The sequence below is a fragment of the Pseudomonas sp. SC3(2021) genome, assembly GCF_019856535.1.
Classification (GTDB): domain Bacteria; phylum Pseudomonadota; class Gammaproteobacteria; order Pseudomonadales; family Pseudomonadaceae; genus Aquipseudomonas; species Aquipseudomonas monsensis.
In genome coordinates, this window is record NZ_CP082236.1 from 3,817,672 (window position 1) to 4,737,805 (window position 920,134).

The 920,134-nt window shown below is 60.4% G+C and carries 799 protein-coding genes, 6 tRNA genes, 20 pseudogenes and 1 riboswitch (2 of these 826 running past the window's edge); of the genes and pseudogenes, 405 read left to right on the top strand and 420 right to left on the bottom strand.

Annotated elements, in window-relative coordinates; translation table 11 throughout:
* On the bottom strand, nucleotides 1–202 hold the 5' portion of the coding sequence (locus tag K5Y35_RS17065; RefSeq protein ID WP_222832410.1) for a DUF4404 family protein. It extends 62 nt beyond the left edge of the window; the window shows 202 of its 264 coding nt (coding positions 1–202); it begins with the start codon at nucleotides 200–202; its stop codon lies beyond the left edge, outside the window.
* 109 nt (nucleotides 203–311) lie between these two features.
* Complete coding sequence (locus K5Y35_RS17070; protein ID WP_186748630.1) at nucleotides 312–932, bottom strand: HAD family phosphatase; 621 nt, start codon at nucleotides 930–932, stop codon at nucleotides 312–314.
* A 197-nt stretch (nucleotides 933–1,129) separates the two neighbouring features.
* On the opposite strand from K5Y35_RS17070, the gene K5Y35_RS17075 reads away from it, so the two are divergent.
* Nucleotides 1,130–1,819, top strand: a complete 690-nt coding sequence (locus K5Y35_RS17075) for a VacJ family lipoprotein (protein WP_222832411.1) — start codon at nucleotides 1,130–1,132, stop codon at nucleotides 1,817–1,819.
* A gap of 53 nt (nucleotides 1,820–1,872) precedes the next feature.
* On the opposite strand, the gene K5Y35_RS17080 is transcribed toward K5Y35_RS17075, so the two are convergent.
* Nucleotides 1,873–2,172 (bottom strand): PilZ domain-containing protein, encoded by a 300-nt coding sequence (locus K5Y35_RS17080; protein ID WP_123461974.1) that lies wholly within the window; start codon nucleotides 2,170–2,172, stop codon nucleotides 1,873–1,875.
* A 274-nt stretch (nucleotides 2,173–2,446) separates the two neighbouring features.
* On the opposite strand from K5Y35_RS17080, the gene rssB reads away from it, so the two are divergent.
* Nucleotides 2,447–3,628 carry a two-component system response regulator RssB gene (gene rssB, locus K5Y35_RS17085; protein ID WP_123462941.1) on the top strand — a complete coding sequence of 394 codons (1,182 nt, stop codon included), beginning with the start codon at nucleotides 2,447–2,449 and terminating at the stop codon, nucleotides 3,626–3,628.
* Complete coding sequence (gene rssC, locus K5Y35_RS17090) at nucleotides 3,628–4,110, top strand: anti-sigma factor antagonist RssC (RefSeq protein WP_042560140.1); 483 nt, start codon at nucleotides 3,628–3,630, stop codon at nucleotides 4,108–4,110. The genes rssB and rssC overlap by 1 nt, the downstream gene beginning before the upstream one ends.
* Nucleotides 4,111–4,312: 202 nt before the next feature.
* Here rssC and tal read toward each other — a convergent pair whose 3' ends face one another.
* The gene (gene tal, locus K5Y35_RS17095; RefSeq protein WP_222832412.1) at nucleotides 4,313–5,239 is read right to left on the bottom strand and encodes a transaldolase; all 927 of its coding nucleotides are present in this window, start codon (nucleotides 5,237–5,239) and stop codon (nucleotides 4,313–4,315) included.
* Nucleotides 5,240–5,447: 208 nt separating this feature from the next.
* Nucleotides 5,448–6,398 carry a glycosyl hydrolase family 5 gene (locus tag K5Y35_RS17100; RefSeq protein ID WP_222832413.1) on the bottom strand — a complete coding sequence of 317 codons (951 nt, stop codon included), beginning with the start codon at nucleotides 6,396–6,398 and terminating at the stop codon, nucleotides 5,448–5,450.
* Between the two features lie 290 nt (nucleotides 6,399–6,688).
* On the opposite strand from K5Y35_RS17100, the gene K5Y35_RS17105 reads away from it, so the two are divergent.
* The 8 genes from K5Y35_RS17105 to K5Y35_RS17140 all read left to right on the top strand — a co-directional run bounded on the left by K5Y35_RS17105 (nucleotide 6,689) and on the right by K5Y35_RS17140 (nucleotide 16,274).
* Nucleotides 6,689–7,129: a low molecular weight protein-tyrosine-phosphatase gene (locus tag K5Y35_RS17105; RefSeq protein ID WP_123461980.1), complete on the top strand. Its 441-nt coding sequence runs from the start codon at nucleotides 6,689–6,691 to the stop codon at nucleotides 7,127–7,129.
* 39 nt (nucleotides 7,130–7,168) lie between these two features.
* Nucleotides 7,169–9,397 carry a polysaccharide biosynthesis tyrosine autokinase gene (locus K5Y35_RS17110; protein ID WP_222832414.1) on the top strand — a complete coding sequence of 743 codons (2,229 nt, stop codon included), beginning with the start codon at nucleotides 7,169–7,171 and terminating at the stop codon, nucleotides 9,395–9,397.
* 31 nt (nucleotides 9,398–9,428) lie between these two features.
* Nucleotides 9,429–10,511, top strand: coding sequence for a glycosyltransferase family 4 protein (locus K5Y35_RS17115; protein WP_123461984.1), 1,083 nt, complete (start codon nucleotides 9,429–9,431; stop codon nucleotides 10,509–10,511).
* 14 nt (nucleotides 10,512–10,525) lie between these two features.
* Entirely contained in the window at nucleotides 10,526–11,638 is a 1,113-nt protein-coding gene (locus K5Y35_RS17120) for a polysaccharide pyruvyl transferase family protein (protein ID WP_222832415.1), read from the top strand.
* Nucleotides 11,635–12,867, top strand: coding sequence for a phosphoribosylaminoimidazole carboxylase (locus tag K5Y35_RS17125; protein ID WP_222832416.1), 1,233 nt, complete (start codon nucleotides 11,635–11,637; stop codon nucleotides 12,865–12,867). The genes K5Y35_RS17120 and K5Y35_RS17125 overlap by 4 nt, the downstream gene beginning before the upstream one ends.
* A complete protein-coding gene (locus tag K5Y35_RS17130) occupies nucleotides 12,858–13,961 on the top strand; it encodes a hypothetical protein (protein ID WP_123461990.1) in 1,104 nt (367 codons plus the stop codon). The genes K5Y35_RS17125 and K5Y35_RS17130 overlap by 10 nt, the downstream gene beginning before the upstream one ends.
* Before the next feature lie 12 nt (nucleotides 13,962–13,973).
* Complete coding sequence (locus K5Y35_RS17135) at nucleotides 13,974–15,020, top strand: acyltransferase family protein (protein ID WP_128614885.1); 1,047 nt, start codon at nucleotides 13,974–13,976, stop codon at nucleotides 15,018–15,020.
* Between the two features lie 123 nt (nucleotides 15,021–15,143).
* Nucleotides 15,144–16,274, top strand: a complete 1,131-nt coding sequence (locus K5Y35_RS17140) for an SGNH/GDSL hydrolase family protein (protein ID WP_222832417.1) — start codon at nucleotides 15,144–15,146, stop codon at nucleotides 16,272–16,274.
* A gap of 43 nt (nucleotides 16,275–16,317) precedes the next feature.
* Here K5Y35_RS17140 and K5Y35_RS17145 read toward each other — a convergent pair whose 3' ends face one another.
* Nucleotides 16,318–16,731 carry a mannose-1-phosphate guanylyltransferase gene (locus tag K5Y35_RS17145; protein WP_123461997.1) on the bottom strand — a complete coding sequence of 138 codons (414 nt, stop codon included), beginning with the start codon at nucleotides 16,729–16,731 and terminating at the stop codon, nucleotides 16,318–16,320.
* 29 nt (nucleotides 16,732–16,760) lie between these two features.
* Nucleotides 16,761–17,594 (bottom strand): UTP--glucose-1-phosphate uridylyltransferase GalU, encoded by an 834-nt coding sequence (gene galU / locus K5Y35_RS17150; RefSeq protein ID WP_123461999.1) that lies wholly within the window; start codon nucleotides 17,592–17,594, stop codon nucleotides 16,761–16,763.
* 393 nt (nucleotides 17,595–17,987) lie between these two features.
* Between galU and galE the strand changes: the two genes are divergently transcribed.
* The 6 genes from galE to K5Y35_RS17180 all read left to right on the top strand — a co-directional run bounded on the left by galE (nucleotide 17,988) and on the right by K5Y35_RS17180 (nucleotide 24,189).
* On the top strand, nucleotides 17,988–19,004 hold the full coding sequence (gene galE / locus K5Y35_RS17155) for a UDP-glucose 4-epimerase GalE (RefSeq protein ID WP_123462001.1): 1,017 nt from the start codon (nucleotides 17,988–17,990) through the stop codon (nucleotides 19,002–19,004).
* Nucleotides 19,005–19,236: 232 nt separating this feature from the next.
* Entirely contained in the window at nucleotides 19,237–19,473 is a 237-nt protein-coding gene (locus K5Y35_RS17160) for a hypothetical protein (protein WP_007910552.1), read from the top strand.
* A gap of 144 nt (nucleotides 19,474–19,617) precedes the next feature.
* A complete protein-coding gene (locus tag K5Y35_RS17165) occupies nucleotides 19,618–20,679 on the top strand; it encodes a polysaccharide biosynthesis/export family protein (RefSeq protein WP_123462003.1) in 1,062 nt (353 codons plus the stop codon).
* An 11-nt stretch (nucleotides 20,680–20,690) separates the two neighbouring features.
* The gene (locus K5Y35_RS17170) at nucleotides 20,691–21,356 is read left to right on the top strand and encodes a YjbF family lipoprotein (RefSeq protein WP_128614880.1); all 666 of its coding nucleotides are present in this window, start codon (nucleotides 20,691–20,693) and stop codon (nucleotides 21,354–21,356) included.
* The gene (locus tag K5Y35_RS17175) at nucleotides 21,356–22,114 is read left to right on the top strand and encodes a capsule biosynthesis GfcC family protein (RefSeq protein WP_222832418.1); all 759 of its coding nucleotides are present in this window, start codon (nucleotides 21,356–21,358) and stop codon (nucleotides 22,112–22,114) included. The genes K5Y35_RS17170 and K5Y35_RS17175 overlap by 1 nt, the downstream gene beginning before the upstream one ends.
* Nucleotides 22,111–24,189 carry a YjbH domain-containing protein gene (locus K5Y35_RS17180; RefSeq protein WP_222832419.1) on the top strand — a complete coding sequence of 693 codons (2,079 nt, stop codon included), beginning with the start codon at nucleotides 22,111–22,113 and terminating at the stop codon, nucleotides 24,187–24,189. The genes K5Y35_RS17175 and K5Y35_RS17180 overlap by 4 nt, the downstream gene beginning before the upstream one ends.
* A 1,338-nt stretch (nucleotides 24,190–25,527) precedes the next feature.
* Here the strand turns inward: K5Y35_RS17180 and K5Y35_RS17185 are convergent.
* The 3 genes from K5Y35_RS17185 to K5Y35_RS17195 all read right to left on the bottom strand — a co-directional run bounded on the left by K5Y35_RS17185 (nucleotide 25,528) and on the right by K5Y35_RS17195 (nucleotide 28,995).
* Nucleotides 25,528–26,922 (bottom strand): undecaprenyl-phosphate glucose phosphotransferase, encoded by a 1,395-nt coding sequence (locus tag K5Y35_RS17185; protein ID WP_123462011.1) that lies wholly within the window; start codon nucleotides 26,920–26,922, stop codon nucleotides 25,528–25,530.
* A gap of 392 nt (nucleotides 26,923–27,314) precedes the next feature.
* A complete protein-coding gene (locus K5Y35_RS17190; RefSeq protein ID WP_123462013.1) occupies nucleotides 27,315–27,974 on the bottom strand; it encodes a transcriptional regulator in 660 nt (219 codons plus the stop codon).
* Between the two features lie 280 nt (nucleotides 27,975–28,254).
* Entirely contained in the window at nucleotides 28,255–28,995 is a 741-nt protein-coding gene (locus K5Y35_RS17195; RefSeq protein WP_128613962.1) for a winged helix-turn-helix domain-containing protein, read from the bottom strand.
* A gap of 588 nt (nucleotides 28,996–29,583) precedes the next feature.
* On the opposite strand from K5Y35_RS17195, the gene K5Y35_RS17200 reads away from it, so the two are divergent.
* Nucleotides 29,584–30,417 (top strand): undecaprenyl-diphosphate phosphatase, encoded by an 834-nt coding sequence (locus tag K5Y35_RS17200; protein ID WP_110720582.1) that lies wholly within the window; start codon nucleotides 29,584–29,586, stop codon nucleotides 30,415–30,417.
* Here K5Y35_RS17200 and K5Y35_RS17205 read toward each other — a convergent pair whose 3' ends face one another.
* Together K5Y35_RS17205 and dusA are read right to left on the bottom strand one after the other, a co-directional pair.
* A complete protein-coding gene (locus tag K5Y35_RS17205) occupies nucleotides 30,418–30,789 on the bottom strand; it encodes a DUF2388 domain-containing protein (RefSeq protein ID WP_186748762.1) in 372 nt (123 codons plus the stop codon).
* A 76-nt stretch (nucleotides 30,790–30,865) separates the two neighbouring features.
* A complete protein-coding gene (dusA, locus tag K5Y35_RS17210) occupies nucleotides 30,866–31,885 on the bottom strand; it encodes a tRNA dihydrouridine(20/20a) synthase DusA (RefSeq protein ID WP_222832420.1) in 1,020 nt (339 codons plus the stop codon).
* 102 nt (nucleotides 31,886–31,987) lie between these two features.
* Here dusA and K5Y35_RS17215 point away from each other — a divergent pair, with 102 nt between their 5' ends.
* The gene (locus K5Y35_RS17215) at nucleotides 31,988–33,082 is read left to right on the top strand and encodes a site-specific integrase (protein WP_222832421.1); all 1,095 of its coding nucleotides are present in this window, start codon (nucleotides 31,988–31,990) and stop codon (nucleotides 33,080–33,082) included.
* 38 nt (nucleotides 33,083–33,120) lie between these two features.
* On the top strand, nucleotides 33,121–33,750 hold the full coding sequence (locus tag K5Y35_RS17220; protein ID WP_222832422.1) for a hypothetical protein: 630 nt from the start codon (nucleotides 33,121–33,123) through the stop codon (nucleotides 33,748–33,750).
* Here K5Y35_RS17220 and K5Y35_RS17225 read toward each other — a convergent pair.
* The 7 genes from K5Y35_RS17225 to K5Y35_RS17255 form a co-directional block, all read right to left on the bottom strand.
* Nucleotides 33,747–34,019 (bottom strand): pyocin activator PrtN family protein, encoded by a 273-nt coding sequence (locus K5Y35_RS17225; RefSeq protein WP_098964754.1) that lies wholly within the window; start codon nucleotides 34,017–34,019, stop codon nucleotides 33,747–33,749. The two genes, K5Y35_RS17220 and K5Y35_RS17225, sit on opposite strands and share 4 nt — an antisense overlap.
* A gap of 12 nt (nucleotides 34,020–34,031) precedes the next feature.
* On the bottom strand, nucleotides 34,032–34,772 hold the full coding sequence (locus tag K5Y35_RS17230; RefSeq protein ID WP_222832423.1) for a DNA cytosine methyltransferase: 741 nt from the start codon (nucleotides 34,770–34,772) through the stop codon (nucleotides 34,032–34,034).
* A 247-nt stretch (nucleotides 34,773–35,019) separates the two neighbouring features.
* Entirely contained in the window at nucleotides 35,020–35,562 is a 543-nt protein-coding gene (locus K5Y35_RS17235) for a phosphohydrolase (RefSeq protein WP_222832424.1), read from the bottom strand.
* On the bottom strand, nucleotides 35,559–35,978 hold the full coding sequence (locus K5Y35_RS17240; RefSeq protein ID WP_222832425.1) for a hypothetical protein: 420 nt from the start codon (nucleotides 35,976–35,978) through the stop codon (nucleotides 35,559–35,561). Before K5Y35_RS17240 ends, K5Y35_RS17235 begins: the two co-directional genes overlap by 4 nt.
* Before the next feature lie 62 nt (nucleotides 35,979–36,040).
* Entirely contained in the window at nucleotides 36,041–36,358 is a 318-nt protein-coding gene (locus tag K5Y35_RS17245) for a pyocin activator PrtN family protein (RefSeq protein ID WP_098964747.1), read from the bottom strand.
* Between the two features lie 158 nt (nucleotides 36,359–36,516).
* Entirely contained in the window at nucleotides 36,517–36,801 is a 285-nt protein-coding gene (locus K5Y35_RS17250) for a phage antirepressor KilAC domain-containing protein (RefSeq protein WP_222832426.1), read from the bottom strand.
* Nucleotides 36,802–36,811: 10 nt separating this feature from the next.
* On the bottom strand, nucleotides 36,812–37,402 hold the full coding sequence (locus K5Y35_RS17255) for a hypothetical protein (RefSeq protein WP_222832427.1): 591 nt from the start codon (nucleotides 37,400–37,402) through the stop codon (nucleotides 36,812–36,814).
* Nucleotides 37,403–37,674: 272 nt separating this feature from the next.
* Here K5Y35_RS17255 and K5Y35_RS17260 point away from each other — a divergent pair, with 272 nt between their 5' ends.
* A complete protein-coding gene (locus K5Y35_RS17260; protein WP_261991200.1) occupies nucleotides 37,675–39,054 on the top strand; it encodes an SIR2 family NAD-dependent protein deacylase in 1,380 nt (459 codons plus the stop codon).
* A 58-nt stretch (nucleotides 39,055–39,112) separates the two neighbouring features.
* Here K5Y35_RS17260 and K5Y35_RS17265 read toward each other — a convergent pair whose 3' ends face one another.
* Nucleotides 39,113–39,760 carry a LexA family protein gene (locus tag K5Y35_RS17265; protein WP_222832428.1) on the bottom strand — a complete coding sequence of 216 codons (648 nt, stop codon included), beginning with the start codon at nucleotides 39,758–39,760 and terminating at the stop codon, nucleotides 39,113–39,115.
* A 661-nt stretch (nucleotides 39,761–40,421) separates the two neighbouring features.
* On the opposite strand from K5Y35_RS17265, the gene K5Y35_RS17270 reads away from it, so the two are divergent.
* From K5Y35_RS17270 to umuC, 35 genes and pseudogenes are all read left to right on the top strand, one after another.
* Nucleotides 40,422–40,940 carry a phage regulatory CII family protein gene (locus tag K5Y35_RS17270; protein WP_222832429.1) on the top strand — a complete coding sequence of 173 codons (519 nt, stop codon included), beginning with the start codon at nucleotides 40,422–40,424 and terminating at the stop codon, nucleotides 40,938–40,940.
* Nucleotides 40,933–41,160, top strand: a complete 228-nt coding sequence (locus K5Y35_RS17275) for a TraR/DksA family transcriptional regulator (protein ID WP_222832430.1) — start codon at nucleotides 40,933–40,935, stop codon at nucleotides 41,158–41,160. Before K5Y35_RS17270 ends, K5Y35_RS17275 begins: the two co-directional genes overlap by 8 nt.
* Nucleotides 41,150–43,366 carry a VapE domain-containing protein gene (locus K5Y35_RS17280; protein ID WP_222832431.1) on the top strand — a complete coding sequence of 739 codons (2,217 nt, stop codon included), beginning with the start codon at nucleotides 41,150–41,152 and terminating at the stop codon, nucleotides 43,364–43,366. The genes K5Y35_RS17275 and K5Y35_RS17280 overlap by 11 nt, the downstream gene beginning before the upstream one ends.
* Nucleotides 43,359–43,718 carry a hypothetical protein gene (locus tag K5Y35_RS17285; RefSeq protein WP_119739013.1) on the top strand — a complete coding sequence of 120 codons (360 nt, stop codon included), beginning with the start codon at nucleotides 43,359–43,361 and terminating at the stop codon, nucleotides 43,716–43,718. Before K5Y35_RS17280 ends, K5Y35_RS17285 begins: the two co-directional genes overlap by 8 nt.
* Before the next feature lie 527 nt (nucleotides 43,719–44,245).
* Entirely contained in the window at nucleotides 44,246–44,590 is a 345-nt protein-coding gene (locus K5Y35_RS17290) for a phage holin family protein (RefSeq protein ID WP_222832432.1), read from the top strand.
* 168 nt (nucleotides 44,591–44,758) lie between these two features.
* Entirely contained in the window at nucleotides 44,759–45,391 is a 633-nt protein-coding gene (locus tag K5Y35_RS17295; RefSeq protein WP_222832433.1) for a terminase small subunit, read from the top strand.
* Nucleotides 45,372–47,399, top strand: a complete 2,028-nt coding sequence (locus K5Y35_RS17300; RefSeq protein ID WP_222832434.1) for a phage terminase large subunit family protein — start codon at nucleotides 45,372–45,374, stop codon at nucleotides 47,397–47,399. Before K5Y35_RS17295 ends, K5Y35_RS17300 begins: the two co-directional genes overlap by 20 nt.
* Nucleotide 47,400: 1 nt before the next feature.
* A complete protein-coding gene (locus tag K5Y35_RS17305; protein WP_096796982.1) occupies nucleotides 47,401–47,607 on the top strand; it encodes a phage head-tail joining protein in 207 nt (68 codons plus the stop codon).
* Complete coding sequence (locus tag K5Y35_RS17310) at nucleotides 47,607–49,085, top strand: phage portal protein (protein ID WP_222832435.1); 1,479 nt, start codon at nucleotides 47,607–47,609, stop codon at nucleotides 49,083–49,085. Before K5Y35_RS17305 ends, K5Y35_RS17310 begins: the two co-directional genes overlap by 1 nt.
* The gene (locus tag K5Y35_RS17315) at nucleotides 49,082–50,251 is read left to right on the top strand and encodes a head maturation protease, ClpP-related (RefSeq protein WP_222832436.1); all 1,170 of its coding nucleotides are present in this window, start codon (nucleotides 49,082–49,084) and stop codon (nucleotides 50,249–50,251) included. The genes K5Y35_RS17310 and K5Y35_RS17315 overlap by 4 nt, the downstream gene beginning before the upstream one ends.
* Nucleotides 50,248–50,592, top strand: coding sequence for a head decoration protein (locus K5Y35_RS17320; protein WP_095139914.1), 345 nt, complete (start codon nucleotides 50,248–50,250; stop codon nucleotides 50,590–50,592). The genes K5Y35_RS17315 and K5Y35_RS17320 overlap by 4 nt, the downstream gene beginning before the upstream one ends.
* Nucleotides 50,593–50,655: 63 nt before the next feature.
* Nucleotides 50,656–51,651 carry a major capsid protein gene (locus tag K5Y35_RS17325; protein WP_222832437.1) on the top strand — a complete coding sequence of 332 codons (996 nt, stop codon included), beginning with the start codon at nucleotides 50,656–50,658 and terminating at the stop codon, nucleotides 51,649–51,651.
* 2 nt (nucleotides 51,652–51,653) lie between these two features.
* Nucleotides 51,654–51,974 carry a hypothetical protein gene (locus K5Y35_RS17330; protein WP_222832438.1) on the top strand — a complete coding sequence of 107 codons (321 nt, stop codon included), beginning with the start codon at nucleotides 51,654–51,656 and terminating at the stop codon, nucleotides 51,972–51,974.
* Nucleotides 51,971–52,627 (top strand): hypothetical protein, encoded by a 657-nt coding sequence (locus K5Y35_RS17335; RefSeq protein ID WP_222832439.1) that lies wholly within the window; start codon nucleotides 51,971–51,973, stop codon nucleotides 52,625–52,627. Before K5Y35_RS17330 ends, K5Y35_RS17335 begins: the two co-directional genes overlap by 4 nt.
* Nucleotide 52,628: 1 nt before the next feature.
* Entirely contained in the window at nucleotides 52,629–53,150 is a 522-nt protein-coding gene (locus K5Y35_RS17340; protein WP_222832440.1) for a hypothetical protein, read from the top strand.
* Entirely contained in the window at nucleotides 53,147–53,734 is a 588-nt protein-coding gene (locus K5Y35_RS17345; RefSeq protein ID WP_222832441.1) for a phage baseplate assembly protein V, read from the top strand. Before K5Y35_RS17340 ends, K5Y35_RS17345 begins: the two co-directional genes overlap by 4 nt.
* Before the next feature lie 53 nt (nucleotides 53,735–53,787).
* Entirely contained in the window at nucleotides 53,788–54,018 is a 231-nt protein-coding gene (locus K5Y35_RS17350) for a hypothetical protein (protein ID WP_222834506.1), read from the top strand.
* 5 nt (nucleotides 54,019–54,023) lie between these two features.
* A complete protein-coding gene (locus K5Y35_RS17355; RefSeq protein ID WP_222832442.1) occupies nucleotides 54,024–54,350 on the top strand; it encodes a GPW/gp25 family protein in 327 nt (108 codons plus the stop codon).
* Complete coding sequence (locus K5Y35_RS17360; RefSeq protein WP_222832443.1) at nucleotides 54,347–55,231, top strand: baseplate J/gp47 family protein; 885 nt, start codon at nucleotides 54,347–54,349, stop codon at nucleotides 55,229–55,231. Before K5Y35_RS17355 ends, K5Y35_RS17360 begins: the two co-directional genes overlap by 4 nt.
* A 1-nt stretch (nucleotide 55,232) precedes the next feature.
* Nucleotides 55,233–55,844: a phage tail protein I gene (locus tag K5Y35_RS17365; RefSeq protein WP_222832444.1), complete on the top strand. Its 612-nt coding sequence runs from the start codon at nucleotides 55,233–55,235 to the stop codon at nucleotides 55,842–55,844.
* A 22-nt stretch (nucleotides 55,845–55,866) separates the two neighbouring features.
* Nucleotides 55,867–56,232, top strand: a pseudogene (locus tag K5Y35_RS28255) (phage tail protein); the annotation flags it as partial.
* Between the two features lie 159 nt (nucleotides 56,233–56,391).
* Nucleotides 56,392–57,030 (top strand): annotated as a pseudogene (locus K5Y35_RS28260) (phage tail protein); the annotation flags it as partial.
* A 620-nt stretch (nucleotides 57,031–57,650) separates the two neighbouring features.
* On the top strand, nucleotides 57,651–58,208 hold the full coding sequence (locus K5Y35_RS17375; protein ID WP_261991201.1) for a DUF4376 domain-containing protein: 558 nt from the start codon (nucleotides 57,651–57,653) through the stop codon (nucleotides 58,206–58,208).
* A 103-nt stretch (nucleotides 58,209–58,311) separates the two neighbouring features.
* The gene (locus tag K5Y35_RS17380) at nucleotides 58,312–59,478 is read left to right on the top strand and encodes a phage tail sheath family protein (protein ID WP_222832446.1); all 1,167 of its coding nucleotides are present in this window, start codon (nucleotides 58,312–58,314) and stop codon (nucleotides 59,476–59,478) included.
* 12 nt (nucleotides 59,479–59,490) lie between these two features.
* Entirely contained in the window at nucleotides 59,491–59,994 is a 504-nt protein-coding gene (locus K5Y35_RS17385; protein ID WP_222832447.1) for a phage major tail tube protein, read from the top strand.
* A gap of 11 nt (nucleotides 59,995–60,005) precedes the next feature.
* Nucleotides 60,006–60,320: a phage tail assembly protein gene (locus tag K5Y35_RS17390; protein ID WP_222832448.1), complete on the top strand. Its 315-nt coding sequence runs from the start codon at nucleotides 60,006–60,008 to the stop codon at nucleotides 60,318–60,320.
* A 154-nt stretch (nucleotides 60,321–60,474) separates the two neighbouring features.
* Nucleotides 60,475–62,973: a phage tail tape measure protein gene (locus tag K5Y35_RS17395; protein WP_222832449.1), complete on the top strand. Its 2,499-nt coding sequence runs from the start codon at nucleotides 60,475–60,477 to the stop codon at nucleotides 62,971–62,973.
* Nucleotides 62,974–62,982: 9 nt separating this feature from the next.
* Nucleotides 62,983–63,828, top strand: a complete 846-nt coding sequence (locus K5Y35_RS17400) for a phage tail protein (protein ID WP_222832450.1) — start codon at nucleotides 62,983–62,985, stop codon at nucleotides 63,826–63,828.
* Entirely contained in the window at nucleotides 63,803–64,009 is a 207-nt protein-coding gene (locus K5Y35_RS17405) for a tail protein X (protein WP_222832451.1), read from the top strand. The genes K5Y35_RS17400 and K5Y35_RS17405 overlap by 26 nt, the downstream gene beginning before the upstream one ends.
* A gap of 69 nt (nucleotides 64,010–64,078) precedes the next feature.
* Entirely contained in the window at nucleotides 64,079–65,125 is a 1,047-nt protein-coding gene (locus K5Y35_RS17410; protein WP_222832452.1) for a phage late control D family protein, read from the top strand.
* 33 nt (nucleotides 65,126–65,158) lie between these two features.
* A complete protein-coding gene (locus K5Y35_RS17415; RefSeq protein ID WP_222832453.1) occupies nucleotides 65,159–65,722 on the top strand; it encodes a glycoside hydrolase family 19 protein in 564 nt (187 codons plus the stop codon).
* The gene (locus K5Y35_RS17420) at nucleotides 65,704–66,246 is read left to right on the top strand and encodes a lysis protein (RefSeq protein WP_222832454.1); all 543 of its coding nucleotides are present in this window, start codon (nucleotides 65,704–65,706) and stop codon (nucleotides 66,244–66,246) included. The genes K5Y35_RS17415 and K5Y35_RS17420 overlap by 19 nt, the downstream gene beginning before the upstream one ends.
* A 150-nt stretch (nucleotides 66,247–66,396) precedes the next feature.
* Entirely contained in the window at nucleotides 66,397–67,191 is a 795-nt protein-coding gene (locus tag K5Y35_RS17425; protein ID WP_222832455.1) for a DNA adenine methylase, read from the top strand.
* A gap of 135 nt (nucleotides 67,192–67,326) precedes the next feature.
* Nucleotides 67,327–67,752, top strand: coding sequence for a LexA family protein (locus K5Y35_RS17430; RefSeq protein WP_222832456.1), 426 nt, complete (start codon nucleotides 67,327–67,329; stop codon nucleotides 67,750–67,752).
* Nucleotides 67,745–69,022: a translesion error-prone DNA polymerase V subunit UmuC gene (gene umuC, locus K5Y35_RS17435; protein ID WP_222832457.1), complete on the top strand. Its 1,278-nt coding sequence runs from the start codon at nucleotides 67,745–67,747 to the stop codon at nucleotides 69,020–69,022. The genes K5Y35_RS17430 and umuC overlap by 8 nt, the downstream gene beginning before the upstream one ends.
* Nucleotides 69,023–69,217: 195 nt before the next feature.
* Here the strand turns inward: umuC and K5Y35_RS17440 are convergent, their stop codons facing one another.
* Nucleotides 69,218–72,325: a metallophosphoesterase gene (locus K5Y35_RS17440; protein WP_222832458.1), complete on the bottom strand. Its 3,108-nt coding sequence runs from the start codon at nucleotides 72,323–72,325 to the stop codon at nucleotides 69,218–69,220.
* Nucleotides 72,326–73,347: 1,022 nt separating this feature from the next.
* The gene (locus tag K5Y35_RS17445; RefSeq protein WP_222832459.1) at nucleotides 73,348–73,563 is read right to left on the bottom strand and encodes a hypothetical protein; all 216 of its coding nucleotides are present in this window, start codon (nucleotides 73,561–73,563) and stop codon (nucleotides 73,348–73,350) included.
* A 1,408-nt stretch (nucleotides 73,564–74,971) separates the two neighbouring features.
* Here K5Y35_RS17445 and K5Y35_RS17450 point away from each other — a divergent pair.
* The 4 genes and pseudogenes from K5Y35_RS17450 (at nucleotide 74,972) to K5Y35_RS17460 (ending at nucleotide 78,667) form a co-directional block, all read left to right on the top strand.
* Nucleotides 74,972–75,334 carry a DUF6124 family protein gene (locus K5Y35_RS17450; RefSeq protein WP_222832460.1) on the top strand — a complete coding sequence of 121 codons (363 nt, stop codon included), beginning with the start codon at nucleotides 74,972–74,974 and terminating at the stop codon, nucleotides 75,332–75,334.
* Nucleotides 75,335–75,795: 461 nt separating this feature from the next.
* Nucleotides 75,796–76,824 (top strand): annotated as a pseudogene (locus K5Y35_RS28265) (methyl-accepting chemotaxis protein); the annotation flags it as partial.
* Nucleotides 76,825–77,025: 201 nt separating this feature from the next.
* On the top strand, nucleotides 77,026–77,730 hold the full coding sequence (locus tag K5Y35_RS28270) for a methyl-accepting chemotaxis protein (RefSeq protein ID WP_410055929.1): 705 nt from the start codon (nucleotides 77,026–77,028) through the stop codon (nucleotides 77,728–77,730).
* 139 nt (nucleotides 77,731–77,869) lie between these two features.
* Entirely contained in the window at nucleotides 77,870–78,667 is a 798-nt protein-coding gene (locus tag K5Y35_RS17460; RefSeq protein WP_222832462.1) for an EAL domain-containing protein, read from the top strand.
* On the opposite strand, the gene pseH is transcribed toward K5Y35_RS17460, so the two are convergent.
* On the bottom strand, nucleotides 78,654–79,205 hold the full coding sequence (gene pseH / locus K5Y35_RS17465) for a UDP-4-amino-4,6-dideoxy-N-acetyl-beta-L-altrosamine N-acetyltransferase (protein ID WP_222832463.1): 552 nt from the start codon (nucleotides 79,203–79,205) through the stop codon (nucleotides 78,654–78,656). The genes K5Y35_RS17460 and pseH overlap by 14 nt on opposite strands.
* 143 nt (nucleotides 79,206–79,348) lie before the next feature.
* Between pseH and K5Y35_RS17470 the strand changes: the two genes are divergently transcribed.
* Nucleotides 79,349–79,564, top strand: coding sequence for a hypothetical protein (locus K5Y35_RS17470; protein WP_123462135.1), 216 nt, complete (start codon nucleotides 79,349–79,351; stop codon nucleotides 79,562–79,564).
* Between the two features lie 78 nt (nucleotides 79,565–79,642).
* Here the strand turns inward: K5Y35_RS17470 and K5Y35_RS17475 are convergent, their stop codons facing one another.
* From K5Y35_RS17475 to K5Y35_RS17500, 6 genes are read right to left on the bottom strand one after another with little or no spacing between them, the layout of a single operon-like run.
* Entirely contained in the window at nucleotides 79,643–80,428 is a 786-nt protein-coding gene (locus K5Y35_RS17475; protein WP_222832464.1) for a transporter substrate-binding domain-containing protein, read from the bottom strand.
* Between the two features lie 58 nt (nucleotides 80,429–80,486).
* Complete coding sequence (gene copD, locus K5Y35_RS17480; RefSeq protein WP_222832465.1) at nucleotides 80,487–81,356, bottom strand: copper homeostasis membrane protein CopD; 870 nt, start codon at nucleotides 81,354–81,356, stop codon at nucleotides 80,487–80,489.
* Nucleotides 81,357–81,359: 3 nt separating this feature from the next.
* Nucleotides 81,360–81,734, bottom strand: coding sequence for a copper homeostasis periplasmic binding protein CopC (gene copC, locus K5Y35_RS17485; protein WP_123462142.1), 375 nt, complete (start codon nucleotides 81,732–81,734; stop codon nucleotides 81,360–81,362).
* Between the two features lie 31 nt (nucleotides 81,735–81,765).
* On the bottom strand, nucleotides 81,766–82,635 hold the full coding sequence (locus tag K5Y35_RS17490; protein WP_222832466.1) for a copper resistance protein B: 870 nt from the start codon (nucleotides 82,633–82,635) through the stop codon (nucleotides 81,766–81,768).
* 11 nt (nucleotides 82,636–82,646) lie between these two features.
* A complete protein-coding gene (locus K5Y35_RS17495; RefSeq protein ID WP_222832467.1) occupies nucleotides 82,647–84,344 on the bottom strand; it encodes a copper resistance system multicopper oxidase in 1,698 nt (565 codons plus the stop codon).
* 52 nt (nucleotides 84,345–84,396) lie between these two features.
* Nucleotides 84,397–85,077 (bottom strand): FMN-dependent NADH-azoreductase, encoded by a 681-nt coding sequence (locus K5Y35_RS17500; protein WP_222832468.1) that lies wholly within the window; start codon nucleotides 85,075–85,077, stop codon nucleotides 84,397–84,399.
* A gap of 102 nt (nucleotides 85,078–85,179) precedes the next feature.
* Here K5Y35_RS17500 and K5Y35_RS17505 point away from each other — a divergent pair, with 102 nt between their 5' ends.
* Nucleotides 85,180–86,034, top strand: a complete 855-nt coding sequence (locus K5Y35_RS17505) for a LysR substrate-binding domain-containing protein (RefSeq protein WP_222832469.1) — start codon at nucleotides 85,180–85,182, stop codon at nucleotides 86,032–86,034.
* Between the two features lie 5 nt (nucleotides 86,035–86,039).
* On the opposite strand, the gene K5Y35_RS17510 is transcribed toward K5Y35_RS17505, so the two are convergent.
* The gene (locus K5Y35_RS17510) at nucleotides 86,040–86,510 is read right to left on the bottom strand and encodes a hypothetical protein (RefSeq protein WP_123462150.1); all 471 of its coding nucleotides are present in this window, start codon (nucleotides 86,508–86,510) and stop codon (nucleotides 86,040–86,042) included.
* 165 nt (nucleotides 86,511–86,675) lie between these two features.
* On the opposite strand from K5Y35_RS17510, the gene K5Y35_RS17515 reads away from it, so the two are divergent.
* Both K5Y35_RS17515 and K5Y35_RS17520 read left to right on the top strand, forming a co-directional pair.
* Nucleotides 86,676–87,341, top strand: a complete 666-nt coding sequence (locus K5Y35_RS17515) for a ribonuclease T2 (protein ID WP_123462152.1) — start codon at nucleotides 86,676–86,678, stop codon at nucleotides 87,339–87,341.
* Nucleotides 87,342–87,690: 349 nt separating this feature from the next.
* Nucleotides 87,691–89,262, top strand: coding sequence for a sensor domain-containing diguanylate cyclase (locus K5Y35_RS17520; RefSeq protein ID WP_222832470.1), 1,572 nt, complete (start codon nucleotides 87,691–87,693; stop codon nucleotides 89,260–89,262).
* An 81-nt stretch (nucleotides 89,263–89,343) separates the two neighbouring features.
* On the opposite strand, the gene K5Y35_RS17525 is transcribed toward K5Y35_RS17520, so the two are convergent.
* On the bottom strand, nucleotides 89,344–89,643 hold the full coding sequence (locus K5Y35_RS17525) for a hypothetical protein (protein ID WP_222832471.1): 300 nt from the start codon (nucleotides 89,641–89,643) through the stop codon (nucleotides 89,344–89,346).
* Between the two features lie 186 nt (nucleotides 89,644–89,829).
* On the opposite strand from K5Y35_RS17525, the gene K5Y35_RS17530 reads away from it, so the two are divergent.
* On the top strand, nucleotides 89,830–90,270 hold the full coding sequence (locus tag K5Y35_RS17530) for a carboxymuconolactone decarboxylase family protein (protein ID WP_222832472.1): 441 nt from the start codon (nucleotides 89,830–89,832) through the stop codon (nucleotides 90,268–90,270).
* Nucleotides 90,271–90,408: 138 nt separating this feature from the next.
* On the opposite strand, the gene K5Y35_RS17535 is transcribed toward K5Y35_RS17530, so the two are convergent.
* From K5Y35_RS17535 to K5Y35_RS17545, 3 genes are all read right to left on the bottom strand, one after another.
* A complete protein-coding gene (locus K5Y35_RS17535; RefSeq protein WP_222832473.1) occupies nucleotides 90,409–92,001 on the bottom strand; it encodes a DHA2 family efflux MFS transporter permease subunit in 1,593 nt (530 codons plus the stop codon).
* A complete protein-coding gene (locus K5Y35_RS17540; protein WP_222832474.1) occupies nucleotides 91,998–93,107 on the bottom strand; it encodes an HlyD family secretion protein in 1,110 nt (369 codons plus the stop codon). The genes K5Y35_RS17535 and K5Y35_RS17540 overlap by 4 nt, the downstream gene beginning before the upstream one ends.
* 96 nt (nucleotides 93,108–93,203) lie before the next feature.
* On the bottom strand, nucleotides 93,204–93,968 hold the full coding sequence (locus tag K5Y35_RS17545; protein ID WP_222832475.1) for an AraC family transcriptional regulator: 765 nt from the start codon (nucleotides 93,966–93,968) through the stop codon (nucleotides 93,204–93,206).
* Between the two features lie 98 nt (nucleotides 93,969–94,066).
* On the opposite strand from K5Y35_RS17545, the gene K5Y35_RS17550 reads away from it, so the two are divergent.
* From K5Y35_RS17550 to K5Y35_RS17580, 7 genes are all read left to right on the top strand, one after another.
* Nucleotides 94,067–95,200 carry an MFS transporter gene (locus K5Y35_RS17550; protein WP_315985699.1) on the top strand — a complete coding sequence of 378 codons (1,134 nt, stop codon included), beginning with the start codon at nucleotides 94,067–94,069 and terminating at the stop codon, nucleotides 95,198–95,200.
* Between the two features lie 108 nt (nucleotides 95,201–95,308).
* Nucleotides 95,309–97,036: a ShlB/FhaC/HecB family hemolysin secretion/activation protein gene (locus K5Y35_RS17555; protein ID WP_222832476.1), complete on the top strand. Its 1,728-nt coding sequence runs from the start codon at nucleotides 95,309–95,311 to the stop codon at nucleotides 97,034–97,036.
* 113 nt (nucleotides 97,037–97,149) lie between these two features.
* Nucleotides 97,150–101,619, top strand: a complete 4,470-nt coding sequence (locus tag K5Y35_RS17560; RefSeq protein WP_222832477.1) for a hemagglutinin repeat-containing protein — start codon at nucleotides 97,150–97,152, stop codon at nucleotides 101,617–101,619.
* 207 nt (nucleotides 101,620–101,826) lie between these two features.
* Nucleotides 101,827–102,204, top strand: a complete 378-nt coding sequence (locus K5Y35_RS17565; protein WP_222832478.1) for a c-type cytochrome — start codon at nucleotides 101,827–101,829, stop codon at nucleotides 102,202–102,204.
* Nucleotides 102,205–102,308: 104 nt separating this feature from the next.
* Nucleotides 102,309–102,800, top strand: a complete 492-nt coding sequence (locus tag K5Y35_RS17570) for a sigma-70 family RNA polymerase sigma factor (protein WP_410055903.1) — start codon at nucleotides 102,309–102,311, stop codon at nucleotides 102,798–102,800.
* Nucleotides 102,801–102,840: 40 nt separating this feature from the next.
* Nucleotides 102,841–103,824, top strand: a complete 984-nt coding sequence (locus K5Y35_RS17575) for a FecR family protein (protein WP_222832479.1) — start codon at nucleotides 102,841–102,843, stop codon at nucleotides 103,822–103,824.
* Nucleotides 103,825–103,922: 98 nt separating this feature from the next.
* A complete protein-coding gene (locus tag K5Y35_RS17580; RefSeq protein ID WP_222832480.1) occupies nucleotides 103,923–106,349 on the top strand; it encodes a TonB-dependent siderophore receptor in 2,427 nt (808 codons plus the stop codon).
* Between the two features lie 702 nt (nucleotides 106,350–107,051).
* On the opposite strand, the gene K5Y35_RS17585 is transcribed toward K5Y35_RS17580, so the two are convergent.
* Nucleotides 107,052–108,203 (bottom strand): MFS transporter, encoded by a 1,152-nt coding sequence (locus K5Y35_RS17585; protein ID WP_123462182.1) that lies wholly within the window; start codon nucleotides 108,201–108,203, stop codon nucleotides 107,052–107,054.
* A 243-nt stretch (nucleotides 108,204–108,446) separates the two neighbouring features.
* Here K5Y35_RS17585 and K5Y35_RS17590 point away from each other — a divergent pair, with 243 nt between their 5' ends.
* Nucleotides 108,447–109,427, top strand: coding sequence for a diaminopimelate epimerase (locus K5Y35_RS17590; protein ID WP_222832481.1), 981 nt, complete (start codon nucleotides 108,447–108,449; stop codon nucleotides 109,425–109,427).
* Nucleotides 109,428–109,602: 175 nt separating this feature from the next.
* Here the strand turns inward: K5Y35_RS17590 and codA are convergent, their stop codons facing one another.
* From codA to K5Y35_RS17610, 4 genes are all read right to left on the bottom strand, one after another.
* The gene (codA, locus tag K5Y35_RS17595; protein ID WP_222832482.1) at nucleotides 109,603–110,850 is read right to left on the bottom strand and encodes a cytosine deaminase; all 1,248 of its coding nucleotides are present in this window, start codon (nucleotides 110,848–110,850) and stop codon (nucleotides 109,603–109,605) included.
* A gap of 14 nt (nucleotides 110,851–110,864) precedes the next feature.
* Entirely contained in the window at nucleotides 110,865–112,136 is a 1,272-nt protein-coding gene (gene codB / locus K5Y35_RS17600; RefSeq protein WP_222832483.1) for a cytosine permease, read from the bottom strand.
* 320 nt (nucleotides 112,137–112,456) lie between these two features.
* The gene (queD, locus tag K5Y35_RS17605) at nucleotides 112,457–112,813 is read right to left on the bottom strand and encodes a 6-carboxytetrahydropterin synthase QueD (protein WP_003223505.1); all 357 of its coding nucleotides are present in this window, start codon (nucleotides 112,811–112,813) and stop codon (nucleotides 112,457–112,459) included.
* A gap of 95 nt (nucleotides 112,814–112,908) precedes the next feature.
* A complete protein-coding gene (locus K5Y35_RS17610; protein ID WP_222832484.1) occupies nucleotides 112,909–113,988 on the bottom strand; it encodes a patatin-like phospholipase family protein in 1,080 nt (359 codons plus the stop codon).
* A 257-nt stretch (nucleotides 113,989–114,245) separates the two neighbouring features.
* On the opposite strand from K5Y35_RS17610, the gene K5Y35_RS17615 reads away from it, so the two are divergent.
* From K5Y35_RS17615 to K5Y35_RS17630, 4 genes are read left to right on the top strand one after another with little or no spacing between them, the layout of a single operon-like run.
* Nucleotides 114,246–114,554: a PepSY domain-containing protein gene (locus tag K5Y35_RS17615; RefSeq protein WP_123462192.1), complete on the top strand. Its 309-nt coding sequence runs from the start codon at nucleotides 114,246–114,248 to the stop codon at nucleotides 114,552–114,554.
* The gene (locus K5Y35_RS17620) at nucleotides 114,554–114,865 is read left to right on the top strand and encodes a PepSY domain-containing protein (RefSeq protein WP_222832485.1); all 312 of its coding nucleotides are present in this window, start codon (nucleotides 114,554–114,556) and stop codon (nucleotides 114,863–114,865) included. The genes K5Y35_RS17615 and K5Y35_RS17620 overlap by 1 nt, the downstream gene beginning before the upstream one ends.
* A gap of 3 nt (nucleotides 114,866–114,868) precedes the next feature.
* The gene (locus K5Y35_RS17625) at nucleotides 114,869–115,537 is read left to right on the top strand and encodes a response regulator transcription factor (protein ID WP_123462196.1); all 669 of its coding nucleotides are present in this window, start codon (nucleotides 114,869–114,871) and stop codon (nucleotides 115,535–115,537) included.
* Nucleotides 115,534–116,847 carry a sensor histidine kinase gene (locus K5Y35_RS17630; protein WP_222832486.1) on the top strand — a complete coding sequence of 438 codons (1,314 nt, stop codon included), beginning with the start codon at nucleotides 115,534–115,536 and terminating at the stop codon, nucleotides 116,845–116,847. The genes K5Y35_RS17625 and K5Y35_RS17630 overlap by 4 nt, the downstream gene beginning before the upstream one ends.
* A 248-nt stretch (nucleotides 116,848–117,095) precedes the next feature.
* Here the strand turns inward: K5Y35_RS17630 and K5Y35_RS28275 are convergent, their stop codons facing one another.
* Both K5Y35_RS28275 and K5Y35_RS28280 read right to left on the bottom strand, forming a co-directional pair.
* Nucleotides 117,096–117,851: a methyl-accepting chemotaxis protein gene (locus K5Y35_RS28275; protein ID WP_410055930.1), complete on the bottom strand. Its 756-nt coding sequence runs from the start codon at nucleotides 117,849–117,851 to the stop codon at nucleotides 117,096–117,098.
* A gap of 150 nt (nucleotides 117,852–118,001) precedes the next feature.
* Nucleotides 118,002–119,243, bottom strand: a pseudogene (locus K5Y35_RS28280) (cache domain-containing protein); the annotation flags it as partial.
* A gap of 63 nt (nucleotides 119,244–119,306) precedes the next feature.
* Here K5Y35_RS28280 and K5Y35_RS17640 point away from each other — a divergent pair.
* From K5Y35_RS17640 to K5Y35_RS28290, 4 genes and pseudogenes are all read left to right on the top strand, one after another.
* Complete coding sequence (locus K5Y35_RS17640; protein WP_222832488.1) at nucleotides 119,307–119,504, top strand: hypothetical protein; 198 nt, start codon at nucleotides 119,307–119,309, stop codon at nucleotides 119,502–119,504.
* Nucleotides 119,501–120,817, top strand: coding sequence for a Na+/H+ antiporter family protein (locus K5Y35_RS17645; RefSeq protein ID WP_222832489.1), 1,317 nt, complete (start codon nucleotides 119,501–119,503; stop codon nucleotides 120,815–120,817). Before K5Y35_RS17640 ends, K5Y35_RS17645 begins: the two co-directional genes overlap by 4 nt.
* A 198-nt stretch (nucleotides 120,818–121,015) precedes the next feature.
* Nucleotides 121,016–121,792, top strand: a pseudogene (locus K5Y35_RS28285) (cache domain-containing protein); the annotation flags it as partial.
* Between the two features lie 312 nt (nucleotides 121,793–122,104).
* Nucleotides 122,105–122,698: pseudogene (locus K5Y35_RS28290) on the top strand (methyl-accepting chemotaxis protein); the annotation flags it as partial.
* 221 nt (nucleotides 122,699–122,919) lie between these two features.
* On the opposite strand, the gene K5Y35_RS17655 reads toward K5Y35_RS28290, so the two are convergent.
* Nucleotides 122,920–123,855, bottom strand: coding sequence for a LysR family transcriptional regulator (locus K5Y35_RS17655; protein ID WP_222832490.1), 936 nt, complete (start codon nucleotides 123,853–123,855; stop codon nucleotides 122,920–122,922).
* A 112-nt stretch (nucleotides 123,856–123,967) separates the two neighbouring features.
* On the opposite strand from K5Y35_RS17655, the gene K5Y35_RS17660 reads away from it, so the two are divergent.
* From K5Y35_RS17660 to K5Y35_RS17670, 3 genes are all read left to right on the top strand, one after another.
* On the top strand, nucleotides 123,968–124,453 hold the full coding sequence (locus K5Y35_RS17660; protein ID WP_128615665.1) for a DMT family transporter: 486 nt from the start codon (nucleotides 123,968–123,970) through the stop codon (nucleotides 124,451–124,453).
* 3 nt (nucleotides 124,454–124,456) lie between these two features.
* Entirely contained in the window at nucleotides 124,457–124,912 is a 456-nt protein-coding gene (locus K5Y35_RS17665) for a DMT family transporter (protein ID WP_123462210.1), read from the top strand.
* Between the two features lie 943 nt (nucleotides 124,913–125,855).
* Nucleotides 125,856–126,023 (top strand): metallothionein, encoded by a 168-nt coding sequence (locus tag K5Y35_RS17670; RefSeq protein WP_123462212.1) that lies wholly within the window; start codon nucleotides 125,856–125,858, stop codon nucleotides 126,021–126,023.
* 23 nt (nucleotides 126,024–126,046) lie between these two features.
* Here K5Y35_RS17670 and K5Y35_RS17675 read toward each other — a convergent pair whose 3' ends face one another.
* Entirely contained in the window at nucleotides 126,047–126,319 is a 273-nt protein-coding gene (locus K5Y35_RS17675) for a hypothetical protein (RefSeq protein WP_222832491.1), read from the bottom strand.
* Nucleotides 126,320–126,358: 39 nt separating this feature from the next.
* Nucleotides 126,359–126,586, bottom strand: a complete 228-nt coding sequence (locus K5Y35_RS17680) for a DUF6555 family protein (protein ID WP_123462216.1) — start codon at nucleotides 126,584–126,586, stop codon at nucleotides 126,359–126,361.
* Between the two features lie 145 nt (nucleotides 126,587–126,731).
* On the opposite strand from K5Y35_RS17680, the gene K5Y35_RS17685 reads away from it, so the two are divergent.
* The 3 genes from K5Y35_RS17685 (at nucleotide 126,732) to K5Y35_RS17695 (ending at nucleotide 128,802) form a co-directional block, all read left to right on the top strand.
* On the top strand, nucleotides 126,732–127,499 hold the full coding sequence (locus K5Y35_RS17685; protein WP_256591694.1) for an AraC family transcriptional regulator: 768 nt from the start codon (nucleotides 126,732–126,734) through the stop codon (nucleotides 127,497–127,499).
* A 141-nt stretch (nucleotides 127,500–127,640) separates the two neighbouring features.
* Nucleotides 127,641–127,814, top strand: a complete 174-nt coding sequence (locus tag K5Y35_RS17690; protein ID WP_127652207.1) for a DUF1427 family protein — start codon at nucleotides 127,641–127,643, stop codon at nucleotides 127,812–127,814.
* Nucleotides 127,815–127,845: 31 nt separating this feature from the next.
* The gene (locus K5Y35_RS17695; RefSeq protein ID WP_222832492.1) at nucleotides 127,846–128,802 is read left to right on the top strand and encodes a zinc-binding alcohol dehydrogenase family protein; all 957 of its coding nucleotides are present in this window, start codon (nucleotides 127,846–127,848) and stop codon (nucleotides 128,800–128,802) included.
* Between the two features lie 127 nt (nucleotides 128,803–128,929).
* Here K5Y35_RS17695 and K5Y35_RS17700 read toward each other — a convergent pair whose 3' ends face one another.
* Together K5Y35_RS17700 and K5Y35_RS17705 are read right to left on the bottom strand one after the other, a co-directional pair.
* Nucleotides 128,930–129,952: a purine-nucleoside phosphorylase gene (locus tag K5Y35_RS17700; protein WP_222832493.1), complete on the bottom strand. Its 1,023-nt coding sequence runs from the start codon at nucleotides 129,950–129,952 to the stop codon at nucleotides 128,930–128,932.
* 15 nt (nucleotides 129,953–129,967) lie between these two features.
* Entirely contained in the window at nucleotides 129,968–130,927 is a 960-nt protein-coding gene (locus K5Y35_RS17705) for a nucleoside-specific channel-forming protein Tsx (RefSeq protein ID WP_222832494.1), read from the bottom strand.
* A gap of 457 nt (nucleotides 130,928–131,384) precedes the next feature.
* On the opposite strand from K5Y35_RS17705, the gene K5Y35_RS17710 reads away from it, so the two are divergent.
* The 3 genes from K5Y35_RS17710 to mnmH all read left to right on the top strand — a co-directional run bounded on the left by K5Y35_RS17710 (nucleotide 131,385) and on the right by mnmH (nucleotide 144,269).
* Nucleotides 131,385–141,911, top strand: coding sequence for an autotransporter-associated beta strand repeat-containing protein (locus K5Y35_RS17710; RefSeq protein WP_222832495.1), 10,527 nt, complete (start codon nucleotides 131,385–131,387; stop codon nucleotides 141,909–141,911).
* Between the two features lie 217 nt (nucleotides 141,912–142,128).
* Nucleotides 142,129–143,163, top strand: a complete 1,035-nt coding sequence (gene selD, locus K5Y35_RS17715; RefSeq protein ID WP_123462230.1) for a selenide, water dikinase SelD — start codon at nucleotides 142,129–142,131, stop codon at nucleotides 143,161–143,163.
* On the top strand, nucleotides 143,163–144,269 hold the full coding sequence (gene mnmH / locus K5Y35_RS17720) for a tRNA 2-selenouridine(34) synthase MnmH (protein ID WP_186748139.1): 1,107 nt from the start codon (nucleotides 143,163–143,165) through the stop codon (nucleotides 144,267–144,269). The genes selD and mnmH overlap by 1 nt, the downstream gene beginning before the upstream one ends.
* Before the next feature lie 131 nt (nucleotides 144,270–144,400).
* Here mnmH and K5Y35_RS17725 read toward each other — a convergent pair whose 3' ends face one another.
* Nucleotides 144,401–145,075 (bottom strand): histidine phosphatase family protein, encoded by a 675-nt coding sequence (locus K5Y35_RS17725; protein ID WP_123462233.1) that lies wholly within the window; start codon nucleotides 145,073–145,075, stop codon nucleotides 144,401–144,403.
* Nucleotides 145,076–145,370: 295 nt separating this feature from the next.
* Here K5Y35_RS17725 and K5Y35_RS17730 point away from each other — a divergent pair, with 295 nt between their 5' ends.
* Nucleotides 145,371–146,069 (top strand): glutathione binding-like protein, encoded by a 699-nt coding sequence (locus tag K5Y35_RS17730; protein ID WP_123462235.1) that lies wholly within the window; start codon nucleotides 145,371–145,373, stop codon nucleotides 146,067–146,069.
* Nucleotides 146,070–146,315: 246 nt separating this feature from the next.
* Complete coding sequence (gene hemB, locus K5Y35_RS17735) at nucleotides 146,316–147,290, top strand: porphobilinogen synthase (RefSeq protein ID WP_222832496.1); 975 nt, start codon at nucleotides 146,316–146,318, stop codon at nucleotides 147,288–147,290.
* Nucleotides 147,291–147,418: 128 nt separating this feature from the next.
* Here the strand turns inward: hemB and K5Y35_RS17740 are convergent, their stop codons facing one another.
* Nucleotides 147,419–148,954 carry an FAD-dependent oxidoreductase gene (locus tag K5Y35_RS17740; RefSeq protein WP_222832497.1) on the bottom strand — a complete coding sequence of 512 codons (1,536 nt, stop codon included), beginning with the start codon at nucleotides 148,952–148,954 and terminating at the stop codon, nucleotides 147,419–147,421.
* A gap of 217 nt (nucleotides 148,955–149,171) precedes the next feature.
* Here K5Y35_RS17740 and K5Y35_RS17745 point away from each other — a divergent pair, with 217 nt between their 5' ends.
* Nucleotides 149,172–150,263 (top strand): DUF1615 domain-containing protein, encoded by a 1,092-nt coding sequence (locus tag K5Y35_RS17745; protein WP_128616394.1) that lies wholly within the window; start codon nucleotides 149,172–149,174, stop codon nucleotides 150,261–150,263.
* A 7-nt stretch (nucleotides 150,264–150,270) separates the two neighbouring features.
* Here K5Y35_RS17745 and K5Y35_RS17750 read toward each other — a convergent pair whose 3' ends face one another.
* The 11 genes from K5Y35_RS17750 to K5Y35_RS17800 form a co-directional block, all read right to left on the bottom strand.
* Nucleotides 150,271–150,972 (bottom strand): anti-sigma factor domain-containing protein, encoded by a 702-nt coding sequence (locus K5Y35_RS17750; protein WP_222832498.1) that lies wholly within the window; start codon nucleotides 150,970–150,972, stop codon nucleotides 150,271–150,273.
* On the bottom strand, nucleotides 150,969–151,502 hold the full coding sequence (locus tag K5Y35_RS17755) for a sigma-70 family RNA polymerase sigma factor (protein WP_123462244.1): 534 nt from the start codon (nucleotides 151,500–151,502) through the stop codon (nucleotides 150,969–150,971). Before K5Y35_RS17755 ends, K5Y35_RS17750 begins: the two co-directional genes overlap by 4 nt.
* A 166-nt stretch (nucleotides 151,503–151,668) precedes the next feature.
* Complete coding sequence (locus K5Y35_RS17760; RefSeq protein ID WP_128616392.1) at nucleotides 151,669–152,190, bottom strand: DUF3455 domain-containing protein; 522 nt, start codon at nucleotides 152,188–152,190, stop codon at nucleotides 151,669–151,671.
* A 116-nt stretch (nucleotides 152,191–152,306) separates the two neighbouring features.
* Entirely contained in the window at nucleotides 152,307–153,992 is a 1,686-nt protein-coding gene (locus K5Y35_RS17765; protein WP_222832499.1) for an ABC transporter ATP-binding protein, read from the bottom strand.
* Between the two features lies 1 nt (nucleotide 153,993).
* Nucleotides 153,994–155,016 carry an ABC transporter permease gene (locus K5Y35_RS17770; protein WP_222832500.1) on the bottom strand — a complete coding sequence of 341 codons (1,023 nt, stop codon included), beginning with the start codon at nucleotides 155,014–155,016 and terminating at the stop codon, nucleotides 153,994–153,996.
* Nucleotides 155,016–156,080, bottom strand: coding sequence for a microcin C ABC transporter permease YejB (locus K5Y35_RS17775; protein WP_123462253.1), 1,065 nt, complete (start codon nucleotides 156,078–156,080; stop codon nucleotides 155,016–155,018). Before K5Y35_RS17775 ends, K5Y35_RS17770 begins: the two co-directional genes overlap by 1 nt.
* A gap of 1 nt (nucleotide 156,081) precedes the next feature.
* Nucleotides 156,082–157,947: an extracellular solute-binding protein gene (locus K5Y35_RS17780; RefSeq protein WP_222832501.1), complete on the bottom strand. Its 1,866-nt coding sequence runs from the start codon at nucleotides 157,945–157,947 to the stop codon at nucleotides 156,082–156,084.
* 149 nt (nucleotides 157,948–158,096) lie between these two features.
* On the bottom strand, nucleotides 158,097–160,808 hold the full coding sequence (locus K5Y35_RS17785) for a TonB-dependent receptor (RefSeq protein WP_222832502.1): 2,712 nt from the start codon (nucleotides 160,806–160,808) through the stop codon (nucleotides 158,097–158,099).
* Nucleotides 160,809–161,015: 207 nt separating this feature from the next.
* Entirely contained in the window at nucleotides 161,016–161,417 is a 402-nt protein-coding gene (locus K5Y35_RS17790) for an ExbD/TolR family protein (RefSeq protein WP_093433931.1), read from the bottom strand.
* Nucleotides 161,417–162,124: a MotA/TolQ/ExbB proton channel family protein gene (locus K5Y35_RS17795; protein ID WP_123462257.1), complete on the bottom strand. Its 708-nt coding sequence runs from the start codon at nucleotides 162,122–162,124 to the stop codon at nucleotides 161,417–161,419. The genes K5Y35_RS17790 and K5Y35_RS17795 overlap by 1 nt, the downstream gene beginning before the upstream one ends.
* Before the next feature lie 51 nt (nucleotides 162,125–162,175).
* Complete coding sequence (locus tag K5Y35_RS17800) at nucleotides 162,176–162,994, bottom strand: energy transducer TonB (protein ID WP_222832503.1); 819 nt, start codon at nucleotides 162,992–162,994, stop codon at nucleotides 162,176–162,178.
* Nucleotides 162,995–164,116: 1,122 nt separating this feature from the next.
* Between K5Y35_RS17800 and K5Y35_RS17805 the strand changes: the two genes are divergently transcribed.
* On the top strand, nucleotides 164,117–164,740 hold the full coding sequence (locus tag K5Y35_RS17805) for a glutathione S-transferase (protein WP_128615666.1): 624 nt from the start codon (nucleotides 164,117–164,119) through the stop codon (nucleotides 164,738–164,740).
* Nucleotides 164,741–164,861: 121 nt separating this feature from the next.
* Here K5Y35_RS17805 and K5Y35_RS17810 read toward each other — a convergent pair whose 3' ends face one another.
* Nucleotides 164,862–165,302, bottom strand: coding sequence for a CBS domain-containing protein (locus tag K5Y35_RS17810; RefSeq protein WP_123462262.1), 441 nt, complete (start codon nucleotides 165,300–165,302; stop codon nucleotides 164,862–164,864).
* Between the two features lie 205 nt (nucleotides 165,303–165,507).
* Between K5Y35_RS17810 and K5Y35_RS17815 the strand changes: the two genes are divergently transcribed.
* Nucleotides 165,508–167,868 carry a DNA polymerase II gene (locus K5Y35_RS17815; RefSeq protein WP_222832504.1) on the top strand — a complete coding sequence of 787 codons (2,361 nt, stop codon included), beginning with the start codon at nucleotides 165,508–165,510 and terminating at the stop codon, nucleotides 167,866–167,868.
* Here the strand turns inward: K5Y35_RS17815 and K5Y35_RS17820 are convergent.
* Nucleotides 167,833–168,303, bottom strand: coding sequence for a DUF1810 domain-containing protein (locus K5Y35_RS17820; RefSeq protein ID WP_123462266.1), 471 nt, complete (start codon nucleotides 168,301–168,303; stop codon nucleotides 167,833–167,835). The two genes, K5Y35_RS17815 and K5Y35_RS17820, sit on opposite strands and share 36 nt — an antisense overlap.
* Nucleotides 168,304–168,331: 28 nt before the next feature.
* A complete protein-coding gene (locus K5Y35_RS17825) occupies nucleotides 168,332–169,153 on the bottom strand; it encodes an aldo/keto reductase (protein WP_222832505.1) in 822 nt (273 codons plus the stop codon).
* A 217-nt stretch (nucleotides 169,154–169,370) separates the two neighbouring features.
* On the opposite strand from K5Y35_RS17825, the gene K5Y35_RS28295 reads away from it, so the two are divergent.
* The 4 genes from K5Y35_RS28295 to K5Y35_RS17845 all read left to right on the top strand — a co-directional run bounded on the left by K5Y35_RS28295 (nucleotide 169,371) and on the right by K5Y35_RS17845 (nucleotide 171,278).
* Nucleotides 169,371–169,709 (top strand): AHH domain-containing protein, encoded by a 339-nt coding sequence (locus K5Y35_RS28295; protein WP_222832506.1) that lies wholly within the window; start codon nucleotides 169,371–169,373, stop codon nucleotides 169,707–169,709.
* A gap of 16 nt (nucleotides 169,710–169,725) precedes the next feature.
* The gene (locus K5Y35_RS17835) at nucleotides 169,726–170,340 is read left to right on the top strand and encodes an Imm43 family immunity protein (RefSeq protein ID WP_123462274.1); all 615 of its coding nucleotides are present in this window, start codon (nucleotides 169,726–169,728) and stop codon (nucleotides 170,338–170,340) included.
* Between the two features lie 198 nt (nucleotides 170,341–170,538).
* Nucleotides 170,539–170,802: a PAAR domain-containing protein gene (locus K5Y35_RS17840; protein ID WP_123462276.1), complete on the top strand. Its 264-nt coding sequence runs from the start codon at nucleotides 170,539–170,541 to the stop codon at nucleotides 170,800–170,802.
* An 80-nt stretch (nucleotides 170,803–170,882) separates the two neighbouring features.
* A complete protein-coding gene (locus K5Y35_RS17845) occupies nucleotides 170,883–171,278 on the top strand; it encodes a hypothetical protein (protein WP_123462278.1) in 396 nt (131 codons plus the stop codon).
* Between the two features lie 48 nt (nucleotides 171,279–171,326).
* Here the strand turns inward: K5Y35_RS17845 and K5Y35_RS17850 are convergent, their stop codons facing one another.
* On the bottom strand, nucleotides 171,327–172,475 hold the full coding sequence (locus K5Y35_RS17850; protein ID WP_222832507.1) for an aldose epimerase family protein: 1,149 nt from the start codon (nucleotides 172,473–172,475) through the stop codon (nucleotides 171,327–171,329).
* A gap of 271 nt (nucleotides 172,476–172,746) precedes the next feature.
* Between K5Y35_RS17850 and K5Y35_RS17855 the strand changes: the two genes are divergently transcribed.
* The 3 genes from K5Y35_RS17855 (at nucleotide 172,747) to K5Y35_RS17865 (ending at nucleotide 174,860) form a co-directional block, all read left to right on the top strand.
* Nucleotides 172,747–173,496 (top strand): hypothetical protein, encoded by a 750-nt coding sequence (locus K5Y35_RS17855; protein WP_128615137.1) that lies wholly within the window; start codon nucleotides 172,747–172,749, stop codon nucleotides 173,494–173,496.
* A 244-nt stretch (nucleotides 173,497–173,740) separates the two neighbouring features.
* Complete coding sequence (locus K5Y35_RS17860; RefSeq protein WP_123462284.1) at nucleotides 173,741–174,526, top strand: sulfite exporter TauE/SafE family protein; 786 nt, start codon at nucleotides 173,741–173,743, stop codon at nucleotides 174,524–174,526.
* Nucleotides 174,527–174,533: 7 nt separating this feature from the next.
* Complete coding sequence (locus tag K5Y35_RS17865; RefSeq protein ID WP_123462286.1) at nucleotides 174,534–174,860, top strand: hypothetical protein; 327 nt, start codon at nucleotides 174,534–174,536, stop codon at nucleotides 174,858–174,860.
* A gap of 32 nt (nucleotides 174,861–174,892) precedes the next feature.
* On the opposite strand, the gene K5Y35_RS17870 is transcribed toward K5Y35_RS17865, so the two are convergent.
* Nucleotides 174,893–175,357 (bottom strand): GNAT family N-acetyltransferase, encoded by a 465-nt coding sequence (locus tag K5Y35_RS17870; RefSeq protein ID WP_186748119.1) that lies wholly within the window; start codon nucleotides 175,355–175,357, stop codon nucleotides 174,893–174,895.
* Between the two features lie 206 nt (nucleotides 175,358–175,563).
* On the opposite strand from K5Y35_RS17870, the gene K5Y35_RS17875 reads away from it, so the two are divergent.
* On the top strand, nucleotides 175,564–176,124 hold the full coding sequence (locus tag K5Y35_RS17875) for a DUF4174 domain-containing protein (RefSeq protein ID WP_123462288.1): 561 nt from the start codon (nucleotides 175,564–175,566) through the stop codon (nucleotides 176,122–176,124).
* Between the two features lie 156 nt (nucleotides 176,125–176,280).
* Here K5Y35_RS17875 and ampC read toward each other — a convergent pair whose 3' ends face one another.
* Nucleotides 176,281–177,375: a class C beta-lactamase gene (ampC, locus tag K5Y35_RS17880; RefSeq protein WP_410055931.1), complete on the bottom strand. Its 1,095-nt coding sequence runs from the start codon at nucleotides 177,373–177,375 to the stop codon at nucleotides 176,281–176,283.
* Between the two features lie 232 nt (nucleotides 177,376–177,607).
* On the opposite strand from ampC, the gene K5Y35_RS17885 reads away from it, so the two are divergent.
* The gene (locus K5Y35_RS17885; protein ID WP_123462290.1) at nucleotides 177,608–178,480 is read left to right on the top strand and encodes a LysR family transcriptional regulator; all 873 of its coding nucleotides are present in this window, start codon (nucleotides 177,608–177,610) and stop codon (nucleotides 178,478–178,480) included.
* A gap of 127 nt (nucleotides 178,481–178,607) precedes the next feature.
* On the opposite strand, the gene gudD is transcribed toward K5Y35_RS17885, so the two are convergent.
* On the bottom strand, nucleotides 178,608–179,951 hold the full coding sequence (gene gudD, locus K5Y35_RS17890) for a glucarate dehydratase (RefSeq protein ID WP_186748116.1): 1,344 nt from the start codon (nucleotides 179,949–179,951) through the stop codon (nucleotides 178,608–178,610).
* Between the two features lie 24 nt (nucleotides 179,952–179,975).
* Nucleotides 179,976–181,322: an MFS transporter gene (locus K5Y35_RS17895; RefSeq protein ID WP_222832509.1), complete on the bottom strand. Its 1,347-nt coding sequence runs from the start codon at nucleotides 181,320–181,322 to the stop codon at nucleotides 179,976–179,978.
* A gap of 366 nt (nucleotides 181,323–181,688) precedes the next feature.
* Here K5Y35_RS17895 and K5Y35_RS17900 point away from each other — a divergent pair, with 366 nt between their 5' ends.
* Together K5Y35_RS17900 and K5Y35_RS17905 are read left to right on the top strand one after the other, a co-directional pair.
* Complete coding sequence (locus K5Y35_RS17900; protein WP_123462293.1) at nucleotides 181,689–182,402, top strand: FadR/GntR family transcriptional regulator; 714 nt, start codon at nucleotides 181,689–181,691, stop codon at nucleotides 182,400–182,402.
* Nucleotides 182,403–182,494: 92 nt separating this feature from the next.
* Nucleotides 182,495–182,725: a hypothetical protein gene (locus K5Y35_RS17905; RefSeq protein WP_128615629.1), complete on the top strand. Its 231-nt coding sequence runs from the start codon at nucleotides 182,495–182,497 to the stop codon at nucleotides 182,723–182,725.
* Nucleotides 182,726–182,934: 209 nt separating this feature from the next.
* Here K5Y35_RS17905 and yegQ read toward each other — a convergent pair whose 3' ends face one another.
* Entirely contained in the window at nucleotides 182,935–184,278 is a 1,344-nt protein-coding gene (yegQ, locus tag K5Y35_RS17910) for a tRNA 5-hydroxyuridine modification protein YegQ (RefSeq protein ID WP_123462295.1), read from the bottom strand.
* Between the two features lie 191 nt (nucleotides 184,279–184,469).
* Here yegQ and K5Y35_RS17915 point away from each other — a divergent pair, with 191 nt between their 5' ends.
* Both K5Y35_RS17915 and K5Y35_RS17920 read left to right on the top strand, forming a co-directional pair.
* Nucleotides 184,470–185,156, top strand: coding sequence for a cysteine hydrolase family protein (locus K5Y35_RS17915; protein WP_222832510.1), 687 nt, complete (start codon nucleotides 184,470–184,472; stop codon nucleotides 185,154–185,156).
* 112 nt (nucleotides 185,157–185,268) lie between these two features.
* Nucleotides 185,269–186,330 (top strand): AI-2E family transporter, encoded by a 1,062-nt coding sequence (locus tag K5Y35_RS17920; protein WP_123462297.1) that lies wholly within the window; start codon nucleotides 185,269–185,271, stop codon nucleotides 186,328–186,330.
* Here the strand turns inward: K5Y35_RS17920 and K5Y35_RS17925 are convergent.
* The 3 genes from K5Y35_RS17925 to K5Y35_RS17935 form a co-directional block, all read right to left on the bottom strand.
* Nucleotides 186,327–186,509: a hypothetical protein gene (locus K5Y35_RS17925; RefSeq protein ID WP_222832511.1), complete on the bottom strand. Its 183-nt coding sequence runs from the start codon at nucleotides 186,507–186,509 to the stop codon at nucleotides 186,327–186,329. The two genes, K5Y35_RS17920 and K5Y35_RS17925, sit on opposite strands and share 4 nt — an antisense overlap.
* Nucleotides 186,510–186,610: 101 nt before the next feature.
* Nucleotides 186,611–186,805, bottom strand: coding sequence for a hypothetical protein (locus K5Y35_RS17930; protein WP_123462299.1), 195 nt, complete (start codon nucleotides 186,803–186,805; stop codon nucleotides 186,611–186,613).
* Between the two features lie 233 nt (nucleotides 186,806–187,038).
* Entirely contained in the window at nucleotides 187,039–187,389 is a 351-nt protein-coding gene (locus K5Y35_RS17935) for a hypothetical protein (protein ID WP_093434008.1), read from the bottom strand.
* A 256-nt stretch (nucleotides 187,390–187,645) separates the two neighbouring features.
* Between K5Y35_RS17935 and K5Y35_RS17940 the strand changes: the two genes are divergently transcribed.
* Nucleotides 187,646–188,464 (top strand): shikimate 5-dehydrogenase, encoded by an 819-nt coding sequence (locus K5Y35_RS17940; protein WP_222832512.1) that lies wholly within the window; start codon nucleotides 187,646–187,648, stop codon nucleotides 188,462–188,464.
* 77 nt (nucleotides 188,465–188,541) lie between these two features.
* Here K5Y35_RS17940 and K5Y35_RS17945 read toward each other — a convergent pair whose 3' ends face one another.
* Nucleotides 188,542–189,186, bottom strand: coding sequence for a YceH family protein (locus K5Y35_RS17945; RefSeq protein WP_123462301.1), 645 nt, complete (start codon nucleotides 189,184–189,186; stop codon nucleotides 188,542–188,544).
* A 125-nt stretch (nucleotides 189,187–189,311) separates the two neighbouring features.
* Here K5Y35_RS17945 and K5Y35_RS17950 point away from each other — a divergent pair, with 125 nt between their 5' ends.
* Nucleotides 189,312–189,821 carry a DUF1993 family protein gene (locus tag K5Y35_RS17950; RefSeq protein ID WP_123462302.1) on the top strand — a complete coding sequence of 170 codons (510 nt, stop codon included), beginning with the start codon at nucleotides 189,312–189,314 and terminating at the stop codon, nucleotides 189,819–189,821.
* 99 nt (nucleotides 189,822–189,920) lie between these two features.
* Here the strand turns inward: K5Y35_RS17950 and sstT are convergent, their stop codons facing one another.
* Nucleotides 189,921–191,153: a serine/threonine transporter SstT gene (gene sstT / locus K5Y35_RS17955; protein ID WP_222832513.1), complete on the bottom strand. Its 1,233-nt coding sequence runs from the start codon at nucleotides 191,151–191,153 to the stop codon at nucleotides 189,921–189,923.
* A 337-nt stretch (nucleotides 191,154–191,490) separates the two neighbouring features.
* Between sstT and K5Y35_RS17960 the strand changes: the two genes are divergently transcribed.
* Nucleotides 191,491–192,654 (top strand): MFS transporter, encoded by a 1,164-nt coding sequence (locus K5Y35_RS17960; protein WP_123462304.1) that lies wholly within the window; start codon nucleotides 191,491–191,493, stop codon nucleotides 192,652–192,654.
* Here K5Y35_RS17960 and nhaR read toward each other — a convergent pair.
* Nucleotides 192,649–193,548 carry a transcriptional activator NhaR gene (gene nhaR, locus K5Y35_RS17965; RefSeq protein WP_123462305.1) on the bottom strand — a complete coding sequence of 300 codons (900 nt, stop codon included), beginning with the start codon at nucleotides 193,546–193,548 and terminating at the stop codon, nucleotides 192,649–192,651. The two genes, K5Y35_RS17960 and nhaR, sit on opposite strands and share 6 nt — an antisense overlap.
* A gap of 229 nt (nucleotides 193,549–193,777) precedes the next feature.
* Here nhaR and K5Y35_RS17970 point away from each other — a divergent pair, with 229 nt between their 5' ends.
* Both K5Y35_RS17970 and K5Y35_RS17975 read left to right on the top strand, forming a co-directional pair.
* Nucleotides 193,778–194,020 (top strand): hypothetical protein, encoded by a 243-nt coding sequence (locus tag K5Y35_RS17970; RefSeq protein ID WP_007965379.1) that lies wholly within the window; start codon nucleotides 193,778–193,780, stop codon nucleotides 194,018–194,020.
* 29 nt (nucleotides 194,021–194,049) lie between these two features.
* A complete protein-coding gene (locus K5Y35_RS17975) occupies nucleotides 194,050–194,799 on the top strand; it encodes a TerC family protein (RefSeq protein ID WP_123462306.1) in 750 nt (249 codons plus the stop codon).
* Nucleotides 194,800–194,954: 155 nt separating this feature from the next.
* Here K5Y35_RS17975 and K5Y35_RS17980 read toward each other — a convergent pair whose 3' ends face one another.
* Nucleotides 194,955–195,122, bottom strand: a complete 168-nt coding sequence (locus K5Y35_RS17980; protein WP_222832514.1) for a hypothetical protein — start codon at nucleotides 195,120–195,122, stop codon at nucleotides 194,955–194,957.
* 234 nt (nucleotides 195,123–195,356) lie between these two features.
* Between K5Y35_RS17980 and K5Y35_RS17985 the strand changes: the two genes are divergently transcribed.
* From K5Y35_RS17985 to K5Y35_RS17995, 3 genes are all read left to right on the top strand, one after another.
* Entirely contained in the window at nucleotides 195,357–196,028 is a 672-nt protein-coding gene (locus K5Y35_RS17985; protein ID WP_222832515.1) for a peptidase C39 family protein, read from the top strand.
* Nucleotides 196,029–196,117: 89 nt separating this feature from the next.
* A complete protein-coding gene (locus K5Y35_RS17990) occupies nucleotides 196,118–196,324 on the top strand; it encodes a DUF6021 family protein (protein WP_123462308.1) in 207 nt (68 codons plus the stop codon).
* 12 nt (nucleotides 196,325–196,336) lie between these two features.
* Complete coding sequence (locus K5Y35_RS17995; protein WP_123462309.1) at nucleotides 196,337–196,540, top strand: hypothetical protein; 204 nt, start codon at nucleotides 196,337–196,339, stop codon at nucleotides 196,538–196,540.
* A gap of 82 nt (nucleotides 196,541–196,622) precedes the next feature.
* On the opposite strand, the gene pbpG is transcribed toward K5Y35_RS17995, so the two are convergent.
* Together pbpG and folD are read right to left on the bottom strand one after the other, a co-directional pair.
* Nucleotides 196,623–197,561, bottom strand: coding sequence for a D-alanyl-D-alanine endopeptidase (gene pbpG, locus K5Y35_RS18000; RefSeq protein ID WP_123462310.1), 939 nt, complete (start codon nucleotides 197,559–197,561; stop codon nucleotides 196,623–196,625).
* 229 nt (nucleotides 197,562–197,790) lie between these two features.
* On the bottom strand, nucleotides 197,791–198,645 hold the full coding sequence (gene folD / locus K5Y35_RS18005) for a bifunctional methylenetetrahydrofolate dehydrogenase/methenyltetrahydrofolate cyclohydrolase FolD (protein WP_123462311.1): 855 nt from the start codon (nucleotides 198,643–198,645) through the stop codon (nucleotides 197,791–197,793).
* Nucleotides 198,646–198,920: 275 nt separating this feature from the next.
* Here folD and K5Y35_RS18010 point away from each other — a divergent pair.
* The 12 genes from K5Y35_RS18010 (at nucleotide 198,921) to K5Y35_RS18065 (ending at nucleotide 210,213) form a co-directional block, all read left to right on the top strand.
* Nucleotides 198,921–198,997: transfer RNA gene (locus K5Y35_RS18010), tRNA-Arg, on the top strand.
* Between the two features lie 32 nt (nucleotides 198,998–199,029).
* Nucleotides 199,030–199,105, top strand: a tRNA-His gene (locus K5Y35_RS18015).
* Nucleotides 199,106–199,162: 57 nt separating this feature from the next.
* Nucleotides 199,163–199,247, top strand: a tRNA-Leu gene (locus K5Y35_RS18020).
* Nucleotides 199,248–199,324: 77 nt separating this feature from the next.
* Nucleotides 199,325–199,400, top strand: a tRNA-His gene (locus K5Y35_RS18025).
* Between the two features lie 402 nt (nucleotides 199,401–199,802).
* Nucleotides 199,803–201,113, top strand: coding sequence for a trigger factor (gene tig / locus K5Y35_RS18030; RefSeq protein ID WP_123462312.1), 1,311 nt, complete (start codon nucleotides 199,803–199,805; stop codon nucleotides 201,111–201,113).
* Nucleotides 201,114–201,205: 92 nt separating this feature from the next.
* Entirely contained in the window at nucleotides 201,206–201,841 is a 636-nt protein-coding gene (gene clpP / locus K5Y35_RS18035) for an ATP-dependent Clp endopeptidase proteolytic subunit ClpP (protein ID WP_007951559.1), read from the top strand.
* A 113-nt stretch (nucleotides 201,842–201,954) separates the two neighbouring features.
* Nucleotides 201,955–203,238 carry an ATP-dependent Clp protease ATP-binding subunit ClpX gene (gene clpX / locus K5Y35_RS18040; RefSeq protein ID WP_003223632.1) on the top strand — a complete coding sequence of 428 codons (1,284 nt, stop codon included), beginning with the start codon at nucleotides 201,955–201,957 and terminating at the stop codon, nucleotides 203,236–203,238.
* Nucleotides 203,239–203,401: 163 nt separating this feature from the next.
* Nucleotides 203,402–205,798, top strand: coding sequence for an endopeptidase La (lon, locus tag K5Y35_RS18045; RefSeq protein WP_123462313.1), 2,397 nt, complete (start codon nucleotides 203,402–203,404; stop codon nucleotides 205,796–205,798).
* A gap of 148 nt (nucleotides 205,799–205,946) precedes the next feature.
* The gene (locus K5Y35_RS18050) at nucleotides 205,947–206,219 is read left to right on the top strand and encodes an HU family DNA-binding protein (RefSeq protein ID WP_003183171.1); all 273 of its coding nucleotides are present in this window, start codon (nucleotides 205,947–205,949) and stop codon (nucleotides 206,217–206,219) included.
* A 227-nt stretch (nucleotides 206,220–206,446) separates the two neighbouring features.
* The gene (locus tag K5Y35_RS18055; protein WP_123462314.1) at nucleotides 206,447–208,318 is read left to right on the top strand and encodes a SurA N-terminal domain-containing protein; all 1,872 of its coding nucleotides are present in this window, start codon (nucleotides 206,447–206,449) and stop codon (nucleotides 208,316–208,318) included.
* A gap of 709 nt (nucleotides 208,319–209,027) precedes the next feature.
* Complete coding sequence (locus tag K5Y35_RS18060; protein ID WP_410055932.1) at nucleotides 209,028–209,222, top strand: hypothetical protein; 195 nt, start codon at nucleotides 209,028–209,030, stop codon at nucleotides 209,220–209,222.
* Nucleotides 209,223–209,313: 91 nt separating this feature from the next.
* Nucleotides 209,314–210,213 carry a DUF2242 domain-containing protein gene (locus K5Y35_RS18065; RefSeq protein ID WP_222832516.1) on the top strand — a complete coding sequence of 300 codons (900 nt, stop codon included), beginning with the start codon at nucleotides 209,314–209,316 and terminating at the stop codon, nucleotides 210,211–210,213.
* A gap of 382 nt (nucleotides 210,214–210,595) precedes the next feature.
* Here the strand turns inward: K5Y35_RS18065 and K5Y35_RS18070 are convergent, their stop codons facing one another.
* Both K5Y35_RS18070 and K5Y35_RS18075 read right to left on the bottom strand, forming a co-directional pair.
* Nucleotides 210,596–211,636, bottom strand: coding sequence for an AraC family transcriptional regulator (locus tag K5Y35_RS18070; protein WP_222832517.1), 1,041 nt, complete (start codon nucleotides 211,634–211,636; stop codon nucleotides 210,596–210,598).
* A gap of 3 nt (nucleotides 211,637–211,639) precedes the next feature.
* Nucleotides 211,640–212,770 (bottom strand): carbon-nitrogen hydrolase family protein, encoded by a 1,131-nt coding sequence (locus tag K5Y35_RS18075; RefSeq protein ID WP_222832518.1) that lies wholly within the window; start codon nucleotides 212,768–212,770, stop codon nucleotides 211,640–211,642.
* Nucleotides 212,771–212,978: 208 nt separating this feature from the next.
* Between K5Y35_RS18075 and K5Y35_RS18080 the strand changes: the two genes are divergently transcribed.
* Both K5Y35_RS18080 and K5Y35_RS18085 read left to right on the top strand, forming a co-directional pair.
* Nucleotides 212,979–215,018: an FAD-dependent oxidoreductase gene (locus tag K5Y35_RS18080; protein WP_222832519.1), complete on the top strand. Its 2,040-nt coding sequence runs from the start codon at nucleotides 212,979–212,981 to the stop codon at nucleotides 215,016–215,018.
* A 96-nt stretch (nucleotides 215,019–215,114) separates the two neighbouring features.
* Entirely contained in the window at nucleotides 215,115–216,050 is a 936-nt protein-coding gene (locus tag K5Y35_RS18085) for a 1-aminocyclopropane-1-carboxylate deaminase/D-cysteine desulfhydrase (protein ID WP_222832520.1), read from the top strand.
* Between the two features lie 178 nt (nucleotides 216,051–216,228).
* On the opposite strand, the gene K5Y35_RS18090 is transcribed toward K5Y35_RS18085, so the two are convergent.
* The 3 genes from K5Y35_RS18090 to K5Y35_RS18100 all read right to left on the bottom strand — a co-directional run bounded on the left by K5Y35_RS18090 (nucleotide 216,229) and on the right by K5Y35_RS18100 (nucleotide 219,057).
* Nucleotides 216,229–216,783: a cytochrome b gene (locus tag K5Y35_RS18090; protein WP_123462320.1), complete on the bottom strand. Its 555-nt coding sequence runs from the start codon at nucleotides 216,781–216,783 to the stop codon at nucleotides 216,229–216,231.
* Nucleotides 216,784–216,974: 191 nt separating this feature from the next.
* Nucleotides 216,975–217,802: a phosphonoacetaldehyde hydrolase gene (gene phnX, locus K5Y35_RS18095; RefSeq protein ID WP_128615979.1), complete on the bottom strand. Its 828-nt coding sequence runs from the start codon at nucleotides 217,800–217,802 to the stop codon at nucleotides 216,975–216,977.
* A gap of 145 nt (nucleotides 217,803–217,947) precedes the next feature.
* Nucleotides 217,948–219,057: a 2-aminoethylphosphonate--pyruvate transaminase gene (locus K5Y35_RS18100; RefSeq protein WP_128615978.1), complete on the bottom strand. Its 1,110-nt coding sequence runs from the start codon at nucleotides 219,055–219,057 to the stop codon at nucleotides 217,948–217,950.
* 112 nt (nucleotides 219,058–219,169) lie between these two features.
* On the opposite strand from K5Y35_RS18100, the gene K5Y35_RS18105 reads away from it, so the two are divergent.
* Nucleotides 219,170–220,030, top strand: a complete 861-nt coding sequence (locus tag K5Y35_RS18105) for a LysR substrate-binding domain-containing protein (protein ID WP_128615977.1) — start codon at nucleotides 219,170–219,172, stop codon at nucleotides 220,028–220,030.
* Between the two features lie 51 nt (nucleotides 220,031–220,081).
* Here K5Y35_RS18105 and K5Y35_RS18110 read toward each other — a convergent pair whose 3' ends face one another.
* A complete protein-coding gene (locus K5Y35_RS18110; protein WP_123462326.1) occupies nucleotides 220,082–220,954 on the bottom strand; it encodes a LysR family transcriptional regulator in 873 nt (290 codons plus the stop codon).
* 268 nt (nucleotides 220,955–221,222) lie between these two features.
* On the opposite strand from K5Y35_RS18110, the gene K5Y35_RS18115 reads away from it, so the two are divergent.
* Complete coding sequence (locus K5Y35_RS18115) at nucleotides 221,223–222,548, top strand: MFS transporter (protein ID WP_123462327.1); 1,326 nt, start codon at nucleotides 221,223–221,225, stop codon at nucleotides 222,546–222,548.
* Between the two features lie 73 nt (nucleotides 222,549–222,621).
* Nucleotides 222,622–224,013, top strand: coding sequence for an FAD-dependent oxidoreductase (locus K5Y35_RS18120; RefSeq protein ID WP_222832521.1), 1,392 nt, complete (start codon nucleotides 222,622–222,624; stop codon nucleotides 224,011–224,013).
* Between the two features lie 22 nt (nucleotides 224,014–224,035).
* Here K5Y35_RS18120 and K5Y35_RS18125 read toward each other — a convergent pair whose 3' ends face one another.
* A complete protein-coding gene (locus K5Y35_RS18125; RefSeq protein WP_222832522.1) occupies nucleotides 224,036–225,418 on the bottom strand; it encodes a type VI secretion system Vgr family protein in 1,383 nt (460 codons plus the stop codon).
* Nucleotides 225,419–225,640: 222 nt separating this feature from the next.
* Here K5Y35_RS18125 and K5Y35_RS18130 point away from each other — a divergent pair, with 222 nt between their 5' ends.
* Complete coding sequence (locus K5Y35_RS18130; RefSeq protein ID WP_222832523.1) at nucleotides 225,641–226,345, top strand: YebC/PmpR family DNA-binding transcriptional regulator; 705 nt, start codon at nucleotides 225,641–225,643, stop codon at nucleotides 226,343–226,345.
* 102 nt (nucleotides 226,346–226,447) lie between these two features.
* Here K5Y35_RS18130 and K5Y35_RS18135 read toward each other — a convergent pair whose 3' ends face one another.
* Nucleotides 226,448–227,761 (bottom strand): protein kinase, encoded by a 1,314-nt coding sequence (locus K5Y35_RS18135; protein ID WP_222832524.1) that lies wholly within the window; start codon nucleotides 227,759–227,761, stop codon nucleotides 226,448–226,450.
* Between the two features lie 52 nt (nucleotides 227,762–227,813).
* Entirely contained in the window at nucleotides 227,814–228,941 is a 1,128-nt protein-coding gene (gene zapE / locus K5Y35_RS18140) for a cell division protein ZapE (RefSeq protein WP_222832525.1), read from the bottom strand.
* A gap of 287 nt (nucleotides 228,942–229,228) precedes the next feature.
* On the opposite strand from zapE, the gene K5Y35_RS18145 reads away from it, so the two are divergent.
* The 7 genes from K5Y35_RS18145 (at nucleotide 229,229) to K5Y35_RS18175 (ending at nucleotide 235,948) form a co-directional block, all read left to right on the top strand.
* Nucleotides 229,229–229,750 (top strand): spore coat U domain-containing protein, encoded by a 522-nt coding sequence (locus tag K5Y35_RS18145; protein WP_123462341.1) that lies wholly within the window; start codon nucleotides 229,229–229,231, stop codon nucleotides 229,748–229,750.
* Between the two features lie 104 nt (nucleotides 229,751–229,854).
* Nucleotides 229,855–230,388: a spore coat U domain-containing protein gene (locus K5Y35_RS18150; RefSeq protein WP_222832526.1), complete on the top strand. Its 534-nt coding sequence runs from the start codon at nucleotides 229,855–229,857 to the stop codon at nucleotides 230,386–230,388.
* Between the two features lie 19 nt (nucleotides 230,389–230,407).
* Nucleotides 230,408–230,944: a spore coat U domain-containing protein gene (locus K5Y35_RS18155; protein ID WP_123462345.1), complete on the top strand. Its 537-nt coding sequence runs from the start codon at nucleotides 230,408–230,410 to the stop codon at nucleotides 230,942–230,944.
* Between the two features lie 4 nt (nucleotides 230,945–230,948).
* Entirely contained in the window at nucleotides 230,949–231,449 is a 501-nt protein-coding gene (locus K5Y35_RS18160) for a spore coat U domain-containing protein (RefSeq protein WP_128614799.1), read from the top strand.
* Between the two features lie 34 nt (nucleotides 231,450–231,483).
* Entirely contained in the window at nucleotides 231,484–232,272 is a 789-nt protein-coding gene (locus K5Y35_RS18165; RefSeq protein ID WP_222832527.1) for a molecular chaperone, read from the top strand.
* Between the two features lie 350 nt (nucleotides 232,273–232,622).
* Nucleotides 232,623–234,980 (top strand): fimbria/pilus outer membrane usher protein, encoded by a 2,358-nt coding sequence (locus K5Y35_RS18170; RefSeq protein WP_222832528.1) that lies wholly within the window; start codon nucleotides 232,623–232,625, stop codon nucleotides 234,978–234,980.
* Nucleotides 234,980–235,948, top strand: a complete 969-nt coding sequence (locus tag K5Y35_RS18175) for a spore coat protein U domain-containing protein (protein ID WP_222832529.1) — start codon at nucleotides 234,980–234,982, stop codon at nucleotides 235,946–235,948. The genes K5Y35_RS18170 and K5Y35_RS18175 overlap by 1 nt, the downstream gene beginning before the upstream one ends.
* Nucleotides 235,949–236,037: 89 nt before the next feature.
* On the opposite strand, the gene K5Y35_RS18180 is transcribed toward K5Y35_RS18175, so the two are convergent.
* Both K5Y35_RS18180 and K5Y35_RS18185 read right to left on the bottom strand, forming a co-directional pair.
* Nucleotides 236,038–236,793 (bottom strand): anti-sigma factor family protein, encoded by a 756-nt coding sequence (locus tag K5Y35_RS18180; RefSeq protein WP_222832530.1) that lies wholly within the window; start codon nucleotides 236,791–236,793, stop codon nucleotides 236,038–236,040.
* Nucleotides 236,790–237,296: an RNA polymerase sigma factor gene (locus tag K5Y35_RS18185; protein ID WP_128614791.1), complete on the bottom strand. Its 507-nt coding sequence runs from the start codon at nucleotides 237,294–237,296 to the stop codon at nucleotides 236,790–236,792. Before K5Y35_RS18185 ends, K5Y35_RS18180 begins: the two co-directional genes overlap by 4 nt.
* 270 nt (nucleotides 237,297–237,566) lie before the next feature.
* On the opposite strand from K5Y35_RS18185, the gene K5Y35_RS18190 reads away from it, so the two are divergent.
* From K5Y35_RS18190 to K5Y35_RS18210, 5 genes are all read left to right on the top strand, one after another.
* Complete coding sequence (locus tag K5Y35_RS18190) at nucleotides 237,567–239,168, top strand: amino acid adenylation domain-containing protein (protein WP_222832531.1); 1,602 nt, start codon at nucleotides 237,567–237,569, stop codon at nucleotides 239,166–239,168.
* Nucleotides 239,165–240,499 (top strand): hypothetical protein, encoded by a 1,335-nt coding sequence (locus tag K5Y35_RS18195; protein ID WP_222832532.1) that lies wholly within the window; start codon nucleotides 239,165–239,167, stop codon nucleotides 240,497–240,499. Before K5Y35_RS18190 ends, K5Y35_RS18195 begins: the two co-directional genes overlap by 4 nt.
* 51 nt (nucleotides 240,500–240,550) lie before the next feature.
* On the top strand, nucleotides 240,551–241,315 hold the full coding sequence (locus K5Y35_RS18200; RefSeq protein WP_123462363.1) for an enoyl-CoA hydratase-related protein: 765 nt from the start codon (nucleotides 240,551–240,553) through the stop codon (nucleotides 241,313–241,315).
* Nucleotides 241,316–241,436: 121 nt separating this feature from the next.
* Entirely contained in the window at nucleotides 241,437–242,543 is a 1,107-nt protein-coding gene (locus K5Y35_RS18205; RefSeq protein ID WP_128615419.1) for a catalase family peroxidase, read from the top strand.
* Nucleotides 242,540–243,085, top strand: coding sequence for a cytochrome b (locus K5Y35_RS18210; protein WP_128615418.1), 546 nt, complete (start codon nucleotides 242,540–242,542; stop codon nucleotides 243,083–243,085). Before K5Y35_RS18205 ends, K5Y35_RS18210 begins: the two co-directional genes overlap by 4 nt.
* 147 nt (nucleotides 243,086–243,232) lie before the next feature.
* Here the strand turns inward: K5Y35_RS18210 and K5Y35_RS18215 are convergent, their stop codons facing one another.
* Nucleotides 243,233–244,384: a M14-type cytosolic carboxypeptidase gene (locus K5Y35_RS18215; RefSeq protein ID WP_123462369.1), complete on the bottom strand. Its 1,152-nt coding sequence runs from the start codon at nucleotides 244,382–244,384 to the stop codon at nucleotides 243,233–243,235.
* A gap of 481 nt (nucleotides 244,385–244,865) precedes the next feature.
* On the bottom strand, nucleotides 244,866–245,204 hold the full coding sequence (locus K5Y35_RS18220; protein WP_123462371.1) for a DUF6124 family protein: 339 nt from the start codon (nucleotides 245,202–245,204) through the stop codon (nucleotides 244,866–244,868).
* Nucleotides 245,205–245,334: 130 nt separating this feature from the next.
* Here K5Y35_RS18220 and K5Y35_RS18225 point away from each other — a divergent pair, with 130 nt between their 5' ends.
* A complete protein-coding gene (locus tag K5Y35_RS18225; RefSeq protein WP_123462373.1) occupies nucleotides 245,335–245,991 on the top strand; it encodes a LexA family protein in 657 nt (218 codons plus the stop codon).
* A 39-nt stretch (nucleotides 245,992–246,030) separates the two neighbouring features.
* Here the strand turns inward: K5Y35_RS18225 and K5Y35_RS18230 are convergent, their stop codons facing one another.
* The 4 genes from K5Y35_RS18230 to K5Y35_RS18245 form a co-directional block, all read right to left on the bottom strand.
* Nucleotides 246,031–247,980 (bottom strand): acetyl/propionyl/methylcrotonyl-CoA carboxylase subunit alpha, encoded by a 1,950-nt coding sequence (locus tag K5Y35_RS18230; protein WP_222832533.1) that lies wholly within the window; start codon nucleotides 247,978–247,980, stop codon nucleotides 246,031–246,033.
* A complete protein-coding gene (locus K5Y35_RS18235) occupies nucleotides 247,980–248,789 on the bottom strand; it encodes a gamma-carboxygeranoyl-CoA hydratase (protein ID WP_222832534.1) in 810 nt (269 codons plus the stop codon). Before K5Y35_RS18235 ends, K5Y35_RS18230 begins: the two co-directional genes overlap by 1 nt.
* Nucleotides 248,790–248,802: 13 nt before the next feature.
* The gene (locus K5Y35_RS18240) at nucleotides 248,803–250,407 is read right to left on the bottom strand and encodes a carboxyl transferase domain-containing protein (RefSeq protein WP_123462379.1); all 1,605 of its coding nucleotides are present in this window, start codon (nucleotides 250,405–250,407) and stop codon (nucleotides 248,803–248,805) included.
* Between the two features lie 103 nt (nucleotides 250,408–250,510).
* Complete coding sequence (locus K5Y35_RS18245) at nucleotides 250,511–251,674, bottom strand: isovaleryl-CoA dehydrogenase (protein ID WP_222832535.1); 1,164 nt, start codon at nucleotides 251,672–251,674, stop codon at nucleotides 250,511–250,513.
* Nucleotides 251,675–251,970: 296 nt separating this feature from the next.
* Here K5Y35_RS18245 and K5Y35_RS18250 point away from each other — a divergent pair, with 296 nt between their 5' ends.
* Nucleotides 251,971–253,668 (top strand): AMP-binding protein, encoded by a 1,698-nt coding sequence (locus K5Y35_RS18250; protein WP_222832536.1) that lies wholly within the window; start codon nucleotides 251,971–251,973, stop codon nucleotides 253,666–253,668.
* Between the two features lie 665 nt (nucleotides 253,669–254,333).
* Here K5Y35_RS18250 and K5Y35_RS18255 read toward each other — a convergent pair.
* The 3 genes from K5Y35_RS18255 to K5Y35_RS18265 form a co-directional block, all read right to left on the bottom strand.
* On the bottom strand, nucleotides 254,334–255,233 hold the full coding sequence (locus tag K5Y35_RS18255) for a hydroxymethylglutaryl-CoA lyase (protein ID WP_128616369.1): 900 nt from the start codon (nucleotides 255,231–255,233) through the stop codon (nucleotides 254,334–254,336).
* 144 nt (nucleotides 255,234–255,377) lie between these two features.
* Nucleotides 255,378–255,776 (bottom strand): MerR family transcriptional regulator, encoded by a 399-nt coding sequence (locus tag K5Y35_RS18260; protein ID WP_042559912.1) that lies wholly within the window; start codon nucleotides 255,774–255,776, stop codon nucleotides 255,378–255,380.
* 142 nt (nucleotides 255,777–255,918) lie between these two features.
* The gene (locus K5Y35_RS18265) at nucleotides 255,919–256,854 is read right to left on the bottom strand and encodes a LysR family transcriptional regulator (protein WP_007917233.1); all 936 of its coding nucleotides are present in this window, start codon (nucleotides 256,852–256,854) and stop codon (nucleotides 255,919–255,921) included.
* 171 nt (nucleotides 256,855–257,025) lie between these two features.
* Here K5Y35_RS18265 and K5Y35_RS18270 point away from each other — a divergent pair, with 171 nt between their 5' ends.
* Nucleotides 257,026–258,255, top strand: a complete 1,230-nt coding sequence (locus K5Y35_RS18270; RefSeq protein WP_123462387.1) for an acyl-CoA dehydrogenase — start codon at nucleotides 257,026–257,028, stop codon at nucleotides 258,253–258,255.
* Nucleotides 258,256–258,399: 144 nt separating this feature from the next.
* Here the strand turns inward: K5Y35_RS18270 and K5Y35_RS18275 are convergent, their stop codons facing one another.
* Entirely contained in the window at nucleotides 258,400–259,734 is a 1,335-nt protein-coding gene (locus tag K5Y35_RS18275; RefSeq protein ID WP_222832537.1) for a substrate-binding domain-containing protein, read from the bottom strand.
* A 180-nt stretch (nucleotides 259,735–259,914) separates the two neighbouring features.
* A complete protein-coding gene (gene xthA / locus K5Y35_RS18280) occupies nucleotides 259,915–260,727 on the bottom strand; it encodes an exodeoxyribonuclease III (protein WP_123462390.1) in 813 nt (270 codons plus the stop codon).
* 326 nt (nucleotides 260,728–261,053) lie between these two features.
* On the opposite strand from xthA, the gene K5Y35_RS18285 reads away from it, so the two are divergent.
* The 3 genes from K5Y35_RS18285 to K5Y35_RS18295 all read left to right on the top strand — a co-directional run bounded on the left by K5Y35_RS18285 (nucleotide 261,054) and on the right by K5Y35_RS18295 (nucleotide 267,169).
* On the top strand, nucleotides 261,054–261,704 hold the full coding sequence (locus K5Y35_RS18285; protein WP_123462394.1) for a GNAT family N-acetyltransferase: 651 nt from the start codon (nucleotides 261,054–261,056) through the stop codon (nucleotides 261,702–261,704).
* Between the two features lie 66 nt (nucleotides 261,705–261,770).
* Nucleotides 261,771–263,498 (top strand): autotransporter assembly complex protein TamA, encoded by a 1,728-nt coding sequence (locus K5Y35_RS18290; protein ID WP_222832538.1) that lies wholly within the window; start codon nucleotides 261,771–261,773, stop codon nucleotides 263,496–263,498.
* Nucleotides 263,495–267,169, top strand: a complete 3,675-nt coding sequence (locus K5Y35_RS18295) for a translocation/assembly module TamB domain-containing protein (RefSeq protein ID WP_222832539.1) — start codon at nucleotides 263,495–263,497, stop codon at nucleotides 267,167–267,169. The genes K5Y35_RS18290 and K5Y35_RS18295 overlap by 4 nt, the downstream gene beginning before the upstream one ends.
* 165 nt (nucleotides 267,170–267,334) lie before the next feature.
* On the opposite strand, the gene K5Y35_RS18300 is transcribed toward K5Y35_RS18295, so the two are convergent.
* The 8 genes from K5Y35_RS18300 to K5Y35_RS18335 all read right to left on the bottom strand — a co-directional run bounded on the left by K5Y35_RS18300 (nucleotide 267,335) and on the right by K5Y35_RS18335 (nucleotide 280,394).
* Nucleotides 267,335–269,845, bottom strand: a complete 2,511-nt coding sequence (locus tag K5Y35_RS18300) for a fimbria/pilus outer membrane usher protein (RefSeq protein ID WP_222832540.1) — start codon at nucleotides 269,843–269,845, stop codon at nucleotides 267,335–267,337.
* 85 nt (nucleotides 269,846–269,930) lie between these two features.
* Nucleotides 269,931–270,680: a molecular chaperone gene (locus K5Y35_RS18305; protein ID WP_222832541.1), complete on the bottom strand. Its 750-nt coding sequence runs from the start codon at nucleotides 270,678–270,680 to the stop codon at nucleotides 269,931–269,933.
* Nucleotides 270,681–270,752: 72 nt separating this feature from the next.
* Nucleotides 270,753–271,349 carry a fimbrial protein gene (locus K5Y35_RS18310; RefSeq protein ID WP_123462404.1) on the bottom strand — a complete coding sequence of 199 codons (597 nt, stop codon included), beginning with the start codon at nucleotides 271,347–271,349 and terminating at the stop codon, nucleotides 270,753–270,755.
* 109 nt (nucleotides 271,350–271,458) lie between these two features.
* Nucleotides 271,459–272,106, bottom strand: coding sequence for a response regulator (locus tag K5Y35_RS18315; RefSeq protein WP_123462406.1), 648 nt, complete (start codon nucleotides 272,104–272,106; stop codon nucleotides 271,459–271,461).
* A gap of 22 nt (nucleotides 272,107–272,128) precedes the next feature.
* Complete coding sequence (locus K5Y35_RS18320; RefSeq protein WP_222832542.1) at nucleotides 272,129–275,296, bottom strand: hybrid sensor histidine kinase/response regulator; 3,168 nt, start codon at nucleotides 275,294–275,296, stop codon at nucleotides 272,129–272,131.
* An 86-nt stretch (nucleotides 275,297–275,382) separates the two neighbouring features.
* Entirely contained in the window at nucleotides 275,383–276,570 is a 1,188-nt protein-coding gene (locus K5Y35_RS18325) for an EAL domain-containing protein (RefSeq protein WP_222832543.1), read from the bottom strand.
* A complete protein-coding gene (locus tag K5Y35_RS18330) occupies nucleotides 276,557–279,370 on the bottom strand; it encodes an ATP-binding protein (RefSeq protein ID WP_222832544.1) in 2,814 nt (937 codons plus the stop codon). The genes K5Y35_RS18325 and K5Y35_RS18330 overlap by 14 nt, the downstream gene beginning before the upstream one ends.
* Nucleotides 279,371–279,425: 55 nt before the next feature.
* Nucleotides 279,426–280,394, bottom strand: a complete 969-nt coding sequence (locus tag K5Y35_RS18335) for a fimbrial protein (protein ID WP_222832545.1) — start codon at nucleotides 280,392–280,394, stop codon at nucleotides 279,426–279,428.
* 317 nt (nucleotides 280,395–280,711) lie between these two features.
* Here K5Y35_RS18335 and K5Y35_RS18340 point away from each other — a divergent pair, with 317 nt between their 5' ends.
* From K5Y35_RS18340 to K5Y35_RS18355, 4 genes are all read left to right on the top strand, one after another.
* Nucleotides 280,712–281,194, top strand: coding sequence for a MarR family winged helix-turn-helix transcriptional regulator (locus tag K5Y35_RS18340; protein WP_222832546.1), 483 nt, complete (start codon nucleotides 280,712–280,714; stop codon nucleotides 281,192–281,194).
* Nucleotides 281,184–282,653: an efflux transporter outer membrane subunit gene (locus tag K5Y35_RS18345; RefSeq protein ID WP_222832547.1), complete on the top strand. Its 1,470-nt coding sequence runs from the start codon at nucleotides 281,184–281,186 to the stop codon at nucleotides 282,651–282,653. Before K5Y35_RS18340 ends, K5Y35_RS18345 begins: the two co-directional genes overlap by 11 nt.
* A gap of 15 nt (nucleotides 282,654–282,668) precedes the next feature.
* Nucleotides 282,669–283,871 (top strand): efflux RND transporter periplasmic adaptor subunit, encoded by a 1,203-nt coding sequence (locus K5Y35_RS18350; protein WP_123462418.1) that lies wholly within the window; start codon nucleotides 282,669–282,671, stop codon nucleotides 283,869–283,871.
* A gap of 237 nt (nucleotides 283,872–284,108) precedes the next feature.
* Complete coding sequence (locus K5Y35_RS18355; protein ID WP_123462419.1) at nucleotides 284,109–285,638, top strand: DHA2 family efflux MFS transporter permease subunit; 1,530 nt, start codon at nucleotides 284,109–284,111, stop codon at nucleotides 285,636–285,638.
* A gap of 519 nt (nucleotides 285,639–286,157) precedes the next feature.
* Here K5Y35_RS18355 and lpxH read toward each other — a convergent pair.
* Entirely contained in the window at nucleotides 286,158–286,904 is a 747-nt protein-coding gene (gene lpxH / locus K5Y35_RS18360) for a UDP-2,3-diacylglucosamine diphosphatase (protein WP_222832548.1), read from the bottom strand.
* A complete protein-coding gene (locus tag K5Y35_RS18365) occupies nucleotides 286,901–287,407 on the bottom strand; it encodes a peptidylprolyl isomerase (RefSeq protein ID WP_123462423.1) in 507 nt (168 codons plus the stop codon). The genes lpxH and K5Y35_RS18365 overlap by 4 nt, the downstream gene beginning before the upstream one ends.
* A gap of 250 nt (nucleotides 287,408–287,657) precedes the next feature.
* On the opposite strand from K5Y35_RS18365, the gene K5Y35_RS18370 reads away from it, so the two are divergent.
* The 3 genes from K5Y35_RS18370 (at nucleotide 287,658) to K5Y35_RS18380 (ending at nucleotide 292,447) form a co-directional block, all read left to right on the top strand.
* Complete coding sequence (locus K5Y35_RS18370; protein ID WP_123462425.1) at nucleotides 287,658–289,358, top strand: glutamine--tRNA ligase/YqeY domain fusion protein; 1,701 nt, start codon at nucleotides 287,658–287,660, stop codon at nucleotides 289,356–289,358.
* Between the two features lie 15 nt (nucleotides 289,359–289,373).
* Nucleotides 289,374–290,756, top strand: a complete 1,383-nt coding sequence (gene cysS / locus K5Y35_RS18375; protein ID WP_103522141.1) for a cysteine--tRNA ligase — start codon at nucleotides 289,374–289,376, stop codon at nucleotides 290,754–290,756.
* A gap of 473 nt (nucleotides 290,757–291,229) precedes the next feature.
* Entirely contained in the window at nucleotides 291,230–292,447 is a 1,218-nt protein-coding gene (locus K5Y35_RS18380; RefSeq protein ID WP_222832549.1) for an MFS transporter, read from the top strand.
* 189 nt (nucleotides 292,448–292,636) lie between these two features.
* Here K5Y35_RS18380 and K5Y35_RS18385 read toward each other — a convergent pair whose 3' ends face one another.
* On the bottom strand, nucleotides 292,637–294,487 hold the full coding sequence (locus K5Y35_RS18385) for a sigma-54-dependent Fis family transcriptional regulator (RefSeq protein ID WP_222832550.1): 1,851 nt from the start codon (nucleotides 294,485–294,487) through the stop codon (nucleotides 292,637–292,639).
* Between the two features lie 372 nt (nucleotides 294,488–294,859).
* Between K5Y35_RS18385 and K5Y35_RS18390 the strand changes: the two genes are divergently transcribed.
* The 6 genes from K5Y35_RS18390 to K5Y35_RS18415 are packed head-to-tail and all read left to right on the top strand — an operon-like array spanning nucleotide 294,860 to nucleotide 300,810.
* Complete coding sequence (locus K5Y35_RS18390; protein WP_123462433.1) at nucleotides 294,860–295,954, top strand: ABC transporter ATP-binding protein; 1,095 nt, start codon at nucleotides 294,860–294,862, stop codon at nucleotides 295,952–295,954.
* The gene (locus K5Y35_RS18395; RefSeq protein WP_123462435.1) at nucleotides 295,954–297,063 is read left to right on the top strand and encodes an ABC transporter ATP-binding protein; all 1,110 of its coding nucleotides are present in this window, start codon (nucleotides 295,954–295,956) and stop codon (nucleotides 297,061–297,063) included. Before K5Y35_RS18390 ends, K5Y35_RS18395 begins: the two co-directional genes overlap by 1 nt.
* Nucleotides 297,060–297,926 carry a carbohydrate ABC transporter permease gene (locus K5Y35_RS18400; protein ID WP_007912484.1) on the top strand — a complete coding sequence of 289 codons (867 nt, stop codon included), beginning with the start codon at nucleotides 297,060–297,062 and terminating at the stop codon, nucleotides 297,924–297,926. The genes K5Y35_RS18395 and K5Y35_RS18400 overlap by 4 nt, the downstream gene beginning before the upstream one ends.
* A gap of 10 nt (nucleotides 297,927–297,936) precedes the next feature.
* On the top strand, nucleotides 297,937–298,737 hold the full coding sequence (locus K5Y35_RS18405) for a carbohydrate ABC transporter permease (protein ID WP_123450806.1): 801 nt from the start codon (nucleotides 297,937–297,939) through the stop codon (nucleotides 298,735–298,737).
* A gap of 10 nt (nucleotides 298,738–298,747) precedes the next feature.
* A complete protein-coding gene (locus tag K5Y35_RS18410) occupies nucleotides 298,748–299,020 on the top strand; it encodes a DUF2160 domain-containing protein (RefSeq protein WP_007912485.1) in 273 nt (90 codons plus the stop codon).
* 47 nt (nucleotides 299,021–299,067) lie between these two features.
* Nucleotides 299,068–300,810, top strand: a complete 1,743-nt coding sequence (locus K5Y35_RS18415; RefSeq protein WP_222832551.1) for an ABC transporter substrate-binding protein — start codon at nucleotides 299,068–299,070, stop codon at nucleotides 300,808–300,810.
* Nucleotides 300,811–300,941: 131 nt separating this feature from the next.
* Here the strand turns inward: K5Y35_RS18415 and K5Y35_RS18420 are convergent, their stop codons facing one another.
* On the bottom strand, nucleotides 300,942–302,375 hold the full coding sequence (locus tag K5Y35_RS18420) for a heavy metal sensor histidine kinase (RefSeq protein ID WP_222832552.1): 1,434 nt from the start codon (nucleotides 302,373–302,375) through the stop codon (nucleotides 300,942–300,944).
* Nucleotides 302,372–303,046, bottom strand: a complete 675-nt coding sequence (locus K5Y35_RS18425) for a heavy metal response regulator transcription factor (RefSeq protein WP_128614809.1) — start codon at nucleotides 303,044–303,046, stop codon at nucleotides 302,372–302,374. The genes K5Y35_RS18420 and K5Y35_RS18425 overlap by 4 nt, the downstream gene beginning before the upstream one ends.
* 596 nt (nucleotides 303,047–303,642) lie before the next feature.
* On the opposite strand from K5Y35_RS18425, the gene K5Y35_RS18430 reads away from it, so the two are divergent.
* The 5 genes from K5Y35_RS18430 (at nucleotide 303,643) to K5Y35_RS18450 (ending at nucleotide 310,099) form a co-directional block, all read left to right on the top strand.
* Nucleotides 303,643–304,890, top strand: coding sequence for a TolC family protein (locus K5Y35_RS18430; RefSeq protein ID WP_222832553.1), 1,248 nt, complete (start codon nucleotides 303,643–303,645; stop codon nucleotides 304,888–304,890).
* Nucleotides 304,891–304,939: 49 nt separating this feature from the next.
* Nucleotides 304,940–306,133: an efflux RND transporter periplasmic adaptor subunit gene (locus K5Y35_RS18435; protein WP_222832554.1), complete on the top strand. Its 1,194-nt coding sequence runs from the start codon at nucleotides 304,940–304,942 to the stop codon at nucleotides 306,131–306,133.
* Nucleotides 306,134–306,148: 15 nt separating this feature from the next.
* Nucleotides 306,149–309,301: a CusA/CzcA family heavy metal efflux RND transporter gene (locus K5Y35_RS18440; RefSeq protein ID WP_222832556.1), complete on the top strand. Its 3,153-nt coding sequence runs from the start codon at nucleotides 306,149–306,151 to the stop codon at nucleotides 309,299–309,301.
* A 198-nt stretch (nucleotides 309,302–309,499) separates the two neighbouring features.
* Nucleotides 309,500–309,700, top strand: coding sequence for a co-regulatory protein PtrA N-terminal domain-containing protein (locus K5Y35_RS18445; RefSeq protein WP_222832557.1), 201 nt, complete (start codon nucleotides 309,500–309,502; stop codon nucleotides 309,698–309,700).
* A gap of 66 nt (nucleotides 309,701–309,766) precedes the next feature.
* The gene (locus K5Y35_RS18450; protein WP_222832559.1) at nucleotides 309,767–310,099 is read left to right on the top strand and encodes a DUF2790 domain-containing protein; all 333 of its coding nucleotides are present in this window, start codon (nucleotides 309,767–309,769) and stop codon (nucleotides 310,097–310,099) included.
* 169 nt (nucleotides 310,100–310,268) lie between these two features.
* On the opposite strand, the gene K5Y35_RS18455 is transcribed toward K5Y35_RS18450, so the two are convergent.
* From K5Y35_RS18455 to K5Y35_RS18580, 26 genes are all read right to left on the bottom strand, one after another.
* A complete protein-coding gene (locus K5Y35_RS18455; protein WP_222832560.1) occupies nucleotides 310,269–311,456 on the bottom strand; it encodes an acyltransferase family protein in 1,188 nt (395 codons plus the stop codon).
* A 177-nt stretch (nucleotides 311,457–311,633) separates the two neighbouring features.
* Nucleotides 311,634–312,959 carry an OprD family porin gene (locus K5Y35_RS18460; RefSeq protein WP_222832561.1) on the bottom strand — a complete coding sequence of 442 codons (1,326 nt, stop codon included), beginning with the start codon at nucleotides 312,957–312,959 and terminating at the stop codon, nucleotides 311,634–311,636.
* A gap of 174 nt (nucleotides 312,960–313,133) precedes the next feature.
* On the bottom strand, nucleotides 313,134–313,448 hold the full coding sequence (locus tag K5Y35_RS18465) for a helix-turn-helix domain-containing protein (RefSeq protein WP_123462457.1): 315 nt from the start codon (nucleotides 313,446–313,448) through the stop codon (nucleotides 313,134–313,136).
* Entirely contained in the window at nucleotides 313,438–313,788 is a 351-nt protein-coding gene (locus tag K5Y35_RS18470) for a toxin (RefSeq protein ID WP_123462954.1), read from the bottom strand. The genes K5Y35_RS18465 and K5Y35_RS18470 overlap by 11 nt, the downstream gene beginning before the upstream one ends.
* A 578-nt stretch (nucleotides 313,789–314,366) precedes the next feature.
* Nucleotides 314,367–315,830, bottom strand: coding sequence for an NADH-quinone oxidoreductase subunit NuoN (gene nuoN / locus K5Y35_RS18475; protein WP_007920173.1), 1,464 nt, complete (start codon nucleotides 315,828–315,830; stop codon nucleotides 314,367–314,369).
* Nucleotides 315,831–315,837: 7 nt separating this feature from the next.
* Entirely contained in the window at nucleotides 315,838–317,370 is a 1,533-nt protein-coding gene (gene nuoM, locus K5Y35_RS18480; protein WP_016986254.1) for an NADH-quinone oxidoreductase subunit M, read from the bottom strand.
* 39 nt (nucleotides 317,371–317,409) lie between these two features.
* Entirely contained in the window at nucleotides 317,410–319,263 is a 1,854-nt protein-coding gene (nuoL, locus tag K5Y35_RS18485) for an NADH-quinone oxidoreductase subunit L (RefSeq protein WP_222832562.1), read from the bottom strand.
* The gene (gene nuoK, locus K5Y35_RS18490; RefSeq protein ID WP_003180046.1) at nucleotides 319,260–319,568 is read right to left on the bottom strand and encodes an NADH-quinone oxidoreductase subunit NuoK; all 309 of its coding nucleotides are present in this window, start codon (nucleotides 319,566–319,568) and stop codon (nucleotides 319,260–319,262) included. The genes nuoL and nuoK overlap by 4 nt, the downstream gene beginning before the upstream one ends.
* A 3-nt stretch (nucleotides 319,569–319,571) precedes the next feature.
* Entirely contained in the window at nucleotides 319,572–320,072 is a 501-nt protein-coding gene (gene nuoJ / locus K5Y35_RS18495) for an NADH-quinone oxidoreductase subunit J (RefSeq protein WP_007951462.1), read from the bottom strand.
* A gap of 9 nt (nucleotides 320,073–320,081) precedes the next feature.
* A complete protein-coding gene (nuoI, locus tag K5Y35_RS18500) occupies nucleotides 320,082–320,630 on the bottom strand; it encodes an NADH-quinone oxidoreductase subunit NuoI (RefSeq protein ID WP_003223795.1) in 549 nt (182 codons plus the stop codon).
* Nucleotides 320,631–320,641: 11 nt separating this feature from the next.
* Complete coding sequence (gene nuoH / locus K5Y35_RS18505; protein WP_007964859.1) at nucleotides 320,642–321,649, bottom strand: NADH-quinone oxidoreductase subunit NuoH; 1,008 nt, start codon at nucleotides 321,647–321,649, stop codon at nucleotides 320,642–320,644.
* Nucleotides 321,646–324,360: an NADH-quinone oxidoreductase subunit NuoG gene (gene nuoG / locus K5Y35_RS18510; protein ID WP_123462463.1), complete on the bottom strand. Its 2,715-nt coding sequence runs from the start codon at nucleotides 324,358–324,360 to the stop codon at nucleotides 321,646–321,648. The genes nuoH and nuoG overlap by 4 nt, the downstream gene beginning before the upstream one ends.
* A gap of 136 nt (nucleotides 324,361–324,496) precedes the next feature.
* A complete protein-coding gene (gene nuoF, locus K5Y35_RS18515; protein WP_222832563.1) occupies nucleotides 324,497–325,852 on the bottom strand; it encodes an NADH-quinone oxidoreductase subunit NuoF in 1,356 nt (451 codons plus the stop codon).
* Complete coding sequence (gene nuoE, locus K5Y35_RS18520; RefSeq protein ID WP_003223804.1) at nucleotides 325,849–326,346, bottom strand: NADH-quinone oxidoreductase subunit NuoE; 498 nt, start codon at nucleotides 326,344–326,346, stop codon at nucleotides 325,849–325,851. Before nuoE ends, nuoF begins: the two co-directional genes overlap by 4 nt.
* A 2-nt stretch (nucleotides 326,347–326,348) precedes the next feature.
* Nucleotides 326,349–328,133: an NADH-quinone oxidoreductase subunit C/D gene (gene nuoC, locus K5Y35_RS18525; RefSeq protein WP_127651031.1), complete on the bottom strand. Its 1,785-nt coding sequence runs from the start codon at nucleotides 328,131–328,133 to the stop codon at nucleotides 326,349–326,351.
* Nucleotides 328,134–328,207: 74 nt separating this feature from the next.
* Entirely contained in the window at nucleotides 328,208–328,882 is a 675-nt protein-coding gene (locus K5Y35_RS18530; protein ID WP_003223809.1) for a NuoB/complex I 20 kDa subunit family protein, read from the bottom strand.
* A 10-nt stretch (nucleotides 328,883–328,892) separates the two neighbouring features.
* Nucleotides 328,893–329,306, bottom strand: a complete 414-nt coding sequence (locus K5Y35_RS18535; RefSeq protein ID WP_003223812.1) for an NADH-quinone oxidoreductase subunit A — start codon at nucleotides 329,304–329,306, stop codon at nucleotides 328,893–328,895.
* Nucleotides 329,307–329,873: 567 nt separating this feature from the next.
* Nucleotides 329,874–331,199: an isocitrate lyase gene (aceA, locus tag K5Y35_RS18540; RefSeq protein WP_003223815.1), complete on the bottom strand. Its 1,326-nt coding sequence runs from the start codon at nucleotides 331,197–331,199 to the stop codon at nucleotides 329,874–329,876.
* 477 nt (nucleotides 331,200–331,676) lie between these two features.
* Entirely contained in the window at nucleotides 331,677–332,438 is a 762-nt protein-coding gene (locus K5Y35_RS18545; protein ID WP_123462470.1) for a secretin N-terminal domain-containing protein, read from the bottom strand.
* Between the two features lie 215 nt (nucleotides 332,439–332,653).
* Nucleotides 332,654–333,079 carry a GNAT family N-acetyltransferase gene (locus tag K5Y35_RS18550; RefSeq protein ID WP_095138930.1) on the bottom strand — a complete coding sequence of 142 codons (426 nt, stop codon included), beginning with the start codon at nucleotides 333,077–333,079 and terminating at the stop codon, nucleotides 332,654–332,656.
* Nucleotides 333,072–334,241 (bottom strand): cupin domain-containing protein, encoded by a 1,170-nt coding sequence (locus tag K5Y35_RS18555; protein ID WP_123462472.1) that lies wholly within the window; start codon nucleotides 334,239–334,241, stop codon nucleotides 333,072–333,074. The genes K5Y35_RS18550 and K5Y35_RS18555 overlap by 8 nt, the downstream gene beginning before the upstream one ends.
* Nucleotides 334,242–334,327: 86 nt before the next feature.
* Complete coding sequence (gene purB / locus K5Y35_RS18560) at nucleotides 334,328–335,698, bottom strand: adenylosuccinate lyase (RefSeq protein ID WP_016987412.1); 1,371 nt, start codon at nucleotides 335,696–335,698, stop codon at nucleotides 334,328–334,330.
* A 127-nt stretch (nucleotides 335,699–335,825) separates the two neighbouring features.
* The gene (gene hflD / locus K5Y35_RS18565; protein ID WP_123462474.1) at nucleotides 335,826–336,449 is read right to left on the bottom strand and encodes a high frequency lysogenization protein HflD; all 624 of its coding nucleotides are present in this window, start codon (nucleotides 336,447–336,449) and stop codon (nucleotides 335,826–335,828) included.
* Complete coding sequence (mnmA, locus tag K5Y35_RS18570) at nucleotides 336,446–337,570, bottom strand: tRNA 2-thiouridine(34) synthase MnmA (RefSeq protein ID WP_025109000.1); 1,125 nt, start codon at nucleotides 337,568–337,570, stop codon at nucleotides 336,446–336,448. The genes hflD and mnmA overlap by 4 nt, the downstream gene beginning before the upstream one ends.
* Before the next feature lie 59 nt (nucleotides 337,571–337,629).
* The gene (locus K5Y35_RS18575; protein ID WP_128614942.1) at nucleotides 337,630–338,076 is read right to left on the bottom strand and encodes an NUDIX hydrolase; all 447 of its coding nucleotides are present in this window, start codon (nucleotides 338,074–338,076) and stop codon (nucleotides 337,630–337,632) included.
* A gap of 204 nt (nucleotides 338,077–338,280) precedes the next feature.
* Nucleotides 338,281–340,506, bottom strand: a complete 2,226-nt coding sequence (locus tag K5Y35_RS18580) for an NADP-dependent isocitrate dehydrogenase (protein ID WP_123462478.1) — start codon at nucleotides 340,504–340,506, stop codon at nucleotides 338,281–338,283.
* 481 nt (nucleotides 340,507–340,987) lie between these two features.
* Here K5Y35_RS18580 and icd point away from each other — a divergent pair, with 481 nt between their 5' ends.
* The gene (icd, locus tag K5Y35_RS18585) at nucleotides 340,988–342,244 is read left to right on the top strand and encodes an NADP-dependent isocitrate dehydrogenase (RefSeq protein ID WP_034155137.1); all 1,257 of its coding nucleotides are present in this window, start codon (nucleotides 340,988–340,990) and stop codon (nucleotides 342,242–342,244) included.
* Between the two features lie 79 nt (nucleotides 342,245–342,323).
* On the opposite strand, the gene cspD is transcribed toward icd, so the two are convergent.
* Entirely contained in the window at nucleotides 342,324–342,605 is a 282-nt protein-coding gene (gene cspD / locus K5Y35_RS18590) for a cold shock domain-containing protein CspD (protein WP_222832565.1), read from the bottom strand.
* A gap of 223 nt (nucleotides 342,606–342,828) precedes the next feature.
* Here cspD and clpS point away from each other — a divergent pair, with 223 nt between their 5' ends.
* A complete protein-coding gene (gene clpS / locus K5Y35_RS18595; RefSeq protein WP_016987405.1) occupies nucleotides 342,829–343,212 on the top strand; it encodes an ATP-dependent Clp protease adapter ClpS in 384 nt (127 codons plus the stop codon).
* 30 nt (nucleotides 343,213–343,242) lie between these two features.
* A complete protein-coding gene (gene clpA / locus K5Y35_RS18600) occupies nucleotides 343,243–345,513 on the top strand; it encodes an ATP-dependent Clp protease ATP-binding subunit ClpA (RefSeq protein ID WP_097088113.1) in 2,271 nt (756 codons plus the stop codon).
* A gap of 1,054 nt (nucleotides 345,514–346,567) precedes the next feature.
* On the opposite strand, the gene infA is transcribed toward clpA, so the two are convergent.
* From infA to trxB, 4 genes are all read right to left on the bottom strand, one after another.
* On the bottom strand, nucleotides 346,568–346,786 hold the full coding sequence (gene infA / locus K5Y35_RS18605) for a translation initiation factor IF-1 (RefSeq protein WP_002553999.1): 219 nt from the start codon (nucleotides 346,784–346,786) through the stop codon (nucleotides 346,568–346,570).
* Nucleotides 346,787–346,898: 112 nt separating this feature from the next.
* On the bottom strand, nucleotides 346,899–347,606 hold the full coding sequence (locus K5Y35_RS18610; RefSeq protein ID WP_123462480.1) for an arginyltransferase: 708 nt from the start codon (nucleotides 347,604–347,606) through the stop codon (nucleotides 346,899–346,901).
* Nucleotides 347,607–347,663: 57 nt separating this feature from the next.
* Nucleotides 347,664–348,344 carry a leucyl/phenylalanyl-tRNA--protein transferase gene (gene aat, locus K5Y35_RS18615; RefSeq protein ID WP_123462482.1) on the bottom strand — a complete coding sequence of 227 codons (681 nt, stop codon included), beginning with the start codon at nucleotides 348,342–348,344 and terminating at the stop codon, nucleotides 347,664–347,666.
* A 63-nt stretch (nucleotides 348,345–348,407) separates the two neighbouring features.
* Nucleotides 348,408–349,367 (bottom strand): thioredoxin-disulfide reductase, encoded by a 960-nt coding sequence (gene trxB / locus K5Y35_RS18620; protein WP_222832566.1) that lies wholly within the window; start codon nucleotides 349,365–349,367, stop codon nucleotides 348,408–348,410.
* Between the two features lie 296 nt (nucleotides 349,368–349,663).
* Between trxB and K5Y35_RS18625 the strand changes: the two genes are divergently transcribed.
* The 6 genes from K5Y35_RS18625 to cysG all read left to right on the top strand — a co-directional run bounded on the left by K5Y35_RS18625 (nucleotide 349,664) and on the right by cysG (nucleotide 357,367).
* On the top strand, nucleotides 349,664–352,072 hold the full coding sequence (locus K5Y35_RS18625; protein WP_123462486.1) for a DNA translocase FtsK: 2,409 nt from the start codon (nucleotides 349,664–349,666) through the stop codon (nucleotides 352,070–352,072).
* Between the two features lie 66 nt (nucleotides 352,073–352,138).
* Nucleotides 352,139–352,759: an outer membrane lipoprotein chaperone LolA gene (gene lolA, locus K5Y35_RS18630; RefSeq protein ID WP_123462488.1), complete on the top strand. Its 621-nt coding sequence runs from the start codon at nucleotides 352,139–352,141 to the stop codon at nucleotides 352,757–352,759.
* A 220-nt stretch (nucleotides 352,760–352,979) separates the two neighbouring features.
* Nucleotides 352,980–354,302 (top strand): replication-associated recombination protein A, encoded by a 1,323-nt coding sequence (locus K5Y35_RS18635; RefSeq protein ID WP_064587012.1) that lies wholly within the window; start codon nucleotides 352,980–352,982, stop codon nucleotides 354,300–354,302.
* Entirely contained in the window at nucleotides 354,302–354,676 is a 375-nt protein-coding gene (crcB, locus tag K5Y35_RS18640) for a fluoride efflux transporter CrcB (protein ID WP_123462490.1), read from the top strand. Before K5Y35_RS18635 ends, crcB begins: the two co-directional genes overlap by 1 nt.
* A gap of 15 nt (nucleotides 354,677–354,691) precedes the next feature.
* On the top strand, nucleotides 354,692–355,972 hold the full coding sequence (gene serS / locus K5Y35_RS18645) for a serine--tRNA ligase (RefSeq protein ID WP_222832567.1): 1,281 nt from the start codon (nucleotides 354,692–354,694) through the stop codon (nucleotides 355,970–355,972).
* Complete coding sequence (gene cysG, locus K5Y35_RS18650) at nucleotides 355,973–357,367, top strand: siroheme synthase CysG (protein ID WP_123462494.1); 1,395 nt, start codon at nucleotides 355,973–355,975, stop codon at nucleotides 357,365–357,367.
* 132 nt (nucleotides 357,368–357,499) lie between these two features.
* Here cysG and K5Y35_RS18655 read toward each other — a convergent pair whose 3' ends face one another.
* From K5Y35_RS18655 to K5Y35_RS18690, 8 genes are all read right to left on the bottom strand, one after another.
* Nucleotides 357,500–358,501, bottom strand: coding sequence for a glutathione S-transferase family protein (locus tag K5Y35_RS18655; RefSeq protein WP_222832569.1), 1,002 nt, complete (start codon nucleotides 358,499–358,501; stop codon nucleotides 357,500–357,502).
* A gap of 91 nt (nucleotides 358,502–358,592) precedes the next feature.
* Nucleotides 358,593–359,594, bottom strand: coding sequence for a glycosyl transferase family protein (locus tag K5Y35_RS18660; protein ID WP_186744351.1), 1,002 nt, complete (start codon nucleotides 359,592–359,594; stop codon nucleotides 358,593–358,595).
* On the bottom strand, nucleotides 359,591–359,926 hold the full coding sequence (locus K5Y35_RS18665) for a TusE/DsrC/DsvC family sulfur relay protein (protein WP_123462500.1): 336 nt from the start codon (nucleotides 359,924–359,926) through the stop codon (nucleotides 359,591–359,593). The genes K5Y35_RS18660 and K5Y35_RS18665 overlap by 4 nt, the downstream gene beginning before the upstream one ends.
* Entirely contained in the window at nucleotides 359,923–360,216 is a 294-nt protein-coding gene (gene tusB, locus K5Y35_RS18670) for a sulfurtransferase complex subunit TusB (RefSeq protein ID WP_222832570.1), read from the bottom strand. Before tusB ends, K5Y35_RS18665 begins: the two co-directional genes overlap by 4 nt.
* Nucleotides 360,216–360,572: a sulfurtransferase complex subunit TusC gene (tusC, locus tag K5Y35_RS18675; protein WP_123462504.1), complete on the bottom strand. Its 357-nt coding sequence runs from the start codon at nucleotides 360,570–360,572 to the stop codon at nucleotides 360,216–360,218. Before tusC ends, tusB begins: the two co-directional genes overlap by 1 nt.
* 1 nt (nucleotide 360,573) lies before the next feature.
* Nucleotides 360,574–360,966 carry a sulfurtransferase complex subunit TusD gene (gene tusD / locus K5Y35_RS18680; protein ID WP_222832571.1) on the bottom strand — a complete coding sequence of 131 codons (393 nt, stop codon included), beginning with the start codon at nucleotides 360,964–360,966 and terminating at the stop codon, nucleotides 360,574–360,576.
* A 94-nt stretch (nucleotides 360,967–361,060) separates the two neighbouring features.
* Nucleotides 361,061–361,765 carry a YoaK family protein gene (locus K5Y35_RS18685; protein ID WP_222832572.1) on the bottom strand — a complete coding sequence of 235 codons (705 nt, stop codon included), beginning with the start codon at nucleotides 361,763–361,765 and terminating at the stop codon, nucleotides 361,061–361,063.
* 25 nt (nucleotides 361,766–361,790) lie between these two features.
* Nucleotides 361,791–362,120, bottom strand: coding sequence for a DUF6388 family protein (locus K5Y35_RS18690; RefSeq protein WP_123462960.1), 330 nt, complete (start codon nucleotides 362,118–362,120; stop codon nucleotides 361,791–361,793).
* A 134-nt stretch (nucleotides 362,121–362,254) separates the two neighbouring features.
* On the opposite strand from K5Y35_RS18690, the gene K5Y35_RS18695 reads away from it, so the two are divergent.
* Nucleotides 362,255–362,605 (top strand): hypothetical protein, encoded by a 351-nt coding sequence (locus K5Y35_RS18695; RefSeq protein WP_222832573.1) that lies wholly within the window; start codon nucleotides 362,255–362,257, stop codon nucleotides 362,603–362,605.
* A 122-nt stretch (nucleotides 362,606–362,727) separates the two neighbouring features.
* Here the strand turns inward: K5Y35_RS18695 and K5Y35_RS18700 are convergent, their stop codons facing one another.
* Nucleotides 362,728–363,153, bottom strand: a complete 426-nt coding sequence (locus K5Y35_RS18700; RefSeq protein WP_123462510.1) for a GNAT family N-acetyltransferase — start codon at nucleotides 363,151–363,153, stop codon at nucleotides 362,728–362,730.
* Between the two features lie 149 nt (nucleotides 363,154–363,302).
* Here K5Y35_RS18700 and K5Y35_RS18705 point away from each other — a divergent pair, with 149 nt between their 5' ends.
* The 3 genes and pseudogenes from K5Y35_RS18705 to K5Y35_RS18715 form a co-directional block, all read left to right on the top strand.
* A complete protein-coding gene (locus K5Y35_RS18705) occupies nucleotides 363,303–363,740 on the top strand; it encodes a hemerythrin domain-containing protein (RefSeq protein WP_123462512.1) in 438 nt (145 codons plus the stop codon).
* Between the two features lie 222 nt (nucleotides 363,741–363,962).
* Entirely contained in the window at nucleotides 363,963–364,598 is a 636-nt protein-coding gene (locus tag K5Y35_RS18710) for a lytic polysaccharide monooxygenase auxiliary activity family 9 protein (RefSeq protein WP_222832574.1), read from the top strand.
* Nucleotides 364,599–364,640: 42 nt separating this feature from the next.
* A pseudogene (locus K5Y35_RS18715) lies at nucleotides 364,641–365,642 on the top strand (chitinase); the annotation flags it as partial.
* Nucleotides 365,643–365,774: 132 nt separating this feature from the next.
* On the opposite strand, the gene K5Y35_RS18720 reads toward K5Y35_RS18715, so the two are convergent.
* Complete coding sequence (locus K5Y35_RS18720) at nucleotides 365,775–366,287, bottom strand: methylated-DNA--[protein]-cysteine S-methyltransferase (RefSeq protein WP_222834471.1); 513 nt, start codon at nucleotides 366,285–366,287, stop codon at nucleotides 365,775–365,777.
* A gap of 151 nt (nucleotides 366,288–366,438) precedes the next feature.
* On the opposite strand from K5Y35_RS18720, the gene ggt reads away from it, so the two are divergent.
* The 3 genes from ggt to K5Y35_RS18735 all read left to right on the top strand — a co-directional run bounded on the left by ggt (nucleotide 366,439) and on the right by K5Y35_RS18735 (nucleotide 369,887).
* Nucleotides 366,439–368,166, top strand: coding sequence for a gamma-glutamyltransferase (gene ggt, locus K5Y35_RS18725; RefSeq protein WP_186744347.1), 1,728 nt, complete (start codon nucleotides 366,439–366,441; stop codon nucleotides 368,164–368,166).
* Nucleotides 368,167–368,233: 67 nt separating this feature from the next.
* A complete protein-coding gene (locus K5Y35_RS18730) occupies nucleotides 368,234–368,767 on the top strand; it encodes a cysteine hydrolase family protein (RefSeq protein ID WP_222832577.1) in 534 nt (177 codons plus the stop codon).
* Nucleotides 368,768–368,867: 100 nt separating this feature from the next.
* Nucleotides 368,868–369,887 (top strand): lysozyme inhibitor LprI family protein, encoded by a 1,020-nt coding sequence (locus K5Y35_RS18735; RefSeq protein ID WP_128614202.1) that lies wholly within the window; start codon nucleotides 368,868–368,870, stop codon nucleotides 369,885–369,887.
* A gap of 21 nt (nucleotides 369,888–369,908) precedes the next feature.
* Here K5Y35_RS18735 and K5Y35_RS18740 read toward each other — a convergent pair whose 3' ends face one another.
* Nucleotides 369,909–370,553: a TetR/AcrR family transcriptional regulator gene (locus K5Y35_RS18740; RefSeq protein ID WP_222832578.1), complete on the bottom strand. Its 645-nt coding sequence runs from the start codon at nucleotides 370,551–370,553 to the stop codon at nucleotides 369,909–369,911.
* 144 nt (nucleotides 370,554–370,697) lie between these two features.
* Here K5Y35_RS18740 and K5Y35_RS18745 point away from each other — a divergent pair, with 144 nt between their 5' ends.
* Nucleotides 370,698–371,156, top strand: a complete 459-nt coding sequence (locus K5Y35_RS18745; RefSeq protein ID WP_222832580.1) for a GNAT family N-acetyltransferase — start codon at nucleotides 370,698–370,700, stop codon at nucleotides 371,154–371,156.
* Here K5Y35_RS18745 and K5Y35_RS18750 read toward each other — a convergent pair.
* On the bottom strand, nucleotides 371,147–371,455 hold the full coding sequence (locus K5Y35_RS18750) for a hypothetical protein (RefSeq protein WP_222832582.1): 309 nt from the start codon (nucleotides 371,453–371,455) through the stop codon (nucleotides 371,147–371,149). The two genes, K5Y35_RS18745 and K5Y35_RS18750, sit on opposite strands and share 10 nt — an antisense overlap.
* A 159-nt stretch (nucleotides 371,456–371,614) precedes the next feature.
* Here K5Y35_RS18750 and K5Y35_RS18755 point away from each other — a divergent pair, with 159 nt between their 5' ends.
* On the top strand, nucleotides 371,615–373,060 hold the full coding sequence (locus K5Y35_RS18755; RefSeq protein ID WP_123462531.1) for a SulP family inorganic anion transporter: 1,446 nt from the start codon (nucleotides 371,615–371,617) through the stop codon (nucleotides 373,058–373,060).
* 108 nt (nucleotides 373,061–373,168) lie between these two features.
* Here K5Y35_RS18755 and K5Y35_RS18760 read toward each other — a convergent pair whose 3' ends face one another.
* Nucleotides 373,169–373,684 (bottom strand): carboxymuconolactone decarboxylase family protein, encoded by a 516-nt coding sequence (locus tag K5Y35_RS18760; RefSeq protein ID WP_222832583.1) that lies wholly within the window; start codon nucleotides 373,682–373,684, stop codon nucleotides 373,169–373,171.
* Nucleotides 373,685–373,873: 189 nt separating this feature from the next.
* On the opposite strand from K5Y35_RS18760, the gene K5Y35_RS18765 reads away from it, so the two are divergent.
* Nucleotides 373,874–374,689, top strand: a complete 816-nt coding sequence (locus tag K5Y35_RS18765; RefSeq protein WP_123462535.1) for an AraC family transcriptional regulator — start codon at nucleotides 373,874–373,876, stop codon at nucleotides 374,687–374,689.
* A gap of 2 nt (nucleotides 374,690–374,691) precedes the next feature.
* Here K5Y35_RS18765 and K5Y35_RS18770 read toward each other — a convergent pair whose 3' ends face one another.
* The gene (locus K5Y35_RS18770) at nucleotides 374,692–375,585 is read right to left on the bottom strand and encodes a DMT family transporter (protein ID WP_186744341.1); all 894 of its coding nucleotides are present in this window, start codon (nucleotides 375,583–375,585) and stop codon (nucleotides 374,692–374,694) included.
* A gap of 91 nt (nucleotides 375,586–375,676) precedes the next feature.
* On the opposite strand from K5Y35_RS18770, the gene K5Y35_RS18775 reads away from it, so the two are divergent.
* Both K5Y35_RS18775 and K5Y35_RS18780 read left to right on the top strand, forming a co-directional pair.
* Complete coding sequence (locus K5Y35_RS18775; protein WP_222832584.1) at nucleotides 375,677–377,008, top strand: PLP-dependent aminotransferase family protein; 1,332 nt, start codon at nucleotides 375,677–375,679, stop codon at nucleotides 377,006–377,008.
* Between the two features lie 159 nt (nucleotides 377,009–377,167).
* A complete protein-coding gene (locus K5Y35_RS18780) occupies nucleotides 377,168–377,554 on the top strand; it encodes a c-type cytochrome (RefSeq protein ID WP_222832585.1) in 387 nt (128 codons plus the stop codon).
* Nucleotides 377,555–377,639: 85 nt separating this feature from the next.
* Here K5Y35_RS18780 and K5Y35_RS18785 read toward each other — a convergent pair whose 3' ends face one another.
* The 3 genes from K5Y35_RS18785 to K5Y35_RS18795 all read right to left on the bottom strand — a co-directional run bounded on the left by K5Y35_RS18785 (nucleotide 377,640) and on the right by K5Y35_RS18795 (nucleotide 380,738).
* Nucleotides 377,640–379,310 (bottom strand): diguanylate cyclase, encoded by a 1,671-nt coding sequence (locus tag K5Y35_RS18785; RefSeq protein WP_128613679.1) that lies wholly within the window; start codon nucleotides 379,308–379,310, stop codon nucleotides 377,640–377,642.
* A 157-nt stretch (nucleotides 379,311–379,467) separates the two neighbouring features.
* Nucleotides 379,468–379,986 carry a phage infection protein gene (locus K5Y35_RS18790; protein WP_222832586.1) on the bottom strand — a complete coding sequence of 173 codons (519 nt, stop codon included), beginning with the start codon at nucleotides 379,984–379,986 and terminating at the stop codon, nucleotides 379,468–379,470.
* A gap of 176 nt (nucleotides 379,987–380,162) precedes the next feature.
* Nucleotides 380,163–380,738 (bottom strand): chorismate mutase, encoded by a 576-nt coding sequence (locus tag K5Y35_RS18795; protein ID WP_222832587.1) that lies wholly within the window; start codon nucleotides 380,736–380,738, stop codon nucleotides 380,163–380,165.
* A 110-nt stretch (nucleotides 380,739–380,848) separates the two neighbouring features.
* Between K5Y35_RS18795 and K5Y35_RS18800 the strand changes: the two genes are divergently transcribed.
* Both K5Y35_RS18800 and K5Y35_RS18805 read left to right on the top strand, forming a co-directional pair.
* A complete protein-coding gene (locus K5Y35_RS18800) occupies nucleotides 380,849–382,207 on the top strand; it encodes an MATE family efflux transporter (protein WP_123462543.1) in 1,359 nt (452 codons plus the stop codon).
* A 107-nt stretch (nucleotides 382,208–382,314) separates the two neighbouring features.
* On the top strand, nucleotides 382,315–382,872 hold the full coding sequence (locus tag K5Y35_RS18805) for a YceI family protein (RefSeq protein ID WP_222832588.1): 558 nt from the start codon (nucleotides 382,315–382,317) through the stop codon (nucleotides 382,870–382,872).
* 15 nt (nucleotides 382,873–382,887) lie between these two features.
* Here K5Y35_RS18805 and K5Y35_RS18810 read toward each other — a convergent pair whose 3' ends face one another.
* From K5Y35_RS18810 to K5Y35_RS18820, 3 genes are all read right to left on the bottom strand, one after another.
* A complete protein-coding gene (locus K5Y35_RS18810; protein ID WP_222832589.1) occupies nucleotides 382,888–383,100 on the bottom strand; it encodes a YXWGXW repeat-containing protein in 213 nt (70 codons plus the stop codon).
* A 42-nt stretch (nucleotides 383,101–383,142) separates the two neighbouring features.
* Complete coding sequence (locus K5Y35_RS18815) at nucleotides 383,143–383,466, bottom strand: YXWGXW repeat-containing protein (RefSeq protein ID WP_123462547.1); 324 nt, start codon at nucleotides 383,464–383,466, stop codon at nucleotides 383,143–383,145.
* A gap of 182 nt (nucleotides 383,467–383,648) precedes the next feature.
* Complete coding sequence (locus K5Y35_RS18820) at nucleotides 383,649–384,134, bottom strand: DUF3592 domain-containing protein (RefSeq protein WP_128613684.1); 486 nt, start codon at nucleotides 384,132–384,134, stop codon at nucleotides 383,649–383,651.
* Nucleotides 384,135–384,283: 149 nt separating this feature from the next.
* On the opposite strand from K5Y35_RS18820, the gene K5Y35_RS18825 reads away from it, so the two are divergent.
* Nucleotides 384,284–384,970, top strand: a complete 687-nt coding sequence (locus tag K5Y35_RS18825; RefSeq protein ID WP_128613685.1) for a GNAT family N-acetyltransferase — start codon at nucleotides 384,284–384,286, stop codon at nucleotides 384,968–384,970.
* 264 nt (nucleotides 384,971–385,234) lie between these two features.
* Here the strand turns inward: K5Y35_RS18825 and K5Y35_RS18830 are convergent, their stop codons facing one another.
* A complete protein-coding gene (locus tag K5Y35_RS18830) occupies nucleotides 385,235–386,353 on the bottom strand; it encodes a P1 family peptidase (protein ID WP_222832590.1) in 1,119 nt (372 codons plus the stop codon).
* Nucleotides 386,354–386,509: 156 nt separating this feature from the next.
* The gene (locus tag K5Y35_RS18835) at nucleotides 386,510–387,625 is read right to left on the bottom strand and encodes an extracellular solute-binding protein (RefSeq protein ID WP_222832591.1); all 1,116 of its coding nucleotides are present in this window, start codon (nucleotides 387,623–387,625) and stop codon (nucleotides 386,510–386,512) included.
* A gap of 110 nt (nucleotides 387,626–387,735) precedes the next feature.
* Between K5Y35_RS18835 and K5Y35_RS18840 the strand changes: the two genes are divergently transcribed.
* Nucleotides 387,736–388,515: a helix-turn-helix transcriptional regulator gene (locus tag K5Y35_RS18840; RefSeq protein ID WP_123462557.1), complete on the top strand. Its 780-nt coding sequence runs from the start codon at nucleotides 387,736–387,738 to the stop codon at nucleotides 388,513–388,515.
* A gap of 48 nt (nucleotides 388,516–388,563) precedes the next feature.
* Here K5Y35_RS18840 and K5Y35_RS18845 read toward each other — a convergent pair whose 3' ends face one another.
* On the bottom strand, nucleotides 388,564–389,505 hold the full coding sequence (locus K5Y35_RS18845; RefSeq protein ID WP_128613689.1) for a class I SAM-dependent methyltransferase: 942 nt from the start codon (nucleotides 389,503–389,505) through the stop codon (nucleotides 388,564–388,566).
* Between the two features lie 199 nt (nucleotides 389,506–389,704).
* Between K5Y35_RS18845 and K5Y35_RS18850 the strand changes: the two genes are divergently transcribed.
* Complete coding sequence (locus K5Y35_RS18850; protein WP_123462561.1) at nucleotides 389,705–390,118, top strand: response regulator; 414 nt, start codon at nucleotides 389,705–389,707, stop codon at nucleotides 390,116–390,118.
* A 56-nt stretch (nucleotides 390,119–390,174) separates the two neighbouring features.
* Entirely contained in the window at nucleotides 390,175–390,843 is a 669-nt protein-coding gene (locus K5Y35_RS18855) for an HAD-IA family hydrolase (protein ID WP_222832592.1), read from the top strand.
* Between the two features lie 29 nt (nucleotides 390,844–390,872).
* Here K5Y35_RS18855 and K5Y35_RS18860 read toward each other — a convergent pair whose 3' ends face one another.
* On the bottom strand, nucleotides 390,873–391,532 hold the full coding sequence (locus K5Y35_RS18860; RefSeq protein WP_222832593.1) for a methyltransferase family protein: 660 nt from the start codon (nucleotides 391,530–391,532) through the stop codon (nucleotides 390,873–390,875).
* A 98-nt stretch (nucleotides 391,533–391,630) separates the two neighbouring features.
* A pseudogene (locus K5Y35_RS18865) lies at nucleotides 391,631–391,792 on the bottom strand (LysR family transcriptional regulator); the annotation flags it as partial.
* On the opposite strand from K5Y35_RS18865, the pseudogene K5Y35_RS27925 reads away from it, so the two are divergent.
* The 3 genes and pseudogenes from K5Y35_RS27925 to K5Y35_RS18875 form a co-directional block, all read left to right on the top strand.
* A pseudogene (locus K5Y35_RS27925) lies at nucleotides 391,786–391,941 on the top strand (aldo/keto reductase); the annotation flags it as partial. The pseudogenes K5Y35_RS18865 and K5Y35_RS27925 overlap by 7 nt on opposite strands.
* Nucleotides 391,941–392,738: an SDR family NAD(P)-dependent oxidoreductase gene (locus K5Y35_RS18870; protein ID WP_123462567.1), complete on the top strand. Its 798-nt coding sequence runs from the start codon at nucleotides 391,941–391,943 to the stop codon at nucleotides 392,736–392,738. The pseudogene K5Y35_RS27925 and the gene K5Y35_RS18870, both read left to right, overlap by 1 nt.
* Nucleotides 392,739–392,768: 30 nt before the next feature.
* Nucleotides 392,769–393,179 (top strand): SRPBCC family protein, encoded by a 411-nt coding sequence (locus tag K5Y35_RS18875; RefSeq protein WP_222832594.1) that lies wholly within the window; start codon nucleotides 392,769–392,771, stop codon nucleotides 393,177–393,179.
* 130 nt (nucleotides 393,180–393,309) lie between these two features.
* Here K5Y35_RS18875 and K5Y35_RS18880 read toward each other — a convergent pair whose 3' ends face one another.
* Nucleotides 393,310–394,704 carry a sensor histidine kinase gene (locus tag K5Y35_RS18880; RefSeq protein WP_123462570.1) on the bottom strand — a complete coding sequence of 465 codons (1,395 nt, stop codon included), beginning with the start codon at nucleotides 394,702–394,704 and terminating at the stop codon, nucleotides 393,310–393,312.
* Nucleotides 394,682–395,365 carry a response regulator transcription factor gene (locus K5Y35_RS18885; RefSeq protein ID WP_042559723.1) on the bottom strand — a complete coding sequence of 228 codons (684 nt, stop codon included), beginning with the start codon at nucleotides 395,363–395,365 and terminating at the stop codon, nucleotides 394,682–394,684. The genes K5Y35_RS18880 and K5Y35_RS18885 overlap by 23 nt, the downstream gene beginning before the upstream one ends.
* Before the next feature lie 165 nt (nucleotides 395,366–395,530).
* Here K5Y35_RS18885 and K5Y35_RS18890 point away from each other — a divergent pair, with 165 nt between their 5' ends.
* The 5 genes from K5Y35_RS18890 (at nucleotide 395,531) to hcnC (ending at nucleotide 400,442) form a co-directional block, all read left to right on the top strand.
* Entirely contained in the window at nucleotides 395,531–395,866 is a 336-nt protein-coding gene (locus tag K5Y35_RS18890) for a hypothetical protein (RefSeq protein WP_123462572.1), read from the top strand.
* A gap of 192 nt (nucleotides 395,867–396,058) precedes the next feature.
* Complete coding sequence (locus tag K5Y35_RS18895; protein WP_123462574.1) at nucleotides 396,059–396,988, top strand: hypothetical protein; 930 nt, start codon at nucleotides 396,059–396,061, stop codon at nucleotides 396,986–396,988.
* Between the two features lie 481 nt (nucleotides 396,989–397,469).
* The gene (locus K5Y35_RS18900) at nucleotides 397,470–397,784 is read left to right on the top strand and encodes a (2Fe-2S)-binding protein (protein ID WP_123462962.1); all 315 of its coding nucleotides are present in this window, start codon (nucleotides 397,470–397,472) and stop codon (nucleotides 397,782–397,784) included.
* On the top strand, nucleotides 397,781–399,190 hold the full coding sequence (hcnB, locus tag K5Y35_RS18905; RefSeq protein WP_222832595.1) for a cyanide-forming glycine dehydrogenase subunit HcnB: 1,410 nt from the start codon (nucleotides 397,781–397,783) through the stop codon (nucleotides 399,188–399,190). Before K5Y35_RS18900 ends, hcnB begins: the two co-directional genes overlap by 4 nt.
* Nucleotides 399,183–400,442: a cyanide-forming glycine dehydrogenase subunit HcnC gene (gene hcnC / locus K5Y35_RS18910; protein ID WP_222832596.1), complete on the top strand. Its 1,260-nt coding sequence runs from the start codon at nucleotides 399,183–399,185 to the stop codon at nucleotides 400,440–400,442. The genes hcnB and hcnC overlap by 8 nt, the downstream gene beginning before the upstream one ends.
* A 150-nt stretch (nucleotides 400,443–400,592) precedes the next feature.
* On the opposite strand, the gene K5Y35_RS18915 is transcribed toward hcnC, so the two are convergent.
* Entirely contained in the window at nucleotides 400,593–402,401 is a 1,809-nt protein-coding gene (locus tag K5Y35_RS18915; protein ID WP_123462580.1) for a monovalent cation:proton antiporter-2 (CPA2) family protein, read from the bottom strand.
* Between the two features lie 250 nt (nucleotides 402,402–402,651).
* Here K5Y35_RS18915 and K5Y35_RS18920 point away from each other — a divergent pair, with 250 nt between their 5' ends.
* Entirely contained in the window at nucleotides 402,652–403,566 is a 915-nt protein-coding gene (locus tag K5Y35_RS18920) for a LysR family transcriptional regulator (protein ID WP_222832597.1), read from the top strand.
* Here the strand turns inward: K5Y35_RS18920 and K5Y35_RS18925 are convergent.
* Both K5Y35_RS18925 and K5Y35_RS18930 read right to left on the bottom strand, forming a co-directional pair.
* A complete protein-coding gene (locus K5Y35_RS18925; protein ID WP_222832598.1) occupies nucleotides 403,556–404,323 on the bottom strand; it encodes a substrate-binding domain-containing protein in 768 nt (255 codons plus the stop codon). The genes K5Y35_RS18920 and K5Y35_RS18925 overlap by 11 nt on opposite strands.
* Before the next feature lie 12 nt (nucleotides 404,324–404,335).
* Complete coding sequence (locus K5Y35_RS18930) at nucleotides 404,336–405,628, bottom strand: MFS transporter (protein WP_123462586.1); 1,293 nt, start codon at nucleotides 405,626–405,628, stop codon at nucleotides 404,336–404,338.
* A 701-nt stretch (nucleotides 405,629–406,329) separates the two neighbouring features.
* On the opposite strand from K5Y35_RS18930, the gene K5Y35_RS18935 reads away from it, so the two are divergent.
* Entirely contained in the window at nucleotides 406,330–406,638 is a 309-nt protein-coding gene (locus K5Y35_RS18935; RefSeq protein ID WP_222832599.1) for an RcnB family protein, read from the top strand.
* Between the two features lie 9 nt (nucleotides 406,639–406,647).
* Here K5Y35_RS18935 and K5Y35_RS18940 read toward each other — a convergent pair whose 3' ends face one another.
* Nucleotides 406,648–407,727 (bottom strand): sensor domain-containing diguanylate cyclase, encoded by a 1,080-nt coding sequence (locus K5Y35_RS18940; protein WP_123462590.1) that lies wholly within the window; start codon nucleotides 407,725–407,727, stop codon nucleotides 406,648–406,650.
* A 163-nt stretch (nucleotides 407,728–407,890) separates the two neighbouring features.
* Here K5Y35_RS18940 and K5Y35_RS18945 point away from each other — a divergent pair, with 163 nt between their 5' ends.
* The 3 genes from K5Y35_RS18945 (at nucleotide 407,891) to dmeF (ending at nucleotide 409,632) form a co-directional block, all read left to right on the top strand.
* Nucleotides 407,891–408,229, top strand: a complete 339-nt coding sequence (locus K5Y35_RS18945) for an FKBP-type peptidyl-prolyl cis-trans isomerase (RefSeq protein WP_123462592.1) — start codon at nucleotides 407,891–407,893, stop codon at nucleotides 408,227–408,229.
* 185 nt (nucleotides 408,230–408,414) lie between these two features.
* Complete coding sequence (locus tag K5Y35_RS18950) at nucleotides 408,415–408,690, top strand: metal/formaldehyde-sensitive transcriptional repressor (protein ID WP_123462594.1); 276 nt, start codon at nucleotides 408,415–408,417, stop codon at nucleotides 408,688–408,690.
* A gap of 12 nt (nucleotides 408,691–408,702) precedes the next feature.
* Nucleotides 408,703–409,632 carry a CDF family Co(II)/Ni(II) efflux transporter DmeF gene (gene dmeF, locus K5Y35_RS18955; protein ID WP_123462596.1) on the top strand — a complete coding sequence of 310 codons (930 nt, stop codon included), beginning with the start codon at nucleotides 408,703–408,705 and terminating at the stop codon, nucleotides 409,630–409,632.
* Here dmeF and K5Y35_RS18960 read toward each other — a convergent pair.
* Nucleotides 409,629–410,732, bottom strand: coding sequence for a cytochrome P450 (locus tag K5Y35_RS18960; protein ID WP_222832600.1), 1,104 nt, complete (start codon nucleotides 410,730–410,732; stop codon nucleotides 409,629–409,631). The two genes, dmeF and K5Y35_RS18960, sit on opposite strands and share 4 nt — an antisense overlap.
* A gap of 78 nt (nucleotides 410,733–410,810) precedes the next feature.
* Here K5Y35_RS18960 and K5Y35_RS18965 point away from each other — a divergent pair, with 78 nt between their 5' ends.
* The 3 genes from K5Y35_RS18965 (at nucleotide 410,811) to K5Y35_RS18975 (ending at nucleotide 413,693) form a co-directional block, all read left to right on the top strand.
* Nucleotides 410,811–411,566: an ArsR/SmtB family transcription factor gene (locus K5Y35_RS18965; protein ID WP_222832601.1), complete on the top strand. Its 756-nt coding sequence runs from the start codon at nucleotides 410,811–410,813 to the stop codon at nucleotides 411,564–411,566.
* 88 nt (nucleotides 411,567–411,654) lie between these two features.
* Nucleotides 411,655–412,875, top strand: coding sequence for a putative DNA modification/repair radical SAM protein (locus tag K5Y35_RS18970; protein WP_222832602.1), 1,221 nt, complete (start codon nucleotides 411,655–411,657; stop codon nucleotides 412,873–412,875).
* Nucleotides 412,872–413,693, top strand: coding sequence for a TIGR03915 family putative DNA repair protein (locus tag K5Y35_RS18975; RefSeq protein WP_222832603.1), 822 nt, complete (start codon nucleotides 412,872–412,874; stop codon nucleotides 413,691–413,693). The genes K5Y35_RS18970 and K5Y35_RS18975 overlap by 4 nt, the downstream gene beginning before the upstream one ends.
* A 74-nt stretch (nucleotides 413,694–413,767) precedes the next feature.
* On the opposite strand, the gene K5Y35_RS18980 is transcribed toward K5Y35_RS18975, so the two are convergent.
* The 5 genes from K5Y35_RS18980 to K5Y35_RS19000 form a co-directional block, all read right to left on the bottom strand.
* Complete coding sequence (locus tag K5Y35_RS18980) at nucleotides 413,768–414,787, bottom strand: branched-chain amino acid aminotransferase (RefSeq protein WP_123450621.1); 1,020 nt, start codon at nucleotides 414,785–414,787, stop codon at nucleotides 413,768–413,770.
* Between the two features lie 242 nt (nucleotides 414,788–415,029).
* Entirely contained in the window at nucleotides 415,030–416,403 is a 1,374-nt protein-coding gene (lpdA, locus tag K5Y35_RS18985) for a dihydrolipoyl dehydrogenase (protein WP_222832604.1), read from the bottom strand.
* A gap of 3 nt (nucleotides 416,404–416,406) precedes the next feature.
* Nucleotides 416,407–417,681, bottom strand: coding sequence for a dihydrolipoamide acetyltransferase family protein (locus K5Y35_RS18990; protein WP_222832605.1), 1,275 nt, complete (start codon nucleotides 417,679–417,681; stop codon nucleotides 416,407–416,409).
* Entirely contained in the window at nucleotides 417,682–418,740 is a 1,059-nt protein-coding gene (locus K5Y35_RS18995) for an alpha-ketoacid dehydrogenase subunit beta (protein ID WP_123462612.1), read from the bottom strand.
* A gap of 1 nt (nucleotide 418,741) precedes the next feature.
* On the bottom strand, nucleotides 418,742–419,977 hold the full coding sequence (locus tag K5Y35_RS19000) for a 3-methyl-2-oxobutanoate dehydrogenase (2-methylpropanoyl-transferring) subunit alpha (RefSeq protein ID WP_003224001.1): 1,236 nt from the start codon (nucleotides 419,975–419,977) through the stop codon (nucleotides 418,742–418,744).
* A gap of 185 nt (nucleotides 419,978–420,162) precedes the next feature.
* Between K5Y35_RS19000 and bkdR the strand changes: the two genes are divergently transcribed.
* Nucleotides 420,163–420,651, top strand: a complete 489-nt coding sequence (bkdR, locus tag K5Y35_RS19005) for a Bkd operon transcriptional regulator BkdR (protein ID WP_007915088.1) — start codon at nucleotides 420,163–420,165, stop codon at nucleotides 420,649–420,651.
* A gap of 3 nt (nucleotides 420,652–420,654) precedes the next feature.
* Here the strand turns inward: bkdR and K5Y35_RS19010 are convergent, their stop codons facing one another.
* On the bottom strand, nucleotides 420,655–421,512 hold the full coding sequence (locus K5Y35_RS19010; RefSeq protein ID WP_222832606.1) for a tyrosinase family protein: 858 nt from the start codon (nucleotides 421,510–421,512) through the stop codon (nucleotides 420,655–420,657).
* A gap of 125 nt (nucleotides 421,513–421,637) precedes the next feature.
* Complete coding sequence (locus K5Y35_RS19015) at nucleotides 421,638–422,501, bottom strand: MBL fold metallo-hydrolase (RefSeq protein ID WP_222832607.1); 864 nt, start codon at nucleotides 422,499–422,501, stop codon at nucleotides 421,638–421,640.
* A gap of 91 nt (nucleotides 422,502–422,592) precedes the next feature.
* On the opposite strand from K5Y35_RS19015, the gene K5Y35_RS19020 reads away from it, so the two are divergent.
* The 3 genes from K5Y35_RS19020 to K5Y35_RS19030 all read left to right on the top strand — a co-directional run bounded on the left by K5Y35_RS19020 (nucleotide 422,593) and on the right by K5Y35_RS19030 (nucleotide 425,156).
* The gene (locus K5Y35_RS19020; RefSeq protein ID WP_123462618.1) at nucleotides 422,593–422,934 is read left to right on the top strand and encodes an ArsR/SmtB family transcription factor; all 342 of its coding nucleotides are present in this window, start codon (nucleotides 422,593–422,595) and stop codon (nucleotides 422,932–422,934) included.
* A gap of 167 nt (nucleotides 422,935–423,101) precedes the next feature.
* Complete coding sequence (locus K5Y35_RS19025; RefSeq protein ID WP_222832608.1) at nucleotides 423,102–424,346, top strand: FAD/NAD(P)-binding oxidoreductase; 1,245 nt, start codon at nucleotides 423,102–423,104, stop codon at nucleotides 424,344–424,346.
* 9 nt (nucleotides 424,347–424,355) lie between these two features.
* A complete protein-coding gene (locus K5Y35_RS19030) occupies nucleotides 424,356–425,156 on the top strand; it encodes a sulfite exporter TauE/SafE family protein (protein ID WP_222832609.1) in 801 nt (266 codons plus the stop codon).
* Nucleotides 425,157–425,204: 48 nt separating this feature from the next.
* Here the strand turns inward: K5Y35_RS19030 and K5Y35_RS19035 are convergent, their stop codons facing one another.
* The 6 genes from K5Y35_RS19035 to K5Y35_RS19060 form a co-directional block, all read right to left on the bottom strand.
* Nucleotides 425,205–426,485: a TRAP transporter large permease gene (locus K5Y35_RS19035; protein WP_222832610.1), complete on the bottom strand. Its 1,281-nt coding sequence runs from the start codon at nucleotides 426,483–426,485 to the stop codon at nucleotides 425,205–425,207.
* Entirely contained in the window at nucleotides 426,485–427,012 is a 528-nt protein-coding gene (locus K5Y35_RS19040; protein WP_123462626.1) for a TRAP transporter small permease, read from the bottom strand. Before K5Y35_RS19040 ends, K5Y35_RS19035 begins: the two co-directional genes overlap by 1 nt.
* Nucleotides 427,013–427,091: 79 nt before the next feature.
* The gene (locus K5Y35_RS19045) at nucleotides 427,092–428,063 is read right to left on the bottom strand and encodes a TRAP transporter substrate-binding protein (RefSeq protein ID WP_123462628.1); all 972 of its coding nucleotides are present in this window, start codon (nucleotides 428,061–428,063) and stop codon (nucleotides 427,092–427,094) included.
* A 64-nt stretch (nucleotides 428,064–428,127) separates the two neighbouring features.
* Nucleotides 428,128–429,021 (bottom strand): SMP-30/gluconolactonase/LRE family protein, encoded by an 894-nt coding sequence (locus tag K5Y35_RS19050; protein ID WP_222832611.1) that lies wholly within the window; start codon nucleotides 429,019–429,021, stop codon nucleotides 428,128–428,130.
* 30 nt (nucleotides 429,022–429,051) lie between these two features.
* On the bottom strand, nucleotides 429,052–429,876 hold the full coding sequence (locus tag K5Y35_RS19055; protein WP_222832612.1) for an NAD-dependent epimerase/dehydratase family protein: 825 nt from the start codon (nucleotides 429,874–429,876) through the stop codon (nucleotides 429,052–429,054).
* A gap of 408 nt (nucleotides 429,877–430,284) precedes the next feature.
* Nucleotides 430,285–431,580, bottom strand: coding sequence for an OprD family porin (locus K5Y35_RS19060; protein WP_123462633.1), 1,296 nt, complete (start codon nucleotides 431,578–431,580; stop codon nucleotides 430,285–430,287).
* 325 nt (nucleotides 431,581–431,905) lie between these two features.
* Between K5Y35_RS19060 and K5Y35_RS19065 the strand changes: the two genes are divergently transcribed.
* Together K5Y35_RS19065 and K5Y35_RS19070 are read left to right on the top strand one after the other, a co-directional pair.
* Nucleotides 431,906–433,561: an MFS transporter gene (locus tag K5Y35_RS19065; RefSeq protein ID WP_123462635.1), complete on the top strand. Its 1,656-nt coding sequence runs from the start codon at nucleotides 431,906–431,908 to the stop codon at nucleotides 433,559–433,561.
* Complete coding sequence (locus K5Y35_RS19070) at nucleotides 433,558–434,700, top strand: HlyD family secretion protein (protein ID WP_123462636.1); 1,143 nt, start codon at nucleotides 433,558–433,560, stop codon at nucleotides 434,698–434,700. Before K5Y35_RS19065 ends, K5Y35_RS19070 begins: the two co-directional genes overlap by 4 nt.
* Before the next feature lie 55 nt (nucleotides 434,701–434,755).
* On the opposite strand, the gene copD (K5Y35_RS19075) is transcribed toward K5Y35_RS19070, so the two are convergent.
* Nucleotides 434,756–435,610: a copper homeostasis membrane protein CopD gene (gene copD, locus K5Y35_RS19075; RefSeq protein WP_222832613.1), complete on the bottom strand. Its 855-nt coding sequence runs from the start codon at nucleotides 435,608–435,610 to the stop codon at nucleotides 434,756–434,758.
* Nucleotides 435,611–435,613: 3 nt separating this feature from the next.
* Nucleotides 435,614–435,976, bottom strand: coding sequence for a copper homeostasis periplasmic binding protein CopC (gene copC / locus K5Y35_RS19080; protein WP_123462640.1), 363 nt, complete (start codon nucleotides 435,974–435,976; stop codon nucleotides 435,614–435,616).
* A gap of 137 nt (nucleotides 435,977–436,113) precedes the next feature.
* On the opposite strand from copC (K5Y35_RS19080), the gene K5Y35_RS19085 reads away from it, so the two are divergent.
* Nucleotides 436,114–436,734, top strand: a complete 621-nt coding sequence (locus K5Y35_RS19085) for a TetR/AcrR family transcriptional regulator (RefSeq protein ID WP_064587091.1) — start codon at nucleotides 436,114–436,116, stop codon at nucleotides 436,732–436,734.
* Nucleotides 436,735–437,027: 293 nt separating this feature from the next.
* Here the strand turns inward: K5Y35_RS19085 and preA are convergent, their stop codons facing one another.
* The 3 genes from preA to hydA all read right to left on the bottom strand — a co-directional run bounded on the left by preA (nucleotide 437,028) and on the right by hydA (nucleotide 441,267).
* Nucleotides 437,028–438,302: an NAD-dependent dihydropyrimidine dehydrogenase subunit PreA gene (gene preA / locus K5Y35_RS19090; protein WP_222832614.1), complete on the bottom strand. Its 1,275-nt coding sequence runs from the start codon at nucleotides 438,300–438,302 to the stop codon at nucleotides 437,028–437,030.
* Entirely contained in the window at nucleotides 438,303–439,670 is a 1,368-nt protein-coding gene (locus K5Y35_RS19095; protein WP_123462964.1) for an NAD(P)-dependent oxidoreductase, read from the bottom strand.
* Nucleotides 439,671–439,827: 157 nt separating this feature from the next.
* Nucleotides 439,828–441,267: a dihydropyrimidinase gene (gene hydA / locus K5Y35_RS19100; protein WP_123462646.1), complete on the bottom strand. Its 1,440-nt coding sequence runs from the start codon at nucleotides 441,265–441,267 to the stop codon at nucleotides 439,828–439,830.
* Nucleotides 441,268–441,891: 624 nt separating this feature from the next.
* Here hydA and K5Y35_RS19105 point away from each other — a divergent pair.
* The 3 genes and pseudogenes from K5Y35_RS19105 to K5Y35_RS19115 all read left to right on the top strand — a co-directional run.
* On the top strand, nucleotides 441,892–443,376 hold the full coding sequence (locus K5Y35_RS19105) for an NCS1 family nucleobase:cation symporter-1 (protein WP_128615127.1): 1,485 nt from the start codon (nucleotides 441,892–441,894) through the stop codon (nucleotides 443,374–443,376).
* Nucleotides 443,377–443,531: 155 nt separating this feature from the next.
* A complete protein-coding gene (locus tag K5Y35_RS19110; RefSeq protein WP_222832615.1) occupies nucleotides 443,532–444,815 on the top strand; it encodes a Zn-dependent hydrolase in 1,284 nt (427 codons plus the stop codon).
* A 220-nt stretch (nucleotides 444,816–445,035) separates the two neighbouring features.
* A pseudogene (locus K5Y35_RS19115) lies at nucleotides 445,036–445,287 on the top strand (DHH family protein); the annotation flags it as partial.
* A gap of 62 nt (nucleotides 445,288–445,349) precedes the next feature.
* Here K5Y35_RS19115 and K5Y35_RS19120 read toward each other — a convergent pair.
* Both K5Y35_RS19120 and K5Y35_RS19125 read right to left on the bottom strand, forming a co-directional pair.
* On the bottom strand, nucleotides 445,350–446,216 hold the full coding sequence (locus K5Y35_RS19120) for a CAP domain-containing protein (RefSeq protein WP_186744241.1): 867 nt from the start codon (nucleotides 446,214–446,216) through the stop codon (nucleotides 445,350–445,352).
* Between the two features lie 260 nt (nucleotides 446,217–446,476).
* Nucleotides 446,477–447,247: an alpha/beta hydrolase gene (locus tag K5Y35_RS19125; protein WP_222832616.1), complete on the bottom strand. Its 771-nt coding sequence runs from the start codon at nucleotides 447,245–447,247 to the stop codon at nucleotides 446,477–446,479.
* 111 nt (nucleotides 447,248–447,358) lie between these two features.
* Here K5Y35_RS19125 and K5Y35_RS19130 point away from each other — a divergent pair, with 111 nt between their 5' ends.
* Nucleotides 447,359–448,303 carry an aldo/keto reductase gene (locus tag K5Y35_RS19130; protein WP_222832617.1) on the top strand — a complete coding sequence of 315 codons (945 nt, stop codon included), beginning with the start codon at nucleotides 447,359–447,361 and terminating at the stop codon, nucleotides 448,301–448,303.
* A 6-nt stretch (nucleotides 448,304–448,309) separates the two neighbouring features.
* Here K5Y35_RS19130 and K5Y35_RS19135 read toward each other — a convergent pair whose 3' ends face one another.
* The gene (locus K5Y35_RS19135; protein ID WP_123462655.1) at nucleotides 448,310–449,203 is read right to left on the bottom strand and encodes a LysR family transcriptional regulator; all 894 of its coding nucleotides are present in this window, start codon (nucleotides 449,201–449,203) and stop codon (nucleotides 448,310–448,312) included.
* A 130-nt stretch (nucleotides 449,204–449,333) separates the two neighbouring features.
* Here K5Y35_RS19135 and K5Y35_RS19140 point away from each other — a divergent pair, with 130 nt between their 5' ends.
* Nucleotides 449,334–449,810 carry a cupin domain-containing protein gene (locus K5Y35_RS19140; protein WP_123462657.1) on the top strand — a complete coding sequence of 159 codons (477 nt, stop codon included), beginning with the start codon at nucleotides 449,334–449,336 and terminating at the stop codon, nucleotides 449,808–449,810.
* An 81-nt stretch (nucleotides 449,811–449,891) separates the two neighbouring features.
* Here K5Y35_RS19140 and paoC read toward each other — a convergent pair whose 3' ends face one another.
* From paoC to K5Y35_RS19160, 4 genes and pseudogenes are all read right to left on the bottom strand, one after another.
* Nucleotides 449,892–452,090, bottom strand: coding sequence for an aldehyde oxidoreductase molybdenum-binding subunit PaoC (gene paoC / locus K5Y35_RS19145; protein ID WP_222832618.1), 2,199 nt, complete (start codon nucleotides 452,088–452,090; stop codon nucleotides 449,892–449,894).
* On the bottom strand, nucleotides 452,087–453,043 hold the full coding sequence (locus tag K5Y35_RS19150; protein WP_222832619.1) for an FAD binding domain-containing protein: 957 nt from the start codon (nucleotides 453,041–453,043) through the stop codon (nucleotides 452,087–452,089). Before K5Y35_RS19150 ends, paoC begins: the two co-directional genes overlap by 4 nt.
* Nucleotides 453,040–453,663: an aldehyde dehydrogenase iron-sulfur subunit PaoA gene (paoA, locus tag K5Y35_RS19155; RefSeq protein WP_123462662.1), complete on the bottom strand. Its 624-nt coding sequence runs from the start codon at nucleotides 453,661–453,663 to the stop codon at nucleotides 453,040–453,042. The genes K5Y35_RS19150 and paoA overlap by 4 nt, the downstream gene beginning before the upstream one ends.
* 267 nt (nucleotides 453,664–453,930) lie before the next feature.
* Nucleotides 453,931–454,209 (bottom strand): annotated as a pseudogene (locus K5Y35_RS19160) (L-lactate permease); the annotation flags it as partial.
* 25 nt (nucleotides 454,210–454,234) lie between these two features.
* On the opposite strand from K5Y35_RS19160, the gene K5Y35_RS19165 reads away from it, so the two are divergent.
* Nucleotides 454,235–454,441: a hypothetical protein gene (locus K5Y35_RS19165; RefSeq protein ID WP_222832620.1), complete on the top strand. Its 207-nt coding sequence runs from the start codon at nucleotides 454,235–454,237 to the stop codon at nucleotides 454,439–454,441.
* Nucleotides 454,442–454,553: 112 nt separating this feature from the next.
* Complete coding sequence (locus K5Y35_RS19170) at nucleotides 454,554–455,612, top strand: hypothetical protein (protein WP_261991202.1); 1,059 nt, start codon at nucleotides 454,554–454,556, stop codon at nucleotides 455,610–455,612.
* Nucleotides 455,613–455,683: 71 nt separating this feature from the next.
* Here the strand turns inward: K5Y35_RS19170 and K5Y35_RS19175 are convergent, their stop codons facing one another.
* Complete coding sequence (locus K5Y35_RS19175; RefSeq protein WP_123462668.1) at nucleotides 455,684–455,959, bottom strand: hypothetical protein; 276 nt, start codon at nucleotides 455,957–455,959, stop codon at nucleotides 455,684–455,686.
* Between the two features lie 206 nt (nucleotides 455,960–456,165).
* On the opposite strand from K5Y35_RS19175, the gene K5Y35_RS19180 reads away from it, so the two are divergent.
* On the top strand, nucleotides 456,166–457,248 hold the full coding sequence (locus K5Y35_RS19180) for a hypothetical protein (RefSeq protein WP_222832622.1): 1,083 nt from the start codon (nucleotides 456,166–456,168) through the stop codon (nucleotides 457,246–457,248).
* Nucleotides 457,249–457,250: 2 nt separating this feature from the next.
* Entirely contained in the window at nucleotides 457,251–457,604 is a 354-nt protein-coding gene (locus tag K5Y35_RS19185; RefSeq protein WP_123462673.1) for a DUF1428 domain-containing protein, read from the top strand.
* Between the two features lie 156 nt (nucleotides 457,605–457,760).
* Here K5Y35_RS19185 and K5Y35_RS19190 read toward each other — a convergent pair whose 3' ends face one another.
* Complete coding sequence (locus K5Y35_RS19190; RefSeq protein ID WP_123462675.1) at nucleotides 457,761–457,955, bottom strand: hypothetical protein; 195 nt, start codon at nucleotides 457,953–457,955, stop codon at nucleotides 457,761–457,763.
* Between the two features lie 108 nt (nucleotides 457,956–458,063).
* Here K5Y35_RS19190 and thpR point away from each other — a divergent pair, with 108 nt between their 5' ends.
* Nucleotides 458,064–458,603, top strand: coding sequence for an RNA 2',3'-cyclic phosphodiesterase (thpR, locus tag K5Y35_RS19195; RefSeq protein ID WP_222832623.1), 540 nt, complete (start codon nucleotides 458,064–458,066; stop codon nucleotides 458,601–458,603).
* A 304-nt stretch (nucleotides 458,604–458,907) separates the two neighbouring features.
* Here the strand turns inward: thpR and K5Y35_RS19200 are convergent, their stop codons facing one another.
* The 5 genes from K5Y35_RS19200 to K5Y35_RS19220 all read right to left on the bottom strand — a co-directional run bounded on the left by K5Y35_RS19200 (nucleotide 458,908) and on the right by K5Y35_RS19220 (nucleotide 464,269).
* Entirely contained in the window at nucleotides 458,908–460,005 is a 1,098-nt protein-coding gene (locus K5Y35_RS19200; protein ID WP_123462679.1) for a polyamine ABC transporter substrate-binding protein, read from the bottom strand.
* Nucleotides 460,006–460,213: 208 nt separating this feature from the next.
* Nucleotides 460,214–461,089, bottom strand: a complete 876-nt coding sequence (locus K5Y35_RS19205) for an ABC transporter permease subunit (RefSeq protein WP_003226106.1) — start codon at nucleotides 461,087–461,089, stop codon at nucleotides 460,214–460,216.
* Nucleotides 461,086–461,967, bottom strand: a complete 882-nt coding sequence (locus tag K5Y35_RS19210) for an ABC transporter permease subunit (RefSeq protein ID WP_185015766.1) — start codon at nucleotides 461,965–461,967, stop codon at nucleotides 461,086–461,088. Before K5Y35_RS19210 ends, K5Y35_RS19205 begins: the two co-directional genes overlap by 4 nt.
* A 29-nt stretch (nucleotides 461,968–461,996) precedes the next feature.
* Nucleotides 461,997–463,139: a polyamine ABC transporter ATP-binding protein gene (gene potA, locus K5Y35_RS19215; protein ID WP_095136575.1), complete on the bottom strand. Its 1,143-nt coding sequence runs from the start codon at nucleotides 463,137–463,139 to the stop codon at nucleotides 461,997–461,999.
* A gap of 368 nt (nucleotides 463,140–463,507) precedes the next feature.
* Nucleotides 463,508–464,269, bottom strand: coding sequence for a gamma-glutamyl-gamma-aminobutyrate hydrolase family protein (locus tag K5Y35_RS19220; protein WP_222832624.1), 762 nt, complete (start codon nucleotides 464,267–464,269; stop codon nucleotides 463,508–463,510).
* Between the two features lie 282 nt (nucleotides 464,270–464,551).
* Here K5Y35_RS19220 and K5Y35_RS19225 point away from each other — a divergent pair, with 282 nt between their 5' ends.
* The 6 genes and pseudogenes from K5Y35_RS19225 to K5Y35_RS19250 all read left to right on the top strand — a co-directional run.
* Complete coding sequence (locus K5Y35_RS19225; RefSeq protein WP_222832625.1) at nucleotides 464,552–465,928, top strand: glutamine synthetase family protein; 1,377 nt, start codon at nucleotides 464,552–464,554, stop codon at nucleotides 465,926–465,928.
* Between the two features lie 269 nt (nucleotides 465,929–466,197).
* Nucleotides 466,198–467,688: an aldehyde dehydrogenase gene (locus K5Y35_RS19230; protein WP_103370534.1), complete on the top strand. Its 1,491-nt coding sequence runs from the start codon at nucleotides 466,198–466,200 to the stop codon at nucleotides 467,686–467,688.
* Between the two features lie 51 nt (nucleotides 467,689–467,739).
* Nucleotides 467,740–469,023 (top strand): NAD(P)/FAD-dependent oxidoreductase, encoded by a 1,284-nt coding sequence (locus K5Y35_RS19235; RefSeq protein ID WP_222832626.1) that lies wholly within the window; start codon nucleotides 467,740–467,742, stop codon nucleotides 469,021–469,023.
* A 378-nt stretch (nucleotides 469,024–469,401) separates the two neighbouring features.
* Nucleotides 469,402–469,950: a cupin domain-containing protein gene (locus K5Y35_RS19240; protein WP_042558757.1), complete on the top strand. Its 549-nt coding sequence runs from the start codon at nucleotides 469,402–469,404 to the stop codon at nucleotides 469,948–469,950.
* A gap of 264 nt (nucleotides 469,951–470,214) precedes the next feature.
* Nucleotides 470,215–470,646: a hypothetical protein gene (locus tag K5Y35_RS19245; protein ID WP_222832627.1), complete on the top strand. Its 432-nt coding sequence runs from the start codon at nucleotides 470,215–470,217 to the stop codon at nucleotides 470,644–470,646.
* Between the two features lie 3 nt (nucleotides 470,647–470,649).
* Nucleotides 470,650–470,730, top strand: a pseudogene (locus tag K5Y35_RS19250) (XRE family transcriptional regulator); the annotation flags it as partial.
* Between the two features lie 471 nt (nucleotides 470,731–471,201).
* Here the strand turns inward: K5Y35_RS19250 and K5Y35_RS19255 are convergent.
* The 4 genes from K5Y35_RS19255 to K5Y35_RS19270 all read right to left on the bottom strand — a co-directional run bounded on the left by K5Y35_RS19255 (nucleotide 471,202) and on the right by K5Y35_RS19270 (nucleotide 473,983).
* Entirely contained in the window at nucleotides 471,202–471,945 is a 744-nt protein-coding gene (locus tag K5Y35_RS19255; RefSeq protein ID WP_222832628.1) for a DUF4225 domain-containing protein, read from the bottom strand.
* A complete protein-coding gene (locus K5Y35_RS19260; protein WP_222832629.1) occupies nucleotides 471,938–472,438 on the bottom strand; it encodes an Hcp family type VI secretion system effector in 501 nt (166 codons plus the stop codon). Before K5Y35_RS19260 ends, K5Y35_RS19255 begins: the two co-directional genes overlap by 8 nt.
* A 217-nt stretch (nucleotides 472,439–472,655) precedes the next feature.
* A complete protein-coding gene (locus tag K5Y35_RS19265; RefSeq protein WP_123462695.1) occupies nucleotides 472,656–472,943 on the bottom strand; it encodes a fructose-bisphosphate aldolase in 288 nt (95 codons plus the stop codon).
* Between the two features lie 608 nt (nucleotides 472,944–473,551).
* A complete protein-coding gene (locus K5Y35_RS19270; RefSeq protein WP_186614757.1) occupies nucleotides 473,552–473,983 on the bottom strand; it encodes a hypothetical protein in 432 nt (143 codons plus the stop codon).
* A 164-nt stretch (nucleotides 473,984–474,147) separates the two neighbouring features.
* On the opposite strand from K5Y35_RS19270, the pseudogene K5Y35_RS19275 reads away from it, so the two are divergent.
* From K5Y35_RS19275 to K5Y35_RS19285, 3 genes and pseudogenes are all read left to right on the top strand, one after another.
* A pseudogene (locus K5Y35_RS19275) lies at nucleotides 474,148–474,536 on the top strand (hypothetical protein).
* A 15-nt stretch (nucleotides 474,537–474,551) separates the two neighbouring features.
* Complete coding sequence (locus K5Y35_RS19280; protein WP_222832630.1) at nucleotides 474,552–474,974, top strand: HD domain-containing protein; 423 nt, start codon at nucleotides 474,552–474,554, stop codon at nucleotides 474,972–474,974.
* Between the two features lie 27 nt (nucleotides 474,975–475,001).
* Nucleotides 475,002–476,021: an AbrB family transcriptional regulator gene (locus K5Y35_RS19285; RefSeq protein WP_222832631.1), complete on the top strand. Its 1,020-nt coding sequence runs from the start codon at nucleotides 475,002–475,004 to the stop codon at nucleotides 476,019–476,021.
* Nucleotides 476,022–476,026: 5 nt separating this feature from the next.
* On the opposite strand, the gene K5Y35_RS19290 is transcribed toward K5Y35_RS19285, so the two are convergent.
* Nucleotides 476,027–476,647: a hypothetical protein gene (locus tag K5Y35_RS19290; protein WP_222832632.1), complete on the bottom strand. Its 621-nt coding sequence runs from the start codon at nucleotides 476,645–476,647 to the stop codon at nucleotides 476,027–476,029.
* Nucleotides 476,648–476,823: 176 nt separating this feature from the next.
* On the opposite strand from K5Y35_RS19290, the gene K5Y35_RS19295 reads away from it, so the two are divergent.
* A complete protein-coding gene (locus K5Y35_RS19295) occupies nucleotides 476,824–477,273 on the top strand; it encodes a YMGG-like glycine zipper-containing protein (protein ID WP_222832633.1) in 450 nt (149 codons plus the stop codon).
* On the opposite strand, the gene K5Y35_RS19300 is transcribed toward K5Y35_RS19295, so the two are convergent.
* The 3 genes from K5Y35_RS19300 to K5Y35_RS19310 are packed head-to-tail and all read right to left on the bottom strand — an operon-like array spanning nucleotide 477,258 to nucleotide 480,916.
* Nucleotides 477,258–478,283 carry a DUF2955 domain-containing protein gene (locus K5Y35_RS19300; protein WP_222832634.1) on the bottom strand — a complete coding sequence of 342 codons (1,026 nt, stop codon included), beginning with the start codon at nucleotides 478,281–478,283 and terminating at the stop codon, nucleotides 477,258–477,260. The genes K5Y35_RS19295 and K5Y35_RS19300 overlap by 16 nt on opposite strands.
* On the bottom strand, nucleotides 478,273–479,370 hold the full coding sequence (locus K5Y35_RS19305) for an HlyD family secretion protein (protein WP_222832635.1): 1,098 nt from the start codon (nucleotides 479,368–479,370) through the stop codon (nucleotides 478,273–478,275). Before K5Y35_RS19305 ends, K5Y35_RS19300 begins: the two co-directional genes overlap by 11 nt.
* The gene (locus K5Y35_RS19310) at nucleotides 479,363–480,916 is read right to left on the bottom strand and encodes an efflux transporter outer membrane subunit (RefSeq protein ID WP_222832636.1); all 1,554 of its coding nucleotides are present in this window, start codon (nucleotides 480,914–480,916) and stop codon (nucleotides 479,363–479,365) included. The genes K5Y35_RS19305 and K5Y35_RS19310 overlap by 8 nt, the downstream gene beginning before the upstream one ends.
* Nucleotides 480,917–481,045: 129 nt before the next feature.
* Between K5Y35_RS19310 and K5Y35_RS19315 the strand changes: the two genes are divergently transcribed.
* The gene (locus K5Y35_RS19315) at nucleotides 481,046–481,561 is read left to right on the top strand and encodes a transporter suffix domain-containing protein (RefSeq protein ID WP_222832637.1); all 516 of its coding nucleotides are present in this window, start codon (nucleotides 481,046–481,048) and stop codon (nucleotides 481,559–481,561) included.
* A gap of 87 nt (nucleotides 481,562–481,648) precedes the next feature.
* On the opposite strand, the gene K5Y35_RS19320 is transcribed toward K5Y35_RS19315, so the two are convergent.
* Together K5Y35_RS19320 and K5Y35_RS19325 are read right to left on the bottom strand one after the other, a co-directional pair.
* The gene (locus tag K5Y35_RS19320; RefSeq protein ID WP_222832638.1) at nucleotides 481,649–482,194 is read right to left on the bottom strand and encodes a hypothetical protein; all 546 of its coding nucleotides are present in this window, start codon (nucleotides 482,192–482,194) and stop codon (nucleotides 481,649–481,651) included.
* Between the two features lie 111 nt (nucleotides 482,195–482,305).
* Nucleotides 482,306–482,470, bottom strand: coding sequence for a hypothetical protein (locus tag K5Y35_RS19325; protein WP_222834507.1), 165 nt, complete (start codon nucleotides 482,468–482,470; stop codon nucleotides 482,306–482,308).
* A gap of 79 nt (nucleotides 482,471–482,549) precedes the next feature.
* Here K5Y35_RS19325 and K5Y35_RS19330 point away from each other — a divergent pair, with 79 nt between their 5' ends.
* Entirely contained in the window at nucleotides 482,550–483,335 is a 786-nt protein-coding gene (locus K5Y35_RS19330) for a DeoR/GlpR family DNA-binding transcription regulator (RefSeq protein ID WP_128613527.1), read from the top strand.
* Between the two features lie 127 nt (nucleotides 483,336–483,462).
* Here the strand turns inward: K5Y35_RS19330 and K5Y35_RS19335 are convergent, their stop codons facing one another.
* From K5Y35_RS19335 to K5Y35_RS19360, 6 genes are all read right to left on the bottom strand, one after another.
* A complete protein-coding gene (locus K5Y35_RS19335) occupies nucleotides 483,463–484,746 on the bottom strand; it encodes an NAD(P)/FAD-dependent oxidoreductase (RefSeq protein ID WP_123462716.1) in 1,284 nt (427 codons plus the stop codon).
* An 88-nt stretch (nucleotides 484,747–484,834) separates the two neighbouring features.
* Nucleotides 484,835–486,199 carry a glutamine synthetase family protein gene (locus K5Y35_RS19340; RefSeq protein ID WP_128614376.1) on the bottom strand — a complete coding sequence of 455 codons (1,365 nt, stop codon included), beginning with the start codon at nucleotides 486,197–486,199 and terminating at the stop codon, nucleotides 484,835–484,837.
* A gap of 556 nt (nucleotides 486,200–486,755) precedes the next feature.
* Nucleotides 486,756–487,655 (bottom strand): LysR family transcriptional regulator, encoded by a 900-nt coding sequence (locus K5Y35_RS19345; protein WP_222832639.1) that lies wholly within the window; start codon nucleotides 487,653–487,655, stop codon nucleotides 486,756–486,758.
* A 287-nt stretch (nucleotides 487,656–487,942) separates the two neighbouring features.
* A complete protein-coding gene (locus tag K5Y35_RS19350; RefSeq protein WP_123462722.1) occupies nucleotides 487,943–488,842 on the bottom strand; it encodes a bestrophin family protein in 900 nt (299 codons plus the stop codon).
* A 36-nt stretch (nucleotides 488,843–488,878) separates the two neighbouring features.
* Nucleotides 488,879–489,877 (bottom strand): GTP 3',8-cyclase MoaA, encoded by a 999-nt coding sequence (gene moaA, locus K5Y35_RS19355; RefSeq protein ID WP_123462724.1) that lies wholly within the window; start codon nucleotides 489,875–489,877, stop codon nucleotides 488,879–488,881.
* Between the two features lie 296 nt (nucleotides 489,878–490,173).
* Nucleotides 490,174–491,025 carry a CAP domain-containing protein gene (locus K5Y35_RS19360; RefSeq protein WP_222832640.1) on the bottom strand — a complete coding sequence of 284 codons (852 nt, stop codon included), beginning with the start codon at nucleotides 491,023–491,025 and terminating at the stop codon, nucleotides 490,174–490,176.
* Between the two features lie 199 nt (nucleotides 491,026–491,224).
* On the opposite strand from K5Y35_RS19360, the gene K5Y35_RS19365 reads away from it, so the two are divergent.
* Nucleotides 491,225–491,845, top strand: a complete 621-nt coding sequence (locus K5Y35_RS19365) for a cell wall hydrolase (RefSeq protein ID WP_222832641.1) — start codon at nucleotides 491,225–491,227, stop codon at nucleotides 491,843–491,845.
* Here the strand turns inward: K5Y35_RS19365 and K5Y35_RS19370 are convergent.
* The gene (locus tag K5Y35_RS19370) at nucleotides 491,842–492,729 is read right to left on the bottom strand and encodes a LysR family transcriptional regulator (RefSeq protein ID WP_222832642.1); all 888 of its coding nucleotides are present in this window, start codon (nucleotides 492,727–492,729) and stop codon (nucleotides 491,842–491,844) included. The genes K5Y35_RS19365 and K5Y35_RS19370 overlap by 4 nt on opposite strands.
* A 103-nt stretch (nucleotides 492,730–492,832) precedes the next feature.
* Between K5Y35_RS19370 and K5Y35_RS19375 the strand changes: the two genes are divergently transcribed.
* The gene (locus K5Y35_RS19375; protein WP_222832643.1) at nucleotides 492,833–494,245 is read left to right on the top strand and encodes an MFS transporter; all 1,413 of its coding nucleotides are present in this window, start codon (nucleotides 492,833–492,835) and stop codon (nucleotides 494,243–494,245) included.
* Between the two features lie 78 nt (nucleotides 494,246–494,323).
* Here the strand turns inward: K5Y35_RS19375 and K5Y35_RS19380 are convergent, their stop codons facing one another.
* Nucleotides 494,324–495,037 carry a murein L,D-transpeptidase catalytic domain family protein gene (locus tag K5Y35_RS19380; RefSeq protein WP_123462733.1) on the bottom strand — a complete coding sequence of 238 codons (714 nt, stop codon included), beginning with the start codon at nucleotides 495,035–495,037 and terminating at the stop codon, nucleotides 494,324–494,326.
* Between the two features lie 150 nt (nucleotides 495,038–495,187).
* Between K5Y35_RS19380 and K5Y35_RS19385 the strand changes: the two genes are divergently transcribed.
* A complete protein-coding gene (locus tag K5Y35_RS19385; RefSeq protein ID WP_222832644.1) occupies nucleotides 495,188–496,804 on the top strand; it encodes a murein L,D-transpeptidase in 1,617 nt (538 codons plus the stop codon).
* Nucleotides 496,805–496,807: 3 nt separating this feature from the next.
* Here the strand turns inward: K5Y35_RS19385 and K5Y35_RS19390 are convergent, their stop codons facing one another.
* The gene (locus K5Y35_RS19390) at nucleotides 496,808–497,323 is read right to left on the bottom strand and encodes a DoxX family protein (protein WP_222832645.1); all 516 of its coding nucleotides are present in this window, start codon (nucleotides 497,321–497,323) and stop codon (nucleotides 496,808–496,810) included.
* Between the two features lie 509 nt (nucleotides 497,324–497,832).
* Between K5Y35_RS19390 and K5Y35_RS19395 the strand changes: the two genes are divergently transcribed.
* The 3 genes from K5Y35_RS19395 to K5Y35_RS19405 all read left to right on the top strand — a co-directional run bounded on the left by K5Y35_RS19395 (nucleotide 497,833) and on the right by K5Y35_RS19405 (nucleotide 501,026).
* The gene (locus tag K5Y35_RS19395) at nucleotides 497,833–498,717 is read left to right on the top strand and encodes a LysR substrate-binding domain-containing protein (protein ID WP_222832646.1); all 885 of its coding nucleotides are present in this window, start codon (nucleotides 497,833–497,835) and stop codon (nucleotides 498,715–498,717) included.
* Between the two features lie 99 nt (nucleotides 498,718–498,816).
* On the top strand, nucleotides 498,817–499,926 hold the full coding sequence (gene aguA / locus K5Y35_RS19400; RefSeq protein ID WP_123462741.1) for an agmatine deiminase: 1,110 nt from the start codon (nucleotides 498,817–498,819) through the stop codon (nucleotides 499,924–499,926).
* Nucleotides 499,927–499,928: 2 nt separating this feature from the next.
* Nucleotides 499,929–501,026 (top strand): extracellular solute-binding protein, encoded by a 1,098-nt coding sequence (locus K5Y35_RS19405; RefSeq protein ID WP_222832647.1) that lies wholly within the window; start codon nucleotides 499,929–499,931, stop codon nucleotides 501,024–501,026.
* Between the two features lie 190 nt (nucleotides 501,027–501,216).
* Here the strand turns inward: K5Y35_RS19405 and K5Y35_RS19410 are convergent, their stop codons facing one another.
* The 3 genes from K5Y35_RS19410 to K5Y35_RS19420 are packed head-to-tail and all read right to left on the bottom strand — an operon-like array spanning nucleotide 501,217 to nucleotide 503,760.
* A complete protein-coding gene (locus K5Y35_RS19410; protein WP_222832648.1) occupies nucleotides 501,217–501,846 on the bottom strand; it encodes a DNA-3-methyladenine glycosylase family protein in 630 nt (209 codons plus the stop codon).
* A 1-nt stretch (nucleotide 501,847) separates the two neighbouring features.
* The gene (locus tag K5Y35_RS19415; RefSeq protein WP_222832649.1) at nucleotides 501,848–502,645 is read right to left on the bottom strand and encodes an isocitrate lyase/phosphoenolpyruvate mutase family protein; all 798 of its coding nucleotides are present in this window, start codon (nucleotides 502,643–502,645) and stop codon (nucleotides 501,848–501,850) included.
* Between the two features lie 32 nt (nucleotides 502,646–502,677).
* Nucleotides 502,678–503,760, bottom strand: a complete 1,083-nt coding sequence (locus K5Y35_RS19420) for a bifunctional transcriptional activator/DNA repair enzyme AdaA (protein WP_222832650.1) — start codon at nucleotides 503,758–503,760, stop codon at nucleotides 502,678–502,680.
* Nucleotides 503,761–503,869: 109 nt separating this feature from the next.
* Between K5Y35_RS19420 and K5Y35_RS19425 the strand changes: the two genes are divergently transcribed.
* Nucleotides 503,870–504,283: a VOC family protein gene (locus tag K5Y35_RS19425; RefSeq protein ID WP_222832651.1), complete on the top strand. Its 414-nt coding sequence runs from the start codon at nucleotides 503,870–503,872 to the stop codon at nucleotides 504,281–504,283.
* Here the strand turns inward: K5Y35_RS19425 and K5Y35_RS19430 are convergent.
* The gene (locus K5Y35_RS19430; RefSeq protein ID WP_222832652.1) at nucleotides 504,280–504,900 is read right to left on the bottom strand and encodes a LysE family translocator; all 621 of its coding nucleotides are present in this window, start codon (nucleotides 504,898–504,900) and stop codon (nucleotides 504,280–504,282) included. The two genes, K5Y35_RS19425 and K5Y35_RS19430, sit on opposite strands and share 4 nt — an antisense overlap.
* A gap of 274 nt (nucleotides 504,901–505,174) precedes the next feature.
* Here K5Y35_RS19430 and K5Y35_RS19435 point away from each other — a divergent pair, with 274 nt between their 5' ends.
* From K5Y35_RS19435 to K5Y35_RS19445, 3 genes are all read left to right on the top strand, one after another.
* Nucleotides 505,175–505,789 carry a biliverdin-producing heme oxygenase gene (locus tag K5Y35_RS19435; RefSeq protein WP_123462755.1) on the top strand — a complete coding sequence of 205 codons (615 nt, stop codon included), beginning with the start codon at nucleotides 505,175–505,177 and terminating at the stop codon, nucleotides 505,787–505,789.
* Complete coding sequence (locus K5Y35_RS19440; protein ID WP_222832653.1) at nucleotides 505,786–508,023, top strand: ATP-binding protein; 2,238 nt, start codon at nucleotides 505,786–505,788, stop codon at nucleotides 508,021–508,023. The genes K5Y35_RS19435 and K5Y35_RS19440 overlap by 4 nt, the downstream gene beginning before the upstream one ends.
* Before the next feature lie 196 nt (nucleotides 508,024–508,219).
* A complete protein-coding gene (locus tag K5Y35_RS19445) occupies nucleotides 508,220–508,807 on the top strand; it encodes a LysE family translocator (RefSeq protein ID WP_222832654.1) in 588 nt (195 codons plus the stop codon).
* A 117-nt stretch (nucleotides 508,808–508,924) separates the two neighbouring features.
* Here the strand turns inward: K5Y35_RS19445 and K5Y35_RS19450 are convergent, their stop codons facing one another.
* The 5 genes from K5Y35_RS19450 to K5Y35_RS19470 form a co-directional block, all read right to left on the bottom strand.
* Nucleotides 508,925–509,233, bottom strand: a complete 309-nt coding sequence (locus tag K5Y35_RS19450) for an antibiotic biosynthesis monooxygenase family protein (protein ID WP_222832655.1) — start codon at nucleotides 509,231–509,233, stop codon at nucleotides 508,925–508,927.
* A 21-nt stretch (nucleotides 509,234–509,254) separates the two neighbouring features.
* Nucleotides 509,255–510,238, bottom strand: coding sequence for a zinc-dependent alcohol dehydrogenase family protein (locus tag K5Y35_RS19455; RefSeq protein ID WP_222832656.1), 984 nt, complete (start codon nucleotides 510,236–510,238; stop codon nucleotides 509,255–509,257).
* 61 nt (nucleotides 510,239–510,299) lie between these two features.
* On the bottom strand, nucleotides 510,300–510,602 hold the full coding sequence (locus K5Y35_RS19460) for an ArsR/SmtB family transcription factor (RefSeq protein WP_007910618.1): 303 nt from the start codon (nucleotides 510,600–510,602) through the stop codon (nucleotides 510,300–510,302).
* A gap of 192 nt (nucleotides 510,603–510,794) precedes the next feature.
* Nucleotides 510,795–511,628 carry an AraC family transcriptional regulator gene (locus tag K5Y35_RS19465; RefSeq protein ID WP_222832657.1) on the bottom strand — a complete coding sequence of 278 codons (834 nt, stop codon included), beginning with the start codon at nucleotides 511,626–511,628 and terminating at the stop codon, nucleotides 510,795–510,797.
* A gap of 34 nt (nucleotides 511,629–511,662) precedes the next feature.
* Nucleotides 511,663–512,166, bottom strand: coding sequence for a VOC family protein (locus K5Y35_RS19470; RefSeq protein WP_222832658.1), 504 nt, complete (start codon nucleotides 512,164–512,166; stop codon nucleotides 511,663–511,665).
* Between the two features lie 261 nt (nucleotides 512,167–512,427).
* On the opposite strand from K5Y35_RS19470, the gene K5Y35_RS19475 reads away from it, so the two are divergent.
* Nucleotides 512,428–512,679, top strand: a complete 252-nt coding sequence (locus K5Y35_RS19475; protein ID WP_194933168.1) for a transmembrane sensor/regulator PpyR — start codon at nucleotides 512,428–512,430, stop codon at nucleotides 512,677–512,679.
* A gap of 116 nt (nucleotides 512,680–512,795) precedes the next feature.
* On the opposite strand, the gene K5Y35_RS19480 is transcribed toward K5Y35_RS19475, so the two are convergent.
* The 10 genes from K5Y35_RS19480 to K5Y35_RS19525 form a co-directional block, all read right to left on the bottom strand.
* Entirely contained in the window at nucleotides 512,796–513,464 is a 669-nt protein-coding gene (locus K5Y35_RS19480) for a class I SAM-dependent methyltransferase (protein WP_194933167.1), read from the bottom strand.
* 56 nt (nucleotides 513,465–513,520) lie between these two features.
* Nucleotides 513,521–514,414 carry a LysR family transcriptional regulator gene (locus K5Y35_RS19485; RefSeq protein ID WP_222832659.1) on the bottom strand — a complete coding sequence of 298 codons (894 nt, stop codon included), beginning with the start codon at nucleotides 514,412–514,414 and terminating at the stop codon, nucleotides 513,521–513,523.
* Between the two features lie 81 nt (nucleotides 514,415–514,495).
* Complete coding sequence (locus K5Y35_RS19490; RefSeq protein ID WP_194933165.1) at nucleotides 514,496–515,548, bottom strand: alpha/beta hydrolase; 1,053 nt, start codon at nucleotides 515,546–515,548, stop codon at nucleotides 514,496–514,498.
* Nucleotides 515,549–515,597: 49 nt separating this feature from the next.
* Nucleotides 515,598–516,542 (bottom strand): alpha/beta hydrolase, encoded by a 945-nt coding sequence (locus K5Y35_RS19495; RefSeq protein WP_194933252.1) that lies wholly within the window; start codon nucleotides 516,540–516,542, stop codon nucleotides 515,598–515,600.
* Nucleotides 516,543–516,663: 121 nt separating this feature from the next.
* The gene (locus K5Y35_RS19500) at nucleotides 516,664–517,437 is read right to left on the bottom strand and encodes a carboxymuconolactone decarboxylase family protein (RefSeq protein WP_194933164.1); all 774 of its coding nucleotides are present in this window, start codon (nucleotides 517,435–517,437) and stop codon (nucleotides 516,664–516,666) included.
* 229 nt (nucleotides 517,438–517,666) lie between these two features.
* A complete protein-coding gene (locus K5Y35_RS19505; RefSeq protein ID WP_194933163.1) occupies nucleotides 517,667–518,134 on the bottom strand; it encodes a cupin domain-containing protein in 468 nt (155 codons plus the stop codon).
* A 62-nt stretch (nucleotides 518,135–518,196) separates the two neighbouring features.
* Nucleotides 518,197–519,189 carry an aldo/keto reductase gene (locus K5Y35_RS19510; protein ID WP_194933162.1) on the bottom strand — a complete coding sequence of 331 codons (993 nt, stop codon included), beginning with the start codon at nucleotides 519,187–519,189 and terminating at the stop codon, nucleotides 518,197–518,199.
* A 24-nt stretch (nucleotides 519,190–519,213) separates the two neighbouring features.
* A complete protein-coding gene (locus tag K5Y35_RS19515; protein ID WP_194933161.1) occupies nucleotides 519,214–519,804 on the bottom strand; it encodes a flavodoxin in 591 nt (196 codons plus the stop codon).
* The gene (locus K5Y35_RS19520; protein WP_194933160.1) at nucleotides 519,801–520,790 is read right to left on the bottom strand and encodes an aldo/keto reductase; all 990 of its coding nucleotides are present in this window, start codon (nucleotides 520,788–520,790) and stop codon (nucleotides 519,801–519,803) included. The genes K5Y35_RS19515 and K5Y35_RS19520 overlap by 4 nt, the downstream gene beginning before the upstream one ends.
* Nucleotides 520,791–520,948: 158 nt before the next feature.
* The gene (locus K5Y35_RS19525) at nucleotides 520,949–521,314 is read right to left on the bottom strand and encodes a DUF6124 family protein (RefSeq protein ID WP_222832660.1); all 366 of its coding nucleotides are present in this window, start codon (nucleotides 521,312–521,314) and stop codon (nucleotides 520,949–520,951) included.
* 734 nt (nucleotides 521,315–522,048) lie between these two features.
* Here K5Y35_RS19525 and K5Y35_RS19530 point away from each other — a divergent pair.
* On the top strand, nucleotides 522,049–522,441 hold the full coding sequence (locus K5Y35_RS19530; protein ID WP_222832661.1) for a GFA family protein: 393 nt from the start codon (nucleotides 522,049–522,051) through the stop codon (nucleotides 522,439–522,441).
* Between the two features lie 170 nt (nucleotides 522,442–522,611).
* Here the strand turns inward: K5Y35_RS19530 and K5Y35_RS19535 are convergent, their stop codons facing one another.
* Complete coding sequence (locus tag K5Y35_RS19535) at nucleotides 522,612–523,451, bottom strand: alpha/beta fold hydrolase (RefSeq protein WP_180699112.1); 840 nt, start codon at nucleotides 523,449–523,451, stop codon at nucleotides 522,612–522,614.
* A gap of 265 nt (nucleotides 523,452–523,716) precedes the next feature.
* Between K5Y35_RS19535 and K5Y35_RS19540 the strand changes: the two genes are divergently transcribed.
* Genes K5Y35_RS19540 through K5Y35_RS19555 form a run of 4 tightly spaced genes read left to right on the top strand, consistent with a single transcriptional unit; the run spans nucleotide 523,717 to nucleotide 527,950 of the window.
* The gene (locus K5Y35_RS19540; RefSeq protein ID WP_003224136.1) at nucleotides 523,717–524,172 is read left to right on the top strand and encodes a (2Fe-2S)-binding protein; all 456 of its coding nucleotides are present in this window, start codon (nucleotides 523,717–523,719) and stop codon (nucleotides 524,170–524,172) included.
* Nucleotides 524,173–524,186: 14 nt separating this feature from the next.
* Complete coding sequence (locus K5Y35_RS19545; RefSeq protein ID WP_222832662.1) at nucleotides 524,187–526,349, top strand: xanthine dehydrogenase family protein molybdopterin-binding subunit; 2,163 nt, start codon at nucleotides 524,187–524,189, stop codon at nucleotides 526,347–526,349.
* A gap of 1 nt (nucleotide 526,350) precedes the next feature.
* Nucleotides 526,351–526,929: a hypothetical protein gene (locus tag K5Y35_RS19550; protein WP_222832663.1), complete on the top strand. Its 579-nt coding sequence runs from the start codon at nucleotides 526,351–526,353 to the stop codon at nucleotides 526,927–526,929.
* A gap of 55 nt (nucleotides 526,930–526,984) precedes the next feature.
* Complete coding sequence (locus tag K5Y35_RS19555; protein ID WP_222832664.1) at nucleotides 526,985–527,950, top strand: sensor domain-containing diguanylate cyclase; 966 nt, start codon at nucleotides 526,985–526,987, stop codon at nucleotides 527,948–527,950.
* 389 nt (nucleotides 527,951–528,339) lie between these two features.
* Here the strand turns inward: K5Y35_RS19555 and K5Y35_RS19560 are convergent, their stop codons facing one another.
* Nucleotides 528,340–528,765 (bottom strand): VOC family protein, encoded by a 426-nt coding sequence (locus tag K5Y35_RS19560; RefSeq protein WP_222832665.1) that lies wholly within the window; start codon nucleotides 528,763–528,765, stop codon nucleotides 528,340–528,342.
* 110 nt (nucleotides 528,766–528,875) lie between these two features.
* On the opposite strand from K5Y35_RS19560, the gene K5Y35_RS19565 reads away from it, so the two are divergent.
* Both K5Y35_RS19565 and K5Y35_RS19570 read left to right on the top strand, forming a co-directional pair.
* Nucleotides 528,876–529,730: a LysR family transcriptional regulator gene (locus K5Y35_RS19565; RefSeq protein ID WP_222832666.1), complete on the top strand. Its 855-nt coding sequence runs from the start codon at nucleotides 528,876–528,878 to the stop codon at nucleotides 529,728–529,730.
* A 224-nt stretch (nucleotides 529,731–529,954) separates the two neighbouring features.
* Nucleotides 529,955–531,205, top strand: coding sequence for a hypothetical protein (locus K5Y35_RS19570; protein WP_222832667.1), 1,251 nt, complete (start codon nucleotides 529,955–529,957; stop codon nucleotides 531,203–531,205).
* Nucleotides 531,206–531,272: 67 nt separating this feature from the next.
* On the opposite strand, the gene fabI is transcribed toward K5Y35_RS19570, so the two are convergent.
* From fabI to gloB, 8 genes are all read right to left on the bottom strand, one after another.
* Nucleotides 531,273–532,067, bottom strand: a complete 795-nt coding sequence (fabI, locus tag K5Y35_RS19575; RefSeq protein ID WP_003202751.1) for an enoyl-ACP reductase FabI — start codon at nucleotides 532,065–532,067, stop codon at nucleotides 531,273–531,275.
* A gap of 19 nt (nucleotides 532,068–532,086) precedes the next feature.
* On the bottom strand, nucleotides 532,087–533,697 hold the full coding sequence (locus tag K5Y35_RS19580) for an ABC transporter ATP-binding protein (RefSeq protein ID WP_123462784.1): 1,611 nt from the start codon (nucleotides 533,695–533,697) through the stop codon (nucleotides 532,087–532,089).
* 1 nt (nucleotide 533,698) lies between these two features.
* A complete protein-coding gene (locus K5Y35_RS19585; protein ID WP_064587187.1) occupies nucleotides 533,699–534,718 on the bottom strand; it encodes an ABC transporter permease in 1,020 nt (339 codons plus the stop codon).
* A 1-nt stretch (nucleotide 534,719) separates the two neighbouring features.
* The gene (locus K5Y35_RS19590; RefSeq protein WP_123462786.1) at nucleotides 534,720–535,793 is read right to left on the bottom strand and encodes a microcin C ABC transporter permease YejB; all 1,074 of its coding nucleotides are present in this window, start codon (nucleotides 535,791–535,793) and stop codon (nucleotides 534,720–534,722) included.
* A 4-nt stretch (nucleotides 535,794–535,797) separates the two neighbouring features.
* Nucleotides 535,798–537,639 (bottom strand): extracellular solute-binding protein, encoded by a 1,842-nt coding sequence (locus K5Y35_RS19595; RefSeq protein ID WP_222832668.1) that lies wholly within the window; start codon nucleotides 537,637–537,639, stop codon nucleotides 535,798–535,800.
* A complete protein-coding gene (locus K5Y35_RS19600; RefSeq protein WP_222832669.1) occupies nucleotides 537,636–539,468 on the bottom strand; it encodes an extracellular solute-binding protein in 1,833 nt (610 codons plus the stop codon). The genes K5Y35_RS19595 and K5Y35_RS19600 overlap by 4 nt, the downstream gene beginning before the upstream one ends.
* A 541-nt stretch (nucleotides 539,469–540,009) precedes the next feature.
* Complete coding sequence (locus K5Y35_RS19605; protein WP_222832670.1) at nucleotides 540,010–541,476, bottom strand: transglycosylase SLT domain-containing protein; 1,467 nt, start codon at nucleotides 541,474–541,476, stop codon at nucleotides 540,010–540,012.
* Between the two features lie 99 nt (nucleotides 541,477–541,575).
* The gene (gene gloB, locus K5Y35_RS19610) at nucleotides 541,576–542,343 is read right to left on the bottom strand and encodes a hydroxyacylglutathione hydrolase (protein ID WP_222832671.1); all 768 of its coding nucleotides are present in this window, start codon (nucleotides 542,341–542,343) and stop codon (nucleotides 541,576–541,578) included.
* A gap of 66 nt (nucleotides 542,344–542,409) precedes the next feature.
* On the opposite strand from gloB, the gene K5Y35_RS19615 reads away from it, so the two are divergent.
* The 5 genes from K5Y35_RS19615 to K5Y35_RS19635 all read left to right on the top strand — a co-directional run bounded on the left by K5Y35_RS19615 (nucleotide 542,410) and on the right by K5Y35_RS19635 (nucleotide 547,735).
* Nucleotides 542,410–543,168, top strand: coding sequence for a class I SAM-dependent methyltransferase (locus K5Y35_RS19615; protein ID WP_123462795.1), 759 nt, complete (start codon nucleotides 542,410–542,412; stop codon nucleotides 543,166–543,168).
* Nucleotides 543,169–543,260: 92 nt separating this feature from the next.
* Nucleotides 543,261–543,722 carry a ribonuclease HI gene (gene rnhA, locus K5Y35_RS19620; protein ID WP_003224162.1) on the top strand — a complete coding sequence of 154 codons (462 nt, stop codon included), beginning with the start codon at nucleotides 543,261–543,263 and terminating at the stop codon, nucleotides 543,720–543,722.
* A gap of 217 nt (nucleotides 543,723–543,939) precedes the next feature.
* A complete protein-coding gene (gene dnaQ / locus K5Y35_RS19625; RefSeq protein WP_123462797.1) occupies nucleotides 543,940–544,698 on the top strand; it encodes a DNA polymerase III subunit epsilon in 759 nt (252 codons plus the stop codon).
* A gap of 152 nt (nucleotides 544,699–544,850) precedes the next feature.
* Complete coding sequence (locus tag K5Y35_RS19630; RefSeq protein WP_123462799.1) at nucleotides 544,851–547,106, top strand: Orn/Lys/Arg decarboxylase N-terminal domain-containing protein; 2,256 nt, start codon at nucleotides 544,851–544,853, stop codon at nucleotides 547,104–547,106.
* A gap of 14 nt (nucleotides 547,107–547,120) precedes the next feature.
* A complete protein-coding gene (locus K5Y35_RS19635) occupies nucleotides 547,121–547,735 on the top strand; it encodes a GNAT family N-acetyltransferase (RefSeq protein WP_123462801.1) in 615 nt (204 codons plus the stop codon).
* Here the strand turns inward: K5Y35_RS19635 and K5Y35_RS19640 are convergent.
* Complete coding sequence (locus K5Y35_RS19640; RefSeq protein ID WP_222832672.1) at nucleotides 547,701–548,594, bottom strand: LysR substrate-binding domain-containing protein; 894 nt, start codon at nucleotides 548,592–548,594, stop codon at nucleotides 547,701–547,703. The two genes, K5Y35_RS19635 and K5Y35_RS19640, sit on opposite strands and share 35 nt — an antisense overlap.
* Before the next feature lie 85 nt (nucleotides 548,595–548,679).
* On the bottom strand, nucleotides 548,680–548,916 hold the full coding sequence (locus K5Y35_RS19645; protein WP_064587205.1) for a hypothetical protein: 237 nt from the start codon (nucleotides 548,914–548,916) through the stop codon (nucleotides 548,680–548,682).
* Nucleotides 548,917–549,099: 183 nt separating this feature from the next.
* Here K5Y35_RS19645 and K5Y35_RS19650 point away from each other — a divergent pair, with 183 nt between their 5' ends.
* Nucleotides 549,100–549,657, top strand: a complete 558-nt coding sequence (locus K5Y35_RS19650; protein WP_123462805.1) for an NADPH-dependent FMN reductase — start codon at nucleotides 549,100–549,102, stop codon at nucleotides 549,655–549,657.
* Nucleotides 549,658–549,819: 162 nt separating this feature from the next.
* On the top strand, nucleotides 549,820–551,103 hold the full coding sequence (locus K5Y35_RS19655) for an arsenic transporter (protein WP_222832673.1): 1,284 nt from the start codon (nucleotides 549,820–549,822) through the stop codon (nucleotides 551,101–551,103).
* Between the two features lie 130 nt (nucleotides 551,104–551,233).
* Here K5Y35_RS19655 and K5Y35_RS19660 read toward each other — a convergent pair whose 3' ends face one another.
* Complete coding sequence (locus K5Y35_RS19660) at nucleotides 551,234–552,184, bottom strand: DUF1853 family protein (protein ID WP_222832674.1); 951 nt, start codon at nucleotides 552,182–552,184, stop codon at nucleotides 551,234–551,236.
* Between the two features lie 115 nt (nucleotides 552,185–552,299).
* On the opposite strand from K5Y35_RS19660, the gene K5Y35_RS19665 reads away from it, so the two are divergent.
* Genes K5Y35_RS19665 through pepN form a run of 6 tightly spaced genes read left to right on the top strand, consistent with a single transcriptional unit; the run spans nucleotide 552,300 to nucleotide 558,816 of the window.
* Complete coding sequence (locus K5Y35_RS19665; protein WP_003224174.1) at nucleotides 552,300–553,190, top strand: NAD(+) kinase; 891 nt, start codon at nucleotides 552,300–552,302, stop codon at nucleotides 553,188–553,190.
* Nucleotides 553,187–554,161, top strand: coding sequence for a metallophosphoesterase (locus K5Y35_RS19670; protein WP_409202031.1), 975 nt, complete (start codon nucleotides 553,187–553,189; stop codon nucleotides 554,159–554,161). The genes K5Y35_RS19665 and K5Y35_RS19670 overlap by 4 nt, the downstream gene beginning before the upstream one ends.
* Nucleotides 554,158–555,027 carry a rhomboid family intramembrane serine protease gene (locus tag K5Y35_RS19675; RefSeq protein ID WP_186748543.1) on the top strand — a complete coding sequence of 290 codons (870 nt, stop codon included), beginning with the start codon at nucleotides 554,158–554,160 and terminating at the stop codon, nucleotides 555,025–555,027. The genes K5Y35_RS19670 and K5Y35_RS19675 overlap by 4 nt, the downstream gene beginning before the upstream one ends.
* A gap of 33 nt (nucleotides 555,028–555,060) precedes the next feature.
* Nucleotides 555,061–555,321 carry a YeaC family protein gene (locus K5Y35_RS19680; protein WP_123462815.1) on the top strand — a complete coding sequence of 87 codons (261 nt, stop codon included), beginning with the start codon at nucleotides 555,061–555,063 and terminating at the stop codon, nucleotides 555,319–555,321.
* Nucleotides 555,318–556,148, top strand: coding sequence for a DUF2797 domain-containing protein (locus tag K5Y35_RS19685; RefSeq protein ID WP_027613137.1), 831 nt, complete (start codon nucleotides 555,318–555,320; stop codon nucleotides 556,146–556,148). Before K5Y35_RS19680 ends, K5Y35_RS19685 begins: the two co-directional genes overlap by 4 nt.
* A gap of 10 nt (nucleotides 556,149–556,158) precedes the next feature.
* The gene (pepN, locus tag K5Y35_RS19690; RefSeq protein WP_222832675.1) at nucleotides 556,159–558,816 is read left to right on the top strand and encodes an aminopeptidase N; all 2,658 of its coding nucleotides are present in this window, start codon (nucleotides 556,159–556,161) and stop codon (nucleotides 558,814–558,816) included.
* A gap of 126 nt (nucleotides 558,817–558,942) precedes the next feature.
* Here the strand turns inward: pepN and katG are convergent, their stop codons facing one another.
* Complete coding sequence (gene katG, locus K5Y35_RS19695; protein ID WP_222832676.1) at nucleotides 558,943–561,213, bottom strand: catalase/peroxidase HPI; 2,271 nt, start codon at nucleotides 561,211–561,213, stop codon at nucleotides 558,943–558,945.
* Nucleotides 561,214–561,375: 162 nt separating this feature from the next.
* The gene (locus K5Y35_RS19700) at nucleotides 561,376–563,586 is read right to left on the bottom strand and encodes an LTA synthase family protein (protein WP_222832677.1); all 2,211 of its coding nucleotides are present in this window, start codon (nucleotides 563,584–563,586) and stop codon (nucleotides 561,376–561,378) included.
* Nucleotides 563,587–564,032: 446 nt separating this feature from the next.
* Here K5Y35_RS19700 and K5Y35_RS19705 point away from each other — a divergent pair, with 446 nt between their 5' ends.
* On the top strand, nucleotides 564,033–565,049 hold the full coding sequence (locus tag K5Y35_RS19705; protein ID WP_186748547.1) for an ABC transporter substrate-binding protein: 1,017 nt from the start codon (nucleotides 564,033–564,035) through the stop codon (nucleotides 565,047–565,049).
* 254 nt (nucleotides 565,050–565,303) lie between these two features.
* Here the strand turns inward: K5Y35_RS19705 and K5Y35_RS19710 are convergent, their stop codons facing one another.
* The 4 genes from K5Y35_RS19710 to K5Y35_RS19725 all read right to left on the bottom strand — a co-directional run bounded on the left by K5Y35_RS19710 (nucleotide 565,304) and on the right by K5Y35_RS19725 (nucleotide 569,646).
* Nucleotides 565,304–565,663, bottom strand: a complete 360-nt coding sequence (locus tag K5Y35_RS19710; RefSeq protein ID WP_222832678.1) for a DUF6124 family protein — start codon at nucleotides 565,661–565,663, stop codon at nucleotides 565,304–565,306.
* A gap of 486 nt (nucleotides 565,664–566,149) precedes the next feature.
* A complete protein-coding gene (locus tag K5Y35_RS19715) occupies nucleotides 566,150–568,858 on the bottom strand; it encodes a hypothetical protein (RefSeq protein WP_222832679.1) in 2,709 nt (902 codons plus the stop codon).
* Nucleotides 568,859–569,077: 219 nt separating this feature from the next.
* Entirely contained in the window at nucleotides 569,078–569,275 is a 198-nt protein-coding gene (locus K5Y35_RS19720; RefSeq protein WP_123462826.1) for a helix-turn-helix transcriptional regulator, read from the bottom strand.
* On the bottom strand, nucleotides 569,272–569,646 hold the full coding sequence (locus K5Y35_RS19725) for a hypothetical protein (protein WP_123462828.1): 375 nt from the start codon (nucleotides 569,644–569,646) through the stop codon (nucleotides 569,272–569,274). The genes K5Y35_RS19720 and K5Y35_RS19725 overlap by 4 nt, the downstream gene beginning before the upstream one ends.
* Before the next feature lie 232 nt (nucleotides 569,647–569,878).
* Here K5Y35_RS19725 and K5Y35_RS19730 point away from each other — a divergent pair, with 232 nt between their 5' ends.
* Nucleotides 569,879–570,367, top strand: a complete 489-nt coding sequence (locus K5Y35_RS19730) for a hypothetical protein (protein WP_222832680.1) — start codon at nucleotides 569,879–569,881, stop codon at nucleotides 570,365–570,367.
* 79 nt (nucleotides 570,368–570,446) lie between these two features.
* Here K5Y35_RS19730 and K5Y35_RS19735 read toward each other — a convergent pair whose 3' ends face one another.
* The 4 genes from K5Y35_RS19735 to K5Y35_RS19750 all read right to left on the bottom strand — a co-directional run bounded on the left by K5Y35_RS19735 (nucleotide 570,447) and on the right by K5Y35_RS19750 (nucleotide 574,103).
* A complete protein-coding gene (locus tag K5Y35_RS19735; protein ID WP_123462832.1) occupies nucleotides 570,447–570,926 on the bottom strand; it encodes a copper chaperone PCu(A)C in 480 nt (159 codons plus the stop codon).
* Nucleotides 570,926–571,531: an SCO family protein gene (locus tag K5Y35_RS19740; RefSeq protein ID WP_123462834.1), complete on the bottom strand. Its 606-nt coding sequence runs from the start codon at nucleotides 571,529–571,531 to the stop codon at nucleotides 570,926–570,928. The genes K5Y35_RS19735 and K5Y35_RS19740 overlap by 1 nt, the downstream gene beginning before the upstream one ends.
* A 157-nt stretch (nucleotides 571,532–571,688) precedes the next feature.
* Nucleotides 571,689–573,083 (bottom strand): efflux transporter outer membrane subunit, encoded by a 1,395-nt coding sequence (locus K5Y35_RS19745; protein WP_222832681.1) that lies wholly within the window; start codon nucleotides 573,081–573,083, stop codon nucleotides 571,689–571,691.
* 225 nt (nucleotides 573,084–573,308) lie between these two features.
* A complete protein-coding gene (locus K5Y35_RS19750) occupies nucleotides 573,309–574,103 on the bottom strand; it encodes a helix-turn-helix transcriptional regulator (RefSeq protein ID WP_222832682.1) in 795 nt (264 codons plus the stop codon).
* A 488-nt stretch (nucleotides 574,104–574,591) separates the two neighbouring features.
* Here K5Y35_RS19750 and K5Y35_RS19755 point away from each other — a divergent pair, with 488 nt between their 5' ends.
* The 5 genes from K5Y35_RS19755 to K5Y35_RS19775 all read left to right on the top strand — a co-directional run bounded on the left by K5Y35_RS19755 (nucleotide 574,592) and on the right by K5Y35_RS19775 (nucleotide 615,233).
* Nucleotides 574,592–581,005 (top strand): non-ribosomal peptide synthetase, encoded by a 6,414-nt coding sequence (locus K5Y35_RS19755; RefSeq protein ID WP_222832683.1) that lies wholly within the window; start codon nucleotides 574,592–574,594, stop codon nucleotides 581,003–581,005.
* Between the two features lie 218 nt (nucleotides 581,006–581,223).
* The gene (locus K5Y35_RS19760) at nucleotides 581,224–594,237 is read left to right on the top strand and encodes a non-ribosomal peptide synthetase (RefSeq protein WP_222832684.1); all 13,014 of its coding nucleotides are present in this window, start codon (nucleotides 581,224–581,226) and stop codon (nucleotides 594,235–594,237) included.
* Nucleotides 594,234–612,056, top strand: a complete 17,823-nt coding sequence (locus K5Y35_RS19765) for a non-ribosomal peptide synthase/polyketide synthase (protein WP_222832685.1) — start codon at nucleotides 594,234–594,236, stop codon at nucleotides 612,054–612,056. The genes K5Y35_RS19760 and K5Y35_RS19765 overlap by 4 nt, the downstream gene beginning before the upstream one ends.
* Nucleotides 612,057–612,123: 67 nt before the next feature.
* A complete protein-coding gene (macA, locus tag K5Y35_RS19770) occupies nucleotides 612,124–613,272 on the top strand; it encodes a macrolide transporter subunit MacA (RefSeq protein WP_123462846.1) in 1,149 nt (382 codons plus the stop codon).
* Between the two features lie 2 nt (nucleotides 613,273–613,274).
* Nucleotides 613,275–615,233, top strand: a complete 1,959-nt coding sequence (locus K5Y35_RS19775) for a MacB family efflux pump subunit (protein WP_222832686.1) — start codon at nucleotides 613,275–613,277, stop codon at nucleotides 615,231–615,233.
* A gap of 64 nt (nucleotides 615,234–615,297) precedes the next feature.
* Here K5Y35_RS19775 and K5Y35_RS19780 read toward each other — a convergent pair whose 3' ends face one another.
* On the bottom strand, nucleotides 615,298–616,047 hold the full coding sequence (locus K5Y35_RS19780) for a response regulator transcription factor (protein ID WP_222832687.1): 750 nt from the start codon (nucleotides 616,045–616,047) through the stop codon (nucleotides 615,298–615,300).
* Nucleotides 616,048–616,371: 324 nt separating this feature from the next.
* On the opposite strand from K5Y35_RS19780, the gene ycaC reads away from it, so the two are divergent.
* Entirely contained in the window at nucleotides 616,372–617,004 is a 633-nt protein-coding gene (gene ycaC, locus K5Y35_RS19785) for an isochorismate family cysteine hydrolase YcaC (RefSeq protein WP_123462852.1), read from the top strand.
* A gap of 212 nt (nucleotides 617,005–617,216) precedes the next feature.
* Here the strand turns inward: ycaC and K5Y35_RS19790 are convergent, their stop codons facing one another.
* The 7 genes from K5Y35_RS19790 to K5Y35_RS19820 all read right to left on the bottom strand — a co-directional run bounded on the left by K5Y35_RS19790 (nucleotide 617,217) and on the right by K5Y35_RS19820 (nucleotide 626,243).
* Nucleotides 617,217–617,954, bottom strand: a complete 738-nt coding sequence (locus K5Y35_RS19790; RefSeq protein WP_222832688.1) for a Fic family protein — start codon at nucleotides 617,952–617,954, stop codon at nucleotides 617,217–617,219.
* A complete protein-coding gene (locus K5Y35_RS19795) occupies nucleotides 617,951–618,214 on the bottom strand; it encodes a hypothetical protein (protein WP_123462970.1) in 264 nt (87 codons plus the stop codon). Before K5Y35_RS19795 ends, K5Y35_RS19790 begins: the two co-directional genes overlap by 4 nt.
* Nucleotides 618,215–618,361: 147 nt before the next feature.
* Nucleotides 618,362–619,612 carry an MFS transporter gene (locus tag K5Y35_RS19800; RefSeq protein ID WP_222832689.1) on the bottom strand — a complete coding sequence of 417 codons (1,251 nt, stop codon included), beginning with the start codon at nucleotides 619,610–619,612 and terminating at the stop codon, nucleotides 618,362–618,364.
* 7 nt (nucleotides 619,613–619,619) lie between these two features.
* Nucleotides 619,620–622,529: a PAS domain-containing protein gene (locus tag K5Y35_RS19805; protein ID WP_222834473.1), complete on the bottom strand. Its 2,910-nt coding sequence runs from the start codon at nucleotides 622,527–622,529 to the stop codon at nucleotides 619,620–619,622.
* A gap of 171 nt (nucleotides 622,530–622,700) precedes the next feature.
* Nucleotides 622,701–624,239: a cryptochrome/photolyase family protein gene (locus tag K5Y35_RS19810; RefSeq protein WP_222832690.1), complete on the bottom strand. Its 1,539-nt coding sequence runs from the start codon at nucleotides 624,237–624,239 to the stop codon at nucleotides 622,701–622,703.
* Nucleotides 624,240–624,343: 104 nt separating this feature from the next.
* Nucleotides 624,344–625,468: an alkene reductase gene (locus K5Y35_RS19815; RefSeq protein WP_222832691.1), complete on the bottom strand. Its 1,125-nt coding sequence runs from the start codon at nucleotides 625,466–625,468 to the stop codon at nucleotides 624,344–624,346.
* A gap of 97 nt (nucleotides 625,469–625,565) precedes the next feature.
* The gene (locus K5Y35_RS19820; RefSeq protein ID WP_222832692.1) at nucleotides 625,566–626,243 is read right to left on the bottom strand and encodes a type 1 glutamine amidotransferase domain-containing protein; all 678 of its coding nucleotides are present in this window, start codon (nucleotides 626,241–626,243) and stop codon (nucleotides 625,566–625,568) included.
* Nucleotides 626,244–626,453: 210 nt separating this feature from the next.
* Between K5Y35_RS19820 and K5Y35_RS19825 the strand changes: the two genes are divergently transcribed.
* Nucleotides 626,454–627,038: a TetR/AcrR family transcriptional regulator gene (locus K5Y35_RS19825; protein ID WP_222832693.1), complete on the top strand. Its 585-nt coding sequence runs from the start codon at nucleotides 626,454–626,456 to the stop codon at nucleotides 627,036–627,038.
* Nucleotides 627,039–627,182: 144 nt separating this feature from the next.
* Here K5Y35_RS19825 and K5Y35_RS19830 read toward each other — a convergent pair whose 3' ends face one another.
* The gene (locus K5Y35_RS19830) at nucleotides 627,183–627,878 is read right to left on the bottom strand and encodes a tRNA (adenine(22)-N(1))-methyltransferase (RefSeq protein ID WP_315985701.1); all 696 of its coding nucleotides are present in this window, start codon (nucleotides 627,876–627,878) and stop codon (nucleotides 627,183–627,185) included.
* A gap of 136 nt (nucleotides 627,879–628,014) precedes the next feature.
* Nucleotides 628,015–629,064: an NAD(P)-dependent alcohol dehydrogenase gene (locus K5Y35_RS19835; protein WP_123462867.1), complete on the bottom strand. Its 1,050-nt coding sequence runs from the start codon at nucleotides 629,062–629,064 to the stop codon at nucleotides 628,015–628,017.
* Between the two features lie 189 nt (nucleotides 629,065–629,253).
* Between K5Y35_RS19835 and K5Y35_RS19840 the strand changes: the two genes are divergently transcribed.
* Entirely contained in the window at nucleotides 629,254–630,183 is a 930-nt protein-coding gene (locus tag K5Y35_RS19840; RefSeq protein ID WP_222832694.1) for a Gfo/Idh/MocA family protein, read from the top strand.
* Between the two features lie 56 nt (nucleotides 630,184–630,239).
* On the opposite strand, the gene K5Y35_RS19845 is transcribed toward K5Y35_RS19840, so the two are convergent.
* The 6 genes from K5Y35_RS19845 to K5Y35_RS19870 all read right to left on the bottom strand — a co-directional run bounded on the left by K5Y35_RS19845 (nucleotide 630,240) and on the right by K5Y35_RS19870 (nucleotide 638,479).
* Nucleotides 630,240–631,658 carry an alkaline phosphatase D family protein gene (locus tag K5Y35_RS19845; protein WP_222832695.1) on the bottom strand — a complete coding sequence of 473 codons (1,419 nt, stop codon included), beginning with the start codon at nucleotides 631,656–631,658 and terminating at the stop codon, nucleotides 630,240–630,242.
* Between the two features lie 324 nt (nucleotides 631,659–631,982).
* The gene (locus tag K5Y35_RS19850; RefSeq protein ID WP_186748152.1) at nucleotides 631,983–633,248 is read right to left on the bottom strand and encodes an NAD(P)/FAD-dependent oxidoreductase; all 1,266 of its coding nucleotides are present in this window, start codon (nucleotides 633,246–633,248) and stop codon (nucleotides 631,983–631,985) included.
* Entirely contained in the window at nucleotides 633,238–634,830 is a 1,593-nt protein-coding gene (locus tag K5Y35_RS19855; RefSeq protein WP_222832696.1) for an aldehyde dehydrogenase (NADP(+)), read from the bottom strand. The genes K5Y35_RS19850 and K5Y35_RS19855 overlap by 11 nt, the downstream gene beginning before the upstream one ends.
* A gap of 71 nt (nucleotides 634,831–634,901) precedes the next feature.
* Nucleotides 634,902–635,849: a dihydrodipicolinate synthase family protein gene (locus K5Y35_RS19860; protein WP_222832697.1), complete on the bottom strand. Its 948-nt coding sequence runs from the start codon at nucleotides 635,847–635,849 to the stop codon at nucleotides 634,902–634,904.
* 55 nt (nucleotides 635,850–635,904) lie between these two features.
* Nucleotides 635,905–636,831 carry a 4-hydroxyproline epimerase gene (locus K5Y35_RS19865; protein ID WP_222832698.1) on the bottom strand — a complete coding sequence of 309 codons (927 nt, stop codon included), beginning with the start codon at nucleotides 636,829–636,831 and terminating at the stop codon, nucleotides 635,905–635,907.
* Between the two features lie 22 nt (nucleotides 636,832–636,853).
* Complete coding sequence (locus tag K5Y35_RS19870) at nucleotides 636,854–638,479, bottom strand: APC family permease (RefSeq protein ID WP_222832699.1); 1,626 nt, start codon at nucleotides 638,477–638,479, stop codon at nucleotides 636,854–636,856.
* A 231-nt stretch (nucleotides 638,480–638,710) separates the two neighbouring features.
* On the opposite strand from K5Y35_RS19870, the gene K5Y35_RS19875 reads away from it, so the two are divergent.
* Entirely contained in the window at nucleotides 638,711–639,469 is a 759-nt protein-coding gene (locus K5Y35_RS19875) for an AraC family transcriptional regulator (RefSeq protein ID WP_222832700.1), read from the top strand.
* A 209-nt stretch (nucleotides 639,470–639,678) separates the two neighbouring features.
* On the opposite strand, the gene K5Y35_RS19880 is transcribed toward K5Y35_RS19875, so the two are convergent.
* Both K5Y35_RS19880 and K5Y35_RS19885 read right to left on the bottom strand, forming a co-directional pair.
* Entirely contained in the window at nucleotides 639,679–640,275 is a 597-nt protein-coding gene (locus K5Y35_RS19880; RefSeq protein WP_123462883.1) for a LysE family translocator, read from the bottom strand.
* A 54-nt stretch (nucleotides 640,276–640,329) separates the two neighbouring features.
* Complete coding sequence (locus tag K5Y35_RS19885) at nucleotides 640,330–641,166, bottom strand: AraC family transcriptional regulator (RefSeq protein ID WP_128616198.1); 837 nt, start codon at nucleotides 641,164–641,166, stop codon at nucleotides 640,330–640,332.
* A gap of 146 nt (nucleotides 641,167–641,312) precedes the next feature.
* Between K5Y35_RS19885 and K5Y35_RS19890 the strand changes: the two genes are divergently transcribed.
* Nucleotides 641,313–641,600: a hypothetical protein gene (locus tag K5Y35_RS19890; RefSeq protein ID WP_128616197.1), complete on the top strand. Its 288-nt coding sequence runs from the start codon at nucleotides 641,313–641,315 to the stop codon at nucleotides 641,598–641,600.
* A 64-nt stretch (nucleotides 641,601–641,664) separates the two neighbouring features.
* Nucleotides 641,665–642,588 (top strand): bifunctional helix-turn-helix transcriptional regulator/GNAT family N-acetyltransferase, encoded by a 924-nt coding sequence (locus K5Y35_RS19895; protein ID WP_128616196.1) that lies wholly within the window; start codon nucleotides 641,665–641,667, stop codon nucleotides 642,586–642,588.
* Nucleotides 642,589–642,614: 26 nt separating this feature from the next.
* Here K5Y35_RS19895 and K5Y35_RS19900 read toward each other — a convergent pair whose 3' ends face one another.
* The gene (locus tag K5Y35_RS19900; protein ID WP_123462891.1) at nucleotides 642,615–643,817 is read right to left on the bottom strand and encodes an MFS transporter; all 1,203 of its coding nucleotides are present in this window, start codon (nucleotides 643,815–643,817) and stop codon (nucleotides 642,615–642,617) included.
* A gap of 127 nt (nucleotides 643,818–643,944) precedes the next feature.
* Here K5Y35_RS19900 and K5Y35_RS19905 point away from each other — a divergent pair, with 127 nt between their 5' ends.
* The 14 genes from K5Y35_RS19905 to K5Y35_RS19970 all read left to right on the top strand — a co-directional run bounded on the left by K5Y35_RS19905 (nucleotide 643,945) and on the right by K5Y35_RS19970 (nucleotide 657,806).
* The gene (locus K5Y35_RS19905) at nucleotides 643,945–644,541 is read left to right on the top strand and encodes a TetR/AcrR family transcriptional regulator (protein WP_222832701.1); all 597 of its coding nucleotides are present in this window, start codon (nucleotides 643,945–643,947) and stop codon (nucleotides 644,539–644,541) included.
* A gap of 643 nt (nucleotides 644,542–645,184) precedes the next feature.
* On the top strand, nucleotides 645,185–646,096 hold the full coding sequence (locus K5Y35_RS19910; protein ID WP_123462895.1) for a dihydrodipicolinate synthase family protein: 912 nt from the start codon (nucleotides 645,185–645,187) through the stop codon (nucleotides 646,094–646,096).
* Nucleotides 646,097–646,110: 14 nt separating this feature from the next.
* Entirely contained in the window at nucleotides 646,111–646,491 is a 381-nt protein-coding gene (locus K5Y35_RS19915; protein WP_128616192.1) for an L-rhamnose mutarotase, read from the top strand.
* Nucleotides 646,488–647,510: a homocitrate synthase gene (locus K5Y35_RS19920; RefSeq protein WP_222832702.1), complete on the top strand. Its 1,023-nt coding sequence runs from the start codon at nucleotides 646,488–646,490 to the stop codon at nucleotides 647,508–647,510. The genes K5Y35_RS19915 and K5Y35_RS19920 overlap by 4 nt, the downstream gene beginning before the upstream one ends.
* A gap of 15 nt (nucleotides 647,511–647,525) precedes the next feature.
* Nucleotides 647,526–648,260, top strand: a complete 735-nt coding sequence (locus tag K5Y35_RS19925; RefSeq protein ID WP_123462901.1) for an HAD family hydrolase — start codon at nucleotides 647,526–647,528, stop codon at nucleotides 648,258–648,260.
* 2 nt (nucleotides 648,261–648,262) lie between these two features.
* Complete coding sequence (locus K5Y35_RS19930; RefSeq protein ID WP_259741288.1) at nucleotides 648,263–648,958, top strand: SDR family oxidoreductase; 696 nt, start codon at nucleotides 648,263–648,265, stop codon at nucleotides 648,956–648,958.
* A 28-nt stretch (nucleotides 648,959–648,986) separates the two neighbouring features.
* Nucleotides 648,987–649,712, top strand: coding sequence for an SDR family oxidoreductase (locus tag K5Y35_RS19935; protein WP_123462906.1), 726 nt, complete (start codon nucleotides 648,987–648,989; stop codon nucleotides 649,710–649,712).
* A complete protein-coding gene (locus K5Y35_RS19940; protein WP_222832703.1) occupies nucleotides 649,709–650,722 on the top strand; it encodes a hypothetical protein in 1,014 nt (337 codons plus the stop codon). Before K5Y35_RS19935 ends, K5Y35_RS19940 begins: the two co-directional genes overlap by 4 nt.
* A gap of 108 nt (nucleotides 650,723–650,830) precedes the next feature.
* Entirely contained in the window at nucleotides 650,831–652,150 is a 1,320-nt protein-coding gene (locus K5Y35_RS19945; RefSeq protein WP_128616186.1) for a lysine N(6)-hydroxylase/L-ornithine N(5)-oxygenase family protein, read from the top strand.
* Nucleotides 652,134–653,204 (top strand): NAD(P)/FAD-dependent oxidoreductase, encoded by a 1,071-nt coding sequence (locus tag K5Y35_RS19950; protein ID WP_123462912.1) that lies wholly within the window; start codon nucleotides 652,134–652,136, stop codon nucleotides 653,202–653,204. Before K5Y35_RS19945 ends, K5Y35_RS19950 begins: the two co-directional genes overlap by 17 nt.
* Before the next feature lie 12 nt (nucleotides 653,205–653,216).
* Nucleotides 653,217–655,223 carry a class I tRNA ligase family protein gene (locus tag K5Y35_RS19955; protein ID WP_261991203.1) on the top strand — a complete coding sequence of 669 codons (2,007 nt, stop codon included), beginning with the start codon at nucleotides 653,217–653,219 and terminating at the stop codon, nucleotides 655,221–655,223.
* Entirely contained in the window at nucleotides 655,220–656,041 is an 822-nt protein-coding gene (locus tag K5Y35_RS19960) for an ABC transporter substrate-binding protein (RefSeq protein ID WP_222832704.1), read from the top strand. The genes K5Y35_RS19955 and K5Y35_RS19960 overlap by 4 nt, the downstream gene beginning before the upstream one ends.
* A 2-nt stretch (nucleotides 656,042–656,043) precedes the next feature.
* Nucleotides 656,044–657,447: a pyridoxal phosphate-dependent decarboxylase family protein gene (locus tag K5Y35_RS19965; protein ID WP_222832705.1), complete on the top strand. Its 1,404-nt coding sequence runs from the start codon at nucleotides 656,044–656,046 to the stop codon at nucleotides 657,445–657,447.
* A 134-nt stretch (nucleotides 657,448–657,581) separates the two neighbouring features.
* Nucleotides 657,582–657,806, top strand: a complete 225-nt coding sequence (locus K5Y35_RS19970; RefSeq protein WP_123462919.1) for a hypothetical protein — start codon at nucleotides 657,582–657,584, stop codon at nucleotides 657,804–657,806.
* A gap of 142 nt (nucleotides 657,807–657,948) precedes the next feature.
* Here the strand turns inward: K5Y35_RS19970 and K5Y35_RS19975 are convergent, their stop codons facing one another.
* The 8 genes from K5Y35_RS19975 to K5Y35_RS20010 all read right to left on the bottom strand — a co-directional run bounded on the left by K5Y35_RS19975 (nucleotide 657,949) and on the right by K5Y35_RS20010 (nucleotide 667,919).
* Nucleotides 657,949–658,647, bottom strand: a complete 699-nt coding sequence (locus K5Y35_RS19975) for a hypothetical protein (protein ID WP_123462921.1) — start codon at nucleotides 658,645–658,647, stop codon at nucleotides 657,949–657,951.
* A 134-nt stretch (nucleotides 658,648–658,781) separates the two neighbouring features.
* Nucleotides 658,782–661,166, bottom strand: a complete 2,385-nt coding sequence (locus K5Y35_RS19980) for a DUF3772 domain-containing protein (RefSeq protein ID WP_222832706.1) — start codon at nucleotides 661,164–661,166, stop codon at nucleotides 658,782–658,784.
* A gap of 72 nt (nucleotides 661,167–661,238) precedes the next feature.
* Entirely contained in the window at nucleotides 661,239–661,697 is a 459-nt protein-coding gene (locus tag K5Y35_RS19985; protein ID WP_128614776.1) for a metallophosphoesterase family protein, read from the bottom strand.
* Nucleotides 661,698–661,789: 92 nt separating this feature from the next.
* Nucleotides 661,790–662,809: an XdhC family protein gene (locus K5Y35_RS19990; RefSeq protein ID WP_123462927.1), complete on the bottom strand. Its 1,020-nt coding sequence runs from the start codon at nucleotides 662,807–662,809 to the stop codon at nucleotides 661,790–661,792.
* 12 nt (nucleotides 662,810–662,821) lie between these two features.
* Nucleotides 662,822–664,174, bottom strand: coding sequence for a c-type cytochrome (locus tag K5Y35_RS19995; RefSeq protein WP_222832707.1), 1,353 nt, complete (start codon nucleotides 664,172–664,174; stop codon nucleotides 662,822–662,824).
* Between the two features lie 17 nt (nucleotides 664,175–664,191).
* Entirely contained in the window at nucleotides 664,192–666,444 is a 2,253-nt protein-coding gene (locus K5Y35_RS20000) for a xanthine dehydrogenase family protein molybdopterin-binding subunit (RefSeq protein WP_222832708.1), read from the bottom strand.
* Nucleotides 666,444–666,899 (bottom strand): (2Fe-2S)-binding protein, encoded by a 456-nt coding sequence (locus K5Y35_RS20005; protein ID WP_222832709.1) that lies wholly within the window; start codon nucleotides 666,897–666,899, stop codon nucleotides 666,444–666,446. The genes K5Y35_RS20000 and K5Y35_RS20005 overlap by 1 nt, the downstream gene beginning before the upstream one ends.
* An 87-nt stretch (nucleotides 666,900–666,986) precedes the next feature.
* Nucleotides 666,987–667,919, bottom strand: coding sequence for an AraC family transcriptional regulator (locus K5Y35_RS20010; protein ID WP_123462934.1), 933 nt, complete (start codon nucleotides 667,917–667,919; stop codon nucleotides 666,987–666,989).
* Nucleotides 667,920–668,149: 230 nt separating this feature from the next.
* On the opposite strand from K5Y35_RS20010, the gene K5Y35_RS20015 reads away from it, so the two are divergent.
* Together K5Y35_RS20015 and K5Y35_RS20020 are read left to right on the top strand one after the other, a co-directional pair.
* Nucleotides 668,150–669,346, top strand: coding sequence for an MFS transporter (locus K5Y35_RS20015; RefSeq protein WP_222832710.1), 1,197 nt, complete (start codon nucleotides 668,150–668,152; stop codon nucleotides 669,344–669,346).
* 208 nt (nucleotides 669,347–669,554) lie between these two features.
* Nucleotides 669,555–670,022: a hypothetical protein gene (locus K5Y35_RS20020; RefSeq protein WP_222832711.1), complete on the top strand. Its 468-nt coding sequence runs from the start codon at nucleotides 669,555–669,557 to the stop codon at nucleotides 670,020–670,022.
* Between the two features lie 86 nt (nucleotides 670,023–670,108).
* On the opposite strand, the pseudogene K5Y35_RS20025 reads toward K5Y35_RS20020, so the two are convergent.
* A pseudogene (locus K5Y35_RS20025) lies at nucleotides 670,109–671,259 on the bottom strand (IS3 family transposase).
* Nucleotides 671,260–671,593: 334 nt separating this feature from the next.
* On the opposite strand from K5Y35_RS20025, the gene K5Y35_RS20030 reads away from it, so the two are divergent.
* The 4 genes from K5Y35_RS20030 (at nucleotide 671,594) to tnpC (ending at nucleotide 675,318) form a co-directional block, all read left to right on the top strand.
* Nucleotides 671,594–672,697: a hypothetical protein gene (locus K5Y35_RS20030; protein WP_222832712.1), complete on the top strand. Its 1,104-nt coding sequence runs from the start codon at nucleotides 671,594–671,596 to the stop codon at nucleotides 672,695–672,697.
* Between the two features lie 377 nt (nucleotides 672,698–673,074).
* Nucleotides 673,075–673,392, top strand: coding sequence for an IS66-like element accessory protein TnpA (gene tnpA, locus K5Y35_RS20035; RefSeq protein WP_222832713.1), 318 nt, complete (start codon nucleotides 673,075–673,077; stop codon nucleotides 673,390–673,392).
* Nucleotides 673,389–673,724, top strand: a complete 336-nt coding sequence (gene tnpB / locus K5Y35_RS20040; RefSeq protein WP_249745149.1) for an IS66 family insertion sequence element accessory protein TnpB — start codon at nucleotides 673,389–673,391, stop codon at nucleotides 673,722–673,724. The genes tnpA and tnpB overlap by 4 nt, the downstream gene beginning before the upstream one ends.
* 49 nt (nucleotides 673,725–673,773) lie before the next feature.
* Nucleotides 673,774–675,318, top strand: coding sequence for an IS66 family transposase (gene tnpC / locus K5Y35_RS20045; RefSeq protein ID WP_222832715.1), 1,545 nt, complete (start codon nucleotides 673,774–673,776; stop codon nucleotides 675,316–675,318).
* A gap of 158 nt (nucleotides 675,319–675,476) precedes the next feature.
* Here the strand turns inward: tnpC and K5Y35_RS20050 are convergent, their stop codons facing one another.
* From K5Y35_RS20050 to K5Y35_RS20085, 8 genes are all read right to left on the bottom strand, one after another.
* Entirely contained in the window at nucleotides 675,477–677,717 is a 2,241-nt protein-coding gene (locus tag K5Y35_RS20050) for a DEAD/DEAH box helicase (RefSeq protein WP_222832716.1), read from the bottom strand.
* On the bottom strand, nucleotides 677,692–678,987 hold the full coding sequence (locus K5Y35_RS20055) for an ATP-binding protein (protein WP_222832717.1): 1,296 nt from the start codon (nucleotides 678,985–678,987) through the stop codon (nucleotides 677,692–677,694). Before K5Y35_RS20055 ends, K5Y35_RS20050 begins: the two co-directional genes overlap by 26 nt.
* On the bottom strand, nucleotides 678,984–681,401 hold the full coding sequence (locus tag K5Y35_RS20060; protein WP_222834476.1) for a TerB N-terminal domain-containing protein: 2,418 nt from the start codon (nucleotides 681,399–681,401) through the stop codon (nucleotides 678,984–678,986). Before K5Y35_RS20060 ends, K5Y35_RS20055 begins: the two co-directional genes overlap by 4 nt.
* A 459-nt stretch (nucleotides 681,402–681,860) precedes the next feature.
* Entirely contained in the window at nucleotides 681,861–682,532 is a 672-nt protein-coding gene (locus K5Y35_RS20065) for a hypothetical protein (protein WP_222832718.1), read from the bottom strand.
* Nucleotides 682,533–682,720: 188 nt separating this feature from the next.
* Entirely contained in the window at nucleotides 682,721–683,860 is a 1,140-nt protein-coding gene (locus K5Y35_RS20070) for a PD-(D/E)XK nuclease family protein (protein ID WP_222832719.1), read from the bottom strand.
* A gap of 527 nt (nucleotides 683,861–684,387) precedes the next feature.
* Nucleotides 684,388–685,101 carry an SDR family NAD(P)-dependent oxidoreductase gene (locus K5Y35_RS20075; RefSeq protein WP_123464157.1) on the bottom strand — a complete coding sequence of 238 codons (714 nt, stop codon included), beginning with the start codon at nucleotides 685,099–685,101 and terminating at the stop codon, nucleotides 684,388–684,390.
* 51 nt (nucleotides 685,102–685,152) lie between these two features.
* Nucleotides 685,153–685,806, bottom strand: a complete 654-nt coding sequence (locus K5Y35_RS20080) for a DsbA family oxidoreductase (RefSeq protein ID WP_222832720.1) — start codon at nucleotides 685,804–685,806, stop codon at nucleotides 685,153–685,155.
* Nucleotides 685,806–686,018, bottom strand: a complete 213-nt coding sequence (locus K5Y35_RS20085) for a tautomerase family protein (RefSeq protein WP_123464161.1) — start codon at nucleotides 686,016–686,018, stop codon at nucleotides 685,806–685,808. The genes K5Y35_RS20080 and K5Y35_RS20085 overlap by 1 nt, the downstream gene beginning before the upstream one ends.
* A 311-nt stretch (nucleotides 686,019–686,329) precedes the next feature.
* On the opposite strand from K5Y35_RS20085, the gene K5Y35_RS20090 reads away from it, so the two are divergent.
* Both K5Y35_RS20090 and K5Y35_RS20095 read left to right on the top strand, forming a co-directional pair.
* The gene (locus K5Y35_RS20090; RefSeq protein WP_128614283.1) at nucleotides 686,330–687,253 is read left to right on the top strand and encodes a LysR family transcriptional regulator; all 924 of its coding nucleotides are present in this window, start codon (nucleotides 686,330–686,332) and stop codon (nucleotides 687,251–687,253) included.
* Between the two features lie 146 nt (nucleotides 687,254–687,399).
* Nucleotides 687,400–687,704 (top strand): annotated as a pseudogene (locus tag K5Y35_RS20095) (carbonic anhydrase); the annotation flags it as partial.
* Nucleotides 687,705–687,896: 192 nt separating this feature from the next.
* On the opposite strand, the gene K5Y35_RS20100 reads toward K5Y35_RS20095, so the two are convergent.
* A complete protein-coding gene (locus K5Y35_RS20100; RefSeq protein ID WP_222832721.1) occupies nucleotides 687,897–688,154 on the bottom strand; it encodes a DUF2790 domain-containing protein in 258 nt (85 codons plus the stop codon).
* A gap of 264 nt (nucleotides 688,155–688,418) precedes the next feature.
* Here K5Y35_RS20100 and K5Y35_RS20105 point away from each other — a divergent pair, with 264 nt between their 5' ends.
* From K5Y35_RS20105 to K5Y35_RS20115, 3 genes are all read left to right on the top strand, one after another.
* Nucleotides 688,419–689,135, top strand: coding sequence for an SAM-dependent methyltransferase (locus K5Y35_RS20105; protein WP_222832722.1), 717 nt, complete (start codon nucleotides 688,419–688,421; stop codon nucleotides 689,133–689,135).
* Nucleotides 689,136–689,338: 203 nt separating this feature from the next.
* Nucleotides 689,339–689,533, top strand: a complete 195-nt coding sequence (locus K5Y35_RS20110) for a hypothetical protein (protein WP_222832723.1) — start codon at nucleotides 689,339–689,341, stop codon at nucleotides 689,531–689,533.
* 147 nt (nucleotides 689,534–689,680) lie between these two features.
* A complete protein-coding gene (locus K5Y35_RS20115; protein ID WP_222832724.1) occupies nucleotides 689,681–690,061 on the top strand; it encodes a hypothetical protein in 381 nt (126 codons plus the stop codon).
* A 12-nt stretch (nucleotides 690,062–690,073) separates the two neighbouring features.
* On the opposite strand, the gene K5Y35_RS20120 is transcribed toward K5Y35_RS20115, so the two are convergent.
* The 10 genes from K5Y35_RS20120 to K5Y35_RS20165 form a co-directional block, all read right to left on the bottom strand.
* Nucleotides 690,074–690,232 carry a DUF2986 domain-containing protein gene (locus K5Y35_RS20120; protein ID WP_222832725.1) on the bottom strand — a complete coding sequence of 53 codons (159 nt, stop codon included), beginning with the start codon at nucleotides 690,230–690,232 and terminating at the stop codon, nucleotides 690,074–690,076.
* Nucleotides 690,233–690,376: 144 nt separating this feature from the next.
* Entirely contained in the window at nucleotides 690,377–691,093 is a 717-nt protein-coding gene (locus K5Y35_RS20125) for a phytanoyl-CoA dioxygenase family protein (RefSeq protein ID WP_222832726.1), read from the bottom strand.
* Nucleotides 691,090–691,518 carry a hypothetical protein gene (locus K5Y35_RS20130; RefSeq protein WP_222832727.1) on the bottom strand — a complete coding sequence of 143 codons (429 nt, stop codon included), beginning with the start codon at nucleotides 691,516–691,518 and terminating at the stop codon, nucleotides 691,090–691,092. The genes K5Y35_RS20125 and K5Y35_RS20130 overlap by 4 nt, the downstream gene beginning before the upstream one ends.
* On the bottom strand, nucleotides 691,515–692,000 hold the full coding sequence (locus K5Y35_RS20135; RefSeq protein WP_186748176.1) for a GNAT family N-acetyltransferase: 486 nt from the start codon (nucleotides 691,998–692,000) through the stop codon (nucleotides 691,515–691,517). Before K5Y35_RS20135 ends, K5Y35_RS20130 begins: the two co-directional genes overlap by 4 nt.
* A 111-nt stretch (nucleotides 692,001–692,111) precedes the next feature.
* Nucleotides 692,112–693,158 (bottom strand): NAD(P)/FAD-dependent oxidoreductase, encoded by a 1,047-nt coding sequence (locus tag K5Y35_RS20140; protein ID WP_222832728.1) that lies wholly within the window; start codon nucleotides 693,156–693,158, stop codon nucleotides 692,112–692,114.
* Nucleotides 693,159–693,367: 209 nt separating this feature from the next.
* Nucleotides 693,368–693,571: a PLD nuclease N-terminal domain-containing protein gene (locus K5Y35_RS20145; protein WP_123464179.1), complete on the bottom strand. Its 204-nt coding sequence runs from the start codon at nucleotides 693,569–693,571 to the stop codon at nucleotides 693,368–693,370.
* A 50-nt stretch (nucleotides 693,572–693,621) separates the two neighbouring features.
* The gene (locus K5Y35_RS20150; RefSeq protein ID WP_222832729.1) at nucleotides 693,622–694,548 is read right to left on the bottom strand and encodes an ABC transporter substrate-binding protein; all 927 of its coding nucleotides are present in this window, start codon (nucleotides 694,546–694,548) and stop codon (nucleotides 693,622–693,624) included.
* The gene (locus K5Y35_RS20155) at nucleotides 694,545–694,904 is read right to left on the bottom strand and encodes a (2Fe-2S) ferredoxin domain-containing protein (RefSeq protein WP_222832730.1); all 360 of its coding nucleotides are present in this window, start codon (nucleotides 694,902–694,904) and stop codon (nucleotides 694,545–694,547) included. The genes K5Y35_RS20150 and K5Y35_RS20155 overlap by 4 nt, the downstream gene beginning before the upstream one ends.
* On the bottom strand, nucleotides 694,904–696,841 hold the full coding sequence (locus K5Y35_RS20160) for a TonB-dependent receptor plug domain-containing protein (protein WP_222832731.1): 1,938 nt from the start codon (nucleotides 696,839–696,841) through the stop codon (nucleotides 694,904–694,906). Before K5Y35_RS20160 ends, K5Y35_RS20155 begins: the two co-directional genes overlap by 1 nt.
* A 90-nt stretch (nucleotides 696,842–696,931) precedes the next feature.
* Nucleotides 696,932–697,138, bottom strand: a riboswitch (cobalamin riboswitch).
* Nucleotides 697,139–697,182: 44 nt separating this feature from the next.
* Nucleotides 697,183–698,073 (bottom strand): LysR family transcriptional regulator, encoded by an 891-nt coding sequence (locus K5Y35_RS20165; RefSeq protein WP_128614271.1) that lies wholly within the window; start codon nucleotides 698,071–698,073, stop codon nucleotides 697,183–697,185.
* Nucleotides 698,074–698,183: 110 nt separating this feature from the next.
* On the opposite strand from K5Y35_RS20165, the gene K5Y35_RS20170 reads away from it, so the two are divergent.
* From K5Y35_RS20170 to K5Y35_RS20190, 5 genes are all read left to right on the top strand, one after another.
* The gene (locus tag K5Y35_RS20170; protein ID WP_186748238.1) at nucleotides 698,184–699,191 is read left to right on the top strand and encodes a zinc-binding alcohol dehydrogenase family protein; all 1,008 of its coding nucleotides are present in this window, start codon (nucleotides 698,184–698,186) and stop codon (nucleotides 699,189–699,191) included.
* Between the two features lie 40 nt (nucleotides 699,192–699,231).
* On the top strand, nucleotides 699,232–700,410 hold the full coding sequence (locus K5Y35_RS20175; protein ID WP_222832732.1) for an L-dopachrome tautomerase-related protein: 1,179 nt from the start codon (nucleotides 699,232–699,234) through the stop codon (nucleotides 700,408–700,410).
* A gap of 30 nt (nucleotides 700,411–700,440) precedes the next feature.
* Complete coding sequence (locus tag K5Y35_RS20180; RefSeq protein WP_222832733.1) at nucleotides 700,441–700,749, top strand: putative quinol monooxygenase; 309 nt, start codon at nucleotides 700,441–700,443, stop codon at nucleotides 700,747–700,749.
* Nucleotides 700,750–700,888: 139 nt separating this feature from the next.
* Nucleotides 700,889–702,016, top strand: coding sequence for a saccharopine dehydrogenase family protein (locus K5Y35_RS20185; RefSeq protein WP_222832734.1), 1,128 nt, complete (start codon nucleotides 700,889–700,891; stop codon nucleotides 702,014–702,016).
* 2 nt (nucleotides 702,017–702,018) lie between these two features.
* Nucleotides 702,019–702,510 carry a DUF2269 family protein gene (locus K5Y35_RS20190; RefSeq protein WP_222832735.1) on the top strand — a complete coding sequence of 164 codons (492 nt, stop codon included), beginning with the start codon at nucleotides 702,019–702,021 and terminating at the stop codon, nucleotides 702,508–702,510.
* Here the strand turns inward: K5Y35_RS20190 and K5Y35_RS20195 are convergent.
* Complete coding sequence (locus tag K5Y35_RS20195) at nucleotides 702,494–702,961, bottom strand: thiol-disulfide oxidoreductase DCC family protein (RefSeq protein ID WP_186748242.1); 468 nt, start codon at nucleotides 702,959–702,961, stop codon at nucleotides 702,494–702,496. The genes K5Y35_RS20190 and K5Y35_RS20195 overlap by 17 nt on opposite strands.
* Before the next feature lie 156 nt (nucleotides 702,962–703,117).
* Between K5Y35_RS20195 and K5Y35_RS20200 the strand changes: the two genes are divergently transcribed.
* Nucleotides 703,118–703,816 carry a hypothetical protein gene (locus tag K5Y35_RS20200; protein ID WP_222832736.1) on the top strand — a complete coding sequence of 233 codons (699 nt, stop codon included), beginning with the start codon at nucleotides 703,118–703,120 and terminating at the stop codon, nucleotides 703,814–703,816.
* Here the strand turns inward: K5Y35_RS20200 and K5Y35_RS20205 are convergent.
* On the bottom strand, nucleotides 703,797–704,789 hold the full coding sequence (locus tag K5Y35_RS20205) for an alpha/beta hydrolase (protein WP_222832737.1): 993 nt from the start codon (nucleotides 704,787–704,789) through the stop codon (nucleotides 703,797–703,799). The two genes, K5Y35_RS20200 and K5Y35_RS20205, sit on opposite strands and share 20 nt — an antisense overlap.
* Nucleotides 704,789–705,229, bottom strand: a complete 441-nt coding sequence (tspO, locus tag K5Y35_RS20210) for a tryptophan-rich sensory protein TspO (RefSeq protein ID WP_123464204.1) — start codon at nucleotides 705,227–705,229, stop codon at nucleotides 704,789–704,791. The genes K5Y35_RS20205 and tspO overlap by 1 nt, the downstream gene beginning before the upstream one ends.
* 194 nt (nucleotides 705,230–705,423) lie before the next feature.
* Here tspO and K5Y35_RS20215 point away from each other — a divergent pair, with 194 nt between their 5' ends.
* Nucleotides 705,424–705,660 carry a hypothetical protein gene (locus K5Y35_RS20215; RefSeq protein ID WP_123464205.1) on the top strand — a complete coding sequence of 79 codons (237 nt, stop codon included), beginning with the start codon at nucleotides 705,424–705,426 and terminating at the stop codon, nucleotides 705,658–705,660.
* 2 nt (nucleotides 705,661–705,662) lie between these two features.
* Here K5Y35_RS20215 and K5Y35_RS20220 read toward each other — a convergent pair whose 3' ends face one another.
* On the bottom strand, nucleotides 705,663–706,610 hold the full coding sequence (locus K5Y35_RS20220; protein WP_123464207.1) for an NUDIX domain-containing protein: 948 nt from the start codon (nucleotides 706,608–706,610) through the stop codon (nucleotides 705,663–705,665).
* 115 nt (nucleotides 706,611–706,725) lie between these two features.
* Here K5Y35_RS20220 and K5Y35_RS20225 point away from each other — a divergent pair, with 115 nt between their 5' ends.
* Nucleotides 706,726–707,121, top strand: a complete 396-nt coding sequence (locus K5Y35_RS20225) for a hypothetical protein (RefSeq protein ID WP_222832738.1) — start codon at nucleotides 706,726–706,728, stop codon at nucleotides 707,119–707,121.
* Nucleotides 707,122–707,372: 251 nt separating this feature from the next.
* Entirely contained in the window at nucleotides 707,373–709,292 is a 1,920-nt protein-coding gene (locus tag K5Y35_RS20230) for a tyrosine-protein phosphatase (protein WP_222832739.1), read from the top strand.
* 69 nt (nucleotides 709,293–709,361) lie between these two features.
* On the opposite strand, the gene K5Y35_RS20235 is transcribed toward K5Y35_RS20230, so the two are convergent.
* On the bottom strand, nucleotides 709,362–710,333 hold the full coding sequence (locus tag K5Y35_RS20235; protein ID WP_222832740.1) for an AraC family transcriptional regulator: 972 nt from the start codon (nucleotides 710,331–710,333) through the stop codon (nucleotides 709,362–709,364).
* A gap of 194 nt (nucleotides 710,334–710,527) precedes the next feature.
* On the opposite strand from K5Y35_RS20235, the gene K5Y35_RS20240 reads away from it, so the two are divergent.
* The 3 genes from K5Y35_RS20240 to K5Y35_RS20250 all read left to right on the top strand — a co-directional run bounded on the left by K5Y35_RS20240 (nucleotide 710,528) and on the right by K5Y35_RS20250 (nucleotide 714,162).
* Complete coding sequence (locus K5Y35_RS20240) at nucleotides 710,528–711,814, top strand: hypothetical protein (RefSeq protein WP_222832741.1); 1,287 nt, start codon at nucleotides 710,528–710,530, stop codon at nucleotides 711,812–711,814.
* A gap of 1,090 nt (nucleotides 711,815–712,904) precedes the next feature.
* Nucleotides 712,905–713,708 (top strand): 2OG-Fe(II) oxygenase, encoded by an 804-nt coding sequence (locus K5Y35_RS20245; protein WP_222832742.1) that lies wholly within the window; start codon nucleotides 712,905–712,907, stop codon nucleotides 713,706–713,708.
* Between the two features lie 142 nt (nucleotides 713,709–713,850).
* Complete coding sequence (locus tag K5Y35_RS20250) at nucleotides 713,851–714,162, top strand: hypothetical protein (RefSeq protein WP_222832743.1); 312 nt, start codon at nucleotides 713,851–713,853, stop codon at nucleotides 714,160–714,162.
* A 121-nt stretch (nucleotides 714,163–714,283) separates the two neighbouring features.
* Here K5Y35_RS20250 and K5Y35_RS20255 read toward each other — a convergent pair whose 3' ends face one another.
* From K5Y35_RS20255 to K5Y35_RS20275, 5 genes are all read right to left on the bottom strand, one after another.
* Nucleotides 714,284–715,285: an acyltransferase family protein gene (locus tag K5Y35_RS20255; RefSeq protein ID WP_222832744.1), complete on the bottom strand. Its 1,002-nt coding sequence runs from the start codon at nucleotides 715,283–715,285 to the stop codon at nucleotides 714,284–714,286.
* Nucleotides 715,286–715,456: 171 nt separating this feature from the next.
* Entirely contained in the window at nucleotides 715,457–717,961 is a 2,505-nt protein-coding gene (locus tag K5Y35_RS20260) for a fimbria/pilus outer membrane usher protein (protein ID WP_222832745.1), read from the bottom strand.
* 73 nt (nucleotides 717,962–718,034) lie between these two features.
* A complete protein-coding gene (locus K5Y35_RS20265) occupies nucleotides 718,035–718,775 on the bottom strand; it encodes a molecular chaperone (RefSeq protein ID WP_222832746.1) in 741 nt (246 codons plus the stop codon).
* A gap of 90 nt (nucleotides 718,776–718,865) precedes the next feature.
* On the bottom strand, nucleotides 718,866–719,414 hold the full coding sequence (locus K5Y35_RS20270; RefSeq protein WP_123464224.1) for a fimbrial protein: 549 nt from the start codon (nucleotides 719,412–719,414) through the stop codon (nucleotides 718,866–718,868).
* Nucleotides 719,415–719,699: 285 nt separating this feature from the next.
* Nucleotides 719,700–720,761 carry a fimbrial protein gene (locus K5Y35_RS20275; protein WP_123464226.1) on the bottom strand — a complete coding sequence of 354 codons (1,062 nt, stop codon included), beginning with the start codon at nucleotides 720,759–720,761 and terminating at the stop codon, nucleotides 719,700–719,702.
* A gap of 180 nt (nucleotides 720,762–720,941) precedes the next feature.
* Here K5Y35_RS20275 and K5Y35_RS20280 point away from each other — a divergent pair, with 180 nt between their 5' ends.
* The 3 genes from K5Y35_RS20280 (at nucleotide 720,942) to K5Y35_RS20290 (ending at nucleotide 722,319) form a co-directional block, all read left to right on the top strand.
* The gene (locus K5Y35_RS20280; protein WP_222832747.1) at nucleotides 720,942–721,106 is read left to right on the top strand and encodes a hypothetical protein; all 165 of its coding nucleotides are present in this window, start codon (nucleotides 720,942–720,944) and stop codon (nucleotides 721,104–721,106) included.
* Between the two features lie 74 nt (nucleotides 721,107–721,180).
* Nucleotides 721,181–721,687, top strand: a complete 507-nt coding sequence (msrA, locus tag K5Y35_RS20285) for a peptide-methionine (S)-S-oxide reductase MsrA (protein ID WP_123464229.1) — start codon at nucleotides 721,181–721,183, stop codon at nucleotides 721,685–721,687.
* A 149-nt stretch (nucleotides 721,688–721,836) separates the two neighbouring features.
* Nucleotides 721,837–722,319, top strand: a complete 483-nt coding sequence (locus K5Y35_RS20290) for a DUF2867 domain-containing protein (RefSeq protein WP_222832748.1) — start codon at nucleotides 721,837–721,839, stop codon at nucleotides 722,317–722,319.
* 50 nt (nucleotides 722,320–722,369) lie between these two features.
* Here K5Y35_RS20290 and chrA read toward each other — a convergent pair whose 3' ends face one another.
* From chrA to K5Y35_RS20310, 4 genes are all read right to left on the bottom strand, one after another.
* Nucleotides 722,370–723,728 (bottom strand): chromate efflux transporter, encoded by a 1,359-nt coding sequence (gene chrA / locus K5Y35_RS20295; protein WP_222832749.1) that lies wholly within the window; start codon nucleotides 723,726–723,728, stop codon nucleotides 722,370–722,372.
* Between the two features lie 158 nt (nucleotides 723,729–723,886).
* On the bottom strand, nucleotides 723,887–724,348 hold the full coding sequence (locus K5Y35_RS20300; RefSeq protein ID WP_128614948.1) for a hypothetical protein: 462 nt from the start codon (nucleotides 724,346–724,348) through the stop codon (nucleotides 723,887–723,889).
* Between the two features lie 100 nt (nucleotides 724,349–724,448).
* Nucleotides 724,449–725,240, bottom strand: coding sequence for an enhanced serine sensitivity protein SseB (sseB, locus tag K5Y35_RS20305; RefSeq protein ID WP_222832750.1), 792 nt, complete (start codon nucleotides 725,238–725,240; stop codon nucleotides 724,449–724,451).
* 83 nt (nucleotides 725,241–725,323) lie between these two features.
* Nucleotides 725,324–727,450 carry a TonB-dependent receptor family protein gene (locus tag K5Y35_RS20310; protein ID WP_222832751.1) on the bottom strand — a complete coding sequence of 709 codons (2,127 nt, stop codon included), beginning with the start codon at nucleotides 727,448–727,450 and terminating at the stop codon, nucleotides 725,324–725,326.
* 188 nt (nucleotides 727,451–727,638) lie between these two features.
* Here K5Y35_RS20310 and ppk2 point away from each other — a divergent pair, with 188 nt between their 5' ends.
* Complete coding sequence (gene ppk2, locus K5Y35_RS20315) at nucleotides 727,639–728,454, top strand: polyphosphate kinase 2 (RefSeq protein ID WP_222832752.1); 816 nt, start codon at nucleotides 727,639–727,641, stop codon at nucleotides 728,452–728,454.
* Between the two features lie 39 nt (nucleotides 728,455–728,493).
* Here the strand turns inward: ppk2 and K5Y35_RS20320 are convergent, their stop codons facing one another.
* Complete coding sequence (locus tag K5Y35_RS20320; protein WP_222832753.1) at nucleotides 728,494–729,327, bottom strand: suppressor of fused domain protein; 834 nt, start codon at nucleotides 729,325–729,327, stop codon at nucleotides 728,494–728,496.
* Between the two features lie 263 nt (nucleotides 729,328–729,590).
* On the opposite strand from K5Y35_RS20320, the gene K5Y35_RS20325 reads away from it, so the two are divergent.
* Entirely contained in the window at nucleotides 729,591–729,806 is a 216-nt protein-coding gene (locus K5Y35_RS20325) for a hypothetical protein (RefSeq protein WP_123464244.1), read from the top strand.
* 50 nt (nucleotides 729,807–729,856) lie between these two features.
* Here K5Y35_RS20325 and K5Y35_RS20330 read toward each other — a convergent pair whose 3' ends face one another.
* Nucleotides 729,857–732,469: an EAL domain-containing protein gene (locus tag K5Y35_RS20330; protein ID WP_222832754.1), complete on the bottom strand. Its 2,613-nt coding sequence runs from the start codon at nucleotides 732,467–732,469 to the stop codon at nucleotides 729,857–729,859.
* 221 nt (nucleotides 732,470–732,690) lie between these two features.
* Here K5Y35_RS20330 and K5Y35_RS20335 point away from each other — a divergent pair, with 221 nt between their 5' ends.
* A complete protein-coding gene (locus tag K5Y35_RS20335; protein WP_128615104.1) occupies nucleotides 732,691–734,895 on the top strand; it encodes an OsmC domain/YcaO domain-containing protein in 2,205 nt (734 codons plus the stop codon).
* Nucleotides 734,896–735,125: 230 nt separating this feature from the next.
* Here the strand turns inward: K5Y35_RS20335 and K5Y35_RS20340 are convergent, their stop codons facing one another.
* The 3 genes from K5Y35_RS20340 to K5Y35_RS20350 form a co-directional block, all read right to left on the bottom strand.
* Nucleotides 735,126–735,620, bottom strand: a complete 495-nt coding sequence (locus K5Y35_RS20340; protein ID WP_128615103.1) for a PaaI family thioesterase — start codon at nucleotides 735,618–735,620, stop codon at nucleotides 735,126–735,128.
* 8 nt (nucleotides 735,621–735,628) lie between these two features.
* Nucleotides 735,629–736,786 (bottom strand): GGDEF domain-containing protein, encoded by a 1,158-nt coding sequence (locus K5Y35_RS20345; RefSeq protein ID WP_123464254.1) that lies wholly within the window; start codon nucleotides 736,784–736,786, stop codon nucleotides 735,629–735,631.
* A gap of 108 nt (nucleotides 736,787–736,894) precedes the next feature.
* Complete coding sequence (locus K5Y35_RS20350; RefSeq protein WP_222832755.1) at nucleotides 736,895–737,143, bottom strand: hypothetical protein; 249 nt, start codon at nucleotides 737,141–737,143, stop codon at nucleotides 736,895–736,897.
* A 169-nt stretch (nucleotides 737,144–737,312) separates the two neighbouring features.
* Between K5Y35_RS20350 and K5Y35_RS20355 the strand changes: the two genes are divergently transcribed.
* The 3 genes from K5Y35_RS20355 to K5Y35_RS20365 all read left to right on the top strand — a co-directional run bounded on the left by K5Y35_RS20355 (nucleotide 737,313) and on the right by K5Y35_RS20365 (nucleotide 739,191).
* Nucleotides 737,313–737,969, top strand: a complete 657-nt coding sequence (locus K5Y35_RS20355; RefSeq protein WP_222832756.1) for an ATPase — start codon at nucleotides 737,313–737,315, stop codon at nucleotides 737,967–737,969.
* Nucleotides 737,970–738,054: 85 nt separating this feature from the next.
* Nucleotides 738,055–738,396, top strand: a complete 342-nt coding sequence (locus K5Y35_RS20360) for a hypothetical protein (protein ID WP_123464260.1) — start codon at nucleotides 738,055–738,057, stop codon at nucleotides 738,394–738,396.
* 153 nt (nucleotides 738,397–738,549) lie between these two features.
* Entirely contained in the window at nucleotides 738,550–739,191 is a 642-nt protein-coding gene (locus tag K5Y35_RS20365) for a LysE family translocator (protein ID WP_222832757.1), read from the top strand.
* 14 nt (nucleotides 739,192–739,205) lie between these two features.
* Here K5Y35_RS20365 and K5Y35_RS20370 read toward each other — a convergent pair whose 3' ends face one another.
* The 4 genes from K5Y35_RS20370 to K5Y35_RS20385 form a co-directional block, all read right to left on the bottom strand.
* Nucleotides 739,206–740,399 (bottom strand): GAF domain-containing sensor histidine kinase, encoded by a 1,194-nt coding sequence (locus tag K5Y35_RS20370; RefSeq protein ID WP_123464264.1) that lies wholly within the window; start codon nucleotides 740,397–740,399, stop codon nucleotides 739,206–739,208.
* A 157-nt stretch (nucleotides 740,400–740,556) separates the two neighbouring features.
* Complete coding sequence (yghU, locus tag K5Y35_RS20375) at nucleotides 740,557–741,396, bottom strand: glutathione-dependent disulfide-bond oxidoreductase (protein ID WP_186748267.1); 840 nt, start codon at nucleotides 741,394–741,396, stop codon at nucleotides 740,557–740,559.
* Nucleotides 741,397–741,455: 59 nt separating this feature from the next.
* Complete coding sequence (locus K5Y35_RS20380) at nucleotides 741,456–741,869, bottom strand: GFA family protein (protein WP_123464268.1); 414 nt, start codon at nucleotides 741,867–741,869, stop codon at nucleotides 741,456–741,458.
* Nucleotides 741,870–741,904: 35 nt separating this feature from the next.
* On the bottom strand, nucleotides 741,905–742,945 hold the full coding sequence (locus K5Y35_RS20385; RefSeq protein WP_222832758.1) for an alpha/beta hydrolase family protein: 1,041 nt from the start codon (nucleotides 742,943–742,945) through the stop codon (nucleotides 741,905–741,907).
* Nucleotides 742,946–743,292: 347 nt separating this feature from the next.
* Between K5Y35_RS20385 and K5Y35_RS20390 the strand changes: the two genes are divergently transcribed.
* Nucleotides 743,293–745,080, top strand: coding sequence for a thiamine pyrophosphate-requiring protein (locus tag K5Y35_RS20390; RefSeq protein WP_222832759.1), 1,788 nt, complete (start codon nucleotides 743,293–743,295; stop codon nucleotides 745,078–745,080).
* A 65-nt stretch (nucleotides 745,081–745,145) separates the two neighbouring features.
* Here the strand turns inward: K5Y35_RS20390 and K5Y35_RS20395 are convergent, their stop codons facing one another.
* The gene (locus K5Y35_RS20395; RefSeq protein ID WP_222832760.1) at nucleotides 745,146–746,522 is read right to left on the bottom strand and encodes an ATP-binding protein; all 1,377 of its coding nucleotides are present in this window, start codon (nucleotides 746,520–746,522) and stop codon (nucleotides 745,146–745,148) included.
* Complete coding sequence (locus K5Y35_RS20400; protein WP_222832761.1) at nucleotides 746,519–747,181, bottom strand: response regulator; 663 nt, start codon at nucleotides 747,179–747,181, stop codon at nucleotides 746,519–746,521. Before K5Y35_RS20400 ends, K5Y35_RS20395 begins: the two co-directional genes overlap by 4 nt.
* 170 nt (nucleotides 747,182–747,351) lie before the next feature.
* Between K5Y35_RS20400 and K5Y35_RS20405 the strand changes: the two genes are divergently transcribed.
* The 6 genes and pseudogenes from K5Y35_RS20405 to K5Y35_RS27940 form a co-directional block, all read left to right on the top strand.
* Nucleotides 747,352–747,618 (top strand): PepSY domain-containing protein, encoded by a 267-nt coding sequence (locus K5Y35_RS20405; protein ID WP_123464277.1) that lies wholly within the window; start codon nucleotides 747,352–747,354, stop codon nucleotides 747,616–747,618.
* Entirely contained in the window at nucleotides 747,618–748,163 is a 546-nt protein-coding gene (locus K5Y35_RS20410) for a cytochrome b/b6 domain-containing protein (protein WP_222832762.1), read from the top strand. Before K5Y35_RS20405 ends, K5Y35_RS20410 begins: the two co-directional genes overlap by 1 nt.
* Before the next feature lie 50 nt (nucleotides 748,164–748,213).
* Nucleotides 748,214–749,509 (top strand): sialidase family protein, encoded by a 1,296-nt coding sequence (locus tag K5Y35_RS20415; RefSeq protein ID WP_222832763.1) that lies wholly within the window; start codon nucleotides 748,214–748,216, stop codon nucleotides 749,507–749,509.
* A complete protein-coding gene (locus K5Y35_RS20420; protein ID WP_123464282.1) occupies nucleotides 749,509–750,120 on the top strand; it encodes a hypothetical protein in 612 nt (203 codons plus the stop codon). The genes K5Y35_RS20415 and K5Y35_RS20420 overlap by 1 nt, the downstream gene beginning before the upstream one ends.
* Nucleotides 750,121–750,141: 21 nt before the next feature.
* Nucleotides 750,142–752,169: an LTA synthase family protein gene (locus K5Y35_RS20425; RefSeq protein ID WP_222834477.1), complete on the top strand. Its 2,028-nt coding sequence runs from the start codon at nucleotides 750,142–750,144 to the stop codon at nucleotides 752,167–752,169.
* A gap of 86 nt (nucleotides 752,170–752,255) precedes the next feature.
* A pseudogene (locus K5Y35_RS27940) lies at nucleotides 752,256–752,360 on the top strand (DUF1801 domain-containing protein); the annotation flags it as partial.
* Between the two features lie 161 nt (nucleotides 752,361–752,521).
* Here the strand turns inward: K5Y35_RS27940 and K5Y35_RS20430 are convergent.
* From K5Y35_RS20430 to K5Y35_RS20450, 5 genes are all read right to left on the bottom strand, one after another.
* A complete protein-coding gene (locus K5Y35_RS20430) occupies nucleotides 752,522–753,985 on the bottom strand; it encodes a GDL motif peptide-associated radical SAM/SPASM maturase (RefSeq protein WP_222832764.1) in 1,464 nt (487 codons plus the stop codon).
* Between the two features lie 102 nt (nucleotides 753,986–754,087).
* Nucleotides 754,088–754,669 carry a DUF1842 domain-containing protein gene (locus K5Y35_RS20435; protein ID WP_123464288.1) on the bottom strand — a complete coding sequence of 194 codons (582 nt, stop codon included), beginning with the start codon at nucleotides 754,667–754,669 and terminating at the stop codon, nucleotides 754,088–754,090.
* A gap of 42 nt (nucleotides 754,670–754,711) precedes the next feature.
* Entirely contained in the window at nucleotides 754,712–755,332 is a 621-nt protein-coding gene (locus tag K5Y35_RS20440; protein ID WP_222832765.1) for a DUF1842 domain-containing protein, read from the bottom strand.
* 34 nt (nucleotides 755,333–755,366) lie between these two features.
* Nucleotides 755,367–755,552 (bottom strand): DUF1843 domain-containing protein, encoded by a 186-nt coding sequence (locus K5Y35_RS20445; RefSeq protein WP_128615464.1) that lies wholly within the window; start codon nucleotides 755,550–755,552, stop codon nucleotides 755,367–755,369.
* A 724-nt stretch (nucleotides 755,553–756,276) separates the two neighbouring features.
* A complete protein-coding gene (locus K5Y35_RS20450) occupies nucleotides 756,277–756,495 on the bottom strand; it encodes a hypothetical protein (RefSeq protein ID WP_222832766.1) in 219 nt (72 codons plus the stop codon).
* A gap of 190 nt (nucleotides 756,496–756,685) precedes the next feature.
* Between K5Y35_RS20450 and K5Y35_RS20455 the strand changes: the two genes are divergently transcribed.
* Nucleotides 756,686–757,006, top strand: coding sequence for a lysozyme inhibitor LprI family protein (locus K5Y35_RS20455; RefSeq protein ID WP_410055905.1), 321 nt, complete (start codon nucleotides 756,686–756,688; stop codon nucleotides 757,004–757,006).
* Between the two features lie 249 nt (nucleotides 757,007–757,255).
* On the opposite strand, the gene K5Y35_RS20460 is transcribed toward K5Y35_RS20455, so the two are convergent.
* The 11 genes from K5Y35_RS20460 to K5Y35_RS20510 form a co-directional block, all read right to left on the bottom strand.
* A complete protein-coding gene (locus tag K5Y35_RS20460) occupies nucleotides 757,256–757,615 on the bottom strand; it encodes a DUF6124 family protein (RefSeq protein ID WP_222832678.1) in 360 nt (119 codons plus the stop codon).
* Between the two features lie 460 nt (nucleotides 757,616–758,075).
* On the bottom strand, nucleotides 758,076–760,790 hold the full coding sequence (locus K5Y35_RS20465; RefSeq protein WP_222832768.1) for a hypothetical protein: 2,715 nt from the start codon (nucleotides 760,788–760,790) through the stop codon (nucleotides 758,076–758,078).
* A gap of 276 nt (nucleotides 760,791–761,066) precedes the next feature.
* Nucleotides 761,067–763,814 (bottom strand): hypothetical protein, encoded by a 2,748-nt coding sequence (locus tag K5Y35_RS20470; protein ID WP_222832769.1) that lies wholly within the window; start codon nucleotides 763,812–763,814, stop codon nucleotides 761,067–761,069.
* Nucleotides 763,815–763,978: 164 nt separating this feature from the next.
* Nucleotides 763,979–765,658, bottom strand: a complete 1,680-nt coding sequence (locus K5Y35_RS20475; RefSeq protein WP_186747940.1) for an MFS transporter — start codon at nucleotides 765,656–765,658, stop codon at nucleotides 763,979–763,981.
* A 189-nt stretch (nucleotides 765,659–765,847) separates the two neighbouring features.
* A complete protein-coding gene (gene phnE / locus K5Y35_RS20480; protein WP_123464304.1) occupies nucleotides 765,848–766,615 on the bottom strand; it encodes a phosphonate ABC transporter, permease protein PhnE in 768 nt (255 codons plus the stop codon).
* Nucleotides 766,612–767,436, bottom strand: coding sequence for a PhnE/PtxC family ABC transporter permease (locus K5Y35_RS20485; protein ID WP_222832770.1), 825 nt, complete (start codon nucleotides 767,434–767,436; stop codon nucleotides 766,612–766,614). Before K5Y35_RS20485 ends, phnE begins: the two co-directional genes overlap by 4 nt.
* Complete coding sequence (locus tag K5Y35_RS20490; protein WP_222832771.1) at nucleotides 767,430–768,227, bottom strand: phosphonate ABC transporter ATP-binding protein; 798 nt, start codon at nucleotides 768,225–768,227, stop codon at nucleotides 767,430–767,432. The genes K5Y35_RS20485 and K5Y35_RS20490 overlap by 7 nt, the downstream gene beginning before the upstream one ends.
* A complete protein-coding gene (locus K5Y35_RS20495) occupies nucleotides 768,224–769,087 on the bottom strand; it encodes a putative selenate ABC transporter substrate-binding protein (protein WP_222832772.1) in 864 nt (287 codons plus the stop codon). The genes K5Y35_RS20490 and K5Y35_RS20495 overlap by 4 nt, the downstream gene beginning before the upstream one ends.
* Before the next feature lie 216 nt (nucleotides 769,088–769,303).
* Nucleotides 769,304–769,876 (bottom strand): HD domain-containing protein, encoded by a 573-nt coding sequence (locus K5Y35_RS20500; RefSeq protein WP_222832773.1) that lies wholly within the window; start codon nucleotides 769,874–769,876, stop codon nucleotides 769,304–769,306.
* A 75-nt stretch (nucleotides 769,877–769,951) separates the two neighbouring features.
* A complete protein-coding gene (locus K5Y35_RS20505; RefSeq protein WP_222832774.1) occupies nucleotides 769,952–770,509 on the bottom strand; it encodes a helix-turn-helix transcriptional regulator in 558 nt (185 codons plus the stop codon).
* A 73-nt stretch (nucleotides 770,510–770,582) separates the two neighbouring features.
* Nucleotides 770,583–770,984: a RidA family protein gene (locus K5Y35_RS20510; protein WP_123464315.1), complete on the bottom strand. Its 402-nt coding sequence runs from the start codon at nucleotides 770,982–770,984 to the stop codon at nucleotides 770,583–770,585.
* Between the two features lie 115 nt (nucleotides 770,985–771,099).
* Here K5Y35_RS20510 and K5Y35_RS20515 point away from each other — a divergent pair, with 115 nt between their 5' ends.
* On the top strand, nucleotides 771,100–771,993 hold the full coding sequence (locus K5Y35_RS20515) for a LysR family transcriptional regulator (RefSeq protein ID WP_123464320.1): 894 nt from the start codon (nucleotides 771,100–771,102) through the stop codon (nucleotides 771,991–771,993).
* Nucleotides 771,994–772,003: 10 nt separating this feature from the next.
* On the top strand, nucleotides 772,004–772,336 hold the full coding sequence (locus K5Y35_RS20520) for a hypothetical protein (RefSeq protein WP_261991205.1): 333 nt from the start codon (nucleotides 772,004–772,006) through the stop codon (nucleotides 772,334–772,336).
* On the opposite strand, the gene K5Y35_RS20525 is transcribed toward K5Y35_RS20520, so the two are convergent.
* Nucleotides 772,307–773,194 carry a LysR substrate-binding domain-containing protein gene (locus K5Y35_RS20525; protein WP_123464322.1) on the bottom strand — a complete coding sequence of 296 codons (888 nt, stop codon included), beginning with the start codon at nucleotides 773,192–773,194 and terminating at the stop codon, nucleotides 772,307–772,309. The genes K5Y35_RS20520 and K5Y35_RS20525 overlap by 30 nt on opposite strands.
* Nucleotides 773,195–773,305: 111 nt before the next feature.
* On the opposite strand from K5Y35_RS20525, the gene K5Y35_RS20530 reads away from it, so the two are divergent.
* The 5 genes from K5Y35_RS20530 to K5Y35_RS20550 are packed head-to-tail and all read left to right on the top strand — an operon-like array spanning nucleotide 773,306 to nucleotide 778,617.
* Complete coding sequence (locus tag K5Y35_RS20530) at nucleotides 773,306–774,358, top strand: agmatine/peptidylarginine deiminase (protein ID WP_222832775.1); 1,053 nt, start codon at nucleotides 773,306–773,308, stop codon at nucleotides 774,356–774,358.
* 3 nt (nucleotides 774,359–774,361) lie between these two features.
* Complete coding sequence (gene aguB, locus K5Y35_RS20535) at nucleotides 774,362–775,270, top strand: N-carbamoylputrescine amidase (protein WP_222832776.1); 909 nt, start codon at nucleotides 774,362–774,364, stop codon at nucleotides 775,268–775,270.
* 1 nt (nucleotide 775,271) lies between these two features.
* On the top strand, nucleotides 775,272–776,375 hold the full coding sequence (locus tag K5Y35_RS20540; RefSeq protein ID WP_222832777.1) for an extracellular solute-binding protein: 1,104 nt from the start codon (nucleotides 775,272–775,274) through the stop codon (nucleotides 776,373–776,375).
* 47 nt (nucleotides 776,376–776,422) lie between these two features.
* Nucleotides 776,423–777,544, top strand: a complete 1,122-nt coding sequence (locus tag K5Y35_RS20545; protein ID WP_222832778.1) for an agmatine/peptidylarginine deiminase — start codon at nucleotides 776,423–776,425, stop codon at nucleotides 777,542–777,544.
* 50 nt (nucleotides 777,545–777,594) lie between these two features.
* Complete coding sequence (locus K5Y35_RS20550; protein ID WP_222832779.1) at nucleotides 777,595–778,617, top strand: GlxA family transcriptional regulator; 1,023 nt, start codon at nucleotides 777,595–777,597, stop codon at nucleotides 778,615–778,617.
* A 109-nt stretch (nucleotides 778,618–778,726) separates the two neighbouring features.
* Here K5Y35_RS20550 and K5Y35_RS20555 read toward each other — a convergent pair whose 3' ends face one another.
* Nucleotides 778,727–779,761 (bottom strand): alpha/beta fold hydrolase, encoded by a 1,035-nt coding sequence (locus K5Y35_RS20555; RefSeq protein ID WP_222832780.1) that lies wholly within the window; start codon nucleotides 779,759–779,761, stop codon nucleotides 778,727–778,729.
* 319 nt (nucleotides 779,762–780,080) lie between these two features.
* Here K5Y35_RS20555 and K5Y35_RS20560 point away from each other — a divergent pair.
* A tRNA-Gln gene (locus K5Y35_RS20560) sits at nucleotides 780,081–780,155 on the top strand.
* Nucleotides 780,156–780,269: 114 nt separating this feature from the next.
* Here K5Y35_RS20560 and K5Y35_RS20565 read toward each other — a convergent pair.
* From K5Y35_RS20565 to gstA, 3 genes are all read right to left on the bottom strand, one after another.
* Nucleotides 780,270–782,258: a peptidase U32 family protein gene (locus K5Y35_RS20565; RefSeq protein ID WP_222832781.1), complete on the bottom strand. Its 1,989-nt coding sequence runs from the start codon at nucleotides 782,256–782,258 to the stop codon at nucleotides 780,270–780,272.
* 211 nt (nucleotides 782,259–782,469) lie between these two features.
* Nucleotides 782,470–782,850 carry a RidA family protein gene (locus tag K5Y35_RS20570; RefSeq protein ID WP_123464338.1) on the bottom strand — a complete coding sequence of 127 codons (381 nt, stop codon included), beginning with the start codon at nucleotides 782,848–782,850 and terminating at the stop codon, nucleotides 782,470–782,472.
* 70 nt (nucleotides 782,851–782,920) lie between these two features.
* Complete coding sequence (gene gstA, locus K5Y35_RS20575) at nucleotides 782,921–783,532, bottom strand: glutathione transferase GstA (RefSeq protein ID WP_222832782.1); 612 nt, start codon at nucleotides 783,530–783,532, stop codon at nucleotides 782,921–782,923.
* Nucleotides 783,533–783,641: 109 nt separating this feature from the next.
* Between gstA and K5Y35_RS20580 the strand changes: the two genes are divergently transcribed.
* Nucleotides 783,642–784,550 (top strand): transcriptional regulator GcvA, encoded by a 909-nt coding sequence (locus K5Y35_RS20580; RefSeq protein WP_222832783.1) that lies wholly within the window; start codon nucleotides 783,642–783,644, stop codon nucleotides 784,548–784,550.
* A gap of 124 nt (nucleotides 784,551–784,674) precedes the next feature.
* Nucleotides 784,675–785,088, top strand: a complete 414-nt coding sequence (locus K5Y35_RS20585) for a cupin domain-containing protein (RefSeq protein ID WP_222832784.1) — start codon at nucleotides 784,675–784,677, stop codon at nucleotides 785,086–785,088.
* A 64-nt stretch (nucleotides 785,089–785,152) separates the two neighbouring features.
* Here K5Y35_RS20585 and K5Y35_RS20590 read toward each other — a convergent pair whose 3' ends face one another.
* Together K5Y35_RS20590 and K5Y35_RS20595 are read right to left on the bottom strand one after the other, a co-directional pair.
* Nucleotides 785,153–785,362, bottom strand: a complete 210-nt coding sequence (locus K5Y35_RS20590; protein ID WP_123464346.1) for a hypothetical protein — start codon at nucleotides 785,360–785,362, stop codon at nucleotides 785,153–785,155.
* 221 nt (nucleotides 785,363–785,583) lie between these two features.
* Nucleotides 785,584–785,736: a hypothetical protein gene (locus K5Y35_RS20595; RefSeq protein ID WP_177490665.1), complete on the bottom strand. Its 153-nt coding sequence runs from the start codon at nucleotides 785,734–785,736 to the stop codon at nucleotides 785,584–785,586.
* Between the two features lie 333 nt (nucleotides 785,737–786,069).
* Between K5Y35_RS20595 and K5Y35_RS20600 the strand changes: the two genes are divergently transcribed.
* The 3 genes from K5Y35_RS20600 (at nucleotide 786,070) to K5Y35_RS20610 (ending at nucleotide 788,923) form a co-directional block, all read left to right on the top strand.
* Nucleotides 786,070–786,309, top strand: coding sequence for a YceK/YidQ family lipoprotein (locus K5Y35_RS20600; RefSeq protein WP_123464348.1), 240 nt, complete (start codon nucleotides 786,070–786,072; stop codon nucleotides 786,307–786,309).
* Complete coding sequence (locus tag K5Y35_RS20605) at nucleotides 786,306–786,446, top strand: hypothetical protein (protein ID WP_410055906.1); 141 nt, start codon at nucleotides 786,306–786,308, stop codon at nucleotides 786,444–786,446. The genes K5Y35_RS20600 and K5Y35_RS20605 overlap by 4 nt, the downstream gene beginning before the upstream one ends.
* 350 nt (nucleotides 786,447–786,796) lie before the next feature.
* Complete coding sequence (locus K5Y35_RS20610; RefSeq protein ID WP_186747958.1) at nucleotides 786,797–788,923, top strand: TonB-dependent siderophore receptor; 2,127 nt, start codon at nucleotides 786,797–786,799, stop codon at nucleotides 788,921–788,923.
* A 67-nt stretch (nucleotides 788,924–788,990) separates the two neighbouring features.
* Here K5Y35_RS20610 and K5Y35_RS20615 read toward each other — a convergent pair whose 3' ends face one another.
* Nucleotides 788,991–789,530 carry a GAF domain-containing protein gene (locus K5Y35_RS20615; RefSeq protein WP_123464351.1) on the bottom strand — a complete coding sequence of 180 codons (540 nt, stop codon included), beginning with the start codon at nucleotides 789,528–789,530 and terminating at the stop codon, nucleotides 788,991–788,993.
* 122 nt (nucleotides 789,531–789,652) lie between these two features.
* A pseudogene (locus K5Y35_RS27945) lies at nucleotides 789,653–789,832 on the bottom strand (hypothetical protein); the annotation flags it as partial.
* 78 nt (nucleotides 789,833–789,910) lie between these two features.
* Here K5Y35_RS27945 and K5Y35_RS20620 point away from each other — a divergent pair.
* From K5Y35_RS20620 to K5Y35_RS20635, 4 genes are all read left to right on the top strand, one after another.
* A complete protein-coding gene (locus tag K5Y35_RS20620; RefSeq protein WP_123464354.1) occupies nucleotides 789,911–790,570 on the top strand; it encodes a carbonic anhydrase in 660 nt (219 codons plus the stop codon).
* Between the two features lie 244 nt (nucleotides 790,571–790,814).
* Nucleotides 790,815–792,347, top strand: coding sequence for a sensor domain-containing diguanylate cyclase (locus K5Y35_RS20625; protein WP_261991206.1), 1,533 nt, complete (start codon nucleotides 790,815–790,817; stop codon nucleotides 792,345–792,347).
* Between the two features lie 250 nt (nucleotides 792,348–792,597).
* Nucleotides 792,598–792,771: a hypothetical protein gene (locus K5Y35_RS28300; protein ID WP_410055907.1), complete on the top strand. Its 174-nt coding sequence runs from the start codon at nucleotides 792,598–792,600 to the stop codon at nucleotides 792,769–792,771.
* A 42-nt stretch (nucleotides 792,772–792,813) separates the two neighbouring features.
* Complete coding sequence (locus K5Y35_RS20635; RefSeq protein WP_261991207.1) at nucleotides 792,814–793,227, top strand: putative quinol monooxygenase; 414 nt, start codon at nucleotides 792,814–792,816, stop codon at nucleotides 793,225–793,227.
* 31 nt (nucleotides 793,228–793,258) lie between these two features.
* On the opposite strand, the pseudogene K5Y35_RS20640 reads toward K5Y35_RS20635, so the two are convergent.
* Nucleotides 793,259–793,390 (bottom strand): annotated as a pseudogene (locus K5Y35_RS20640) (transposase); the annotation flags it as partial.
* Between the two features lie 390 nt (nucleotides 793,391–793,780).
* Here K5Y35_RS20640 and K5Y35_RS20645 point away from each other — a divergent pair.
* Nucleotides 793,781–794,536, top strand: coding sequence for a hypothetical protein (locus tag K5Y35_RS20645; RefSeq protein ID WP_222832786.1), 756 nt, complete (start codon nucleotides 793,781–793,783; stop codon nucleotides 794,534–794,536).
* 369 nt (nucleotides 794,537–794,905) lie between these two features.
* On the opposite strand, the pseudogene K5Y35_RS20650 reads toward K5Y35_RS20645, so the two are convergent.
* Nucleotides 794,906–796,336, bottom strand: a pseudogene (locus K5Y35_RS20650) (IS1182 family transposase).
* Between the two features lie 478 nt (nucleotides 796,337–796,814).
* On the opposite strand from K5Y35_RS20650, the gene K5Y35_RS20655 reads away from it, so the two are divergent.
* The 5 genes from K5Y35_RS20655 to K5Y35_RS20675 all read left to right on the top strand — a co-directional run bounded on the left by K5Y35_RS20655 (nucleotide 796,815) and on the right by K5Y35_RS20675 (nucleotide 802,978).
* A complete protein-coding gene (locus tag K5Y35_RS20655) occupies nucleotides 796,815–797,405 on the top strand; it encodes a fimbrial protein (RefSeq protein ID WP_123464360.1) in 591 nt (196 codons plus the stop codon).
* Between the two features lie 44 nt (nucleotides 797,406–797,449).
* Entirely contained in the window at nucleotides 797,450–798,166 is a 717-nt protein-coding gene (locus K5Y35_RS20660; protein ID WP_222832787.1) for a molecular chaperone, read from the top strand.
* A gap of 153 nt (nucleotides 798,167–798,319) precedes the next feature.
* Nucleotides 798,320–800,767, top strand: coding sequence for a fimbria/pilus outer membrane usher protein (locus K5Y35_RS20665; protein ID WP_222834480.1), 2,448 nt, complete (start codon nucleotides 798,320–798,322; stop codon nucleotides 800,765–800,767).
* A 184-nt stretch (nucleotides 800,768–800,951) separates the two neighbouring features.
* Nucleotides 800,952–801,764, top strand: coding sequence for a fimbrial protein (locus K5Y35_RS20670; protein WP_222832788.1), 813 nt, complete (start codon nucleotides 800,952–800,954; stop codon nucleotides 801,762–801,764).
* A 215-nt stretch (nucleotides 801,765–801,979) separates the two neighbouring features.
* Nucleotides 801,980–802,978, top strand: coding sequence for a fimbrial protein (locus tag K5Y35_RS20675; RefSeq protein ID WP_222832789.1), 999 nt, complete (start codon nucleotides 801,980–801,982; stop codon nucleotides 802,976–802,978).
* A gap of 53 nt (nucleotides 802,979–803,031) precedes the next feature.
* Here the strand turns inward: K5Y35_RS20675 and K5Y35_RS20680 are convergent, their stop codons facing one another.
* The 3 genes from K5Y35_RS20680 to K5Y35_RS20690 form a co-directional block, all read right to left on the bottom strand.
* Nucleotides 803,032–803,913: an EAL domain-containing protein gene (locus K5Y35_RS20680; RefSeq protein WP_222832790.1), complete on the bottom strand. Its 882-nt coding sequence runs from the start codon at nucleotides 803,911–803,913 to the stop codon at nucleotides 803,032–803,034.
* Nucleotides 803,914–804,045: 132 nt separating this feature from the next.
* Nucleotides 804,046–807,252 (bottom strand): ATP-binding protein, encoded by a 3,207-nt coding sequence (locus K5Y35_RS20685; RefSeq protein ID WP_222832791.1) that lies wholly within the window; start codon nucleotides 807,250–807,252, stop codon nucleotides 804,046–804,048.
* A 10-nt stretch (nucleotides 807,253–807,262) separates the two neighbouring features.
* A complete protein-coding gene (locus K5Y35_RS20690; RefSeq protein ID WP_222832792.1) occupies nucleotides 807,263–807,880 on the bottom strand; it encodes a response regulator in 618 nt (205 codons plus the stop codon).
* 316 nt (nucleotides 807,881–808,196) lie between these two features.
* On the opposite strand from K5Y35_RS20690, the gene K5Y35_RS20695 reads away from it, so the two are divergent.
* Entirely contained in the window at nucleotides 808,197–808,622 is a 426-nt protein-coding gene (locus tag K5Y35_RS20695) for a hypothetical protein (RefSeq protein ID WP_222832793.1), read from the top strand.
* Between the two features lie 482 nt (nucleotides 808,623–809,104).
* Here K5Y35_RS20695 and K5Y35_RS20700 read toward each other — a convergent pair whose 3' ends face one another.
* Nucleotides 809,105–809,590 carry a hypothetical protein gene (locus K5Y35_RS20700; RefSeq protein WP_222832794.1) on the bottom strand — a complete coding sequence of 162 codons (486 nt, stop codon included), beginning with the start codon at nucleotides 809,588–809,590 and terminating at the stop codon, nucleotides 809,105–809,107.
* Nucleotides 809,591–809,871: 281 nt separating this feature from the next.
* Entirely contained in the window at nucleotides 809,872–811,077 is a 1,206-nt protein-coding gene (locus K5Y35_RS20705) for an MFS transporter (protein ID WP_222832795.1), read from the bottom strand.
* Between the two features lie 153 nt (nucleotides 811,078–811,230).
* Between K5Y35_RS20705 and K5Y35_RS20710 the strand changes: the two genes are divergently transcribed.
* On the top strand, nucleotides 811,231–812,157 hold the full coding sequence (locus K5Y35_RS20710; protein ID WP_222832796.1) for a LysR family transcriptional regulator: 927 nt from the start codon (nucleotides 811,231–811,233) through the stop codon (nucleotides 812,155–812,157).
* A 214-nt stretch (nucleotides 812,158–812,371) separates the two neighbouring features.
* Here the strand turns inward: K5Y35_RS20710 and K5Y35_RS20715 are convergent.
* A tRNA-Ser gene (locus K5Y35_RS20715) sits at nucleotides 812,372–812,459 on the bottom strand.
* Nucleotides 812,460–812,581: 122 nt separating this feature from the next.
* On the opposite strand from K5Y35_RS20715, the gene K5Y35_RS20720 reads away from it, so the two are divergent.
* Nucleotides 812,582–813,253, top strand: coding sequence for a Bax inhibitor-1/YccA family protein (locus K5Y35_RS20720; protein ID WP_123469141.1), 672 nt, complete (start codon nucleotides 812,582–812,584; stop codon nucleotides 813,251–813,253).
* Between the two features lie 65 nt (nucleotides 813,254–813,318).
* Here the strand turns inward: K5Y35_RS20720 and K5Y35_RS20725 are convergent, their stop codons facing one another.
* Nucleotides 813,319–813,645: a YceK/YidQ family lipoprotein gene (locus K5Y35_RS20725; protein ID WP_123469139.1), complete on the bottom strand. Its 327-nt coding sequence runs from the start codon at nucleotides 813,643–813,645 to the stop codon at nucleotides 813,319–813,321.
* A 57-nt stretch (nucleotides 813,646–813,702) separates the two neighbouring features.
* Nucleotides 813,703–814,140 carry an Lrp/AsnC family transcriptional regulator gene (locus K5Y35_RS20730; RefSeq protein WP_123469137.1) on the bottom strand — a complete coding sequence of 146 codons (438 nt, stop codon included), beginning with the start codon at nucleotides 814,138–814,140 and terminating at the stop codon, nucleotides 813,703–813,705.
* 134 nt (nucleotides 814,141–814,274) lie between these two features.
* On the opposite strand from K5Y35_RS20730, the gene K5Y35_RS20735 reads away from it, so the two are divergent.
* A complete protein-coding gene (locus K5Y35_RS20735; RefSeq protein ID WP_222832797.1) occupies nucleotides 814,275–815,168 on the top strand; it encodes a DMT family transporter in 894 nt (297 codons plus the stop codon).
* A 3-nt stretch (nucleotides 815,169–815,171) separates the two neighbouring features.
* On the opposite strand, the gene K5Y35_RS20740 is transcribed toward K5Y35_RS20735, so the two are convergent.
* Together K5Y35_RS20740 and K5Y35_RS20745 are read right to left on the bottom strand one after the other, a co-directional pair.
* Nucleotides 815,172–816,221, bottom strand: coding sequence for an FUSC family protein (locus K5Y35_RS20740; RefSeq protein WP_222834481.1), 1,050 nt, complete (start codon nucleotides 816,219–816,221; stop codon nucleotides 815,172–815,174).
* A 37-nt stretch (nucleotides 816,222–816,258) separates the two neighbouring features.
* Nucleotides 816,259–817,884: an NADP-dependent glyceraldehyde-3-phosphate dehydrogenase gene (locus K5Y35_RS20745; RefSeq protein ID WP_128616167.1), complete on the bottom strand. Its 1,626-nt coding sequence runs from the start codon at nucleotides 817,882–817,884 to the stop codon at nucleotides 816,259–816,261.
* 381 nt (nucleotides 817,885–818,265) lie between these two features.
* Between K5Y35_RS20745 and K5Y35_RS20750 the strand changes: the two genes are divergently transcribed.
* The 14 genes from K5Y35_RS20750 (at nucleotide 818,266) to K5Y35_RS20815 (ending at nucleotide 832,389) form a co-directional block, all read left to right on the top strand.
* Nucleotides 818,266–818,619, top strand: coding sequence for a c-type cytochrome (locus K5Y35_RS20750; RefSeq protein ID WP_123469131.1), 354 nt, complete (start codon nucleotides 818,266–818,268; stop codon nucleotides 818,617–818,619).
* A gap of 76 nt (nucleotides 818,620–818,695) precedes the next feature.
* Nucleotides 818,696–820,024: a D-arabinono-1,4-lactone oxidase gene (locus K5Y35_RS20755; RefSeq protein WP_222834482.1), complete on the top strand. Its 1,329-nt coding sequence runs from the start codon at nucleotides 818,696–818,698 to the stop codon at nucleotides 820,022–820,024.
* Between the two features lie 74 nt (nucleotides 820,025–820,098).
* Nucleotides 820,099–821,307, top strand: coding sequence for a DSD1 family PLP-dependent enzyme (locus K5Y35_RS20760; protein WP_222834483.1), 1,209 nt, complete (start codon nucleotides 820,099–820,101; stop codon nucleotides 821,305–821,307).
* A 263-nt stretch (nucleotides 821,308–821,570) separates the two neighbouring features.
* Nucleotides 821,571–822,182 (top strand): transposase, encoded by a 612-nt coding sequence (locus K5Y35_RS20765; RefSeq protein WP_222832798.1) that lies wholly within the window; start codon nucleotides 821,571–821,573, stop codon nucleotides 822,180–822,182.
* A gap of 56 nt (nucleotides 822,183–822,238) precedes the next feature.
* Entirely contained in the window at nucleotides 822,239–823,837 is a 1,599-nt protein-coding gene (locus tag K5Y35_RS20770) for a ShlB/FhaC/HecB family hemolysin secretion/activation protein (RefSeq protein ID WP_222832799.1), read from the top strand.
* 12 nt (nucleotides 823,838–823,849) lie between these two features.
* The gene (locus tag K5Y35_RS20775) at nucleotides 823,850–825,646 is read left to right on the top strand and encodes a DUF2341 domain-containing protein (protein ID WP_222832800.1); all 1,797 of its coding nucleotides are present in this window, start codon (nucleotides 823,850–823,852) and stop codon (nucleotides 825,644–825,646) included.
* Nucleotides 825,647–825,657: 11 nt separating this feature from the next.
* Nucleotides 825,658–826,083 carry an ExbD/TolR family protein gene (locus K5Y35_RS20780; protein ID WP_007915482.1) on the top strand — a complete coding sequence of 142 codons (426 nt, stop codon included), beginning with the start codon at nucleotides 825,658–825,660 and terminating at the stop codon, nucleotides 826,081–826,083.
* A 3-nt stretch (nucleotides 826,084–826,086) separates the two neighbouring features.
* Nucleotides 826,087–826,791 (top strand): energy transducer TonB, encoded by a 705-nt coding sequence (locus K5Y35_RS20785; RefSeq protein WP_123469117.1) that lies wholly within the window; start codon nucleotides 826,087–826,089, stop codon nucleotides 826,789–826,791.
* 54 nt (nucleotides 826,792–826,845) lie between these two features.
* The gene (locus K5Y35_RS20790) at nucleotides 826,846–828,546 is read left to right on the top strand and encodes a putative porin (protein ID WP_123469115.1); all 1,701 of its coding nucleotides are present in this window, start codon (nucleotides 826,846–826,848) and stop codon (nucleotides 828,544–828,546) included.
* Between the two features lie 18 nt (nucleotides 828,547–828,564).
* Nucleotides 828,565–829,194: a DNA repair protein gene (locus tag K5Y35_RS20795; protein ID WP_222832801.1), complete on the top strand. Its 630-nt coding sequence runs from the start codon at nucleotides 828,565–828,567 to the stop codon at nucleotides 829,192–829,194.
* 17 nt (nucleotides 829,195–829,211) lie between these two features.
* Entirely contained in the window at nucleotides 829,212–829,682 is a 471-nt protein-coding gene (locus K5Y35_RS20800; protein ID WP_123469111.1) for a YbjN domain-containing protein, read from the top strand.
* Nucleotides 829,679–830,626, top strand: a complete 948-nt coding sequence (locus tag K5Y35_RS20805) for a peptidylprolyl isomerase (RefSeq protein ID WP_222832802.1) — start codon at nucleotides 829,679–829,681, stop codon at nucleotides 830,624–830,626. Before K5Y35_RS20800 ends, K5Y35_RS20805 begins: the two co-directional genes overlap by 4 nt.
* A gap of 158 nt (nucleotides 830,627–830,784) precedes the next feature.
* Nucleotides 830,785–831,765, top strand: coding sequence for a LysR family transcriptional regulator (locus tag K5Y35_RS20810; RefSeq protein ID WP_222832803.1), 981 nt, complete (start codon nucleotides 830,785–830,787; stop codon nucleotides 831,763–831,765).
* Between the two features lie 105 nt (nucleotides 831,766–831,870).
* The gene (locus K5Y35_RS20815) at nucleotides 831,871–832,389 is read left to right on the top strand and encodes a GNAT family N-acetyltransferase (RefSeq protein WP_128614497.1); all 519 of its coding nucleotides are present in this window, start codon (nucleotides 831,871–831,873) and stop codon (nucleotides 832,387–832,389) included.
* A 1-nt stretch (nucleotide 832,390) separates the two neighbouring features.
* Here K5Y35_RS20815 and K5Y35_RS20820 read toward each other — a convergent pair whose 3' ends face one another.
* Nucleotides 832,391–833,083, bottom strand: coding sequence for an aspartate/glutamate racemase family protein (locus K5Y35_RS20820; protein ID WP_222832804.1), 693 nt, complete (start codon nucleotides 833,081–833,083; stop codon nucleotides 832,391–832,393).
* A gap of 203 nt (nucleotides 833,084–833,286) precedes the next feature.
* On the opposite strand from K5Y35_RS20820, the gene K5Y35_RS20825 reads away from it, so the two are divergent.
* Entirely contained in the window at nucleotides 833,287–833,778 is a 492-nt protein-coding gene (locus K5Y35_RS20825; RefSeq protein ID WP_128614499.1) for a hypothetical protein, read from the top strand.
* A gap of 414 nt (nucleotides 833,779–834,192) precedes the next feature.
* Here K5Y35_RS20825 and K5Y35_RS20830 read toward each other — a convergent pair whose 3' ends face one another.
* On the bottom strand, nucleotides 834,193–834,411 hold the full coding sequence (locus K5Y35_RS20830; protein WP_222832805.1) for a cbb3-type cytochrome c oxidase subunit 3: 219 nt from the start codon (nucleotides 834,409–834,411) through the stop codon (nucleotides 834,193–834,195).
* Nucleotides 834,412–834,429: 18 nt separating this feature from the next.
* A complete protein-coding gene (ccoN, locus tag K5Y35_RS20835; protein WP_222832806.1) occupies nucleotides 834,430–835,857 on the bottom strand; it encodes a cytochrome-c oxidase, cbb3-type subunit I in 1,428 nt (475 codons plus the stop codon).
* A gap of 287 nt (nucleotides 835,858–836,144) precedes the next feature.
* Here ccoN and K5Y35_RS20840 point away from each other — a divergent pair, with 287 nt between their 5' ends.
* The 4 genes from K5Y35_RS20840 (at nucleotide 836,145) to K5Y35_RS20855 (ending at nucleotide 840,614) form a co-directional block, all read left to right on the top strand.
* A complete protein-coding gene (locus K5Y35_RS20840; protein ID WP_222832807.1) occupies nucleotides 836,145–837,818 on the top strand; it encodes a nitrite/sulfite reductase in 1,674 nt (557 codons plus the stop codon).
* Nucleotides 837,815–838,294, top strand: coding sequence for a DUF934 domain-containing protein (locus K5Y35_RS20845; protein ID WP_222832808.1), 480 nt, complete (start codon nucleotides 837,815–837,817; stop codon nucleotides 838,292–838,294). Before K5Y35_RS20840 ends, K5Y35_RS20845 begins: the two co-directional genes overlap by 4 nt.
* Before the next feature lie 167 nt (nucleotides 838,295–838,461).
* Nucleotides 838,462–839,436 carry a hypothetical protein gene (locus K5Y35_RS20850; protein WP_123469094.1) on the top strand — a complete coding sequence of 325 codons (975 nt, stop codon included), beginning with the start codon at nucleotides 838,462–838,464 and terminating at the stop codon, nucleotides 839,434–839,436.
* A 503-nt stretch (nucleotides 839,437–839,939) separates the two neighbouring features.
* Entirely contained in the window at nucleotides 839,940–840,614 is a 675-nt protein-coding gene (locus tag K5Y35_RS20855) for a DUF3313 domain-containing protein (RefSeq protein ID WP_222832809.1), read from the top strand.
* A 109-nt stretch (nucleotides 840,615–840,723) separates the two neighbouring features.
* On the opposite strand, the gene K5Y35_RS20860 is transcribed toward K5Y35_RS20855, so the two are convergent.
* Nucleotides 840,724–841,149, bottom strand: coding sequence for a YciI family protein (locus tag K5Y35_RS20860; protein ID WP_222832810.1), 426 nt, complete (start codon nucleotides 841,147–841,149; stop codon nucleotides 840,724–840,726).
* A 341-nt stretch (nucleotides 841,150–841,490) separates the two neighbouring features.
* On the opposite strand from K5Y35_RS20860, the gene tpx reads away from it, so the two are divergent.
* The 7 genes from tpx (at nucleotide 841,491) to K5Y35_RS20895 (ending at nucleotide 854,467) form a co-directional block, all read left to right on the top strand.
* A complete protein-coding gene (gene tpx, locus K5Y35_RS20865; RefSeq protein ID WP_123469088.1) occupies nucleotides 841,491–841,991 on the top strand; it encodes a thiol peroxidase in 501 nt (166 codons plus the stop codon).
* A 189-nt stretch (nucleotides 841,992–842,180) separates the two neighbouring features.
* Complete coding sequence (locus tag K5Y35_RS20870) at nucleotides 842,181–843,488, top strand: MdtA/MuxA family multidrug efflux RND transporter periplasmic adaptor subunit (protein ID WP_186746822.1); 1,308 nt, start codon at nucleotides 842,181–842,183, stop codon at nucleotides 843,486–843,488.
* On the top strand, nucleotides 843,485–846,586 hold the full coding sequence (locus tag K5Y35_RS20875; RefSeq protein ID WP_222832811.1) for an MdtB/MuxB family multidrug efflux RND transporter permease subunit: 3,102 nt from the start codon (nucleotides 843,485–843,487) through the stop codon (nucleotides 846,584–846,586). Before K5Y35_RS20870 ends, K5Y35_RS20875 begins: the two co-directional genes overlap by 4 nt.
* A 100-nt stretch (nucleotides 846,587–846,686) precedes the next feature.
* Complete coding sequence (locus K5Y35_RS20880) at nucleotides 846,687–849,794, top strand: efflux RND transporter permease subunit (protein ID WP_186746826.1); 3,108 nt, start codon at nucleotides 846,687–846,689, stop codon at nucleotides 849,792–849,794.
* Nucleotides 849,791–851,260, top strand: coding sequence for an efflux transporter outer membrane subunit (locus tag K5Y35_RS20885; protein WP_123469081.1), 1,470 nt, complete (start codon nucleotides 849,791–849,793; stop codon nucleotides 851,258–851,260). The genes K5Y35_RS20880 and K5Y35_RS20885 overlap by 4 nt, the downstream gene beginning before the upstream one ends.
* A 195-nt stretch (nucleotides 851,261–851,455) precedes the next feature.
* A complete protein-coding gene (locus K5Y35_RS20890) occupies nucleotides 851,456–853,537 on the top strand; it encodes a putative bifunctional diguanylate cyclase/phosphodiesterase (protein WP_222832812.1) in 2,082 nt (693 codons plus the stop codon).
* 183 nt (nucleotides 853,538–853,720) lie between these two features.
* Complete coding sequence (locus K5Y35_RS20895) at nucleotides 853,721–854,467, top strand: SDR family oxidoreductase (protein WP_123469077.1); 747 nt, start codon at nucleotides 853,721–853,723, stop codon at nucleotides 854,465–854,467.
* A gap of 116 nt (nucleotides 854,468–854,583) precedes the next feature.
* Here the strand turns inward: K5Y35_RS20895 and mapR are convergent, their stop codons facing one another.
* The 3 genes from mapR to K5Y35_RS20910 form a co-directional block, all read right to left on the bottom strand.
* On the bottom strand, nucleotides 854,584–855,993 hold the full coding sequence (gene mapR, locus K5Y35_RS20900) for a GntR family transcriptional regulator MpaR (protein WP_008087199.1): 1,410 nt from the start codon (nucleotides 855,991–855,993) through the stop codon (nucleotides 854,584–854,586).
* Nucleotides 855,994–856,379: 386 nt separating this feature from the next.
* Complete coding sequence (gene ccoG, locus K5Y35_RS20905) at nucleotides 856,380–857,810, bottom strand: cytochrome c oxidase accessory protein CcoG (protein ID WP_222832813.1); 1,431 nt, start codon at nucleotides 857,808–857,810, stop codon at nucleotides 856,380–856,382.
* Nucleotides 857,811–858,005: 195 nt separating this feature from the next.
* Complete coding sequence (locus K5Y35_RS20910; protein ID WP_222832814.1) at nucleotides 858,006–858,254, bottom strand: DUF3203 family protein; 249 nt, start codon at nucleotides 858,252–858,254, stop codon at nucleotides 858,006–858,008.
* 124 nt (nucleotides 858,255–858,378) lie between these two features.
* Here K5Y35_RS20910 and K5Y35_RS20915 point away from each other — a divergent pair, with 124 nt between their 5' ends.
* Complete coding sequence (locus K5Y35_RS20915; protein WP_123469073.1) at nucleotides 858,379–858,891, top strand: MgtC/SapB family protein; 513 nt, start codon at nucleotides 858,379–858,381, stop codon at nucleotides 858,889–858,891.
* Nucleotides 858,892–858,942: 51 nt separating this feature from the next.
* Here K5Y35_RS20915 and K5Y35_RS20920 read toward each other — a convergent pair whose 3' ends face one another.
* On the bottom strand, nucleotides 858,943–859,101 hold the full coding sequence (locus K5Y35_RS20920) for a hypothetical protein (protein WP_222832815.1): 159 nt from the start codon (nucleotides 859,099–859,101) through the stop codon (nucleotides 858,943–858,945).
* Nucleotides 859,102–859,319: 218 nt separating this feature from the next.
* Here K5Y35_RS20920 and K5Y35_RS20925 point away from each other — a divergent pair, with 218 nt between their 5' ends.
* From K5Y35_RS20925 to glgB, 3 genes are all read left to right on the top strand, one after another.
* Nucleotides 859,320–861,317, top strand: a complete 1,998-nt coding sequence (locus K5Y35_RS20925) for an alpha-1,4-glucan--maltose-1-phosphate maltosyltransferase (protein WP_222832816.1) — start codon at nucleotides 859,320–859,322, stop codon at nucleotides 861,315–861,317.
* Between the two features lie 177 nt (nucleotides 861,318–861,494).
* Nucleotides 861,495–864,836 (top strand): maltose alpha-D-glucosyltransferase, encoded by a 3,342-nt coding sequence (gene treS, locus K5Y35_RS20930; protein ID WP_128614268.1) that lies wholly within the window; start codon nucleotides 861,495–861,497, stop codon nucleotides 864,834–864,836.
* A 2-nt stretch (nucleotides 864,837–864,838) separates the two neighbouring features.
* Nucleotides 864,839–867,070 carry a 1,4-alpha-glucan branching protein GlgB gene (glgB, locus tag K5Y35_RS20935; RefSeq protein ID WP_222832817.1) on the top strand — a complete coding sequence of 744 codons (2,232 nt, stop codon included), beginning with the start codon at nucleotides 864,839–864,841 and terminating at the stop codon, nucleotides 867,068–867,070.
* Nucleotides 867,071–867,134: 64 nt separating this feature from the next.
* Here the strand turns inward: glgB and K5Y35_RS20940 are convergent, their stop codons facing one another.
* The 20 genes and pseudogenes from K5Y35_RS20940 to K5Y35_RS28310 form a co-directional block, all read right to left on the bottom strand.
* On the bottom strand, nucleotides 867,135–868,202 hold the full coding sequence (locus tag K5Y35_RS20940) for an autotransporter outer membrane beta-barrel domain-containing protein (protein WP_222832818.1): 1,068 nt from the start codon (nucleotides 868,200–868,202) through the stop codon (nucleotides 867,135–867,137).
* 321 nt (nucleotides 868,203–868,523) lie between these two features.
* On the bottom strand, nucleotides 868,524–871,076 hold the full coding sequence (locus K5Y35_RS20945; RefSeq protein WP_222832819.1) for an autotransporter outer membrane beta-barrel domain-containing protein: 2,553 nt from the start codon (nucleotides 871,074–871,076) through the stop codon (nucleotides 868,524–868,526).
* Nucleotides 871,077–871,271: 195 nt separating this feature from the next.
* Nucleotides 871,272–872,054: an endonuclease/exonuclease/phosphatase family protein gene (locus K5Y35_RS20950; protein ID WP_128614265.1), complete on the bottom strand. Its 783-nt coding sequence runs from the start codon at nucleotides 872,052–872,054 to the stop codon at nucleotides 871,272–871,274.
* Nucleotides 872,055–872,201: 147 nt separating this feature from the next.
* Nucleotides 872,202–872,960: a PIG-L deacetylase family protein gene (locus K5Y35_RS20955; RefSeq protein WP_128614264.1), complete on the bottom strand. Its 759-nt coding sequence runs from the start codon at nucleotides 872,958–872,960 to the stop codon at nucleotides 872,202–872,204.
* 172 nt (nucleotides 872,961–873,132) lie between these two features.
* Nucleotides 873,133–873,792, bottom strand: coding sequence for a glycosyltransferase (locus tag K5Y35_RS20960; protein WP_128614263.1), 660 nt, complete (start codon nucleotides 873,790–873,792; stop codon nucleotides 873,133–873,135).
* Entirely contained in the window at nucleotides 873,789–874,388 is a 600-nt protein-coding gene (locus K5Y35_RS20965) for an SAM-dependent methyltransferase (protein ID WP_222832820.1), read from the bottom strand. The genes K5Y35_RS20960 and K5Y35_RS20965 overlap by 4 nt, the downstream gene beginning before the upstream one ends.
* The gene (locus K5Y35_RS20970) at nucleotides 874,385–875,143 is read right to left on the bottom strand and encodes a PIG-L deacetylase family protein (RefSeq protein ID WP_222832821.1); all 759 of its coding nucleotides are present in this window, start codon (nucleotides 875,141–875,143) and stop codon (nucleotides 874,385–874,387) included. Before K5Y35_RS20970 ends, K5Y35_RS20965 begins: the two co-directional genes overlap by 4 nt.
* Nucleotides 875,140–876,138, bottom strand: a complete 999-nt coding sequence (locus K5Y35_RS20975) for an acyl-CoA dehydrogenase (RefSeq protein WP_186746847.1) — start codon at nucleotides 876,136–876,138, stop codon at nucleotides 875,140–875,142. The genes K5Y35_RS20970 and K5Y35_RS20975 overlap by 4 nt, the downstream gene beginning before the upstream one ends.
* 1 nt (nucleotide 876,139) lies before the next feature.
* Nucleotides 876,140–878,299, bottom strand: a complete 2,160-nt coding sequence (gene glgX / locus K5Y35_RS20980) for a glycogen debranching protein GlgX (protein WP_222832822.1) — start codon at nucleotides 878,297–878,299, stop codon at nucleotides 876,140–876,142.
* 309 nt (nucleotides 878,300–878,608) lie between these two features.
* Complete coding sequence (locus K5Y35_RS20985) at nucleotides 878,609–878,929, bottom strand: DUF2934 domain-containing protein (protein WP_128614259.1); 321 nt, start codon at nucleotides 878,927–878,929, stop codon at nucleotides 878,609–878,611.
* A gap of 27 nt (nucleotides 878,930–878,956) precedes the next feature.
* The gene (locus K5Y35_RS20990) at nucleotides 878,957–881,725 is read right to left on the bottom strand and encodes a malto-oligosyltrehalose synthase (RefSeq protein ID WP_222832823.1); all 2,769 of its coding nucleotides are present in this window, start codon (nucleotides 881,723–881,725) and stop codon (nucleotides 878,957–878,959) included.
* Entirely contained in the window at nucleotides 881,722–883,800 is a 2,079-nt protein-coding gene (malQ, locus tag K5Y35_RS20995) for a 4-alpha-glucanotransferase (RefSeq protein WP_222832824.1), read from the bottom strand. Before malQ ends, K5Y35_RS20990 begins: the two co-directional genes overlap by 4 nt.
* A complete protein-coding gene (gene treZ / locus K5Y35_RS21000; protein WP_222832825.1) occupies nucleotides 883,797–885,599 on the bottom strand; it encodes a malto-oligosyltrehalose trehalohydrolase in 1,803 nt (600 codons plus the stop codon). The genes malQ and treZ overlap by 4 nt, the downstream gene beginning before the upstream one ends.
* A gap of 15 nt (nucleotides 885,600–885,614) precedes the next feature.
* Nucleotides 885,615–887,198 carry a glycogen synthase GlgA gene (gene glgA / locus K5Y35_RS21005; RefSeq protein ID WP_123469042.1) on the bottom strand — a complete coding sequence of 528 codons (1,584 nt, stop codon included), beginning with the start codon at nucleotides 887,196–887,198 and terminating at the stop codon, nucleotides 885,615–885,617.
* A 591-nt stretch (nucleotides 887,199–887,789) separates the two neighbouring features.
* Complete coding sequence (locus K5Y35_RS21010) at nucleotides 887,790–888,743, bottom strand: D-2-hydroxyacid dehydrogenase family protein (protein WP_222832826.1); 954 nt, start codon at nucleotides 888,741–888,743, stop codon at nucleotides 887,790–887,792.
* Between the two features lie 13 nt (nucleotides 888,744–888,756).
* Nucleotides 888,757–889,803 (bottom strand): alpha/beta fold hydrolase, encoded by a 1,047-nt coding sequence (locus tag K5Y35_RS21015; protein WP_222832827.1) that lies wholly within the window; start codon nucleotides 889,801–889,803, stop codon nucleotides 888,757–888,759.
* 86 nt (nucleotides 889,804–889,889) lie between these two features.
* A complete protein-coding gene (locus K5Y35_RS21020; protein WP_222832828.1) occupies nucleotides 889,890–890,324 on the bottom strand; it encodes a YqaA family protein in 435 nt (144 codons plus the stop codon).
* Nucleotides 890,324–890,770 carry a DUF411 domain-containing protein gene (locus K5Y35_RS21025; protein WP_128614491.1) on the bottom strand — a complete coding sequence of 149 codons (447 nt, stop codon included), beginning with the start codon at nucleotides 890,768–890,770 and terminating at the stop codon, nucleotides 890,324–890,326. Before K5Y35_RS21025 ends, K5Y35_RS21020 begins: the two co-directional genes overlap by 1 nt.
* Before the next feature lie 309 nt (nucleotides 890,771–891,079).
* A complete protein-coding gene (locus tag K5Y35_RS28305; protein ID WP_410055933.1) occupies nucleotides 891,080–891,925 on the bottom strand; it encodes a methyl-accepting chemotaxis protein in 846 nt (281 codons plus the stop codon).
* A gap of 63 nt (nucleotides 891,926–891,988) precedes the next feature.
* Nucleotides 891,989–893,071 (bottom strand): annotated as a pseudogene (locus K5Y35_RS28310) (cache domain-containing protein); the annotation flags it as partial.
* 381 nt (nucleotides 893,072–893,452) lie between these two features.
* Here K5Y35_RS28310 and K5Y35_RS21035 point away from each other — a divergent pair.
* A complete protein-coding gene (locus K5Y35_RS21035) occupies nucleotides 893,453–893,986 on the top strand; it encodes a hypothetical protein (protein ID WP_123469030.1) in 534 nt (177 codons plus the stop codon).
* 47 nt (nucleotides 893,987–894,033) lie between these two features.
* On the opposite strand, the gene K5Y35_RS21040 is transcribed toward K5Y35_RS21035, so the two are convergent.
* From K5Y35_RS21040 to K5Y35_RS21065, 6 genes are all read right to left on the bottom strand, one after another.
* Complete coding sequence (locus K5Y35_RS21040; RefSeq protein WP_128614415.1) at nucleotides 894,034–894,951, bottom strand: GNAT family N-acetyltransferase; 918 nt, start codon at nucleotides 894,949–894,951, stop codon at nucleotides 894,034–894,036.
* Nucleotides 894,951–896,240 carry a phenylacetate--CoA ligase family protein gene (locus K5Y35_RS21045; protein WP_222832830.1) on the bottom strand — a complete coding sequence of 430 codons (1,290 nt, stop codon included), beginning with the start codon at nucleotides 896,238–896,240 and terminating at the stop codon, nucleotides 894,951–894,953. The genes K5Y35_RS21040 and K5Y35_RS21045 overlap by 1 nt, the downstream gene beginning before the upstream one ends.
* A 55-nt stretch (nucleotides 896,241–896,295) precedes the next feature.
* Nucleotides 896,296–898,692: an aldehyde dehydrogenase family protein gene (locus K5Y35_RS21050; protein WP_222832831.1), complete on the bottom strand. Its 2,397-nt coding sequence runs from the start codon at nucleotides 898,690–898,692 to the stop codon at nucleotides 896,296–896,298.
* A 1-nt stretch (nucleotide 898,693) separates the two neighbouring features.
* Nucleotides 898,694–899,824: an acyl-protein synthase gene (locus K5Y35_RS21055; RefSeq protein ID WP_222832832.1), complete on the bottom strand. Its 1,131-nt coding sequence runs from the start codon at nucleotides 899,822–899,824 to the stop codon at nucleotides 898,694–898,696.
* A gap of 9 nt (nucleotides 899,825–899,833) precedes the next feature.
* The gene (locus tag K5Y35_RS21060) at nucleotides 899,834–901,081 is read right to left on the bottom strand and encodes an MFS transporter (RefSeq protein WP_123469020.1); all 1,248 of its coding nucleotides are present in this window, start codon (nucleotides 901,079–901,081) and stop codon (nucleotides 899,834–899,836) included.
* A 251-nt stretch (nucleotides 901,082–901,332) separates the two neighbouring features.
* Nucleotides 901,333–901,473, bottom strand: a complete 141-nt coding sequence (locus K5Y35_RS21065) for a hypothetical protein (RefSeq protein ID WP_007918111.1) — start codon at nucleotides 901,471–901,473, stop codon at nucleotides 901,333–901,335.
* A 157-nt stretch (nucleotides 901,474–901,630) separates the two neighbouring features.
* On the opposite strand from K5Y35_RS21065, the gene K5Y35_RS21070 reads away from it, so the two are divergent.
* A complete protein-coding gene (locus K5Y35_RS21070) occupies nucleotides 901,631–901,819 on the top strand; it encodes a hypothetical protein (RefSeq protein ID WP_123469017.1) in 189 nt (62 codons plus the stop codon).
* Nucleotides 901,820–901,837: 18 nt separating this feature from the next.
* On the opposite strand, the gene K5Y35_RS21075 is transcribed toward K5Y35_RS21070, so the two are convergent.
* The gene (locus tag K5Y35_RS21075) at nucleotides 901,838–902,215 is read right to left on the bottom strand and encodes a fe2+ zn2+ uptake regulation protein (protein ID WP_128616413.1); all 378 of its coding nucleotides are present in this window, start codon (nucleotides 902,213–902,215) and stop codon (nucleotides 901,838–901,840) included.
* Nucleotides 902,216–902,655: 440 nt separating this feature from the next.
* Between K5Y35_RS21075 and K5Y35_RS21080 the strand changes: the two genes are divergently transcribed.
* Complete coding sequence (locus K5Y35_RS21080; RefSeq protein WP_222834484.1) at nucleotides 902,656–904,959, top strand: acylase; 2,304 nt, start codon at nucleotides 902,656–902,658, stop codon at nucleotides 904,957–904,959.
* Nucleotides 904,960–905,014: 55 nt separating this feature from the next.
* Here K5Y35_RS21080 and K5Y35_RS21085 read toward each other — a convergent pair whose 3' ends face one another.
* The gene (locus tag K5Y35_RS21085; protein WP_186746871.1) at nucleotides 905,015–906,016 is read right to left on the bottom strand and encodes a FecR family protein; all 1,002 of its coding nucleotides are present in this window, start codon (nucleotides 906,014–906,016) and stop codon (nucleotides 905,015–905,017) included.
* A gap of 153 nt (nucleotides 906,017–906,169) precedes the next feature.
* Here K5Y35_RS21085 and K5Y35_RS21090 point away from each other — a divergent pair, with 153 nt between their 5' ends.
* Nucleotides 906,170–906,439: a PepSY domain-containing protein gene (locus tag K5Y35_RS21090; RefSeq protein ID WP_128616414.1), complete on the top strand. Its 270-nt coding sequence runs from the start codon at nucleotides 906,170–906,172 to the stop codon at nucleotides 906,437–906,439.
* Between the two features lie 56 nt (nucleotides 906,440–906,495).
* Here the strand turns inward: K5Y35_RS21090 and K5Y35_RS21095 are convergent, their stop codons facing one another.
* On the bottom strand, nucleotides 906,496–911,310 hold the full coding sequence (locus K5Y35_RS21095) for a dermonecrotic toxin domain-containing protein (RefSeq protein WP_222832833.1): 4,815 nt from the start codon (nucleotides 911,308–911,310) through the stop codon (nucleotides 906,496–906,498).
* A 257-nt stretch (nucleotides 911,311–911,567) separates the two neighbouring features.
* On the opposite strand from K5Y35_RS21095, the gene K5Y35_RS21100 reads away from it, so the two are divergent.
* Nucleotides 911,568–912,608: an Ldh family oxidoreductase gene (locus K5Y35_RS21100; RefSeq protein WP_128616415.1), complete on the top strand. Its 1,041-nt coding sequence runs from the start codon at nucleotides 911,568–911,570 to the stop codon at nucleotides 912,606–912,608.
* 61 nt (nucleotides 912,609–912,669) lie between these two features.
* On the opposite strand, the gene K5Y35_RS21105 is transcribed toward K5Y35_RS21100, so the two are convergent.
* Nucleotides 912,670–912,987 (bottom strand): YqjD family protein, encoded by a 318-nt coding sequence (locus tag K5Y35_RS21105; protein WP_123469003.1) that lies wholly within the window; start codon nucleotides 912,985–912,987, stop codon nucleotides 912,670–912,672.
* Nucleotides 912,988–913,140: 153 nt separating this feature from the next.
* On the opposite strand from K5Y35_RS21105, the gene K5Y35_RS21110 reads away from it, so the two are divergent.
* On the top strand, nucleotides 913,141–913,395 hold the full coding sequence (locus K5Y35_RS21110; RefSeq protein WP_038363082.1) for a hypothetical protein: 255 nt from the start codon (nucleotides 913,141–913,143) through the stop codon (nucleotides 913,393–913,395).
* A 6-nt stretch (nucleotides 913,396–913,401) separates the two neighbouring features.
* Here K5Y35_RS21110 and K5Y35_RS21115 read toward each other — a convergent pair whose 3' ends face one another.
* Nucleotides 913,402–914,316 (bottom strand): LysR family transcriptional regulator, encoded by a 915-nt coding sequence (locus tag K5Y35_RS21115; protein ID WP_186746875.1) that lies wholly within the window; start codon nucleotides 914,314–914,316, stop codon nucleotides 913,402–913,404.
* An 84-nt stretch (nucleotides 914,317–914,400) separates the two neighbouring features.
* Between K5Y35_RS21115 and K5Y35_RS21120 the strand changes: the two genes are divergently transcribed.
* On the top strand, nucleotides 914,401–915,324 hold the full coding sequence (locus tag K5Y35_RS21120) for a carbon-nitrogen hydrolase family protein (protein ID WP_222832834.1): 924 nt from the start codon (nucleotides 914,401–914,403) through the stop codon (nucleotides 915,322–915,324).
* A 21-nt stretch (nucleotides 915,325–915,345) separates the two neighbouring features.
* On the opposite strand, the gene K5Y35_RS21125 is transcribed toward K5Y35_RS21120, so the two are convergent.
* The 4 genes from K5Y35_RS21125 to K5Y35_RS21140 all read right to left on the bottom strand — a co-directional run bounded on the left by K5Y35_RS21125 (nucleotide 915,346) and on the right by K5Y35_RS21140 (nucleotide 919,124).
* On the bottom strand, nucleotides 915,346–915,897 hold the full coding sequence (locus K5Y35_RS21125) for a GNAT family N-acetyltransferase (protein WP_222832835.1): 552 nt from the start codon (nucleotides 915,895–915,897) through the stop codon (nucleotides 915,346–915,348).
* Between the two features lie 52 nt (nucleotides 915,898–915,949).
* Nucleotides 915,950–916,423, bottom strand: a complete 474-nt coding sequence (locus tag K5Y35_RS21130; protein WP_222832836.1) for an LEA type 2 family protein — start codon at nucleotides 916,421–916,423, stop codon at nucleotides 915,950–915,952.
* A 65-nt stretch (nucleotides 916,424–916,488) separates the two neighbouring features.
* Nucleotides 916,489–917,955 (bottom strand): nucleobase:cation symporter-2 family protein, encoded by a 1,467-nt coding sequence (locus tag K5Y35_RS21135; protein WP_123468993.1) that lies wholly within the window; start codon nucleotides 917,953–917,955, stop codon nucleotides 916,489–916,491.
* Nucleotides 917,956–918,230: 275 nt separating this feature from the next.
* Nucleotides 918,231–919,124, bottom strand: coding sequence for a LysR family transcriptional regulator (locus K5Y35_RS21140; protein ID WP_123468991.1), 894 nt, complete (start codon nucleotides 919,122–919,124; stop codon nucleotides 918,231–918,233).
* Nucleotides 919,125–919,223: 99 nt separating this feature from the next.
* On the opposite strand from K5Y35_RS21140, the gene K5Y35_RS21145 reads away from it, so the two are divergent.
* Nucleotides 919,224–920,134 carry the 5' portion of a polyamine ABC transporter substrate-binding protein gene (locus K5Y35_RS21145; protein WP_222832837.1) on the top strand. Its footprint extends 181 nt past the window's final position, so 911 of the gene's 1,092 nt are visible here — the first part of the coding sequence; its start codon is at nucleotides 919,224–919,226; its stop codon lies off the right edge, out of view.

Genomic DNA, 920,134 nt, shown 5'->3' on the forward strand with positions numbered 1-920,134 from the left:
GTTCCACTTCAAAGCGTTCCACCGCCAGGTTCACGCCATCGGCGATGCTGGCGTCCTGCGTGGCGCTCTCCAGTTTGATTTCCGATTCGATCTGCGCCATCAGTGCATGCAGATCTTCACGCTCTGCTTCGGACAGCGGTGGATTCTGCTCCAGTTGCTCGCGCAGGGTATCGAGTTGTTTCTGCAGTTCTTGAGCGGGCATGACGTGGTTCCTTTTATCTAGAGGCACTGGCATTGACCGCAGCCGCGCGCCAAAGGTCTATGGCTGACCTTTAGATTAATCCACTCGCGTCGAACCTGCATGATCCCGATCAGGGCTTTTCACCTTTGAGGCGACGCAGGCGGATGTCTGCCAGGCAGGTGTCGAGCTCACCTAGATGATCAATCACCGAATGCACCCCGAGGCTGAACAGTTGCACGGTCGCTTTGCCGCGCCGTTGTTCGCGTTCTTTCTGCGTCAGCGCCTGCCATTCGCTCGGCGCCAGGCCGCACAGTGAGCCGCAGGAGGCCAGGCCAATCGTCCACAATCCGGCATTCAGGCCCGCTTGCAGCAGGCGCGGTTCGCCGCTGACCAGCACGCAGCCGTCCAGGCTGGCGACGTTCAGCTCCATCAGCGCTTGCCAGCAAGCGTTGGGCGACGGCCACGGATTGAGGGTTGCCGAGTGTTGTGCAGGTTTGATCCAGGCCGGCAGCGCAGCCGCCAGCGCTTGAGTGAGGGCAGGGGGCAGTTCATCGAGCCACGCACAGGGAATCTGTTGGCGCTGCAAACTGTGCAGGCTGTCGAGCGCACCGGGTGTGGCTTCGACGTGTTCGGGCAGGACGCCGCTGTGTTGTTGCGCGCGGGCACCGAAATCCACCAGGCAACCGCTGAGACCGAACAGGACGGCGGTCAGACCGGGCTCGGCGAAGGGCAAGGTTTCGGCATGTGACATGGCAACGTCCCTGAAATAGCGATAAGGCTAGAGACTGTAGGTGACAGTTGCGTGACGGGTGCGTGAAGGGCAGCGTGGGAATGTTCCTACAAGTTTGCACAATTGGCGGACTGCCCAAACAGCCTTTTACGCTTATACTAACGGCCTTAATGCCCGGGCTCCGACGCCCGCGACAGTACAAATCCAAGGAGTTTTCTATGCGCTGGAGCAATCCGCTCGCTCAGCTTTGTGTATATGCCGGCCTGTTGCTGGCTCCGTTCGCCACTCAGGCCGCAACGGAAGAAGACCCTTGGGAGAGCGTCAACCGTCCGATCTTCCAGTTCAACGACTTCGTCGACACCTATGCACTGAAGCCTTTGGCCCAAGGCTATGAGTTTGTCACGCCGCAGTTCCTTGAAGACGGCATCCACAACATGTTCCGCAACGTCGGTGACGTCACTAACCTGGCGAACAACATTCTGCAGGCCAAACCTGCCGCCGCCGGTGTCGACACCGCGCGGATCATTTTCAACACCACCTTCGGCCTGCTCGGTTTCTTCGACGTCGGCACCAAGATGGGTCTCAACCGCAGCGATGAAGACTTCGGCCAGACCCTCGGCTACTGGGGTGTCAGCAGTGGTCCGTACGTGATGCTGCCGTTGCTTGGCCCGAGCACACTGCGTGACGCACCTTCCAGGTACGTCGACAGCTACACCGGCCCGTACCGCTACATCAACGACGTGCCTGTGCGTAACTCGGTGTTCGGCCTGAACATCGTCGACACCCGCGCCAGCCTGTTGTCGAGCGAGAAGCTGATCAGCGGCGACAAGTACACCTTCATCCGCAACGCTTACTTGCAGAATCGCGAGTTCAAAGTGAAAGATGGCAAGGTCGTAGACGATTTTTAATTTCGACCGGTAAAACAGAAAGGCGACCTCAGGGTCGCCTTTTTTGTGTGTAGTTATTTCATCTTCAGGATGCTCAGCCCGAGCTTCTGGCTATCGCCGTCCTGAGCCTTGACCCAGACCACCTCAGTCTCGGCTTCCAGGCCGCTGAGTGCCGCATGGTCGGAATCTATGCGCACGCGCAAGCGGTCGCCGACTGCGAACTGCCGCGGCGCTTCAACCTGCATGCCGCTGCTGGAGAGGTCGATGCACACCGCGCTGATCTGATCACCTTCATGAATCAGCACGACATCGGCATCGACCCGCATGCGGATGAAATCGCGCTTTTCGCTGTAGTCCCGACTGGTTTGACTCATAGGTTCGTCCTTCCATTGGGTTACGGTTTGAGCTGTTCTTATAACTCTCGGTGATTTGACAAGTAAAGTCGTCAAGCGACCATCGGCGCATGCTTGAAACGCTCTGCGGATGGGAGTACCGTCTGCGCCTTAGAAGGGCACCTCTGGTGCAACCGTGTGCAGAGCCAATGCTCGAAAGCGGTGCAGCAGAGAGGCTAGAAAGCGAATCCAGTAGTCTGCGCAGGGCCCGATGCCTGCCCACTACGCCAACCTAATTCTGGCGCCGTTTGCCCACATGCCAAAAACCAGTGCCACGCTGCTGATAATCGATGATGACGAGGTAGTGCGCGCGAGTCTCGCGGCCTATTTGGAAGACAGTGGTTTCAGCGTCCTGCAGGCCAGCAATGGCCAACAGGGTCTTCAGGTATTCGAGCAAGAAAAGCCCGACTTGGTCATCTGCGATCTGCGCATGCCGCAGATGGGCGGTCTCGAACTTATCCGTCAGGTTACCGAGCGATCACCGCAGACGCCGGTGATCGTGGTTTCGGGCGCCGGCGTGATGAACGACGCGGTCGAGGCGCTGCGCCTGGGCGCGGCGGATTACCTGATCAAGCCTCTCGAAGATCTGGCCGTGCTCGAGCACTCCGTGCGCCGGGCCCTGGACCGTGCGCGTCTGCTGCTGGAAAACCAGCGCTATCGCGAGAAGCTGGAAAAGGCCAACCGCGAGCTCGAAGCCAGCCTGAACCTGCTCCAGGAAGACCAGAACGCCGGTCGCCAGGTGCAGATGAACATGCTGCCGGAAAGCCCGTGGAGCATCGACGAGTTCAACTTTGCGCACCAGATCATCCCGTCGCTGTACCTGTCGGGTGATTTTGTCGACTATTTCCGAGTTGACGAGCGCCGGGTGGCGTTTTACCTGGCGGACGTATCGGGTCACGGCGCTTCTTCAGCCTTCGTCACCGTGCTGCTGAAGTTCATGACCACGCGCTTGCTGTTCGAATCCAAGCGCAACGGCACCTTGCCGGAATTCAAGCCTTCGGAGGTCCTTGGTCATATCAACCGGGGGCTGATCAGTTGTAAGCTGGGCAAACACGTCACAATGGTCGGTGGAGTCATCGACGAGGAGACCGGTTTGTTGACCTATAGCATCGGCGGCCATCTGCCGTTGCCTGTGTTGTACACGCCTGACAGTGTTCGTTACCTGGAGGGGCGCGGTCTGCCGGTGGGGCTCTTCAATGAGGCCACCTACGAAGATCACGTGCTTGAGCTGCCGCCGACGTTCAGCCTGACGCTGATGTCTGATGGCATTCTGGATCTGTTGCCAGAACCAACGCTCAAGGAAAAAGAAGCTGCTTTGCCCCAGCGGGTGAAGTCGGCGGGCGGCAGCCTGGATGGTCTGCGGCAAGTATTTGGATTGGCCACGCTAGGGGAGATGCCGGATGATATCGCCCTGTTGGTGTTGAGCAGGAATCTTTAATGAGTACCGGTAGAATCCAGTTCGCCGAGCAGGACGGCACCTTCGTCCTGAAGTTCGTCGGTGAAGTTCGCCTGACCCTGTGTTCGGCGTTGGATGCGACTATTGAGAAAATCTTCACCGCGTTGAATTTCAACGCGATCGTGATCGATTTGACCGAAACCCGCAGCATCGACAGCACCACGCTGGGCCTGCTGGCCAAGCTGTCGATTCTGTCGCGGCAGAAGGTCGGCCTGTTGCCGACTGTCGTCACCACCCACGATGACATCACCCGTCTGTTGCAGTCGATGGGCTTCGAGCAGGTGTTCAACATCGTCAACCACCCGGTGCCTTGCCCGGAGTGCCTGGACGACCTGCCGGATCAGGATCAGTCGGAAGAAGTGGTGCGGATCAAGGTGCTGGAAGCGCACAAGATCCTCATGGGGCTGAACGACTCCAACCGGGAAGCGTTTCATGACCTGGTCAATGCCCTGGAAAGACACTGATCTGATGAAGTGATGTTGTCTGGGCCGGCCTCTTCGCGAGCAAGCTCGCTCCCACACTGGATCAGCGTCGATCACCAATCCCCTTGTGGGAGCTAGCTTGCTCGCGAAGGCGTTAGATCAGACGATACATTTTCCATGGCGGACTGAATAAAAAAGGGCGAACCCTCACAGGTTCGCCCTTTTTGCATTTCACCAGCTCAGATCACAGCTTGGCCTGCAACAGCGCCTCAAGCTTCTCCTGATCACGGGCAAACTGACGAATGCCCTCAGCCAGTTTCTCGGTCGCCATCGCATCTTCGTTCGACAACCAGCGGAACTGCGCTTCATTGAGGCTCAGGCGTGCTTCACCGGTGTGGCCCGGGGCGAGTTTGCGCTCCAGTTTGCCGTTGTCTGCCGCCAGCTTGTCGATCAGGTCCGGGCTGATGGTCAGGCGGTCGCAACCGGCCAGTTGCTCGATCTGGCTGAGGTTGCGGAAGCTCGCGCCCATGACCACGGTCTTGTAGTCATTGGCCTTGTAGTAGTTGTAGATGCGCGTCACCGACTGTACGCCCGGATCATCGGCGCCGGTGTAGTCGTTGCCGTTGGCCTTCTTGTACCAGTCGTAGATGCGGCCCACGAACGGCGAGATCAGGAACACCCCGGCGTCGGCGCACGCGGCGGCCTGGGCGAAGGAGAACAGCAGGGTCAGGTTGGTCTGGATGCCTTCCTTCTCGAGGATCTCCGCCGCGCGGATGCCTTCCCAGGTCGAGGCGATCTTGATCAGCACGCGGTCACGGCCGATACCGGCCTTGTCGTATAGCTCGATCAGGCGGTGTGCGCGTTTCAGAACGGCGTCCTGGTCGAACGACAGGCGCGCATCCACTTCAGTGGAAATACGCCCCGGAATCACTTTGAGGATTTCCTGGCCCACCGCGACGCCGAAACGGTCGCTAGCCAGGCCGACATCGCCCTTGCAGTCGCTGACGCAGGCGTTCAGCAGTTCGGCGTAAGCCGGAATGGCCGCGGCTTTGAGCAGCAGGGAAGGGTTGGTGGTGGCGTCGACCGGCTTGACCCGGGCAATCGCTTCGAAGTCGCCGGTGTCGGCAACCACGGTGGTCATCTGTTTGAGTTGTTCCAGCTTGGAAGTCATGTGTGTGCTCTGTCCTGTGGGTTTGACGACATTACCCGAGCGCTGACAGTCACTCAAGGGTATCCGGGCGTATCGGCGGCCCCGCTGGCAACAACCTGAGAAGGGTTACTTGATGGGCGGGGCGCGGTAGTGATCAATACGATGCCAAAACCGGTCACAGGTTCAAAGCAACTGACAGCTAACGCCGGTTGAGCACTCAGGGTCAGGGCTAATGCTGGCTCAACTGGGTTCTGACTGCGGTTTCCGCCGGTTTCGGCTGGCCGTCGGCAGTCAGAAGACCGAAATTCTTCTCGCGATCATTGCTGCCGGTGTCGCTGTTTTTCCATTCGTAGATCGACGTCAGTGCAATGTTGCGGGTTTTGATATCGGCGACGAAGGCACTGATTTTACTGGCCTGACCCTCCATACCCCCGTTGGACGCGAGCGCCGAGATACCCCATTCGCTGATCACCCCCGGCAGATGGAAGTTCTGCTGGATAAACGCTTGGGCATTGCTGATCTGCGTGCCGGTCATGCCATACGGATGATAGGAAATCGCGCTGAGGCATTTTGGGTATTCGCTGACGATGCGGTTGAGCGCCACCGTGGACGCCGAGCCGGCGGTGGGTGGTCGGGCGAAACCGAAGCCGATCACCGGGGTGGCCTGAGGTTTGTCCTGCAGCGTCTTGCACGCGGCTCTCATGAACGGCACGAACGTCGTATCGAAATTCCCGGTCGGCCAGTAAGTGTTCAGATCCGGCTCGTTCCATAACTCGATCGCCACCAGTTGCGAGCCGTAGGTCGTTGCCAGGCTGGTCAGCGCGTTGGCGTACGCGACGCCGGCGTTCGTCAGATCATTGGCCGGCAACGGCTTGGTCGCGCGCAAGGTCATCAGCACCGGCAGGCCAGCGGCACGGGCCACAGCGAATGCGTCGCTGATCTGCTTTTGATAGGCCGCGCTGCCCAGGCTGTCAGTCCACACGCCAAAGCGTACGAAACTGAAGCCGGTGCTTTTGACCTTTTCGGCGTCGGCGGCGGAGAAGGTCTGGACCTTCACCTGAACACCGATGGTTTTATTGGCAGGCAGTGCCGGGAACAGTTCATTGGCGTGACTCTGGCCGGTTGCTGCCAGCAGCAACAGGGTCAGGGCGCCGAGTGGTTTCAGAGGTGCTGTTTTCATGTCGGTTCTCCGGGTGAGAAGTGACAACGGCGAAAAGTTTCCAGTGATAACCGATTCGAAACTGACAATCGCACTAAGTGCGCGAATGTTAGTTTTTGTCAGGAAGCCAGAGTCTGAAAATCACAGTTATTTTTAGTCCGGTAATTCCGTTTGGGCGACTTTTGGCGCTGTGGTACTTAATACGCTGGTACTAACAGGGCGAATCTGTTTCTGAGTGCAGGATGATCTAGTGGGTTCATTAAGATTTTTTCTGAGTGTTGGCAGAATGATATTACACAGGAAAGTAAACCTTGTTCAGAAATATCCTGGTTGTGTGCGTTGGCAATATTTGCCGAAGTCCGACTGCAGAACTTCTGTTGCGTAACGCGCTGACCGCATCAACCATCTCGGTGACCTCTGCAGGCCTCGCGGCGCGAGTTGGCGAAGGCATGGAGGCGTCGGCGCGCCAGGTCCTGGAAGACCGCGGCCACAGCGCCGAGGGTTTCAGGGCGCGGCAATTGACCGCCGATATCGTCAATGAGTCGGACCTGATTCTGGTCATGGAAAAACAGCATGTAAATCAAGTCCTGAAGATTGCCTCTCACGCCAGAGGCAAAGTGTTTCTGCTCGGCAAGTGGCAGAGCGAGCGTGAAATACAAGACCCGTATCGTCAAGGCAAGGCCGCTTTTGTTCATGCACATGCATTGATTGAAGATGCCGTTAGTTCATGGGCGCAGCGCCTCGGGCATTGATCAATATTCTTCAGAACAGTGAATGGTAAGAACAGACTTATGCAGTTACCGTCAGTAATCGGCACCCGTGACAACGATCAAGACAGTATTGATCTGCTCGGCATATTCGGCAGTCTGATTGACCAGAAGTGGCTGATCGGCGCATTCACCGGTGCCTTCATGGCCGCTGGCGTTGCCTATGCGGTTCTCGCCACACCGGTGTATCTGGCGAACGCGCTGGTACAGGTGGAGCCGAAAAAGAACGACATGCTCGGCTTTTCCGATCTCAACAGTATGCTCGGCGGCCAATCGCCGTCGGTGACCGAAATCGGCATCATCAAGTCCCGCGCGGTGATCGGCAAAACCGTCGATGACCTGCGTCTGGACATCGACGTCACGCCCAATACGTTCCCGATGATCGGTGGGTTTTTCGCCCGGCGTTATCGCGGCGAAACCGAAACCAGCGTGGCGCCGCCGCGTTTCGGCCTGAACAGCTATGCCTGGGGCGGCGAGCGTCTGGAGATCACCCGGCTCAACCTGCCCAAAGAACTGCTGGGGAAAAAACTTACGCTGATCGCCGGCGAACAGCAGCACTTCCAGTTGCTCGACGACAACGACAACCTGCTGGCAGAGGGCGTCACGGGTGAAGTCTTTGCCCAGGACGGCGTGGAAGTGCTGGTCGCCCAGTTGGCGGCGAACCCCGGCACTCGCTTCGAAGTGGTGCGCAATCCACGGATCGTGACCATTCAGGGGTATCAGGACGCTCTGGATATTTCCGAACAAGGCAAAGAGTCGGGGATCATTCGTCTGGCGCTGGCCAGCGCCGATGCCGCTGAAGCGGTGAAGATCCTCAACAAGATTGCCGCGCTGTACGTGGATCAGAACGTGCGTCGCACTTCGGCGGAAGCTGCGCAGAGCCTGGCCTTCCTGCAAAGCCAGTTGCCTCAGGTCAAGCGTGATCTGGCCAAGGCCAGCGATGCGCTGAACGCCTACCAGACCCACGGCAAGACCGTGAACATTTCCCTCGAAACCCAATCGGTACTGGGCCAGTCGGTGGCGCTGGAAACACGGATCTCCGAGCTGAAAATGCAGCAGGCGGAGATGGATCGCAAGTTCACCAGCCAGCACCCGGCCTATCGCGCGTTGATGAGCCAGATCGGCGAATTGACCCAGCAACAGAAGTCGCTGGCAGGCAAAGTCCAGGACTTGCCGGCCACGCAACAGGAATTGCTCAACCTGACCCGCGATGTCGAAGTGGCGTCGCAGATCTACACACAACTGCTGAACAAGTCCCAGGAACTGGACATCGTCCGCGCCGGTGCGGTGGGCAATGTGCGGCTGGTGGACACGGCGGATGTCGACCTGAGCAGCCCGGTCAAACCGAAGAAGGCGCTGATCGTGTTGATTGCCACGTTGCTCGGCGCGTTCGTCGGTGTGGCGCTGGTGTTGCTGCGCAAATCCCTGAGCCGTGGCCTGGAAGGCCCGGAAGCCATCGAGCAACTCGGCTTGCCGGTGTACGCCTCGATTCCCTACAGCACCTTGCAGCAGGAAGAGGATGGCAAAAAGGGGCGCGCCCGCGATGGCGTCGACAAGCCGGCCTACCTGTTGGCCCTGCGCAATCCGACGGACCTGTCGATCGAGTCGATCCGCAGCCTGCGCACCTGCCTGCACTTTGCCGGGCTGGACTCGACCAATAACCGCATCATGATTTCCGGGCCGAGTCCGCAGGTCGGCAAGACCTTCGTCTCCTCCAACCTTGCCGCCGTCATGGCTCAGAGCGGTCAGCGCGTGGTGCTGGTCGATGCCGACATGCGCAAGGGCCATCTGCATAAAACCCTCAACACGCCGATCGTCAACGGTTTGTCGGACCTGCTGGTCAAGCGCTGCAGCATCGAGCAGGCGATCAACAAAATCGAAGGCGCGGACCTGCACTTCATCAGTCGCGGCCAGGTGCCGCCCAACCCGTCCGAGCTGCTGATGCACGCCAACTTCCGTGAGCTGCTGGCGCAACTCAGCGAGCTGTATGACGTGGTGATCATCGACACGCCACCGCTGCTGGCGGTGACCGATGCGGCGATTGTCGGTCGTGAGGCCGGGATCAGCCTGATCGTGACGCGCTTCGGGGTGAACCCGGCCAAGGAAATCGAACTGACCATCCGCCGCTTCGCGCAGAACGGCATCGAGTTGAAAGGTGCGGTGTTCAACGGCGTCGAGAAGCGCGCGGCCAGCTACTACGGCAACGGCGGCTACGGCTACTACAACTACGAATACGCGTCCGACAAATCCTGAATGGTCCTTACATGTTTGAAGTGGGTGAGTTGTGAAAAAAATACTGCACGTGGCTGAGACGATCAAAGGTGGCGTCGCGACGGTGATCCGCACCATTTCGGTTTCGCCCGAAGGCGACGCGGCGCGCTACGAGCTGGTTTACCTGGTGCCCCAGGATCAGGAAAAGGAACTGCACGGCATCGCGCCGCATCAGATCCGCACTTTCGCTCGCAGCGGGCGCAACGTGCCCTCGCTGCTGCGTTTCGCCTGGCGCCTGAGCCAGGTGATGCTCAAGGAAAAACCCGACGTGGTGCATTTGCACAGCACCTTTTCCGGGGTGATCGGCCGCGTCGTGTGCGTACTGTTGCGACCGTGGCGCAAGCCGAAAATCGTCTACTGCCCGCACGCCTTTTCGTTCCTGATGGAAAGCTCGCCAACCAAGCAGAAGGTGTATGCGTGGATCGAGCGGGTGCTGCAGAAGGTCACCGACGTGATTATTTGCGTCAGCCAGTACGAGCTCGATAAAGCGGCGCGATTCGGCATCGAGCGCAAGCGCATGAAGCTGATCTACAACGGCATTCATCAGCGCGACGAGGCGCCGAAAGCCCAAAGCCCCGAGCCGATTCATCTGCTGTTTGTCGGCCGTCTCGATTACCAGAAAGGTTTCGACGTACTGCTCAAGGCCTTTGCCAAGGTGCAGCGCAACGACTTGAAACTGACGGTGGTCGGCAGTGCGGTCAACGAAGACTCCGTCGAGTGTCCGCCGATGGACGCCGTGGAATACCTGCCGTGGGTCACGCCAACGGAAGTGCACGCGCTGTACCAGAAGGCCGATGCGCTGATTGTCCCGAGTCGCTGGGAAGGCTTTGCCATGGTGCCGCTGGAAGGCATGGCCATGGGGCTGCCGGTGATCGCCAGCAACTGCACCTCGCTGCCGGAACTGGTCACCGACGAGGTGTCCGGTTACGTCTTTCCCTCCGGTGATCACCAGGCGCTGGCCGACGTGCTGGCGAAAATCCAGAAGCCGCGCTTGCTCGACCTTGGCAACGAAGGTCGCAGCATTGTCCGCGAGCGTTTCAGCGCCGCGTTGATGATCCGCCAGACCTACGACCTGTATTGCGCTCCCACTTATTAAGTAGAACTCAGCTTATGAACGTAACGATTTTGCATGGCTACAGTGCGTCCAACTCCGGTGACGGTCTGCTCGTCGACCTGGCCATTGCCTTGGTGCAGCGCAACTTTGGCGACGACACGGCGATCAGTGTCGTGGCGTCCGATCCCGAGTCTTTCAACTACTTGCCGCACCCGCGTTTCGACGCGCCGGTGATGGCAGCCAAGGGGCTGGGGCGGGTCAAGCAAGCGGTGTTCCTCAACCAGTCCTACGCCGGGCTGGCTGATCTGTTGAAGAAAACCGACCTGATCGTTGGCGTCGGCGGCGGCTACATGCGCTCCAAAAGCGCCTTCGAACACATCAAGCTGAAACTCGGCCACGCCAAGCAACTGGAAACCGCGATCCTCAGCAAAGTGCCGTCGGTGTACCTGCCGCAAAGCATCGGTCCGTTCCATGGCGAGAGCCGCAAGATCGTCGAACATTACGCCAGCGCAGACGCGGTGTTTGTCCGTGACAATCGTTCCTCGGCAATGTTTGACGCCTGCGAAAACGTCTACCGCGCACCGGACCTGGCCGTGCAGTCGCTGGCGAGCAAAATCCTTGCGCAACCGAAGTTCACCCGCTGCGCCGCGTCGCCGGCCACCGTGTGCGTGGTGTTGCGCAAGCCGCCGGAGTGGAGCAAGGAAAAGAAAGTCGCCTACGTGGCCAACCTGAAGCTGCTGCTGCAGCGCCTGAAGAACAAAAGCAAAGTGGTGTGCGCCGTACAAAGTGCCGTGCGTGGCAACGATGACGGTGCGTTCTATCGCGAACTGGGCATCACCGAAGACCTGTTGTCGTTGAAGGCGACGATTGCCAAATATCAGCCGGACCTGGTGATTTCCGTGCGTCTGCACGGTGCCATTGAATCGCTGCTGTCCGGCGTGCCGGCGTACCACATCAGCTACGAGCGCAAAGGCTTTGGCGCCTATCAGGACATGGGTGTCGAGGACTGGGTGATCAACGGCGGCGACATCAACGTCGACACCATCATCGACACGGTTTACAAACCGAACGCACTGGCCGGTTTCGGCAAGCGCCTGACCGACACCTGCCGCGAGATCGAGGCAAAAACCGTGGCCATGGACGAGATCATCAAAGGTATCGTTCGATGATATTGCGGCTGTTGCTTCGCGGCGGAGCCTTAGGCGCGAAGTTCTTGCTGGTGCTGGCGATCACTCATTACCTCGGTTATGAGGCGCTGGGTTTTTACGGTGTGGTGGTCGCCGCGTCGTTGATCGCGTCGAAGTTCTACAGCGTCGGTTTCAGTTCCGAGATCAACCGGTTGATCAGTGTCGGCGGCAGTTCGCGGCGGGTGGTCGACCGGGTCCTGCTGCTGTATCTGGCGGTGGGACTGCTGTTGTCGGTGCTGACCGTGCTGATTTACTCACTGTTCCAGACGGTGGACGCGACGGTTGCGCTGATTCTCTGCGTGACGCTGGTGCTGCTCACCGAACACCTGTCATTCGAAATCAACTCCTTCGTCTTTTCCGCGCAGAAAGCCACCGCCGGCGCGTTGCTGTTCTTTATCAAGACCGGCCTGTGGGCGCTGTTGGCGGTGGGCGGGATGATGCTCGGCTGGGTGCCGGGGATCGCCAGTGTGTTGTGGCTATGGGTCGCCGCCAACGTGCTGGTTATCGTCGCCGGTTACCTGATCGTGGTGAACGTGCACAAGGGCCGCGTGGCCGGGCCGTTGGCCACCGCTACTGTGTGGAGGGCCGGGTTGCCGTTCTATCTCGGCACTGGCTTGATCGCCTTGAGTCAGTACGCCGAGCGCTTTCTGATCGTCGATCTGGAACCCTATGCCAGCCTCGGTAAATACGTGTACGCGTGGTCGGCGGCCAACACCTTGCAAGCGCTGTCGTATGCGGTGGTGGCGGTGGTCGGTATCCCGGTGCTGGCCAAGCGGTTTCAGGCTGATCAGCAGGCGTTCACGCTCCGGCAACTGTTCGTCAACAAATGGGTCGCACGGTCGCTGGTGGTCTCGGTGGCGGTGGCGGTGGCGATTTATCTGTTCTTCAACGTGGTGCTCGATTACGTCGCCACCAGCGTGCCGCGTCCGGATAACGGAATCCTCGGTGTGCTGATCGTTTCCTTTGCCTTGCGTGCGATTGGCGACATCGTTTGGGGCGGTTTGATCGCCTCGAAAAACAGCCGGGTGTCGCTGGCCAGCGCGGCCATTTGCGTGCTGGTGTCGGTGCCGGTCAGCTACCTGCTGATCAAGCACTATTCGATTTACGGCGCGGCGTGGGGCAACGTCTTCGCGATCATCGTGCAACTGGTGGTGATTGCCGTGTTGACCCGCGTGACCGGGGCGAAAAAGGCTGCACTGTCATGGGCCTGAAATTGCCGTGCATCGAGTTTCGCGGCAAAAAACTCGATTCCTCGCTTTCGTTTTTGATCCTGTTCACCGGGCTGTTTCTGTCGGTGGCCATGCCGTTGCTGATTCCCCGCGATCCGGGCCCGGATGCCATGACCTTGTGGTCGTCCTATGCCAGGGCGGACAACTGCAATTTCTGGAACCCGTTCTCGCCGGATCGCTCGTCCTACGAGTGTTCGGCGTTCCTGCTGCGGCCCACCGGGATCAACCTGACCAACGCCTGGGCCTACGGGATGTTCTGCAATTTTTTCCTCACGGCGATTCCGGTGGTGGTATTTCGGCGCATGCCGTTGGCGATCTTCGGCACCTTGTGCCTGTGGGGCATCGTTCGCTCGTTTTTTCTGGAGAACCTGACCAAGGAAATCATTGTGTCGGTGGCAGTGTTGAGCATTCTGCTCAGCGCGTTGACGCGCAAATATCGCGGCGGTTTTTTCCTCTCGGCGGTGATCTACGGCGTGCTGATCCGGCCTTACTGGATTCTGTTTTCGCTGTCGTGGGTCGGCGTCTGTGTGATGAAGAAGTACGTGTCACGCACCACGTTTTTCCTGATGTTGTTCCTGTTCTACCTCGCTGTGGCCATGGCGATCCAGATAGCGCTGGGCTTTCCGGTGTCGTCGATTCGCGCGAGCAACAACGAATTGCGCACGGCGGGGGAGGAGGGCTCGAAATCGTTGATCGTGTCGTGGCTCAGCGGCAGCGACTTCGTTTCGCAAGCGCTGGACTCGATGATCATCTTCTTCCGGCTGTCGTTTCCGGTGGAGCTGATTCTGCTGTCCGGACCGGGGCAGGTGATCTTCGTCGCGTTGATGATCATGACCGCGCTGCTGCTGTTCAAGGTCATCACCTCGACTGATTACAAGGGCGCACCGATCCAGACCAAACCCAAGGAACTGATCGCGATTCCGCTGGCGTTTCTGCTGGTGCAGGGCTTGTTCGAGCCGGACTTCGGTTCCTTCGCCCGGCACTTCTCCATGGTGGTGCCGGTGTTGTTCGTCGGGCTTGGCTTGATGCTGCGCGCGAACAAACCGGTGCAGGTTGAATCACGCATTCTGAATTGAGGCAGGTGCTTTATGTCGAGCAAGAAAAAGTCCCTGGAGATCGAAACCCTGCGCGGGCTGGCGTGCCTGTTGCTGGTGCTTTATCACGTCATCGGGCCGCTGGGCGGTGGTTTGAAAATCGACATCGGCTCGCCGTTCCGGGTGATTGCCGACTCGATGGTGTACGTGCGCATGCCGTTGTTCACCTTCATCTCCGGGTACATCTATTCGATCTACAAAATCCGTGGCAATGACTTTTCTGCGTTCTTCAGCGGGAAGGTGCGACGCTTGATCGTGCCGCTGTTTTGCGTCGGCGTGCCGTTTTCGGTGTTGCAGGCGGTGGGCCCCGGGGTGAACAAGGAGGTCGGGGTAGTCGACGCGTTGCTGTCGTTCTGGGTGCCGATCAACCACTTCTGGTTCTTGCAGGCGGTGTTCATCATTTTCATGTTTGTCGGGTTGCTGGAGTGGCGCGGGATGTTGCGCTCGGCGACACGGCTGTATGGGTTGTTCGCGTTGGCGGCGCTGTTGTTTCTGTTGCCTCCGTTCAAGCTCGATGCGTTCGGTATCAATGGCGCGATCTACCTGTTGCCGTTTTTTGTGGCGGGGATGATTGGCCAGGAGAACGTCGACGCGCTGAAGCAGCGCTTCAAGGTGATCGGGCCGGTGCTGTTTGTATTGATCTCACTGACGTTGCTGTACGTCGCGGCAATTGATCGTGAGTTGATTGTCGATCGTCGCAGTCTGATCGGTCTGACCGTGGGCTGCCTGTCGTGCATCGCCTTGCTGTCGAGCGATGTGCGCTCGAAGGCGCTGACCTGGCTCGGTGGTTATTCCTACGCGATCTTCCTGTTCCATGTGCTGTTCGCGGCGACGTCGCGGTTTGTGCTGGGTCGGTTGGGGGTGAAGGATGAAAGCTTGCTGGTGCTCGGTGGCTTGAGCTTTGGTTTGCTCGGGCCGGTGGTGTTGTCGATGATTTTCAGCCGGTTCAATTTCACTTCCGTGTTGTTTCTTGGCGAGCGGGTGGCGAAGAAGAAACCGGCGGCGCCCATCGTCCCGGTGGTGCAGACGCAAAACAGCTAAGAGCTTCGCGAGCAAGCTCGCTCCCACAGGGATTGTGGTCATCTACAGGGATGACTTGCAGATATCCACTGTGGGAGCGAGCTTGCTCGCGAAGGGGCCATTTCAGACGGAAGGAAATTTTGCATGTTGGCAGTAGATGATGCGCATCCCGTCGCAGCGTCGGTGGTTCAGGTAGGCGATGCCCGCGAGCGTTTTGCCCAGTGGCGTGAAGGCAAGGCTGGCAAGGTGTTGTCGGTCTCGGTGATCGGCGACAGCTACAGCGCCGGGCAGGATTTCTACCTGAACAAACTGGTGCAGCGCGTGGCAGGGGAGGTGGGGTTTGCCGGGCCGGGTTACGTCGGTTTCAACCACGGTGCGGCGCTCGGCGGCACGCATTTCAAATACACCCGCAGCAGTGACAAGTACTTTGCTGGCGACTGGAAGGTTTCAGACCTGGGACAAGCGAGTCCGGACAGCCGCACGGTGACCGGCCGGCCCGGCGCATGGCTGCAGGTGGATGCGAGTCCGACGCCGCGCATTGATACGGCGGTCACTCAGGCGAAACTGCTTTACCTGGGCAACGGCGAACCCAGCGAGATCCGCTACCGCTGGACGCCTGCGCAAGACTGGCAGCCGTTGACGCTTGAAGGTTCGGGCGTTCAGGAAGTCCCGCTGACAGGTCTCTCGGCAGCGAAAGACTGGTCCTTCAAGCTGGAAGTGGTGAAGGGCACACCGACGTTGTTTGGCCTGTGGATGAGCAACGATCAGAACGGCGTGCGAGTCTCCAAACTGGCGGCGTCGGGCGCGGCCTCTGCGGATTTCTATCACCAGGATCCGCAATGGCAGGTGCAGTGGAAAGCTGCCGTGTCGAAGATCCCCGCTGATGTTTACTTGATCATGCTCGGCGGTAACGATCAGGGTTTCGGCGTGAAGCCAGCGCAGTATCTGCAGAACGTTCAGGGGCTGGTGGGGATGTTGCGCGAGATTCAACCGAAGGCGAGCATCAACCTGATCATGCGCCAGGACACCACGCGTTCCAGCGCCTATCCGATGTCAGCCTATGCACAGGTGCTTGAGCCTTGGGCGCGCGCGCAGCATCTGGGTTACGCCAATCTGCAATGTGCGTTCGGCCCCGACGTCAAACGCTACGCGGCGGCAATGATCGGCCCGGACAAGATTCATCCGGTGCCGGCCACGGGTGGGAAGGTGATTGCCGATTACTTTTATGGCTGGATCATGGGCGTCAAGGATCGGTGCGACGCCCTCCCGAAATAACCACAAACCCCCTGTAGCTCCTGCAGGGGGAATGGGTCAGGCATCAGACGTCCTGCGTGAAGGCGTCGACTTGCTCGAGCAACTCCGCAATCTTCTGCGGCATCAGCCGTGTATCACAACGGGTTTCCACGTTGATGATGATCGCCGGGTCGTTGCAGCAGATACGCACGCGAAAGCGCCAGTCGCTGAAAATGACTTTCAGACCATCGCGATCATCCATTTCCAGCGCCTGCTCGCCATACAGCTTTTTCAAATGCGCGAGCAGCGGGTACGGATCGCGCAGCGGCCGGCGAATGTCCCCGGACGCCGGAAACACACCAATCCGCTCCACCAGCAGAATCGTGCCCAGCCAGGACTCGTTGGCGCTGGGCAACGGCTGATGGCGGGACAACCAGCTCATCACCCCGAGGTTACCCACCTCGCGTTCAATCTCTACGGAATGTTGTGCAATGTTCATGGTGGCCTCGTTGGGTGAAGGGCGCCGTCTCAGCGGCCCTTGAGGTAAACGTTTTCGTAGCAGAAGTTGGTCGCCTGCAGGTAACCCTCGGCGTCGCCGCAGTCAAAGCGCAGACCTTTGAATTTGTAGGCCAGCACGCAACCGTTCTGCGCCTGTTTCATCAGCGCGTCAGTGATCTGGATCTCACCGCCCTTGCCCGGCTGGGTGTCGGCGATCAGGTCGAAGATGTCCGGCGTGAGAATGTAGCGGCCGATGATCGCCAGGTTCGACGGGGCGTCCTGCGGCGCCGGTTTTTCCACCATGTTGTTGACCCGGTAGATGCCGTCGGACATCAGCTCGCCGGCAATCACCCCGTACTTGTGAGTCTGGTCGGCCGGCACTTCCTGGATGGCAACGATCGAGCAGCGGAATTTCTTGTACAGCTGAATCATCTGCGAGAGCACGCCGTCGCCTTCGAGGTTCAGGCACAAGTCATCGGCCAGGACCACGGCGAAGGGTTCGTCGCCGATCAGCGGGCGGCCGCTGAGAATCGCGTGGCCGAGGCCTTTCATTTCCACCTGGCGGGTGTAGGAGAAGGTGCAGGTGTCGATCAGCTCGCGAGTGCCGGCAAGGAACTTTTCTTTCTCGGTGCCGCGGATCTGGTGTTCGAGTTCGTAGCTGATGTCGAAATGGTCTTCCAGCGCACGCTTGCCCCGGCCGGTGACGATGGCCATGTGTTGCAGGCCGGCGTCCCGTGCTTCTTCAACGGCGTACTCGATCAACGGCTTGTTGACGATCGGCAACATCTCTTTCGGCATGGCTTTGGTGGCCGGCAAGAAACGCGTGCCATAGCCGGCAGCGGGAAACAAACATTTACGAATCATAAAAGTATCCTGGACAGTCATGGAACACAGGCAACAGATGCGCGCACTCATACAGGGCGTGCAAGTTTCAATAATATTGTTGAACGACTGCTTTAATACCTGAGTCAGGTTGTTGATGGCAATTAGTCGTAGCGGTAAAACATGACAATGTTATGAGATGTCGGTAAGTGCGGTATTAGTTATTTTTAGTCGGTATCTGTTGATAGTGATGAGTGCGCGGGGAGTGCTAATAAGTAGCGGGCAATACAGTGTGACCTGCAAAAATATTTATTGCCAGTCATTGAACTAGTTTTGTTTCCGGTTGTTGTCGCCTTATTTATGTGGTGTGTGACACATCTTCAATAAATCAGGCTTGACACGCTACTTGTCACTCATCCAAAGACGGATCGCGCTATGAAGATTCTGGTAACGGGTGGTGCCGGTTATATCGGCTCGCACACCACACTTGCGCTGCTTGAAGCAGGTTATGAAGTTGTCGTACTGGATAACCTTTGCAACAGCAGCGAAGCCGCGTTGCACGCCGTTGAAAGCATTTGCGGCAAGAGTGCCTGGATGATCCGCGGCGATGTCTGTGACCGGGCACTGCTCGAGCGGATTTTCCGCGAGCACACCATCGAAGCCGTCCTGCATTTCGCCGGGCTCAAGGCCGTGGGCGAGAGCGTGCGCAAGCCGCTCGAATACTACGAGACCAACGTCAGCGGCAGCATCAACCTGTGCCAGGCGATGGCAGCGGCGGGGGTGTTTCGTCTGGTGTTCAGCTCCTCGGCGACGGTGTATGGCGAGCCTGAGCAGATGCCGATCCGTGAGGATTTCCCCACCGGCAACCCGACCAATCCCTACGGCCAGTCCAAGCTGATCGTCGAGAACGTGCTGCGTGACTTGAGTCAGGCTGAGCCGCGCTGGAGCATCGCCTTGCTGCGCTACTTCAACCCGATCGGCGCCCACGCCAGCGGGCATATGGGCGAAGACCCCAACGGCATCCCGAATAATCTGGTGCCTTATATCAGCCAGGTGGCGGTCGGCAGCCTTCAGGAGTTGTCGATCTTCGGTAACGATTACCCGACAGTGGATGGCACCGGCGTGCGTGACTACATCCACGTGGTCGATTTGGCGGACGGGCACTTGAAGGCCTTGCAGTCCATCGCTGAACGCACCGGCATTCATACCTGGAACCTCGGCACGGGCGATGGCTACAGCGTGCTGCAAGTGCTCCACGCGTTCGAACAGGCCTGCGGGCAACCGGTGCCGTATCGCATGATGCCGCGCCGTTCCGGGGATATTGCCGAGAGTTGGGCCGATGCCTCCAAGGCCGCCAAAGAGTTGGGCTGGAAAGCCACGCGCAACTTGCAGGACATGGTCACCGACACCTGGCGCTGGCAATCGAACCATCCTCGCGGTTATCTCGAATGATGTCGTTCTAATACTGAATGTTAGTTTCGGTCAGGTGTTAGATATCGTCGGGAAAATACGCTGGAAATGCCTTTTGCAAGTCCGTAGATATAAACCTGCCGTTCGACTTTTATCAGTTGGGTAAGACTGTGAAAGAACAACGGATCTTGTTCGCGCTTTTTGCGGACTTGAACGCTACCACCTCTAACTCAGACCGGTTTTTTAACAGGTCGAATGTTAGAAAGGAGTTGATATGAAAAAAGTAATGGCAGTTGCCCTGTTGACGATGTTGAGCAACTGGGCTGCCGCCGCTGAAGCGCCGCTGACAGCGGTGACCAATGTAGGTGGCAATGTAGCGGCTTCTCAAGCGCCTGCAGCCAGTACTGCAATGGTCGCCAGTGCTGTAGCGGCGTCCAACAGCGGTGGCAGTGCCAACGGCGGTACTACCGGTACCACAGGTACCACCGGTACCACCGGCACGCATAACTAACAGGAACATTTGTTAGTGCAGTACAAAGTCGCCCGACGCAAGTCGGGTGACTTTGTTTTTAGATTCGCCCTTGAATAGCGTAGTGCCATTATGACTCGTAGTGTTTATCTTTTAATGTTGGCAAGTCTCGCTCTGCAAGGTTGCATGTTTTCCCCCGGTCAATATCTGAGCACCGGTGGCATTACCCGCCAGGGTGCCAGCGAAAGCAGCCGGGTCGAGCTGATTCCGATCACGCCCAAGCTGATCTCGATGAACCGCGCCACGCAAAAGCGTGAGTCGTTGCCGCCGGAACTGTTGGCGACGCCCGCCGAGTACCGCATCGGCAACAACGATGTCCTGTACATCACGGTGTGGGATCACCCGGAGCTGACGGCCCCGTCCGGCGCGCAACAACAGATCGACGCCAACGGCCGACTGGTGCGCTCCGACGGCACGCTCTACTACCCGTTTATCAAGGAAGTCCAGGCCGCCGGCCGGACCATCCAGCAACTGCGTTCGGACATCGAACAACGCTTGTCGGCGTTTATCGCCGAGCCACAAGTGGACGTGGCGGTGTTGCGTTTCGCCAGCCAGAAAGTCGTGGTCACCGGCGCGGTGGCCAAGGCCGGCCCGCAAGCGATTTCCACCAATCCGCTGAGTGTGGTCGAAGCCCTCGGTTCGGCCGGCATCGACACCAACAATGCCGACTTGTCCGGGCTGTTGCTGACGCGCAACGGGCGCACCTATCCGCTCAACCTCGACTCGCTCAATCAGCAGGATTCGCAGTTGCAGAACGTCTACCTCAAGGGCGGCGACCAGTTGTACCTGCCGTACAACGACAACAAGCGCATCTACGTCATGGGTGAAGTCAATCAGCCGCGCGCGCTGAGCTTCAAGACCGCGACCATGAACCTCACCGATGTCCTCGGTTCGGTCGGCGGCTTGAGCCAGACCACCTCCAACGGCAATGCGGTGTATGTGATTCGCGGCGTGGAAAACCTCGACGTCGAGCCGGCGAAGATCTATCAGCTCGAAGCCGAATCGCCGACCGCCATGGCGCTCGCTTCGCACTTCGAAGTGCGTCCCCAGGACGTGGTGTATGTCGGGCCGGCCAACGTGACTCGCTGGAACCGTCTGATCAGCCAGTTGGTGCCGTCGGCATCGATTGTCGGCACTGGCGCTTCCGCTGCGAAGAACTGGAGCGAATACAGTAACAACAGCAAATAAGGTCGCCGACTTTGAACATTTTGAAAGTTGGCCTGTGCCTGATGGCGGCCTCGTTGCTGTGTGGCTGTAACCCGCTGATGAGCGCTTCGTTGAATAACCTTAAAGCGGCGGTTGTTGGCCCGGATGAAGTCGACGTGTCAGCGGCCGAAGTGGCCGCGGTCAACTACCCGCAGCTGAAACTGACCACGCCGTCCGGCTCGGGGGTGCTGGCGCTGGTGCGCGAGCGTGAAGACCTGCAGTTCTGGGTCGCCTCCGGCAAACAGGTGCTGCTACTGCGTAATGGCCTCGCCGTGCGCAGCATTGGCCTGGGCCTGGAAGGCGATCTCGATGGCACGCGGCTGGCCGATGACTCGCCGTTCAAACAAGGCCTGCATCACGTCGCCGACGGTTTCACCACGCGGCGCTGGATCGACCTCTACAAGGGCCAGGAAGTCGGGGTGATCGTCAACAGCCGCTTCTCGCGCCGATCCGAACAAACCCTGCAGATTCTCGACAAGGAATACACCGTGCTGCGTGTCGATGAGCAGATTGACGCCCCGGCCATCGGCCTGCGCGCGACCAATCGTTACTGGGTCGACCCGCGTGACGGTTTCATCTTGCAGAGCGAGCAGCAACTGACCTCGCAGTTGCGCGTCAAGGTTGTGCAACTGACCCCTGATCGCAGGCACCTGCCGTGATGCGCCTGAAATTGTTATCGGCGGGCCTGATGCTGGTCGCCAGTGTGAGTCAGGCGGCCGTCACGGTGACGGGCGATGTCGCCAATCCCGGACCGGTCGAGTTGCCACCGGGCGGGCGCTTGCTCGATGTGATCGGTGAAGCGGTGCCGAATGCCGAAGGCTATTGGCTGGCGGGCGGATTGCTGCGGCAGTCGTTGATTGAGGAGCAGACACGGCTGAAGGTCGGCGTGCTGTTTGACCTCGACGTGCTGCAGCGCATGGCGGTGTTGTTTGATCGACCGAGTCGTGTGGCGCTAGCCCGGCGTCTGGCCGAAGACGTGCGGCAGATGCCGGTAACGGGCCGGCAGATTGCCGACCTCGATCCGGTGGCGCTGGAAGTCGGCTTCGCGCGCAACATTCGCCTCGATGACGGCGATCGTCTGATCTACCCGAAACGTGTCGATGAAGTGCAAGTGCTGGGCGCAGTCGCCGAGCCGTGCCACTTGCCGTATCAGCCGTTGCAGGAGGCCCGTGAATACCTGCAAGGCTGCGCGATTCTGGACGATGCCGAAGCCGATTACCTGTGGCTGATCCAGCCCAATGGCGTGTCGCGGCGTGTCGGCATCGCGCACTGGAATCGCGAGTCCGGGCAATTCCCGGTGGCCGGCAGCAAGATTCTGGTGCCGGTGAAAAATGATGATCTGGATCCGCCTCTTCCTGAACTGAATCAGCAGTTGGCCGAATTCATTGCCACGCAGCTGGCCGAGGTGGTTCGTTGAAGTTACGTTTTGCAGCTGTGTTGTTATTGCCTTGTGGTCTGGTGCATGCCGAACCACGCATTACTCAGAACGACTTCGGTGGCACCGGTCTGTTGCAGACGCCCACCGCGCGCATGGCCCCGGCCGGCGAGTTGAGCGTCAACGCCAACCGCACCGAACCGTACAGCCGCTACAGCGTTTCGCTGCAGCCGCTGGACTGGCTCGAAGGCTCGTTTCGCTACACCGCGATCACCAACCGGCCGTACGGCTCTGAGGCCCTGAGCGGTAGTCAAAGCTATAAGGACAAGGCGGTCGACGTCAAAGTCCGGCTGTGGCAGGAAAGCCACTGGCTGCCCGACGTGGCGCTGGGCTTCCGAGACATCGGCGGTACCGGTTTGTTTTCCAGTGAATTTTTCGTCGCCAACAAGCGCTACGACAATTTCGATTTCAGCGCCGGGATTGCCTGGGGATACCTCGGTAATCGCGGCGACCTCGACAACCCGTTGGGCTACGTCAGTGATCGCTTCGATACCCGGCCGGCCCTCGAAGGCACCGGTGACGTCAACTCGGGTTCGTACTTTCGCGGCCGGCCGTCGTTCTTCGGCGGCGTGAGCTATCAGACGCCGTGGGATCGTCTCAGCCTGAAACTCGAATTTGAAGGCAACGACTACAAGCACGAGCCGAAGGACAATGAGATCAAGCAGGACTCGCCGATCAACCTCGGCGCGGTGTTCAAGGTCACCGATTCGGTTGATGTCAGCGCGGCGTGGGAGCGCGGTAATACGGCGATGTTCGGCGTGACTTTCCACACCAACTTCGTCAGCCGCAAGGCGCCGGCCAAGACCTACGATCCGACTCCTGAGCCGCTGCCGGCGAAGGCGCCGACCACGGCGCCGGATCAGGTCGACTGGGCCAACGTCTCGCAGCGCCTGCAGCAGAATGCCGGCTATAAAGTCGAGCGCATCGCGCAGCGTGATTCCGAGCTGATCGTGTATGGCGAACAGCAGCGCTACTTCCACTCGTCCAAAGCGGTGGGGCGTGCGAGCCGGGTTCTCGATAACAGCGTCAACGACGACATCAACTGGTTCACCGTGGTCAACAAACGCTACGACCTGCCGCTGGAAGAAACCAGCGTGCCGCGTCAGACCTTTCGCGAAGTGATCAACAACGAAGAGCCACTGGAGTCGCTGCACCGCACCACCGAGATCAACCCGGCCATGCCGCACAACGAGAAAACCCTCTACACCGAAGCGCCGCAGCACTTCAGCTATGGCGTGGGGCTGGGCTTCAAACAGAACGTCGGCGGCCCGGATGGCTTGCTCTATCAGTTGAGTGCCGATGCTGACGCTGAATACCGCTTCAACCGCAATACCTGGTGGAGCGGTTTGCTCAGTGCCAACCTGGCGAACAACTTCGACAAATTCACCTATGACGCGCCGAGTGGTTTGCCGCGTGTGCGTACGGATTTGCGTCAGTACCTGACCACGTCCAACACGACCATGCCGTTGTTCCAGGTCAGCCATGCCGAGCAGCTGGATAAAGACCTGTATGGCATGGTTTACGGTGGGTATCTGGAGTCGATGTTCGCCGGGGTCGGCGGTGAAGTGCTGTTCCGTCCGACCGGTGAGCGCTGGTCGGTGGGCGCGGATCTGAACTGGGTGCGTCAACGCGATTTCGATCAGGGTTTTGCCCTGCGTGATTACTCGGTGGTGACCGGGCATGTCACGGCGTATACCGATTTGCCGTTCGATACGCTGGCAGCGGTGAGCGTCGGGCGTTATCTGGCTGGGGACTGGGGCGGCACGCTGGATATCTCGCGAGAGTTTTTCAACGGCGTGCGCTTTGGTGCGTGGGCGACGATCACCACCGCTGGTAGTGCCGAGTATGGCGAGGGTAGTTTCGACAAGGGTATCTACCTGTCGATTCCGTTCGACGAAATGATGAGCATGTCGACCATGCGCCGCGCCAACCTGGTATGGGCACCGCTGACCCGTGACGGCGGCGCGCGGCTCAATCGCGGCTATCAGCTGCACTCGATGACCGATAGCCGGGAAAGGGACATGTTTTATCGCAATTTCGAGAAGATCACCGAGTAAGCGCGGATCTTCGAAACACCCGAAAACCTGTGGGAGCGAGCTTGCTCGCGAAGGCGTCAGCCCAGTCAGCATCCTAGTTGCCTGAACCAACGCTTTCGCGAGCAAGCTCGCTCCCACATTGGTTATCTGTCGCACCCCAAATCCCGAATCATTCCCGAATCCCTGTGGGAGCTGGCTTGCCAGCGATGAGGTCGGCACTTGCAACATTGATGTTGCCTGACCCACCGCCATCGCTGGCAAGCCAGCTCCCACAGTTATGTGTCTAGTCATTAGGCCTGGGACAAGCACAGCTCCCACAGGTTATGTGTCTAGCCATAAGGCCTGAGACAAGCACAGCTTCCCGAGGTTATTTGTCTAGCCGTAAGGCCTGAGCCAAGCACAAATCCCCTGTGGGAGCTGGCTTGCCAGCGATGAGGCCGGCACTTGCAACATTGATGTTGCCTGACCCGCCGCCATCGCTGGCAAGCCAGCTCCCACAGTTATGTGTCTAGCAATAAGGCCTGAGCCAAGCACAGCTCCCACAGGTTATGTGTCTAGCCATAAGGCCTGAGACAAGCACAGCTCCCACAGGTTATGTGTCTAGCCATAAGGCCTGAGCCAAGCACAGCTTCCCCAGGTTATTTGTCTAGCCATAAGGCCTGAGCCAAGCACAAATCCCCTGTGGGAGCTGGCTTGCCAGCGAAGAGGCCGGCACCTGCAACATTGATGTTGCCTGACCCGCCGCCATCGCTGGCAAGCCAGCTCCCACAGTTATGTGTCTAGCAATAAGGCCTGAGCCAAGCACAGCTCCCACAGGTTATGTGTCTAGCCATAAGGCCTGAGACAAGCACAGCTCCCACAGGTTATGTGTCTAGCCATAAGGCCTGAGCCAAGCACAGCTTCCCCAGGTTATTTGTCTAGCCATAAGGCCTGAGCCAAGCACAAATCCCCTGTGGGAGCTGGCTTGCCAGCGAAGAGGCCGGCACCTGCAACATTGATGTTGCCTGACCCACCGCCATCGCTGGCAAGCCAGCTCCCACAGTTATGTGTCTAGCCATAAGGCCTGAGCCAAGCACAGCTCCCACAGGTTATGTGTCTAGCCATAAGGCCTGAGCCAAGCACAGCTTCCCCAGGTTATTTGTCTAGCCGTAAGGCCTGAGCCAAGCACAAATCCCCTGTGGGAGCTGGCTTGCCAGCGATGAGGCCGGCACTTACAACATTGATGTCGCCTGACCCACCGCCATCGCTGGCAAGCCAGCTCCCACAGGGATTTGCATTTACCCGCAATCCAGCTCCACTCCCAAATCCCGGGCACAAAAAAGGGGACTTTCGTCCCCTTGCAGTGCGTCGCACCCAATCTCAGTAAATATCCTTCGACAACAACGTAAACGGTGTCTTCACAAGGATCTTCAGGTCCAGCCACAACGACCAGCTATTGATGTACTGCAGGTCAATCTCCACGCGCTTCTGCATCTTGTCGAGGGTGTCCGTTTCACCGCGGCAACCGCTGATCTGCGCCAGCCCGGTGATCCCCGGTTTAATCCGGTGACGCGCCATGTAGGCGAGGATTTTCCCCGAGTAGAAGTGGTTGTGCGCAACCGCATGCGGACGCGGACCAACCAGGGCCATATGCCCCTGCAACACGTTGAACAGCTGCGGCAATTCATCCAGCGACGTGCGGCGGATAAAGCGCCCGACCGCGGTAATGCGCGAATCGTTACGGCTGGCCTGCTTCACGTCACGGTCATCGTGGACGCGCATCGAGCGGAATTTCCAGACCTTGATCACCTTGCCATTCCAGCCATGGCGATCCTGTTTGAAAAACACCGGGCCGGGCGAGTTGATCTTCACCGCCAGAGCAATGATCAGCAGGATCGGGCTCAGCGCGATGATCGCCAGCAAGGCCACGGCTTTTTCCACCAGGCTTTTGCTCAACGCAGCGGTCGGGCGACTGGTCAGAGGGCTTTCGTTCAGATAGATCGCCGGCAGACCGTCCACGACTTTCACCGAGTGATTGAGCAGGGTCAGACTGTTCAAGTCCGGCACCCAGACCACATCGACGTTGGCCCCCAGCAAATCGACATACATCGCTTCGATTTTCGCGGCCTCGCACAGCGGCAGGGTGATGTACAAACGGCGGATGTCATGGGCTTCGATCAGCTCCAGCAACTCCTCCTGGGCACCGACGACGCGCGGTGCATCGGCATCCAGTGCAGGCACGTCGCCGTTGCTGACCAGGCCAACCAATGGCAGGTTTTCCAGTTGGCTGAGTTTCTTCGCCAGCCCCAGCGCCAGCTCGCCGGTACCGACGATCAGGGTTTTGTGCTCGCTCTTGCGGGTGCGCTGATAGAACTTCGAAAACGCATGCAATGGCGCATACAGCAACGCCTGACCGAGGAAACCGTACACCGCCCAGCTCAGAATCACCTGCCGTGAAAACAGCTCATCGGCCTGGCAGACAAACGCGATACACGCCAACGCTGCCATGGTCATCGACCACCCCATGAACAGCCGTCCCAATCCGCTCAGGTAGTTATCGCGTTTGCGATAAACACCGCTGAACGTGTAAGCCGGCACCGACGCCAGTACCGCCAGGGTGGCGCACATTCGGTAGTAGAACGCGACCGTCCCGGTGTGCTGTTCCGCGAGGATGAACAGCAGCGTCACGACAAAGCCTTGTGCCAGCGCCCATTGGCCCCAAAAGGTCAGTCCCTTGAGGCCCGTGCTTCGATTGATACTAAGAGAAAGATCCATACGATATCCCCAAAAGACGTCCATTCAGGTTTCAACAGTTGAAAACCGAGTTGTTATGCAGACTTATTGTTTTTGTTGTAGCGAGTGTCCTGAGGTAACAACGTCGATATGCCGAACTGTCGTCAGTCAATAGACTAAGTTATTGTTGGGAATGGTGTCTGACGAGTTCTAACAAGATGGCACAGTGCCAACTTTTAATAATTAAATAGAGGGGTGTTAGAAAAGGTCGCAGAGCAGGGGGTGAATAAATGATGTTGTATTTGTTACTGTTTGAGGGGTGGCGGCAGGGAATGTCGAAATTAACCAGGGGAGGTGTAACCAAACAGAGTGCTCTTGTTGTTTTTGTTGTCGCACTGTTTTCTGTTGGTGTTGATCGCGGCGGTCAGTAGCGTTTACGCGACGATTTCCTGGATCAGGCAATAACCGCGATTTCGTACGGCACGAAACAATCGTTCGCCGTTACTGGCACTTTTGAACTTGTCTTGCAAACGACTCAGGCACATTTCCAGGCCGCGGTATTGCTCCGGCTCTCGACCGATGCTGAGGATCAGTTCTTCACGGCTGACCACACGCTCTTCATGGTTGAGCATTTTCCTGACCAATGCTGTTTCCAGGCCGGTCAGGCTGATCTCGACGCCTTCTTTGATCAATGCACCCTGATCATTGTCGAGTTGCCAGGTTTCGTTGCAAGGCGTGGCGCCTTCGGAAGCCGGTGGCATGTTGCCGCTTTCAGCGTTTATGACCGTAGCACTGTGAAAAGGATTCGCCGCTTGTGCGGCCAGCCATTCCGATTCAAGCGTGGCTAATATGCGCTGGGTATCATGCTCGATACTGCGAGCGACGTTTTTACGACTGATGCTTGGATATGTGAACTCCATCACCATTGGGGCGGAAGAGGGCGAAGCAACACCTTCAACAAACATTTGTGCCTGAGACGTGCCGAACGAGTTGAAACGCTCACTGGACAAGATGCTCTCCAGTTCGCGCTGCGACGTTGTACTGTGAGTCACGACAACAAAATATTTCCTTGGGAGGGTTGTACTAGTTTCCATGTCTCTCTCCTAAATACACACCAAAATTGGCTAAAAGATAAATCGGCAGGCGAGCAATGACTTCCTCGGAAGTAATCGAAAGGCAGGGTCTGGGCCCAATAATGGCCCTCGATAAATTCCACTCGATCTGCTGCTATGTTATGGAGTTTTATTGTTATGGGACGTGTTGACGCGCTCATTCAAGTGCTTGTTATTTAATGGGCGTAAAGCAGAACTGGAGCTATATGGTTGCATTAGACGATCCTTCGTACGTATGCAAAAGAGATTGACTGCCCGAGACTCAGGCAGTCGATATCAGACCCCGCGTCAGGCGATAGCCGTAGCCGCGGATGCTCTGAATCGCGTTTGTACCATACATGTCCTTGATTTTTCCACGCAAGCGGCTTATGGATTTCTCCAGTGCGCGAGGGTCGTAGAAATTGCTGTTGAGGCCCATGATATTGGCGATTTCATCATGGCTCAGAATGTGATTACTGGTTTGCGCAAAGGCTTCCAGGATCTTCATCTCGGCAAACGAGATGTCGAGTTTCTTGCTGGTGCCCAACAGGCAGATACGTGTCGGGTCAAGCGTCAGGTCAATATCGCGTTGCCATTCTTCACTGTTGAAGAACTCGCCAAGCAGCTCGGCGCTATCATCGGAAAGGGTATTGAGCTTGATACAAAAGTCCGCGCCAGCCAGATAATACTTGATCTTGTTGAAAGCGCCGCGCCCGGTAATGACCGCGCAAATGATCGGTTTCAAGTTATCGCTACGCAGGTTTTCCACCAGCGCAAGATTGTCTTCCAGCGCCTGTGGGCTGTCGATAACAAGGAAGATGGCGCGATAGGAACCGAGATGTTCATACTGCTTATATGAACTAGTGTAGGCGTTGGCATCCAGTGCCATATCAGGGCGCACGTGCCGGGCGACCAGTGCTTTAAAATGTTCAGCCACGCCACGGGTTCGACCCAGAGTGAGAACACCGGGTTCGTCGTTTGTCGGGCGCGGACTACTAGTCGCCAAGTTCCCTGAGAGCATCATGCATTGACTCGAATTAGGTGCTGACATCGGGATGTTAAAGCACCGGTTCTCATCTGTGACTGACAATTGGTAACATTCACGCGATTTTTAGACGTGGCTCCCGAGTTTTCTAACAATAATTAAGCTTTTCAAGCTTTTAGTTGATTTTCTCGGGATGGTGAACTAGTGCTTAGATGGTGGCGATATGCAATGGTGCCACTATTTTGAGGTGATTGCGATAGCGTAGTTTGTGTCCTTTGGCCACTGTATGGCCATCCCTGAATAATGTGATTCTGATCACAATTTATCGGCAGAGCAAATTTTTTTGTACTAAACGCCTAAATATTTTTCGATTAGTTCGTCGGCCGACGATTACTAACATGGCTTGAGTGTGTCTTTTGATAAGTCATATTCTGCCAGCGCAAAGATCATCCGATCGCGGCCCGAATCTTCGGCCGCTCCTACCTTTGAAATGCGTTGGCGTAGGCGCTGCCGAGGTTCGGGGCGCGATCGAACGATCTTTTGATCTTCAATTGTGTAACTTCAGATACTCAACCCCTGAGTGTTATAAAACCGGTCGCTCGCCAAGAGCGCGCCGACGGAGGATTAATGGATTTCTGGACCCTTTTCCAGGTGTTGATATTAGGTGCCGTAGAAGGCCTGACCGAGTTCCTGCCGATCTCGAGTACAGGCCACCAGATCATCGTTGCCGACTTGCTGGAGTTCGGCGGCGAACGCGCCATGGCGTTCAACATCATTATTCAACTGGGGGCCATTCTTGCCGTTGTCTGGGAGTTCCGACCCAAGATCTTCGAAATCGTCAAAGGCCTGCCCACCCAACGTAATGCCCAACGCTTCACCCTCAACTTGCTGATTGCCTTTCTACCCGCCGTGGTCTTGGGCGTGTTATTCGCCGATGCAATCCACGAATACCTGTTCAACCCGATCACCGTCGCCGTGGCACTGGTCGTTGGCGGCATCATCATGTTGTGGGCCGAGCAGCGCAGCCATGTGATCAGCGTCGAACACGTCGACGACATGCGCTGGTCTCACGCACTGAAAGTCGGTTTCGTACAATGCCTGGCGATGATTCCCGGCACCTCACGCTCCGGCTCGACCATCATCGGCGGTCTGCTCTTCGGCTTGTCGCGCAAAGCCGCCACCGAGTTCTCGTTCTTCCTCGCCATGCCGACCATGGTCGGCGCCGCCGTGTACTCCGGCTACAAATACCGCGACCTGTTCCAGCCCAACGACCTGCCAGTCTTCGCCCTCGGCTTCGTCACCGCGTTCATCTTCGCGATGATCGCCGTACGCGGCTTGCTCAAGTTTATTGCCAACCACAGCTACGCCGCGTTCGCCTGGTACCGGATCGCGTTTGGTTTGTTGATTCTGGCAACGTGGCTGTTTGGCTGGGTCAACTGGACCGCTGCAGCGGCCGCCTGATCACTGAGCGCTGATCAACGCCGCAACGGCGAGATCGTTTAACGTCGAATCCGACGACTCCTGGCGAAAACGCTGCAAGGCCGAGGTGAAATACGCGGCCTGCAGCATGCCGTCGCTGGCGAGGTACAGACGTGCGTCTTCCTGTTCTGCAGCAGAGTAAACACGCTTGTGACTGTCAGTCGTTTCCTGGCTAGCCGAAAAAGGCGCGAGGACTAGAGACAACAGAGTGAAGCCGGACAACTGCGTGGCCTCCCACGGTGTATCGGTGCTCCCGATGCAGAGACCGTCGCAGTGCGCATAAACGTTCGAGGTGACACTTAACAAGGAGAGGAGGGTGAAACGCTGGAAACCAGAGAAATTGAACGCGGGCATAAACAAAAGACATCCTGTCAGTACAACAAAACAGCGGGCAACGCTCATTCGTCGCCCGCGCACTCAAACCATCAAATCAACGACCTTCAAGCAACTCAGCCGCCTGATCCAGCAACGCCAGCGGATCCTTGGCCTTGTGAATATCTACCGACAACAACTGACGGAATTTCCGCGCCCCCGGGAACCCCGTGCCCAGGCCCAGCACATGCCGCGTGATGTGATGCATCGCCCCACCGGCCAACAAATGCTCGGCAATATAAGGCCGCAATTGCGCCAACGCCTCAGCCCGGCTGATCACCGGCGCTGAACTGCCAAACAACTGCTGATCCACCTCCGCCAGCAAATACGGATTGTGATAAGCCTCACGCCCCAACATCACACCGTCAAAGGTCTGCAAATGCTCATGGCAGGCCTCCATCGTCTTGATCCCGCCGTTCAGCACAATCTCCAACTCCGGAAAATCCGCCTTCAACTGCGCCGCCACGTCATAGCGCAACGGCGGAATGTCACGATTCTCCTTCGGCGACAACCCCTCCAGAATCGCAATCCGCGCATGCACGGTGAAGCTGGTGCACCCGGCATCACGGACGGTGCCGACGAAATCACACAGCTCCGCGTAACTGTCCCGACCGTTGATCCCGATGCGATGCTTCACCGTCACCGGAATCGACACCGCATCACGCATCGCCTTCACACAATCCGCCACCAGTTGCGGATGACCCATCAGGCACGCGCCGATCATGTTGTTCTGCACACGATCGCTCGGGCAGCCGACGTTCAGGTTCACCTCGTCGTAACCGTGCTCCTGGGCCATGCGGGCGCAGGCTGCCAAGTCCAATGGAACGCTACCGCCTAGCTGCAAGGCGAGAGGGTGCTCGGCTTCGTTGTGACGGAGGAAGCGCTCGTGATCGCCGTTTAGGAGAGCGCCGGTGGTGACCATTTCGGTGTAGAGCAGGGCGTTCTTCGATAGGAGGCGTAGGAAGAAACGGCAATGGCGGTCGGTCCAATCCATCATCGGGGCCACACTGAAGCGGCGAGACGGCTCGGAACGAGCATGGCTAGTGTTTACAGGCGCTTTAGGTTTTTCGAAATTCATTGATACTGATCTTTTATACAGCGGTTTTTACCCATTTTCCCTTGTTTTCTGAGGTCGGTTGCTACAATGTAGCAAGCGAATTCGGCAATGTAGCAACTGGAAATGGGCACGATCACATCACGCAAGCGCAAGGACAACTCGACGGCCTACACGGCGCAGATACGGATCAATCGGGACGGGCGCACAGTTTATCAGGAAAGCCAAACCTTCGACCGAAAGCAGGTCGCCCAGGCTTGGATCAAACGGCGTGAGACGGAACTGGCCGAGCCTGGTGCGATTGAGCGCGCAAACCGTAAGGGTGTGACGATCAGGAAGATGATCGAGCAATATCTGGACGAGTACGAGAAGATCCGGCCGCTGGGCAAGACCAAGAATGCGACGTTGAAGGCGATCAAGGATACCTGGTTGGGTGACCTCGACGACTCGGCCCTGACCAGTCAGAAGCTGGTGGAGTTTGCACAGTGGCGGATGAGTAAAGAGGGTGGCGGTGTTCAGGCGCAGACGGTCGGTAATGATCTCTCGCACCTGGGTGCAGTCCTGTCTGTGGCGCGGCCGGCGTGGGGCTACGAGGTGGATCCTTTGGCCATGCCTGACGCGCGCAAGGTGCTGCGAAAGCTGGGCATGGTGAGCAAGAGCAAGGAACGGAACCGCCGTCCGACGCTGGAGGAACTGGACAAGCTGATGACGCATTTCTTTGAGATGCAGACGCGTCATAAAGCCCAGATCAACATGCCGAAGATGATTGCCTTCGCGCTTTTCTCGACGCGCCGGCAGGAGGAGATCACGCGGATCCGCTGGGATGACCTCGACGAGTCCCGGCAGGCGGTCTTGGTGCGTGACATGAAGAACCCCGGGCAGAAGATCGGCAACAATGTGTGGTGCCATTTGCCGGATGAGGCATGGGCGATTGTTCAAGGAATGCCGAAAGTGGCCGATGAGATCTTCCCCTACAACGCAAAATCGGTGTCGGCGTCTTTCACGCGAGCTTGTCCAGTTGTGGGGATAGAGGATTTGCACTTTCACGACCTGAGGCATGAGGGCGTGAGCCGGCTATTCGAAATGGATTGGGATATTCCTAGAGTATCGAGCGTTTCCGGGCATCGGGATTGGAACTCTCTCCGGCGATATACACATTTGCGCGGAAGAGGGGATCAGTACGATGGTTGGAATTGGTTGAAACAGATACTTGCTAATTAATTATTTTTCTATTTGTCTTTCTATCGAGTAAGTAAAGTATGAGTTTCAGCAGCAGTCTTCGCTTCATCAAGCACAATATTGCTGTTTTTCTGATTGTTGGCGGGATATTCGCAGGTACGGCTGGGGCAGTAGGAGCTTGGTTGTGGAGCGAGTATAGAGATCTACTGCAACAAAAAGCACAGTTCGAACAAAGAAGATTTGAGTTGGCCGAGGTTCAGCACGAACGCGAACGGAATTTGACTGAGATTATGAACAAGCGTGAGCTGGATTTGAAAAATCGCGAATACATTGCGGGGCAAGTTGAATCGAGTTATGCCGAGCGGGAGAGCGTGCTTAAGGCTCGTGAATTAGAGCTTCAACGCACTGCTCAACAACTCAAGCAAGATCAGCAGGCCTTAATTGCGGAGCACGGGGAAAAAGCTGCTGAAATGAAACTGCAAGCCCTCATGTCCGAGTTTTCTGCGATGGGTGTTAACCTAAATGTAAAACCACGATGCGGCAACGATCAGGAAAAATTCTACTCGGCCAAGTCGAAGTACGATGAAATTTATTCTTGGGCTGAGGCACATTCCTTAGAGAAAAAGTATCAAAACTTTCTTTTTCATAATCAGCAATCTGTGATTACTTTCGGGTGTGTAAAGAATGAAACAGGGGCTTTCGCCCCTTAATATAAATTTCTCCCCATTAGCTGGTTTTGCTCCTTTTCGGCTTTCTCCCGCTGTCTATCTATGTAGTCGGAAAGGTCTTGGAGGTGAATGCCTAATCCAGCTTTCTGGCTATTGGCACCAAGTCGTACAACTGGAATATCGATTTCGCCGGCCAAGCGTTTTTGCTTGAATTTCTCTACGGTTAAATTCATGTAATCAGCACAAACGCGATCTAGGGGGATGACAGCTTGCCCGTTATATTGGGCCATCAAGAGAAAAAGGGTGTTCATGCTGCCTCCTTGCTAGGAAATACGGAGCGCTTCGAATGCGCTAGCTGCCACGACTGGAACCTGTCCGTTGCCAATGGCCTTAAGTCGGTCCTCCCCATTAGCCACTCGGCCCATTCCGGGTTCAGATGACCACCATCCATTGCCATCACGGTGTGATCCAGGCGATCGTTTGAGCGGTCTGTCCCGGATCGGCGAGTCAGTGCGGCATGGGAGGATCCCTTTGCCATGCTCGTCACCGGTGTTGGCCTCCGCCTGACGCGTGTCTTCTGCGATGAGCCAGATCCGATCCCGCTGATGAGGGGAACCGAGGTCAGCCGCTCCGATAACACCCCATCGCGCGTCATACCCCATTTCGGCAACGTCACCGAGCACCACGGCAAGTCCTCTTCCCACAAGCAGTGGTGAGTTCTCCAGTTCGACATAGCGCGGTCGTACCTCATCGATAATTCGTGCCATCTCTCGCCAAAGTCCTGAGCGGGCGCCGTCGATACCGAGGCCGTTGCCTGCGACCGAGATGTCCTGACAAGGAAATCCTTCCGAAACCACGTCAACAAGGCCTCGCCATGGTCGTCCGTCAAAACTGCACACGTCAGACCAAATCGGGAAAGGCGGGAGCAGTCCATCGGTTTGTCGTTGCGCCAGAATCTGTGCGGCGGAGGCATCACGCTCAACGGCGCAGACGGTGCGCCAGCCGAGGAGGTTGCCGCCGAGTATTCCGCCACCAGCGCCTGCGAAAAGAGCCAGCTCATTCACGCGGCCTCCAATAATGGACGCTTATACCCCTGAACAAGCTGCGCGGGGGGGCGATTCTGAGCGATTAGCGAGGCTTTGGGTGTGGCTGCCTCGCGCAGCTTCTCGTGGGGTATCAGACCCTCGGCAGGGCTGCAGGAAGAGGCAATGATGCTTGCTGCTGCGCAGCAGTTGTTGTTTACAGGCGTGGCGATTCCGTTGTTTTTGCGGAGCAAAGCGGGTTGGGGTTGAGTGACGTTCAGTGCGTGCGTCATGCCGCTTTCCTCCGGTGTTCGATATCGAGTTGATCCATCAGGCGCTGGTGATACGCGTTCCGAGCGTCGTTGGGTGGCCAAGGGCGGATGGTTTCGGCTGAAGGTTCGATACCGTCTAGGTAATCGCAGATATCCGCATCGGTTGGCATGAGATCGCGGTGCTCGGTGGCCATTGCAACGAGGCTGGCCTGGTACACGCAGTCAGGGGGCTCGAGGGGTAGGTCAAATCGCTCGCAAATACGTTGCCAGATAAGTTCTTCAAAATGCTGGTGAACGAACATCCATACGCTGGGGTGTTCGTCGATGAGGGCCACATACGCGTCGGCGGCGGCATAAAGTAGAGCTGCGAGTTTGTGCTCTTCTGGCACCAAGGCGGCAACGATGCAGCTGTGCTGAGCAACACTGTAAAACTCTCGGGCATGGCCGTTGAAGTTGCACAGATGAGCGAGCGCGTGCGAGATGTCGTGTGGGTCAATCATGATGGTGTCGGGCTTGAACAGTTCGAAGCGTTTGCCGGTAGAAGTCAGAATTTCGTTCATGCAGCGTTCTCCTGATTTGCTGGCTCCAGAAGTGCTGCGATGGCAAGCGCTTGGTCGCGAAGGGTACGGGTGTCGCGTTCCAGTTTTTTGCCCGTGCGGAATGCGGCGAATGTCTCGGCGGCGATCCGGAGCTTGTCTGCGATGTCGAGCAGCGTTTGACGCTCGGGTTCGCCGAGTGCCAACGCTTGCTGGAGACGTTTGCTAAATTGCGCCAAGTGAGCGTGGTCGGCCTTGATGAAGTCGAGCGAGGCCCTCAGCTCGCGAATGGTCTTGGCGCTTTCAGCGCGGAGGATGTCGTCGCTTTCTTTCCTGCCGGCGGACATGCCGTCGCTGTGCCCCATAAAGTAGCCGGCCCAGACTAGTAAGCCAGCCAGGGTGATAAGGGCGATGAGTGCGCAGATCTGAACTGCAGTCATGTGGTGTGCTCCTGGTGATGTCATTCATTGGCTGGTGGTGGCAGCCATTCGGTGTGTGGGGGTTACTCGTTGGTGTCGTCCTGCTGTCTCTGCATGTCTTCGTCGGCCTTATAGGCGCGGATGTCGATCAGTGAGGCGACGTGCCGGATGTGTGCGTACTTCGGTGCCTTGCGGCTGGTGTCCAGTGTGGTGATTGGGAGCTGGATGCGTCCGCTGCTGATCTCGGCGACAAACGATTGCTCGTTGAGATTGCGGAAGTACTGCTCGCGGACTTTTTCCAGCGGGATCAGCACATCGCCGAAGATGCGATAAAGCAGTTCGACGGTGGCTGAGTCCGGGGCCGGGAGCAGGCGGAGCGGGTTTTGTGCTGTGTTACTCATGGCTTTGTTGGGCCTCCTTGCGTTGTGTTCTGGCCGGGTGGTTCCAGGCGTTCAGGCAGTGCCGTTTGGTGAGCTCGCGCAGATGTTCGGGCACTTCGAGGAGCGCGGCGTTGCGCTCCTCTCGTGTCCGCATGGCGATGATCTGGCGGGCGTATTCCCTAGGCCACGTCACGGTTTTCTGCCGGGATGGCAGGCAGGTCGATGCCCAACTGTTCGGCCAGCCAGCGGATGCCGGGTTGTTTCACCCTGGTCGACTGGCTGTACTGCATGCCGAGTTGGCCGTGGTACCACTGGCCGTCCTTGATGCGCAGGTAATCGCGGTCGCGGTTGGGGTAGGCCGGTAGGTTCTTCTCGTTGAGTAGGCCTTTTTCCCGCATGCGAGCGATGAGCTTTGGCCGGGTGAGGCCGAGTTGGGTTGCGGCTTGGGCGAGGTTGCGTTCCATGGCGCCCCCCTTATGCCGCGTGTGCGGCTGGGGTGGCCGCTGCAGCGAGGTGGTTGATGGACTCGGTAACCTTGCCGTAGATCTCGACATCGGTGCCGTACGCGGTGAAGCACCGGGTGTGTGGGCTTTTGTTGCCGATGCTCAGGATGGTGGTGACACCCGAGCGCGATTGAGTACGGTGAAGCGCGACAACTAGGGGATAGTCGAAGCCCATGTCGAGGTTCAGCACGCCTCCGGTGCGTACCAGCTCGAACACTCGTTGCTTGTCCGATACTTCAAAGCGGCCGTATTCGCGGCTGGCGTGCGATCGCTGCACCAGATCGCTGGAGTTGCTCGTGTCGAACGGGCCATTGGCGATTTCTTCGATAAAGTCGGCCAGCTTAAGGTGCATCTTCTTGTCGTTCTGCAGCGTCAGCGTGTGGCGTTCGCTGCCCAATTCGACGACGAAGGTGCTTTCCGTTGTGCCACGTTCAGCCCTGAGGCGAAACGCCAGGCACTCCCGCTTGGGCGCTGTCCGGAGTACATGGTTGAAGGTCTCGCTCAGATTGACTTGGGCATTGAGCAACTGCAGGGTGCGGTTGTCGATTTTGAACTTGATCATGCCGCGTGCCCTCCGCCGTTCGGCTCGAATTTTTCGGGGGCGGTACTCGCTTTCTGCTTCGGTTTGGTGGGGACGAACGAGCAGCCGCTCTCGCGGGCAAGGCGACGGATTTCGAAAGTTCGGAAGGGGTCGGCAGCGGTCGGATGGACGTGCAGGGTTGCTGTGGTGTGCATGGTGTTGCCTCGCTCTGTGGTGGAAGAGTGAGGAAAAGTTAACCTTAAAGGTTAATTGCGTCAATAAAAATATCCTTATAGGTATTTCTCGCTTTGATCATGTCGATGATCGGTGATGGCAAAAGAGAATCATTGGTTGCTAAGATTGAGGTCTCACATTTCAACTACGGAGCGGTTCAGGTGAGTGAGTTTTTTGAAATTGCGTATGCAGCAGCCTCTAAACGACTGTGTTTTTTCACTGGAACGGGATTTTCTAAAGCAGTAACTGCCAACCAAGCACCGAGTTGGCAAGAACTATTGGAGGTGGCTTGTGATGCGACTTTAAATCCTGAGCCGCTTAAACAAGCATTGTTCCCAAAGGATGGACCTAATCCATTGAGTTTAGAGGAGGCAGCTCAAGTAATTGCTCTCGAACTCTCAAAGGTTGATAAAGATATTCATAATGAGATTGCAGCGGAAATCAGTAAATTATCACTGATGGGTGATAATTCAATAATTGCCAGTTTTTTGATGTCTAACTTTGTAGATGTTGTGACTACCAATTATGACAATCTTGTTGAGGTCTTGTCGGGTAATGGATGTCACTCTTTGACCCCGGGGATTCCAGTTCCGCGCTCAGACGCTAGAGTAAAGGTTTATCACGTCCACGGGTCTATTGTTAGTCCTCAAAATATGGTGGTTACGTCTGAGGATTATTTTAAATTTATTAACGGTGAATCGTATTTCTCTAGGAAACTAAGTACGGTTCTTCATGAGAATACAGTGGTGATTCTCGGTTATTCATTAGGGGATACAAATCTCAAGGCGATCATTAATGAGTATCGAGGTTTCTCCAAAAGTCATGTTATTGGTTCTAACATATTTTTTGTGTCACGATCTCTTGTGAGTCAATACGTTAAGGATTACTACCATCACTGCTATGGGATACGCGTATTAGACGGTATGCAGGTCCATGAGTTTTTCCAGCGTCTTAGCTATCACATGCCCGCTGCAACGGCATGTGCGCTTCCATCATTGAGTAACATCAGAGATATTTTGCAATTTGGAAAAGTTTATACACCTCACTATTTGCAGTCGGAAAACTCATTTTACGAGATAGTGTCATCTTTTTCCGCGGTTGGTGTCAGCATAAATCATCAGACTGTAGTGGAATGTATAGGTAAAATAATTCAAACAAAACTCGAATTGACATCGGTGAATGGTGCGTGGGAGCAATATCATCAGATGGCAAAGTGGTTGGTATATCTGGGGAGTATATTGGAGATTAAAGGTACTTCAATTGAAGGTACTTATCTTTCGGCAGTGAAGTCTTCTATGAGTAGTATGCGAAGTGGGTACTATCTTGGATATTCATGGGATGCTTATAAGTGTTGGTACTCCAAGTGGAATAGCTTGATCTCCTCCAATAGATCAATGATTAAAAAATTCATACACCAAAATTTGCCTTGGCCTGATGCTCATACTGTTGTTGATCAGTAGAGCGCCCATGCGGCGAATATTAGTATTCGCCGCATGGCAATCAGAGATTGATACGCTGTTACAGGTCTGAGATTTTCCACCTGGCCCTACCACAAATAACCCACTCCTCTGTCATCCGTATTATCCGTTCAGGCCAGTCGGGATTTAGTGCATACAGATAACGTTCGCCACCTTCTTGTTTTAATTGTTTAAGTGTCGCAGCTTGATCCCTTGTCCTCTTTGCCGCGACAAAGTGGCCAGGTAGCGCCTCCAGGGAAGGATCAATCACGATTTTATCGCCCTCCGTGAATTTTGGCTCCATGCTCATACCTTCAACACGAAGGATGAAAGCTCGAGGGCCTACGGGGCCCGGTGCGTCTATCCATTCTTCAGCATCACTTGGGTCAAAATTTACGTGAGTCTCGCACCAAGCCCCGGCTGCGATCGCTCCCATTACTGGAAGCTTGCGACCTGTATGACAGAGTACAGTTGCGTTGTTGAACTCACCGATGCCGTACGGCATATCGAGATACCCATCGTGTAGATGAAGAGCCTTTTCAATCTCACGAGCAATCTGGTCGCCAATACCCTTCGTCGGGTTCTTGCCCCCGAAAGCACTCACTTGGGCTGGTGCCTTACCTAATCGGTCGGCAACGTCCGTCAGGCGGAGTCCTTGCTCAGCAATGACTCTGCGGAAATTCTGTAGGCGGGTATCTGAGATTTTCATCAGGCGATTTTGGCCGGATTAACCTTGTGGGTGAATGTCTCTTCGGGTATTGCAAAAAATAACCTTAAAGGTTAATTTGTTCCTCGGAGGTATTCTATGAAGCTACGAGACTACATAACCGATTTAGATTTACGAGGGCTTGAGGCATACGCCACGCGCTGTCGTATCGCTGTTAGTTATCTGCGTCTACACGTCAAATATGCGAGCAAAGATCCTAGTGTTTCGTTGATCAAAGCGTTGGCTCGTGAGAGTGAAGGCCGGGTTTCGTTAAGCGAAGTTCTTGAGCATTTCGGCGTCACAGAGACCGCTACGTTGGTCAAAGCAGCATAGCTAGAAAAAAGGCGACCCAAAGGTCGCCCAGTTCCTCCCGGCACGCACCACCACAGCGCTGTCGGGTCGCGATAAAGGTAGGCGGGCACACCACATGCAACCACCTCTCTTTATCGCGCTTTTCCAAGGCTCGGAAGCCTTGGTGTTGCTGCCTTTTCCACCACAGATTGGGCAGCTGTTGCGCCAGGGGTGAACAACGGATTGTTCGCCCCGGCACGGTGCCGGTATCGATCCCGAAGATCTAGCCGGCGCTTGGGCCCTTTCAAGCCACGCGGCAAATGTATCACCACTGCATGTCGCGCGGCACTGGCAACTTACAAGGATTAATGCCATGAGCCGTATCATTCTGAGCTCTCTAGACCGGGCGCAGCGGGAAGTTTTGCCGCTCGATCTTGCGCTTTACCATGCTGCACGGGACTACCCCGGCGGTGCCGCTGCCATCGCCGCCACCACCGGCCGTAATGCGACCACACTGCAGCACAAACTTTCCCCGACCCATCCCAGCCACACGGTGAACATTCAAGAGTTCGGCGAGATTCTGGAGCTGACCAAGGATCGCCGCATTTTGGATGCGGTGCATGCGTTGGTTGGTGACACGACCTGGCAGGAGCTGGCCGAGGCGTACACCAATGACATGCCCGAGACGCTGACCACCGGGATTGCCGAGTACTTCCGGCAAGTGGCGGATCTGGCGGATACCTGGGCCAAGAGCATTGGCGACGGGATTGTTTCTGATGAGGAGCTGGCCGCGATTCGCCTGCAGGTGTTTCGTGGGATTCAGGGGCTGCTGGGGATGTTTAACCGTGCCACGTATGTCAACCAGACGACGCGGGGTGTTGATCGTGGCTGATATCGCTGACTTCGCTAATGACCTGGTGCAAGAGCGTATCGATCAAGCGCTCGCTGCACGCAACGCCGCCAAACCCGCTTTGGCGGCGCATTCGTTTCTGTTCTGCGAAACGTGTGATGACCCGATCCCTGAGGCCCGTCGTTTGGCGCAGCTCGGCTGCACGCAATGCGTGGGATGCCTTTCTGTCGACGAACTGAAGGGGGCACGCCATGCTGGATGAGGTTCTGGGGCAATTCGCTGATTACGGGCTTGAGCCAGCGCAGCCATTGGTTTTCGGCAAGCTCACCCGGTGCAAGACGGCGCAGGACAAGGGCAAGGAAAAGAACGGCTGGTACATCGCCCATGAGCATCACACCGAGAAAGGCGAGACGCTGATTTTCGGAGCATTCGGTGATTGGCGTTCGGGTGAGTCGCAGAAGATCAAGGTCAAGGCCGGGCGGATGTCGCCGGAAGAGCGTGAGGTTATGCGTGCTCGGCAGGAAGAGGCCAAACGCCGCGCTGCAGAGATTGCGGCCAGTGCGGCACGTCGTGCAGCCAAGCGAGCGGCGGGCATGTTCAAGCGTATGCCGGAGAAGGGCCGTAGCGACTATCTGGATCGTAAGCAGATCGTCGGTATCGGTGTTCGGTATGCGCCGCGCACTGGTGCGTTCCTGGTGCCGATGTGCAACGTGCGTGACGAGATTGTCGGCCTGCAGGTGGTGTTTCCAACCAAGCAGGAAGACACCGGCCGGGACAAGACGTATTGGCCCTATGGGATGTCGAAGGAGGGCGCTTTTCACCTGATCGGTCCGCATCCGGATCCGGGTGAGCCGGTGCTGGTCTGTGAGGGCTACGCCACGGGCGCAAGCCTGCATATGGCGACTTCGCTGACTGTGGCCATCGCATTTGACGCCGGCAATTTGCTGGTGGTGTGCAAGGCAATGCGTGAGCGCTTCGCCGGCTGCCCGTTGATCATCTGTCGGGATGACGACTGGAAGACCACCAAGCCGAATGGCGATGCGTGGAACCCTGGTGAAGAGAAGGCCAACAATGCGGCGCTGATCGTCGGTGGCCAGGTGGTTGCGCCAATCTTTTCCGGTGAGCGTGAGATCAAGTGGACCGACTTCAACGACCTGCATGTTGCCGAAGGTTTGGAGGCTGTGCGCCGTCAGGTACTGGCGGTGGTGAAGCCGCCGGCCGCTGGTGGCTGGAAAGACATGCTGGCTCGAAGTGAAAGTGGCGCGCTGATTGCGCACATGCAGAACGTCGAGTTGATCCTGGCCAACGATGAACGCTGGGCCGGGGTGATCAGTTATAGCGCGTTCAGTTCGAAGATCGTGAAGCTGCGTGCGGCGCCTTACGGCGGCGGCACGGGCGATTGGGCGGACATCGATGATGTGCGGGTGATGAAGTGGCTCGCGCAGCAGTACAACTTGCGGGTCAAGGCGTCGCATGTGATTGAAGCGGTGAGTGTGGTTGCGCATGACCATGCGTTTCATCCGGTGCGGCAATATCTGCGCAAGCTTGAGTGGGATCGCGTGCCGCGTCTGGAAAGCTGGCTCACGGATGTCATGGGCGTGAAGGCCACCGATTACTCGAGCAAGGTCGGCAAGCGCTGGATGTTGTCGGCCGTGGCGCGGGTGATGAAGCCGGGCTGCAAGGCTGACTCGGTGATGATCCTTGAGGGTGCGCAGGGCGCCGGTAAGTCGACGGCGATGAGCATTCTCGGCGGCGAGTGGTTCATGGATACGCCGTTCGCTCTCGGCGACAAGGATGGCTTTCAGGCGATCCGGGGCAAGTGGATCGTCGAGCTGGGTGAGCTGGACAGTTTCAACAAGGCTGAGAGCACCAAGGCCAAGCAGTTTTTCTCGGCGTCCACCGATACCTACCGTGAGAGTTACGGCCGTCGGACGATGGACGTGCCGCGCCAGTGTGTGTTCGTGGGTACGACGAACCAGGACGAGTACCTGAAGGACGCGACCGGTAACCGCCGTTATTGGCCGGTGGCATGTACGAAGGTGGATCTGGAGCTGTTGCGCTCGATCCGCGATCAGCTTTGGGCCGAGGCGGTGTTCTGTTACGACGTGGGCGACCTTTGGTGGGTGACGCTTGATGAAGCGGCGATGTTCGGCGAGGAGCAGGACGAGCGCTTTGTGGTGGACGAGTGGGAAGGGCCGATTCTGACCTGGCTGGAAGAGTCGCAGATCGGCGAGACCACCACCGGTAGCGACGTGCTGACCAGTGCGTTGAAGTTGGACTTTGGGCATTGGGGCAAGCCTGAGCAGATGCGCGTCGGGGCGATCATGCATCGGTTGGGATGGCGCCGTGTTCGGATGCCGCCGCTGGTGAAGAGTGGTCAGCGGCCCTGGGCTTACAAGAAACCTGCAGGGTGGGGCGGTGCTTCGGCGTTGAAGCGGGAACCGATTGAGGAGCCTTGCTTTGATTAAGGAGATCGATTCGCTGCTTCGATTGTGGGCGCAGGAGCTGCATTCCGAACATTCGAAAGGGGGGCTTGCTGGGGGGAACATGGTTGCCATGATGATGGAGAGCAATGGGCAACTGATCCGTGGACGGCGGGCCTTTCGTGCGCCGCTGGAGAGTTCTCTCGACATCGAGCTGATTGTGACCAAGCATCTGGCGCCCGAGCTGGTGACGGTTGTTCGGGAGCATTACTGCACGCTCGATGTGGATATGCGCTTGCGGTACGCGCACTGCGGTTGTGGCCGTGACACGTACTACCAGCGTTTGCATGAGGCACACCTGCAGATCTTCGGCGTGATGATGGGGTTGGCTGCGTGACCCCTGGCATTCGTCCGGCTGTTGCTGTCCCACTGGCCCGTCTTGTCCCGCTGCGTTTTGATGCAGTGGGACAGGTGCGGGCCTTGTCGTTGTTGGGCTGTCCCACCGTCCCGCTACAAAGTGCCTCCCGCCCGTGTAAGCGTAGCGGGCAGCAGTACGCGCGTTTCACGCGCATGCGTGTTCTTTAAGATTCTTCCTTTACACGAGAAAGGAGAGAGATAAGTAGGACAGTGGGGCGAAGCCCCGAATTTAGGCGCTCTGAGGCGTCCCACTTCAATTCTGAATGGTGGGACAGATGGGACGCCGCCGAAACAGCAGAATGCCGGGGTGGGATATTCGCCGACATTCGCTAGGCGTTCACCCGGTGTTACCCACATATTCGCCGGGTGGCATTAAACCGGGGTTGCTGCCACCGGAATCGACCTGTAAAAAGTAGTCATCTTCGATAGGTGCGACCGCAGAGAGCGGCAGGCACCACACCACCAAACCCGGCCATTGCGCCGGGTTTTTGCGTTTAGGGGTTGGCGATGACAAACGAGCAACAAGCGCTGGCAGAGATGCCGATCTGGTTAGTGATCGTCCTGGCCCTGGTCGGCGGCGTATCGGGGGAGATGTGGCGAGCAGACAAGGATGGGGCGCGGGGCTGGGTATTGTTGCGCCGCCTCGCGCTTCGGTCCGGTGCCTGCATTGTCTGTGGGGTGTCGGCGATGATGCTGATGATCGCCGCCGGTATGACGATCTGGACGGCGGGCGCCTTGGGGTGCCTGACGGCGATGGCCGGTGCTGATGTGGCGATCGGGTTGTACGAACGCTGGGCTGCCAAGCGGCTGGGCGTCTGCGAAGTACCGCCTGCCGGGGGCGAGCAAGGGTGATGCACCGATCTGGTGCGCCGAAAACCGCCGGGGACCCTGGGGGTATCTGAAGGACACGGGGTCGGAAACCCGCGGGAAACTGTTAGCCGCAGACTTCCCAGCTTACTGAAATTTCAATCATTGAAATCTTGAAAGGATTCATTGAAATACGTTGAAAAAGGAGGGCTCATGACAGAACCAACCTACCTGTCGAAGAGCGCCTTCGCGGCCCGGCTCGGCAGGTCGCCGAGTTACATCACCTGGCTGAAAGACAACAACCGTTTGGTGCTTTCGCCCAATGGCAAACAGGTTGATGTACATGCCACCGAAGCGCTGATTCGCGACACCGCCGACCCGAGCAAGGCCGCCGTTGCTGAACGCCATCAACAAGATCGGATTCAGCGCAACGTTTACAGCCAACTGTCGACCCAAACCGAGCCGACTTCCATGGCTGCGCCGCCGCTGGCGGCTCCGACGACAGACAAGCATCCGGATTTTCAGAAGGCACGCGCGCACCGTGAGTTCTACTTGGCGCAGATGGCCGAGATGGAGTTTCACAAAGCACAGGGCTCAACAGTCGACGTTACGGCAGTTCAGTCCGGGGCATACAACGCCGGTCGCATGCTTCGCGACACGTTGCTGGGTATGCCTCCGCAACTGGCTCCGGAACTGGCGGCCATGTCGGATCCATGGGAGATCGAACGACACCTGACTGCAGCATTGAGACAACGGCTTGAGGACGCCGGCCGTATGTCCTCTGAGGAATTCGGCCACACACTGGATACTAACTGGGAGGTGATAGATGAACCTGACCAGATCTGATGGAGCGACGGTGTACTGCGAGGCTTATTTCCGGGGGCTTCAACCTGACCCGGATGTGTGGGTGGACGAGTGGGCCGACGAATACATGCGTATTCCGCGTGATTCAGGTGCCGCTGAGCCCGGCCAATACCGCACCTCTCGCACCCCTTACGCACGTGAGCCGATGCGCTGTTTATCGCCAGCTCACCCCTGCAAGCGCGTCGTTACGATGGTGGCTTCGCAGTTGATGAAAACCCAAATCGCCTTAAATTGGATTGGTGGCCTGATCCATATGGCACCGTCCAATATCCTGACACTGCTGCCGAGCCTTAGCCTGGCTAAGCGGGTGTCATCGAGGATCAGCAAGACCATCAAGGCCACGCCCGTTCTGCGTAAGCGAGTGGCGTCCAGTCGGTCTCGTGACTCCCGCAACACGATGGACACCAAAGAGTTTGAAGGTGGTTCGCTGTACGTGACCACTGCGGGTTCCGCGGCCAACTTGGCCGAGCTCTCAGCGCGCTATGTGTACGGCGATGAGGTGGATCGTTGGGAAGTCGACGTCGGAGAGGAGGGTGATCCCATCGAGCTGGCAGAGACTCGGGGCAGTACCTTTGGCCGGAATGCCAAGTTCTACTTCTCCAGCTCACCAACGATCAAAGGTGCTTCGCGTATCAGTGATCTGTTCGAGTCCAGCGATCAACGTTACTTCTACGTGCCGTGTCCAACTTGCGGGCACAAGCAGGTACTGGAGTGGGAACGTTTGCTCTACTCCAAGGATTACCAGCTCATTCACTACCAGTGTGCTGGGCCTGAGTGCGACGTGTTGATCGAGGAGCACCATAAGGGCTGGATGCTTGCCAATGGCGAGTGGATAGCCCATGCCGAAGGTGATGGCGAAACGGTTGGCTTTCATCTCAACGCGTTGTACTCGCCACCAGGCTGGATGGACTGGCGTACGCTGGCCAGGCAGTACGAGAAGGCCAAGCGGGCACAGGCGAAAGGCGATCTTGAACCGATGCAGGTGTTCTACAACACCCGACTGGCCAAGGTCTGGGACAGCGCTCAAGAGCAAACCAAAGCCGATGTTCTTATGGACCGGGCGCGTCTGGAGAGCTACGGCCTCGGCTCAATGCCGTCCGGTTCGCTGATGCTTACCGCCGCCGTCGACGTTCAGGCTAACCGTCTGGAGTTGATGGTCATGGGCTGGGGCTTTGGTATGGAGCGTTGGGTGATTGATCACAAGGTGATCTCAGGCGATCCCGCTGATGAGCGAACTTGGGCGGTACTTGATGACTTGCTCAAAGCTCGCTACCGGCACCCTTGCGGTGTCGGCTTGGCGATTCTTGCCACGGCTGTCGACTCCGGGGGCCATCACACCGATGAGGTCTACCAGTTCTGCCGCATGCGGCGCTGGCGCAACATCTTCGCCATCAAAGGTGCGAGCAAACCCGGCAGACCGGTGATTGCCCAGCGGCCCTCGATGGTCGACGTGACCTGGAAGGGTCAGACCGAGCGCCACGGCGCCGAGCTGTGGTTTGTCGGTACCGACACCGCCAAGGATTGGATCTACAACCGTTACCCGTTCCCGGATGGACCCGGCTCGCTGCATTTTGCCAACGATTTGCCGGACGACTTCTTCGCCCAATGTGTGGCAGAACGAAAGGTCGCTCGCTACGTCCGCGGCCATAAACGTGTCGAGTGGATCAAGGGCAAAGCCGAGCGCAACGAAGCACTAGACCTGATGGTCTATTGCCTGGCCATGGCGCATTACTTGGGCATCAATCGGTACCAGGAGCACGACTGGGATCGAGTACGTCAGGCACTGGCGCAGTCCGGGTTGTTCGACGATGCGCCGCCCAAGCCGGCCAAAGCCGAGTTCGTTGAACAAGCGGAAACAACGCCGCCGGCTGCTGTCCGGCAAGCTCAGCTGGCACCACCGACACCGGCTCCACCTGTCGCACCCGCGCGACCTGCTGCATCGCCATCACAACGCCGCAGCTCTACCAGCGGTTATCTTAAGAGACGCTGATATGTCCTTTACCCAACAGCACCTCGATGTGATCGAGAAGGCCATTGCGCGCGGTGAAAAAACCGTTCGCTTCGGCGACCGCACAGTCGAGTACCGCACCATCACCGAACTACTGCAGGCCCGCGACGAAATTCGCACCTCGCTGCTCAACGCTGCCGGGCCGCGTTCCCGCGTGGTCCGGCTTTACCACGGAGGCAAGGGACTGTAATGGCTCGTTATCCGACGCTAACCCGTAACGGATTCTTGCTACCGTCAAACATCAAGGCCAGTTACGAAGGCGCCGGGGAGGGCCGTCGTTCCGCTGGCTGGGATGCGCCCGACAATGGCTTGAACACCATCAACACGCCAGCGCTGCGCAATCTGCGTTCCCGATCGCGGGCCGCAGTGCGCAACGACCCGTATGCTTTCAACGTCATCGACAAACGCGTCAGTAACCTGATAGGCACCGGCATCAACCCGCGGCCGAAGACGGACGACGACGCCCTGCGTAAGCAACTGCAGGAACTATGGGAAGACTGGGTCGATGAGTCTGACGCCGATGACCTCACCGACTTCTATGGCCAGCAGGCGCTGGCCGCACGCACCGTCGAAACCTCCGGCGAATGCTTCATTCGTCTGCGGCCACGCAGCATGGACGATGGTCATGCAGTGCCGCTGCAACTGCAGTTGCTCGCTCCGGAGTTCGTGCCGCACGACAAGTTCGAAACCACCCGTGATGGCAACGTGATCCGTGCCGGCATCGAGTTCAACCCGGTCGGCAAGCGTGTGGCGTACTGGATGTACCGCTCGCACCCGGGAGATCCCTCGGCATTGAATGCCGGCTATAACCAGCTAGTGCGCGTGCCCGCTACCCAGGTGCTGCACATCTTCGAGCCACTGGAGCCTGGGCAGTTGCGGGGCGTACCGCGCTTGTCGCCGGTGCTCAAGCGCCTGCGCAGCCTCGACAACTACGACGACGCGGTGCTGTTTCGCCAGGAGGTGGCCAACCTGTTCGCTGGCTTCATCACCCGACCGCCCCCAGACTCCGGTCCCCTGCCGCGCGACCCGGTCACCGGTCAGCCACTGGTGACCGACCGCGACGGATTCACGCCAATGGTCGCGCTTGAGCCCGGGACCATGCAGGAACTTGGGCCGGGCGAGGAGGTGGAGTTCTCCAAACCACCCGACGCCGGCAACAACTACCCGGACTTTATGCGGCAGCAACTGATGGCCGCTGCCGCCGGTACCGGCACACCCTACGAAATCCTCACCGGCGACATGCGCGAGATCAACGACCGCGCGTTGCGCGTCGTGCTCAACGAGTTTCGCCGTCGTCTGGAGCAACTGCAGTTCAGCGTTTACGTGCATCAGCTGTGTCGTCCGGTTCGTGCCGCGTGGATGGACATGGCGGTGCTGTCCGGTGCGCTAGTGCTGAAGGATTACGCCCAACGACGGCGCGAGTATCTACGAACGCGCTGGGTGCCGCAGGGCTGGGCCTACATCCAGCCGGTGCAGGATGTGCAGGCGCGCACGATGGAAGTCAAAGCCGGCTTCGCCTCGCGCAGCGAGATGGTGCTGCGCACCGGCTACGACGCCGAAACGGTCGATGCGGAGAACGCCGCTGATCTCGCCCGGGCCGTTCGCCTGGGCCTCAACTACAACACCCTCGACGTCATCGAGTCGCTCGACGACAAGGAGCAACCATGAGCAAGCAAGCGCGACCGCGCATTTACAACAAGGCCGGCGAGCGCGTGCAGGTATCGGAAAAAAGCTGGTACGCCATGCAGGCCAACGGCGAAGCCGAGCAACGCACCATTGAGGTGTTTGTCTACGGCGAGATCGGTACTTGGGGCATCACCGCCAATCAGTTTGTCCAGGATCTGCGCGCCATGGACGACGGTGTGTCGCCCGTCGTGGCGGCGTTTAACAGCGTCGGCGGTGATCTATTCGATGGGCTGGCGATGCACAACGCACTGTCGCGGTTGGGCGAGCGTTGCACCGGCCGGGTCGATGCACTGGCCGCGAGCGCAGCCAGCGTTGCAGTGTGTGGTGCGCACCGTGTGGTGATCGCGTCCAATGCCATGTTGATGATTCACAACCCTTGGACCTACGCCGCCGGCGACGCCGAGAGCTTTCGCAAGGTCGCCGATGTGTTGGACCAGACCATGGAAGCCATCATCGCGGCCTACAAGGCCAAGGCTCCTGACATCGACGAGCCCGAGCTGCGCCGCTTGGTGGCGGCCGAGACCTGGTTGACGGCAAACGAAGCGGTGGCCTTGGGGCTGGCTGATGAGATCGGCGACGGCGTCAAGGTCAAAGCGTGTTTGGGACAGGGTGCCGTGCTGCAGCGTTTCCAGCATGCTCCGGCCGCGTTGCTGGCTCAACTGGATGAACCGATTGATCCAGAACCCGAACCCACACCGGAGCCTGCGCCGCCGATCCCGGATGTCCCGCCGGCCCAAGCGTCCAATGCTGCGCAACTGGCGGTGCTGATCAGCCAGCGTTGTACGGCGGCGGGCATCAGCAACCTGATCGAGCCGCTGCTCACTGTCACCAAACTCGAAAACGAATCGGTGGTGCAGGCGGCGTTGAACCAGGCCAAAGCCATCAACGACTTGTGCGTCGCCGCGCGGTTACCGGAGTTCAGCGCCGAGTACGTCTCGGCCGGTCTGGATGCCTCGGCCGTCCGAGCCCGGCTGTTCGACAAACTGGTGGGCAGTGGTAAGGGTTTTGAGATCGACAACAGCCTGCCGCTGGCTGATGACCCGCCGCCGAAGGTGCAGGCCAAGCAGATTGACCAGCCTTCGATCTGGTCCGCACGTCAAGCGGCGCAGACTGGCAAACGAACCTCTCTTACTGGAGCTACTGCATGAACATTCAACGTGAACCGATGCACGCCGGGGAATTTCTCCTGTCCGAGGGAGCCGGCACCATTTCCCGCGAAGCAATCAATGTCGCCGCCGGCCCGGCGCTTGAGCCCGGCCAGATCCTCGGCCTGGTCACCGCCACCGGTGAATTCGCTCCGTACAACCCGACCGCTGAAGACGGCAGCGAGAACGCCCAGGCGATTCTTTTCGGCCCGCTGAGCACGTCCGACATTGTCCGTCGCGGGCGCGCCGTGGTGCGTCTGGCCGAGGTCAGTGAAGCACATCTGACCGGTCTGGATCTGGCCGCCGAGAAAGCGCTGGCTGCTCATAACGTGATCGTCCGTTAAGGCGATCACCTTCAAATTTTCAACCCGCCCTGTGCGGGTTTTTTGTTTTCTGGAGACTGCTTCATGGCTGACATTCAAATCTTCAACGACGAGGCATTCTCGGTGTCCTCGTTGACCGCCGCCATTAACGAACAGGAATACGTACCCGGGCGCATTGGCAGCCTGGGTCTGTTCCAAGAAGAAGGCATCACCACCCTGACGGTACAGATTGAGAAAGACGGCGACACTCTCGCCCTGGTACCGGCCGGTGAGCGCGGCACCTCCGGTCTGGTAGTTTCGGGCAGCAAGCGCAACCTGATCCCGTTCAACACCGTGCATTTGCCTGAGCGCTTCACCATCAAGGCTGACGAGATCCAGGGTATTCGCGCCTTCGGTACGCGCTCGGAGTTGCAGTCGGTGCAGGACGTGGTCAACAAACGTCTGGCCAAGGCGCGCCGCCAGTTGGACGTCACCCATGAGTTCCAGCGACTGGGCGCACTCAACGGCAAGATTTACGACGCCGATGGCAAAACCGTATTGCTCGATCTCTATGAGCGTTTCGGCGTGCAGCGACAGCGTATGCCGATGGAGCTCGCCAAGCCGGAGACCGATTTCCGCGTCAAATGTGGCGAAGCTTTGGACATGCAAGAGGATGCGCTTGGGAGTGTGACCAGCAGCGGTTCGCGGGCGTTTTGCGGGAAAAACTTTTGGAATGCGATGCTGAAACTTAAGGAGGTGAAAGAGACCTACCTCAATACCCAGCAGGCAGCATCGTTGCGCGGTGATGCGCGCGAGAGTTTCGACTACGGCGGCATCACCTGGGAACGTTATCGCGGCAAGATCGCGGGCATGACCTTTGTGCATGACGACAAGGCGCTGCTGATTCCCGAAGGCGTGCCGGATCTGTACATCTCGGTGTTTGCACCCGCCGACTACATGGAAACGGTCAACACCGAAGGCGTGCCTTACTACAGCAAGATCGAACCCTTGCCGTTCAACAAGGGCATGGCCGGTGAAGCGCAGTCCAACCCACTGCACATGTGCACCCGGCCGCTGGCGCAGATCCTGTTGGAAATGTAGTCATGGGCATTCGCGAGCTGATGGCCGATGTCGACGACATCGTCTTTGAAACCTTGGGCGACAGTGTACGGATCGAAGGGCGTAGTGAACCGGTACTCGGCATGTTCTCGGCGCCTTGGTTGCAACCGCGAATCGGGCGGATGAAGACCGCAATTCGTGAGCCTCGCTTCGAGGTCCGCGTTGCTGACGCCGATGGTTTGAGCAAAGGGCTGCTGGTAAGCGTTGACGTACCGGAGCTCGACGGTGGCGGGGACTACGACCTGCTGCAACTTGAACCCACCGGTGACGGTCTGGTCGCCCTGATCCTAAGGAAACGACCATGAGCGTTGGCAGTCACTTCAAGCCCTCGGCCGGCGGCGGGATGATCTCGCTGCAGACCTCGGCGGCAGATCTGAAAGCCTTTCAGGACTTTGCCGCCTTAGTGCCCAAAGCAGCGGCCAACGCCCAGCGCCGAGCCATCAACAAAACCCTGCGCTGGCTTGCCACACAAATTGCCCGCGCTGTCGGCCGGCAGGAACGCATTGCAGTCGCTGCTGTTCGGCAGCGCTTGCGGGCCTACCCGGTCAGTGGCGGAGCCAACAGCGGCAAATTGTGGTTCGGCCTCAACGCCATGGAGGCCAGCCGCATCGGCCGGCCTCGGCAGAGTCGCTCCGGTGTCTCGGTGGCAGGCCGGCGCTTTCAGGGCGCGTTCTTCAAAAAGGTCTACGGCAACAGCGCAGACGTCTGGATTCGTACCGGCAGCAAGCACTTCAGGGTAAGCGATTATCCCGACAGCGATGTCAGCGGTGCGGTTGGCGCGAGTTCGGGCTGGATCGCCGAGCACGACAACCGCTTCCCGCTGGCCAAGGCCAAGGTGTCGTTGGAGCAGGCCCGCCCGCACTTTGAGAGCTGGGTAAGCAAGGCTGACGAACACCTGGTGCATGTCCTGCAGCAGGAACTCAATTTCGAAGTGCAGAAGCACTTGAAGGGGAAATGACGTGACGGATCAAGTCGACGAGCCGTTCAGTCTTGAACAGCTGTATCACGCCATCGAGCGGCGCATTCAGCAACACTTTCCGTGCCTGCAGACGGTGTCCATGTGGCCGGATGATTTGGATCGCTTGCCGCTGCCAGCCGTACTGATCGAACTGTCCGAGATGGAGCCGGGTCTCGATCCGGGAACAGGTGAAACCGGCTTGGCCTGCAAGTTCGAGGCGCGAGTGATCACCGATCCGATTCAGCCGGATGATCACCAACAGGCGGTGTTCCTGGCGGGCCACCTTGCCGCGTTGCTGCGCATGCAGTGCTGGGGCGTTGAGGTCGAACCGGCTGAGTTCGTGCAGGCGATGCAGGACTGGACCAAACCCGAACTGGACGGCTACACCGTCTGGGTCGTGGAATGGACGCAGCAGATCTACCTCGGTGAAGCCGAATGGCCTTGGCCGGATCAGCCGCCGGGCACCCTGCTGCTGAACATTGAGCCAGGCGACGGCCCGTTCCGTCCGGAGGATGTTCCATGAGTTCCGGTTACGTCGCCGCCCAGCACGACCGGATGCTCGCCGGTCTGGTCAAGGATTGCTACGTGGTGGCGGTGGATCTGGCCGCGTCACCCCCAGTGTGCCGAGTCTCGGACGGTGAGTGGGTCAGCGGCTGGCTACGCTGGCACAGCGTTGCAGCTGGCAAGGCGCGGCACTGGCGAGCGCCCAGCCTGAATGAGCAAGGCACCTTGATCAGTGCCAGTGGTGAAGTGGCACAGGGCACGTTCATTCCCGGCCTGTACGGCAACGGCGGACCGCCACCGGACAACCGCGACCACGTCGAGGTCTGGCGTTTCGATGATGGAGGCTCACTGGTCTACGACTGGCAGGCCAACAGTTACACCATCACCTTGCCGAGCGGTACGGTCACCATCAAAGTCGGATCGACGCAGGCCGAAGTCACCGACAACGCTGTCAGCGTGAAGTCGGGAACGATCGTTCTTGAGGGGACCGTGAACATCAAAGGGCCGGTCAATATTGACGGTCCGCTACATGCGACAGAGAGCATCACTAGCGATGCCGACATTCTGGCCGCCGGCCAAAGTGATAATCACCACAAGCACTAACTCATCACTCATCCAGCCCGCCGCGAGCGGGCTTTTTCATGCCTGGAGAAACCATGGCCAAACATCAAGATGATTTGCCTGCGCCTGAGTCCGTGCCGATCAGCGCCGTGCAGATGAACTCGACCGTGACCTTTCGCGACACCCTTTACACCTCGCGCACGGTCATCCTGCCTGACGGCCGCACCTTGGCCGTAGCGAAAGCTCAGGTGTCGGTAGATTGCACCGACGATGTAGCGCTGAAGTGCCTTAAAGCCCACGCCGAGTTCGAGCAACTCAAGGAGTAAACCCGATGATCGGAATGGATCGCCACACTGGGCAACCCATCTCCGGCATCGAGCATTTACGTCAGTCGGTGGCGGACATCCTCGGCACGCCGTTGCTGAGCCGCCGCGAGCGTCCGGAGTACGGCAGCAAGCTGCGGCGGATGGTCGACCTGCCCATTAACGAAGGCTGGAAGAGCGCCGCTCAAGCGGAAGCGGCCCGGGCGCTACGCCAGTGGGAGCCACGACTGAAGCTTGGGCGCGTCGTCGCCATCTCGGTATTGGGCGGGAAAATCAACTTCAGAATCAGCGGCGAGTATCTCGGTGAGCGCGGCACGTTGGAGGTGTGGGTATGAGTACGCTGGTGGATCTGACTGAGCTGCCCGCACCGGACGTGCTGGAGCCTCTGGACTTCGAAGAAGTGTATGGCGAGGCGTTGAACGTGTTTCGCGGTTACATGGGCGACAACTGGACAGCTGCGCTGGAGAGCGATCCGGTGACCAAGCTGCTGGAAGTCGGCAGTTACATCAAACTCGGTAACCGGGCGCGGGTTAACGACGCGGCGAAGGCGCAACTGCTGGCGTATGCCATTGGCGCCGATCTGGAGCAACTGGCCGCCAACGTCAATCTCAAACGCCTAGTGATTCAAGCGGCGGATCCGCTGGCGGTGCCGCCGGTCGAGGCAGTACTGGAATCTTACGATGCTCTGCGTGAACGTGTGCAGATGGCCTATGAGGGTTTGACCACGGCGGGGCCACGCAACAGCTACATCCTGCATGCCCGTAACGCCTCGGCATTGGTTGCTGACGCAACAGCCGAAAGCCCAGCGCCGGCCTGCGTCGACGTGACGGTGCTGGGCTTGGAAGGGGACGGCGCGGTTGGGCCGGAGCTGCTGGCCCTGGTCGCCGAGGCTGTGAATGACGACGATGTGCGCCCGGTCGGTGATCGGGTCACCGTGCGCGGTGCCGAGATACTGCGGTATCGGGTCGATGCGGTGCTGCACATGAAAGGTACCGGACCGGAAAACGACGCCGCGCTCGCTGAGGCGATCAAGCGTCTTGAGGCTTGGATCAATCCGCGCCGTCGCTTGGGTGTCGAGGTAGCGCGCTCGGGTGTCGATGCGCAGTTGCACGTCGCCGGTGTGGCCCGCGTTGAAATCAAGGATTGGGAGGATTTGAAACCCACCAAAGCGCAGGCAGCGTACTGCACCGGTTGCACCGTCGTGTTGGGAGGCTGATATGCGCAGCCTTTTACCGCTTAACAGCACTCCCCTGGAACGGGGCATTGAGGCGACGTTTGCCGAGACCACGCTGATTCCATTGCGCGCACTGTACAACCCCGACACCTGTCCGGTTCATCTGCTACCCCATCTGGCGTGGGCCTGGTCAGTCGACCGCTGGGATCCGGCGTGGCCGGAAGCGGTCAAGCGCGCCGCGATCAAGGCCTCGTTCTACATCCACAAGCACAAGGGCACCATCGGTGCATTGCGCCGGGTCGTCGAACCGCTGGGCTATCTGATCGAGATCTCAGAATGGTGGCAGACCATCCCGGAAGGCGTGCCGGGCACCTTCGCGTTGAAGGTCGGCGTGCTGGACACCGGTATCACCGAAGAGATGTACCTCGAACTCGAACGCCTGATCGACGACGCCAAACCCGTCAGCCGAAAACTGACCGGACTCGACATCACACTTGAAACTCACTTGGACGCCTATGTCGGTTTTGCCGTTTACGACGGTGATGAAATTGACGTTTACCCATGGAGCAACCCGGACATGGACGTAATGGTTCAGGGGAACCATGGCGTCAGCGAATACACCCTCGACGAATTGGACGTATATCCCCATGGTTGATAAAAACTCTATTTTTGGCGGCATGCTCACCACGCAGGGCGCCGCCAAGAAAACCAACTGCGACGCGTTGGGCATCCCTTGGGAACCACGCTACATGCAGATCGGTGATGCAAACGGCACCGACCCCGTCCCCAGCGCCTCGCAAACCAAACTGGTGAACCAAGTTTATCGGGCGCAGCTCAATCAGTTGCGTGTGTCTCCCACTGATTCCAATGTCCTGATTGCCGAGCTGGTGTTGCCACCGGATGTAGGCGGTTGGTGGATTCGCGAGCTTGCGCTGGAAGACAAGGACGGTGTTTTCTGCGCGGTGGCGAATGCGGCGCCGAGCTACAAGCCGTTACTTGCCCAAGGCTCTGGCCGTAATCAGGTGGTGCGGATGCACATCATCACCAGCGGCACGTCGAACATTCAGTTGAAAATCGATCCATCGGTGGTGTTGGCCACTCGCGGTTATGTTGATGATCTGCTCAACGGTTTGTTGCCCGCAAACAAGATCGCCGGTCAATACACGCGGGTGCGGATCAACGAGCGCGGCATCGTTGAATCGGGAGATAACCCGGCCACGCTGGCAGATATGGGCATCAAAGACAGCTACACCATTGATGAGGTGAATGCGTTGCTCGCCAGGGCGACTGCAATGCCGGTTGGCACTGTCGTATCGTTTCCACTGAACAAGATGCCTGCAGGTTTTCTGGAGCTTGATGGAAGCGTGCAAAGCAGTGCGGCTTATCCAGATCTGTCGGCTTACCTTGGAACATCGTTCAACAAGGGCAACGAGGGGGCGGGCAATTTCCGCTTGCCGGATCTGCGCGCTGAATTCCTGCGTGGCTGGGATCATGGCCGAGGCGTCGATGCCGGGCGCGCGATTGGCAGCGCCCAGCTCGGCACGCTTGCGGTTTTTGACAGTAACTATACGGGCGGCGCATCGGTCGACATTGTGCGTGGTTCTTCGGTCGAGGCTCAGGCGGATGTTTATAAAGAGGCGGACTATCCCGGCGTAGGGATCACTTTCACATCAGCCAATGTGAATTATAGCCCTTACCCGTCAGGCGGCGGTGTAGCTCGCCCGCGCAACGTGGCGGTGATGTGGTGCATCAAAGCGTGGAGCTCGCCAGTCAATCAGGGCGTTATTGATGTCGGCGCCTTGGCGAATGAGGTGCGTCTGGCCACCGGCCGGATGATCGGCACGCGCAGACTCCGAGCTACTCAAATTTACTGGTCGACGTCCGGAACGAACAAGATCCGGATCAAGGGCCAAGGAGCCGGCGGTGCTGGCGGCGGGGCAGCCTCAACTGCTGCTGGTCAGATTTCCGCCGGCTGCGGTGGCGGTGCGGGTGCGCCATTTGATACGTGGATTACCAGCGGTTTTGATGGCGTACTGGCGACTATTGGCAAGGGGGGCTCCGGCGTTCTGGTAGGTCCGGGTAACAACGGAGGGGCTACCTCGTTCGGGCCCCATGTGTCTGGTCCAGGTGGGATTGGTGGTGGCTTGTCCGCTAACGTGGTTCCGCCGCTATACCTCGGTCGGACGCCTAATTCTCAGCAAGCAGTCGGCGCGAACGTCAAGAACGGTATCGGCGTCGGTGGCGGTGGCGTCTTTGGATTTAAGGTGGACTTTGTTATTTCTGGCGAGGGCGGTGCAAGCGAAATGGGCGCTGGCGGAAACTCGATCTCCCAGAGTCAGCAGGGTGCAGACGCTGTTAACCCTGGCTCAGGTGGCGGTGGCGCTGTCGCCCTCCCTTCGTTCCCATCGCACCTGCGTGGAGGGCATGGCGCCGATGGCTGGATTGATATCGAGGAATGGACATGAGTCTTTATGGAAGGATCTACGGCGGCAAGGTATTCGAATTCGCGGAGGTAGACGGAGATATCTCGACGATGTATCACCCGTCCTTTGTCTGGGTGTGTCTGGATGGGGTTGAGCCGGCACCCTCAGTTGGCTGGGGAGCTGTGGAGGTGGACGGACACTGGCTTTTCTCACCGTCAGGATCACCGGTGATATCGCCAGAGCAACAGGCCGAGCTCGTTGCTGCAGAGCGTTTCACTCGCGAGGCGACCGGTGTCACGGTGAACGGGTTGGCCATTGAGACGACTCGCGACAGCCAAGCACTGATTGCCAGTACCGGATTGGCAGCGATCTACGATCCCGACTATCGCTGCAACTTCAAAACGGCAACCGGTTTTGTCGAGATTGGCGCAGAGCAGATCGCCGCCATCGCCAAGGCGGTGCGTGCGCATGTACAGGCCTGTTTTGATCGTGAGCTGGTGTTGCTGCGAGCAATCGAAACCGGTGAATTCACCGATGAAATGCTGCTGGAAGGCTGGCCGAACTCAGCACCTCCTGAGTCAGCTGAGCTGCAATAGACGCCCCGCACTGTCGGGGCGTTTTCTTTTCCACTGTACCCCCACAACACACCATCAAAGCCCCGCCGACGCGGGGCTTTGTCGTTTCTGGAGAACGATCGTTATGAGTTTCTTTCACGGCGTCACGACCACTTCGGTCGATACAGGCGCACGCACCATCTCTTTGCCGTCCTCGTCGATTATCGGCTTGTGCGACACCTTTACGCCGGGCCTGGTCGGTGGCGGTACCGCGAAGGCCGGTGAGCTGAAGTTGATCACCACTGAGCGCGAAGCCATTGCGGCCTTCGGTGCCGGTGCGGCGATCACCAAGGCCTGCCAGGCGATTTACAGTAAGGCCAAGGCGGTGATCGTCGCTATCGGCGTTCCCAAGATGGACGATCCGGCGCTGCAGACGTCCGCGATCATCGGCGGTGTGCTGGTTTCCGGTCAGCGTACCGGTCTGCAGGCGTTGCTTGATGGCAAAAGCTTGTTCAATGCCCAGCCGCGATTGCTGATCGCGCCCGGCCATTCCGCCACCCAAGCGGTGGCCACGGCCATGGATAGCCTGGCGCAGAAGCTGCGGGCAATCGGGATCATCGACGGGCCATGCACCACCGATGAGGCGGCTATGGCCTACGCCGAAAACTTCGGCAGTCGCAACCTGTTCATGGTCGACCCCGGCGTGCAGTTCTGGGACACCGGCGAAAGCAAGACGGTGAATGCCCCGGGTTCGGCCTGGACTGCGGGCTTGTTCGCCTGGACGGACGCGACTTACGGCTTCTGGGCCTCGCCTTCAAACAAAGAATTCACCGGCATCACCGGGACGACCCGCGCTGTGGAGTACCTGGACGGCGACGAAACCTGTCGGGCCAACCTGCTCAACAACGCCAATATCACCACGATCATTCGCGATGACGGCTTTCGACTCTGGGGCAACCGTACGCTGTCGAGCGATCCGAAGTGGGCCTTCGTTACCCGTGTACGCACGCTGTTCATCCTCATGGACGCGGTGCAGGCCGGGCACAAGTGGGCGGTCGACCGCTCGATCACCAAGACCTACGTCAAGGACGTCACCGATGGTCTGGAAGCGTTCATGCGCGACCTTAAAAATCAGGGCGCGGTGATCAACTTCGAGGTGTACGCCGACCAGGAACTGAACACGGCCAGCCAGATCGAGCAGGGCAAGGTGTTCTGGCGGATCCGCTTCACCGACGTGCCGCCGGCCGAGAACCCGAATTTTCTCTTCGAAGTCACCAACGAGTGGATGACCGAAGTGCTTGAAGCCGCCTAAGGAGGCCACCTGATGATTCCTGAAGTTCTGTCCAACTGCGCCGGCTTTATCGACGGCGTTAGTTTTGCCGGCGACATGCCGAGCCTGACCCTGCCCAAGGTCGTGCTGAAAACTGAAACCTATCGGGGCGGCGGCATGGCGGGCGAGATCGAGATCCCGACCGGTGTCGAGAAACTTGAAGCCGGGTTTACCACCAACGGTGTGCGCCGCGAGGCATTGAAATGGTTCGGTTTGTCCGACCGCACCGCTTGTACGGCGGTGTTCCGAGCCACGTTCAAAGGCCTCAAGGGCAAAGTCACTCCGGTCATCGTGACCATGCGCGGCGGCCTCAAAGAGGTCGACATGGGGGACTGGAAGGCCGGCGAAAAGGCCGAAAGCAAACACAACATGGCGCTGACCTACTACAAGCTCGAAGTCGGCGGTCGGCTGGTCTACGAGATCGACATGGTCGGCATGGTGCTCGTGGTCGACGGTGTTGATCAACTGGCAGAAGAACGCTCGGCCCTCGGCCTTTAAGGACATACGCAATGACTCAAGCAATTCAAGAAACACCCGCTAAAGCGCTGCCGAAGTGGCTGGAGCTGACCGAAGATGGTTTTCGCATTGGCCTTAAATACCCCACCGAGCTGAGCGGTGTCCTCGTCGACGTAGTGTCGATGCGCGCACCGTGCGTGCGTGACGTGCGCGCCGCGCAGGCGGCCTCCAACGGCGATGCCGAGCAGCGTGAGTTGTCGCTGTTTGCTTCGCTGACCCAGACCTCTGAATCGGATTTGGTGGCCCTGAAAATGGTCGACTACATGCGTTTGCAGGCCGGCTATTTTCGCTTGGTCACGGACGACTAGGTGTGACGGAACCACGTTGAAGACGCTGGCCAAACGCTTGGCTAAGGAGACCGGGTTCTCCGCCGCCGAGATCGTGGCCATGCCCTTCAACGAAATGGTGTGGTGGCTCTCCGATTGAGTCACCACGGCACTCTTCGACGCATAAGGCACGCACATGGCGAAGAACCTCGCGCTCGGCTTTGTCATTGGCGGCGCCGTCGATTCGACGGTGGGCAAAGCGTTCAAGGACGTCGAAAGCAAGATCAAGCACCTGGATGCGGTCGGCAGTAAAGCCCGTGTACTGCAGAACACTATCGGCGACACCATGCGTTTGCGTGATGAATGGCGTAAGGCGCACATGGCCGGCGCCGAAGGCGCAGATAAGCTGCTGAGCAAATACGAGAAAAACCTCGCCCTGTTGAAGCAGCAAGGCGTGGAGGTCGGGCGCTTGAGCAAGGCCTACGCCACGATGGGGCGCGTGGCTGCCGGCGCCGAACTGAAAGCACTAGGTCACCGGCAAATGGAAGAGGGCCGGCAGGGACTGAAAAGCACCATCGGCCAAGCCGGCGCATTTACGGCGGCAGCAGCGATCCCGACCAAGGTCAGCGCGGACTACGGCGCGATCATCCGGGACATTGCGATCAAGGCCAACATTGCCAACTCGCCGGAAGAGGCACAGCTGTCCAAGACTGTGATCGACACCTCACGCGATACGGGCATGGCGCGCAATCAGGTGGCCGAAGTGGTCAACGCTCTGGTCGGCGCCGGTATGGAGTTAGACAAGGCGCTGTCCTATGCACCGACCGCAGCCAAATTTGCGGTGGGCCAAGGATCTGAAGGCACTGAAACAGCGAAGATGATCAACGCCTTGGGGCAAAACGCGAAAATCACTGACCCCAAAGTGATGGAGAAAGCCCTGGAAGCCATCGCCTACCAGGGCCAGGCAGGCAGCTTTGAAGCGGTCGACATGGCCAAGTGGTTTCCTGAGCTGCTGGCCGGCATGGGCAAGCTCGGTATCACCGGTATGGACTCGGTTACGCAACTGGGCGCGATGCTGCAGGTGCAGATGAAGACCGCCGGCGGTTCCGACGAAGCGGCCAACAACCTCAAGAACTGGATGGAAAAAATCGGTTCCGGCGAGACGGTCGATGCTTACAAGAAGGCTGGTATCGACTACAAGGGCTCGATGCAAACCGGCTTGCAGAATGGCAAATCCACACTGGAATCCAGTTTTGCCCTGGCCCAGAAGTACATCGAAGCGACCGATCCGAAGCGGGCGGCCGAGATGGCCAAGGCCACGGCGGCTATCAGCAAAGAGGCCGATCCCGAGAAAGCCAAAGCCATGATGAAGTCTCTGGAAGAGGCGTTGCGTACCGGCAATCTGTTCGCCGACATGCAGGTCAAGGCAGCGCTGACCGCGTACATGCAGAACAAGGATCTGTACAACCAGCTTAAAAAGGACTCGGCCGATGCCACCGGGATCCTCGACAAGAATCTCGCCGAGCGCCGGCAGACGTCCGCGCAGAAATGGTCCGAGATGGCCCAGAGCATGGATGACGCCATGCGCAGCATTGGGGATGCAATACGCCCGGTTACCGATACGGTGGCTGACGGCATCAACAATGTCAGCCGCAAACTGTCTGAGTTCGCCGACGAGTTTCCGCGAGTCACGCTCGGTATAGGCACTGCCGTCGCCGGTTTGATTGCATTGAAGGGGGCGGTTAGTGCGTTCAAGGTTGGCAAAGGCCTGATGAATATCGGGCGCGGCACGATGATGGGCAATCCAAACATCCCGCAAAAAGTCATTGTCACCAACTTGCCTGCCGGGGGCACTGGACTCGATGGCGGCAGTATTGATGCAGACGGCGACGGCAAGAAAAGCAAAGGTGGCAGGGGTGGTGGCAGAGGCGGCGGTGGCCGCGGTGCCGCGATCGTCGATGGCATGAAAGGCCCGGCAATCTTCGCGGTTGCCCAGGCTGGCTTTAAGGCTTACGACACCTATGAAAATGCCGAAACTCAGGATGAAAAAGCTGAGGGTTATGGACAAGCCGCAGGTGGTTTGGCCGGCACGCTGGCCGGTGCCGCGGCCGGTGCTGCTATCGGGACGGCGATCCCCATCATCGGTAACCTGGTCGGTGGCGTGATCGGTGGTTACCTGGGTTACATGGGCGGCGATGCTCTGGGGGGATCGCTAGGCAAATCGTGGTTTGGAGCGGACGAGTCGCTAAAGAAAGTCCCGGACGCAGGGCCGTTGATGATGACCAACGCCGGGCAGAACTTGCCGCCGGTAATAGGCAACATCGCTCGATCCTTTGCACCTGCCGCCGCAAGCCCAACTGGTCCGAGCGTTGCCACGCCCTCAGTACTACAGACACTTTTGCCAGAGCGCGTCGCCGATGCGGCCGTGATGGGGGATGTGGCGCGTTCTTTGAGTACACCTGCACCGCCGAGCGTGCCAGCGTTGTTGGCTCCGCTGCCGGCAGCGGCTAAGTCTGAACCATCCAAGTTCGAGCAACGTGTGGAGATCTCCGCCCCACTGCACATCACCGTACAGGGTGATGCGAAGGATCCGGCGCAGATGGCCCGCGAGCTGCGGCCCTTTATCGAGCAGCAGATGCAGCAGGCGACTCAGCAGCTGCAGAACCGCAAGTTATATGACGAGCCTCATGTCTAAGGAGCGAAGATGGCCTATATGGAGCAGCTACAGTCGGGCCTGAAAAGTCTCGCAGCAGCGGGGGAGACCGGTCGGCGTAGCCTCGACGGTATGATGGGACCGGTCAACGGTGCGATCAGCGAGATCAGCGGCGCGGCTTCCGAGCTGGAGGGCATTCCCATCGTGGGGCCGGCGGTTGGGGCAAAACTGCAGCGCGTGATGCGCAGCGTCAATGCGGCTCAAGCCAAGGTGGGTCAGGTCGTGGCCACCTACAACAAGGCCACTCGCGCCGTGTCTCAGATCGATGAACGCATGGGTGAACTCAAAGAGCAGGCGGCACGTGCCTCCACCGCGATCAACAAGATCGCCGGCAAGGTCAGCCCGTCGCTGGCCAACATTGTGCCGACCGGTTCGCTGGCCGGAGACGCTACGCCGCTGCCGGAAGCTGTGCAACCGTTCCCGCATCTGCTGATCGTGCAGCCGCTCGATCCCAACGCACAGCCGTACTACTTCAATCTGGACACAGCAGCCTTTGATGAGCTGCGGCGCTCGACGGAGTTTCGCTGGGCGTCGCAGGAACGCCTGACCCGCCGGCCGGCGCAACAAGCGGTGGGCATCGGCGAGGAAAAAATCACCTTGAAAGGGGCGATTTTCCCAGGCTTCAAAGGAGGCCTCAAACAACTGGATACCCTGCGCAGTCTCGGTTCCCAGCTGAAACCGCTGACACTCACCACCGGTTATGGTGACGTGCTGGGCACCTGGTGCCTGAAGAACGTTGAAGAAGAACAGAGCGCGCTGCTGCAGGGCGGGATCCCGCGCAAGCAGGCATTTACTTTGGAGTTCGCGCGTTATGGCGATGACCTGCAGAACGTCTGACGGGGATCTGCTGGACACCCTGTGCTACCACGCCTATGGGCATTTGAGCGGAACGGTCGAGGCGGTGCTGGACGCCAATCAGGGCCTGGCCGACGAGCCGCAACCGTATCGAGCCGGCATCGTGATCGAGCTGCCGGATCTGCCGGCACCCGATGACAGCGAGGTGATGCTGTGGAGCTAATGCCCCTCCGGTATGCAGCGCAATGACTCAATCGGTCCGCCCAGTGCGGGCTTTCTTTTGGATGGAATGATGACCCCAATCTTTCGCGTCGTGGCCGACGGCGCCGACATCACCCAGCGGATCAATGATCGGCTGCTGCAGCTCAAGACCACCGACAAGCCCGGCATGGAATCCGACGAGTTCGAATTGCGCATCGACGACCGCGACGGCGCTGTGGTGTTGCCTCCACGCGGGGCTAGCATCGAGATCTTCCTGGGTTACGTCGAAACGTCGCTCACCCGTATCGGCCGCTATGTCGTCGACGAGATCGAGCTGTCCGGTCCACCAGATACATTGGTGATCACCGGTAAGGCCAGCGACATGCGCGGCAGTGGCAAGACTACCCGTAGCGGCAGTTGGGAAAATGTGCCGCTGTCGCGGATCGTTGCCGATGTTGCCGTTCGCAACGGCTGGCAGGCGGTCTGCCCGGTGCAGACCAAGGTGCCTCGCGCCGATCAGCTTAGTGAGTCTGATTTCAATTTCATCACGCGCCTGGCCAAGCAGTACGACTGCACGGCCAAGGTGGCCGACGGCAAGCTGCTGGTGATGCCACGGCAAGCGGGGCAGAGCGCCTCGGGCAAGGCATTTGGCGTGGTGACGATTCAGCGGCGCGACGTCAGTCGCTTCCAGTTTCGGCTCGGTGATCGCAACACGCATAAGGCGGTATCGACCAAGCACCAGGACAAGAAAACCGGAAAGCTCGCCGTGGTCACACTGGATAACGACGAATCACCCGACGGTTTGCCGCCAGTACACACCGACCGCCATATCTATCCGAACAAGTCAGCTGCCGAAGCGGCAGTCCAGGCACGTCTCACGGCGTTCAATCGCTCCACTGCCGGCGTCCGGCTGGAAATGCCTGGGCGTACCGATCTGTTCGCCGAGCGCTCGATCAATGCTCAGGGTTTCAAGGTCGGCCTCGATGGCGAGTATCTGGTCGACTCGGTCGAGCAGGTGTTCACCCAGTCAGGCTGGAGCACAACGGTCGAGTGCAATGGCGGCAAGAAGGGCAAGGCGAAAGCCAAAGGCAAGAAGAAACAAGCGGCGAAGGATCTGAAGGTCGTTCAGCTGCAGTAGTAGCACCACTTCCAAAAACTTAAGGAGACACCGATGTCACTGACAGGACAGCAACTGCAAAGCATCATGCCCAACGCCCGCCGCCAAGCGGGCGTTTTTGTATCCGCCCTCAATGCAGCTATGGCCCATCGACAGATCAATACGCCGAAACGCCAAGCCGCGTTCCTAGCGCAAGTCGGACACGAGTCGGGTCAGCTGCAATACGTTCGAGAACTGGGTGGCGACCAGTACCTGAGCAAATACGACACCGGCAGCCTGGCTGCGAAACTGGGCAACACGCCGGCAGCGGATGGTGATGGCCAGCGCTATCGCGGTCGCGGCCTGATCCAGATCACTGGCCACGACAACTACCTACGCTGCAGCTTGGCGCTGTTCGGCGACGAGCGATTGCTGCGCACGCCCGAACTGCTGGAGCTGCCGCAGTGGGCCGCCGAGTCGGCCGCATGGTTCTGGTCAGTGAATGGGCTGAACGCGCTGGCCGATCAAAACGAATTCAACACGATCACCCGCAGGATCAACGGCGGCCTCAATGGCCTGCAGGATCGGCTGGAGTTGTGGGGGCGGGCGAGGGCGGTTTTATGCGTCTCGGCGAACTGATCCCGGCACCATATCGGTTGGTGGTCAAGGGCTTGGTGCTGGTCGTCTTGGTCGGTGGTTCCGCGGCCATTACTTGGCAAGTCCAGGATTGGCGCTACGGCAAACAGCTCGCAGAGCAGGCCCGACTCCACAGCGAAACCTTTAACCAGTTGGCCTTGGCCACGGTTGCGCAGCAGCGTGCCGAACAGGACAAACGCTTTGCGCTCGAGCAGCGCCTGGCTACCAGCGAACAAACCCATTACCGAGCCTTGAGTGATGCCCAACGTGATCAAAGCCGCCTGCGCGACCGCCTTGCCACTGCTGATCTGCGCCTGTCAGTCCTACTCGACGCTACCACCGGCGCCGGCAAAGGATCGTTGTCAGCCACCACCGCCACCGGCGGCGTGGTTCATGGCCCCACAAGAGCCGAACTTGACCCAGCGCATGCTCAACGAATTATCGGCGTCACCGATGACGGCGACCGGGGGCTGATTGCCCTCGCGGCCTGTCAGGCATACGCCAAAGAAGTCTCGACACCGAAATGAAAAAGAGCGGCCGGTCCGGATGCGTCAACATCCGGATCGACCGCCGTCCCTGCAGATGATCCCTGCAAGTCCAGCCAAGGCTCTTGCTCCGTGCACAAAGCGCGGCGAGCCTAGCACCTGTTTATCCATACAGTAAAGGTCTTGCTTTTTATGTCTACACCCATCATCCCTTGGATGGGCGGCAAACGCCGCCTGGCCGACCGCCTCATTCCGCTTTTTCCGCCACACGAATGCTACGTTGAAGTCTTTGCCGGCGGTGCCGCGCTCTACTTCATGAAGCCCCAGCCATCGCCGGTCGAAGTCCTGAACGACATCAATGGCGACCTGGTCACGCTTTACCGCGTCGTGCAGAACCACCTTGAAGAATTCGTGCGCCAATTCAAATGGGCGCTCAGCTCGCGGCAAGTGTTCGAATGGCAGAAAATGACCCGCCCCGAAACCCTCACCGACATTCAGCGCGCCGCTCGTTTCTTCTACCTGCAGCACCATGCCTTTGCCGGCAAGGTCTCCGGTCAGACATTCGGCACGGCGACCACCGCACCGGCCATCAACCTGTTACGTATCGAGGAAAATCTCTCTGCCGCGTGGCAGCGCCTGTCCGGCACCTATGTCGAAAACCTTCCTTGGCTTGAATGCGCTGAACGCTACGACCGTGCCCATACCTTCCATTACATGGACCCGCCTTACTGGCAGACCGCCGGCTATGGCGTCGACTTTCAGTTCGAGAACTATGAGCGGATGGCCGACTTCATGCGCCGCTGCAAAGGCAAAGTGATGGTCAGCATCAACGATCATCCCGACATCCGCCGCGTGTTCGAAGGCTTCCACTTTGAGACTCTAGACATCCGCTACACCACAGCCAATCAGCGACAGGGTAAGGCCGAAGTCAGTGGCGAACTGGTGATCATGAACTGGGAGCCGGAAGCATTGGGCGGGTTGTTCTGACATATGCCGGTTATCATTTCTCTCCTTCCCATCATGAGAACACCCTCCCGTCTATCAGATATTTCCTACAGAAATTGACCGAAAGCCGCTCTGAACGTTTACTGTATATTCGTACAGTATCGGAAGTCGTGCGTCATGAGCTTTTCAATCCTAGGCCCTGTTGCCGTGGCCGGTCGGAAATTACCTCTTTGCCTTTTTCGAGTGCCGGCAGGTTTTCCTTCGCCGGCAGCGGATCACATCGAAACCCACATCTCGCTCGACGAAGTGCTCAATATTCGTGCCCCGCATGTTTACCTAGTGAAAATTGCCGGAGAGAGCATGCAGGGGGCGGGGATCTTTGACGGCGATTTGGCGGTAGTGGATCGTTCACTGGAGCCGGCGCACGGGCATATTGTTGTTGCGCTGCTCAACAACGACCCACTTTGCAAGCGGCTATGCATCCGTGGGAAAGAGGTCATCCTGCTGTCTGAAAACCCTAAGTACCCGCCGCGTTACGTCTTGGAAGGCGATGAGCTGGCGATCTGGGGCGTGATCATTGGTAGCGTGCGCAGTCATGTCTAAGCAGATGCCGGTGTTCGGCCTGATCGATTGCAACAGCTTTTACGCCAGCTGTGAGCGAGTGTTTCGTCCTGACCTGGCAAAGGTCCCCATCGTTGTCTTATCGAATAACGACGGCAGCGTTATCGCCCGTAGCTACGACGCCAAGCCTTACGTGAAGATGGGCGAGCCGTACTTCCAGATCAAATACAAGCTAAAGCAGCACGGCATCGTCCCGTTCTCCTCGAATTACGCGCTGTACGGTGACATGAGTGAGCGCGTCATGACGCTGATCGAGTCCATGGTGCCCGCAGTCGAGGTCTATAGCATCGACGAAGCCTTCGTCGATCTCACCGGCATCAACGCTCTAGATAGCCTCGGACGGCAAATCCGTAGCCAGGTACTTAGGTGTGCCGGCATTCCGGTGGGCGTGGGGATCGCTCACACCAAGACCTTGGCCAAGCTTGCCAACCATACGGCCAAACGCCTGCAGGCGCAGACAGGTGGGGTGGTCAATATTTGCGACCCAACTAAGCGTGACTGGGTGCTGCGTAACACCGACGTTTCAGAGGTGTGGGGTGTAGGGCGTCGCATGAAAGCGCATCTGGATACCATGGGGATAAAAAGTGCGATGGATCTGGCCAAAGCCGCCCCTTGGACACTGCGTAAAAACTTCAGTGTGGTGATCGAAAAGACGGCGCGCGAACTGGCCGGTACTCCTTGTCTGGAGCTAGATGAGCCCGATCCGCCGAAACAGGAGATCTGCTGCAGTCGAATGTTCGGCACCCGCTTGACGGAACTGGCACCGATAAAGGAAGCGGTAGCCACGTACATGATGCGCGCTTCAGAAAAGCTCAGGGCGCAAAACTCGCTGTGCAAGAAAGTGCGCGTGAGCATTCGCACCGGCATGTTCAATCCGGAAGAGGCGAAGTACGCCAATGGTGTGGTGATCGATATGCCTTACCCAACGGATGACGTCCGGCTACTGACCAAGGCTGCAGTCGATGCGCTGGATCGGGTATATCGCCCTGGTTTCAAGTACAGCAAGGCGGAGGTATTGCTATTGAACCTGTGTCAGCCAGGTGAATACACGGACGATCTGTTTGCGACTTCTCAACCGACCGAGTCTACCAAGGTCATGGCCGTACTGGATCAGATCAACGAACGGTGGGGAAGGGGGACGCTGCGAGCGGCGAGCGTCCCAAGTAACCCAGAGTGGGCCATGCGGCGTGAAATGATGAGCCAGAGCTACACGACTCGCTTGGATCAATTGTGGACGATCAACTGTAGGTAGTGAGTAGTCTGCTATCGGCCAAGAACGGACGCTCAAGACGCAAAAGCACTAAGAAGGACTAACTTGTTAGAAGTTAGGCGCCCTATAATCAGCTTGATAGCAGATAGCGAGAATAGCCACTAAAACTAACGACAAAATCTATAGTTCTAAGACGACAAGCAAATCTCGCTTTTACAGGCTATTTTTTAAATGGCGTCATCCATGATGAGGTAGTGACCATTTGAATATTTTCTTTTCAGCTACATAGCCATGATTTTTTTGGCTTTGCATTGTAAGTATCTTCCGCCGAAGACGCTCAATCCATGATTGACTTCCACCTTTCGCCTCAAAAAGATTTAATAACTCAATCGACTTCGGTAAGTCTTCTGCTTTTTCTAACTGATAATAAATCTCGTCGCAAAAAATCACATCATCAACTGTGCCTTCGAGAATTAAGTTCATACGTAACTGTGAAGCCTCGGGACCACGACCTAATTGCTCTAAAACTTTTCCCAAAATGGAGTCTGTATACACATCTGTAGCGCCGAAAGACTGAGCTTTTTCTAATATCTTTAGTGACTTGTCTGGGTTTTGCTGCTGTTCCAGTTGATATAAGGCCTCTTCATTATAAAGAGCCGAATTCACACTTCCTTCTTCAATGGCCAATCGGCGCTGACGGGAAGCCTCCGCTGCATCCACGACTAATTGAATACAGCGATTTTGGACCGATTGAACATAATTATTGACAGAATCTGGGTAATCTTTTTGATGAGTTTCTAGTCGTTCTAAAAAAATTTCAGCGCCAGCTTTACCCTGTGCCAAAAGTGCTTGTCCAAGGTTGGCAACACCTGGAGGAAAGTTGGGATTCAACTGCAACGCTTTTTCAAATGCGTAGATCGCTTCATCGCAACCCAAACTCTGAGTTTTTTGCAAGCTTTCACCATAAAAGCGCCAAGCCTTGGAGTCTCGAGGATAAATATTTACTATTATCTGCAAAACTTCCTGTTGCCGAATAACACTTTCTCCAGCATCCCGCCGTCGATGATATATTCCCCAGAGGGCACTCTCGCTCCATCCTATCTCCTTCCCTTCCAAATGAGCAATCCAAATATCTATATCAGCGAGGGAATCCGCACAAAGCAGATGATAAAAAGCCTCGTTTGCTCTCTGTAGGTTAATCTGCTCTATCTGTCTGCCAATTTGATGTTGCCAACATTGAGCAATTAGCAAGTGCTTACTGGAGATTTCTTCAGGTATGCTGCTAGCGTAGTCTGGAGAAAACTCTGCGTCACCGAGAGCCATTTTTTGGCGAATCCAGCCGGTAATAAATCCGTGTAAATAATGATCTTTGTTATTGTCAATCGGCAAAAGACCAAGTCTTCTTAATTTTTGCCAAGCATGACTTACACCAATGCCATCCTCTAGCTTGTCAGCATGGTCTTGTGGGATTGCATTTCTGTAAAGTGCCAGAACCCTCAAAAGACTGCGTTCGCTATCCCCGATTATTTCATCATGTAATATGGAAAGTAATTTTTCGTCTAATCGATCAATAACGTCTTGGCGTATTGTTTGATAAACATCCCATGGTGTAGAGCGTTTTTCCCGCGCGATAGACGCAAGTAATTCTGCGGCTAACGTGTGAGCGGTCCCCCCGTGCCCACCTCCTAACCATTGGAATAGAGCTTTCAGACTATTGCCTGAATAGGTCCATTCCTCTTCCTGTCCCAGAGGAGCACTTTCAACAAGTAGTTGAGCGAACCCCGACTTATCCAAGCCTGGAACCTCATAAAGTAGACAGTTAACGCCGAAACTGCCGTCATCGACCTTTTCATTAAGTTCAAAAACAAATTTCCAATCGGGAAAAGCAATTGAGAGGCTTTCTAGCAAAATACGTACTTCCGCATTTCGCCATTTACTATTGTGCATAAGTAAGTGTGCGTTGTTTACCCAGATATAGGCTGTGTGGGGGTCGGGATAGGATTTCAGCAATCCCGCTGCCATTTCTCTTGAAGTTACTCCGCTCGGCGGCTGCGGATCTTCTCGGCGATTATTTAGAACATCCAGCAACCTGCGAAAAATCTCTCCTGCGGTTATTTGCTTGCTACAATTTATATCGAGAAACTTTAAGGAGTTAAAGTTCGCTTGGTCATGAAGTTTTTTGATTAGCGCCGTTTTCCCATTTCCACTCATTCCGTACAAAGCAATCGATGAGTTATGATCTAAATAATCAGTTAGCACATTGAGAAGCTTTTCGCGTCCACAAAATGGCGGCACATAAGGTAATGAAAGGTGATTCACAGCTTTATTATTTGCATCTGACCCTGCGCTATATTTCTGCGGCTTCTTAAGTCTAAGGGAAGAGTTGAAACTCCATTGCCCTTCATCAGCGTGGTCGGCAACTGGCTGTATTGTCCAACCTTTGTTATACCCGAATAAATGGGCAGTGGTTGCTCCAGTGAGCGGGTCGGTCCTAACTAAGTTAACACCAAATTGATCTATGGTATCTGCTCCTACGGCGCCGGCGGCTAACTGAATGCAGTTTTCAGTAGGGCGGACCCAAGATGTATGAGTATGACCATGTAGAAGAAAGTGCAGACTCCTACTTGCACGACTTTCTGCGTCATGTTGCTCAGCTTCACTAAACCAATCGAACGGATGATGAATTAAGCCAATCCGAATATCCGCACCATTGATTATTTCCGACATGTAATTAAATTGCCACTCGCTTGCAAGCCATACATGACGATCATCTTCTGGTCCCGCGCAACTCCACGCAGAGTTAAATCCAGCTATCCCTACGATAAAATCGTTAATCTCTAGAGTATGGGCGTATAAATGATAGTGTTCTTTGTATAACTCCGGACGATATTCTTTAACAAAATCTCCATATTCGGCTAGTCTTCCCATTGCGGATTTGTGATCAAAAGTACAATCTGCAAACCGCTCATTAATCTCTCCAACATGATTGCGCGATTTTTCCGCCATCTCGACCAGTCTCGCCTGCTGGTCAACTGAAATGTTTTTTCTATTAACATCATGATTTCCGGGGACTAGGAATAATCTATCTTTGGTAAGATCGCAACACTGAAGCAGATCATCGAAGAACTTTGCTGCCTCCTTATACTGCTCTTTGAGTGGGGCGCCGCTGGTTTCTCCAAACGCAATATCCCCCGTGCAGAATATGATGTCCGGCTTCTGAAGGCCGCTGACGAATCTACGACTCAAAAAAGTCAACAATTCACGGCGGATAATATTATCGCGCCAAGCGGTCTTTGGATGGAAGTGGATATCTGATAAGTGTAGCCAGACTAATTCTTTTTTCATGTATTTACCAATGTTGTGGCGATCTTACCTAGATCGAAATTATTTTTTGAGAACTTGGCCGGCTACGATGCCTAAAACTAATTTCTTTATATAAAGCAAGTTTACAGGTATCTTTTCGAACTTGAGCGTCGATACGAGACTGCGTAGCCTGCACAACGCATGGCTTCCATTTAGTTGACTTTGCATCAAACATGGCGCAAAAGCGCTTAAGGAGGTCAAGTTAAGATTGGTCATTAGATTCGATTCCTTTCGACAGTTACTACGATTTAAAGGAGAGGCATGAAACCCTGGATCATAATATTAATTTATCAATATATCCAAATCGTGCAAGCCAGGTCAAGCGTGCTATTTCATGCGTCTCAATTGATGCCATCCTCGGCTCGGTAGACGCGACTTCAGACTGAATCAAGATGATTACCCGGATGATCGACTGCGTACGTGCAAAACATCCGGTCCTTATGTGAATTTTTAAATACAATCAGTAGCTAATAACTTCAATCGCTTACTCAGTTATCACATGAAAACTCTGGACATACCGCAAATGCGATCAATGGTAAAATTAGAAGGGCGGCAGTCCTTGATAATCGCATCTTTTTACACTTCACAGCTTGCAGCTGTAATACTTAAGTGTCTCGCGGAAAGCGTGCTTTGGCCCGAACTCTACCAACCGTGAGAGGCAACCTTGATCGTCTGCTTATAGCCGAAAGCAGACCTAGGTGTGTGAGGGCGGGGATGAACGCTGAAAGCTTTTTAGGACATATTTAGGACAAATCCGATGCCGCTCGAGGCCGCAGAGAACCAAGGCACCAAGCGTGAATGCCCGAGATTTTGGGCCTGAAGCGGTCTGCCAAGATATTGGAAGGGGGTCGAATCCCTATCCAAATAGTCAGTAGCAGCAATTGTTCGAAAGGAGAGCGAGATCAGCTATTGGTAGGCCAGGCCCTGGTGGGATCTCCTTAGAAACATAAAACGCTCCACACCGGGCCAAACTCGCACGTTTGCTGCCAGCCATGCCAGCGTTATCACTGCCGTAATTGCATGATTGCATATGTAATCGCTTTCGCGTTTGTGTCCAGTGTCTCCAGAGCCACAACGGCGTTATCGGCTACAGCGTCTGCGCCAGTTCCTGAGATCCAGTGGGTAATCTCTTCGATCGCCGCACTAAGGGCATGCTGGTTATGCAGCAGCAATGTTAGAGCATCGGCAGTGATGATGTTTGATCGGGAGTTATCGGGCATAGAAATCTTCCTTGAAAATTGATCTGGAAAGACCGCTCAGCGGACGGTGGTCAGTCCAGCCAGAGGCCTACCTTTTCGGCTGGATAACCAGACGCTGCGCCACCGCTACTGCTTAAAGGATTCATTTAATTGATCTCAAAAAACGTCGATAGCAAGGCTCGTCCCGCTGTCTCTCTCGCAAGATTTTGAGATCATCTGCAACCTGCATTGCTCGCTCTAAAAGCGAAGCGTTCTCCTCGTACGCATTCGGATCATTAGTGCCTTCATAAAGTTGCCCACCCTCCGAGACGTCTCTCACAACACTGTCTGCAAGCTGATAAAACCTAACAATGAGGGCTGCTTGTTCCGAGTCTAGGCATCCGATATTTTGGATGTTGCCAGCATAAACTCTACAGTAATGATCAGCCACCGATATCTTATAGGGGGCGGCCGGCTTCGATGGATTGGTGCGATAGAACTCAGCGCGAGTTCTAAAATCTTGCAAGAAGTGACGATGCGTAGCTATGTCCTGCAGCGCTCTGATTTCGGAATAAATGGCTCTGCCAACGGTGCTGTGCTCCCGTGCAAGCTTGAGCCACCACGCGAGGATAGCCAAAACTACGGGTAGCGAAAATTTGATTATCTCGTCCACAAAGCCTCCCAGTTGCGAGAGTTTATAAGGAAGCCATCTGTGCCTAGCTATCCGCGCTTGGTAGCTTCATTAAAGCTCATGGCGACATTATCGTGGAAATAGAATTGATCTCGTGAATGGAAACGCGTCCGGCGACTTCTGACCGAGGAACAGATGCAGTGAAAGGACGTCAGGGAAGTGGACCAGGTGCGGTGCCTAATCCGAATGGCTTCATGGGACCTGCCTATTGATGCTTAGAAATTGCTACAACGCAACGCTGCTTTCATGTTTTAGCCAAGCAGCGCGGGGAGCAGGTGGGTTGCTACACCCAATCCATCATCGGGGCGACGGACAGTGCTTCAAGAAGTACGATGTGCTCTCTGCGTTGGTGACAATATTTGGATCGTTTAGCGTGCTAGTAGAGCTCTTTCAACAGAAAAAGCCGCGTCTGTTTAAATGATGTCTCTTGCTGCAGTCCTGAGCCTACACCACCTTGCGCCACCCCCTACGCCTAAGACAGAATCCCCCGGCTTGTGCGTCTAGCCCGCACGTTCTATCGTCCTTACGTCACTGAAAACCAGTGATCGGGTTTGGTAGCCCGCTTCGTGTCTAGATGCATTGCATCACCAATTTCAGTCGCTTTTCCAGGACTCGGATTTCATGGTGGTCATGCGTGGGGCCCATTCGTGGGCGCCGGGTTCTAGTGCGACCGGTCTACCAACCCGCGTATGGCCGCCACCCATCGTTTGGTAGCGTGGGTGATGGCTTCTTTCAGTAATCGCGCTAGAGGTTCCATCTATGTTCAAAGTAACGCCCAACCCGCCAGAAGCCGACCCCGCATCCCCCTACGAATCCCTCAACTCCAAAAAACTCCACGAAGCCGCCGAGCGCGCCCTCGATCACTACCTCCTTCCCGCCAGCCACATCATGGCCAGCACCAACGAACCCGAACGCATGTACCTCGCCAATCCGAAGTACGACTCGGAATCCTTGCTGGCCAACGCCAGTGAAACGTTGGGTTCCGCCTCGGAAATGCTCAATAACTTCGCCGCGACGCTCGAACCCTCGCAGCGCAAGACTGCGCTGGGCATTGCGCAGGTGGTGATGTTGGGTGAGTTAGCGGTGAATCAGGCGTTGGATAAGGTCGAAATCAAGCCGTAAACCCCTCGCTCCTCTGTGGCGTGCAGCCACTGCTCGCCGCAGAGGGGCCAGCGCCTGAATCCGCATTTTCAGCCCCGTTTTACGCCAATAGCGATGTGCCACAAATCATGATGGCAATGCGTCATCACGCCGCTCGAAAAGTTCAACGATTATACAAAAATATAAAGTTGTACAAGTTTTCGCAAAATTAATAGCATCCCCCCAGACACCTTTGCTGAAACGATAAATCCAGCGTGCAGACGCTCTGTTTGCGACGTGACGGGTTTGTCTGCCGGTGCTCGCGTCGGGTTGTTTTCGACGCTTCACCAGGATCCGCATCGGCATTTGCATTTCAGGGACAGCTGGAGCGTCCCGTATTACGCCTTGGATGACGACCCCCGAATGTCTGGACGGTGACTGCGGTTGCCGGAGATCTATTTTTTTGTGCCCGGCGTTTCGCGTCTGGGCGTTTGAGGCTGAATATGGCAGTAGCATCGAATTTCCTGGGTGACATCAAAGTTTCCCGCAAGCTGGGCGCTGGCTTTGGCATTCTTTTGCTGGCTGTTTTGGCGGTTGCCTTCATTGGCTATAACAGCAACGGCGTGCTGGTTGATCGTTTGAGTACGACGCGTCTGATTGGCACGCTGAATGACGCGACGCAAGATATGCGTTTGTCCGAGAAACAGTACGAAGCCGCCGCTGACGCAGCGTTCGCCGATTCCTATAACGCTCAGTTGAATGTCTTGCAGGGCCTGGTGAGCAAGGCGCTGGACACCTTGACCCGCGCTGAGAACCAGCAAGCTCTGAAGGCTTTGCAAGCCACGATTGTTGCCTACGACCAGAAGGTCAAGCGGCTGATCGCTGCCGATCAATCGACCACGGATGCCCTGAAGCCGCTGACGGCGCTGTCGGACAAGTACGCGCAGACCTTTGCCGGCATGCTTGAAGGCACCACGACCAGTGCGCTGGCGTCTACCGATGGCGAACGCGTGCGGGAGCTGCGCACGGTGGCCGACTTGCGCAATGGCATGACCACGTTTCGCCTGATGTTGCGTCGTTACATTGCGGTGCCCAACGACGTGAATAAAAAACTGATGATGGAGACCATTGATACCTTCCTGGGTGATATCACCAAGGCGCGCACCAGCCTGCCGACGGCCCTGTCGAGCCAACTGGAGGAAGCGCACGCCGGCATGCGTCGTTATCGCGAAGTATTGGTGGAAGTGGCCGGGCTGTTTGAGCAGAAACAGACCATGCGCGAGCAGGTCGATCAGGAAAGCAAGGCGATGGACAAGATCATGACTGGCCTGATGGACACCCAGCAGCGCCTGGCGCGTGAAGATCAGCGCTCAGCCTTTATCCAGATGGCGGTATTGACCGTGTTGGCGCTGGTGATCGGGCTTTTTGCCTCGGTGGTCATCTCGCGCCAGATCACTGCGCCGCTGGCGCTGACGGTTGATCTGGCTCGACGTATTGCCAAAGGCGACCTGACGGTACAGGCCAAGTCTGCGCGCAAGGATGAGTTGGGCGATCTGCAAAATGCGATGCAGGACATGGCGCAGAACCTCAACACGCTGGTGCAAGGTATCGGCAATGGCGTCACGCATATTTCCACCTCTGCGGAAAAGCTCTCGGCCATGAGCGAGCAGACCAGCGCGGGCGTACGTCAGCAAAAAAGCGAAGTGGATCAAGTCGCCACAGCAATGCACGAAATGGCTTCGACCGTGCAGGAAGTGGCGCGTAACACCACCGATGCCTCCGCTGCCGCGACCCTGGCCGATCAGCAGGCGCGCCACGGCAGTACGGTGGTGAAGCAGGCGACGGTGCAGATCAGCGAACTTGCGGTGGCCATTGAAGAGTTGGGCGGTGCGATGAACGTGCTGACTCAGGACAGCGAGCAGATCGGCAAAGTGATCGATGTGATCAAAGCCGTTGCCGAGCAGACCAATCTGCTCGCGTTGAACGCCGCGATCGAAGCGGCGCGGGCGGGTGAGCAGGGACGTGGTTTTGCGGTGGTGGCAGACGAAGTGCGCTCGCTGGCGCAGCGCACGCAGGACTCGACCAAGGAAATCGAAGCGCTGATCGTCACCCTGCAACAAGGCACGCAAGCGGCCGCGACGTTGATGGCCTCCAGCCGCGAGCGCACCCTCGATACGGTGGCGTTGGCGCAGAAAGCCGACTTGGCAATTACTGAGATCAACCAGTCCATCGGTACGATCCAGGAGATGAGCCTGCAGATCTCGGCCGCCGCCGAGCAGCAAAGTGCTGTGGCCGATGAAATCAATCGCAGCATCGTCAGTGTGCGTGATGTGGCTGACCAGTCGGCTGTCGCCAGCGAAGAGAGTGCGGCAGCGACGATTGAACTGGCGTCGCTGGGGCAGGACCTGCAGCGAATGACCGCGCATTTCCGCACTTGAGCATTTGCACGTAGAGCACGCGGCGCCTTCAACTATTCCGGCGCCGCAGGGCTACAGTTATTGCCTTGTTTGCAGATAACTAAGTCCAGTAGCTGTTTTTTTCACCATGGAAGGTTGCACGCCGTCATCAGAGTGGTTCATGTCCGACTTTCCAACATCATCGACCTCTTCCGCAGGGTGCCTCGGTTGTAAAAACAAAGGCGTGCCGGATATGGATTTCGCTTTTGCCTTTCAGCCCATCGTCGATCTGCGCGATCAAACGACGTTTGCCCATGAAGCCTTGGTTCGAGGGGTGAATGGTGAGGGCGCCTTTTCAGTCCTGGAGCAGGTGGACGATCACAACCGTTATCGATTCGATCAACTGTGTCGGGTGCGGGCGATTTCCACGGCGGCTGAGTTAGGGATGACCCAGTACCTGTCGATCAACTTTCTGCCGAATGCCGTGTACCGGCCGGAAGTGTGCATTCGCAGCACGCTGGAAGCGGCGCGTACTTACGGCTTCCCGTTGGAGCGGCTGATCTTCGAAGCGGTGGAAAGCGAGCACGTTGAAAACAACAAGCATTTGATGAACATATTGCGTGAGTATCGCGAGTTTGGTTTCAAGACGGCGATCGACGATTTTGGCGCCGGCCATTCCGGCCTTAACTTGTTGGCGGATTTTCAGCCGGACTTGATCAAGCTGGATATGGCGCTGATCCGGGATATTCACCGTGACCGAGTGCGCCAGATCATCGTGCGTAACGTGGTGAATATGTGTAGAGAGTTGGGCGTGGAGGTGATCGCCGAGGGCATTGAAGATGCCGCGGAACGAGATTTTCTCGCCGATTGCGGCATTTATCTGATGCAGGGGTACTGGTTCGCCAGGCCTGCCTTCAAATCATTGGCGCAGATCCCTGCGAGTGCGTGGCTAGCGATGAACACTTTCAGCTCGCACTGATCCGCTCGATCACGGGGACCAGCGTCGGACGTTTGCCAAGCCATTCAGTTTTGGTAATCCCCAACAACACCACATCGACCCGCACCCCGTCCTTTACCACGTTCTGCCGCCGCACACCTTCAACCTCAAACCCGAACTTCTGATGCATCTTCACCACTGCGCTGTTCATCGCCAGCACTTCGCAATTCAGCTTTTCCAGACCCGCGACATCAAACGCGTAATCGAGCAGCCAGAATTCGACCACGCTGCCCAAGCCTTTCCCTTGCAAACCGACATCCAGATAAAACGCCCAATCGGCGGTCTTGTGCAAAGCGTTGATCGCATTCAACGAAACTACGCCCACCGCTTGCTCATCCTTGATCACCACAAACACTTGCTGCCGTGGATTGCCGTGCAAGGACGCTAGCCAGTTGGCATGTTCGTGTTCGCTGATTTCATGCGACGTGTACATGAATTTGCGCACGTCCGGTTGGTTGCGCAGGGTGCGGACGTGGGCCTGGATCGCAGGGGCGATTTCGGTGAGGGGGAGGAATTGCATTCGGCGGTCCTTGTCTCGCAGGGGTTGCAACTGAACCTGCGCTGTCGATCTGTAAAGTTTCATGTTGCCGTTTTAGGCGTGGGCCTAGGATGGTGGTATCAGTCGGTGTTGTCTCGTTTTTTCATCCCCAGGGGAGTCGTGCCATGCGCGTCGATGTCGTCAAAGTGCTGTTGATTGCTGCCGCTGTATCGGCGTTGAGTGCTTGTTCGGGGGCGGGTGGGTTGACCACGACCAGTTGTTTTTCGGCGGATTGTCAGTCGCCGCAGGGGCGCAACAATGCGACGACCCTGAAGTTTGGCGGTAACAGTATTGGCAGCAGTCTTAACCAATACAGCTCCGGGATGTTGCACGACGACTGAAATACGGCGGGTGTTGAGTGGCAAATAGTTTGTGGCGAGGGAGCAAGTTCTCTCGCCACAGAATAGCCTCAGGTTTTTTTACTGCGGCACGGCCAGCCACTCGCCAATGACCTTCTGATACTGGCCGGTAACCTTGCTCAGGTGCAGCCACTGATCGACATACAGTTTCCAGCTGATGTCATCGCGCGGCAGCAGGTACGCCTTCTCGCCGTATTGCATGTATTGATGCGGATTCACCGCGCACAACCCCGGTTTGAGTTTCTGCTGATACAGCGCTTCCGAGGCATCGGTGATCATCACGTCGGCCTTGTTGTCGAGCAGTTGCTGGAAGATCGTCACGTTGTCGTGCAGGGCCAGTTGCGCCTTGGGCAGGAAGGCGTGGACGAAGGCTTCGTTGGTGCCGCCGGCGGGTTCGACCAGGCGCACATCGGGCTGGTTGATCTGTTCGACCGTCTGGTACTTGCTGACATCGGCGCAGCGCACCAGCGGAATTTTGCCGTCGGTGTCGAGGGTGTTGCTGAAGTAGGCTTTTTTCTGCCGTTCCAGCGTCACCGAGATGCCGCCCATGCCGATGTCGCACTTGCCGGCCTGCATGTCCGGCATCAGGGTTTTCCAAGTGGTTTGCACCCATTGGACTTTGACCCCGAGGCTGTCGGCCAGCGAGCGGGCCATGGCGATGTCGATGCCTTCGAAGTCGCCGTCCGCGCGTTTGAAGGTATAGGGCTTGTAGTCACCGGTGGTGCACACGCGCAACTGGCCTTGTTGCTGGATGCTGTCGAGGTGTGAAGCACTTGACTCGGCGTGGGCGCTGGCGGCCACGGTCAGCAGGCCGCAAAGGATCATTGTGCTTTTTAGTGTTGTCATTGTGATCGGGCTTCCGGGAAGGACGGTGGCCCAGTGTAGTGAAAGGCTTTGTCGGGTGTCATCCCGGGGCCGGACTCAACGTGCCGAGCCACGCCACCAATGCAACGATCAGTAAGGCCATTGCCAGTTCAACCACCACGCTGCGTCTGAGCGCATTGGCCGCGACGGCATGCTGCCCATCGCGCAACGATTGTTGCAGCGAAGGGCCAAGGTGAAAGCGGTTCAACGCCGCCAACACCAACATCCCCGCAAACAGTAGAACCTTGATCGCCAGCAGCATCCCGTAAGTGCCGAGCAACACGTCGTCAAGCCTCGGCCCGACGATAAACAGGTAATTCACTGCACCGGTAATCGACAGTGTCAGCACGATCACCGCGCCGATCCATTCAAAGCGCTTGACCGATAACACCAACAGGCGAATGCGCGCCTCATTGACAAGCCCCCGTGCCATCAACACCAGCGCCAACATCGCACCCAGCCACGCGCCCGCCGCGAGCAGGTGCAGAATGTCGCTGAGAAAATGCCAGAACCGCAGCACTCCCTCGTCCATCGCCCCATGCCCGCTCCACGCGAGAGAGGCGAGGGCGACGGCGCCGGCCAACGATGCAAGCCCTGCGCCGGGCCTGATCAACACCACGATCAGCGCGCTCATCCGCAGCGCCCACGCCAGCCCAAGGTCGGTTTCCAGCAGCATCATCTGCAGATGCGGCCACAGCGCCGCGAACGTCGTTTCGCCGCTCATGGCGCGGGTCATCAACACCAATCCGGCGACTGACAACAGCGCCCCGATCAACGCCATCCCGCGCAACATCGGCCGAAAGCGCAGCAACGCCTCAGCGCTGTACAGCGCAAACAACGCCAGCCCGAACAACAGCAGCAAATCCACATACAACGCAAACCGCAGGAGGATGTTGATCAGGTCAGCCATCGCTCACTTCACTTTGAACGTGACATTACCGGTGATCGGGTGCGTGTCGCTAGACACCGCGCGCCATTGGACTTGGTAGGTGCCGGCGGGCAGCGGCGCGAGCGGGGTGATCAGCATGCTTTTCGGGTCGCTGCCGGCACTGACCTTGGCTTTCATCGGCATCGGCGAATGGGCCATGCCGGGCATTTCGGTCATCACCAGTTTGGCGCCGGAGAACTGGGTCAGCAGGTTCTCGGAAAAGTGCAGTTCGATCTTGCCGGGTGCGCCGCCGTCGGCACCTTCGGCCGGGCTCGACGAGAGCAGTTTCGGATGGGCTTGGGCGAGGCTGCTCAGGAGCAAGCCGCTGGCGAGTGCAAGGGTGATGTTCAATGTGCGCATGCAAGACCTCTGGGTTGTTTTCTAATGGGATTCAGAACCACATCCGCACGCCAAGCACGAGGCGCGCTTCGCTGCGATCCTCGCCTTCTTCGCGGGCGTAATCGGCGGTGTTGCCGTAAGTACGGTTCCACGTTACGCCGATGTAGGGGGCAAATTCGCGGCGGATTTCATAACGCAAGCGCAGGCCGAGCTCAGTGTTGGAAAGGCCGGAACCGATGCCCCGTTGCGCATCGTTCTTGCCGTAGACGTTAACTTCGGCGGTGGGCTGCAGGATCAGGCGATTGGTCAGCAGGATGTCGTAGTCACCCTCGAACCGCAGCGCGCTCTGGCCGCCTTCACCGATAAACGCAGTGGCCTCGGCTTCGAAGTTGTACAGCGGCATGCCCTGTAAACCGAACGCGGCCCAGGTCTGCGGCGCGCCGGGTTTGAAGTCCTGACGCACGCCGCTGACCACGTCCCACCAGGGCGATATCGCATGGCCCCAGAGCGCCTGAAGCTCGGCGTCTTCGGTCTTGCCGTTGCTGCGTTCGCCTTCGGAGCGCAGCCACAGACGATCGATATCGCCACCGATCCAGCCGGACAGATCCCAGGCCAACGCGCTGCCGTCATCGGCGTCCTGCCATTCGAGTTTGTCGGCAAGAAAGTAGCTGTTGATCGCGCTGTCGTGGACCTTATGGCCGCCGGGGCTGGTGAACACGGCGGCGCGGTCGGCGTCGGTCAGGGGCGGGATCGGCGTGCGGCTTTCGGTCGGCGCGGCGGGCTGCATCATGCCGTCGTCCATGCTTTGCATGGCCGAGTGATCCATGCCGGACATCTGGCTGTGATCCATGCCCGGCATGTCGCTGGCGGCCATTGCCGAACTGCCGATGAGCAACAAGGAAAACGTGGTGAGTCGAGTCATCAGCGGCCCCTTCATTCTTCCACCCGCACTTCGCGGAACATGCCCGTTTCCATGTGGTACAGGAGGTGGCAGTGATAGGCCCAGCGGCCTAGTGCGTCGGCGGTCACGCGATAACTGCGGCGCGTGCCGGGCGGCATGTCGATGGTGTGTTTGCGCACCTGGAAGTCGCCGTTTTCGTCTTCCAGATCGCTCCACATGCCGTGCAGGTGAATCGGGTGGGTCATCATCGTGTCGTTGACCAGCACCAGGCGGATGCGCTCGCCGTACTTAAGGCGCAAGGGCTCGGCGTCGGCGAATTTGATGCCGTTGAACGACCAGGCGAATTTCTCCATGTGGCCGGTCAGGTGCAGTTCGATTGTGCGGCTCGGATCGCGGCCATCCGGGTCTTCGAAGGTGCTGCGCAGGTCGGCGTAGGTCAGCACACGACGACCGTTGTTGCGCAGGCCGAGGCCGGGGTCGTTGAGTTTGGGGGCGGTGGTCATGGCTTGCATGTCGACCAGCGGATTGTCTTTTTCGCTGTCGGGATGGGATTGCATCGGGCCCATCGCCGAGTGATCCATGGCGCTCATGTCCATCGAACCGTGATCCATGCCGCCCATACCCATGTCGTCCATGGTCACCAACGGGCGCGGATCCACAACCGGTACCGGCGCAGATAGCCCGGCGCGAGTGGCGAGGGTGCCACGGGCATAACCGCTGCGATCCATGGCCTGGGCAAACAGCGTGTACGCGTCGGTGTCCGGCTCGATGATGACGTCGTAGGTTTCGGCCACGGCGATGCGCAGTTCATCGACGCTGACCGGTTTGACATGCAAGCCATCCGCCGCGACCACGGTCATTTTCAGCCCGGGAATGCGCACGTCGAAGTAGGTCATCGCCGAGCCGTTGATCAGGCGCAGGCGCAGCTTTTCGCCGACGCGGAACAGCCCGGTCCAGTTGTTATCCGGCGCGTGGCCGTTCATCAGGAAGGTGTAGGTCGCGCCACTGACGTCGGCGATGTCGGTGGGGTTCATCTTCATGTCTGCCCACATCTTGCGATCGGCGACGGTGGCCCCCCAGCCTTTTTCGCTGACGTCATCGATGAAATCGCCGACGGTGCGTTTGTGGAAATTGTAGTAGTCGGATTGTTTTTTCAGGGTCTTCAGCAGGTTGGCCGGGTTTTCGTCGGTCCAGTCGCTGAGCATCACCACGAACTCGCGGTCGTAGTGGAACGGCTCGGGTTCTTTCGCGTCGATCACCAGCGGTCCGTAAACACCGGCCTGTTCCTGTAAACCGGAATGGCTGTGATACCAGTAGGTGCCGTTCTGCCGCACCTTGAATTGATAGACGTACACGCCGCCCGGCTCGATGCCGTGAAAGCTCAGGCCCGGCACGCCGTCCATGTTCGCCGGCAGCAGAATGCCGTGCCAGTGAATCGAGGTGCTGGCGCTGAGCCGGTTACGCACCCGCAGCGTCACGGTGTCGCCCTCGCGCCAGCGCAGCAACGGGCCGGGCAGGCTGCCGTTGATGGTCATCGCCGTGCGTGGGCTGCCAGTGAAGTTGACCGGGGTTTCGCCGATGAACAGCTCGAACTCGCTGCCGCTCAGTTCATGCAATTGACCGGGAGCGTTCAGCGCCCAGACCGGTGTGCGCCACAGGCCAAGGCCACCGAGCAGGCTGCCGGCGGCGAGGCCTTTGACGAAGGTGCGTCGTGATGGGTTGGAAGGCATGCGCTGGAATCCCCGTTTGACTCATGACGGGAAGGCTAACCAGCGCCAGCTTTCAGTTGGCTGAGGCGGAGATTACAGTTTTGACAGCTTCATTCGCGGCGAGATGATCGGCCAGATCCCGCGCCTGTTGTGACGCCGCGAGCCGCGACTCACGATCAACGTCTTCGCCGAGAATGGTTTTCTCGACGCTCAACTCATGCACATCGCTGATGCCGATAAACTCGAGCCACGCGGCCACATAAGGTTTCTGAAAATCGAAGCGCTCGGCGGGTGTGGCCGATTGCGCAGAGAAATCCATCCCGCAGGCATAGGCGCCCACGGCGGTTTTGTTTTTCAGCAAACCTTGCAGGCCGTGTTGCGGGTCGAAACTGAAGAGGATGTCTTTCTGCGACACCAGGTCGATGAAGTGCTTGAGTTTGTATGGAATGCTGAAATTCCACAGCGGCACCGACAGCACCAGAATATCGGCGCGATGCAGATGCGCGGCGAGGTGTTTGAGCTGATCCCACGCCGTTTGCTGGCGCGGCGACAGCGGTGTGCCATTGAGTCCGGCGTACTTGGCATTCAGCATCTCTTCGTCGAATTCCGGAAGCTGCATGCCCCATAAATCCAGGGTTTCGAGGCGCGTCTGCGGGTGATGCTGTTGATAGCGGTCGATGAACTGGCGCGCGACCTCCAGTGAGGCGGAGCGCTGTTTGCGCGGCGAGCATTCGATGTGAAGAAGAGTGGTCACGTTAAGGCCTCGGCATTCGGTGGGGGAGTGCGAGGCATTGCAACATAGCGAGGATCTAACTATAAATTGTAAATAAATCATCCATTGATCACGTATCTCACTATGTTCGACGCCCTGTTGCTCAAGACCTTTGTCACCGTTGTCGATGAGGACGGCTTCAGTCGTGCCGCGGAAAAACTGCATCTGACGCAGTCGGCGGTCAGCGGTCATCTGCGCCGACTCGAAGAGCAGGTCGGCAAACCCCTGCTCAAGCGCACGACGCGATCGCAACAACTCACCGCCGATGGCGAGCGCCTGATCGCTTATGCGCGGACGATTCTGGCGCTGAACCGCGATGCCTGGGCGCAGCTCACGCGCACGCCGTTTCAAGGGCGGGTGCGGATTGGCGTGTCCGAGGATTTTGTCGAGGCACGGTTACTGCGCGCGTTGCAGGATTGCGCGGCGCAGCATCCGGGCATGGAGATTGATGTGCAGGTGAATATTCCCGGGACCTTGCTGAGCCAGATGCAGCAGGGTGATCTGGAAATGGTCATCGGTTCGCTGTGCGAAACCGGCGAATCTGGCGTTTTGCTGTGGCAGGAGCCGCTGGTGTGGGCCTGGGCCGCGCAACCTGTCGCGCATTTACCGACGCCACTGCCGCTGGCGCTGTTTCCAGAGCCGTGTCCGTATCGCGAAGCCGCATTGACGCGTTTGGCCCGGGCCGGCATTTCTCAGCGAACGGCCATGCTGTGTTCGAGCACGGCCGGGTTGCGCGCAGCGGCGGCATCCGGATTTGCCGTTGCGCCGATGCCGGCGAGTCAGTTGGGGCAGGGGGTGGAAGCGCTGGCAGCGGAACAGGGTTTGCCGGCGTTGCCGGATGCGCAGTTCCGCTTATTTGTCGCAGCGCATGCCGATCCGCAGATGCTCGATGCCGTTTCGCAGGTGATCGTCGATTTCTGTTCGACGCGGCGCCAGTAAAAGGCTTACAGACCGAGGCCTTCCTGCACCGCCAGCAAAAGATTGTTTTCAGTCAGCGCGATGGCATCCAGTTGCTGACCTGTTTCAATCGACTGCACCCACCAATGGCTTTCACCGTGTTCATCCACGGTACGCAGCAGATAGGTGTCCGTGGCTGACGGGATGATTTGCACCCGCCCGGCGCCATCCTCGGTAAACCGCGCAATGGGATCGAATGTCAGGGTTTGATGATTGGCCTCGATCACCAGTTGGTCGATGGCGTAATCGTGGGATTCACCATCCGGAGAACGTTCGCAAACGTGGGTCGGATTGCGCCGAATTTTCAGGCCGACTTCGGTGACCGGCTGCAGCCACGCCTCGATGCGGTGGTACAAGTCGTACACCTGCGCCGGCCAGCAATCGATCTCCAGCGCGGCATCCGCGTGGGTGTGCCGGGTTTGCTTGAGTTTGGCGGCGAGTTCGTCTGCTTTACTCATTTCGGATCCCTTGGTTTGATGGCTGCCTGTTAATCGTAGACCTTTCAACGGGGTACGGCGTTGCCTTGCGTCATGCACTTGCAACACAAGCGTGTCGAAATCAGCGCTGGCCAAGTCTGGTCAGGATCGAAAACCACGGACGCAGGCGTCCCAAGGAGCGGGTAGATGAAAAAGCTGTTTACAATTTTGGCGGTGATTGCGCTGACGGCCGGTAGCATCGGTTTGAGTTCGGCGCGCCAGTCGCAGTCGAGCAAGGCCCAGGCGGAATCGGTGGCGGGGGTGTTCGATTACTACCTGCTGGCGTTGTCCTGGTCGCCGACGTTCTGCCTGACCCACAAAGATGACGCGCAATGTTCCGGCAAGGGCTACGGCTTCGTGCTGCACGGTTTGTGGCCGCAATACGCCAAGGGCGGCTGGCCGGAATCCTGCCCGCCGCTGACCACCCTGTCGGCTGCGGAAACCAGCAAGGGGCTGACGCTGTTCCCGACCAGGAAACTGCTCGACCACGAATGGTCCAAGCACGGCACGTGCAGCGGCCTCGGCGCGATGGGCTATCTGGATGAGGCGGACAAAGCCGTTGGCGCCGTCAAAATCCCGCAGGCGCTGCAACCGTTCAGTTCTTCGTATTACTTCGAAGCCCAGGAAATCGCAGACCTGTTCCGCAAGGCCAATCCAGGGATTCCGGCTGATGGCATCGCGGTGATCTGCAGCGGCCCGGAACTGTCGGAAGTGCGGGTGTGCATGGGTAAGGATCTGCAATTCGGCGCGTGCGGCAAAGGCGTGAAGACGCAGTGCCGGGCGGGGGATATTCGGGTGCCGCCGTCGCGTTGAACTGATTCAAGGTCGAAAGGACCACACGGACCTGGTGGCAAGGGAGTAAGCGCCCTCGTCACAGGTTTTTGGTGAACCCGAGTACGCATCTCCCGGTCAGGCTTTGACCGCCGGCCACCCGCCACGGGTGTATCTATACAGTGCGATGCGCCGTCTGGCCCTTCACAACGGATTAACCGCAAAGCAGGCATCGAAAATAAATCGACGAACAGCGATCATCCAAATGCGCTGTGCGCCGATACATCTGGGCGGGAGCGTGGCGTTTGCCCCGTGCATCCCGGTGGGCTACGCTCACAAAATATAAGGGTTACGGGCATTTGCCCTTGTCGTACCTGCCCAGGACACGTTTTTGCCTATCCCCATTCATGATCCGCATCAAGCCCCTGGAGGCGCCCTTAAACGCCTGCCGCTGCGTAAAGCCGCCGCGTGGTTTATCGTTGCGGTCGGGTTGTGCCTGCTCGGTTTACTGTATTTGCAACTGGAACAGTCACGGCGTCAGGATCTGGCGGTGGCGCAAGTGGCCTCCAGCAACCTGACGCGGGCCATGGCGCAACAGGCCGAGGACACCTTTCTGGCGGCGGACCTGGTCATGACCAGCCTGGTCGACTGGATTCAGAATGACGGTTACGGTGCGGCGCAACGGCCTCGGCTGCAGCAAACCTTCGCCCGGCGGGTGCAGCAGCTGAACCAGTTGCACGGCATCTTCCTGTTCGATACCGAGGGGCAGTGGGTAATTACCTCGTTTACCGATCTGCCCCGTGGCAATGGCGTGGCCGACCGCGAGTATTTCAAGTATCACCAGCAGAACGCCTCGACGCTGGCGCACATCGGCCCGGCCATCCGCAGCCGCGAGAACGGCGAGTGGATCATCCCGATTTCCAAACGCGTCAATGATCGCGCCGGCCGTTTTCAGGGGGTGTTGCTGTCCGGGATCAAGATGTCGTATTTCGATCGCTTCTTCGAAAGCTTCAGCCTCGACGACAACGCCATCATGTTCATCGGATTTACCAACGGCACGTTGCTCGCCCGCCGACCGTTCGATGAAAGCCTGATTGGCACGTCGCTGGCGCAAGGCCAGATCTATCGGGAGTTGCTGCCCGAGGCGTCGGCCGGTACCGCAATGATCAATTCGGTGGTCGACGGCGTCGAGCGTTTGTATGGCTACCGGCGGTTGGCGTCGTACCCGCTGGTGGTGGCCGCCGCCACGTCAAAGGACACGATCCTCGAGGGCTGGTACGCGCGGGCGGTTCAGTCCAGTGTGATCGTGGCGCTGGTCACCCTGGGTGTCGGCCTGTTCGGCTGGGTGTTCATTCGTCAGGTGCGCGATGGTGAGCGCATCGAGAAAAACCTGCGCAAGGCACAGCAGGCGCTGGAACAGATCGCGACCCATGACAGCCTGACCGGACTGGCTAACCGGCGTTTGTTCGAGCGCTCCCTGGAAATCGAGTTTGCCCGAGGCGCGCGACAGGTCAGCCCGGTGAGCCTGATCATGCTCGATATCGACTTCTTCAAGCGTTACAACGACGCCTATGGGCATGTCGCCGGTGACCATTGCCTGACGCAAGTGGCGCAGGTGCTCATGACCTGCTGTCAGCGCAAGGCCGATCTGGCGGTGCGCTATGGGGGCGAAGAGTTTGCGGTGCTGTTGCCGAACACCGATATCAACGGTGCCCTGGCCATTGCCGGGCAGATTCGTCGCAGCGTCATCGACAAACACATTACCCACAGCGGTTCGCCCACCGGCTATCTCACCGTGAGCCTGGGCTGCTATTCGTTTATTCCGAGCGGCAATGACAGCCCGGAAGTGTTTATCCAGCGGGCGGATGAGGCGCTGTATCAGGCGAAAAATGCCGGACGCAACCGCGCCGCGGTGTTTTCGCCGGAGAGCGATGTGGCCGAGCTGATGCGTTCCGACCGCTGACAATCAACCCTGTGGGCGCCGGCCGCGTCGTTAGGCCGGTTGCACAGGACAACGCCCTTACCACGGATGACTCTTGTGCGTTCAGCCGCCCGTGCCACCGCCTGCACCGCCAGTCCCGCCGCCAGCCGAACCGGTGCCGCCACCCGCACCGGAGCCCGATCCGCTGGCGCCGCCATTGGTGCCGGTACCCGACCCCGAGCCACCTGAACTGCTACCGCCGGAAGGCGCGCCCGGCGTGTTGTCCGGGGGCATGGTCGAGCCGGTGGCACCGCCGGATTGGGTGCCGGTGGCATCCGCGCCATCGTTGGCGGCGAAGCTGGCCGCCGAGGCCGTGGCGAGCAGGCCGGCGAGGAATAATGAAGTGAATTTGCGCGTGATCATGGTGCGTCTCCAGAAAGGGGATTGACCTGATATTGGTCTGACGCGCCGACGCCTTGGTGCCGATTGGCTGACCAGTGGTCAACGCCGGGTGCGAGTGGCCTCCTGATCTTCGCGAATATTGGCTATTTGTCGAGAGCAGAGCGGGGGCTAACGTAGCCACACCTTCACTTGCTGCCCGGAGTCACCATGAAACCTCGTACCGATTTCTACACCGCCTCCCCTGACGCGCTGAAAGCGATGATCGCCCTGGAAACCGCCGTTTCCAAACTGCCACTGGAAAAGAGCCTGATCGAACTGGTCAAGCTGCGTGCCTCGCAAATCAATGGCTGTGCGTTCTGCATCGACATGCACACCGCCGACGCGATCAAGGGCGGCGAAACCTCGCGGCGTCTGTTTGCCGTGACCGCCTGGCGTGAAGCACCGTTCTTCAGTGACCGCGAACGCGCCGCGTTGCTGTGGACCGAATCGCTGACCCAACTGAGCCTGACTCACGCTCCGGACGAAGACTATAACGTGGTGGCCGCGCAGTTCACGCCCAAGGAAATGGTCGACCTGAGCGTGGCGATCAGCACTATCAATAGCTGGAACCGCCTGGCCGTGGGCTTCCGTAAAACCCCGCAGGCTTAAGCTTCAACACATAGCCCCTGTGGGAGGCAGCCTGCTCGCGATAGCGTTGTGTCAGTCGACAGCTGCTTCGCTGATACACCGCCATCGCGAGCAGGCTCACTCCTACAGGGGGGAAGTGGGTGAACGTAAAATACGGGATCAATGCGCATCGGCACTCGGCGCGGCCGGTGGTTGCACCTTGCGCATCAAGGGCACCATCGCCGTGGCGATGATGAAGCACAGCATGATCATCAGGAAGGTGTCGCCGTAGGTTTGCGTCTGCGCCTCGCGGTAGGTCAGCAGCCACAATTGGCGCAAGCTGGCGGTGACCCCGACGTCGCCACTCTGGCCCAGCGCGGCGAGGTTGCCGCCGACCTGGGACAGCCACTGATTCATCGCCTCATTGCTGCTGTTCAGGTGCTCGGCCAACCGCGTGAAATGCAGGTTGGTGCGGTCATTGAGAATGGTCGCGCATGCAGCGATGCCAATCGCGCCCCCCAGATTACGCATCAGGTTGAACAGGCCCGACGCATGCTTGAGCCGCGCCGGCGCCAACCCGCCCAAGGTCAATGTCACTGCTGGCGGCACTGCCAGTTGCTGGGCGATCCCGCGTAACGCCTGCGGCAACATCAATTGCCCCGCGCCCCAGTCGTGAGTGATCGGGCTGAATTCCCACATCGACACCGCGAACAGGCCCAGACCAATCATCATGATCCAGCGCAGGTCCATGCGATTGGCCAGAAAGGCATACAGCGGAATCGCCATGATCTGGAACACGCCCGTGGAGAACACCGCCAGGCCAATGTCCAGCGCGCTGTAGCCGCGCACCCGGCCGAGAAACAGCGGCGTGAGGTAGATCGTCGCGAACAGGCCGATGCCGGTGACGAAGGAAAAGAAGCAGCCGAGGGCGAAGTTGCGATCCTTCAGGGCGCGCAAATCGACTATAGGATTGGCCACGTACAAGGTGCGGCCGATGAAGGCCAGTCCGGCGAGGCCGCTGACCCACGCGGTGGTCAGGATGGTCTGGTCGCTGAACCAGTTCCAGCGCGGGCCTTCTTCGAGGGTGTATTCCAAGCAGCCGAGAAATAGCGCGAGAAACACCATGCTCAAATAATCCGCACCCTTGAGCAGGGACAATTCCGGCTGGTCGATTTTCACCAGCATCGGCACCGCCACGGCAACGAAAATCCCCGGCACCAGATTGATGTAGAACAGCCAGTGCCACGAGGAAATATCGGTGATCCAGCCACCGATCACCGGGCCCAGTGTCGGTGCCAGCGAGGCGACCGCGCCAATGGTCGCGGCGGCGATCACCCGTTGTTTGCCGGTGAAGAAAAAGAACGCGGTGGTGAACACCAGCGGAATCATCGAACCGCCGAGAAACCCTTGCAGCGCGCGAAAAGCGATCATGCTCTGGATGTTCCAGGCCACGCCGCACAACAGGCTGGCGACGGTGAAACCGACGGCCGAAGCGCAGAACAGCCAGCGCGTGGAGAACACCCGCGACAGCCAGCCCGACAGCGGAATCACGATGATTTCGGCGATCAGGTAACTGGTCTGCACCCACGCGGTTTCGTCGGTGCCGGCGGACAGTCCGCCGCCGATATCGCGCAACGAAGCCGAGACGATCTGGATGTCCAGCAGCGCGATGAACATGCCGATGCACATCGTCGCGAAGGCGAACACCTTGGTCGCGGTGGCCATGTCCGCCGCGTTGAACGGTTGCGCCGGGGCGGTGAGGGTGGCGCTCATGGTGCAATGGCCACGGCGCGGTTTTCAGGCTGGGCGCGGGTGTCGACTTCGGCGGTCACCGACAGGCCTGGACGCAGATGGCCCAGCACGCCGTCGGCGGGGTCGAGAAGGATGCGTACCGGTACGCGCTGGACGATTTTGGTGAAGTTGCCCGTGGCGTTCTCCGGCGGCAGCACGCTGAACTGCGAACCGGTGGCCGGGGCGAGGCTGTCGAGGCGGCCGTGGAATTCCTGGCCGGACAACACGTCGGCGCGGATGCTCACGCGCTGGCCGGGTTTCATCCGCGCCAGTTGGTCTTCCTTGAAGTTGGCATCGACCCACAAACCGCTGGCAGGCACCACCGACAACTGTTGTGAACCGGCCTGGGCGTAGGCGCCGACGCGTGCGCGGCGGTTGCCGATCACACCGTCGACCGGGGCGCGCAATTCGGTGTAGCCCAGGTTCAATTGCGCCAGATCCCGCTCGGCGCGGGCTTGCTGGAGGGCGGCGCGGGCCTGTTGTTTTTGCGTGTCGATCACCGCGAGCTGGCGTTGCGCGGCGAGCAGTTCAGCCTGCGCACGGGCACTCAAGGCTTGCGCGGTCTTGAAGGTGGCGTCGGCGCGTTGGGCGCTTTCCACCGACACGGCATTGGTTGTCACTAGACGTTTGTAGCGTGCGTTGTCATCCCGCGAGCGAGCGGTCTCGGCGCCGGCGGCGTCGATGCCGGCACGGGCCTGGCCGATCACCGCCTGTTGCAGTTGCTCGGTGGCGTCGAGGTTGGCCAGCAGGGCTTCTTCGGCCGCCACAGCGCCTTCAGCCTTGGCGAGATTGGCGCGGTAATCGCGGGCGTCGAGGCGAATCAGTACGTCGCCGGCCTTCACCGGCTGATTGTCGCTGACCAACACTTCTTCGATATAGCCGGCGACTTTTGGCCCGATTACCGTGACGTCGCCACCGATATAGGCATCGTCGGTTTCTTCGAGAAAACGTCCGGCGCCCCACCAGTGCATGGCGTAAATACCGGCGAAAATCAGCGCGAGCAATCCTGCGCCCGGAAGCAAAACGCGTTTAAGCAGGGGCGGCTTGGTCTTTACCACAACAGGTTCGAGGGTGGGCATGCTAGTCATGGCGGATTACCTGCATAAGCGGATCGTTATTACGGCTGTAATATGATGCAGATAATATTTTGTGGCAAATTATTTCTGGTGCCAATCGTCAGTTGTTTACTTGAGCCAGTGGCCCGGTGTGCTGCCGGTCATGGTTTTGAAGAAGGCGATGAAAGCGCTATCGCTGGCAAAACCCGATTCGAACGCGCAGTAACTCAGGCTGCGCCCGGTGGCGAGCAATTCCATCGCGCGCATCAAGCGCCACTGCTGGCGCCATTGCTGATAACTCATGCCGGTTTCGCGCTGGAAGATTCGCCCGATGGTGCGGCTGCTGGCGCCGACCTGCTGCTCCAGCACTTGCAACTCCGGAGGCAGACGTTCAGGCGTTTTCAACAGGGGTGCCAGGCGCTTGTCCTGAGGTAACGGCAGCAGCATCGGTTGCTGCGCCGCTTCAGCGATTTCGCTCAGACACAGGCCGAGCAGGTGGGAGAGTTTGCCCTGCTGCCAATCGCTGGCGAAATCTGCCAGCGCCATCGGTTCCAGCACCGCACGCAACAACGGGCTGACTTCAATCACGCAGACCTGCTGCGGCAGTGCAGCGCACAGTTCGGGGATCAAGTAGATCGAGCGGTAGTCGACGCTCTGTTGCATCACCGCGCAATGGCTGACACCCGCTGGAATCCACGCCGCCCGCGACGGCGGTAGCAGGCACAGTTGCTGCGCCAGGGTAATTCGCGTGCAGCCTTGTCGCGTGTACAGCAGCTGCCCGCGTTGATGGCGGTGCAAACCGGAGTCGTGATCGCCCAGGGTCGAAGCAATACCGATCACCGGTGCCTGATAGCGATCTGCGTCAAACGTTGCGTGGGCATCGAGCCAGGCCATGGATTGTCCGATTTCAGTGATTAGTTGGCAGGGTCTGGATAATACGCCACTGCGCAATTCTTAAACTCCTCGGCGGTTTATGCGAGGAGTGATGAAGAGTGAACAACAGACATTTCCTGTGGCTGGCGATTGCGTTGCTGATGTTTCCGCAGATCGCGCAAACCCTGTACAGCCCGGCGCTCGGTGATATCGGGCGGGTATTTGACGTTGGCCCGCAAGCCGCCGCGCAGACGTTGTCGGTGCATTTCCTCGCGTTTGCCGTCGGGGTGGTGGTGTGGGGGCGTTTGTGCGATCGCATCGGTCGACGCCCGACGATGCTCGCGGGCCTGGCAATCTTTGCAATTGCCACGCTTTTAGGCCTGCGGGTCAGCAGTTTCAACGGTTTGTTACTGGCGCAGATGTTGGCGGCCTTCGGTGTGGCGGTGGGGTCGGTGGTCACGCAGACCGTGTTGCGCGACCGCTTCAAAGGCGCCGAACTGGCGCAGGTGTTTTCCCTGGTGGGCATCGCGCTGGCGGCCAGCCCGGCGCTTGGCTTGTTCAGTGGCGCCAGCCTGGTGCAGGCCTTTGGGTATCGCGGTGTGCTCGCCGCGTTGCTGTTGCTGGCCACGTTGTTGTGGTTATGGAGTTGCTACACCTTGGTGGAAACCCGGCCAGCGCCGACTGGCCATGTTGCTCTGTTCAAAACGCTTGGGCGCATGTTGCGTGACGCGGGTATCTGGCGCTCGGCGCTGTGGATCGCCTCATTCAACGTGGCGCTGTTCAGCTATTACAGCCTCGCTCCGTTCATGTTTCAGCGGTTGGGTGTGGACGCCAGTGTGTTCGGTTACAGCGGTGTGATCCTCGCACTGGGCTCAGGTTTTGGAGCATGGCTGAACCGGCGCTTATTGACTGTCGGGTTCAAGGCATTGCAGTTGATTCGCCTCGCGGCTGGCATCGCCTTGCTCGGTGGTCTTGGCGTGTGGTCGCTGCAGGGCAGTGTCGCGTTCGTGCTGCCGATGCTGCTGGTGGTGTTGGCGTTTGGCCTGGCGATCCCGAACATTCTCGGTTCGGCCCTGGCCGATTACGCTGATCGGTTGGGCACCGCCGGGGCGTTGTTGGGCTTGATGTATTACCTGCTGATCGGCGCGGGGCTGATGCTCGCTGGCTGGTTTCAAGCCCTCGGGGAAACCCTGATAGCCAGTAGCGCCGTGGCTTTGCTGCTGACAATAAAGCCAGGCAAAGCAATTGTTTAAGAAATGTAAGCGCTGTAGGAAGCGTCTTGCTTTTGTGTGGAATGGCTCCGACTATCACGATCATTGATGACATGGCATTACGCCATTTGATGATCGCAAGGAAGTTGCGTGCCGTTTCCGTTTTGCGCTTTTTTTCGTCGTTGTTCCACGCTTTGCCCGCTGCTGTCGGCCTTTGTGTTGAGTGTGTGTGCCTCCTCGATTGAAGCTGCCGAACCTGTCGCGCCGGGCCAGGAAGTACTGCGCCAGCAACAACAGCAGCAGCGCGATTTGCAACAGTTGCAACTGGAACAGCGCCGCCGTCAGCTGGAGCGCGGGGCTTTCGGTCCGGCACCTACGACCCCGGTCGTAGCGCAAACCGTCGAGCCGGATGAACAGTGCTGGCCGTTAAGCGGCACGCGCATCGGCGGCGTCACGCTGATCGACAGTGACAAACTCAACGCGCGGATCAAACCGTTGCTCGCGCCGTGCATGGGCGTCAGGCAGATCAACCATCTGCTGGCGACCATCACGGCGATTTACGTCGAGAAGGGCTACATCGCCAGTCGCCCTTATCTGCTCAGCGCGCCGGCGGCGGGGCAGTCGCTGGACATCAGGGTCGATGAGGGCTACATCGAGTCCATCGAGCTGGCCGATCAGCGTTTGCCGCTGTCCCTCGGCGGTGCGTTCCCCGGCATGCTCGGCGAGCCGCTGAACCTGCGCGATCTGGAGCAAGGCCTTGATCAACTCAATCGCCTGCGCTCGGTCGATCTGACCGCCGACATCGCCCCCGGCAGCCAGCCCGGCGCTTCGCGGATCATCCTGCGTTCGCGCACTGCCGGGCAGTCGCGCTGGGCCTTGAATGCGGGCATCGACAACCTCGGCAGCGCCAGCACCGGACGTGATCGCGACAGCGTCAGCCTGAGCTTCGACAGTCCGCTGCAACTCAACGACTTGTTGAGCCTTAGCGCCAGCGACACGTTGAATCAGGGCGACCGCTATAACCGCAACGCCAGCCTGTATTACGCGATCCCTTACGGCTACTGGACCTACAGTGTGTTCGCCAGCCATGCCGAATACCGCGCGCCATTCAAACTGCCGAGCGTGACCTTCCACAGCACCGGCATCACCGACCAGATCAGCCTGCGCGCCGACCGCGTGTTGTGGCGCGATCAGAGCCGCCAGCTCAGCGCCAACCTGCAACTGGCGCACAAGGATGTCGATAGCTATCTGCAAGACGTGCGGCTCGGCATTCAGAGTCCGACCCTGACCGTGGCCGAGGCCGGACTCAATCTGTTCTGGCTTGACCGTGCGGTGTGGAACCTCGACGTCAATTACGCGCAGGGCCTGCGCTGGCTCGGTGCCGATGACGACGCGCAGCAACCGATCAACAACCTGCCCAAGGCACAGTTTCGCAAGTACCGCGCCGGCCTCAGTCAGTGGCGCAACGGTCAACTCGGCGAGCAGGCGTGGCAGTGGCAGACCCAGCTCAATGTGCAGTACAGCCCCGATCCGTTGCCGGCGATCGAACAACTGCTCGGCACCGACGATTCGGCGGTGCGCGGCTATCGGGTCAGCAGCGCTTCGGGCGCCAGCGGCGCAATCTGGCGCAACACCCTGCGCCTGCCGCTGCGCAGCGCATGGCCGGTGCAGATCACGCCGCGCGTGGGCCTCGACCACGGCTGGATCAAGGCTGATCACGGCGCTCAAGGCCAACGCCTGAGCGGCGCCAGTGTCGGCCTGAACCTGGGCTGGAAAAACCTGCAGGTGGACGTCGATTACCAACGCAGCCTCAACACCCCAAGCGGTCTGCAGCACGAGCCGCAAACCTGGCTGATGCGCGTAGGGCTGCAGATATGACCGCTATCCATACAAACAACGCAGTGAACGAACAGCCGTCGGACCTGAGCGCGACAGCCACGGCCAAGACTAAAACGCGCGACGTGATGCCGTACTTACATGGAGACGTTTTTATGCCAGCACACACTTTTGCATTTCATCTTTCGCCTCGGGGCAAATTGCGCTGGGCCATCGCCAGCCTGTTCTTCGCCGTGCACCTGCCAAGCGCTCTCGCCGGTGGTGTCGTCGTCGCGCCCGGGCCGGGCGGTACCGCGCAATTGCAGACCCAGGGCGGTGTGCCCATCGTCAACATCGTCGCGCCCAACGGTTCGGGCCTGTCGCACAACCAGTTTCTCGATTACAACGTCGATCGTCAGGGTGTGGTGCTGAACAACGCCTTGCAGGCCGGGCAATCGCAGCTCGCCGGGCAACTGGCGGCCAACCCACAACTGCAAGGGCAGGCCGCGAGTGTGATCCTCAACGAAGTGATCAGCCGCAACCCGTCCGCCATCAACGGTGCACAGGAAATTTTCGGCCGGCCCGCCGATTACGTGCTGGCCAACCCCAACGGCATCTCGGTCAATGGCGGCAGTTTCATCAATACGCCGAATGCCAATCTAGTGGTTGGTCGCCCGGAATTGAATGACGGCAAACTGCAAAGCCTGAACTCCCGCGACGCCAGCGGTCAGTTGCAGATTCAAAACGGTGGCCTGCGCAATGGCGAGGGCTCGATCAACCTGATTGCGCCGCGTATCGACAGCCAGGGCGCGATCACGGCGCGCGATCAGTTGAACCTCACAGTGGGACGCAATCAGGTCGACTACGCCAGCGGTCAGGTGAACGCCGTCGATCCGGCGGGCAACACTTCTGATCAACGCATCGACGCCAGCCTGTTCGGCGCGATGCAGGCCGGGCGCATCAATATTGTCAGCACCGCCGAAGGTGCCGGCGTGCGGGTAGGTGCGGTGCAAGTCGCCGGGCGTGACGGTGTGCAGATTCGTTCGGCCGGCGACCTCAGTGTCAGCGGTAAAGCCGTGGCCAACAGCCTCGACGTCACCCGCGCCGGGATTCGCAGCAATCAGGGCGATATCGGTCTGCACAGTGGCAAGGACCTGACGTTGGCCGCCACCGATGTCAGTGGCCGTGACGTCACCGTCGAGGCCAAACGCAATCTGACCCTGAGCACGGTCGAGAGCCGCAAGCTCCAGGAAAAACGCGAGAACTGGAGCAACAGCACCATTGGCATCACCTGGGAAACCTACGACCGCACCCAGACCGATAGCGAAACCCGTCAGCACGGCAGCCAGATTGTCGCCAGCCGCGACGCGAAATTGGCCTCCGGTAAAGACACCGAACTGAAAGCCGCCAAGGTCGACGCGGCGCGGAAGCTCGACGTGCAGAGCGGCGGCGATCTGCGCCTGACTGCCGCCACTGAAAGCCACACGCAAACCGATCAAGGCAACCACCGCAAACACCTGTGGAAAGCCGACTGGAACAGCAGCAACGAGGAGCAGCGCAGTGTCACCAGCCAGTTGAAGGCTGGCAACATCGCCCTGCAAACCGCCGCCTTGCTGCGCTCCGACGGCGCCGAACTGAACAGCGCCGGTGACCTGCATCTGGCGGGCAAACAGGTGGACATCAGCACCGCCACACGCACCAGCCGCAGCAGTGACAACCGCTATTCCGGTGACCTCGTCGGCGGTGGTTTCTTCGGCAAGACCGGCGATGCCGACAAGGGCCAGACCCGGCATCAGGGCAGCAAGGTCAACGCCGGCGCAAAACTGATCGTCAAGGCTGACGACGTGCGCATCAGCGGCAGTCAGGTGCGCGGCGGCACCGACGCCAGCGTGATCAGCGACAAGGGTTCGCTGATCATCGACGGCGTGCAGGACACCGCGCACAGCAATAACCACGACAAGGACAGCAAGTTCTTCGGCATCACCAAGGACGAATCGCGCCAGAACAGCAAAGACAGCACCACGGTGCGCAGCGAACTGGTGTCCGACAGCAACCTCAAGCTCAAGAGCGCCAAGGACATTGAGGTTGCCGGCTCGACGGTCAAGGCCGGTGGCGCGCTGACGGCGGATGCGACGGGAGAGGTGAATGTGCATTCGGCGCAGAACACTCACGACAGCACTGACACCACGCAAACCCGTGGCTTCGACGCTTACGCCAAAGAACAAACGCCAGAGCAATATCGCGCCGGGATTCACTACGAAGACAAACAGCAAACCGTGACCCGTAATGATGTCACTCAGCAAGGCTCCAGCCTCAGCGGTGGCAGTGTGCAGGTGAAGGCTGGCGGTGACGTCACGCTCAAAGGCGCGGAGGTGAAATCCACCGCTGGCGACACAACGTTGAGCGGCAAAAACGTGTCGTTGCTGGCCGAGGCAGACAGCCACAAAACCTCCTCCGACACCTCCAGCACCGGCGGCGGTTTCTACTACACCGGCGGCCTCGACCGTGCTGGCAGTGGCGTCGATTTCGCCCACGGCACTGCGCAGGATTCGACCAGCAAAACCACCGCACAGACCACCAGCGTACAGAGCCGCGGCGGCCTGACCATCAATGCCGACAAACTCGCCACCGAAGGTGCGCAGGTCAAGGCCGGTAACGGTCTGAATATTGCCGCCAACGAGATCGACAACCGTGCGGCCAGCAACACTGACAGCAGCACGCATAGCGAGAGCAACTGGTCGGCGGACATCGGTGCCAACGTCGAATACAAAGATATTGCTCGGCCGATCGCTGGCGCGGTGAAGGACGTGCTCAACGGCAAGGTGCCGGACAAGGACTCGCTGGCCAATCTCGGTCAGCCGAATGTCGGTATCGACGTTGCGGTCGGTCATGGCAGCGCCAGCAAATCCGAGCAGAGCAGCAACGCTGTGGTCAGCCGTTTTGACGGCGGCACTGTCGATGTGAAAACCACTGGCACGCTGCACGACCAAGGCACGCAATACAACGCCAGCGCCGGCCAGGTGAACATCAGCGCTGACAAACTGCTTGCCGACGCCGCGAGTAACACGCACAACAGCAGCGCTGATGCGGTGGATGCCAAGGTCGATGTGCGCGTCTACACCAAGACCGGTGAAGACGTGAACGTCGCTGGCAGCGGCGCGGGTGGCAGCAGTGCGTCGAGCAAGGACAGTTCCACCGCCGTCGTCGGCGCTTATGCCGGCAGCCAGGGTGTGAACATCAAGGTCGGTGGCGATGCGCAGTTCGAAGGCAGCCGTTTCGATGGCGGGCAGGGCGGAGTGAGCATCAACACCGGCGGTGATCTGGCGCTGAATCAGGCCAACGACCGCCAGCACAGTAACGACAGCAGCCTGCGTGGCAGTGGCTCTCTGACGGTCGGCACCTTGCCGGGGACCGACGGCACCAACCTCGACCTCGGCGCCGGTTTCCAGCTCGATCACACCGGCAAGCAAACCACTGACACCCAGGCCCATGTGGCGAGCATCACCAGCAACGGTCCGGTGCAACTCGACAGCGGCGGAAATCAGCTGCAGCAAGGCAGCAAGATCGACAGCGCTGGCGCCATCGTTCTGCACGCCGACGGCAAGCTTGATCTGCAAGCGGCCGCCGATACTCACACCGCCACCGGCAGCAATCTCGGCGGCGGCTTGAAGGGTGGCGGCAGCAAAACCAGCAGCGAGAAGAGCCGCGATCAGGGCGGCAATCTGAGCGGCAACTTCAATATCGGTCGAGTCAATGAGGCTTCGCAAACCCTCAGCGGTGGTCAGCTCAACAGTCAGAGCGGCCTCGCACTAAGCGGTGATTCGATTCACCTGCAAGGCACGCAAGTCAGCGCACCGAACGTCAGCATCGACGCGCAGAAGGGCGGTTACGTGCAGGAATCGGCGCAGTCCACCGACAACCGCAATAACTGGAATGTCGCGCTGAATGCCGGCGGCAACTTGAGCAGCAAAACCCCGACCGCCGCGGATGAGAAGGCCAGCAGCGATCACGGTTTCAATGCCGGCGCCAAGGTGGGTGTGGATTACTTGCAGGGCAGCACCCAGCAGAACAGCCAGATCAAGGCTGACCATGTGGTGTTGAACAGTGCCGGTGATGCGCAGCTGGCGGGTGCGCGGATCGACGCTAAAGATGTCAGCGGCACAGTCGCGGGTGATCTGAAGGTCGAGAGTCGCCAAGGTTCGAGTAACCATGCCAAGGTCGATGTCGATCTGGGCCTGACCGCGAAGAAAAACCCACCGAGCGACAAGGAACAACTCGCCGGCACCGACTACAAGCCGACGCTGAAAGCGCAGGGCGAGTATGCGCACAAGGACAGCGTTGCGCAGATGTCTGGCATCAGTGGCAGCCAAGGGGTGAACCTCGCAGTCGGCGGCGCGACGCAGCTGACGGGCGCGCGGATTTCGGCTACTGAAGGGAAGGTGGATCTGGGCGGATCGAAGGTCAGTCGCGCTGATCTGAGCAACCGTGACTATGGCGTGAAGGCCGGACTTGATCTGCCACATAAAGCCGAGGAAAACGCACCCAAGGTTTCCCTGGAAAACGGCAACCTGAAAGTCGGCCCGGTCACCCTGAGCGGGCATCTGGACACCCAGACCCTGCAAGCCGGGATCGACGAAAAAGGCTGATCCAATGGCCGGTGGTGGATGCACTTGAACCTGCATCCACCACCGAACCCTGTGGGAGCGAGCTTGCTCGCGAATGCGTCCGCTCAGTCAATGCAATAAGTGACTGATGTTGCGTATTCGCGAGCAGGCTCGCTCCCACATTGTTTTGCGCCAGGCGTTAAATCTCGCGCATCATGCGCGACCTTAAAGACGCCAGGGAGGCAAACAATGAAAACCGCATTCGTCGCTGTACTCGGGGCTTTGTTGATCGCTCAACCCTCCGTGTCCTTCGCGGATAACAGCAATGGAAAAAATCTCTATTCGCAGCGCTGCGCTGTATGCCACGGCGCCGATATAAAGGGCACCGGGCCGTTAGCGCGTAAAAGCAATCCGCCAACACCTGACCTGACAACGCCCGCGTTCAAAAAACGCCTGAATGAATATCCGGGCGTGATTGTGTCGTCGATCATCCTTCGCCCGAACGGCAACCTGATTCCGAAAACATTGCAGGAGAACGGGGTAAAAATACCGCCGCATGCCTGGAGCGTTAAGGATCTGCGTGATCTGCATGACTACATGAGTGGTGTGATTTCGATAAAACGCTGAGCTGCAAAGGCGACCCGGACGGTCGGTCGAGGAATCCATTGCTTCGGCTTAATGGTAACCATTACTATTCACATCCTTTCCTCAGCACGCCGCCCATATCCCCCATGCGTCCCCGCAGACCCGGATTTTTCGAGCATTACGAAGAGTTGATCGGCACCTGGACTCGTCGCCTGCGCAATCGTGCGCAGGCCGAGGATCTGGCGCACGACACCTTTGTGCGGGTGCTTGAGTCCGATTCGGCGGCGGTGCAGCAGCCGCGGGCGTATTTGCACCAGACCGCACGCAATATCGCGGTCGACGGTTATCGGCGTGAGGATCGGCGGGGCGTCATGGAATCGGAGGCCATGGATCACGCTGAGTCGTTGGCCGGCGACCCGGAGCATTACATGCATGCGATTCAGTTGGCCGATTCCATCGAACGGGCGCTCAGTGAACTGCCGGTCAATTGCCGCAAGATTTTTGTCTGGCAGAAGATCGAAGGCCTGACTCAGGCGGAAATCGCCGAACGCCTGGGGTTGTCCAAGAACATGGTCGAAAAGTATATGATCCGCACCCTTCGGCACTTGCGTGATCGCCTCGACGGGTTGCAGTCATGAACGACCGTGCTTTTTCATCCCCGGCCAAACAGGACATTCCATGATGGATACCCGTGATTGCGCGTGCGGGCCAACAACGGTGCGTGACGACGCGGCTCGCTGGTTTGTGCGTTTGCAGGAGCCAACGATCAGCGCCGACGAGCAGCAGCGCTTCGACGCCTGGCTGACTGAGCATCCGCAGCACCGTGACGAATTCCAGTTGCTGCAGGGCTTGTGGTCGGCGGCGGATCTGCTGCCGGTGCCACGCCTCAAAGCTCTGGTTGAAACCCCGCCAACCCGCCGCGCACGCCGGCCTTTGCTGCGTTATGCCGTGGCCGCCAGTGTGCTGGCGGTGGCGCTCGGGCTGGGCCTGTTCAGCGGTTTGAATCATCCGGGCAGTTACCGCGCCGAGTTCGCCACGGCGTTGGGCGAGCGCAAGCATGTGGCGCTGCCGGACGGTTCGGTGATTGATCTGAACAGTCGCAGCCGCTTGCAGGTGCGTTATGAACAGGATCGTCGGTTGATCGAATTGAGCGAAGGCGAGGCAATGTTCAGTGTTCAGCACGACACCGCGCGCCCGTTCGTGGTCGAGGCGGGCAGCGGCAAGGTCACGGTCACCGGCACCCGTTTCGATGTGCGCCGCGACGTTATGCAAACCCGCGTCGCGGTGGAGCAGGGTACGGTGAAAGTGCAGGGGCGGGGGGTGCCGGATAATCAATTCATCAGCCTGACCGCGGGCCTTGGCACTGATGTCGATGCTCAGGGCAAAGTCGCGCAGGCCTACGCGGTCGACTCGGCGCAAGTGACGGCATGGCGCAGCGGCAAACTGGTGTTCAACAACGCCAGCCTTAGCGAAGTCGCTGCCGAAGTGTCGCGCTATCGTGAGAAGCCGTTGACCGTCGCCAACCCGGCCGTGGCCAGTCTGCGCCTGACCAGCGTGTTCAAGTCCGACAATACCGACGCCTTGCTCAAGGCCTTGCCGAGCATCCTGCCGGTGGCCGTGCGCACCCTCGCGGACGGCAGTCAGGAAATAATTTCAAAATAGCGTTCAGGTTTTTTTCGAGTTCATCGTCTTCCTGTTCAACTGCAACTGGTTTGCATTAACAGACGCACACTCTTGCGATCCACAGGACTCCGTACGACGTGAACACCCCCACTGCCAACAACAAAAAATCCCCTTGGTTGCCGCTGGCCCTTGCGCTGGCGGTTAACGCTGCAATGCCGCTGGCGTTCGCTGGCGAAGCGATCCACATCCGCGCACAGCCACTGGGCCAGGCCCTGAGCGAGCTGGGCCAGCAGACGGCGCTGCAAGTGTTTTTCAGCCCGGACCTGGTCGCTGGCAAACAGGCGCCGGCAGTCGACGGTGATATCTCGCCGGAGCAGGCTTTGCGCCAGTTACTGCAAGGCAGCGGTCTGGAGTATCAGATCAACGAAGGCTCGGTGACCCTTGCGCCTGCCGCGACTTCCGCCGCCAGCAATGGCCCGCTGGAGCTCGGTGTGACCGACATCAAAGTGGTCGGCGACTGGCTCGGTGACGCCGACGCCGCTGTGGTGCAGAACCACCCCGGGGCGCGCACGGTGATCCGCCGCGAAGCGATGGTCGAGCAGGGCGCGATGAACGTCAGCGACGTGCTCAAGCGTGTGCCGGGCGTGCAGGTGCAGGATTCCAACGGCACCGGTGGCAGCGATATTTCCCTCAACGTCGGCGTGCGCGGTCTGACTTCGCGTCTGTCGCCGCGCTCCACCGTGTTGATCGACGGCGTACCGGCAGCCTTCGCGCCGTACGGTCAGCCGCAACTGTCGATGGCGCCGATTTCCGCCGGCAACCTCGACAGCATCGACGTGGTACGTGGCGCTGGTTCGGTGCGTTATGGACCGCAAAACGTTGGCGGGGTGATCAACTTCGTCACCCGCGCGATTCCGGAAAAAGCCACGGGGGAAATCGGCACCACCCTGGAAACCACTCAGTACGGTGGCTGGAAACACATCGACACGGCGTTTCTTGGCGGCACCGCCGACAACGGCATGGGCGTGGCTTTGCTGTATTCCGGGGTCAACGGCAACGGTTACCGCGAGCGCAACAACGGCAACGACATCGACGACGTGCTGCTCAAGACGCACTGGGCGCCGACCGATCAGGACGATTTCAGCCTCAACTTCCACTACTACGACGCCACGGCCGACATGCCCGGTGGTTTGACGCAAAAACAGTACGACGACAAACCGTATGACTCGGTGCGTGACTACGATCAGTTCACCGGTCGGCGCAAAGACGTGTCGTTCAAATGGATCCGCCAGATCGACGAACGCACTCAGGCGGAAATCCTGACCTATTACACCGACAGCTTCCGTGGCAGCACCATCGCCGCCCGCGACCAGAAAACCCTCAGCTCGTACCCGCGTTCGTATTACACGCTGGGTATCGAACCACGGGTGTCGCGGATTTTCGATGTCGGCCCGACCACCCAGGAAGTCAGCGTCGGCTATCGCTACCTGAAAGAAGCGATGCACGAGCAGTCGAGCCGCCTGGCGCTGGTCAACAATCAGCCGGTGGCGACACCGACGTCCGATGGCCACGTGTTCCAGGATCGTACGGGTGGCACTGAAGCCAATTCGGTCTACGTCGACAACAAAATCGACGTCGGCAACTGGACCGTCACCCCAGGCATTCGCTTCGAACACATCAGCACCGACTGGCATGACCGTGCCGTGCTCGACACCGCCGGCAAACCGGTACAGGCGAAAAACCGCAGCATCGAAAGCAACGAACCGTTGCCGGCGCTGAGCGTGATGTATCACCTGTCGGATGCGTGGAAGCTGTTCGCCAACTACGAAACCTCGTTCGGCAGCCTGCAGTATTTTCAGTTGGGGCAGGGCGGCTCGGGTGACCAGACTGCCAATGGCCTGGAACCGGAAAAAGCCAAGACCTACGAGATTGGCACGCGCTACAACGATGATGTGTGGGGCGGTGAGGTGACGCTGTTCTACATCGACTTCGACGACGAACTGCAATACATCAGCAACGACGTGGGCTGGACCAACCTCGGCGCGACCAAACACCAAGGCATCGAAGCCTCGATGCACTACGACATGGCGGCGCTGGATCCGCGTCTTGACGGCCTGACCGCCAACGCCGGTTTCACTTACACCCGTGCGACCTACGAAGGCGAAATTCCGGGCTTCAAGGGCCGTGATCTGCCGTTCTATTCGCGTCAGGTGGCGACCGTCGGTTTGCGTTACGACATCAACCGCTGGACCTATAACCTCGACGGTTTCGCCCAGTCCAAACAGCGTTCGCCGGGCACCGGGGTCAACGCAGATGGCAGCTTCAACGGCAACTACATCACCGAAGGCACGGCCGACGGGCAGTACGGCGACATCCCGGGTTACGTGACCTGGAACGTGCGCGGGGGTTATGACTTCGGGCCGCAGGTGTCGAACCTGAAGTTGGGGGCCGGGGTGAAGAACGTCTTCGACAAGCAGTACTTCACCCGTTCGAGTGATAACAACTCGGGGATGTATGTGGGGGCGCCGAGGACGTTTTTTGTGCAGGCCAGTGTGGGGTTTTGATTGATTGGGTGATTGGGTGAATATCCGTTGCTGCGGGTGTTGCTGCTGGCGGTTCCGCCCTTACGGCGGGTCACTTTTTCCAGACGCCGAAAAAGTAACCAAAAAGGCTTTACCCTGACGTTCGGCCCTCGCCGTGGCTCGGGTCCCTTCGCTCCGGGATTGATCCGGGGGCATCGCCTCCGGTTTGCTGCGCTGCACCTCCTCTCGATGTGTTTGGCTGCGCCAAACGGTCGCTACGCTCCCACCCCCGGATCAATCCCTCCACTCAGCCTGCCGACGGGCGCTGAGATCAAAAGCGGTACTCGAGCTAACGCTCATTGTGTTGAGTGGTGAGAAGCAAGGGCTGTGTGCTGTGTGCTGTGTGCTGCCTTTGCTTTTCTGTGGGAGCTGGCTTGCCAGCGATGGCGGCCTGACAGCCGACCAAGTTCTGGCGGGGGTACTCAACCTTACTGTGGGAGCGAGCTTGCTCGCGAAAGCGGCCTGACAGCCGACCAATCTTTGACCGATGTACTCAACCTCCCTGTAGGCGCTGCCGAAGGCTCGGGCTGTGATCGGACGATCTTTTGATCTGCTTGGCTTTTGCTTACTTTTCGCTGGGCCGGCATTCCGGCGTTTGGAAAAGTGAGTAACCGCCAGCGGCAACACCCGCAGCACCGGATATGCCCCCAACCCCAAAACAACAATCTGGCAGGTGCACTAAGTTCAGACTCTCAATACCTTCCCACCAATCGCCACCGCCACCAGCAGCACTGCCATCAGCCCAAAAGCAAAACTCAAACTACTGGCATGGGCAACAAAACCAATCACAGCCGGTCCCGCCAGAATCCCCGCATAACCCAACGTAGTAATCGCCGGCACCGCGATGCTTTCCGGCATCACCGTCTGCTTGCCCACCGCCGTATACAGCACCGGCACGATGTTCGAACAGCCGGCGCCGACCAGCGCATAACCGACCAGTGCAGCCTCCCAACTCGGTGCGAACGTCGCCAGAAACAGTCCGGCGGATGCCAACAGACCGCCAAACAGAATGATCCGCGTCGCCCCGACAATCCGAACAATCCGGTCACCCATCAAACGTCCGGCGGTCATGGTCAGGGCAAATGCCGCATAACCGAGTCCGGCATAGGCGGTGTCGATCCCGCGCTCTTGCGCCAGGAATACCGCGCTCCAGTCCAGCGCCGCGCCTTCTGTGAGGAAGACGATAAAGCACATCCCGCCAATGAACAGCACGATGCCGTGGGGAATGGCGAATGCGGGACCTGAGCTCTCGCTGCCGTAGGGCAACATGTGCGGCACGCACTTGAACAACGCGGCGACCAGCACCGCCACCACCACCAGCATCGCGCCCAGCGGCGACAGGCCGAGGCCGAGCAGGGCACTCACGCCGGCGGCGCCGACGATCCCGCCGAGGCTGAACAAGCCGTGAAAGCCCGACATCATGTTTTTGCCGCTGGCCCGTTCGACGATCACCGCTTGCAGGTTCACTGTCGAATCCACCGTGCCAAGCCCGGCGCCAAACATGAACAGCGTGGCGATCAGCGCCGGAATCGACGACACCGTCGCCAGCAGCGGCAATGCCAGACAGATCAGCAAGGTGCCGCCAGTCGCCACTCTGCGGCAGCCGAAGCGCGCGGCGAGAATCCCCGCCAGCGGCATCGCCAGAATCGAACCGACCCCGAGGCACAACAGCAACAAGCCGAGCGTGCCTTCATCGAGCCCGGCGCGGGCCTTGGCGTATGGCACCAAAGGCGCCCACGCGGCAATGCCGAGGCCGGCGATGAAAAAGGCGATGCGCGTCGACATCTGTTGCAGGCGTCCGGGGACGAAGGTGTCTTGGGGGTTGAGGCTGGTCATATCGTTCCTTGGCAAAAAACATCGCGTCCCCGAAGGACAGTGATAGCGCGTCGAGGTTCGATCGCAGGTTCCGGGGGAGTGCAGTCGACATCCTAACCCGTAGGCGTTCGCCTGCTCGCGAAAACGCTGATTCGGGTAATGAATGTGGCGATTGACACACCGCCTTCGCGAGCAGGCTCGCTCCTGCAGGGGATTGCGTTTTACAGTGGCAGCTTCAGGGGGATTGAACGGTAAGGGCGGGTGATGACGCGATTTTACGATGCACGGGGCAATATTTACGGGGTGGTTTCGCCTCAGGCACTTCGCGAGGCGGGGATCGGTCTGCCGATGACGGCCGCGCAGTGTGCCTTGTCGAGACAGGCGTGGAGCCGCGCAGCCATCACGCTGTGCTGCGACTGGCCCGAAGGGCAGCGTCCCACGGGGAGCAAATCCCACCGCAGCGACGGCCTGCTGATCGGCCCGTTCCAGACGTCGCCGCCATTCGACGTACTGATCGTCAACACCGACGGCACACTTGCCGAGCGCAGTGGCAATGGCCTGACGATTTTTTCGCAGGCGCTGACCGAGCAAGGCGTGATGCCGGAGGAGGGCGCGTTGTTGCGCGTACATCACGACAAGGGTGATGCCGTGGAAACCTCGGTGAAACCGGCCGAAGTCGAAGGCGTTCAAGGCTTTTGGCTCGATCTTGGCCAACCCGGTTTCGGGGCGCGCGCAGTGGGTGCGCAGAACGTCGAAAACGCCGAATTCAATGGGCGAGAAGTGAGTGTGGTAAAGCCACTGGCGACACTCGATCCGGCATGGTCACATAGCCAGTTTGTGCGTATCGGCAATCCGCATTGCGTGACGCTGCTGGATGACCGGGCGGCATTGCCGAGCAATCAACAGATGCGTGAGTCACCGCTGAACCAAGGGTTGACCGCAATCGCCTACGCCATGCCCACCGGTGCCGGAAATCCATGCCCGGCCGGCGTCAATCTGCAATGGGCGGTGCTCGACTCACCACAGAAAATCCTCGCCCGAGTGTTCGAACGCGGCGAGGGGCCGACGGCGTCTTCCGGCACCAGTGCCAGTGCCGTGGCATCGGCGGCGTGGCGGGTGGGTTGGGTTACGGCCGGTGAAGTGCAGGTGGTGATGCCCGGCGGCACGGCGCCGATATTGCTCGAAGAAGCAGGCGGTGAATTGCGCAGGGTCAGGTTGTTTGGTACAGCGCGGTTGATGGGCTGAATTCTAAGACGCCATCGCTGGCAAGCCAGGCTCCCACAGGGTTTGTGTTGAACACCTCATTTGTGTACGCCACTGAACCGCTGTAGGAGTGGGTGTACCCGGTTTTTGTATTCACCACAAACCCCTGTGGGAGCCTGGCTTGCCAGCGATGGCGCCATGAGCTCCAACACAAATCTCAGCTCAGCTCACCACTGAACTCCACCACCGGCATCTGCCGCTTGATCAACACCTCGCCGCCGCGAATCGAATACAACGGCAAGCCCTGACTGCGAATCACCTCGTAATCGCTGTCCGCTGAAAGTATCAACAGATTCGCCGGGCGCCCTTGTTCCAGTCCGTATCGCTCGCCCAGGAGCATGGCCTTGGCGCTGTTGTCCGTCACCAGATCCAGTGCGTTCTGCAGGTTGCGATAACCGAGCATGTGGCAGATGTGCAACCCGGCTTCAAGCACGCGCAGGATGTTGCCGTTGCCCAGCGGATACCATGGATCGACGATCGAGTCCTGGCCGAAACACACGTTCATCCCGGCCTCCAGCAACTCGTTGACCCGGGTCACGCCCCGGCGTTTCGGGAAGTTGTCGAAGCGCCCCTGCAGGTGGATGCTTTCGGTCGGGCAGGAGACGAAACTGATCCCGGAGTGGCCAAGCAGGCGGAACAGTTTGGCGCAGTAAGCGTTGTCGTAAGAACCCATCGCCGTGGTGTGGCTGGCGGTGACCCGTGCGCCCATGTCACGGCTGCGCGCTTCTTCGGCGAGCACTTCGAGGAAGCGCGAATGTGGGTCGTCGGTTTCGTCGCAGTGCACGTCCACCAGGCAACCGGTGCGTTCGGCCAGGTCCATCAGGAATTTCACGGAACTGACGCCCTGATCGCGGGTGTATTCGAAATGCGGAATGCCGCCGACCACGTCGGCGCCCATGCGAATCGCTTCTTCCATCAGCTCGCGACCGTTGCGGTAAGACTCGATGCCTTCCTGCGGGAACGCGACGATTTGCAGGTCGATCAGGTGTCGGCTTTCCTCGCGCACTTCGAGCATGGCCTTCAGCGCCGTGAGTTGCGGATCGGTGACGTCGACGTGGGTGCGCACATGCTGGATGCCGTGGGCGGCCAGTGCTTGAATGGTTTTCTTGGCGCGGGTCTTGGTGTCTTCTTCGGTGATGGTGACCTTGCGCTCGCCCCAGCACTCGATGCCCTCGAACAGCGTGCCGCTCATGTTCCAGCGCGGCTCGCCGGCCGTGAGGGTGGCGTCGAGGTGGATGTGCGGCTCGACGAAGGGCGGCACCACCAGATTGCCGCCGGCGTCGAGGTCGCCGGGGTTGAGGCTCGGGGCTTCGGTCTGGCGACCGATGCTGCGGATCAGACCGTCTTCCAGGTGCAGTTCGTGCAAACCGTCCTGGTTGCGCAGTCGGGCGTTGATGATGTGCATCAGGCGAATCCTTCTTATAGGTCTTGTAGTGGCGCACTGGCGCGACGGGCGCCGAGCAGGCCGGTGACGATGACATACGTTAGCGCGGCGGCGGCAATCCCTACCAGCGGCGCGACCCACGGCGAGTGGAATGCGGCGAGCGTACCGACCGCGTAAGCGCCCAGGCCCGGCCAGTTGAACGCCGGCAGTCGGGCTTCGGCCAGACGCGGATAGCGCCCGCGCCAGCGGAAGAAAAAGTCGGCCATGATCACCCCGCCAATCGGCGGAATGACGGTGCCGAGCAGGATCAGGTACGGCACCAGCATGTCGTACATGCCCAGCAGGGCGAGCAGGGTGCCGATCACTGCACCGGCGAGGGTCACGGTTTTGCGTCGGCCGGTGCGCAGCAGGTTGCAGCCGGCGACGGCGAAATTGTAGATGGTGTTGTCCTGGGTGCTCCAGATGTTCAGCAACAGCATGGCCATCGCGGCCATGGCGAAACCTTGCAGCAGCAACACTTCGACCACGTCCGGCTGCTGATAGACGATCGCACCGTAGGCGCCGATCAGCACCATCAGGCCATTGCCGACGAAGAAACCGATCAGGCTGGCCAGCACCGCCACCCGCGCCGAACGCGAGAAGCGGGTCCAGTTGGTGGCCTGGGTCGCGCCGCTGACGAAGGTGCCGAACACCAGGGTGATGGCGGTCGACCAGTCCAGCGAACCGCTCGGCACCACGGCCAGCAAACCATCGAGGCCACCGACTTTAACGGTCGCGACCCACATCGACAGCATCAGCAGCAACATCATCGCCGGCACCGCGATGTAGGACAGAATCTCCAGGCCGCGATAACCGACATACGCCGTGGCGCAGAACATCAGGCCGAACAGCACCATCAAACCGAGCACGGTGCCCTCATCGAGATCGAAGTATTTGCCGAGTACCACGGCGGCGGTCGCAGTGCCCCAGGCGTACCAGCCGATCTGGGTGAAGCCGAGGATCAGGTCACTGAGCTTGCTGCCGACTTCACCGAAACAGAAACGGCCCATCAGCACCGAATTGAGACCGCTCTTGAAGGCGATGTAACCCAGGCCGGCAGCGTACAGCCCGAGCAGCAGGTTGCCGACGATGATCACCACGAGCATCTCGCTGAAACTGAACGCCACACCGAGCTTGCCGCCGGCAAACATGGTCGCCGTGAAGAAGGTGAACCCGAGCAGCACCATGGCGGTCGAGGCCAGGCCTTTGCGTGCGTGCATCGGGACTTCGCTGAGGGGGTAGTCGTTGCCGGGATCGTTCTGCGTCATGGGGCGTTCCTTGCTGAAGAGGGAAGACTCGAAGCAGGTTGCAGTGGTCGTGCCAGATGTCGGTTATGCGGACTATGTATAGACGAGTTGCCGGCAATGGCTCGAAAGCAGTGCATCTGAATGCACCCGAGCCCCATGTGGGCGCCAAAAAACACAGGCATAAAAAAACAGCCGTGAAGGCTGTTCTCTATATTCCTGACAAACACCGATCCTTTGTAGGAGTGAGCCTGCTCGCGATAGCGGTTTGTCGGACACATTGATTTTGCATGTGCCGAAGCTATCGCGAGCAGGCTCACTCCTGCACGCAGATCTGCGTTGAATCACTCACCGCGATAGATGCAACCGCTGGTGCAGGTCTCGTGAATGCGGATCGCGCTGAGTTCCGGCAGCAGCGGCTTCATTTCATTCCAGATGAATTTGGCCAGGACTTCGCTGGTCGGGTTTTCCAGGCCGGGAATGTCGTTCAGGTAGTTGTGATCCAGACGCTCGTACAGCGGCTTGAAAATCGCCTTGATCTCGGAGAAGTCGCGGATCCAGCCCGTGTGCGGATCGAGGTCGCCGCTCAGGTGAATCGCCACCTTGAACGAGTGACCGTGCAGGCGTCCGCACTTGTGGCCGTCCGGTACGTGCGGCAGGCGGTGGGCGGATTCGAAAGTAAATTCCTTGAAGATTTCCACAGTATTTTCGGCTCTGTTCAGGTGGCGTTCGCCGCAGCGATTCGGGCAGGCGGCGAGTTTACCAGCTTGTGTTTGGCGATGCGGGAAAACACTGACTAAAGGGTCAGCAAGCGCTCGGCGAGACGACCGTTGGCGGTCAGTTCGAGAAACTCGTCGCCCAGCCGGCGACTTTCGTCCATCGCCGCGTGCCAGTACTTTTGGCGGCTCGGTGCATCGCCCATGAAGCGTTTGAAGTCGTTACGGTCCGGCAGTTTGCCGTAGGGCAGGCGCGCCAGATATTCCTTCGATGGTGCCAGCAACAGCACGTCCTGCAAGCGCTCCACCGAGGCCTTGCGCCAGGGCAGGGTCTTGTCGAACCAGCCCGGAATCACCCGGTCGGTGAAGTGCGGATAGAGCACGATGCCGTCGCCGCTGTAGGGCAGGTCGAGGTGATAGTCGAGCAAACCGCCATCGCGGAAGGTGCCGGCACCGGCGCCCGGCAGGTCGCGCACACCTTCCATGACCATCGGGATCGAGCCGGACGCCAGCAGCGCCTGTCGCAGGTTGCCGGCATTGAGCGCGACGAAGCGCGACGGAAAGTCGTTCAGCGCATGCACCGGCGGGGCCAGGCGCGGGTCATGGATGATCAAGCGTTCGAAGTGCCGCGACAGCCGCGCCCGCCCGCGCAGGTTGTCGGCAATCACCGAACCCAGCGCCAGCCCGAGGCGGCCACGATGGTCGTCGGCCAGGCGCCCTTGGCTTTTCACCACCATGATGTTCAGGCGGTAGTCGGCGTTGTTGAGGATGCTGGCGTCGCGGCCGTCGAGCAGGTCGTTGAGCATGCGTTGCGAGCTCTGGCTGATCTCGGCCATGGTCACGCCTTTGTTGAAAGTCTGCTCGGCGTACAACTGGCCGAGACGGCGGATACCTTCGGCGGCGTCCGGCAGGCAGGCGCTGGCGAAGCGCCAGGAACCCACCGACGCACCAATCAGCGAACGCTCACGAGGCGCGCTCGGCAGCCATTCGCCGAACAACGCCAGATCCAGCCCCTGAATGCCCAACGCCTTGGGACCACCGGCCGCACCGGGCAGGGTGCCGACGTCCTTGGCGTTCAGGCCCTGGGCACGAATGCGCGCCATGGCCCGAGGGCCGGCCTTGAGGGTGAGGGCGGGGAACTTGATGTGGATGGCGGTCATACCGGTCTCGATCGTTAGCAAGCTGGCAATTATAGGTTAACCACTGAACCCTGTGGGAGCGGGCTTGCCCGTGATGACGGGACAGCTTGCATCCCGGTGGCTGAAAGGACGCTATCGAGGGCAATCCCGCTGCCACAGGGTTTTGCATGATTCAACGGATCCGGTATTGCCTTGAAACAATGATGGCAATTCAGTTTCAGTTAAGTTCATCCCGCTAAGGTGCCCATCGTAGCAACACATAAGAATACGGAGATCCCATGAAAACCCTGACTGCCCTGTCCATTGCCTCGATCATCGGCCTGACCGCCAGCATCGTCCACGCCCGCGATCTAGGCCCCGACGAAGCCCTGCGCCTGCGCGACGCTGGTACTATCGTGTCCTTCGAGAAGCTCAACGCCACGGCACTGGAAAAACACCCGGGTTCGACGATCACCGACACCGAGCTGGAAGAGCAGTACGGCAAGTACATCTACCAGATCGAAATGCGTGACCCGCAGGGGCTGGAGTGGGATCTGGAATTAGACGCGGTCAGCGGGCAGGTTCTCAAGGATCATCAGGATACGTAATGAAGGTTAATGTTCGCGCCACCCGCCGCACGGCGTTGGCGCTTGTGCTGTTTTGCTCGATGGCCCAGGCCCGCGACCTCGATCAGGACGAAGCCCTGAGTCTGCGCCAGCAGGGCGTGATTCTGCCGCTCGAGCAGGTCCTGCAGCAGGCGATGGACCGCTACCCCGGTTCGAAATTGCTGGAAGTCGAGCTGGAAGAAAAACACGACGTCTACATTTACGAAGTCGAGCTGCTCACCGCCGAAGGCGTCGCCCGCGAGCTGCATTTGAAGGCCGATACCGGCGAGCTTGTGAAAGACAAGGAAGATTGACCGATGCGTTTGCTATTGGTGGAAGACCACGTACCGCTGGCCGATGAATTGCTCGCCGGCCTGCAACGTCAGGGCTACGCGGTGGACTGGCTGGCCGATGGCCGTGATGCGCTGTATCAGGGCAGCAGCGAGCCTTACGACCTGATCATTCTCGACCTCGGCCTGCCCGGTGTACCGGGGCTCGACGTGCTGGCGCAGTGGCGCGCGGGCGGTCTGGCGATCCCGGTGCTGATTCTCACGGCGCGGGATTCCTGGGCCGAGCGCATCGAAGGCCTTAAGGCCGGCGCTGACGATTACCTGACCAAACCGTTTCACCCCGAAGAGCTGTTCCTGCGCATTCAGTCGTTGTTGCGTCGCTCCAAGGGCCAGGCCAATCAACCGACGCTGCAGGCCGCCGGCCTGCATCTGGACGAGGGCCGGCAATGCGTGGTGCGTGACGGCAGCGATATTCAACTGACTGCCGCCGAGTTTCGACTGCTGCGTTATTTCATGCTGCACCCGGAACAGATTCTGTCGAAAAGCCACCTCGCCGAGCACCTCTATGACGGCGAAACCGAACGCGATTCCAACGTTCTGGAGGTCCACGTCAATCACCTGCGGCGCAAGCTCGGCAAAAGCGTGATCGAAACCCGTCGCGGCCAGGGTTACCTGTTCGGCGGGCAAGCTTCGTGAGGTCGATCCAGCGCCGTTTGAGCCTGGGCTTGATCAGCGTGATGGTGATCGTCGGCGTGGTGCTGGCGCAAATCAGCCTGTGGTTGTTCGAAGTCGGTTTGCAGCGTTATCTGGAAGCCGGTCTGCGCAACGACAGCGAGAGCCTGCTGGTGGCGCTGGTGCGCGGTCCGCAAGGGTTGCAGCTGGATGAGCGGCATCTGTCACCGGCCTATCAACGGCCGTTCTCCGGGCATTACTTTCGCATTGATTTCGCCGACAGCCACTGGCGCTCGCGTTCGCTGTGGGATCAGGATCTGCCGCTGCTCAACCATCCAGGCCTGCACAGCAATCTGCAACTGGGGCCGGACGGTCAGCAGTTGCTGGTGCTGCGTTCGGACTATCGGCGGCTGGGGCAGTCGATCTCTATCAGCGTCGCTCAGGATTACACCCCGGTGCGCGAGAGCTTCCAGCGCATGCGCCAGATCGGCCTAGGCCTCGGGCTGGCCGGGTTGCTGCTGATTTTGCTGTTGCAGCGAATCACCGTGCGTCGCGCCTTGAAGCCGCTGGAAAGCGCTCGCGAACAGATCGCCCAGTTGCAGCAGGGCCAGCGTACGCAACTCGACGATCAGGTGCCGGTGGAGCTGGAGCCGCTGGTGGCACAGATCAACCATCTGCTCGCCCACACCGAAGACAGCCTCAAGCGTTCACGCAATGCGCTGGGCAATCTCGGGCACGCCCTGAAAACGCCGCTGGCGGTGCTGTTGAGCCTGGCCTCCAGCGAAAAACTCGATGCCCATCCCGAGTTGCGCAAGATCCTCAAGGAGCAATTGGAGCAGGTGCAACAGCGGCTCAACCGCGAACTCAATCGCGCGCGTTTATCCGGTGATGCGCTGCCGGGCGCGCTGTTCGACTGTGATGCGGAACTGCCGGGGCTGCTGGCAACGCTGAACATGATTCACGGCGAGCATCTGGCCTTGAGCTACGTCGCGCCGCCAGGGCTGCAATTGCCGTGGGATCGTGAGGACTTGCTGGAACTGCTCGGTAACCTGCTGGACAACGCCTGCAAGTGGGCGGACGCCGAGGTGCGCCTGAGTGTGATCGAGCGTACGGATGGCTTTGCCCTGTGCGTCGAGGACGATGGGCCGGGGATTCCCGAACAGCAGCGGACTCAGGTATTCAGTCGCGGGACGCGGCTGGACGAGCAGACCCACGGGCATGGCCTGGGGCTGGGGATTGTGCGCGACATTGTCGAGGCGTGGGGTGGCTTGCTGGTGCTGGGCGAGAGTAAGTGGGGCGGGTTGAAGGTGGTGATCGAGTTGCCTCGGCGGTGAGCCTCTAAAGGCCCCTCACCCTAACCCTCTCCCGGAGGGAGAGGGGACTGACCGAGGTGTCTGTTCGAACTACACCGACCTGACATACCGGATCGAACTGAGGTTTTGAAAGCTTCTCCGTGACCTGACATGCCGAGCCGGGCTCAGGTTTTGAATGACATGCAGATCGGCTCCCTTTCCCCCTCGCCCCCTTGGGGGGAGAGGGCTGGGGTGAGGGGGGAATCTAACTGACACTCCACAATCCGGAATCAGACCCGGAACTGATCCATCAGACTCTGCTGCTGATTCGCCAGGCTGTTCAGCGACTGGCTCACCCGCGCCGATTCATTCGCTTGCCCCGACAACGACTCGGTCACGTCACGAATGGTCGCCACGTTGTTGTTGATCTCCTCGGCCACTGCGCTCTGTTCTTCCGCCGCGCTGGCGATCTGCAGGTTCATGTCGCTGATCACCGTCACCGCCTCACCGATCTGGCGCAGCGCAGTCACCGCTTGCCCGACCTGCTCAACGCTGCCCTGAGCCTGACGATGGCTGTTGCCCATCGAACCGACTACGTCCTGGGTACCGGTCTGCAACTGCTCGATCACCTGGCGGGTTTCTTCCACCGACTCCTGTGTACGGCGGGCGAGGTTGCGCACTTCGTCGGCGACCACGGCAAAACCACGCCCGGCTTCACCGGCACGTGCGGCTTCGATGGCCGCGTTGAGGGCGAGCAGGTTGGTCTGTTCGGCGATGGCGCGGATGGTTTCCAGCACCGTGCCGATCTTCTCGCTGTTGGCGGCCAGGCCTTCGACTTGCACCATCGCCGCGCTCATGTCGGCGGCCAGGGTGTCGATGCTCGCAGTGGTGCGGTCGATCACGGTCAGGCCCTGGCGAGTGGCGCGGTCGGCGTCCTTGGCCGCTTCGGCGGCTTGTGCGGCACTGCGCGCGACGTCCTGCGCGGTGGCGCTCATTTCGTGGGACGCGGTGGCGACCTGATCGACCTGACGATATTGCTGTTCCATGCCGGCGCTGGTCTGGGTGGCGATGGCCGAAGACTGGTCGGCGGTGTTGCGTGCGTCCTGCACCGAGCGTTTCACTTCGGCAATGATCGGCTGCAACTTGTCGAGGAACTTGTTGAACCAGCCAGCGAGTTGACCGAGTTCGTCCTTTTTGTCGTAGGCCAGACGGCGAGTCAGATCGCCCTCACCACTGGCGATGTCTTCGAGCATATTGGCTACGCCGAGGATCGGCTTGGTCACGCTGCGCGCCATCAGCCACACCAGCAGCAGGCCGACCAGCGCGGCCAACACGCCGAGGCTCAGTTCGATCAGGGTGCCCGAGTTGTTGCTCGCATCCAGTTGCTGCTTGAGTGCCTCGGCGCGTTCTACCAGAACCTTTTCCGGCACGTCGAGCAGTACGCCCCACGACGGACCGCCGGGGATCGGCTGGAACGGCGACAGCACTTTCAACTGGCCGTTGCTGTGCAGGCTGCTGACGCCGCTGCTGGTACCGAGTTGACGCAGCAGTTCGGCGCCGCTGACGGTGTCAATGGCATCCAGACGCTGGCTCAGCTTGCTGGCGTCCGGGCTGTAACCGGCGAGCAGGCCGGTGGGGCTGATGATGCTCACGGCGGTCTGGCCGTCATAGAGCTTTTTGCTCGCGCCCTGGCTGATCGCTTGCAGGCTGTTGAGGTTGATGTCCACCGACAGCGATGCGATGACCTTGCCGTTGACTATCAGCGGGAAGACGATGCTGGTCATCAGCACGTTCTGGCCGTCGATCACATAAAAGTACGGTTCGATCACGCACGGCTTGAGGGTGGTGCGCGGGCAAGTGAACCAGGCGTTGGCCGCCTGACCGCTGGGGCCGGTGCTGGTGTCGGCCATGTCGCTTTCCGGTAGGGCCATCGAGGTGACTTTGCCAGGGGTCGGCTGCGACCAGTACAGGGCGAAACGGCCCTTGTCGTTGCTGCCGAGTTCAGCCTGACCGGCAAACAGTTCGTCCTTGCCGTCCAGCGCGTTGGCTTCGAACACCAGCGACAGGCCGAGCAGGTCAGGGTTAGCTTGCAGCGCGGATTTGACCTGACGGGTCATGTCTTCGCGCAGGTCGAAGGCATCGAGGAAACGCTTCTCGGCCTGTTCACGCAGGAACAACACTTGCCGCGAGAAACCGTGGCCGTACTGATAGGCGTCCATGAACTGCTGGCGAATGCCGGCCGCCTGCACTTCACCTTGCGATTCGATGCGCGCCTGGGCCGATTCGGTGAGCATCTCCATGCTCGACGCTTTCACCAGTTCGGAACTGTGCTCCATGCGATACAGCGAAAGACCCACCAACAGGGTCACGATACCGGCCAGGCACAGCCCGGCGAGCAGGGTGATTTTCCATTGGATGGAAAGTTGTCTGAGCGACATGGAGACGTCCTTATTCGATAAATATCTGAGACTTTGCACTGTAACGGCCCAGGAACAGCTTTCTTGAGCTTCGAGCCGCAAGCTGCAAGAGAAAAAACGCAAAAGCTTGCAGCTTGTGACTTGCAGCTTGCCGCTGCTTCATTCACAGTGCGCGCCCTTCTAATAAGACCCTCTTTGCAAATCCGCCAGTGCTCCATGGGCGGACTCATCCTGTCTGGCGATGTGTTTTCCATCGCAGTGTTTTTCGAGGAAGTGAAATGAACGCAGTCATAGCGGCAGTCGGCATCATGCTGATCCTCAGCCTGTCCCGCGTGCACGTAGTGATCGCCTTGATCGTCGGCGCGCTGGTCGGCGGCCTGACCGGTGGTCTGGGCATCGACGCCACGCTCAAGGCGTTCAACAGCGGCCTGGGCGGCGGCGCGACCGTGGCGTTGTCCTACGCCTTGCTCGGCGCGTTCGCCGTGGCGATTGCCAAGTCCGGCCTGGCCCATGCGCTGGCCGACAAGGCGCTGGCGATGGTCGATCGCCAGCATGCGAGCGGGGGCGGCAGTGTCAAATGGCTGCTGATCGGCCTGTTGTGGGTGGTGGCGATTGCCTCGCAGAACATCCTGCCGATCCACATTGCGTTCATTCCGCTGCTGGTACCGCCGCTGCTCTATGTCCTGACCAAGCTGCAACTCGACCGGCGCCTGATCGCCTGTGTCATGACCTTCGGCCTGATCACCCCGTACATGTTCCTGCCGGTGGGCTTCGGCAACATCTTCCTCAATGAAATCCTGCTGGCCAACATTGCCCGCAGCGGCGTCGACATCAGCGGCATCAACGTCACCCACGCGATGGGCATTCCGGCGCTGGGCATGGTGTTCGGGCTGGCGATGGCGTTCATCAGTTACCGCAAGAAGCGCGTGTACGACCTGGCGAAGATCGAGCAGGTCGAGCAGGTGGCGGTGCAGTACAACCCGCTGAGCCTGATGATTGCCGGTGTGGCGATTGCCGCCGCGTTCATCGTGCAGTTGCTGCTGGACTCGATGATTATCGGCGCGCTGGTCGGCTTCCTGATCTTCTCGGTGTCCGGCATCGTCAAGTGGCGCGAGACCGATGACCTCTTCACCGAAGGCATGAAGATGATGGCGATGATCGGCTTCATCATGATTGCCGCGTCCGGTTTCGCCGAAGTGATGAAGGCCACCGGCCAGGTGCAGACCCTGGTCGAATCGTCGGCGTCGTGGATCAACCACAGTAAAGGCATCGGTGTATTGTTGATGCTGCTGGTCGGCTTGCTGGTGACCATGGGCATCGGTTCGTCGTTCTCCACCGTGCCGATTCTGGCGGCGATTTTCGTGCCGCTGTGCGTGCAACTGGGCTTCAGCCCGATCGCCATTGTCTGCATCGTCGGCACCGCCGGAGCCTTGGGCGATGCCGGTTCGCCGGCCTCGGACTCGACGCTGGGCCCGACTTCCGGCCTGAACATCGACGGCCAGCATCACCATATCTGGGACACCGTGGTGCCGACCTTCCTGCACTACAACCTGCCGTTGCTGGCGTTCGGCTGGGTGGCCGCGATGGTCCTCTGAACCTCACGGATCTCCTGTGGGAGCGAGCTTGCTCGCGAAAGCGGTGTATCAGCGACTTAATGGTTGACTGACACGACGCCTTCGCGAGCAAGCTCGCTCCCACAGGGGAATGGGATAACTCCTTTGCTCAACTTTTGTGATGGTGTGCCGTTAACGCTTTTAACCACGCCAATAAAACCAAAAGAGTGAGCTCCCCCCATGCGCTTGAGTCTCAAGGCCAAAGTCCTGTCCCTTGCCGTCCTGCCGGTGCTGCTCTTTGCGCTGGTCATCAGCCTGACCACGTTGTTTATCCTCCAGCAACAGGCTCACACTGAGGTCGAACAGACCCGCGAGCGCCTGCTCGGCGATGCCAAAGCCACGCTGCAAAGTTACGTCGCCGTGGCCATGACCACGATCAAGCCGCTGTACGACGCTGCCGCACCGGGTGACAACGCGGCGCGGGCGCAGGCGATCAAGCTGCTGTCGGGCATCCGCTACGGCAAGGACGGCTACTTCTTCGGCTACGACTCCGAGACCGTGCGCCTGTTCAAGGCCAATGATCCGGAAGGCGTGGGCAAAAGCTTCAAGGACAACCGCGACCCCAATGGCGTTTACGTCAACCGCGGCCTGGTGAGCGTGGCGAAGGACGGCACCCACTATCTGCAATACAGCTCGCCACTGCCGGGCAACGCCAACGTGCTGGTGCCAAAACTCGGCTACACCGAGTACCTGGCGAAGTGGGACATGGCGGTCGGCACCTCGGTCAACCTCGACGGCATCGAAGCGCAAGTGGCGCTGGTCGAGGCGCAGGTGCAGGAACGCATGCAAGGCGTGGTGCTGAGCATCGTTGGCGTGGCGGTGGTGGTGCTGCTGGTGATTGCCATCGCGGGGATGCTGCTGGCCAATACCATTCTGCGGCCGCTGACCCTGATGAAAGCCAACCTCGATGACATCGCGGCGGGCGAGGGCGATCTGACCCGCCGCTTGAACATCACCAGCCAGGACGAGCTCGGCGAACTGGCCGGCTCGTTCAACCGCTTCGTCGACAAGATCCACGGCTTGGTGCGGCAGATCACCGAGATGACCACGCAACTGACCGGCCTGGTGACCCAAGTGTCGGATCAGGCCCAGCGCTCCGACCAGGCGATGGAGCGTCAGCGCCACGAAACCGATCAGGTCGCCACGGCGATCAATGAAATGTCCGCCGCTGCCCAAGAGGTGGCGAAGAGCGCGCAGAACGCCGCCGTCGCCGCCCAGCAGACCGATGAAGAAGGCCAGAGCGCCAAACGCGTGGTGGCCGGCAGCATCAAACAGATTCATGCGCTGGTGGATGACATTCGCAGCAGCGGCGTGTCCCTCGACAGCCTGCAGCAGGACGTGTCGTCGATTGTCGGCGTGCTCGGGGTGATCCGCTCGATTGCCGAGCAGACCAACCTGCTGGCGCTCAACGCCGCGATCGAAGCGGCGCGGGCCGGGGAGGCCGGGCGCGGCTTTGCGGTGGTGGCGGACGAGGTGCGGGCGCTGGCCAGCCGGACGCAGATCAGCACCCAGGAAATCCAGGGCATGATCGATCGCTTGCAGGCGGGCACGCAGTCGGCGGTCGAGGCCATGCGCCGTTCCAGCGAGGCGGGCGATGGCACCTCGGCGCAGGCCAATCAGGCCGGGGCGTCGCTGGATGCGATGGCGGAACTGATCGCGACGATCAACTCGATGAACGCGCAAATTGCCAGTGCCGCCGAAGAGCAGACTGCTGTGGCGGAAGAAATCAACCGCAGCGTGCATCAGATTGCGGTGGCGGTGGACAGCGTGGCCGATGAGACGCAGTTGGGTGCGCAGACTTCGCGCAGTCTGGCGGAGCTTGGGCAGCGGCTGGGCAAACTGGTGGGGCAGTTCCGGATCTGAACACTGGAAAAGCCCCTCACCCTGACCCTCCCGAAACGTCGGACCGCCCGTAGGGAGAGGGGACTGAATGGGGGATGCTATGGAACTACGCCGACCTGAAACAGCTTTACCGAATCCATAATCGACTGAGTCTTTCAGGTCGATGGATGACGTGACACACCTCGGTCAGTCCCCTCTCCCTCCGGGAGAGGGCTAGGGTGAGGGGCTTTTGATTTTCAGCTTCAAGGTCTGTCCCAGTACGGCACTTCGCCAAAGCACTCGACAAAGAAATCAATCACCGTCCGCACCTTCACCGACAGCCGCCGGCTCCCCGGCCACAGCACCGCAATCTGCTGCGGCTCCAGACTGTTCGACACCTGATAGTCCCCCAGCACTGGCACCAGCGTGCCTTCGCGCACCGCCTCGCCGATCAGCCACGACGGAAACATCACCAGCCCCAACCCTTGCATGGCCGCCTGGGTCAGGGTGTCGGCGTGGTTGCCGGTGATCGGTCCCTTGACGGCGTACGGCGTCCAGTCCTCCTGACCCTGACGGAAAAACCAGCGCTGCTGGCCGGTCGCGCCTTTGTAGGCCAGGCACTGGTGTTGCGCGAGATCTTCAGGTTTCTGCGGTGTGCCGTGGCGCTTGAGATACGCCGGGCTGGCCGCGACCTGAAAGCGGTGCGGCGCGAGAATCCGTGCCTGCATGCTCGAATCGTGCAACGCGCCGATGCGAAACAGCAGGTCGGCACCTTCCTGCAACGGGTCGATGTAATGGTCGGTCTGCTGGATGTCCAGTTGCAGCTTCGGATAGCGCGCGCACAACTGGCCAAGCCACGGCGTCAGATGCCGTTGGCCGAACACCACTGGCGCGTTGATCCGCACCAGCCCGGTGGGCTCGCTTTGTTGTTCCTGCAAGGCCTGTTCGGCTTCCTCCAGTTGCACCAGCAGCAGCCGCGCGTGGTGGCCGAGCAGGCGCCCGGCCTCGGTCGGGGTCACGGCGCGGGTGTGGCGATACAGCAATTGCTGATTCAGCGCCTGTTCCATCAACTGGATCTGCCGCGAAATCGAAGAGGGCGCCACGCCCTCGCGGCGGGCGACTTCGGAAAAACTGCCGTGATCGAGCACCGCCACAAACAGCCTGAGTGCCTTGAATCCCAGCTCATTGAGCCCGTGCATGAATTGTCCTGCTGTGCGAGTTGCGCAAAAGTGTTGTCCAGATGCTCCCATTTATCGCACAGCGGCGCCAGCCGATAATCCGCGCCATCGTTGACTTGTACAGGTTTTGGTTATGCAGACGTTGGATGAAGTGAGTGGGGCGGCCCCGGTGGCCAAACCGGGATTGCGCCTGTTGTTGCTGCCGCTGGTGATTCTGGCCGGCATGGGCTTGTCGGTGGAGGCAGGCTTGCTCGGGCCGTTGGGGGCACAGGTCGGGCATTTGTGGGCGACCTTGAGCATCTTTGGCGTGGGTTCGGCGATCCTGTTTTTGCTGCTGTTGTTCGCCGGCCCACAGAAAGGCCCGGCGCTGACCGATCTGCCGCGCTGGCAATTGATTGGCGGCTTTTTAGGGCCGATGTATGTGGTGGTATTGACCCTGGCGACGCCGCATATCGGGATTGCGATGACGATGATTGCGATTCTTTCGGGGCAGGTCGGCAAGAGCGTGTTGATTGACCATTTCGGCTGGTTTGGCGCGACGCGCAAGAAGGTCAATGCCGAGCGGTGGCTGGCGTTGGGTCTGATTGTGGTGGCACTTGTTCTGATTGCGCGGGGTTGAGTGATGAGTCTGGTTATTTTGTTGGCGGTGGTGGTGTTGGCTGGCGCGGTGTTGAGTGTGCAGGCGGCGATCAATGGGCGTCTGGGTGAGACCGTCGGGGTGTTGCGCAGTAGTTTGCTGACTTTTTTTGTCGGGGCTGTGACGACCGGTTTGTTGATTGTGTTTTTCGAGCCGGCCCATGCGGTGAGCCTGCTCGATGTGCCGAAGTGGCAGGTCTGCGGGGCGCTGTTTGGTGTGGTGTACATGATGGTCATGGTCGGGGCGGTGCCCGTGGTGGGGACGGCGGTGGCGACGGTGGCGGTGATTGTCGGGCAGTTGGGGATGGGGATGTTGATCGACAATTTTGGCTGGCTGGGGAATCCGGCGATCGAGCTTTCGTCTTCCCGGGTGTTGGCGATGGTTTGTCTGGGGTTGGCTTTGGTCTTTATGTATCGCAGCAGTGTTCGTCGAGTTGATTGAGATTGTGGTGGCAGATCCGTTGCTGGGGTAACGGCGACTTAGGGTTCCGCCCTTACGGCGGGTCACTTTTTCCAGACGCCGAAAAAGTAACCAAAAAGGCTTTACCCTGACGTTCGGCCCTCGCCGTGGCTCGGGTCCCTTCGCTCCGGGATTGATCCGGGGGGCATCGCCTCCGGTTTGCTTCGCTGCACCTCCTCTCGATGTGTTTGGCTTCGCCAAACGGTCGCTACGCTCCCACCCCCGGCTAAATCCCTCCACTCAGCCTGCCGACGGGCGCTGAGATCAAAAGCGGTACTCGAGCTAACGCTCATCGTGTTGAGTGGTGAGAAGCAAGGGCTGTGTGCTGCCTTTGCTTTTCTGTGGGAGCTGGCTTGCCAGCGATGGCGGCCTGCCAGCCGACCAATCCCTAACAGAATGCACTCAACCCCTGTGGGAGCTGGCTTGCCAGCGATGACGGTCTGACAGCCGACCATACTCCCTCAGATGTACACATCCCCTGAGCTGCCGAAGGCTGCGATCTTTTGATTTCGCTGTTGCTCTGGCTTTTGACGTTGCTTTTGATCTGCCACCCCATCGGCAGGCCGAGCGAAGGTGTTCATCAGGGGGGAGGCGCGCAGCGCCGTGCGGCGAAGCCGCATACATCGAGAGGAGGTGCAGCGAAGCAAACCGGAGGCGATGCCCCCGGATGGGCACCGTAGCGAGGGAACACTGAGCCTCAGCGAAGTGCCGTACGCCGGGGGCAGCCTTTTTGGTTACTTTTTCGGCGTCTGGAAAAAGTGACCCGCCGTAAGGGCGGAACCGCCAGCAGCAACACCTGCAGCAACGGATATGCCCCCAACCCCAAACCCCAACCCAAACCCCCACAGCCACCAGCAACTCCTACACTGTAATTACGGCTTACCCCACAAGCCCCAGACAACCACCAAAAAAGGAGTCTGCCCCCATGCCCGATAGAAAATGCGACTGCCCCAACTGCAAATGCACCATCAAAGAAGGCGAACACGCCTACGCCGTACACGGCAAACACTATTGCTGTGAGGCCTGCGCTCACCACCACAAAAACGGTGAAGCGTGTTCAAGCAAAGGCTGCCACTGCGCCCACCCCAAATAAAAGCGCCCATAAAAAAGTGGAGCCTAATCAGGCTCCACTTCCAGTTTCAGGCTCTCATCATCCAGCTGTTCGGTATGCCGCACCGTGCCTTGCAACCGTCGCCCCTCTACCCGGACCACCACGGTTTTCGCCTGGTCCAAGTCTTCCGGTAATGGCGCCGGCACGCGCAGGGCGAAGCGATAGGGGTCGCCTTCGACAGCCTCAAGACCCACCCGACAGTCCACACTTTTGGTGATACGGCCAAACAGGGTGTCCAGGCCATAATCCAGATGCGCCGGGCTGAAGATGCTGGTCATTGTGTACGCCCCCAAAGAGTCCCCATCGCCGACGAGAGTCTAGCTCGCCGGTCGCCACGTGACGTTTTCCACGCCGAATTTTTCCGCCATCGGTTTGCTGGTCTTTTGCACTTTCTCCCGGCCGAAACGCGGGATGCGACCCACGCCGGCGTCGCAGCTTGCCCAGTGCCACGCCTCGGTGTTGTCCATTTTGTCCGAGCGGATAATGAACGACTTCGGCGTGCCGTGAAGGGTGTAATCGATGACAAACAGTTTTGCGTTGTTCATAAAGCCCGTATTCCTCCCTGTGGTAATAGAAGGATCACAGCGCCCCGGGAAAATTCACTCGGATTGTCCGACGGTATCTATCGTTGGCGACGCGGTGACCGACTGGTTACCATGCGGCTTCCGCCAACCCCAATGAATGCTCGCCATGGCCCTTGCCGCGCCCCCCGATCTGAGTGATACCGATGTGCCAGTGCAACCGCTGGCGCGCACTTATCCCCGTGGTTTGTATATCGAGCCGCACGAGCACGTCTGGGGGCAGTTGCTGTATGCGATGAGCGGAGTGATGTGGGTCGAGACGCCGCATGAGGCGCTGGTGGTGCCGCCACAGCGCGCCGTGTGGTTGCCGCCCGGGGTGCCGCACGGGATTCGTGTGGTCTCGGACTTGCAGATGCGCAATATTTACCTGCGCCCGGCGCTGGCGGCGACGCTGGATGAGACGGTGCAGGTGATCGAAGTCGGCGGGTTGCTGCGTGAACTGATCGTCGGGTTGGTGGAGCAGGGCGACAGTGGCGATCCCGGGTATTACGACGCCTTGGTCGGGTTGGCGTTGCTGGAGTTGAAACGCGCCCGGCGTTCGCCGTTGAAGATTCCGCTGCCGGACGATTCCGACCGGCGCCTGATGAACCTGTGTCAGGCGGTGATGGCCGCGCCGTCGTTGGAGATTGCGTTCGAGCAGCACGCGGAAAATGCCGGCGCCAGCGTGCGCACGCTGGCGCGGTTGTTCAAGGACAGCCTCGGCATGGGCTTCGCCGAATGGCGGCGGCAGGTGCAACTGGCGACGGCGGTGGCGGCGTTGATTCAGGGCGTGGCAGTCAGTGTCATTGCCCGAGAGCTGGGTTATTCACCGAGCAGTTTCAGTGACATGTTCCGCCGTGAGCTGGGCGTGGCGCCTTCGCAATTCCCCGCGGCCTGAACACCATCCCTGTAGGCGTGAGCCTGCAGGGTTGTGTGGTGACTTGCCGATATTTGGCTGAAATTCAGAAGTCCTTGGCCGACGCCTTCTCCACCGATTCCCTAGACTCTGCCCATTCCTTTTAGCGGCGGAGTTTTCCCCATGAACTACCTGATTTCGCTGGCCATCGGCCTGGGCGTCGGCCTGCTCTATGGCGCGCTGAATTTTCGTTCTCCGGCGCCACCGGCCATCGCCCTGGTGGGGCTGCTCGGCATGCTCGCGGGTGAGCAGTTGTGGCCGATGGGCCGGCAACTGGTCGCCGGTTGGTTCTCGTGAATTTTCCTTTCTCTCTTCGGTGGATGTCCTCATGAAAGCACTGCAATTCGATAAAACCGGCGACCTGTCTTCCCTGCGTTTCGTCGACGTCGCCACTCCGCGGCCCGGTGCCGATGATGTGCTGGTCGAGATCAAGGCGGCCGGTCTGAACCCCAGCGACGTGAAGAACGTGCTCGGGCGTTTTCCGTACACCACGTTGCCGCGGATTCCCGGGCGTGATTTTGCTGGCGTCGTGGTTGAAGGCCCGCAGGCGTTGCTCGGCCAGGAAGTCTGGGGCACCGGCCGTGAGCTGGGTTTTTTTGCCGATGGCTCGCACGCGCAGTTCGTCAAGCTGCCGGCCAGTGGCGTGGCGCACAAACCGTCGCACCTGAGTTTCGCCCAGGCCGCCAGCCTCGGCGTGCCGTACACCACGGCGTGGGATGCGCTTGAGCGCAGCGATGTGAGTGCTGAAACCCGTTTGCTGGTGATCGGCGGTGGCGCGGTGGCGACGGCGGCATTGGCACTGGCCAAGGTCCGTGGGGCGCAGATACTGGCGGCGGCGCGGCGACCGGAGCAGGTCAAAGACTTGCAGGACCAGGGCTTCGCGACGATCCAGCTGGATAAACCCGAAGAGCTCGGTGCCCAAGTCCACGCGGTTTACAGCGGCGGCGCCGATGTGATCTTCGACACCACCGGTTTCTGGCTGCCCGCCTCGGTGGCGGCGCTGGCACCGTTCGGCCGCATCGCGATCATCGCGGCACCCGTCGACGGCCATGTGCAGTTGCCGGCGCTGGCGCTATACCGCAAGGGCGGTTCGGTGGTCGGGATCAATTCGCTGCTGTATGGCGTTGAGGCCTGTGCGGCAATGCTCGAGCAGTTTGGGCGGTTCTTCGATGAGGATCGGCTGCCATTGCCGCAGGGGCTGGTGGAGGTGCCGCTGGCGGAAGGTCTGGCACGTTATGCCGAGGTGAATCAGGGCAGCGGCGATAAGATCATCCTCATCCCTTGATCTCACCAACACCGCATAACCTGTGGGAGCTGGCTTGCCAGCGATAGCGGTGGAACAGTCGATGAAGATGTTGACTGCTCTAATGCCATCGCTGGCAAGCCAGCTCCCACAAGGTGCTTTGGTGGGTTCAGGAGTGCGGCACGCCGTTTTCCCACGCCGACCAGTTTTTCAGGATGTCCTGCACCAGCGGATTGCCTGCCCGATAGAGGTTTTCCAGCGCCGGCACGAAGCCGCCCTGATCGGCGTACTTCAGCAAATTGTCCACTTCGCTGCCGCCCGGAGCAGGACGGTCGAAGTCGGAGCCGGCGCGCACCACCGCGAGGCGCTGCACATCCACCAGGCCTTCACGGCTGGCGCGCAACAAAGCCTCATAGGTTGAGTTGTCTTCCTGTTGCGTGGTGCAGTATTCGCCCTTGTTGTCGGTCAGCAGCCTGGTCCAGACCTCGGCGCGTTCGCTCAGGCGAGTGCCGGAGAACCAGGTGTTGCCTGCCAGCGTGTCGCAACGGGTGACGACGGGCGGCTGGTTGGCCGGAGCTGACGGGTATTTCCGGCGCCACGCCGCCGATTCCTTGCTCTCGCTCAGCGCGACCTGGTGGCTCAGCGCAAAGGCCTTGGCCTGCAGTTTCGGGTTGAGTTCGAAGACTTCGGTCTTGTAGTCCAGCGGCGGTTTTTCGTTCGGGCCTTTGGTGTTGATGCCCAGATAACCGGTTGGCCAGCTCGACGGTGCGTCGCGAGAGTCCAGTTCCCACTGCGTGCCGAACTCCACCAGGTAATGCGCCCACGCGGCGGTGCCGATGGTCCCGTGCTTGGGGCTGATGCCGGCAATCCCGGCGATCAGGAAATAACTTTTGCGCAGGTCGAATTTCGGCGACAGAGCCAGTGCCAGGGTCGAGGCGGCGGCGTTGGTCTGGCCCATGCCGGTGGTCAGCAGGCACACCTGCTGAGCGTTGCAGCGGATGGTCGGGTACTCGGCGGACAGGCCCGGTACACGGACTTCCTGCTTGAGATTCAGGCGCTCGATCCAGTTCTGTGCCTCGGGGGCGAACATGGTGATCAGCACGACTTTCGGCTGGATCGGCGCCTCCGCCGCCCAGGTGGAGGAAGAGAGCAGGGCCGCAGCGGCCAGGGTCAAACGCATCATTGCTTGCATGAATATCTCCTCAATTCAGAACTGGTAACCGATGCCGGCGTAGTAACCCCAACCGTTGGAACGCGCGCGGAAATTGCCGTCGCCGAAGTTCAGCTCGCTGCCATCCTCCCAGTTACCGCCGTTATGGAAGTAACGGCCGACGAGGGTGAAGCGCAGGTGGGTGAACGAGTACAGCAACACGTTGGTCGCCACCGTGGCGTTGGCGGTACGCGCCGGGTTGTCTTTGTGCAGGTCCGAGCCGAAATCAAAGTTGGTGAAGCCGATGTAGGTCAGCGACGCGCCGTTGCTGAATTTGTCGATGGGCACGATGTACTTGAGCTGCGCGCGGTAGCCGTCCCACGAATACTCGTTGCTCGCGCCGTAGTTTTCCCACTGGTAGCGCCCGTAGAGGTTGGCCGACAGGTTGACCCGTGAGTGGGTGTCGATGTCGGTGCCGAAGCCACTGTAGAGGGTGTTGGCGCGGTTCTCCTTGCGGCTGCCGTGGTCGTAGATCCAGTCGAACGCTACATACCATTCCTTGAACGGGCCGATAGCGAGGCTGCGCCCGGCGAGGTAGTCGATGGAGATGCGCGGTTCGTGTTCCATGAACACCGGTGAACCGTGGTCCCACACCCCTTTGTCGTGGCTGTTGCCGATGTTGAAGATCTTCGGGATGTCGACGTAGCCGTAAAGCTCGAACGGCCCTTTACGCCCGAAGTACTCGTACTCCAGATAGATATCGTCAGCCGGTTGCGGACCGAAACTGATGTCCTTGCTGCCGATCAGGGTCAGGTCCTGGTTGTACCAGTCCGACAGGTACGCACCTTCCTTGGGCGGGCTGGCTTCGGGGCTGAGGGTTTCGCCCTGGGCGGATTCTTCGGGCAAGGCCGGCTGAGCGACAGCGCTGTGGCTGAGAACTCCGGTAACGCCGGCCAGTAGCAGGGAAACAGCAAACGTGCGCGCAAACGGGGCGCGAAGCGGGGAAGCAGCGTGCATTCAAAGTCCTTTTTTGCGGATCGAGGCCCGGGTTCTGCGGGCCTGTATGGTTTTGTTACGAAAAAGCCGTTACAGGCAGGTCGCAAACGTTTGCACAAGGCGTACCAAGTCTCCCGGCCACGCCGCGTTCCCCCTTGTAGGCTTGGGCCTGCTCGCGATGGCGGCGTATCAGACAAAATCGAGTGATCTGACACGACGCCATCGCGAGCAGGCTCTCTCCTACAGGGTTCGTCGGGCGATCAGAGCTAGTGTTTGCTGGCCGAAACCCGCGGTTTAGAAGGCCCTAGTATTAAAGTATTAACACCATTTAATCCGTGCTCCATCGCGGGGCGTCTACTAGCGTTGTCCCCAATCAGCGGTTTTGTGATGACCGTCGCAGTCTTGATTCGCGTGTGGAATAAGCGCGGCTTTGCACGCTTTCAAGGAAGAAATTGGCCACGACAAGGAGTAGTAGCCCGTGGAAGCAAGGTTTGGTGTCGCCCTCGTTTCGCGTTTTTCCCCTCTTTCTCTTGCTGTGCACCTGAGCGTTGCCGGGTTGTTATTTGGCGGTGTCAGCGCACCTGCATTGGCCACCTGCTCCACGGCCGGTTCCACCGTGACCTGTAGCGGTGTGCCGACTCTGCCGCTATTTCTCAACAACTTTTCCAGCGCCACCAGCGGCCTGACGGTCAACGTCAACTCCAGCGCGCAAATGAACGCGACCCTCGGCGGCCATGTGATGGACCTGACCGGGGTCAACATCACTCTGAACAACTCCGGCACGATCGACCCGGCGCTGCTGGGGCTGGTCTCGGTGTTGAGCGGCGGTGCCTTCATCGGCTCAGGCGCAACCAGCACGGTCAGCGTGCTCAACAACGCCAGCGGAATCATCCGCGGCACCGGCATGTTGCTCGGGCTTAACCTGACCAGCATCGACGGCCTGGGCATCGCGGTGAACAACGCCTCAGCCGGCACCACTACCATCACCAACAACGGCACCATCACCTCGACCGGGCTCTCGATCGGCGGCATCACCCTGGCCGACACCCCGGTGGTTGGCGTGTATGGCGGTTCGCAGGTCAACATGACCAACAGCAGCACCGGCACCATCAACGGCCGGATCGCCTTCGAGACCTCGGCGGCGGGCAACACTTTCACCAACGCCGGTGCCATCACCGGCGGCGTGTCGATGGGCGCGAGCAGTACCAACACCTTCACGGCGATCACCGGCTCGTCGGTCAGTGTCGGTGACGGCGTGCAAATCAGCGTCGGCCTCGGCGGACTGATCGGCATCAACCTGACTTTCGCCCCGACCGGGACCGTCGATGGTGGCGCGGGCGGCACCAACAGCCTGATCCTGCAGAACCCGATCGGCGTCGGCGGCGGCACAACCGGCGTCGGCACGGCGTCGAGCGCCAACTACGTCAACTTCAACAACCTGACCATCAACAGCGGCACCTGGACCTTGCAGGGGCCATTGGTCAGTGGCGCGACCACGCTCAATGGCGGTGTCGCCCAGTTCAACAACAACGCCACGTTCGGCAGCGGTGTCCTCACCTCCAATGGCGGGATCCTGCAAGCCAGCAATGCCGGCTTGAACGTCAGCAACCTGATCTCCCTCGGCGCCGGGGGCGTGACCGTGCAAGGCACCAACGCCACCACCCTGAGCGGCGTGATCTCCGGCAGCGGCGGTCTGACCAAAGTCGGTTCCGGGCAACTGAGCCTCAGCGCCGCCAACACCTACCTGGGCAACACCACGCTCAACGGCGGCACCGTGCAGTTGGGCAACAACCTGGCGCTGAGCACCGGCACCCTCAACGTCACCGGCGCGACTACCTTGAGCGCGCCCGGCACGATCAATCTGAACAACGCCATCAGCCTCGGCGGCACATTGACGACCAGCGGCACCGGCGCATTGACGCTCGGCGGCCTGATCACCGGCAGCAGCGGCCTGACCAAGACCGGCACTGGCAGCCTGACCCTCAGCGGCGCCAACAGCGGTTACAGCGGCACTACCACCCTGAGCGCCGGCAGCCTGCTGGTGACCAACAACGACGCGCTGGGCAGTGGCGCGCTGAACACCGCCGCCGGCACAAACCTGGACAGTACGGCCAACGTCACCCTGGCCAACAACATCGCGATGACCGGCGCACTCAACGTGCTCGGCAGCAACGCCCTGACCCTCGGCGGCGTGTTGAGCGGCACTGGCGGCATCACCAAATCCGGCAGCGCCAGCCTGACCCTGAGCGGCAACAACACCAACGCCGGCAACACGCTCCTCAACGCCGGCAGCCTGTTCGTCGGCAGCAACACTGCGCTGGGTACTGGCGCGTTGAACGCGGCCGCAGGCACTACGCTGGATGCCACCACGGCGGTGACCCTGGCCAATGCCGTCGCGCTGGCGGCGGATTTGACCATCGGCGGCACGCAGGCATTGGGCCTGAGCGGCGTCGTCAGTGGTGCCGGCAACCTGATCAAGAACGGCACCGCGAGCCTGACCCTCAGCGGCAACAACACCTTCGTCGGCGGCACTGCGCTGAATGCCGGCACGCTGATTGTCGGCTCCAACACCGCGCTGGGCACCGGCGCATTGACCACTGCGGCGGGCACCACCCTCGATACCAGCACCGCGGTGGCGCTGACCAACGCGATCAACCTCGGCGGCAATCTGGACATCGGCGGCAGCGCCAACCTGACCCTCAGTGGCGTCGTCAGCGGCGGTGGCGGACTGACCAAACGCGGGTTCACCAACCTGGTGCTCAACGGCTCCAACACCTTTACCGGCGGCACCACGCTGGCGGCCGGCACCCTCACCGTAGGCAACACTGCGGCGCTGGGCACTGGCGTTTTGTCGGTCACCGATACGGCAACGCTGGACAGCAACACCGCCGTCAACCTGAACAACACCATCAACCTCAACAGCAGTGCCCTGACCATCGGTGGCAGCAGTGGCCTGACCCTGTCCGGTTTGGTCAACGGTGCCGGTCAGTTGATCAAAAATGGCACGGCCAACCTGACCCTCAGCGGCGCCAACACGTTCAGCGGCGGCACCACGCTGAACGCCGGCAGCCTGACCGTCGGCGACGGCGCGGCACTCGGTACCGGCGCACTGACCGTGGCCGGGGCGGGCACCCTCAACAGCAGTTTGGCAGTGACGTTGAACAATGCGATCACCCTCAACGCCAACCTCACCGCTGGTGGCGCCAACGCGCTGACCCTCGGCGGGGTCATCAGCGGCAGCAATGGTCTGATCAAGACCGGCGCGTCGAGCCTGACCCTCAACGGCAACAACACCTACACCGGCACCACGGCGCTGACCGCCGGTTCGCTGATCGTCGGTTCCAGCACTGCGCTGGGGACGGGCGCACTGAACGCCTCGAACGGCACCACGCTGGATGCCGGCACGGCGGCGACGCTGACCAACAACGTCAACCTCGGCGGCACCCTGACCGTCGGCGGCAGCAATGCGCTGACCCTCGGCGGTGTGGTCGCGGGCATCGGTGGCCTGATCAAGAACGGCGCGGCCGACCTGACCCTCAACGGCGCCAACACCTATTTCGGCAACACCGCGCTGAATGCCGGCACACTGATTGTCGGCGCCAACGGCGCGCTGGGCGCCGGTTCGTTGAACGCGGCGGCCAACACCACGCTGGACGCCAACACGGCGGTCAGCCTGAACAACGCGGTGAGCCTGGCCGGCGCGCTGAACGTCGGCGGCACGGCCGACCTGACCCTGACCGGTCTGGTCAGCGGCGCTGGCAGTCTGGTGAAAAACGGCACGGCCAACCTGATTCTCAACGCGGCCAACAACTACCTCGGCGGCACCACGCTGAATGCCGGTACGGTGACCGTCGGCAACAGTTCGGCGCTGGGGTCCGGTGCATTAACCGTCGCGGGCGCTGCGACGCTGGACAGCAATTCGCCGCTGGTCAGCCTCAACAACAACGTCGCCCTGAATGCCGCGCTGACTGTAGGCGGTACGCAGAACCTGACCCTCGGTGGCATCACCAGCGGCACCGGCCCATTGATCAAGAACGGCGCGGCCAACCTGACGCTCAACGGCAACAACACCTTCAGCGGCGGCACCACGCTCAACGCCGGCACCCTGACCCTGGGCAATGCCAACGGTCTGGGCAGCGGCGGCTTGACCGTCGGCGGTGCGGCGACCCTCGACAACAGCGCCTCGTTCGGCATCGGCAACGCGATCACCCTGAATGCCGGACTGACCGTGGCAGGCAACAACGACCTGGCCCTCAACGGCATCATCGACGGCGCCGGCAGCCTGACCAAAAACGGTCTGTCTGACCTGACGCTGGCCGGCAGCAACACCTTCAGCGGTGCACTGAATATCGTCTCCGGCAGCGTCACCACCCTCAACAGCGGGGCACTGGGAAATACCTCCGGGGTGAACATCAGCGCCGGCGCCAGCCTGAATCTGGGCAGCGACGCCAGCCTCGGTGCGCTGACCGGCAGCGGCAGTGTGCAACTGACCGGCAGCAACACCTTGACCGTCGGTGGCGGCAACCTCACCAGCACGTTTGATGGTGATCTCAGCGGCAGCGGTGGCCTGACCAAAATCGGCACCGGCACGTTGAATCTCACTGGAATCAACGGCGTCACCGGCAACACCGCAATCAATGGCGGCACCGTGAACCTCAGCGGTTCGCTGGCCAGCGCGCAACTCAACGTCAATACCGGCGGCACCCTGACCGGTACCGGCTCGGCGCTCGGCGTGGTGAACATCAACAACGGCGGGCATCTGGCGCTGTCGTCGGGCAACACCTTGTCGGCGAGTGCGCTGACCCTCGGGGCCGGCAGCAACGTTGATGTGGCGCTGGGTACACCGTCGACCGCCTCGCTGATGAACATCGGTGGCAACCTGACCCTCGACGGCAATCTCAACGTCACCGATGCCGGTGGGTTCGGCGTCGGCGTGTATCGCCTGTTCAACTACACCGGCAGCCTGAGCAACCTCGGTCTGGACGTGGCCAGCGTGCCGGTCGGTTATGCGCTGGGCGATCTGGTGGTGCAAACCGGGGTGGCCAATCAGATCAACATTCAAGTGTCGGCACCCAACAGCAACATCCGTTACTGGGACGGCAGCCAGACCATCGCCAACGGCCTGGTCGACGGTGGCAGCGGCACCTGGAACGCGGTCGGCACCAACTGGACCGATGCCAACGGGCTGGTCAACCAACCGTGGGCCAGTGACTTCGCGGTATTCCAGGGCACCGCCGGTACGGTGACGGTGAACGGCACGCAATCGTTCACCGGCCTGCAGTTCATCACGGATGGCTACAGCCTGGTCAACGGTGCGGCAGGGCAGCTGACCGCCGTCAACGGCACCGGCGGGACTACGGCGGTGCGCGTCGATCCGGGCGTGACCGCCACTGTCGGCGTCAATATTGATGGCAGCGGCATCCTCAACAAACTCGATGCCGGCACCCTGGTACTCAATGGCGCCAACACTTACAGCGGTGGCACGCAACTGGACGGCGGCAAGATCATCGTCGGCAGCAACACCGCGCTGGGCAGCGGTACGCTGACCGCCAACGCCGGCACCCAACTGGACAGCAACACGGCCGTGACCCTCGGCAATGCCGCGACGCTCAATGGCAATCTGACCGTGGTCGGCAGCAATGCACTGGCGCTCAACGGGGTGATTGGCGGCACTGGCGGATTGATCAAAAACGGCGCGGCCAACCTGACCCTCGGCGGCAACAACGCCTTTCTCGGCCCGGTAGCGTTGAACGCCGGCGGGTTGATTCTGGCGTCGAACTCGGCACTGGGCTCTGGCACGCTGAACGCCGCGGCGGGCACCAGCGTCGATGCGAGCACTGCGGTTTCGCTGAACAACGCGGTCAACCTCGCCGGCAACCTGGGCATCGGCGGCACGGCGGACCTGACGCTGGCGGGTACGGTCAACGGCGCCGGCAGCCTGACCAAGAACGGTGCGGCCAACCTGACCCTGAGTGGCAATAACAACTTCCTTGGCGGCATCGCGCTCAACGCCGGCACCCTGACTGCCGGCAGCAACTCGGCGCTGGGGCTGGGCAACCTGAGCGTGGCGGGCGCCTCGGCGCTCGACAGCAGTAGCGCCGTGAGTCTGGGCAACAACGTGGTGCTCAACGCCAACCTGAGCAACAGCGGCAGCAACAACTTGAGCCTCGCTGGCGTGGTCAGCGGTGCGGGCGGGCTGATCAAGAACGGCGCGTCGAACCTGACGCTCAACGGCATCAACACTTACACCGGTGGCACCACGCTGAACGCCGGTACGCTGACCCTCGGCACAGGTGCTGCGCTCGGCAGCGGCGCACTGACCGTGGCCGGCGCCTCGAGCCTCGACAGCAGCGCGCCGCTGGTGCTGGCGAACAACGTCAACCTCAATGCCAACCTGAGCCTGGCCGGCAACAACAACCTGACCCTCGGCGGCGTGATTGCCGGGGCGGGCACCCTGACCAAGAACGGTCTGGCCGACGTGACCCTGTCCGGCAACAACACCTTCAGCGGCACTTTCGATGTGCTGTCCGGCAGCCTCACCACCCTCAGCGCCAATGCCCTGGGCAACAACGCCACGGTCAATCTGGCTGGCGGCGCGGCGCTCAACCTCGGCGCTTCGGGCAGTCTCGCCAGCCTCACTGGCAGCGGCACGGCGCTGGTCGGCACCGGCAACACCTTGAGCCTTGGCGGCAACAACGTCAGCAGCACCTTCGCCGGTGTCCTCAGCGGCGACGGCGGGCTGAGCAAGCTTGGCACTGGCACGCTGACCCTCAGCGGCATCAGCGACCTGACTGGCGACACCAACGTCAACGCCGGCACCTTGCAGGTCAACGGTTCACTGGCCAGCGGCAACGTGCTGGTCAACAACGGTGGCACCCTCGGCGGCAGCGGCACCTTGACCGGTGCGGTGACGGTAGCCGATGGCGGGCATCTGGCGGGCGCGACCGGCAGCACCTTGTCGGTGGATTCGCTGGTGTTCAACGGCAACTCGAACTTCGACGTCGGCCTCGGCACTCCGGTCGTCGGGGGCGGCAGTGCGCTGGTCAACGTCGGCGGCAACCTGACCCTGGACGGCACCCTCAACGTCAGCGACATCGGCGGTTTTGGCAGCGGCGTGTATCGCCTGATCAACTACACCGGTGGCCTGACCGACAACGGCCTGCTGATCGGCACGGTGCCGGGCAGCGTCACCCCGGGCGACCTGACTCTGCAGACCGCGCTGGCCAACCAGATCAACCTGCTGGTCACTGCGCCGGGCGTCACCGTGCAGTTCTGGGACGGCAACCAACTGGTGGCCAACGGCTCGGTGGAGGGCGGCAGCGGCACCTGGGGTTCCGGCACCACCAACTGGACTGACGTCAACGGCACCACCAATCAGGCCTGGACCAATAACTTCGCGGTATTCCAGGGCACGGCGGGCACGGTGACGGTCAACGGCGCGCAAACCATCACCGGCATGCAGTTCATCACCGACGGCTACAGCCTGCAGAACGGCACGGCGGGTTCGCTGAATCTGGTCAACGGCTCGATGGGCAATGCTTCGGTGCGCGTCGATCCGAACGCCACCGCAACCCTCGGCGTGGCGCTCAACGGCACCGGCACCCTCGGCAAATACGACAGCGGCACGCTGGTGCTCAACGCCGCCAACGGCTACACCGGCGGTACTGCGCTGAATGGCGGCAAGATCGTTGTCGGCAACAACGCCGCGCTCGGCACGGGTGTGCTGACCGCAGCGGACGGCACCGCACTGGACAGCAATGCGGCGATCAGCCTCGCCAACAACGTGCTGCTCAATGGCGGCCTGACCGTCGCCGGCAGCAACGCCTTGACCTTCGACGGTGTCGTCAGCGGTGCCGGCAGCCTGATCAAGTCCGGCGCGTCGAGCCTGACCGTCAACGGCAGCAACACCTACAGCGGCGGCACGCAACTGGCTGGCGGCACGCTGGTGCTGGGCAACAACAGCGCAATCAGCAGCGGCGCCCTGAGCGTGACCGGCAACGGTACCCTCGACAGCACCTCGGCGCTGCAACTGGCCAACGCGGTCAACCTCGGTGCGCAACTGACCCTGGCCGGCAACCAGAACACCACGCTGCTCGGCGCCATCACCGGCACCGGCAGCCTGGTGAAAAACGGCAGCGGCGACTTGCTGCTCAGCGGTGCCAACACCTACAGCGGCGGCACCACGCTGAACGGCGGCAGCACCACTGGCGACACCAGCAGCCTGCAAGGCGCGATCGTCAACAACGCGGCGCTGACCTTCGCGCAGAACGCCGACGGCAGCTACACCGGCAACCTCACCGGCAGCGGTACGCTGAACAAAACCGGCACTGGCCAGTTGCTGCTCAGCGGCAACAACACCTTCACCGGCGACACCTCGGTGCAGGCCGGCAACCTGATCGTCAACGGTGTGCTCAACAGCGCCAACGTCAACGTCGCCAGCGGCGCGAAAGTCGGCGGCAGCGGGCAACTGGGCGGTAACGTGCAACTGGCCAGCGGCGCAACGCTGAACGGTGGTGGTACCGCCACGCCGTTGTCGGTCGGCGCGCTGGCGTTGTCCTCGGGCAGCAATCTGGACTTCAGCCTTGGCTCGGCCAGCAGTTCGACCACCGTGGTCAACGTCGCCGGCAACCTGACCCTCGACGGCACGCTGAACATCAGCAACGCCGGCGGTTTCGGCACCGGGGTCTACCAACTCTTCAGCTACGGCGGCAGCCTGACCGACAACGGCCTGGTCTACGGCAGCCTGCCGGTGTCGGCGGCCAACCTGACCCTGCAAACGGCGATTGCCAATCAGGTCAACCTGCTGGTGCAGGGCACGCCGGGTGAAGTGCAGTTCTGGAACGGCGGCACCACCAACCCTGACGGCAGCATCGGCGGCGGCAGTGGCGTGTGGGGCCCGGCGACCAACTGGACTGATCCGAGCGGCACGCAAGCGTTGGCTGCCAACGGTCAGTTCGCCGTATTCGGCGGGCAGGGCGGCACGGTCACGGTGCAGGGCAATCAGAACTTCACCGGCCTGCAGTTCCTCGTTGGTGGCTACAGCCTGGTTCCGGATGCCGGCGATACACTGACTCCGGTCAACGGCCCCGGTGGCACGCCAGCGCCGATCCGGGTAAATGCCGGCGGCAGTGCCGAAATCGACGTGCCGCTGATCGGCACCGGCGGCATCGAAAAACTCGACGCCGGCACATTGCTGCTGAGCGCTGCCAACACCTACAGCGGTGGTACCACGGTCAGTGGCGGTACGCTGGTCGGTAACACCACCAGCCTGCAAGGCAACATCACCAACAACGCCTCACTGGTGTTCCTGCAGAACACCGATGGCCGGTTCAATGGCGCCATCAAGGGCGCCGGAGCGCTGGCCAAACGTGGCGCCGGCACCTTGTTGTTGACTGGTGATCAACCGTTCACTGGCACGGTTGCGGTCGATCAGGGCGTGCTGCAAGTCGGCAGCCGTGCGGCCCGGGCCTCGCTGGGCGGGCAGGTCACTGTCGCCAACGGTGCGGGCTTGAGCGGCAACGGCAGCGTTGGCTCGGTGGTCAACCACGGTGTAGTGGCTTCCGGTGGCGCCGACGGCACCTTGAGTGTGGCCGGCAACCTGAGCAACGCGGCGGATGGTGTCTTGGCGTTGACGGTCAGTTCGCCGACCGCCACGCCGCTGGCGGTGGGGGGCACGGCCGCCCTCGGTGGCGGGCTGGTGGTCAACAGCCTCGCGCCGTTCACCGGTAACACCAGATACTCACTGATCACCGCAGGTGGCGGCGTGACCGGCACCTTCAGTACAGCCGATCTGCCGCAGTATGCGTTCCTCGACAGCTCGCTGATCTATGGTGCCGACTCGGTCACCCTGGCCGTCAGCCGCAACGGCAACTCGTTCGCCGACGTCGCCGCCACGGGTAACCAGCGCGCCACCGCCACGGCCCTCACCCATAACGGCCCGGCGGGGGCGGCCCTGCAGAATCAGATCGTCAACCTCAGCGTGGCCGGTGCGCGTAACGCGTTCGACAGTCTGTCCGGGGAAATCCACGCCAGCACGGCCAGCGCCATGCTGGAGGATTCGCGCTTCATCCGTGAGGCGGTCAATGACCGCATGCGCCAGCCGTCGTGCAGCGCCTCGGACGATCCACGTCGGACGCTGGCACCCAGCGACACCCAGCTGAGCAGCAACGGCTGTCACGGGGAAATGGTCGGCTGGATCCGGGCCATCGGTGCCTGGGGGGACATGGGCGGCGACAGCAACACGGCGAAAGTCGATCGCAACCTTGGCGGTTTCATGCTCGGCACCGACAAGGCGCTGGACGACACCTGGCGTGCCGGGATGGCCGCCGGTTACACCCGCAGCAACCTCAACGCGCATGATCGCAACTCCGATGCCAAGGTCGACAGCTACCACCTGGCCGGCTATCTGAACTCGCAGTTCGATGCCTTGGCGGTGCGCTTCGGCGCGGCATACAGCTGGCACAGCATCGAGAGCAAACGCGATGTCAGCGTCGGCAGCTACAACGACCGCCTGAAGGCGGATTACGACGCGCGCAGCGCGCAGGTGTTCGGTGAAGTGGGGTACGCGATCAGCGCGGCGGGAGTGGCCATCGAGCCGTTCGCCGGGCTGGCCTACGTCAACTACGACAGCGATACCGCCAAGGAAAAAGGCGGAGTGGGGCGCCTGAAGGCCGACGCCGATCAGGACATCACCTACTCGACCCTCGGGGTGCGCGTCGGCAAGCTGGTGACCCTGGCCAACGGCAGCCAGTTGACGCCCCGCGCAGCCATCGGCTGGCGCCATGCGTACGGCGACACCAAGCCTGACGCCGACCTGAGCTTCATCGACGGCGGCGCCTCGTTCAGTACCCAGGGCGTGCCGATCGCCAAGGACAGCGCCTTGCTCGAAGCCGGCATCGACTTCCAGGTCACCCCGACCGGCAAGCTGGGTATCGGCTACTCGGGCCAAGTGTCGAGCGACAACAACGACAGCGCCTTCAACATCAGCTTCAGTCAAAGCTTCTGATTCAGGTTTAGGGTCGAAGCACTTTCAGCCGCCCGCGAGGGCGGTTTTTTTTTGCTGGGCACAATGGCGAGGTTGTTTGGGGCCGGCCTTGAGTCGGCGGGGAGCGTTCGATAGCTGTTGCGAGCGAACTTGCGAAGAGGCCCTGTCATCCAGCGCAAAAATCTGCCCGCCCGCGCTCTGCTAGAATCCGCCCCATCCATTGCCAGAGACTCCCCTGATGAGCGAGCCGATTCGTCTGACCCAATACAGCCACGGCGCCGGTTGCGGCTGCAAGATTTCCCCGCAGGTGCTGGAGGTGATTCTGGCCGGCAGCGGGGCGCAGAACCTCGATCCGAAACTGTGGGTGGGCAATGCCTCGCGCGATGATGCGGCCGTGTACGAGATTGATGCCGAGCGCGGTGTGGTGTCGACTACGGATTTCTTTATGCCGATCGTCGACGACCCGTTCGATTTCGGCCGCATCGCGGCGACCAATGCGATCAGCGACATCTACGCGATGGGCGGCGATCCGTTGATGGCGATTGCGATCCTCGGCTGGCCGGTCAATGTGCTGGCCCCGGAAGTGGCGCGTGAAGTGATTCGTGGCGGCCGTGCGGTGTGCGACGCAGCGGGCATTCCACTGGCGGGCGGGCATTCGATTGATGCGCCGGAGCCGATCTTCGGCCTCGCCGTCACCGGTCTGGTGGAAAAGCGTCATATGAAACGCAACGACACCGCCACCGCCGGTTGCCTGCTGTACCTGACCAAACCCCTGGGCATCGGCATCCTTACCACCGCCGAGAAAAAGGGCAAGTTGCGTCCTGGCGATGTTGGCGTGGCCCGCGACTGGATGTGCACGCTGAACAAACCCGGCAGCCGCTTCGGCAAACTCGCCGGCGTGACGGCGATGACCGATGTCACCGGTTTCGGCCTGCTCGGCCACCTGGTGGAAATGGCCGACGGTAGCCAGCTTACCGCACGCATCGCCTACGACCGCGTGCCGCGTCTGGACAGCGTTGAGTATTACCTCGATCAGGGCTGCGTACCCGGCGGTACGTTGCGCAACTTCGACAGCTATTCAAGCAAGGTCGGCCGCGTGCAGGAACTGCACAAACGGCTGTTGTGTGACCCGCAAACCAGCGGCGGTCTGTTGATTGCCGTCACGCCTGAGGGCAATAACGAGTTCCTCGCCGTCGCCGCCGAACTGGGCCTGAACCTTGAGCCAATCGGCGAACTGGTTGAGCGACAGACGAACGCAGTCGAGGTGATTTGATGCACCGCGATTGCACCGACTACCGTGACATTTTCCTCAACGACCGGCCGCTGATGGACGCCCGCGCGCCAGTCGAGTTTCACAAGGGCGCGTTCCCCGGCGTGATCAATCTGCCGCTGATGAATGACATCGAGCGGCAGAAGATCGGCACCTGTTACAAGCAGCATGGGCAGCAGGCTGCTATCGAACTGGGCCATCAACTGGTGTCCGGTGCGGTCAAGGCCGAGCGTATTCAAGCCTGGGCCGATTTTGCCCGGGCCCACCCCGATGGTCTTATCTATTGTTTTCGAGGCGGTTTGCGTTCGCAGATCACCCAACAGTGGCTGCACGACGAGGCCGGCATCGACTATCCGCGTGTCGGCGGTGGCTACAAGGCGATGCGCACCTTCCTGATCGACACCCTGGAGCAGGCCATCGACCAATGTGATTTCGTTTTGCTCGGCGGCATGACCGGCACCGGCAAGACCGAAGTGCTGGTGCAACTGCGCAATGGTCTGGACCTTGAGGGGCACGCCAACCATCGAGGTTCAAGCTTTGGCAAACGGGCCACCGGGCAGCCGTCGAACATTGATTTCGAGAACCGTCTGGCCATCGACATCCTCAAGAAACGCGACGCCGGGATCGAGCAGTTCGTGCTCGAGGACGAGAGCCGGGTGGTCGGCAGTTGCGCCTTGCCGCTGCCGCTGTATCAGGGCATGCAGCAGTACCCGATGGTCTGGCTCGAGGACCGTTTTGAACATCGCGTAGAGCGCATCCTGCGCGATTACGTGGTGGACCTGTCCGCGGAGTTTGCCACGGTGCATGGCGAGGACGGTTTTTTGCTGTTTTCCGAGCGGTTGCTCGAAAGTCTGAACAATGTGCAGAAGCGCCTGGGTGGCGAGCGGCATCGGCGGATGTTGATGCTGATGGAAGACGCGCTGGCCGAGCAGGGGCGTAGCGGGGCGGTGGATTTGCATCGCGGCTGGATCGAAGGCTTGCTGCGTGAGTATTACGACCCGATGTATGTATTTCAGCGCGAGAAGAAGGGCGGGCGGATCGAGTTTGCCGGGGAGCGCGGGGCGGTGCTTGAGTATCTTCGCGAGCGCTTGAATCAGAAAGATTCATAGCGTTTTTGCCGGCCGCATCGCTGGCAAGCCGGCTCCCACAGGTATCGCGGATGTACATGTCATTTGTGTACGTCCTGGAACCCTGTGGGAGCCGGCTTGCCAGCGATGAGGCCCGCATGAATCAGCAAGATTCAGGTCGGACAGGTTTGCTTGCCATGATCCAGCCCCTGCTTGTAGCTGTGGCTTTGCAGACTGGCCTTGCCGTTGTGCCAGGTCAGGGTCAGCACATACAGCGAGTCGAAATCGTTGGCCGCCCAGTCGTCGGTGATGTTCTGTTTCTCGCCCAGCGCTTTCCCGGCGACCTTGTTGATCAGCTCTGGCAGATAGCCGTGGGACCACGCGGTGTAGATCGTCGAATTGTGGTACTTGTCCTCCAGCAGTTCGCGGGCCAGGTCGCTGGTGTCGTTGGCCGAAAACTCGATGTTCACTGGCAGGCCGAGTTTGATGGCGGCGGGGCTGATGGTCATCAACGGGCGGATGTAGCTGTAGGAGTTGTCCAGCTCGCCTTCCTCGACATTGCGCGTCGGGTCGGCGGCGAACACGTAATCGGCCTTGCCGAACTTTTCCGGCAGCAGCGTCGACAGCTCGATCGCACGGTTCAGGCCCTGGCAATTAAGCTGGCCGAGCCCGCCATCGGGCTTCTCCGCGTGGCGCAGAAACACCAGCGTCTGGGTGCCGTCCACCGGTTGCGCGCGAATCTGGCTCGATTCCAGCGACAGGAACAACGCACTGACCGCCAGCAGGGAGGGCAGGGCCATGTACGCGCGATGGTTGAAGCGTTTGGCGAATCTCATGAGGTTCGTCATTGGATAAAGGATTCTTCAGCAATGTCGGTTGAGGCTGACAAACCGTTCCACCGCGGGCTCCCAGCTCCGGGTGTTTTCCCTGTCGTGTCGTGCTTCCTTTGCGAATGGCATAGCTCAGAGTCCCTGAGGCCGGTTTGGTTCAAGCACCGTAGACGAGGGATGTTACGGTTCGTGCAGAATCGGCTGGCGGCGGCGAATTTTTGATTTTGTTTTGCAAACGCGCGCTCAAAAACATCGCAGCCCGTGGCCGCGCCTACATTATGATCAGGCTTTAAATTGTGACTGGATGCTTCCCATGACCGATCTGTCCGCGTTCCCGATCACCCGGAAATGGCCCGCGCAGTACCCTGACTGGATTCAGCTCTATTCCCTGCCAACGCCCAACGGCGTCAAAGTCTCGATCATGCTCGAAGAGATCGGCCTGCCGTACGAACCGCACCGCGTCGGCTTTGACACCCAGGACCAGTTGTCCGCCGAGTTCCTGTCGTTGAACCCGAACAACAAGATTCCGGCGATCCTCGACCCTCACGGTCCCGGCGACCAGCCGCTGCCGTTGTTTGAATCCGGGGCGATCCTGATTTACCTGGCCGACAAAAGTGGCCAGTTGCTGGCTCAGGAAGGCGCACTGCGTTACGAAACCATTCAGTGGCTGATGTTCCAGATGGGTGGCATCGGCCCGATGTTCGGCCAGCTCGGTTTCTTCAACAAATTCGCCGGCAAGGACTACGAGGACAAGCGTCCCCGGGATCGCTACGTCGACGAAAGCACACGCCTGCTCAAGGTGCTCGACGGTCGGCTGGAAGGCCGCGACTGGATCATGGGCGAGCGCTACACCATTGCCGACATCGCAACGTTCCCGTGGGTGCGCAACTTGATCGGGTTCTATGAGGCCGGGGATCTGGTCGGCATCCAGAACTTCCCGAACGTCACCCGCGTGCTCGAGCGCTTCCTGGCCCGGCCGGCGGTGATTCGAGGCCTGACCATTCCGTCGTAATCGACACACGACCCTGTGGGAGCTGGCTTGCCAGCGATGAGGCTGGGACAGTCAATATCCATGTTGACTGACCCGCCGCTATCGCTGGCAAGCCATCTCCCACAGGGTTTCAGGGTGAAGCTGACGGATTATTACGCCCCCGGTAATGCACTCTTGATTGATCCAGGTTTGTACCCCGCCCGCCGCAAGGCATAAGCTTCGCCCCCTACGACTTTCGTCTCATCTTCCGATTTCAGGAAAGGCCCCATGTCCAGTCAGTTCCCCGAAGCACGTCCCCGCCGTCTGCGCCGCAATGCGAGCCTGCGCAGTCTGTTCCAGGAAACCGAATTCAGCCTGAACGATCTGGTACTGCCGATTTTCGTCGAAGAAGACATCGACGATTTTGTGCCGATCAAGAGTATGCCGGGGGTGATGCGCATTCCCGAGCGCAAACTGGCCAGCGAGATCGAGCGCTACGCCCGTGCCGGGATCAAGTCGGTGATGACCTTCGGCGTGTCGCACCATCTGGACAGTAACGGCAGCGACACCTGGCGCGAAGACGGCCTGGTCTCGCGCATGTCGCGCATTGCCAAGGACGCCGTGCCGGACATGATCGTGATGTCCGACACCTGCTTCTGCGAATACACCGATCACGGTCACTGCGGCGTGCTGCACAACCATGAAGTGGACAACGACCAGACCTTGATCAACCTCGGCAAACAAGCGGTGGCGGCCGCGCGCGCCGGTGCTGACGTGATCGCGCCGTCGGCGGCGATGGACGGTCAGGTGCGGGCGATTCGTCAGGCCCTCGACGCGGCCGGCTTCACACAGATCCCGATCATGGCCTATTCGACCAAATTCGCCTCGGCCCTCTACGGCCCGTTCCGCGAGGCCGGTGGCAGCGCGCTGAAGGGCGATCGCAAAAGCTACCAGATGAACCCGATGAACCGCCGCGAAGCCCTGCGCGAATCGCTGCTCGACGAGCAGGAAGGCGCCGATGCACTGATGGTCAAACCGGCCGGTGCGTACCTGGACATCATCCGCGACATCCGTCAGGCCTCGAACCTGCCGCTGGCGGCGTATCAGGTCAGCGGCGAGTACGCGATGATCAAGTTCGGCGCGCAGGCCGGGGCGATTGACGAAGACCGCGTGGTGCGTGAAAGCCTCGGCGCCATCAAGCGAGCGGGTGCGGATCTGATCTTCACCTACTTTGCGATGGATCTGGCGCTGGCCGGGATCTGACAAACACCGAAGTGCCCTTGTGGGAGCTGGCTTGCCAGCGATTGCGGTAGCTCAGTCAACGTTGATTTTGACTGTGCCGGCCTCATCGCTGGCAAGCCAGCTCCCACAGGTTTTTGGGTGTTTTTGGGTCAGGGGCAGGCGAAATACGGCCGGATCCCGTGATCGCGAAAATAGCGTTCGATCACCTTCGGATCGGCGCTGTTGTCCGCTATCGCCACATAGGTGTCCGGGCGCAACAGATAAAATCCGTTACGCCCCAACCCCGCCGTTTCAAACGCCGGACGCCAGTCGAACACATGCAGCGGCAGATGGTGTGCGTGGCACCAGGCGATCATCTCGTCGCTGGTGTCGCCGTACACGTGCACCTGCCAGCACGGCTGCCGTAGCGGCTCGTAATTATCGCCTTCACCGTCATGCGCCCACGGCAGGCGATCGCCGCCGTGCACGTGGCCGGCCACGCCCTGGCTGAGCGGCATGCCGCGGTAGTTGAGGGTGACCTGCGACACAGTGCGAAAGAGAAATTCGCGGCTGGCCTCGAACGCCGCCAGTTTCGGGATCAGAAACGGTGCCACCCGCATGCGCAGCAGATCGGCCATGCGCCCCTCGGCGGTGACGAAGCTGAACACTTTGTCGGTGGTCGACACCAGTCGACGGGCGAAGGCAATGCGTTCGGTTTCGTAGCTGTCGAGCAGGCCCGGTTCGGCGCCGCCGCCGAGCACCGCCGCGAGTTTCCACGCCAGATTGATCGCATCGCCGATGCCGGTGTTCATGCCCTGACCACCGGCCGGACTGTGCACGTGCGCGGCATCGCCGAGCAGGAACGCGCGAGCGCTGCGAAAGTGTTCGGCCACCCGGTGATGCACGCGGTAGGTGGAAAACCAGTGCACGTCCTCGATATGGACTTTCAGGTGTTCGATGGCGCGGCTGCTGACATCGGAAAACGCCAGGGTGTCGGCGCGATCCGCACGCTCGTCGCGCACCGTGCCGATCAGCCGCGCGCGGCCTTCGCCAGCCAACGGGAACACCGCGAGAAAGTCCGCCTCATCCAGGTCCAGGTGCAGCTCGCCATTCATCGCCGGGCCGCTGGCCTTGACGTCTGCCACGTAGAAGATCTGTTGATACGTGCCGCCAGGAAAACCGGCGTCGAGGGATTTGCGCACCACCGAACGGGCGCCGTCGCAGCCCGCCAGATAGCAGGCCTGACAGATTTCCTGCTCGCCATCGGGCAAGCGCAAATGCGCGGTGAGGCCGTCGCTGGTTTCCTCGAAGCTCTCCAGCGTGGTGTTGCGTTCGACACTGACGCCGTAATCTTCCAGGCGCTCGATCAGCAGCCGTTCATGTTCATCCTGGGGGAAGATTTCGACGAACGCGTAGGGTGTCAGCCCTTCGCCAATACGGTTCAGTGGCAATTGCGCGACCGGTTTGCCGTTGACCCAGAAGTTCGCCGCCGCCACCCGATGGCCCTTGCGTACCACGGTGTCGGCCAGGTCCAGCTGACGATACAACTCCAGGGTTCGCGCCTGTACCGCCAGCGCCCGGGACGTGGTGCCGGGGGCGGAGGTCTTGTCGAGGATGCGCACGCGCACACCGAGTTTGCTCAGCCACAGGGCAAGCACCAGGCCGGTCGGGCCGGCGCCGATGATCAGTACGTCGCTGCGGTTCATGGCCTGTCCTCCTTCGGCTGTGCAGCAAGTATGGATCAGCAGGGCGGCGCGGCCAGTTTGTCAGCCAGACGGAAAAGGCCCCGCAGCGGTGGCGCTGCAGCGCCCTCGCTACAACGATCGCGATATTCACGGGAACAGTGTTTCGTTGCGGCAGTCCTAGCCTGCGCCACACCTTTGATCGTATGGTGAACCGGCTCAACGCACGCCAAGGAGCACTATGTACAGCCCTCGATTACTGATCTCTCTCGCTGCACTGCTGGTGCTCGCCGGTTGCGCGGGCCAGCGCAGCAGTGAACCTGCCCCGCGTGCGCCCGCCGAAGTGAAGGCCGAAATCGTGCGGCTGATGCCGGCAAAAGTGCCTGACCGCCAAGGCTGGGCCACCGATATTTATGCCGCGTTCGCCGCGCAGAACATCAGTCCGACCACGCAAAACCTGTGTTCGGTGCTGGCAGTGGCCGAGCAGGAATCGACCTTTCAGGTTGACCCGACGGTACCGGGCCTGGGCAAGATCGCCCGTGACGAGATCGACCGCCGCGCCGGCAAGGCGCACATCCCCGGGATGCTGGTCAGCGCCGCGCTGGCGGTGCGTTCGCCCACCGGCAAGACCTACAGCGAACGCCTGAACGCCGCGCGCAGCGAGAAAGACTTGAGTGCGGTGTTCGACGACTTCATCGGCATGGTACCGATGGGGCGTACCTTGTTCGGTGGCTTCAACCCGGTGCACACCGCCGGGCCGATGCAGGTCAGCATCGAATTCGCCGAGCAGCATGCCAGGGACTACCCGTACCCGGTCAGCGGCACGATCCGCCACGAAGTGTTCACCCGCCGTGGCGGCATGTACTTCGGCATCGCGCATTTGCTCGGCTATCCGGTGAGTTACCGCGAGCCGTTGTACCGCTTTGCCGACTTCAATGCCGGGTGGTACGCCAGCCGTAATGCGGCGTTCCAGAACGCGGTCAGCCGTGCCTCGGGCATTCCCTTGGCGCTGGATGGCGACCTGATCCGCTATGACTCGATCCTGCCCGGCAGCACCGAGCTGGCGGTGCGCACCCTCGGCAAGTCGCTGGGCATGCGCAATCCGACGATTCGCGATCAACTGGAGAAAGGCAAGACCCTGGAATTCGAGGAGACGAAGCTCTATCAACGGGTGTTTGAGCTGGCGGACAAGGCCGAGGGCAAAACCCTGCCGCGCGCCGTGCTGCCGGGGATCGTGCTGCAGAGCCCGAAAATCACCCGCAAACTGACCACCGCGTGGTTCGCCAAACGTGTGGATGAGCGCTACAAACGCTGCATGGCCAAGGCCGGTTGATGCGTGCTCAAAGCACTTTAACGGCTCTGCCGATGGCCTGAATCGGTCCGGTCGGTTTGCCGATCGGCGAGCCGTTGGCGCCTTCGAGGGTGAGTTCGAACAGTTGGTTCGGTTGCAGCGGCGGCAGTTTGTCCAGCGGCACCTTCAATGCCTGCCCCGGTTTGACCAGTCCCAGCGACACCGGCCCTTGCCAGCCGTCAGCTTTGGTCCAGAACTCCAGCGCCTTGTCCGCCGGCACTTCGACCACTCCCAGCGGAATCAACTGGATCTCCCGTGCATTGTTCGCCTGGATCACCCAGCCTGGCGCCTTGTCCTGCGGGGCGACCAGTACCACCAGATAGCTTGGTTTCGGCGCGGTATGGGTCACCAACAACGTCCCCAGGATCAGCGTCGCGGCCAGCCCGGCGGCGCTCAGACTCCGCCACAACGGCAGCAGATTCCACCACGAAGGACGCGCCGGCTCAGGTGCCTTGCGCGAGAGTCGCTCGACACTGCGTTCGATGCGTGGCCACAAGTGCGGCGAGGGCGGATGCGTTCCGGCCAGGTCCGTCAGGTCCAGCAATCGCCGCTCCCAGGCATCCACCGCGGCTTGCAGTTCGGGCTCGTTGCGCAAGCGCTGTTGCACCGCTTCGCGCTCCGGCGCTGACAGGGTGCCGAGCACGTATTCGCTGGCCAGTTCATCAAGTTGCTGCGCCGATTCAGTCGTCATCCCATGCACTCCCGCAACGCATTGAGGCTGCGTTTGATCCAGGCTTTGACGGTGCCCAGTGGCGTGTCGAGACGGGTGGCGATCTGCGCGTGGCTGTAGCCGTCGACGTAGGCATGCAGGATGCAACTGCGCCGTTGTGGTTCCAGTTGTTCCAGACAGCGGTGGATGCGCGCCGAATGCGCGTGGGCGTCGAAACCGTCCTCATCCACAGCCACTTCGTGAGCTTCGTCAAAGGGCGTTTCCCGGCCCTGATCACGTAACAGATTCAGCGCCAGATGCCGGGTCACGCTGAACATCCAGCCACGTGCCGAACCACGCGCCGGATCAAATCCCGCCGCGCCGTTCCAGATCTTGATGAATGCCTCATGAACAATGTCCTCCGCCAGCGCCGTGTCGCGCACCAGCCGTTTGGCCACACCGAGCAGGCGTGGGCCTTCCTGCACATACAAATCGTGCAGGGCCAGGCGCTCGCCTCGGGCACAGGCAGCGAGGCGGGCTTCGTAATCGAAAACGGATTCGGCTAAAGGCATGTCGTGCAATCTAGCTCACATTCCGCAAACATCCACACAACTCCATTTCCTTTTGCAGGAGTGAGCCTGCTCGCGACAGCGGTGCGTCAGTGAAGCCTGTGTTGGCTGACACTCCGCTGTCGCGAGCAAGCTCACTCCTACAGGGGATTTGCGATGAGTCAGGAAATCAGTTCGCCGCCCAGAAGATGTAATCCGCCTGATATTTCACCACTTCCTGCTTGCCCTTGTTCGCCGCCGTGCATTCACTGCCCGGTGCCACGCCACCCTTGAGCGCGACCCGCTGGATGTAGCTGACGCCGCTCATCGCGCCTTTGCCCTCGGCCGGGTTGGCCTTGACCAGTTGATAAGGCAGGTTGCCCGGACTCGACGGCGCCACGGCCAATTGCGTACCGGTGACTTTCGAACCGTCCTTGGCCTGCCAGGTGGCGGGTGGGCCGAAGTAGGTGCCGACTTGCTTGCCGCTGCGATCATTGAGCACCGCTTTGGGGCCGACAAAGGTCCACTCGGTCTGCCCGGCGGCATTGGGTTTGTCGCGGCATTCGTAGGTGATCTCGCCGACACCGGTGGTTTCCATTGCGACTTTGTGGCCATCCGGGACTTTGATGCTGTCCGGCAGGCCGCTTTGGGCGAAAGCGCCGGCGGAGGCTGCGAGCAAACCGGTGAAGCAAATCAGCTGTGTGGTGTTCATCAGTGTGTTCTCCGAAAAGGGTAGATCGCTGGCAGCCATCAGTGGCTGTTACAGGGACTACCCGTGGCGGAGACGTTTGGATGCAGTGGCTGAAAAAATATTTTTCTGGATCACCTCTATACCTGTGGGAGCTGGCTTGCCACCGATGGCGTCGTGTCAGCCAACATCGTTTTCTCTGATACACCGCAATCGCTGGCAAGCCAGCTCCCACAGGGTTCCTTATTGGGTTTGAGGCCGGAGGCGTTCAGCAACTCCTGGGTGTAAGGATGTTGCGGCGCGGCGAAGATCTCCCGCGACGATCCTTGCTCGACCACCTTGCCGTCCTTGATCACGATCAAGTCATGGGCCAGTGCGTGCACCACTGCCAGGTCATGGCTGATGAACAGATAGGTCAGACCATGCCTGATCTGCAATAGCCGCAATAACTCCACCACCTGCTTCTGCACCGTGCGATCCAGCGCCGAGGTCGGTTCATCGAGCAGAATCAGCGCCGGCTCAAGCACCAAGGCGCGCGCGATGGAAATGCGCTGGCGCTGGCCACCGGAAAACTCGTGGGGGTAACGATGGCGGCTTTGCGGGTCGAGGCCGACCTCCTCGAGCACGCGAATCACCGCCGCTTCGCGCTCGGCCGCAGTGCCGATACCGTGGGTCAGCAGGCCTTCGGCAATGATCTGCTGCACCGACATCCGAGGGCTGAGGCTGCCGAACGGATCCTGGAACACCACTTGAATCTGCCGCCGCAACGGTCGCATCAAGCGTTGATTGAGCAGGCTCAGCTGTTTGTTGCCGAAACGGATACTGCCCTCCGATTCCACCAGGCGCAGGATCGCCTGACCCAACGTCGACTTGCCCGAACCCGACTCACCGACAATGCCCAGGGTCTTGCCGCGTTGCAGGGTGAAACTCACGCCATCCACGGCTTTGATGTAATCCTGCTGGCGACTGAACAACCCTTTGGGCAACGGGAACCAGACCTTCAGATCGTCGACCTCAAGCAAGTTGTGATCGTACTCACTCGGCACCGGCGCACCGCTGGGTTCAGCCTCGATCAACAAACGGCTGTAAGGATGCTGCGGCGCCCGAAACAGCGCTGCGCAATCGGCCTGTTCGACGATCTCGCCATGGCGCATCACGCACACCCGTTGAGCGATGCGCCGCACCAGATTGAGGTCGTGGCTGATCAGCAACAGCGACATGCCGAGGCGCTGCTGCAGCTCGATCAGCAATTCGAGAATCTTCTGCTGCACGGTCACGTCGAGCGCCGTGGTCGGTTCATCGGCGATCAACAACTGCGGCTCGTTGGCCAGCGCCATGGCGATCATCACCCGTTGCCGCTGACCGCCGGAGAGCTGATGCGGATAGGCTTTCAAGCGCTGCAGGGGCTGGCGAATACCGACCAGCTCCAGCAGCTCCAGCGTTCGTGCGCGAGCGGCGCGGCCCTTGAGGCCTTTGTGAATTTCCAACACTTCGCTGACCTGCTTTTCCACGGTGTGCAGCGGGTTCAGCGAAGTCATCGGCTCCTGGAAAATCATCGCGATCCGGTTGCCGCGCAAACCGCGCATCTGCTGCTCGCTGGCCTGCAACAAGTCCATGCCGTGGTAGCGGATCGAGCCGCTGCTGCTGACATTCTTGCCCGGCAACAAGCGCAGGATCGAATGCGCCGTTACCGACTTGCCCGAGCCGGATTCGCCGACCAGTGCCAGGCATTCGCCACGGCGAATATCGAGGTTCACACCATGCACCACTTGCTGCCCGGCGAAGGCGACGCGCAGGTCGCGGATTTCAATCAGGTTGTCGTTCATGTCAGCTCCGGGGATCGAATGCGTCACGGCAGGCCTCACCGATAAACACCAGCAACGAAAGAATCAGCGCCAGCGCGAAAAACGCCGTCAGCCCCAGCCATGGCGCTTGCAGATTGCGCTTGGCCTGGCCGATCAGTTCGCCCAGCGATGCGCTGCCCGCCGGCATGCCGAAGCCGAGAAAATCCAGTGCGGTCAGGGTGGCGATGGCACCGGTGAGAATGAACGGCAGGTAGGTGAGGGTGGAGGTCATCGCGTTGGGCAGAATGTGCCGGCACATCAGTGCGGTGTCAGTCAGGCCCAAGGCCCGTGCGGCTTTGACGTATTCCAGATTGCGTCCGCGAAGGAATTCGGCCCGTACTACATCCACCAGTGCCAGCCAGGAAAACAGCGCCATGATCCCCAGCAACCACCAGAAACTCGGCGAGACGAAACCGGACAGGATGATCAACAGATACAGCACCGGTAGCCCCGACCATATCTCCAATAGCCGCTGCCCGAGCAAGTCGACCCAACCGCCGTAATAACCCTGCAATGCCCCGGCGACGATGCCGACCAACGCACTGATGCCGGTGAGGATCAGTGCAAACAGAATCGAAATCCGTGTGCCGAAAATCACCCGCGCCAGGACGTCCCGTGCCTGATCGTCGGTGCCCAGCCAGTTGCTCGCCGAGGGTGGGCTCGGTGCCGGCTCGTCGAGGTCGTAGTTGACCGTGTCGTAGCTGAACGGAATCGGCGGGAACAGCATCCAGCCGCCCTGATCCTCGATCAGCCGGTGTACGTAGACGCTGGCGTAATCCGGCTGGAACGGCAGTTCGCCGCCGAAATCGGTTTCCAGGTAATCGCTGAGAATCGGGAAATAGAAGGCGTCGTGATAGCGGATCACCAAGGGTTTGTCATTGGCAATCAGCTCACCGCCGAGGCAGACCAGGCACAGGCCGATAAACAGCCACAGCGACCAGCGTCCACGCCGGTTGGCCTTGAATTGCGCAATGCGGCGTTGGCCCAGAGGGGAAAGTGTGAACATCAGGCAGTCCTCGCCGAGAAGTCGATGCGCGGGTCGAGCAGGGTGTAGCAGAGGTCGCCGATCAGCTTGATCAGCAGGCCGAACAGGGTGAACAGAAACAGCGCGCCGAACACCACCGGATAATCACGCGACACCGCCGCTTCGTAGCTCATGCGCCCGAGGCCATCGAGGTTGAAAATGGTTTCGATCAGCAAGGAGCCGGCGAAAAACACCTCGATCAACGCCGACGGCACACCGGCCACCACCAGCAGCATCGCGTTGCGAAACACATGGCCGTAAAGCACGCGGCGCTCGGTCAGACCCTTGGCCCGCGCAGTGATCACGTACTGGCGGCTGATTTCGTTGAGGAAGCTGTTTTTGGTCAGGATGGTCAGCGTGGCGAAGCCGCCGATCACCAGCGCCGTCACCGGCAATACCAGATGCCAGAGGTAATCGCCGACTTTGCCGAGGGGGCTGAGGCTGTCGAAGTTGTCCGAGACCAGGCCCTGCACCGGAAACCAGTTGACGTAACTGCCACCGGCAAACACCACGATCAACAGAATCGCGAACAGAAACGCCGGCATCGCGTAGCCGATGATGATCGCCGTGCTGCTCCAGACATCGAAGGCGCTGCCGTTGGTGATTGCTTTGCGAATGCCCAGCGGGATTGAAATCAGGTAGGTGATCAAGGTTGCCCACAAGCCCAGCGACAGCGACACCGGTAATTTCTGCGCGATCAGGTCGGTGACCTTGGCGCCACGAAAGAAACTGCTGCCCAGATCCAGCTGCGCGTAGTTTTTCAGCATCAGCCACAGGCGTTCGTGCATCGGTTTGTCGAAGCCGTAGTGGTGTTTGATTTCTTCGATCAGCGCCGGGTCGAGGCCACGGCTGCTGCGCCCGGCACCGCCCGTCGCGGCCACTTCGCCACCGCCGCCCATGCTGTGTCCGCCGAAGCCTTGCAGGCGCGCAATGGCTTGTTCCACCGGGCCACCCGGTGCGGCCTGCACAATGAGGAAATTGACCACCAGAATGCACAGCAGCGTGGGGATGATCAGCAGCAAACGCCTACTCAGATAACGCAGCATGTCACTGACCCCCCGCGAGCCGGGTGTGCATCTGTTGCGTGGTCAACGGCTTGGCCGAGACCTCCCACCAGGTGTTGAGGCCTTCGTCGTATGCCGGTTGCACAGACGGCATGCCGAAACGGTTCTGATACACCGTCGGCGTGCCTTTGGAGTAGTAGTTGGGAATCATGTAGTAACCCCATTGCAGCACCCGGTCGAGGGCGCGGGCGTAATGCACCATGGCTTCGCGAGTGTTGGCCTGGACCAGCCCGTCGATCAGTCGATCGACCGCCGGGTTGGCCAGCACCATTGAGTTGGAACTGCCGACCTGTGTGGCACTTTGCGAGGCGTACAGGTTGTACAACTCACGGCCGGGAGAGACGATCGGATCGCCGCTGCGCGGGAAAGCGGCGACGATCATGTCGTAGTCCCGGGCGTTGAGGCGGTTGATGTATTGCGCCGAGTCGATCCGGCGCAAATTCAGGGTGATGCCGATCTGCGCGAGGCTGCGCTTGAACGGCAGCAGCATGCGGTCGAAGCCGCCCTGACCGTCGAGAAACGTGAATTCCAAAGGCTCGCCGGCAGCGTTGACCAGCCGATTGTGTTGCGGTGTCCAGCCGGCCTCGGCGAGCAATTTCAACGCTTGCAGTTGCTTGTCGCGGATGTAGCCGCTGCCATCGGTTTTCGGTGCCTGATAGACCTCGGTGAAGACCTCGTCGGGGATCTGCCCGCGCAGCGGTTCGAGGATCTTCAACTCGTTGGCATCAGGTAGCGCGGTGGCGGCCATTTCACTCTTTGGCCAGAAGCTGTTCTGGCGCACGTAGAAGCCGCGCATCATCTGCTTGTTAGTCCACTCGAAATCCCACAGCAGGCTGATGGCCTGACGCACGCGACGATCCTGGAAAATCGGGTTTTGCAGGTTGAACACGAAGCCCTGCGCCGCCGTCGGTTTGTCCGGGGCAAGGATCGACTGCTGCAAGCGACCGTCACGCAATGCCGGGCTGTCATAGCCGACCACATAACCGGACGAGGAAAATTCGCGGTTGTAGTCGAAGGCGCCGGCCTGCAACAACTGACGGGCGACGTCAGTGTCGCCGTAAAAATTCACCGTCAGGGTGTCGAAGTTGTACATGCCGCGACTGACCGGCAGGTCTTTGCCCCACCAGTCCGGATCGCGTTCGAAACTGATGCTGCGCCCGGCATCGACCTTGCTCACGCGGTACGGGCCGCTGCCCAGCGGCGGCTCGAAACCGCCGCCATTGGCAAAGTCGCGGGTTTGCCACCAGTGTTCGGGCAGCACGCGCATCGTCGCCAGGTCCAGTGCCAACGTGCGGTTGAGATTGTTCTTGAAAGTGAAGCGCACCTGCCGCGGGCCTTCGATCAGCACGTCCTGCACGTCGGCGTATTGCTGGCGATAGCTGAGGCTGCCCTTGGTCATCAGCAGGTTGAAGGTGTAGCGCACGTCCTCGGCGGTGATCGGCGTGCCGTCGGCGAAGCGTGCCTTTGGATTGAGGGTGAAGCGTACCCAGAGTCCCTCGGGATCGCGTTCCATTTGTTGCGCGACCAGTCCGTAAACGGTGTAGGGCTCGTCCAGCGAACGGAACGCCAGCGGCGCATACACCCAGTCGTTGACCTGCACCACGGAAATGCCCTGATCGGCATACGGGGTGATGTAGTTGTATTGACCGATTTCCATCGACGCCCGGCTCAGCGAACCGCCCTTGGGCGCCTTGGGATCGACGAAATCGAAATGCTCGAAGTTCGCCGGATACTTCGGCGCTTCGCCGTACACCGTCAGCGCATAACTGCCGCCGGCCAGCGCCGAAGTGCCGGTGCATAGCAGCGCACTGCCGAGCAGCAGGCCAGCCATGTTGCGCAAAAAACTCATGAAGTCACTCCTGAAAATCCCTGAAGAAGCCCGAATCCCTGTGGGAGCGAGCTTGCTCGCGAATGCGGTATGTCAGCGAAGGATGTGTTGACTGATACGACGCCTTCGCGAACAAGCTCGCTCCCACACTGGGGTTGTGGTATTTCCGGTCAGAAGTGATACGTCATGCGCGCAAACAAGGTACGGCCCAGCGGGTCGGTGTAGCGCGGGTCATAGCCGCTCTGGAAGTTGTAGGCCTGGTTGGAGAACGGCGGGTTGCGGTCGAACACGTTTTTCATCCCGGCATCGACGTCCAGCACCTTGTCGAAGGTGTAGCCGGCCGACAGGTCCCACACCGAATACGACGCCACGCGTGCATGGGTTTCACGGTCGTAGTCGTTGTAGCCGGTGGTGAAGCGGTTGGTCAGCGACGCCCGCGCCGCGCCGAAGGTCCAGCTGCCGGTGAGGTTGTGTTTCCAGCGGGCAATCACGCCGTCACCCTGGAAGTCGCCGACCTTGTCGGTGAACGGGCCTTTGATGGTGCTCTGGAAGTCGTACTCGTCAACATAGGTGCCTTGCAGGCCCAGGCCGAACTGGCCGTACGGCGTATTCGGGAAGCGATAGTCCAGCGACACGTCGACCCCGTTGGTTTCGACGATGCCGAGGTTGGCGTTGCCAGTGACGATGTAGTTGAGCGTGCCGTCGGCATTGCGCACGAAGCGGTCCTGATAGGCACCGGCCTGATCAAACACGGTGGATTCCGGGAACGGCTGGATCTGGTTGGAAATGTGAATCCACCAGAAATCCAGGCCCACCGACAGGTTGTTCACCGGTTGATAAACGAAGCCCAGGGTGACGTTGCGGGCTTTCTCCGGCGCCAGATCCTCATTGCCGCCGATCTGGTTGAGGAACTGCTGACCGCAATCGCGCCCGCCGTTGCCGCCCGGTTGCACTACGCCGCCGGTACACAGCACCGGGTCGTTGTAGTAGCCCTGGGTGAAGGTGATGCTGCGCGGTGAATAGAGCTCGTACAGCGACGGCGCACGGAAACCTTCGCTGTAGGCACCACGTACCACCAGCTCTTTCAACGGCTGGTAACGGAACGAGTATTTCGGGTTGGTGGTGCTGCCGAAGTCGCTGTATTTGTCGTGACGCACAGCGGCGGACAGTTCGAGGCTATCGAGCACCGGCACGTTGATTTCGGCGTACGCGGCTTTCACGCTGCGGTCGCCTTCGACGCTGCCGTTCGGGTCGATGCCGAGGCTCTGGATATCGCCGGCAAACTGCTCGAAGTCCTGGTGGAATTTCTCTTTGCGGTACTCGCCACCCAGCGCCAGGCCGGAAGGACCGGCGCCGAACCAGTCACCGATTTCGCGGCTGATCCGGCCGTCGAACCCGGCCACGCGGCCGACAGCCGTGGTGTAGGCGCCGTGGTACGCCGCCGCGTCGATGTACTGCTGGCCGGCAGCGGATTGCGGGCCGAACGGGTTGAGCAGGCCGCTGGCCAGACCATTGATCATCGCCTGGTCGCTGACATAACCGCTGGTGACGCTGGAGACGATTTTGTTCTGGTTGTACGAGGCGCCGACGTTGTAATCCCAGCCGCCGACCAGACCGTCGAAGCTGAGCAAGAAGCGCTGGCTGGTGTTCTGGTCTTTCGATTCGCGGGGGCCAGCGGCGGTTTCGCGCCAGTTGACGTCCACCGGTTGCGTCGGGTCGAGGGCGAAACCGGTGGGCGCCGGGGTGATGCCGTTGCCTGGGTAGTAGGGCGATGAGGCGTCCAGGCTCAGGCCGGTGAGCGGAGCCGGGCCGACCGCCGTGGCGTTGTTGTTGCGCGACCAGAAGTATTCGAGGTTGACGTTGTGGTCGTCCGCCAGCTTGCCGGTGGTCTTGCCGAAGAACGAAGTCTTTTCGGTTTGCGGAATCAGGTCGATGTATTCGCGGGTGCTGAAGCGGCACAAACCGTCGCGGGCCACCAGGTTGGGGCCGTTGCAATTGCTGTTGGCCAGTGGGTTGGTGGCGTTGCCGTTCTGGCTGTAGTTGCCGGGGAATGCAGTGCCGGAGGTCTGGTCCAGGCCGCGGCCGGGCACGTAGTCGCGGGCAAAGGAGCGGTCGTTGGCGTCGAGGTTCTGCTGCTTGTTGTAGTTGAACACGCCGAGCACGTTGAAGCGGTCCTGCTCCAGATCGCCGTAACCCCAACTGGCGCTCATGTCTTTGGTAGCGCCACCGCCGCTGTGGGTCGGGGTTTCGCCGCCGAGGGTCAACTGGCCGTCGGTCATGGATTTCTTGGTGATAAAGTTGATCACGCCGCCGATGGCGTCGGTGCCGTACAGGGCTGACGCGCCGTCGCGCAGGACTTCCACGCGTTCGATGGCGGCAAACGGGATCATGTTCAGATCCACCGCGCCACCGGCCGAGTTGGTGCCGGACAAGGCGTTGTTAGCCAGGCGTCGACCGTTGAGCAGCACCAGCGTCTTGTTCGCGCCAATGCCGCGCATGTCGGCAAACGACGCGCCGCCGGTGGCCGCGCCGACCGAGCCGGCGCTGTTGTTGATCGACTGGCTGCCGGTGATGCGCTGCACCAGTTCGGCGGAGGTGGTCACGCCTTGTTTGCGCAGTTCATCGGCCTTGAGAATGGTGATCGGCACCGCCGTCTCGGCATCGACCCGGCGAATCGCCGAACCGGTCACTTCCACCCGTTGCAGTTGCGTGGTCGGCGCAGCCACCGTCGCCGCAGCCGGTACGGCAGCATTGTCGTCCTCGGCGGCTTGCACGGTGCCGGCGCCCATCCCCATGGCCACCAGATACAACGGAACAAAACGGTGACGAGAAATCGTTGCCACCAAAGGTTTGAGCGTGAAGCGTGGAGTGTTCATCAGCATGGTTGTTTCCGACTTTGTTAGACGTTATCGAATTGGCCTTGTGAGCCCCTCATTGCTCCGCTTTCGGTGATACCGCGTGCGGAAAACCACTTTCTTCAAGCAAGCCGATCCCCTCCGAAGACGCTTTGCGTTTTTCGGTCGGCTGATTGCGACGGGAGGCGGTCCGCGGTGTCGGGCGCGTTTTTTAACGCGCGCCCGACACCGCACTCAGTGGGTGGTCATCACCGATATTTTGGTAATGCCCGAGCGTTCGATGGACGCCATGGCCTTGGCCACCTGGCCGTAATTGACGGCGGAGTCGGCCTGCAGCTGCACGCGGACTTCGCTGTCCTTGGCCTTGACCTCCTTGAGGCTGGCCTCCAGCGATTCCGGCGCCAGTTCAGTCTTGGCCAGATAGAACTTGCCGTCCTGATCGACGCTGACCACCACCGGATCCTTCTTTTCGGCGGGGGCGACGGCGTCGGTTTTCGGCAAATTGACTTTGATCGCGTTGGTCATCAGCGGTGCGGTGACGATGAACACCACCAGCAGCACGAGCATCACGTCCACCAGCGGCGTGACGTTCATTTCGCTGAGCACTTCATCGCTGTCTTGAGTGGAAAAGGACATCAGCTGGCCTCCCGCACGGCGGCTGTGGTTTTGCTGGCGATGGCCTGGCGGCTGATGGAAAACGCGCTGCGCGAGGCGAGGGCGTCGAAGTCGTGGGCGAAGTCGTCCATGTCCGCCGAGGCGAGCTTGAGGCGACGCAGGAAGAAGTTGTAAATCAGCACCGCCGGCACCGCGACGGCGATGCCGACGCCGGTGGCGATCAGTGCGTGACCGATCGGGCCGGCGACCGCTTCAAGGCTGGCCGAACCGGTTTCGCCGATGCTTTGCAGGGCTTCCATGATGCCCCACACGGTGCCGAACAACCCAATGAACGGCGCGGTGCTGCCGATACTGGCGAGGATCGCCTGACCGTTTTCCAGCGAGCGGCGCTCCTTCTGGATCTGCTGGCGCAGGTTGCGTTCCAGGCGATCCGAGCGATTGATGGTGTGCGCCAATTGCTGGGTGGTGCGCGGCGAATCCTCCACCAGCAGGGCTTCGAAACCGCTGCTGGCGATGCGCGCCAGCGAGCCCGGGTACTGGCTGGCGTGCTCGGCGGCGGTGAGCAGGTCCGGCGCGCCCCAGAAGGCTTTGCTGAACTGTTTGTTCTGGGCTTTCTGGCGCAGGTATTGCGCCGACTTGACCAGCAGGATCGCCCAGCTGACCACGGAAAACAGCACCAGCCCCCAGAGCACACCGGGGACAATCATCGAAGACAGAGAAGGGTTCATGGCTACACCTCGCTTGCATTAAGTCGGTTGTGAGTTCGTCGGGTTGTGCCGTTATTGCGGCAATTTGAAATCAATGGTCTGGGTGGCGAAGCCGTCGATCGGCGTGTCACCGCGTTTGGCCGGAATAAACTTCCAGTTCTTCACCGCCGCGACGGCCGCGTCATCCAGTTGCGGCTTGCCGCTGGACTTGGTCACCGTCACCGAGCCGGCGCGTCCGTTGGCCAGTACCTGAATGCGCAACACCACGCTGCCTTCCCAATTGCGCCGCAGCGCCAGCGACGGGTATTCCGGCGGCGGGTTGCCGAGGCTGGCGAGGCCGGAAATCGCCGCGGACTCTTTCACCGGCGCGGGCGCGGCGGCAGGTGCTGGTGGCGCGTTCGGGGTCGCCGGTGCTGCGGGAGCGGCCGGTTGAGCCGGGGCGGGGGGCGCTTTCGGCGGCTCGGCCTTTTTCAGCGGTTTCGGCTTCTCGACCGGTTTCGGTTTTTCGATCGGCTTGGGTTTCTCCACCGGTTTCGGCGGTGGCTTGACCGCGTCTTCGTCCTCCACCGGTTGTTCAGGTTCCGGCGGTGGTGGAGGAGGCGGTGGTGGTTCCGGGGTGGGCGGTGCCGGTGGAGTCGGGCTGGTCAGCTCGACAGTCATTTCCGGAATCTGCGGCGGGGTCGGCAGTGGCTCGGGCCGGGTCTGCTGGAGAAACCACCAGGCGCCGCCGTGTATCAGCGCCGATACCGCCACCAGCAACAGCATCTGCTGTTTATTCAACCCGCCGGGCTGCGAGGTGTTGGCTTTAAAGGCCGGCCCGCCCAACGCCGGCGGGAGTGGCGCTTCCCGTAATGGCCCCGGCAGGGTTTTGTGCTTTACCGCATCGTTCATTAAAGCTCCCTCGGGTTGATGAAGGGCAATAAGGTGCCGTCCGAACATATGGGTGATGTTCGAGTGGGTGGGTGTAACTTTCTTCTAGGTGCGCGCAGGCCGATAGTTGAACTATCTATTAATAGGCTTGTGCAGGCTTACTGGCTTAGTGTCATCGACTTTTTATGTTCATTAGCCGTTCCCTGGTGTTGTTTTATCTAGGGCCTGCCGAGCCTTCGGCAGCTCCTGCAGATGTTGCGTTCGAAGTTCGTTTTGCAACCGCTGTGCCAAATATTGCTGAAATGTAGAGCGGTTATTTCACCACTGTTACCCATGTCGCATTTATATAAGTTTTATCGGTTGTCCCGTTTTTCTTTAGTGCAGAGTTGTCCACGGCCCCGAATGCCGGGGCTTTTTTACAGGCGAGTCAGACCGCGCGCAGTATCAGGCCGATTAGCGAGATAGAGCAGCTGAACTCGGGTCCGTCAGGGCGCTTGATGGTGCGCGGCGGACTGATTTGGTGCGGGTCAATGTATTAGCGGGTCACAGGCCGTATTCCTTGTTCTTGTTGATTTGAAATGTATGCTTCAACTATTTGTTAGTTATGGTTGCGAGCGCATTTTTGGTGCAATTAAAAATATTCAAGTTATTGTTCGACAATCCTGCTGTCGAGCATTCATGTAGCGCTTGCGCAATAACTTCATGGGTTATATTTAAAAAATAAATAGTGCCGTGGCGCACGCGCAATCAATGCCGCCAACGCAGTGCATGACGCTGGGGTTCAGGTAATAAAGTAAATGTATGGGTGGCCGGAGCTGTTCCGGCTAACTCGGCTTTGCGCCAATGGATACCAACGGGACGTGATGCGGCAATACGTTTGAAGATTCACGCGGTGAACTCCTTGTTGCCAGCTCGGATACACGAACTTTTGGTTCGGTATCGCACCTTACAAGAACGCGGATAGCGTTCGATGATTGCTCTTGGTGCGGGATGGGCACCGCCAGCGCTGTTTTGCGAGGTTTGAATTCGCAAGTCGCGAATGCATGGGAAAACCGTGCCAAAACCGATACACAGACAGATTTTTTCTACACCCACGCTACAGCCATCTACCCTGTGGCAATGGTCTTTTCGGGGGGATTGGATATGTACCAGCTCTACGGGCACAGAAACTCAGGCGCAGCCGCCATCGAAGCGGCGCTGGAACTGTGCCAGATCGCTTACCGTTTCATTGATATCGAAGCCAGCACCGAAGCCGCCGAGGCGTTGGCCCAGCTCAATCCACTCAAGCAGATACCGACCTTGCAACTGCCTGACGGCAGTGTCATCACCGAGAGCGCGGCGATCCTGATTCATCTGGGCCTGACGTTTCCCAAGTCCGGTTTGCTGCCGGCCCAGGCAGAGGATCGTGATCAGGCGATTCGCGGCCTGGTCTACATCGTCAGCAATTGCTACGCGGCGATCGGTGTCATCGACTACCCCGAGCGCTGGCTGCTGATGCCCGACGAAGCCTCGCGGCAGAACCTGGTGGCTGGCGCACGTGAGCGTTTGCATTGGAGTTGGGAGGTGTTTGCCGACCAGTTTTCCGCCGAGTTGTACCTGGATGACGAAACGCCCGGCGCGCTGGATGTGCTGGCGGCGGTGGTCACACGCTGGGCCGGCAGCCGCGAGCATTTGCGTCAGACGCGACCGGGGTTTTATGCGTGGTTGCAGCGGATTGATCGACATCCAGTGCTGGCGCCGGTATTCGCCCGGCATTGGCCTTCTTGAACACACCACAAAACCAAATGCAGGAGTGAGCCTGCTCGCGATAGCGGTCTGTCAGATAAAAACAAGGTGACTGACAGACCGCTATCGCGAGCAGGCTCACTCCTACAGGGGGCTTCGGGGATTATTCCCCGCGAATGTACTGCTCCAGTTGCCTGATCAGCTCGGCCTGTTCGGCAATGGCTTCCTTGACCAGGTCACCGATCGACAGCAAGCCGATCAGCTTGCCGTTCTCCACCACCGGCAAATGGCGCAGGCGTTTGTCGGACATGATGCCCAGGCAGGTGTCGACGGTTTGATGGGTGTCCACGGTGATCACGTTCGCCACCATGATGTCGCGCACCGGTGTGCCCACCGACGAGCGTCCATGCAGCACCAGTTTGCGCGCGTAATCGCGTTCACTGATGATGCCGACCACTTTGTCGTCTTCGACCACCAGCAGGGCGCCGACGTTTTTCTCGGCCATCTTCATCAGCGCTTCGAGCACCATGTGATCAGGCTTGATCTGATGCACTTCCTGATTTTTCTGATCTTTGAGCTTGAGCAGTTGGGCGACGGTCTTCATGGCGGTTACTCAGGTGTTGTCGTTGTTATTCAAGCATCGTAGACGCAAGCGCGCAGGGCAAGGTGGCAAAGCGGCAGATAGCACGCAAAAAACGTCATATGCGGAAAAAATCCCCATTTAGTGTTGTGAAGTGCAAACCCACAAGGTTCTTCCATGCCAGCGGAGCGTAGAATGCGGCTCTGTTTCAATTCCTGAGGTCGCAGTGGTGGATTTACAGCAGGGTTTCGTTCTGACCCGGCATTGGCGCGATACCCCGGCGGGCACTGAAGTCGAATTCTGGCTGGCAACCGACGCCGGGCCGCGCCGCGTGCGGTTGGCGCCGCAGACCTCGGTGGCGTTTATCCCTGCCGCACAGCGCGAAGCGGCCGAGCGCCTGCTGCACGACGAAAAGCACGTGGAACTGCGCCCGCTGGCTCTGCAGGATTTCGAACATCGCCCGGTGCTCGGCCTGTATTGCCAGCAACACGGCCAGTTGATGCGCCTGGAAACCGCGCTCAGCCGCGCCGGCGTCGACGTGTTCGAAGCTGACGTGCGCCCGCCGGAACGCTACCTGATGGAGCGTTTCATCACGGCGCCGGTGCTGTTCAGTGGCACGCCCGATGCTGACGGCGTCTTGCTCGACGCCCACCTCAAACCCGACCCGACATACCGGCCGAACCTGCGCCTGGTCTCGCTGGACATCGAAACCACGGAAACCGGCGAGCTGTATTCCATCGCCCTCGAAGGCTGCGGCCAGCGGCAGGTGTACATGCTCGGCGCGCCCAACGGTGATGCGAGCAGCGTCGATTTCGACCTTGAATACTGCGACTCACGCACCGTCATCCTGAAAAAACTCAACGACTGGTTTGCCCGCCACGACCCTGACGCAATCATCGGCTGGAACGTCGTGCAGTTCGATCTGCGCATTCTCCACGAGCACGCGCGGCGTCTTGGCGTGCCGCTGAAAATCGGCCGTGGCGGTGAAGAGATGCAATGGCGCGAACACGGCAGCCGCAACCATTATTTCGCTGCGGCGGCGGGGCGGCTGATCATCGATGGCATCGAATCCCTGCGCTCGGCGACCTGGAGTTTCCCCTCGTTCAGCCTGGAAAACGTCGCGCAAACCCTGCTCGGCGAAGGCAAGTCGATCGACAATCCGTACCAGCGCATGGACGAAATCAACCGCATGTTCGCCGAGGACAAACCGGCGCTGGCCAAATACAACCTCAAGGACTGCGAACTGGTCACACGGATCTTTGCCAAGACCGAGCTGCTGACGTTTTTGCTCGAACGCGCCAGTGTTACCGGGTTGCCGGCGGATCGCAGCGGCGGCTCGGTGGCGGCGTTCACCCATTTGTATATGCCGCTGATGCACCGCCAGGGTTTCGTCGCGCCCAATCTGGGCACCAACCCGCCGCAGGCCAGCCCCGGCGGTTTCGTCATGGATTCGCAACCGGGGCTGTATGAGTCGGTGCTGGTGCTCGACTACAAGAGCCTGTACCCGTCGATCATCCGTACTTTTCTGATCGACCCGGTGGGGCTGATCGAAGGCCTGCAGCATCCGGACGATACCGATTCGGTGCCGGGTTTCCGTGGCGCCCGCTTCTCGCGTACCCGGCATTGCCTGCCGTCCATCGTTGCGCGCGTGGCCGAAGGGCGCGAGACCGCCAAGCGCGAGCACAATGCGCCGCTGTCGCAGGCGCTGAAAATCATCATGAACGCCTTCTACGGCGTGCTCGGTTCCAGCGGTTGCCGGTTTTTCGATACGCGGCTGGCGTCGTCGATCACCCTGCGCGGCCACGAAATCATGCTGCGCACCCGCCAGCTGATTGAAGCGCAGGGCCACGCGGTGATCTACGGCGACACCGATTCGACCTTTGTCTGGCTGCGTCGCCCGCATGGCCAGGAAGAAGCGGCGAAAATCGGCCACGCGCTGGTCAAGCACGTCAACGACTGGTGGCGTGCCCATGTGCGTGATGAATACGGCCTGGAAAGTGCTCTCGAACTGCAATTCGAAATTCATTACAAGCGCTTCCTGATGCCGACCATTCGGGGGGCGGAGGAGGGCAGCAAGAAGCGCTACGCCGGCCTGGTGAGCCGCGCCGACGGCAGTGAGGAAATGGTCTACAAAGGCCTGGAAACCGTGCGCACCGACTGGTCGCTGCTGGCCCGGCAGTTCCAGCAGGAACTGTATGAGCGCATCTTCCAGCGCAAGCCCTATCAGGATTACGTGCGCGACTACGTGCGCAAAACCCTTGCCGGAGCGTTCGATGATCGGCTGGTCTACCGCAAGCGCCTGCGGCGTACCCTCGATGACTACGAGCGCAACGTGCCACCGCATGTGCGCGCCGCCCGGCTGGCCGATGAATACAACGCCGGGCACGGTCGCCCACGGCAGTATCAAAACGGCGGCTGGATCAGTTACGTGATCACCCTGGCCGGGCCGGAGCCGCTGGAAGTGCGCCGTGCCGCGATCGACTACGACCACTACATCACCCGCCAGCTGCAACCGGTGGCGGACGCGATCCTGCCGTTTGTCGACGACGATTTCTCAACCCTGATCGGGGGGCAACTGGGCCTGTTTTGAGTCCAGCAGTTGCAGGGTCCATTCGTCGAGGATGCCGTGGAAGTAGCGTTCGAGTGCCTGATTGAACGGACAGTCCTCAGCGCTGAACTGCGCAAACAGAGTCATCGAGGAGTGAAATTTCAGGTCATCGGGGTGGCCGAAAATTTCGGCAATCGAGCGCTGATGCACCTTCAGCACCAACTGCGTACAGGTTCGCAGCCGCGCGCCGAGCAGGTCGTGGGCCAGATAGGCCTGTGCTTCCTCGGCAGACTGAATGGCGAAGCGTCGGGACATCTCGCTGCCTCCCAGACCGGCGAGCTGCGGGAACACAAACCACATCCAGTGGCTGCGTTTGCGGCCCTCGTCGAGTTCGCGTTGGACCCGTTCGAACACCGGGTCCTGGGCCTGGACGAAACGTTGCAGGTGGAACGGGTCGTACTGATCAGTGCTTCTCATGACGAAGCCCTCGCCAGCGGCCAGCGACTCAGACCATCGCCAGCCGCTGCTTGCGTTGTGGCGCCTTGAATACCTCGTCCAGCGCCGCCAGATCCCCGGCCTCCAGTTGCAGCTGCGCCGCTTGTGCATTAAGTTGCACGTGTTCCGGGCGGACAGCCTTGGGAATCGCAATCACACCATCCTGACGCAGAATCCACGCCAGCGAAACCTGCGCCGGGGTCACGCCGTGACGAGCGGCAACCGTGTTCAGCACCGGCTCGGCGAGCATCGCACCAGCCTGACCGATCGGGCAGTAGGCCATCAGCGGCATGCGCTGTTGCTGCGACCACGGCAGCAGGTCGAATTCGATGCCGCGCTCTTCGAGGTTGTACAGCACCTGATTGGTGGCGCAGGCCGGACTGGACAGTTCTTCGAGGTCGTCGACATCGAAATTCGACACGCCCCAACGGCCGATCTTGCCGTCCGCGCGCAGACGTTCGAAGGCTTCGACGGTTTCTTCCAGTGGGTACTGGCCGCGCCAATGCAGCAGATAGAGGTCGATGTAATCGGTGCCGAGCCGCCGCAGGCTGCGCTCGCACGCCTGGGGGATACCTGTGCGACTGGCGTTGTGCGGGTAGACCTTGCTGACCAGAAATACCCGGTCGCGCAGGCCGGCGATGGCTTGGCCGACGACTGTTTCGGCACCGCCCTCGGCGTACATTTCTGCGGTGTCGATCAGGGTCATGCCCAGTTCGATACCTTGGCGCAACGCGGCCACTTCACGCGTGTGCGCCGCACGGTCTTCGCCCATGTGCCAGGTGCCCTGGCCAATCACTGGAACCTGCACGCCTGCGAGTTCGAGGGTACGCATGCCAACCTCCTGTGCTGATGGTCGATACCTTAGTGGGCAGCAGGATAGCGCAGGGGTTCCATGGGGTTCAAAAGCAAGAGCTCGCAGCCTGTACTTGTCATTTCGCTCTCTTTCTTTATTCCTCTACCCGTACAAGTGCGCAAGAAGTTGCGCAGTGCTTTGCCTGTTTCCAGCCGGTAAGTCTCTGCAGGCCACGTAGATCGTTACTCATGACAAAATGCAGGCGCATCACCTCATCCCCGAGGAAGTATGGGGACGGCTAGCCAGTTTCTTCTCGGATATAGGGATGGGTGGAGAGCGGGATAAGAAAGAAAACGGTTTGTTGATGCCCGACAGTGCGGATCAGGCCAAGAAAACCAAGCGCGTTTTTTACCATTGCGGATCGCATGGTAAGGTCTATAGCCCGATGGTTAACAACATGGTAACGACCGTCAGGAGCAAATATGAGGCTGGTGTCATCGACGAAGCACAGGCGCGAACTCAGATATCCGCGATACAGACAAGATTAAGAGCAAGCCTTTCGGTGCCTGGCACAAAACAACGCCGACTTAGATAGGCAAGGAGAAGGGTTTATGGAATATTACGTGCTTTCTCAAAAGGAAGAACCTGGTTGCCCGGCTGGCTTCTTACAGGCAGATCTCTACGATAAGTTTTACTCAGATACCAAAGGTGTCGAGCATGGCTTTTTTCCTTGGTATGCGGAGAAAATCCATTACAAAACACACACGCCCTATCCAGAAGGTATGGTGCTTATTTCTAAAGATAAGTTCTATGATTTCGATATACGCAGTGTGGCGCGTTTCTACATAGTCAGTGATGATTTCATGTCTGTTTGTAGCGAGCTGGACGTAGGTGTTACTGACGCTGTGCCTATTCAAGTGGTTTCCAAAGGTGGGGAAACTATTTCATCAAAAAGCTACAATGCCGTACTTTTTGAAGAGTTGGATGCGCGCTCGGAGACTGATCCTGCTTCTACTTTCATAGAAGAGGATGGGTTGATTTTCAGGTTCAAAAAATTGGTATTACCTCCCGACTTCAAGCGTGATCTGTTCAAATTCAAGGGGTTGATTTCAGGAAGTAATACACTTATTTGCTCGCGCATATTCAAAGAGCTTGCAAAAGATATTAAAGGCGTAAATTTTACGCCTTTGGAAAGCGTGCTTTGGTCGGCTATCAAGCCAATTTGAATGTGAAAGGTTGACGCAGTTGCAATCACCAGTGAATTCCGCGCGGCTTGCTGACGGATTGCGAGCCTTCGTGAAGGTCAAGCAGTTCGTCATTGCGATCAACCCGCGTGATTCTCAACGGGCGAAAAATTCATCACCGATACCCATTGGTAAGAAGACATTTGGATGCCTGAGTAACTTGGTCAAAGGAGTGACAACATGAAAGACGCCATTCGCTTGGGCGACTCCACAACCCATGGTGGCAAGGTGCTCGAAGCCTTCTCCCGAACCGACCTCAACGGCAAGCCCATCGCCGGGCTTGGTCACAAAGTCAGCTGTCCTCTGTGCAAAGGCATTTTTCCGATAGCTGAAGGTAGTAGCACCTACACCGTCGACGGCACGCCTATCGCGCTGGACGGCATGAAGACCGCCTGCGGGGCCGCGCTGATTGCCAGTGGCCCGAAAGGAGCGGTGGTCAGTTGAGTTCGCGAGGGTGAGCTCTTCGTTCGCCCTCATGAATACCGCAAGTAAACAACCTGGCTTCATCCATTAAAGGAATAAACATGAAGAACACCGCTTTGATCCTCGCACTGATCGCCGCTATCGGCACTGTCAATGTCGCTCACGCAGAAGAGCTGGATGCCGCTACGTTGAAAGGGATGTACGACACTGGGCGCAACATGTCCGGGCTGATTAACCATTGCGTGGACAAGGGCTTCCTGAAAGCTGAAAGCACAGTGAACGCCAATAAAATGGTGGCGTATGTTGCCGGTGTTCCAGGTCAGATGGACAAAAGCGATGGCGACAAGAATGAGGCCCATGGTCGTAAGGGGGAGGTGTTTGCCGATGGTGAATACAAAAGCCTGGAGGCCAATCTGCCGCCGAGTCTGACGCTCAAGCAATGGTGCGCGCAGGCGGATCAAGGCATGCGCCAGGGATTGGAGCGTGTGGGTCTGTAATCCATTGATTGTTCCCACGCTCTGCGTGGGAACAATCAGCGTTGGAGGTTATTTAGCGGAGAACTTCAGCACCACGCTCTGCGTATAAGCCTGCCCCGGATCAAGCCGAATACTCGGGAAATTCGGCTGATTCGGCGAATCCGGATAGTGCTGTGTCTCCAGGGTAAACGCGCCCCAGTGCGGATAGACCTTGCCACCCTTGCCCTTGACCGTGCCGTCGAGGAAGTTACTGGTGTAGAACTGTACGCCAGGTTCCGTGGTGAACAACTGCAGAACGCGACCGGACTGCGGGTCACTCACCTCAGTGGCGACTTTACTGATATCGCCCTTGGTATCCAGCGCCCAGTTGAAATCAAACCCACCCTGTTTTGGCTCGGCAAATTTCAGCTGCGGATGATCAGCCTTGATGTGCGTACCGATCGCGGTTGGTTTGCTGAAATCCATCGGCGTGCCCGCCACGGGGGCCAGTTCGCCGGTCGGGATCAGCTTGGCGGTGACCGGGGTGTAATGACTGGCGTGCAAGGTCGCGACCTGTTTGAGAATGTCGCCATTGCCGGCGCCGGCGAGATTGAAGTAGCTGTGGTTGGTCAGGTTGAGCACGGTCGGCTTGTCGGTGCTGGCCTTGTAGTCGATGCGCAGTTCGTTGTTGTCGGTGAGGCGATAGGTCACCTCGGTGGTGAGGTTGCCGGGGAAACCCATTTCACCGTCCGCCGACAGATAAGTCAGGGTCACGCCCACTGAATCCTTGTCCCGGGTTTCCTGCGCCTGCCAGACCTTCTTGTCGAAGCCCAGCGGGCCACCGTGCAGCGCGTTGGTCTTGTCGTTTTGCGGCACTTGATAGCGTTTGCCGTCAAGTTCGAACGTGCCGTCAGCCAGGCGATTGCCGAAGCGCCCGATGGTCGCACCGAAGTACGCAGTGCCTTTCTGATAGCCCTGCACATCGTCGAAACCAAGCACCACATCGTCGAACTTGCCGTGCTTGTCGGCGACTTTCAGCGATTGCAGGGTCGCGCCGTAGGTGATGACGGTGGCTTGCATACCGTGGCTGTTGCGCAAGATGTATTGCTCGACGGGCGTGCCGTCATTGGTTTTGCCGAAAGCCTTGTGTTCAGCGCTGAGGCCGGCTGCGTTAGCGGAAAGGGTGGCGATCATCAGGGACAGTCCGAGGCCGGATAACAGGTGACGTGATTGAAGCATGGTAGACCTTCCTTTTTTGTTGTTGTTTTCAAATGGCGGATGACCCTGTGCAGGTGTCATCGCCATTAGTCATTCTAATTGAGGTTAAACAGAAGATTTATAGTTGATTGGTCGGTTATTTCAATAATAAAGACAGACTAATTGCCGGGAGGGACAGTGCCGAAGGTCGGCTGGTGACGCGCATCACTGCACTTTTGCACAATCAGCGGCTCTATCCATGGCCAGGATGCGGCGACGCCCGCCGCTCAGGAATGTGTCTGTTCGAGTATTCATGCCGAGAGTTTTTTATCCGATCACTGCGTTTTTTCGTCGCCCATGCCTGCTGCTGGTCTGCCTGTCGTCGCTGATGTTCAGCGGTTGCAGTCATCAGGACGGCAACGGTTTCTTCCATCAGATGCGTGAAGGTCAGCCGCAGGAATTTCTGCAGACCAGTGTCGACCGCATGGCGACCCTGGCAATGCGCGACAACCTCAACAGCCTTTATCGCCTGATGGGCAAGTTGTACCTGCGCAACCCGGAAGAGCTGCGCAAGTCCGGGTTTCTCGACATCAACACCGCCGTCAAACAGGTGCGGCTGGCCATTGAGCAGCAGCAACCGTTGCCGGTGCTCGGCAATCGCAAGGATCTGGCGGCGCTGAGCTATGCGATGAGCCCGGAGTTTCTCGGCGACCGGGTCGGCGCGTTCATCTATGCGATCGGCAGCATGCTGGTCACCGCCCATGGCAATCGCACTGAGTTCTACATGACCGACGCGATCAATCCGACGTTCGTTCACAATGCTGCGCGCAATATCGAAAAAGCTACGTGGATTTTGTCTCAGCGGCAGAACAAGGAAGGTCAGCCGCTGCTGTTTTCCAATGAGATCTCGGAGGAGGGCACCAATCTGAGTTTCGCCACCGAATTCAGCAAGATCGTTGCGCGCCTGGATTTGCTCACGCAGATGCTCGATGAGCGGTATCGGCGGATCGGACTTAATTACGCGCAGAGTTTGCTGTTCCTGAATTTCCTGCCGGTGCAGTGAGTTCGGCGCGGTGATGGCAATCAATGCAGCACAACACCTGAGGCAGCTGGCTTGCCAGCGATTGTGGCGTGTCAGGCAACGGAACAGCTGACTGATACGACCTCATCGCGAGCAAGCCCGCTGCCACAGGTTCCTGCGTCGAGGTCGATATGGCATAACCATAGACCGCATTGATATATGTGGTTATAAGAAAAATCGCTATGCTGCGGGCCAGATTTTTCCTGTCGTTTTTCTGGACGTCTTAATGGAATTGGCAAATTTCGGCCTGGTGATTGCCGGGCTGGTGGTGGGTTTTATTGTCGGCATGACCGGTGTCGGCGGTGGTTCGTTGATGACGCCGATCCTGCTGTGGTTCGGCATCAACCCGGCAACGGCGGTGGGCACTGACCTGTTGTACGCGGCCATTACCAAATCCAGCGGCGTCCTCGTTCACCGCAAGAACAAAAACATCGACTGGGCCATCACCGGCTGGCTGACCCTCGGCAGCGTGCCGGCGGTGGCCATGACCTTGTGGTTTCTCAGCACCCTGCACACCGCCCCTGAGGCGATGAACGCGATCATCAAGCAAGCGCTGGGCTACGTGCTGTTCGCCACGGCGTTAGCGATTCTGTTCAAGAAACGCTTGCTGGAATTTGCCCACAAACGCGCGGGCGGCAACTACAACCCGAACGGTGTGCGCCTGAACGTGATGACGGTGATCACCGGTCTGATCCTCGGCACCATGGTCGCCTTGACCTCGATCGGCGCTGGCGCCCTCGGCACGGTCGCGTTGTTCATTCTCTATCCGCTGCTGCCGACCCGGCGTCTGGTCGGCACCGAAATCGCCCACGCCGTACCGCTGACCCTGGTCGCCGGCCTTGGCCACGCGAGCATGGGCAACATGGATTGGGGCGTGCTGGGCTTCCTGCTGATGGGCTCGCTGCCGGGCATCTGGCTCGGCAGCCACCTGACCGGGCGCATTTCCGATGAAGTGCTGCGCCCGTGCCTGGCGACCATGCTGTTGTTGATCGGCTACAAGCTGGCGTTCTGAACCGGCCATGCCTGAAACCACCGTCCATTGCGAAGGTCGTCTCGCCATCACCGTTGAGCCGCGTGAGATGCGCATGAGCCATTGGCTGTATGCGCCGCGGGTAGTCGATGTGCAGCGTCAGCGAGTGCTGCTGGATCTGAGTGAGAGTCTGTGGGATTTGCTCGGTACCGCCGATGAGGCTGCCGATAGCATCGTGCTGGTGCTGCGCAAGTACCCGGGCGATCGGGCGTCGGTGATGCTGAGCGTTGAACTCGACAGTGGTGAACTCAAGCTCGGCGGACAACCCGTCGCCCCTTCGCAATTACTCTCGGCGCTCGATTCAATCCTCGCCTGATGCTGCACTAACCTTGCTCCCTCACCACAAGGTTAGTGTTTGATCACGTACTTCATGACCGTCACCGGCAGGTCGTCGTACACCAGTTCCTCTATCACCTCCCAACCCAGCTGCGCATACAGCGATTGCGCCGCGTCGGTGTACAGATACAACTGCGACACGCCGAGCGCCGCCGCTTCATCGACGATCCTGCTGACCAATTGCGATGCGACCCCGCGTCCCCGATCCTCAGCCTTCACATAAACCCCTGCCAGCCACGGCGTCAGTTGCGGGCGGATCTTCATGTCGCTGTCGATCAGCAGCGCACCACCGAGCAATCTGCCATCCTCGATGGCCACCACCACGCTGGGAATCGCACCCTTGCCGCAGGCTGCGCGCATCCGTTCGGTGCGGGCCTCAAGGGTATCGCCGGGGCGGAACTCGCCCCATTCCTTGAAATTGAGTTCGGCCAGTTCTTCAATCAGATGCGGGTGATCGCACAGGTAGTCGATGTACATACGCAGAACTCCTTTTCGTCGGTGAACAGCCACCCTAATGCGGTCATCAAAGGTAATCAAATCCACGTCACGATTGCGCGCAGCTGGTTGCGCAATGTCGTGGCTGTCCTAAGCTTCTGACAAGGCGAAACATATTTGCCGGGCGTGCCCGGAACAATCGCCACGATGCGCAATCATTAGAGCGTGGATATCAAAAGGAGATGCGCATGCTCATCAGGTCATTGACCCTGACACTCTTGCTGGCGATTGCCGGCCCCTTGTTCGCCGCAGATAACGATTCGCCCATCGCCGGGGATATGGGCAGATCCCGACCATTGATCGTGATTGCCTCCAGCACCGTCGATCCGGTATGGGTAGGCCTGAAAAAGTCGCTGGAAGATCCCGCGAACAAGAAGGGCATCGCCGACCGCAATATCAAGGTCTACACCATCCTCAATATGGCCGGTCAACTCGACGGCAAGGACCTCGGCCAGCAGGACACCATGGCCTTGTTGCGCTCGCTGAAGCTGGGCGCTGGGGCTTATCCGAAAGTGTTCCTGTTGGGCAAGGACGGCGAGACCAAGCTCTCGGCCTCGGGCGATGAAGCAAAATCGGTGGACCTGAAGAAAATCTTCGACACGGTCGATGCACTGCCAGCCACCGAGAAGGACATCGCCCCACCGTCTGTGGCGACGCCCCCCGCGACTACCGAACCGGCCACGACGAAAGGCGCCAAAAACGCCAAGCCGACCAAACCGGCCAAGCCACCTGAAATGCCGGATGATTGATGAGTAGCACCCTGTGGGAGCGGGCTTGCCCGCGAAGAGGTCCGTACAGTCGACATCGGCTTTGACTGACAAGGCGCCTTTGCTGGAACTGGAAAATGGGCGACCTGTGCAGGTCGCCCATTTTTTATTGCCTGGTACAAAGCCCGTGGCTCGCGGTCAGTCAGTGACCGCGCTGAGGATTTTGTGGGCAATCTTCACCCGCTCAGGAATCGGAAAGTTCTTGTTGGCCATGATCACGATGCCAACATCCCTGGCTGGCACAAACGCCACGTAAGTCCCGAATCCACCGGTCGAGCCGGTCTTGTTGATCAGCACGTCAGCCGGTTGCGGTCGCGGTGGATTCAGCCACTGCACCTTGTGCGCTTCCATGGCCATTTCCGTCGAATTGCCCGCGAGCAAGCGATCGAGGCTGATCGGGTAGCGATACATTTCCCAACCCAGGCCCTGGGTCATATCGCCGACGGTGTAATAACCGGTGTGGGTGTTGGCGATGGTTTTTTGCAGGGACGCTTCAAGGGTTTCAGGTTTCAGGTTGGCCTGAACGTAACGCAGCATGTCCACCGCACTGGTTTTAACGCCGTAGGCTTGCGAGTCCAGCGCACCGGACGTGACGCGAACCGGTTTGTCATGCTTGTCATAGCCTTGCGCATACAGGTCCATTTGGCTGGCGGGAACGCTGAGGTAGGTGTGTTGCAGGCCCAGTTTCGGCAGCAGGGTTTGCGTCATCGCCTGATCAAAAGGCTGGCCGAGGGTTTTCGCCGCCAGATAGCCGAACAGGCCCAGGCTCGGGTTGGAGTACTGGCGATGGCTGCCGGCAGGATAGACCGGTTTCCATTGCTGGAAATAGCCGAGCATCTGCTCAGGGGAATCCGCTTCGCTCGGGAATTGCAGAGGCAAGCCGCCGGCGCTGTAGGTGCCCAGTTGCAACACACTGATGTTGTCGAAGGCACTGCCTTGGAGCGCGGGCCAGAGCGTGCTGGCCTTGGTCGCCAGGTCGAGTTTGCCGTTGGCCTGGGCGTAACCGGCGAGGGTGGCGGTGAAGGTTTTGCTCACCGAGCCAATTTCGAACAGGGTGTTTTCGCTGACTTTCTGTCCGGTATCTTTGGTGGCGACGCCGTAGTTAAAGTAATGCGCTTGGCCGTTGACCGTCAGCGCCACGGTGAGGCCGGGGATGTTCTGTTGTTGCATCACCGGTGTCACCGCCGCGTTGACCAGCGCTTGCAGTTGCGCATCGGAAGGCGGTGCGGCCATGCAGGTCGTCGCGCCAAAAAACAGTCCGAAAGTACTGTAGGAAAAGAGTTTGCCAGGGTTGATGAATGACATGAATGAACCACTCTCCATGAGTGTTGATGATGGTATCCCGCTACACTGCGGGCGATTTCCCCGTCGGGCGACTGATCAGCGCCGCCAATTTAGTCAGCACGGCGCCAATCGACAAACGACGAAAACTCGCAGCAGCCATTAGAAAAATTTGGGACTGAGCATGATTCGACCACAATTGCCGCTCAACGCGCTGCGCGCCTTTGAAGCGTCCGCACGCCATTTGAGCTTCACCCGTGCGGCCGTCGAGTTGTGCGTGACCCAGGCGGCAGTCAGTCATCAGGTGAAAAGCCTCGAAGCGCAGCTCAACGTTACCCTGTTCAAACGCCTGCCCCGCGGGCTGATGCTGACCAGCGAAGGCGAAACCCTGTTGCCGGTGCTGAACAGTTCATTCGATCGCATTGCGCAGATTCTCGAACGTCTTGCCGGTGGGCAATACCGCGAAATGCTGACGGTCGGCGCCGTCGGTACGTTCGCGGTGGGGTGGCTGTTGCCGAGGCTGGCGGACTTCCGGGCGAAACATCCGCTCATAGATTTACGGCTGTCGACCCACAACAATCGCGTGGACGTCGCTGCTGAAGGGCTGGATTACGCGATTCGCTTTGGTGCGGGGGCGTGGCATGGCATTGAAGCGACGCGGTTGCTTGATGCGCCGCTGTCGGTGTTGTGCGTGCCGGAGATCGCCCGGCAACTGCGCACGCCGGGCGATCTGTTGCAGCACACGTTGCTGCGCTCCTATCGCACCGATGAATGGCCGCAATGGTTTCACGCGGCAGGCCTGGCGACCCACGCGGCGCCACCGCAGAGCATTGTCTTTGACTCGTCGCTGGCGATGATGGAGGTGGCATTGCAGGGTAGCGGGGTGGCGCTGGCGCCGCCGCTGATGTTTGCCCGGCAACTGGCGGCCGAGACGATCTGTCAGCCGTTTGCAATCGAGATCACCACCGGGAGTTACTGGTTGACGCGGTTGCAGTCGAGGCCGGAAACGGCAGCAATGCTCGCCTTTAAAAACTGGCTGCTGCAAATCTCTGGTTAATGCAAAACCCCTGCAGGAGTGAGCCTGCTCGCGATGGCGGTGTGTCAGAGTCAACATTGATATCAACTGACACGCCGCCATCGCGAGCAGGCTCACTCCTACAGGGCGGCTGGACGACTCAAAAGCGTCAGCGCACCAGACACGGCCGCTTGTTATCGAATCGCCACCCCGGAATCAGAAACTGCATCGCCACGCTGTCATCCCGCGCGCCAAGGCCCATGCCTTTATACAGTTCGTGGGCCTTGGCCACCTGATCCATATCCAGCTCCACGCCGAGCCCCGGCTTGTTCGGCACCTGGACACAGCCGTCGACGATTTGCAGCGGTGCCTTGGTCAGGCGCTGACCGTCCTGCCAGATCCAGTGGGTGTCGATGGCCGTGATCTCGCCGGGCGCGGCAGCGGCGACGTGGGTGAACATCGCCAGAGAGATATCGAAGTGATTGTTGGAGTGCGAGCCCCAGGTCAGGCCCCACTCATGGCACATCTGCGCCACGCGCACCGAACCTTGCATGGTCCAGAAGTGCGGGTCGGCCAAGGGAATGTCCACTGACTGCAGCTGGATGGCGTGGCCCATTTCGCGCCAGTCGGTGGCAATCATGTTGGTCGCGGTTTTCAGCCCGGTGGCGCGGCGGAATTCAGCCATGACTTCGCGCCCCGAATAACCGTTTTCCGCACCGCACGGGTCTTCGGCGTAAGCCAGCACGTGGTGTTGATCGCGGCACAGGCGGATCGCTTCTTTCAAGGACCAGGCACCATTCGGATCGAGGGTGATGCGTGCATCCGGGAAGCGTTCGGCGAGGGCAGTGACCGCTTCGATTTCCGCATCGCCGCTGAGCACGCCACCCTTGAGTTTGAAGTCCTTGAAACCGTATTTCGCATGGGCCGCTTCGGCGAGGCGCACCACCGCTTCGGCGGTCATGGCGTGCTCGTGTCGCACGCGAAACCAGTCATTATCGGCATCCGGTTCGCTGCGGTAGGCGAGGTCGGTTTCGCGCTGATCACCGACATAGAACAGGTAACCGAGCATCTTCACTTCATCACGTTGCTGGCCTTCGCCAAGCAGCGCCGCAACCGGTACGTCGAGGTGCTGGCCGAGCAGATCGAGCAGGGCCGCTTCAAGACCGGTGACGGCGTGAATGGTGATGCGCAGGTCAAAAGTCTGCAGGCCGCGGCCACCGGCATCGCGGTCGGCGAAGGTCTGGCGCACTTGATTGAGGATCTTCTGATAGGTGCCGATCGGGCTGCCGACCACCAGGCTGCGCGCATCTTCCAGGGTCTGGCGAATGCGTTCGCCGCCGGGCACCTCGCCGACGCCGGTATGGCCGGCGTTGTCTTTGAGAATGACGAGGTTGCGGGTGAAGAACGGCCCGTGGGCGCCGCTCAGGTTGAGCAGCATGCCGTCGTGGCCGGCCACCGGGATGACGTGCATGTCGGTGATGATCGGGGCTTTGGCAGTGTCGTGTGCGGTCATGTTTTTATCCTTCTGATACAGCGTTCAGGCGTGCTTTGGCGCGGCCTCGGCCACGGCGAGGTCAGCAGCGGGTTTGGGCGTGGTGCGCGCAGCGAAGACGATGATCGCGGCAATGATTGAGGTCGCGGCCAAACCGTAGAGGCCGCCCTGAATCGAGCCGGTGTGTTCTTCGAGCAGGCCGAAGGTGGTCGGCGCGACGAAGCCGCCGAGGTTGCCCACCGAGTTGATCAGCGCAATCACCGCTGCGGCGATGCGAGCGTCCAGATACGCCTGGGGAATCGGCCAGAACAGCGACGAGGCGGATTTGAACCCGAGTGCCGCAAAGCAGATCGCGACGAAGGCGAAAATCGGCCCGCCGGTAGTGGACATGAACATTCCTGCGGCGGCGATCAGCAGCGCGGTGGCGACCCACGCCTGCTGGTGTTTCCACTTGGCCGAGAACGCAGCGAAGGTATACATGCCGATGATCGACAGCAGCCACGGAATCGAGTTGAACAGGCCGACCTGAAAGTCGCTCATCTCGCCCATTTTCTTGATGATGCTTGGCAGCCAGAAGGTCGCCGCATAAATGGTCAGCTGGATGAAGAAGTAGATCAGGCAGAACAGCAGGATCTGCCGGTCCTTGAGCAGTTTGCCCAGTGAAGGACGGATGGGCGTTGCGGCTTCGCGGGCCTTTTGTTCATCGTCGATGGCATTGACCAGCGCATCCTGTTCGGCGCGGGTCAGCCATTTGGCGTCGTGGGGTTTGGCGTCGAGCCAGAACCAGACAAATACACAGAGCCCGACCGAAAACATCCCCTCAATGAAGTACATCCATTGCCAGCCGTGCATGCCCAGGCCGTTGATTTGCAGGAGCAGGCCGGACAGCGGACCGGAGATCAGCGAGGCCACGGCGGAGCCGCTGAGGAAGATCGCAATCGCCTTGCCGCGCTCGACGCCGGGCAGCCAGCGGGTGAAGTAGTAGATCACCCCAGGGAAGAACCCGGCTTCGGCCACGCCGAGTAAAAAGCGCAACACATAGAAGTGGGTTTCGTTCTGGATGAACGCCATGCCGGCAGCGACCAGGCCCCAGGTGAGCATGATGCGGGTCAGCCAGATGCGTGCGCCGACTTTCTGCAGAAGCATGTTGGAAGGCACTTCGAACAGCGCGTAGCCGATGAAGAACAGACCGGCGCCGAAGCCGTAGGCGGCGGCACCAATGCCCAGATCGTGTTCCATGTGAGTGCGGACGAAACCGATGTTCACCCGGTCAATGTAATTGACGATGAACATGATCACGAAGAGCGGCAGGACGTGGCGTTTCACTTTCGAGATGGCGGACGCGAGCGTCGAATCGACGCCCTCGTGCATCCCGGAGACGGAGGTTTTCACTTGGTTTTCTCCCACTGATTATTTTTATGCGGGGTAGGGCTGGTGCTGCTTTGTTGATAGACATCATACAACCTGAAATTTTTGTCCTACAAGTGGGGCGATGCAATTAAATTTGTCTGGAGCAGGTTCTTTTTATGCTTTTTTGCTTTCTTAAGGCGTATCTATTGGGGTTTCTCGCAGTGAGTGGAGCGCTGAAGCTGCACGCTATCGTCTTTTGCTGATGTGAGCGCGCTGGTTTTTTCGCAACTTCCATAAAGATATTTGAGTGTTGTCATACAAGTGATTCGGGATTTTTAGCGCTAAAATCAACCTCGTCCCGCACTGCGCGATGCTACGATCCGCTGGCCCCGATCATCGGAACCGACCATGCAAGAAGACCTCGACGCCCCCGCCCGTAAACGCGCCCATAACCTGGCGCATGACCTGGTGGAGAAACTCACCCAGAGCATCCTGCTCGGCCAGTTGTCGCCCGGCGACAAGCTGCCGTCGGAGAACGCCATCGTTCAGGAACACGGCGTCAGTCGCACGGTGGTGCGCGAAGCGATTTCCAAATTGCAGGCGTCGGGGCTGGTGGAGACGCGGCACGGCATCGGCACCTTCGTCATTGAGCGCGCTGCCGAGCAGGGTTTGCGCCTGAATGTCGATACCGCGCTCGGTGTGCGCAGCATTCTTGAGTTGCGCATGGGCCTGGAGACGCAGGCCGCCGCGTTGGCAGCGCAACGGCGCAGTGAGCAGCAACTGCTGCAGATGCGTCAGGCGCTGGATGACTATCAGCGTCTGCTGGACAGCAACGATAGTTGCGTCGAGGCTGATCGGCGTTTTCATCTGCTGATCGCCGAGGCCACTGGCAACGTCTGCTTCAGCGAAATCATGCAGCACCTGGGCAATGCAATGATTCCGCGCAACCGGCTCAATGCTGCCGAACGCGGAGCGGCAGATCTAAGCAAGCTGGGGCAGTTGGCCAACCTCGAACACGAGGCGATCCTGAATGCGATCAAGCGTCAGGACCCCGATGCGGCACGCGCAGCGATGTGGCTGCACCTGACCAACAGCCGCGACCGCTTCAGTGCGCAGGGCTGATCGCCGCTGGTCCGTTCAATAGCACGCCGTCCGCCGGCAGGCTTCCAACCAGTACGGCCCGGATGTTCCGGACCTCCTGTGTGAGGTGTGTCATGGCGAATGATTTGCTGTTTCAGGGTGGTGTGTTGCCGACTGATCCGACCCGGCCGGTGCCCGGCACGGAGGAGCCGACATTGGCTGATCATGATGCGCCGCCGGGTATGAGCCCGGGGCGCGATCCATTGAGCGACGCCGATCGGCCGGAAGACTGGAAGGACCCGGCGGCGGACGATGATGTGCCACCGGCGGATGTTCCGACGCCGTTGTCGGATGATCGCAGGTAATAAAATCCCGGGTTTTGGTGCCGGGCTTTTTTGTCGGTGGTCAGTTGCAGTGTGTGTTGTTCATGCCGGCCTCATCGCAGGCAGCCCGCTCCCACAGTGGTGTCATGGAATTTGGTGTTCGACACCTACCCTGTGCGAGCTGGCTTGCCAGCGATGGCGGCGGCAATGCCGCTGAAGATCAGTGCCCCCCGACAGGGTAGTGCATGCCCTCATACGGGGTTCGTAGCTACATCCCGCATCAGCAACCCAAAGCGCAAATCCACCGCATCCGGAATCGGCAGGTACACCGTGTGCCCGTCCCCCGGCGCAACTTCGATCGCTTCCCCCTTGGCGTTCTGCAACTGGTGCAGATCAAAGTGGAAATTGCCCTTGGGCGTCATCAATTCCAGATGGTCGCCCAGTGCAAAGCGGTTCTTCACCTTGACCTCGGCCAGCCGGTCGCGGCGTTCGCCGGTCAGTTCGCCAACGAATTGCTGACGTTCCGACACCGAACTGCCGTGCTGATAGTTCTGGTATTCGTCGTGCACATGCCGGCGCAGGAAGCCCTCGGTGTAGCCGCGCTGCGCCAGTGATTCCAGATCGCTCATCAGGCTGCGATCGAATTCGCGCCCGGCGACTGCATCGTCGATCGCCCGGCGATAGACCTGCGTGGTGCGTGCGCAATAGAAGTGCGACTTGGTGCGACCTTCGATCTTCAGCGAGTGCACGCCCATGCGGGTCAGGCGCTCGACGTGCTGGACGGCGCGCAGGTCCTTGGCGTTCATGATGTAGGTGCCGTGCTCGTCTTCAAACGCGGGCATCAACTCATCTGGGCGATTGGCTTCCTGCAGCAGGAACACCTGATCGGTCGGCGCGCCGATGCCCAGGGTCGGCTCGGGCTGGAAGGTCTGGACGATGTCGCCGAGCTGGTTTTCCGTGGCTTCCTGCGCCGAGTATTTCCAGCGGCAGGCGTTGGTGCAGGTGCCCTGATTGGCGTCGCGCTTGTTCATGTAGCCCGACAGCAGGCAGCGCCCGGAGTAGGCCATGCACAGTGCGCCGTGGACGAACACCTCCAGTTCCATGCCCGGCACCTGCTCGCGGATTTCACCGATTTCCTCCAGCGACAGTTCCCGCGAGAGGATGATCCGGCTCAGCCCTTGTTGCTGCCAGAACTCGACGCTCGCCCAGTTCACGGTGTTGGCTTGCACCGACAGATGAATCGGCATCTGCGGAAAATGGCGGCGTACCAGCATGATCAGGCCCGGGTCGGACATGATCAGTGCGTCCGGCGCCATCTCGATCACGGGCGCCAGATCCTTGAGGAAAGTCTTCAGCTTGGCGTTGTGCGGCGCGATGTTGACCACCACATAGAAGCGCTTGCCTTGTGCCTGTGCCTCGCGAATCCCCAACGCCAGGTTGGCGTGGTCGAATTCGTTGTTGCGCACCCGCAGGCTGTAACGCGGCTGACCGGCATACACCGCATCGGCTCCGTAGGCGAAGGCGTAACGCATGTTTTTCAGGGTGCCGGCGGGGGCGAGCAATTCCGGGGCGGTGAGGGCTTGGGTGAGAGTCATGGCGGCGTCGATGGCAAAAGCGCGGCAGCGTAAGGCGGATGTCCGCGCGGGTTATTGATCTGGATCTATGTTTCGGCGCGTTGCGCCGATCTGTGCAAAAGCAGCACAGATGATGTGCTGCTTGTCGTGTTTTCTGCCCGGCGGCGAGTGCTTAACCTTTGCCCATCATTCAATCGAGCAAGGACATTCCCATGCAGCGCTTCACCCGCCGTTTCCTCAGTGCCTGTGCATTTTCCGGGGTGCTGGCCAGCACTGGCGCAGTTGCCGACAGTCAGCCGACCCTTCGGGCGATGTCCGGCGCGACTCCGCTCAGCCAATTGCCCGCCGGCAAAACCGCCTTGCTGGTGATCGATTTCCAGAACGAATACTTCAGCGGCAGGCTGCCGATCCCGGACGGTGCTACTGCACTGGCGAAAACCCGTGAACTGATCACTTTCGCCGACCGCCACCACATTCCGGTGTACCACGTGCAGCACGTTGCGCCGGCCGGTTCGTCGGTGTTTGCCAGCGATGGCGATACGGTGAAGTTTCACCGGGACATGCAGCCACGGGCGCAAGACGTCGTGCTGCAAAAGAACACCGTCAGCGTATTTGCCAGCACCGATCTGAACCAGCGCCTGAAAACCTCCGGCATCGACACGCTGATCGTCTCGGGCCTGATGACTCACGCCTGTGTGGCTGGAGCCGCGCGGGATGCAGTGCCGCTCGGTTACAGCGTGATTGTCGCCGCCGATGCCTCGGCAACCCGCGCCATTACCCGTGCCAATGGCGCGGCCATCGACAAGGACTCCCTGCACAAGGCTGCGCTGGCGGAAATCGAGGACACGTTCGGCGATGTCTTGAGCACCGGACAAATCGTCCGTTTGCCGGTTCGATAAGCGGGCTCAGGCTGATCCGCAACTATGCTCCATGAATAAAGATGGCACTCGTGCAGGCCCCGATTGACTAAGGTTCGGGGCGTGCATGACGCCTGACTGACATGGATCGGACATGAACCAAAAAAACCTTCAATTCAAATCCCTCACCGTGCTGCTGTTGCTGGTCACGGTGGCGTTTATCTGGATCCTGCTGCCGTTTTATGGCGCGGTGTTCTGGGCGGTGATCCTCGGCATCCTGTTTGCGCCGATGCAACGCCGGTTACAGCAGAAATTCGGCTGGCAACGCAACCTGACTGCTTTGTGCACCCTGGGCATTTGCCTGATCATTGCGATTCTGCCGGTCATCATCCTCAGCGTGTTATTGGTCCAGGAAGGCGCGACGCTGTACAACAACATCGAAAGCGGCCAACTGGACATCGGCGCCTATCTGGCGCAGTTCAAACACAGTCTGCCGCCTTACTTTCAGCATTTGCTTGATCGCTTCGGCATGGGCGAACTCAACGGTCTGCGCGAGAAAATCGTCAAGGCGTCGATGCAGGGCAGTCAGGTACTGGCCACTCAGGCCTTCAGTTTCGGTCAGGGCACGTTCGAGTTCGTGGTCAGCTTCGGCATCATGCTGTACCTGCTGTTTTTCTTTCTGCGCGATGGCGCCGAGCTGGTGCGCAAGGTGCGTACGGCCGTACCGCTGGAAGAGAGTCACAAACGGCGTTTGCAGTTGAAGTTCAACCGGGTAGTGCGCGCAACGGTGAAGGGCAACCTGGTGGTAGCGGTCACTCAGGGCGCATTGGGCGGGGCGATTTTCTGGTTTCTCGACATCCCCAGCGCACTGCTGTGGGCCGTGCTGATGGGCTTTCTGTCGCTGTTGCCGGCGGTGGGGGCGGGGATTGTCTGGGCGCCGGTGGCGGTGTATTTCCTGCTCAGCGGGATGATTTGGCAAGGCGTGGTGTTGGCGTTGTTCGGGGTGTTTGTGATCGGCTTGGTCGACAACGTGCTGCGCCCGATTCTGGTGGGCAAGGACACGCGTATGCCCGATTACTTGATCCTGATCTCGACCCTTGGTGGCCTCGCGGTGTTCGGCCTCAACGGCTTTGTCATTGGCCCGTTGATCGCGGCCCTGTTCATGTCCAGTTGGGCGCTGTTCATCGAGACCAAACCGAAAGTCCAGCTGCCTTAGGCTTGAAACGGCTCGCCAATGATTTTCTGCGACAAGGCCTGCGCCGCCGGCAACGAGGTGAGCGGGCCGCTGATCGGCTCGCCATCGCGCACCAGATACCAGCAGGCGAGCAGGCCCGACGCTCTGAGCGCGGCGGGAACGGCGCTGCCGATAACGGACATGATTTGAACCTGAGCCATGACAAGGACCTCCATCAAACGATGGGGCTACCTTAGGGATTCAACGGTTGCAGGGACAATCAACGCTTTCGATAGTAGTCATTGATGCCGTTGAGGGCTAATCAATCGACCACTTGATCGAGCATGTGCATGACCTCGCGCTCGTTGAGCAAGCCCTTGTGCACGAGGTTCTCCGTCAGTAGCGAGAGAAACTTGGCACAACGGTGACCTTCCAGGTGCTTGAGCTCGGTCAGGGCGCTGTACACCTTGCTGGAGGTGCAGAGGCCGACAATGCGGTGCGGGTTTTGTGTAGGCATGTAATCGTCCTTGTTCTTATCAACCTGTTGTTTGCGGACGGATTCAGATTGCGGTTCCGTCATGACAAAAAGATGACCGTTGTGTGCAAAAGACCATAACGCTCGCAACCATCATGCCGACTTTAGCGGGTGAGACTGTCTCCACAGCGACCTTGGCGAGATTTTTTCAGACCCTGGCCGACCGGCGGTCATAAAAAAGCCCCGCTCTATAAAGCGGGGCTCTTTGTTTTCGGTTACCAGCGTGGGCCACCGTAATAGTGCGGGCGACCGTAATAACCACGCGGCGGGCCGTAATACACCGGAGCCGGTTGCACGTACACCGGTTGTTGCACATACACCGGCGCTGGCTGGTAGTAGACCGGTGGCGGTGGTTGCTGCACATAGACCGGTGGCGGCGCATAGACCGGCGCCTGTTGCACGTAAACCGGGCGATCCTGGTTGATAAGCGCCGAACCGATGATGGCCGAGCCGACGATTGCGCCAAACACTGCCGGCCCCTGCCAGCCACCGCCATGGGCTTCTGCTTGCCCTGTGACAGCAAAGGCACCGATCAGCAGGGCGACGATAGGGAGTTTACGAATCATGATAATTCCTCGGTTCTTCAACCCGGCATCGGGGCCTGCACCAGGCCCACAGTTGTCGCGGGGATATCTCTAAGACAGCGAAATCCGGAAAATCAGCACAGCCGCTGGGTAAATTTTGTGTAAGGTCTGTACCGGCTTCTTTACTGGGCCATGCGCTGGCCGCGGCACACGTTTAAAACAGGCCGCTATGATCGTTCAGAACCTGATGGGCTGGCTAATCCCGTCCATCCGAAAGTGCGTTTGAAGGAGAGATTTCATGCAGATGAACCCGAACAAAGACACCCAGCTGTGCATGTCCCTGTCCGGCCGGCCGGGGAATTTCGGTCTGCGTTTTCATAATCATTTGTATGAGCAGTTGGGCTTGAACTTCTACTACAAGGCGTTCAGCAGCCAGGACCTGCCCGGCGCAGTCGGCGGCATTCGCGCCTTGGGCATTCGCGGTTGCGGCGTGTCGATGCCGTTCAAGGAAGCCTGCATCGCATTGGTCGATGAGCTGGACGCGTCGGCGGCGGCGATCCAGTCGATCAACACCATCGTCAACACCCAGGGTCATCTCAAGGCCTACAACACCGATTACATTGCGGTTGCGCAACTGTTGGAAACCCACGCCGTGCCCAAGGATTCGACTTTTGCCTTGCGCGGCAGTGGCGGCATGGGCAAAGCGGTGGCCAGTGCCTTGCGCGACGGTGGCTATAAAAACGGCTTGATCGTCGCCCGTAACGAGCGCGCCGGGCGGGCACTGGCCGAGTCGCTGGGCTATCGCTGGCAAGCCGAACTGGGCGATGAGCGCCCGCAGATGCTGATCAATGTCACGCCAGTGGGGATGGATGGCGGGCCGGAGGCGGGGCAACTGGCGTTCGAACCTGAAGTGATCAACGCGGCGGACACGGTGTTCGATGTGGTGGCGATCCCGTCAGAAACGCCGCTGATCGTGCGTGCTCGCGCTGAAGGCAAGCGGGTGATTACCGGGCTGGAAGTGATTGCGATCCAGGCGCTGGAGCAATTTGTGCTGTACACCGGGGTGCGGCCGACGGAGGAGCAGTTTGCGGCGGCGGTGAATTTCGCACGGAGCTGATTGTTTCGCTGAGCGAGCGGGCCTGATCGCCAGCAGGCGGTGGGAGCGGGCTCGCTCCCACCGTAAAACTGCTGTGTTTATTCGAGGCGTGCCAGGCGTTCTTCCAGCGCAGCAATCCGCGCTTCCAGCTCTTCGATGCGTTCTACGGAAACGCCTGTGCCCGCACGTTCCTGCGGATTCTGCCGCGCGGCCATGATCGCCTCGATGTCTGCCGGATCGCCCAGCGCATGGGTGTAACGGTCTTCGCGCTGCCCGGCCTGACGCGGGATCAGCACCGCCAGTCCGCGTGCGATCAGGCGCTCGAGCTGGTGCACCACTTGCTCGGCATCTTCAAAGTCATGCATGCGGCCACTGCGTGTCAGCAGCTCATTGACGGTTTGCGGGCCACGCAGAAACATCAGTCCGCTGAGCACCACCTGGGCTGGCACCAGTTCCAGCGCCTTGTCGACCTTGTGCTCCCAACGGTCGGCACGACTGCCCATCACCAGCTTGGCGAAACCACGGCCCTCAAGGGCACGCAGGCTCTGGCCGACCTGACCCTGGGTCAGGTTCATCACCGGTTCACGGCTGGTTTTCTGGTTGCACGCGAGTACCAGCGCATTGAGCGTCAGCGGATAGGTTTCCGGGCTGGTCGCCTGTTTCTCGATCAGCGCACCGAGAATGCGGATTTCCGTGGCGTTGAGCCGTGGCTCGTCGAAGGTTGCTTCAAGTTCTGTGGTCATCGCGCGTTCCCTCTGCAGTCGAAGGCGCCTAGCCTAATCCTTGCCAAACAAAAGGCAAGCCGTGCGGTCATCAAGCATGGCTATAATCGCCTCCACGTTCCACCCAGCCACCACACGAGACTGTCATGACCATTTCCCTGTACGCCGCATCTGTCCCGGTTTTTCAACAAATGCTCAACGCCATGAGCGATGTGCTGAAGAAGGCTGAAGCCCACGCCACCGAGAAAAACATCGACCCGAACGCCTTCCTGCAGGCACGCCTGTACCCGGACATGTTTCCGCTGATCCGTCAGGTCCAGATCGCCGTCGATTTCGCCAAAGGCGTTTCCGCGCGTCTGGCCGAAGTCGAGTTGCCGAAGTACGACGACAGCGAAACCACCTTCGCCGAGCTGCAAGCGCTGATCGCCAAGGTTCTGGCCTTCATCGGCGAGATCAAGCCTGAGCAGATCAATGGCAAGGAAGGCATCGAGATCGTGACCCGTCCGGGCACGCCGAAAGAGAAGCGCTTCAGCGGTCAGGCTTATCTGCTGACCTACGGCCTGCCGCAGTTCTTCTTCCACGTCACCACCACCTACGCACTGCTGCGTCACAACGGTGTTGAAGTGGGTAAACGCGATTACATGGGCGCGTTCTAAAACACCCGGCAACAAAAAAGCCCGCCAAGGTTTGCGCCTTGGCGGGCTTTTTGTTTTTCTGGGTGGGAGCGAGCCTGCTCGCTCCTGCAAGGTCGGGTGTCAGGCGGTGCGTTGGGCTTTCGCTTCTTCGCCCAGGCACGCTGCTGCGGTAAACAGTACGTCGGTAGACGAATTCAACGCCGTCTCCGCCGAATCCTGCAGCACGCCAATGATGAAGCCCACTGCCACTACCTGCATGGCAATCTCGCTCGGGATACCGAACAGGCTGCACGCCAGGGGGATCAACAGCAGCGAACCGCCGGCCACACCCGAAGCGCCGCACGCGCAGATCGCCGCGACGACGCTGAGCAGGATTGCGGTCGGAATGTCTACGGCAATGCCGAGGGTGTGCACGGCCGCCAGGGACAGCACAGTGATGGTGATCGCCGCACCGGCCATGTTGATGGTCGCGCCCAGCGGGATCGACACCGAATAGGTGTCTTCATGCAGGCCCAGGCGCTTGCTCAGCTCCAGGTTGACCGGAATGTTCGCCGCCGAACTGCGGGTGAAGAACGCGGTGATGCCGCTTTCGCGCAGGCACTTGAAGGTCAGCGGATACGGGTTGCGACGCAGCTTCCAGAACACGATCAGCGGGTTCATCACCAGCGCCACGAACAGCATGCAACCGAGCAGCACCGCCAGCAGGTGCGCATAGCCGATCAGCGCGCCGAAACCGGAGGTGGCGAGGGTCGACGCCACCAGCCCGAAAATACCCAGCGGTGCAAAACGAATCACCACGCGCACGATCAGGGTCACGCCGTTCGACAGGTCGCCGAGCACTTCACGGGTGGTGTCGCCGGCATGGCGAATCGCGACGCCCATGCCGATCGCCCAGGCCAGAATGCCGATGAAGTTGGCGTTGATCAGCGCGTTGACCGGGTTATCCACCACGCTCAGCAACAGGCTTTGCAGCACTTCGCCAATGCCGCCCGGTGCGGTCACCGAAACGTTATCGGTGGACAGCACCAGATGCGAGGGAAAGGTCATGCTGGCAATCACCGCCACAACGGCTGCCGCGAAGGTGCCCAGCAGGTACAGGAACAGAATCGGCCGGATATGGGTTTCCTGGCCGTGCTTGTGGTTGGCGATCGAGGCCATCACCAGCACGAATACCAGAATCGGTGCCACGGCTTTCAGCGCCGAAACAAACACTTTGCCGATAAACGCAGTGCTTTTCGCCGCTTCCGGGGCGAACAGCGCCAGGGCGATACCGGCGATCAGGCCGATCAGGATCTGCGTGACCAGGCTCAGGTTCTTGAGGCGTTGCAGGAAAGAAGGGGATGAAGCGGTCATAACGGCATCTCTGATTTTTTATAGGGGTGCAAGGTGCATGAGGGTAGCGTTAAAGCGGGGGCAGGCCACCGTCATGCCGCGAACGTGCTGATGCGATATCAACGCTAATAAACTCGGCGTTGAACAAGCTGTACGTTTTTCAGGGCGCGGACTTTATCACAGCGCAGGCCTTATCCTTCAGGCCTGTGACGATCTGCCACCGATCATGTCGGCAAGATCGACAGGTTTGTGCAAGTCAGTGCGGACACTCTCTGTTAAGATTCTCCATCCTCATTTTCAAACTCTGCCAGCGGACCTCCGGGTCAACGCTGGTGTCGTCGTTTTGCTGGAGTTGCGCATGCTGTTGCCCATTCTTCTGTTGTCCGCCGCCGGTTTCACGGTGCTGACCACGGAATTCGTTATCGTCGGCCTGCTGCCGGCGATTGCCCGAGACCTTGAAGTCACCATCCCGCAGGCCGGATTGCTGGTCACTCTATTCGCTTTTACGGTCGCGATGTTCGGGCCATTCCTTACTGCGTATTTCGCCCGATTCGAGCGCCGCCGGCTGTTTATCACCATCCTGATCATGTTCGGTCTGGCCAATACCGTGGCCGCGCTGGCGCCGAATATCTGGGTCATGGCGATTGCCCGGTTGATCCCGGCACTGGGGCTGCCGGTGTTCTGGGCGCTGGCCAGTGAAACGGCGGTGGACATTGTCGGGCCGGATTACGCCGGTCGCGCCATCGCCAAGATCGGCTTCGGGATTGTCTGTGCCACGGTGTTCGGCATTCCGGTCGGTACGCTGATTTCCGATGCGTTCGGCTGGCGCAGTGCTTTTGGCATTCTGGCGGTGATCGCCTTTGCCAAGGCCTTGCTGTTGTTTGTTTACCTGCCCAAGACCAGCCTGCACCAGCATCAGGTCAGTTTCCGCTCGCAGTTCAAGATCCTGCGCAGTCCGTTGATGATCGGGCACATCCTGCTGTCGATCCTGGTGTTTAGCGGCATGTTTACTGCTTATACGTATCTGGCGGACATCCTTGAACGCCTGGCCGGTTTCAATGGCACCGTGGTCGGCTGGTGCCTGATGGGCTTCGGTGCGGTCGGCTTGATCGGCAACTCGCTGGGTGGCCGTGCGGTGGATCGTCATCCGCTCGGGGCGTCGGTGTTGTTCTGCGCGTTCATGATTGCCGGCATGGTGTCGCTGGTGCCGAACATCCATTCGCCGCTGGGCCTGGCGGTGGCAATGGGGATCTGGGGCGTGACTCAGGCTGCGTTGTTCCTGGTCAGCCATGTGCGCCTGATGAAAGCCGCACCGGAAGCGCCCGCGTTTGCCGCTTCGTTGAACATCGCCGGGGCCAACCTGGGGATCGGCCTGGGCGCGATGATCGGTGGACGGGTGATTGACAGTGCCGGTCTGGGCTTCCTCGGGTTCGCCGCCGCCGGGTTCATCCTGCTGTCGGTGTTCCTCGCCATGGTGCTGATGACCCTCAAGCCGCGCGACGCCTGCGCGCAAGCGTCATAACGCGGTAAACAGCTCGCGTCGGGCACCTTCGGTAATCGCCACAATGCCGGGGTGCTTGACCTTGCGTTCTACCGAAATCGCGTAGAACGACTCGGTCACCGCGTCCGTCTGGCCAATCAATTCCACGCCGTACTGGCGCTTCACTTCATCGGCAATCACGCTCGGGCCGATAAAAATCCCGCTGCCGGACTGGCCGAACGCCTGCATCAAGGCGCTGTCATCGAATTCGCCGACGATTTGCGGCTGGATCTGCTGCTCGGCGAACCAGCGCTGCAAACGGCTGCGCACCACGGTTTCCGCTCCGGGAATCAACAAGGGTGCGCCGTGGAGGCTGCGCGGGAAGTCTTGTCCGTATTGAGCCGCCAGCTGCGCGGTGGCGAAGAAACTGATCCCGCATTCACCGAGTTTCTGACTGTAGCCCTTGATGTCGAGGTGCGAAGGCATCGGGCTGTCGGAGATCACCAGATCCAGGCGCTGGATCGCCAGGTCCGCCAGCAAACGTTCGAGTTTGTCTTCGCGGCAGGTGATGCGCAGCGGCTCGTTCAGCTCCATGGTCGGCGCGATCAGCCGGTAGACGATGGACTTGGGCACCACGTCTGCCACACCGACCCGAAACAGGATCTGCTGTTCATTGGGTTGCGCGCGCAGCATCAGTTCCAGCTCACCGCCGAGCTGGAACATCTGCTCGGCGTAGGGCAGGGCCTGGCGCCCGGCTTCGGTCAGTTCAAGTTGCCGGCCGACCCGTCGGAACAACTCTATGCCGTAGGTTTGTTCAAGCAGCGAAATCTGCCCGCTGATGGTCTGTGGCGTCAGGTTCAGCTGTTCGCAGGCGCGCACGATGCTGCCGGTCTTGGCGACCACCCAGAAATAATGCAGTTGTCGGTAATTGAGCATAAGCCCGCAGTCCTTGTGTAGGTGCTGCCGGAGGCTGTGATCTTTTGATCCTGTTTTTCAAGAAGCAAAGATCGCAGCCTGCGGCAGCTCCTGCATGAATGTTTGGGTTCGTGAAAACCGAAGTATAGCCGCTAAAAATACGAATTTTCCTGAAGTGTTCGCTTGCCTAGAATGCCCAGCCATCGACGGCCGGTCTGCGACCCTGTCTGTTCATTCGAAGGAAAGCCCAATGAAATACACAATCCCTGCGTTGATGTTTACGTCTTTACTGCTCATGGCCGGTTGCGATCAGGCGGAAAAGAGCGCCCAGCAGTTGATGGGCAAAGCCGCCGAAAGCGCCAAGCAGGCCATCGACGACACCCACAAGGCCGCCGAACAAGCGCTGAGTGACGCCACGGGCGGGTTGATCGAGAAAAAAGAAACGCCGGAAAAAGACGCGGAAAAATCCGAATCTTCCTCCAAGACCATTTAAACCGTCGTACAACGAGTCAGGACTGACCCATGGAATATCTATTAGAACTCGCCGCCAGCCCTGCCGCCTGGGTTGCTTTGGCCACACTGGTGGTGATGGAGATCGTGCTCGGCATCGATAACCTGATCTTTATCTCGATCCTGACCAACAAACTGCCCGAGCAGCATCGGCAGAAAGCCCGTCGCATCGGTATCGGCATGGCGTTGATTCTGCGTCTGGCCCTGTTGAGCACCATCGCCTTTATCGTGCAGTTGACCGCCCCTGTGATTGAAATCATGGGCCAGGCATTCTCCTGGAAGGACATGATCCTGATTGCCGGTGGTCTGTTCCTGGTGTGGAAAGCCACGACCGAGATCCATCACAGCATGGACCCGGCGCCGGAAGACCCGAAAACCGCGACATCGACCGTGACTCTGGGTTTTGCTGCCGCCATCGGTCAGATCTTGATGCTGGACATGGTGTTCTCCATCGACAGCATCATTACTGCGGTGGGCATGACTGAGCACTTGCCGATCATGGTGATCGCGGTGGTGGTCTCGGTGCTGGTGATGCTGTTCGCGGCTGAGCCTCTGGCCAAGTTCATCAACGACAACCCGACGGTGGTGATGCTGGCCCTGGGCTTCCTGATCATGATCGGCATGACGCTGATCGCCGAAGGCTTCGGCGCCCACGTACCGAAAGGTTATGTGTATGCGGCGATGGCGTTCTCGGCAGCGATTGAAGTGCTGAACATGCTGTCGCGCCGGACGAAGCAGAAGAAGCTCGCTCAGCAGGCTTAATCGGCAACCAAGTAAAAAGGCCGGCTGGACTCCTGGAGTCCAGCCGGCCTTTTGCTTTATGCAGGAACTGCCGAAGGCTGCGATCTTTTGACGTTCATGATCAATGGATCGCAGTCTGCGGCAGCGCTTGCATCGGGTTTATGTCAAACGACCTGTCAGTGCGCAGTCGCGTGGCGCACGCGTTGTTTTTCCGGTTTGTGAATCGGCGCCAAATCGACAGGATGATGGTGGCGCCGGGCAATACGCAGCACGCCCCACAGCATGGCGGTGGCAACGGCCAGCCAGCCGGCAATCAACATCACGATGGTCATGGTCAGGCTCATCAGTGCCTCCTCTTCGCCCTGCATCGGGCGCACACTTATTCAATTCGCTCTGTTTCAGTGACAGTCTAGACAATGCGGTGTTTCAGGCTATTGACCAAAGGTCGCTGGTGACCAATCAGTTCGCTCTATGCAAACGCTGCGGCTACGGTTTAAGGCTATACCGCAGCCGTGCGCGGCCCTATGATCGCTGGCGTTGCCGGAACACGATGACCGGCGTCTGAACAGAGAGTAACGATGGTCCAGGTATTTTCTCGAATTCGTGTGGCGCTGCTGGTGGCCGGTTGCGCGGCGCTGCTGGCCGGATGTGCGGGCAGTGTGGCGCCAGAGGTCAAGCGTTTGCCGGAGCGGGTCGAACTCAGTGGTACGTTCTATCGGGGCGACGCCCATCAGAGTGGGCCGCAAGTGTTGGCGAGCCTGTTGTCGCAGCAGGGCATCGTGACCACCCCGGGCCTGCTGGAAAAACCGCTGCACCTGCCCGGTGGCGAAGACAAGCTGCAAGAGAATATCCAGAACCTGGCCCGCGAGTACGGCATGGTGGTCTACCCGCTGGACGCCAACCTGCCGGCGCTGCTGACGCAGGTCGCGGCGGGATACCCGGTGATGGTGCGTTTCAGCGAGGGCGCGGCGTTCTGGGCGGAACCGCGTTACGCGATCCTGTCCGGCTATGACCGCAATAAACAGAAGGTGCTGCTGCGTGCCGGCATGAACCGTCGCGAACTGATGAGCTTCAGTTCCTTCGAATCGGCGCTGGAGAAGTCAGGTGGCTGGGCGATCCTGATTCAGAAACCTTCGCAGATTCCGGCGGCAGTCGACCGTGGCCGTTGGCTCAAGGCGGCCGATGAGCTGGCTCAGGCCGGTCAGGAAAACGAAGCGGCACAGGCGCGCAAGGCGCTGGCTGCGCACTGAGGCTCCGTTCGTCATTTGCCGGGCACGACTGCGCCCGGCAACCCTCCAAATCATAGAGCCCGCTTTTCGCGGGTGAACCAGGAGGCGACATGACAGATTCCCCATCACCGAAAGGCCCGCATTCTTCCGAGCATTCCTCGGGAGATGATCTGGGGTTTGATCCGGACTCGCCTGACCTCGATGATCCGCAGGTCGACCCTGTCGGCCCGGCCAAGGCGCCTCTCGATGTGGTGCCCGGCGAGGACCCGAAAAAACCTGCCAGGCCCTACGATCCCTTAGCCAATCTGAAACCTTGATGTGAGGTGCGTATGAGTACCGATTCAAGCTTCGATGACCAAAAACCGGACAGCGTGCCGACCACGCCCGAGACCGATATCGACCCGGTGCTGGATCCGGACAGCGCGCTGCGCGATCCGTTGGCCCGACCGTTGGTGGCGCCCGGACTGTTACCAGATCCTCAAAAGGGCGATGGCATCCCGGATGATGATCAGATGCCATTGCCCAATGATTGAGCAAGGCTGACCGGCGGACTGCCTTTGTAGTGAGGGAGCTTGCTCCCTCACCTCGGGCAAATCTGTCTGAAAGCGTGTTGAATTACTTCGAAGCCTCAACCACGCCGCTCTGCCGCGACTTGAGGTTTTTATCCGCTTTGTATTGCTGCGCCACTGCCGGAACACTGGCGCTTCTGCCGGTTTCCACCCAGCTGCGGATGCGGCTGGCATCGGCAAAATGGGTGTATTTGCCAAACGCGTCGAGAATCACCAGGGCGACGGGGCGATTGCCCATCTTCGTCACCAGGACCAGGCAATGACCGGCCGGGTTGGTGAAGCCGGTTTTGGTGATCTTGATGTCCCAGTCGGCTTTGTTCACCAAATGATCGGTGTTGCGAAAGCCCAGGGTGTAATTGGGTTTGCGGAACGAAACGGTCTTTTCCTTGGTAGTGGTCAGCTCGCTGAGAATCGGGTGTTTGCTCGCCGCTACCAGCAGCTTGCTCAGGTCGCGGGCCGTCGAAACGTTGCGCTCCGACAGGCCGGTCGGTTCAACGTAGTGGGTGTGGGTCATGCCCAGTGCCTTGGCCTTGGCGTTCATCGCAGCAATAAACGCTGCATAACCACCGGGGTAGTGATGGGCGAGGCTGGCGGCGGCGCGGTTTTCCGAGGACATCAGGGCGATCAGCAGCATTTCGCGGCGCGGCAGTTCACTCTTGAGCTTGACTCGGGAGAACACGCCCTTCATTTCCGGCGTGTTGCTGATATCGACATTGATCCATTCGTCCATGTTCTGCCGGGCTTCGACCACTACCAAACCGGTCATCAGCTTGCTGACGGAGGCGATCGGGACGATCACGTCAGGGTTGCTGGAATAAATGACTTTATTGGTCTGCATATCCATGAGCAGGGCGCTGCCGGAGGCGATTTTTAGTGTCGAAGCGTCGCGAGGGGCAGCGGTGGTTTCCGCAGCGTTGATCGTTGGCGTGATGAATGTGCCTGTAAAAGCGAAAAACAGGCTCAGAATCGAAAGACGAATTTTCACGCGGGCGAACTCATAAAGGTTGGATATTCCGTTAGTTTGTAACGGGTTATTTCTTCAAAGCGTCGCATTCTAGGAGTATGGCTGAAGATCTGTCGATGGTTGTTTGAATGACCTGAAAAACTCGTGAAAAGGCCTGTAAAAAGAGGGGTTTCCGGCGAACGGTTAGTGTTTTTTCTCAGGCATGAAAAAACCCGCACGAGGCGGGTTTTTCAACGGTGCAAAATACGCCTCAGGCGTGCAGGGTTTCCGCTGCGTAGAGGGTGTTTTCCAGCAGGCAGGCACGAGTCATCGGGCCAACGCCGCCCGGTACTGGCGTAATCCAGCCGGCGCGGGGCAGGGCGGTGTCATACACCACGTCACCGACCAGTTTGCCGTCGTCCTGGCGGTTGATGCCGACGTCGATCACGATCGCACCTTCCTTGATCCACTCGCCCTTGACCAGGCCTGGCTTGCCGGCGGCCACGACGACCAGATCGGCACGGCCGACGTGTCCGGCCAGATCCTTGGTGAAGCGGTGCGTGACAGTGACGGTGCAACCGGCCAGCAGCAGTTCCATCGCCATCGGGCGACCGACGATGTTGGACGCGCCAACCACCACCGCATCCAGACCATAAAGGTCCACACCCGTGCTTTCCAGCAGCGTCATGATGCCTTTAGGGGTGCATGGGCGCAGCAACGGAATGCGCTGTGCCAGGCGACCGACGTTATAAGGATGGAAGCCGTCGACGTCTTTGTCCGGGCGGATGCGTTCCAGCAGTTTGGAAGCGTCCAGGTGCTCGGGCAGCGGCAGTTGCAGCAGCACGCCGTCGATTGCCGGATCGTCGTTGAGACGATCGATCAGATCGGTCAATGCTTCTTGCGTGGTTTCGGCGGGCAGGTCGTAGGCTTGAGAGAGGAAACCGACCTCTTCACAGTCTTTACGCTTGTGCGAGACATAAACCTGAGAGGCAGGATCGCTGCCGACCAGGATCACCGCGAGGCCGGGCGTGCGCAGGCCTTGCTGGCGACGCTCGGCAACACGTTGGGCGATCTGCTGGCGCAGGCTGGCGGCGATCGATTTGCCGTCGATTAGTTGTGCAGTCATTGCGCGTGATTAACCATCGAGAGGGGAAAAAATGAGAACGCATTCTCGCATGTCGAGCGATGAGGGCAAAGGCGCTTGGTCAGCAAATTCCCCTAACTCCTTTAATTAAATGAATTTTTTTCAAAAAGGATTTGACGACCTTCAGAGCGCTCTATACTATTCGTCGCACTTGTCGGGCACAGCCTAGCACTGGTTAAGAAGGTGAAGCGGAATTACGATTCTGTGACACTGGAAAGCACTTAGTTTGTAGTCCTTTAAGAGTACAGATTAATAAGGCGCCCGTAGCTCAGCTGGATAGAGCATCCGCCTTCTAAGCGGATGGTCGCAGGTTCGAGTCCTGCCGGGTGCGCCATTAGGCAGCTTTGGCACAAGTAACGCGATATGGTGGGCGTAGCTCAGTTGGTAGAGCACGGGATTGTGACTCCCGTTGTCGTGGGTTCGATCCCCATCGTCCACCCCATATTTCGAAAGGCGCCGGATGTAACAGTCTGGCGCCTTTGCTTTAAAAGCTTCATCTGCGGATGTGGTGGAATTGGTAGACACACTGGATTTAGGTTCCAGCGCCGCGAGGCGTAAGAGTTCGAGTCTCTTCATCCGCACCAATTAAAGCTTCATTCATGCCTTGTGCCGGGTGGGGTTTCAACAAAGAAGTTATTTGGCTTTTTTGTTACGCAATATGGTGGGCGTAGCTCAGTTGGTAGAGCACGGGATTGTGACTCCCGTTGTCGTGGGTTCGATCCCCATCGTCCACCCCATATTTCGAAAGGCGCCAGATTTAACAGTCTGGCGCCTTTTTTGTTTTAGCGGTTTGGAAATCCGGCGATTGCCGGTTTCAGGTCGCAGGAGCAGGGCAGTTCGTCGTATTTGTGCACCTCGACGACGCTGCGCTGCTTGCCGGTCCTGCTTGCGGGAGCGGTCGTCAGGGAGTGATTGGCAGTCTCTTCTATATATAGAAGAGGTTGGCGCAGAGCCCTGGCGTGATTGGTTGTATTCGCCTGTGGGGTGCGCTGTATTCGTGCGGCGGTCCCGATAAATTGCCTGCTGTTTTTTTACCCGTTTTCAGTAGGGTGACTTCTTGAGTTTGACCCACTAGAATGCATGCCCTTGATTCTGGGGTCGGAAACGGCCGGCTAACGTCTGTGCAACGAGGAATATCCATGCAAGTTTCTGTTGAAAATACTACTGCTCTCGAGCGCCGCATGAGCGTCACCGTGCCGGCTGAGCGCATCGAGACTCAGGTCAACAAGCGTCTGCAGCAGACCGCCCAAAAGGCCAAGATTGCTGGCTTCCGTCCAGGCAAAGTGCCAATGAGCGAAATCAAGCGCCGTTTCGGTGCCGATGCTCGCCAGGAAGCTGTAGGCGACGTGATCCAGTCCTCCTTTTACGAAGCTGTGGTTGAGCAGAAGCTGAATCCGGCCGGTTCGCCGTCGATCGAGCCGAAGTCGCTCGAAGCTGGCAAAGACCTGGAATACGTAGCCGTATTCGAAGTGTTCCCTGAGTTCACCGTTGCCGGTTTCGAAGGCATCACCGTTGAGCGCCTGAGCGCTGACGTGGCTGACGCTGACCTGGACAAAATGCTCGACATCCTGCGCAAGCAGAACACCCGTTTCGAAGTGGCCGATCGTGCTGCCCAGAACGAAGATCAGCTGAACATCGATTTCGTTGGCAAGGTTGACGGCGAAGCATTCGCTGGCGGCTCCGCCAAAGGCACTCAGCTGGTGCTGGGTTCCGGTCGCATGATCCCTGGCTTCGAAGAAGGCCTGGTTGGCGCTAAAGCCGGTGAAGAGCGCGTTCTGAACCTGACCTTCCCAGAGGACTATCAGAACCTGGACCTGGCTGGCAAAACCGCCGAGTTCACCGTGACGGTCAACACCGTTTCCGAGCCAAAACTGCCAGAGCTGAACGAAGAGTTCTTCGCTCAATTCGGCATCAAGGAAAGCGGCATCGACGGTTTCCGCACCGAAGTTCGCAAGAACATGGAGCGTGAACTGCGTCAGGCGATCAAGTCCAAGGTCAAGAATCAGGTCATGGACGGTCTGCTGGCCACCAACCCGATCGAAGTGCCAAAGGCGCTGCTGTCCAACGAAGTTGACCGTCTGCGCGTGCAGGCTGTTCAGCAGTTCGGTGGCAACATCAAGCCTGACCAACTGCCGGCCGAGCTGTTCGAAGAGCAAGCCAAGCGCCGCGTCGTGCTGGGCCTGATCGTGGCTGAAGTGGTCAAGCAGTTCGACCTGAAGCCTGACGAAGCTCGTGTTCGTGACATGATTCAGGAAATGGCTTCGGCTTATCAAGAGCCTGAGCAGGTCGTGTCCTGGTACTACAAGAACGAGCAGCAACTGAACGAAGTGCGTTCGGTTGTGCTGGAAGAACAAGTTGTGGATACTGTTCTGCAGAAAGCTAGCGTGACCGACAAATCGGTCTCTTACGAAGAAGCGGTCAAGCCGGTAGAAGCTCCAAAAGCCGACTGATTGTTTTTGCGTTAGAAGTGCACACCATAAGCCAGCTCTCGAGCTGGCTTATGCGTATTCAAGACATAACTATTTGGGAGTGACTGCAGAGCATGTTCCGTAATTCGTATATTCAGCAGAACTCTGATATCCAGGCCGCAGGCGGCCTGGTCCCGATGGTTGTCGAGCAATCTGCTCGTGGCGAGCGCGCCTATGACATCTACTCGCGCCTTCTGAAGGAGCGTGTAATCTTTCTGGTGGGTCCTGTAGAGGACTACATGGCCAACCTGATCTGTGCGCAATTGCTGTTCCTTGAAGCGGAAAACCCGGACAAGGACATCCATCTCTATATCAACTCCCCGGGCGGTTCGGTGACAGCGGGCATGTCGATCTACGACACCATGCAGTTCATCAAACCCAACGTATCGACCACTTGCATCGGTCAGGCCTGCAGCATGGGCGCGTTCCTGCTGACAGCCGGTGCGCCGGGCAAGCGTTTCTGCCTGCCAAACTCGCGCGTGATGATTCACCAGCCACTGGGCGGTTTCCAGGGCCAGGCGTCGGACATCGAAATCCATGCCAAGGAAATCCTCTTCATCCGCGAGCGTCTGAACACGCTGATGGCCAAGCACAGCGGCCGTACTCTGGAAGAAATCGAGCGCGATACCAACCGCGACAACTTCATGAGTGCAGAAGCTGCGAAGGAATACGGTCTGATCGATGAAGTGATCAATCAGCGTCCAGCTTAAAAATAAGCAGCTCAAAACAGGCTTGGTCGGCTGGTCTGATCACCAGCGGGCTTGAAAAAGCCCGCAATAGCCTTCATCTTGTGTTGCAAGCCTATCGGATTTGGATCGAACGAATGACTGACACCCGCAACGGCGAGGACAACGGCAAGCTGCTCTATTGCTCCTTCTGTGGCAAAAGCCAGCATGAAGTGCGCAAATTGATTGCCGGCCCCTCGGTCTTTATCTGCGACGAGTGCGTCGACCTGTGCAATGACATCATCCGCGAGGAGGTGCAGGAAGCCCAGGCCGAAAGCAGCGCGCATAAATTGCCTTCGCCTAAAGAAATCAGCGGCATCCTTGACCAGTACGTCATTGGTCAGGAGCGTGCAAAAAAGGTTTTGGCCGTAGCGGTGTACAACCACTACAAGCGCCTGAATCAGCGTGACAAAAAGGCTGACGACGTCGAACTCGGCAAGAGCAACATCCTGCTGATCGGCCCGACCGGCTCGGGTAAGACCCTGCTGGCCGAAACGCTGGCCCGCTTGCTGAACGTTCCGTTCACCATCGCCGACGCAACCACCCTTACCGAGGCCGGTTACGTAGGTGAAGATGTCGAGAACATCATTCAGAAGTTGTTGCAGAAATGTGACTACGATGTAGAAAAAGCCCAGATGGGCATTGTCTACATCGACGAAATCGACAAGATTTCCCGCAAGTCCGACAACCCGTCGATCACCCGCGATGTTTCCGGTGAAGGCGTGCAGCAGGCCTTGCTCAAGTTGATCGAAGGCACGGTCGCTTCCGTTCCGCCGCAAGGTGGCCGCAAGCATCCGCAGCAGGAATTCCTGCAGGTCGACACCCGTAACATCCTGTTCATCTGCGGTGGTGCGTTCTCGGGTCTCGAGAAGGTTATCCAGAATCGTTCCACCAAGGGTGGCATCGGTTTCAACGCAGAAGTGCGCAGCAAGGAAGAAGGCAAGAAAGTCGGTGAATCCCTGCGTGAAGTCGAGCCTGACGATCTGGTCAAGTTCGGTCTGATCCCGGAGTTCGTCGGTCGTCTGCCGGTTCTTGCAACGCTCGACGAGCTCGACGAGGCTGCGCTGATGCAGATTCTCACCGAGCCGAAAAATGCTCTGACCAAACAGTATGCCAAGCTGTTCGAGATGGAAGGCGTGGATCTGGAATTCCGGACCGACGCACTGAAATCGGTCGCCAAGCGAGCCCTGGAGCGTAAAACCGGTGCCCGTGGCCTGCGTTCGATTCTCGAAGGTGTACTGCTCGACACGATGTATGAAATCCCCTCGCAGTCCGAGGTGAGCAAAGTCGTGATCGATGAAAGCGTCATCGAAGGCAAGTCCAAGCCACTGTATATCTACGAAAACAGTGAGCCGACGGCCAAGGCAGCGCCGGACGCCTAAGCGTTCACTCTGCTGCAATAAGGAAGGGGCCTTCGGGCCTCTTTTTTTTTATGTTGTTTTTTACATCCGCTTTGCGCTTGTTTTTTTTCAAGGCAGACCCCATCTTGGTTTCAAGCTTAATTCCATCTGATTACGGCCATATGGCCGCCGTAGAGGCGAAATCATGAAGACAACCATCGAATTGCCTCTCCTGCCATTGCGTGATGTCGTGGTGTATCCGCACATGGTTATCCCGCTGTTCGTGGGGCGCGAGAAATCCATCGAAGCTCTCGAGGCAGCGATGACGGGCGACAAGCAGATCCTCCTGCTGGCCCAGAGAAATCCGGCTGATGACGATCCCGGTGAAGATGCTCTCTATCGCGTAGGTACCATTGCCACTGTTTTGCAGCTGCTCAAGCTGCCTGACGGCACCGTCAAGGTGCTGGTCGAAGGTGAGCAGCGCGGTACCGTTGAACGCTTCAGCGTGATTGACGGGCATTGCCGTGCCGAAGTCTCGCTGATCGAAGAAGTCGATGCCGCCGAGCGCGAATCCGAAGTGTTCGTGCGCACGCTGCTGTCGCAGTTCGAACAATATGTGCAGTTGGGCAAGAAAGTCCCGGCTGAAGTCCTGTCGTCGCTCAACAGCATTGATGAGCCGGGTCGCCTGGTCGACACCATGGCGGCGCACATGGCGCTGAAAATCGAGCAGAAGCAGGAAATCCTCGAAATCATCGATTTGTCGGCCCGGGTCGAGCACGTTCTGGCCTTGCTGGATGCCGAGATCGACCTGCTGCAAGTCGAAAAACGCATTCGTGGTCGCGTCAAAAAGCAAATGGAGCGCAGTCAGCGCGAGTACTACCTGAATGAGCAGATGAAGGCCATTCAGAAAGAGCTGGGCGACAGCGACGAAGGCCACAACGAGATCGAAGACCTGAAAAAGCGTATCGACGCTGCCGGTCTGCCGAAAGACGCGTTGGCCAAGGCCACTGCGGAGCTGAACAAACTCAAGCAGATGTCGCCGATGTCCGCAGAAGCCACCGTGGTGCGCTCCTACATCGACTGGCTGGTGCAAGTGCCGTGGAAGGCGCAGAGCAAGGTACGCCTTGACCTGGCGCGCGCAGAAGACATTCTCGATGCCGATCACTACGGTCTGGAAGAGGTCAAGGAGCGTATCCTTGAGTACCTCGCCGTGCAGAAGCGCGTGAAGAAGATCCGTGGTCCGGTGTTGTGCCTGGTCGGTCCTCCGGGCGTGGGTAAAACCTCGTTGGCCGAGTCGATCGCTCATGCTACCAACCGTAAATTCGTGCGGATGGCCCTGGGTGGCGTGCGTGACGAAGCGGAAATTCGTGGTCACCGCCGGACTTACATCGGTTCGATGCCAGGAAGATTGATTCAAAAGATGACAAAAGTGGGCGTGCGCAACCCGCTGTTCCTGCTTGATGAAATCGACAAAATGGGCAGTGACATGCGTGGCGATCCGGCGTCGGCGCTGCTGGAAGTGCTCGATCCGGAGCAGAACCACAACTTCAACGATCACTATCTTGAAGTCGATTACGATTTGTCGGACGTGATGTTCCTGTGCACCTCGAACTCGATGAACATTCCGCCGGCATTGCTGGACCGGATGGAAGTCATTCGCCTGCCGGGCTACACCGAAGACGAAAAGATCAACATTGCTGTCAAATACCTCTCGCCAAAACAGATCGCTGCCAATGGTCTGAAGAAGGGCGAGCTGGAATTCGACGAAGAAGCGATCCGCGACATCATCCGTTACTACACTCGTGAAGCCGGTGTGCGGGGCCTCGAACGTCAGATCGCCAAGGTCTGCCGCAAGGCCGTGAAAGAACACGCGCTGGAAAAACGCTTCTCGGTGAAAGTGACAGCTGATCTGCTGGAACACTTCCTTGGTGTGCGCAAGTTCCGCTACGGTCTGGCCGAGCAACAGGATCAGATCGGACAGGTGACGGGCCTCGCCTGGACTCAGGTTGGCGGCGAATTGCTGACCATCGAAGCCGCAGTCGTACCGGGCAAGGGTCAGTTGATCAAGACCGGTTCGCTGGGCGATGTGATGGTCGAATCGATCACCGCAGCGCTCACCGTTGTCCGCAGCCGTGCCAAGAGCCTGGGCATTCCCCTGGACTTCCACGAGAAGCGCGACACGCACATTCACATGCCGGAAGGGGCGACCCCGAAAGACGGTCCTAGCGCCGGTGTAGGCATGTGCACGGCGCTGGTGTCGGCATTGACCGGCATTCCGGTGCGCGCCGATGTGGCCATGACGGGTGAAATCACTTTGCGTGGTCAGGTACTGGCAATCGGTGGCCTGAAGGAAAAACTGCTCGCGGCTCACCGCGGCGGAATCAAGATTGTGATTATTCCGGAAGAGAACGTGCGTGATCTGAAGGAGATTCCTGACAATATCAAGCAGGATCTGCAGATTAAACCGGTTAAATGGATTGACGAGGTCCTGCAAATTGCGCTGCAATACGCGCCGGAGCCCTTGCCGGATGTGGCTCCGGAGATAGTTGCCAAGGACGAAAAACGTGAGTCTGACTCTAAGGAAAGAATTAGCACGCATTAATACGTTTTTGCCTGGGGGGCTTCCTTGACAGCTTTTTAGAGCCCTTGTTATAAAGCGGCTCTTAAGTGTCTGTAGGCCATTCAGCACTCGTTTTTGCTTTCACCAAAAAACTTAGAATCATCTCAAAATAGATATAAGGGGACTTAGAGTGAACAAGTCGGAACTGATTGATGCTATCGCTGCATCCGCTGATATCCCGAAAGCTGCTGCTGGCCGTGCGCTGGACGCTGTAATCGAATCCGTCACTGGCGCTCTGAAGGCTGGCGACTCCGTTGTTCTGGTTGGTTTCGGTACGTTCTCCGTGACTGATCGCCCGGCTCGTACCGGTCGTAACCCACAGACTGGCAAGACTCTGGAAATCCCGGCTGCCAAGAAGCCTGGTTTCAAAGCCGGTAAAGCTCTGAAAGAAGCTGTTAACTAAGTTTCAGGTTTTTACCCATCCGGGTCGGGGTCATGCCTGACTTGGCAGCGGAGCGGTAGAGCAGGTAGCTGATGCAGTTGCCTGTAACGCCGGGATCGAGGGTTCGAGCCCTGTCCGCTCCGCCAGTTACGAGAAGGCGCATCCTCGGATGCGCCTTTCTTCTATCCGGATTCTACCCACGCTCCACGGTTGCCTAATTTTGAAGTTCAACCGTTTCTGGGGGACGCATGCTGCAGAATATCAGGGACAATTCACAAGGCTGGATTGCCAAGACCATTATCGGGGTCATCGTTGCACTGATGGCTCTGACCGGTTTCGACGCCATTTTCCAGGCCACGACTCACAAGAATGAGGCGGCCAAGGTCAACGGTGAAGAAATTAGCCAGAACGAGCTGAGCCAGGCCGTTGATATGCAACGCCGTCAGCTGATGCAACAGCTGGGCAAGGATTTCGACGCTTCGCTGCTCGACGAAAAAATGCTCCGTGAATCGGCCCTTAAGGGTCTGATTGATCGCAAGCTGTTGCTGCAAGGCGCCGAACAGTCGAAATTCGCTTTCTCCGAAGGCGCACTGGATCAAGTGATCCTGCAGACACCTGAGTTTCAGGTGGATGGCAAGTTCAGTTCCGAGCGTTTCGACCAGGTGATCCGTCAACTGGGTTACAGCCGTATGCAATTCCGCCAGATGCTGGCCCAGGAAATGCTGATCGGCCAACTGCGCGCCGGTGTGGCGGGCAGTGGTTTTGTCACCGACGCGCAAGTGCAGGCATTCGCTCGTCTGGAAAAACAGACCCGCGATTTCGCCACGCTGAACGTCAAGGCCGATCCGGCGGCGGTCAAACTGACCGACGACGAGGTCAAGGCTTACTACGACGAGCACGCCAAGGAATTCATGACCCCGGATCAAGTGGTCATTGATTACCTGGAGCTGAAGAAGTCCTCGTTCTTCGATCAGGTTGCCGTCAAGGACGAAGACCTGCAGGCCGCGTATCAGAAAGAGATCGCCAACCTGTCGGAACAGCGTCGTGCGGCGCACATCCTGATCGAAGTCAACGACAAGACCACCGAAGCTCAAGCCAAGGCGAAAATCGAAGAAGTCCAGGCGCGTCTGGCCAAGGGCGAGAAGTTCGAAGCATTGGCCAAGGAGTTCTCGCAGGATCCGGGTTCGGCCAACAATGGCGGCGACCTGGGTTACGCAGGTCCTGGCGTGTACGACCCGGCTTTCGAAAAAGCCTTGTACTCGCTGGCCAAGGATCAGGTGTCCGGTCCGGTTCGCACCGACTTCGGCTACCACTTGATCAAGCTGCTGGGCGTTGAAGCGCCGGAAGTGCCGACCCTGGCCAGCCTGAAAGACAAGCTGACTCGCGAGCTGAAAGCCTCGCAGGTCGAGCAGCGTTTCGTCGAGGCGACCAAACAACTGGAAGACTCCGCATTCGAAGCGTCCGACCTGGCCCAGCCAGCGGCGGATCTGAAGCTGACCGTGCACACCTCCAAGCCGTTTGGCCGTGAAGGTGGCGAAGGTGTTGCGGCCAACCGTGCCGTGGTCACTGCAGCCTTCAGCACCGAAGTGATCGATGAAGGCGCCAACAGCACCGCCATCGAACTCGATCCGGAAACCGTGATCGTCCTGCGTGCCAAGGAACACTTGAAGCCTGCTCAACTGCCGCTGGAAAGCGTCGCTGCGGCCATCCGCACTCAGTTGACCAAAGAGCACGCCAGTGCGGCTGCCAAGACCAAGGCCGAGAAGCTGATTGCTGATCTGCGTGAGGGCAAGGCGCCGCTGGACAAGGCGGTTGACGGTCAGAGTTGGAAAGCCACCGCTGCGGCCACTCGTGCGCAAGAGGGTGTTGATCCTGCGGTGCTGCAGGCGCTGTTCCGTATGCCGAAGCCGGCTGCCAAGGACAAGCCGACGTTCAGCAGTGTGACGCTGTCGGATGGCAGCCTCGTGGTCGTGCGCCTGAACGGCGTTAACGAAGCGGCTGCGCCGACGGATGAAGAGAAGGCGCAGTATCGTCGCTTCCTGGCTTCCCGTGAGGGGCAGCAGGACTTTGCGGCGTATCGCAAGCAGTTGGAGAGTCAGGCGGATATCAAGCGGTTCTGATGTTTGTTTGAGCTGTTATGAGAAAGCCCCGGCTCGTTGGTCGGGGCTTTTTTTTGGGCTGTGAATCGTGGCGGCCTATGGGCCGACCATGCTTTGGGTGGGATGTGTGTATATCCGTTGGTGCGGGTGTTGCTGATTGGGGTTCCGCCCTTACGGCGGGTCACTTTTTCCAGACGCCGAAAAAGTAACCAAAAAGGCTTTACCCTGACGTTCGGCCCTCGCCTAGGCTCGGGTCCCTTCGCTCCGGGATTGATCCGGGGGCATCGCCTCCGGTTTGCTTCGCTGCACCTCCTCTCGATGTGTTTGGCTTCGCCAAACGGTCGCTACGCTCCCACCCCCGGATCAATCCCTCCACTCAGCCTGCCGACGGGCGCTGAGATCAAAAGCGGTACTCGAGCTAACGCTCATCGTGTTGAGTGGTGAGAAGCAAGGGCTGTGTGATGTCTTTGCTTTTCTGTGGGAGCTGGCTTGCCAGCGATGGCGGCCTGCCAGCCGACCAAGCTCTTGCAGACTGCACGCGATCCACCTGTAGGAGTGAGCCTGCTCGCGAAGACAGCCGGCCAGACGGCCAACGTCTCCCCGTTGAACTCAACCCCTGTGGGAGCTGGCTTGCCAGCGATGGCGGCCTGAAAGCCTACCAAGCTCTAGGGCGCAATACCGAAGCGAGGCCAACTCCATCGAAGCCGTCAGTCATGCGGCGCTGGCCGGGATCATCTGCCTGCCGGACTTCATGACCCACGAGGATGGGGCGCACGGTCGGCTAAAGCGGGCGCTGGATGCGCATCTGCAGCATGTCGGTCAGTTCTGGGTATTGTGGCCGTCCAGTCGTCATGCCTGCGCCAAATTGCGCGTCTTCATTGGTCACTTGTTGTTGCGACTTTTCCCGGCAAACGATGGTCAATAGGGTTGTAACGGCTTTAAGACACAATCCATGCGCCGCAGGGCCAAGTTCTGTTGCACAATATGCCCCGGACTGTTTTCCCTCAGGATGTTCAATGTTGATTTCAACTCCCATGCGTGTCGTTGGGTTGGCGCTGTTGTTGACCGCTGTCGCTGGCTGTTCGAAGGACAAGCCGATGTATGAGCATGAGAACTTCGATGATTCCGGCACGTTCTCGCGCAATTATCCGGTGGCTGACACCGCGAGTTGCGAGGCGGCCCGTCGCGCGTTGCTCAGCCAGGGCTACATCATCACCAGCAGTGACCCGAAACTGATCAGTGGCCACAAAAGCTTCCAGCAAACCGGTGAAACCCACATGGAGATCAGCTTCAACGTGGTGTGTACCGAAGACGGCAGTTCCAAACATCATGCCACGATGTTCGCGAATGCCTTGCAGGACCGCTACGCACTGAAGAAAACCAACAATTCCGCCAGCCTCGGGGTTGGCGTGTTGGGTTCGGTGTCGATGCCGATCGGCTCATCGGACGATTCGATGGTCAAGGTCGCCAGCGAAACCGTGACTTCGCAAAAGTTCTATGAGCGTTTCTTTACCCTGGTGGAACTGTTCCTGCCGGCGGATGCGAAGAAAGCCGCACATATCGAAGAAAAGCCCAAGACTGATCTGGGAATGCCGGAGCCGAAGCCCGCCGCAGTCGCGCCGGCAACACCGGCACCGGCACCGGCACCGGCGGTAGAGGCAGCGCCCGCGCCGCCGCCGGCGGGGATTGTCGAGCCAGCACAGAGCATGACGCCGGCAGCCCCTGCCGCGACTCCAGAGCCCGCTTCGGTGTCACCGACGCCAACGGGCTCCGAGCCGGTCGTGCCGCCGGTCGAGTCCGCGCCGATCACCCCGGCACCGAGCGCAGAGCCTGCGCCGGCCACCGACACGATCACGCCGCCGGCGAACCCGAGCAATATCCCGCCGCCGTCCGAGCCGATTCCGGCGCTGCAGTAAACGCAGACGGCCCTTTGTGGGCGTGAGCCTGGTCGCGAAGACGGAGTATCAGTCGACATTCATGTTGTCTGGTTCACCGCTTCGCGAGCAGGCTCGCTCCCCCATCAGTTTTGCGGCGTACTCAAATCTCGTTACATTCCCCCGACAAAAATCCCGCGATAAATTCCTGACCGCCTGCTACGTTTTATTCATGAAGGCCGGGTTTCACTTTTCCTTCATACGGGCACGTTATGCTCGAGGCACTGGTTATTTGACCGGGCCCATTCAAGAGACCAGCAGGGGGATTGCACGATGGACGACTATCAAGAAGAGCTGCTCGAGTTTCAGGCCTTTGAACTGGATCAGCCAGAGGCCGCCGAAGACGCCACCGAGCTTTAAGGCTTCAAGCCGTTTTGCGATGACTGCGGCGGAATTCGCCCGGGGTCTGGCCGCTCCAGCGTTTGAATGCGCGCTGGAAGGCTTCGGCTGAGGCGAACCCGAGCAGGTAGGCGATCTCGCCGAAGGCCAGTTCGGTATCGCGGATGTAGGTCATCGCCAGATCACGGCGAGTGTCATTGAGGATTGCGCGAAACTGCGTGCCTTCTTCGGCGAGTTTGCGCCGCAACGTCCAGGTCGGCAGCTTCAGGCGTGCCGCCACTTCTTCCAGGTCCGGTTCGCGACCACCATTGAGCAATGGCCCCAGTAATTGCGTGATGCGTTCGCGCAGGCTGCGGGTGCGTGTCAACTGCTCCAGTTCCCGTTCGCACAAAGCGAGTAAATGCTTCCAGGTGCTGGGGCAGTGCTCGGGATTGCGCTGGGCCAGGCTGCTCAGGCTCAGGCGCAGTTGGTTGCGCTCGGTACCGAACTGAATCGGGCAATCACCCAGTACGGCGTAGGCTTCGCGGTAATCCGGTTCGTCGAATTCAATCTCGATGCGCTCCGCCGGCAACGTTTGCCGGCTGACACTGGACAACTGATGCAGCCACCCGGCGATGATCGAATCCACCACGAACCGGTTGTAGGCGTTGTACGGGCTGATCGAATAGAAACGCAGCCAGGCGCCATGGGCGTCTTCGTGGAAGCTTGACTGGCCACGATAGTTGGAACCGTACAGCGGTTCAAAACGAGTCAGGCAACGGGCGGCCTCGCGCACGGTCGGGGCTTGAGCGGCAGTCACCCCGGCCAGTCCGGCCTGGCTCAAGCGACTGAGCTGGCCCATGCGCAGACCGAGTGCGGGTTCGCCGGTCAACTGAATCGCCGCGTGGCCCAGGCGCATGTAACGCGGTATGGATAAACGCGCCCCGGCCTCGGCCAGGCGGGCGGCATCCAGTCCATATTGCTCCAATAAGGGCTGCGGATCGACACCGTGACTGTGCACCGCCTCGGCGAGGCTGTGCACGAAGCCTACCGACAGATCGCCCAGACGCATCGGCAGCGGTTTCATGGCTTACAACCAGATATTCAATAAACGCGCGCCACGGGCATCGCCGTCGGCGAACTGCTGACCGTTGCTGCTGAGAAAACTCTGACCCGAACCCGCCAGGTTCCAGAACTGCCCGCGCAGGAACACGCTCATACCGGCAAGCGCATGGCTGCTCGGTGGTTGCGCGGTCAGGGTCAGGCGATGCCACGCCTGACCCTCGCTGACTTCACCAGGCTTGAGGCTGACCGAGCCCGGCGTACTCGAACCCTTGTAGCCGCGCCACGGTTGGTCCCACGCGCCATGGCCGAATACTTGCGCCGGCACGGCCACCAGTTGCACGCCTTGTTCGTCGAGTTTGCGGTAGTTGTCCGGGTACCAGCTGTCGCTGCCGATCAGCACGCCGAGGCGTCCGGCCGGGGTGTCGACCGCGTTGATGGTTTGATCGGTTTCGCCGGCCAGCACTTCCCGTTGATCGAAGACCGGGTGCATCTGCCGCTGCGGTTGCCCGAGCGGTACACCGTCACGCCCGAACACTACGCTGCTGTTGAACAGGGCGCCGCTGCCGGGTTTGAGCTGGCCGTCGCGGATGCTCGGTTCCGGCAGCACGATAGTGCCGGCCACCAGGGTTACATTGAATTCTTTGGCCAGACCACCGAACAGCGCCTGGTAATCCTTGGCCATGGATTTGGACTTCATCCGCAGGTGCGCGTCGTTGAGCCGGTCGTTGCCCTTGGCGCTGAGCCAGGCGCGGGCGAACAGCAGCGGATTGCTTGCCGCCAGCCAGTTCATCGCTTCGGTGAGGGTCGGCGCCTGATACAACTCGTCCTTCTCGCCGCTGATCATCAACCAGGTGCCGACATGTTCCGGTAACACCACCACGGTTTTTTCATTCAACAGGCCCTGATCCTGGGCTTGCTGCAAATACGCCGCGAGTTTGCGGTGCAGGCGGTCGGGGCTCTGGTAGTCGGTGGGAAACAGCTCGGGCTGGATGCCCAGCAAGTTGCCTCGGTCGGCCGGCGTGCCCTGATCGACCGCCAGTTTGATGCGCAGGTCCGACAGGTAATGCCCCGCCGGCCGGTCCGCCGCCCACATGGCGTAGGTGGTCAGGGCGGCAACAATGGCCATGGAGAAAAACAGGTACAGAAGTTTGCGCATGAAAACCAACAACAGCCGGGTACAGGGTGTGACGACTAGGGTAGGGCCCATGACGCCGGTTGCCAAGGGGCGCTGCGCATTTGGATCAATAAGTTGTCAGTTACGGTCATTGAGTGACAGCGATGCGACTCTTAGTCTGTCGAACATGACTGACGGGGGACGCAGAGCTCCCGCACTTTTTCCGTGATCGCTCGTTGTGGAGTTACCGATGACCGCCGCTCATTACCCGCACCTGTTGGCCCCGCTGGACCTGGGATTCACCACACTGCGCAACCGCACCCTGATGGGCTCGATGCATACCGGCCTTGAAGAAAAACCGGGTGGTTTCGAGCGCATGGCGGCGTACTTCGCCGAGCGTGCCCGTGGCGGCGTCGGCCTGATGGTCACCGGCGGTATTGGCCCGAACGATGAGGGCGGGGTGTATTCCGGCGCGGCCAAGCTGACCACCGAGGAAGAGGCGCTCAAGCACCGCATCGTCACCCGCGCGGTGCACGAGGCCGGCGGCAAGATCTGCATGCAGATCCTCCACGCAGGGCGTTATGCCTACAGCCCGAAACAGGTCGCGCCGAGTGCGATCCAGGCGCCGATCAACCCGTTCAAGCCCAAAGAGCTGGACGAGGAAGGCATCGAGAAGCAGATCAGCGATTTCGTCATCTGTTCGGTACTGGCGCAGACCGCCGAGTACGACGGTGTCGAGATCATGGGCTCGGAAGGTTATTTCATTAACCAGTTCCTCGCCGCCCACACCAACCACCGCACCGACCGCTGGGGTGGCAGCTACGAAAACCGCATGCGCCTGCCGGTGGAAATCGTCCGCCGCGTGCGTGAAGCGGTTGGCCCGAACTTCATCATCATTTTCCGTCTGTCGATGCTCGACCTGGTCGAGGGCGGCAGCTCCTGGGAAGAAATCGTGACCCTGGCCAAGGCCATCGAGCAGGCCGGCGCGACGATCATCAACACCGGCATCGGCTGGCACGAAGCGCGGATTCCGACCATCGCCACCAAAGTGCCGCGCGCCGCGTTCAGCAAGGTCACCGCCAAGCTGCGCGGTTCGGTGAACATTCCGCTGATCACCACCAACCGCATCAATACCCCGGAAATCGCCGAGCAGATTCTCGCCGAAGGCGACGCCGACATGGTCTCGATGGCGCGGCCGTTCCTCGCCGACCCGGACTTCGTCAACAAGGCCGCTGAAGGCCGCGCCGACGAAATCAACACCTGCATCGGTTGCAATCAGGCCTGCCTCGATCACACCTTCGGCGGCAAGCTCACCAGTTGCCTGGTCAATCCGCGTGCCTGTCACGAAACCGAGCTCAATTATCTGCCGGTGCAGCAAATCAAGAAGATCGCCGTGGTCGGTGCCGGTCCTGCCGGCTTGTCTGCCGCGACCGTGGCCGCCGAGCGCGGGCATCAGGTGACGTTGTTCGATTCGGCCAGCGAGATCGGCGGCCAGTTCAATATCGCCAAGCGCGTACCGGGCAAGGAAGAGTTCTTTGAGACCCTGCGTTACTTCAAGCGCAAGTTGCAGACCACCCACGTCGAGGTGTGCCTGAATACCCGCGTCGATGTGGCGAAACTGGTTGAAGGCGGTTACGACGAAATCATCCTCGCCACCGGCATCGCGCCGCGTGTGCCGGCGATTCCGGGCGTGGAGCATGCCAAGGTGTTGAGCTATCTGGACGTGATTCTGGAGCGCAAACCGGTTGGCAAGCGTGTCGCGGTGATCGGCGCCGGCGGTATCGGTTTCGACGTCAGCGAATTCCTCGTGCATGAAGGCGTGGCCACCAGTCTGGATCGCGCCGCGTTCTGGAAAGAGTGGGGCATCGACACCCATCTGGAAGCCCGGGGTGGTGTGGCCGGTATCAAAGCCGCGCCGCATGCACCGGCCCGCGAGGTGTTCCTGCTGCAACGCAAGAAGTCCAAGGTCGGCGACGGTCTGGGCAAGACCACCGGCTGGATTCACCGCACGGGCCTGAAGAACAAGCAGGTACAAATGCTCAACAGCGTCGAATACCTGAAGATCGACGACGAAGGCCTGCACATCCGCATTGGCGAAACCGGCGAGCCGCAAGTGCTGGCGGTGGACAACATCGTGATCTGTGCCGGTCAGGATCCGCTGCGTGAGCTGCACGACGGCCTGGTCGAAGCGGGGCAGAACGTGCACCTGATCGGCGGTGCCGATGTGGCGGCGGAGCTGGATGCCAAGCGTGCGATCAACCAGGGCTCGCGCCTGGCGGCTGAACTGTAATCCAGCGATAACCCCTGAGGGAGCGAGTAAGCCCGCTCCCTCAGCGGGATGTGTTGTGGCTGTTAAGATGGCGGTTCTTGTTCCGGAACCGCTTTCATGTTTTTGCCTTCCTCCGACTGGCTGCCCCAAGCCTCTCTCGAACCCCTTCAACTCGACTGGCTCACCCGTGCCGGCATTGAGGTCGCGATCCTGCGTCTGGACCGGATCGACCCGCTGATCAGCGGCAACAAGTGGTTCAAACTCATCGAACACCTCAAGGCGGCCGATCTCGCGGGCGCCGAAGGCATCATCAGCCTTGGGGGCGCGCATTCCAATCATCTGCATGCGTTGGCGGCGGCAGGCAAGCGGCTGGGGTTCAAAACCGTCGGGCTGCTGCGTGGCCATGCGCAGCAAACGCCCACGGTGAAGGACCTGCAGGCGTTCGGCATGCACCTGCACTGGCTGGGTTTTGCCGGTTATCGCGCGCGGCATGCAACGGATTTCTGGGTGCCGTGGCAGGCGCAGTATCCGACGTTGCAGGCGGTGCCGGAGGGCGGCGGAGGATTGGCGGGCGCCTTGGGCTGCAAGGTACTCAAGGCGCAGGTTTGCGCACAATTAAGCAATCTTGGCTGGGACGATTACCACGGCTGGTGGCTGGCCTGCGGCACCGGAACCACCCTGGCCGGGCTGGTGTTGGCCGAGGCGGGCGAGCACCCGGTATATGGCGCTCTCGCGGTGCCGGAGGATCATGGCGTCGCGCCGCAGGTCGAGACGATCCTTCACGAAGCCGGCCTGGGCCCTGGCGGGTACGAGCTGATCGACGCCAGTCGGGGTGGATTTGCCAGGGTCGATCCAACGTTGCTGGCATTCATCGAGCAGACCGAACAGGTCAGCGGTGTACCGCTGGAACCGCTGTATACCGGCAAGGCCTTGCTGGCGCTCAAGCAGCACATTGAAGCGGGCCGGTTTGCACATGGCACTCGGCTGGTCTTCGTGCATAGCGGTGGGTTGCAGGGACGTAGAGGATTCAGCCCCCTGCCATCGGGCGAATAACTTTCTGTGGCGAGGGGGCTTGCTCCCGCCGGGCTGTGCAGCAGCCCAAAACCGGATGACGCGGGTTGCTGGATTAATCCCGACCTCAGGGTTTACGACGACTGCACCGCCGAGCGGGAGCAAGCTCCCTCGCCACAGGTAAATCCCCTCAGCGCCAAGCCAATCGCCCGCCTGGAGATCAGCGTTCGACCCTTTTGGGCATCATCCGCAACAACGTGTTGTCACCCACCACATAGTGGTGATAAATCCCCGCCAGTGCATGCAGCCCGATCAGCCAGTAACCGATTGTGGCGATCAGCACGTGCCAGCCTTCCACTTGTTTGGCGAACGCCTTGTTTTCCCCCACCAGCAGCGGCAGGTCGAAACCATAGAACATCACTTGATGCCCTTCGGCGCTGGTAATCAGCCAGCCGAGAATCGGCATGCTGATCATGAACAGGTACAGCGCCCAGTGCATCAGCCGCGCCACGGCGATCTGCCAGCGTGGTGACGCGGGGAAGATCTTCGGCGCCGGGCCGAGGCTGCGGGCCAGCAGGCGAAACCACACCAGCACGAACACGGTCAGGCCGAGCATGTAATGCACTTCGCGGATCAGCGTGCGGCCGCCGCTGCCTTTGGGGAAGATACCGCGCAATTCCATGCTGGCGTACACCAGCACCAACAACACCAGCATCAGCCAGTGCAGCAGGACCGACACGGTGCTGTAGCGTGATTCGGAACTTGTCCACGGCATACGGTGTTTCCTCACAGATCAGGGTCGAGTCGTGCCGTTCTTGTGCGACGGCCTGCTTTAACTGTAATCCGCTTTGGCGGATTTGCCTGACGCCGATCGGTCATTCACGGCTCTGAATCAAGGGGTGGGGCAATGAAAAACGCCAGTGTCGGGCAGACACTGGCGTTTTTTGTTTGTCGCGAGCGACAGCATCAGCTCGATTGCGGCATTTCACCGTTGGCCAGACGCTTGTTGATGTCGGCGATCACTTGCGGCAGATCGCTGATGGTGTCGATCATGTAGTGCGGGCGCGAGCCTGCGAACAGGGCGTGGATACGCTTGCGCTCACTGGCCAGCACGTCGCTGCTCAGGGCGCGGAACCCTTGGTAATCCAGGCCCAGCGCATTGCCGGAGCAGATCAGCGCGACGGTCCACATGCCGGCACGACGACCTTCGAGAATGCCCGGCACGGTGTCGTCGATCTTCACGCACGCGGCCACGTCGTCGATGCCCAGCGCAATCACGTTGGCCAACGCCTGTGCCGGCCAAGGGCGACCGTTCGGCACTTCGTCGGTGGCGACCACGTGGTCGGCGATGTAGCCGTTGGTGGCGGCCAGCTGCACAACTTTATCCATCACCTGCTTCGGATAGCCCGAGCAGGAACCGATCTTGATCCCCTGCTGACGCAGATTGGCGATGGTCTCCAGGGCGCCGGGAATCAGCGCCGAGTGCTCGGCAATCTTTTCGATCTGCAGTGGCATGAAGCGGTTGTAGATCGCGGTGACGTCATCGTCGGTCGGTGTGCGGCCGAATGCCTTGCGATAGCGCTCGGCGACCTGCGGCTGATCGCACAGGGTGCGGATGTGATCCCACTTGCCCATGCCCATCGGGCCACGGGCCTCTTCGATGGAGACCTGTACATCGAATTCGGCGAAGGCCTCGACGAAGATCTGGGTGGGGGCGAAGGAGCCGAAATCGACTACGGTGCCGGCCCAGTCGAGGATGGCGGCTTGCAGTTTGTCTGGATTTACATAATTCATGGCAATCAATTCCTGAGTTGGCAATGCAATTCAAACAGTAGGAGTGAGCCTGCTCGCGATAGCGGTTGATCATTCAACAACGTCATCGACTGACGCGGCCTCATCGCGCGCAGGCTTACTTCTGCAGGGGATTTTTGTGTGGAGCTTAGATGTCGAGAACTTCCATCTCGCGCAGCACTTCACCGACTGCCGCCACGGCCTGGCGCATGTCGTCGGGGCTGACGTGGCCGATGCAGCCGACGCGGAAGGTTTCGACCTGGGTCAATTTGCCGGGGTAGAGGATGTAGCCCTTGGCCTTGACCCGCTCGTAGAAGTCCTTGAACTGGTAGCGCGGGTCTTTCGGCGCATGGAAGGTGGCGATGATCGGTGCCTGAATCGCGGCGGGCAGGAAGCTGCGCAGCCCCAATCCAGCCATTTCTTCCATCAGTGCCTGGCAATTGGCGACGTAGCGCGCATGGCGTGCCGACAGGCCACCTTCTTCGTTGTATTGCAGCAGGGCTTCGTGCAGTGCGGCGACCACGTGGGTCGGCGGGGTGAAACGCCACTGGCCGGTCTTCTGCATGTAGGCGTGCTGGTCATACAGGTCCATTGCCAGCGAATGCGAATTGCCGGCCGCTGCAGCCAGTGATTCTTTGCGGGCGAAGACGAAACCCATCCCCGGTACGCCTTCCAGGCATTTGCCGGACGCGGCGATCAGCGCATCGAACGGCACTTTTTGCGCATCCACCGGCAGTGCGCCGAACGAGCTCATGGCGTCGATGATCAGGCGCTTGCCGTGTTGCGCAACCACGTCGGCAATGTCCGGCAGCGGGTTGAGAATGCCGGTGCTGGTTTCGCAGTGAATCAGCGCGACGTGGGTGATGGCGCCGTCGGCGCGCAGCAGCCGGTCAACATCGGCGGCGGTGGTCGGTTCGTCTTCGGCGGTTTCGAAGGTGCTGAAGGAGCGGCCGAGCACTTCGCAGATCTTCGCCAGACGCTTGCCGTAGGCACCGTTGATCAGCACCAGGACTTTGCCGTCTCGGGGCACCAGGGTGCCGATCGCCGCTTCGACGGCGAAGGTGCCGCTGCCCTGCAACGGTACGCAGTGGTGAGTCGCCGCGCCGTTAAGGATTGCCAGCAATTGTTCGCAAAGGCTGGCGGTCAGTTGATTGAAGCGGTCATCCCATGACCCCCAGTCGACCATCATCGCCTGACGGGTGCGGGCCGATGTGGTCAACGGGCCGGGAGTGAGCAGGATGGGTTCGGCGATACTCATTCGTGTGTCCTCGGATTGCGCTGTGGGATGAAGCTACGGGGCATACGTTGCAATTCGCCGGTCTATCAATCAAATTGTTTGTTGTTATGCCAGCCATCAGTGAGAGTTATTCATGAACCTGTTCCAGTTGCGTGCCTTCGACGCCGTGGCCCGCGAAGGCAGCTTCACCCGCGCCGCTGCGCGGTTGTTCATCAGCCAGCCAGCCGTCACCGGGCACATCAAGGCGCTGGAGGAGCACTACCAGATCACCCTGTTGCGGCGCACGGCGCGACGGGTGGAACTGACGGAGGAGGGCACCAAACTCGCGGCGATCACCCGGGCAATGTTCGGTCTGGCCGAAGAGGCGCAGACCTTGCTCGAGGCGAATCGGCAGTTGCTGACCGGGCGCCTGGAGGTGGCGGCGGATGGCCCGCACATGGTCATGCCGATGCTCGCCAGCCTGCGTGCGCGTTATCCGGGGATCACGGTGAACTTGCGTCTGGGCAATGCTCAGGAAACCCTCGCGGCGCTGATATCGGAGCATGCGGACGTAGCGGTGCTGACCGAGGTCGAGCCGCGCAAGGGCCTGCATCTGCAGGCGCTGAGCGAGTCGAGGATCTGCGCGCTGGTGCCGGCGGGGCACCCTTGGGCGGCGCGCTCCGGGGAATTGAAGCTCAAGGCGCTCGATCAGGTGATCATGGTGCTGCGCGAACCGGGCTCGATCACTCGCCGCACCTTCGACCAGGCGTGCGCGCAGGCGGCGGTCAATCCACGGGTGCTGCTGGAACTCGATAGCCGCGAGGCGGTGACCGAGGCGGTGGCGGCCGAGCTGGGGGTTGGCGTGGTGTCGTCGGTGGAGGTCAGCCATGATCCGCGGGTGGTGGCGATTCCGATTGTCGGGGAAGGGCTGGTCAATCGACACATGATTGGCTGTATGGAGCGGCGGCAGGAGTTGCGCTTGATTCGGGCGTTCTTTGGTCTGGCACCGGCCTGATACACCGCGGTGCGTTCATCGCTGGCTTGCCAGCGATGGGGCCAGACCTGTTTACACCAGACTCTTGCGAACCATATCCAGGAACGTCGCCACCACTCGCCGCGAACTCTGCTCACGCAAACACACCAGCGTCTCGGTCAAGCGCCGGGTGCAATCGGTAATCGGCAACGCGCACACCCGCGAGTCCGCACCAAACTCCGCCGCCGACACCACCCCGACACCAATCCCCACCACCACCGCCTCGCGCGCTGCTTCCCGGCCTTCAACCTGAATCGCCGGGCGAATGCGGAACCCCGCACGGGCCATTTCTTCTTCCAGGGTCTGGCGCGTCACCGAGCCGTGTTCGCGCAGCACCAGCGGTGTGTCATCCAGGTCCGCCAGGCAGATCGACTCACGTTCGGCCCACGGGTGATGGCGAGAGACGAACGCCACCATCGGGTCGTTGCGCAGCGGTACACACAGCAGGCGTTCATCGCTGACATCACGCCCGAGCAAGGCCAGGTCGGCCTGGTAGTTGAACAGGCGAAACAGTGATTCATCGGTGTTGCCGGTCTCGATCTTCACGCTGATGCCCGGGTAGCGCTCGCAAAACCGCGCAATCTGCGGCAACACGTGCACCGGCGCATCCACTGCCAGTATCAGGCTGCCGGTCTGCAAGGCCTGGGATTCCTGCAACAACTCCTGTGCTTCAGCCTCAATCACGAACAGGCGCTGGGTGATTGCCAGCAGGCGTTCGCCAAGATCCGTCAGGCGTACCGACCGTTTATTGCGATGAAACAGCAGCACGCCGAAGCGTTCTTCGAGTTTGCGCACCTGGTCGGAAATAGCCGGTTGCGTGAGGAAAAGGCGCTCGGCGGCTTTGGTGAAGCTTCCATGGACGGCCACGGCGTGGAAGGCTTTGAGCTGGGCGTGGGACACCGACATGCAACCTCCAGTAATAAGCTGAGCTTATGTGTGAAATACGATAAATCGACTTTATTTATTAAACAGTAATTGCTTTGATCCGCTCACGCCATCGCTGACTGCCCGTTCGGGCAGCACGCTGGCGATGAGCCTGTGCGTGCAACCGCAGGACTCATCTGACCGCTATCGCCTTAGGGATGGGGCGTTGGCGCAGTGCTCAACAATAAAAAACACAGGCGTTTACTTAACGATTCTGCCGGCACACTCACACCCTGAGGTCAGAACCACAATGAACAAGCACATCGGCACCCTTGCGCGTTGGCGCATGCAGATTTTCGCTATCACCTGGCTCGCGTACGCCGCTTTCTACTTCACCCGCAAAGCGTTTTCGGTGGCCAAGCTGGGCATCGCCGAAGACCCGACGTTCATGCTCGACAAGATGGCCATGGCCAACCTCGATGCGATCTATCTGGCGGCTTACGCCATTGGCCAATTCACCTGGGGCATGCTCGCCGACCGCTTTGGCCCACGGGTCGTGGTGCTGGGCGGCTTGCTGATTTCCGCCGCTGCAGCGTTGGTGATGGGCAGTTTCGCCACGCTGCCGATCTTTGCCACCTGCATGTTGATTCAGGGCCTGGCGCAATCCACCGGCTGGTCGGGACTGTGCAAAAACCTCGGCAGCTTTTTCCCGGCGCAACAGCGGGGGCGGGTGCTCGGCTTGTGGAGCTCCTGCTACGCGTTTGGCGGTCTGGTGGCGTCGCCGTTCGCCGGCTGGTGGGCGTATACGCTGATCGGCACTTGGCACGCGGCGTTTATTTCCAGCGCGGTGGTGGTCGCCGTGGTGGCGGTATTGTTCTTTATCTTCCAGCGTAACAAACCGGAAGATGTCGGCCTGCCGGCCGTGGAGCCGGAGCCGGTCCTGTCCGCCGAGGAAACCGAAGCCAACAGCAAGCTCAGCGTCTGGGAGCCGTTGAAGGAAATCCTGCGCAACCGCACGGTGCTGGTGCTGGGCCTGGCGTACTTCATGTTGAAACCGGCGCGTTACGCGATTCTGCTGTGGGGCCCGGTGATCGTGTTTGAACAGATGCCCAGTGTCGGCAAGGTCGGCGCGGCAATCATTCCGACGTCGTTCGAACTGGCCGGGTTGCTTGGGCCGATCATGATCGGCCTGGCTTCGGACAAACTGTTCGGCGCCCGGCGCATGCCGGCCTGCGTGTTGAGCCTGCTGGCGCTGACCGTGACCCTGGCGCTGTTTATGGGCGCCTTGCACACCGGCAGTGTGTTGCTGGTGGTGGCGCTGCTGTTTGTCATGGGCCTGACCCTGTACGGCCCCGACTCGATGATCAGCGGCGCGGCCGCCATTGACTTCGGCAAGGCCAAGGCCGGCGCCACTGCCGCCGGATTCGTCAACGGTTGCGGCTCGGTCGGTGCGGTCCTTGGCGGGTTGCTGCCGGGTTATTTCGACTCGGTGACGGTGTTCATCGTGTTTGCCGGATGCGCGCTGTTCTCGGCGCTGGTGTTGATCCCGCACTGGAACAGCCGCCCGGTCGGCGTGATGGAGCCGCGTGCGTCCATTCCCAATTGCCCGCTGAAGATCAAACCCCTGCGTTCCTGAACCCCCTTTGCCTCGCGGCCTGCTGCGGTGTTCGCGGCAGGCTGTGTCGTGGCCATCTGACTGGAGACATCCCATGAGACCGTTTTGGCTGGCGCAGGCCCTGCAGGCCGACACCTCCGACACTTGCCCGGCGCTGCAAGGCGAAGTGCGCACCGACGTGTGCATCGTCGGCGGTGGTTACACCGGGTTGTGGACGGCAATCATGCTCAAGCAACAGAACCCCGAACTCGCTGTGTTGTTGATCGAGGCCGACATCTGCGGCGCCGGGGCCAGTGGCCGCAATGGCGGGTGCGCGCTGTCGTGGTCGGCCAAGTACTTCACCCTTGAGCGTTTGTTCGGTGTTGAAGAAGCGGTGCGCCTGGTCAAGGAATCGGAACGCAGCATCCACGCCATTGGCGAGTTCTGTGAACAGTACGGCGTCGATGCCGATTACCGCCTCGACGGCACGCTGTACACCGCCACCAACGCCGCGCAGGTCGGCTCGACCGATGCGGTGATCGCGGCGCTGGAACGCAACGGCATCAACTCGTTCACCCAGCGCCCGGTGGCCGACGTGCAGCGCATGGCCGGTTCCAGCAAGCATCTGGAAGGCTGGTTCTCGCCGGCGGCGGCCAGTGTGCAACCGGGCAAACTGGTGCGCGGCTTGCGCCGGGTGGCGTTGCAACTGGGGGTGAAAATCCACGAAAACACTGCGATGACCGGGCTGGAGGAGGGGCGTGCGGCGCGTATCCAGACGCCAGACGGCTGCGTCATCGCCGATCGTGTGGTGCTGGCGATGAACGCGTGGATGGCTCGTGCCTTCCCACAGTTCGAGCGCAGCGTGGCAATTGTCTCCAGCGACATGCTGATCACCGAGCCGCGCCCGGACCTGTTGCAGGACATCGGTTTGACCAGCGGTGTCACCGTGCTCGATTCGCGGATTTTCGTGCACTACTACCACAACACCCCGGACGGCCGGATCATGCTCGGCAAGGGTGGCAACACCTTTGCCTATGGCGGGCGGATACTGCCGGTGTTCGATCAGCCGTCGCCGTATGCCGGCCTGCTCAAGCGCAGCCTCGACGATTTCTTTCCGGCGTTTGCCGATGTAAAAGTGGACGCAACCTGGAACGGCCCGTCGGATCGCTCGGTTACCGGTCTGCCGTTTTTCGGCCAGATGAGCCACAGCGGTAACGTCTTCTACGGTTTTGGCTATTCCGGCAGCGGCGTCGGCCCGTGCCATATGGGCGGGCAGATTCTCGCCTCGCTGGTACAGGGGCTGGATAACCCGTGGACACGCTCACCGCTGGTCAACGGGCCGTTGGGCTATTTCCCGCCGGAGCCGATTCGTTACCTCGGCTCCTTGATGGTGCGCAACGCCATCCGCCGCAAGGAACGCGCCGAGGATCACGGTCGCCGGCCACGGCATCTGGATGTGCGCCTGGCCAGGTTTGCCGCGGCGGCGGGCAAGGCCGATAAAGGCTGACCACCCCTCCTGCCGGAAGAGGTCAGGGTGCATTCATTAGCCAGTCGAGCAGCAAGTCGTCGTTGTGCGTGATATCCCGGGGCCGGGGCTGACGTGAATCGGCGAGGCACAGGATCGGCCGGTCGGGATCGCCGTCGAGGAAACTCACCCATACCTCGCTGCCGGCGCAGGGCAAATCGTCGGCGCTGATGCGGCTACTGGCGCGGGTCATGGCGATGGGCAGCCACAGCGTGGCGCTCGCGTCGCAGGGTTCACCGTGCTCGGGCCAGAGCGTGACAGCCATGCGGCCTTGCTCGTCGAGTTGCGCCGGTCGCCCCGGTATTCCCGACACCTGCGCCAGGTGATAGCCGGCAATCCCGGGGCGCCGCTGCTTGAGCGGTGGACGGAAATCGGTTGACCAGGGCTGCGCGGTGAAGTCGTTGTAATAACGGTGCGCGGTCGAGGCCGGTTCGAGTATCGACGGGTGCTGCCCATGATGTTGCAGGTGGGTGATCAGCCATTGTTCGTTGAATTGGCTGAGCGGGTGTTCCAGCACTTGCAGCAAATGCCCGCTGAGCAAACTCACGCAGTCGCTGCGACCGTGAACCGAGCGCTGCTGACAGCGTTGCCGTTCCAGGTGCCGACGACTGCGTTGCTCGGCATGGCGCTGTGCCGGTGAAGTGGATAACGGCTGCGGATTCGTCGCGGTCTGATTGGCCGCCGCCTCACCGCCCGCCTGCTGGCCGCGATTGCGCACGGCATGCAGAGGCACAACGGGCGCGCCATGATGCTGCTGATACAGCGAACTGATCCGGGGTGACGGAGTCGGCTCATCGGCCTCGAACGGCAGCAACGTGGGCGACTGCGGCAGGCTCAGGCTGTCGTCGGCAAACACCACGACATGGCCATCCGGCCGGTGTTCGAAATGGTAGTGGATGCCTTCTTCTTCGCACAGGCGCTGCAGCAACGCCAGATCGCTTTCCTCGTACTGAATGCAAAACGGCCGCACCGGGTAATGGCCCACGGTCGTTTCAATCCGGTAATTGCCGCTCGGCAGCGCGTTTTCGAGTAACCGCTGGAGAATCTGCGGCACGCTCAGTTGCACGAAGACCCGGCGTTTGCCCGGCGCTGCCAGCCCGTGCAGGTGCGGCACCAGCTCCAGTCGGTAGCCGACCCGGTGCGTGCCGCGATGTTCGCAGCTGGCGCTGTGGATCACGCCGTGAATCCCGTGTCGTGAGTCAAGGCGCAGAAAGGCCTGTTGCTGCAACAGCGCTCCCGGCGGTATCGCGGGGGCGAGGCCGATCAGTTCGACGTCGAAACGATAAGGCTGGTTGAGGGCCTCTTCGCCGTCGAAGCGCAATACCGGCAGGATCAACCCGCTGGTGGTCAGGGTCAGGGTGAAGGGACTTTCCTTGTCATTGAGCATTCGCACGGGCTCTGTCAGGCAAAACGAAGCTCAGAGGGTACGAAACCACAGCGCTGATGGGGCAGGTTAAAGCTGCTTTTCAGAATCGCCCTACAAGGTGTGGTGAAGATCTCGATTTCGCAGGACGATTTTTTTGGTCGATTGACGACTTTAGGCCGTATAAACTTGGCGCCACGCGTCGGCCAATAGATGTCTCGGCGCCACAGATCAAGAGAGTGAGTAATGGGCGCACAGTGGAAGGTTAAACACAAAGAAGCGGCAGCCAACGCCAAGGGCAAGATCTTCGGCAAACTGGTGAAGGAAATCACCATCGCTGCCCGCAACGGTGCCGATACCGCCACCAACGCACACCTGCGTCTGGTGGTTGAACAGGCCAAGAAAGCCTCGATGCCGAAGGAAACCCTGGACCGCGCCATCAAGAAAGGCGCGGGCCTGTTGGGCGAGACCGTGCAGTACCATCGCGTGACCTACGAAGGGTTTGCCCCGCACCAGGTGCCGCTGATCGTCGAATGCGTCACCGACAACATCAACCGCACCGTCGCCGAGATTCGCGTGGCGTTCCGCAAGGGTCAACTGGGCGCCTCCGGCTCCGTGGCCTGGGACTTCAACCACGTCGGGATGATCGAAGCGTCGCCGGACACCCCGGACGCCGACCCGGAAATGGCCGCGATCGAAGCCGGTGCCCAGGATTTCGAAGCCGGCGAAGACGGCGCGACCCTGTTCCTGACCGACCCGACCGACCTCGACGCCGTGCAGAAAGCCCTGCCGGAGCAGGGTTTCATCGTGTTGTCGGCCAAGCTGGGTTATCAGCCGAAGAACCCGGTCAGCGGCCTGAGCGACGAGCAGATGGCTGAAGTCGAAGCGTTCCTGGAAGGCCTCGACAACCACGATGACGTGCAGGACATGTTCGTCGGCCTGGCTGGCTGATTGGTTGTATCAGTAAGTGCCTCATCGTGAGCCGGCTCGCTCCCACCGTTGCAATGCATTCCAAGGTGGGAGCGAGCGGGCTCGCGATTGACCGCGCAGCGGTCACTGCTTCGCCAATACCTCGATGACTTCACTGAAGCCCGGCCGCGCCAGCACATCTGCCTGACAGCAGCGCCGCTCCAGATCTTCCAGCACGCCGCGCCGTTCATCACTCAGGCCCGAGTCGATGCGCGCCAGCAGTTCCCCCAGCAAGACGCCGAACGCCCGCACTTCGAGGCGTTGCAGTGCGCGGGTTTCCAGGGTGTCGGTGGTGGCATGAAACGACGCCGCACCGAAATCCCCGAGCAGGCAGTCGCCGTGCTCGTTCAACAAAATATTGTGTCCGTACAGATCACCGTGGGTGATGCCTTGCCGGTGCAGGTGTTCCGCCGCCGACGCCACGCCTTGGGCAATGCGCAACGCCACGTCGGCGCTGAACCGGCAATCCTCGGCGTAAACATCCCGTGAGCACGACGCCAGGCTCGGCAGACTCGCGAGGTTGCGGTAGCTCGGGTCGATCAGTTGCATCACCAGCCCTTGCTGGTCGTCGGGGTGGGCGCCGATGCGACCTTCCACCCGAATCAGATTGGGGTGCAGTCCGGCGGTGATGCAGGCATTCATTTCGTGCAGCGGCGAGCCGTCGCTGGTCATCTCGCCTTTGTACAGTTTCACCGCCACCGGTTGCGCTGCACCGTCGTCGCGCAGCCAGAGCGCCCGGGAAATCACCCCGGAAGCGCCTTCGCCCAGTTGTTGTTCCAGGCGCAGCGCCGACCAGTCGATCGACGGCGTGGCATCCAGGGCGCTGGCGTCTGCCTCGGTTTCCAGCGGGTTACCGGCGTAGGCCAGCCAGGTCAGGCTCGGCAGCGTCAATAGCCACTGCGGCAGTTCGGTCAACCGATTGGCGGCGATGCGAATCAGCTCCAGGCGATGGCAACCACTCAGCGCTGCGGGCAGTGCTTGCAGGCGATTGCCGGCCAGCATGAGCTTTTGCAGGTGAGGACGTTCGCCGAGCGCGTCAGGCAGGGTTTCGATGTGGTTGTCGGTGAGGATCAGCCAGCGCAACAGTGGCGGCAGGGCGGCAGCGGGCACATCGACGATTGCATTGGCCTTGAAGCCGATCATCGTCAGCGCCGCGCATTGGCCGAGGCAGGCCGGCAGTTCGGTGAATTGATTGTCCGAGCAAAACAGCACGCGCAAACGCTTCAGGCGATGCAGGTCATCCGGCAGGCGGCTCAAGGCGTTGCCGCTGAGGTTGAGGATTTCCAGGGTATCGGCCAGGTCGAAGATCTCCGCCGGGAACTCGGTCAGTCCGCAAGACAGGTCCAGACGGGTGATGCCCGACAACTCGCCGGCACGCAATTGAGCAAGGGTGTGCATAGAAATATTCGCATCAGAGTCGCAAGAATGGCCGTCATCATAACGGCAGCGCCTACGCCGGTGGAATTTCCTGTAACTGGCCCAGACGGCTGCGGGTGCGGGCCAGGTCGATGGCGTGGCCGGCGAGGCTTTCGCGCAGTGGCAGGCGGCCAAGCAGGGTCAAGTGTTTGTCCTGGTCGTAGAGCACGTCGATCAGGTTGATGAAGCGTTGTTGGGCGGCGATCGAGCATTCGTCCAAGAGCGGCAGGTCGTCGATGACCCAGTGGTCGAAACGCCGGCACAACTCCAGATAATCCATCACCGCCGTGGGTTGTTCACACAGATCGTTGAAGTTAAAACCCACGCGGCTGCCCTCGCATAAACGGGCCTGAAAATGTCGGGTGCCGACCGGCAGTGCCAACGGCGGCGCATCCTGTTGCGGCAAGTTGAGGTCACGGCGCTGGGCTGCGGTGGCTGGCCATACGTAATGGCCCTGAGTAAACAGCTGATGCGCATGGTTGCGCGCATGACTGCGGTAATCATGCGGACCACCGACTTCCATGACCTGCATGCGCGCGTTGATCAGCTCGATCACCGGCTTGAAGCGAGCGTGGTACAGCGGATTGGGCAGCAGGCCCTCCGGTGCATAGTTAGAGGTGACCAACAGCAGGGTCCCGCGCTGGAACAGGGCCTTGAACAGCCGGGTGATGAGCATCGCATCGCCGATGTCATGCACATGAAACTCGTCGAAACACAGGACCTGACAATCCTCCAGCAATTCATCCAGGGTCATGGCGAGGGCGTCGTCGTGCTCGCGATGCCGGAACATGCCCTGATGCAGTTGCGCGAAGAACTCATGGAAATGCAGGCGGCGTTTGCGGCTGATCGGCAGCGCCTGGAAGAACCCGTCGAGTAACCAGCTCTTGCCGCGTCCGACGGCGCCATGCAGGTACAGGCTCGGCGGCGTGTGTGCCGGGGTCGCGCACAACAGACTGGCTTGCTGCGCCATGCAGTCGATCACGCGCTGCTGACTGTGGCTGAGGGTGTAACCCTGGCTCTGGGCCTTGAGCCGGAAATAATCACGGATCGACTGGGCGCTGGCGTCTTGCCCTGCGTGCGCCGGCAAGCCTTTGCCGAACCAGCGGCGCAACGCTGGCCAGCGTTGGGTCAGACGCGATCGTTTGGACGGTCGGGCGGGCACTTCAGGATCACTCCGTATTTATCGGGCCGGATCCCCGGAGTGGGGCGTCGTAGTGTAACCAGAGGTCGGTCCGGCCATCCACCGCGGCTCGTCGAGAGAGGGCGGTCACTGAACAAGTCTGGCGGGGTTGTACAGTAATTTGCAGCGACATTACTGGCGTGTTTGCCAACGTTTCGAAACATATCCCGGGAAAAGCGTGGATCCAATCGACTGGCGGAATCGTCGACCGTTGCTAGTCTGAAACACAGTAACGACCGTGCGAGTGATCGCTGACAAGGAAAAGCGCCGTGAATGTACGTGGGGTCATCGGTCTGCTGGGGGCGCTCGTCGCACCGGTCGAGGCGGCAGATCTGCAGGTCGAAGTGCGTGTCGATGTGCAGCGCGGTTGCCAGTTGATCGGCCAGCAACGCGAGGCGGGCGTGCAACAACTGGGCGTGCTCGACTTTGGCAGCACCGCACGCCTCGACGATCCTGCCGGGCCTTTGGCGGCGGCGCTGACCAATCAGCGTTTGCCACGCCTGGAGTGCAACCCGGACACGCCTTATCAGATGCGCGTCGACGGCGGTTTACATGGCGGTGTCGGTGAGGTGCGCTACATGGTCGGTGCGGCGGGCGGCAAGCCGATTCCTTACCGCCTGTTTCAGGATGCCGCGCGGCGGGTGCCGCTGGTGGTGGATGTGCCGGTCAGTGGCCGGGTGCCCGACAGCGGCACGGTGGAGTTGCCGCTGTATGCGCGGATCGAGCGGCTGGCCGAAGTGCCGCGGGTCAGCCGCTACTCGGATCTGGTCAAGGTGACGGTCACTTGGTGAGCACACGGTTGCAGTCGGCAACCCGCTGGAATGGATTACGCAGGGAAGGGCGTTCGATGATGAGCGCGGTGGTCAAGTCAACCTGAAGGAGTAGGGCGGGCGCAATGGCAGGCAAACACTGGATGGTTCTGGCGGCAGGGACGCTGGCGCTGCTCGCTGACAACGCACAGGCAGCCGTGAGTGGGCAGATTCATGCGCGGCTGATCCTGATCGCCGGCTGCGAGGTGACCCATGCATCCAGTCCCGCCAGCCCGGTCAGCCATCTCGGCACCCTCGATTTCGGTCCTCAGGGGCCAACCTGGAATACACCGATCAAGGCCAGTCTGGATGGCGACAGCAGCGGCAAACTCAATGTGGCCTGCAATCCTTCGGTCACCGGTTTCACTGTCACCATTGACGGCGGCACCCACGGTGACGGTAACACCCGGCGCCTGAGCAATGGCCGCCAGACCCTTCCCTATGAGCTGTTTGTCGATCCCTCCGGCGCCCGCAGCTACAGCATCGGCCAACAACACAATTTCGCTGTCACCAGCGGTGCGCAGATACCGATTCCGGTCTTTGGCACGGTGGTGGCGAATACCCGCGCGGTGCCGGCAGGTGTCTATACCGACACGCTGACGGTGACGCTCGACTGGTAACCCGAAGAGGACGGACACCATGCGCAGGATTGCTTCAACACTCGGTTTGTCGCTGCTGGGCCTGACACTGGCATCCAGTGCCAATGCAGCCACGACGGTCACCGGCCAGATCACCTCCAGCCTGATCCTGATCAGCAGTTGCCAGGTCAATGGCGCCGGCGGCTCCAGCGGGTTGAATTTCGGTGCGTTGAACTTCGGCACCGCCAACAGCCTGTTCACCACCGCCACCGGGCAAGTGCTCGGCGGTGGCGGCGGGGCGCTGTCGATTCTGTGCTCCAGCGGCACCACGCCGACAGTGAAGGTGCGGGCCGGCTCCCATGACGGCATGTCACCGGGTGGTACGCGAGCCTTGTACGACGGGGTGGCCAACTACGTGCCTTACGATCTGTACACCGATGCCGGGCACTCGCAGCTGCTGGCAATTGACGGGACGATCAACCTCGCCGCCAGTACCGGTGTGGCGCAGACCGTGAACATTTACGGTCAGGCGGTGGGCAAGGCCGGTTTGCCGGCCGGGACGTACACCGACACCGTCGCTGTTGAACTGACGTTCTGATGCCATGGGCCGCTCTGGCGCTGTCGCCTTGCTCCTGTTGTGCGCGGGCAGTGCGCCGCTGCCGTTGACGGCGGCCACCAGCCAGAGCTTTCAGGTCAGCGCGACAGTGACGGCGGGCTGCCTGGTGGTGGGCGGGGTGTCGAACTATGGCGGGCTGAATTTCGGTTCGCGCTCGGCCCTGGCCACCGACACAGTGCAGGTGGCCCTGACCGGGGGCGTGCAACTGCAGTGCACACCGGGGGTGACGCTGAACATGAGTGTCGACGGCGGCCAGTACAACAACAGCGGCCGGCACATGCAGCTCAACAGTGGCAGTGCACGGGTGGCGTATGCGCTGTTTCGCGATGCGGCGTACAGCCAGAGTCTGGGCGTTGGTCAGAGTGTGGCGGTGGCGTACAGCGACGCGAACAACATCAGCCTGCCGATTTACGGTCAGGTGCAATTGCCGGGCAATCAGCCTGGGGGGACGTACAGCGATGTGTTGCAGGTGCAACTGTCGTGGTGAGGCGAAGTCTCGATGGCCGACAAGGAGCAGGTTTATGGGGTGTTACACGTCACGGCGGTCGCTGGGGCAGGGCGCGGTAGCGGCGTTGCTCATGATGGGAATGAGTCATGTACAGGCCGCCAGCTCGGTGTTGATCTGGCCCATTGATCCGGTGCTGGAAGCCGATCAACAGGCCAGCGCACTGTGGCTGGAGAACCGCGGCAACGAAACCGCCAACCTGCAGATCCGCGTGTTTGGCTGGAGCCAGAACGGCTTCCAGGAGCAATACCAGAACCAGCGCGACGTGATCGGCAGCCCGCCGGTGGCGAAGATCGAACCGGGGCAGAAACAGCTGGTGCGCCTGACACGGACCAAAGACGTGCCGCCGGGGCAGGAACTGGCTTACCGAATCATCATCGACGAAATCCCTTCTGCTCAACCCCCCGTCGCTGATGGTGGCAAGACTGCCGCGGCGATCCGCTTCCAGATGCGCTATTCAGTGCCGCTGTTCGCCTATGGCGCGGGTCTGTGGAGCAAGGAAGACAGCACCCGCGCGCGCGATCCCAAAGGCATTGGCCTGCCGCAATTGAGCTGGCGCACGGTGGCGGTGGACGGCAAGCCTTACGTGGAAGTGCGTAATCAGGGCGCGGTGCATGCGCGGCTGACCGATGTGGCAATCAAACAGGGCGGGCAAAGCAAACCGCTGGCCGAAGGGCTGCTGGGTTACGTGCTGCCGGGGGCGGTGATGCGCTGGCCGGCACCGAGTGGATTGGCCGGTGATTCGGCGTTGCAGGTGCGGGTCAATGGTGCGACGCAGGTGCAGAGCATTACGCCGGCACGCTGACTTCGTGTGGTGAAGGGGGGATCCGAGATGAAGGCATTTTTCTGAGGTGAGCGAATTGATCTGTGGAGCGAATTGATCTGTGGCGAGGGGATTTATCTGTGGAGCGGATTGATCTGTGGTGAGGGGATTTATCTGTGGCGAGGGGATTTATCCCCGTTGGGCCGCGAAGCGGCCCCGTCCTTTCTTCCATTGAGCCGAGCACCGCCGGGCGACTGCTGTGCAGCCGAACGGGGATAAATCCCCTCGCCACAGATAATCCCGTTGCCACAAGGAATGAGTCACCTCGCAACCCCCGGTTTCGGCAAAGCAATATCAGGAGGATTCAGTCCATTGACGGACGTCAAACGTGTATGAGCCCAGGATGGGCTCGCCGTCTCCAGCGTCCGTTGTGGCTCATGACCGGCGCGTGTTGCCTGGTGTTCGTTCAACCGGCCGGGGCCGGCGAACTACCGCCGCCCCCCAGCGGCATGGAGGCCGTCAGTGATGCACAGTTGTTTCTGGAACTGGTGGTCAACCAGATGAATACCGGGCGTGTCGTGGCCGTGGAGCAGCGTGGCGGGCGCCTGTTTCTGCCAGCCACAGCGTTGCGCGAAACCGGCATGAAATTGCCGGACAACATCAGCGCTGAAGTCGACCTCGACAGCTTGTCCGGGCTGCACAGTGATTACGACAGCGTCGGCCAGCGCCTGCTGCTGGACGTGCCGCCGGAGTGGTTGCCGGAGCAGTTTATCGGCAATCGCGAGGCCTATCCGCGGACGCCGGCGCTGAGCAGTTTCGGCACGTTGTTCAACTATGACCTGTACTTCAACGACACCGATGATGCCGGTACTTACCTGGCCGCGTGGAACGAAGTGCGGCTGTTTGACAGCTGGGGCACGCTGTCCAATACCGGGCAATACCGGCGCACCTTGTCGGGGGATTCGCTCAGCACGCTGAACGATGGTTACCTGCGTTACGACACCACATGGCGTTATTCCGATGACGAGCGAATGCTCACCTACGAAGCCGGTGACGTGGTCAGCGGCGCCTTGCCATGGAGCAGTTCGGTGCGCCTGGGTGGCGTCCAGTTCTCTCGCGATTTCGCCGTGCGTCCGGATCTGGTCACCTATCCGTTGCCGCAGTTTGCCGGCGAAGCAGCGGTGCCGTCTTCGGTGGACCTGTTTATCAATGGCTACAAGTCCAGCAGTGCGCAGCTGCAACCGGGGCCGTACACCCTGACCAATATTCCGTTCATCAACGGTGCCGGGGAAGCGGTGGTGGTGACCACCGATGCGCTGGGGCGGCAGGTGTCGACCACGGTGCCGTTCTACGTCACCAGCAGCCTGTTGCAGAAGGGTTTGAGTGACTTTTCCGTGGCCGCCGGGACCTTGCGTCGTGACTACGCCCTGAAAGATTTCAGCTACGGCCCGGGCGTGAGCGCTGGCAGCCTGCGCTATGGCGTCAGCGACAGCTTCACCCTCGAAAGTCATGCCGAGGCCGCCGACTCGCTGACCCTCGGCGGTCTGGGCGGCAACCTGCGCCTGGGCAATTTTGGCGTACTCAACAGCGCCGTCAGCGAAAGCCGTTTCGACGGCGAGGGCGGTCAGCAGTTGAGCCTCGGCTATCAGTACAGCAATCAGCGTTTCAGCTTTTCTTACCAGCGCCTGCAACGTCACGCTCAGTACGCCGACCTGACTGTGGTCGACAGCCCTTACATCAGTCTCAGCCGCCGTAGCGAACAGGCCACCCTGAGCCTCAACCTCGACCGCTGGGGCAGCCTCGGTGCGGGTTATTTCGACGTACGCGCCGCCGACGATTCGCGCACGCGCCTGCTTAACCTCAGCTGGAGCAAGCCGCTGTGGCGCAACAGCAGTTTCTACCTGTCGGCCAATCGCGAAATCGGCGACAGCAACTGGGCCGTGCAGGCGCAACTGGTGATTCCGTTCGATCTGCGTGGCAGCCTGGCGCTCAGCAGCGAACGCAGCAAGACCGGACAGACCCAGCAGCGCGTCAACTACAGTCGTGCGGTGCCGACCGAGGGCGGAGTGGGGTTCAATCTGGGCTATGCCAAGGGTGACGGGCCGGATTACCGACAGGCCGACGTGACCTGGCGTCTGCAATCAGTGCAATTGCAGGCCGGTGTCTACGGCACCTCCGACGCCGAAACTCGTTGGGCTGATGCCAGCGGTTCGCTGGTGTGGATGGATCGGCAGGTGTTCGCCGCCAATCGCATCGACGATGCGTTTGTCGTGGTCAGCACCGACGGTTTCGCCGACATTCCGGTGCGCTATGAAAACCAGCAGGTCGGCCAGACTGACAAGAACGGTCACTTGCTGGTGCCGTGGAGCAGCGCCTATTACCGCGGCAAATACGAAATCGTTCCGCTCAACCTGCCAGCGAACGTGCGCAGCCCCAACGTCGAGCAACGTATCGCGGTGCGTCGTGGCAGCGGTTATCTGCTGGAGTTTGCGCTGACCCGGGTCAGTGCCGCGAGCATCGTTCTGGTCGACGCGCAGCAGCGCGAACTGCCGCTGGGCGCAGGCGTGTTGCATGACCAAAGCGGCACGCGCACGGTGGTCGGTTGGGACGGACTGGTGTATCTGGAGAACCTGCAGGCGCAGAATTCGCTGCAGGTGACACTGGCCGACGGCAAGATCTGCCAAGTGCGGTTCAGCGTCGATCTGAATCAGGACCAGGTGCCGTTGATTGGCCCGTTGGTGTGTCAGTGATGGCCGCGCGGTTGTGCCTGTGGTTGATGCTGTTGCTGCCGGGCGCGGCGCAGGCGCTGTGTTCGGTGGTGGGCACCACGCCGGCGGCCTTCGGCACGATCAGTTCGATTGCCGTGCGCACCGTTTCGCAGCCCAGTTCCACACTCAATGGCGGATTGAGTTGCACCGGTTCGCTGTTGGCGCTGTTGACCAGCAGTGATCATTTCTGGGGCACGGTGTCCTCGACGCAAAGTGGGCTGGTCGGCCCCACGGGTGACGTCATCAGTTACACGATCTACGCCAACAACAGCACCAGTTACCCGCTGACGCGCGGCACCGCCTTCGACTTTGCGCGCAATGGCATTATCGACGCCCTCGGCCTGCTCAACGGCACGACACCGAAAACCGTGCCGTTGTACCTTGGCACGACCATCGGCAGCAATGTGGCGGCCGGGGTGTACACCGAGACCCTGAGCATTTTCTGGAACTGGAATTACTGCTCGGGCATCGGCATCGGTTCGGTGTGTATCGGTCGCGACATCAACAGTGGCACGACGACGTTGACGGTCAACCTGACCGTGTCCAACGATTGCACGATCACCGCGCCGAACATTGCCTTCGGCAGTGCACCGGTGGTCAGCGCTTTCACCCCGGTCACCGGGCAGACCATCAACCTGGCCTGCACCAAGGGCAGCGCCTACACCGTGGGTTTGAGCGACGGGCAGAATCCGCTCAGCACCGGCGGGCAGCGGCGGATGATTTCCGGGAGTAATTATCTGGCCTACGACATCTTCAAAAGCGCCGGCAGTACCCGCTGGGGCAGCGTCGGCGCGGCACGGCGGGCGAGCACCGATGCCGAGGTCAATCCTGGCAACGGGCTGGGCACGGGCAGTCAGATTTTCAATTACAACGCGAAGATCTACACCGACCAGACCACGCCGCCGGCGGGGACGTATGTGGACAACGTGGTGCTCGACGTGGGGTTCTGAGCAGACACGGATTTCTCCTGGGGAGTAGACAGTGTGGCTGATCCGACGCCATCGCCAACAGGTCGGCTCCCACCGGTTTTTCGGCATTTTCAGAAGGATTGGGACTGCTTGAGCAATGAAGTGGCCGGAGTGTCGACCGGGCTGACCATCGCATAGTTGTACCCGCCGCCCGACCAGTATTGGGCCTGCAAATCCCCGTCACTGCGGCTGCCCCGTGGCAAAAAGGTGTTTTTCGGTCCCGGCGGGCGCACATAGAAACTCACCTTGTGCCCGCCACCGTCCTCATAGATCACCATCGCCGCCGGGCCCTCATCGGTGCTGAGCAGTCGCCCGCTGACCGGTTGAAAGCCTGCTGCCGTCAGGTCCGGCAGACGGCTGGCCCGGGCGAAATAGCGGTCGAGCCAGCGCTGCATATCGCCGTTGTCAGCCACCTTGTAGTCCGCCGGCAGCATGCCTTGCTGGGCAATCAGTCGATACGCCTGCAACGCGTCGGTCATCGGTAGCAGGGACGGGCGCACAAGGGTCATTTCCCGCGCCTGCCAGCCACTGAAACCGCCAATGCCCACGGCCATCAACAAGACGGCGGCGCTCGCCAGGTGCTGCTGCGTCTGGCGCTTGCGGCGCTGCCGGATCATCGCCGGGTCGAGGGCCGGATTGGCCGGTTGCAGCAACGCCCCCCCCAGCGCCGCCCGCAATTGCTGGGCATCCTGTTGCCAGGCGCGAACCTGGGCCGCTTGATCCGGGTGACTGGCCAGCCAGGTGTCCAGTGCACGCCGGTCGGCGTCGCTGAGCTGGTGGTCGACATAAGCGTGCAAATCACGCTCGCTGGGAGGCAGGCTGATCATTTGAGTATCCGCAAAGAAGGGCTATTGATTTCGCCGTCGCTGAGGAGGCGCAAGGCCTGGCGGGCACGGGACAGACGGGACATCACGGTGCCGATCGGGGCGTCGAGAACCTCGGCGACCTCTTTATAAGTCAGGCCTTCCACCGAAACCATGAGCAGCAGGGCGCGTTGCTCGGTGGGCAGGCGATCAAAGGCTTGCAGCGTCGATTGGGCGATGACCGTGCGTTCGACCGAAGGTTGGGCATCGTCCCGGCCGGTAAAGAATTCGAGCATCCGCGCATAGCGTCGGGAGCGCCGATAGGCATCGAGAAACTGCCGGTAGAGGATCGCAAACAGCCAGGCACGCACATCACCGTCGGCGCGTTTGTCGCCCCAACTCGACAGGGCCCGTTCAAGGCTCGCCTGGACCAGATCGTCGGCGCTGCTGCTGTTGTGCGTCAATGACACGGCAAAGCGGCGCAATCTGGGGATGAGTTCACGCAGTTGTTCGTCGAGTGCGTTCATGCCGAAGTCTTCATGGAAGGTAATGCTCTGAGGCGCAAAAAACAGCGTCGGGAAGCAAGACGCTCCTCGTCGAAGGTTATTCCAGAGAAGGTGCTGTAAATCTTTTTCCTTTGCTTTGTAGGATAGTTCGTCGCGATTTGTAGTGCGTGTAATGGTTTTCGGATTCCCGGATCAACCCGTTTGAAAGGCGCGTTTCCCGACGGTGCAGCCAATGCCCCCGACGGACGTGACCACCAAAAATGGTTGAAATCAGAAAACGGGAGTTTCCTCATGCAAGCGTTCGCGATATCTAGCCGGTCCCTACGAGGCTTTGCACCCGAGGTGACCGTTGAGCCCAATCCCTGGCAGCGTTTCGGTCGAGGCCCGCAAGTCGCGCCGGAGGCGCCATTGATTCATCGCGCAATCGAAGCGCAAGCCGTTGAACGGCCCGAAGCTGTCGCGGCGCAGCATCAGGGCCAGTCCATCACTTACGGCGAGTTGAACCGCCAGGCGAATCGGCTCGCAACGACGCTGCTCGAACACGGTGTATTTCCTGGCGACCACGTGGCGCTGTTTGTCGAGCGCTCGATTCCGATGCTGGTGGGCATGCTGGCGGTGTTGAAAGTCGGCGCTGCTTACATTCCTCAACACGTGAGCATTACTCCCGCTGCGCAGTTGCGCCACATCATGACGGTCGCCCGGGTGCGGGTCGTGCTGACTCTGTCTGAGCTGGCGCAGGCGATTCCCCTGGACTCGGAGCAACAGTGCATTCATCTGGATGAAGTCATCCGTGCTGACACCGTGGCCGAAGACGAACTGAACATCGGTGGCGCAACGTCGTCAGCGGATTCACTGTGTTTTGTCCTGTTTACCTCGGGCACCACCGGACTGCCCAATGGCGTGCGCGTGACCCAACGCAACGTGTGCAATATTTTGCTGACCAGCCCCGGTGATCTCGGGATGCGCCCGGGGTTGAAAGTCGGCCAGATCCTCAACATCGCGTTCGATATGGCGGCCTGGGAAGTACTGGGTTGTCTGGCCCACGGTGCAACCCTGCTGATCCGGGGCAAAGACATCGCGCAGACCGCTGAACACTGTGATGTGCTGATTGCGACGCCGTCGATTCTCGCCACCCTTGATCCCGCCCGTTGCACCCAGGTGAAAGTCGTCGCTCTGGCGGGTGAACCTTGCCCGCAACCGCTGGCAGATCGCTGGGCGAAATTCTGCACGTTTTACAACGCCTGTGGGCCCACCGAAACCACCATCGTCAATACCATGCAGCACTATCGGGGTTCGGGGGCGCTGACGATCGGCAAGCCGACGCCCAATAACACGGTGTATGTGCTTGATGAAGCAGGGCAACTGTGCGGACCGGGCGAGCAGGGTGAGATGTGGGCGGGCGGGGATTGTGTGACGGCGGGTTACCTGGGCAATGCTCAATTGACTCGCGAGCGGTATCAGCCCGATCCGTTTCTGGGCCAGGGACGCATGATGTTTCGCACGCGTGACCTGGGGCGCTGGACCGCAGACGGTGAGCTTGAACATCTGGGGCGTGTCGATGATCAGGTCAAGGTCAGAGGCTTTCGGGTTGAACTCGACGCGGTGTCGGCGGCGCTGGAGTCCGCGCCGACCTGCGAGCGGGCGGTCACGCTGAAGCTCGACAGTCGTCATCTGGTGGCCTTCGTTTATCCCGCCAGTACAGATGTCGATGCAGCGCGTGCCTGTTGTGAAGCGCGGCTTGCCTACTATTGCGTGCCGTCGTTGATACTCGCCGTTGACGAGATTCCGCTGACGTCCCGGGGCAAGGTCGACAAGCGTTTGCTTCTTGAGTGGGCAGTGGCGCATCAGGCCGAACAAACAGACGGCGGGCAGCCAGTGCGGGTGCAGGCATGAGTGCGCCACAGGTGAACATCGTCCTGCCTGCCCGGCGGCCACTCTGGCAACGTCTGGGAACCCTGCCGATGTTCTCGCATTACAACCGTCTGGTGGTGTTAGTGCTGGCCTGCAACATGGCCGTGCTGGTGTACGGCATCAAGGTCGGGCAGTGGTGGTCCACCGCCGGTGTGAATTTGCCGATGTTGTCGGCACTGGTGGTGGCGAATCTGTCCCTGGCGATACTGATTCGTCAGCAGTACCTCATCAATCTGTTGTTCTGGCTGGCCACCCGGGCGCCCACGACCTGGCCGTTGGCGGTTCGCCGGTCGCTGGCCAAGGTTTACCACTTCGGCGGCCTGCACAGTGGTGGCGCAATGGCTGCGATTGCGTGGTTTGCCCTGTTGTTCGGTTCGATGATCTGGCAGCGGCTCGAAGGTCCGGGGGGCGTTTCGCTGACGCTGATCGGGCTGAGTGGCGGGTTGTTGGGGCTCCTGTTACTGGTGGCAGTCATGGCGATGCCAACCTTGCGCGGGCGTTTTCATAATGCGTTCGAACGCACCCACCGTTTCGCCGGGTGGGCCGCGTTGGCGATGTTCTGGGCAATGACGCTGGTCTCTGCGCGGGAACAGGATCGCGCGGCTGCGCTGAACGATGTACTGGCGCAGTCCGCCTCGTTCTGGATGTTGCTGCTGGTCACGACGAGCATTGCCTTGCCGTGGCTGCGATTACGCAAAGTGCCAGTCAGCCTCGTGCGGCCTTCGTCGCATGCGGTGATAGTGCGTTTGGAACACCACACCCCGTTTGCGGGCTCCGCCACGGCGATCAGCCGTAATCCGCTGTGGGAATGGCATTCGTTCGCCAACATTCCCACACCGGGAAAGGAGGGTTTCCGCCTGATCATTTCCCGGGCCGGCGACTGGACCGGGGCGTTCATCGAGCAGGCGCCAACACATGTCTGGGTCAAGGGCATCACCACGGCCGGCGTGGCGCATATCGAAACACTGTTCAAATCGGTGGTGTATATCGCCACCGGCAGCGGTATCGGACCGGTGTTGCCCCATTTACTCGCCAGGCAAGTGCCCATCCGCCTGATCTGGTCGACCCGCAGTCCGAGAGCCACGTATGGCGATTCGCTGGTAGACGAAATCCTCGAGGCCCAGCCTGATGCGCTGATCTGGGACACGGATGTGTCCGGCAAACCCGATCTGCTGACATTGGCCTATGCCGCCGTGCAGTCGTTCGGCGCTGAAGCGGTGATTTGCATCTCAAATCAGCGGCTGACTGAACGTGTGGTCGAAGAAATGGAAGCGCGTGGCATACCGGCCTACGGCGCCATCTGGGATTCCTGAGCTCGCGGCGACTGTTTTCCTCCCGACACTTTTTACCGACATGAGATGAATATGAATCTGTTGATCGAAAGACAGGGCCGAGTCGTGTTGATCCGGCTCAACCGCCCGCAAGCCCGAAATGCCCTGAACACCGAAATGATGCGTGAACTGTTGGAAACCCTGCACGGGCTGGACACTGATCCGGGCGTCGGGTGCTTCGTGATTACCGGGACCAAGGATTACTTTGCCGCCGGCGCCGATATCAAGGAAATGCATGAAAAATCCTGCCTGGACATGATTGAGCAAGATTACTTCGCCGGATGGGATGCCTTTGCCCGGCTCCGGACGCCGAAGGTGGCTGCTGTCGCGGGCTACGCCTATGGCGGTGGTTGTGAGCTGGCGATGATGTGTGACCTGATCATCGCCGCCGAGTCCGCGACGTTCGCCTTGCCGGAAATTACCCTCGGGGTGATGCCGGGCATGGGTGGGACTCAACGGCTGACGCGCCTGATCGGCCGGGCAAAAGCCATGGACATGATCCTGACCGGGCGTTCGATCAGTGCTCGGGAAGCGGAACAGGCGGGGTTGCTGTCGCGGGTGACGGCCGCCGATCAATTGCTTGAGCAGGCGCTGGCCGTTGCGCAGCGCATCGCCGGGTTTCCACGAACGGCGACATTGGCAGCCCGCGAAGCGGTGGATCGAGCGCTGGAGTCGGGGTTGAGCGATGGCATCCTGTTCGAGCGCAGAGTGTTTCATGGCTTGTTTGCCACCCCGGCGCAAAAAGAGGGCATGCAGGCGTTTCTGGAGAAGCGCGAACCCCGTTTTGATCAGGTGTAGCCTGCCTGCACGCGGCATCACACGCAGAGCCATGAAAGAAACTACAGTTCAAAGGGAATAACCCTACGAGACGGGCGTCTTATAGCACCTTCCCCTATGGCCATTGGCCCTGGAGTCTTTCATGGTTGATCCCACCTCACCCCACGCTTCTCCGCCTGGCAGGCCGCAGCGCCCGCCCTTGAGTGCCGCGAGCCTGCTATTTCGACTGGCCGGCATTGCCGTTGTGGTCGGCGCTGTAGCCGGGGCGTTTGCCTACGTGCACGGTAACTTTGAGCCACAACGGCTGACGCCCAAGGCGTTGGTCGATGTGCTGGAGAAAAACAACGGCGTGCATCCCGGTTTCCGCCGCAATCACGCCAAGGGCGTGTGCGTGATCGGGCATTTTGAGAGCAGCGGTGAGGCGCGCGCGTTCTCCACGGCGCAGGTGTTCAACGATCCGCGGACCCCGGTGGTCGGACGTTTCGCCTTGCCGGCGGGCAATCCCTATGCGCCGGACAACAGCGTGCCGATTCGCAGTCTGGCGTTGCGCTTCACCCAGGCCAACGGTCAGCAGTGGCGTACCGGGATGAACAGCATGCCGGTGTTCCCGGTGGGCACGCCCGAGGCGTTCTATCAGTTGCAACAGGCGCAGTCGCCGGACCCGGCCACCGGTAAACCGGATCCGGCCAAGGTCCCGGCGTTCTTTGCCGCGCACCCGGAGGCGGTGCCATTTCTGACGTGGATCAAGACCGCCAGGCCGTCAGCCAGTTACGCCACTGAAACCTACAACAGCGTCAACGCGTTCTATCTGGTGGATGCCAGCGGCAAGAAGCAGGCCGTGCGCTGGAGCATGAAACCGTTGGCCCAGGACACGGCGGGCGCGACCGCGCCTGAGGGCAGCGATTTTCTGGAGAAAGACCTGGTGCAACGCCTGGCCGCGGCGCCCCTGCGTTTTCAGTTGAACATCACCCTGGCCAATGCCGATGACCCGGTGAACGACGCCAGCAAAATCTGGCCCGAGGGGCGCAAGGTGTTGAACGCCGGCACCCTGGTGCTGGAGAAAACCCAACCGCAGTTGAGCGGCGAGTGCCGTGACATCAACTATGACCCGCTGGTGCTGCCAGCCGGTATTCAAGGCACCGACGACCCGCTGCTCGCAGCACGCTCCGCCGGTTACGCCAATTCCTACCTGCGTCGCACCAGCGAAGTCAGCCAGTTGCCCGCCGCCAGACAGGAGGCTCGTCCATGAGCACTCAACCGACACATTTCGCTTTGTTGGCGCGGCTGCTGCACTGGTTGATGGCGCTGATGATCATCGCGATGCTGTTTATCGGTGCCGGTATGGTGACTTCGGTTTCCGAGCGGCATGAATGGCTGATTCATCTGCACAAACCGTTGGGCATAGCGATTCTGGCGCTGGTGATTGTGCGCTTGCTGGTGCGCATTTCCACTCGACAGCCGCCATTGCCGGCGGATCTGCCGGGTTGGCAAGTGATGGCGGCGAAGGCATCGCACGTGCTGCTCTATGCCTTGATGCTGGTGTTGCCGTTGCTCGGCTGGGCGATGATCAGTGCATCGGGCGAACCGGTAATGCTCAGCACCACAATGCAACTGCCGTCGATCGTGCCGGCCGATGCGCAGCTGTTTGCGTTATTGCGCAAGGCCCACGGGTATCTGGCGTATCTGTTGTTCCTGACAGTGCTGTTGCACCTGGCGGCTGCGCTGTTTCATGGCTGGGTGCGCCGCGACGAGGTGCTCGACAGCATGTTGCGCGGACGCGATCGCGGCTGATGTGTCGCAGTGGCGCATTGTGTCGATGCGCCACTTTTCAGGGGCAGCCACCCGTACCCCACAGCGGTTGTGCGTTGTACACGTTACCCGGGAACTGCCCTGAAGATCGCAGACGCGCTGCGATCTTCAGGGCACGCGGGGAGGGGGTCAGCGCAAGATATCGACCATGTCGGCGAGGGTGGTCAACACGTCTTTACCCAGTTGTTTCGAGCGTTTGCCCGACCAGCCAGTCAGCGGGTTCGGCGCATCGTCGTGGTCCTTGAATGGCATTTCCAGGGTCTGCGACAGGCAATCGTATTTTTGACCAACGGCGTTGCACGCCAGGGTCATATTGGCCTGGCCCGGTTCGTCGCGGGTGTAGCCGTATTTGGTCTGGAAATCTTTGGTGGTGCGCTTGAGGTGCGTGCGGAAATGCTCTTCAAGTTTCTCTATCCGTGGCGTGTATCCCGGATTGCCTTCGCTACCAGCGGTGAACACATGGGGGATTTCTTCGTCGCCGTGTACGTCGAGGAACATGTCGACGCCGTACTTTTCCATCTGCTGTTGTACGAAAAGTACCTCGGGGCTGAGTTCCTGACTCGCGTTCTGCCAGGCGCGGTTCAAATCCTGGCCCATGGCGTTGGTGCGCAAGTGACCGTGGAAGGCACCGTCCGGGTTCATGTTCGGCACCAGATACAGGTCGGCGCTGGCCAGCAGCGTGTTCAACACCGGGTCGTCGTGGCGCTCCAGGCGCTCGATCACGCCTTCCATGAACCATTCGCCCATGTGTTCGCCGGGGTGTTGTTGCGCGATGATCCAGACCTTGCGCTGGCCTTCGGCGCCGCTGCCCTTGCGCAGCAACTGAATGTCGCGGCCCTCGACGCTTTTGCCGGTGGCCAGCAGTTCGGTGCCAGCCTTGGTCTGCGCTTGGTCGATCAGCCAGTCATGGCGACCGCGGCTGTAGGGTTCGAAGTAGGCGAACCAGGCGTGCGTCTGCTCGGCTTCGAGGCAAAAGCGCAGGCTGTCACCTTCAAAACTGGTAGGAATGCGGAACCAGTTGACGTGGTCGTAGGACGCGACGGCCTGATAGCCGGTCCAGGCCTTGTTGTAAGAGGACTGGCTGGCGTTGACCAGGCGAAACCAGTGTTCTTGATGAACATGCAGGCCGCTGGCCTTGAAGTGAAACCACTGGAAGTGCGGGCTGCGAGTGTCCGGGCGAATGGCCAGGACCGGATTGAGCGGATTGGAGATGTCGATGACTTGAATGTTGCCGCTGTCGAAATTGGCACTGATATCGAACGAAGATTTGGCCACGGTCATAATCGTTTCCTGAATATGATTTTTATGGCTGTTACTTTACACGCAAGCTTGAAGTGAGACCGAGAGGATTTGCAGGGCTGTAGCGGGGGGCGTCTTCCATGACGCGAATGCAGCTTAGAGACTGTGTAGTTGATTCTCAAGTGCTAATTATCTGAAGTTTGCCCCAATGTGGCCGGGCTTCGCTTGCCAACCGATATTCTTTTGATATTATCCGCGCCATCGAATTTGCAGCACTTAAAGACTTCATTAGCCTGAAGCCATAAGCCCGAAAAACGGGTAAAAAAAGACCCGGCAAAAAGCCGGGTCAAAAACCGTGATTAGCCTGATGAGGAGATAGTCCAGAAGACCGACCTAAGGTCTCTGGCCCATCGACTGATCTCGCGACCAGTTGCTTGCAATAATAATCATTATCATTTGCAAGTCAAATGTTTTTATCTGCGCGATTGGAAAATTCTTTTCCGTCCGTTCCACTCAAGGTCGTTCAGACCTCATCGCCATCGAGCGAATGGTCGACCATTGCCCGCGCCATATCCACCATGTGCACCACTGAAAACGCCAGGTCGCGACTCGCGCCCTGCAGGTTCTCTGCGGCCTTGAACGCAGTGGCGGCGGCGCAACGCAACAGATCCGAGGCGTGCACCAGTGCTTCTTCGCCACTGAGATGGTGCCTGACATTGAAAAAACGCTCGCCCGACTCGGGTTCTGACACAGCTGGTTTCAAGTAGTAATCCAGGGCGCGCTGCGCCGCGGCATTGCCTTGAGGCGAGGTGAACATGGTGTCCATTTGCAGATCGGGCAAGTCTTTGCTGCTGATATTCATGATGATGGGCCACTCCTTGTTTGATTGAAAATCCGTGCTTGCAGAATAGTACGATGCGTAGTTGTGACCAGAATTTAAATACTACAATATGTGTTTTGCTAGCCGAAGGCGTCCGCGTAAGGTGCCGCACATGGATAAATGGATTGAGTTGGTCAAGGCCAAGATGAGTGAACTCAAAATCACTCAAACAGAGCTCGGAGAGCGCGTCGGCATGTCCCAGGGCGGGATCGGCCATTGGCTGAACAAACGTCGCGAACCTGGGATCACGGAAATGAACCGTGTGTTGCAGGCACTGGGCATGGACTTCCTGGAAGTGGTGCTGGTGATTCGCGAGCCGCCGCTGACCCCGGATGACGAAATGCCGCTGGCGCAGAAGTACAACCCGTACTTCCGCTACCCGGTCAGTGACTGGCACATGCCCTGTGAGGTGCGCGAAAGCGGGGAGTCAGCATATGCCGCATCGGACAAGCAGCGTTTCGAACTGACGGATTACCACGCCCGTGGTGCGGCATTCTGGTTGACGGTGGCGGGGGATTCGATGACCGCGCCCAGCGGCCCCAGCATCGCCGAGGGCATGCTGATTCTGGTCGATCCGGAGGTGGAGGCAGTGCCCGGCAAACTGGTCATCGCCCAGTGGGCGGACAGCGCTGAAGCGATCTTTCGCAAACTCGACGAAGAGGGCGGCCAGCGTTACTTGGTGCCGCTCAATCCGACCTGGCCGAAAGCCTTGTTGACCGACGAGTGTCGGATCATTGGTGTTGTGGTGCAGGCAACGGCACGTTACTAGTCAGATCGATCCTCGCTCGGCGCAGGATCGATCGCTCACTCATACTTCTTCCAGTTCAACCAAAGCGCTGCCTTCGCCAACCATCTCGCCTTCCTGGCAATACAGCGCTTTGATCACCCCGGCGTGCGGCGCACGAATGCTGTGCTCCATTTTCATGGCTTCCAGCACCACCAGTTGCGCACCGGCCTCGACCGCTTGCCCGGCCTCGACCAGCACCCGCACGATACTGCCGTTCATCGGTGCCGTCAGGCCGCCCTGATGACTGTGGCTGGCTTCCACGGCGCTGATCGGATCGTAAGCCTCAATGCGACGCAACTCGCCTTCCCATTGCAGGTACAGCGCATCGCCCTGGCGAATCGCCCGCAATGTCCGGCGTACGCCGTCGTGCTCGATGATCAGCGTTTCACCTGACAGCGTAGCGTTGCCAACAGCCCCCAGCGTCCGCGCGCGATCCTGACCCTCGCAAGTCAAATGCAGGGTCAGTTCCCGAGGCAGACCTGCTCGCAAGCCGCTATTGAGCGACCACGGCGACGCGGGATCATCCGACCGCGTAATCGCCGGCAGACTCTGCGCAAACGCCTGCCCGGCGGCGGCCCAGAACTCATCGCTCAAGGGTTGTGGGGCAGGCAGCAGCTGCTCCTGGTAACGCGGAATAAACCCGGTATCCAGTTCCGCTGCGGCAAACGCCGGGTGCGCAATGATCCGCCGCAAAAAGTTGATGTTGGTCTTCAGCCCGCCAATCGCGAACTCATCGAGCATGCTCAGCAACCGCAGACGCGCCTGTTCACGGTCCTCGCCCCAGGCAATCAATTTGCCGAGCATCGGGTCATAGAACGGTGAAATCTCGTCCCCTTGCTCAACGCCGCTGTCCACCCGCCGCCCCGGCCCTTGCGCCGACTCGCGATACAGCGCCAGACGCCCGGTCGCCGGCAGAAAATCATTTGCCGGATCCTCGGCATATAACCGGACTTCAATCGCGTGGCCATTGAGCGGCACTTGATCCTGAGTCATCGGTAACGCTTCACCACGGGCCACGCGGATCTGCCAGGCCACCAGGTCCAGACCGGTGATGGCTTCCGTCACCGGGTGCTCGACCTGCAGCCGCGTATTCATCTCCATAAAGAAGAATTCGCCGCGTGCATCCAGCAGGAACTCCACCGTGCCGGCGCCGACATAGCCAATCGCCTGGGCCGAACGCACTGCCGCTTCACCCATGGCGCGGCGCAGTTGCGGCGACAGCCCCGGTGCCGGCGCTTCTTCGACGACTTTCTGATGCCGACGCTGAATCGAGCAATCGCGCTCGTTGAGATACAGGCAGTGGCCATGCTGATCGGCAAACACCTGGATTTCCACGTGACGCGGCTTGAGCAGGTATTTCTCCACCAGCATCCGCGAATCGCCGAACGATGACTGCGCCTCACGCTGGGCCGAGGCGAGGGCTTCGGCCAACTGGCTGACGTCCTCGACTACTTTCATGCCTTTGCCGCCGCCGCCCGCGGTGGCTTTGAGCAACACCGGATAACCGATGCGCTCGCAGGCCTCGCGGAAGGTGTCCAGATCCTGCGCCTCGCCGTGATAGCCGGGCACCAGCGGCACGCCGGCGGTTTCCATCAAGGCCTTGGCGGCAGACTTGCTGCCCATGGCGTCAATGGCTGCGGCGGGCGGGCCGAGGAAAATCAGCCCGGCCGCTTCGATGGCGCGAGCGAACCCGGCGTTCTCCGAGAGAAAGCCATAACCCGGATGAATCGCCTGGGCGCCGCTGGCCTTGGCCGCGGCGATCAGTTTGTCGATTTGCAGATAGCTCTCGGCAGCTTTGCTGCCACCCAGATCGACCCGGATATCGGCTTCGCGGCTGTGCCGCGCCTCACGGTCGGTGGCGCTGTGCACCGCCACGGTGGTCAGGCCCAGCGCCTTGGCGGTACGCATGACCCGGCAAGCGATTTCGCCACGGTTGGCCACCAGCAGGGTAGTGATAACAGGTGCGTTCATCAACGCGACTCCTTGGTGATGGCTTGCCAGCTCGGCGGACGTTTTTGCAGAAAGGCACGCAAGCCCTCCTGGCCTTCCGGACTGACGCGGATCCGGGCGATGGCGTTTTCGGTGTAGCGCCGCAGCGCCGGAGTCAGCGCGCCGTTGCCGACCTCACGCAGCAAATCCTTGCTGGCGCGCATCGCGGCGGGGCTGTTGAGCAGCAGGTTGTCGATCCATTGCTCGACGGCCTGATCAAGCTCGGCAGCCGGGTAGCTCTCGGACAGCAAGCCGATTTCGCGTGCCCGCTGCCCGCCAAAACGCTCGGCGGTCAACGCGTATCGACGCGCAGCACGTTCGCCGATGGCCTGCACCACGAACGGACTGATCACTGCCGGCGCCAGACCGATGCGCACTTCCGACAGGCAGAATTGCGCGTCATCGGCGCCAATTGCCATGTCGCAGCAACTGATCAGGCCCAGCGCGCCACCGAACGCCGCACCTTGCACCACGGCCAGGGTCGGGATTTTCAGTTTGGCGAGGTTGTACATCAGCTCCGCCAGCTCGCGGGCGTCGTCCAGATTGGTGTGGTAATCGAGTTCGGCCGACTGCTGCATCCACGCCAGATCGGCACCGGCGCTGAAGTGCTTGCCATGTCCGCGCACCAACAGAAAGCGCAGGCTGGCGTCGCTGGCAACCTTGTCCAGCGCCAGAATCAGCTCGCGGATCATCTCTGCGTTGAACGCGTTGTTCTTTTCTGCACGGTTGAGCCACAGGGTGGCGAAACCCCGTGGGTCGCGCTGCAGTTCGAGGGTGTTGAAGTCGCTCATGAGATTCTCCCGATCACATCCGGAACACGCCGAAGCGGCTCGGTTCGATAGGCGCGTTCAACGACGCGGACAAGGCCAGGGCCAGCACATCGCGGGTCTGCGCCGGGTCGATGACGCCGTCGTCCCACAGCCGTGCGCTGGAGTAATAGGGGTGACCCTGCTCTTCGTACTGGTCGAGGATCGGCTGCTTGATCTCGGCTTCCTGCTCGGCGCTGAAGCCCTGACCGCTGCGTTCGGCTTGTTCACGCTTGACCTGCACCAGCACGCCGGCAGCCTGCTCGGCACCCATCACGCCGATGCGCGCATTCGGCCACATCCACAGGAAACGCGGATCGTAAGCCCGCCCGCACATGCCGTAGTTGCCGGCGCCGAAGCTGCCGCCGATGATCACGGTGAACTTCGGCACCTTGGCGCAAGCCACCGCCGTCACCAGTTTTGCACCGTGTTTGGCAATGCCACCGGCTTCGTATTTCTGGCCGACCATGAACCCGGTGATGTTTTGCAGGAACAGCAGCGGAATGCCGCGCTGGCAGGCCAGTTCGATGAAGTGCGCGCCTTTTTGCGCGGCTTCGGCGAAGAGGATGCCGTTGTTGGCGAGGATCGCGATCGGGTAGCCGTGCAGGTGCGCAAAACCGCAGACCAGCGTGGTACCGAACAGCGCCTTGAATTCATCGAACACCGAGCCATCGACCAGCCGCGCGATCACTTCACGCACGTCGAACGGCTGCTTGGCGTCGGCCGAGACCACGCCATACAGCTCGTCGCTGGCGTAAAGCGGCGCAATCGGGGTGCGTTGTTGCACCTCGCCCAGCTTGCGCCAATTGAGGTTGGCCACGCTGCGGCGGGCGAGGGCGAGGGCGTGTTCGTCGCTCTCGGCGTAATGGTCGGCCACCCCGGAAACCTTGCAGTGCACATCGGCACCGCCGAGGTCTTCAGCGCTGACCACTTCACCGGTCGCCGCTTTCACCAGTGGCGGGCCGGCGAGAAAAATCGTCGCCTGATTGCGCACCATGATCGCTTCGTCGGCCATCGCCGGCACATACGCGCCACCGGCAGTGCACGAGCCCATGACCACGGCAATCTGCGGAATGCCCATCGCGCTCATGTTGGCCTGGTTGAAGAAGATCCGGCCGAAGTGTTCGCGATCCGGAAACACTTCGTCCTGGCGCGGCAGGTTGGCGCCGCCCGAGTCCACCAGATAGATGCACGGCAGGCGATTTTGCTGAGCGATGGTCTGCGCGCGCAGGTGTTTTTTTACGGTCAGCGGATAGTACGAACCGCCTTTCACCGTCGCGTCGTTGGCGACGATCATGCATTCGACGCCTTCGACCCGGCCGATCCCGGCGATCACGCCGGCCGCCGGTACGTCTTCGCCATACACAGCGTGGGCGGCCAACTGGCTGATTTCCAGAAAGGGCGAACCCGGATCAAGCAAACGGTTGATCCGCTCGCGAGGCAGCAATTTACCCCGCGAGGTGTGGCGTTCCTGGGCTTTTGCGCCGCCACCCTGCGCCACTTGGGCGAGCAAGGTGTGCAGGGCGTCGACCTGTTCAAGCATCGCCGCGCTGTTGGCAGCGAACTCCGCTGAACGGGGATTGAGCTGAGTGTGCAGAATCATGGGCTACTCCGTAGCAGCTGAAGTTTCAAGCTGCAAGCTGCAAGTTGAGGCAAGAGCGCATGTCTCTTGTCGCTTGAGGCTCGCAGCTTGCCGCTGACGAAATTCATTTCGTTTCGTTGAACAGCTCGCGGCCGATCAGCATGCGGCGGATCTCACTGGTGCCAGCACCGATTTCGTACAGCTTGGCGTCACGCAGCAAACGGCCCGCCGGGAATTCGTTGATGTAGCCGTTACCGCCGAGAATCTGGATCGCGTCGAGGGCCATTTGCGTGGCGCGCTCGGCGGTGTAGAGGATCACCCCGGCGGCATCCTTGCGGGTGGTCTCGCCGCGCTCGCAAGCCTGGGCCACCGCATACAGGTAGGCGCGGCTGGCATTGAGCTGGGTGTACATGTCGGCGACTTTGCCCTGGATCAACTGGAACTCGCCGATGCTCTGACCGAACTGTTTGCGGTCGTGGATGTACGGCACGATCAGGTCCATGCACGACTGCATGATCCCGGTCGGGCCGCCGGACAGCACCACGCGTTCGTAATCGAGGCCGCTCATCAGCACTTTCACACCGCCGTTGAGCACGCCGAGGATGTTCTCTTCCGGTACTTCAACGTCATCGAAAAACAGCTCGCAGGTGTTGGAGCCGCGCATGCCGAGCTTGTCGAACTTGTTGCTGCGGCTGAAGCCTTTCCAGTCGCGCTCGACGATGAACGCAGTGATGCCGTGCGGGCCTTTTTCCAGGTCGGTCTTGGCGTAGATCACGTAGGTATTGGCGTCAGGGCCGTTGGTGATCCAGGTCTTGCTGCCGTTGAGGACGAAGTGGTCGCCGCGTTTGTCGGCACGCAGTTTCATCGAAACCACGTCGGACCCGGCGTTCGGCTCGCTCATGGCAAGGGCGCCGACGTGTTCGCCGCTGATCAGCTTCGGCAGGTATTTGCTTTTCTGTTCGTGATTGCCGTTGCGATTGATCTGGTTGACGCAGAGGTTGGAGTGCGCGCCGTAGGACAGTGCCACCGAGGCCGAACCGCGGCTGATTTCTTCCATCGCCACCACGTGTGCCAGGTAGCCCAGACCTGCGCCACCGTACTCTTCCGGCACGGTGATGCCGAGCAGGCCCATATCGCCGAATTTGCGCCACATGTCGGCAGGGAACAGGTTGTCGCGGTCGATATGCGCAGCACGTGGAGCGATCTGATCGGCGACGAAGGACTGAACCTGATCGCGCAGCATGTCGATGGTTTCACCGAGGGCGAAGTTCAGGGATGGGTAGCTCATGGGTCACCTTTTGGCTTTTTTGTAGGGTGGGGAGGGCGGTCGAACGGCTCTCACCTTTACGTTAACGTAAGCCTGCGGCGGATGGCTGTCAATCACCCTTTACGTTAACGTCAACTTGAGCGAGAGTAAGGGCAGTTCAAGATTGAAACGGAGCAGACCTTGTGGGAGCGAGCTTGCTCGCGAGAGCGTCAGATCAGTCAACATGGATGCTGAATCCGCTGGCCTCTTCGCGAGCAAGCTCGCTCCCACCGGGATTAAATCCGACAAACCCATAAATAAAGACAATAGGGGTCGTCATGGATCAACCCAGTGCAAACCCGCAGCGCAGCTACACCCGTGGTTCTCAGGACAAAGCCCTGCTGGCGATGACCATCGGGCAGAAGTTCGATCAGACCGCCGCGCAATATCCTGACGGTGAAGCGCTCGTCGTGCGCCATCAGCAACTGCGCTATTCCTGGCGACAACTGGCCGATGCGGTGGACCTGCACGCCAGAGCGCTGCTGGCGCTGGGGATGCAGGCGGGCGATCGGCTCGGAATCTGGGCGCCAAACTGCGCGCAATGGTGCATCACGCAAATCGCCACGGCGAAGATCGGCGTGATTCTGGTCAACATCAACCCGGCCTACCGCAGCACCGAACTCGAGTACGTGCTCAAGCAATCCGGCTGCCAATGGCTGGTCTGTGCCGGAGCGTTCAAGTCCTCCAACTACCACACCCTGTTACAAGGGTTGGTGCCGGAACTGGCCGAGCAATCCATTGGCCAGTTGCGCAGCGAACGCCTCCCCGAACTGCGAGGGGTAATCAGTCTTGACGCGCAACCACCGTCAGGTTTTCTGCCGTGGTCGCAACTGGCCGATCTGGCCACCAGCATCTCTCCCGAACAACTACACGAACGCAGTGACAGCCTGCACTTCGATCAAGCGGTCAACATTCAGTACACCTCCGGCACCACCGGTTTCCCCAAGGGCGCGACCCTCAGTCATTACAACATCCTCAACAACGGCTACATGGTCGGCGAAAGCATCGGCCTGACGCCTGCCGATCGCCTGGTGATCCCGGTGCCGCTGTATCACTGCTTCGGCATGGTCATGGGCAATCTCGGCTGCATTACCCATGGCAGCACGATGATTTACCCCAACGACGCTTTCGATCCGTTGCTGACCCTGCACGCCGTGGTCGAAGAGAAAGCCACCGGTCTGTATGGCGTGCCGACCATGTTCATCGCCATGCTCGACCAGCCGCAACGCGGCGAATTCGATTCGTCGAGCCTGCGCACCGGGATCATGGCCGGCGCCACGTGCCCGATCGAAGTGATGCGGCGAGTCATCAACGAGATGCACATGAGCGAAGTGCAGATCGCTTACGGCATGACCGAAACCAGCCCGGTGTCGCTGCAGACCGGGCCAAACGATGAGCTTGAATTGCGCGTGACCACCGTCGGCCGCACCCAGCCGCAGCTGGAAAGCAAGATCATCGACGAAGCCGGCAATCTGGTGCCGCGTGGCACCATCGGTGAACTGTGCACCCGCGGTTACAGCGTGATGCTCGGCTACTGGAACAACCCGCAGGCCACTGCCGAAGCCATTGATGAGGCGGGCTGGATGCACACCGGCGACCTGGCGAGCATGAACGCCGAGGGCTATGTGAACATCGCCGGGCGCAACAAGGACATGATCATTCGTGGCGGCGAGAACATCTACCCGCGTGAGCTGGAGGAGTTTTTCTTCACCCATCCGGCCGTGGCGGATGTGCAGGTGATCGGTATTCCGTGCTCGCGCTACGGTGAGGAGATTGTTGCCTGGATCAAATTCCACCCGGGCCACAGTGCCACCGAGCTGGAATTGCAAACCTGGTGCAAGGAGCGCATTGCGCACTTCAAGACGCCGCGTTACTTCAAGTTCGTCGAGGATTTTCCGATGACGGTGACGGGCAAGATCCAGAAATTCAGGATGCGTGAAGTCAGCATCGAAGAGCTACGCGAAAAGCAGGCTTGATAGGGATCAAGTGTAGGAGTGAGCCTGCTCGCGATGCCGGTGTGTCAGTCGATGCAAATATTGACTGGTACACCGGCATCGCGAGCAGGCTCACTCCGACAGGGGATTTGGGGGGATTCAGGAATCACAGAAAGCACAAAGGGGAGCCGAGGCTCCCCTTTAATTTTGTCGTCGCGTGCTCTTTTTATTATTGAGGGGCGGTCTGTTGTTGTTTTTGGCAACCGTTGCCCTTTACCGCTGTTTTTGGCGACCCCCATCCGGGGTCAAGAGCAAACGTATTTTTTTGAGCGCTGATCTGCTTTCTCGTTAAACGATCCAACCGATTCGGGAGCTACCTGAAGGTAGTTTTATTGTTCTCTGCCCGGTTGCGGGTCACTCCTGAGAGCACCCTGAAAAGCACACCTTCTCCAAAAAAATCTGTTAGCTGCGTCTCTGCCGTGTTGTTTTTGTTATGTCAGAGTCGGTACGTCTTATTTTTATTGGTTTGCTGCTTTTTATTCTTGTTATGCCATAGAGATAGCAGAAGCCGTGCCAACTTTTAAAATTCCTTATTAATCAATGCCTTAATATTTTTCAGAATTTTTCGATCAGGCAGAACCAGACAATTTGTTTCCGTGTTACCCGCTTGCGTCCACATTTCGGACGCAGCGGTAACACCCATCCCCTCACTGTGCGCTACGGGCCTTGGCCACGCGCGAACCGCTCGGGCGACCGAGCACGGCACTGATTTGCTGACCCGCGGCAATCAAGGCGTCCAGGTCGATACCGGTCTGAATACCGAGGCCATTGAGCAGGTACACCACATCTTCGGTGGCCACGTTACCGCTCGCGCCTTTGGCGTACGGGCAGCCGCCCAGCCCTGCGATAGAGCTGTCGAACACGGCAATACCTTCGAGCAGGCTGGCATAGATGTTGGCCATGGCCTGGCCGTAGGTGTCGTGGAAGTGCCCGGCGAGCTTTTCCCGTGGCACTTGCGCCGACACCACCTCGAACAGACGGCGAGTCGCGCCCGCCGTGCCGGTGCCGATGGTGTCGCCGAGGGACACTTCATAGCAGCCCATCGCATACAGCTCGCGGGCGACCATCGCCACTTGCTCGGGGGCGACCGTGCCTTCGTACGGGCACCCGAGCACGCAAGACACGTAACCGCGCACGGTAACGCCGTGCTGTTTTGCGGCTTCCATGATCGGTGCGAAGCGCGCCAGGCTTTCGCTGATCGAGCAGTTGATGTTGCGCTGCGAGAACGCTTCGGAGGCGGCGGCGAACACCGCGACTTCCTTGACCCCGGCGGCGAGGGCGTCTTCAAAACCGCGCAGGTTCGGCGCCAATGCACCGTAGGTGACGCCGGGCTTGCGCTGAATCTGCGCGAACACCTCAGCCGAACCGGCCATTTGCGGTACCCACTTGGGCGAAACGAAACTGCCGACTTCTATATAGCCAAGACCTGCGGCGCTCAAAGCATCGACCAGTTGCACCTTGTCGGCCACGCTGATCGGTTGGGCTTCGTTCTGCAGGCCATCGCGCGGGCCGACTTCGATCAGGCGTACTTGGGAGGGGAGGGACATGGGCGGACCTGCTCTGGTGAATTCGTGGAGAACCCCTGTAGGAGTGAGCCTGCTCGCGATCGCGGAGTGCCAGATAAAAACTGCTTGACTGATACACCGCTATCGCGAGCAGGCTCACTCCTACAGGGGGATTGGTGTTGTTTGTCAGATGGCCTGCTGGCTCTTGAGCGTCTGCTCCAGCGCCTGCACGCAGCGCTCTTCGGCGGTATCGAGTTCCAGCTTCATCTGCTCAATGTCGAGCAACTGTTGCTCCAGTTGTTCGCGACGCTCGCTGATTTTCGCCAGCATGCTGTTGAGCTGTTTGGTGTTACCGCTGGAGGGGTCGTAGAGTTCGATCAGTTCGCGGCATTCGGCCAGGGAAAAACCGATGCGCTTGCCGCGCAGGATGAGCTTCAGGCTGACCTTGTCGCGGGGCGAATAAATGCGTTCCTGGCCTCGACGCTCGGGGCTGAGCAGGCCTTGTTCTTCATAAAAACGGATCGCCCGGGTGGTGATGTCCAGCTCGCGGGCGAGGTCGGAAATACTGTAGGTCTGACTGCTCATGAAAGCGCTCGAAAGAAGGTCTTGGCGCTAAGCTAATGGCTGGTTGACGTTTACGTCAAGCAAGAAAAGGATCGCAGTCTTGGGCAACTCCTGCACCTGTCTGTGCAGGAACTGCCGAAGGCTGCGATCTTTTGCTCTTTCCTCAAACCACCTGCTTATCCAGCTTCTTCTCCTGCGCCGTCACCTGCTGGCACAACTCGATCATCTGTTCACGCATCCAGCGGTTGGCCGGATCCTGATCGGTGCTTTCATGCCAATACAGGTGCGTTTCCACCGGCGGCACATCATTCACCGGTAAATTGAACGCCTGCAGTTCATGGCGTCGGGCAAACCGTTCCGGCACCGTCATGACCATGTCGGTCTGCTGCATCACCTGCGATGCCATCAGATAGTGCTGCGAGCGCAGGGCAATCTTGCGCTGAATGCCCATTTTGCCGAGGGCCAGATCGACGTACCCCAGGCCGCTGCGGCGGCTGGAAATATGGATGTGGGTCAGCGACAGGTAATCATCCAGCGACAGTTTTTCCTTGCCCGCCATGGGGTGACCTTTGCGCATCGCGCAGACGTAACGGTCTTCCATCAATTTGACGTGGCGCACCTGCGGGTCGGTGTTGAGCGGCGCATCTACGGCGAAGTCGAGGCGCCCGGCGGCCAGTTCCTTGGTGGTTTCCCGGCGTTTGGACAGAAAACTTTCGATGATCACCGTCGGCGCCAGACGACGCAGGCGCTGGAACAGCGGCGGCAGAATCACCGCTTCGGTGAGGTCGGTCATGCTGATGCGGTAGGTCTTGACCGCTTGCGCCGGGTTGAAAATGCGGCTTTCCTGAACCGATACGCGCAGCAGCGACAGGGCGTTGCGCACCGGGCCGATGATGTTCTGCGCCATCGGCGTCGGCACCATGCCCTGAGCTGTGCGCACGAACAGCGGGTCGTTGAAGGTTTCACGCAACCGCGCCAGGGCGTTGGACACCGCCGGCTGGGTGATGCCGACAATCTGCCCGGCGCGGGTCAGGTTGGCTTCGGTGTAGATCGCGTCGAAGACGATGAAAAGGTTGAGGTCGACCTTACTCAGATTCATAACGCGGCTTCTCTTGTTTTTAGGGGCGAGTGTTCAGGGGCTGATGATCAGTGAATCATATATCGGTGATGAATGTTTATACACGCCGAGAATAGGCTAGGTAAATTATCAGCGCTGTTCTAGCATCGAATGCATGACTTAAACAACCTCTGCCACAGAAGGTATTCGCTCATGGATTTCGCTTATTCGCCCAAGGTGCAAGAACTGCGTGAGCGCGTGACCGCGTTCATGGACACTTACGTTTACCCGGCCGAAGCCGTGTTCGAACGCCAGGTTGCCGAAGGCGATCGGTGGCAGCCAACGGCGATCATGGAAGAGCTCAAAGCCAGGGCGAAGGCTGAAGGTCTGTGGAACTTGTTTCTGCCCGAGTCAGAACTCGGCGCCGGCCTGACCAACCTGGAATACGCACCCCTGGCGGAAATCATGGGCCGCTCGTTGCTCGGTCCTGAGCCGTTCAACTGCTCGGCGCCGGACACCGGCAACATGGAAGTGCTGGTGCGCTACGCCAATGAAGAACAAAAACAGCGCTGGCTCGAACCGCTGCTGCGCGGCGAGATCCGTTCGGCGTTCGCCATGACCGAACCGGACGTTGCCTCGTCCGACGCCACCAACATGGCCGCCCGCGCCGTGCGCGATGGCGACGAGTGGGTGATCAACGGCAAGAAGTGGTGGACCTCCGGCGCGTGCGATCCGCGTTGCAAGATCCTGATCTTCATGGGCCTGAGCAATCCTGACGCTCCGCGTCACGCCCAGCACTCGATGATCCTCGTGCCGGTCGACACCCCCGGGGTGAAAATCCTCCGTCCGCTACCGGTATTCGGTTATGACGATGCGCCGCACGGTCACGCCGAAGTGCTGTTCGACAACGTGCGAGTGCCGTACGAAAACGTTCTGCTCGGTGAGGGCCGCGGTTTCGAAATCGCTCAGGGGCGACTTGGCCCAGGCCGCATTCACCACTGCATGCGTTCGATCGGCATGGCCGAGCGTGCGCTGGAATTGATGTGCAAGCGTTCGGTGAGTCGCACCGCGTTCGGCAAACCCTTGGCGCGTCTGGGCGGGAATGTCGACAAGATCGCCGACTCGCGCATGGAAATCGACATGGCCCGCCTGCTGACATTGAAAGCGGCCTACATGATGGACACCGTCGGTAACAAAGTGGCGAAGAGCGAGATCGCGCAGATCAAGGTGGTCGCGCCGAATGTGGCGCTGCGGGTGATCGACCGGGCGATCCAGATGCATGGCGGGGCCGGGGTGTCGAACGATTTTCCGTTGGCCTACATGTACGCCATGCAGCGCACCCTGCGCCTGGCCGACGGCCCGGACGAAGTGCACCGCGCAGCGATTGGCAAGTTCGAGATCGGCAAGTATGTGCCGAAAGAGATGCTGCGCAGCGAGCGCTGATCCTGGACTGAGTTATCGTTCATCGCTGGCAAGCCAGCTCCCACAGTGTCCGAGTCGTACACAAAACTCATGTACGCTCAAAAAACCTGTGGGAGCTGGCTTGCCAGCGATGACGCAAGCAGGTTCAACACATCAATATCAGGCTCAATACACCCAAACCTCAACCCGCCGATTCTTGATCCGCCCCTCATCCGCGCTGTTCGCCGCCACCGGCATCAACGCGCCAAACCCGCGTACCTCACGCAACACCACGCCGTTCTTCACCAACTCCCGTCGCACCGCCATCGCGCGCAGTTTCGACAACAAGTCCGCCCGCGCCGGGTCATTCTTTTCATCACCAAAGCCCACCAGCGTCACCGCCCGGTCGGTTTTGTCATGGCGTTCTATATAGTCGAGTACGCGGGCGAGATCCTGACGCGCCTTGTTGTCCAGGTTCGCGCTGCCTTCCTCGAAACGGAAGTTCACCGTCAGACGTTGGGCGTGGCGGCTGAGGGATTGATAGCCCTCGGGCATCAGTGCATTCGGCGCGACGCTCATGGCGTGTACGGTCTGGCTGATAAAACCGTTGGCTGCGACGATTGCCTGCCCCTGCGGACTTTGCGCAAACGCAACCAACGCCTTCGCCCATGGATGGTTGCTGTCGGGCGGTAGATAGAAGAACAAGCGCCGCGACAGCGGATAGTCCTCGGTGGCGATCAGGCTGTTGAAGGGGAGCATTGATTGCGACGCGCCATCGGCAATCGCCACGGCTTTGGCCTGACGCACATAGGGCAAACCGATAAAGCCAATGCCCTGCGGATCGGCGCTGACCGCGTCGGACAATTGCTCGCTGGATTCAAAGCGTTTCGCCGCACTGTTCAGACTTTTCCCGCGACGATTGAGGACCAGTTCCTTAAACGTGTCGTAGGTGCCGGACTGGTCATCACGCGCATATAAATGAATCGGCCCGCCACGCCCGCCGAGCGCTTCCCAGGTTTTCACCTCGCCGGCGAAGATCCGCGCCAGTTGCTCGGTGTCGAGCTGCTGCAGCGGATTGTCGGGGTGCAGGATGATTGCCAGGCCGTCGATGGCGATGACTTGCTCGGCTTCAGGACTCTTCATGTCGCCGAGCGCTTGCAGGCTGAGCAGTTCGCTGTCCTTGATCGGACGGGATGACGCGGCGAGGTCGGCAGCGGCGGCTTTCAGCGCCGTGAAGCCGGTGCTGGAACCGTGAGCGGCGATGTCCACGACCACGCGTTTACCTTGCGCGGTCTGGCCGACGACGCGTTGTTCGTTGGCGGTGTCCGGGGTTTCGCGGTGGACTTTGAGCAAGCCTTGTTCCAGCAACAGGCCTTCGACCAATGCGGGGCCAAGCGCCGCGCCGATGGTGTTGGAACCCTGAATGCGCAACACCGGGCCGTTTTCAGAGATGGGCAGGGTGGCGGCAGACACCGACAGCCATGCACTCGACAGAAAAACGAACAGAACACGCAGGGTCATGCCGGCACCGAATCAAGCCAAGGGGATTGCCGGGGAGATTAAGTCAGGCGCATGACCGAAACATGACACCGATGAAACTGTGGGAGCGAGCTTGCTCGCGAATACGGAGTGTCAGTCACCCGATATGTTTCTGATGCAACGCATTCGCGAGCAAGCTCGCTCCCACAGGCGATTCGAAGGTCAGGCCAGTTCCAGCCAGATCGGCGCGTGATCTGACGGTTTTTCCATCCCGCGCAGTTCATAGTCCACACCGGCATCCTTCACCCGAGGCAACAAGCCATGGGAGGCGAGGATCACGTCGATGCGCAGGCCACGTTTCGGCTCATCTTCAAAGCCACGGCTGCGATAGTCGAACCAGCTGAACATGTCGGTGACGTCCGGGTTCAAGTGGCGATAGCTGTCGGTCAGGCCCCAGTTTTTCAGGCGGGCCATCCACTCGCGCTCTTCCGGCAGGAAGCTGCATTTGCCGGTTTTCAGCCAGCGCTTCATGTTGTCCGGGCCGATGCCGATGTCGCTGTCTTCCGGGGAAATGTTCACATCGCCCATCACCACCAGCGGCTGTTCGTTGTGGAACTGGCTTTCCAGCAGGGCCTGCAGATCACTGTAGAAACGCTGTTTGGCGGGGAATTTGGTCGGGTGGTCGCGGCTTTCGCCCTGCGGGAAGTAGCCGTTCATGATGGTCACCGGCACGCCATTGGCGTCGGCGAACGTGCCCCAGATGAAACGGCGCTGGGCGTCTTCTTCATCGGTGGCGAAGCCTTTGTGAACAGCGATCGGCTCGTTGCGCGAGAGCAGGGCGACGCCGTAATGGCCTTTCTGGCCGTGGAAATACACGTGGTAGCCGAGGGCGCGCACTTCTTCGAGCGGGAACTGGTCGTCGTGGACTTTGGTTTCCTGCAGGCCGATCACGTCCGGCTGGTGTTTTTCGATCAGCGCTGCCAGCTGATGCGGACGGGCGCGCAGTCCGTTGATGTTGAAGGAAACGATCTTCATGGTCGGCAGTCCTGGCAAAAGGGCGATGCTAGCTGACATGGGGGAGATGGGCCAGCGTGGGGCGGGAGAAATCATTTTTGGCGGTAGGATTTGTGTTGCCTGGGCCGGCCCCATCGCTGGCAAGCCAGCTCCCACAGGTTTCTCGGGTGCACATGAATGTTATGAACGACGCGGACGCTGTGGGAGCTGGCTTGCCAGCGATGGGGCCCACCCGGTCGATGAAGATCCAGCCTTGGTCTATACCTGTGGGGAACTGCGCCAGCCGCAAAAGGTTCGTACCAACAAGAGCGCCGCCATTTGGACGCGCCTCGGGGAGAATCATCGTCATGCCTGAAACCCAGACCGCCATCGCCGATATTCACATGCTCGACCGTGGTTACTCCCGCGAAGCCCGATCGCTGCTGTATCAGGCCTATCGCCACGAACCGACCTTCGGTTACCTGTTCGAGGCCGAGCGGCCCGGCTATGAGCAACGGGTGCGCGCCACCGTGCGGGAGCTGGTCAAACAGCATTTTCTGCAGGACCTGCCGGCCATCGGCCTGTTGGTCAACGACCGGTTGATCGGCATCGCCCTGATCGCACCGCCACAGCGTCGCCTGGGGATTACCGAAAGCTGGGCATGGCGCCTGCGCATGGTGCTCAGCACCGGTTTGCGCTGCACTCGGCGTTATCTGGAGTACCACAATGCCGTCGCCGCCTGCGTGCCCGGCGATTCGGTACACATGCTGCCGCTGCTCGGGGTGCACCCGCAGTTCCAGGGCAAACATTTCGGCGAGCAACTGCTGACCGCCGTGCACAACTGGTGCGCCGTCGATGAAACCTCTCAAGGCGTGGTGCTCGACACCGGCAACCCGCGATACCTGGAATTCTATAAACGTCAGGGTTATGAGGAGATTGGCGAAGTTGCCGTCGGCCCGGTGCGTGAACACGTGTTTTTTCACGCCAATCCACAGCTGTTACAAACAGCAATGGCTTGACCATCGAACTTTTTCGGAAATTTCCTGTTCTATCACGCTCCCAAGCCCGTGATAGCATCCGCGCCTATGAAGTTTCCAGGAAGATTTACCAGTGGCGTGCTCATGCTGTTAACCAGCTGCGCGGCGCTGGCGCAAAGTGAATTGGATGTGCGGATCAAACCGTCCAACGATGAACTGAAGGCCAATATAGAGGGCTATATCGGCAGCCTCGGCGATCGTGACGAAGCAGCCTTGCTGCGCTTCAGTCGCGGTGCCGAGGAGCAGGCGCGCAAGGCCGCCCAGGCCTTGGGTTACTACCAGCCGCAGATCGACAGCGACGTCAAGGGCGGGGACAAACCGCGGCTTGTGCTGAAGATTGATCCCGGCGAGCCGATTCGCCTGCGTAACGTCACCATCCGTGTCGACGGCCCGGCGGCCGCTCTCAAATCCTTTCGTGTACCGAACAGCGACGTGCTCAAGTCCGGCGCGGTGCTCAACCATGGCCGCTACGAAGACGCCAAACGGCTGATCCAGAACCAGGCCTCGCGTTTCGGCTTTTTCAGCGGCCATTTCACCAGCCAGAAACTCATGGTCGACCCGCGCGCGGGGGTGGCCGACATCGAACTGATCTACGACAGCGGCCCGCGCTATGCACTGGGCAAAGTCAAATTCGAAGGCGACACACCGTTCGACGAAGACCTGCTGCAACGCATGGTGCCGTTCAAGGAAGGCGAGCCGTATGACTCCGAACTGATCGCCGAACTCAACCGCGACCTGCAATCGAGCGGTTATTTCGAAGGCGTGCGCGTCGATGCCGCGCCCACTTCGGCGAAGAACGACGTGATTCCGGTGGACGTCAAACTCGACACGCGCAAGCCGCGCACCATGGGCCTGGGCCTCGGTTATTCGACCGACGTCGGCCCACGGATCAAGGCCAACTGGACCCGCCACTGGGTCAACCCGCAGGGCGACAGCTACGGCTGGGAAGCCGAACTGTCGGCACCACGGCAGAACGTCGGGCTGTTTTATGACATCCCGCTCGACCCGCCGCTGACCGACAAACTGCGCTGGGCCGGCGGTTATCAATATGAAGACATCGACGGTTCCGACACCCTCAGCAAGCTGCTGACGTTCGGCCCGGAATGGCACAGCAAGCTGCCCAGCGGCTGGCAGCGGGTCATTTCGTTGAAATGGCAGCGTGAGGAATACCAGCTCGGTGACGACTCCGGTCTCAGCACCTTGCTGATGCCCGGTATCAGTTACTCGTACCTGAAAAGCGACAACCGCATCGACCCGCACAATGGCTATCGCTTGACGTTTGAAAGCAAAGTGGCGAAGGAAGGCCTCGGCTCGGACAACAACCTGCTCTATGGCACCGCGTTGATCAAAGGCCTGACCACCGTATTCGACAACCATCGCTTCCTCGGGCGGGTGCAGGTCGGCGGCAGTGCCACCAACGGCTACAACTCGGTACCGCCGTCGCTGCGCTTCTTCGCCGGTGGTGACCAGAGCGTGCGCGGTTACGACTACCAGAGCCTGTCCCCGGAAAACGCCAAGGGCGACCGTATCGGCGGGCGCTACATGGTCGCCGGCAGCGTCGAGTATCAATATTCGATCGCCGAGAAATGGCGGGTGGCGACCTTCGTCGACCAGGGCAACTCCTTCAACAAACTCGAACTGCCGAACCTCAAGACCGGGGTCGGTATCGGTGTGCGCTGGGTCTCGCCGGTGGGGCCGATCCGCCTCGACCTGGCCCATGCGCTGGACGACGATGGCGGCATCCGGCTGCACTTTTCCATGGGGCCTGAGCTGTGAAGCGTGGTTTGAAAATATCCGCAGTGGTGCTGTTGGCGCTGCTGCTGTTGATTGTCTTGAGCATCAGCGCCGTACTCGGCACCCAAGCGGGCAGTCGCTGGGCGCTGGGGTGGGTGCCCGGTCTGAGCGTGGAGAATTTCCAGGGCCGCCTCGGCGGGCAGTGGAGCGCCGATCATCTGGCATGGCAGCAGGACAGCAGTCGGGTCGAGCTGGACAAGCCGATCTTCGCCTGGTCGCCGCTGTGCCTGACCCGCATGACCCTGTGCATCGACCAGCTCAAGGCGGATCAGGTCATTCTGCAATTCCCGCCGAGCGAGGAGACGACTGACAGTGGCCCGATCAAACTGCCGGACCTGCAACTGCCGGTGGCTATCGAACTCGGTGACGTGCAGGTCGGCAGTCTGCTGTTCAACGGCAGCGAGCAGCTCAAGGGCCTGCAACTGGCGGCGCACTGGACCGCCAAGGGGATGCAGATCGACAGCGTCAAACTGCAGCGCGACGATCTGAGCCTGAACCTCTCCGGCCTGCTGCAACCGACCGGCAACTGGCCGTTGAACATCGCCGGCGACCTGAGCTTGCCATCGGTCGGCACAAGCCCCTGGACGCTGGCGCTCAAGGTTGACGGCGACCTGCTGAAAACCCTCAACCTGCACGCCGACAGCCACGGTTACCTCGATGGCCAGTTGAACGGCGAGCTGCAACCGCTGGCGGAAAACCTGCCGGCCAAGGTGCGCATCACTGCGGAGGCGTTCAAACCGAGCGCCGATCTGCCGGACACCCTGCAACTCAATCAATTGGTACTGACCGGCGAAGGCGACCTGAAAAACGGCTATCTGCTAAACGGCAATGCCACGTTGCCCGCCGACAAAGGCCCGGTGGCGCTGCTGCTCAAAGGCAAGGTCGACGCCAGCGGTGCGCAGATCGCCGGCCTCGACCTGACGGCCAACGACAAACAAAGCCTCGCACTCACCGGCAGCGTCGACTGGAGCAAAGGCCTCACGGCTCAGGCCAACATCAATTGGCAGGATTTTCCGTGGCATCGGCTGTATTCCGAGATTGACGAGCCGCAAGTCGCTTTGCGTACCTTCACTGGCGAAGTCTCATACACCGACGGTCAATACATCGGTAACTTCGCCGCCGCACTGGATGGCCCGGCGGGGGCGTTCAGCCTGAGCAGTCCGTTCAGCGGCAGCCTGAAACAGATCGCTTTGCCGCAACTGAAAATGGAAGCGGGGCAGGGCAAGGCCGAGGGGCATGTGAACGTGCAGTTCGCCGACGGCATCGCCTGGGACACTGCGCTGGAACTGTCAGCGTTGAACCCGGCGTACTGGGTCGCCGAGTTGCCGGGCACGTTAGCTGGACCGCTGAAAAGTAAAGGCGAGATGAAGAACGAGCGCCTGAGCCTGACCGCCGACCTCGACTTGAAAGGCAAACTGCGCGGTCAGCCGGCGATCCTGCAAGCCAAGGCTGACGGTGCCGGCGAGCAATGGAACCTCAACGCCCTGCAAATCCGCCTCGGTGACAACAGCATCAACGGCAAGGGCAGCCTGCAACAGAAACTCACCGGGCAGATCGACATCAAGCTGACACGGCTGGCCCAGCTCTGGCCGCAGCTGCGCGGGCAGGTCACTGGCCAGGTCAACGTCGCCGGTACGCTGAAAGCACCGCAAGGCAAGCTCGACCTGCAAGGTGCGCAACTGGCATACCAGGACAATCGCCTGCAAAGCCTCAACTTCGATGCCAGCCTCGACAATGCGCAACGGGCGAAGGTCGATCTGAAGGGCAGCGGGATTCAGGCCGGCGACACTAACCTCGGCGTGTTGACCGCCAGCGCCCAGGGCGACATCAAAAGCCAGAAGCTCAACCTCGACCTGATCGGGCCGAAACTGAAACTGGCCTTGGGGCTGGACGGCAATCTGGACAAGGGCAACTGGCGCGGACGTCTGGCCAGTGGTGACATTCAGGCCGGTGGGCAGGACTGGAAACTGCAAAACCCGGCCAGGCTCGAACGCCTGGCTGACGGCAAGATCAACTTCGGCGCGCATTGCTGGATGTCCGGCAATGCCAGCCTGTGCGGCGAAGACCAGCGGCTGCTGCCCGAGCCGAAATTGCGCTACCACCTCAAGCAATTCCCGATCGAAAGCCTCGCGCAATGGTTGCCGAAGGATTTCGCCTGGCAGGGCAAGCTCAACGCCGACCTGCAACTGGACCTGCCGGCCAGCGGCCCGAACGGCGTGGTCAGTATCGACGCCAGCGGCGGCACTTTGCGCATGAAGGAAAAGGATCAGTGGCTGGACTTTCCGTACCAGACCCTGAAACTCACCAGCAAACTCACACCGAAGCGCATCGACACAGACCTCAACTTCGTCGGCGGCAAGCTTGGCGAACTGATGGTGCAGGCCCAGCTCAATCCACTGCCAAAGAACAAACCGCTGAGCGGCTCGTTCCGTCTTAGCGGGCTGGATCTGTCGGTGGCGCGGCCGTTTGTACCGATGGTCGAAAAGCTCACCGGGCACTTGAACGGCAGTGGCACGATTTCCGGCGGGCTGCTGGCGCCGCTGGTCAACGGCACGGTGAAACTCAGCGACGGCGAAGTCTCCGGCGCCGAGTTGCCGCTGGAACTGAAGGATCTGCAACTGCAAGCGGTGATCGCCGGTGAAGCGGTGCGCCTCGACGGTGGCTGGAAGAGCGGCAAGACCGGCCAGGGCAGCCTCAACGGCAACGTCGCCTGGGGCCAGGCGCTGATGGTCGATCTGGCATTGAAAGGCACGCAGTTGCCGGTCACCGTCGAGCCCTACGCCAAGCTGGAAGTAGCACCGGACCTGAAGATTTCCATGGCCGGCGACGAGTTGAAAATTGCCGGCAAGGTGCAGGTGCCGAGAGGCGAAATCACTGTGCGCGAACTGCCGCCCTCGACGGTGAAAGTCTCCGACGACACGATCATCGTCGGTGCGCAGACCGAAGAGGGCAAGCCGCCGATGGCGATGAAAATGGACATCGACGTGGTGGTCGGCGAAGACAAACTGAGTTTTGCCGGCTTCGGCCTGACCGCCAACCTGCAAGGTCACGTGCACATCGGCGACAACATGGACACCCGCGGCGAACTGTGGCTCAACGACGGCCGATACCGCGCCTACGGCCAGCGCCTGAACGTGCGCCGTGCGCGTCTGTTGTTCGCCGGCCCCATCGATCAGCCGTATCTGGACATCGAAGCGATTCGCCAGACCGATGACGTGATCGCCGGTATTCGCCTGAGCGGCAGCGCCGAGCAGCCGACCACGCAGATCTTCTCCGAGCCGGCCATGAGCCAGGAGCAGGCGTTGTCGTATCTGGTCCTCGGGCGGCCGCTGAGCACCAACGGCGAAGACAACAACATGCTCGCGCAAGCGGCGTTGGGGCTAGGCCTGATGGGCAGTTCCGGGGTGACCAGCGGGCTGGCCAAAGACCTGGGCATTCAGGATTTCCAGCTCGACACCCAAGGCAGTGGCAACACCACCAGCGTGGTCGCCAGTGGCAACATTTCCGAGAAGCTCAGTTTGCGTTATGGCGTCGGCGTGTTCGAACCGGCCAGTACCATTGCGCTGCGTTACAAACTGAGCAAGAAGGTCTATCTGGAAGCGGCCAGCGGTGTCGCCAGTTCGCTGGATATCTTCTACAAGCGCGATTTCTAGATCGCGCTTGCTTCTTGAATCGGGTCGCTGCCATCGCTGGCAAGCCAGCTCCCACACGTCTGTCCGGTGTACCTGAATGTTGTGCCCGGCAAGGACCCTGTGGGAGCTGGCTTGCCAGCGATGGCGTCCTCTGAGGCGCAATCGCTGGTGGGCGCAGACGAAGGGTTACTGGAGATCCGCTGATTTCTCAGAGGTTGTCGGGCGGCACACCAGCGCCACCCGCTCGTAGTTCAGCGCCTTGTTGCGTTCCGGCAAGGCATAAGGCGCTTCGCAGCGCTGGTTCTGCCAGTTGATGGTCAGGGTACCGGCGTCGGCTTCCACCAGCGCCAGTGCCTTGCCGCCCGGGTCGGAGATCGCCAGTTGCTTGCCGGCGCTGTCCTCCAGCGAGGCGCCAAACGGGATCGGCTGGTGTTGCGCGTCGAACAAGGCGAACTGCACGCGGCGTCCGGTCTTGCTGGTGTAACGCGCCAGCACCACCGCACCACGGCGTGGCACCACTTGCCGGGTCGCATTGTCGATCTCGATATCGCCGCCCAGATCGCGGGTGTCGAGGTTGATCCAGTTCACCCGATAAGGCTGCGCATTGGGCACCACGGCGAAGCCGTTACTGCCGGTCTTGGCCCCGCTGAAACTGCCGATTTTCACCCCTTCCACGCCTTCGACCTGCGCCAGCGCGAATGTCTCGCCCACGGTTTGTCCCAGGTTGACCCCGCCGCCATGGCCGACGATCGAACCTGCCAGGTTAAGGTTCTGCGAGTTGTAGCCGCGTCCCTGACTGTAGCCGGCACTGATATCCATCACCGAGGTGCGAGTGCTGAGGTTGACCGACCCAGAGCTGCCGCCGGTGCTGCTGTTGCCGGCTTGTACCGAGTAATAGGTGTCGCTGTCTTCCGACAGATAGCCATTGATGCCCATTTGCGTGGTGTCGCTGGATTTCTGCGTGCTGGCCGAGACAAAGGCTCGTGGTGCACGGGGCTTGGAACCCAGCGGGAACGACACGGACAGGTTGACCAGCGTGTCGTTGTTCGCCGGGCCGTAACTGCCGACATCTTTGGAGTAGGTGGCGCCGATGTTGTAACTCACATCCCCCCAATAGTTGCTGTAACCGGCCGACAGGCTTTGCGAACCGCCGCGTCCCCAATAACGCTGGTCGCTGGCATTCACGTAGACGCTGCCAAATTCCTGGTTGCGCCCCAGGCTCTGGTTGACGGTCAGGTCGGTGCGGGTTTTCGAGTTGCCGCTGCGTTGCTGGCCATCGCGGCTCAACTCCTCGACGTGCTCGGTGAGAGTGCGATAGCCCTCGGTCGAGTAACGGTAGGCGGCGAGGGTGAAGTTGGTGTCGGTGCCGGTGAACGTCTTCGCATACAGCGCGCGCAAGCTGTTACCGGTGACCGTTTCGCCGAAGGTGTTGCTCATGGAGTGGGTCAAGTCCAGTGAGATCGCACCGATGGCAGTATTGCGACCGGCCCCGACGGACAACGCCTTGAAATTGTCCGTGGCCTGCACACCGACGATCCCGGACAAGTTGCTGCTGATGCCATACGCCAGTGTGCTGCTGACAAACTGCGGGGTCTGCTGATCCTCGCTGTTGCTGTTGTACTGGCCGGCCGAGACGCTGTACTTCAACTGGCCCTGACGGACCATGATCGGCAGGCTGGAAAATGCTTGCACCGTCACCCGGCGTCGACCATCGGCTTCGATAATCGTCACTTCCAGGTCGCCATTGGAACCGCTGGGGTAGATATCGCTGATCTCGAACGGCCCCGGCGGCACGTTGGCGGTGTAGAGGATGTAGTCGTTCTGGCGAATCTCCACGGTCGCACTGGACTGCGCAATGCCGCGAATCACCGGCGCATAACCGCGCTCGCTGTCGGCACGCATGCCGTCGTCGGACGCCAGTTTCAAGCCGCGATAGCGCACGCTGTCGAACAGGTCGGCATCGGAGAAAATATCCCCGGCGCTGAACTGGCCTTTGAGCGCGGTCACGTCATGTTGCAGATAGCTGCGGTTGCTCTTGAATGTGCTGGGCTGGCCGGTGCTGCTGTTGAAGTTCGACTCGTTGCGCAAGCGCCAGCCACCGAGGTTGATCCCGTTGCGCAAGCCGAGGTTGTTGGACAGGGTGTTGTCAGCCTGGGTGCTGTTGCGGCTGCTGCTCAACTGGTAGTTGATGAATGCGGCGGGCACGCCTTCGTCCCACAGCGCCGGGTCGACGTAACCACGGCGGCCACGCTCCATGGCGCTTTGCGGCACGCTGACCATCAGGCGCAGGCGCGGTACGTCGTAACGCACGCTGGCATGATCGATCAGCGCGGGCAAGTCGATGCAGGCGTCGGAGTCATCAGCGGCCAGTTTGCCGCTGGCTTGCAGTTGGCCGATATCGACCCCCAATTGCTGCACCATCTCCAGGGTCAGGCAGGCCTCGACCTTGCCCGTGCCGGGGTGGCGACGGAAGTCGATATCGCGACGGCCGACCAGGGTCTCGTTGCCGTAGAGGTCGACCCGGTAAATGCCGGGTAACACGCGACTGCTGGCGAGCAGCGATTGCAGGTCAACAGAGGAGGGCGCGCCTTGCAGAAACGATGTATTGAATTGTTCTTCGTCATCGGCCAGGCAGGTGCAACTGAACACCAGGGCAATCGAAAATGGCGCCAATCCGTCGCGCTTGAGTAAAAACATGCAGGAACCCTATATCACCTCCGAAACGAACTAACGGAGCGAAGAGAAATACAGTGACAGTGCGGCTGTAGCAGCGGCACGGAAGTTATGGCGCTTCTTTATTCAAACTGGCGCGGGCATCGAGATTGTTCGAAAGTTGCGCGCTGTAACGGTCTTGTGCGCCATAGTCATTAATGCTGCTGAATAACAGGCGCACTGTATTGGCGTTGTGAAGTTGTTTGAGGCTGAACTCTTTCTGTTCGCCGGGGGCGATCATCATCGAATCAAAAGGGTGTTCGCTGCCTGCGCCGGATTGCAGGGTGATATCGGCAATCGACACGTGATACTGGCCCGGGTTGTTCACCTGCAGTACTCGTTTGCCGGCACGTTCGGCCAGGCGCCACGTCAGTTCGCTCGGTGCCAGGTAGGCATTGTTTTTCAGTCCCGAGGGGCGGAAGAACACCTTGATGCGCTGGCGCACGGCCAGTTGCAAAGTGTTGGCCGATTTCGCCGACTGGGGAATTTCCTGCACGTTGAGCCAGACCACCGACTCGCGGTCGGTCGGCATGCCCGCGCCTTCGTAGATCACCCGCAAGATCTGCTGTTCGTCGCCGCTGACGCGCACCAGGGGCGGAGTGACGGCAAAGGGTACCGCGGCGGTTTCACTGGAATCGGTGTCGATCCACGACTGAATCAGTACATCTGCACCGCTGTTACGCACGGTGATCCCGGCTTCCTTGTGTTGGCCGTCGAAGACCAGACGGGTGCTGCTCAAGGAAATGCCGGCCATGGCCTGATTGGCCACGAGCAGACCCAAAAGGCCCGCACAAAAGGACAATGAGTGACGATAAAACATAGGGGGTACCGCGCAATTGAATGAGGGTGCAGGGCCGACCGGCCCCGCACCAGGCGTGAGTGTTCGCGCGGGTTATTCGTATTGCAGCGTGAACGGCAGGGTGGCGTCGCCACGACCGGCAACGGCAGTTGCCACGTCGGCGGTGGTGACGTAGGCGGCCGAGAATTTCAGCGTGGTGTTGCTGTCTTGCAGGGTGTTTTCGATCTTCGCGGTGGACGGCGAGCTCAGGTCGATCAATGCGCCGTTGGAGTCGAGCAAGGCGATACCGATGTTCTTCGCAGCGCCCAGGCCGTCGATCAGCTTCAGCACTTTGGTCCCGGCAACGATGCCCGAGCCTGCGCCCTTGGTCGGTTCGAAAATCATCGCCACTTTGGTGCCGGCGTTGCAGTTGATCTTCATGTCGAAGTTTTCGGCGCTCAGGGTGCCGTTGCCTTTAGGTGCAGTGGCGGTGCCCATGTCCTTGATCGACACTTCGCCCATGTTGACCGAAATGGTTTTGTTGCTTCCGGCGCCTTCCACCGAGCAGGCATCGTTGTTGATGGTGCCGGTGAAGTTGATGGTGCCGCTACCAGCCTTGGTCGGGGTTGGGGCCGGTGGATCTTCTGCCAGCGCATTGCCGGTGGCGGCAATGATCGAAAGGGCGAGAAGTGCGCGAGTCAGCTTTTTCATGTTGTTTTCCAATGGTTGGGGTTAAAACAACAACACGATATAGCGCGCACTTTTGCTGGAACATCAGACGATTCCTAGAAGTCGTCTTTAACTGGAAAGTCATTATCTGTTAGTTAAACAAGTTGCGTTCTATGCAATAAGCCAATAAGTCCTGATCACTGCTGACTTCAAGTTTGCGCATGGCCGATATCTTTTGAGTGCTGATCGTCTTGGCGCTTCTGTTCAACCCACGGGCAATGTCGCTGACGCCCAGCCCCGAGACAAACAAACGCAATATTTCGTGCTCCTTGGGCGACAGTCGGGTAAAGCGTTCGTCGAGGTCAGCGTTGTCGACAATCACGGAAGTCGGCGGCGGTCCGTTGCTGCGTACCGGATTACCCCGGGCAATGGCTTTGAGCGCCGTTTCGATTTCGTTGTGCAGCTGGTTTTTCTGAATGATCGCCAGCACCCCGAGTTCTTGCAGGCGCGTCAGGATCAATGGGTTGGAAATCATCGTCAGCACCAGCACGCGGACGCCGGGGTAGTGCCGCGTCAGGTAGTCCACCAGTTTCAGACCATCGCCGTAGGTCGAGTCGCCGGGCATGTTGAAATCGGTGATGACCAGATCCACCCGGCGGGTTTCGAGCAGGTTGATCAGTTCGCTGGAGCAAACGGCTTCGCCCACCACGCGAAAGCGTTGGTCACGCTCAACCAGCTCGCGTACCCCCAGCAGAACGATGGGATGGTCATCGGCAATGACTACGTTCAGGGTTTCCATGGCTGCTTTATCCAGAGTGAAATTATTCAAGGTTATCCAACAGATCTTTCAATCGAGCCAGATGCTGGCGGACTTCCAGGTCCAGGGCGCGGGTCACGGCCATGCCGTGCAAACGGCACTCCAGTTCGACAAACGCTGTGGCCATGGCTTCGACCTGCACCGCACCCAGCGCGCCGGCCATGCTGTGCAACTGCTGCGCCACGCGATTGGCATCGGCGCTGTCCAGTGCCGTCAGGGTCGTGTGTATGTCCTGGCGCAGAGTGGTGACAAACAGTTCGCGCATTTTCGGCGACAGCTGGATCGGCGCGGCGGTGGCCTCCGGCAGGGCGACCTTGCAGTGTTTTTCCAGGTGCGCGCGCAGGGTGGCAAGGTTCAGCGGTTTGACCATCCACGCGTTCATGCCCACCGCAGCGCAGCGTTCGCCTTCTTCGCGCAGGGCGTTGGCGGTGACGCCGATAATCGGCACGGTCTGGTCCCGTTGGCGCAATGCTTCGGCCAATTGGTAGCCGTTGATGATCGGCATGCTGACGTCGGTCAGCACCAGATCGAAGCGCCCCGGCGACCACTGCGCCAGCGCCTGTTCGCCATTGGCGGTGACGACTACCGTGCAGCCCAGCACCTCCAGTTGCTCTTTGATGATTGCCGAGTTGATCACGTTGTCTTCCGCCACCAGTACGTGCAGATTCAAGCGCCGGATCTTCTCCGTCGGCAACGGCTGACTGGCGCTGCCGGCGCCATGCAGGGTTTGATGAATCGCCCAGGCAATCGCCCGGACATCGCCGGCATCGACTTCCCGCTCGGCACCGCGCAACTGCGACGGGTTGGGGCCGCCTGCAGTGGCGATGATGCGTGACCCGGGCCACGGCGTGGTATTGGCCAGTGGCGACAGCTCCACCAGCAGCGCCGATGACCCGGGCGCATCCGCCGGCAGCGCACGGCAATCGAGGCCGAAACGGTTGAGCCAGGCGATCAGGTGCTGTGCTAGCTCAGTGACCTGGGCGCGCACATAAACGGCGGGGATACCGGGATTGAACGCAGGGCAATCGGCCAATGCGCCGGGCGCGTGTTCCAGTGCCAGTTGCAGGGTAAAGCTGCTGCCCAGTCCCGGTTCGCTGACCACGTTCAACTGGCCTGCCATCAACTCGCAAAGCCACTTGCAGATGGCCAGGCCGAGGCCGGCACCGGCCTGTTCGGTGGCGTCGTTGACCTGATAGAACGGGTCGAACAATTGCTGTTGTTGCGCCTGGGAAATCCCCACCCCCGAATCGCTGACCTGCCACTGCACATTGGCACGACCGTCGACACTTTCCAGCACCCGTACCCGCAGCACCACACGACCGTTATCGGTGAACTTGATCGCGTTGCTCAGCAGGTTGTTGAGGATCTGGCGAATCCGTATCGGGTCGCCGCGTAGCCGGTCCGGCAGCGTCGCGTCGATGCAGGCATACAGTTGCAGACCCTTGGAAAGGGCGAAGGCGCTGTAGGTGCGCACGGTGTCTTCGGTCAATTCCAGCGGGCAGAAATCCTGCAGTTCGAGAGTCATCTGTCCGGCTTCGATTTTCGACACGTCCAGCACATCGCTGATCAGCTTGAACAGGCTGGCGGAGGAACGCTGGATGGTGTCCAGGTAATCCTGCTGACGCGGGGTGAGCGGGGTCAGGCCGAGCAGTTCCAGGGTGCCCAGCACGCCATACAGCGGGGTGCGAATCTCATGGCTCATGGTCGCGAGGAAGCGGCTCTTGGCCTGGTTCGCCGAGTCGGCGGCCTGGCGTGCATCTTCCAGCGCCGCCGCGTCTTCGACATGCCGGGTCACGTCATGCAGCGCACACAACCAGGCGTCCTGCCCCTGATAACGGGTGGGCACGAAAGCAACGTGCAGGTGGCGCCCGTCGAGTTCAAGGTCGGCGTGGCCGGGGGCGGTGCGCGAGGTGAGCAGGCTCATCAACTGGCCGTCGTCACGCCACTGCTGGGCACGCTGATTTTGCAGAAGCACATGGTGATCGCTGCGACGGATCACGCACAGGCCGGTTGGTGCCGTGTCGATCACCGCGCGGCTGAACGCCTCGCTCTCGGCGATGCTCGCGTGCGCACTTTGCGCCGGCAGAATGACCCGGGTCTGGTACCAGCGATTGACCGCCCGACTGCAACCAAGCACGGCGATCACCAGCGCCAACAGGCACAGCAACGGCCACAGCGCGTAATCGAGAAAACTGCGCACACTGATGAAGTAGATTGCCGTCCAGTGTTGCTCGCCGGGGCTGCTCAGTTTGAACACCAGGCCGTCAGGCTTGAAGTTCACCCCTTCATTCAGCACCTCGTCGGGTTTCAGGGCGCCGGTCAAGACTACGCCACGTGGAGTGATCAAGGTGAAGTCGTCGTAGATCGACCACTGCATCAGCCGCTCGATGTTATTGACCTGCGACAGGTTCATAAGAGAGCCCAATACCACCCAGGTATCGGCGCCCTCGACGGTTAACGCGGTGCTGGCCAGATTGATACTCACGTAGGCCAGCAGGGTTGGCGTGTTCTTGTCATCCTCGGCAGAGACATAGGGTTCCCAGTGCACCTGAAGATCGGGCGGCGGCGAGCGCTGCCCGCGCAGGCGCTTGTTCACCTGGGTCATCACCTCGACCAGATGGCCGATCTGCGTCTGTCCGTTGCCGCGCAAGCGCCCGGCAGAGGGTACGGCCACATCAAAGTTGTCGGGACCATTGATCAGCACGACCTCTGGCGACTGATAGTGCGAGGCTGACCAGAACGCGCTGTAGTAAGCGGCCAGATGGGTACCGAGGGCAAAGATTTTCGGGTATTGGCTGGGGGCGATCCTGTCCGGATTGATCTTCAGGCTGTAGGGCAGCGAAAACGGCAGGCCGCGGCCCTCAAAAATGCCCGGCCCTTCATCGGGCAGAGGCTTTTGTGTGTAGGGCGGCAATAGGGCAGAGGGCAGCCGCTCACCCTTGGCGCTTTCCCGGGCGATATCCTGCAGGAACACTTCCTGTTCGCGGACATTCTCCATCAGCCGGGCAAAGTGAAACTGCAAGGTTTCGCGCCGCTCTTCGATCATCCGCGTTACCCCCACGTAGCTGATGCCCAGCAACAACAGCACCAGGGCGGCGAGCACCAGCAAACTCTTGTTCAGGCGCGATGAACTGCTGGCGAGTTTTTCCAGCAAGGCATTGGGATGTGGCATTAGCGAGCCTGGGCAGCAGTGGAGGGAGAGCCTTTGGACACAGTGACCTCGAAAGCAAATGACATTCGTCAACACCCGCTTGCGGGTCAATACGCGTTCGCCGGCCCGTCATGGGTCAGCAATTGCTGGAACTGATCCGCAGACACGGCGTGGGAGATCAGGAAACCCTGAACCTGAGTGCAGTCGATTTTACGCAACAGAGCAAGTTCTTGCGCGGTCTCGACACCTTCAGCCACCACCGTCAGCCCCAGCTGGCGACCGAGGCTGACAATGCTGGTCAGTGCCTGGCCCAATTCCTCATTGGCGTTGCAGCCTTGCACCAGCGTGCGGTCGATCTTCAACTCAGTGAAGGGCGCCGAGACCAGGTTCATGTACGAGCTGTAGCCCTTGCCGAAATCATCCTGGGACAGCTCGAACCCTTTGATCCGCAAGCGGCAGGCACCGGCGTAGAAATTGCTGATGTCGTCGGGCACCGAGCACTCCATCAGTTCGAAACAGATGCGTGCCGGCAAGCCTTGATGAGCCAGCACGAACGCGTGGATGCGGTCGGGCAGGTCATGGCTGTTGAGCAAGTGAGTGGGCAGGTTGATCGAGACCGGAATGTCATAGCCTTGCTGGCGCCAGACGATCTGCGCGGCAATCGCCTGCTCCAACACACACCACAGCAGGCGTTCCTCAAGGCCGCAGGCGACCAGCGCCGGCAGGAATGCCCCGGGTAACAGCGTGCCATGCTCGGGATGCATCCAGCGCACCAGAGCCTCGGCGGCGACGATCCGGCCATTGCTCAGGGCTTTCTTGGGCTGGAACCAGGCGTGCAGTTCGCCATTGTCCAGCGCTTGCAACAGACTCTGGCGGTCGATACCTTCGCGGGTCCCGGCCGGTGGCGCCTGGCGCAGCGCCTGCAATTGATCGATCAGGCAGCGCAGGGCGGCCGAACTCACTGGTTTGGAAATCAGCCCGATGACTTTCACTTGCAGGTTGCTCGCCACCAGGCTCGCGCCCATCAACATACGCCGGGAAGCGGCGCTCATGATCGCCAGCGCGGGGCGCGAACGATGCGCGGCGAGGCCCTGAATGAACTGCACACCGTCCATGCCCGGCATCAGCAGGTCGGTGAGTACCAGGTCGAAATCGCGTTGTTTCAGGCAGGCCAGTGCCGCTTCGCCGTCCCTGGCGCCGACCACGTCGAACACGCCCAGCTCATTGAGCAGGCTCTGCAAATACAGGTGCTGGAAGGGATGGTCTTCGACAATTAAAAGGCTACAGGGCTTCATGAGCTACTCGTTCGTAGGGAGCCAGGACAGCGAACAAGGCTCGCAGCGTAAAAGGTTTGACCAGGCAGTGATTCATCCCGGCGGCCAGGCACAGGGCGTCTTCACCGCGCATCGCGTTGGCGGTGGCGCCGATGATCGGGGTGGTGCAGCCCTGACGGCGCAGCGCCTCGGCCAGTTCGTAGCCGTTGAGCCGGGGCATGTTGACGTCGGTGAGGACGATGTCGAACGCGCCGTTGCGCCAGAGCGACAAGGCTTCTTCGCCATCGTTGGCCAGCGCCACCGAGCAGCCAAGTTCTTCGAGTTGATCGCGCAGGATCAACTGGTTGATGACGTTGTCTTCTGCCACCAGGATGTGCAGGTGCAATGGCCGTAACGTATGGCGTTCCTGGTGCTGCGGATGCGGGGCGATCGGACCGCCCTGAGCTTGGCGAACCGCGCGCTGGATCGCCGCGAGATCGTTCAGATTGACCTTCCAGCCGTCACGGCTGAACTGCGGTTCGTGGGCACCGTCGCTGCTGGCCAGCACGCGTGGCCCGTGCCATGCCGGGTTTGACGGTTGTCCGAAGGGCGCAGGATGCAGCTCCAGTAGTACAGCCGTCGCGTCGGGTTGCGTGGTGTCAGGTGCGCCGATTTGCGCGCGGGCTCCCCAGCGACGCAACCAGCCGCTGAGGCTGTCGGCCAGTTCGCGGATGGGCGACACCACGTAGACGCTGTTTGCGGCCAATGTCGGCAAAGCGACAGGGGATGCGCCGGAGGAGGGCTGTTCCAGCGGCACGCTCAGGGAAAAACTGCTGCCCAGTCCCGGCTCGCTGACCATGCGCAGAGTGCCATTCATCAAGTGCGTCAGACGCTGGCAAATCGGCAGGCCCAGGCCCGTGCCGGCCACCACGTTGGTGTTGCCTTCGGTCTGGTAGAACGGTTCGAAAATGAACGCCTGATCCTCATGGGCGATGCCTTTGCCAGTGTCCGAGACTTGCCATTGCAGGCACACCCGTTCGCCTTCGCGACTGAGCAGTCTGACTCGTAGCACCACGCGCCCGGAGTCGGTGAACTTGACCGCGTTGCTCAGCAGGTTGTTGAGGATCTGCCGTACGCGGCTGGCATCGCCGATCAGCCGGTCCGGCAGTTTTGGGTGGAGGCAGGCATACAGTTGCAGGCCTTTGCTCTGCGCCGCCGCCGCGTAACCCTGGACCACTTCCTGCACCAGCGTCGCGGGGCAAAATTCACTCAGTTCCAGCGCCAGTTGCCCGGCCTCGATCTTCGATACATCGAGCACGTCGCAGATCAATTGCAGCAACGTGGCGGACGAACCTTCGATGGCTTGCAGGTAACTTTTCTGTTGGCTATCGAGTTGCGTACGCGCGAGCAATTCCAGAGTGCCGAGCACGCCGTAGAGCGGGGTGCGGATTTCGTGGCTCATGGTGGCGAGGAACAAGGTCTTGGCCTCGTTGGCCGCATCGGCCGATTGGCGCGCCTGTTCCAGCGCGGCTTCGATTTGTCGGCGCGCACTGATGTCGCTGAACGCACACAACAACACGTCTTCACCCTTGTAACGAGTCGGTGCGCAGCTCAGGTAAAGGTGGCGGCCGTCGGCGGTCTCGAAGTAATCCGTCAAGAACGGCTCGGCAGCATCGAAGGCATCGCGAATCCAGTCGGCGCCCAGTTGCTCGCCACAGGCGCCCAGCCATTGTCGGGCGAGGGTGTTTTCCAGCACTACCTGGCCATCGCTGCGCCGCAGCACGCAGAGCGCCACCGGGGCGGTCTGGATCACATCGCGGCTGAACAGCTCGCTTTCCACCAGCGCCTGGATCCGGTGAATCGCCGGGTTGATCACGCGGTGCTCCAGGCGCCGGGTCAGCAGGCATACCAGGCTGATACTCAGCAAGCAGAACAGCAACGCACCGAGCATTTGCGGCCACAGCGCCCACAGCACCGCGAGTAAGTCGATGGAGTAGGTGAGTTGCCAGTCTGAGGATTTCAGTTGCTTGCGCAGCACTAGTTGCTCGGGCAGCCACCCGTCTCCGACAAACCCGAAGAAGTCCTGTTGCCGCAGCAGCGGCAGGTTCTGCCCGGGCGGCGGCTTGTGGCTGTTGCTGAACAGCGGCATGCCTTGCGAGTTGAACATGGTGAACTCGCCGGCACTGTGGTCGCTCAGGGCGCTGGAGACTTCGCGATCGTCCATTTCCAGGCCGAGCCAGCCGGAGTTGATGTCGCGCGCGTCTAGACGAATGAAGATGTATAGCTGCGAGTGGCCGTCGGCGGCATGGGTCAGCCAGAGTTCTTTGATGTTGCCGCTGTCGTGGTGCTTGAGGGTCTGCAGTTGTTCGAGCATGGTCTCGGGGAAACGACCGATCACCGCAGTCGCGTTGTACAGGCGCAACACTTGGGTCCGGGGGCCGCTGCTGACGTAGACCAGGTTGAGCTGCCGGGCCTTGAGGTAATCGCGCATGCGTCGGGTCAGCCAGATGCTCCATTGCTGCCCCGGCGCTTGCCCGAGCAACAGGCGGATCTCTTCTTCGGAGACCGGCAAATCCATGTTGGCCATGCGCGTGGCCGACAGGCTCAGGCTTTCGAGCAGTGCTTCACGGGTGGTGAAAAAGGTATGCGCTTCAGCAATCGCGCTGCTCATATAGCTGCGCCGCTGAGAGATTTCAGTGTTGAAGGTGAACAGCAGAAAGCTGTACACGCCGCCGAGAATGCCCAGCAGCAGCACCAGCGCGAAAATGCGCAACAGGCGTCGCGCAGCGTGGGGCGTGGACAAGACCGGGCTGATCTGGTGGAGGTAGTTCTTCAATCGCATCCCGGCACAGTAGGGGCGAGCGGACGCCGGGAGAATCAGACGATCCTTAAAAGCGTCACAGGTAATTGACGATGAAGGTCACTTCGGTATTTGCACTGCCGGCCTCGACATTCTCTGTGCCCAGACGGTAATACGCGGCCGAAAAGGGGATTTTGAAACTGAGCCCGGTGGTGGTGAAGCCGTTGAACGGGTAGGTGGTGTCGAAAGCGATGGGCTGGCCGAGTTCATTCATCACTTGCAAGCCGATGCCTTTGGCGGTGGAACTGGAGTTGAGCGCAACGACACCTTTGGTGGCATCAAGGATCGGGGTGTTGGCTTTGAGTGAATAAGTGACTTTCTTGATCCCGGTCTGGCATTGGTTCAAGGCAATGTCGAAGCGCACCTTGCGTGACGTGGCGCCGGCTTCGCGAAAGTCGTGGAGCTGGTAATCGTCGCCCATCGCCACCGGTACAGACGGGGTCTGGCAGGAGGCGGCGTTCAGCACGATGGGGTTCATCAGGTTAAGTTTCTTCAGGATCAGATCATCGTCCTGCAGGCTGCCCAGATACCCCGCGTCGATGTTGACTTTCGACGTCAGCTCGCCGGTCTTGATAATTTCCAGACGCACGGAGTTCGCGCCGAACCCATAGCTGGTGTTGGCGGCGATGGCTTGCAAGGCTGTTTCGTAACGGCTCAGGGCTTCGAACCAGACGCGGTAGGACAGTCCGCTCTTGCCCAGCGGAAAAATACTGTCCTTACCGGTGGCGGTGCCCAGTTTCGGATTCATCTGAATGCCAAACATGGAAGTCTTCGAGCAGCTCCAGATATGGCCGGTTGACTGCACGGTGTCCTGATAGACCACGGTGCCATTGGGTGTGTCGGCAGGAATGGTCAGAGTGGAACTGGCGAGACTGGCGCCAAAGTTGAGGGTTTCAGTCTTCGAATTGACCGCAACACAGCTGCCGGCCAGCACGTTGGAGGCGCAGGCAAACAAGGTGGTTGCGATACAGAGCGGGAGCGGGCGCTGGAGTTTGAAACGTTTCATGAAGAGGGTTTACGTAATCGGCCAATGAATTGCGTACGTTAAACACGCCGTCTGGTTGTAGACATCAGGCGATTCTTAGAAAGCATCTCTTCCTTTGCACCGTGTCGCGGCCATCGCGAGCAGGCTCACTCCTAAATGTGGAATGCGTTCCCCCCGTAGGCGAAGCCTGCTCGCGATGGCCTTCTTCTATGCGCCACAAAAACCCAGCCCACTGGTCAACTAATTACCAAGCCCCCTAACTATTACGTTGACATTCGCTGCCTAGGCAGTAACATCTCGACATACATTCACTGCCTAGGCAGTTATTAGGTGAGCAAATGAAGCATTTCACCCCGGACGAATTCAAACACTGTCATCTCGGCCTGTTGCTGGGCCGTGCCGCGTTGCTCAAGGACCGGATCATCGACACCCACATGGAACCCCACGGCATCACCGCCGCGCAGTTCAAGGTGTTGATCATCATGGCCCAGTTCGGCGTCGACACCCCGGCCGAGCTGTGTCGGCACCTGTCGCTAGACAGCGGTTCGATGACACGCATGCTCGATCGTCTGGAGCAGAAAGGCTTTCTCGCTCGCCACCGCAGCGAAGGCGATCGCCGTCAGGTGCAGCTCAAGTTGACCGAACAAGGCCAGCAACTGGCCGATCGCCTGCCATACATCGGCGCCGACGCGATGAATGAACTGGCCGGCGCCGTCACTCCGGACGAGTTGAAAACCCTGGAATACATCCTCAAGAAAATCCTGCTGGCAGCCGGTGACCCAATCACTATCCAGCGGTTAGGTGAACACAATGAGCGGTAAAACCTTGCGCAGCAGCCTGACCTTGGTGCTGTCGGCGATGATCCTCGCCGGCTGCGCCAACTACAGTGGCCTCGACACTCAGGGCAAACGCCTTGATGCGAAAAGCCTCAATGCCAGCCAGTCCCTCAGCGGCGTGACCCTGTCGCCGGCCGCGTGGCCGAAAAGCGACTGGTGGACCAGCCTCGGCGACCCGCAACTCGACGGCCTGATCCGCGAAGCCCTGCACGACAGCCCGGACATGCAGATCGCCGAAGCCCGCGCGCATCAGGCCAGCGCCGCCGCGTATGCCGCCGATGCCGAGCGTTATCCGACCCTCGACGCCAGCGCCGGCATCAGCCGTTCGCGCCTGGCTCGCGATCAGGATCCGCTGGGGCAGGGCGGGGCTTATTCGACGGTGCGCAACGTCAGCGCCGGCTTCAATTACAACTTCGACCTGTGGGGCGGTCAGCGTGACGCCTGGGAAGCCGCACTCGGTCAGGCCCGCGCCGCTGAAGTCGATCGTCAGGCTGCACAACTGACCCTCGCCGCCGACGTCGCCCGCGCTTACAGCGATCTTGGTCAGGCGCACATCGTTTATGACTTGGCGAACGAAGACCTCAAGCGCACCAAACAAATGCTCGACCTGAGCCAGCGTCGCCTGAGTTCCGGGATCGACAGCCAGTATCAGTTCCAGCAAACCCAGAGTCTGGAAGCCAGTTCCGAAGCCAGTCTGATCGACGCGGAAAAACGCCTGAACAGCGCGAAAATCGCGTTGGCCGTGCTGCTTGGCAAAGGCCCGGATCGCGGCAACGAAATCGCCCGGCCAAAAGTCCTGCAAGCCAGCGCCGTGGCCGTACCGTCGGTGCTGCCGGCGGAATTGCTTGGTCGTCGCCCGGATCTGGTCGCTGCGCGCTGGCGCGTCGAAGCGGCGAGCAAGGACATCGACTCGGCGAAAACCCGCTTCTATCCCAACCTGAACCTCACGGCCTCGGCCGGTGCCGAATCCCTGTTGGGTGACGCGATGTTCGGCTCGGCCAGTCGTTTCTTCAACATTGCCCCGACCATTTCGGTGCCGATCTTCGACGGCGGGCGCCTGCGCGCCAACCTCGATGCGCGCGACGCCGATTACGATCTGGCGGTGGCGCAGTACAACAAAAGCCTGGTGAAAGCCCTGGGCGATGTCAGTGACACGATCAACCAGCTGCGTGATATCGGCCGGCAGATCGGCGCGCAGCAACACGCCACCGACATTGCTCAGGATTCTTACAACACCGTCGTCCAGCGTTACGGTTCCGGCATCGGCAACTACCTGGACGTGCTCAGCATCGAGCAGCAATTGCTGCAGGCCCAGCGTCAACTGGCCAACCTCAATGCCGAGCAGATCGACCTGTCGATTCAATTGATGCAAGCGCTGGGCGGCGGCTTCCAGGGTGAAACCCTGACCGCAGCCAACGCCACCCCAGCCACGCCGCACAACTAATTCAAGGTATTTGTCATGGCCACTGCCGAAAACACTCAAGCTCAAGGCTCCACTCCCGACACCGGCAATCCGCGCAAACGCAAAGTGATGCTGCTGGTGCTGACCGCTGTCGTCGTCCTCGCCTGTGCCGGCGTCTGGGCGTATCACGAATTCATCGGGCGCTTTAACGAAAGCACCGACGACGCCTACGTCAACGGCAACGTGGTGGAGATCACCCCGTTGGTCACCGGCACCGTGGTCAGCATTGGCGCGGATGACGGTGATCTGGTTCACGAAGGCCAGGTGCTGATCAACTTCGACCCCAACGACGCCGAAGTCGGCCTGCAAAGTGCCCAGGCAAAACTGGCGCGTACCGTGCGTCAGGTGCGCGGCCTGTACAGCAACGTTGACGGCATGAAAGCCCAGGTCAACGCGCAACAGGCTGAAGTGCAGAAGGCCCAGGACAACTACAACCGCCGGAAAAACCTCGCCGCTGGCGGCGCGATTTCCCAGGAAGAACTGTCCCACGCCCGCGACGACCTGACCTCGGCGCAAAACGCCTTGGCCAACGCCAAACAGCAATTGAAAACCACCAGCGCGCTGGTCGATGACACCGTGGTGTCGTCGCACCCGGATGTGATGGCGGCCGCTGCCGACCTGCGTCAGGCCTACCTGACCAACGCCCGCAGCACCTTGATCGCGCCAGTCACCGGTTACGTCGCCAAGCGCACCGTGCAACTCGGTCAACGGGTCCAGCCGGGCACCGCGCTGATGGCGGTGATTCCACTGGATCAACTGTGGATCGACGCCAACTTCAAAGAAACCCAATTGCGGGACATGCGCATCGGTCAGCCAGTGGATATCGAATCTGACATCTACGGCAGTGACGTGAAATTCAGCGGCACCGTCGACAGCCTCGGCGCCGGTACCGGCAGCGCGTTTGCCTTGCTGCCGGCGCAGAACGCCACGGGTAACTGGATCAAGATCGTGCAGCGTGTGCCGGTGCGCATTCACATCAATGCCGAAGAACTGGCCAAACATCCGCTGCGCGTCGGCCTGTCGACCAACGTTGAAGTCAACCTGCACGACCAGAGCGGCCCGGTCCTGGCGCAGCAACCGCCGCAAAAAGCCTCGTTCAGCACCAACGTTTACGACCGCCAACTGGCTGAAGCCGACGCGATGATTGCGCAGCTGATCCACGACAACAGCGCTGCGCTGAGCAAAACCGCGCAACGCTGAATCTTTCCCCTGTGGGAACAGGTTCTCAAGGTGATGAGATTTACTGTGGTGAGGGGATTTATCCCCGATGGACTGCGCAGCAGGCCCGGCTTTTCTGAATCAAAGGAGGGGCCGCTTCGCGGCCTATCGGGGATAAATCCCCTCGCCACAGTGTTTCCTTGCAACATTGATTTTTTCCCACAAGGGCTGCTGTGTCTGTAACAGACGCAGCGTCAACTTGGTTTCATAGGATTCGCGATGAGCAATAACGCCTCTTTCACGCCGCCCAGCCTGTTGCTCAGCACCATCGGCCTGTCGCTGGCGACGTTCATGCAAGTGCTCGACACCACCATTGCCAACGTGGCGCTGCCGACGATTTCCGGCAACCTCGGGGTCAGTTCGGAGCAGGGCACGTGGGTGATCACCTCGTTCGCCGTGAGCAACGCGATTGCGCTGCCGCTGACCGGTTGGCTCAGCCGTCGTTTCGGCGAGGTGAAGCTGTTTTTGTGGGCCACCATCCTGTTTGTGCTGGCCTCGTTTCTCTGCGGTATCTCGACGTCGATGCCGGAACTGATCGGTTTTCGCGTGTTGCAAGGCCTGGTGGCCGGACCGCTGTACCCGATGACGCAGACGTTGTTGATTGCCGTGTATCCGCCCGCGAGGCGCGGCATGGCCCTGGCGTTGCTGGCGATGGTTACGGTGGTCGCGCCGATTGCCGGTCCCATTCTCGGTGGCTGGATTACTGACAGCTACAGCTGGCCGTGGATCTTCTTTATCAACGTACCGATCGGCATCTTTGCGGTGATGGTGGTGCGCTCGCAACTGGCCAAACGTCCGGTGGAAACCAGTCGCCAGCCGATGGACTACGTCGGGCTGATCAGTCTGATCATTGGCGTCGGTGCGTTGCAGGTGATCCTCGACAAGGGCAATGATCTGGACTGGTTCGAGTCGAACTTCATCATCATCGGTGCGGCGATTTCGGTGATCGCGCTGGCGGTGTTCGTCATCTGGGAAATGACCGACCAGCATCCAGTGGTCAACCTGCGCCTGTTCGCTTACCGCAACTTCCGCATCGGCACGCTGGTGCTGGTGCTGGGTTACGCCGGGTTCTTCGGCATCAACCTGATCCTGCCGCAGTGGCTGCAAACCCAGATGGGGTACACCGCAACCTGGGCCGGTCTGGCCGTGGCGCCGATCGGCATCCTGCCGGTGTTGCTGTCGCCATTTGTCGGCAAGTACGCGCACAAGTTCGACCTGCGTCTGCTGGCCGGGCTGGCGTTTCTGGCGATTGGCTTGAGTTGCTTCATGCGGGCGGGGTTCACCAATGAAGTGGACTTCCAACACATCGCACTCGTGCAGCTGTTCATGGGCATCGGCGTGGCGCTGTTCTTCATGCCGACCCTGAGCATCCTGATGTCCGACCTGCCGCCGAGCCAGATTGCCGATGGTGCCGGCCTGGCGACCTTCCTGCGGACCCTCGGTGGCAGCTTCGCGGCATCGTTGACTACGTGGATCTGGATTCGCCGCGCCAATCAGCACCATGCGTACATGAGTGAAAGCATCAGCACTTTCGAACCGGCAACCCGGGAGACCTTGAATCACCTGGGCGGCGCGAGCCAATCGGCGTACGCGCAGATGGACCAGATCCTCTCCAGCCAGGCGTACATGCTCTCCACCGTGGATTACTTCACGCTGTTGGGCTGGGGGTTCATGGGGCTGATTCTGATTGTGTGGCTGGCGAAACCGCCGTTTGCCGCGAAGGCAGGGCCGGCGGCTTCCGGGCACTAAGGTCAAAAGCCCCTCACCCTAACCCTCTCCCAGAGGGAGAGGGGACTGACCGTGGTGCATGTTCGAGGTACGCCGACTTGCAATACCGAGCCGAACTCAGGTTTTGAAAAGCACAGAGATCGTCTCCCTTTCCCCCTCGCTCACTAGGGGAGAGGGGACTGACCGAGTTGATTGTTCGAGGTACGCCGACTTGCAATACCGAGTCGAACTCAGGTTTTGAAAAGCACAGAGATCGGCTCCCTTTCCCCCTCGCTCACTAGGGGAGAGGGGACTGACCGAGTTGATTGTTTGAGGTACGCCGACTTGCGATACCGAGTCGAACTCAGGTTTTGAAAAGCATAGAGATCGGCTCCCTTTCCCCCTCGCTCACTAGGGGAGAGGGGACTGACCGAGTTGATTGTTTGAGGTACGCCGACTTGCAATACCGAGTCGAACTCAGGTGTTGATCAGCATGAAGAACGGCTCCCTTTCCCCCTCGCCCCCTTGGGGGAGAGGGCTGGGGTGAGGGGGTAAAGCTCTTCAGCCGTGCGGCAAAGCCAGCGGCGGGGCGAAGTCGAACGGCGCCAAGGCGTAGCCGCTCTCATCGACCTGCAACGCCCATCCCTGACGATCCCAATCCCCCAGCACAATCCGCTTGGCCGCCTGCTCGCCGAGCTGCAGTTTGTGGATCGCCGGGCGGTGGGTGTGGCCGTGAATCAGGGTTTTCACCCCGTATTGCTGCATGATCCGTGGAATCTCTTGCGGCGTGACGTCGACAATGTCGTTGGCCTTCATCCGCGTCTGCGCACGGCTTTCGCTGCGTAGTTTGCGCGCCAGTTTATGGCGGGTGCTCAGCGGCAGATGGCGCAGGATGAACAGGGTGATCGGGTTGCGCAGGTAGCGACGCAGCTTCATATAGGCTTCGTCGCGGGTGCAGAGGCTGTCGCCGTGCATCAACAGCACCGGCTCGCCATAGAACTGCACGACACTCGGGTCCTTCAATAGCGTGCAGCCGGCTTCTTTGCAGAAGGCCTTGCCGAGCAGGAAGTCGCGATTGCCGTGCATCAGAAAGATCGCCGTGCCGCTGTCGCTCAATTGGCGCAGGGCCTGGCAGATGGAACGCTGAAAGGGCGTCATGGCGTCGTCGCCAATCCACGCCTCGAAGAAGTCGCCGAGGATGTACAACGCACTCGCCGAGCGGGCGCGTCCGGCGAGCAAATCCAGAAACGCCCGGGTAATGTCCGGGCGCTCCTCTTCCAGATGCAAGTCTGAAATCAGCAATATCACGCTTCGATGATCTCGGCTTTCTCGATGATCACGTCGTCTTTCGGCACGTCCTGGTGACCGGCCTTGGAAGTGGTGGCAACGCCTTCGATCTTGTCGACCACGTCGGTACCGGCAACCACTTTACCGAACACGGCATAACCCCAGCCCTGAGCGGTCTTGGCGGTGTGGTTGAGGAAGCTGTTGTTGGTGGCGTTGATGAAGAACTGTGCCGAGGCCGAATGCGGGTCCATGGTGCGGGCCATCGCCAGGGTGTACTTCTCGTTCTTCAGGCCGTTGTCGGCTTCGTTCTGGATGCTTGGGCGCTTGTCTTTCTTTTCCTGCATGCCAGGCTCGAAACCGCCGCCCTGGATCATGAAGCCCTTGATGACGCGGTGGAAAACCACGTTTTCGTAGTGACCGGCCTTCACATATTCGAGGAAGTTGGCAGCGGTGATTGGCGCTTTTTCCGCGTCCAGTTCGATGACGATGTCGCCGTAGTTGGTGGTCAGTTTGACTTGAGTCATGATTGCTACTCTTTATAAGGAATTCGTGGTTTTCGGACACTGAGTCCCGAAACCGGTTCAGCCTGCTTCGGCCAAGGTGCGCAGTTTAGCGTGACAGGCGCGAATTTCGAGGCTGTTTTTCAATTCCCGGCGATTAAATGCGCTCCTTTATAGGCCGTGCTCTGTCAGGCCCTTGACAGCATCGGCTATGATAGCGGCTTTGTTTTGTCTGGCCCCCTTTGCGGCCGCGCACATGTAAGTCAAGGATCCTATGAGCAAGCCCACTGTCGACCCTACCTCGAATGCCAAGTCCGGCCCTGCCGTGCCGGTCAATTTCCTGCGGCCGATCATCCAGGCAGACCTGGACTCGGGCAAGCACACCCAGATCGTCACCCGTTTCCCGCCTGAGCCCAACGGCTACCTGCACATTGGTCACGCCAAGTCGATCTGCGTGAACTTCGGCCTGGCCCAGGAGTTCGGCGGCGTCACGCACCTGCGTTTCGACGACACCAACCCGGCCAAGGAAGACCAGGAATACATCGACGCGATCGAAAGCGACGTCAAATGGCTGGGCTTCGAGTGGTCCGGCGAAGTGCGCTACGCCTCGCAGTATTTCGACCAGTTGCACGACTGGGCCGTGGAGCTGATCAAGGCCGGCAAGGCCTACGTCGACGACCTGACCCCTGAGCAGGCCAAGGAATACCGTGGCACGCTGACCGAGCCGGGCAAGAACAGCCCGTTCCGCGACCGTTCGGTTGAAGAGAACCTGGACCTGTTCGCCCGCATGCGTGCCGGTGAGTTCCCGGACGGCGCCCGTGTGCTGCGCGCGAAGATCGACATGGCCTCGCCGAACATGAACCTGCGCGACCCGATCATGTACCGCATCCGCCACGCCCATCACCACCAGACCGGTGACAAGTGGTGCATCTACCCGAACTACGACTTCACCCACGGTCAGTCGGACGCCATCGAAGGCATCACCCATTCGATCTGCACCCTGGAGTTCGAAAGCCATCGTCCGCTGTACGAGTGGTTCCTCGACGCACTGCCAGTGCCGGCGCACCCGCGTCAGTACGAGTTCAGCCGTCTGAACCTCAACTACACCATCACCAGCAAGCGCAAGCTCAAGCAACTGGTCGATGAAAAGCACGTCAATGGTTGGGACGATCCGCGCATGTCCACGCTGTCGGGCTTCCGCCGCCGTGGCTACACCCCGGCTTCGATCCGCAACTTCTGCGACATGATCGGCACCAACCGTTCCGATGGCGTAGTCGACTTCGGCATGCTCGAGTTCAGCATCCGTCAGGACCTGGACGCGAACGCTCCGCGCGCCATGTGCGTGCTGCGTCCGTTGAAAGTCGTGATTACCAACTACCCGCAAGACCAGGTCGAGAACCTCGAACTGCCGCGTCATCCGCAGAAGGAAGAACTCGGCGTGCGCAAGCTGCCGTTCGCCCGTGAAATCTACATCGACCGCGATGACTTCATGGAAGAACCGCCAAAGGGCTACAAGCGCCTGGAGCCGAACGGCGAAGTGCGTCTGCGCGGCAGCTATGTGATCCGTGCCGACGAAGCGATCAAGGATGCCGACGGCAACATCGTCGAACTGCGCTGCTCCTACGATCCGGACACCCTGGGCAAGAACCCGGAAGGCCGCAAGGTCAAAGGCGTGATCCACTGGGTGCCGGCGGCTGCCAGCATTGAGTGCGAAGTGCGTTTGTATGATCGCCTGTTCCGTTCGCCGAACCCGGAGAAGGCCGAGGACAGCGCGAGTTTCCTCGACAACATCAACCCTGACTCACTGCAAGTGCTGACCGGTTGTCGTGCTGAGCCATCGCTTGGCGACGCACAGCCGGAAGACCGTTTCCAGTTCGAGCGCGAAGGCTACTTCGTCGCGGATATCAAGGACTCGAAACCCGGTCAGCCGGTATTCAACCGTACCGTGACTCTGCGTGATTCGTGGGGCCAGTGATTCAAGGGATTTAACGTGCTAACGATCTACAACACGCTCACCAAGAGCAAAGAAGTCTTCAAACCGCTGGATGGCAACAAGGTGCGCATGTACGTGTGCGGCATGACCGTGTACGACTACTGCCACCTCGGCCACGGCCGCAGCATGGTCGCGTTCGACCTGGTGACCCGCTGGTTGCGTTTCAGCGGCTACGATCTGACCTACGTGCGCAACATCACCGACATCGACGACAAGATCATCAATCGTGCCCGCGAGAACGGTGAATCGTTCGACGCGTTGACCGAGCGCATGATCGCCGCGATGCACGAAGACGAAGCGCGTCTGAACATCAAGAAGCCGGACATGGAGCCGCGTGCCACGGATCACATTCCGGGCATGCACGCGATGATCCAGACCTTGATCGACAAGGGTTACGCCTACGCCCCGGGCAATGGCGACGTGTACTACCGCGTCGCCAAGTTCATGGGCTACGGCAAGCTGTCGCGCAAGAAGATCGAAGACCTGCGCATCGGTGCGCGCATCGAAGTCGACGAGTCGAAAGAAGATCCGCTGGACTTCGTGCTGTGGAAAGCCGCCAAACCGGGCGAGCCGAGCTGGGAATCGCCATGGGGCGCCGGGCGTCCGGGCTGGCACATCGAGTGCTCGGTGATGTCCACCTGCTGCCTCGGCGAGACCTTCGACATTCATGGCGGCGGCAGCGACCTCGAGTTCCCGCACCATGAAAACGAAATCGCCCAGAGCGAAGCAGCCACCGGCAAGACCTACGCCAACGCGTGGATGCATTGCGGCATGATCCGCATCAATGGCGAGAAGATGTCCAAGTCCTTGAACAACTTCTTCACCATTCGCGACGTGCTCGACAAGTACCACCCGGAAGTCGTGCGTTACCTGCTGGTGTCGAGCCACTACCGCAGCGCGATCAACTACTCGGAAGACAACCTCAAGGACGCCAAGGGCGCACTCGAGCGTTTCTACCACGCGTTGAAAGGCCTGCCGAGCGTTGCCCCGGCCGGCGGCGAAGCGTTCGTCGAGCGTTTCACCACGGTGATGAACGACGACTTCGGTACGCCGGAAGCCTGCGCGGTGCTGTTCGAGATGGTGCGCGAGATCAACCGCCTGCGTGAGAGCGATCTCGACGCAGCGGCCGGTCTGGCGGCACGTCTGAAAGAGCTGGCGAGCGTGTTGGGTGTGTTGCAGTTGGAGGCGGATGACTTCCTGCAGGCGGGCGCTGAAGGGCGTGTCGATGCGGCTGAGGTTGATGCACTGATTGCTGCACGTCTGGCGGCGCGGGCGGGGAAGGATTGGGCTGAGTCCGATCGTATCCGTGATCAGCTGACGGCGATGGGCGTTGTGTTGGAAGACGGGAAGGGTGGGACTACCTGGCGTCTGGCTGACTGATAGCTGTGTTTAGCTTCAAAACAAAACCCGCCTTGTGCGGGTTTTTGTTTGGGCGCAAGAAAAGCCCCCTCACCCTAACCCTCCCGAAACGTCGGACCGCCCGGAGGGAGAGGGGACCGATTGGGGGATGTTCAGGAAATACGCCGACTTGAACGTGCTGCTTTGAATCCATAATCGACTGGTTTTTTCAGGTCGATGTGCAACGCCAGACACCTCGGTCGGCTCCCTCTCCCGGAGGGAGAGGGGACCGAATGGGGGATGTTCAGGAAATACGCCGACTTGAACGTGCTGCTTTGAATCCATAATCGACTGGTTTTTTCAGGTCGATGTACAACGCCAGACACCTCGGTCGGCTCCCTCTCCCTCCGGGAGAGGGCTGGGGTGAGGGTTGCTTTTGACGTTCGCGTAGGTCTTGATGTCGGCAACGCGTTCAGCCGGATGCTGAGCAGCGACGATCATGTAAGGGAAACACCATGGCCAATCACTATCGCGAACTGCTAACGACCCCAGGCGCCACCGGGTTAGTGCTCGCGAGTTCCATCGCCCGCTTGCCACAGGCAATGATCGGCATCGGCATCATCACCATGCTGGTGCAGCAAACCGGCGTGTACTGGCTGGCCGGTGCCGTCGCCGGGACTTTCACCCTGGCCAATGCGTTGCTCGGCCCGCACATCTCGAGATTGGTTGATCAGCGTGGCCAGAGCCGCGTGCTACCCGTCGTCACGGCGTTCAGCATTGCCATGTTGCTGGCACTGATCATCGTGGTTTACATGCGGGCACCGGCCGCACTGCTGTTTGTTCTAGCGGCGCTGGCGGGGACGATGCCGAGCATGCCGTCGATGATCCGCGCCAGATGGACGCAGTTGTTCCGGGGCAAGCCGCAATTGCACACAGCGTTCTCGCTGGACACCGTCCTCACCGAGCTGGCCTATATCGTCGGCCCGCCACTGGCGATCGGTCTGAGCGTGAGTTTTTTCGCCGAGGCCGGGCCGCTGGTTGCGGTCGGGTTGTTGGCTATTGGGGTGACCGCGTTTCTGCTGCAACGCCAGACTGAACCTAAAGTTGTCGTGGGCCACGCCAGCCATGGCGGCTCAACCCTGCTGATTCCCGGCGTTTGCACCATTGTTCTGGCGCTGTTGGCGATGGGCGTCATTGGTGGCGCAATCGATGTCGCGGTCGTCGCCTTCGCCAATGCGCAGGGCTGGCCAGCGTCGGCGACCTTCATCCTTGCTGCCTATGCGTTTGGCTCATTGGTGGCGGGCCTGACGTTTGGTGCATTGCGGGTTTCCCTGGCGATTGAAAAACAGTTTCTGGTCGGGATATTGGTGACGGCGTTCACCGGTGTGCTGCCTGTTTTTGCAACGGATGTTTATGTGCTGACAGCGGCGCTGTTTATCGCGGGCATCTCGTTTGCTCCGACGATGGTCGTGGTGATGAAGCTGGGGACGATCATTATTCCTCCGTCGCGGATCACCGAAGGGCTGACGTGGATGACCACGGGTATCAGCATTGGCGTTGCGCTAGGCGGCATGCTGGCGGGGCTGGTGATTGATGCGTGGGGCGCGCGGGCAGGGTTCGGCGTGGCGATTGGTGCAGGGTTGATGATGGTGGTGGTTGTGCTGGTGGGGTTGCGGACATTGGAGGCGGCTTCGGTTGCGCATGTTGAGCCGGAATTTTCGCCCTCACCCTAACCCTCTCCCCCAGGAGAGGGGACTGAATGGGGGGTGCTCAATAGATACGCCGACCTGAACGTGCGGTACCGAATCCATAATCGCCACGATGTTTCAGGTCGATGTTCAGCGCCAGACACCTCGGTCAGCTCCCTCTCCTGGGGGAGAGGGCTGGGCGGGCGGCGTTCCGATGAGGGGAACGGGGTTCACTCAACCCTCAATCTGGCGCAGCCGCTTGTAAAGCGTATTCCGACTCACCCCCAACCGCCGCGCCAGATGTGAAATATTCCCTCCGGAAGCCTTCAGCTCCCGGTTCAGTGCCTCAACATTATTCAAATCCAGCTCCAACGGCGCCGCACTCTCCACCGGCTCCATCTCCAGATCCACAAAAAAATCATCCGGTAAATGCTCAGGCCTCACCGGTTGCTCCTCAGCCATCGCCAACGCCACCTGCATCACGCTGCTGACTTGCCGTAAATTCCCCGGCCAAGGATGTCGGCTGAACAGCTCCAGCACCTCCTGGCTCAACCCCGCCCACTGCGTCGGTTCACGATGCTGCTCCCACAACCGCTTGAACAACGCCTCTTTATCACTGCGCTCCCGCAGCGGCGGCAGTTCCAGGGTCAGGCCACCAATGCGGTAATACAAATCCTCACGAAACCGGCCCAATTGCACTTGTTCACGTAAAGAGCGGTTCGTCGCTGAAATGATCCGCAAGTCCACCGGGAACAGCTCGCTACTGCCCACCGGTTGCACGCAACGTTCTTGCAACACGCGCAGCAACCGCGCTTGGGTCGGCAACGGCATATCGCCAATCTCGTCGAGAAACAGAGTGCCTCTGTCAGCCTTGCGAATCAGGCCGATGCTGCCTTTCTGGTTGGCGCCGGTGAACGCGCCTTTCTCGTAGCCGAACAGTTCGGACTCGACCAGTTCGGCGGGGATCGCCGCGCAGTTGACGGCAATGAACGCCTGTTTGCTACGGGAGCTGGCCTGATGCAGGGCTTTGACGAAGACTTCCTTGCCGACGCCGGTCTCGCCGTGAATCAGCAGCGGAATATCCTTTTCCAGCAAACGCTCAGCCTGACGCACGGCTTTTTCCACGCGACTGTCGCCGAAGTGCAAGGTATTGAGGCTGATCGCGTTCGACGTTCTAACCGGTGGTTCCGCACGTTTCGGCTCGGCAAACACCCGCGGCTGGAGCGGCGCCTGTTGCGGCCGCTTCAACAAACACTGAAAACGGTTACGCCCGGACGTCTGCAAGGCAAACGGCAAGCCCTCCGGCTGATTGAGCAACTCCAGCAGCGACACCTTGAACAGGCTTTCGACGCTGACCCGCGACAGGCGCACACCGAGCAGGTTGTCCGCGCGCCGATTGGCCGACAGCACCTGACCGCTCTCATCGAAGATCAACAACCCCGCCCACTGACTGTCGAGGTTGTTCAACCCGGTGTTGAAGGTCAGTTGAAAATGCTGGCCGTGGAACAGGTTGAGAATCAGCCGGTTTTCCACGGTCTGGCTCATCATCTTGACCATGCCCAGGGTGTGCGACGGCGGCAGGTAGCTGTCGCTGGACACGTCGAGCACCGCGATGACTTTGCGCTCGGCGTCGAAAATCGGTGCGGCGGAACCGGTCATGAAACGGTTGGCCTTGAGGAAGTGCTCGTCGTGCTCGATATGCACCGCCTGTTCGCAGGCCAGCGCGGTGCCGATCGCGTTGGTGCCGCTTGAGCGTTCCCTCCAGCTCGCGCCGGCCCGGAACCCCCGCGCCAGATTCGGTTCGATAAAGCGTTGCGTGCCCCACGACGTCAGCACCTGGCCCTGATTGTCGGCGAGCATGATCAGGCAATTGGAATTGCTGAGGATGTTTTCGTAATAGGGCAGGACTTCCTGATGGGTGGTCTGCACCAGCGCATGGTGACTGTCGAGCAACTGCGCGATGCCGGCGGCGGGCAGTTGATCGAAGGCCGGGGTGCTGTGGTGGTCGAGACCGAAGGCACGGCAACGTTGCCAGGACGTCTGGACGATCGCGTCGTGGGACAGCGGCGGGGCAGGTGCGGCCATGGCAGGTCAGCCTCTGATGCAGCGTTTTTATTGTTGTTATGAACCCAGATCCCGAGAACCACACAGATCAACTGTGGGAGCGAGCTTGCTCGCGAAAGCGTCGTATCAGTCACCGAATCGGTTGAATGACACACCGCATTCGCGAGCAAGCTCGCTCCCACAGGATCTCCGGTGTTCACCGAAATGAGTTCATAGAGTGTTGTTCACTATTGTTCATTGTCAATCGCCCAACTGTTCAAATGTGTTCAGCAATGAACGCCCGTTCGCCACGTTTTCGCCACTTTTCACGACAAATCAACCACTTGCCATTTCTGGCACGAATGTCGCTCTGATGCACAGGTCGCTTGACTCCAATAATAAAAAGGCCGAGCCATGTCACTCACCCTGGAGCACGTCAGCCGCACCGTCGAGGGCCAGACCTGGATCGACGATGCCTGCCTGAAATTCGAACCCGGTTCGTTCAACGTTTTGCTTGGGCGCACGCTGTCCGGCAAAACCAGCCTCATGCGGTTAATGGCCGGGCTGGACAAGCCCGACAGCGGGCGCATCCTGATGAACGGCGTCGATGTCACCCAGCGCCCGGTGCGGTTGCGCAACGTGTCGATGGTCTATCAGCAGTTCATCAATTACCCGACCATGACCGTGTTCGAGAACATCGCCTCGCCCCTGCGTCAGGCCGGGGTCTCGAAAGAAATCATTCAGAGCAAAGTGCTGGAAACCGCGAAGATGCTGCGCATCGAGAAGTTTCTGCAGCGCTATCCGCTGGAACTCTCCGGCGGCCAACAGCAGCGCACGGCGATGGCCCGCGCGCTGGTCAAGGATGCCGAGCTGATCCTGTTCGACGAGCCGCTGGTCAACCTCGATTACAAGTTGCGCGAGGAACTGCGTCAGGAAATGCGCGAGCTGTTCAAGGCGCGCCATACCATCGCGATCTACGCCACCACCGAACCCAACGAAGCGCTGGCACTCGGCGGCACCACGACCATTCTTCACGAAGGCCGGGTGATTCAGAGTGGCCCGTCGACTTCGGTGTACCACCAGCCGCAAACCGTGTTGGCGGCGGAATTGTTCTCCGAACCACCGATCAACCTGATGCCGGGACGCATCGCCGGCAACGAAGTCAGCTTCGCCAATTTCGTGCACTTCCCGTTGAACGTCGATCTGCGCCCGGTGGGTGAGGGCGAGTTCCGCTTCGGCGTGCGCCCCAGCCACATTTCGCTGGTGCCGAGCAACGATGACGATCTGGAACTGGCGGTCACCGTCGAAGTGGCGGAGATCAGCGGTTCGGAAACCTTCCTGCACGTGCGCAACGAGCATTTCCTGCTGGTGCTGCACCTGCCGGGGGTTCACGAATACGACGTCGATGCGCCGATCCGCATCTACATCCCGACCCATAAACTGTTTGTGTTCGATGCGCAGGGCCGTCTGGTGCAAGCACCGGGCCGGCGTGTCGCGAGGGTTGCCTGATGGCCGAAATCCGTTTGCAGCACCTCGCCCACAGCTACAGCAAAACCCCGAGCGGCGCGGAGGATTATGCCATCCGCGAGATGGATCACGTCTGGGAGCAGGGCGGCGCCTACGCCTTGCTCGGGCCATCGGGTTGCGGCAAGTCGACGTTGCTCAACATCATTTCCGGCCTGCTCAGCCCCTCGCAGGGCCATGTGTTGTTCGACGGCAAAGCGGTGAATGACCTGACGCCGGAGAAGCGCAACATCGCCCAGGTTTTCCAGTTTCCGGTGGTCTACGACACCATGACCGTGTTCGATAACCTCGCCTTTCCGCTGCGCAATCAGGGCATGGCCGAGGCGAAAGTGCACAGCAAGGTGCAGGAAATTGCCGAAGTCCTCGACCTGCAAAACCTGCTGAGCAAAAAGGCCCGTAACCTCACCGCCGACGAAAAACAGAAAGTCTCCATGGGCCGTGGTCTGGTGCGTGACGACGTCTCGGCAATCCTCTTCGACGAACCGCTGACGGTGATCGACCCGCACCTGAAGTGGAAACTGCGGCGCAAGCTCAAGCAGATCCACGAGCAATTCAACATCACCATGGTCTACGTCACCCACGATCAACTGGAAGCCTCGACCTTCGCCGACAAGATTGCGGTGATGTACGGCGGCCAGATCGTCCAGTTCGGTACGCCAAGGGAATTGTTCGAGCGGCCGAGCCACACCTTTGTCGGCTACTTCATCGGCAGTCCGGGGATGAACCTGATCGACGTGCAGCCGCAACCCGGCGGCGTCGGTTTCGCCTCGACGCACCTGCCGTTGTCCGACGCCATGCAACGGCATATCGAGCACGGTCAGTGGAAAAATCTGAAGGTCGGCATCCGCCCCGAGTTCATTCATGTGTGGGACGAGCCGTTTGATGACGCGATGCAGGCCCGGGTCGTACACGTCGAAGACCTCGGCACCTACAAGATCATGACCCTCGACCTCGATGGCGCGCCGCTCAAGGTGCGCCTGACCGAAGACAAACCGGTGCCGCAGGGCACGGCGTACATCAGTTTTCCTGCGCAGTGGTTGATGGTCTATGCCGATGAATTTCTGCTTGAAGCCGGTGATGAGGTGCAGCCATGAACAAGGTGCAGAACAACAAGGCCTGGTGGCTGGTATTGCCGGTGTTTCTGCTGGTGGCGTTCAGTGCGGTGATCCCGATGATGACCGTGGTCAACTATTCGGTGCAGGACATCTTCGACCAATCCAGCCGCTACTTCGTTGGCGCCGATTGGTACAAGCAAGTGCTGCTCGATCCACGTCTGCACGACTCGCTGCTGCGGCAGTTCATCTACTCCGCGTGCGTGTTGCTGATTGAAATCCCGCTGGGCATCGCCGTCGCCCTGACCATGCCGACCAAGGGCCGCTGGTCGTCGGTGGTGCTGATCATTCTGGCAATCCCGCTGCTGATCCCATGGAACGTGGTCGGCACCATCTGGCAGATTTTCGGCCGCGCCGACATCGGTCTGCTCGGTTCCAGCCTTAACGCGATGGGCATCAGCTACAACTACGCGGCTAACACCATGGACGCCTGGGTCACGGTGCTGGTGATGGACGTCTGGCACTGGACTTCATTGGTGGCGCTGTTGTGCTTCTCGGGTCTGCGGGCGATTCCCGACGTGTATTACCAGGCGGCGCGCATCGACCGGGCGTCGGCGTGGGCAGTGTTCCGCCACATTCAGTTGCCGAAGCTGAAAAGCGTGCTGCTGATCGCGGTGATGCTGCGCTTCATGGACAGTTTCATGATCTACACCGAGCCGTTCGTGCTCACCGGCGGCGGGCCGGGTAACGCCACGACCTTCTTGAGCCAGACGTTGACGCAGATGGCGGTAGGGCAATTCGACCTCGGTCCGGCAGCGGCGTTTTCGCTGGTGTACTTCCTGATCATCCTGTTGGTTTCGTGGCTGTTCTACACCGCCATGACCCATTCCGACGCCAACCGCTGAGGGCCCGGCCATGAGCAAGAGAAAGCTGATTCCGCTGCTGGTGTACATCCTGTTCCTGCTGGTGCCGATCTACTGGCTGCTGAACATGTCGTTCAAGAGCAACACCGAAATCCTCGGCGGGTTAACCCTTTTCCCACAGGACTTCACGCTGGCGAACTACAAGGTGATCTTCACTGATCCGAGCTGGTACAGCGGCTACATCAACTCGCTGTACTACGTCAGCCTGAACACGGTGATCTCACTGAGCGTGGCGTTGCCGGCGGCGTATGCGTTTTCGCGTTATCGCTTCCTCGGCGACAAGCACCTGTTCTTCTGGCTGCTGACCAACCGCATGGCGCCGCCGGCGGTGTTTCTGCTGCCGTTCTTCCAGTTGTATTCGTCGATCGGGCTGTTTGACACGCACATCGCCGTGGCACTCGCGCACTGCCTGTTCAACGTGCCGCTGGCGGTGTGGATTCTTGAGGGCTTCATGTCCGGCGTACCGAAGGAAATCGACGAAACCGCCTACATCGACGGCTACAGTTTCCCCAAGTTCTTCGTGAAGATTTTCATCCCGCTGATCGGCTCCGGCATCGGCGTGACGGCGTTTTTCTGCTTCATGTTTTCCTGGGTCGAACTGTTGCTGGCGCGCACGCTGACCTCGGTGAATGCCAAGCCGATTGCCGCCGTGATGACGCGCACGGTCTCGGCCTCGGGCATCGACTGGGGCGTGCTGGCGGCGGCGGGGGTGTTGACCATCCTGCCGGGCATGCTGGTGATCTGGTTTGTTCGCAACCACGTGGCCAAGGGCTTTGCCCTCGGTCGGGTCTGAGGAGCTGATGATGGAATGGATGAGCTGGACTACACCTACCGCAGCTTTCTTCATCGTCATCGGCCTGATTCTGGTTGGTATGACGACATGGGAGTTGCGCTCGCCGAGCATCCTGCGGCGAGGTTTTCTGCCGATTGCCACCACCCGTGGCGATCGTTTGTTTATCGGTCTTCTCGGCAGCGCCTACCTGCATTTGCTGGTGATCGGCGCCACCGACTGGAGCATCTGGGTGGCGTCCGCGTTGTCCCTGGTGTGGCTGTTGGCTGTGATGCGTTGGGGCTAGTCGAGTCGTTCGGCAACGCGGCTCCACAACTTAAACAGGAGGTCTCTATGTTCGACAAAAACAATAAGCTGCGACATAGCATTTCATTGGCAGCCATGCTGGCACTCAGCGGTTTGAGCGCCGCCGCGTGGGCGGACGTCTACGAAGACGCGGCGAAAAAATGGATCGGCAGTGAATTCAAACCGTCGACCCTGACGGCGGAGCAGCAACTCGAAGAACTGAAGTGGTTCATCAAGGCCGCCGAGCCGTTTCGCGGCATGGAAATCAAAGTGGTTTCCGAGACCCTGACCACCCACGAATACGAGTCCAAGGTGCTGGCCAAGGCCTTCACCGAAATCACCGGGATCAAGCTGACCCACGACCTGCTGCAAGAAGGCGACGTGGTGGAAAAAATGCAGACGGTGATGCAGTCGGACAAAAACATCTACGACGGCTGGGTCAACGACTCGGACCTGATCGGCACGCACTTTCGCTACGGCAAGACCGAGTCGATCACCGACCTGATGGCCAACGAAGGCAAGAACTTCACCTCGCCGACCCTCGACATCAAGGACTTCATCGGCATCTCGTTCACCACCGCGCCGGACGGCAAGGTTTATCAGCTGCCCGACCAGCAGTTCGCCAACCTTTACTGGTTCCGCGCCGACTGGTTCGAACGCGCCGACCTGAAAGCCAAATTCAAGGAAAAGTACGGCTACGAATTGGGCGTGCCGGTGAACTGGTCAGCCTATGAAGACATCGCCAAATTCTTCAGCGAAGACGTCAAGGAAATCGACGGCAAGCGCGTCTACGGGCACATGGACTACGGCAAGAAAGACCCGTCGCTGGGCTGGCGTTTCACCGATGCCTGGTTCTCCATGGCCGGTGGCGGCGACAAGGGCCTGCCCAACGGCTTGCCGGTGGACGAGTGGGGGATTCGCGTCGAGGACTGCCATCCGGTCGGTTCCAGCGTGACCCGTGGCGGCGACACCAACGGTCCGGCGGCGGTGTTCGCCACCACCAAGTATGTCGACTGGCTGAAGAAGTACGCGCCACCGGAAGCGGCAGGCATGACCTTCTCCGAATCTGGTCCGGTGCCATCGCAGGGCAACATCGCCCAGCAGATTTTCTGGTACACCGCGTTCACCGCCGACATGACCAAACCGGGTCTGCCGGTGGTCAACGCCGACGGCACGCCGAAATGGCGCATGGCGCCGTCGCCGCGCGGACCGTATTGGGAAGAGGGCATGAAGCTCGGGTATCAGGACGTGGGGTCGTGGACGTTCATGAAATCCACGCCTGAGAAACAGAAACTCGCGGCGTGGCTGTATGCGCAGTTCGTCACCTCGAAAACCGTTTCGCTGAAGAAAACCATCGTCGGCCTGACACCGATTCGCGAGTCGGACATCAACTCGCAGGCGATGACCGATCTGGCGCCGAAGCTCGGTGGCCTGGTCGAGTTCTACCGCAGCCCGGCCCGTGTGCAATGGACCCCGACCGGGACCAACGTGCCGGACTATCCGCGTCTGGCGCAATTGTGGTGGAGCCACATCGCCGAAGCGGCCAGCGGCGAGAAGACTCCGCAGCAGGCGCTGGATGGCCTGGCCAAGGATCAGGACGCGATCATGACCCGCCTCGAACGCTCCAAGGCGCAAGCGGTGTGCGCACCGAAAATGAACCCGGAACGCGACGCGCAATACTGGTTTGATCAACCGGGTGCACCGAAACCGAAGCTGGCCAACGAGAAGCCGAAGGGCGAGACCGTGAGCTACAACGAACTGCTGAAATCGTGGGCGGATGCGCGCAAGTGATAGTGGAACGGTGAAAGGTAAACGGCACCGCAAGGTGCCGTTTTCATTTGTGCTTGATCGACCGCCATCGCTGGCAAGCCAGGCTCCCACAGGTTTCTGTGGTGTGCACAAAACTCTGTGTACACCGCAATTCACTGTGGGAGCTGGCTTGCCAGCGATGGGGCCGTTGGTGTCGCCACAGGAAAGCCCAGGCGGAACACGGTCATGGCGCCGGGCAGGCTTTTCACCTCCGCCACCCCCTGATGCAGGCTCATGATCGAGCGCACAATCGCCAGCCCCAGCCCGGTGCTGCCCTGCGAACGCGAACGGGCGCTGTCGACGCGGTAGAAACGATCGAACAGATGCGGCAGATGCTGCGCCTCGATCCCCGCCCCCGGATTGCTCACCAACAGCGCAGCCTGTGTCGCGCCTTGCTCGATCAGCAGCGTCACGGTTTTCCCCTCTGGGCAGTGGCGCAGCGCATTCGACAGCAAATTGGAAACCGCCCGCTGAATCATCAACCGGTCACCCTGCACCGACGCGTTGCCGACGACGTTCACGTGAATGTTCTTTTCCTGCGCCGACAACGAAAACATTTCGGCCACTTTTGCGACCTCAGCCTCCAGCGCCACCGATTCAAACGGCGCCAGCGCCGACGGATGACTGACTTGCGCCAGAAACAGCATGTCCGAAACAATCCGCGCCACGCGCTCCAGCTCCTCGGTGCAGGACACCAATACGTCCTTGTATTCCTCGGTTGTGCGTTCGCGGGACAAGGTCACCTGGGCTTTGCCCATCAGGTTGTTGATCGGCGTGCGCAGCTCATGGGCCAGGTCATCGGAGAACTGCGACAACTGCTGCACCCCGGCATCCAGCCGATGCAGCATGACGTTGATGCCCTGGGCCAGTTCGCTCAATTCCTGTGGCATGTTCACCACCGACAGCCGATGGTCCAGGTCCTGGGTCGAGACCATCGCCGCCACTTTGCGAAACTCGCGCATCGGCGCCAGGCCGCGCTGCACCGCACCCCACGCGGTGAGGCCGATGAACACCAGCAACAGCGGCAGGGCAATCAGCGTCGAGCGCAGATAGGCGCTGAGCAAGGCTTGATCGTGGGCGTTGTCCATCGACAGCAGCACCGGCACGCGGTTGCCATCCTTGAGCCGAATCAACTTCGAAGCGGTAAGGAATTTCGCCCCCTCGGCATCGGTACTGTCGCTGTAGGTCAACTGATCGGTCGCCGCTCGCACTGCCCGCAATTCGACCCGCGGATCCCTCAGCCCGGAGCCGGCTTTGAGCAACGGCGAACGCAGGTTCAAGCGGTCATAAATGGTCAGCGTCAGGTTGTCATGGCCCATGACCTGATCGAGCAGAATGTGCGGCTTGCCACTGACTTCCTTGGCGTCGACGTACAGCGACAGGCTGTGCTCCACCTGCGCCATCTTCTTTTGCAGGCTGTCGCGCGACAGCGCGTTGAGCTCATGGGTCAGGGCGAAATACGCCAGGATCGCCAGAAACACCACCAGCATCGCGCCGAGCGTACTCACCGTCAGACCGAGGCGCATCGACAGGCTGGCCGGCTTCATTCCCGCGCCTCCAGCACGTAACCGACACCGCGCAGGGTATGGATCAGCTTGTGCTCGAACGGGTCGTCGATTTTTGCCCGCAAGCGGCGGATCGACACTTCGACCACGTTGGTGTCGCAATCGAAGTTCATGTCCCACACCAGCGAGATGATCTGCGTGCGGGTCAGCACCTCGCCGGACTGGCGCATCAGCAGGTGCAGCAGGGCGAATTCCTTGGTGGTCAGGTCGATGCGCTGCGCGCCACGAAACGCCCGATGGCGGCCCGGATCGAGTTCCAGATCGGCGACTTTCAGTACCTGCGGCACCGGGATGTTTTCGCTGCGGCGCATCAAGGTGCGCACCCGCGCCAGCAGTTCGGGAAACTCGAACGGCTTGACCAGATAGTCATCGGCGCCCAGGTCCAGACCACGGATCTTGTCCGCCAGCCGCCCGCGCGCGGTGAGCATCATCACCCGCGTTGAGTGGGTGCGGCGCAGTTGTTCCAGCACGCCCCAGCCGTCCAGTTCCGGCAGGTTCACGTCGAGAATGATCAGGTCATAAGTCTGCTGTTGCGCCAGATGCAATCCATCGGCACCGGTGGCGGCGTGGTCAACGATATAACCACTTTCGGTCAAACCCTGATGCAAGTATTCGGCAGCTTTAAGCTCGTCCTCGACGACAAGGATTCGCATGATCTATCACCACTTTTATTTAATGGATATTTAATTAAGGTGGCCGGGAAAGTTATTGTTTTTGTAAGGTCTTCCGGACGTTGTTCTATAACGATAAGAAGCCCCTCACCCTAACCCTCTCCCAGAGGGAGAGGGAGAGGGTTAGGGTGAGGGGCTTCAGAACTGCACCGACGTGGAACATCTTTACGGAATCCATAGTCGACTTGATTTAACAGGTCGATGAAAAGTGTCATACACCTCGGTCGGCTCCCTCTCCCCCGGGAGAGGGCTGGGGTGAGGGGAAGTCCGGACAATAAAGGTTGTAGTGGCTACAGGGTCAACCGCCAAGCGCTTTAAAACGGTGCTCTGCGACAGCCGGTCGCAGCACAAGCCACAAAATCCTTATGAGTTTGATTCCCGCAAGTGCTGTTCAGCAGATAACTATTGTGTTTTTGTTTCGATGTATTTCGATAGAACCGTTTGCACTTCGCATCCTAGAACAAAACAACTTCGGCAAACCGTGGATAACGGATTTGTAATCTTCCAGTCACCTTGTCGATAAGTTCAAAACTCTACCGTGGCGGCATCAAAGATTCTTGATTAAAGGAAGTCTTCCATTGCCCGGTTTAACAGAACTGATGGCGCGATCACGCCTGAAAAAAATAGCCAGCGGCATTCTGTTGCTGGCCACTGCAAACCTTGCGGTTGCATCGACCCTGACTCTGGAGCAGGCCCTGCAAGCGGCCTTCGCCGGCAACCCGGATCTGGCCGCTGCCCAATGGGAAATCGGTATTGCCGAGGGCGACCGCAAACAGGCAGGCCTGATCCCCAACCCCGAGGTGTCGTGGGAGGCTGAAGACACCCGGCGCAACTCGCGCACCACCACGGTGATGCTCAGCCAGCCGATCGAACTGGGCGGCAAACGCGGCGCCCGCATCGACGTCGCCAGCCGCGCGCAGGACGCTGCCGGCATCGAACTGGAGCGCAAGCGCAATGCCTTGCGCGCCGATGTGATTCAGGCGTTCAACAGCGCGCAAACCGCGCAGCAGCGTTTGCAGCTGTCCCGGCAATCCCTGCAATTGGCCGAGCACGGTGTGCGGGTGGCGCAAGGGCGCATTGAGGCGGGTAAATCGTCGCCGGTCGAGGGCACGCGAGCGCAAGTGCAGCTCTCGGAAGTGCGCCTTGAACTGAGCCGAGCCGAACGCGATCAGGCCACCGCGTACCAACAACTGGCGCAGGTCATGGGCGCGCCGTTGCCGACGTTGACCAAGGTGCAGGCACCCACGCAAAGCATGCCGGCCGTTCCACCTCCGACAAAATTGCTCGAACGTCTTAACGAGACCGCCGAATTGCGTTTGGCCACGTTGCAGATTGATCAGCGCGAAGCGTCGCTGGGCCTGGAAAAGTCCCAGCGCATTCCCGACCTCACCGTGAGTATCGGCAGTCAGTACAGCGAAACCGAGCGCGAGCGGGTCAACGTGGTCGGGCTGTCGATGCCGATCCCGCTGTTCAACCGCAATCAGGGCAACGTGCTCGCCGCTGCTCGCCGAACCGATCAGGCGCGGGATCTGCGCAACGCCACCGAGCTGCGTTTGCGCACCGAAGTCCAGACCAGCCTCGAGCAATGGCAGACCGCCAACGGCGAAGTCAAAGCCTTCAATCAGACCATCCTGCCCGCTGCGCAAAGTGCGGTGGACAGCGCCACCCGTGGTTTCGAAATGGGCAAGTTCGGCTTCCTCGATGTGCTCGACGCCCAACGCACGTTGATCGCTGCGCGCAGCCAATACATCCAGGCCGTCAGCGAGGCGACCGACGCCCGCGTGCGCCTCGAACGGATCTTCGGCGACCTCAGTGTCAGCCCTTGAATTTGACTTTTCACATCACTGCGCGCAGGCACGGCGCAGAGGAGTTTGCATGGATAAAAAACTGATGGTGGTCGCGGTGGCGACCCTGGCGCTGGGCATTGGCATCGGCTCGATGTGGGCGGGCAATGCACCGCTCGAGGCTCACGCCGATGAGGCGGCAGAACATGCGGATCACGCCGAAGAAAACGCGGCAGCCGAAGGCGAGCATGGCGAAGAGGGGCATATCGAATTGAGCGCCGAGCAGATCACCTCGGCGGGCATTCAACTGGCCGAGGCGCAGGCGCAGAGCTTCAGCCTCGGCCTGTCGTTCCCCGGTGAAGTGCGTTTCGACGAGGATCGCACCGCCCACGTTGTGCCGCGAGTGCCGGGAGTGGTCGAGTCGGTGGCGGTCAACCTCGGGCAACCGGTGAAAAAAGGTCAGTTACTGGCGGTGATCGCCAGCCAGCAGATCTCCGATCAACGCAGCGAACAGGCGGCTGCGCAACGCCGTCTGGCCTTGGCGCGGACAACCTACGAGCGCGAGAAAAAACTCTGGCACGACAAGATCTCCGCCGAACAGGATTTCTTACAGGCTCGCCAGGCACTGCAAGAAGCGGAAATCACCATGAACAACGCCCGACAGAAAATCAGTGTGCTCAGCGGCAGCGTGGTCGCCAGCGGCGGCAATCGCTACGAACTGCGCGCACCGTTCGACGGCGTGGTGGTGGAAAAACACCTGACACCCGGCGAGGTGGTCGATGAAAGCACGGCTGCTTTCACCCTGTCCGACTTGTCCCGCGTGTGGGTCACGTTCGGTGTTTCACCCAAGGACTTGACCAAGGTGCAGGTGGGCAAACCGGTCACCGTCAGCGCGCCTGAACTGAAAGTCGAAGTGACTGGCAACGTGGCCTACGTCGGCAGTCTGCTCGGTGAACAGACCCGCACCGCGACCGTTCGCGTGACGCTGGAAAACCCGCAGGGGTCATGGCGCCCGGGGCTGTTCGTCAGCGCACGGGTGGCCACCGACAGCCGCGAAGTGAAAGTCGCTGTGCCGGAGACCGCGATCCAGACCGTCGAGGACAAACCCACGGTGTTCGTCCGAACCGATGATGGCTTCAAGGCGCAAGCGGTGGAGCTGGGCGGCCGTGCAGCCGGCCACGTCGAAATCACTCAGGGGCTGGAACCGGGCGCGCAAGTCGCCAGCGCCGGCAGCTTCGTCCTCAAGTCGGAGCTGGGCAAAGCCTCAGCCGAGCACAGCCATTAATTCTGGAAGGTCCTCATGTTCGAACGCCTGATCCAGTTTGCCATCGAGCAGCGCATCATTGTGCTGCTCGCCGTTCTGCTTATGGCCGGCCTCGGCATCGCCAGTTATCAAAAGCTGCCGATCGACGCCGTGCCCGACATCACCAACGTCCAGGTGCAGATCAACACCGGCGCCGCCGGCTTCTCGCCGCTGGAAACCGAGCAGCGCATCACCTTCCCGATTGAAACCGCCATGGCCGGTCTGCCGGCACTCGAACAGACCCGTTCGCTGTCGCGTTCGGGGCTGTCGCAAGTGACGGTGATCTTCAAGGACGGCACTGACCTGTTCTTCGCCCGCCAATTGGTCAACGAGCGTTTGCAGATCGCCAGGGAGCAATTGCCTGAAGGCGCAGAGGCGGTGATGGGGCCGATCTCTACCGGGCTCGGCGAGATTTTTCTGTGGACGGTTGAGGCGAAGGACGGCGCGCTCAAGGACGACGGCACCGCGTACACGCCGACCGATCTGCGGGTGATTCAGGACTGGATCATCAAGCCGCAACTGCGCAACGTGCCGGGTGTCGCCGAGATCAACACCATTGGTGGTTTTGCCAAGGAATATCAGATCGCGCCGGACCCGAAACGCCTGGCCGCGTACAAGCTGACCCTCACCGATCTGGTCACCGCGCTGGAGCGCAACAACGCCAATGTCGGTGCCGGTTATATCGAGCGCAGCGGCGAGCAGTTGCTGATCCGCGCACCGGGGCAAGTGGCGAGCACCGAGGACATCGCCAACATCGTCATGGCCAACGTCGACGGCACGCCGATCCGGGTGAAGAACGTCGCCAGCGTCGAAATCGGCCGTGAATTACGCAGCGGCGCGGCCACCGAAAACGGTCGGGAAGTGGTGCTGGGCACTGTGTTCATGCTGATCGGCGAGAACAGCCGTACCGTGTCGCAAGCGGTCGCGAGCAAGCTCGAACAGATCAATAAATCCCTGCCCCAAGGCGTGATTGCCGTGCCGGTTTACGACCGCACGCACCTGGTTGACAAAGCCATTGCCACGGTGAAAAAGAACCTCGTTGAAGGCGCGGTCCTGGTCATTGCGATTCTGTTCCTGTTCCTCGGCAATATCCGTGCGGCGCTGATTACCGCGATGGTGATTCCGCTGTCGATGCTGTTCACCTTCACCGGCATGTTCAGCAACAAGGTCAGTGCCAACCTGATGAGCCTCGGCGCGCTGGACTTCGGGATTATTGTCGACGGTGCGGTGGTGATCGTCGAAAACACCCTGCGCCGCTTGGCCCATGCACAGCAGCATCACGGCCGTTTGCTGAGCCGTGCCGAGCGTTTCAGGGAAGTTTTTGCCGCAGCGAAAGAGGCGCGGCGGCCGCTGATTTTCGGCCAGTTGATCATCATGGTGGTGTACCTGCCGATCTTCGCCCTGAGCGGCGTCGAAGGGAAAATGTTCCACCCGATGGCGTTCACCGTGGTCATCGCGTTGCTCGGTGCCATGCTGCTTTCCGTGACCTTCGTGCCGGCGGCGATTGCGCTGTTCGTCACCGGCAAGGTCAAGGAAGAAGAGGGCGCGGTGATGCGTGGCGCGCGCCGGGTGTATGCGCCGGCGCTGGCGTGGGTGATGAGTCATCGGGCAATCGCAGTGGGCGCGGCGATGGCCGTGATCGTGCTCAGCGGCGTGCTCACCAGTCGCATGGGCAGCGAGTTTGTGCCGAGCCTCAGCGAAGGCGATTTTGCCCTGCAAGCGTTGCGCGTGCCGGGCACCAGCCTGACGCAGTCGGTGGACATGCAGCAGCGGCTGGAGACCTTGATTCTGGCGAAAGTGCCGGAAGTCGAACGTGTCTTTGCCCGCACCGGCACCGCCGAAATCGCTTCCGACCCTATGCCACCGAACATCTCCGACAGTTACGTGATGCTCAAACCCATAGACCAATGGCCCGACCCGAAAAAGCCCCGTGAAACCCTGATGGCTGAACTGCAAGCCGCTGCCGCGACGTTGCCGGGCAGCAACTATGAACTGTCGCAGCCGATCCAGTTGCGCTTCAACGAACTGATCTCCGGCGTGCGCAGCGATGTCGCGGTCAAGGTGTTCGGCGATGACATGGATGTACTCAACGCCACGGCGGCGAGGATTGCGGCAGCGATGCAGAAGGTCAGCGGCGCGTCTGAAGTGAAGGTCGAGCAGACCACCGGGTTGCCGGTGTTGACCATTAACATCGACCGCGACAAGGCGGCGCGTTATGGCCTCAACGTTGGCGATGTGCAGGACACCATCGCCGTCGCAGTGGGCGGGCGTCAGGCCGGCACCTTGTACGAGGGCGATCGGCGTTTCGACATGGTGGTGCGCTTGTCCGATGCCATGCGCAAGGACATCGACGGCCTGGCGGCGTTGCTGATTCCGGTGCCGGCGCTGAGCGGTGCGGCGAATCAGATCGGTTTTATCGCGCTGAAGGACGTCGCCAGCCTCGACCTGGTGCTCGGGCCGAATCAGGTCAGCCGCGAAAACGGCAAGCGTCTGGTGATCGTCAGCGCCAACGTGCGCGGGCGCGATATCGGTTCGTTTGTCAGCGAGGCCAGTGAGGTGATCGAGCGCGATGTGCAGGTCCCGGCCGGTTACTGGACCCGTTGGGGCGGGCAATTCGAGCAACTGCAATCGGCGGCCAGGCGCTTGCAGATTGTGGTGCCGGTGGCGTTGCTGCTGGTGTTCGGGTTGCTGTTCATGATGTTCAACAATCTCAAGGACGGCTTGCTGGTGTTTACCGGGATTCCGTTTGCCTTGACCGGCGGCGTCATGGCGCTGTGGTTGCGCGATATTCCGTTGTCGATTTCGGCTGGCGTGGGGTTTATCGCATTGTCCGGGGTGGCGGTGCTCAACGGGTTGGTGATGATCGCGTTCATTCGCAATTTGCGTGAAGAGGGAAGGTCGCTGGCGGAGGCGATTAATGTCGGCGCGCTGACGCGCTTGCGGCCGGTGTTGATGACGGCGCTGGTGGCGTCGCTGGGCTTTATTCCGATGGCACTTGCGACAGGCACCGGCGCCGAGGTACAGCGGCCGTTGGCGACGGTGGTGATTGGCGGGATTCTGTCTTCGACGATCCTCACGTTGCTGATCTTGCCTGCGCTGTACCAGATCGCCCATCGCCGGGATGAGGACCCGATCCCCACTGGGCCGTGATCTTTTGTAGGGGTGAACCTGCTCGCGATATCGGTCTAGCAGCCGGATTTACATCGGCTGACCCACCGCCATCGCGAGCAGGCTCACTCCTGCAGGTTTTGTATACGTACATGACGAATCTGTAATTCCCCCGCCACCGTCACGAAAGGTGCGCCTTGTTACCTTGATCCCGTCAGCTACTTAAACGAGGAATCAACGATGAAATTCGCCCGACTGAGCACCTTCGCAGCCGCCCTGATGCTGTCGTCCCTGGCCTTGGCCGAAGGCGGTGGTGACCGCACTTTCGACCGCATGATGAGCGCCAATGACCGCGCCGTAGAGCTGTTCGTCGCCAAGGAACAGGCTCGCGACCCGGTGGTCGTCAACGAGAAGAAAGACGACCAGAGCAAAAAACTGTAAGCACCGCGCACTGGAACAAGCCCGTTGTCGCGTGTCGATGCCGGGCTTTTATAGGGAGGAGTAAACATGCAGTTGATCAAATGGATGACCGTCGCCGGCATCATGGTCATGTCTGCGAATGTGCTGGCCGAAGGCGGTGGTGATCGCACCTTCGAGCGCGCGTTCAACGCCAATGCCAAAGCCATGCAGCAATACGCGGCCGCGCGCGGCAAGGCGGCGCCAGTGGTCAAGGAATATGAATACGGGATGAAGCTCGACGTGGTGAACATCGTCAGCGTGGTGAAGCCGCAACCCGCTTGCTCGGTGGTCCCGACCGCCATGACCTACGAGGATTCCAAGGGGCAGCTCAATACGCTCAGATACAGTGTGGCAGGCGCGTGCCGCAACCGCGGCGGCTAACCAACAGCCAACCTCTGAACTGCCGAAGGCTGCGATCTTTTGAGCTTGATCTTAAAAATCAAAATCAAAAGATTGCAGCCTTCCGCAGCTCCCGCACGGGGGGATTTTCAGTCTCACGATCGGTATGTCGATTCATGATGTTCATCCCCGCGCACCGCTGCCACTCGGACTATTTGGCCGGCAATCGCGCGACGTCGGCTTCGGCGGGTTCTGGCGCGGCTTCCTGGTTCAGCTTGCGGCGGGCGATCTCGGCGCCGCGCAGACGCAGTGGCGTTTCGATGAAGCGATAATTGAGTTCGCTCAGCACCAATAGCAACCCCACCGATGTCAGCAGCAACTCCAGCGTAAAGCGCCCATCCAGCGGTACATCCTGACTGGCGGCGACACGCGTCCAGATCTCGGTACTCAGGTGATTGGCGAACACGTGGATCACATAGAGGCCATAGGACCGCGAACCGAGCCACTGCATGAAGCCGCGCAGGACGGCCGGGCAGTAGATGTAGCCTTTCTGGTAGCTGGCCAGCCAGACTATCAGCACCGCGACGATCGCGATCAAACCGACGGCAATCGGCATCGCGATCAGCTGAGTGGCGATCGCGCCCAGCATGTAGAGCAGAAACAGCGTGCACAGCAACGGTTTGAGCATTCCCTGACCCAGCCCGACCGGTTCTATCTGTTGATAGAGACGGGTACGGGTAAACAGGCACAGGAGAATGCCCCAGAGCATGGCGTCCAGGCGGAAGGACGAGAGCATGCTGCTGGCGGGGTTGCCGAAGGGATTGCGGTCCAGACCGAACTGCAAGGCAATGAGTGCGAACAGTGCGATGACCCGCCAGCGCGGGGCCGTGATGAACAGCAGGAAAAACGGGAATACGAAGTAGAACTGCTCTTCGAGCGCCAGGCTCCAGTATTGAGGGCTGGGGCCCAGCAGGCTGTTGTATTGATTCGCCAGGTTACCGCTGAAAGTCGCAACGGCGGTGAAACTGCGCAGATTGTCGAACCACGAACCGAAGATGTTCGACTGGTTGAACGCAATGGAAAAGATCAGCGGGATCAGTATCCAGAGCCAGGCCGTCGGCAATAGACGGTAGGCACGGCGCAGCCAGAAACACGCCGCTGCCAGGCCGAACTGGTCTTGTGCGCGGTGTTTGTCGAAATAGTCCAGATAGGCCTTGCTGACCACGAAGCCGGAAATACAGAAGAACAGATCGACGCCGGTCCAGGGCATGAAGATCGAGAAAATCCGTAGCAGCACATCAACATGGAACGGCAGCAACATGTTGACATGGCTCAGGAGGGTCATGGCGACAGCAGCCCCTCGCAAGTACTCGATTTCCAGGTTTTTACGGCTACTCATCGATCCCTCGTTATTCTTGTTGGTCTGCGCAGGCGAAGATGGCAGGTCGCCGACGGTCCGGTCAAGAAAACGATAACTTTTTGCGAAGCAAAAAAGGCGCCCCGAAGGACGCCAAAGGATTCACCTCTTACCAAAGGAGCAAGGAGCTTCTAAAGGTGAATTTTCATCAACGAGCAGTCAGAGAATGGCCAGCGGGTATTCGACAATCACCCGTACTTCATCCAGGTCGGACTCGAACGCCGTGGCGCGGGTGGTGGCTTGGCGCAAGCGCAGCGACAGGTCTTTCAGTGAACCGCTCTGCACCACGTATTTGACTTCGATATTGCGCTCCCAGCGCTTCTGGTCGGTCAGCGGATTGCCCTCGGCGTCGCGGCGCATGTACACGGCATTGGCGTTGCTGTAATCGGCATCGGTGCCGCGCGCATATCGGGTCATGAACGACAGGCCGGGCACGCCGTAAGTGCTCATGTCGAGGTCATAACGCACCATCCACGAACGTTCTTGCGGCGAGTTGAAGTCGCTGTACTGAATGGAGTTGTCGAGAAAGATCGAGTCGGACTGGCGCAGGTAATCGAAGTCGTCATTACCGTTGTTGCGCTGGTGGGAGAGGGCGACGGAGTGGGCGCCGAGCTTCATACCGACCCGGCCGCTCCAGATGTTGTTGTCGAACTCGCCAAGCAGTTGTTTGCCTTCGTCGACCGCCTTGTAATAGTTCAGGCCGCCGAACAGCGAGAGGTCGTCAGACAGGGGATAGGTCCATGCGGTGCCGGCGTAGTATTGATTCCAGGCATCCTTGAGGCGACTGGAGTACAGACTGAAACTGAGGTTCTTGTTCAGCACGTAGTCGCCACCGCCGTAAGCGATCCACGGCGAATTGACCGGGCCGCCGTAGAAGGTGGCGAAGTTTTCGCGCAGGTCGCTGGACACCGGTTGGCTCATCGCATGCAAACGCCCGCCCTGAATCGACAGGCCCGCAATGCTGGTGTTGGTCGCCGTCACCCCGCGAAAGCTTTCCGGTAGCAGGCGCGAGTCACCGGCCGCCACCATCGGGTTGGCCGGGAACACATCACCGACCTTGACCACTGTATCGAACGCCCGCACTTTGGCGGCGCCACCGATTTTGGTGTATTCGTCCCGTGCCTGGCCGTCTCGGTTGACCGGCAACACATCGAACGAACTGCGCCCACCGTTGCGCCCGTCGCCGGTGTCGAGTTTCAAACCGATCATGGCAAACGCATCGACCCCGACCCCGACGGTGCCTTGGGTGAAACCGGATTCGAACTTGCTGATCACCGCATGCGCCCAGGCTTCGGAATAACCATTGCCGGTAGGGCTGGACTGGCCGTTACGGTGATCACGATTGAAGTAGAGGTTACGGTTGAGCACCGTCAGGCTGCTGCCTTCGACAAAGCCTTCGGGCTTGTCCTCTGCAAACACCAGGGACGGCCCTGAACCGACCACCACCGCTAAAGCGGCCAACGATATTTTTGTAGGGTTAACCATCAAACACTCCTTGGGTTCGGCAGAACGGGAACGTGCGTCGGCGTGGGTTTTATTGTTCGACGGGCAAGGGCCCGTCGGCATGGGTCGCCGGGTGACATCGTTGCAAGCTGCGGATAACGCCAAGGTGATGGGGGAATTACAATTTGGTCATGTGGGCGGGGTGGAAATGCTGTGTCAGGTCAGCGCTGCGAGTTGTTCGATCGTTTGTGGGAAGCGTTCGACCAGACGGATCAGGGTGGTGGCCTGAGCATTGGGTGTCGCTCGTCCTTGTTCCCAGTTTTCCAGCGTTCGCGTGTTGGTGCGCAGATACATTGCGAATACTGACCGGGACAGATTCAGTTGCTGACGGATGGCGACGACTTCATCCGCAGTGATCGGCATCAGTTTTGGCAACTGAACCTTGTGGGTACGCAAGGTGATTTTGCCTTGGCGTTCATCGGCCAGTGCTTCCAGTCCATCCATCAGTTCGGAAAAAATGTCACGTTTCATAGTGGGTTCTCGCGTTGAGTTCTTTATCCAGTGTCTTTCTGAAAAGTTTTTTCTGGGCAGGCGTCAAATTGTCCTGCTCGTTTTTGCTGTAGACGGTAAAGAGCCAGAACTGATCGAAGCCTGACCACCAGTAATAAATCACTCGTAATCCGCTACGTTTACCTTTCCCTCTTCGTTGGTCGCTAAAGCGAATTTTACGAAGCCCGCCTGTGTCCTCGATGAGATCGCCCGCTTCCGGATTTTTCAGCAACTCCAGTTGCAAGCTGCGAAACAGATCGTCATCCAGATAGTCGTCTCGGTGCTTCTGAAACACAGGCAATTCGATAAATAGAGCATCCATGTTCTGTACGTTACCTGCGTATAGTGTTGTCTCGATAATCGAATCGGTCAAGGCCTCCTGGCCTTGCTTTTCGTCCCTTTTTTAACGGTAGACGCCGGTCGTAAAAACACCTGTAGGACGAATCGCCGCGTGTGGTGAGAACGTTCGATGGATCTATGAAGAGGCTTCGCAACTGGCGTGTCAGAACAATCGCGCAGCAGTGTCCAGCGCCGAATGGCGATAGCGGTGGGGTGTCAGGTTATGAAGAGGTTGAGTGTGCCAACGCCTTCGCGGGCAAGCCACGCTCCCACAGTAATCCGGGAAGACACAGAATCTGACAACGACACACGACCTGGAGCGAGCCTGCTCGCGATAGCGGATTGTCAGGCAATGAAGATGTTGAATGTCCCAACACCTTCGCGAGCCGGCTCACTCCCACAGTGGTTTCAGATGTGCCCGAATGTTGTGAACGGCACACAAACCTGTGCGAGCCGGACTTGCCCGCGATGAGGCCAACGGCAGTGCTCGAGGTGATAAATCCCGCAAAAACAAAAACGGCACCCGAAGGTGCCGTTTCCGTTTTGTAGCCCGCCAGGCAATCAGCCCGCCAGACCCGCCTGCTGAACCAGAGTCAGCAATGGCTGCGGGTACACACCCAGGAAGAACGCAACCAGGGCGATAGCCAGCAGCATCACGCCGCCTGCTTTCTGTTCCCAGTGCAATTGGGCGTCGTGGCGACGCAGGTTTGGCTCGATCAGGTACAGGGTGACCATCACGCGCAGGTAGTAGAACACGCCGATGGCGCTGCCCAGAACCAGCGAGCCGACCAGCCACCATTGGTGCGATTCAACACCGGTAGCGATGATGTAGAACTTGCCGATGAAGCCCGCGGTCAGCGGGATACCGGCCAGGGACAGCATCATCACGGTCAGAACGGCGGTCAGGTACGGACGGCGCCAGAACAGGCCGCGGTATTCGTACAGAGCGTCTGCGTCACGGCCGTTGTACGGCGAGGACATCAGGGTGATCACGCCGAAGGCACCGAGGCTGGTGATTACGTAGGTGACCAGGTAGACGCCAATGGCTTCCACCGCCAGACCCTTGCTCGCCACCAGAGCGATCAGCAGGTAGCCGAAGTGCGCGATGGACGAGTAACCGAGCAGACGCTTGAGGTTGCTCTGGGTCAGGGCCAGCAGGTTACCGAACAGGATCGAGGCGATGGCGATCACGGTCAGCACGTCGCTCAGCACGCCGCTGCTGGCAGCAGGGGAGATCTGGAACAGACGCACCATCACCGCGAACACCGCAACCTTCGAAGCGGTCGCGAGGAACGCCGCCACCGGTGCCGGAGCACCTTCGTAGACGTCCGGCGTCCACAGGTGGAACGGCACCAGCGACAGCTTGAACGCCAGACCGATCAGCATCATGCCCAGGCCCAGTTGTGCCAGCGAGCTCGGCAGGCCAGTTGCAGCCAGCGCCTGACCGATGCCAACGAAGCTCAGCGAACCCGAGTCGGCGTACAGCAGGGCCATACCGAACAACAGGAACGCGGAACCGGCGGCCGACAGCACCATGTACTTGATGCCGGCTTCCAGCGAACGCTTGTTAAAGAAGGCGTAAGCCACCAGACCGTAAACCGGTACCGAGAGCAGTTCCAGACCGATGAACAACCCGGCCAGGTGCTGCGCGCTGACCAGAACCAGGCCGCCGGCGGCGGCCATCAGGATCAGCAGGTACAGTTCTTCACGGTTGCCCGGGTAACCCGAACCGCCATCGCCCAAATAGGCGTGGGCGAGGGTGACGCAGGCGAGGGTGGCGACCAGGATCAGCGCCATGTACAGGCAGGCGAAGGTGTCGATCTGCAGCAATGGGGTCACGGCCAGAGGCGCGACTTTCAGGGCTGGCAGGATCGACAGCAGGGCCAGGTTCAGACCGGCGACCGAGATCAGGAAGGTCTGCGAGTGGTTGCGGCGCCAGGCGATTGCCAGCATCACCACGATAATGGTGAGGCTGGTGATCAACAGTGGCGCAAGCGCAATAAAGTGTTGAATCGTGAATTCCATAGCGCTCTTACCGGGCCGAAGCGAGTTGAGTGAAGGCGGTGCCGAGCCACTGCTGCACGCCATGCATCGTGGCGGCAGACGTGTCGAGGAACGGTTGCGGGTAAACGCCGAGGTAAACCAGCAGTACCGCAAGGCCCAGCACCATGATCAGTTCGCGAGCGTCCATGCCGTGCAGGATCGAATCCGATTTCGACGGACCGAAGTAGGCACGGTGGATCATGATCAGCGAGTAGACCGAACCGAACACCAGACCGGAGGTGGCAATCGCAGTGATCCAAGGCCAGCTGGCGAAAGAGCCGATCAGGATCAGGAACTCACCGACAAAGTTACCGGTACCCGGCAGACCCAACGAAGCGGCTGCAAAGAACAGGCTGATCGCCGGCAGGTAAGCGATACGCGACCACAGACCGCCCATCTCACGCATGTCACGAGTGTGCAGACGCTCGTACAACTGACCGCTGAGGATAAACAGTGCTGCCGCCGACACACCGTGCGCCAGCATCTGGATCACTGCACCTTGCAGGGCCAGTTGGCTGCCGGAGTAGATGCCGATCAACACGAAGCCCATGTGGGACACGGAAGAGAAGGCGATCAGACGCTTGATGTCGGTTTGTGCGAAAGCGAGGAACGCACCGTAGAAGATCCCGATCAGACCGAGGGTCATGGCGATCGGCGCAAACTCGGCCGAAGCGTTCGGGAACAGCGGCAGGGCGAAACGCAGCAGACCGTAGGCCGCGGTTTTCAGCAGGATACCGGCGAGGTCGACGGAACCGGCAGTCGGCGCCTGGGCGTGGGCATCAGGCAACCACGAGTGGAACGGTACGACGGGCAGCTTGACCGCGAAGGCGATGAAGAAGCCGAGCATCAGGATGTACTCGGTGGTCATCGACATCTTGGTTTTCAACAGATCGGCGTAGTTGAAGGTAATCACGCCGGTGTTGTTGAAGTTGACCAGCACCAGACCGAGGATCGCCACCAGCATGATCAGGCCGGAAGCCTGAGTGAAGATGAAGAACTTGGTCGCTGCGTAGATCCGGGTTTTCTTGCCGTCCGAAGAACTGTGACCCCAGAGCGCGATGAGGAAGTACATCGGCACCAGCATCATTTCCCAGAAGAAGAAGAACATGAACAGGTCGAGGGCGAGGAACACGCCGACCACGCCGCCCAGGATCCACATCAGGTTCAGGTGGAAGAAGCCAACGTGACGTTGAATCTCTTTCCACGAGCAGAGTACCGAGAGGATACCCAGCAGGCCGGTCAGCAGGATCATCAACAGCGACAGGCCGTCGAGGGCCAGGTGCACGTTGATGCCGAAGCGCTGGATCCAGACGTGCTTGAACTCAAGCGCCCAGGTCGGATCGGCGCCAGGCGCCGGAGCAAATGAATAGTCACCGTGGGCCCACAGCCAGAGGCCGAGGGCGAGTTCCAGGGTCATGGTCAACAGCGCAATCCAGCGGGGGAGGGTAGCGCCGAAGCGCTCACCCATCCAGCACAGCAGGCCGCCGATGAAGGGGATCAGGATTAGCCAAGGCAGAATCATGACGGGCTCGTTTCCTTTCGCAAATTCGCAAGGTTCATATCAGACCGCTACCAGCACGATGGCGCCGATAACCAGCACGGCACCAGCAGCCATCGAAGCAGCGTACCAACGCAGTTGACCGGTCTCGGTGCGGCTCAGGGCAGTGTGACCACCCTTGGCCATACGCGGGATCAGACCGATGGTCTGGTCGAGCGGGTCTTTGCGCAGTACGTGGCTGATCGCCAGGTAAGGCTTGACGAACAGTTTGTCGTAGATCCAGTCGAAGCCCCAGGCAGCGAACCACCAGGCCGAAAGGAAACGGCCGATGCCGCTGTTGGCAATCGCCGTCACGAAGCGACGCTTGCCGAGGAACAGCAGGGCCGCCAGCAGGATACCGGCCAGGGCGATGGCGCCCGAAGCGATTTCCAGACTGTGCTTGGCTTCGCCACCGGCATGCCCAACGCTTTCTGGCAGTACGCCGTGCAGCGGTGGCACGATCATGGCGCCGACGAAGGTCGACAGCACGATCAGCACCGACAGCGGCAGCCAGTGAGCGATGCCGTGACCGGCGTGGGCTTCAGTCTTGGCTTCACCGTGGAACGTGATGAAGATCAGGCGGAAGGTGTACAGCGAAGTCATGAACGCGCCGACCAAACCTGCGTAAAGCAGACCGTGGTTGCCGCTGGCGAACGCTTCCCAAAGGATTTCGTCCTTGGAGTAGAAGCCTGCGGTGACCAGTGGCAGAGCGGCCAGCGCCGCGCCGCCGACGATGAAGCTGGCGTAGGCCAGTGGCAGTTTTTTCCACAGACCGCCCATCTTGAAGATGTTCTGCTCGTGGTGGCAGGCAACGATCACCGCACCGGAAGCAAGGAACAGCAGGGCCTTGAAGAAGGCGTGGGTCATCAGGTGGAAAATCGCGCCATCCCATGCGCCAACGCCCAGCGCCAGGAACATGTAGCCGATCTGGCTCATGGTCGAGTAGGCGAGGATACGTTTGATGTCGGTCTGTACCAGTGCGGCGAAGCCTGCGAGAACCAGGGTCACACCACCAACGATGCCGACCAAGTGCAGGATGTCCGGCGCCAGGGTGAACAGTCCGTGGGTACGGGCGATCAGGTAGACACCGGCGGTCACCATGGTCGCGGCGTGGATCAGTGCCGACACCGGGGTCGGGCCGGCCATCGCGTCCGCGAGCCAGGTTTGCAGTGGCAGTTGCGCCGATTTACCGACCGCACCACCCAGCAGCATCAGGGTCGCCAGAGTGATCCAGAAGTCGCCGACCTGGAATTTCTGCGGTGCCAGCACCAGCAGTTCCTGGATGTTCAACGTGCCCACTTGCTGGAACAGGATGAACAGGCCGATGGCCATGAACACGTCGCCGATCCGGGTGACGATGAAGGCCTTGAGTGCGGCGTTACCGTTGTTGCGGTTGCTGTAGTAGAAACCGATCAACAGGTACGAGCACAGGCCCACGCCTTCCCAGCCGAAGTACAGGAACAACAGGTTATCGCCGAGTACCAGGAACAGCATGCTGGCGATAAACAGGTTGGTGTACGAGAAGAAGCGCGAGTAACCCGCTTCGCCGCGCATGTACCAGGACGCGAACAGATGGATCAGGAAACCTACGCCCACCACCACGCCGAGCATGGTGATCGACAGGCCGTCAATGTAGAGGGCGAAGTCAGGCTTGAAGCCTTCGACCGCCATCCACTTCCACAGCACCAGGGTGTAGTGACCGCCTTCGGGAGGCGCGACGTTGAATTGCCAGATGACGTAGGCGGCGACAATCGCCGACAAGCCAATGGAACCCACGCCGATCAGCGCCGAGAGGTTTTCCGACCAGCGTCCACGGGAGAACGACAGCAGCAGGAAACCGATCAGAGGGAATACGAAAGTCAGAAAGATTAGGTTCATCCGCGCATCTCACTGGCAGCGTCGATATCGAGCGTGTGGAAGCGGCGATACAGTTGCAGCAGGATCGCCAGGCCAATACTGGCTTCGGCGGCTGCCAGGCTGATCACCAGGATGAACATGATCTGTCCATCCGGTTGCGCCCAGCGGGCGCCCGCAACGATGAAGGCCAGTGCAGAGGCGTTCATCATCACTTCCAGACTCATCAACACGAACAAAATGTTGCGGCGGACCATCAGGCCGACCAGACCAAGGCAGAACAGGATGCCGGCAACGGCCAATCCATGCTCGAGAGGGATAGCAGGCATGTCTTACTCCTTCGCCTCGTTACGGCCCAAATGGAACGCCGTGACGGCTGCGGCGAGCAGCAGCATCGAGGCGAGTTCGACCACCAGCAGGTACGGACCGAACAGGCTGATGCCCACGGCTTTCGCGTCTACGGTGGTGTGGCCGATGGCCTGACCGCTCTGGTGAGCGAACAGCACATACAGCAGTTCGGCCAGCAGCAGGGCGGCGAGAATCACCGGTCCTGCCCAGATGCCGGGCTTGAGCCAGGTGCGTTCCTGCTGAACCGAGGCGGGCCCCAGGTTCAGCATCATCACCACGAACACGAACAGCACCATGATGGCGCCGGCGTAGGCGATCACTTCCAGCACGCCGGCGAATGGTGCGCCGAGTGCGAAGAAAGTCATGGCCACGGCGATCAACGAGATGATCAGGTAGAGCAGGGCGTGCACAGGGTTGGTGTTGGTGACCACACGTAGCGTGGACACAACAGCGATACCCGATGCGAAATAGAAAGCGAATTCCATCGTTCTTCCTTAAGGCAGCAAGCTCTTCACGTTGATCGGTTCGGCTTCGTTCTGCGCAGAGCCTTTCGGCTTGCCAGCGATTGCCATACCTGCAACACGATAGAAGTTGTAATCAGGGTTTTTGCCGGGGCCGGAGATCAGCAGATCTTCTTTCTCGTACACCAGGTCCTGACGTTTGAACTCGGCCATCTCGAAATCCGGGGTCAGCTGGATTGCGGTGGTCGGACAGGCTTCCTCGCAGAGACCGCAGAAAATGCAGCGCGAGAAGTTGATACGGAAGAAGTCCGGGTACCAGCGACCGTCTTCGGTTTCAGCTTTCTGCAGCGAGATGCAACCCACCGGGCAAGCCACGGCGCACAGGTTGCAGGCTACGCAACGTTCTTCACCATCGGGGTCACGGGTCAGGACGATGCGACCACGGTAGCGTGGCGGCAGGTAGACCGGCTCTTCCGGGTATTGCAGGGTGTCGCGCTTGCGGAAGCCATGGCCGAAGACCATGACCAGGCTGCGCAACTGGGTACCAGTACCCTTAACGATGTCGCCAATATATTTGAACATGGGTCAAATCCTCACTGAACCGCAACCGCAGGTGTGTTCCACAACACAACCGCAGCGGTTATCAGCAAATTGATCAGGGTCAGTGGCAGGCAGAATTTCCAGCTGAAATCCATCACCTGGTCATAACGCGGACGCGGAATGGAAGCGCGCAGCAGGATGAACAGCATGATGAAGAACGCGGTCTTCAGTGCGAACCAGACGAAGGACAGTTGCGGCAGGATGCCGAACGGACCGTGCCAGCCACCGAAGAACAGGGTGACCAGCAGCGCCGAGATCAGGATGATGCCGATGTATTCACCGACGAAGAACATGCCCCATTTCATACCGGCGTATTCAATGTGGTAACCGTCGGCCAGTTCCTGTTCCGCTTCCGGCTGGTCGAACGGGTGACGGTGAGTCACGGCCACGCCAGCGATGAAGAAGGTACAGAAGCCGAAGAACTGCGGAATGATGAACCACAGGTTCTGCGCCTGGTACTCGACGATGTCGCGCATGTTGAACGAGCCGACCTGCACCACGATGCCCATCAGGGCCAGGCCCATGAACACTTCGTAGGACACGGTCTGCGCCGAGGCACGCAAGCTGCCGAGCAGGGCGAACTTGTTGTTACTCGACCAGCCGGCGAACAGCACCGCGTAGACCGACAGACCGGCCATGGCGAAGAAGAACAGCAGGCCGATGTTCAGATCCGCGACGCCCCAGGTCGGGGTGATCGGGATGATCGCAAAGGCGATCAGCAGGGCGGACATGGCCACCACCGGTGCCAGGGTGAAGATCACCTTGTCGGCAAACGGCGGGGTCCAGTCTTCCTTGAAGAACATCTTCAGCATGTCGGCGGCGATCTGGAACATGCCGAACGGGCCAACGCGGTTCGGACCGTAACGGTCCTGCCACCAGCCCAGCAGGCGACGCTCGACAAAGCTGAGCAACGCGCCTGCGACCACAACGGCCAGCAGAATCACGATGGCTTTGATGACCGTCAGGATCACGTCGATCACTTCAGGGGTGAACCAGGTCATTGCGCTGCCTCCTGCAGACCGTCGACGGACACGCCGGCGAATGCCGGTGGAATGCCGGCGATGCCCGCAGGCAAGGCCACCAGACCCGCGCCCAGTTCTTCATTAATGCGCAGCGGCAGACGCAGGGTCTGGCCGGCCACGTTCAGGCTCAGCAGGGCACCGTCGTTGACGCCCAGGCGATCCGCTTCGGATTTGGCCAGTGCCACGTATGGAGCCGGGATGCGTTCCTGTACCGGTGCGGCTTTCGACGAGGTCTCGTCGCTGCCGAACAAGTGGTAGAACGGCACGGCTTGCCAGGTGCCCGGCGCCGGATTGAACGCACGCGGAGCGGCAGCGAACCAGTTCAGCGAGTCGCCCGTGCTTTCGATCAGGCGGGTGCCCGGGTCGCCAGCGCGCAGGTGACCACCGACTTCGTCCTGGAACTTGTTCCACGCTTGTGGCGAGTTCCAGCCCGGCGACCAGGCGAATGGCACTTGCTGACGTGGTTCAGCCGAACCCGAGTAACCTTCCATGGAGAAGGCGAACGCGGTGTCTTTGTCTTGCGGGGTACGCGGTTCGTGAACGCTGATGTCGGCGCGCATCGCGGTGCGACCGGAATAACGCAGCGGCTCACGCGCCAGTTTCAGACCCTTGATGCGGAACGCGGCCGATGGGGCTGCGTCGACGATACGCGCCAGTTGCTCGGTGCTCGAGGCAACGGCAGCGGTGACGTGGTCGAGTTGCGTCCAGTCGATCGGCTGGTTCAGCAGGGTCGAGCGCAGGGCGTGCAGCCAGCGCCAGCCTTCGTGAACCAGGATGCTCGCATCCATGTATTGCGGATCGAAAACCTGGAAGAAGCGCTGGGCGCGACCTTCCTGGCTGACCAGCGTACCGTCGCCTTCAGCGAAGCTCGCCGCTGGCAGAACCAGTTGCGCGCGGTCGGTGGTGGCGGTCTTCTGGTGGTCGGCAACGATCACCACTTGCGCAGCGTTCAGGGCTGCGTCGACCTTGGCTTTCGAGGTGCGGGTGTACAGATCGTTTTCCAGCACGACGATGGCGTCGGCCTTGCCGTCGATCACGGCTTGCAGCGCCGCGTCGACCGATTCGCCACCGAGCATGGCCAGGCCAAGGCTGTTGGCTTCCGGCACGATCAGGCTGATCGAACCGTTTTTCTCACGCAGCTTCAGGGCTTTGGCGATGTTCGCCGCCGCTTCGATCAGCGCTTTCGAACCCAGCGAAGTACCGGCGATGATCAGCGGACGCTTGGCCGCGAGCAGGGCGTCAGCAATGCGCTTGGCCAGTTCCAGGGCTTCGGCGTCCAGACCTTCAACGGCCGGGGCGCTGGCGTCCAGCGCGTGAGCAACGGCGAAACCGATGCGCGCCAGGTCATCCGGAGCGGCGTGTACGCATTCTTCGGCGATGTCGTCGAGCTTGGTTTCAGCGAGGCTGGCGATGAACAGCGGGTTCAGTTCGTGCTGACCGATGTTCTTCACCGCCGCGTCGAGCCACGGCTGAACACGCATGGCTTCGGCCATGTCTTCAGCCTTGCCCTTGACCGACTGACGCAGGGCCAGGGCCATACGCGCAGCAGTCTGGGTCAGGTCTTCACCGAGGACGAAGATCGCGTCGTGGTCTTCGATGTCGCGCATGTTCGGCACGGGCAGCGGGCTGTCTTTCAGCACTTGCAGGACCAGACGAATGCGCTCCAGCTCGGAGGCTTCGATACCGGAGTAGAAGTGCTCGGCGCCGACCAGCTCACGCAACGCGTAGTTGCTTTCGAGGCTGGCACGCGGCGAACCGATACCGACGATATTGCGCCCGCGCAGCAGATCGGCAGCCTTGTCCAGCGCCTGATCCAGGCCCAGCTTGGTGCCGTCGGCCAGCATTGGCTGACGTGGACGGTCGGTGCGGTTGACGTAGCCATAACCGAAACGGCCACGGTCGCACAGGAAGTACTGGTTCACCGAACCGTTGAAACGGTTTTCGATGCGACGCAGCTCGCCGTAACGCTCGCCCGGGGAGATGTTGCAACCGCTCGAGCAGCCATGGCAGATGCTCGGCGAGAACTGCATGTCCCACTTGCGGTTGTAGCGCTCGGAGTGCGTCTTGTCGGTGAACACACCGGTCGGGCAGACCTCGGTGAGGTTGCCGGAGAACTCGCTTTCGAGGGTGCCGTCTTCAACGCGACCGAAGTACACATTGTCGTGGGCACCGAACACACCGAGGTCGGTGCCGCCAGCGTAATCCTTGTAGAAACGCACGCAGCGGTAGCAAGCGATGCAGCGGTTCATTTCGTGGGAAATGAACGGGCCCAGTTGCTGGTTCTGGTGGGTGCGTTTGGTGAAGCGATAACGGCGCTCGTTGTGGCCGGTCATCACGGTCATGTCTTGCAGGTGGCAGTGACCGCCTTCCTCGCACACCGGGCAGTCGTGCGGGTGGTTGGTCATCAGCCATTCGACAACACTGGCGCGGAACGCCTTGGATTCTTCATCGTCGATGGAGATCCAGGTGTTGTCGGTGGCAGGCGTCATGCAGGACATGACGATGCGACCACGGGTGTCGTTCTCGTCGGTGTACTGCTTGACCGCGCACTGGCGGCAAGCCCCGACGCTACCAAGCGCGGGGTGCCAGCAGAAATAAGGGATGTCGAGGCCCAGCGACAGACATGCCTGTAACAGGTTGTCTGCCCCGTCGACTTCGAGCGCTTTGCCGTCTACGTGGATAGTGGCCATGGTTCAAAGTTCTTCGTTGGCCCGGTGTCAGCGGGCGTGGCTAATGGAATCTTGTTATTCGTCCGAATCCAGTCAGCCCCGAAAGGCGTCATCGGACGAAAGGCGAAGGGCACGGACCCTTCGCCTTTTTAAGCGTTTACGCGCCGACTACGATCGGCCTTGCCAGAGGCGGGACGGCGGCGCTTGCAGGCGCGATACCGGCTTCGAACTCTGGACGGAAGTATTTGATGGCACTGCCCAAAGGCTCCACGGCACCCGGTGCGTGAGCACAGAAGGTCTTGCCTGGGCCGAGGAAGCCGACCAGACCCAGCAGGGTCTCGATGTCGCCTGGCTGACCGCGGCCTTCTTCGATGGCCATCAAGAGCTTGACGCTCCATGGCAGGCCATCACGGCACGGGGTGCAGAAGCCGCAGGATTCGCGGGCGAAGAACTGCTCCATGTTGCGCAGCAGCGACACCATGTTGACGCTGTCGTCCACCGCCATCGCCAGGCCGGTACCCATCCGGGTGCCCACTTTGGCGATGCCGCCGGCGTACATCTGTGCGTCGAGGTGTTCTGGCAACAGGAAACCGGTACCGGCACCGCCTGGCTGCCAGGCCTTGAGTTTGTAACCGTCGCGCATGCCGCCGGCGTAGTCTTCGAACAGCTCGCGAGCGGTCACGCCGAATGGCAGTTCCCACAGGCCAGGGTTCTTGACCTTGCCGGAGAAGCCCATGAGCTTGGTGCCCATGTCTTCGCTGCCTTCGCGGGCCAACGATTTGTACCAGTCAACGCCGTCGGCAATGATCGCCGGCACGTTGCACAGGGTTTCCACGTTGTTCACGCAGGTCGGCTTGCCCCACACGCCCACGGCGGCAGGGAAGGGCGGCTTGGAGCGCGGGTTGGCGCGGCGGCCTTCGAGGGAGTTGATCAGTGCGGTTTCTTCACCGCAGATGTAACGCCCGGCGCCGGTGTGGACGAACAGCTCGAAATCGAAGCCGCTGCCCAGAATGTTTTTACCCAAAAGGCCAGCAGCCTTGGCTTCTTCCACGGCACGGTTGAGGTGCTTGGCGGCGGTGGTGTACTCGCCACGCAGGAAGATGTAGCCACGGTAGGTTTTCAGGGCGCGGGCACTGATCAGCATGCCTTCGATCAGCAGATGGGGCAGTTGCTCCATCAGCATGCGGTCTTTCCAGGTGTTCGGCTCCATCTCGTCCGCGTTGCACAGCAGGTAGCGGATGTTGATGGATTCGTCTTTGGGCATCAGGCCCCACTTCACGCCCGTGGGGAAGCCTGCACCGCCGCGACCTTTCAAGCCTGCGTCCTTCACGGTCTGGACGATGTCGTCCTGAGCCATGTCGGCGAAGGCCTTGCGCGCAGCGGCGTAACCGTTCTTGGCCTGGTATTCGTCGAGCCACACGGATTCGCCGTCGTCACGCAGACGCCAGGTCAGCGGGTGAGTCTCGGCCGAACGCTTGATGCGGTTGGCAGGACCGAAAGATGTCAGGGTCATACGTAGCCCTCGAGCAGTTTGGCCACGCCGGCAGGCTGCACGTCGCCAAAGGTGTCGTCGTCGATCATCAGCGCCGGTGCCTTGTCGCAGTTGCCGAGGCAGCAGACAGGCAGCAGGGTGAAACGACCGTCGGCGGTGGTCTGACCCAGGCCGATGCCCAGATTGTTCTGGATTTCGCTGACCACCGACTCGTGGCCGCCGATGTAGCAGACCATGCTGTCGCAGACGCGAATGATGTGGCGGCCGACCGGCTGACGGAAGATCTGGCTATAGAACGTCGCCACGCCTTCAACGTCGCTGGCCGGGATGCCGAGAATCTCGCCGATCGCGTACAGGGCGCCATCCGGCACCCAGCCGCGTTCCTTCTGAACGATTTTCAGGGCTTCGATCGACGCCGCGCGCGGGTCTTCGTAGTGATGCAGCTCGTGCTCGATGGCCGAGCGCTCGGTTTCACTCAAGGTGAAACGGTCTGTCTGGATAAGCGTGCTGTTCATGCTTAGCGGTCCACGTCGGCCATAACGAAGTCGATACTACCCAGGTACGCAATCAAGTCCGCGACCATGCTGCCTTTGATCACCGAAGGGATCTGCTGCAGGTGCGGGAAGCTCGGAGTACGGATCCGGGTACGGTAGCTCATGGTGCCGCCGTCGCTCGTCAGGTAATAACTGTTGATGCCCTTGGTCGCTTCGATCATCTGGAAGGATTCGTTGGCCGGCATGACCGGGCCCCACGAAACCTGCAGGAAGTGCGTGATCAGGGTTTCGATGTGCTGCAGCGTGCGCTCTTTCGGCGGCGGCGTGGTCAGCGGGTGATCCGCCTTGTACGGGCCTTCCGGCATGTTGCGCATGCACTGGTCGATGATCTTGATGCTCTGGCGCATCTCTTCGACGCGGACCATGCAGCGGTCGTAGGCATCGCCGTTGGCAGCCAGCGGTACTTCGAACTCGAAGTTCTCGTAGCCGGAGTACGGGCGCGCTTTACGCAGGTCGAAATCGCAACCGGTCGAACGCAGGCCGGCACCGGTGACGCCCCATTCCAGGGCCTCTTTGGTGTTGTACTGGGCAACGCCGATGGTCCGACCCTTGAGGATGCTGTTCTGCAGGGCGGCCTTGGTGTACTCGTCGAGGCGTTTTGGCAGCCATTCGACGAAGTCTTTCACCAGTTTGTCCCAGCCGCGTGGCAGGTCGTGGGCAACGCCACCGATGCGGTACCAGGCCGGGTGCAGGCGGAAACCGGTAATGGCTTCGATCACCGTGTACGCCTTCTGGCGGTCGGTGAAGGTGAAGAACACCGGAGTCATCGCACCAACGTCCTGGATGTAAGTCCCGAGGAACAGCAGGTGGCTGGTGATCCGGAAGAACTCGGCCATCATGATGCGGATGACGTCGACCTTCTCGGGCACCTTGATGCCGGCCAGCTTCTCGACCGAGAGCACGTACGGCAGGTTGTTCATCACGCCGCCGAGGTAGTCGATACGGTCGGTGTACGGGATGAAGCTGTGCCACGACTGACGCTCGGCCATCTTCTCGGCACCACGGTGGTGGTAACCGATGTCCGGCACGCAGTCGACGATCTCTTCACCGTCCAGTTGCAGGATGATGCGGAACGCACCGTGCGCGGAAGGGTGGTTCGGGCCCAGGTTGAGGAACATGTAGTCCTCGTTGGCACCGGAACGCTTCATGCCCCAGTCTTCAGGACGGAAGCGCGCGGCTTCTTCCTCAAGCTGTTGCTTGGCGAGGTTGAGGCTGAACGGATCGAATTCGGTGGCGCGCGCCGGGAAGTCCTTGCGCAGCGGGTGACCTTCCCAGGTCGGCGGCATCATGATGCGCGACAGGTGCGGGTGGCCTTTGAAGTCGATGCCGTACATGTCCCAGACTTCACGCTCGTACCAGTTGGCGTTCGGCCAGATGCTGGTGACGGTCGGCAAGCTCAGGTCGCTTTCGGACAAGGCGACTTTGATCATCACGTCACTATTACGCTCGAGCGACATGAGGTGATAGAACACGGTGAAGTCGGCGCCCGATGGCAGCCCTTGACGCTTGGTGCGCAGACGCTCGTCCACGCCGTGCAGGTCATAGAGCATGACGTACGGCTTGGGCAGGTTGCGCAGGAAGGTCAGGACTTCGACAAGTTTGGCGCGCGCCACCCACAGCACCGGCATGCCGGTGCGGGTCGACTGAGCGGTGAACGCTTCGGCGCCAAAACGGTTGTTCAATTCGACGACCACATCCTGGTCGTCTGCCTTATAAGGCGGGATGTACAGAGCGCTGCCTGTAGTCATGGTTATTTTTTCGCTTTCGGTCAACGTAAAGAATGAAGCCAGCTTCTCGTTTCTTTTGTAAGAACAGATCTGGATCAGACTTCGTCAGGGCTGCGCAGGTTGGTGACTGCGATTCGCTGTTCGCGGCGCTGTTCTTTCTGCGAAGGCATGTCGGCGCGATAAACGCCTTGATCACCAACGACCCAGGACAGTGGGCGACGCTCCTGGCCAATCGATTCCTGCAACAGCATCAAGCCTTGCAGAAATGCTTCTGGACGGGGCGGGCAGCCAGGTACGTAGACGTCCACGGGCAGGAACTTGTCCACCCCTTGAACCACGGAGTAGATGTCGTACATGCCACCGGAGTTGGCGCACGAACCCATGGAGATTACCCACTTCGGCTCGAGCATCTGCTCGTAGAGACGCTGAATGATCGGCGCCATCTTGATGAAGCAGGTACCGGCGATAACCATGAAGTCGGCCTGACGCGGTGATGCCCGGATAACTTCGGCGCCGAAGCGCGCGATGTCGTGGGGCGCCGTGAAGGCGGTGGTCATTTCCACGTAGCAGCACGAAAGGCCGAAGTTGTACGGCCACAGGGAGTTTTTACGCCCCCAGTTGACCGCGCCACTCAGCACGTCTTCGAGCTTGCCCATGAAAATGTTTTTGTGGACTTGATCCTCTAACGGATCGGAAACGGTTTCCCGTTCGCCAATCGGATACTGCTCGTTAGGAGCATCGGGGTCGATTCTGGTGAGATTGTATTGCATTGCCAAAGCCTCATTGTTTCAGCTTCGCCTGCCGCTTGCGACGAGCTTCCGGAGCCCAGTCAAGGGCGCCCACTCGGAACAGGTAGACAAGACCTGCCAACAGAATTGCTATGAAAACGAGAGCTTCGACGAATCCGGTCCAGCCGCTTTCGCGGACGGACACAGACCATGCAAAGAGAAAGAGGGCTTCGATATCGAAGATCACGAACAGCATCGCGACCAGATAGAATTTGGCTGAGAGCCGCAAGCGGGCGCCACCGGTAGGTAGCATGCCGGACTCGAACGGTTCGTTTTTGCTGCGGCCCCAGGCTTTTGACCCGAGGAGGCTGGAGACGCCGAGCATGAAGGCACACAGGCCGACTACACCCAGAAGGAAAATGGCAAAGCCCCAGTTGTGGGCCATGAGTCCTGTCGCTTCGGGCATGCTGGTAATCCTTAACAGAGAGCAAAGGTCTCTGAGCTTGATAAAGAAATAAGGCAGTGACGATATGTCGCAGCAATCAATCGCGCTGATTTTATGGCTAAACACCCTGCAAGTAAAATTCCTATAGCGAAATTATTTATTGGAATAAGGACATAGCGCACCTCCAATGCCCTGCAGCCCATGCATTGCGGGCATTAGCCGGGTTTGTGTGAATTATGTTTTGTAGGAAATGTAACGAACATAGTTGCTGCTAAATGATAATTGATATCGTTTGGAGTGCTTTTGTAACTGTTTAGCGGTGCAGTAAACAGAAAGTTGTCTTATATGCCTGTTACTGCAAGTAGCGGTGGCGTCCGTTTTAGCGGATTTTTCTGACATCTGTACCGCTCTGGATCAATGTTTTCTCCGGACGTCACCGATCCCTGCAGGCTCACTCCTACAGGGATTTGTGGTGGTCATTGAATCCTGGGCAAAAAAACGCCCCGAACCAGTCGGGGCGTCAGTCTTGCGGCTTTGCGGTTAGCTTTCTATACGATCCGCAAAGGCCGTTTGCTCAGCGAAGCAGAATCAGTGGAACTGTTCTTCTTCGGTCGAACCGGTCAGCGCGGTCACCGAGGACGAGCCACCCTGAATCACGGTGGTCATGTCGTCGAAGTAGCCGGTGCCCACTTCCTGCTGGTGAGCCACGAAGGTGTAACCCTTGGCGGCGTCGGCGAATTCTTGCTCTTGCAGCTTCACGTAGGCAGTCATGTCGTTGCGGGCGTAGTCGTGCGCCAGGTTGAACATGCTGTGCCACATGTTGTGAATGCCGGCCAGGGTGATGAACTGGTGCTTGTAACCCATGGCAGACAGTTCGCGCTGGAACTTGGCGATGGTCGCGTCGTCCAGGTTTTTCTTCCAGTTGAAGGAAGGCGAGCAGTTGTACGACAGCAGTTGGTCCGGGTATTCCTTTTTGATCGCTTCAGCGAAGCGACGGGCTTCTTCCAGATCCGGCTTGGCGGTTTCGCACCAGATCAGGTCGGCATACGGCGCGTAAGCCAGGCCACGGGCGATCGCTTGGTCCAGGCCAGCGCGAACCTTGTAGAAACCTTCCTGAGTACGCTCGCCAGTCACGAACGGCTGGTCGTACGGGTCGCAGTCGGAAGTCAGCAGGTCAGCCGCGTTGGCGTCGGTACGAGCCAGAATGATGGTCGGAGTACCGGCAACGTCGGCAGCCAGACGGGCAGCGGTCAGCTTCTGTACGGCTTCCTGAGTTGGAACCAGTACTTTGCCGCCCATGTGACCACACTTCTTCACGGAAGCCAGCTGGTCTTCGAAGTGAACGCCGGCGGCGCCTGCTTCGATCATGCTCTTCATCAGCTCGTAGGCGTTCAGAACGCCGCCGAAACCGGCTTCGGCGTCAGCCACGATTGGCGCGAAGTAGTCGATGTAGCCTTCGTCGCCCGGGTTCTTGCCGGCTTTCCACTGGATCTGGTCAGCGCGACGGAACGAGTTGTTGATGCGCTTGACCACGGTTGGCACTGAGTCCACCGGGTACAGCGACTGGTCCGGGTACATGGATTCGGCGGAGTTGTTGTCCGCAGCCACTTGCCAGCCCGACAGGTAGATCGCCTGGATACCGGCCTTGACTTGCTGAACAGCCTGGCCGCCGGTCAGGGCGCCCATGCAGTTGACGAAATCTTTCTCTGGGCGGAAGGACGGCTTGGCACCCTGGGTGACCAGGTTCCACAGCTTCTCGGCGCCCATTTTCGCGAAAGTGTGCTCAGGTTGAACCGAGCCACGCAGACGGACGACGTCAGCAGCGGAATAAGTGCGAGTCACGCCTTTCCAGCGCGGGTTTTCAGCCCAGTCTTTTTCAAGGGCTGCAATTTGCTGTTCGCGTGTCAGTGCCATGGAGATAAACCTCGTCGCGTCTTTATGAAAAGTTGTTCTGCGGTGGAAAATTCCTGCGCTCGCTGACCAGAAGCTTAGGTGGTCAAGTCGGGTTCGGCGGGGGAGGCGACGGGATGAACGATGGGCTCGAGGGGAAAGTGAGCAGGTAAAGGCGAACTGGCGGGCGCAATCGGGGCGTCGTGGGCCTTTCATACGAACTGCAGTGTGGTGCCGGGTTACCTAATAACGCTTCCGTCCCTCGGGACAACTTCGTTCCAGTCGACAACCTCGTCAAACACACCTTGTGGGCGGTACAGACACGAAGCGGTTCGCGGGGTAGGTGCGAACGTCGCTTCGAAGGCCCTTGCCAGGGCCTCTGATTAGCGGGAGCGAGGCCATCATGCCTTTGCTTTTTTGCCTCGTCAAACGTTTTGTAGTGCTTTTTTTCAAGCACTACATCTTTGGTCTAATACGACTAATCAGTCAGTTTTTGGTGCTTTAGTCCAGCGCGTCGACTTTGACCCGCAAGGTCATGTCATCCCGGCCTTGAGTCGAGTAGCTGCGGGTCAGGCCCTGTTGGTCGGCCTGAGTCTGGCGATTGACGCCGGCGAGGGTGATCCATTCGCCGAGGCGTCCGCTGACGGTTGTGTCGGTGCTTTGCACGTTCACTACATCGGGACGTTCCTGGCTCATGCGGTCACGGTTGGTACTGATTGCCAGGTGAACGATGTCGCCGGTGACGCTGGCCGTCACGTAAAAACCCTGGGTGACGTTGCGATATTGCGTCTGGCTGCTGTAATCGCCATAGGAGTTGGTCTGGCTGCTGGTGATCGGCACGCTCTGGCCAACCTGGATCAGCGCCGGCATGCCGTCGGTGGCCTGTACCTGCTGCACGCCGCCGTCGCGGCTGGCGGTGCTGCGACTGATGATCCGGGTCTGGTTCGGCGGCGCGCCGTTGACCGAGTAGCCTTCATCGCCGCGGCCGTTGTTTTCGTTGGTGTCGACCGTGATCAACAAGCGTTTGGGTGCAGTGTCGAGCTGGGTGACCAGCGCCTTGAGCTCCTGAATCTTGTCCGGCTCGGCCTTGATGATCAGTTGATTGCCATAGGCGCTGACCTGGCCGTCCTTGCCGATGAAGTCTTGCGCCATCGGCAGCATGTCGGCGCTGGTGCGGTACTTGAGGGGCACGATTTCTGTGGCTGCCATCACCGACAGGCTGCAACCGAGCAGCAGGGTGGTGAGCAGGGTGCGTAGGGACATGTCCGTTATCTCCGCTTTCGAAAGGCTTGATATTGCCAGTTTGTCGGCCCGCGGTGGTGCAAGTTGAATCGTAGACAGCAAAACGCCCCGGCATCGGCGGATGTCGGGGCGTTTTGTGGTGTGCTTGCGGGCCTCTTCGCGAGCAGGCTCATTCCTACAGGGAATCGCATTTCAATTGTAGGAGTGAGCCTGCTCGCGATCGCCGCGCCGCGGTCTCAAGCCGAATGGCGAACCATATCGACATGCGGAATCCCGGCTTCAAGGAATTCCTCACTGACCAGGCTAAAGCCCAAGCGCTCATAGAACGCCGTGGCCTGTACCTGCGCACTGAGCATCTGCTGCTGCAGGCCACGCGCTTCAGCTTCAGCAATCACCGCTTGCATCAGCGCATCACCAACCTTCATCCCGCGCCAGTCTTTCAGCACGGATACCCGGCCAATGTGCCCGTCGGGCAACAGGCGCGCAGTGCCAATCGGAAAGTCGCCTTCAAACGCCAGAAAATGCACGGCGGTCGCGTCATCCGCGTCCCATTCCAGCTCGGGTGGCACCGATTGTTCGGCGATGAACACCGTTTCACGAATGCGCCGGATCTCGGCGATGTCCTTCTGCCAGTCTGCGACACGTACGCGAATCTTATTCATCGGCGAACCCCAGGCTGCCTTGCTTGACCAGTTCGCACAGCAGGCCGCGACCGTCTTCGTCGTCCAGCCAGTCGCCGAGGTTGTCGGTGTGCAGGGCGTCGGCGGCGCAGATCAGCTTCAGCAGTTCGCGCAGTTTGCCCGGCAGATAACGGCTCTGGCCGCTGGCGAACAGCAGCAGGTCGTCATCGACTTCCGACCAGGCCAAGCGCGCGCTCGGGTTGCGGATCAGTACCGCGCCGTCCTGCAGCGCAGCGAGGAAGTCTTCTTCTTCAACTTCTTCCGGGCCCACCACCAGTTCCGGATAGCGCGGCTCGGTCATGTACTGGCCGAACCAGGTCAGCAGCAGACGCTCGTCGCTCATGTGCTCGGCGAGCAGGGCTTTCAGGCGATCCAGTGCGTCGTGTTGAATCTGATGCGGGTCAGCGGCCGGTTGCGCGTCGGCATCGGTGTAGCGCTCTTCGTCAGTCAGGAACTGGCTGAGGAAGTCGGTGAAGTGGGTCAGCACTTCAGAAGCGCTCGGTGCGCGGAAGCCGACCGAGTAGGTCATGCAGTTGTCGACCGCGACACCGCAATGGGCCAGACGGGGCGGCAGGTAGAGCATGTCGCCCGGCTCCAGTACCCACTCTTCGGTCTCGTGGAATTCGGCGAGGATGCGCAGGTCGGCGTGTTGCAGCAGCGGGCTCTCGGAATCGCACATCTGGCCGATTTTCCAGTTGCGCTTGCCGTGGCCTTGCAGCAGGAACACGTCGTAGTTGTCGAAGTGCGGACCGACGCTGCCACCCGGGGCGGCGAAGCTGATCATCACGTCATCGACGCGCCAGCTCGGCAGGAAGCGGAAGTTTTCCAGCAGTTCGCTGACTTCCGGGACGAACTGGTCAACGGCCTGCACCAGCAGGGTCCACTCTTTTTCCGGCAGTTTGCTGAATTCGTCTTCGGCAAACGGGCCGCGACGCAGTTCCCATGGGCGCTCGCCGTGTTCGATCACCAGACGCGATTCGACTTCTTCTTCCAGGGCCAGGCCGGCCAGTTCGTCGGCGTCGATCGGGCTTTCGAAGTCAGGAATCGCCTGACGGATCAGCAGTGGCTTTTTCTGCCAGTAGTCGCGCAGGAATTCGCGTGCCGTAAGGCCGCCCAGAAGTTGAAGAGGAATATCGGAATTCATATGTAACCTATTGAAAAAAAGCACTTTTCAGACGGGAATAAAAACGCCCGGCGCGGCCGGGCGTCTCAAACGGATCAAGCGGTCGATCAGATGCGTTTGGCTTGCGCTACAGCGTTGCCGATGTAGTTGGCCGGGGTCAGTTGCTTGAGCTCGGCTTTCGCTTGCGCTGGCATGTCCAGGCCGTCGATGAAAGTCTGCAACGCTTCAGGGCTGATGCCCTTGCCGCGGGTCAGTTCTTTCAGCTTCTCGTACGGGTTTTCGATGTTGTAGCGGCGCATCACGGTCTGGATCGGCTCAGCCAGGACTTCCCAGCAAGCGTCGAGGTCAGCGGCAATCTTCTGCTCGTTGAGCTCCAGCTTGCTGATGCCTTTGAGGCTGGCTTCGTAGGCGATCACGCTGTGGGCGAAGCCGACACCGAGGTTACGCAGTACGGTGGAGTCGGTCAGATCGCGCTGCCAGCGGGAAATCGGCAGTTTGCTCGCCAGGTGCTGGAACAGGGCGTTGGCGATACCCAGGTTGCCTTCGGAGTTTTCGAAGTCGATCGGGTTGACCTTGTGTGGCATGGTCGACGAACCGATTTCGCCCGCGATGGTGCGCTGCTTGAAATAACCCAGGGAGATGTAGCCCCAGATGTCGCGGTCGAAGTCGATCAGGATGGTGTTGAAGCGCGCAATGGCGTCGAACAGCTCGGCGATGTAGTCGTGCGGTTCGATCTGCGTGGTGTACGGGTTGAAGCCCAGGCCCAGTTCGTCTTCGATGAAGGCGCGGGCATTGGCTTCCCAGTCGATCTGCGGGTAGGCCGACAGGTGGGCGTTGTAGTTGCCGACAGCGCCGTTGATTTTGCCCAGCAGCGGTACGGCAGCGACTTGAGCGATCTGACGCTCGAGACGGTACACCACGTTCGCCAGCTCTTTACCCAAAGTAGTCGGGGAGGCGGGTTGACCGTGGGTGCGCGACAGCATTGGCACGTCAGCGAAACGGATCGCCAGTTCGCGGATGGCATTGGCGGTCTGGCGCATCAGCGGCAGCATCACGTCGTCACGGCCTTCGCGCAGCATCAGGGCGTGGGACAGGTTGTTGATGTCTTCGCTGGTGCAGGCAAAGTGGATGAACTCGCTGACCTTGGCCAGCTCCGGCAGCTTGGCCGCCTGCTCCTTGAGCAGGTATTCGATCGCCTTGACGTCGTGGTTGGTGGTGCGCTCGATCTCTTTGACGCGCTCGGCGTGCTCCAGCGAGAAGTTTTCAGCCAGTTCATTGAGAACGGCGTTGGCCTCGGCGGAGAAGGCTGGCACTTCCGGGATACCGGCGTGGGCGGCCAGGCGCTGGAGCCAGCGCACTTCAACCAGGACGCGGGCACGGATCAGGCCGTACTCGCTGAAAATCGGGCGCAGGGCCTGGGTTTTGCCGGCGTAGCGGCCGTCAACAGGGGAAACCGCAGTGAGCGAAGAGAGCTGCATGGGGTGTTCTCGGACAGTCGGGCAACGAAATGGGGCGCGTATCATACATGAAAAAATCCGCCGGTCCGTTGCCAACTGACCGGCGTATTACGCGCTACAGACTACAAAACTTTTATTGCGCGACGATTTACTCGCTACGCATCAACGGATACAGCTCTTTGAGCAGCTTGCGCCGGCTGATCACCAACTGCCAGCGGTGCCCGCCAAGCTGACGCCACAGGCGCGCCGAACGAATGCCGGCGAGCAGCAGGGCGCGGATCTTCGAGGCGTTGCTCGGTTGCTGCAGGTTGCGCATGTCGCCGTGCACTTGAATGCGTTGGCGCAAGGTGCTCAGGGTGTCCTGATACAGCGCGCCGCAGGCCGCGACCACGTTTTCGTGGGCCGGGCCGAAGTGTTCGACCTGCGACTGGATCTGCGGCAGGCGCTTGCCGATGGTGTCGAGCATGTCGCCACGCTTGGCCAGTTGCCGCTCCAGGCCGAGCATCGACAGCGCATAACGCAACGGCTCGCGCTGCAAGGTGCTCGGGTCGCGTTCAAGGGCGCCGATCAACGCACGATAACCTTCGCGCAGATTGATATCGTCGCCGCCGTATACGTCGAGCGTGTCCTTGGGGTCGCGTACCAGCAGGCTGCCGAGCATGCAGCTCAGGCCGGCCTCGTTGGTCTGGCCGGTCTTGGCGATGCGGTCAACCAGCACGGCGGCGAGAAACACGCCGCCCAGCGCGGTCAGTTGCTCCTGGGTCGGGCTCATGCCTGGCCGCTCCACGGCTCGGCGACTTCGATCACGCCGCCACCGAGGCAGATTTCACCGTCATAGAACACCACGGACTGGCCTGGAGTGACCGCACGTTGCGGTTCGTCGAACACGGCGCGGTAGCCGCTGGCGGTTTTTTCCAGGGTGCAGGCCTGGTCGCTCTGGCGATAACGCACTTTGGCGGTGAGGCGCAGCGGCTGGCTCAGGTCGATCGGGTTGACCCAATAGATTTCCGAAGCGAGCAGGGCGCTGGAGAACAGCCACGGATGGTTGTTGCCCTGGCCGACGATCAGCTCGTTGGTGTCCAGGTCCTTGCGCAGCACGTACCACGGCTCGTCGCCGGCGTCTTTCAAGCCGCCGATACCGAGGCCCTGGCGCTGACCGATGGTGTGGTACATCAAGCCGTGGTGACGGCCGATGACTTCGCCTTCGGTGGTCTTGATTTCGCCCGGTTGCGCCGGCAGGTATTGCTTGAGGAAGTCGCTGAAGCGGCGTTCGCCAATAAAGCAGATCCCGGTGGAATCCTTCTTCTTGGCGGTCGCCAGCTCGTATTTCTCGGCAATCGCGCGGACTTCAGGCTTCTCCAGCTCACCGACCGGGAACAGGGTCTTGGCAATCTGTTCGCCGCCGACGGCATGCAGGAAGTAGCTCTGATCCTTGTTCGGGTCGAGGCCCTTGAGCAGTTCGGTGCGGCCTTCGATGTCGCGGCGACGCACGTAGTGGCCGGTAGCAATCAGGTCGGCGCCGAGCATCATGGCGTAGTCGAGAAACGCCTTGAACTTGATTTCGCGGTTGCACAGGATGTCCGGGTTCGGCGTACGGCCTGCCTTGTATTCGGCGAGGAAGTGCTCGAACACGTTGTCCCAGTACTCGGCGGCGAAGTTGGCGGTGTGCAGCTTGATACCGATTTTGTCGCAGACAGCCTGGGCATCCGCCAGGTCGTCCATGGCGGTGCAGTACTCCGTTCCGTCGTCTTCTTCCCAGTTCTTCATGAACAGGCCTTCCACCTCGTAACCCTGCTCGATCAGCAGGAGAGCGGAAACGGAAGAGTCCACGCCGCCGGACATGCCGACAATGACGCGCTTCTTGGATGTGTCAGAAGGGGCTGGATCACGCATAGGGATTCAATGAGTGTCTTGAAAAAGGACGCGATTCTATCAGGCTCACGGCCTCAAGGCTAAAGAGAAGGGCGGATCAGTTCGAGACTGAAGTGATGGCCGGCCAGATAATCGTCGATGCAACGGATGATCAGCTCGCTGCGCCAGTTGTCGCGCTGGGCGATTAATTCGCTGCGGGTCAACCACTTGGCGCCGACGATGCCATCGTCCAGTTGGTAGTCCGGGTGGTGTTTCACCGCTTTGGCGCTGAAGCACACACGCTGGTAAGTCACGCCGTTGCTCGGCGCGGTGTACAGGTAAATGCCGATCACGCCGGTGGGTTCGACGTCCCAGCCGGTTTCTTCGAGGGTCTCGCGCACGGCGGCGTCGATCAGGGTTTCGTCCGGGTCGAGGTGACCGGCGGGTTGGTTCAGCACGTTACGCCCGGCCTTGTGCTCTTCGACCATCAGGAAGCGGCCGTTGTCCTCGACGATGGTGGCGACGGTGATGTGGGGGAGCCATTCCATGAGTAGACCTCGGTGTTGAATATTGAAACCCGAACCCTGTGGGAGCTGGCTTGCCAGCGATAGCAATGGATCAGTCACATCAATGTTGAATGATAAACCGCCATCGCTGGCAAGCCAGCTCCCACAGGGTTTTGTGGTGATCATAAAGCCCGGAAACACAAACCCCGGCGCAGGGCCGGGGTTTGCGATGTTCCCTTTACAACCTTAAACCAGCGCAGCAATCGCCGCGTTGAAGGTTGCGCTTGGGCGCATGGCCTTGCTGATCAGCTCGGCATCGGCGTGGTAGTAACCACCGATGTCCACTGGCTTGCCCTGAACGGCGTTGAGCTCGGCAACGATGGTCGCCTCGTTCTCGGTCAGGGTTTTGGCCAGGGTCGCGAACTGCGCTTGCAGTGCAGCGTCTTCGGTCTGGGCGGCCAGGGCCTGAGCCCAGTACAGCGCCAGGTAGAAGTGGCTGCCGCGGTTGTCGATGTTGCCGACTTTGCGCGATGGCGACTTGTTGTTGTCGAGGAACTGGCCGGTGGCCTGATCCAGGGTTTTCGACAGCACCAGCGCTTTCGGGTTGTTGTAGTTCACACCCAGGTGCTCAAGGGACGCTGCCAGTGCGAGGAACTCGCCCAGCGAATCCCAGCGCAGGAAGTTCTCTTCAACCAGTTGCTGCACGTGCTTCGGTGCCGAACCGCCGGCGCCGGTTTCGAACAGGCCACCGCCGTTCATCAGCGGCACGATCGACAGCATCTTGGCGCTGGTGCCCAGTTCCATGATCGGGAACAGGTCGGTCAGGTAGTCGCGCAGGACGTTGCCGGTCACCGAAATGGTGTCCTTGCCTTCGCGAGTGCGCTGCAGGGTGTACTTCATGGCATCGACCGGCGCCATGATCTGGATGTCCAGACCGGCAGTGTCGTGATCCTTCAGGTAAGCCTGAACTTTCTCGATCACCACGCCGTCGTGGGCGCGCATCGGGTCCAGCCAGAAGATCGCCGGGGTGCTGCTGGCGCGAGCACGGTTGACGGCCAGTTTGACCCAGTCCTGGATCGGCGCGTCTTTGGTCTGGCACATGCGGAAGATGTCGCCGGCTTCAACAGCCTGCTCCATCAGCAGCTTGCCCTTGCTGTCGGTCACGCGAACCACGCCGTCAGCCTTGATCTGGAAGGTCTTGTCGTGCGAACCGTACTCTTCGGCTTTCTTCGCCATCAGGCCAACGTTTGGCACGCTGCCCATGGTGGTCGGATCGAACGCACCGTTGGCTTTGCAATCTTCGATCACGGCCTGGTAGATGGTCGCGTAGCAACGATCCGGGATCACTGCCTTGGTGTCGTGCAACTGACCGTCGGTGCCCCACATCTTGCCGGAGTCACGGATCATTGCTGGCATCGAGGCGTCGACAATGACGTCGCTCGGCACGTGCAGGTTGGTGATGCCTTTGTCGGAGTTGACCATCGCCAGCGCAGGGCGAGCGGCGTAGACCGCTGCCATGTCGGCTTCGATCTGTGCTTGCTGCTCGGCCGGCAGGGCCTTGATGCGTGCGTACAGGTCGCCGATGCCGTTGTTCAGGTTGAAGCCGATCTGGGCCAGCACGTCAGCGTGCTTGGTCAGGGCGTCTTTATAGAACTCGGCAACGATCTGGCCGAACATGATCGGGTCGGAAACCTTCATCATGGTCGCTTTCAGGTGCACCGACAGCAGCACGCCTTGGGCCTTGGCGCTGTCGATTTCAGCGGCGATGAATGCGCGCAGAGCGTTTTTGCTCATTACGGCGCAGTCGAGGATCTCGCCGGCCTGAACGCTGGTTTTTTCTTTCAGAACGGTAGCAGTACCGTCCTTGGCGATCAGCTCGATCTTCACGGCGTCAGCGGCGTCGATCAGGGCAGCTTTTTCGCTGCCGTAGAAATCGCCGGTGCTCATGTGAGCCACGTGGGACTTGGAGTCTTTGGCCCAGGCGCCCATTTTGTGCGGGTGCTTGCGCGCATAGTTTTTAACCGACAGCGGAGCGCGGCGGTCGGAGTTGCCTTCACGCAGAACCGGGTTCACGGCGCTGCCCTTGACCTTGTCGTAACGCGCCTTGGCTTCTTTCTCGGCATCGTTGGTCACGGCTTCCGGGTAGTCCGGCAGGTTGTAACCCTGGGCTTGCAGCTCTTTGATCGCGGCTTGCAGCTGTGGCACCGAAGCACTGATGTTCGGCAGCTTGATGATGTTGGCTTCAGGCGTAACGGCCAGGTCGCCCAGTTCGGCGAGGTGGTCGGCTACGGCTTTGTCGCCCAGTTGCTCGGGGAAGCTGGCCAGAATACGTGCTGCAAGAGAGATATCGCGGGTTTCCACGGCGATATCGGCCGAGGCGGTGTAAGCCTCGATGATCGGCAGCAGGGAATAGGTGGCGAGGGCTGGAGCTTCGTCGGTGAAGGTATAGATGATCTTCGAGCGGGTGGGCATATTCGGATTAACTCTCTCTTCTTTGCTAAAGCGTGCGCAGAAACTCGAGGGGCGCCGGGTAAGCGCGTTCGTTCAAAGTCATCCATGAACCGAATGTCGAGATTCTTCGCGGTGATGTTGGGTGCATCAGTAGAGCGTCAAGCAGTCGGACTGCGGTAACAACCCGACCAATCAGGCGGAAAGTCTCGTGCTAGAGAGGCCAGCCGTCGTGACCCTTTGGTCAGCGGGCGGCATTATACATAGGTAGCTGGCAATCTGCCGATGGTTCATATGCAACGATTCTCGTCCATTGGTCTAAAGGTCGCAGGGCGGGGTGGGGCGTAGAGTCGTCGCGAATGCTTGAGTTTGGCGCTTTTCCCTTTGCTTTCAGGCTTGTACGAAACGAGATGTAGGCGCGCCACGAACAGAGGGTTTGCGTGTTGATTTAACTGGGTTACGCTCGAACCAAGCCAGATGTTCAATCCAAACAATGGAGTTCAGCATGGGTTACAAGAAGATTCAGGTTCCAGCCGTCGGCGACAAAATCACCGTCAATGCAGACCATTCTCTCAATGTTCCTGATAACCCGATCATCCCCTTCATCGAAGGTGACGGCATTGGTGTCGACATCAGTCCGGTGATGATCAAGGTGGTCGATGCTGCAGTTCAAAAGGCATACGGCGGTAAACGCAAGATTTCCTGGATGGAAGTCTACGCCGGGGAAAAAGCCACTCAGGTTTACGATCAGGATACCTGGCTGCCTCAGGAAACCCTGGATGCAGTCAAGGATTACGTGGTTTCCATCAAAGGCCCGCTGACCACTCCCGTCGGTGGCGGCATCCGCTCGCTGAACGTGGCCCTGCGTCAGCAACTCGACCTGTACGTCTGCCTGCGCCCGGTGCGCTGGTTCGAAGGTGTACCAAGCCCGGTTAAAAAGCCTGGCGACGTCGACATGACCATCTTCCGCGAGAACTCCGAAGACATCTACGCTGGCATCGAGTGGAAGGCCGGTTCGCCGGAAGCCACCAAGGTCATCAAATTCCTTAAAGAAGAAATGGGCGTCACCAAGATCCGTTTCGACGAAAACTGCGGTATCGGCGTCAAGCCGGTTTCGCTGGAAGGCACCAAGCGTCTGGCGCGCAAGGCTCTGCAGTATGTGGTCGATAACGACCGCGATTCGCTGACCATCGTGCACAAAGGCAACATCATGAAGTTCACCGAAGGTGCCTTCAAAGAGTGGGCCTATGAAGTGGCGGCCGAAGAATTCGGCGCGACCCTGCTCGACGGTGGCCCGTGGATGCAGTTCAAGAATCCGAAAACCGGCAAGAACGTTGTGGTCAAGGATGCCATCGCCGATGCCATGCTCCAGCAGATCCTGCTGCGCCCGGCCGAATACGATGTGATCGCGACCCTGAACCTCAACGGCGACTACCTCTCCGATGCCCTGGCGGCGGAAGTGGGGGGTATCGGCATTGCACCGGGCGCCAACCTGTCCGACACCGTGGCGATGTTCGAAGCGACCCACGGCACCGCGCCGAAGTACGCCGGCAAGGACCAGGTCAACCCGGGTTCGCTGATTCTCTCGGCGGAAATGATGCTGCGTCACATGGGCTGGACCGAAGCGGCGGATCTGATCATCAAGGGCACCAACGGCGCCATTGGTGCGAAAACCGTGACCTATGACTTCGAACGTCTGATGGACGGGGCCAAGCTGGTTTCGTCTTCGGGCTTCGGTGATGCGCTGATTTCGCATATGTAAATGAAAGCGGCTGTAACCAAAAACGCCCGGCTCGAGTGATCGAGCCGGGCGTTTTTTTCTGGCAGGTGGTTCAGTCGAGTCAGCTGGTTACCGATTGCTGCTGGACGGCAGTCGAGACGGCGTCTCCCACGATCTCGACGCTTTCAATCTTGGTCGCATGCAGGCCTTTGGGACCTTGCACAATCTCAAACCTGACGGCTTGCCCTGCCTTGAGGGTTCTGTACCCGTCCATCTCGATGGCGGAGTAATGCGCAAAGAAGTCGATCTCTTTGCCATCCTCATCGCGGCCTTCACGGGCATCGGTATTGATAAAGCCGAATCCCTTGGCATTGTTGAACCACTTGACCTTGCCGACAGCCATGCTCAAATCCCTCTGCACCAGACTCCATCGCTGGAGTATCATCCAATTCATCCGCAATCTAATCCGTAAAAGAATTGACTCCGCGGATCTTTTTTACCCACTGTGGGCTCTATTGGTTGTAACACCGTTTTCCCGATAGTCAAGGTGACCGGGCAGTCGGAGTTGAAAACGTGGACAGCCGCCCCCACCACTGTATTTGCACAACTGAAGAACCTTTCTTTCCATGCATGCAATCAGCCAGATTCGACTAACATTCAATCAGGATCGCCCGCTTCTCCAAAAGGATCTCCCAGAGGAGCACGACGACGATTCGGCAGGCGTTGCTGTTCAGGAAGCAAAGCCTGCGTTACAGGCGCCGCCGATGTACAAGGTGGTTTTGTTTAATGATGACTACACACCGATGGATTTCGTCGTCGAAGTGCTCGAGGTGTTTTTTAACCTGAATCGCGAGCTGGCGACCAAGGTCATGCTGGCCGTCCACACAGAAGGACGGGCAGTATGTGGAGTGTTTACCCGCGACATCGCCGAGACAAAGGCCATGCAGGTCAACCAGTACGCCAGGGAAAGCCAGCATCCGCTACTCTGTGAAATCGAGAAGGACGGTTAATCGCCGACCACTTGGGTATGAGGTGAAGCTATGTTAAACCGCGAGCTCGAAGTCACCCTCAATCTAGCCTTCAAGGAGGCTCGTTCGAAGCGTCATGAATTCATGACCGTCGAACACCTTTTGCTGGCCCTATTGGACAATGAGGCTGCCGCCACCGTTTTGCGTGCCTGCGGCGCAAACCTCGACAAACTCAAGCATGACCTGCAGGAGTTCATCGACTCCACCACGCCATTGATCCCCGTTCATGACGAAGATCGCGAAACCCAGCCAACCCTGGGCTTCCAGCGTGTACTGCAACGTGCTGTTTTCCACGTACAGAGCTCGGGCAAACGCGAAGTAACCGGCGCCAACGTGCTGGTTGCAATCTTCAGTGAGCAAGAGAGTCAGGCCGTGTTCCTGCTGAAACAGCAGAGCGTGGCGCGCATTGATGTCGTCAACTACATCGCTCACGGCATTTCCAAAGTGCCGGGGCATGGCGATCACTCTGAAGGTGAACAAGATATGCAGGACGACGAGGGCGGTGAGTCTTCTTCTTCAGGCAATCCTCTGGATGCTTATGCCAGCAACCTCAACGAACTTGCGCGCCAGGGTCGTATTGACCCGCTGGTCGGCCGCGAAATGGAAGTCGAGCGTGTGGCGCAGATTCTTGCGCGCCGGCGTAAAAACAATCCGCTGCTGGTCGGCGAGGCGGGCGTGGGTAAAACCGCGATTGCCGAAGGTCTGGCCAAGCGCATTGTCGACAACCAGGTGCCGGACCTGCTGGCCAACAGCGTCGTGTATTCCCTCGACCTCGGTGCTCTGCTCGCGGGCACCAAGTATCGCGGCGATTTCGAGAAGCGCTTCAAGGCGCTGCTCAATGAACTGAAAAAACGTCCGCAGGCGATCCTGTTCATCGACGAAATCCACACCATCATCGGTGCGGGTGCTGCGTCCGGTGGCGTGATGGATGCCTCGAACCTGCTCAAGCCATTGCTCTCGTCTGGTGACATTCGTTGCATCGGTTCGACCACGTTCCAGGAATTCCGCGGCATCTTCGAGAAGGATCGGGCCTTGGCGCGTCGCTTCCAGAAAGTCGATGTGGTCGAGCCGTCGGTGGAAGACACCATCGGTATCCTGCGCGGCCTGAAAGGGCGTTTCGAGCAGCACCACAATATCGAGTACAGCGATGAGTCGTTGCGCGCGGCTGCTGAGCTGGCGTCGCGCTACATCAATGACCGGCACATGCCGGACAAGGCCATCGACGTGATCGACGAGGCGGGCGCCTACCAGCGTCTGCAACCGGTCGAGATGCGCGTCAAGCGTATCGAAGTGCCGCAGGTCGAAGACATTGTGGCGAAAATCGCGCGGATTCCGCCAAAACACGTCACCAGTTCCGACAAGGAACTGCTGCGTAACCTGGAGCGCGACCTGAAGCTGACGGTGTTTGGTCAGGACGCAGCGATCGACTCGCTGTCGACTGCGATCAAGCTGTCGCGTGCCGGGCTCAAGTCGCCTGACAAGCCAGTCGGTTCATTCCTGTTCGCAGGCCCTACCGGTGTCGGTAAAACCGAGGCCGCGCGGCAATTGGCCAAGGCCTTGGGGATCGAGCTGGTGCGCTTCGACATGTCCGAATACATGGAACGTCACACCGTATCGCGTCTGATTGGTGCGCCTCCGGGTTATGTCGGGTTCGATCAGGGCGGTCTGTTGACCGAAGCGATCACCAAGCAGCCGCACTGTGTGTTGTTGCTCGATGAAATCGAGAAGGCGCACCCCGAAGTCTTCAACCTGCTGTTGCAGGTAATGGACCACGGTACGCTGACCGACAATAACGGGCGCAAGGCGGACTTCCGCAACGTGATCGTGATCATGACCACCAACGCCGGTGCCGAAACGGCGGCGCGTGCTTCGATCGGTTTCACCCATCAGGACCACTCGTCTGATGCGATGGAAGTGATCAAGAAGAGCTTTACGCCGGAGTTCCGTAACCGTCTGGACACCATTATCCAGTTTGGTCGCCTCAGTCATGAGGTCATCAAAAGCGTGGTGGACAAGTTCCTTACCGAGCTTCAGGCGCAGCTGGAAGACAAGCGTGTGCTGCTTGAGGTCACTGATGCCGCGCGTAGTTGGCTGGCGGCGGGTGGTTATGATTCGGCGATGGGCGCACGTCCGATGGCACGTCTGATCCAGGACAAGATCAAGCGTCCGCTGGCGGAGGAGATTCTGTTTGGCGAGCTGGCCGAGCATGGCGGTGTGGTGCACATCGACATCAAGGATGGTGAGTTGACGTTTGACTTCGAGACGACGGCAGAAATGGCCTGACGGCCTTGGATCAAGAGGGCGCCTTCGGGCGCCTTTTTGTTGTCTGGGCTTTTTGGGTGAATATCCGTTGCTGCGGTGATGGCTTATTACGGTTTCGCCCTTACGGCGACTCACTTTTTTTACAAACGCCTAAAAAAAGTAAGCAAAAAAACGCTTGCTCCTACGTACGGCCCGCTCGCTGAGGCTCGGGGTTCCTTCGCTCCGGGATCGATCCGGGCGCAGCGCCTACGGTTTGCTTCGCTGCACCTCCTCTCGCTGTGTTTGGCTGCGCCAAACGGTCGCTGCGCTCCCCCCCCCGGATCAATCCCTCCACTCAGCCTTCCGACGTCGCCTTACAGATCAAGATCAAAAGCAGGCGAGCTGACACTCGGCCTATTGAGTGGTGAAGAGCGGGGCGTGGTCGGCTTTGGATTTGTGGTGGATTTACCCCTCACCCCAGCCCTCTCCCCGAGGAGAGGGAGCCGATTTGTGGGCCTTTCAGAATCTGAGTTCGACTCGATATTGCATGTCGGCGTAGCTCTCCCAAACACCTCGATCAGTCCTTTCTCTGGGAGGGTGAGGGGCCGATTTGTTTGCTTTTTAGAGCCTGAGTTCAACGCGGTATCGCACGTCGGCGCAGCTCCCCCAAACACCACGGTCAGTCCCCTCTCCCTCCGGGAGAGGGCTAGGGTGAGGGGCTCTTGATCCGGCTTTTGATCTGGCTTCGGCTTTTGATCTTTTGCCCCATCGGCAGGCCGAGCGTAGGTGTTCATCCGGGGGTAGGCGCGCAGCGCCGTGCGGCGAAGCCGCATTCATCGAGAGGAGGTGCAGCGAAGCAAGCCGTAGGCGATGCCCCCGGATGGACACCGTAGCTCGGGAACACTGAGCCTCAGCGAGGTGCCGTACGCCGGGGCAAAGCCTTTTGGTTCCTTTCTGGCGTTTGAAAAAGGGACCCGCTGTAAGAACGAAACCGCCAGCGGCAGCACCCGCAGCAACGGATATGCCCCCAATCCCCAACCCCAAAACGCACATACAAAAACGCCCGGTATAAACCGGGCGTTCTGTATTGACTTGATTAACGAGCGCGGTAAGTAATGCGCCCTTTGCTCAAGTCATAGGGCGTCAGCTCGACGCGCACTTTGTCACCGGTAAGAATACGAATGTAGTTCTTGCGCATCTTGCCGGAAATATGCGCGGTTACGACGTGCCCATTTTCCAACTCCACGCGAAACATGGTGTTGGGCAGGGTGTCGACGACAGTGCCTTCCATTTCGAAGCTGTCTTCTTTCGACATGCAGTAAAGCCCTCGGTATCCAATGAATGGCCCGGTGCAACTGCGCCAGGCAAAAGCGGCGTGCATTGTGCCCGAAAAATGGGGTTTACGCCAAGGGGTTTAGGGCTTGGGTTTAGTTCAGGACAACCCAGCGCTGATTAATCAGCAATTCGATGGGGCGATATTGCGTCTTGTAGTTCATCTTTTTGCAGTTTTTGATCCAGTAACCGAGGTACACCGCCTCAAGCCCGAGGCGATGGCTTTCGGCGATTTGCCACAAGATGGCAAAACGGCCAAGGCTGCGGCGTTCTTCGGCGGGTTCGTAGAAGGTGTACACCGCCGACAAGCCGTTTGGCAGTAAATCGGTGACCGCCACGGCGAGCAACCGTCCGTCGAGACGGAACTCGTAAAAGCGCGAGAAGGGCAGGTCGCGGACCAGAAATGTCGAGAATTGATCACGGCTGGGCGGGTACATGTCGCCGTCGGCGTGACGTTGTTCGATATAGCGCTGGTACAGATCGAAATATTCTTCGCTGAACTTCGGCTTGGCCGGACGCACCTGCAGGTCGGCGTTGCGTTTGAAAATGCGCTTCTGCTGACGATTGGGGATGAACTGCGCCACGGGAATGCGCGCAGGTACGCACGCATTGCAGTTCTGGCAATGCGGCCGATACAGATGATCGCCACTGCGACGAAAGCCCATTTCCGACAGGTCTGCGTAGACATGCACATCCATGGGCTGGCTCGGGTCGAGAAACAGGGTCGTCGCCTGCTCCTCGGGCAGATAACTGCAAGAGTGGGGCTGAGTGGCATAGAACTTGAGGCGCGCCAACTCGGTCATGATCAACCCTCGGGAAAAGCTGGTGAATTAAGTGTAAGCCACGCGCGCAAAAGTCGCTCAGCAAACCCAGGTGGCACGTTGAGGTTGATCCAGATGATTGGCCAGGTAGCGCGCGAATTCACTGCGGGGAATCGCCCGGGCGCCGAGGCTGTGCAGATGATCGGTCGGCATCTGGCAGTCGATCAGCACAAATCCCGAATCTTTCAAGTGTCGCACCAGTGTGGCAAAGCCATATTTGGAGGCGTTGTCGGCGCGGCTGAACATTGATTCGCCGAAAAACAGTTGGCCCATCGCCAGGCCATACAGGCCACCGACCAGTTCGCCCTGATCCCAGACCTCCACCGAATGGGCAAAGCCGCGGCGGTGCAATTCAATGTAGGCGTCCTGCATGGCTTGCGTGATCCAGGTGCCATCGGCGTAATCCCGTGGCGCGGCGCAGGCGCGGATGACGGCATCAAAATCCTGGTCGAAGGTCACCTGATAGCGCGCCTTGCGCAGTAATTTGCCGAGACTGCGTGAGACATGCAGTTCGTCGGGAAATAGCACCGTGCGCGGATCCGGCGACCACCAGAGAATCGGCTGGCCTTCGGAAAACCACGGAAAGCAGCCATGGCGATAAGCCTGAATCAAACGATCGGCGGACAGGTCGCCGCCGGCGGCGAGTAATCCGTTGGGTTCGCGCATGGCCTTTTCCAGTGGCGGAAAAGTCAGTGAGTTGCGTTGTAACCAAGTCAGCATGGCATCCAGGCTTGCAGAAGGGGAGGGCGGTGCGGGCAGTGTGGCCCGCGATAAAGTGTGCCGTTAAATGACAGGAATGTCGTCCAGATACTTCTCCGCATCGAGCGCAGCCATGCAACCGGCGCCGGCGGACGTCACCGCTTGCCGGTAGACGTGGTCGGCCACGTCGCCTGCGGCAAACACGCCGGGGATCGCGGTGGCTGTGGCATCGCCCTCGCTGCCGCCCTTGATCACCAGATAGCCATCGCGCATCGGCAACTGACCCTGAAACAGGTCGGTGTTGGGTTTGTGGCCAATGGCAATGAACACGCCCGCCAACGACAGTTCGCGGGTTTCGCCGGTGTGGCTGTCGCGCAGGCGGGCGCCGGTCACGCCGCTGGCGTCGCCGAGCACTTCGTCAAGGTTCTGGTTCCAGTGCAGGCGCACGTTACCGCTGGCGGCTTTGTCGAGCAGCTTGTCCTGAAGGATTTTCTCCGAGCGCAACTTGTCGCGACGGTGGATCAAGTGCACTTCTTTGGCGATGTTGGAGAGGTACAGCGCTTCCTCGACAGCGGTGTTGCCGCCACCGACCACCGCCACCACCTGATTGCGATAAAAGAAGCCGTCACAGGTCGCACAGGCGGAAACACCCTTGCCGGCGAAGGCTTCCTCCGAGGGCAGGCCCAGATACTGCGCCGACGCGCCGGTGGCGATAATCAGTGCGTCGCAAGTGTAAGTGCCGCTGTCGCCGATGAGTTCAAACGGGCGCTGCTGCAACTTGGCCGTGTGGATGTGGTCGTAAACGATCTCTGTGGCAAAGCGTTCGGCGTGCTTTTGCATGCGCTCCATCAGCACCGGGCCGGTCAGGCCTTCGACGTCGCCGGGCCAGTTGTCGACCTCGACCGTGGTGGTGAGCTGGCCACCGGCCTGCAATCCGGTAATCACGACGGGTTTGAGGTTGGCGCGGGCGGCGTAGACGGCGGCGCTGTAGCCGGCCGGACCGGAGCCGAGAATGATCAGGCGTGAATGCTTCGCTGCGTTCATCAAATACACCTCATAAGCCTTTGTCACAAAAGACAATGCATGCTCAAATTGAACCGCAGGTTTCGTGCGCTTGGCTATGCTCAATGCTGGGCTTTGAAGCATGGCATCAGACGCACAAACCCGTACAATGCCGGGCTGTAACAGAATATTCGCTGCGCACCGTGTTTATAAAAGCCGCAGCGCAGTGTTAAAAGTAGTCTCAGTTGTGCCCGTTCACTTTTTCACCTGCCTGGATTGGGCAGTTTTTATCGTCATTCAATAGATGGACGCGCCTCGGGCGCAGGAAAAGAAGCGTTTTGAAGAAATCCACCGCAGCACCAAAAACAGTCGTTCCGCTCTGGCGCCAACAGTTGCACTACCGGCTCAAGGAAGGTGCATTGATCGCCATCGGTGCCTTGTGCCTGTTCCTGATGATGGCTTTGCTGACCTACGGCAAGGACGATCCGGGCTGGAGCCACAACAGCAAGATCGACGACGTGCAGAATTTCGGCGGCCCGGCGGGTTCCTACAGCGCCGACATCCTGTTCATGGTGCTCGGTTATTTCGCGTACATCTTCCCGTTGCTGCTGGCGATCAAGGCGTATCAGATCTTCCGTCAGCGTCACGAACCGTGGCAGTGGAGCGGCTGGCTGTTCTCCTGGCGCCTGATCGGCCTGGTGTTTCTGGTGCTGTCCGGCGCGGCACTGGCGCATATCCATTTCCATGCCCCGACCGGTCTGCCGGCCGGTGCCGGTGGCGCATTGGGCGAGAGCCTCGGCGATCTGGCGAAGAACGCGCTGAACATTCAGGGCAGCACGCTGCTGTTCATCGCCCTGTTCCTGTTCGGCCTGACGGTGTTCACCGACCTGTCGTGGTTCAAGGTGATGGACATCACCGGCAAGATCACCCTCGACTTGTTCGAGCTGTTCCAGGGCGCGCTCAACCGCTGGTGGTCGGCCCGCACCGAGCGCAAACAACTGGTCGCGCAACTGCGTGAAGTCGACGATCGCGTACATGACGTGGTGGCGCCGACGGTCACCGACAAGCGTGAACAAGCCAAGGTCAAGGAACGCCTGATCGAGCGTGAGCAAGCCCTGAGCAAGCACATGTCCGACCGTGAGAAGCAGGTGCCGCCGGTCATCGCCCCGGCCCCGGCCAAGGCCCCGGAACCGAGCAAGCGCGTGCAGAAAGAGAAACAGGCGCCGTTGTTCGTCGACAGCGCCGTGGAAGGCACCTTGCCGCCGATCTCGATTCTCGATCCGGCGGAAAAGAAACAGCTCAATTACTCGCCGGAGTCCCTGGCAGCGGTCGGCCACTTGCTGGAGATCAAGCTCAAGGAGTTCGGGGTCGAGGTCACGGTGGACTCGATCCATCCGGGCCCGGTGATTACCCGTTACGAGATCCAGCCCGCTGCAGGCGTGAAAGTCAGCCGCATCGCCAACCTGGCGAAAGACCTGGCGCGTTCGCTGGCCGTGACCAGCGTGCGCGTGGTCGAGGTGATTCCGGGCAAGACCACCGTGGGTATCGAGATTCCCAACGAAGACCGGCAGATCGTGCGCTTCTCCGAAGTGCTGTCGACCCCCGAGTACGACAACTTCAAATCGCCGGTCACCCTGGCCCTGGGCCACGACATTGGCGGCAAACCGGTCATCACCGACCTGGCGAAGATGCCGCACCTGCTGGTAGCCGGTACCACCGGTTCCGGTAAGTCGGTGGGGGTGAACGCGATGATCCTGTCGATCCTGTTCAAGTCCGGCCCGGAAGACGCCAAGCTGATCATGATCGACCCGAAAATGCTTGAGCTGTCGATCTACGAAGGCATTCCGCACCTGTTGTGCCCGGTGGTTACCGACATGAAGGACGCCGCTAACGCCTTGCGCTGGAGCGTCGCCGAGATGGAGCGCCGCTACAAGCTGATGGCGAAGATGGGCGTGCGTAACCTGTCCGGCTTCAACGCCAAGGTCAAGGAAGCCCAGGATGCCGGCGAGCCGTTGAGCGATCCGCTGTACAAGCGTGAAAGCATTCACGATGAAGCGCCGCTGCTGCAGAAGCTGCCGACCATCGTCGTGGTGGTCGACGAATTCGCCGACATGATGATGATCGTCGGCAAGAAGGTCGAAGAACTGATCGCGCGTATCGCGCAGAAGGCCCGTGCGGCAGGTATTCACTTGATCCTCGCGACCCAGCGGCCGTCGGTGGACGTGATCACCGGTCTGATCAAGGCCAACATCCCGACCCGTATGGCGTTCCAGGTTTCGAGCAAGATCGACTCGCGGACCATCATCGACCAGGGCGGCGCCGAACAATTGCTCGGCCACGGTGACATGCTCTACATGCCGCCGGGCACCAGCCTGCCGATTCGGGTTCACGGCGCATTCGTGTCCGACGATGAAGTCCACCGTGTCGTCGAAGCGTGGAAACTGCGTGGCGCACCGGAATACAACGATGACATCCTCAACGGTGTCGAAGAAGCAGGCAGCGGTTTTGAAGGCAGCAGCGGTGGCGGCGACGGCGATGATCCGGAAGCGGACGCACTGTACGACGAAGCCGTGCAGTTTGTGCTGGAAAGCCGTCGCGCCTCGATTTCCGCTGTACAGCGCAAGTTGAAGATCGGCTACAACCGTGCCGCGCGGATGATCGAAGCCATGGAAATGGCCGGCGTCGTCACCTCCATGAACACCAACGGTTCGCGTGAAGTGCTGGCCCCGGGCCCGGTACGCGACTGATCCCAGAAGCAAGAGGTGGCACAATGACGTGCCGCCGCTCTCCCACGAGTATTCAAGAGGACTCCCATGCGTCTGATCCGCATGCTGTTGCCAGTACTGGCACTGACCACATTCACGGCCCACGCCGATGACAAGGACGTGGCTCGTCTGACCCAATTGCTGGAAACGTCCAAGACCCTGAGCGCGAACTTCTCGCAGCTGACCCTCGACGGCAGCGGCACGCAGTTGCAGGAAACCACTGGCGACATGACCCTGCAGCGTCCGGGCCTGTTCTACTGGCACACCAATGCGCCAGCCGAGCAGACCATGGTCTCCGACGGCAAGAAAGTCACCTTGTGGGACCCGGATCTGGAACAGGCGACGATCAAGAAGCTCGACGAGCGTCTGACCCAGACCCCGGCGTTGTTGTTGTCCGGTGATGTGTCGAAGATCAGCCAGAGTTTCGACATCACGGCGAAAGAGGCAGGCGGCGTGATCGACTTCACTCTGAAGCCGAAAACCAAGGACACGTTGTTCGACAACCTGCGCCTGTCGTTCCGCAACGGTCTGCTCAATGACATGCAACTGATCGACAGCGTCGGCCAGCGCACCAACATCCTGTTCACCGGGGTCAAGGCCAACGAGCCAGTGCCGGCTTCCAAGTTCAAGTTCGACATCCCCAAGGGTGCCGACGTGATCCAGGAATAAACCCCGGATCCTGAACTGGGCCTTTGTGGTTTGGAGCTTTTGTGGCGAGGGGATTTATCCCCGTTCGGCTGCGCAGCAGTCGCCAAAACCATTGCACTTGGTAGGCCTGATACAACGAAATTGCTGGTTTAAGGGCCGCTTCGCAGCCCAACGGGGATGAATCCCCGCGCCACAGGGTCACCCACAGAGTTCAGAAAATTCGAGGTTTCAACGCTACGTGATGGATCTGTTTCGCAGTGCACCGATTGCCCAGCCACTGGCCGCGCGTTTGCGTGCGACCAATCTGGATGAGTACGTCGGTCAGGAGCACGTGCTCGCTCGCGGCAAGCCTCTGCGTGAAGCGCTGGAGCAGGGTGCCCTGCATTCGATGATTTTCTGGGGCCCGCCTGGCGTGGGTAAAACCACGCTGGCGCGATTGCTCGCGGAAGTCTCGGACGCGCACTTCGAAACGGTCTCGGCGGTGCTCGCCGGGGTCAAGGAAATCCGTCAGGCGGTTGAAATCGCCAAGCAGCAGGCCGGCCAGTACGGCAAGCGCACGATTCTGTTCGTCGATGAAGTGCACCGGTTCAACAAGTCGCAGCAGGATGCGTTCCTGCCTTATGTTGAAGACGGCACACTGATCTTCATCGGCGCCACCACCGAAAACCCTTCGTTCGAACTGAACAACGCCTTGTTGTCGCGGGCCCGCGTCTATGTGCTGAAAAGCCTCGACGAAGCGGCGCTGCGCAAACTGGTGCATCGCGCACTCACCGAGGAGCGTGGGCTGGGCAAGCGCAACCTGACGCTCAACGATGAAGGCTTCCAGATGTTGCTGTCCGCCGCCGATGGCGACGGTCGACGGCTGCTCAACTTGCTGGAAAATGCCTCGGACCTCGCCGAAGACAACAGCGAGATCGGCACCGAACTGCTGCAAAGCCTGCTCGGCGACACCCGACGGCGCTTCGACAAAGGCGGCGAAGCCTTTTACGACCAGATCTCCGCGCTGCACAAATCGGTGCGCGGCTCCAATCCCGACGGCGCGCTGTACTGGTTTGCGCGGATGATCGACGGCGGTTGTGATCCGCTGTACCTGGCCCGGCGCGTGGTGCGCATGGCCAGCGAAGACATCGGCAACGCCGACCCGCGTGCCCTCAGCCTGTGCCTGGCGGCGTGGGAAGTGCAGGAACGCCTCGGCAGCCCGGAAGGCGAACTGGCCGTGGCCCAGGCCATTACCTATCTGGCCTGCGCCCCGAAAAGCAATGCGGTGTACATGGGGTTCAAGACCGCCCTGCGCGCCGCCGCTGAAAACGGTTCGCTGGAAGTGCCGCTGCACCTGCGCAACGCGCCGACCAAACTGATGAAACAACTGGGCTACGGCGATGAATATCGCTACGCCCACGATGAGCCGGACGCCTACGCCGCCGGCGAAGACTATTTCCCTGAGGAGCTTGAGCCGATCCCGTTCTACCAACCGGTGCCCCGAGGCCTGGAATTGAAGATCGGCGAGAAGCTCAACCACCTCGCTCAACTCGATCGTTTAAGCCCAAGACAGCGGAGAAAATAGTGCTTCCATTGATTGTTGCAGTCTCCGCCGGCGGGATTGCCGGCACCCTGTTGCGCTTCGCCACCGGCAATTGGGTCAATGCCAATTGGCCGCGGCACTTCTATACCGCGACGCTGGCCGTTAATATCGTGGGCTGTTTGCTGATTGGCGTGTTGTACGGCCTGTTTTTGATACGCCCGGAGGTGCCGATCGAGGTGCGCGCCGGGTTGATGGTCGGCTTCCTCGGGGGGCTGACGACTTTTTCATCCTTTTCACTGGATACGGTGCGCCTGCTGGAAAGCGGGCAAGTGCCGCTGGCCCTGGGCTATGCGGCACTCAGCGTATTCGGCGGGCTGCTCGCGACGTGGGCCGGCCTGTCCTTGACCAAACTTTGATAACGAGAAACCGACATGCTCGATTCCAAACTGTTACGTAGCAACCTTCAGGACGTAGCGGACCGCCTGGCTTCCCGTGGCTTTGCCCTGGATACCGCGCGCATCGAAGCGCTGGAAGAACAGCGCAAGACCGTCCAGACCCGCACCGAAGCACTGCAGGCTGAGCGTAACGCGCGTTCCAAATCCATCGGTCAGGCCAAGCAGCGCGGCGAAGACATCGCGCCGTTGATGGCGGACGTCGAGCGCATGGCGGGCGAGCTGAGTGCCGGCAAGGTCGAGCTGGACGCGATCCAGACCGAACTGGACTCGATCCTGCTGGGTATCCCGAACCTGCCGCACGAATCGGTGCCGGTCGGCAAAGACGAAGACGACAACGTCGAAGTGCGCCGCTGGGGCACCCCGACCGCCTTCGACTTTGAAGTGAAAGACCACGTTGCCCTGGGCGAGAAGTTCGGCTGGCTCGACTTTGAAACGGCCGCCAAACTGTCCGGCGCGCGTTTCGCTCTGCTGCGCGGGCCGATCGCTCGTCTGCACCGCGCCCTGGCGCAATTCATGATCAACCTGCACGTCAACGAGCACGGCTACGAAGAGGCTTACACGCCTTATCTGGTTCAGGCTCCAGCGCTGCAAGGCACCGGGCAACTGCCGAAGTTCGAAGAGGACCTGTTCAAGATCGCTCGCGAAGGCGAGGCCGATTTGTACCTGATCCCGACCGCCGAAGTGTCGCTGACCAACATCGTGGCCGGTGAAATCGTCGACTCGAAGCAACTGCCGATCAAATTCGTCGCCCACACCCCGTGCTTCCGCAGCGAAGCCGGCGCATCGGGTCGCGACACTCGCGGCATGATCCGTCAGCACCAGTTCGACAAAGTCGAAATGGTCCAGATCGTCGAGCCGTCGACGTCGATGGAAGCGCTGGAAGGCCTGACTGCCAACGCCGAGAAAGTCCTGCAACTGCTGGGTCTGCCTTACCGCACTCTGGCGCTGTGCACCGGCGACATGGGCTTCAGTGCCGTGAAGACCTACGACCTGGAAGTGTGGATCCCGAGCCAGGACAAATACCGGGAAATTTCGTCGTGCTCCAACTGCGGCGACTTCCAGGCCCGCCGCATGCAGGCGCGTTTCCGCAACCCGGAAACCGGCAAGCCTGAGCTGGTGCACACTCTGAACGGCTCGGGTCTGGCTGTCGGTCGTACCCTGGTGGCCGTGCTGGAAAACTACCAGCAGGCTGACAGCTCGATCCGCGTACCGGACGTGCTGAAACCGTACATGGGTGGCCTTGAGGTCATCGGCTAAATGAAATATCTGCCGCTGTTTCACAACCTGCGCGGCAGTCGTGTGTTGGTTGTCGGTGGGGGGGAAATTGCCTTGCGCAAATCCCGCCTGCTGGCCGATGCCGGTGCGCTGCTGCGGGTGGTCGCACCTGAAATCGAACCGCAACTGCGTGAACTGATCACCGCCTCGGGTGGTGATTGCCTGTTGCGCGGTTACGGCGAGGCGGATCTGGACGGTTGCGTGCTGATCATCGCCGCCACCGACGACGAGGCGCTCAATGCCCAAGTGTCCAGTGATGCCCATCGGCGCTGCGTACCGGTCAACGTGGTGGATGCGCCGCAATTGTGCAGCGTGATCTTCCCGGCGATCGTCGATCGTTCGCCGTTGATCATCGCAGTGTCCAGCGGCGGCGATGCGCCGGTACTGGCGCGGTTGATTCGCGCCAAGATCGAAACCTGGATTCCTTCGACCTACGGCCAGTTGGCCGGACTGGCCGCGCGTTTCCGCAATCAGGTGAAGAACCTGTTTCCGGATGTGCAGCAACGTCGCGGTTTCTGGGAAGACGTGTTTCAGGGCCCGATTGCCGACCGGCAACTGGCCGGGCAGGGCGGCGAGGCCGAGCGTCTGCTGCAAGCCAAGATTGATGGCGAAGCGGACATCACCACCGGTGAGGTGTATCTGGTGGGTGCCGGGCCGGGCGATCCGGACCTGCTGACCTTCCGCGCCCTGCGTCTGATGCAGCAAGCCGATGTGGTGCTGTACGACCGTCTGGTGGCACCGGCGATTCTTGAGCTGTGCCGTCGCGATGCCGAGCGGATCTACGTCGGCAAGCGTCGCGCCGATCACGCCGTGCCGCAGGATCAGATCAATCAGCAACTGGTCGATCTGGCCAAGGCCGGCAAGCGTGTGGTGCGGTTGAAGGGCGGTGATCCGTTCATCTTCGGCCGTGGCGGTGAAGAGATCGAAGAACTCGCGGCTCACGGTATTCCGTTCCAGGTGGTACCGGGAATCACGGCGGCCAGCGGTTGCGCGGCGTATGCCGGGATTCCGCTGACCCATCGCGATTACGCGCAATCAGTGCGCTTCGTCACCGGGCACCTGAAGGACGGCTCCACCGATCTGCTTTGGGCCGACCTGGTTGCCCCGGCGCAGACCCTGGTGTTCTACATGGGCCTGGTCGGTTTGCCGGTGATCTGCGAGCAGTTGATCAAACACGGTCGCTCGGCCGATACCCCGGCGGCGTTGATCCAGCAGGGCACCACGGTCAATCAGCGGGTGTTTACCGGCACCTTGGCTGATTTGCCGCGCCTGGTGGCGGAGCATGAAGTGCATGCACCGACGCTGGTGATCGTGGGTGAAGTGGTGCAACTGCGCGAGAAACTGGCGTGGTTCGAGGGTGCTCAGGCGCAGGTTTGAAAACCGCGTCGCCTCTATCGCTGGCAAGCCAGCTCCCACGGGTTTTGTATTGAAGCTGCAATTTTCAGCTTCATACAGACCCCTGTGGGAGCTGGCTTGCCAGCGATGGCGTCCTCAACATCAGCGAATCAATCAGCCCCTGCGCCAAACCCCTTTCCCGCTCAGCCGCGCCCGATCATGGGCCACACTGAAATCCTGCGCCGGCCCCTTCGGCACAACCCCCGTCGGGTTGATCGTCTTGTGACTGCCGTAGTAGTGATGTTTGATGTGCTGAAAGTCCACGGTCTCGGCAATCCCCGGCCACTGATACAGCTCACGCAACCAGTTCGACAGGTTCGGGTAGTCGGCAATCCGCCGCAAATTGCACTTGAAGTGGCCGTGATACACCGCGTCGAAGCGAATCATCGTAGTAAACAGACGTACATCCGCTTCAGTCAGGAACTCACCGCTCAGGTAGCGGTTGGCGCCCAGCAACTGCTCCAGATGATCGAGCTCGGCAAACACCTCATCGAACGCCGCTTCATAGGCCTGTTGCGAGGTGGCGAAGCCGGCGCGATACACGCCGTTGTTCACTGCCGGGTAGATCCGCTCGTTCAGCGCGTCGATCTCGCCGCGTAACGGTGCCGGGTAGAAGTCCAGGTCGTTGCCGGTGAGGTTGTCGAAGGCGCTGTTGAACATGCGGATAATTTCCGCCGACTCATTGCTGACGATGCGCTTGAGCTGCTTGTCCCACAGCACCGGCACCGTGACGCGCCCGGTGTAGTCCGGGGTGTCGGCGGTGTAGCGCTGGTGCATGAAGTCGAAGTGATCGAGTTTGTCGCCGGTCGAGCCCTGAGCCTTGTCGAAGGTCCAGCCGTTTTCCAGCATCAGCCAACTGACCACCGAGACGTCGATCAGCTTTTCCAGACCCTTGAGTTTGCGCAGGATCAGCGTGCGGTGTGCCCACGGGCAGGCGAGGGACACGTAGAGGTGGTAGCGCCCGGCTTCAGCGGTAAAACCGCCTTCACCGCTCGGCCCCGGCTGGCCGTCAGCGGTGACCCAGTGACGCCGCTGCGCCTGTTCGCGCTGGAACGCGCCGTCCTTGCTGCTTTCGTACCACTTGTCCTGCCAGTGGCCATCGACGAGTAAACCCATGATCAAGACTCCATAAACCAATAAACGTTGGAGTCGAGTCTATTCCGATGGGTTCGAACAAAAAGCGCAAAGATCGGGCGCGAATGATCGGTTAAATCGATTTGTTCCGCGCGGCCCAGTAGCGTTCGGCGGTTTCGAAGGCTTGCTCGCGGCTTTGGCCAAGCCCGCGCAGGGCCAGGGCCATGGTCGAGATCAGGGCCAATTGCGGATAGCTGTCGACCACCTCGCCGCGCCACACCGCTTTCAGATGCTCGATGTCCAGTGCGGCCGGTTTGACGTGGCGCTGGCTCGACAACTGCGGCCATTCCTCGTCCCAGCTCTCGCCGCCGGCGGTGCCGTACAAGTGGCTGTCGGCGTCCGGATTGATCTCGATTTCACCGCCGTCGCCCTTGACCACAATCGCCGTGTCGCCGAGCAGGCCGCTGGCCTCCCGGTGCACGGCTTGATAACCCGGGTGGAAAATACTCTGCAGACCACAACGCGCGCGCAGCGGATTGAGAATCCGTGCCAGCGAGTGGATCGGCGAGCGCAGGCCCATGGTATTGCGCAGGTCGATCATCTTCTGCAGCTGCGGCGCCCAATCCATCAGCGGCATGAACGCCAGGCCGCCGTTATCCAGTGCGCTGCCGACTTGTTGCCAGGTGCGGCACAACGGGATCTGCAGTTCACCGAGCAGTTGCTCGGTATATAGGCGCCCGGCGGTGTGGGCGCCGCCGCCATGCATGAAAATCCGCACACCGTTTTGCGCCAGGCATTTGGCCGCCAGCAGGTACCACGGCAGATGACGTTTTTTGCCAGCGTAGGTCGGCCAGTCGAGGTCGACGTTCAGCGCCGGCGTCTGCAAACGCTCGCGCAAGGCTTCGGTGAAACCGGCCATTTCCTCGGCGCTTTCTTCCTTGTGCCGAAGCAGCATCAGAAAGGCGCCGAGCTGGGTGTCTTCGACCTTATCGTCGAGCACCATGCCCATCGCCTCCCGGGCTTCCTCGCGGGTCAGGTCGCGGGCGCCGCGCTTGCCCTTGCCGAGGATCCGCACGAATTGAGCGAACGGGTGCTCGGCGGGTGTTTCGAGGGTCAGCGCTGGAAAGTCAGTCATAAGCAATTCGTCGGTTTGGGCAGGCCCGCCAGTTTCGCGGCGAGTTTGGCAGGGGTGCCTTTGAACAGTCGGTTCAGGTGCAGGCTGTTGCCTTTTTCCGCGCCGAGTTTCAACGCGGTGTACTTGATCAGCGGGCGCGTGGCCGGCGACAGCTGGAATTCGGCGTAAAAGCTGCGCAACAGTTCGAGGACTTCCCAGTGTTCGGCGGTCAGTTCGATGTCTTCGGCGGCGGCGAGGGCGCCCGCGACATCGTGGGACCAGTCTGCGAGGTCAACCAGAAAGCCATCCTTGTCCAGTTCGATGGCGCGGGTGCCGACGGTCAGGGAATTCATAGCCAGCTGTTGACCTTGTCGTGGTGGATCGACAATTCGACGAAGGCCGGGTAGTCGATGGCTTCGGCCCAATCCGGAATCTGCTGGGCGCGGGCCTGGGCGTCTTCGGTGAGGACGAACAGTTGCAGCTGACGGCTTTGCAGCACCGTGAATGGCGCGGTGCCGGATTGCAAGGCATACACGGCGTCGCCGCACAGCAGCAAGGCGTCGGCCGTGCCGATCACACGCAGGCAACTGCTCAGGCGATCGTCGCCGAACGGGGAATGAGACAACACATGCAAAGTCGACATCAGAGGGTGATCACCTGGTCGTAACGGTCAATAAGGGCGGTGATTTGCTCGGCGGCGAGCGGCTGCGCCTCGTCCAGCGACAGATCGCTCAGCCCACGCAGGCTGGCGCTGTCGGCGCAATAGAACAGTTCTTCAACACCGAACATCGGCAGCGCCTGCAGGTTGGCGCTCAGGTCCTTCTGCTGCAAGGCTTTGGCGTTTTGCCCGGCGGCCAGTTGCAGCACGCCGTCGTCGAGAAACAGCAGGCCGATCGGCAGGTCGAAGGCGCCACCGGCCAGCACGATATCCAGTGCTTCGCGGGCGCCGGGGCCGGACCACGGCGATTGGCGGCTGATGATCAACAGGGATTTGGCCATGTCATGCGCCTCCGAAACAGATCAAACGGTCGGCATCCTGCACGGCGTCGTGCAACTGGCCAAGACCAGACAGCTCCCACGGCGCGCTGACGGACACGGCGTCACGCTGATAGCGTTTGGCTTCTTCGCCGTTCAAGGCACCACGGCGCAGGGCGGCGGCGATGCACACCACGCCATCGAGTTGCTGCTCGGTGATGAACGCACGCCATTGTTTGGGCAGGTCGAGTTCGTCCTGCGGGGTGACCACCGCGTCGGAAGCGTTGTAGACGCCATCCTGGTAGAAAAACAGCCGGACAATCTCATGCCCCCCGGCCAGTGCCGCCTGGGCAAACAGCAGGGCGCGGCGCGAGGAGGGCGCATGGGCGGCGGAAAACAGCGCAATGGCGAACTTCATGACGGACTCGATCAGCGAAACTGCGGCCATGATAAAGCTTTATGAAGTCATCCGCGAAACCGAAGTCATGCACATGACCCCACAGGGTCGCATTTCAGCGGGGCATGTAGCCCAACTGCCAACGACGCGGAATGGCCAGGGACAGCACACCCAGCATCGCGGCCAGTACACCACTGGCCAACATCGCCTTGAGGCCAAAATGGTGTTCCAGCACCGCGCCAAGAATCGCGCCGATAAACATCCCGCTCCACGGCACCAACTGCACCCGCCAGCCATTACGGCGTTCGCCGAGCAACCAGCGGCCCAGGCCACGGCCAAAGCGTGACAGGGCGCCGGTGACATAGGTCAGCCCGACCGGGAGGCCATTCACTTCCTCGACCGACGCGTTGAGCATGCCCATCGCAATGATCGCCGCCAGCAGCGCCGGCAATTGTGCGTCATACGGCCAGACCGCCGCCGCGCAGAGCAGGGTGGCGATACACAGCAGCAGCGGCAGCGCCCGGCGGCCGCCGAGGCGAGCAACGAGCACGCCCAGGGCGTTACCGACAATAAAGGTCGCGACGAGGATTATCAGGCGCACGGTCAGCCCGAAATCACCATCGCTGATCGCCACGGCCAGGCGTGTGGTATTGCCACTCATGAACGACACAAAGTCGCCGCTGGCCATGAAGCCGATCGCATCGGTCATGCCCGCGAGTACCGATAGGCTGGCCACCAGCGCCAGGCCCACACGCCCGCGCCACTTTTGCGTGTGCAGGTGGCCGGGGCTGGCGCGGTGAGTCGAGGCGGATGGCAGCATGGGTGCAGGTGTCCTTACGCAGCGATTAAGGTTCTATGCCATACAGGTCGCAATATTCCAGCCAGTCCATGCCAGCCATCTCTGCGACTTCGCGATGCACCTCCAGGCGCTGCGCGCGATATTCCTGCGGCGAATCGGTGGTCAGTTGCAGGGTCAGTTCCCAGGCAAACAGGCCCTTGCTCTCGGCCTCCGCCTCAAATGCTTCGTGCAGACGCTCTTCGCGATACTGGGCCTGGGTTTCGCCTTTGGCCTGGGCCAGCAGTGGGTTGAGGTTGTCGAGGGTTTCGCGCAAGTCAGGTCGCGCGTCGAGAAACAGTTGCAGGGCATGTTCATGTCGCTGGTCGGTAGGCGCCATGGGTTTTCCTTGTGAGGCTGATGACCGTAGGTTGCCGTAGCTGTCGGCGTGTGTCGCGTGATAAATGCAGTAAAGCAGAACGATTCCTGCCGCTGCGGTGCTACAGTCCGCTTTTTTCTGACTGAGCGAAAACAATGCGAATTCTGATGGTAGCGCTGGCGGCAACACTGCTGGCCGGGTGCGCGGGTTCGGTGATGGATGATGCTCGCACGAGAACGCCGTACAAAGTCATGACCTCGGACAAGCCCGAGAAAATCGTGGCCCAGTGCGTGCAATTCGGCTGGCAGGACGAAGCGGTGTTCGGCGTGGATGCCGCCGCCTATCTGGAACCGCGCAAACAGGGTGGTACGACGGTGTACACGCGTTCCGCCGAGTCGTTTGTCGATGTGACAACCGGGCCTTCGGGCACGACGCTGAGTTACTACGTGCAAAAGGATGATTTTGTCGCCAAGCGGCGCTTGGCGGCGTTGGCGACCTGCCTTTGATCATGCATTGATGCGGCCAGCCTCAGCGCGGGCAAGCCCACAGGATTTTGTGTGTCGCTGAAGATTTCAGCCTCACCACAAAACCTGTGGGAGCAGGCTTGCCCGCGAAGGGGCCGGCCCATTCAAACGATCAAGCGCTTCTGGAAAAAATGCCGTTTATGTCCCGGCGGGTAGTCGTCTATTTCCCCAAACTGGCTATACCCGAGCTTTTCGTAGAACGCCGGCGCCTGAAAGTCGAAGGTGTCAAGCCATGCCCCGATGCAGCCTTTCTCCCGCGCCAGGTCTTCGGCCATGCGCATCAGCTTCGATCCAACACCCTGACCGCGGCCAGCCTCGGGCACTGACAGCAAATCGATGAACAGCCACTGGCACACCAGCCGCCCATACAGCCCGCCAAGGATCTGGTTGTCATCGTCGCGCACCAGCAGGGTGAGCGGCTCCGATACCGCGATCCCGGCCTTGGCGACGTTGTAGGCATGCAGGGGCGCCAGAATGGCCTGGCGTTCTTCTTCGGTGTTGTTCTGCGACTGCTCGATGCGCAACTTCATGCGTGACGTCCTTGTAGTGTGAACCCGCAGCCTAGCCTGTCTAGGGGGCATCTTCAAAGCCCTTGCCCCAACCGTTTGGAACCGCCGCTCCCGCGTTGCGGTCTAGCCTTTACAGCGTCATTCCAGCACGCGGTTGATGAGGACCCCCCATGAATATTTTTGAAGCCCTTCGTGAAAGCCATGACCGCCAGCGTACCTACGCCAAAGCCCTGATCGCGACCAGCGGCGATACGCCGGAGCGCGTTGAAGCCTACAAGCAGCTCAAGGCCGAACTGCAGGCCCATGAAACCGCTGAAGAGCGCCACTTCTATATCCCGCTGATGGAATTCGACAACGGTGTCGATCTCAGCCGCCACGCCATTTCCGAACACCATGAGATGGACGAAATGATGGAAGAGCTCGACGAGACCGAGATGTCCAGTCCGGCGTGGCTCGCGACCGCGAAAAAACTCTCGGACAAGGTGCATCATCACCTCAAGGAAGAGGAACAGAAGTTCTTCCAGATGGCCGGGAAACTGCTCGACGACAAACAGAAAGAACAGCTGGCCGGGCAATACGAAAAGGAGTTCCAAGCGCAACTACCGTGACGCGTGAATGCGCGATTTCGTAACCTTGACGTGTAGGTCTTTGCCTATGCGTCGAGTGAGATTCGCCGCACTTAACTGTACATATATCCAGTGTTTTCGCTGTTTTACCGATTGTGTCCCGGCAGGCTGCGACAAAACCGCCGATGGACAAAAAAATCACCTCCGTTAGCTTGAAGGCCTCTCCTCGGAATGGAGAGTTCTTAAATCAACGGAGTGAAAAACATGAATCAACCACAAGCACAAACCCAACTGCGACACGGTCGCGTCATCTCCCCGGCCAGCCGCGGTGCGGTGGCGATCGAGCAAGGATTGCTCGGCGCCTGGCAGGTCAACGAAATGGAAGGCGGCAAGAATTTCCCGGCGCTGGCTGCCGGGCCTTTTCCGGCGCCTTACCAGACTGACTCCGACAGTGTCACGCCGCCTGCCGATGGCTACATCCTCAGCGGTGGCAAGACCGATGCCCGTGACTGCGTGAACTTCACCCAGGAAGAGATGAGCAAAAAACTCGGCCGCCCGTTCATCTGGCCGCTGCTCAATGTCACCCCGGGGCAGACCCTCGACATCCAATGGGAATACACCGCGCCACACACCACTCGTGGCTATCGCTGGCTGATCACCAAGGATGGCTGGGACCCGAAACAACGCATCACCCGTGCGCAACTGGAAGCCCAGCCGTTCTTCGAGGATTTTTACACGCAGGTGCCTTACTACAGCTATCCCAATGAGCTGAAGGCCAAGGTCAATCACGCGGTGAAACTGCCGGCCAACAAAAAGGGCCACCACGTCATCGTGCTGATGTGGATCGTCGCCAACACCGGTAACGCCTTCTATCAGGCCTTCGACGTCGACTTCAAATAAGTCGTCATCACCCTGAATCCACACGTTCTGAAGGATTAGAACATGTCAAAGATCGACTTTTCTTTAATGCAAAACACCGCGAGCGATGCCGCCTCGCTGATGCCGAGCATCGCCGGTAAAAAGATCCTCATGGGCTTCTGGCACAACTGGCCCGCGGGGCCGAGCGACGGCTACCGTCAGGGGCGCTTCGCCGAGCTCGCTCTGGAAGCGGTGCCCAAGGAATACAACGTGGTTGCCGTGGCGTTCATGAAGGGCAGCGGGATTCCAACCTTCAGGCCGTATAACCTGTCCGACGCCGAGTTCCGCCGCCAGGTCGGCGTTCTCAACAGTCAGGGCCGGGCGGTGCTGATTTCCCTCGGTGGCGCCGATGCGCAGATCGAGTTGCGCGCGGGGCAGGAACAGCCACTGGCCAACGAAATCATCCGTCTGGTGGAAACCTACGGCTTCGACGGGCTGGACATTGATCTTGAACAGAGCGCGATTGATTCCGCTGCCAACAAGACCGTCCTGCCGGCTGCGCTGAAGCTGGTCAAGGATCACTACGCAGGCCAGGGCAAGCACTTCATCATCAGCATGGCACCGGAGTTTCCGTACCTGACCAGCACCGGCAAATATGTCGGTTACCTGCAAGCGCTGGAAGGCTACTACGACTTCATCGCCCCGCAGTTCTACAACCAGGGCGGCGATGGCATCTGGGTGCCGGAGGCCAACAGCGGCGCTGGCGCGTGGATCGCCCAGAACAACGATGCGCTGAAGGAGGACTTCCTGTATTACCTGACCGAAAGCCTGGTGACCGGCACTCGCGGGTTCACCAGGATTCCTGCCGAGAAGTTCGTCATCGGCTTGCCGGCCAACGTCGATGCGGCGGCGACCGGTTACGTGATCGACAAAGCGGCGGTGGGCAATGCGCTCAAGCGTCTGGCAATCAAGGGGCATCCGATCAAGGGGCTGATGACCTGGTCGGTGAACTGGGACAACGGCAGCAGCAAGGATCATGTGCCGTACAACTGGGAGTTCAGCCAGCGTTATGGTCCGCTGATCAACGGAGTGAAGCTGGCTGAGTAAGTGAGCCAAAGGGCCCGGTAGCGCTGCCGGGCTCTTTGCTGAGCGATCAAAAGAGCACCTCCATTGAAATTCAGTCCCCTGGAGGCGCTGCCGAAGACTGCGATCTTTTCTTTAAAAACCCTCCAGCCGCCCTGTGCCGGGCCGCTGCCCACCTTCAAGCACCAGCAAGCGCTCCTTGGCCTCCAGCCCCCCGGCGAACCCGGTCAATTTCCCCGAGGCACCAATCACCCGATGACACGGCGCAACAATTGAAAGCGGATTTTTCCCATTGGCCGCACCGACGGCCCGCACGGCAGCGGGATGGCCGATCTGCTCGGCAATCTGGCTATAGGTTCGCGTCTCGCCAAACGGAATGGTCAGCAGCGCCGCCCAGACTTTTTTCTGGAAGTCGGTGCCGACAAAGTCCAGCTCCAGATCGAAGCAATGCCTTTGTCCGGCAAAATATTCTGCAAGTTGCCGAGCGGTTTTCATCAGCAGCGGATTGTCCGGCGCCTCGCTCATCGGCCCGAGACTCACGCGATTGGGTTTGTCGTTTTCCCAGAGGATGGCCACCAGTCGTGAACCGTTCGCGACCAGCTTCAGCTCACCGACCGGTGAGGGCAGGGTGATGAACGTGTACGACATGGTGACCAGCTCCGGATCAGAGGATGAACAGCGCTCAGCATACTGCCTGATCGGGGAGGCGCAATACGCAAAGCCGACCATACTGCTTGTTGCTCTTGAAGCGTTCCCCTCTGTTTTGCACAGCCCCTAAAACAAAAAAAGAGATCGACTCATGAAGTACGAACCTTTGGCCAAATCGCTGATCGCGACCTCACTGGCACTCAGTTGCCTTATGGCTCACGCTGCTTCGGTGGCCCCGGTTGCCGCCGAGAACGGTATGGTCGTCACGGCGCAACATCTGGCCACGCATGTCGGTGTCGATGTACTGAAAAGCGGCGGTAACGCGGTAGATGCGGCGGTTGCCGTCGGTTATGCGCTGGCGGTGGTTTATCCTGCGGCGGGCAACCTCGGTGGCGGCGGTTTCATGACGATTCAACTGGCGGACGGGCGCAAGACCTTCCTCGATTTCCGTGAAAAAGCCCCGCTGGCGGCGACCGCCAATATGTACCTCGACAAGGACGGCAACGTCGTGCCCGATCTGAGCACCCGAGGCCACCTGGCGGTCGGCGTGCCGGGCACCGTTTCGGGCATGGAGCTGGCGCTGAGCAAATACGGCACCAAGCCGCGCAAGGAAATGATCGCTCCGGCCATCAAACTGGCCGAAGACGGGTTTGAACTGCAGCAGGGCGACGTCGAACTGCTGGAGTACGCCACCGACGTGTTCAAGAAGGACATGCGCGATTCCGGCTCGATTTTCCTGCACAACGGCGAACCGATGCAGGTCGGGCAGAAACTGGTGCAGAAGGACCTGGGCAAAACCCTGCGCACCATTTCCGAGAAGGGCGCCGACGGTTTCTATAAAGGCTGGGTGGCCGACGCGATTGTCACGTCCAGTCAGGCCAACAAGGGCATCATCACTCAGGCCGACCTCGACAAATACAAGACCCGGGAACTGGCCCCGGTGGAATGCGATTACCGTGGCTACCACGTGGTGTCGGCGCCACCACCGAGTTCTGGCGGCGTGGTGATCTGCCAGATCATGAATATCCTCGAAGGTTATCCGATGAAGGATCTGGGCTTTCACTCGGCCCAGGGCATGCACTACCAGATCGAAGCGATGCGCCACGCTTACGTGGATCGCAACAGCTACCTCGGCGATCCGGATTTCGTGAAGAACCCGCTCGAACATCTGCTCGACAAGAACTACGCGACCAAACTGCGCAACGCGATCCAGCCGCAGAAGGCCGGTGTTTCGGCGGAGCTGAAGCCTGGCGTGGCCCCTCATGAAGGCAGCAACACCACTCACTATTCGATCGTCGACAAGTGGGGCAACGCGGTGTCGGTCACTTACACCCTCAATGACTGGTTCGGCGCCGGCGTGATGGCGAGCAAGACCGGGGTGATCCTCAACGATGAAATGGACGACTTCACCTCCAAGGTCGGCGTGCCGAACATGTATGGTCTGGTGCAGGGCGAGGCCAATGCCATCGCTCCCGGCAAGGCGCCGCTGTCCTCGATGAGTCCGACCATCGTCACCAAGGACGGCAAAGTGGTCATGGTGGTCGGCACGCCGGGCGGCAGCCGGATCATCACCGCGACCTTGCTGACCATGCTCAACGTCATCGACTACGGCATGGGCCTGCAGGAAGCGGTCGACGCGCCGCGCTTCCACCAGCAGTGGATGCCGGAGGAAACCAACCTCGAAGACTTCGCGGCCAGTCCGGATACGAAGAAGATCCTCGAGAGCTGGGGCCACAAGTTCGCCGGCCCGCAGGATGCCAACCATATCGCGGCGATTCTGGTCGGTGCGCCTTCGCTGGGCGGCAAACCGGTAGGGAAGAACCGCTTCTACGGCGCCAACGATCCACGGCGCAATACCGGCTTGTCACTGGGTTACTGAGCGGCGTAAAACAGGGGGCGGACGGCGTTCCGCCCCTGTCTCAAGGATTGATCAAGGAAGGCTCATCATGACCACCGCATTACTGATCATCGATGTTCAGCGGGCTCTCTGCTCGGGCCAATACCAGTGCCACGACATTCACCGCGTGATCGACACGATCAACGCCCTCGGCGCTCGTGCGCGCAAGGCCGGCGTGCCGGTCGTGCTGATCCAGCATGAGGAAAAGGACAGCCCGTTGGCCTACGGTGCCGAGGGCTGGCAACTGGCCGAAGGACTGGCAACGTCCGCCAGCGATCTGCGGGTACGCAAGACTGCCCCGGATTCGTTTTATCAGACCGAACTGCGCAAACTGCTGTCCAGTGAAGATTTCGAACAACTGGTGATCTGCGGTCTGCAGACCGACTACTGCGTCAACGCCACCGTGCGTCAGGCGCATCAACTGGGTTACGACGTGGTGCTCGTTTCCGACGGCCATTCCACCCTCGACAACGGCAACATGAGCGCCGAGGACATCATCGCCGAGCACAACAAGGATCTGGCGCACCTGACCGGCTCCGTGGCGCGGATCGATGTCAAACCGGCTGCTGAAATCAGGTTCTGACCGACACATCCAATTCCCCTGTGGGAGCAGGCCCGCTCCCCCAGGATTTCTGTCAGCGTCACTGGCATACTGCGCGCCGTCTGAAGAATGGAATCTACCGATGTTCGCGCTCAAGCTCCGCCACCTCCTGATGCTCTCAGCGTTCGCTGTTGCCCCCGGCGTCCACGCCAGCAGTTTCGATTGCGCCAGTGCCGGCACCCCGACTGAAAAAACCATTTGTGCCGATCCGGATCTCTCCAATCTTGACCAGAGACTGGGTTCGGCATGGCAGTCCGCTGTGGCAAAGGTCGCCGACCCGAAAGCCCTGAAAGCGGATCAGCGAGGATGGCTCAAGCAACGTAATCAATGTAACGAACAGGTCCCCTGTTTACGCCGGCAGTACCTGATGCGGCTCACGGCCCTTGAATACATGGTCAAGCCGTTTTCCTGGAATAGCACCTGGCAGCTGATTCCCTGGGGTGTTTCAGAAGGGGCAGAGCTGAAAACACAGCGCAAGGGGGCCTCACAGATCACCTTCGATATTTCAGCGGCGAACGGCAGTCATTCGGGTGAACTGGAGGGGGTCGCCACTGTGGAGGGTACGCAGGCCCGTTACGCAGAAGGAGACTGCGTTTTGACGTTCACGGCGCTCAATGGACTCATGGACGTTACACAGACTGGCGATGCTTCCGATTGCGGTGCCGGGATGGGTGTTTACTACGGCGGTCGGTATGTGGCATCGAAGCAAACGGTCGCGGTGGGTTATGACTTGCTCACACTGGGCGTGGTACAGACTCGACGAGAGAACGAGATCGTGCACACGCTTCTCGGCGGCGACTATCAGGTGCTTCTGCAAAACTGTGGCATTACACAGACAGGTGATGCCTCTGTCGATGTACCTAATGGTGAAGTCAGCAAATACTGGGTCCGGGGGCTGCCATCGAGCAATGCGGCGATTGTGATGCGTGCACCGGATGAGCGTATCTGGCTGGTGGTGTTGGTATTTGACCAGCAGGGTAAATCCCGTGCGCGCTACTACACCAACGTTGCCGAGTGGAAAGGGCGTTTGCCTGACGCCTTGCGCGCCTGGCACAGGGACCTGGGGGGTGAATTGGTTCTGCCTCTGGACTTCATGCCCTGACCGGGTTGCGCGGCTGCCTCTTCAAGTCGCAAACAAAACCCCACGAATCCCCCCCGTCCGCGGCGGCATCATCACGCCCTCCAGCACCATCCGCGTGATCGTCTGCGCTGCCGTCTGGTAGTCCTCATCCTGCGGCTCGGGTCGGCCAGTGATGCAACCCATCTGCCAGCCAATATTGGTGTACGTGCGCGTCGCCGACCAGATGAACAGCATCAAATGCTCCGGATCCACCGGGGCCAGCAAACCGCGCTCGATCCAGCTGCGCAAACATTCAACATTGCGTCGCGCCTCAGCGTGCAAGAGGTCGCGGCACTCAGCGGGCAGTTGGCGACCACCCAGCAGCAATTCGCTGCTGAACACCTTGGCAGCCGCCGGATGTTCACGGGCGATGCGAATTCTGGCAGCGACATAGGCACGCAGGCCAATCAGCGGGTCATCGCTTTCACGCAACACCGCCGAGGCTTCCAGCAGTGGCTCGACAAAACCCAGCAGCACTTTGCAGTACAGGTTTTCCTTGGTCTGGAAGTAGTAATACAGGTTGGCCTTGGGCACCCCGGCGCGGGCCGCGATGTCACGGGTCTGGGTCGCGTCGAAGCCGTTGGCGGCGAATGCCTCGCTGGCGGCGGCCAGAATCGACTGTTCGTTGCGAACGCGGATGGCGCTCATGGATACACGGTAAGAATGGACGGCATGGGAAGGTTCTGACGAAATCGGTTTCGCAATATACAAAACTATATAGCGATGAAGCCAGCGCACTCGACACGCAGCGCTATGCTGGTTCGAACATTCAAACAAAGGAGGGAAGGGCAAATGACCATCAAGGCGCGGCGAGCGGACGCAACACATCTGGATGCGGTGGCACCGTTGTTCGACGCTTACCGGGGGTTTTATCAGCAGCCGGCGAACCTGGCGCAATCGCGGGCGTTCATTGCCGAACGCCTGGCTAACGACGAATCGGTGATTTTTTTCGCTGAGGATGACAGCGGCGAAGCGCTCGGTTTTGTGCAGTTGTACCCGACGTTTTCCTCCATTGATGCTCACCGCACCTGGCTGCTCAGCGATCTGTTTACCACGCCTGCCGCTCGTGGCTGCGGCGTGGGCCGACTGCTGATGAACAGCGCCCGCGACTTTGCCCTGCAAACCGGCGCCAAGGGCCTGGTACTGGAAACCGCCACCGATAACCTCGCCGCGCAGAGCTTGTACGAATCGCTGGGTTATGTGCGTGACACCGGTTACTACACCTACCTGCTGGATTTGCGTCAGGCTTGAGTGCAGGCCTTCAGCAACCGCTCGATCTGCGCCAATTCCCAGGTACTGAGCAAACTCACAGGATCAGTGCCGTAGCGCTGCCAGGTATCGAGCGCACCTTCCAGGCCATCGGCACTGCGGGCGTATTCACAGTGATGTAACTGCGCGTCTGCAAAATCCAGCAGCAGTCGCCAGCCTTCGATATCGACTGCAATCAGTGCGGATTCGCCTGGCGCTGCGCACACTTCAACTGTCAGTACGCCCAGTGCGGCTTCACGCAGACGCTGGCTCACTTCGCGGGCAGTCAGAAAACACGGCATGTTCTGCACTCATTCAAAGCACGAGCGCGCAGCATAAAGGTCAGGTTGATCAGTGTCAGCGTTCACTGGCCCGCGGCGGAACAATTCCGTAACATCCGCAACCCTCTTTTTCCGCGAACACCCGCGGCCGTGCTCATCGGCCGCCCAGTCAGGTAAACCATGAAACCGATTCGTCTGCGCGCCGATGTCCTGGCCGGACTCACCACCTCGTTTGCCCTGTTGCCCGAGTGCATTGCGTTTGCGCTGGTGGCTCACCTCAACCCGCTGATGGGCCTGTATGGCGCGTTCATCATTTGTACGCTGACCGCTTTGTTTGGCGGCCGGCCGGGCATGGTCTCCGGTGCAGCGGGTTCGATGGCGGTGGTCATCGTCGCGCTGGTGGTGCAACACGGCGTGCAATACCTGCTGGCGACGGTGTTGCTCGGCGGCCTGATCATGATGGCGTTCGGGCTGCTGCGTCTGGGTAAACTGGTGCGCATGGTGCCGCACCCGGTGATGCTCGGTTTCGTCAACGGTCTGGCGATCATCATTGCGCTGGCGCAACTGGAGCATTTCAAGAACGGTGAAGCCTGGCTCAGCGGCACGCCGTTGTACCTGATGACCGGGCTGGTGCTGTTGACCATGGCCATCGTCTATCTCCTGCCGCGCCTGACCCGCGCGGTGCCGCCGGCCCTGGTGGCAATCCTCGGCGTCGGCCTGCTGGTCTACCTGTTTGGCCTGCCGACCCGCACTTTGGGCGACATGGCACACATCGCCGGTGGCCTGCCGACTTTCGCGCTGCCGGACATTGCATGGAATCTCGAAACCCTGCGCATCATCGCGCCGTACGCAATCCTGATGGCGCTGGTCGGGTTGCTGGAAACCCTGCTGACCCTCAACCTCACCGATGAAATCACCGAGACCCGGGGCTATCCGGATCGCGAATGCGTGGCGCTGGGCGCGGCGAACATGGTCAGTGGCGCATTCGGCGGCATGGGCGGTTGCGCGATGATTGGCCAGACGGTGATCAACCTCAGTTCCGGCGGGCGCGGGCGTCTGTCGGGTGTGGTGGCGGGGGTGTTGATTCTGTTGTTTATCCTGTTTCTGTCGCCGCTGATCGAGCGTATTCCGCTGGCGGCGCTGGTCGGGGTGATGTTCGTGGTGTCGCAGCAGACCTTCGCCTGGGCCTCGTTGCGGGTGCTGAATAAAGTGCCGCTCAACGATGTGCTGGTGATCATTGCGGTGACAACCATCACTGTGTTCACCGATCTGGCCACGGCGGTGCTGTGCGGCATCATCATCGCCGCGCTCAATTTCGCCTGGCAGCAGGCTCGCGAGTTGTACGCCGATGAACATCTGGAGGCCGATGGCAGCAAACTCTATCGCCTGCATGGCACGTTGTTTTTTGCCTCGACCACGCCGTTCCTCAATCAATTCGATCCGGCCAACGACCCGGCGAAGGTGACGCTGGATTGCCGGCATTTGAGCTTCGTCGATTATTCGGCGATCGCCGCGCTGAAAACCTTGCGCGAGCGCTACGCCAAGGCGGGCAAGGAATTGCAGGTGTTTCACCTCTCCGAGCGCTGCAAGAAACTGCTCAAGCGTGCCGGCGTCGAGCACCACTGATCCTGTATGGGAGCGGGCTTGCTCGCGAAGGCGTCGTGTCATTCAACGCTGAAGTTGAGTGATCCATCGCCTTCGCGAGCAAGCCCGCGCCCACATTGGTTTTTGCGTTTAAACGATGGCCGGAAAGTCGATGTCGGTCAGCGCGGTGTTGTTCAGATAGTTGGTCAGGGTCTGCACGGCCACCAGCGCGATCACTTCAATGATCTTCACGTCGTTGATGCCGGCAGCGCGTGCGGCGGCGATCTGTTCGTCGTTCAAGTGGCCGCGGCTCTCGGTCAACTGCCGGGCGAGCGTGGCGTAGGCGTTGAGTTCACCCTGACGCGCGGCGACGATGTCTTCGGCCGACAGCCCGGCCTTGCCGGCAAACAGCGTGTGTGCTGCCAGGCAATAATCGCACCCGTTGACCTGCGACGTGGCGAGGTACACCGCTTCCTTTTCCTTGGCGCTGAGCGAGGTTTTGCCGAGGATCGCCGAGGCTTGCACGTAGGTTTCCAGCGCCACCGGCGCCTGGGCCAGGGTGGCGAACAGATTCGGCAGGAAACCGATCTTCTTTTTCACGCCTTCCAGTACCGGGCGAGTGGCGTCAGTGGCGGTGTCGAGGCTGATAGCGTTGATGCGGCTCATGGTGATTCTCCGAAAATCCGCGGCGAAGTGCAGCGGGGATGGAGGCCATGTTATGCAGCGCAACTGGCGCCTTGGCGGCAAATCGTCGAGGATATGCGGCAGATCGTCCAGAATTGCCGGCCAAGCGCCTTCGCGACACGGCGTCAGCGGTGCAACCAAAAAAGCAGCAGATTTGCCTCGGAGTCGCCCATGGATCGCCTTTCTACCTTGCTCAGCCATTTCGGCGTAAACGCCGGGACCTTTCACAGCGGCACGTTTTGCGGCCTCAGCGTGCATGCCGACGAACCGTGTGGCCATGTGCACCTGTTGCAAGCGGGCGAGTTGCTGCTCAAACCTGGCAACGCGCGCGAAATCAGACTCGATGAGCCCTCGCTGATTTTCTTTCCCGGCCCCTTTGCCCATCGGATGTTCGCCGACGAGGCCATGAACCCCCGGATCGTCTGCGCGACGCTGACATTTGACGGCGGTTCCGGTAATGCCCTGGCGGCAGCCTTGCCGGATTATCTGGTGCTCAAACTCACGGAGATACCGGAGCTGGGCGGCACGCTGGAGTGGTTGTTCAAGGAAGCTTTCGAAGCGCATTGCGGGCGGGTGGCAGTGATGGACCGGTTGTTCGAATTGCTGGTGATTCTGTTGTTGCGCCACCTTATCGAGCGTCGCGAACAGCAGCCGGGGATGATGGCCGGGCTGGCCGATCCACGGCTGTCACGTGCACTGAATCTGATCCACGAACAACCGGAAAAACCGTGGAGCGTGGCCGAACTTGCCGCCGCCGCCAACCTGTCCCGCGCAGGATTTGCCGAACACTTTCGCCGCGTCGTCGGGCAGCCACCGGCGGATTATCTGCTGAGCTGGCGAGTCAGTCTGGCGCAAAAACGTCTGCGCGAAGGCAAGCCGATTGCGTTGATTGCCGAAGAAGTCGGCTATGAAAGTCCGTCGGCGCTGGCCCGGGCGTTTCGACGCAAGACCGGGCTCAGTCCTCGAGCGTGGAAGGCAGCCAACTGAGGTCATTTGGCGAATTTCTTCGCTCCGACCACGCATGAAATCACGCCCAGCGTCACTGCCAGCATGCCGAGGCTGACGTGTTCATGCAGCAGTGTCGCGGCCAGGGCCAGGCCGAAAAACGGTTGCAGCAACTGCAACTGACCGACCGCCGCGATCCCGCCCTGAGCCAGGCCGCGATACCAGAAAACGAAGCCGATCAACATGCTGAACAACGCGACGTAGGCCAGGCAAAGCCACGCTGACAGACTGATGTCGCGGAACGAGGCGGGCGCCAGCCACAGACTCAGCAGCGCCATCACCGGCAGCGCCAACACCAGGGCCCAGCAGATCACCTGCCAGCCACCGAGGCTTCGCGACAGTTTTGCGCCTTCGGCGTAACCGAGGCCGCAGGCCAGAATGGCGGCGAGCATCAGCAGGTCGCCGGTGGGCGAAGCGGTCAGCCCCTGGGCCAGGGCGAATCCGACCACCAGCGCACTGCCAAGTATCGAGAAGATCCAGAACACCGGTCGTGGCCGTTCACCGCCGCGCAACACGCCGAAAATCGCGGTGGCCAACGGCAGTAGTCCGACGAACACAATCGAATGCGCCGAGGTCACATGTTGCAAGGCCAACGCGGTCAGCAACGGAAAACCGAGCACCACGCCGAGCGCGACAATCAACAGCGACCACCACTGCTCGCGCGCCGGACGTGGTTCGCGAAACAGCCACAACAGCGCCACCGCACACAACCCGGCAATGGCTGCGCGTGCCACGGTGAGAAACACCGGATCGAATTCCAGCACGGCCAGACGCGTGGCCGGCAATGAGCCGCTGAAGATCACCACGCCGATAAAGCCGTTGATCCAGCCGCTGGTTTTGTCCAGGGTCGGGTGGGGCAGATTCGAGGTTTGTTCCATACGCCTTCATGCTCGGAGAGGGGGTTGTGTTTCGGTCATGCTAGGGCCGAGAATCAGCACAATCAAAGAATTGTCATGGATACATCCAGCGATGCCGCGATCCCGCTACAAGACACTGGTCGACGCTTACGCCAGCGACATCCGCGCCGGGCGTCTGGCGCCGGGCACACGATTGCCGACCCACCGGGAACTGGCGGCCAGCGCCGGGCTGGCGCTGGCCACCGCGTCGCGGGTGTACGCCGAGCTGGAGGCGATGGGGTTGGTCAGCGGCGAAACCGGACGCGGCACTTTTGTGCGGGAGACCTCGTTGGCGCCGGGGCAGGGCATTGATCAGAAAGACGTGGCGGTCGGCATGATCGACCTCAATTTCAACTACCCGTCGTTGCCCGGTCAGGCCGACCTGTTGCGCACGGCGCTGCGCCAGTTGGCACTGTCCGGCGACCTTGAAGCGCTGTTGCGTTACCAGCCCCACGCCGGTCGCCAGCACGAACGCGCTTCGGTGGCGCGCCATCTGACGGCGCGCGGGGTCAACGTCGACGCCGCGCAAGTGTTGATCGTCAATGGCGCTCAGCAAGGGCTGGCGGTGACGCTGATGGCGTTGCTCAAGCCCGGCGATGTCATCGCGGCCGACGCGCTGACCTATTCCGGTTTCAAAGTGCTGGCCGAAGCGTTGCATCTGGAGGTAGTGGCGATCCCGTGTGGCGAGCACGGGCCGGACCTGTCGGCACTCGACGCGCTGTGCCGCCAGCGCCCGGTGCGCGCGGTGTACAGCATGCCGACGCTGCACAATCCACTGGGTTGGGTGATGCCGATCGAGCAGCGCGAGCAACTGGTCATGCTTGCCCGCCAACATGACCTGATCCTGATCGAAGACGCGGCCTACGCCTTTCTGGTGGACAACCCGCCACGGACCTTGATCGACATGGCACCGGAGCGCACGGTGTACGTGTCCGGGCTGTCAAAGAACATTGCGACCGGTCTGCGCGTCGGTTTTATTGCGGCGCCCGACACGAGGGTGCCGGCACTGGAGCGGATCATCCGCGCCACCACTTGGAACACCCCCGGGGTGATGACCGCGATGGCATGCGGCTGGCTCGATGACGGCACCGTCACGCTGCTCGAGGCGCAAAAGCGTCACGATGCCAGGGCGCGCCAGGCGCTGGCCGCCGAGTTGTTGAAAGGACTGCGCTGCATTGGCCATCCGTCCTCGTACTTCCTGTGGCTACCGCTGCCGGAAGACGTGCGCGCCGATCAGATCGTCGTGGCGTTGATGCACGAACAGATTTCGGTCACCACGGCGGAGCCGTTTTCGGTGTCGGCGCAGGTGCCCCATGCGATTCGGCTGGCGTTGGGGTCGGTGGACATGGACGTCTTGCGTCAAGCGTTGATCACCGTCAGAAAGGTCATCGGCGCGTATCTGTAAGCTTTCGCTGGCGAGAAAACCGTGGCGAGGGAGCTTGTTCCCGCTGGACTGCGCAGCAGTCCTGTGTTTGCGGCCGCTTCGCCACCCGGCGCGAGCAAGCTCGCTCGCCACAAAATGTTAGCCTTGGCGCACTTGCACGACACTGCTTTGGATCGTTTGATGAAAAACAGCGCTTTCCTGTCCCTGACCTTGATCCTTGCCGCAGGCCTTTTCGGCACCTCCGCGCACGCCGCCGGTGACACTGAGGCTGGCGCCAGGATCTTCCCGCGCCTGTGCGGCGGCTGCCATCAGGTCGGCGAATCCGCCCGGCCGGGCTTTGGTCCGCAACTCAACGGCATCATTGGCCGCAAGGCCGGGACCTCGGCGAACTACGTTTATTCCGACGCGATGAAAAATGCCGGCCTGACTTGGGACCGCGACACGCTGACGGCGTACCTGAAAGATCCGAAAGGCGTGGTGCCTGGCACGCGGATGATTTTCTGGGGGCTGAGCGACCAGGAAAAACTCGACAACCTGCTGGCCTACCTCCAGACCTTCGCGCAATAAGGGCCGGCGCTTGATTTCTGATCGCCGCCACGCTTGGCGTGGGAGTGCCTCACGGACTGCGTACCCACGTAGCGCGTGGGTACGATCAGAGAGGCGAGGTGCTGATTGCGTGATGCGCCACTCGGTTGCGTCCCGCCGCTTTCGCCTGGTACAGCTGTTGATCGGCGCGTTTGATCAGGGCGGTGGGGCTGTTGTCCGCCGGGTCCGCCAGGCCCACGCCGATGCTCACCGTGACGTGTTCGACCACCGGGAAGTGCGTGTCGGCAATCGCCGCGCGGATTTTCTCGGCGACCACTTCCGGGGTGTCGGGCTGGGCGATTTCCGGCAACAGGACTGCGAACTCTTCACCGCCGTAACGGGCGACGAAATCGGTGGTGCGCAGGCTGGCGCCGATCAATTGGGCCAATTGCCTGAGCACGTCATCGCCCACCGCATGGCCGTGGGTGTCGTTGATGCGTTTGAAATGGTCGGCGTCGATCAATAGCAGTGCAAACGGGCGCCCGGTGCGGCGCGACAGCAGCGTGTATTCGGTGAGTTTTTCGTCGAAGCGGCGACGGTTGTAGGCGCCGGTCAGCGCGTCGTGGGTCGCCAGGCTCAGCAGCTCGGCGTTGGCCTGGCGCAGATCGGCCGTGCGCTGCGCCACGATAGCTTCCAGCGATGCATTGGCCTCCTGCAGTTCGCGTTCCTTGCCGAGCAGCGACTGCGTCATTGCATCGATCGACTGGCCAAGCTGGGCGATTTCCCGCACCGGGTGCTGCAACGGAAAGTGCGCACCGGGCTGGTTGTCCTGCACCTGTTTGGCCGAACGCGCCAGCTGTTCGATCGGACGACTCAGGTACAGCGCCAGATAATAGGCCACCACGCCAAACAGTACGGCAGCGACCACCCCCAGCAAGAGCAATTTATACAGCAGCATATGCGCCGGTTGCAGCGCGGTTTCCAGGGGCTGGCGCACGGCAATCGACCACGACAGTGCACTGCTCGACGGTGTTGGCACTTTGACCATACTGGTCAGGTAGCCATCGCCCACCGACCAGCCCGGCGCGCGTGAATCACTCGTCGACAATCGCTGGCCCATCAAGGCTTCGGGGTAGAGCACTTTGCCGTCGTGATCGATGATCAGCGCTTCGATGTCCGGTGCCGAGTTCTTGTGGGAGAACGCCGCCGATTCGACAATGCGCGTCACCCAGTTCCAGTGCGCGTGCGCGCCCAGCACACCAATCACCTGATCGGCGGCGTTACGGATCGGCGCCGCGAAGTCGATGAAACGCAACGGTTCGCCGCTGGGCGACCCCGGCAGCATTTTGGCCAGCAGCACCGCTTCATGAGGATTGCCGGTGTATTCGCCGCGCAGTCCGGCCTGAAACCACGGCCGTTGTTGCACCGATTGGCCGACCAGCAAGCCGTTCACCGCTTGATGCACGTTGCCTGCGGCATCGGTCACGCCCATCCACGCATATTCGGCGCGGGCCTGAGTGCGCAGTTGCAACGATTTGAGAATGGCCGGGTTGTCCAGATCACCGCGTTCCAGATGCGGCGCCCGGCTGAGCAGATACACCTCCAACTGCCGCTCGCGCAGTTGTTCACCCAGCAACGACGCGGCCGAACGTGCCGTATTGAGCAGCGCGCTGCCACTGGCCTGCTTCATCTGCTCGGTGGCGATATGGCCCACATAAAAGCCCACGCTCAACAACGTCAGCAGGGACAAACCGGTAAACCAGAGAGTGAGATGGCTACGCAGACTGGCTTTGAGCATGGGCGGTGTCTGTCTTCATTGGAGTGGCGCCATGGTATGCGACATCGGCGATCAGCTGCCAGCGAAGCGGTTCACGAACCGGGACGAAACCGCCGACACGAAAAAGCCCGGCTGATCAGGCCGGGCTTTTAATGGGGACAGCGGCAGTGCTTTGGGCTCAAGCGTTGCGGCTTTCGATCAGACGATCGGAGCCACCTTCGGCAACGCGGCGTTCGAGCAGACGATCGGAGCCACCTTCGGCAACGCGGCGTTCGAGCAGACGATCCGAACCACCTTCGGCAACGCGGCGTTCGAGCAGACGATCCGAACCACCTTCGGCAACGCGGCGTTCGAGCAGACGATCAGAGCCACCTTCGGCAACGCGGCGTTCGATCAGACGATCGGAGCCGCCTTCGGCAACGCGGCGTTCGAGCAGACGATCCGAACCACCTTCGGCAACGCGGCGTTCGAGCAGACGATCAGAGCCACCTTCGGCAACGCGGCGTTCCAGCAGACGATCAGAGCCGCCTTCGGCAACGCGGCGGTCGAGCAGACGATCCGAACCGCCTTCAGCCACACGGCTTTCAATCAACTTGTCCGAGCCGCCTTCGGCGATCAGGGTGTGCGCCGGGGTTGCGGCGAAAGCGTTAACTGCAAAAACCGAGAAAGCGATGCTGAGAAGGGTCTGGCGTTTCATGATCGTGTGCTCCGGGGTGTTTTGGGTTGGTATGGAGCGGATGTTACGCCGCAGAATTTTTATGAGAACTTCATTGCCGTGATGGTAAACATCGACGGCAATGATGGTCCCCCAAACCCCACACCAACCACTTGTAGGCGCTGGCGCCGGCTGCGACCTTTTGATCCTGACGTCGCTCAGCGTGAGTTCCCGGCCCGAACACACAACTCCCCGGTAGCCCTGACCAACGCCAGCTCATGCAGTGCATCCCGCGCCAGCCCCTTGCGCGCCTCCATCACCCAGGCCGGACAATCCGCAGCCTGGCGATACGGCGCAAACGCTGCATATTGCTGCAACAGCCGGCTCTGCAACTCATCCAGTCGCGGGCGGATCTGCTGGCCCAGATCCGGCCGCGGTGTGTCCGGCGCCGCCCCGGCCGCCTGCCATTGCGCGAGCAAGCCATACTGCACCAGCTTGTTGGCTTCCATCTGCGCGGCGAGCAACTGTGCAACCTCTTCAGGATCCAGCTTGCGTTCAACGGCCAGCGCGCGGGCGTTGGCAATGATCTGCGCTTCACGCGGGCTGTCCTGAATCGGCTTGCCGCTGTCCCATTTGGTCAGCGCCACCTGATCGCCGATGTTCAGGCGTTCGTTCAGGGTCATCAACAAGGGTTTCAACGACTCGGGCGCTGCGGCTGAGGCGGCGTGGGCGGTGCCGGCGAACAGAGCCAGCAAGGCACAGGAGAGCAGGCGTGACGGCGGGAGCATGGGCATGGCCTCGATTGAAATATAAACACAGGGCTCAAATGTTAATTGCACCCCGCTTGCAAGTCACCGAAGCTATCCTGCATCAGTCTTCCCGTGTCGAGATGGACCTCCAGTCAATGCAAACCCCCAGCGCCATCAAACCTCTCTGGCAAACCTACTTGCTGTTTCTGGCGCCGATGGTGTTGTCCAATTTCCTGCAATCGATGTCCGGCACCGTCAACAGCATCTACATCGGTCAGATGCTCGGCACGCAGGCCTTGGCGGCGGTGTCGGGGATGTTTCCCATCGTGTTCTTTTTCATTGCCCTGGTGATCGGCCTCGGTGCCGGCGCCGGTGTACTGATCGGCCAGGCATGGGGCGCGCGTGAGCCGCACATGGTCAAGGCGATTGCCGGGGCGACGCTGCTGTTGGGGGTATTGATCGGTCTGGTCGCGGCGGTACTCGGCAGCGTTTTTGCGCGGCAGGCGTTGGCCGGGTTGGGCACGCCGGCGGATGTGCTCGACGATGCGGTGGCGTATGCCCACGTGATGATGTGGATTCTGCCGTCGATGCTGGTGTTCGTGTTGTTCACACAGTTGCTGCGCGGGGTCAGCGATACGCTGTCGCCGTTGCTGGCGTTGATGGTGTCGACCTGCGTCGGGCTGGCGCTGACGCCAGCGCTGATACGGGGCTGGTTCGGCTTGCCGCAGATGGGCATTCAGAGCGCGGCCTATGCGGGACTGGCGGGTAACCTGTCGGCGATGGCGTGGCTGGCGTGGCGCCTGATTCGCAAGAGGCATCCGTTGGCGCCGGATCGCGAGTTCTTCGCCGCGTTGCGCCTGGACGCGGCAATTCTCGGCAAGGTCCTGCGCATCGGTCTGCCGACCGGTGTGCAGATGATCGTGCTGTCGTTGTCCGAGCTGGTGATTCTGGCGCTGGTCAACCAGCATGGTTCACAGGCGACGGCGGCCTATGGCGCGGTGACCCAGATCGTCAACTACGTGCAGTTCCCGGCGTTGTCGATTGCGATCACCGCGTCGATCCTCGGCGCCCAGGCCATCGGGGCCGGACGGCTGGAACGCATGGGGCCGATCCTGCGCACCGGGCTGCTGATCAACGTGTGCCTGACCGGCGGATTGATTGTGCTGGGCTATTTGCTGTCGCACTGGTTGCTGGGTTTGTTCCTGACTGAAGACAGCACCCGCGCCATGGCCGAACATCTGCTGCACATCATGTTGTGGAGCCTGCTGGTGTTTGGCTTCCAGGCGATCATCGGCGGGATCATGCGTGCCAGCGGTACGGTGCTGGTGCCTGTGGCGATCGCAATCATCTGCGTGGTCGGTGTGCAGTTGCCGGCGGCGTACTGGCTGGACGGGCAATATGGTTTGCAGGGCGTGTGGATGGCGTTCCCGGTCGCGTATCTGGGGATGCTGGTGCTGCAGACCCTGTATTACAAGCTGGTCTGGCAGCATCAGAAGATCGAACGCCTGGTTTGAATACAGCCAAATGCAGAAGCTGCCGCAGGGGCGTGGGTGGTGTAACCGGCCGATGTTTGCTTAAGTCAATCGAGCCCCCGACGACAACGCGCTGCCCGGAGAATCCCATGTCGATTCGTTTGTTGCTGGTTGCCGCGTTGTTCCTGTGCGCCATTCCCGCCGTGCAGGCGGTGGAATACACCCGGGTCAACACCGCCGCCAGCCAGATCAGTTTCACGTACAACCAGATGGGTTCGCGGATGTACGGCACGTTCGCCAAGTTCGACGCGACGCTGAAGCTCGACACCGACAACCTCGCCAACGCCCAGACCACCTTGCACATCGACCTCACCAGCATCGACGCCGGCAGTGAAGATGCCAATACCGAACTGGTGAAACCGGCGTGGTTCGATACTGCGAGATTCCCCGTGGCGGTGTTCGAGTCCAGCCAATTCACTCGGGTTTCCGCAAACCACTATCTGATCGCCGGCCGTCTCACCCTCAAGGGCATCACCCGTGATGTGAAGGTGCCGGTGGAACTGAAACCAGACAGTGACATCGGCATTTTCGACGGTGAACTGTTGCTCGACCGCGACAGGTTCGGCTTGGGTGCGGGGGAGTGGGCGGACACTGTGGTGTCCAGGGAAATTGCCATCAAGTTCCGGGTGGTGGCGCCACAGCAGTGACGCCACCTGCCCGGATCAATAGGCGCGCCAGTGCCCCGGCACCCAGCGCCACTCATTGCCGCCCCAGCGATAATGGCCTGCGACCCAGTGATAGCCCGGTGCAGGCATCACCGGCACCACTTCCACCGGTGGCGGTGGCCGGTGCGGACGCGCCGGTGCAATCACGCAACCGGACAGGGTGATCGCCACCAGCGCAGCGGCGAGGAGCGATTTAACGGTGTTTGACATGGTGAAGTTCCCGATAGATGAGGTGTACAGCGTGTCGGGCGATCAACGCACCCAATGCCCTTCAATCCAGACCCAGTTAGGCCCGCGAGCCTGCCAGTGCCCCGGTTTCCAGCGCGCGCCGTAGCGCACCGGTTGCCAGTGACCGGGCACCCAGACATAACCGCGTCCTTGCCAGCGCCAATGGCCCTGATCCCAGACATAACCGGGACGCGCGCCCGGCATCACTTCCATGCGCATCGGCGGCGGTGCTTGCTGAACGATCACCACCGGTTGCGCGAACACCGGCGCGCTGGCCAGCGCGGCCAGGGTGAGCGGCACCAGCAGCAGGGTTTTTCGCCATTTGGACAGGGAACGCAAAACGCTCATGACAACTCCTCAAGGCCTGCGTGGAAAAGTGAACGCAGTTGAGGAATTGGACGCCGAATTGGCAAAAGATCCTGTGCGCGGCAGATGAAATTTTATTCAGAGAGGAGGGCGGCGCGAGGCTGACAGCGTGGCGCGCCAGCAAGGTATGCCGCACGCGCCGAGGCCGGGAGGTGAACCTGGGTTCAATAGAACCGGTCTTGTTCTTTCATCGCCTGAATCTGCCAGAACGTCCTGCCCGAGATCAGCAGAAACAGCAGGGCGAGCAACACACCACCGGTCATGATGTAGAACCCGGTCTTGTAGCTTTGCAGCTGGCTGGCGATGCAGCTTTTGTCAGGCATCCAGCGCGAAACCAGCAGCGGGATGGGGCCATCGACTTCGTACTGGGTGTGTTCGGCGTAGCGCTCATCGGCATGCTGCCCTTCATGAACCTGGCCTTGCTCATCGGCATAGCGATAGTGGATGACCTTGCCATTCTTGTTCATCGGGATGTTTTCCAGCTGCGTGACAGTGCCGCGGGTGTCCACGCCGTTGAGATTCAACACGCCATACAGGATGCCCTGATTACGGGCCATACCGGCCAGAAGCAAGACCACGCAGCAGGCGACGGTCAACATGACGATGCGGTTATAGAGGTGATCCTTGGCAGCTTCGCGCGGGTAATACATGGCCCGATCCTTGGTCTTGGCGGAGAGAGGTCGTTACATCGGCCCGCGCAAAGGGATCTTTAGGCGGTAGCCGGTCGCGTCACGGTATGATGTCGCGGTTCGTCGACCGCCGCGGTTGTCGGCGACGCTTTTTACCGTCGGAGTTCGCCATGCCACGCATCACCCATTACAAAACCCCATGCCCGGAAAGCGTCAACAGCCAGATCCTGCAGATGGTCGTCGACTACTTGACCGACATCAGCGCGGTCGGTCTCGGCCCGAGCAACCTGCTGTACAACGTTTATCAGTACGTGGTCGGTTATGAGGTGCATTTGTATCTGGAAGCGTTGAACGGCGAGAAGGGCACCGAGGTGGAGTTGCTCGTGGCGACCGATGACGATGACCCGCAACAGCTGATCGGTTTTCTGCTGTACCTGCCGGTGCAGGGCGATTGGGAAGCCTGTAGCGTGGCGTACATGGCCGTGCGTGAAGGGCATCGGCGCCAAGGGGTGGCACGGGCGATGATCGCTGAAATGGTCGGGCGTTACCCTCATGCCGAACTGGCCTGTAGTGTCGGCAAAGTCCCGTATTTCGAGGCGCTGGGTTTTGACGTGATCGGGCAGCGCGAGACACAGGTGCTGATGAGCACCCGGCATTACCGCAGCAACGGTCTGCGCGGTTTTATCGACACCACGCCGATCTACCGGTCACTGGAAGTGCAGCAGATTCACACCTATCTGCTGCAGAAGAACGGCAAGCGCGCCATGCTCGATGCGGAGAAACAACGCGACCGGCATCTGGATCAAGTCACCCGCCACACCGAAGCATTCGTGCGCCAGCGCCTCACCGTGCACTGATTGCGTACCCGGCCAATTCGCGCAGACAAAAAAAGAGCCTCAAAGCTCTTTGATGGGGAGGAAGTAGAGCCCGTGAGGCTCAAGATGCGCATGAAGCCAGGCACGGGCTTGATTTGGGGTTCAGAGCACCCGCGCCTACGCAGCGCTGGATGAGCCAAGTCACTGCGTCATTCCATTCTGTGAGCGTGGCAGGACGGGCTCAAGTACCGCCAGTCGCGCGGATTGCGCCGCGAGGCAGCGCCGCTCCTCCAGGCAACAGTGATGTTAGCGGGCGCCGGGCCAGCCTGCTTGGGCGAGGGCGGCGAGCAGGGTCTCGGCATTCAGTCCTGGCACCGAGTGGCCGTTGCCGTCGGTGCTGTCGCTGGCGAGCAGGGCGTTGATGATCGCTTCCTCTACCGCTTCGGTTGCCGCCAGAAACAGCTCGCTGATGTGGTCGTTATTGACCATGCGCAACCCGTCGCAGGTCGGCGCGCCTTTGCCTTCGTAGGCGGCGGGTGGCACCTGAGCGTTACCGGTGGCGAAGGCGATGAAAATGTCGCCGCTGTGGTCTTCATTACCACCGCCGGTCCGCGCCAGGCCAAGGCTGGCACGCTGTGCCAGACGCGTGCATTGATGCGGCAACAACGGTGCATCGGTGGCCAGGCAGACGACGATCGAACCCATGCCCGGATGCGGCAGCGAGGCACGCAAAAACGGCGAGTCCTTTTGCTCCATGTAACGCCCGACCGGATAACCATCGACCCGCAGCTCACTGCGAATGCCGTGGTTGGCTTGCACGATGGCGCCCACGGTCCAGCCACCCTGGGCAGCGTTCAAACGCCGCGATGCGGTGCCGATGCCACCCTTGAATTCATGGCAGATCATGCCACTGCCACCCCCCACGGCGCCTTCTTCGACCGGGCCGTCCACCGCACTGTTCATTGCTTCGGCAACATGCTCGGGCTGCACGTGGAAACCGTTGATGTCATTGAGCAAGCCATCGAAGGTTTCCAGCACCACCGGCATGTTCCAGTAGAGCCGGCCGTCATCCGGTTGTTGCTGACGATCCAGGGCAATCATCGCATCACGCACCACACCAAGGCTGTGGGTGTTGGTGAAGGCGATCGGGCTGGTCAGCAGGCCGGCCTCGCGAATCCATTCCAGCCCCGTGGCATCGCCGTTGCCGTTGAGCACATGCACACCGGCGAAACACGGCTGCTGGTTGGTTGACCCCGGACGCGGTTCGATCAGCGTGACGCCGGTGCAGATGTCCCGTCCGGCGCTGCTGCGCCCGCGCACATTGCTGTGGCCGACGCGGATGCCGGGCACGTCGGTGATGGCGTTGAGCGGGCCGGGCGGTAACTGGCCGATGCGGATATTGAGGTCGCGGGCACGAGGTTTCATTGAGGTTGGTCTCTCTATAAATAGTCTGAACAAGTCACGATTGCTGTGAGAGCGGGCTTGCCCGCGAAGGCGGCGTGCAGGCGACAACGATACTGGCTGACCGGACGCTATCGCTGGCAAGCCAGCTCCCTCAGGGTTTTGTGGTCTACAGGAGGGTTACTGGCCGTTCTTGACCTTGCTCCACACCCGCGTGCGCACCCGCTCGGTGGCTTTGGGCAGCGGCTCGAGGGTGTACAGCGTGGCCATGGCGCTGGCAGACGGATACACCGCCGGGTTGTCGCGCGTGGCTGCGGCCACCAACGGCGTGGCCGCGCGATTGCCGTTCGGATAGGACAGATGCTCACTGACCGGTGCGATCACTTCAGGGCGCAGCAGGTAGTCGATGAAGGCCAGGCCTTGCGTGCGGTTCGGTGCGTCCTTGAGCAACACCAGGGTGTCGAACCACACTGGCGCACCTTCCTTGGGCAGGCTGTAGGCAATCTTCACGCCGTTGCCTGCCTGCTCGGCGTTGGTCTTGGCTTCGAGCATCGCCCCCGACCAGCCCACTGCCACGCAGATGTTGCCGTTGGACAGGTCGCTGATGAATTTCGACGAGTTGAAGTAAGCGATGTGCGGGCGCATTTTGAGCAGCAGCGCCTCGGCTTTCTTGTAGTCCTCGGGATCGGTGCTGTTCGGCGGCAGCCCCAGATAGTGCAGGGCCACCGGCAGCATTTCCGAGGGTGAGTCGAGCATCGCCACGCCGCACTGGCCGAGTCTGGCAAGGTTGTCTTCGTTGAACACCAGGTCCCAGGAGTCCACCGGCGCCTTGTCGCCCAGGGCTGCGCGCACCTTGTCGACGTTGTAGCCGATGCCATTGGTGCCCCACAGATACGGCACGGCGTACTGGTTGCCGGGATCGTTGTTGGCGAGTTTTTTCAGCAGATCGTTGTCGAGGTTTTTCCAGCCCGGCAGTTGCTCACGGGGCAGCGGGGCGAGGGCGCCGGCCTTGATCAGCGTCGGCAGGCTGTAGTTGCTCGCCACTACTACGTCGTAGCCGCTGCGGCTGGTCATCAGTTTGCCTTCGAGCACTTCGGCGCTGTCGAAGGTGTCGTAGACCGGTTGAATGCCGCTGTCGCGCTGAAAGTCGTGCAGGGTGTTCGGGCCGATGTAGTCGTACCAGTTGTAAACGTGCACGCTCGGCGCATCGGCGGCCATCGCGCTCGAGGTGACACTGATACAGGCCAGCAGACCCAGGTTGATGCCCAAGTTGATATAGCCACGGTGACGACGCATGATGCGGCACTCCTGGCCTGTGCAGGCCGGTGATGAACAGGAGTGCTCAGCCTATCGGGGCGGTCACGCCTGACCCATTCCCATCATGGGTTACTCAAAAGGGGTAGTGCGTGGACGCGTTGTTGCAGGAATTGCCGGTGCATCAGAGCCTGGCGCGGGTGTTCAGCGGCGTCGGCGAAGACGGTTTCTGGCGGGCGCTGGTCGACACCCTGCGCCTGCTGGTGCCGCTGGACAACGCGCTGGTCGCGGTCATGAAAGCCGCTCAGGCACCGCAATTGTTGATCGACTTCGACAGCAAGGGCGGCGCCGATGAGCAACAGGAACTTGCCGGTTACAGCGCCGGAATGTATCTGCTCGATCCGTTTTATCAAGCCGCGTCGAATGGCATCGCCGACGGTTTGCATAGCCTGGCCTCGGTGGCGCCGGACCAGTTTCTGCACAGCGAGTATTACCAGAGCTATTTTCGCTCGGTGGTGGGCGAGGATGAGCTGCAGTTCATGATCAACGTCGAAGGCGGCGTGCTCGGTTTGTCGCTCGGTCGGGCGACGAGGTTCGACCTGGCCGAGCAGGGCCGGCTGTTATGCGTACGTGATTGGGTCCTGGCAGCGATGCGTCGGCATGTGCAGTTGTTGCCGCCGCAGGGCGTGCCGGTTGAGGCGGTGGTCGGCGATCTGGCGACGTTGCTCGATCGTTTTGACGCGCGGCTGACGGTGCGCGAAATCGACACGGCGCGCCTGATTCTGCAAGGCTTTTCCAGCAAGGCGATGGCCCGGCAGCTGGGCATTTCACCGGAAACCGTCAAGGTCCACCGGCGCAATCTCTATCACAAGCTCAATGTGAACGGGCATGGCGAGCTGTTTGCGCTGGTGTTGCGTCCACCCACTGCCTGATGCACCACAGTCCCTGTAGGCGTGAGCCTGCAGGGATTTTCGGGGGTGTCAGCCGTGGCGCTGGAAGACCAAGGCCTTGAGGCCGCTTTGCGGGTCGATATCGGGGAATTCCGGTGGATTTTCCAGTCGCTGTTCAAAGCGCAGGCTCGGGGCCTCCTGCGTCACCCCGTCGATCAGGAAGTCCGCCCCGAACGACGGATCGTTCATGCACGCCAGCACCGTCCCTTGCGCTGTCAGCAACTCCGGCAGACGCCGCAGCACGCGCTGGTAATCCTTGGTCAGCAGAAAACTGCCTTTCTGAAACGACGGCGGGTCGATGATCACCAGGTCATACGGGCCGCTGTTGATCACCTTGCCCCAGGATTTGAACAGGTCATGCCCGAGGAAGCTGACCTTGCTCAAGTCATGGCCGTTCAGGCGATGGTTGTCGCGACCGCGGCTCAGTGCCGCGCGAGACATGTCGAGGTTGACCACATGGCTGGCGCCACCCGCGATGGCCGCCACGGAGAAGCCGCAGGTGTAGGCGAAGAGGTTGAGCACCCGTTTGCCGCTGGCCTGCTCGCGCACCCAGTTGCGCCCGTAACGCATGTCGAGAAACAGCCCGGCGTTCTGCTTGCGCCCCAGATCGACGCGATACTGCAAGCCGCCTTCGACGATGGTCATTTCCTCGATCTCCTCGCCCAGCAGCCACTCGGCGGTGCTCTGCGGCAGGTAACGATGCTGGATCAGCAAGGTCTGCGCGCCAGACTGCAGCCACTGCGGCGAACGGCTGATCTGCAGCAACAAGTCCTTGAGTGCTGCGAGTTGTTCGGGCGCCGGCTCCTTGAACAGCGACACCAGTACCACGCCCTGCAACCAGTCCACGGTCACCTGCTCAAGCCCCGGCCAGCAGCGCCCGCGTCCGTGAAACAGGCGACGGGTTTCGCTCGGTGCCGCCGCCAGCGCGGGCAGCAAATGGGCGTGAAGGGTGGCGAGGGCTTCAGGGTTCATCGGTCAGGGTCGGCAAGCAAAAGGGCCGGCATTTTAACCACAAACGGGCGGCGGCGGACGTCTGTCTGCGCCGGTCTTGGGCGTTCTTTCGGAAAAGACCTGTATCAAAAGTGAATTTCTGTAGAAGCCGCTGCTCATACCAGTTAAGCAGCGGATTCACGCCGCTAAATCGTTAATGCAATTCAGGGAGTGCTGTTCCATGTGCCCAACACCAACGGCGAACGCGCACCTTCCTGGCGGGTTGATTCTGGTGGTTGAGGATGACCCGTTGATTCTGGAGTTTCTTTGCGAAATTCTTCAGGAGGAAGGTTTCAAGGTCGAACCGCAAACCAGTGCCGATGCGGCGTCGCTTTACCTGGAAAAGCACGCGCAGCAAGTGGCGCTGTTGCTGACCGACATCACCATGCCCGGCACCCTCAACGGTGCTGATCTGGCCAACCTCGTCGGCGACCGCTGGCCGGAGAAGCCGGTGATGGTCATGTCCGGTTATGAAACCCCGGAAACCTCGGGGGTCAAGCATCCGGTCGCGTTCATCAAAAAGCCGTGGGCCATCGGCCAGTTGCTCGATTGCGTGGACAGCGCATTCAAGTCCAAGGCTCCGCGCCTGCACTGACAAGTGCTACATTGCCGGGCCTATTGTGCCCGGCACCTTGCCAGAGGAAGCGACCCTTGCCTGTTCACGACGCTGTATTCAATCGCGCATTCGGCGCCTTTCTGTTCGACATGGACGGCACCGTCCTCAACTCCATCGCCGCTGCCGAACGCATCTGGTCCGCCTGGGCCGTGCGCCACGGCGTCGATGTCGAGGCGTTTTTGCCGACCATTCATGGCGTGCGGGCCATCGACACGATCAATCGCCTGAACCTGCCCGGGGTGGACGCTGAAGCACAAGCGGCGTTTATCACCGAAGCGGAAATCGAAGACGTTGAAGGCATTGTCGAGATTCCCGGTGCGGCGGCATTTCTCAACAGTCTGCCCGGGGATCGCTGGGCCATGGTGACCTCGGCGCCGCGGGATCTGGCATTGCGGCGGATGGCGGCGGCGGGGATACCCGAACCGGCGGTGATGATCACGGCAGAAGATGTGCAGGCCGGCAAACCTGATCCGGCCGGCTACCTGCTGGCGGCCCGACGCCTGGGCCTCGAGCCGCGTGATTGCCTGATCTTCGAGGACGCCGCCGTCGGTATCCAGGCCGCTGAAGCGGCTGGCGCGGCGCTGGTGATCATCACCACCACGCATCAGCATCCGCTGCACACAGCTCATGCAACGCTGGCCGGTTATGACGCGGTCCAGGTCAACGTCGACAGTGCTGGAAAGCTGCGCCTGCAACCCGACTGATTCAACTCAATCCCTGTGGGAGCGTGCTGTCAGTAAACCCCCGGCAGCAAGCGCCAGCTGCGCGCGCAATAAGCGTCGTACTCGGCGCCAAACTGCCCGCGCAGCAGCGCCTCTTCGGAATGAATGCGGGCGATCAACGGGATCAGGGTCAGTGCGGCGAGCAGCAGCCCGACCAGCGAACGAAACGCCAGCGCCCAGCCTACAGCGTTGATCACCAGCCCCAGATAACTGGGATTGCGCACCCGTTGGTAGATGCCATCGGTGACCAGCCGATGCCCCGGCTGGATCGCCACCAGTCCGCTGAAGCGCCGCCCGAGCACAAACACCGGCCACAAGCGCAGCGCGCCGCCGATGATAAACAGCAGCGCGCCGAACCAGCGGATGCCTTCGCCACCCAGCGTGAGGATATTCAGGCGGTCGCAGTAGGCCGGCAGAAAACCGCTGATCAAACCAATCACGCCGAATGCGGGAATCACCCAGCGATTGGCCCGGTCCTCGCGTTCGCCCGAACTCAGGTTCACTTCGGTGAACAGCGAGGCGATCACCATCGCCAACGTCGCCAGGGCCACGACCACTAGCGAGCCATGGGAAAAGAACACCGCCACACCACCAATGCCCCACATCGCCAGCCCCAGGTAAGCGAGCGTGGCGAGTATCGCGACGACGGTCATTTGCGCAGACATTTTCATGGCGGCCTCACGGCAAAAGGCTGATCCGTTCAGTGTAGATCGCCAGTGTTTTTCTGGAGGAGTGAGCCTGCTCGCGATGGCGATGCTTCATTCAACGGCTGCTCGGGCAAGGCCGGCAGCATCGGATCGTCGAGCACCTGAACACCGGGCAGGTCGGAATCGTCATCGGTCGGCGGCTCACTCACCAACGCGATATCGAGGCTACGCTGACGCAGGCCTTCGAGTTGCTCGGCGGCGCTCAAGTTGTACCGCGCCACATGCGCTTGCCGAGGATGTCGCGGCGTCGGCGGCGGTGATACCGGCCGGGTTCTGGCAGGTGTTGCGTGAGGCAAAACTGGTTTCTGAACGGGCGCCGTTGCCGGATCAACAGATCGCAGCCTGCGGCAGCTCCTACCTGGGAGGTGTGTGATGAAAATTGATTTGAGCGGTAAGTTGGCCATTGTCAGTGGCAGCACGGCGGGTATTGGCCTGGGCATCAGCCAGTCGCTGGCCGAAGCCGGCGCCACGGTCGTGGTGATCGGTCGCGACACGGCCAAGGTTGACGCGGCGCTGGCGAGCATTCGGCAGAAGGTGCCGGGCGCGCAATTACGCGGTCTGACGGCTGATCTGGGCAGCGCCGAAGGCGCCGAAAAACTGTTCGCTGCACAACCGCGGGCGGACATCCTGGTGAACAACCTCGGCATCTTCGACGCGGTGGATTTCTTCGATACCCCGGACAGCGAGTGGACACGGTTCTACGAGGTCAACGTGATTTCCGGCGTGCGCCTGTCGCGGCACTACGTGCCGGCGATGGTCGAGCAGGGCTGGGGGCGGGTGATTTTCCTGTCTTCTGAATCCGGTGTGGCGACGCCGGCCGACATGCTCAACTATGGCGTGACCAAAAGCGCTAACCTCGCGGTGTCGCATGGCCTGGCCAAGCGCCTGGCTGGCACTGGCGTCACGGTCAATGCGATCCTGCCGGGCCCGACGTTCACCGACGGTCTGGAGCAGATGCTCAAGGACGCCGCTGCCGAGTCCGGTCGCAGCCTGCGCGATGAGGCCGACGCCTTTGTGCAAAAGGCTCGCCCCACCTCGATCATCCAGCGCGTGGCCGATGTCGAAGAAGTTGCGCATCTGGTCACCTACATCGCTTCGCCGCTGTCCTCGGCCACGACCGGCGCGGCCCTGCGGGTTGATGGCGGTGTCGTCGACAGCATGGCGATCTGAAACCGAAGTCTTCTGGAGAAACCTTTATTTATGGCAACTGCATCAGCAACGATCGACATCCCGGCCTCGGCCGATCAGGTCTGGCAATTGATCGGCGGCTTCAACACGCTGCCGGACTGGCTGCCGTTGATTCCCAAGAGTGAGCTGAGCGCGGGCGGGCGCGTGCGCACCCTGCAAACCGCTGACGGCGCAGTGGTGATCGAACGCCTGCAAACGTTCGATAACGCAGCGCAGACCTACAGCTATTCAATCGAACAGGCGCCGTTCCCGGCCACGGATTATCTGGCGACGATCAAGGTTGAGGCGCACGGGCAGGGCGCGCGAGTGACGTGGTCGGGACGCTTCACGGCCAACGGCGTAAGTGAGGAGGAGGTGGTGGCGTTGTTCAGCGGCATCTACCAGGGCGGTCTCGAAGCCCTGCGGGCCAATTACCCCGCCTGATTGAACACCACAAAAACCCTTGCAGGCGTGAGCCTCCTGCTCGCGATAGCGGTCGATCATTCAACAAACATGTTGGCTGACCCACCGACATCGCGAGCAGGCTCACGCCTACATTGCATCGCGGTGATTTTCAGGATTTTGAAATCAGACTCTGCCGACAATCAAGCATCAGTTTCGCCCCGCCAAGATCGCTCTGGCCCACTTCAAGACTGAAGCCATGCAGGCTGACAATCGCCGCCACAATCGACAGGCCGAGGCCAAAGCCACTTTGCGGTTGCCCACCCTCGGCCCGGTAGAACCGCTGAAACACCGCCTCACGCTCGGCCTCGGGAATCCCCGGCCCGGAATCGTGGACTTCGATCCGCGTATGCCCGCCGTCATTCACGCCGCGCAGGATCACCGTGCCGCCAGCCGGGGTGAACTTGATCGAGTTGCTCAACAGATTCGCCAGCGCCTCGAATAACAGTGCCCGATCACCGTTCAGGCGTGGCAGGGTTTCCGGCATGTTCAGTACAAACAGCAGTTCGCCTTCCTCGGCCAGCGGCAGGTAAAACTCGTGCAGTTCTTGCAGCAATTGCACCGGATCGAGCTCGACAAAACCCGAGCGGCGCTGACGGTCTTCCAGTTCGGAAATCCGCAACAACCCGCGAAACCGCGCCATCAGCGTATCCGCTTCCGCCAGCACCAGATCCAGTTGCGCCGCTTCCTGCGAGCCTTCACCGGCCTGTTGTTGCATGCGGTACAACTGCGCGCGCAGGCGGGTCAGCGGGGTGCGCAGATCGTGAGCGATGTTGTCGCACACGCCTTTGACCTCATGCATCAACCGTTCGATGCGCTCAAGCATGGCGTTAACGATGGCGGCGAGCATGTCCAGTTCATCGCGGCGATTGGACAGCGGCAGGCGGTGGGTCAAATCGCCCGCGACGATGGCCTGGGCACTGGCCTGAATCGCTCGAATCCGTCGCAAGGGCCGACGGCGTAACAAATGCCAGCCGGCAATCCCCGGCAAAATCGTCAACGACACGCCCCAGAACAACGCGTGCAGGATGATCCGCGTCACCGCGAACAGCGAGCCGTTGTCGCGCAACAACACCAGCCAGCGTCCGTCACGGGTTTGCGTGGCAACGGCGTCGCAACTGTCGGCGGGCAGGGTCGGATCGTCGGAGTCGGCGCAGTCGACGAGCGTGTGGATCTTGCCGTCCAGCGGCAGGCCTTCGGGGATCCGTTGCAGTGCGCCACCGAGGTAGGTGCCTTCGGCATCGAACAGGCCATAGGCGTCGATGCCGCGGATGTCAAAGGTCATGCTCGCGGCGAGGGCTTCTTCCAGTTGCTCGCCACGAAAGTGCGAAAACAGGTGCTGACGCTGCATCAGCGAATGTTTGGCGAGGTTGTCGAGGTAGCCGGACACCTCGAAATACATGACCCCCATGAGGATCGCGCTCCATGCCACGAACAGCGAACTGTACAGCGCCAGCAAACGGCTGCTGGAGGAGCGCCAGCCGTCAGACGGGTTCGGCAATGACATAACCCGAGCCCCGTACCGTGCGGATCAGCGGAACGTTGCCGGCAGCGTCGATTTTCTTGCGCAGACGGCCGATGTGTACGTCGATCAGGTTGGTGCCCGGGTCGAAGTGATAACCCCAGACCTCTTCGAAAATCATCATGCGCGAGAGGATCTGGCCGCTGTTGCGCATCAGGAATTCCAGCAGTTTGTATTCGGTCGGCAACAGCGTCAGGACTTGTTCGGCGCGACGCGCTTCGTGGCTGATCAAGTCCAGCTGCAGATCCGCGACCTGCAAGGTCGTCGCCTGGGTGGCGCCGCTGTTCTGCCGGCGCAACAACACTTCGACCCGCGCCGCCATCTCGTCGGTGGCGAACGGTTTGGTCAGGTAATCATCGCCACCGGCACGCAGGCCGCGCACGCGCTCGTCGACATCGGACAGGGCGCTGATCATCAGGATCGGCGTGGCCACGCCCATGGTGCGCAGGGTGGTGACGATGGCCAGGCCATCCAGTTCGGGCAACATGCGGTCGAGGGTGATCAGGTCGTAATTGCCGCTCACCGCCCGGTCGAGGCCTTCGCGGCCATTGTCGACCCAGTCGACGTCGAGCCCGTGGCTGCTCAATTCGGCGACGATTTCCCGGGCGGTCACGGCGTCGTCTTCGATGGTCAAAATACGCGTCATAGGGCTGGCCTTGATCGGTTCAACGGAATGGCTGCATTTTGCCAAGAAATTTCCGTGACGCTTTAAATTAACTTTCATGTTGTAGCTGCCATTGAGCGGGCTTGGGGAAATATTTTCCTGAACGTTGATATCATCTGGCCACAATCTCAGTGAGGAGTGGTTTCGGTGCGTACGTTGATTCGCCGTGGCTGGATGCCAATAACCGGGTTGGTGCTGACGCTGTTGAGTGCTTCGGCGATCGCCGCCAATACCCCTTGTTCCGGGAAGAAGGGCGGAATTGATCGTTGCGACGGCGACCTGTTCCTGTGCAATGACGGCTCTATCAGCGGCTCGAAGAAAAGCTGTGCCGCCCTGTTCGGCGAACGCCAGCAGGCGCGCCCACAAAACTTTCTCCAGAGCGATGATGGCTGTGCTTGCGGCACAGGCTCGTTTTGCACGGGGCCGCGCGGAGGCGTGTATTGCCTGACGCCCAGTGGTAACAAAAGCTACAAGCGCAAATAACGTGCCTCGCCGCCAATGCATAAAACCCGCTGCTCTCGGGCATTTGTTGCAAGTTGCATGGTCCGGGGAAGTTCATTTTTTATAACTGATTGAAACCAAAGAATTTATTTAATTTCTGCGACTGGCACGGTCACTGCAATTCGTCTGATGACGAGTTGTAACACTATTTTTCATGCCTGGAGCGGTACAACAATGAATAGATCCTCAGATGGGTTTTATCCTGCTTACGAAGACTCGAGCAGCGTGTCAGGCGTTTCCTGGGGCGCGATTTTCGCCGGTGCGGCGGCTGCCGCTGCACTGTCGATGATTCTCGTGCTGCTCGGTTTCGGTTTGGGTTTCTCTGCCGTTTCACCGTGGGCCGGAGAGGGCATCAGCGCCAAGGGCCTGGGCATTTCCACAATTGTCTGGCTTGCGGCGACGCAAATCATCGCTTCGGGCATGGGGGGTTACATCGCCGGTCGTCTGCGGGTGAAGTGGGCGAACATGCACGGTGACGAAGTGTATTTCCGCGACACCGCCCACGGTTTCCTCGCCTGGTGTGTGGCCACGCTCGTTACCGCAGTGCTGGTGGTGGGCTCGGTCAGCAGCGTGATCAGTGGTGGCGTGCAGGCGGGTGCCAGTGTCGCCGGCGGTGCCGCCAGCGCCATTACCCAGGCAGCCGGTACGGCTGCGGCAAACACCGACAGCAATCAGTACGGTTACTTCGTCGACAGCCTGTTCCGTGATGACCGTCCTGCAGCCGTCAGCGATGACGCCGCCCGTGGCACCGTGACTCGTATCTTTGCGCAAAGCCTGGCCAATGGTCAGCTCAGCGCCGAAGACCGTACTTACCTTGCGCAACTCGTCGCTCAACGGACCAACCTGACCCAGGCCGATGCCGAACGTCGCGTCGATGAAATCTACGCACGTACCCAGAAAGCCATCGCCGACGCCAAAGTCAAAGCTCAAGAAGCCGCCGACACCGCTGCCAAAGTCGCTGCCTGGACGTCGCTGTGGATGTTCATCTCGCTGCTGGCCGGTGCGTTCTTCGCCAGCTTCGCCGCCACCTTCGGCGGTCGTCGTCGCGATGCGGTCGAGTACGTTGAAGTCGACACTTACACCACGACCACCCCGGTCCGTTAATCAAGGAGAACCACCATGCGCTCACTACTGCTGTTTTTCCTCGGCGTACCGATCCCGATCATCATTCTGATCGCCCTGTTCGTGCACTGATTGCTCTATAGGGGTTCATTGCCTCGGCCGCTTCCACTTCACGGTGAAAGCGGCTTTTTCATTTTGCCGCTGACCTGCGCAGGGGCTGTCGAAGGTTGTGATCCTTTGACCTTGATTTCTTAAAACAGAATCAAGAGATCGCAACCCGCAGCAGTGCCTGCAGGGAGAGATGTTTTAACGATCTGGATCAATATTCCCTTGGACGAGATCACCTAACTTAAAAGATCCAGGCCCTTGTCGCGGTATCGACTACAGTGCTCCGGTGCGCAATTTGCTGCGCTCATGGAGTCGCCCGGCAGATCCCACCAAAAACCACAACGGATCGCCAGGCAGAGTGCAGCAAGGAGCTGACGTAGAACTCCCCTGAACCTTTTCACGGATGAACATTGCAATGCACTGCCTAGAACGAACCTTCGATATTCAGCCTTTGACCCAGGCGGATATGACCGTCCACATCAACGGCCAACCGGTGACCGCCGCCATCGGCGAAACCGTGCTCAGCGTCATTCAATCCCTTGGCGTTCGCCAGATTGCCCGCAACGATCATGACCAGATCAGCGGCGCCTACTGCGGCATGGGCGTGTGCCAGTGTTGCCTGGTCAAAATCAACGGCCGGCACAAGCGCCGCGCCTGCCAGACCGTGGTACGCGACGGCATGCGCATCGAGACCCAGGTCAACCGCGTCGCCGCGCAGGAGGTCGTATGAGTCAGCAACCGTTGATCGTCGGCGGCGGCCCGGCGGGCATGGCAGCGGCCATCGAACTGGCCCGGCACGGCGTGCGTTGTACCCTGCTCGAAGAAGCGTCGCGCCTTGGCGGGGTGGTCTATCGCGGGCCGCTGCGCGATGGCGTGCAACTGGATTATCTGGGGCCGCGTTACGCTGAAGTGCTGGGCAAACTGCACGGTGATTTTCAGGCGCAGGCCGGGTTGATCGACGTGCGTCTGAACCATCGCGTGATCGGCGCCGAGGGCTCGCGGGCACTGGTGGTGCTGGACGGCGACGAGCAACTGCACTCGATCGAGTACCCGCAACTGCTGCTGGCTGCCGGTTGCCACGAACGCAGTGTGCCGTTTCCCGGCTGGACGCTGCCGGGGGTCATCATGCTGGGCGGTCTGCAACTGCAAATCAAAAGCGGCGTGGTCAAGCCGCAAGGGCCGGTGATCATTGCCGGCACCGGGCCGTTGTTGCCGCTGGTAGCGACGCAGCTGCACGCCTCGGGCGTGCGTGTGGCGGGGGTGTATGAGGCCTGCGTGTTCAGCAAGATCGCCCGCGAGAGTCTGGCGCTGTTGAACAAACCGCAGCTGTTCCTCGATGGCCTGAGCATGCTCGCGTACCTGAAACTGCACGGCATCCCGATGAATTACGGCTGGGGCGTGGTCGAAGCCCACGGCGAAGGTGAACTGAAAAGCGTCAGCGTCGCGCCCTATTCGGCGACGTGGGAGCCGGACCTGTCCCGTGTCGAACGCTTCGAAGCGCAGACGCTGGCGGTCGGTTACGGCTTCATCCCGCGTACCCAACTCAGCCAGCAGATGGGCCTCGATCACGGCTTCAGCGACGACGGCTATCTGCGCGCCAACGCCAATATCTGGCAGCAAAGCAGCGAACCCCATGTGCACCTGGCCGGCGACATGGGCGGGATTCGCGGCGGGGAAGCGGCGATGCTCGCCGGCAAGATCGCTGCGACGTCGATCCTGTTGCAACGCGGCGTGCTCGAAGAGGAGCTGGCGCGAGTCCGCCGTGACCGCTACCTGAGCAAACTCAAAGCCATCGTGCGCTTTCGCGCTGCCGTGGATCGCTACACCGAGCGCGGCGTCGGCCAGACCGCGTTGCCGGCCGCCGACACGGTGATCTGCCGCTGCGAACACACGACCCGCGCCGACATCGACCGCGCGCTGGAGCAGGGCGTGCAAGACATCGCCAGCCTGAAAATGCGCACCCGGGTGAGCATGGGCGACTGTCAGGGGCGGATGTGCGTCGGCTATTGCAGCGACCGTCTGCGCCAGGCCACCGGACGCAAGGACGTCGGCTGGCTGCGTCCGCGTTTCCCGATTGATCCGATTCCATTTTCCGCGTTCCAGTCCGTCGGCACGGAGGCCGCTGCCCATGAGTAAGTTCTATGACGTGATCATTGCCGGCGGCGGCGTGATCGGGGCGTCCTGCGCCTATCAATTGTCCAAGCGCCAGGGCCTCAAGGTCGCGCTGATTGATGCCAAGCGGCCGGGCAACGCGACCCGTGCTTCGGCCGGTGGTTTGTGGGCGATCGGTGAATCGGTCGGCCTCGGCTGCGGGGTGATTTTCTTCCGCATGATGTCGGCCAATCGCAAGCGCGAAACCCAGGGCGCGGCGGTGGCGGTAGACGCCAGCACACCGCATATCCTGCCGGCGTCGTTCTTCGATTTCGCCCTGCAGTCCAACGCGCTGTACCCGGCGTTGCACCGGGAGCTGAAAGACCACCACGGGATGGATTTCAAGTTCGAAAAGACCGGGCTGAAATTCGTCATTTATGACGACGAAGACCGGCTCTACGCCGAACACATCGTCGGCTGCATTCCGCACCTCGCCGATCAGGTGCGCTGGCTCGATCAGGCGGCGCTGCGTGCAGCCGAGCCGAGCGTCAGTCACGAGGCCCGTGGCGCACTGGAGTTTCTTTGCGATCACCAGGTCAGCCCGTTTCGCCTCGCCGATGCCTATATGGAGGGTGCGCGGCAGAACGGTGTCGATATCTTCGTCAACACCAACGTGACCGGTGTGCTGCACCACGGCACCCGCGTGACCGGGGTGCAGACGGCGGAGGCGGGGGTGTTTCACTGCAAGACGCTGATCAACGCGGGCGGCGCCTGGGCGGCGGATTTGAGCGAGTGGGCGACGGGCATCCGCATTCCGGTGAAACCGGTGAAGGGCCAGATTCTGCTGACCGAACGCCTGCCGAAAATACTCAACGGCTGCCTGACCACCAGCGATTGCTACGTGGCGCAAAAGGACAACGGCGAGATCCTGATCGGCAGCACCACCGAAGACAAGGGTTTCGACGTGACCACCACTTACCCGGAAATCGCCGGGCTGGTGCAGGGGGCGGTGCGCTGCCTGCCGGAACTCAAGGACGTCAACCTCAAGCGCACCTGGGCCGGACTGCGTCCGGGCTCGCCGGACGAGTTGCCGATTCTCGGGCCGATGCGTGGGGTGGAGGGCTACATGAATGCCTGCGGACACTTCCGCACCGGCATTCTGACGTCGGCGATTACCGGTGTGCTGCTGGACAAACTGATCAACGACGAGCCGTTGCCGCTGGATATCACGCCGTTCCTGGCCGACCGGTTTGAGGTGGCGCCGGTCAAGCACGAGCATGAATTAGAGCTGGCCTGATTCAAGGCACATTGATGCGGAATGTGCTGGCCTCTTCGCTGGCAAGCCAGCTCCCCCAGGGTTTTCAGTCGTTCACAAAACCTGGGGGAGTGGGCTTGCCCGCGAAGGCGTTGGCCCTGGCGGTCTGACATTTGGATCTGTGCAAGGACGTCAGTCCTGGCGCGATTCCTCTTCCAACTGATCCGACTCGAACAGCCGCGCCAGTTCCGCCCGAGCTTCCTGAGCGGTCTGCAGGACTTTGGCAGCGTCGTCGTAAACCGCGTGCTGGGCTTCCAGCACCTGTTCGTCGTGGTGTTTGAAGCGCTTGATCCGCGCATCGGCCTGGGCCTGGGTCAGACCGAGGCCGACCAGGGTGCGGCGGCTCATTTCCAGACTGGAGTAATACGTCTCTCGAATCGCCTCGGCGCCGACATCGACCAAGCGGTGCACGTGCTGACGGTTACGTGCCCGGGCGATGATTTTCATGTGCGGATACAGCTTGCGCACGATTTCGGCCGTCTTGATGTTGGTCTCCGGGTCATCCGTGGCAATCACGAAATACTCCGCCTCGCCAACTTTGGCCGCATTGAGGATTTCCGGGCGCATCGGGTCACCATAGAACACCGGCACACCGCCGAAACTGCGCGACAGCTCGATGGTTTCCACCGAGGTGTCCAGCGCCACGAACCGGATGTTCTGCGCCCGCAGAATCCGCGCCACGATCTGCCCCATCCGGCCCATGCCGGCAATCACCACCCGTGGCGTTTCGGTGTCGATCTGGCGGAACTGCTCCGGCACTTCCACCGGCTGCACTTTCGGGCTGACCAGACGCGCACAGACCAACAGCAACAATGGCGTCACCGCCATCGACAGGGTGATGGTCAGCACCAGCAAGTCGTACAGGCGCGGTTCGAACAGACCCTGATCGCGACCGATCTTGAACACCACGAAAGCGAATTCACCGCCGGCCGCCAGGACGATACCGAGGCGAATGGCGCTGATCTTGTTCAGGCCACCGGCCAAACGCCCGACAACGAACAGCAACGGCAGCTTCAGACCGATCAGCAACAGCGTCAGCCCCAGCACGGTGACGGGGGCGCTGAGCAACAGGCTGAGATTTGCGCCCATGCCGACGCTGATGAAAAACAACCCCAGCAGCAGCCCTTTGAATGGTTCGATCTGTGCTTCCAGTTCATGGCGATACTCCGAATCCGCCAGCAGCAGCCCGGCGAGAAACGCCCCCAGCGCCATCGACACACCGACCAGGTCCATCAGCCACGCCGTACCGATCACCACCAGCAGCGCGGTGGCGGTGGACACTTCCGGCAAGCCGGTTTTCGCCACCACGCGGAACACCGGACGCAACAGATAACGCCCGCCGACCACCACCACGGCGATGCCGCCGAGCACTTGCAAGGCGTGATTGAGGCTGTCGGCGTTGCTGGTGTCCTGACCGCTGCCGGCGAGCATCGGCACCAGGGCGATCAACGGGATGGCGGCGATGTCCTGAAACAGCAGAATCGCAAACGCCAGCCGCCCGTGGGGGCTGGTCAGTTCCTTGCGCTCGGCCAGGCTTTGCAGGCCGAAAGCGGTGGACGACAGCGCCAGGCCGAGGCCGAGCACAATCGCGCTGTTAAGAGGCTGGCCAAACAGCGCCAGCGCCAGCACGCCAATCACCGAGGCGGTCAGCAACACCTGCGCCAGGCCGACGCCGAACACCGATTTGCGCATTACCCACAAGCGTCGCGGCGACAGTTCGAGGCCAATGATGAACAGCAGCAGGACCACACCCAGTTCGGAGATGTGCGCCACGCTCTGCGGATTGCCGATCAGGCCCAGCACGGAAGGACCGATGATCACCCCGGCAAACAGATAACCGAGCACAGCGCCCAGTTGCAGGCGTTTGGCCAGAGGCACGGTGAGCACCGCCGCGAACAGAAACACGACAGCGGCTTGCAACAGATTGCCTTCATGGGGCATGGGGTAACTCCTGACAACGGTACGGCGGGGGCGATAAGGATAAGGGCTGAAACGATTCAAGATCCACTGAAGATCCCCTGTAGCAGCCAGCCTGCTGGCGATAGCAATCTGTCAGATTCCCGGTTGTTGACTGACATTCCGCCATCGCGAGCAGGCTCACTCCGACAAGGGCCGTTCATGCGTCCTGTAATATTTTGCATCAGTTGGTTACATTGATAGTCTTTGTGAATCAATCTTTTTAGAGTTCGCCATGGCCATCAACTTCGACCTCAACGACCTGCAGGCCTTTCGCGCGGTGGTCGAGCAGGGCAGTTTTCGCAAGGCTGCCGACACCGTGCGCCTGTCACAACCGGCTCTGAGCCGGCGCATCGAAAAGCTCGAAGACGCCCTCGGTGTGAAGTTGTTCGAGCGCACCACGCGCAAGGTCAGCCTGACCCAGGCCGGGCGCGGATTCATGCCCAGCGTCGAGCGCTTGCTGGATGACCTCGACGTGGCATTGCTGGGCATCAGCGAAGTCGCTTCGACCCGAATGGGTCACGTCACCGTGGCCTGCGTGCCGTCGGCGGCGTACTACTTCATGCCGCGGGTGGTGGCGCGTTACCACCAGCAGTTTCCGCGGATCAAGGTCAAGGTCCTCGATTCCAGCGCCCACGATGTGCTCAGCGCAGTGGTGAATGGCGAGGCGGATTTCGGTTTGAGTTTCCTGGGCACTCAGGATGCCAAAGTCGATTTCGAACCGCTTGTGCAGGAGTGCTATGTCGTTGCATGCCGGCGCGATCATCCGTTGGCCGGGCGCAGCAGCGTGAAGTGGGACGAGTTCTATCAGCAGGATTACATCTCGCTCGACAAGACGTCGGGCAACCGCTTTTTGCTTGATCAGGCCTTGAGCAGCGTGGTGCCGCAGCGTCAGAGCATCTGCGAAACGCGGCATGTGACGACCATGATTGGTCTGGTGGAGGCGGGGCTGGGGGTGGCGGCCGTGCCGCTGATGGCGATGCCGGGGCCGGATCATCCGATCCTGACGCGGGTGCCGCTGACCGATCCGCAAGTGATGCGCAGCGTCGGCATCATCAAGCGCCGGGGTCGCACGTTGACCCCGGCGGCACTGGAACTGGAGCGGCTGGTGGTGGAAATGAAAGTCCAGCCGCCAACGATCAGCGCTTGACCGAATCCAGCCCGGTGGCTTGCACGTCTGCCTGGGCCGCGGGTGCGGCGAGGTAGTCGAGCAGGGCCTTGGCTTCTTTTGGATGCTGCGCACCGACCGGGATACCGGCGGCGAAACGCGTTACCGACTGCACCGACTCCGGAATCTTGCCGACAAATGTCACGCCCGGCACCGGCAGCAATTCGCTGACCTGCTGGAAACCCAACTGATAGTCACCGGTGGCCACCACGGAGCCGACCGGGACTTTCGGGATCATCTTCGCCTTCGGTTTCAGTTGATCTTCGACGCCGAGTTTCTTGAACAGCTGCTGCTCGATGTACACGCCGCTGGCGCTGTCGGAGTAGGCCACCGATTGTGCGTCGAGCAGGGTTTTCTTCAGGCCTTCGGCGCTGCTGATGTCCGGTTTCGGCGCGCCTTGGCGCACCACCAGGCCGATCCGCGAATCCGCCAGTTCAACCCGCGAAGCCGGGTCGACCTTGCCCTGCTTGATCAAATCGTCGAGGGCGTAGCCGACCATGATCACCACGTCAGCGTGTTCGCCACGGGCGAGGCGATTGGGGATCGCTTCCGGCGCCTTGCCCATCGACGGGCCGAGCTGGGTGTCGAGCGTGTTGCCGGTGGCCGCGGCGAATTTCGGCCCGAGGATTTTGTAGGCGGCAGTGAAGCCGCCCGACGTCATCACGTTCAGTTGTTCAGCGTGTGCCAGGGCGCTGAACGCGAAGAGGGCGACGGCGCTGAGGTTAATGAGTTTTTTCAAGGTGATTGCTCCTTATGCGGCAACCGGTTGCAGACGGCCGCCTGCGCGGCGATAGAGATACAAGGTGGCGCACAAGGCACACAGCGCGCCGATGCTCATCCAGTAACCCGGCGCAGCCTTGTCGCCGGTGTACTGGATCAGAAAGGTCGACATCGCCGGGGTGAAACCGCCGAAAACCGCAGTGGCCAGGCTATAGGCCAGCGAGAACCCGGCAACGCGCACTTCCACCGGCATGATCTCGGTGAGCGCCGGGATCATCGCGCCGTTGTACATGCCGTAGATAAACGACAGCCACAGCAGCGACAGCAACATGTGGCTGAAGCTCGGCGCCTGCACCAGGTACGACAGCGCCGGGTAGGTGGTGGCCAGGGCCAGCAGCGACATCGCGATCAGCACCGGGCGACGACCGATACGGTCGGACAACATGCCGCCAATCGGCAGCCAGCAGAAGTTCGACACACCCACCAGCAAGGTCACCAGCAGCGCGTCGGAGGTGCTCAGGTGCAGCACGGTTTTGCCGAAGGTCGGCGCGTACACGGTGATCAGGTAGAACGCCGTAGTGGTCAACGCCACCATCAACATGCCGCCCAACACCACGCCCCAGTTCTGGCCGAGGGTGTGGAACACTTCGCGCATGCTCGGACGGTGTTTACGTGCGGCGAACTCTTCGGTTTCCGCCAGGTTACGGCGCAGCAGAAAGATGAACGGCACGATCAGGCAACCGACGAAAAACGGAATGCGCCAGCCCCAATCGGCCACCACGCTCGGCGCCATCCACGCATTCAGTGCGTAGCCCAACGCAGCAGCGACGATGATCGCCACTTGTTGGCTGGCCGACTGCCAGGCCGTGAAGAAACCCTTGCGACCCGGGGTGGCGATCTCCGCGAGATACACCGAAACCCCGCCCAGCTCCGCACCGGCGGAGAAGCCTTGCAGCAGCCGCCCGATCAACACCAGTGCGGGCGCGAACAAGCCGATGCTTTCGTATCCGGGCACCAGCACAATCAGGATCGTACCGCTGGCCATGATCGACAGGGTGACGATCAAGCCCTTACGGCGGCCCACGTCGTCGATGTACGCACCCAGCACAATGGCGCCCAGCGGTCGCATCAAAAAGCCGGCGCCGAACACGGCGAACGTCATCATCAGAGACGCGAACTCACTGCTCGCCGGAAAGAACACCGCCGCGATCTGTGTGGCATAGAAACCGAACAGAAAGAAGTCGAACTGTTCGAGGAAGTTGCCCGAGGTGACTCGGAAAATGGCACCGGCCCGCGAGCCGCCGTGTGGGATTGAGGCTGTCATAGCAAAGGACTCCACCGCTTTTATGACGTGCGCGACGTGGAAGCGGCGCACGGTTGTTATTGCGGTGGATGGTGGCGCAGGTGTAACTGGATGTTAATTGCATTATTGGCATGCATTGATGCGCAAAGCGGATCAATCTCTTGAATCACCTCTAACCCTGTGGGAGCTGGCTTGCCAGCGATGGCTGGCGGTGTGTCAGTCAATGAAAATGCTGAAAGGCCTGTCCCCATCGCTGGCAAGCCAGGCTCCCACAGGGTTTGGTGGTGTTCAAAAAGTCGAGTACAGCCAAGACACCTGTGGGAGCTGGCTTGCCAGCGATGGCGGTGTGTCAGTCAATGAAAATGCGGAAAGGCCTGTCCCCATCGCTGGCACGCCAGGCTCCCACAGGGTTTGGTGGTGTTCAAAAAAGTCGAGTACAGCCAAGACACCTGTGGGAGCTGGCTTGCCAGCGATGGCGGTGTGTCAGTCAACGAAAATGCTGAAAGGCCTGTCCCCATCGCTGGCAAGCCAGGCTCCCACAGGGTTTGGTGGAGTTCAAAAAAGTCGAGTACAGCCAAGACACCTGTGGGAGCTGGCTTGCCAGCGATGGCGGTGTGTCTGCCAACTACAATGCCCCGGCCAGCCCAAGCAAAAAAACAAGGAATGATTCCAGTCCTCCGCAGTCGGAGTTCAGGTATCACACATCTGAAGGAGGTTCACCGATGAACAGCAAAACCCTAATCGCCAGCCTGGCCCTCGTCGCCGGCATTGCCGGGATCAGCCCACTCGTTCAAGCGGCGCAAACCTCAACCGAACCTGCCGTCCAGTCCCCGACCAGCGACCGTGAATTGAAGGTCAACGACCGGGCCCCGGACGTTTATCAGCGCAGTGACAAAGCGCTGAAAAACTGGAAACAGAAAGGTTTGAAAGCACCGGTCGAACAGGCGCAGTGGGTGCAGATCAACGACAAGTACGTGATGGTCATGATCACCAATGGCACCATCGTCGAGATGCAACCTGTCGAGCGTTAAGCCCCGGATTCAAAAGCCCTGCGCATGCACCCGCGCAGGGCTCACGCCCCCCAACCGATACTGATTGTTCCCACTGCGCTTGGCCTCATACATCGCCAGATCGGCAATGTGCAGCAGCCGATCCATGGTCGGCGCATGATCCGGAAACACCGCCACCCCAAGGCTGGTGCCGACATGGCGCTGGTCGTTGCCGATGGTGATCGGCGGCGACAGTTCGATGAAGATCTTCTGACAGATGCGGCGGGCTTCGTCCTGCAGGTCGAGGTCCGGGGCGAGGCCTTGCAGGATCACCACGAACTCATCGCCGCCAATCCGGGCGACCGTGTCGGTGTTGCGCAGGATGCGTTTCAGGCGCGTGGCGGTGGTGATCAGCACCCGGTCGCCGGCGGCGTGCCCATAGTGGTCGTTGATGTTCTTGAAGCCATTCAAGTCGACAAACACCAGCGCCACCCGCGTAGCGGTCTGACTCGCCTGATCCAGCGCTTCGGACAAACGTTCTTCCAGCACCAGGCGGTTGGGCAGGCCGGTCAGCGGGTCGAAGTGGGCGAGGTGCTTGAGGTAACTCGCCGAGGCTTTTTCTTCGGTGATGTCGCGCACCACGCCCATCATCTTGATCACCGCGTCGTGATCGTTGCGCACCACGTTGCCGGTTTCGCGCAGCCAGCGAATGGTGCCGTCGGGCCAGACCACGCGGTATTCCTCGTCGTGGTTTTCGCCGGTCTCCAGGCAACGCAATTCACCGTCGCGCACCCTGATGCGATCGTCCGGGTGCACGCAGGAACAGAACAAGGCATAGGACGGGGTGATTTCGCCGATCTTGAACCCAAACATGCCGTAGATCGCATCCGACCAGTACAGCCGATCGGTGTCGACCTCCCAGTCCCAGGTGCCGATACGCGCAAAATACTGGCTGCGCTTGAAGCGCTCGGCGTCGCCGTCCTGATGGATATTGCGGCCCTCAGCCGCGCGGGTCAGCAGGTCTCGGTACTCAGCCAGGCGACGGCGCAACCCGCGCTCGCGCAGAACCAGTACGACAATCACGGCAAGCATGACGACGCCAATGGCCAGGCTGATCCAGAGGTCAATCATTCGGGAACTGCCAGCATGACGTAACAATCCGTGAAGTAATGGCGGATGGCTATATTAAGGGTTCCACCACCGATTGGGATACAGCGGCCATCTTCGTTGATGAGTTGCGAACGAGCGGCAATTCTGGGAAAACGGCGGCCAGTTGAATAACAGAGTGAATGTCATGAACGATGAATTGCAGGTAATCGATCTTCAGGTCGGCGAAGGCAAAGCCGCCGTCAAAGGCGCACTGATCACCACCCATTACACCGGCTGGCTGGAAGACGGCAGCGAGTTCGACTCTTCCCACAGCCGTGGCAAACCGTTTCAGTGCGTGATTGGAACAGGGCGGGTGATCAAGGGTTGGGATCAGGGACTGATGGGAATGCAAGTGGGCGGCAAGCGCAAACTGCTGGTGCCGGCGCACCTGGGTTACGGCGAGCGGTCGATGGGCAAGATTCCGCCGAATTCGAATCTGCTGTTCGAGATTGAGTTGTTGGAAGTTCTGACGCGGGACGATTGAGGCGGGTGTAATAACGACCTTGATTTTCCTTATCTGACATTCGGTATCCGTCATCGCCAGTGGGCTCTCACAGGGGGATTGAGCTCGCTCTCAGTATCCCGTTCATCCTTTGAATGCTCATCCAGCTTGCGATTGCCGAAGTCATCGACGATCATTCGCGGCATATAGGGGTAGGGGGTATAGGTATGTCGCACATTCACGAACACAAAGACGAATTGCTCAACCGCGTCCGACGTATCGCCGGGCAGGTGCAAGCGGTTGAAAAAGCGCTGGAGGGCGACGCCGATTGCGCCAAGACCTTGCACTTGGTGGCGGCGATTCGCGGCGCGGTCAACGGTTTGATGGAGCAGTTCATCGAGGCTCACACCCGAGAGCACGTGGCGCATCCCGACCTGACCGACGAAGAGCGTGCCCAGGGCGCCGAAGACTTGCTGCAAGCCATCCGCCGTTATTCCAAATAGAGCGCGAGCCTCATGAGCCTGACTCCAAGCGCTGATCGTTTCAGCCACGATCACCAGTTCCTCGGCGCGTCCCACGACGAAAACGCCCGCCGCACCCTGTGGGTGGTGGCGCTGACGTTTGTGATGATGATCGGCGAGATCGCCGCCGGCTACATCACCGGCTCCATGGCCCTGCTGGCCGACGGTTTCCACATGGCGACCCATGCTGGCGCGTTGGGCATCGCCGCGGCGGCCTACGGTTTCGCCCGGCGCAATGCCAACAACCGACGCTACAGTTTCGGCACCGGTAAAGTTGGCGATCTGGCCGGATTTGCTTCAGCCATGGTGCTGGGGCTGGTGTCGCTGGGCATTGCCGGCGAGTCGATTTTTCGTTTGTTCGAACCCACCACCGTAGCGTTTGGCGAAGCGACGGTGATTGCGATTGTTGGACTGGGCGTGAATATCCTCAGCGCTTTTCTACTGATGGGCCATCACGGTCACGATCACGGCCATCAGCATGATCACAGCCATGCTCATCATCACCATCACGACAACAACCTGCGCTCGGCCTACGTCCACGTGCTGGCCGATGCGCTGACCTCGGTGCTGGCGATCGCCGCGTTGCTGGCCGGGCGTTACCTCGGTTGGGTATGGCTGGACCCGGTGATGGGTATTGTCGGCTCCATTGTCATCGCGAAATGGGCCTACAACCTGATGCGTGACAGCGCGGCGGTGCTGCTCGACACCACCGACGAACCGGTGGCGGCGGAAATTCGCGAGCTGCTGGAAACCTCGGACGACGTGCGCATCAGTGACCTGCACGTGTGGCAGGTCGGCCCGCAGGCACGGGCGGCGATTGTCAGTGTGGTGGCGGCCGCCGGCGTCACCGCCGAGGCAATTCGCGAGCGGCTGGCGCCGGTGCATGAGCTGTCGCACCTGACGGTTGAGTTACGCAGCGCTTAACGCTGTGCCTGGCTGAATAACGGGACCCGCCCATTCAAGGAAAGGCGGTAGTCCCAGGCCAGTTGCTGCAGATTCACACCGTGATCAAGGATTTCTCCGACAGTCGCAGCGGCAATCGTCAGCGCCAGCCGTTGTCCCGGGCATTGATGCCGGCCGCTGCCGAAGCTGAAACTGCGCCGGTTCGGGCGATCCAGCAGAAACTCGTCGGGGCGTTCGTTGAGTGCCGGATCGCGATTGGCCGAGGCCAGCAACAGCAGAATCACCTCGCCGGCTTCGACCCGCACTCCATCAATCTCACAAGCCTGCGCGACAAAGCGCCGAGTGTTCTGCACCGATGGATCGAAACGCTGAACCTCAGCCAACAGCGCATCCATTGGTGCACTGCGTAGCGCGGGCTGACGCCGCACCGCGACCAAGGCATTACCGATCAGCCCGGCCGTCGCTTCGAACGTCTGTGAGCAAAGCCCGATCAGATTGGCGATCAGCGTTTCTTCGTCGCCCGCGAAGCGTTGCAGGATGGCCTTCAACCAGTCGCTGTTCGATTCGGCGAGTAGCTCGATGAAGTAACCGCGTAATTGTTCAGCCGCCGCGTGTGCCGCCATCAGTTGCAGATCATTGCTCAACGGCGACAGGCACGCGACAAAGTCAGCGGTCAGCTCACTGATCGCCCGGCCTTGCGCCGGGCTGAAGCCGAGCAGTGCTGCGACCACGCACACCGGGCCGCGAAACATGGCTTTGTATACGCCGTCGGCATCTGCGCTGATCAGGCGTGCAGCCACCAGCGCCCGCACCCGGGCTGCATCGAACACGTCAAGCGCCGGCTCGATCGCCGAACGTGGGCAGCGCTGGCGTTCGCCCTCATTCATTCGCATCAACCGGGCAAAGACCTTGCCGGCCATTCCTGAGGCAATCGCTTTCGGCACCGGCTCTTGCGTTGGACGCACCTGGCAATCGGCATGGGCCAATACCGCACAGACTGCGCGAGCGCTGCTGGCGACCCACAGTTTCTGCGGGTGATGAAAGGTCAGTCCGCCCTGCGCGCGCAGTTCGGCGTAGTAGGGGTAGGGATCGGCCTGCGTCGCAGCGATGATCGGGTCCATGGTGCATAGCCTTGTCGTCGGGAAAGTGATGCGAGTATCTTCAGTCCGCAGCGACGACGATTCGTCGGGGAGCGAAATATGCACGCAGAACATCAAGACATCGGCGTCTCGCAAGTGGCCGCCGCCATCGCCGAACCGGCGCGCACGAAAATCCTCTGCTCGCTGATGGATGGCCATGCGCGCACCAGTACGGAGCTGGCGGCCATCGCCGAAGTCAGCGCCTCGACCGCCAGCGCGCACCTGAGCAAACTCAAGGATCTGGCCCTGGTGCGCCTGCATGTGCAGGGTCGCCATCGCTATTACTGCCTCGCCGACCAACGTGTGGCCCAGGCGCTGGAGGCGTTGATGGTGATCGGTCAGAACGCCGCGCCAATGTTCAAACCGCATACGCCGGATCGCCTGCAATTCGCCCGCACCTGTTACGACCATATGGCCGGTACGCTGGCGGTGTTGCTGCACGACCGCATGCTGGAGGCGGGGTGGCTGGTGATGACCGATGAGCAGGTATATCGGTTGAGCGACAGTGGCGAGGCGCTGTTCGGCGGATTGGGCGTCGAGGTGCAGGATCTGAGCACGTTGCGCCGCAAGTTCGCCTGCCCGTGCCTGGACTGGAGCATGCGCCGGCCGCATCTGGGTGGCTCACTGGGGGCGGCGTTGTTGCAAACGGCGTTGAAGCGCAAGTGGGTAACCCAGGATCTGGACAGTCGGGCGTTGGCGTTGACGGCGTTGGGGCGCAGGGAGATCGGGGCGCGGTTCGGGGTTGAGGTGCCATTGCCAGCGCAGAGCAAAAGATCGCAACCTGCGGCAGCTCCTGCAGGGAGTGCGTACACCTGATCGGCCGAGATCTTTTGATCCTGCTTTGCACCTTGTGCCAATCCTATAGACTCGATACTGTACGCATAACCAGTATCGAGTCTTCGCCATGCAAATCATCGACAAGCTCAGCATCCTCGCCGACGCCGCCAAGTACGACGCCTCCTGCGCCAGCAGCGGCGCGCCCAAGCGCAGTTCCGAGGGCAAGAACGGGCTGGGTTCGACCGATGGCATGGGCATCTGCCACAGCTACACGCCGGACGGGCGCTGCGTCTCGCTGCTGAAAGTGCTGCTGACCAATTTCTGCCTCTATGACTGCCAATATTGTGTCAACCGCCGCTCCAGCGATGTGCCGCGCGCCCGTTTCACCCCCGAGGAAGTGGTTACGCTGACCCTGGATTTCTACCGGCGCAACTGCGTCAGCGGGTTGTTTCTCAGTTCCGGGATCATCCGCTCGGCGGACTACACCATGGAGCAACTGGTGCGCGTGGCGAAGCTGCTGCGTGAAGAACATGAGTTTCGCGGCTACATCCATCTCAAGACCATTCCCGAGGCCGACCCGGCGCTGATCGAGGAAGCCGGGCGCTATGCCGATCGGTTGAGCGTCAACATCGAGTTGCCCACCGATGCCAGTCTGCAAACCCTGGCTCCGGAGAAGCAGATCGGTTCGATCAAGCAGGCGATGAACACCATCTACACCGGCGTGCAAACGGTGCTCAATGAACCTCGTTCGGCGAAATTCGCCCCGGCCGGGCAGAGCACGCAAATGATCGTCGGCGCCGATGACACCGACGACAGCACGATCCTGCACAGCGCTCAGTCGTTGTATGGCAACTACCGTTTGCGGCGCGTTTACTACTCGGCGTTCAGCCCGATCCCCGACAGCCCGAAAAGCGTACCGCTGGCCGCGCCGCCGCTGATGCGCGAGCACCGTTTGTATCAGGCCGATTTCCTCTTGCGCAGCTATGGCTACAGCGCCGGTGAGTTACTCAAGGGGCCGGGAAATCTGGCGTTGGACATTGATCCGAAACTGGCCTGGGCGCTGCAGAATCGCGAGGTGTTCCCGCTGGATCTCAACCGCGCCGAACCGGCCTTGATTGCGCGCATTCCGGGCATTGGTCTGCGTACCACCGAACGCCTGGTGCAATTGCGCCAGCAACGGCGCATCCGTTACGAAGACGTGGCGCGCATGCGCTGTGTGCTGGCCAAGGCCAAGCCGTTCATCATCACCAGCGACTATCACCCGCAACAGGCCGAAGTCACCAGTCACATGCTCTACCAGCAACTGCGCGACCGGCCGCAGCCGCAGCAGATGGGGTTGTGGGGATGATCAATCTCGATTGCGACGATCTGTTCGTTACTTGGCGGCAGCAGGCGCGCTGGTTGCTTAGCCATGAGATCGACCCGAGTCTCGTCAGTTGGGCGTCCGAAGGCGTGAATGACCTGTTTGCCAGTGATGTGCAGGTGCCCGAGGGGCATGGCCCGTTCCAGGCGCGCATCCCCCGTGCATTGCTCGACACGCTGGAGCAAGTGGCCCGCTACCGTGGCGACCAGCGCTGGAGTCTTTTGTACGAAGTGTTGTGGCGTGTCAGTCACGGCGACCGCACGGCGATGATGGCCGGCGACAAACTCGGCAGTGAACTGCAGCGGCGGATCAAGCAGGTACAGCGCGAAGCCCACCATCTGCATGCCTTCGTGCGGTTCATCGAACGCCCGCAGGATCAGCCAGGCCCGCAATACGTGGCGTGGCACGAACCGGCCCACGACATCCTGCACAGTGCCAGCGAACACTTCGTCGGGCGCATGGGCCGATACCGCTGGCTGATCGCCACCCCGCGTGACGGCGTCTACTACGACGGCGAACAACTGATTCATCAGCGCCAGTGCCCGCTGGAATGGCAGCAACTGGCGCAGAACGTCGACGACCCCCATGGCGATCTTTGGCTGACCTATTACAGCCACATCTTCAACCCGGCGCGGTTGAACGAGAAGGTCATGCAAGGGCACTTGCCGGCGCGGTTCTGGAAGAACCTGCCGGAAGGGGAATTGATACCCGGATTGATCACCCAGGCGCGCATGGGCAAGCAACAGAATGGTCAGGCCAGCGGGATAGCCGGGCGGGCCGGCAAGCGGATTGCCTTGAAGTAGAAATCAAAAGATCAAAAGAAAAGCCCCCCATCAATCACTCGATGGGGGGCTTTTGTGCATCAGCAGCCGTCAGATTAAACCTTGACGATCCAGCCCGCTGGCGCTTCGATGTCGCCGGTCTGCACGCCAGTCAGCTCTTTGTAGAGCTTCTGGGTGACCGGGCCGACTTCGGTTTCGCTGTGGAACACGTGCAGGTGGTCGTTGTAGCTGATACCGCCGATCGGGGTGATCACGGCGGCTGTGCCGCAAGCGCCGGCTTCCTTGAAGTCCGACAGTTTGTCGATCAGCACATCACCTTCTACCACTTCCAGGCCCAGACGGGTCTTGGCCAGTTCGATCAGCGACAGGCGGGTGATGCCTGGCAGAACCGACGGCGAGTTCGGGGTGATGAACTTGTTGTCGTGGGTGATCCCGAAGAAGTTGGCCGAACCGACTTCCTCGATCTTCTTGTGGGTCAGCGGGTCCAGGTAGATGGCGTCGGCGAAGTGCGCCTTCTTGGCCTGGGAACCCGGCATCAGGCTGGCGGCGTAGTTGCCACCGACCTTGGCCGCACCGGTGCCTTGCGGGGCGGCGCGGTCGAAGCTGGAGATCTGGAAGTTGTGCGGGGTCAGGCCGCCCTTGAAGTAGGCGCCGACCGGGATCGCGAACACCGAGAAGATGAACTCCGGAGCGGTACGCACGCCGATGTTGTCACCCACGCCGATCACGAACGGACGCAGGTACAGCGCGCCGCCGGTGCCGTAAGGCGGGATGAAGCGCTCGTTGGCACGAACCACTTGCTTGCACGCTTCGATGAACTGCTCGGTGGACACGTGCGGCATCAGCAGGCGGGCGCAGCTGCGTTGCATGCGCGCGGCGTTCTGATCCGGGCGGAACAGGTTGATCGAGCCGTCCTTGCAACGATAGGCCTTCAGGCCTTCGAAGCACTGCTGGCCATAGTGAAGGGCCGTCGAGCCTTCGCTGATGTGCAGCACGTTGTCTTCGGTCAGGGTGCCTTTGTCCCACTCGCCATCGCGAAAGTACGACAGATAGCGTTTGTCGGTCTTGATGTAGTCAAAACCCAGCTTGTCCCAATTGATGCTTTCGTTACCCATGACACCCTCTATCACTGAACAACCGCCGAAACGGTTCAAGGCTTCTGACGTTTTTTGGATGGGCACAACAATACTTCATTCTTGAGCGGTTTCGCAGCCCGGACTATCGGATGGCACACAGATAAATCGTGTTGCCCTCAGGAATTCGCGAGCAAGCTCGCTCCCACAGGGGAATGCATTCCAAATGTGGGAGCGAGCTTGCTCGCGAAGGGGCCATCACTGCCACCCTCCATTTGACGGATTTACAGGTGTAGCGCATGCCCCAAAGCACGCAACGCCGCTTCCTGCACCGCTTCACCCAAGGTCGGGTGCGCATGGATGGTGCCGCCGATGTCTTCCAGCCGCGCGCCCATTTCCAGGCTTTGCGCGAACGCGGTCGACAACTCGGAAACCCCGACCCCCACCGCCTGCCAACCCACAATCACATGATTGTCGCGACGGGCGACCACCCGCACGAAGCCGCTTTTCGATTCCAGGGTCATCGCCCGGCCATTGGCGGCGAACGGGAAGCTCGACACGATGCAGTCCAGTCCGGCGGCCTTGGCCTCGTCCGGGGTCTGGCCGACCACCACCAGTTCCGGGTCGGTGAAGCACACGGCGGCGATCGCGGTCGGGTTGAATTCGCGGTGTTTACCGCTGATCAGCTCGGCGACCATTTCGCCTTGGGCCATGGCCCGGTGCGCGAGCATCGGCTCGCCGCTCAGGTCGCCGATGGCGTAGACGTTGCGCATGCTGGTCTGGCAACGGCTGTCGATCTTGATCGCCGAGCCATTCATGTCCAGGTTCAGCGCTTCGAGGTTCCAGCCCTGCGTATTCGGTTTGCGGCCGACGGCCACCAGCACCTGATCGGTTTGCAGATTCAGGGTGTCGCCGTTCGGGTCACGCACCTGCAAGGTCCCGTCGAACCCCAGCACGCTGTGCTGGAGATAGAGCTTCACGCCCAGTTGCTTCAGGGCTTCGTGTACCGGTTGCGTCAGCTCGGCATCGTAGGCTGGCAGGATGCGATCCTGCGCCTCGACCACACTGACCTCGGCACCGAGCTTGCGGTAGGCAATGCCCAGTTCCAGACCGATGTAACCGCCGCCAACCACCACCAGCCGCTTTGGCACAGACGTCGGTGCCAGCGCTTCGGTGGAGGAGATGATCGGCCCGCCAATCGGCAGGATCGGCAGGTTGACGCTGGTCGAACCGGTGGCGAGTACCAGGTGTTCGCACTGGATTCGGGTGTCGCCGACTTCAACCGTTTTGCCGTCAATGACCTTGGCCCAGCCGTTGATGACCTGAACCTTGTGCTTTTTCAGCAGTGCGGCGACGCCGGTGGTCAGGCGATCGACGATACCGTCCTTCCACTCAACGCTTTTAGTGATATCGAGGGTCGGCGCCGAAACGCTGATGCCCAGCGCCGAATGCTCGCTGTGATGCTGCGTCTGGTGAAACTGCTCGGCCACATGAATCAGCGCTTTTGACGGGATGCAGCCGATGTTCAGGCACGTGCCGCCCAGCGATTGGCCTTCGACCAGAATCGTCGCAATCCCCAGTTGCCCGGCGCGAATCGCCGTGACGTAACCGCCAGGACCGCCGCCAATAATCAGCAGGGTGGTGTTCAGAGTTTGCATGCCTTACTCCACAAACAAAGTGGCGGGTTGTTCGAGCAAGCCACGGATGGCCTGGATGAAGAGCGCCGCGTCCATGCCGTCGACCACGCGGTGATCGAAGGAACTGGAGAGGTTCATCATCTTGCGGATCACCACCTGGCCTTTGACGACCATTGGCCGTTCGACAATTTTGTTCACACCGACGATTGCCACTTCCGGCAGGTTCAGCACCGGGGTACTGACGATGCCGCCCAGCGCACCGAGGCTGGTCAGGGTGATGGTCGAGCCGGACAGTTCGTCGCGGCTGGCCTTGCCATTGCGGGCAGCATTCGCCAGGCGCGAGATTTCCGCAGCGCTGTCCCACAGGCTGCGTGCTTCGGCGTGACGCACCACCGGCACCATCAGGCCAACGTCACTTTGCGTGGCGACGCCGACGTGTACCGCGCCGAGGCGAGTGATGACCTGGGCTTCGTCGTCGTACCGGGCGTTCATCTGCGGGAAGTCGCGCAAGGCAACGACCAGCGCACGCACGAGGAACGGCAGCAAGGTCAACTTGCCACGGCTGGCACCGTGTTTTTCATTCAGATGCGCGCGCAGCTCTTCAATGGCGGTGACGTCGATTTCCTCGACGTAGCTGAAGTGCGCGGCGCGCTGGGTGGCGTCCTGCATGCGTTGGGCGATCTTGCGACGCATGCCGATCACCTGGATTTGCTCTTCATCGTTACGCTGGGCGTAAGCGGCGGCTGCCGGCGCCGAAGCGTTCGACTGACCTTGCGCCAGATAGGCCTCGAGGTCCTCGTGCAGCACGCGACCGGCCGGGCCGGTGCCGCGTACCAGGCGCAGTTGAATGCCCAGATCCAGCGCATGTTTGCGCACGGCCGGGGAGGCCAGTGGACGTTCATCGGCTTCACGGGCAACCATCGGGCCCTGGCAAACGGCAGCCGGACGCGGTGCAGCGGCGGCGACCGGTTTGCTTTCGACCGTCGCTTCAGCTTTCGGCGCAATCGGCGCCTCTTTGACAGGCGCGGGTGCGGCGGACTCCTTCAAGTTGCCGGCACCTTCCACCTCGATGCTGATCAGCACACTGCCGACCGCCATCACTTCACCCGGCTGACCGCCGAGAGCAATCACCTTGCCGTGCACCGGCGATGGAATATCGACCATGGCCTTGTCGGTCATCACGTCCGCCAGCACCTGGTCTTCAACCACCAGATCGCCAACCTTGACGTGCCACTGCGACAGTTCGACTTCTGCGATGCCTTCGCCGATGTCCGGCATCTTGATAACGTGCGTGCCCATTCAGACCTCCATGACCCGTTTCAGAGCTGCGCCCACACGGGACGGCCCAGGGAAATACGCCCACTCTTGCGCGTGCGGGTAGGGGGTGTCCCAGCCGGTGACGCGTTCGATCGGCGCTTCCAGGTGATGGAAGCAATGCTCTTGCACCAGCGCGACCAGTTCGGCGCCGAACCCGCAAGTGCGGGTGGCTTCGTGCACCACTACGCAACGGCCGGTTTTCTTCACCGACTTGACGATGGTTTCCAGGTCCAGAGGCCACAGGCTGCGCAGGTCGATGACTTCGGCATCAACGCCGGATTCTTCGGCCGCGACTTGCGAGACGTAGACGGTGGTGCCGTAGGTCAACACGGTCACGTCCTTGCCCGGACGGGTGATCGCGGCGACGTCCAGCGGCACGGTGTAGTAACCGTCCGGCACCTGGGCTTGCGGGTGTTTCGACCATGGGGTTACCGGGCGGTCGTGGTGGCCATCGAACGGGCCGTTGTACAGGCGTTTTGGCTCAAGAAAGATCACCGGGTCATCGTTTTCGATGGAGGCGATCAGCAGACCCTTGGCGTCGTACGGGTTGGACGGCATCACGGTGCGCAGACCACAGACCTGGGTGAACATCGCCTCGATGCTCTGGCTGTGGGTCTGGCCGCCGTAGATGCCGCCGCCGCATGGCATGCGCAGGGTCATTGGTGCGGTGAACTCACCGGCCGAGCGATAACGCAGGCGCGCCGCTTCGGAAATGATCTGGTCGGAGGCCGGGTAAACGTAGTCGGCGAACTGAATCTCGGCGACCGGACGCAGACCGTAAGCGCCCATGCCCACGGCAACGCCGACGATACCGCTCTCGGAGATCGGTGCGTCGAACACCCGCGAGGTGCCGTACTTGGTCTGCAGGCCTTCGGTGCAACGGAACACGCCGCCGAAATAGCCGACGTCCTGACCGAACACCACCACGTTGTCGTCACGCTCAAGCATCACATCCATGGCCGAGCGCAGGGCCTGGATCATGGTCATGGTGGTCGTGGTCATGGCGGTTTCCAGCTGAATATTGTTGTTGTGATCGTTCATGTCAGATCCCCAACTGCTGACGCTGGCGCTTCAAGTGCTCCGGCATCTCTTTGTAGACGTCTTCGAACATGGTCGCGGCGCTTGGGATCTGGCCGCCGGCGAGGGTGCCGTACTGCTCGGCCTGTTTCTGCGCGGCAATCACTTCGGCTTCGAGCTCGGCACTGACGGCGGCGTGTTCTTCTTCCGACCAGTGGCCGACCTTGATCAGGTGCTGCTTCAGGCGGGCAATCGGGTCGCCCAGCGGGAAGTGGCTCCAGTCGTCGGCAGGACGGTATTTGGAAGGATCATCGGAGGTCGAGTGCGGGCCGGCACGGTAGGTGACCCATTCGATCATGGTCGGCCCGAGGTTGCGCCGGGCGCGTTCAGCGGCCCAGGCAGATGCTGCATACACGGCGTAGAAGTCGTTGCCATCCACGCGCAGCGAAGCGATGCCGCAACCGACGCCGCGGCCGGCGAAGGTAGTGGCTTCACCACCGGCGATGGCCTGGAAGGTCGAGATCGCCCATTGATTGTTGACCACGTTGAGAATCACTGGCGCACGGTAAACGTGGGCGAAGGTGAGGGCGGTGTGGAAGTCCGATTCGGCGGTGGCGCCGTCACCGATCCACGCCGAGGCGATTTTCGTGTCGCCCTTGATCGCCGAGGCCATGCCCCAGCCGACAGCCTGAATGAACTGAGTGGCGAGGTTGCCGGAAATGGTGAAGAAACCGGCGTCCTTGACCGAGTACATGATCGGCAACTGGCGACCCTTGAGCGGATCGCGCTCGTTGGACAGCAGTTGGCAGATCAGGTCGACCAACGGCACTTCGCGGGCCATCAGAATGCTTTGCTGGCGATAGGTCGGGAAGCACATGTCGTCGATGTTCAAGGCCAGGGCCTGAGCGCTGCCAATGGCTTCTTCGCCAAGGCTCTGCATGTAGAACGACATTTTTTTCTGCCGCTGGGCGACCACCATGCGGTTGTCGTAGATCCGCGTCTTGAGCATGGCGCGCATGCCCTTGCGCAGGATCTCGACCGGCACGTTTTCAGCCCATGGGCCGAGGGCGTTGCCCTGGTCGTCGAGCACGCGGATCAAACCACGCGCCAAGTCGGCGGTGTCGGCGGGTTCGACGTCGATGGATGGTTTGCGCACCGTACCGGCATCGGTCAGATGCAGGTAGGAAAAGTCGGTTTTGCAGCCTGGGCGGCCCGAAGGTTCAGGGACGTGCAGACGCAGCGGTTCATACGCTTGGGTCATGGCTTCTACGCTCGATCTTGTGAATTTCTTGTAGTGAGCTGGCAATCATTCTTGGGTGAAAGAAATCTTGTCCTACAACAATCATAGGCCCGGGCCAGAAGAATATTTCTCTCTGTTTCGTTGCGCTGGAGACGATTTGCAGATAGAAATTCTGCATAAACATAAAAAACAGGTGGTTTTGTCTCATGCGCAAACTGGACCGTACCGACATCGGCATTCTCAACAGCCTTCAAGAGAACGCGCGCATCACCAACGCCGACCTCGCACGCTCGGTGAATCTGTCGCCGACACCGTGCTTTAACCGGGTCAAGGCGATGGAAGAATTAGGGCTTATTCGCGAGCAGGTGACGCTGCTGGACGCCGACCTGCTGGGACTGCATGTCAACGTGTTCATCCACGTCAGCCTCGAGAAGCAGGTGGAGGAGGCGTTGCAGCATTTCGAAGAAGCGATTTCCGATCGCCCGGAGGTGATGGAGTGCTATTTGATGGCGGGTGACCCGGATTATCTGATCCGCGTACTGGTGCCGACCATTCAGTCGCTGGAGCGTTTCATGATGGACTTTCTGACCAAGGTGCCGGGGGTGGCGAATATTCGCTCGAGTTTTGCGCTGAAGCAGGTGCGCTACAAGACGGCGTTGCCCTTGCCGGCAAACGGCCTGACGCTAGGTAACTGAAAGTCAGATGTAGTCATACCGGTAATCGAGTTCCGCGGTATAGAGGGTTTGTCGGACGGTAAAGGTTTGCGCCCAGGGCGCCCGTTCATTGGCAGGATGAAAGATCAGGACGGTTTCGTTCGTGTCTGCCGAGCCAGCTCCATTGGTAAAGCCTGGAGTTCCAGCATGCTGATGTTTCCAGCGTTCCCACAGCAAGTCGAGGTAGCAGTGGTGCAGGAAGAATATCGGATCGTTGGGTGAGGAGGCTTGTGCCATGCTGCCGCCAATCCAGGCATGTACCGGATTGTGCAAAAGGCTTTCCGAGACGTTTTCCCAGCCGCTTTCATCCATCCAGTAAGGCGTTCTGTTCAGGGTCGAAATAACATCCAGCGGGGTGGGCAGTGCGCCGCTTGCCCCCAGATTTCGACGAATGCCGGTGTTGCCAGTGCCCTCGTCCCAGACCCGGACATCGAATTGTGAGTGCTCCCTGGAAAACGGACCGCTGGTGACACGCTGATCTTGCAGGTTGTCACCGTTTGAGCCCATGAAATCCGACGTGAAGGGGTTGTCTGCTCCGGTCAGTTGCCAGTTCCAGTAGGGCAGGGTAATGGTCGGATCATTGGTGGCGGACTGCAGGGCCAGTTCGAATTGGCGAATCAGAATTCGATGCCACGGATAGAACAAAGGGCTGCGATGCGGATTGGGTATCAGCGGATTGGCGCCGCCCATCGAGTTTTTGTGGATCTGCACAAAGTCATCGTAGCGATTTTGCTGTCCGGGGCGCAGGACGCTGTCGACGTTGTTTTTCAGTACCAGGATCGCATCGACGAACGCAGCTTTCTGTTGCGGTGTCATGTCGCGGTGATTACGGCGAATATCCATATTGCGAAAACTCCATTGAATGTTTGCCCAATGGAGTCTGATCGCTGAGAGGATTTTCACCAGTTCATCACTATCGCCAGCGTTCGTAGGAAAAATAATCTGGTGATGGTTCGAGCGACTTTTTCCTATAGAGAGTTGAGCGGAATCTTCAGGTACACCACGCCGTTTTCCTCTGCCGGTGGCAGATTCCCCGCCCGCACATTGACCTGAATCGCCGGCAGCAGCAGCGTCGGCATGCCCAGCCCGGCATCGCGTTTGGTGCGCATCTCGACGAACGCCGCCTCGTCGATCCCGTCATGCACATGAATATTGCTTTTGCGCTGCTCGCCGACAGTGGTCTGGCACTGCGCGGCGCGGCCTTCGGGTGGGTAGTCGTGGCAGACGTAGAGTTTGACGCTGGCGGGGAAGGCCAGCAGCTTGTGGATCGAGTTGTACAGTTGATGCGCGTTGCCGCCGGGGAAGTCGCAGCGGGCGGTGCCGACGTCGGGCATGAACAGCGTGTCGCCGACCAGAATCTGTTCGCCGTCGATCAGGTAAGCCATGTCCGCCGGGGTGTGGCCGGGGACGTGCAGGGCGGTGGCCTTGAGGTTGCCAATGCGGAATGACTCGTTCGGCGCAAACAAGTGATCGAACTGCGAGCCATCGACGCAGAACTCCGGCTCCAGGTTGAACAGCGCCTTGAACACGTTCTGCACTTTGCTGATTGACTCGCCAATGGCGATTTTTCCGCCCAGTTCCCGGCGCAGGTAAGGCGCTGCGGACAGATGATCGGCGTGGGCATGGGTTTCCAGCAGCCACTGCACCTGCAGGTTGTGCGCGTGAACGAAGGCGATGATTTTGTCGGCCTGGGCGGTGCAGGTACGGCCGGCTGCGCCGTCATAATCAAGCACCGGGTCGACGATTGCGCACTGTCCGCCATCGGCTTCGTAGACCACGTAGCTGTAGGTCGAAGAGGCGGGGTCGAGGAAAGCTTCAATCTGCGCGGGCATGGACACCAACCTGAACAAGGAAAATGGGTTGCAACACTTTATCTAAAAACATAATGTTCACAGCTTAAGTGACGTTGAAGGCATCGTGCAAATGCAATCCAGTCTGACCGAATGTGAAGTCGCCCAATTGCGCGCCTCGGCCTCCAAGGCCTGCGCGCTGCTCAAGGCCCTGGCCAATGAGGATCGCTTGTTGATCCTGTGCCAATTGACCCAGGGTGAACGCAATGTCGGCGAACTGGAAAAAATGACCGGCGTGCGTCAACCGACGCTGTCCCAGCAACTGGGCATCCTGCGCGATGAAGGGCTGGTGGCGACTCGCCGTGAAGGCAAATACATTTTTTATGGCCTGGCCAGCCCTGAAGTGATTCAGGTGATGAAGACCCTGTCCGGGTTGTATTGCGGGGCCGTGCTGAAAAGCCTCGGTCACCCATAAATGCTTGCCAGCACACTACCCCTGCAGGAGTGAGCCTGTTCGCGAAAGCGGTGGGTCAGCCAGCATCTTCTGTGACTGTCACACCGTTATCGCGAGCAGGCTCACTCCTGCAATGGATTTGTGGGATGGCCGGAAAAAACCTTGCGTGCAGCAATAAGGAACAAGCAATGAACGATCAACACTGGGGCCCATCCATCAGTGCAGACATCGTGGTCATCGGCGGCGGTACGGCGGGCATCGGCTTCGTCGCCAGCCTGCTCAAGCGCGATCCACATTTGAACGTCACGGTGATCGAGCCGAGTGCCCAGCACTACTATCAACCGGCGTGGACGCTGGTTGGCGGTGGCGCCTACGACGTCAAAGACACCGCCAGGCCGATGAGCAAGGTGATGCCTCGTCAGGCCACCTGGATTCAAGCAGCGGTGACCGCTGTCGATCCTGACAAGCGCCAGCTGACCCTCAACGATCAACGCACCGTCAGCTATCAGAACCTGATTGTCTGCCCCGGCCTGCGCCTGGCCTGGGACAAGATCGAAGGCTTGCAGGAAAGCCTCGGCCAGCACGGCGTGACGTCCAACTACAGCTATCAGCATGCGCAATACACCTGGGATCAGGTGCAGAAACTGCGCGACGGTAAAGCGCTGTTCACGCAACCGGCAATGCCGATCAAATGCGCCGGTGCACCGCAGAAAGCGCTGTACCTGTCCTGTGATCACTGGCTCAAAAGCGGATTGCTGAACAACATCAAGGTCGAGTTCAACCTGGCTGGCGCCGCGCTGTTTGGCGTGGCGACATTCGTGCCGCCATTGATGAAATACATCGAAAAATACAACGCGCAACTGGCGTTCAATTCGAACCTGGTCAAGGTCGACGGCCCGGCGAAAACCGCGTGGTTCGAGATCAAGGACGCCGACGGTAACGTCACCCGTGAGGCGAAAACCTTCGACCTGCTGCACGTCGTTCCACCGCAGGTGTCGCCGGATTTCATCGCGCAAAGTCCATTGGCCGATGCCGCTGGCTGGTGCGAGGTCAATCCGCACAGCCTGCAACATCCGCGTTATCCGCACGTGTTCGCGCTGGGTGATATCTGCGGCACCAGCAATGCGAAAACCGCGGCGGCGGTGCGCAAGCAAATCGTGGTGGTGGCGCAGAACCTGCTGGCCTTGCGCAAGGGCCAACCGCTGCCGCTGAAATACGACGGCTACGGTTCCTGCCCGCTGACGGTGGAGAAGGGCAAGGTGATCCTCGCCGAGTTTGGCTACGGCGGAAAACTGCTGCCGACCTTTCCCCTCGATGCGACCGTACCGCGCCGTTCGGCCTGGTGGCTCAAGGCGACGCTGCTGCCGTGGTTCTACTGGAACGGCATGCTCAAGGGCCGTGAATGGCTGACCGCCGTGTCCAACGTCGACTGAGAGGCCTCTATGTTGCTGGCTAGTCTGTTTGGCGTGGTGATGGGGTTGGTGCTCGGGCTGACTGGCGCGGGCGGCGGGATTCTCGCGGTGCCGGCGCTGGTGCTCGGGCTCGGCTGGACGATGACTCAGGCTGCGCCTGTGGCCTTGTTCGCGGTGGGCAGTGCCGCGGCGGTCGGTGCCGTCGACGGTTTGCGCCATGGTCTGGTGCGTTATCGCGCGGCGTTGCTGATTGCGGCACTGGGCGCGGTGTTTTCGCCGCTGGGCATCTACTTCGCGCATCAGTTGCCGGAGCAGATCCTGATGATGCTGTTCAGTCTGCTGATGGTCATGGTGGCCTGGCGTATGTTGCGCCGCGAGCGCGCGCAAGCAGGCCCAAGTGACCACGGTCACGCCAGTTGGGGCCAGAAGAACTGCATGCTCAACGAGCAGACCGGGCGCTTCGACTGGACCGCCAAATGCACCGCGACCCTGGCGGTATTGGGCGCGATTACCGGCGTGGTGTCCGGGTTGCTCGGCGTTGGCGGCGGTTTCCTGATCGTGCCGGCGTTCAAGCAACTGACCGATGTGCAGATGCGCGGCATCGTCGCCACGTCGTTGATGGTGATCAGCCTGATCTCGGCGATTGGCGTGATCGGGGCGTTTCACGCCGGTGTGCGGATAGACGCTCAGGGTGCGGCGTTCATCGTCGCCAGCATCGTCGGCATGATCATCGGTCGCAAGCTCTGCGCGCGGGTGCCGGCGCGAGCGTTGCAGGTGGGGTTTGCCAGTGTGTGTCTGGTGGTGGCGGCCTACATGGTATGGCGGGCCTGAGGCAAAACCTGTGGCGAGGGAGCGGGCTCCCTCGCCACAGCGTCGGGGTTACAACACCAGATGCGGTAACCACAGCGAAATCGCCGGAATGTAGGTCACCAGCATCAATACCAGAAACAGCACGGCATAGAACGGCAGCAGCGCCTTCACGGTGCTTTCGATACTGACCTTGCCCACCGCCGAGCCGACAAACAGCACCGCGCCCACCGGTGGCGTGATCAGCCCGATCCCCAGGTTGACCAGCATGATCATGCCGAACTGCACCGGATCGACACCGATGCCGAGAATCACTGGCATCAGAATCGGCGTGAGGATCAGGATCAGCGGCGCCATGTCCATCACCGTGCCGAGCAACAGCAGCATGACGTTGATGCACATCAGGATCACGTAGCGGTTGTCCGACAGGGTCAGGAACAGCGTGGTGATCTTCGCCGGGATCTGCATCAGGGTCATGATGTAGCCGAAGCTCGCCGCGAAGCCGATCAGGATCATCACGATCGAAATCGTGCGCACCGTGCGGTGCATCAGTTTCGGCAGTTCGCTCCATTTGTAGTCGCGATAGATGAACATGGTCACGAAGAAGGCCCAGAGCACGGCGATGGCCGCGGACTCGGTGGCGGTGAAGACCCCGGACAGAATGCCGCCCAGAATGATCACCATCGCCATCATGCCCCATAGCGCTTCACCGCAGATCTTCAAGGCCTCGCGCAGCGGGATGACGTCGCCCTTCGGGTAGTCGCGTTTTTTCGCGAAGATCAGGCACAGCACCATCAGGCATGCGCTCATCAACAGGCCCGGAACCACGCCGGCCATGAACAGCGAGGCGATGGACACGGTGCCACCGGCCGCCAGCGAATAAAGCACCGAGTTATGGCTTGGTGGTGTCAACAGCGCCTGCACCGACCCGCTGACCGTCACCGCCGTGGAGAACTCGCGCGGATAACCCTTGCGCTCCATCTCTGGAATCAGCACCGAGCCCACCGATGCCGTGTCGGCCACCGACGATCCCGAGATCGCACCGAAGAAGGTCGAGGCCATGATGTTGACCAGCGACAGACCGCCACGCACGAACCCCACCAACACCCCGGCAAACGCCACCAGCCGCCGCGACATGCCGCCCTCGGCCATGATCGCCCCGGCCAGCACGAAGAACGGAATCGCCAGCAAGGAAAATTTATTGACCCCGCCGGCCACCTGAATCATCAAGGCCTGGAACGGGATGTCGATCCACCACGCGCCGATCAGCGCCGACAACCCGAGGGCGTAGGCGACCGGCATGCCGATCAGGATCAACACGATAAAACTGCCTAACAGAATCAATGCGTCCATCAGGCAGCCCCTTCGTTTTCTTCAACCAGGTCGAACCGCACCACGCGGCGATTGCTTTGGTCACCGAACAGCAGTTTTTCCACGACAAAGATCAGCGTCAGTGCGCCGCCGATCGGGATTGGCATGTAGGTGATGCCCACGCGCAAGGTTGGCAGGGCGCTCATGAACTGGTTCCAGGTCGAGGCGCACAGCTTGGCACCCCAGATGGTCATGAACAGGCAGATGGTGCCCATCAGTAACTGCGAGATGACGCTCATCGTTCTGCGCAGGTTGGGTGGTAAACGGTCGGTGACCATGGCGACGGCCATGTGCGCACCGGCGCGATAACTGGCAGCGGCGCCGATGAAGGTGAAAACCATCATCAGCAGGATCGCGGTGGGTTCCGGCCAGCTCGAACCGGTGCCGAGGGCGTAACGGGCGAATACGCCCCAGGGAATGATCAGGGCGATGGCCAGGACCGACAGGCCCGCGACCCAGATACAGGTCATGTACAGCTTGTCGTTGAGGCGCAGCAGCGAATTCTTCATCGGGATCCACCGTAACCGGGCAGCCGCGAGCGTCAGTGGACGCCAGCGCTGCCGGGCCTTTCATTGAGGGCTGGGAGGGTTACTGCACCGCTTCGATACGCTTGATCAGGTCGGCGTAAGGCGCGCCGTATTTCTCGCGAACCGAGGCAGTGGCCTCGTAGAAGGGTTTCTTGTCGACGGTGATGAACTCGACGCCGGCGGCCTTGAGTTTTTCTTCGCTGCTGGCGGACTTCGCGTCCCACAGTGCGCGCTCTTCAAGCTGGGCCGCCTTGGCGGCTTTCTTCACCAGTGTTTGCTGTTCAGGGGTGAGTTTGTCCCAAGTGATTTTCGACATCACGATCGGCTCCGGCAGGATCAGGTGGCCGGTGAGGCTGTAGAACTTGGCGTTCTGGAAGTGATTGTGCTCGAGCAGGGTTGGCGGGTTGTTTTCCGCGCCGTCGATCACGCCGGTCTGCAGGGCGCTGAAGATTTCCCCGGTGTCCATCGCAATGCCGTTGCCGCCCATGGCATTGATGGTTTCGATGAACATCGGGTTGCCTTGCACGCGGATCTTCATGCCCTTGAGGTCTTCGAGTTTGCGCACCGGTTTCTTGGTGTAGAGGTTGCGCGTGCCGCCGTCCATCCAGGCCAGCGCGACCAGACCGAATTCCGATTGGGTGATCTTGTCGAGGATCGCATCGCCGACGTCGCCGTCGATCACCGCACGCATGTGCGCCTGGTCGCGAAAGATGAACGGCATGTTGAACACGTTCACATCCGGCACCACCGGGCCGACGATGCCGAGGCTGACGCGGGTCATCTGGATTGCGCCGACCTGGGCCTGTTCGATGACTTCCTTTTCCGAACCGAGCACGCCGCCCGGGAAATACTTGAAGGTGAGGTCGCCGTTGGTTTCCCTGGTCAGGGTTTTGCCCATGCTTTCTTCCGCGACCACGGTCGGGTAACCGGCGGGGTGAATGTCGGCGAATTTGATTTCCAGTGCCTGCGCGGCGCTGGCGAGAGTAAAGGCGAACGGTAAAGCGACGGCGAGCAAGGTGCGTTTGAAGTACATGGGGGTGAGTCTCCAGTCTTGTTATTGTTGTGTTCAAGGCGCAGCGGTGCAGCAGAGGCGGGTGTTACAGCACATCGTCGAATATCGGCTCCGGCAGGCCCTTGACGTTGGGGTTAAGGGCGAACACGCCGCCGGCCAGGGATTGCGGATCGTGGTCATCGCCGGGACGAATTGAGGTCACGAACAAGGTGTCCATACGGCTGCCGCCGAAGGCGCACATGGTCGGTTTTTTCACCGGTACGGCCAGCGAGAAATCGAGTCGACCGTCCGGCGCGAAGCGGTGAATGAGGCCGGCGTCGTTGGCACAGATCCAGTAGAAACCCTCGGCATCCACAGCAGCCCCGTCGGGGCGTCCGGGGAAATGATTCATGTCGATGAATACACGGCGATTCGACGGCGTGCCGCTGTCGGTGTCGTAATCGAAGGCCCAGATCAATTGCACGGCGGGGTGCGAATCAGACACATACATCGTCTTGCCGTCGGGGCTGAAACCGAGGCCGTTGGGCACGATGAAACCGTCCAGCAGCGCTTCGATCACGCCCGACTGCCCGGTGCCGTAGCGGTACAACCGGCCTTCGGGCAAGTTCAGGCCCATGTCCAGCACCATACTGCCGGCCCAGAAGCGGCCCTGACGATCGCAGCGGCCGTCGTTGAGGCGCATGTCATTGCGGCCGTGTGCAACGCTGGCGAGCCGTTCGCTGTCGAGACTGCCGTCGCTGTGCGGGTGCAGATGAAAGAAACCGCTCTCCATGCCAGCGACCCAGCCACCCCGGCGGTGGCGAGCGATGCAGGCGAGCATTTCCGGGGTTTTCCATGCATGGACGTGGCCGGTGTCGGCGCTCCAGCGTTGCAGCCCGCCGTTGGGGATGTCCACCCAGTACAGGGCGTTGTCCTGCGGCACCCAGACCGGGCTTTCACCCACGGCATTGCGGGCATCGACGATCAATTCGGCTTGCATATTGATTCCCTTGTGTCGTGGTCAGCGTGATCAGTCACCGAACGGACCTGCCGCGACAAACGCGCCGCCCTGATAGATGCGTGCCGGGTCATCGGCCGCTGGCATCGGTTGTGCCTCGACCTGTTCGCGGAACACTTCAGAGGTGTCTTTCGGCGTGAACCCGAGGTGGCTGGCCAGGCGGTTGTCCCACCACACGTCCTTGTTGTCGGACATGCCGTAAACCACGGTGTGGCCGACGTTCGCCGTGTACAACGAGTGTTCGAGCAGTTGCGTGAGGTCGTCGAAGCTCAACCAGGTGTGCATCATCCGGCGGTTTTGCGGCTCGGGAAACGAGGAGCCGATGCGGATGCTGACAGTCTCGATGCCGTAGCGATCGAAGTAGAAACTGGCCATGTCTTCGCCGTAGGACTTGGACAAACCGTAGTAACCATCGGGACGGCGCGCTGAGCTGGCGTCGAGTTTTTCGTCCTGCTTGTAGAAACCGATCACATGGTTGGAGCTGGCGAAGATCACGCGCTTCACGCCGTGCCGGCGCGCCGCTTCGTAGATATGGAAGACGCCGCAGATGTTGGCCCCGAGGATTTCTTCGAACGGCCGCTCCACCGAGACACCGCCGAAGTGCAGGATCGCATCCACGCCTTCGACCAGTTGGTGCACCGCGTGTTTGTCGGCGAGGTCGCAGAGCACGATTTCTTCGCGATCATCGGTGGCCGGAGCGAGGGCGGCGATGTCGGACAGGCGCAACACCTTGGCATAGGGGCGCAGGCGTTCACGCAGGACCTTGCCGAGGCCACCGGCAGCGCCGGTCAGCAGCAGGCGATTGAAAGGGGCGCGGGGTGCAGAAGTAGACGTCATGGCAATCCCTTACATGTTTTGTTTTTAAGTTTGTTGTAGGTTGTCGTATGACTGCGCTGAAGTATCGGTAGGGTTTCCGGAACTTGTCAACGCGACTTTTGGTGTAAATGACGGAAGGCCCAAAACACTTTTCGATCACCACAATGCCCACTTGGCAACGCAATCCCTTGCAGGAGCGAGCCTGCTCGCGAAAGCGGTGTGTCAATCAACATCCATGGTGAATCTGCCGCCACCATCGCTGGCAAGCCAGCGCCCACAGGATTTTGTGGTGAATGCGCTAATTGAAAACAACGCTGATACCTGCGGGAGCTGGCTTGCCGGCGATGAGGCCGGTCGAGGCACTCTTGCATCGACTGACAAGGCACCTTTGCGAGCAGGCTCGCTCCCACAGGGTAAAAAGAGATCTGCTTACAACAACGAAATCGGATAGCTGATAAAGACCCGGTTCTCGTCGAACTCGTTGGTGCTGAAGTCCCGGCGGATCGTCGCGTTGCGCCATTTCACGTTGAGGTTTTTCAACGGGCCGCTTTGCACCGTGTAGGCCAGCTCCGACTCGCGGCCCCATTCCTTGCCGTCGGTCACGGTGCCGGTGTGCACGTTGTCGCCGCTGATGTAGCGGTTCATCAGGGTCAGGCCTGGAATGCCGAGGGCGACGAAGTTGTAGTCGTGGCGCAGTTGCCAGGAGCGTTCCCTGGCGTTGTCATAACTGGCGTTGTAACTGTCGTTGGCCAGGGTGCCGCCGCTGGTGCCGTTGACGCGCATCCAGGCATCGTCACCGGAGAGTTTCTGCAGACCGACATAGAAGGTGTTGCCGCCGTATTTGGCCGAGAGCAGGGCGAAGGCGGTCTTGTTGTCGAGGTCACCGGCGCGGGCACTGCCGTCTTCCTTGCCAGTGAAAAAGCCGAGGTTGGCACCCAGTGTCCAGTCGCCCAGCGGCTGGCTGTGGCTGACGTTGACGTACTGCTGCTGGTAGATGTCGCTGAGTTCGGCGTACCACACGCCGACCAGGGTGCGTTTGTCGTTGAAGGTGTATTCGCCGCCGCCAAAGTTGAAGCGATCGGAAGTGAAAGCGCCGCGGCCGTTCATTGACATGTCTTCCATGCTTGCGTCATTGCGTGGGCTGTTGCCGCGAAACTGACCGCCGTAGACGGTCAGGCCGTTGATCTCGGTGGAGGTGATCTGGCCGCCGCGAAAGGTCTGCGGCAGTGAGCGTCCGTCGTCCGAACGCAGGATCGGCAACACCGGCATCCATTCGCCGACCTTCAGCTCGGTCTTCGACACCTTGGCCTTCAGCGCCACACCGAGCCGGCCGAAATTATCGGCCGGGCGCCCGTCATCGTGGATCGGCAGCAGTTGCGTGCCGCCGGTGCCTTTACCGCCGTCGAGCTTCTGTGAATACAGCCCCAGCACGTCGAGACCGAAACCGACAGTGCCTTGGGTGAAGCCGGATCTGGCGTCGAGGATGAAGTTCTGCGTCCACTCTTCAGCTTTGCCCTGCGGGTAGGCCGGGTTGACGAAGTTGCGATTGAAGTAGGCGTTGCGCAGGTTCAGCGTGGCCTTGCTGTCGTCGATAAAGCCTTCGGCACCGGCGCTCATCGGCAGGGCGAGGGCGAGGCTGCTGCAGCCGATCAGGCTCAAGGTCGTGCGTGGGCGAGGGGCGGAAAAGCGCGAAGGGCGGACGGAATTGCAGACGAGTGTGCTCACTGTGACGCTCCCTGTTTCGGTTGTTGTTTTTATTATTTGTTATACGTCGTCGTACAACATGGTTGCGGATATTTCCTACGTTTTCGGGGAATGTCAACAGCAAGTTATACGATGACTTGCTGGCGCCTGAATGTTCAATTCGCCACCCAACCCTGTGGCAGCTGGCTGGCCAGCGATTGCGCAGTGTCATTCAACAAGGATGCTGGATATGCCGGCCTCATCGCTGGCAAGCCAGCTCCCACAGGGTTTGGTGGATGGCAGGGGATGAGTGTGTTGCCGGTCAATTTGCGGCAAACTTCACCCACGTTCCGCACAAGGCCTTTCCATGGATCAATACGCCCCGCGCAACTGGCAGCCCCACGAAAAGCCCAGCCTGCCCGGTTCCCCTTCGACGCCGTTGCACTCCAATCCCAAGCGCCTGGCGTATGCGCTGGTCGGTGTGCTGGTGGCGGTGACCGGTGGTTTGGGCAACTCGCTGGTGGTCGCCAACCTGCCTTACCTGCAAGGTGCGCTCGGGGCGACCACGGCGGAGATGGCCTGGTTGCCGGCGGCGTTCGTGATGACCAATGTGTCGATGAACCTGCTGCTGGTGAAGTTTCGCCAGCAGTTCGGTTTGCGCGCGTTCACCGAAGTGTTTCTGGTGCTGTATGCACTGGTGACCTTCGGCCATTTGTTCGTCAATGACCTGAACTCGGCGGTGGCGGTGCGGGCGGCCCACGGCATGGTCGGTGCGGCACTCAGTTCGCTGGGCCTGTATTACATGGTCCAGGCGTTTCCGGCGAAGTGGCGGATGAAGGCACTGGTGCTCGGCCTGGGCACGTCGCAACTGGCCTTGCCGCTGGCGCGGCTGTTTTCCGAGGACTTGTTGCAGATCGCCGAATGGCGTGGCCTGTACTTGTTCGAATTGGGCATGGCGCTGCTCTCGCTGGGCTGCGTATTGATGCTCAAGTTGCCGCCGGGCGATCGCTTCAAGACGTTCGAACCCCTCGACTTCCTCACCTTTGCGATTCTGGCCACCGGTGTAGCGCTGCTGTGTGCGGTGTTGTCGTTGGGGCGTATCGACTGGTGGCTGGAGGCCAACTGGATCGGCTATGCGCTGGCCGCCTCGATTGCCTTGATCCTCGCCGGTCTGGCCATCGAGCATAACCGCAGCAACCCGCTGCTGATGACCCGCTGGCTCGGCAGCGGAGTGATGATCCGCCTGGCGCTGGCGGTGACCCTGATTCGTATGGTCACCTCGGAGCAGTCCACCGGTGCGGTCGGTTTCATGCAGAACCTGAACATGGGCTATGAGCAGTTGCACAGCCTCTACGTGGTGATGCTGATCGGCAGTGTCGCGGGGCTGTTGACCAGTGCGCTGACCATTGACCCCAAACACCTGCTGATGCCGCTGATCATCTCGCTGGCGCTGATGGCCACCGGGTCGATGATGGACAGCTTTTCCAACAACCTGACCCGCCCGGAAAACCTCTACTTCAGTCAGTTCCTGCTGGCCTTCGGCAGCACGTTTTTCCTCGGCCCGACCATGGTCTTCGGTACTCGCAATGTGCTGACCAATCCACGCAACCTGGTGAGCTTTTCCGTGCTGTTCGGGATCTGCAACAACCTCGGCGGCCTGCTGGGCGCGGCACTTCTGGGCACCTTCCAGATCGCTCGGGAAAAATTTCATTCCAGTCACATCGTTGAGCACCTGACGCTGTCTGACCCGTTGGTGGCCGCGCGCGTGCAGAGCGGCGGTTCGGCGTACGGCTCGTTACTGGCCGACCCGAGCCTGCGCAACCTGGCGGGTATTCGCAGCTTGTCCAACGCCGCGACTCGCGAGGCCAACGTGCTGGCCTACAACGATGTGTTCATGCTGATCGCCGTGATTGCGGTGCTGACCATGATCTGGCTGTCCATTCGTGCACTGTGGCTGATGAGCACCACCAAAGCCGTCGCCTCTGCGCCTTCCGTACCACCTAGCGGTGCTTCTACTTCATGACCGAACCGACCACCACAACCACCAATGCCATCGCTGCCACGCCTGAAGGTGTGGCGCCGCCGTCCTCGCCCAACACCGAACCGCGCTCGCTGCGGGTGCGGATCATCTCGTCGCTGGGCTTTGCCGCGATCGCCATCGTCGGCGTGTTGATCGTGTTGTATGCCTGGCAATTGCCGCCGTTCAGCAGCGCGGTGGAGACCACCGAAAACGCTCTGATACGCGGGCAGGTGACGATCATCGGGCCGCAGCTCAGCGGCTACGTGTTCGAGGTGCCGGTGCAGGATTTTCAGTACGTGAAGGCTGGTGATTTGCTGGTGCGTCTGGACGACCGGATTTATCAGCAACGCCTCGATCAGGCGCTGGCGCAACTGGCGGTGCAGAAAGCCGCGCTGGCTAACGTGGTGCAGCAGCGCAACAGTGCCGAAGCGACCATCAAGTTGCGTCAGGCGGTGCAGGCCGACAGTGAAGCGCAGTTGCGCAAAAGCGAGGCCGATCTGCGGCGCAACAAGGAGCTGGTGAGTGACGGCTCGGTGTCCAAGCGTGAAATGGACGTGGCGTTGGCGGCCAATGCGCAAAGTGTCGCGGCGGTGGCGCAAGCCAAGGCCAATCTGGAAATCGCCCGGCAGGACCTGCAAACGGTGATCGTCAATCGCGGTTCGCTGGAGGCGGCGGTGGCCAGCGCGGAAGCGGCGGTGCAACTGGCGCGGATTGACCTGTCGAACACCCGCATCGTCGCCCCGCGTGACGGCCAGCTCGGGCAGATTGGCGTGCGCCTCGGTGCCTACGTCAACTCCGGGGCGCAGTTGATGGCGCTGGTGCCGAACCAGAAATGGGTGATCGCCAACATGAAGGAAACCCAGATGGACAGCGTGCGCGTCGGGCAACCGGTGCGTTTCACCGTCGATGCGTTGAACCACCGCAGATTCACCGGTCACGTGCAGCATATTTCGCCGGGCACCGGTTCGGAATTCGCGCTGTTGCAAGCCGATAACGCCACCGGCAACTTCGTGAAAATCGCCCAGCGGGTGCCGGTGCGGATCACCATTGATGAGGGGCAGCAGGAAGAGGAGCGGTTGCGTCCGGGGATGTCGGTGGTGGTCAGCATTGACACCGCGGCGGGCGACACACAACCTCATTGACCCAATGCATAACCCTGTGGGAGCGAGCAAGCTCGCTCCCACAGTTGAACGGCGTTTATCCTGTGATCATCGGGGGCAGGGTGCCGAGTAGCGAAACCGCCGCCACCGCCCCCATCCCCAACAGCCATTCCAGCACCACACTGCGCTTGAGCGCGCCCATCCGTTGTTCGCAATCTTCAATCCGCAAGCGGTTGAACAGCGCCAGCGCCAGCATGCCCACCACCAGCGCCGCCTTGATCAGCAGAATCAGGGCAAAACCGCTGAACAACGGCGTTGGCCACCACTGGCCGGTCAGCACGCGCACGTTGATCAATCCGGTGATCAGCAGCCCGGCCACCAGCCAGTAACCGACACCGCTGAAGCGTCGCAACACCTCACGCGGCTGACTCGGCTGACGCAGAATCATCACCAGCAGCAACAGTCCGCCGAGCCACGCGGCGACGCAGGTGAGGTGGATGATCTGGTTGAGAATCAGCAACTGCCCGCTCAAGCCATCGAGCATCGCACCGTGACCGACCGGCGCCAGTGTTGCCAGCAGCGCGCCGCTCAAGCCCAGCCGTAACGCCAGGTTTGAACGCCACGGAGTGAACAGCAATGCCAGCAGCAGCGCATTGATCAGCAGGTGCCAGCGCCACACCTGGCCAAAAAACGTATTGCCCAGCACCAAGGCAACCGTGTCCACGTCAAACGCTGCCGCCGCCGAACCGGCCATGCTCGCCGTGATCAACAGCGCCCAGACAATGCCGCTGGCCAGTGCAATGGCCGTCAGCCAACGCGTCAGGCGCGTCAACTGCCGATCCAGCGCCTGCGCTTCACCGTTGAGCAGCAACGGCCGGAACAGCCAGGTGCCGAACAGCATCAACACCACGGTGAAATGCAGGAAGCGGCACAGCACCAGCGCTTCATTCATCAATCACTGGCCAACCTTGAACTGATAGGCGCCTTCGCTTTTGTGCGTATCGACGGACACGGCGTGCCACTCGACTTTGTATTCACCCGCCGTCAGTGGTGCGGCGGGGGTGACGATCAGGGTTTTCTTGTCACCTTGGGTGGTCAGCGGCTTGAGCGCGATCGGTGCGCCATCCCTGGTCAAGGTGACTTTGGTGAAACTGGCTTCGACGCCTTCGGAGAAGGTCAGGCGCAGGTCTGCCGGTGCAGTGACGGTGCTGTCGGCAGCCGGGGTCTGGCTTTTCAGGTGGGCGTGAGCCAACACGGAGGTGGCGGCGAACAGCGAAGCGAGCAGGGCAGTGGTGGTCAGGAGATTCTTGAACAGCATCGCGGATACCTCGTTGGCAGAATAAAAAGCGTCAGTTTAGCCACCCGCTGTCCTTCGTACGAAGTTTTGTTTGTCGCGGTCGCCCGCGCACCAGAGCGGATGCTAGTCTTGGGCAACGCTGTTGTCAGGGAGCCCACATGGGCAATCACAAGATCGAGATTCGTCGCAGTAACGTCGAGAAAATCCTGCTGGCGGCGGAAAAAGTCTTCGCCGAAAAAGGCTTCGGCGGCACCGCCATGGCCGACATCGCCGCCGAAGTGCAACTGCCGCGCTCCAACCTGCATTACTACTTTTCCACCAAGAGTGAGCTGTACAGCGCGGTGTTGTTCGACTTGCTGGAAGTGTGGAAGCAGGATGCGCTGTGTTTCGAAATGTTCGACGATCCACGGGTGGTGCTCAGCAGCTACATCCGCGCCAAGATGAATCATTCGCGCAGCCGGCCATACGGTTCGAAAGTCTGGGCTAACGAAATCATCCACGGCGCGCCGACGCTGGGCGAAGCGCTGGATGTGAGCCTGTACGACTGGGCGAAAATGAAAGAAGCGAAGATCCGCCAATGGGTGGAAGACCAGCGGATTCTGCCGGTGGAACCGTCGAGCCTGCTGTACATGATCTGGGCCTCGACCCAGCATTACGCCGACTTCGATCATCAAGTGAATATTCTCAACGAACACCAGCCGCTGTCGGACATGCAGTTCGAGCGGGCGGTGCAGACGGTGACCAGTGTGATCTTGCGCGGGATCGGGCTGGAGCCCTGAAAGTAAAAGCCGACCCTCACCCCAACCCTCTCCCGGAGGGAGAGGGAGCTGACCGAGGTGTGTTGAGAGGTACATCGACCTGTAAGACCGGGTCGATTATGGATTCAAGGCGGTTCGTATCTGTCGATCCCAGTCGATTTTGGATTCAAAGCATCTCTCATCTATGAACCCCAGTCGATTTTGGATTCACAACAGTACTTTCAGGTCGGCGGAGTTTGGCAGCATCCCCCAATCGGTCCCCTCTCCCTTTGGGAGAGGGCTAGGGTGAGGGGGCTTTTGGATCAGCCGCCGGTCTAGACCGCAACGTGGTACGGATTCCTCGGATCATGGTTCCAGTCGAGAAACGGCTTGCCCGTCTCCATCGGCACCATCTCGATGCAGCCCTGCACCGGGCAGGTGATCTGGCACAGATTGCAGCCCACGCACTCGTCATCAATCACTTCATATTTATGCGTGCCGTCGGCCTGCTTCAGGCTGCTGATCGCCTGGTGTGAGGTGTCTTCGCAGGCAATGTGGCAACGCCCGCAACCGATGCACGCGTCCTGGTCGATCTTCGCAATCACCTGATAGTTGATGTCGAGGTACTTCCAGTCCGTGGTATTGCCCACCGCACGCCCGGAAAACTCGGCGATGTTGGCGTAGCCCTGACTGTCCATCCACCGCGACAAGCCGTCCTTCATCTCTTCGACAATGCGGAAGCCATGCAACATCGCCGCTGTGCACACCTGCACCGCGCCGCTGCCCAGCGCCATGAATTCCGCCGCATCACGCCAACTGCCGATGCCGCCAATGCCACAAATCGGCAAGCCCTCGGTCTGCGGATCGCGGGCGATTTCGGCGACCATGTTCAGCGCAATCGGCTTGACCGCCGAGCCGCAGTAACCGCCATGGGTGCTTTTGCTGCCGACGGTGGGCAGGGCGACCATGTGTTCCAGGTCGACGCTGGTGATCGAGTTGATCGTATTGATCAGCGACACCGCGTCGGCGCCACCGCGATGCGCGGCGCGGGCGGCGACGCGGATGTCGGTGATGTTCGGCGTCAGTTTGACGATCACCGGCAGCGAGCAATAAGTCTTGCACCAGCGGGTGACCTGCTCGACATACTCCGGCACCTGACCCACCGCCGCGCCCATGCCACGCTCGGGCATACCGTGCGGGCAGCCGAAGTTCAGCTCGATACCGTCAGCGCCGGTGGCTTCGACCAGCGGCAGGATGTGTTTCCACGATTCCTCCACGCACGGCACCATCAGCGAGACGATCAGCGCGCGGTCCGGCCAGTCTTTCTTGACCTGGGTGATTTCGCGCAGGTTGATCTCCAGCGAGCGGTCGGTGATCAGTTCGATGTTGTTGATGCCCAGCACTTCGCGGTTATTGCCGTAGTGTGCCGAGTAGCGCGACGAGACGTTAACCGCCGCCGGGTCCTCGCCGAGGGTTTTCCAGACCACGCCGCCCCAACCGGCCTCGAAGGCACGGACTACGTTGTAAGCCTTGTCGGTCGGCGGCGCGGAGGCCAGCCAGAATGGATTGGGGGCTTTGATACCGGCGAAGACAATCGAGAGATCGGCCATTTACGCAGCCTCCACGTTAAGCATCAGTTGAGCATTGATCGCCTCGGCGGCGCGTTTGCCGTGCTGCACGGCTTGCACGGTGAGGTCCTGATCGAGGCTGGTGCAGTCGCCGCCGGCATACACCCCGGGGATGCTGGTGCGCAGGTTGTCATCGACCTGAATTCGCTCGCCCTGACGCTTGAGTTCGCGGGCCAGCGGGTCGGCGAGGGCGCTGCTGTCGAAGGCTTGACCGATGGCTTTGAAGATCGCATCAGCCGCCAGTTCGAAGGTTTCGCCAGTGGTTTGCAGGCGTCCTTCGACCAGATGCGTGCGGGCGAAACGCATGCCGCGCACCTGGCCTTGCGCGTCGAGCAGCACTTCGTCCGGTTGCGCCCAGGTCAGCAGGCGCACCTGATTGGCTTTGGCGATGTCCTGTTCGTGGCCGGTGGCGCCCATGTCCGCCGCACCCCGGCGATACACCAGATTCACATCGCGGGCACCGAGGCGGGCCATTTGCACGGCCATGTCGATCGCGGTGTTGCCGGCGCCGAGGACGATGCAGCGCTCGGCCAGCGGCAGTTGCGAGAGGTCATCGGCCTGACGCAGTTCGCGGATGTAGTCGGTGGCGGCGAGCAGGCCGGGGGCGTCCTCGTGTTGCAGGCCGAGTTGTTTGCTGGCATTGAGGCCGAGGCCGAGGAACACCGCGTCGAATTGCTGATGCAATTCGCTGAGGGTCAGGTTGTCGCCGAGTTTCTGCCCGTGGCGAATCTCGATGCCGCCGATTTGCAGGAGGAAATCCAGTTCCTTTTGCGCGTAGTCGTCGACCAGTTTGTATTTGGCGATGCCGTATTCGTTGAGGCCGCCGGCTTTCTCCCTCGCTTCGAAAATCACTACGTCATGCCCGTGCATGGCGCTGCGATGAGCGCAGGACAATCCCGCGGGCCCGGCGCCGACCACGGCGATGCGTTTGCCGCTGCTGGCGGCGCGCTGGAACGGGTGCTCGGTGAAGTGCGCGTTGTCCACGGCGTAGCGTTGCAGCAGGCCGATCAGCACTGGCGCGCATTCCTGCGCGTTGTTGCGCACGCAGGCTTGCTGGCAGAGGATTTCGGTCGGACAGACTCGCGCACAACTGCCGCCGAGGATATTCGCCGAAAGGATTTTCTGCGCTGCACCGGGCACGTTGTCCTGATGGATGTTGCGGATGAACGACGGAATGTCGATCTCGCTCGGGCACGCATTGACGCACGGCGCGTCGTAGCAATACAGGCAGCGCGAGGCTTCCAGATGCGCCTGCCGGGCGTTGAGTGGCGGCGCCAGATCGGTGAAATGGCCGGCGAGGGCGGCGGCGCTTTCGTGTGGGTGCGGGAGATGGTTCAGGGTCTCGATCACGGTTTTTTGCCTCACGGTTATTTGAGGTTTCTGCCTCTGTCGGGCAGTGGTTTTTGTGGCGTTCGGGATGGCCTCTTCGCGAGCAAGCTCGCTCCCACATTTGGAATGCATTCCCCTGTGGGAGCGAGCTTGCTCGCGAAGGCCGAAGGCCTGGTTTTCAGCGTTTCACAGCAGTCGGCTTGTGCATCTCAGCCCGCTTGCTCAGCAAATCAAACACCGCCGGATACGCCGGCCGTTCGATGTAGCGCCCGGCCCCGCGCTCGGCGCGCAGGTCGCCGTCCGCCCAGACCACTTTGCCCTGGCTGACGGTATGGCTCGGCACGCCGCGCACGGTCTTGCCTTCGAAGATGTTGAAGTCCACCTGCTGATGGTGGGTCTTGGCGGAGATGGTGCGGGTACCTTGCGGGTCCCACAGCACCAGGTCGGCATCGGCACCCACACGAATCGCGCCTTTGCGTGGGTAGAGGTTGAAGATTTTCGCAGTGTTGGTGGAGGTGAGGGCGACGAAGTCCTGCATCGACAAACGCCCACTGTTGACCCCTTCGTCCCACAACACTGCCATGCGGTCTTCGATGCCGGCGGTGCCGTTGGGGATCTTGCTGAAGTCGTCGCGCCCGGCGGCTTTTTGCTCGGCGCAGAAGCAGCAGTGGTCGGTGGCGGTGGTGTGCAGGTTGCCGCTTTGCAGGCCATGCCACAGCGCTTGCTGATGCCCGCGCGGACGGAACGGCGGGCTCATCACGTAACCGGCGGCGGTCTGCCAGTCCGGGTGCTGATAGACGCTGTCGTCGAGCAGCAGATGCCCGGCCAGCACTTCGCCGTACACCGGTTGGCCCTTGCTGCGGGCATAGGTGATTTCGTCGAGGGCTTCCTTGGTGGAAACGTGCACCAGGTACAACGGCGTACCGATGGTTTCGGCAATGCGAATCGCCCGGCTCGCCGCTTCGCCTTCCACCTGCGACGGCCGCGACAGCGGATGCGCTTCCGGCCCGGTGATGCCCTGGGCCATCAACTTGCGTTGCAGGTGATAGACCAGCTCGCCGTTTTCCGCGTGCACGGTCGGCACCGCGCCGAGTTCCAGGCAGCGCTCGAAACTCGCCACCAGCGTGTCGTCGGCGGCCATGATCGCGTTCTTGTAGGCCATGAAATGCTTGAAGCTGTTGATCCCGTGATGGCTGACCAGCTCGGCCATCTCCTCACGCACCTGCTCGCTCCACCAGGTGATCGCGACGTGGAAGCCATAGTCGGACGCGGACTTCTCGGCCCAGCCGCGCCACTGATGAAAGGCTTCCATCAGTGACTGTTGCGGATTGGGAATCACGAAGTCGATGATCGAGGTGGTGCCACCGGCCAGACCGGCCGCCGTGCCACTGAAGAAGTCTTCACTGGCCACGGTGCCCATGAAGGGCAGTTGCATGTGGGTGTGTGGGTCGATGCCGCCGGGCATCAGGTATTGACCGCTGCCATCGAGCACTTCGGCGTCGGCGGGAATATCAAGGTGTTCACCAATGGCTTTGATCACGCCGTCGGCGCAATAGACGTCGGCGCGATAACTTTCATCATGGGTAACAACGGTGGCGCCACGGATCAACAGAGACATTCCGAGTTCCTCGCAGGCATGACCGACTGGTATCGGTTCTATATGTTTTATTGATGTACAGCGATGAACGGCGTATTCCTGTCATGGCTGTCAGGAATAGAAACTAGTCGCAGTTTTGAAATTGATCAAGATTATTTTTTATAAGCTTATGAATGTTTTAAGTGTATGAAAAATAAAGATAAAAAACCTAAATCACCAAAATGGTGAGGCTGTTCACCATTTTGACGCACTTGACAGGATGGAAATATGAGCAAGATTTCCTATGTGAAATCAGCCGCTTGAAGTTGAGCTGCGGTCGATCGCCCCGAATGAAAAAAATTGCAGTGCACCAGATTGAGTCCTGACAGTTCGAACAACTTGGCAAACGTTTAGCCTGAGCGTGCAGACAGGTTTTCACGGACTCTCTCGATAAATAATTAAAACCGAGCAATATCAGAAAGTTGCAATGTATTTGAACCACGGCCCGATGCGTAAGCGGGGCACCCGGCACGTTTATTGATGCCGCCGCTGACACCATGGCCGGTACACGAAAGTTGTCAGTTCCTCCGGCCATCGTCCGGCTCGCACCCTGGTGTGCAGCCGCCTGATGAGCAAAAAAATAATCAGAAGAACAGTGGAGCGGCCATGCAACAGAACAGATCGCAAGTGACCGAGCGCGACGGCTTGTTCGAACTCGAAGCCGGCAGCGACGTCCTCGACAGTCCCCGTTACAACCACGACATGGCACCGACCAAGGTGCGCGAACGAACCTGGAACAAATGGCACATCACCGCGCTGTGGGTCGGCATGTCGGTGTGCGTGCCGACCTACACCCTCGGCGGCGTGCTCACCGCGTATTTCGGCCTGAGCGTGGGCGAAGCGCTGATGGCGATTCTGCTGGCCAACGTCATTGTGCTGATCCCGCTCACGCTCAACGCTTTCCCGGGCACCAAGTACGGGATTCCATTCCCGGTGCTGCTGCGTTCGTCGTTCGGCGTGCTCGGCTCCAACGTGCCGTGCCTGATTCGCGCGCTGGTGGCGTGTGGATGGTTCGGCATTCAAACGATGTTTGGCGGCCTGGCGATTCACCTGTTTCTCGGTTCGGTGTTCGAGGGCTGGAAATCCCTGGGTGGCACCGGCGAGGTGATCGGCTTCATGATCTTCTGGTCGCTGAACCTGTGGGTGGTGATTCGTGGCGCCGAGTCGATCAAATGGCTGGAAACCCTGTCCGCGCCGTTGCTGGTGGCAGTCGGCATTGGCTTGCTGATGTGGGCGATGCCCAATGTGTCGATGACCGAGCTGCTGGCGATTCCACCGAAACGCCCGGAAGGCGCCAGTGTGGTCAGTTACTTCGCCGCCGGGCTGACCGCGATGGTGGGCTTCTGGGCCACGTTGTCGCTGAACATTCCTGACTTCAGCCGTTACGCCAAGAGCCAGAAGGACCAGATCCTTGGGCAGATTTTCGGCTTGCCACTGACCATGTTCCTGTTCGCCTCGCTGGGTGTGGTGATGACCGCCGCCTCGGTGAAACTGGTGGGTGTCACGGTGTCCGATCCGGTCAGTCTGATCGGCCACATTCAAAGCCCGGTGTGGGTCGCGGTGGCCATGGCGCTGATCATCATCGCCACGCTGTCGACCAACACCGCAGCGAACATTGTTTCGCCGACCAACGACTTCCAGAACATTGCGCCCAAGGTCATCAACCGCACCAAAGCAGTGTTGCTCACCGGGTTGGTCGGGCTGGCCTTGATGGCCCACGAACTGCTGAAAAAGCTGGGGCTGATCGTTTCCGACGTCAGCCTGGAGACCGTGTATTCCAACTGGCTGCTGGGCTATTCGAGCCTGCTCGGGCCGATCGCCGGGATCATGGTGGTGGACTATTTCCTGATCAAGAAACAGCAACTGGACCTGGCCGGGTTGTACCGCGACGATGTGTATCCGGCGTGGAACTGGGCCGGATTTACCGCGTTTGGCGTGCCGGTGCTGCTGACCCTGTTGTCGCTGGGCAGCGATGCGTTCAGTTGGTTCTACAGCTACGGCTGGTTCACCGGCTCGGCGCTGGGCGGGGTGATTTATTACGGGTTGTGCGTGATGCGGGCGCAGCCTTCGGTCATGAAAACAGCGGTGTAAGGGAAGGCTTCATCGCTGGCAAGCCAGCTCCCACAGGGATCGAGTCGTACACAAATTGTGGGCACACCCAAAAACCTGTGGGAGCTGGCTTGCCAGCGATGGCGGCCCAAAAAGCACCACAGAAATATCATAAGAAACTGCCTGAGGAGATCAACATGAACGCAGCCGTAGACGTTCTGCAATCCACCCATCAGCACATCAACCGCGACCGCCTCTGGGCCTCGCTCATGGAACTGGCCAAGCTTGGCGCCACGGTCAAGGGCGGGGTCTGTCGCCTGGCCCTGACCGACCTCGACCGCCAGGCCCGCGACCTCTTCGTGCAATGGTGCAAGGACGCCGGGTGCAGCGTCACGGTCGATCAGGTGGGCAACATCTTCGCCCGCCGTCCGGGGCGTAATCCCGATCTGCCGCCGGTGATGACCGGTAGCCACATCGACACTCAGCCCACCGGCGGCAAGTTCGACGGCTGCTTCGGCGTGCTCGCCGGCGTCGAAGTGTTGCGCACCCTCAATGACCTCGGCGTGGAAACCGAAGCGCCGCTGGAGGTGGTGGTCTGGACCAACGAAGAGGGCTCTCGTTTCGCCCCATGCATGATGGGCTCCGGAGTGTTTGCCGAAAAATTCACCCTCGAAGAAACCCTGGCCAAGGTCGATGCCGAGGGCGTCACCGTCCGCGAAGCGCTCAACGCCATCGGCTATGCCGGGCCGCGCAAAGTCAGCGGGCACAAGGTCGGCGCGTATTTCGAGGCGCACATCGAGCAAGGCCCGATCCTCGAAGACCAACAGAAAACCATCGGCGTGGTGCTCGGCGCGCTCGGGCAGAAGTGGTTCGACCTCAAGCTACGTGGGGTTGAAGCCCATGCCGGGCCGACGCCGATGCACCTGCGCAAGGACGCCCTGGTCGGTGCCTCGGTGATCGTCGGTGCGGTCAACCGCGCCGCCCTCGGCCATCAACCCCACGCCTGTGGCACTGTCGGTTGCCTGCAGGCCTATCCCGGCTCGCGCAACGTCATCCCCGGCGAAGTGCGCATGACCCTAGATTTTCGTCATCTGGAGCCGGCACGCCTGGATTCGATGATCGCCGAGGTGAAACACGTCATCGACGCCACCTGCGAAGAGCACGGGCTGACCTATGAACTGACCCCGACCGCCGACTTCCCGCCGCTGTACTTCGAGAAGGGCTGTGTGACGGCGGTGCGCGGCGCGGCGAAAGGGCTGGGTCTGTCGCACATGGACATCGTCAGTGGCGCCGGGCATGACGCGATTTTCCTCGCCGAACTCGGCCCGGCCGGGATGATTTTTGTGCCGTGCGAAGGCGGCATCAGCCACAACGAAATCGAGAACGCCGCGCCGGATGATCTGGCGGCGGGGTGTGCGGTATTGCTGCGGGCGATGCTGGCGGCTTCGGCGATGGTGGCGGGCGGTCAACGCGCAGCGTGAGCGCGCATTAAAAACGGGATAACCACTCAATAGCGGTTATCCCGTTGTCATTGTTCAGACGTCGAAATCTCTTCGTCTTGTCATGTTTCCGTCATCAGCGTGTGCAATTTTGCCCCTGCCTGAAACACAGGGTAACGGGTTCGGAGTGGGGGGTAACAGGAAAACCACCTGTCCAATACCGTTACGCAATTGGGCTACCCGGCGGATTTCCATCGCAGAAGAGGTGGAAGTCATCGACCATCATCCCGGTTACGAGCAGTACTGAGCGCAGAGACTCGGCTCTGCCGCCGATATCCAGCCGATCGGTGCTGCCGTCACACAGGTCTTTCAGCGTTGGGACAAGGCGGACTTGTTGCTGAAGATCAGTCAGCAAAGCGCTGCGCTCCTGGCTACGTCGATACTCGACAACACCCTGAATTTCACCGGGCAAATGACCACGGCGCAGGATGTGCAGGCGTATGCGGTGCTCGCGCGGCTGGTGAATTCTTCCATGCTACGCAAGGAATTACTGAAACTGGGACTGTGCGCTGGCCATCAAGGCGCGCCAAACACCATCGTCCAGTAAACCCCTTCATCGCTGCGCGCCTCACTGGCGAAGCCGGCGCCGACCTGGGTGAACATCGGGTTCATCAGGTTGGCGCAATGCCCGGGGCTGGCCAGCCATCCGGCCATCGCCTTGCCCGGTGAGCTCTGCCCGGCGGCAATATTTTCGCCGATTTGCCGGCCACGGTAGCCCGCTGCCCGGGCGCGGTCGGCGGGCAGGTCACCGTCCGGATCGCGGTGAGCGAAATAGTTGCCGTAGGCCATCGCTTTGCTGTGGCCCTGCGCGGCGGCACCGAGCGCGGCATTCCAGCTTAAGGGGCGGGCGGCGGCGAACCGCTGACGGCCACACATTCTTGGCCGCGCCCGGGCGGCGTTGACCTCGGCGAGCAACGCCTTGCCGACGCTGCGGTTATCGCCAACACGACTGTCGAGCACCGGCTGTGCCAGCACCACTTGCCATTCATTGCGCGAACGACTGACGCCGATGTCGGCGTAGCTCGCATCCAGCAACGCGGCGCAGTGGTCGTTCTGGAGCAGGTCGAAGGCTGCTTCGGCGTCCTCGGCACCGACCACGCGAATACTGCGCACCGCCACGGCGGAATACCCGGACGACTTCAACGCTTCACGCATGCCACCGGCGTAGCGATAACCGATCGGCAAGGCCAGGTTCGACTTCAATGCCAAGGGCGCCAGGCGTTGTGCGGGGCGGCGATCGCAGCGTTGCGGATGGGCACGGTAGTCATTGATGGCCGCCACCAGTTGCCGTTCCGCACCCGCGTGGGCGGTTTCAGCGAACAGCGGCGAAAGGATCAGCAGGCACAGCGAAACGAAGCGAGACGAACGGACGGCGTGGCGCATGGGACAGACAGCTCTGAAAAAGGGGAACAGCGCTTGAGTGGGGTTCACCGCAGAACACGGCGCGCGTAGGACTGGGCTTTTCGGACTTGGTTCAAGAGGCGGCAAAGGCTTTTTTTTCGAGGCGACGAAGCGTGGGTCAAGCAGATATTCAAGTGGCCTTGGATGGCCCTGTCGCGAGCAGGCTCACTCCTGCAGTTGAAATGCATTCCTCTGTAGCAGTGAGCCTGCTCGCGATGGAGCCATTGAAAGCCACACGACCCTCAGCGATTCAACACATCCCTCATCCACTGCAGATATTCCCGCCGCTCGGAGATCGAGTTATGCCCCGAATCCGGCACCACCTTCAACACCGCCACACCCCTGGGAAAGCTGTCCAGCAAGCGCTCGGTACTGGCCCGCGCAATCACCTCGTCATCACTTGCCGCGAGCAGCAACGTCGGCACACGGATGTGCGCGGCGTACCTGCCCGACTCGAAGCGATCCCTGAGCAACCATTTCACCGGCAGCCACGGATAATGCTGTTCGGCGATTTCTTCAAGACTGTTATACGGCGTCACCAGAATCAGTTGCTGCACCGGGCGCTGACTGGCCAGGCGTACGGCAACGCCGGAACCGAGGCTGCGTCCGACCACGGCTATCTGTGGATGACTGGCGTACACCTGATCGAACAGTGCCAGGGCGTCCTCGGCAATTGCCTCCTCGGACGGCGAGCCGCCGCTGCCGCCGAAGCCCCGGTAGTGCAGGAAATACAGCGCGTCATCCGGAAAGGCTTCGGCGAACCCCGGTAGATTGCGCGACACGTCCTCGGCATTGCCGCCGAAATAGATCACTGCTCGCGGTCCGGCGCGTGCGCGCGTGGTCACCCAAACGTCGGCATCCGGCATCGACAGTTTCAGGCGAGCGTCCGCTGCTTCGACCGCAGCGGGCCGCGGGAAGTAGATCAACGAGCGCTGAAACACGAACAGCGCGGCGCACAGCGCCAGGTACAGGGCAACGATCAAGGCGACGAGTGACATCAGGCGTCGGGACATTCGGCTACTTTTAACGGGTGTGAGGGTTCGCTGTCGCAGTGTAGTCCAGCATGGCGAGCGGACAGCCTGCGCACACAACGTGCAACAGATCCAGGCAGCAGGAGAACCAGCATGAGCCACACTGAGGGTTATTCCCGTCGCCGATTGCTCACACTGGCTGCCGGGGTTTCGGCGGTCTTCACCCTTGAGCGGGCGCTGGCCATTGCCACCACGCCCGCGATTTCCGGAGGCCAGACCATGCAGACCCGCGTCATCCCCTCAAGCTCCGAGTCGCTGCCCATGGTGGGCCTGGGCACTTATCGCGGTTTTGACGTTGCGCCGGGCGATCCGGTCTACCGGCAACTGCCGGCCGTGCTCGATGAGTTGTTCGGCAAGGGCGGCACTGTCATCGACAGCTCGCCGATGTATGGCCGTGCCGAACAGACCACCGGTGAACTGCTGTCGATCCACGAACCGCGCTCGCCAGCGTTTCTGGCCACCAAGGTGTGGACCCGCGGGCGCGCCGAGGGCATCGCGCAGATGGAGCAGTCGTTCAGCCTGCTGCGCACCGAACGCATCGACCTGATGCAGATCCACAACCTGCTCGACTGGCAAACCCACCTGCCGACCCTGCGGGAGTGGAAAGAGCAGGGGCGCATCCGCTACATCGGCATCACCCATTACACGCCTTCGGCTTATGACGAAGTCGAAGCGGTACTCAAGGCCGAGCCCGTCGACTTCCTGCAAATCAACTACGCCCTCGACGATCGTGGTGTGGAAAAGCGCCTCTTGCCGCTGTGCCGCGAGCGCGGTGTGGCCGTGATCTGCAACCGGCCGTTTGGCGGCGGTGGCGTGCTCGCCAGGCTCAAGGACAAGCCGCTGCCGGGCTGGGTCTCGGACGTGCAGGTCAACAGCTGGCCCCAACTGGCGCTGAAGTTTCTGCTGGCGCATCCAGCGGTGACCTGTGTGATTCCGGGCACCAGCAATCCGCGCTACATGGCCGATAACGCCCGGGCCGGGTTCGGGCCGATGTTGACGGATGCGCAGCGGCACCAGCTGATTGCGTTGCTTGGTTAGGGCCGCTCAACCGCGAAACCGCAACGCCTCCAGTAACAAGGCAAACGCCGGTGCCGCCTGGCGTCGGCTCGGGTAGTACAGGTGATAGCCGGCGAACGTCGGGCACCAGTCCTCCAGAACTTGCTGCAGACGGCCCTCGGCCAGATACGGCGCGACGATGTTCTGCGGGATGTAACTCAGGCCAAAGCCATCCAGCGCCGCATTGAGCAGCGGGTAGACGCCGTTCAGGGTGATCTGCCCCGAGACACGCACTTTCAGGCGTTCGCCATCCTTCTCGAACTCCCAGGTATAGAGCCCGCCGTTGGTCGGCAGGCGCAGGTTGTTGCAGGCATGCCCGGTCAAATCCCGTGGGGTGTGCGGTGCCGGATGACGGGCGAAGTACTCCGGCGCACCGACCACCGCCATGCGCATGTCCGGGCCGATGCGGGTGGCGATCATGCCTTGGGCGACGTCCTCGCCCAGGCGCACGCCCGCATCGAAGCCTTGTCCCGCGATATCGACGAAGCCGTAATCGCAGCAGACCTCGACGGCGATGTCCGGATACTTGGGCAGAAAAGTCTGCAGCACCGGGCGCAGCAGCCAGTCCAGCGAATGGTCGGTGGCACTGATGCGGATTCTGCCGGCCGGGGTTTCACGCAGGTGACTCAGGGCGGCGAGTTCGCGCTCGATCTCTTCGAAACGCGGGCCGATGCTTTGCAGCAGGTGTTCGCCGGCCTCGGTTGGCGAAACGCTGCGAGTGGTGCGGGTCAGCAGGCGCAGGCCCAGACGGGTTTCGAGGGCGCGGATGGTGTGGCTGAGTGCCGATTGCGAAACGCCCAGTTTGGCGGCTGCCTTGGTGAAGCTACGCGCGCGCGCGACGGCGAGGAAGGCGAGCAGGTCAGTGGCGTTTTCCCGAAGCATTGATGAATGTCCTGCATAAGTTTTTTCGAATTCTAGTCGATTATCTGAAGAGTACAGCCCGCTAAAGTGACCTGCAGGCGCTGCCGAAGGCTGCACCTACCGATTTTTTTTGCATTCTGGAGGGCATGTCATGAACCCGATTACTGCTTCAGCGTTGACGTTGTCTCTGTTGGCTGCGGATGTGCAGGCCAATGAAAGTGCACGCGTGACGGTCACGCCCAATGGCTCACAACCTTCGGCCCGCGGCCCGGCGGATTGGTTCACCGGAATCGTGCGGGTCGATGCGCCGTTCAAGGGCTCGGATGCCGCGCGGGTCAGCGGCGCCACGGTGACGTTCGAGCCGGGAGCGCGGACGGCATGGCACACCCACCCGTTGGGGCAGACGTTGATCGTGACGGCCGGTGCCGGTTTCGTGCAGGAATGGGGCCAGCCAATACGCGAGATTCGCCCTGGCGACACGGTGTGGATTGCACCAGATGTGAAGCATTGGCATGGCGCAGCACCGACGACGGCGATGACGCACATTGCGATTGCCGAGGTGCTGGACGGCGAGGTGGTGGAGTGGATGGAGCAAGTAGGGGAGGCGCAATATCCGCGGAGTGAGTGACGCACCAGTTCCCCACGCCCATGTGCTACAAGGCCCTCACCCAATCCTCTCCCTTTGGGAGAGGGTCAGGGTGAGGGGCTTTCAGATCATCTCGGGCAAGGACGAGAGAATCTTGTCCAAGGTGATCGGGTACTCGCGCACCCGTGCTCCGGTGGCGTTGTAGATTGCATTGGCCACCGCCGCGCTCACCCCGCAAATCCCCAGCTCACCTACACCCTTCGCCTTCATTGGCGACGAAAGCGGATCGGTCTCGTCAAGGAAGATCACCTCCTGATGCGGAATGTCGGCGTGCACCGGCACTTCATATCCGGCCAGATCATGGTTGACGAAGAAACCGAGCTTCTTGTCCACCGCCAGCTCCTCCATCAGCGCTGCACCGACGCCCATGGTCATCGCCCCGATCACCTGGCTGCGCGCTGCTTTCGGGTTGAGGATGCGCCCGGCGGCACACACCGCGAGCATGCGTCGCACACGCACTTCACCGGTGGCGGCATCCACCGCCACTTCGACGAAATGCGCACCGAAGGTCGACTGCTGATACTGCTTGTCCAGGTCGCCGAATTCGATACTGTCCTCAGCCACCACCACACCATCGCGCGCGGCATCGCGCAATGGCACGCGCTTGCTGCCGACGCTCACCTGGCCGTCGACGAACGCTGCCTGATCCGCTGCCATGCCCAATTTGCCAGCGACAGCTTCACGCAACTTCATGCACGCGGCATACACCCCGGCCGTCGAGCAGTTGCCGCCAAATTGTCCGCCGGAACCGGACGACACCGGAAAATCCGAATCGCCCAGACGCACCACGACATCCTCTAATGCCACCCCCATCATCTCGGCCGCCGTCTGCGCGATGATCGTATAGCTGCCGGTGCCGATGTCGGTCATGTCGGTTTCCACCGTGACCTTGCCATCACGTTCCAGACGCACCCGTGCGCCGGACTTGAGCAGCAGGTTGTTGCGGAACGCTGCGGCGACGCCCATGCCGATCAGCCAACGGCCTTCGCGGCGGCTGCCAGGGGTGGCAGCGCGTTGATTCCAGCCGAATGTTTCGGCGCCGGTCTGCAGGCATTCGATCAGGCGTCGCTGGGAGAACGGACGCTCGGTTTTCACCGGATCGATCTGGGTGTCGTTGAGGATGCGGAACTGGACCGGATCGAGCTTGAGCTGCTCGGCCATCTCGTCCATGGCGATCTCCAGAGCCATCAGGCCTGGGGCTTCACCCGGCGCACGCATGGAGTTGCCCTCGGGCAGATCCAGCGGCGCCCGACGCATGGTCACCCGGCGGTTTTCGGCGGCATAGAGCAACTGACTTGGCTGCGCCGCGACTTCGACCTTGCCGTCCTTGAGGTTGCCCGACCAGCCTTCGTGGGCAATGGCGCTGAGCTTGCCGTCGGCCGTGGCACCCAAGCGAATGCGCTGGATGGTGGCCGGGCGGTGGGTGGTGTTGTTGGCCATTTGCGGGCGGGCGAGGGCGACTTTCACCGGTCTGCCGGCCATGCGCGCGCCGAGGGCGGCGAGGATCGCGTCGGCGCGGATGAATAATTTGCCGCCGAAGCCGCCGCCAATGTAGGGCGAAATCAGGCGGACTTTCTCCTTGGGCAAACCGAGGGTGGTGGCAACGTCGTCGACACTCCAGGCGATCATCTGGTTCGACGTCCACAGGGTCAGTTGATCGCCTTTCCACGCCGCGAGTGTGGCGTGCGGCTCCATCATCGCGTGGGATTGATCGGGGGTGGTGTAGGTCTGGTCGAACTGCACCGGGGCGGCGGCAAAGGCCGTGTCGAAGTCGCCATGGGTGACGTCGGGCAATTCGTCTTTGTCTTCGACACCCTGGTCACGCACGTTGGCCAGATCGAACTGGCCTTTGTCCGCGACGTAATCGACCTTGACCCGTTGCGCGGCGGCGCGAGCCTGCTCGAAGGTTTCGGCGACCACCAGTGCCACAGCCTGGTGATAGTGCTGCACCTCGGGACCGGCGAGCAGCGGCGCCGCGTTGTATTTGCCTTTGCCGAGCTTGCCGGCGTTGGCGGCGGTAACAATGGCCAGTACGCCGGGCGCGGCTTTGGCGGCGTCCAGATCAATGTGGGTGATCCGACCCTTGGCAATGGCCGAACCGACCATGAAACCGTAAGCCTGATTGGCCACGGCCTCGTGTTGCTCGTAGGCATACGGCGCCTGGCCGCTGGTTTTCAGCGGGCCTTCGATGCGGTCGGTGGGTTTGCCGACGACCTTCAACTGGTCGATCGGGTTGGTGGTGGCGGGCGTGTCGAATTTCATGCGTCTTCCCTCGCTTGCGCCAACACCGAGCCGAGCGTGCGCTCGACCAGGGTCAGTTTGAATTGGTTGTCGTGGGTCGGCGTGGCGCCGTCGAGCAGGCGCTCACTGACCGCTTTTGCACCGTTGGGCAGCAGCGCTTCGGCCGCTTCGACCCGCCAAGGTTTCGGCGCGACGCCGCCGACCGCCACACGACCGCTGCCATCCTTGTGCAGAATCAGCCCGACCGACACCAGGGCAAAGGCGTACGACGAGCGATCGCGTACCTTGTGATAAAGGTGCGTACCACCGACCGGGGCGGGCAGCGTCACCGAAGTGATGAACTCGCCGGGGCTGAGGCTGGTTTCGACGTTCGGTGTGTTACCCGGGAGCTGATGGAAATCGGCGATGGCGATGCTGCGGGTGGTGCCGTCCGGCTTCACCGTTTCCACCTGCGCGTCGAGTGCGCGCATGGCAATCGCCATGTCGCTGGGGTGGGTGGCGATGCAGGCGTCGCTGACACCGATCAATCCCAGTTGCCGACTGACCCCGCCAATCGCCGCGCAACCGCTGCCGGGCTGACGCTTGTTGCAGGCCTGATTGACGTCATAGAAGTACGGGCAACGTGTGCGTTGCAGCAGGTTGCCGGCGGTGCTGGCCATGTTGCGCAATTGGCCGGAGGCACCGGCGAGCAAGGCGCGGGAGAGCAGGGCGTAGTCGTTGCGCACGCGGTGGTCGGCGGCCAGGTCGGTGTTGCGCACCAGGGCACCGATGCGCAGTCCGCCGTCGGGCGTGGCTTCGATTTGATCCAGGCCCAAGTGGTTGACGTCGATCAGATGCAGCGGGGTTTCGATGTCGAGTTTCATCAGGTCGAGCAGGTTGGTGCCGCCGGCGATGAACTTCGCGCCTTCGACCTGTGCCGCCAGCGCTGCGGCTGCGGCAGGAGAATCGGCGCGGCTGTAATTGAACGGTCTCATGCGGGCACCTGCGCGACTTCAGTGATGGCTTCGATGATGTTGGAGTAGGCGCCGCAACGGCAGATATTGCCGCTCATGCGCTCCTGGAATTCACTGGCGATCAGTTGCGGCGCTTCGGTCAGGCTGGGGCTGACGTGGCTGGGAATGCCCTCGCGAATCTCTTTGAGCACCGCCACCGCCGAGCAGATCTGCCCTGGCGTGCAGTAACCGCACTGGTAGCCGTCGTGCTTGATGAACGCGGCTTGCATCGGGTGCAGGCTGTCGGGCATGCCAAGGCCTTCGATGGTGGTGATCTCGCTGTTTTCGTGCATCACTGCCAGGGTCAGGCAGGCATTGATGCGGCGGCCATCGGCGATAACGGTACAGGCGCCGCACTGGCCGTGGTCGCAGCCTTTTTTGCTGCCGGTCAGGTGCAGGTGTTCGCGCAGCGCATCGAGCAGCGTGGTGCGGTTGTCGACCTCAAGGGCTTGAGGTTTACCGTTGACGTTGAGGGTTACTTTGGCCATGGCCGGTTGCTCCAGACTGGCCGCGTAGGCCTTGAGGCTAATGAAAGGCGGCATTGCAAACGCGGTGGCGGTCACCGCGCCGAGGATCAGGAATCTTCGTCGGGAAATCGTCATGCTTCGATTCCTCTCTGGCTTAATCAGGACGGCAGGGATTGAAGGCCCAATCGGGCGCGCCGGCATGCTTGCCGGTCTCGTTCTTGAAATGACCTGCACGGAGGGGAAAAGGTTTTTGCGGATTTTCGCTATAGAGTTATGCGCAGAGCTCATGAGTCTGCTGCGCGACTCAGCGCCCACAGGGGAGGGAGCTTGCTCTCGACAGTGTCGGATCAGTCAGCCTGTTGGCTGAATCACACAGCGCCTTAGCGAGCAGACTCTCACAAACGCCATCAACACCGGACTGATGCCGAGCTGTTCCGATGTGACCCGCTGCAACCCGCCAAACAGCACGTTGGAGGCCGTGTCCGAACCGGTCAACGCCACCCCGAGCCAACCAAGCAAGGTGCCGGACATCGGATAGAAAAGCCCCGTCGCCGCGAATGCCAGGCCCATGGTCGCGTCCATCGCTGGCCAGTGAATCATCGGCGCTTTGCCCGGTCTTATCTGCGGCTGCGCGCACCGCGTCCTGAAGGCGAGGGCAGCGTTGGCCGATTCCGTCGTCAAGACCTTGGTTTTAGGGAAGTGTTGAATGAAGCGCGTGACAACGATGCTGCTGACTGTGACTGCCGCCGTTTTGCTGGGCGGATGTGTGGCGGATTTTGATGAGGGTCACCGCCATGGCCGGCACTACGACCGCGATCATGAGCGTTATTACGATCATGACCGGCGCTGGGATGACTGGGATGACGACCGCCGTGATGGCCGTCGCTACTACCGCGATCGGGATGATGACTGACTGAATCCCGCGCTCCGCAAGAGGCTGGAATCGTGCGAAGGGAGGGGCTGGACGCAATGATGGCAATTCAGTAGCATCGGCGTTTTTTTGCCCCTTCCCCTCAAGGATGATCATGTCTGTCGCTTGTTCGTTGCGTCGCTCACCCGTTGTTGTCGGTGCCGTTCTGTCGGCGCTTTTGCTGTCAGGCTGCACGCAGATGGGCACCTATCAGGATGCTGCCGATCCCGATGCCGCCAAGCTGCGCTTTGTTGCCAATACCGATAACGCGACGGTGGACTATTACGATGCCGAGCATTGCGACGGGCAGACCACCGGCATCATCAACAATCTGTTCATCGCCGACAGCCAGCGTCGGGTCGGCATGTCGGTGGCCCCGCCGGAAAAGGCCAGAGGCTATCTGGAAATCAAACTGCCGCCGGAAAAGGACATGTACCTGAAGGTCAACACTCAGGTCGGGTATGCGGTGTGCGGGTCCGGTTTCACCTTCAAGCCGCAGCGTGGCACGGAGTACGAACTGACCCTCGACCTCAAGGGGCGTCACTGCTCGACGCTGATGCAGCGTGTGCAGCGTATCGACGGCAAGGATGTGCGCACACCGGTTGCGATCAAACGCGAAGGACTGGCGGCCTGCGCCGGGCGCAATGCGATCTTCCCGAAGCCGCCGGCGTTGCTGCCGGACACCCCGGAACGCACGGCCATGATCGACCGTATCGTCAATGGCAGCCTCTTTGTGGTGATGAAGTCTGGCGCAACGAAGCCGACGACGGTTACCCCGGAAAAGCTCGATTCGCTGATCAGTGAGCGCAAGGCCAAAATGAACATTGCCCTGCCGGACGATTACTGGACGCTGTACCGCCAGAATCTGGTGCAGTTCGATACCGAGAACGCCAGTAATGCCGACGAGGCGATCAAGCGCGCCAGCGACGAGTATCGCCAGCGTTTGCGCAGTGTCGATGACAAGCGCCTGAAAGATTGGTCTAGGCTCAAAGGCTCGGACGGTAAACAAGTTAACGCCGCGCCGAACGAAATGGAGACCGACATGATCATGTACTACTTCCAGTCGTCAAAAAGCGTGGTGGTTGAAACCGTCGGACGCCATCTCGAGCGCATGGCCAAGATGGATGCCCAGTACGACGTCTGCTCACGTTACGCCGACTGCTGGAAGCGTTGATCTCAGTAAGGCCGATGTGAAAATGCCCACTGCGCCGAAACGGCCAGTGGGCTTTTTTGTGCGTGCTGCGATTAAAAGTGAGCGCTCGCCTGGACGCGGGATCGCGCAGGCAGCGAGGCCTCGAGATCCAGCAAATGGGTGGCGAGAATGTCGCTCAGAAAACGGAACTGATCGTTGAAACCGACCACTTCATTGCTGAAATGATTGCTGGCGGCAGGCATCAGCAGGTCTTCGAAATCTTCGTTGAACACCAGCGCCCGGGCTTTGTGCGACACCGCGTGCTGAGCATAATAGTTGCTGCCGAACACCGGGAAACTCACGGAGAGTGTGACGATGGTGTGAATCATGATGTGAACTCCTCGTTGTGTCTCGGATGGGTGGATCGTGCCTTTGAAGGGCGGCGGGTGGAAGGCAATCGTCGCAATGGTGAGTATTGATGGCGTTGATGGTTCGGGTTTCGGGCGGGCGATGAGGTCGGTGCATCCAGCATCAGGCTCGACTGACCCACCTATACTCAAATCTGCCTCCCACTCATCTCAAGGAAAACCCCACCGTGGACCTGCGCGCGCTGGTGGTTGCCGCACTGTTTCTGCTGGCTGGCTGTGCCACATCGGCGCGGGCCCCGGTGCCAGCGCCACAGGCCATCGTGGTGTCGCCGGCCACCTGGCAGCAGATCGACCGTGAAATCGTCAGCGCCTCGCAGCAGTCCACCGAGCAAGTCAAGGTTTTCGCCCGTGGTTCGATGGAACATTGGCGTACTCGCGTCTATCAGCAAACTGAAGAAAATTTCATCCCGTGGTTCAGCAGCTACTGGACTCAGGAATGGCTGTCGATGAAGGTCAGCTGGTACACCCTCAGCGCCGGTGGCGAGCAGGACGCCTCGGCCAAGCGCCTGGCGGCGTATCTGCTTGAGCAATATCAGGAAAGAGTGCTGGCGCCGGTGGCGGTCGAGATTGATCCGGACGCGATCCTCGGCCAGGCCACGGCGTTCTATGCGCAACTGATGGCGCAGCAGATGCCGCTCATCGCCCGGCGTCATGGCGTGCCGGTTGCGCAGCTCAACGGGCGGTTGCAGAAGATCCCGGCGATTGCCCTCGGTCCGCCGCCGGCGCGGGATGCTTCGCTGTATCAGGTGGTCAGCACCGAACCGTTGAACACGCTACCGGCCTATGCGGCGCTGATCGACAAGATCCACACCGACGGCGGGGCCAAAGGGATTGCCTCGACCGACGCGGGCATGGCGCCCGTGGCCAAACGCGCCAGCCAGCGCATGGAAGCGGAAATGGCCCCGCGCGGCGCCGCGAGTGCGGTGGCGGCAGCGGCGGGGAAACTGGCGGGGGCCATGATCTCCGTCGGGGTGGCGGGCATTCGCGCCATCCTGCAGGCCAATGACCGTCCCGACAGCGAGGCGCTGATTCGCAGCAGTCTGGGCAATACCTTCGACAAGGCGTGGCTGAAACTGGTGCAGAACCCGACCACCGGCGTCATGGCCGGCACGCTGCACATGGCCGGGCAAGTCGAGCGCAATCTGGGCGGCACTGATGAGCCGTCGGTCGGGTTGGGGGGCAATCGTGTCGAATGGCAGCCGCCGCAATCGACCAATCAGCAGATCGAACCCAACGTGCAAGGAGAATGACCATGGCATACATCGACATCTTTGTGGCCCCCGTACCGACCGCCAATCGCGAGCAATACAAAAAACACTGCGTGATCGCCGCTAAATTGTTCAAGGAATACGGCGCCCTGAGTGTCGTCGAATGCTGGGGCGATGACGTGCCGGACGGCAAGGTCACGTCGTTCCCGATGGCGGTGAAACTCAAGGAGGATGAAACCGTGGTGTCCGGCTGGCTGATCTGGCCGGACAAAGCCACCCGCAACGCCGGCATGGCGAAAATGATGGAGGACCCACGCATGAAACCCGACGTGAACCCGATGCCGTTTGACGGGCAGCGCATGATCTATGGCGGCTTCATCGACCTCCTCGAATCCTGAGGCCTGCGCCATTGCCACTGCGGCATGCGTTTCATCGCAAATACGCAATTGGACAGGGTAGGAGCGGGCTTGCTCGCGAAAGTGCTGCGTCAGACACCAACGAGGTCGACTGACACGACGCCTTCGCGAACAAGCCCACTGCCACTGGTGTGCTGTTCACTCCGTGGCGGGGGTGATGCGGCAGCTTTTACGCTGACGAATTTCTTCGTCGGTCGGACGTTCGCGGACAAACTCGAAACGCGGTTCACCCTCGCTGTAATGCACCAGCCAACCCCATTCCAGCTCGGTTTCATCCTGCCCGGGATTCGGTGGGCGGGCCCACCACGGCTCTTTGCTGAGGACCTCGCGCATGGCGGCCTCCGGTTGATGGCAATCCTTGAACTATAGCCCGGTGTCGCGAGTCGGCTGCTCAGGCCGTGTAGAATCCTGGCCGATCACCACGAGCGAAGGGGCAGGACGATGACCGATGACTTGCGCAGGGATGAACCGTTCAAGCGGCTGTTTTTTGCCTTGGACTGCCCGCCGGCGCAGCGCAAGGCTATCGCTCAGTGGCGCAGCGAGCTGGGCCTGCGAGCCGGTAAACCGGTACCGGCAGATAACTTTCACTTGACCCTGCTGTTTCTCGGCGCGGTGCCCTTGGCGCAAATCAACGAAGTCTGCGAAGCCGCCGGCAAGGTCAACACGCCGAAGGAAACCTTGAAGATTTCCCTGGATCGTTTGCAGGTCTGGCATCGCGCCGGGGTGTTGTCACTGGCGCCCGAACAGGCACCGCCGGCGTTGTTGCGCTTGGTTTATGCGCTGGAACAGGCGATGTTGCCATTCGGTTTCGAAGAGACACCACGCGAATTTCGGCCGCATCTGACCCTGGCCCGAGACTACCGTGCACCAGAGCCGGAATCCGCCACGCCGCCGGCGTTTTTCCTGCGCGCCGAACGCTTTGCCTTGTTCGAGTCGCACAAGGGTCGCTACCGGATCCTGCAGGACTGGCCGCTGATCTGAACCACAAAAAAAGGCGCCCGTGGGCGCCTGAAATTCACCTGAACCGAGGAAGCCAGGTGAGGCCGTTCATTGCAGGGTGCAGCGGTGGTAAGGCGCTGCGTGAACGGGAAATCATTGAATTACTTAAGCTAAGAAAATCCTGGGCCTGGCACTGTCCGAATGTGATCTCAAAACCCTGTGGGAGCTGGCTTGCCAGCGAATGGGGCCAGCACATCCTGCATCACCTTTGCCTGACCCACCGTCATCGCTGGCAAGCCAGCTCCCACCTATTCATCAGTGTTGTTGGAATCCCGACTCCGCAGGCTTACTTGCCGAGTTTCACCCGGGTCCAGCCACGGGTCATGATCCGTTGCGTGGCAATCGGTTGATCCGGTACCGCATACAGCGTCGCCATCACTGCTTGCGACGGGTACGAACCCGGATCGTTGCGGATCGCTTCGTCTACCAGTGGCGTCGCCGCCGAGTTAGCGTTGCTGTAGCCGTTGCTGTTGGTGATTTCGGCGATGATCTCCGGACGCATCAGGAAATCCATGAACAGGTAGGCGTTCTCGACGTTCGCCGCATCACGCGGAATGGCGACCATGTCGTAGAAGCTGCCGGCGCCTTCCTTGGGAATGCTGTAGTCGATCACCACGTTGTTGCCCGATTCCACCGCACGGGCCTTGGCCTGCAGCACGTCACCGGAGTAACCGACCGCCACGCAGATGTTGCCGTTGGCCAGGTCCGAGATGTACTTGGAGGAATGGAAGTACGCCACAGACGGGCGGATCTTCATGAACAGCGCTTCGGCTTCGAGGATGTGCGCCTTGTCCTTGTCGTTCACCGGATAGCCCAGGTAGTGCAGGGCGGCCGGGAGCATTTCGGTCGGCGAGTCGAGGAAACTGATGCCGCAGGCTTTCAGCTTTTCAGCGTTTTCCGGCTTGAACAGCAAGTCCCAGGAGTTGGTCGGGGCATTGGCACCGAGCACTTCCTTGACCTTGGCCGGGTTGAAGCCGATGCCGATCGAGCCCCACATGTACGGGAACGCGTGGGCGTTGTCCGGATCACTGGCGGCGGCGTTTTTCAGCAGCACCGGATTGAGATTCTTCCAGTTCGGCAGCTTCGATTTGTCCAGGGTCTGATAGACGCCGGCCTTGATCTGCTTGGCCAGAAAACTGTTGGACGGCACGACGATGTCGTAACCGGATTTGCCCGCCAGCAAACGCGCCTCAAGGGTTTCGTTGCTGTCGAAGACGTCATAGGTCACGCGGATGCCGGTCTCGTCTTCGAACTTCTTGACGGTGTCCGGCGCAATGTAATCGGACCAGTTGTAAACACGCAGCACCTTGTCGTTGGCCTGGGCGCCCATGACCATTGCGCCCATTAAGGACAGTGTCAGCAGAGTCCTGCCAAACATTTTCATCGGTGAAACTCCATACTTTTTATTCAAAAACTTTTAATCAAAAGCACAAACCCGCTGCACGCATCACCTTGTGGCGAGGGGATTTATCCCCGTTGGGCTGCGAAGCGGCCCCAGCAGTTCTACCTGAAAACTGCGTATTCAGGTTTTACGACTGCTTCGCAGCCGAACGGGGATAAATCCCCTCGCCACGGTTGTTCATCCGTGTTGCTTAAGCAGTGGCGGCGCGTTGCGGCTGCTGCCATGACTCGTTCGCCGTCTGATCCATCGCTTCCTGAATCGCTTTCTTGCGGTTGGCTTCTGCCTTGCGGCCGAAGTACCAGACGAGGAAGGTCACCAGCGACACCGCCAACAGAATCAGACTGGCCACGGCGTTGATCTCAGGCTTCACGCCCAGACGCACCGCCGAGAACACTTCCATCGGCAGCGTCGTCGAGCCCGGGCCGGAGACGAAACTCGCCAGCACCAGGTCATCCAGCGACAGGGCAAACGACATCATGCCGCCCGCCGCCAGCGACGGCGCGATCATCGGAATGGTGATCAGGAAAAACACCTTGAACGGCTTGGCGCCGAGATCCATCGCGGCTTCTTCGATCGACAGATCCAGTTCCCGCAGGCGGGCGGAGACTACCACTGCCACATAGGCTGCACAAAACGTGGTGTGGGCGATCCAGATGGTGACAATGCCACGCTCCTGCGGCCAGCCGATCAACTGCGCCATCGCCACGAACAGCAGCAACAGCGACAGACCGGTGATCACCTCAGGCATCACCAGCGGCGCGGTAACCAGGCCACCGAACAGGGTGCGACCCTTGAAGCGCGTCACACGAGTCAGCACAAAAGCGGCGAGGGTGCCCAGTGCAACGGCGGCAATCGCGGTGTAGCAGGCGATTTCCAGCGAGCGCACCACCGAGCCCATCAGTTGCGTGTTGTCGAGCAGCCCGACGTACCACTTCACCGACCAGCCACCCCACACCGTCACCAGTTTCGAGGCGTTGAACGAGTAGATCACCAGGATCAGCATCGGCAGATAAATGAACATCAGGCCGAAGATCAACATGAACTTGGAAAAACCGAAGCGTTTCATCCCCGTGCCTCCATCTCTTTGGCCTGGCTGCGGTTGAACAGCAGAATCGGCACAATCAGGATCAACAGCATCACCACCGCCAGTGCAGACGCCACCGGCCAGTCGCGGTTATTGAAGAACTCTTGCCACAGCACACGACCGATCATCAGCGTCTCCGGGCCACCCAGCAGTTCCGGAATCACGAACTCACCGACCACCGGAATGAACACCAGCATGCAGCCGGCGATGATCCCGTTCTTGGCCAGCGGTACGGTGATTTTCCAGAAGTTGTTGAAGTTGCTCGAACCCAGGTCCGACGCGGCCTCCAGCAGGCTGCCGTCGTGCTTCACCAGGTTGGCGTACAGCGGCAACACCATGAACGGCAGGTAGGCGTAAACCACACCGATATACACCGCGGTGTTGGTGTTGAGGATCTCGATCGGGTGATCGGTCAGGCCAGTCCACATCAGGAAACTGTTGAGCAAACCGTTGTTGCTGAGAATGCCCATCCACGCATAAACGCGGATCAGGATCGCGGTCCAGGTCGGCATCATGATCAACAGCAGCAGGACGTTTTGCGCTTCCTTGCTCGCCTTGGTGATGGCGTAGGCCATCGGGAAACCGATCACCAGGCACATCAATGTGCTCAGCGCTGCGACCTTCAGCGAACCGAGGTAGGCCGACAGGTACAGCTCGTCTTCGCCGAGCATGGTGTAGTTGCCGATGTTGAGCATCAGCTGGAATTTCTGTTCGGCGTAGGTGTAGATCTCCGAGTACGGCGGGATCGACAGCGCGGCCTCCGAGAAGCTGATCTTCATCACCAGGAAGAACGGCAGCATGAAGAACAGGAACAGCCAGATGAACGGGATGCCGATGACGAACTTGCGCCCGCTGGGCACCAGGCGCAGGCATTGCTGATTGAAGGTTCTCATGAGCGCAGTACCACGCCGCTGTCGTCTTCCCACCAGACGTAGACCTTGTCGTCCCAGGTCGGGCGCGCGCCACGGCGTTCGGCGTTGGCCATGAACGACTGGACGATTTTGCCGCCGGGCAATTCGACGTAGAACACCGAGTGACCGCCGAGATAGGCGATGTCATGCACCTTGCCTTCGGACCAGTTGTAGCGGAACTCCGGTTGGGTGGTGCTGACGAGCATTTTTTCCGGGCGGATCGCGTAGGTGATCGACTTGTCCTGCACCGAGGTGCTGACGCCGTGACCGACGTAGATCTTCTGCTGCAAGTCCGGGCTGTGAATGATCGCGTGACCTTCAAGGTCTTCTACCACGGTGCCGTCGAAGGCGTTCACGTTGCCGATGAACTCGCAGACCATGCGGCTGACCGGCGCTTCATAGATATCGACCGGGCTGCCGATCTGGGCGATCCAGCCCAGGTGCATGATCGCGATGCGCTCGGCCATGGTCATGGCTTCTTCCTGGTCGTGGGTCACCATCACGCAGGTCACGCCGACGCGCTCGATGATCTCGACCAGTTCAAGCTGCATTTGCGAACGCAGCTTTTTATCCAGCGCGCCCATCGGCTCGTCGAGCAGCAACAGCTTCGGACGCTTGGCCAGCGAGCGGGCGAGGGCGACGCGCTGACGCTGGCCGCCGGACAACTGATGGGGTTTGCGTTTGGCGTATTGGGTCATGTGCACCAGGCGCAGCATCTCTTCGACGCGGGCGTCGATTTCGCTGGCGGGCAAACGGTCCTGCTTCAGGCCGAAGGCAATGTTCTGCGCCACGGTCATGTGCGGGAACAGCGCGTAGGACTGGAACATCATGTTGATCGGCCGCTCGTATGGCGGCATGTCGGTGATGTCCACACCGTCGAGCAGAATCCGCCCTTCAGTCGGGCGCTCGAAACCGGCGAGCATGCGCAGCAGGGTCGATTTGCCCGAACCGGAGCCGCCGAGCAGGGCAAAGATTTCGCCCTGATGGATCTCCAGGGACACATCGTCCACAGCGGTGGTTTCGTCGAACTTCTTGGTGACACGGTCGACTTTCACCAGAACCTTTTTCGGTTGCTGATGACCTTCAAGTGCCTTCCTGTAAGTGCTGGAGGCGTTTGCCATGTGAAACTCCCAACAGGTTTCGTTCGCTCGGCCAACGCGGCCGGGCTTAAGTGGATTGCAAGCCTGCAGGTGCATTCCCGGTCGGATCACATCCCCCTGTGGGAGCTGGCTTGCCAGCGATGGCGGTGGGTCAGTCACCATTAATGTTGAAGGTGACGGCCTCATCGCTGGCAAGCCAGCTCCCACAGGGTTTTGCATTGTTCTGACAGGTATTGCACTTACCGATCCGGCTTGTTCGGCGCCGCCGTCCTGGCTGCCTGGGTCGTGCTTGTTGTTATTACGGATGTTGTTGTTCACGAATGACGGATGTGCGCAGGCACACCCGACTTCCGAGGGGGCAGTAAATCGTTACGTATTCTTGGGTTGAGTCAGCGCTGGTTGCGTCGCGCCGCCCGTTGCCGGCAAGCCTCACCGAACGCCTGGAAAATCTTCAGGTACGGCGGGTTGTCCAGCACTTGCCATTCCGGATGCCATTGCACGCCGAGGGCGAAAGTCGGGCTGTGCTCGACCGAGATCGCCTCGATCAGGCCATCCGGCGCCACGGCTTCGGCACGCAGGCCGGGGGCGAGGCGGTCGATGCCCTGGCTGTGAATCGAGTTGACCTGGAACTCGCCCGGCAATCCCAGCGCTTCGAACACACCACCGCCGAGTACTGTCACGGCATGGGCCGGTGCGTATTGCACGGCGACATCCGGACTGTCGGCTTCGCGGTGATCGAGCATGCCCGGCAACTCATGCACTTTCTGGTGCAGGCTGCCGCCGAACGCCACGTTCATTTCCTGGAAGCCGCGGCAAATGCCGAGCACCGGAACGCCCGCCGCGATGGCTGCACGCAATAAAGGAAGGGTGGTGGCGTCCCGCGCCGGATCGTGATCCGTGCCGGGGGCACTGGCCGGGCCGTGATAGTGGAAGGGCTCCACGTTCGAGGGCGAGCCGGTCAGCAGCAGACCGTCGAGTTGACCGAGCAGGTCTTCGATTTCAGTCAGGTTGCCAAGGGAAGGAATGACCACTGGAAGCCCCTGAGCGCCAACGCTGACAGCACGTACGTACTTGTCGCCGCTGATGTGATAGGGGTGCAGGCCAATCTGTTTGACGCACGCAGTAACGCCGATCAATGGCTTGAATGCCATTTTTATTCACCTCGAAGTTTGACACTTGAACGAGCTTTTCCGGAGCTTAGCCTCGTTGATTTTAATTAACAACTGCCATGTAAAAAATTCTAAACGCCGCTCATCAAATCTTCATGAAATCCGGCCTTGTGGCGCCTGCGTTGGTACGTGAGTGTTAAAAAAAGCCCGAAAAATAAACGCTGAACGGCCAGGTGTTCGCTATTGACTTCACTTTGCCTTTCGGATTGACTGGCTCGGCGAAACAGCAGTGAACATAATAATTAACAGCTAAATAGGTGCATCATGTCGGTCCCTCTGCGTACCGTTCAACTCAACGAAGCAAACGCATTCCTTAAGAAATATCCTGAGGTTTTGTACGTCGACCTTCTGATTGCGGATATGAACGGTGTGGTGCGCGGCAAGCGCATCGAACGCACCAGTCTTCACAAGGTTTACGAGAAAGGCATCAACCTGCCGGCCTCGCTCTTCGCTCTCGACATTAATGGCTCCACGGTGGAAAGCACCGGCCTGGGCCTGGACATCGGCGACGCTGACCGCATCTGCTACCCGATCCCGGGCACCCTGAGCATCGAGCCGTGGCAGAAGCGCCCGACCGCACAACTGTTGATGACCATGCACGAACTGGAAGGCGAGCCATTCTTCGCCGATCCGCGTGAAGTGCTGGCCAACGTCGTGCGCAAGTTCGATGAGATGGGCCTGACCATCTGCGCCGCGTTCGAACTGGAGTTCTACCTGATCGACCAGGACAACGTGAACGGCCGTCCGCAGTCGCCACGTTCGCCGGTGTCCGGCAAGCGTCCGGTGTCGACTCAGGTGTACCTGATCGACGACCTCGACGAATACGTCGACTGCCTGCAAGACATCCTTGAAGGCGCGAAAGAGCAGGGCATCCCGGCTGACGCCATCGTCAAGGAAAGCGCCCCGGCGCAATTCGAAGTCAACCTGCATCACGTCTCCGACCCGATCAAGGCGTGCGATTACGCGGTCCTGCTCAAGCGTCTGGTGAAGAACATTGCCTACGACCACGAAATGGACACCACCTTCATGGCCAAGCCGTATCCGGGCCAGGCGGGTAACGGTCTGCATGTGCACATTTCGATTCTGGACAAAGAAGGCAACAACATCTTTGCCAGCGAGGATCCCGAGCAGAACGCCGCGCTGCGACACGCGATCGGCGGTGTGCTGGAGACCCTGCCTGCGCAAATGGCTTTCCTCTGCCCGAACGTCAATTCGTACCGTCGTTTCGGCGCGCAGTTCTACGTACCGAACTCGCCGAGCTGGGGCATCGACAACCGCACCGTGGCCGTGCGCGTGCCAACCGGTTCGCCGGACGCCGTGCGTATCGAGCATCGGGTCGCCGGTGCCGACGCCAACCCGTACCTGCTGATGGCGTCAGTGCTGGCCGGGATTCACCACGGCCTGACCAATGAAATCGAGCCGGGCTCGCCGGTCGAAGGCAACAGCTACGAGCAGAACGAACAGAGCCTGCCGAACAACCTGCGCGATGCACTGCGCGAACTGGACGACAGCGAAGTCATGGCCCGCTATATCGACCCGACGTACATCGACGTGTTTGTCGCGTGCAAGGAAAGCGAGCTGGCCGAGTTCGAGAACTCGATCTCCGACCTTGAGTACAACTGGTATCTGCATACGGTGTGATGGGTTCGGGCCTTTAAAAGCCGAAGAGCCCCTCACCCTGACCCTCTCCCGGAGGGAGAGGGGACTGACCGGGTTGTATTGAGATAGTCAGCGACCTGAACGATCGAGTCGATTATGGATTCGGCAGCGATCTTTCAGGTCGGCGAAGATCCCAAGCAACCCCCAATCGGTCCCCTCTACCTCCGGGAGAGGGCTAGGGTGAGGGCAGCCCTCTCAAGCCAGACACAACACCCCGACACCCCCAACCCCCCCCTTGTCGAGCCACAACAATGACCACAACCCGCAACGACTGGGAACAGCGCTTCCAGTCCCTGACCATCGAATCCCGCGCCTTCATCAACGGTGAATACCGCCCGGCAATCAGCGGCGCCACCTTCGAATGCCTGAGCCCCGTCGACGGCCGTTTCCTCGCCTCCGTGGCCAGCACCGACGAAGCCGACGCCAACCTCGCCGTCGAAGTCGCACGTCAATCGTTCAACTCCGGTGTGTGGGCCAACAAGGCCCCGGCCGAACGCAAGCGTATCCTGATTCGCTTCGCCGATCTGATCCTGCAACACCAGGAAGAACTGGCGCTGCTGGAAACCCTCGACATGGGCAAACCGATCAGCGACTCGATGAGCATCGACATTCCGGCGACCGCCAACGCGATCCGCTGGAGCGCCGAGGCCATCGACAAGATCTACGACGAAGTCGCTGCCACGCCGCACGACCAGCTCGGTCTGGTGACGCGCGAGCCGTCCGGCGTAGTCGCCGCGATCGTGCCGTGGAACTTCCCGCTGATCATGGCCAGCTGGAAATTCGCCCCGGCCCTGGCCGCCGGTAACTCGTTCATCCTCAAGCCTTCGGAAAAATCGCCGCTGACGGCGATCCGCATCGCGCAACTCGCGCTGGATGCCGGCATTCCGAAAGGCGTTTTCAACGTCCTGCCGGGCTTTGGTCACACCGTTGGCAAGGCGCTGGCGCTGCACATGGACGTCGACGTGCTGGCCTTCACCGGCTCCACGGCGATTGCCAAGCAACTGATGATTTATGCCGGGCAAAGCAACATGAAACGCGTCTGGCTCGAAGCCGGTGGCAAGAGCCCGAACGTGGTGTTTGCCGACGCCCCGGACTTGCGTGCGGCAGCCCAGGCGGCGGCCGGCGCCATCGCGTTCAACCAGGGCGAAGTGTGCACCGCCGGTTCGCGTCTGCTGGTCGAGCGTTCGATTCGCGAGCAATTCATTCCGCTGCTGGTGGAAGCGCTGCAAGCATGGAAACCCGGTCACGCCCTCGACCCGGCAACCACCGTCGGCGCCGTGGTCGATCAGCGTCAACTGGACAACGTGCTGCGCTACATCAGCATCGGTCGCGAGCAGGGCGCCGAGCTGATTGCCGGCGGCCAGCGCACCCTCGAAGAAACCGGCGGCCTCTATGTGCAACCGGCGATCTTCGACGGCGTGACCAACGCGATGACCATCGCCCGCGAAGAAATCTTCGGCCCGGTGCTGTCGCTGATCACCTTCGACACCGTTGAAGAAGCGCTGCAGATCGCCAACGACAGCATCTTCGGCCTCGCCGCCGGCGTCTGGACCAGCAACCTGAGCAAGGCGCACACCTTCGCCCGTGGCCTGCGGGCCGGCAGCGTGTGGGTCAACCAGTACGACGGCGGCGACATGACTGCGCCGTTCGGTGGTTTCAAACAGTCGGGCAACGGTCGCGACAAATCGCTGCACGCGTTCGACAAGTACACCGAGCTGAAAGCGACCTGGATCAAGCTCTGATTTTCTACAGCGGTGGTCGCCTTCAATGGGCGACCCTCGGAGAACAATAAAATGAAGCAACAACACGTCAACAGCTACTACGCCGCCACCCGCAACGAAGTCATCGACTTCCCGACCCTTGAAGAGTCGGTCGAGTGCGACGTCTGCATTATCGGCGCCGGCTACACCGGCCTGTCCTCGGCGCTGTTCCTGAGTGAAGCGGGCTATAAAGTGACCGTGCTCGAAGCGGCGAAAGTCGGCTATGGCGCCAGTGGCCGCAACGGCGGGCAACTGGTCAACTCCTACAGCCGCGACGTCGATGTGATCGAAGAGCGCTACGGCGAAAAGACCGCAGAAATTCTCGGCAGCATGATCTTCGAAGGCGCCGACATCATCCGTTCGCGGATCAAGGAATATGACATCAAATGCGACTACCGCCCGGGCGGCATTTTCGCAGCGATGAACAAGAAACAACTCAACGGTCTGGCCGAGCAGAAGCGCAATTGGGAACGCTACGGCAACCGCAATCTGAAGATGCTCGACGCCGCGGACATTCGTCGCGAAGTCGGCTCCGACGCCTACGTCGGTGGCCTGCTCGACATGCAGGGCGGTCACGTGCATCCGCTGAACCTGGCCCTCGGTGAAGCGGCAGCTATCGTGAGTCTGGGCGGCAAAATCTACGAGCAATCGGCTGCCGTCGAAATCAAATACGGCGAACCGAATGTCGTGCGTACCGCCAAAGGCCAGGTGCGCGCCAAGTACCTGCTGATCGCCGGCAACGCCTACCTGCCGCAAGGCCTCGACAACCGCGTGACCGCGAAAAGCATGCCGTGCGGCTCGCAGATCGTCGTCACCGAACCGTTGACCGAGAAACAGGCGCGCAGCCTGATCAGCAACAACTACTGTGTCGAAGACTGCAATTACCTGCTGGATTACTACCGCCTGACGGCCGACAACCGTCTGCTGTACGGCGGCGGTGTGGTTTACGGCGCGCGTGAACCGGACGACATCGAACAGCTGATCCGGCCGAAGATCCTCAAGACCTTCCCGCAGCTCAAGGACGTGAAAATCGACTACCGCTGGACCGGCAACTTCCTGCTGACCATGTCGCGCATGCCGCAATTCGGCCGCATCGAGAAAAATGCCTACTACATGCAGGGCTACAGCGGCCACGGCGTCACCTGCTCGCATCTGGCCGGCAAACTGATCTCGGAAATGATCCGCGGCGACGCCGAACGCTTCGACGCCTTCGCATCGCTGCCGCACATGCCCATGCTCGGCGGCCGTACTTTCTCGGCACCACTGACCGCCCTCGGCGCCGTCTACTACTCACTGCGCGACCGTTTCGGCATCTAAGTTACCTCCCCGGCGGCGGCCCCCAAGGCCCCGCCGGTTTTTTACCTGCCAGTGCAGCCACCCTCACTCCCGCTGACACACCACAAAACCTGTGGGAGCTGGCTTGCCAGCGATAGCGGTCTTTCAGCAAAAGGGATGTTGAATGTGCCACCAATCGCTGGCGAGCCAGCTCCCACAGGTTTTGCATTTACTTCGCAATTAGCACCAGCAGGCTCTTTTACCCCACCGTCCATCGAACCTGCTGAGCAACACCGACAAACGTGATTTAATAGCCGCCTTTCACGGTTCCGGGACACGGGAGCAACGTGATCCGCGCCCTCGGCGCGTCACCCGCCACCCACCCCCATCGCCCTTAAGTCGTTCTCACATAAGGCAGTCATGGATACGGGTTCTCGACTCAAACTAGTACGCGAAAGCTACAAACTCTCCCAGCGCGAGCTGGCCCGGCGTAGCGGCGTGACCAATGCCACCATCTCCCTGATCGAACAGAATCGCGTCAGTCCCTCCGTCAGTTCACTGAAAAAGCTGCTCGAAGGCATCCCGATGTCCCTGGCCGACTTCTTCACCTTCGACCAACCGCCACGCGAACACCAATACGTGTTCCGCGCCAACGAACAGCCCGACCTCGGCCGCCACGGCCTGCGCCTGCTGCTGATCGGCGCCTCCGTCCCAAGCCGCCAGATGCGCTTGCTGCGCGAGCAATACGCACCGGGCGCGAGCTCCGGGGAAGAGCCGATTGTTCACTCGGAAGGTGAGGAGTGTGGGCTGGTGACGCGGGGAACTGTTGAGTTGACCGTGGATGGCTCGGTGAGTGTTTTGAATGCGGGGGATGGGTATTACTTTCCTACCACGCTGCCGCATAAGTTCCGCAATATTGGGGCGGATGAGGCTGAGATTATTAGTGCGAATACGCCGGCTAACTTCTAATCGCTGTTTAAATTAGGCGCACGTTGTGAATAAATCCGACACCTTTTACTGGGTTTCGGATTTTTTTTGCGTGGATGAAATGTTTGTAGGGTGCAGGGTTTTGATTTGTAGGAAGGTTCTGAATAGGTGCGTGATGAGGCGAGGTTAAGGATGTTATGGCTCTTCTGGAATGTTTACATTCCTGGTGGTTGATCGTAAGCCATTTTTTGATTGTCCGTAGAGCTTGATTTTTTTGGGTGTTATAGCTATGTGAGGGAGCGGGCTGTGCAATTAAATGATCTTCGGTGTTTATCTCGTGTTTATTGTCTAATTCTTGCTTCTTCACTTTTCTGGAGTGTGATGGTCTTAAACTGTATTGGTCAGTTTATAAGGCTTGAGGGCGATCTGGTTTGGGTAGTGTTTTTTGTTGTTTTTGCTCTATTTGCTTTGCATGGTTTTATTTTTTCTGTTCCATCGCTTCGCAATATATTCGATGGAAAAGTGATTGAAGAAAAGCACTATAATTTACGGTGGGTGTTAATCGAAATAGTCTTTTTATCTGGAATATTGGCCATTGCTTTTGTTCCTTTTATGATGGGATTTGATTTTTTTAATGGTGTTTCGTACTGGGTAGTGGCGTCTTTTCTGTTTGTTTCTTTTCTAGGATCGTTTTGCTATTTAAGCTTTTTTCAGCGTTCGTTTCGCTCTCACCGTTGACGGGAGTGCGCGCTTGTTACGCGGGGGACTGCTGAGTTGACCGTGGATGGGTCGGTGAGTGTTTTGAATGCCGGGGATGGGTATTAATTTCCTACGACGTTGCCGCATAAGTTTAGGAATGTTGGGGTAAATGAGGCTGATAATTGGTTTTTAATGGTTTAATACGGGTGGTGTCGTGAAGTTGAGCATTCGATTTCTGTGTCAGGTTGTCCTTCTGTTCTTTTTAACTATCGCATTTAGTTTTATTTTTACGTTGGTTCTAATAAATTTTTTGAGTCAAATTTTACCGCTGGAAGGAGTGGTCAGGAAATTTACTGAGGGCTTCATGCTTCTGGTTTATCTGTATGTAAATTTATTCTATTGCTTTCCCGATCAGGTATCTGAGTTGCGAGGTCGGTATGCCGGGTCTAGACGCTATCCTGCCTGGGTAAGGCATTTCATCGCTGGCAGTTGCGCACTTATATTTGAAGAGGTCGCTTATTACTTTATTAGCGATACTTGGAGCTTGTCAGAAGTACTGTATAGGTTGCTGAGTTTTTCGGTGTTCTTCGTTTTTTACGGATATTTTATGTCCGGGAAAGAATTTAAAGGTGGGCGGTGATTTTTGTTGTTGGTTTGTTGGGTGACTTCGTTGTCGATGTTTCTAATAGTGATGCCGTCAATCAAGGCCTCAGATGCAAGCGATATTTTTCCCATTCTCTTATAGGCTCGCTCATAATTCATAGAGTCGCGAATGAATAGCTCCACTGAGTCGGGTTTTCGAACTGGTTGAAGTATGCTGAATATAGAGAGCCCTATGTCAACACCATAATAGGCAATATTTCCACGGGAAGAGTCACCCGCTAAGAATTGATAGAGTTTGCGGGTTGGACCAACTACTGCTGGATTTTCGGGGCCGTAGTAAATGTTTGCTAGTCCTTCATAGATATTGTTAGCTCCATGTAATGAATAGGCGGTGCCGGCCACTGCGTTTTTTGGTGTTCTGGAAGCGAAATGTACTGAGGCGATTTGGATTTGCATCATCCCCGCGGCAACACCTACACCGTTTTGAGCATAGAACGATACTTTGTTCAATAAGTCAGAGTGTTCCTCCCTGAGCTCCTGCAGCCCTTGTTTGGCACTCATAAAACCTTCATCCACCGCCCGAATAACCTCATTCGCATAAGACGAAACGATTTCGCTAAATCGAAGTTGGCTGAAGCTGTCATACAACTGAGTCGCGCCGATCTGGCACCCGAATGCGACCAGATCGGAAGCAGCCCGGGATACGTCGTTGATGTCACACGAATCCTCATTCATCGTTATTTCCCCAACTGCTGAAGCCGCTTGTGCCCGCCTGGATATGGGTCCAACTGATTTCGCGGTAAGTGAATGACACCAGTTCCTGTGGCTGGGCGTCGTTCAAATGGATGGCGTGAGGAACCTGGAGGTTGATGTGGGCGATTTTTGCGCCGCTTATGTGGATTTTGAAGTATTTGTCTTGCGTGCCAGCGGGGGAGGTTCGGTAGAAAAAGATGGTGCAGTCCAGCACTTCGCGTTCGTGAAGTGCGGCGGAGAGGAGGGGTGAGGATTTGTCGATGTTCTTGGTGATCATGATCGGCAAGTGCTTGCCACGGTCGGCGCTGACGCCGCCGTTATTGCCGGTAGTCATGTTGTGGGAGTAGGCCAGAACCATGATTTCGTCGAGGTGACCTAACTGGCATTTGTTGCCGATTGAATCGATATCGGAGCAGCCGGCCGAGATAAGCCCTTGACGGTTTCCGGTAATGCTCATGTAGCTGTGGTTGGCCATGGAAGCTCTGCTTTATTGACTGGAAAACTCTTGTTTGAAGAGTAACTTTCAACTAAAGCCAGACCGGTGGCGCGCTGGTTCGCTATTGGTGATGTTCAGACGCGTCTTACAAGGGGCGCGGAAGTCAGGAGGTGATTATTCCCAAGTGCCAGCGACGTTATCGCTGGTTGGATGACCGGGCGTTTATGAAGTTGGCACTTTGGTAATGTGTTGGTTATCAGGCTGGCGCGTCGAAACCTCGCTGCTCGATTACCCGAAACACATCACTCACATCCTGCACCATGATCCTGGCGATGTTGGTGACGGTGTTGATGTCATGTTCGGCGTAGTCGGGGAGGCTGGTGCAGGCGATGAGGTCGAGGTATTTGAGGACGGCGTTTAGGCGTTCGGCCAGGCATGCGTGGAGGTCGCGTAGTGGGGCGTCGGCGTTGATCAGGAGGACGGGGTGGTCGGTGGCGGGGTGTGACATGTGGGCGTAGTGGTGGAGCGGTTTTTTGATCGTCATAAGATTGCTCTTCAAATAATTAAGAAGTGCCACCTTTCTGCTGCGAAACAAAGGGGTGGCAGCTGTATGCGGGTTCGCAGACCGGAGAAGAGTCAAACCGGCAGACCCGAAGGTCTCCCACACACAGCCGCCATATAACGAAACGGCGGCGAATTTTGCCACAGTTGTCATCTAGCGGTGTGTGTCACTTCTGAGGGCTGCGAAACCCATCGCCAACTGCGGTCAGCGACAGCCCCACTCTAGGCAGCAATTCCCGCACCCACAACCGACCTGTAGGACGCAAACCCGGCCCTGTGGCGAGGGGATTTATCCCCGATCGGCGACGCAGTCGTCGTAATCCGGCGCCCACGTTGAGTCAGGAGAATTCAGCTCGCCGGTTTGGGGCCGCTTCGCAACCCACCGGGAATGAATCCCCTCACCACAAGGTGTGTTTTCCTACGAGTTTTTCAGACTTCAAATTCGGTCGAATCTCAAATCATGGCTTTGCATGTTGGTACAGGGGCTGCTTTGCAGCCCAGCGGGAGCAAGCTCCCTCGCCACAATGGATGTGTTGATGCACGAAAAAGGGACACCCAGCGGTGTCCCTTTTTATGTGCCCTAAACAACCGTCACTTCGCCTTCCAATGCCCACCGCCACTTTCACAATCAATCTTCGCCTGCCCCAGATTCTCCGCGCCGTAGTAATACGTGGTCACCTGCGCGCCATCCGGAATATTCAACGCTTTGGCGTTTTTGTCCTTGCTGGTGGAGTGCGGGTTGGCGAGGGATTCCTGGGTGAGGGTGGCGATGCACGTGGCTTGATAGTGGTCATCGCACTGCTGGACCTTTTTCTTGACGGCGTTGACCATGTCCTTGCTTTCGTTGCTGCATGACCAGTCGATGGAATTGACCGGCATGCCCTCGTATTCGTAGCAGCTGTGGCCGGAAACGGTAGGCACGGAGGTGCTGGAGGAGCGGGTTTCGACGTCGCAGCCTTCGGCCATGACGCAGGTGGGGATGACGCAAAAGGTGGCGAGCAGAAGCAGGAATCGAATGTTCATCGGGGTTTCCTCTTCAATGGCGCCGGTTTTGATCAATGAATTGGCGCTTAGGGTTTCGAGATAGCGCAGGGGAAGGAGGTTCCATCAGGTTTTTGATTTGCGCTGTTCGCGTAGACTGCGAAACAATCGGACACATCTAGCGCCCAAGGATTGGAATATTGCCCATGATTGAAATCGGCAGCCGCGACAACGCCCCCACGTCGCAGCACTCAACCCACGACGTCTACATTTTCAACATCGACCTGTCCCGAGCGGCCACGCCTTTCTGTTTCGAACAATCGACGGCCGGGGGGCATGGTGGGCAGGGCGGTGCGCGCTGGTTGGCGCTGGATGAGCTGGAAGCCTGGCCCGGTGAGTGGCGTGAGCACTTGAAGAAGTCTGATTGTGCCTGGGTCGCTGAGTTGATTGACGCGCATCCTGGTGCGGATCAAGTGACATTGGTGTCGATGATTCTCAAGCGTCACGCCGAGTCAGCGAAGCCTGTCGGTCGCTGAAAGCCATTGGCGCCTGGCTCAAACGCAATATCCACGTCGGCGGCCGGTATGGCGTTTAACCCGAGGAAACCCCTATGACTCAAACACTCGAACGCGCCATTGCCCTCGCTGCCACCGCACACGCCGGGCAGGTGGACAAGGGCGGGGCGCCGTACATTCTGCATCCGTTGAAGGTGATGCTGCGCATGACCTCGCTGGAGGAACGCATCGTCGCGGTGCTGCACGATGTGGTCGAGGATTGCGGTATCAGCCTTGATGACTTGCGCAAGGAAGGCTTCAGCGAAGAGGTGCTGACGGCGATTGCATCGGTGACCAAAGTGCCAGGCGAGTCCTACGAGGATTTCGTCGAGCGCGCAGCGCAGAACCCGATCGGCCGGGTGGTGAAACTGGCGGACCTGGAAGAGAACAGCGACCTGTCACGGATCGCCTCGCCAAGCTGGGAGGATCTGGAGCGGATCGAAAAATACCGGCGGGCGATTGGACGGTTGCGCGCTTAAGCCATTTGAATAGCCAGGAAGGCGACCATGAAAACGATTCTGTGTCTGTTGATCGCCGCCGGTTTTGGTGCGGTGCTGCAATCCCTCGGTGTGCCGCATGGCTTGCTGTTGGGTTCGATCCTTGTCACGGCACTGCTCGTGACACAATCGGGTTTCGCACCCGCGACGCCTTATGGGCTGGGTTATATCCAGGTCACCCTGGGCATCGCCACCGGGCTGATGTTCGAGGCGTGGGACAGTGCGACGGCGTCGACCATGTTGCCGAGCCTTGGTGTGTTGCTGCTGTGCTTGACGGTGCAGATTGCGCTGGCCGGTTGGTGGCTGACGCGCGGCGCAGGGTGGAATCGCACGGATGCGCTGCTCGCAGTGTATCCGGGGGCACTGGCGGCGGTGTTCGATTTGCTGGAGTCGGAGAAGGCGTCGAGCAAAGTCATCATCGTGCACCTGATGCGGTTACTGCTGATCACGGTGCTGGTGAGTTTTTTGATTCCGGGGCCGGTGTCGATTGCTGCTGTTGAAAGCGCTCCGTTGACCACCGGCATGGCGTTGACGGTTGTCTCGGTCATCGGCTTGAGCGTCGTGCTCGGTCGCTTGCTGCTGGTGATCGGCGTGCCGGCGCCCTTCATGCTCACGGCGATCATCATCACCGCCATCTTTGTAAAAGCAGGGTGGTTGCACGGCTTTCACATGCCCGACTGGAGCTTGAATCTGGCCGCGCTGATTCTCGGCGTGCGCATCGGCTCAAGGTTTCAAGGCTTGGGCGTCAGGGAATTGGGGCTGCATGGTCGCACGGCGCTGGTCTCGGTCGGGCTGATGATCGTCGTCGCGGCGGCATTTGCTGAAGTGGCGGCGCGATGGTTGGGCAGCGATCCATTGCCGCTCTGGCTGGCGTACATGCCTGGGGCGATCGAGACGATTGCGATTGTCGCGTTTGCGGGTGGGTTGAATGTGGTGTTTATCCTCACTCACCACTTGGCGCGGATGGTGCTGCTGCATTTTGCGCCGGCGTTGTTGGTGCAGGTGCGGCGGGTGCGGGAAGGGGCTTGAGCGAATCAATCGTCGCCGTACATCAAGTCCAGTTGTTCTATCCACGCGGCGCTGGCATTGAATCGGGCGTAATAGCGCTGTTTTTCAGCATCACTCAAAGAAGTAAAGAACGGCAGGAAATAACGCTCGTTGTAGAAACCTTGGGCTCCTTGCATATTGCCTCCCCACCATGAGGGGTTGTAACCCTCGAAGGCGACCCACGGTGGTGGGACAGTGAGCCTTTCGTCGTTCAGCAAGTCGAGGAACCTCGCGCTGTTAGTCACTAAATGAATCGTGACCGCGTTGAACGCTTGCTTGGCGGTGAAGAATATCAAGCGCTCTTTGCTCAAGGTGTCCTCATATTCAAAGGTGCGCAGGCCGTTGAACGTGCTTTCCCTGACCTTTTGGAAGGACGAGTCGACCCACTGCCGGAAACGGTTGACGTCGTTTTGCTCAGTCAGAAGTGAGAGGTAACAGGCCAATACTCCGGATTGCTCAAGCGATGTCATCATCGGCAGGTTTGGCAGTCTGGCGACCGACAAAGGCATTACAAAGTACGACTGCAGGGCTTTCAGGCTGTATCCGGCAAAAAGCGGCTTTGCCTCAGGTTTGATGAGCGCGGCGAGTCGGCTCAGTAAACGACGCATCGGAATCCGTGATCAGCGAAATTGAGGGTGTCGGGATGGTATCCATAACGGCGAGTGCGAGCCACTGCTTCAATAACGTTGAGTGCCGTGTTCAAGAGTTCCTTGCCGAACACTTTGAACTAGACTCTCTGATTACCTCGCATCACAGCCAACCCCAGGCCCCGCCGGAGGTAATCATGAATCGCCTGACGCCCATCCCGCTATTGATCGCTGTCGCCCTGTGCGCCACTCAAGCCAGCGCCGAATCCGTCGTCCCGCTCAAAGGCCAGACCTCGCAACAAACCCAGATCGACATCAACGACTGCCACTCCATCGCTTCAACTTCCACCACTTCCACACCGCAAGCCGGCGGCCGTCTCAAGGGCGCCGCTGTCGGTGCGGCGGCGGGCGCGGCAGGTGCGCAAGTGCGCGGCCGTCAACACGACGAGCTCTACGAACGCGTCGACGATGACCGCAAGCAGGATTACCGACAAAACCGCGCCAAAGAGACTGCAGCCGCCGGTGCGGTCATCGGAGGCTCGCGGCAGCGCCAGGAGCGACGGGCACAGGGCAAGAACGAGGCGGCAGCAAGTTCCAGCGCTTACACCGGATGCCTGCAAGGGCGCGGCTATCAGATCACACCTTGACGGCTCGGCTTGTGCGCTTCGAGCAGGTGCATCATCAACGCACTATAGAGCGTCACCAGAATGAACAGGCCCATGCGCACCGCAAACGCGGTGTACACGTCCTTGCCCGCCGCACTGTCCTGCACCGATTGCCCGAGCAGGATGATCATGGTGATGAATGTGTTGATCCAGAATCCGGGGCTGAATTGCGTCGGGCTCAGGCGATAGAGTTTGCGCGCCAGCCACAGGCCGAACAGCAGCGTCCACAGAAAGAACATCCACAGGTGCACGAACAGACTCAGGCCGCACCACAGCAGTATCGCCAATACGCCGGCGAGTAGCGTCGAACCCAGCAGTTCGCGGCCGGCGTGGTGAGTCCGGGTGGTGGAGGTTTGCTGGCCGAGGCTGACGGCTTTGAGGATGATCGGCAGGTAGCTCGCCGGATCGCTCAGGGCCAACAGAAAGGTCGGCAGCACGATCAGTGTGGCGCGCAGGGCCACGCGGGGGACGTCATCGGCAGGCATGGCGGGTGGTTTCGGCGCCGTGGGGCTGTCGGGGCGTTCCGGGAATAGAGTGTGACTGAGGCCGACCACTGCAACCGCCAGCAACAGGCCTTTGACCAGCGCGCCAATCACCGCCATCGCCAGGTCGAACTCGGCGAAGCCGGCGGCGGAGATCATGGTCATGCCGATCACCAGAAACATCATGATCAATGGATTGCCACCACGCAGGCCGAAGCGGAACACCAGAAACAGACCGAGGCCGATCAGCAGCACACCGCTCACCGGGTAGTAACGCAGCAACGGTACCAGCAGCAGGCCGATGCTGGTGGTGAACGCCGCCACCAGCGCCAGTGCCAGCGCACCTTTCAGTGGCAGCGGGCGGGGCAGACTGGCGAGCAGCAACACCGCCAGCACTGGCGAGATAAAGGGCAGCGGCAAGGCAAAAGCATAACTGGCGGCGGTGCACAGCGCCGTGCCGAACGCCAGGCGCAACGCCCGTTGCGCCGGCACGCTGCGTTCAATAGGCATACGACAGCCAGCTCATCAGGCCGACAAACAGCCGCCCCAGCGGATTGAGCAGATTGCCCTCGGTGGGGAAGGCCATGACCTCCGCCTGGCCGCCGGCGCGGATGGCACGGCTGTCGAACAGGCGCTTTTTCGCCTCTTCACTGAACTCGATGATCACCGGGAAGCGTTGCGCCGGACGCAGCCAGTCGCGGCTGTTCTGGATGCTCGGCAAGGTGCCGGGCGCCGGCGTCTGGCCGACGCTGACGCCATAACCGACGCTACGCACGCGACCGTCGAGCACTTCGCCGGGCAGCGCGTCGAGGACGATCGCCACCGGGGTGCCGGGTTGCACGCGGCCGAGGTTGTTTTCGGTGAGGTCGGCGCTGATCCACACGTCGTGAATGGCGATCAGGGTCATCAGCGGGCTACCGACCGCAGTGAACTGGCCGACGTCGGTGCGCAGGTCGGTGATCAGTCCCGCCGAACGCGCGCCGATGCGGGTGTTGGCCAGATCCAGTTCCGCCTTGGCCAGTGTGGCGGCAGCGCTGAGCAGTTTGGCGTTGGTGTCGGTGTTGCCACCTTCCTGCTCCTGCGCACGCAGCACTTCGGCCCGGGCGGCGGCGACCTTGCTGACCGCCGCTTCGTGGTTGGCCCGGGACACTTCCAGAAGTCGTACGGACACCGTGCCCGGATCTTCTTTGTACAAACCTTCAAGCCGTCGATTGTCCTGCCGCGCCTTGAGTTCATCGGCCTGGGCTGCACGCAGCGATGCCTGGGCCGAAGCGATACCGGCGGTGCTGGCGCCAACTGTGCGCCGGGTGTTTTCCAGATCGGCACGGGCGCGGTCGACGGCAATTTGCAGCGGCTGCGGATCGAGTTCGAAGAGGATGTCGCCGGCCTGCACGTCCTGGTTGTTGCGCACGTTGACCTTGATCACCCGGCCCGCGACTTCCGCCGCCACCGGGATCACAAACGCGCCGACCCGCGCCTGCTGGGTATAGGGCGTGTAGCGGTCGGCCAACAAGTACCAGGCCAGGCTCAGCACAATCACCAGCAGCACCCAGCGGATGCCTTTTTTCGCCGGATCCGGCGGCGCTTCATCACTCATGGCGGTCTACCTGCGAGGGAATCGGATAGGTCGGTTGCGGCGGCGGGGCGCTCAGCAGTTCGCCCCAATCGGTGCGTTGCTGCATCTGCTGCCGGGTCGCTGGATCGATCTGCGGCCCGGCGCTTTGCCAGCCGCCGCCGACGGCGCGGTACAGGGCGATCAGGTTACTCACGGCGTTGCTGCGGCTGACCAGATAGTTGTCCTGTAACTCCAGCAACGCACGCTGGGCGTCGAGCACCCGCTGAAAGTCTGAATAGCCTTCTCGATATTGGGTGTTGGCCAGCACCAGAGAACGCCGCGCCGCGCCTTCGGCCTCGCCGAGAATGCGTTCACGTTCCAGCGCTTTGGTCAGGCCGCTGGCGGCGTCGTCGGCTTCGCGGGCGGCCTGGCGGACTTTGTCGCGATAGGCTTCGATCAGTTGCTGCAGGCGCGCGTCCTGCACGCGGATGTTGTTGCGGATCCGCCCGTAATCAAAGATGTTCCAGCGCAGGCTCGGGCCGCCGATCAGGTCGAGGCTGCGCGGGGTGGCGCCGAGGGTGTCGCTGGACCAGACGATGCTGCCGAGCAGGGTCAACGAGGGATAAAGGTCGGTTTCAGCCACGCCGACCAGCGCCGATTGCGCGGCAACGTTCAGCTCCGCTGCGCGCACATCGGGGCGGCGCAACAGCAGGTTGGCCGGGACATCTTGCAACACGGCGCGTTCCACCAGCGGAATCAGCCCCGCTTGCTCGGCCAGGAACGCCGCGCCACCGGGTGGCTGGCCGACCAGCACCGCCAACGCATTGCGGGTGCGCAGCAACTGGTCTTCGAACGCTGGAATGCTGCTCAACGTGCCGAGGTATTGGGTTCTGGCCTGTTGCAAATCGAGTTCGGCGGTCTGGCCGCTCCGAAAGAGTTTTTCGGTGATCTCGAAATTGCGTTTTTGCTGGGCGGCGTTCTCCCGGGCGACTCGCAGCCGGGCTTCGGTAGTGCGCAGGGCAAAGTAGGTGTCGGCCACTTGCGCACGAAGCAGCACGAGGGCGTCTTCGTAATTGGCCTGGGCGGCGAAGTAGCTGGCGTCGGCGGATTCGATGGCGCGACTGAAACGCCCCCAGAAATCCAGTTCCCAGCCGACATCGAACGCGGCGCTGTGCTGCCAGAAGTGCACGTCTTGCGGGTTGTTGCCGCCGGACTGGTGGCGGTCGATGTACAGGCTGTCGGCGCTGGCCTGTTGCAGTTGCGGGTAGCGACCGCTGTCGGCGATGCCCAGTTGCGCCCGGGCTTCGAGGACCCGCAGGCCGGCGATCTTCAGGCTGCTGTTGCGGGCTTCGGCGTCGCTGATCAATCGGTCGAGCACCGGATCGGCAAACACCTGCCACCACTGGCGCAGATCCGGCAGCGTGCCGCGTTCGCTGGCCCGCTCCAGTGCCGGACTTTGCCACTGCTTGCTCCAGGCTTCGGCTGGCGGCTGGAAATCCGGGCCCAGCCGCAGGCAGCCGCCAAGGCTCAGCGCACCGAGCAGCAGCAGGTGGCCGGGATGGATCAGCAGGGCTGGCGTTGCAGGCATACCGGGAGGCCCCAGTGGGAAATGTCACTGGAGCATAGACCGCAGATTGCGGGTTGATCGAAGCAATCAGCTGCTACGCTTTTTCAGGCGAACTCCCCTGAACCGCCCCCGACGAAAAGGTAGGAAACCATGGACACTGCTCAAGATCCGCTTGCCCCCACCAGCGCCAACTGGCGTTTCAAGGTCGGCGTGGCAATCATCTGCCTGATGCTCGGTTCGTGGCTGATGGTGCCGATTGCCGCCGCCCTCGATGTGCCGGGCTCGAAAGTTGCGGCGTTGACTGGGGTGTTGTTCATCAGTAACAAGGTGCTGTTGCTGCTGGTGATCGCGGTGATGGGCAAGGCCGGGTTCGCCGAACTCAAGCGCACGATCGGCCACTATATTTCCGGCGTGATTCCGACCCCTTTGGCCGAAGTCAGCCCGATGCGCCACAAGATCGGCGTGGTGATGTTCTGCCTGCCGCTGCTGTCGTCTTTCCTGGAACCGTATTTCGACAACTTCTTCCCGGGCGTACGGCCCAACCTCTGGCAGATGCAGGCGCTGGGCGACTTGATGTTCGTCGGCAGCTTTTTCGTGCTGGGCGGCAATTTCTGGGACAAGGTCCATGCGCTGTTCGTGCGCAAGGCGCGGGTGGTGGCGGAGTGAAAGCAGGTAGAGGACTGATTTGAAGGGTGGTGAATGTCTGGATACGGCGCCGTATCCAGACATTCACCGGTTTAGCGCCGTTCGGGTTCAGGGCGTGATGTTGATTGATCCCGTGGTGACATCAACGGCGATCTGGTAGATGCCATCGGCCTCTGGTTTGACGCCGCTACGAGGTCCTTCAGCATTAAACATGATGACTCTGTAGCTTTGCTCTACAGCTTTGCTGCGCAGTTTTTTTAATGCCGCACGTTTCTTGGTGCCGAAGAATGAGGAAGCCGCATTAAATGCTTCACCCGCGAGGGTGCCGCTCGGCGATTCTGCGCGTATGTCAAAGCTGTTGCGGTTTTCGTTTCCAAACTCAACGGTGTATTCGTCGAAAGGGAAAAATTTCCCTTTAAGCAGCGCGCCGATGCCATGAAGAATGACCAGGTCAGACATGATCCGGTTGGCCGCCTCGAACAGTGACACGTCTGGGTAGGGCCCGTGGCCCAAGCGATCGCGCTTCAGCGCAAGCATCAAGGATATGCCGGTCTTCCCCGCAATCGATTCGCCGATAACGGCAAGGTCGTGATGAAACGCCTCGGTTATCGAGTCGATATTGTCTATCGTCAGCTTCCGAACGGGTTGGCGCATGTTGATCTCTGCAAAACATCTGGAGCCGACAACGCTAGATTTTTGCTTTGCGGGTGTCTAGAGAAATCATCGATGGCAAAAGTCTGAGCCCGGCGCAGGATTAGTCCTTGATCAGGCGTGCCCGAGCGCGATGGCAAACGACACGACGACCATGCAGGCAAAAGCGAAATTGAGGTTCATGGGGTGTTCATCCTGGTCCTTTTGAAAGTGGGGCCATTCTGCCGGGGTCGGGTCAAAAGAAAAATTCTGCTTCGTGATTCCAATGATCGAAGCCATTGATACCGGCGTTGTGTTTGCAAGTTTGCTTGGCTAAGCTCGCACAAACCTGCAATGACCAGCACAAACAGGCAAAACCATGCACGATCATTCCGCTTCAGAGCTTCCCTCCCTGCGCCGGCAGAAAATACTTTTGATCCTCGAACGTGACGGCAAGGTCATGGCGTCCGAGTTGAGCCAGCACTTTGCAGTGTCCGAAGACACCATCCGCCGCGATCTCGCCGAACTCGACAGCGCCGGGCTGGTGCAGCGGGTGCATGGCGGGGCATTGCCGCGGCCGAAAGACACCGGCAAGGATTATTTCACCCGGCTGGAGGAGTCCGATGAGGTCAAGGTGCGTCTGGCACAGTTGGCGGCGCAGAAGGTCGAGGACGGGCAGATTGTGCTGTTCGACTCTGGCTCCACCACGTTGCAGGTGGCGCGCTCGTTGCGTGCGGATATCCGCATCACGGCGGTGACGGCGGCGCCGATGACGGCGATTGCCTTGTCCGAATACAAGGACGTCAAAGTGATCCTCGCCGGTGGGCAGTTGAACCCGCGCACGATGTCGGCCGGCGGCCATGAAGCGGTGCGGCTGCTGGCCGGGATCAAGGCGGATCTGGCCTTCACCGGGGTGTGTGCGATTCACCCGGAAGTGGGGATTACCTCGCTGCATTTCGATGAAGTGCCGGTGAAGCAGGCATTGCTGGACAGTGCGGCGCGGGTGATTGCGGTGACCACGGCGGACAAGCTCGGCGCGGTGGAGCCGTTTGTGGTGGCGTCGTGTACGCGCCTGCATACGCTGATCACCGAGCGACATGTGGCGTCGGGGAGTGTCGAGGATTATCGGCGGCTGGGGATTGCGGTGGAGCAGTTGCCGGACTGAGGTTTGTGCTGGAGCTGCTGGCCTCATCGCTGGCAAGCCAGCTCCAACAGGTTTTGCGGTGTACATGAAATCTGGGTACGCCACGGACACTGTGGGAGCTGGCTTGCCAGCGATGGGGCCAGTCCCGTCAACGCAACTTTTCAAGCATCTGGTAGTACCACATCCCCGCCGCCAACAACGGATTGCCCAGCAAATCCCCCATGGGCACGCGAATGTGCTGGCACTGGGCAAAAGTGTCGAACTGCTCCAACTGCCCGGTGATCGCCCGGCTCATGATTTCACCCATGATGTGGGTGGTGGCGATGCCGTGCCCCGAGTAGCCCTGGCAATACCAGACGTTGTCCGACAGCTTGCCCAGTTGCGGGATGCGGTTGATCACGATGCCCATCGCGCAGCTCCACTGGTAGTCGATCTTCACGCCTTTGAGCGCCGGGAAGGTTTGTTCGATGCACGGGCGCAACTCGGCGGCGATGTCTCGCGAGTCCTTGCCGCTGTAGTTGGCGCCGCCGCCGAACAGCAGGCGCCCGTCGGCGGTGAGGCGGTAGTAGTCGAGGACGAAACGGCAGTCGTACACCGCGAGGTCTTCGGGGTTGATCTGCCGCGCCAGATCGCCCAGCGGCGCGGTGGTGACGATGCCGCCCATGGCCGGGAAGATCTTGCCCTTGAGCTGACCCGGTTCGAGCTTGTGATAGACGTCACCGGCGAGCATCACTTGATTGGCGTCGATCTGGCCGTGAGCCGTCCTGACCCCAGGCGTCGCGCCATGGATGATTTCCAGCACTTCACTGTTCTCGAAGATCAGCGTACCGAGACTCTCCGCCGCCCGTGCTTCGCCGATGCACAGATTGAGCGGGTGCAGGTGCATGTTGCGGGTGTTCTTGATCGCGCCGTGGTAGAGGTCGCTTTGCAGCAGGTCACGCACTTGGCTTCGGTCGAGCAGACTGACTTCATCGCCCAGGCCGCGGCGCACGGCTTCCTCGTAATCGTTGCGCAAATCCGTCATGTGACTGGGCTTGTAGGCAGCGTGTAAATGACCGTGTTTGAGGTCGCACTGAATGCCATATTTCGCCACGCGCTGCTGGATGATTTGATGCCCGCGCCAGCGCAGGTGCCAAATGAAATCGTCAACCGCATCACCGAGTTTCGGGCGCATCTGTTTACGCATCGCGCCGTCGCCGGAGAGGCTGCCGGTAACCTGGCCGCCATTGCGCCCGGTGGCGCCCCAGCCGATCTTGTTGCTCTCGACGATGGCGACCTTCAAACCTTTTTCGGCGAGTTCGACGGCGGTGGCAACGCCGGTGAAACCGCCGCCGATGATCACCACGTCGACTCGGTGTCGGCCGCGCAGGGTCGGGTAGTCGGTGTCCTGATTGAGGGTGGCGGTGTAGTAGGAATTGCAGCGTTGGCTCATGTCAGTGTCCACACAAAATTCAAATCGGTACGCGATCCCCTGTAGGCGCGAGCAGGCTCACTCCTACAGGGGGATCAGTGGTGAGTCTTCAGGCTTCGGTCAAATACCAGCGCCAGTCCTGTTCGCCCACCTCGGCCATGAACTGCCGGTACTCGGCGCGTTTCACCGCCAGGTACACGCCGAGAAATTCCTGGCCCAGGGCATCCCGCGCCCACGCAGAATTCTCCAGCGCTTGCAGTGACGTCAGCCAATCGGTCGGCAGCAATTCCTTCGCCTGCGCATAGCCGTTGCCCTCGACCGGTGCGCCCGGATCGAGGTTTTCACGAATGCCGCGATGGATGCCGGCCAGGATCGCCGCTGCGGCCAGGTACGGGTTGGCGTCGGCGCCGCAGATGCGGTGTTCGATGTGTCGGGTATTGGCCGGGCCACCGGGTACGCGCAGGCTGACGGTGCGGTTGTCGACGCCCCAGGTCGGCGCCAGTGGCGCGTAGCTGTTGGCCTGAAAGCGCCGGTAGGAGTTGGCGTTGGGGCAGAACAGCAGCAGCGAATCGAGCAGCGAGGCGAGCATGCCGCCAATCGCCGTGCGCAGCAGCGGGGTGCCGGCCGGGTCCTCGGAGGCGAACAGGTTGCGCCCCTCGCCATCGGCCAGGCTGACGTGCATGTGCATGCCGGTGCCGGCCAGATCATCGAACGGCTTGGCCATGAACGTCGCCTGCATGCCGTGCTTGTGCGCCACGGCTTTGACCAGGCGCTTGTAGCGCACTGCCTGATCCATCGCCTGCAGTGCATCGCCGTGTTCGAGGGTGATTTCCACCTGGCCCGGTGCGTATTCGGAGATCGCCGTGCGCGCCGGAATGCCGTGCAGTTTGCAGGCGCTGTAGAGGTCGGCGAGGAACGGTTCGATCTGCTCCAGTTCGCGCAAACCGTAGACCTGCGTGTGTCGCGGTCGGCCCCCGTCGGCATCCAGCGCCGGTTGTGGGCGACCGTTGTGATCGCGTTTGGCGTCGAGCAGATAGAACTCCAGTTCGCAGGCCATCACCGGGTGATAACCCTCGGCCTTGAGACCGTCGATGATCCTGATCAGCAAATGGCGCGGGTCGGCGATGCTGGCGGGCATGCCCTCGGTCGGGTGCATGCTGACTTGCACCGCAGCGGTGGGAATCTGCCGCCACGGCAGGCGCACCAGACTGCCTTCGAGCGGGTAGGCGCGGCAGTCGATGTCGCCGACGTCCCAGACCAGACCGGAGTTTTCCACGTCCTCGCCCTGCACGGTCAGGCCGAGAATGGTGCTTGGCAGCGGGCGGCCGCTTTCATAGACGGCGAGCAATTCCTCGCGGTGCAACAGCTTGCCGCGCGGCACGCCGTTGGCGTCGAGGATAAACAGCTCGATCATGTCGATATCAGGGTTTTGGTCGAGAAACAGGCGTGCGTCTTCAATGGCTGCGAATTTCATGGTCAATCACTCACGAGGGCGCCGCACAGGCGCGCAGATTCGGGCCGGACGCAGGGAGGGCGTCCTGGCAGGGATTTCAAATGCAGATCAGTCAGAGGTGACACAGAACCTGTGGCGAGGGCGCTTGCTCGTGCTGAGGCGCGAAGCGGCTCTCGCTTTTCGATTCAAAGGCAGGGGACTGCTAAGCAGTCCAGCGGGAGCAGGCTCCCTCGCCACAATGCGGATCTTGACTGACTGGCGGAATCAGCAGGCGATATCCGGCGGGCGTGCGGAGTGACGCAGCTTGGAACGGCGCAGGGCCATGGGCAGATTGACGATGCGATTCATGCGCGGCCCCTGTGACAGGGGGCGCACACTGCGGAGACGTTCAACGATTTTAGTTGTTGTGGTGACGTACTCATAACGCGTGTTTCCGTTGGCGGAAAGCGTCGGTGGCGGGGCAATCCCGTCGACCGGTGTGCCCGGATAGTAAGGGGGAACCTCGGGAGCTGTAAACGATGAATGTGAAATATCTTGAACGCCCCGATCATCCGGCATCACCGTCTGGATCGGTCACTCAAACAACCGGCGCTTCAATACCGAACATCTTGCGCGCCTCGGCAAAACACTTCTCGGCAATCGCCGAACGCGGTTCGGTCTTGCGCATCACCAGCCCCAGCGGGGCCAGCACACTGGCATCCGGCAGGTTCATGAACGACAGGTGTTCGATCGGTGCTTCCAGACCACTGTCCAGCGGCATGATCGAGCAGCAGAAACCCTGGTGAATCGCCTGCAACAGCTGATACGTCGAATCGCTTTCCAGGATCGGCTGCGGATTGAGGCCACGGCTACGGAAGCTCAGGTCAATGGATTTGCGGTAATGCATGCCGGTGGTGATCATCCCCAGTGGCAGTTCCGCTGCATCCTCCCAGCTCATTTCATTGCCTTCGAACTGGAAGTGACGGTTGTCGTACAGCAGGCCGACGCGGGTTTCGCCGATCTCGAAAAACTCGAAATAGCTCGGGTTGACGTGGTCGAGATAACACACGCCGAGGTCGAGTTGATTGTTGCCAAGACCGGCGATGATCTCGTCGGAACTCAGCGAGGACAGGCTGAATTTCAGTTCCGGATACGTGCCGGACAACGCCTGAATGTAATTGACTGGATTGAAGTTGCTCAGTGGCACCAGGCCCAGGCGCAAGCTACCGACCAGTTGCCCGCGACACGCCGCCGCTTCGGCGAACAACCCATCATGTGCCGCCAGCAGCGTGCGCGCCCAGGCCAGCACACGTTCGCCGGCCTGAGTGAAACCTTCGAAGCGCTGGCCCCGATTGACCAACACCAGATCCAGTTCGTCTTCCAGGTTGCGCAGGCGCATCGACAGGGTCGGCTGGGTGATATGGCAGCGGGCGGCGGCCTGGCCGAAGTGACGGGTTTCGTCCAGTGCGATCAGGAACTTGAGTTGTTTGATGTCCACGATGGCACCTGCTCGACGGGAATTTGGATTGAGTATTGACGCAGAGGCGCAAGGCGCGTGAAACGCGCAGGGTGCGACGATCTCATCTGATGGCGCATTCGTCCAATCGCAAGCGTTCAAAGGGCGATGGATCGGCTCTGTCACTCACGGTTCAAGGGGCTCTCAGCGCGGTGAGGTTCCGCGACAGAGCCGCTCGAAAGTGTGGTTGGCGAGAGTGAAACGGCAGGTAACCTGTGGCAGCTGGCAAGCCAGCTCGCACTGGTTCTTGGGTGTCATGGGCGGGGGATTCAGCTCAGTACATAGTCCACTGGCAGCAGCATCGGCGGCAGGTCGGTCACGCCCAGTTCGCTGAGGATGTCGCGCTCGATGGTGCGCACCAGCGAGTCGGTCGCGAGGTCGTTTTCGTCGCGGCCGAACGGGTCTTCCAGTTCATCGGCAATCGCGTCGAGGCCAAAGAACGTGTAGCTGACAATCGCCGTGAACAGCGGCGTCAGCCAGCCCAGCGGCTCGGCCATGGCGAACGGCAGCAGGATGCAGAACAGGTAGATCGTGCGGTGCAGCAGCAGGGTGTAGGGGAAGGGCAACGGGGTGTTCTTGATCCGTTCGCAGACCGCCTGCGCCTGGGTAAGGCTGGTCAGGTGGTTGGCCAGCAGCATGTAGCGCCACTCGCTCAGTTCGCCGTTCTGATGCAGGTCGGAGCATTGCTGGCCGACCTGCTGCAGAATCCGCCCGCTGTAATCCGGCACCTGCGCATCGTGTTTCGGTGTGATCCAGGCACTGCTGGCTGCGGCCTCGCTTTCCCGGCGCAACCGCGCATTCAGCGCGTGGGCAAACCCGCAGAGGTTGAGCAGTAACGGCTTGCGCTCGGCGGACTCGCGGATGACATGGGTTTCGCGAATCACCGAGCGAATGTGCACCAGCACATCGCCCCAGGCCTTGCGCGCCTCATACCAGCGGTCGTAGCAGGCGTTGTTGCGAAAACTCATGAAGATCGACAGCGACAGCCCGAGCAAGGTGAACGGCGTGGCGTTGACCTTGGTGAAGTTGCTTGGGTGGAGCATTTCAATCAGGACGATGGCCGACGCCAGCAGGGTGACCATCAGCGTGCGCAGGGCGATGCGTTTGGCAATCGATCCCTTGAGGGTGAAGAGAATGGCGAACTGGTTGACCTTGGGTCGGATGATCATGCTGGACGGTTCCGGTGACGCAGGGTGAGGGCGGTTTCAACCGCCGGTCATGTTCATGAAGCGCACGACCTGGACGTCGTCGTTCACTTCGAAGTTATGCCGGTATGGCTTGAGCTTCATCGCCTCGATGATGGCGTTCTCCAGCCGTTGCGGTTGCCCCGGATGGGCGCGCAGCACCGCTTTCAAGTCCACTGAATGCTCGTTACCCAGACACAGTAGCAGGCGCCCCTCAACGGTCAGTCGCACGCGGTTGCAGGTGCCGCAGAAATTGTGGCTGTGTGGCGAGATAAACCCCAGGCGGATCTCCGGCGCCTCGGCCAGTCGCCAGTAGCGCGACGGGCCCTGGGTCGATTCGGCCGAGTCGATCAGGGTGTAGCGCTCGGCAATTTTCTGGCGTACCTGCGCACTGGAAAAAAACGACTCGGCGCGGCTGTGTTCGCTGATGATCCCCAGCGGCATTTCTTCGATGAAGGCGATGTCGAGCTGGTGGTCGATGGCGAAGCTCACCAGGTCGTTGACCTCTTGATCGTTGCGCCCCTGCATTACCACGACGTTGAGTTTAGTGCGGGTGAAACCGGCCTTGCGCGCGGCATTGATGCCGTTGATCACCTGCGCCAGATCGCCGGTGCGGGTCATTTGTCTGAAGCGCTCGGGGTCGAGGCTGTCGAGGCTGATATTCAAGCGCTTGACTCCGGCGTCGAACAGCGGCGCGGCGAGTTTGCCCAGCTGCGAGCCGTTGGTGGTCATGCACAGTTCGCGCAGGCCGGGCAGGGCGGCGATCTGCTCGCACAGTTTGACCACGCCCGGACGGATCAGCGGCTCGCCGCCAGTCAGGCGAATCTTGCGCGTGCCCAGTGCGACGAAGCTTTGCGCCAGTTGATAGATTTCCTCCAGGGTCAGCACTTGCTGACGTGGCAGAAACTGCATGTCCTCGGCCATGCAATACACGCAGCGGAAATCGCAGCGGTCGGTGACTGACATGCGCAGATAGTCGACGCGGCGGTTGTAACCATCGATCAAGACGCGTTCTGACATGACAGCCTCGCAAGAGTGGAAACCCCTGTCGAAGGGGATTGGCCCGCGCAGGTTAGGGGCTGCGTTGAGTAGCGTCCAATCACTGTTTCTGAACGGCTGATTGATCCCGTCGATGATGAAATGTTTTTCGCCGAATTGGCGTCGTCAGGTTAACAAGGATTGGTGATGAAGGGTTTTTGGCGCTTGAGATACCGGGCTGCATCTTGAGGTGAAGCCCTCCGGTGCGAGCCTGCTCAGGTGCTGTGAAAGCCCCCTGAGCAGACTCGCTCCTGCAGCAATGACGGTGCGCCAAAGAGTTACTGCGCGCCAAACATCGCGGTCCAGTAAATCCCCGCACTGCTCTTCGGATCGGTCGCATAGGCCGCGCCGAGTTCCTTGTATTGCGGGTTCATCAGGTTGGCGCAATGGCCAGGGCTGGCCAGCCAGCCCTCGACGACTTTGCCCACGGTGTCCTGGCCGGCGGCGATGTTTTCGCCAACCAGTTGGCCGCTGTACCCGGCGAGTTCCGCGCGATCACCGGGGGTGCGGCCGTCGCGGTCCTTGTGATCGAAGTAATTGTTGTTGGCCATGTCACGGCTGTGATCCTGGGAAATCGTGCCCAACGTCGCGTTCCACGCCAGCGGTGCGGAAGCGCTGAAGGACTGACCGCCACACTGACGGGCCTTGCTGCGGGCGGCGTTGAGTTCGCTCAGCAATTTCTGCCCCTCACTCTGTGCATCCCCCAGCCTGGCCGACAGCAACGGCCGCGCCAGCACAATGCGCCAGTCGCGGTCGGCACGGCTGACGCCGACATCGACGAACTGCGGATCGAGCACCACCTGACAGAAACTTTCCTGAATCGCCTTCATCGCCGACGCCGCATCGCGCGGGCCGTTGAGCGTGATTGCCTGGACATTGACCATCGGATAACTGGCGCTGGCCATGGCCTGTTGCAGATCGACCATGCCGGTGGCCGGCAAACGCAGTCGCGGATCGGCCGACAGCGGCGGCAGTTCAGTGGACGCCTGGCTGCCGCAGCGCTGCGGTTGGCTGCGGTAGCTGTTGATCGACTCGATCAATTGCGACTCATCGGCGGCCATGGCCGGAATGGCCAGCACCAGGCCGACAGACAACGCGGCGAAACGCAAAACGGATGGCATGAAGCGCATGGAAATCTCCCTTGAGCTGAGTGCGCCCATGATGCGCGAAAGGCCCCCGGTGGACGCAATGTCTTTTTCTTCATTTGGCGCTTTTTTCTACGCAACTTTGTCGAAGTATTTGCCGTCTACACTCTCCGAAGACCCCGTAATCCGGGTGTCTCCCCGACGTAACACCTTGCCCGGACCGGGCGCTGCCGGAAGAACTGACATGGGATTGAAAGCGTTGGCTGGCTGTTTCGCGTTAATGCTGTTGACTGGCGTGGCGGGGGCCACCGATCAGGCTCCGATCAAGGCGAAGGCTGAAGAAAAAGCCCAGGTGCTCGAAGAGAAAGCCGCCGACCAGGTCAGTGCGGCCCCGGCACCCAGATCCGAGGCCATCACCCCGACCGAAGCCCAAGCGGTTGACCCGGCCGGCGCGGCGCCGCTGGACGATCCGCTCACCTGCCTGGCGCGCAGTATCTATTGGGAAGCCAAGGGCAAGGACACCCCGGAAATGGAAGCGGTGGCGAGTGTGGTGATGAACCGCCTCGGCCACGAAGGGTTCCCTGACACGGTGTGTGCCGTGGTCAAACAAGGCTCGGAAAGCAAGAGCTGCCAGTTTTCCTGGTGGTGCGATGGCAAGCCGGATCAAGTCAAGGAAGATAGCGAATACGCCTTGGCCAAGGAAATCGCCGGCAAGGCCCTCAATCGTCAGCTCAAGGATCGCACCCACGGCGCGTTGTATTTCCATGATCGCAACGTCCATCCGAGTTGGGCCAAGGAGTACCGCAAGACGGCCGAGACCGGCAAATTCCTGTTCTATAAACCCGCCGGCGGTGATGCGCGTTAGGCACAGACTTCGCGCACGCAATGGCGCAGCCAGCGGTGCGCCGGGTCAGCGTCCATGCGCGGGTGCCAGAGCATGGACACGCTGATCGGCGGCATCTCGAAGGGCAGGGCGAAACTTTGCAGGCCGTTGCGCAGTTTGCTCGTGTGACGTTCCGGCACTGTGGCGATCAGGTCTGATTCACGCACCAGCGTCAGCGCTGCGGAGAATCCACCGAACGAGGTGACGATGTCCCGCGTCAGGCCAAAGGCGAGTAATGCTTCGTCCACCGGGCCGCTGCTGCGCCCGCGTCGCGAGATCAGAATGTGTTCGCCACCGGCAAAGCGTTTGCTGCTGATCTTGCCCGCGCTCAACGGATGCCCCTCACGCACCACCCCGATCCAGTGATCCTGAAACAGGATGCGGCTGTGCAACGTCGGATCCGTGGTGTCGTCGACCACACCCGTCTCCAGGTCCACCCGGCCTTCGCGCAGCGGCGTGCTGTCCTTGTCGGCTTTTTGCACAAAGCGCAGGCGCACCCCGGGCGCCTCTTCGCCGATGCGGGCGAGCAGGGCAGCGGCAAAGGTTTCCACAAAACCGTCGGTGTTGCGCAAGGTGAACGTGCGTTGCAACCGGCCCGGGTCGAGTGTCTCGGCGGGGCGCAAAACCGCCTCGGCGGCCTGCACCAGATGACCGACCCGCTCGCGCAATTCGAGCGCCCGCGGCGTCGGCACCAGGCCACGACCGGCGCGCACCAGCAACGGGTCCCCGGTGGTTTCGCGCAGACGGGCGAGGGCGCGACTCATGGCTGACGGGCTCAACCGCAGGCATCTCGCGGCGCGGGCGACACTGCCTTCGCGCAGCAAGACGTCGAGGGTGATCAACAGGTTCAGATCCGGAGCGGTCATGACATGGCGTTCCATGCAGGTATTGAGTGCAAATCATGCGTCTTGCGCCGTGTATTGTCGAGGCTCAGGCTACGGCGTATCACCCTTGCGCTGCGAGCACGCCATGCCCCGAGAACCCCTGAACCCCACAGCCCGCTGGGCGCTGACCAGCCTGGCACTGTCGATGTTGATGCCGTCACTGGACACCAGCATTGCCAACGCCGGATTGCCGACATTGGCGGCGGCGTTCGATGCGACGTTTCAACAGGTGCAATGGATCGTGCTGGCCTACCTGCTGGCGGTGACCACCTTGATTGTCAGCGTCGGGCGTCTGGGCGATGGCGTTGGGCGCCGGCGCTTGCTGTTGGTCGGGATCGGCCTGTTCACCGCCGCGTCGTTGGCCTGCGCACTCGCCCCTGGATGGATCTGGTTGATCGGCGCACGAGCAGTGCAAGGCGTCGGCGCGGCAATCATGTTCGCGTTGACGGTTGCACTGGTCGCCGATGCGGTGCCCAAGGCGCGGGCGGGCAGTGCAATGGGCTTGCTGGCGACGATGTCCGCCACCGGCACCAGCCTCGGGCCGTCGCTGGGTGGGCTGTTGATGGAGCATGTCGGCTGGCCGTCGATCTTTCTGCTCAACGTGCCGTTGGGGTTGCTCAATGCGTGGCTGGTGTATCGCTATTTGCCGGCCGATCGCACCGCCCGCACGCCCGTGACATTTGATTATGTCGGCTCGGGAGTACTGGTGTTGACGCTGGCGGCCTATGCGCTGGCGATGACGCTCGAAGGTTTCACCCTCGGATTGCTAGTGGTCAGCCTGTGCGGCGCGGGGTTGTTCATCGTGGTCGAGAAGCAAGCCAGGGCGCCGCTGATACGCCTGTCTCTGTTCGCTGACCCGCGACTGAGCAGCAGCCTGGCGCTGACCTTGCTGGTGACGACAGTCATGATGACCACACTGGTGGTCGGGCCGTTTTACCTGAGTCGCGGGTTGGGCCTGAGCAGTGCCATGGTCGGATTGGCGTTGTCGGTCGGGCCGTTGCTGGCGGCGTTTGGTGGCGTGGCGGCCGGGCGGCTGGTGGATCGCTTCGGCGCGCGGCGCATGGTGCCGGGCGCGTTGCTGGGGCTGGCCGGCGGTTGCGCACTGCTGGCGCTGTTGCCGACGCATCTGGGTCTGCCGGGGTATTTGCTGCCGATGACGCTGGTCGCCGGGAGCTATGCGCTGTTCCAGGCGGCCAACAATACCGGATTGATGGCGGGTGTCAGTCAGGATCAGCGCGGTGTGGTGTCGGCCCTGCTCGGGCTGGCGCGCAATCTCGGATTGATCACCGGGGCGGCGGTGATGGGGGCGGTGTTTGCCCTGGCCACGGGTGGCCCGACCCAGGCACCTGCCGAGGTCATCGGCCGCGGCTTGCACATCACTTTCGCCGTCGCTACAGCGCTGATGCTCATGGCCCTGATCCTCAGTCGCGCCAAGCTCAAATGGGGCAGCGGGCTTGCTCGCGAAGAGGCCGGTACAGCCGACATCTCCAGCGACTGAGCCACCGCTTTCGCGAGCAAACCCGTTCCCACAGAAGCACCGTGTGGCGGCAAAAACTGCAACCGCTGTAGTGCTTTGTCAGCTGGCGTGGGTACTGAGAATGCTCGCCACCTGTTGCGGCTGACAATTGAGGTACGGCGACGAGCGCAGCCAGCGCTGGTCGGGGTACCACGAGAACATGAACTGACCGTTCTTGAGTTTATCGATCACTTGTCGGGCGATCTGCGGCCGTACCGCCGGGCAGCCCTGGCTGCGGCCGATGCGCCCCTGGCGCTTGCTCCACAACGGATTCACGTAACTGGCGGCGTGGATCACGATGGCACGATCGCGGGCCAGGTCGTTGAAGCCCGGTTCGAGGCCGTCCATGCGCAGCGAGTAACCGTGGGTGCCTTCGTAGCTTTCCTGGGTGCGGAACAGGCCGAGGCTGGATTGATAACTGCCTTCACGGTTGGAAAACTGCGTGGCGAAGTTTTCCCCGGAATTGGAGCCGTGGGCGACCAGATCGCGCAGTACCAGTTTTTTCCGGTTCAGGTCGAAAATCCACAAGCGGCGCTCGGTAGACGGTTGCGAATAGTCGATGATGGCCAGATGGCGGGACGGTTTCGCACCGTTGTTGACCGCGCATTGCATGGCGTTCAAGGCACCTTTCAGCGCTTGGGGATTGAGTTCTGGCGCGGCGTGCGCGAGGCTGGTAAAGAGCACCGGCGATGGTTTGCCGGCGGCAAAAACTGGACTGGTCACGGCGACAAGGGTCGCGGTGGTCAACAGAAGTCGGCGCAAAAACGTCAACATTTATAAAGTGTCCTCACTGGCTACATATTTGGCACTTTGGCTCCTGACTCCCAGTCATACCCGACAGACCCCGGATTCGGGCCTGACTGTTCAGCGCACCTGATGTAAGGTTGACCGTCATTGAGACGGCCATGGATTGGAGTAAAGCAGTTGTTCAAAAAGTACGCATGCTACTTGAGCATTTGTTTGCTCGCAGCGCCGTTTGTCGCTTGTGCCGATGAGCCGTTGCCGCCGCTGGAGACATTGCCGACGCCGCCTGCTGAAAGGCCGGTCGAGCCGCAAAGTCCGCTGCAGGCGGTGCTGATCAGTTTGCCGCAGTCGTGCGCGGCGATTGCCGCGCAGCTCAATGGCCCGGCGCTCACGCAATTGCAGGCCTTCTACGAACAGCAGGACTGGATGCCGGTGTGGGCCAGTGACTCCGCACGATTGCCGGCCTTGCACGCGCAATTGCAACTGTTGGCCGACGATGGGCTGAATCCCAATCGCTACCCGCTTCCGAGCGCAGCGCCGCAGGATGGCGAGTTGTGCGCCGACATCGACATCAGCCGCAACTACCTCCAGGCCCTGCAGGATTTGCATTACGGTCGCCTGCTGCAATCGCATTTCGAACCGCTGTGGCGTGCCGATGACACCCCGCGCGACCGTCAGGCGGAATTGCTGGCCATCGCCGTACCCGGCATGCACGACATCGCCGGCGCGTTCGATCTGGCCCGTCCGCGTCTGGCGCAATATCAAAGCCTGCGCCAGCTCTACGCCGTGCAACGGCTCAAAGCGTTGCCGCAATGGCAGTCCGTTGGCAACGGGCCGCTGCTGCGCCCGTCGATGGAAGATAAACGCGTGCCGGAACTGGCGCAGCGGCTGTTCAGCGAAGGCTATCTGACCCACGCCTCAGGCGCGCCGGGCAATGCCTATGACGGCGTGCTGGTCGATGCCGTGAAAAGTTTTCAGGCCAGCCATTCCTTGCAGGCCGACGGGGTGGTCGGGCCGGGGACGATCGCCGAGCTCAACATCAGTCCGCTGAACCGCCGTGAACAGTTGCGGGTCAACCTCGAACGCTTCCGCTGGCTGGCCCAGGACATGGAACCCAATGGCCTGCTGGTCAACGTTGCCGCCGCCGAACTGACGCTGTATCAGGGCGGTCAAGCCGTGTGGCAGACCCGCACTCAGGTTGGCCGCGCCGAGCGCCAGACACCGTTGTTGAAGTCTCGCGTCACGCGCCTGACCCTCAACCCGACCTGGACCGTGCCGCCGACTATCTGGAAAGAAGACAAGCTGCCGGAAATCCGCAAGGACCAGACCTTCCTCAGCCGGCAGAACCTGCAAGTGCTCGATGCCAATGGGCAACCGCTGGCAGCGGCGGACATCGACTGGGACAACCCCGGCAACATCCTCCTGCGTCAGGATGCCGGGCCGCGTAATCCGTTGGGGCAGATGGTCATCCGCTTCCCCAACCCGTTCTCCGTGTACCTGCACGACACGCCGAGCAAGGCGCTGTTCGAGAAAGGGCCGCGTGCCTTCAGCTCCGGCTGCGTGCGGGTCGAGCACCCGATGCAGCTGCGCGACCTGCTCCTGACCCCGGCGGAAAAGGCCCGCACCGACACCTTGCTCGCCACCGGCACCACTCACGAATTTCGCTTGTCGGCGCCGGTGCCGATCCTGATGACCTACTGGACCGCGCAGGTCGATCATGCCGGTCGGGTGCGCTACGCGCCGGACATCTACAGCCGTGACAGCGCGTTGCTGGCGGGGCTGGACCGGGCGCATTGAGCCTCAGCGGGTGTGGCGTTGCCAGAACACCCGCGCCAGCCACGCATCGACGCTCAGCTTGCCGGCACCGGCGAACAGCAGTGGCAGCAATGCAGCCAGGTAAATCGCCGGCAGCTTGAAGTTGCCGAAGCCCTTGTTTGTGATCGCGTAACCCTGCGCCAGTTCGCTCAGCGTCGACCAGTCGGCGGGCCAGTGCACGGCGGCGGTGGCGACCACGGTCACCACGATCAACGCAAGGGCCGAAATCCGTGTGCCGAAACCGCACAGAATCGCCAGCGCGCCGATCAGCTCGGCCCACATCGACAGCTCCCAGTTCAGCGACGCCGGCAGGTGATCGAAGGGAAACGGGAAGCGCGCCTGGATGTCTTCGAACCAGTTCTGCCCGTTGAATTTCTCCAGCCCCGACTCGAAAAATTCCCAGGCGATAAACAGCCGCAGCGTCAGGGGGGCGAGCCAGGTGCCGGCGCGGTCGAGGTTCAGGTGCAGCCCTTTGATGGCGGTTGAGAGGGTTGTGGTCATGATGCATCTCCGGTGAGTCGGGCCAGTTGAATCGACCGGGGTATTTCAGCCTTGAGGTGTATCGGGGATGTGTCGGCGGGGTGGGGGATTGTGCGTTGGGTGTGTCTGCGGCTTCGGGGTATACAGTGCGATACAGTCAAAAGCCCCTCACCCCAGCCCTCTCCCGGAGGGAGAGGGAGCTGACCGAGTTGTCTTGCGTTCTCCATCGACCTGAAAAAACCAGTCGATTATGGATTCACCGAAGCAGATTCAGGTCGGCGTACATCCTCAATAGCTCCCGTGTGTGTAGCGGAGGGAGAGGGCGCTGACCGGGTTGTCTTGCGTTATCCATCGACCTGAAAAAAACCAGTCGATCATGGATTCACCCACGCACATTCAGGTCGGCGTACATCCTCAATATCTCGCGATCGGCTCCCTCTCCCTCTGGGAGAGGGCTGGGGTGAGGGAACGAGGGCTGGACGCGCACGTCCGGCCCCGTCAGCATGACCTACAAAAAACGGACCAGCCCCATGCGAAGACTTCCCTCACTGGCCGCCCTGCGCACTTTCGAATGCGCCGCCCGTCACGCGCATTTCGGCCGGGCGGCGGCGGAATTGTGTGTCACCGACAGCGCCGTCAGCCATCAAATCCGCCAGCTCGAAGAGCAACTCGGCGTCGCGCTGTTCATCCGCGAAGGCCGGCAGATTCGCCCGACCATCGCTGCCGGACGCCTGATGCAAAGCCTGCAGCAGGCCTTCGAACTGATCGGCGACGCTTGTGATGAATTGCGCGACCCATCCTCGCTCGCGGTGTTGCGTCTGGCCGTCACCGCGGAGCTCGCGCAGAAATGGTTGATGAGCCGCCTCACCGATTTCTATGCGCGTTACCCGCACATCACCTTGCACCTCTATGAACAACCGATCGACGCTGCGGCGCCCGGGGAAGACATTGATCTGGCGATCACCTACGGCACCGGCCCGGTGGACAGCAGTGCGTATTTCGTCCGGCCGCTGCCCGACCTGCAATTTTTCCCGGTGTGCAGCCCCGGACTGTTCAACCAGGGCAGCCTGAAAACGCCAAGGGATCTGGCCCGTCACTGCCTGCTGCACGATGATCAGGACGGCAAGACCTGGACCGCCTGGCTGACTAGCCACGCCGGCGATCAGCGGCCGCAACGCCAGTTGTATTTCGCCCATGCCGGGCTGGCCCTGGAAGCGGCGGCGCAAGGGCAGGGCGTGGCGATGGGCGACAACCTCACCGCCCAGGAGGATTTGCAGAGCGGGCGACTGGTGCGACCCTTCGCGTCGAGCATGACCGCCCTCGGTCAATACGCGCTGGTCTGCGAACGGGTGCGTCTGGAGCGTCCGGCGGTGGCGCAGATGCTAGAATGGTTCAACGATCAACTGGCCGATTGATGAGTTGAATTCAACTGTTCCGTAATAATCATCGTTGGCGAGCGCAGCGTCTGCGCCCTTAGCCTGTGGTCATTCCCAACCCGAAGACGAGGTTTGACCATGGCACGTTTGCTCGACTCCACCCCCAAACAGGACGGCTTCCGTCTGCCCGGCGAATTCGAAGCGAAGTCCGGCTGCTGGCTCGGCTGGCCGGAGCGCACCGACGTCTGGCGCAATGGCGCCAAGCCGGCGCAGAAAGTCTGGGTGCAGATCGTCAGCGCCATCTCGCAGAGTGAGCCGGTCACCGTGTGCGCCTCTGCCGCGCAATTCGCCACCGCCCGCCGGCAGTTGCCGCCGCAGGTACGCGTGGTCGAGATGACCTGCAATGACACCTGGTTCCGCGACAGTGGTCCATGCTTTGTCGTCAACGATCAGAGCGGCGAAGTGCGCGGCGTCGACTTCGAGTTCAACGCCTACGGCGGCCTCGACGGTGGCTTGTATTACCCCTGGGACAAGGACGACCAGATCGCCAGCAAGATCCTCGAAATCGAGCGCTTCGACCGCTACCGCGCGCCGTTGATTGCCGAACTGGGCGGTATCCAGAGCGACGGCCAGGGCAGCATCCTCACCACCGAGCAATGCCTGCTCAACCGCAATCGCAACCAGCACCTGGGCAAGGACGAAGTCACCCGACGCCTCACCGATTACCTCGGTGCCGAACAGGTGATCTGGCTACCACGGGGCTGCAAGTTCGACGAAACCGACGGCCATGTCGACGACCTCGCCTGCTTCGTGCGTCCCGGCGAAGTGGTGTTGCAATGGACCGACAACCGCGATGACCCGCAGTGGGAAATCTATCAGGAGGCCTACGACATCCTGCGCAGCACCCGTGACAGCCGGGGCCGCGAGTTGATCGTGCACAAACTGCCGCAACCGGACGTACTGGAGTGGACCGCCGAAGAAGCCGAAGGCCTCGATCAGCAGGACAGTACCCACACTCGACAGGCCGGCACCCAAATCTGTGCGTCATACATCAACTACTACGCCGGCAACCGCTCGATCGTGGTGCCGCTGTTCGGTGACCGCAACGATCAGGTGGCACTGGCGACACTCGCCGAACTGTTCCCGCAGCACAAGATCGTCGGCATCGAAAATTCCCGGGAAATCCTGCTCGGTGGTGGCAACGTCGCCTGCATCACCATGCCGCAGTACGCCGGCAAGGGGGTGTGATGATGGGCCTGCACAAACTGACTCAAGCGTTAATGCTGGTGCTTGCACCCCTGTGTGTGCAGGCCGCCGATTCCGCCAAACCGGTGGTTAACCTGTACATCTGGGGCGAGTACCTGGCACCGGACACACTGAAGAATTTTGAAGCGAAAACCGGCATTCACGTGGTCGTCGATCACTTTGACTCGCTGGAAACCGTCGAGACCAAACTGCTCACCGGGCGCAGTGGTTACGACCTGGTGCTGACTGCCGGCCAGCACTTGTCGCGGGCCATCGAGAGCGGCGCAATCCAGCCGTTGGACAAGGCGCGGGTGCCGCACTTTGCCGGGGTCGGTGATGAGTTTCGCCAGCACATGGCGGTGTTCGATCCGGGCAATCGCTATGCGGGGATCTACGCCTGGGGCACCACCGGCGTCGGTTACCAGTACGAGGCGATCAAGCAGCGCCTGCCGAATGCGCCGACCGACAGTTGGGCGATGCTGTTCGATCCGGCCGTGGTGGCAAAATTTGCCGATTGCGGAGTCAGTCTGCTCAATGATCCTAACGAAGTGTTCGCCGCCGTGATGAAGTACATGGGCCTGGACATCAACCGGCAGAACCTCGACGACTTGAAACTCGCCGAGCAGCAACTGGCGAAGATCCGTCCGTACATCCGCTACTTCGACAACGACCTGAACATCAGCGACCTGGCCAATGGCAACACCTGCGTGGCGATGTCGTGGAACGGCAACGTGGCGATTGCGGCAGGGCAGGCGGAGGCGGCGAACAAACCGTTCAAACTGAGTTACCACATCCCGAAAGAAGGCACGTTGATCTGGTTTGACGCGATGGTCATTCCCAGGGACGCCCCGCATCCCCAGGCCGGGTTGGCGTTGATGGATTACCTGATGACGCCGGAGGTGATCGCGCCGATTACCGACACCATTCATTACGCCAATGCGATCACGGCGGCGGACGGCCTGGTCAATGCGTCGATTCGCAATGATCCGGGGACGTATCCCCCGGCCGACGTCAGGGCCACGCTGTACAGCAAAAACGACAACGGCAAAGCCTTCAATCGGGCGTTGATCCGGGCGTTCAGTCGGTTGAAGTCCGGGCTGTGAACAGATGACCCTCAACCCAGCCCTCTCCCGGGAGGAGAGGGGGGCGACCGAGATGGCTTGCGTTATCCATCGACCTGAAAAACCGGGTCGATTATGGATTGCCCCATCAAGTCCTGGCGATCATGTATTCAGAGGCGCTATTTCAGGTCGACGTAAATCTCCAATGTCCCCCCCATCATTTCCCTCTCCCTCAGGGTGAGGGCAGCGGTTTCGGCACCCGCCACAAATACCAAGCCGCCACCGTCCGATAGGGGCTCCACGCCAGGCCGGTCTCGATCATCTGCCTGCGCGTCGGCTGCACTTCCAGTCCCTTCAGTCGCCGATAACCCTCGCGCACACCAAAGTCATCTGCCGGCAGCACGTCCATGCGCCCCAGGCCGTAGATCAACAACATCTCCACGGTCCAGCGGCCGACCCCGCGCAAATTGACCAGGCGCTCGATCAGCGCTTCATCCTCCATCACCAGCGCCGTGCTGTAATCCGGTACCACGCCGTCCAGTGTTGCCTGGGCGATCCCTTGAATCGTCGCGATCTTGCCGGCGGAAAACCCGCAACTGCGCAGGCGTTCGAAATCGGTCGCCAGGATCTGCTCAGGTCGCGCAAATGTCTGCCCGGGAAACAACCCCACCAGCCGCCCGACAATCGCGTCCCCGGCCTTGGCATGCAGTTGCTGATAGGCAATCGCCCGCACCAGCGATTCATAGGGATCGCGTGTCGGGTGCGGTTGGTGCAGGCACGGGCCGATGGCCGCGATATGTCGGTGCCAGTCCGGGTCGAGCGCGGCCAGCAACGCGCTGGCCGCCTGGTAGGTGTCGGGCATGCTATTTCAGCAGGCCGTTGACTTCGCCATAGCTCAACGCCTTGAGACCGTGGGTGTCGAGCTGGCCTGTGGCGAGGAAGCTTTTCACCAGCCCGCCCATTGCGCCGTAGAGGAACTCGGCGATGCCGGAACCGGCGCTCAAGCGGCGCACGCCGAGTGCCTGCAACTCCGAGGGCGACGGCAGGCCAGCGAAGCCGAGCACGTTGACCGGCAATGGCGTGCCCTTGCAGATCGCCTCGATTTCATAAGCAGCCGTCACCCCCGCCGCAAACAAGCCATCGGCGCCCGCCGCTTGATACATTGCGGCGCGCCGCAGGGTTTCGGCAACGCGGTCTTCGGCCGGTACAAGGTTTTTCAGATAAACATCGGTGCGGGCATTGATGAACAGCTGCACATTGCGTGTGTCGGCAACCTGGCGCGCCCGTTCGATCTTGCGTGCCAGCAGCTCGGGCGCTGCCGAACCGTCTTCGATATTGATGCCCACGGCACCCGCCGCGATCACCGCATCGAGCACTTCGGCGACACGGCCGAGGTCATGGGAATAACCGGCTTCGACATCGACGGTCAACGGCACGCTGATCACTCGGACGATGGATTCCACGGTCGACACCAGGCGGTCGAGGGGCAGGGTGTTGCCGTCCGGGTAACCGTGGGCCCAGGCCACCGCCGCACTGCTGGTGGCGATGGCTTTGCCGCCGAGGTGTTCGACCAGTCGTGCGCCGGTGGCGTCAGCGACGTTGGTCAATATCAGCAGCCCTTGCTGGTGCAACTGGTGAAACGGCGTCGCGAGCGCGTTCATCAAAAATCCTTCTTGTCAGTTGATTCGGTTCGTCACAGTGCCAGTTGTTGCGTGAGCTGTACGGCAGCGTTTTCCAGCCTGAGCAGGAACGCCTTGCGCGGCTGCCCTCCACCATAGCCGGTCAGCGAGCCGTCCGCGCCGATCACCCGATGACACGGCACGACAATCGACAGCCGATTGTGCCCGTTGGCCAGACCGACTGCCCGGCTGGCACCGGGTTTGCCCAACCCTGCGGCGATGGCGCCGTAAGTGCTGGTCTGGCCGTAAGGGATTTGTTGCAGTGCCGCCCACACTTGCCGGGCAAAGTCGCTGCCGGGCGCGTGCAGTGGCACGCTGAAGGCGCTCAGCTTGCCGGCGAAATATGCCGCCAGTTGCTCTTCGATCTGCTGCAAATGCGCATTGTGCCCCGGTGCAACCGCGTAGCCATAACGGTGCTGCAGGTCTTCCACTTCGCGGGTCAGCGCCGGGCGGTCGAGAAACTCCAGCAACACCAGCCCACGGCGCTCGGCCATGGCGATCATTGGCCCCAGCGGCGTGGTCAGCCGGGTGAACAGCAGCGGTTCACTCTGGGCGGCGCGGCCGGGGGTGATGTGGAATGACTTCTGGAAGGCATCGCGAAAACCACTGAGTGATTCATAACCGGAATCGAACGCCGCGTGATCAATCGACGTGCCCTGACGGATTCCGCCCAGTGCCACGCCCAGCCGGCGTGTGCGCAACCAGGCGTGGAAGGTCATGCCGAAATGCTGTTTGAACCAGCGCCGCAGTTTCAGCGGCTCGATGCTGTGCGCGAGCAGTTGCGCATCGCTCCAGCGCCGCTCCGGATCGGCGTTCACGGCCTTGAGCAAGCGCTGCACCCAGTCCGGCGCGATGGCTGCCGCGTCCAGCGGTTTGCAGCGCAGGCAGGCGCGGTAGCCGGCCGACAGGCACTCATCGGCATGAGCGAAGAATTCGACATTCTCCGGTTTCGGCTTGCGCGCGGTGCAACTGGGGCGGCAGAAGATCCCGGTGGTTTTCACGGCCGTGAAGAACACGCCCTCATAGGCGGTATCGCGTTCGAGCATGGCGCGAACCATCTCGGCGTGGGGGGGCAGGACAACGGTCGGTATGTTCATGGCTCGAGAGTAAAACCAGTTTGTCGATGGCTCCACCGAAAAATCGACAGTGAATTTTTTCGATTCTGCACCACAATGACCGGGTCGCTGAATGTAAGGAGCTCAACCCATGCCGCCGTTTTCGATTCAACATATTGATCACATCGTCCTGCGCGTTGCGGATCTGCCGCGCAGCATCGCGTTTTATGGCCAGGTCTTTGGCGCCGACGTGGTCAAGCGCAACGAGCCGCTGGGCCTGGTGCACCTGCGCGCCGGCACCTCGATGATCGACCTCGTCGACCTGGCCGGCGAGATTGGCCGCAAGGGCGGCGGGGCGGCCGGTGCCGAGCGGCGCAACGTTGATCATTTCTGCCTGCGCATCGAGCCGTTCGATGAAGCGGTGCTGATCGCGCACTTGCAATCCTTTGGCCTGACCGTGGCGAAAGCCGAATCACGCTTTGGTGCTGAAGGCAAAGGTCTGTCGCTGTACTGCTTCGACCCGGATGGCAATCAGGTCGAACTCAAAGGCCCGTCCGTGGCTTAAGCCCGTTTCGCCATCAACAGCGCCGAGGCCGCGGCCGACAACAACCCCGCGCAGCAACGATTGAAGATACGTTTGCCGCGCGGCTCGGCGAACCAGCGGCGCATGTGCAGGCCCATGTACGCGTAGGCGCTGATGGCAATCCATTCCAGTAACAGAAACAGCACGCCGAGCACCGCAAATTGCGTCGGCACCGGGCGGGCCGGGTCGACGAACTGCGGCAGAAAGGCCGTGAACAGCAGAATGGCCTTGGGATTGCCCGCTGCCACCAGAAACTCCTGCCGCGCCAACGCGAAGAAGCCCGCTGCTGCACCGGTCACCTGTTGCCCGGCGTCGGGGTTGGCCCGCCACAATTGCCAGGCCAGGTACAGCAGATACGCCGCGCCAGTGATCTTGATCGCCTGGAACAGCCATTGCGACGTCTGCAACACCACCGACAACCCGGCGCCGGCCAGCGCAATCATGCCGGCGAACGCCAGAATCCGCCCGATCCCGGCCGTGCAGGCACGGCGAAAGCCGTAATGGGTGGCATTGCTGACCGACAGCAGATTGTTCGGGCCGGGTGCCATGTTCAGGGCGAAACAGGCGGGCAGAAACAGTGACAGCGTGGCGAGGTCCATGGGCGCGGGCTCCAGAAGCGATTGCGGTTTTTTATCACAGGCTGCAAGCGCGCTACCCCATACAGTCAGGCGCCAGAGTCACGGTACAGCGCCCGACGCTCAGTGAATCTTGTCGAACTTTTGTGAATCGTCTGAACTCTGAAAGGTCGGAGCGTGATGGTTTTCGCAGAAAAAACTGCCTGTCCGGTCAGAAAGGGCGATTGCCGTGTAAGCTTTCGTCCCCAGCTGCACACACCCCGCACGGCCCCAGGTGGCCCCACCAAGAGCGATTTACATGCAAGCAAAGGCCCGTGAAGTTTATGTGCCACCGGTGCTGCAAGATCTGCGGGCCGGCACTGCCGAGCTGCACATCGCACTGGAAAAGCGTCTGCCGTTTTTTTCCGATAGCCTCGATATACCTGCGTTCAAGCGCCTGATGGCGGCGTATTACGGCTTTTATGAGCCACTGGAAAGCCTGTTGCAGATCAACGGTTGCGTCCCCGCCGATTTCGATCTCGGCCCACGACGCAAAACCCCGACGCTGCGCGCCGATCTGCAAGCGCTGGGGTGCACTGCCGAAGCGCTCGAACAACTGCCGATGTGCGCTCAATTGCCGGTGATCGACTCCAGCGCCGCCGGCCTCGGCGTGCTCTATGTGCTCGAAGGTGCGACGCTCGGCGGGCAGATCCTGCGCCGGGAAATCGCTACGCGACTTGGCCTGGATGCCTCCAACGGTGCGGCCTTTCTCGATATTTACGGCGCCGCCACCGGTCGCCGCTGGCGGGATTTCATCGAATACCTGGGCAATCGCCCGATGTGCGCCGAGGAGCGCGCAGCTGTCGTCACGGCGGCACAAACCACATTCAGCTGTTTCGAGCGCTGGCTCGAGCGCCGGGAGGTACTGGCATGACCCCGCAAGACAAAGAAACGTTTGAAGAATTGCTGGCCAACTGCGCCGACGAGCCGATTCGATTCCCCGGCGCGATCCAGCCCCACGGCGTGCTGCTGACCCTCAGCGAGCCGGCGCTGGAGATCATTCAGGCCAGCGCCAACGTTGAATCCATGCTGGCCCGTGCGCCGCAGAGCCTGATCGGCCAGCCACTCGAAAGCCTGATCGGCGGCGCCGAAGCGACGCAAGTGCGCGAGGCCCTGCTGCACCCGGCACTGTCCGACGGACCGCCGCTGCGCTTCAGCGTCAATGGCACCGCGTTCGAAGGTTTGCTGCACCGTCACCAAGGGGTGCTGATTCTGGAACTGGAAATCCACGTCGAAAACTTCCAGCCCCGTAACGTCGCCGGCAAACAGACCCATCTGGGGCGCATGCTTCAGCGCCTGCAAGCGGCCACCACGTTGCAGGCGCTGTATGAAATCAGCGTCACGGAAATCCAGGCCATGACCGGTTACGACCGGGTGCTGATCTACCGTTTCGAAGAGGAAGGGCACGGCCAGGTCATCGCCGAAGCCTCCGATCCGTCGATGGAGGTGTTCAACGGCCTGTTCTTCCCGGCTTCGGACATTCCCGAGCAGGCGCGTGAGTTGTACCGCACCAACTGGCTGCGGATCATCCCCAACGCCGATTACCAACCGGTGCCGCTGGTGCCGAAGCTGCGTCCGGACACCGGCACGCCGCTGGACCTGAGTTTCGCCACCCTGCGCAGCGTGTCGCCGATTCACTGCCAGTACATGAAGAACATGGGCGTGCTGTCCTCGATGAGCATTTCCCTGCTCAAGGGCGACCGGCTCTGGGGCCTGATCAGTTGCGGCAATCGCGAGCCGCTGCACGTGCCTCACGAATTGCGTGCGGCGTGCCAGACCATTGGCCAGGTGCTGTCGCTGCAGATCAGCGCCATGGAAGCGCTGGAGATCAGCCGCCAGCGTGACGAAAAACTCGAGGCGTTGGCGCTGCTCAATCAGGCGATGATCGATTCGCCGCAGAACGTCTTCGACGGTCTGGCCAATCAGCCGCAGGCATTGATGGCGCTGACCAACGCCGGCGGTATTGCGATCATCGAAGACAAACAGTTGCACCGCTACGGCAACTGCCCGGAACCGGACGACATCCGCGCCTTGCACAAATGGTTGCAGGCGTCCGGTGAGCCAGTGTTTGCCAGTCATCACCTGGCCAGTGTTTATCCGCCGGCGGCGCAGTATCAGCAGGTGGCCAGTGGCGTGCTCGCCATGAGCCTGCCTAAACCGGTGGACAACGGCGTGCTGTGGTTCCGCCCCGAGGTCAAGGAAAACATCAACTGGAGCGGTGACCCGCGCAAGCCGCTGGATCTGGAAAACTCCGACGCCGGGTTGCGTCTGCGCCCGCGCACGTCGTTCGAAATCTGGAAAGTCGAGATGGCCGGGATCTCCACCAAGTGGAGCCACGGTGATGTGTTCGCCGCCAACGATCTGCGCCGCTCGGCGCTGGAGAACGATCTGGCCCGGCAAGTGCGCCGAGAGCAGGAAGCGGTGCGCGCTCGCGACGACCTGGTTGCGGTGGTGTCCCACGACCTGCGCAATCCGATGACGGTGATCTCGATGCTCTGCGGCATGATGCAGAAGGCGTTCAGCTCGGATGGTCCGCATACTTCACGGCGGATCTCCACGGCCATCGACACCATGCAGCAGGCTGCCGGACGCATGAACACGTTGCTGGAAGACTTGCTCGATACCTCAAAAATCGACGCCGGGCGCTACTCCATCACCCCGCAGAAACTCGACGTCGGGCAGATGTTCGAAGAGGCGCAGGCGCTGCTTGCACCGTTGGCGCTGGACAAGGACATCAGCATTTCCTTTGCGGCGGACCCGGACCTGCGCATCCACGCCGACCCCGAGCGGCTGTTTCAGGTGCTGTCCAATCTGGTGGGCAACGCGATCAAGTTCACCCCGCGCCTGGGCACGGTGGGCGTACACGCCACCTCCGTTGGCAATCAGATCGTCTTTACCGTGCGAGACAGCGGCGAGGGCATTCCCAAGGAACATCTGCCGCACGTGTTCGACCGCTACTGGACGATGAAGGAAGGCAACCCGACCGGTACCGGCCTGGGCTTGTACATCACCCAGGGCATCGTCGAAGCCCACGGCGGACAAATCGTCGCCGAAAGCGAACCGGGGCAGGGCAGCGAGTTCCGCTTTACCGTGCCGCGCCTGGACTGAACACAGCTTTTATGTGGGAGCGAGCTTGCTCGCGAATGGGGTCGTCCTGGCAATGCAGTGTTGAATGACCCTCCGCTTTCCCGAGCAAGCTCGCTCCCACAAGGGATATGTGTGGCCAGGGGCATTTTCTTCAATACCGGGAGCAGGGCGCTGGCTAGGGTGTGCACCTTGTTCCTCGATTTGAAGCAGGTGTGCGATGAGTCTGATTGTATCCATGGCGGCGTTTGCGCTGGCGGCGTCCATCACGCCGGGGCCGGTGAATATTGTGGCGTTGAGTTCCGGGGCGCAGTTCGGTTTTCGTGCCAGTCAGCGGCATGTTGCCGGAGCGACGCTGGGGTTTGTGCTGTTGCTGGTGCTGATGGGCCTGGGTTTGCACGAGGTGCTGAAACTCTGGCCATTCCTGACCCGCGTGGTGCAACTGGCTGGCGTGGCGTTTCTACTGTTCATGGCGTGGAAACTGGCCGTGGATGATGGACAGTTGAACGCCAAGGATTCCGGGCGAGCGCCATCCATGCTCTATGGCGCGGTGATGCAATGGCTCAACCCGAAAGCCTGGCTGGCGTGTGTCGCGGGCATGGGCGCGTTTGTCGCCGATGGCGAGGCGCGGCTGGTGTGGCAGTTTGCGGCGGTGTATCTGGTGATCTGTTATCTATCGGTGGGCTGCTGGGCGTATGCCGGGACGTTTTTGCGTGGGTATCTGAGCAATGCGGCGGGGATGCGCGGGTTCAATCGGGTAATGGCGGGGCTGTTGGCAATGAGTGCAATCTGCTTGTTGTTCAATTGACCCTGTGGGAGCGAGCTTGCTCGCGAAAGCGGTGTTTCAGTCAATGGATGTGCTGACTGTTCCACCGCATTCGCGAGCAAGCTCGCTCCCACATTGATCGGGCGTCGCTGCCTGAGGTTAGTTGAACGGTTGCTGAAAGGCGCCTCCTTCCATGTGCCAGACCTTCGGCTCGTCCGAAAGATATTCCTCCAGACCCAGCATGAATAACCGATGGTCCTCACTCGCTTCAAACCGGGGCGAGTGGTCCTCGAGGGATTGCCAGTGCACGATCAGGTTGAAGACTTCGGGCGTTTCAATGCCTTGTGCGAGCAGATGTCCGCTGTAACCCTTTGCCCGTTTGAGCAACGGCTCGACCTCGGTAAACGCACGCCGAAACGCTTCAGTTTGTTGTTTGTGAACGGGTAGCAGAGCGATCTCATAAATCATGGTGTTCTCCTTGCACTGGGTTCAGCGATTGGCGAGTTCGGATGATGGCGCGACAGCAATCGCGATCTTCCCTTGGACGCCGTTGTTGGGCGTTTCCAGCAAGGCATGGGCGAGCCCGATGTCGGCCAGCGAATACACCGCGCCAACGTGTGGTCGCAACTGACCGTTGGCGATCAAGGCACTCAACTCATCAAGCTTGCCGCGGTTCTGTCGGGTGAACACGAAGTGATAACTGGCGTTCTTGCCCCAGGCCTGAATCAGGTTTTGTGGCCGGGCAAGGTCAACGATCGACACCACGCGGCCAAGCTGTGCGAGCGCCTCAGGACTACGCGACAGGGTGTCGCCGCCGATAGTGTCGAACACCACATCGACGCCGCGCCCCTCGGTTTCGCGCAGGATCGCGGCGACGTAATCTTCCTTTTCGTAATCGATCAGCACATCGGCGCCCATCTGCCTGGCGAACTCGAAATTGCCTTCACGCACAGTGGTGAAGACCTTCGCGCCGATGGCTTTGGCCAGCTGAATCGCGACATGACCAACGCCGCCCGCGCCGCCGTGGACCAGAATGCTCTCGCCGACTCTGAGCGCCGCCCGCACGACCAGCGCTTCCCACGCCGTGCCGCCAACCAGACTCAGGCTCGCCGCTTCAAGGTGGCTGAGCGTGGCCGGCTTCTTGCCGACAATATTTGCCGCCGCCACGTGGTACTCGGCATAACTGCCCGGGCCATCGAAGATTTGCGGGGTGTACCAGACTTCGTCACCCGGCACGAACGCCGTCACCCCAGGGCCGACGGCTTCGACAACGCCGGAGACGTCGTGACCGGTGATGGCTGGCAGGGGCACCAGATCGGCATAGTCGCCACGGCGCACCTGATAATCCAGCGGATTGATGGAGGTGGCGTGCACCCGCACCAGGACTTCGCCCGCTTGTGGCACTGGCTTGGGCACGTCGCGAAGTTCGAACGATTGCGCGCCGCCAAATGAAGTAAGGATCATCGCTTTCATTGCATTTCCTCGTTTCGGCAAAAAGGGATATCGGGAATTCTCGATATCATGGGGCAAAAAATTACAGCTCGCTGCCGATGATCTCGGCCAGCGCACTGATCGCTGCTTCGTTACGTTTGTAATAGGTCCACTGCCCGATGCGCCTGACTTCGACCAGGCCGGCGCGTTGCAGCGTCGCCAGATAATCGGACACCGTCGACTGCGACAGCCCGACGCCTTCCTGAATACTGCTGACGCAAACGCCCACCGTGTGCACGTCACCCTCATCCTGGGGAGGAAAGTGTTTCTCGGGATCCTTCAAGCCTTTGAGGATTTCCAGGCGTGTGCGGTTCGAGAGGGCTTTGAAGATTTCGAGTAGGTCCATGCTGCGAAGATATCGGAATTTACCGATATGTCAATATCTGAATGTGAAACCGATCAGGCAATCACTCTGACCCTGTGGGAGCGAGCTTGCTCGCGAAGGCGGTGTATCAGTCGATGAATGAGCTGACTGAACCAACGCCTTCGCGAGCAGGCTCGCTCCCACAGGGGGCAGTGTTGAGTTTCAGATGAAGTGTCAGCCGCGATATTGCCCGGGCGTTGCCGCCAAATGTTGCTTGAAGGCTCGCTGAAAATGCGCCTGATCGGCAAACCCGGCTTCCAGCGCGACATCCGCGATCAACTGGCCGCTGCGCAGGCGCTCGCGGGCAAACTGGATGCGCTGGTTGACCAGAAACGCGTGGGGCGTCATGCCGTAATGCTGTTTGAAAGCGCGGATCAGGTAAGACGGTGACAGCTGTGCTGCGGCGCAGATGTCGTCGAGGTTGAGCATTTCGGTGCAGTGCTCGCGGATGAAACCGGCAGCGCGTTCCAGTTTGAAATTGGGTTCGCGCAGAGAGGGCCCGGCGGGATTCAAACGCAGTTGCAGGTCGCTGAAAAACTCCACCGCCGCGCTTTGCTTGCGCAAGACATCCTGTTGCTCGTCGACCAGTACATCGTAAAGCGCGATCAGGTCGCTAAACAATTCTGCGTCCTGCAGATGCGTGTCGGAAAACCGCCGAAACTCGAGTTCGGCACTGAACCCCAACTGATGCTGCAGATCCGTCAGCCATGGGGTCTCGACATACAGCATCACATACGACCAAGGCTGATCATCAATCGGATTGCACGCATGCACATCACCGGGATTCATCAGCACCACGGTGCCCGCCGCGACTTCGAACTGTGCCTGTTCATGCACATAGGTGCTGCGCCCGGCGGTGATTGCACCGATGGAAAAATGTGCATGGGAATGCCGCGCATAACAGACCTCGCGGCCATCGGCGATGGCCCGCGCTTCAATGAAGGGCAGGGCCGCGTCGCGCCAGAAACGCGGGGCTTTTTCAGGGTGTTTGGCGGCAGTGTGTTTCATCGTGGTGTTCCCGGCAGGCCAGCCCCCGAGTGTATTAGCTCTGGCCGGCAAAGGCCCGTTCGAGTTCGGCAATGTCGAGTTTTTTCATCGTGAACATGGCCTGCATCGCTCGTTGCGATTTGCTGGTGTCGGCATCCTGCATCATGTGCATGAACGCCACCGGGACGATCTGCCACGACACACCGAACTTGTCCTTGAGCCAGCCGCATTGCTGGGCTTCGACGGGGCCGCCCTCGGACAGGTTGCCCCAGAAATGGTCGACTTCTTCCTGATTCTGGCAATTGACCTGAAACGAGATCGCCTCGCTGAACTTGAACATCGGCCCACCGTTCAGTCCGGTGAAGGTCTGGCCATCGAGTTCGAAACTGACGGTCATCACCGCACCTTCCGGTTTGCCATGAAATTCCTGACCGACCTTGCTGTAGTAGGTCAGGCCGGTGATTTTCGAGTGATCGAAGATCGAGCAGTAAAACTTCGCGGCGGCTTCGGCCTGATCGTCGAACCACAGGCAGGGCGTGAGTTTCTGAAAGCGTTGCATGGCAGTCATCCTCGGCAGGTTAGACACGCAGGATTAACAGCGTAGTCAGTCCTTGGTCGATTGCCGGTGCCGTAGATCGACAAGTTAGCGGGCGTCAGAAATCGTAGTCATAACGACTAGAGGTGGAGTCAAATTGACATTAATGTTTCTGTGTCAAATTGACTCTGCTGTGCTCAAGTGACTGAATTTCCTAGATTTTTAATATGGCACGGGAATTGAGGTGCTCAACGTACACAATGAATTGCTCAGGAGTACGCCACCATGCTCACTTTCTTCGAAAGCCCGCTGAACGTTCTGCACCTGTCGAGCAAAGTCCTCGTCGCCGGCCTGATCATGCTGCTGGCCGGCATCTACGGCGCGTATCTCTACAACGGCCACATGCCGATTGCGCTGCTGGTGACGATGCATTCGCTGACCATCCTCGGCCCGACCCTGATCAAGATCGGCTACGTCATGCGCCTGCTGGCGCAATACCGCATTCGTGGTCCGCAGATGATCCGGCAAACTGCATAGATCCCTGTGGGAGCGAGCTTGCTCGCGAAGGCGTCGGCACAGTCGGAATCTGCGTGCCTGACACACCGCTTTCGCGAGCAAGCTCGCTCCCACAGTGTGGTGGTGTTTCTGAAATTTCAGCGGCGCTCGGCAACCATCAGCAATGACTGCGGCACGGGACTTTGCGGGTGCTGTGGCTCTTGTAAGCTGGCCAGTTGGAACCCGGCCAGATCGAGTGCATTCAGCCAGCTCGACAACGTGCGGAAATACCAGGGCATCGGCTGCCACTGGCCTTTGAACCCGGCGAACGATTCCTCGCGCCAGCCATCCTGATAATCGCCTGCCGCGACAGACCATGGATGCAGTGTCTGAATGACCACAACACCTCCGGGAACAAGCAAGGCATTCATCGCGGCAAGCAGCGGAATTATCTCTTGATGCAGTAGCGAGAAATTCGCGCACACCAGGTCGTAGTCGCGACCGATATCGACCTTGCCATCGACCAGCGCTTCATAGCTAGCGACATGCACCTGCACCGTCCCCGCCAGACGCGCCGCTTCGACCAGCCGCGCATCGCCATCCACACCGACAGCTTCAATCCCCCGATCCGCCAACGCCCGCAACAACCAGCCTTCGCCGCAGCCAAGATCAAGCACACGCTGCGGCTGACGGCCCATGATCGCCCACAGAATGGCCTGATCGGTGACCTGCTGGCGGCTTTCGATGGCGCCGCTGCGGATCACTTCGATCCAGGCCGCAGCGTTGTCGTGCCAGCTCTGCAAAAGGCTGGATTCGGGGGAGGGCATGGCGGTGTCCCAATTATTGAAAACCCACAGTATGGACGCTGATCGCAGGTGCGCCGCTAGGGCTTGTAGATCAGCGCATCCACCACAACCCCGAACGCCGACGAATGCTCGCGGCGATTCGGGTAATAAAGATGATAGCCGGCAAAGGGCTGGCACCAGTCCTCCAGCACCCGCACCAGACTGCCGTCGGCCAAACTCCCGGCGACCATGTCTTCGGGCAGAAACCCCAAACCGCATCCCGCCACGGCCGCGCGCAGAATCGGCACACTGCTGTTGAACGTCCATTGCCCTTCAACGCGCGCCTTGAGTTCGTGACCGTCCTTCTCGAAGTCCCATTGCATCAGGCTGCCATGCGTCGGCAGGCGCAGATTGATGCAGTTGTGCGCGGCCAGATTGCCAGGCTCCACGGGCATTGACCGGCCTTTGAAATACTCGGGCGAACCCACGACAGCGATGCGCAGCGACGGGCCTATGGGCACGGCGATCATGTCCTTGGCCACCTGATCGCCCAGCCGCACACCAGCGTCATAGCGCTGCGCGACGATGTCGGAGAGGGCGTAATCGACGGTGATTTCGACTTTGATGTCCGGGTAGTCCGGCAGCACCTTCAGCAGCTTTGGCCAGAGAATGTTGTTCGCCGCATGCTCTGAGGCCTGGATGCGCACATTGCCGGCCGGGGTGTCGCGAAACTCGCTGACCGCCGCCAGTTCCAGTTCGATCTCGTCAAAGCGCGGCGCCATCGATTGATACAGGCGTTGACCGGCCTCGGTCGGGGAAACACTGCGCGTAGTCCGCGTCAGCAAGCGCACGCCCAGTCGGGTTTCCAGTGCACGCAGGGTGTGGCTCAGCGCCGACTGCGAGACGCCCAACTGTGCGGCAGCGCGGGTAAAACTGCCTTCGCGAGTGATGACCACGAAGGCTTGCAGGTCATTGAGATTGGGGCGGGACATTGATGAGAGCCTCTCATGAGGAGCGCGTGATTATTCCATGAAAGCAGGTCGCGCACGGATGCGCGACCCTTGGCGCGCTGATCACAAGGTGCGTGCGTAAAAATCCGTCAGTTTGCCGATCGCTGCATCGACATAACGCGGCACCCAGTAGGTTTCAATGTGGGTGGCGCCATCGAGTATGAACACTTCCTTGTCGGTGGTGCCGGTGGCTTTGGGGAACGCATCCTGAGTCATGTACAGGCTGTCGGCCTTGCTGCCGGCGATCATCAGCAACGGTTGGTTGATCAACTCGATATGGTCGGTGGCGTCGAAACGCATCAGGTCAATAAGGCTGCTGGTGGTGTATTTGAAGGTCGAGTTCGGGTGCGCGTGAGTCTTCCAGTAGTACTCGTAGCCTTGGCGATACAGCTCGAAGGGCAGTTTGGCGATCTGTTCATCGGTGAGGTTGGCATCACCCGAGTACAACACCGCTCCGCCGGCCGCTTCTTGCGCGCGGGCTGCTGATGCTTGTTGCAGGCGTTGCTGAATGCTGTCCATTTGCGAGTCGTTGTAGCCATTGCGACGTACCCGGCCTGAATTGAACATGCTCACCGTCGCCAGGGATTTGAAGCGTTTGTCGGTTTGCGCCGCCGCTAATGAATAACCACCGCCGCCACAAATGCCGAGCAGGCCCAGACGCTTGTCATCCACGCCGGCAAACTGGCTGATGAAATCGGCCATGCCGTGGATGTCTTCGATGCGATACGCCGGTTTATCGATGCTGCGCGGCTGACCACCACTGGCGCCCTGATAGGCCGCATCGGCGGTAATGGTGATGTAACCCTGTTCGGCCAGGCGCTGTGCATACAGACCGGCGACTTGTTCTTTTACGCCGCCATTGGGGTGCGCGACGACCACGGTCGGGTAGGTCTTTTTCGCGTCGTAATTGGCCGGGGTGTAAACGTTGGCGGCGATGTCCAGACCGTTGAGCTTGTAGCTGACCGGGTGGATGTTGACCTTGCCCGCTTCGTTCTTGCTGATCGCGCCGTCGTAGGCGAGGGTAAACGGGTTCTTTTTGTAATCGGCGGCCAAGGCTTCGCCGCCCGAGAGGCCGACCAGTGCCGACATGAGCGTGGCTTTGAGGGTGTTTTTCACGTGAAGCTCCTGAGCAATAAAAAGGGCGGCAGTTCAAACGAAGGGCGGGTCAGTCCAGCTGTTTTTCTTTGAGGAATTGCGCCACCAGGTCAGCGATCTGCACATTGTTAAGATCCGACATGGGGAAGTGAGTGTTGCCGTGGATGCCAATCTCCGGCAGATGGATCAGGCGCACATCGCCGCCGTGGCGATTGACCGCGTCACGCCACAGGCGGGCCATTTTCAGGCGTGCGCGCCAACTGTCCTGCGCGGGCAGGTCAACCGCCTGCTCCGGGATGTTGTCGCCGTAAAGGATCAGAATCGGAATGCGCGTCAGCGCCATGAATTGTTCCATCGGCACCGCTGCGCCTTGCACCGTGTCGAACGCGCTGGGGATCGGCGCCGGCACTTCACCGTTGGCAAACACGAAGCTACTGCCCGGTTCGAACGCCACGATGGCTTTGACCTTGTCGTTCTTGATCGCCGTCAACCAGCCCGGCCCGCCACCCTGAGAATGCGTAAACAGGATGCCGGGGCCGATTTTGTCGAACAGCGCCGACACACCATCGGAGACCACGCCCATGTCAAACGGCCCGGTGTTCGGCGTCATTGCCCTGAAAAACTGCTCGCGGGTCTGCGCGTCCTGTGCCACTTGCACGCCGTTGAAGTAGCGGGGCCAAAGGCCGATGCGGAACTGGTTGAACCACAGTTGTTCGTCCGGCACCGGTTTGATTGTGGTCTCGACCATGCTGCGTCCGGCGTCGCCACGCCGTGGTTGATCGATCAGATAAACGCCGTAGTGGCGACGCAGAAAAATGTTCTGAAAACCTTCGCGGCCATCGGCGGTGGTTTCCCAGGTCTTGGAAAACTGACCTGCGCCGTGCCACATAACGATGGGCAGTTTTCGCGCATCGACCGGGATCTGGTAGAACGCGTAGGCGTGGTCACCGTGATAGGTCTGGCCGTCGGGCATCATGGGTTTGCGTGGATCGAATGTGCCCGGCGCGGTGGTCACCGTGCCGCCAGCGGCGAAGCTGCCTTGCTTCTGAATCAGCAACGGGCTATCGGGTTGGTTCGCGCACGCCGCCAACAGGCTTAACAGTGCAATGCTCAGGAGATGCTTTGCCGATTTCATGTCATTTCCCCGCAGCCGCGAGGGCTTTGGTCAGTGCTGCGTTGGCCCGCTCGGCAGTCTGTGCATCGCCATGTTTTTTCAGCAGCTCGGTGACTTGGCCTAACTGTGCCGCGCTGAGTCCGATGCGCAGGCTTGCCGCCATGTGCGAGCGCAATTGCGACTCGACCCCCGGCGTTGCTGCCAGCGCGCCGACGGTCGCCAGTTCGCGGCTTTGCCAGTCGAGGTTGTCGCGCTCGAAAATGTCGCCGAACAGATGGGTTTGCAGGAACCGGTTGATCACCGGAGCGAACTCGAACACCGGGCCTTTGACCGGGGCGCCGGAGATTTTCGTTTGATTCGCCGTACCCGCTGCCAATAGCTCATCCCCGACCGGAATCGCCCGGCTCGGCTCACGTCCCGGCGCATCGTCAAGGCCGCGTTGTTTGCGCGCCTGCACCACGGTCATCAATTCATTCAAGGCGTTGAGGCTGCGCGGGAAGCCGACGTAGGCGTAGAGCTGCACGAGAACTTCGCGGGTTTCGCTAATGGTCAGGCCGGCATCAAGCCCTTGGTTGAGCGCCGTGTTGAGGTTGGGCATGTCGCTGGTCGCCATGAACGCGGCGATCAGTGGAATCGTTTGTTGTCGGCTCGACAAAGTAGTTGCGCTGGCTGATGTGCTGGTCATGGTCTGCGCTGCCTCGGCTGCTTGAGTGGTAACGCTGAACATCGCCCCGACGCTCATGCAGAGCGCCATGAGTGTGGGGAGAGCAGTGCTGTTGCGGGTGTCAGTGATCATTGTGAAGGGCTCCATCCATTGCGGGGCGCTGCGGTGTCGCTGGATCGTACGGAGGATGGTTGGGCCGATTAACCCCGATATTGCGCATGGACTCCTGAGCAGAACTCATGAGTGGGCGTTGCAATACCCACTGAAATCCCGGCTCGACCCCGCTGGTGCGGGGCCTGGAGGTCGCATGACGGTTTGCCGCGAAGGTGCCGGGCGAGCAGCCTCGACACATTCGGTAACTTCATTGGCCAGCGTATTGCGCCTCTGAAACCTGTTCTGCCCAGGTGACGGTCTTGCCGTCCTCGGCTTCAGCGATGGCGATGTGGGTCATGCCGTTGCTGGCCGTGGCGCCGTGCCAGTGACGGATGTTCGGCGGAATCCAGACACTGTCGCCCGGACGAATCTCCTGACGCGCGCCACCCTCTTGCTGCACATAGCCGACGCCGGCGGTGACGATCAGCGTTTGCCCCAGCGGATGGGTGTGCCACGCCGTGCGTGCGCCCGGCTCGAAGGTCACTGTGCCGCCGCCGATGCGCGCCGGCGGTTCACCTTTGAACAGGCCATCAACGCGCACCATGCCGGTAAAGTTTTGCGCCGCGCCCTTGGCCGAGGGCTGCGAGCCGTTTGGCGTGATGCGGATTTCGCTGGCGGCCTGGGACTCTGCCGCCATCAGTGAAAAAGCAACGAGTGGCGCAATCAATCGGTTCATCGGATTGGTTCTCCGGTCAGACAGGGAAAGCGACGCCGTACATGGCGCCGCGTTGGGCAGGCTCAGAGTCCGGTCATTTTCAGTGCCGACTCCGGCAGACGTTCGCCGTGCACCTGAATCTGCGCCATCTGCTCGTTGATCTCGCGCAGATCGTCGCCGGTCAATGGCAGCTCGACCGCGCCCAGATTCTCTTCCAGTCGATGCTGTTTGGTCGTGCCCGGTATCGGCACAATCCACGGTTTCTGTGCGAGCAACCAGGCCAGTGCCACTTGCGCCGGCGTGGCGTGTTTGCGTTGCGCGACGGCTTTCACCACATCGACCAACGCCAGATTGGCCCTGCGTGCTTCAGGGGAAAAGCGCGGGACGAAATTGCGGAAGTCGCTGGCGTCGAACTGCGTGTGCTCGTCGATCTGACCGGTGAGGAAACCGGCACCCAGCGGGCTGAACGGTACGAAGCCGATCCCCAGTTCTTCCAGCACGGCCAGCAGTTCCAGCTCCGGGCCACGCCAGAACAGCGAATATTCGCTTTGCACCGCCGTGACCGGTTGTACCGCGTGGGCCCGGCGGATGGTTTCCACACCTGCCTCAGACAGGCCGAAATGCTTGACCTTGCCCTCGGCGATCAAGTCCTTGATGGTGCCGGCGACGTCTTCAATGGGCACCTGCGGATCAACGCGGTGCTGATAAAACAGGTCGATGTGATCGGTACGCAAGCGCTTCAACGACGCCTCGGCGACGGCGCGGATACGCTCCGGCCGGCTATTGGTGCCGCCGCCTCGTGCGCCGGTGATCGGGTCGATATCGAAGCCGAACTTGGTGGCGATGACGACCTGCTCGCGGATCGGCTGCAAGGCCTCGCCCAGCAGTTCTTCATTGGCGAACGGACCATACGCTTCGGCGGTGTCGAACAGGGTGATGCCTTGCTCGTGGGCCGAACGAATCAGCTTGATCATGCTGGCTTGGTCGGCTGCCGGCCCGTAGGCCGACGTCATGCTCATGCAGCCAAGGCCCAATGCAGACACTTCCAGGCCATTGCCCAACGTGCGGTTTTTCATGATGTCACTCCGTACAGAATTCGATTAACGCGTGAGGGGCTGATCGCTCAGCCAGCCGTTCACCCGTTCCATGGTCTTGCGCTCCTGCTCACCCTCCATCACAAAGCCTTCCAGCACTTTTGCCTTCGGCGCGTGCTTCAGGAGAACGCTGCGGCTGTTGCCCAAGCCATAACCGCCATGGGTGTTGAAGGGGATGAGAGTCTTGCCAGTCAGGTCGTGGGTGCTGAGAAAGGCACGCACGATCGGCGGGGCGGTTTCACCCCAGATCGGAAAACCGAGGTAAATCGTGTCGTAGTCGCTGAGGGCATGAACCCTGCTTTGCAGCTCGGGTTCGAAGCCGCTGTCACGTTCCTGACGTGCCTGCTCCACGGTTTGTAGATAGTCCTCGGGGTAGGCGTGGGCCGGTCGAATCTCAAAGAGATCGGCACCGAGTCCACGTTGAATCAGCCCGGCGACCACGCGGGTATTGCCCGAGCGCGAGAAATACGCGACCAGAATTCGCGAGCCAGAACGCGGAGTTTCACCGGCACTCTGCGTATCGGCGAGCGACAGCAGTGGGGCACTGGCCAGTGCGGCGATTACCGTGCGCCGCAGCGGATCGTGATCGTGGCTCATCGTCCGACGCGCGCCTTGAGGGCTTCGGGATAACGCTCGCCTTCGATGCGGATCTGCGCCAACGCGGTGTCAATTGCCTTGAGTTCAGCAGCGTCGAGCGTGATGTCCGCGCCGCCGAGGTTTTCTTCCAGGCGATGCAGTTTGGTCGTCCCCGGAATCGGCACAATCCACGGTGCCTGTGCGAGCAGCCAGGCCAAAGCGATCTGCGCCGGGGTGGCTTGTTTCTGCGCGGCGATCTGACGGACTAACACCACCAGCGCCTGATTGGCCTGGAGCGCCGATTGGCTGAAACGCGGGACGATGCTGCGGAAATCGTCGCTGCCGTAAGTGGTCTCAGCCGTCACCGTGCCAGTGAGAAACCCCTTACCCAGCGGACTGAACGGCACGAAGCCAATGCCCAGCTCCCAAAGGGTCGGCAGGATTTCCTGCTCGGGTTCGCGCCACCACAGTGAGTACTCGCTTTGCAGCGCCGTGATCGGCTGCACCGCATGCGCACGGCGAATGGTCTGCGCACCGGCCTCCGACAGGCCGAAGTGCTTGACCTTGCCTTCGCCAATCAAGTCCTTCACTACGCCGGCGACGTCTTCGATCGGCACGTTCGGATCGACGCGGTGCTGGTAGAGCAAGTCGATGTAGTCGGTCTTCAAACGACGCAACGAGCCCTCGACGGCTATTCGAATACGTTCGGGGCGGCTGTCCAGAGTCTGCTTTGTATTGTCGGCGCCGACGGCGAAGCCGAATTTTGTGGCGATCACGACCTGGTCGCGAACTGGCGCCAGCGCCTCGCCGACTACTTGCTCATTGATATAGGGGCCGTAGAATTCGGCGGTATCGAAGAACGTGACGCCTCGCTCAACGGCTGAGCGGATCAGTGCGATGGCTTGTTCGGTATCCGTGGCCGGGCCATAACCATGGCTCAGACCCATGCAGCCGAGGCCGAGGGCGGATACTTCGAGTGAACTGTTGCCGAGTGTGCGTTTGTGCATGTTGATCTCCCGTTGGGCGTGGGGAGAACAGTAAGCGAGGTGACTGGTGAGGACTAGATAGGTAAATCGGGATGGCTTGATGAGTTCTGTTCATTAATCGACAGAGGGGGGCAAACGCGAAAGTGAGGGGGAAACCCCTCACTTATTCGGTCTGGTGATTATTGCGGTACGCGCAGCTTGTCCAGCAGTCGGTTGACCAACAGCTCGTTCGGCATGATCACCTGTTGCAGCGCCAGCAGCGGTTTGCGCTCCGGGCCGCCGATTGAGTTGGCGATGTTACCGGCCATGGAGTGGGCGTAGGAAAGCGACTCACAGGCTTCGACCAACAGGGTTTCTTCATCCAGCGTGGGGTCGACCAGATAGACCGGGCGAAACGGGGGCGAGCTTGGCGGAGCCCCCAGTGCTTCGGGTCGCAGGTAGTAGTCGAGGGCGCGGTCGGTTGCCTCTTTGACCTTTTGCGGGTCAAGCGCGGGGTCGTGAGGGATTGGATCGGTCTCTGGAGGATTGGGTGTGATTTTGAACATGGATGAAACTCCCACTTAGCAATTTAAGGAGCCATCGCGCTCGCTACCAAACGAGGGTGGTGGCCATGCGCAGGTTGGTAGACCGGTCTAAGCGGGAAAACCCGGCGCTCCCGAAGGAGCCCCACGCATGGCCACCATATAATTCGAGTTCCCAAAAGGGACCGAACAAGGTGTAGCCATGACGCTTAGAGACGGGCTACCAAACCCGATCACTGTTTTGCAGTGACAGGCAAACGATATAGCCCGGCCCATAGCCGTGTAAGCCGGCGGATTCTGGCGTACGCGTAGGTAACGGCGCAAGGTGTTGTAGGGAGGAGGGCGTAACGGTTTGTGTACTTTAAACGCGATAACCGGATGACGTTTACACATGAGCAATGTCGGTTGGTGGCGGCTTTCGGTTTTGCGTGAGTCTGTGAGATTTTTCCCCCTCACCCCAGCCCTCTCCCCCAAGGGGGCGAGGGGGAAAGGGAGCCGATCTTTGTGCTCTTCAAATCTGAGTTCGACGCGGTATTTCAAGTCGGTGCAACTTGCACATTCAGCGCGGTCAGTGCCCTCTCCGCCAAAGGGGACGAGGGGGAAGGGAGCGGATCTCCATGTAATCCAGAGCCCGAGTTCAACTCGATATTTCAGGTCGGCGTATTCCGAGCAAACAACTCGGTCAGTTCCCTCTCCCTCCGGGAGAGGGTTAGGGTGAGGGCTGTCGGTAATTTCAAATTCTGAAGAGGAGGTGTGACATGAATCGATTGACTGGCGGATGCCTGTGCGGCGATGTCCGTTTCGAAGTGACTGGTCAGCCCTACCGCGTCGGCATCTGCCACTGCCTCGACTGCCGCAAGCGCCACGGCGCACTATTCGGCACCTCGTCCATATTCCCCGAGGATGCGTTGACCGTCACCGGCGAAACCCGCGACTACAACGGGCGCTTTTTCTGCCCGCGCTGCGGCTCACCGGTATTTACGCGTTCCGAAGATGAAGTAGAGGTCAACGTCGGATCGTTCGATGAGCCTAATCAGTTCAAACCCACTTACGAACTCTGGACGATTCGGCGCGAGTCGTGGCTACCGGCGCTGCCATTGGCTCACCACTACGAGCGTGATCGCGAGAGCACGGAGCGTACAGAGGATTAGAGTGGGCAGAAAACTTCTGGGACTTGGAATAGAGTGACGATTTTTGGCATGTCACATAGCCCCTGTGGGAGCGAGCTTGCTCGCGAAGGCGTCGTGTCAGTCGACATCAATATTGAAAGTAATGACGCTTTCGCGAGCAAGCTCGCTCCCACAGGGTGCAGTACATAAACTTACAGATCTTCACCGCGAATAAACGCCAGCAGATCCGCGTTGATCGTTTCGGCCTCGGTCGTCGGCATCCCGTGCGGGAACCCCGGATACGATTTCAACGTGCCGTTCGGCAGCAACTTCGCCGACAACGGCCCCGAGTCCGCATACGGCACAATCTGATCATCCTCGCCATGCATCACCAGCACCGGTACGGTGACCTTCTTCAAGTCTTCGGTGAAATCGGTCTGCGAAAACGCCACGATCCCGTCGTAATGCGCCTTGGCGCCGCCGATCATGCCCTGACGCCACCAGTTGGCAATAATCCCCTCCGAAGGTGTGGCGCCCGGCCGGTTGTAGCCATAAAACGGCCCGGTCGGAATGTCGCGATAAAACTGCGCCCGGTTCGCCGCCAGTTGTGCCTGGAAATCATCGAACACCGATTTCGGCAGACCACCCGGATTGCTCTCGGTTTGCACCATCAGTGGCGGCACCGCACTGATCAGCACACCTTTGGCAACGTTGGCCTGACCATGCCGGGCGATGTAATGAATCACCTCACCGCCACCGGTCGAGTGACCGACATGCACGACGTTCTTCAGGCCCAGATGATTAACCACAGCCAGCGTATCGTCGGCGTAATGATCCATGTCGTGCCCGTCCCAGACCTGACTCGAACGCCCGTGCCCTCGGCGATCATGGGCAACCACCCGGAAGCCTTTGCCCAGGAAGAACAGCATCTGCGCATCCCAGTCATCGGAACTGAGCGGCCAGCCGTGATGGAAGTGGATCACCGGCGCGTCTTTCGGGCCCCAGTCCTTGTAGAAGATTTCGACGCCGTCTTTGCTGGTGACAAATCCCATGTTCGCGACTCCAGACCAATGTGATGGGTAACCCGCGCGGCAAGCGCGGACCGGTTTTGCTCATGATGGATTTCTGCTGCGCAGGCTCAGTACGAGCCGTTATCAACTGTAGGATTAAAGTCGACATCTGCATGACCGGTGGTCGCAACGTCTGGCTTCGTACGCAAATTAGGCTTTGCTGAAAGGGAAAAGCCGAGGCGTGCGTAGGCATCTGCTGCCACAGCGACGCCCCTTCAGAACACCGTGAGTCTGAGGAAATCCCCCGATGCTGACCCTGAATATCAATGGCAAGGATCAGGAGCTCGATGTCCCGGCGGACATGCCGTTGCTCTGGGTCCTGCGCGATGTCGCGCACCTGACCGGTACCAAATTCGGCTGTGGCATGGCCCAGTGCGGCGCCTGCACCGTGCACGTTGACGGGGCGCCGTTGCGCGCCTGCATCACCCCCGCAACAGCTGTGGCCCACGGGCAGAAAATCCTCACCATCGAAGGCCTGTCCACCGACGGTTCGCACCCGGTGCAGCAAGCCTGGGCCGAACTCGACGTGGTGCAGTGCGGTTACTGCCAGTCGGGGCAGATCATGTCTGCCGCAGCCTTATTGGCAAAAATCCCCAAACCCACCGACAGCGATATCGATCAGGCGCTCTCCGGCAATATCTGCCGCTGCGGCACCTATCCGCGAATCCGAGCGGCCGTGAAACGTGCGTCCGAGATTGGCTGATTGGGAGATAGACGATGAACAGTCCTGTATCGCGTCGGGGTTTTCTCAAGGGCAGCGCCATGTTGGGCGGTGGCCTGGTGGTAGCGTTTGTCGTGCCCGGCGCCCATAAGTTTGCTTTCGCGGCAGAGAATGAAGGCAAGGTCTTCGCGCCCAATGCGTTCTTGCGCATTGCTGCAGACAACAGCGTCACCGTGTTGCTCGGCCATTCGGAAATGGGCCAGGGCATCTGGACCGGCCTGACCATGTTGATTGCCGAAGAGCTGGACGCCGACTGGTCGACAATCCGCGTCGAACATTCACCGGCCTCGGCGGCGGATTACGGCATGCCGGCGTTTGGCGGCATGCAGATTACCGGTGGCTCGACATCGACGTGGATGGAGTTCGACCGCTATCGTCTGGCCGGCGCCACGGCGCGGCAGATGTTGGTCGAGGCGGCGGCCAAGCGTTTCGACGTCGCGCCTTCAGCGATTCGCACCGAATCGGGTGTGGTCATCGCTGGCGATAAACGCGCGACGTACGGCGAGCTGGCTGACGCGGCCGGGCAACTGCCGGTGCCGGACCCGAAGTCGATCACCTTCAAGGACGCCAAGGACTGGAAGGTCATCGGCAAACCGACCAAACGCCTCGACACCCCGGAGAAAATCACCGGCCGCGCCAAATTCGGCATGGACGTGCAGTTCGAAGGCTTGATGACGGCGATGGTTGCCCGTGCGCCAGTATTCGGTGCGACGGTCAAATCCTTCGAAGGCGCTGAAGCGCTGGCCGTGCCGGGCGTGCACAAAGTGGTGCAGGTGCCCACCGGCGTGGCAGTGATTGCCGAGCATTACTGGGCGGCGAAACTCGGGCGGGACGCGCTGAAGGTCGACTGGAACCTGGGGCCGCACACCGACCTGAGCAGCGCAACCCTGCTGGAGAGTTTCCGCAAACTGGCCGCCACGCCGGGGACTTCGGCGGCTCAGGCCGGAGACGCCAAGGGCAGTTTTGGCAAGGCGGCGAAGAAGATCGACGTTGAGTACAGCGTGCCGTATCTGGCTCACGCGCCGATGGAACCGTTGAACTGTACGGTGAAGATCAGCGCCGAGAAGTGCGAGATCTGGACTGGAACGCAGTTTCAGACGCTCGATCAAATGGTCGCCGGCAAGATCACCGGGCTGAAGCCGGAGCAGGTCGAGATTCACACGGAGTTCCTTGGCGGTGGTTTCGGGCGCCGGGCCAACCCAACGTCAGACTTCGTCGCCGAAGCGGTGCAAGTGGCGAAAGCCGCCGCCATGCCGGTAAAAACCGTGTGGTCGCGGGAGGATGATATTCGCGGTGGTTACTACCGTTCGATGTTCCTGCATCAGGCACGGATCGGCCTCGGCGCCGATGGCCTGCCGTCGAGCTGGCAGCATGTGCTGGTCGGGCAGTCGATCATGGCCGGCACCCTGCTGGAAGCGACGATGGTCAAGAATGGCATCGACGCGACCTCGGTCGAAGGCGTGGCCGACAGTCCCTATATCAAGGGGCTGGCCGATCATCAGGTCGATCTGCATTCGCCGCAGACTGGCATCAACGTGCTCTGGCTACGATCGGTGGGGCATAGCCACACCGCGTTTGTCATGGAATCGCTGATTGATGAAATGGCCACAGCGGCGGGCAAGGATCCGGTCGAGTACCGGCGCACATTGCTCAAGGAACACCCTCGGCATCTTGGCGTGTTGAACCTGGCGGTGGAGAAGGCCAACTGGGAAGCGCCGTTGCCGGACGGTCACGCGCTGGGCGTGGCGGTGCATGAGTCATTCGGCAGTTACGTGGCGCAGGTCGCGGAGGTGTCCCAGGACAATCTGGTAATTCGCGTGCACCGCGTGGTCTGCGCCGTGGACTGCGGAATTGCGGTGAATCCACAGAGCATCGCCGCGCAGATGGAGTCGTGCATCACCTTCGGCCTGGGCATGGCACTGCACAGCAATCTGACGCTCAAGGACGGCGCGGTCGTGCAGTCCAACTATCACGATTACCAGGTGCTGCGGCTCAACGAGATGCCGGTAGTCGAGGTGCACATCGTGCCGAGCAGCGACAAACCCGGCGGCATCGGCGAGGCCGGTGTGCCGCCGACCGCGCCAGCCGTGGCCAACGCGGTGTTCGCCCTGACCGGGCAACGCCTGCGCGAGTTGCCGCTGCAACTGTCGGGGGTGTGAGATGAAGCGACATCTAGTGTTGGGCACGGTGATTCTGCTAGGGCTGGGCGGCTATGCCTCGGACCTGTTCGCCGATGATCAGCAAGCGTTGCAGGCATTCGGCACGGTGCAGAAAGTCTTCCAGAGCCCGCGTTGCCAGAACTGCCATATTCCCGGTGATTCGCCATTGCAGTTCGACGCTGGCATTCCCCATGCGATGAACGTGGTGCGCGGCATGGACGGCAAGGGTGCGGCCGGTTTGCCCTGTGCGACCTGTCACGCAGAAAGCAATCCGCCGGCCAGTTACGGCCCGCATGCACCGCCGGGCGCGCCGCACTGGAGCCTGCCGCCGGCGGCGCACAAAATGGCCTGGATCGGCCTGCCACCGGACAAGCTCTGCGCGATGATCAAGGACCGTTCGAGCAATGGCGATCGCGACTTTGCCGCGCTGATCAAGCATGTCAGCGAAGACAAACTGGTGCTGTGGGGCTGGAATCCCGGAGCAGGGCGCGCGCCGGTGCCGGTGCCGCACGATGTTTTCGTGACGCAATTCAAGCTGTGGGCCGATGCGGGCGGACCATGCCCGGTGGCGCAAATGTGAGCCATTGCCAAATTAGCGCTACGCTTAAAAGCATTGTTGCCAATGGAGTGTGCTGATGCTGGTTCCAGGAAAACCTGCGAATGAAACGGCGCGCGTTCAAGCGCTGCACGGTCTTGAACTGCTCGATTCCGCCCCTGAAGAGCGTTTCGATCGACTGACACGGTTGGCAAAACGCTTGTTCAATGTGCCGATTGCACTGGTGACGCTGGTCGACACCAATCGGCAGTGGTTCAAATCGTGTGTGGGGCTTGATGTCAGCGAGACGCCAAGGGATGTTTCATTCTGCGGCCATGCGATTCTTAACGACGGCCTGTTGTTGGTGCCGGACGCCCGCGAAGATGTGCGCTTCCATGACAACCCGCTGGTGACGGGCGCGCCGCACATTCGCTTCTACGCCGGTTACCCTTTGACCGTGCCCAACGGCAATAAAATGGGCACGCTGTGCCTGATCGACACCAAGCCCCGCGACCTCGACGCGGAAGAGCGCGCGTTGTTGCGGGATCTGGCGGAAATGGCCGAGCAAGAGCTGGCCGCTGTGCAGGTCGCGAGCATGGATGAATTGACGTTGCTGTCCAATCGCCGTGGTTTCAAGCAACTGGCGCAGCACGCGCTGGACGCCTGCGCGCGGATAAAGCGCCCGGCGACCTTGCTGTTTTTCGACCTTAATGACTTCAAACAGATCAACGATCTGTATGGGCATGCCGAGGGTGACAGTGCGCTGAAGACCTTTGCCGACGTGCTGCGCATCGCCTTTCGCGAGAGTGATGTGGTCGGGCGTTTGGGCGGGGATGAGTTTGTCGCGCTGCTGACCGGCTCCAGCCATATCGAAACCACGGCGATCATGGCGCGGCTCAAGGATATTCTCGAAGAGCGTAATGCCACGTTGCACCGGGGCTATGCGATTCGCTTCAGTGTCGGGCAGATCGAATACGACGCTGAGCGCCATGAGACCGTGGATCGGCTGCTGGCGGATGCTGATAGTGCGATGTATGTGCACAAGCAGGCCTTGAAGCGTTGTTGATTCGGGCCTCATCGCTGGCAAGCCAGCTCCCACAGAGATCTGCAGTGAACCGGGATTTTGTGAGCACCCGAGAAACCTGTGGGAGCTGGCTTGCCAGCGATGGCGTCCGCACATTCAACATCGTCATCGGCTGACCCACCGCCATCGCGAGCAGGCTCACTCCTACAATAGCGTCGGGTGTTCTCAAAGTCCCGGTTCACCACAAATCCATGTGGGAGCGAGCTTGCTCGCGAAGGCGTCCGGTCAGGCACATCTCTGTTGAATGTGCTGGCCTCTTCGTGAGCAAGCTCACTCCCACAGGTACCTTCGGTGTTCAGAAAATCCCGGTTCACCGTAGATCCGGTGGGCGCTAGCCTGCTAGCGAATGCGTCAGCCCGAACAATACAAATCTATTTGGCAAACAACTGCCCAATGTCCTTGAACGCCTTGAACTCCAGCGCATTGCCGCACGGGTCAAACAAAAACATCGTCGCCTGTTCCCCCACCAAACCCTGAAAGCGAATTCCCGGCTCAATCACAAATTTCGTTTCCAGTGACTGCAAGCGCTCGGCCAGCGCCTCCCATTCCTGCATATCCAACACCACGCCAAAATGCGGCACCGGCACGTCATGCCCATCGACGGCGTTGGTGTGCGCAGCTTCCTGCGAGGCGTTTTTCGGCGCCAGGTGAATCACCAGTTGATGACCAAAGAAATTGAAATCGACCCAGTGCTCACTGGAGCGACCTTCCTCCAGACCAAAGACCTCGCGGTAAAAGTGCCGTGCGGCCGCGAGGTCATACACCGGAATGGCCAGATGAAAAGGGCTGAGCTGCATAGTGGAATTCTCGATCAGGTTCGGTTGACTGAGTTTAGTGCTGTGAAATGTGATTGAAAGACGATAGTTTTTGTGTCGAGCTCAAATTATTTCGATCAATCGAGGTGTGCATGCTGCGCGAACTCAAAACCTTTCTCGCGGTGGCACGCCACGGCACGTTTGCGGCCGCGGGTTTGCATATTGGCCTGACGCAGTCGGCGGTCAGTGCGCAGATCCGCAACCTCGAAAACGCCTTGGGCATTCGCCTGTTCGATCGCACCGGTCGGCAGGCGACGCTCAATGCGGCGGGGCAGCGGGCGTTGCCGATGGCGCAGGAAATGCTCGCGATCTTCAGCCGCATGGCGGTGGACGACGCGGTCAGCGAGTTTCGCGGCGAGCTGAAAATCGGTGCAGTGGCCACCGCGCAAACCGGCCTGTTGCCGCAAGCCTTGTTGCGTTTGCGCCAGCAGGCACCGGGGCTGGAGCCAAAACTGGTGCCGGGCGTGTCGTTGAATCTGTTGAGTCAGGTCGATGCCGGTGAGGTGGATCTGGCGATCATGATCAAGCCACCGTTCGAGTTGCCCAAGGAGTTGTCGGCGCAGGTGATCCGGCGTGAGCCGTTTGTGTTGATCGTGCCGCCGCAGGTCGAGGGCGACGATCCGCTGCGGTTGCTCGCCGACCGGCCGCATGTGCGCTACGACCGCAATTCTTTCGGAGGGCGATTGGTGACGCGGTTTCTGCGGGAGCAGCGCATAGAGGTCAACGTAGCGCTGGAGCTGGATGAGCTGGAGGCGATCGTGAAAATGGTCGAGTCGGGGCTGGGCGTTTCGTTGTTGCCCAGGGCCGGACTGTGGCTGGAGCATCCGCTCAAGGTCAGGGTAATCGAGTTGGGTGAGCTGACGTTCTACCGCGAGATGGTCCTGCTGCAGCGCTATAGCCAGCGCAATCAGCCGATTCAAAAGCTGTTCGCCCAGTGCCTGGAATAACCCCCCAATCCTCCCCGTGGGAGCGGGAGCGCACAAAAAAGCCGGGGCTGCCGAGACACTGATTTGGCTCGTAAAGACTATGGCACTGTCATTTCTGACAGGTGTTTCGCGGCAGGGCGGCGTGTGACAGTAGCTCGCGCGTTTCGAACTGCTGCCTCAAGACTTTCAGATACGCCATTCGCGCAAAGCATTACAGGCAGCGTCTTTCTTAAAGGATGAACCACATGAACAGTCAAGATGGCGCTTCTTCTGTCAACAATGCCGGCGATCTCGATCCAACATTCGGCGTGGACGGTGTTGTAAACGTTCCCATTGCTTCAGGCACCCTCCGGTGCATGGTGGAGGATAACCAGGGCTCTATTGTCCATGGCCTGTGGGTCGGTAACGAAATGTGGTTTTACCGGATTTTCGCCAACGGCAGCCAGGATCTGCAGTTTGGCAGCGACGGGGTCACCCGGTGGGAGTTTGCGCCCGGCAAGCTATCGGTCCCCGTTCAGTTACTCCAACAGGCGGATGGAAAATATGTGGTGATCGGAGCGCTTCGCGACGATCGCTCTGATCAACGACCCAAAGTTGCCATTACCCGATTCAACAGCAATGGCACCCCGGATCTGGTCTTCGGTAACAAGATTCTGCCGTTGCCGGCACAAAACAATCTGTTCACCGAGTTCCCTTCGTACGGATGTTTACAGGCCGACGGGAAAATCCTGGTTGCGGCGTCGTATACCTTGATCGATGGACAAGACCAATTGGTGCTCAGGGGCAGCCGACTTTATCGACTTCAGGCCAATGGCGAGGCCGATCTGGAATTTGGCGGTGGGCGCGGCTTTGTCGAGGTGCTCATGAACGGGCAGAACACTGAAGTTAAAAGCGTGGTCGTGACCCGCGACGGGAAGATTGTTGTGGGCGGAACCACCGAGCGGGTGCGGGTGGGTTCATATGATCGAAAACAATCAGTCGCCCGGTTTTTGTCAAATGGTGCACTCGACGATACCTTTGGCAGGAACGGCTACTGGGAAGCCGATGGCGACAACGTGATGGGGCGTGTCATTTTTCTTGAAGACAAGCTCATTGTGGTGGGACATGAAGTTGTCAAGCCGAGCGGGTATCGGGTATGTGTCTCCAGGCTGACAGCCGATGGTGAATTTGATCCGACGTTCAATAACGGGATCAGACTGTTGACTGATGTGCCCATGGATGTTCCGGGCTATGTCCTCATATGCAATGCAGTTGCCTTGCAGGCGGATGGAAAAATCATTGCTGCCGGGTACGTCGGGTTCGCCGCACGTGCCTACTGGTTGCGGGTCCAGACCAATGGCCAGCTTGATCCGGACTTCGGAGATCAAGGCTTGCATGTGCATGAGCCTTCTAACCTGATGGGTGGGGTGCTGGTTCAAACCACTACGGGAAGAATCCTCGCCGCCATCGACTCTGCTGTTGCTCCCGCTCCGAGAATCCTCGGCATTCTTGCTTGAAGTTCTTTTGCTTCAACCCATAAAAAACCCGCCAGCAAATGGCGGGTTTTTATGGGACAGGCGAAGATTACTCTTCGATGTTGCCCATGGCGGTGGTGTTGAAGCCGCCGTCGACGTACATGATTTCACCGCTGATGCCCGACGCCAGGTCGGAGCACAGGAAGGCGCCGGCGTTGCCGACTTCTTCGATGGTGACGTTACGGCGCAGCGGGGTTTGCGCTTCGTTGGCGGCCAGCATCTTGCGGAAGTTCTTGATGCCCGAGGCTGCCAGAGTACGGATCGGGCCAGCCGATACGCAGTTGACGCGGGTGCCGTCCGGGCCCAGGGAGCCGGCCAGGTAACGTACGCCAGCTTCCAGCGAAGCCTTGGCCATGCCCATTACGTTGTAGTTCGGCATGGTGCGCTCGGCGCCCAGGTACGACAGGGTCAGCAGGCTGCCGTTGCGGCCTTTCATCATTTCGCGACCAGCTTTGGCCAGGGCCACGAAGCTGTAGGCGCTGATGTCGTGAGCGATGCGGAAACCTTCACGGGTGGTGGCTTCGGTGAAGTCGCCGTCCAGTTGGTCGCCCGGGGCGAAGCCGACGGAGTGCACGATGCAGTCCAGGCCGTCCCACTTCTTGCTCAGCTCTTCGAAGACCTTGGCGATTTCTTCATCGCTGGCCACGTCGCACGGGAAGCACAGCTCAGGGCTCGAACCCCAGCCCTGTGCGAATTCTTCAACACGACCTTTCAGTTTGTCGTTCTGATAAGTGAAGGCAAGCTCAGCGCCCTCGCGATGCATGGCGGCAGCGATGCCGGATGCGATGGACAGCTTGCTGGCGACACCGACGATCAGTACGCGCTTACCGGCGAGAAAACCCATGTGTTGCTCCTCTTTCAGGTTATTGCGCAGTGGCTGGTGCCAGAAAAGCGGCTTCCAGCAACTGCTGTGTATACGGATGTTGGGGGGCGGCAAAGATACTTTGCGCGTCTCCCTGTTCGACCACTTGGCCATGCTTGACCACCATCAACTGGTGGCTCAGCGCTTTGACGACAGCCAGGTCATGGCTGATGAACAAATACGTCAGGTTGTACTTGGCTTGCAGTGAACGCAACAGCTCCACCACTTGCCGCTGCACCGTCCGGTCGAGCGCCGACGTCGGCTCGTCCAGCAGGATCAGCGCCGGTTTCAGCACCAAAGCCCGGGCAATGGCGATTCGTTGCCGTTGCCCACCGGAAAATTCGTGGGGGTAGCGGTGCCGGGTTTCCGGATCCAGACCTACCTCCTTCAATGCCGCAATAATCGCCGCCTCTTGCTCCTCGGCGGTGCCCATCTTGTGAATCCGCAAGCCTTCGCCAACGATGTCGCTGACGCACATGCGCGGGCTCAGGCTGCCGAACGGGTCCTGAAACACCACCTGCATCTCCCGACGCAACGGGCGAACCTCGTTCTGCGTCAGGCAGTCTAGCTGCTTGCCTTCAAAGCGAATGGCGCCTTTGCTGCCGATCAGCCGCAAAATCGCCAGACCCAGGGTGGATTTGCCGGAACCGCTTTCCCCCACGATCCCCAGGGTCTGACCCTGAGGCAGGCTGAAATTGATGCCGTCCACTGCCTTGACGTAATCCACCGTGCGCTTGAGCAGGCCTTTCTTGATCGGGAACCAGACTTTCAGGTCCTCGACTTCAAGCAGCGGCGCGCCGATTTTATTGCTCGCCGGGCCTCCGCTGGGCTCCGCGCCGAGCAATTCCCGAGTGTACGGATGCTGCGGCGAACGGAACAGCTCTTCGCACGATGCCTGTTCGACGATGCAACCGCGCTGCATGACACATACGCGATGCGCAATTCTTCGCACCAGGTTCAAATCGTGACTGATCAGTAACAGCGACATGCCCAATCGGGCCTGTAATTCCTTGAGCAAATCGAGGATTTTCAGCTGAACGGTCACATCCAGGGCGGTGGTCGGCTCGTCGGCAATCAGCAGTTCTGGCTCGTTGGCCAGGGCCATGGCGATCATCACCCGCTGGCGCTGGCCGCCGGACAATTCGTGGGGCAGGGCCTTGAGGCGCTTGTGCGGCTCGGGGATGCCGACCATCTCCAGCAGCTCCAGGGTGCGCTGGGTCGCGACTTTGCCGGTCAGGCCCTTGTGGATGCCCAGCACCTCGTTGATCTGCTTCTCGATCGAGTGCAGCGGGTTCAGCGAGGTCATCGGCTCTTGAAAGATCATTGCGATGCGGTTGCCGCGAATGTGGCGAATGGTCTTTTCTTTCAGTGCCAGCAGATTCTGTCCGGCGTAATTGATGCTGCCGGCCGGGTGACGGGCGATCGGGTAGGGCAGCAGGCGCAGGATCGAGTGCGCCGTCACCGATTTGCCCGAGCCGGATTCACCGACCAGCGCCAGGGTTTCGCCGCGCTTGATGTCGAAGCTCACACCTTCGACCACGCGGTGGACGCGCTCGCCAAGGCCAAATTCGACGGCGAGGTCGCGCACTTCGATCAGATTGTCCTGATTCATTTCACTTCCTCGGGTCGAAGGCATCGCGAGCGGACTCGCCGATAAACACCAGCAAACTCAACATCAACGCCAGCACGGCAAATGCGCTCATGCCCAGCCACGGCGCTTGCAGGTTGGATTTACCCTGGGCCACCAGCTCACCCAGCGACGGACTGCCGGCCGGCAAGCCGAAACCGAGGAAGTCCAACGCGGTGAGGGTGCCAATGGCGCCGGTGAGGATGAACGGCATGAAGGTCATGGTCGAGACCATCGCGTTGGGCAGGATGTGGCGGAACATGATCGCGCCGTTCTGCATGCCCAGCGCCCGCGCGGCGCGCACGTATTCAAGGTTACGGCCACGGAGGAACTCGGCGCGCACCACGTCAACCAGGCTCATCCACGAGAACAGCAGCATGATCCCCAGCAGCCACCAGAAATTCGGCTGGACGAAACTGGCGAGAATGATCAGCAGGTACAGCACCGGCAACCCCGACCAGATCTCCAGAAAACGCTGCCCGGCCAAGTCGACCCAGCCGCCATAGAAGCCCTGCAGCGCGCCGGCAATCACGCCAATGATCGAACTCAACACGGTTAACGTCAGCGCGAACAGCACCGAGATGCGGAAGCCGTAGATCACCCGCGCCAGCACATCGCGGCCCTGGTCGTCGGTGCCCAGCAGGTTGTCCGCCGAGGGCGGGGCCGGGGCCGGGACTTTCAGGTCGTAATTGATGCTCTGGTAGCTGTAGGGGATAGGCGCCCACAACACCCACGCATCCTTGGCCTTGAGCAGTTCGCGGATGTACGGGCTCTTGTAGTTGGCCTCCAGCGGAAACTCGCCGCCGAAAGTGGTTTCCGGGTAGCGCTTGATCGCCGGGAAGTACCAATTGTTGTCGTAATGCACCACCAACGGTTTGTCGTTGGCGATCAGCTCGGCGCCGAGGCTCAGGCCGAACAGGATCAGGAACAGCCACAGCGACCACCAGCCACGCTTGTTGGCCTTGAACAGTTCGAACCGGCGGCGGTTGAGAGGGGACAGGTTCATCTCAATGCTCCCGGCTTTCGAAGTCGATGCGCGGATCGACCAAGGTGTAGGTGAGGTCGCCGATCAGTTTCACCACCAACCCGAGCAGGGTGAAGATGAACAGGGTGCCGAACACCACCGGGTAATCGCGGTTGATCGCTGCTTCAAAGCTCATCAGGCCGAGACCGTCGAGGGAGAAAATCACTTCCACCAGCAACGAGCCTGTGAAGAAGATGCCGATGAACGCCGACGGGAAACCGGCAATCACCAGCAGCATGGCGTTGCGGAAAACGTGGCCGTAGAGCACGCGATTGCGCGTCAGGCCCTTGGCCTTGGCGGTGACCACGTATTGTTTGTTGATCTCGTCGAGAAAGCTGTTTTTGGTCAGCAGGGTCATGGTTGCGAAGTTACCGATCACCAGCGCCGTCACCGGCAGCGCCAGGTGCCAGAAGTAATCGAGGATCTTGCCGCCGAAGCTCAGTTCATCGAAGTTGTTTGAGGTCAGGCCCCTTAGCGGGAACCAGTCGAGATAACTGCCGCCGGCAAACACCACGATCAGCAGGATCGCAAAGAGAAACGCCGGGATCGCATAGCCGACGATGATTGCCGAACTGGTCCACACATCGAAATGGCTGCCGTGCCGCGTGGCCTTGGCGATCCCCAGCGGGATCGACACCAGGTACATGATCAGCGTGCTCCACAGCCCCAGCGAGATCGACACCGGCAGCTTTTCCTTGATCAGGTCGATGACCTTGGCGTCGCGGAAAAAGCTGTCGCCGAAATCCAGCTGCGCGTAGTTCTTGACCATGATCCACAGGCGTTCCGGGGCCGATTTGTCGAACCCGTACATGTGCTCGATTTCCTTGATCAGCGCCGGGTCCAGACCCTGTGCGCCGCGATAGGACGAGCCAGCCACCGACACCTCGGCACCGCCGCCGGCAATGCGGCTGGTGGCGCCCTCGAAGCCCTCGAGTTTGGCGATCATCTGTTCTACCGGGCCGCCGGGCGCGGCCTGGATGATCACGAAGTTGATCAGCAGGATGCCGAACAGGGTCGGGATGATCAGCAGCAGTCGCCGAAAAATATACGCCAGCATCTGATTACTCCGTGCCCACAGGGTCGGCTTGCAGTTTGGTTTCGACTTCTATGGCGGGTTTCGCGTCAGGCTTGACCCACCAGGTGTTAATGCCGATGTCGTACTTGGGCGAGACTTTCGGGTGGCCGATGTGGTTCCAGTAGGCCACGCGCCAGGTCTTGATGTGCCAGTTGGGGACCACGTAGTAACCCCATTGCAATACCCGGTCCAGTGCACGGGCATGAGCCACCAGGCTGCTGCGTGAATCGGCGTTGATCAGGGTCTCCACCAATTGATCGACGATCGGGTCTTTCAGGCCCATGGTGTTGCGGCTGCTCGGTTTGTCGGCGGCGGCGCTCATCCAGAATTCGCGCTGCTCGTTACCCGGCGAGTTGGACTGCGGGAAACTGCCAACCACCATGTCGAAGTCCCGCGAACGCACGCGGTTGATGTACTGCGAGACGTCCACGCGACGGATCACCAGGTCGATGCCGAGGTCAGCGAGGTTGCGCTTGAACGGCAGCAGCACCCGTTCGAATTCGGTCTGCGCGAGGAGGAACTCGATGACCACGGGTTTGCCGTTGGCGTCGACCATTTTGTCATCGACGATCTTCCAGCCAGCCTCTTGCAGCAATTGATAGGCCTCACGCTGCTGAGCGCGGATCATGCCGCTGGCATCGGTCTTCGGGTTCTCGAAGGCCTCACTGAACACTTGCGCCGGGAGTTTGCTGCGGAACGGCTCGAGGATCGCCCGTTGCTCGGCGTCAGGCAGGCCAGTGGCAGCCATTTCCGAGTTCTCGAAATAGCTGCGGGTGCGGAAGTAGGCGCCGTTGAACAGTTGTTTGTTGGTCCATTCGAAGTCGAACAGCAGGCCGAGCGCCTGACGCACCCGCACATCCTGAAACACCGGGCGGCGCAGGTTGAAGACAAAGCCCTGCATGCCGGTCGGATTGCTGTTGGCGATCTGTTCCTTGATCAAGCGACCTTCGGTGACCGCCGGGATGTTGTAGGCGTTGGCCCAGTTTTTTGCGGTCATTTCCAGCCAGTAATCGAATTGCCCGGCCTTCAGCGCTTCGAGGGCAACGGTGTTGTCGCGGTAGTAATCGGTGGTCATCGTGTCGAAATTGTAGAAACCACGGTTGACCGGCAAGTCCTTGCCCCAGTAATCCTTGACCCGCTCATAGCGCACCGAGCGCCCGGCCTTCACTTCGGCGACCTTGTACGGGCCGCTGCCCAGCGGGATTTCCAGGTTGCCCTTGGTGAAGTCACGACTGGCCCACCAGTGTTTCGGCAGCACCGGCAACTGGCCGAGAATCAGCGGCAACTCGCGGTTGTTGGTGTGCTTGAACTTGAACAGCACTTTCAGCGGATCTTCGGCGATCACTTCGGAAACGTCGCTGTAGTAGCCGCGAAACAGCGGTGAACCTTCCTTGGTCAGCGTGTTGAAGCTGAACACTACGTCCTCGGCACGTACCGGGTGGCCGTCGTGGAAGCGCGCTTCGGGGCGCAGGTAGAAGCGCACCCAGCTGTTGTCCGGAGCCTTTTCGATCTTGCTGGCGATCAGGCCGTATTCGGTGAACGGCTCATCGAGGCTGTGCTTGGTCAGGGTGTCGTAGATCTGCCCGACGTCGTCGGCCGGCACCCCTTTGCTGATGAACGGGTTGAGGCTGTCGAAGCCGCCGAAACCGGCCTGACGGAAGATGCCACCCTTGGGCGCGTCGGGGTTCACGTAATCGAAATGCTTGAAATCGGCCGGGTATTTCGGCGGCTCGTTGTACAGGGTCACAGCGTGTTGCGGGGCGGCACAAGCCAGCCCGGCGAACAGCAGACCGCTGGCCTGCACGAGCAGGGCGCGGAACGGTTTCATTGATCTTTCTCCGAAGACTTCAGCCACCACGCGCTCAGGCCCAGGGTGTAGGGCGGCGTGGTGACAAAGGCCAACCGGTTGCGGTAGGCCAGACGGTGATAATTGAGGTACCAGTTGGGAATGCTGTAGTGCTGCCACAGCAGCACGCGGTCCAGCGCCTTGCCGGCGGCGACCTGTTCGTCGCGGGTGCGTGCGGCGAGCAATTGCTCGAGCAGGTGATCGACCACCGGATTGGCGATACCCGCGTAATTCTTGCTGCCCTTGACCCCGACCTGACTGGAATGGAAGTACTGCCATTGCTCCAGACCCGGGCTGAGCGTCTGGTTGAGCGTCATCAGAATCATGTCGAAATCGAACTGATCCAGACGTTGTTTGTACTGGGCGCGATCCACCGTGCGCAGGCGCGCATCAATGCCGATGCTGTTGAGGTTCTCGATGTACGGCTGCAGGATGCGCTCAAGGTTCGGGTTGACCAGCAGCAGTTCGAAGCTCAGTGGCTGGCCATTGGCGTTTTGCAAGCGCTGACCGTTGAGCTTCCAGCCGGCCTCGGCGAGCAGGGTCAGGGCCTGGCGCATGGTCTCCCGGGGGATGCCGCGGCCATCGGTCTGCGGCAGGCTGAATGGTTCGGTGAACAGCCGGGCCGGGAGTTGCTCCTTGTACGGCTTGAGCATCAACCATTCATGGCCGACCGGCAGCCCCGTCGCGGAAAACTCGCTGTTGGGGTAGTAGCTGGTCGTGCGCTTGTAGGCGTCGCTGAACAGCGCGCGGTTGGTCCACTCGAAGTCGAACATCAGGCCCAGCGCCTCACGCACCTTGACGTCGGCAAACGTCGGACGCCGGGTGTTCATGAACAGGCCCTGGCTCGGGGTCGGGATCTGATGCGGGATCTGCGCCTTGATAACATCGCCACGGCGCATGGCCGGGAAGTTGTAGCCGTTGGCCCAGTTCTTCGCCTGGTGCTCGATATAGATGTCGAACTCGCCGGCCTTGAACGCTTCGAAGGCGACGTCGCTGTCGCGGTAGAACTCGACTTCCATGCGATCGAAGTTGTACTTGCCGCGATTGACCGGCAAATCCTTGCCCCAGTAGTCCTTGACCCGTTCGAAGATCAACTGCCGCCCCGGTGTGACGGACGTGATGCGGTATGGCCCGCTGCCCAGCGGCGGCTCGAAGGTGGTGGCCTTGAAGTCGCGGTCTTTCCAGTAATGCTGCGGCAGCACCGGCAGTTCGCCGAGACGCAGGATCAACAACGGATTACCGGAGCGCTTGAGCACGAAACGGATGCGCTGCTTGTTGAGGATGTCGACGCGCAACACTTCCTGCAACGCCGTTCGGTACAGCGGATGACCTTCCTTGAGCAGCAGACGGTAGGAGAACGCCACGTCGTAGGCGGTGATCGGCGTGCCATCGTGAAAACGTGCTTCGGGGCGCAGATTGAACACCACCCAGCTGCGATCTTCGCTGTACTCCACCGATTGCGCGATCAAGCCGTAACTGGATGCGGGTTCGTCACCGGACGGCGAATACTGGCCGGTGCCGACCATCAGCGGCTCGTTCAGCTCGTTGATGCCGTACTGCAGGAAATTCGGCGTGGTGACCGGGCTGGTGCCCTTGAACGTGTAGGGATTGACCGTATCGAAGGTGCCGAATGCCATCACCCGCAACGTACCGCCCTTGGGCGCTTGCGGGTTGACCCAGTCGAAGTGGGTAAATCTGGCCGGGTACTTGAGCGTGCCGAACTGCGCATAACCGTGACTTTCGGTAATCGTCGCGCTTGCGGTTGAGCTCAAGGCCAGGCTGATCAGGAGCAGGAGGAGGGGACGCTTCAAGTCAGATCCGATCCAGGCGGCTTGGGCTTAGTGGGCCGTACAGTAACAGCTTGTCTGGACAGGAAAAAGATGCGGGTTAATGCGGGGTTAATCGTTTGCGCGAAGAGCCCCTCACCCTAACCCTCTCCCGGAGGGAGAGGGGACTGATCGTGGTGTCTGGGCGAATTGCACCGACGTGCGATACCGAGTCGAACTCAAGTTCTCAAAAGCCCCTCACCCTGACCCTCTCCCGGAGGGAGAGGGGACTGATCGTGGTGTTTGGACGAATTACACCGACGTGCTGCACCGAGTCGAACTCAAGTTCTCAAAAGCCCCTCACCCTGACCCTCTCCCGGGGGGAGAGGGGACTGACTGTGGTGTCTGGGCGAATTGCATCGAGGTGCGATACCGAGTCGAACTCGGATTTTGAACAGCACGGAGATCGGCTCCCTTTCCCCCTCGCCCCCTTGGGGGAGAGGGCTGGGGTGAGGGGGATCGTTCTAAAGCACACCACAAAAACCTGATCCAAAAAAAAGCCCCTGAAAACTCAGGGGCTCTTCTGTCAGTGCGGCTGATAAACCGTGAGCATCTGCCCCGGCTTCAACGCTTTACCCGCACCCGGATTCCAGCGCTTGAGATGCTGCATCTCAACGTTGAAGCGCTTGGCCACGACGTACAGCGTGTCGCCGCGCTTGACCTTGTACTGGGTCTGCTGCGCGCTGTCGTCCTTGCCTTTGCTCTTGCTGTTGGCCGCAATCACGGTATTGACGCGCCCCGACTTGCGAGCCGGCGTGCGCTTGGTGGTGTCTTGCATCACCAGCGTCTGGCCGACCTTGAGGTTCTTGCCGGTCAGCTTGTTCCAGCGCTGCAGATCCTTGACTTCAACCTTGTTGGCCTTGGCGATGGAGCCGAGGTTGTCGCCACGCTTCACGCGATAGGCACGCTTGAGCTGTGCCACTTCCGACGGATCGGCGCCTTCGAACACCGGTTTCAGCGAGCGAGGGCTGATCAGCTCTTCCGGCCGCATGGTCTGCAGGCTGGCGGTCAGCAGTTGCGCCTTCGATGTCGGCACCAGCAGGTGCTGAGGGCCGTCGATGGTGGTGCGCTGCTTGAAGGCCGGGTTGAGCTGGAACAGTTCGTCTTCGTCGATGTTGGCCACTGCCGCGACCTTCGACAGATCCATGCGCTGGTTGATTTCGACGACCTGGAAATACGGCTCGTTGGCGATCGGGTTGAGGTTCACCCCGTAGGCTTCCGGCGCCAGCACCACTTGCGACAGCGCCAGCAGTTTCGGCACGTAGGCCTGGGTTTCCGCCGGCAACGAAGACAGGTTCCAGTAGTCGGTCGGCAGGCCTAGCTTCTCGTTCCGCTCAATGGCGCGGCTGACGGTGCCTTCACCGGCGTTGTAGGCGGCCAGGGCCAGCAGCCAGTCACCGTTGAACATGTCGTGCAGGCGGGTCAGGTAATCCATCGCTGCGGTGGTCGAGGCGGTGATGTCGCGACGGCCATCATAAAAGCGGGTCTGGCGCAGGTTGTAGTAGCGGCCCGTGGACGGGATGAACTGCCACAGCCCCGACGCGTCGGAGCGGGAGTAGGCCATCGGGTTGTAGGCGCTCTCGATCACTGGCAGCAGGGCCAGCTCCAGCGGCATGTTGCGCTCTTCGAGACGCTCGACGATGTAATGAATATAGAGACTGCCGCGTTCGCCGGCATTCTCGAGGAAGGAGGGATTGCTGGCGAACCACAGGCGCTGCTGCTCGATGCGCGGGTTCACGGCCAGGCCTTCTTGCAGCTGGAAACCGCCGCGCATACGCTCCCAGATGTCCTGGGGCACCTGCGGGCTGGGCTTTTCACTCAGCCAGATGGGCTTCTGCTTGGCTCGCGCAGCAATGTTCGGCGTATGGGTCGCTTCAGTCTGCGGAGCATGGCTGGAACAGCCCGCCAGCGTGGCGGACACAGCCACCGCGATGGCTTGCGCCAGGCGGGTCAATGCGTCTGAATTGACGGACTTACGTATGGATGACGACATTGGCTGGAAGTAAGTTCCGGGCAAAAATGTCGGGCGATTCTAGAAAGCGCACCCCCTGCGGTCAACCATTCAGAATTTTTGTACCAGCTGGTGAGTCACTTAGAATTTATCTTTCCAGGCTCGCAGCGCAGCAAATACCTCACTCGGCGCCCGGTTTTGAGCGCCTGCCCGTTCGTCCACTTTTTGTGTAACTAATGTTTCAGTGGTCCGCAAAAACGGGTTGGTGAGCTTTTCCAGGGCCAGGGTCGAGGGCAGGGTCATAACCCCGTTTTGCCGTTGCTGGCTGACTTTTTCCAGACGAGCGGCGATGTCCGGGTTGGTCGGCTCCACCGCAGCCGCAAACTTGAGATTGCTCAGGGTGTATTCATGGGTGCAGTAGACCAGCGTATCTTCGGGCAACGCGGCGAGACGGCTCAGGGAATGGTGCATCTGCTCCGGCGTGCCTTCGAACAAGCGGCCACAACCGGCGGCAAACAAGGTGTCGCCGCAAAACAGCAGACCATGGTGGTAATAGGCAATGTGTCCCAAGGTGTGACCGGGCACCGCATAGACCGCGAAGTCCCAGCCGAGCACACTGACGCTGTCGTTGTCCTTGAGCGCCACGTCGCGCGCCGGGATGTTTTCGCTGGCCGGCCCATAGACCGTGGCGCCACTCGCCTGCTTGAGGCGCTCGACGCCGCCGACGTGGTCATGATGGTGGTGGGTGATCAGAATGTCGCTCAACACCCAGCCCGGATGGGCGTCGAGCCACGCCAGCACCGGCGCGGCGTCGCCCGGGTCGACCACCGCACAGCGTTGGGAGCGGTGATCCTGTAACAACCAGATGTAGTTGTCGGTGAACGCGGGCAGGGCACTGATCTGTATCATTGTCGGAATTCGCCAAGCGGAAAACATTGGCGCATCTTAGTAGTTCCTGGCGCGTTGGAGAATGACATGACCGATAAAGCGTTCGCTCAGGCCGATCCGGACTGGCTGGCATTGATCAGCGCCGCACGTGAATGGCTGTCGGGGCCGCTCGGGCAATTTCTGCTCGACGAAGAGCGGCGCATGCTTGAAGACGAGCTGGGTCGCTTCTTCGGTGGTTATCTGGTGCATTACGGCCCGTCCGCGCAAACCCCGCCCTCGGCACCGCAGGTTCAGCGCAACGTGCGCCTTGGCGCGCCGCTGCCCGGGGTCGAGATCGTCTGCGAAGAACAGGCCTGGCCGCTGAGCGAGCATGCCGCCGACGTGGTGGTGATGCAGCACGGCCTCGATTTCTGTCTGTCGCCCCACGGCCTGTTGCGCGAAGCCGCGAGCAGCGTGCGCCCCGGCGGGCATTTGCTGATCGTCGGCATCAACCCCTGGAGCACCTGGGGATTGCGGCATGTCTTCGCCCATGACGCCTTGCGTCAGGCCCGTTGCATCTCGCCGTCGCGAGTGGCCGACTGGCTCAATCTGCTGGGCTTTGCGCTGGAGAAACGCCGCTTCGGGTGCTATCGTCCGCCGCTCGCGTCAGCCAAGTGGCAGGCCCGTCTGGCCGGCTGGGAACGCAAGGCCGGTGACTGGCAACTGTCGGGCGGCGGTTTCTATTTATTGGTGGCACGCAAGATTGTGGTCGGCCTGCGACCGGTGCGTCAGGAACGTCGCGAGCCGATGGGCAAGCTGATTCCGCTGCCGATGGCCAAGGTCAACCGCCGCCGTATCGAACCGTAAACCTTCTTTTTATAAGTGGCCGGACATGCTCCGGCTGCGGCTATCGTCGATCCGCGATTGACGAGGCAGGCATTTATTCTGGATAGACTGGCATGAGCGAAAGCGTCGATAGCGTAGAACTGTTCACCGACGGCGCCTGCAAGGGTAACCCCGGTCCGGGCGGCTGGGGCGCCTTGCTGGTGTGCAAGGGCGTCGAAAAGGAACTGTGGGGCGGCGAGGCCAATACCACCAACAACCGCATGGAACTGCTCGGCGCCATCCGTGGCCTCGAAGCCTTGAAGCGGCCCTGCGAAGTGTTGCTGGTGACCGACTCGCAGTACGTGATGAAAGGCATCAACGAGTGGATGGCCAATTGGAAGAAGCGCGGCTGGAAGACAGCGGCGAAAGAACCGGTGAAAAATGCTGATCTGTGGAAAGAACTCGACGAGCAGGTCAATCGCCACAAGGTCACCTGGAAGTGGGTGCGCGGGCACATCGGGCATCACGGCAACGAGCGGGCTGACCAGTTGGCCAACCGTGGCGTGGATGAAGTGCGCGGCTACAAGCAAAGCTGATTTCGCTTCTGAACCGTGGTGCGGCCATTCGCGAGCAAGCTCGCTCCCACAGGGAAATGCATTCCAGATCTGATGCCCCTTCCCTGAATTGGAATGCATTCCAATGTGGGAGCGAGCTTGCTCGCGAAGGGCGCGCCACGGTCTGACTGAAACACCCCGCCGAGCGTGTTAACATCCGCTTTTTTGCACGATTGACCCCGTTGAGAATTGAACACTGATGGCCACCAGATCCGTTGTACTCGATACCGAAACCACCGGCATGCCGGTGACCGATGGTCACCGGATCATTGAAATCGGCTGTGTCGAACTGATCGGTCGGCGCCTCACGGGCCGGCACTTTCACGTCTATCTGCAACCGGATCGCGAGAGTGACGAAGGCGCGATCGGCGTTCACGGCATCACCAACGAATTCCTCGTCGGCAAACCGCGTTTCGCCGAGGTGGCCGACGAGTTTTTCGAGTTCATCAACGGCGCGCAGCTGATCATCCATAACGCGGCGTTCGACGTTGGCTTCATCAACAACGAATTCGCCTTGATGGGCCAGCACGATCGCGCTGACATCACCCGGCACTGCTCGATCCTCGACACCCTGATGATGGCCCGGGAACGTCACCCGGGGCAGCGCAACAGCCTCGATGCGTTGTGCAAACGTTATGGCGTCGACAACTCCGGCCGTGAACTGCACGGCGCCTTGCTCGACTCGGAGATTCTCGCCGACGTCTACCTGACCATGACCGGTGGCCAGACCAGTCTGTCGCTGGCCGGTAACGCTTCCGACGGCAATGGCACAGGAGAGGGTGCGGACAACTCCGCCACCGAGATCCGGCGTCTGCCGGCCGATCGCCAGCCCGCGCGGATCATTCGGGCGACGGAAGAAGAGCTGGCGGCGCATATGGCGCGGCTGGAGATCATTGCCAAATCCGCCGGTGGTCCGGCATTGTGGACGCAGATCGCCGAGGCTGACGCGCAGGCTTGACCTGTCCCTGTGGTGAGGGAGCAAGCTCTCTCGCCACAAAAGCCAGGTCAGGTGTCATGAAGCCAACTGGCCACCCTCGCCACTTTCGCTGCAACCCTCTACCCTGAGTGCATTGGCAGACATTGATCCGCCGCCTCGGGACACTGAGCCTCATGTACAAAGATTTGAAGTTTCCGGTGTTGATCGTCCACCGCGACATCAAGGCCGACACGGTCGCCGGTGACCGTATCCGTGGCATCGCCCGCGAGTTGGAGCAGGAAGGTTTCAATATCGTTTCGGCCACCGATTACACCGAAGGGCGGTTGGTGGCTTCGACCCATCATGGTCTGGCGTGCATGCTGATCGCTGCCGAAGACGCCAGCACGAACTCCCATTTATTGCAGAACATGGCCGAACTGATCGGCCTGGCGCGGGTGCGCGCACCGGATCTGCCGATCTTTGCCCTGGGCGAACAGGTCACCCTGGAAAACGCCCCGGCCGATGCCATGGCCGAGCTCAATCAACTGCGCGGCATCCTGTATCTGTTCGAAGACACCGTACCGTTCCTCGCCCGGCAAGTGGCGCGGGCGGCGCGCAAGTACCTGGATGGTTTGCTGCCGCCATTTTTCAAGGCGCTGGTGCAGCACACAGCCGACTCCAATTATTCCTGGCACACCCCAGGCCACGGCGGCGGTGTGGCGTATCACAAGAGTCCGGTGGGGCAGGCGTTTCATCAGTTCTTCGGGGAAAATACCCTGCGTTCGGATTTGTCGGTGTCCGTACCGGAGCTCGGTTCGCTGCTCGACCACACGGGCCCCCTCGCTGAAGCGGAAGCCCGCGCGGCGCGCAACTTCGGCGCCGACCACACCTTTTTCGTGATCAATGGCACCTCGACCGCCAACAAGATTGTCTGGCACTCGATGGTCGGTCGCGACGACCTCGTACTGGTTGATCGCAACTGTCACAAATCGGTGCTGCACGCGATCATTATGACCGGCGCAATCCCGCTGTACCTGTGTCCGGAGCGCAATGAACTGGGGATCATCGGCCCGATTCCGCTGAGTGAATTCAGCCGCGAATCGATTCAGGCCAAGATCGAGGCCAGCCCGTTGACCAAGGGGCGTGAGCCGAAAGTCAAACTGGCGGTGGTCACCAACTCAACCTACGACGGCTTGTGCTACAACGCCGAGCTGATCAAGCAGAACCTGGGCAACAGCGTCGAAGTGCTGCATTTCGACGAAGCCTGGTACGCCTACGCGGCGTTTCACGAGTTCTTCGCCGGTCGCTACGGCATGGCCACCTCGCGCAGCGAAACCAGCCCGCTGGTGTTCACCACCCATTCCACGCACAAACTGCTCGCCGCGTTCAGTCAGGCTTCGATGATTCACGTGCAGGACGGCGGGGCGCGGCAACTGGACCGTGATCGTTTCAACGAAGCGTTCATGATGCACATCTCGACCTCGCCGCAGTACAGCATCATTGCTTCGCTGGACGTGGCATCGGCGATGATGGAAGGCCCGGCCGGGCGCTCGCTGTTGCAGGAAACCTTCGACGAAGCCCTGAGCTTCCGCCGGGCGTTGGCTAATCTGCGGCAGCACATTGCCGCCGATGACTGGTGGTTCTCGATCTGGCAACCGCCGGGGGTCGAAGGTATCGACCGCGTGCAGACCGAAGACTGGCTGTTGCAGCCGGAGGCCGAATGGCACGGGTTTGGTGAAGTCAGTGACGACTACGTGCTGCTCGACCCCATCAAAGTCACCCTGGTGATGCCGGGGTTGAACGCCGGCGGCGCGTTGAGCGAGAAGGGCATCCCGGCGGCGGTGGTCAGTAAGTTCCTCTGGGAGCGGGGGCTGGTGGTGGAAAAGACCGGTCTGTATTCGTTTCTGGTGCTGTTCTCGATGGGCATCACCAAAGGCAAATGGAGCACGCTGCTTACTGAACTGCTGGAATTCAAGCGCAGTTACGATGCCAACGTCCGTCTCGAAACCTGCCTGCCGTGCGTTGCGCAACAAGACAGCACGCGATATCGCGGCATGGGTCTGCGCGATCTGTGCGATCAATTGCATGCCTGCTATCGCAGCAATGCCACGGCCAGACACCTTAAACGCATGTACACGGTACTGCCGGAAATCGCCATGAAACCGGCCCACGCCTATGATCATCTGGTGCGTGGCGAAGTCGAAGCGGTGCCGATAGATGAGCTGGAGGGGCGGATCGCGGCGGTGATGCTGGTGCCGTATCCGCCGGGTATTCCGTTGATCATGCCCGGCGAGCGCTTCACCGAAGCCACCCGCTCGATCATCGACTACCTGAAGTTTGCCCGCACGTTCGATAGCAGCTTTCCCGGTTTTGTCGCTGATGTGCATGGACTGCAACATGAAGATGAAGGCAATGGGCGGTTCTACACCGTCGATTGCGTCAAGGAATGAGGACTTTCCCGAGTATGCAACCGGTCATGAATCCGAAATACCCAGGGCTGTCGGTGCGGGTCGCCGATGAGGGCTTTGCGCCTTATATCTGGGGCAGCGACTTCAGTTTTGAGGTGGTTGCGTATGGGGCCGCGGTGGTCGGCGCACCGGTCGAGCAGTGGCAGGTGACGCCGATCGTGCCGTACCGCAAGTGCTACGGCATCGATCCGGAGGAGTTCAGCGCCTTTCACAATGCGCCCGACAGCGCGATCTTCATGGCGTATCTGGATGACGAGCCGGTCGGTCATCTGGTGATCAGTACCAACTGGAACGGCTTCGCCCATATCGACGAGCTGGCGGTGCACGCCCCGGCCCGTCGGCACGGTGTGGCCAAGGCGTTGCTGGATGTCGCGCAGTTCTGGAGCCGCAAAAAGAAGCTGCCGGGGATCATGCTGGAAACCCAGAACAACAACCTCGGCGCCTGTCGGCTGTATGAGCGTTGCGGTTATGTGATTGGCGGTATCGACCATTTACGTTATCGCGGCATCGATCCGAACACCGCCGAAGTGGCGTTGTTCTGGTATCGATTGTTCGATAATCCGCTGGAGCGTCCGCTCAGCTCGACAGCATCGCCTCGGCTTGTTCCGTGACGATTGTCAGCAGGGTCTGAATCGCAGAAGGCGTGGCCGCGTGTTTGCAGGTCAGCGCGTACAGGCTGATCGGCACTGCCGGTGACAACGGGCACACGTCCAGCCCGCCGGCCCTTGCGCCAAGGGCGGTGAACGGGTCGACGATGGCCAGCCCTTCGCCGGCCTCGACCATGCTGCGCATCATCTGGTGGGTTTGCACCCGGGTCTGGATGCTCGGCACAGGCCGCAGGGCCTGGAGCTTGTTTTCCAGTGCCGGGCTCAGCGGGTCGTGGCCTTCGAGGCCGACCATCGCCTGACCGGCGAGGTCCTGCAGGGAAATGTACTTTTGCTTCGGTTGCAGCCAGCCGTGGGGAGCGAGCAATTGCAGCTTGCCGTGGGCCAGTGGCCGGGCGTGGATGTCGGGGTGTTCGGGGTCGTGCAGGCTCAGGCCCAGATCGCTTTCGCGCAGCAACAGGCTGCGGACGATGTCGCGGGTTGATGCGCCAAGCAAGGTGCACGGTGCGTCAGGCAGGCGCCGGCGCAGGGCGGCAAGGCTTTGTGGCAGTAATTGTTGCGCCAGCGGCGGAGTGCCGATGATGCGCAGGGGCGGGGCGAGGTATTGCTTGAGGCTGCTGGCCAGACGCTGCACTGGCTCCAGCGCTTCATAGACGTGGGCGATTTCCACCTGCAATGCCCGGGCTTCGGGCGTTGCCTGCAGGCGTCCGCGCACGCTGGCGAACAGCATGAACCCCAACTCACTCTCGGCTTCACGCAAGCGCGCTTCAACGTCGGTCAGCGGCAATTGCAGCCATTCGGCGGCCGTGCCCAGGTGACCGGTCTGCAAGAGCGCCTGAATCACTTCGATATGACGTAAACGCATGCGTGAAGTCCATGTTCAGCAGGTGGGGTCAGAGGCTGAATCCTACCCCAACTCTGCGCATATGACTTCTGCTCATAACGAGGTGTTATTGAGCGACGGTTGGCTCGGGTTCGCGGATCAGGGTGATGTCCGACTGAACCAGCAAAAACTCATTGTCACTGAGCTTTTTGACGCGATCGCCAATCGCCAGTTTGTAGGTGGTGACAGGCTCCATGCCGGTGAGACCGTCTGCCGACGGGGTGGATTCCTGGAACTCATGCACGGAATAAACGCGGCCTTCCGCATCTCTTGCATGGAACTGACCGACGAGTACTGCTGCCATCTGCTTAGAACCTCTGGAGATAAAACGCTTGATTTGCGGCTTGGTAGACCTTCATCAAGCCCTGTAAGTTTTCCTACAGGAAAAAAATAATCAGTGCGGAGGAATTTCCCTTACGCGCTGGTGAAACTGTCATCGAATCATCTATAACTACAGGCTCTTCCAACGGACAGTCGAGAGTCTTCCATGAGCAATGTCTACAACGTCGCTGTAGTCGTCGGCAGCCTGCGCAAAGCATCGATCAACCGCAAAGTCGCACTGGCGCTGGCCGAGCTGGCACCGGCGAACCTCAAACTGAAGATTGTCGAAATTGGCGACCTGCCACTCTATAACGAAGACATTGACGGCGATTCACCGCCCGCAGCCTACAGCACTTTCCGCCAAGAAGTAGGCTCTTCCGACGCGGTGCTGTTTGTCACCCCGGAATATAACCGCTCGGTGCCGGCACCGTTGAAGAATGCGATTGACGTGGGTTCACGGCCGTATGGCAAAAGCGTCTGGAGCGGTAAGCCGGGTGCGGTAATCAGCGTGTCGCCGGGGGCGATTGGCGGTTTTGGCGCCAACCAGCATCTGCGTCAGTCCTTCGTGTTTCTCAATGTGCCGTGCATGCAGCAGCCGGAAGCGTATCTGGGTGGCGCGGGTTCGGCATTTGACGAGGCGGGCAAGTTGAGCGACTCGGTGAAGCCATTCCTGCAGAATTTCATCAATGCGTATGGGCAGTTCGTGGAGCAACACAAGAAATAATCTGGTCAGATCGGCGGTAAAACAGAGATCGTGTGGGAGCGAGCTTGCTCGCGAAAGGGCCATCAGCCACACCTTTGGTGACTGACAGTTCGCTTTCGCGAGCAAGCTCGCTCCCACATTTTTGTGGTTTGGCTTATTTTCCATTTATTAAGGCTGTTGCGGATGCTCGCTGCGTCACTGATTTTCCTGCTGACCATTACCCTTGTCATCTGGCAACCCAAAGGCCTCGGCGTCGGCTGGAGTGCGACGCTTGGCGCCGTACTGGCGCTGATCTTCGGTGTCGTTCACCTGAGCGATATCCCGCTGGTGTGGCAGATCATCTGGAACGCCACCGGCACCTTCGTCGCGCTGATCATCATCAGCCTGTTGCTCGACGAAGCCGGGTTCTTTGCCTGGGCCGCGCTGCATGTAGCGCGCTGGGGGCGGGGCAGCGGACGCAAGCTGTTTGCCTTTATGGTGCTGCTCGGTGCGCTGGTGTCGGCGCTGTTCGCCAATGACGGCGCGGCACTGATCCTGACGCCCATCGTCATCTCCATGCTGCTGGCGCTGCGTTTTTCACCGGCGGCAACCCTGGCGTTCGTCATGGGGGCCGGTTTTATCGCCGACACCGCGAGCCTGCCGCTGGTGGTATCGAACCTGGTCAACATTGTCTCGGCAGACTTCTTTCACATCGGCTTCAACCGCTATGCGGCGGTGATGGTGCCGGTCAACTTTGTCAGCGTTGCGGCGACGCTGGGCATGTTGCTGTGGTTTTTTCGCCGCGACATTCCGGCGGCTTACGACCCTGAACAACTCGAACACCCAGAAACTGCGATTCACGATAAAGCCACGTTCTACGCCGGTTGGGCAGTGTTGGTAATCCTCCTCATCGGCTGTTTTGCGCTGGAGCCACTGGGTATTCCGATCAGTGCGATTTCCGCGGTGTGCGCCGCGCTGTTGCTGGGCATCGCTGCCCGCGGCCACAAGATTTCCACGCGCAAGGTGATGAAAGAAGCACCGTGGCAGATCGTGATTTTCTCGCTGGGCATGTACCTGGTGGTCTATGGCCTGCGTAATGCCGGGCTGACCGGGTATCTGGCCGGTTGGCTGGATGTGTTCGGCGAGCATGGCGTGTGGGGCGCGGCGCTGGGCACCGGTGTGCTGACGGCGTTGCTGTCGTCGATCATGAACAACTTGCCGACGGTGTTGATCGGGTTGTTGTCGATTGATGCCAGTCAGGCGAGCGGGGTGGTCAAGGAAGCGATGATTTACGCCAACGTGATTGGCAGTGACCTGGGGCCGAAAATTACGCCGATCGGCAGCCTGGCCACGTTGTTGTGGCTGCATGTGCTGGAGCGCAAGGGTGTCCACATTGGTTGGGGGTATTACTTCAAGGTGGGGATTGTGCTGACGGTGCCGGTGCTGTTGATTACCTTGGCGGCATTGGCTCTGCGGCTATCCCTTTAGACCGAGTCGGCCCATTCGCGAGCAAGCTCGCTCCCACAGGGGAGTGTATCGCCTCTCCCTACATTTGAAATGCAGTCCAAATGTGGGAGCGAGCTTGCTCGCGAAGGGGCCGGTTCAGGCGCTAAAAATCTCAGGCCTGACCCGGCACATTCGGCCAAAGATCCGACACCAGAAACAATCGCTCCGCCTCTTCCCATTCGCCCCGTGCATTCTCGATCAGGCGCACCATCAGTTGCGCCGGGGCCAGGGGTTCCAGGTCATCCAGCCACATCTGCAAGTGTGCGTGGCTCCAGGTCTGGTCCGCCGGATAATGCGCCGGTGCCAGCCAGGCGTGGCGGGGCAGCGGTTGCCAGCGTCCGGCCGGGCGCTGATCGACAAAGGCCGGCCAGTCTTTTTGATGCAGCCAACTGCCACGCAGGTGTTGCGGATGTGTGCCTTTCGGCGGTGCGGCCTCACCGGGCCACGGGTACAGCAGGTATCCGCCCAGCCACAGCTGCGCACTGAACACCCCGATGCCCAGCGTCGCCAGCGCCTCGCGGCTTTCCGGACGGGCCGATATCGGCAATTGATGCTCGGCCAGATGTGCCAGTTTGCGGTCCAGCCGGTCATGGCATCCGGGCCCCAGCCACTGCGCCGGATCCCGTCCGTCACCGTGCTGCGGCCCGAGGTACAACTTGATCGCCAGCTCCAGATGATGCACGCCGTCGCGGTCTCGCAGCAGCATGTCCAGTTCGCCGAGGGTGTGGCCTTCGCGGCGGATCGGCAGGTTGGCGGCGATCAATTCGATGCCCGGCGCGTGCTCCACCGCAAACTGCCACAACCGTTCGTAATACAGGCCCAGGCGCCGGGTGCGCGCCTGCGACAGCCAGTGCAGCAAGCCATAACTGTCGCGGTCGAGCTCGCGCAACCAGTGTTCCAGTCGCTGCGGGTCATGCACCCAATCGCTGCCGGCCAGCGGATGACGCTGCGGCCACGGCGTGGCGGCGAGCATCGGCGGGGCCAGAATTACCCACGCCAGATCCCGCACTTCCGGATGGCGTAATTGGTGCGGCAGCTGGAGCAAATCGGGAAACAGGATCATCTTGCGAGCATAGCCTGAAACACGAGCACACCCTTGAGGCTGAAAGGATTTTGTCTATCGCAGGCTTTCGCCCATAATCGTGCTTTTCGCGTTTTCGATTGTCCGCAGAGGTCCCATGGAGCAATTTCGCAATATCGGCATCATCGGTCGCCTGGGCAGTTCCCAGGTGCTGGATACCGTCCGCCGACTGAAACGCTTTCTGCTCGATCGTCACCTGCACGTGATTCTCGAAGACACCATCGCCGAAGTCCTGCCGGGCCACGGCCTGCAGACCTCGTCGCGCAAGATGCTCGGTGAAGTCTGCGACATGGTCATCGTCGTCGGCGGTGACGGCAGCCTGCTCGGCGCCGCTCGCGCCTTGGCCAAGCACAATATTCCGGTACTCGGGATCAACCGTGGCAGCCTCGGTTTTCTCACCGACATTCGCCCCGATGAGCTGGAAGTCGAAGTGGCCAAGGTGCTCGACGGCCATTACCTGGTGGAAAACCGCTTCCTGCTGCAAGCCGAAGTCCGCCGGCATGCCGAGGCCATCGGCCAGGGCGATGCACTCAACGACGTGGTGCTGCACCCGGGCAAATCGACGCGGATGATCGAGTTCGAGCTGTACATCGACGGCCAGTTCGTTTGCAGCCAGAAGGCCGACGGCCTGATCGTCGCCACCCCGACCGGCTCCACGGCCTACGCGCTGTCCGCCGGCGGGCCGATCATGCATCCCAAGCTCGACGCCATTGTGATTGTGCCGATGTACCCCCATATGTTGTCGAGCCGGCCAATTGTGGTCGATGGCAACAGTGAGCTGAAAATCGTCGTGTCGAAAAACATGCAGATCTATCCGCAGGTCTCCTGCGACGGGCAGAACCACTTCACCTGCGCGCCGGGCGACACCATCACCGTCAGCAAGAAAGCCCAGAAGCTGCGGCTGATTCACCCGCTCGACCACAACTATTACGAAGTCTGCCGGACCAAGCTCGGCTGGGGCAGCAAGTTGGGTGGTGGAGGCGACTGATGCTCGATCCCGCGCGCAGTTATGACCTGATTGGTGACGTGCACGGATGCGCCCTGACCCTCGAACACCTGCTTGACCGTCTCGGTTACCACAAGCAGGGCGGGGTCTGGCGGCATCCATCGCGCATGGCCGTGTTCGTCGGCGACATCATTGACCGTGGCCCGCGAATCCGCGAGGCACTGCACATCGTCCACGACATGGTCGAGGCCGGCCAGGCCTTGTGCATCATGGGCAACCACGAATTCAACGCGCTCGGCTGGAGCACGCCGGCGCCACCGGGCAGTGGCAAGCAGTTCGTCCGCGAACACACGCCGCGCCATGCGCGCCTGCTGCACGAAACCCTGAGCCAGTTCGAAGACCATCCGGGGGACTGGCACGACTTCCTCAACTGGTTCTACGAGCTGCCGCTGGTGGTGGATGCCGGGCGCTTCCGCGTGGTGCACGCCTGTTGGGATGCCAGCCTGATCGAACCGTTACGCGGGCTGTTCGCCGATGCGCGCATTGATGAACACTTTCTCCAGGCCTCGGCCGTGCCCGGCAGCTTCGCCTGCACCGTGTTCGATCGCCTGCTGCGCGGCACCGACATGCGCCTGCCGGATGGCCTGACCATGACCAGCGGCGACGGTCTGGTGCGTTCGTTCTTCCGCACCAAATTCTGGGAAGACGACCCGAAGACCTACGGCGACATCGTCTTCCAGCCGGATGCATTGCCAGAGCCGGTGGCGCAGAAGCCGCTGAGCTCCAGCGAAAAAAACAACCTGCTGCGCTACGGCGTCGACGAGCCGTTGCTGTTCGTCGGCCACTACTGGCGCAGCGGCCAACCGGCGCCGATCCGCCCGAACCTCGCGTGTCTCGATTACAGCGCGGTGCTCTACGGCAAACTGGTGGCCTATCGTCTGGATCAGGAAACCCGCCTCGATCCGCATAAATTTGTCTGGGTCGATGTCGAGCGGCCGGAGGTGCTGCAATGAGTGCGGTAGCGGTATTGCGTCTGCCGTTGGCAGTGGACCTGAGCGGTTTCGTCAAACTGCTGCAACGCATGCAGGTGCCGCATCGGGTCAGCGAAGAGGCGGGCGAGCAGGTGCTGTGGGCACCGGCGGAAATCAGCGAGGACGTGCGTTCGCTGTACGAGCGCTTCCCGGCGGGCGATCCCGATCAGCAACTGGAGATCCCGGTGGCGCCGACCTTCAAGCGTCCGAGCTTCGCCGAACAACTCAAACACGCCAAGGCCACCGGATTTATCCTGCTGCTGAGCCTGCTGGTCGGTGGCCTGACCTACCTGGGCGACAACCTCGACACCATTCGCCTGCTGACCTTCCTCGACTTCCGCGTGGTCGGCGAGTACATCCAGTTCACGCCGCTGGCCGACAGTCTGGCGGCGGGGCAGTGGTGGCGCCTGTTCACGCCGATGCTGCTGCACTTTGGCATTCTGCACCTGGCCATGAACGGCATGTGGTACTGGGAGCTGGGGCGGCGCATCGAGTCACGTCAGGGCAGCATCAATCTGCTCGGTCTGACCCTGCTGTTCAGCCTGGTGTCGAACTACGCGCAGTTCGCCTGGAGTGGCCCGAGCCTGTTTGGCGGCTTGTCCGGCGTGCTCTACGGATTGCTCGGCCACTGCTGGATTTTCCAGTTGCTGGCGCCGAACCCGGCGTATCGCCTGCCGCGTGGCGTGCTGGTGATGATGCTGGTGTGGCTGGTGATCTGCATGTCCGGGCTGGTCTCGATGATCGGTTTCGGCCAGATCGCCAACGCCGCGCACGTTAGCGGGTTACTCATCGGATGCTTCACCGGTTTGTTGGGCGGTTTGTATAACCGCCGTAAACTGGCCGCCTAAAATTTTCAGTGAATAAAGAGCACGGAGACCCTGATGTCCTCTTTTAACGAAATGATCAACAACATCACCCCGGACATCTACGAGAGCCTGAAACTGGCCGTGGAAATCGGCAAGTGGTCCGACGGCGGCAAACTCACCGCCGAACAGCGCGAGCTGTCGTTGCAGGCGATGATCGCCTGGGAGATCCAGAACCTGCCTGAAGAGCAGCGCACCGGTTACATGGGCCCGCAGGAATGTGCATCGAAGTCGATCGAAGTGCCGAACATCCTGTTCAAGTCGGATGCCATCCATTGATCGAGATTGGCCGCGGTGCAATCAGCAAAATGTCGGCGCGCCTCGACGGGCCGAACGTGCAATATGCGTTTCGTCTGGATGACGTCGAGGTGCCGGTCAATCCCATGATCGGCACCACGGTGCGTCTGGAGTACCTGGGGGCGATTCATTGCACCCATTGCGGACGCAAGACCAAAACCAGTTTCAGTCAGGGTTACTGCTACCCGTGCATGACCAAACTGGCGCAGTGCGACCTGTGCATCATGAGCCCGGAGCGCTGCCACTTCGAGGCCGGCACCTGCCGTGAACCGGAGTGGGGCCAGAAGTTTTGCATGACCGATCATGTGGTGTATCTGGCCAACTCGTCGGGCATCAAGGTTGGCATCACCCGCGCTACGCAATTGCCGACGCGCTGGCTTGATCAGGGCGCCAGTCAGGCGTTGCCGATCATGCGTGTGTCCACGCGCCAGCAGTCCGGCTTCGTCGAAGACCTGTTCCGCAGCCAGGTGGCGGACAAAACCAACTGGCGCGCGTTGCTCAAGGGCGATGCGGCGGCGGTGGACCTGGCGCAAGTGCGCGATCAGCTGTTTGAAAGCTGCGCGGAGGGCTTGCAAGGTCTGCAACAGCGATTCGGCCTACAGGCAATTCAGACGATTGCCGATGTCGAACCGCTCGAAATCCGCTATCCGGTCGAGCAATACCCGGCCAAAATCGTCAGCTTCAACCTGGACAAGAACCCGATTGCCGAAGGCACGCTGCTGGGGATCAAGGGCCAGTACCTGATTTTCGACACCGGCGTGATCAACATTCGTAAGTACACGGCCTATCAGCTCGCCGTGCATCAATAAGGATTCCAGCATGCGCACCGAACAACCGAAGATGATTTACCTGAAGGACTATCAGGCACCCGAGTACCTGATCGACGAGACGCACCTGACCTTCGAGTTGTTCGAGGATCACAGTCTGGTCCACGCGCAACTGGTGATGCGCCGCAACCCTGAGCGTGGCCCGGGCCTGCCGCCGCTGGTGCTCGACGGCCAGCAACTGGAGTTGCTGTCGGTGACCTTGGCCGATCAGGAACTCGGCGCCGACGACTATCAGTTGACGGAAAACACCCTGACCCTGCAGCCCGCCAGCGCCAGCTTCACCGTCGACACCAGCGTAAAGATCCACCCGGAAACCAACACCGCGCTGGAAGGCCTGTACAAGTCCGGGACGATGTTCTGCACCCAGTGCGAGGCCGAAGGCTTCCGCAAGATCACCTATTACCTCGACCGCCCGGACGTGATGAGCAAGTTCACCACCACGGTGGTCGCCGAGCAGCACAGCTATCCGGTGTTGCTCTCCAACGGCAACCCGATCGCCTCGGGCCCCGGCGAAGACGGCCGGCACTGGGCGACCTGGGAAGACCCGTTCATGAAGCCGGCGTACCTGTTTGCGCTGGTGGCCGGTGATTTGTGGTGCGTCGAAGACACCTTCACCACCATGACCAATCGCAATGTCGCGCTGCGCATCTACGTCGAGCCGGAAAACATCGACAAGTGCCAGCACGCGATGAACAGCCTGAAGAAGTCGATGCGCTGGGACGAAGAGGTCTACGGTCGCGAGTACGATCTGGACATCTTCATGATCGTCGCGGTGAATGACTTCAACATGGGCGCGATGGAAAACAAGGGCCTCAATATCTTCAACTCCAGCGCCGTGCTGGCCCGCGCCGAAACCGCCACCGACGCCGCGCACCAGCGGGTCGAGGCGATCGTCGCTCACGAATATTTCCACAACTGGTCGGGCAACCGCGTGACCTGCCGCGACTGGTTCCAGCTGTCGCTCAAGGAAGGCTTCACTGTGTTCCGTGACGCCGGGTTCTCCTCGGACATGAACTCGGCCACGGTCAAGCGCATTCAGGACGTGGCGTACCTGCGTACCCACCAGTTCGCCGAAGATGCAGGTCCCATGGCCCACGCGGTGCGGCCGGACAGCTTCATCGAGATTTCCAACTTCTATACCCTGACCGTGTACGAAAAGGGCTCGGAAGTGGTCGGCATGATCCACACCCTGCTCGGCGCCGAAGGCTTCCGCAAGGGCAGCGACCTGTATTTCGAACGCCACGACGGTCAGGCCGTGACCTGCGACGATTTCATCAAGGCCATGGAAGATGCCAACGGCGTCGACCTCAGCCAGTTCAAGCGCTGGTACAGCCAGGCGGGCACACCGCGTCTGGCGGTGAGCGAGTCCTACGACGCTGCAGCGAAGACCTACAGCCTGACCTTCCGCCAGAGCTGCCCGGCAACCCCGGACAAGGTCGAAAAACTGCCGTTCGTGATTCCGGTCGAACTCGGCCTGCTCGACAGCAATGGCAATGAGATAGCCCTGCGTCTGGCTGGCGAAGCGTCGGCGCAAGGCACCACTCGCGTGATCTCGGTGACCGAAGCCGAACAGACTTTCACCTTCGTCGACGTCGCCGAACATCCGCTGCCGTCCTTGCTGCGTGGTTTCTCGGCCCCGGTGAAACTGAGCTTTCCGTACAGCCGCGACCAGTTGATGTTCCTGATGCAGCATGACAGCGACGGTTTCAACCGCTGGGATGCCGGGCAGCAGTTGTCGGTGCAGGTGCTGCAAGAGCTGATCGGCCAGCAGCAAAAGGGCGAGAGTCTGGTACTCGATTCGCGGTTGGTCACGGCGCTGCGTGCTGTGCTGGCCGATGAGTCGCTGGATCAGGCGATGGTCGCCGAAATGCTCTCGCTGCCGGGTGAGGCCTATCTCACCGAAATCAGCGAAGTGGCTGACGTCGAAGCCATCCACACCGCACGCGAATTTGCCCGCAAGCAACTGGCGGACAATCTGTTTGAAGCGCTGTGGCTGCGTTATCAGGCCAACCGCGACCTGTCGAAGCAGACGCCGTACGTGGCCGAGGCCGAGCACTTCGCCCGTCGTGCGCTGCAGAATATTGCGCTGTCGTACCTGATGCTCAGCGGCAAGCCTGAAGTACTGGCCGCCGCACTGGAGCAGTTCGAAAACAGCGACAACATGACCGAGCGCCTGACCGCGCTGGCCGTGCTGGTCAACTCGCCGTTCGAGGAGCAGAAAGCCCTGGCGCTGGCGAGTTTCGCCGAGCACTTCAAGGACAACCCGCTGGTCATGGATCAGTGGTTCAGCGTGCAGGCCGGCAGCACCTTGCCGGGCGGTCTGGAACGCGTGAAAGCGTTGATGCAGCACCCGGCGTTCACGATCAAGAACCCGAACAAGGTGCGTGCACTGGTGGGTGCGTTTGCCGGACAGAACCTGATCAACTTCCACGCGGCGGATGGTTCGGGCTACCGTTTCCTCGCCGATCTGGTGATCGAACTGAACGGCTTCAACCCACAGATCGCCTCGCGCCAACTGGCGCCGCTGACCCGCTGGCGCAAATATGACAGCGCGCGGCAGGCGTTGATGAAGGCCGAGCTGGAGCGGATTCTGGCTTCCGGTCAGCTGTCCAGCGACGTGTACGAAGTGGTGAGCAAAAGCCTGGCGTAAGCCGGGTTACACCAGACACTGTGGGAGCGGGCTTGCCCGCGATGGCGGCATTAGATTCAACGTCGATGTTGAATGATCTGCCGCTATCGCTGGCAAGCCAGCTCCCACAGTTTTTTTGCGTTTGCGTTATTTCAGATCAAAGCGATCCAGCTCCATCACCTTGGCCCACGCCGCCACGAAGTCCTTCACGAACTGTTCCTTCGCGTCAGAGCTCGCATACACCTCGGCCAGCGCCCGCAGGATCGCGTTCGAACCGAACACCAGATCAACCCGCGTTGCCGTCCATTTCACGCTCCCTGTATGACGGTCGCGACCTTCGAACTCGTCCGCCGTCCCTGAGGTCGGCTTCCACTCCACGCCCATGTCCAGCAGGTTGGTGAAGAAGTCGTTGCTCAAGGTTTCCGTGCGGGTGGTGAAGACGCCGTGACGACTCTGCCCGGTGTTGGCGCCCAAGACACGCAGGCCGCCGACCAGCACGGTCATTTCCGGCGCGGAGAGGGTCAGCAGTTGAGCCTTGTCGATCAGCAGGGCTTCCGCTGAAACGGTGTATTTGCCCTTGCTGTAGTTACGGAAACCATCGGCGATCGGTTCGAGGAAACCAAACGATTCGACGTCGGTTTGCTCCTGGGTGGCATCGGTGCGTCCTGGGTTGAACGGCACGGAAACCGAGTGCCCGGCGTTTTTCGCCGCTTGCTCGACTCCGGCATTACCGGCCAGCACAATCAGGTCCGCCAGCGAGACTTTCTTCCCGGAGGCTCCGGCATTGAACTCGTTTTGAATGCCTTCGAGGGTTTTCAGCACCTTGTCCAGTTGCTCCGGCTGATTGGCCTGCCAGAACTTCTGCGGGGCCAGACGCAGACGACCGCCATTGGCGCCGCCACGCTTGTCGGAACCGCGGAACGTCGATGCTGCGGCCCACGCGGTGGAGACCAGTTGCGACACCGACAGACCGGACGCCAGCACTTTGCTTTTCAGCGCCGCCGCGTCATTGCTGTCGATCAGCGGGTGAGTCGCGTCCGGAATCGGGTCTTGCCACAGCAGCTCTTCATTGGGCAGTTCCGGGCCGAGGTAGCGCGAGAGCGGGCCCATGTCGCGGTGGATCAGCTTGTACCAGGCGCGGGCGAAGGCGTCGGCCAGTTGCTCCGGGTTGGCCAGGAAGCGCCGGGCGATCGGCTCGTAGATCGGGTCGAAGCGCAGCGCCAGGTCAGACGTGAGCATGGTCGGGGAGAGTTTCTTGCTCGGATCGTGAGCATGCGGAACGGTGCCGGCGCCAGCGCCGTTTTTTGGTTTCCACTGGTGCGCACCCGCCGGGCTTTTGAACAGCTCCCACTCGAAGCCGAACAGGTTTTCCAGGTAGTTGTTGCTCCACTGGGTCGGCGTGGTGGTCCAGGTCACTTCCAGGCCGCTGGTGATGGTGTCGGCGCCTTTGCCGGTGCCGAAGGCGTTGCGCCAGCCGAGGCCTTGTTCTTCCAGCCCAGCGGCTTCCGGCTCCGGCCCGACATTGTCGGCAGGGCCGGCGCCGTGAGTCTTGCCGAAGGCGTGACCGCCGGCGATCAGCGCCACGGTTTCTTCATCGTTCATGGCCATGCGGGCGAAGGTTTCACGAATGTCGCGCCCGGAGGCGACTGGATCGGGATTGCCTTCCGGGCCTTCGGGGTTCACGTAGATCAGGCCCATCTGCACCGCGGCGAGAGGGTTTTCCAGATTGCGCTCGCCCTGATCGGTGCGGCTTTCCTCTTTGCCGTGCAGATCGGGTTCGGCCACCAGCGTGCCGTCACCGGGTTCCTGCATGGCCGATTTGTCTTTGCCGTAGCGACTGTCGCCGCCGAGCCATTCGCGTTCCGAGCCCCAGTACACGTCCTCATCCGGCTCCCACACATCGGGACGGCCACCGGAGAAACCGAAGGTCTTGAAGCCCATCGACTCCAGCGCGACGTTGCCGGTGAGGACAATCAGGTCAGCCCAGGAAATGTTGCGGCCATATTTCTGTTTGATCGGCCACAGCAGGCGCCGGGCCTTGTCCAGGCTGACGTTGTCCGGCCAGCTGTTGAGCGGGGCAAAACGCTGTTGCCCGGAGCCGGCGCCGCCGCGGCCATCGGCGGTGCGATAGGTGCCGGCGCTGTGCCAGGCCATGCGGATGAACAGCGGGCCGTAGTGGCCGAAGTCGGCGGGCCACCAGTCCTGCGAGTCGGTCATCAGCGCGCGCAGGTCTTGTTTCAGCGCCTGGAAGTCCAGGCTTTTGAAGGCTTTGGCGTAGTCGAAGTCCTTGCCCAGCGGATCGGACTTGGGCGAGTGCTGGCTGAGGATCTTCAGGTTAAGTTGATTCGGCCACCAGTCACGGTTCGTCGTACCACCACCGGCGGCGTGGTTGAACGGGCATTTCGATTCGTTTGCCATGTTCGGGTCCTTATCAGGTCTTCTACGGCCGGCTCGTGCCGACTTCGGACTAGTAAGGCTAGACCCGACTGGCGCAGTCAGCTAATAGGCCGACTATTGGGTGTTGATAGTCAGAACCTTTTAGTGCGTGCGCCATGCAGGATTTGTCGCAGGACGTTGTGCTCAGCTCGATTGTGCGGCTTCGTCGTCCGGCACGTCGTCGAGGATGTCTTCCTGCCCCGGTACTTCAGTGATCACGCTGAAATCCGTTACTTCCACTGCACCAAGCCCATATCCCAATAAGTGGAAGGAGAAGGCCTTGCGCGGCAGCGGGTTGTCGAAGCTGAAATCCATCTCCAGCGGCTGATCCGCAGTGGCGACCATCTCCGACGGCAGCCCCAGTTGCACGTCCTGTTCGAACTCCTTGGCCTTGAGCTGAATGTACGCAGCCTGCTGCGGATCGACCGAGCGCACCGTCAGGCGTACGCGGGTGTGCGAACCCTTGGGCATTTCCAGGTATTGCGCGCCGATCAGGTTATCGGCCCAGTCATCCTTGATCTGCGCCTGCAGCGGGATGACGTTGCTGCTGCCGAACTGATAGCGATGATTGAGCGGGGTGCGCAGCAACGACAGGTCCAGCGCATCGGCCCGGGCGGCAATCTGCCGGGCCGGGTGACCGCTGTAGTTGCCCTTGAACTTCGCGCTTTCGGCGATGAAGCCGGCGCTTTCGTAATAGCGGCAGCGGCGCGGCATGTCGCATTCGGAGAAAATGCCGTGACCATCGTGATAGCGCAGCTTGCCGTTGGTGAACGACATGATTTCGCGGCCGCTGTCGTAGTCGCGGAACAACGAGCGACCGCTCAGCGCGGACGGCACCGGCAGGTCGAAATAGTCGAGGATCGAAGCGCTCAGATCGACGTGGCCATAGACTCCGGCATTCAGGCGCGGCAGCTGTTCATGCTCCGGCGCCAGGGTCAGGTTGAATCCCCAGGAGGAGGCCAGGCGCACGCCGTCGGTGCCGTGGGATTCATCCGACGTGATCATCACCAGGGTGTCCTTGAGCACGCCCTGGCGTTCCAGGCCGCTGAGGAACTGTTCCAGGGCATCGTCGAGATAACCGACGGCGGCCTGTTTCGGCGTTTCGTAACGCTCAAGGTAATCGTCCGGCGCGGAGTAGGGCTGGTGGGTGCCGACGGTCAGCAGCGTCAGCATCCACGGTTGTTTTTGCGTCTTCAGTTGGCCGACATAATCCAGCGCACCTTCGAAGAAGGCCCTGTCGTCCTTGCCCCACGGGAATTCCAGATAGTTGGCGTTGCTGAACCACTCCAGACCATGCGTGGCAGCGAAACCGATGTGCGGCATGATCTTGTCTTTGGCCATGAAACGCAGGCCGGCACCTTGCAGATAATGCGTGCTGAAGCCGTTCTGACGCAGTTGCGCCGGCAGGCACGCCTTATTGCGCTCGTGCTGGGTCAGCATTTCCACGCCTTTGGGCGTACCGTTGTTGAGCTTGTCGTAATCGCCGCAAAGCATCGCGTACAGGCCACGAATGGTCTGGTGGGTGTGCAATACGTAATCCGGCGTGTTCATGCCGCGCTCGGCCCAACGGCTGAGGTTGGGCATGAGGTCTTCCTGATAGTGGCTGCCGATGGCTTCGCGGTTGGCGCGGATGTAGGCACCGGGGATGCCTTCCAGGGCGATGATCAACACGTTGCGTGCCCGGCCCGGTGCACTCAGCAGTTTGTGCCCGTTGAGGTCGACATCGGTAAGCCCGGCCATGACCGGTGCGGCTTCTTCGACATCACCGTCGAGCCATTCCTCGGCCTGGATTTGCAGATCGGCGACCTGACTGGCGAGCAACTGATGCGGCAGGTTGTACTGCCGCCACGGATCGTCTTCGTTCGGCCACAGGTTCTGCGCAGCCCAGTGTGCGGCGAACAGTACCACGGGGGCGGCCCAGATGGCGCGAGGCAGGGCCGGGCGCTTCACTGCGCGGCTGACGAACTGTGTCAGCAGCCAGAACAGCAGCGCCACCAGCAAGGTCACCGCCAATGCCGGATGCGCCATCCCGCCGCCGGTGGAGTTCTCGACGAATTGCGGGTCGATCAGGTAATGCAGATCCGCCGGCGTCGGCAGGCGCCCGACGGCGCTGACCAGTTCCGCCGTGGCCACCGCCAGCAAACCCCAGAACAACAGCACCGGCAATGCCAGCCACCACGCTCGCCGATGCAGCACCACCAGCAGCAGACTGCCGATGGCCAGGTCCGACAGATAACCCAGCGGCGTTGACCAGCCCAGCGCCGCGCGCAGGCACACCGGGACGATCAGCACCAGCACAATCAGCGAAAAGAGGCGGGCATGCGGCCGCCGCAGCCAGTGAAAAAAAGCGCTCACAAAAAAAGACCTTCCACGTCATCAAACCGTCAAAAAAGTGTGGGCGATGATACCAAGGGTGGGCGGCCTGATTGCCTTTTTCAACGCACGGCTGATTCGGTGGCGGGCCGCTCTTGAAGGGTGGGGCAGCACGTCCGAAGCCTTGATGGGCGCGCCTGTCGGAGGGCGTTCGGCTGGTTTGTCGCTGCAGATGTGCGACGGTTTTATTGTTTCAGGCTGTTTACTGGCGGTGATTTCCCTGTAGGTGCTGCGATCTTTTGACTTTGATTTCTTAACGCAAGATCAAAAGATCGCAGTCTCGTTTAGCTCGACAGCGCCGACAGGAATTGCTTTATGCCGGCCCGACAATCGCGTGCTATCCATATGCAATAAAGGTATTTAATTTCTGTTTTTTATAGCGATAAAGTCATGCCTTTCAGCACACCACCCCCTGCTGCGAGGTAGTCATGGCCACACCGTTCAAACGTTCCGCGCTGACTCTGTTGGCCGCTTCCCTGGCAGCGGGCGCGCTGTTCAGCAGCGGCGCCCAGGCTGAAGGCAAGATCAGCATTGCCCAGCAATTCGGCATCGGTTACCTGATTCTCGATGTGGTGCGCGATCAGCAACTGATCGAAAAGCACGGTAAGGCACAGGGCCTCGATATCAAGGTCGACTGGAACAGCATCTCTGGCGCGACTGCGATGAATGAAGCGCTGCTCACCGGTTCACTGGATGTGGTGTCTGCGGGCGTGCCCCCGATGCTGACCGTGTGGGATCGCACCAAGGGCAAACAGAACGTCAAGGCCATCGCCGCCCTCGGCTCAATGCCCAACTACCTGCTGACCAACAACCCGAACATCAAGACCCTCAAGGACTTCAGCGACAAGGACCGCATTGCCGTGCCCGCTGCCGGCGTCGGTTTCCAGTCGCGTACCTTGCAGATCGAAACCGCCAGGGAGTTCGGTGACGATCAGTACAAGAAATTCGACGACATCTCGGTCAGCCTGCCGCACCCGGACGCTACGGCGGCGCTGATTGCCGGCGGCTCGGAAATCAACGCGCACTTCTCCAGCCCGCCATTCCAGTACCAGGCCCTGCAAAACCCCAACGTGCACAAAGTGCTGAGTTCCTATGACGTACTCGGCGGCCAGGCCACGTTCAACGTGTTGTACACCACCGAAAAATTCCACGACGAAAACCCGAAAACCTACAAGGCGTTTTACGACGCACTGGCGGAAGCGGAGACGATCATCAAGGCCGACAAACCTGCCGCGGCCCAGGCGTACATCCGCGTCGAGCAATCGAAGCTGCCGCTGGCGCTGGTCGAGCAAATCGTCAAGGACCCGGAAATCGACTTCACCGTGGTCCCGCAGCGCACCTTTATCTACGCCGAGAAACTGCAAGAGCTGGGCGTGCTGAAGAACAAGGCGGGGAGCTGGAAGGATTACTTCTTTGAAGAGGCGCATGCTGGCGCGGGGAGTTGATGGACGAGGGGTAAGCTGACTCGGGGTTTATACCGATCGGAATCGGTATGCCTCGGGAGCGGGCTTGCTCGCGAAAATGGTGTGTCACTGCAGTCAATGCTGACTGACGCGACGCCTTCGCGAGCAAGCCCGCTCCCACAGGGGGCGGTGTTGCTCACAAACCTGTATTTACACGCAGAACCTGTGGGAGCGGGCTTGCCCGCGAAGGCCTCAGCGGCTACAACGCCTTGCTCAGTCCTTGTCACAGATCCCTGCTATTGAGGCAATTGCAGATTATCCAGCGCGCGGTTCACCGCCAGCTCACTCAGCATGATCAGTTGCGCAATCCCCAGCAGCGTCCGGCGCTGCGCTGCCGGCAACAGGGCGGCGGCGTCATGGGCGATGGTTCTGGCTGAAGCGAGTGTGTCGCTGGCATCGACCAGCAGTTCCTCGTTTTTGAAGTCGGCGGTGACGGCGTACATCCCGCGGGTTCTGCGTGGCAGTGGGGTGGAGCCGGGCGGGCAGAGGTAGTGATCGAGGGCGCGGTCGGCGGCTTCGTGGAGTTTTTTTGAGTCGAGGGATTCGTAGGGGGAGGTGGCGTCGGTTTCGGGCGGGTTGGGTGTTGGTTTGATCATGGAGAAGCTCCTAGAGTCATTGGAGCTGCCAACGTTCGCTGCGAGACGAATGAGGGTGGCAGCTATACGCGGGTCGCAGACCGGGACTCTAGAACCGGCAGACCCGAAGGTCTCCCACGTACAGCCGCCATAAGAAAAGCGGGTGTTGTGCGTCCAGAGATCGACGGGCTGCGAGACCCGATCACTGATGTGTCAGCGACCGACCCACAATAGAACCCGCACCCAAGACCCACAAGCCGGCGGATTCTGGCGTAGCTGTAGGCAATGGCGCAAGGATGTGTAGCCTGTAAGACGTGTCTGAAGGTGTTTTTTAAACGCTGTGGTTTAAATGCAAAAGATCGCCGCCGAAGGCTGCGATCTTTTGATCTGCCTGCCAGCGACAGAATCAATTCCCCTCCACGCCCTTAGCGGGTGGGAGGGGAATTACGTTTTTCCATCGTCCGGTTGTGATGTTTGTTTTGGCGATTTCGTTGATACGTTTTGTGGTCAAGCGGAATATCCCAACGCGAACTGAATGGCACGACCTGCTCCTGGGTCGGCCCTTCCCCAGGTATGTATTACTGAGACAATGATTGCGTAGCCCCAACCTATGTGTCCGATTACAAAATCGGGATGCGGATCGTTGGGGGCAGGTGATAACCGGCAAGGGAAAAAACGTTCAATTTCTTCGGTCATGAATACAGAATCTAATGAGTGATAATCATGGGTGTCCCGCCAAATTGCGGCGTCTTTCCAGTCAAACTTCGTAGTAGAGCGATGTATCCGCCTGACCCGACTAACCGTCACTTGAATCTCCACCACATCCCCACTCGCATCCGCAACGGTAATGGTCGTCGTGCCATTCCCCGTCCCGGAAATCCGCCCGTTGGTTGGGTTGGCAACGGCAATCGCCTCATTGGCAGACGTGTAGGTATAGGGCGGGGTGCCTTGCTGCGGAAATCGGTCTGCGTAGGTGCCGACCGGCGGCGTCGGGTTGGCGACCAGAATTTTCTGCAATTCTTCCCCGACCGCTATCCAGTTGCGAGCGCTGAGCACCACCGGTGTTTTTTCAATAATCAGCTCGGGCAACGCGGAGACTTTCAGGCTGCGCACGGTCGATGTCTGGCCTGAACCGTACAAGGCCTTGGCGGTGAAGGGGTGCTCTGCGACGGTCAGTCCGCTGATCCTGTGGCTCCAGATTCCGCTCAGCGGGTCGGCGCTGGCTTCGCCCTTGTCGGCGGCGCCGTCGAAGATTTGCACCGTCTGACCCGGGGTTGCGCTGCCGGTGAGGATCACGGTGGTGTCACGTGTCGTGCCTCCCTGCGGGATCTCCACGCCTTGGCTGTCTTCGGCCCGGGTGATTAATGGTTGCACGTCGGCGCCTGCCTTGACGGTATAAGAGCGCACCGGAAACCCCACCGCCGTCGCCGCGTTCGCCACCCCGTCAAAATTAACCTTGAGCGTCACCTTCAAGTCACGGCCATCTTTCAAGCCTTTCAGCCAGGCCAGTGGCACCGCCCGGCTCAAGCCTGGCGCACCCACGGCCACTTCACCGCGAAGGTCGTCGAACGTCACGGTCTGGTCCTGATTGTCCTTGCCTTCGTACTGCAACCACAGCCGCTCACCCTGGACGTGCGGCCATGACGCAACGGTGAGCAGGGCGGTGGGCTGTAACAACGCCACGTCGAGTTCATTGCCGGTCTTGCCATCAATGAGCGGCGTCGGCAAACGCGTATCGCCCTCGTTAATCGTCGACACGCTCAGGTTCAGTTCATGCGATTGGGCAACCTCTGCGTTATTGCGATTCAGGTGCCAGCGAAACACCAGGGGCTTGCCTTGTCGTGCGATCAGAAAAGCCTGGCTCAACAAGGTGTTGGTGCGTTTATTGGCGTTGAATTCCACCAATGGAAACCCTGGTGCACCTGCGGGGGGGTTAACTTCCACCAGTTGCGCTTTATCGCCTGGCAGGTGTTCTAAATACTCGACCTGAATGGTCACGCCCTGCGGATACGCCAGAACGTCGATCGGATTCACCGCCTTCAGCAGCACCGGCGGCGGCAACTCGATAGCCTCTGAGCCGGTAACTTCGGCCACGGCATTTTTCGAAGTGGCGAAGACGTTGCCATTTCTCAGCAATTCGTACTTCGCCCGCACCACACTGCCGGCGATCACTTTGGCGTTGGGCACCATCAGTTTGTAGGTGAACGGGATGCGCACGACGTCCTGTTCCACGCTGTGCAGGGTAACGGTGCCGTTCGACGAGGTGGCGCTGTAGCTCACGCGGATTTTATCGTTGGGTTGCCACAACGGAGCAAAGGTCTGGACCAATACGGTCAGGTCCTTGCCGGCGAGTTTGTCCAGATCGATGGTGCTCGGATCGTCGGTCGGATCGTCCGGATCCTCGGCCAGATCGGGGGCGGCCAGGCGGGTTTCCCGAAGATGCACATCGACCTCCACCGTGCCGGAGTAGGGCGAATCGGTGTCCGGCCCGTTGCCGAGCTGGTCGGTGACGGTGTAGGAAAAGATGAACTTCGGGTTGTCCCCGGCGCTCAGGAACACCGCTTCGTCGACCATCAAGCAGACCCTGGTCGGCTCGGCCGAGGGAATGGGCGGGGCCTCGGCGGCGGTCACGGTGTGCGTGACATCCTGACCGTTGCAGTTCAATCGGATCTGGTCGTAGGCGCGGCAGTAAGGGTAGGCGAAACACACTTGCACGCCCTGTTTGGCGCGGTCGGCATCGATGCCGTCGTCGAGCACATCCTGGGGCAGGATCAGTTGCAGTTCGGAATGGGCGCTATCGCCGGGCGAGCGGTCCTCGATGCCGGGGCGGATGGTGTTGTACAGCAGGGTCAGCTCCGGCGTGGAGGTGCCTTTGTTCTGGCTGATGCGGGTGATGGTGTAAACGAGGGTATTGACACGATCGGTCAGCAGCAGGCCCTTGGGCAGGTACAGGGTGTGACGTGAATTTTCTTCGCCAGCCTGGACGGTTTTTGTGGCTTCGGTATCGGCGCCGTTGAGCCGCAGCCGAATGACATCGCCTTCTTCCAGCAAGTCGTCTGGCGGCGGGTCGACGACGATGGTCAGGCCCATGGGCTTGAGGTCGTAGGCATGCTTGGGCACACCATAGACAGCACCGACCACCGGGGTGGTGGCTTCTGGAGCGTGGGGAGGGTATAGCGCCAATATGGTGTTGTCGCTGGATTTGGCTGTGGCCATGTTTACGGCTCCTGGACGGTGGGCGGGCAGGAGTTATCAGAGCGCGTTGTGGGGTACAGCGCACCTGTCAGATCTGACAGGTGGCGACGAGTGGCAGGTGGGGTGGCGCTTGAAAAGCACAAGATCGCTGCCTTTGGCGGCTCCCTGATTTCTGCAAAAGCCGGTTGAGGGCTTCCCCTCAACCATAGAATCTCCCACAGGGATGTGGGTGTGGACAGGTCAGCATTTGCCATCGTCAAAGATGCTTTCAATCGGCATCTCGAACGCCCGGGCAATTTGAAACGCCAATGGCAGGCTCGGGTCGTACCGCTCGTTTTCGATGGCGTTGATCGTCTGGCGTGAGACGTTCAGACGTTCCGCCAAATCGCCCTGTGACCATTTGCGCTCGGCACGCAGTGCCTTGAGACGGTTTTTCATTGGTAGCGGCGCCGAGCGATTTGCAGGCCGAGAATCCACATCGCGCCCATCACGGGCCACACGCATGTCCACGGAATATGGGGAGCGCCAACGTTTTCCAGAAAGCCGTAACTGAAAGTCACTAGCGCCGACGCGGCGAAAGCAAAGCCCAGCGCTTCAAACTGGATGCGCAAATGCATTTCGTCCATGCGCCGCAGGTTGCGCACGATGGCCCAGCACATCAGTCCCGCCGGAATGACCGGGGTCATTGCGACGGCCGAGCGCAGCACGATAGGGGCGTCCATCAGATATTGCGAGGCAATCAATGATGCCGTCAGCACCAGCATGTAGAGGATTAAGGCCGCGCCCATTTCGAGGTAGAACCGGTTCATGCTTGAACTTCCTATGTAAAAGACCCTTTACATAATTGCTGATGTTTTTTTCGATGTAAAGTACGCTTTCCATCAGGTTGGTAACTTCGACAGGCTCGAACTGGAGGTTTTTTGCGTAGGTCCTGGGTTGGTGTCGCGCTTTCTGGACAGAGTAATGGCCACTCAGTAGCATTCGCGCCCAACGGACTTTCCCTTCGCACGTCGTCCGACGTGGAATGCTCAAGGAATCGACATGCGCCACACCCCCGATGGTCAACGAACGGTCGTGACCCTGGTCAACGGCGAGATTCGCTGTGAAACCCAGATCAGTTTCAGCTCCGTGTCGCTCGTCGATGGCGAGGTGCGGGTGCATACCGCGCAAGGCAATCAACTGGACGTTGCGGTGCCCGGGGCGGACTTTGTTTTGCGTTTTGATCAGGAGGGGGTGCAGCAGATTCCGCTGGCGCAACAGGCGCCGGTTGAAGCGGTGCCTGTCGACGACAGTGTGAAGTTGTTCACCTCGAAAACCGTGTGGATCACTCTCGCACTGTTGTTCTTCGTCGGTTCGGTCTTCGGTTGGCTGGGGTTGGTGGTTGCAGGCGGATACTTCGGTTACCAGTGGCGTCAGGTGGCCAGGCGCAAGAAACAGTTGGCCAAGGCAACCGCAGGTGAAACCGTGACCCGTTCCGGCACGGGGATGTCACGGCAAAGCGTGCGCAACGCCTTGGCCCGCAAGCGTTAAGGCGACGCGCACCGGCAACAAAAAAGGGGCGGTCTGATCAACGATCAGGTCGCCCCTTTTTTGTGACTGCGATGTCAGATCAATGCATCTTGCTGTGATCGTGACCTTCCATGTTGGTCAGTGCGCGAACCGGCGCTTTAACTTCAACGGTTTCTTTCTCGCCCTTGGCGTTTTCCACGGTCAGGGTCAGCGGCACTGTTTCGCCTTCTTTCAACTGACCGTTCAAACCCATCAGCATCACGTGGTAGCCATTCGGATCAAGCTTGACGGCTTTGCCGGCCGGCAGCTCGATGAACTTCACCGGGCCCATGCTCATGACGTCGTTCTTCATGGTCATTTCGTGGATCTGCACATCCTTGGCCACCGGGGTGGCTACGCTGAGCAGCTTGCTGTCGCTGTCGGTGGTGAGGGTCATGAACGCGCCGCTGGCGGACTGGGTCGGTACGGTCGCACGGACCCAGGCGTCGCTGACGGTGGTCTGTGCCGATGCCTGGAAAGCCAGGCCCAGCAGGGACAGACCGAGTACCGCGCGTTTGATGTGATTCATAACAGGTTGCATCAGCAAACCTCCATAACAGTGAGCAAATCTTCTGTGCATTCTTCTGCCGAAAGCGAGGTGGACAGACCCAGGCGCAAGCCGCCATTGGAGTCGTAAACGTAACTGGTGGCCGTGTGCGAGATGGTATAGGTGTCGCCGGCCGGGACTTTCTCGTAGAACACGTCGAATTCCTTGGCCGTGGCTGCGGTTTCCTCAAGCGTGCCGTACAGCGCAACGAAGGTCGGGTCGAAGGCTTTCATGTAGGCGTCGAGGATTTCCGGGGTGTCGCGCTCGGGATCGAGGGTGATGAAGATCACCTGCAAGCGGTCGCCGTCCTTGCCCATCAGCTTCTTGATTTTCGCCGCACGGGCGAGGGTGGTCGGGCAGACTGCCGGGCACTGGGTGAAGCCGAAGAACACCATCGGCATCATGCCGCGAAAGCTCGACAGCGTCATGGTTTCGCCGTCGGTGTTCTTCAGTTTGAAGGTGCGCCCCATGATCTTGTTACTCAGATCCTTGCCGTACTTGTACGACAGTTGGCCGCGGGTGTCGCAGCCGGCTAGCAGGCCGAGCCCGAGCACGCCCATTCCCGCAAGCACGTTGCGGCGAGTCAACAAAGCCGTCATCTAAATACCGCCTTTTGCAGCCCGTCAGTCGGCAGGACTGGCGGGGGGTTAACCTTAAAAGCGGCGCATGATACCAAACTGAGGGCAGGCGCCGGCCACGGATCGCCGCACCGCTTAGGATCGGGCGACAAAAGGTGTAAGAAAAAGTGACGGGTACTTATTGAATCGTCGCCTCCGAAGCCTGCCAGCCACCGCCCAGCGCGGTGTACAGATTGACCTCCGCCACCAGCTGCGCCAGCCGATCGGTGATCAGGCCTTGTTGCGAACTGAACAGCGAACGCTGGGCATCGAGGAACGTCAGGCTGCTGTCGACACCATTCTGATAACGGTTCTGCGCCAGGTTGTAATAGGTCTGCGTAGCCTCGACCAGATCGCGCTGCGCCTGTAATTGCTGCTGATACGTCGTGCGCGCGGCGAGGCCATCGGCGACTTCCTGAAACGCGGTCTGGATCGACTTTTCGTATTCGGCCACCGCCACGTCTTTTTGCAACTTCGAATAATCCAGGCTCGCGCGCAGGCTGCCGGCATTGAAAATCGGCAGGCTGATCTGTGGCTGAAAGGTCCAGGCGCCGGAGCCGCTGCCGAACAGTCCGGACAGATCGCGACTCGAGGTGCCGGCATTGGCCGTCAGACTGACGCTGGGGAAAAACGCCGCCCGCGCTGCGCCAATGTTGGCGTTGGCCGCCTTGAGTTTGTATTCGGCCTGAAGAATGTCCGGGCGCCGTTGCAGCAGATCCGACGGCAATCCCGCCGGCACTTGCTGCACCAGTTCGCTGGCCAGCGGCCGGGCGGGCAACGACGCCGGCACGGGCGCACCGACCAGCAGCGTCAGGCTGTTCAAGTCCTGCGCCACCTGCCGCTGATAACGCGCCAGATTGGCCCGCGAACTGTCGACGCTGGTTTTCGCCTGCGCCTGTTCCAGCGCCGACGACTTGCCGGCCTCGCGGTTGCGAGTGGTCAGGTGCAGGCTCTGTTCGTCGGCGGCGAGGGTGTCGCGGGTCAGTTCGAGCAACTCCTGATCGGCGCGCCAGGTCAGGTAAGCATTGGCGACGTTGGCCACCAGACTCAACTGCGCACTGCGTCGTGCTTCTTCCGTCGCCAGCCAGCTCTGCAGCGCTTGCTCGCTGAGGCTGCGCACGCGGCCGAAGAAATCCAGTTCATAGGCGCTGATGCCGAGGTTGACCGCGTAGGTCGAGTTGATCAGCGCTTTGCCTTTGGTCACGCTGGAGGGCATACGTTGGCGTGACTCGCTGGCATTGGCCGACACCGCCGGCAGCAGGTCGGCACGCTGGATGCGGTATTGCGCCTGGAAGGCTTCGACGTTCAGCGCGGCCACGCGCAGGTCCCGGTTGTTGACCAGTGCCGACTCGATCAGCTGTTGCAGGGCCGGGTCGTTGAACAGCGTGCGCCAGTCTTCGCTGGGTGTTGCCGGTTGTGTGGCGGTGGGGTATTGCGCGGCGCTCGGCGATGCCGGGCGCTGGTACTCGGGAATCAGGGAACAGCCGCCCAGCAGCATGGCCATGGACAGCAGGGAAAATCGCAAGGTAGACATCGAACAGCCTCGTGCATGAAAGAGGGGAGATGCTTGCAAGGAAAACGGGGGGTGACGGGCTTGTGTGTTGAGAGAGATCCTGTGCTGAGAACACCCTGTGACGAGGGGATTTATCGCCGTCGGGGCGCGTAGCGGCCCCTCTTTTGGACGATAAAAAGCGCGGCCTGCTTTGCCGTCCAGCGGGGATAAATCCCCTCGCCACCAAGGTACTCACGCAGTTCGAAGTCAGGCCCCGGCCATCCATCGCGCCAGCCCATGCCGGCCACTGACCCCGAGTTTGGCCGCCGCCCGTTTGAGGTACGTCTCGATCGAGCTGTTTTTCACCCGCAGTTTCTCGGCGATTTGCGGCACCGTGCCGCCGGTCAGCAAGCCCAGGCAGACTTCCTTTTCGCGTGCCGAAAGGACGACGCCACTCATCGCCAGGCGCTCATCGAACACCAGCGCCAGCGGTGCCTGATCGAGTTCAGCCTGGGGCAGGCGTGGCTGGCGGGCGTGGGTTTGCCGACTGATGTGCGCATGGCGTTCGATCAGCGGCAGCAGGGTGTCCGAAAGGCTTTTGAGAAACGACAGCTCCGGCAGTGAAAACACCCGCCGGGTATGCGGTCGGTAAAACGAAATGACGCAGCGGCGGTTGGACATGCGCGACACCAGATTGCACTGGTGCGCATTGTGTTGCGGGTAGCGAGGTTGCAGCGAGGCTCTGAGCTGGATCAGCAGCGAGTCATTCATCTCGATCATCTTCGGCAACAACGGATGGTCATCGGCCCGTTCGAGCGGGTCGGCCGGCGCACAGGTCTGCGGCAAACCGGCACTGCCCAGCGGCTTGATCTCGACCACGCTGGCCTGACGCTCATCCAGCGTCCACTCGCTGAGGTCGACGCCGTCGACCGGCACCAGCGTGTCGACCAACTGAAACATGTTCGCGGCGAAGTGATCGTCCCCGGTGCTGGCAATCAGCTCACCCAGTTGCCAGTAGAAATGCGGGTTTTCCATATTGCGAATACTGCCGGTCAGATTCATATCCTTGTCATCCCTGGTTCAGAGCCATCACTGAATCGTCTGCCGTCTAAGTAAAAGCCGCCCACGCAGTCATTTCTCCTTGAACATGATCTGGAGCGGGATTTAAGCCTATGGATTTGTCCTACGTCTGTAGGGGAAAACAGGGACACAAAGTGCCATCATTTCGGAAAGTTGGCGCCGGGCTTCTGACGGTATCCAGTACAGATGCCGCGCCTAGTGTGACTGTTCGGTCACTGCAAAGGCTTGAAAGCCGGGACTATTGCGCTGCGGTGCGAGCATTGCGCTGGCCGATGGCTGCGCTGGCTTGTGGCATTTTTCCTACAAGTATTTCAGCGTTTCCTCTCCGAACTTTTAGAAGCTTCCTGCCGGATCAGCGGCAACCGGGGCTGACAGGCCTTGGGAGGGGGCTGGGTTGTCCGGGTTTCACGTGTCATGTCGGCATCGGGGCCGATGCTTGAATAGGCGCAAAATTTCATGAGAAGGACTTTATGCCGCCTATTTCTGCCCCAGCGGTGGACACGCCGTCCGCATCGACCCAGACGTATCCCCTGACCGCAGCGCAGCTGGACATCTGGCTGGATCAGCTGAGTCGCGGCGATTCGCCGCTGTACAACATCGGCGGGTACCTGGAGCTGAGCGGTCCGCTGGATCCGGCACGGATGCAGGCAGCGCTCGAAGGCCTGGTGGCCCGGCATGACGCCCTGCGCACGGTGCTGCTGCCGGGCGCTGGCGTCGATGGCTTGCCGTTGCAGCGGTTTGCCCGCGCATGGCCGGTGCCGATGCCGATTCACGATGTGTCGGCGCAGGCCGACCCGGAGTCGGCGGCGCGGGCATTGGTTCAGGCGCGTATTGATCAGCCCTTCGTGCTGGGCGGCGGCTGCCTGTTCCGTTTTCTGTTGATCCGCCTGGATGATGAGCGCCACTGGCTGTCCGTTCAGGCCCATCACCTGATCATTGATGGCTGGAGCTTCGGCGAAATGTTCAAGTCGCTGGACGATATCTATAACGCGCTGGCGAACGGCCAACCGGCGCCGGCTTCGGCACCGTCCTACCTCGACTTCATCGCCGACGATACGCGCTATCGTGCGTCGAGCCGTTACGCGCTGGACCGCAGGTACTGGCTGGACAAATACCGGCAATTGCCCGAGCCGCTGTTGCTGCCACGCCATCAACCGAGTCGCGCCGGCAAAACCGTTCAGACCCAGGTGTTCAAGCAACCCTTGCCGGCGTTGTTGCACGAGCGCATGAAGCAGGTGGCCCGAGGCGCTGGCGCTTCGGCGTTCCATGTGTTGCTGGCGGCGCTGCACGTGTATTTCAGCCGTACGGCGCAGCGTGACGAATGGGTGGTCGGCCTGCCGATCCTCAATCGCGGCGGTGCACGGTTCAAATCCACCCTCGGGCTGTTCGCGCAGATCAGTGCGGTTCACATGGCGTTTGGTCGCCAGCGCACGTTCGGCGAACTGGTCAGGGCGATCCGCGATGAGCTCAGAAAGGATTTTCGCCATCAGCGTTTCCCGGTCAGTGAGATGAACCGCGCCTTGGGTCTGCTGCGTGAGGAGCGCTCGCAGTTGTTCGAGGTGACGGTGTCCTACGAGCAGGGCGCTCACGATTATCGCTACGGTGAGGCGTCGGGGCGGATGATCAAGGCCTCCAACATGGAGGAGGCCACGCCGCTGGCGGTGCACCTGCTGAGCAATCAGGTCAACGACGACGCGCATTTGTACCTGGTTTACAGCGAGGCGTATTTCAGCGCCGAGGAGATCACGGCCCTGGCTGCACGCTGGCTGTTGATTCTGGAACAAGGGCTGGAGGCGGTGAACTTGCCGGTGGCGGATTTCAGCCTGAGCACGCCTGAGGAAGAGGCGCTGCTGCAACAGTGGAATGCGACGCGAGTGAGCTACCCGGCGGTGAGCACGATCCATCAGCGTTTCCAGGCGCAGGTGGCGCAACGGCCGCAGGCGCTGGCGGCGGTGCAGCAAGGGCAATCGTTGACCTATGCCGAGCTTGATCAACGAGCCAACGCGCTGGCTGATCATCTGCTCGATCTTGGTGTGCGCCCGGATGACCGGGTGGCGATCGTCGCCCGGCGCGGTCTCGACACATTGGTCGGGTTGCTGGCGATTCTCAAGGCCGGCGCCGCCTATGTGCCGCTCGACCCGGCGCATCCGGCCGAGCGCCTGAGCTATCTGCTGGAGGACAGCGCGCCGCGGGCGGTGCTGACCCAGCGTGGTTTGCGCGGGCATCTGCCGGCGTTGTCGATGCCGGTGATCGAACTCGATCGCCCGAGCTGGCCGGCCACTGATAGTGACGCGCCAAAGGTGCCCGGACTGACCCCGGCACATCTCGCCTATGTCATTTACACCTCCGGCTCCACCGGCCTGCCCAAAGGGGTGATGGTCGAGCACCGGACCCTGTGCAATCTGGTGGACTGGCACGCTGACGCGTTCGATCTGCAGGCCGGCAGCCAGACCTCGAGCCTCGCCGGGTTCGGTTTCGATGCGATGGCCTGGGAAGTCTGGCCGGCGCTGTGCGTGGGCGCGACCTTGCACCTGGCACCCGCCAGCGAGGGCAGCGAAGACATTGGTGCGCTGCTCGACTGGTGGCGGGCGCAACCACTGGAGGTGAGTTTTCTGCCGACCCCGATCGCCGAATACGCCTTCAGCCGCCAGCTCGATCATCCGACCTTGCGCACGCTGCTGATCGGTGGCGATCGCCTGCGCCAGCCCCCGCGTCCGCAATCGTTCGCGGTGATCAACAACTACGGCCCGACCGAAGCCACGGTGGTGGCGACCTCGGGGCGCCTCGCCGCCGGGCAGGCGCTGCACATCGGCAAGCCGGTGAGCAACGCCACGGTGTATGTGCTCGATGATCAGCAACAACCGCTGCCGCCAGGCGTGGCCGGCGAGTTGTACGTCGGTGGGGCCGGCGTGGCTCGCGGTTACCTGAACCGTGCGGACCTGAGCGCCGAACGCTTCCTGCGCGATCCGTTCAGCCGCGAGGCGGATGCGCGGATGTATCGCACCGGCGATCTGGCGCGCTGGCGCAACGACGGCACGCTGGAGTATCTGGGGCGTAACGACGATCAGGTGAAAATCCGTGGTGTGCGCATCGAACCGGGAGAAATCGAGAGCGCACTCGCCAGCCATGCGGCGGTGCGCGAAGCCGTGGTGCTGGTGCGCGACGGGCAGTTGTTGGCGTGGTTCACCGAGCAGGCGCCGCTGGACATCAACCAGTTGCACGCGCACCTGAAAAGTCGCCTGAGCAGTGCCATGCTGCCGAGCGCCTACGTGCGTCTACCGGCATTGCCCCTGACCGCCAATGGCAAGGTCGACCGCAAGGCGCTGCCGGCGCCCGGGCCTGAGGACCTGATCCGCCGCGAATATGAAGCGCCGCAAGGCGAGGTTGAAATCGCTCTGGCGCAAATCTGGACGGAAGTGTTGCAAGTCGAACGGGTCGGGCGTCACGACCATTTCTTCGAGTTGGGCGGGCACTCTTTGCTGGCGGTGATACTGATCGAGCGCATGCGTCAGCTCGACTTGAGCAGTGACGTGCGCGTGTTGTTCAGTCAGCCGACCCTCGCCGCACTGGCGGCCTCGGTCGGCAGCGGGCGTGAAGTCGAGGTGCCTGCCAACCGCATCGCTGCCGACTGCACGCACATCACCCCGGCGCTGCTGCCGCTGGTGCAACTGGCCCAGGCGGACATCGAGCGCATCGTCGCCACGGTGCCCGGCGGGGCAGCCAATGTGCAGGACATTTATCCGCTGGCGCCGCTGCAGGAAGGCATCCTCTACCACCACATCACCGCCGCCCAGGGCGATCCGTACCTGCTGCAATCGCAGCTGGCGTTCGACAGCCTTGAGCGCGTCGAGGCTTTCGCCGCAGCGCTGCGCGAGGTCATGGCGCGCCACGACATTCTACGCACGGCGGTGCTCTGGGAAGGCCTGAGCACGCCGGTGCAAGTGGTCTGGCGCGAGGCGATTCTGCCGTTGCAGGAAGTCGAATTCGACCCGGCCAACGGCCCGGTCCTCGAGCAGTTGCATGCGCGCTTCAACGCCCGGCGTTACCGCCTCGACGTCAGTCAGGCGCCGCTGATGCGTCTGGTGTACGCCAAGGATCCGGTGTTGGGCCGGGTAGTGGGGATTCTGCTGTTTCATCACCTGGCGATGGATCACATTGCCCTCGAAGTGATGCGCGGCGAGTTGCAGGCCAGCCTCTGCGGGCAGGTCGTGGAACTGGCGCCGCCGGTGCCGTATCGCAACTATGTGGCGCAGGCGCGCCTGGGTGTCAGCGAGCAGGAGCACGAGACGTTTTTCCGCGAACAACTGGCGGATATCGACGCGCCGACCCTGCCGTTCGGCCTGCAGCAAGTGCAGGGCGATGGTTGCGGTATCGACGAGGCGCAGCAGGCGCTGCCGGCAGAGGTCTATCAGCGTTTGCGCCATCAGGCGCGTCAGGCCGGGGTCAGCGTCGCGAGCCTGATCCATCTGGCGTGGGCGCGGGTGCTGGCGGCGACGTCCGGCCAGTCCAATGTGGTATTCGGCACCGTGCTGATGGGGCGGATGCAGGGCGGCGAGGGCGCCGACCGGGCGTTGGGGGTGTTCATCAACACATTGCCGCTGCGCATCGACGTCGATGCCGGGGTTCTCGACGCTGTGCGCGCTACCCATGCACGACTGACCGCACTGCTCGGGCACGAACATGCGTCGCTGGCGCTGGCCCAGCGTTGCAGCGGAGTCGCCTCACCGGCGCCGCTGTTCAGCGCGCTGCTCAACTACCGGCACAGCGATGAATCGCAACTGCTGGAACCGTCGCGGCAAGCCTGGCAAGGCATCGAAACCCTGGCCAACGAAGAACGCACCAACTATCCGCTGACCCTGAGCGTGGATGATTACGGCAACGGTTTGCGCCTCACCGGCAGGGCCGTGGCGCAGATCGGCGCACAGCGGATCTGCGGTTATATGCAAGCCGCGCTGAGCGGCCTGGTGCAGGCGTTGGAACAGGCACCGCAACAGCCGCTGAACCGCTTGCCGATCCTGCAGGCTGAGGAGTTGCAACGCTTGCTGATTGCGTTCAACGCCACCGAGGTCGATTGCCCGCTGGAGCAGCCGCTGCACGCTTTGTTCGAAGCGCAGGCGCAGCGCAAACCCGATGCCGTTGCGCTGCAGAGCGGTGAACGCAGCCTGACGTATCGCCAGCTCAACGAGCACGCCAACCGCCTGGCCCACCACTTGCGCGAACTCGGCGTACAGCCGGATGCGCGGGTGGCGATCTGTGTCGAGCGCGGGCTGGATCTGGTGGTCGGTTTGCTCGGCATCCTCAAGGCGGGGGGCGCCTATGTGCCGTTGGACCCGGACTATCCGCTGGAGCGTCTGAATTACATGTTGCAGGACAGCGCGCCGGTTGCCCTGCTGGTCCATGGCGCCACGCGGCAACTGTTGGGCGAGCCGGGGGTGCCGCTGCTCGACCTCGACCGCCGCACGTGGGACCAGCAAGCCGCGAGCAATCTGCAGGTGCCCGGCCTCGGCGGCGCGAACCTCGCCTATATGATCTACACCTCGGGTTCTACAGGCCTGCCCAAAGGCGTGATGATCGAACACCGCAGCGCCTGCAACATGGTGCACTGGGGCTCGGTCATTTCGCCGCCAACCGGGCACGGTGCGCTGCTGCAAAAAGCGCCGTTCAGCTTCGACAGTTCGGTGTGGGAGATCTTCTGGCCGCTGTGTTCCGGCATGCGTCTGGTATTGGCCCGACCGGATGGCAACCGTGATTCGGCGTACGTGGTGCAGACCATTCGCCAGCATCAAGTGACGGTGGTCAAGTTCGTCCCCGCGTTGCTGCAGCAGTTCATCGAACAGGACGACGTCGAGCAGTGCACCAGCCTCACTGATGTCCTCAACGGTGGCGGCGAACTCAGCGCGGCACTGGCGCGGCAGGTGCGTGCCCGGTTGCCATGGGTGCGTTTGCACAACGTCTACGGCCCGACCGAAACCACGGTGGACAGCACCGGATGGACGCTGGAGCCGCACCTGCCGGTGCCGGAGAATCTGGTGCCGATCGGCAAGGCGCTGAGCAACACCCGTCTGTACGTACTCGACGCTTACGATCAACCGGTGCCGCAAGGCGTCAGCGGTCAGTTGCACATCGGCGGCGTCGGCGTGGCGCGCGGTTATCACCGATTGCCCGAGATGCAGGCCGAGCGCTTCATCGACAGTCCGTTTGTGCCCGGCGACCGGCTGTACCGCACGGGCGATCTGGTGCGCTACAACCCGCATGGCGAGCTGGAGTTCCTCGGCCGCAACGACTTCCAGATCAAGCTGCGGGGTTTGCGCCTGGAGCCGGGGGAAATCGAGGCGCGGCTGATCGAACATCCAGCGATCCGTGAAGCGCTGGTGATGGTGCGCGACGAGCGTCTGGTGGCCTGGTACACCGTGCGCTGCGGTGCAGAAGCACCGGGGCTGGAGACCTTGCGCACCCATGTGCTGGCGCGGCTGCCCGAATACATGGTGCCGGGAGCCTTTGTACGGCTCGACACTTTGCCGCTGACGCCCAACGACAAGATCGACCGGAAAGCCTTGCCGGAACCGGGGGCGGACGCGCTGATCAACCGGCCTTACGTGGCGCCCGAGGGTGAAGTCGAAACCACGCTGGCACGGATCTGGGGCGAGGTGCTCGGTGTCGATCAGATCGGGCGGCATGACAACTTCTTCGAGCTCGGCGGGCATTCGCTACTCGCGGTAAGCCTGGTGGCGCGCATGCGCCAGAACGGTTTGCACACCGATGCCCGGGCGCTGTTCAGTCAGCCGACGCTGGCCGCGCTGGCGCTCAGCACCACGCGAGAGGCGCAGCAAGTGGTCATCCCGAAAACCACCATCCCGAGCCTCAACCGCAAACGCCGGCTCTAGTCCGGCGCCGTTCACTACGGCTGACATCGAACCTGTGGTGAGGGAGCAATCGCCCTCGCCACAGGTATTCGGCAACTCGTCGGCAGGGAAGGTGGCTTGTCCCCGCTTCCCATGTCAGCCCCCCATGCCCCGATGTTTTAGTTTTTCCAGGCTGCGCGCAGTTCGCACGGACTCGCGGCTGCGCGCTCATTTTTCTCGTATTTACAGCAGGTTATCCCATGCAATTCAGCGAACTGATGGCTGTTATTTCCACCCATGCGATCCGCCTTCAACAGGAAGATGAAGACCTGGTCATTCTGGGCAGCGACGACGCGCTGGATGATGCGGTGTGGGACAGTCTCGCCGCGCACAAGACGCAACTGCTGGAACTGGTCGCCCGTCACGGCGGCGACTGGTTGAGCCCGGCGTTTCGCATCACCCCGGACATGCTGCCGCTGGTGACGCTGGATCAGCCGACCATCGACCGTATCGTCGCCAGCGTGCCGGGCGGCGCTGCCAACCTGCAGGATATCTACCCGCTGGCGCCGTTGCAGGAAGGCATGCTGTACCTGCACCTGTCGGCGCCTGCTGGCGACCCCTACGTGTCGCAGGCGCGCTTCGCCTTCGCCAGTCGTGAGCGTCTGGAAGCTTTCGCCGAGGCGCTGCAGTGGATGATCGAACGCCACGACATCCTGCGCACCTCGTTCGTCTGGGAACGCCTGGATGAACCGCTGCAAGTGGTGCAACGCCATGCGTCGCTGCATTGCGAAGAAGTCCGGCTCGACCCGGGTGTCGACGTGCTGACGCAACTGCTCGAACGTCACGATCCGCGCACCTTCCGTCTTGATGTGCAGCAGGCGCCGCTGCTGCGTCTGGTGTATGCGGCGGACCCGGCGAACGGGCGTGTGGTTGCGCTGTTGCTGTTTCATCACTTGATCATGGACCACGTCGCCCTCGATGTGGTGCGTCGGGAAACCCGTGCGCACCTGCTCGGCCAGGCCGCGCAGGTCGGGCCGGCGGTGCCGTATCGCGATCACCTGGCCAAGGCGCGCCTGGGCCTCGACCAACAGTTCCATGAGGCGTTCTTCCGCGAGATGCTCGCCGACATCGACGAGCCGACCTTGCCCTGCGGTTTGCAGGATGTGCAAGGCGACGGCCAGGCCATCGAAGAAGCCTTGCTGATGCTTGAGCCCGAGTTGAGTCGACAACTGCGCGGGCAGGCGCGCCAGCTCGGGGTCAGTGTCGCCAGCCTGATGCACCTGGCGCTGGGCCGGGTGCTCGGCCAGTTGTCCGGGCGCACGGCGGTGGTGTTCGGCACCGTGCTGCTGGGGCGGATGGAGGCAGGCGAGGGCGGCGAGCAAGCGCTGGGCATGTTCATCAACACGTTGCCGCTGCGCGTGGATGTCGGGCAGGACGGGGCGCGCGAGGCGGTGCTGGCGACCCATCGGCGCCTGACCGCATTGCTCGCCCATGAGCAGACGTCACTGGCACTGGCCCAGCGCTGCAGCGCCGTCGCGGTGCCGACGCCGCTGTTCAGCGCCATTCTCAACTACCGGCACAGCAGCGCGGAAGACGTCGCCGAGGTCAGCGATCTGGCCCCTGGCGTGCAGGTGTTGGGCGCCCGTGAGCGCACCAACTACCCGTTGACCGTCAATATTGATGATCTCGGTGAAGACTTGCGCATTACCGCGCTGGCGGACGCGGCCCTCGGTGCCGAGCGCATCGCCCGTTACCTGAACACCGCGCTGCACAGTCTGGTGCACGCCCTGCAATCGGCGCCGAATACGCCGCTGCACAGCCTCGATATCCTGCCGGCAGCCGAGCGTGAAAAACTCCTGCATGGCGACCGTTCATTGGCGCCGCGCTTCCCCGAATCACCGCTGATCCACCAACAGTTCGAAGCCCACGCACGGGCTCGGCCCGAAGCGCCGGCGCTGATGTTCGGCGGGCACACCCTGAGCTACGGCGAACTCAATCGCCGCGCCAACCAGCTCGCGCATCACTTGCTGGCGCGCGGTGTCCGCCCGGATGACCGGGTGGCGATCTGCGTCGAGCGCGGCCCGCAGATGATCGTCGGCCTGCTTGGCGTGCTCAAGGCCGGCGCCGCTTACGTGCCGATCGACCCGGCGTATCCGCTGGAACGCATCGCCTACACCCTTGAGGACAGCACCCCGGTGGCGCTGTTGATGCAGGCCGACACCGCCGAGCGCGTGGCCGGTGCCGAGGTTGTGCAAATCGACCTCGACAGTGTGCAACTGCACGCCGAGCTGACCAGCAATCCGTACATCCCTGAACTGCTGCCGAGCCATCTGGCCTATGTGATCTACACCTCCGGTTCCACCGGTCTGCCCAAAGGCGTAATGGTCGAGCACCGCAACGTGGTGCGGTTGTTCGCGGCGACCCAGCCGTGGTTCAACTTCAACCCGCAAGATGTCGGGGCACTGTTCCATTCCTTTGCGTTCGACTTTTCGGTGTGGGAAATCTGGGCCGCGCTGGCCTTCGGTGGCCAGTTGCTGCTGGTGCCGCAAGCGGTCAGCCGTTCCCCGGACGACTGCTACGCGTTGCTGTGCCGCAGCGGCGTCACCGTGCTCAACCAGACCCCGAGTGCCTTCCGCCAGTTGATCGCCGCGCAGGGGCGCAGCCCGTTGCAGCACTCGTTGCGCGAAGTGGTGTTCGGCGGCGAAGCCCTGGAACCGGGCCTGCTCAAGCCGTGGTATGCGCGGGTCGGCAATGCCGGCACGCGCCTGGTGAACATGTACGGCATCACCGAAACCACCGTGCACGTGACCTATCGGCCATTGGCCGCGGCGGATGCGCATCTGGTCGGGCGCAGCCCGATTGGTGTGGGCATTCCCGACCTGCAACTGTACGTGCTCGACGCCCAACGCGAACCGGTACCCGCCGGCGTCATCGGTGAGCTGTACGTCGGCGGTGCCGGGGTTGCCCGTGGCTACCTCAATCGCCAGGCGCTGACCGCCGAGCGCTTTATTGCCGACCCGTTCAGCGGCCGCACCGACGCCCGTTTGTACAAGACCGGTGACCTCGCACGCTGGACCGCAGACGGCAGCCTCGAATACCTGGGGCGCAATGACGATCAGGTGAAAATCCGCGGTTTCCGCATCGAACTGGGCGAAATCGAAGCGCGTCTTGCGGCCTGCCACGGTGTGCGTGAAGCGGTGGTCATCGCCCGCGAAGACAGCCCCGGTGATCAGCGGCTGGTGGCGTACTGGCTGGCCGCTGAAGACGCCGCGCCGAGTGCCGCGCAATTGCGCGACGCGTTGCTGCTGTCGCTGGCCGACTACATGGTGCCGAGCGCCTTCGTACGCCTCGATGCGTTGCCGCTGACCACCAACGGCAAGCTGGATCGCAAGGCCTTGCCGCAGCCTGAGAGCGATGCGTTCGCCCGGCGCGGTTTCGAAGCACCGTCGGGTGACGTGGAAACGCTGATTGCCGGCCTCTGGCAGACCCTGCTCGGTGTCGAACAGGTAGGCCGTCATGACAATTTCTTCGAACTCGGCGGCCATTCGCTGCTGGCGGTAAAACTGATCGAGCGCATGCGTCAGCACGATCTGCACTGCGACGTACGCGTGCTGTTCGGCCAGCCAAGCGTGGCGGCACTGGCGGCGACGCTCGGCAGCGGCCACCGCCTCGTGGTGCCGGACAATCGGATCAGCGCCGATTGCACACGGATCACCCCGGACTTGCTGCCACTGGTCTCACTGGATCAAGCCGCCATCGACCGCGTTGTGGCCACGGTGCCCGGCGGCGTCGCCAATGTGCAGGACATTTACGGTCTGGCACCGTTGCAGGCGGGGATTCTCTACCACCACCTGGCGACCAGCGCCGGCGACCCGTACGTGCTGCAGGCGCAATTCGCCTTCGCGGGTCTGCCACAGATCGAGGCCTTCGTTCGCGCACTGAACGCAGTGATCGCCCGGCACGACATTCTGCGCACCGGCGTGGTCTGGGAAGGCCTGGAAGAACCGCTGCAGGTGGTCTGGCGCGAAGCGCCGCTGGCGCTGGAGCGCGTCGATGCCGACCTGCTCGAAGGCGACGTGCTGGAGCAGATGCAGGCGCGTTTCGATCCGCGTCACTACCGCCTCGACCTGCGCCGTGCACCTTTGATGCGCCTGGCCTATAGCGAAGACCGCGAACACCAGCGCTGGGTCGGCATCCTGTTGCTGCACCACATCGTCCTCGACCACACCGCACTCGAGGTGTTGCTGGCAGAAATGAACGACAGCCTGCAACCAGGCGCTCGCGAACTGCCGGCGCCGGTGCAGTACCGCAACTACGTGGCGCAAGCGCAACAGGGCGCCAATGCCCAGGCGCATGAAGCGTTTTTCCGCGACATGCTCGGCGACATCGACGAACCGACCGTGGCCTTCGGTCTGCAAGACGTGCATGGCGACGGCAGCAGCATTGTCGATACCGTGCAGGCACTGGACGCCAGCGTTGCCCGGCGCTTGCGCGAACAGGCGCGCCGGCTCGGGATCAGCGCCGCCAGCCTGGTGCACCAGGCCTGGGGGCAGGTGCTGGCGCAAATGTCGGGCCGCGACGAGGTGGTGTTCGGCACGGTCTTGCTCGGGCGCATGCAGGGCGGCGAGGGCGCCGACCGCGCGTTGGGCATGTTCATCAACACCTTGCCGCTGCGGGTCAGCGTCGGCGCGATGGCGGTGCAGGACGGTGTGCGCGCCACCCACGAGCGGCTGGCGCAACTGCTGGGCCACGAACAGGCCTCGCTGGCGCTGGCCCAGCGTTGCAGCGGTGTATCGGCGGCGCTGCCGCTGTTCAGCACCTTGCTCAACTATCGCCACAGCGCGGCGCAATCGGCGAGCGTGGCGTGTGATGGCATCGAGGTACTGAGTTCCCGCGAGCGCAGCAACTATCCATTGGTGATCAGCGTCGACGATCTCGGTGAAGGCTTTGGCCTGACTGTGCAAGCCGTCCCGCAAGTGAATGGCGTGCGGGTCTGCGATTACCTGCAAACCGCGCTGCACAACCTGCTGGCAGCACTGGAGCACGCTCCGGCCACTGCGTTGCAGCAGATTTCGGTGATGTCGCCCAGCGAGCGGCAGCGGGTTCTGGTCGGGTTCAACATCACCGGGCGTGAATACCCGCCTGCGCAAACCGTACAGCGTCTTTTCGAACAGCAAGCGGTAGCCCATCCCGAGGCCCTGGCGGCGGTGCAAGGTACGCAGCAATTGAGCTATGGCGAACTCAACCAGCGCGCCAATCGCCTCGCGCATCACCTGATCGGCCTTGGCGTGCAGCCCGACGACCGGATCGCCCTGTGTGCCCGGCGCAGCCCGGACATGCTGGTCGCACTGTTGGCGATCCTCAAGGCCGGCGCCGCTTATGTGCCGGTCGATCCGGCGTACCCGCCGGAGCGCATTGCCTACCTGTTGCAGGACTGTGCGCCGGTGGCGGTCCTGGCCCAAGCCTCGACCCGCGACCTGCTCGGTGGCGTAGCGCTGATCAATCTCGACAGCGAACGCTGGCAACACCTGTCAGATGCCAATCCGCGGATACCGGCGCTGACGCCGAACCATTTGGCCTATGTGATCTACACCTCCGGTTCCACCGGCCAGCCGAAAGGGGTGATGGTCGAACATGCGACCCTGGAAAACCTCGTGCACTGGCACGTCGAAGCCTTCGACCTGCAGGCCGGCAGTCATACCGCGAGTGTCGCCGGGTTCGGTTTCGACGCCATGGCCTGGGAAGTGTGGCCAGCGCTGTGCGTCGGCGCGACCTTGCACCTGCCGCCGCAGTCGATCGGTAACGAGCACCTGGACGAGTTGCTCGACTGGTGGTGCGCGCAGCCGTTGCAGGTGAGCTTCCTGCCGACACCGGTGGCCGAATATGCCTTCAGCCGTCAGTTGCAGCACCCGACCTTGCGCACGCTGTTGATCGGTGGCGATCGCCTGCGCCAGTTCACGCGCCTGCAAAGCTTCGAGGTGATCAACAACTATGGTCCGACCGAAGCGACGGTGGTCGCGACTTCCGGGCGGGTGGAGTGTGGCCAGCCGTTGCACATTGGCCGGCCGATCGCCAATGCCAAGGTGTACTTGCTGGACGCCGAGCAGCGTCCGGTGCCGGTGGGCGTGGCGGGCGAGTTGTATGTCGGCGGCGCGGGCGTGGCGCGTGGCTATTTGAATCGCCCCGAATTGAGCGCTGCGCAGTTCCTCTTTGACCCGTTCAGCGACGACCCGCAGGCGCGCATGTACCGCACCGGCGATCAGGCGCGCTGGCTGGCCGACGGCAATATCGAGTACCTGGGGCGCAACGACGATCAGGTCAAATTGCGCGGCGTGCGCATCGAACTCGGTGAAATCGAAGCCGCGCTCGGCAGTCACGCGGCGTTGCAGGAAGCTGTGGTCCTGGTGCGCGATGGGCGCCTGATCGCCTGGTTCACCGAGCGCTCGGCGGTTGACATCGAACAGTTGCGCAATCACTTGCAGGCGCGCCTGCCCGACGCTTTGTTGCCCGCGGCTTACGTGCGGCTGGCGGCCTTGCCGTTGACCGCCAACGGCAAGATTGATCGCAAGGCCTTGCCGGAACCGGAGCACGGTGCGTGGCTCAGCCGCGAATACGAGGCGCCACACGGTGCGGTGGAAATCGCGCTGGCGCAGATCTGGATCGACGTGCTGAAGGTCGAGCGGGTCGGGCGCCACGACAACTTCTTCGAATTGGGCGGGCATTCGTTGTTGGCGGTGAGCCTGATCGAACGCATGCGCCAGATCGACCTCGCCGCCGACGTGCGCGTGTTATTCAACCAGCCGACCCTGGCAGCACTGGCCGCCGCTGTGGGCAGCGGTCGTGAAATTGCAGTCCCGGCCAACCGGATCCCGCCAGGCTGCACGCACATCACCCCGGACATGCTGAGCCTGACCGAACTCGATCAGCCGAGCATCGCACGCATCGTCGCCACGGTGCCCGGTGGCGCGGCCAACGTGCAGGACATCTACCCGCTGGCGCCGCTGCAGGAAGGCATTCTTTATCACCACCTGAGCGCCGAACAGGGTGATCCATACCTGCTGCAATCGCGACTGGCGTTCGACACTGTCGAGCGTCTGCGCACGTTCGGTAATGCCTTGCAGCAGGTCATCGCGCGCCACGACATCCTGCGCACCAGCGTGGTCTGGGAGGGACTGTCGAGCCCGCACCAGGTGGTGTGGCGCGAGGCTACGCTGGTGGTGCAAGCGGTGGCGCTGGACCCGGCGCAAGGTGACATTCTCGAACAGTTGCACGCACGCTTCGATGCGCGCTACCACCGCCTCGACCTCCGCCAGGCGCCGCTGATGCGCATCGTCTATGCCGAGGACCCGGCGCAGCAGCGGGTGGTGGCGATTATCCTGTTCCAGCACTTGATCCTCGACCACACCGCGATGGCAGTGGTGGGCGAGGAAATGCGTGCGTTCATGTTCGATCAGGCCGACAGCCTCGGCGCGCCGATGCCGTATCGCAACTACGTGGCGCAGGCGCGGCTGGGCGCCAATGAGCAGGAGCACGAAGCGTTCTTCCGCGACATGCTTGGCGATATCGACGAGCCGACCCTGCCGTTCGGCCTGCACGACGTGCAAGGCGATGGCGGCGACATCGAGGAGGCGCAGCAAACCGTCGATACCGGGCTGACCCGGCGTCTGCGCGAGCAGGCCCGGCAACTGGGCGTCAGTCCGGCGAGCCTGATGCACGTGGCCTGGGCGCAGGTATTGGGCGTGCTTGCCAACCGCCGCGACGTGGTGTTCGGCACGGTGCTGCTGGGCCGTCTGCAGGGCGGCGAGGGCGCCGACCGCACGCTGGGCGTGTTCATTAACACCTTGCCGTTGCGCGTGGACGTCAGCGCAGGTGTGCAAGGCGCGGTCAAGGCCACACACGCACGCTTGACCGCGCTGTTGGCCCATGAACATGCGCCACTCGCGCTGGCCCAACGCTGCAGCGCGGTGTCCGGGGCGCCGCTGTTCAGCGCCATTCTCAACTACCGGCACAGTGCCGCCGAGGCGCAGCCGCGTGACGGTCAGGGCATCTGGGAAGGTGTGCAGCTACTCGGCGGCGAAGAGCGCAGCAACTACCCGCTGACCCTCAGCGTCGACGACCTGGGCGAAGGCTTCGCCCTCGCGGTACTGGCGCTGACGCAGATCGGCGCGCAGCGCATTTGCGGCTACATGCACACCGCGCTGGAGCATCTGGTGAACGCGCTGGAACAGGCGCCGCAACGTCCGCTCAACCGCTTGCCGATTCTTCCGGTGGAGGAATACGAGCGCTTGCTGGTCGGCTTCAACCCGACAGCGACGGCGTACCCGCGCGGGGCAACGATTCAGGCGCTGGTGCAAGTGCAGGCCGCGCAACAACCAGAGGCTCTGGCGGTGGTGCAGGGCGCGCAGCAACTGACCTATGCGCAACTCAATCAACAGGCCAATCGCCTGGCCCATCACTTGCTCGGCCTCGGCGTGCAACCGGACGACCGGATCGCCGTGTGCCTGCAACGCAGCCCGCAAATGCTGGTGGCGCTGCTGGCGATCCTCAAGGCCGGCGCCGGTTACGTGCCGGTCGATCCGGCGTACCCGGCGGAACGCATCGCTTACCTGTTGCAGGACAGCGATCCGGTGGCGGTGCTGGCACAGGCCTCGACCCGTGAGCTGTTGGGCCGGGTGCCGGTGATCGACCTCGACCAGGACATCTGGCAGCACCTGTCCGACGCCAATCCGCAACTGCCGACGTTGACCCCGGCGCATCTGGCCTACGTGATCTACACCTCGGGTTCGACCGGCCAGCCGAAAGGCGTGATGGTCGAACATGCGACCCTGGAGAACCTCGTGCACTGGCACTGCGAGGCGTTCGACCTGCGTGCGGGCAGCCACACCGCGAGTGTCGCCGGTTGCGGTTTTGACGCGATGGCCTGGGAAGTCTGGCCGGCGCTGTGCGTCGGTGCGACCCTGCATTTGCCGCCGCAGTCGATCGGCAACGAACACCTCGACGACTTGCTCGATTGGTGGTGCGCGCAACCGTTGCAGGTCAGCTTCCTGCCGACTCCGATCGCCGAATACGCCTTCAGTCGCGAGCTGCAGCACCCGACGCTGCGCACGCTGTTGATTGGCGGCGATCGCCTGCGCCAGTTCCCCCGCGAACACAGCTTTGCGGTGATCAACAACTACGGCCCGACCGAGGCCACGGTGGTTGCGACCTCCGGCCAGATCAATGCCGGCCGGCTGCTGCACATCGGCCGGCCCGTCAGCAACGCCAAAGTCTACCTGCTCGATGATCAGCAACGGCCGGTGCCGGTGGGCGTGACGGGTGAGTTGTACGTCGGTGGCGCGGGGGTGGCCCGGGGTTATCTGAACCGCCGCGACCTGAGCGCCGAACGCTTCCTTGAAGACCCGTTCAGCGACGAACCGCAGGCACGCATGTACCGCACCGGCGACCTCGCGCGCTGGTTGGCCGATGGCAATATCGAGTACCTGGGGCGTAACGACGATCAGGTCAAACTGCGCGGCGTGCGCGTGGAACTGGGGGAAGTCGACGCCGCGCTGTCGAGTCATCCGGCGGTGCAGGACGCGGTGGTGCTGGTGCGCGAGGCGCGTTTGATCGCCTGGTTCACGGCGCGCACGGCAGTCGACATCGAGGACCTGCGCCTGCATCTGCAGGCACGCTTGCCGCAGGCCTTGGTGCCCGCCGCTTATGTGCGCCTGTCGGCGCTGCCGTTGACCGCCAACGGCAAACTCGACCGCAAGGCCTTGCCCGAACCGGATCAGGACGCCTGGCTCAGCCGCGAATACGTTGCACCGCAAGGTTCAGTGGAAACCGCGCTGGCGCAGGTCTGGGCCGAGGTGTTGCAGGTCGAGCAGGTCGGGCGTCACGACAACTTTTTCGAACTGGGCGGCCATTCGCTGCTGGCGGTGAGCCTGATCGAGCGCATGCGTCAGCTCGGCCTGAGCACCGACGTGCGCGTGCTGTTCAGCCAGCCGACCCTCGCCGCGCTGGCCGCCGCCGTGGGCAGCGGCCGCGAAGTCGAAGTGCCGGCCAACCTGATTCCGAGCGGATGCACGCACATCACCCCGCAGATGCTGACGTTGCTGCAACTGGATCAGCCGAGTATCGAGCGGGTGGTCGCGACGGTGCCGGGTGGCGCGGCCAACGTGCAGGATATTTACCCGTTGGCGCCGCTGCAGGAAGGCATTCTTTATCACCACTTGAGCGCCGCGCAGGGCGATCCGTACCTGCTGCAATCGCGCCTTGCATTCGACAGCCTCGAACGCTTGCAAGCCTTCGCCGCCGCGCTGCGTCAGGTCATGGCCCGTCACGACATCCTGCGCAGCGGGGTGGTCTGGGAGGGCTTGGCGACGCCGGTGCAAGTGGTCTGGCGTGAGGCGCAACTGCCGGTGCAGGAGCTCATCCTCGACCCGGCGGCCGGCGATGTTCTGGCGCAGTTGTACGAGCGTTTCGACGCGCGGCATTACCGCATCGAGCTCAGTCAGGCACCGTTGATTCGTCTGGTCCATGCGCAAGACCCGGCCAATGATCGGGTGGTCGCGATGCTGCTGTTCCATCACATCGCCATGGACCACACGGCGCTGGCCGTGGTCCAGGAAGAAATGCAGGTGATCCTCTTCGGCCACGGCCAGGCACCGCTGCCGGCGGTGCCATACCGCAACTACGTGGCGCAGACGCGCCTGGGCGTCAGTGAGCAGGAACATGAAGCGTTCTTCCGCACGATGCTCGGTGACATTGACGAGCCGACGCTGCCGTTCGGTCTGCTTGACGTACACGGCGACGGCAGTGACATCGAAGAAGTGCGCCAGAGCGTGCCCGAAGCCCTGGCCCTGCGCTTGCGTGGCCAGGCGCGGCAACTGGGGGTGAGTGTCGCCAGCCTGTTCCACCTGGCGTGGGCGCAGGTCCTGGCCGCGACTTCCGGGCAGGAGCACGTGGTGTTCGGCACCGTGCTGTTGGGCCGGATGCAGGGCGGCAGCGGTGCCGATCGCGGCCTGGGCATGTTCATCAACACCTTGCCGTTGCGCGTCGATCTGGGCGACACCCCGGTGCGTGCCGGCGTCCGTGCGACCCACGCCCGACTGACCGCGTTGCTCGGCCACGAACATGCGTCACTGGCGCTGGCCCAGCGTTGCAGCGGTGTGGCAGCGCCGGCGCCGCTGTTCAGCGCCATGCTCAACTACCGCCACAGCGTCAGCGAGGAACAGCAGCAGGCCGCTCGCCTGAGCTGGCAAGGCATCCATAACCTTTCCAGCGAAGAGCGCACCAACTATCCGCTGAGCCTGAACGTCGATGACCTCGGCCAGGGCTTTTACCTCACGGCGATGATCCCTTCGCGCATTGGTGCGGCGCGGGTCTGTGGCTACCTGCAACAGGCGTTGTCGGGGCTGGTCGAGGCGCTGGAGCAGACACCGCAGCAGGCGTTGAACCGTTTACCGGTGTTGCCGGATGGCGAACGTCGGCAACTGCTGTTCGGCCTCAATGCCACAGCGGTCGATTACAACCTCGAGCAGACGATTCATGGGCTGTTCGAGGCGCAAGTGCAGCGCTCGCCGCAGGCGTCGGCGGTGGTGGCCGCTGAGCAGTCGCTGACTTTCGCCGAACTCAATGCGCGGGCCAATCAACTGGCGCGGCATTTGCGCGGAGTGGGGGTGCAGGCCGATTCGCGGGTGGCGATCTGCGTCGAACGCAGTCTGGACATGGTGGTCGGGCTGCTGGCGATTCTCAAGGCCGGCGGCGCTTATGTGCCGCTGGACCCGGCGTACCCGTTGGAGCGTCTGGCCTACATGCTGGAGGACAGTGCACCACTGGCGGTGTTGGTCCAGGGTTCGACTCGCTCGTTGCTCGGCGACGTCATGGTGCCGTTGATCGATCTGGATCAGCCGCACTGGCAATCGCAACCGGCGGACAATCTGTCAGCACCGGAAATGACTCCGAACCACACGGCTTACGTGATTTATACCTCGGGTTCCACCGGGCAACCCAAAGGCGTGATCAACGAACACGCCGGGGTGGTCAACCGCTTGTTTTGGATGCAGGACGCTTATCAGCTGACGGCAGCCGATTCCGTACTTCAAAAGACGCCATTCAGCTTCGACGTGTCGGTGTGGGAATTCTTCTGGCCGTTGATGACCGGCGCCCGACTGGTCATGGCAAGGCCCGAGGGGCATAAGGATCCGCAGTACCTCAGCGAAGTGATCGAGCGCGAGCACATCACCACGCTGCACTTTGTGCCGTCGATGCTCGACGTGTTCCTCACCCATGCTGAAACTGCACGTTGCGGCGGATTGCGTCAGGTGATGTGCAGTGGCGAAGCCTTGCCGGGCAGCATCGTTCGGCGTTTCAAACAGCAAGTGCCAAGCAGCAAATTGCACAACCTGTACGGCCCGACCGAAGCGGCGGTGGACGTCACCGCGTGGGATTGCGCCGGGCCGCTGGAGCAAACTCCGGACAACACGCCGATCGGCAAACCGATCGCCAACACCCGCATGTATATCCTCGATGCACAACAGCAGCCCGTGCCCCAGGGCGTGGTCGGCGAGTTGTACATCGGCGGCGTGCAGGTGGCCCGTGGTTATCTGAATCGCCCGGAACTGAGCGCCGAACGCTTCCTCGACGATCCATTTCAGGCAAACGGACGCATGTACCGCACCGGCGACGTCGCCCGCTATCTGGCCGACGGCAATATCGAATACCTCGGCCGCAACGACGATCAGGTGAAGATCCGCGGCTTGCGCATCGAACTCGGTGAAATCCAGGCCCGCCTGACCCAGGTCGATGGTGTGCAGGAAGCCGCCGTGCTGGCTCGCGAAGACGTACCTGGCGACAAGCGTCTGGTCGCGTATTACACCGGCGCCCGCCTCGAAATCGACGTTCTGCGCAGTCACCTGCTGGAGCATTTGCCGGACTACATGGTGCCTGCCGTGTTCGTGCACCTCGACACTTTGCCGCTGAGCCCCAACGGCAAACTCGATCGCAAGGCGCTGCCGGCGCCGGATCAAGGCGCGTTGCCAACCCGCGAATATGAAGCCCCGGTCGGCGAAGTGGAAGTCACCCTCGCACGCTTGTGGGCCGAACTGCTCAACGTCGAGCGGGTAGGGCGTCACGACCATTTCTTTGAACTGGGTGGTCACTCGCTGCTGGCGGTCAGTCTGATCGGCCGGCTGCGTCAGGAAGGCATGGAAGCCGATGTCAGGTCGTTGTTCGAACATCCGACCCTGGCCGGTTACGCCGCAATTACGGAAAGAATGGAGATCGTCCTGTGAACGTGATCGAACTGTTGGCCACATTGAAGGCTAAAGATATTCAGCTGGCGGTCACGGATGACCAGTTGCGGGTCAACGGCAACAAACAGGCCTTGAGCGATCCGGCATTGCTGGCGCTGTTGCGCGAGCACAAACCGGCGCTGATCGAACTGATCAAGGCCGGGCAATACTCGGCCACCCGACACGGGCAGGTCGAGGTGCCGGCCAATGGCATTGTTCCGGGGACGACACGCATCACGCCGGCGATGCTGACCCTGGTCGAACTCGACCAGGCCACCATCGACCGTCTCGTTGAGCAAGTGCCCGGCGGTGCGGCCAACGTGCAGGACATTTATCCGCTGGCGCCGCTGCAGGAAGGCATCCTCTATCACCACGCCAGTGGCGGCGAGGGCGATCCGTATGTCATGCAGTCGCACTTCGCCTTTGCCAGCCGTGAACGCTTTCAGGCGTTCGCCCACGCCCTGCAAAGCGTGATTGATCGCCACGACATCCTGCGCACTGCGGTGTACTGGGAAGGGCTGGATGCGCCGGTGCAAGTGGTCTGGCGTCGGGCCGAACTGCCGATGGAGGAAGTGCTGCCCCCGACAGCCGACAGCGACGTGCTGGTGTACCTGCACGAGCGTTTTGACGCCCGGCATTTTCGTCTCGATGTCAGCCGCGCACCGTTGATGCGCCTGGCCCATGCCTGGGACGAAGCCGGGCAGCGGGTGATCGCCACGTTGCTGTTCCATCACATGGCCCTCGATCACTCGGCCCTCGACGTGGTGCGTCATGAAATGCGCGCCTGCCTCACCGGACAAACTGAATCACTCGGGCGCCCGGTGCCGTTTCGCAATTACGTGGCCCAGGCGCGACTGGGCGTCAGCGAAGCCGAGCACGAGGCGTTCTTCCGCGACATGCTCGGCGATGTCGACGAGCCGACGCTGCCCTATGGTCTGCAAGACGTGCAGGGTGACGGTAGCCAGATCGAAGAGTTGAGCGTGCCGGTCGAGGCGCTGCTGGGGCAGCGTTTGCGTGCTCAGGCGCGCACGCTCGGGGTGAGTGCCGCGAGCCTGTTTCACCTCGGCTGGGCGCAAGTACTGGCGGCGCTCACCGGCAAGCAACAGGTGGTGTTCGGCACGGTGCTGATGGGGCGCATGCAGGGCGCCGAAGCGATTGACCGGGCGCTGGGGATTTTCATCAACACCTTGCCGCTGCGGGTGGATATCGACGGCGAGGACGTGCGTGCGGCGGTCAACGCCACGCACGTTCGGCTGACCACGCTGATGCGCCACGAATACGCGCCGCTGGCCCTGGCCCAGCGGTGCAGTCACGTGGTGGCGCCGACACCGTTGTTCAGCACGCTGCTCAATTATCGCCACAGCCACGACGTCGCCACGGCCAGTGCGCAAACCCTTGCAGCATGGGAGGGCATCACCACCCTGAGTTCCGAGGAACGCACCAACTACCCGTTGACCCTGAGCGTCGATGACCTCGGTGAGCGTTTCCATCTGACCTTGCTGGCCAGTACGCAAACCCATCCGCAGCGGGTCTGCGACTACATGCTCTGCGCGCTGGAAAACCTTGTGCTGGCGCTGGAGCAGGCGCCGCAGACGCCGGTCAATCAACTGCCGATCCTGCCGGCGGCGGAGCGGGCGCAGGTGCTGCTTGGCTTCAATGCCACGCAGGCGCAAGGCCTGACCGAGTTGACCCTTCACCAGCGTCTCGAGGCGCAGGTGGCCGAGCGGCCTGAGGCGTTGGCGGCGGTGTTTGGCGATGCGCAAATGACCTACGCCGAACTCAACCGCGAGGCCAACGTCCTGGCGCATCACTTGATCGACCGGGGGGTAAAACCTGACGACCGTGTGGCCATCGTCGCCCGCCGTGGCCTCGAGACGCTGGTCGGGCTGGTCGCGATTCTCAAGGCCGGCGCCGGTTACGTGCCGGTTGATCCCGCACATCCGGCCGAGCGTTTGCATTATTTGCTCGATGACAGTGCGCCAGTGGCGGTTCTGACCCAGAGCCGTCTGCGTGAGCGCCTGCCGGCTCTGAGCGTGCCGGTGATCGACCTCGACCGCCGCACCTGGCCGCAGCGCGCTACCCATGACCCACAAGTGCCGGGCCTGAGCACTGCGCACCTGGCCTACGTGATTTACACCTCCGGTTCCACCGGCCTGCCCAAAGGCGTGATGGTCGAACACCACACCTTGAGCAATCTGGTCGATTGGCATTGCACAGCGTTCGACCTGTGCGCGGGTCGCCACACTTCAAGCCTCGCCGGGTTCGGTTTCGACGCGATGGCCTGGGAAGTCTGGCCGGCGCTGTGTGCCGGCGCGACCCTGCATCTGGCACCGACCCATGACGGCGGCGAAGACATCGACGCGTTGCTTGAATGGTGGCGCGCGCAACCGCTGGACGTGAGCTTCCTGCCGACACCGGTGGCCGAATACGCCTTCAGCCAGAACCTCGAACACCCGACCCTGCGCACACTGCTGATCGGTGGTGACCGCTTGCGTCAGTTCAACCGCAACCAGCATTTCGACGTGATCAACAACTACGGCCCGACCGAGGCCACGGTGGTCGCGACTTCCGGTCTGGTGCAAAGCGGCGATGCGCTGCACATCGGCAAACCGGTGAGCAACGCCACGGTGTACCTGCTCGATGAACAGCAACGCCCGGTGCCGATTGGCGTTGCCGGCGAGTTGTATGTCGGCGGTGCCGGCGTCGCACGGGGCTACCTGAATCGCCCGCAGATGACTGCCGAGCGTTTCCTGCGTGACCCGTTCAGCAGTGCGCCGAATGCCCGGATGTACCGCACCGGCGATCTTGCGCGCTGGCGCGAGGACGGCACCATCGAATACCTGGGGCGCAATGACGATCAGGTGAAAATTCGCGGCGTGCGCATCGAACTGGGGGAAATCGAAACCTGCCTCAACCAGTTGCCGGGGATTCAGGAAGCGGTGCTGCTGGCCCGCGAAGACCAGCCCGGCCAGCCACGGCTGGTGGCGTACTTCACCGAACAGGCCCAGGTCGAAGCCTTGCCGGTGGGCGAGTTGCGTGCGCAGTTGCTCAGCCGTTTGCCGGAATACATGGTGCCGACGGCGTTCGTCCGGCTTGCCGCACTGCCGCTGACCGCCAACGGCAAGGTCGACCGCAAGGCTCTGCCGGCACCGGAGCTGACGGCGCTGTTCACCCGCGAATACGTGGCGCCCGAAGGCGAGGTGGAAACCGCACTGGCGCGCATCTGGGTCGACGTGTTGCAGGTCGAGCGGGTCGGGCGTCAGGATCACTTTTTCGAACTCGGCGGCCACTCGCTGCTGGCGATGCGCATGGTTGCGCAGGTGCGTCAGCGGCTGGGGGTCGAACTGGCGCTGAGCGATCTGTTCGCCAATGCCGAACTGGCGGCGGTGGCTGCCGTCCTCAGTGAGGCCGGGCGTTGCACCCAGCCGCAGATGCTGCCGGTGCCGCGCGACGGCGCCTTGCCGCTGTCGTTCGCCCAGCAGCGCCTGTGGTTTCTGGCGCAAATGGAAGGCGCCAACACCGCCTACAACATTCCCGTGGCCCTGCGCCTGCGCGGGCGCTTGCATGACGATGCGCTGCAACGCGCACTGGCGCGGATCGTCGCCCGCCACGAAACCTTGCGCAGCCGCTTCACTCAGTACAACGACGAAGCGCAGGTGCTGATTGCGCCGGTGGATACCGGTCTGTTGCTGCGCGTCGAAGATCTGCGCCAGCACCGGCAACCCGACGAAGCCTTGCAGGCGCTGATTCAGGGCGAAGCGTCGGGGCCGTTCGACTTGCAGGACGATCCGCTGATTCGCGGTCGTCTGGTGCGGCTGGCCGACGATCACCATGTGCTGTTGCTGACCCTGCACCACATCATCTCCGATGGCTGGTCGATGGGCGTACTGACCCGCGAATTGATGACGCTGTACCAGGCGTTCAGTCACGGTCAGCCGGATCCATTGCCGCCGCTGACGCTGCAATACACCGATTACGCAATCTGGCAGCGGCGCTGGCTCAGCGGTGAAGTGCTGCAGCGCCAGAGTGAGTTCTGGCAACAGACGCTGGCCGGGGCGCCGGCGTTGCTGATGCTGCCGAGCGACCGTCCGCGTCCGGCGCAGCAGGACTACGCCGGCAGCAGTGTCGCGGTGGTACTCGACGAACGCCTCAGCGCCGGGCTCAAGGCGTTGGGGCAGCGGCATGGCGTGACCCTGTACATGACGCTGATGAGTGCCTGGGCAATGTTGCTCAGTCGTTTGTCCGGTCAGGCGGAGGTGGTGATCGGTTCGCCGGTGGCCAACCGCAACCGCGCCGAGATCGAAGGGCTGATCGGCATGTTCGTCAACACGTTGGCCCTGCGCATCGACACGTCGGGTGAACTCAGCGTCGAAGGGCTGCTGGCGCGGGTCAAGGCGCTGACGCTGGCGGCGCAGGCGCATCAGGATCTGCCGTTCGAGCAGGTGGTGGAAATCGTCCGGCCGGTGCGCAGTCTGGCGCACAGTCCGCTGTTCCAGACCTTGCTCAGTTGGGACGGTCTGGAAAGCCCGGCGCTGGCTCTGGGTGACCTGAGCCTGGAAGGCGTGGCCGAACCGAGCCACTTTGCCAAGTTCGATTTGTCGTTGAGTCTGAGTGACGCCGGCGGGGCGATTCGCGGGTCGCTGGAGTACGCCACGGCGCTGTTCGATGAAGCCACAGTGCAGCGCTTTGTCGGGTACTTCGAGCGCTTGTTGCAAGCGATGGTTGCCAACGATCAGGCGGTGCTGGAGCACGCACCGCTGTTGCTGCAGCAAGAGCAGCAGCGCTTGCTGGTCGAGTTCAATGCCACTGACGTCGATTACGATCTGGAGCAGACGATTCATGGGCTGTTCGAGGCGCAAGTGCAGCGCTCGCCGCAGGCGCCGGCGGTGGTGGCCGCTGAGCAGTCACTGACCTTCGCCGAACTCAATGCGCGGGCCAATCAACTGGCGCGGCATTTGCGCGGAGTGGGGGTGCAGGCCGATTCGCGGGTGGCGATCTGCGTCGAACGCAGTCTGGACATGGTGGTCGGGCTGCTGGCGATTCTCAAGGCCGGCGGCGCTTATGTGCCGCTCGACCCGGCGTACCCGCTGGAGCGTCTGGCCTACATGCTGGAGGACAGTGCGCCACTGGCGGTGTTGGTGCAGGGTTCGACTCGTTCGTTGCTCGGCGAGGTCACGGTACCGCTGATCGATCTGGATCAGCCGCACTGGCAATCGCACCCGGCGGACAATCTGTCAGCACCGGAATTGACCCCGCACCACACGGCTTACGTGATTTACACCTCGGGTTCCACCGGGCAACCCAAAGGCGTGATCAACGAACACGCCGGGGTGGTCAACCGCTTGTTGTGGATGCAGGACGCTTATCAGCTGACGGCAGCCGATTCCGTACTTCAAAAGACGCCGTTCAGCTTCGACGTGTCGGTGTGGGAGTTCTTCTGGCCATTGATGACCGGCGCCCGACTGGTCATGGCAAGGCCCGAGGGGCACAAGGATCCGCAGTACCTCAGCGAAGTGATCGAGCGCGAGCACATCACCACGCTGCACTTTGTGCCGTCGATGCTCGACGTGTTCCTCGCCCACGGCGACACCACGCGTTGCAGCGGATTGCGTCAGGTCATGTGCAGTGGCGAAGCCTTGCCGGGCAGCATCGTTCGGCGTTTCAAACAGCAAGTGCCGGGCAGCAAATTGCATAACCTGTACGGCCCGACCGAAGCGGCGGTAGACGTCACCGCATGGGATTGCGCCGGGCCGCTGGAGCAAACTCCGGACAACACGCCGATCGGCAAACCGATCGCCAACACCCGGATGTACATCCTCGATGCGCAACAACAGCCCGTGCCCCAAGGCGTGGTCGGCGAGTTGTACATCGGCGGCGTGCAGGTGGCCCGTGGTTATCTGAATCGCCCGGAACTGAGCGCCGAACGCTTCCTCGACGATCCATTTCAAGCAAAAGGACGCATATACCGCACCGGCGACGTCGCGCGCTATCTGGCCGACGGCAATATCGAATACCTCGGCCGCAACGACGATCAGGTGAAGATCCGTGGCTTGCGCATCGAACTCGGTGAAATCCAGGCCCGCCTGACTCAGGTCGATGGAGTGCAGGAAGCCGCCGTGCTGGCTCGCGAAGACGTACCTGGCGACAAGCGTCTGGTCGCGTACTACACCGGCGCCCGCCTCGAAATCGACGTTCTGCGCAGTCACCTGCTGGAGCATTTGCCGGACTACATGGTGCCTGCCGTGTTCGTGCATCTCGACACATTGCCGCTTAGCCCCAACGGCAAACTTGACCGCAAGGCGCTACCGGCACCGGATCTGAGCGCGTTGACCTCGCGCGAATACGAAGCCCCGGTCGGCGAAGTGGAAATCGCGCTGGCGCAACTCTGGGCCGAATTGCTTAACGTCGAGCGGGTAGGGCGTCACGACCATTTCTTTGAACTGGGCGGCCACTCTTTGCTGGCGGTCAACCTGGTGGCGAAAATGCGCCGCGCCGGCCTGAGCGCCGACATTCGTGTGCTGTTCAACCAGCCGACGCTGGCCGCACTCGCCGCTGCAGTCGGTGGCGAGCCGGATGCCGAAGTGCCGGCCAACCGCATCCCTGCGGATTGCACGCACATCACGCCGGATCTGCTGCCGCTGGTGACGCTCGACCAGCCAACCCTTGACCGTATTGTCGCCAGCATCCCCGGCGGTGCGGCCAACGTGCAGGATATCTACCCTCTGGCGCCGTTGCAGACCGGCATCCTGTTCCATCATTTGTCTGCCGCTCAGGGCGACCCGTATGTGTTGCAGGCGCAGTTCGCGTTTGCCGATGAACAACGTCTGAACAGCTTTACCCACGCCTTGCAGCAGGTGATCCAGCGTCATGACATTCTGCGCACCTCGCTGTTCTGGGACGGCCTGCCAGACCCGGTGCAAGTGGTCTGGCGGCAGGCATCGCTGGTCTGTGAAAACGTCACGCTGGAAGCAGCGGACGTTGATGCTCTGGCGCAGTTGCGCTGCCACTTTGACGCCGGGCATTACCGCATGGCCGTCGATCAGGCACCGCTGATGCGCGTGGTCCACACCTGGGACGCGGCCAATCAACGTGTCGTTGCGTTGCTGCTGTTCCATCACCTGGTGATGGATCACGTGGCGCTGGAGGTGCTGCAACAGGAAATGCAGGCCTTCCTTGTTGGCCAGCCGCAACGCCTGCCCGAGCCGGTGCCGTACCGCAATTACGTGGCGCACACTCTGGCCGGGCTGAGCGATGAGCAGCACGAAGGCTTCTTCCGCGAGATGCTCGGCGACGTCGACGAACCGACCCTGCCATACGGCCAGAACCCGGCCTTGGAAGAACAGGCGCAGAAGGCTCAGCTGACTCTCGATGCCACGCTGAACCACGAGATCCGCCGTCAGGCCCGGCGCCTCGGCGTCAGTGCTGCGAGTCTGATGCACCTGGCCTGGGCGCAGGTGCTGGGGCAATTGTCGGGGCGCGACGACGTGGTGTTCGGCACGGTGTTGCTCGGGCGCTTGCAGGGCGGCGAGGGGGCGGAACGGGCACTCGGGGTGTTCATCAACACCTTGCCGCTGCGCCTTGATTTGCGCGCGCACAGCGTCAAGGGCGCGGCGCTGGCCACACACCAACGCCTGAGCCAGTTGCTGCAGCACGAACACGCGCAACTGGCGCGCATCCAGCACTGCAGCGCGATGGCGCCAACCACGCCGCTGTTCAGTACGCTGTTCAATTACCGTCACGGCGCCTCGTCGGGCGCGCCTTCTGCCGAAGCCACAGCGGCGTGGCACGGCATGCAATTGCTCGAGGCCGAAGAGCACAGCAACTATCGCCTGACCCTCAGCGTCGATGACTTCGGTGAAGGTTTCAGCCTGACCGCATTGGCCGGTGCCGGCCTCGATGCACGGCGCATTTGCAGCTATTTGCAGTGCGCCTTGCACGCCTTGCTGGAGGCGCTGGAACACGCGCCGCATCAGGGTTTTGAGCACGTGTCGATTTTGCCGGCCGATGAACGCGCACAGCTATTGATCGACTTCAACGCCACCCGCGCCGATTACCCGCAAGGGCTTACGATCGCTCAGCGCTTCGAACAGCAAGTGGCCGAGCGGCCGGACGCGCCGGCAGCGGTGTTTGCCGAGGCACCCCTGAGTTATGCCGGGTTGAACCGACAGGCCAACGCACTGGCGCATCATCTGATTGCGTCGGGGGTGAAGCCCGACGACCGCGTGGCCATCGTCGCCCGTCGTGGCCTCGATACGCTGGTCGGGCTGGTGGCGATTCTCAAGGCTGGCGCCGGTTATGTGCCAATCGATCCGGCGCATCCGGCCGAGCGCTTGAACTACCTGTTGACGGACAGTGCGCCAGTCGCCGTGCTTACCCAAAGTACGTTGCGCGAACGTCTGCCAGCATTGGCAGTGCCGGTGATCGACCTTGACCGGCACCTGTGGCCAAGCGACCACAGCGACAATCCCGTTCTGCCGGGCCTGACCCCGCAGCATCTGGCGTATGTGATCTACACCTCCGGCTCCACCGGCCTGCCCAAAGGCGTGATGGTCGAACACCATACGCTGAGCAATCTGGTCGATTGGCACTGCGAGGCATTCGAGTTGCGCGCCGGCGGCCAAACGTCAAGCCTGGCCGGGTTCGGCTTCGACGCGATGGCCTGGGAGGTCTGGCCGGCGTTGTGCGTTGGTGCGACCCTGCACCTGGCGCCCACCCATGACGGCAATGAAGACATCGACGCCTTGCTCCACTGGTGGCGCGCACAGCCATTGGACGTCAGCTTCCTGCCGACCCCGGTGGCCGAATACGCCTTCAGCCAGAATCTGCCGCATCCGACCCTGAAAACCCTGTTGATTGGCGGCGATCGTCTGCGCCGGTTCAACGCCAACCAACCGTTCCGGGTGATCAACAACTACGGCCCGACCGAGGCCACGGTGGTGGCGACCTCCGGAACGGTCGAAGCCGGGCAGGCGTTGCATATCGGCAAACCGGTGAGCAACGCCACGGTGTATCTGCTCGATGAACAGCAACGACCCGTGCCGCTGGGAGTGATGGGCGAGTTGTACGTCGGCGGTGCCGGCGTGGCCCGGGGTTATCTGAATCGTCCGGAACTGACGGCGGAACGCTTCCTGCACGACCCGTTCAACACGGCGCCGAATGCACGCATGTACCGCAGCGGCGACTTGGCGCGCTGGCGCGAGGACGGCACCCTGGAATACCTCGGGCGCAACGATGATCAGGTCAAGATCCGCGGCGTACGCATTGAACCGGGCGAAATCGAAACCTGCCTCAACCAGCTCGACGCAATCAGGGACGCGGTGTTGCTGGCCCGTGAGGATGAGCCCGGCCAGCCACGGCTGGTGGCGTATTACACCGAACAGGGCGAGTCGCTGAGCGTTGGCCAGTTGCGCGCACACCTGCTGGCGCAACTGCCGGAGTACATGGTGCCTGCCGCTTTTGTCAGGCTCGATGCATGGCCGTTGACCGCCAACGGCAAGGTTGACCGCAAGGCCTTGCCGGCACCGGATCTGGCCGCGCTGTTGACCCGCGAGTACGCCGCGCCGCAAGGCGAGCCGGAAACCACCCTGGCGCAGATCTGGGCCGAGGTGCTGCAGGTGGAGCGGGTCGGACGCCATGATCATTTCTTCGAACTCGGCGGCCACTCGCTGCTGGCGATGCGCATGGTCGCTCAGGTGCGCCAGCAACTGGGCCTGGAACTGGCCCTGGCCGACCTCTTCGCCAACCCTGAACTGGCGGCCGTTGCCCGGTGCCTGTGCGCAGCGGACGTCAGCAGCCGGACGCAAATCCTGCCGGTCACGCGTGACGGCACCTTGTCCTTCGCTCAGCAGCGCCTGTGGTTCCTGGCGCAGATGGCGGGCGGTAACTCGGCGTACAACATTCCGATTGGCCTGCACTTGCGCGGGCGGCTCGACGGTGACGCCCTGCAACGTTCGCTGGCGCAGATCGTGGCGCGTCACGAAACCTTGCGCAGCCGTTTCCTGAGCATTGACGATGCAGCGCAGGTCGCTATCGCCCCGGTCGGCAGCGGCATGGTGTTGCAGGTCGAAGACCTGCGCCGGCACTCGCAGGCCGAAGCGACCTTGCAAACGTTGACAGCACAGGAAGCCGCGACAGCGTTCGATCTGCAGAACGATCCGCCGATTCGCGGACGTCTGGTACGAATGGCCGACGAGCATCACGTGCTGTTGCTGACCGTGCATCACATCGTCGCCGACGGCTGGTCGATGGGCGTGCTGACCCGCGAGCTGATGGCGCTGTATCAGGCGTTCAGCCACGGACAGCCCGATCCATTGCCGCCGCTGGCGTTGCAATACAGCGACTACGCGGTCTGGCAACGGCGCTGGCTCAGTGGCGAGGTGTTGCAGCGCCAGAGCGATTACTGGCAGCAGACCCTCGACGGCGCGCCGGCCCTGTTGACCTTGCCCACCGACCGGCCGCGTCCGGCGCAGCAGGATTACGCCGGGCGTCGCGTCGAAGTGCTGCTGGATGCGCGCCTGAGTGCCGGGCTCAAGGCCTTGAGTCAGCGGCATGGCGTTACTGTGTTCATGACCGTGCTCAGTGCCTGGTCGCTGTTGATGAGTCGGTTGTCCGGGCAGGCCGACGTGGTGATCGGCGCGCCAGTGGCCAACCGCACCCGTGCCGAGATCGAAGGCTTGATCGGCATGTTCGTCAACACCCTGGCCTTGCGCATCGACACCTCCGGCGCACCGAGCGTCGAAGCGCTGCTGGCGCGGGTCAAGACGGTGACGCTGGCCGCGCAGGCTCATCAGGATCTGCCGTTCGAGCAGGTGGTGGAAATCGTCAGGCCGGTGCGCAGTCTGGCCCACAGTCCGTTGTTCCAGACCACCTTGAGCTGGGACAGCAGCGTCGGGCCGGATCTGGCGCTGGGCGAACTGACCCTGCAAGCGCTGGCCAGCGCCGGCGATGTCGCCAAGTTCGACCTGACCTTGACCCTGGGCGAGGTCGGCGAGGGGATTCGCGGTTCACTCGAGTACGCCACGGCGTTGTTCGATGAAGCGACGATCCTGCGTTATGTCGGCTACTTCCAGCGGCTATTGGCGGCCATGGTCGGCGATGATCACGCGGTACTGGAGCAGGTGCCGTTGCTGGCGGCGGACGAGCGTCAGCGCTTGCTGCACGACTTCAACGCCACCGCCCGTGACTACCCGCAGGCGCTGACCGTGCACGGGGTGTTCCAGCAACAGGCGGCGGCGCATCCCAAAGCGGTGGCGGCGGTGCACGGTGCGCAGTCGCTGAGCTACTTCGAGCTGAATGCACGGGCCAATCGTCTGGCCCATCACTTGATCGGCCACGGCGTGCAACCGGGGGATCGCGTGGCGATCCTGCTGCCGCGATCGCTGGAATTGCTGGTCGCGCAACTGGCGATTGCCAAGTGTGCGGCAGCTTACGTGCCGCTGGATATCCATGCACCGAGCGAACGTCAGGCATTCATGGTCGAGGACTGTCAGGCCGTGGCGTTGCTGACCCTCAGCAGCGAAGCGATCGACTTTAGCGTGGCGCGCATCGACCTGGATCGCCTGACGCTCAGCGACCAGCCGACGCACAACCCGAATCGGCTGCAGTCCTCGGAATCGCTGGCGTACGTCATGTACACCTCGGGCTCCACGGGCACCCCGAAAGGTGTGATGGTGCCGCACCGTGGCATCGGCCGCCTGGTGCTGAACAACGGCTATGCCGATTTCAATGCGCAGGACCGCGTGGTGTTCGCCTCGAACCCGGCGTTCGATGCCAGCACCATGGACATCTGGGGGCCGCTGCTCAATGGCGGGCGCGTGGTGGTCATCGACCATCAGACCCTGCTCGACCCGCACGCCTTTGGCCGGGAACTGAGCGCCAGCGGGGCGACGATCCTGTTCGTCACCACGGCGCTGTTCAACCAGTACGTGCAACTGATTCCGCAGGCGCTCAAAGACCTGCGCATTCTGTTGTGCGGCGGTGAGCGCGGCGATCCGGCGGCGTTCCGCACGCTGCTGGCCGAGGCGCCGGCGCTGCGCCTCGTGCATTGCTACGGCCCGACTGAAACCACCACCTACGCGACGACCTTCGAAGTGCAGCAGGTGGCGGAAAACGCCGAGAGCGTGCCGATTGGCGGGCCGATTGCCAACACGCAGGTCTACGTGCTCGATGCCCATCAGCAACTGGTGCCCCAGGGCGTGACCGGCGAGTTGTACATCGGTGGGCAGGGCGTGGCACTGGGGTATCTCAACCGTGCGGATCTGACCGCCGAGAAATTCCTCCGTGATCCGTTCAGCGACCAGCCCGGCGCGCTGCTGTATCGCACTGGCGACCTCGTGCGGTGGCTGGCGCCGGGGCAACTGGAGTGCATCGGGCGTAACGATGATCAAGTGAAAATTCGCGGCTTCCGCATCGAACTCGGGGAAATCGAAAATCGCTTGCTCAACTGCGCCGGGATCAAGGAAGCGGTGGTGCTGGCGCGCCGCGACGGCCAGGAAAACGCACGTCTGGTGGCGTACTACACCGTCCACGATCAATCCGTAGACAGTGCCGACCTGCACGCGCAATTGCAGGCACGGCTGCCGGAATACATGGTGCCGAGCGCCTGGGTGCAACTTGAGGCCCTGCCGCTGAACAACAACGGCAAGATCGACCGCAAGGCCCTGCCGGCACCGACGCAGGCGGCACTGCTCAGCCGGGTCTATGTGGCCCCGGCGACGCCTTTGGAACAGCGCCTGGCCCAGGTCTGGGCCGAGGTGTTGCAGGTTGCCCAGGTCGGGCGTCACGACAACTTCTTTGAACTGGGCGGGCACTCGCTGTTGGCGATGCGCATGCTGTCGCAGGTACGCCAGCAACTGGGCGTGGAGCTGACATTGGCCGAGCTGTTTGCCAATCCGGAGCTGGCGGCCGTGGCCGAGGTGCTCAGCCGCGCCGGGCGCAGCACGTTGCCGGACATTCTGCCGGCGCCGCGTGATCAAGCGTTGCCGCTATCGTTTGCCCAACAGCGTCTGTGGTTCCTGGCACAAATGGGCGGTGGCCACTCGGCGTACAACATCCCGGTCGGCCTGCGCCTGCGCGGGCGCCTCGATGAAGTGGCCCTGCAACGGGCACTGGCGCGGATCGTCGCACGCCATGAAACCCTGCGCAGCCGCTTTATCCAGCGCGACGACGAGGCGCAGGTGCTGATCCGGGAGGAGCACAGCGGTTTGCTGCTGCAGGTCGAAGACTTGCGTGAGCACCCGCAGGCCGATGACGCCTTGCGTCGCTTGAGCGAGGCCGAAGCGTCGGCGCCGTTCAATCTGCAACATGATTCGCTGATCCGTGGCCGTCTGGTGCGGCTGGCCGACGATCACCACGTGCTGTTGCTGACGCTGCACCACATCATCTCCGACGGCTGGTCGATGGGCGTGCTGACCCGCGAGCTGGCGGCGCTGTATCAGGCGTTCAGCCACGGCGAAGCCGATCCGCTGCCGCCACTGCTGCTGCAATACACCGATTACGCGGTGTGGCAGCGGCGCTGGCTCAGTGGCGAGGTGCTGCAACGCCAGAGCGATTACTGGCAACAGACCCTGGCCGGTGCGCCGGCCTTGCTGACCTTGCCCACCGACCGGCCGCGTCCGGCGCAACAGGACCATAGCGGCGGCAGCGTCGAGGTGGTGTTGGGCGAGCCGGTCAGTGCCGGGCTCACGGCGCTATGCCAGCGTCGCGCAGTGACGCCGTACATGGTGATCATGAGCGCGTGGGCGATGACCCTCAGTCGCCTGTCCGGCCAGGCCGACGTGGTCATCGGTTCGCCGGTGGCCAACCGCACCCGCGCCGAGATCGAAGGCTTGATCGGCATGTTCGTCAACACCTTGGCCTTGCGCATCGACACCTCCGGCGAGCCGAGTGGCGAAGCCTTGCTGGCGCGGGTCAAGGCGCAAACCCTGCAGGCTCAGGCGCATCAGGACCTGCCGTTCGAGCAGGTGGTGGACATTTGCAAACCGCTGCGCAGCCTGTCCCATAGCGCGCTGTTCCAGACCCTGTTGAGCTGGGACAACAACGATGGGCCGAGTGTGAAACTGGGTGACCTGACTCTCGAAGGCGTGGCCGGGGCAGGGCGCTTCGTCAAGTTCGACCTGTCGCTGACCCTGGGCGCGCACGCGGACGGGATTCGCGGTGCGCTGAACTACGCCACGGCGTTGTTCGACGAGTCGACGATCCGCCGCTTTGTCGGTTATTTCCAGCAACTGCTGACGGCGCTGGTCAGCGATGATCAGACGGTGCTGGCGCAGGTGCCGTTGCTCGACGCGCAGGAACGTCAGCGCTTGTTGATCGACTACAACGCGACCGAGGTCGATTGCCCGCTGGAGCAACCGCTGCACCGTTTGTTCGAGGAACAGGCACGGCTCAAACCGCAGGCGCTGGCGGTGCAGTCCGACGCTGGCAGTCTGACGTACCGCGAGCTTGATCAGCGCGCCAATCAGCTGGCTCATCACCTGCGTGCGCAAGGCGTGCAGCCGGAGGCGCGAGTGGCGATCTGCGTCGAGCGCGGGCTGGATCTGGTGGTCGGCCTGCTCGGGATTCTGAAAGCGGGCGGGGCGTATGTGCCGCTGGACCCGGGTTATCCGGCGGAACGACTGGCCTACATGCTCAAGGACAGCGCGCCGGTGGCGGTGCTGGTGCAGGCGGCGACGCGTCCGTTGTTCGCCGAGTCGGCGGCCGGGCTGATCGAGCTTGATCGCAGCACCTGGCAGCAGCTGCCGGATCATGCTCCGCAGGTGCCGGGCCTGAGTGCTGCGAACCTTGCGTACATGATCTACACCTCGGGTTCCACGGGGCTGCCGAAGGGCGTGATGATCGAACACCGCAGCGCCTGCAACATGGTGCATTGGGGCTCGCAGATCAGTTCGCCAACCGCGCACGGCGCGTTGTTGCAAAAGGCGCCGTTCAGCTTCGACAGCTCGGTGTGGGAAATCTTCTGGCCGCTGTGTACCGGGTTGCGCCTGGTGCTTGCACGGCCCGACGGCAACCGTGATTCGGCGTATGTGGTGCGGGCCATTCGCGAGCACAACGTGACGGTGGTGAAGTTCGTGCCGGCGCTGCTGCAGGACTTTATCGAGCAGGACGATGTCAGCCAGTGCACCAGCCTCACCGATGTGCTGAATGGTGGCGGCGAACTCAGTGCTGCGCTGGTTCGGCAAGTGCGCCAGCGCCTGCCGTGGGTGCGTTTGCACAACGTCTATGGCCCGACTGAAACCACCGTCGACAGCACCGGCTGGACGCTGGAACCGGGCATGTCGCTGCCGGACAGCGTGGTGCCAATCGGCAAGGCGCTGAGCAACACTCGCCTGTACGTCCTCGATGACCATGATCAACCGGTGCCGCAAGGCGTCAGCGGTCAGTTGCACATCGGCGGCGTGGGGGTGGCGCGGGGTTATCACGGCCTGCCGCAGATGCAGGCCGAGCGCTTTATCGACAGTCCGTTTGTGCCGGGGGACCGGCTGTATCGCACTGGCGATCTGGCGCGCTACTGCCATGACGGCAACCTCGAATTCCTCGGCCGCAACGACTTCCAGATCAAGCTGCGCGGGTTACGTCTGGAGCCCGGCGAGATTGAAGCGCGGCTGATCGAACATCCGGCGCTCCGCGACGCGGTGGTGATGGTGCGCGACGAACGTCTGGTGGCCTGGTACACCGTGCGTGCCGGGATCGAGGCGCCAGGTCTGGAAGCCTTGCGCGCGCATGTGCTGGAACGCCTGCCGGAATACATGGTGCCCGGCGCCTTCGTGCTGCTCGATGCGTTGCCGCTGACACCGAACGACAAGGTCGACCGCAAGGCTCTGCCGGAGCCGGGTGTGGACGCGTTGATCAGCCGCCCTTACGTGGCGCCGCAAGGTGAAACCGAAACCACCATGGCGCAGATCTGGGCCGAGGTGCTGGGTGTCGAACAGGTCGGTCGTCACGACAACTTCTTTGAGCTGGGCGGGCATTCGTTGCTCGCGGTGCGGTTGGTCAATCAGCTGCAACGGGCCGGTCTGCAAGTGTCGCTGGCCGAGCTGTTCCAGCACCCGAGTGTCGAATCCGCCGCTGCGTTGCTGGAGCAGGGCGAGAGCGCCGGGGAACCGGACGGACTGGTCGTGGTGCGCGCCGGGGATCACGGTACGCCGTTGTTCCTGCTGCATGAGTTCAGTGGCCGCGACGTGTACTTCCCGACGCTGGCGCAGCACATTGGCGGGACGTTCCCGATTTACGGCCTGCCTGGTGTGCCGCTTGGACAGCCGCAGTTGCGCACCCTTGAGTGCATGGCTCGGCGCATGGCCGGGATCATCCGTTCGGTGCAGGCGCAGGGGCCGTATCGGCTGGCGGGCTGGTCGTTCGGTGGCGTGCTGGCCCATGAGGTCGCCCAGCAGTTGCTCGGTCAGGATCAGGTGGTGGACTTCATCGGCCTGCTCGACAGCTACGCGCCCAACTCGCTGGCGCAGGACAAGGCGCTGTGGAGTGGCGAGGGGCTGGACAAGCGCCAGTTGCTTGGCCACTGCCGTGGCCGTTCGCTGATGCTCGGTGCCGACGGCGCCAGCGCACTGGCGGCGGTGCAGGCGCTGGAAGACGCCGCCGGTGCACTGGATTTCGATCAGTTGTTCCAGCGTTGCCTGGCACAGCACTTGACCGATCCGGAGTTGGCCACGGTCAGCGCCGCGGATGCCCGGCATTACTTTGATCGCGAAGCGGCGCATCGCCTGGCACTGGCGCATTACCGGGTCAGCCCGGCGAGCCAGACGATCCATCTGTTCCGCGCTCAGGAGCTGATGGACGGGCAGTCTCTGCCCAGCCCGACGCGGGGTTGGGAAGCGCGGTTCGCCAGCCATTGGCTGCACTGCATCGACATCCCCGGCGATCACCGCACCATGATGAAGGCGCCGCATATCCAGGCGTTGGGGCAGGCCATCACGCAGGCGCTGGACGCCGTGCAACCCCCTGAGCCTGCGCAGTACCAGCCGCTCCTGACGATCCAGAGCGGACACTTGGGACATGCGCCGATTTTCTGTGTGCCGGGGGCCGGTGACAGCGTCACGGGGTTTATTCACCTGACCGAAGCCATTGGCCCGGAATGGCCGATCATCGGCCTGCAACCGCGGGGGCTGGACGGCATCGGCGTGCCGCACAGTCAGGTCGAGGCGGCTGCGGCGTTCTATCTGCAAGCCATCGAGCAGCTGTACCCGCAGGGCCCTGTGCACCTGATCGGCCATTCGTTCGGCGGTTGGGTCGCGCATGCCATGGCTGCGCAGTTGCAAGCGCAGGGGCGTGAAGTGGCGTCGCTGACGTTGATCGACAGCGAGGCGCCGGGCGGCAACGGTACCGCAGGCAAGCCGTATACCGGCACGGCGGCTCTGCAGCGCTTGATCGACACGCTGCAACTGTCCAGCGGCAAGTCGTTGGGCATTGATCCGCAGGCCTTCGTCAACGCCGATGACGCCACGCAACTGCGCCTGCTGCATGCCGGCATGGTCCGCGCCGGCGTGTTGTCGGAGCGCGCGGCGCCGGATGCGATGCACGGCCCGGTGCGCACCTTCGCCACGGCGCTGCGCACGGTCTATCAACCGCCACTGACCTACACCGGGCCGGTGCGGCTGGTGCTGGTCGATGATCCGACCCTGGACGCGTGGGGCAATCAGCGCGAGCAGGCGGCGATGCTTGAAGGCTGGCAGCGTCATGTCAACGACCTCGCCGTGTGGTACGGGCCGGGCAACCATTTCACGATTCTCAAGGCGCCCAACGTCTTCAGCTTCGCGGCGTGGTGGCATGACGGCTTGTCGGTGCCGGTGGGCAAAGTGTTGTCCTGAATATTGTTTTTTAAAAAGGAGCCCGGCCGCCGGCCGGGCTCACCCCTGAACGGACTTGTGGTCATTTATGGAAAAGTCGAAGTTGCGCAAAGTCGGTATGGGATTGGCACTGGCGGCAGTGGCCGGGTTGGTGTTCTACACGGTGCAGGCACCGGCCGAGGCACCGCAGTACCTGACCGCCACGGTCGAGCGGGATGATATCGAGAACGCGGTGCTGGCCACTGGCGTGCTTGAAGGGATCAAACAGGTGGATGTCGGCGCGCAGGTCTCCGGCCAGTTGAAGTCGCTCAAGGTCAAGGTCGGCGACAAAGTGAAAAAGGGCCAGTGGCTGGCGGAAATCGATCCGCTGGTGCTGCAGAACACCCTGCGTCAGGCCCAGGTCGATGAAGAGAACCTGCAAGCGCAAAAACGCGCGACCCAGGCCCAGCTCAAGCAGACCAAGGCGATTTACGAGCGCTATCAGAACCTGCAGGAGGATGCTTCGATCTCGCGCCAGGATTTTGAAACCGCCGAGTCGAACTATCAGGTGCAGCAGGCTAACCTGATGTCGCTGGAGGCGCAGATCAAAAGCGCACACATCCAGATCGACACGGCCAAGGTCAACCTCGCCTACACGCGGATTGTCGCGCCGATCGACGGCGATGTAGTCGGCATCGTCACCCAGGAAGGCCAGACGGTGATCGCCAACCAGTTGGCGCCGGTGCTGTTGAAACTGGCAGATCTGGACACCATGACGGTCAAGGCGCAGGTTTCGGAAGCCGATGTGATTCACATCGCGCCGGGGCAGGAGGTGTATTTCACCATTCTCGGTGAGGACAAACGCTATTACGCCAAACTGCGCGGTACCGAACCGGCCCCGCAGAATTTCCTCGAAACCCCGGCGGCCGGTACGCCCAAGCAAAGCAGCGCGGTGTTCTACAACGCCTTGTTCGAGGTGCCTAATCTCGATCACCGTTTGCGCATCTCGATGACGGCGCAGGTGCGGGTGGTGCTCGATACCGCCAAATCGGTGTTGACCATTCCCGTGGCGGCCCTCGGTCCACGCAACGCCGACGGCAGTTTCCCGGTGCGCGTGCTCGACGCCAAGGGCCACGCCCAGTCGCGCAACGTGCAGACCGGGATCAACAACAACGTCAAGGTGCAGGTCAATGCCGGTCTGGCCGAAGGCGACCGTGTGGTGATCGGTGATCCGGTGACGAATGTGGCGGGGGCCTGAGCATGACGCAGCCACTGCTCCAGCTCAGCGGCATCACCCGCAGTTTCACCGCCGGTGACCGCGAATTCCTCGCCCTGAAGAACATCGACCTGACGATCAACGCCGGGGAAATGGTCGCGATCATCGGCGCCTCGGGCTCTGGCAAATCGACCTTGATGAACATCCTCGGGTGCCTCGATTACGCCACGGCCGGCAGCTACAAAATCAACGGCCAGGAAACCCGCGACCTCGACAATCAGGCCCTCGCCGAACTGCGTCGTGACTATTTCGGTTTCATCTTCCAGCGCTATCACTTGCTGCCGCACCTGAGCGCCATGCACAACGTCGAGATGCCGGCGATTTATGCCGGCACGCCACAGCTGCAGCGCCACGCCCGCGCCCGCGAGCTGTTGGCGCGGCTGGGCCTGGAAGAGCACCTGAGCCACCGGCCGAGCCAGCTCTCCGGCGGCCAGCAGCAGCGCGTGAGTATCGCCCGGGCGTTGATGAACGGCGGCGAAGTGATCCTCGCCGACGAACCCACCGGCGCCCTCGACACCACCAGCGGCAAGGAAGTGATGCGCATCCTGCTGGAACTGCACGCGGCCGGGCACACGGTGATTCTGGTGACCCACGACCCGAAAGTCGCAGCCAACGCCGAGCGCATCATCGAAGTCAGCGACGGCGAAATCCTCAGCGACCGCACGAACGAACGTGACACCACGCACCTGCTCAGTGAAGAACCAGTGACCCCCAAAGCCAACGCCACGCGCCGTCTGGTGGCCAGCCTTGGCCTGTTCAAGGAAGCCTTCAGCATGGCCTGGATCGCGCTGGTGTCGCACCGCATGCGCACGTTGCTGACCATGCTCGGCATCGTCATCGGCATCACCTCGGTGGTGTCGATCTCGGCGGTCGGCGAGGGTGCCAAGCGCTATGTGCTCAAGGACATTGCGGCCATCGGCAGTAATACCATCGACGTGTTTCCCGGTCGAAGTTACGGCGACAAGCGCGCCGCCTCCATTGAAACCCTGGTGCCCGCCGACGTCACGGCGCTGAATCAGTTGTACTACGTCGACAGCGCCACGCCGATGATTGGCCGCAGCCTGTTGCTGCGCTATCGCAATATCGACGTGGATGCGCAGGTCAACGGCGTCAGCGATCAGTATTTCAAGGTGCGTGGGATCAGGATGGCCGAGGGCATCGCGTTCAGCGAAAGCGATGCGCGGCGTCAGGCCCAGGTGGTGGTGATCGATCACAACACCCGCCAGCGTTTGTTCGGTGAGGGAGTCGATCCGTTGGGGCAGGTGATTTTGATCGGCAACCTGCCGTGCACGGTGATCGGGGTTGCTGCGGAAAACAAAAACCTGTTCGCTTCAGGCAAGACCCTCAACGTCTGGGTGCCCTATGAAACCGCCGCCGGCCGGGTGCTGGGCCAGCGTTATCTGGACAGCATCAGCGTGCGCATGAAGGACGGCCAGCCGAGCAAAGTGGTGGAAGAGCACGTCATCCAGTTGTTGCAGCAGCGCCACGGCACCAAGGATTTCTTCACCAACAACCTCGACAGCGTCTTGCAGACCGTGCAGAAAACCAGCCGCTCGCTGGCCTTGCTGCTGTCGTTGATCGCGGTGATTTCGCTGGTGGTCGGTGGTATCGGAGTGATGAATATCATGCTGGTGTCAGTCACCGAACGCACCCGCGAGATCGGCATCCGCATGGCGGTGGGGGCGCGGCAGTCGGACATTCGTCAGCAGTTTCTGGTGGAGGCCGTGATGGTCTGTCTGTTGGGCGGAGCGATCGGGATTTCGCTGTCGTACGGCATCGGCCATTTGTTTTCGGTGTTCATCAAGGAATGGGAAATGGTCTTCTCCCTCGCTTCGGTGCTCACAGCGGTGATCTGCTCGACCCTGATCGGCATCGTCTTCGGCTTCGTCCCGGCCCGCAACGCCTCGCGGCTCGATCCAATCGAAGCACTGGCCCGTGACTGAATAGCTGATTGCCCCAAGGAGTTGCCGCAGGCTGCGGCAGCTCCTTGGGGGATTGCGGATGGGGTCAGGCTGCGGTGGAGGCCGAGGTGTCCTGAGGTGAATACATCCAGCGCATCAACGAATGGCGTCCGCTGATCCCCAGCTTGATCGCCGCGCGTTTGAGATAGCTTTCCACGGTGTTGACCTTCAACTGCAACAGCTCCGCCAGTTCCGGGGCGGTACGTCCGGCCAGCAGGCCGACGCACACCTCGGTCTCGCGGTTCGACAGGCTCAGTCCCAATTGCTCCAGACGCTCGGTGAAACGCAGGCGCAGGGTTTGCAGGCCGCTGCCTTCAGACGCCTCGGCGGGCGTCGTCGTGTCATGGTTCGTCGGCTGCAGGGCGCTGATGTGTTTTTCCACCATCGGCAGCAGCACCGGCGAGATGTCTTGCAACAAGCTGCGCTCCTGCGCCGAAAACCGCTGCGACTGCGCATTGCGATACACCGAAATCACGTAGCGAAAACCGTCCTTACGGCGGGTCAGGTGCAGTTGCGAGGCATCGGCCACGCTCGAAGAATCCGCTGCGTGCGGCGCATGGGCCGCCGCAGCGCTGTGTTCGGAGAATAGCGTCTCTGCCAGTTGCGCCGAGTCTTTGACCGGCCCCGGCTCACCACGACTGGCGGCGCGGCTCACCGGTTCGACGCGCATCTGCCGGATGTGCGTGGCGTCCACTGCCAACTGGGTGAGGATCAGGTCATGCAGCATGCGCGGGAAGTGCCGGCTGCCGGTGCTGGCAATCACTTTGCCGATGTGGGGAAACAGGTGTGAATTCATATGCGTCATCCATGAATGTACGTAGAGACAGACTTCCAGCCGCGCCGCCGACGATCTCCCTGAACGGCAAACACGCGCTGCATTGGATCCTATCCTAGTACAACGTTTTAGCGACCGATTAATGAAGGTGTTATTAGCTCATAACGAGCATCCGTCGCCATTCTTCAAGCGTGCGTGGATCTATCCGCCAGGGTTCGCCTGGATTGTCCTGTTTGAGTTGACGGTGAAACGCTTTTCAACGGATTTATCCTTTTCCGGCCCCCCAGTAATCTGTGCCCAACTTGAACGCAACAACAATTTCCAACATTGAAAAGGGACGCGCAGATGAACACTCCAACCTACAACCGCCTGAACAAAGACGACGCCGTGGTACTGCTGGTCGATCACCAGACCGGCCTGATCTCCCTGGTCCAGGACTTCTCGCCCAACGAGTTCAAGAACAACGTGCTGGCGCTGGCCGATCTGGCGAAGTTCTTCAACTTGCCGACCATCCTCACCACCAGCTTCGAACAAGGCCCGAACGGCCCGCTGGTGCCGGAACTGAAAGAAATGTTCCCCGACGCGCCGTACATTGCCCGCCCGGGTCAGATCAACGCCTGGGACAACGAAGACTTCGTCAAGGCTATCAAGGCCACCGGCCGCAAACAGATCATCATCGCCGGCGTGGTAACCGATGTGTGCGTTGCGTTCCCGACCCTGTCGGCCCTGGCCGAAGGCTTCGACGTGTTCGTCGTCACCGATGCCTCCGGCACCTTCAACACCACCGTGCAACAAGCCGCGTGGAACCGCATGACCCAGGCCGGCGCACAGATGATGAACTGGTTCTCGGTGGCCTGCGAACTGCACCGCGACTGGCGCAACGACATCGAAGGGCTGGGTAACCTGCTGTCGCAACGGATTCCGAACTATCGCAACTTGATGAATGGTTATGCGGCGTTGACGGCTCAGCAGAAGTAAGCCGACACGGTTCAAAGGAAAAGCCTGCTTTGAAAAGCAGGCTTTTTTGTCAGCGGTTGTTGCCGCGCGTCCATAAACCACTAGCGGTCAGTTATGGGAAGGGTGACCTTGGGGTTGCTCGCCCTATCAAAAGCCTGTCTGAACAGTGGGCTTTTGATTCTATTTCGGTTTCAGAAGCACGGGGGAGGCGATTCAAGGCAAGGGGTTAATCATCAATCGAGAGGCTTTGCCCGATACGTTTTGTAGAGGCGTTGAACCTCGGGATCATCCAGACTCTCATACGTGATGCCTTCTTTATCCAGGCCATCCAGCCCCTTTATACCGCCAATCATTTCCGGCCACTCCTCACGACTGGAAATGTCGATTACAAATGGCGACAAGTAGCCATCCAGATGACCTTGAAACGGATCTCGAATCTCGTCGCTGAGTGCCCGCAAATAGTCATCCTTGCTGGTTTTTGCCCAATTGATGGCGAATTTGGTCCGAAAGCACAGTTCCATGTAGACAAGCAGGATCGTACGGCCGTTACCGTCCAGAAAGGGGTGAGCAGAAGCCAGTTGGCCCATTACCTCGCCAGGCCTGGCTCGGAAGCGTTTCTTGTTTGCTGCGAGCTCAAGGGCATATTCGACGGACCTTTTGATAAGGTCGGGACGCTCAAATATCGTGTGATGAGGATCATCCTTCGATCCCTTGAAAACGGCCAGATGTGGGACCAGTTCATTCCTGTCTTTACCCGCCCAAGGGTAAAACCCGGAGAACAGTATTTCGTGTGTTTTGAGGACAGCTTGGTAGTCGATGGGCTTTTTCCTGGCGAGGTAGGCGAGAGCGTCGTCGATACTGGCTTCAAAGGAGAGATGCTCAGATTCCTTTACTTCAATGGGATCTTTGAGTTTGAGCGAGTTTTGAAGATAACCTTCAGTTTCGAAATCGCCGAAGGGATCGAAAGTCATGCGGTGGGCTGCTGTTTACCACGCCTTTTTTCCTGCAGATAGCGTCCTTGCAGGGCCATGATCTCTGTCTTGCTCAACACGCCTTTTCTTTTGAGGTTAACAAGCAATTGCTCAACACCGTCCAGCTCCACCATGTCACCCGCCAGGCGTGTAATGGTCACTGCCATGCAGCTCAGGTTGTCGCGATCGGCGCTGACCTTGTGTTCTTTGGCGAGCAGGCGAACTTCAGTCGCAACGCTGTCAGTGGCTGATCTAGTCATTTGGAAACCCCTTGTTTTCTCTTTCAGAGCATAGCATGGCGCCATTTCTACAGGCTTGTCAGCCAGTGCTTTACCTGCCCACCAGACTCTGATCGACACCGCAGTTTCATGACCATCGCAAAATCTGTGGGAGCGGGCAACGCAATGCTACCTGCCAAGCGCCACATTGGTCGGCGCAGTTTCGACACTTGGCTCGCCCCGTAACGTCTCCGGAACTCCCGCCCAAAGCACCGCCACCGCCACGCCCGCAATCCCTGCCAGTGTCAGAAACGCAGCACTGTAACCGGCGCCTTGCACGACGAATCCGGCCAGGCCGTTGCTCAGTGCAGCGCCCAGGCCGAAGACGGTGGTCAGGGCGCCGAGGCTGATGTTGAAGTGGCCGGTGCCTTGGGTGAGGTCTTTGACCATGATCGGGAACAGCGCGCCGAACAGGCCTGCACCAATGCCGTCGAGCATCTGCACGGCCACCAGCCAGTAAGGGTCGTCGGACAAGGTGTAGAGCACGCCGCGCAGCGGCAGAATCAGGAAACCGGCGAGCAGCAATGGCTTGCGCCCCCAGACGTCGGCTTTCGCGCCGACCAGCATGGCCGCCGGAACCATGACCAGTTGTGCCGCGACGATACAGGCGGAGGTCAGTGGCGTGGCCATTTGCAGATTGGTCAGCGATAGTTTTTGACTGACCAGCGGCAGCATCGCGGCGTTGGCCAGGTGGAACAGCGCGCAGCAAATGGCAAATAACAGCAGCGGTCGGTTGGTCAGCAGCACCGACCAGCCAGAAGGTTGGTGCTGGCCGGCCTCGGCGGGGTTGAGGCCGCGTGCGACGTCATGGTCGATGGCGTCTGCCGCAACGAAGTGAATGGCAATCACGCTGGCGAGTGCCATCGCGGCCATCAGGTAGAACACGGCGACAGGGCCGAACAGGTAGGCGAACAGGCCGGCGAGTAATGCTGCGCAGGCATTGCCGGCATGGTTGAACGTTTCGTTGCGCCCGGTTCGCCGGGTGAATGCGCGCGGCCCGGTCATGCCCAGGGTGATGGCGCAAATGGCCGGGGCGAAGATCGAGGCAGCCGCTGCACTCAGGGCCTGGGTCAACGCGACGAGACTGAAGGAGGTCACGAACGGCAGCAACAGGCAGCTGCCAGTCACCAGCAGCGCGGCGATAGCGATCAATGCACGTTTGGCGCGGGTGCCGTCAACCAGTGCGCCGGCGGGCGTTTGCGTGATCAGCGCGGCGATCCCGGCAATGGTCATGACCACGCCGATGCTGGCCGGGTCCCAGTGATGTACGGCCAACAGGTAGATCGCCAGGTACGGTCCGAGGCCGTCGCGTACGTCAGCGAGGAAAAAATTGAGGCTGTCGAGTGACAGGTTATTGCGCCGATCCAGTTGATTGCTCACGACAGCCTCATTCCCCAGGGTTCGAAATCAGGTTGCTGACCCGCGCCACTAACGTGTCGACGGCGAACGGTTTGGTCAGAACCTGCATGCCCGGGCCGAGTTGACCATTGCCGAGCACGGCGTTTTCAGCGTAGCCAGTAATGAACAAGGTCTTCAGTTTCGGCCGGATTTCCAGGCCCGCGTCGGCCATTTGCCGGCCGTTCATACCCCCCGGCAAACCGACATCGGTGATCAGCAGGTCGATGTGTGCACTGGAACGCAACGTCTCCAGCCCTTCGACACTGTCGGCCGCCACCAGCACGACGTAGCCGAGTTCACTGAGCACGTCCCGCAGCAGCATGCGCACCGTCGGTTCGTCGTCGACGATGAGGATCGTTTCCCCGGCTTTTGCCAGCGGGGTTGTCATGTTGTGCGTGGCATCGTGATTTTGCTGGGTCTCGCCGCAATAGCGTGGCAGGTAAATGCACATGGTCGTGCCTTGGCCCACTTGCGAGTGCACGCGCACCTGGCCGCCCGATTGTTTGGTAAAGCCGTAGATCATCGACAGCCCCAGACCGGTGCCCTGGCCCAGTGGCTTGGTGGTGAAAAACGGGTCGAAGGCCTTGGCGACGATATCGGCGCTCATGCCGGTGCCGGTGTCCTTCACGCACAGGCACAGGTACTGGCCTTGAGGAATATCGAGGGTACGCGCCGACTCCACTGTCACGGAGCGATTTGAGGTTTCCACGGTGATGCAGCCGCCGTCGGGCATGGCGTCGCGGGCATTGATGCACAGGTTGAGCAGGGCGTTTTCCAGTTGACTGGCGTCGACCAGAGCAGGCCACAGGTTGGCGGCCGCCAGTGTCTTCAGGCGGATACTCGGGCCGACCGTGCGCTGGATCAGTTCGGTCATGCCGACAATCAGCGTGTTGACGTCCGTCGGGCGCGGATCGAGGGTCTGGCGTCGGGAGAATGCCAGGAGTCGATGGGTCAAGGCAGCGGCGCGTTTGGTGGCGCCTTGGGCGGTCACCAGGTACTTGTCGACGTCCTTCAGGCGGCCCTGTGCGATGCGCTTCTCCATCAGCTCCAGCGCTGCCGAAATGCCGGCCAGCAGGTTATTGAAGTCATGGGCCAGGCCGCCGGTCAGTTGCCCGACGGCTTCCATTTTTTGCGACTGGCGCAGTTTTTCTTCGGCCTGCATAAGATCGGCGGTGCGTGCCGTCACGCGTTGTTCCAGGGTGTCGTTGAGCGCTCGCAGTGCGGCGTTGGCACGGTCTCGCTCGGCTTCGACGTTGCGTCGTTCCTCGACGTCGATGAGCACGCCGGGGAAACGCAGCGGGGTGCCGTCCTCGGCGCACTCGACGCGGCCGTTGGCCTCGATCCAGTTGTATTTGCCATCGGCGCCGCGCACCCGGTATTGATGGGAATAGGCGCCGCCGCGGGCAATTGCCTCGTCGATCGCGCTGATGAGCGCGGCCTGGTCGTCGGGGTGAACGGTCATCGCCACTTGTTCCAGGCTGAGGCCATCGCGACCCAAAGCCGGATCAAGGTTGAACACCCGGGCGAAGGCTTCGTCAACGGTGAAGCAATCGGTCGGCAGGTCCCAATGCCAGGTGCCGATAATGGCGCCGGCGGCGAGGGCCAGTTGCACGCGCTCGATGTTTTCCCGGGCCACCGCTTCGCTGACCCGCAAGCGCTCTTCGGCATCACGGCGCTGGGTGACGTCGCTGAAAAAGATCGCGATCTGGCGATCTGCCGGGGCGCCGACGCGCACCGCGCGCACGTCGAACCAGCGTTCAAAGGTGTTGGCGTAATTTTCGAAATTCGCCGGTTCGCCGGTTTTGGCGACGTGCCCGTAGGTTTCGAACCAGAAGCTTTCCAGATTGGGCGCGAACTCGGTCACCCATTTGCCGCGCAGATTGACCCCGGCCTGACGCTCGAAGGCCGGGTTGGCTTCGACGAAGAAGTAGTCCACCGGGCGATCGTCAGCGTCGAATTTGACCTTGACGATGGCAAACGCCGCTTCGATGGTTTCCAGAATGGTGCTGAAGCGTTCTTCGCTCAGGCGCAGCGCGGTTTCGGCACTGCGCGAACGGGTCAGGTCGAGCATCGCGCCGATCATGCGTTCGGCCTGGCCGTCGGCATTGCGAATCATGTGGCCGCGATCAAGCACCTCGGCGTAAGAGCCGTCCTGGCAGCGAAAGCGATATTCGGCGCTCCAGGTCGAGCCGCTGCCGTTGATGGCTGAGCGGATCGAGGCCTCGACGCTTTGGCGATCCTGCGGGTGGATCTGCGCGAACCGCCAGTCAGCGGTCGAGTCGATGGCGGCCGGGGCAATTCCATACGCCTGTTGCAGGGCTTCGTTCCAGATGATCTGGTTGGTGCGCAGATCCCAGTCCCATACCGCGTCGCGGGTGGCCTTGACCGCCAGGCGATAACGCTCCTGGGTTTCGAACAGCGAGCGGCCGGCCAGATGCTCACTGGTGCGGTCGCGCAGGATTTTGACGAAGCCGCCATGGCAATGGTTGTCGTCGTAAAGCGGCATCAACTCGCCCGATGCCCAGAACAGCTGGCCGTCCTTGCGCACATGCCAGCGTTCATCGGAGGCGCGTCCTTCCTGCAGGGCGCGCTGCATCTCCAGCTCGACACGGCCGGCTGCGCGGTCCTCGGGGGTGAAAAAACGCTCGACACTCTGGCCGAGCATTTCTTCGGCGGTCCAGCCCATGACGTTGACGGCCCCGGTGTTCCACTCGGTGATTTTGCCCAACGGGTCGGTGACGACCATCGCGAAGTCGATCGCGCACTCGAAGATCGCGCGCAGGCGCGCCTCACTGCTGGCCAGTGCTGTGCGGCTCGCGGCCAGTTGCGCGGCGATATCGGGCGGGGCTCCGACGCCGGTTGCTCCCGAGCCGGTGTCGAGTGCCTGGCGCAGACGCATGACCTCTGCCTCCAGCGCCTCACGGGTAAGAAGTTTCAAAGTGTCCACTGCTCATGCCTTATTGAGGTCAGGGTCTGGGTTCATTCAACGTTCTGCGAACGAGTACGGATCACCCATTGACACGGCGCCTCATGGTTAAGTTGCACCCGTGGAGTCGCGCGTCGGCTGACCTCAGAGCGACTGCCCGTTGTCGAGCCTGTCGAGCAAGGCCTGGCCGCGTTGCCAGAGTGCCTGTTGTTTGGCTGACGGCATGCGATCGAGGTTTTTGTAGAGCATGGCCATGCGCTGATTGCTGCGCAGCCTGTCGCCGTGGCGCATCAGGAAATGCCAGTACAGGGCATTGAACGGACAGGCGTTGTCGGCGGTGCTTTCGCTCACCTTGTACGCGCAATTCGCGCAGTAGTCGGACATCCGCTTGATGTATTGACCGCTGGCGCAGTAAGGCTTGGAACCGAGGTAGCCGCCATCGGCGTGCATGACCATGCCCAGGGTATTGGGCAATTCGACCCAGTCGAACGCGTCCATGTAGATCGCCAGGTACCACTCGCAGATCTGGCTCGGAACGATGCCGGCCAGCAAGGCAAAATTGCCGGTGACCATCAGCCGCTGAATGTGATGGGCATAGGCATGTTTCAGGCTTTGCCCGATGGCCTGGCGCATGCAGTTCATTTGCGTGTCGCCGGTCCAGTAGAACTCGGGCAATGGCCGGCTGTTGCCGAAGACGTTGCCCGCGGCGTAATCGGGCATTTTCAGCCAGTACACACCGCGCACGTATTCGCGCCAGCCAATCAGTTGGCGGATGAAGCCTTCGGCGGCATTCAGGGCCACGCGGCCTGACCAATAAGCTGCCTCGACGTCGCTGCACACCTGGCGCACATCGAGCAGTCCGATATTCAGCGCAGCACTGATGCGAGCATGGAACAGAAACGGTTCGTCGCTGGCCATCGCATCCTGATAGTCGCCGAAACCGGCCAGCCCGAAATCGAGAAAATACTCCCACAACGCCTGGGCATCGGCGTGGGTCACCGGGTAGTTGAAGTCTTCCAGAGAGCCGTAGTGGCCGGCGAAACGTGCTTTCACCAGTGCGCACACTTGCTCGGTGATGGCGTCCGCCGAGAAGCTCAGGGGGTAGGGCGGCTTGACCTGTTTGGGCAGTGATTTACGGTTGTCCGCGTCGAAGTTCCAGGCTCCGCCGACCGGCGTGCCATCGCCATTGAGCAACAGCCCGCTTTTACGGCGCATCTCGCGGTAGAAATACTCCATGCGCAACTGTTTTTTTCCGGCCGCCCACGCCGAGAATTCGCCGCGAGTGCAGAGAAAACGCCGGTCGCTGTGCCAATGGATCGGCACGCCACAGTCTTTGAGGGATTGCTCCAGACGCCAGTCGCCGGTTTCGGTCAGGTGCACTTCATCCGCGTTCAGGCGCGCCTGCCAACGCTGCAATTCGCCCGGCACGCTGCCGTTGTTTTGCGCGTCGTCGAGGGTGACGTACTGCACGCGAAAGCCCTGGTTGGCCAGCGCCTGCGCGAAGTGGCGCATGGCACTGAACACCAGGACAATTTTCTGTGGGTGATGGGGGACGTGGCTGGCTTCCTCCATCACCTCGACCAGCAGAACGGTATCGCGTTCGCGATCGAGCCCCTGCAACGAGGCGAGATCGAACGATAACTGGTCGCCGAGGACCAGGCACAGCCGGTGGATTGCTTTCATTCGAACGGATTCAGCCTGTTGAGCGGCGATAAAGTTGCCAGCAGTCGATAAAACCTCTGCTCAGATAGTTGTACGAAATTATGTGTTTGTATAGGTTTTTCTGATTAACCGGGATAAACCGGGTAATCGACGTAACCTTGCGCATCGCCGCCATAGACCGTGGCCGGGTTCAGCGCATTGAGTGGCCAGCCATTGGCGATTCGCGCAGGCAGGTCCGGATTGGCCATGAACGGCCGACCGAAGGCCACCAGGTCAGCGAGGCCGGAATCGAGCAACTGCGCCCCGGACTCGGGGGTGTAGCGCCCGGCGTAAATGATTGCGCCGCTGAACGTTTCGCGCACCGCCCGGCGGAAGGTTTCCGGCATGGCCGGGGCATTGTCCCAATCGGCTTCTGCAATGGACAAGTAGGCGATGCCGACGTCTTCGAGCACTTTGATCGCTTCGATATAGGTGCGGTGCGGATCGTCCTCGACCATGCCCAGGTAGGTGCGCGCCTCATCGGTGGTGGTGAACAGCGGGGCGAAACGCACGCCGACTTTTTCCTTGCCGATGCATTCGGCGACTCCCGCCACCACTTCGCGCAGAAAACGCAGGCGATTGTGCAGCGAGCCGCCGTACTGATCGGTGCGCAGGTTGCTGTGGGCGGAAATGAACTGGTTGACCAGATAACCATTGGCGCAGTGCAGTTCGATGCCGTCGAAGCCGGCGTCGATCGCATTGCGCGCCGCCTGGATATACAGCTGAACCAGCTCCTGAACTTCGTCAGTGCTCAGTGCCCGAGGTGCGGAGGGCGGCACCAGTTCGCCACGGCCAGGCGCCGTTTCGATGAACACACTGACCCGGTCGGTGGCCACGGCAGACGCCGACACCGGTGCCGCCCCGTCAGGCTGCAACGCGGTGTGGGAGACACGACCGACGTGCCAGAGCTGGGCGAAGATCACGCCGTCGACGGCATGCACGGCCTCGGTGACTGTGCGCCATCCGGCGATCTGCTCGGCACTGTGGATGCCGGGCGTCCACGCATAACCCTGGCCACGCGGCTCGATTTGCGTACCTTCGGTCACCAGCAAACCGGCACCGGCGCGCTGCTGGTAATACTCGGCCATCAATGCATTGGCGATGTTGCCCGGTTGGCTGCTGCGCTGGCGGGTGAGGGGGGGCAGGACAATGCGGTTTTTCAGAGTGTGCAGGCCCAATTTGGCGGGCGTGAAGTAAGCGTGGTGGTTCATGGGTTACCTTTCAAGGATTTATTAGACCAGTCAACTATTGGTCGAGCGTAAAAAAAACGCCGTGCATCACGCGCACGGCGTCTGGATCGGTCAGTCATCAGCCGAGCATGTTCAACAGCTTCTCGGCGACGGCAGCGGAGCTGGCAGGGTTCTGACCGGTCACGAGTTGGCCGTCAGCCACCACGTGTACCTGCCAGTCGGCGACCTTGGAATAGTGGCCGCCCAGACGCTGGAATTCGTCTTCGATCAGGAACGGCACGACCTCGGTCAGGCCCACCGCAGCCTCTTCGGAATTAGTGAAACCGGTGACTTCGCGGCCCTGAACCAGCGGCTTGCCATCTGCCTTGACCACGTGACGCAGCACGCCCGGCGCATGGCAGACAAAACCGTGAGGCTTGTTGCTGCGGTCGAAGGCTTCGATCAGGGCGATCGACTGCCTGTCCTCGGCCAGATCCCACAGCGGGCCGTGGCCACCTGGATAGAACACGGCATCGAAATCGTCGGCGCGTACATCGGCCAGACGGCCAGTGTTGGCGAGGGCCTGTTGTGCCGCCGGATCGTTGCGGAAACGGTCGGTTTCGGCGGTCTGGGCGTCGGGCTCATCGCTTTTCGGATCGAGCGGTGGCTGGCCACCGGCCGGAGAAACCAGAGTGACATCGGCGCCGGCGTCCTTGAAGGCGTAGTACGGGGCGGCGAACTCTTCCAGCCAGAAGCCGGTTTTCTTGCCAGTGTTGCCGAGTTGATCGTGCGAAGTCAGAACCATCAAGATTTTCATAGAGCACCCTGGGGTTGATCGGGTGGCGTCGCGACGCAACGGATTTGCGCAGCGGCGGCACCGGGAAATGAGTTGTCGGGGCGCAGCATAGTTTCCAATTAGACCAGTCGTCTAGTAATTTTTTCTACGCAGGCTTTTCAATGACAGGTGTGGCAAACTCCCGTTCCATCGAATTAAACGACTGGTCTATTGTTTGGTACTGCACGCCCCATGAAACCGACCTACGACGACACCCGCCAACATTTGCTCGACACCGGCCACCGAATGATGGCCGAGAAAGGCTTCACCAGTGTCGGCCTCAACGAAATCCTGCAAACCGCCGGCGTGCCGAAAGGCTCGTTCTATCACTACTTCAAATCCAAGGAGTTGTACGGCCAGGCGTTGCTTGAGGATTACTTCGTCGACTATCTCGCCGACATGGAGCGACGCCTGACGCTGCCCGGCCTCAACGCCTACGAGCGGCTGATGGATTACTGGCAGGGCTGGCAGAACCGTTGCACCCTGGACGGGCATGGCGACGAATGCCTGGTGGTAAAACTCAGTGCCGAGGTCGCCGACTTGTCCGAATCCATGCGCCTCACCTTGCGTGACGGCGCCGAACGCGTGGTCGCGCGCATTGCCCTGTGCATCGAGCAGGGCCAGGCCGACCACTGCCTCCCTGAGGGCGACGCCCGGCATTTGGCCGAGACCCTGTATCAGCTGTGGCTGGGGGCGAGCCTGCTGAACAAATTGCAGCGCACCGGGCAATCGCTGAAGACGTCGATGGCGACCACGCAAACATTGCTCAGCGTTTGACGCTTGCAGGGGCGTGAGCCCTGCCTCGTTACGCGTGAGCGCGAACATGAGGTTGCGCTTGCGCGTCTCTGCAGTTGATGCGGCGAGCCACAGAATTCCAGACCTGTGTCGGTCTGTCCCGAGCGTCCGTCAGGTGCCGGACCTTCAGGTCAGCAGTTCGCTGATCCATCGCGTCTGGCGGTTCAGTTCCTGCACCCTGCCTTCAGGCAATGTTTGCCGGGCCTGGCTGAGTTGGCTCAACGTCTTCTGCTTATGCCGCAGCTTGTGTCGCCACTTGCTCAGGAACGCCGGGCTGCGTGCCTGCAGGTGCAAGGGGCCGAAGTACAGCTCTTTGGCGCTGTAGCTCACCGCTCCGGCACGTTCGGCGACGATGATTTCGTAGTCGAAGCGGTTCTCGCGCAGCACTTCTTCACTGTGGATCCGGTAGCCGTTGTCCATCAACCATTGGCGCAAGGGCTGCTCGCCGCCGTTGGGTTGCAGGATCAGCCGTTCCTTGCCGCTCAAATGAGTTTTGCCACGGTCGAGAATGTCGCGGATGGTTTCGCCACCCATGCCGCACAGGCTGACGGCGGTAATCGCGTCTGCAGGCGTGATCGCCGCCAGACCATTGGCCAGGCGTACGCTGATGCGCTCGTGCAGATCGTTGTCGCGCACGGTGCGTTGCGCTGCCTGGAAAGGTGTCGTGGCGACTTCGCCCGCCACGGCGTACGCGATGGCTCCGCGCCGCAGCAACGCCACCGGCAGATAGCCGTGGTCCGAGCCGATATCGGCCAGGTGCGCACCGGCCGGAATGTGTGCGGCCACGCGCTCAAGGCGCATGGACAATGTCTGTTCGTTCAACGGCAACCCCTGTTTACCACGCGCCTGCTGCTGGCTGGCAGGCAAAGGGGTGCGACTCTGGCGAGCAACGCCGAGACTGTCAAATCCTGCCGACAGAATTGAAGAGCCCCCGACAGCATGGCCGGGGGCTCACACGTCAGCCCGCCAGGGTGGCGTTGTCGATCACGAAGCGATATTTCACATCGCCCTGGAGCATGCGCTCGTAGGCGTCATTGATCTGATCGGCGCGAATCAGTTCGATGTCGGAGACGATGCCGTGTTCGGCACAGAAATCCAGCATCTCCTGGGTTTCAGGAATGCCGCCGATCATCGAACCGGCGATCGTGCGGCGCTTCATGATCAGGTTGAACACGTTCGGCGACGGGTGTGGCGAGGCAGGCGCGCCGACCAGCGTCAACGCACCATCGCGCTTGAGCAGGACGAGGAAGGCGTCGAGATCGTGCGGCGCGGCGACGGTATTGAGGATGAAGTCGAAGCTCTTGGTGTGGGCAGCCATTTCCTCGGCATTACGTGACACCACCACTTCATCGGCACCCAGCTGCCTGGCCGCTTCGCGCTTGGATTCGGAGGTGGTGAAGGCAACCACGTGCGCGCCCATTGCATGAGCCAGTTTGATGCCCATGTGACCGAGGCCGCCAATGCCGACCACCCCCACTTTCTTGCCTGGCCCGACATTCCAGTGACGCAGCGGCGAGTAAGTGGTGATGCCCGCACACAGCAGCGGTGCGACGGCCGCCAGTTGCGCTTGCGGATGTCGAATGCGCAACACGTAGCGCTCGTGCACGACGATGTTCTGTGAGTATCCGCCGAGCGTCCAGCCCGGCGCGTCCGGCGTCGGGAAGTTATAGGTGCCGATCATGCCGTCGCAGTAGTTTTCCAGACCGCTTTCGCAGTCATCGCAGTGCTTGCAGCTGTCGACGATGCAGCCGACGCCGACCAGATCGCCGACCTTGAAATCCGCGACATGCGCACCGACAGCGGCAACCCGCCCGACGATTTCATGCCCCGGTACACAGGGAAACTGCGTGCCGGCCCACTCGGCGCGCACCTGATGCAGGTCCGAATGGCAGATGCCGCAGAACGCGATGTCGATCTGCACATCATGGGCTGCAGGCGCGCGGCGGTTGATCTGCATCGGCTCAAGGGGTTTGTCGCCCGCATGGGCGCCGTAGGCTTGTACAAGCATGGGAACATCCTCGATCGGTTGGTCGTATCGGCATTCTTCACGTTCTGGTCGACCGGGCAGTAGTGCATTCCTGTGTAATCCTTGCCTGATCCTGTGCGTGTTTGTGACGTTGCATTGACAGACGATCGCGGTGTTTGCAGGTAACCTGCCGGTTCACTGACTAAAACAAAAGCAAAGCAGGAGTCACTGATGCAACCAATCCGTCTCGGTCTGGTGGGCTACGGCAAGATTGCCCAGGATCAGCACGTCCCGGCGATCAACGCCAACCCCGGATTCCAGCTGGTGTCTGTCGCCACGCAGGGCCAGCCGTGCCCTGGTGTGGAGAATTTTCATACCTTGAGCGAGTTGCTGGAACACGGCCCGCAGGTCGATGCCATCGCGTTCTGCACCCCGCCCCAAGGGCGCTTCGCGCTGGTGCAACAGGCGCTCGCCGCCGGCAAACATGTGCTGGTGGAAAAGCCGCCCTGCGCCACGTTGGGCGAGGCCCTGGCGCTGGTCGATCAAGCTGCGGCGAAGGGCGTCAGTGCCTTGTTCGCCTGGCATTCGCGCTATGCGCCCGGCATTGAAGCGGCCCGCGACTGGCTGGCCTCGCGCACCCTGCAAAGCGTGCAGATCGACTGGAAGGAAGACGTGCGCAAGTGGCATCCCGGCCAGACGTGGATCTGGCAACCCGGCGGCCTCGGCGTATTCGATCCGGGCATCAATGCCTTGTCGATCGTGACCCACTTGCTGCCGCACCCATTGTTCGTTGAATCTGCCGAGTTGCGCGTGCCGGACAACTGCCAGTCGCCGATTGCCGCGTCGATCAAAATGGCAGACGCACGGCAGCTCGACGTGCGCGCGGAATTCGATTTCGACCACGGTCACGATGAGTTGTGGAGCATCAAGATTCGCTGTGCCGAAGGCGTTCTGCGCCTGGACAACGGTGGTGCACTGTTGAGCATCGACGGCGTGCGCCAGACCGTGTCGGAAGAGGGTGAGTATGCGGCGGTGTATCGGCATTTCCAGCAGTTGATTGCTGATAAGGCCAGTGATGTGGATGTGCAGCCATTGCGGCTGGTGGCGGACAGTTTCTTTGTGGGGAGTCGGGTGGCGGTCGAGGCGTTTTACGACGCCTGAAGTCAGCGCCGTCAATCGAAAGCCTGCCCGAGGGCAGGCTTTCGTGTTTCCGGGCGCTAGAACTTGATTTTCGTTGCCGGTCCCAGGGATCCCCCCTTGCGTTCGAAAAAGTTTACGTCGACCCCTTTAAGACTGCTTTCCAGCCTGGCGAAGTTATCGTCGGAGTACACGTCCGAGAGCAAACGAGTGACATAGTTGCCGCCCGGTATCCCGGTAAGCTGGGTGTCGAAGGCGAATTCGGTTTTACTCATGTGCGGGTACGGCCAGAAGAACGACGATGAAACCACGCTGTGGACACTGAAGCTCGGATCGCTGTCCAGGGTCAGCTTGCTGACGAAAGAGCAATGCACGTCGCCGGAAACGAAGATCACCTTGCTGATCTTATTGTTGCGGATGTGTTCGATGATCAAGCGACGCTGTTCGGCAAACGCGCCCCATTTATCGTCGGCATCATTCAACAGATCAGGAAACAACGGGACTGAAGTCACGACGAACTTCACCAATTGGCTACCGTTGCCCAGCCAGTCCAGGAGCGCCTTGAGTTGCGTCTCGCTGACCATGGTTGGAGGCGTTGCGGACAAGTCTCGCTCTGTGCGTGAGTCCATGACGAACCACTCCGAGCAGCCGTCGACGAAGCTGTACCAGAAGTGTGAAAGGGTACCTTCGATCCGGCCCACGCGGTCGGCGCTAAAGAGCGGGCTGTGGCTGCTCTGGTAGATTTGATAGGCGTGGATGGCATGGGGATAGAGCGTCACGCGATCCTGCTTGTCGGCATTGGCTGGCCAGTTATCTTCGATTTCATGGTCGTCCAGAATCATGTACGTCGGCACGCGAGCCATCAATTGCTGGATGTAGGTCTGTGAAAACACCGTGCGATAGCGCTCCAGAAACTGATCGAGGCGGGTATCGGGGGCAACGAAGTTGAGGTCATCGGCGTAGATCTGGTCGCCAATCATCAGCAGCGCGTCGACGGGTTTTTTCTTTTCAATCTGTTCGAGTACAGAGCGAAAGACCTTGTCGCCCCGGTCGTCATACCAGAGCCCGCCAAACAGGCGCAGCAGGTAGCGACACGAGCCGACCACATAGCCTCGCGTACCCGTGGTGCTGGTGGTGCTGGTTTTGAATGACATGGTGAAGTCAGCGTCCGGTGTCGGCCACTCCAGCAGGTTTGCGTTGATCTGTTCAATTTTTTCCAGTTCGGCGTCGGCAAAAAACCAGCCCGCCTGATACTCGTAAACGGTCGACGGGGTCAGGCTGGAGATGGCGAACACACCGGTCATGTCGAAGTTCGGCGACAGTTTGTTGAAGAGCGGATCTGACCATTTCTGGCCGCCGAGCTTGCGCCAGCGTACAACGCCGAAAGCGCGCCGCAGACCGTGCGCGTCCCGCTCGAGTTCGCCACGCAGAAACAAACGTGTCTGATTGGGGTCGGTGAATCCGACGATAGGCCCCACGGTGGGCAGGTTGATTTTCATTTTTCACGCTCGCTGATAGTGATTGTCGAGAGTTTCAATCAGGCACAGGAAATCGCGGGGGAACCCCAAAACGTTGGCAGCAGGGCTGAGGGCGATAGGGAACAGTGGTTCCAGCAAAGGCGTCCATGGGTGCTGCGCTCCAGTGAGCTGACTGGCGGGTTTTGCGCACACACTCTCATCCTTGCAACGCTGTGAAGAGCGTTATTCCGGACTGCTGACGACCACGGAGAATGGGGAGAGGTACGGTTTAAGCTAGCCCGGATTCCTGCCGTTGCCAGTGGCAAGGGCAGAAAATTTCATCGCTGGCCGGTACCTCTCGCTGATTCAGAAACGCGCAAGCCTGTAGGGCGAGAGGGCGGGTAAATCATTCACCTGATTCAGCGCTGTCGATAACGCCATCTCGACGACCATCTCCGCCGTCACCGCCGCCTGCGTCAGCCCCAAATGCTGATGCCCGAACGCAAGCAACACTTTGCCATCGCAGACCTGGTCAATTACCGGCAGCGAATCCGGCAGCGACGGTCGAAAGCCCATCCACGGCGTCGCGGCTTCAGCGCTCAGATCCTTGCGAAACAAGCCCTGACTCAAGCGATGCAACTGCCACGCACGGGCCATGCTCGGCGGGCGTTCCAGGCCGGCGAACTCGACGGTGCCGGCCAGCCGCAAGCCTTCGGACATCGGCGTCATGATGAACTTGCGTTCCAGCGAGGTGACCGCGAAGGGCAGTCGATTGTGCTCCGTCGGCAGCATCAGGTGGTAGCCGCGTTCGGTGTCCAGTGGCACTGTCCTGCCTGTCAACGCGGCGGTGAGTTTCGCCGAGTGTGCACCGCAGGCAATCAATACGCGGCGCGCGCTCAGGCTACCCGATGCGGTGGCCAGCGATACACCGTGTTCCAGCACAGCGCCGCCCTGTACCTGTTGTTTGACGAAACTCACGCCGCAGGCTTTCGCTGCTTCGACCAGTTCGCCCACCACCCGATACGGATCGATAAAGTGGCCGGTGCGCGGGAAGAATAAACCGCCCTGAATCTGTTCGCTAAGCTGCGGCGCCGCGTCCCGGATCGCGCCGGCGTGCCAGAAATCCACCGGCACTTGCTGCTGACGCAGGCGCGCCTGAAGCGCTTCGATGGCCTGGCGTGATTCACCTCGTTCGAATACCAGCAAGGAACCGTCGACTTTCAGCAGGTCGGGGCGCTCGATCTCCGTGAGCAACCGTTGCCAGGCATCGAGGCTGGACTCATTGAGCGCGCGCAATCCAGCGACGGTTCGCCGAAACGGCTCCGGGCGCAGATTCAGCAGCAGTCGCGTGAACCACGGCAGCGCACGCGGCAGGTATTTCCAGTCCAGCCGCAGCGGCCCCATCGGGTCCATCAACATGGCCGGCAAGCGTTTGAGGATCGACACATCGGCAATCGGAAACACCTGCTCGGTGGCCAGATGCCCGGCATTGCCGAACGAGGCACCGTGACCGGGTTCCTGTTGGTCGATGACCACCACGCGCTGGCCCTGGCGCGCCAGACGCAGGGCGCAGGCGACGCCAATGATGCCGGCGCCGACCACGGCGATGTCGTGGGAGACGTTATTCGGCATGGATTGACGCTTCCCTTTGGCCATCGAACAGCCGACGCAGATGCAGCGGATTGGCCTGTTTCAATGCGCTCGGCAACAGGCTGTCGGGGAAGTCCTGGTAACACACCGGACGCAGGAAACGCAGGATTGCCGCGCTGCCCACCGAGGTTGTGCGCGCGTCGGAGGTGGCCGGAAACGGGCCGCCATGCACCATCGCATCGCAGACTTCCACGCCGGTCGGCCAGCCGTTGACCAGCAGGCGGCCGGCCTTGCGTTCCAGGGTCGGCAGCAGTGAACGGGCGAGTTCAAGGTCGTCGTCATCCAGCTGCAGGGTCGTTGTCAATTGCCCTTCCAGATGTTCGATCACCCGGCGAATTTCAGCGTCACTGACGCACTGCACAATCAACGACGCCGCGCCGAACACTTCCGCTTGCAGACTGTGATCGGTGAGGAAATCGGCAGCATCGGTGACAAATACATGGGCCTGACACGCGTTCGGGCCACCGGCGATCTGACCGCTGGCGGCGATCCGGGCGCGACTGTTTTGCGCCAGTGCATTCACGCCAGCCTTGTACGCACTGCAGATGCCCGGCGTGAGCATGGTCTGTGCCGGGCTGTGCTGAAGGCGCTCGGCAACGCGGCCAACGAAGGCATCCAGCGCCGGCCCCTGGCGCGCAATCACCAGCCCGGGATTGGTGCAGAACTGTCCGGCACCCAGGGTCAGCGAGGCGACAAAGCCTTCGGCCAAGGCCTGCGTGCGCTGGTGCAAGGCCGCCGGAAACAGCAGCACCGGGTTGATCGAACTCATTTCCGCATACACCGGAATCGGCTCGGGCCGTGCCTGCGCGGCCTGAATCAAGGCCAGACCGCCGCTGCGCGAACCGGTAAAGCCGACCGCTTTGATTCGTCGATCACTGACCAGCGCAATGCCCAATTCGCGACCGGAGCCGTATACCAACGAAAACACGCCTTCGGGCAGATCACAGGCTTTAACCGCCCGAGCCACGGCGCGGCCAACCAGTTCGCTGGTGCCGGGATGCGCGCCGTGCGCCTTGACAATTACCGGGCAACCGGCCGCCAGCGCCGACGCCGTGTCCCCGCCGGCTACCGAGAATGCCAGCGGGAAGTTGCTCGCGCCGAACACCGCCACCGGTCCCAACGGGATCTGGCGCTGGCGCAGGTCCGAACGCGGCAACGGTTGACGCTGCGGCTGAGCCGGATCGACCCGCACATCGAGCCATTCACCGGCACGTACGGTGCGGGCGAACATCCGCAACTGCTGGCAGGTGCGAGCGCGTTCGCCCAGCAAGCGTGCACGCGGCAGACCGGTTTCGCTGGTGGCGCGGTCGATCAGTTCATCGCCCAGGCCTTCGATTTCCTCGGCGATGCGCTCAAGAAATTCGCCACGGGCGCTCAGGGTCGTCTCGCGATAACGGTCCAGAGCGGCCCAGGCCAGTGCGCAAGCCTGTTCGACATGCTCGGCTGAACCGCCGAAGTATGCCGGTTCCAGCGCGGTATCGGTGGCCGGGTCGAGGCCGCTAATGGCGTCGCGATTGCCCGCGACGGTGTGTTGCCCGATCAACATGTGGCCCGTCAGAGTCATGGTGTCTTCCTGATGAATAAGGTGAGGCCTGCCGTGAGGCGTAAGGCGTCACGGCAGGCGAGGGCGCCAGGTCAGGCGAAATGCTGCTCGGCCGACCAGTTCTCGTACCAGTGGCGGAACAGCGAATACTGGTTTTCCGCGTAATGCCGCTGGGCGTCGCTCAACGTGTCGGTCTCGTTGAAGTGCAGGGTGTATTCCTTGTCACCGTTGAGCACCATCAGGTGTTTGTAATACAGCACCAGATCGCAGCCCTCGTCGAACGAGGACAGCACCGCCAGCGCCGATTCCAGCTCGCGTGCCTGGCGCCGCGCCTTGGCGTCACCCTTGGCCGCTTGCTTGCTCAGGGCGACCAGTTGCAGCACTTCACGGGGCAAGGCGTTGCCGATACCGGTGATCGCGCCGGTGGCGTTGCAGTTGACGAAACCGTGCACCACCTGGGTATCGACACCGACCATCAGGGTTACGTCGTCATCCTTGGAGGTGATGTTTTCGGCGGCATACCGCAGGTCGGCGCCACCGCCGAACTCTTTGAAGCCGATCAGGTTCGGGTACTCGCGGCGCAGTTCGAAGAACAGCTCGGCGCGGGTGGCAAAGCCGTAGTAAGGGCTGTTGTAGATCACCGCCGGCAGGTTTGGCGCAGCTTGCAGGATTGCCGCGAAGTGGGCTTTTTGCGCCGCGGCCGAAGCACCACGGGACAGCACCCGCGGAATCACCATCAAGCCTTGTGCGCCGACGCTCGCCGCGTGGGCGGCGTGGGACACCGCTTCGCGAGTGTTCACCGCACCGGTGCCGACGATGGTCGGAATTCCTGCCGCGACCAGGCGTGCCACGCCCTCCTGACGCTCGGCTTCGGTGAGCAGCGGCCAGTCGCCCATCGAACCGCAATAGACCACGGCGCTCATGCCGATATCGATCAGCTCGCGACCCTTGGCCACCAGCTTGTCGAAGTCCGGTTTGCGCTGGGCGGTGCACGGGGTCATCAGGGCCGGCATGCAACCGGTGAAGATGTTGTCGCTCATTGTCTTAACTCCTTGGCACATCATTCAAAGGGAGGTGAATAGTCAACGCGGCGGCTCAGATGCCCCACGCGAACGGGTCTTGTTCGTCGATCAGCAGGGTGCTGTCAGCGGTTATAAAAGCGCGGCCGGTGATGAACGGGCGGATGCGTTCGCCTTCCCATTCGAAGCGGCCTTCGAACTGGCTGCCGGTGATGCTGGCCTGCACCCAGCGTGCGCCGGGTTGCAGCTTGTCGTCTGCGGCCAGGCAGGCGAGTTTGGCGCTGGTGCCGGTGCCGCAGGGCGAGCGGTCGTAGGCCTTGCCCGGGCACATGACAAAGTTGCGGCTGTCGGCGTGGGCATCGTCAGCGAACAGTTCGATGTGGTCGATGACCGCACCGTCTTCGCCGTGAATGCCTTGTTCTTCGAGGGCTTTGAGCATCGCCCAGGTGTAGGCGGTGAGGTGCTCGACGTTGTCCATGCTCAGGGTCTGGCCGTGCTCGGAGACGAGGAAGAACCAGTTGCCGCCATAGGCAATATCACCGCACACGCTGCCGAAACCGGGCACGTCCACCGATACCTGTTTGCGGTAGCGGTAGGCGGGCACGTTGCCCAGGGTCACGTTGCCGTCGTCATGCAACGTGGCGCTGACCGGGCCGACCGGTGTGTCGATCTTGTGCACGCCAGGCTTGATGTGCCCCAGAAACTGCAACGAGTTGATCAGGCCGATGGTGCCGTGACCGCACATGCCGAGGTAACCGGCGTTGTTGAAAAAAATCACCCCGCACGTGGCGTCCGCCGACACCGGCTCGCAATACAGTGCGCCGACCAGCACTTCGTTGCCGCGCGGTTCGAGCAGGCAGGCGCGGCGCCAGGCATCGTGCTGAGTGCGCAGGGCCTCGCGTTTCTCCACCATGGTGTCGCCGGACAGGGCGGGAAAACCGTGCATCACCAGGCGCGTGGGTTCACCGCCGGTGTGGGAATCAATGACGTGTATGCGTTTCATGAAGGTGTCCCGTTGAGTGATTTCAGTAGGCGCCGGCAGGGCGCGCATGCACGCTGGAAGCGGTGTCGGCGACCTCACTTTCCTCGTCGTCCGCTTCAAGGCGCAGCAGGTGCGCCGGTACGCCGGTGGCGGCGCCCCAGTAGTAAATGCCGGTGGCGCAAGCGGCGACGACGAGGGTGTCGAAAGGGTGGGCGAGGATGCCCAGGCCGCCGAAGGTGCCGAGTTTCGACAGCACGATGGTCACCGCGTAGAAGGCGATCAGCCACGCCGACGAGCGCACCTGACGGCTCAGGCTCAGGTGCGCGGTTGGCACGAAACGAGCGCACAGCAAGTAGACGACGAACATCAGAATCTGCAGGCCGAGCAGCCACGACACGGTGTTCCAGCCGGACCAGTAGACGATCAGCGCGGCGATGATGAACGACACCGGCCCGAGCACGCCCATGCACTTGACCCGGAAGGGACGCGGCAGGTCCGGCGCGCTGCGGCGCAACGCGGCGACCGACACCGGGGCCACGGCGTAGCTCAACACCAGGGCAGCGGAAACCACGTTGATCAGCGCTTCCCACGACGGGAACGGCAGGGTCCAGAACACCGACAGGGCGAAGGTCAGCCACAGCGCCGGACGCGGGATGCCGGACTTCTCGTCGATGTGGGTGAAGACCTTGAAGAAGGTGCCGGTCTGCGCCCAGCCGTAGATCACGCGCGGGGTAGCGTTCATATAAATGTTGCCGCAACCGCTCGGCGAGATCACCGCGTCGGCCACCACCAGATACGCCAGCCAGCCCACACCCAGTGCCAGGGCGATGTCGCGGTATGGCAGGGCGAATGCCTTATTGATGCCGGCCCAGCCGTCGGCGAGCATTTCCGTTGGAATGCCGCCGAGGAACGCGGTTTGCAGCAATACGTAAATGGCGGTCGACAACAGCACCGAGAGGATCAGCGCAATCGGAATGGTGCGTTGGGGATTCTTCACTTCGCTGGCCACCGAGATGATCGGTGTCAGGCCCAGATAAGCAAAGATCACCCCGCCTGCCGACACCGCCATCTCGATGCCCGACAGGCCGAACGGCGCGAACCCCTGAATCTGAAAGTTTTCCGGTTTGAAGAAGGTGAACAGCACCCCGATCACCAGCAGCGGCACGATGAACTTGAACACGCTGACCAGGTTGTTGGCCTTGGCGAAGGTCTTCACGCTGCGGTAGTTGAGCAGGAAAAACACGCAGAGCAGGGCGAACTGCACCAGCCAGCCGAGGATCGTCGGATCGCCGCTGCCCGCTTTGGTCAGGCCGGGAAACCACGCTGCGGCGTATTGGCGCGAGGCAACCACTTCAATCGCCACCAGACTGGAAAACGCGATCAGGGTGATGAAACCCATCAGGTAACCGAGCAGTGGCCCGTGGGAGTAAACCGGGTAGCGCACCACACCGCCGGCTCGGGGCAATGCCGCGCCCAGTTCGCAGTAAACGATACCCAGCAACAACACGGCGAACCCGCCCAGCAGCCAGGAAAAAATCCCCGCCGGGCCGGCAATGGCCGACACATGACTGGCCGCGAACAACCAGCCGGAACCGAAGATCGCACCGAGCCCGATAAATGTGAGGTCGATCAATGAAAGCTGTTTTTTGAACTTGCCTTGGCCTGACATGGCATCGCCTTCTTGTGAGTTATTGGATAGGCAGTTGTGTCACTGGGACGGCCAGACTTTGAACTGATCGACCTTGCGGCGATTGATGTTTTGCACCGGGTTGGATGACGAAATCGGCACAGTCGCGCAGAGTAACGCTGCTGCTCGACAGGCTTTCGGCGATGCTGCAATCTGCGTGCGAACGCCTTGGGCGAGCACTGGCCTGAAGCACCAACGGGGGAGAACTCTTCGATGCAGAGTGCGTTTTCGATGTTGTCGCAAGGCCGCCCGCAAACCCTGGAAGAACTGGTAGCCAGCGCCGCGCTGCTGTTGCCGATGCTCGACGTGATCCCCAGTGCGGTGATTTTCATCAAGGATCTGCAGGCGCGTTATGTCCTCGCCAATCGCACACTGGTGCAGCGCTGTGGCTTGAAGGATTTACGCCCGTTGCTGGGAAAAACCAGCGCGCAGGTGTTCCCCGCGCAACTCGGGCCGGGGTACACCGAGCAGGATCGCAAGGTGCTGGAGGAGGGCTTTGTGCTGGAGGATCAGCTGGAACTGCACCTGTACGGCAGTCGTGAACCGGGTTGGTGCCTGACCCACAAGCACCCGTTGTACAACCGCGACGGGCTGATCATCGGGCTGGCGGGGATCTCGGTCGATCTGCAATCGGCCAGTGAAACGCATCCGGCATTCGAGCGCCTGGCCGCAGTCGACGAGCATATTCGCAGCCACTTCAATCGCCGCGTCACGTTGGGCGAACTGACGCGAATCGCCGGTATTTCGGTGGCGCAACTGGAGCGCTACTGCAAGCGCGTCTTTCACCTGACGCCACGACAGATGATTCAGAAGGTGCGCCTGGAACACGCCCATCGCTTGCTGCACACCGATTTGCCGATCACCGACGTCGCGCTGCAATGCGGTTACACCGACCACAGTGCCTTCACCCGCCAGTTCAAGGCCTCCACCGGCTTCACCCCCCGCGCATATCGCCAGGCGACATCGCGCTGAAATCACCGCCTGCATTCCCATGCTGCCCCAACCGTGAGAAATCCAACCTGTGGTGAGGGGATTTATCCCCGCTGGGCTGCGCAGCAGCCCCAAAACCTGCCCACTCATTCCTTCAGGCATACCGAGTATTCAGATTTACGACTGCTGCGCAGCCGAACGAGGATAAATCCCCTCGCCACAGGTGCTTGCCTGACTTCAGGTCAGCCCGCTCAGAGCAGGACCGTCAGCCAGGCGGAAAGCAGCAGCAACAGCGCCAATACCGCATTCATGCGCTTGAACGCCTGTGGGCTGCCGAACAGTCGTGCACTGCCGACGCCAAGCAGCGCCCAGAACGTCATGCACGGCAACGACACCAGCAGAAATGCCAGCGACAGCACCAGCAAGCGCACGGTCTTGTCACCACCACCGACAAACACACTGACCACTGCCACGGCCATCATCCACACCTTGGGATTGACCAGTTGCAACATCGCCGCACCGAGTACGCTGAACCCTTCATCCTGTGCTTCGGTCGAGTCCAGGGCCGGGGGCGCACTGCGGAAGATCTGCCACGCCAGCCAGCTCAACCAGAGCACGCCCGCCCAGGCCATGGCTTGTTGGACGCGGGGCAAACGCGACAGGGTTTCGCCGGCGCCGAGCCCGACCACCAACACGATCAATGCCGCCGCCGCGCAGGCCCCGAAAATGATCGGCAATGTCGCGCCCAGTCCCCGACGCGAACTGTGGCTCAACACCAGAATATTGGTCGGCCCCGGAGTGATCGAAGCCACGAAAGCAAACAGTAGAAAGGGCAGCAATGACGCCATGATTCGGATTCCTGAATGTGAACACAGGTCTCCATGATCGTCAGCTGGCGTGCGTCAGTCTGGAAGGTTTGAGCAGCGCTTGCGGTAGTCCGCTGGCGTCAGTTGGTAGGCGCGCTTGAACCAGCGGCCCAGGTGGCTTTGATCGGCGAAGCCGAGCACGCTGGCGACCTGCGCCGGCGACTCGCCACGGGCCAGCAACTGACGCGCCTTGGCCAGGCGCAACTGGATCAGATAAGCGTGGGGCGCCAGCCCAAAAGCGGCCTTGAAGGCGCGGGTCAAACGGAAGCGATCGACCTTGCAGGCGTTGGCCAGTTGATCCAGGCCGATGTCATCAAAGGCGTGGGCATGCAGGTAATCCCGGGCCACTTGGGCCACCAGCGGCAGGCGCGGATCGAAATCCTGGCGCTTGCGCCAGTCGAGATGGCGGGTGAGCGAAGCCAACAGGCTGTCGATGGCTGTCTGGCGGACGATGCGCAAGTCGCCGTCATGCAGGGCGTGGAAGGCCTGATTGATCGCCGTGGACAGGCGCGGGTCCTGGCTCAAAGTATCGGCAAAACCGGGTTGAGTGTTGGCCGGGGCGTCTTCGAACAACGCGTGCAGTTCGCGCTCCAGCCAGTGCGGATCAAGGTACAGCATCGAATAGGTGAACCCGTCGTCCGTGGGGGCCTGACCGTCGTGGATTTCCCCCGGTTCCAGCAAAAAGACCTGGCCCGGCGTACTGCGGTGGCGCACGCGGCGGCAATTGAATTGCTGCACACCTTGCTCGGTCACGCCGACCAGAAAACTGTCATGCCAGTGCGGGTCATAGGCATGCCCCTGAAAATGGGCACGAATCGATTCAATCCCGGTGTCGACATCCTGGGACAGCTCGATCCAGTTGCGTTTATCCACGGCAGGCTCCAGAGATCAGCATGAACGGTGCGGCCCGATAAAATACCGCGCAATGACGACCGGCGTTTAGAAGATTTGTGCAGGTCGACAACGGCGAACGGTTAGACTCGGCAGACTGACGACCTCCTTGCGACAGGTAAAACGCAATGCGCAAAACACGGTTGCCCCGATGCCGCAGGTGGGTCTTGCCGACCCTGATCATCGTCAGCCTGGCGCTGGGCACGGGGTGTTCCAGCCGCAAACACTATCCACCTTCGGGCATCGGCGACAGTTGCTACGCCAAAGCCGTGCCGACGGTGGGCGAAGGCGGTCTGGCGTGGGGTTCGAGCCTGAATATGGCGCGGCAGAAGTCGATGAACAATTGCATCCGGTATGCCGGGCGTTCCGGTGGCACACCGGACACCTGTCAGGTAGTGCTGGCCAAGTGCAGGTAGGGCATTGACATGATTGCCTAAGGCAACTATATATTTGTCTTAGGCAATCATTCGAGCATGGGTCATGTCCAGCACCGATCTGTTCCAGCACGCCGACATCGTGCGCAGTTTCAACCGCTTCTATACCCAGCAGATCGGCGTGCTGCAGGAGCATCTGCTGCAGAGCGAATACTCGCTGACCGAGCTGCGCATCCTTTATGAACTGGCTTCGCGTGGTGACCTGACCAGCGCCGACCTGCGCCAGATGCTGAGCCTGGATGCCGGCTACATGAGCCGCCTGATCAGCGGTTTCGAGAAGAAGGGCCTGATCCAGAAAGTCCCTTCGCCCACCGATGCCCGCGCAGCTCTACTGCACCTCACCGAGCTGGGCCGGGAAATCCTCGTCCCTCTCGAACAAGCCTCCCGCGAACAAGTGGTCGCCATGCTTCAGCGCCTGACCGAGCCGCAGCAACAACAATTGCTCGGCGCCATGACACTGATCCAGACGCTTTTGCAGAACCACCCGGACTCGACCTACGTGCTACGTGATCCGCAACCCGGCGACATGGGCACGGTGATGCAGCAGCAGGCCGCCCTCTATAGCCGTGAGTACGGCTGGAACTCGGAATTCGAAGCGTTGGTGGCCGAGGTCATCGCGAAATACCTGCGTGACTTCGACCCGGCTTGCGAGCGCTGCTGGATCGCCGAGAAGGACGGCAAGGTCATCGGTTCAGTATTCGTCGTGCGACAGGATGAAACCACCGCGAAACTGCGCATGCTCTACGTTGACGCCAGTGCCCGGGGACTGGGTATCGGCCGTCGCCTGGTTGATGAGTGCCTGCGCTTTGCCCGGCAGATCGGTTACACACGAATGACCCTGTGGACTACCAGCAACCTGACGGCGGCGCGCCAGATTTATCAGAAGGCGGGGTTTGAATTGGTGGAAGAGGAGGCGGTCAACCGTTTCGGCAAGGCACTGGTCAGCCAGACGTGGGCACGTGATTTGTAGGGGCCGATAGCAAACAGCCTGACCGTTCAGGTCGCTTGCGCGACGATGGCCATGTCCGGTTTCAAGCGACGATGGCCGTACAGCGCAACGCCGAGCACGATCAGGCCGGCGACCAGCGCGACGATCGCCCCCTGGCGTGCGCCGAATTCATCCACGACTTGACCTGTTGCCGCTGCGCCCAGCGCGACGCCCACGCCAAGCCCTGAAATCAACCAAGTCAATGCTTCGGTCAGACGCTCGGGCGCAACCATCTGTTCGGCAAGGGTCATTGCCACGATCAGGGTCGGGGCAAAAAACACCCCCGCAACCAGTACGGCCAGTGACAACCCGAGCACATTGCTGGCCCATAACAACGGCACAGTCGTGATGGCCGTCGCCAGCCCGCACAGTAGAAACAGGCGCGATAAAGGCACTTGCAGTTTCATCGCCCCGAACGTCAGGCCGGCGACGCAGGAACCCAGGGCATATGCCGACAACACGATACTGGCGGCGACGGGCTGGCCTTGAGACTGGGCAAAGGCCACGCTGACCACATCAATGGTGCCGACAATCATGCCCATGGCCACCATCAACAGTGCAAGGATGCGAATGCCACCCACGCGAATCATCGACGTCTGTGGCGCCCCGGAGGTCGCCCGAACGGGTGGTTCGCTACCCCGCTGACTGACGAAGGCATACACCCCGATGGCCAGCAACAACGCCGTCACCAGTGGTCCAGCCTCAGGGAACAGCGCCACGCTCAGACCCACCGCCAGTGGCGGGCCGACAATAAAAGTGACTTCGTCCAGCACCGATTCCAGGGCGTAGGCAGTGTTCAGTTTCGCTGTGCCGCGGTAAATCAGTGTCCAGCGCGCCCGGGACATCGCGGACATGCTGGGCATGAAGCCCGACATTACGGCACCCACGAACAGGGTCCAGTCCGGCAACTGCCAGTAGGCACAGGCCGGCAATGCAAGCAGGCCGGTGCAACTGATTGCCGCAGCGCCCGGGAGAACCTGGCGTTGCCCGAAGCGGTCGACCAGCCGCGAGATCTGTGGTGCCAGCACCGCGAGCGTCAGGGCGAACGTGGCCGCCACGGCGCCGGCCAGCGCGTAATTGTCCCGCATCATCGCCAGCATGGTGATGATGCCGATACCGGCCATGGCCAGCGGAAAACGGGCCACCAGACCCGCCAGGGCAAAACCGTGAGTGCCAGGTTGGGTGAACAGTTCACGGTAAGACTTGACCATCAGCGCACACTCTCCTGGGCCGATTGACTTGCCTGCAATGGCTTCAGCGCTGAAAATGCATACGCTGCGTATGTGAGGGAATTTATTGACGTACGCGACGTATGTCAAATGATTTGAGGAGTGCCTGATGGTTCGTCGAAACCGTGCCGAAATGATCGAAGATACCCGTGCCAGGTTGCTTGCGGCCGGCCGCGAGGCCTTTACGCGGCTGGGTTACGCCCAGGCGTCGATGGATGATTTCACGGCCGGAGCCGGACTTACGCGGGGGGCGCTTTATCACCACTTCGGTGACAAAAAAGGCTTGCTGGCGGCGGTGGTGGAGCAGATCGACGCCGAGATGGAGGCGCGCCTCTCGGCGATTTCCGATGCCGCGCCCGATCAATGGGAAGGTTTTTGGGGGCGCTGCCGGGCGTTTCTGCAAATGGCCCAGGAAAAAGATATTCAGCGCATCGTCTTACAGGAAGCGCCCGCCGTGCTTGGGGCGGTGTCGGTGGAAGAGCAACAGCATTGCATCGCTTCGATGCGCGACATTCTGCGACGCTTGCAACTCAAGGGCGTGGTGCGCGAGTTGGACGCGGAGGCGTTGGCACGCCTGGTTTACGGTGCGCTGACCGAGGCTTCGCTGTGGATTGCGAGGGCCGAAGAGGGGACCGAACGCCTGACCCAGTCACTGCAGACACTGGAGTTGATGTTGCAAGGGGTTCGTGTCGATCCCGACCGCTAACGGGCGGTACTGCCAGAAGCGATCCTCTCGATGTGACGCAAGGTCACTCGAGAGAGAAAACACTTCCCTGACCTCCGTCATCAGGCTGACAAGTCTGTCGGCCCTTCGCCAAACCCTTCGCTCATTTGCCTGACGGCCGTCACTGCCGAGTACGACTGTGGGTGAGTCGATAGAGCAATTGCGCTGCTGCACCCCGAGGGGTGATTGTTTTAACGAAAGTTCTGGAGTTTATTCGGCGGGCGAAGTATGAGCGCGCGCGAACATTATTGGGCGAGTGCGGAAACAAATTTAGTTACATATTGGAAATAAAAAGAAATATTTGTTTTTTAGCGAAAATGAAATTTTGTGCTTCTGCGTAATGTAATAATTTGAAATAACTACAGATTGGACAATAATCCTGCTCGCCATTAACTTCGCCGCGACTTCGAAGTTCACTAAGTTGTATGAAAAGTGTGGAAATCACGATGTCGATGCTGCGGGCTTTAATGCTCGATTTTGTACCGAATAGTTAAACTAACTGCTTCGTTAATCGAGCGTTTTGTTGCAGTAAATATTTGGTCGATAGCCTCGTTGTTAAAGGTGGCAGGACAATTTAGTTGCTCTCTTAGTCTTTTGCGTCGAACTTTGATAAGGAATATCAGGCATGACGAAAGCTCCCATCCAAGGTGTCCTACCGGTCGCCATTCTTCCCTACAACACTGACCTTTCTCTGGACACTTCGGCCCTGCGTCTGCAAATCGAACACATCTTGCACACGGGGTGCGACGGCGTGGTCATCGGGCAGATTTCCGAGGTCTCGCGCCTGACGGCCGGCGAGCGTTTCAAACTCGCAGAATTGATCGCTGAACAAACCGGTGATAAGGGCCTGGCAATCATGAGCACGGGGGGCGAAAGTATCGCCCAGGCCGTGGAATATTCGCGCCAGGCCGAGCAGGCGGGTTGTGATGCACTGCTGGTCATGCACCCGTCGATGTGGGCGCTCGATGACGAACAGATGTATGTGTATTTCGCCAATGTGATCGAAAGCGTGCGCATTCCGGTACTGGTGCATCATGCCAAGTCGCTGGCCAAACGGCCGATGTCGATCGCGGTTCAGGCGCGTTTGCTCGAGACCTTCGGCCCGCAAAAAGTGCAGTTCAAGCCAGAGTCTGCGCCAACCGCCCCGAAAGTGTCGCTGCTGCGTGACGCGACTGCGGGTCAGGCACGTATTTTCGAAGGCGACGGCGGCATGATGCTCGTCGACACCTATCAACGCGGGCTGGCGGGCGTGATTCCGGCCACGGAAATCGCCGAGATCACCGTGGCGCTGTGGAACGCATTGAAAGTTGGCGATGACAAACTCGCCAGAGCCATCGGCTACCCGCTGTCCTATTTGATGTGCCATATGATGGCCAGTATCGACTGTTACTTGCAGTTGTCGAAGCACCTGCTCAAACGTCGTCGATTGATGAGTAACACATTGATCCGCCCGCCAGTGGATTTCAGCATGGACCCGGAAACCCTTCGCGAAGTCGAAAAGGTTTATGACCAATTACTTGAATTCGTCACCCAGTAATAAGGAAGTTACTCATGAAGCGTTTTGGTTTTTCCATTCAGTTGACCAGTAAAGAAGCCGTTGAGTTGTATAAGAAGTTGCATCGTCAAGTGCCGGAGCAAATTGCCGGCGACCACGGTGTACTTCGCGAAATTGGTTTGCAACGCATGTCGATTTACCTGTTGCCGCCGAACACACTGTTCATGCAGGTTGAAGCCCACGAGCAATTCGACCCGCTGCGTGACTTCAGCCATGCCTTGTCTTTCCACCCGGCGGTGCAGGCATGGGATGACCAGATGCACGGCGAACAGAATCCGCTGTTGAAGCGCATTGCCGGTAACGACACCGAACTCAACTGGTGGCGTCTGGAGCAGGTCTACGACTGGACCGTCGATACGGCAGGCAACCAAAAATGACCGATCGGAGACAGTCATTCGCGTTAATGGATTGCACCTTCCGTGACGGCGGGTTCCAGACCGACTGGCGGTTTTCCGATGCCATGGCCCGGCAGTACTTCGGTACTTGCCTGGCCACCGGCGTGGACATCGTCGAACTGGGTTACCTGAACCTCGATCCGGGTGCCACTACCTCATATACCGGTTCTTACAAGGCGTTGCCCGAGTCTTTGACGGCGCAGCAACGCGAACTGATCAACCCCGGCTCGATGAAAGTGACGGTGATGATCGACGCCGGGCAAATCGTCGGACAATCGCCACAGGCGGCTGCCCGGCTGATAGTGGCGGCCGTTCGGCGCACACCGTTCCGCATTGATATTTTGCGCATCGCCGCCAAGAGCAATGAGGTGCAAGCGAGTCTGGCGCTGGCGCAGGCGCTGGCCGGGCATGGACTGGAAGTGATGCTCAATCTGATGCAGATCGGTGAGTTGCCGGCGGATGAGCTGGCGCGGATCCTGCGCCGTCTCGACGGCGAGCCGATTGCCGCGCTGTATTTTGCCGACAGTTTCGGGCGCCTGTTGCCGGATCAGGTTCACCGCTTGTTCCGGCAGGCGGCAGAGATGACGGCCTTGCCACTGGGCTTTCACGCCCATGACAACTACGGGCTGGCCGTGGCGAACACGCACGCAGCGCTCGGGGCAGGGGCCAGGTTTGCCGACGGCACCTTCGCCGGTTTGGGCCGGGGTGCAGGGAACGCGCCTACCGAGACCCTGGCACTGCTCAAGTCTGAAGCGCACGCGATGGACGCCTGCGAGCGTTTTCTGGCCGAGCATATCGAGCCGTTGCGAGCGGTGGCGAACTGGGGGTATTCACCGACCTATCGCTGCCAGGCGCGCCACAATGTTCATCCGACTTATGCGCAGAAATTGTTCGAAGGCGCGCCACTGACGTGCCTCGAACGCAACGACATCATCGGCAGGATTGCCGGGCATGTCGGCTCGCACAAATTCGATCTGAACATTCTCAACCAATACACGTGAGCACAGGACAGGCTTATGACCACGTTCAAGCTTGGCGATGTGATGGCGGGCAAGAAGCTGGTGTTCTTCGATTGCGACGGCGTATTGCTCGACTCCAATGGCGTGAAGCTGGCGGCTGTCGATCATGCGCTGGCGCATTATCCGCAGGCGCTGCGCGACCGCTGCAAGGAAAGCTTCAGGCTCAACTTCGGGCGTGCGCGACACTGGCACTTCGAGGCGTTCGAGCGCCTGATCGCCCCTCGCGGGCCGGCCGCCAGAGACTTCGTGGCCGCGAGCATTGCACGTTATGAAGACTACTTGCGCAGCCATTACCGCTGTTCTGCGGTGGTCGCCGGAGCACCGCAGTTATTGGCGTTGCTGCAAGAGCAGGGCGTGACCTGTTTCGTAGTGAGCGGCGGCAAGGAAGAGGAAATTACCGAGGCGTTGGGTGTCAGTGGGATTGATCGCTACATGGCGCGCATTATCGGTTCGCCGACCGCCAAGATAGCCGCGATCAACGCCTTGCTCGAACAGCATGATTGCGCGGCAGCGCAGGCAGTGTTTCTCGGCGACGCGATCGCTGATGCCGAGGCCGCCATCGCCTGCAAAGTGCCTTTCATCTTTGTCAGCGGTCATGCCCTGGTTGACCGTTCTACCCTGAGTGCCCGATGGCCTGCGGGTCATTGGGCGGTTGAGGTGCCTGATCTGCGGCCGGACAACCCGGTTGTGCATTTCGGTGCAGCCTGTCAGACAGTCAAGGAGGATTATTGAATATGAACACCCGCAAACCGCTAAGGATCGCCATCACTGGCGTCAGTCGAGGATTGGGCAAAGCCCTGAGTCATGCGCTGGCTTCACGCGGGCATCAGGTCTACGGATGCCAGTTGGCCGTTGACGCAACAACCGGCGCACAGGGCAATCCGGTGCTGTTCAACGCGTCGGTCACCGAGCCAGGCGAGATGCAGCAGTTCGCCCACGCGGTCGGTCGCGAAGGCCCGGTGGACATCGTTGTCTGCAACGCCGGCGTGATCACCGAGCGCAAGCCGGCATGGGAAATCGCCGTGGAAGACTGGCAGCGCGTAATGGACGTCAATGTGCTCGGCGTAGTGAATACCCTGCACGCGTTCCTGCCTGCGATGCTCGACCGCCGGCAGGGTCTGTTTATCGCCATCAGTTCGGGTTGGGGACGCTCGGCCTCCTGGGGTCTGGGCCCGTACTGTGCCAGCAAATTCGCGGTTGAAGGGCTGATCGGCTCGCTCATCGCCGACATGCCCGAAGGGGTGGGCGCCGTTGCCCTCGATCCGGGCAATGGGGTGAACACCCAGATGCTGTCCATGTGTCTGCCGGATGAACACGAGCAATACATCTCGCCAGAAAACTGGGCAGAACATGCGGCCGATTACATCGTCGAGCATCTGTATCGGAAGAACATTTCCGGCAGCTGCACGGTTCCGCATCCAGGCCTCTGACGGCCGGCTTCTTACAGGTACGTAGATCATGCTGAACAAAAAACGGGTTGTTGTAACCGGTGGCGGTCGCGATTTCGGCCAGGCCGTGTCGGTCTGGCTGGCGCGTGAAGGTGCTCATGTCGATCTGTGTGCGCGCCAGTTGGCCAGCGCTCAGGCAACGTGCGAGATCATTCAGGGCGAGGGCGGTTCTGCCCGCGCCTACCAGTGTGATATCGCCGACGCGGCATCGGTACGCGCCTTCGCCCAGAGCCTGCAGGCAGACGAGCGTCCGATCGACATCCTCGTGCTCAGTGCGGCGCAGTGGCTCGAAGGGATGCTGGGCGAGGCTGACAGCGACGAAGAAATCACCTCGACCATCAACTCCGGCCTGACCGGCTCGATCACCCTGACCCGGGCGCTGTTACCGAGCCTGCGGCGCTCGGATGCCGCTGACATCATGGCAATGGTGTCGGTCTGTGGCGTCCCGCAATTCACCCAGTCCATCGCCCACCCGGCGTTCTTTGCCGCCAAGCATGGCCTGAGCGGTTTTTGCCAGAACATGGCGCATCATCTGGCCAGCGAGCAGATCCGCGTTACCGGGTTCTATCCGCCGGATTTTGAAGTGACCGGGCTGGATGAAACGGTCGACCCTCGCGGCAAGTTGCTCAACGGCCGTTCGATCTGGGAAACCATGCGCTTTGTGCTGACCCAGCCGCGCAGCTGTCACATCGACGCGGTGCATTTCCGCGGCCCGACCCGAGAGAGCCTGCAATGATGCGCATGGTCCCAGCGCGCAGGCAGGCAGCGACGGGTTATCGCCTGGCCGTCGATGACGTGCAACTGCAGCAGACGATGCCAGCCAACATCGCCGCCGGCTTTTTTGCGGCGCACTGCCACCCGGCGGCGTTCTACGATAAATGCGTGCAGCATCTGGCGGTCAGCAGCCTGGCCCCGGATCTGGCGTTCGATGGGCGGCAACTGGCCTCACTCAATCAGTTGCCGGCCGACGACGGGCGCGGCTGGGTGGTGCGCCCGGCAGTGTCGCCGTGCTCGCGGGGCTCGGCGGTGCTGGTGTGGGGCGAGGGCATCAGTGCCAGCGAGGCGGCTGCACTGTTGCGCGAGTCGCCGGGGCCGTTCCAGATTCATGTGCACGAACAGGGTTACCCGGTATTCATCAACGGTGTGTTCGACGCTGGCCGGTTCGAGGTCAGTGATGTCTGGCGCTGCCACACCCAGGACCTGGACGGGCGACGGCACCTCACCGCCGTCACCAGCCTGAGCCTGGCGGCATTACCCGTCGAGCTGGTACCGCGCCTGGCAACGCTGGCCAGTCAATTGGGTCTGGTGCACGGGCCGTTGCACGCCGAAGTGCTGATCACACCCGCCGGCCCGCGCCTGGTCAAGCTGTCGCCACGCCTGGCGAGCACCCCCTTGCCAGAGCTGTGCCGGCTGGGTGGCTGGCCCAGCCAGGAGGAGGTGTGGCAACAATGGCCGGGGCATCGGCAGGCAACTCAGTCGCCGGCAGCGGCGGTGGCGGATTACTCGTTTCTGATTACCCGCCCAGGGCGCATCAAGGCCCTGCGCTTCGATCGCGAAGTCCGTGCGCTGGCGAGTTTCAGTCACTACTTCGCCGAGCCGTTGCTGGGGCAGCACGTGGCGATGACCACCGACGGCACCACTTACGGCTGTACGGTGTTTTTACGCAATCCTGACGCCGCCGCGCTCGACGAAGACATCGCCAGGCTTCAGGCGCTCAACCGCCAGGGTGCCTTTGAGTTCGAGTAACACTTAGCCGAACCGGCAATACCTATAAAAAACGCCCAGGGGCTGTCGTCGTGTGATGACCTTCCTGCGGCCTCGCTCAGCCTGAAATTCTGTAGAAAGGGAGTTCACATGAGTTTTGCAACCGATTTGACCAGAAGCCCTTGCAAACAAAAAATCCATGACGTGGTGGGCATCGGTTTCGGCCCCTCGAACATTTCGCTCGCCATTGCCTTGCTGGAAATGGCCCCTGAACTGGAGGTCGCTTTCGTCGACAGTGCGCCCGGCTTCGGTTGGCACAAGGGCATGCTGTTCAAGAACGCGACCATGCAGGTGTCCTTTCTCAAGGATCTTGCCAGTTTTCGCAATCCGCGCAGCCATTTCACCTTCGTCAATTACTTGCATACCAAGGGGCGCATCGCTGCATTCTCGAATAAAAAAGACTTCTTTCCGGGGCGCCTGGAGTTCCACGATTACCTGAGCTGGTGCGCAGCAGAGTTCAGCGATCAGGTGTTCTACGGCCACCGAGTGGTCAATATCAGTGAAGGTGGGGTGGACGGCGACGGTTCACCGTTGTTCAGGGTCGAGATGCAGGTCGGCGACACCACGACTTCGCTACTCGCGCGTTCGCTGGTGCATTCGCTGGGCCTTGAGCCACAGTTGCCGGGCAACGTTCAGGCCGGTGAGCGCATCACCCACGTTCATCATTTGCTGGCGCACCTGCAAGACACACCGCTGAAACCCGACGGCCACTGCGTTGTGGTGGGCGGAGGGCAGAGCGCGGCTGAAGCGGTGGAATATCTGCTGGAGACGCATCCGGCAATGCGCGTGACGGCGATCATGGCGCGCTACGGTTATACGCCGGCCGATGACAGCCCGTTCGTCAACGAAATCTTCAATGCCGACGTGGTCGATGATTTCCATGCGGCCGCGCCGCATGTACGCAAACATATTCTGCGCACGCACGCATCCACCAATTACTCCGCGGTGGACATGGCGCTGATCGAAAAGCTCTACCGCAACTGGTATGACGATGAGGTCAGCGGCCAGCAGCGCCTGGTGCTCGAACGCATGAGCCGGCTGCAGTCGGCGCAGGTCCAGGACACGCAGGTGCAGGTGACGTTTGCCCGGCAGATGAGTAACGAGGTGCAGACCCTCGCTTGCGATTACCTGGTGTGCGCCACGGGGTTTCGGCCACGCAGCATTGCCAGCGTGTTGAGCCCGGCACTGGCGGCCCGGTTGATCCGCGATGAGGGCATGACCCGCGTTTCGCGTCATTACCGCCTGGCCTTTCAGGGCGACGCCGCGCCGCTGCTGTACTCCACCGGCGTTGCCGAAGATTCCCATGGGCTGAGCGCCACGCTGATTTCCAACATGGCCATTCGGGCCGGAGAGATCGTTGACGACCTCAAAGTCGCGCTGAAGCGGAGGCACTATGAGCAAGCCATTTGATGTGATCATCGTCGGTGCCGGCATCATCGGGGCGACGTGCTTCCAGGTCCTGAGCCAGGCCGGCCAGCGCTGTCTGTTGCTTGATGACAGGCAACTGGGCAGCGGCGTGACAGGGGCGTCCGGTTGCATCGTGCGGGTGGCGCACGCCTCGTTGCAGGCGACCCGTGCTGCAGCGCAGGGTTACCACTTTTACCGGCGTCTGGCACAGGACTCCCAAGGCCAGGTGCCTTTTGCGCAGACCGGTTATCTGCACTTCGCCGAGCCGCATGCCCTGGCGCAAATGCAAGGCTGGCTCGAGCAGGAAGACATTGAAGCGCAACTGCTCGATGCTGCGGCCCTGGCAAAGCGCTATCCGGACTTGCCGATCGCCGCCGGGCAGGCCTTGTTCGAACCCCGGTCTGGTTATATGGAAGCCAGGCCAACGCTGCACTATCTGGTGCGCTCGGCCATCGAGCAGGGCGGCGTGTACCACGATGCGGTGCAGGTTCAGGCGATCCGCGTCGACGCCGCGAGCCGGCGGGCTGTCGGTGTACTGACCTCCAATGGCAACTACGATGCGACCCGGGTCATCGTTGCGATGGGCAATGGCACCAGCGAGTTTCTCATCCGCCAGTTCGGTCATTCGTTCGGCCTCTGGAACCAGCACATCCAGGTCACCCGCTTCAAGGGCGCGGCCGCGCTGCCGACGGCGCCCTGTTTCATCGACGACACCCACCAGCTCAACGGGCGCTGGTGCCCGCTGACCGGGGGCTTCTATGTCGGTTACCCCACCGGACAGCGAGTGCCGGCCAGTCAGGGCTATGCGGCGCTGGACCAGCGTCACGCGCAATTGACCCGCGAGCAGGGCCAATCCCGGTTCCCCTGGTTGCAGACGGCGTCGGTGGCCGGCGCGTTATGTCACAGCGACTGCTACAGCGAACAACCGATCGGATTGATTGGCGAGCAACCCGGTCTGCCAGGCGGCGTACTGGTGGCCTCCGGCTTCAGTGGCGGTGGTTTCAAGATGGCCCCTTACGTCGCCATGCAACTGGCCGACGCCATTACTCAGGGATAGAGAGACAGCACAATGAAAAAGATCAATATGTTTTCCCCGGCCAAGCGTTTCTACAACGTTGATTCGCGCGTCGTCGAGTTGCCGGGAACCGCGCTCAATCTGATGGGCTGCACATTGGCCCCGGGCCAGGAAAGCCAGCCGCACAACCATTTCGAAGATGAACTGTTCATCTTCACCGAAGGGCACGGTCTGGTCCGGACCGCGCAGGAAACCCTTGAGGTCAACGCCGGCGATGCGGTGCATTGCGCGCGATTCGAGTCGCACACCATCCGCAACCTGAGTGATCGCCAGCCGCTGCACTTTCACTCGCTGTATTGGGACGCGGGACAGTTGCAACCGAGCGAAGCGGAGCCGCCTGTGGACACCCTGATTTTTTCCACGCCGCCCACGCCCAACGGGGATTTGCATCTGGGCCACCTGTCGGGGCCCTACATCGCCGGCGATGTGCTCAAGCGCGTGTTGAGCAACAGCGGCGCCAAGGTCTTTTATGGCAGTGGCCGTGACGACAATCAGACGTACGTGCTGACGTGCGCAGCCAAGGAAAATACCTCGCCCAAGGCCTGCGCCGACCATTATGCCCAGGCGATTCGCGAGACCTGGCAGGGCTTTGGCATCGACATGGACCTGTTCATCACACCGGACAACCAAGGCGAATACGCCGACTTTGCGCATCATTACTTGCAGCGCCTGCACGATCAGGGCCTGATTTACGCCAAGGACACCCCGGTGTTCGTCGATGACCAGGGCAATGCGCTGCACGAAGCCTTTCTCAACGGCGGCTGCCCGCACTGTGGCGAAAGCAGCGACGGTAATGCCTGCGAAGCCTGCGGCCAGCCGAACCAATGCACCGACCTGACCCAGCCACGGGTCAAACGCGACGGTCGTCAGCCACAGTTGCGCATTGAGACACGCTTGTTTTTCCGCCTGAGTGCCTTTGCTGACGATCTGTCCAAGTACGTGCAGACAGCGAACATGCCGGCGCACGTCTATCAGCTCTGTCACACCATGTTGACCCAGGGGCTGCCGGATATCTGCATCAGCCATCGCAGTGACTGGGGCATTCGCCACCGCTTGCCGTCGATGCAGGATCAGGTGATGTACGTCTGGTTCGAAATGGCCTTCGGGTATCTTTGGGGGGCCAGTGATCTGCCGGTCGCCGGTGCCGATCGCTTCGCCAGAGCGGCCCATTGCTATTCGGGCAGCATGGACATCGTCCACTGCTATGGCTTCGACAACGCTTACTACCACACGCTGTTGTTCCCGGCGGTCTATCTGGCGCTGGGCCTGACGCCACCGCGCCACCATGTGGTCAACGAACTGCTGGACCTCGACGGCAGCAAATTTTCCACCAGCCGTCGCCACCTCATCTGGGGCAAGGATTTTCTCGCCGAAACCGGCAGCGACTACGCGCGCATGGCCTTGATGCTTACCCGTCCTGAAGGCATGCGCAGCAATTTCACCGTGACCCGGATCTGCGCCCGGATCAATGAGTTGTTCCCGGAAAAACTGAGTGCCTGGATGCAGCGTCTGCAAGCACGCCTGGCCGAGCACGGCGGCAAGATCCCCGAGCCTGGTGCCTGGCTGAGCGACCAGAAAAACTACCATGACGAGCTGCGCCAATGGATCGAGGGCTACCGGCAAGCAGCCTCGACGTCGACCTTTTCGCCACTGCGGATGGCCGAGCAGGTCGCGCAGGTCATCGACCGGGTCTCGCGTTTCAGCGCCGCGCAGGATTATCTGCTGAGTGCACCCGGGCAACCGCTGTCCAACCATGCCCGCACGTCGTTGGCATTGCAGGCGCTGACCGCACGTTGGCTGGCCTATGCCACCTATCCGTTGATGCCGGGCCTCAGCGAGCAATTGACTGACCTGCTCAATCTGGCCGAGCGCGAGTGCGATCCACAGCAGGCGAGTGCATTCTTCGCCGCAGGCCATGCGCCGGCGCTGCATCTACGGCTTGAACTGCCGCGATTGTCGGCAGAAGCCTTGGCGCGACTGATGCCGGGCCAGACTGGATGAGCCGTGTCATTGCACCACGGCCGGTCGGTATCGTCGGCCCGCTCACCGGGCCGCGTGCGGCCTACGGCGAGTGGTTGCGCCGGGCGGCGCAGGGTAGTGCGCTGCCATTGGTGTGGGCGGACGATGCGGCTGATCCGGTTGTTGCGGTCGATGCGGCGCATCGTCTGTTGTCCGCCGGTGCCGAGGTGGTCATCGGCCATTTCAACAGCGAATGTGCCCGGGCGGCGGGGGCGCTTTACCGCGCCGCCGGGGTTCCATTGCTGCTGCCGGCAGCCACTGCCGCTGATCTGTGCCAGAGCGTGGGGGCATTCCGCCTGTGCGCCAGCGAGGCGCGCCAGGTGATCGTCATGCGCGATTATCTGATGCGCCATTCTCTGCGCATCGCCGACATCTGGAGCGACGGTTCGGCCTACGGCGAACGTCTGGCGGCGGCGTTACGCCCGCACTCGACGCCCGCCACAGCAGAGGTGGCCATCTGCGCGTTGATGGGCTCGCATGTCGCGGTCGCAGGCGAGATCCGTCGACGCGCACGGCCGGGAGCGCTTTACCTGGTGCCCGACGATTGCGTGGTCGACGAGTTCGACGCACTGCTTGCCGGCACCGGGGCGAGCACCTTGTGCCCGCATGCCACCCCGGATTTTGGCCAGTGCGTGGGCCTGGCGCTGGAGCTTGTCGCGGCTGCCTTTTCACGTGGCGAGCCAGTGGCCGCGTACCTGGACAGGCACGCCGATTTTGCTCACCGACAATACCGACCCGCCGACTACACGCTGGTCCGGCGTCATTACCCCGCACTCTGCGAAAACGATACAAGGACGTAATCATGGCTCTGCAATTTTCTGGCGCTGCGCCTGGACTGCCCGGCATCGGCGAGGGCGCTATGGCCCCCGACGATCTCGACCTCATGTTGGCGGCACTGCGCCAGGCCTTGACCCGACCACGGGGAGCGCTGGCCGCTCCCGCCGAGGCGGAACAGATTGCCGAGGCCGCCGAACGAGCGGTGGGGCAGTCGATCTGTGAGGCCGGGATTGGTCTGGCTCAAGCGCTTGATGTGTATGCCGGTCTGCTCAGCCAGCAAGGCGTTGCCACTGACCATCCGGGTTATCTGGCCTACATCGGGGCTGCGCCGACCCCGGCCGCCGCGTTGATGGACGGCTTGCTGTCGGCCAGCGGCATGATCGGTTCGGGATGGCTCGGCGGGGCGGGGCTGATCTGGGCGGAAAACCAGGCATTGCGCTGGCTGTCCGATCTGGCCGGTCTGCCGGCCGCCGCCTCAGGCTGTTTTGTCAGCGGCGGCACCGCCGGCAATTTTTCCGCATTGGTGGCGGCGCGGCAGCGTTATCGAGATCGCGTGGGCATGCGTCCGGGGCTGTTGCTGGTGGCGGACGGCGCCCACTCGTCAATCATCGTCAGTGCCCGCTTACTCGATCTGCACGTCGTGGTTGTCGCCTCCGATGAGACGGGCCGTCTGACGGCGACGGCGTTGGCGCGCACGTTGGCAGAGCTTGAAGCCGACGACCGACTGCAACAGGTGGTGGCGGTGGTGGCGGTGGCCGGTTCGACCAATGCGGGGCTGATCGACGACTTGGCCGGGGTCGGCCAACTCGCCCGACGGCACGGCATCTGGTTCCATGTCGATGCGGCCTACGGCGGCGCGTTTCTGTGCGTCCCGAGTGTGCGAGCGACATTTGCCGGCATCGAACTGGCCGACTCGCTGATCATCGACCCCCACAAGGGCCTGTTCGTGCCGTATGACTGTTGTGCGCTGCTCTATGCCAATCCGGGCCCGGTCACAGCGGCGTTTACCCAGGACGCGTCGTATCTGGAGCAGATCAACCAATCGCAGCAATGCAACCCGATGCACTACGCCTTTCACCTGTCGCGCCGGGCGCGGGGCGTGCCGCTGTGGTTTTCGCTGGCGGTGTATGGCAGCGGCGCTTACCGGCACACCCTGGAGCAAATACTCGACCTGAGTGCCCGTCTGCGCAAGCGAATTGCCTGTCACCCAAGGCTGACGCTGATTCCGGCGTGCGGGTTGAGCGTGATCCTGTTCCGGCGCGAGGGCTGGCAGGCGCGCGATTACGATGACTGGGCGCAGCGCTGTCTGCGTGATGGCATTGCGCTGGTGGTGCCTTCAAGCTGGCAAGGCGAAACGGTGATGCGCCTCTGCATCATGAACACCCGGCTGGATGAGCAACGCTGCGAGGCGTTACTCGCCGACCTGTGAAAGCGGTCGAGGTGATCAGGTCGAACGTTGCATTGATGGCGTCAATAACAACCATTAATTCAATGAAGTTCTCATATGAAGAGCGCAGCGTAAGATCGGCTCCACACCCAACCACTGCAACGGAGCACATGATCATGAAACGCCAAACCCTGCTTGGCATCGCTTTCTCGCTTTTCGCACTGAACGCGTTCGCCGCCACCGAAACCGATCCACTGTTCAGCGATGCGGTAGCCGCTGCGACACAAACCGACCCGCTGTTCAGCGATGCCGTCGCCGCCGATGGTTCGGATCATCTGCAGGGCAACCGCGTAGCGGAAGGTGGCGCAGACCGTCTGCTCGAACGCCGCTCGAATGTCTGAGTCGATCGCTGTAACCAACAAAACCCGGCCTCAACAACCGGGTTTTTTTACGCCTGCTCGCGCCACCTATGGCTTCTAGCGGGGGACGTGCCTTAAACAGCAGGCGACGGGACGCCCGTGCGGGTCTGATGGCGCCGTCCGGTTAATCGCTGGTGTCCATGTTGACCATGGTAGCCATGAGCGTCGGGTATTGGCCGGCCTGCTGTTTGCCGATGTACTTCATGGCTGAGCGCAGGTCCTTGTTGCCTTCGACCCGACCCTCTCGTGTGTGATCCTTCATCGACTGCCCGTAAGTCTTGTCGCGTGACATCGCCATCAAGCCATTGACGACAATGTCATTGTCGTCGTGCTTGTGCTTTGACGTCTCTTGACTGGGGTAAGGGAAGTGCCAGAACACCGGTGTGTTATCCAACAGAATGTCGTTCAAAAACGGGCTGCAGGTGCCGCACGGTTGCCGCTCGGTATAAACCGCGTGGATCACGGTGCCATCGAGTGCCTGGGCCTGTGCGGGGGTCAGCCGGGCCAATCCCGCTGCGTTGCCCTGGCCGACCATCCAGTTGGGGATACTGAAGCGGTTTAACGACTGAACGCCGCGTATCGCGATCCACACTTGTTTTTCCGAGTGGCACGCGGCGCTCGGCTGCGTGATGATGAACGGGCCCGGAATGCCGCCGTTGAAGGGGTTGGGGACAGTAAAAAAGAAGGTCGCGTAATTGACCAGGGTGAAGTCGGCATTCGCCCCGCGCATGGCGCGCGCGGCCGCCGACCAAGGACTGTTGAGATACGCCTGCACCAGACTTGGGTATCCGTCATAACCGAGCCAAACCGAATTGAAGGCCAAGGTGAATTCCTTTTCACTAACGGGTAACAGGGCACCATCGCTCCGCTCCAGCTAAGTCGAGGAATCTTGAGCTGTCAATCAGGCCCCGTTCATTGCGAAAGGGTTGCCGACGTTTTCATTCGCCCACCGGTTGCCTAGGTACTCTCCGCCGGCTTCGCCAGCGCAATCCCCGCCGCCCCCAGTCGCTTGAGCACCTCGAACAGCAGATCGCTTTTGGTCACCCCGACAATCCTCGGGCTGGCGACGTACCCGGTCACCGTCAAGGTGATGCCGTCCGGCGTCAGCTTGCTGAAGCGCACAAACGGCGCCGGTTTTTCGAGGACGGTTTCGTTCTCGCAGTAGGCGTTGAGCAGCAGGTCCTTCACCTCTTCCGGGTCGATATCCAGCGGAAACACCAACTCCAGAGACGCCACGCCCTGGGCACTGCCACCGAGCGTGACGTTGCGCAGGTTCTGCGAGATCAGTTGCGAGTTCGGCACGATCACGATCGAGCGGTCACTGAGCTGGATTTCCGTGGCGCGCACGTTGATGCGGCGGATGTCGCCCTCGACGCCGCTGATGCTGATCAGATCGCCGACTTTCACCGGCCGCTCGGTCAGCAGAATCAGGCCCGACACGAAGTTCTTCACGATCTCCTGCAAACCGAAACCGATGCCCACCGACAGCGCACTGACGATCCACGCCAGGTTGGTCCACTTCACGCCCAGCGACGACAGGGTCAGCAGAATCACGAAGGCATAACCGATGTTGGAAAACAGCGTGCTCAGCGACGCACACATGCCGGGGTCCATGTCGGTCTTGGGCAGAAATTCGTTGTCGAGCCAGCGGCGCAGGGCGCGGATCAGCCAGATGCCGACAATCAGCGCCAGCACCGCGTTGAGCAAATGGCCGGGAACAATGTTCAGCTTGCGCAACCCGGCGCCGCCGAGAATCGCCATGATATTGCTCGCCAGCTGCCCCAGCGTGGTGCCGATGCCGCCGACAAACAGCGCGATCACTGCCAGCAGCAACAGCCCGGCACGACTGAAACCGGACAACAGAATCGACATCTGATCGAGGCGTCGATCACCCACCCCGAGCAACTGTTTCAGCGCTTTGCCGCTGGCGTGTCTGGGCGAAAATACATGCTCGCAGGCGTCCTTGATCACCTGGATCAACAGGTAGAACCCGGACAGGACGATATACGACCACACCAATTCATAGGTGATGAACCGCGCCAGCGACACGTACCCGGTGAGCAGCGCCATCGCCGCCACGAAAATCGACAGACTGGCGACGGTGAAAATCACACCGGAGAACGTGCTGCCCGCCGCCGACGCATCATTGGCGGCGATCATCGCCTTGCGTGCCTTGCTCACCTGCAACAGCATCGTCACCACAATCGCCAGCACCACCATGGCAATCACGCCGCGCCCGGCGAGCACAATCTGACTGCTCATGCCCGTGGCATTGCTGACTTGCACCAGCGTCACCAGCACCAGCAACGCGCAGGACAGAATCCGTGGGAACGGCTTCAGCGCCAGCGCCACCGGATCGGCAATCGCCGGCAGGCGCCACGACGGATGTTGCGTCGACAGCAAGGCTCGGCTCAGCCCGGTGATCAGCACGCAGGCATACACGACTTTTTCGAACTCATCGGAAAACGTCGCCAGCACCGGCGTCAGCGGCGCGTGGCGGGTGAGGGCGTAAAACAGCACATGCAGGGCGATGGCGGTGGTGGCAATGGTCGCAAGGGCTGAAGCGAACGCCAGCGCGCTGCGGCGCAGACGCCCCTCCGGCATGCGATGAATGCAGACCCAGGTCAGCCCGCGTTCGGCCAAGCGCCGTCCGTACGTCCAGATCAGCAGCGCCAGCATCACCAACAGCACCGTATAAACGTGCTGCCCTGGCGCCCACACCGTGGCCCAGGTTTCTTCGATCTGCTGCACGAAAAAGCTTAGCCTCTGGCGATCATCCGGCGAAGGGTTGATCAGCGGCGACCAGAAATCCGGGTTCAGCACACTGTCCGTACCCAGGGTCAGTTCGCTCTCCAGCAGCGTGCGCCGGATACCGGCAATCTGCGTGATCAGATCCGCCGCACTCTGCTTCAACGCCGCGAGGCTCTTGAGCGTCGCATCGACCTTGTTCTTCTGCTCCGTCAGCGACGCCCGCTGCGCGATGATATCCGCCTGCTCCGAGGCAATTCCGGTATCCGGCGCCGCCCCCAACACCCCCAGTTGCACCGTCAGTTGCGCCTGCTGCGGCAACAACGCCGTCGACAACTTATCGACATCCAGAATGAACGCCTGCACGCGATCCTGCGGGCCCTCGAGCTGGTTGTAATTGTTCGCGGCAGAAATCTGCTGTTTCAGTGCATCGAGGCGTTGTTGCAGGGCTTGCAGATCACTCTGGGAAATCACCGGCAGCGGCGCGGCGGCGGTCGCCGACGGCGCCGGCAACTCCGCCGCCCACAGCGGCGGACTGCCGGGGATGAGCAGGATCAGTACGGTCAACCACAAACACTGCAATGCGTTGCGCATGGGGGCGACGGGCTCGAATGGAACACACAGCCTATGAGGTTAGGTGATTGGGGGAGATGGGGAGGAAAAGTTTCACGGCAGAAGGTGGATCAGCTCGGGTTCAAGCGCGGTGCGGCTGGCGTCGAGCAAGGCAAGCGTGACCGGGAGTTTGAAGCGGCGGCGTCCGGCACTGCCGGGGTTCAGGTAGAGACAGTTTTCGCGCCATTCGATCAGCGGCTTGTGGGAGTGGCCGGTGATCACCAGTTTGATGGCGCTGGTGAGCAGTGCGGGCACGTCGGCGATGTCGTGGGTCAGCAGGGTTGGCCAGCCGTTGAGGTCGAAGCTGAGGTGGTCGGGCAGGGCGGCGGCCCAGGGCAGGTCGAGGTCGTTGTTGCCGCGCACGGCGTGCAGTGGGGCAATGGCGGCGAGTTGGCTGAGGATTTCCGGGGCGCCGATGTCGCCGGCGTGGATGATCAGGTCGCTGCCCTCAAGGACGGCGAGGGCTTCGGGGCGTAGCAGGCCGTGGGTGTCGGAGATAATGGCGGTTTTCATGAGGGGGAGCGTAGCAGGCGCGGTTCGGTTTGGGTTGAGGGCCTGCGTTCGGGCAGACACACCGTGTTGCGCTGCGCTGACGATCTTTGGCGTCAGATCGACTCCGGCAGGCCTTGCTGCGCTTTGGCCCGGGCGATGGAAAACGCTTTCGGCAGGCTGGCGCCATTCTTCGCTGCAAGAATTTCGGCCATCACACTGACAGCGATTTCTGCCGGCGTCTTGCTGCCTATGTAGAGGCCGATCGGCCCGTGCAGACGTTCAAGTGACGCTTGCGTCTCACCAAAATGCTCGATCAGCCGTTCGCGGCGCAGCTGGCTGTTGCGCCGCGAGCCGATGGCGCCGATGTAGAACGCCGGGCTGTGGAGCGCTTCGAGCAGAGCCAGATCGTCGAGTTTGGGATCATGGCTCAAGGCGACGATGCAGGTGCGCAGATCGACCGCGAAGTCGCGGACCACGTCATCGGGCATGCCGACGATACGTTCGACGCCGTCCACCGCCCAGGTCTCGATGTACTCGGGACGCGGATCGCACACCGCCACCTTGAACCCGTTGAACAACGCCATGGTCGCGAGGTACTCGGCCAGCGCCCCGGCACCGATCATGAGCATTCGATAGCCCGGCCCCAGGGTGTTGAGCATCTGCGAGCCATCGAAGCTGAATTGTTCGGGCGTCGCCGTGGCTTCGAGCGTGACCTGGCCGGAGGCCAACGCCAGGCGACGGCGAACCAGTTGCCCGGCGTCCAGTTGCACCAGCAATGCATCGAGTGACTGCCACGCCGGGTTGAATTCGAGGATCAGCTCAAGCGTGCCACCGCAGGGCAAGCCGAAGCGATGCGCCTCGTCGGCGCTGACGCCATAGCGCACCACTTGCGCTGCGCTGTCATTGAAAGCGTTGCCGCCGTGGGCCGTGGTATAGCGGTGGATCAGGTCATCCTCGATGCAGCCGCCGGACACGCTGCCCACCACACGACCGTCGTCGCGCAGGGCCATCATCGAACCTGTCGGGCGCGGTGAAGAACCCCAGGTGCGCGCCACCGTGGCGAGCAACACCCGCTCGCCGGCGGCGAGCCAGTCCCGCGCGGTGCGCAGGACCAGCAAGTCGATGCTTTCCATCAGCGTCCCCTCTTAGCGCATCTGCAGGATGATCGGGCTGCTGCTGGCCGGGTCGGTGTGCTCACGCAGTTTGCCAACTGCTTGCGCATCCACGGCACTGCCCTGATTGCCCCAAGTGGTGCGCATGAAGGTCAGCACGTCGGCGATCTGCTGATCCGACAATTGCTCACGGAAGGCCGGCATGCGATAGGCGTCCGGGACACCGGCCGCCACGACCCGCTGCGAACCGTTGAGGGTGATGTTGATCGCCGAGGCGCTTTCCCTGGCCAGTGCGGAGGTGGCACCGGCCAGTGGCGGCATCCATTCGGCCTGGCCCTTGCCGTCCAGGCCATGGCACGAGGCGCAGCGTGTCACGTAGGTATGCGCACCGGGTGCGTCCAGACGCGTCGCAGCCGAAACCGCTTGATACTGCCAGGGCTGGCCGTCGCGCTGGGGATCGCCCGGCAACGACTTGAGGTAACGGGCAATCGCCGTCAGATCGTCGTCGGTCATGAACTGCGTGGAGTTGTTGAAGGCCTCGGTCATCGAACCGTAGACCACCGCGTGTTTATTGCGGCCGGTCTTGAGGAACTGCACAATTTCCGCTTCGCTCCAGCGCCCAAGCCCGGTGTTGTGGTCATCGCGCAGGCTCGGTGCGTACCAGCCGTCGAGCAAGGCGCCGGCGAGGTACGGCTTGCCGGTCTCATCCAGTGCCTTCTCGTTGAACGCCAAGCCTCGGGGTGAATGGCAACTGCCGCAGTGCCCGGCGCCCTGGACGAGATACGCGCCGCGGTTCCACACCTCATCCTGCGAGGCTTTGGCCGCGTAAGGTTCGGCGTCGACAAACACACCGTTCCACAGTGCAATCGGCCAGCGCAGATTCAGCGGAAAGGGAATTGCACTCGGGATGTTCGCCTGTTTCACCGGCGCCACGCCTTTCATGAAAAACGCATACAGCGCACGCACGTCGTCATCACTGAGCTTGGCGTAAGACGGGTAGGGCATCGCCGGATACAGACGGCGACTGTCGGGTGCCACGCCGTGGCGCACCGCTCGGTCAAAGTCCGCAAGGCTGTAGTGGCCGATGCCGGTTTCGGTGTCCGGGGTGATATTGGTTGCGTGGATTGAGCCCAGCGGCGTGGCCATTTCCAGGCCGCCGGCGAACGGCGCGCCGCCCGGCAGGCTGTGACAGGCCACGCAATCGCTGAGCCGGGCGACGTATTCACCACGGGCGACCAGCGCCGGGTCGATGTCGGCCACGGCGATTTGATGGGTTTCAAGGCGCGAGACGGGCTCGCGTGTGACATACCAGGCCAGCAGGCCTGCCGCGACCAGGCACGGCACTGCCAGCCAGCCAGCGGTTCTTGCGAATCGGCTGTTATTCATGGACGCTCCGGCGCTGATCAAGTGAAGGTGTGTCGGCTCATGGGCAGGCTGCGCACCCGTTGCCCGGTCAGCGTTGCCACTGCATTGGCGACGGCCGGCGCGACGGCGGGCAGCGGCGGTTCACCGATGCCGCCCATTTTTTCTCCGCTCTCGATGACACGCACGTGAACCCGTGCCATCCGCGCCGGCGGCAGGATCTGATACAGGTCGTAGTTGCGCGCCCGGGGCTTGCCATCCACCCACACGGCCTCTTCCACCAGCGTCTGCGACAGCCCCAGCGCCACCGCGCCATTGACCTGAGCCTCGACAATTGCCGGGTTGACGATGCTGCCCGGGTCAATCGCCTGCCAAATGTCGTGGACCTTGACCTGGCCGTGCTCGATGGACACCTCGGCGATCACCGCCGTCTCGGTACCGAACGGCGAAGCCATGGCCACGCCGCGCGCACGTTTGCTGCCGTCCTCGGCGGTAAACGGCCCGCGCTTCCAGCCGCCCGAGAGTTCACCCACCGCCTGCAGCAGCGTGGTCAGCCGTTGATTGTCGCGCAGCAGATGCAGGCGCAGTTCGAACGGGTCCTTGCCACCCTTGTCCGCCAGTTCGTCGAGGAACGATTCATAGAAAAAGTCGTTGAGCGAATTGCCCACCGAACGCCAGTAACCGAGCATCGCCGGACCTTTGGCGTAGATCTGCGCGATCCGCTTGTTGGCGATCGCGTAGGACTTGCCCGACAACCCTTCAAGCGCCGTCGGGTCGAGTTTCTCGCCTTGTTTGCCGGCGAGGGCTTCGGTCGGGCCTTCGGTGGCGCTGACCGCTTCGATTGCCAGCGGCCAGCCGTCGTTGTCCAGCGCCGCGCGGAAATTCACCGCCGCCACCGGACGCAGCACGTCACGCAGGAACTCCTCCTCACGACTCCAGATCAATTTGACCGGGCGGCCAACCGCTTTGGCCAACGCGATTGCCTGGGGATACGGACTGGCCGAGTCGTAGAGGAAGTGCCGACCGAAGAACCCGCCCAGCAATGGCGAATGCAGCGTGATGCGCGACGGATCCAGCCCTGTGCGTTTGGCGATGTCCGCGCGGAACATGTCCGGCGCCTGGTTGGGCAGCCAGACCTCCAGCGAACCGTCCGGATTGAATCGGGCCAGCGCAGAAGGTGGCTCGAGTTGCCCGTGGTTCAGGTATTGGTTGTGGTAGGTGGCGTCGATCCGGGTTTTCGCACTCGCTAGAACGCCAGCCACGTCCCCTTGATTTTCATCATCCCTGGCGGGGCCTTTGTCTTCAGCCAGTCGCTTGAACCAGGCATCGCTGGAAAAGTCGGCGGGCATCGGCCGCACCTGGCTGTCTGCGGCAGGTTCCTGCCAGTCGACCTGGATGGCTTCCACTGCACGTTTTGCGTGCCACCAACGCTCGGCGACCACCGCCACGGCACCCGGCAGGCGATGCACGGAATGCACGCCTTTCATGGCTTTGACCTGATCCTCGTTGCGCAGGTTGCCCACGGTCATCCCCAGGCGCGGTGCATGCTGGACGGCGGCATGCAGCATGTCGTCGACCTTCAGATCAATGCTGTAGAGTGCTTTGCCCGTGGACTTGTCATAGGCATCGAGGCGCTTCACGGGTTTGCCGATCCAGCGGAACTGACTCGGGTCACGCAGCTTCACAGAGGCCGGATCGGGAACTGGCAGATCCATCGCCTGCCCGGCCAGTTCACCGTAGGCCAGCGAGCGGCCCGACTTGGCGTGCACAACCTTGCCAGGCTCGGTGCTCAATTCGCTCACCGGCACTCCCAGCTTTTGTGCGCCGGCCTGCAACAGCATGGCGCGGGCGAGGGCGCCGAGGCGGCGCATGACCGGGTAACTCAGGCGCACCGACATGCTGCCGCCGGTGATGCGCATGCCGTTTTCCAACACCACGTAGGCTTCGCCGGGCGGTGCGGCTTCGACCAGGAAGGTCGACGGGTCGGCATCCAGCTCTTCACCGACAATCTGTGCCATCGCGGTGAACGTACCTTGCCCGCCCTCCATGAACGGGCAGAGCAGGCGCACGCGATTGTCCGGGCGGATTTCGAGAAACGCCGGGACCTGCGTGCCGCGTTCGGCGGTCGCCGCCGCTGCCGCCGCTTGCACGCGGGTGGCACCCAGCGGCAGACCGAAGCCGAGCACCAGGGCACCGACGGCGGTGCCGGTGAGGAAACGTCGGCGCGACAGATTGACCGGATCGTGCAGGGCCAGGGCCGATGCTTCCAGGGACGGATCAATACGAACGGTCATCAGGCGTCTCCCTTGCCGGCCAGTTCATGCACGGCGGCATGAATGGCGTTGTAGGTGCCGCAACGGCACAGATTGACCATCGCCGCTTCGATCTGTGCGTCACTCGGCCTGGGGTTCTGTTTGAGCAGTGCGGTGGCGGCCATCACCTGCCCGGACTGGCAATAGCCACACTGGGCGACCTGCAGATCGACCCAGGTCGAGACGACCCGTTTGCCCACTTCATCGGCCTCGATGGCCTCAATGGTGGTGACCTCGCGGCCGACCACGCCGGCCACCGGTGTGACGCACGAGCGCACCACATTGCCGTCCACCAGCACCGAACAGGCGCCGCATTGCGCCAGGCCGCAGCCGTACTTGGTGCCGGTCATGCCCAGGTCATCGTGGATCACCCACAGCAAGGGCGTATCGGCGTCGGCATCGACCTGATAGGTCTTCTGGTTAATTCGTAGTTCCATGGCTCACCCGCTTGATCATCGGTTGACGTGCGTTGTTATAAGCAGTGACACGCAGCGAGGCGTATCACCGGAAAATGTGTCGTTCGCTCAACTCGCCGCACTGCCGAGCGTCTCCGCCTCGAAAGGCTGGCCACGCAGCAACGAGATGTCACGGCTGGGCGCGGTGCCGAACAAGCGGCCGTATTCGCGGCTGAACTGCGAGGGGCTTTCATACCCGACGGCAAACGCTGCGCGCGACACGTCCAGACGCTCCATCAACATCAGCCGGCGGGCCTCGTTGAGCCGCAGCCATTTCTGGTATTGCAGCGGACTCATACCGGTGAGCTGGCGGAAATGATGGTGAAAGGTGGGTGCGCTCATTTGCACCCGCGCCGCCAGTTCATCAATGCGCAGGGCAGCGCTGAAGTTGACCTTGAGCCAGTCGATGGCCTTGGCAATGCGATAACCCTGGCCATCGACGGCGGTGATCTGCCGCAGCCGTGCGCCTTGATCGGTGTGGAGCAGCCGATAGTGGATCTCTCGCAGGATCAGTGGCGCCAGCACCGGGATTGCCTCGGGTTCATCGAGCAATGCCAGCAAGCGATCGAGCGCACCTTCCAGGGTGGACGACATGTTGCCAATCGCGGCGCCTGACGCGGTGGAGGGCTGCCGCTTCGCCGGCAAGCCCACCTTGGTGATGACCTCGGCGAGCATGCTGACATCCAGTTTCAGCACCAGCCCGACGCAGGGCTGTGCAGGGCTGGCACGCAGCACTTCGGAGTTGGCGGGCAAGTCCAGCGAGGTGACCAGAAACCGCGAATGGTCGTAGCGATAGCCCTCGCCACCGACCCACAAACGCTTTTCCCCGCGACCCACCAGAATCAGGCTCGGTTCGACCATGCACACGACCGGGGGCGCCGGCTGATCGCGACGAAACAGCGACAGCCCGGGGATGGCCGTGGCGAAGTCGCCCGGTGCGCTCACGCGCGGGTCAATGTTCAACGCCAATGGAGATTCATGGCGCAGCGGTGTGTCGATCATGGCGGCTCACTCCTGTTGAGCGAACTGTAATCCGCTGCCGAGGCGTTTCCTATCCATCACCCTGCATCCTCAGAGGATCAGGCAAGCATTCAAGAGGAATGCACTAGGGCAGAGGTGGATCGACCGGGAGAATGTGTCGAACTGTTACGGGGGAAGTGCTCATGTGAGCAATCAATTGCTCGCCCCCTGCGCATCACCCCCTCATGTTTTTTGCACCACAGGTAGTTCCCATGACTGTTCTCTCTACAGAAAAACGCGGCTGGAGCGCCGTGCTGGCGATGTCGCTGGCCGCATTCGCCCTGGTCGCTTCCGAGTTCATGCCCGTCAGCCTGCTAACGCCGATTGCCGCTGAACTGCACATCACGGAAGGCCAGGCCGGGCAGGGTATTTCCGTATCCGGAGCATTCGCCCTGATCACCAGCCTGGTGATTGCCGCGGTCGCCGCGCGTGTCGAGCGCAAAAAGCTGTTGCTGTCCCTGACCTTGTTGATGATCGTCTCGGGGACGATCGTCGCGTTCGCGCCGGGCTACCCCTCATTCATGTTCGGGCGTGCCTTGATCGGCATCGCCATCGGCGGTTTCTGGTCACTGTCGGCGGCGACCGCGATGCGCTTGGTGCCGTCCGATCAGGTGTCCCGCGCGCTGGCCATTGTCAATGGCGGTAACGCGCTGGCGACGGTCATCGCCGCACCTGCCGGCAGCTTCCTCGGCTCGTTGATAGGCTGGCGCGGCGCATTTTTTTGCGTGGTTCCGGTCGCCGCGCTGGCGGCTGTGTGGCTGCTGATCAGCCTTCCGTCTTTCAAGGCCGAGCGCCAGGCCGGCAGCGGTAACGCCCTGCGCCTGATGACACGGTTGCCGGTGGCGCTGGGAATGATCGCCGTCAGCGTATTTTTCATGGGCCAGTTCATGCTGTTCACTTACCTGCGTCCGTTTCTTGAAGGAGTCACCGGCGTCAGTGTTTCAACCTTGTCGTTGATGCTGTTGGGGCTGGGACTGGCGGGCTTCATCGGGACCTTTGTGATCGAAAGGTTCATCGGCAACGGCCTCTATCGCACACTGACGGTCATCCCGCTGATCATGGCGGCCATCGCACTGGCACTGGTGAACTTCGGCGCATCGCCGTTGCTGACCGCCGTCCTCCTCGGGCTGTGGGGGCTGGTCGCGACTGCCGCGCCGGTTGGATGGTGGACATGGCTGGCGCAAACACTTCCGGATGATGCCGAAGCCGGCGGCGGCTTGCTCGTGGCCATCGTGCAACTGGCGATCGCCGCCGGGGCAATCATCGGCGGCCTGGCCTTTGATCTGAGCGGCTACAAAGCCACCTTCGAACTCAGCGCAACCGTATTGGTCGCCGCCGCCGTACTCGCCTGGCTGGCGGGGCGCAGCGCCACTGAAGTGCATCTGCCCGAATCGAACGCGACAGCCTGAGGCGATCAACTTCCAGCGCTCAGGGGAGCTTGTTCACTCGCGGCGGTTTGTTTCAGAGAGCGAGCGACGGGCGGCGGTGGAAGGGGAGGTTGAGGCGTCTGCAGGCAAGCGAGTGATGGTGCGACACCGTCCTTATTGAGCCAATGAGCGAAGCTTGTACGATCAGCTAATCTTTGAGCACTGTCGGCGCTTATGGCGATTCAAGTGAATGAAAATGAGCTTCAGGGATGACCTCGTCTGTTCAATGGTTTTGGTGGCGCTTGTTCTGGCATACGCCTCGGGTGCCGGGAACACGCTCCACTTAGGCTACTGGTACCTCACGCTGGTACCAGTGGTGACCTTGCTTCCAGGCCTGATTCTACGTGCCCGGGCCCTGTTCCTAACGGGAGCGACAGCCGCAGCGGCTGTTACGCTTCTGGTCTATATGGCGATCATATCCAGCTCGGGCCGTGATGGCGGCCTCGTTGGGCTGGGGCATTTGTTTTCTGTCCCGGGACTGGTCGTGGGCACCAGTGTGTCTGCTTGGTTATTGAGATTCCGTGTGAATGCGACATTGCCATGGGTCGTCGCGGGCATCGCATTTTTGGGAGCCGGCTTCGGTTTCATCATTGCCCAAACTATTGTGTGCACCACCGCTGTGTACTGCGGTGCATTGTCGATGAGGGTGTGGAATTAATTGAGTGAGCTTCTGTTTGTGGGCGGGGGTGGTTGTTTGTGAGAGGTGGTTATTGGCCAATAGCACCCTGAATCGCCCCGGATTCTCTAGACACCTTGCAAGCTCATTGCGTAACGCTTTTCAAACTCTACCGGTGACAGCTGATTGTTGAAACCATGGCGGCGTTTTGCGTTGTAGAACATCTCGATGTAATCAAATACATCACTACGAGCATCTTGCCGCGAGGTGTAGATTTTCCGCTTGATCCGTTCCCGTTTCAGAAGCTGGAAAAAGCTCTCGGCCACAGCGTTGTCATGACAGTTGCCTCGGCGACTCATACTGGCAACCAAATTGTTCGCTTTCAAAAAACTGCGCCAATCGGAGCTGCTGTACTGGCTGCCTTGGTCGGAGTGAACCATCACCTCCTGTTTCGGTTTTCGCCTCCAAACCGCCATCAATAACGCATCAATGGCCGAATCACTGGTCATTTGCGACTTCATTGACCAGCCAACGACCTGACGAGAAAACAGATCCAGCACCACTGCCAAATACAGCCAGCCTTCATACGTACGAATGTAAGTGATGTCGGTGACCCAAACTTTGTTGGGTTCTACGACATCAAACTGGCGCTTCAGTAAATTGGGTGAGGCGACGGCTGGCTTACCGCCGTATTTGCCAGGGCGGCGTCGATACCCTGTCTGAGAGCGCAGACCTTCAAGACGCATCAGCCTCGCCACACGATGCCGACCACAATCCTCACCGACTTCGCGCAGATCGTCATGGACTTTGCGATAGCCATAAACGCCGCCGCTCTCCAGCCAGGAATGCTTGATCAAACCCAGCAGTCGCTGGTCGTCTTTGGCGCGTACAGATTGCGGCTCAGACAGCCAGGCGTAATAACCGCTGGGATGGACTTTCAGCGTCAGGCAAAGCCGTCGAATGGAATAGTCGCCCGCTCGCTGCTTGATAAAGGCGTACTTCAACCGCACTCCTTGGCAAAGTACGCGGCGGCCTTTTTTAAGATGTCTCACTCTTCGGTGACCCGCTTGAGTTCGGCTCGCAGACGACGCAGTTCAGCGTGCTGATCATCATCCTGCTTCCGTTCTTCTTGAGGTTTGCTGTAGCGCTTTATCCAGGCATAGAGGCTATGCGACGACACGCCAAGACGCGCCGCCACATCAGCGACAGGCAGCTTCTTTTCGGTCACTTGATTGACTGCTTGGATTTTGAATTCTTCGGGGTAACGCGGGTTGCTCATGGCACCTCCTAATGGGCCTCATTTTAAGGCTTGGAGGTGTCTACGAAACTAGGGGCGATTCACTCTGCCCTTCACGAAGGGCAGCTTTTGCCCGGTTGCAGCCTCTCCCGGAAGATAGGAAATTCTTAGAGGACCGGGGCAGGCACTTGACTACGGTCGATGCTGTACAATAATCCATAAATAAGTTAAGAAGAGTGAATTCCTGAATTTTTCAACTTGAGATAGCTACGCTCGGCCCTTCAGCTAATTGAATTGGACAAGCATTATGATGCCCCCTCATCCCTCGTTATCAGCACCATTTTTAGAGCCAGACCACATATATCCAGTTGAATCCATGCACCCGTATGACCCTTGCTGGTGTGGTTCAAATATAAAATGGAAGTGGTGTCATAAGGATCGTGAAAAGCGCCCACCGGTCAAAATTGGTCGGTTGCTTTCTGAGTTGCGAGATCAATACTCTCAAGGGTATTGCTCTCACCCAGACGCCGGGGCTGAAACTTGCAGCCAGAAAATTATTCGAGCACACACAATTCAACGTAGCGGCGGCTTAGCTGGTATAACGGAAGCTGGTCACGTGATGTCTGTGAAGGCTGGGGTTCAGGCAATTTTTGACAATGAAGGCCGTATTGACCCCATACTGGATGGCGTTCGTGGAGCATCAACATTTAACGGATTTTGTAACTTCCATGACACTACGCTCTTTCGTCCTGTGGAAATAGGTGGATCGACATTATCAGCCGAAAGCGTGTTCCTTTTGACGTTTCGTGCTATTGCATATGAACTGTACACGAAGCGCGCAGCAGTGCGTGCGGTGCCTATTCAACAACAGATGGATTATGGCGCCTCTTTTCTAAAACAAGCGATAGTTCAGCAACACCTCCATTACAACGCTGTAGGAATGAAGAGAGGTTTGATTGATTTAGAGTCGATCAAAAAACGTTATGACAGTGCCTATCGTAGTAATGATCGTTCAGAATTTTCAGTCTACGCAGTTGAGTTTTCGGAGGTTCTTCCAGTAGTAGCCTGTGGAGCGTTTTACCCTGAAGTTGACTTTTCTGGAAATCAATTGCAAAAGCTCGGGAGAGGATCAGCAGAGTTCGAGCAGATTGCATTTAATCTCACCATATTGAATGGAGTAACAGTGGCCGCGTTTGGTTGGCTGGGTAGTAAAAATGGACCACCAGCGGCGTTTGTTGAGTCCTTTAAAGAGTTGCCTGATCTGGAAAAATCTGCTGCAGTTATTCAACTCGCGTTTGAACAACTTGAAAACACCTATATGCGGCCATCTTGGTGGCTCGGACTACCTGAGGAATGGCGTAATTTTGCAGTATCAAAAATTAAAGCCGGTACTAGTTTGGTTGAAGAACGAGAGGTTGATGCGTTAGCAAAAAGGCCATATCCATTTTCTGTCGTGGGAGTTCGCTCTGAATTTGGTTAATGAAAATTAGAGGCGTTAGCTTGGTGGCGCGAAGATTTCAATGGCTCGATGATTTAATGATTTTTTGCGTTCACCGAGACTACTGGTCCAATCAAGGTAAAAGTTAGTGTTTCTCAGTATCCGTTTCTGGCCGAAAGCGGTCTGCCTAGTACGGCAGCTTTCGGCTCAGAGAGTGTAAAAACGGACCTTGAGGTGCATCACATCCAGCTAGCAAGCTGGGCCAACTGAATCGCCCCTATTTCTGAGCGCCATTAAATTGGAGATGCGATAAGCAACTCCGAGTCCAGTTCGTAAGCGAACGGTGAACACACCTACCGACCTCCCAAATTAAGGGCGATGGTGTCCGCCTATTTTTAAGCGGACGCGATAGCCCTTAAATGCGCCAACGAAGCTCTTACCCCAAGTCGTTCAAAGCCCAGGTTGTCCAGGAATGCCTGCAACCCGGCGCCTCCATCTCCAGCGTGGCCATCAGTCACGGCATCAATGCCAACGTGATCCGTAAGTGGCTGCCACTTTTTCGAGACCAGCCACCCGCAAGCCTGCCGGCGTTTGTTCCGGTAAAGGTCGCCCCGAAAAGGCAGGCGGAGTCATCTGTGATCATTGAGCTGCCATTCGGCGAGCAAACCATTACGGTGAAATGGCCGTCTTCCGATCCCGAGGGATGTGTCCGTTTTGTCCGTGGACTTGCTTCGTGATCCGCATCGACGCAATTTGGCTGGCCACCGAACCGATGGATATGCGCTCCGGCACCGAGAAAGCCCTCGCACGAGTCGTGTCTGTCTTCGGTGCGGCGCAGCCGCACTGCGCTTATCTTTTTGCTAATCGTCGGGGCAACCGCATGAAGGTGTTGGTTCACGACGGTCTGGGCGTTTGGTTGGCGGCGCGCCGTCTGCACCAGGGGAAATTTTCCTGGCCGAGTAATCGGCATGGTGACCAAATGGAGCTAAATACTGAGCAGCTTCAGGCGCTGGTGGTGGGTCTTCCCTGGCAACGGCTTGGGTCTGACGGAGCCATCCGTAACCATTAAGAGACATGGATGACATACATCGATCAGCAGATCGGGCAGAGTCATCGCCATGATTCCTACTCCTCCTCTCGATCAGCTCGACACCGAACAACTGCGCAGCCTCGCTGCGCAGTTGCTCAAACGCGTTGAGCATCTAGATACGCAGCTGGCGAGCCTCGACAAAGAGGTGCTTCATCAGAAGACCCGCAACCAGCAACTCATTCACGAAATCGCCCTGCTCAAACGCCACCGCTTTGCCAAACGCTCCGAGTCGTTTAGTCCAGATCAGGCCAGCTTGCTCGACGACCTGATTGAGACCGACCTGGCCGCCATCGAAGCAGAGCTTGAAATCCTGGCACCAAAACCAGCGCAATCAGCAGTCCGACAGCAACCCAAACGCACTGCGTTGCCTGCCGAGTTTCCTCGCACGCTGATTCATCACGAGCCTAACACTCAATGCCAATGCGGCTGCGCCCTCAAGCGCATCGGCGAAGACGTCAGCGAAAAGCTCGACTACACGCCAGGCGTGTTCAGCGTCGAACGGCATATTCGTGGCAAATGGGTCTGTGATAACTGCGAAACCTTGATTCAAGAGCCGGTGCCGGCGCAGGTGATCGACAAAGGCATCCCGACTGCCGGGTTGCTGGCTCAGGTGATGATCGCGAAATACGCCGATCATTTGCCGCTGTACCGCCAGGAGCAAATCTTCGGGCGAGCCGGTCTCGCAATTCCTCGATCAACACTGGCCAGTTGGGTCGGCGCTTGCGGCGTGCAATTACAGCCACTGGTGGATGCCCTGCGCGAGGTCGTGCTTGCGCACAACGTGGTGCATGTCGATGAAGCACCGGTACAGATGCTCGCGCCGGGCGAGAAGAAAACCCATCGAGCTTATGTTTGGGGCTACGCCACGACCGCGTTCGCTGAAATCAGCGCGGTGGTGTACGACTTCAGCCCTGGCCGCTCGGGCGAGTATGCCCGTAACTTCCTCGGCGGCTGGAAAGGCAAGTTGGTCTGCGACGATTACGGTGGTTACAAAGCCAGTTTTGCACTTGGCGTCACTGAAATCGGCTGCATGACCCACGCCCGCCGTAAGTTCTACGACCTGCACGTCACCAATAAAAGCGTGCTTGCCGAGCAAGCGTTGCGGTACATCGCGGCTTTATATGAAGTTGAACGCGAAGTCCGCGATTTGGAACCGGATGTCCGGCGACGAATACGTCAGGAAAAAGCAGCGCCCCTGATGGACGCGTTTCATGCCTGGATGATCGCCCAGCGCGAGCTTGTGCATGAAGGTTTGGGGATTACCAAAGCCTTGGATTACAGCCTAAAACGTTGGGCTGCGTTGAGCCGTTATCTCAACGACGGCACGGTGCCGATAGACAACAACCATATCGAACAGCAAATTCGACCTTGGGCTCTTGGAAGAAAAAACTGGCTGTTCGCCGGTTCACTACGCAGTGGTCAACGCGCTGCTGCACTAATGAGTTTGATCCAGTCGGCCAAGCTCAACGGGCATGATGCGTATGCTTATCTGAAGGACGTTCTTACTCGCCTGCCGACGCAGCGGGCGAGTGAGATTGGAGAGTTGTTGCCGCATCGATGGCAGCCGACTTAGTTGCGCAAGACGGGATGCCCGGACGCTTACTCCAGTTCATCGTTCTGAGGAAAAAATCGTCGAAAATGCCTCGAGCAACGGGCGAAATAAGCTCTCGTCGTGACCCTATTGCTTCAATCTCAAATCAGGGCCTTGGGCATCATTTCATTGGGATTTATTCAGGTTGCGGCGTGCGTTTGCGCAAAATCGATCGCGGTTGAGATATCCAATGAAATCGACGCAAACGACTTCATCAGCAATGATTCGGGCAATGCCCAATCCCATTTCTCGCGCAGCATGTTTTCTACGTCTGCGAGTATCAAATCCAGATCATTTGCATCCAGTTCACCAACGTCCTTGAGTGCCGCCAATGTCCGTTGGATATCGGCGTCAATCTCAATCGCTAAGCCCGCGTTATCACACGAGAGCCCCACATGATTGAGTAATAGGCGAAGCGCATCGTTGGCGTAATCACCCAGCCAACTGATCAGATAGCATTTGCCACCAGACTCAATGAGGTAGCGTTCACCGAGGCCTAACGCGTTGAATGTCTTTTTGGCTTCGTCGAGTAACGCTTGGGCATCGCGGTCTATGAATGGGCAGGGATTAGGGTCTGCGAGGACGGCTCGCATTTCCTTGCGCACGTTGTCATGCACCATGGCGCCCAGGCCGTCGAATAGGGGAGGGGCGCCCCCGCGTGCCGGGGCTACGATGATGACCTTTGCCTGAAGATCAACATCACGAACTTGCCACCGTCGGCCACCGAAAATGATGCGCTGATCCTTTGTCAAAGGCCTGCTGACGGGTACAGATCCTAGGGCTTTACCGTCGCACACCAGGCGGAACTCCTCATCGCTGATGAAGGCGCTATAGAACTCATAGTGGTTGATCAGGCGCTCACCGACTGTCCCAGGTAGCAACAAGCCCGAGCTGTCTTGGACGATGAGTTCATGTTCTCCCAGCGACTTGAGCAGCTTGAGAAAGTCGGATTTCTCTACGTTCTGGAATGCCGCTTCAGCGACCAAGTGTTTCCAAAGATCAGCCGCAGTTGCACCACCACACTGAGCAATTACAGAGAGACATTGCTGAACGAGTGTGGACGCATGAATACCCTGAGTCCGGGGAGGTTCGAACCATCCACCGAGCAACAAACGAACCACGGCAATGGTCTGAACCAAGCCTTGGCGTAACTGATCCGAAAGGCTGGAGATATCCTTCAGTGGCGACTCCTTGCAGTAAACGCGCAAGATCGCGTTTTCCCCCGGTCGTCTACCCGAGCGACCCAGTCTCTGTCGCAAGCTGGCCACCGAAGGTGGGGCGCCAATCTGCACCACTGTCTTGATGCTACCGATATCTATACCGAGCTCCAGCGTCGTTGTACAGATGGCTGATGCTGCTTGGTCGCCTGCCTTGAGGGCGTGCTCAGCTTGCTCGCGCAAGTCTTTCGAAAGGCTGCCGTGGTGGGGCCAGAACTCATTGGGCACACCATCTTTCTCACAACGCCGGCGCAACTGATCTGCGTACCATTCAACTTGCTGCCGGCTGTTTGGGAAAATCAGATTGTTGCTACCACGCAATACCTTGTAGAGATGGTCAGCGATCGCAAAGTCGGGACTTGCCTTGTTTTCCGTTTCGTCTTCTTCGCTTTGTTCGTCAGCAGATTGGATGAGAAGCTTTTTAAGCTCACTCATGGGGGGCTGGATGTAACCGCGAACCTGTACCTGGAGTGTCTGGCCTGAGTTTTCGGACTTGATGACGGTTACTCCTCCTGCGTCTGCAGAACGAAGAAACTCCTTAGCTAAACTCATATTGCCGAGCGTGGCTGAAAGCCCGACCCTGGGGAGAGGGCGCCTGGCAACGAGCTCTACTCGGTGCATCAGGGATTGAAGCTGTTTGCCTCGCTCACTTCCAATGAATGCATGCAACTCGTCCACGACGATATAACGCAGGTTCTGGAACACTCCGGCAAGAGTGGAGCCTCGGTTGACGAACAGAGCCTCCAGGGATTCAGGCGTGATCAGAAGCACCCCTTCAGGCGACTTCAGGAAGCGATGCTTTTTACTTGATGAAATGTCGCCATGCCAAGCCACCACGGGAATTTCGAGCTGCTCACAGAGGCGACCTAGTCTGTCCCATTGATCATTGATCAAGGCTTTAAGTGGACTGATGTACAGCACAGAGCCGGGAGGGTCATTGTGGTTGAGTAAATGGGTCAGGATGGGGAGGAACGCGGCCTCGGTTTTCCCCGCCGCCGTTGCGGCGGCAATGATGACATCCTGATCGGCATCCACCAGTACCGGTACAGCCCTTTCCTGGGCGTCACGCAAGGACGTCCAGCCTTCAGCCCAAATCCATCGCTGAATACGAGGTTCCAGCTGGTCGAATCCCGATGACTCAGAGTGTGAAGGTGGCAAGTTCATCGTCCGTGTCGACTTTCGTGTCTTCTTCTCCGCCCAGGTCTTTGGCTACCTCGACACCTCCCAGCAGCGTTTTCCAGTCAGCTCCCGGGTTCTGCTCCAAGATGGCTAGCAGATTGATAAATGCAGTGATCGTGGTGCGCGGCGTGCGGAAGTAGGCTTCACCCAAGCGCTGATTACAGTGCGCCATAAACAGGGGGAGCGCTTCGTCAGGCAGTAGATATTTTTCGACATCGCCGCCCGCGTAAACATTGCGAAGCTTCTGCAGCAGTACATAGAAGTCTTCGGGGGTGAGGCTGGTCAGACGAATCACCGGGCCCGACAGATCCACCAGCCCTGACTTGGCAAACGAGTTCTCTGCCAAGCGCGATTGCAGGGCAGGGTAGCTAAACAGACCTCGACGAGTGTCCATCAAGAACTCTGGGGTACCGCCCAAGACGAATCCGAGACCCTCAGAGGATCCCTGCAGCGAATCATTGAGGATGCGCAGGATCTGCTCGTAGTTGGCATTGCGTGCCTGCGTGTTGGCCAGCTTGTAGAGGTTGACTAGCTCGTCGAGGCAGATCATCAGACCGCCAAAACCTGCGAGTCTGACGAATCTCGACAGCAGCTTGAGCTGATCGTATACGGAGGCATCATCAATGATGGTTCGCACACCCAAGGCTGCGCGGGCATCGGTCTTGGTGGTGAACTCGCCACGCAACCAGCGAATGGCATCAGCCTTGAGTTGTTCGTTGCCTTCCTCGAAACCTCGGCAATACGCGGCGATTACTTCAGCGAAATCGTAGCCGTTGACCATCTCGGTCAACTCAGCCAGGTGTGCTCGAATGACAGTCTCACTGTCCGTGCCTGCCGCCTTGGCTTCCGTTTTGGCCTGCGAGATAAACTTCTCAACAATGCCTTGCATCGCACCACCGTCGGGCTTGGTGCGCGTCGACATGTTCTTGGCCAGCTCGGAGTAAAGCGAGCGTGCTTGACCGCCGGTGGCGTGCAACCTGCGATCCGGGTTTAAGTCAGCGTGCATGGTGACGAGTTTGCGCTCCATGGCGATGGCTCGAACCAAGTTCAAAAAGAACGTCTTGCCTGCACCGTACTCACCAATCACCACTCGAAATGCCGAACCGCTTTCGACCAGGCGATTGACGTCCTTGATCAGCGCATCCAGCTCTCCCACCCGGCCAACCTGAATCAAGTGTTGACCGACGCGAGGAACAACGCCTGCACGCAACGATTGGATGACCGCGTCGCGATCCTTGGCTCTGATAGTGCTCATAGGGCTAGTTCTTCCAGAATGTCTGTATTGATCTCGATGGGATCATCACCTTCGGTGACGGGCATGTCGAAACGCTCAAAAGCCATGTCATTGATTTGCTCCAGGGCGCCATCGAGCATCAGCTCCATATCGCTGGCAGCGGCTTCAAGTTCGGATCGGCTCCATTCGGCACGGGAAATCAACAAGCGCAAGAATGCAGAATGTTCCAGATCGAGGCCGGCAACGTCAGCAGTGGTTTCGGTCGCCGACTCCACAGTTTCAACGGCCTGTTCCGGCTCCTCAACCTGGTCATCAGTGAATACCTGGGCGAGGAGGGCAGAGACTTCAGCCGTTTCACGTTGCAGCTCAGCAATGCGCTCGTGATCGAGCACGAAGCCCTGTGTTGCAACGGCGGCTGATTGTGTGCCGGGTTCGGTTGGAGTGGAGCTTGTTGCAGGTTTGACGGGAGTAATACTCGCCCCGGCTGCGGCGCCGTGAAGATCGCTGTAGAGCAGTTGACTATCCAGTTGCAGCGCCTTGTAAACACGCTCAAGAAGTTTCACTTCAGCAGGGCTGACGATCCCATCGGCTTGAGCCAAGTGAGCCAGGAAACTGGCAATCGTGCGCTTAGCTTCGACAGTTAATGGATCGAGCTTTTTCTTCAAGCTTGCCAGCGTTGGTGGTTGCTGGATTTGAATCTGCAGGTGCGCCTTGAGACGTTTGCGATGGGCAACGCTCAGGTGGCTCCAGGAGTCGATGTGCTGAGCAAGTAGTGAGACTTCTTCATTGGATGTATCGCCGTCAGCAGAGGCGACTGAGCTGGCCAGATCGAGTGTGACAGAGGCCGCATTGTAGGCCGCCGACGCTCGAAGTGATCCGTCCTCAGGTTGGGTCACGAACAGCGCGATACGATCTTCAGCTTTTGGAGTCCTACTACCAGCGAGAACATCAGGCTCCATACCGATATGAAGTGATTCCAATGCACGAGCAAGGGCCAGAACCTTGTCACGAGATAACGCACCAGCGCTCTTGAATCGACCGGCGAGTTCTCCAAAGCTCATGACAATTAGATCGTCACCGATTCTGCTTTGAAGCTCATCCAACTCCGTACGGGCTGTAGCTGGCCATAGGGTGACTGGAAGTTGCAGCAGGCCTTCAAGGGCTTCTGCGCTTTCAGGGTTTCGGCCTAGATAACGGCTGTAGGGTTCTAGCTCGCTGGTGCACAGCTCCACCAACGACTGCAGACTTTTGCGCGTTCCCGACGTTGCCATGACATCAGGAAGATCACCCACGTTAAGCGAGGGGGCCATTAGAACTGCCGAGGCAGGTCGATAGCTGGCTTTAAGCTTGGTCTTGTTTTGGGCGAGGATTAGACCCGCAGGATGTGTACTGGCGTACTTAAGCTTGAACAGCGCCGCGAAGACATTCTTGCACCGGGTTACCGGAGTGCGCTTGCTGATATTGGGGTCAGCTAACGCCCATGCCAATGCCCAGGTGGCATCAAGTGGTCGTTTGTTTGCGGCGTGTTGCCCCAAACCAATACGCAGTGGAAGCGGCATTTCATAGCTGTAAGCAACTGCATCGGGAGGTGGGCCAAGGTAAAGGCTGGGGTCGAGCGTTTGATTGCTCAGGTAGTCCAGAAAGCCCTCTGCGTACCCTCTGAACGATCGACTCTCTCCATAAATACTGAGCAATCGTTGGACTTCTTTGACGATCAGGGGAATCTCGGCCTTCACCTGCGGATCGCTTACTGCATCAACGAGAGCACGACGCTCAAGGCCATAGAAAAACAGAAAAACGTAGCCAGTGTCTGCCAGCGGATCACGCCGTCCGCCTTCTAGCCACTGCAGGTAACCGCGCCGAGCCTCAGGCGATATGGAATGAAAACTCGGCCAGTAGGACATCAGCCGCTCTTCGATATCAACGTACGACTTGGCTATCCGTAGTTTGGGATTGAGCAGTGATGGCTCTTGCGCGTCGTATCGACCCAGCGCGCTTCCTACATAGAGCATTCCACCTGGAAGTGAAAAGCCAGCCACGGTAACTGACTCGCCCGCAGGCACCCAGCGGGTATCTGATTTCTGCTTACTCACATCTGGGATTTTGAAGGAGGCGGAAGAAGGGGAGCCGAGTTGGACGGTATAAAAGTCGGAGGTTTCTTCAGACGTATTGCTCGACGAAACGTCTTGCATCGAGAAGGTCACGTTCTTGTCGCGTGACTCATGCAGAGGTGTTGTCGTTGAGGCAGATTTTTGCAACTGCGCAAGCTGCCGTTTCGTGCGTGTGGCTAACAACCACATGACCCCGCCGATGCAAGCAACCACGCCAATAGCGATCCATGCATTCTTCGGGATCGAAGCGAACGCACCAAAAACCAGTGCAAAGATAATCAAGATGCCGGTGCCGCTGGAGTTTTTTGCTTTCTTCCTTGCCATGAGTATTTCAGCCTTGAAAGGTGGATGCTGGCGCAATGGAAGTATCCGACAAATGCATTCATAGGGCCATGGGCTACGCAGGGCTTCTGATCGGAAAAAAACCATCAGAGACCCGAAGGCCTTAGCTGTCACAGTCGTCCTGGTGATCGAGCGCTTTGGCTATAGCCGTTTTTTTCCAACGGGTTGAATTACTCAAGCATGGAATATAGGCCTTCGATTGATTTTTTCCGCCAACCAGCTGTGACACTTAACTGGGCTGAGGTTTGATTAAGTATGTGGGTTTGTCTCAGCTTAACGGGCCGCTTTTGACCGGAACCAGGCGTTCGCAGGCGCCAGCTACCGGCCAACAGCGGACATAGGCAAACGACAGCCATTTTCCATTTTTCCATCCGAACAGTTCAAGGTGCTAGGGCGACGCTTTAGCTTGTCCGTTGAAGTGTCCTGTTGGGCGCGACACTATCAGCTAACGCTTCGAAACTCATTTTCTAGTTCCCTTGAAAGAGCAATAGCTTCCTCGTTGAAACCTTTCACCAAAACTATACCGATAAAATTGTTCATTTTTTTGTATTGCGGGTGATTTTTACGATTCACGTAACGCCAATACTTGCTTGAAATCATGATGGGTTTAAACATAGGGTCGTCTGAAATTGGAAGCATCTCCTTAATTCTAGCAATTTCCTTCTGGCGCATACGCTCCTTTAGGTTTGAAACTATTTTTTTCTTTGAGATATCCTCAAGCGCCTGATTGATAGCATCTACTTCTATAAATGAAATGCTGGGAAGACTTGCTGCCTCTCGAAGATACTTTTCCTTTTTCGGATCAGAAGAGTTTGCAACTCTCTCAATCTGGGCGATATTTTCTTCTGGAGAAGAAAGTCCTTCTCTAAATTTTTCATATAGAGGGAACGCATCATCAGGACTTCTTCCACCTATGATGTGCAATGCAAAGGCAGCAAGTAGTGAAAGGAACGTTAGTCCCAAGAAAACCAGCATCACTACGAACGTCTGTTCTGCGGTAATTTGAGAAAATATAGGAAGAGAAAGCCACTCCTTGTACAAGCTCCAAAAGACAAATGCGCCAATTGCTGCTACACCGCCAACAGTAAATGCAGCCTTCCAGAGTCGTTCCATATTTTCTCCTTGTCCAGTTTTTGCTAAATGACATGAAGTGAGGAGGAAAGGTGACGTGGCTTTTAGCCACTTCAAGGAGTTTAGCTGTTGACTCGAGGTCTGCAATTGGACGATTTCGTGCCTTCCACGACAGGTTGAAACCGACCCATAGCTGCCTCTGATCAGTGGCAGAAATCGGCCAAATGCGGTCAGGCGAACCGCTGGTAAGCGCGCTGCCACAGTTCGTGAGCGCCATCTATCAGGCTGACGGCAATCGACTCCCTCGTCTCCGGATCTCGGAGGAGGGCCAGGTCCTCATTGGAAGGGGCATGTAGGTTCACATTGAACTTAGAGAACTTCCAGAACAGGTTGCCCGAATTGCGAGTGTTGGGTGCGATCTCTCGACTCAGCGCCAAAAGGCGCTCCCGGTCTTCCGGGAACTGTTCACCGTCACAGTAGTAGCCAACGTAGAGGCGGTGGTTGAGTTCGATGTATACGCCACCATTCATAAACGGAAAGGGGAAAGTGAGGCCAATGTATTTGCTGTTTTTGGCCTTCTTGTAATAGGCGGAAACCGCCTCCTTCGTGGCCGAAATTTCGGGCTTGCCGAGTTGCGGATATTGGCTCGCTTGGCAAGCCGTCATGCGCTCCCAAATATCGAACTGTAGATCGGCCAGTACGGACTTGAATGCATGGTTGATGTCGGCGATCACGAAGAGATTCTCGCCCAGCAGGATCTGTTCTTTTAGCTTGCTCATGTAGATCTCACCCTGGTCACTGGATGTCAGCTTTTGGAGTAGTTCGATGTACTGAAAAACGCTTTCCCGCACGCCGGGCTCGCGGGCAACCAGTGGAATACAGTCCTTCAACCAAGCGATGATCTCAGCTTCGTAGCTGAGAAGAAATACAGGCAGAGACTTGCGACTCTGTTCACTGGGCTCGGAACCATCCAGGGTGAGATACGTGGTCCAAATCTCGCCGTAGCCTTCCGCCCGCATTCGCTGGTGGTAGCGCCAGAGCTGCTCGTCCTGATCGCCGGCGTAGATCTTGTTCTCGATGATCACTGCCTGCTTGGATTGGTTGCGGACCAAGATGTCGATGTTCTGGTACTCGACCTCGACAATCGCATTCTCTGAATCGAAGTTCTGGATGCCCAGTCGCTTCAACAGGAGATTCAGTAGAGCTGTTCCCTGATTGTGGGTTGCCTTTGGGTCGAGCAAGAAGGCGAGGAAGCGCGAGTGAAGCCGAACCTCGTCACTCGCGCTGCGGAGTACGGAGAAGAGGTTGAAGTCTGCCGGGCGCTGATACCTCGCGCGCAGAAGAGCTATGGTTTGCAAAAAATCGTCCATGAGAGTGGGTCCCTGATTAAGGCCGAGTTGTGGCGCGCAGTATCAGGCAAATCACGCTCTTATGTAATGGCTAATTGATGCTGCTAGCATCATTCAAGTCTTGGTTTAGAGCTGTGTCGATCGTTCGACCTTGCCAATGAAGCGTTTTGCGAAGTCGCATCACACTGAGTAATCCGGAATCGCTGTAAACAGCCCCAGCTTTTGTAGACTCGCGATGACCGCTTTTGGCCGAAAGCAGTCACTCGCAAGTGCCTTCCTGCTCATGCTGAAACCTTTTTGATTAGCACCTGCCGCAGATAATGGGCAATCACCACAACGGTGGCCAGGCCCTCTTAAGCATCAGTCATGCACGGGCGTTCCCTGTTCGAAGAAGTGGTTCGAATGCATCGACCAGAGAGTCAGGCAATGGTAGACAGATCCGGGGGGCTTAGTTTAGACACCGCGAAAAAAGCCCCCACACCGTGGCCAGGTGTGGGAGCCGATTGAACATAGGCTGAAAATTGCCGCACAGAAACTGGCGGTTTGCTTCAATGACCGGCGCTTTGGCCTCCATCGACGTGCAGGATTTCGCCAGTGACGAAGTTGGCGCTGTCCAAGTACAGCACCGCTGCGACGATGTCTTGCACTTCGCCCATGTGGCCGACCGGATGCAGGCTGCCTAGAGCGGCGTGGCTTTCCTCTCCATGCATCGGGGTCTTGATGATGCCTGGCGATACAGCGTTAACGCGAATACCGCGCTTGGCGTACTCGATCGCCAGGGATTTGGTCGCGGCGTTCATGCCGCCTTTGGTAAGCGATGCGAGCACCGATGGCACGCCCTCGATAGCGTGATCGACCAGCGTAGTGGTGATGCTGACCACATGCCCACCCTCACCTTGTTTCTCCATCTGGGCAATCGCCTGTTGCGACATATGGAAGAAGCTGCCCATGTTGGTGGCCACGGTGTTTACATACTCTTCACGGGTATAGGCCGTGAAAGGTTTGGCCAGGAAGATCCCGGCGTTGTTCACCAGAGTGTCAATGCGGCCGAAACGCGCTACGCCTTCGCGGATGATTTTCTCGGCAGTAGCCGGATCGGCAATGTCACCTGCGACGGTCAGGATGTCCGGGTCCGATGACGGTTTGATGGAGCGAGAAGTCGCAACCACTTGATAGCCGAGTTTACGAAAACCTTCGACGATTCCTGCGCCCAGACCTTGGGATGCGCCAGTAACCACAACGACTTTTTTTGAATGGCTCATGATAATTCCTCGATAGTTTATGAAAGTTGTTTCAATGGATAAGTAGGGCCATCAGGCTGGCGCCGACTCTCGCGCCATTTGTCTGAGGATCTGTTCGTATTCCTCGACTGACTGCGATCCGGACACCAGATGACCACCGTTCAGCACCATGGCCGGGACCGAGTTGATACCGCGTTGAAGGTAAAAATCTTCTAGCTCACGGATTTCCGTGGCGAACTCGTCGGTGTCCAGTATCTGCCGGGCGCGAGCGGCGCAAAGTCCCGCTTCACCGGCCAGGCGCACCAGGGTTTCGGGGGCACTGGGGTTCTGGCCGTCGGTGAAATACGCCTTGAGCAGGATGTTCTTCAGCGCGAGCTGTTGACCGTCTTGCGCCGCCCAGAACAGCAGCCTGTGAGCATCGAAGGTGTTGTAGAAATGGCTGCGTTTTGCCAGGTCAAACTCAAAACCGATGGCTTTGCCACGGGCGATCACTGAGTCATTGCGCGAGGCAATTTGCTCGGCGCTGCGGCCATACTTGCGCATCATGTGCCTGACTGCGTGTTCACCCTCGGCGGGCATGCCCGGGTTGAGTTCGAAGGGTTTGAACGTCAACACGACGACAACTTCGCCGGTCAGATTGGCAATGGCCTGTTGCAAGGCCGTGGCGCCAAGCGCACACCAGGGGCACACGACATCCGACACAAAGTCGACTCTGATGAGCCTCATTACTTGGGCTCCACCAGCGACTTGCGGTACTCGGTTGTGGTTATTCCAGCGTAGCCCCAGTTATCGGTATCCACTTCCTCGATCACGATATGCGTCAGGTGCGGATCCTTGTTGAGCACCGTCTCCATGGTTTTGGTGATCTCGGCGATGACCTGAGCTTTCTGTTCTTTGGTAACACCGTCACGGGTAATACGAACGCTGATGAAAGGCATGGGAGAGTCTCCAGTTCGCTCCCCATCCATATGATGAGGCGGCAAGTGGAATGAACTCTAGAAGGTTGCCTTGGATGAATAAATGCGGGTCTGGTCACTTCATTTATGACACAGTGTAATGAATTGAGTCGTTGCCAACCCTTGCAGACCATGACTCGGGCATTCCACTGTTCGGAGGCTGATTCACTAGCATCCACCTCTGCTTCATAAAACGATGCCGGTGGAACAGCTCCCTGAAATCAACTGCTCGCCACTGCATGATCGACATCGGTAAGCTTTCGCGACTTTGCCCAATACTCAGTGTGATTAATATGAAGCGCCATTTTGATGACCTGCAGCTAGGAAGCATCGAGCTATTTTGCCTCGCCTCGGAAACGGGCAGTTTTACTGCAGCAGCGCAAGTAGCAGGTGTGACGCCTGCGGCAGTAAGCCGCTCGATTTTGCGACTTGAGGAGCGTTTGGGATCACGCCTGTTCGTGAGAACCACGCGCAGCATCCGGATGACTGAGCCGGGGCGAGTGTTCTACGAACAATGCCGACAAGCCCTGACTCAACTGGTGGAAGCGCAGCAAGAAGTCATGGGCGCTCAATCGACACCTTCAGGGCGGCTGCGTATCAGTCTTCCGACCACCTACGGGCATCACCGGATCTTGCCGCTTCTGCCGAAGTTTCGAGCGCTTTATCCAGACGTCAGCGTGGATATCCACTTGGGTAACCGAAATATCGACTTTGTAGCGGAGGGCTATGATCTGGCGATTCGGGTCCGGGCTCAACCTGACTCGACGCTGATTGCCCGCTTGCTCGAAGACGCACAACTGGTCGTGGTCGCGACACCTGAATACCTGACCAAAGCCGGCACCCCAACGACGCTGGATGACCTTGTCGCTCACGAGTGCATTCAATTTGAACTGCCCAGCAGCGGTCGAAGCATCTCATGGCTGTTCGACGTCGAGGGGAAACACCGTGAGATCTTCACTGAGGGTAGATATTGCTGTTCGGATGATGTGCTGGGCGGCGTTACCCTGGCCAAACACAGTGCTGGTCTGTTCCAGACTTACAAATTCATTGTCGAGCGCGAATTGGCCGATGGAAGCCTCGTCGAGGTGCTCCAGCCCTACAACGGACGCTCCAGGCCCTACACCCTTCTGTACCCCCATGGACGCTACGTTCCTCAGCGGGTCAGGGCATTCGTCGACTTTCTGCTGCAGTATCGAGCCGACTGGGCGGCGAATTGAACGAGGGAGTGTCAGCCTGCGCTGCCGATTGATCGACCATCTGGCTTGACCACTGGTGATATCGAGGGGTTCAAGCAAACCGAATTTCAAACGCGTGATACCTGGCAGATCGCCCAAATTGATTGCGAGGATCGTTGTTTGCCGGGATGTTCATCACCTGCTCGGACAGCCGTGTTGTGCCCGAACTCCTGACGCAGCGCGAACCCGGCGAACTGTTCGTGATTCGCAACGCCGGCAACATTGTGCCGGCGTAAGGCCCTGAACCGGGCGGCGTCTCGGCCAGCGTCGAATATGCGGTCGCAGTGTTCGGCGTATAGGACATCGTGATCTGCGGTCACTCGGACTGCGAGGCGATGGGCGCGATTTCACGCTGCACCTGCTTGGATCATCTTCGGCGGTAGCCAGTTGGCTACGGCACTCAGACGCCGCGAAAGAGATTAACGCCGCCCACAACCTTAGAAATGCAGGTATAAAAAAGCCCGTCAAGGGGGGGAGGGCTGTGAAAAGTCATGAGATACGGTAAAAAGTTTATACCACCACAAGCATTCTGCTTGGAAACCGACACCAAAATTCACGCATAACGGGCTTCAGTTAACGGAGCGTTTGGTCGGTACTCTTCAGATAACGAATTACCAACTCAGACTCAACTGGGACAGCCGGTGCCCATGACTTGATATTGCAGAACGTGGAGCTCGCCATGGGAATCTTCGTAGGTCATTTGCACCGGTACAGGGGCACATTCGTTGGCCAGTTCGGTGATAAAGGTAACGTGTTCGATATCCAATTTTGTCGAAGAGCTGTAGGTCTCGACCGGGAGATTCGCCGCGTCCGATTTATCGGCATAAGCGTGCGCACCGAAACTGCCCAACAGTAAATCCGGTGCAATTTTCTTAAAGTTCATAATGTTCACCGTCTCGTTGAAAACCGTGTTTGTTCGCGGGTTGGAGACGATGCTAAGGGTAGGAGCGGCGAGGAAATATCGGCGGGCTGGACAAATACTGTTGCTTAATCTCGTATGAATCAGAGTAATGGATGTCCTTGGCGCTTAACGATGCGTATCCCACGCCAGATTCTCATTCCCTACAGGAATGTAGCCTATAAAATTACGCCATTTTCCTTATCTCTGCCCCCGGGGTAGCGTGCTCCCAAGACAAGGAGAATCGCCATGCCCTCGACCCCGACCCGATCCGCAGACAAATTCGACACTTCCCGCGCCAACGAATACGCCAGACAAAGTCGCATCGCCCTGGCCGGTTACGATGCCTGTCACGATCTGGCTGCGTGCATGTTGGCGGCCACTTTGGGGCCGTTGCGTGGCGCCAAGGTGTTGGTGGTTGGCGCGGGCGGTACGGCGCAGGAAATCATCGCAATGGCCGCGCTTGAGCCGGACTGGCGTTTCACTGCGGTCGATCCTTCGGCACCGATGTTGGAGGCTGCGACGCAGCAGTTGCAGGCCAATGATTTGCTCGGCAGGACAGACGTGCATCTCGGGCATGTCGAGGACTTGCCGGCGCAGGCATCGTTCGACGCGGCCACATTGATCGGTGTGCTGCACCACTTGAATGGCGATGACGCCAAGCGACAGATCCTGCGCTCGGTTCAGGCCCGGCTGAAACCGGGTGCGCCGCTGATTGTGGCGGGCAATCACTACGCCTATGCCAGCCAGCCGTTATTGCTGCAAGCCTGGGGGCAGCGTTGGCGGCAGCAGGGCGCGAGTGCCGAGGAGGTGAGGGCGAAACTCGGGAAGATTTTGCAGGGCGCCGATCCGCCGCATTCCGAGGCGGCGGTTCAGGCGTTGTTGCACGAGGCCGGATTTGGTGAGGCGACGCGGTTCTTCAGCAGCCTTTTCTGGGGCGCGTGGCTGGCGTGTAAAACGCGCTGAGCGGGTTGTGTTCGATCCAGTGAACGCCTTACAAAATCTGCGATCAGGACTTGTCAGTCGAACTTGACCAGGTCCTTGAAGATCAGTGGCCCCCAGCTTTTTTCTTGCGCCGACACCAGCACACGCAAATCCAACTACGATCAAGCAACGACAGGCAAGGCGGTCGCTTTTCATCATGGCGAAGTCACTGGAGCGTTAGTGTTATGGACTTCATCGCTGACTTCTTGATCAACGAGCTGGCTCATCGGGTCGGTGTTTGCGTGCTGCGCTTGCTCAGTGGCGGCCGCTTCAAGGGCGAAAGCGGTTTTGCCTGGGGCTGGGCCGTCGCCGTCGGTGGCCTGGTGCTGTTCGCCCCTGTTGTGGCTTTCATCGCCTGGTTGATCTACTCCGGGGGCTAATGAGGGGCGGGCGCTTATGAAGATACCCCTGCGGCAGACCCGACAGGGATCGTAATGTCAGCGATTTAATGTACCCATGACAATTCTTTGATTGTATTGATTTGCCAGTCCTACGATGAGCCTCGACCATCCGCACCGAGGCTCATCATGCACGTCGCCATCCTGACCTTTGAAGGGTTCAACGAACTCGATTCGCTCATCGCCTTCGGCATCCTCAATCGGGTGCCCGGCTGGCGCGTGTCGATTGCCAGCCCCACGGACAAGGTGCGGTCAATGAACGGACTGACCGTCGAGGCGCAGGTGTCGCTGGAGGAGGCCGGGGGCGCGGTGCTCAATCAACCGTTCGTGGCCAACGGCAATGTCGCCACCGCCGGCGGATGTCTGGCTTCGCAGTATCTGGCAGCCTGGTTTATCGCGTGCCTTGCCGGTGTGGACGCCGCGTGCGATGCGTTGCGGTACGTGGTGCCGGTGGGGGAGCAGGAGCTCTACATCACGCGGGCGCTGGCGAACATTTCGCCATTTCTATAAAACTGGCCGGGATCAGCTCTCGGTAGTTTCAACCGGTTCTACCGGCGCCTCGGCGGCCATCTTCAAGCGATCGGCCTTGCTGATGTACTTGGGCTTTTTCGGCGCCAGTTTGGAGCTGGCCTTTTTGGCCTTTTCCTTGAACAACTGCTGAAGTTTCTTTTGACGATTCATGGGGCTACCCGGCCTGTAAGTTTGAATATCGACTAGCGAAGGGCGTAGACGTGCCACGTTTGCCCTTGCGCTGAAAAAGGGTGGGATCCTGACGTATACGGCGGGTTCAGGCAATGTCGAATCCTCACCGAATCCAATCGTGTGTCAATCACCCCCGACAATGCAGTGGCTTGCAGAATCAAACCACTCGAAAGGATCCATCCGCACATTGCGCAGGCCCACTGTTTGCAGATGCGCGGCGTACAGCGGTTCGGCAAAGTAATTGATCAGGATGGAACGTCGGCGCAAGCCCGCCATGTTGCGGCTGCCAGCATGCAGCAGGTCCACGTCGAACAGCAGAATATCGCCGGCGCTGCCGGAAAGCTGCACGGCTTTCGACTCATCGTGAGCGTCGAGTGGCGGTTCTCCAGGCAGGGGGCGATGGCTGGCGGGGACGATGCGCGTAGCCCCGTTCTGTGGGCCGTAATCGTCGAAAAACGCCAGGGCAACCACGCTGTCGCCGGGTCGTTGCGCCGACAGGTCGCGGTGCAAGGGTTGATGACCGCCACCCGGAAGGGGTTCACGACCCTCCACCTGCGCAAGGAAGAAGCGCTCGCCGATCAGTTCGCCTACCACTTCCAGCACCTGTGGCAAACGGCACACCGCGCGCACCGTCGGGTCATTATCGAGCAGCGAGTGACGCCAGTCCTGACCGCGGGGCACCGGCCACTGATCGGACGGCAGGACACCTGCATCGAACACACGGCGCAACTCATCCAGCCATTCGGCGGGTATGGCGTGGCGGAGCAGGGCGTAGCCATTAAACAGGGATGCCTGTGCAGGCGGCGATCTTTTGCTCTGAACACGGCGGCGGTCGGTCATGGCGTCCTCGATGCTGTGCAATCGTCCGGGGTGGTACCAATGTGGATCATGGCGGCACTTACCGTGTGGTCGTTGCCATAAGCCCAATCAAGGGGCCCGCCATACGCCACCAGATCATAGATCTCGCTCTCACCCAGTACGCGGCCATTACGAAGGTCATACAGGCGAAAAAACGCCGGGCTTTCCCAGGAGACAAACCAGCTGCGCTCCATCGTATCGTCCGGCGGCGTCTGTGGATGAAGAAAACCCGGCAACACCCAGAACGGCCGAAACGTCTGGACCTGAAAGCAACCGTCGGGGCTGATGCTAGCGTTGCCGTAGGGCTTGGCCAGCGCTTTTTCCCACCACTCGGAGGCTGTCCATAGTGCTGCGTAGAAGACCAGCAGGCCGAGGACAATCGAGACGATTCGCTGTTGACGTGTCATGACAAGCGCATACCCATTTCCACTGCACGGCGCTCGAAACCAAACTCCGCGTACATCCGCGCCGCCCGTTCATTGAACGGCCAGACCGTCAGGCGCAAGTCCTGCGCATCGTGCGCAAGGGCCCAGTCCTTGATGCGCTGGATCAGTGCGCGGCCAATGCCTTTACCCCAGAACCGTTCGGCGACACACACGGAGCCGATGCGCACGACATTCTGCGGCTGCATTAACGGCCCGACGCTGGCCGACAGGCTGGCGGTAATGAACGCCACGGCCTGGTCGCCCGCGCTGGCGAGCCACACGACCTGGCCCGGCTTCTCGAAAACGCCGGACCAGTGCGGCAAGTCGCGAGAGAAATCTTCGGTCGCAGCCGCGTAAATGTCCGGGCGAGCGGCGTGGTGCACGGCGTTGAGCAGTTGGCCCAGTTCGCACATCGCCAGGGCATCGTCAGCCGTGGCGGTGCGGTAGGTGATGGTTGCTTCCATGATGGTTGAACGCTCCTTGTGTGGGGGACGTGTAGTGCTGATGACTTCCGTTTCGAGTTGCGAATGCTTAAAGCTGAAATGAATGCCTGGACAATTGGACTGCCGCGCCCATCAGAATCGGCCGGGGCGGCAGTTGCCAAGGTCGACTGAGGCAATGCCGCTGACAATCTCTTCACTGGCGAGGCGCCCGACGATCGCCGCCAGGGTCACACCGGGATGCATTGCGCAAACATACACTCCGCCCACCGTCGGTAGATAGCCTACGACGGGGACGCCGTCGACAGGTACGGGCCGCAAGCCGACGCATGCGCTTTGCAGTTCAATGGAGGTTACCCCGTGCAGTTCGTGTTGAATGACTTGTGCGGTTCGCCGCGCGATCTCGTCCGGTTGATTGTGCGGGGCATTTCCCAAGTAGTCTTCCGCTGCCAACAACGCCCCGTCTGCATCTTGCCGCACTTCCATCTCGGGGCTGGAGATGATGCCGTTCAACCGATCCGGTTGAGTCTTGAAGCGGATGAAAATGGCCGGGGAGGCGTCTATCGGCAGTGAAACGTCGAGCATCTCTGCCAGCTGCACGGTGCCCGTTCCGGCTGCCAGAACGATTACGTCAGCAGCCAAGGGCCCCGCCGTCGTCTCAATGCCCGTAACGTCTGCGCCGCTGAAGGTGAAGCCGCTTACGCGTGTCTGCGTGAACACTGTTGCGCCGTGGGCCTGTGCCCCGACAACCAATGCGCGGGTGGTCTGTACCGCATCGAGGGCGCCTTCTTCGGCGTTATACGATGCTTGGCGTGGAGGGTGGCGCAGGTTCGGCTCGCGTTCGAGGATCTCGGCGCGTGACAGCCATGTCGGCGAAGAGAGCTCGTCCTCGGCGCCGGTACCCCAGGACAATGCCCCTGACCAGCGTATCTGCAATTCAGGCAGCTCCGCTTCCAGCCGGCGATAGTCTTCGATGGCCGCGCCACGCAATCGGGCGATCGGATCGTTCCCGGCATGGGCCGTATTGATCCAGGCGAACGAGTGCCCCGTGACCCCCGAGGCGAGTTCTGCGGCCTCGACCAGCGTCACCTGTGCCCCCTTGCGCGCAAGGTGATACGCCAGCGACGCGCCCACAATACCCGCGCCGACCACCACCACGCGCTTGCCTGTCCTGTCAGCCATATCAACCTCCCTGTTGTTGACCGGCATACGGTACTACATCTCGACGAAGGCGTGCCTGGCGACCACAAAAAAGCCCGACTGATGTCGGGCTTCCCTTCATTCGCAAGGCCTTGCGCTGCCACGTCCTTCCTGCTACTGGCCTTCATGGCTTGCATTTGCACGCCGGGTTTTTCGAGTTTGTCCTTGCCCGGCAACTGATCAGCAGAAGACTAAGATGCCGACCGCTGAGTGATTTGTTTCGGCCCCGCCAGCGCCCAGGCAATCAGGCCGAACAACGGCACAAACACGATCAGCACGATCCACACGCCTTTGTTGCTGGATTTTCCCTCGCTTTTGCGCACCCGGTTGATGGCCCAAAGTTCGATGAGCAGAAGAACTGCCGCCAGTACGATCCACACGGTTTCGATTTGCATTGGCTACCTCCTGATGGTCTTAGGGTTAGGTGACCGGTGCGGTGGCGGGTTCATTTATTTTTTTGCAGGGTGTTGAGTTGTCGGGCCAGTTCGAGTGCCACGCGACCGCTGGCTACGGTGGGCAACAGCTGGGTGAAGGGGATAACGATCAGGCGGTTTTCGCGCACCGCACGCAGTTGCGACAGCACCGGGTCGTGGGTCAACAGGTAGCGCTTGCGGCTGGCGGGCGACCAGTCGGCATCGGCCAGCAGAATCACGTCCGGGTCGCTGACCAGCAGGGTTTCGCGGCTCACGGTGACCCGGTATTGATTGATCTCGGCGAACAGGTTTTTCGCGCCCGCAGCGTCCAGCAACGTGCTGACAAAACCGCGCCGTCCTTCGCTGTCGAGGCCTTTGACTTCGCTGTCCAGGTAAAACACTGACAGCGGTTTCTGCGTGCCGGCCAAGGCTCGGGCATTGGCGAGGTCGGCCTCCATCGCGGCCAGCAGTGCCTTGGCTTCCGGTTGTTTGTGCAGCAACGCGCCGAGGTTCAGCAGGTCATTGCGCACATGCCCGAAGTAATCCAGCGAATGCCCGTTGCACGCCGATTCCAGCAGGTAGGAACCGATGCCGTTGCGCGCCAGCGCCGAGCGTGAAGTGACGCCGTCACCGAAGGCTGTGGCGAATCCACCGATCACCAGATCCGGCTGTTGCGCGTACAACACTTCGCTGGATGGATACTGACGTGCGATCACTGGCACGCCGAAATACGCGGTTGGGCGCTGGCCGGCATCGGTGTCGTCCAGATACGCGACGCCCACCAGCGATGATCCGGCATCAAGCGCCAGCACGAGGTCGGCTGCGTGCTGATTCAGCGCGACGATGCGTGCGGGCGGCGAAGCGGAAACCTGCCAGTGCTCGCCGCAGTTGCGCACGTTGTCAGCCATAGCCGCCGATGAGCAGAACAGGGCGCCCAGTGCACACCACAAGAGCTTCATGCGCGCCCCCGGATCAGCAAATCCTCGACCACTTCACCGCCCAGCAGATGCTCCTCGACCAGGCGCTGCACCTCCTGCCGGTTGTGCACGCCGTACCAGCAGCGTTCCGGATACACCGTCACGATCGGCCCGAGATTGCACGGAAACTGGCAATGAGTGCGGGTCAGTAACACGCCGCCCGGTGTCTCGATGCGATCGTGCGCCAGCAGATGCCGGCGCAGGCTTTTCCATAACTGCAAGGCGCCGCGCTGAGTACAGCGCGGGCCGGTGCAGAGGAACACATGGCGCGCGTGATCGGGCACTTGCGACCAGTCCGGATGAGTATCGACGCCGTCGACCTTGGTGATTTCACTCATCAGAAGCGGTACGTGTAGCGAATTTCAGAGGTGAACGGCCGGCCGAGATTATCGACATTGTTCGAACGGCTGGTGACGTAATCGCGGTCGAACAGGTTTTCCATCAGCAGGCTTACACGGTGCTGATGGGCGTGGTCGAGGTAGCGATAAGCATCGGCATCGACCACCGAATAGTTGCCGTACTGCACCTGCTTCGAACTCTTGATATCGCGTATGTAGCGGATCGCCCCCCCGGCCCCCCACATACGATTTTCCGACTCATAACCCACCCTTGAGCGGGCGAAGAACCCCGGGATGTCGTTGATGCTCACGCCGCTGCGCGACTCGGTGAGATTGCGCGTCAGGTCCGCTTGCAGGCTCCATCGCTGGGTGAGCGCCAGTTTCGCGTCGGCCTCGAAACCGCGCATGCGGATCAGCCCCTCACCGTTGACCCACTGCATGCCGTCGAGGGTAATCAGGTCGTCGATCTTGCGTTTGAACAGGCTGACGCTGGCGCTGAATTCGCGCTCGAGCAGAAAGCCCTGGTAGTCGACACCGAGTTCGACGTTGCGGCTTTTCTCCGGCTTGAGGTTGCGGTTGCCGATCTCGTCGCCCGGCTCGTTGACGAACAACTGCTCGGCATTCGGCAGTTTGTAGGCGCTGCCGTACTGACCGCGCACGGCCCAGTTATCGTTGAGGTCGTACAGCGAGGTGAGCATGCCGACCGTGGCGCCATCGCCGCCGCTCATGGCTTCGTGGCGAATGCCGAGGCTCGGGTGCCAGTCGGGCAGGGCGGCGATCTGCGGGCGCAACTGCGTGTAGATCGCGTGGGCTTCGGCCTTGTCGTTGTCGATCACCAGCACATCGTCCTGACCCTTGAACCACTGGTTGTCGGTGCCGAACACCAGCACATGGCCGCCGGGCAATTGCGCCTTGCCTTCGGCCTGTACGCCCCAATCGGTGAAGCCCCAGTAGTCGTTGTGGTTGATGACCTTGGTACCGCCGCCATCCACGTTGTTGACGCGGGTGTAGCGGGTGTCCCAGTCGTTGATGTGGCCTTTGACGAAGTAGCTCACGCGCTCGTTGACGGTCTGTTCAAAGGTCGCCGTGGCGATCTGCTGCACACGGTCGTTGGTGGTGTTGTGGTTGTTCAGCGGGCGGGCGAAATCGAGGTTGGCGTCGGCGTACTGATAGAACAGTTCCAGCCGCGCGTCATCGGCGAACGATTGAATCGCCTTGCCGCCGAAGGTGGTGACTTCGTAGGCACGGTTTTTCTCGCTGACGTTCTTCATGTCGCGGTTGCGGTACGGCTGGTAACCGTCGGAGACGTTGTGGCTGGCATAGGCGAGCAAACCCAGTTCGCCGAAACCGTTGCTGAAGATGTTTTCGACCCGGACGTCTTCGGTCGTGCCGCCAAAGCTGTCCACGCCCAGATTCACTTCGCCGGCGGCTTTGCGCGATTGCGGGCTGCGGGTGACGATGTTTATCACCCCCGAGACCGCCTGGGTGCCGAACAGCAGGCTTTGCCCGCCCTTGAGCACTTCGATGCGTTCGATGGCGTTGGCCGGCAGGGTGTCCAGGTACAGGCCGCCGTACAGACGATTGTTCAGGCGCACACCGTCGAGCAGGATCAGCGTGTCGTCGTTACGGCCGCCGAGCAACGAATAGGTGCCGTAGTCGAACGGGCCGTTTTTCGGCGCCACGTACAGGCCGGGAATGAACATCTGCAGGACGCGGCTGACATCGGCACCGGGGCCGGCACGTTCGATTTGCTCGCGGGAAACCCTCTCGATTTTGCTGCCGTACTTCGCCATGTCGGCGACGGTGGTGGATTCCACTGACGGCGCGGAAACGATTTGCTGATCGAGTTGCAGTGGCGTGTCGTCGGCCAGCAGCAAAGGGCTGAACAGGCAGCCGAACAGCAGGGTTGGTGCAGAAGTGTTGAAAGGTCGAATCATTGTCTTCTCGAAAAGGATCTTCGCAGAAGAGCATGCAGGAGAAGGCATCGCGCACAGCCAATACCGGCCCATGCCCGCCCACCGCAGGATTTTGCCAAACGCATTTCAGGCCGGTCTCCGGGCTCGCGCGTATCGAGGCTTTCACCTTCCCATGGCCGTCTGGCCACAGTGGTCTGTCGAAAGCATCACGCGCCTACCGTTGCGGGGGCAGCACCGGACTTGTTCACAATGAACGTACCGGTTTCCCGTTTCACCCCAAGCACGGCGGCAGGGGGCACCTGAAACAGGCCCGCATCTGAACACTCGCAACAGCGTTCGTCAACTTCTGGCGGGACTTCTGCTCACATCGGTTTCAGCGCCGCAAACTGGCTGCTCAGCCACGTATAGAGCTGTGACACGGCCGGGGTGATCTGCTTGCGATGCGGGCATACCAGGCTCAACGGCGAGGTCTCGCCGGGTTGCTCCGGCAGCAATACAAGCAGGCGACCTGACGCGATGTCGGCGCTGACATCCAGCCAGGATTTGTAGGCGATCCCTTCGCCGTCCAGCGCCCAGCGCCGCACCACGTCGGCGTCGTCGCTGAACAGCGGTCCCGAGACTTGCACGGTCTGATTGCCCAGGTTCCATTTGTCGTAGACCCGGCCAGTCTGCAAATAGAGCAGGCACTGATGATCCAGCAGTTCATCCGGGGTCTGCGGCTGGCCGTGGCGTTGCACGTATTCAGGCGAGGCGACCAGCACCCGACGGTTCCACGGTGCCAGCGGCAGCGCTACGTAGTTGGCGTCCACGTTGGCGCCATAACGAATCGCCACGTCCACCGGGTCGCGAAACAGATCGACCATCTGATCCGATAGCACCAATCGCAAGGTCAGCTCCGGGTGCTGGCGGCGGAACTGCGTCAGCCACGGCAGCAGGATATTGCGCCCCAGATCCGAAGGCGCGGTGACTTGCAACACGCCGCGCAAGGTGGCGTTTTCCCCCCGCAAATTGTCCTCGCCCTGCTTGAGGGCTTCGAGCACCGCGTGGGCGGTGGGCAAGTACTGCTCGCCTTCGGCGGTCAGGCGCAGGCTGCGGGTGGTGCGGGCGAACAGGCGCACATCCAGTTCGCGTTCCAGCCGCTTGATCGCGGCAGCGACCTGGCCGGGCAGTAAATCAGCCTCCAGCGCAGCAGCGGTAAAACTGCCCAGCGCGGCGCTGCGGGTGAATAAACCGAGATCGTCGATGCGGATCATTTTCACGCCTGCAGTGAAAGTGTTGGCGCATTCTGCCGGTTTTTCTTTGCCCGAGGGAAGCCGAAGATGGCGGCCAGTGACTGCCACAGCCCTTCAGAATCAGAGATCCCATGAAAGCCATCACCTTTACCCAACACGCCTTGCCCATCGAAGATCCGCAATCGTTGCAGGACACCGACATCCCCGAGCCCACGCCTGGCCCGCGAGACCTGCTGGTGGAAGTGCGCGCAGTGGCGGTCAACCCGGTCGATACCAAAGTCCGCGCCGGCACTTTCACCAAGGAACCGAAAATCCTTGGCTGGGACGCCGTCGGTGTTGTCCGTGCGATCGGCGCCGACGTGACGCTGTTTCAGCCCGGCGATGAAGTGTTCTATGCCGGCTCGATTGCCCGCACCGGCAGCTACAGCGAACGGCATCTGGTGGACGAGCGGATTGTCGGGCACAAGCCGCGCTCGTTGAGTGCCGCCGATGCTGCAGCGTTGCCATTGACCTCGATTACCGCCTGGGAATTGCTGTTCGATCGGCTCGGTGTCGCCGAGGGCGCGGGGCAGGGCCAAAGCCTGCTGATCACCGGCGCAGCGGGTGGCGTCGGTTCGATGCTGGTGCAACTGGCGCGGCGTTTGACCGGGCTCACCGTCATTGGCACCGCTTCGCGCCCGGAAACCGCTGACTGGGTGCGCCAGCTGGGCGCCCATCACGTCATTGATCATAGCCAGCCGATGCTCGCGCAACTGCAGGCGCTGGGCGTGGCCGAGGTCGATTACGTCGCCAGCCTGACGCACACCACGCAGCACTTTGCGCAATTGATCGAAGTGCTGCGGCCGCAGGGGCGTCTGGCGGTGATTGACGATCCCGACAGCCTCGACGTCATGCCGCTCAAGCGCAAATCGTTGTCGCTGCACTGGGAACTGATGTTTACCCGTTCGCTGTACGAAACCGACGACATGATCAACCAGCATCATTTGCTCAACCGGGTCGCGGGGCTGATTGACCAGGGCGTATTGCAAACCACCGTGGGCCAGCACTTCGGGGCGATCAATGCGGCCAACATGCGCCGCGCCCATGCCTTGGTCGAAAGCGGCAAGGCCCGGGGCAAGATGGTGCTTGAAGGATTCTGAATATTCGAACGGGCCATGACGGCCCAGCGAGGAACACATGATGCGCATGAACAAACTGCCCGCGATGTTGGCCATTGCCTCGACCCTGAGCATGCCCCTGGCCCACGCCATCAGCGCCATCCCGTTGCCGCTGAATACGCCGGCCGACAGGGCTTTTGGCACGCTTGAACAAGTCCACGCGTTCTACGACGCCATGCCCACCGGCGTGACGGTCAGCGAAACCGGGCGAATCTTTGTCAACTTCCCGCGTTGGGGCGACGACGTGCCGTTCACCGTCGGCGAAATCCGCGACGGCAAGGTGGTTGCGTACCCGAACGCGGCGATCAATCAGGAGAATCCGCGCGACCCGAGCGATGGCTTGATCAGCGTGCAAAGCGTGGTCGCCGACGGGCAGGGCCGGGTCTGGCTGCTTGACACCGCCGCGCCAGGGTTTGCCGAACCGAAAGCCAGAGGCGCGAAACTGCTGGCGGTGGATCTGGCCAACAACCGCATCGTCAAACGCCTGGTGTTTCCGGACAACGTCATGTTGCCGAGCACCTACGTCAACGACATGCGCTTCGACTTCCGCACCGGGGCCGAAGGCACGGTGTACGTCACCGACTCGTCGCTGCGTGGCCCGGGCGCAATCATCGTCATGGACATCGCCACTGGCCGCGCCCAGCGCCGGTTGAGCGGAGTGCCGGCAACATCGGTCGACCCGGATTTCGTGCCGGTGGTCGAAGGTCTGCCGCTGACCGTCGCGGGCGCGGACGGCAAGCGCACACCGTTGGGCGTGGCGTCGGACGGCATTGCGCTGTCGGCGGACGGCAAGACCCTGTACTTCACGCCGCTGTCCAGCCGCCATCTGTACTCGGTTGCCACCGCGCTGTTGCGTGACACCAGCGTCAGCGAACAGCAACTGGCCGCTGCCGTGCAGGACCTGGGCGAGAAGGGCGCGTCCGATGGCATGGAAGCCGATGCCGCCGGGGCGGTCTATGCCGGTGACTACGAACACAACGCGATCCGCAAACGCCTGCCGGACGGCCAGTGGCAAACCCTTGTCCACGACCCGCGCCTGCTTTGGCCCGACACCCTGTCGATCGGTCCGGACGGCTATCTGTATTTCATCGCCAACCAGTTGCACCGTCAGCCCGGCTTCCGTGGCGGGCAGGATCAACGGCAAAAACCCTACAGCCTGATGCGTCTGAAAATCGACGCGGCGCCGGCACCGACTCGCTGATCACTCAGCCTTGAATCTGGAGAAATAATGATGACCACGTCCACTGAAATGCTGGTGTCGATCGCCGTGCTCAAGGCCAGGCCTGGCCAGGAGCAGGCGCTGAAAGATGGGCTGCTGGCACTGGTCGAGCCAACTCGCGCGGAACCGGGCAACCTCGACTATGTGTTGTTTGAACTGCGCGACCAGCGCGGCACGTTCTACATGCGCGAGGCCTTCATGCATCAGGCGGCGCTGGATGCGCATTTTGCGATGCCTTACTTCCAGCGCTTTGCCGCCACGGCGGACGACCTGCTGGAAGAACCGTTGCAACTGATCTTTCTTGAGCAAGTCTCGAGCTGATCGCGCTGTTCCCTTTGGCATCCTTGTAGCGCCCGTTGGCCATTGAAGCAGCGCAGGCTCCAGGTAACCGGCATGGCTTGCCGACGCCGGGCCCTATATCCTTCGCACTTTGCACGCGAAACGATTAGGGAAGAATTGCATGCCGTTCAGGGTGATGGTGGTCGGGGGCTACGGAAATTTCGGCAGTATCGTGTGCAGGCATCTGGCGCTGATGCCCGATGTGGCGTTGCTGCTCTCGGGCCGCGATCCGCGCAAGTTGCAGCGCAAGGTCGATGAGCTGAACAGTCGGGCGCACACGGCTTGCGAAGGCTGGTGCGGCGATGCGATGGGCAGCGAATTCCAGGCCGCATTGACTGCGCTGAACATTCAACTGGTGGTGCACACCGGCGGCCCGTTTCAGGGACAGTCGTATGCCGTGGCGCAAAGTTGCATTGCCGCTGGCGTGAACTACTGCGACCTGGCCGACTGCCGTACCTTCGTCAACGGCATTGACGTGCTCGACGCCCGCGCTAAGGAAACCGGTGTGGCGATTCTCAGCGGCTGCAGTTCGGTGCCGACGCTGTCTTCGGCGATCATCGACGAGCAGCGCCAGCGCTTTTCGCGCATCGACTCGATCGAACATGGCATTTCTTCTTCGGCGAAAATGCCCGGCCTGTCGACGGTCGAGGGTGTGCTGGCGTACGCGGGTAAACCGATCAGGCAGTTGCGCAACGGCGAAGTCCATGAAGTGCCGGGATGGCAGGATCTGACCCTGCGCAAAATGCCGCAGCTGGGACGGCGCCTGCTGGCCAATGTCGATGTGCCGGACATGGATATTTTCGCCAGCCGCTATGGCGCGCACACCCTGCGTTTTCAGGCCGGCGCCGGACTCAAGCTCGGCGGCATCGCCAATGCGCTGCTGGCGCAGGCGCTGAAAATCGGCCTGGTTCGCGACCCAGGGATGTGGGCGGCGAGACTGCATCGGTTGGGCACCCGCTTCGAACGCTTCGGCGATGGTAAAAGCGCGATGTACATCGACGTGCAAGGCCTCGGCGTTGATGGCCAGCCACTGAGCATGACCGCGCAACTGACCGCGCTCAACGACAAAGGCCCGGAAATCCCCAGCTGCGCCGCCGTGGCGCTGGCCGCGAAGATGGCTCAGGGTTACACGCCACAGCCCGGCGCCCGGCCGTGCGTGGGCGAAATCAGTGTCAAGGAATACATGGCCGCCATCAACGACCCGGACAACCTGAGCCTGTCCGTGCATTTCTGCGCCGGGCAGCGCTGAGCATGCTCTATCTGGGTCTGAAATACCTGCACGTGATTGCAGCGGTGTTCCTGTTCGGCTTCGGCATGGGTTCCTACCTCTATCTGATCGCCGCGAGCCGTACGGCCAACCCGCAAGTGATCGCCCACGTGGCGCGGATGGTCGTGCGCTTCGATGCCTGGATCACCACGCCGGCGGGGTTTGTGCAGATCATCAGCGGCTATCTGCTGATGAGGGTTTCGGGGTTGCCCATGACCACCGAGTGGCTGCTGACGTCGCTGATCATCTTCTTTTGTGTGGGGTCACTGTGGCTGCCGGTGCTGCTGCTGCAGAAGCGGCTCGAGATCATGGCATCGACTGCCGACGCGACCGGGCAGGGCTTGAGTGATGACTATCGCCGCGTGTACCGGCAGTGGTTCTGGATGGGCGTGATGGGTTTTGCCGGGATGTTCGTGATCGTGCTGATGATGGTGACCAAGATGACGCCGGTGCAGTTGCTCAGCGTTCTGGCGTAGGTGGCGTCATCTTCAAAAAGCGCTGTTCGTGATCCGCACTCGGCAGCAGGCAGGTGGCGTATTGACCGAACAGCCGATAACGATTCAGCGCGATACGGTCATAGCCCCAGTCGCGCAGTCCGCGAGGCAACACTCGCAGCAGTTGGAGCGGCTGCCAGCGGGTGGGCAATTGGCCAATGACTTCGAGGAACGCATCGGAGCGTTCCCAGACGTGGTGGTCACGGATCACTGCCATGGTGTCGAACTGATCCATCGGTAACCCCGCCCACGCCAGCAGCGCCTGCCCCTCGGGCGACTGCACCGCCGCCAGGCGCACGCGGCGCAGCCGGTCATGGCGAATCAGAAACCGTGCCCAGCCATTGCACAGTTTGCACACGCCGTCGAACAGCACCACGGTTTCGCCGGGTTGGAGCAGGGGCGCGGGGGCGGGGCGGGTGTACGAGGCTGGCATCAGGGACGGTCCAGGTGAGACGGGGTGCCCGGATCATACCCGTGGCGCCTCGATCACGTCTGCATCGGCGGAAAATCTGCTGTCGATGCCGCTCGTACTTCAGATTTTCCTGTCGATGACGACAACTAACCCACATTCCTTTGTCGCGAGTCGTTCATGAAGAAGATCGCTGTCCTGATGTTTGCCGTGCTGTTTTTGGCCGGCTGTGCCAACCAGAAATTCAAGCCCGAATACCGCACCCAGATCCACACAGTGAAGATTCTGCCGGTGGCGTGGAAGCCCAAGGAAATCACCTACATGGGCCGTGAACAGGCGTGGGGCGCTGCTGTGGGGGCCGGTGTCGGCACCGGCATCGGTTTGGCTTCCAGTGCGTCGAAAGCCGCGACCGCTGCATTGGGCGGCGCCGGTTTCGTCGCGGGGCTGAAGGCCGGTGACCTGGCGTCGATGTCGACGACCGATGCCATCGTCTACAACATGGAAACCTCTGACATCAATCTCGGCACCCTGGTCAAAAAGAGCTTCGAGGACCAGTTGGCCGCTTCCGGCCGTTTCAAGGTGGTCGGCGACAACGAACCGGCTGATGCGCAGATCGAACTGACGGTGATCAGCTGGGGTTTCTCGCTGACTCAGGGCTTCAGCAGCGTGGTCTACCCGACCATCGCCGTGAGCGGCGTGATGAAACGTGGCGATGAACTGATCTGGCAGCGCAACGAGCCAATCACCCCGTTCAACGGCGCCAACACCTATGGTTACGAGCCGTTGCGTTATCGCACCGAGCCGGAGTTGCTGCGCACGGCGTTGACCGGTGTGTCGCAGATTGTCGGCAGCTATCTGGTCAAGGATCTGAACGAATAGCCGCCGTGTGCGCGTTGATTCGGGCGCTAATCCACTGTCGACTGTAAGCCAGCACGCCTTGCGCGATGGCGGTGGGAAAGTGGATAAATCCGTGGGGCGACGCCGGTAGTAAATACACCTCGACCGGCGCCGCTTGCTGCCAGCGTCTGGCGATGGCCAGCGTGTCGTCCCGCAACGGGTCCAGTTCGCCGGCGAACAGCAGCGCCGGCGGCAAGCCGCTGAAGTCGCCGTATAGCGGTGACAACGGTGGCTGGCGGCGCTCTTCGTCTGTGCGCTCTGGCGTGAGCATGCGCAACGCTTCGACCATGCCGGGGCCGTCCAGCACCAGTGTTTCCGGCGGCGCGTTGCGTACGCTCGGCGTGCCGGTCAAATCGTACACGCCGTAATACAGCAACGCGCCGCTGATGCGCTGCAGCAAATCCGCTGAGGGTTGCAGCGCCAGCAACGTCGCTGCCGCCAGATGCGCCCCGGCTGACTCACCGACTACCACAACCGGCAAACCGGCGAACTCGTCTTCGCTGAGCAACCAGCGTGTGGCGCTCAGACAGTCTTCCAGCAGGCCTTCAATCGGCGTCGACACCGCGAGCCGGTAATCGACCGATACCACCGTGACGTTGCAGGCATTCACGATGGCAACGTTGAAGTTGTCATTCATCTGCGCATTGCCGATGACCCAACCGCCGCCATGGAAATCCAGCACCACGCCTTTGGCCGGGCCTCTGGGCCGGATGATCCGCACGCCAGCGCCGCTCGCCAGGCGTTTGCCCTGCGCGCGAAGCCCCTGTTTGCGCAGCTTGCCGGCGCCCCCCAACTGACTGACCCGCAACAACGCCTGAATCAGCCGAGGCGTGAGGCGATTGCGGATCTTGAAGCGCGGCAACCAGGCGAGCTTCCGGTTGAAGGCGCGCACTTGCGCCAACTCTCGCTCGCCTTGCGGCCAGGGTGTTTTATTACCCAAATTGACGTTCGTCATCAGCGGTTCTTGAGCAGGATGGAAAAATTCAACGCAGCGGCCACACACAGCCACGCCAGGTAAGGAAACAGAATCAGACCGGTGATCAGGTCCAGTTGCAACGCCAGCACCACCATGGCCGCGACCACCAGCCACAGCAGCGTCAGGATCACCATTGCTGCCAACACCTGATGCGCGCCGAAGAACACCGGGGTCCACAGCGTGTTCAAGGCAATCTGCGCCGCCCACAACGCCAGCACGGTCTGACTGCCGGGGATCAGGCTCAAGCGATAGCCGGCCCAGGCCAGCAGTAGGTAAATCAGCGTCCAGGCCAGCGGAAAGGCCCAGTTTGGCGGGGTGAACCGTGGCTTGATCAAAGCGGCGTACCATTCGCCCGGTTTGAACATGATGCCGGTGGTGGCCGCTGCCGCGCAGGCCAGAAGGAAAATGAAAAAGGTCATTGCCAGTCCTTAGCTGAGGTCAGCTGGTTGGGTTTGCCGGGCCATGTCGGCCGTTTAAGAAGGGACGCCTGGCGTCGGTAAAAGTTTGACCGGATCACTGACATTCCCGCGTTTCGTGATGGCGTTGAACTTAAAAGCTGACTGGTGCGTCAGGATAAACAGCTGCCTTCCAATCACACCCACGGGATCCGACCATGCACAACTTTGTCCTCAAATACCTGTTCAATGGCAAGCCGCGTAGCCACGACCTCGAGATCAAGGAGGCCCGACTCGCCGAGCATGAGGCGGCGAGGCACCTGTTGGAACTGCATTACGGCGACGCGGAAAACGGCCTGATCATGCCCTCGGCAGACGCGACACCGGAGCAGATCCTCGAACAGGCCGAGCTGGTCGGCATTACGCAGATCGAGGTCGTTGGCCCGACGCGCTGAGATCAGCGCCGCCCGGCAGCGGGGATTTCGCGCAAGTCGTGATAAACCGCCAGTCCCCGTTGTCGGGCCAGTTCCACCATCTGATCCGCGCCTGCGGACTCACCACCGATGCGCAGTACCGCGTCGCAACGCTGTAACAGCGTTTTCGCGTAGTCGTGAAAATGCGCCTGATACACCTCATCCCCAACGTGCTGCGAGCCGGCCAGTTGTACCAGTGGCAGCGCTACCCATTCGGCCAGCAGTGGAAAATGCCCGGCCTGCAGCAACTCGGCGGCGCATGCCTGCATGGCGTGCAGATTGGCCGCGATGGCCGCGGGATCGTCGCCGGTGCCGGAGCGATAAGGGCCGGCCACCAGAATCATCAGCGCAGGTGAGGGCGGTATGACGGTCTTGAGGTATTGCAGGAGGATGATGGTTTTGCCGTCCATGATCCGCCCGTCATCGACCATCGCCAGCGCCTGATCAAACGGTAATTCCAGCACTTCGATGTCTTCGCCTTCGTCGGCCAGACCGCCGCCGTCGCTGATGCGGTCTTCGGGATGGTATTCGCCGACAAAGAAATGCAGACGCTCGGTCACTGAGCCCGGGCTCATGAACGCTTCATAGACCTTGCGCACCGAACGCACCCGGTAGCCGGTTTCTTCCTCCGCCTCCAGCCGAATGCGCTCTTCGGGGCTGGCGTTATCCAGCAGCCCGGCAGCGGTTTCGATCAGGTAGCCGTCATGGTCGTTGACGAAGGTCGGGATGCGAAACTGGCGGATGAGGATGACCGAACGTTGCGCCAGGTTGTAGAGCGCGATCGTGGCGCCATTGCCACGGTCATACACCTCACGGCTCAGCGCTTGCCAGCTGCCGTCGCGGCGTTGCAGTTCGAAGTCGATTTTTTTCAGCAGATACCAGTTGTCCGAGAGCAGGTGCTGGGCGACGATTCGAACATTGCGGTGGTTCATGGGCACTGATCCTTGATGACGAGTCGGGAATTAATACCACACCACCGGCAACTCTTTGCTCAAGAGAAAAATTCTGCTCACCCTGCGCCGCGCACCAACGGACGATGCCTGACCCATGAAAACGCTTGTGACCCCGGCAGATCTGGATTACGCCCTGAACGTCATCCTGCAAGATACCCTTCATGACTTGGGTTGCCTGTGTCGGGACCTGCAGGTCACGCCTCGCGACCTGTTGAACCAAGTGGCCATAGCGATGGCCCGGCAGTTCCTGGCCGGCACCCGTGATTTCCACGCGTGCGATGAGGTCATGAATAGTCTGTTCAGCGACATCGTCGACCTGGGCGTGCGCGAAGAAATGCCCGAGCCCGCCTTCTCGATCTACCTCGCATTTGACGCGGGAGAGCATTGGCACACCGGCGACACCCGGGATGTGCTGCCTTGGGAGCGGTGGACGCGGCCTGAACTCGAACGGATTCTTGGTGCACTCGGTGACAATCAGCCCAGGCCTTGATAATCGGCGCAGGCGCCTTTGATTACACCGCCACCTCCAGCCTCAAAAACAACGCAAACAAAACACACCGAAGGACCAGGGGAAGGCTCCCCCCAACCCTGTAGCAGTTGCGTGCCCTGGATTCATGGACAAATCACGCACCCCACGGCCCATTCGCGCAGGCATTTGCGCACAAACCGAAACTGTCATATTCACTATCACTCGCTTATCCATAGTCAGCAGCCCAACGTTTAATCCAATGAGGCTGCACTGTGTTTCAACGTCTTGTCTGTTCGCTGTCCATCCTGAGCCTGTCCATCGCTACCGCCCACGCCGCCGAGTCCGTGCCGCTCGATACGCCGCGCCTGCAAAGCATCGACAACTTCCGTGACATCGCCGGCATCACCACCGCGTATACCACGGCCCACGACGGCACCCTGCGCAGCGGCGTGTTTTACCGCTCCAACGCCATCACGCCGTCGGCAGCGGACCTGGCGACCCTCAACAGCCTCGGCATCAAAGCCGTCTATGACCTGCGCACCCCCAGCGAAATCGCTGCTACCCCCGACACGATGCTGAGTGGCGCCACTTACGAAAATATCGACATCATCGGCAGCACCACCTCCGGTTCGAACATCACCAATATCTCGTTCAAAAGCGCCGCCGACGCCATCGCCATGATGGAGCAGACCAACCGCGCCTTCGTCAGCGATGCCGGCATGCGCGGCCAGTTCGGCACGTTGTTCAACGAACTGGCCAGCGTCGACGCCGCCCAACTGTTCCACTGCACCGCGGGCAAAGACCGCACCGGCTGGACCGCCGCCGTGTTGCAGAGTATCGCCGGTGTCGACGACGCCACGATCATGGCCAACTACCTGGCGACCAACGACTACACCGCCGCCCGTGTTGCCGCGACCCTCAAAGCCTTGCCGGCAAGCATGGCCGCGATCTACGAACCACTGCTCGGCGTTCGGGCCAGTTATTTGCAGGCCGGTCTCGATGAGGTCAAAACCGAATACGGCAGCATGGACAACTACCTCAAACAAGGCCTCGGTCTGTCGCAGGAAACGATCTACGTCCTGCGCGGCAAACTGGTCGAATACCACAGCCTGCCGGGTCAGGCCGGGCTGATCGGCAACGCCGCAGCCGGCGCCGAATTACTCCGGCAGTTACAGAACACTCAACTCTCCGGCACCTACAGCGCCTACAACTATTACCTGCAGTCGGCCATCGACGCCGGCACCCTCGGCGGTGTCGAATCCCAGGTCGGCGGTCAGGTCCACGCCGACGCCGCCAGTTACCTGCTGCGCGAAAACGCGATGATCGAACAAGCCGCCGCACCGTTCGCCAGCGGCAGCGACCTCAAAGTCGGCCGATATCGCCTGTGGAGCACCGCGCTCGCCAGTTACCTCGGCACCGACGGTTCGGCCCACGCCGAGAGCAGTAACGAACACAGCCAGGGCCTGATGGTCGGCATCACCCAGCGCTTCAGCGAACAACTGAGCGCTCGCGGTGGTTTCGGCTACAGCAAAGGCAGCGTCGGCGGCGCGGGCGGCGAAGCCGACACCGACTTCAGCTTCCTCAACCTCGGCGCCCGCTACGGCTTTGCCAGCCTGGAACGCGGCTTGTTCGTCGACGCCAACGCCAGCGCCGGCTACGTCGACTACGACAGCAAACGCGACCTCGGCGGCGGCCTCGGCACTGCCGAAGGCGACACCCACGGCAAGCTCAGTGGCGCGACGTTGGCGCTCGGCTACCGTGCCGCGGTCAACGGCATGACCTTCGAACCGAGCCTCGGCTTGCGTATTAGCCACCTCGACCTGAACGGCTTCAAAGAGCAGGGCAGCGAACTCTCGCTCGACGTCGACGACAACAAGCAAACCCGCCGCAGCGCCGTCGCCAATCTCAACGTCGGTTTCGCCCCGCTGGTGATGGGCAACTGGCAACTGGTGCCCGGCGTGCAGGTCGGTTACGAACACGTATTCGGCGAGCATCAGGTCGAAAGCCAAAGCCAACTGCTGGGCCTCGACATCGAGCAACGCGCCGCCTTCGACAACCACGACCAGTTCAGCGGCGGGGTCAACGTCATGGCCAGCCTCGGCGCCCTGAGCCTCGGCGCGCAAGTGGGTGCCAACGGCGGGGGCGACAGCCACGGCTACAGTGGCGGCCTCAAGGCCAGCTACGCGTTCTAAAAAAACACACACAAACTGTAGGGGCGAGCAGGCTCGCTCCTACAATTAGCTTTCCAGCTTATGAGCTGATTAATCCCGAACCCTGAACTCAGCGGGACTCACCCCATAAGCCCCCTGAAAATACCGACAAAACCGCCCGACATTACTAAACCCGAACCGCAACGCCACCTCCGTCACCGACGCCGAGCCGCGCTGCTTCAACACCTCATAAGCCCGCTCCAGCCGCACCTGCCGCTGATACGCCACAATCGACATCCCGACAAACCGCCGAAACCCTTCCTGCAACGCGCGCTGACTGACATGGCTCAACCGCGCCAGCTCCACACCACTGACCAACTGCTCCGGATGCGCCTGAATAAACGCCATCGCCAACTTCACATGCCGTGGCGCCACACTCGGCGCCGGCCGCCGCAACGCCTCGGAAAAATTGTGCGGCCACGCCTCCAGCACCGCATCAATCAACATCTCGCGCAATCGCGACGGCATCAACGTGCCGCTGTTGATCAACAGATCAAACTCAGTGCCTGTGGCCAGATCGATCAGCGCCTTGATGCCCTGAAAGGCTGCGGTGTTCAGGTCAACGCTGGGTTCAAAAGCGATCTTCTCCAGAATCGGTTTATCCAACAGCGCCGAGAGCCGCTCGGTGAGCTGATGACGATTGATCGACATGCCGTGATGCGCGTGATCATCGAAGAAACGCATAGAACGAATGTCAGCCTTGTCGATTGCCAGGCCAACGTGCGACACACCGATGGACTCGGTGGCGTGGTTGAACACGATCTTGCCCGCAGTGGGAATGACGAACGTGATCTCGTCCTGCGGATCGGGAAAAGAAACGCTGAAGTCGCCGTGGTAATGCATGCGCCGAAAACTGACACCGTCATGCCGACCATAGACGCCGCCAATGATGATGCTGGAGGGCGGGGGCGGAGTGTCGGCGTAGCGATTGCCGAAGAGTCTGGAGAAGAGGGCACCGAAGTCGTCGGAACGGAGATTGTCGGAGCGCAGGATGATTTGTTGGCGAAGTGGGGTTGTGGACACCTTGGGGGGGCACCTTGGATTGGGGGCTCTTTGTTCGAAGCGAAAGGGTAGATGGTGATGAATGACATCTTTATTACGAACGACCTTACTAGAGGGAGGACGTGACGAGAGATAGACATGGTGGCATAGGGCCTGTATTTTGTGCGGCTTTTAGTGGTATGAAATAAAAACTTTAAATAAGGAGATAATTAATTATGGACGCTGGTGTTAATGAGGATACTTCAGATTCGCCGGGTTTTTTTTCAGATCCGGATTTGGTTAAGCTGATAAAAGTTGCCGTCGAGAAAATTAACAATATTTCTGACTCTGGCTCTGATGAGCGGCTTACACGTTTAAGGAGTTTTACACAGCGTAGTTTGGATTTTTTTTGGCAAAGCTATAATGTTGCAAATCAGAATTGCTTATATTGTATAGAAGAATTTGGCAATATTTTCAAGGGGGCTCTAAGAAAGTTTAACGTCGACGCTACTGGTGATGTCGGCGAGTTGGAACCCTTGGCGGTACTTTGCTATCAATTTCTATTGGAGTTGGAAATCGCCTATCAGTATGGTCTCCCCAGGTCATTGATTGGCTGGACTAGTTTCCTTAAAGAGTCCTATTTTTTGGATTATAGCAATAAGGTGGATTTTCAAACTGCACGAAATCGAATAGTAATCGGCGTTTTGAGAAAGTATCTCCATCGTAAAGAGTTGGTGACCTTGGCCGAGCTGCCGAGGGTTATTCAGCAAGGAGAGGACTTTAAAAGAAATCTTGAAAAGACCTTGGGGGATAAAAGCCAAGTTGTTGAAAAGCTAAAAGGGAATTTGGATGAGTATGAGCGGAGTTTTAACTTTTTAGGGTTGAATCGTGCGTTTCGCAGTATGCGGGCTTTGAAGAAAAAGGAAGCGACAAATACACTAAGGTTTTTGGTTTTCCTTGGGGTAATTATGATTGCTCCTCTTTTTGTTAAGGTTTTATTTGAGTTGTTCGATAGCTCCTCTGCTTCGGCTGTGAGTGAGGTCAGCGAGGTGAGGCCGAATGGTGGCGCTGCGGGTCCGAATCAGGCTACAGATCAAGCGTCAAGTGAAAGAACTAACGGAGCAGCCGCAACTTCTGTCAGTTTGTCCGAAAAGGTCAATGTTGTTAAAGAAAGCAAGGTCTTAGACGCGGGGGAGTCATCAAAATATTTTAAAAAGATAATGTCTTTTGTCACATTTTTTGGTTTTGAGTTGGTTTTATTGTACTTTTTTAAAGTGACTTTGCATAACTATCGGTCGTTGAAGTCGCAGTTGTTGCAAATTGATCTTAGAGTGGCTTTAACTCAATTTGTACTGAAGTACTCAGAGTTTGCGGGTAACTCGAAAGAAGCTGCTGCGGGTACATTTGAAAGATTTGAACAAGTGATATTCAGTGGGATTGTGGGTGGAGATAGTGAAATACCTTCTACTTTTGATGGGCTCGATCAGGTTGTAAAAGTTCTCGAAAAAGTTAGGCCTTCTTAGAAGGGAGGGTGAGGGCAGACCAATACATGAAGTGTGGTCTGATCCCTTTTCGAGCCACTGAATAGCATCAAGCCACATCTTTCGTAGTCAAAATCGGTTGATTGTCAATGAGTCAGAATTCATTCGCCGGTTTAAGTGCTCTCTACGCATGTGGTTGGGGGTGATTGTTGCCATATATGTTGCCCTGCAGTATATCTAACCGTTTTGCATAAGTTTCGATGTCTGTCGGTGTTGTTGCAATTGAGTTGATGTCTGGTCTTTGTTTTCTATGGTTTGCGATGTTTTGTTTTTGTTGTTTGTAAGATTTTCTATGTCTCGATAGTTTCTGTAATGCGCGTGGATATTGAAAAAATTTTACCTGAGGATTTGGGTGTTGTTCATAGAGGGGCTTATAGGTTTTTCTGTTAGGGGTTTTGTTGTATGGGTCAATGTTAAGAGTGAGTAACAGTGAAATTAAAGTCAAATATCTCATTGTGCGCCTGGCCTGGGTGGTGGTAAAAGACCGGACGTGGTGCGGATGTTTTTAATGAGTTACATTCCAATATTACTAGTGCAAGTTTTTCTGTCGCTAATCACTGGTGATATTGTTCCTATTGGCTCCAGTGATTCCCAAAGTTTTCCCAGCCAAGTTATTGATGAGAACCCGTTGAGGCGATGTCTCCGACAATCGTGTTTCCGCAGGTGCTATTGTCAGTTTGTCGTACGGTAGCTAAGCCATCGAAGAAAACATATGAGACCCAGAGGCTATTGGATTGATTTCATGCCCAAGTAACGGGCAGGAAGTGGGATTGGTTAGGCGAGCGGCACGTTTGCCCGATATTTAAAAAATTCTTGTGGAAATATCTCCAGGTGAAGTTGGCATAGAAGGTAATGTGCCAACCATGCAGGGTCGATATGGACCTTTTGGGGCGAGGCTCTGAAACTGGATCTGGTTAATTCCTTACTGAAAGTCAGAAACATGTCGTAACAGCATCGCGCCGCTTTTCAGAACACCCTGCTCGGCAGGCCATGGCCGACATGGCAATCTGCTCGCGCAATGACCCTGTTTGAAATGGCCTGAAAGGCTCTATACAAGTTTATTGGAGCGGTAATGCAACCCGATACGCGAACACTACCCATCACCTTGTCCCCGGAGCTCGATTTCGACCAGAACGCCGCCAGCGCGTTTGGCGAGTCGCTGTCCAGTCAATACATCCAGGCCACGCCATTCCCGCACATCGTCATCGACAATTTTCTGCACCAGGATGTCATTGCCAGTATCCGCACGCACTTCCCGGTCGAGCCAACCCACAACGAAATGATTTACGAGCGTGGCTACAAAGGCCAGCTCAAGCGCCAGATCAGTCCCAACGAATGCAGCCCCTATTTGAAGAGCGTATTCAACACCTTCAACTCCGCGCCGATGCTGCAGTTCCTTGAAAAGCTCACCGGCATCCAGGGCCTGATTCCCGATCCCTATTTCACTGGCGGCGGCCTGCACGAAACCAGGAGCGGTGGCTTCCTCGGTGTGCACTCGGACTTCCGGCTCAACAAAAAGCTCAATGTCGAGCGACGGTTGAACGTGATCATTTACCTGACGCAAGACTGGCAGGAGGCGTACGGCGGTAATCTGGAGCTTTGGGATGTGGGGATGAAGAAATGCCTGAAAAAAATTCTGCCGGTCTATAACCGTTGCGTGATTTTCAACACGGACAAGGACAGCAATCACGGGCATCCGGAGCCGTTGACGACACCTGAAGGCATCACTCGTCGGTCGATTGCGCTTTATTACTACACCGCAAGCGGACAAGGGATTGATCCTTCGCAGAGGAACAAAACCCATTACAAGCCAAGGCCGAAGGATCGCTGGAGTGTGAAGTACTACCTGAATAAATTGTTCAAGAAGAAGGGGTGAGGTTGTTTTTGTTCAAGGCTAGCGCCAGTCTTTGCGCATCGGGCGGGTAGGGCTGATGATCGTTTTGCTTCCGGCCAGAGCACGCGATCAATTCGGCTCGCTCGCCCCCTCGGCAGTTCTCGTTCCATCTAAAGGTTGATCCATGCCCAGAAGCGCCCGACTTCAAAAAAAACTCCATACACGGTATCTGATGGCGACCGCTGAAGCGGTGGTCGGAGACGACTGCCTTGTCGGAAAACTGTGGGCACTGAACCAGGGTGACAAGTTCGAGCTAAGTGCAGCCTCATTCCATTCTGGGGCTATTGGAAAATACCGCCTGCAATACGTGATAACGAGAGGCCCTGTTCCTGGGCACTGGTTGTACAAAAAGTTTGACCCGGAGGAACTTGTATTATTTTTTACGGCGAAAGACTTTGCCGGCATTTGCCATGGCTGGACGCTGTTCAAGGATTGAAAACATCAGATTTGGCGCTCTGACGGGCAGCTTTTGCACTAAGACCTGAGCAGGCGTTCGTGAGCGCCTGCTTCGATCAATGAATCCGCCCGATTGTTGGCGCAAACGCCTGCGCTGGCAATCAAGCCGCAGTTTCACCACCGCGCACTTGCCTGCCGCCATCCTTCACGCCACCCCTCAGTGCATGCCTGAGTTTCAACGCTGGCCTTTCGACGCAGTAATATGAAATGCCACTCAACAGGAACGACAGGCCCAGTATCTTGGCCACGGTGTAAGCATCGTATGAGCTAATCGGCCATAGACCGTGCAGGAAGTACATCACCGCATAGTGATTCAGGAACACCCCGTAGCTGATGTTCCCGAGGAATTCGTCAGCCCGGTGATACTTGAGTTTCGTCAGCAGATACACCGCGGGTATGCCGAGAGCAATGCCTGCGGCCACTTCGGCATTGGACGGTCGGCGCTCGATCCAGCCGGCCATGATCGCGATGAAGATCAATGCCGCCGCAACGGCGGTGCCTGCCACGATCGCCAGGCTCTTCGCCTGCGGTTTGTACAGGTAGCTGCCGCACAGAAAGATGAACAGCACCCCTGGCAACAAGCGGTAGCCATACACGTCAGTGTTGATCAGGCCAAGGCACGCGGGGATGAACACGGCGACGGACAAGACGAAGGCAACACCCCGCGCTCGATAGAGGATCAGGAAAGGGATGACCAGGTAGAAGCACATTTCCAGTCCAAGCGACCAGGCCGGTGGCAGGATGCCGTTTCCGGTTGCGCCAAACATGTAGAAGCCCAGTGGCACCATAGCCAGGCTCGCAGCAATGTTTTTGAACGTCAGTTCGGCTTCTTGGGGCGAGCCGGGGAACAGGATGTAGAGCACCGCACTTGCCGCGAAGAAGTAGAGCAGGAACTGAGGGTAAAGGCGCAGGACCCTGTCGAGGTAGAACAGACCTACTTTCCCAGGCGCCTGGTAGTTGCGCTCGATCAGCGAAGTCATCACGAAACCGCTGATGATCAAGAAAGAAATCACGGCGATCACGCCCGGGTTCAAGCCCATGAACGTCTTGCCCATATGCGAAACAGCGACCAGCACGGCCAATAGCAGTCGATAAGCGCCCACTTACATCCCCAAAACGACCTTGTAGTTATGGCGCGTAAATTACGATGGTTCGCGGACGGAGAACAGGGTTTTTCTCCGGGATGGCGCGATAGCGGTCGGGCAGTCACGTTGCTGTCGGCTGGGCGGGCGCTATCGCGAGCAAAGCAATCACCGCGTATCAGGCCTCCCGATTTATTCACACAACGCATCTGCCACGCGATAACCGTCCACCATGGGTGCTTTGCTCACATCCAGTTCGATGCGGCAACTCTGTCCGGTCTTTTCGCCCCATTTCATTTGGAAGACCTTGCCTTCACCCACTGACAGCAACACTTGGCCGGCCTGGCCGACGACGCCGGCACTGGCGCCTTTTTCGTTGGTGATGGTGGTGCCGAACGGTGGTTGCTTGCCGTCCTTGAGGCGTACGTTGAGCAGCGCTTTTTCCGAGCGGCTGGCGGCGAAGCTGGCTTTGACCACGGCACCGCGACGCGGCACGACGTTGGTCACGCCTTCTTCGATGTCGATGTTGTTGTCCAGCTCGCCGGTGTCCAGTGCCACGCGGTTTTTACGGTAAGGCGTGACGTAGGGGACCAGGGCATACCCCTTGGCGTTGGTCAACGTGCCGGGCGCGTTGAGGACGCCGACGTTCGGGGTGTCTTTGACTTCGACCAGGGCCACGGTTTCGCCGAGGGTCTGGCCGAATTCGAGGCCATCACTGTGACCGAGCACGGAGCCTGCGGCGCTCACCGAGGTCTGTCGGTAACCGCTGCCGACACTGACGCCGGCGCCGAGTTGGGCGAACGGCGCGCGGTAGCCGATCAGGGCCGAGCCGTTGTTGCCGCCGTTGTCGGAGCGGTTGGCGTTGACGTTGTAGTTGAGGTTGCCGTCGCGCCCGCTCAGGCCGGCACGCTGGTCGAGGCTGCCGTCGTTATTGCGCGTAACCGTGTAGGTGCCGGTGCTGCGCGTCTGGCCGATGGGCATGGATACGCTGAACACCACTTGATTGTTCTGGCCGAAGTTGTCGGTCAGGGTCTTGCTGGCGTAGATGCCGTAGGTCACGCCTTTGTATTGGGTGTTGAAGCCCAATTGCATCTGTTTGTCTTCGCGCGAGGTACCCCAGTAGTTCTGCTTGCTCATGTTCAGGTAGAACGAGCCGTAGCTGTCGAGGGCCTGGTTGATGCTGGCTTCGACTTTGCTGCGCTTGGAGAACGTGTTGAATTCGTTCGGTTCTTGCAGGCGCACCGCTTCATCAAAGTCGCGATAGCCTTCGGTGGAATAGCGATAGCCGGCGAAGCGTACCGAAGTGCCAGTTTCGAATGCCTTGCCGTAGCGCACGCCAAAACTCTGGCCTTTCTCTTTGCCGGCCGCGACTCCGGAACCCCTCGGTACATCGGTCTGGGCCTGGGTAACGTCCAGCGAAACGGCGCCCAGACTGCCGAGGCTTTTGCCCACGCCGACGACGCCAGCGCGATAGAAGTCAGCGCCCAACAGACCGCCATACACCGTCAGATCGAACGGCAAACCGTAAGCCAGAGAGGCCTGGGCGAAGGCCGGGCGCTGGCCGCCGTCGACAGCGTTGTACTCACCGGCGGTGGCGCTGTAGCGCCAGGTTTTTTCCCGCAGCATGTTCGCCAGCGTGGCGTACGGTTGGGTGAAGCGCCGCTCGCGACCGTCAGCTTCGGTGATGATCACTTCCAGGTCGCCACTGCCCGATGCCGCATTGAGATCGTCGATTTCGAACGCGCCGGGCGCCACATACGTGGTGTACAGCGAGTAGCCGTTCTGGCGCACTTCGACCTTGGCCTGGGTTTCGGCGATGCCGCGAATGATCGGCGCATAACCTTGCATCGAGTCCGGCAGCATGCCCATGTCGGACGCCACCTGGGCGCCGCGAAACGGAATGCTGTCAAACACATCACCCGGGGTGAAGCTTTCGCCCAGGGTCAGCGTGCTCTTGATCGCGGTCAGATCACGCTGTGCATAGGTGTTGCTGCGCTGCCAGTCCTGCTGGCCGTCTTCATCCTGACGGAACGAGGAACTGGAACGAAAACGCCAGTCGCCGAGGTTGAATCCGCCGTTGGCGTAGAGGTTGTATTGCGTGCCGTTGCCACGGGCGTCGGACTGCGTGTTGGCCGCCGAGAACTGATAGTTGAGCATCGCCGCGTTGATCCCGCGATCCCATTCCTGCGGAGCGACATAACCCGCGGCGTCGCGGCGCAAGGCGATCTGCGGCACGCTGATGTCGAGGGTCAGGCGCCCGGCGTCGAAGCTCACCGAAGCGCCTTCGATCAATTGGGCAAGGTCGATGCACGCGGGGAATGACTCACCCGGGGTCAGGAACGCATCGACCTTGACCCCGAGTTCCTTGAGGAACGCCTCGGACAGACAGGCGCGCACTTCAGCGCTTTTTTCGTCCTTGGCGAAAGTCATGTCGCGGCGGTCAAAAAAACTCTGGTTCAGGCGAATCACCACCGGGTAAGTGCCGGGGCCGATGCTGCCGCTGTTGGCGATGGCGTCCAGGTCGAGGTTGGGCCCGGCGCTGGCGCCACCGAAGGGCTGCATGAAGCTGGCATCAAATTTCGCCGGTTCGTCCGCGCTCGCCGAGCTGCCCATCAGCACCGTGAGAATGGCGACCGACAGATGCAATGGAACAAAAGGCACGGACTGACGATGACGGTTCAGGGCTTCGATTCGCATGACAATACTCAACACTCGGCCGTCACGCGGCATCGGCAGCGTGCAGGCGGGTTCGCAAGAAAAGGGGGCGGTGTTACGGGGCGCTGCTCAGCTCGACTTTTTTCGGCTCGCTGTAACCGCCGTAGTCATTGATGGCGGAGAACACCACTGCGCCGCTGCGAGCGCTGAAACCTGGCAGCGCATAACGCTGGCTGCTCATCGGCGCGACCATCTTCGGTTCATTGACTTCAACGACCTGCGCACCGGCCTCGACTTTTACGCCGATAAAGGACACGTGAAACGCCGACGGGTTGTTGACCACCAGCACCGGTTTGCCTTGTTCCTGCTGCAGACTCCAGCGCAGTTGCGGCGGCGCATCCATTGGGCTGCCCTTGAGGGTGGGCGGGCGATAGAAGACTTTGATCCGCGTGCGCATGGCGATCTTCAAGGTATTGGCGTCAGGCTTGCCGGCCAGCGGGATTTCCTGGGCGTTGAAGTAGAAGACCGATTCGCGGTCTTGTGGCAGATCGCCGGGTACTTTCTGGATGCGCACCATTTGCTCTTTGCGCGGATCGAGGCGAAACAGCGGCGGGGTGGCCACGAACGGGGTGGCGGTGGTGTTGTCGTCAGCCTCGGTGTTGATCCAGGCCTGCACCGCGTAGGCCTCGGCCGTGGTGTTGCTCACGGTGATCGAGGCATCGCGTTTGTTGCCGTCGTACACGATACGCGTGCCGCCGAGCATCACACCGGCCTGGCTGAAGCTGCTGAGCAACGTCGCGCTCAGTAACACAGCCAATGTCGATGCGGTTCTGAAGGGGGATCTGACTGAGTTCATTGCGTTCATCCTCTTGTCGGCACGGCCACAAAACCGTGGCAAAGGGAAGGGCGCCCGGCGGCGGCAATCGCCGCCGGAGGCTGACCGGACTTACTGGTAGTCGACGGTAAAGGCGGCTTTGGCGTTCGCCGGACCGGAAGTGGCTGTGCCGGTTGCCACGTAGTTGGCGGTGAAGCGCAGCGGTTGGGTCAGGTCCAGATAAGGCGAGGATTCCAGACCCAGTTGCACGTCTTTGCCGGACGCATCCTTGATCTGCACGGCGACGTTGGTGGCCACGCCCGCTTCCGGCAGCAGGCCGATCCACTGGCCGCTGGAACCGGCGTTGCCGCTCAGCGAGAGAAACTTGACCACGGCTTTCTTGCCGGTGACGTTACAACCCGGTGCAGTGGTGTCGATGGTCAGGGTGAAAGCGCCGCCACCTGCCACTTGACCGGCAGAAGCCAGGGAGGTGGCCGGCACGCTGCCAAGGCCGACGTCGCCGGCACCGGCCGAACCGTTGAGGTCGGAAACCACTACCGGACAGGTGTTGTCGGTCACGCTGCCGACGAAGTTGATTTCACCGTCGGCGGCCATTGCGGCTTGCGACGCGGCTGCCAGAACCAGGGCCAGGGACAAACCTTTGAGCGCAAAATTTTTCATGATCACTTCCAGATATTGAATAAATGTCCGCAAGCCCGAAGGCCCTGAGACGGATCGACGTCGCCATCCCGTCGGGGGCAGAGCGTGGCGTCTGAGGCTCATTATCTGGACGTTGATGAGAGCGCTATGTAGGGAAAATCCCTTTGCTTGTAGGAAATTTCCCAGCGCTGCTGCGCGATCAATAAGTTGTCGCCAAAAAAAACGCCCCGCCTTTGGCACCGCACGGAATCGGCGATTGCAAAGGGGGAGCGTCGGGAAAAACAGGTGGATTTTTGTTGGTGGATTTCAGCGGTAAGTCACGGTGAAACTCGCATGGCCATTGGCGGTACCGGGTTGCGGCGTCGGTCCATCGCCGGTCTGGATATAACGGGCCTTGAGCGGTACTGACGTCACGCCGTTGACGATGCGGTTGAGTTGCACGGGCTGCCCCAGATTCATCGGCGAGCCGTTGTCCTGCAACACCTGGATCGCCACGCCCTGAGCCGTCGAATCGGTCGACAGGCTCAAGACACCGTTGGCCGCGTCGAGGATGGTCGATGTCTTGTCGGCGTCGATCTGGATGTTGGCGAAGTTGCCATTGAAGTAGCCGTTGGTGTTGGACGGGTAGTTATTGCCGGCGATGCAGGCGTTGAGGGTAATGGCGAACGGCTGGGCCTGGGTGGTGGAATTCTTGCCGTTGAATACGCGTTTTTCCCAGGTGCCCATCGGCACATTGATCTGGTTGCCCGGTGCGGCGGGCAGAGAGCAGCCGGCCAGGGTCACGGTGGCGGTGAAAGTCAGATCGAACATTGGCCCCATATCCGAAGTGCCAGTGGCGACCAGTTGGTTGATGGTGTGGGTACCGGGCGCGATGTCCCCGGTCTTGATCAGCGCATAACGCATCATCGCCTGGCTCATGTTCGCCTGGCTGGGGGCGGTGCGATTCATGTTGAAGGGAATGAATCGGCTGGGGTTGCCCGGCGGCGGAATCCATGCGGCAGCGAAACCGGTCATGTAGATGGCCAGGCCAATACCGGGCACGTTGGTCTGCAGCAAGGCATTGGCCGGCACATCCAGCACGTCCACCGGAATGTTCACCGCCACCGGACCGACCAGTGCCGTGTTATAGGTCGCCGTGCCATAACAGAGCAAGGTGTCACCGAAATTCAGCTGACGCATGGTGCCATTGCTGTTCAACGTGGTGCCGATCGGCACGTCTCGCGGCGCGAACACTGCGCCGCCGGTGAGCGTCAACTGCTTGACCGTATTGTTGCCCGTCGCCCAGGTGCAAGCCGCCATCGCCGGTGCCGCCGTCAACATCAACGCCGTTGCGCCAAGCCCGCCCAGCATCCGTAACCCGATCTTCATGGTATGTGCCCTCCTGAGAAGAAAACGGCCATTCAATGCAGACTGACTGCATCTGGACGTTGTTGGCGTCGGCCAACGAAGGGCGGAATTATCAGGATCACGGGGCGCGCACCGAATAGCCGGCTTCCCGCTGGCGTGTAGGAAATTTCCCAGGGATTTGCTCCTGAACGTCGGGAGTCGATGGGCGTTTCGGTCAAATTACGTGATAACCACGCCCTGGGCTGGCTTTCCATTCGGCACCTGGCTAACCGGATCAATGACTTTGTCAGTGATTACCACGGGCGGCGTATCACCGGGGCTTTGCTTGAAGAAGCCAATCAGGCCGCGAAACGCCAGAGCTGTTGACGCCGCCCCTTGGAATCAGCCCATATGCCCACATAACAGTAGTTCCCCCACGCCTTCGAGAGGAACGCCAGACCATGACCACTCAAACCGAAACCGCCATTCTCGCCGGCGGCTGCTTCTGGGGCATGCAGGACTTGCTGCGGCGCTATCCCGGCGTGCTGCACACCCGCGTCGGTTATACCGGCGGCGATGTGCCGAATGCCACGTACCGCAACCATGGCGATCACGCCGAAGCCATCGAAATCGTCTTCGATCCTGCGGTGATCAGCTACCGGCAGATCCTTGAGTTCTTCTTCCAGATTCACGACCCGAGCACGCCCAACCGTCAGGGCAACGACCTTGGTCGCAGCTATCGTTCGGCGATTTATTACCTCAGCGAAGCACAACGCGCCATCGCCGAGGACACCACTGCCGACGTCGATGCTTCAAAACTGTGGCCGGGCCCGGCGGTCACCGAAATCGAACCGGCGGGGCCGTTCTGGGAGGCGGAACCGGAGCATCAGGATTACCTCGAGCGCATTCCCAATGGCTACACCTGCCATTTCATCCGGCCGAACTGGAAACTGCCCAAGCGCGCGTGAGCGGCGGGGCTGAAGCCCGTTGCAGCGAGAGCCACCGCCGGGGTGGCTCTTGACCGCTCAGCGATCTCGATCAGGATGGCGTAGCATGGCGCCCTGAACCTTTGGCATTTCATCGCAAAGGGCAATCGAGCCTATGAAAGGGATTATCGTTGGCGACCTCATCACCTGTTCACACCCTGCGGGCCGTGGCCGATCTCGATTACTTTGATCGCCGGTCGGTTGTGCTGCCTGTCGAGCTCAGCGCACTTGATGCCTGGAACCACATGACCGCCAAGCCGGGGTTGTTCATGCGTCTGGCGTTTCGCGCGAGGGACGCGATTTCCTCGTTATTCGGGGTCAAGCGTATCGGCGGATTCTCAGGCGCCAGACGCGCAACCGTTGCGGTTGGCGATTCTCTGGATTTCTTTCGGGTGGAGCACTGTGCGCCCGACGTGTTGGTGCTGACCGAACGTGACCGGCACCTGGATGTGATGATTTGCCTTTCGATCGACGAGCGAGTGCTCACGGTCACCTCATCCGTCGTTACCCATAACGCCTTTGGGCGTCTGTACATGCTACCGGTGGGGCTGGCGCACAGAGTGATCGTCAATCGGGATCTGCGTCGGTTGAAGCGCACGCTTGAAGCGCAGTAGTGTGCTCGCTCAAGCTGTGCCCGTGAGGGCGGCGCATTCACGGCTGCCCCCTAGCGCAGCAGATGGACGACCATCCCGACAAGCGCACAGGCCAGCAATACCTGGATAACGCCGCGCTTGAAGCGGAACAAGGCAATCGCCGCCGCGATGGCGATCAGTGCCGAGGGCCAGTCGAGGTGGCCGCTGAATCCCGTTGGCCAGAGCACGTGGTAACCGAAGAAACACGCCAGATTGAGGATCACCCCGACGACGGCGGCCGTTATCGCGGTGAGCGGCGCGGTGAACTTGAGTTCGTTGTGGGTCGATTCCACCAGCGGGCCACCGGCGAGAATGAACAGGAACGAGGGCAGGAAGGTGAACCAGGTCACCAGGGCGGCGGCGACGGCGCCCGCGAGAAAAACCTGATCGGGCCCGAATACCTGCGAGACATACGCCCCGACAAAAGCCACGAACGCTACCACCATGATCAGTGGCCCGGGTGTGGTTTCCCCCAGTGCCAGGCCGTCGATCATCTGTGTCGGGGTCAGCCAGCCATAATGGCTGACCGCGCCCTGGTAAACATAGGGCAGCACCGCGTAGGCACCGCCGAAGGTCAGCAGTGCGGCTTTGGTGAAGAACCAGCTCATCTGGGTCAGCGTGCCTTCCCAGCCAAAGAGCGTGGTCAGGATTGTCATTGGCAGCGCCCACAGTGCGGCGCCGGTCAAGGTAATTGCCAGCAGCTTCAGCCAGTTGAATCGGGCATGATCAGGTGGAGGCGTGTCGTCGTCGATCAACGCCGGGCCGTAGGATTTTTTTGCGGCGCTGTGGCCGCCGGCTCTGAACTTCTCGGGTGCCAGGCGCCCGCCGACGTAGCCGATCACTGCTGCGCCCAGGACGATCAGCGGAAACGGCACATTGAGCGCGAAGATCGCAGTAAATGAGGCTGCCGCAATCGCCCACAGCCAGTTGTTCTTCAATGCCCGCGAGCCGATGCGATGCGCCGCCTGGACCACAATCGCGGTCACGGCGGGTTTGATCCCGTAGAAAATCCCGGCCACCGCCGGCACTTCGCCGAAGGCGATGTACATCCATGACAGCGCGATCAGGATGAACAGCGAAGGCAGCACGAACAGTGCGCCTGCAATCACCCCGCCCCAGGTTCGGTGCATGAGCCAGCCGATGTAGGTCGCCAATTGCTGGGCTTCTGGCCCGGGTAGCAACATGCAGTAGTTCAGCGCATGCAGAAAGCGGCGCTCGGACATCCAGCGCCGGCGCTCTACCAGTTCCTGATGCATGATCGAAATCTGCCCGGCCGGTCCGCCGAAGCTGATGAACCCCAGCTTCAGCCAGAACCAGAACGCCTCGCGCAGGCTGATCGGCTGGGGCGTCGACAATGGCTCGCCGGACGCGGGTACGCAAACCTTATTCATGGGGGCGCTTCTCCGTCACAAACCCGGCCATTTGCGCAATAAGGTCAGGGGTTCACCGCGAAAACGCAAACGCTTTCACGGCTGCCCAGTGACTTTTTTCATGACTGCGGATGGCAGGCGGGGCGGCGTTGATCGCGTGTGCGGCGCTGTCCTGATCCTCAGTCGTCCATCGTGCTCAGCACTTCCCCGGTGGCAGCATCTTCGAGCCAGACTTTCAGACGATTGAGGCCCACGTATTTCGAGCGGGCCATGATTTTCTGCCCCGGCTTGCCGTCGAACTTCAAGTCCGCAAACAGAAATTGTCGCGGCAGGCGGTATTCCAGTTGAATGGTGTAGGTGCCCGGCTTGAGCACCGCGCGCTGCGGGGAGTCGTTCTTGTAGTAGTACGTGGAAAAGGGAATGTTGCCGACTTTTTCGTCGTTGATCCGGATGATGTTCAGGTCCGGCTGCAGATCAGCGAAGTGGCGCTGGGGCCGGCCGGCATAAGTGTCGGTTTCGACGACGGTATAGCGCGATTCGTCGACCGCCGTGACAGCACCGACGTTGGAATACGCGGGCATTTCCGCACAACCTTGCAGGCATAGCAGGGCGGCGACGAGAGGAAGCAGGATTTTTTTCATCAATGGAACCCGATTGACTTTGATGTTGTACAACCAACAGTGATTTTGCAGGTCCGCTACAGGCGGGCCTAGGCGAAGAAAACGTCAACGACAGTCGCTCTCACGCCCGGCCAAAACCAAGGAATGACAGCAGTTTGTTGCCCGCTTTGCGTTCGTAGAAGGGTGTGGTTTGCGTGAGGAAGTACTCGCTCAGCCCCGTCTCGCCGGGACACACGCGACACAGATCAACGGCTTCGCCAGCCGGTGCCGTATCTGCCGCGACGTTCCCCGCTTCGCGCATGACCTGCTCGAAGTCGCCGTCGACCTCAATTCCCACGATCAGGTGCGGCTTTTCATCTAGCGAGGTGTCGTGCATCAGCGCGAGAAAAGCGCGCTTCACGTTGCGGTGTTTGGCCAGTAACTGCTTCAGCGAGTTGACCAGGGTTGACGGGTAATGCGCAGGCTGGCCGAGCAATACGCTGGTTTCTTTTTCGACAGTGCGCGAGGTGGCTTTCTGGCCGACTTCATCGCTGAGCAGATTGCGCACTTCTTCGGGGAAAAACTCTTTGCCATAAAGCGACTTGGGATTCAGGAACAGGTGCGCACCCTGGGTCATCTCGAACAGGGCCCTGGCGGGCAGTTCCAGATAACTTTCCTCGCCGTCGATTGATTGTTGCAGCGTTGCCAGCGACGAAAAGAACGGAATGACCGACGTGCCGTCCGCTTTCTGCCAATGGGCGATGCTGACGTTGCTGCCGGCCTCGAGATTGACCAGGCCGTCCGCTGTGCCCGTCGTGCCGAGGATATAAACCGGTGAGTTCAACAAAGTCTTGAAGAACTCGGGACGATGCGCCGGTTCGTCGGCGGCCAGCCTGAGGCTCGTTTCGAGTGGGTTTTCTGACGGTGTGTCCATGATGTCTGTCCGTGACTCTCTGAAAAATGATCGGCAAAGCACAAGCCAAAGGAACGCAGCGTTACGCAGAGCTTGCCGGTGAGTCAGAGCAGATTCCACGACACGCCGAGGTAAACCCCCATGCCTTCACCCGGTGTCGAACGCGCGGCGTCCAGTCCTTTATCGTCATATCCCGGCGTAACTGTAGCGGCGTAGTGTTGGTTGGTCAGATTGCGCATGTCCAGCCACGTCTGCCAGTCGCCCTTGGGCGCGTTATAGCCCAGCGTTGCGCCGAACAGCGCGTAGGGATCGGCGTAGTAACTGTTGGCGTAATCCACGGCGACTTTCGACACCAGTTGCGTATTGAGCGCCGCGAAGAAGCCCTGCGGCCAGTCATAGCGCAACTCACCCTGGTAGTAGTGCATTGGCAGCCCCGGCAAGCGGTTGTCGCCGAAGCGATCATCATCGCGATAGTGGAAGTCGCTGAAGGTGTAGGCCTGGCGCAGGCTCAACCGGCGACCATCAGTGGCGGACCAGAGTTTGCTGTTCAGGCTTGCCTCGACCCCTTGGTGAACGGTGGGGCTGGCATTGAGTTCGTAAGGCGTGACGGCGTTGGCGTCCGGCAATACCGACAGCAATTCGTGGCGCACTTGCGCGTAGTACCACGCCAGACTCCACTCACCGGCGGCACTCTCGCCACGTCCGCCCAGTTCAAGGGTGGTGGCGGTCTGGTTCTGCAGTTTGATCGGGTCTTTTTGCGTGCCGGTCGCCGCGCCATTGCCGGCCGGGAAACGCACATTGGAGCTGTAGATCAGTGACCACGGGTGCGGCGCTTCGACCGAGCGGCTGAGGTTGCCGAACAGTTGCAAGTCCGGCGTGACCTGATAGCGCAGGCCGATGCGCGGCGCGTAATCCCAGTCGTTCATGCTGGTTTTGCCGCCGCTTTGCGGCAGGGTCACGGCGCTTTCGCGGCGGGTGTAGATTGCCGCGAGGCCAGTGGTCAGCCACAGGTCATCGGCGATTTCCAGGTCGTTGCCGGCGTGCAGAACGGTGTCCGAACCTTGATAGGTGAAGTTGCGCATGTGTGTGCCCGGTGCGTAACCGGCGGTGTTGCCAGTCGGTATGCGCACCAGTTCGCTGGCGCCGTCATTGGGCAGGTGTTTGGTCACGCGCAGGCCAACGGTGCTGCGGCTTTCCATGCCGAAAATCGTGTCACGACGTTTGTAGTCGAACGTGCCGCTGACGTCGGTATAGGCGACTTTCAAGCGGTTCGGGCCTTCGCGCAAATCCATCGGGTAATCGTGGTAGACGAGGCCGGTCTGAATGCTCGAATCGTCGTCGATGTAGTAGGTAGTCTTGTTGCCGATGAAGGTGCTGCCCGGCTGCTTGCGGCTGTCGTCACGCGCCACATAGGACGGATTGGCCGCGCGAGGCGAGTGTTCGATGGAGTGCTTGGTCACGCGGCCGGCGAGGTCGTTGTCGGTTTCGCGGTAACGGATGTAGAAGCGCGTTTCCAGGTTCGGATTGAAGCGATAGCCGAAGTTGGCGATTACGCCTTTGCTCTCGCTGGCGGTGTGATCCTGATAGCCGTCGGCGTTGGCATCGGTCAGCGACACGTAGTAATCAAAGTCGCCCAGCACTTGCCCGGAGCTGACCTGGCGCTGCTGATAGCCGTGGCTGCCGGTGGCGTAGCGCACTTGCAGCTTCGGCGCGTCGTAGCCGGTGTGGCTGACGTAGTCGATGGCGCCGCCCAGCGCCAGAGAGCCCCGGTCAAAGCCATTGGCACCGCGCAACACTTCAACGTGATCGACCCACAGCGGTTCGAGCAATTCGTAAGGCGTGCCACCGGGGCCCGTCAGCGGCAAGCCGTCGAGCATCGTGTACAGCCCCGACGCGTGCGCGCCCGGCGCCCGGTTGATGCCCGAACCGCGGATGGAAATCTTCACGCCTTCGTTGCCCGCCGACTGCGCATACACACCCGGTTGATACGCCAGCACATCCTGGTTGTTCGCCACGCGACCCTGCAAGGGCTGGCGCATGTCGACCACATTGGTGCCGCCGGGCACCTGTTCGAGGCGGGTACTGGCCTCTTCAATCGAAGCGTCCGCAGCGTTTTGATCCTGCGCCGAAATCAGCACTTGCCCCAGTTCCAGACCTTGAGTCTCGGCCAGTGCCGGGCAGGCGAGGGCGAGGCCCAGCAGGGCGGCGGGCAGGGATTTGGACGCGGACATCGAGAAAACTCCAGGCAGACGGGAACGGGCAATGAACAGTGCGACGCAAGAAAGATCCAGGGAAACACATGGCGACTGTGCTTTTTTGCCAGGCCATGGCAAACGGCCGGTCATGAACTAACCTCACGTGTCTGGATTGCCCGGTCAATCAACATTTCATTGCGGTCGTGTTTCATGAGGGCTCGGTCATGGCAAAAGACAAAAAGAAGGCCGCCAAGGCGCCTGAACGTCCGAAGTTGAACAACAAGGACTACCTTGAGCAGTTGCGCAAGCTGCACGTCGAACTGGTCAAGTTGCAGGAGTGGGTCATTGCCAGCGGCGCCAAGGTCTGCATCGTGTTTGAAGGCCGCGACGGCGCCGGCAAGGGCGGGGTGATCAAGGCGATCACCGAGCGTGTCAGCCCGCGGGTCTTTCGTGTGGTGGCGCTGCCCGCGCCGACCGACCGTGAAAAGAGCCAGATGCACGTGCAGCGTTACCTGCCGCATTTACCGGCGGGTGGCGAAGTGGTGATTTTTGATCGCAGCTGGTACAACCGCGCCGGCGTCGAGCGGGTAATGGGGTTCTGCACCGAGGAGCAGGCCGACAAGTTTCTCAACTCCATCCCGTGGGTGGAGCACACGATCGTCCAGTCTGGCGTGATCCTGCTCAAGTACTGGCTGGAAGTCAGCCCCGAAGAACAGACCCGCCGGCTTGAGGCGCGGATCAACGACGGGCGCAAGATCTGGAAACTGACCCCAATGGATCTCAAGTCCTACAGCCGCTGGTACGACTACTCACGAGCGCGGGACGAAATGTTCAAGCGCTCCGACACCGAACACGCACCGTGGCTGGTCGCCGATTCCAACGACAAGCGCCGGGCACGCCTGAACATCATCACCGATCTGCTCAGTCGCATTCCGTATGAAGACGTGAAGCGCGAGAAGGTGACGCTGCCCAAACGGCAGAAACCGGGCAACTACGAAGAACCGAACTATCCATACCGGCGAGTCGCAGAACCCTACTGAGAGGGAGGCCACTTGCCGGCGGTCAAGTGGCGCACTGGCTCAGACAACGCTGGCGCGGGTCAGGCTGCTGACGTGCCCGATGCCCGCCGCCTTCAATCGGTCGATCAGGTCATTGCGAGCATTTTGTCCGCCCGCCCGGATGTACTCCAGTTCCGCGGCGGTGATCAACATCACACTGACTAGCTTGACGGGCGATAACGGCATGTCATCGATTTGTGTGGAGAAATCCGCTTGCGGCGCGCCGAGCAGCATGCCGGTCATGTCGTCCTCGGTGACGAAGTGGGCTGGCAACTGATCGCACATGTAGTCCGATTGACTGAAGCCTGGAATTTCGAATGACATCGAGCCGTATTTCTCCAGCCGGTGGGTAAGTCCACCGGCGTGCGCCACTTCTCTGGCCAGGTGTTTCAACAATTCGAACGCCCAGCTGCGTGTGAGTGGATAAACGTCGCCCGTGGCACCGCGTGCATGTTCGGGGATATCTGCGGTTTCGATGAACAATTCCATTTCAAAACCGTTGCCCAGGCCTTCGACTCCGTCGAACGGGTCCGACATGCCTTCGGTAGCGAGGATGATCGAATCGGCTCGACGCACCACACGATACGCCTGACGGGTCGATGGCCAGTCCGGGCCGCCCATCAAACTCGGGCTGATCGCGTAGCCCAGAACATCGCTTTCACTGACGCCGACGCTGTTCCAGTGCCGGTCCAGGCATTCCTGGCTGGCCTCTCGCAGGGCCAGGTTGGTCTTTTCTGCCTCGCTCAGGTCGTCATAAGAGAAGGTTTCGTGGGCTTCCTCTGTATGTTCCAGTGCTGGAGCAGATTCAGTGACCGGTGTTTTCCGTGAAGCGAAGAGTTTTTTAAAAAATTGCACAGGCATTCCTTGCGTCATCGTGATGATTTTGCTGCATGGCGGGATCCGGCAGATTCTCGCATCGGATCACATGGATTGGCCAATTGCCTGTAATCAGTCGGTAGGCTGAATTCGCCACAAAGACTTCAAAACCCTCGGGCGCGATGTTGCTTGAAGCGCGTGGCGCAGAGAATTTGTCCGGCAGCGCTTCCATCCGTCGCCCGCGCTGAACCTCGGTGATCTCGCGTCTTTCTACCAAGGGAGTCCTTCACGAGAACACTTTTATGTTCGATCAGCAAAAACAGGCATCCCTCGCGGCATGGCGCAAACTGGCGACACAGGCGCAAATGCGCCTGGACCCGGAGCAGCAGTACGACGAGTTGCTCAAGGCAGCTGATGAAATGGAGGAGCAGGGGCTGATCACCAGTGCCGAGTGGCGGCAACTGGTGCGTGATGCCGGTAGCGTGTTCACTCGCAATACGCCGCGCACAGAGGGTTGAGCGCACACCTGCAGGGGCTGCGGTATTCGACAGACACAGTGAGTGGCCGCTCAGGTGACGCGGCCTTTTTTGTGGGCTGGCTGGTCTGTTCTGGACATTTGCAACAGCTGCGCAAACGCCACTTTGTCGATCGGCCGGCTCATGAAGTAACCCTGCACTTCATTGCATTGATCCTTGCCGAGTATCGCCAGTTGTTCCTCGGTCTCGACGCCTTCGGCGGTCACCGTCAGGCCCATGGCCTTGCCCAGGCCGATGATGGCCTGCACCACCGCGCGATCGTTGGCACCGCTGCTGATCGAGGCAATGAAACGCTTGTCGATCTTGATTCCGTCGAACGGATAGGCGCGCAGATAGCCGAGGGATGAGTAGCCGGTGCCGAAATCGTCCATGTTCAGGCGCACGCCCAGTTCCTTGAGCGCATTCATGGTGATCAACGCGCAGTCGGTGTCGTTGAGCATCACGTTTTCGGTGATCTCCAGTTCCAGACGACTGGCCGGGAAGCGGGTTTCGACCAGTATTTCGCGGACATCCTCGACCACATCGCTGACGGCAAACTGCGCCGGCGACAGGTTGACCGACAGCAGAATGTCCGGCGGCCAGGCCAGCGCGGTTTCGCAGGCTTCGCGCAAGACCCAGCGGCCAAGCGGGACGATCAGATCGGTCTGTTCCGCCAGGGCAATGAACACATCCGGTCCGAGCAACCCCTGAGTCGGGTGCTGCCAGCGCACCAGTGCCTCGACCGAGACGATCTGCTTGCCGTCGACCTTGTAGCGCGGCTGATAGTGCAGGACGAACTCGTTGTGTTTGAGCGCATGGCGCAGGTCATCTTCCATTTGCCGGCGGGTCTGGATCTGGTCGCTCATGTGCGCTTCGAAATAACACCAGGTGTTCTTGCCCTCGGACTTGGCCTGATACAGAGCGATGTCGGCGTAGCGGATCAGGTCGCCGGGCACGTATCCGTGGCGACGGCTGAGGGCGATGCCGATGCTGGCGCCGATGTGCAGCGGATGGTGTTCGAAGACCACCGGTTGATGCAGGCTGCCGATCAGGCGCGTGCAGAATTTGTCGATTTCAGCGTGGCTGTCCATGCCGTTGAGCACCACGACGAACTCGTCGCCACCGAGCCGGGCGACGATGTCATTGTCGCGGGTGCTTTCGCGCAGACGCGTGGCGACCTCTTGCAGCACCGCATCGCCCGCCGGATGACCGAGTGAGTCGTTGATCGGCTTGAAGTTGTCGAGGTCGATCATCAGCAGCGACAGGGCCGGGGCGTGTTCCTTGAGCAGCAGCGCGTCATCCAGATAGCGCGCCAGTTTGTTGCGGTTGGGCAGGCCGGTCAGCGCATCGTGCAGGGACAGGTGCTGGATCTGCGCATGGGCGGCCACTTCGTCAGTGATGTCACTGGCGGTGCCGCGATACCCGACAACGACGTGCTGGTCGAAGATCGGCCGTGCGGAAAGTCGGCAATGACGTTGCTCGCCGGAGTGATCGCGGTAGGTGCAACGCAGGTCGCTGGTATTGGCTTGCTCGGTCAGTGCCCGCAGCCACAGTTCCAGCGGAGTGGTGTCGCAGAACAGCAGTTGGCCGATGTCCTGGCCTAGCCAAAAATCCTGCGGATAACCGGTCACTTCGCTGAACCGCGCCGATAGATAAGTCAGCGACAGCGCCCGGTCGACTTCCCAGATCCAGTCCGACGCGGCTTCCGCCACCGCCCGAAAACGTTCCTCACTGGCTTCCAGTCCGCGATTGGCGCTTTCCAGTGCGAGGTTCGAGGCTTGCATCACGGCAAAGCTTTGGTCGACATATTGCGAGGAGCGCAACGCATGGCGAAAGAAATACGCGGTGAGCAGCATCAGCACCAGCATGGTCACGCCGAGGGGGGGCAACAATGACCACAACAAGCGCTGACCGGGTTGCTCCAGATCGGCGATCAGGCTGTAACCGGTGTTGTCCAGCGCCACCCTGGGCCGATCGCGGGCCAGCGTTTCATCAGGGGCGAGGGTCAGATTGCTCAAGCCATAGCCGCTGCCGAGCGCGCGCAGTTTGGTCGGGGTGAGTTTGTCGACAAATACCAACACCGAGGTTTTCCGTGGATCGCCCAACGGCCGCGCATCATTGGGAATGATCGCCGCCGCCGACACCAGCGCCGGCCAGCCTTCGAACAACGAGTAAACGCTGACGGGAATGCTCAAGTCGCTCTGGCCCTGCACCTGTTCGACCAGCGTTGCGGCGGGGATTTGCAGAAATTTGGAGACGTCGCTGTCGAGCAATTGGCCGCGCACCACCGCATACCGGGTATGCTCGCGGTCGAGGACGAACACGCCGTCATAGCCGTCATTGGTGAACAGGGTTTTGCCAACGTTCTGCTCAGTGAACGCCCAGTTGATATCCACCGGGTTGCTCAGATGTTCATAGGCGGTGGTCCAGTTGGCGTAGCTGGATATGTAGTTCTTCGACGCGGTCATGCGGTTTTCCAGGGCGCGGGCCGAGTAAAACCGGGTTTTGCTGATTTCTTCGGTGTCGAGACGATTGGCGATGCCGAGCAAGGCAACGCTCGCGGCGATCACGCCGGCGACGAACAGCGCGCCGACAGCGATGGCCAGGCGCCGGGTCACGGCGTTTTGCCGGGGTGGAAGGGGCGCCGCATAACTGGAAATATCCATGTGCTCGTCCTTGATCCGCAGTCTTCTGAACCTAGAACAATGGCGCGCACGCAATGTTCCGGCTCTTCTACGCACTGTCCTCAAAAGCGTAGTGAAGACGGTGCAATTTGCCTCTTCAACAGCGGCTTGCCGATCAGCGGCGATTCCCGAAAGCACAAGACTTCCCGCGTAAAAACCGGATAATGGCCGCCATTCGTTTAGCCGTATTCTGGTAATCCCGCATGGAAATCAAGGTCAATTTTCTCGACAACCTTCGACTTGAAGCCAAGTTCGACGACTTCACGGTGATCGCCGATCAGCCCATTCGCTATAAGGGCGATGGCTCGGCACCGGGGCCGTTCGACTACTTTCTGGCGTCGTCGGCGTTGTGCGCGGCTTACTTCGTGAAGTTGTACTGCGACACGCGCAACATCCCCACGGAAAACATTCGCCTGTCGCAGAACAACATCGTCGACCCGGAAAACCGCTACAACCAGATCTTCAAGATCCAGGTCGAGTTGCCGGCAGACATCTCCGAGAAGGATCGTCTGGGCATTCTGCGGTCGATCGACCGTTGCACAGTGAAGAAGGTCGTGCAGACCGGCCCCGAGTTCGTGATCGAGGAAGTCGAAAACCTCGACGCCGATGCCCAGGCCTTGCTGATGCCGCATGCGGGCTCCGAGGCCGGCACCTGCATTGCCGGCAAGGACCTGCCGCTGGAACAGACCATCGCCAACATGTCGGGCATCCTCGCCGACCTCGGGATGAAGATCGAAATCGCCTCGTGGCGCAACATCGTGCCCAATGTCTGGTCGCTGCATATCCGCGATGCGCATTCGCCGATGTGCTTCACCAACGGCAAGGGCGCGACCAAGGAAGGCGCCCTGGCGTCGGCACTGGGCGAATTCATCGAGCGCTTGAACTGCAACTTCTTCTACAACGACCAGTTCTGGGGCGAAGAGATCGCCAATGCCGAGTTCGTGCATTACCCGGACGAACAATGGTTCAAGCCTGGCCCGCAAGACGAGCTACCGGCCGAAATCCTCGACGAATACACCCTGAAGATTTACAACCGCGATGGCGAGTTGCGCGGTTCGCACCTGTACGACACCAACTCAGGCAACACCCAGCGTGGCATCTGCTCGCTGCCGTTTGTGCGTCAGTCGGACAATGAAGTGGTGTACTTCCCGTCCAACCTCATCGAAAACCTCTACCTCAGCAACGGCATGAGCGCTGGCAACACCCTTGCCGAAGCACAGGTGCAGTGCCTGTCGGAAATCTTTGAGCGCGCGGTCAAGCGCGAAATCCTTGAAGGCGAAATGGCCCTGCCAGATGTGCCGCAGGAAGTGCTGGAGAAATACCCGAGCATCCTCGCCGGCATCAAGGGCCTGGAAGAGCAGGGCTTCCCGGTGCTGGTCAAGGATGCGTCGCTGGGCGGTGAGTTCCCGGTTATGTGCGTGACCCTGATGAACCCGCGCACCGGCGGCGTGTTTGCCTCGTTCGGCGCGCACCCGAGCCTGGAAGTGGCGCTGGAACGCAGCCTGACCGAGTTGCTGCAGGGCCGCAGTTTCGAAGGTTTGAACGACTTGCCGCAGCCGACCTTCTCCGGGCAGGCCGTGACCGAGCCGAACAACTTCGTCGAGCACTTCATCGACTCCAGCGGTGTGGTGTCGTGGCGCTTCTTCAGTGCTAAACCGGACTTCGAATTCGTCGAGTGGGACTTCTCAGGCGATGGCGAAAACACCAACGCCGAAGAAGCCGCGACCCTCTTCGGTATCCTCGAAGACATGGGCAAGGAAGTCTACATGGCCGTCTACGAGCACATCGGTGCCAAGGCCTGCCGCATTCTGGTGCCGGACTACTCGGAGATCTACCCGGTCGAAGACCTGATCTGGGACAACACCAACAAAGCCCTGCAATTTCGCGCCGACATCCTCAACCTGCACAACCTGAGCAAAGTCGGCCTGCGCAACCTCGCCCAAGGCCTGGAAAACAGCGAACAGGACGATTACACCGACATCACCACCCTGATCGGCATCGAGTTCGACGACAACACGCCGTGGGGCAAACTGACCATCCTCGAACTGCGCCTGCTGATCTACCTCGCCCTGCAGAAATTCGAACAGGCCAAGGATCTGGTCGAAGCCTTCCTGCAGTACAACGACAACACCGTCGAACGCGGCTTGTTCTATCAAGCCGTCAACGTCGTGCTGGAGATGGAACTGGACGAGGATCTGCAACTGGAAGACTACGAAGCCAACTTCCGCCGCATGTTCGGTGATGAGCGCATGGACGCAGCGATTGGTTCGGTCAACGGCAGCGTGCGGTTCTACGGGTTGACGCCGACCAGCATGAAGCTGGAAGGGCTGGATCGGCATTTGCGTTTGATCGAGAGCTACAAGAAGCTGCATTCGGCGCGGGCGAATGTGGCAGGTCTAACTGGATGACAGTTGTCATCCAGGCTTGAGCAGAAAACCTGTGGCGAAAGAGCTTTCCAGCTCGGCACAGGTTTGCGGCTTAACTGATCGCCTGAAGTCTGATTGGGTTCAACAAACGGTCACGCCGTGGTTGCTGTTCTCCCACGTTTTCTTAAATGACGCTCGCCGATCGCGAGCGTTGTGTAGTTGACGACGCCTGCTGTGGACGGTTCGCCAATACCGGCAGGTTTCGCCAGCTTTTATCGACCGTGCGCCGCGTTGGCCAATGCCCCCGTATCCACCCGCACAAACACTGAATCGCCCACCGCTGTCAGCACATCCCCCGCATACACCTCGCATATCACCCGGGTCTTGCGCCCGACGTCACCCTCGACTTTCGCTCGCAAACTCAGCGGTACGCCCATCGGTGTCGGCTTGATGAATTTGATGCCGAGGTTGCCGGTCACGCAGTCGATGCGCGGCAGGCTGCCGGGTTCGCGGTTTTCCGTGCGGTAGTGGTAGGCCATCGCCGTCCAGTTGGAATGGCAGTCGACCAGCATCGCAATCAATCCGCCGTAGACCAGGTCCGGCCAGCCGCAGTATCTGGCGTCCGGCACATGTTCGGCGAGCACGTGCACACCGTCTGCATGCCAGCGGCTTTTGATGTGCAGGCCGTGGGGATTGCGGTCACCGCAGCCGTAGCAGACGCCTTCGGGGGCCGCGAGGTCTTGCAGGGGAGTGTCGAGTTCAGACATGGGATTGCTCATCCTGGAGTGGGAAGCCCGGTCAGACGCAGGCGATTGCGCCCGCCGCGTTTGGATTCGTAGAGTGCGGCGTCGCCTTGTTCGATCAGCGCGGTAAGGCTGGCGGGTGGCTGTTCGAACAGGTTGGCGCCGATGCTCAACGTGACCGCCGCGGGCGTGGGGAAAGTCTGTGAAGTCATGCCGAGAAACTGTTCACGTAGGGCGTTGCCCAGTTCGACGACGCGTTCGCCGGAAGCATCATTTAGCAAAATGACGAACTCGTCGCCGCCCAGTCGCGCCGTCAGCGCATGGCGTGGCAGCAGCGAGCGGATCATCTCGCTCAAGGCGATCAGCAATCGGTCGCCGGCGGTGTGGCCGTACTGGTCGTTGACCAGTTTGAAGTTGTCGATGTCGATCAGCAGCAGGGCGCCGGGGCATTCGGGCGAGGCTTGCGTCAGCAGGCGCGGTGCGCGTTTTTCAAGGGCGCGGCGGTTGTACAGGGCGGTCAGCGGATCGCGCTCTGCCAGCCGGGCGATCTGTTTTTCCCGGCGGTAGCGCTCGGTGCCGGTCATCGACAGGGCGATCAACATGATCGCCATCGCGCCTTCGACCAGCGAAATCTGGATGATCTCGCCGCGAAACGCCGCCAGATCGATCAGCGTGCCGGGGATCACCACGGTCAACGCCTTGGCGACATAGAAAATCCCGTGAGCCAGCAGCACGTAACGCAGTTGCACCGCGCCAACGCTCAGTGATTTGCCGTGGGGGCGCAGGAGAAAACTGGCCTTGAGGGTCGAGAGCGCCACCAGCAGCGAGTTGGCCGCGAGCATGACCTTCGACCATAGCGGCCCCTCCGGCAGTAACAACATGACCAGCCAGGCGACGAAAATCAGCGACCAGGTGCGTGACAGCCGCGTCTGGGTGAAGCGTGCGACGCCGAGCAGGAACAGGAAATGCGCGGTCACCAGCAGGCCGTTGGCGAACCAGATGCCGATCAGCATAAGGCCGTTGCTGCGCAGCAGGGCCAGAGTGGAACCCACGGTAATCGTGGCGAACCCGGCGCTCCAGAACAACAGGGAAGGTTCACGGATGCTGCGCCACTCGATCGCCATATACAGCGCTGCCGCCGCTGCCAGGGCAGTGGAGAGGGTCAACATCGTTGGTGGGTCGAGCGGCATTTCTGGACGAGCCTGTCTGATGGGCGAATAGACGGGCGATTGTAAGCGTTCGGGGCCGTTTTGGCAGGTGGGGTGGCGCGTGCGGTCGCGGCCACACGCACCGCTCGCTCATGACTTGGGCGTGAGCCAGGAGTCCACCACCCGCCGATCCAGTTCTTCCCAATACGCCATGCCCAGCACTCGCGTGGTGTTCAGGCCGCGCAAGTAGCCGCGCAATTGATTGGCGGTGTCCTGAATAAGCTGCGGGTCGGCGACGGTCTTGTCCAGCAGGACGCTTTCGTACTGGACCAGGTATTCGGCCACACGCTCGCGAAAGTCGGGCAATACGGCGTCTCGGATCAGGTCAAACGTTCTCAAAGAGGGTTCCTCATGCATCTTTTTCTAGTTGTAGTGAGTGTGGATCAGTCTGCACGGCGCGCAACTATTGCTAGAAGTAATAGTGACCATCACGAAACGCAAGTTTTGCTTTGTCGGCAATGGGCGGAAAATCACCCCCATCGAACACGCCGCTCAAGGAATTTGCGCGATGAACACATTGACCCGACTGGTTTTGGTCGCCCTGCTGACGGGCGGAGCGATTGCCGCTGCACCAGCGTTCGCAGACGACGGCCGGTCATGTCACTTGCAGTCCATCACCGGCAGCAGCGCCACGTTGCAGCACTCGCAAACTGTGGGCGTACTGTACAGCGAGAACACCCTGGACAATCTGCAATACCTCGAGCGCTACCACGACATGGCGCTCAACGGTGCCAAGGGTGCGCTGGACTCGCGGATTCGTGAAGCGTTCGTCGATAGCTCCGACCCGGAACTGGCGATTGACTGGCTGGTGAACTCGTTGCAGCAACAGTTTCTGTCAGTGACCGTCTACGACAGCCTCGATCAGCTGGTTCAGGCCCATCCGGACATCGTGGTGAAGCTCGACACCTTCAACCGCTTGATGACCCAACGCAACAGCCTGGTCGAGGCGCGTTTTACCGCACGCTTCTATGACGCCGACCTGCAATACATCGGCAAGGCTGAAGGTGCCGTGGAAAAACAACTGCCCTCGGCCTGGGTGCATCACCAGGCGCCGCCGCAGATCGCCGCGCAGATCGCCGCGCAGATCGAGAAGCAGCGAGACCTGCAACTCAATGCGTTGAAACAATTCGATGCATCACTCAAGGCGCTGGTGGCTTCGAGCTGAACCGCAAACCATAAATGGCAACGGCGGCGCGGTGGCGCTGCACCGTTGCCGGTTGAACCGACACTTTATTTTCAGGATTACACCCATGCGCTCTTTATTTGTTCCGGCCCTGGCGGTTTCTTCGTTGCTGCTCGCCGGTTGCGCCTCGGCGCCGAACGACCCGACCCTGACCCTGCAGACCGACAAGACGCCTGCGCAATACGCTGATTGCGTCGTGCCGAAACTGCGAGGCAGTGCGCTCAGCCCGACCGTTTCGCAGACCCAGCGCAGCTACCGCATCGTAGTGCCGAGCAAGGTTTCGGCGGACAACGTGCTGGAGGCCTACAAGGCCGGCAACGGCGGCAAGGTGTTCATTTATGAACGCCACTTGCTGGCCTCGAACTTCCTGCCTTCGAGTTTTGAACGGGCCGCTCAGGACTGCATCTGATTCCGCCCGATCGACGTTTTTGACAGAGCTCCTTTGGTTGGCCGCAACCAACCAATTTTTTGCCCCGTGCCTTCATTCGGTCGCGGGGCTTTTTTTTGCCGGCGGGTTTGCCTGAGGTAACATGCCGCCACCCACTTGTTACGAGCATTGAAAATGGATTCTCACTCGATTCTGGCCTTCACCCTGGTCGCTGCGATTGCCATCGCCAGCCCGGGTCCCGCGACGTTGATGGCAATCAACAACAGCCTGGCGCATGGACAGCGCAGCACCATCTGGTCGTCGCTGGGCAATGCCAGCGGTCTGTTCTGCCTGTCGGCAGCGGCGATGCTTGGGTTGGGCGCGCTGTTGGCCAGCTCGGAAATGCTGTTCAACGCAGTGAAGTTCATCGGCGCCGGTTACCTGTTCTATCTCGGGGTCAAGCAACTGCTCAAAAAGGGCCCGATGCTGGCGCAGGGCATTGATGGCGAGGCCGGCAAGGCTCGGCCGACCCGCGGCAAACTCTACAAATCGGCTTTCCTGACCGCCGTGACCAACCCCAAGGCCACGATGTTTTTCACCGCGTTGTTCCCACCGTTCATTGATCAGAACGCGGCACTGCTACCGCAGTTTCTGATTCTGACCGCCATCTTCATGGCGTTGTCGGTGTCGTCGCTGAGTGTCTACGCCGCACTGGCCTCGCGGGCCAAAGGCGTGCTGACCCGACCGGCGCTGTCGCGTTGGGTCAGCCGGGTGGTGGGCACGACGTTCATTGGTTTTGGTGCGGTGATTCTGACCATGCGCCGTCAGACGGCGTAAGCGCGGACGGCGGTTCAGGCCCACTTGAAGCGCGCCGGGAACCGCGCCACGAAGCAGGTTCCCGCGTCGAGTGTCGAGCTGACCTGCAACGTCCCGTTGTGCGCCGTGGCAATCTGCGACGCGATATACAGCCCCAATCCGAGGCCTTCGCCGCGTTGCCCGGCTTCGGATCGCGAAAACGGTTCGAACAGCAGCGGCATCAGGGCGGCGGGAATCGGCACCCCCTGATTAGTCAGCGAGATCACGATCTCGTCGTTCTGCGCATAAGCCTTGAGGACGATCGGCGTGGCGGTCGAACCGTGCGTCACGGCATTGCCGAGCAGGTTCGACAGTAACTGACTGATGCGCAAGGCATCGCAATGAACACCTGCCGGCAGGTTCAGTGTCGACTCGAAGATGGCGAGGGGATGAGATGCCTGCACCTCGGCAAGGGTCTGTTGCAGGGTCTGCTGCAAGTCATCCACGAGGACGCGCTGTACCGGAATCCCGCCACCGAGCCGGCCGCGGGCAAAATCGAGGATGTTCTCGATCAGCACGCCCATGCGCGTCGAGCTGTTGCGGATCGCCGCTATCAAATTCAGCGAACGTTTTTCTTCGGTCCTGGTTTCCAGCAAGTCGGCACTCATGCGAATCGCGCTCAGTGGCGTGCGCAGGTCATGCCCGAGCACCGCGATGAACTGTTCGCGCAGACGCCCCAGTTCGTTGGCGTTGTTCAGCTCGACCTTGGTCGCCTCAAGTCGCTTTTGCGTGTCGAGGTTGATCGCAATCAACTGGGCGAAAAGGGTCAGCGTTTTGGCAATGGCCGGTTCGTCGAGGTTCGCCGGTACGGAGTCGATGGCACACAGCGTGCCGAAAAATTCACCGTTGGCTTTGACGATGGGAATGGAGATGTAGCTCTCCAGTCCATAGGTTTTCGGTGTGTGGTGCTGGGAAAAAACCGGATGCGTGCTGGCCTGGCCGAAAATCACCGGTTGCTGGTGCTGGCGGATTTCGTGACAAATGGTCGACTCCAGCACCAGTTCGCCACCGGGTTTGAGGCCGAAATTGATCGAGTCGTCCACCGCGCAAGCCACCCAGTTTTTGTCAGTGACGCGCGCCACGGCGGCGAAGCGCATCCCGGTCAGGTGCTTGACCATGCTCAGGATCATGGGCACCGCGTCGATGCTGCTGATGGCTTCAACGTCGGATGAGAAGGCAGAGTCGGTCATGGCACGGTGCTTTTAAAGGAGGTCGAAACAGAGACTATCGCTTATTGGCGGCCATGACCAATGGCCGCCAAGGCGAATGTGCGGCGGTTGCACGACACGTTCGGATTCAGAATGGAGCCCCCGCGTGGTGTTGTAACCGATGGACGAGTCGTGTGGCTCAGTCGAGGTCGCTGGCTTGATGCCGCTCCGGCACCTGCGACGCTTCATCGCCCCAGGTACGGTTGACCCGTTGCCCACGCATCACTGCCGGCCGCTTGGCGATGTCTTCTGCCCAGCGTTGCACATGGGTGTACTCATGCGCCGCAAGGAATTCCGCCGCCGAATAGACATTGTTCCGCACCAGTTGCCCGTACCACGGCCAGACGGCGATGTCGGCGATGGTGTAGCTGTCGCCGGCCAGATAAGGGCTTTCGGCCAAACGACGGTCGAGTACGTCCAGCTGACGCTTGGCTTCCATGGTGAAGCGGTTGATCGGGTACTCCATTTTCTCCGGCGCGTAGGCATAGAAATGCCCGAAACCGCCGCCCAGATAGGGCGCCGAGCCCATTTGCCAGAACAGCCAGTTGAGGGTTTCGGTGCGGCCTGCCGGGTCCTTGGGCAGGAAGGCGCCGAACTTTTCCGCCAGATACAGCAGGATCGAGCCGGACTCGAATACGCGGATCGGCGGTTCAACGCTGCGGTCGAGCAGCGCCGGGATTTTCGAATTCGGATTGATCTCGACAAAGCCGCTGGAAAATTGATCGCCTTCGCCGATGCGGATCAGCCACGCGTCGTATTCGGCCGCGCTGTGCCCCAGTGCCAGCAGCTCCTCCAACAGGATGGTCACCTTGACGCCGTTGGGCGTGGCCAGTGAATACAGCTGCAACGGATGTTTGCCGACGGGCAAGGTCTTGTCGTGGGTCGGCCCGGCAATCGGGCGGTTGATGCTGGCGAACTGGCCGCCGGACGGGGCTTCGTTTGTCCAGACTTGCGGCGGAACGTAGGGGGCTTTGCTCATGTGGGGGCCTCATCGTTGGCGGGCGGAAGTTATCGATAATAGACAGGTTTGATCAAGGTTTACGGCTGCTGTGGCCATTGATCCTTGATGTCAAACCACGGCGCCTTCGACGTCACCTCGACATGCTTCTGTTTTTCCGTGGTGAACGTCGTGTCCAGCGTCCCCAGCGCGACCGAGATCCAGTCGGCGAACTCACCCTGCTGGCGCGACCAGAACAGCGACGAGCCGCAGTGCAAACAGAACTGGCGCGAGACCGCTTCGGAAGACTGATAGGACTTGATCGCTTCGACGCCCTGTACCACTTGCAGATTCTCGCGCAACACGCTGCCATAACTGGCAAATGCCGCTCCGTGGCTTTTGCGGCACTGGCGGCAATGACAATGAGACAGCGCTTTGGGCCGCGAGCGGATCTGGTAATGGACCGCGCCGCACAGGCAACTGCCGCGAAAGGTCTGGGGGGAGGGCGTCAGCATGCGGGTTTTGGCTCCTTGTGAATCAGGGGAAGGTTTCAGCTGTCGGGTGACTGGGCCAGGAATTCACTGATCAACGAGATCACCTGTTGCTGGATCACCTCGCGGGGGCGATCGTTGCCATCGCCGCAGATAATGCCATCACCCGGCACGTCATCCTCAAGCAGCGCCACCGCGCCAGGTTTGCACACCGCCATAAAACTGAAATGGCTGGCGTCGCTGATTTCCACGTAACGCGAAGATTTTACCGGCAGGCGTTTGGCAAGGTCGGCAGACTCCAGCCGAGCAGGCAGCTCTGGTGACGGCACGCCGGCAGCAATCACCAGTGTCGGTACCGCCAGCGCCGCCAGACTTGCATCGGTCATGCCCCGTGACAGCCCCAGGTCCAGGGACACCACGGCAGTGACGCGTTTGTCGCGCAAGTCCGCCGCCAGCCGCGACTTTGAATCCTCGGTGCTGGCGGGGTTCATCTGTTGGTAAACGGTGCAACTGGCCAACTGCGGATGGGCCTTGCAGTCTGCGGCAAAACGCTCGGGGTCGAACCGCGCTCCGGCGACTTCCATGGCGGTCCAGCCGCCGAGAGAGTGTCCCACCACGGCAATTCGAGCCTGCGCGACCGCGCCAAACTTTTCCGGCTGCGCCGCGACGGCGTCGATGGCCCGGCTCAAATCGACCGGACGTTGCCACAACTGAGCCGCCGCTTGCGGGCTGCGGTCGCGGCTGGTTGTGCCGGGGTGATTGACCGCCGCCACGATGTAACCCTGATGGGCGAGTGCGCTGGCCAGCCAGGTCTGGTTGATCCAGGTGCCGCCGTAGCCGTGGGAGAGCACCACCAAGGGATGCTTGCCGCCGGCCGGTGGCGCATCGGGCACGGCCGGGGCGCCGACGAATACCGGGTTGTCGCCGAACAGTCGGGTGGCCGCAGTAGTGGCCGCGGCGGGATACCAGACAACCATCTCCAGTGAACGCTGATGACGCGGGTCCGTCAGCGTGGCGGACTGAAAGCCGACAGGATGATCGTCAGCGAGTGCGTGGGGGATCAGGCAGGTCAGCAGCAGGGCGCCGAGCGCTGTTTTCATGGTTGTTTTCGTCCTTGATACGTTTTATGGGCGAGCGGCACTTTGACTGAATTCGTGTCCTTGAGCGAGTTTCTTTAGCGGCCCTCCATCAGCGGCCAGTCGTGCAGGCTTCCTGGTGCTGTGATGGCGCTTCCGGCGTCTTCGCGAACCTGTTCGCGAATGGCCTCGCCACCGATCAGGCAGCTTACCCTGGCCCCGAAAAATCCTGGGTGGCACTGCTCGCCCGGGCCGGATCACTGGCAAATCCATCGAAACTTCGCCGCCGACAACACTGTCCAGACCTTTACACCTTCCGGCCAATGTTCTGCCGGAACAGGCTTATGCACCGGAGAAAGGCGAGGATCGAGATGTCGATGACAGTGGGAGATTTTCTGGTTGAGCGGCTCAGCCAATGGGGCGTCACGCGGATTTTTGGTTATCCGGGGGACGGCATCAACGGCGTGTTCGGCGCGCTTGCCCGGGCCAAGGGGAAAATCGAATTCGTGCAGGCGCGGCATGAAGAAATGGCCGCGTTCATGGCCTCGGCCCATGCCAAGTTCACGGGTGAGCTGGGTGTGTGCATTGCCACTTCCGGCCCGGGTGCCTCGCACCTGATCACCGGATTGTATGACGCGCGCATGGACCATATGCCCGTGCTGGCGATCGTCGGTCAGCAGGCGCGCACGGCGCTTGGCAGTCACTACCAACAGGAACTCGACCTGGTGTCGATGTTCAAGGACGTCGCCGGGGCATTTGTGCAGCAGGCATCGGCGCCTTCGCAAGTGCGGCATTTGCTCGACCGGGCGGTGCGCACGGCAGTGGGCGAACGCCGTGTGACGGCGATCATCCTGCCCAACGATTTGCAGCAACTCGAATACGAAGCACCGGCCCGCGCACACGGCACCGCGCATTCCGGTGTCGGCTACAGCAAGCCGAAAGTATTGCCTTACGAGGCTGACTTGCAGCGTGCCGCCGAGGTGTTGAACGCCGGGGACAAGGTCGCGATTCTGGTCGGCGCCGGCGCGTTGCAGGCGACCGATGAGGTCATCGCCGTGGCCGAAAAACTCGGTGCCGGGGTTGCCAAGGCACTGCTGGGCAAAGCCGCGTTGCCGGACGATTTGCCTTGGGTCACCGGCAGCATCGGCCTGCTCGGTACCGAGCCGAGCTACAAAATGATGAGCGAGTGCGACACCTTGCTGATGATCGGTTCGGGTTTCCCGTACTCGGAATTTCTGCCCAAGGAAGGTCAGGCGCGCGGCGTGCAGATCGACCTGCAGCCCGACATGCTCAGCCTGCGCTACCCGATGGAGGTCAATCTGCTCGGGGATTCGGCGGAAACTCTGGCGGCGTTGTTGCCGCTGCTTGAACAGAAGACCTCAAATAAATGGCGCAAGAAGATCGAGGGCTGGCGCGGCAGTTGGGAGAAAACCCTGGAAAGACGCGCCATGGCCAAAGCCGATCCGATCAATCCGCAGCGGGTGGTGTATGAGCTGTCGCCGCGTTTGCCGGAGCAGGCGATCATCACCAGCGATTCCGGCTCTTGCGCCAACTGGTACGCCCGCGACCTGAAAATCCGTCGCGGCATGCAGTGCTCGCTGTCCGGCGGCCTGGCCTCGATGGGCGCCGCCGTGCCTTACGCCATCGCTGCGAAATTCGCCCACCCGCAGCGCGCGGTGATTGCGCTGGTGGGCGACGGTGCGATGCAGATGAACAACATGGCCGAGCTGATCACCGTTGCCAAATACTGGCGGCAATGGGCGAGCCCGAAATGGATCTGCGCGGTGTTCAACAACGAGGACCTCAATCAGGTGACGTGGGAGCAGCGGGTGATGGAGGGCGACCCCAAGTTCGAGGCGTCGCAAAGCATTCCGGACGTGCCGTATCACTTGTTCGCCATCTCCATTGGCCTCAAAGGGATTTTTGTCGATCGTGACGAAGATGTCGCCGCCGCCTGGGAGCAGGCGCTGGCCTCGGAGGTGCCGGTGCTGATCGAATTCAAGACCGACCCGAACGTGCCGCCGCTGCCGCCGCACATCAAGCTGGAACAGGCGAAAAAATTCGCCACGACCTTGCTCAAGGGCGATCCGGATGAGGCCGGCATCATCGTGCAAGCCGCCAAACAAGTCTTGAGTTCGGTGCTGCCGGGCAAAAAATAAGCGGATAAACCCATAGCGCTCATCCCCTGTGGCGAGGGAGCGTGCTCCCTCGCCACAGGCCGGGCTCAACCGAAGGACGTTTCATTGATCCGCAACTCCGCACACAGCCCACCCTGTGGCCGGTTGTACAACTGCAAGGTGCTGCCGATCTTGCTGACGATCATCTGCACAATTGCCAGGCCCAACCCGGCGCCGTTGGCATGGCCGTGACTATAAAAGCGCTCGAACAGTCGCGCGTAGTCGAGTTCGTTGATGCCGGGGCCAGCGTCTTCGACGCTGATGTACACCGCGCCGGAGTCTTGCGGCTGCACCTGCACGCGCACCTCGCTGCCGGGCGGGGCGAAGTTCAGCGCGTTGGTAACCAGGTTCTGCAGGGCAATGGCCAGGGCCACAGGGTCGGTTTCGACCGGGCAGTGGTGGTCGCTGTCGAGGATCAGTTCTATATCCTTTTCCAGCGCCAGCGGCGCCAGTTCGGCAAGCTCCTCGCGCACCAGTGCGGTGAGTTCCACAGGGCTTTTTTCCGGATGGGCCAGACGCGGTTCGATCCGCGCCATGGTCAGCAGCTGGCTGGCGATCCGCGTGGCGCGATCCACCGCGCTGACCAGAAATTCCAGCGCCTCCTCGCGTTGTTGCGAGGTGCCGGCGAGCTGCGCGTTTTGCGCATGGATGCGCAGGATCGCCAGTGGCGTGCGCAGTTCATGGGCGGCATCAGCGATAAAGCGTCGCTCCCGCGCCAGCAGGTTGTCGATCTGCTGCAACAAGCGGTTGAGCGCGGTTTGCATCGGTTCGAGGTCGTGGGGCAGGGGGCTCAGGTTCAGCGGTTTGAGGGTTTCGGTGTCACGCCCGCGAATGGTTTGCGCCATGCTGCGCAAGGGTTGCAGTCCCCAGCCGATGGTCAGCCAGATCAACGCCGCCAGCGCCGGCACACCGATCACGCTCGGCCATAGTGTGTGGCCGACGATCCGCTCGATCAGGTCCTGACGAACGTCGTCGCGCTCGCCGACCCAGATCAACAACCCTTGCTGCGAGTCCTTGAGCAGAAACGCACACCAGTCGCGGCCGTTTTCCATCAGGTCGTGGGAACCGAGGGTGGTCGGCGGCGCATTCAGTTCCGGCGCTTCGGCCGAACGCATCAACAATTGCCCGTCACTGCGCCAGACCTGAAACGTCAGCCGCGTTTCGTACGGATGCGCCGCTTCGCCATCGCCGACCCGGCTCATCGCCTCGTCGAAGGCCTGATACAGGCGCTTCCAGTCGTTGTCGCCCGGCGCGCGTTGCGCCAGTACGCCTTGCAGCAGACGCGCACTCTGCGCCAGTTGGGCGTCGTAGACTTCTTCGATTTCATGGTGGCTGTCGCGCAACACCAGCCAACTGATCAGCACATCGCCGATCAGCACCAGAATCAGTACGGGGACCAGAATTCGCGCGCGGATCGAAATCATGACTTGAGCTCCACGACATAACCGACGCCGCGCACGGTGCGGATCAGACCGGTCGAAAGCTTTTTGCGCAGGTTGTGAATCAGCACTTCCAGGGTGTTGCTCTCGACATGCTCCTGCCAGCCATATAGCGCCCGGGACAAGCGCTCGCGGGTGACCACCTTGCCGGGACGCGCCATCAGTTGATGGAGCAGTTGATATTCCATCGGTGTCACCACCACCTCGAGACCTTGCCAGGTGACTTGCTGGCTGACCGGGTCAAGGCATACGCCGGCATGTTCCAGCACCGGTTGGGCGCGGCCCTGACTGCGGCGCAGCAACGCACGAATGCGCGCCTTCAATTCATCGACGTCGAACGGTTTGATCAGGTAGTCGTCGGCCCCGGCATCGAGGCCGGCGATGCGTTCGGCGGTGCCATCGCGCGCGGTGAGAATCAGCACCGGCAGGTCCTGTTGTGCACCGCGCAGTTGTTGCAGCAGGGCCAGCCCATCAAGCCGTGGCAAGCCGAGGTCAAGCAACAGCAGGTCGAAGCTTTCACTGTGCAGGGCATGCAGGGCGCTGACCCCGTCCTGCAACCAGTCGAGGGTGTAGCCCTCGCTGCTCAAGGCAACACGAATGCCTTGTCCGAGGGCTTGATCGTCTTCAACCAGCAGCAGGCGCATGGGCGGTTCTCAGTGGGCAACAGGGGCGTTGATGGGCGGCATCATGCCGTTGCACAGGGCGCCGTGGCAGTCCGGCCGACGGGAAAGATGTAACCACTCGTTGCCAACTAAGCTTTCACTAAGGTTGCTTTTGCACAGTGAGGCCTTCCTCATCGAGCGAGAGTGTTTCCATGCGCAAACTTCTGCTGTTGTCCCTGATTGCCGCCAGCCCTTTGGCCGTCGCCGGCCCGCAATGCACCACCGCCGAGCGTTCGCAATGGCAAGACCAGAACGCCTTCCAGGCGCAACTCAAAGCCCAGGGTTACCAGATCAGCAAGTTCAAGGTCACCGATGGCAACTGCTACGAGATCTACGGTTTCGACAAGGACAAGCGCAAGGTCGAGATCTACCACGACCCGGTCAGCGGCAAAGCGGTCAAGACCGAGATCAAAGGCTGATGCCGAGCGCGTCCCTGCGCCTGTGGGATCCGCTGGTGCGGCTGTTTCACCTGTCCATCGCCAGCGTCTTCGTCGCCAATTACTTCTTCAATGAAGCGGGTGACGACTGGCATGTCTGGCTTGGCTATTACGCCATGGGCTGGCTGTCGCTACGGATCGTGTGGGGCTTCATCGGGCCGCGCAGTGCGCGTTGGGCGGACTTCTGGCCGACGCCGGCGCGCCTGTTGGCGCACGGGCGGTCTCTGATCGCCAGGCGGCCGGAACATCGCCTCGGGCATTCGCCGATCGGTGCGCTGGTGATGATTTTGATGTTGCTGGCATTGTCGACCCTGGGCCTCAGCGGCTGGGCGATGGAAGAAGTCGATGCCCTGTGGGGCGCCGACTGGCCGTTGCAGGTCCACGAAACTGCTGCCGACGGCCTGCTGGTGCTGGTCTGCATCCATGTTGCGGCGGCGCTGTTTGAAAGCATTCTGGTGCGCGACAACTTGCCGTTGTCGATGCTCACCGGCCGCCGTCGCCGATTGCCCGACGATGCTGCGCGCTGACAAGGATGTCTGCCAATTGTTAATCCTCTTGTCCTTGCCGCGAGTCCACTATGCGTGCGTTGTCCTTTCGCTTGACATTCATACTCGGCAGCCTGGCCGTGAGCCTGATTTTTCTGGCTGCGTGGCGCAGTCATCCGAGCCATGTGCTGGCACCGTTCGCGCTGGCGACACCGCCGGTTGACGCCGGGCTGCAAGCCCCCGAACCGATGTACAGCAGCCGCTTCGTGTCCTCGGAACTCGACGACTTCGTGCACTCGTCTTCGGTCACCGCGCTGCCCGGTGGTGACCTGATGGCGGTGTGGTTCGCCGGCTCGCGCGAAGGCGCTGCCGATGTGCAGATCCGCACTGCGCGATACGACGCCAAAACCGCGGAGTGGGGCGCCGAACACGTGCTGGCCACCCGTGAATCGACCCGCGACGGCACCCGGCGCTATATCCGCAAGCTTGGTAATCCGGTGATCGCGCTGGCACCGGACCAACGGCTGTGGATGTTTTACGTGTCGGTGTCCGTGGGTGGCTGGGCCACCAGCGCGATCAATGTGATGGTCTCCGATGACTTCGGGCGCAACTGGTCGACGCCACGCCAATTGGTGACCTCGCCGTTTTTCAACATCAGCACGCTGGTGCGCGCCGCGCCGGTATTCCATGCCGACGGTTCGATCGGCTTGCCGGTGTATCACGAGCTCATGGGCAAGTTCGCCGAGTACCTGTACCTGAGTGCGGACGGCGCGGTGATCGACAAATTCCGCATCAGCCGTGGCAAGCATTCGTTGCAGCCGACCATTGTGCCGCTGGACGGACACCGCGCCGTGGCCATGTTGCGTTATGCCGGCGACACCCACCACCGCGTGCTCGCCAGCCGCACCGACGACGCCGGGCAGACCTGGAGCGAACCCTATCCGCTGGAACCGGCCAACCCCAACTCTTCGCTGGCGGCGGTGGGCACGGCTGACGACGGTTTGCTGGTGGCGCTCAATGACCTGCGGGACGGGCGTTTCAAGCTCAGCCTGTACGGCACCGATGCCAATCTCAATGACTGGCGCAGCGTCATCGAACTCGATCAGTCGCCCGATCCGCTCGGCCAGCCGTTCGCCCCCGAAGCCTACAAAGCGATCATCGGCGAAGGCTTTCGCGCCTCCAGCGGTGCGCGGCGCCTGCCGTTGGAGCAACGCTTTCTGAGCAATCTCGATTACCGCGTGTGCAAGCCGCAAGGCTGTGACTTCGAGTACGAGTATCCGTACTTCAGCCGTGGCCCGGACGGCCTCTATCACCTGGTGTACTCGTGGAATAACACCTTTATCAAACATGTCAGCTTCAACGATGCCTGGCTGGCGGAGCGCCTGTGATGCTGTTTCTGTGGCAAGCCCATTTGAGTTTTATCCTGCTCGGTTTTGTGCTGCTGAGCGCATTGGCGTTGACCCGACGCTGGCGCCCGTGGCTGTTGCCGGTGTTGGCGGCGCTCGGTTTTATCCCGGTCAATGATCTGCCGCTGGCGGCCTATGTGCGCAGTTACACCGATGACCTGGCAATCACCACGCTGGTGTTGCTCGCTTGGGTCAGCCTGCAGCGCCTGGGTGTGGTTCAGCCGTTGCCGACAGTCAGGCGTGTGCAAGTGCTGGTGCTGTTTGCCGGGTTGGCGGCGGTGCTTTACCCGGCAACTCTGGGGCTGACCTATGTCGACCCTTATCGCTGGGGCTTCAATCCACGGCCAATGATTGTGCTGATCGGTCTGACGGCGCTGGCGCTGTTGTGGCTGCGCAACACCCTCGGCGTGGCGATGCTGGCACTCGGCACGCTGGCTTTCGCCCTGCGGCTCAAGGCCTCGGAAAACTATTGGGATTACCTGATCGATCCGCTGCTGGCGGGTTATTGCCTGGTGGCCGGCGCCGCGCTGTGCGTGCGGGAAGTCTGGCGTCTGCTGCGCCCGCTACCCGCTGTACCGACATCTTCAATCTGAATCAGGACACTGAGGTCAATGATGGGCTGGATGCAATCGCGGCGTCTGCGCTATGGCGTGGGTGCGGCAGGTTTGGTGTTTTTACTGCTGGCTTTGCTGCGGCTGGTGTTTGTGCTGGGATTCTCCGGAATCGACATCAGCGAGTTCGTCGACAACCCGCAACTGCGGGAAACCCTTGGCATCGGCTTGCGTTTCGACCTGCGTCTGGCCGTGCTGCTGATGTTGCCGCTGGCGCTGCTGGCCTGGCTGCCGCGCTGGAACCTGACGCGCGTTGCGTTACTGCGCCGCGTGGCAAGGGGCTATTGGCTGTTGGTGCTGGGCGTTGTCGGGCTGGTGTACATCATCGACTTTGGCCATTACGCCTACCTCGGGGTGCGGATCAACGCCACGGTCTTGCGCTACCTGGAGGACGCGCAGATCTCGCAGCAAATGGTCTGGGAAACCTACCCGGTGCTGTGGATTGCCCTGGGCTGGCTGGCGGTGTCGGGGCTGTGGTTCTACGGATTCCTGCGCCTGGAGCGGGCGACGCTGGCGCAGGAACCTCGGACGATCCGCCGCACTTCGCTGGTCTTGGGCGGTGGGGTGGGGCTGGTCGTGGTGTTGCTGGCGCTGCTTGGCCGCGTCGAAAACCTCAACCTGGAAAACCCGGTGCCGTTGCGCTGGAGCGATGCGTTTTTCTCCGGCAATGGCCAGATTGCGGCGCTGGGCCTGAACCCGGTGCTGTTTCTGTATGACACGCTCAAGGCCGGGCAGGCGCAGTTCGATGAAGCGCAAGTGCGTGCGCATTACCCGGCGATGGCGCGCTATCTGGGCGTGGATCGGCCGGACGTGCAGACGTTGAACTTTGATCGCCAGCAAGCCGTGCAGCCATATCGCGTTGCCCGGACGCCGAACGTGATGTTCGTCATGCTCGAATCCCTGGGCACCAGCGCGGTGGGCGCCTATGGCAACCCGCTGAATCCGACGCCGAATCTCGATCGGCTGGCGAGCCAAAGCTGGTTTTTCCGGCACTTTTACGTGCCGGTCACCGGTACGGCAAAAACCGTCTGGGCCAGCATTACCGGGGTGCCGGACGTCACCCGCCAGGCCACCGCGACACGCCACCCGTTGATCACCCGCCAGCACACCCTGATCAACGCGTTCACCGACTATCAGAAGCTGTACATGATTGGCGGCAATGCCGGGTGGGCCAATATCAATGCGCTGATCCAGCAGAGCATCGAGGGTGTAACGCTTTATCAGGAGCGTGACTGGCGGTCGCCGCTGGTGGATGTGTGGGGGATTTCTGATCTGGACCTGTTCAAGGAAAGCGACCGCATCCTGCGTGAACTGCCCAAGGACCGGCCGTTTTTCGCCTACGTGCAAACCTCAGGCAATCATCGGCCGTTCACCATTCCCAAGGACAATGACGGCTTTCAGATCAGCCAGCTCTCACTGGAACAGGTGCAGGCCGCCGGTTCGCGCAGTGTCGAGCAATACAACGCCGTGCGCCTGCTGGACTTCAATATCGGCAAGTTGATGGAACTGGCCAAGGCCGGCGGCTATTACGACAACACGATTTTTGTGTTCTTCGGCGACCACAACACCCGCATCAGCCAGATCCCGCACATGCCGCCGGCGTTCGAACTGCTGGGGCTGGAGAGCAACCATGTGCCGATGCTGATTCACGCGCCGGGGCTGCTCAAACCCAGGGTTGTCGATGAAGCCGTGGGGCTGACGGATCTGTTGCCGACGGTCGCGGGAATGGCCGGCATCCCGTTCAGCAACGGTGCAATGGGCCGCGATATTCAGCAAGCGGCGCCGGAAGGCGAGCGCGTGGTGCCGCTGGTATTGCGCGAAGGCACGTTCCCGTTGATTGGCGGCGTGACCCGGCATCACCTGCTGCAAATGCAACACGATGGCAGCGCACCGACCCTGCATGACCTGCGCTCGCCAACGCCGCTGGACAACGTCGCCGAGCAGCACCCGCAAGAGTTTCAGCGGCTGGTGGAATTGACGCGCGGGCTGCATGAAAGTGCGCGGTTGATGTTGTACCGCAATGTGCGCTGAGCCTTGAATTGGCGTGGGGGAAAGTCGCGGACTAGAGTCGCTTCTCTCCGGTCCCGTTGAGCATCCGTCAATGAACAAGACAGAGGGCAGCCAATATCAGTACCGGTGAGACCTACAAGAGCGCGGTGAAGATGACCTTCGCCAAAGGTGCGTCACTGGACGAACCGGCGCGGTTGTTCAATGCCAGCCTGGTGAAGAAAGCCTCACCCGGCCCCTCTCCCAGAGGGAGAGGGGCCTGACTGAGTGAACATAAAGTCTGAAAGCCCCATAAATCGGCTCCCTTTCCCCTCGTCCCCTGAGGGAGAGGGCCGGGGTGAGGGGGTAAATCCAACTGCACCCACAATCCCAACCCTTAAACCAATGTACTCGGCGGCGCGCCCAACAACCCCGTCAACGTACTCATGATCGCCTGCTGCCTTGCGCGGTCCGCCAGATACACCGCCTGCGCCGCCGCCACATCCGCCTGGCAATGCGGGCACGTTACCTCCTGCGGATAAATGTATTGCAGGCAACTGCGGCACAGGCTGAGCTGCACCGGTATCCGTCCTTCCTCCGGCGATTGCCGGCCCTGATTGATCCACGCCAGTTTGATCACCTGACCGCTGTCGCTGACGCTGCTGACCTTTTCCCCGGTGTCGATGCGCTCGGTGATCAGGTCGAAACGGCCGACGGCAAACGACTGCTGTGCGGCGTCCTCGACCTTGACGATGCGTTCGCGCAATCCGCGTTTTTCCAGCTCCAGCGTGCGGTAGTGGCAGTAGGGATTGTTGCCGGGTTTGCCCAACAGCGAGTGCGACGTCCAGGTGCAGCCGCCGCGACAGACGTCGTTGTAATAACAACTGCGGCAATAACCCCACATGTCATCGACCGAACGCAGACGCCCGAAGTGCATGCCTTCGCTGTAATGCCAGATGTCATGCAGGCTCATATTGCGCACGTTGCCACCGGAGAAGCCGACCGTGGCCAGCGACGGACAGCCTTTCACTGTGCCGTCCGCCTCCAGCGCCAGCACCGTTTGCCCGGCTGCGCAACCACTCCAGTGCACGCGCTCGTCACCGAAACCGCGCCAGATATGTTCATAGGGGCCGTAGTAGCCGATGTTGTTGCCAACGTTCATCAACAGGCCGCGATCCACGCCTTCGCGATACAGCCGCGCGAGCAACGGCATCACCTCCAGTAGCTGATACGGCTGTAACAGCAGTTCCGGATGGTCGACGGCATTGCCCATTGCGACGGTGATCTGGATCTGCCAATGGGTCGCGCCGAGTTCGATGATGGTGTCCATCAGTTCGGGCAAATCGGGCAGGGTGGCCGCGCCGATCTGGGTGTTGACGCTCACGGCCAGACCCAGGGCTTTGGCCCGGCGCAGGGTGTCCACCGCTTTGTCGAACGAGCCCGGCACATTGCGCACGGCATCGTGCAACGGCGCGAGGCCGTCGAGGGAAATGCCCACGCCATTGAGGCCGGCGTCGACCGCCGCCTGCATTTTCGCCGGGGTGAGATTGCGCCCGCCGGTCTGGATCGCGCAGTACATGCCGTGGTCGTGAATTGCCCGGATCAACTGCGTCCAGTCCTTGCGCAGATAGGCTTCACCGCCGATCAGGGTGATCTCGCGGGTGCCCAGCTCGGCCAGTGCGTCGATCACCTCCAGGCATTCGCGGGTATTGAGTTCGTCAGGTCGGCGATGCCCCGCGCGGGAGCCGCAGTGCAGGCATTTGAGGTCGCAGGCCAGGGTAATTTCCCAGACCACGTGCACCGGCACGTAGCGCTTGAGATCGGTGTCGCTGAGGTAGCGGGCAGGGCGGGCGTCTGACATGGGAAATCCTTACGCACGTACTTGTGCGCGGCACGAATGGATTGACCTTGGTTGTCACAAATCCCGGGCGGAATCATCGCTGACCCCGCCCGGGCCTGACAGTTAGCGCGCTTCCAGGCGCGCGATTTCCGCGTTCAGTTGCTCGAGTGCACCACGCAAGACGTCCTCGTGGGCCAGTTGCTGCTCGGCTTGCCGGACCACGGACTTGAGTTGCGCCAGATCACCACTGGCCTGTGCCTGCTGCACCGCCACGGCATACAACGGCAGGTACGGATGCGGTACCGGTTGCGGCTCGACCGTCGGTGCCTGGTGCACGGCGACATGTTTCATCTCGTGCCACTGGCCCTGTTCTTCATAGCGATAATCGACAAAACCGCTGGCCCAGTCGCCGGCCAGAATGCCTTTGAGGTGGAAGGTCTGGGCGATCTGGCTGAGCGGGCCGCTCGGGCTGCCGTCGAGGGTGAGGATGATGTGGTTTTCGACTTTCGACGTCAGCTTGGCCTCGGAATAACTGCCCCAGACCCGCGCACGAAAATTGACGGTGGGCCAGGTGGCCTGAAAGACACTGGCAATCCCGCTGACTTTTTTGTGCACGGTATCGACCAACAGATCGAGGGTCAGAACCGGGGCGCCAAGCATTGAATTGCTGACATTGAGACGGGTGTGAAAAAGTCCGATCGACATGGTGCTACTCCCTTAAATGAATGGCGGATTCAATGAACGGTTTCAGCGGCTTTGCAGACGGCTGACTTCGCTCTTCGCCTTTTCCAGCGCGCTTTGCAGTTGCGGTTGTTGATCGAGTTGCTGTTGGGCCAACTTCGCCAGGTTTTTCATCTGGGCCAGATCGCCGCTGGCGATGGCGCTCTGAATCGGTGCGGCGTACAGCGGCATGATCGGCGGGTGCGGGAGAATCACCGGGCCGGGTTCGAGTGGCGGGTAGAACGAGTCGACCAGATGCACAGGCGCGTTGCTCACCTCATGCCAGCGCTGGCCATCGAAGTATTCATAATTGGCCACGCCGTCCTTCCAGTCGGTGCCGACCACCAAATGCAGTTTGAACGTGACGATCGAGTTGGACCCAGGGCCGCCGTGATTGCCTTGCGCGGTAATCAGGATTTTGCTGACACCGGGCGCCATCACGGTCATGTAGGTGTATTCGCCCCAGACGTCCGCGTGGACGTCGAGCGGTGGGTTAATGGCTTGAGTGATCGCCGCCGTGCCGCTGACTTCTTGTTGTGGCGTGGAAACCAGCAGATTTAGCGAAAGCGTTTGTGCACCGGGCGCGTTTGTACCAATGCGATAGCACACCGGGAACAGGCCGACATGTTGCTGAGTGGAACCGGACATGGTGATTGCCTCCATTGCAATGTGGGAAATGGCCTTAACGTTTTTCCAGACGGGAAATTTCCCGGGCCAGTTTTTCGTACGCGTCCTTCAGGTCTTGCGCTTCAGGCTTTGTCGAGTCGCGCTGTTTCAACAAAGTCTTCATGTGGTGCACATCGCCGCCATCAATCGAACTCTGGATGGCGACGCCATACGGCGGGATGACGTGGGAGGATTGGGACATTTCGCGGGTTTCCTCGCAGGTGTGGCTCTACAGCCCCTTTGGGCAAAGGGGCGCCTTTCCTGACAGCCAGGCAGCAGCGTGCAACTCGGCAAACCCGGCAGGGTCTACCTGGCGTGGCACCGCCTGATCCGTCCGGATCTGTTTAACGCTTGAGGCAGTTCGCGCATGGGCGACGCGGCAGCGTCGATGCAGGCGCCAGCGGCGTCAGCCGAACCCGTCGGGTTTCGCGGGTGGCGCGATTGAATGGGTTTGCCATAACGACAAACAGAAGAAATTCGCCTGTACGTTGGTCATCATTCTTTCCTTGATAGAAAACAACGAAACACAGGGATCAGTTGGGCGCTCGAAAGCGTTTACAAGCGACTGCAATCCTTAAAAAACCATCCCTGTTTCTTTACCGGCAATGTCACGGACACCTGTCCGTTTGGTTGGCTGGCATATCGCCAGCCACGCAACCCTAGATCCGATTTCGACGGCCTGCCAGAAAAAGCGCCGAACGGTCATCGGTGCTCTCGGAAGGGACAATGCGGGGGGCGAAATCGTGCGCAGAATTACTGGTCTATCACTTTGATTTAAAAGAAAGTGATGGCAGTGTTTAGCGATGTTTAAGAGGGCGTGGAACTGTTTGAAATAAAAACTTCGTGCTTAAAGCCAATTGCAGAACCTCGACGAAAACAATCGCAAACAGCCAACGCCGACTCTTTGCGATCGCCTTCGTAAAAGACTAATTACCGTCGGCCACTTTGCGTTCGATTTCATCAATTTTGTTTTGCAGCGTCTCGGCGTCCTGCTCTTTCACGCGGGTGGACGAGGGGGTGATGATTTCATCCACGGCTTCAGTGTCATCATCGGGGTCTTCAAGATCACGCTCGACTACATGCACCGGTTTGCCGGACGTATCGGTGGGCGTGGCATTCGGGGTTTTGCTGTCATCGCTATTCATGGTGCAGACCTCCAGTGGTGTAAACATTGGAGGTGACGTTGCGGTGGGCGTTCGATATTTTTGCGTTGCACTGGAATGAGCGGTGTGCAGAAACTTTGTGCCACAACGATGGCTCGAATCGACTCGATCAACGACTGTCCGGATACCTGACGCCATGCCCCCGAAAAACCTCTTTGCAGCTTTGCTCGGTGTGTCTGTTCTGATAATCGGCGAGGCCAGCCACGCCGCCAGTTTCGACTGCGAGCGCGCCAATGCAGCCGACGAAAAAGCGATCTGCGCCAATCGCGCGCTTAACGATATGGACGTCAGCATGGCGCTGCTCTACAAGCTCGACCGACGCTTTCTGCCCATGGGCGGGCGTGACGCGTTGATCGGGCAGCAACACACCTGGCTGAAAAAACGCAGCCAATGCGCGGCTGATGTGAAATGCCTGACGGATATCTACCAGCAGCGCATTCAGGTTCTACAGCAGATCATTGATACCCGTGTGGTCACTCAGGGGCCGTTCTAGCACCCTGGTGTCGTCTGAGTGTGCTGCGATGAAACAAGAAAACCGCCGCCCCGGTTGAACGGGGCGGCGGTTTTTTTATGCATTAAGACTTGTGCTGGCTGTGAGGCCGCCATCGCGGGCAAGCCTGCTCCCACAGGAGGCGGTGTTGCTCACAAACCTGTATTTACACGCAGAACCAGTGGGAGCGGGCTTGCCCGCGATGGCGTCAGCGGCCACAACGCCTTGCTCGGTGCTTGTCACAGATCCGTGCTATTGGGGCAATTGCAGATTATCCAGCGCGCGGTTCACCGCCAGCTCGCTCAGCATGATCAGTTGCGCAATCCCCAACAGCGTCCGGCGCTGCGCTGCCGGCAACAGGGCGGCGGCGTCATGGGCGATGGTTCTGGCTGAAGCGAGTGTGTCGCTGGCATCGACCAGCAGTTCCTCGTTTTTGAAGTCGGCGGTGACGGCGTACATCCCGCGGGTTCTGCGTGGCAGTGGGGTGGAGCCGGGCGGGCAGAGGTAGTGATCGAGGGCGCGGTCGGCGGCTTCGTGGAGTTTTTTTGAGTCTAGGGATTCGTAGGGGGAGGTGGCGTCGGTTTCGGGCGGGTTTGGTGTTGGTTTGATCATGGTAAAGCTCCTTGAGAAATGGAGCCGTCAACCTTCGCTGCTAAACAAAGAGGTGGCGGCTTGTACGCGGGTTAGCAGACCAGGCTCAAGGATCCCGGCGCACCGAAGTGCCCCACGCAAAGCCGCCATAACATCATGGCGAGACTCGCGAGCCTTGAAAATTGCCGGGCTGCTAAACCCGATCACTGAACAATCAGCGACCGACCCACAATAGAACCCGCACCCAAGACCCACAAGCCGGCGGATTCTGGCGTAGCTGTAGGCAATGGCGCAAGGATGTGTAGCCTGTAAGACGTGTCTGAAGGTGTTTTTTAAACGCTGTGGTTTAAATGCAAAAGATCGCCGCCGAAGGCTGCGATCTTTTGATCTGCCTGTCAGCGACAGAATCAATTCCCCTCCACGCCCTTAGCGAGGTGGGAGGGGAATTAACGTTTTTCGTATCAAGGGGGCGGGATGCAAATCATGTGCAACACATTGAATATCCCAAAACGTAGAAAGGTTTGGTAAACCCGTTAGCTACTATCCATTGACGGTTGTTGCCGACAACCATGAAGTTGACGTGTTGGATGCACCCTATCGTCGCATCGGGGTGCGGATTGGCGGGGGCAGATGATAACTGGCAAGGGAAGAACGCTTCCATCTCATTCATTACGAGTGTGTTGTTGATTGAGGCAAGATCATGGGTGTCTCGCCATTTGTCGGCGTCTATGTTGGAAAAGAATGTGGTAGGCGACCGATGTATCCGCCTAACCCCACTCACCGTCACCTGAATCTCCACCACATCCCCACTCGCATCCGCAACGGTAAGGGTCGTCGTGCCATTCCCCGTCCCGGAAATCCGCCCGTTGGTTGGGTTGGCAACGGCAATCTCCTCATTGGCGGACGTGTAGGTATAGGGCGGGGTGCCTTGCTGCGGAAATCGGTCTGCGTAGGTGCCGACCGGCGGTGTCGGGTTGGCGACCAGAATTTTCTGCAGTTCTTCCCCGACCGCGATCCAGTTGCGGGCGCTGAGCACCACCGGTGTTTTGTCAATAATCAGCTCGGGCAACGCGGAGACTTTCAGGCTGCGCACGGTCGATGTCTGGCCTGAACCGTACAAGGCCTTGGCGGTGAAGGGGTGCTCTGCGACGGTCAGTCCGCTGATCCTGTGGCTCCAGATTCCGCTCAGCGGGTCGGCGCTGGCTTCGCCCTTGTCGGCGGCGCCGTCGAAGATTTGCACCTTCTGACCCGGGGTTGCGCTGCCGGTTAGGATCACGGTGGTGTCACGTGTCGTGCCTCCCTGCGGGATCTCCACGCCTTGGCTGTCTTCGGCCCGGGTGATCACTGGTTGCACGTCGGCGCCTGCCTTGACGGTATAAGAGCGCACCGGAAACCCCACCGCCGTCGCCGCATTCGCCACCCCGTCAAAATTAACCTTGAGTGTCACCTTCAAGTCACGGCCATCTTTCAAGCCTTTCAGCCAGGCCAGCGGCACCGCCCGGCTCAAGCCTGGCGCACCCACGGCCACTTCACCGCGAAGGTCGTCGAACGTCACGGTCTGGTCCTGATTGTCCTTGCCTTCGTACTGCAACCACAGCCGCTCACCCTCGACGTGCGGCCATGCCGCAACGGTGAGCAGGGCGGTGGGCTGTAACAACGCCACGTCGAGTTCATTGCCGGTCTTGCCATCCACCACCGGCGTCGGCAAACGTGCATCGCCCTCGGTAATTTTCGACACGCTCAGGTTCAGCTCATGCGATTGGGCAACCTCTGCGTTATTGCGATTCAGGTGCCAGCGAAACACCAGGGGCTTGCCTTGTCGTGCGGTCAGAAAAGCCTGGCTCAACAAGGTGTTGGTGCGTTTATTGGCGTTGAATTCCACCAATGGAAACCTTGGTGCACCTGCGGGTGGGTTTACTTCCACCAACTGTGCTTTATCGCCTGGCAGGTGTTCTAAATACTCGACCTGAATGGTCACGCCCTGCGGATAGGCCAGCGCGTCGATCGGGCTCACTGCCTTCAGCAGCACCGGCGGCAACAACTCGATAGCCTCTGAGCCGGTAACTTCGGCCACGGCATTTTTCGAAGTGGCGAAGACGTTGCCATTTCTCAGCAATTCGTACTTCGCCCGCACCACACTGCCGGCGATCACTTTGGCGTTGGGCACCATCAGTTTGTAGGTGAACGGGATCCGCACGACGTCCTGTTCCACACTGTGCAGGGTGACTGTGTTGTTCGCCGAGGTGGCGCTGTAGCTCACGCGGATTTTATCGTTGGGTTGCCACAACGGAGCAAAGGTGTGGACCAATACGGTCAGGTCCTTGCCGGCGAGTTTGTCCAGATCAATAGTGCTCGGATCGTCGTTCGGGTCATCCGGATCCTCGGCCAGATCGGGGGCGACCAGGCGGGTTTCCCTAAGATGCACATCGACCTCCACCGTGCCGGAGTAGGGCGAATCGGTGTCCGGCCCGTTGCCGAGCTGGTCGGTGACGGTGTAGGAAAAGATGAACTTCGGGGTATCCCCGGCGCTCAGGAACACCGCTTCGTCGACCATCAAGCAGATCCTGGTCGGCTCGGCCGAGGGAATGGGCGGGGCCTCGGCGGCGGTCACGGTGTGCGTGACATCCTGACCGTTGCAGTTCAATCGGATCTGGTCGTAGGCGCGGCAGTAAGGGTAGGCGAAACACACTTGCACGCCCTGTTTGGCGCGGTCGGCATCGATGCCGTCGTCGAGCACATCTTGGGGCAGGATCAGTTGCAGTTCCGAATGAGCGCTATCGCCGGGCGAGCGGTCCTCGATGCCGGGGCGGATGGTGTTGTACAGCAGGGTCAGCTCCGGCGTGGAGGTGCCTTTGTTCTGGCTGATGCGGGTGATGGTGTAAACGAGGGTATTGACGCGATCGGTCAGCAGCAGGCCCTTGGGCAGGTACAGGGTGTGACGTGAATTTTCTTCGCCAGCCTGGACGGTTTTTGTGGCTTCGGTATCGGCGCCGTTGAGCCGCAGCCGAATGACATCGCCTTCTTCCAGCAAGTCGTCTGGCGGCGGATCGACGACGATGGTCAGGCCCATGGGCTTGAGGTCGTAGACATGCTTGGGCACACCATAGACAGCACCGACCACCGGGGTGGTGGCGTCTGGAGCGTGAGGAGGGAATAGCGCCAATATGGTGTTGTCGCTGGATTTGGCTGTGGCCATGTTTACGGCTCCTGGTCGGTGGGCGGGCAGGAGTTATCAGAGCGCGTTGTGGGGTACAGCGCACCTGTCAGATCTGACAGGTGCGTTGGGGTTTGCGACGAGTGGTCGGGGTGCGGCTAACTGTTAGCGGACCGGTGCGAATCGGGTAGGTCTTCAACAGCAAAAGATCGCAGCTTTCGGCAGCTCCTGATTTTTGCAGGCGTCGCCGAAGGCTGCGATCTTTTGTACTAAAAAACGGGAAAATGTGGTTTGGCCCCGTTTAGTTGTTAGGTTTAATCAGCCATACAAACATAACGCTGGTCGCCCATATCCATCCGTATTGGTACCCCATGGGACGCTACCCGAATTTCCGAAGGTTCCCGTAAGATTGAAATAGTAATGTGTGCCGCCGCCGCCATCTGCAAGCCACGCACCGAAAAGTGCGCTGGGATGATTGTGAATCAAGGGCCATCCCAGCAGGGCCGCCACGTCAGCTCGTTCTTTGGCGTAGAGATCATAAAACGCTCTCATTTCAGCGAGAGTGGCAAGGCGCCCACCTCTTGAAATGCAGTAACTGTGGGCGTTCGGCCATGACCGCCAAGTCGAGTCGTTTCTCAATATGGTTCTGATCCCCCCAACCGTCACCAGGTAAGAAGCTTGTGTACCGTTGGCGTCAGTGATGTTGATTCTTGTGGTGCCATTGGTTCTGCAAGTTACCGTTCCTGTTAGCTCGGTCACACTGGCTACAACAGGGTTTGACGAGATGTATTTGTAGGGACCTATACCGCCCGATGCCGCTTGCGTGAAGATCGCCTCTGTCGGCGCGTACACCGGTGGCCGTCCCTCGGCTACGATGAAGGTCGTCAGGTTCAGCGTTTTGTCAGCACCGGGATCAAGGACGGGGAATGCCGGTTCTACTGTCAGTGTTCTGGCCGGCGACGATGCGCCAGAGCCGTACAGCGCTTTGGCAGTAAAACTGTGACTGCCCAAGTCCAGATCTGTAACAGTCAGCCTCCATTCTCCATCTGTCGGACTTGCGAAGGGTTCACCTTTAGATTCGTCACCATCCACTACATCAACTTGTTGGCCCCTTGCGGCTATACCGATGAGAATCACTGAAGTTTCTACTGTGTAGCCGTTGTCCGGGATTTCGATGTTGCTCGGTGGTAAGCCTTTGATTGAGTCGATTGTCGGTTTCACATCCTCCACGGTGCTGACGGTGTAAATGCGCACCGGAAACCCAACCGCCGTCGCCGCATTCGCCACCCCATCAAAATTAACCTTGAACGTCACCTTCAACTCGCTGCCATCTTTCAAGTCTTTCAACCAGTCCAGCGGCACCGCCCGGCTCAAGCCTGATGCACCCACGCCCACTTCACCGCGAAGGTCGTCGAAGGTCACGGTCTGGTCCTGATTGTCCTTGCCTTCGTACTGCAACCACAGCCGCTCACCCTCGACGTGCGGCCATGCCGCAACGGTAAGCTGGGCGGTGGGCAGCAACAGCAGAATGTCGAGTTCATTGCCGGTCTTGCCATCAATGAGCGGCGTCGGCAAACGCGTATCGCCCTCGTTAATCTTCGACACGCTCAGGTTCAGCTCATGCGATTGGGCAACCTCTGCGTTATTGCGATTCAGGTGCCAGCGAAACACCAGGGGCTTGCCTTGTCGTGCGGTCAGAAAAGCCTGGCTCAACAAGGTGTTGGTGCGTTTATTGGCGTTGAATTCCACCAATGGAAACCCTGGTGCACCTGCGGGGGGGTTAACTTCCACCAGCCGCGCTTTGTCGCCTGGCAGAGCGCCCAGATATTCGACCCGGATGGTCACGCCTTGCGGATAGGCCAGCGCGTCGATCGGGCTCACCGCTGGTTTCAGCAGTACTGGCGGCAACAACTCGATAACCTCTGAACCGATGACTTCGGCCACGGCATTTTTCGAAGTGGCGAAGACGTTGCCATTTCTCAGCAATTCGTACTTCGCCCGCACCACGCTGCCGGCGAGCACTTTGGCGTTGGGTACCATCAGTTTGTAGGTGAACGGGATCCGTCCGACCTCTGCCTCCACCGTATGCGACACCACCGTTTCATTGGGTCTGCTAGCGGTATAGCTCACGCGGATTTTATCGTTGGGTTGCCACAACGGAGCAAAGGTCTGGACCAATACGGTCAGGTCCTTACCGGCGAGTTTGTCCAGATCGATGGTGCTCGGATCGTCGGTCGGGTCATCCGGATCCTCGGCCAGATCGGGGGCGGCCAGGCGGGTTTCCCTAAGATGCACATCGACCTCCACCGTGCCGGAGTAGGGCGAATCGGTGTCCGGCCCGTTGCCGAGCTGGTCGGTGACGGTGTAGGAAAAGATGAACTTCGGGTTGTCCCCGGCGCGCAGGAACACCGCTTCCTCGACCATCAAGCAGACCCTGGTCGGCTCGGCCGAGGGAATGGGCGGGGCCTCGGCGGCGGTCACGGTGTGCGTGACATCCTGGCCGTTGCAGTTCAATCGGATCTGGTCGTAGGCGCGGCAGTAAGGGTAGGCGAAACACACTTGCACGCCCTGTTTGGCGCGGTCGGCGTCGATGCCGTCGTCGAGCACATCCTGGGGCAGGATCAGTTGCAGTTCGGAATGAGCGCTATCGCCGGGCGAGCGGTCCTCGATGCCGGGGCGGATGGTGTTGTACAGCAGGGTCAGCTCCGGCGTGGAGGTGCCTTTGTTCTGGCTGATGCGGGTGATGGTGTAAACGAGGGTATTGACGCGATCGGTCAGCAGCAGGCCCTTGGGCAGGTACAGGGTGTGACGGGAATTTTCTTCGCCAGCCAGGACGGTCTTTGTGGCTTCGGTATCGGCGCCGTTGAGCCGCAGCCGAATGACATCGCCTTCTTCCAGCAAGTCTTCTGGCGGCGGATCGACGACGATGGTCAGGCCCATGGGCTTGAGGTCGTAGACATGCTTGGGCACACCATAGACAGCACCGACCACCGGGGTGGTGGCGTCTGGAGCGTGGGGAGGGTATAGCGCCAATATGGTGTTGTCGCTGGATTTGGCTGTGGCCATGTTTACGGCTCCTGGACGGTGGGCGGGCAGGAGTTATCAGAGCGCGTTGTGGGGGAAAGCGCACCTGTCAGATCTGACAGGTGGCGACGAGCGGTCATTTATGTGCTTGCGCCAACCGCTGTAGGCGCTACCGCAGCCTGCGGCAGCGCCTACAGGGATTCGGTTCAATCCTTGAGAATGTCGCGATCCTTGGTTTCCGGCAGGAAGAATATGCCGAGTACCGCGGTCATCACGGCAATCACGATCGGGTACCACAAGCCGTAATAGATATCGCCGGTGGCGGCGACCATGGCGAACGCCACCGTCGGGAGGAAGCCGCCAAACCAGCCGTTACCAATGTGATAGGGCAGCGACATCGAGGTGTAGCGGATACGCGTCGGGAACAGTTCCACCAGCCACGCGGCGATCGGGCCATAGACCATGGTCACGTAGATCACCAGCACGGTCAGCAAGAGCAGCACCATTGGCTCGTTGGTTTTTGCCGGGTCGGCTTTCTCCGGGTAACCGGCGTCCTTGAGTGCGGTGCCGAGGGTCGCGGTGAAGGCATCGTTGCGCGTCTTGAAGTCGGCAGCGGGCAGCGCACTGCCTTCGAAACTCTCGACCACTTTGTCGCCAATGCGCACTTGCGCGATGGTGCCGGGTTCGGCAATCACGTTCTCATACGGGATCGCCCGTTTCGCCAGCAGGGTCTTGGCCAGGTCACAGGAACTGGTGAATCGGGCCTTGCCCACCGGGTCGAACTGGAACGAACACTGATCGGGATTGGCGATCACTTTGACCGGGTTCTTCTCCTGGGCGATGAACACGTCGGGATTTCCGTACTGGGTCAGCGCATGGAAGATCGGGAAGTAGGTCAGCGCCGCCAGAATGCACCCGGCCATGATGATCGGCTTGCGCCCGATGCGGTCGGAGAGGCTACCGAAAATCACGAAAAACGGTGTGCCGATCAGCAGTGAACCGGCGATCAGCAGGTTAGCGGTCTGTGGGTCGATCTTCAGGGTCTGCAACAGGAAGAACAGCGCATAGAACTGCCCGGTGTACCAGACCACGGCCTGGCCAGCCGTGCCGCCGAGCAGCGACATGATCACCACTTTCAGGTTGTTCCAACGGGCGAAGGATTCGGTCAGCGGCGCTTTCGATGCCTTGCCTTCGGCCTTCATTTTCTGGAACACCGGCGACTCGCTCAGTTGCAGGCGGATGTACACCGAGATGATCAGCAGCAGAATCGACAGCAGGAACGGAATGCGCCAGCCCCAGGCTTCGAACGCTTCGGTGCCCAGCGCGGTGCGGCAGGCGAGAATCACCAGCAACGACAAAAACAGGCCCAGCGTTGCGGTTGTTTGAATCCATGAGGTGAAGAAGCCGCGCTTGTTGCGTGGCGCGTGTTCGGCCACGTAAGTCGCGGCGCCGCCATACTCGCCGCCCAGCGCCAGGCCTTGCAGCAAGCGCAGGGTGATCAGGATGATCGGCGCGGCGACGCCAATGGTCGCGTAACCGGGCAGCAAGCCGACGATAGCGGTCGAGATCCCCATGATCACGATGGTGATCAGGAACGTGTGTTTGCGCCCGATCATGTCGCCGAGCCGGCCAAACACAATTGCACCGAACGGCCGCACGGCAAACCCTGCCGCAAAGGCGAGCAGGGCAAAGATGAACGCAGTGGTTTCGTTGACGCCGGCAAAGAAGTGTTTGGCGATGATCGCCGCCAGCGAGCCGTAGAGGTAAAAGTCGTACCACTCGAAAACCGTACCGAGGGACGAGGCGAAGATGACCTTGCGCTCCTCCTTGGTGATGCCGCCGCTGCGCGGTGGACTGCCGGTGGACGTTGTGTAGGTTGTGGCCATGGGTGTTCTCCGTTGTGCTTATTGTTGTAGGCCGGAGTCCCCCGTTACTGCTTATCGCACTCTGGCCTTGTGACAAATGCCGCCATTGCTCCCGCGTGAAACTTGCACAGTCTGACCACCTCGCATCGCTGCAAGGTTTTCTGAAGCATAATCAGCTTTTGTCAGATATCCACTCACCAGCATCTGTGTCTACGCCTTGACCCAACGCTGGCGGCTCCACGCACTCAACCAGTCGACCACAAACACCAGCACCAGCATCGCCAGAATCACCGTGCTGGCCTGCGCTTCCTGGAACAGACTGAGGCTGACGTACAACATCTGCCCCAGTCCGCCGGCACCGACAAAACCGAGCACGCTGGCCATGCGAATGTTGTTTTCCCAGCGGTAGAGAATGTACGCCAACAGTTGCGGCGCAAGGTTGGGCAGGGTGCCGTAACAGAACGCGAGGATCGGGTTGCCGCCCTGCAGGCGAATGGCTTCGGCCGGTTGTGGCGGGGTGTTTTCCAGCGCTTCGGCGAACAACCTGCCGAGCACGCCGGTGGTGTGCAAGGCGAGGGCGAGGGTGCCGGCGTTGGGGCCGAGTCCGGCGGCGAGCACCATCAGCGCGGCCCAGACCAGTTCCGGAATTGCTCGCAGACCGTTAAGCAGCAACCGTGAAGCACTTTGCAGCGGCCAGCCAAAACGCCCGGCGGCGGGCAGCGCGAGGACGATGCCGAACACCGCCGCGAGCAGGGTGCCGAGGGCTGACATGGCCAGGGTTTCCAGCGAACCATGGAAGATCGCTTTCAGGTACTCCGCGCTCAGGTCCGGGCTGAGGAAGCGCTGCACATAGGCGCCCATCTGCTTGAGGCTGGTGGCACTGCCCAGTTCACCAAGGTCCAGGCCCAGGTAGGCGAACGAAGCGATAACGGCCACGCCGATGCCCGCGATCAGCAACAGGTTAATCAGGCGATTCATGTCAGCCTCCAGCGCAGCAAGCGACTGAGCTGATCGGCGCCCAGCACCAATAGCAGGAAGGTCAGCAGAATGCTGGCGACTTCACCGCCGGCGAACATGCGGATCGACAAGTCGATTTGCTGGCCCAGCCCGCCGGCGCCGACAAACCCCATCACCACGGAAGCGCGGATCGCGCATTCCCAGCGATAGACCGTGTACGAAAGCAGTTCTGACCCGACGTTGGGCAACGTGCCGTAGGCAAACGCTGCCAGCCGACCGCTGCCGGCCTGCAACAAGGCATGCGCCGGGCGCTGGTCGGTGGACTCGAAAATCTCCGCATACACCTTGCCGAGCATGCCGCTGTAGGTGATCGCGATGGCCAGCACGCCCGCCGCCGGACCGAGGCCAACAGCGCGCACGAACAGCAGCGCCCAGACGATCTCCGGCACGCTGCGCAAAAAAATCAGCAGGCCGCGCACCGGCCAGCGCAGCAATCGTCCCAGGCGACTGGGCACGCCACCCTGCGAAGCCGCCGACAGCGACAGGGCGCGACTGGCCAGCAGGCCGGCAGGGATTGCCAGCAATAGCGCCAGGGCCATGCCGGCGGTGGCGATGGCCAGGGTTTGCAGGGTGGCTTTGAGCAGCAGCTGAAGAAACCCTTCGTCATGCGCCGGTGGCCAGAACTGCGCGACAAACCGGCCCATTTCATTCTGGCTGTCGGGCAGCAGCACGCCCAGGTTCAATTCGCTGAGCTGGATGCCCGGCCACAGCAAAGCAATCGCCAGCAACGTCAGCAGCAGACGCGGCCATGCGGCGGGATCGCGTGAATCGGCTTTCAGCATCGTGGAATCTGCACGGTCAGAGGCGCCACCGCAATGGTCGGTGATTGCAGTTTTTCATTGGCGTAAAGCGCGTCGAGCATTTCCGGGGTGACGCGATCAGAAGGGCTGTCGAACAGAATCTGCCCGTCGCGCAAACCGATGATTCGCGGGAAGTGCGACAACGCCAGATCCACCGCATGCAAGCTCGCCACCAGTGTGACGTTGTGCTCACGGGCGTGGCGCGACAGGATCGACAACGTGTGCCCGGCCATCACCGGGTCCATAGCTGACACCGGTTCGTCGGCCAACAGGATTTCCGGTGCCTGATACAGCACTCGCGCAATTCCGACACGTTGCAACTGACCGCCGGAGAGTTGCTGGCAATGGGCGAACAATTTGTCGCCCAGATCCAGCCGCGCCAACGCCGCGCGGGCGCCGGGTACGTCCAGTGGATGCAACAGATTCAGTAGACTTTTACCCAGACTCCACTGGCCGAGCTTGCCGGCCAGGACCGCCGTGACCACGCGCTGACGCGGCGGCAGCGGCGGTGCCTGATGCACCAGGCCGATGCGCGCGCGCAGGCGTTGGCGTTGGCGGGCAGACAAGTGCCAGGCGCGCTCGCCCAACACTTCGACGTCGCCGCTACTGGGGCGCAGGGCGGTGGCCAGCAGGTTGAGCAAACTCGATTTACCGGCCCCGGACGGGCCGATGATAGCGACCTGTTCGCCCGCGCCAATCTGCAAGTCGATGCCGCGCAGGGCATCGACTCCGTTGGCGTGGCGCAGGCTGCCGTGGTTGAGGCGTAGTGTCATTTCAGCAGTTCGGCAGCGCGGGCGGCTTCCTCGATACCCTTGTAGTTCTCCGGCCTGGTTTCAATGAAGCGGCTGGCGGCTTGCAGATCAAGAATCTTCTTCTGCTCAGGGTTGGCCGGGTCCAGATCAAGGAAGGCTTTCTTGATCTTCGCCGCCAGGGCCGGATCGAGGGTGCCGCGCACGGTCCAGTTGTAATCGAAGTAGGTCGGGGTGGTGGCGAAGACTTTTACCTTGCTGGTGTCGACCTTGCCGGCATCGACCAGTTTCTGCCAGACACTGGCGTTGAGCACGCCGGCATCGACTTTGCCCGCCTGCACCCAGGCGACGGTGGCGTCGTGAGCGCCGGAATAGGCAACGCGGCTGAAATACGCTTCCGGCTTGATGCCATCGTTTTTCAGCATGAAATAACGCGGCATCAGGCTGCCGGAGGTGGACGACACCGAACCGAACGCGAAGGTCTTGCCCTTGAGGTCGGCCAGGCTTTTCACGTTCGGGTCGGCGGTGATGAATTTACTGGTGAACTGCGCATCCTGCTCGCGCTGGACCAACGGGATCACTGGTGTTGTTGCGTCGGTCTTCAAACGCGCCTGCACGAAGGTGAAACCGCCAAGCCAGGCCAGGTCGAGGCGATCGGTCGCCAGCGCTTCAACCACCGCCGGGTAATCGGCCACCGGCACGAACTGCACCTTCATGCCCAATTGCTGCTCCAGATAGGCGCCCAGCGGCTCGAATTTGCGCAGCAACTCGGTCGGGGCTTCATCGGGAATCGCGCTGACGCGCAACACGTCGGCCGCTTGGGCCATGAATGCAGAAAAGGACAGGGCCAGGCCGGCGGTCAGTGCCAGGGTTCGTTTGAGCATGGAATTCTCCGTTTCGTAAGCGTCAAAAGGGCTGAAGTGGCGACGTGAGGCGCAAACTCAGGGTAGACGAAACGGCGAGGTTATACGCACTCAAGGCATCAAAGACCAGCATGGGTGATTGGCGGGTTGGATGTAACCACTAGAAATCCATAAAACCACGCGAAAGGTCAGCGCGGATAACTGCTTAATCCGTGGCCCCAAACGTCGAGTGGCAGTTCACTTCGCTTGCTGGATTCGTGCATGGGTGTCCTGATCGATGAGCGCGCGCAGTGCGGCGAAAATCGGTGCGGCACTGGTGTGTTTCTTGCCGTATGTCAGATTGAAGCGGTAGTCGAAATCGGCCGGGTTGTGGCCCTGAGTGTGTTGCAGCAGGGTCTCGAGCTTGTCCAGCGCCTTGACCGCTTTGGCTTCGGCTGACCGGGCATTTTCGTAGTCGTCCCACAGAGCGAGAATTTCGTTTCTCAGGGTGTTATCGAGTGAACGGGTCAGCAGCAGGAGGTCATTTCGCTCCTGCTCACTCTTGTCGGGGAACGCGGCCTGATCGACTGCCGGAATGTCGCCGTTGATGGCTTCGCCCAAGTCGTGAATTACGCACATCCTGAGCACTTTAAGCAGGTCGAGTCCGGCCAGTTCATCGGCGAAAACTATCGCCATCAGGCACAGGCGCCAGCTGTGTTCGGCGGTACTTTCGGTGCGCCCACTGGAAGTGTGTGCGCTTCTGAGGACGTCCTTGAGTTTTTCCGCTTCACGCAGGAATTCGAGGCGTCCGCTGATTTTTTCGAGGTCCATGAACTTGCCCGGTGGTGGAGCCGAGCAGCAAGCCTAGGGCCGATGCGGTTGAGCGTCCACGCATAAAATATGCGTTCAGAGCGTCTCGACCAGCCGCGCGGCAGTGCCGTCGGACAGTGGAATACGCGTCCAGCGGCACAGGCTCTGGCGGATCGGCACAAGGTCGGAGTCATTGTTGCCGGTGACAAATTCCAGCGCCGGTGGCGCCGGCAGTTCGCGCCAACCGAGGGTGTCGAGCGCCCGTTCGTTGTTGGCAATTTCCGGCGTCACGAAAGGCCACAGCGATTGTCCGAGCAATTCGCTCAGCGGGCTGGAGAACTGCGCGGCGCGGGCCGGGGAACAGGCCAGCAAACGGTGGGTGAGGTCGCAGACCAGATGAACCGGTCGTGCGCTTTCGCACACCAACCGCGCGAGAGCCTGATCGGCCGCCGTGTCGAGGCGCGCGGCCAACAGTTGCTCAAGCTGTAGATGCGCAGCCGGATCCAGCGCCAGCACGCCGCTTTCCCAGCGGGAAATGGTCGATTGGGTGACGCTGAACATCTGCGCGGCGTGGCTTTGCTTGACGCGATGCAACAGGCGCCAACGACGCAGGGCGATACCGGGCAGGGCAGGTTTGAGCATTGAAACTGACATGACGGCTGTCGGAAAAGACTAAAGGGTCGCCAGTCTGAAGACTGCCGACCCCTGCTGCAAATCGATCTGACGATCAGGCTGCTTCGGGTAGCCGGGCAATCACCTTTATCTCGAAATCAAACCCATACAGCCACGTCACACCAACCGCCGTCACCGTCGGATGTGGCGCCTCGCCCCAGAACTCGGTCAGCACCACATCCCAGATCGTCTCGAATTTCGACTGGGGATCAACGATGAATACGGTGACATCAACCACCTCATCGAAGCTGGCACCGGCCTCTTCAAGGATTGCATTGAGGTTAGTGAAAGCCTGACGCACCTGGTTTTTCAGGTCTGGCTCTGGCTTGCCGTCCTCGGTGCTGCCGACCTGTCCCGAGACAAACAGAAAACCGTTGGAGCGAATGGCTGGCGAGTAACGGTGGCGTTCGTAAAGCGTGCGGCGTGCGGATGGAAAAACAACATCGCGCTGAGTCATGGGAGTGTCTCCTTCATTTGAGTTGATGGAGCCACTGTAGGTATTTGCAGGCCAGCGATAAACGCGCAAGCTTGGCGTTCACTGTTTGTGAAATCCAAACAATCGAGGGCACACCTTGGACCGTTTTGACGCAATGCAGGCCTTCGCCCGAGTGGTCGAGGCGGGAAGTTTCACCAAAGCGGCGGAAACCTTGCATATGAGCAAGACCACCGTGACCCAACTGGTTCAGCAACTGGAGGCGCGCCTGCGGGTCAAGTTGCTCAATCGCACCACGCGCAAGGTCAATGTCACCGCCGATGGCGCGGCGTATTACCAACGCGTGATCCGCTTGCTCGCCGACCTCGATGATGCTGAAACCAGCCTGCCCGGCGCGGCGGCATCACCTTCGGGCCGGCTGCGAGTGGACGTCCCGAGTCCGCTCGCACGTTTGATTCTGGTGCCGGCCCTGCCTGAGTTTCACGCGCGTTATCCGGATATTCAGATCGACATGGGCGTCAGTGACCGTATCGTCGACATCATTGATGAGAACGTCGATTGCGTGGTGCGCGGCGGCGAACTCATGGACCTGTCGCTGATGGCGCGCAAGGTCGCCGATCTGCAGTTGGGGGTGTTTGCCGCACCGCAATACCTGGCACGCGCGGGCATTCCCGCGCACCCGAGAGACCTGGAAGACAGCCACCATCGCGTGGTCGGTTTTCTCTGGGCACGCACCGGCAAACCGGTGCCATATGCCTTGCACAACGCCAGCGAAAACCTGCAAATCAAGGGGCGGCACGTATTGGCAGTCGATGACGGCAACGCCTACCTCGCGGCAGGCCTGGCGGGCATGGGCGTGCTGTGGCTGCCCAAGTACATGTCTGCCGCCCATCAAGCGCGTGGCGAGCTGGTGCCGCTGTTCGAAGACTGGAAACTCGCGCCGATGCCGCTCTACATTGCTTATCCGCCGAACCGGCATGTCAGCCTGAAATTGCGCGTGTTTATCGATTGGGTCGTTGAGTTAATGGCGTAGAAGCATTGTGGTGCAGTTATTGCTGGCCTGCGACCGCTGCGCCAATAAAGGCCTGCATATCTACTCGATGCATCCCAATCAGGGTGTGCTGGAGCGGCACGCAGTGAATCGCATCATCGATTTCGAGCACTTCGCCAGCCAGGGTCTCGCGGTGGACAGCGAGCGGCTCGGGCGTGCCGGTGAAGTCAGCGCAGAAAATTTTGATGAAGCCCAGTACCTTCGATTGAATGACGATGTCAGGATCGCGATTTCCCAGGGATCGTTCTCCAGCGGCTATCAGCACTACGTGCTGTGCGGGCGTCTCGAGGGACGTTTAGGCGCCGGGGTTTTCTCGGCTGTTTGAGCCAAGGCTCAGGTTGGCGGATAACCAATCGATAAAAGACCTGGTCATGGGGTCATTTTCACTGTCGCGGTGGGTCAGCAGTGCCCAGTTTGGCCCGCGAATAGTCGCCTCGACCAGCGGTTGCAACAAGCCGTCAGCGCGCGCCTGACGGCTTAGCAACTGACTCACCAGCGCAATCCCAAGCCCCGCGCAAGCCGCGTCCAGTAGTAGTCCCGGGTCGGAAAAATTCAACCCCTGAGCCTGCTGGCCGACATCGATACCGGCCTCGACCGCCCAATGGCTCCAGTCCATTTCCCGCTCGCCATGCAAGGTGCTGCGTTGCGCTGCCGGCGTGTTCAGCAGGCGCGGATGGCACGCCGGATAAAGTCGATCGCTTTGCAGCACTTTGAAACTGCACTCAGCCTGCGCGCTGATATCGTCGCGAATCGCGATGTCGATGGTCTGCGTGGCCATATCCGGCACCTCGTCGGTACTGTAGATCCACAGATCCACGTCGGGATGCTGATCGCGAAAGTCCGCCAATCTTGGTAACAACCAATGCCGGGCAAACGCCGGTGTCGTGTTGAGCACCAGTTGATTGGGTTTCTGATACTGCCCCAGGCGCCGAATCCCCACTGCCAATTGCTGCAACATCGCTTGCGTGGTGCTGAGCAAATCGTGCCCGGCATCGGTTAACGCGACGCTGCGACCGCTGCGAAAAAACAACGGCTGCTCAAGGTAAGCCTCAAGGTTGCGAATCTGCTGACTGATCGCCGACTGCGTGAGGTTCAACTCATCGGCGGCCTTGTGAAAACTGCCCAGTCGGGCGGCGGCTTCGAAGCCGCGCAGGGAGCTGAGCGGCGGCCAGTGCTTGAGCATGTCGATAAGTTCCTCTAATCAGTTGTGCGCTAAATCCATCGTTTGTTTGCCTGTTTTTGCGTCCGTAGCATGTTCGGCGTGAACACAATGGCTTAACTAGCGAGGTTTATCATGCAGCACAACGACAATAAAAACAGCGCCTGGATGATGCCGGCAGAATGGGTAACCCATGCTGCGACGTGGATGGTCTGGCCGCACAACCAGGCGTTGTGGGAATCCGGCTGGCGCGTGACCCTGGCGCAGGTGCAGGAAGATTTCGCTGGCGTGGCCAACGCCATCGCCCGTTTCGAGCCGGTGAAACTGGTGGTCGATCCTTCGGCGCTCGCCAGTGCCAAAGCCCTGTGCGGACCGAACATCGAACTGATCCCGTTGGCGGTCAACGACAGCTGGTGCCGCGACTCCGGCCCGAGTTTCGTCTGCCACCCGCAACATGGGCTGGCCGGTGTGAGCTGGCGCTTCAACGCGTGGGGCGGCAAGTCGGCGCACGATCTGGATGAGAGCCTGGCGCGCCGTGCGCTCAATCACCTTGGCCTGGAATGCTTCGGCACACCGCTGAGCAACGAGGGCGGGGCGATTCATGTCGATGGCGAAGGCACGCTGATCACCACCGAATCGGTGCTGCTCAACCCCAATCGCAACCCTGGCATGAGCAAGGCCGAGATGGAGGAAATCTTCAGTCGCCTGCTCGGCGCGAAGAAAACCATCTGGCTGCCGGGCGATCCGGACTACGTTACCGGCGACATGACTGACGGCCACGTCGATGGCGTTTGTGCCTTCGCCCGGCCCGGCGTCTTGATGGTGGATGCGACACGTGATCAGTCTTCGGTTTACGCCGAAGTGGCACGGGAAAACCGTCGTGCGCTGGAACTGGCCACCGACGCCCACGGACGCAAGTTCGAGCTGATCGAGCTGTTCGAAGCCACCGACGCGGTCGATACCGAAGCTGAAGTGTTCTGCGCCTCGTACACCAATTTCTACATCGTCAATGGCGCGATCATCATGCCGGCCTACGGCATCGAGGCCGATCACCTGGCGGCGAAAACGCTGGCGCAAGCCTTCCCCGGGCGCGAAGTGGTGCCGGTGCGCATCAATCACCTGGCGCATGGCGGCGGCGGTGTGCATTGCATCACCCAGCAACAGCCGGCCTGGCCGGTGGAGGGTTGAACGATGACCTTGTTGACCATCGCCACCACCCAGATGCCGTGCACCTGGGATTTGCCGGGCAACCTCGACCGGGCCGAGCAACTTGTACGCGACGCGGCGCAGCAGGGCGCGCAAGTGGTCCTGTTGCAGGAGCTATTCGCCACGCCGTATTTCTGCATCGAACAAAACCATCAACATATGGCGCTTGCCGAGGAGTATCGCGACAGCCGCGTTCTCGCGCGCTTCGCCGCACTGGCCCGGGAGATGGGCGTGGTGTTGCCGTTGAGCTGGTTCGAAAAGGCCGGCAATGCCTATTTCAATTCGCTGGCCGTCGCCGATGCTGACGGACGTCTGTCGGGCGTGTACCGCAAGACCCATATCCCCAACGCCGTCGGCTATCAGGAGAAGGAATATTTCAGCCCCGGCGACAGCGGTTTCAAAGTCTGGGATACCGCGTTCGGCCGCCTCGGCGTGGGCATCTGCTGGGATCAGTGGTTCCCGGAAACCGCGCGCTGCCTGGCGTTGATGGGCGCTGAAGTGTTGCTCTATCCCACGGCCATCGGCTCGGAACCGGGCAACGCGGCACTGGATTCCCGCGACCATTGGCAGATGACCATGCGCGGCCACGCCGCCGCCAATCTGCTGCCGGTGGTGGCGTCGAACCGCGTTGGTCGCGAAGTGGCGAGCACCGATCCTCATCTGCAAATGAGCTTCTACGGCTCGTCGTTCATCAGCGATCACAAGGGCCAGTTGCTCGCGGTGGCCGACCGCGACAGCAGCGGCGTGCTTGTCCACTCACTCGACCTTGCCGCCATGCGCGAGGAGCGCCTGAGCTGGGGCATCTATCGCGATCGCCGTCCGGACATGTACGGCGCGTTGCTCAGCCAGGATGGCCGCCACCTCCACGCACGCTGGAACACTCAAGGGGTCTGACATGACGACTCAACACAAGCGGTTGCTCGGCGCGATTGGCCTGGCATTGACCTGCGCAATGCCGTCGCTGCACGCCGAAGACAATACCCTGCGGCTATACAACTGGGCCGATTATTTTGCCGAAGACACGCTGAGCCGGTTCACCGCCGAAACCGGGATCAAAGTGATCTACGACGTCATGGACGGCAGCGAAACCCTCGAAGCCAAGATGCTCTCCGGCGGCAGCGGATACGACCTGATTTTCCCCGGCGACACCGTGGCCGAGCGTCTGATGCGTGCCGGCAGCCTGATGCCGCTGGATCAATCGAAGCTGACCGCACTGGGCGACATCGAGCCTGGTTTGCAGAAGCTGCGCAGCCATTACGAACACTCCAGTAAAGCCACGGTGCCTTACACTTGGGGCACCATCGGCCTGACCTATAACGCCGAGCAGATCAAACAGCGCATGGCCGATGCGCCAGTGAACAGTCTGGACATGTTGTTCAAACCGGAGCTGGCGGCGAAGTTCGCCGATTGCGGGATCTCGATGATCGATTCGCCCGATGAAGCGCTGGCAGTGGTGCTCAATTACCTGGGGCGCGATCCGCGCAGTGCAAAACCGGCGGATCTGGCGGCGGCCAGTGAGCTGTTGATGAAGCTGCGGCCGTACATTCGCAAGTTCCAGTCGCAACCGGTGACCGATCTGGTCAACGGCAATCTGTGTCTGTCGCTCGGTTACAGCGGCGACATGACTCAGGCCCAGCGCACCTCGGACAGCGCCGGCAAGCACACACGCTTCCAGTACCGTGTGCCCCGTGAAGGCACCACGGTGTGGATGGACACCATGGCCATTCCGGTCGACGCCCGACATCCGGAATACGCCTACGCGTTTATCAACTTCGTCATGCGCCCGGAGAACATGGCCGCGATCAGTAACTTCACCGGTTACCCGACTTCCAGTGCCAAGGCGCGCTCGGGCGTCGATGCAAGCATGCGCGACAACCCGGACATCTACCTCGACGAGGCAACCTATGCTCGGTTGATTCCGGGCAAGGATATCCCCCAGGCCGACATGCGCGCCCGCATGCGCACCTGGACCAAATTCAAGACGGCCACCGGCCAATGACCCAAGGCCGGCGGGTTGGCCGGCCTTTTTTCTACAGGAACTGCAACATGTCGACTCGTCGCGAGTTCATCAAGCAAGTCACGGTCGCCGCAGGTGTCGGCGCAACGTTCATGGGCCTCGGCCTGTCGCCGGGCAAGGTATTCGCCGCTGCACAAGGGCGCTGGTTCATGCCCGATGAGGGCGACAAACATGCGCGCGCCTACATTGCCTTCGGCGCGCAGGATGCAATCTGGGAAGACTTCACTGCGGATGTGCAGGCAGCCCTGGGCCGCGTCGCCCGAGCCATTGCCCGCTTCGAACCGGTTACGGTGTTCTGCCGCAAGCACGAGCGCAGCCTCGCCGAAACACATTGCGGCACTGACAACATCACGTACGTGGCGGCCGCGCTGGATGACATCTGGATGCGCGACATCGGCGCCAACTTCGTGATCGACGACAAGGGCGGTCTGGGCGCGGTGGATTTCAATTTCAACGGTTGGGGCGGCAAGCAGCGGCACAGCAAGGACGCACAGATCGCCGCGCGAGTGGCCGACGACGCGCAAGCCATTTACCAACGCAGCGAACTGGTGGGCGAGGGCGGGGGGATCGAAGTCGATGGCCACGGTACCGGGATCATGACCGAAAGCAGCTGGATCAACGCCAACCGCAATCCTGACTGGAGCAAAGCTGACGTCGAAGCAGAACTGAAGGAGCGTCTGGGCTTGCGCAAAATCATCTGGCTGCCGGGCATCAAGGGCAAGGACATCACCGACGCCCACGTCGATTTCTACGCACGGTTCATCAAGCCTGGCGTTGTCATCGCCAACCTCGACACCGACCCTGAATCCTACGATCACAAGGTCACCCTGGCGCACCTGGAAATCCTCAAGCGCGCCACCGATGCCGACGGGCGCACATTGCAGATCCACACGGTTTCGCCGCCGCTCAAACCGCGCAAAAGCAAGTTCAGCCAGAACAACCCGGATTTCGCCGCTGGCTACATCAATTACTTCGTGATCAACGGCGCGATCATCGCCCCGGAATTCGGCGATAAGGCAGCCGATAAACAGGCCTTCGACCTGCTCGCCGAGCTGTACCCGGAGCGTGAAATCGTGCAGCTCGACATCGACGCCATTGCCGCCGGCGGTGGCGGGATTCACTGCGTGACCAGTCATCAACCACAGGCGTGATTGACTCGGAGGCGGATCGGGCCAACTATCGGCGGATAACAACATCACCAATGGGCCCGACCTTGATCGAACGACGCCAATTCAGCGGAGGCATGAAGGGGAAAAACCTCCGCTACCTGAATGAGCAATCCGCTGACACCCGCATGACCCGCACCGGTTTCCTGCTGCTCGAACACTTTTCATTGCCGGCCTTCACCCAGGCGCTGGACACGATTGTCACCAGTAACCTGTTGCGCCCTGGACTGTTTTCGTCCCGTACGTTCGGGCTGGGCGAGGGTGAAGTTGTCAGCGATCTGGGGCTGGTGATTCGCCCGGACGCGAAGATGGATCTGGCGGCGTTGCAAGACCTGGATCTGCTGGTGATTTGTGGCGGTTATCGTACCGAACTGCGGGCGAGCGAGGCATTCATCGGTTTGCTGAAAGTGGCGGCGGAACGCGGCATCACCCTGGCCGGGTTGTGGAACGGTTCGTGGTTTCTCGGCCGGGCCGGGTTGCTTGACGGTTATCGTTGTGCGATCCACCCGGAACATCGTCCGGCGCTGACCGAAATCGCCAAGTCCACCCACGTCAGCAGCGAACCCTACGTGATCGATCGCGACCGGCTCACCGCGTCGAGCCCGTCCGGAGCCTTCCACATGGCGCTGGACTGGATCAAAGGCCTGCACGGCAAGGCGTTGGTCGAGGGTGTCGAGGACATTCTGGCGTTCGAAGAGTCGCGCTATCGGCGGATCAAACCGGATGAAAACATCTGCGTCAGTGCGCCGTTGCGGGAAGTGGTCAAGCTGATGGACGCCAACCTCGAAGAGCCGCTGGAGCTGGAGCAACTGGCGGTGTACGCCGGCCGCTCCCGCCGCCAGTTGGAGCGCTTGTTCAAGGAACAACTGGGCACCACGCCGCAGCGTTATTACCTGGAACTGCGCATCACCGAAGCGCGGCGGTTGCTGCAGCACACTGAACTGTCGCAGGTGGAGGTGCTGGTGGCGTGCGGGTTTGTTTCACCGAGCCATTTCAGCAAGTGTTACAGCTCGTATTTCGGTTATCGGCCGTCGAAGGAAAAACGCCTCGTCAAATAACCGAAGCCGTTACTGACCTGAGTTCACCCCGATATCCCAAGGCGACGTGCTCTCCCAATCACCTGCGTCAGTTCCTTCTCCCTCCGGGAGAGGGCAAGGGTGAGTGGCTTTACAGGTGATCCGCATCAATCACAGCCTTGGCAAACGCCTGCGGAGCTTCCTGCGGCAAGTTGTGGCCAATCCCGCCCTTGATCAAACGGAACTGATACTTGCCGGTGAAGCGCTTGGCGTAATCCTCTGGCGCCGGATGCGGCGCGCCGTTGGCGTCGCCTTCAAGGGTGATGGTCGGTACCTTGATGGACGGCGCGGTGGCGAGTTTCTGCTCCAGTGCGGCGTATTTCGCTTCGCCCTGCACCAGGCCCAGCCGCCAACGGTAGTTGAACACGGTGATGTCGACGTGATCGGGGTTCTCCAGGGCCGTGGCGCTGCGGTCAAACGTGGCGTCGTCGAATTTCCACTGCGGCGAGGCCAGTTGCCAGATCAGTTTGGCGAAGTCGTGGGTGTTCTTTTCGTAGCCAGCGCGGCCACGGTCAGTGGCGAAGTAGAACTGATACCACCACTGCAATTCAGCCTTGGGCGGCAGCGGGTTTTGCCCGGCGGCCTGATTGCCGATCAGGTAGCCACTGACCGATACCAGCGCTTTCACGCGTTCCGGCCAAAGCGCCGCAACGATGTCCGCCGAACGTGCGCCCCAGTCATAACCACCGAGCACCGCTTGCTTGATCTGCAGCGCATCCATGAAGTCGATGACGTCACTGGCCAGCGCCGCCGGTTGGCCGTTGCGCAGGGTGTCTTTGGAGAGGAACTGCGTGTCGCCATAACCCCGCGCATACGGCATCAGCACCCGGTAGCCCTTGGCGGCCAGCAACGGCGCGACTTCATCGTAGCTGTGAATGTCGTAGGGCCAGCCGTGCAGCAGGATCACCACCGGGCCGTCGGCCGGGCCGGTTTCGGCGTAGGCCACGTCGAGCAGGCCGGCCTTCACGTGCTTGAGCGGGCCGAAGGGCGAGGGCGCTGAATAGCTGACGGCGGCTGGTTCGGTAGTGTATGCCTGGGCGGTGCCAAAGGCGCCGAACAACGACACAGCGAGCATCGACAAGCCCAGTGCCGTGGCGGTTTTGCGGGTGTGCGGTGCCATCTTCATGGTGACGTCTCCTTTGCGAGCCTTTGGCCAAGGGTTGCGATTCACCCCTTCAAACCTTGAGTGCATTTGAGCGCGGGGGCGTATCTGGCCTGTGTCGAAGAACGGCGTTGTTGAAAGGCGATGTGTCGCGGCGGGGGGCGTACACAGTGTGATACACGGCGCGAAACGGCCTGATCATTGGCCCGTATCTGGTCGAAAATAATAAGTCGCTGTTTTAAAACAAAAAATATTTCACATCAGGCTTCACAAACGAAATGAATGTTGGTAAATTGCGCCCCGTTCTCACAGCGAACCTCAACGAGGCGCTGGACAGAGCAGTAGGGGCGTCGCCAAGCGGTAAGGCAGCAGGTTTTGATCCTGCCATGCGTTGGTTCGAATCCAGCCGCCCCTGCCATATTCGAAAAAACGCCAACTTCGCAAGAAGTTGGCGTTTTTTTATGCCTGCGATTTGGTGTGTTCACAGAAGGGCGGGCGAGTACGGCGCCGTAGCACCGTACTCGCCAACCACTCAGTGCGGGGCGCGGGGGATGGTTTTCATCAGGTCTTCAGGGCTGATGTGGCCGACCACGCTGCCCGGTTGCGGCAGGTTGAGAATGTGGCCTTTCATCTTGCCGATGATGTGCATCTCGCACGGCTTGCAGTCGAATTTCAGCGTCAACACTTCATCGCCGTGAATCAGCTGCATCGGTGCCACCTTGGTGCGCACGCCGGTCACGCCTTTGGCCTGTTTCGGGCACAGGTTGAAGGAGAAGCGCAGGCAGTGCTTGGTGATCATCACCGGCACTTCGCCTGGCTCCTCATGCGCCTCGTACGCCGCGTCGATCAGCTTCACGCCGTGACGGTGGTAGAAGTCGCGGGCCTTCTGGTTGTAGACGTTGGCGAGGAAAGTCAGGTGCGAATCCGGGTACACCGGCGGCGGACTGGTTTCGGCCTTGCGGCGACCACGCGGGTGCGCAGCGACACGAGCGGCGGTCAGGGCTTCGATCACTTCACGGCGCAGGGATTTGAGCTGCGAGTTCGGGATGAAGAATGCCTGAGGCGCATCCAGTTTGATGTCGGTGGCATGGTATTGCGTGGTGCCGAGCTGGCCGAGCAGATCGCGCAGTTGCTCCAGCGCCTGCTCCGGTTTGTTGGCGACGCCGAACGGGCCGTTCAGGGTAACGCTGGCGCTGATGCCTTCCTCACTGGTGGCGGTCACTTCCAGTTGCTCTTCACGCAGACGTGCCATCCAGCTCAGGGCCACGCGACGCTCGGAGGAGGTTTTCTGCAGCGCCTGTTGCCAGTTGTGGTCGAGGTTGCGGTTCAACGGATGGTTCGGGCGCAGTTTGTACAGGCCTTCAGGCATCTCGTTCGGCTCGACGCGGTAGCGGTAGCGCTTCTCGCCGTCTTCCTCGAACTCGCCCTTGGCTTCGGCGATGTTGGCACGGAAACCCACCACTTCACGCTTGACCAGTACGTTGAGGCCGTCACCGTTGGACAGGGGCTCGTGGGTCACGACCTGCATGTCGCGTTTGCCGACTTTCTCGACGGTGCCCACCGGCAGGCCGGTGAAGGTCGGCGAGTCGAAGGCGCCGATGTCGATCTTGCGATCGGTGACGAAATAATCGGTGCTGCCACGGTGGAAGGTCTTTTCCGGGTCGGGCAGGAAGAAGTGCGCGGTGCGGCCGCTGGAGGCGCGGGCCAGGTCCGGGCGGTCTTCGAGCACGTCGTCGAGGCGCTGGCGGTAGTAGGCCGTGATGTTCTTCACATAGCCCATGTCCTTGTAGCGACCTTCGATCTTGAACGAGCGCACACCCGCTTCGACCAGCGCGCGGATGTTGGCGCTCTGGTTGTTGTCCTTCATCGACAGCAGGTGTTTTTCGTAAGCGATCACGCCACCCTTTTCGTCTTTGAGGGTGTACGGCAGACGGCAGGCCTGGGAGCAGTCGCCACGGTTGGCACTGCGCCCGGTCTGCGCGTGGGAAATGTTGCACTGGCCGGAGAACGCTACGCACAACGCGCCGTGGATAAAGAACTCGATGGCGGCGTCGGTTTCATCGGCGATGGCGCGGATTTCTTTCAGGTTCAGTTCGCGAGCCAGCACCAGTTGCGAGAAACCGGCCTGATCGAGGAACTTCGCCCGCTCCAGAGTGCGGATGTCGGTCTGGGTCGAGGCGTGCAGTTCGATCGGCGGGATGTCCAGCTCCATCACGCCCAGATCCTGAACGATCAGCGCGTCGACCCCGGCGTCGTACAACTGATGGATCAGCTTGCGCGCCGGCTCCAGTTCGTTGTCGTGCAGGATGGTGTTGATGGTGGTGAAGATGCGCGCGTGGTACTTGCGGGCGAATTCCACCAGTTCGGCGATTTCGCTGACTTCGTTGCAGGCGTTGTGGCGCGCGCCGAAACTCGGGCCGCCGATGTATACGGCGTCGGCGCCGTGCAGGATCGCCTCGCGGGCGATGGCTACATCGCGGGCAGGGCTGAGCAATTCCAGGTGATGCTTGGGCAAGGACATAGTTTTTTTAGTCAGGCTGTCACGGTTAGCCGCGCATTCTACCCGCGAAACGTGCGCCCGGCACGTCTGTGCTGCCCGATGGCAGCAGACACGGTGCCCGCCCCAGCGGGAGCGAGCCAGCTCGCGAAGGCGCCGGCACATTCAACCTCAACGGAGACTGAACTGAAGCGTGCGCGAGCAGGCTCGCTGCCACAGGGTTGGCGGGGGTGAATCAGGCCTTGGCGGCCATTGCGGTCACTTCCACGCGCATGCCTTCAACGGCCAGCGAGGCAACGCCGACTGCGGCACGCACCGGCCACGGTTTGGCGAAGAAACGCTTGTACACCTCGTTGAACGCGGCGCGGTCGGCCATGTCGGTGAGGTAGATGGTCAGGTGCATGACCCGGTCCATCGAGCTGCCGGCACGCTCCAGGGCGACTTTCAGCGCTTGCAGCGTGCATTCGCTCTGCTCGGTGATGCCGCCCAGTTCCAGGCTGCCATCGGCGCGGGTCGGAATCTGCGTGGAAACCATGATCCCGCCGAAGGTGGCGACGTCCGAGGAAATCGAGTCCGCATCCGGATCGGGCGTGAAGGTGATGTCTTGATTGGCCATGCTGATCTCTTGTTTGAGCGAATGAAGATCGCGCCAGTTTACAGCTTCAGCGTCGACATGGCCCGTTCGCTTACACCGGCTGCGTCGCCGCTTCCGCCGCCATGGCCGCCAGGACACTGGGACGAGCGGACACCCGGTGCACGTAGGCGGCAAGCGCTGGCCAGTCCGCCAGTTCGATATTGAAGTTCGGCAGCCACGTGAGCACGGTGAACAGGTAGGCATCGGCGACACCGAACGTGCCCATCAGGTAGTCCTGATCCATGAGTTTGCGGTTCAGGTAGTCCAGGCGCTTGAACAGTTTCTCCTTGAAAATCGCCTTGATCGTCGGCGGAATCCGCGCATCGAACAGCGGCGCACTGCCGCCATGGATTTCCGCGTTGATGAAACTCAGGTATTCCTGCAAACGCGTCCGCTCCCAGGTGCCCGGAGCGGGTGCCAGTTGGGTGGCGGGGACGCGATCAATAAGAAACTGCAAGATGGCCGGGCCTTCGGTCAACACCTCGCCGTTATCCAGCATCAGTGCAGCGACGTAGCCCTTGGGGTTGATCTCGCGAAAGTCACGGCCGTCAGCCGTGCGCTTGCTCTGATTGTTGACGCGAATCAGCTCGAAGGGCAGGCCCAGCTCTCGCAACACGATATGCGGGGACAACGAACAGGTCATGGGCGCGAAATACAGTTTCATGGCACTTCCAGTGGATGGGGAGGTGTCAGGATCCGTTGCGCGAGCAGGCTTTCGCAAAGGTCATTTGCAGTGCTAGCGTATGACAAAATCTCATGGGTATAGAATTGTCATGGTCGCCAGACAGCCTTCTCTCAATGGCTTGCGAGCCTTCGAGTGCGCCGCTCGGTATATGAGCTTTACCAAGGCCGCCGCAGAACTGCACGTTACGCAAACTGCCATCAGTCATCAGATTCGGCGTCTTGAAGACGAGCTGGGCGTGACCTTGTTTTTGCGGCTCAAGGAGGGGCTGGCGCTCACTGAAGAGGGGCAGGCCTATTTGCCCGGCATCCGTGCGGCGTTTCATGAATTGCGCCATGCGACGCAGGCATTGTTGGCGTCGCGTCAAAACACGGTGCTGACCATCAATACCCTGGTCTCCGTGGCCTCCAAATGGCTGCTGCCGCGCCTGCCGTCGTTCCAGCAGGCCAACCCCGATATAGATGTGCGAATCAGCGCCTCCACCGAACTGGTGGATTTTCGCCAGGGCGGCATTGATGCGGCCATTCGTTACGGGCGCGGCGACTGGAAAGGTTTGCGTGCGGATTTTCTTATGTCCGATGAGATTTTCCCGGTGTGCAGCCCGGCGTTGCTCAGCACCTCGAAAGGGCTGAACACGCCCGCAGATTTGCTTGATCACACTTTGCTGCAAGTCAGTGGCATGACCGCCGGAGACTGGAACCGCTGGCTGAGCGCAGCCGGTGAGTCAGCGACATTGGCTGAAGGGCCGCGGCTGACGTTCGACTTGGCGATGATGGCCGTGCAGGCCGCCGTTGACGGGCAGGGAGTGTGCATCGGGCGTTCGACCTATGTTGCCGATGATCTGCGGGCCGGGCGTCTGGTCGCGCCTTTTGCACTGCGCTTGAAGGATGAGTTGGGGTTCTATCTGGTGACGCCCCATGAAACTGCGGACTCGAAGAAAATCGTCGCCTTGAGGACATGGTTGATGGCGCAGCAGTACCCCGGCGAAATCTTTGTATAAGCCTGTATCAAACCCGATTCGGTATACACGGCGATAACAAACCCCAGGTTTGCGACACATCCGCCCTACAGGCCTGGCTCACAGTAGCGGTCAACCCCACCACTACGTTCGAGAGGGCAACATCATGCGCCGTCCACTGTTTCTGGCTACCGCTGCATTACTCGCGTCTTTGATCGGCACCGCACAAGCCGCTGACACCCAACCCAAGGCCTGGCAACAAGGCCTGAGTCGCACCGATCTGGTTCGTCAGGACCTTGGTGCAGCCGACCGTGAAGTGATACAGGCGCGGGTCGATTTCGAACCCGGCGTGACCTCACCGCGCCATGCGCATCCGGGCGTGGAAGTGGCGTATGTGATCAGCGGCACTTTTGAATACCAACTGGAGGGCAGGGCGCCCGTGACGCTGAAGGCCGGGGATTCGCTGTACATTCCAGAAGGCGTCGCGCACATCGCGCGCAATGCCGGTCAGGACAAGGGGTCGGAACTGGCGACGTATATCGTCAAGAAGGGCGAGCCGTTGTTGATACTCAAGCCCTGAACGAGGGCCAAGACGCAATACCTGCAGGCGCTGCGGCACATTGCGTCTACAGGACGTGGATCGGTCAATGAAGCGTCGCCACCCGGCGACTCTCGCCAATGCGGATTCTGTCGAGTGCCCGGTTCAATGCGTCCAGTGCGTCGAGCAGGGCCTGGGCTTCGGCTTCCCGACCTTGGCCCCAGAGGCGTTCGGCCATTGTGTTCAGGGCTTGAATGGAACGTTCGATGTCTGCGGCGGTGGTGGCCTCTTTGCTGGCCGGCGGTGTCTTCGGCATTCAGGCCTCCTCGTGTGACGTTTGACGGGTCAGGCCGTTGAGCTCTTCATCCGTTTCCGCCGCCTATTGCAGCATATCCTCAGGTGCTTTGCTGCAGTCATTGGCGAGGTCGTCGAGTCGGCGTCGCCTCAACTCCTTGCGGGCAACCCCATGAAATAAACAGGGACGAATCTCTTTTCCAGCAAAGTCATCCGTCCCTGGTTGCTCAGTGAATGAAAAAATTAATCCCGCTCAACCAGTTCGGTCGCCGAGCGTTCCTTGCGCCGCCGAAGCCAGCTGAACAACGCGTGTACCGGGTGGAGGAAGGCTGCAAGCACGCCCAGCAGCATGATGATGAAAATGACAATCAACGGGACGCTTTCGTGCGAGAACATGGTGGGGTACTCCTGTAGTCACTATGTCGGAACCCGCAGGTTAGACGCCTGGAATGCGGCTTGCGATGAACGTATGTTCATTTTCGGCGGCTTGAAGTGTGTTATCGCAGGCAGTGGCAAAACGGCCAATCCGCGCAGATGTAACGATCGGTTCGGCGGTCTTTGGTAGCGGGCTTGGCGGTTTTTCGATTCAGGATTGGTTGTGGTCGGCCGATATCAGCCACTCACGGGGATACGATGCCTGCACGCGAGGAGATCGGTCGATCACCTGAGTCGCGGTGATTCAGGCGTGCGTTTACCCATCGCGGTGCAGTGCAGTAATAAGGATGTTACGTGTTTCGCAAGTTGATAATGCTGGTGCTGATCGCCACGTTGAGTGGCTGCATGGCAACCGCCATGCGCATGGATTACGACAAACACCGATGCCCCTACATCGGCCTGCGGTTTGACTGGTGGCTGGTGGGCACCTCCAAAGGCAAGCTGATTCCGTTTTTACTGATCGATGCGCCGTTTTCGCTGGTGGTCGATACGGTGTTTTTTCCCTTCGAATATCAGTACAGCTGCAACCTTTGATTGTCCCGGATCTGCCGGCCTCGGTTCACGACATCCTGCAAGTGACGGCCCAGGCCAACGCCGATTGGCTCAAGGGCAACGCCACCCGCCTGCAGAATATGGATAGCCGACCGGTTCGCGAAACCGCCTGCTGCTGAATCTTCCCTCGGGCGCCCAGGCTCAACAATGTGAAGCACGCGATAGCAAGGCGTTTGATGAACATGTGCATGATGCGTCTCCTTGATTTTTCGACCCTTCGTATGAGGGTGTTGAATGTACGGAGCAGGGGCAGGAATGGATGCAACGCAGAGTAAAAAAATTAGACGAATGTTCACTTCAGCTGAAAGCAGTCAGTCGGATGTCACCCAAGACCCTGCGACATTCATGACTCTCCAGAAATGTGTGAATGGGAATAAGTGTTAATTGCGAATGGTTTTGTATAGCATGCGCGGGTGTTTTTGGCGGTTTCACTCCCTGCATTGGCCTATTCGTAAAGGTTTTCTTCTCCATGCGTCGAACCCTGCTTTCCATTTGTGTGCTGCAAGCCTTGTCGTCTGCCTCATGGGCTGAACAAACGGGGGCGTCACCCTCAACGCTCGAGCTGGACGCAACCGATGTGATCGGTACGGCGAATTACGAAAGGGCGGACGGCCCGGTGCAGGGTTATCGGGCGACGCGCTCGGCCAGCGCCACGCGTACCGACACGTCGATTCACGAAACCCCGCAATCGATCAGTGTGGTCTCCAGGGATGCGGTCGAGGATCTGGGCGCCACCCGGTTGCAGGACGCGCTGGACTACGCCGGGGGCGTGGGGCGGGCGAACAATTTTGGTGGCCAGGGCCTGACCACGTTTACCGTGCGTGGCTTCACCAGCGGCGAGTTCTATCGAAACGGTTTCCCGATCAACCGCGGCTACCCGAACATGCCGGATGCCAACACGATTGAACGCCTCGAAGTGCTCCGCGGCCCGGCCACCATGCTCTACGGTCGCGGTGATCCTGGCGGCACCTTCAACGTGGTTTCCAAACAGCCGTTGCCCGAACGCACCGTCACCCTGGGCAGCCAACTCAACGATCAAGGCATGAAGCGCGGCACGCTGGACGCTTCCGGTCCGCTCGACGAAGAAGGGCGCCTGGCCTATCGACTCAACGTCGTGGGCGAGGGCGGCGACACCTTCCGCGATCACGTCGAAACCGAGCGCTACGGCATCACGCCGGTGCTCACCTGGCAGGCAACCGACGCAACCAGGCTGATTTTCGAAGGCGATTTCATGCGAAACAACGCGCCGCTGGATCGCGGCGTTACCCGCTATGCGAAGCAGATCGGTACGGCCTCTCGCGACAGCTTTTTCGGCGAAAAAGACGTCGGCAAACTGCATAACGACAACAACATGGCGCAACTGCGTTTCGAGCACATGCTCAACGATGACTGGACCCTGGGTGGCGGTTTCCAGTGGCTCGATGGTTCGCTCAAGGGCAACGCAATCGAGGCCAACGGTATAGCCGATGACGGCCGCACCCTGGGGCGCAACTTCAACTATCGCAAGCTGGAGTGGACCGACAAGGATACCCAGCTCAACCTGACCGGCCACTTCGATACCGCTGGCTTGCAGCACACGTTGCTCACCGGTATCGAGTATGAGGATTACGACTACAAGTCGATCATTCAACGCTCCAGCGGCGCTGTCGGTGCGTACCCGATCGACATCTTCGATCCGGTGTACGGCCAGCCGCGTCCGGCACTCACCCGTACGCCGACTCACGACAAGGAAAACCTCAAGACGTATGCCGCGTTCGTGCAGGATCAGGTGGCATTGACCGACAAATTGAAAGTGCTGGCCGGCGCGCGTTTCGAGCGCTTTGAACATGATTACGAAACCTATGTGCCCGGCGGCAAGAGTTGGCAGGCGAGTGACAATGCGGTGACCCCGCGCATCGGCGTGACCTACGACTTGACCGAGACGTTGGCGGTCTATGCCGACACCGCGCGCTCCTTCAAACCGAACACCGGCGCCAGTCGCCAGGGCGGCGGGTTCGCGCCGGAGAAGGGCAAGTCCTACGAAATGGGGATCAAGTGGGAAGCACTGGATCAGCAGTTGAGTGTCGACGCGGCGGTCTATCAGATCGACAAACGTAACGTGTTGACCACCGACCCGGTGGACTCGACCTTCAGCGTTGCAGCCGGTGAGGTGCGCAGCCGTGGTTTCGACCTCAACGTCGCTGGCAACCTGACCCCCGAATGGCGGGTGATTGGCGGCTACGCCTATGTCGATGCGCAAGTGACCAAGGACAACGTGTTGCGCTCTGGCACGCGCTTGCTGAACATCCCGAAAAACAGCTTCAGCCTGCTGAATATGTATGAGTTCCAGGACGGCGCGCTCAAGGGCTTGGGCCTGGGCACCGGCCTCAAGTACGTCGACGAACGCGCCGGCCAAACCGCTAACACCGCGTTTTCGATGGGCAGTTACACCGTTGTCGACCTGCTCGGCTTCTACAAGGTCAATGATAAGGTGCGACTCAATCTTGACCTGAAAAACCTGTTTGATCGCGATTATGAAGAAGGCGCATTCGGCAACGTCTACGCTTATCCAGGCGCGCCGCGAACCGTGCAGGTCGGTATTTCCTACACCTTGTAGAAGGGGCGGGCACGAATCTCACATGCCAGAAAAGACACAGCCCTGAATCCTCAGGGCTGTGTCGTTGTTATTCCGTGGCAACTGAACCGTTCTTGCTGTAGCCGCTGCCGGCCTCGGTCAAGTTCGAGTAAAAGATGCAGCCGATCAGCCTCGCGAACAGGCCTAGCGTGTCCGCCAGGTCCGGGTCGTCGAATATCACTGCCCTGGAATCCAATGCACACAGCGCGCCCCAAAGTTGTCCATCGGGCAGGAAAACAGGCGCACCTGCGTAGCTTTCAATCAGGTATTGCTTTACCACAGGACGTGTCGAAAACCTGCCGTCTCGACTTATCTCCGGCACGAAAAGCACTTGGGGATCTCTTCGAAACTCACTGCAAAGGGTGGTCTCGAGTTCCAGTGTGTCGCCGGTGTTGATCCCAAGCTCGATCGGATCGTACGCGGAACAGACAATCCATTCCGTCTCCGTGAATTTTGCGATCGCTGCGAAGCGCGTTCCGGTCATCCGTGTGACGAGCTGCAGAATATTGGTCGTGGCTTCAATTTCAGCGATAGAGGCGCGTTCCTCCGCGCTTAGCAACGCTCTGTGAATAGTGTCACTGAGAGGCATGCATTTTTCTCCGGTAATGAATGATCGAACTGGCAGCTGCTAAACGCCTTTGAAACTGCCCGTTTGATTCCAGACAAAACGGATTCGTTCACTTGAATGGTTTCTGATTGCCAGCATCGTCGTTAACGAGAACTAAAGTCCTCGTTAAGGACGGGGCTTGGTCCATCCTGCTCTTTGCATTCAGATGTCTGCGAGGTTTCTCGCGCCCACTGCTCGGCAGTGGTGACTTGAATGGATTGCTGCTCGTTGAACGTGCCTGCCTTGGGCCAGGCCATGCCTCTGCCTTGTGCGAGCAACGTCTGCAATAATGACGACCACAGCGGTGCGATGGCATATCAAGTGCTCGTGCCGGTATTCGGCATTTGGTTCTGGAGGACTCCATGCGTGACATTATTGACGGCTTTCTGCGCTTTCAGCGCGAGGTTTATCCGCAACGCGTCGAGCTTTTCAAGCAGCTCGCGACGGCACAAAATCCGAAGGTGTTGTTCGTCACCTGCTCAGACAGTCGTGTTGTGCCCGAACTCCTTACGCAGCGCGAACCGGGCGAATTGTTCGTCATTCGCAACGCCGGCAACATCGTGCCGTCGTATGGTCCCGAACCTGGCGGTGTCTCGGCCACCGTTGAATATGCGGTTGCAGTGCTCGGGGTACAAGACATCGTAATCTGTGGCCACTCCGACTGTGGAGCGATGGGCGCGATTTCTCGCTGCACGTGTCTGGATCATCTTCCGGCGGTCGCTAACTGGTTACGCCACTCGGACGCCGCGAAAGCGATTAACGCGGCGCATGAGTTCGACACACCCCGCGCGAAGCTTGATGGGCTCGTTCGCGAAAACGTGATCGCGCAACTGGCGAACCTGCGTACGCATCCATCGGTGGCTCTCGCGCTGGAGCAGGGGCGCATGAATCTGCACGGTTGGGTCTACGACATTGAGGCGGGGTGCATCGACGCGCTCGATGGCGCAACGCGACGCTTCGTGTCACTTGCTGATTCGCCAACCACCGTTGCGATCACTGCGCGTAACGGCGGACCGATGTAATAGCCTGCAAGAAAGGCCGATAACAGCCTGTCGAGCGAGATCCAGAACAGCGTGTTGCACGGCTTCGCCATGCGCCAGTCTGGTCTCGCCTGAGCGCTGCCACCCTGGCTGGCCCATACCTGCCGGTCATAAATCCCTTGCTCTAACGCCTGATTCATAAAGATAACGACCAGCGTGCCGATACTCCAAAAGTACTCCAGGTCACTGCACACTGTTTTTGGCGATGAGCAAGGAACACCCGATCATGTCTACTCGTCAGAACGCACTCAAAGCATCCGACGTGGCCCTTTGCGCTTTGGTGTGCCTGGCTGGGGTGGCCGTCACGTTCCTGGTACTCGTTCTGTTCGTAGGGTCAGAGCAGCGTACCGTCAGCGTGGCTTTTCAACTGGAGGTCGACGAAAGATTCAGTCGCCTGCAAAGACGCTTTAATACTCAGGTCTTGAAACTGGACGTTGTGAGGCGTTTCTTTATCAACGCCGACGATGTCACTGAAAAGGAGTTTATGGGCTTCGTCACGCCTCTGGTGGAACAGGATGAAGCCTGTAGCTGGGTACCCAGGGTTCTCGAGAAAGATCTCCCGGCATTTCGCGCCAAGGCACTTCTCAACGGCACCAGTGATTTTTCATATCATGAAATCAACCCCGTGACCGGCGAACGAGTTCCCCTCACCAGCCGGCCGGAACACTGGATATTGCTCTACCTATTGAAGCGCGATGACGTAAAGATCATCCCCGGCATGGATGTTCTCTCGCGCCCGGGTCGCCAGGCCTTGATGAACAAGGCACGCGAAACACGTCAAATAGTGGTGTCGGAACCGTTGAAAATGACCAACGGCCAGTCGGGGATTTTCTTTGTCGCACCTGTCTTCCGGGAGTCCCCTGAGGCGCCATCGAACGATGATGATTTGCAGGGGTTCGTTGTCTCCACCGTACGCCTGGCTTCTTTGATGGAACAAGGCATTCCATTACCAAGTCTGCAACGACTGAACGTGACGCTTTCATTGATCGACACGCAGCATCAAGGGGAAACCATTTATCAGAGCTCGGCTCCTGCTGCTCCTTCAGCGCTGTACGAGCAACGGCTGCTGAAAGTAGCCGACCAGAATTACTTGATCCAGTTCAGGCCGAGCTCAACCTTTCTGGTCGCCAATAGTTACGCACTGTCCATCAGCCTGATTATCGTGTTCGGAGCAGGGTTGACGCTGCTGCTGACCTTGATGGTGTACTTGCTGATTACGCAGCGCGCCCGCGCGCTCTCGCTGGTAGATGAACGCACGCAAGACTTGCGTCTGTTGAACATTACCGATCACCTGACCGGAGTCTATAACCGCCGATACTTCGAAGAGTTGATGGAACGCCTGCTCATCGAGGCTAGCGCGCAATACCGCCCTCTGTCGCTGATCATGTTTGACGTCGACCACTTCAAACACATCAACGACCGCTGGGGCCATCAGTGTGGGGATGACGTTCTGAAGACGTTGTGCACACGAATACGTTCGGCAACACGCAAAACCGATCTGCTGTGCAGAACCGGCGGAGAAGAGTTCGCATTGATCTGCCCGGATACCGAACTGAACGATACAAGGCTGCTGGCAGAAAAGCTTCGAGCGCTGATCAGCACCCAACCCTTTGATGAAATTGGACAGGCAACGTGTAGCTTCGGCGTTGCGACGTGGATTCCATCAGAATCGTTTGACGCCTTCATTCGGCGTGCCGATACCGCGATGTACCGTGCAAAATCGAATGGTAGAGACCAAGTCCAGGTTGCCGATACGTAGCACTAGTCGGTCGTTCAAAACCTTTGAACACCACTGATTGCTGAAGTCATCAGGATCCGAAAATAACTCACCCGGTCGAAGGGGCGGACGCGTTGCTGCCCAAGCGGATCCGTTCATTGGCGAAGCACAGGCCGACGATGATCTGTGCTGCTCCCGCGTACGGGCTTTCGCCCGGTAGCTCGGAGCTTTTCTGCCTGCCGCCGAAGGCATGGGGCTGGCTTGGCTTCCCAACTGGTTGATTCGTGATCGAATGCAGCAGGGCACACTCATAGAGATATGGGTGGATCGGCCTAGAGCAGCCATGGAGTGCTACGTCGTCTGGCCCGCAGCTCAATATCAACCGCTTCGATCTCGCCTTGCGATAGACGTGCTTGTCTGCGAATTTGAGAAAATCCCGCAAGACGGATGCGCTAGCGATAGTTGAAAGACGACTGTTGCACAGACCATTGACCCAAGGAGATATCACATGACGAAAAACACAAATCGGCTTCTGGCGGCAGTAGTTGCCGTTGGCATGGGATCTGGCTTCGGAGCTGTTACGACGCAGGCCCAAGAGGCAACCACGACCGTCGTACGCATTGCAGAGTTGGAGATCGATCCGGCACACCTTGAAGCCTACAAGGTGGCGGTCAGGGAAGAGATGGATAAATCCATCCGCGTTGAACCCGGGGTGCTTGCCATCTACTCGGTTGCGGAGAAGGACAAGCCCAACAGTCTTCGTTTTCTCGAAATTTATGCGAGTGAGGAGGCCTATCGAGCACACATCGAATCACCGCACTTCAAGAAATATGTTGCGATAACGCAGCGCATGATCCTGGCGCGCAAGCTGATCGAGACCCAGCCTGTGCAACTCAGTGCTAAAGCGCGACAGCCTGATTGAAGACGAATGTCACCTCTATCTTGCGAAGGACCTTTACCCATGCAGTTGAATCACTGCGCATCACGCCGAGAAGAGCCGCTACATCAGCGACAGGCAGCTTCTTTTCGGTCACTTGATTGACTGCTTGGATTTTGAATTCTGCGGGGTAATGCGGGTTGCTTATGGCATCTCCTGATTGACCTCGGTTTGAGGCATGGAGGTGTCTACGAAACCTGGGGCGGTTCAAAAGGCATGCGTAAGTCGGTCGCCCACGTGGTCTGAGATGCACGCCTTCCAATATGTTGAGAAATTCCAGGTCAACATGGACGTCCGCTTCGAGTGGACTGCGGCCCTTGACGACAGGCAGAAATCGGCCAGAAGCGTACGGTCGTGATCTGTTGCCTCTAACGATTGGCAGAGCTCGACCAATATCTACCGATGATCAGCGCGTGCGTTCAAACTCATATTGGGGTCACTGCCGAAGTGCAAACGCAGTATCTGCCGAGCAGAATTCCGAGAGAACCCAACGGTCTATCCTTCAAGACTTGACTCCACTTGATCAGGGCGCTGATGTATGAACTCTTTCTGGATCGCACTGGGCATTTTTGGGTGCCTCGTTTCTGCCTCGCTTCTCATGATGCAGTGGTATCCCAAGCTGGCATCCCACCACAGGGATGACGACACTAACTCCGTAATTCGTCTGGTAGCCAACATTTTTGTGGTTATGACATCGCTGGTCTTTGGCTTGATGATTAATTCTGCCAAAAACACTTTCGAGTCGATTGACGCAAACTTCCATGGGTATGCAACCAGCATGATCATTTTTGATCGGACACTGCGGGGCTATGGCGATGCGGCAAAAGACACGCGAACTCGCCTGATCACCTATCTTGAGCGCGCTATCGAGACTCCGTATCGGGGAGACGAGGCGCTGCAGCATCGTAACAGCGAGGCGGCTAAATACCTGGATGATATAGGCAAGTCTTTGGCTCTTATAAAGCCCCCGGACCGCTACCATGAAACGATGCTGCAGGATATTCGTCAGCAATATCATTCGCTCATCGAGCAACGCTGGAGGATCGTCGAGCAGTCAGAGGGAGCGATTCCTGGCCCGCTCATTGGGATGCTTGTTGCTTGGTTGACGCTCATTTTCGCCAGTTTTGGATACCGCGCTCCCCGTAATTCGATGGTGACAGGAATGTTCATCATCTCGTCATTGCTCATTGCGGCTTCCGTTTACCTTGTTTTGGACATGGATGTGCCATTTCATGGTCCTATCCAGATATCCGACGAGCCCCTGCGCAGGGCGCTCGCAGTAATGCAACTCTAGGGGCGCGAAACGCGCTGGCGTCCTGAGTCGTGGCCTCGAGGCGGACCACTTATTTGCGGAAACGAAGTTGGCCGGTATTTGGCGTTCTGGGTAGGCTCATGATCGCCCTAGACTTCAAGCTGCAATCGAGAGACTGCGCTTGATGGAAAGTGACTTTCATCTGAAGTGAGATTTGCAGCCAACCTGATCAGCCGTAACAGGCAGGACACGATCCAGAGTGTGTAAAAACGCTCAAGGCCTCATCGTCTTGGATCATTGACGTTCGTGGCTGAACGATCGCATGGCAAATGCTGCGTATTGCATCAGTCGCGACCTTGAACACGTCAACGCTGTTTTTACAGTCTCTGGGATGGGCCAAAATCAGCTTTTTTATGCCGACAGCGCCTTCATTAAATCGTGAGCACCGATGATTTTCATGACCCGTTTCATGTTGTAGGCGAGCACATTTAAACTCATCTCCGCGCCCACCCCGGCCAGCTTTCGCGTCAGGAAGTGCGTCGCACCCATTCATTGTTTGAGCGTCCCGAAGGGATTCTCAACCGTCCGCTTTCGGACTCGCATCATCTCCGGTGCTTTGCTCAGCCGAAGCTGCATCTCCTCCAATACGGCTTCATGCTCCCAGCGTCGAACTCGTCGTTCCGTGCTCGGTGTGCACTGCGCTTTCAGCGCGCAGCCCTGGCATTTCGAACTCCAGTAACGATGCAGCTTCAGGCCTTTTTCAACGTAGGAGTAGTGCCAGATCAGCGCCTCTCCAGCCGGGCAAATGTATTCGTTTTTTGCCGCGTCATAGATGAAGGCATCGTTATTGAAACGCCCGTCAGCCTTGGCTCCAGAGGTCATCGGCTTGGGCACATAGGCGGTGATGCCGGCATCGTGACAAGCCAGGATTTGTTCGCTTTTGAAGTAACCTCGGTCAGCCACTATCGACAACGCATCTGACGCCATCGCCTCTCGGGCTTGCTTAGCCATCGAGCTGAGTTGATCGCGATCTGAACCAACGTTGGTCACCTCATGCGCAACGATCAAATGGTGCTGCGTATCGACCGCTGTCTGCACGTTATAGCCAACAATTCCCGTGCCGCGCGTCATCATGGATCGGCTGTCTGGATCGGTCAGTGAGACCTGTTTATCCGGTGATTCATTGAGCTGAATTTCGATCGCCTGAAGCTCTTTCATTTGAATTTTGAGCTTGGCGATTTTCTCTTCCAGCCGCACGGCGCTGGGCTCGGTAGCTGTTGGTTCTTGCCGATCAGCAGCATCGAGTGCCGTCAGGTAACAGTTGATGCTCGATTCAATTTCTTCCATTCGCCGCTTCAGTTTGGCGCTGGTGAAATTGCGGTCGCGATTGTTGACGGCTTTAAATTTGCTGCCATCGATGGCGACCAGATGTTCTCCGAACAGTCCCAACTGCTGACACAACACGACGAACTGGCGGCAGACGCCTCGGATGGCTTTGCTGTTGTCTTTTCGGAAGTTGGCGATGGTCTTGAAGTCCGGCATCAAACGCCCGGTCAACCACATCAGTTCGACGTTGCGTTGGGCTTCTCGCTCCAGGCGTCGGCTCGACTGGATGCGGTTGAGATAACCGTAGATGTAGATCTTCAACAAGACCGAGGGATGGTAAGCAGGTCGGCCAGTGTCGGCTGGAATGGCACCGTCAAAACCCAGTTTGACCAGGTCGAGTTCGTCGACGAAGACGTCGACTACGCGCACCGGATTGGTATCGCTGACGTAGTCGTCGAGGCTCTCGGGAAGTAAGGTGCCTTGGCCTCGATTTTTACCTTGGATAAAGCGCTTCATGGGCGATCCCTGCGATGAAATCCTCAGAAATCATAGCAAGTGTTCGCGAAGGCGTTTTTACACACTCTGGGCCCATAGCTGCCGGCCAGAAAACTGGTGTATGGAGTCTGCACTTGAAACCTCAAAAACATTTTTTCCTTATTCACTCAGTCAGATGAGATCGAGAGGTTGAATTGCGGTGTTGATCTTGAGAGAAGCAGCTACAGCTCAAAAAATACATAGACTGTAGACATTCAGAACATGCTCAATCGCTTTTTTAGATGTATGAAGCCCATTTAGGCGCTGTGAATTGCGTCGTTATTTTAAATGTCGTGGATGTCGGGAGATGTAATTTTTATTAGTGTTTTTAGATTCGAGAAAATTCTTGGATGAAAACAAGCTGCGTCTTGTATGTCTCAGTCGCTTGTATGGCTAAAGTGTAGCAGCGCTTTATTCAGCGCCAATCAACATAGCGATGCCTATAGGGATTATTCATCCAATGAAAACACTTAAGTTCGTACTGCTGACTTCGGCAATCGGTGCGTTAGCTAATACCGCGCTGGCAGCTGATGGCACCATCAATTTCACTGGCGAAATTATCGCCGCTTCCTGCGTCGCATCTTCTGGTGCGGGTACATCTGTTGGGGGGGGCGTTGGCAATCAGACCGTTGACGTGAACTTGGGCAAGGTGAGTCTGGACTCTCTCACTGGTTCCGCAGGTGGGGGGATTGCCGCTGGTAAAACGATCAACCTGAATCTGGATTGCGGTAATACCGCCGCCGGTTTGACCACCGTCAAACTCGGATTTGACCCGATGGCTGGTTCCGGCATCGATCAGAAGAACAATAGTCTGTTGAAGACAACGGGTTCCGCTAAAGGTGTAGGCATCGGGATGTACGACGCCGATAACAACCTTATCAATCTTTCCGCGAACGAAGCGTACTCCAGTGCGTTGGTAAAGAGCGGTGAAAATGAGAACGCCAAGTACACCGCCAACCTGACCATGCGTGCCGCTTACGTTGCCAACGGCGACGATCTGGAAGTGGGCACGGCTCTCGGAACGCTGCCTTTCACATTGAGTTACGAGTAACTGTCCAGCGCGGAGTGTAATGCTCCGCCTTCAAGAGGTTATGAATGAACGCCACGTTAGTTTTACGCTGCTTCCTGCTGGCGGCGCTGTTTGTCTGCCCCGATATTTGTGTGGCAGGCATCCAGGTGAGCGGAACGCGGATAATCTTCCCCGCGTCCGACCGTGAAGCCACCATTCAAGTGCGTAATGAGGGCGCTGAGGACACGATGATCCAGTCTTGGATCGAAGCTGCTACGGGCGAAGCCGAGGCAAATATTCCTTTTGCGATCACGCCGTCCCTTGCTCGCCTGAGTTATAAAAAACAGCAATCGTTGCGCATTTTTTACCAAGGCAGAGGATTGCCAGTTGACCGTGAATCGGTGTACTGGCTCAGCATTCAGGAAATTCCGCAGTTGTCGGACTCGGAGAACACGCTGCAAGTAGCCTTTCGCCAACGGCTGAAAGTGTTTTATCGACCTTTGAAACTTCCAGGCTCACCAGATGAGTCGGCCGAAAACCTCAAGTGGGGCTGGGTGAGTGATTCGGATCAATCGAAGTTGTCGGTCAGTAATTCCTCTGCATTTTATGTTTCGCTGGCAAGTGCGTCGATAGTAGTCAACGGCAAAGAGTACGCAGTTGATACGGAGATGGTCAGCCCAGAAAGTCACTCCGAAATGAATGTAAAAGGTGTTGCCGGTAAACCTTTTGGTAGCGCAGAAGTTCGCTGGGAGTCCGTCAATGATTATGGCGCACTAGTCAAGCATCAAGCGGTTATTAAGTAGAAAAGCGCGTAAATCTAATCTCTTGAATTTTCATTTAATGGATAAAGGCTCAGGGATCGCGTTGCGCATAAGGATATCGTTATGAAAAGTTTCCTATCGCACGTCGAGCAATTAAAACATTCAAAGTCGAGCTTCAGTGGCCTGTTTTCCTATATGGCTGCATTGGGTGTATTGGGCGCTACCCACGCCAACGCGGCGCAGTTCAATCCAATGTTTCTCAAGGACAAGGGGGCTGAAATCGATCTACGTTATTTCGAACAATCCAGCGGCGTAGTGCCAGGTACATACAGCGTTGACCTTTATTTGAATCAGCGTCTGGATCGTCGGCAGGAGATTACCTTCCAGGTAGACGCAGATGCCGAAAGCGCCGCCCCACAAGCGGTCCTGACGCTTGGACTGCTGCACGATATGGGGGTCAATATCCAGCGCCTGAAGCAAGAGGGGATTATCTCCCCAGACAGCAGTGACGACGACGCGGTCGAGTTGTTGCGAATCGACGGGGCGTCGGTCGAAGTCGACGTGGCCAGGCTGTCGCTTTACGTCAGCATTCCACAAGCCTATATCCAGCGTCGCGCCCGGGGTTATGTTGATCCGTCGCTGTGGGATGACGGTATCACTGCGGTGTTCAGCAGCTATCAATTGAACTTCAGCCGCAATACCGGTAACGGTTTCAATAGCGATTATGGATACCTTGGCCTGCGCAACGGTCTGAACATCGGCCAGTGGCGACTGCGCAATGAATCATCTATCAGTCAAGGCACCGGGACACCGCGGACCTTTACCAGTAACCGCAGCTACCTGGAGCACGATGTCACCCTTCTCAAGGGACGATTCGCGCTAGGCCAGCTTTATAGCAACGGCGATATTTTCGATAGCAGTCGTTTCATCGGCGTACAGCTAGGCTCCGACATCGGCATGTTGCCGGATGACGAGGCTGGCTACGCGCCGGTCGTGCGCGGCATTGCCGAAACCCAGGCTACGGTAGAAGTTCGTCAGAACAGCTACGTGATTTACTCCACCTCGGTTTCGCCGGGCGCTTTCGAGATCCGCGATATTTATCCGGGTGGTTCTAACGGCGACCTGGAAATTACCATCATCGAATCCGACGGCCGCGAACGTAAGTACAGCCAGGCGTACGCCTACTTACCGGTGATGACTCGGCGCGGCAACTTTCAATACAGCCTGTCACTGGGCAACTACGACTATGAAGGCGCAGTGTCACCACGCTTGATTCAGGGTACGGCGGTGTACGGCGCTACCGATAACCTCACGACCTATGGCGGCGTGCAGGCCACCGATGGCTATACCGCGCTTAACTTGGGTGTGGGTGTGAACTCCGTGCTGGGGGGCACTTCGGTAGACGTAACCAACAGCCGTTCGCGACTAGATTCCGGCCAGGTGACGACAGGGCAGAGTGTGCGGTTCCTGTACTCGAAAACCCTGAGCAAGACCAACACCACCTTCACCATGGCGGGTTACCGCTATTCCACATCAGGGTATCGAACCTTAAGCGAACACATTGACGAACTGGATCCCGCCAATCACTACAGCAACCGTGGCCGCCCGAAACATCGCCTCGACTTGAGCATCAACCAGACCCTCGGCCGCAACGGCTCGTTGTTTCTCAGTGCAGGCGAGACCAACTACTGGGATCGCGCCGGCAGTGCTCGACGATTGCAGGTCGGCTACAGCGGCAGTGTGGGCGTGGTGAGCTACAGCGTGTCGGCCTCACATACGCAAAGCGCTGATCGCTCACGCGATTCGGATAACCAGTTGGCGTTTTCGGTCAGCGTGCCCTTCGGTGACCGCAGCCGCTCCCAGCGCTTCTACAGCAACCTGACCACCGACGGTAAGGGTCAGGACAACCTGCAAGGTGGCGTGGCGGGTTACCTCAATGATGAGAGCACCTTGTCCTATTCAGCTCAGGCCGGGCTGGCCGGTAACGAGCGCTCAAGTGGTATTGGCCTAGGTTGGGATGCGCCGTCGGCGAAGTTGGCCGCGAACTATTCAACGTCTGGCCCTTCCCGTCATTTGGACGTGACCGCGTCCGGCTCGGTGGTGGCCCACAGCGGCGGTGTGACGTTTGGTCAGCCGGTGGGTGAGACATTCGCACTTGTCGAAGTTCCTAATGTGAAAGGTGTGGCTGTCGAAGGCTCTACGGCTCGAACTGACAGCGCGGGATACACGATCGAGAGCTATGTGCAGCCGTATCGCTACAACTGGGTGAACCTCGATACACAGACGTTGGGCAGCGATGTTGATGTCACTGAAACTTCGCAACAATTGGTCCCGCGGCGTGGTTCGATAGTTAAGGCTAGCTTTGAAGCCTCAAGCGGCCGACGCGTGCAATTTAACCTGCTTCAAGCAAATGGCAAAAAGCTGCCTTTCGGGGCACAACTCTTTGATGAGGCTAATAGATTGTTAGCCGTGGTGGACAACCAATCACGCGCATTGGTGTTTGGCATAAAAGAGCACGGGCGATTGACGTTAAACTGGGTCGGCGGAAACTGCACAGTCCCCTACAAACTCCCTGAGCGCGACCCATCAGTTGTGTATGACCAAGTTAAAGTTACATGCGATTTAAGCTTGGCGATGGAGTAGTTATATGAGATTTTTAGTTCGCTCTCTAGCGGTTCTGTTTTTTATCTTAGGCCTCGTTGAGGCGAGGGCCGGAGTGTGTCACTGGAGTTTATATACATCCCGCCCCGGCGGCACTGACATGAGGTCGTGGACTGTTATTGGACCTTCTCTATTGGGTTTGCGTAAAGTTTCGGTTGGATCTGTGATGGCCAGCTCTGCGGAGCTTGTTGTTCATAATGAACAACGACAGGTTGATTGTCCTTGGCCACAATATCCCATGTTGCGTGAAGAGGCTAGTTTTAAGGGCTTAGAGCTGGTGGATGGATTCAGTAATGTTTACAAGACCGGAATTGCTGGAGTAGGTGTAAGATTCTTGAGTCTGGATTTATTCAAGGGTGTATTGCCGTTATCTGCCGAGTACAAGAATGGCAGTGTTAGCACATATGGTAATGTTCCAAATAAAATAAAAATGGAGTTTGTTCGAACTTCGCGTGACGTTGCAGTTGGTGGTGTAAGAATGAATTTTTCAATTAATTACCAAATTAATGGTTGGAATGCTGCGGAGATCAGAATAAGTGGCGTCACGACGTTTGAGTCTACAAACTATTTCAGCGGTTGCACCGGTATTGAGAAGCTTAATATTTCTATGGGGAGCGTGCTTGCAACGGAAATAGGAACTCAAAATAGATCCTTTAATCTTGATGTGCTGTGCTCCGGTATGCCTGCCGGGACCAAAGTACCGGTTAAAGTTTATTTTGACGGCAGCTCTGATGGCGCCGGGCTATTGAACGTGGACCCAGGGGGCGCTGAGGGCGTCGATATCTTGTTAGTAAATGATCGGGGGGTGAGGCTGCCATTCTCACAGGGTAATGCTTTAGCGATGACATGGATGCGAAGTGAATCCAAGGGAGAGATCTATCGACTACCCGTTGTTGCTGAGTATGCGAAAAAGGTTTCGCAAAAAATTCGCGCGGGTAAGGCTAACGCGACGTTGAATTACATTCTGGAATACAACTGAAGTAAATGCACGTGTTGGTTAAATCTTAATGCGCGTTGAACTTGATTGATGTTCAGTCTGTGCACTGGTTTTGGTACAAATAACGTTGTCGAGCGACTCGGCGCTGAAGCGGTAGTCAATGCAAAGTTTCCTACAAACTTCCTGGGTGGAGTGCTTTTGTAATCTATGGTCAGCTCGAATCGGTCTGGGGTGTTTTGTTTTTTGAGTATTAATAAATGAAAATCAAAGATTTAATGTTTGTTTTTTTATTCGGAGTTTTGTGGGGTGAGGCCGTTGAGGCAGTCGACTTTGATAGATGCGGATGGCGCACTTTAGCTGGCAATATCAGTGGGTACGACGTGAGGTTTTGGAGTATTACTGTTCCTAGTTCAATTTTCTTGCGGAAGGCCGAAGTGGGGTCAGTAATGGCTAGCACCCCAATAATTGATGTTCATTACGAAACTTGGCAAATAATTTGCCCTCTAGCTGTAGCTCCAATGTTGCGTAATGTCACCATCGTAGAGCAAGTGGAATTAGTTGAGGGCTATACGGATGTCTACAAAACCGGACTGGCCGGCATAGGGATGAGAATTGAAAGTGTAGGTTTTTACAAAGCGAGGGTTCCTTTTGTATGGGAGTATGCAAACTCCATTAGCCAGACTACATCTATAATAAATAAAGTTAGAGTCGACTTTGTTCGTACCTCGCGGGATGTGGCAGCAGGTGAAGTCAGGGTGAATTTCAGAATTAATGAATACGTAAATGGCTGGAAAGCAGCAGAGGTTAATATTGGTGGCGTAACAAAATTTGACTCTCCTAATTACTTTGGCGGGTGCGTAGGGCTAGAAAAGCTCGATATTTCATTGGGCAGGTTTTTTAGATCGGAAGTAGGCTCAGATCGAAAACGTTTTAATCTGGACGTGTTGTGTTCCGGTATGTCTGCTGGCACGAAAGTACCCGTTAAAGTTTATTTTGATGGGAGTTCGGATGGACCGGGAAGGCTGAACTTGGAGCCAGGGGGCGCCAAAGGCGTTGAGATATCCTTGCTCAGTGACAAAGGTGTCGGGCTGCCATTCTCTCAAAGCAGTGCCTTGGCCATGACCTGGATGCGGAGCGAACCCAATGGAGAGGTGTATCGCCTACCAGTTGTCGCTGGATATGCGAGAAAGGTCTCGCAAAAAATTGAAGCGGGCAAGGCCAACGCCACGTTGAACTACGTTCTCGAATACAACTGATATCGCTTGGTTCTAAAAGAGGCGTGAGTGAACAGCTCTTATCACGCATCCTCTCAAGACTGAGCACGGAAATCTCGATAGGGTTTAGTCATCCAGCCTTCAAACGTATCAATCAACATAGGTTTTACGCAAAAGAATCCTTGACCCACACGAGCCCCCATCTGCTCCAAACTATCGCGTTGCTCCACCGTTTCAATGCCTTCCACCACCAATGACACCCCCAGCTCTTCGGCGAGCGCCAGCGCATGACGAATGACCGCCTGATGACGACCGGGCCTGCCAACAAAACGGGTGAAATCTCCGGCCAATTTGATTTCATGGAAGGGCACCTGGCATAGACGCAAGAGCGATGAATAACCCGTTCCGAAGTCATCCATTGACAGCCTCACTCCCAAATTGCTCAGTCGATTTAGCTGTTCAACGCAGCCAGCAGCATCGGCCGGGTCGTCCTCTGTGATTTCAAAAGTCAGCATTGATAGCGGCAAACGGTGCCGGAGCAACCGCGTCTTCAAACCATCGATGAACAGGCTGTTCTGCAACTGCCCAAGGGACACATTGAAGGCCAAGCCAAGCAGCGCACCCTGTTCGTGGAGTTTGAGTTGTAGCGCCAACCCTTGCTCAAGCAATTCAAACAGCAACTCGTCGAGCCATTGCTTACGCGTCATCAACGGGATGAAACTTGCCGGGCCGAGTACGCCGCGGGTTGGGTGGTGCCAGCGTGCGAGGACTTCTGCCGCGTCCACCTTGCCCGTTCGCAAATCGAACTTGGGTTGCAGATATGCTCGAAACTCTCGGCGCCAAAGCCCACGTAGAACATCATCGGCATCTGGCAAATGAGTGCGCGCTTTGAGTAGATATGAAAATTCAAGCTCTCGATGCGTAGCCTGTTGAACTAGGGGATTTGACACGAGTGCAAGCGGGGAACGATTTGGCATGGGGAAGGGTGATCGTTTGGAATACTTCCCAAGCTTAGGTGGGCACCCGCTGACAACACGAAAGATCCATCTGTTGTTCGCCCGGTTTTTTCTGGAATGACACCAAGATTTTCCTTGCTCGGCACGCAGTATTCATTCCTGACGTAGTGACCGGCTGATCCCCTCCAGTTTCCGGATCAAAGCGCTTACCGCCTCATGCATCTCCACGGACATCGTGCCTTGCGCGCATAAATCCTCGATTTCGATGCACTGCTCAAGAAGGCCAGAGTGATTGAGCAGGTAGGCGGTGCCCTTGAGCTTGTGCACGATCCGTATGACGTCCTGCGGGTCGCGCTTTTCCAATGCGTGACTCAGGGCTTGACCTTCGACACCGTTGCTTTGAATGACTTCTTCGGCCATCGCCCCCCGGATGTCATTCAGGGGGGACGACGTAGTTTCGGACGGCTGCTTATCCGTACCCCGTTTGGGAATCCAGCGATTGAGGACGGCGAGGGTGATCGGCTTGGCCAGCGAATGGTCCATGCCTGATGCTATGCAGCGATCCAGTTCTTCTCGCTGAGCATCGGCAGTCAACCCAACGATGATGCATGGTCGAACGCGCTGGCTGCGTTCTAGCTGACGGATCATCTTGGTCATCTCGTGCCCGTTCATCTCGGGCATGTTGCAGTCGGTGATGACGATGTCGATCTCGTTCTCTTGCCAGATTGCCACGCCTTCAAGGCCGTTGTTTGCGGTCAGTGCACGATGCCCCAGGTAAGCCACTTGCTGATACAGCAGGTATTGACTTGGCAAATGATCTTCGACGATCAGGACGGCCAGCGGCGAATCGTCTAATGGAGCAGCGTGCTCTGCCGGGTTAGCGCCAGTCACTGCAATCTCGGCGCTGACGCGCTGGAGGTGAACACTGAACGTCATGCGAGTGCCAACATCTGTTTCGCTCTTAGCCTCCAGATGGCCTCCCATCAATTCACTTAATGCCAAGCAAATCGGTAGACCGAGGCCGGCCCCTGCATTGCGGTCGCTAACAGCCTCGCGCGTTACGAAGAATGGTTTGAAAATCTGATCGATGTGTGTGGCCGGAATGCCTGCTCCTGTGTCGCTGACGCTGATCACAAAGTGCAGGGTGCTATTACTTGCGGCTGTTACCTTGCAATGAATGTCGACAACGCCACGCTCAGTGAACTTGATCGCATTGCTCAGGAGATTGGACAGGATCTGTTTGACTTTCAACCCGTCTACCCAAACCAGCTCTGCGGCCATCGGATCAATGTTCACGTGTATCTGCAATTGCTTTTGTCGCGCCAAGCCAGAAAACACATTGCTCGTCGACTCGATCAAGTCCTTGATCCGGGCGGGCTCGGGCGTCAAAGTCAGCTTGCCTGACTCGATGCGCGAGATGTCCAAAATGTCGCCGATAAGCGCCAGCAAGTGGGTCGCTGACTCATACGCGATGTGGACGGACTGTGCATTGAGCCGGGCGTTATCCTGGCGGGTGAGCACCAGTTCCAGCATGCCGATGATGGCATTGAGCGGCGTGCGGATTTCGTGACTCATGGTGGCCAGAAATACAGACTTGGTGCGGCTGGCTTTTTCGGCGGACTCCTTTGCCACTTCGAGTTCGTCGAGGAGGAGCTTGCGTTGCTTCAGATCGCGCCGCTCGCGCTGAAGGCGACGGCGCTGAAGCATGATCAGCAACCCGGCCACCAGCAGCAAGGCTCCCAACACTTCAAAAGATCGCCAGATGTAGGAAGCGACCCCCTCCCAGTATTTCTCGTCGGTGGCGGAGTTGGCGCGCCAGCGTCCGATGATCTGCGGGTAATCCCGAGGGGGTATTTCCAGCATGGCTTTGTTGATAATGGAGATCATCAGTCGTTGCGCTTCGGGCGCAGCCAACACGATCTTCGCGTTATCAAGATCCAGAAGGCCGCCGACTTTAAGGCTGGTCTCGTATTTAAAAGACAGGTAGTAACGTGCCACGTTTGAAGGCGACAGGACGAAGTCAACGTCTCCGTCGCGCACCAGTTTGAAGGCTTCGCCCATGGTGTCGGTTTCTTCGAAACGGGCGTTGGGGAATTGCAGGGCAAGCGAAGCAGGCAGCAAATAGCCTTGGGCGACTGCAATGGTCGCGGTGCTGTGTTGATCGAGGATCGCTGTCTCGTCGTTACGCATGACAAACAGGTAGGGCGCGGTGGCCAGGGATCGGCTGTGCAAGTACGGCGATGGCGCGCGGCTGATTTCAGTGAGGATGCCAAGATTCGCCTCACCGTTGACTAACAGGGAATTGGCCTCGCTCAACGAGCTGACGCGGATAATCTCGAAGCGTAATCCGGTTTTGCGTTGAATGATGCCCAGCAAGTCCGAAGCGATACCATTGAAACGGCCGTTACTGTTGAAAAAGGCATAGGGCGCCAAGTCTTCGCTGACCGCCAGTTTCACCGTGGTGTTGTTATCAAGCCAGGCACGTTCAGGGTCTGTAAGGCGGTCGCGAAAGCTGCCAAGGTCACAGTCCTCGATGTCAGCCCACAGCTGTTGGGCGCGGACCATGGTGCAACGGTCGACACCCTGCAAACCTTGCGCGAGCAGACCTGCCAGAATTGAGTGGTCTTCGCGAACCGCGAAAGCCACTTTAATTTCCTGCGGCGCAGTATCCTGGTTAACCTCCAACTGATTGCTGAACAACTGGCTGGACATGTAATTGGTGGAGTAGGTATCGCCAAGGTAAACATCCGTGTCACCAGTCAGCACAGAGGCCAAGGCTGCCAGGGGAGAGGCATAGAGCGCGAAGGCACCTTGGCCGCCGCTGCGTTGATACAAGTCAAGGGCGTCTTTGCTGGCAACGGCGATCCGCGTGCGTGCGTCATGCGTGTTGTAGGCGTGAAGGTCGCCTCCTTCAGAAAGCAGCGCCAATTCTGTCAGTGCGTAAGGTGGCGTCAGATGCACCCCGAAATCGGTCGCATCTTGAGGTATGGCGCTGCCCACCAAATCAATCTGTCCTGAGTGCAATGCTTCGTAGGCGGCTTTTGCTGAATCGAACGGCCGTACTTTGAACTCAATGCCAAGCTCACGCTGCATCGCCACCAGATAGTCAGCCGTCAAGCCCTCGTAGCTGTGATGCTCAGTCATGATGCCGAAGGGTGGGAAGGTGTCAGTGGTTACGCCGACAATCAACGCTTGCTTTTGCTGAAGCCATTCGCGTTCTTGTTGGTTGAGCTGCACCTTCACGCTGTCGAGCGGTTGCCGCGCATGGGGTTGCAGATCGTCAGCCCCGGCGTCTGGAATGCGCCAGCCTATCGCCAACAGGACAAGGAAAACGCTGAGTAGTGCAAATGTCGGTTTCATCAGGCCAGCGTCAAATGAGGTTGTGCTGCTTGGCTATGCTGGCAAGTTCAATCACTGACGTGACATTGAGTTTCATCAGAATGTTAATTTTATGACCGCTTACCGTTTTGCTGCTCAGGTTGAGCCTTTCTGCTATTTCACGGTTGGGCAGCCCATCGGCTAGCAGTTTGAGAACCTGCATCTCACGATCCGTAAGGTTTCCAAGATCATCCGAGGCAACGGCTCCTGCGAACAGCGGTATGGCGTCTCTTGGAAAGTGCACATAGCCCTCGGAAATGATTCCAACCGCCTTGATCAATTGGGTAATTGGCTCGCTCTTGCTGACAAAACCACTGGCGCCGGCGTGCAGGCAGCGGGTGGCAAAGGTTTCTTTGATCTGAGACGTGAAAACGAGCACCCGGGTAGCGAGCTTCTCCCGAGTGATTCGCTTCAAGACTGCCAAACCGTCCATTCCTTCCAGGCCGATATCGAGAATGACGATGTCTGGCTTCAGCGACTCGATCATCTGGAGGGCATTAATGCCGTCGGACGCTTCACCGATTGTTTCGTAGCCAATCGACGCAAGCGCCAGGCTGATGGCGTGGCAAACTACCGGATGATCATCGACGATCAATACTCGTTTACTCATAAATCTCAAATCCGCGTAGTGACGAGGGGGGACGATAATCTTCTGACATTCGATGCCACTCACAATCCGGCTTGCAAAAGAAGCGAACGATTACTTTTGAAGATCTCAGTCGTTTACAGCGCGATGCCTGCTATTTGCGATAGAAATTATCGCAGGTAAAAGCTTAGCTCGACACCGGCTTTTCGCTGACCTGGATCCCGATTTTTCTGTCTCGGGAGCAAGATTTTTCTTGGTTGAAACCAGTGCCTTTGATTCTGGTTAAGAATCAAGAAAATTCTGGAAACCCATGAGATCAATCTCGTAGAAAAGTAAGGGTGTGGAGTTAAGTTTCTTTGCTTTTGCATTGGGTCAAGCTATGCGCAAGGGGATGGGAAAGATCGTCATGCTCAACAGAAACTTCAGTTCTCTCTACCGGTACGCCGAAGAGCTCAATAAGGTTGGTTACTACTCACTTAGTTCATACACAAACATCAACGAGGTAGTCGATCTGCTGGAGGCAGGAGAGCACTTCGAATACCTGGTCTACGATTCGTTTGACTTGGATATGGATGCAGGCTACCTAAAAATGTTGGCTAGGTTTTGCGCTATATTTTCGATTGTTGCGGTCTCGGACGTAAATTCTACCCAACGTCAAAACCTGATCCTATGGGCTAGAAGCTATGCAATTCCGCTCTGGGGCGTGTTGCAGTCACCTCTTCGCACAGCAGAGCTTTATGAGCTAGTAGAGGATTGTGGGCGATAGTAGATGCCAAGCGCTATATGACAGGCAGGAGGCATGACTGCTCATGACCTGACTGGTACGTCCGCTTTTGGCCGGAGGCTACCTGTTGAAGGCTACCCCCATACCTCCGAGTGTCGAGGCCGAACCAGTTATGTCAGAAGGGTAGGGTTGCGGAAATGGCCGAAAAGATGCGGAAACGATCCATACTGAGAGGAGCAAAATTCCCGAATCCCAGAAACAACAAAGCCCTGAATAATCAGGGCTTTGTCGGTACAAAATATGGCGGAGGCGATGGGATTCGAACTGATGGACCTATTACAGTCGACGGTTTTCAAGTCCATGACTAAAACGAGTAATTTCAATTGGTTATGATCAGAGTATTCCGCTTTGATTGTGCGCAAATGTCACTCGGTATGGCCGCTAACGGCCAGAAGCGGACGCTCCCGAGTATTGACTTTATCAGCGGAGATTCAGAGCTGGGGTTGAGTTGAGTTGAGGCCAAGCTAATCCCCAAGCTCGAATTGCTGAAACCCTACACGCCTGACGTAAACCCAAAAGTCATGACTTGGCTCATACTGCTCCATGCAAACCCTGTGAACCTGGCCCAGCTCATCTTCGTCGATCAGGATACGATCCCAATCGAAGTCAGGGTTCGTGGAAATGGCGTAACTAGGGTAAGGTTTGTCGAGATCGAAGTGGATCGAGTAAACGAAAAACGGAGATTCCCCCGGCATGTAGGTTTCGTACAACCGCATCAGTTCGGGCATCTGTGCTTTACAGTGCTGTTCGGCGAACTTCAGTACTTGGGGTAAATCATCCCACGCGGCGTTGACCGCGCGTTGCGCGGCGGCGACCCTGGCGCGAGGTGGCTCGTCATTGCGATGTTGGACGTAAATCAATCGGCTGCCGAATTGGTATTCGCATTGCCAGACACCCGATGGAGCACGCCAGTGGCCAAGCATGGATTCGGTCAGTAAATTGATGCCCATATGGGTGCCACATATTAAAAGGTGTTCAGGGTACCCTCTCAAATACCGACCTGGGAAGGCCGTAGGCATTTGGGCTATTTGCCCGAAACCCATGGGGATCCCATCGGCAGCAATGGGACGAAAGCAGCTTCTTGTAAAGGGCAGCTTTTGGCCGAAAGCAATCGATCGTGAGCGTCAGCTTTTGGCCGGTTTCAGCCTGTCGCGACAGATCAAAATCGAACCAAAAGCGGATATTTTTAAGGTGATTTTTGATTCCTAATCGTCTTTCTCATTGCTGCCCTTCAATCAGGATTCATATCCGTTGTAGCGCTCAAATTGGAAGCTCCTAGGAAGTAAAACATTCCACCTGCAACAATGAAGAGCGCAAGCATGTAGAAGATGTAGTGGGGAGGCTGAGTCGCCAATACGATTCCGCAAAGCACCGGCCCCAGCGCCGCGCCGAGGTTGGACAGGTTTTGTGCTCCGTAATACATGCCGCGCAGGTTGTCCGGAGCGATTTTGTCGATGAACATGTACTCGGCGGGGAATACGATGATCTCGCCGACCGTAAAAATGGCTATGGAAATGACCCAGAGCAGGATAGAGGTCGACAGGGCAAAACCCGCCAACCCCATCATGAACATACTCAGTCCCGCGACCAGCCACAGATTCAGATGCCTGTGAGAGATCTTCCTGCCTATGGAGTATTGCAAACTGATCACCATCAGCGCATTGGTCGCCACAACGGTACTGATGATCTGGTAGGTGGATTCTGGTGTAGTAGTGACCACCAGATACTGGGAGAGATAAGCGGTGAACTGGCCAAAAACCACCGCACTAAGCAGCCCACCAAGGGTGAAACACACCAACCGATAATCTTGGAGTAACAGTTTTCCCACGGCCAGAAACGGTACTGGTTTCTGAGCTGAATCGGTGGCGTTCAGGTCTCTATTGCCCCAAACAAAATAGATGAAAAAGAATCCTGCTCCAAGCCCGGCTGATAACAGGAATGGCAAGCTGAGATCCAGTTTGGCCATGCCAGCGCCAAGAAACGGGCCGACGGCATACCCGATGTTGGTCAGCGTATATTTGATCGAGAAAACTTCGCTGCGATCAGTGACGGGAAGCAGGCTGCCAAATCCTGATTTAATCGCGATATCAATGACCGCATAAGCCAGGTTGATCAGTACCAGGCAGCTGTAGAACAGCCAAAGTTCGCGAGCCAGAAACGTCCCTAGAAACCCCAGCGTGAACACGCCACTGAAGGCCAGGATCAGCCGGTAACTGGACATCTTGTCGACCAGAAAACCACCGTAAAGACTCAATAACGACCCAATGATCAGTGTGCTGCCTATAACCAGGCCGATATCGGCGACGCTTAAGCTGAAACTGCCGGAAAGGTAAATGACCAGATAGGGCAGGGTAATTGCCCGCGCCAAGGTCAATATCAGGGACGCCGACAGCAGCAAATTTATTGTTGTCGGATAGTTTTTTAGCGTGGCCAGCATCCTTGCCTCATCGTTCAGCAGGTTGTTTTGATAGCGTTTGTCAGTCGCAAAGTGTTGATTGATGCGCGAATCAAGCTTACTGGGGAATTATGTTCTGATTTATGATGTTTTTTATCATATCGACAGAATTCAATTCATGAATGCGGGGCATACATGTTTTCCTCCGAACGTTTAAAGGGCATTGATGTATTTGTCTGCGTTGCCGACTCCGGCAGTTTTAAAGGCGCTGCCGAGCGGATGAGTCTGACGGCTTCGGCAATCAGTAAAGGGATAGCTCGATTGGAGAGCAGGCTTGGGACTCGGTTGTTCCACCGTACAACTCGAAGCTTGTCACTGACGGATGCGGGGATTGCGTTCTATCGCACATGTACAGGCGTGCTGGCTGAGCTCGAAGAGGCTGAGCTGTCCCTACTTGCCGAAAACACTGAACCTCGCGGCAGGATTCGCATTGACCTTCCAGGTGCATTCGGCCGCCTGCAGGCACTTCCGGTCATTCTGCGGTTTGCCCAGGAACATGCACTGCTGCTGCCGCACATTTCGTTTTCCGACCGTTTCATCGATCCTATCGAGAAAGGTGCCGATATCGTCGTACGCATCGGTGGTTCGGACGTTTGGCCCGCCACATTGGGGCACCGCTATCTGGGCAGTGAGTGGCATATCTTCTGTGCGTCTCCCGCATATTTGAGTAAGCACGGCACGCCCTTGACCGATCGCGACCTGGAAAATCATCAGTGCATCGCTTACGGCTGGGCGGATGGGACGGTTAGCCCTTGGAGTTTTTCAGGACAGCATCCGGGCGAAATTGAACGCAGGGCGATAGCCGCAAAATTCGTTGTGGGAGATGGCGAAGGTTTGGTAATCGCGGTATCGGCGGGATGCGGGATCGCGCAGTTACCGTCATGGTTGATCGAACGTCAGCTTGAAGAGGGGACATTGGTTGAAGTGCTTCCCCAGTTGGCAACCGAAGGCCAGGCGATCAATCTGATTTGGCTAAAGAGCCGTCAGGCGCTTCCCAAGGTCAGTGCATTATTGGAGGCGCTTGCCGCTGGTTTGGTACCGTCTGCTAGCAAAATTCAATGACCGCTTATGGCCGAAAGCGGTCTACTGAGCATTCAATGCTACCGACGCGCTGTGCTTAGTTTGATTTGTTTAGCACCAACTTAACGGTGTCAGAAGGGTAGGGTTGCGGAAATGCCCGAATAGATGCGGAAACGATCCATAGAGAGAGGAGCAAATTTCCTGAATGCCAGAAACGACAAAGCCCTGAATAGTCAGGGCTTTGTCGTACATAAGATGGCGGAGGCGATGGGATTCGAACTCATGGACCTGTTACAGTCGACGGTTTTCAAGACCGTTGCCTTAAACCACTCGGCCACACCTCCGTTGCGTTGCGGGCGCCATAATACCTGAATGAAACACACTGTCAAACTCTCTGCATGGCTTGTTACAGAGCGTCTGTTATGATCTTTGCGACTGAACGTTTCAAACCAACAGGAGTGTCGCCATGCGCGAACAGGATTACGCAGTTAATAACAGCGTGCAGGCTGAGCAGCTAGAGGTTAGCCGCGTCCTGCGCAACACTTACGGTCTACTGGCTCTGACCCTGGCTTTCAGCGGCGTGATGGCGTTCGTGGCACAGCAGATGCGTGTGGGCTACCCGAACATCTTCGTGGTGCTGATCGGCTTCTACGGGCTGTTCTTCCTTACCAACAAACTCCGTGACTCCGCGTGGGGCCTGGTGTCCGCGTTTGCGTTGACCGGATTCATGGGTTTCCTGCTCGGCCCGATCCTCAACCGTTACCTGGGCATGCAGGGCGGCGCTGAAGTGGTCAGTTCGGCGTTCGCGATGACCGCGCTGGTGTTTGGCGGTCTGTCGGCCTACGTGCTGATCACCCGCAAGGACATGAGCTTCCTCGGTGGTTTCATCACCGCCGGTTTCTTCGTCCTGCTGGGGGCAACGCTGGCGAGCATGTTCTTCCAGATCAGCGGCCTGCAACTGGCGATCAGCGCCGGCTTCGTGCTGTTCTCGTCGGTGTGCATCCTGTTCCAGACCAGCGCCATCATCCACGGCGGTGAGCGCAACTACATCATGGCGACCATCAGCCTGTATGTATCTATCTACAACCTGTTCGTCAGCTTGTTGCAGATATTCGGCATCATGAGCCGCGACGACTGATCGCCAGACTGGCATCAACAAAAAACCCGCATTTGCGGGTTTTTTGTTGCCTGCTGAAAATGCACCTAGTTGATGACGATGCTGCCATCGGCGTGCTGTTTGTAGACGGTATAAGGCAGTAAAAACGTATCGAGCACCCCGGACGCCGCTGCATCGATGAGGATGCCGAAGTTCGCGTTGTTGTGCTGGAACGTGTCGACACCTTCGCGCACTTCGGCGTTCATCAGGCAGAAGTCGTAGGTCACACCGCTGTAGATCCGTGGCACGGCGCCGCAGTAGCTTTTCTCTCTCTTGAGGCTGTCGGCGGTGTGCTTGTCGCTGCTCACTACGGTTTGCACCGTACCGCAACCATTGAGCACCAACGCCATCAGCATCACTGCATAACATTTCATACCGCCAATCCTTAGCTGGAAAAACCTCAATCTACGCCGAACGTGAAGAAAAAGCACTCAAGCCATCGGCGGCAGCCGGCGCTTGACGGGGGTCTTTTTGACAATCGCGGTATTGGTTTCGGCCAAGGTATTGAGGCGGTCGAGCAGGGTGTCCAGTTGTTCCATCGAACGCACATGCAAGCGGGCAATGAAACAGTCCTCGCCGGTGACCTTGTCGCACTCGGTAAACTCTGGAATCGACAGAATCTGCCGCTCGACTTCCTGCAACTGTCCCGGCAGCGGGCGCACGCGGACGATCGCCTGCAACTGGTAGCCGAAGCATTTGGGGTCAATCTCCACGGTGTAGCCCTTGAGCACGCCGCGCTCTTCCAGGCGACGCAAGCGCTCGGCCACGCTCGGCGAAGACAGGCCGCTGAGTTGCGCGAGCGCCTTGAGTGAGCGCCGCGAATCTTCCATCAAGGCGCCGATCAGGATCTGGTCGATGTCGTCAGTCATAAAAACTCCTGAATTAGGCAACTGAAAGAAACTACCCACTATAAAAAAGGCAGATAGCGAGTTTAGCCTGCTTTTTGCGCTGGAGTGGCCCCGGCTCCACTTGGCATACTTTTGCTACACAAGAGGAGACTGAAATGGACAAGACAATCCGCCGCGGCTCATTTGAAATGACTGCAGCCATGCTGATATCCGGGACGATCGGCTGGTTTGTGCTGGTGTCCGGGCAACCGGTGCTGGATGTGGTGTTCTGGCGCTGCGTGTTCGGCGCCGGCACCTTGCTGCTGATTTGCGCGGCATTCGGTTTTCTGCGCCCGGGCATGCTGACCCGCACGACGTTCCTGCTGGCCGTGCTCAGCGGCGTAGCGATTGTCGGCAACTGGGTGCTGTTGTTTGCTTCGTACTCCCGGGCGTCGATTGCCATCGGCACCGCGGTGTACAACGTGCAGCCGTTCATGCTGGTCGGGTTGGCGGCGCTGTTTCTCGGCGAGAAAATCACCCTGCAGAAGCTGTTCTGGCTGGCGATCTCGTTCATGGGAATGTTGGCCATCGTCAGTGCCCACGGCACCCAGGCCGAGAGTGGCGGCGACTATCTGACAGGCATTGCGCTGGCATTGGGCGCAGCGTTTCTCTACGCGATTGCCGCGCTGATCATCAAACGCCTGACCGGCACACCGCCGCACCTGATCGCGCTGATTCAGGTCTGCACCGGCGTGATGTTGCTCGCACCGTTCGCGCATTTCAGCGCACTGCCGCAAGCACCGACTGCGTGGGCGAGTCTGGTGACGCTGGGCATTGTGCATACCGGTTTGATGTACGTGCTGCTGTACGGCGCGATCCAGAAACTGCCGACGGCATTGACCGGTGCGCTGTCATTTATCTATCCGATTGCAGCGATTTTCGTCGACTGGTTCGCCTTCGGCCATCGCCTGGAGATCCTGCAATGGGTCGGCGTGGCGGCGATCCTGCTGGCGGCTGCCGGCATGCAGCAGGGCTGGGGGTTGAAAATTCGCCGGCTCGCCGCGCAGTAACGCTCAGATGTTCCAGCGCGGTGCGGTTTTCGCCAGGCGCTGGCGCATCTCGGTGATGTTCGCAGCCAGTTGCCGGGTCAACAGTCGATAGCCATCCAGCGCGCTGTAAACCGGCACATCCAGCTTCACCTCCGCCAGTTCCAGAGGTCGATCAAGGCGTTGTGCAGCGCCGGTTTTCAGGGCGCGAGCCATGCCGATCAACTGCACGCGAATCTGCCGGTGTTCAGCCTTTAGCGCCGATTGCAGATGAGCCATGGCTTGCGGATCGTTGGCGTCCGGACGGGTATTGCCGAGGATTTCCAGGGTGCTGATGCACATGCGCAGATTGCGCTGGATCGCATCGAGTTCGGTCATCGAGATCTTCACTTCCTTGGACACCGACGGCATCAGCGAGCGCAGTTGCACCATCACCGCGCCGAGGCGCGCCATCAGTTTCAGATGTTCATCGGCGCTGACCGGATGGCCGCTGATGATCCGTCCGTACACCGTGGCGCAATCGCGCAAGGCATCGGCCAGGTTGTAGCGCCACGAATACACAGCGTAAAGCGGCAAGGCAAACGAGAACGCCAGTGCCAGCGCGATGCCGATCAGGATATCGACGCCGCGCCACAAACCGTCCGTGATCGGATTATCGCCATGCCCTGCGACGATGAACACGGTGATCGCCGAGAGCAGGGCGGTGTAGCCACCCTTGCCGATGGCGTGATAGGAAAAGAATCCGCAGACCACCGCCATGGCGAAATAGGTCAGCCACGGCATACCGAGCCACGCCTGCTGCGCGACCAGCAGCAAACCGACGCCGGCGCCGATCAAGGTGCCGGTGGCGCGTTCAGCGGCTTTTTTGCCAATGTTGCCGTGATGCTGCAAACCGCCAATCACCACCAGCATGGTCACCGACGCCCACTCGCCGTGGGGCAGGTTGATGCCGGTGGTCAGCAGGATGGTCGCCAGCAACCCCAACGCCACCCGCACCGCGTGGATCACTCGGGCGTGCCGGTAGCGCCGGTACGGGTCCAGCAGCGGACGCAGGATTCGGCGCAATAGCGGAGGCAGTCGGTGGGTGCTGAATGTACTCAGTGCAAGGTCCTCGTCAGAAAATGTAATCGGTGGTCAGGAAGCTTGAATCGCGACCGCGAATGATCTCGCTGATCAGGTCCTTGTTGCTGTCCTGGAACTTGGTCGCCACCAGCGTGCGGATCGAAAACACCCGCAGCGCATCGTGTACCGACAGCGTACCTTCGGCGGAGTTCTTGCGGCCGTTGAACGGGTAGGTGTCCGGGCCGCGCTGGCACTGGGCGTTGAGGTTGATCCGCCCGACCTGGTTGGCGAAGGTGTCGACCAGTCGGCCGACGGCCACCGGGTTGGTGCCGAAGATACTCAACTGCTGGCCGAAATCCGATTCCAGCACGTAGTCGATCACGGTGTCGAGGTGACGGTACGGCACAATCGGCACCACCGGGCCGAACTGCTCCTCGTTGTACACGCGCATCTGCGGTGTCACCGGGTACAGCACTGCCGGGTAGAAGAACGACTCGCGCGACTCGCCGCCATTCGGGTTGACCACCTCGGCACCCTTGCTGCGCGCATCCGCTACCAGGCCATGCAGGTAATCGACCTTGCCCGACTCCGGCAGCGGTGTCAGCGACACACCGCTGTCCCAGGGCATGCCCGGTTTCAGCGTGGCCAGTCTGGCGTTGAATTTCTCGATAAAGCTGTCGACCACATCTTCGTGGACGAAGAGGATTTTCAGCGCGGTGCAACGCTGGCCGTTGAACGACAGCGAGCCGGTGACCGCTTCGCTGACGGCGTTGTCCAGATCGACTTCCGGCAGCACGATGCCCGGGTTCTTCGCATCCAGCCCCAATGCCGCGCGCAAGCGGTGCGGTTTCGGGTGCAGTTTCTTCAGGTCACTGGCGGCCTTGTTGGTGCCGATGAAGGCGAAGATGTCAATCTTGCCGCTGGCCATCAGCGCGCTGACGGTTTCGCGACCGCTGCCGTAGATCACATTGATCACGCCGGTGGGGAAGCTGTCTCGGAAGGCTTCGAGCAACGGACGGATCAGCAACACGCCGAGCTTGGCCGGTTTGAACACCACAGTGTTGCCCATGATCAGCGCCGGAATCAGCGTGGTGAAGGTTTCGTTCAGCGGGTAGTTGTAAGGGCCCATGCACAGCGCGACGCCGAGCGGCACGCGGCGGATCTGGCCGAGTGTGTCCTGTTCCAGCTCGAAACGGCTGGAGCGGCGGTCGAGTTCTTTAAGCGCATTGATGGTATCGACGATGTAGTCGCAGGTGCGGTCGAATTCCTTTTCCGAGTCCTTGAGGTTCTTGCCGATTTCCCACATCAGCAGTTTCACTACGGCATCGCGCTGTTGGCGCATGCGGCCGAGGAAGGCTTCGACATGCTGGATACGTTCGGCGACGCGCATGGTCGGCCACAGGCCCTGGCCACGGTCGTAGGCGCGGACAGCGGCATCGAGTGCGGTCAGCGCAGTGTCGGCGTCGAGCAACGGGGTGCTGCCGAGAATCACTTGTTCGTCGCCGTTCTCGCCGTGCAGATAGACCGGGCTGCGCACTTGGGCGAGCGGGCCGTCCCAGCGGCGCAACTGGCCATCGACGAGGTATTCGCGTTGCTCGACCTGACCGTCGAGGCGGTATTTTTCCGGGATGTCGCTGACAGAAGGGAACAGGTTGCCAAGGATGTTTGCTGTGGTCATGTCGCTACCCCGTGTTGATGTCCGTATGCAGATCAAAAAGTCTCTGTAGGTTATACGCCTGAATGCGCCGGGATTTAAACCCGCGAATGTCACTCGAATGTCACGCAAAGGCGCAGAACAGAGGGGGGCAGCGACACCGCTGAACTTGGGCGCGCTGGCTTTCCAGCGATGTGGCCGGTACTTTCACGGGCTTCAGTGGCTGACACTTCGCTATCGCTGGCAAGCCAGCTCCCACAGGGTTTTGTGTCTATCGCCGATTCCGACTTCATTCCGGACTGGCCCCGGATGCCCCCTCTCTGTCCCGCAATGCCCTCAACCTGCTGACCTGCCTGCCTTAAGGTGTGCTGACAACAATAAGCGCTGCCACCTTCGAGGAACGTTATGCGGGCAATCCGTCTCACTTTACTGCTGGCGTTAGCCATGACGCTGTTTGGCTGCGGCGAAGAGCCCAAACCCCCGGCCACCGCCCATGACGCGATACCCAAAGAGCCGACCCTTGCGCAGATCTACACCAACAGCTGCCAGCTCTGCCACGCCAACCCGGCGGCCAACGCACCACTGACCGGTGATCGCCAAGCCTGGGAGCCGCGCATCCGGCAGGGCGCCGACACGCTGCTCGACCATGCCATCAACGGCTATAACGGGATGCCGCCGATGGGCCAGTGCGTCGAGTGCTCGGAAGAACAATTCCTGCAACTGATCGGCTTCATGGCCGATCAACCTCTCCCACAATAAGGGCGTGCGCATGACGATGGATCTGACACGGCGTCAGTTGTTGCAGCGGGCAAGTATCGTTGGCGCCTTCAGTGCGCTGGCGACGAACCCGGCCTTGGGCCAATTGATGCGCGCGCCACGACTGATTCCCTGGCGCAACTGGTCGGGCGGGCAGAGTTGCCTGCCGGCGGCACGGCTGGCGCCGAAGAACCTCGATGAGTTGACTCAAGTGATCCGTCAGGCGCAGGGCAAGATCCGCCCCGTAGGCTCGGCGCATTCGTTCAGCGCGCTGGTGCCCACCGACGGCACGCTGTTGTCGCTGAGTTACTTCAACGGTCTGCTCGATCACGACCCGAACACCCTGCAGGCCGAATTCGCCGCCGGCACGCCGATGTCACGCATGGGGCAACCGCTGAAAGACATCGGCCAGGCTCTGCAGAACATGGCCGATATTGATTACCAGACCCTCGCCGGCGCCATCGCCACTTCGACCCACGGCACCGGCAAAACCTTTCAGTCTTACTCGGCGCACGTCTGCGCGATGCAATTGGTCACCGCCAGCGGCGAAGTGCTGGACTGCGACAGTCAGCGCCACCGCGATGTGTTCAATGCGGCTCGCGTGTCTCTTGGCGCCCTCGGTGTGGCAACGAAAATCCGCCTGCAAAACCGCCCGGCCTATCGCCTGCGCGAGCACCAATGGATCGCCAGGACCGAAGAGCTGCTGGAGGACCTCGACAAGAACACCCGGGAAAACCAGCATTGGGAAATGCTCGTGGTCACCCATTCCGACTACGCCTTGTCCATCGCCCTCAACGAAACCAGCGATCCGGCCACGCCGCCGATTCCACCCGAAGAGGAGGGCGGCAACGAGTTTGTCACCCTGATCGAGAAGATCGACAAATATGGCAGCGATTTCCCCGATCTGCGCCGCTCGCTGCTCAACAGCCTGCGCCATCTGGCCAGTTTCGAAGATCGCGTGGGCGACTCGTTTGACATCTATGCCAACGTGCGCACGGTGCGCTTCAACGAAATGGAATATTCCGTACCGGCGGAGCACGGCCCGGCGTGCCTGCGCGAAATCCTCAAGCTGATTCAGGACAAGGACCTGCGCACCTGGTTTCCCATCGAGTACCGCTACGTCAAGGCAGACGACATACCGCTGAGCATGTTCGAGGGGCGCGACAGTTGTTCGATCTCGGTGCACCAGCACTATCAGATGGATCATCACAACTTCTTCGCCGCCGTCGAGCCAATCTTCTGGAAGTACAACGGCCGCCCGCATTGGGGCAAGTTGCACACGCTCAATGCGCGCACCTTGCAACCGCTGTACCCGCGCTGGCGCGAGTTTGTCGAGGTGCGCCAGGCACTGGACCCTAGCGGCAAGTTTCTCAACGCGCATCTTTCGTCGATTCTGGGGGTGAACTGATGGCGGTCGATCGACGCAATTTCCTGCTCGGATCATTGGGTGTCGGCGCTTTGTTGCTCGGCGTCGGCGCATGGCTGAGGCCGGGTGATCGCGGCTCGCCTTACAGTGAATATTTCCGTGCGCTGAACCGTGAGCTCAAAGAGAAAGGGCCGATGCGCCCGGTGCTGCTGATTGATCTGGACCGCCTCGATCACAACATTGATGTGGTGATGCAGTCGGTGCAGCGCGGCGGCAAGCAGCTGCGCCTGGTGGAAAAGTCGCTGCCGTCGCCGGGGCTGTTGAGCTACATCGCGCAGCGTGCGGGGACGCAAAAGCTGATGTCGTTTCATCAGCCGTTTCTCAACCACGATGCGGTGACGTTCCCGCAGTCGGACATCTTGCTCGGCAAGCCGCTGCCGGTACGTTCCGCTGCGCTGTTTTATCAAACCCACAAGGGCCCGTTCGATCCGGGCAAGCAATTGCAATGGTTACTCGACAGCCCCGAGCGCTTGCAGCAATACCTCGCGTTGGCTCAGGGCCTGGGCACGCGGATGCGGATCAACATCGAGCTGGACGTGGGACTGCACCGCGGCGGCGTCAGTGATGTGAATGTGCTGGGGCAGATGCTCGCGCTGATCAACGCCAACCCGCAGCATCTGCAGTTCGCCGGGTTCATGGGCTATGACCCGTTCGTGGGCATGGGCGTGCCGGGGATTCTGGGTTCGCCCGAAGAGTTGTTTGCCAAGGTCATGGTGATTTATCAGCGTTGCGTGGATTTCACTCGCCAGCAATTTCCGGCGTTGTGGCACGACGGTTTGTGCCTGAATACCGCCGGCAGCCCGAGTTATCGCATCCATGAAAACGAAACGCTCAGCAGCGAAGTCTCGGTGGGCACGGCGATGCTCAAACCGACGCACTACGACCTGCCGTCGTTGGTCGAGCACGTGCCGGCAGTCTACATCGCCACGCCGGTTTTGAAGTGCACGGGCGCGGTGAATATTCCGGCGCTGGATAACAAGTCGAGACTGTTCTCGTGGTGGGATCAGAACCAGCGCCAGACCTTTTTCATTTACGGCGGTAACTGGATGGCCGAGTTCGAATCGCCGCCCGGATTGCAAAGCAACAGTGTCTACGGCCGAAGTTCGAATCAGGAGATGGTTAACGGCTCCGGTGCCGTTGGCCTGACAGTCGAAGACCAGGTTTTCCTGCGGCCAACCCAGACCGAAGCGGTCCTTCTGCAATTCGGTGATTTGCTGGCGGTGCGCAACGGCAAAATCGTCGACACCTGGCCTGTCTACACCTGATCCAAAATCCGCAAAAATCCCCCCTGTAGGAGCGAGCCTGCTCGCGATAGCGTCCTGTCAGCTGATATTTATTGTGCTGACGCACCGCTATCGCGAGCAGGCTCACTCCTACATTGGATGTGTGTACACCCATACGCTGTAATGAAGCTTTTATGACAAAAGTTCGGTAGCACATAGCCAGTCCGGTCATGCCTATGTAACGCGCTTGAGGAGCCCGACAGGGCGCTTTTCACAAGCCGAGGCGGGACGCCGGGAGTGAGGCAATGGGGACTATGGAACGCTACTCGAAAGTGGGCATGCAGGAACTCGATCAACGCCTGTCGAAGATCGTTGAAGCCGCGCGCAAGAAGCCGGTGTCGGTGTATCGCTACGGCGCACCGTGGGTCTGGATCGTCTCGCAGGATGACTGGCAGGGCGCCTTGAAAGAGGTCTCCAGTTACATTCCGCCGGGCCATTCGCTGGTGTTGCTGCGCCCGCAGATCGACGATTTGCTCGACGCCCACCAGGGCCTTCTGCACGACCTCAATGCCGAGTCCGGCATGCTCATTCCCGCGCAAACGGTCATGCACATTCTGCTTCTGCAACTGCTGTATTCGGTGCCCAGCGAACAGCAACTTTACGAACAGCTCAATTACAACCTGCTGTTCCGCTGGTTCGTCGGCCTGGGCCTGAACCAGAAAGTCTGGAGCTTCAACGTCCTCAGTCGCGACATCGCCACGCTGCTCAACGAGCCGCGCGCGGTGCTGCTCATTCAAAAAATCATCGGCGAAGTGTTCTGCGGTGCCTTGCTGCAAATGCCCGAGTTCTCCTTGAACTTCGCGCTGTTGCACACGTGGCTGGGCAAGCACGCCGGCGCTTGCATCGCCAGTAATTGACGCAACACACATGGCGCGCAAAACGCCAACAGGTCATCGCGAATTCAGGGGGTAGTGTGGAACCGATTTTCAAGTCACGGCTGGCGCTGTGGGGCTGGCTGCTGGTGACGGCGGGTGCGCAGCCGGTATTGGCCGAAGAGGCTGGCGAAAGCGCGGCGCCGCAGCGTCTGGTCGACGTCAACGAATACTTCGTGCGTGGCAACACCGTGCTCGATGCGCGGGCGATCGAGGAAGCGGTGTATCCGTTTCTCGGCCCACAAAAAGCCCTGAGCGACATCGAAGGCGCACGAGATGCGTTGCAGAAGGTTTATCAGCAGCGCGGCTATCAATCGGTGTTCGTCGAGTTGCCGGAGCAAGCCGTGGCCGACGGCATCGTTTATCTGCAAGTCAGCGAAACCAAGGTCGGCCGGGTGCGTGTGGTCGGCGCCAAACACTATTCGCCGCTGGACATCCGCGACAACGTCCCGGCGCTGAAAGAAGGCGAGGTGCCGGACTTCGCCAAGGTGCAAGGCGAGCTGGCGCAACTCAACAAAACCCCGGGCCGGCAAGTGATGCCGTTGGTGCGCGAGGGTCAACGCCCCGGCACCATGGACGTCGATTTGCAGGTCGAAGACCAGAACCCGTGGAGCGCCAGCGTCGGCCTCAACAACGACTACAGCGCCGACACCGAAAAGCTGCGCGCCGTGACCAGCCTCGGCTACAACAACCTCTGGCAGCTCGGCCACAGCATCAACCTGACGTACTTCACCGCGCCGCAGGACACCGATAACGCCAAGGTCTGGTCGGGTTCCTACACCGCGCCGTTGACCGAGCGCTGGAGCGTGCAGTTCTCCGGATACCAGTCCGACAGCAACGTCGCCACCATCGGCGGCAGCAACGTGCTCGGCAAGGGCCACAGCTATGGCGTGTCGGCGATCTACACACTGCCGTCGAGTGGCAACTGGTCGAACTCGCTGTCGGCCGGCATCGACTTCAAGGACTTTGACGAACGCCTGACGCTGTCCGGAGAAAGCGACAAGGTGCCGCTGCAGTACGCGCCGTTCACCTTCGCCTACAACGGCTTCCGTTACACCGAAAAGAGTCAGCTCGGCCTCGGCCTGAGCCTGGTCGCCGCCACCCGCAGCATCTTCGGCTACGGCAGTTCCGACGAAGATTTCGACTACAAACGCTATCGCGCCAAACCGAGTTTCGCCGTGCTCAAGGGTGATACCAATTACACCTGGACCTTCGACAGCGACTGGCAGAGCGCAAGCAAAGCCGCGTTCCAGCTGGCCTCGGGGCCCTTGGTGTCCAACGAACAATTCTCCGCCGGCGGCGCGACCTCGGTGCGTGGCTACCTGGCCGCCGAACGCACCGCAGATGACGGCTTGCTGCTCAGTCAGGAAGTGCGCACGCCGTCACTGGCCAAATACGCCGGCAGCTGGATGCAGGACTGGCGCTTCTACGCCTTTGCCGAAGGTGCGCAGTTGTACCTGCGCGACGAACTGCCGGACCAGGACGCCAGTTACGCCCTGGCCAGTGTCGGCCTCGGCACCCGCGCCAGCCTGAGCAAATGGCTGTCCGGCAGCCTCGACTGGGGCTACCCGCTACTCGAAGGGCCGAACACCTCGAAACAGGAATCGCGCCTGCACTTCAACCTTCAAGCCACTTTCTAAAGGAGCACGTTCATGCAGCGTCTCATTCTTTCGTTGTTGATCTGCCTGGGCTTCGTGCTCCCGGCCACGGCTCAGGCCTGGTGGCAGGACGACTGGCACTACCGCAAACAGATCGCCGTCGACACCACGCCGCAAGGCGCCGCGATCAATCAGCCGCTGGGCCGCACCGCGCTGTTGGTGCGCCTGCACACCGGCAACTTCACCTTCGATGGCGTCAAGGAAGACGGCTCGGATCTGCGTTTCGTCGCTGCGGATGACAAGACCGTGCTCAACCACCAGATCGAAAGTTTCGATGCGCTGATGGGCATGGCGCTGATCTGGGTCGATGTGCCGAATGTCGAGGGCGGGCAGCGTCAGGACATCTGGATGTACTACGGCAACCAGAAAGCTCCGGCCACCGGCAACGGTCAACTGACCTTCGACCCGAACTACACCGCGCTGTATCACTTCGACGGCGCCACCGGCACCCCGGCCAAAGACACCACGGCCTACGGCAACACCGCGCAGAGCGCGACCGGCGCGGCAATCGACGGTGTAGTCGGGCGCGGATTGCAGTTCAGCGGCCAACCGTTGCTGCTGCCGGCCAGTCCATCGCTGCAACATAACGCCGGCAGTGCGTTCACCTTCAGTGCCTGGCTGCGCCTGGATCAGGCCGGCGGCGAGCAACTGATTCTGGCTCGCCGTGAGGGCGCCAACAGCCTGCTGGTCGGCGTTAATCAAGGCGTGCCGTTCGTGGAGATCGACGGCCAACGTGCGCTCGCCACTCAACCGCTGAATCCGGGCCAATGGCAGCATGTCGCGCTGACCGCTGAAGGTTCGAAAGTCACCCTGTACATCAATGGTCGTGAAGGCGCGAGCCTCGCTCAGGCAATGCCGGCATTCAACTCGGTAATGGCCATCGGCGCCGATCTGCACGAAGGTCCGTTCCAGCCATTCGCAGGCGCCATAGACGAACTGCGCCTGTCAAAAGTCGCCCGTCCGGCGCCGCTGCTGCTGGCTGATGCCACCTCGCAAGGCGCCGAGTCGAAACTGGTGGCTTATGGTGTCGATGAAGAACAGTCCGGTTTCGGTTTCGGCAGCCTCGGTTTCTTGCTCAACGCCGTGCCGGTGGACGCCTGGGTGATCATCGCGGTGCTGGTGCTGATGATGTTCCAGTCGTGGATCATCATGCTGCGCAAGAACCACACCCTCAGCCGCGTCAGCAAGGCCAACGAAGACTTCCGCGAGCAGTTCGCCAAGGTCGGCACGCGCCTGGAAATGTTCGCCGACGACGCGCAGCTCGCCCAGCGTCTGCAGCACTCGCCGCTGTGGCGCCTGTACTCGGTAGCGGTCAAGGAGATCCGCACCCGCCGCGAGCAGGGCGCCGATACCTCGTCGGTTTCCGCTGCAACCATCGAAGCGATTCGCTGCTCGATGGACGGTGTGCGCACCCGCGAGAACCAGGCCCTCAGCTCGAAACTCTCGACCCTGTCCAACGCCATTGCCGGCGGCCCGTACATTGGCCTGCTCGGCACCGTGCTGGGGATCATGGTGGTGTTCCTCGGCACCGCGATGGCCGGCGACGTCAACATCAATGCCATTGCACCGGGTATGGCCGCCGCTTTGCTCGCAACCGCCATGGGCCTGTTCGTCGCCATTCCGGCGCTGTTTGGCTACAACCGCCTGATCACCCGCAACAAGGAAGTCAGTGCCGACATGCGCGTGTTCGTCGACGAGTTCATCACCCGCCTGGCGGAGATGCACGGCGAGAGCCAGTTCAGTGAGTCGTCGCATCGCGGCCATCACGCCAACCATTCCGTACCGGCCTGAGGAGCACTGACATGGCGTCCGTAAATGCCTCCCACGACGATGACGAAGATGCCGCAGTGGACAGCATCAACATCACCCCGCTGGTCGATGTGCTGATGGTGGTGCTGGTGATGTTCATCCTCACCGCCACTGCGCAGGTCTCGGGGATCCAGATCAATCTGCCCAAGGCCAGCGCCTCCGTGTCGCTGTCCGAAGCCAAGACCAAGGCGATTTCGGTCAATGACGGCGGGCAGGTGTTTCTCGACGCTTACCCGGTGACCCTGGCCGAACTCGAAGAACGCCTGCGCATCGAGAAGGCGCAGAGCCCGGATTTCCCGGTGATCGTGCGCGGCGACGCCACGGTGCAGTACCAGAAAGTCATTGAGGTGCTGGATCTGTTGCGCCGGCTTGAACTGTCCCAGGTCGGTCTCGTCACCGGCAAACCGAGTCAGGGCTGAGTCATGACCGCACAACTCCCGATCGAGCCGTTGCCGGTGAAAAGTCCCGTGCGGCGCTACGTGAAGTGGGGCGCCGGGCTGCTGATCGGCGCTGTCGCGGCGTGGTTCCTCTGGCAGTGGGCCAACGACATGAGCGGCATCCGCCGCGAAGCGCCGAAGGTGCCGATGATCATTCCGTTACCGCCACCGCCACCCCCGCCGCCGGAAAAACCACCGGAGCCGGAAACCCCGGTGGAAGAGAAAATCGTCGAGCCCGAACCGACGCCCGAGCCGCAAGAGGTCAAGCCCGAGGAAGAAGCGCCGCCATCGCCGGCGGACGACCTGGCCAATCCGATGCAAATGGACGGCGATGCGCAGTCCGGCAATGACGCGTTCAACATCGGCGCGGGCAAGGGCGGCGGCATGGCCGGCGCGGGTGGCGGGCGTTTGGGCACGGGGACGTACAGCCAGTTCCTCGCTTTCACCTTTCAACGCCTGCTGCGTGAGAACCCGGATCTGCGCAACCTCGCGTTTTCGCTGCAGGCCGATGTGTGGCTGAGCGGCGTCGGCGAGATCACTCGCGTGGAGCTGATCAAGTCCAGCGGCAACCCCGAGATCGACACCCAGGTACTGGCGGCGCTGCGCAACGCGCCGCACTTAAGCGAACGGCCGCCGGCCTCCATGACTTTGCCTGTGCGCCTGTCCCTGCAAGGGCGGCGTCCGGGTTAACCCCATTTATTTATCGCCAAGCATTCAAGCTTTGCCAAAAGGAGTTGTGTGCAGATGATTTCCAATGTGAATCGATTGTCTCTGGCGGTCGGCATGGTCATCGCGACCCTGGTCGGTCAGGCCGCGGCAGCGCCTGCGCCCGCGCCTTCGGAGAACGCCACGATCAATCTGATCCGCTTGCTGGTCGAGCAGGGCATTCTGAAACAGGACAAGGCCGACGCGCTGATCGCCCAGGCGCAGAACGAAGCGAACCAGGCGAAACAGGCGGCCTCCACCGCCGTGGCGGCCGGACCGGTTGCCGCGCCGGGCGATGTGCGTGTGCAATATGTACCGGCGGCGGTGCGCGACCAGATCCGCGATCAGGTCAAGGCCGAAGTCATGGCCACCGCCAAACAGGAAAACTGGGCCGCGCCGAATACCTTCCCGGACTGGGCCTCGCGCATCAGTTTCGACGGCGACATTCGCCTGCGCGACGAATCGCGCTACTACTCGGACAGCAACAGCAACGAGATCGTCGACTTCGCCAAGCTCAACAACAATGGCCCGTACGACGTTAACCCGAACAGCAGCACCAATCTGCCGCCGCTGCTCAACACCCGCGAAGACCGCACCAACCAGTTCCGTATTCGTGCGCGGCTGGGCATGAAAGCGGTGATCTCGCCGGAATGGACCGCCGGCATTCGCATCGGCACCGGTTCGGACAACAACCCGGTATCGACCACGCAAAGCCTCGGCGGCGGTTTTGCCAAAAAGGACATCTGGCTCGATCAGGGCTACCTGAACTGGAAACCCACCGATGAGCTGACGCTGACCGGCGGGCGCTTCGCCAACCCGTTCATGTCCACCGACATGCTGTATTCCAACGACCTCAACTTTGACGGCGTGGCCGCGATTTTCGACCACAAGCTCAACCGCGACTGGGGCGTGTTCGGCACCGTCGGTGCGTTCCCGGTGGACTACACCAACGACACCGCCAGCAGCAACGGCTTCGACAAGGAAGAGAGCGACAACAAGTGGCTGTACGGTGCGCAGATCGGCGCCAAGTGGGCGATCAACAGCAACAACCGCCTCAAGGGTGCCTTGGCCTACTACCGTTTCGACGACATTCAAGGCCAGCGCTCCAGCCCTTGCGAGCCGTGGGCCGGTGCACCGGGCTGCGACAGCGACGGCAGCCGCGCGGCGTTCATGCAGAAGGGCAACAGCGTGTTCCTGCTGCGTGACATCACGCCGAACCCGCTCAACCCGACGACCACGCCGCAACCGCAGTTCGTGGGGCTGGCCTCCGAATTCAACCTGCTCGATCTGAACCTGGTCTGGGATGCCGACCTGCCGCAAGACTTCAAGCTGCGCAGTCAGGGCAACTACATCCACAACCTCGCGTATGACGAAGGCGACATGCGCAAGCGCTCGGCCGGGCAGATCGTCAACAACCTCGACAGCGACGGCAACGTCGAAAGTGGCGCCAATGCGTGGATGGTGCAGTTCACCCTCGGCAGCGCGCTGGACCTGAAAAAGCAGGGCGACTGGAACATGTTCGCCGGCTACAAGTACATCCAGCCCGACGCCTTGCCGGACGGCTTCAACGACTCGTCGTTCCACCTCGGCGGCACGAACGCCAAGGGCTATTTCCTGGGCGGCAACTACGGTCTGGCGAAGAACGTTTATGCGACCGGTCGCTGGATGAGCACCGAGGCGGTGTATGGCGCGCCGTTCGACATCGACGTCTTGCAGCTTGAGATCAACACGCGCTTCTAAGGCGCCCGGAGAACGATCATGCACGCACGAGTTTTACTGTTGGGGCTGAGTTTTTTCATTGCACAAGGCGCCCATGCCGAAGGCATGGAAGAGCGCCTGCGCACCCAGTTGCGCAGCACCACCCAGCAGTTGCAGGCCCTGCAAAGTCAGCAGGCCCAGGCCAGCGCCGCGCAACTGGCGGCGCAAAACGAGGCCAAGGCCGCACAGGCGCAGATCAAGCAATTGACCGCCGAACTGGCCAAAACCAAGGGGCTCGCCGAGCAACTGGCCGGGCAACAGCAGAGCCTGCATAGCCAGGCCCAGGCACAAGTGGCGGCCAGTGCCGAGCAGACCGGCAAGTTCAAAAAGGCCTACGACGAGTTGCTGCTCATGGCCCGCGCCAAAGAGGCAGAACGGTCTAAGCTTCAGGCGCAATTGGCTGAACGTGACACACAAGTGCAGCAATGTTCAGTCAAGAATCAGCAGATGTACGGCGTCGCCAAGCAGATCCTCACCGCCTACGAAAACATCGACGTGGCCGAGGTGATGAAAATTCGCCAGCCCTTCGCGGGCAGTGCCCGGGTCAAGTTCGATGAACTGGCCCAGGGGTTTGGCGACGAGCTCTACAAGACTCAATTCGACGCGCCGCAAGCTGCGCTCACGCACTGATAAACAAGGAAGAAAATATGACTCAATTGATCACCCACGTTTCCCCGCAATCGCTGACCGAAGTCCTGCAAGCAGCGGGTTATCGCGTCAACCAGACCGAACAGAACGGCATCGTGCAGTTGCTCAGTGCCAGCCAGGGCATCGGCTATGCCGTGCGCTTCGGCAACCCGGCGGTGGAGCAGGGCAGCTACGTCGATTTCACCTTCAGCTGCGCGCTGCGCGTGCAGGGTGAGTTGCCGCAGGGCGTGGCCGAACAATGGAACGCCACCCGCCGTTTTGCGCGGTTGTCGTTGCAGGGCGAGTTTCTGGTGATGGAAATGGACGTGGTGGTGGCGGCCGGCGTGAGCAACGATCACCTGCGTGGCAACCTGGAGTTGTGGGATCGCCTGCTGCAGGAATTCATTGTCTACCTGCGTGATTTCAGCCAGGCCGCGCAAGCCTCGACCGCCAAAGTCGCCGTCGCCGAGCAAGAGGAAGTCGCGCTGTGAAAAAACCTGCCATGGTGATCGGCGTCGGGGCAGTGGCGCTGTTGGTGGTGGCCGTGGCGCTGGTGCTGCGGCCGGGAAGTGCCCCGGTCGCTGCCCAGCAATCCGCGCCGGTGGTGGCGGTGGCGGCGGGGCCGGCAGTGGCGCGATTGGGCAATCAACAGGTCACGCCTGCGGAGTTGCAGGCGTTGCTGGCAACGGTGCCGCCCGCCACCCGCGAGCAATTGCGCGGCAATCGTGAGGCGCTGGAGCGCTGGATTCGTACGCGTCTGGCGGAAAAAGCCGTCCTCGAACAGGCCGATGCCCAGGGGTGGGCGCAGCGTCCGGAGGTGGCACGACAGACCCGTGCGGCGACCGAGCAGATTGTCTTTCGTGACTACTTGCGTTCAGTCAGCGAAGTGCCGGCGGACTACCCGAGTGCGGCCGAGTTGCAGCAAGCCTATGACGCCGGCAAGGCGAACTGGCAGACCCCGCCGCTGTATCGGGTCAGTCAGATTTTCCTCGGGGTGAATGACCCGCAGAACCTGGAGAGTGCGCGCAAACAGGCTGCCGAACTGAGTAAAAAGGCTCAGGCGTCACCGGGGGAGTTTGCCGCGCTGGCGACTCAGTACTCGCAGGATCGCGCCAGTGCTGAACGTGGCGGTGACACGGGGCTGCAACCGTTGCAGCAACTGGTGCCAGAAGTTCGCGGTGCCGTCGCCCGGCTGAAAGTCGGCGCGGTGTCCGACCCGGTGCAAAGTGCGGCCGGGTTCCATGTGATCAAACTCACTGAACAACAACCGGCGCGTACAGCGACACTGGACGAACTGCGCGATCAACTGACTCAGGCCTTGCGTGCCCAGCGTCAGGAGCAGATCGCCCAGGCGTATCTGGACGGGATGCTCAACACGGCAACGCTGAGCATCGACGGGGCCGAACTGAACAAGGTTCTCGAAACCAAGCCCTAGAAAACCCGTACACCACAACCCCTGTAGGAGTGAGCCTGCTCGCAATAGCGGTGTGTCAGGCAAAGAGATGTCAGATGTGCCGACGCTATCGCGAGCAGGCTCACTCCTACAGGGGATCTGCGTAATGCCTAAATACAAAGATCGACAGGGAGTCATCGATGTCATTCACCGAACCCGCAGGACGACAGGGCAGCGCCGACTACCGTTGGGCCCAGGAGGCCAGTGAACCCTGGCTGGCGCAGGCCGCGACCATCCCTGCAGAGGTCGCCCGTTACTTTCTGGTCAGCGCCCGCTGCGGCTGCTTCATGCAGGCTGCGCGCAGCCTCAATGTGCGCTCGACCTTGCTGCGCAAACAGCTGGCACAGCTTGAACAGGAATTGCAGCACACGCTGTTCAGCTTTCAGGGCAGCGCCCTGAGTCTCACCCGCGAAGGCCAGCAGCTACAGGCCAAACTGGTCGCACTGGCCAACGAACGCAAACTCCCGGTGATCGAGCAACCGCTGATTCGCCTGGCCGTCGCTGAATCGATCCTGCATGACATCCTCGGCCGCGACCTGATCGCGTTACTGCGGCGCAACGCCAGCGTGCGTCTGGAAATCATCGCCCTCGACAGCGAACTGTCCCTGCGCGCCGTCAGCGCCGACATCGTGCTCTGGCTGGCCCATGGCGACACACCGTACCCGGGCCCGACCTTTGCGATTTCCAAGCCGCAGCGCCTCGCACGGCTGGACTATCTGCCGCACATCGCCAAACGTTACTCACGCGTCACTGCCCGCCCGGCCAGCGCCGAAGACCTCGCCGATTTCATGCTGGTGCAATGGCAGCACGACCGGCAGATCGGCAGTTTCCAGCCATGGAACCAACTGGTCGAACAGCGTCTGGCCGGCGTGGTGCAGATGCAGTCCTACGAGCTGATGCTGGAAATGATCCGCTGCAGCGCCTGCATCGGTTTGCTCCCGGCGTACATGAGCCGCTTCGACCGGGGGCTGGTCGCGTTGCCGGGTTTGTTTGACGAACCGATGCAGCTGCAGGCGTGGCTGGCGGTCAATGCGCAAACCCAGGCAGTGGAAGAAGTGCAGGCACTGGTCGAACTGATCCACCACACCTTCGACGAACGCCACGAATGGTTCCAGCCCTGACCCCAAACCCTGTAGGCGTGAGCCTGCAAGTGGTTACCGCTGGCAGATGAGGTGATCGGCGGTTTAGAGTCATTGGCCACCCATTCGATCCAGGAAGGATCCACCATGCCTGAGCACACTCCCGCTATCAAAATCGAACGCTTCAACGAATCGCACATCGAGGGCGTTACCGCGTTGTACAACGACCCGGCCGTGACCCGGCAGGTGTTGCAGATGCCGTTCCAGTCCACGGAAGTCTGGCGCCAACGGCTAATGGCGGACAACGAGCGGGCGGTGAAGCTGGTGGCGCTGCATCAGGGGCAGGTGATCGGCAATCTGGGCCTGGAAGGCTACTCGCGGATTCGCCGCAGCCACGCCGGCAGCATCGGCATGGGCGTCGCCGTGGCGTGGCAAGGCAAGGGTGTCGGTTCGACGCTGCTGGCGGCGGCACTGGACGTCGCCGACAACTGGATGAACCTGCACCGCGTCGAGCTCACGGTCTACGCCGACAATGAAGCGGCCATCGGTTTGTACCGCAAGTTCGGCTTCGTGGACGAAGGCCTGTTTCGCGACTATGCGGTGCGCGACGGGCAATGGGTCGACACCCTGAGCATGGCCCGTCTGCGCACGCGTCCCACCGCCTGACTCAATCGCCCAGTGCGAACGCCACTGCCGACTGCGCATGCAGTTCGGTGGTGTCGAGCAGGGGCAGGGCGCTGTGCTCGGGTTTGATCAGCAGGCCGATTTCCGTGCAGCCGAGGATGATCGCCTGGGCACCACGGGCAGTCAGGGACTCGATCACTTGCCGGTAAATCTGGCGCGAGGCCTCGCTGATCACCCCCACGCACAATTCTTCGTAGATGATCCGGTGCACATCCTTGCGTTCGGCTTCGTCCGGCACCAATACCGTCAAACCCCGGGCAAGCAGACGCTGCTTGAGAAAGTCCTGTTCCATGGTGAAGGCGGTGCCGAGCAACCCGACCGTGCGTGCATCAATCTCCAGCGCAGCGCTCGCCGCCGGCTCGGCAATGTGCAAAAACGGAATGTTGATCGCTGCCTGAATCTGTTCGGCGACCTTGTGCATGGTGTTGGTACACAGCACCACGCATTCGGCGCCGCCCGCTTCGAGGCGGCGTGCGGCGTCCACCAGAATCGCCGCCGCATCGTCCCAGCGCCCGGCGTGCTGGGCCTGTTCGACAGGGCCGAAGTCAACGCTGTACATCAGCAATTGCGCCGAGCGCAACGGGCCGAGACGATCACGGACCTGTTGATTGATGAGGCGATAGTATTCGGCGCTGGACTCCCAGCTCATGCCGCCGATCAGGCCGATGGTACGCATTGGACTTCCTCTGATGATGCCCGTTGCAAAAAGTCGGGCGCCGGCAGAGTGTCCATTTGTTCAGCGCCTTGTGCCAGTGCAAAACAACTGTACCGCCGAACCTCTCGCAAAGTGTCACGGTGCCCGCTGGCGAGGTTAAACGTACGCCGGCGCTGCGATCTGTCACTATCGGCTCTTGCAGGTTCTCTCAGAGGAATGTACCGATGAACGACGTACAACAACTGGGCGAAATGCTTCGCCACTATGCCGAAAGCGAAGCGCACAAGAAGCAACTGTTCGAATCCCAATCGGCGGTGTGGACGGCGCGGATTACCGAACTGTTCGGCAATATCCAGCAATGGCTGGAACCGGTACAGGCCCCGCATCTGCTTGAGGTGAACCGCGAAGCGTATGTCGCTTTCGGGCCGAGCACGCCGGTGGAAACCTCGACCTTCAAGACTGAAAAGCTGAGCATCCTGATTGCCGGCAAACCGGTGGAGTTCGTGCCCGATGTGATGGGCAGTGCCGGACAGATTTCCCTGGCGGTGATGGGCCTGACGGCAGCGCGCTATGGCAGCATTTCGCTGGTCGGGTTGCCGGACGGCGAGTGGCAGTGGCGCAAGACCAATGGTCTGAAGGACCCGGACACGTTTGCCTTTGACGCCAACTTTCTTGCGCAGCAATTGCAGAGCCTGATTCCTCGCGATCGCGTTTAAGATCAAGAGCTTACCCCCTCACCCCAGCCCTCTCCCCCAGGGGGGCGAGGGGGAAAGAGGGCAGACCGAGTGCTGTTCAAAACCTGAGTTCGACTCGATATTTCAGGTCTGTGTAGTTTGCCTAACTACTCGGTCAGTTCCCTCTTCCCCAGGTAGATGTGGGGGAAAGGGGGCAGACCGAGTGCTGTTCAAAACTGAGTTCGACTCGATATTTCAGGTCTGTGTAGTTCGCCTAAACCACTCGGTCAGTTCCCTCTTCCCCAGGTGGATGTGGGGGAAAGGGGGCAGACCGAGTGCTGTTCAAAACCTGAGTTCGACTCGATATTTCAGGTCGGTGTAGTTCGCCTAATTACTCGGTCAGTTCCCTCTCCCTCTGGGAGAGGGCTAGGGTGAGGGCAACCCGGCTGACACCCCTCACATCTCGAGATTGACCCACCCCGGCTTCGCCACCTCCGGCGCCACCGCTTTCACAGTCTTGCCGGTGGCAATCTCCACCCGCCGCGCCACCTCCGGGTCATCGGCAAACGGCACCATGCTCGCTTCATCCAGACTGTCCGCCGTCTCCCGCCGCAAGCAGTACTCCACCACCAGCCACAGAAACACCACGCCTAACACATTAAAAAAAATATCCATCAGAACAGGCTCCTTGCCTCAGGCGATCTGCGCATCACTGCGCGCCAGTGCAACGTCCGCAACACGCACCGTGCGCCAGACGTTATAAGCCATCAGCAACATCCCGGTGAGGAAGAACACCCCGCCGGCAAACCGCACGATGAACCCCGGATGACTGGCTTGCAGCGCCTCGACGAACGAATAGGTCAGCGTGCCGTCCTCGTTGATCGCCCGCCACATCAGACCCTGGGTAATGCCGTTGACCCACATCGAGGCGATGTACAACACCGTGCCGATGGTCGCCAGCCAGAAGTGCAGGTTGATCAGCGGCGTGCTGTACATCTGCTCGCGGCCAAACACTTTGGGCACCATGTGGTAGGTCGCACCGAACGTAATCATCGCCACCCAGCCCAAGGCCCCGGCGTGGACGTGGCCAATGGTCCAGTCGGTGTAGTGGGAGAGGGCGTTAACGGTCTTGATCGCCATCATCGGCCCTTCGAAGGTCGACATACCGTAGAACGCCAGCGACAGCACCAGAAAGCGCAGGATCGGGTCGGTGCGCAACTGATGCCAGGCACCGGACAAGGTCATCATGCCGTTGATCATCCCGCCCCAGCTTGGCGCCAGCAGGATCAGCGACATGGCCATGCCCAGCGACTGCGCCCAGTCCGGCAGGGCGGTGTAGTGCAAATGGTGCGGGCCGGCCCAGATGTACAAGGTGATCAGCGCCCAGAAGTGCACGATCGACAAGCGGTACGAATACACCGGGCGGTTGACCTGTTTCGGCACGAAGTAATACATCATCCCGAGGAACCCGGTGGTCAGGAAAAAGCCCACCGCGTTGTGCCCGTACCACCACTGCACCATCGCGTCGGTGGCGCCGGAATACACCGGATAGGACTTGAACCAGTCCACTGGAATCGACAGGTGATTGACCACATGCAACATGGCGATCACCAGAATGAACGCGCCGAAGAACCAGTTGCCGACGTAAATATGCTTGGTCTTGCGCTGGACCACGGTGGTGAAAAACACGATGGCGTAAGCGACCCAGACCACCGCCATCCACACCGCGCCGGAGAATTCGATTTCGGCGTATTCCTTGGTGGTGGTGTAGCCCAGCGGCAGGGTGATCAGCATGATCACGATCACCGACTGCCACCCCCAGAAGGTGAACGCGGCGAGCTTGTCCGAGTACAGCCGCACCTGGCAGGTACGCTGCACCGCGTAATAACTGGCGGCGAATTGCGCGCTGCCGGCGAAACCGAAAATCACCAGGCTGGTGTGCAGCGGCCGCAAGCGACCGAAGGTGGTCCACGGCAAGTCCAGATTCATGTCCGGCCATACCAGTTGCGAGGCGATCCATACCCCCATCGCCATGCCCACGACACCCCAGAAAACCGTCGCGATGACAAATTGGCGGACGACCTTGTAGTTGTAAGCCTGTCCGATTGTTGCTGTGCTCATGGTCAGTTCATCCACGGTTGCAAAGTCTTGCCAGGCCACCCTGGTCTGGCACGAGCTGCACTGTAGAAACCCCGCCAGAAACAAAACAGGCTCAGGAATCTTTCATTTGTGCGGATCAGATTGAAGGGCTGACTGCGGCGTTCTGCCGCGCCCTGATATGGTTTTTATGCGTTCAGGTGAATCTGTAACGTGCTGCGCTGCTTCGTCATAGTGCATGCAGAATCTGTAGGAGTGAGCAAGCTCATTCCTACAGCAATTGCGCACAATTCTGATGGGGTAGTTGCTGCATGTACCAATACGATGATTACGACCGCGCACTGGTGTTCGAGCGCGTTGCGCAATTCCGCGATCAGGTCGAGCGCTTCATGGCTGGTGAGTTGAGCGAAGAGGAGTTCCTGCCGCTGCGCCTGCAAAACGGCCTGTACCTGCAAAAGCACGCCTACATGCTGCGTGTGGCGATTCCCTACGGCACCTTGAGCGCCGAACAGATGCGCACCTTGGCAGACATCGCCAGCGATTACGATCGCGGTTACGGCCACTTCACCACGCGGCAGAACATGCAATTCAACTGGATTGAGCTCGCCGAGGTGCCGGACATTCTCGAACGTCTGGCGCAGGTCAACATGCATGCGATCCAGACCTCCGGCAACTGCGTGCGCAACATCACCACCGAGGCATTTGCCGGGGTCGCGGCGGACGAAATGATCGACCCACGACCGCTGGCGGAAATCCTCCGGCAGTGGTCGACGATCAATCCGGAGTTCCTGTTTCTGCCGCGCAAATTCAAGATCGCCATCTGTTCGGCGAAGCAGGATCGTGCGGCGATCATGATGCATGACATCGGCCTCTATCTTTATCCCGGCCCGGATGGGCAAATGCTGCTGCGGGTGATCGTCGGCGGCGGACTGGGGCGCACGCCGATCCTCGGTCTGCAGATCCGCGAAGGCTTGCCGTGGCAGCATCTGCTGTCCTACGTCGAGGCGGTACTGCGGGTCTACAACCGCCACGGCCGGCGGGACAACAAGTACAAGGCGCGGATCAAGATTCTGGTCAAGGCACTGGGCATCGAGGCGTTCGCCAAGGAAGTCGAAGAGGAGTGGCAGCACCTCAAGGACGGCCCGGCGCAGTTGACCGACGCTGAATACGAGCGGGTCGCCAGTGCGTTTATACCGCCGACCTATCGCACCCTGGCCGATACCGATCTGGACTTCGGCACGCGGCTGGCCGAGAGCCCGGCGTTCGCCCGTTGGGTCGCGCGCAATGTGCGGCCGCACAAGGTGCCCGGTTACACCAGTGTGGTGTTGTCGACCAAGCCGGGCATGGCCGCGGCGCCGGGGGATGTCACCGGGGTGCAGATGCTCGCCGTGGCGGACTGGTCGCAGCGGTTCGGCTTTGGCGAGATTCGCATCGCGCATGAACAGAACATCGTCCTGCCCGATGTACCCAAATCAGACCTCTACGCTCTGTGGCAACTGGCGAGCAAGCACGGTCTGGGCAGCGCCAACGTCGGCTTGCTCACTGACATCATCGCCTGTCCGGGCGGTGACTTTTGTGCGCTGGCCAACGCCAAGTCGATCCCGATTGCCCAGGCGATTCAGACGCGCTTCGACAACCTCGACTACCTGCACGACCTGGGCGACATCAGCCTGAACATCTCCGGTTGCATGAACGCCTGCGGTCATCACCACATCGGCAACATTGGCATCCTCGGCGTCGACAAGAACGGCAGCGAGTGGTATCAGATCACGCTGGGTGGGGCGCAGGGCAAAAACAGCGCACTGGGCAAGGTTATCGGCCCGTCGTTCAGCGCTGCGGAAGTGCCGCAGGTGATCGAGCGGATCATCGGCACCTTTGTGCGTTATCGCGAGAGTGAGGAATCGTTTGTCGATACCCTGGCGCGCATCGGGCTGGAGCCGTTCAAGGAGCGGGTCTATCCGAAAACGCTGGAGGTGCCGGCATGAACAATCTGTTGCGACTGGAGCAGGGCGTGGCGCGGGTTGTGGCGGATGATCCGTGGACGCTGGTACGCGAGCCATTGACGCCGAGGCCCAACGGGTTGTTGATTCTGCCACTGGCACACTGGCTCGAATCGCCTTCGACCCACGCCGTGTGGCTCGGTCCGGACGATGAGGTCGAGAGCCTGGTCCCGTGGCTGGCGTCATTGCCGCTGATTGCCCTCGACTTCCCGAGCTTCCGTGACGGGCGTGCCTACAGTCAGGCGTATCTGTTGCGCCGTCGTTTCGGCTGGGCAGGGGAGCTACGCGCAATTGGCGACGTGTTGCGCGATCAGTTGAGCCATATGCGCCAGTGCGGCTTCGACAGTTTTGCCGTGCGCGCGGACAAGTCGGCTGAGGACGCACTCAAGGGACTCGCCGGCATGAGCGTGCTCTACGGCCGCTCGGTGATCGAGCCACGCCCACTGTTCCGAAGACGCTGACATCTTCCTGATAAAGGACTCCTGTGTGGGCTTTGCGTACCGGGGAAACCCTTAGGGCTCCCACGAATCGGGCATTTTTCCTTGGGTCGATGGTGGCCTTTTGGTAGAGTCGCCGTCGCCAGCGGGTTTTCGGCTGGACGATGGAACCGAAGAAGGGAGTCTGATCAGTGAGTCCGGGCAAAAAAATCCTCGGCCTCACCGCGTTGCTTTTGATGCTGACGCTGTGGGCCAGTTACTTTTATGTATTCAAGGAAAACCGTGGCGGTCAGCTCGGCGGTGTCGGCGAAAGCACCGCGTGGTGCGGCACGCCGCCGTCTACCGAAGCGGCGTTGCTGGGCAAGGATCAACTGACCTTGCGCGTCACCAACAACCTGCGCGGCGAGTTCATGCTCAGCGGTTCGCTGGTGGTCTCCGAACGCACTTTCAACCGCTACGACCTCGCTCGCAATGAACTGCGTTTGCGTCTGGAGCCGTTGCAATGGTCCTACGGCGTGACGCCGATCTTTCTTGAGCAAGTCAAGGTTCAGCCCCTGAGCCGCAACCTCTCGGCCACCAACAAAAGCGCCTATGCCGAACTGGAGCCACGCCCGATCGGTGTGCAGGGTCAGGTCACCGAATTCCCCTTCGACACCTATCGCTACGGCTACAAACCGGTGCTCTATTACCTCAAGGGCAGCGAGCGCGTCGATCTGCGCTTCAAGAACATCACCACGCTAATGGAGATGTCCAACACCTTCACGCCGATCCAGAAGTACAACCGCGTCGACTACATCAACGAGAAAACCTCAATGATCCGCGACGAGGATTACAAGGCGTACGGGCCGCACGAATGTGCCTTCAGCGTGGAGCGCAAAGGTTCGTTCAAGGTGGTTGTGCTGTTGCTTCTTCTGGTGCTGTGCCTGCCGTTGTTGTTGGTGTTTTACCGCAATGAACCGGGGATCGACTTCCTTGCCACGCTGTTGGGCGCGGCGATCGTGCGGGTGCTGCTGATCGGGCCGGTGCAGGACTTCCAGCTGTACAACATCGACTTCCTGTTGGGGGCAGCGATTTTGCTGGTGGGCACGGTGTCGCTGATCAAGGCGATGCACATCAACAGCCGGCGGGAGATGGCGTTGCGCAGTGGTGAGACTTCGTCCTGGTAACGGGGTGCCCCCCCCCCCGAAAAGCCCCTCACCCTAACCCTCTCCCGGAGGGAGAGGGGACTGATCGAGGTGTTTGTCGTCCTGCACCGACGTGGAAGACCGAGTCGATTATGGATTCAAAGCCAATCGCTCAAGTCGGTGCATCTTTCGAATATCCCCCAATCGGTCCCCTCTCCCTCTGGGAGAGGGCTAGGGTGAGGGAAGACAATTTCCAGCCGGTCACTTAAGCGTCAGATCGCCCAAGTTCTTATTCTTACAGCCCAGCAACAGCATCTGCGGGCATTCTGGCTCAGATTGCTCCAATGCAGCGGATTCTTGAAGTTCACCAATGGCCAAGAGCTCGATGCAGCGTTGCCGGATGCTCGATGTCTTTCAAATGACGCTTGTGATCCGCCGCGCAGCCTTGCGTGAATATTGTGCTGTGCAATCGCAATTACTGAAGTTTTAGCTATACCTGTAACTCCCCCAGGCAAAGTTTTCGGCCTTCTGACAGGAGTTACAGCATGAAGCTAGCAGTGATGATGGGCACTCTGTGCATTGCCACCGTCGCAATGGTGGGTTGTTCCAGCAAAACCGTCGACCCGAAAGAGTACTCAGGATTCCTCAAAGACTACAGCCAGCTCAAGGAGGCCAAATCCCCGTCCGGTGCCGAGGTGATGCGCTGGGTCGATCCAAAGGTGGACGTCAAGAAGTTCACCAGTGTGTACATCGAACCGACTCAGCTCTACCCGAAACCACAACCGACCGCGAAAATTTCCCAACAGACCCTCAATGGCATCACTTCCTACTACGACCAGGCACTCAAGCGTGAAATCGGCAAAGACCTGCCGCTTGCAACCGGACCCGGCCCAGGTGTGATTGTGGTGCGCGCGGCGATCACCGCTGTCAGCAGCAAGACCGAAGGCCTGCACGCGTATGAAGTGATCCCGATTGCCCTGGTCGCCGCCGCGGTAAGTACCGCCAGTGGTATCCGCGATCAGGAAACCACTCTGGCCACCGAGGCGGTTTTCCTCGATGGCGGCAACAACAAGGTCGTGGCGCAAGTGGTGCGCAAGGGCACCGGCAAACCGTTGGAAAACGACACGCAGGCGATGACGGCAAACGACGTCAAACCCGTGATTGATGGCTGGGCTTCCGACATGCGTCAGTCGTATCTGAAGCTCAAGTCCGCCAAATAACTGCAGCCCACTGCAGGAGCTGCCAAAGGCTGCAATCTTTTGATCTCGTTTCAGTCGATCAACATCAAAAGATCGCAGCCTGCGGCAGCGGCTACAGGGGATATTGGATTCAGCCGTTTTGCTTGGCCTGTTCACGAACGCGTTCTTCTTGCGCACGCGCTTCAGGGGTGAACTCGGCGCCAAAGTCTTCGGCGGAAAATATCTGGCGGATTTCAATATCGGACTCGCCCGGCATCGGATTAGGGCAGCGCTTGACCCATTCGATGGCTTCTTCTTTTGATTTCACTTCCCAGATCCAGTAGCCCGCCACCAGTTCTTTGGTTTCGATGAACGGCCCGTCGATGACCGTGCGTTTATCACCGGAGAAATGCACGCGCGCGCCTTTGCTGCTCGGATGCAGGCCATCGCAATCGATCAGGATGCCGGCCTTGACCAGTTCTTCGTTGAAGTTGCCCATGGCGGTGATCAGCTCTTTGCTGGGCATGATGCCGGCTTCCGAGTCGACGCTGGCTTTTACAAGGATCATGAATCGCATGGCGGTTGCTCCGTGGATTGTGGGGATTTGTTGTTTAGTCGAACGGGCCACACTTGAATCGACAGGGGCTCTGGTAAAAGTGCGGAGAATTTTTCACACCGCAGATCCATTGTCGGAGTGAGCCTGCTCGCGATAGCGGTGTGTCAGTCAACATTTGCGTATATGAAAGACCGCTATCGCGAGCAGACTCACTCCTACAGGGGAGTAGCGCTGGTTTTGTATACAATTTTTTGCGCAGGCACCCAACAATTTCCAAACAGGGCATAGGTCGTCGGACAATTTCGTGGTTAACTTCGGCCTCTTGCATGCTTTCCAATCAAAACATCAGAAGGACTCAAGTCATGGCTCAAGTCACCCTTAAAGGCAACCCGGTTCAAGTCAACGGCCAGTTGCCACAAGCCGGTTCCAAGGCGCCAGCCTTTTCTCTGGTTGCCGGCAATCTGTCCGACGTCACCCTGAAAGACTTTGCCGGCAAGCGCAAAGTGCTGAACATCTTCCCAAGCGTTGACACCCCGACCTGCGCCACTTCCGTGCGCAAGTTCAACGCTCAGGCCAACGACATCGCCAACACCGTGGTGCTGTGCATCTCCGCTGACCTGCCGTTCGCCCAAGCGCGCTTCTGCGGCGCCGAAGGCCTGGAAAACGTCCAGAACCTGTCGACCCTGCGCGGCACCGAGTTCATCGAAAACTACGGCGTGGCCATCGCTGACGGCCCGTTGAAAGGCCTGACCGCCCGTGCCGTTGTGGTTCTGGACGAAAACGACAACGTCCTGCACAGCGAACTGGTCAAGGAAATTGCCGAAGAGCCTAATTACGAAGCGGCGCTCGCCGTTCTGAAATAAGTGTTCTGAAACAAGCGCTTTTACAATTGTTAACGGCCTGGCCCTGTCCAGGCCGTTTTCATTTGTGTATCAGTGTTTTGCCTCACACCTTGAAACGTAAGTTGAAGGTAAATTGCCGGTAAAGCTGCTTTGCTTAATTCCCGTCAGTGCTTATCGTTCAGCCTCCCGTAGAAGAAGCCCACGCGCCCAATGGTTAATCAATCCATGCAATCGTCCCCACGCAACTCTCGTCGCTGGCTGATCAGCCTGCTTGTCTTGTTGGTTATCGCCGTCCTCTGCTGGAAATTCTGGCCGGCCGGTTCAGCCCACAAGGAGGGCGGCGAGAAGGCGGCGGCCGGGCATACCGGGCGTTCGGGGATGATGCGGCCGGGCTTCGGTGGTGGCACCGGACCAATTCCAGTGCGCGTGGCGCCGGCGGTCACGGGGGACTTCCCGCTGTATTACAAGGCGCTGGGCACGGTGACAGCACTCAACACCATCAATGTGCGCAGCCGGGTCGGCGGCGAACTGATGAAGATCAATTTCGAAGAAGGGCAGATGGTCAAGGCCGGCGACGTGCTCGCGGAGATCGACCCGCGCCCGTACCAGAACGCCTTGCTGCAGGCTGAAGGCACTTTGCTGCAGAACCAGGCGCAGTTGAAAAACGCCCAGGTCGATGTCGAGCGTTATCGCGGCCTGTACAAGGAAGACAGCATCGCCAAGCAGACCCTCGACACCGCCGAAGCGCTGGTCGGCCAATATCTGGGCACGGTCAAGACCAACCAGGCAGCGGTCAACGACGCGAAGCTCAATCTTGAATTCACCAAAATCCGTGCACCGATTGCCGGCCGGGTCGGTCTGCGTCAGGTAGACGTGGGTAACCTTGTCACCGCCAATGACACCACGTCCCTGGCGGTGATTACCCAGACGCAACCGATCAGCGTCGCTTTCACCTTGCCGGAAAACAGCCTCGAAACCGTGCTCGCCCGCTATCGCAGTGGCGCCAAACTGCCGGCCGAAGCCTGGGATCGCGGCGACACCAAACTGCAGGCCACCGGGGTGCTGCAAAGCCTCGACAACCAGATCGACGTCGCCACCGGCACCCTGAAGTTCAAGGCGCGCTACGAAAACCGTGATCAGGCGCTGTTCCCCAACCAGTTCGTCAATGTGCACCTGCTGGCCGATACTCTGAAAGGCGTGGTACTGGCGCCGTCGGCGGCCATTCAGTTCGGCACCAACGGTACCTTCGTCTATGCGCTGGACGGCGACAAGAAAGTCACCATCCGCCAATTGAAGATCGGCGCCAGCGACGGCGAAAACACAGTGGTCACCGAAGGTCTAGCGGCCGGCGACCGGGTGGTACTCGAAGGCACCGACCGCCTCAAGGAAGGCAGCGAAGTGGAAGTGGTCAACGACAGCAATCAAGTGCCGACCACGCCAACCGAACACCTGCAAGGCAAGGCCGCCGCCACTGCGCCGGACGCTGCCGTCGCTGACAAGGCCAAGAAGGGCGCATGAACATTTCGCGGCTGTTCATCCTCCGTCCGGTAGCCACCACCCTCAGCATGCTGGCGATTATCCTGGCCGGCCTGATTGCTTATCGCCTGTTGCCGGTATCGGCATTGCCGCAGGTCGATTACCCGACCATCCGCGTCATGACCCTGTATCCCGGCGCCAGCCCGGACGTAATGACCAGCGCCGTGACCGCGCCGCTCGAGCGCCAGTTCGGGCAGATGCCTGGCCTCACGCAAATGGCCTCGACCAGTTCCGGCGGTGCGTCGGTACTGACCCTGCGCTTCAGCCTCGACATCAACATGGACGTCGCCGAACAACAGGTGCAGGCCGCGATCAACGCCGCGACCAACCTGTTGCCGACCGACTTGCCGGCACCGCCGGTGTACAACAAGGTCAATCCGGCGGACACCCCGGTGCTGACCCTCGCGATCACCTCGAAAACCATGCTCCTGCCCAAGCTCAATGACCTGGTCGATACGCGCATGGCGCAGAAGATCGCCCAGATCAGCGGCGTCGGTATGGTCAGCATTGCCGGCGGCCAGCGTCAGGCGGTGCGGATCAAGGTCAACCCGGAAGCGCTGGCGGCCAACAGCCTGAACCTGTCCGACGTGCGCACCCTGATCGGCGCGTCCAACGTCAACCAGCCGAAAGGCAACTTCGACGGCCCGACCCGGGTGTCGATGCTCGATGCCAACGACCAGTTGACCTCGCCCAAGGACTACGCCAACCTGATCCTGGCCTACAAGAACGGTGCGCCGTTGCGGCTCAAGGACGTGGCGGAAATCGTCGATGGCGCCGAAAACGAGCGTCTCGCCGCGTGGGCCAACCAGAATCAGGCCGTGTTGCTGAACATCCAGCGTCAGCCAGGGGCCAACGTCATTGAAGTGGTCGACCGCATCAAGGCCCTGCTGCCGAGCATCACCGACAACCTGCCGGCCGGCCTCGACGTGACGGTGCTCACCGACCGCACGCAAACCATCCGTGCCTCGGTCACTGACGTGCAACACGAATTGCTGATTGCCATCGCGCTGGTGGTGATGGTGACGTTCCTGTTTCTGCGCCGTGCCAGTGCGACCATCATTCCCTCCGTGGCGGTACCGCTGTCACTGATCGGCACCTTTGGCGTGATGTACCTCGCCGGATTTTCGGTCAATAACCTGACGCTGATGGCGCTGACCATCGCCACCGGTTTTGTGGTCGACGATGCGATCGTGATGCTGGAAAACATCGCGCGTTTCATCGAGGAGGGCGACAGCCCGATGCAGGCTGCGCTCAAAGGGGCGAAGCAGATCGGTTTCACCCTGATTTCCCTGACGCTGTCGCTGATTGCGGTGTTGATCCCGCTGCTGTTCATGGCCGATGTGGTCGGGCGGTTGTTCCGCGAATTCGCCATCACCCTGGCCGTGGCGATCCTGATTTCGCTGGTGGTCTCGCTGACCCTGACGCCGATGATGTGCGCGCGTCTGCTCAAGCGTGAACCGGAAGAACACGAGCAGGGCCGTTTCTATCGGGCCAGTGGTGCGGTGATTGACTGGATGATTGCCGAGTACGGTCGGATGCTGCGCTGGGTGCTCAAGCACCAGCCTCTGACCTTGCTGGTGGCCATCGCTACGCTGGGGTTGACCGTATTCCTCTATATGGTCGTGCCGAAAGGCTTCTTCCCGGTGCAGGACACCGGAGTGATTCAGGGCATTTCCGAGGCGCCGCAGTCGATTTCCTTTGCGGCGATGGGCGAGCGTCAGCAGGAACTGGCGAAGATCATTCTGCAAGATCCGGCAGTGCAGAGCCTGTCGTCCTACATCGGGGTTGATGGCGATAACGCCACGCTCAACAGCGGCCGCCTGCTGATCAACCTCAAACCTCACAGTGCGCGGAATCTGACGGCCACCGAAGTGATCGCGCGCCTGCAACCGCAACTGGACAAACTGGTCGGTATTCGCCTGTTCATGCAGCCGGTGCAGGACCTGACCATTGAGGACCGGGTCAGCCGCACGCAGTACCAGTTCAGCATGTCGTCGCCGGATTCCGAGCTGTTGAGCCAGTGGAGCGGGCGTCTGGTCGAAGCGCTGGCCCAACGCCCGGAACTGACGGACGTTGCCAGTGACTTGCAGGACAAAGGTTTGCAGGTCTACCTGTTGATCGACCGCGATGCGGCCTCGCGCCTGGGCGTCTCGGTGCAGAACATCACCGATGCGCTATACGACGCCTTTGGCCAGCGGCAGATCTCGACCATTTACACCCAGGCCAGCCAGTACCGCGTGGTACTCCAGGCGCAAGCGGGGGAGCAGATCGGTCCGAAAGCGCTCGACCAGATTCACGTCAAAACCACCGATGGTGCGCAGGTGCGCTTGTCGAGCCTCGCCCATGTCGAAGAACGTCAGGCACAACTGGCGATCACCCATATCGGCCAGTTCCCGGCGGTGATGATGTCGTTCAACCTCGCTCCCGGCGTGTCGCTGGGGCATGCGGTCGATATCATCGAGCAGGTGCAGAAGGACATCGGCATGCCGATCGGCGTGCAGACCCAGTTCCAGGGCGCGGCCGAAGCATTCCAGGCCTCGCTGTCGAGTACCTTGCTGCTGATTCTGGCGGCGGTGGTGACCATGTACATCGTGCTCGGCGTGCTGTACGAGAGCTACATCCATCCGATCACCATCCTCTCGACACTGCCGTCGGCGGCGGTCGGCGCCTTGCTGGCCTTGCTGCTCAGTGGCAATGATCTGGGCATGATCGCGATCATCGGGATCATTCTGCTGATCGGTATCGTCAAGAAGAACGCGATCATGATGATCGACTTCGCCCTCGATGCCGAGCGCAACCAGGGCATGGCCCCGGAACAGGCGATCTATCAGGCGGCGCTGTTGCGTTTCCGGCCGATCCTGATGACCACGCTGGCAGCCTTGTTCGGCGCCGTGCCCTTGATGCTCGCCACCGGTTCCGGGGCTGAGCTACGCCAACCGTTGGGTCTGGTCATGGTGGGCGGGTTGCTGGTGAGTCAGGTGCTGACGCTGTTCACCACGCCGGTGATCTACCTGTACTTCGATCGCCTCGGTCGGCGCTTTGGCAAGACCAATGCCGACAGCGAAGAGGTGGCGGTATGAAAGCAGCTACGAGCATCGAGCCTCAAGCTGCAAGAGAAAAGCAGCAAGGGCCCGGCTACCTGGCTTTTAGCTTGAAGCTTGAAGCTTGGAGCTCTGAGCCATGAATCTTTCTGGTCCTTTCATCAAGCGACCGGTCGCGACCATGCTACTGAGCCTGGCGATCATGCTGCTTGGCGGCGTGAGCTTCGGTCTGCTGCCGGTGGCGCCGCTGCCGCAAATGGATTTCCCGGTGATCGTGGTGCAGGCGAGCCTGCCCGGCGCCAGCCCGGAAGTCATGGCCTCGACGGTGGCCACGCCACTGGAGCGTTCGTTCGGCGCCATTGCCGGCGTCAACACCATGAGCAGCCGCTCCAGCCAGGGCTCGACCCGGGTCATTCTGCAATTCGACCTCGACCGCGACATCAACGGTGCGGCCCGTGAAGTACAGGCCGCGATCAACGCTTCGCGCAACCTGTTGCCGAGCGGGATGCGCAGCATGCCGACCTACAAAAAGGTCAACCCGTCGCAGGCACCGATCATGGTGCTGTCGCTGACCTCCGATGTCCTGGAAAAAGGCCAGCTCTACGATCTTGCCTCGACCATCCTGTCCCAGAGCCTGTCCCAGGTGCAGGGCGTGGGTGAAGTGCAGATCGGCGGCAGTTCGTTGCCGGCGGTGCGTGTCGAACTCGAACCGCAGGCGCTGAACCAGTACGGCGTGGCGCTCGATGATGTACGCAAGACCATTGCCGAAGCCAATGTGCGTCGACCCAAGGGCTCGGTCGAGGACGGCCAGCGCCTGTGGCAGATCCAGGCTAACGATCAATTGGAGAAAGCCAAGGATTACGAGTCGCTGATCATCCACTACGCCGACGGCGCCGCGCTGCGCCTCAAGGATGTGGCCAAGGTCAGCGACGGCGTCGAAGACCGCTACAACAGTGGCTTCTTCAACGATGACGCCGCCGTGTTGCTGGTGATCAACCGTCAGGCTGGCGCCAACATCATCGAGACGGTCAACGAGATCAAGGCGCAGCTGCCCGCGTTGCAGGCGGTGCTGCCGGCCAGCGTGAAGCTGAACCTGGCAATGGACCGCTCGCCGGTGATCAAGGCTACTCTGCATGAAGCGGAAATGACCCTGTTGATTGCTGTAGCGCTGGTGATTCTGGTGGTGTTCCTGTTCCTCGGTAACTTCCGCGCCTCGCTGATTCCGACATTGGCGGTGCCGGTGTCGCTGGTCGGCACCTTTGCGGTGATGTACCTCTACGGGTTTTCGCTGAACAACCTGTCGCTGATGGCGCTGATTCTCGCCACCGGTCTGGTGGTGGATGATGCCATCGTGGTGCTGGAGAATATTTCCCGGCACATCGACGAAGGCGTCAAACCGCTGCAGGCCGCTTATCTCGGGGCCAAGGAAGTCGGTTTCACCTTGCTGTCGATGAACGTGTCACTGGTGGCGGTGTTCCTGTCGATCCTGTTTATGGGCGGCATTGTCGAAAGCCTGTTTCGTGAATTCTCCATCACGTTGGCAGCGGCCATCGTGGTGTCGCTGGTGGTCTCGCTGACCCTGACCCCGATGCTCTGTGCCCGCTGGCTCAAGCCGCACACACCGGGCCAGGAAAACCGTCTGCAACGCTGGAGCCGGCGCACCAACGACTGGATGGTCGGCAAATACGCCACCAGCCTTGACTGGGTGCTGCGCCATCGGCGCCTGACCTTGCTCAGCCTGTTGATCACCGTCGGGGTCAACGTCGCGTTGTATGTGGTGGTGCCGAAAACCTTCATGCCACAGCAGGACACCGGCCAGTTGATCGGTTTCGTGCGCGGCGACGATGGTCTGTCGTTCAGCGTGATGCAGCCGAAAATGGAAATTTTCCGCCGCGCCGTGCTCAAGGACGATGCGGTGGAAAGCGTCGCCGGTTTCATCGGTGGCACCAACGGCACCAACAATGCGTTCATGCTGGTCCGCCTGAAACCGATCAAGGAGCGCAACCTGTCGGCCCAGAAGGTCATCGAACGCCTGCGCAAGGAAATGCCCAAGGTGCCCGGCGCGCAACTGATGCTGATGGCCGACCAGGACCTGCAGTTTGGCGGTGGTCGCGAACAGACCACGTCGCAATACAGTTACATCCTGCAAAGTGGTGATCTGGGCGAGTTGCGCGAGTGGTATCCGAAAGTGGTCACGGCGCTGCGGGCGTTACCTGAACTCACGGCCATTGATGCCCGTGAAGGCCGTGGTGCGCAGCAGGTGACACTGATCGTCGACCGCGATCAGGCCAAGCGCCTCGGGGTGGACATGAACATGGTCACGGCGGTGTTGAACAACGCCTACAGCCAGCGGCAGATTTCCACGATCTATGACAGCCTCAACCAGTATCAGGTGGTGATGGAGGTCGACCCGAAATACGCCCAGGACCCGGTTACCCTCAAGCAGGTGCAGGTGATCACCGCCGACGGCGCGCGGGTTCCGCTGTCAACGTTCGCCCATTATGAAAGCAGTCTGGAAGACGACCGGGTCAGCCACGAAGGCCAGTTCGCCTCCGAGGACATTTCCTTCGACATGGCCGAAGGCGTGACGGTGGAGCAGGGCAGCGCGGCCATCGAGCGGGCGATTGCCAAGCTCGGTCTGCCGGAAGACGTGATTGCAAAAATGGCCGGTACCGCCGACGCCTTCGCCGCCACCCAGAAAAGCCAGCCCTTCATGATTCTGGGGGCGCTGCTGGCGGTGTATCTGGTGCTGGGTGTGCTGTATGAAAGCTATATCCACCCGCTGACGATTCTGTCGACGCTGCCCTCGGCCGGGGTCGGTGCGTTGCTGTCGATCTATGCGTTGGGCGGCGAGTTCAGCCTGATCTCCTTGCTCGGCCTGTTCCTGCTGATCGGCGTGGTGAAGAAGAACGCGATCCTGATGATCGACCTTGCGCTGCAACTGGAGCGTCATCAGGGCATGACGCCGCTGGAATCTATTCGCAGTGCCTGCCTGCAACGCTTGCGGCCGATCCTGATGACCACACTGGCGGCGATTCTCGGGGCCTTGCCATTGCTGCTCAGCCGCGCAGAAGGCGCGGAAATGCGCCAGCCGCTGGGCCTGACGATTATTGGCGGGCTGATTTTCAGCCAGGTGCTGACGCTTTACACCACGCCTGTGGTTTACCTCTATCTCGACAAGCTGCGCCATCGCTTCAACCAATGGCGTGGCGTGCGTACTGACGCCGCTCTGGAAACTCCGCTATGACTGACCGTTCGCTTATCCATCTGGCCACTGTTCGCGGTTCGCGCCTGTTGAGTCTGTCGCTGTGCGTGGCGATGCTCAGTGCCTGCGCTGTCGGCCCTGATTACCAGCGTCCGCAGACCGCTGAAATCGCCCAGTACAAGGAGGCCGAGGGCTGGCGTCAGGCCAACCCCAGCGACTCGCTTGCGCGGGGCGCGTGGTGGGAACTGTATGGCGATCAACAGCTCAACGGCCTGATCGAGCAACTCAACAGTTCCAACCAGACGGTTGCTCAATCCGAAGCGCAATTTCGTCAGGCGCAGGCACTGGTGCGCAGTGCACGTGGGGCGTTTTATCCGAGTGTCGACCTGAGTCTGGGTAAAACCCGTTCCAGTCAGGGCACCGGCAGCAGCAGTTCGAGCCTGAGCAGTTCGTCCAGCGGTATTCGTGACACCTACAACGCGCAGTTGGGGGTGAGCTGGGAGGCTGACGTCTGGGGCAAGTTGCGCCGTGGGCTCGAGGCCGACAAGGCCAGCGCCCAGGCGAGTTTTGCCGATCTGGCGGCCATGCGCCTGAGCCAGCAATCGGAACTGGTGCAGAACTACCTGCAATTGCGCGTGATCGATCAGCAGAAGCGCTTGCTCGAGGCTACTGTTGCCGCCTACGAACGCTCGCTGAAAATGACCCAGAACCAATACCGCGCCGGCGTTTCCGGACGTGACGCGGTCGCGCAGGCGCAAACCCAGCTGAAAAGCACCCAGGCCGATCTGGTCGATCTGATCTGGCAGCGGGCGCAATTCGAGAATGCGATCGCCGTGCTGACCGGGCAGGCGCCAGCGGACTTCAAGATTGCCGAAACCCAGACCATTCCGAACCTGCCGCAGGTGCCGTTGAGCCTGCCGTCGCAATTGCTGGAGCGCCGCCCGGACATTGCCTCGGCCGAGCGCTCGGTGATCGCGGCCAACGCCAATATCGGCGTGGCAAAGGCTGCGTATTACCCGGACCTGTCCCTGAGCCTGAGTGGTGGTTACAGCAGCAGCACCTCGAAAGACCTGATCAGTCTGCCAAACCGCTTCTGGTCGGTGGGACCGAAATTGACGTTGCCGCTGTTCGACGGTGGCATCCGTTCGGCGGAAGTCGACCGCACGGAAGCGGTGTATGACCAGACCGTGGCCAAGTATCGTCAGACCGTGCTCGACGGTTTCCGTGAAGTGGAAAACTATCTGGTGCAGCTGAAGGTGTACGAAGACGAAGCGGCGGTGCGTCAGGAGGCGCTGGACGCGGCCCGTGATTCCTTGCGCCTGACCGAAAACCAGTACAAGGCCGGGCTGATTGCTTACATCGATGTGGTGGTGGTGCAAGCCACAGCATTGAGCAACGAGCGCAGCGTGTTGACCATCCTGCAGAACCGCCTGATCGCCAGCGTGCAATTGATTGCCGCACTGGGCGGGGGCTGGGATGGCCAACTTGATGTATCCGACTCCCGCTGACCTGCAGGGGAATATATTTTTAACCTGCTGGTATAGGCCGGCTTTCGCCCTGGCGGACGATCAAACAAGCGTTTCATCGGGTTGATGGCAATTTGCTCACTTTGTCAGTGCGTTCTTCAGCGCAATCAGTACAATCGCCGCTTTTGCCCGGCCGAGAAAGGACGCTATACCGTCAGGCTGGCTACGAGAATTTCCATGCTCATCGGTAGTTATTCCTACACCCTGGTTTTCATTTCCTTGTGCGTGGCGATTCTTGCCTCATACACCGCGCTCGACCTGACCGGGCGCATTGCCACCTCAAGGGGCCGAGCCGTGCATTTCTGGACGGCAGGTGGTGCGTTGGCCATGGGCGTTGGCGTCTGGTCGATGCATTTTATCGGCATGCTCGCCTTCAAATTACCGATCGACCTGGGCTACGACATCGGGATCACCGCGCTTTCGCTGTTGATCGCGGTGCTGTCCTGTGGTTTTGCCCTGTGGCTGGTCAGTCAGCCCAAGCTGCCGGTGCTGCAACTGATCTTCGGTGCACTGACCATGGGCGCCGGTATCAGTGCTATGCACTACACCGGTATGGCGGCAATGCGCATGACACCGGGGATCGACTACGATCCGACGCTCTTCGGCGCATCGCTGTTGATTGCCGTCGGTGCAAGTGCCGTCGCGCTGTGGATCGCTTTCCGGCTGCGTCAGCATTCGCCCTATGTGCGCCTGATTCGCGCCGGGGCAGCGGTGATCATGGGCATCGCCATCGTCGGCATGCATTACACCGGCATGGCAGCAGCGCAGTTTCCCGAAGGCAGTTTCTGTGGCGCAACGCTCAATGGTCTCAAAGGCAATGGCGTTGACAGCCTGGTACTGATCACCACGCTGGCGGTGCTGTCGATTGCCTTGCTGACGTCGATTCTCGACGCTCGCCTTGAAGCGCGCACCGCCGATCTTGCGCACTCGTTGACCGTGGCCAATCGCGAACTGACGCAACTGGCCCTGCACGACACCCTGACCGGCCTGCCGAACCGCATGCTGCTGGATGACCGAATCAACCAGGCGATCAAGAAAGTCCATGAGCAGGGCGGTTGTTTTGCCTTGATGTTTATTGACCTGGACGGTTTCAAACCGGTCAACGATGCCTTTGGCCATCACATGGGCGATCAGTTGCTGCGCGAAGTGGGCTTGCGTCTGCGTGAGGATTTGCGCAGCCAGGACACGTTGGCGCGCATTGGCGGCGACGAATTCGTGCTGCTGGTGCGCCTGAGTGAGCCCAATGATGCCTTGAGTCTGGCGGCGCGACAGGTCGGCCTGATCGGGCAGTCGTTCCGCGTCGCCGAGCATGATCTGCAGATTTCTGCCAGCGTCGGTATTGCGCTGTACCCGGGCAATGGTCAGAACGCCCAGGAACTGCTGATGAACGCTGACGCGGCGATGTATCACGCCAAGGGCGGCGGCAAAAACGGCTACAGCTTTTTCGATGCGTCGATGAACAGCAATGCACGAAAACAGCTGCAATTGTTGCAGGACCTGCGTGCGGCACTCGAACACAACCAGTTCAGCCTGTATTACCAGCCGAAGTTCGACGCCGCCAATGGTCATCCGGTCGGCGCCGAAGCGCTGTTGCGCTGGCAGCATCCGTTGCACGGCATGTTGATGCCGGACAAGTTCATTGATCTGGCCGAGAAAACCGGGGTGATCATCGCCATCGGTGAGTGGGTGCTCAATGAAGCCTGCCGGCAGATGCGCGAATGGTACGTGCTGGGCTACACCGACTGGCGCATCGCGGTGAACCTGTCGGCATTGCAGTTCTGTCACGCCGGGTTGGTGCAGAGCGTGGCCAAGGCCCTGGCTACCCACCATTTGCCGGCCAACAGCCTGACCCTGGAAATCACCGAAACCACGGCGATGAGCGACGCCGACGCAAGTATGACGGTGCTGCAAGAGTTGTCCGACATGGGCGTGGACCTGTCGATCGACGACTTCGGTACCGGTTATTCAAGCCTGATGTACCTCAAACGCCTGCCGGCCAACGAGTTGAAGATTGATCGGGGGTTTGTGCGGGATCTGGAGCATGACAGTGACGATGCCGCGATTGTCTCGGCCATTGTCGCGCTGGGTCAGGCGCTGGGTTTACGGATCGTCGCCGAGGGCGTGGAGACCGGCGTGCAGCAGGATTTCCTCACGCAGTTGGGGTGTGATTCGTTGCAGGGGTATCTACTGGGGCATCCGATGCCGGCAGAGAAGTTCATGCAGAGCATCGTGAGCGCGGAGAAGCTGGCGGCGCTCTGACGTCACGCTGAGCGTTGTTCAAGACAAACACTGTGGCGAGAGAGCAAGCTTCCTCGCCACAAATGCAATACAACTGCGAAAGTCGCGGTACCGGCCGAGCCTTTGACAGAGCCCATGCAAAACCCGCCAATGGCGGTTATTCTTCCCCCCGACTGTTACGTGTGCATTGGGGGGAAGGTCTGCATGGATAAAGTCATTGTGATCACCGGCGGCGGACGCGGCATCGGCGCAGCCACGGCGCTGCTGGCCGCCGAACAGGGCTATCGGATCTGCATCAACTATCAGTCAGACGAGCAGGCCGCACAAAGCGTACTGGAACAAGTCCGTGCGCTGGGTGCGCAGGCTATTGCGGTGCGCGCCGATGTCAGTATCGAAGACGAGGTGATTGCGCTGTTTCACCGGGTCGATACCGAACTGGGCCGGGTCACCGCGCTGGTGAACAACGCCGGCACCGTCGGGCATAAATCGCGCGTCGATGAAATGTCCGAATTCCGCATTCTGAAAATCATGAAAACCAACGTCTTGGCGCCGATCCTCTGCGCCAAGCACGCGATCCTGCGCATGTCGCCCAAGCATGGCGGACAGGGCGGCAGCATCGTCAACGTGTCATCCGTGGCTGCACGCCTGGGTTCGCCGAATGAATACGTCGATTACGCGGCGTCCAAAGGTGCGCTCGACTCTTTCACCATCGGTCTGTCCAAGGAAGTGGCGGGCGAGGGGATTCGGGTCAACGCCGTGCGTCCGGGTTACATCTACACCGATTTCCATGCGCTGAGTGGCGATCCGGATCGGGTCAGCAAGCTGGAGTCAGCGATTCCGATGGCCCGGGGCGGGCGGCCGGATGAGGTGGCGGAGGCGATTGTCTGGTTGTTGTCGGACAAGGCTTCGTACGCGACCGGGACGTTTGTTGATCTGGGTGGCGGCCGTTAATTCAACGGTGTCTGGACAGACCCCATCGCGAGCTGGCTCACTCCTGCAGGTGAACGCATTTCAAATGTAGGGGTGAGCCTGCTCGCGATAGCGATAGTTCAAACAACACAGAACTGTCAGAACGACCGCACAATCCGCCCCAGCGTCTCCATCGCCTTCTCCGAGTCCTCGGTCCACGGGCTGCCGTAATTCAACCGGATGCAGTTGCGAAAGCGCTGCGTCGGCGAGAATATCGGCCCCGGCGCAATGCTGATGCCTTGCGCCAATGCCATCTGGAACAACTTCAGCGAATCCATCTGCGGCGGCAATTCCAGCCACAAAAAGTAGCCGCCCGCCGGTTGGCTGACCCGGGTTTGTGCCGGGAAATAGCGAGCAATGGCCGCGAGCATCGCGCTCTGCTGTTCTTCCAGTGCGTAGCGCAGCTTGCGCAAGTGGCGGTCATAGCCGCCATGTTGCAGATAGTCGGCAATCGCCGCCTGTGCCGGCATCGAGGCACAGAGCGAGGTCATCAGTTTCAGCCGTTCGATTTTCTGCGCGTAGCGCCCGGCAGCGACCCAGCCGATGCGGTAGCCGGGGGCCAGGCTCTTGGCGAACGAGCCGCAGTGCATCACCAGCCCTTCGGTGTCGAAGGCCTTGGCCGGTTTCGGCGCCTGCTGGCCGTAATAGAGTTCGGCGTAGACGTCATCCTCGATCAGCGGCACCTGATGCCGGCGCAGCAGTTCCACCAGTTCCTGTTTCTTCGCCTCGGGCATGGTTGCCCCCATCGGGTTCTGGAAACTGGTCATGCACCAGCAGGCCTTGATCGGATGTCGCTCCAGCGTCTGTGCAAGCACGCCGAGGTCGATACCGTCGCGTGGGTGCACGGGAATTTCCACCGCTTTGAGTTTCAGCCGCTCCAGCACTTGCAGGCTGGCATAAAACGCCGGGGCCTCGATGGCGACCAGGTCGCCCGGCTCGGTCACCGCTTGCAGGCACAGGTTCAGCGCTTCCAGGGCGCCGTTGGTGATCAGCAGTTCTTCCATCGGCAGCATCAGTCCGCCGACCATGTAGCGCAGGGCGATCTGCCGGCGCAGTTGCGGGTTGCCCGGCGACATGTCGGTGACCACCATGCGCGGGTCCATTTCCCGGGCGGCGCTGGCCAGTGACCGCGACAGGCGTTGCAGCGGGAACAGCGTCGGGCTGGGAAACGCCGAGCCGAAGGGCACGGTGCTCGGGTCCTTGATCGATTCCAGCACCGAGAACACCAGTTCGCTGACGTCGACTTCGGTGGAGTCGTTGACATGGCTGCTGATCACCGGCTCCGAGAACGGGCTCGGCGCATGGGTGTTGACGAAGTAGCCGGAACGCGGCCGGGCGCGGATCAGGCCGCGGCGTTCCAGCAGGTAATAAGCCTGGAACACCGTGGATGGGCTGACCCCGTAGGTCTGGCTCGCGTAGCGCACCGACGGCACCCGCTGGCCGGGGCCTAGGACGCCGGAGCGGATCAGTTCAGCGATGTCGTCGGCGAATTTTTCGTAGCGTTTCATCGAGGAGCCTTGGTGCTGGTTGATGATGAGGTGTGTCAGGAGAACTGCCCCTCACCCTAACCCTCTCCCAGAGGGAGAGGGGACTGATTGGGGGATGCTAGCGAACTACACCGACCTGAAAGTGCTTTGCTGAATCCACAATCGACTCAGCCTGAAAAGTGCTTTGCTGAATCCACAATCGACTCAGCCTGAAAGTGCTTTGCTGAATCCACAATCGACTCAGCCTGAAAGTGCTTTACTGAATCCATAATCGACTCGGTCTGAAAGTGCTTTGCTGAATCCATAATCGACTCGGTCTGTCAGGTCGATGTATAGCGACAGACACCTCGGTCGGCTCCCTCTCCCTCCGGGAGAGGGCTGGGGTGAGGGGAAAGGATTCTAACGGCTCAACGATTCATCGGCGCCACAAACCTGCTTTTCGCCAAGCTATAAATCTCGGGCTCATCGCTGTCGGCAATCTTGAAACTCAAGGTCTGTGAACTGCTGGCCGGACGCTCCGTGGTCATCGCCACCGACACCGGCACATCAACAATCTCGCCCGGCGCCAGGCTCAGTTCGGTCTTGCCTTGCAACTGGAAACCGTCGCCATCGACCAGGCTCAGGTTGTAGGCCTGGCGCTGCTGGGTCTTGTTGATGACCTTGAGGGTGTAGATGTTCTCGATCTGGCCCTGGCCGTTCTCACGGAACAGCCCGCGATCCTTGGTCACGTCCAGCGACACCATCGGCCGTTCGACCAGCGCCATGGCCAGCGCACCGATCATCACCAGCAGCACCGCGACATAGCCGATCAGACGCGGACGCAGCAAATGGGTCTTGCCCCCCTGCAATTCCCGTTCGGAACTGTAGCGGATCAAACCGCGCGGGTAGTTCATTTTGTCCATGATCGAATCGCAGGCGTCGATGCACGCCGCGCAACCGATGCACTCCATCTGCAGGCCATCGCGGATGTCGATGCCGGTCGGGCAAACCTGCACGCACAACTGGCAGTCGATGCAGTCACCGAGGCCGGCCTCGGCGGGTTTCACCTCGCGTTTGCGCGGGCCACGGTTTTCGCCACGGGCCACGTCGTACGAAATCGCCAGGGTGTCCTTGTCGAACATCACGCTCTGGAACCGCGCATACGGGCACATGTGCATGCATACCGCTTCTCGCAGCCAGCCGGCATTGATGTAGGTGGCAGCGGTGAAGAACAGCACCCAGAACAGGCTGACGCCACCGATGTGCAAGGTCAGCAGTTCTTCGGCCAGCGGCCGGATCGGGGTGAAGTAGCCGACAAAGGTCAGTCCGGTCATCACGCTGATCGCCAGCCACAACGTGTGCTTGGCGGCGCGTCGGGCCAGTTTGTTCAGGCTCCACGGCGCCGCTTGCAGCTTGATCCGCTGGTTGCGTTCGCCTTCGGTTATTTTCTCGCACCACATGAAAATCCACGTCCACGAACTCTGTGGGCAGGTGTAACCGCACCAGACCCGCCCGGCGAACACGGTGATGGCGAACAGACCGAACGCGGCAATGATCAGCAACGCCGAGAGCAGGATGAAATCCTGCGGCCAGAAGGTCGCGCCGAAGATATGGAATTTGCTTTCGGAAAGATCCCAGAGCACGGCCTGACGACCGCCCCAGTTCAGCCACACGGTGCCGAAGAACAGCAGAAACAGAAACCCCGCGCCGCTCATGCGCAACGTGCGGTACAGGCCAGTGAAGCTGCGGGTGTGAATCTGCTTGTCAGTGGAGCCGGCCTTCGCCTTCATCGGGCGACCCGGTACATTTTTTATAGTGGGGCTTGCTTCTACGGTTCGGACGGGAATTTGTTCGCTCATGGTCATTCGCTCATCAGCCTCCATCAGGCCAGCGCACTATGAGCGTCGATCTGTTTGCATAACAGACTCAGGTATTTCAATAAAAAGCGGATCAGATGAGATTCTGTACAACGCCTGCGACAACTTGAAGCAGCCCGCAAACAAAGGCGCAAACGCCTATATCAGACGTTTGCGCGAGGTGTTGATCAAGGTCAGTCAAATCACCGAACCACTCTCGTCAGCCTTCAAGTGCTTGCGACCGTCTCTGGCGCCTGCAACGGTCAATTCGTCGGCTTCTGCTTCGGTGATGTAAACGCGCCGGCCCTCTATTTCCACGAACGACATGGCTTTGTCGCTGTCCGTGCGGACTTCCAGGGTGTCGCAAATGCGGATTTCTTCGCCATTCTCGACCGTGAAAAAACACATTTTTTGTTCGGGATTGGATTCATCGACTCGAAGGGGCATGAGGGCAGTCCTTTTTTCAGGGGGGTCTGAAAGGTTAGGGCACAGGCTTCGCCGATCGTTCTGCGCAACTGATTAATGGTCGCCGCTGTCCATCGTTTATCCAGCCCAATAACAAGGACTCCCTATGAACGCGTGGTGGCATGAAGTGTGGGAAACCCTGCAGGCGGAATTCGCCGACATCGGTGATGCGTCGCAGTTGACGCGGATCACCGTGCGCCTGCTGATGGCAGCGATTCTTGGGGGCATCCTCGGTTTCGAGCGCGAACACAAGGGCAAGGCTGCCGGGGTGCGCACGCACATGCTGGTGGCGCTCGGTGCGGCGCTGTTCGTGCTGGTGCCGCAGACGTCCGGCGCTGAATCTGACGCGATGAGTCGAGTGCTGCAAGGGGTGATTGCCGGGATCGGTTTTCTCGGTGCCGGCACCATCCTGAAAAACCGCGAAGGTGATGAAGGCCACGTGAAAGGTCTGACGACGGCGGCGGGGTTGTGGATGACCGCAGCCATTGGTGTGGCAACCGGGTTGGGCAGAGAGGCGACGGCGCTGTTCAGTACGTTGCTGGCGTTGGGGATCTTTAGCGTGATGCCGCGAATTGTCCGCGTGTTCGAAAAGGACGATGAGCAGAACAGGCACCTGTAGGAGCTGCCGAAGGCTGCTCCTACATGAGCCATATCAGCGCGCAGGGAAGAATCAGACGATAACCGGTGGCATCGTCGTCGGCGGTTCTTCCTTGGCCGGTGGCGTGGTGCCTGGCGGTTCTTGCTCGGGCACCGGTTGCGGTTCTGTCCCCGGCAGGGTGGGTTTGTCGATGTTCGGATCAGGCGTTTCGGCCGGAATCGGGATGTTCATCAGGGTGACCTCCGTGTGGCACATGGCGTGAGAAGTGCTTAAGTGGATTGACCACCTTGCGGCGAAAACGATCCGCTTTTTCGCACAGGCAAATCACTGTGAACTTTTCCCGGCGCCAGTCGCTCGGAACCTAGGTGAGTTCATTCCGGGGCAGGCGCTTTGTCGCGCACGCTGATCCGGCACAAGAGCGTCCTTGGGGCGTTAAGGAGAGATGCTCGATGACTGCTGAAAAACCTTCAGAGCTGAGCTACAACCCGCACATGCCGCTGTCGCAGGCGTTGCTGTTGCCGCGCATCGTTATCGAAAACACCATGCCGACCCTCGATGGCGGGCAGTTCGCCGTGAAGTCGATTGCCGGTCGTGAGGTGGTGGTTACCAGCAAGGTCTTCGCCGATGGCCACGACAAGCTGGCGGTGCGCATCCGCTGGCGCGAGGAAGGCGAGGAGACCTGGCAAAGCGAAGTCATGGCCGATCAGGGCAATAACGGCTGGCGCGGTCAGTTCCGGCCCGAGCATCAGGGCCGCTATTTGTATTGCATCGAAGCGTGGATCGATCATTTCGCCAGTTTTCAGTACGAACTGGAGAAGAAGCACACCGCCGCGGTGCCCGTCTCCCTGGAGCTGCAGGAAGGCCGGAGCATGGTGCAACAAGCCGCCGAACGCAGCGAAGGCCAGCTCAGCGAACAACTGGCCGCGTTGCACCATGAATTGTCCGGGCTGCTCGAAACCGAGCAGGTCGCGCTGTTTCTGCACTCGCGCAGTGCGCAACTGATGGCGCAGGCCGATCACCGCGCCTACCTGAGCGTCAGTCCCGAGTTCCCCGTGGACGTTGAACGCGAGCTGGCCGAGTTTGCCAGTTGGTACGAGCTGTTTCCCCGCTCGATCACCGACGATCCCGCTCGTCACGGCACCTTTAATGATGTGCACGCACGATTGCCGATGATTCAGGACATGGGCTTCGACGTGCTGTACTTCACGCCGATCCATCCGATCGGCCGCGCTCACCGCAAGGGCCGCAACAATTCCCTGACGGCAGCCCCGGATGATCCGGGCAGCCCTTATGCCATCGGCAGCGAGGAGGGCGGGCACGAGGCGATTCACTCGCAACTCGGCACCCGTGAGGACTTCCGTCGCCTGGTCGCTGCTGCTGCCGATCATGGCCTGGAAATCGCCCTCGACTTCGCTATCCAGTGTTCCCAGGATCACCCTTGGCTCAAACAGCATCCGGGCTGGTTCAACTGGCGTCCGGACGGCACGATCAAATACGCGGAAAACCCGCCGAAGAAATACCAGGACATCGTCAACGTCGACTTCTATGCGCCGGACGCGATTCCGAGCCTGTGGGTCGAATTGCGCGACATTGTCATTGGCTGGGTCGAGGAGGGCGTGAAGATCTTCCGTGTCGACAACCCGCACACCAAACCATTGCCCTTCTGGCAATGGCTGATTGCCGATGTGCGCGCGCTGTACCCGGAAGTGATCTTCCTCGCCGAAGCCTTCACCACGCCGGCGATGATGGCGCGCCTGGGCAAGGTCGGTTACACCCAGAGCTACACCTACTTCACCTGGCGCAACACCAAGGCCGAGCTGGCCACATATTTAACCGAACTGAATGAATCGCCGTGGCGCGAGTGCTACCGGCCGAATTTCTTCGTCAATACCCCGGACATCAACCCGGCGTTTCTGCATGAGTCGGGGCGCCCGGGTTTCCTGATCCGTGCGGCGCTGGCGACGATGGGGTCGGGCTTGTGGGGCATGTATTCCGGGTATGAGCTGTGCGAGTCAGCACCGGTGCCGGGCAAGGAGGAATACCTCGATTCTGAGAAGTACGAGATTCGCGTCCGCGATTTCACTGCCCCCGGCAACATCATTGCCGAAATCGCCCAGCTCAACCGTATTCGCCGGCAGAACCCGGCGCTGCACACGCACCTGGGGCTGAAGGTCTACAACGCGTGGAACGACAACATTCTGTATTTCGGCAAGCGCAGCGCGGACGGCAGCAACTTCATTCTGGTGGCGGTCAGCCTCGATCCGCACAACGTGCAGGAAGCGAATTTTGAACTGCCGTTGTGGGAAATGGGTCTGCCCGATGACGCCACTACGCACGGCGAAGATTTGATGAACGGGCACCGCTGGGACTGGCACGGTAAATACCAGTTCATGCGCATTGATCCGGGGTATCAGCCGTTCGGTATCTGGCGGATTACGGCCCCTTGAACCATGTGCCAAACAGTGTGGCGAGGGGATTTATCCCCGTTGGGCTGCGAAGCGGCCCCGCTTTTTTCAGCTGTGACATGTTGTCTGCATTGACGACTGCTGCGCAGCCGAACGGGGATCAATCCCCTCGCCACAGGGGTGACCCTGTGGCATCAGAGAATTCAGCAGGAGTTTCAAATGGCGAAGAAACCCAAGGCAGCCACATTCATCAAAGACCCGCTCTGGTACAAGGATGCGGTGATTTATCAGGTACACGTCAAATCGTTTTTCGACTCCAACAATGACGGGATCGGCGACTTTCCCGGGCTGATCGCCAAACTCGATTACATTGCCGAACTCGGCGTCAATACCATCTGGCTCCTGCCTTTCTATCCCTCGCCACGTCGTGACGACGGCTACGACATCGCCGAATACCGTGGCGTCCACAGCGATTACGGGACGATGGCCGACGCCAAACGCTTTATCGCCGAGGCGCACAAACGCGGCTTGCGGGTGATCACCGAGCTGGTCATCAACCACACCTCCGACCAGCACCCGTGGTTTCAGCGGGCGCGCAAGGCCAAGCCCGGTTCGGCGGCGCGGGACTTCTACGTATGGTCGGATGACGACCAGAAATACGACGGCACCCGCATCATTTTCCTCGACACCGAAAAGTCCAACTGGACCTGGGACCCGGTCGCCGGCCAGTACTTCTGGCACCGCTTCTATTCGCACCAGCCGGACCTCAATTTCGACAACCCGCAAGTGATGAAAGCCGTGCTGTCGGTGATGCGTTACTGGCTGGACATGGGCATCGACGGCCTGCGCCTCGACGCCATTCCGTACCTGATCGAGCGCGACGGCACCAACAACGAGAACCTGCCCGAGACCCACGACGTCCTCAAGCAGATCCGCGCCGAAATCGACGCCAATTACCCTGACCGCATGCTGCTGGCCGAAGCCAACCAATGGCCGGAAGACACCCAGCTGTACTTCGGTGACACCGATGCCGCAGGTGTCAACGGTGACGAATGCCACATGGCCTTTCACTTCCCGCTGATGCCGCGCATGTACATGGCGCTAGCCCAGGAAGATCGTTTCCCGATCACCGACATTCTGCGTCAGACCCCGGAGATTCCCGCCAACTGTCAATGGGCGATCTTCCTGCGCAATCACGATGAACTGACGTTGGAAATGGTCACCGACAAGGAACGCGATTACCTGTGGAATTACTACGCGGCTGACCGTCGGGCGCGGATCAACCTCGGTATCCGCCGGCGCCTGGCGCCGTTGATGGAACGTGATCGCCGTCGCGTCGAACTGCTGAACAGTCTGCTGCTGTCGATGCCGGGCACGCCGACCCTGTATTACGGCGATGAAATCGGCATGGGCGACAACATCTACCTTGGCGACCGCGACGGCGTGCGTACGCCGATGCAATGGTCGATCGACCGCAACGGTGGCTTCTCCCGCGCCGATCCGGCCAGTCTGGTGCTGCCGCCGATCATGGACCCGCAGTACGGCTATCTGTCGGTCAACGTCGAAACCCAGGCCGGTGATCCGCACTCGCTGCTCAACTGGACGCGGCGCATGCTCGCCGTGCGCAAACAGTCCAAGGCGTTCGGCCGTGGCACGCTGAAAATGCTTTCGCCGAGCAACCGGCGGATTCTGGCCTATACCCGCGAATTCACCGACGCCGACGGCAAGCACGAGATCATTCTCTGCGTGGCCAACGTTTCACGCAGCGCACAAGCGGCGGAGCTGGACCTGTCGGCCTACGTCGGCATGGTGCCGGTGGAGATGCTCGGCGGTAACGCGTTCCCGCCGATCGGCCAGCTGAATTTCCTGCTGACCCTGGCGCCGTACGGTTTCTACTGGTTTGCCCTGGCCGCGGAAAACCAGATGCCGAGCTGGCACGTGGAACCGGCGCAAAGCCTGCCGGACTTCACCACGCTGGTGCTGAAAAAGCGCATGGAAGAACTGCTCGAAGCACCTTCGCGCGCGACGCTGGAGCAAGGCATTCTGCCGAGCTGGCTGCAGAACCGCCGCTGGTTCGCCGGCAAGGATGCGGCCGTCGACAAGGTGCATCTGGCTTACGGCGTGCGCTTCGGCGATGCCCAGCATCCGGTACTGCTCAGCGAAATCGAAGTGACCCGCGGCGGGCAGACCAGCCGTTATCAATTGCCGTTCGGCTTTATCTCCGAGGATCAGGTCGGGCCGGCGTTGCCGCAGCAATTGGCTTTGGCCCGTGTTCGGCGCGTGCGTCAGGTCGGTCTGATCACCGATGCGTTCAGCCTCGAAGCGTTTATTCGCGCTGTGCTGCAAGGCATGCAGAACAACACTGTGCTGGAATCGACCGAGGGCGAGATCCGTTTCGCGCCGACGCCGCTGCTGGAGACGCTCGGCCTCGGTGCCGAATCGGAAGTGCGCTATCTGTCGGCCGAGCAGTCGAACAGTTCGGTGGTGATCGGCAATAGCCTGGTGCTCAAGCTGATACGTAAAGTCGCTTCTGGCGTACACCCGGAACTGGAGATGAGCGCTTACCTGACCGAGGCCGGATTTGCCAATATCTCTCCACTGCTGGGTTCGGTCATCCGTCGCGATGCCCAGGGCGAGGACAATCTGTTGATGATCGCCCAAGGCTATCTGAGCAATCAGGGCGACGCCTGGGAATGGACACAAAACAACCTCGAACGGGCGCTGCGCGATGAACTCGCCGATGCCATGTCCGAGCAGGAACAGCATTACAACGCCTTGGGCGAGTTGCGCGATTTCGCCGGGATGCTCGGTCAGCGGCTGGGCGAAATGCACAAGGTGCTCGCTGCGCCGACCGACAACCCCGACTTCGCGCCGCAGGTGTCAACCGCCAAGGATGCGCAGGCGACCGGCAAGGATATCGCTGCCCAGGTCGAGCACGCGTTGAAACTGCTCAAGCAGCATCAGGGCGAGCTCAACGCGGCGGACCAGACGCTGGTGAAGACGCTGCTGGACGAGAAAAAAACCATTCTCGGCCACGTGCAGGATCTGGCGAAAAAAGCCGTCGGCGGTCTGCAGATTCGCGTCCACGGCGATCTGCATTTGGGCCAGGTGCTGGTGATCAAGGGCGATGCCTACCTGATCGACTTCGAAGGCGAACCGGCGCGGCCGTTGAGCGAACGCCGAGGCAAGCACAGTCCGTACAAGGATGTCAGTGGCGTGCTGCGTTCCTTCGATTACGCGGCGGCGATGACCATCAACGTGCACAACGTCGATCACAGCGCCGACTCCGAAGCGGCGCGGCATCGTGTTGCGCAACGGTACCTGCGTGAGGCCCGTGAGGCATTTGTCGAGGCATATCGTCAGGCGGCAGCTAGTCTTGAACATGCCTGGCAAGATCCTGAAGGTGCCGATGCCGCACTGGCGTTGTTCGGTCTGGAGAAAGCGGCCTATGAAGTGGCCTATGAAGCCGAAAATCGCCCGACGTGGCTGCCCGTGCCGTTGCACGGTTTGTATGGGTTATTGACGGGGCTTAAACCCTTTTCCGATCTTGGTGGAGAGTAGTCATGAGTTTCTCGAACAAGGAACAGGGTTCAGCGAAAGAAGCACTGCTGCCGGGGGCGAAAGACATCGACGCCCTGGTACGCGCGGAACATCACGACCCGTTTTCGATTCTTGGCCCCCACGGCGATGGCGCCGCTGGGCAGTTCATTCGCGCCTATTTACCGGGGGCGTTGAGCGTGGTGGTGCTGGACAAGGACTCGGGCGAAGAGCGCGGTTCGCTGCAACAGACTGAAACACCGGGGTTGTTCGTCGGTCACTTTGATCAGGCGCGGCCATACTTGCTGCGCACGCGTTGGGCCGGTGGCGAACAGGTCGCCGAGGACCCTTACAGCTTTGGCCCGTTGCTCGGTGAAATGGACTTGTATCTGTTCGCCGAGGGCAATCATCGCGACCTCAGTGCCTGCCTCGGCGCGCAACTGAAAACCGTCGATGGCGTCGACGGTGTGCGCTTTGCCGTGTGGGCACCGAATGCCCGGCGGGTGTCGGTGGTCGGCGACTTCAACGTCTGGGACGGGCGCCGGCATCCGATGCGTCTGCGTCATCCGTCCGGGGTCTGGGAGTTGTTCATCCCGCGTCTGCAAGCGGGCGAGTTGTACAAATACGAAATTCTCGGTGCCCATGGGATTCTGCCGCTCAAGGCCGATCCAATGGCGCTGGCCACCAGCCTGCCACCGGACACCGCCTCGAAAGTCGCCGCGCCCCTGCAGGTCGACTGGCAGGACCACGACTGGATGAACAGCCGTGGCGAGCGGCAGAAACATTCGGCACCGCTGTCGATCTACGAACTGCACGCGGGCTCGTGGCAGTGCGAACTGGATGATCTGGGCGAGGTGGCCCGTCAGTACACCTGGCCGGAACTGGCTGAACGCGTGATTCCGTACGTCAAGGAGCTGGGCTTTACCCACATCGAGCTGATGCCGATCATGGAGCACCCGTTCGGCGGTTCCTGGGGTTATCAGTTGCTGTCGCAATTCGCCCCGAGTGCGCGCTACGGCACACCGGAGCAGTTCGCCGAGTTCGTCAACGCCTGCCACCAGGCTGACATCGGGGTGATTCTCGACTGGGTGCCGGCGCATTTTCCCACCGATACTCACGGGCTGGCGCAATTCGACGGCACGGCGTTATACGAGTATGGCAACCCACTGGAGGGGTTCCATCAGGATTGGGATACGCTGATCTACAACCTCGGGCGCACCGAAGTGCATGGCTACATGCTTGCATCGGCGCTGCACTGGTTGAAGCATTTCCACATTGATGGCCTGCGCGTCGATGCCGTGGCCTCGATGCTCTATCGCGACTATTCGCGCAAGGCCGGCGAATGGGTGCCGAACCGGCATGGCGGTCGGGAGAATCTGGAAGCCATCGACTTCCTGCGGCATTTGAACGATGTGGTGCATCTGGAAGCGCCGGGGGCCCTGGTGATCGCTGAGGAATCCACCGCATGGCCGGGCGTCAGCCAGAGCACCCAGCAGGGTGGCCTCGGTTTCGCCTACAAATGGAACATGGGCTGGATGCACGATTCGCTGCACTACATTCAGCAGGATCCGGTGTACCGCGCCCATCACCACAATGAATTGAGTTTCGGTCTGGTCTACGCTTGGTCAGAGCGTTTCATCCTGCCGATCTCCCACGACGAAGTGGTGCACGGCAAGCATTCGCTGATCGACAAGATGCCCGGCGACCGCTGGCAGAAATTCGCCAACCTGCGCGCTTATCTGAGCTTCATGTGGACCCACCCGGGCAAGAAACTGCTGTTCATGGGGTGCGAGTTTGGCCAGTGGCGCGAGTGGAACCACGATCAGCAGCTCGACTGGTACCTGCTGCAGTATTCGGAACACAAGGGCGTGCAGAAACTGGTGGGTGACCTCAATCGCCTGTACCGCGAAGAGCCGGCGCTGCACGACCAGGACGACGCACCGCAGGGCTTCCAGTGGTTGATTGGCGACGATGCGATCAACAGCGTCTACGCCTGGCTGCGCTGGAGCAAGGACGGTCAACCGGTGCTGGTGGTGGCCAACTTCACACCGGTGCCGCGTCAGTCGTATCGAGTGGGGGTGCCGTTTGCCGGGCGCTGGAGCGAATTGCTCAACAGCGATGCCGACACCTACGCCGGTTCCAATTATGGCAATGGCGGCGGGGCGTTTACCGAAGAAGTGCCGAGCCATGGCCAGTCATTGTCGCTGGAACTGAATCTGCCGCCGTTGGCGGTGCTGATTCTTAAACCGGGGGCTTGATCCAGGCGCCGAAAAACCTGTGGGAGCAAACATGCTCCCACAGGAATTTTCGGTGATCTGAAAATCACCAGCGCATGCGCACCCCAAGGCTGCCAATCAGCCCATTCAAATCATTGTCATCCACATCGCTGCTGTAATCCGCGCTCACATACAGACTGACCACCGGTGTCACCCGCGCCACCAGGCCCAGGCCCAGCTCGACGGTTGAAGACTTGCGACTGCTGCTGATTTTGTCGACTTGATCCAGGGTCACCGTGCTGCCCGTGTACACCGTGTGCCACAGGTTGGTGCGCACGTAGGGTTCGACCGGCAGACCGTTCAAATCGTAACTGCCTTTCAGGCGTGCGCCGACGCGGCCGCTCCACGCGGTCAGATCGGTGGATGACGCGTTGCCGGAGCCGGCGTAAGGCGTGTCGAGGGTGATGCGTTGATTGATCAATTGCGCCTGGGGTTCGACCACCCAGTTTTCACTCAAGCCAATTGGAAAACCGCCCTCCACCGAGAAGGTCATCGCGTGGCCTTCGGTGGCCTGGCGTACGCCTTGTTCATTGCGACTGAAACCGCTGACCCGACCACCGCTGGCCGACAGATCGACATGCCAGCCCTGTGCACCGATCAGGCTGTAGTAGGCACCGAGGCTCTGACCTTGCAGGTTGAGGGTGTCACGGGTCGGGTCGGACAGGGCGCGGCTGGTGATCACGCCGTTGCCGTTGGCCTGAATCTCGTTGAAACCACCCACCAAACCGATGGTCTGGGTATGGCTGCTGCTTTGCAGGGTCAGCACCGCCGGGCCTTTGAAATCGCCGCTGCCGGGTGTGGCGAAACCCGAAGACAGCACATCGGTTTGCGCCCGACGTGCACTGCGTCCATACAACTCGTCCCACGCTGAGGGTGCGAGGTCTTCGGTGATCAGGCGCGTGCCTTGCAGATCGGGCCGTGGACTGAAGCGTTGGGCATTCGGGGTGATCACGGTCGTGGGCAGGGTTAGCACTTGCGCATCCGCGCGATACCACGGGGTGGTTTCATCCGCCGCAGGACCGGCCTGCGCCTCCATGGATGAGCACAGCAAGATTGAACTCGACACTGTGCAGAAAGTGATTTTGATCTCGTGTGGGGTGATTGAAGTTTTCATGGAGGTCTACCTTGCGGGCGCATGCGATATCTCGATGTGGCGTCTCTCCTACCCCGAACGAGGGGCGACCGAATGAAGCGGGGCAAGCCATGGCCGCTCGATTTCGCGAGTGTCCGAGGGTTGCCCCGGATAGTGTTTCCGGGGGTAGTAAGGTAGAGATAAGGAGAGTCGCGCCCGTACGTCAAGAAATTGAACGATGAGCGGTAGCGGTAAATCGAGAGTCGCAAGCGTTTGTTTTTCTGCACATAACTAAGTGTTTGTTTGCATGGAGAAACGCGATGAAAGTCCCGAGGTAGAGAGGTTCAATTGCCGACGGAAGGTCTACCAGCTGAGGCGAATACCCACATTGCCGACCACGCCGCGCAGGTCATTGCTGTCAATATTGCTACTGTAATCGGTGCTGGCGTAAACGCTGACGGCGCGGTCGAGCGTTAACACCACGCCCAGGCCCAAGTCCGCCGTCGAGGACTTCTGCTCGGTGGTGATCACGTCATTGTCGCCAAATGTCACCGAGTCGGTGGCGGAAAAGGTGTGCCACAGATTGGCGCGCACATACGGTTCCACCGGCAGACCGCTGACTTGAAAACGGCCTTTGAGCCGAACGCCGAGACGACCGATCCACGAACCGTCCGAGTCGAAAGAGACCTTCGAGATCCCGTCGTTCTGGTTGTCGAGGGATATTTTCTGGTGGATGACCTGCGCCTGCGGCTCGATCACCCAGGTGTGATTGATCGGGAAGGGATAACCGGCTTCGGCAGATAACGTCAGGGCATGTCCACGGTTGTCCAGTTTGACCCCGCGAACGGAATGGTTGTCGCCGTCGAACCGGGTGCCCATCACGACCGTGTCGAGGTAGCCGCCGTGCGGATCGGTCAGCGTCCAGTACAAGCCGTAGCTATCGCCTTCCAGCTTGATTTTGCCGGCGCTGTTGTTGTGGAAGCCCTCGTTGAAGCCATCGACATCACCTTGCAAACGGCTATGGCCAACAAAGAAACCGACGCGTTGAGTCTGGCCGCCGGTGGTCTGGGAGCTGTACAGATCATTGCCGACCTGAAAGCCGCTGAGCGAGCCGTCCAGTCGCGGTGTCACGGTGCCGGCCCAGGTTTGCTCAAGATTCTTGCCATAGACCCGGCCCCAACCCGCGCCGAATGCCCCGAGTTCCGTGAGCAGGCGCTGATCGCCCTGACGGTCATGAAAAGTGCCCAGCGCATTGAGGCTCAGTTGTGCGGCGGCGGGTGGCAATACCGACCACGTCGGGACTTCCGGGCGATACAGGGGAATTGGTGCGGCGCCCGCCATGGCGGCGGGCAGCGCAGGCAGGGTGGCGCTGATCACTGCGGGTGTTGGCGTTCCCGGTGCGCCCGATGAGGCTGCCAGAGGTGTGATGGCCGCCAGTACCGGCGTGGCAACCACCGGTACCAGCATCGGTGGCTGGGTCGGGTCGGGGTTAGGCACGCTCACCACTTGTGGCGCGACCACCGCCGAACGCAAATACCAGCTGTTTTCAGTCCCGGCCGTGACGCCACCCTTGAACAGGTAGTAGTCATACGCACCGGCGGATATCGGTGCGCTGAGGGTGAAGGCGTTATCGGTACTGACGGTGCTGCCTTGCGCCTGTACCAGTTGAATACCGTTGAGTTGAGTCAGCGCACCCAGCCCGCCGACGTTGGTGACCGTGATCACTGTGCCACCGCTGAGGCTACCGTTGCTGACCACCAGTTTGTCGCTGGGCGAATCATCGGCACCGACTACGCTCTGCAGCAGTAACCGGCCGCTGCTGCCGACATAGTTGCCTTGCACCGTCAGCGCGTCGTCGGTGCGAGTGTTATTGCGCGTCAGGTCGACGATCCCCGAGTTGTTGACGCTGATGGCCTGGCCGACGACGGCCGGGGATACCGCGCCCTGCGCCGAAAACAACGCGCTGTTGGCATCCAGGTTCAACACGCCAGTGCCGGTGCCCGCGTCGCCCAGGGACAAGGTGGACGATCCCAGATCCAACTGCGAGCCGTTGCTCAGGTTGATCGTTTCCCAATTGCCGAACCGCGCGGGCAGCGCCGTTTGTACGTTGTCGAAAGTCAGCGTATCGCTGCCGACGCCGCCATCGACGCCGGGCGTCAGGGCCAGCACGCTGTCGTCGAGGTTGCGCAGGGTGGCATTGTCATTGCCGACGTCCATCAGGATCGCCGAGCGGATAATGCCGCCGCTCCACAGCAATTGGTCATCACCGACACTGGCGCGAATCTCGCCGACGATTTCTCCGCCACTCACCGTGATGCTGTCGTTACCGCCGCTGACACTGACGTTGCCGCCGATGCGCCCGCCGGAAACAATGATGGTGTCGGTACCGAAACCGGTGACCAGATTGCCGAGAATCTGCCCGCCAGACATATCGAAAATATTGTTGTCGAGCTTCATGTCGACCCGGCCGATCGTGCCGCCGGTGAGACGTGCGACATCGCCGTCCTCGAAGGCGCCGACAATGGTGCCGCCCGTCATCAGAAAGGTGTCGCGGCCGTCACCCTGGGCGAGCGAGCCGATCGAGCCGCCCGTCATGACAAAGTCATCAATGCCGTTGCCCTGATTGACTGCGCCGGTGATGACCCCGGAATTGATTTCGACCCGGTCGGCGCCGACGCCAAACGTCACGCTGCCGTTGATCCGGCCGCTGCCGTTGGCGGGGAAGGTCAGGCTGTTGTCGCCGGACAGGTCGGTCAGCGTACCGCTGGTGCCACTGTCGCAGATGAAAGTGTCATTGCCCGGCCCTGGAACAAGTGTGCACGCCGCCGAGGCGGGAGAGCTGGTGAGCACCAGAAGCGAGGCAGGCAGGAGGAGCGCGTGCGGCAATGTTCGCAATGGCTGGATGTAGCGCGTCATGGCAATTCCCTAAAGCAGGATTTCGGGAATTCATCCTTGAGCGAGCAGGGGATCGGTACTTCCCGTGCAACTGATGCACTACATGAGATTCATGCTCTAACAAATTGAAAGCGCTACTCCTTAAGCTGATTTAGGTGTAGATGGTTTTCCCCTCGGAGCAAGCAAGACTGACGAGCGGTATTGCCGCAAGCACCATTACAAATGCACTTCTACGGCCAGCGGCAAATGGTCCGACAGGTGCGTCCACGGCTTGTTGCCGAGGATCTTCGGGGCGTGACTGCTGGCATTGCGCAGGTAGATCCGGTCCAGTCGCAGTAATGGAAATCGTGCCGGGTAGGTCTTGGCCGGGCGCCCGTGATGGCGTTCGAAAGCTTCATGCAGGTAGTCACGCCGGGCGAGGGCGGCGTTGCCCTGCAACTGCCAGTCGTTGAAGTCTCCGGCGATGATGACCGGTGCATCGTCGGGTAACGATTCGAGCAACTGGCAAAGCAGTTGCAACTGCAATTGGCGGTGGCTTTCCAGCAGGCTCAGATGCACGCAGATCGCATGGACTTCGGCATGCCCCGGCACATCCAGCACACAGTGCAGCAGGCCACGGCGTTCGGGACCGGTGATCGACACATCAAGGTTGCGGTATTCGCGGATCGGGTATTTGGACAGTAATGCATTGCCGTGATGACCATCGGGGTAGACGGCGTTGCGCCCGTAGGCAAAATCGCTCCACATGCTGTCGGCGAGGAATTCGTATTGCGAGGTTTGAGGCCATTCGTTGTAGCGGTTCGAATGCCGCTCGTGTTCGCCGACCACTTCTTGCAAAAACACCAGATCGGCCGAGGTACTGCGCACCGCCTCGCGTAATTCCGGGAGAATGAAGCGCCGGTTCAGCGCGGTGAAGCCCTTGTGGGTATTGACCGTGAGCACCCGCAGGCGATGAATGACTGGCGCGTCGACCACATGACGCTTGGGATCGCTGGACACGTTCGCTCCTCTGAATTCTGTCTTCCTGTACATGCGACTGATGCGGGTGGCTGGCAGTTCCTCCAATTGCTCGCGCAAACACCTGCAGGCGCCGCCTTCGGCAACGTCTACAGGATATTGGGTCGGGCTGAGAGTTTTTTGCAGGGCTCAGACGAAGACGATTTCGTAGGGCAGGCGCATTCTTTCGAGGATCACCGGCGGCAACATCGGCGCAATGCCGATCGCCGGTTCGCCCTTGAGCTGGCTGGCGTAGGCGTGGGTGGCGTGGCTTTTGCGCGCGACGGTCCAGGTGTCGAGGCGCAGTTTGCGCGCGCGTTCCCAGGGAATCAGTGCATGGTCGCGCTCCGGCCAGTGCCAGGCCCAGACCGGTACGTCGTGGAAGGTCGCACCGGCCAGTTCTGCGGCTCTGGCGGCGGCGTGGCCGACCGCTTCGTGATCGTCGTTGCCATCCCCGCGCCAGGTGCTGAACACGGCATCGCCGGGGCGCAGGTAACGGCCGATGAAGGCCACCAGTTCGTTTTCCTTTTCGCGCAGGGCGTTGTCGGTGAAGCCGCCGCGCACCCATTTCAGGCTGTGCATCGGCAAGCCGAGGCGGCGCAAGGCTTCGACACTTTCCTGGGGGCGGAACACGCTCAGGCGTTTTTCCGACCATTGTCGGGAGCCGGGATGGCTGGCACTGCCGTCGGTGATCGACAGCAATTGCAACGGGTGGCCAAGGCCGGCGAGCAATTGCAGCAGGCCACCGCAGGTGACCACTTCATCGCCGGGGTGCGGGGCAATCACCACCGCACGGGCGCCGGCGGGCACCAGGCTATGGGTATTGATGACGGGAATGTTGTCGAGTTGGGCGGCGCTGTTCCAGATTTGCGCCGAGGGACTGTTTTCGCTGAGGGATAACGGTTTCATGGGTGCGACGTCCTTGTTGTGTCTGGCCCTCAGTCGGTGGCGTGGCCGCCGTCCGACCCGTGAAGGCGGATTGTTTGCCATGCGACGCTCCGAACCCTGGATTGCCGCGCAGCAGAGTATTGCCCATGAAGTGAAATTCGTCGCGTCGCAGATTGATCTGATCCGGTTTTTTTTATTCCAGGTGTGCCAGATGTCGCAGATAGTCACCAAATCCTCCCCGTGCCCGGCTGTCGAGGCGGGCGCTGGTGCGGACCTGCGGGCGATGGCTCCAGGCGATGTTCGCCCCGGACAGTTCCAGTTCGCGTACCAATTGCACGTCTTCGTCGCAAGCCAGCGGTTTAAAGCCTCCGGCCCAGCGATAGGCGTCGGCGCTGATGCCCAGATTGGCACCATGAATGTGCCGATGGCCGTCGCAGGCCCGGTAGTGACGGTGGTAACGAATTTGCGCGGCCTCGTCGAAGGATTCGTCCCAGCGCTCGACCGTCACCGTGCCACACACGGCGTCTGCCCCGAGGCCCAACTGCGCCACCAGCCAGTCATCGGCCACACGACTGTCGGCGTCGGTGCAGGAGATCCAGCGTGCGCCGCGCTCCAGCAACATGTGCGCCCCGGCAGCCCGGGCCTGACCGACATTGCGCGCCTCGATGTGCAGGCTCAGCACCGGGTATTGGCTGACGATGTGCGCCGAGCGGTCGGTGCAACTGTCGAGCACCACTAGCACTTCCACCGGTTCGCCAGCGAGCAGTCCGTGCTTGCTGGCGCGCAGGGCGGCGCTGAGGCTCTCGTCGAGCAGCGCTTCTTCGTTGTGTGCGGGAATCAGAATGCCGATCATCGCAAGCCCTCCAATGCTGCGACCGAGCGCGGTTCGCGGCTCCACAGCTCGAGGATGAAATCCGCTTCCTGATGCAGCACCAGGCGCGGCAGATGCAGGTGTTCGTGGATCAGGTCATGGACCTGCCGGGCGTTCAACGGACAGCCTTCGATGGGCGGGCGCCAGTGGCAGGCCAGCAGTTGTCCGTCGGCCGTCAGGGAATCACTGATCCGCCGGATCACTTCTGTCAGATCGGCACGGTCGAGGTAGTAGCCGATTTCGCTAAATACAATCAGGTCGAATTTTTCCTCCGGCCAGTCGCCGGGCAGACGGTTCTGACGGACTTCGGCATGGTCGAACAGGCTCAATCGGGTACGCGCCAGATTCACCGCCGCGTTCGCAGTGTCGCAACACAACAGACGATCGCAACGCCCGGCCAGCTCGGCGCTCAGCTCGCCATTGGCACAACCCGGCTCGAAGATCGCCCGATAGTGCGGACGTGGCAGCGCGGCGAGGGTGATCGCGCGTTTGCGTTGCTCGTACCAGCGTTGGCGAAACGCCCACGGGTCATCGTTGCCGGCGAACAGGCCGTCGAAATAGCGATCGTCGACACTCACAGGAACACCACTTCGAAGGGTTGCAGCAGGCGATCAATCACGTAGGGCGCCAACACCGGAGCCAGGCCGGCGTCGCGGTCGCCCTCCAGTTGACTGGCGAAGGCGTGCACCGCATGGCGTTTGCGCGCCACCTCGGCCGGTGTCAGGAGGATCTTGCGCGCCCGGTGCCACGGCACGCCGGCGTCCTCCGGCGCGGCCCAGTGCCAGGTCCACACCGGTAATTCATGACAGGTCGCACCGACACGGCGGGCGGCATCGACGCTGGCGCGGCCGACCGCTTCGTGGTCGCTGTGGCCATCTTCGCGCCATGTGGTGAACAGCACATCGTCGGCGCGCAAATGACTTTCAATGAAAGCGCTCAGCGCCTGTTCCTGAGCGGCCACCAAGGTGTCGGTGAAGCCACCACGCAGCCACTTCAGACTGTGCATCGGCAAGCCGAGGCGGCGCAGGGCTTCGGCCGATTCCTGCGGACGCACGACGCTGAGGCGTTCCACCGGCCAGCGTTGCGAACCGGGGTGGCTGGCGCTGCCGTCGGTGACGGAAATCAACTGCATCGAACGGCCCGCTGTGGCGAGCAATTGCAGCAATCCACCGCAACCGAGCACTTCGTCGTCCGGGTGCGGGGCGACGATCACAGCGCGTGCACCGGGCGGCACCAGTTCTTCGACGGTTATGCCCGGCACTTCGGCCAAACGGCGTGAACCCTGCCACTGATGCAGTGACGTGCCCTGGCCGACGATCGGATTGCTTCTCATAGCGACCAGACCTCGTCGGCTTGCCGGGTGACCAATTGACCGAGGGCGGCCAGATCGCGTTCGGCGTGGCTTTGGCGCAGAAACACCGGCAGGTCGGCGACCAGGCCGGCGAAATGCCGATCCTTGCAAAAAGGCCCGGCCCCGAGCGCACGGCCGACTTCGCGGATCACTGACTCGGCCGACTGCTCGACCACGGCGCGGGCACGGCGGGCGAGCAGTTCGGCGTTGGCTTCGGGATGCGCGTCGATTTGCAGCGCGCTGAAGCGCAACACATCGGCGGCGGCCTGCAATGCACTGTCGACCGCGCCCAGATGGGCGAGGGCGTGAGGTTCTTCGCGTTGTGCGCAGTGCTGGCGCAGCGACTCGGCAAGCTGCCGCGCGGCACCGTACCAGCACGCGGCAATGCCGATCCCGCCCTGCCAGAAGCCTGGCCGTTGCAGGTAGTCGCCAGGACGGCCGATGGCCTGACCCTCGGCGTCTTCGAACACGACTTCGACGCTGCCGGTGGCACCCATACCCACGGCGTGCCAGCCCTGATCGGTAATGCGCACCCCGGGTTGATCAAGGGCCACGGCCACCAGTTGCTGCTGATCGTTGCTGTCCCACGCCGTGAGCAAGGCATGGCTGAGCACCGAGGCACCGGAGCACCAGGCCTTGCGTCCGTTGAGCAACCCCATGTGCCCGGCGGGGGTGACCTTGACGCGCGCCTGCGGCGGCTCGGCCGCCCACATCCCCCACGTACTGCCGGGTGTTGGCGTGCCGCCCAGTTGTTCGATGATCGCCTGTGCGTCGGTGTGGCCCTCATAGAGTTTACACAGCCCCAGATCATGTCCGCCGACCTGGGCCAGGCGCTGAAAGCGTTCCAGCGTGTGCCCGCTGCCCGGTAACGGCAGCCGGTCCAGACCGGCCTCGACCATCGCCCGCAGGCAACTGCCGAGGGCGACGGTGTCGGGATAATCCGGCGGGCGGCGGGCGAGGTAGCGTTGCAGATCCATATCAGTCTTCTTCATCACGTTGCAGTTCGAACAGCAGCAGCGAACGGCCGGTGACCGAGTATTCATGCCCGAATTCGAAGCGTTCCTGACCTCGGATCGACGGCTGATTGGTGTCGATCATGCAGGTCCAGAAACCGCCGTCAGGCACTTCCGGCAGGGTGAAGTTGACGATGTCGTGGTGCGCGTTGACCACCAGCAGCAGGGTCGCGTCGCCACCCTTGCGGCGAATTCCGGTTTCCTGGGCACGGCCATCGAGCAACATGCCCAGGCAACGGTTATGGGCGTCATGCCAGTGCTCGGTGGTCATTTCGGTCGCATCCGGCGCGAGCCAGGTGACGTCCTTGACGCCGATGTCCTCGTTGTACTCACCGACCAGGAAGCGTCCGCGACGCAGGATCGGATACGCCAGACGCAGCTTGATCAGGCGTTTGACGAATTTCAGCAGGGCCTTGCCGTCTTCGCTCAGGTCCCAGTTGACCCAGCCGATCTCGCTGTCCTGGCAGTAGGCATTGTTGTTGCCGTCCTGCGTACGGGCGAACTCGTCACCGGCGACGATCATCGGCGTGCCTTGCGCCAGCAACAGGGTGGCGAAGAAGTTGCGCATCTGTCGATGGCGCAGCGCGTTGATCTGCGGATCGTCGGTCGGGCCTTCGACGCCGTGGTTCCACGACAGGTTGTTGTTGCTGCCGTCCTGATTGTTCTCGTCGTTGGCCTCGTTGTGCTTGTCGTTGTACGACACCAGATCGTTGAGGGTGAAACCGTCATGGGCGGTGATGAAGTTCACCGACGAATACGGCCGCCGTCCGCGCTGGTTGAACATCTCGCCGGAGGCGGTCATGCGACTGGCGAAGTCGGCGACCTGGCCGTCGTCACCTTTCCAGAACGCGCGCACGGTGTCGCGGAACTTGTCGTTCCACTCGACCCAGCCCGGCGGGAAATGACCCACCTGATAGCCGCCGGGGCCACAGTCCCACGGTTCGGCGATCATTTTCACCTGACGCAGTACCGGGTCTTGGCGGCAGGCAACGAGGAAGCTGTGACGCTCGTCGAAACCGTCGTGATAACGGCCGAGGATGGTCGCCAGGTCGAAGCGGAAACCGTCGACGTGCATCTCGCTGGCCCAGTAGCGCAGCGAGTCGGTGACCATTTGCAGCACGCACGGGTGGCTCAGGTCCAGCGTGTTACCGGTGCCGGAATCGTTGATGTAGAAGCGCTTGTCGTCGGGCATCAGCCGGTAGTACGAGGCGTTGTCGATACCGCGCATCGACAGGGTCGGGCCTTGCTCGTTGCCCTCGGCGGTGTGGTTGTAGACCACGTCGAGGATCACTTCGAGGTTGGCTTCGTGCAGGTGCGCGACCATTTCCTTGAATTCGGCGATCTTGCCGCTGGCCAGGTAGCGCGGGTCCGGGGCGAAAAACGCGATGCTGTTGTAGCCCCAGTAGTTGGTCATGCCCTTGTGCAGCAAGTGCTGGTCATTGACGAACGCGTGGATCGGCAACAGTTCGACCGACGACACGCCGAGCTTGCGAATGTGCTCGAGCACGTCATCGACCATCAGACCGGCAAAGGTGCCCCGCACGTTTTCCGGCACCGACGGATGACGCATGCTGATGCCGCGCACGTGGGTTTCGTAAATGATGGTTTTGTCCCACGGCACGCTCACGCGGTGATCGTTGCCCCACGTGTGCGCCGGGTCGATGACCTTGCACTTGGGCACGAAGGGCGCGCTGTCGCGTTCGTCAAAACTCAGGTCGGCATCGGGGTGGCCGATGGTGTAGCCGAACAGCGCTTCGGACCATTTCAACTCGCCGACCAATTGCTTGGCGTAGGGGTCGATGAGCAATTTGTTGTGGTTGAAGCGATGACCGTTGGCCGGGTCATACGGGCCGTACACGCGGTAACCGTAGATCATCCCCGGATGTGCATCGGGCAGATAGCCGTGGTAGATCTCGTCGGTGTATTCCGGCAGCTCGATGCGTTCGATTTCGACTTCGCCGGTATCGTCGAAGATGCACAGTTCGACCTTGGTGGCGTTGGCGGAAAACAGCGCAAAGTTCACCCCCAGGCCATCCCAGGTCGCACCGAGCGGGAAGGGCAGACCTTCACGGATTCTGGACGGCTCGGTGTGCGCGGCGGGCTCGGCTTTCTTTGGACTGGACATGATTGCTCCTGCAAATCGGGTTGGTTCGAATAACTGATCAACTGTGGGAACAGCATCGGTGGCGAGGGGATTTAGCGAAACGTCGCACCGCCCCGATCAGCTGCAAAGCAGTCGCAAAACCAGTGCGCGCGGGATGTCTGACACATCACCGTTGCTGTTTTGGGACCGCTGCGCGACTGATCGGGGACAAATCCCGTCGCCACAGATTTCTCTCCCTGACAGGGGTATTTGAGGTTTCTTGAGGACGAGTTGGCCCTCGGTGGCGAGCGAACTCGCCACACGGTCGTTCAATTCAATAATCCGGGTGTGTCAGTTGGCCGGGGGCTTGCGTGGGGCCCGGGGCTTTTTCTCGGCGGCTTTTTCACCCGGCGGCACGACCTTGGCGGCGCTGGCCGGCTTGGCTTTAGCTGCCGCTGGTGCCTTGGGCTTGGCCGCCGGGGCCTTGGTGTCAACGCCTTTGCCGGCGGTTTTGCTGCTGGCGGCTTTCGGCGATTTCTTCGGCGCCAAAGCCTCGGCTTCAGCCAGCTTGCGTGCCATCTCCCAGTGGCGTGCTTCGTGGCCTTCAGGTTTACCCTCTGATTCCCAGATCTGATAGGCGAACTCGCGGATGCGTTTATCGTCGGTACTCATCGCAATGCTCCTGAACTGAACTCGTCGTTACGTTAAGTGTTGGATAAAGAGATTGACCGGGACATCCCCCAGCGCTTCGCTGACATTCAGCTCCCTGTTTTTTGTGACTTCGGCGCTTTGAAAAAGTCCCTTCAGGTTTGTGTCGGAGGCGGCGAACGGTAAAACCACCCGCGTATCGCCCCAGCGCAGCGCATTGACCTGAGGGATAGCACCGTTTTCCAGCAGCGTCGCGCAGCGCACCGGGACGATCACGATGGCGTACGTCCCTTGGTGTTCACGGGCAAACGCCAGCACGTTGTGCGCCTGACTGCCGAGCACTTCCAGCGCCTGATAACGACCCCGGCGAAACAGCTCGGCATGCTCGGCACGAAGATTGAGCACCTCGGCGATCAACGCCTGCTTGATGCGCCCGTCACGCCAATTCGACAGCATTTGCTCAACCGGTGCAGGTGCCTGCAACGCCTGCGCCCGCGCGGCGTAGTCCACCGGCCGACGGTTGTCCGGATCGACCAGGCTGAAGTCCCAGAACTCGTTGCCCTGATACAGATCCGGCACCCCCGGCACGGTCATGCGCAGCAAGGTTTGCGCCAGACTGTTGAGCGCGCCGGCCGCAGCGATGTTGTTGACGGTCTTGATCAGCGCCGCACGCAACAGCTCACCTTCAGCCCCCGTCAGCAGTTTTTCGGTGAAGGACCGGGCGGCGTGCTCATAGCTTTCGTTCGGTGCGCTCCAGCTGCTTTGCAGCTTGGCCTCGCGCAAGGCTTTCTGTTGCCATTGCCAGATGCGTTTGGCGTAGTCGGCCAAACCCGTCTGATCGCCTTCGCGCAGTTCCAGCGGCCAACTGCCGAGCAACGCTTGGTAGAGGATCAGTTCATCGCCGGTCGAGGGCTGTTGATCGTCGCTGCGCACCGGCCGGGCGAGGGCGCGCCACAGCTCGATCTGCTCGGCGTACCAATGGCTGCGTTCGCTGAGCACGGCGAGCCGTGCGCGGGTGTCCTCACCGCGTTTGTGATCATGGGTGGCGGTGGCCAGCAGGTTGTCGGGGAACTCGGCGAAGCGTTGCTGATTGACCGCGTGGAAATCGCTGAGCGGTGCACTGAACTGCTCGGTGTTGTAGCCGACGTCATTGCGCGACAGCAGCACCGCGGAGCGGTACAGCGCGGTGTCTTCCACGGCTTTGGCCGCCGCCGGCGAGGTCAATTGCTGGAAGCGTACGCACGCATGCTTGAGGATCTTGCGCGAGCGCCCGCGGGGTTTGCGCCGCCACGGCGTGCCACCGAGCCATGCGGCCACACAGTCGAGCACCGGCCAGTCGCCTTCGCCGAGGGTCTGCCGGGCACCGTCCATGGCCTGCTGGAAAAACACCTCATCCTGCGCGGAGCGGCCCATAGCGCCAATGTAAGTGCGGTACACCGGAAAGTGCACGATCAACGCCTGCAACACCCGGCGGATCGCGCCGAGGGTCAGATCACGCGTCATCAGGTCATCGCGGGCCACCTGCAGCAGGGCCTGGGCAACGCTTTCAAAGTCACTGGCCAGCGAGCCGTTGAGGATCTGCTGGCGCGCCAGTTGCGCTTCTTCGATAAACGCGGCGGGGCGTTCGGTGCGCCGTTGCCACAACTCACCGAGGACGTGTTCGCCGTCCGGATCGTGTTGCAGCAGCGACAACTGGTTCATGAACTCGTAACCGGTGGTGCCGTTCACGGCCCAGTCACGGTGCAGGGTTTCGCCGGCACCGAGGATCTTCTCGACGTAGATCGGCAGATGCCGGCCCGGCGCGAGCAGGTCGAGGCGCCGGCGCAGCTTGCGGCAATAACCCCGGGGATCGGCGAGGCCGTCGATGTGGTCGATGCGTAAACCGTCGATCAGGCCTTCGCCGATCAACTGGAAAATCTTGCCGTGGGTGGCGTCGAACACCGCCGGACGTTCGACGCGCAGACCACCGAGCTCATTGATGTCGAAAAAGCGTCGCCAGTTGATGTCATCGGCAGCGGTCCGCCAGCTGGCGAGCCGATAGCTTTGTCGTTCGAGCAATTGATGCAGCCTTTGAAAGCCCGCTTCAGTGGTCGAGTCGTAAGCCTTGAGGGTGTCGTGAATCGCTGCAAGGATCGACGGTTCAGTCGCCAGTTCTCGCAACTCGTCTTTCAACGGCATGGCCAGCGCATGGGCGTCGCTTTGGTAACTGAGGGTACTGAACCGCTCGGCCAGAGACTTCAGGGCTTGCGGCGACTTGAGCAGCTCGGCGTAATCGCTCGGGCAGATCGGGAAGTGATGATCATAGTGTTCGACGTAAAAGCTGCCGCGCTGCGGATTGAACAACAGTTTCAGCGTGCCTTCCTGCAGGGCGACGCCGTAGTCGCTGCCAAGAAACGGCAGCAGCAGCTGGCCTTCCATGAGCGGGTCCGGCGAATGCCACTGGATGTCGAAGAACTCGCCGTAAGGGCTCAAGCGTCCCCATTCGAGCAAGTCCAGCCACCACGGGTTATCGCTGCCGCCGACGGCCATGTGGTTGGAGACGATGTCGAGGATCAGCCCCATGTTGTGTTCGCGCAGGGTGCTGACCAGGCGCCGCAGCGCCGGTTCGCCGCCGAGTTCCGGATTGACCTGGGTCGGGTCGACCACGTCGTAGCCGTGCATTGAACCGGCCCGGGCCGCGAGCAGGGGCGAGGCGTAAATGTGGCTGATGCCGAGGCGGGCGAAATACGGCACCAGCGGCACCGCCTGCTCCAGGGTAAAGCCTTTATGAAATTGCAGGCGCAGGGTTGCGCGCAATGGCTGGATTTGCGTCGGGCTCATTGGTCACGCTCGGCAGCCTGGAGACGCGCGCAGGCCAGCAATTCCAGGCGTCGTGCGGCGTCGGCAGCGTCAAGTAACGCTTCGCTGGTGGCGGGCAGACGCCGCGCCCAGTTCGGGTGGGTGTCGATCGTCCCCGGCAGGTTGGCCTGTTCATTGATGCCCAGTGCATCTTCGAGGGGCAACAACACCAGGGGCGCGCGGGTGTGGCCGAGGAAGCGCACGCTGGCATCGACCACTTGATCGGCTTCGTGGGATTCCTCGCGGAAGTTCTGCGGGTCCTGGCTCAACGCATTGCGCAAACCTTCACGCTCGCGCTGGCGGTGATGACGCCATTCGATTTCGCCGTTGGCATCGACGAAACCCAGCCGTGCGTTCCAGTCGATGTCGCGGCCATGCCACCAGCCATTGAGTGTCGGTAGGTCGTGGGTGCTGGTGGTGGCCAGCGCATTGTCCGGCCAGTCGAGAATCGGTTTGAAGTAGGTGTTGTCCTGTTCAAACAGCAACACGCGCATACCGAGCATCGAGCGTGCGCTGAGCTTTTCGCGCAGACCGTCGGGCACGGTGCCGAGGTCTTCGCCGAGGACGATGGCCTGATGGCGATGGGATTCGAGGCTCAGCAGGCGCAGCAGATCGTCCACCGGGTAATACAGGTAGGCGCCGTCGGCAGGCGCTGCGCCGTTGGGGATCACCCACAGGCGTTGCAGGCCCATCACATGGTCGATGCGCAGGCCGCCGGCGTGGGCGAAATTGGCCCGCAGCATGTCGATGAACGCACGGAAACCGTTGCGGATCAGCCCTTCGGGCGAGAACGCGGAAATCCCCCAGCCCTGTCCGGAGCGGTTGAGAATGTCTGGCGGCGCGCCCACGGTGAGCGAGGCGAGCAGTTCATCCTGAAAGCTCCAGGCCTGACTGCCGGCGCCGTCGGCACCGACCGCCAGATCGGCAATCAGGCCGATGCTCATGCCAGCACTGCGCGCTGCGGTTTGGGCGCGTTCGAGGCAGCGGTGGATCAGCCATTGGCAGAACGCGAAGTAGCCGATGCGCTCGGCGTATTCTTCGGCAAACGCTTCCAGCGCGGCGCCGCGCGGGTCGTGCCAGTGCTCGGGCCATTGCCGCCAGTCGAGGCTCTCACCACGGGCGGCGCGCATTTCCTGAATGGCTTCGAAGCGGCAGTGGTTTTCCAGCGCTTCGCCACCGGCATGACGGAAGCTGGCGAAGTCCGGGTGCAACGGGTGATCACCGGCGACAAAACCGTCATACAACGCTTGCAGCAGCTTATGCTTGGCCTCGGCGGCGCTCGGCCAGTCGATCAGTTTCAGGTCTTCGAGGTGCGCGAACTGCTCCGCCAGATCTGCAGCGTCAATCGCATCGCGCAGCGCCCGTTCGCCGAGAATCGCCCCCGGTGCGGCATACAGCGAATTGAGGAACAAGCGACTGGACGGCGAATAGGGACTGTAGCGGCCAGTGTCGGCGCTGAACATCGCATGCAGCGGACTGATCGCCAGGGCGTCCGCACCGCGTTCGCCGGCCACCCGCGCCAGCTCTTCCAGGGCCTGGGTGTCGCCGAAGCCGCCATCGCCGGGTCGGCGTAGCGAATACAGCTGCACGCTCAGGCCCCAGGCACGGGGGATCGGGTTTCCCAGCGCATCGCCGACGCTGTAGCAGCGCTCCGGCGCCACCGCCAGGGTGAAGAATTGATCGTCGATGTGCACTTGCTGATAACCGACCGGAATCAGCCCGGGCAAAATCGCTTCGCCATCGAGTTTGAGGGTCAGCCGGGAACCGTCCTCGAGGTGAATTTCACACGGGGTGTGCGGCGCGAAATAGCGCGCCAGATCAAGCCCGACACCGACGTCGCTGGTCAGCAGCGGCGGCAGGTGGCGGTCTTGCTGCACTTGTTGCAGCTCCAGCAGGCTGGCGTCGATTTCCTGCGCGGTGCTGGCCGGGTGGCCCAGGCCGATCAGGACATTGCGCAGCACCGCCGGGGCGACTTTTTGCGGGCGTCCGTTGGCGTCGATCCAGTCGACGGCGAGGCCGGCCCGGCTGGCCAGAATTTCCAGTTGCGCATCGCTCATAGGCGCTCTCCATCCAGAGGTTGCAAAGGGGTTGCGGCCGTGAGGCTGACAAGCGCGCAATACGCGGGCAACAGGCCCGGATCCGACAGGGCGACGGCGGGTGGTTGCTGAAACAGCCACACGGTGTCGCTCTGTGCAGGGTTGACCACTGGCGTATCGCTGAGGTTCAGGTCAATTCGTAGCTCGCTGCCATTGCCCAGGCGCCAGCGCGCACTGACCGCTGCGTGACCGAGTATGTGCGCGCCAAGCGCCTGGGTGCCGGACAGGTTCGGGATGATGTATTGATGGCGCAATTGCAGCAGTTGGCGGTACAGCGCCAGGGTTTGCTGTTGCAGTGCGGTGCCACTGCCGATCAGCCGTGGCTGCGACGCGTGGAAGGTCTGTTCGGCGTTGGGGTCGGGGATCCGTTCACGCTGATGGGGATCGGTAAACGCGCTGAAGGCGGCGAACTCATTGCGCCGGCCCTCGCGCACCAGATCTGCCAGCTCACCGTGATGGCTGGTGAAAAACAGGAACGGTTGCTCGGCGGCAAACTCGTCGCCCATGAACATCAGCGGAATCATCGGCGACAGCAGCAACAGCACGGTAGCGGCTTGTACCGCACGCGGATCGGCCAGTTGATGCAGCCGCTCGCCAAAGGCGCGGTTGCCGATCTGGTCGTGGTTCTGCAGGAACAACACGAATGCCGTGGAGGGCAGGTGTTCGCTGGGCTCGCCTCGGGGTTCGCCGTGACGGGTGATGTGGCCCTGAAAGACAAAGCCCTGACTCAGGCAGCGGGCCAGTTGCTCGGTGGGTTGCAGCGCGTAGTCGGCGTAATACGCGTCGGTCTCGCCGGTCAGTAGCACGTGCAGGGCGTTATGGCCGTCGTCGTTCCATTGGGCGTCGTAGTCGTATTCGAGCAGGCTGGACTGGTTGAGCTCGTTTTCCACGGTCAGCCAGACATGCCGCGTCGGGTCGATCTGTTGGCGGATACTCCGGGCCATCTCACTGAGAAAGTCCGGGTCTTCGATGGCATGCACGGCGTCCAGGCGCAAGCCGTCGAAACGGTATTCGAGGAGCCACATCAGCGCGTTTTCGATAAAGAAGTCGCGCACTTCGTTGCGTCGAAAGTCGATCGCCGCCCCCCACGGGGTGTGCTTGTCCTCGCGGAAGAAGCCCTTGGCGTAGCGGTGCAGGTAATTGCCATCGGGGCCGAAGTGGTTGTAGACCACATCAAGAATCACCGCCAGACCGTGGCCGTGGGCGCTGTCGATCAAATGCTTGAGTTGTTCCGGAGTGCCGTAGGAAGCTTGCGGCGCGTAGGGCAGAACGCCGTCGTAACCCCAGTTGCGATCACCGGGAAACTGCGCCAGCGGCATCAGTTCGATGGCGGTGATGCCCAGGGCGGCGAGGCGAGCCAGATGCTGCTCGACTTCGGCAAAGCCACCGAGCGCACCGACGTGCAACTCGTAAATCACCGCTTCACTCCACGGCCGACCCTGCCAGTCACCGTGTCGCCATGCGTACGCCAGCGGGTCGACCACCACACTGTGGCGGTGAATATCGCCATCCTGCGCCCTGGAGGCCGGGTCGGGCACCTCCAGTTCGCCATCAATGTTGTAGCGGTATCGGGTGCCCGCCGGACAACGGACCTTGATCACGAACCAGCCGTCTGCCTGTGGCAGCATCGGCAGGGATTGTCCGTTGTCCAGTTCGACACTGACGTAAAACGCATCCGGGGCCCACAGCGCAAATTGCGTGTGTTCGGCATCCTGCATGATCGCGCCGTGGGGCCAGGTTTCAGGGGACCGTAACGGCATTGTCAACGCTTCCTTTTATTTGTGGTGGGCTTTACCCAGCGCCTTGGCGACCAGTTGCTCATACAGTTCGGCGTAGGGTTCAACCGCCTTGCACCAGTTGAACGGTGCGGCCATGGCCCGGCAACGCATGGCATTGAGCAGCTCCGGGAAGGCAAACACCTTGAAGGCGCGGCTCAGGGCTTCGCGATAGCTGTCGGCGGTGGACTCGTCGAAAAGGAAACCGGTCACGCCGTTTTCAATGGTGTCGGCCAGGCCACCGGTATTGCGCGCCACTGGCAGTGAGCCGAAGCGCTGCGCATACATCTGGCTCAGGCCGCAGGGCTCGTAACGCGAAGGCATCAGCAGGAAATCGCTGCCGGCAAACATGCGACGGGCGTCGGTTTCATTGAAGCCGATACGCACGCCGATCTGGCCGGGGAAACGCAGCGCCAGTTCGCGCATGGCTTGCTCTTCTTCCGGTTCGCCACGGCCGATGATGGCGATCTGGCCACCTTGCTGGACGATGTATTCGGACACCGCTTCGGTCAGGTCCAGACCTTTCTGATAGACCAGACGCGAGACCACGGCGAACAGCGGGCCGGTGGAGTCGTTAAGGCCGAACAACGCACGCACATGCGCGGCGTTGACAGCCTTGCCTTCCCAGTCGCCGATGGCGAACGGCGCGAACAGGTGCGGATCAGTGGCCGCATCCCAGCTCTCGTCAATGCCATTGGGAATGCCGCTGAGCAAACCTTGCTGGGTCTTGGCGGCGAGGAAACCGTCGAGGCCGCAGCCGAAGTCCGGGGTGGTGATTTCCTGCGCATAGGTGGCGCTGACCGTGGTGATGTGGCTCGAATACGCCATGCCGGCCTTGAGAAACGACATCTTGCCGTAAAACTCCATGCCTTCCTGTTGCAGGGCATGGGTGGGGATACCGAGTTCCGGGCAGGATCCGAGGCTGGTCACGCCTTGATACGCGAGGTTGTGAATGGTGAACAGCGTCGGCGTGCGCTGCCCGCGCCAGTGCATATAAGCAGGCGCCAGACCGGCGGGCCAGTCATGGGCGTGCACCAGATCCGGGCACCAGTGGATTTGTGCGAGGTTGGCAGCGATGTCGGCAGCGGCCAGACCCAGACGGGCGAAGCGAATGTGGTTGTCCGGCCAGTCGCGACCGTTATTGGCTCCGTACGGCGAGCCTTCGCGCTCGTAGAGTTCGGGGCAGATCAGAACGTAAATCACCAGCCCGTCAGGCATGTCCATACGGCCGATCTTGCACGGGGGCAGCGCGGCATGCCCGCCGAGTTCGCCGATGATGTGGATCGGGTTTTCACTGTGCATCACCTGCGGGTAACCGGGGATCAGCACGCGCACGTCGTGCAGGTGCGCCATGGCGCGGGGCAGGGCGGCAGAGACGTCACCCAGACCGCCGGTTTTCACCAGGTCGGCGATTTCCGAGGTTACGAACAACACTTTCTTCTTGTTGGGATTCTGGCTCGCTAACGGAGTCAGTGTCTTGGTGCCGGGGACGTTGATCGATCGGCTGCCGGGAACGCTGACAGTGCTCGCTTCACCAATTGACTGAGCACGCTCTCCCTGAATATCCAATGCCGCACTGATCATATGACTCTCCCGTCTTGTTGATCTGATTCTTGTCTTGAACAAGTGATGTCCATGACCACGTCCTGTGGCTGGGCGCAAACGCGCCACGCATCGGTGAGCAAAGCTACCCAACACGCGCAAGCAGAATGGGTGACGAGGCCATTGCAAGGAATGAACCAGCCGTGTTCGCCCTGCCTTTCAGATGACCTGCCGCCTTCAGCAAAAGTTTCGATTATTTTGCTGTGATGTGACCGGCCGGTCTGGCCCCGCGAAAACCAGTCTAGGCCAGATCCTAGAGCGGGCCAGAGCAAATGGGTAAATTGTTCGACAATCGGTTTGCCGCGAACGGTAACCCTCGTTTAAGAGGAAAAACGCACCGACGAAGTGCAGTTTTTTTTGCAGGCAGGAGCCAAAACGGTGACTGGGTGGTCACGATTATGTGCTAGCGGGAAAGGCGGGCGCACTGTTGTGGTGCGTACATTTTGTTGATGGGGTGGTTGTTCTGGCCCCATCGCGAGCAGGCTCATCCCTACAAGAAAAGGTATTTCAAATGTAGGAGAGAGCCTGCTGGTGATGGCGATGGCCAGCTCACAACAGGACCAACAGATAGACTCAGTTCAACAGGCGAATCGGCTTGCCCGCCGCCCACGCTTGAATGTCCTCGATCATCTGCGAAAAGAACTGTTCATAGTTTTGCCGACTGACATAACCCACATGGGGCGTCGCCAGCACATTGTCCAGTGTGCGAAACGGGTGCAGGGCCGGCAGTGGCTCCTCATCGAACACGTCCAGCGCCGCCCCGGCGATGCGTTGTTTTTGCAGCGCCTTGATCAGTGCCGCTTCATCGACGATCGGCCCGCGTGCCGTATTGACCAGCAGCGCCGTCGGCTTCATCCAGTCCAGCGCCTGGGCATCGACCAGCCCGCGACTGCGTTCACTGAGCACCAGATGCACCGACAACACGTCGGCCTGCTCGAACAGTGCCTGCTTGCTCACATACGTTACGCCGGCCTGCTGTGCGCGCTCAGCTGTAAGGTTCTCGCTCCACGCGATTACCCGCATGCCAAACGCCTGGCCAAATTGCGCCACGCGCTGGCCGATGCTGCCCAGGCCAAGAATACCGAGGGTCTTGCCGTGCAGGTCGCCACCCAGACCCTGCTGCCAGTGGCCGGCGCGCAGGGAATTGGCTTCCTTCAGCAGATTGCGCGTGGCGGCCATGATCAAGGCCCAGGTCAGTTCCGGCGCCGCGTGTTTGTAGCTGTCGGTGCCGCAGACGCGGATTCCCCGTTTGGCCGCCGCCGGCATGTCCAGCGCGGCATTGCGCATGCCACCGGTCACCAGCAGTTCGAGGTGGGGCAGACGGTCGAGCAGGTCTTCGTCGAAGCGCGTCCGTTCGCGCATCACGCAGATCACCTGGTACTTGCCCAGACGCTCGGCGAGTGTGGCATTGTCCGCCGGGTAGTCATGCTCGAACGTCACCTCACCCACGCTTTCGAGTACCGACCAGTCAACCACGTCGCGGGCGACGTCCTGCCAGTCATCGATCACTGCAATCTGCACCGCCATCAGCCTTACCTCATCAACGAACGGGATTGGTTGTATTCAGCCAGCCGAGCAGGGCTTTGTGGAATTGCGCCGGCTCTTCCATTTGTGGCGCATGGCCCATGCCGGGAAATTCCACCAGGGTCGACTGCGGGATCAGTCGGGCCACGTGTTTGCCGAGCACGTCATAGTGACCGATCTTCGCTTTGACCTCCGGTGACGCAAGGTCCTTGCCGATGGCCGTGGTATCCGAGGTGCCGATCAGCAACAGGGTCGGCATCTTCAAGTCCTTGAATTCGTAATACACCGGCTGGGTGAAAATCATGTCGTAGATCAGCGCTGAGTTCCAGGCGACTTGCGCCTTGCCCGGGCCTTTGCTCAGGCCGGCGAGCATATCCACCCAGCGGTCGAACTCGGGTTTCCAGCGGCCATCGTAATATGTCGTGCGCTCGTATTCACGGATGCCCTGGGCGCTGACCTTCAGTTCGCGCTGATACCACTGATCCACGGTGCGATAAGGCACGCCGAGGGCTTTCCAGTCTTCCAGGCCGATCGGATTGACCAGCGCCAGTTGCTCGACCTGCTCAGGGAACAACAAGGCATAACGGGTGGCAAGCATGCCGCCGGTGGAGTGGCCGAGCAGGGTGGCTTTCTGGATGCCCAAGGCTTTGAGCAACTGCTGGGTGTTGGTTGCCAGTTGCTGGAAGCTGTATTGATAGTGGTCCGGTTTGCTGGAGGTGCAGAAGCCGATCTGGTCCGGGGCGATGACCCGATAACCGGCCTCGCTCAAGGCCTTGATCGAACTGTCCCAGGTGGCGGCGCAGAAGTTCTTGCCGTGCATCAGCACCACGGTGCGACCGTTGGCCTTGCCGTGGGCGGCGACGTCCATGTACCCCATTTGCAGGGATTTGCCTTGGGACTGGAAGGCGAAGTGTTTAAGCGTGTAAGGGTATTCGAAGCCTTGCAGCTCCGGGCCGTAGGCCGGGCCTTCGACGGGCGCGGCCTCAGGGGCGGCGTGCGCGAGCAAAGGCATCGCGGCGCAGAGGAACAGGCCGGGCAGCCAGCGGGAAAGCGTGACGGACATAAGGGCAAACTCCATGAAAATCGGCCGATGCTGGAACGGCGGGATTAGGGCGACGTTAAACACAGGCAATGGCCGCGCTCGATGGTTCACCCGAGCCAGCCCAGGGTCAGCAAGGCCAGCACCGCATAACGCGCACCTTTGGCCAGGGTGACAATGAGCAGGAAACGCCCGAGCGGTTCGCGCATCACGCCGGCAATCAGGGTCAGCGGGTCGCCGATGATCGGCAACCAGCTGAGCAGTAACGACCAATGACCGTATCGCTCATAGTGCTTGCGCGCCCTGGCCATGTGCTCGGGGCTGACCGGAAACCAGCGCCGCCCCTGAAATCGTTCGATGCCACGCCCCAGCCACCAGTTCACCAGCGAACCCAGCACATTGCCCAGCGTCGCCACGGCGAGCAAACCCCATAGCCAGTAACGCTCGCTGACAATCAACCCGACCAACGCCGCCTCGGACTGTAACGGCAGCAACGTCGCCGCGCCGAATGCGGCAAGGAACAGCCCGAAGTACGCCGCGCTCATCAATGGGCCGGGTAGTCCGCCACCACCACGTCAGCGCCGTCCTTCTTCAGACCGATCACTTGGTAGGCATCGCTCATGCCATCCATTTCCATGCCCGGCGAGCCCATCGGCATGCCCGGTGCGGCAACGCCGAGCAGATCATCACGCCGTGTCAGGGCCAGCACTTGCTCGGCCGGCACATGGCCTTCGACGAATTTGCCGTTGATGATTGCGGTGTGGCAGGAGGCCAGACGCGGTGGCACACCATGTTGTTGCTTGAAACTGCTCATGTCCGCTTCGACGTGATCGTCGACTTTGAAGCCATTGGCTTCGAGGTGGCTGATCCATTTCTTGCAGCACCCGCAATTGGCGTCGCGATGGACTTCGATCGGAATCAGGTCGGCGGCCTGAGCCAGGGAGGAGAGGAACAGGGCGCTCAGGGCGAGCAGACGCAGGTGGGTTCGCATGACAGGGCTCTCGCTTCGCGGTGGCAGTCAAAAAGAATACATTTTGACCGTTTTTTATCGCCTGGCATCAACGCAATGTTTCCAGTTGTTGCGAGGCACACGGGGAGGATGATCGCCGATCACGGCTGACAGGTTGCTGAGCGCGAGATGACAAAGTTGTCAGGTGGCCGGATCCGGAGAGCGTGTGGGCCTGCTCGCAAATGCGCTCGCTCAGACACTGAAACAGCGACTGAGCGATTGCTTTCGCGAGCAAGCCCGATCCCACAGCGGGCATCTGACTGACAGACAACCCGTAAAGGCGTGCAGCGATCAACGGACCTTGAAGCGGCCCATGATGGCGCTGACGCGGCTGTTGGCTTCCAGCAACTGACGGGTGTTGAGTTCGCTGGCGTGGCCGCTCTGTACCAGCTCTTCGACCATGTGGCGGATCTGCACCATGCTGCGGTTGATCTCTTCGGTGACTGCACTTTGCTGTTCGGCGGCCGTGGCGATCTGGGTGCTGAGGCTGTTGATATGGCTGACCGAGCCGGCCATTTCGTCCAGACCGGAGTTGACCCGAGCGGTGGCATCTGCCGCCGACTGACAACTGGCCTGGGTGTTTTCCATGGCGCTGACCGACGAGCTCACCCCTTGGGTCAGGCGGTTCAACATCTCGTTGATTTCCGAGGTGCTGGCCTGGGTACGGGCGGCGAGGGCGCGGACTTCGTCAGCCACCACCGCAAAACCACGACCCTGTTCACCGGCGCGGGCCGCTTCGATGGCAGCGTTGAGGGCCAACAGATTGGTCTGCCCGGCAATCGCACCGATCACCCCGAGAATCTCGGTGATGCGCTGGGCGTCCTGCTGCATGTTCTCGACTTTGTGAGTGGCACTGGCCACTTCGTCGATCAACGCCACCACACTGTTGGTCGCTTCACCCACGACAACGCGCGAACGGTCGGCGTTTTCGTTGGCGCGCTGGGTGAACGCCGCCGTTTCAGCGGCATTCTGCGCGACGCTTTCGGCGGTCGAGCTCATTTCGGTGATGGCGGTAACGGTCTGGTCGGTTTCCGAAGCGTGACGCAACAGGATCTGGCTGGTATGCGCCGAGGTCCGTTGCAGGTCGTCGAGGCTCGAAGCCATTGCACCGGTGGCCTGCGTCACTTCGCCGATCATGTTTTGCAGGTAGGCGATAAAGGTGTTCACCGAATGGCCAATGGCGCCGAGTTCGTCTTCGGCGCGAATGGTGATGCGGCGGGTCAGGTCGGCGTCACCGCTGGACAGCAAGTCGATGTTGGCTTTCAGCGCTTTCATGCGCTGGACCAACTGACGGATTGCATAAACCTGCAACAGCACCAACAGGATCACCAGCGGAATCTGCAACAGGCTCAGGCTGCTGAGGACATCGTCGCGTTGCGCGGTGAGCAGTTTGGTCGGCAGGGCGGTGGCCAGGAACCATGGTGTGCCTTCGATGGGGCGCATGAAGAAGGTGCTGGCTTCACCGTTGTTGTCGAACTCCACGCGTTGCGCCTGATCACGGTTTTGCAGGCCGGCCTTGACCTGGCTGGCGAAGGTCGAGCTCCCGGCCAGTTCGCTGATGTTTTTCAGCACGATCGGGCCACTGATGCGCGAACTGTTGCTGATGATTTTGCCGTCAGCTTCGACGATCAGCATTTCGGCGTTGAGGTCCTTTTCCTTGCGGGCCACCAGATCATTAAAGAAGCCGAGGGTCACGTCGATGGTCGACACCCCCCAGGCGGCGCCGTTTTTCTGGATCGCCATGGCGCAGTTGGTGCGCGGTTCGGCGCTGGCGTCGTCCTTGTAGGCCGCTGCCCAGGCGCACTGACCGCGCGCAGTGGCCATGCCGCCCTTGTACCAGCTCTGGTCGTAATAGTTGGGTGCCGCATCGCTGTTCCAGAACGTGTTCACCGCCAGTTTGCCCGAGGCGTCACGGTGCCAGAAGGTGCTGAACTTGTTGCGCCCGGCTTCACGCTGGCCCGGCAGCGGCCAGATCCCGCCACCGAAGACCTTAAGCTCGCCGTACTGATCCACCAGGCCCGGCAACACCGTGTCGATGGCCGCGCTGTCGAGCAGCGGAATGGTCTGGGTGATGCTGCGCTGTTGCGCCTGCACCTTGTTCAGTTCGCCCTGAATCTGCTCGGCGACTTCGGCGATACGGTTGAGCACCACCTGTTCTTCGGTCTGCCGCAGCTTGGGCGCGACCAGTTGGCTGATACCGACCACGGTCAGCACCGACAACAGCAGGATGAACAGAACCAGCAACAGCGTGTAGCGAGCCTGAATAGTACGAAGTGCGGGCATGGAAACCGGTCCTTGAGCTGCGATTCTTATTGTGGGTTCGGGAAAAAAAACGGCGGGCTTTCTTACGTATCGTCGTGTCCGCTCGAAGCTTTAGGTACTTTCGTACAAGAACCTGCATGGCCGACCGGTGGTGCGTATCTAAACGGATACAAGAAAACCGGCTAGCGCGTTTGTCAGAGCAAAAAGCCTGGTGAAAATTATTCGGTTGAAGCCTCAAGGCCATGGCTTTTCGGCGTGACGCCGGTTTGTATCGAGTTTGTACGAGAATTGTAAAAACCTGATAAAAAAGGTTGGTGCCATTACTTTGCCCGCCGATACTTCCACGCACTAAAACAGGTCATCAGGGACATTCTTCATGCGCGACATTCAAGGAGCACAGTCATGACTATTGGCTACACGGGCGCCTGGCAAAGCAAGGCGGGCCTGTTGGTTCAGGACACCGGTGTGCGCGGCAAACCGGTTTCGCAAAACGCCAGGGTCAAGCAGATGCTCGCGCTGGTCGGCAACGATCCGAACGCACTGAACATCGCCGAAATGGATCGGCAAAAGCTGCACAAGAACGTCAAGGGCTTCGACCCGGAAAACGTCTCGGCGAAACAATTGGGCAACCTCAGCGCATTCCTGCGCGGCAAAGGTCTGATTACCGATCTCACCGCCATGACTCTGCTCAACGCGGGCGACAAGTTCGACCGCTTCGGTGTGCAGAAAGACCCGGACGCCAAGTTCAATGCCCTGGAGTACTTCGCGACTCAGCTGGACACCATCCAGAGCAACAGCATTAAGGGCGATAAATACGCCGCAGGCTTGATCCCCGAATACAAGAAAGCGATTTACGTGCTGCAGAACCTCAAGACTTATGGCATGGGCAACGGGCGAACGGCACCGACGGACAAAGGCGTCAGCGCTAAGGCGTGATCCTCGACAGTGGCCCGTTCCTGTCACGAACGGGCCAGGTCTTGCCGTCAGACGTCGTCGGGTTTTTGCTGAAGCCGATCCTGCAGGCGTTGCATCAGTGGGCAATGCAACTGCAGCGCACGGTCGCTATGCCCGCGGTGGAATAACGCCAGCCACCCGTCGCAGTGGCCATCGCCGGGCGCCAGCCCAGTGAAGACAAAGCCGATACTCGCCAGTCTGTCGACATCCAGCGCAAAGTGCCGAGACAATCCAAGCCTGAGCGAAACCAGCCAGTGCGCCGGCAACTCGCGCAATTGTTTGAGCAATCCCGGTTTGAGCTTTTCCAGCACCAGGTCATGCCGACTGGCGCCATGACCGACATGAATCGGTGCGCCGCGCCAATGTGGCAATGGCTCTTCGACCCCCAGCTCATTGCTCAGGTGCAGCATGAACGCCTCATGTTGCATCGGCCACGTCAGGTCGGGCAGTGGACGTTGATAGCCGGGAATGTTCTGGAAACCGACAACGATGGATTCCCGTGTCGGGGGGGCGAGCGGTGATGGCACATAGTCGGGCAGCAATCCGGTGTTATGAAACCCCAGGCTGTGTGCCATGCGCTGTGTGTAGGGGTGACAAGTGACCTGCTTGATGGACAGATAGCGACAACCCAGGGCTTGCGCGTGCACCCGCAACTGCTCGCCCAGACGGGTGGCGATATTCTGGCCGCGAAAGTCAGGGTGGACGACGCTGACCGCCAGTTCTGCACCCTGACCAACGTTTTCGCGCAACAAGGTGGCATGCCCGAGGATCTGCCCGTCGACTTCTGCAACCAGCGAGTGCCAGCGCTGGCGGCTGTGGTGCTGGCTGATCATGTGCGGCAGGTAGACATCGGGTTGCGCGTATTGGTCGCCATACACTTGCCGGATCAGGCCGCTGACCGCCGTCGCATCGGCGTCACGATAGTTACGGAGAATTAGCGGCTCCATCAGGCAGACTCCGCTGCATCATGTTGATAGTCACGCAGGTCCAGCACGCGCAGGCATTTGCCCGAACGGGGGTGGCGCGGCAGGTCCTCGAAGGTGCAGTGCAGAATCCGCAGTTCCAGCAACTGATCCTTGCGCAATTGTTCGATCAACGGATACAGCTCGATGAGTCCGGCTTCCAGCGTCCGGTTAGCCTCGGCCACCGCCGGCGACGGGTGATTCGCCACCCATTTCAAGGTGAGCACGTCCTTGTGCATCGCCTGCTCAATGACCAGTTGCCAAGTGTCACTGCCCACATCGCGCCGGACACGCTCGCCGATTTCCCCCGGCATCAGCGACAAAATCCCGACCCGCACCCGTTCACTGCTTGCGCTGCGGCCCTTGAGGGCGAACTTGCGCATGGCCGTGCCTGCCGGTTCGCGCCAGCAGGCGCGGTCGCCCACCGGATAACGAATCACCGGCATCAAGCGGCGGGTGAGGTTGGTCAGCACCAACAGGCCGATGCGCTCGCAAGTGTCGATGACCTCACCGGTCTGCTCGTCGATGATCTCGACGATGCTGTGGCCGTCGCACATCCGATGCTCGCCCTCGCTGCAGTCACGGTGGCTGACGCCGATCAATCCGGCGTCGACACTGGCGTAGCCAATGGAGGCGATGCGCGCGGCGGGAAACGCTTGCCGCAGTATTGTTCGCTGCGCGGCAAACAGGCTTTCACCTCCGTAGAGAATGGTCTCGACCTCGGGCAGCGTTTGCCCGCGCCCGCTCAGCCAACTGGCGAACGTGAGCAACTGCGCGGGCACACCTGCCAGCACATTGATCCGTTGTCGGGGAATGGTTTCGGCCAATGCCGCCAGATCGACGCTGCCGGTGAACGGAAATTCGGTGATGTCGGTATCGACATGCCGCAACGCATCGTGAGTGAACAGGAAACTGGCGTACAGGTCACCGCAGAAAAACAGATTGGCAACGCGGTCACCCGGATTGAATTGCGCGTTCAGGCTTTGACCGAAGTCGGTCACGAACGCGCGCCATTCTTCGCGCTCGTAAATCGACAATTTGCCGGCACTGGTCGAACCACCGGTCTTGAACACCAGCGCGGATGCCATGGGGCCGGTCAGGACGGGCCATTGGTCGAGCCTCTGGCTTTCGCGCCAGTATTGCAGTGGATCCACCACGGGTACGTTATCCAGCGAGTCATCGGATGCGCTGATAGCCGCCAGATGTTTGCGGTAAAACGGCGAACACTGGCGCGCGAACTTGATCAGTTCGCGTAGTTGGTCAGTAGTTTTCACGGTTATTGCTCTGAATGTTGTCTGGTTTTAGTTCAGGTGTACGGGCGAATAAGAACTAACGGCGCGCATCAATCACCGCGGCAGTTTTGCCACTGTGGGCGTTACGGGTGAACTTTCCGGGTACACAGACTTCAACTTCCATCACTAACAAACCGCTCTCGATAAGGGTCGTTAAAGTTGAATAGTCCGCGAGCCGCGCAAGTACTTCCGACGACGTCAGTTCGCTGCGCAACTGCAGGCGATCCCTGCCGTCGGGGGCGTGGTCGAGGACTAATTGAAACGGCACCTGCAGACGCTGCGTCAATTCGCTCAGGGAAATGAAATCGCTGCCAATGCGTATCAGCTTGCCGTGACGTTGCAACAATTCGAAGCGTGGCGATCTCAGGCCGCACGCGCACGCCCCGTCGACCCAGCGTCCGCTGTCACCGATGTCATAGCGCGTGATGGAATGACCTTCGCGGCCGTGTGAGGTGAACACCAATCGGCCGGTCTCGTTGCCCTTCACCGGAACGTCTTGCGCAAACTCAACGATTTCCAGTTGCTGGATATCGCTCATCAAATGAAACACGCCGTCGGCGCTGGCCGCGCAGGCGTGGCCGAGTGGCCCGGCATCCACGCTGCCGTACACCGCCGAGCGCACACTCGAAACGCCGCAGTCTTGTAGCAGTTCACGGGTTTGCCCGCTCAGGTGCTCACCGCCGAGAAACACTTTGGCGACTCCGCCGTAGGCCCGCAGATGCTGGCCTTCATTGAGGAACAGCCGGTGTACCGTGCTCGGCATGCCGATCAACACCGTCACCCGCTGCGCGATGATCAGTTGCGCAATGTCCCGGTAATCATCATCGCCGGGCGCACCCATCGGCAGGTGCGTGACCTGCAACAGTTCGAGGACTTTGGCAAAGCTGAAGAAGCCGCCGTACATTGCGCCACTGAAAAACAGGTTCATCACCCGGTCGTGCACCGGATCAAGACCGGCGGCGAACAGGCCGTCAGCGGTCGCGCGCATTTGTCGTTGAAAATCGCGATAGCTGAAACCCGCCAGCGCCGGGGTGCCGCTGGTGCCGCCCGAGCGGAACAACAGCTGCGCCTTCGGGTTGATCGGTTGGGCGGCAAACGCCTCTTTATTCATGATGGGCTGCGCGCCTTGCAGCGCCGGCGCGGGCTGGCAATCAAGGCTGGCCTGTGCGGACAGTGCAGTCTGCGACAGGCTGACCGACACGCGACGGCTCAGGCGCTGCAACGCGTAGACACCATCGTGGGGCTCGCCGGCATAACCGTCGTGAATCGCCGCGACCGGGGCAATGCGGGTCACGCCGGCGCTGATCAATGTCTGCGCCAGTTCGGCGATCTCGGCGTCCTCACAGACCACTGCACAGCTTTGCAAGACGTTGCGCCAGGTCAGCAGGGTCGTGCCGAGCAGCGAGCGCGGCACGGGCTTGAGCAGCACACTGCGAAACAACGGGGACGGGCCGAGTTGACGATCATGGCTCCAGATCACCCGCCAGCCGGGGCCGCTCCAGATCTGCCCGGTCTTGCCGGCAAAGCTTTGCCCCAGCCGCTCCATCTGTACGTGCGTGGTGATTTGCGCCGCTTCCTGCACGGTCGGCACCAGGGCTGGCCAGTGTTCGGCGCGGCGTGTGAAGGCCTGGGCGAGGCGGGCACCGATGTCACGCAGGACTGCCGGATCGTCGCTGTCGACCAACAGCCATTGCGGACTGGAACAGGCTTGCTGATCGAGTCGGCAGACTTCGTCGGCCACGGCCTCCAGTGCCTGCGCGGAAGCGGCGCTGGCGGTCAGGTAGACAAAGCTGATGCGGTGGCCCCAATCAATCCAGCGACAACCGAGCGGGAGCTGCTGTCGTATGGCTTGCAGCGCCGACTCGCCGCCCCAGGCCGCGACGCCATTGGCGTGTCGGCACAGTGCGCCGATTTGCGCGGTGGTCACCGGCAGCACGGCCACGTAACCGGCGAGCTGCCCGCTCGGATCGCATTGCAGCAAGGCGTGGAGCAGGCGTGCGGTCAGCCCTTGATCGCTGCTGCTCGGGCGCAACCAGTTGACGTTCCCCGCGAGCAGGCCTTCGATCACTGCGCAAAATGCCAGCAACGGCGCATTGCCCGGGGTGATGTGCACCACCAGGCCCAAGGGGCTCCAGCGTTCGAAACGCGGTAGCCGGTAGTCGAAGCGGTGCAGCGAGTGCGGCTGCATACCGAGTTCGTGCTCGAGTTTGCCGCACAGCGCTTCAGCCTGGCAGAACTCGATCAACCCTTGGCGTTGCTCGGCATCGAGCGGCAGATCGGTGTCGCGCAGTTGTTCGGCAAACCGTTGCGCCGCGTCGATGATCGTGGCACTTGCCAAGGGAGCACTCAGTTGTCGCGGCAGGTTTTCAAGCAGTGATGCCAGCGCCTGATCGAGGCTGTCGGGTGTGCACAGGTGTCCGTCAAGTAAATACATTTCAATGACTCCCTAACAATTCGGCCGCCGCCATGGCACAGCTTCTGCTGGCCGTGGTGCCGGCGCGGCCATGTAATTCAAACCAGTCGGTGGAAAGCCCGCAGCCACAGCTGGAGCCCGGATGCAGAGTGGCGAGATCGCTCATCACCACGGCGTGGGCGGGGCTGGAGGAGATGTAGGGTGAAACGAAGCCCAGCAGTCCACGTTCGCCGTAGGGCAAGACGCAAAAATCTGCGGGATTGCGCACGTAGACCCGCGAATAGACCGGCACATGGAAACGGTGATGAGCGCATTCGATATAGGGCACGGCATGCTCGACTGCGCCGTAGCCGTCGCGACAGTTCGCCAGGTCGATCCCCAGTTGTCGGTGAATCTGCGCATACAACTGCGCCCGTGGAATTTCCTGTGCCGTCCGGGTTTTCCAGCCACCGCCGAAAAACGCCAGCGAGCGGGCCGGCAGGCGCAGGTCGGCGACAGCGGTGGCCTGCATCTGTTGCAGGGTCTGCCAGAGGAACGCCGGGAAGCCGAAAATCCTTACCGGCAAGCCTTCTTCGGCAAAGGCTTGCAGGGCCGCGATGACGCCGAACAGATCGAATTGATGTCCGTTGCCGGTGCGTCGCAGGGCGTAACACACGCGATTGACCGGGGCGAAACTGCACAGGAACTGGTCGGTGTAAGAGGTACCGAGGGCGATGCGCTCTTCCGGTTCGTAACCCAGGATCAGGTAATTGCATGGCGTGTCGGGCGTGTGCCAGTGGTAATGATGAAAAATGCGCGCAACCATGAACTGGGCAGCGGTAAGGCTGCGCTCGTCGTATCGCATGCGGCTTTTTTCGCCGCTGGTGCCGGAGGAGGTGAGTTCCAGGGCCGTTTCGCCGGTGGCGCTGAGCAGCAATTGCCGTTTGAAAAAACTGGCGAAGATTGGTGGCAGGCGCGACCAGTCCTCGAGGCTGTCCAGGTCGTTGATCTGCAGCCCGTTAGCGTTCAACCAACGCGTGTAACCGGGGGTCTGCTCGCTGTGAAACCGGCTGATTTCGGCCATGGCGTGTTCGAAGAGACCCGATGGCACGGAATTCGGGCAATAGGGCGCCGCTGACGCGCAAAGCGCATCGCTGAGAGGTAAACCGGTCATGTTCGAGCCTTATGGAGTTGATGCGGAGTGGGACGTGTTGTTGGAGAGGAAGCCCAGCAGCAAGGGCAGGGCCAGCAGGCCGCCGCCGGCCGCCCAAAGGGCAAACAGCGACAGGCTGTTACCCCCGCCAGACGCGGCAATCAGCGCGCCGCCGGCGCCCATCACGGTAATGGAAAGCATGCCGATCAGCGCAGAGACCAGGCCTTTGCTGTCCTCGCTGCAGAACAGGGCCAGCCGATACAGCGCCGCATTGCTCATGCCCAGACCCACCGCATACAGCGCGAGACTGGCGACGACGGCCTGCAACCCGGCACCGAGCTGACTGCATACGATCAGCGCGCCCAGACCGAGACAAAAAGGCCACAGCGCCAGGCTGACCAGGCGCGGTAGCGGCTGGGTGAGCAACAGCCGGTCAAGCAACAGATTGCCGACGATGACCGCCGCGAAAACCGGAATTTGCCATAGCCCGTACGCCAGGGGCGTCAGGCCTTGCTGTTGCATCAATAACACCGGTGCGAGGCCGATCCAGGCAATCAGTGGCAGGCTCATCAGGCCCAGGGCGAGGCTGGCGGCGAGAAAGCGGTGGTTGCCCAGCAATGCCTGATAACGCTGCCGGGTATGGCGCCAGGAGAAAGGAATGCTTGCCAGGCGTTTACCGTCACGGCGCAGCGCCCCCACAGTTTCCGGCATGAAGGCATACAACCCGAGCCAGGCCAGCGCGGCGACCAGGCCAAGCATCAGAAACAGTTCGCGCCAGTCGAGCCATTCCAATAGCAGGGTGCCAACCAGCGGGCCGAGCAACGGAGACAGCAACGCGACGTTGCCGAGCAAGGCCATCAGGCGTACGGCGTCGGCCTCGCAGAAGACTTCCTGAAGGGCGGGGTAACTGACGGCGACGACAAAACCCAGGCTCATGCCTTGCACCAGCCGCAGCAGGTTGAACGCTTCTATGCTGCCGGCAGCGAACGCCGCCGCGCAGGCCGCGCTGAACAGCGCACAACCGGCCAGTAACATGCGCCGCCGCCCCAGTTGATCGGACAAGGGGCCAATCAGCCCTTGCAGGCAGACACCGCCGAGCAAATACAGATTGAACGCATAGGGAACATGACGGCTATCGGCATTAAACGTATGGATGACCTTCAACATGGCCGGCATGATCATGTCACTGGCCATGTAAGTGGTCAGTTCAAACAAGGTCAGTGCCAGACAGAATCCAAGCGCTCGTGTGGGAGGGATGTTTATCAAAATTCTCTGCATATGCTTTCTGGTTCATCAAGTTAAACAGCAAGAGTGCAGAGAGTAAGGGGCTGCTATGTGGGTTTATATGGATTTGGTGTGACGGTATATATCTATAGTTTGCGTATTTTTACTTTGGGAGGAGGTATTACAGTTGATGGCGAATCGTCCTACTGGTTTTGCAGATACTTTACGCAAAATGCGCCTACATTGCGTAAGCGCATTGAATGGCGGGAAATAATTGGACTCGGGTTATATCAGAAGTTCGTCACTTAACGATGTTGATAATAGCCAGGGCCGCCCTGGTAATAACGGTGATGGTCATCGTGCCAGCCGCCGTGGGGGAAGATGATGCAGCCACTCAGGGTCAGCAGGGCAAGAACGGGAATCAGCCAGGTGATTCGACGCAGCATTTCAAAAATCCTCATGGTTACGCCGTCATGAAGCCAAAACTCTTCATCGGCTGTAACATGAGACCCCGAATGTCGCGGCGCATCCCCGTAAAAGGGTAAGCGCATGGCATGCAAACGGATACAAACCGGATACATTCCAAAGGTTCAGGAAACCGCAATGACCCAGAAGCAACGCTTGATATATTCGATTCTGATCGCCGTGTCTGTGCTGGTGATCATGCTTGGCCTGTCCTGGCTGCAGAACGCCGGGAAGATCGACGAGAAGACATTCCAGTACATCGCCATTGGCGTGGCAGTGGTTGTGGTGGTGATCAATGGTGTGATGCGCCGCAAGGTCAAGCCTTGACGGCGATCGCCGCGCCTTTCAATCGTTGTTGAGGACGGCTGCAGCCTGTGGATGCAGGCTGTAACTCTTGTCGGCGTTGAAGGTAATCACGCCTTCAGCGCACAGGCGCTTGAGGACTTCGCGCACACTGAGGAAGGACAGCGGAATATCCAGATCCAGCAATTGGGTATGGACACCGCGCACGCCCAGACGACGATCGGTCTGCGCGGCGACCAGCAGGGCGTCGAGGACTTTGAGGCGAATCAGACTGGTGCGCAGCCCGAAACTTTTCAGCAGCAGGCGGATTCGCTCGTTACCGTGACGGTCGACACGTGGCCCGAAATCGCTCGCGTGGGGGCTCATGGAAGCTCCTTGTTGCGCCTGGCTACCGTCCGTTGGTAGTTGCGAGTTGTACATGCGATGGCTCCTTTCAGAGTCTGATCGGGAGGGTTATTGGGGCGTTCTCTAAACAAGACGTATCAGCACGACAAATCATGAAAGAAAAAATGTGGAAAATTTGTCGGAAATTCGTTCTTTCCTTGTAATCACGGCTTGTATCCGCTGTCACGCGGGCTAAATTTTTTTCTCCGGCTTCGTTTCTTGCTCAGGCTCATTGCGCGTGGACGCGTGGGTGTTTTCAGAGCGGAGCGTAGCCTGTGTCGTTTCCCACGGTTGGCGTGATCCGCTCTTCGGCATTTCGATCAGGAGCGAGCGTGATTATTTCCAGGCAGTTAACCGGACGGAAGCAGCTGCAAGCTTCGAGCTGCAAGCGGCAAGTTGAACATTCGGAATCACGGGACGGGTTGTGCTTTGACTCCAAGCTTGTTGCCAGAAGCTTGCAACTCACCGTTGCCGGTATGTTTCTCGGGCTGAGTGTGTCGGCCCATGCGTTCAGCCCGGCCGCTGCGGCCAGTGCCGATATTCGGCGCACCGGATTTGGCGTGCCGCACATCCGCGCCGAAAACGAACGCGGCCTCGGTTTCGGCATTGGTTATGCCTACGCGCAAGACAACCTGTGCCTGCTGGCCAACGAAATCGTCACGGTCAACGGTGAGCGTTCGCGCTATTTCGGCCCTGAGCAGTTGACTGTCGAACAGCGCGAGAACCGTGTCAGCGATATGTTCTTTACCTGGCTCAATACGCCGGAGGCGGTGCAGGCTTTCTGGCAGGCTCAGCCGACCCCGGTGCGTGACCTGGTCGAAGGCTACGCCGCCGGTTACAACCGCTACCTGGCCGAACGCCGGCAGCAGGGCCTGCCGCAGCAATGTCAGGGTGAATGGGTACGTGACATCGCTGCGCAGGATGTGGTCAGGCTCACTCGTCGTCTGCTGGTCGAAGGTGGTGTCGGTCAGTTTGCCGAGGCATTGGCTGGCGCCACTCCGCCGCAAGCGACTGCCGCCATCAACCACGACTCACGGGCTTATCAACTGGCCGATGCCCGCCAGCAGCGTTTTGCCCTGGATCGCGGCAGTAACGCCGTGGCGGTGGGCAGCGAGCGCTCGTTCAATGGCCGCGGAATGCTGCTGGCCAATCCGCATTTCCCTTGGGTCGGCGGCATGCGCTTCTATCAGATGCACCTGACCATCCCCGGCAAGCTCGACGTGATGGGCGCCGCGTTGCCGGGGCTGCCGATGATCAACATCGGTTTCAACCAGCACCTTGCCTGGACCCATACCGTCGACTCGTCGAAGCACTTCACCCTGTATCGCCTGCAACTCGACCCGAAAGATCCGACGCGCTACCTGCTCGATGGCCAATCGCTGCCGATGAGCAAGCAAACCGTGACTGTTCAGGTCAAACAGGCCGACGGCCAGGTTACCGCTGTGACACGTGACCTCTACAGTTCGCAGTTTGGACCGATTGTGCAATGGCCGGGCAAGCTCGACTGGGACCATCAGTACGCCTACAGCCTGCGCGATGCCAACCTCGAAAACGATCGCGTGCTGAATCAGTGGTACACGATGAATCAGGCGACCAGTCTTGAGCAACTGCAAGCGTCGGTGCACAAGATTCAGGGCATTCCCTGGGTCAATACGCTGGCCGTGGATGACAAGGGGCAGACGCTGTACATGAACCTGTCGGTGGTGCCGAACGTCAACGCCGAGAAACTGGCCAGATGCAGCGATCCGCGCATGGGTACGCAAATGATCGTGCTCGATGGCAGCCACAGCGCGTGTGCCTGGGACATTGATCCGAACGCAGCGCAGAAGGGTATTTATGCCGCCAGCCAACTGCCACAACTGTTGCGCAAGGATTTTGTGCAGCACTCCAACGACTCCGCCTGGCTGGCCAACCCGGCGCAACCGCTGACGGGGTTCTCGCCACTGATCAGCCAGGAAGGGCAACCGCTGGGCTGGCGTTCACGCTATGCCCTGGCGCGCTTGGGCAATCCGGGTCAACAAGGGCCGTTGGGGGTGAAGGATTTGCAGCACATGGTGATGGACGATCAGGTGTATCTGGCGACCCAGGTGCTGCCGGATTTGCTGAGGTTCTGTGCCGGCGACCTCGGTGCCGATGCGCAAGCGTTGCAACCGCTGTGCGTCAGCCTCAAGGCCTGGGACGGGCGAGCCAATCTGGATTCGCGCCTGGGCTTGGTGCACTTTCAGAACATTATGCAAACGCTGCAGAAATCCTCCGATATCTGGCGCGTGGCGTTTGATCCGAAGGATGCCCGCCACACGCCGCGCGGATTGGCTGTCGAGCAGCCAGCGGTGGCCAAGGCGCTGCGTGAAGCGATGCTGGCATCGGTGGTGATGACCAACAAAATGGGCCTCAAACCGGATACGCGCTGGGGGGATATCCAGGTGGTCAGCAGTGGCGGGCAGCAGACGCCGATCCATGGCGGGCCGGGAACCCTGGGCATCTACAACGCGATCCAGAGCGTGCCCCGGGAAGACGGCAAGCTGGAAGTGGTCAGCGGCACCAGCTATCTGCAAGTGGTGACGTTCGACGAGAAGGGCCCGCACGCCCAGGGATTGTTGGCGTTCTCGCTGTCCAGCGACCCGGTGTCGAAGTATTCCCGTGATCAGACCGAAGCGTTCTCGAAGAAGCAATGGAGCGTGCTGCCGTTTACCGAACAGCAGATCAAGGCTGATCCGCAGTATCAGGTGCAGAACGTCAGTGAGTCGGCAGACAACGGCGGGAAGGTGGCAGCCCGGTAACGGCTGTCGTTGTTGAGTCAGACTTGAAGGCCGCCTTCCACGGGAAGTGCGGCCTTCAGTTTTTTGGCGGTTGCTGCGGGATCGGGTTGATCACCGGATTGCCTTCCTTGTTGCGGGTCAGATAGACCGGCAGCACTTTCGGCAGCGAGCCGGCCAGATTGTTCAGCTCTTTGATGTTGTAAATGCCACCCACCCGAATCAGTCCGGTGTTGCTGTCGGCCAGCATCAAAGGCGTGTTGAGGTAGCGGTTGATCAGCGGCAGGGCTTCATTGAGCGTCAGGTTGTCCAGCACCAGTTTGCCGCTGCGCCAGGCCAGCGCGGTGTCGTTGGGGTAGGTCTGGCTGATCTGTGGCATGTAGTCGCCGTGTTTGTAACGCGCCTGCATCGACGGCCCAAGGCGCAAGCCATCGCCTGGCAGTGCGGTATTGCTGCTCACCAGCACCGAGCCCTCGATCAGGTTGACCCGCACCTGGTCTTGATACATCCAGACATTGAAACGCGTGCCTGTTACCCGAATCCTGCCTTCGCCTGCGCGAACGACAAACGGGTGCTGCGTGTCATGACTGACAGAAAAAAACGCTTCACCTTTTTTCAGGGTGACGCGCCGTTCGTCCTTGTAGTTGCTGAAGGTCAATTCGGTGTTCAGGTTCAGTTCGAGCTGGCTGCCATCGCTCAGGGTGACCTGGCGCACAGTGTCGGTAGCGGCGTAATGCTGGTAACTGTCGGGCACCCAGCCCAGGTTCCAGCCGGCATAAGCCGCCAGCGGCAGAGCCAGGGTGCAGAGACCGGCGACGACCGCGTATTGCCGCCATGACCGCGGCGGCTGGCGAGGCGCAACATCCACGGCAGTCTCGGGGCGCGGCAGGTGCTCGGCGACTTCCCAGATTTCCAGCATCGCCTCGTACTCGAACGCGTGCAGGGGATGTGCATCACGCCATTGTTCGAAGGCGCGACGCTCCTGGTCCGTGCAGTCGGCTGCGTGCAGACGCATGCACCACTGCGCGGCGGCATCGGTGATCGCATCGTATTCGGTTTCCGAGAGAGTATCTTGGGTCATTGACTCGTCCTGATTTCGCACATTCTAACCTTGACCGGAAGTTGCCGAGAACCTGCGTTATGGCAACTACCCATCAAAGTGGAACTTATTTTTCGCTCCGGCGCCCAAAAAGCGGGACACATTGGAAGACTTAGCCATAAATGGAGTGAAAAAATGATCAAGAACACTTTCGCCGCAGTGATTGCTGCTGCCACGTTGCTTACTGCGGGTGCCGCGATGGCGGACAGACCGGGCGCAGGCTGGGTGACCATCGAAAAAGCCATTGAAATCGTCAAGACCAAGGCCGGTTATGTCGAGGTCTACGAGATCGAAGCCGACAACGACGGTTACTGGAAGGGGGAGGGGCGCAAGGCCGATGGGGCCGTCTACGAGTTCCGCATCGACGGTGCCTCGGGCAATGTGCTGCGGGATCAGAAGGATTGATTCCCTACGCCGCCAATGGAAGCGCAGGTTGTTAAACCTGCGTTTTTTTTGCGCAATCAGGGCGTGATCACCGGCGGCGGATCGAGCTGGCGACCCATTTCGCAAATCAGGTGGGCGATCGAATCGGCATTGCGCAAAATCACGTCGATGCGTATGTCCGGCGAACCCTGATCAAGAAACGCCGTGCGTGCCTCGTCAAGCGTCGGGCTCGAGGTCAGATCGAGAATGATTTTGCTCAAGTCTTTGCCGCCAGGGACCTGATCCAGGTTCACATAGGTGTTTCTTGTTCTGCTCCAGTGTGAAAACAGTTCTTCCCTGGGTGTGGCCAATGAAAGCGCCCGACGCTGGAAGGATTGCAGATCTTGTCGCATCGACAGCCCCAGCAGCGTGACGGTCGAAATCAGATCGGCAAACGGTCGGCGCGACTCCAGCGAGGCAATGTCTTCAGCCTTGCAGAACTGATGGGCGAGCTCGTGAATCAATGTCGCCGCCTGAGCGTGAGCATCGACATCGAAAGGCTGAGTCATTACCGCGTTGTAGCGATCCAGAGCCGGGTTGAAGAAGTGTTCGGTGAAATGCACCCGTTTGCGCTGATCGTTATTGAGCACGAATGCAATGATTGATGAGTAGGCGGTGTTCGAACCGACGACGAAGCGGTCGGTGTTCATCAGGTCGTCATCCGGGTCCACCAGTGCGTTGCAAATGGGCACGATTGCATTGTGGATTTTTTTTAACAGCCTGGTATCCACTTGCTGCACACCAAAAAAATCTCTGAAGAACGCCTCCAGTCGAAGACTCGGGGCATTGTTTTTCAAGAGCGCCAGATTGTGCAAACTGTTGAAGGCGTAGAACCGCGCCAGGTCGACGGCCTGCTGGATAGCTTGAGCTTTTCGTGGATGCTGTGCCTGAATGTCCTTCATTCCGACGGCCTCGATGTTCAGAACCGCCCGACGCTCCCGCTCGAGTCTGTAGGGCTCGTACAGTCTGGAGACGACTTTGCCGAAGTGAGCGGTATGCCGGTCGGCAGCGATCACCAGGTGCGTACCGTGCATTCTTAACGATGGGCCACGGGTGGCACCGTTGACCAGTTGCCAGACGGCGCCGGGTTGTTCGACACCATAGACTTTGCCTCCGACGGTGGCGTAGCTGTGTCCGCTTGTGGTGTCTTCGTAAACCCCGGTCCTGCGATTGTGCTTGAGGTCTGTGAGGGCCACCGCGTGGGTTTCGAATGACTGCAACTCGGTGCGCAGCGGGGAAGTCGTGCGCATGTGATGCCATGTCGGTGCTTTCGCGGCGGACGGCGACGTCGCGTCTTCAACGGCTGGCGCTTCGACCCTGGCCGGCACGTCTTCGGCGTCCTGCAAACTCTCGCGACTCAAACTCAGCATCTGCACGGCCCCGCCAATGAACGCCTGCAAGGCCTGTTTCCAGTGGTGGTTCTGGAGGGCTTCGGCCGAATCCTTGAAGTCTTTGTAGGCCTGCCAGAGAAACGTCACGTAAGACAACTTGCCCGGCAACAATCTGGACAGCAGGTGGATGCCCTTGCTGAACAGATTCTTCGCAGCCTCCCAGTCATCTTGCGCCGCAGGGAGGGACTGACAGCCGAGAAAGCGCTGCAGCAGCGCAAGGTTGTCAGTGAACAATCGGGCCAGCAGGTTGCCCTGAACAGGGATCCCGACGTGGACCATTTCACTGGTTTCGCCAACGCTGGATTGCAGCAGCCGTTGAAACACAGCCTGCTGCTCCGTTGGCAAGCGGCGCAGCAGCAGGTCCTGCAAGGCCCCCGGTTTGTTCAGGGCGGCGATCAGCCCCTGCGGTTCCTCGAATTCATGGAACACCTCGTCGGCATACAGTGAATAAAGCACTAGCGGGCCTTGATCTCCGTTACCCGGTCCAATCACGTACAGGCCCGGAACTTCCACGGCCGTCACTCCGGCCGTCTTGGCCAGCGACAACGGTGCGACAAGCGCATGCGCACCCTCGACCGTCGCGCGTGCAACGCCGTCGGGCATGTCGAACACCTGACAGAGGTAGTCGAATGCCTTGGCGGACAACCGCTGTTGCAGTTTCAATCCATGGGCGTGTTGCAGCAATTGCCAGGGCAGTTGCCGAAGGAAGCGCTGTTTACGCACTTCGGCACCGTCGCTGCCGGGCGCGAGCGCTTTCGCCACCTGTTGGCCGTAGCTGGTGGAAATGTCCAGCGACAGCAGCAAGCGCCGCACAGCGTTTTGATCAAAGCCTTGGGGTAACGCCTGCGTGGTGGTGGAGGCAACCTTGAATCCGGTGCCCTGAGCCACGTTGATATGGTTCAGGGCAAACTCGCTGAGCGGGCGTGCGGGCCCTGCCAAGGCGAGGTTGGGCGTGATCCTGATCTGTTTCGGCTCGAGCCGGTTACCGGGAAAGCGTTGATCGAGCAGCGTCTTCAAGCGTCGGTCTACGTAGTTGGCAAGGTCGGGGAGGTCACTGAGGTAATCCTTGTGATCGGTGACACTGTGGCGCCATTGCTCGAGCAGCTCCAGATGCCGTTGTTGATCCTGTGGCGACGCCATGCCCAGCCAGGCAGGCAGCGACTGCTGCTGGTCAATGGCCTTGCCCAGTTGAAGGGTGCGCAGCAGGTTGGTGTCGATCACGGTTTTTTTCAGCGTCGTCAGGACCGATGCCAGGCGGCTGTCGCCGTGCAGGCGCTGGCGAGCCTGATCGCAGCGCGCAAGAAAATACTCGATCGCCGATTGCATCGAATGTCGGGACACATCGCCTTTGATCAGTTGCAGTGCACCCAAGGTGTAGTCCTGGTGGAACTGGCGATCTTTCGGGGCAAGATTTTCGACGAGGGCAAGGCGTCCCACACTGTCTTTCAGTCGCTGGTTCAGCACTCGTCGTGCATCGACGATGTCGGTAAAAACCTCAAGCCCCGTCGCGGGTGTCCACAGCACGGCGTGCCCCGAGTGTGCCGCATCGAGGCCGCCGCGTTCGGTCAGCATCACGCAGTGTGCCAGCGGCAATTGCGTCTGCCCTGAGGCACTGTCGAGGGTCAGCGACCAGGCATCTGGCCGGAAGCCGTTGAGCGAGCCCCGGTTATCGCGGTTGGCGTGCTCGGTGGTGAATACCGTATCGACTATTGCCTTGATGTCGGCCCTGAGCGAGCCACTCAGCACCCGCAACTGCGCCTCCCCCGTGATCCCTTCCACCCAGCCGTCGGCGAGCAGTGGTTGCAGATTTTCAAGGTACCGGCGCTGCTCGGTCACAACGGCACTGGGCTGAACCCGGAACGCGCCGGCGAGCAAGGCTTCGCGGTTGGCAAGGGTGCGTACCCGCTCGCGGTTTTTTTCCGCCAGCACCATGGACATCTGTTGTACCCCGGGCAGTGCCGGGCGGGTGGACCAGCGTTCGCCGGTGTTCAGTTCCAGCAAGCGTTCATGGATCATCGAGCGAATATCCAGCGCCTTGTCGAACAGTGCATGGATATCGACGGTGCCATCGCTGAGGCTGAACGCCTGCAAGGCAAATTCGATGTTCTTGCGTTGCTTGGTAATGATCGCCTCGAACAGCACGGCGAAGGTCTCGCCGGCGAGACTTTCTCCGCTGACATGCGGGTTGCCGAAGCCAATGAAGCGTTTGCGCTCTTCCAGGCTCAGCAGACCGAACAGTTCGTCTTCATGACCGGGCGCGAGAAACTTGCTGTGCACGGTGTCCTTCAGATCGTTGTAGTCCTGGAGCACCTGCAAGCCCATGCTCGGGGTGTAAAGAAAGGCGTTGGCATGGCTGATCATCAGCGAGCCCGCCAGTTCGACGTAATTGGGTTCGTACTCCCACAAACGCACGTTTTCCAGGATCGGACGGCCGCCCGGCAGGCTCGCCGGGCTGATCATCTGGTGCAGGGTGGCAAACTGGCTGGCAGTGAGGATATCGCTTTCGCGTTTGATCATCAGATCGGCCCGAGCCTGTTCCGTCAGGGCCTTGGCGAAAAAGACGCGGCGCGGCGAACCGTCGGCGGAGGGTCCATCCCAATAGCGTTCCATTTCGCGAAACAGCCACATCACCAGTTTGCCCGCCACTTCCTTGAGGGCGGCTTCCCAGGTGGCCTGGTCACCGCTGGCAGGGTCATGGCCCGGATTGGAGAACTCGTGCAACCGGTTCACTGGCCAGCCACGGTGATACAGCCTCAGCACCGCTTCACTCAGACTCATTGAGTCGTGCCAGTGTTTACCGGTCTCCGGGGCGCTGCCGTCGGCCTGCACAACGCTATAGAAGCTGACGCGCGACAGCGTCTGCTCGATGTTGGGGAAGTGCGGGCTGAGCCGGCCATCGAGAATCTTCTCCAGCAACGAGGCCAGAGACGGCAGTTGTTTCAACTCATCGAGCATGGCTTCGGCGTTCAGTTGCTGAGCCGCCTGAATCGCGGCGCCCTGATGAGCAAAAATATCGCCTTCGATGGTTTCGTAAATCAGCGTCAGGCGACTGTGGGCGGTCACCTGCCGGCGCTGGGCCAAGGCCAGAAACGCGAACATGTCGTCATCCTCATCCGTGCTTTCCAGATGGTTGCGCAACGCTGTCTGCAGGGCCGGGAGGCTGTCGTATTTCTTGATGCCGCCGTACGGGGTATAGAGGATGGCACCGCGGTCGTCCGGCGTTGCACTGAGGATGAACACCCCGGCCAATGTCAGGGCGGGCAGGGTGCCTGCCTTGATCTGAACGCTTTGGGCCAGCATCGGTGGCGACTGTTGGCTGCGCAGTGCCTGGGTCACCAGCGTGACATGGGCCAACCAGTCGAAATCTTTGTCGTTCAGGCCGTGGGTCTTGCCGAGTTCTGCCCTCAGCCCCTTGTATTTCAGGGCTTCGGGAAATAACAGCGCAGCGACGGGATTGAGCATCTTCAAGTCTCTTTGCGGGGCGCACTGATGAGCGCCGTCAGAAGGAGGCACGAGACTAGGAGGGGGGCGCGATTCACAGGTGGTAGATAGTTATTGCACGTTGCAGGTAAATGTCTGTCAGGCGGGTGCGCGGCGGGCACGCTCGCGATGATCGCGGCGTTATTGAGGGTTGACAGGCGGCAGCCCGGGCATGGTTAATCGACTGGCAAATTGTCCATACGCTGTTGTTCCCTCCAATAATCATTCTGGAGCTTCAGATGTCTGCGCCACACGATCATGTGTCCTCTGCTGCCTCGTCGTCGGTATCTCTCGACGCGCTGACGCAACTGCTTGAAACGATTTTCCTGCGCCACGGCACGTCTGACGAAGTGGCCCGGGTGCTGGCCGCCAACTGCGCCAGTGCCGAGCGCGATGGTGCCCATAGCCACGGTGTCTTCCGGATTCCCGGGTACGTCTCGACCCTGAAAAGCGGCTGGGTCAATGGCCATGCCGTGCCGCAGGTGGAAGACGTGGCTTCCGGGTTTGTCCGGGTCGACGCCGGCAACGGGTTTGCCCAGCCAGCACTGGCCGCCGCCCGGTCATTGCTGGTGGAGAAGGCGCGCCAGGCGGGGATCGCGGTGTTGGCGATTCGCAACTCCCATCACTTCGCCGCACTGTGGCCGGATGTCGAACCTTTTGCCGATGAAGGCCTGGTCGCGCTGAGTGTGGTCAACAGCATGACCTGCGTGGTGCCGCACGGCGCCGACCGCCCGCTGTTCGGCACTAACCCGATCGCCTTTGCCGCGCCGCGCGCCGGTGCCGCACCGATTGTCTTCGACCTCGCCACCAGCGCCATCGCCCATGGCGATGTGCAGATCGCTGCGCGCAAGGGCGAACGATTGCCGGCAGGCATGGGGGTGGACAGCCTCGGCCAGCCGACCCAGGACCCCAAAGCGATTCTTGAAGGCGGCGCGCTGTTGCCGTTTGGCGGGCACAAGGGCTCGGCGCTGTCGATGATGGTGGAACTGTTGGCAGCGGCGCTGACCGGCGGCAACTTTTCTTTCGAGTTTGACTGGTCCGGGCATCCCGGCGCGAAAACCCCATGGACCGGGCAATTGCTGATCGTCATCGACCCGAGCAAGGCGGCCGGGCAGAGCTTTGCCGAGCGTAGCGAAGAGTTGGTGCGGCAGATGCACGGTGTCGGGCTCAAGCGTTTGCCCGGTGATCGTCGACACGCCCAGCGCGCCCGTTCACTGGCCGAAGGCATCCTGCTGGATCAGCAGACGCTGGCGCAGTTGCGCGAACTGGCAGGACAGTAATTTCGTTGCGCGCAAGAAAAAGGCGAGCCCTGAGGCTCGCCTTTCGTTGTCTGCCCGTTGCTTAACGGCGGCCCAGCAACAAGCCGACCACCAGACCGAAACCGGCCGAGATGGCCACGGTCTGCCACGGATGGCCGCCGATGTAGTTCTCGGTGGCATCGACCGCCGGTTTGGTGCGATCGCGCACGCTCGATACCGAGTCTAGCGCCTGCTGCAGTTTCACAGCGATTTGTCCGCGCAGGGTTTCCGCTTCTTCGCCGATCAGTGAAGCGCTGCTTTTGAGCAGTTTGTCCGACTCTTCGATCAGAGCCTGAAGTTCGCTGAAGGCTTGATCCTTGATTTGGTCTTCGGCAGCTTGCACGGCGGATTTCCGGGCCATTGGGTGACTCCTTGCAGTTGAATGGACAGTGATCAATGGAGTATGGCGGTACTTGAAAAGTTGCACCGAATTTCTCCTGGAAGAAAAACCAGCGCCGGAGATTTACACCAAGCGTGTAAGATGTCGCCATTTTACGCAGCAGGATAATTCCCCATGAGTTTCAATCTGGCCGACAAATCCCTCGCCGAGCGCGCCGCGCTGGAAGACGAGAAATCCCGTCTGTTCGAACTCTGGCAGAACAATCTGGGCAAAGCCAAAGGCGAAGCCGCACGGTTGTTCGGTGAACGTGCCAAGCGCAAGGGGAAGTGGGCCGAATGGGTCCGCGCGGAACTGGACGGCATGTCGCCACCAGAGTTCGCCAACATGGTACGCAGTGAGGTCAACCGCTTGATGGCTGCCAACAAGTAAGCAGCCTTAATCGCGGGCGAAACAGCGAACAATCGCTTCACGCACTTTCACCACCACCGGGTCGGTCTGGGCGTTGGTGCGCCAACCCAGTTCAATCGGATAACGCGGCAAGGCCAGAGGGCAGGGCAGCACGCTCAGTCCACTGAGCGCCGCGATGCTCCGGGCGGCATGTGCCGGAATCGTCGCCACTGCCTGACTGCCCGTGAGCAGATACGGCAGCGCGGCAAAATGCGTGGTCGAGGCACAGACGCGTCGACTCAGGCCCAGCGCGGCCAGGCCCTCATCGGTAATGCCGATAAAGCCGCCGGACGACACCAGCAGGTGCTCGCGGGCGACGAACGCCTCCAGGTCCATTTGCGGCTGGCCGGGCACCAGACTCGCAGGATCGACCAGACAGGCATAACCGCCTTCACCCAATACCTGACGGCTGAGCAGACGTTCGGCAAAGCCGCCAGCGGTGATCGCCAGATCGAAATGGCGCTCCATCAGCGCCCGGGCGACGATCTGACTGTGGGTCTGACGGAAAATCAGCCGCAGTTTCGGTGCACTGTGGGCGATTTCCTCGATCAGGCGCCGGCCGTAGGCAATTTCGAAATCATCCGACAGGCCGATCGTCACTGAGCGGCCCTCGTAGTGCTCGGTGGTCGGGTCGATCATGGCCAGGCTCTGCCGACACTTGTTCAGTGCCTCGCTGACCACCGGTTTCAACTGATCGGCCTTGAGCGTCGGCGCCAGTCCGCGCCCGGTGCGCACGAACAATTGATCACCATAGACTTCACGCAAGCGGCGCAATGCCGCGCTGACGGCCGATTGGGTGACGCCCAGCCGCAGCGCTGCGCGGCTGGCACTGGATTCTTCATGCAGGGCTTCGAAGACTTTCAGCAGATTGAGGTCGACGGCAGCGATATTCATTTGGCTCATATCATTCAGCAGTGAACGGGGCTTTATTCATGATCGCGTGGCGCCGGACAATCAGCAACCTCTGAACCTGATGGAGTCACCGCGATGCCCAAATCAATTGTTGCTGCCTTGCAGATCGGCGCCTTGCCCGGTGGTAAAAGCGAAACCCTGGAACAGATCCTGAGCTGGGAAACCGCGATTATCGAATCCGGCGCAGCCCTGGTGGTGATGCCCGAAGCGTTGCTCGGCGGTTATCCGAAAGGCGAAGGCTTCGGCACTCAACTGGGCTATCGCTTGCCGGAAGGCCGTGAGGCTTATGCGCGGTATTTCGCCAACGCGATCAATGTGCCGGGCGCCGAAACCGAGGCCCTGGCCGGTCTGTCGGCGCGCACCGGCGCCCATCTGGTCATTGGTGTTATCGAACGTGCGGGCAGTACGTTGCATTGCACGGCCCTGTATTTCGATCCGCAAGCCGGGCTGCTGGCCAAGCACCGCAAGCTGATGCCGACCGGCACTGAGCGCCTGATCTGGGGCAAGGGCGACGGCTCGACGCTGCCGGTGCTCGACACCCAGGTCGGCAAGCTCGGCGCGGTGGTGTGTTGGGAAAACATGATGCCGCTGCTGCGCACGGCGATGTATGCCAAAGGCATCGAAGTGTGGTGCGCGCCGACGGTGGATGAGCGGGAGATGTGGCAGGTCAGCATGCGTCACATCGCCCATGAGGGCCGCTGTTTTGTGGTCAGCGCCTGTCAGGTGCAGGCGTCGCCGCAGGCTCTGGGGGTGGAGATTGCGAACTGGCCGGCGGATCGTCCACTGATTGCCGGTGGCAGCGTGATCGTCGGGCCAATGGGCGATGTGTTGGCCGGGCCATTGCGTGGCGAGGCCGGGTTGTTGACCGCCGAAATCGACACCGATGAACTGGTTCGCGCCCGCTATGACTATGACGTGGTCGGCCATTACGCCCGACCGGATGTGTTCGAACTGTCCGTTGACGAGCGAGCGAAACCCGGCGTGCGCTTCACCTCATGATTTGCCGCTGGCCGCAGACCTTCAGGAATGGCGCTGTTGCAGCCATTGCTCGCGGGTGATTTCCCAGATTTCCCGAGGCAGGCGGCCGGCGACGAAATCGTCTTCATCGGTTCGGATCAGGCGCATGCCGGCACGCTCGGACAGCCTGCGCGAGCCGAGGTTTGGCGCGGCTTTCGGCACGCGCATCAGCGGGCGATTGAGCGTTTTGAACCAGTAATCGGTTACCGCCACGCTGGCTTCAGTCATCAAACCCTGACCTTGCCACGCCGGCGCCAGCCAGAAGCCACGATGATTGTCCGGTTGATCCATCAGGCTGATAGCGCCGATCAACTGTTGCGGTGCGCGCTGGAGGCGAATCGACCAGTGCCACTCCTGGCCCGCCGCCACCGCTGGCAAGGCGATGTCACGCAGGTAGCTGAGCGCACCATCCTCCGGGTAGGGCCAGGGAACGGCAGCGTTCAGATAGCGCACGACCTCCCAGTGCGGGAACTGGCGTTGCACGGCTTCGGCGTCCTCCAGTTGCAGCGGGCGCAGGATCAGCCGTTCGGTGTACAGCGTCGGTGTGTCTTCCATAAACCAGCGGCCTCCATGAGTGTTCTGGACGAACGCGCAGGCTAGCGCATTTTTACCAGGTCGCGGCACTGGCCTTGGGCAGGCTGAGCTTGCCTCTGTCGACGAAACGCATGGTGCCGAACAAACCGCCGGCAAGTTTGCCGTGCAGCACGTAGGGCAGGTTATCGAGGGTTTGGGTCTGGCTAAGGCCCAGGGTCTGGCGCAACACCGAGAACGCGGAAATGCTCACCGGCACGCTGACGATGGTTTCGGAAAAACGCGGGATCGAGCCGCTCTGATCACTGACCCCCGACGCCAGTGAATGGCCGTTGACCTCCAGATCCAGGGCAATGCCGTTGTAGTCGATGGCGGTTTCGTTGGGGTTCTGCACGCGCAATTTGATCGCGAAGCGCACTTCCAGATCCTGGCTCGGTAACGGTTCGAGGCCGACCACGTTGATGTTGACCGGATCGCGGTTGGGAAACAGCGCGCAGGCACTGAGGGACAGCAGGAGCAGTGACAGAATGACAGCGTGGACGCGGCGCATAAGCGGTCTCTCAACAAAAAAGGGCTGAACCGTCGCCGGCTCAGCCCTTTTTCAAGGCGTAGCGTTCAGCGGTTCAACTGTGCGACAGCCACAGGTTGGCCAGGTTCACCTTTGGCCGCAACATCGGGGTTTTCCATGACCTGAAGAATAGAAGCTTCCGGGTCGAAGTCGTCTTCTTCCAGCTCGATGAATTCTTCTGGCAGAAAGAGGTTCAGCACGATTGCGCACAATGCGCCGACGGTGATTGGCGATTCGAAGATGTTGCGCAGTGCCTGTGGCAGTTCGCGCAGCACTTGCGGTACGGCGGCGATGCCCAGGCCCATGCCGATTGAGATCGCCACGATCAGCATGTTGCGCCGATGCAGGCCCGCCTCGGCAAGGATCTTGATCCCGGCCACGGCCACTGTGCCGAACATCACCAGCTCGGCGCCGCCGAGCACCGGTTTCGGCATCAGTTGCAGCACCGCGCCAATCATCGGGAACAATCCCAGCAGCACCAGCAGGCCGGCGATGAAAAACGCGACGTATCGACTGGCCACGCCGGTGAGCTGGATCACCCCGTTATTCTGCGCAAAGGTCACCATTGGCATGCTGTTGAACACGGCCGCCATGGCCGAGTTCAGGCCGTCGGCGAGCAGGCCGGATTTGATCCGGCGGATGTACAGCGGGCCTTTGACCGGTTGCCGCGAGATCATCGAGTTGGCCGTCAGATCGCCTGCGGCCTCCAGCGGCGACACGAGGAAAATCACCGCCACCGGCACGAACGCCACCCAGTCGAAGTTGAAACCGTACTTGAACGGCACCGGCACGCTGACCAGCGGCACCTCGGGCAGGCTGGCGAAATCCACCGTGCCCATCAGCCACGCGACCACGTAACCGAGGGTCAGGCCAATGACGATGGCACCCAGACGCAGGAAGGGCACATCGACGCGGTTCAGCACAACGATGGTGCCCAGCACCAGTGCCGCGAGGAACACATGGCTGGCTGCGCCGAGATCCGCTGCACCGAAACCGCCAGCGATGTCGGTCATCGCCACTTTGATCAGCGACAGGCCCATCAGGGTGATGATGGTGCCGGTGACCACCGGGGTGATCAGCATGCGCAATTTGCCGATGAACTGGCTCAGCACCACCTCGATAAACGCGGCGAAAAAACACACGCCGAAGATCGTCGAGAGGATTTCATCGGTGCCGCCGCCCCGGGCCTTGACCATGAACCCGGCGCTGAGAATCACGCTGATAAAAGAGAAACTGGTGCCTTGCAGGCACAGCAGGCCCGACCCGACCGGGCCGAAACGTTTGGCCTGCACGAAGGTGCCGAGGCCGGAAACGAACAGTGCCATGCTGATCAGGTAGGGAATTTCGCTGTGCAGGCCGAGGGCGCCGCCCATGATCAGGGTCGGTGTGATGATGCCGACGAAGCTGGCCAGTACGTGTTGCAGCGCGGCGAACACAGTGGCGGTGAGGTGCGGGCGATCGTTGAGGCCGTAGATCAGGTCGTTGTTGCGCGGGGCTTTTTCAGAGGCGGTCATGGTGGTTTGCGTGCCGCGAGGCGGGGCCGGGTCAGAAAATGGAGGCGCAGGATGCCGGAAGCGGTCGGCGAGGGCAACGAGCAATAACTGCCTGAAAGGTCAGGTTTTATTGGGGGAGGTGCTTATCGGCCCAACCTGACACACCTCATTGTGGCGCGGGAGCCTGCTCGCGCTCGGCGGCGCAGCAGCCGTAAATGGGGGCATGGCTGAAAAAAACCAGGGGCCGCTGCGCAGCCCGGCGCAAGCAAGCTCCCGCGCCGCACGGGGGCTGTGTGTCAGGAGAAGGCCGCGAGCAAATCCTCCTCAAACGCCTTTTGCGCATCCCCCGGCACCTGCGCGCGATGCCGGGCCAGATGAAACGCCACCTCAAAACTCAACTCTCCTTCACGTACCGGCCGCAACAGGCCTCTGTCTTGCCAGCTGCGCGCATAGTGTTCGGGCAGATAGCCCACGTGTTTGCCGGACAGAATAAAGGCCAGCGTGCCTTCCACCTGTTCCGAGCGCGCCGAACAGACCTTGCCCTGAAACGGCTCGTCACTGCGCAAAAAACGGTACGGGTGATCGACCCGGTCACAGGCGGCCAAGGCCTCGTCGCCGGGCGAAGCGTCGGTGAATAACGGATGCCCCGGTGCACAGTACAAATGCTGGGTTTCACTGAACAACTGGCGATAGTCGAAAGCGCTCTGTGCCTGAGAGAAGTAACCGATCGCCAGATCCAGCCGCTGCTGCAGTAACAGGCGCTCCATCTCACCGGGCATCGCGCTGATCAGCTCGATGCGCACCGATTCGTCGCGTTCGCGAAAACGCCGGATTGCTACAGCCACGCGTTGCAGCACGGATTGATCGACCGCCTCGGAAATGCCCAGTCGCACCTCGCCAATCAGCCGCCCGGCGACACCGTTGGATTGATGGCGAAAGGTTTCGATCGACTCGAACAGGCTGCGGATGGCAATCAACAATTGCTCACCCTTGGGCGTGACGCTGAAACCCGCCTTGCCACGGCTGCACAGGCGATAGCCGAGGCGCGTTTCGAGCCTGGCCATTTGCTGGCTGATGCTCGACTGGCTCAGGCCCAATTCACCTTGGGCGGCGCTGAATCCGCCGCACTCGACCACGCTGACAAACAGGCGCAGCAACTGCAGATCAATATCGTGAAGCTGGCCGAGCATCACATTACTCCGGGGTAAAGTCAGGATAATTATTTCGCTATTTTTCTAATGTATCCGACGGCGCATCCTGCCACCACTTCCTCCGGTCAGGTGTTCGTCATGGCTCCCGTGTTCAAGCTGTGTTTCCCCGCGCTGTTGTTGTCCGTGGTCATCCATGCCCAGGCCGAGGACAAAACCCTCAACCTCTACAGCTGGGCCGATTACGTGCCGCCGCACACCCTGCAGCGTTTCGAGCAGGAGACCGGCATTCACGTGCGTTACGACACTTTCGATACCTCCGAGGTGTTGGAAACCAAATTGCTCACCGGTGGCAGCGGTTATGACGTGGTCGTGCCGTCCTCCACTGTGTTGGCGCGCGGATTGGCTGCCGGCGCGTTGAAAGAAATCCGCCACGACGGACTCAAGGGTTACGCCAATCTGGACCCGGATCTGCTGGAAAAGCTCGCCGCCGTCGATCCCGGCAATCGCTACGGCGTGCCGTACACCTGGGGCACGCTCGGCCTGGGTATGAACGTCGAGGCGCTGAAGCAGCGGCTGCCAGATGTTCCGCTTAACAGTCTCGACCTGCTGTTCAAGCCCGAATACGCCAGCAAGCTCAAGGATTGCGGCATTGCCATTCTGGATTCGCCGCAGGAAGTCATCGGCCTGGCACTGCATTACCTCGGTAAAGATCCCTACAGCACCGAGCGCAATGATCTGGCCGCCGCCCAGACGCTACTGCAGAAATTGCAGTCGTCAGTGTTGTACGTCGCCACCGGCCGGCAGATCAACGATCTGGCCAGCGGCAACGTGTGTCTGGCGCTGACCTATAACGGCGACGCGAGCATGGCCGCCGATCAGGCCCGCAAGGCCGGCAAGCCGTTCGAGGTCGCCTACCGTATTCCACAGGAGGGCACGCTGGTGTGGCAGGACAACCTGGCCATCCCCAAAGACGCGCCGCACCCGGACGCTGCGCGAGCATTCATCGAATTCATGCTGCGCCCCGACTCGGTGGCCGAGCTGACCAATAC

Coding starts and splice junctions, on each gene's coding strand:
- K5Y35_RS18610 (WP_123462480.1), bottom strand. CDS start 347,606: ATGACCGAGTTGGCGCGCCTCAAGTTCTATGCCACTCAGCCCCACTCT.
- K5Y35_RS20405 (WP_123464277.1), top strand. CDS start 747,352: ATGCGCAAACTTCTGCTGTTGTCCCTGATTGCCGCCAGCCCTTTGGCC.
- K5Y35_RS17110 (WP_222832414.1), top strand. CDS start 7,169: ATGCAGTTACCGTCAGTAATCGGCACCCGTGACAACGATCAAGACAGT.
- K5Y35_RS18995 (WP_123462612.1), bottom strand. CDS start 418,740: ATGAACGATCACAACAACAATATTCAGCTGGAAACCGCCATGACCACG.
- K5Y35_RS20595 (WP_177490665.1), bottom strand. CDS start 785,736: ATGTTCTCGCACGAAAGCGTCCCGTTGATTGTCATTTTCATCATCATG.
- K5Y35_RS17070 (WP_186748630.1), bottom strand. CDS start 932: ATGTCACATGCCGAAACCTTGCCCTTCGCCGAGCCCGGTCTGACCGCC.
- K5Y35_RS18385 (WP_222832550.1), bottom strand. CDS start 294,487: ATGGCCGCACCTGCCCCGCCGCTGTCCCACGACGCGATCGTCCAGACG.
- hydA (WP_123462646.1), bottom strand. CDS start 441,267: ATGTCTCTGTTGATCCGTGGCGCCACCGTTGTTACCCATGATGAAAGT.
- K5Y35_RS17590 (WP_222832481.1), top strand. CDS start 108,447: ATGACGCGATTTTACGATGCACGGGGCAATATTTACGGGGTGGTTTCG.
- K5Y35_RS20125 (WP_222832726.1), bottom strand. CDS start 691,093: ATGACCGACCGCCGCCGTGTTCAGAGCAAAAGATCGCCGCCTGCACAG.
- K5Y35_RS17675 (WP_222832491.1), bottom strand. CDS start 126,319: ATGACCAGCATCTTCAGCCCGGCGCATCTGGATTATGGCCTGGACACC.
- K5Y35_RS20785 (WP_123469117.1), top strand. CDS start 826,087: ATGACCGCACAACTCCCGATCGAGCCGTTGCCGGTGAAAAGTCCCGTG.
- paoA (WP_123462662.1), bottom strand. CDS start 453,663: ATGACGATTTCCCGACGAAGATTCCTGATCCTCGGCGCGGTGACCGCC.
- K5Y35_RS17235 (WP_222832424.1), bottom strand. CDS start 35,562: ATGAACGAAATTCTGACTTCTACCGGCAAACGCTTCGAACTGTTCAAG.
- nhaR (WP_123462305.1), bottom strand. CDS start 193,548: ATGCTCAATTACCGACAACTGCATTATTTCTGGGTGGTCGCCAAGACC.
- K5Y35_RS18760 (WP_222832583.1), bottom strand. CDS start 373,684: ATGAGCCGCATCAACGCTATCAGCCTCGACACCGCCACTGACGCCACT.
- K5Y35_RS19390 (WP_222832645.1), bottom strand. CDS start 497,323: ATGACCACAACCCTCTCAACCGCCATCAAAGGGCTGCACCTGAACCTC.
- K5Y35_RS18810 (WP_222832589.1), bottom strand. CDS start 383,100: ATGTCAAACACCGTTAAATCGCTCCTCGCCGCTGCGCTGGTGGCGATC.
- K5Y35_RS19725 (WP_123462828.1), bottom strand. CDS start 569,646: ATGAACCGGTTCTACCTCGAAATGGGCGCGGCCTTAATCCTCTACATG.
- K5Y35_RS19510 (WP_194933162.1), bottom strand. CDS start 519,189: ATGAAAAACCGCACGTTGGGCAATGGCCTGGAAGTGTCTGCATTGGGC.
- fabI (WP_003202751.1), bottom strand. CDS start 532,067: ATGGGTTTTCTCGCCGGTAAGCGCGTACTGATCGTCGGTGTCGCCAGC.
- K5Y35_RS20020 (WP_222832711.1), top strand. CDS start 669,555: ATGAAAATGAGCTTCAGGGATGACCTCGTCTGTTCAATGGTTTTGGTG.
- K5Y35_RS18450 (WP_222832559.1), top strand. CDS start 309,767: ATGCAGTTGATCAAATGGATGACCGTCGCCGGCATCATGGTCATGTCT.
- K5Y35_RS20390 (WP_222832759.1), top strand. CDS start 743,293: ATGTCGATGACAGTGGGAGATTTTCTGGTTGAGCGGCTCAGCCAATGG.
- K5Y35_RS20775 (WP_222832800.1), top strand. CDS start 823,850: ATGCAGCGTCTCATTCTTTCGTTGTTGATCTGCCTGGGCTTCGTGCTC.
- K5Y35_RS20985 (WP_128614259.1), bottom strand. CDS start 878,929: ATGAGTACCGACGATAAACGCATCCGCGAGTTCGCCTATCAGATCTGG.
- K5Y35_RS17585 (WP_123462182.1), bottom strand. CDS start 108,203: ATGACCAGCCTCAACCCCCAAGACACCTTCGTCCCCGGACGCCTGCAA.
- K5Y35_RS20825 (WP_128614499.1), top strand. CDS start 833,287: ATGAACGACGTACAACAACTGGGCGAAATGCTTCGCCACTATGCCGAA.
- K5Y35_RS17305 (WP_096796982.1), top strand. CDS start 47,401: ATGTCCTTTACCCAACAGCACCTCGATGTGATCGAGAAGGCCATTGCG.
- K5Y35_RS20735 (WP_222832797.1), top strand. CDS start 814,275: ATGGACAAGACAATCCGCCGCGGCTCATTTGAAATGACTGCAGCCATG.
- K5Y35_RS19175 (WP_123462668.1), bottom strand. CDS start 455,959: ATGATTCACACCATCGTCACACTCTCCGTGAGTTTCCCGGTGTTCGGC.
- K5Y35_RS17420 (WP_222832454.1), top strand. CDS start 65,704: ATGCGTCTCGGCGAACTGATCCCGGCACCATATCGGTTGGTGGTCAAG.
- K5Y35_RS20500 (WP_222832773.1), bottom strand. CDS start 769,876: ATGGACCTCGAAAAAATCAGCGGACGCCTCGAATTCCTGCGTGAAGCG.
- K5Y35_RS18580 (WP_123462478.1), bottom strand. CDS start 340,506: ATGCCCACCCGCTCGAAGATCATCTATACCTTCACCGACGAAGCTCCA.
- gloB (WP_222832671.1), bottom strand. CDS start 542,343: ATGATACAGATCAGTGCCCTGCCCGCGTTCACCGACAACTACATCTGG.
- K5Y35_RS18415 (WP_222832551.1), top strand. CDS start 299,068: ATGTTCGACAAAAACAATAAGCTGCGACATAGCATTTCATTGGCAGCC.
- K5Y35_RS18870 (WP_123462567.1), top strand. CDS start 391,941: ATGAAAATTGATTTGAGCGGTAAGTTGGCCATTGTCAGTGGCAGCACG.
- K5Y35_RS17380 (WP_222832446.1), top strand. CDS start 58,312: ATGAGTTTCTTTCACGGCGTCACGACCACTTCGGTCGATACAGGCGCA.
- gstA (WP_222832782.1), bottom strand. CDS start 783,532: ATGAAACTGTATTTCGCGCCCATGACCTGTTCGTTGTCCCCGCATATC.
- K5Y35_RS17270 (WP_222832429.1), top strand. CDS start 40,422: ATGAGCCGTATCATTCTGAGCTCTCTAGACCGGGCGCAGCGGGAAGTT.
- K5Y35_RS20015 (WP_222832710.1), top strand. CDS start 668,150: ATGACTGTTCTCTCTACAGAAAAACGCGGCTGGAGCGCCGTGCTGGCG.
- K5Y35_RS20625 (WP_261991206.1), top strand. CDS start 790,815: ATGTCTACTCGTCAGAACGCACTCAAAGCATCCGACGTGGCCCTTTGC.
- K5Y35_RS19570 (WP_222832667.1), top strand. CDS start 529,955: ATGAACAGTCAAGATGGCGCTTCTTCTGTCAACAATGCCGGCGATCTC.
- K5Y35_RS17405 (WP_222832451.1), top strand. CDS start 63,803: ATGGCGATGACCTGCAGAACGTCTGACGGGGATCTGCTGGACACCCTG.
- K5Y35_RS20100 (WP_222832721.1), bottom strand. CDS start 688,154: ATGAACTTTAAGAAAATTGCACCGGATTTACTGTTGGGCAGTTTCGGT.
- K5Y35_RS17755 (WP_123462244.1), bottom strand. CDS start 151,502: ATGCCTTTAGCCGAATCCGTTTTCGATTACGAAGCCCGCCTCGCTGCC.
- K5Y35_RS28305 (WP_410055933.1), bottom strand. CDS start 891,925: ATGATCGGCGAAGTGACGCAGGCCACCGGTGCAATGGCTTCGAGCCTC.
- K5Y35_RS18545 (WP_123462470.1), bottom strand. CDS start 332,438: ATGTCCCTACGCACCCTGCTCACCACCCTGCTGCTCGGTTGCAGCCTG.
- K5Y35_RS18940 (WP_123462590.1), bottom strand. CDS start 407,727: ATGATTGACCTCTGGATCAGCCTGGCCATTGGCGTCGTCATGCTTGCC.
- K5Y35_RS20135 (WP_186748176.1), bottom strand. CDS start 692,000: ATGGAAGCAACCATCACCTACCGCACCGCCACGGCTGACGATGCCCTG.
- K5Y35_RS17915 (WP_222832510.1), top strand. CDS start 184,470: ATGCAGCGCTTCACCCGCCGTTTCCTCAGTGCCTGTGCATTTTCCGGG.
- K5Y35_RS19185 (WP_123462673.1), top strand. CDS start 457,251: ATGGCATACATCGACATCTTTGTGGCCCCCGTACCGACCGCCAATCGC.
- K5Y35_RS18740 (WP_222832578.1), bottom strand. CDS start 370,553: ATGAGCGCCATCCGCGTTCGCAACGAACAGTCGATTCTGGCCGCCGCC.
- K5Y35_RS20225 (WP_222832738.1), top strand. CDS start 706,726: ATGAAAACGCTTGTGACCCCGGCAGATCTGGATTACGCCCTGAACGTC.
- K5Y35_RS20750 (WP_123469131.1), top strand. CDS start 818,266: ATGCGGGCAATCCGTCTCACTTTACTGCTGGCGTTAGCCATGACGCTG.
- K5Y35_RS18780 (WP_222832585.1), top strand. CDS start 377,168: ATGAAAAACAGCGCTTTCCTGTCCCTGACCTTGATCCTTGCCGCAGGC.
- K5Y35_RS17865 (WP_123462286.1), top strand. CDS start 174,534: ATGCCTGAAACCACCGTCCATTGCGAAGGTCGTCTCGCCATCACCGTT.
- K5Y35_RS19540 (WP_003224136.1), top strand. CDS start 523,717: ATGCTGACCCTGAATATCAATGGCAAGGATCAGGAGCTCGATGTCCCG.
- K5Y35_RS19645 (WP_064587205.1), bottom strand. CDS start 548,916: ATGGCAGCAGTACTCGTCGGTCAGTTCCATGCAAGAGATGCGGAAGGC.
- K5Y35_RS20205 (WP_222832737.1), bottom strand. CDS start 704,789: ATGACGAACGTCAATTTGGGTAATAAAACACCCTGGCCGCAAGGCGAG.
- K5Y35_RS18770 (WP_186744341.1), bottom strand. CDS start 375,585: ATGGAACAAACCTCGAATCTGCCCCACCCGACCCTGGACAAAACCAGC.
- tspO (WP_123464204.1), bottom strand. CDS start 705,229: ATGACCTTTTTCATTTTCCTTCTGGCCTGCGCGGCAGCGGCCACCACC.
- tpx (WP_123469088.1), top strand. CDS start 841,491: ATGGCTCAAGTCACCCTTAAAGGCAACCCGGTTCAAGTCAACGGCCAG.
- K5Y35_RS17460 (WP_222832462.1), top strand. CDS start 77,870: ATGTCCGACTTTCCAACATCATCGACCTCTTCCGCAGGGTGCCTCGGT.
- K5Y35_RS21070 (WP_123469017.1), top strand. CDS start 901,631: ATGACCCAGAAGCAACGCTTGATATATTCGATTCTGATCGCCGTGTCT.
- mnmH (WP_186748139.1), top strand. CDS start 143,163: ATGCACCGCGATTGCACCGACTACCGTGACATTTTCCTCAACGACCGG.
- K5Y35_RS18895 (WP_123462574.1), top strand. CDS start 396,059: ATGAATAGATCCTCAGATGGGTTTTATCCTGCTTACGAAGACTCGAGC.
- K5Y35_RS19340 (WP_128614376.1), bottom strand. CDS start 486,199: ATGAAATTCGCAGCCATTGAAGACGCACGCCTGTTTCTCGACCAAAAC.
- nuoL (WP_222832562.1), bottom strand. CDS start 319,263: ATGAACCTAATCTTTCTGACTTTCGTATTCCCTCTGATCGGTTTCCTG.
- K5Y35_RS19295 (WP_222832633.1), top strand. CDS start 476,824: ATGAATCGCCTGACGCCCATCCCGCTATTGATCGCTGTCGCCCTGTGC.
- K5Y35_RS19520 (WP_194933160.1), bottom strand. CDS start 520,790: ATGCACAAACGCACACTCGGCAACAGTTCACTCGAAGTATCCGCCCTC.
- K5Y35_RS17845 (WP_123462278.1), top strand. CDS start 170,883: ATGAAGAACACCGCTTTGATCCTCGCACTGATCGCCGCTATCGGCACT.
- K5Y35_RS20170 (WP_186748238.1), top strand. CDS start 698,184: ATGAAAGCCATCACCTTTACCCAACACGCCTTGCCCATCGAAGATCCG.
- K5Y35_RS17140 (WP_222832417.1), top strand. CDS start 15,144: ATGTTGGCAGTAGATGATGCGCATCCCGTCGCAGCGTCGGTGGTTCAG.
- K5Y35_RS17620 (WP_222832485.1), top strand. CDS start 114,554: ATGAAGGTTAATGTTCGCGCCACCCGCCGCACGGCGTTGGCGCTTGTG.
- K5Y35_RS19065 (WP_123462635.1), top strand. CDS start 431,906: ATGGATCAATACGCCCCGCGCAACTGGCAGCCCCACGAAAAGCCCAGC.
- K5Y35_RS20945 (WP_222832819.1), bottom strand. CDS start 871,076: ATGACGCGCTACATCCAGCCATTGCGAACATTGCCGCACGCGCTCCTC.
- K5Y35_RS20870 (WP_186746822.1), top strand. CDS start 842,181: ATGGTTAATCAATCCATGCAATCGTCCCCACGCAACTCTCGTCGCTGG.
- K5Y35_RS18365 (WP_123462423.1), bottom strand. CDS start 287,407: ATGACTCAAGTCAAACTGACCACCAACTACGGCGACATCGTCATCGAA.
- K5Y35_RS17665 (WP_123462210.1), top strand. CDS start 124,457: ATGAGTCTGGTTATTTTGTTGGCGGTGGTGGTGTTGGCTGGCGCGGTG.
- K5Y35_RS19305 (WP_222832635.1), bottom strand. CDS start 479,370: ATGAGTGATGAAGCGCCGCCGGATCCGGCGAAAAAAGGCATCCGCTGG.
- K5Y35_RS20550 (WP_222832779.1), top strand. CDS start 777,595: ATGGGCCCGACCTTGATCGAACGACGCCAATTCAGCGGAGGCATGAAG.
- K5Y35_RS20240 (WP_222832741.1), top strand. CDS start 710,528: ATGGACGCTGGTGTTAATGAGGATACTTCAGATTCGCCGGGTTTTTTT.
- K5Y35_RS19805 (WP_222834473.1), bottom strand. CDS start 622,529: ATGCGTCTGCGCCAGGCACTCGACACCGGCTCGGGAGCAACCGGCGTC.
- K5Y35_RS17445 (WP_222832459.1), bottom strand. CDS start 73,563: ATGCCCGATAACTCCCGATCAAACATCATCACTGCCGATGCTCTAACA.
- K5Y35_RS19415 (WP_222832649.1), bottom strand. CDS start 502,645: ATGAACGCGCTCGCGACGCCGTTTCACCAGTTGCACCAGCAAGGGCTG.
- K5Y35_RS20325 (WP_123464244.1), top strand. CDS start 729,591: ATGTTCGATCAGCAAAAACAGGCATCCCTCGCGGCATGGCGCAAACTG.
- K5Y35_RS18350 (WP_123462418.1), top strand. CDS start 282,669: ATGGCCACTGCCGAAAACACTCAAGCTCAAGGCTCCACTCCCGACACC.
- K5Y35_RS18425 (WP_128614809.1), bottom strand. CDS start 303,046: ATGCGAATCCTTGTCGTCGAGGACGAGCTTAAAGCTGCCGAATACTTG.
- sseB (WP_222832750.1), bottom strand. CDS start 725,240: ATGGACACACCGTCAGAAAACCCACTCGAAACGAGCCTCAGGCTGGCC.
- codA (WP_222832482.1), bottom strand. CDS start 110,850: ATGCACATCATCAACGCCCGACTGCGCAACCAGGACGGTTTGCACGAA.
- K5Y35_RS19460 (WP_007910618.1), bottom strand. CDS start 510,602: ATGGACCTACTCGAAATCTTCAAAGCCCTCTCGAACCGCACACGCCTG.
- K5Y35_RS17870 (WP_186748119.1), bottom strand. CDS start 175,357: ATGTACATCGACTACCTGTGCGATCACCCGCATCTGATTGAAGAACTG.
- potA (WP_095136575.1), bottom strand. CDS start 463,139: ATGGCAAACGCCTCCAGCACTTACAGGAAGGCACTTGAAGGTCATCAG.
- K5Y35_RS20490 (WP_222832771.1), bottom strand. CDS start 768,227: ATGACACTACGCCTCAACCACGGCAGCCTGCGCCACGCCAACGGAGTC.
- K5Y35_RS17310 (WP_222832435.1), top strand. CDS start 47,607: ATGGCTCGTTATCCGACGCTAACCCGTAACGGATTCTTGCTACCGTCA.
- K5Y35_RS18655 (WP_222832569.1), bottom strand. CDS start 358,501: ATGGGTTTACTCGTCGATGGCCACTGGCAGGACAAGTGGTACGAAAGC.
- K5Y35_RS19205 (WP_003226106.1), bottom strand. CDS start 461,089: ATGAAACGCTTCGGTTTTTCCAAGTTCATGTTGATCTTCGGCCTGATG.
- K5Y35_RS20245 (WP_222832742.1), top strand. CDS start 712,905: ATGCAACCCGATACGCGAACACTACCCATCACCTTGTCCCCGGAGCTC.
- K5Y35_RS18345 (WP_222832547.1), top strand. CDS start 281,184: ATGAGCGGTAAAACCTTGCGCAGCAGCCTGACCTTGGTGCTGTCGGCG.
- K5Y35_RS17850 (WP_222832507.1), bottom strand. CDS start 172,475: ATGCTTCAATCACGTCACCTGTTATCCGGCCTCGGACTGTCCCTGATG.
- K5Y35_RS17575 (WP_222832479.1), top strand. CDS start 102,841: ATGATGGATACCCGTGATTGCGCGTGCGGGCCAACAACGGTGCGTGAC.
- K5Y35_RS18335 (WP_222832545.1), bottom strand. CDS start 280,394: ATGAAACGTTTCAAACTCCAGCGCCCGCTCCCGCTCTGTATCGCAACC.
- K5Y35_RS20990 (WP_222832823.1), bottom strand. CDS start 881,725: ATGAGCCCGACGCAAATCCAGCCATTGCGCGCAACCCTGCGCCTGCAA.
- K5Y35_RS19925 (WP_123462901.1), top strand. CDS start 647,526: ATGACCACGTTCAAGCTTGGCGATGTGATGGCGGGCAAGAAGCTGGTG.
- K5Y35_RS18235 (WP_222832534.1), bottom strand. CDS start 248,789: ATGAGCGACTTCAACACCCTCGAACTGCAGCGCGACCCACGGGGTTTC.
- K5Y35_RS17930 (WP_123462299.1), bottom strand. CDS start 186,805: ATGCCTACACAAAACCCGCACCGCATTGTCGGCCTCTGCACCTCCAGC.
- K5Y35_RS19425 (WP_222832651.1), top strand. CDS start 503,870: ATGCCGCCGTTTTCGATTCAACATATTGATCACATCGTCCTGCGCGTT.
- K5Y35_RS17190 (WP_123462013.1), bottom strand. CDS start 27,974: ATGGAAACTAGTACAACCCTCCCAAGGAAATATTTTGTTGTCGTGACT.
- K5Y35_RS17425 (WP_222832455.1), top strand. CDS start 66,397: ATGTCTACACCCATCATCCCTTGGATGGGCGGCAAACGCCGCCTGGCC.
- K5Y35_RS17295 (WP_222832433.1), top strand. CDS start 44,759: ATGACAGAACCAACCTACCTGTCGAAGAGCGCCTTCGCGGCCCGGCTC.
- K5Y35_RS19755 (WP_222832683.1), top strand. CDS start 574,592: ATGCCGCCTATTTCTGCCCCAGCGGTGGACACGCCGTCCGCATCGACC.
- K5Y35_RS17360 (WP_222832443.1), top strand. CDS start 54,347: ATGAGTACGCTGGTGGATCTGACTGAGCTGCCCGCACCGGACGTGCTG.
- K5Y35_RS19325 (WP_222834507.1), bottom strand. CDS start 482,470: ATGGCTTCGATCATTGGAATCACGAAGCAGAATTTTTCTTTTGACCCG.
- K5Y35_RS17240 (WP_222832425.1), bottom strand. CDS start 35,978: ATGACTGCAGTTCAGATCTGCGCACTCATCGCCCTTATCACCCTGGCT.
- K5Y35_RS20590 (WP_123464346.1), bottom strand. CDS start 785,362: ATGCCGAAGACACCGCCGGCCAGCAAAGAGGCCACCACCGCCGCAGAC.
- K5Y35_RS18075 (WP_222832518.1), bottom strand. CDS start 212,770: ATGCGCAAACTTCTGTACCTGTTTTTCTCCATGGCCATTGTTGCCGCC.
- K5Y35_RS21055 (WP_222832832.1), bottom strand. CDS start 899,824: ATGACCGGTTTACCTCTCAGCGATGCGCTTTGCGCGTCAGCGGCGCCC.
- K5Y35_RS17790 (WP_093433931.1), bottom strand. CDS start 161,417: ATGTCCTTTTCCACTCAAGACAGCGATGAAGTGCTCAGCGAAATGAAC.
- K5Y35_RS18155 (WP_123462345.1), top strand. CDS start 230,408: ATGCGCAGGATTGCTTCAACACTCGGTTTGTCGCTGCTGGGCCTGACA.
- K5Y35_RS17925 (WP_222832511.1), bottom strand. CDS start 186,509: ATGGCTCAGGTTCAAATCATGTCCGTTATCGGCAGCGCCGTTCCCGCC.
- K5Y35_RS19465 (WP_222832657.1), bottom strand. CDS start 511,628: ATGAAACACACTGCCGCCAAACACCCTGAAAAAGCCCCGCGTTTCTGG.
- K5Y35_RS20525 (WP_123464322.1), bottom strand. CDS start 773,194: ATGCTCAAGCACTGGCCGCCGCTCAGCTCCCTGCGCGGCTTCGAAGCC.
- K5Y35_RS20370 (WP_123464264.1), bottom strand. CDS start 740,399: ATGACCGACTCTGCCTTCTCATCCGACGTTGAAGCCATCAGCAGCATC.
- K5Y35_RS19825 (WP_222832693.1), top strand. CDS start 626,454: ATGAAACCGACCTACGACGACACCCGCCAACATTTGCTCGACACCGGC.
- K5Y35_RS20925 (WP_222832816.1), top strand. CDS start 859,320: ATGACTGCTGAAAAACCTTCAGAGCTGAGCTACAACCCGCACATGCCG.
- K5Y35_RS19525 (WP_222832660.1), bottom strand. CDS start 521,314: ATGTTCAAAATCACACCCAATCCTCCAGAGACCGATCCAATCCCTCAC.
- K5Y35_RS17330 (WP_222832438.1), top strand. CDS start 51,654: ATGGGCATTCGCGAGCTGATGGCCGATGTCGACGACATCGTCTTTGAA.
- K5Y35_RS21040 (WP_128614415.1), bottom strand. CDS start 894,951: ATGGAGCCGCTAATTCTCCGTAACTATCGTGACGCCGATGCGACGGCG.
- K5Y35_RS20265 (WP_222832746.1), bottom strand. CDS start 718,775: ATGAACTCAGTCAGATCCCCCTTCAGAACCGCATCGACATTGGCTGTG.
- K5Y35_RS19020 (WP_123462618.1), top strand. CDS start 422,593: ATGCAATCCAGTCTGACCGAATGTGAAGTCGCCCAATTGCGCGCCTCG.
- K5Y35_RS20160 (WP_222832731.1), bottom strand. CDS start 696,841: ATGATTCGACCTTTCAACACTTCTGCACCAACCCTGCTGTTCGGCTGC.
- K5Y35_RS20815 (WP_128614497.1), top strand. CDS start 831,871: ATGCCTGAGCACACTCCCGCTATCAAAATCGAACGCTTCAACGAATCG.
- K5Y35_RS17990 (WP_123462308.1), top strand. CDS start 196,118: ATGACAGATTCCCCATCACCGAAAGGCCCGCATTCTTCCGAGCATTCC.
- K5Y35_RS21130 (WP_222832836.1), bottom strand. CDS start 916,423: ATGCGCCGCGTCCACGCTGTCATTCTGTCACTGCTCCTGCTGTCCCTC.
- K5Y35_RS17810 (WP_123462262.1), bottom strand. CDS start 165,302: ATGAAGACCGTCGCCCAACTGCTCAAGCTCAAAGATCAGAAAAATCAG.
- codB (WP_222832483.1), bottom strand. CDS start 112,136: ATGACGCAGAACGATCCCGGCAACGACTACCCCCTCAGCGAAGTCCCG.
- K5Y35_RS18125 (WP_222832522.1), bottom strand. CDS start 225,418: ATGCTCAATGACAAGGAAAGTCCCTTCACCCTGACCCTGACCACCAGC.
- K5Y35_RS20150 (WP_222832729.1), bottom strand. CDS start 694,548: ATGAAGCTCTTGTGGTGTGCACTGGGCGCCCTGTTCTGCTCATCGGCG.
- K5Y35_RS20130 (WP_222832727.1), bottom strand. CDS start 691,518: ATGACACGTCAACAGCGAATCGTCTCGATTGTCCTCGGCCTGCTGGTC.
- K5Y35_RS19870 (WP_222832699.1), bottom strand. CDS start 638,479: ATGTCAGGCCAAGGCAAGTTCAAAAAACAGCTTTCATTGATCGACCTC.
- copD (WP_222832465.1), bottom strand. CDS start 81,356: ATGGCTGACCTGATCAACATCCTCCTGCGGTTTGCGTTGTATGTGGAT.
- K5Y35_RS17205 (WP_186748762.1), bottom strand. CDS start 30,789: ATGCCCGCGTTCAATTTCTCTGGTTTCCAGCGTTTCACCCTCCTCTCC.
- K5Y35_RS18455 (WP_222832560.1), bottom strand. CDS start 311,456: ATGAGTAGCCGTAAAAACCTGGAAATCGAGTACTTGCGAGGGGCTGCT.
- K5Y35_RS20890 (WP_222832812.1), top strand. CDS start 851,456: ATGCTCATCGGTAGTTATTCCTACACCCTGGTTTTCATTTCCTTGTGC.
- K5Y35_RS18355 (WP_123462419.1), top strand. CDS start 284,109: ATGAGCAATAACGCCTCTTTCACGCCGCCCAGCCTGTTGCTCAGCACC.
- K5Y35_RS20275 (WP_123464226.1), bottom strand. CDS start 720,761: ATGAAGATCGGGTTACGGATGCTGGGCGGGCTTGGCGCAACGGCGTTG.
- K5Y35_RS19270 (WP_186614757.1), bottom strand. CDS start 473,983: ATGAACATTCGATTCCTGCTTCTGCTCGCCACCTTTTGCGTCATCCCC.
- K5Y35_RS19360 (WP_222832640.1), bottom strand. CDS start 491,025: ATGCGCTTCATGCCATCCGTTTTGCGTTTCGCCGCGTTGTCTGTCGGC.
- K5Y35_RS18255 (WP_128616369.1), bottom strand. CDS start 255,233: ATGTCCCTCCCCTCCCAAGTACGCCTGATCGAAGTCGGCCCGCGCGAT.
- K5Y35_RS20215 (WP_123464205.1), top strand. CDS start 705,424: ATGCACAACTTTGTCCTCAAATACCTGTTCAATGGCAAGCCGCGTAGC.
- ccoN (WP_222832806.1), bottom strand. CDS start 835,857: ATGAGCACAGCAACAATCGGACAGGCTTACAACTACAAGGTCGTCCGC.
- K5Y35_RS20395 (WP_222832760.1), bottom strand. CDS start 746,522: ATGATTTCGATCCGCGCGCGAATTCTGGTCCCCGTACTGATTCTGGTG.
- ggt (WP_186744347.1), top strand. CDS start 366,439: ATGAAGTACGAACCTTTGGCCAAATCGCTGATCGCGACCTCACTGGCA.
- K5Y35_RS18175 (WP_222832529.1), top strand. CDS start 234,980: ATGGCCGCGCGGTTGTGCCTGTGGTTGATGCTGTTGCTGCCGGGCGCG.
- K5Y35_RS20425 (WP_222834477.1), top strand. CDS start 750,142: ATGGGCTGGATGCAATCGCGGCGTCTGCGCTATGGCGTGGGTGCGGCA.
- K5Y35_RS20185 (WP_222832734.1), top strand. CDS start 700,889: ATGCCGTTCAGGGTGATGGTGGTCGGGGGCTACGGAAATTTCGGCAGT.
- K5Y35_RS20955 (WP_128614264.1), bottom strand. CDS start 872,960: ATGAAACCGTTATCCCTCAGCGAAAACAGTCCCTCGGCGCAAATCTGG.
- K5Y35_RS19450 (WP_222832655.1), bottom strand. CDS start 509,233: ATGATTTATGAGATCGCTCTGCTACCCGTTCACAAACAACAAACTGAA.
- K5Y35_RS18735 (WP_128614202.1), top strand. CDS start 368,868: ATGTTCGCGCTCAAGCTCCGCCACCTCCTGATGCTCTCAGCGTTCGCT.
- K5Y35_RS28295 (WP_222832506.1), top strand. CDS start 169,371: ATGCAGGCGCATCACCTCATCCCCGAGGAAGTATGGGGACGGCTAGCC.
- K5Y35_RS19900 (WP_123462891.1), bottom strand. CDS start 643,817: ATGGTCAAGTCTTACCGTGAACTGTTCACCCAACCTGGCACTCACGGT.
- K5Y35_RS18225 (WP_123462373.1), top strand. CDS start 245,335: ATGGATAAATGGATTGAGTTGGTCAAGGCCAAGATGAGTGAACTCAAA.
- K5Y35_RS19420 (WP_222832650.1), bottom strand. CDS start 503,760: ATGAACATACCGACCGTTGTCCTGCCCCCCCACGCCGAGATGGTTCGC.
- xthA (WP_123462390.1), bottom strand. CDS start 260,727: ATGAAGATCGTTTCCTTCAACATCAACGGACTGCGCGCCCGTCCGCAT.
- K5Y35_RS18755 (WP_123462531.1), top strand. CDS start 371,615: ATGAAACCGATTCGTCTGCGCGCCGATGTCCTGGCCGGACTCACCACC.
- K5Y35_RS17660 (WP_128615665.1), top strand. CDS start 123,968: ATGCAGACGTTGGATGAAGTGAGTGGGGCGGCCCCGGTGGCCAAACCG.
- K5Y35_RS20680 (WP_222832790.1), bottom strand. CDS start 803,913: ATGCCAAATCGTTCCCCGCTTGCACTCGTGTCAAATCCCCTAGTTCAA.
- K5Y35_RS19990 (WP_123462927.1), bottom strand. CDS start 662,809: ATGGAAAGCATCGACTTGCTGGTCCTGCGCACCGCGCGGGACTGGCTC.
- K5Y35_RS20530 (WP_222832775.1), top strand. CDS start 773,306: ATGCAGCACAACGACAATAAAAACAGCGCCTGGATGATGCCGGCAGAA.
- tusB (WP_222832570.1), bottom strand. CDS start 360,216: ATGTCGACTTTGCATGTGTTGTCTCATTCCCCGTTCGGCGACGATCGC.
- phnE (WP_123464304.1), bottom strand. CDS start 766,615: ATGAATCGCCTGATTAACCTGTTGCTGATCGCGGGCATCGGCGTGGCC.
- K5Y35_RS17075 (WP_222832411.1), top strand. CDS start 1,130: ATGCGCTGGAGCAATCCGCTCGCTCAGCTTTGTGTATATGCCGGCCTG.
- K5Y35_RS18885 (WP_042559723.1), bottom strand. CDS start 395,365: ATGACGCGTATTTTGACCATCGAAGACGACGCCGTGACCGCCCGGGAA.
- K5Y35_RS19315 (WP_222832637.1), top strand. CDS start 481,046: ATGGACACTGCTCAAGATCCGCTTGCCCCCACCAGCGCCAACTGGCGT.
- K5Y35_RS18685 (WP_222832572.1), bottom strand. CDS start 361,765: ATGCTGCCATCCGCCTCGACTCACCGCGCCAGCCCCGGCCACCTGCAC.
- K5Y35_RS20940 (WP_222832818.1), bottom strand. CDS start 868,202: ATGAAAACTTCAATCACCCCACACGAGATCAAAATCACTTTCTGCACA.
- K5Y35_RS20055 (WP_222832717.1), bottom strand. CDS start 678,987: ATGAGCACTATCAGAGCCAAGGATCGCGACGCGGTCATCCAATCGTTG.
- K5Y35_RS20075 (WP_123464157.1), bottom strand. CDS start 685,101: ATGAGCCATTCAAAAAAAGTCGTTGTGGTTACTGGCGCATCCCAAGGT.
- K5Y35_RS18435 (WP_222832554.1), top strand. CDS start 304,940: ATGGATAAAAAACTGATGGTGGTCGCGGTGGCGACCCTGGCGCTGGGC.
- K5Y35_RS18380 (WP_222832549.1), top strand. CDS start 291,230: ATGGCCAATCACTATCGCGAACTGCTAACGACCCCAGGCGCCACCGGG.
- K5Y35_RS17250 (WP_222832426.1), bottom strand. CDS start 36,801: ATGGAACGCAACCTCGCCCAAGCCGCAACCCAACTCGGCCTCACCCGG.
- K5Y35_RS20580 (WP_222832783.1), top strand. CDS start 783,642: ATGGTCGCCAGACAGCCTTCTCTCAATGGCTTGCGAGCCTTCGAGTGC.
- K5Y35_RS20330 (WP_222832754.1), bottom strand. CDS start 732,469: ATGGATATTTCCAGTTATGCGGCGCCCCTTCCACCCCGGCAAAACGCC.
- K5Y35_RS17130 (WP_123461990.1), top strand. CDS start 12,858: ATGGGCCTGAAATTGCCGTGCATCGAGTTTCGCGGCAAAAAACTCGAT.
- K5Y35_RS17470 (WP_123462135.1), top strand. CDS start 79,349: ATGCGCGTCGATGTCGTCAAAGTGCTGTTGATTGCTGCCGCTGTATCG.
- K5Y35_RS20000 (WP_222832708.1), bottom strand. CDS start 666,444: ATGACCGTTCGTATTGATCCGTCCCTGGAAGCATCGGCCCTGGCCCTG.
- K5Y35_RS21095 (WP_222832833.1), bottom strand. CDS start 911,310: ATGCTCAATCCCGTCGCTGCGCTGTTATTTCCCGAAGCCCTGAAATAC.
- K5Y35_RS18275 (WP_222832537.1), bottom strand. CDS start 259,734: ATGACCCTGCGTGTTCTGTTCGTTTTTCTGTCGAGTGCATGGCTGTCG.
- K5Y35_RS20885 (WP_123469081.1), top strand. CDS start 849,791: ATGACTGACCGTTCGCTTATCCATCTGGCCACTGTTCGCGGTTCGCGC.
- K5Y35_RS19445 (WP_222832654.1), top strand. CDS start 508,220: ATGAGTCTGATTGTATCCATGGCGGCGTTTGCGCTGGCGGCGTCCATC.
- K5Y35_RS19630 (WP_123462799.1), top strand. CDS start 544,851: ATGTACAAAGATTTGAAGTTTCCGGTGTTGATCGTCCACCGCGACATC.
- K5Y35_RS18065 (WP_222832516.1), top strand. CDS start 209,314: ATGTTGATTTCAACTCCCATGCGTGTCGTTGGGTTGGCGCTGTTGTTG.
- K5Y35_RS19905 (WP_222832701.1), top strand. CDS start 643,945: ATGGTTCGTCGAAACCGTGCCGAAATGATCGAAGATACCCGTGCCAGG.
- K5Y35_RS19890 (WP_128616197.1), top strand. CDS start 641,313: ATGCGCAAAACACGGTTGCCCCGATGCCGCAGGTGGGTCTTGCCGACC.
- K5Y35_RS17725 (WP_123462233.1), bottom strand. CDS start 145,075: ATGACGAACCTCATGAGATTCGCCAAACGCTTCAACCATCGCGCGTAC.
- dusA (WP_222832420.1), bottom strand. CDS start 31,885: ATGAATTTCGAAAAACCTAAAGCGCCTGTAAACACTAGCCATGCTCGT.
- K5Y35_RS17415 (WP_222832453.1), top strand. CDS start 65,159: ATGTCACTGACAGGACAGCAACTGCAAAGCATCATGCCCAACGCCCGC.
- K5Y35_RS18105 (WP_128615977.1), top strand. CDS start 219,170: ATGAACCTGTTCCAGTTGCGTGCCTTCGACGCCGTGGCCCGCGAAGGC.
- K5Y35_RS18720 (WP_222834471.1), bottom strand. CDS start 366,287: ATGTCGTACACGTTCATCACCCTGCCCTCACCGGTCGGTGAGCTGAAG.
- K5Y35_RS18785 (WP_128613679.1), bottom strand. CDS start 379,310: ATGCTCAAAGCCAGTCTGCGTAGCCATCTCACTCTCTGGTTTACCGGT.
- K5Y35_RS19660 (WP_222832674.1), bottom strand. CDS start 552,184: ATGATCCTGTTTCCCGATTTGCTCCAGCTGCCGCACCAATTACGCCAT.
- K5Y35_RS17940 (WP_222832512.1), top strand. CDS start 187,646: ATGCAGATGAACCCGAACAAAGACACCCAGCTGTGCATGTCCCTGTCC.
- tig (WP_123462312.1), top strand. CDS start 199,803: ATGCAAGTTTCTGTTGAAAATACTACTGCTCTCGAGCGCCGCATGAGC.
- K5Y35_RS20720 (WP_123469141.1), top strand. CDS start 812,582: ATGCGCGAACAGGATTACGCAGTTAATAACAGCGTGCAGGCTGAGCAG.
- K5Y35_RS18260 (WP_042559912.1), bottom strand. CDS start 255,776: ATGAGCAGTCAGACCTACAGTATTTCCGACCTCGCCCGCGAGCTGGAC.
- K5Y35_RS19930 (WP_259741288.1), top strand. CDS start 648,263: ATGAACACCCGCAAACCGCTAAGGATCGCCATCACTGGCGTCAGTCGA.
- K5Y35_RS21110 (WP_038363082.1), top strand. CDS start 913,141: ATGAGTTTCAATCTGGCCGACAAATCCCTCGCCGAGCGCGCCGCGCTG.
- K5Y35_RS20190 (WP_222832735.1), top strand. CDS start 702,019: ATGCTCTATCTGGGTCTGAAATACCTGCACGTGATTGCAGCGGTGTTC.
- K5Y35_RS17185 (WP_123462011.1), bottom strand. CDS start 26,922: ATGGATCTTTCTCTTAGTATCAATCGAAGCACGGGCCTCAAGGGACTG.
- K5Y35_RS20195 (WP_186748242.1), bottom strand. CDS start 702,961: ATGCCAGCCTCGTACACCCGCCCCGCCCCCGCGCCCCTGCTCCAACCC.
- K5Y35_RS19580 (WP_123462784.1), bottom strand. CDS start 533,697: ATGAATCAGGACAATCTGATCGAAGTGCGCGACCTCGCCGTCGAATTT.
- K5Y35_RS19750 (WP_222832682.1), bottom strand. CDS start 574,103: ATGAATCTGACCGGCAGTATTCGCAATATGGAAAACCCGCATTTCTAC.
- K5Y35_RS20510 (WP_123464315.1), bottom strand. CDS start 770,984: ATGACTCAGCGCGATGTTGTTTTTCCATCCGCACGCCGCACGCTTTAC.
- K5Y35_RS20440 (WP_222832765.1), bottom strand. CDS start 755,332: ATGTCCGGTTCCACTCAGCAACATGTCGGCCTGTTCCCGGTGTGCTAT.
- K5Y35_RS21010 (WP_222832826.1), bottom strand. CDS start 888,743: ATGGCGGTGCAGATTGCAGTGATCGATGACTGGCAGGACGTCGCCCGC.
- K5Y35_RS17700 (WP_222832493.1), bottom strand. CDS start 129,952: ATGCAAGCAATGATGCGTTTGACCCTGGCCGCTGCGGCCCTGCTCTCT.
- K5Y35_RS20110 (WP_222832723.1), top strand. CDS start 689,339: ATGGACTTCATCGCTGACTTCTTGATCAACGAGCTGGCTCATCGGGTC.
- K5Y35_RS18695 (WP_222832573.1), top strand. CDS start 362,255: ATGCGAATTCTGATGGTAGCGCTGGCGGCAACACTGCTGGCCGGGTGC.
- K5Y35_RS18530 (WP_003223809.1), bottom strand. CDS start 328,882: ATGCAATACAATCTCACCAGAATCGACCCCGATGCTCCTAACGAGCAG.
- K5Y35_RS20855 (WP_222832809.1), top strand. CDS start 839,940: ATGAAGCTAGCAGTGATGATGGGCACTCTGTGCATTGCCACCGTCGCA.
- K5Y35_RS18170 (WP_222832528.1), top strand. CDS start 232,623: ATGAGCCCAGGATGGGCTCGCCGTCTCCAGCGTCCGTTGTGGCTCATG.
- K5Y35_RS18215 (WP_123462369.1), bottom strand. CDS start 244,384: ATGACCGTGGCCAAATCTTCGTTCGATATCAGTGCCAATTTCGACAGC.
- msrA (WP_123464229.1), top strand. CDS start 721,181: ATGACCACTCAAACCGAAACCGCCATTCTCGCCGGCGGCTGCTTCTGG.
- K5Y35_RS19915 (WP_128616192.1), top strand. CDS start 646,111: ATGAAGCGTTTTGGTTTTTCCATTCAGTTGACCAGTAAAGAAGCCGTT.
- chrA (WP_222832749.1), bottom strand. CDS start 723,728: ATGAATAAGGTTTGCGTACCCGCGTCCGGCGAGCCATTGTCGACGCCC.
- K5Y35_RS20300 (WP_128614948.1), bottom strand. CDS start 724,348: ATGAAAAAAATCCTGCTTCCTCTCGTCGCCGCCCTGCTATGCCTGCAA.
- K5Y35_RS17430 (WP_222832456.1), top strand. CDS start 67,327: ATGAGCTTTTCAATCCTAGGCCCTGTTGCCGTGGCCGGTCGGAAATTA.
- K5Y35_RS20585 (WP_222832784.1), top strand. CDS start 784,675: ATGCGCCGTCCACTGTTTCTGGCTACCGCTGCATTACTCGCGTCTTTG.
- K5Y35_RS20545 (WP_222832778.1), top strand. CDS start 776,423: ATGTCGACTCGTCGCGAGTTCATCAAGCAAGTCACGGTCGCCGCAGGT.
- tal (WP_222832412.1), bottom strand. CDS start 5,239: ATGACTTCCAAGCTGGAACAACTCAAACAGATGACCACCGTGGTTGCC.
- cysG (WP_123462494.1), top strand. CDS start 355,973: ATGAAATATCTGCCGCTGTTTCACAACCTGCGCGGCAGTCGTGTGTTG.
- K5Y35_RS17785 (WP_222832502.1), bottom strand. CDS start 160,808: ATGCTGATGAACACTCCACGCTTCACGCTCAAACCTTTGGTGGCAACG.
- copD (WP_222832613.1), bottom strand. CDS start 435,610: ATGAATGAAGCGCTGGTGCTGTGCCGCTTCCTGCATTTCACCGTGGTG.
- yghU (WP_186748267.1), bottom strand. CDS start 741,396: ATGAGCAAAGCCCCCTACGTTCCGCCGCAAGTCTGGACAAACGAAGCC.
- lon (WP_123462313.1), top strand. CDS start 203,402: ATGAAGACAACCATCGAATTGCCTCTCCTGCCATTGCGTGATGTCGTG.
- gudD (WP_186748116.1), bottom strand. CDS start 179,951: ATGACCGCACACGACACTGCCAAAGCCCCGATCATCACCGACATGCAC.
- nuoF (WP_222832563.1), bottom strand. CDS start 325,852: ATGACCCTGACATCTTTCGGTCCTGCCAACCGCATCAAGCGTTCGGCC.
- K5Y35_RS18550 (WP_095138930.1), bottom strand. CDS start 333,079: ATGAATAAGATTCGCGTACGTGTCGCAGACTGGCAGAAGGACATCGCC.
- K5Y35_RS20700 (WP_222832794.1), bottom strand. CDS start 809,590: ATGGGCATCAATTTACTGACCGAATCCATGCTTGGCCACTGGCGTGCT.
- K5Y35_RS19000 (WP_003224001.1), bottom strand. CDS start 419,977: ATGACCCAAGCGTATGAACCGCTGCGTCTGCACGTCCCTGAACCTTCG.
- K5Y35_RS20070 (WP_222832719.1), bottom strand. CDS start 683,860: ATGGACGATTTTTTGCAAACCATAGCTCTTCTGCGCGCGAGGTATCAG.
- K5Y35_RS18205 (WP_128615419.1), top strand. CDS start 241,437: ATGGTTGATCCCACCTCACCCCACGCTTCTCCGCCTGGCAGGCCGCAG.
- K5Y35_RS17775 (WP_123462253.1), bottom strand. CDS start 156,080: ATGCTGCGTTATCTGAGTAGGCGTTTGCTGCTGATCATCCCCACGCTG.
- K5Y35_RS17745 (WP_128616394.1), top strand. CDS start 149,172: ATGTACAGCCCTCGATTACTGATCTCTCTCGCTGCACTGCTGGTGCTC.
- K5Y35_RS18400 (WP_007912484.1), top strand. CDS start 297,060: ATGAACAAGGTGCAGAACAACAAGGCCTGGTGGCTGGTATTGCCGGTG.
- K5Y35_RS18085 (WP_222832520.1), top strand. CDS start 215,115: ATGTTTTTGCCTTCCTCCGACTGGCTGCCCCAAGCCTCTCTCGAACCC.
- K5Y35_RS18130 (WP_222832523.1), top strand. CDS start 225,641: ATGGGCGCACAGTGGAAGGTTAAACACAAAGAAGCGGCAGCCAACGCC.
- K5Y35_RS20615 (WP_123464351.1), bottom strand. CDS start 789,530: ATGCCTCTCAGTGACACTATTCACAGAGCGTTGCTAAGCGCGGAGGAA.
- dnaQ (WP_123462797.1), top strand. CDS start 543,940: ATGGCCACCAGATCCGTTGTACTCGATACCGAAACCACCGGCATGCCG.
- K5Y35_RS17080 (WP_123461974.1), bottom strand. CDS start 2,172: ATGAGTCAAACCAGTCGGGACTACAGCGAAAAGCGCGATTTCATCCGC.
- K5Y35_RS19845 (WP_222832695.1), bottom strand. CDS start 631,658: ATGAAAATCAACCTGCCCACCGTGGGGCCTATCGTCGGATTCACCGAC.
- K5Y35_RS20780 (WP_007915482.1), top strand. CDS start 825,658: ATGGCGTCCGTAAATGCCTCCCACGACGATGACGAAGATGCCGCAGTG.
- K5Y35_RS18535 (WP_003223812.1), bottom strand. CDS start 329,306: ATGCCCGAAGCGACAGGACTCATGGCCCACAACTGGGGCTTTGCCATT.
- K5Y35_RS17800 (WP_222832503.1), bottom strand. CDS start 162,994: ATGAACGATGCGGTAAAGCACAAAACCCTGCCGGGGCCATTACGGGAA.
- K5Y35_RS17860 (WP_123462284.1), top strand. CDS start 173,741: ATGGAATTGGCAAATTTCGGCCTGGTGATTGCCGGGCTGGTGGTGGGT.
- K5Y35_RS19910 (WP_123462895.1), top strand. CDS start 645,185: ATGACGAAAGCTCCCATCCAAGGTGTCCTACCGGTCGCCATTCTTCCC.
- ycaC (WP_123462852.1), top strand. CDS start 616,372: ATGAACACTCCAACCTACAACCGCCTGAACAAAGACGACGCCGTGGTA.
- K5Y35_RS20685 (WP_222832791.1), bottom strand. CDS start 807,252: ATGAAACCGACATTTGCACTACTCAGCGTTTTCCTTGTCCTGTTGGCG.
- K5Y35_RS20610 (WP_186747958.1), top strand. CDS start 786,797: ATGCGTCGAACCCTGCTTTCCATTTGTGTGCTGCAAGCCTTGTCGTCT.
- umuC (WP_222832457.1), top strand. CDS start 67,745: ATGTCTAAGCAGATGCCGGTGTTCGGCCTGATCGATTGCAACAGCTTT.
- aguA (WP_123462741.1), top strand. CDS start 498,817: ATGGCACGTTTGCTCGACTCCACCCCCAAACAGGACGGCTTCCGTCTG.
- K5Y35_RS19615 (WP_123462795.1), top strand. CDS start 542,410: ATGACCGATAAAGCGTTCGCTCAGGCCGATCCGGACTGGCTGGCATTG.
- K5Y35_RS19740 (WP_123462834.1), bottom strand. CDS start 571,531: ATGACGGCTTTGTTGACTCGCCGCAACGTGCTTGCGGGAATGGGCGTG.
- malQ (WP_222832824.1), bottom strand. CDS start 883,800: ATGAGCGATGCGCAACTGGAAATTCTGGCCAGCCGGGCCGGCCTCGCC.
- ppk2 (WP_222832752.1), top strand. CDS start 727,639: ATGGCAAAAGACAAAAAGAAGGCCGCCAAGGCGCCTGAACGTCCGAAG.
- K5Y35_RS18700 (WP_123462510.1), bottom strand. CDS start 363,153: ATGAAGTTGCGCATCGAGCAGTCGCAGAACAACACCGAAGAAGAACGC.
- K5Y35_RS18795 (WP_222832587.1), bottom strand. CDS start 380,738: ATGCCCATGCTCCCGCCGTCACGCCTGCTCTCCTGTGCCTTGCTGGCT.
- hemB (WP_222832496.1), top strand. CDS start 146,316: ATGTCCAGTCAGTTCCCCGAAGCACGTCCCCGCCGTCTGCGCCGCAAT.
- K5Y35_RS17510 (WP_123462150.1), bottom strand. CDS start 86,510: ATGAGTAAAGCAGACGAACTCGCCGCCAAACTCAAGCAAACCCGGCAC.
- K5Y35_RS17825 (WP_222832505.1), bottom strand. CDS start 169,153: ATGCGTACCCTCGAACTCGCAGGCGTGCAGGTTCCAGTGATTGGCCAG.
- K5Y35_RS19240 (WP_042558757.1), top strand. CDS start 469,402: ATGGATACGGGTTCTCGACTCAAACTAGTACGCGAAAGCTACAAACTC.
- K5Y35_RS17960 (WP_123462304.1), top strand. CDS start 191,491: ATGCTGTTGCCCATTCTTCTGTTGTCCGCCGCCGGTTTCACGGTGCTG.
- K5Y35_RS20310 (WP_222832751.1), bottom strand. CDS start 727,450: ATGTCCGCGTCCAAATCCCTGCCCGCCGCCCTGCTGGGCCTCGCCCTC.
- K5Y35_RS20050 (WP_222832716.1), bottom strand. CDS start 677,717: ATGAACTTGCCACCTTCACACTCTGAGTCATCGGGATTCGACCAGCTG.
- nuoC (WP_127651031.1), bottom strand. CDS start 328,133: ATGACTACAGGCAGCGCTCTGTACATCCCGCCTTATAAGGCAGACGAC.
- K5Y35_RS20820 (WP_222832804.1), bottom strand. CDS start 833,083: ATGCGTACCATCGGCCTGATCGGCGGCATGAGCTGGGAGTCCAGCGCC.
- K5Y35_RS17120 (WP_222832415.1), top strand. CDS start 10,526: ATGAACGTAACGATTTTGCATGGCTACAGTGCGTCCAACTCCGGTGAC.
- K5Y35_RS18180 (WP_222832530.1), bottom strand. CDS start 236,793: ATGATCAGCCTGCCTCCCAGCGAGCGTGATTTGCACGCTTATGTCGAC.
- K5Y35_RS18745 (WP_222832580.1), top strand. CDS start 370,698: ATGACCATCAAGGCGCGGCGAGCGGACGCAACACATCTGGATGCGGTG.
- K5Y35_RS17970 (WP_007965379.1), top strand. CDS start 193,778: ATGAAATACACAATCCCTGCGTTGATGTTTACGTCTTTACTGCTCATG.
- K5Y35_RS17450 (WP_222832460.1), top strand. CDS start 74,972: ATGTTCAAAGTAACGCCCAACCCGCCAGAAGCCGACCCCGCATCCCCC.
- K5Y35_RS17385 (WP_222832447.1), top strand. CDS start 59,491: ATGATTCCTGAAGTTCTGTCCAACTGCGCCGGCTTTATCGACGGCGTT.
- K5Y35_RS18245 (WP_222832535.1), bottom strand. CDS start 251,674: ATGAGCTACCCATCCCTGAACTTCGCCCTCGGTGAAACCATCGACATG.
- K5Y35_RS19025 (WP_222832608.1), top strand. CDS start 423,102: ATGAACGATCAACACTGGGGCCCATCCATCAGTGCAGACATCGTGGTC.
- K5Y35_RS19285 (WP_222832631.1), top strand. CDS start 475,002: ATGAAAACGATTCTGTGTCTGTTGATCGCCGCCGGTTTTGGTGCGGTG.
- K5Y35_RS19260 (WP_222832629.1), bottom strand. CDS start 472,438: ATGGCCAACCACAGCTACATGAGCATTACCGGAAACCGTCAAGGGCTT.
- K5Y35_RS20895 (WP_123469077.1), top strand. CDS start 853,721: ATGGATAAAGTCATTGTGATCACCGGCGGCGGACGCGGCATCGGCGCA.
- K5Y35_RS20505 (WP_222832774.1), bottom strand. CDS start 770,509: ATGTCAGTTTCAATGCTCAAACCTGCCCTGCCCGGTATCGCCCTGCGT.
- K5Y35_RS18240 (WP_123462379.1), bottom strand. CDS start 250,407: ATGATTCTGCACACTCAGCTCAATCCCCGTTCAGCGGAGTTCGCTGCC.
- K5Y35_RS17610 (WP_222832484.1), bottom strand. CDS start 113,988: ATGACCGCCATCCACATCAAGTTCCCCGCCCTCACCCTCAAGGCCGGC.
- K5Y35_RS20975 (WP_186746847.1), bottom strand. CDS start 876,138: ATGGATCTGCAACGCTACCTCGCCCGCCGCCCGCCGGATTATCCCGAC.
- K5Y35_RS18270 (WP_123462387.1), top strand. CDS start 257,026: ATGGATTTCGCTTATTCGCCCAAGGTGCAAGAACTGCGTGAGCGCGTG.
- nuoK (WP_003180046.1), bottom strand. CDS start 319,568: ATGCCTGCTATCCCTCTCGAGCATGGATTGGCCGTTGCCGGCATCCTG.
- K5Y35_RS18195 (WP_222832532.1), top strand. CDS start 239,165: ATGAGTGCGCCACAGGTGAACATCGTCCTGCCTGCCCGGCGGCCACTC.
- K5Y35_RS19375 (WP_222832643.1), top strand. CDS start 492,833: ATGCCCCGAGAACCCCTGAACCCCACAGCCCGCTGGGCGCTGACCAGC.
- K5Y35_RS18120 (WP_222832521.1), top strand. CDS start 222,622: ATGAGACCGTTTTGGCTGGCGCAGGCCCTGCAGGCCGACACCTCCGAC.
- K5Y35_RS17565 (WP_222832478.1), top strand. CDS start 101,827: ATGAAAACCGCATTCGTCGCTGTACTCGGGGCTTTGTTGATCGCTCAA.
- K5Y35_RS19940 (WP_222832703.1), top strand. CDS start 649,709: ATGATGCGCATGGTCCCAGCGCGCAGGCAGGCAGCGACGGGTTATCGC.
- K5Y35_RS19480 (WP_194933167.1), bottom strand. CDS start 513,464: ATGCCCTCCCCCGAATCCAGCCTTTTGCAGAGCTGGCACGACAACGCT.
- clpP (WP_007951559.1), top strand. CDS start 201,206: ATGTTCCGTAATTCGTATATTCAGCAGAACTCTGATATCCAGGCCGCA.
- clpX (WP_003223632.1), top strand. CDS start 201,955: ATGACTGACACCCGCAACGGCGAGGACAACGGCAAGCTGCTCTATTGC.
- K5Y35_RS19980 (WP_222832706.1), bottom strand. CDS start 661,166: ATGCGCAACGCATTGCAGTGTTTGTGGTTGACCGTACTGATCCTGCTC.
- yegQ (WP_123462295.1), bottom strand. CDS start 184,278: ATGACTCTCACCCAAGCCCTCACCGCCCCGGAATTGCTCGCCCCCGCC.
- K5Y35_RS19920 (WP_222832702.1), top strand. CDS start 646,488: ATGACCGATCGGAGACAGTCATTCGCGTTAATGGATTGCACCTTCCGT.
- K5Y35_RS21120 (WP_222832834.1), top strand. CDS start 914,401: ATGCCCAAATCAATTGTTGCTGCCTTGCAGATCGGCGCCTTGCCCGGT.
- K5Y35_RS18730 (WP_222832577.1), top strand. CDS start 368,234: ATGACCACCGCATTACTGATCATCGATGTTCAGCGGGCTCTCTGCTCG.
- K5Y35_RS18305 (WP_222832541.1), bottom strand. CDS start 270,680: ATGTTTTATCGTCACTCATTGTCCTTTTGTGCGGGCCTTTTGGGTCTG.
- K5Y35_RS19790 (WP_222832688.1), bottom strand. CDS start 617,954: ATGACTTTCGATCCCTTCGGCGATTTCGAAACTGAAGGTTATCTTCAA.
- K5Y35_RS20830 (WP_222832805.1), bottom strand. CDS start 834,411: ATGGATATTTTTTTTAATGTGTTAGGCGTGGTGTTTCTGTGGCTGGTG.
- K5Y35_RS20080 (WP_222832720.1), bottom strand. CDS start 685,806: ATGAGGCTCATCAGAGTCGACTTTGTGTCGGATGTCGTGTGCCCCTGG.
- K5Y35_RS18775 (WP_222832584.1), top strand. CDS start 375,677: ATGCCGCGATCCCGCTACAAGACACTGGTCGACGCTTACGCCAGCGAC.
- K5Y35_RS20645 (WP_222832786.1), top strand. CDS start 793,781: ATGAACTCTTTCTGGATCGCACTGGGCATTTTTGGGTGCCTCGTTTCT.
- K5Y35_RS20090 (WP_128614283.1), top strand. CDS start 686,330: ATGAAGCGCCATTTTGATGACCTGCAGCTAGGAAGCATCGAGCTATTT.
- mnmA (WP_025109000.1), bottom strand. CDS start 337,570: ATGCGTGATCCAGCCCCTTCTGACACATCCAAGAAGCGCGTCATTGTC.
- K5Y35_RS18410 (WP_007912485.1), top strand. CDS start 298,748: ATGGAATGGATGAGCTGGACTACACCTACCGCAGCTTTCTTCATCGTC.
- K5Y35_RS20920 (WP_222832815.1), bottom strand. CDS start 859,101: ATGAACATCCCGATTCCGGCCGAAACGCCTGATCCGAACATCGACAAA.
- K5Y35_RS19875 (WP_222832700.1), top strand. CDS start 638,711: ATGCAGAGTGCGTTTTCGATGTTGTCGCAAGGCCGCCCGCAAACCCTG.
- K5Y35_RS20140 (WP_222832728.1), bottom strand. CDS start 693,158: ATGGCTGACAGGACAGGCAAGCGCGTGGTGGTGGTCGGCGCGGGTATT.
- K5Y35_RS19780 (WP_222832687.1), bottom strand. CDS start 616,047: ATGAATTCACACCTGTTTCCCCACATCGGCAAAGTGATTGCCAGCACC.
- K5Y35_RS18420 (WP_222832552.1), bottom strand. CDS start 302,375: ATGAAGCCGGCCAGCCTGTCGATGCGCCTCGGTCTGACGGTGAGTACG.
- K5Y35_RS17905 (WP_128615629.1), top strand. CDS start 182,495: ATGGCGAATGATTTGCTGTTTCAGGGTGGTGTGTTGCCGACTGATCCG.
- K5Y35_RS20910 (WP_222832814.1), bottom strand. CDS start 858,254: ATGCCCCTTCGAGTCGATGAATCCAATCCCGAACAAAAAATGTGTTTT.
- K5Y35_RS21080 (WP_222834484.1), top strand. CDS start 902,656: ATGTTTCTCGGGCTGAGTGTGTCGGCCCATGCGTTCAGCCCGGCCGCT.
- K5Y35_RS19225 (WP_222832625.1), top strand. CDS start 464,552: ATGTCGGTCCCTCTGCGTACCGTTCAACTCAACGAAGCAAACGCATTC.
- pepN (WP_222832675.1), top strand. CDS start 556,159: ATGCGCACCGAACAACCGAAGATGATTTACCTGAAGGACTATCAGGCA.
- K5Y35_RS20470 (WP_222832769.1), bottom strand. CDS start 763,814: ATGGCCACAGCCAAATCCAGCGACAACACCATATTGGCGCTATACCCT.
- K5Y35_RS19680 (WP_123462815.1), top strand. CDS start 555,061: ATGTCCTCTTTTAACGAAATGATCAACAACATCACCCCGGACATCTAC.
- K5Y35_RS17945 (WP_123462301.1), bottom strand. CDS start 189,186: ATGACCACAGAACTTGAAGCAACCTTCGACGAGCCACGGCTCAACGCC.
- K5Y35_RS18300 (WP_222832540.1), bottom strand. CDS start 269,845: ATGTTTTTACTCAAGCGCGACGGATTGGCGCCATTTTCGATTGCCCTG.
- K5Y35_RS17395 (WP_222832449.1), top strand. CDS start 60,475: ATGGCGAAGAACCTCGCGCTCGGCTTTGTCATTGGCGGCGCCGTCGAT.
- K5Y35_RS17875 (WP_123462288.1), top strand. CDS start 175,564: ATGCTCATCAGGTCATTGACCCTGACACTCTTGCTGGCGATTGCCGGC.
- K5Y35_RS18055 (WP_123462314.1), top strand. CDS start 206,447: ATGCTGCAGAATATCAGGGACAATTCACAAGGCTGGATTGCCAAGACC.
- K5Y35_RS19710 (WP_222832678.1), bottom strand. CDS start 565,663: ATGATCAAACCAACACCCAACCCGCCCGAAACCGACGCCACCTCCCCC.
- K5Y35_RS20875 (WP_222832811.1), top strand. CDS start 843,485: ATGAACATTTCGCGGCTGTTCATCCTCCGTCCGGTAGCCACCACCCTC.
- K5Y35_RS21025 (WP_128614491.1), bottom strand. CDS start 890,770: ATGCGAACCCACCTGCGTCTGCTCGCCCTGAGCGCCCTGTTCCTCTCC.
- K5Y35_RS19545 (WP_222832662.1), top strand. CDS start 524,187: ATGAACAGTCCTGTATCGCGTCGGGGTTTTCTCAAGGGCAGCGCCATG.
- K5Y35_RS20030 (WP_222832712.1), top strand. CDS start 671,594: ATGCACCCGTATGACCCTTGCTGGTGTGGTTCAAATATAAAATGGAAG.
- K5Y35_RS19995 (WP_222832707.1), bottom strand. CDS start 664,174: ATGAATAACAGCCGATTCGCAAGAACCGCTGGCTGGCTGGCAGTGCCG.
- K5Y35_RS28300 (WP_410055907.1), top strand. CDS start 792,598: ATGCAGCAGGGCACACTCATAGAGATATGGGTGGATCGGCCTAGAGCA.
- K5Y35_RS19170 (WP_261991202.1), top strand. CDS start 454,554: ATGTCTGTCGCTTGTTCGTTGCGTCGCTCACCCGTTGTTGTCGGTGCC.
- K5Y35_RS18800 (WP_123462543.1), top strand. CDS start 380,849: ATGCAAACCCCCAGCGCCATCAAACCTCTCTGGCAAACCTACTTGCTG.
- K5Y35_RS17265 (WP_222832428.1), bottom strand. CDS start 39,760: ATGAAAATCTCAGATACCCGCCTACAGAATTTCCGCAGAGTCATTGCT.
- tusD (WP_222832571.1), bottom strand. CDS start 360,966: ATGAAGTTCGCCATTGCGCTGTTTTCCGCCGCCCATGCGCCCTCCTCG.
- K5Y35_RS18820 (WP_128613684.1), bottom strand. CDS start 384,134: ATGTATTACCCGCGCGAAGCTGCCAAGGATCACCTCTATAACCGCATC.
- K5Y35_RS18930 (WP_123462586.1), bottom strand. CDS start 405,628: ATGACAGCCTCAATCCCACACGGCGGCTCGCGGGCCGGTGCCATTTTC.
- K5Y35_RS18200 (WP_123462363.1), top strand. CDS start 240,551: ATGAATCTGTTGATCGAAAGACAGGGCCGAGTCGTGTTGATCCGGCTC.
- tnpA (WP_222832713.1), top strand. CDS start 673,075: ATGCGCCAACGAAGCTCTTACCCCAAGTCGTTCAAAGCCCAGGTTGTC.
- K5Y35_RS20175 (WP_222832732.1), top strand. CDS start 699,232: ATGCGCATGAACAAACTGCCCGCGATGTTGGCCATTGCCTCGACCCTG.
- K5Y35_RS17515 (WP_123462152.1), top strand. CDS start 86,676: ATGAAAAAGCTGTTTACAATTTTGGCGGTGATTGCGCTGACGGCCGGT.
- K5Y35_RS17135 (WP_128614885.1), top strand. CDS start 13,974: ATGTCGAGCAAGAAAAAGTCCCTGGAGATCGAAACCCTGCGCGGGCTG.
- K5Y35_RS19720 (WP_123462826.1), bottom strand. CDS start 569,275: ATGAAAAACCGTCTCAAGGCACTGCGTGCCGAGCGCAAATGGTCACAG.
- K5Y35_RS17365 (WP_222832444.1), top strand. CDS start 55,233: ATGCGCAGCCTTTTACCGCTTAACAGCACTCCCCTGGAACGGGGCATT.
- K5Y35_RS19220 (WP_222832624.1), bottom strand. CDS start 464,269: ATGGCATTCAAGCCATTGATCGGCGTTACTGCGTGCGTCAAACAGATT.
- K5Y35_RS18440 (WP_222832556.1), top strand. CDS start 306,149: ATGTTCGAACGCCTGATCCAGTTTGCCATCGAGCAGCGCATCATTGTG.
- glgA (WP_123469042.1), bottom strand. CDS start 887,198: ATGATCAGTGCGGCATTGGATATTCAGGGAGAGCGTGCTCAGTCAATT.
- K5Y35_RS20730 (WP_123469137.1), bottom strand. CDS start 814,140: ATGACTGACGACATCGACCAGATCCTGATCGGCGCCTTGATGGAAGAT.
- K5Y35_RS17730 (WP_123462235.1), top strand. CDS start 145,371: ATGACCGATCTGTCCGCGTTCCCGATCACCCGGAAATGGCCCGCGCAG.
- K5Y35_RS17300 (WP_222832434.1), top strand. CDS start 45,372: ATGAACCTGACCAGATCTGATGGAGCGACGGTGTACTGCGAGGCTTAT.
- K5Y35_RS19045 (WP_123462628.1), bottom strand. CDS start 428,063: ATGTACTTCAAACGCACCTTGCTCGCCGTCGCTTTACCGTTCGCCTTT.
- K5Y35_RS19330 (WP_128613527.1), top strand. CDS start 482,550: ATGCACGATCATTCCGCTTCAGAGCTTCCCTCCCTGCGCCGGCAGAAA.
- K5Y35_RS19835 (WP_123462867.1), bottom strand. CDS start 629,064: ATGCTTGTACAAGCCTACGGCGCCCATGCGGGCGACAAACCCCTTGAG.
- K5Y35_RS19485 (WP_222832659.1), bottom strand. CDS start 514,414: ATGTCCCGCCCCAATCTCAATGACCTGCAAGCCTTCGTGGTCATCACT.
- K5Y35_RS18465 (WP_123462457.1), bottom strand. CDS start 313,448: ATGAAACGTGACATTTTTTCCGAACTGATGGATGGACTGGAAGCACTG.
- K5Y35_RS17690 (WP_127652207.1), top strand. CDS start 127,641: ATGAACTACCTGATTTCGCTGGCCATCGGCCTGGGCGTCGGCCTGCTC.
- K5Y35_RS18980 (WP_123450621.1), bottom strand. CDS start 414,787: ATGGGTAACGAAAGCATCAATTGGGACAAGCTGGGTTTTGACTACATC.
- K5Y35_RS18460 (WP_222832561.1), bottom strand. CDS start 312,959: ATGGTTAACCCTACAAAAATATCGTTGGCCGCTTTAGCGGTGGTGGTC.
- K5Y35_RS19850 (WP_186748152.1), bottom strand. CDS start 633,248: ATGCCGAATAACGTCTCCCACGACATCGCCGTGGTCGGCGCCGGCATC.
- K5Y35_RS18320 (WP_222832542.1), bottom strand. CDS start 275,296: ATGCCACATCCCAATGCCTTGCTGGAAAAACTCGCCAGCAGTTCATCG.
- tusC (WP_123462504.1), bottom strand. CDS start 360,572: ATGGCCAAATCCCTGTTGATCATCAGCCGCCAATCGCCGTGGTCCGGC.
- K5Y35_RS17995 (WP_123462309.1), top strand. CDS start 196,337: ATGAGTACCGATTCAAGCTTCGATGACCAAAAACCGGACAGCGTGCCG.
- K5Y35_RS20880 (WP_186746826.1), top strand. CDS start 846,687: ATGAATCTTTCTGGTCCTTTCATCAAGCGACCGGTCGCGACCATGCTA.
- K5Y35_RS20860 (WP_222832810.1), bottom strand. CDS start 841,149: ATGCGATTCATGATCCTTGTAAAAGCCAGCGTCGACTCGGAAGCCGGC.
- K5Y35_RS18210 (WP_128615418.1), top strand. CDS start 242,540: ATGAGCACTCAACCGACACATTTCGCTTTGTTGGCGCGGCTGCTGCAC.
- rnhA (WP_003224162.1), top strand. CDS start 543,261: ATGAGCGAAAGCGTCGATAGCGTAGAACTGTTCACCGACGGCGCCTGC.
- K5Y35_RS17685 (WP_256591694.1), top strand. CDS start 126,732: ATGGCCCTTGCCGCGCCCCCCGATCTGAGTGATACCGATGTGCCAGTG.
- K5Y35_RS20065 (WP_222832718.1), bottom strand. CDS start 682,532: ATGGAACGACTCTGGAAGGCTGCATTTACTGTTGGCGGTGTAGCAGCA.
- K5Y35_RS18330 (WP_222832544.1), bottom strand. CDS start 279,370: ATGCGATTGAAGAACTACCTCCACCAGATCAGCCCGGTCTTGTCCACG.
- treS (WP_128614268.1), top strand. CDS start 861,495: ATGGCGAAGAAACCCAAGGCAGCCACATTCATCAAAGACCCGCTCTGG.
- K5Y35_RS19300 (WP_222832634.1), bottom strand. CDS start 478,283: ATGCCTATTGAACGCAGCGTGCCGGCGCAACGGGCGTTGCGCCTGGCG.
- K5Y35_RS17980 (WP_222832514.1), bottom strand. CDS start 195,122: ATGAGCCTGACCATGACCATCGTGATGTTGATTGCCGGCTGGCTGGCC.
- K5Y35_RS20155 (WP_222832730.1), bottom strand. CDS start 694,904: ATGAGTGAAATCACCAAGGTCGACGGCGTCGATACTCATCCGGACTGG.
- K5Y35_RS18555 (WP_123462472.1), bottom strand. CDS start 334,241: ATGAATTCCGATATTCCTCTTCAACTTCTGGGCGGCCTTACGGCACGC.
- K5Y35_RS20970 (WP_222832821.1), bottom strand. CDS start 875,143: ATGAGAAGCAATCCGATCGTCGGCCAGGGCACGTCACTGCATCAGTGG.
- K5Y35_RS19775 (WP_222832686.1), top strand. CDS start 613,275: ATGACGCAGCCACTGCTCCAGCTCAGCGGCATCACCCGCAGTTTCACC.
- K5Y35_RS17750 (WP_222832498.1), bottom strand. CDS start 150,972: ATGACGACTGAATCGGCGCAGCAACTTGATGAACTGGCCAGCGAATAC.
- K5Y35_RS19640 (WP_222832672.1), bottom strand. CDS start 548,594: ATGCGTTTACGTCATATCGAAGTGATTCAGGCGCTCTTGCAGACCGGT.
- K5Y35_RS18915 (WP_123462580.1), bottom strand. CDS start 402,401: ATGCCCCATGAAGGCAATCTGTTGCAAGCCGCTGTCGTGTTTCTGTTC.
- K5Y35_RS18970 (WP_222832602.1), top strand. CDS start 411,655: ATGCAAATCATCGACAAGCTCAGCATCCTCGCCGACGCCGCCAAGTAC.
- K5Y35_RS19070 (WP_123462636.1), top strand. CDS start 433,558: ATGACCGAACCGACCACCACAACCACCAATGCCATCGCTGCCACGCCT.
- K5Y35_RS19855 (WP_222832696.1), bottom strand. CDS start 634,830: ATGACTCTGACGGGCCACATGTTGATCGGGCAACACACCGTCGCGGGC.
- K5Y35_RS18150 (WP_222832526.1), top strand. CDS start 229,855: ATGGCAGGCAAACACTGGATGGTTCTGGCGGCAGGGACGCTGGCGCTG.
- K5Y35_RS19505 (WP_194933163.1), bottom strand. CDS start 518,134: ATGAACCGATTGATTGCGCCACTCGTTGCTTTTTCACTGATGGCGGCA.
- K5Y35_RS19970 (WP_123462919.1), top strand. CDS start 657,582: ATGAAACGCCAAACCCTGCTTGGCATCGCTTTCTCGCTTTTCGCACTG.
- K5Y35_RS21090 (WP_128616414.1), top strand. CDS start 906,170: ATGATCAAGAACACTTTCGCCGCAGTGATTGCTGCTGCCACGTTGCTT.
- K5Y35_RS20115 (WP_222832724.1), top strand. CDS start 689,681: ATGCACGTCGCCATCCTGACCTTTGAAGGGTTCAACGAACTCGATTCG.
- K5Y35_RS18790 (WP_222832586.1), bottom strand. CDS start 379,986: ATGAAACGCCAGACCCTTCTCAGCATCGCTTTCTCGGTTTTTGCAGTT.
- K5Y35_RS18860 (WP_222832593.1), bottom strand. CDS start 391,532: ATGAAAATGTCTGCGCAAATGACCGTCGTCGCGATACTCGCCACGCTC.
- K5Y35_RS20655 (WP_123464360.1), top strand. CDS start 796,815: ATGAAAACACTTAAGTTCGTACTGCTGACTTCGGCAATCGGTGCGTTA.
- K5Y35_RS17195 (WP_128613962.1), bottom strand. CDS start 28,995: ATGATGCTCTCAGGGAACTTGGCGACTAGTAGTCCGCGCCCGACAAAC.
- K5Y35_RS20005 (WP_222832709.1), bottom strand. CDS start 666,899: ATGGAACTACGAATTAACCAGAAGACCTATCAGGTCGATGCCGACGCC.
- K5Y35_RS18880 (WP_123462570.1), bottom strand. CDS start 394,704: ATGTCATTGCCGAACCCGTCTGACGGCTGGCGCTCCTCCAGCAGCCGT.
- K5Y35_RS21105 (WP_123469003.1), bottom strand. CDS start 912,987: ATGGCCCGGAAATCCGCCGTGCAAGCTGCCGAAGACCAAATCAAGGAT.
- K5Y35_RS17125 (WP_222832416.1), top strand. CDS start 11,635: ATGATATTGCGGCTGTTGCTTCGCGGCGGAGCCTTAGGCGCGAAGTTC.
- K5Y35_RS17805 (WP_128615666.1), top strand. CDS start 164,117: ATGTACCAGCTCTACGGGCACAGAAACTCAGGCGCAGCCGCCATCGAA.
- K5Y35_RS18705 (WP_123462512.1), top strand. CDS start 363,303: ATGAATATTTTTGAAGCCCTTCGTGAAAGCCATGACCGCCAGCGTACC.
- cspD (WP_222832565.1), bottom strand. CDS start 342,605: ATGGCTGTCGGCAAGGTCAAGTGGTTCAACAATGCCAAGGGATTCGGC.
- K5Y35_RS18285 (WP_123462394.1), top strand. CDS start 261,054: ATGCCTGAAACCCAGACCGCCATCGCCGATATTCACATGCTCGACCGT.
- galE (WP_123462001.1), top strand. CDS start 17,988: ATGAAGATTCTGGTAACGGGTGGTGCCGGTTATATCGGCTCGCACACC.
- K5Y35_RS20280 (WP_222832747.1), top strand. CDS start 720,942: ATGGGCGTTTCGGTCAAATTACGTGATAACCACGCCCTGGGCTGGCTT.
- K5Y35_RS18470 (WP_123462954.1), bottom strand. CDS start 313,788: ATGGATGCTCTATTTATCGAATTGCCTGTGTTTCAGAAGCACCGAGAC.
- K5Y35_RS18445 (WP_222832557.1), top strand. CDS start 309,500: ATGAAATTCGCCCGACTGAGCACCTTCGCAGCCGCCCTGATGCTGTCG.
- K5Y35_RS17625 (WP_123462196.1), top strand. CDS start 114,869: ATGCGTTTGCTATTGGTGGAAGACCACGTACCGCTGGCCGATGAATTG.
- K5Y35_RS18635 (WP_064587012.1), top strand. CDS start 352,980: ATGGATCTGTTTCGCAGTGCACCGATTGCCCAGCCACTGGCCGCGCGT.
- K5Y35_RS17765 (WP_222832499.1), bottom strand. CDS start 153,992: ATGAACGACAACCTGATTGAAATCCGCGACCTGCGCGTCGCCTTCGCC.
- aceA (WP_003223815.1), bottom strand. CDS start 331,199: ATGGCACTGACACGCGAACAGCAAATTGCAGCCCTTGAAAAAGACTGG.
- K5Y35_RS19265 (WP_123462695.1), bottom strand. CDS start 472,943: ATGACGATCAAAAAACCGCTCCACCACTACGCCCACATGTCACACCCC.
- K5Y35_RS18315 (WP_123462406.1), bottom strand. CDS start 272,106: ATGGAAACCCTGAACGTAGTCATTGCCGATGACCATCCCATCGTTCTG.
- K5Y35_RS18390 (WP_123462433.1), top strand. CDS start 294,860: ATGTCACTCACCCTGGAGCACGTCAGCCGCACCGTCGAGGGCCAGACC.
- K5Y35_RS17495 (WP_222832467.1), bottom strand. CDS start 84,344: ATGCCTTCCAACCCATCACGACGCACCTTCGTCAAAGGCCTCGCCGCC.
- K5Y35_RS19135 (WP_123462655.1), bottom strand. CDS start 449,203: ATGCTTCGGGAAAACGCCACTGACCTGCTCGCCTTCCTCGCCGTCGCG.
- K5Y35_RS18960 (WP_222832600.1), bottom strand. CDS start 410,732: ATGGACCCGATCATCGCTGCGACGCAGGCCGATCCCTACCCCTACTAC.
- K5Y35_RS19675 (WP_186748543.1), top strand. CDS start 554,158: ATGAGTGCGGTAGCGGTATTGCGTCTGCCGTTGGCAGTGGACCTGAGC.
- K5Y35_RS20485 (WP_222832770.1), bottom strand. CDS start 767,436: ATGCTGAAAGCCGATTCACGCGATCCCGCCGCATGGCCGCGTCTGCTG.
- K5Y35_RS17255 (WP_222832427.1), bottom strand. CDS start 37,402: ATGATCAAGTTCAAAATCGACAACCGCACCCTGCAGTTGCTCAATGCC.
- K5Y35_RS19310 (WP_222832636.1), bottom strand. CDS start 480,916: ATGCCTGCAACGCCAGCCCTGCTGATCCATCCCGGCCACCTGCTGCTG.
- K5Y35_RS18900 (WP_123462962.1), top strand. CDS start 397,470: ATGCACTGCCTAGAACGAACCTTCGATATTCAGCCTTTGACCCAGGCG.
- icd (WP_034155137.1), top strand. CDS start 340,988: ATGGGTTACAAGAAGATTCAGGTTCCAGCCGTCGGCGACAAAATCACC.
- K5Y35_RS18660 (WP_186744351.1), bottom strand. CDS start 359,594: ATGACTGACTTTCCAGCGCTGACCCTCGAAACACCCGCCGAGCACCCG.
- K5Y35_RS20840 (WP_222832807.1), top strand. CDS start 836,145: ATGTACCAATACGATGATTACGACCGCGCACTGGTGTTCGAGCGCGTT.
- K5Y35_RS18710 (WP_222832574.1), top strand. CDS start 363,963: ATGAATCAACCACAAGCACAAACCCAACTGCGACACGGTCGCGTCATC.
- K5Y35_RS19130 (WP_222832617.1), top strand. CDS start 447,359: ATGAGCCACACTGAGGGTTATTCCCGTCGCCGATTGCTCACACTGGCT.
- K5Y35_RS19455 (WP_222832656.1), bottom strand. CDS start 510,238: ATGAAAGCGATGATCCTTACTTCATTTGGCGGCGCGCAATCGTTCGAA.
- K5Y35_RS17570 (WP_410055903.1), top strand. CDS start 102,309: ATGCGTCCCCGCAGACCCGGATTTTTCGAGCATTACGAAGAGTTGATC.
- K5Y35_RS17245 (WP_098964747.1), bottom strand. CDS start 36,358: ATGAGTAACACAGCACAAAACCCGCTCCGCCTGCTCCCGGCCCCGGAC.
- K5Y35_RS17540 (WP_222832474.1), bottom strand. CDS start 93,107: ATGACTAGCATGCCCACCCTCGAACCTGTTGTGGTAAAGACCAAGCCG.
- K5Y35_RS19950 (WP_123462912.1), top strand. CDS start 652,134: ATGAGCAAGCCATTTGATGTGATCATCGTCGGTGCCGGCATCATCGGG.
- K5Y35_RS20620 (WP_123464354.1), top strand. CDS start 789,911: ATGCGTGACATTATTGACGGCTTTCTGCGCTTTCAGCGCGAGGTTTAT.
- K5Y35_RS17290 (WP_222832432.1), top strand. CDS start 44,246: ATGACAAACGAGCAACAAGCGCTGGCAGAGATGCCGATCTGGTTAGTG.
- K5Y35_RS19860 (WP_222832697.1), bottom strand. CDS start 635,849: ATGAGCGACAACATCTTCACCGGTTGCATGCCGGCCCTGATGACCCCG.
- clpS (WP_016987405.1), top strand. CDS start 342,829: ATGCATGCAATCAGCCAGATTCGACTAACATTCAATCAGGATCGCCCG.
- K5Y35_RS17780 (WP_222832501.1), bottom strand. CDS start 157,947: ATGAGTTTTTTGCGCAACATGGCTGGCCTGCTGCTCGGCAGTGCGCTG.
- K5Y35_RS19760 (WP_222832684.1), top strand. CDS start 581,224: ATGCAATTCAGCGAACTGATGGCTGTTATTTCCACCCATGCGATCCGC.
- K5Y35_RS19395 (WP_222832646.1), top strand. CDS start 497,833: ATGCGAAGACTTCCCTCACTGGCCGCCCTGCGCACTTTCGAATGCGCC.
- K5Y35_RS20705 (WP_222832795.1), bottom strand. CDS start 811,077: ATGCTGGCCACGCTAAAAAACTATCCGACAACAATAAATTTGCTGCTG.
- K5Y35_RS20845 (WP_222832808.1), top strand. CDS start 837,815: ATGAACAATCTGTTGCGACTGGAGCAGGGCGTGGCGCGGGTTGTGGCG.
- K5Y35_RS17615 (WP_123462192.1), top strand. CDS start 114,246: ATGAAAACCCTGACTGCCCTGTCCATTGCCTCGATCATCGGCCTGACC.
- K5Y35_RS17560 (WP_222832477.1), top strand. CDS start 97,150: ATGCCAGCACACACTTTTGCATTTCATCTTTCGCCTCGGGGCAAATTG.
- K5Y35_RS19105 (WP_128615127.1), top strand. CDS start 441,892: ATGCAACAGAACAGATCGCAAGTGACCGAGCGCGACGGCTTGTTCGAA.
- K5Y35_RS20345 (WP_123464254.1), bottom strand. CDS start 736,786: ATGCCGCTCGACCCACCAACGATGTTGACCCTCTCCACTGCCCTGGCA.
- K5Y35_RS21075 (WP_128616413.1), bottom strand. CDS start 902,215: ATGTACAACTCGCAACTACCAACGGACGGTAGCCAGGCGCAACAAGGA.
- K5Y35_RS19820 (WP_222832692.1), bottom strand. CDS start 626,243: ATGAAAATCTTGATGGTTCTGACTTCGCACGATCAACTCGGCAACACT.
- K5Y35_RS19730 (WP_222832680.1), top strand. CDS start 569,879: ATGCGCCACACCCCCGATGGTCAACGAACGGTCGTGACCCTGGTCAAC.
- K5Y35_RS19410 (WP_222832648.1), bottom strand. CDS start 501,846: ATGCCCGACACCTACCAGGCGGCCAGCGCGTTGCTGGCCGCGCTCGAC.
- K5Y35_RS17950 (WP_123462302.1), top strand. CDS start 189,312: ATGACCATTTCCCTGTACGCCGCATCTGTCCCGGTTTTTCAACAAATG.
- K5Y35_RS20555 (WP_222832780.1), bottom strand. CDS start 779,761: ATGAAGATGGCACCGCACACCCGCAAAACCGCCACGGCACTGGGCTTG.
- K5Y35_RS17920 (WP_123462297.1), top strand. CDS start 185,269: ATGAACCAAAAAAACCTTCAATTCAAATCCCTCACCGTGCTGCTGTTG.
- thpR (WP_222832623.1), top strand. CDS start 458,064: ATGACCGATGACTTGCGCAGGGATGAACCGTTCAAGCGGCTGTTTTTT.
- K5Y35_RS20635 (WP_261991207.1), top strand. CDS start 792,814: ATGACGAAAAACACAAATCGGCTTCTGGCGGCAGTAGTTGCCGTTGGC.
- K5Y35_RS18875 (WP_222832594.1), top strand. CDS start 392,769: ATGGCAACTGCATCAGCAACGATCGACATCCCGGCCTCGGCCGATCAG.
- K5Y35_RS19030 (WP_222832609.1), top strand. CDS start 424,356: ATGTTGCTGGCTAGTCTGTTTGGCGTGGTGATGGGGTTGGTGCTCGGG.
- K5Y35_RS19960 (WP_222832704.1), top strand. CDS start 655,220: ATGAGCCGTGTCATTGCACCACGGCCGGTCGGTATCGTCGGCCCGCTC.
- K5Y35_RS17935 (WP_093434008.1), bottom strand. CDS start 187,389: ATGATTCGTAAACTCCCTATCGTCGCCCTGCTGATCGGTGCCTTTGCT.
- K5Y35_RS17215 (WP_222832421.1), top strand. CDS start 31,988: ATGGGCACGATCACATCACGCAAGCGCAAGGACAACTCGACGGCCTAC.
- K5Y35_RS19200 (WP_123462679.1), bottom strand. CDS start 460,005: ATGAAAATGTTTGGCAGGACTCTGCTGACACTGTCCTTAATGGGCGCA.
- nuoM (WP_016986254.1), bottom strand. CDS start 317,370: ATGATTCTGCCTTGGCTAATCCTGATCCCCTTCATCGGCGGCCTGCTG.
- K5Y35_RS19320 (WP_222832638.1), bottom strand. CDS start 482,194: ATGCGCCAACCCGTTCGGAAGCTGACGATAGACAATATCGACTCGATA.
- K5Y35_RS19865 (WP_222832698.1), bottom strand. CDS start 636,831: ATGAAACGCATACACGTCATTGATTCCCACACCGGCGGTGAACCCACG.
- K5Y35_RS19140 (WP_123462657.1), top strand. CDS start 449,334: ATGAACCCGATTACTGCTTCAGCGTTGACGTTGTCTCTGTTGGCTGCG.
- treZ (WP_222832825.1), bottom strand. CDS start 885,599: ATGCCGTTACGGTCCCCTGAAACCTGGCCCCACGGCGCGATCATGCAG.
- K5Y35_RS19810 (WP_222832690.1), bottom strand. CDS start 624,239: ATGAAAGCAATCCACCGGCTGTGCCTGGTCCTCGGCGACCAGTTATCG.
- K5Y35_RS19815 (WP_222832691.1), bottom strand. CDS start 625,468: ATGAACCACCACGCTTACTTCACGCCCGCCAAATTGGGCCTGCACACT.
- K5Y35_RS19430 (WP_222832652.1), bottom strand. CDS start 504,900: ATGGACCTCGCCACGCTGTCACTGTTTCTGCCCGCCTGTTTCGCCCTG.
- K5Y35_RS19435 (WP_123462755.1), top strand. CDS start 505,175: ATGCAAGCAAAGGCCCGTGAAGTTTATGTGCCACCGGTGCTGCAAGAT.
- K5Y35_RS17225 (WP_098964754.1), bottom strand. CDS start 34,019: ATGAACACCCTTTTTCTCTTGATGGCCCAATATAACGGGCAAGCTGTC.
- K5Y35_RS18165 (WP_222832527.1), top strand. CDS start 231,484: ATGGGGTGTTACACGTCACGGCGGTCGCTGGGGCAGGGCGCGGTAGCG.
- K5Y35_RS20690 (WP_222832792.1), bottom strand. CDS start 807,880: ATGAGTAAACGAGTATTGATCGTCGATGATCATCCGGTAGTTTGCCAC.
- K5Y35_RS19370 (WP_222832642.1), bottom strand. CDS start 492,729: ATGACCGCTCCGGATCTGAACCTGTTGATCACCCTCGACGTCTTGCTG.
- K5Y35_RS21085 (WP_186746871.1), bottom strand. CDS start 906,016: ATGACCCAAGATACTCTCTCGGAAACCGAATACGATGCGATCACCGAT.
- K5Y35_RS17525 (WP_222832471.1), bottom strand. CDS start 89,643: ATGATCACGCGCAAATTCACTTCATTATTCCTCGCCGGCCTGCTCGCC.
- K5Y35_RS21015 (WP_222832827.1), bottom strand. CDS start 889,803: ATGTCCGTCACGCTTTCCCGCTGGCTGCCCGGCCTGTTCCTCTGCGCC.
- K5Y35_RS20385 (WP_222832758.1), bottom strand. CDS start 742,945: ATGAAAACAGCGCTCGGCGCCCTGCTGCTGACCTGCCTGATCCCCCAC.
- K5Y35_RS19945 (WP_128616186.1), top strand. CDS start 650,831: ATGAGTTTTGCAACCGATTTGACCAGAAGCCCTTGCAAACAAAAAATC.
- K5Y35_RS20725 (WP_123469139.1), bottom strand. CDS start 813,645: ATGAAATGTTATGCAGTGATGCTGATGGCGTTGGTGCTCAATGGTTGC.
- K5Y35_RS17145 (WP_123461997.1), bottom strand. CDS start 16,731: ATGAACATTGCACAACATTCCGTAGAGATTGAACGCGAGGTGGGTAAC.
- K5Y35_RS18665 (WP_123462500.1), bottom strand. CDS start 359,926: ATGAATTCCCTGACCGTCGGCACCCGCGCCATCGAACTGGACAAGGAT.
- K5Y35_RS19190 (WP_123462675.1), bottom strand. CDS start 457,955: ATGCGCGAGGTCCTCAGCAAAGAGCCGTGGTGGGCCCGCCCACCGAAT.
- K5Y35_RS20365 (WP_222832757.1), top strand. CDS start 738,550: ATGGATTCTCACTCGATTCTGGCCTTCACCCTGGTCGCTGCGATTGCC.
- K5Y35_RS18935 (WP_222832599.1), top strand. CDS start 406,330: ATGAACAGCAAAACCCTAATCGCCAGCCTGGCCCTCGTCGCCGGCATT.
- K5Y35_RS19015 (WP_222832607.1), bottom strand. CDS start 422,501: ATGCCCGCGCAGATTGAAGCTTTCCTCGACCCCGCCTCTTCGACCTAC.
- hcnC (WP_222832596.1), top strand. CDS start 399,183: ATGAGTAAGTTCTATGACGTGATCATTGCCGGCGGCGGCGTGATCGGG.
- moaA (WP_123462724.1), bottom strand. CDS start 489,877: ATGTCAGAACGCGTCTTGATCGATGGTTACAACCGCCGCGTCGACTAT.
- K5Y35_RS17345 (WP_222832441.1), top strand. CDS start 53,147: ATGAGTTCCGGTTACGTCGCCGCCCAGCACGACCGGATGCTCGCCGGT.
- K5Y35_RS20220 (WP_123464207.1), bottom strand. CDS start 706,610: ATGAACCACCGCAATGTTCGAATCGTCGCCCAGCACCTGCTCTCGGAC.
- K5Y35_RS20105 (WP_222832722.1), top strand. CDS start 688,419: ATGCCCTCGACCCCGACCCGATCCGCAGACAAATTCGACACTTCCCGC.
- nuoH (WP_007964859.1), bottom strand. CDS start 321,649: ATGACCTGGTTCACCCCTGAAGTGATCGACGTGATCCTGACGGTCATC.
- K5Y35_RS19595 (WP_222832668.1), bottom strand. CDS start 537,639: ATGAAACCGTTCCGCGCCCTGCTCGTGCAGGCCAGCGGTCTGCTGTTC.
- K5Y35_RS19125 (WP_222832616.1), bottom strand. CDS start 447,247: ATGTCCCGACGCCTGATGTCACTCGTCGCCTTGATCGTTGCCCTGTAC.
- serS (WP_222832567.1), top strand. CDS start 354,692: ATGCTCGATTCCAAACTGTTACGTAGCAACCTTCAGGACGTAGCGGAC.
- K5Y35_RS17985 (WP_222832515.1), top strand. CDS start 195,357: ATGGTCCAGGTATTTTCTCGAATTCGTGTGGCGCTGCTGGTGGCCGGT.
- K5Y35_RS20675 (WP_222832789.1), top strand. CDS start 801,980: ATGAAAATCAAAGATTTAATGTTTGTTTTTTTATTCGGAGTTTTGTGG.
- K5Y35_RS18325 (WP_222832543.1), bottom strand. CDS start 276,570: ATGAAGCCCTGTAGCCTTTTAATTGTCGAAGACCATCCCTTCCAGCAC.
- K5Y35_RS18825 (WP_128613685.1), top strand. CDS start 384,284: ATGCCACGCATCACCCATTACAAAACCCCATGCCCGGAAAGCGTCAAC.
- copC (WP_123462142.1), bottom strand. CDS start 81,734: ATGCGCACATTGAACATCACCCTTGCACTCGCCAGCGGCTTGCTCCTG.
- K5Y35_RS28270 (WP_410055929.1), top strand. CDS start 77,026: ATGGCTTCGACCGTGCAGGAAGTGGCGCGTAACACCACCGATGCCTCC.
- glgB (WP_222832817.1), top strand. CDS start 864,839: ATGAGTTTCTCGAACAAGGAACAGGGTTCAGCGAAAGAAGCACTGCTG.
- K5Y35_RS19635 (WP_123462801.1), top strand. CDS start 547,121: ATGCAACCGGTCATGAATCCGAAATACCCAGGGCTGTCGGTGCGGGTC.
- K5Y35_RS17200 (WP_110720582.1), top strand. CDS start 29,584: ATGGATTTCTGGACCCTTTTCCAGGTGTTGATATTAGGTGCCGTAGAA.
- K5Y35_RS20465 (WP_222832768.1), bottom strand. CDS start 760,790: ATGGCCACAGCCAAATCCAGCGACAACACCATATTGGCGCTATTCCCT.
- K5Y35_RS19440 (WP_222832653.1), top strand. CDS start 505,786: ATGACCCCGCAAGACAAAGAAACGTTTGAAGAATTGCTGGCCAACTGC.
- K5Y35_RS19365 (WP_222832641.1), top strand. CDS start 491,225: ATGGGATTGAAAGCGTTGGCTGGCTGTTTCGCGTTAATGCTGTTGACT.
- lpdA (WP_222832604.1), bottom strand. CDS start 416,403: ATGCAAACTCTGAACACCACCCTGCTGATTATTGGCGGCGGTCCTGGC.
- K5Y35_RS20570 (WP_123464338.1), bottom strand. CDS start 782,850: ATGGCCAATCAAGACATCACCTTCACGCCCGATCCGGATGCGGACTCG.
- K5Y35_RS19585 (WP_064587187.1), bottom strand. CDS start 534,718: ATGAACCTGTCCCCTCTCAACCGCCGCCGGTTCGAACTGTTCAAGGCC.
- K5Y35_RS17885 (WP_123462290.1), top strand. CDS start 177,608: ATGATTCGACCACAATTGCCGCTCAACGCGCTGCGCGCCTTTGAAGCG.
- K5Y35_RS19280 (WP_222832630.1), top strand. CDS start 474,552: ATGACTCAAACACTCGAACGCGCCATTGCCCTCGCTGCCACCGCACAC.
- K5Y35_RS20200 (WP_222832736.1), top strand. CDS start 703,118: ATGAAGAAGATCGCTGTCCTGATGTTTGCCGTGCTGTTTTTGGCCGGC.
- K5Y35_RS17165 (WP_123462003.1), top strand. CDS start 19,618: ATGTTTTCCCCCGGTCAATATCTGAGCACCGGTGGCATTACCCGCCAG.
- K5Y35_RS21050 (WP_222832831.1), bottom strand. CDS start 898,692: ATGTATTTACTTGACGGACACCTGTGCACACCCGACAGCCTCGATCAG.
- K5Y35_RS20250 (WP_222832743.1), top strand. CDS start 713,851: ATGCCCAGAAGCGCCCGACTTCAAAAAAAACTCCATACACGGTATCTG.
- K5Y35_RS19880 (WP_123462883.1), bottom strand. CDS start 640,275: ATGGCGTCATTGCTGCCCTTTCTACTGTTTGCTTTCGTGGCTTCGATC.
- K5Y35_RS19165 (WP_222832620.1), top strand. CDS start 454,235: ATGAAGCGCGTGACAACGATGCTGCTGACTGTGACTGCCGCCGTTTTG.
- K5Y35_RS18835 (WP_222832591.1), bottom strand. CDS start 387,625: ATGCGTCGTCACCGTGGCTATATCAACTTGGGCATCAACCTGGGTCTG.
- K5Y35_RS17100 (WP_222832413.1), bottom strand. CDS start 6,398: ATGAAAACAGCACCTCTGAAACCACTCGGCGCCCTGACCCTGTTGCTG.
- K5Y35_RS18190 (WP_222832531.1), top strand. CDS start 237,567: ATGCAAGCGTTCGCGATATCTAGCCGGTCCCTACGAGGCTTTGCACCC.
- K5Y35_RS20915 (WP_123469073.1), top strand. CDS start 858,379: ATGAACGCGTGGTGGCATGAAGTGTGGGAAACCCTGCAGGCGGAATTC.
- K5Y35_RS18250 (WP_222832536.1), top strand. CDS start 251,971: ATGGATCAACCCAGTGCAAACCCGCAGCGCAGCTACACCCGTGGTTCT.
- K5Y35_RS19350 (WP_123462722.1), bottom strand. CDS start 488,842: ATGATCATCCGACCCAAGGTCAACCAGTTCGCCATTCTCTTCACCCTC.
- K5Y35_RS19335 (WP_123462716.1), bottom strand. CDS start 484,746: ATGAGCCAACGCTGCAATTCCTACTACACCGCCACCCTCAATCAGGAC.
- K5Y35_RS20565 (WP_222832781.1), bottom strand. CDS start 782,258: ATGTCCTTGCCCAAGCATCACCTGGAATTGCTCAGCCCTGCCCGCGAT.
- K5Y35_RS17840 (WP_123462276.1), top strand. CDS start 170,539: ATGAAAGACGCCATTCGCTTGGGCGACTCCACAACCCATGGTGGCAAG.
- phnX (WP_128615979.1), bottom strand. CDS start 217,802: ATGAATTATGTAAATCCAGACAAACTGCAAGCCGCCATCCTCGACTGG.
- K5Y35_RS19985 (WP_128614776.1), bottom strand. CDS start 661,697: ATGAAAACCGCCATTATCTCCGACACCCACGGCCTGCTACGCCCCGAA.
- K5Y35_RS19085 (WP_064587091.1), top strand. CDS start 436,114: ATGGGCAATCACAAGATCGAGATTCGTCGCAGTAACGTCGAGAAAATC.
- K5Y35_RS17695 (WP_222832492.1), top strand. CDS start 127,846: ATGAAAGCACTGCAATTCGATAAAACCGGCGACCTGTCTTCCCTGCGT.
- K5Y35_RS17410 (WP_222832452.1), top strand. CDS start 64,079: ATGACCCCAATCTTTCGCGTCGTGGCCGACGGCGCCGACATCACCCAG.
- K5Y35_RS20495 (WP_222832772.1), bottom strand. CDS start 769,087: ATGCTCAAACGAACCCTGGCACTGACCGCCGGCCTGGCCCTGTCCTTT.
- K5Y35_RS19040 (WP_123462626.1), bottom strand. CDS start 427,012: ATGAAGAATTCGCTGCTGCGCCTCAACGACAAGCTGTACATGACCTGT.
- K5Y35_RS20335 (WP_128615104.1), top strand. CDS start 732,691: ATGGAAATCAAGGTCAATTTTCTCGACAACCTTCGACTTGAAGCCAAG.
- K5Y35_RS20260 (WP_222832745.1), bottom strand. CDS start 717,961: ATGCGAATCGAAGCCCTGAACCGTCATCGTCAGTCCGTGCCTTTTGTT.
- K5Y35_RS18290 (WP_222832538.1), top strand. CDS start 261,771: ATGAAGTTTCCAGGAAGATTTACCAGTGGCGTGCTCATGCTGTTAACC.
- K5Y35_RS19120 (WP_186744241.1), bottom strand. CDS start 446,216: ATGCGCCACGCCGTCCGTTCGTCTCGCTTCGTTTCGCTGTGCCTGCTG.
- K5Y35_RS19470 (WP_222832658.1), bottom strand. CDS start 512,166: ATGCAACGCTTTCAGAAACTCACGCCCTGCCTGTGGTTCGACGATCAG.
- trxB (WP_222832566.1), bottom strand. CDS start 349,367: ATGAACGCAGCGAAGCATTCACGCCTGATCATTCTCGGCTCCGGTCCG.
- K5Y35_RS17760 (WP_128616392.1), bottom strand. CDS start 152,190: ATGAACACCACACAGCTGATTTGCTTCACCGGTTTGCTCGCAGCCTCC.
- K5Y35_RS20670 (WP_222832788.1), top strand. CDS start 800,952: ATGGCCAGCTCTGCGGAGCTTGTTGTTCATAATGAACAACGACAGGTT.
- K5Y35_RS17220 (WP_222832422.1), top strand. CDS start 33,121: ATGAGTTTCAGCAGCAGTCTTCGCTTCATCAAGCACAATATTGCTGTT.
- K5Y35_RS19840 (WP_222832694.1), top strand. CDS start 629,254: ATGCAACCAATCCGTCTCGGTCTGGTGGGCTACGGCAAGATTGCCCAG.
- K5Y35_RS18090 (WP_123462320.1), bottom strand. CDS start 216,783: ATGCCGTGGACAAGTTCCGAATCACGCTACAGCACCGTGTCGGTCCTG.
- K5Y35_RS19290 (WP_222832632.1), bottom strand. CDS start 476,647: ATGCGTCGTTTACTGAGCCGACTCGCCGCGCTCATCAAACCTGAGGCA.
- K5Y35_RS19735 (WP_123462832.1), bottom strand. CDS start 570,926: ATGCAACCTGTTATGAATCACATCAAACGCGCGGTACTCGGTCTGTCC.
- K5Y35_RS17975 (WP_123462306.1), top strand. CDS start 194,050: ATGGAATATCTATTAGAACTCGCCGCCAGCCCTGCCGCCTGGGTTGCT.
- K5Y35_RS17740 (WP_222832497.1), bottom strand. CDS start 148,954: ATGAACCGCAGCGACGTACTGATCATCGGCGCCGGCCCGACCGGCCTG.
- K5Y35_RS17440 (WP_222832458.1), bottom strand. CDS start 72,325: ATGAAAAAAGAATTAGTCTGGCTACACTTATCAGATATCCACTTCCAT.
- K5Y35_RS20710 (WP_222832796.1), top strand. CDS start 811,231: ATGTTTTCCTCCGAACGTTTAAAGGGCATTGATGTATTTGTCTGCGTT.
- folD (WP_123462311.1), bottom strand. CDS start 198,645: ATGACTGCACAACTAATCGACGGCAAATCGATCGCCGCCAGCCTGCGC.
- K5Y35_RS20450 (WP_222832766.1), bottom strand. CDS start 756,495: ATGAATAGCGATGACAGCAAAACCCCGAATGCCACGCCCACCGATACG.
- preA (WP_222832614.1), bottom strand. CDS start 438,302: ATGGCCGATCTCTCGATTGTCTTCGCCGGTATCAAAGCCCCCAATCCA.
- K5Y35_RS20960 (WP_128614263.1), bottom strand. CDS start 873,792: ATGATCGGCATTCTGATTCCCGCACACAACGAAGAAGCGCTGCTCGAC.
- K5Y35_RS20010 (WP_123462934.1), bottom strand. CDS start 667,919: ATGATCGACACACCGCTGCGCCATGAATCTCCATTGGCGTTGAACATT.
- K5Y35_RS19895 (WP_128616196.1), top strand. CDS start 641,665: ATGTCCAGCACCGATCTGTTCCAGCACGCCGACATCGTGCGCAGTTTC.
- K5Y35_RS19650 (WP_123462805.1), top strand. CDS start 549,100: ATGAGCAATGTCTACAACGTCGCTGTAGTCGTCGGCAGCCTGCGCAAA.
- K5Y35_RS20790 (WP_123469115.1), top strand. CDS start 826,846: ATGATTTCCAATGTGAATCGATTGTCTCTGGCGGTCGGCATGGTCATC.
- K5Y35_RS17335 (WP_222832439.1), top strand. CDS start 51,971: ATGAGCGTTGGCAGTCACTTCAAGCCCTCGGCCGGCGGCGGGATGATC.
- K5Y35_RS20415 (WP_222832763.1), top strand. CDS start 748,214: ATGCGTGCGTTGTCCTTTCGCTTGACATTCATACTCGGCAGCCTGGCC.
- hcnB (WP_222832595.1), top strand. CDS start 397,781: ATGAGTCAGCAACCGTTGATCGTCGGCGGCGGCCCGGCGGGCATGGCA.
- K5Y35_RS20745 (WP_128616167.1), bottom strand. CDS start 817,884: ATGACCACAGCAAACATCCTTGGCAACCTGTTCCCTTCTGTCAGCGAC.
- K5Y35_RS19475 (WP_194933168.1), top strand. CDS start 512,428: ATGCTCACTTTCTTCGAAAGCCCGCTGAACGTTCTGCACCTGTCGAGC.
- K5Y35_RS17355 (WP_222832442.1), top strand. CDS start 54,024: ATGATCGGAATGGATCGCCACACTGGGCAACCCATCTCCGGCATCGAG.
- K5Y35_RS18115 (WP_123462327.1), top strand. CDS start 221,223: ATGAACAAGCACATCGGCACCCTTGCGCGTTGGCGCATGCAGATTTTC.
- K5Y35_RS21100 (WP_128616415.1), top strand. CDS start 911,568: ATGTCTGCGCCACACGATCATGTGTCCTCTGCTGCCTCGTCGTCGGTA.
- K5Y35_RS21020 (WP_222832828.1), bottom strand. CDS start 890,324: ATGAGCGCGGCGTACTTCGGGCTGTTCCTTGCCGCATTCGGCGCGGCG.
- ccoG (WP_222832813.1), bottom strand. CDS start 857,810: ATGAGCGAACAAATTCCCGTCCGAACCGTAGAAGCAAGCCCCACTATA.
- K5Y35_RS18975 (WP_222832603.1), top strand. CDS start 412,872: ATGATCAATCTCGATTGCGACGATCTGTTCGTTACTTGGCGGCAGCAG.
- K5Y35_RS18070 (WP_222832517.1), bottom strand. CDS start 211,636: ATGAAACCGCTGCCGATGCGTCTGGGCGATCTGTCGGTAGGCTTCGTG.
- K5Y35_RS18220 (WP_123462371.1), bottom strand. CDS start 245,204: ATGAATATCAGCAGCAAAGACTTGCCCGATCTGCAAATGGACACCATG.
- K5Y35_RS19555 (WP_222832664.1), top strand. CDS start 526,985: ATGCTGGTTCCAGGAAAACCTGCGAATGAAACGGCGCGCGTTCAAGCG.
- sstT (WP_222832513.1), bottom strand. CDS start 191,153: ATGACCGCTTCATCCCCTTCTTTCCTGCAACGCCTCAAGAACCTGAGC.
- K5Y35_RS18750 (WP_222832582.1), bottom strand. CDS start 371,455: ATGCCGTGTTTTCTGACTGCCCGCGAAGTGAGCCAGCGTCTGCGTGAA.
- nuoG (WP_123462463.1), bottom strand. CDS start 324,360: ATGGCCACTATCCACGTAGACGGCAAAGCGCTCGAAGTCGACGGGGCA.
- K5Y35_RS20380 (WP_123464268.1), bottom strand. CDS start 741,869: ATGCTGACGCCCTCCCCCCAGACCTTTCGCGGCAGTTGCCTGTGCGGC.
- K5Y35_RS19665 (WP_003224174.1), top strand. CDS start 552,300: ATGGAGCAATTTCGCAATATCGGCATCATCGGTCGCCTGGGCAGTTCC.
- K5Y35_RS18850 (WP_123462561.1), top strand. CDS start 389,705: ATGTGCCCAACACCAACGGCGAACGCGCACCTTCCTGGCGGGTTGATT.
- K5Y35_RS19605 (WP_222832670.1), bottom strand. CDS start 541,476: ATGTCGTCATCCATACGTAAGTCCGTCAATTCAGACGCATTGACCCGC.
- K5Y35_RS18815 (WP_123462547.1), bottom strand. CDS start 383,466: ATGAGCGTTTTGCGTTCCCTGTCCAAATGGCGAAAAACCCTGCTGCTG.
- K5Y35_RS19590 (WP_123462786.1), bottom strand. CDS start 535,793: ATGCTGGCGTATATTTTTCGGCGACTGCTGCTGATCATCCCGACCCTG.
- aat (WP_123462482.1), bottom strand. CDS start 348,344: ATGCTGACTTGGTTACAACGCAACTCACTGACTTTTCCGCCACTGGAA.
- K5Y35_RS17545 (WP_222832475.1), bottom strand. CDS start 93,968: ATGGCCTGGCTCGATGCCCACGCAACGTTTGACGCAGATCGCTATCAG.
- K5Y35_RS20340 (WP_128615103.1), bottom strand. CDS start 735,620: ATGTCTGAACTCGACACTCCCCTGCAAGACCTCGCGGCCCCCGAAGGC.
- K5Y35_RS20540 (WP_222832777.1), top strand. CDS start 775,272: ATGACGACTCAACACAAGCGGTTGCTCGGCGCGATTGGCCTGGCATTG.
- K5Y35_RS19965 (WP_222832705.1), top strand. CDS start 656,044: ATGGCTCTGCAATTTTCTGGCGCTGCGCCTGGACTGCCCGGCATCGGC.
- K5Y35_RS18395 (WP_123462435.1), top strand. CDS start 295,954: ATGGCCGAAATCCGTTTGCAGCACCTCGCCCACAGCTACAGCAAAACC.
- K5Y35_RS19795 (WP_123462970.1), bottom strand. CDS start 618,214: ATGACTAGATCAGCCACTGACAGCGTTGCGACTGAAGTTCGCCTGCTC.
- rssB (WP_123462941.1), top strand. CDS start 2,447: ATGCCAAAAACCAGTGCCACGCTGCTGATAATCGATGATGACGAGGTA.
- K5Y35_RS17325 (WP_222832437.1), top strand. CDS start 50,656: ATGGCTGACATTCAAATCTTCAACGACGAGGCATTCTCGGTGTCCTCG.
- K5Y35_RS17835 (WP_123462274.1), top strand. CDS start 169,726: ATGGAATATTACGTGCTTTCTCAAAAGGAAGAACCTGGTTGCCCGGCT.
- K5Y35_RS17680 (WP_123462216.1), bottom strand. CDS start 126,586: ATGAACAACGCAAAACTGTTTGTCATCGATTACACCCTTCACGGCACG.
- K5Y35_RS17645 (WP_222832489.1), top strand. CDS start 119,501: ATGAACGCAGTCATAGCGGCAGTCGGCATCATGCTGATCCTCAGCCTG.
- K5Y35_RS17820 (WP_123462266.1), bottom strand. CDS start 168,303: ATGAGAAGCACTGATCAGTACGACCCGTTCCACCTGCAACGTTTCGTC.
- K5Y35_RS21140 (WP_123468991.1), bottom strand. CDS start 919,124: ATGCTCGGCCAGCTTCACGATATTGATCTGCAGTTGCTGCGCCTGTTT.
- K5Y35_RS18110 (WP_123462326.1), bottom strand. CDS start 220,954: ATGTCGGTGTCCCACGCCCAGCTCAAAGCCTTCCACGCCGTGGCCGTC.
- K5Y35_RS18340 (WP_222832546.1), top strand. CDS start 280,712: ATGAAGCATTTCACCCCGGACGAATTCAAACACTGTCATCTCGGCCTG.
- aguB (WP_222832776.1), top strand. CDS start 774,362: ATGACCTTGTTGACCATCGCCACCACCCAGATGCCGTGCACCTGGGAT.
- K5Y35_RS19565 (WP_222832666.1), top strand. CDS start 528,876: ATGCTGCGCGAACTCAAAACCTTTCTCGCGGTGGCACGCCACGGCACG.
- K5Y35_RS20795 (WP_222832801.1), top strand. CDS start 828,565: ATGCACGCACGAGTTTTACTGTTGGGGCTGAGTTTTTTCATTGCACAA.
- K5Y35_RS18135 (WP_222832524.1), bottom strand. CDS start 227,761: ATGCACACCCTTGCTCAATTGCGTGCCGGCGAGTTGTCGGGCATCACC.
- K5Y35_RS18690 (WP_123462960.1), bottom strand. CDS start 362,120: ATGGCGCCTACCGACCAGCGACATGAACATGCCCTGCAACTGTTTCTC.
- mapR (WP_008087199.1), bottom strand. CDS start 855,993: ATGAAACGCTACGAAAAATTCGCCGACGACATCGCTGAACTGATCCGC.
- rssC (WP_042560140.1), top strand. CDS start 3,628: ATGAGTACCGGTAGAATCCAGTTCGCCGAGCAGGACGGCACCTTCGTC.
- K5Y35_RS18575 (WP_128614942.1), bottom strand. CDS start 338,076: ATGGAATGGCTCCCCCACATCACCGTCGCCACCATCGTCGAGGACAAC.
- K5Y35_RS20145 (WP_123464179.1), bottom strand. CDS start 693,571: ATGCAAATCGAAACCGTGTGGATCGTACTGGCGGCAGTTCTTCTGCTC.
- K5Y35_RS21135 (WP_123468993.1), bottom strand. CDS start 917,955: ATGACCGCCTCTGAAAAAGCCCCGCGCAACAACGACCTGATCTACGGC.
- K5Y35_RS28275 (WP_410055930.1), bottom strand. CDS start 117,851: ATGGAACAGCAATATCGTCAGGTCGATCAGGTCGCCACCGCGTCCCAC.
- nuoJ (WP_007951462.1), bottom strand. CDS start 320,072: ATGGAATTCGCTTTCTATTTCGCATCGGGTATCGCTGTTGTGTCCACG.
- K5Y35_RS19230 (WP_103370534.1), top strand. CDS start 466,198: ATGACCACAACCCGCAACGACTGGGAACAGCGCTTCCAGTCCCTGACC.
- K5Y35_RS17795 (WP_123462257.1), bottom strand. CDS start 162,124: ATGAACCCTTCTCTGTCTTCGATGATTGTCCCCGGTGTGCTCTGGGGG.
- K5Y35_RS19550 (WP_222832663.1), top strand. CDS start 526,351: ATGAAGCGACATCTAGTGTTGGGCACGGTGATTCTGCTAGGGCTGGGC.
- K5Y35_RS20765 (WP_222832798.1), top strand. CDS start 821,571: ATGGGGACTATGGAACGCTACTCGAAAGTGGGCATGCAGGAACTCGAT.
- purB (WP_016987412.1), bottom strand. CDS start 335,698: ATGCAGCTCTCTTCGCTCACTGCGGTTTCCCCTGTTGACGGCCGCTAC.
- K5Y35_RS20435 (WP_123464288.1), bottom strand. CDS start 754,669: ATGTCGATCGGACTTTTTCACACCCGTCTCAATGTCAGCAATTCAATG.
- K5Y35_RS17320 (WP_095139914.1), top strand. CDS start 50,248: ATGAACATTCAACGTGAACCGATGCACGCCGGGGAATTTCTCCTGTCC.
- K5Y35_RS18990 (WP_222832605.1), bottom strand. CDS start 417,681: ATGGGCACGCACGTTATCAAGATGCCGGACATCGGCGAAGGCATCGCA.
- K5Y35_RS19405 (WP_222832647.1), top strand. CDS start 499,929: ATGGGCCTGCACAAACTGACTCAAGCGTTAATGCTGGTGCTTGCACCC.
- lolA (WP_123462488.1), top strand. CDS start 352,139: ATGCGTCTGATCCGCATGCTGTTGCCAGTACTGGCACTGACCACATTC.
- K5Y35_RS20165 (WP_128614271.1), bottom strand. CDS start 698,073: ATGATCCGCATCGACGATCTCGGTTTATTCACCCGCAGCGCCGCGCTG.
- K5Y35_RS21115 (WP_186746875.1), bottom strand. CDS start 914,316: ATGAGCCAAATGAATATCGCTGCCGTCGACCTCAATCTGCTGAAAGTC.
- K5Y35_RS20460 (WP_222832678.1), bottom strand. CDS start 757,615: ATGATCAAACCAACACCAAACCCGCCCGAAACCGACGCCACCTCCCCC.
- K5Y35_RS20810 (WP_222832803.1), top strand. CDS start 830,785: ATGTCATTCACCGAACCCGCAGGACGACAGGGCAGCGCCGACTACCGT.
- K5Y35_RS20180 (WP_222832733.1), top strand. CDS start 700,441: ATGACCACGTCCACTGAAATGCTGGTGTCGATCGCCGTGCTCAAGGCC.
- nuoI (WP_003223795.1), bottom strand. CDS start 320,630: ATGTTCAAATATATTGGCGACATCGTTAAGGGTACTGGTACCCAGTTG.
- K5Y35_RS20430 (WP_222832764.1), bottom strand. CDS start 753,985: ATGTCAGACGCCCGCCCTGCCCGCTACCTCAGCGACACCGATCTCAAG.
- K5Y35_RS17280 (WP_222832431.1), top strand. CDS start 41,150: ATGCTGGATGAGGTTCTGGGGCAATTCGCTGATTACGGGCTTGAGCCA.
- K5Y35_RS17535 (WP_222832473.1), bottom strand. CDS start 92,001: ATGAGCGCCACCCTCACCGCCCCGGCGCAACCGTTCAACGCGGCGGAC.
- K5Y35_RS17350 (WP_222834506.1), top strand. CDS start 53,788: ATGGCCAAACATCAAGATGATTTGCCTGCGCCTGAGTCCGTGCCGATC.
- K5Y35_RS20400 (WP_222832761.1), bottom strand. CDS start 747,181: ATGCGCCTGCTGCTGGTTGAAGACGATCAAGCCCTCGGACAAGGCATT.
- K5Y35_RS20475 (WP_186747940.1), bottom strand. CDS start 765,658: ATGGCCACAACCTACACAACGTCCACCGGCAGTCCACCGCGCAGCGGC.
- K5Y35_RS19055 (WP_222832612.1), bottom strand. CDS start 429,876: ATGACGTCTACTTCTGCACCCCGCGCCCCTTTCAATCGCCTGCTGCTG.
- K5Y35_RS20270 (WP_123464224.1), bottom strand. CDS start 719,414: ATGAAAAATTTTGCGCTCAAAGGTTTGTCCCTGGCCCTGGTTCTGGCA.
- K5Y35_RS19535 (WP_180699112.1), bottom strand. CDS start 523,451: ATGGGATTTGTCACCAGCAAAGACGGCGTCGAAATCTTCTACAAGGAC.
- K5Y35_RS18965 (WP_222832601.1), top strand. CDS start 410,811: ATGCACGCAGAACATCAAGACATCGGCGTCTCGCAAGTGGCCGCCGCC.
- paoC (WP_222832618.1), bottom strand. CDS start 452,090: ATGAAATTCGACACGCCCGCCACCACCAACCCGATCGACCAGTTGAAG.
- K5Y35_RS19955 (WP_261991203.1), top strand. CDS start 653,217: ATGAAAAAGATCAATATGTTTTCCCCGGCCAAGCGTTTCTACAACGTT.
- K5Y35_RS20410 (WP_222832762.1), top strand. CDS start 747,618: ATGCCGAGCGCGTCCCTGCGCCTGTGGGATCCGCTGGTGCGGCTGTTT.
- K5Y35_RS17670 (WP_123462212.1), top strand. CDS start 125,856: ATGCCCGATAGAAAATGCGACTGCCCCAACTGCAAATGCACCATCAAA.
- K5Y35_RS20420 (WP_123464282.1), top strand. CDS start 749,509: ATGCTGTTTCTGTGGCAAGCCCATTTGAGTTTTATCCTGCTCGGTTTT.
- K5Y35_RS19235 (WP_222832626.1), top strand. CDS start 467,740: ATGAAGCAACAACACGTCAACAGCTACTACGCCGCCACCCGCAACGAA.
- K5Y35_RS17375 (WP_261991201.1), top strand. CDS start 57,651: ATGAGTCTTTATGGAAGGATCTACGGCGGCAAGGTATTCGAATTCGCG.
- K5Y35_RS17900 (WP_123462293.1), top strand. CDS start 181,689: ATGCAAGAAGACCTCGACGCCCCCGCCCGTAAACGCGCCCATAACCTG.
- K5Y35_RS19255 (WP_222832628.1), bottom strand. CDS start 471,945: ATGAATGAGGATTCGTGTGACATCAACGACGTATCCCGGGCTGCTTCC.
- K5Y35_RS18405 (WP_123450806.1), top strand. CDS start 297,937: ATGAGCAAGAGAAAGCTGATTCCGCTGCTGGTGTACATCCTGTTCCTG.
- K5Y35_RS21035 (WP_123469030.1), top strand. CDS start 893,453: ATGACTATTGGCTACACGGGCGCCTGGCAAAGCAAGGCGGGCCTGTTG.
- K5Y35_RS18370 (WP_123462425.1), top strand. CDS start 287,658: ATGAGCAAGCCCACTGTCGACCCTACCTCGAATGCCAAGTCCGGCCCT.
- K5Y35_RS18950 (WP_123462594.1), top strand. CDS start 408,415: ATGTCGCACATTCACGAACACAAAGACGAATTGCTCAACCGCGTCCGA.
- K5Y35_RS17855 (WP_128615137.1), top strand. CDS start 172,747: ATGCCGAGAGTTTTTTATCCGATCACTGCGTTTTTTCGTCGCCCATGC.
- katG (WP_222832676.1), bottom strand. CDS start 561,213: ATGGCAAACGAATCGAAATGCCCGTTCAACCACGCCGCCGGTGGTGGT.
- K5Y35_RS17175 (WP_222832418.1), top strand. CDS start 21,356: ATGCGCCTGAAATTGTTATCGGCGGGCCTGATGCTGGTCGCCAGTGTG.
- nuoN (WP_007920173.1), bottom strand. CDS start 315,830: ATGGAATTCACGATTCAACACTTTATTGCGCTTGCGCCACTGTTGATC.
- tnpC (WP_222832715.1), top strand. CDS start 673,774: ATGATTCCTACTCCTCCTCTCGATCAGCTCGACACCGAACAACTGCGC.
- K5Y35_RS19050 (WP_222832611.1), bottom strand. CDS start 429,021: ATGCAAGCCGAATTGATCGTCGATGCCCGCAATGCCGTGGGTGAAAGC.
- bkdR (WP_007915088.1), top strand. CDS start 420,163: ATGCGCAAACTGGACCGTACCGACATCGGCATTCTCAACAGCCTTCAA.
- K5Y35_RS17260 (WP_261991200.1), top strand. CDS start 37,675: ATGTCGATGATCGGTGATGGCAAAAGAGAATCATTGGTTGCTAAGATT.
- K5Y35_RS18230 (WP_222832533.1), bottom strand. CDS start 247,980: ATGAACGCACCTGTTATCACTACCCTGCTGGTGGCCAACCGTGGCGAA.
- K5Y35_RS19655 (WP_222832673.1), top strand. CDS start 549,820: ATGCTCGCTGCGTCACTGATTTTCCTGCTGACCATTACCCTTGTCATC.
- K5Y35_RS20085 (WP_123464161.1), bottom strand. CDS start 686,018: ATGCCTTTCATCAGCGTTCGTATTACCCGTGACGGTGTTACCAAAGAA.
- K5Y35_RS20660 (WP_222832787.1), top strand. CDS start 797,450: ATGAACGCCACGTTAGTTTTACGCTGCTTCCTGCTGGCGGCGCTGTTT.
- glgX (WP_222832822.1), bottom strand. CDS start 878,299: ATGTCCAGTCCAAAGAAAGCCGAGCCCGCCGCGCACACCGAGCCGTCC.
- macA (WP_123462846.1), top strand. CDS start 612,124: ATGGAAAAGTCGAAGTTGCGCAAAGTCGGTATGGGATTGGCACTGGCG.
- K5Y35_RS18830 (WP_222832590.1), bottom strand. CDS start 386,353: ATGAAACCTCGTGCCCGCGACCTCAATATCCGCATCGGCCAGTTACCG.
- K5Y35_RS18805 (WP_222832588.1), top strand. CDS start 382,315: ATGTCGATTCGTTTGTTGCTGGTTGCCGCGTTGTTCCTGTGCGCCATT.
- K5Y35_RS18310 (WP_123462404.1), bottom strand. CDS start 271,349: ATGAAAAAGCTGACTCGCGCACTTCTCGCCCTTTCGATCATTGCCGCC.
- K5Y35_RS21060 (WP_123469020.1), bottom strand. CDS start 901,081: ATGCAGAGAATTTTGATAAACATCCCTCCCACACGAGCGCTTGGATTC.
- K5Y35_RS17390 (WP_222832448.1), top strand. CDS start 60,006: ATGACTCAAGCAATTCAAGAAACACCCGCTAAAGCGCTGCCGAAGTGG.
- hflD (WP_123462474.1), bottom strand. CDS start 336,449: ATGAGCCCGACCCAGGAGCAACTGACCGCGCTGGGCGGCGTGTTTCTC.
- K5Y35_RS19745 (WP_222832681.1), bottom strand. CDS start 573,083: ATGTCTACCTTGCGATTTTCCCTGCTGTCCATGGCCATGCTGCTGGGC.
- K5Y35_RS17475 (WP_222832464.1), bottom strand. CDS start 80,428: ATGACAACACTAAAAAGCACAATGATCCTTTGCGGCCTGCTGACCGTG.
- pseH (WP_222832463.1), bottom strand. CDS start 79,205: ATGCAATTCCTCCCCCTCACCGAAATCGCCCCTGCGATCCAGGCCCAC.
- selD (WP_123462230.1), top strand. CDS start 142,129: ATGAGCGAGCCGATTCGTCTGACCCAATACAGCCACGGCGCCGGTTGC.
- K5Y35_RS19150 (WP_222832619.1), bottom strand. CDS start 453,043: ATGAGACCGTTCAATTACAGCCGCGCCGATTCTCCTGCCGCAGCCGCA.
- K5Y35_RS19560 (WP_222832665.1), bottom strand. CDS start 528,765: ATGCAGCTCAGCCCTTTTCATCTGGCCATTCCGGTGTATGACCTCGCG.
- K5Y35_RS18920 (WP_222832597.1), top strand. CDS start 402,652: ATGGCCATCAACTTCGACCTCAACGACCTGCAGGCCTTTCGCGCGGTG.
- K5Y35_RS18945 (WP_123462592.1), top strand. CDS start 407,891: ATGAACGATGAATTGCAGGTAATCGATCTTCAGGTCGGCGAAGGCAAA.
- K5Y35_RS21125 (WP_222832835.1), bottom strand. CDS start 915,897: ATGGAAGACACACCGACGCTGTACACCGAACGGCTGATCCTGCGCCCG.
- K5Y35_RS17400 (WP_222832450.1), top strand. CDS start 62,983: ATGGCCTATATGGAGCAGCTACAGTCGGGCCTGAAAAGTCTCGCAGCA.
- K5Y35_RS19010 (WP_222832606.1), bottom strand. CDS start 421,512: ATGGATATTCGCCGTAATCACCGCGACATGACACCGCAACAGAAAGCT.
- K5Y35_RS19705 (WP_186748547.1), top strand. CDS start 564,033: ATGGCCACACCGTTCAAACGTTCCGCGCTGACTCTGTTGGCCGCTTCC.
- K5Y35_RS20120 (WP_222832725.1), bottom strand. CDS start 690,232: ATGAATCGTCAAAAGAAACTTCAGCAGTTGTTCAAGGAAAAGGCCAAA.
- K5Y35_RS19530 (WP_222832661.1), top strand. CDS start 522,049: ATGAATCGATTGACTGGCGGATGCCTGTGCGGCGATGTCCGTTTCGAA.
- copC (WP_123462640.1), bottom strand. CDS start 435,976: ATGCTGTTCAAGAATCTCCTGACCACCACTGCCCTGCTCGCTTCGCTG.
- K5Y35_RS18265 (WP_007917233.1), bottom strand. CDS start 256,854: ATGAATCTGAGTAAGGTCGACCTCAACCTTTTCATCGTCTTCGACGCG.
- K5Y35_RS20665 (WP_222834480.1), top strand. CDS start 798,320: ATGGCTGCATTGGGTGTATTGGGCGCTACCCACGCCAACGCGGCGCAG.
- K5Y35_RS17490 (WP_222832466.1), bottom strand. CDS start 82,635: ATGACTCGACTCACCACGTTTTCCTTGTTGCTCATCGGCAGTTCGGCA.
- K5Y35_RS17770 (WP_222832500.1), bottom strand. CDS start 155,016: ATGTTCACACTTTCCCCTCTGGGCCAACGCCGCATTGCGCAATTCAAG.
- K5Y35_RS17315 (WP_222832436.1), top strand. CDS start 49,082: ATGAGCAAGCAAGCGCGACCGCGCATTTACAACAAGGCCGGCGAGCGC.
- K5Y35_RS17530 (WP_222832472.1), top strand. CDS start 89,830: ATGAAACCTCGTACCGATTTCTACACCGCCTCCCCTGACGCGCTGAAA.
- nuoE (WP_003223804.1), bottom strand. CDS start 326,346: ATGAACAGCACGCTTATCCAGACAGACCGTTTCACCTTGAGTGAAACC.
- K5Y35_RS17655 (WP_222832490.1), bottom strand. CDS start 123,855: ATGCACGGGCTCAATGAGCTGGGATTCAAGGCACTCAGGCTGTTTGTG.
- K5Y35_RS18765 (WP_123462535.1), top strand. CDS start 373,874: ATGGATCGCCTTTCTACCTTGCTCAGCCATTTCGGCGTAAACGCCGGG.
- ampC (WP_410055931.1), bottom strand. CDS start 177,375: ATGGCCGCACCGCCTTCCGATGCGCAACTGCAAGCGCTGGTCAACGCG.
- K5Y35_RS18160 (WP_128614799.1), top strand. CDS start 230,949: ATGGGCCGCTCTGGCGCTGTCGCCTTGCTCCTGTTGTGCGCGGGCAGT.
- K5Y35_RS20355 (WP_222832756.1), top strand. CDS start 737,313: ATGAACACATTGACCCGACTGGTTTTGGTCGCCCTGCTGACGGGCGGA.
- K5Y35_RS18185 (WP_128614791.1), bottom strand. CDS start 237,296: ATGAACGCACTCGACGAACAACTGCGTGAACTCATCCCCAGATTGCGC.
- K5Y35_RS19935 (WP_123462906.1), top strand. CDS start 648,987: ATGCTGAACAAAAAACGGGTTGTTGTAACCGGTGGCGGTCGCGATTTC.
- dmeF (WP_123462596.1), top strand. CDS start 408,703: ATGAGCCTGACTCCAAGCGCTGATCGTTTCAGCCACGATCACCAGTTC.
- K5Y35_RS20800 (WP_123469111.1), top strand. CDS start 829,212: ATGACTCAATTGATCACCCACGTTTCCCCGCAATCGCTGACCGAAGTC.
- clpA (WP_097088113.1), top strand. CDS start 343,243: ATGTTAAACCGCGAGCTCGAAGTCACCCTCAATCTAGCCTTCAAGGAG.
- K5Y35_RS20360 (WP_123464260.1), top strand. CDS start 738,055: ATGCGCTCTTTATTTGTTCCGGCCCTGGCGGTTTCTTCGTTGCTGCTC.
- K5Y35_RS19715 (WP_222832679.1), bottom strand. CDS start 568,858: ATGGCCACAGCCAAATCCAGCGACAACACCATATTGGCGCTATACCCT.
- K5Y35_RS19515 (WP_194933161.1), bottom strand. CDS start 519,804: ATGAGCCACGATCACGATCCGCTGCGGCGCACGGTAATCGCCGCACTG.
- K5Y35_RS18845 (WP_128613689.1), bottom strand. CDS start 389,505: ATGAACCCTGAAGCCCTCGCCACCCTTCACGCCCATTTGCTGCCCGCG.
- K5Y35_RS19380 (WP_123462733.1), bottom strand. CDS start 495,037: ATGTTGACGTTTTTGCGCCGACTTCTGTTGACCACCGCGACCCTTGTC.
- K5Y35_RS18080 (WP_222832519.1), top strand. CDS start 212,979: ATGACCGCCGCTCATTACCCGCACCTGTTGGCCCCGCTGGACCTGGGA.
- K5Y35_RS17705 (WP_222832494.1), bottom strand. CDS start 130,927: ATGCACGCTGCTTCCCCGCTTCGCGCCCCGTTTGCGCGCACGTTTGCT.
- infA (WP_002553999.1), bottom strand. CDS start 346,786: ATGTCGAAAGAAGACAGCTTCGAAATGGAAGGCACTGTCGTCGACACC.
- K5Y35_RS20445 (WP_128615464.1), bottom strand. CDS start 755,552: ATGTCCCAATCCTCCCACGTCATCCCGCCGTATGGCGTCGCCATCCAG.
- K5Y35_RS17160 (WP_007910552.1), top strand. CDS start 19,237: ATGAAAAAAGTAATGGCAGTTGCCCTGTTGACGATGTTGAGCAACTGG.
- K5Y35_RS20060 (WP_222834476.1), bottom strand. CDS start 681,401: ATGGCAAGGAAGAAAGCAAAAAACTCCAGCGGCACCGGCATCTTGATT.
- galU (WP_123461999.1), bottom strand. CDS start 17,594: ATGATTCGTAAATGTTTGTTTCCCGCTGCCGGCTATGGCACGCGTTTC.
- K5Y35_RS19035 (WP_222832610.1), bottom strand. CDS start 426,485: ATGGACGCATTGATTCTGTTAGGCAGTTTTATCGTGTTGATCCTGATC.
- K5Y35_RS19500 (WP_194933164.1), bottom strand. CDS start 517,437: ATGATCACTGACACCCGCAACAGCACTGCTCTCCCCACACTCATGGCG.
- K5Y35_RS18100 (WP_128615978.1), bottom strand. CDS start 219,057: ATGAGTATCGCCGAACCCATCCTGCTCACTCCCGGCCCGTTGACCACA.
- K5Y35_RS17505 (WP_222832469.1), top strand. CDS start 85,180: ATGTTCGACGCCCTGTTGCTCAAGACCTTTGTCACCGTTGTCGATGAG.
- K5Y35_RS21065 (WP_007918111.1), bottom strand. CDS start 901,473: ATGCTGCGTCGAATCACCTGGCTGATTCCCGTTCTTGCCCTGCTGACC.
- K5Y35_RS19110 (WP_222832615.1), top strand. CDS start 443,532: ATGAACGCAGCCGTAGACGTTCTGCAATCCACCCATCAGCACATCAAC.